General features: G+C 71.6%; 794 protein-coding genes, 40 pseudogenes and 4 riboswitches (2 of these 838 cut by a window edge). Of the genes and pseudogenes, 420 read left to right on the forward strand and 414 right to left on the reverse strand.

Annotation, left to right across the window (positions count from 1 at the left end; genetic code table 11):
* Positions 1–2202 carry the 3' portion of a catalase/peroxidase HPI gene (gene katG / locus RWE79_RS34425; protein ID WP_475943998.1) on the forward strand. Its footprint begins 27 nt before the window's first position, so only the last 2202 of its 2229 coding nucleotides appear in the window; the start codon falls outside the window, past its left edge; the stop codon is at positions 2200–2202.
* A 51-nt stretch (positions 2203–2253) separates the two neighbouring features.
* Here the strand turns inward: katG and RWE79_RS34430 are convergent, their stop codons facing one another.
* Positions 2254–3483 (reverse strand): DUF4032 domain-containing protein, encoded by a 1230-nt coding sequence (locus RWE79_RS34430; RefSeq protein WP_475943999.1) that lies wholly within the window; start codon positions 3481–3483, stop codon positions 2254–2256.
* A 47-nt stretch (positions 3484–3530) separates the two neighbouring features.
* Here RWE79_RS34430 and RWE79_RS34435 point away from each other — a divergent pair, with 47 nt between their 5' ends.
* Positions 3531–4907, forward strand: a complete 1377-nt coding sequence (locus tag RWE79_RS34435; protein ID WP_475944000.1) for an FAD-dependent oxidoreductase — start codon at positions 3531–3533, stop codon at positions 4905–4907.
* Positions 4908–4991: 84 nt separating this feature from the next.
* On the opposite strand, the gene RWE79_RS34440 is transcribed toward RWE79_RS34435, so the two are convergent.
* Positions 4992–5753 (reverse strand): hypothetical protein, encoded by a 762-nt coding sequence (locus RWE79_RS34440; protein ID WP_475946287.1) that lies wholly within the window; start codon positions 5751–5753, stop codon positions 4992–4994.
* A 214-nt stretch (positions 5754–5967) separates the two neighbouring features.
* Complete coding sequence (locus tag RWE79_RS34445; RefSeq protein WP_475944001.1) at positions 5968–6567, reverse strand: class I SAM-dependent methyltransferase; 600 nt, start codon at positions 6565–6567, stop codon at positions 5968–5970.
* Positions 6568–6581: 14 nt separating this feature from the next.
* Here RWE79_RS34445 and RWE79_RS34450 point away from each other — a divergent pair, with 14 nt between their 5' ends.
* The 6 genes from RWE79_RS34450 (at position 6582) to RWE79_RS34475 (ending at position 12074) form a co-directional block, all read left to right on the forward strand.
* On the forward strand, positions 6582–6917 hold the full coding sequence (locus tag RWE79_RS34450) for a YnfA family protein (RefSeq protein ID WP_475944002.1): 336 nt from the start codon (positions 6582–6584) through the stop codon (positions 6915–6917).
* Between the two features lie 134 nt (positions 6918–7051).
* A complete protein-coding gene (locus RWE79_RS34455) occupies positions 7052–7822 on the forward strand; it encodes an MHYT domain-containing protein (protein WP_475944003.1) in 771 nt (256 codons plus the stop codon).
* Entirely contained in the window at positions 7819–10638 is a 2820-nt protein-coding gene (locus RWE79_RS34460; protein ID WP_475944004.1) for a sensor histidine kinase, read from the forward strand. Before RWE79_RS34455 ends, RWE79_RS34460 begins: the two co-directional genes overlap by 4 nt.
* Positions 10635–11060 (forward strand): roadblock/LC7 domain-containing protein, encoded by a 426-nt coding sequence (locus RWE79_RS34465; RefSeq protein WP_475944005.1) that lies wholly within the window; start codon positions 10635–10637, stop codon positions 11058–11060. The genes RWE79_RS34460 and RWE79_RS34465 overlap by 4 nt, the downstream gene beginning before the upstream one ends.
* Before the next feature lie 20 nt (positions 11061–11080).
* Positions 11081–11479 (forward strand): DUF742 domain-containing protein, encoded by a 399-nt coding sequence (locus tag RWE79_RS34470; RefSeq protein WP_475944006.1) that lies wholly within the window; start codon positions 11081–11083, stop codon positions 11477–11479.
* Positions 11460–12074: a GTP-binding protein gene (locus RWE79_RS34475; RefSeq protein ID WP_475944007.1), complete on the forward strand. Its 615-nt coding sequence runs from the start codon at positions 11460–11462 to the stop codon at positions 12072–12074. The genes RWE79_RS34470 and RWE79_RS34475 overlap by 20 nt, the downstream gene beginning before the upstream one ends.
* Positions 12075–12138: 64 nt before the next feature.
* Here RWE79_RS34475 and RWE79_RS34480 read toward each other — a convergent pair whose 3' ends face one another.
* Positions 12139–13155 (reverse strand): alpha/beta fold hydrolase, encoded by a 1017-nt coding sequence (locus tag RWE79_RS34480; protein WP_475944008.1) that lies wholly within the window; start codon positions 13153–13155, stop codon positions 12139–12141.
* Positions 13156–13379: 224 nt separating this feature from the next.
* Between RWE79_RS34480 and RWE79_RS34485 the strand changes: the two genes are divergently transcribed.
* The 4 genes from RWE79_RS34485 (at position 13380) to RWE79_RS34500 (ending at position 17504) form a co-directional block, all read left to right on the forward strand.
* Complete coding sequence (locus tag RWE79_RS34485) at positions 13380–15683, forward strand: sensor histidine kinase (RefSeq protein WP_475944009.1); 2304 nt, start codon at positions 13380–13382, stop codon at positions 15681–15683.
* Positions 15680–16090, forward strand: coding sequence for a roadblock/LC7 domain-containing protein (locus tag RWE79_RS34490; protein ID WP_475944010.1), 411 nt, complete (start codon positions 15680–15682; stop codon positions 16088–16090). Before RWE79_RS34485 ends, RWE79_RS34490 begins: the two co-directional genes overlap by 4 nt.
* Before the next feature lie 6 nt (positions 16091–16096).
* A complete protein-coding gene (locus RWE79_RS34495) occupies positions 16097–16498 on the forward strand; it encodes a DUF742 domain-containing protein (RefSeq protein WP_475944011.1) in 402 nt (133 codons plus the stop codon).
* 106 nt (positions 16499–16604) lie between these two features.
* On the forward strand, positions 16605–17504 hold the full coding sequence (locus RWE79_RS34500; protein WP_475944012.1) for a DUF6397 family protein: 900 nt from the start codon (positions 16605–16607) through the stop codon (positions 17502–17504).
* A 61-nt stretch (positions 17505–17565) separates the two neighbouring features.
* Here the strand turns inward: RWE79_RS34500 and RWE79_RS34505 are convergent, their stop codons facing one another.
* The 3 genes from RWE79_RS34505 to RWE79_RS34515 all read right to left on the reverse strand — a co-directional run bounded on the left by RWE79_RS34505 (position 17566) and on the right by RWE79_RS34515 (position 22612).
* Positions 17566–19011 (reverse strand): sulfatase family protein, encoded by a 1446-nt coding sequence (locus RWE79_RS34505; RefSeq protein WP_475944013.1) that lies wholly within the window; start codon positions 19009–19011, stop codon positions 17566–17568.
* 113 nt (positions 19012–19124) lie between these two features.
* Positions 19125–19988, reverse strand: coding sequence for an acyl-CoA thioesterase (locus RWE79_RS34510; protein ID WP_475944014.1), 864 nt, complete (start codon positions 19986–19988; stop codon positions 19125–19127).
* A gap of 101 nt (positions 19989–20089) precedes the next feature.
* Entirely contained in the window at positions 20090–22612 is a 2523-nt protein-coding gene (locus RWE79_RS34515; protein ID WP_475944015.1) for a DEAD/DEAH box helicase, read from the reverse strand.
* 133 nt (positions 22613–22745) lie between these two features.
* Between RWE79_RS34515 and RWE79_RS34520 the strand changes: the two genes are divergently transcribed.
* Positions 22746–23540, forward strand: a complete 795-nt coding sequence (locus RWE79_RS34520; protein WP_475944016.1) for a metal-dependent hydrolase — start codon at positions 22746–22748, stop codon at positions 23538–23540.
* A 96-nt stretch (positions 23541–23636) separates the two neighbouring features.
* On the opposite strand, the gene RWE79_RS34525 is transcribed toward RWE79_RS34520, so the two are convergent.
* Complete coding sequence (locus tag RWE79_RS34525; RefSeq protein WP_475944017.1) at positions 23637–25418, reverse strand: ABC transporter ATP-binding protein; 1782 nt, start codon at positions 25416–25418, stop codon at positions 23637–23639.
* On the reverse strand, positions 25415–27313 hold the full coding sequence (locus RWE79_RS34530) for an ABC transporter transmembrane domain-containing protein (protein WP_475944018.1): 1899 nt from the start codon (positions 27311–27313) through the stop codon (positions 25415–25417). The genes RWE79_RS34525 and RWE79_RS34530 overlap by 4 nt, the downstream gene beginning before the upstream one ends.
* 149 nt (positions 27314–27462) lie before the next feature.
* Here RWE79_RS34530 and RWE79_RS34535 point away from each other — a divergent pair, with 149 nt between their 5' ends.
* The 3 genes from RWE79_RS34535 (at position 27463) to RWE79_RS34545 (ending at position 31902) form a co-directional block, all read left to right on the forward strand.
* Entirely contained in the window at positions 27463–28209 is a 747-nt protein-coding gene (locus tag RWE79_RS34535) for a hypothetical protein (protein ID WP_475944019.1), read from the forward strand.
* A gap of 163 nt (positions 28210–28372) precedes the next feature.
* Positions 28373–29989, forward strand: a complete 1617-nt coding sequence (locus tag RWE79_RS34540; RefSeq protein WP_475944020.1) for a peptide-N4-asparagine amidase — start codon at positions 28373–28375, stop codon at positions 29987–29989.
* Positions 29990–30186: 197 nt separating this feature from the next.
* Positions 30187–31902 (forward strand): carbohydrate-binding module family 20 domain-containing protein, encoded by a 1716-nt coding sequence (locus RWE79_RS34545; protein ID WP_475944021.1) that lies wholly within the window; start codon positions 30187–30189, stop codon positions 31900–31902.
* Between the two features lie 47 nt (positions 31903–31949).
* Here the strand turns inward: RWE79_RS34545 and RWE79_RS34550 are convergent, their stop codons facing one another.
* Positions 31950–32408: a MarR family transcriptional regulator gene (locus RWE79_RS34550; protein ID WP_475944022.1), complete on the reverse strand. Its 459-nt coding sequence runs from the start codon at positions 32406–32408 to the stop codon at positions 31950–31952.
* Between the two features lie 219 nt (positions 32409–32627).
* Here RWE79_RS34550 and RWE79_RS34555 point away from each other — a divergent pair, with 219 nt between their 5' ends.
* From RWE79_RS34555 to RWE79_RS34565, 3 genes are all read left to right on the forward strand, one after another.
* Positions 32628–34367 carry an ABC transporter ATP-binding protein gene (locus RWE79_RS34555; protein WP_475946289.1) on the forward strand — a complete coding sequence of 580 codons (1740 nt, stop codon included), beginning with the start codon at positions 32628–32630 and terminating at the stop codon, positions 34365–34367.
* 84 nt (positions 34368–34451) lie between these two features.
* Positions 34452–34904, forward strand: a complete 453-nt coding sequence (locus RWE79_RS34560; RefSeq protein ID WP_475944023.1) for a DoxX family protein — start codon at positions 34452–34454, stop codon at positions 34902–34904.
* Positions 34905–34913: 9 nt separating this feature from the next.
* Positions 34914–36575, forward strand: coding sequence for a bifunctional 3'-5' exonuclease/DNA polymerase (locus RWE79_RS34565; protein ID WP_475944024.1), 1662 nt, complete (start codon positions 34914–34916; stop codon positions 36573–36575).
* Here the strand turns inward: RWE79_RS34565 and RWE79_RS34570 are convergent.
* From RWE79_RS34570 to rhaI, 6 genes are all read right to left on the reverse strand, one after another.
* Positions 36557–37246 carry a LutC/YkgG family protein gene (locus tag RWE79_RS34570; RefSeq protein WP_475944025.1) on the reverse strand — a complete coding sequence of 230 codons (690 nt, stop codon included), beginning with the start codon at positions 37244–37246 and terminating at the stop codon, positions 36557–36559. The genes RWE79_RS34565 and RWE79_RS34570 overlap by 19 nt on opposite strands.
* Complete coding sequence (locus tag RWE79_RS34575) at positions 37243–38718, reverse strand: lactate utilization protein B (protein WP_475944026.1); 1476 nt, start codon at positions 38716–38718, stop codon at positions 37243–37245. The genes RWE79_RS34570 and RWE79_RS34575 overlap by 4 nt, the downstream gene beginning before the upstream one ends.
* Positions 38715–39485 (reverse strand): (Fe-S)-binding protein, encoded by a 771-nt coding sequence (locus RWE79_RS34580; protein WP_475944027.1) that lies wholly within the window; start codon positions 39483–39485, stop codon positions 38715–38717. The genes RWE79_RS34575 and RWE79_RS34580 overlap by 4 nt, the downstream gene beginning before the upstream one ends.
* Complete coding sequence (locus RWE79_RS34585) at positions 39464–40867, reverse strand: rhamnulokinase (RefSeq protein WP_475946291.1); 1404 nt, start codon at positions 40865–40867, stop codon at positions 39464–39466. The genes RWE79_RS34580 and RWE79_RS34585 overlap by 22 nt, the downstream gene beginning before the upstream one ends.
* 272 nt (positions 40868–41139) lie before the next feature.
* A complete protein-coding gene (locus RWE79_RS34590; protein ID WP_475944028.1) occupies positions 41140–43185 on the reverse strand; it encodes a bifunctional aldolase/short-chain dehydrogenase in 2046 nt (681 codons plus the stop codon).
* Positions 43186–43398: 213 nt separating this feature from the next.
* The gene (rhaI, locus tag RWE79_RS34595) at positions 43399–44565 is read right to left on the reverse strand and encodes an L-rhamnose isomerase (protein WP_475944029.1); all 1167 of its coding nucleotides are present in this window, start codon (positions 44563–44565) and stop codon (positions 43399–43401) included.
* Positions 44566–44761: 196 nt separating this feature from the next.
* On the opposite strand from rhaI, the gene RWE79_RS34600 reads away from it, so the two are divergent.
* From RWE79_RS34600 to RWE79_RS34640, 9 genes are all read left to right on the forward strand, one after another.
* Positions 44762–46288, forward strand: coding sequence for a sugar ABC transporter ATP-binding protein (locus RWE79_RS34600; RefSeq protein WP_475944030.1), 1527 nt, complete (start codon positions 44762–44764; stop codon positions 46286–46288).
* An 85-nt stretch (positions 46289–46373) separates the two neighbouring features.
* On the forward strand, positions 46374–47423 hold the full coding sequence (locus tag RWE79_RS34605) for an ABC transporter permease (protein WP_475944031.1): 1050 nt from the start codon (positions 46374–46376) through the stop codon (positions 47421–47423).
* On the forward strand, positions 47407–48396 hold the full coding sequence (locus RWE79_RS34610; RefSeq protein WP_475944032.1) for an ABC transporter permease: 990 nt from the start codon (positions 47407–47409) through the stop codon (positions 48394–48396). Before RWE79_RS34605 ends, RWE79_RS34610 begins: the two co-directional genes overlap by 17 nt.
* Positions 48397–48463: 67 nt before the next feature.
* Positions 48464–49552: a rhamnose ABC transporter substrate-binding protein gene (gene rhaS / locus RWE79_RS34615; RefSeq protein ID WP_475944033.1), complete on the forward strand. Its 1089-nt coding sequence runs from the start codon at positions 48464–48466 to the stop codon at positions 49550–49552.
* 63 nt (positions 49553–49615) lie between these two features.
* Positions 49616–49936 carry an L-rhamnose mutarotase gene (locus RWE79_RS34620; RefSeq protein WP_475946293.1) on the forward strand — a complete coding sequence of 107 codons (321 nt, stop codon included), beginning with the start codon at positions 49616–49618 and terminating at the stop codon, positions 49934–49936.
* A 27-nt stretch (positions 49937–49963) separates the two neighbouring features.
* The gene (locus tag RWE79_RS34625) at positions 49964–51403 is read left to right on the forward strand and encodes a BNR repeat-containing protein (RefSeq protein ID WP_475944034.1); all 1440 of its coding nucleotides are present in this window, start codon (positions 49964–49966) and stop codon (positions 51401–51403) included.
* A 92-nt stretch (positions 51404–51495) separates the two neighbouring features.
* A complete protein-coding gene (locus RWE79_RS34630; RefSeq protein ID WP_475944035.1) occupies positions 51496–52917 on the forward strand; it encodes an arabinose isomerase in 1422 nt (473 codons plus the stop codon).
* The gene (locus tag RWE79_RS34635) at positions 52914–53951 is read left to right on the forward strand and encodes a LacI family DNA-binding transcriptional regulator (RefSeq protein ID WP_475946295.1); all 1038 of its coding nucleotides are present in this window, start codon (positions 52914–52916) and stop codon (positions 53949–53951) included. The genes RWE79_RS34630 and RWE79_RS34635 overlap by 4 nt, the downstream gene beginning before the upstream one ends.
* A gap of 86 nt (positions 53952–54037) precedes the next feature.
* The gene (locus tag RWE79_RS34640; RefSeq protein ID WP_475944036.1) at positions 54038–55048 is read left to right on the forward strand and encodes a LacI family DNA-binding transcriptional regulator; all 1011 of its coding nucleotides are present in this window, start codon (positions 54038–54040) and stop codon (positions 55046–55048) included.
* Here RWE79_RS34640 and RWE79_RS34645 read toward each other — a convergent pair.
* Both RWE79_RS34645 and RWE79_RS34650 read right to left on the reverse strand, forming a co-directional pair.
* Positions 55035–56156, reverse strand: a complete 1122-nt coding sequence (locus RWE79_RS34645; RefSeq protein ID WP_475946297.1) for an NAD(P)-binding domain-containing protein — start codon at positions 56154–56156, stop codon at positions 55035–55037. The genes RWE79_RS34640 and RWE79_RS34645 overlap by 14 nt on opposite strands.
* Positions 56157–56206: 50 nt before the next feature.
* Positions 56207–56995, reverse strand: coding sequence for a hypothetical protein (locus RWE79_RS34650; protein ID WP_475944037.1), 789 nt, complete (start codon positions 56993–56995; stop codon positions 56207–56209).
* A gap of 124 nt (positions 56996–57119) precedes the next feature.
* Here RWE79_RS34650 and RWE79_RS34655 point away from each other — a divergent pair, with 124 nt between their 5' ends.
* Together RWE79_RS34655 and RWE79_RS34660 are read left to right on the forward strand one after the other, a co-directional pair.
* Positions 57120–57542, forward strand: coding sequence for a YjbQ family protein (locus RWE79_RS34655; protein ID WP_475944038.1), 423 nt, complete (start codon positions 57120–57122; stop codon positions 57540–57542).
* A gap of 110 nt (positions 57543–57652) precedes the next feature.
* A complete protein-coding gene (locus RWE79_RS34660; protein WP_475944039.1) occupies positions 57653–57859 on the forward strand; it encodes a hypothetical protein in 207 nt (68 codons plus the stop codon).
* Positions 57860–58078: 219 nt separating this feature from the next.
* On the opposite strand, the gene RWE79_RS34665 is transcribed toward RWE79_RS34660, so the two are convergent.
* From RWE79_RS34665 to RWE79_RS34690, 6 genes are all read right to left on the reverse strand, one after another.
* On the reverse strand, positions 58079–59401 hold the full coding sequence (locus RWE79_RS34665) for an LLM class flavin-dependent oxidoreductase (RefSeq protein WP_475944040.1): 1323 nt from the start codon (positions 59399–59401) through the stop codon (positions 58079–58081).
* Positions 59402–59443: 42 nt separating this feature from the next.
* Complete coding sequence (locus tag RWE79_RS34670) at positions 59444–60481, reverse strand: aliphatic sulfonate ABC transporter substrate-binding protein (RefSeq protein ID WP_475944041.1); 1038 nt, start codon at positions 60479–60481, stop codon at positions 59444–59446.
* A 7-nt stretch (positions 60482–60488) separates the two neighbouring features.
* Complete coding sequence (locus RWE79_RS34675) at positions 60489–61244, reverse strand: ABC transporter ATP-binding protein (RefSeq protein ID WP_475944042.1); 756 nt, start codon at positions 61242–61244, stop codon at positions 60489–60491.
* Complete coding sequence (locus RWE79_RS34680; protein ID WP_475944043.1) at positions 61241–62161, reverse strand: ABC transporter permease; 921 nt, start codon at positions 62159–62161, stop codon at positions 61241–61243. The genes RWE79_RS34675 and RWE79_RS34680 overlap by 4 nt, the downstream gene beginning before the upstream one ends.
* Positions 62158–63051, reverse strand: a complete 894-nt coding sequence (locus RWE79_RS34685; protein WP_475944044.1) for a TauD/TfdA dioxygenase family protein — start codon at positions 63049–63051, stop codon at positions 62158–62160. Before RWE79_RS34685 ends, RWE79_RS34680 begins: the two co-directional genes overlap by 4 nt.
* A 752-nt stretch (positions 63052–63803) precedes the next feature.
* Entirely contained in the window at positions 63804–64310 is a 507-nt protein-coding gene (locus RWE79_RS34690) for an Lrp/AsnC family transcriptional regulator (RefSeq protein WP_475946299.1), read from the reverse strand.
* Between the two features lie 152 nt (positions 64311–64462).
* Between RWE79_RS34690 and RWE79_RS34695 the strand changes: the two genes are divergently transcribed.
* Complete coding sequence (locus RWE79_RS34695; RefSeq protein ID WP_475944045.1) at positions 64463–66781, forward strand: transketolase-like TK C-terminal-containing protein; 2319 nt, start codon at positions 64463–64465, stop codon at positions 66779–66781.
* Between the two features lie 8 nt (positions 66782–66789).
* Here RWE79_RS34695 and RWE79_RS34700 read toward each other — a convergent pair whose 3' ends face one another.
* Both RWE79_RS34700 and RWE79_RS34705 read right to left on the reverse strand, forming a co-directional pair.
* Positions 66790–67521 carry a L,D-transpeptidase family protein gene (locus RWE79_RS34700; protein ID WP_475944046.1) on the reverse strand — a complete coding sequence of 244 codons (732 nt, stop codon included), beginning with the start codon at positions 67519–67521 and terminating at the stop codon, positions 66790–66792.
* A gap of 332 nt (positions 67522–67853) precedes the next feature.
* The gene (locus RWE79_RS34705; RefSeq protein ID WP_475944047.1) at positions 67854–69074 is read right to left on the reverse strand and encodes a L,D-transpeptidase; all 1221 of its coding nucleotides are present in this window, start codon (positions 69072–69074) and stop codon (positions 67854–67856) included.
* A gap of 220 nt (positions 69075–69294) precedes the next feature.
* Between RWE79_RS34705 and RWE79_RS34710 the strand changes: the two genes are divergently transcribed.
* The gene (locus RWE79_RS34710; protein WP_475944048.1) at positions 69295–69990 is read left to right on the forward strand and encodes a response regulator transcription factor; all 696 of its coding nucleotides are present in this window, start codon (positions 69295–69297) and stop codon (positions 69988–69990) included.
* Entirely contained in the window at positions 69980–71824 is a 1845-nt protein-coding gene (locus tag RWE79_RS34715) for a sensor histidine kinase (protein WP_475944049.1), read from the forward strand. Before RWE79_RS34710 ends, RWE79_RS34715 begins: the two co-directional genes overlap by 11 nt.
* 96 nt (positions 71825–71920) lie before the next feature.
* Here RWE79_RS34715 and RWE79_RS34720 read toward each other — a convergent pair whose 3' ends face one another.
* The 10 genes from RWE79_RS34720 to RWE79_RS34765 all read right to left on the reverse strand — a co-directional run bounded on the left by RWE79_RS34720 (position 71921) and on the right by RWE79_RS34765 (position 80115).
* The gene (locus RWE79_RS34720) at positions 71921–73165 is read right to left on the reverse strand and encodes a cytochrome P450 family protein (protein WP_475944050.1); all 1245 of its coding nucleotides are present in this window, start codon (positions 73163–73165) and stop codon (positions 71921–71923) included.
* On the reverse strand, positions 73162–74130 hold the full coding sequence (locus RWE79_RS34725; RefSeq protein WP_475944051.1) for an amidohydrolase family protein: 969 nt from the start codon (positions 74128–74130) through the stop codon (positions 73162–73164). The genes RWE79_RS34720 and RWE79_RS34725 overlap by 4 nt, the downstream gene beginning before the upstream one ends.
* A gap of 19 nt (positions 74131–74149) precedes the next feature.
* Positions 74150–75019 carry an NAD(P)-dependent oxidoreductase gene (locus RWE79_RS34730; RefSeq protein WP_475944052.1) on the reverse strand — a complete coding sequence of 290 codons (870 nt, stop codon included), beginning with the start codon at positions 75017–75019 and terminating at the stop codon, positions 74150–74152.
* Positions 75016–75351, reverse strand: a complete 336-nt coding sequence (locus RWE79_RS34735; RefSeq protein WP_475944053.1) for an antibiotic biosynthesis monooxygenase family protein — start codon at positions 75349–75351, stop codon at positions 75016–75018. The genes RWE79_RS34730 and RWE79_RS34735 overlap by 4 nt, the downstream gene beginning before the upstream one ends.
* Before the next feature lie 368 nt (positions 75352–75719).
* On the reverse strand, positions 75720–76826 hold the full coding sequence (gene paaE / locus RWE79_RS34740; protein WP_475944054.1) for a 1,2-phenylacetyl-CoA epoxidase subunit PaaE: 1107 nt from the start codon (positions 76824–76826) through the stop codon (positions 75720–75722).
* The gene (gene paaD / locus RWE79_RS34745; protein ID WP_475946301.1) at positions 76826–77344 is read right to left on the reverse strand and encodes a 1,2-phenylacetyl-CoA epoxidase subunit PaaD; all 519 of its coding nucleotides are present in this window, start codon (positions 77342–77344) and stop codon (positions 76826–76828) included. Before paaD ends, paaE begins: the two co-directional genes overlap by 1 nt.
* A gap of 2 nt (positions 77345–77346) precedes the next feature.
* Positions 77347–78177 (reverse strand): 1,2-phenylacetyl-CoA epoxidase subunit PaaC, encoded by an 831-nt coding sequence (paaC, locus tag RWE79_RS34750; RefSeq protein WP_475944055.1) that lies wholly within the window; start codon positions 78175–78177, stop codon positions 77347–77349.
* Positions 78178–78185: 8 nt separating this feature from the next.
* On the reverse strand, positions 78186–78488 hold the full coding sequence (paaB, locus tag RWE79_RS34755) for a 1,2-phenylacetyl-CoA epoxidase subunit PaaB (RefSeq protein WP_475944056.1): 303 nt from the start codon (positions 78486–78488) through the stop codon (positions 78186–78188).
* A complete protein-coding gene (paaA, locus tag RWE79_RS34760; protein WP_475944057.1) occupies positions 78485–79483 on the reverse strand; it encodes a 1,2-phenylacetyl-CoA epoxidase subunit PaaA in 999 nt (332 codons plus the stop codon). The genes paaB and paaA overlap by 4 nt, the downstream gene beginning before the upstream one ends.
* Before the next feature lie 173 nt (positions 79484–79656).
* Positions 79657–80115, reverse strand: a complete 459-nt coding sequence (locus tag RWE79_RS34765; protein WP_475944058.1) for a DUF4231 domain-containing protein — start codon at positions 80113–80115, stop codon at positions 79657–79659.
* A gap of 231 nt (positions 80116–80346) precedes the next feature.
* Here RWE79_RS34765 and RWE79_RS34770 point away from each other — a divergent pair, with 231 nt between their 5' ends.
* The 15 genes from RWE79_RS34770 to hypE all read left to right on the forward strand — a co-directional run bounded on the left by RWE79_RS34770 (position 80347) and on the right by hypE (position 95638).
* Complete coding sequence (locus RWE79_RS34770) at positions 80347–82083, forward strand: hydrogenase maturation protein (RefSeq protein WP_475944059.1); 1737 nt, start codon at positions 80347–80349, stop codon at positions 82081–82083.
* Positions 82084–82171: 88 nt separating this feature from the next.
* On the forward strand, positions 82172–83260 hold the full coding sequence (locus RWE79_RS34775; RefSeq protein ID WP_475944060.1) for an NADH-quinone oxidoreductase subunit B family protein: 1089 nt from the start codon (positions 82172–82174) through the stop codon (positions 83258–83260).
* Positions 83261–83352: 92 nt separating this feature from the next.
* Positions 83353–85137: a nickel-dependent hydrogenase large subunit gene (locus RWE79_RS34780; RefSeq protein WP_475944061.1), complete on the forward strand. Its 1785-nt coding sequence runs from the start codon at positions 83353–83355 to the stop codon at positions 85135–85137.
* A complete protein-coding gene (locus tag RWE79_RS34785; RefSeq protein WP_475944062.1) occupies positions 85134–85757 on the forward strand; it encodes a hypothetical protein in 624 nt (207 codons plus the stop codon). The genes RWE79_RS34780 and RWE79_RS34785 overlap by 4 nt, the downstream gene beginning before the upstream one ends.
* Positions 85754–86425: a DUF5947 family protein gene (locus RWE79_RS34790; RefSeq protein WP_475944063.1), complete on the forward strand. Its 672-nt coding sequence runs from the start codon at positions 85754–85756 to the stop codon at positions 86423–86425. Before RWE79_RS34785 ends, RWE79_RS34790 begins: the two co-directional genes overlap by 4 nt.
* Complete coding sequence (locus RWE79_RS34795) at positions 86422–87105, forward strand: DUF6084 family protein (protein WP_475944064.1); 684 nt, start codon at positions 86422–86424, stop codon at positions 87103–87105. Before RWE79_RS34790 ends, RWE79_RS34795 begins: the two co-directional genes overlap by 4 nt.
* Positions 87102–88535 carry a hypothetical protein gene (locus RWE79_RS34800; protein WP_475944065.1) on the forward strand — a complete coding sequence of 478 codons (1434 nt, stop codon included), beginning with the start codon at positions 87102–87104 and terminating at the stop codon, positions 88533–88535. The genes RWE79_RS34795 and RWE79_RS34800 overlap by 4 nt, the downstream gene beginning before the upstream one ends.
* The gene (locus tag RWE79_RS34805; RefSeq protein ID WP_475944066.1) at positions 88532–89134 is read left to right on the forward strand and encodes a hydrogenase maturation protease; all 603 of its coding nucleotides are present in this window, start codon (positions 88532–88534) and stop codon (positions 89132–89134) included. The genes RWE79_RS34800 and RWE79_RS34805 overlap by 4 nt, the downstream gene beginning before the upstream one ends.
* 10 nt (positions 89135–89144) lie before the next feature.
* Positions 89145–89303 carry a DUF6893 family small protein gene (locus RWE79_RS34810; protein WP_475944067.1) on the forward strand — a complete coding sequence of 53 codons (159 nt, stop codon included), beginning with the start codon at positions 89145–89147 and terminating at the stop codon, positions 89301–89303.
* A gap of 175 nt (positions 89304–89478) precedes the next feature.
* On the forward strand, positions 89479–89874 hold the full coding sequence (locus RWE79_RS34815) for a hydrogenase maturation nickel metallochaperone HypA/HybF (RefSeq protein ID WP_475944068.1): 396 nt from the start codon (positions 89479–89481) through the stop codon (positions 89872–89874).
* A gap of 3 nt (positions 89875–89877) precedes the next feature.
* Positions 89878–90642, forward strand: coding sequence for a hydrogenase nickel incorporation protein HypB (gene hypB / locus RWE79_RS34820; RefSeq protein WP_475944069.1), 765 nt, complete (start codon positions 89878–89880; stop codon positions 90640–90642).
* Positions 90639–93083, forward strand: coding sequence for a carbamoyltransferase HypF (gene hypF, locus RWE79_RS34825; protein WP_475944070.1), 2445 nt, complete (start codon positions 90639–90641; stop codon positions 93081–93083). Before hypB ends, hypF begins: the two co-directional genes overlap by 4 nt.
* A 38-nt stretch (positions 93084–93121) precedes the next feature.
* A complete protein-coding gene (locus RWE79_RS34830; protein WP_475944071.1) occupies positions 93122–93442 on the forward strand; it encodes a HypC/HybG/HupF family hydrogenase formation chaperone in 321 nt (106 codons plus the stop codon).
* Positions 93439–94563, forward strand: a complete 1125-nt coding sequence (gene hypD, locus RWE79_RS34835) for a hydrogenase formation protein HypD (RefSeq protein WP_475944072.1) — start codon at positions 93439–93441, stop codon at positions 94561–94563. The genes RWE79_RS34830 and hypD overlap by 4 nt, the downstream gene beginning before the upstream one ends.
* Complete coding sequence (hypE, locus tag RWE79_RS34840) at positions 94556–95638, forward strand: hydrogenase expression/formation protein HypE (protein ID WP_475944073.1); 1083 nt, start codon at positions 94556–94558, stop codon at positions 95636–95638. Before hypD ends, hypE begins: the two co-directional genes overlap by 8 nt.
* 325 nt (positions 95639–95963) lie before the next feature.
* Here the strand turns inward: hypE and RWE79_RS34845 are convergent, their stop codons facing one another.
* From RWE79_RS34845 to RWE79_RS34860, 4 genes are all read right to left on the reverse strand, one after another.
* On the reverse strand, positions 95964–96497 hold the full coding sequence (locus tag RWE79_RS34845) for an Lrp/AsnC family transcriptional regulator (protein ID WP_475944074.1): 534 nt from the start codon (positions 96495–96497) through the stop codon (positions 95964–95966).
* Between the two features lie 91 nt (positions 96498–96588).
* Entirely contained in the window at positions 96589–96831 is a 243-nt protein-coding gene (locus RWE79_RS34850; protein WP_475944075.1) for a hypothetical protein, read from the reverse strand.
* Positions 96828–98216: a hypothetical protein gene (locus RWE79_RS34855; RefSeq protein WP_475944076.1), complete on the reverse strand. Its 1389-nt coding sequence runs from the start codon at positions 98214–98216 to the stop codon at positions 96828–96830. Before RWE79_RS34855 ends, RWE79_RS34850 begins: the two co-directional genes overlap by 4 nt.
* Positions 98156–98479: a hypothetical protein gene (locus RWE79_RS34860; RefSeq protein ID WP_475944077.1), complete on the reverse strand. Its 324-nt coding sequence runs from the start codon at positions 98477–98479 to the stop codon at positions 98156–98158. Before RWE79_RS34860 ends, RWE79_RS34855 begins: the two co-directional genes overlap by 61 nt.
* Positions 98480–98584: 105 nt before the next feature.
* Between RWE79_RS34860 and RWE79_RS34865 the strand changes: the two genes are divergently transcribed.
* The 5 genes from RWE79_RS34865 (at position 98585) to meaB (ending at position 105422) form a co-directional block, all read left to right on the forward strand.
* A complete protein-coding gene (locus tag RWE79_RS34865; protein ID WP_475944078.1) occupies positions 98585–99250 on the forward strand; it encodes a class I SAM-dependent methyltransferase in 666 nt (221 codons plus the stop codon).
* 108 nt (positions 99251–99358) lie between these two features.
* Entirely contained in the window at positions 99359–100006 is a 648-nt protein-coding gene (locus RWE79_RS34870; protein WP_475944079.1) for a nucleotidyltransferase domain-containing protein, read from the forward strand.
* Positions 100007–100325: 319 nt separating this feature from the next.
* Entirely contained in the window at positions 100326–102236 is a 1911-nt protein-coding gene (locus tag RWE79_RS34875; protein WP_475944080.1) for a methylmalonyl-CoA mutase family protein, read from the forward strand.
* Positions 102233–104434 (forward strand): methylmalonyl-CoA mutase, encoded by a 2202-nt coding sequence (gene scpA / locus RWE79_RS34880; RefSeq protein WP_475944081.1) that lies wholly within the window; start codon positions 102233–102235, stop codon positions 104432–104434. The genes RWE79_RS34875 and scpA overlap by 4 nt, the downstream gene beginning before the upstream one ends.
* 1 nt (position 104435) lies before the next feature.
* Positions 104436–105422 carry a methylmalonyl Co-A mutase-associated GTPase MeaB gene (meaB, locus tag RWE79_RS34885; protein ID WP_475944082.1) on the forward strand — a complete coding sequence of 329 codons (987 nt, stop codon included), beginning with the start codon at positions 104436–104438 and terminating at the stop codon, positions 105420–105422.
* A 25-nt stretch (positions 105423–105447) separates the two neighbouring features.
* Here meaB and RWE79_RS34890 read toward each other — a convergent pair whose 3' ends face one another.
* Together RWE79_RS34890 and RWE79_RS34895 are read right to left on the reverse strand one after the other, a co-directional pair.
* Positions 105448–106176 (reverse strand): YcnI family copper-binding membrane protein, encoded by a 729-nt coding sequence (locus RWE79_RS34890; RefSeq protein WP_475944083.1) that lies wholly within the window; start codon positions 106174–106176, stop codon positions 105448–105450.
* Between the two features lie 384 nt (positions 106177–106560).
* Positions 106561–107988 (reverse strand): PepSY-associated TM helix domain-containing protein, encoded by a 1428-nt coding sequence (locus RWE79_RS34895; protein WP_475944084.1) that lies wholly within the window; start codon positions 107986–107988, stop codon positions 106561–106563.
* 214 nt (positions 107989–108202) lie between these two features.
* Between RWE79_RS34895 and RWE79_RS34900 the strand changes: the two genes are divergently transcribed.
* From RWE79_RS34900 to RWE79_RS34915, 4 genes and pseudogenes are all read left to right on the forward strand, one after another.
* A complete protein-coding gene (locus tag RWE79_RS34900; protein WP_475944085.1) occupies positions 108203–108928 on the forward strand; it encodes a hypothetical protein in 726 nt (241 codons plus the stop codon).
* 217 nt (positions 108929–109145) lie between these two features.
* Positions 109146–109733, forward strand: a pseudogene (locus tag RWE79_RS34905) (sigma-70 family RNA polymerase sigma factor); the annotation flags it as partial.
* A 552-nt stretch (positions 109734–110285) separates the two neighbouring features.
* Entirely contained in the window at positions 110286–111788 is a 1503-nt protein-coding gene (locus tag RWE79_RS34910) for an FUSC family protein (RefSeq protein ID WP_475944086.1), read from the forward strand.
* A 202-nt stretch (positions 111789–111990) separates the two neighbouring features.
* Positions 111991–113028, forward strand: coding sequence for a lactonase family protein (locus RWE79_RS34915; RefSeq protein WP_475944087.1), 1038 nt, complete (start codon positions 111991–111993; stop codon positions 113026–113028).
* Positions 113029–113078: 50 nt separating this feature from the next.
* On the opposite strand, the gene RWE79_RS34920 is transcribed toward RWE79_RS34915, so the two are convergent.
* The 15 genes and pseudogenes from RWE79_RS34920 to RWE79_RS34990 all read right to left on the reverse strand — a co-directional run bounded on the left by RWE79_RS34920 (position 113079) and on the right by RWE79_RS34990 (position 126878).
* Entirely contained in the window at positions 113079–113963 is an 885-nt protein-coding gene (locus RWE79_RS34920; RefSeq protein ID WP_475944088.1) for a sirohydrochlorin chelatase, read from the reverse strand.
* Between the two features lie 151 nt (positions 113964–114114).
* Entirely contained in the window at positions 114115–114996 is an 882-nt protein-coding gene (locus tag RWE79_RS34925) for an LURP-one-related family protein (protein ID WP_475944089.1), read from the reverse strand.
* 28 nt (positions 114997–115024) lie between these two features.
* Complete coding sequence (locus tag RWE79_RS34930; protein ID WP_475944090.1) at positions 115025–115702, reverse strand: uracil-DNA glycosylase; 678 nt, start codon at positions 115700–115702, stop codon at positions 115025–115027.
* Between the two features lie 30 nt (positions 115703–115732).
* Positions 115733–116818, reverse strand: coding sequence for a WD40/YVTN/BNR-like repeat-containing protein (locus RWE79_RS34935; RefSeq protein WP_475944091.1), 1086 nt, complete (start codon positions 116816–116818; stop codon positions 115733–115735).
* A 148-nt stretch (positions 116819–116966) separates the two neighbouring features.
* Positions 116967–117227: pseudogene (locus RWE79_RS34940) on the reverse strand (oxidoreductase); the annotation flags it as partial.
* A 127-nt stretch (positions 117228–117354) separates the two neighbouring features.
* The gene (locus tag RWE79_RS34945; RefSeq protein WP_475938642.1) at positions 117355–118941 is read right to left on the reverse strand and encodes an IS1182 family transposase; all 1587 of its coding nucleotides are present in this window, start codon (positions 118939–118941) and stop codon (positions 117355–117357) included.
* A gap of 63 nt (positions 118942–119004) precedes the next feature.
* Entirely contained in the window at positions 119005–120399 is a 1395-nt protein-coding gene (locus RWE79_RS34950) for a nucleobase:cation symporter-2 family protein (protein ID WP_475944092.1), read from the reverse strand.
* A gap of 94 nt (positions 120400–120493) precedes the next feature.
* On the reverse strand, positions 120494–121858 hold the full coding sequence (locus RWE79_RS34955) for an FAD-dependent oxidoreductase (protein WP_475944093.1): 1365 nt from the start codon (positions 121856–121858) through the stop codon (positions 120494–120496).
* Between the two features lie 76 nt (positions 121859–121934).
* Complete coding sequence (locus tag RWE79_RS34960; protein ID WP_475944094.1) at positions 121935–122543, reverse strand: TetR/AcrR family transcriptional regulator; 609 nt, start codon at positions 122541–122543, stop codon at positions 121935–121937.
* A 38-nt stretch (positions 122544–122581) separates the two neighbouring features.
* Positions 122582–123358, reverse strand: coding sequence for an HAD family hydrolase (locus RWE79_RS34965; RefSeq protein ID WP_475944095.1), 777 nt, complete (start codon positions 123356–123358; stop codon positions 122582–122584).
* A gap of 5 nt (positions 123359–123363) precedes the next feature.
* On the reverse strand, positions 123364–124041 hold the full coding sequence (locus tag RWE79_RS34970) for a phosphatase PAP2 family protein (RefSeq protein ID WP_475944096.1): 678 nt from the start codon (positions 124039–124041) through the stop codon (positions 123364–123366).
* 143 nt (positions 124042–124184) lie between these two features.
* Positions 124185–124394 (reverse strand): hypothetical protein, encoded by a 210-nt coding sequence (locus RWE79_RS34975; protein ID WP_475944097.1) that lies wholly within the window; start codon positions 124392–124394, stop codon positions 124185–124187.
* Positions 124395–124733: 339 nt separating this feature from the next.
* Positions 124734–125678, reverse strand: a complete 945-nt coding sequence (locus tag RWE79_RS34980; RefSeq protein ID WP_475944098.1) for a M56 family metallopeptidase — start codon at positions 125676–125678, stop codon at positions 124734–124736.
* A gap of 75 nt (positions 125679–125753) precedes the next feature.
* The gene (locus RWE79_RS34985; RefSeq protein ID WP_475944099.1) at positions 125754–126344 is read right to left on the reverse strand and encodes a DUF5134 domain-containing protein; all 591 of its coding nucleotides are present in this window, start codon (positions 126342–126344) and stop codon (positions 125754–125756) included.
* A gap of 147 nt (positions 126345–126491) precedes the next feature.
* Positions 126492–126878 (reverse strand): VOC family protein, encoded by a 387-nt coding sequence (locus RWE79_RS34990; protein ID WP_475944100.1) that lies wholly within the window; start codon positions 126876–126878, stop codon positions 126492–126494.
* 28 nt (positions 126879–126906) lie between these two features.
* On the opposite strand from RWE79_RS34990, the gene RWE79_RS34995 reads away from it, so the two are divergent.
* On the forward strand, positions 126907–127458 hold the full coding sequence (locus tag RWE79_RS34995) for a GNAT family N-acetyltransferase (protein WP_475944101.1): 552 nt from the start codon (positions 126907–126909) through the stop codon (positions 127456–127458).
* 50 nt (positions 127459–127508) lie between these two features.
* On the opposite strand, the gene RWE79_RS35000 is transcribed toward RWE79_RS34995, so the two are convergent.
* From RWE79_RS35000 to RWE79_RS35015, 4 genes are all read right to left on the reverse strand, one after another.
* Positions 127509–128261 carry an amino acid ABC transporter ATP-binding protein gene (locus tag RWE79_RS35000; protein WP_475944102.1) on the reverse strand — a complete coding sequence of 251 codons (753 nt, stop codon included), beginning with the start codon at positions 128259–128261 and terminating at the stop codon, positions 127509–127511.
* Complete coding sequence (locus tag RWE79_RS35005; protein ID WP_475944103.1) at positions 128258–129118, reverse strand: amino acid ABC transporter permease; 861 nt, start codon at positions 129116–129118, stop codon at positions 128258–128260. Before RWE79_RS35005 ends, RWE79_RS35000 begins: the two co-directional genes overlap by 4 nt.
* On the reverse strand, positions 129115–129981 hold the full coding sequence (locus RWE79_RS35010) for an ABC transporter substrate-binding protein (RefSeq protein WP_475944104.1): 867 nt from the start codon (positions 129979–129981) through the stop codon (positions 129115–129117). The genes RWE79_RS35005 and RWE79_RS35010 overlap by 4 nt, the downstream gene beginning before the upstream one ends.
* Before the next feature lie 95 nt (positions 129982–130076).
* Complete coding sequence (locus RWE79_RS35015) at positions 130077–130763, reverse strand: glycerophosphodiester phosphodiesterase (RefSeq protein ID WP_475944106.1); 687 nt, start codon at positions 130761–130763, stop codon at positions 130077–130079.
* Positions 130764–130947: 184 nt separating this feature from the next.
* On the opposite strand from RWE79_RS35015, the gene RWE79_RS35020 reads away from it, so the two are divergent.
* The 3 genes from RWE79_RS35020 to RWE79_RS35030 are packed head-to-tail and all read left to right on the forward strand — an operon-like array spanning position 130948 to position 134179.
* The gene (locus RWE79_RS35020) at positions 130948–132312 is read left to right on the forward strand and encodes a DUF6421 family protein (protein ID WP_475944107.1); all 1365 of its coding nucleotides are present in this window, start codon (positions 130948–130950) and stop codon (positions 132310–132312) included.
* Between the two features lie 17 nt (positions 132313–132329).
* Entirely contained in the window at positions 132330–133103 is a 774-nt protein-coding gene (locus RWE79_RS35025; protein WP_475944109.1) for an SDR family NAD(P)-dependent oxidoreductase, read from the forward strand.
* Positions 133082–134179, forward strand: a complete 1098-nt coding sequence (locus RWE79_RS35030) for a threonine aldolase family protein (RefSeq protein ID WP_475944111.1) — start codon at positions 133082–133084, stop codon at positions 134177–134179. Before RWE79_RS35025 ends, RWE79_RS35030 begins: the two co-directional genes overlap by 22 nt.
* A gap of 136 nt (positions 134180–134315) precedes the next feature.
* On the opposite strand, the gene RWE79_RS35035 is transcribed toward RWE79_RS35030, so the two are convergent.
* Positions 134316–134597 carry a chaplin gene (locus tag RWE79_RS35035; protein ID WP_475944113.1) on the reverse strand — a complete coding sequence of 94 codons (282 nt, stop codon included), beginning with the start codon at positions 134595–134597 and terminating at the stop codon, positions 134316–134318.
* 92 nt (positions 134598–134689) lie between these two features.
* Positions 134690–135907 carry a sialidase family protein gene (locus RWE79_RS35040; RefSeq protein ID WP_475944115.1) on the reverse strand — a complete coding sequence of 406 codons (1218 nt, stop codon included), beginning with the start codon at positions 135905–135907 and terminating at the stop codon, positions 134690–134692.
* 298 nt (positions 135908–136205) lie between these two features.
* On the opposite strand from RWE79_RS35040, the gene RWE79_RS35045 reads away from it, so the two are divergent.
* From RWE79_RS35045 to RWE79_RS35085, 9 genes are all read left to right on the forward strand, one after another.
* Positions 136206–137591, forward strand: coding sequence for a peptidase C39 family protein (locus RWE79_RS35045; RefSeq protein ID WP_475944117.1), 1386 nt, complete (start codon positions 136206–136208; stop codon positions 137589–137591).
* Between the two features lie 126 nt (positions 137592–137717).
* Entirely contained in the window at positions 137718–138125 is a 408-nt protein-coding gene (locus tag RWE79_RS35050; protein ID WP_475944119.1) for a hypothetical protein, read from the forward strand.
* 55 nt (positions 138126–138180) lie between these two features.
* Positions 138181–141255: a CHAT domain-containing protein gene (locus tag RWE79_RS35055; protein WP_475944121.1), complete on the forward strand. Its 3075-nt coding sequence runs from the start codon at positions 138181–138183 to the stop codon at positions 141253–141255.
* Between the two features lie 8 nt (positions 141256–141263).
* Positions 141264–142700: a hypothetical protein gene (locus RWE79_RS35060; protein WP_475944123.1), complete on the forward strand. Its 1437-nt coding sequence runs from the start codon at positions 141264–141266 to the stop codon at positions 142698–142700.
* Between the two features lie 30 nt (positions 142701–142730).
* A complete protein-coding gene (locus RWE79_RS35065) occupies positions 142731–145670 on the forward strand; it encodes a hypothetical protein (protein WP_475944125.1) in 2940 nt (979 codons plus the stop codon).
* A gap of 117 nt (positions 145671–145787) precedes the next feature.
* On the forward strand, positions 145788–146513 hold the full coding sequence (locus RWE79_RS35070) for an NUDIX hydrolase (RefSeq protein ID WP_475944127.1): 726 nt from the start codon (positions 145788–145790) through the stop codon (positions 146511–146513).
* A 144-nt stretch (positions 146514–146657) separates the two neighbouring features.
* Positions 146658–147428 (forward strand): SDR family NAD(P)-dependent oxidoreductase, encoded by a 771-nt coding sequence (locus RWE79_RS35075; protein ID WP_475944128.1) that lies wholly within the window; start codon positions 146658–146660, stop codon positions 147426–147428.
* Between the two features lies 1 nt (position 147429).
* On the forward strand, positions 147430–147864 hold the full coding sequence (locus RWE79_RS35080) for a VOC family protein (protein WP_475944130.1): 435 nt from the start codon (positions 147430–147432) through the stop codon (positions 147862–147864).
* Between the two features lie 47 nt (positions 147865–147911).
* Positions 147912–149447 (forward strand): MFS transporter, encoded by a 1536-nt coding sequence (locus RWE79_RS35085; protein WP_475944132.1) that lies wholly within the window; start codon positions 147912–147914, stop codon positions 149445–149447.
* A 61-nt stretch (positions 149448–149508) separates the two neighbouring features.
* Here the strand turns inward: RWE79_RS35085 and RWE79_RS35090 are convergent, their stop codons facing one another.
* The 9 genes from RWE79_RS35090 to RWE79_RS35130 form a co-directional block, all read right to left on the reverse strand.
* Entirely contained in the window at positions 149509–150555 is a 1047-nt protein-coding gene (locus RWE79_RS35090; RefSeq protein WP_475944134.1) for a formylglycine-generating enzyme family protein, read from the reverse strand.
* Between the two features lie 139 nt (positions 150556–150694).
* Positions 150695–151486, reverse strand: a complete 792-nt coding sequence (locus RWE79_RS35095; RefSeq protein ID WP_475944136.1) for an SDR family NAD(P)-dependent oxidoreductase — start codon at positions 151484–151486, stop codon at positions 150695–150697.
* A gap of 149 nt (positions 151487–151635) precedes the next feature.
* Complete coding sequence (locus tag RWE79_RS35100; protein WP_475944138.1) at positions 151636–152622, reverse strand: LysR family transcriptional regulator; 987 nt, start codon at positions 152620–152622, stop codon at positions 151636–151638.
* A 212-nt stretch (positions 152623–152834) separates the two neighbouring features.
* Positions 152835–153800 carry a fumarylacetoacetate hydrolase family protein gene (locus RWE79_RS35105; RefSeq protein ID WP_475944140.1) on the reverse strand — a complete coding sequence of 322 codons (966 nt, stop codon included), beginning with the start codon at positions 153798–153800 and terminating at the stop codon, positions 152835–152837.
* A 3-nt stretch (positions 153801–153803) separates the two neighbouring features.
* Complete coding sequence (locus RWE79_RS35110; RefSeq protein ID WP_475944142.1) at positions 153804–155183, reverse strand: FAD-binding oxidoreductase; 1380 nt, start codon at positions 155181–155183, stop codon at positions 153804–153806.
* Between the two features lie 5 nt (positions 155184–155188).
* Positions 155189–155980, reverse strand: a complete 792-nt coding sequence (locus RWE79_RS35115; RefSeq protein WP_475944144.1) for a cyclase family protein — start codon at positions 155978–155980, stop codon at positions 155189–155191.
* A gap of 3 nt (positions 155981–155983) precedes the next feature.
* Positions 155984–157015 carry an amidohydrolase family protein gene (locus RWE79_RS35120; protein ID WP_475944146.1) on the reverse strand — a complete coding sequence of 344 codons (1032 nt, stop codon included), beginning with the start codon at positions 157013–157015 and terminating at the stop codon, positions 155984–155986.
* Positions 157015–158139, reverse strand: a complete 1125-nt coding sequence (locus tag RWE79_RS35125) for an FAD-dependent monooxygenase (protein WP_475944148.1) — start codon at positions 158137–158139, stop codon at positions 157015–157017. Before RWE79_RS35125 ends, RWE79_RS35120 begins: the two co-directional genes overlap by 1 nt.
* A gap of 34 nt (positions 158140–158173) precedes the next feature.
* Complete coding sequence (locus RWE79_RS35130) at positions 158174–158479, reverse strand: antibiotic biosynthesis monooxygenase family protein (RefSeq protein ID WP_475944150.1); 306 nt, start codon at positions 158477–158479, stop codon at positions 158174–158176.
* A 253-nt stretch (positions 158480–158732) separates the two neighbouring features.
* Here RWE79_RS35130 and RWE79_RS35135 point away from each other — a divergent pair, with 253 nt between their 5' ends.
* From RWE79_RS35135 to RWE79_RS35155, 5 genes are read left to right on the forward strand one after another with little or no spacing between them, the layout of a single operon-like run.
* Complete coding sequence (locus RWE79_RS35135; protein WP_475944152.1) at positions 158733–159716, forward strand: fumarylacetoacetate hydrolase family protein; 984 nt, start codon at positions 158733–158735, stop codon at positions 159714–159716.
* A gap of 12 nt (positions 159717–159728) precedes the next feature.
* On the forward strand, positions 159729–160667 hold the full coding sequence (locus RWE79_RS35140; RefSeq protein ID WP_475944154.1) for a VOC family protein: 939 nt from the start codon (positions 159729–159731) through the stop codon (positions 160665–160667).
* 14 nt (positions 160668–160681) lie between these two features.
* Complete coding sequence (locus tag RWE79_RS35145; RefSeq protein ID WP_475944155.1) at positions 160682–161197, forward strand: cupin domain-containing protein; 516 nt, start codon at positions 160682–160684, stop codon at positions 161195–161197.
* 59 nt (positions 161198–161256) lie between these two features.
* A complete protein-coding gene (gene hisD / locus RWE79_RS35150) occupies positions 161257–162585 on the forward strand; it encodes a histidinol dehydrogenase (protein WP_475944157.1) in 1329 nt (442 codons plus the stop codon).
* Complete coding sequence (locus RWE79_RS35155; RefSeq protein ID WP_475944159.1) at positions 162582–163364, forward strand: SDR family NAD(P)-dependent oxidoreductase; 783 nt, start codon at positions 162582–162584, stop codon at positions 163362–163364. Before hisD ends, RWE79_RS35155 begins: the two co-directional genes overlap by 4 nt.
* A gap of 23 nt (positions 163365–163387) precedes the next feature.
* On the opposite strand, the gene RWE79_RS35160 is transcribed toward RWE79_RS35155, so the two are convergent.
* Positions 163388–163894 (reverse strand): MarR family winged helix-turn-helix transcriptional regulator, encoded by a 507-nt coding sequence (locus RWE79_RS35160; RefSeq protein WP_475944161.1) that lies wholly within the window; start codon positions 163892–163894, stop codon positions 163388–163390.
* Between the two features lie 59 nt (positions 163895–163953).
* Between RWE79_RS35160 and RWE79_RS35165 the strand changes: the two genes are divergently transcribed.
* Together RWE79_RS35165 and RWE79_RS35170 are read left to right on the forward strand one after the other, a co-directional pair.
* The gene (locus RWE79_RS35165; protein ID WP_475944163.1) at positions 163954–165243 is read left to right on the forward strand and encodes a multidrug effflux MFS transporter; all 1290 of its coding nucleotides are present in this window, start codon (positions 163954–163956) and stop codon (positions 165241–165243) included.
* 100 nt (positions 165244–165343) lie between these two features.
* Positions 165344–165943, forward strand: coding sequence for a nitroreductase family protein (locus RWE79_RS35170; RefSeq protein WP_475944165.1), 600 nt, complete (start codon positions 165344–165346; stop codon positions 165941–165943).
* A gap of 39 nt (positions 165944–165982) precedes the next feature.
* Here RWE79_RS35170 and RWE79_RS35175 read toward each other — a convergent pair whose 3' ends face one another.
* Entirely contained in the window at positions 165983–167734 is a 1752-nt protein-coding gene (locus RWE79_RS35175) for an IclR family transcriptional regulator domain-containing protein (protein ID WP_475944167.1), read from the reverse strand.
* Positions 167735–167900: 166 nt separating this feature from the next.
* Between RWE79_RS35175 and RWE79_RS35180 the strand changes: the two genes are divergently transcribed.
* The 10 genes from RWE79_RS35180 to RWE79_RS35225 all read left to right on the forward strand — a co-directional run bounded on the left by RWE79_RS35180 (position 167901) and on the right by RWE79_RS35225 (position 177286).
* Complete coding sequence (locus RWE79_RS35180; protein ID WP_475944169.1) at positions 167901–168680, forward strand: CoA transferase subunit A; 780 nt, start codon at positions 167901–167903, stop codon at positions 168678–168680.
* A complete protein-coding gene (locus RWE79_RS35185; RefSeq protein WP_475944171.1) occupies positions 168680–169327 on the forward strand; it encodes a CoA transferase subunit B in 648 nt (215 codons plus the stop codon). The genes RWE79_RS35180 and RWE79_RS35185 overlap by 1 nt, the downstream gene beginning before the upstream one ends.
* A complete protein-coding gene (locus RWE79_RS35190) occupies positions 169324–170586 on the forward strand; it encodes a thiolase family protein (RefSeq protein ID WP_475944173.1) in 1263 nt (420 codons plus the stop codon). The genes RWE79_RS35185 and RWE79_RS35190 overlap by 4 nt, the downstream gene beginning before the upstream one ends.
* A gap of 11 nt (positions 170587–170597) precedes the next feature.
* On the forward strand, positions 170598–171371 hold the full coding sequence (pcaH, locus tag RWE79_RS35195; RefSeq protein ID WP_475944175.1) for a protocatechuate 3,4-dioxygenase subunit beta: 774 nt from the start codon (positions 170598–170600) through the stop codon (positions 171369–171371).
* Entirely contained in the window at positions 171368–171940 is a 573-nt protein-coding gene (pcaG, locus tag RWE79_RS35200; protein ID WP_475944176.1) for a protocatechuate 3,4-dioxygenase subunit alpha, read from the forward strand. Before pcaH ends, pcaG begins: the two co-directional genes overlap by 4 nt.
* A complete protein-coding gene (pcaB, locus tag RWE79_RS35205; protein ID WP_475944178.1) occupies positions 171927–173324 on the forward strand; it encodes a 3-carboxy-cis,cis-muconate cycloisomerase in 1398 nt (465 codons plus the stop codon). The genes pcaG and pcaB overlap by 14 nt, the downstream gene beginning before the upstream one ends.
* An 85-nt stretch (positions 173325–173409) precedes the next feature.
* Positions 173410–174615, forward strand: coding sequence for a bifunctional 3-oxoadipate enol-lactonase/4-carboxymuconolactone decarboxylase PcaDC (gene pcaDC / locus RWE79_RS35210; RefSeq protein ID WP_475944180.1), 1206 nt, complete (start codon positions 173410–173412; stop codon positions 174613–174615).
* A 5-nt stretch (positions 174616–174620) separates the two neighbouring features.
* On the forward strand, positions 174621–175802 hold the full coding sequence (locus RWE79_RS35215) for a 4-hydroxybenzoate 3-monooxygenase (RefSeq protein ID WP_475944182.1): 1182 nt from the start codon (positions 174621–174623) through the stop codon (positions 175800–175802).
* Positions 175803–175923: 121 nt separating this feature from the next.
* Positions 175924–176631: a molybdopterin-dependent oxidoreductase gene (locus tag RWE79_RS35220; protein WP_475944184.1), complete on the forward strand. Its 708-nt coding sequence runs from the start codon at positions 175924–175926 to the stop codon at positions 176629–176631.
* The gene (locus RWE79_RS35225) at positions 176618–177286 is read left to right on the forward strand and encodes a cytochrome b/b6 domain-containing protein (RefSeq protein WP_475944186.1); all 669 of its coding nucleotides are present in this window, start codon (positions 176618–176620) and stop codon (positions 177284–177286) included. Before RWE79_RS35220 ends, RWE79_RS35225 begins: the two co-directional genes overlap by 14 nt.
* Here RWE79_RS35225 and RWE79_RS35230 read toward each other — a convergent pair.
* From RWE79_RS35230 to RWE79_RS35250, 5 genes and pseudogenes are all read right to left on the reverse strand, one after another.
* Complete coding sequence (locus tag RWE79_RS35230) at positions 177248–178207, reverse strand: PDR/VanB family oxidoreductase (protein ID WP_475944188.1); 960 nt, start codon at positions 178205–178207, stop codon at positions 177248–177250. The genes RWE79_RS35225 and RWE79_RS35230 overlap by 39 nt on opposite strands.
* Entirely contained in the window at positions 178204–178404 is a 201-nt protein-coding gene (locus RWE79_RS35235; RefSeq protein WP_475944190.1) for a hypothetical protein, read from the reverse strand. Before RWE79_RS35235 ends, RWE79_RS35230 begins: the two co-directional genes overlap by 4 nt.
* Entirely contained in the window at positions 178401–179480 is a 1080-nt protein-coding gene (locus RWE79_RS35240) for a Rieske 2Fe-2S domain-containing protein (RefSeq protein ID WP_475944192.1), read from the reverse strand. The genes RWE79_RS35235 and RWE79_RS35240 overlap by 4 nt, the downstream gene beginning before the upstream one ends.
* 286 nt (positions 179481–179766) lie before the next feature.
* Positions 179767–179949 (reverse strand): hypothetical protein, encoded by a 183-nt coding sequence (locus RWE79_RS35245; RefSeq protein ID WP_475944194.1) that lies wholly within the window; start codon positions 179947–179949, stop codon positions 179767–179769.
* A gap of 229 nt (positions 179950–180178) precedes the next feature.
* Positions 180179–181164: pseudogene (locus RWE79_RS35250) on the reverse strand (IS5 family transposase).
* 88 nt (positions 181165–181252) lie between these two features.
* Between RWE79_RS35250 and RWE79_RS35255 the strand changes: the two are divergent.
* Positions 181253–182206: a helix-turn-helix domain-containing protein gene (locus RWE79_RS35255; protein ID WP_475944196.1), complete on the forward strand. Its 954-nt coding sequence runs from the start codon at positions 181253–181255 to the stop codon at positions 182204–182206.
* Positions 182207–182446: 240 nt separating this feature from the next.
* Here the strand turns inward: RWE79_RS35255 and RWE79_RS35260 are convergent, their stop codons facing one another.
* Positions 182447–186022: a BTAD domain-containing putative transcriptional regulator gene (locus RWE79_RS35260; protein WP_475944198.1), complete on the reverse strand. Its 3576-nt coding sequence runs from the start codon at positions 186020–186022 to the stop codon at positions 182447–182449.
* Between the two features lie 405 nt (positions 186023–186427).
* Here RWE79_RS35260 and RWE79_RS35265 point away from each other — a divergent pair, with 405 nt between their 5' ends.
* Positions 186428–187156 (forward strand): helix-turn-helix domain-containing protein, encoded by a 729-nt coding sequence (locus RWE79_RS35265; protein WP_475944200.1) that lies wholly within the window; start codon positions 186428–186430, stop codon positions 187154–187156.
* A 134-nt stretch (positions 187157–187290) separates the two neighbouring features.
* On the opposite strand, the gene lepB is transcribed toward RWE79_RS35265, so the two are convergent.
* From lepB to RWE79_RS35300, 7 genes are all read right to left on the reverse strand, one after another.
* Positions 187291–188016, reverse strand: a complete 726-nt coding sequence (gene lepB, locus RWE79_RS35270) for a signal peptidase I (RefSeq protein WP_475944202.1) — start codon at positions 188014–188016, stop codon at positions 187291–187293.
* Positions 188013–189890 carry an ABC transporter ATP-binding protein gene (locus RWE79_RS35275; RefSeq protein ID WP_475944204.1) on the reverse strand — a complete coding sequence of 626 codons (1878 nt, stop codon included), beginning with the start codon at positions 189888–189890 and terminating at the stop codon, positions 188013–188015. Before RWE79_RS35275 ends, lepB begins: the two co-directional genes overlap by 4 nt.
* A 2-nt stretch (positions 189891–189892) precedes the next feature.
* The gene (locus RWE79_RS35280) at positions 189893–190447 is read right to left on the reverse strand and encodes a TlpA family protein disulfide reductase (RefSeq protein WP_475946444.1); all 555 of its coding nucleotides are present in this window, start codon (positions 190445–190447) and stop codon (positions 189893–189895) included.
* Positions 190356–191162 carry a MauE/DoxX family redox-associated membrane protein gene (locus RWE79_RS35285; protein WP_475946303.1) on the reverse strand — a complete coding sequence of 269 codons (807 nt, stop codon included), beginning with the start codon at positions 191160–191162 and terminating at the stop codon, positions 190356–190358. Before RWE79_RS35285 ends, RWE79_RS35280 begins: the two co-directional genes overlap by 92 nt.
* Positions 191066–191272 carry a hypothetical protein gene (locus tag RWE79_RS35290; protein WP_475946446.1) on the reverse strand — a complete coding sequence of 69 codons (207 nt, stop codon included), beginning with the start codon at positions 191270–191272 and terminating at the stop codon, positions 191066–191068. Before RWE79_RS35290 ends, RWE79_RS35285 begins: the two co-directional genes overlap by 97 nt.
* 524 nt (positions 191273–191796) lie before the next feature.
* A complete protein-coding gene (locus RWE79_RS35295; RefSeq protein ID WP_475944206.1) occupies positions 191797–194559 on the reverse strand; it encodes an exo-rhamnogalacturonan lyase family protein in 2763 nt (920 codons plus the stop codon).
* Complete coding sequence (locus RWE79_RS35300; RefSeq protein WP_475944208.1) at positions 194552–195286, reverse strand: DUF6250 domain-containing protein; 735 nt, start codon at positions 195284–195286, stop codon at positions 194552–194554. Before RWE79_RS35300 ends, RWE79_RS35295 begins: the two co-directional genes overlap by 8 nt.
* 251 nt (positions 195287–195537) lie before the next feature.
* On the opposite strand from RWE79_RS35300, the gene RWE79_RS35305 reads away from it, so the two are divergent.
* A complete protein-coding gene (locus RWE79_RS35305) occupies positions 195538–197184 on the forward strand; it encodes a rhamnogalacturonan lyase B N-terminal domain-containing protein (RefSeq protein WP_475944210.1) in 1647 nt (548 codons plus the stop codon).
* Between the two features lie 245 nt (positions 197185–197429).
* Here the strand turns inward: RWE79_RS35305 and RWE79_RS35310 are convergent, their stop codons facing one another.
* Entirely contained in the window at positions 197430–197765 is a 336-nt protein-coding gene (locus RWE79_RS35310) for a DUF5132 domain-containing protein (RefSeq protein WP_475944212.1), read from the reverse strand.
* Between RWE79_RS35310 and RWE79_RS35315 the strand changes: the two genes are divergently transcribed.
* Positions 197668–198216 (forward strand): GNAT family N-acetyltransferase, encoded by a 549-nt coding sequence (locus RWE79_RS35315; RefSeq protein WP_475944214.1) that lies wholly within the window; start codon positions 197668–197670, stop codon positions 198214–198216. The two genes, RWE79_RS35310 and RWE79_RS35315, sit on opposite strands and share 98 nt — an antisense overlap.
* Here RWE79_RS35315 and RWE79_RS35320 read toward each other — a convergent pair.
* Entirely contained in the window at positions 198162–198614 is a 453-nt protein-coding gene (locus tag RWE79_RS35320; RefSeq protein WP_475944216.1) for a hypothetical protein, read from the reverse strand. The genes RWE79_RS35315 and RWE79_RS35320 overlap by 55 nt on opposite strands.
* A gap of 188 nt (positions 198615–198802) precedes the next feature.
* On the opposite strand from RWE79_RS35320, the gene RWE79_RS35325 reads away from it, so the two are divergent.
* Positions 198803–199267: a hypothetical protein gene (locus tag RWE79_RS35325; RefSeq protein ID WP_475944218.1), complete on the forward strand. Its 465-nt coding sequence runs from the start codon at positions 198803–198805 to the stop codon at positions 199265–199267.
* An 81-nt stretch (positions 199268–199348) separates the two neighbouring features.
* Here the strand turns inward: RWE79_RS35325 and RWE79_RS35330 are convergent, their stop codons facing one another.
* On the reverse strand, positions 199349–200311 hold the full coding sequence (locus RWE79_RS35330) for a diacylglycerol/lipid kinase family protein (RefSeq protein WP_475944220.1): 963 nt from the start codon (positions 200309–200311) through the stop codon (positions 199349–199351).
* A gap of 529 nt (positions 200312–200840) precedes the next feature.
* On the opposite strand from RWE79_RS35330, the gene RWE79_RS35335 reads away from it, so the two are divergent.
* Positions 200841–201236 carry a GNAT family N-acetyltransferase gene (locus RWE79_RS35335; protein ID WP_475944222.1) on the forward strand — a complete coding sequence of 132 codons (396 nt, stop codon included), beginning with the start codon at positions 200841–200843 and terminating at the stop codon, positions 201234–201236.
* A gap of 74 nt (positions 201237–201310) precedes the next feature.
* Here the strand turns inward: RWE79_RS35335 and RWE79_RS35340 are convergent, their stop codons facing one another.
* Complete coding sequence (locus tag RWE79_RS35340; RefSeq protein ID WP_475944224.1) at positions 201311–202213, reverse strand: helix-turn-helix transcriptional regulator; 903 nt, start codon at positions 202211–202213, stop codon at positions 201311–201313.
* A 131-nt stretch (positions 202214–202344) separates the two neighbouring features.
* Between RWE79_RS35340 and RWE79_RS35345 the strand changes: the two genes are divergently transcribed.
* Complete coding sequence (locus tag RWE79_RS35345) at positions 202345–203304, forward strand: NADP-dependent oxidoreductase (protein WP_475944226.1); 960 nt, start codon at positions 202345–202347, stop codon at positions 203302–203304.
* Between the two features lie 70 nt (positions 203305–203374).
* Here RWE79_RS35345 and RWE79_RS35350 read toward each other — a convergent pair whose 3' ends face one another.
* The 3 genes from RWE79_RS35350 to RWE79_RS35360 form a co-directional block, all read right to left on the reverse strand.
* Positions 203375–203575, reverse strand: a complete 201-nt coding sequence (locus RWE79_RS35350; RefSeq protein WP_475944228.1) for a hypothetical protein — start codon at positions 203573–203575, stop codon at positions 203375–203377.
* A gap of 103 nt (positions 203576–203678) precedes the next feature.
* The gene (locus RWE79_RS35355; protein ID WP_475944230.1) at positions 203679–204692 is read right to left on the reverse strand and encodes a sensor histidine kinase; all 1014 of its coding nucleotides are present in this window, start codon (positions 204690–204692) and stop codon (positions 203679–203681) included.
* Positions 204693–204805: 113 nt separating this feature from the next.
* On the reverse strand, positions 204806–205849 hold the full coding sequence (locus RWE79_RS35360) for a zinc-dependent alcohol dehydrogenase (protein WP_475944232.1): 1044 nt from the start codon (positions 205847–205849) through the stop codon (positions 204806–204808).
* A 201-nt stretch (positions 205850–206050) separates the two neighbouring features.
* Between RWE79_RS35360 and RWE79_RS35365 the strand changes: the two genes are divergently transcribed.
* Together RWE79_RS35365 and RWE79_RS35370 are read left to right on the forward strand one after the other, a co-directional pair.
* Positions 206051–206551, forward strand: a complete 501-nt coding sequence (locus RWE79_RS35365) for a MarR family winged helix-turn-helix transcriptional regulator (RefSeq protein ID WP_475944234.1) — start codon at positions 206051–206053, stop codon at positions 206549–206551.
* Between the two features lie 344 nt (positions 206552–206895).
* Complete coding sequence (locus tag RWE79_RS35370; protein ID WP_475944236.1) at positions 206896–207258, forward strand: hypothetical protein; 363 nt, start codon at positions 206896–206898, stop codon at positions 207256–207258.
* Positions 207259–207382: 124 nt separating this feature from the next.
* Here RWE79_RS35370 and RWE79_RS35375 read toward each other — a convergent pair whose 3' ends face one another.
* Genes RWE79_RS35375 through RWE79_RS35390 form a run of 4 tightly spaced genes read right to left on the reverse strand, consistent with a single transcriptional unit; the run spans position 207383 to position 214047 of the window.
* Entirely contained in the window at positions 207383–210955 is a 3573-nt protein-coding gene (locus RWE79_RS35375; protein WP_475944238.1) for a pyruvate dehydrogenase complex E1 component subunit beta, read from the reverse strand.
* A 3-nt stretch (positions 210956–210958) separates the two neighbouring features.
* Positions 210959–212074: a zinc-binding dehydrogenase gene (locus RWE79_RS35380; protein ID WP_475944240.1), complete on the reverse strand. Its 1116-nt coding sequence runs from the start codon at positions 212072–212074 to the stop codon at positions 210959–210961.
* Between the two features lie 48 nt (positions 212075–212122).
* On the reverse strand, positions 212123–212875 hold the full coding sequence (locus tag RWE79_RS35385; RefSeq protein ID WP_475944242.1) for an SDR family NAD(P)-dependent oxidoreductase: 753 nt from the start codon (positions 212873–212875) through the stop codon (positions 212123–212125).
* Positions 212876–212898: 23 nt separating this feature from the next.
* Positions 212899–214047, reverse strand: coding sequence for an acyl-CoA dehydrogenase family protein (locus RWE79_RS35390; RefSeq protein WP_475944244.1), 1149 nt, complete (start codon positions 214045–214047; stop codon positions 212899–212901).
* 84 nt (positions 214048–214131) lie between these two features.
* Here RWE79_RS35390 and RWE79_RS35395 point away from each other — a divergent pair, with 84 nt between their 5' ends.
* Positions 214132–214932, forward strand: a complete 801-nt coding sequence (locus RWE79_RS35395; protein ID WP_475944246.1) for an enoyl-CoA hydratase/isomerase family protein — start codon at positions 214132–214134, stop codon at positions 214930–214932.
* 84 nt (positions 214933–215016) lie between these two features.
* On the forward strand, positions 215017–215961 hold the full coding sequence (locus RWE79_RS35400; RefSeq protein WP_475944248.1) for an SDR family NAD(P)-dependent oxidoreductase: 945 nt from the start codon (positions 215017–215019) through the stop codon (positions 215959–215961).
* Positions 215962–216096: 135 nt separating this feature from the next.
* Here the strand turns inward: RWE79_RS35400 and RWE79_RS35405 are convergent, their stop codons facing one another.
* Together RWE79_RS35405 and RWE79_RS35410 are read right to left on the reverse strand one after the other, a co-directional pair.
* Positions 216097–216819, reverse strand: coding sequence for a TetR/AcrR family transcriptional regulator (locus tag RWE79_RS35405; RefSeq protein WP_475944250.1), 723 nt, complete (start codon positions 216817–216819; stop codon positions 216097–216099).
* A 207-nt stretch (positions 216820–217026) separates the two neighbouring features.
* A complete protein-coding gene (locus RWE79_RS35410; RefSeq protein WP_475944252.1) occupies positions 217027–218076 on the reverse strand; it encodes a cyclase family protein in 1050 nt (349 codons plus the stop codon).
* 206 nt (positions 218077–218282) lie between these two features.
* On the opposite strand from RWE79_RS35410, the gene RWE79_RS35415 reads away from it, so the two are divergent.
* Together RWE79_RS35415 and RWE79_RS35420 are read left to right on the forward strand one after the other, a co-directional pair.
* Positions 218283–218681 carry a YybH family protein gene (locus RWE79_RS35415; RefSeq protein WP_475944254.1) on the forward strand — a complete coding sequence of 133 codons (399 nt, stop codon included), beginning with the start codon at positions 218283–218285 and terminating at the stop codon, positions 218679–218681.
* An 81-nt stretch (positions 218682–218762) separates the two neighbouring features.
* Complete coding sequence (locus tag RWE79_RS35420) at positions 218763–219161, forward strand: nuclear transport factor 2 family protein (RefSeq protein ID WP_475944256.1); 399 nt, start codon at positions 218763–218765, stop codon at positions 219159–219161.
* Positions 219162–219249: 88 nt separating this feature from the next.
* Here RWE79_RS35420 and RWE79_RS35425 read toward each other — a convergent pair whose 3' ends face one another.
* Positions 219250–220923: a flavin-containing monooxygenase gene (locus RWE79_RS35425; RefSeq protein ID WP_475944258.1), complete on the reverse strand. Its 1674-nt coding sequence runs from the start codon at positions 220921–220923 to the stop codon at positions 219250–219252.
* 241 nt (positions 220924–221164) lie between these two features.
* Here RWE79_RS35425 and RWE79_RS35430 point away from each other — a divergent pair, with 241 nt between their 5' ends.
* The 5 genes from RWE79_RS35430 to RWE79_RS35450 all read left to right on the forward strand — a co-directional run bounded on the left by RWE79_RS35430 (position 221165) and on the right by RWE79_RS35450 (position 225321).
* On the forward strand, positions 221165–221617 hold the full coding sequence (locus tag RWE79_RS35430) for a carboxymuconolactone decarboxylase family protein (protein ID WP_475944260.1): 453 nt from the start codon (positions 221165–221167) through the stop codon (positions 221615–221617).
* A gap of 101 nt (positions 221618–221718) precedes the next feature.
* Positions 221719–222459 (forward strand): SDR family NAD(P)-dependent oxidoreductase, encoded by a 741-nt coding sequence (locus RWE79_RS35435; protein ID WP_475944262.1) that lies wholly within the window; start codon positions 221719–221721, stop codon positions 222457–222459.
* 187 nt (positions 222460–222646) lie between these two features.
* Positions 222647–223834 carry an NAD(P)/FAD-dependent oxidoreductase gene (locus RWE79_RS35440; RefSeq protein ID WP_475944264.1) on the forward strand — a complete coding sequence of 396 codons (1188 nt, stop codon included), beginning with the start codon at positions 222647–222649 and terminating at the stop codon, positions 223832–223834.
* An 18-nt stretch (positions 223835–223852) separates the two neighbouring features.
* The gene (locus RWE79_RS35445; RefSeq protein WP_475944266.1) at positions 223853–224047 is read left to right on the forward strand and encodes a ferredoxin; all 195 of its coding nucleotides are present in this window, start codon (positions 223853–223855) and stop codon (positions 224045–224047) included.
* Between the two features lie 32 nt (positions 224048–224079).
* Entirely contained in the window at positions 224080–225321 is a 1242-nt protein-coding gene (locus tag RWE79_RS35450; RefSeq protein WP_475944268.1) for a cytochrome P450, read from the forward strand.
* A 96-nt stretch (positions 225322–225417) separates the two neighbouring features.
* On the opposite strand, the gene RWE79_RS35455 is transcribed toward RWE79_RS35450, so the two are convergent.
* The 3 genes from RWE79_RS35455 to RWE79_RS35465 form a co-directional block, all read right to left on the reverse strand.
* A complete protein-coding gene (locus tag RWE79_RS35455; protein WP_475944270.1) occupies positions 225418–226101 on the reverse strand; it encodes a GtrA domain-containing protein in 684 nt (227 codons plus the stop codon).
* Positions 226102–226346: 245 nt separating this feature from the next.
* Entirely contained in the window at positions 226347–227201 is an 855-nt protein-coding gene (locus RWE79_RS35460; RefSeq protein WP_475944272.1) for an ABC transporter permease, read from the reverse strand.
* Positions 227198–228118, reverse strand: a complete 921-nt coding sequence (locus tag RWE79_RS35465; protein ID WP_475944274.1) for an ABC transporter ATP-binding protein — start codon at positions 228116–228118, stop codon at positions 227198–227200. Before RWE79_RS35465 ends, RWE79_RS35460 begins: the two co-directional genes overlap by 4 nt.
* Positions 228119–228325: 207 nt before the next feature.
* Here RWE79_RS35465 and RWE79_RS35470 point away from each other — a divergent pair, with 207 nt between their 5' ends.
* Together RWE79_RS35470 and RWE79_RS35475 are read left to right on the forward strand one after the other, a co-directional pair.
* Positions 228326–229504 (forward strand): ATP-binding protein, encoded by a 1179-nt coding sequence (locus RWE79_RS35470; RefSeq protein WP_475944277.1) that lies wholly within the window; start codon positions 228326–228328, stop codon positions 229502–229504.
* Positions 229501–230163 carry a response regulator gene (locus RWE79_RS35475; RefSeq protein WP_475944279.1) on the forward strand — a complete coding sequence of 221 codons (663 nt, stop codon included), beginning with the start codon at positions 229501–229503 and terminating at the stop codon, positions 230161–230163. Before RWE79_RS35470 ends, RWE79_RS35475 begins: the two co-directional genes overlap by 4 nt.
* 227 nt (positions 230164–230390) lie before the next feature.
* Here RWE79_RS35475 and RWE79_RS35480 read toward each other — a convergent pair whose 3' ends face one another.
* The 4 genes from RWE79_RS35480 to RWE79_RS35495 form a co-directional block, all read right to left on the reverse strand.
* A complete protein-coding gene (locus tag RWE79_RS35480; protein WP_475944281.1) occupies positions 230391–231620 on the reverse strand; it encodes an IS110 family RNA-guided transposase in 1230 nt (409 codons plus the stop codon).
* Between the two features lie 404 nt (positions 231621–232024).
* Positions 232025–233527, reverse strand: coding sequence for a carboxylesterase/lipase family protein (locus RWE79_RS35485; RefSeq protein WP_475944283.1), 1503 nt, complete (start codon positions 233525–233527; stop codon positions 232025–232027).
* A 176-nt stretch (positions 233528–233703) separates the two neighbouring features.
* Entirely contained in the window at positions 233704–235200 is a 1497-nt protein-coding gene (locus RWE79_RS35490) for an MFS transporter (RefSeq protein ID WP_475944285.1), read from the reverse strand.
* 105 nt (positions 235201–235305) lie between these two features.
* Positions 235306–235818, reverse strand: a complete 513-nt coding sequence (locus RWE79_RS35495) for a MarR family winged helix-turn-helix transcriptional regulator (RefSeq protein WP_475944287.1) — start codon at positions 235816–235818, stop codon at positions 235306–235308.
* Positions 235819–235945: 127 nt separating this feature from the next.
* Here RWE79_RS35495 and RWE79_RS35500 point away from each other — a divergent pair, with 127 nt between their 5' ends.
* The 3 genes from RWE79_RS35500 (at position 235946) to RWE79_RS35510 (ending at position 238101) form a co-directional block, all read left to right on the forward strand.
* Entirely contained in the window at positions 235946–236461 is a 516-nt protein-coding gene (locus tag RWE79_RS35500) for a YceI family protein (protein WP_475944289.1), read from the forward strand.
* A 77-nt stretch (positions 236462–236538) separates the two neighbouring features.
* Positions 236539–236937, forward strand: a complete 399-nt coding sequence (locus RWE79_RS35505; RefSeq protein WP_475944291.1) for a winged helix-turn-helix transcriptional regulator — start codon at positions 236539–236541, stop codon at positions 236935–236937.
* 441 nt (positions 236938–237378) lie between these two features.
* Complete coding sequence (locus RWE79_RS35510; protein WP_475944293.1) at positions 237379–238101, forward strand: dienelactone hydrolase family protein; 723 nt, start codon at positions 237379–237381, stop codon at positions 238099–238101.
* A 235-nt stretch (positions 238102–238336) separates the two neighbouring features.
* Here RWE79_RS35510 and RWE79_RS35515 read toward each other — a convergent pair whose 3' ends face one another.
* Positions 238337–238789, reverse strand: a complete 453-nt coding sequence (locus RWE79_RS35515) for a hypothetical protein (RefSeq protein ID WP_475944294.1) — start codon at positions 238787–238789, stop codon at positions 238337–238339.
* Between the two features lie 28 nt (positions 238790–238817).
* A complete protein-coding gene (locus tag RWE79_RS35520; protein ID WP_475946305.1) occupies positions 238818–239231 on the reverse strand; it encodes a MarR family winged helix-turn-helix transcriptional regulator in 414 nt (137 codons plus the stop codon).
* 240 nt (positions 239232–239471) lie between these two features.
* Between RWE79_RS35520 and RWE79_RS35525 the strand changes: the two genes are divergently transcribed.
* Positions 239472–240932 carry an aldehyde dehydrogenase family protein gene (locus RWE79_RS35525; RefSeq protein WP_475944295.1) on the forward strand — a complete coding sequence of 487 codons (1461 nt, stop codon included), beginning with the start codon at positions 239472–239474 and terminating at the stop codon, positions 240930–240932.
* A 72-nt stretch (positions 240933–241004) separates the two neighbouring features.
* The gene (locus tag RWE79_RS35530; protein WP_475944296.1) at positions 241005–242135 is read left to right on the forward strand and encodes an NAD(P)-dependent alcohol dehydrogenase; all 1131 of its coding nucleotides are present in this window, start codon (positions 241005–241007) and stop codon (positions 242133–242135) included.
* Positions 242136–242146: 11 nt separating this feature from the next.
* Here the strand turns inward: RWE79_RS35530 and RWE79_RS35535 are convergent, their stop codons facing one another.
* Positions 242147–242908: an IclR family transcriptional regulator gene (locus RWE79_RS35535; RefSeq protein ID WP_475944297.1), complete on the reverse strand. Its 762-nt coding sequence runs from the start codon at positions 242906–242908 to the stop codon at positions 242147–242149.
* 6 nt (positions 242909–242914) lie between these two features.
* Positions 242915–243343, reverse strand: a complete 429-nt coding sequence (locus tag RWE79_RS35540) for a MarR family winged helix-turn-helix transcriptional regulator (protein ID WP_475944298.1) — start codon at positions 243341–243343, stop codon at positions 242915–242917.
* Between the two features lie 186 nt (positions 243344–243529).
* On the opposite strand from RWE79_RS35540, the gene RWE79_RS35545 reads away from it, so the two are divergent.
* The 6 genes from RWE79_RS35545 to RWE79_RS35570 all read left to right on the forward strand — a co-directional run bounded on the left by RWE79_RS35545 (position 243530) and on the right by RWE79_RS35570 (position 248836).
* Complete coding sequence (locus RWE79_RS35545) at positions 243530–244453, forward strand: SDR family NAD(P)-dependent oxidoreductase (protein WP_475944300.1); 924 nt, start codon at positions 243530–243532, stop codon at positions 244451–244453.
* A complete protein-coding gene (locus RWE79_RS35550; protein WP_475944302.1) occupies positions 244453–245334 on the forward strand; it encodes an amidohydrolase family protein in 882 nt (293 codons plus the stop codon). Before RWE79_RS35545 ends, RWE79_RS35550 begins: the two co-directional genes overlap by 1 nt.
* Before the next feature lie 10 nt (positions 245335–245344).
* A complete protein-coding gene (menE, locus tag RWE79_RS35555; protein ID WP_475944304.1) occupies positions 245345–246847 on the forward strand; it encodes an o-succinylbenzoate--CoA ligase in 1503 nt (500 codons plus the stop codon).
* Between the two features lie 66 nt (positions 246848–246913).
* Entirely contained in the window at positions 246914–247369 is a 456-nt protein-coding gene (locus RWE79_RS35560) for a MaoC family dehydratase (RefSeq protein WP_475944306.1), read from the forward strand.
* 111 nt (positions 247370–247480) lie between these two features.
* The gene (aroQ, locus tag RWE79_RS35565) at positions 247481–247963 is read left to right on the forward strand and encodes a type II 3-dehydroquinate dehydratase (protein ID WP_475944308.1); all 483 of its coding nucleotides are present in this window, start codon (positions 247481–247483) and stop codon (positions 247961–247963) included.
* Between the two features lie 39 nt (positions 247964–248002).
* Positions 248003–248836: a MerR family transcriptional regulator gene (locus RWE79_RS35570; RefSeq protein ID WP_475944310.1), complete on the forward strand. Its 834-nt coding sequence runs from the start codon at positions 248003–248005 to the stop codon at positions 248834–248836.
* A gap of 257 nt (positions 248837–249093) precedes the next feature.
* Here the strand turns inward: RWE79_RS35570 and RWE79_RS35575 are convergent, their stop codons facing one another.
* Positions 249094–252456, reverse strand: coding sequence for a right-handed parallel beta-helix repeat-containing protein (locus RWE79_RS35575; RefSeq protein WP_475944312.1), 3363 nt, complete (start codon positions 252454–252456; stop codon positions 249094–249096).
* 166 nt (positions 252457–252622) lie between these two features.
* Here RWE79_RS35575 and RWE79_RS35580 point away from each other — a divergent pair, with 166 nt between their 5' ends.
* A complete protein-coding gene (locus tag RWE79_RS35580) occupies positions 252623–253756 on the forward strand; it encodes a S8 family serine peptidase (protein ID WP_475944314.1) in 1134 nt (377 codons plus the stop codon).
* Positions 253757–253874: 118 nt separating this feature from the next.
* Here RWE79_RS35580 and eccCa read toward each other — a convergent pair whose 3' ends face one another.
* Entirely contained in the window at positions 253875–257858 is a 3984-nt protein-coding gene (eccCa, locus tag RWE79_RS35585) for a type VII secretion protein EccCa (RefSeq protein WP_475946307.1), read from the reverse strand.
* Positions 257859–258002: 144 nt separating this feature from the next.
* On the opposite strand from eccCa, the gene eccD reads away from it, so the two are divergent.
* The 13 genes from eccD (at position 258003) to RWE79_RS35650 (ending at position 292097) form a co-directional block, all read left to right on the forward strand.
* A complete protein-coding gene (eccD, locus tag RWE79_RS35590) occupies positions 258003–259403 on the forward strand; it encodes a type VII secretion integral membrane protein EccD (protein WP_475944316.1) in 1401 nt (466 codons plus the stop codon).
* Positions 259404–259420: 17 nt separating this feature from the next.
* The gene (gene eccB, locus RWE79_RS35595) at positions 259421–261004 is read left to right on the forward strand and encodes a type VII secretion protein EccB (RefSeq protein ID WP_475944318.1); all 1584 of its coding nucleotides are present in this window, start codon (positions 259421–259423) and stop codon (positions 261002–261004) included.
* A gap of 360 nt (positions 261005–261364) precedes the next feature.
* Positions 261365–261718 (forward strand): WXG100 family type VII secretion target, encoded by a 354-nt coding sequence (locus RWE79_RS35600; RefSeq protein WP_475944320.1) that lies wholly within the window; start codon positions 261365–261367, stop codon positions 261716–261718.
* A 19-nt stretch (positions 261719–261737) separates the two neighbouring features.
* On the forward strand, positions 261738–262061 hold the full coding sequence (locus tag RWE79_RS35605; protein ID WP_475944322.1) for a WXG100 family type VII secretion target: 324 nt from the start codon (positions 261738–261740) through the stop codon (positions 262059–262061).
* A gap of 110 nt (positions 262062–262171) precedes the next feature.
* Positions 262172–262627 carry a type VII secretion system-associated protein gene (locus RWE79_RS35610; protein ID WP_475944324.1) on the forward strand — a complete coding sequence of 152 codons (456 nt, stop codon included), beginning with the start codon at positions 262172–262174 and terminating at the stop codon, positions 262625–262627.
* Between the two features lie 80 nt (positions 262628–262707).
* On the forward strand, positions 262708–266010 hold the full coding sequence (locus RWE79_RS35615) for an AAWKG family protein (protein ID WP_475944326.1): 3303 nt from the start codon (positions 262708–262710) through the stop codon (positions 266008–266010).
* Between the two features lie 7 nt (positions 266011–266017).
* Positions 266018–266500 (forward strand): YbaB/EbfC family nucleoid-associated protein, encoded by a 483-nt coding sequence (locus RWE79_RS35620; RefSeq protein WP_475944328.1) that lies wholly within the window; start codon positions 266018–266020, stop codon positions 266498–266500.
* Positions 266500–266835 carry a hypothetical protein gene (locus RWE79_RS35625; protein WP_475944330.1) on the forward strand — a complete coding sequence of 112 codons (336 nt, stop codon included), beginning with the start codon at positions 266500–266502 and terminating at the stop codon, positions 266833–266835. The genes RWE79_RS35620 and RWE79_RS35625 overlap by 1 nt, the downstream gene beginning before the upstream one ends.
* A gap of 1 nt (position 266836) precedes the next feature.
* Complete coding sequence (locus tag RWE79_RS35630; RefSeq protein ID WP_475944332.1) at positions 266837–286258, forward strand: lonely Cys domain-containing protein; 19422 nt, start codon at positions 266837–266839, stop codon at positions 286256–286258.
* A 108-nt stretch (positions 286259–286366) separates the two neighbouring features.
* Positions 286367–287050: a type VII secretion system-associated protein gene (locus RWE79_RS35635; RefSeq protein ID WP_475944334.1), complete on the forward strand. Its 684-nt coding sequence runs from the start codon at positions 286367–286369 to the stop codon at positions 287048–287050.
* The gene (locus RWE79_RS35640) at positions 287047–289713 is read left to right on the forward strand and encodes a hypothetical protein (RefSeq protein WP_475944336.1); all 2667 of its coding nucleotides are present in this window, start codon (positions 287047–287049) and stop codon (positions 289711–289713) included. The genes RWE79_RS35635 and RWE79_RS35640 overlap by 4 nt, the downstream gene beginning before the upstream one ends.
* Positions 289683–290858 carry a discoidin domain-containing protein gene (locus RWE79_RS35645; protein WP_475944338.1) on the forward strand — a complete coding sequence of 392 codons (1176 nt, stop codon included), beginning with the start codon at positions 289683–289685 and terminating at the stop codon, positions 290856–290858. The genes RWE79_RS35640 and RWE79_RS35645 overlap by 31 nt, the downstream gene beginning before the upstream one ends.
* Before the next feature lie 9 nt (positions 290859–290867).
* The gene (locus tag RWE79_RS35650) at positions 290868–292097 is read left to right on the forward strand and encodes an RICIN domain-containing protein (RefSeq protein ID WP_475944340.1); all 1230 of its coding nucleotides are present in this window, start codon (positions 290868–290870) and stop codon (positions 292095–292097) included.
* 52 nt (positions 292098–292149) lie between these two features.
* Here the strand turns inward: RWE79_RS35650 and RWE79_RS35655 are convergent, their stop codons facing one another.
* From RWE79_RS35655 to RWE79_RS35665, 3 genes are all read right to left on the reverse strand, one after another.
* On the reverse strand, positions 292150–293415 hold the full coding sequence (locus RWE79_RS35655) for a hypothetical protein (protein ID WP_475944342.1): 1266 nt from the start codon (positions 293413–293415) through the stop codon (positions 292150–292152).
* Between the two features lie 180 nt (positions 293416–293595).
* A complete protein-coding gene (locus tag RWE79_RS35660; protein WP_475944344.1) occupies positions 293596–294606 on the reverse strand; it encodes an aldo/keto reductase in 1011 nt (336 codons plus the stop codon).
* A 130-nt stretch (positions 294607–294736) separates the two neighbouring features.
* Complete coding sequence (locus tag RWE79_RS35665; protein ID WP_475944346.1) at positions 294737–295957, reverse strand: cytochrome P450 family protein; 1221 nt, start codon at positions 295955–295957, stop codon at positions 294737–294739.
* Between the two features lie 368 nt (positions 295958–296325).
* Positions 296326–296499, forward strand: a riboswitch (cyclic di-AMP (ydaO/yuaA leader).
* Positions 296500–296501: 2 nt separating this feature from the next.
* Between RWE79_RS35665 and RWE79_RS35670 the strand changes: the two genes are divergently transcribed.
* The 8 genes from RWE79_RS35670 (at position 296502) to RWE79_RS35705 (ending at position 305682) form a co-directional block, all read left to right on the forward strand.
* Positions 296502–297680 (forward strand): transglycosylase family protein, encoded by a 1179-nt coding sequence (locus RWE79_RS35670; protein WP_475944348.1) that lies wholly within the window; start codon positions 296502–296504, stop codon positions 297678–297680.
* Between the two features lie 215 nt (positions 297681–297895).
* Positions 297896–298708: an SAM-dependent methyltransferase gene (locus RWE79_RS35675; protein ID WP_475946309.1), complete on the forward strand. Its 813-nt coding sequence runs from the start codon at positions 297896–297898 to the stop codon at positions 298706–298708.
* Positions 298705–300873 (forward strand): putative bifunctional diguanylate cyclase/phosphodiesterase, encoded by a 2169-nt coding sequence (locus tag RWE79_RS35680; RefSeq protein ID WP_475944350.1) that lies wholly within the window; start codon positions 298705–298707, stop codon positions 300871–300873. Before RWE79_RS35675 ends, RWE79_RS35680 begins: the two co-directional genes overlap by 4 nt.
* A gap of 48 nt (positions 300874–300921) precedes the next feature.
* On the forward strand, positions 300922–303420 hold the full coding sequence (locus RWE79_RS35685; protein ID WP_475944352.1) for a SpoIIE family protein phosphatase: 2499 nt from the start codon (positions 300922–300924) through the stop codon (positions 303418–303420).
* Between the two features lie 138 nt (positions 303421–303558).
* A complete protein-coding gene (locus RWE79_RS35690; protein ID WP_475944353.1) occupies positions 303559–303942 on the forward strand; it encodes a hypothetical protein in 384 nt (127 codons plus the stop codon).
* Complete coding sequence (locus RWE79_RS35695) at positions 303939–304736, forward strand: transcriptional regulator (RefSeq protein WP_475944355.1); 798 nt, start codon at positions 303939–303941, stop codon at positions 304734–304736. The genes RWE79_RS35690 and RWE79_RS35695 overlap by 4 nt, the downstream gene beginning before the upstream one ends.
* Before the next feature lie 86 nt (positions 304737–304822).
* Positions 304823–305215 (forward strand): roadblock/LC7 domain-containing protein, encoded by a 393-nt coding sequence (locus tag RWE79_RS35700; RefSeq protein ID WP_475944357.1) that lies wholly within the window; start codon positions 304823–304825, stop codon positions 305213–305215.
* A 92-nt stretch (positions 305216–305307) separates the two neighbouring features.
* The gene (locus tag RWE79_RS35705) at positions 305308–305682 is read left to right on the forward strand and encodes a hypothetical protein (protein WP_475944359.1); all 375 of its coding nucleotides are present in this window, start codon (positions 305308–305310) and stop codon (positions 305680–305682) included.
* A 91-nt stretch (positions 305683–305773) separates the two neighbouring features.
* Here RWE79_RS35705 and RWE79_RS35710 read toward each other — a convergent pair whose 3' ends face one another.
* Positions 305774–306163: a hypothetical protein gene (locus tag RWE79_RS35710; protein WP_475944361.1), complete on the reverse strand. Its 390-nt coding sequence runs from the start codon at positions 306161–306163 to the stop codon at positions 305774–305776.
* A gap of 297 nt (positions 306164–306460) precedes the next feature.
* On the opposite strand from RWE79_RS35710, the gene RWE79_RS35715 reads away from it, so the two are divergent.
* Entirely contained in the window at positions 306461–307648 is a 1188-nt protein-coding gene (locus RWE79_RS35715; protein ID WP_475944363.1) for an acyl-CoA dehydrogenase family protein, read from the forward strand.
* A 121-nt stretch (positions 307649–307769) separates the two neighbouring features.
* Here the strand turns inward: RWE79_RS35715 and RWE79_RS35720 are convergent, their stop codons facing one another.
* Positions 307770–308246, reverse strand: a complete 477-nt coding sequence (locus tag RWE79_RS35720) for a hypothetical protein (RefSeq protein ID WP_475944365.1) — start codon at positions 308244–308246, stop codon at positions 307770–307772.
* A 243-nt stretch (positions 308247–308489) separates the two neighbouring features.
* On the opposite strand from RWE79_RS35720, the gene RWE79_RS35725 reads away from it, so the two are divergent.
* The 5 genes from RWE79_RS35725 (at position 308490) to fxsA (ending at position 314337) form a co-directional block, all read left to right on the forward strand.
* Positions 308490–308930 (forward strand): Lrp/AsnC family transcriptional regulator, encoded by a 441-nt coding sequence (locus tag RWE79_RS35725; RefSeq protein ID WP_475944367.1) that lies wholly within the window; start codon positions 308490–308492, stop codon positions 308928–308930.
* 123 nt (positions 308931–309053) lie between these two features.
* Positions 309054–310667, forward strand: a complete 1614-nt coding sequence (locus tag RWE79_RS35730; protein ID WP_475944369.1) for an amidohydrolase — start codon at positions 309054–309056, stop codon at positions 310665–310667.
* Positions 310668–311274: 607 nt separating this feature from the next.
* On the forward strand, positions 311275–312939 hold the full coding sequence (gene lnt, locus RWE79_RS35735; protein ID WP_475944371.1) for an apolipoprotein N-acyltransferase: 1665 nt from the start codon (positions 311275–311277) through the stop codon (positions 312937–312939).
* Positions 312936–313745 (forward strand): polyprenol monophosphomannose synthase, encoded by an 810-nt coding sequence (locus RWE79_RS35740; RefSeq protein WP_475944372.1) that lies wholly within the window; start codon positions 312936–312938, stop codon positions 313743–313745. Before lnt ends, RWE79_RS35740 begins: the two co-directional genes overlap by 4 nt.
* A gap of 4 nt (positions 313746–313749) precedes the next feature.
* On the forward strand, positions 313750–314337 hold the full coding sequence (fxsA, locus tag RWE79_RS35745; protein WP_475944374.1) for an FxsA family membrane protein: 588 nt from the start codon (positions 313750–313752) through the stop codon (positions 314335–314337).
* A 64-nt stretch (positions 314338–314401) separates the two neighbouring features.
* Here the strand turns inward: fxsA and RWE79_RS35750 are convergent, their stop codons facing one another.
* The 4 genes from RWE79_RS35750 to RWE79_RS35765 all read right to left on the reverse strand — a co-directional run bounded on the left by RWE79_RS35750 (position 314402) and on the right by RWE79_RS35765 (position 319821).
* On the reverse strand, positions 314402–314776 hold the full coding sequence (locus tag RWE79_RS35750; RefSeq protein ID WP_127359507.1) for an RNA polymerase-binding protein RbpA: 375 nt from the start codon (positions 314774–314776) through the stop codon (positions 314402–314404).
* 255 nt (positions 314777–315031) lie between these two features.
* The gene (locus tag RWE79_RS35755) at positions 315032–316465 is read right to left on the reverse strand and encodes an MFS transporter (protein ID WP_475944377.1); all 1434 of its coding nucleotides are present in this window, start codon (positions 316463–316465) and stop codon (positions 315032–315034) included.
* Positions 316466–316565: 100 nt separating this feature from the next.
* Positions 316566–317750 (reverse strand): hypothetical protein, encoded by a 1185-nt coding sequence (locus tag RWE79_RS35760; RefSeq protein ID WP_475944379.1) that lies wholly within the window; start codon positions 317748–317750, stop codon positions 316566–316568.
* A 259-nt stretch (positions 317751–318009) separates the two neighbouring features.
* Positions 318010–319821 (reverse strand): acyltransferase family protein, encoded by a 1812-nt coding sequence (locus RWE79_RS35765; protein ID WP_475944381.1) that lies wholly within the window; start codon positions 319819–319821, stop codon positions 318010–318012.
* Between the two features lie 398 nt (positions 319822–320219).
* Between RWE79_RS35765 and RWE79_RS35770 the strand changes: the two genes are divergently transcribed.
* A complete protein-coding gene (locus tag RWE79_RS35770; RefSeq protein WP_475946311.1) occupies positions 320220–320783 on the forward strand; it encodes a class F sortase in 564 nt (187 codons plus the stop codon).
* Here RWE79_RS35770 and yczE read toward each other — a convergent pair.
* Positions 320769–321395, reverse strand: a pseudogene (gene yczE, locus RWE79_RS35775) (membrane protein YczE); the annotation flags it as partial. The gene RWE79_RS35770 and the pseudogene yczE sit on opposite strands and share 15 nt — an antisense overlap.
* 86 nt (positions 321396–321481) lie before the next feature.
* Between yczE and yczR the strand changes: the two are divergent.
* Positions 321482–322969, forward strand: coding sequence for a MocR-like transcription factor YczR (yczR, locus tag RWE79_RS35780; protein ID WP_475944383.1), 1488 nt, complete (start codon positions 321482–321484; stop codon positions 322967–322969).
* A gap of 52 nt (positions 322970–323021) precedes the next feature.
* On the opposite strand, the gene RWE79_RS35785 is transcribed toward yczR, so the two are convergent.
* On the reverse strand, positions 323022–324653 hold the full coding sequence (locus RWE79_RS35785) for an ATP-binding protein (RefSeq protein ID WP_475944385.1): 1632 nt from the start codon (positions 324651–324653) through the stop codon (positions 323022–323024).
* Between the two features lie 202 nt (positions 324654–324855).
* Positions 324856–325050, reverse strand: coding sequence for a hypothetical protein (locus RWE79_RS35790; protein ID WP_018534760.1), 195 nt, complete (start codon positions 325048–325050; stop codon positions 324856–324858).
* A 356-nt stretch (positions 325051–325406) separates the two neighbouring features.
* Here RWE79_RS35790 and RWE79_RS35795 point away from each other — a divergent pair, with 356 nt between their 5' ends.
* Positions 325407–325841 carry an ankyrin repeat domain-containing protein gene (locus RWE79_RS35795; protein ID WP_475944387.1) on the forward strand — a complete coding sequence of 145 codons (435 nt, stop codon included), beginning with the start codon at positions 325407–325409 and terminating at the stop codon, positions 325839–325841.
* A complete protein-coding gene (locus RWE79_RS35800; RefSeq protein ID WP_475944389.1) occupies positions 325838–326845 on the forward strand; it encodes a Gfo/Idh/MocA family protein in 1008 nt (335 codons plus the stop codon). The genes RWE79_RS35795 and RWE79_RS35800 overlap by 4 nt, the downstream gene beginning before the upstream one ends.
* A gap of 4 nt (positions 326846–326849) precedes the next feature.
* On the opposite strand, the gene RWE79_RS35805 is transcribed toward RWE79_RS35800, so the two are convergent.
* Entirely contained in the window at positions 326850–328271 is a 1422-nt protein-coding gene (locus tag RWE79_RS35805; RefSeq protein ID WP_475944391.1) for a hypothetical protein, read from the reverse strand.
* A 140-nt stretch (positions 328272–328411) separates the two neighbouring features.
* On the opposite strand from RWE79_RS35805, the gene RWE79_RS35810 reads away from it, so the two are divergent.
* Positions 328412–331603 (forward strand): SNF2-related protein, encoded by a 3192-nt coding sequence (locus RWE79_RS35810; RefSeq protein ID WP_475944393.1) that lies wholly within the window; start codon positions 328412–328414, stop codon positions 331601–331603.
* Between the two features lie 12 nt (positions 331604–331615).
* Positions 331616–331879, forward strand: coding sequence for a hypothetical protein (locus RWE79_RS35815; RefSeq protein WP_475944395.1), 264 nt, complete (start codon positions 331616–331618; stop codon positions 331877–331879).
* Here the strand turns inward: RWE79_RS35815 and RWE79_RS35820 are convergent.
* A complete protein-coding gene (locus RWE79_RS35820; RefSeq protein WP_475944397.1) occupies positions 331848–333326 on the reverse strand; it encodes a glutamate synthase subunit beta in 1479 nt (492 codons plus the stop codon). The two genes, RWE79_RS35815 and RWE79_RS35820, sit on opposite strands and share 32 nt — an antisense overlap.
* A gap of 104 nt (positions 333327–333430) precedes the next feature.
* Positions 333431–334522, reverse strand: coding sequence for an MFS transporter (locus tag RWE79_RS35825; RefSeq protein ID WP_475944399.1), 1092 nt, complete (start codon positions 334520–334522; stop codon positions 333431–333433).
* Between the two features lie 169 nt (positions 334523–334691).
* On the opposite strand from RWE79_RS35825, the gene RWE79_RS35830 reads away from it, so the two are divergent.
* A complete protein-coding gene (locus RWE79_RS35830; RefSeq protein WP_475944401.1) occupies positions 334692–335660 on the forward strand; it encodes a sigma-70 family RNA polymerase sigma factor in 969 nt (322 codons plus the stop codon).
* Here the strand turns inward: RWE79_RS35830 and RWE79_RS35835 are convergent.
* Positions 335571–335933 carry an STAS domain-containing protein gene (locus tag RWE79_RS35835; protein ID WP_475944403.1) on the reverse strand — a complete coding sequence of 121 codons (363 nt, stop codon included), beginning with the start codon at positions 335931–335933 and terminating at the stop codon, positions 335571–335573. The genes RWE79_RS35830 and RWE79_RS35835 overlap by 90 nt on opposite strands.
* Positions 335934–336077: 144 nt before the next feature.
* Positions 336078–336875 carry an exodeoxyribonuclease III gene (locus RWE79_RS35840; protein ID WP_475944405.1) on the reverse strand — a complete coding sequence of 266 codons (798 nt, stop codon included), beginning with the start codon at positions 336873–336875 and terminating at the stop codon, positions 336078–336080.
* 94 nt (positions 336876–336969) lie between these two features.
* Between RWE79_RS35840 and RWE79_RS35845 the strand changes: the two genes are divergently transcribed.
* From RWE79_RS35845 to RWE79_RS35855, 3 genes are read left to right on the forward strand one after another with little or no spacing between them, the layout of a single operon-like run.
* The gene (locus RWE79_RS35845; protein WP_475944407.1) at positions 336970–337461 is read left to right on the forward strand and encodes a GNAT family N-acetyltransferase; all 492 of its coding nucleotides are present in this window, start codon (positions 336970–336972) and stop codon (positions 337459–337461) included.
* Between the two features lie 4 nt (positions 337462–337465).
* Complete coding sequence (locus tag RWE79_RS35850) at positions 337466–337864, forward strand: PPOX class F420-dependent oxidoreductase (RefSeq protein WP_475944409.1); 399 nt, start codon at positions 337466–337468, stop codon at positions 337862–337864.
* A complete protein-coding gene (locus RWE79_RS35855) occupies positions 337861–338277 on the forward strand; it encodes a (2Fe-2S) ferredoxin domain-containing protein (RefSeq protein WP_475944411.1) in 417 nt (138 codons plus the stop codon). The genes RWE79_RS35850 and RWE79_RS35855 overlap by 4 nt, the downstream gene beginning before the upstream one ends.
* A gap of 93 nt (positions 338278–338370) precedes the next feature.
* On the opposite strand, the gene RWE79_RS35860 is transcribed toward RWE79_RS35855, so the two are convergent.
* Together RWE79_RS35860 and RWE79_RS35865 are read right to left on the reverse strand one after the other, a co-directional pair.
* The gene (locus RWE79_RS35860; protein WP_475944413.1) at positions 338371–338541 is read right to left on the reverse strand and encodes a hypothetical protein; all 171 of its coding nucleotides are present in this window, start codon (positions 338539–338541) and stop codon (positions 338371–338373) included.
* A gap of 258 nt (positions 338542–338799) precedes the next feature.
* Positions 338800–339213, reverse strand: coding sequence for an ATP-binding protein (locus RWE79_RS35865; protein ID WP_475946313.1), 414 nt, complete (start codon positions 339211–339213; stop codon positions 338800–338802).
* A 133-nt stretch (positions 339214–339346) separates the two neighbouring features.
* Here RWE79_RS35865 and RWE79_RS35870 point away from each other — a divergent pair, with 133 nt between their 5' ends.
* The 3 genes from RWE79_RS35870 (at position 339347) to RWE79_RS35880 (ending at position 340774) form a co-directional block, all read left to right on the forward strand.
* On the forward strand, positions 339347–340210 hold the full coding sequence (locus RWE79_RS35870; protein WP_475944415.1) for a helix-turn-helix domain-containing protein: 864 nt from the start codon (positions 339347–339349) through the stop codon (positions 340208–340210).
* Positions 340211–340217: 7 nt separating this feature from the next.
* Complete coding sequence (locus RWE79_RS35875; RefSeq protein ID WP_475944417.1) at positions 340218–340460, forward strand: DUF397 domain-containing protein; 243 nt, start codon at positions 340218–340220, stop codon at positions 340458–340460.
* 116 nt (positions 340461–340576) lie between these two features.
* On the forward strand, positions 340577–340774 hold the full coding sequence (locus RWE79_RS35880; protein WP_475944419.1) for a hypothetical protein: 198 nt from the start codon (positions 340577–340579) through the stop codon (positions 340772–340774).
* A gap of 50 nt (positions 340775–340824) precedes the next feature.
* On the opposite strand, the gene RWE79_RS35885 is transcribed toward RWE79_RS35880, so the two are convergent.
* Positions 340825–341859: an MsnO8 family LLM class oxidoreductase gene (locus RWE79_RS35885; protein ID WP_475944421.1), complete on the reverse strand. Its 1035-nt coding sequence runs from the start codon at positions 341857–341859 to the stop codon at positions 340825–340827.
* A 62-nt stretch (positions 341860–341921) separates the two neighbouring features.
* Here RWE79_RS35885 and RWE79_RS35890 point away from each other — a divergent pair, with 62 nt between their 5' ends.
* Positions 341922–342431 (forward strand): metallophosphoesterase family protein, encoded by a 510-nt coding sequence (locus RWE79_RS35890; protein WP_475944423.1) that lies wholly within the window; start codon positions 341922–341924, stop codon positions 342429–342431.
* Here RWE79_RS35890 and RWE79_RS35895 read toward each other — a convergent pair.
* Together RWE79_RS35895 and RWE79_RS35900 are read right to left on the reverse strand one after the other, a co-directional pair.
* The gene (locus RWE79_RS35895; RefSeq protein ID WP_475944425.1) at positions 342385–342801 is read right to left on the reverse strand and encodes a hypothetical protein; all 417 of its coding nucleotides are present in this window, start codon (positions 342799–342801) and stop codon (positions 342385–342387) included. The two genes, RWE79_RS35890 and RWE79_RS35895, sit on opposite strands and share 47 nt — an antisense overlap.
* 105 nt (positions 342802–342906) lie before the next feature.
* A complete protein-coding gene (locus RWE79_RS35900) occupies positions 342907–343398 on the reverse strand; it encodes a pyridoxamine 5'-phosphate oxidase family protein (RefSeq protein ID WP_475944427.1) in 492 nt (163 codons plus the stop codon).
* A 68-nt stretch (positions 343399–343466) separates the two neighbouring features.
* Between RWE79_RS35900 and RWE79_RS35905 the strand changes: the two genes are divergently transcribed.
* On the forward strand, positions 343467–345044 hold the full coding sequence (locus RWE79_RS35905; RefSeq protein ID WP_475944429.1) for an MFS transporter: 1578 nt from the start codon (positions 343467–343469) through the stop codon (positions 345042–345044).
* A 10-nt stretch (positions 345045–345054) separates the two neighbouring features.
* Here RWE79_RS35905 and RWE79_RS35910 read toward each other — a convergent pair whose 3' ends face one another.
* The 8 genes from RWE79_RS35910 to RWE79_RS35945 all read right to left on the reverse strand — a co-directional run bounded on the left by RWE79_RS35910 (position 345055) and on the right by RWE79_RS35945 (position 352065).
* Positions 345055–346044 carry a zinc-dependent alcohol dehydrogenase family protein gene (locus RWE79_RS35910; RefSeq protein ID WP_475944431.1) on the reverse strand — a complete coding sequence of 330 codons (990 nt, stop codon included), beginning with the start codon at positions 346042–346044 and terminating at the stop codon, positions 345055–345057.
* Positions 346041–346934: a carbohydrate ABC transporter permease gene (locus tag RWE79_RS35915; protein ID WP_475946315.1), complete on the reverse strand. Its 894-nt coding sequence runs from the start codon at positions 346932–346934 to the stop codon at positions 346041–346043. Before RWE79_RS35915 ends, RWE79_RS35910 begins: the two co-directional genes overlap by 4 nt.
* Positions 346935–346939: 5 nt before the next feature.
* Positions 346940–347899, reverse strand: a complete 960-nt coding sequence (locus RWE79_RS35920; RefSeq protein WP_475946317.1) for a carbohydrate ABC transporter permease — start codon at positions 347897–347899, stop codon at positions 346940–346942.
* A gap of 11 nt (positions 347900–347910) precedes the next feature.
* On the reverse strand, positions 347911–349266 hold the full coding sequence (locus RWE79_RS35925; protein ID WP_475944433.1) for an ABC transporter substrate-binding protein: 1356 nt from the start codon (positions 349264–349266) through the stop codon (positions 347911–347913).
* A gap of 119 nt (positions 349267–349385) precedes the next feature.
* Complete coding sequence (locus RWE79_RS35930; RefSeq protein WP_475946319.1) at positions 349386–350120, reverse strand: DeoR/GlpR family DNA-binding transcription regulator; 735 nt, start codon at positions 350118–350120, stop codon at positions 349386–349388.
* Positions 350121–350486: 366 nt separating this feature from the next.
* The gene (locus RWE79_RS35935; RefSeq protein WP_475944435.1) at positions 350487–351041 is read right to left on the reverse strand and encodes a hypothetical protein; all 555 of its coding nucleotides are present in this window, start codon (positions 351039–351041) and stop codon (positions 350487–350489) included.
* 17 nt (positions 351042–351058) lie between these two features.
* Positions 351059–351520, reverse strand: coding sequence for a DUF5709 domain-containing protein (locus RWE79_RS35940; protein ID WP_475944437.1), 462 nt, complete (start codon positions 351518–351520; stop codon positions 351059–351061).
* Between the two features lie 71 nt (positions 351521–351591).
* The gene (locus tag RWE79_RS35945; RefSeq protein WP_475944439.1) at positions 351592–352065 is read right to left on the reverse strand and encodes a MarR family winged helix-turn-helix transcriptional regulator; all 474 of its coding nucleotides are present in this window, start codon (positions 352063–352065) and stop codon (positions 351592–351594) included.
* A gap of 148 nt (positions 352066–352213) precedes the next feature.
* Here RWE79_RS35945 and RWE79_RS35950 point away from each other — a divergent pair, with 148 nt between their 5' ends.
* Complete coding sequence (locus RWE79_RS35950; RefSeq protein ID WP_475944441.1) at positions 352214–353473, forward strand: MFS transporter; 1260 nt, start codon at positions 352214–352216, stop codon at positions 353471–353473.
* 60 nt (positions 353474–353533) lie between these two features.
* Entirely contained in the window at positions 353534–354469 is a 936-nt protein-coding gene (locus tag RWE79_RS35955; RefSeq protein WP_475944443.1) for a lytic polysaccharide monooxygenase auxiliary activity family 9 protein, read from the forward strand.
* A gap of 15 nt (positions 354470–354484) precedes the next feature.
* On the opposite strand, the gene RWE79_RS35960 is transcribed toward RWE79_RS35955, so the two are convergent.
* The 3 genes from RWE79_RS35960 to RWE79_RS35970 form a co-directional block, all read right to left on the reverse strand.
* On the reverse strand, positions 354485–355414 hold the full coding sequence (locus tag RWE79_RS35960; protein WP_475944445.1) for a DMT family transporter: 930 nt from the start codon (positions 355412–355414) through the stop codon (positions 354485–354487).
* A gap of 65 nt (positions 355415–355479) precedes the next feature.
* Positions 355480–356160 (reverse strand): hypothetical protein, encoded by a 681-nt coding sequence (locus tag RWE79_RS35965; RefSeq protein ID WP_475944447.1) that lies wholly within the window; start codon positions 356158–356160, stop codon positions 355480–355482.
* Positions 356157–357767 (reverse strand): serine/threonine-protein kinase, encoded by a 1611-nt coding sequence (locus RWE79_RS35970; RefSeq protein ID WP_475944448.1) that lies wholly within the window; start codon positions 357765–357767, stop codon positions 356157–356159. Before RWE79_RS35970 ends, RWE79_RS35965 begins: the two co-directional genes overlap by 4 nt.
* A 464-nt stretch (positions 357768–358231) precedes the next feature.
* Between RWE79_RS35970 and RWE79_RS35975 the strand changes: the two genes are divergently transcribed.
* Both RWE79_RS35975 and RWE79_RS35980 read left to right on the forward strand, forming a co-directional pair.
* A complete protein-coding gene (locus RWE79_RS35975) occupies positions 358232–358669 on the forward strand; it encodes a subtilase-type protease inhibitor (RefSeq protein ID WP_475944450.1) in 438 nt (145 codons plus the stop codon).
* A 386-nt stretch (positions 358670–359055) separates the two neighbouring features.
* Positions 359056–361344, forward strand: a complete 2289-nt coding sequence (locus RWE79_RS35980) for a M4 family metallopeptidase (RefSeq protein WP_475944452.1) — start codon at positions 359056–359058, stop codon at positions 361342–361344.
* A 111-nt stretch (positions 361345–361455) separates the two neighbouring features.
* On the opposite strand, the gene RWE79_RS35985 is transcribed toward RWE79_RS35980, so the two are convergent.
* Positions 361456–362181, reverse strand: a complete 726-nt coding sequence (locus RWE79_RS35985; RefSeq protein ID WP_475944454.1) for an IclR family transcriptional regulator — start codon at positions 362179–362181, stop codon at positions 361456–361458.
* Positions 362182–362336: 155 nt separating this feature from the next.
* On the opposite strand from RWE79_RS35985, the gene RWE79_RS35990 reads away from it, so the two are divergent.
* Positions 362337–365318, forward strand: a complete 2982-nt coding sequence (locus tag RWE79_RS35990) for an AfsR/SARP family transcriptional regulator (RefSeq protein WP_475944456.1) — start codon at positions 362337–362339, stop codon at positions 365316–365318.
* Between the two features lie 161 nt (positions 365319–365479).
* Here the strand turns inward: RWE79_RS35990 and RWE79_RS35995 are convergent, their stop codons facing one another.
* Entirely contained in the window at positions 365480–366403 is a 924-nt protein-coding gene (locus RWE79_RS35995; RefSeq protein ID WP_475944458.1) for a glutathione S-transferase C-terminal domain-containing protein, read from the reverse strand.
* 312 nt (positions 366404–366715) lie between these two features.
* A riboswitch (SAM riboswitch) is annotated at positions 366716–366857 on the reverse strand.
* 161 nt (positions 366858–367018) lie between these two features.
* Positions 367019–367130: riboswitch (SAM riboswitch) on the forward strand.
* A gap of 42 nt (positions 367131–367172) precedes the next feature.
* On the opposite strand from RWE79_RS35995, the gene RWE79_RS36000 reads away from it, so the two are divergent.
* The 7 genes from RWE79_RS36000 (at position 367173) to RWE79_RS36030 (ending at position 373793) form a co-directional block, all read left to right on the forward strand.
* Entirely contained in the window at positions 367173–367298 is a 126-nt protein-coding gene (locus RWE79_RS36000) for a putative leader peptide (protein ID WP_475944460.1), read from the forward strand.
* A gap of 76 nt (positions 367299–367374) precedes the next feature.
* The gene (locus RWE79_RS36005; RefSeq protein ID WP_475944462.1) at positions 367375–368646 is read left to right on the forward strand and encodes an LLM class flavin-dependent oxidoreductase; all 1272 of its coding nucleotides are present in this window, start codon (positions 367375–367377) and stop codon (positions 368644–368646) included.
* A gap of 20 nt (positions 368647–368666) precedes the next feature.
* Positions 368667–370052, forward strand: coding sequence for an NtaA/DmoA family FMN-dependent monooxygenase (locus RWE79_RS36010; RefSeq protein ID WP_475944464.1), 1386 nt, complete (start codon positions 368667–368669; stop codon positions 370050–370052).
* A complete protein-coding gene (locus RWE79_RS36015) occupies positions 370049–371176 on the forward strand; it encodes an LLM class flavin-dependent oxidoreductase (RefSeq protein WP_475944466.1) in 1128 nt (375 codons plus the stop codon). The genes RWE79_RS36010 and RWE79_RS36015 overlap by 4 nt, the downstream gene beginning before the upstream one ends.
* A gap of 12 nt (positions 371177–371188) precedes the next feature.
* Positions 371189–372316 (forward strand): LLM class flavin-dependent oxidoreductase, encoded by a 1128-nt coding sequence (locus tag RWE79_RS36020; RefSeq protein ID WP_475944468.1) that lies wholly within the window; start codon positions 371189–371191, stop codon positions 372314–372316.
* Positions 372317–372375: 59 nt separating this feature from the next.
* On the forward strand, positions 372376–373479 hold the full coding sequence (locus RWE79_RS36025) for a calcium:cation antiporter (RefSeq protein ID WP_475944470.1): 1104 nt from the start codon (positions 372376–372378) through the stop codon (positions 373477–373479).
* A 98-nt stretch (positions 373480–373577) separates the two neighbouring features.
* Entirely contained in the window at positions 373578–373793 is a 216-nt protein-coding gene (locus tag RWE79_RS36030; RefSeq protein ID WP_475944472.1) for a hypothetical protein, read from the forward strand.
* A gap of 48 nt (positions 373794–373841) precedes the next feature.
* Here the strand turns inward: RWE79_RS36030 and RWE79_RS36035 are convergent, their stop codons facing one another.
* From RWE79_RS36035 to RWE79_RS36045, 3 genes are all read right to left on the reverse strand, one after another.
* Complete coding sequence (locus RWE79_RS36035) at positions 373842–374651, reverse strand: metallophosphoesterase family protein (protein ID WP_475944474.1); 810 nt, start codon at positions 374649–374651, stop codon at positions 373842–373844.
* A gap of 51 nt (positions 374652–374702) precedes the next feature.
* Positions 374703–375845, reverse strand: coding sequence for a glycoside hydrolase family 3 N-terminal domain-containing protein (locus tag RWE79_RS36040; protein ID WP_475944476.1), 1143 nt, complete (start codon positions 375843–375845; stop codon positions 374703–374705).
* Positions 375846–375989: 144 nt separating this feature from the next.
* Positions 375990–376955, reverse strand: a complete 966-nt coding sequence (locus RWE79_RS36045; RefSeq protein ID WP_475944478.1) for a hypothetical protein — start codon at positions 376953–376955, stop codon at positions 375990–375992.
* Positions 376956–377099: 144 nt separating this feature from the next.
* On the opposite strand from RWE79_RS36045, the gene RWE79_RS36050 reads away from it, so the two are divergent.
* Together RWE79_RS36050 and RWE79_RS36055 are read left to right on the forward strand one after the other, a co-directional pair.
* On the forward strand, positions 377100–377291 hold the full coding sequence (locus RWE79_RS36050; RefSeq protein WP_475944480.1) for a hypothetical protein: 192 nt from the start codon (positions 377100–377102) through the stop codon (positions 377289–377291).
* 136 nt (positions 377292–377427) lie between these two features.
* Positions 377428–377922, forward strand: a complete 495-nt coding sequence (locus tag RWE79_RS36055) for a peptidylprolyl isomerase (RefSeq protein WP_475944482.1) — start codon at positions 377428–377430, stop codon at positions 377920–377922.
* A gap of 100 nt (positions 377923–378022) precedes the next feature.
* On the opposite strand, the gene RWE79_RS36060 is transcribed toward RWE79_RS36055, so the two are convergent.
* The 6 genes from RWE79_RS36060 to RWE79_RS36085 all read right to left on the reverse strand — a co-directional run bounded on the left by RWE79_RS36060 (position 378023) and on the right by RWE79_RS36085 (position 384468).
* Positions 378023–378457 carry a VOC family protein gene (locus tag RWE79_RS36060; protein ID WP_475944484.1) on the reverse strand — a complete coding sequence of 145 codons (435 nt, stop codon included), beginning with the start codon at positions 378455–378457 and terminating at the stop codon, positions 378023–378025.
* Positions 378458–378549: 92 nt separating this feature from the next.
* Positions 378550–379293, reverse strand: coding sequence for a YcnI family copper-binding membrane protein (locus RWE79_RS36065; protein ID WP_475946321.1), 744 nt, complete (start codon positions 379291–379293; stop codon positions 378550–378552).
* 808 nt (positions 379294–380101) lie between these two features.
* Positions 380102–380839: a class I SAM-dependent methyltransferase gene (locus RWE79_RS36070; protein WP_475944485.1), complete on the reverse strand. Its 738-nt coding sequence runs from the start codon at positions 380837–380839 to the stop codon at positions 380102–380104.
* A gap of 89 nt (positions 380840–380928) precedes the next feature.
* Positions 380929–382365, reverse strand: coding sequence for a gamma-aminobutyraldehyde dehydrogenase (locus tag RWE79_RS36075; RefSeq protein ID WP_475944486.1), 1437 nt, complete (start codon positions 382363–382365; stop codon positions 380929–380931).
* Positions 382366–382441: 76 nt separating this feature from the next.
* Positions 382442–382885: a YybH family protein gene (locus RWE79_RS36080; protein ID WP_475944488.1), complete on the reverse strand. Its 444-nt coding sequence runs from the start codon at positions 382883–382885 to the stop codon at positions 382442–382444.
* Between the two features lie 44 nt (positions 382886–382929).
* A complete protein-coding gene (locus RWE79_RS36085) occupies positions 382930–384468 on the reverse strand; it encodes a purine-cytosine permease family protein (protein WP_475944490.1) in 1539 nt (512 codons plus the stop codon).
* A 204-nt stretch (positions 384469–384672) separates the two neighbouring features.
* On the opposite strand from RWE79_RS36085, the gene RWE79_RS36090 reads away from it, so the two are divergent.
* Positions 384673–386157 (forward strand): PucR family transcriptional regulator, encoded by a 1485-nt coding sequence (locus RWE79_RS36090; RefSeq protein ID WP_475944492.1) that lies wholly within the window; start codon positions 384673–384675, stop codon positions 386155–386157.
* A gap of 131 nt (positions 386158–386288) precedes the next feature.
* On the opposite strand, the gene RWE79_RS36095 is transcribed toward RWE79_RS36090, so the two are convergent.
* A complete protein-coding gene (locus RWE79_RS36095) occupies positions 386289–386837 on the reverse strand; it encodes a lamin tail domain-containing protein (protein WP_475944494.1) in 549 nt (182 codons plus the stop codon).
* Between the two features lie 352 nt (positions 386838–387189).
* Between RWE79_RS36095 and RWE79_RS36100 the strand changes: the two genes are divergently transcribed.
* Positions 387190–387744 carry an HAD domain-containing protein gene (locus RWE79_RS36100; protein WP_475944496.1) on the forward strand — a complete coding sequence of 185 codons (555 nt, stop codon included), beginning with the start codon at positions 387190–387192 and terminating at the stop codon, positions 387742–387744.
* Here the strand turns inward: RWE79_RS36100 and RWE79_RS36105 are convergent.
* The gene (locus tag RWE79_RS36105) at positions 387723–388046 is read right to left on the reverse strand and encodes a hypothetical protein (RefSeq protein ID WP_475944498.1); all 324 of its coding nucleotides are present in this window, start codon (positions 388044–388046) and stop codon (positions 387723–387725) included. The genes RWE79_RS36100 and RWE79_RS36105 overlap by 22 nt on opposite strands.
* Positions 388047–388369: 323 nt before the next feature.
* Here RWE79_RS36105 and RWE79_RS36110 point away from each other — a divergent pair, with 323 nt between their 5' ends.
* Positions 388370–389215: an MIP/aquaporin family protein gene (locus RWE79_RS36110; RefSeq protein ID WP_475944500.1), complete on the forward strand. Its 846-nt coding sequence runs from the start codon at positions 388370–388372 to the stop codon at positions 389213–389215.
* A 47-nt stretch (positions 389216–389262) separates the two neighbouring features.
* Entirely contained in the window at positions 389263–390780 is a 1518-nt protein-coding gene (gene glpK / locus RWE79_RS36115) for a glycerol kinase GlpK (RefSeq protein ID WP_475944502.1), read from the forward strand.
* Between the two features lie 138 nt (positions 390781–390918).
* On the opposite strand, the gene RWE79_RS36120 is transcribed toward glpK, so the two are convergent.
* Positions 390919–391125, reverse strand: coding sequence for a hypothetical protein (locus tag RWE79_RS36120; protein ID WP_475944504.1), 207 nt, complete (start codon positions 391123–391125; stop codon positions 390919–390921).
* Positions 391126–391237: 112 nt separating this feature from the next.
* Between RWE79_RS36120 and RWE79_RS36125 the strand changes: the two genes are divergently transcribed.
* Positions 391238–391978, forward strand: coding sequence for an SAM-dependent methyltransferase (locus RWE79_RS36125; protein WP_475944506.1), 741 nt, complete (start codon positions 391238–391240; stop codon positions 391976–391978).
* A gap of 33 nt (positions 391979–392011) precedes the next feature.
* On the opposite strand, the gene RWE79_RS36130 is transcribed toward RWE79_RS36125, so the two are convergent.
* Positions 392012–392779, reverse strand: coding sequence for an SDR family oxidoreductase (locus RWE79_RS36130; RefSeq protein WP_475944508.1), 768 nt, complete (start codon positions 392777–392779; stop codon positions 392012–392014).
* A gap of 168 nt (positions 392780–392947) precedes the next feature.
* Between RWE79_RS36130 and RWE79_RS36135 the strand changes: the two genes are divergently transcribed.
* Positions 392948–395902, forward strand: a complete 2955-nt coding sequence (locus RWE79_RS36135) for a helix-turn-helix transcriptional regulator (RefSeq protein WP_475944510.1) — start codon at positions 392948–392950, stop codon at positions 395900–395902.
* Here RWE79_RS36135 and RWE79_RS36140 read toward each other — a convergent pair.
* Positions 395873–396448, reverse strand: coding sequence for a flavoprotein (locus tag RWE79_RS36140; RefSeq protein ID WP_475944512.1), 576 nt, complete (start codon positions 396446–396448; stop codon positions 395873–395875). The genes RWE79_RS36135 and RWE79_RS36140 overlap by 30 nt on opposite strands.
* Before the next feature lie 365 nt (positions 396449–396813).
* On the opposite strand from RWE79_RS36140, the gene RWE79_RS36145 reads away from it, so the two are divergent.
* From RWE79_RS36145 to RWE79_RS36160, 4 genes are all read left to right on the forward strand, one after another.
* Positions 396814–397974 (forward strand): hypothetical protein, encoded by a 1161-nt coding sequence (locus tag RWE79_RS36145; protein WP_475944514.1) that lies wholly within the window; start codon positions 396814–396816, stop codon positions 397972–397974.
* An 11-nt stretch (positions 397975–397985) separates the two neighbouring features.
* Entirely contained in the window at positions 397986–400181 is a 2196-nt protein-coding gene (locus tag RWE79_RS36150) for a tetratricopeptide repeat protein (protein WP_475944516.1), read from the forward strand.
* Positions 400181–400696: a flavin reductase family protein gene (locus RWE79_RS36155; RefSeq protein ID WP_475944518.1), complete on the forward strand. Its 516-nt coding sequence runs from the start codon at positions 400181–400183 to the stop codon at positions 400694–400696. The genes RWE79_RS36150 and RWE79_RS36155 overlap by 1 nt, the downstream gene beginning before the upstream one ends.
* An 89-nt stretch (positions 400697–400785) precedes the next feature.
* Positions 400786–401583, forward strand: a complete 798-nt coding sequence (locus RWE79_RS36160; protein ID WP_475944520.1) for a COG4705 family protein — start codon at positions 400786–400788, stop codon at positions 401581–401583.
* 39 nt (positions 401584–401622) lie between these two features.
* Here the strand turns inward: RWE79_RS36160 and RWE79_RS36165 are convergent, their stop codons facing one another.
* Both RWE79_RS36165 and RWE79_RS36170 read right to left on the reverse strand, forming a co-directional pair.
* Positions 401623–403005 carry an ATP-binding protein gene (locus RWE79_RS36165; RefSeq protein WP_475944522.1) on the reverse strand — a complete coding sequence of 461 codons (1383 nt, stop codon included), beginning with the start codon at positions 403003–403005 and terminating at the stop codon, positions 401623–401625.
* Positions 403002–403667 (reverse strand): response regulator transcription factor, encoded by a 666-nt coding sequence (locus tag RWE79_RS36170; protein ID WP_475944524.1) that lies wholly within the window; start codon positions 403665–403667, stop codon positions 403002–403004. The genes RWE79_RS36165 and RWE79_RS36170 overlap by 4 nt, the downstream gene beginning before the upstream one ends.
* A gap of 119 nt (positions 403668–403786) precedes the next feature.
* Here RWE79_RS36170 and RWE79_RS36175 point away from each other — a divergent pair, with 119 nt between their 5' ends.
* On the forward strand, positions 403787–404614 hold the full coding sequence (locus tag RWE79_RS36175) for a COG4705 family protein (RefSeq protein WP_475944526.1): 828 nt from the start codon (positions 403787–403789) through the stop codon (positions 404612–404614).
* Positions 404615–404730: 116 nt separating this feature from the next.
* Positions 404731–405420 (forward strand): response regulator transcription factor, encoded by a 690-nt coding sequence (locus tag RWE79_RS36180; protein ID WP_475944528.1) that lies wholly within the window; start codon positions 404731–404733, stop codon positions 405418–405420.
* 28 nt (positions 405421–405448) lie between these two features.
* Here the strand turns inward: RWE79_RS36180 and RWE79_RS36185 are convergent, their stop codons facing one another.
* The gene (locus tag RWE79_RS36185; RefSeq protein ID WP_475944530.1) at positions 405449–406171 is read right to left on the reverse strand and encodes a class I SAM-dependent methyltransferase; all 723 of its coding nucleotides are present in this window, start codon (positions 406169–406171) and stop codon (positions 405449–405451) included.
* A gap of 111 nt (positions 406172–406282) precedes the next feature.
* Here RWE79_RS36185 and RWE79_RS36190 point away from each other — a divergent pair, with 111 nt between their 5' ends.
* Complete coding sequence (locus RWE79_RS36190; protein ID WP_475946323.1) at positions 406283–407494, forward strand: cysteine desulfurase-like protein; 1212 nt, start codon at positions 406283–406285, stop codon at positions 407492–407494.
* 455 nt (positions 407495–407949) lie between these two features.
* Here RWE79_RS36190 and RWE79_RS36195 read toward each other — a convergent pair whose 3' ends face one another.
* Positions 407950–409023, reverse strand: a complete 1074-nt coding sequence (locus RWE79_RS36195; protein ID WP_475944532.1) for a lysostaphin resistance A-like protein — start codon at positions 409021–409023, stop codon at positions 407950–407952.
* 146 nt (positions 409024–409169) lie between these two features.
* On the opposite strand from RWE79_RS36195, the gene RWE79_RS36200 reads away from it, so the two are divergent.
* From RWE79_RS36200 to RWE79_RS36215, 4 genes are read left to right on the forward strand one after another with little or no spacing between them, the layout of a single operon-like run.
* Positions 409170–411524, forward strand: a complete 2355-nt coding sequence (locus tag RWE79_RS36200; RefSeq protein WP_475944534.1) for a sensor histidine kinase — start codon at positions 409170–409172, stop codon at positions 411522–411524.
* On the forward strand, positions 411524–412180 hold the full coding sequence (locus tag RWE79_RS36205) for a response regulator (protein WP_475944536.1): 657 nt from the start codon (positions 411524–411526) through the stop codon (positions 412178–412180). The genes RWE79_RS36200 and RWE79_RS36205 overlap by 1 nt, the downstream gene beginning before the upstream one ends.
* The gene (locus RWE79_RS36210) at positions 412177–413040 is read left to right on the forward strand and encodes a hypothetical protein (RefSeq protein ID WP_475944537.1); all 864 of its coding nucleotides are present in this window, start codon (positions 412177–412179) and stop codon (positions 413038–413040) included. Before RWE79_RS36205 ends, RWE79_RS36210 begins: the two co-directional genes overlap by 4 nt.
* Before the next feature lie 56 nt (positions 413041–413096).
* On the forward strand, positions 413097–413678 hold the full coding sequence (locus tag RWE79_RS36215) for a helix-turn-helix domain-containing protein (RefSeq protein ID WP_475944539.1): 582 nt from the start codon (positions 413097–413099) through the stop codon (positions 413676–413678).
* Positions 413679–413869: 191 nt separating this feature from the next.
* Here RWE79_RS36215 and RWE79_RS36220 read toward each other — a convergent pair.
* The 4 genes and pseudogenes from RWE79_RS36220 to RWE79_RS36235 all read right to left on the reverse strand — a co-directional run.
* Positions 413870–414847, reverse strand: a pseudogene (locus RWE79_RS36220) (NAD(P)/FAD-dependent oxidoreductase); the annotation flags it as partial.
* A complete protein-coding gene (locus tag RWE79_RS36225; protein WP_475944541.1) occupies positions 414763–418107 on the reverse strand; it encodes a BTAD domain-containing putative transcriptional regulator in 3345 nt (1114 codons plus the stop codon). The pseudogene RWE79_RS36220 and the gene RWE79_RS36225, both read right to left, overlap by 85 nt.
* Before the next feature lie 168 nt (positions 418108–418275).
* Positions 418276–419904 (reverse strand): aromatic amino acid ammonia-lyase, encoded by a 1629-nt coding sequence (locus RWE79_RS36230; protein WP_475944543.1) that lies wholly within the window; start codon positions 419902–419904, stop codon positions 418276–418278.
* 129 nt (positions 419905–420033) lie between these two features.
* Entirely contained in the window at positions 420034–421005 is a 972-nt protein-coding gene (locus tag RWE79_RS36235) for an ABC transporter substrate-binding protein (RefSeq protein ID WP_475944545.1), read from the reverse strand.
* 480 nt (positions 421006–421485) lie between these two features.
* Between RWE79_RS36235 and RWE79_RS36240 the strand changes: the two genes are divergently transcribed.
* From RWE79_RS36240 to RWE79_RS36255, 4 genes are read left to right on the forward strand one after another with little or no spacing between them, the layout of a single operon-like run.
* Complete coding sequence (locus tag RWE79_RS36240) at positions 421486–424149, forward strand: sensor histidine kinase (RefSeq protein WP_475944547.1); 2664 nt, start codon at positions 421486–421488, stop codon at positions 424147–424149.
* On the forward strand, positions 424146–424622 hold the full coding sequence (locus RWE79_RS36245; RefSeq protein WP_475944549.1) for a roadblock/LC7 domain-containing protein: 477 nt from the start codon (positions 424146–424148) through the stop codon (positions 424620–424622). The genes RWE79_RS36240 and RWE79_RS36245 overlap by 4 nt, the downstream gene beginning before the upstream one ends.
* Positions 424623–424667: 45 nt before the next feature.
* Entirely contained in the window at positions 424668–425111 is a 444-nt protein-coding gene (locus tag RWE79_RS36250) for a DUF742 domain-containing protein (protein ID WP_475944551.1), read from the forward strand.
* On the forward strand, positions 425062–425697 hold the full coding sequence (locus tag RWE79_RS36255) for a GTP-binding protein (RefSeq protein ID WP_475944553.1): 636 nt from the start codon (positions 425062–425064) through the stop codon (positions 425695–425697). The genes RWE79_RS36250 and RWE79_RS36255 overlap by 50 nt, the downstream gene beginning before the upstream one ends.
* Positions 425698–425737: 40 nt before the next feature.
* On the opposite strand, the gene RWE79_RS36260 is transcribed toward RWE79_RS36255, so the two are convergent.
* Genes RWE79_RS36260 through RWE79_RS36270 form a run of 3 tightly spaced genes read right to left on the reverse strand, consistent with a single transcriptional unit; the run spans position 425738 to position 428330 of the window.
* A complete protein-coding gene (locus RWE79_RS36260) occupies positions 425738–426421 on the reverse strand; it encodes an ABC transporter permease (RefSeq protein ID WP_475944555.1) in 684 nt (227 codons plus the stop codon).
* Positions 426418–427146, reverse strand: a complete 729-nt coding sequence (locus RWE79_RS36265; protein ID WP_475944557.1) for an ABC transporter permease — start codon at positions 427144–427146, stop codon at positions 426418–426420. Before RWE79_RS36265 ends, RWE79_RS36260 begins: the two co-directional genes overlap by 4 nt.
* A complete protein-coding gene (locus tag RWE79_RS36270) occupies positions 427143–428330 on the reverse strand; it encodes an ABC transporter ATP-binding protein (protein WP_475944559.1) in 1188 nt (395 codons plus the stop codon). The genes RWE79_RS36265 and RWE79_RS36270 overlap by 4 nt, the downstream gene beginning before the upstream one ends.
* A 270-nt stretch (positions 428331–428600) precedes the next feature.
* Here RWE79_RS36270 and RWE79_RS36275 point away from each other — a divergent pair, with 270 nt between their 5' ends.
* A complete protein-coding gene (locus RWE79_RS36275; RefSeq protein WP_475944562.1) occupies positions 428601–430115 on the forward strand; it encodes a carboxylesterase/lipase family protein in 1515 nt (504 codons plus the stop codon).
* Positions 430116–430166: 51 nt separating this feature from the next.
* Here the strand turns inward: RWE79_RS36275 and RWE79_RS36280 are convergent, their stop codons facing one another.
* Entirely contained in the window at positions 430167–430895 is a 729-nt protein-coding gene (locus RWE79_RS36280; RefSeq protein WP_475944564.1) for an SMI1/KNR4 family protein, read from the reverse strand.
* A 46-nt stretch (positions 430896–430941) separates the two neighbouring features.
* Between RWE79_RS36280 and RWE79_RS36285 the strand changes: the two genes are divergently transcribed.
* A complete protein-coding gene (locus RWE79_RS36285; RefSeq protein WP_475944566.1) occupies positions 430942–431532 on the forward strand; it encodes a DinB family protein in 591 nt (196 codons plus the stop codon).
* A gap of 47 nt (positions 431533–431579) precedes the next feature.
* Positions 431580–432446, forward strand: coding sequence for a DUF6461 domain-containing protein (locus RWE79_RS36290; RefSeq protein WP_475944568.1), 867 nt, complete (start codon positions 431580–431582; stop codon positions 432444–432446).
* 82 nt (positions 432447–432528) lie between these two features.
* On the opposite strand, the gene RWE79_RS36295 is transcribed toward RWE79_RS36290, so the two are convergent.
* Positions 432529–432987, reverse strand: coding sequence for an SRPBCC family protein (locus RWE79_RS36295; protein WP_475944570.1), 459 nt, complete (start codon positions 432985–432987; stop codon positions 432529–432531).
* Positions 432988–433067: 80 nt separating this feature from the next.
* Entirely contained in the window at positions 433068–433730 is a 663-nt protein-coding gene (locus RWE79_RS36300) for a HemK2/MTQ2 family protein methyltransferase (protein WP_475946325.1), read from the reverse strand.
* A 118-nt stretch (positions 433731–433848) separates the two neighbouring features.
* On the opposite strand from RWE79_RS36300, the gene RWE79_RS36305 reads away from it, so the two are divergent.
* From RWE79_RS36305 to RWE79_RS36315, 3 genes are all read left to right on the forward strand, one after another.
* Entirely contained in the window at positions 433849–434817 is a 969-nt protein-coding gene (locus RWE79_RS36305) for an LLM class F420-dependent oxidoreductase (RefSeq protein ID WP_475944572.1), read from the forward strand.
* A gap of 152 nt (positions 434818–434969) precedes the next feature.
* Positions 434970–435452: a hypothetical protein gene (locus RWE79_RS36310; protein WP_475944574.1), complete on the forward strand. Its 483-nt coding sequence runs from the start codon at positions 434970–434972 to the stop codon at positions 435450–435452.
* A 116-nt stretch (positions 435453–435568) separates the two neighbouring features.
* Complete coding sequence (locus tag RWE79_RS36315; protein WP_475944576.1) at positions 435569–436318, forward strand: SDR family NAD(P)-dependent oxidoreductase; 750 nt, start codon at positions 435569–435571, stop codon at positions 436316–436318.
* Positions 436319–436333: 15 nt separating this feature from the next.
* Here RWE79_RS36315 and RWE79_RS36320 read toward each other — a convergent pair whose 3' ends face one another.
* Positions 436334–437260, reverse strand: coding sequence for a LysR family transcriptional regulator (locus RWE79_RS36320; RefSeq protein ID WP_475944578.1), 927 nt, complete (start codon positions 437258–437260; stop codon positions 436334–436336).
* 210 nt (positions 437261–437470) lie between these two features.
* Here RWE79_RS36320 and RWE79_RS36325 point away from each other — a divergent pair, with 210 nt between their 5' ends.
* The 6 genes from RWE79_RS36325 to RWE79_RS36350 all read left to right on the forward strand — a co-directional run bounded on the left by RWE79_RS36325 (position 437471) and on the right by RWE79_RS36350 (position 440468).
* Positions 437471–437788 (forward strand): UBP-type zinc finger domain-containing protein, encoded by a 318-nt coding sequence (locus RWE79_RS36325; RefSeq protein WP_475944580.1) that lies wholly within the window; start codon positions 437471–437473, stop codon positions 437786–437788.
* 23 nt (positions 437789–437811) lie between these two features.
* Positions 437812–438876, forward strand: coding sequence for an acyl-CoA desaturase (locus RWE79_RS36330; RefSeq protein WP_475944582.1), 1065 nt, complete (start codon positions 437812–437814; stop codon positions 438874–438876).
* Between the two features lie 84 nt (positions 438877–438960).
* On the forward strand, positions 438961–439188 hold the full coding sequence (locus RWE79_RS36335) for an STAS domain-containing protein (RefSeq protein WP_475946327.1): 228 nt from the start codon (positions 438961–438963) through the stop codon (positions 439186–439188).
* Positions 439185–439820 (forward strand): hypothetical protein, encoded by a 636-nt coding sequence (locus RWE79_RS36340; RefSeq protein ID WP_475944584.1) that lies wholly within the window; start codon positions 439185–439187, stop codon positions 439818–439820. Before RWE79_RS36335 ends, RWE79_RS36340 begins: the two co-directional genes overlap by 4 nt.
* An 83-nt stretch (positions 439821–439903) precedes the next feature.
* Entirely contained in the window at positions 439904–440260 is a 357-nt protein-coding gene (locus RWE79_RS36345; protein WP_475944586.1) for a PRC-barrel domain-containing protein, read from the forward strand.
* Positions 440261–440300: 40 nt separating this feature from the next.
* Positions 440301–440468, forward strand: a complete 168-nt coding sequence (locus tag RWE79_RS36350) for a hypothetical protein (protein ID WP_475944588.1) — start codon at positions 440301–440303, stop codon at positions 440466–440468.
* Between the two features lie 18 nt (positions 440469–440486).
* Here the strand turns inward: RWE79_RS36350 and RWE79_RS36355 are convergent, their stop codons facing one another.
* On the reverse strand, positions 440487–441032 hold the full coding sequence (locus tag RWE79_RS36355; protein WP_475944590.1) for a DUF5994 family protein: 546 nt from the start codon (positions 441030–441032) through the stop codon (positions 440487–440489).
* A gap of 281 nt (positions 441033–441313) precedes the next feature.
* Here RWE79_RS36355 and RWE79_RS36360 point away from each other — a divergent pair, with 281 nt between their 5' ends.
* Positions 441314–441739, forward strand: coding sequence for an STAS domain-containing protein (locus tag RWE79_RS36360; RefSeq protein WP_475944592.1), 426 nt, complete (start codon positions 441314–441316; stop codon positions 441737–441739).
* Here RWE79_RS36360 and RWE79_RS36365 read toward each other — a convergent pair.
* The 5 genes from RWE79_RS36365 to RWE79_RS36385 form a co-directional block, all read right to left on the reverse strand.
* Positions 441652–442368 carry a GAF and ANTAR domain-containing protein gene (locus RWE79_RS36365; RefSeq protein ID WP_475944594.1) on the reverse strand — a complete coding sequence of 239 codons (717 nt, stop codon included), beginning with the start codon at positions 442366–442368 and terminating at the stop codon, positions 441652–441654. The genes RWE79_RS36360 and RWE79_RS36365 overlap by 88 nt on opposite strands.
* A gap of 53 nt (positions 442369–442421) precedes the next feature.
* Entirely contained in the window at positions 442422–443180 is a 759-nt protein-coding gene (locus RWE79_RS36370; RefSeq protein ID WP_475944596.1) for a GAF and ANTAR domain-containing protein, read from the reverse strand.
* Between the two features lie 3 nt (positions 443181–443183).
* Complete coding sequence (locus tag RWE79_RS36375) at positions 443184–443720, reverse strand: GNAT family N-acetyltransferase (protein ID WP_475944598.1); 537 nt, start codon at positions 443718–443720, stop codon at positions 443184–443186.
* Positions 443720–444136 (reverse strand): STAS domain-containing protein, encoded by a 417-nt coding sequence (locus RWE79_RS36380; protein ID WP_475944600.1) that lies wholly within the window; start codon positions 444134–444136, stop codon positions 443720–443722. Before RWE79_RS36380 ends, RWE79_RS36375 begins: the two co-directional genes overlap by 1 nt.
* A gap of 320 nt (positions 444137–444456) precedes the next feature.
* A complete protein-coding gene (locus RWE79_RS36385) occupies positions 444457–444591 on the reverse strand; it encodes a hypothetical protein (protein ID WP_475944602.1) in 135 nt (44 codons plus the stop codon).
* A gap of 346 nt (positions 444592–444937) precedes the next feature.
* Between RWE79_RS36385 and RWE79_RS36390 the strand changes: the two genes are divergently transcribed.
* Positions 444938–445663: a hypothetical protein gene (locus tag RWE79_RS36390; protein ID WP_475944604.1), complete on the forward strand. Its 726-nt coding sequence runs from the start codon at positions 444938–444940 to the stop codon at positions 445661–445663.
* A gap of 8 nt (positions 445664–445671) precedes the next feature.
* Here the strand turns inward: RWE79_RS36390 and RWE79_RS36395 are convergent, their stop codons facing one another.
* Both RWE79_RS36395 and RWE79_RS36400 read right to left on the reverse strand, forming a co-directional pair.
* Positions 445672–449049, reverse strand: a complete 3378-nt coding sequence (locus RWE79_RS36395) for a pyruvate carboxylase (protein ID WP_475944606.1) — start codon at positions 449047–449049, stop codon at positions 445672–445674.
* A 454-nt stretch (positions 449050–449503) separates the two neighbouring features.
* The gene (locus tag RWE79_RS36400; RefSeq protein WP_475944608.1) at positions 449504–451585 is read right to left on the reverse strand and encodes an FUSC family protein; all 2082 of its coding nucleotides are present in this window, start codon (positions 451583–451585) and stop codon (positions 449504–449506) included.
* Between the two features lie 378 nt (positions 451586–451963).
* Here RWE79_RS36400 and RWE79_RS36405 point away from each other — a divergent pair, with 378 nt between their 5' ends.
* The 4 genes from RWE79_RS36405 (at position 451964) to RWE79_RS36420 (ending at position 455813) form a co-directional block, all read left to right on the forward strand.
* Positions 451964–452695: a hypothetical protein gene (locus RWE79_RS36405; RefSeq protein WP_475944610.1), complete on the forward strand. Its 732-nt coding sequence runs from the start codon at positions 451964–451966 to the stop codon at positions 452693–452695.
* A gap of 76 nt (positions 452696–452771) precedes the next feature.
* On the forward strand, positions 452772–453992 hold the full coding sequence (locus tag RWE79_RS36410; protein ID WP_475944612.1) for a serine hydrolase domain-containing protein: 1221 nt from the start codon (positions 452772–452774) through the stop codon (positions 453990–453992).
* Between the two features lie 122 nt (positions 453993–454114).
* Positions 454115–455395: an ATP-binding protein gene (locus RWE79_RS36415; protein WP_475944614.1), complete on the forward strand. Its 1281-nt coding sequence runs from the start codon at positions 454115–454117 to the stop codon at positions 455393–455395.
* Positions 455396–455462: 67 nt separating this feature from the next.
* On the forward strand, positions 455463–455813 hold the full coding sequence (locus tag RWE79_RS36420) for a hypothetical protein (protein ID WP_475944616.1): 351 nt from the start codon (positions 455463–455465) through the stop codon (positions 455811–455813).
* 198 nt (positions 455814–456011) lie between these two features.
* On the opposite strand, the gene RWE79_RS36425 is transcribed toward RWE79_RS36420, so the two are convergent.
* Positions 456012–456371, reverse strand: coding sequence for a DUF6204 family protein (locus RWE79_RS36425; protein WP_475944618.1), 360 nt, complete (start codon positions 456369–456371; stop codon positions 456012–456014).
* A 202-nt stretch (positions 456372–456573) separates the two neighbouring features.
* Here RWE79_RS36425 and RWE79_RS36430 point away from each other — a divergent pair, with 202 nt between their 5' ends.
* Positions 456574–457392 carry an alpha/beta fold hydrolase gene (locus RWE79_RS36430; protein ID WP_475944620.1) on the forward strand — a complete coding sequence of 273 codons (819 nt, stop codon included), beginning with the start codon at positions 456574–456576 and terminating at the stop codon, positions 457390–457392.
* A 79-nt stretch (positions 457393–457471) separates the two neighbouring features.
* Here RWE79_RS36430 and RWE79_RS36435 read toward each other — a convergent pair whose 3' ends face one another.
* From RWE79_RS36435 to RWE79_RS36460, 6 genes are read right to left on the reverse strand one after another with little or no spacing between them, the layout of a single operon-like run.
* Positions 457472–458593, reverse strand: coding sequence for a class I SAM-dependent methyltransferase (locus RWE79_RS36435; RefSeq protein ID WP_475944622.1), 1122 nt, complete (start codon positions 458591–458593; stop codon positions 457472–457474).
* On the reverse strand, positions 458590–459795 hold the full coding sequence (locus tag RWE79_RS36440; protein WP_475944624.1) for a glycosyltransferase: 1206 nt from the start codon (positions 459793–459795) through the stop codon (positions 458590–458592). The genes RWE79_RS36435 and RWE79_RS36440 overlap by 4 nt, the downstream gene beginning before the upstream one ends.
* Entirely contained in the window at positions 459792–460637 is an 846-nt protein-coding gene (locus RWE79_RS36445; RefSeq protein ID WP_475946329.1) for an alpha/beta fold hydrolase, read from the reverse strand. Before RWE79_RS36445 ends, RWE79_RS36440 begins: the two co-directional genes overlap by 4 nt.
* Before the next feature lie 9 nt (positions 460638–460646).
* Positions 460647–460901, reverse strand: coding sequence for an acyl carrier protein (locus tag RWE79_RS36450; RefSeq protein WP_475946331.1), 255 nt, complete (start codon positions 460899–460901; stop codon positions 460647–460649).
* Positions 460902–460945: 44 nt separating this feature from the next.
* Positions 460946–465433, reverse strand: a complete 4488-nt coding sequence (locus RWE79_RS36455; RefSeq protein ID WP_475946333.1) for a beta-ketoacyl synthase N-terminal-like domain-containing protein — start codon at positions 465431–465433, stop codon at positions 460946–460948.
* A gap of 41 nt (positions 465434–465474) precedes the next feature.
* Positions 465475–472926, reverse strand: coding sequence for an SDR family oxidoreductase (locus RWE79_RS36460; RefSeq protein WP_475944626.1), 7452 nt, complete (start codon positions 472924–472926; stop codon positions 465475–465477).
* Positions 472927–473478: 552 nt separating this feature from the next.
* On the opposite strand from RWE79_RS36460, the gene RWE79_RS36465 reads away from it, so the two are divergent.
* A complete protein-coding gene (locus RWE79_RS36465) occupies positions 473479–475212 on the forward strand; it encodes a GMC oxidoreductase (protein WP_475944629.1) in 1734 nt (577 codons plus the stop codon).
* 251 nt (positions 475213–475463) lie between these two features.
* On the opposite strand, the gene RWE79_RS36470 is transcribed toward RWE79_RS36465, so the two are convergent.
* The 3 genes from RWE79_RS36470 to RWE79_RS36480 form a co-directional block, all read right to left on the reverse strand.
* Positions 475464–475946 (reverse strand): universal stress protein, encoded by a 483-nt coding sequence (locus tag RWE79_RS36470; protein ID WP_475944631.1) that lies wholly within the window; start codon positions 475944–475946, stop codon positions 475464–475466.
* A gap of 172 nt (positions 475947–476118) precedes the next feature.
* Entirely contained in the window at positions 476119–478593 is a 2475-nt protein-coding gene (locus tag RWE79_RS36475) for a hypothetical protein (RefSeq protein ID WP_475944633.1), read from the reverse strand.
* Positions 478590–478970, reverse strand: coding sequence for a hypothetical protein (locus RWE79_RS36480; RefSeq protein ID WP_475944635.1), 381 nt, complete (start codon positions 478968–478970; stop codon positions 478590–478592). The genes RWE79_RS36475 and RWE79_RS36480 overlap by 4 nt, the downstream gene beginning before the upstream one ends.
* A gap of 401 nt (positions 478971–479371) precedes the next feature.
* Between RWE79_RS36480 and RWE79_RS36485 the strand changes: the two genes are divergently transcribed.
* Both RWE79_RS36485 and RWE79_RS36490 read left to right on the forward strand, forming a co-directional pair.
* Positions 479372–479974, forward strand: coding sequence for an MEDS domain-containing protein (locus tag RWE79_RS36485; RefSeq protein ID WP_475944637.1), 603 nt, complete (start codon positions 479372–479374; stop codon positions 479972–479974).
* The gene (locus tag RWE79_RS36490; protein ID WP_475944639.1) at positions 479956–480240 is read left to right on the forward strand and encodes a hypothetical protein; all 285 of its coding nucleotides are present in this window, start codon (positions 479956–479958) and stop codon (positions 480238–480240) included. Before RWE79_RS36485 ends, RWE79_RS36490 begins: the two co-directional genes overlap by 19 nt.
* Positions 480241–480641: 401 nt before the next feature.
* On the opposite strand, the gene RWE79_RS36495 is transcribed toward RWE79_RS36490, so the two are convergent.
* Complete coding sequence (locus RWE79_RS36495) at positions 480642–481820, reverse strand: IS4 family transposase (RefSeq protein ID WP_475940874.1); 1179 nt, start codon at positions 481818–481820, stop codon at positions 480642–480644.
* Positions 481821–481879: 59 nt separating this feature from the next.
* Between RWE79_RS36495 and RWE79_RS36500 the strand changes: the two genes are divergently transcribed.
* A complete protein-coding gene (locus RWE79_RS36500; protein WP_475944641.1) occupies positions 481880–482320 on the forward strand; it encodes an ATP-binding protein in 441 nt (146 codons plus the stop codon).
* Positions 482321–482446: 126 nt separating this feature from the next.
* Positions 482447–483178, forward strand: a complete 732-nt coding sequence (locus RWE79_RS36505) for a DUF4184 family protein (protein ID WP_475944642.1) — start codon at positions 482447–482449, stop codon at positions 483176–483178.
* Between the two features lie 134 nt (positions 483179–483312).
* Here RWE79_RS36505 and RWE79_RS36510 read toward each other — a convergent pair whose 3' ends face one another.
* The 4 genes from RWE79_RS36510 to RWE79_RS36525 all read right to left on the reverse strand — a co-directional run bounded on the left by RWE79_RS36510 (position 483313) and on the right by RWE79_RS36525 (position 487650).
* On the reverse strand, positions 483313–484077 hold the full coding sequence (locus RWE79_RS36510; RefSeq protein ID WP_475946335.1) for a carbohydrate ABC transporter permease: 765 nt from the start codon (positions 484075–484077) through the stop codon (positions 483313–483315).
* Positions 484078–484130: 53 nt separating this feature from the next.
* Positions 484131–485081, reverse strand: a complete 951-nt coding sequence (locus tag RWE79_RS36515; protein WP_475944644.1) for a carbohydrate ABC transporter permease — start codon at positions 485079–485081, stop codon at positions 484131–484133.
* Positions 485078–486373: an ABC transporter substrate-binding protein gene (locus tag RWE79_RS36520; RefSeq protein WP_475944646.1), complete on the reverse strand. Its 1296-nt coding sequence runs from the start codon at positions 486371–486373 to the stop codon at positions 485078–485080. Before RWE79_RS36520 ends, RWE79_RS36515 begins: the two co-directional genes overlap by 4 nt.
* 137 nt (positions 486374–486510) lie before the next feature.
* Positions 486511–487650 carry an ROK family protein gene (locus tag RWE79_RS36525; RefSeq protein ID WP_475944648.1) on the reverse strand — a complete coding sequence of 380 codons (1140 nt, stop codon included), beginning with the start codon at positions 487648–487650 and terminating at the stop codon, positions 486511–486513.
* A gap of 43 nt (positions 487651–487693) precedes the next feature.
* Here RWE79_RS36525 and RWE79_RS36530 point away from each other — a divergent pair, with 43 nt between their 5' ends.
* From RWE79_RS36530 to RWE79_RS36545, 4 genes are all read left to right on the forward strand, one after another.
* The gene (locus tag RWE79_RS36530; RefSeq protein ID WP_475944649.1) at positions 487694–488956 is read left to right on the forward strand and encodes an MFS transporter; all 1263 of its coding nucleotides are present in this window, start codon (positions 487694–487696) and stop codon (positions 488954–488956) included.
* Positions 488957–489079: 123 nt separating this feature from the next.
* Positions 489080–489595 (forward strand): MarR family winged helix-turn-helix transcriptional regulator, encoded by a 516-nt coding sequence (locus tag RWE79_RS36535; protein WP_475944651.1) that lies wholly within the window; start codon positions 489080–489082, stop codon positions 489593–489595.
* A 187-nt stretch (positions 489596–489782) separates the two neighbouring features.
* Complete coding sequence (locus tag RWE79_RS36540; protein WP_475944653.1) at positions 489783–490502, forward strand: SDR family oxidoreductase; 720 nt, start codon at positions 489783–489785, stop codon at positions 490500–490502.
* 69 nt (positions 490503–490571) lie between these two features.
* Complete coding sequence (locus RWE79_RS36545; protein WP_475944655.1) at positions 490572–491321, forward strand: SDR family oxidoreductase; 750 nt, start codon at positions 490572–490574, stop codon at positions 491319–491321.
* A 226-nt stretch (positions 491322–491547) separates the two neighbouring features.
* On the opposite strand, the gene RWE79_RS36550 is transcribed toward RWE79_RS36545, so the two are convergent.
* Positions 491548–492483 carry an SGNH/GDSL hydrolase family protein gene (locus RWE79_RS36550; protein ID WP_475944657.1) on the reverse strand — a complete coding sequence of 312 codons (936 nt, stop codon included), beginning with the start codon at positions 492481–492483 and terminating at the stop codon, positions 491548–491550.
* Between the two features lie 230 nt (positions 492484–492713).
* Between RWE79_RS36550 and RWE79_RS36555 the strand changes: the two genes are divergently transcribed.
* The 3 genes and pseudogenes from RWE79_RS36555 (at position 492714) to RWE79_RS36565 (ending at position 496152) form a co-directional block, all read left to right on the forward strand.
* A complete protein-coding gene (locus tag RWE79_RS36555) occupies positions 492714–493871 on the forward strand; it encodes a sensor histidine kinase (RefSeq protein WP_475944659.1) in 1158 nt (385 codons plus the stop codon).
* Positions 493859–494503, forward strand: a complete 645-nt coding sequence (locus RWE79_RS36560) for a response regulator (RefSeq protein WP_475944661.1) — start codon at positions 493859–493861, stop codon at positions 494501–494503. The genes RWE79_RS36555 and RWE79_RS36560 overlap by 13 nt, the downstream gene beginning before the upstream one ends.
* Positions 494504–494566: 63 nt before the next feature.
* Positions 494567–496152 (forward strand): annotated as a pseudogene (locus tag RWE79_RS36565) (IS1182 family transposase).
* A gap of 178 nt (positions 496153–496330) precedes the next feature.
* On the opposite strand, the gene RWE79_RS36570 reads toward RWE79_RS36565, so the two are convergent.
* Positions 496331–497590, reverse strand: coding sequence for a glucarate dehydratase family protein (locus RWE79_RS36570; protein ID WP_475944663.1), 1260 nt, complete (start codon positions 497588–497590; stop codon positions 496331–496333).
* On the reverse strand, positions 497587–498480 hold the full coding sequence (locus RWE79_RS36575) for a 5-dehydro-4-deoxyglucarate dehydratase (protein WP_475944665.1): 894 nt from the start codon (positions 498478–498480) through the stop codon (positions 497587–497589). The genes RWE79_RS36570 and RWE79_RS36575 overlap by 4 nt, the downstream gene beginning before the upstream one ends.
* A 254-nt stretch (positions 498481–498734) precedes the next feature.
* Between RWE79_RS36575 and RWE79_RS36580 the strand changes: the two genes are divergently transcribed.
* The gene (locus RWE79_RS36580) at positions 498735–498986 is read left to right on the forward strand and encodes a VOC family protein (RefSeq protein WP_475944667.1); all 252 of its coding nucleotides are present in this window, start codon (positions 498735–498737) and stop codon (positions 498984–498986) included.
* A gap of 44 nt (positions 498987–499030) precedes the next feature.
* On the opposite strand, the gene RWE79_RS36585 is transcribed toward RWE79_RS36580, so the two are convergent.
* Complete coding sequence (locus RWE79_RS36585) at positions 499031–500395, reverse strand: serine hydrolase domain-containing protein (RefSeq protein ID WP_475944669.1); 1365 nt, start codon at positions 500393–500395, stop codon at positions 499031–499033.
* A 234-nt stretch (positions 500396–500629) separates the two neighbouring features.
* On the opposite strand from RWE79_RS36585, the gene RWE79_RS36590 reads away from it, so the two are divergent.
* On the forward strand, positions 500630–501670 hold the full coding sequence (locus RWE79_RS36590; RefSeq protein ID WP_475946337.1) for a protein kinase family protein: 1041 nt from the start codon (positions 500630–500632) through the stop codon (positions 501668–501670).
* Positions 501671–501680: 10 nt separating this feature from the next.
* Here RWE79_RS36590 and RWE79_RS36595 read toward each other — a convergent pair whose 3' ends face one another.
* From RWE79_RS36595 to RWE79_RS36605, 3 genes are all read right to left on the reverse strand, one after another.
* Positions 501681–506879: a family 43 glycosylhydrolase gene (locus RWE79_RS36595; RefSeq protein ID WP_475944671.1), complete on the reverse strand. Its 5199-nt coding sequence runs from the start codon at positions 506877–506879 to the stop codon at positions 501681–501683.
* Between the two features lie 547 nt (positions 506880–507426).
* Positions 507427–508194 (reverse strand): isocitrate lyase/PEP mutase family protein, encoded by a 768-nt coding sequence (locus tag RWE79_RS36600; protein WP_475944673.1) that lies wholly within the window; start codon positions 508192–508194, stop codon positions 507427–507429.
* Positions 508191–509573 carry a cytochrome P450 gene (locus tag RWE79_RS36605; protein ID WP_475944675.1) on the reverse strand — a complete coding sequence of 461 codons (1383 nt, stop codon included), beginning with the start codon at positions 509571–509573 and terminating at the stop codon, positions 508191–508193. The genes RWE79_RS36600 and RWE79_RS36605 overlap by 4 nt, the downstream gene beginning before the upstream one ends.
* Positions 509574–509637: 64 nt before the next feature.
* On the opposite strand from RWE79_RS36605, the gene RWE79_RS36610 reads away from it, so the two are divergent.
* The 3 genes from RWE79_RS36610 (at position 509638) to RWE79_RS36620 (ending at position 512249) form a co-directional block, all read left to right on the forward strand.
* Positions 509638–510378 carry an ArsR/SmtB family transcription factor gene (locus RWE79_RS36610; RefSeq protein ID WP_475944677.1) on the forward strand — a complete coding sequence of 247 codons (741 nt, stop codon included), beginning with the start codon at positions 509638–509640 and terminating at the stop codon, positions 510376–510378.
* A 126-nt stretch (positions 510379–510504) separates the two neighbouring features.
* Complete coding sequence (locus RWE79_RS36615; RefSeq protein WP_475946339.1) at positions 510505–511125, forward strand: RNA polymerase sigma factor; 621 nt, start codon at positions 510505–510507, stop codon at positions 511123–511125.
* Positions 511122–512249: a CU044_5270 family protein gene (locus tag RWE79_RS36620; RefSeq protein ID WP_475944679.1), complete on the forward strand. Its 1128-nt coding sequence runs from the start codon at positions 511122–511124 to the stop codon at positions 512247–512249. The genes RWE79_RS36615 and RWE79_RS36620 overlap by 4 nt, the downstream gene beginning before the upstream one ends.
* Here RWE79_RS36620 and RWE79_RS36625 read toward each other — a convergent pair.
* From RWE79_RS36625 to RWE79_RS36635, 3 genes are all read right to left on the reverse strand, one after another.
* A complete protein-coding gene (locus RWE79_RS36625) occupies positions 512239–513759 on the reverse strand; it encodes a metallophosphoesterase family protein (RefSeq protein WP_475944681.1) in 1521 nt (506 codons plus the stop codon). The genes RWE79_RS36620 and RWE79_RS36625 overlap by 11 nt on opposite strands.
* Positions 513760–513861: 102 nt before the next feature.
* Positions 513862–515487: a phytoene desaturase family protein gene (locus RWE79_RS36630; RefSeq protein WP_475944683.1), complete on the reverse strand. Its 1626-nt coding sequence runs from the start codon at positions 515485–515487 to the stop codon at positions 513862–513864.
* Between the two features lie 41 nt (positions 515488–515528).
* Positions 515529–516002 (reverse strand): SRPBCC family protein, encoded by a 474-nt coding sequence (locus tag RWE79_RS36635; protein ID WP_475944685.1) that lies wholly within the window; start codon positions 516000–516002, stop codon positions 515529–515531.
* Positions 516003–516261: 259 nt separating this feature from the next.
* Here RWE79_RS36635 and RWE79_RS36640 point away from each other — a divergent pair, with 259 nt between their 5' ends.
* Both RWE79_RS36640 and RWE79_RS36645 read left to right on the forward strand, forming a co-directional pair.
* Positions 516262–517143: an SDR family oxidoreductase gene (locus RWE79_RS36640; protein ID WP_475944687.1), complete on the forward strand. Its 882-nt coding sequence runs from the start codon at positions 516262–516264 to the stop codon at positions 517141–517143.
* 90 nt (positions 517144–517233) lie between these two features.
* On the forward strand, positions 517234–518166 hold the full coding sequence (locus RWE79_RS36645) for an endonuclease/exonuclease/phosphatase family protein (protein ID WP_475944689.1): 933 nt from the start codon (positions 517234–517236) through the stop codon (positions 518164–518166).
* A gap of 157 nt (positions 518167–518323) precedes the next feature.
* Here RWE79_RS36645 and RWE79_RS36650 read toward each other — a convergent pair whose 3' ends face one another.
* From RWE79_RS36650 to RWE79_RS36675, 6 genes are all read right to left on the reverse strand, one after another.
* Complete coding sequence (locus RWE79_RS36650) at positions 518324–519205, reverse strand: phosphotransferase (protein ID WP_475944691.1); 882 nt, start codon at positions 519203–519205, stop codon at positions 518324–518326.
* A 184-nt stretch (positions 519206–519389) separates the two neighbouring features.
* On the reverse strand, positions 519390–519815 hold the full coding sequence (locus RWE79_RS36655) for a nuclear transport factor 2 family protein (protein WP_475946341.1): 426 nt from the start codon (positions 519813–519815) through the stop codon (positions 519390–519392).
* Between the two features lie 115 nt (positions 519816–519930).
* On the reverse strand, positions 519931–520668 hold the full coding sequence (locus tag RWE79_RS36660) for a polysaccharide deacetylase family protein (protein WP_475944693.1): 738 nt from the start codon (positions 520666–520668) through the stop codon (positions 519931–519933).
* A complete protein-coding gene (locus RWE79_RS36665) occupies positions 520665–522053 on the reverse strand; it encodes a glycosyltransferase (protein ID WP_475944695.1) in 1389 nt (462 codons plus the stop codon). Before RWE79_RS36665 ends, RWE79_RS36660 begins: the two co-directional genes overlap by 4 nt.
* A 319-nt stretch (positions 522054–522372) precedes the next feature.
* Positions 522373–523341, reverse strand: coding sequence for a M56 family metallopeptidase (locus RWE79_RS36670; protein WP_475944697.1), 969 nt, complete (start codon positions 523339–523341; stop codon positions 522373–522375).
* A gap of 3 nt (positions 523342–523344) precedes the next feature.
* Positions 523345–523749, reverse strand: a complete 405-nt coding sequence (locus RWE79_RS36675; RefSeq protein ID WP_475944699.1) for a BlaI/MecI/CopY family transcriptional regulator — start codon at positions 523747–523749, stop codon at positions 523345–523347.
* 502 nt (positions 523750–524251) lie between these two features.
* On the opposite strand from RWE79_RS36675, the gene fusA reads away from it, so the two are divergent.
* Positions 524252–526378, forward strand: coding sequence for an elongation factor G (gene fusA / locus RWE79_RS36680; protein WP_475944701.1), 2127 nt, complete (start codon positions 524252–524254; stop codon positions 526376–526378).
* A gap of 74 nt (positions 526379–526452) precedes the next feature.
* On the opposite strand, the gene RWE79_RS36685 is transcribed toward fusA, so the two are convergent.
* The 5 genes from RWE79_RS36685 to RWE79_RS36705 all read right to left on the reverse strand — a co-directional run bounded on the left by RWE79_RS36685 (position 526453) and on the right by RWE79_RS36705 (position 532061).
* Positions 526453–527739, reverse strand: coding sequence for an ArgE/DapE family deacylase (locus RWE79_RS36685; RefSeq protein ID WP_475944703.1), 1287 nt, complete (start codon positions 527737–527739; stop codon positions 526453–526455).
* A gap of 139 nt (positions 527740–527878) precedes the next feature.
* Positions 527879–528883 (reverse strand): aldose epimerase family protein, encoded by a 1005-nt coding sequence (locus RWE79_RS36690; protein WP_475944705.1) that lies wholly within the window; start codon positions 528881–528883, stop codon positions 527879–527881.
* 83 nt (positions 528884–528966) lie between these two features.
* Positions 528967–529740, reverse strand: a complete 774-nt coding sequence (locus RWE79_RS36695) for an ATP-binding cassette domain-containing protein (protein WP_475944707.1) — start codon at positions 529738–529740, stop codon at positions 528967–528969.
* Positions 529737–530771 (reverse strand): ABC transporter permease, encoded by a 1035-nt coding sequence (locus RWE79_RS36700; protein ID WP_475944709.1) that lies wholly within the window; start codon positions 530769–530771, stop codon positions 529737–529739. Before RWE79_RS36700 ends, RWE79_RS36695 begins: the two co-directional genes overlap by 4 nt.
* A 147-nt stretch (positions 530772–530918) precedes the next feature.
* Positions 530919–532061, reverse strand: coding sequence for a substrate-binding domain-containing protein (locus RWE79_RS36705; protein ID WP_475944711.1), 1143 nt, complete (start codon positions 532059–532061; stop codon positions 530919–530921).
* Between the two features lie 149 nt (positions 532062–532210).
* On the opposite strand from RWE79_RS36705, the gene RWE79_RS36710 reads away from it, so the two are divergent.
* Together RWE79_RS36710 and RWE79_RS36715 are read left to right on the forward strand one after the other, a co-directional pair.
* Entirely contained in the window at positions 532211–533269 is a 1059-nt protein-coding gene (locus tag RWE79_RS36710; protein ID WP_475944713.1) for a LacI family DNA-binding transcriptional regulator, read from the forward strand.
* Complete coding sequence (locus RWE79_RS36715; protein ID WP_475944715.1) at positions 533262–534284, forward strand: carbohydrate kinase family protein; 1023 nt, start codon at positions 533262–533264, stop codon at positions 534282–534284. The genes RWE79_RS36710 and RWE79_RS36715 overlap by 8 nt, the downstream gene beginning before the upstream one ends.
* A gap of 865 nt (positions 534285–535149) precedes the next feature.
* Here the strand turns inward: RWE79_RS36715 and RWE79_RS36720 are convergent.
* Entirely contained in the window at positions 535150–535500 is a 351-nt protein-coding gene (locus RWE79_RS36720; RefSeq protein ID WP_475944717.1) for a PRC-barrel domain-containing protein, read from the reverse strand.
* A gap of 300 nt (positions 535501–535800) precedes the next feature.
* Here RWE79_RS36720 and RWE79_RS36725 point away from each other — a divergent pair, with 300 nt between their 5' ends.
* Positions 535801–536823 (forward strand): SDR family oxidoreductase, encoded by a 1023-nt coding sequence (locus RWE79_RS36725; RefSeq protein WP_475944719.1) that lies wholly within the window; start codon positions 535801–535803, stop codon positions 536821–536823.
* 65 nt (positions 536824–536888) lie between these two features.
* On the opposite strand, the gene RWE79_RS36730 is transcribed toward RWE79_RS36725, so the two are convergent.
* Entirely contained in the window at positions 536889–538541 is a 1653-nt protein-coding gene (locus RWE79_RS36730) for an alpha-amylase family protein (protein WP_475944721.1), read from the reverse strand.
* Between the two features lie 176 nt (positions 538542–538717).
* Positions 538718–541197: pseudogene (locus tag RWE79_RS36735) on the reverse strand (SpoIIE family protein phosphatase).
* 170 nt (positions 541198–541367) lie between these two features.
* Here RWE79_RS36735 and RWE79_RS36740 point away from each other — a divergent pair.
* Together RWE79_RS36740 and RWE79_RS36745 are read left to right on the forward strand one after the other, a co-directional pair.
* Positions 541368–542831 carry a benzaldehyde dehydrogenase gene (locus tag RWE79_RS36740; RefSeq protein WP_475946343.1) on the forward strand — a complete coding sequence of 488 codons (1464 nt, stop codon included), beginning with the start codon at positions 541368–541370 and terminating at the stop codon, positions 542829–542831.
* A gap of 350 nt (positions 542832–543181) precedes the next feature.
* Positions 543182–544060 (forward strand): aldo/keto reductase, encoded by an 879-nt coding sequence (locus RWE79_RS36745; protein ID WP_475944723.1) that lies wholly within the window; start codon positions 543182–543184, stop codon positions 544058–544060.
* 52 nt (positions 544061–544112) lie between these two features.
* On the opposite strand, the gene RWE79_RS36750 is transcribed toward RWE79_RS36745, so the two are convergent.
* From RWE79_RS36750 to RWE79_RS36765, 4 genes are all read right to left on the reverse strand, one after another.
* Positions 544113–545369: an MFS transporter gene (locus RWE79_RS36750; RefSeq protein ID WP_475944725.1), complete on the reverse strand. Its 1257-nt coding sequence runs from the start codon at positions 545367–545369 to the stop codon at positions 544113–544115.
* A complete protein-coding gene (locus tag RWE79_RS36755) occupies positions 545360–545860 on the reverse strand; it encodes a MarR family winged helix-turn-helix transcriptional regulator (RefSeq protein WP_475944727.1) in 501 nt (166 codons plus the stop codon). The genes RWE79_RS36750 and RWE79_RS36755 overlap by 10 nt, the downstream gene beginning before the upstream one ends.
* Positions 545861–545950: 90 nt before the next feature.
* Positions 545951–546535: an alpha/beta hydrolase gene (locus RWE79_RS36760; protein ID WP_475944729.1), complete on the reverse strand. Its 585-nt coding sequence runs from the start codon at positions 546533–546535 to the stop codon at positions 545951–545953.
* Between the two features lie 251 nt (positions 546536–546786).
* Positions 546787–548034 (reverse strand): winged helix-turn-helix domain-containing protein, encoded by a 1248-nt coding sequence (locus tag RWE79_RS36765; RefSeq protein ID WP_475944731.1) that lies wholly within the window; start codon positions 548032–548034, stop codon positions 546787–546789.
* 163 nt (positions 548035–548197) lie between these two features.
* On the opposite strand from RWE79_RS36765, the gene RWE79_RS36770 reads away from it, so the two are divergent.
* A complete protein-coding gene (locus RWE79_RS36770; RefSeq protein WP_475944733.1) occupies positions 548198–548557 on the forward strand; it encodes a hypothetical protein in 360 nt (119 codons plus the stop codon).
* Positions 548558–548746: 189 nt separating this feature from the next.
* Entirely contained in the window at positions 548747–549454 is a 708-nt protein-coding gene (locus tag RWE79_RS36775) for an N-acyl homoserine lactonase family protein (RefSeq protein ID WP_475944735.1), read from the forward strand.
* A gap of 77 nt (positions 549455–549531) precedes the next feature.
* Here the strand turns inward: RWE79_RS36775 and RWE79_RS36780 are convergent, their stop codons facing one another.
* Together RWE79_RS36780 and RWE79_RS36785 are read right to left on the reverse strand one after the other, a co-directional pair.
* Positions 549532–550707, reverse strand: a complete 1176-nt coding sequence (locus tag RWE79_RS36780) for a serine hydrolase domain-containing protein (RefSeq protein WP_475944737.1) — start codon at positions 550705–550707, stop codon at positions 549532–549534.
* A gap of 239 nt (positions 550708–550946) precedes the next feature.
* Positions 550947–551784: pseudogene (locus RWE79_RS36785) on the reverse strand (class I SAM-dependent methyltransferase); the annotation flags it as partial.
* A 114-nt stretch (positions 551785–551898) separates the two neighbouring features.
* On the opposite strand from RWE79_RS36785, the gene ligA reads away from it, so the two are divergent.
* The gene (ligA, locus tag RWE79_RS36790; RefSeq protein ID WP_475944739.1) at positions 551899–554025 is read left to right on the forward strand and encodes an NAD-dependent DNA ligase LigA; all 2127 of its coding nucleotides are present in this window, start codon (positions 551899–551901) and stop codon (positions 554023–554025) included.
* A gap of 98 nt (positions 554026–554123) precedes the next feature.
* On the opposite strand, the pseudogene RWE79_RS36795 reads toward ligA, so the two are convergent.
* Positions 554124–554479 (reverse strand): annotated as a pseudogene (locus RWE79_RS36795) (dihydrofolate reductase family protein); the annotation flags it as partial.
* Between the two features lie 113 nt (positions 554480–554592).
* On the opposite strand from RWE79_RS36795, the gene RWE79_RS36800 reads away from it, so the two are divergent.
* The 3 genes from RWE79_RS36800 to RWE79_RS36810 all read left to right on the forward strand — a co-directional run bounded on the left by RWE79_RS36800 (position 554593) and on the right by RWE79_RS36810 (position 557195).
* On the forward strand, positions 554593–555825 hold the full coding sequence (locus tag RWE79_RS36800; RefSeq protein ID WP_475944741.1) for a GDSL-type esterase/lipase family protein: 1233 nt from the start codon (positions 554593–554595) through the stop codon (positions 555823–555825).
* A gap of 223 nt (positions 555826–556048) precedes the next feature.
* Positions 556049–556513, forward strand: coding sequence for a hypothetical protein (locus tag RWE79_RS36805; protein ID WP_475944743.1), 465 nt, complete (start codon positions 556049–556051; stop codon positions 556511–556513).
* Positions 556514–556523: 10 nt separating this feature from the next.
* Positions 556524–557195: an enoyl-CoA hydratase-related protein gene (locus RWE79_RS36810; RefSeq protein WP_475944745.1), complete on the forward strand. Its 672-nt coding sequence runs from the start codon at positions 556524–556526 to the stop codon at positions 557193–557195.
* Positions 557196–557297: 102 nt separating this feature from the next.
* On the opposite strand, the gene RWE79_RS36815 is transcribed toward RWE79_RS36810, so the two are convergent.
* Complete coding sequence (locus RWE79_RS36815; protein ID WP_475946345.1) at positions 557298–558143, reverse strand: alpha/beta fold hydrolase; 846 nt, start codon at positions 558141–558143, stop codon at positions 557298–557300.
* 79 nt (positions 558144–558222) lie between these two features.
* On the opposite strand from RWE79_RS36815, the gene RWE79_RS36820 reads away from it, so the two are divergent.
* On the forward strand, positions 558223–558828 hold the full coding sequence (locus RWE79_RS36820) for a sigma-70 family RNA polymerase sigma factor (RefSeq protein ID WP_475944747.1): 606 nt from the start codon (positions 558223–558225) through the stop codon (positions 558826–558828).
* A gap of 114 nt (positions 558829–558942) precedes the next feature.
* Here the strand turns inward: RWE79_RS36820 and RWE79_RS36825 are convergent, their stop codons facing one another.
* Complete coding sequence (locus RWE79_RS36825; protein WP_475944749.1) at positions 558943–559527, reverse strand: TerD family protein; 585 nt, start codon at positions 559525–559527, stop codon at positions 558943–558945.
* Between the two features lie 189 nt (positions 559528–559716).
* Here RWE79_RS36825 and RWE79_RS36830 point away from each other — a divergent pair, with 189 nt between their 5' ends.
* From RWE79_RS36830 to RWE79_RS36850, 5 genes are all read left to right on the forward strand, one after another.
* Complete coding sequence (locus RWE79_RS36830; RefSeq protein ID WP_475944751.1) at positions 559717–560121, forward strand: GntR family transcriptional regulator; 405 nt, start codon at positions 559717–559719, stop codon at positions 560119–560121.
* A complete protein-coding gene (locus RWE79_RS36835) occupies positions 560118–561014 on the forward strand; it encodes an ABC transporter ATP-binding protein (protein WP_475944753.1) in 897 nt (298 codons plus the stop codon). The genes RWE79_RS36830 and RWE79_RS36835 overlap by 4 nt, the downstream gene beginning before the upstream one ends.
* The gene (locus RWE79_RS36840) at positions 561011–561985 is read left to right on the forward strand and encodes a transporter (protein WP_475944755.1); all 975 of its coding nucleotides are present in this window, start codon (positions 561011–561013) and stop codon (positions 561983–561985) included. The genes RWE79_RS36835 and RWE79_RS36840 overlap by 4 nt, the downstream gene beginning before the upstream one ends.
* Positions 561986–562140: 155 nt before the next feature.
* Complete coding sequence (locus tag RWE79_RS36845) at positions 562141–562302, forward strand: hypothetical protein (RefSeq protein WP_475944757.1); 162 nt, start codon at positions 562141–562143, stop codon at positions 562300–562302.
* Between the two features lie 197 nt (positions 562303–562499).
* Complete coding sequence (locus RWE79_RS36850; RefSeq protein WP_475944758.1) at positions 562500–563765, forward strand: cytochrome P450 family protein; 1266 nt, start codon at positions 562500–562502, stop codon at positions 563763–563765.
* A gap of 256 nt (positions 563766–564021) precedes the next feature.
* Here RWE79_RS36850 and RWE79_RS36855 read toward each other — a convergent pair whose 3' ends face one another.
* Positions 564022–564510: a hypothetical protein gene (locus tag RWE79_RS36855; RefSeq protein ID WP_475944760.1), complete on the reverse strand. Its 489-nt coding sequence runs from the start codon at positions 564508–564510 to the stop codon at positions 564022–564024.
* A 480-nt stretch (positions 564511–564990) separates the two neighbouring features.
* Here RWE79_RS36855 and RWE79_RS36860 point away from each other — a divergent pair, with 480 nt between their 5' ends.
* Positions 564991–566778 (forward strand): MOSC domain-containing protein, encoded by a 1788-nt coding sequence (locus tag RWE79_RS36860; RefSeq protein ID WP_475944762.1) that lies wholly within the window; start codon positions 564991–564993, stop codon positions 566776–566778.
* A 9-nt stretch (positions 566779–566787) separates the two neighbouring features.
* Here the strand turns inward: RWE79_RS36860 and RWE79_RS36865 are convergent, their stop codons facing one another.
* Both RWE79_RS36865 and RWE79_RS36870 read right to left on the reverse strand, forming a co-directional pair.
* Positions 566788–567237, reverse strand: coding sequence for a VOC family protein (locus tag RWE79_RS36865; protein WP_475944764.1), 450 nt, complete (start codon positions 567235–567237; stop codon positions 566788–566790).
* A 169-nt stretch (positions 567238–567406) separates the two neighbouring features.
* Positions 567407–567778, reverse strand: a complete 372-nt coding sequence (locus RWE79_RS36870; protein WP_475944766.1) for a YybH family protein — start codon at positions 567776–567778, stop codon at positions 567407–567409.
* A gap of 319 nt (positions 567779–568097) precedes the next feature.
* Here RWE79_RS36870 and RWE79_RS36875 point away from each other — a divergent pair, with 319 nt between their 5' ends.
* Positions 568098–569144, forward strand: coding sequence for an alpha/beta fold hydrolase (locus RWE79_RS36875; protein ID WP_475944768.1), 1047 nt, complete (start codon positions 568098–568100; stop codon positions 569142–569144).
* A gap of 38 nt (positions 569145–569182) precedes the next feature.
* Here the strand turns inward: RWE79_RS36875 and RWE79_RS36880 are convergent, their stop codons facing one another.
* The 4 genes from RWE79_RS36880 to RWE79_RS36895 all read right to left on the reverse strand — a co-directional run bounded on the left by RWE79_RS36880 (position 569183) and on the right by RWE79_RS36895 (position 572445).
* Positions 569183–570208, reverse strand: coding sequence for an alcohol dehydrogenase catalytic domain-containing protein (locus tag RWE79_RS36880; RefSeq protein ID WP_475944770.1), 1026 nt, complete (start codon positions 570206–570208; stop codon positions 569183–569185).
* A gap of 155 nt (positions 570209–570363) precedes the next feature.
* Positions 570364–570984 carry a TetR/AcrR family transcriptional regulator gene (locus RWE79_RS36885; RefSeq protein WP_475944772.1) on the reverse strand — a complete coding sequence of 207 codons (621 nt, stop codon included), beginning with the start codon at positions 570982–570984 and terminating at the stop codon, positions 570364–570366.
* Between the two features lie 60 nt (positions 570985–571044).
* Positions 571045–571344 carry a muconolactone Delta-isomerase family protein gene (locus tag RWE79_RS36890; protein ID WP_475944774.1) on the reverse strand — a complete coding sequence of 100 codons (300 nt, stop codon included), beginning with the start codon at positions 571342–571344 and terminating at the stop codon, positions 571045–571047.
* A 210-nt stretch (positions 571345–571554) separates the two neighbouring features.
* The gene (locus RWE79_RS36895) at positions 571555–572445 is read right to left on the reverse strand and encodes a helix-turn-helix transcriptional regulator (RefSeq protein ID WP_475944776.1); all 891 of its coding nucleotides are present in this window, start codon (positions 572443–572445) and stop codon (positions 571555–571557) included.
* A 175-nt stretch (positions 572446–572620) separates the two neighbouring features.
* Between RWE79_RS36895 and RWE79_RS36900 the strand changes: the two genes are divergently transcribed.
* From RWE79_RS36900 to RWE79_RS36910, 3 genes are all read left to right on the forward strand, one after another.
* Positions 572621–573586 carry an SDR family NAD(P)-dependent oxidoreductase gene (locus RWE79_RS36900; RefSeq protein ID WP_475944778.1) on the forward strand — a complete coding sequence of 322 codons (966 nt, stop codon included), beginning with the start codon at positions 572621–572623 and terminating at the stop codon, positions 573584–573586.
* Positions 573587–573814: 228 nt separating this feature from the next.
* Positions 573815–575317, forward strand: a complete 1503-nt coding sequence (locus tag RWE79_RS36905) for a dihydrolipoyl dehydrogenase family protein (protein WP_475944780.1) — start codon at positions 573815–573817, stop codon at positions 575315–575317.
* 70 nt (positions 575318–575387) lie between these two features.
* The gene (locus tag RWE79_RS36910) at positions 575388–576080 is read left to right on the forward strand and encodes a type 1 glutamine amidotransferase domain-containing protein (protein ID WP_475944782.1); all 693 of its coding nucleotides are present in this window, start codon (positions 575388–575390) and stop codon (positions 576078–576080) included.
* Between the two features lie 27 nt (positions 576081–576107).
* On the opposite strand, the gene RWE79_RS36915 is transcribed toward RWE79_RS36910, so the two are convergent.
* Positions 576108–576962, reverse strand: coding sequence for an SDR family oxidoreductase (locus RWE79_RS36915; protein WP_475944784.1), 855 nt, complete (start codon positions 576960–576962; stop codon positions 576108–576110).
* A gap of 171 nt (positions 576963–577133) precedes the next feature.
* Between RWE79_RS36915 and RWE79_RS36920 the strand changes: the two genes are divergently transcribed.
* Positions 577134–577550 carry an ATP-binding protein gene (locus RWE79_RS36920; RefSeq protein WP_475946347.1) on the forward strand — a complete coding sequence of 139 codons (417 nt, stop codon included), beginning with the start codon at positions 577134–577136 and terminating at the stop codon, positions 577548–577550.
* Between the two features lie 233 nt (positions 577551–577783).
* Here RWE79_RS36920 and RWE79_RS36925 read toward each other — a convergent pair whose 3' ends face one another.
* The gene (locus RWE79_RS36925) at positions 577784–578581 is read right to left on the reverse strand and encodes a class I SAM-dependent methyltransferase (RefSeq protein WP_475944786.1); all 798 of its coding nucleotides are present in this window, start codon (positions 578579–578581) and stop codon (positions 577784–577786) included.
* Positions 578582–578669: 88 nt separating this feature from the next.
* On the opposite strand from RWE79_RS36925, the gene RWE79_RS36930 reads away from it, so the two are divergent.
* The gene (locus tag RWE79_RS36930; protein ID WP_475946349.1) at positions 578670–578801 is read left to right on the forward strand and encodes a transposase; all 132 of its coding nucleotides are present in this window, start codon (positions 578670–578672) and stop codon (positions 578799–578801) included.
* Between the two features lie 143 nt (positions 578802–578944).
* Complete coding sequence (locus RWE79_RS36935; protein WP_475944788.1) at positions 578945–579496, forward strand: GNAT family N-acetyltransferase; 552 nt, start codon at positions 578945–578947, stop codon at positions 579494–579496.
* Positions 579497–579657: 161 nt separating this feature from the next.
* On the opposite strand, the gene RWE79_RS36940 is transcribed toward RWE79_RS36935, so the two are convergent.
* The 4 genes from RWE79_RS36940 to RWE79_RS36955 all read right to left on the reverse strand — a co-directional run bounded on the left by RWE79_RS36940 (position 579658) and on the right by RWE79_RS36955 (position 582573).
* Positions 579658–580284, reverse strand: coding sequence for a glyoxalase (locus RWE79_RS36940; RefSeq protein WP_475944790.1), 627 nt, complete (start codon positions 580282–580284; stop codon positions 579658–579660).
* A gap of 5 nt (positions 580285–580289) precedes the next feature.
* Positions 580290–580754, reverse strand: a complete 465-nt coding sequence (locus RWE79_RS36945) for a helix-turn-helix transcriptional regulator (protein WP_475944792.1) — start codon at positions 580752–580754, stop codon at positions 580290–580292.
* A gap of 50 nt (positions 580755–580804) precedes the next feature.
* Positions 580805–581215, reverse strand: coding sequence for a VOC family protein (locus RWE79_RS36950; RefSeq protein ID WP_475944794.1), 411 nt, complete (start codon positions 581213–581215; stop codon positions 580805–580807).
* 650 nt (positions 581216–581865) lie between these two features.
* Positions 581866–582573: an SDR family NAD(P)-dependent oxidoreductase gene (locus RWE79_RS36955; protein WP_475944796.1), complete on the reverse strand. Its 708-nt coding sequence runs from the start codon at positions 582571–582573 to the stop codon at positions 581866–581868.
* Between the two features lie 102 nt (positions 582574–582675).
* Between RWE79_RS36955 and RWE79_RS36960 the strand changes: the two genes are divergently transcribed.
* Positions 582676–583506 carry a helix-turn-helix transcriptional regulator gene (locus RWE79_RS36960; RefSeq protein ID WP_475944798.1) on the forward strand — a complete coding sequence of 277 codons (831 nt, stop codon included), beginning with the start codon at positions 582676–582678 and terminating at the stop codon, positions 583504–583506.
* A 32-nt stretch (positions 583507–583538) separates the two neighbouring features.
* On the opposite strand, the gene RWE79_RS36965 is transcribed toward RWE79_RS36960, so the two are convergent.
* The 4 genes from RWE79_RS36965 to RWE79_RS36980 all read right to left on the reverse strand — a co-directional run bounded on the left by RWE79_RS36965 (position 583539) and on the right by RWE79_RS36980 (position 589162).
* Complete coding sequence (locus RWE79_RS36965) at positions 583539–586256, reverse strand: molybdopterin-dependent oxidoreductase (RefSeq protein WP_475944800.1); 2718 nt, start codon at positions 586254–586256, stop codon at positions 583539–583541.
* The gene (locus tag RWE79_RS36970; protein WP_475944802.1) at positions 586253–587080 is read right to left on the reverse strand and encodes an FAD binding domain-containing protein; all 828 of its coding nucleotides are present in this window, start codon (positions 587078–587080) and stop codon (positions 586253–586255) included. The genes RWE79_RS36965 and RWE79_RS36970 overlap by 4 nt, the downstream gene beginning before the upstream one ends.
* A gap of 249 nt (positions 587081–587329) precedes the next feature.
* The gene (locus RWE79_RS36975; protein WP_475944804.1) at positions 587330–588391 is read right to left on the reverse strand and encodes a TDT family transporter; all 1062 of its coding nucleotides are present in this window, start codon (positions 588389–588391) and stop codon (positions 587330–587332) included.
* Positions 588392–588718: 327 nt separating this feature from the next.
* Positions 588719–589162, reverse strand: a complete 444-nt coding sequence (locus tag RWE79_RS36980) for a DUF6884 domain-containing protein (protein ID WP_475944806.1) — start codon at positions 589160–589162, stop codon at positions 588719–588721.
* A gap of 314 nt (positions 589163–589476) precedes the next feature.
* Here RWE79_RS36980 and RWE79_RS36985 point away from each other — a divergent pair, with 314 nt between their 5' ends.
* Positions 589477–592257: a multifunctional oxoglutarate decarboxylase/oxoglutarate dehydrogenase thiamine pyrophosphate-binding subunit/dihydrolipoyllysine-residue succinyltransferase subunit gene (locus tag RWE79_RS36985; RefSeq protein ID WP_475944808.1), complete on the forward strand. Its 2781-nt coding sequence runs from the start codon at positions 589477–589479 to the stop codon at positions 592255–592257.
* 48 nt (positions 592258–592305) lie between these two features.
* Here the strand turns inward: RWE79_RS36985 and RWE79_RS36990 are convergent, their stop codons facing one another.
* Positions 592306–593355: a GlxA family transcriptional regulator gene (locus RWE79_RS36990; protein WP_475944810.1), complete on the reverse strand. Its 1050-nt coding sequence runs from the start codon at positions 593353–593355 to the stop codon at positions 592306–592308.
* A gap of 101 nt (positions 593356–593456) precedes the next feature.
* Complete coding sequence (locus RWE79_RS36995; RefSeq protein WP_475944812.1) at positions 593457–594014, reverse strand: DUF4232 domain-containing protein; 558 nt, start codon at positions 594012–594014, stop codon at positions 593457–593459.
* Between the two features lie 358 nt (positions 594015–594372).
* On the opposite strand from RWE79_RS36995, the gene RWE79_RS37000 reads away from it, so the two are divergent.
* The 3 genes from RWE79_RS37000 to RWE79_RS37010 all read left to right on the forward strand — a co-directional run bounded on the left by RWE79_RS37000 (position 594373) and on the right by RWE79_RS37010 (position 596530).
* The gene (locus RWE79_RS37000; protein WP_475944814.1) at positions 594373–595818 is read left to right on the forward strand and encodes a hypothetical protein; all 1446 of its coding nucleotides are present in this window, start codon (positions 594373–594375) and stop codon (positions 595816–595818) included.
* 134 nt (positions 595819–595952) lie between these two features.
* Positions 595953–596162: a hypothetical protein gene (locus tag RWE79_RS37005; RefSeq protein WP_475944816.1), complete on the forward strand. Its 210-nt coding sequence runs from the start codon at positions 595953–595955 to the stop codon at positions 596160–596162.
* Positions 596159–596530: a fic family toxin-antitoxin system, toxin component gene (locus RWE79_RS37010; RefSeq protein ID WP_475944818.1), complete on the forward strand. Its 372-nt coding sequence runs from the start codon at positions 596159–596161 to the stop codon at positions 596528–596530. Before RWE79_RS37005 ends, RWE79_RS37010 begins: the two co-directional genes overlap by 4 nt.
* 9 nt (positions 596531–596539) lie before the next feature.
* Here the strand turns inward: RWE79_RS37010 and RWE79_RS37015 are convergent, their stop codons facing one another.
* From RWE79_RS37015 to RWE79_RS37025, 3 genes and pseudogenes are all read right to left on the reverse strand, one after another.
* Positions 596540–596728 (reverse strand): bleomycin resistance protein, encoded by a 189-nt coding sequence (locus RWE79_RS37015; protein ID WP_475944820.1) that lies wholly within the window; start codon positions 596726–596728, stop codon positions 596540–596542.
* 30 nt (positions 596729–596758) lie between these two features.
* Complete coding sequence (locus RWE79_RS37020; protein ID WP_475944822.1) at positions 596759–597244, reverse strand: VOC family protein; 486 nt, start codon at positions 597242–597244, stop codon at positions 596759–596761.
* 424 nt (positions 597245–597668) lie between these two features.
* A pseudogene (locus RWE79_RS37025) lies at positions 597669–598028 on the reverse strand (transglycosylase family protein); the annotation flags it as partial.
* Positions 598029–598033: 5 nt separating this feature from the next.
* Positions 598034–598201: riboswitch (cyclic di-AMP (ydaO/yuaA leader) on the reverse strand.
* A gap of 528 nt (positions 598202–598729) precedes the next feature.
* On the opposite strand from RWE79_RS37025, the gene RWE79_RS37030 reads away from it, so the two are divergent.
* The 3 genes from RWE79_RS37030 to RWE79_RS37040 all read left to right on the forward strand — a co-directional run bounded on the left by RWE79_RS37030 (position 598730) and on the right by RWE79_RS37040 (position 600160).
* Entirely contained in the window at positions 598730–598888 is a 159-nt protein-coding gene (locus RWE79_RS37030; protein WP_475944823.1) for a hypothetical protein, read from the forward strand.
* A gap of 104 nt (positions 598889–598992) precedes the next feature.
* On the forward strand, positions 598993–599499 hold the full coding sequence (locus RWE79_RS37035; protein WP_475944825.1) for a hypothetical protein: 507 nt from the start codon (positions 598993–598995) through the stop codon (positions 599497–599499).
* Between the two features lie 370 nt (positions 599500–599869).
* Positions 599870–600160 (forward strand): membrane dipeptidase, encoded by a 291-nt coding sequence (locus RWE79_RS37040; RefSeq protein ID WP_475944827.1) that lies wholly within the window; start codon positions 599870–599872, stop codon positions 600158–600160.
* A gap of 52 nt (positions 600161–600212) precedes the next feature.
* Here RWE79_RS37040 and RWE79_RS37045 read toward each other — a convergent pair.
* Positions 600213–600599 (reverse strand): annotated as a pseudogene (locus RWE79_RS37045) (N-acetyltransferase family protein); the annotation flags it as partial.
* Between the two features lie 415 nt (positions 600600–601014).
* Between RWE79_RS37045 and RWE79_RS37050 the strand changes: the two are divergent.
* On the forward strand, positions 601015–601482 hold the full coding sequence (locus tag RWE79_RS37050) for a nuclear transport factor 2 family protein (protein ID WP_475944829.1): 468 nt from the start codon (positions 601015–601017) through the stop codon (positions 601480–601482).
* Positions 601483–601636: 154 nt separating this feature from the next.
* Here RWE79_RS37050 and RWE79_RS37055 read toward each other — a convergent pair whose 3' ends face one another.
* Positions 601637–602779 (reverse strand): alpha/beta hydrolase, encoded by a 1143-nt coding sequence (locus tag RWE79_RS37055; protein ID WP_475944831.1) that lies wholly within the window; start codon positions 602777–602779, stop codon positions 601637–601639.
* A 287-nt stretch (positions 602780–603066) separates the two neighbouring features.
* On the reverse strand, positions 603067–603549 hold the full coding sequence (locus RWE79_RS37060; protein WP_475944833.1) for a hypothetical protein: 483 nt from the start codon (positions 603547–603549) through the stop codon (positions 603067–603069).
* A gap of 180 nt (positions 603550–603729) precedes the next feature.
* On the opposite strand from RWE79_RS37060, the gene RWE79_RS37065 reads away from it, so the two are divergent.
* Positions 603730–606021 (forward strand): SpoIIE family protein phosphatase, encoded by a 2292-nt coding sequence (locus RWE79_RS37065; RefSeq protein WP_475944835.1) that lies wholly within the window; start codon positions 603730–603732, stop codon positions 606019–606021.
* A gap of 256 nt (positions 606022–606277) precedes the next feature.
* Positions 606278–607105: an alpha/beta fold hydrolase gene (locus RWE79_RS37070; RefSeq protein ID WP_475944837.1), complete on the forward strand. Its 828-nt coding sequence runs from the start codon at positions 606278–606280 to the stop codon at positions 607103–607105.
* 89 nt (positions 607106–607194) lie between these two features.
* On the opposite strand, the gene RWE79_RS37075 is transcribed toward RWE79_RS37070, so the two are convergent.
* Positions 607195–607995, reverse strand: a complete 801-nt coding sequence (locus RWE79_RS37075) for an SCO4651 family lipoprotein (RefSeq protein ID WP_475944839.1) — start codon at positions 607993–607995, stop codon at positions 607195–607197.
* A gap of 767 nt (positions 607996–608762) precedes the next feature.
* Here RWE79_RS37075 and RWE79_RS37080 point away from each other — a divergent pair.
* The 4 genes and pseudogenes from RWE79_RS37080 to RWE79_RS37095 all read left to right on the forward strand — a co-directional run bounded on the left by RWE79_RS37080 (position 608763) and on the right by RWE79_RS37095 (position 611941).
* The gene (locus tag RWE79_RS37080; RefSeq protein WP_475944841.1) at positions 608763–609275 is read left to right on the forward strand and encodes a phosphotransferase family protein; all 513 of its coding nucleotides are present in this window, start codon (positions 608763–608765) and stop codon (positions 609273–609275) included.
* A 268-nt stretch (positions 609276–609543) separates the two neighbouring features.
* Positions 609544–609954, forward strand: coding sequence for a RidA family protein (locus RWE79_RS37085; RefSeq protein ID WP_475944843.1), 411 nt, complete (start codon positions 609544–609546; stop codon positions 609952–609954).
* 275 nt (positions 609955–610229) lie between these two features.
* Positions 610230–610559: pseudogene (locus RWE79_RS37090) on the forward strand (SDR family oxidoreductase); the annotation flags it as partial.
* Between the two features lie 35 nt (positions 610560–610594).
* Positions 610595–611941, forward strand: a complete 1347-nt coding sequence (locus RWE79_RS37095) for a CoA transferase (protein ID WP_475944845.1) — start codon at positions 610595–610597, stop codon at positions 611939–611941.
* A 94-nt stretch (positions 611942–612035) separates the two neighbouring features.
* Here the strand turns inward: RWE79_RS37095 and RWE79_RS37100 are convergent, their stop codons facing one another.
* The 9 genes from RWE79_RS37100 to mftA form a co-directional block, all read right to left on the reverse strand.
* Positions 612036–613481, reverse strand: a complete 1446-nt coding sequence (locus RWE79_RS37100) for an amidohydrolase family protein (RefSeq protein ID WP_475944847.1) — start codon at positions 613479–613481, stop codon at positions 612036–612038.
* Positions 613474–614520: an enoyl-CoA hydratase/isomerase family protein gene (locus RWE79_RS37105; RefSeq protein ID WP_475944849.1), complete on the reverse strand. Its 1047-nt coding sequence runs from the start codon at positions 614518–614520 to the stop codon at positions 613474–613476. Before RWE79_RS37105 ends, RWE79_RS37100 begins: the two co-directional genes overlap by 8 nt.
* Positions 614521–614584: 64 nt before the next feature.
* Entirely contained in the window at positions 614585–616024 is a 1440-nt protein-coding gene (mftF, locus tag RWE79_RS37110; protein ID WP_475944850.1) for a mycofactocin biosynthesis glycosyltransferase MftF, read from the reverse strand.
* 85 nt (positions 616025–616109) lie between these two features.
* Positions 616110–617336, reverse strand: coding sequence for a pre-mycofactocin synthase MftD (mftD, locus tag RWE79_RS37115; protein ID WP_475944852.1), 1227 nt, complete (start codon positions 617334–617336; stop codon positions 616110–616112).
* A 95-nt stretch (positions 617337–617431) separates the two neighbouring features.
* A complete protein-coding gene (locus tag RWE79_RS37120; protein WP_475944854.1) occupies positions 617432–618265 on the reverse strand; it encodes a mycofactocin-coupled SDR family oxidoreductase in 834 nt (277 codons plus the stop codon).
* Complete coding sequence (gene mftE / locus RWE79_RS37125) at positions 618262–618903, reverse strand: mycofactocin biosynthesis peptidyl-dipeptidase MftE (protein ID WP_475944856.1); 642 nt, start codon at positions 618901–618903, stop codon at positions 618262–618264. Before mftE ends, RWE79_RS37120 begins: the two co-directional genes overlap by 4 nt.
* A gap of 73 nt (positions 618904–618976) precedes the next feature.
* Positions 618977–620230 carry a mycofactocin radical SAM maturase gene (gene mftC, locus RWE79_RS37130; protein ID WP_475944858.1) on the reverse strand — a complete coding sequence of 418 codons (1254 nt, stop codon included), beginning with the start codon at positions 620228–620230 and terminating at the stop codon, positions 618977–618979.
* Positions 620227–620535, reverse strand: coding sequence for a mycofactocin biosynthesis chaperone MftB (gene mftB / locus RWE79_RS37135; protein WP_475944860.1), 309 nt, complete (start codon positions 620533–620535; stop codon positions 620227–620229). The genes mftC and mftB overlap by 4 nt, the downstream gene beginning before the upstream one ends.
* Entirely contained in the window at positions 620525–620653 is a 129-nt protein-coding gene (gene mftA / locus RWE79_RS37140) for a mycofactocin precursor MftA (protein ID WP_475944862.1), read from the reverse strand. Before mftA ends, mftB begins: the two co-directional genes overlap by 11 nt.
* A 123-nt stretch (positions 620654–620776) precedes the next feature.
* Here mftA and mftR point away from each other — a divergent pair, with 123 nt between their 5' ends.
* Positions 620777–621409: a mycofactocin system transcriptional regulator gene (mftR, locus tag RWE79_RS37145; RefSeq protein ID WP_475944864.1), complete on the forward strand. Its 633-nt coding sequence runs from the start codon at positions 620777–620779 to the stop codon at positions 621407–621409.
* Here mftR and RWE79_RS37150 read toward each other — a convergent pair.
* The 3 genes from RWE79_RS37150 to RWE79_RS37160 all read right to left on the reverse strand — a co-directional run bounded on the left by RWE79_RS37150 (position 621406) and on the right by RWE79_RS37160 (position 624824).
* Positions 621406–622455 carry an LLM class F420-dependent oxidoreductase gene (locus RWE79_RS37150; protein WP_475944866.1) on the reverse strand — a complete coding sequence of 350 codons (1050 nt, stop codon included), beginning with the start codon at positions 622453–622455 and terminating at the stop codon, positions 621406–621408. The two genes, mftR and RWE79_RS37150, sit on opposite strands and share 4 nt — an antisense overlap.
* Before the next feature lie 101 nt (positions 622456–622556).
* Positions 622557–623429, reverse strand: coding sequence for a VOC family protein (locus tag RWE79_RS37155; RefSeq protein ID WP_475944868.1), 873 nt, complete (start codon positions 623427–623429; stop codon positions 622557–622559).
* A 189-nt stretch (positions 623430–623618) separates the two neighbouring features.
* Positions 623619–624824 carry an acyl-CoA dehydrogenase family protein gene (locus tag RWE79_RS37160; RefSeq protein ID WP_475944870.1) on the reverse strand — a complete coding sequence of 402 codons (1206 nt, stop codon included), beginning with the start codon at positions 624822–624824 and terminating at the stop codon, positions 623619–623621.
* A gap of 175 nt (positions 624825–624999) precedes the next feature.
* Between RWE79_RS37160 and RWE79_RS37165 the strand changes: the two genes are divergently transcribed.
* The 3 genes from RWE79_RS37165 to RWE79_RS37175 all read left to right on the forward strand — a co-directional run bounded on the left by RWE79_RS37165 (position 625000) and on the right by RWE79_RS37175 (position 628603).
* Entirely contained in the window at positions 625000–626133 is a 1134-nt protein-coding gene (locus RWE79_RS37165) for an acyl-CoA dehydrogenase family protein (RefSeq protein ID WP_475944872.1), read from the forward strand.
* 18 nt (positions 626134–626151) lie between these two features.
* Entirely contained in the window at positions 626152–626922 is a 771-nt protein-coding gene (locus RWE79_RS37170; protein ID WP_475944874.1) for an SDR family NAD(P)-dependent oxidoreductase, read from the forward strand.
* A gap of 184 nt (positions 626923–627106) precedes the next feature.
* A complete protein-coding gene (locus RWE79_RS37175; protein ID WP_475944876.1) occupies positions 627107–628603 on the forward strand; it encodes a FadR/GntR family transcriptional regulator in 1497 nt (498 codons plus the stop codon).
* 28 nt (positions 628604–628631) lie between these two features.
* Here RWE79_RS37175 and RWE79_RS37180 read toward each other — a convergent pair whose 3' ends face one another.
* Complete coding sequence (locus RWE79_RS37180; RefSeq protein ID WP_475944878.1) at positions 628632–629471, reverse strand: LysR family transcriptional regulator; 840 nt, start codon at positions 629469–629471, stop codon at positions 628632–628634.
* A 118-nt stretch (positions 629472–629589) separates the two neighbouring features.
* On the opposite strand from RWE79_RS37180, the gene RWE79_RS37185 reads away from it, so the two are divergent.
* Complete coding sequence (locus RWE79_RS37185) at positions 629590–630327, forward strand: SDR family oxidoreductase (protein ID WP_475944880.1); 738 nt, start codon at positions 629590–629592, stop codon at positions 630325–630327.
* Positions 630328–630360: 33 nt separating this feature from the next.
* Here the strand turns inward: RWE79_RS37185 and RWE79_RS37190 are convergent, their stop codons facing one another.
* Entirely contained in the window at positions 630361–631839 is a 1479-nt protein-coding gene (locus RWE79_RS37190) for an aldehyde dehydrogenase family protein (protein ID WP_475944882.1), read from the reverse strand.
* Between the two features lie 365 nt (positions 631840–632204).
* Here RWE79_RS37190 and RWE79_RS37195 point away from each other — a divergent pair, with 365 nt between their 5' ends.
* Entirely contained in the window at positions 632205–633461 is a 1257-nt protein-coding gene (locus tag RWE79_RS37195; RefSeq protein ID WP_475944884.1) for an amidohydrolase family protein, read from the forward strand.
* A 117-nt stretch (positions 633462–633578) separates the two neighbouring features.
* Here RWE79_RS37195 and RWE79_RS37200 read toward each other — a convergent pair whose 3' ends face one another.
* Positions 633579–634586: an LLM class flavin-dependent oxidoreductase gene (locus RWE79_RS37200; protein ID WP_475944886.1), complete on the reverse strand. Its 1008-nt coding sequence runs from the start codon at positions 634584–634586 to the stop codon at positions 633579–633581.
* Between the two features lie 48 nt (positions 634587–634634).
* On the reverse strand, positions 634635–635408 hold the full coding sequence (locus RWE79_RS37205) for an enoyl-CoA hydratase/isomerase family protein (RefSeq protein WP_475944888.1): 774 nt from the start codon (positions 635406–635408) through the stop codon (positions 634635–634637).
* A 75-nt stretch (positions 635409–635483) separates the two neighbouring features.
* Here RWE79_RS37205 and RWE79_RS37210 point away from each other — a divergent pair, with 75 nt between their 5' ends.
* From RWE79_RS37210 to RWE79_RS37225, 4 genes are all read left to right on the forward strand, one after another.
* Positions 635484–636656 carry a thiolase family protein gene (locus RWE79_RS37210; RefSeq protein ID WP_475944890.1) on the forward strand — a complete coding sequence of 391 codons (1173 nt, stop codon included), beginning with the start codon at positions 635484–635486 and terminating at the stop codon, positions 636654–636656.
* Positions 636657–636868: 212 nt separating this feature from the next.
* Positions 636869–637180, forward strand: a complete 312-nt coding sequence (locus tag RWE79_RS37215) for a hypothetical protein (RefSeq protein WP_475944892.1) — start codon at positions 636869–636871, stop codon at positions 637178–637180.
* Between the two features lie 18 nt (positions 637181–637198).
* Entirely contained in the window at positions 637199–638713 is a 1515-nt protein-coding gene (locus tag RWE79_RS37220; RefSeq protein ID WP_475944894.1) for an ANL family adenylate-forming protein, read from the forward strand.
* A gap of 242 nt (positions 638714–638955) precedes the next feature.
* Positions 638956–640473, forward strand: a complete 1518-nt coding sequence (locus RWE79_RS37225) for a class I adenylate-forming enzyme family protein (RefSeq protein ID WP_475944896.1) — start codon at positions 638956–638958, stop codon at positions 640471–640473.
* 118 nt (positions 640474–640591) lie between these two features.
* Here the strand turns inward: RWE79_RS37225 and RWE79_RS37230 are convergent, their stop codons facing one another.
* Positions 640592–640945 (reverse strand): ferrous iron transport protein A, encoded by a 354-nt coding sequence (locus RWE79_RS37230; protein WP_475944897.1) that lies wholly within the window; start codon positions 640943–640945, stop codon positions 640592–640594.
* 52 nt (positions 640946–640997) lie between these two features.
* Positions 640998–641768 carry an SDR family NAD(P)-dependent oxidoreductase gene (locus tag RWE79_RS37235; protein ID WP_475944899.1) on the reverse strand — a complete coding sequence of 257 codons (771 nt, stop codon included), beginning with the start codon at positions 641766–641768 and terminating at the stop codon, positions 640998–641000.
* Positions 641769–642087: 319 nt separating this feature from the next.
* On the opposite strand from RWE79_RS37235, the gene RWE79_RS37240 reads away from it, so the two are divergent.
* The 4 genes from RWE79_RS37240 to RWE79_RS37255 all read left to right on the forward strand — a co-directional run bounded on the left by RWE79_RS37240 (position 642088) and on the right by RWE79_RS37255 (position 646365).
* Positions 642088–642852: a crotonase/enoyl-CoA hydratase family protein gene (locus RWE79_RS37240; RefSeq protein WP_475944901.1), complete on the forward strand. Its 765-nt coding sequence runs from the start codon at positions 642088–642090 to the stop codon at positions 642850–642852.
* A 216-nt stretch (positions 642853–643068) separates the two neighbouring features.
* Entirely contained in the window at positions 643069–644292 is a 1224-nt protein-coding gene (locus tag RWE79_RS37245; protein WP_475944903.1) for a CaiB/BaiF CoA transferase family protein, read from the forward strand.
* Positions 644289–645434 carry a thiolase family protein gene (locus RWE79_RS37250; protein ID WP_475944905.1) on the forward strand — a complete coding sequence of 382 codons (1146 nt, stop codon included), beginning with the start codon at positions 644289–644291 and terminating at the stop codon, positions 645432–645434. Before RWE79_RS37245 ends, RWE79_RS37250 begins: the two co-directional genes overlap by 4 nt.
* Before the next feature lie 73 nt (positions 645435–645507).
* Complete coding sequence (locus tag RWE79_RS37255) at positions 645508–646365, forward strand: mycofactocin-coupled SDR family oxidoreductase (RefSeq protein WP_475944907.1); 858 nt, start codon at positions 645508–645510, stop codon at positions 646363–646365.
* A gap of 94 nt (positions 646366–646459) precedes the next feature.
* Here the strand turns inward: RWE79_RS37255 and RWE79_RS37260 are convergent, their stop codons facing one another.
* From RWE79_RS37260 to RWE79_RS37290, 7 genes are all read right to left on the reverse strand, one after another.
* On the reverse strand, positions 646460–647029 hold the full coding sequence (locus tag RWE79_RS37260) for a flavin reductase family protein (RefSeq protein ID WP_475944909.1): 570 nt from the start codon (positions 647027–647029) through the stop codon (positions 646460–646462).
* Positions 647030–647078: 49 nt separating this feature from the next.
* Complete coding sequence (locus tag RWE79_RS37265; protein ID WP_475944911.1) at positions 647079–648260, reverse strand: acyl-CoA dehydrogenase family protein; 1182 nt, start codon at positions 648258–648260, stop codon at positions 647079–647081.
* 86 nt (positions 648261–648346) lie between these two features.
* Positions 648347–649219, reverse strand: coding sequence for an alpha/beta fold hydrolase (locus RWE79_RS37270; protein ID WP_475944913.1), 873 nt, complete (start codon positions 649217–649219; stop codon positions 648347–648349).
* A 124-nt stretch (positions 649220–649343) separates the two neighbouring features.
* Positions 649344–650357: a 4-hydroxy-2-oxovalerate aldolase gene (gene dmpG, locus RWE79_RS37275; RefSeq protein ID WP_475944915.1), complete on the reverse strand. Its 1014-nt coding sequence runs from the start codon at positions 650355–650357 to the stop codon at positions 649344–649346.
* Positions 650354–651295 carry an acetaldehyde dehydrogenase (acetylating) gene (locus tag RWE79_RS37280; RefSeq protein ID WP_475944917.1) on the reverse strand — a complete coding sequence of 314 codons (942 nt, stop codon included), beginning with the start codon at positions 651293–651295 and terminating at the stop codon, positions 650354–650356. The genes dmpG and RWE79_RS37280 overlap by 4 nt, the downstream gene beginning before the upstream one ends.
* Positions 651292–652092: a 2-keto-4-pentenoate hydratase gene (locus tag RWE79_RS37285; protein WP_475944919.1), complete on the reverse strand. Its 801-nt coding sequence runs from the start codon at positions 652090–652092 to the stop codon at positions 651292–651294. The genes RWE79_RS37280 and RWE79_RS37285 overlap by 4 nt, the downstream gene beginning before the upstream one ends.
* Positions 652093–652197: 105 nt before the next feature.
* The gene (locus RWE79_RS37290) at positions 652198–653010 is read right to left on the reverse strand and encodes an IclR family transcriptional regulator (protein WP_475944921.1); all 813 of its coding nucleotides are present in this window, start codon (positions 653008–653010) and stop codon (positions 652198–652200) included.
* Positions 653011–653486: 476 nt separating this feature from the next.
* Here RWE79_RS37290 and RWE79_RS37295 point away from each other — a divergent pair, with 476 nt between their 5' ends.
* Both RWE79_RS37295 and RWE79_RS37300 read left to right on the forward strand, forming a co-directional pair.
* Complete coding sequence (locus RWE79_RS37295) at positions 653487–655091, forward strand: FAD-dependent oxidoreductase (RefSeq protein WP_475944923.1); 1605 nt, start codon at positions 653487–653489, stop codon at positions 655089–655091.
* Between the two features lie 130 nt (positions 655092–655221).
* The gene (locus tag RWE79_RS37300; protein ID WP_475944925.1) at positions 655222–655959 is read left to right on the forward strand and encodes a hypothetical protein; all 738 of its coding nucleotides are present in this window, start codon (positions 655222–655224) and stop codon (positions 655957–655959) included.
* A 27-nt stretch (positions 655960–655986) separates the two neighbouring features.
* Here the strand turns inward: RWE79_RS37300 and RWE79_RS37305 are convergent, their stop codons facing one another.
* Positions 655987–657651: a thiolase C-terminal domain-containing protein gene (locus tag RWE79_RS37305; protein ID WP_475944927.1), complete on the reverse strand. Its 1665-nt coding sequence runs from the start codon at positions 657649–657651 to the stop codon at positions 655987–655989.
* A 340-nt stretch (positions 657652–657991) separates the two neighbouring features.
* Here RWE79_RS37305 and RWE79_RS37310 point away from each other — a divergent pair, with 340 nt between their 5' ends.
* From RWE79_RS37310 to RWE79_RS37340, 7 genes are all read left to right on the forward strand, one after another.
* Complete coding sequence (locus RWE79_RS37310; protein ID WP_475944929.1) at positions 657992–659137, forward strand: amidohydrolase family protein; 1146 nt, start codon at positions 657992–657994, stop codon at positions 659135–659137.
* Entirely contained in the window at positions 659134–659343 is a 210-nt protein-coding gene (locus tag RWE79_RS37315) for a hypothetical protein (protein ID WP_475944931.1), read from the forward strand. Before RWE79_RS37310 ends, RWE79_RS37315 begins: the two co-directional genes overlap by 4 nt.
* Before the next feature lie 63 nt (positions 659344–659406).
* Positions 659407–660219, forward strand: a complete 813-nt coding sequence (locus tag RWE79_RS37320; RefSeq protein ID WP_475944933.1) for a mycofactocin-coupled SDR family oxidoreductase — start codon at positions 659407–659409, stop codon at positions 660217–660219.
* 322 nt (positions 660220–660541) lie between these two features.
* Positions 660542–661417: an NAD(P)-dependent oxidoreductase gene (locus RWE79_RS37325; protein WP_475944935.1), complete on the forward strand. Its 876-nt coding sequence runs from the start codon at positions 660542–660544 to the stop codon at positions 661415–661417.
* A complete protein-coding gene (locus RWE79_RS37330; protein WP_475944937.1) occupies positions 661414–661602 on the forward strand; it encodes a ferredoxin in 189 nt (62 codons plus the stop codon). Before RWE79_RS37325 ends, RWE79_RS37330 begins: the two co-directional genes overlap by 4 nt.
* 131 nt (positions 661603–661733) lie before the next feature.
* The gene (locus tag RWE79_RS37335; RefSeq protein ID WP_475944939.1) at positions 661734–662966 is read left to right on the forward strand and encodes a CaiB/BaiF CoA transferase family protein; all 1233 of its coding nucleotides are present in this window, start codon (positions 661734–661736) and stop codon (positions 662964–662966) included.
* Positions 662967–663357: 391 nt separating this feature from the next.
* Positions 663358–664818 carry an MFS transporter gene (locus RWE79_RS37340; RefSeq protein WP_475944941.1) on the forward strand — a complete coding sequence of 487 codons (1461 nt, stop codon included), beginning with the start codon at positions 663358–663360 and terminating at the stop codon, positions 664816–664818.
* A 135-nt stretch (positions 664819–664953) separates the two neighbouring features.
* Here the strand turns inward: RWE79_RS37340 and RWE79_RS37345 are convergent, their stop codons facing one another.
* Genes RWE79_RS37345 through RWE79_RS37355 form a run of 3 tightly spaced genes read right to left on the reverse strand, consistent with a single transcriptional unit; the run spans position 664954 to position 668176 of the window.
* The gene (locus RWE79_RS37345) at positions 664954–665730 is read right to left on the reverse strand and encodes an SDR family NAD(P)-dependent oxidoreductase (RefSeq protein ID WP_475944942.1); all 777 of its coding nucleotides are present in this window, start codon (positions 665728–665730) and stop codon (positions 664954–664956) included.
* Positions 665727–667046, reverse strand: coding sequence for an acyl-CoA dehydrogenase family protein (locus RWE79_RS37350; RefSeq protein ID WP_475944944.1), 1320 nt, complete (start codon positions 667044–667046; stop codon positions 665727–665729). Before RWE79_RS37350 ends, RWE79_RS37345 begins: the two co-directional genes overlap by 4 nt.
* A 20-nt stretch (positions 667047–667066) precedes the next feature.
* Positions 667067–668176 (reverse strand): phosphotransferase family protein, encoded by a 1110-nt coding sequence (locus tag RWE79_RS37355; protein WP_475944946.1) that lies wholly within the window; start codon positions 668174–668176, stop codon positions 667067–667069.
* A gap of 36 nt (positions 668177–668212) precedes the next feature.
* Between RWE79_RS37355 and RWE79_RS37360 the strand changes: the two genes are divergently transcribed.
* From RWE79_RS37360 to RWE79_RS37400, 9 genes are all read left to right on the forward strand, one after another.
* Positions 668213–668872, forward strand: coding sequence for a TetR/AcrR family transcriptional regulator (locus RWE79_RS37360; RefSeq protein WP_475944948.1), 660 nt, complete (start codon positions 668213–668215; stop codon positions 668870–668872).
* A 124-nt stretch (positions 668873–668996) separates the two neighbouring features.
* Positions 668997–669761 carry a crotonase/enoyl-CoA hydratase family protein gene (locus RWE79_RS37365; protein WP_475944950.1) on the forward strand — a complete coding sequence of 255 codons (765 nt, stop codon included), beginning with the start codon at positions 668997–668999 and terminating at the stop codon, positions 669759–669761.
* A 236-nt stretch (positions 669762–669997) separates the two neighbouring features.
* Positions 669998–671197, forward strand: coding sequence for a cytochrome P450 (locus tag RWE79_RS37370; protein WP_475944952.1), 1200 nt, complete (start codon positions 669998–670000; stop codon positions 671195–671197).
* Between the two features lie 37 nt (positions 671198–671234).
* The gene (locus tag RWE79_RS37375) at positions 671235–671708 is read left to right on the forward strand and encodes a VOC family protein (protein ID WP_475944954.1); all 474 of its coding nucleotides are present in this window, start codon (positions 671235–671237) and stop codon (positions 671706–671708) included.
* 214 nt (positions 671709–671922) lie between these two features.
* Positions 671923–673065, forward strand: coding sequence for an acyl-CoA dehydrogenase family protein (locus RWE79_RS37380; protein WP_475944956.1), 1143 nt, complete (start codon positions 671923–671925; stop codon positions 673063–673065).
* 10 nt (positions 673066–673075) lie between these two features.
* Complete coding sequence (locus RWE79_RS37385) at positions 673076–674284, forward strand: acyl-CoA dehydrogenase family protein (RefSeq protein WP_475944958.1); 1209 nt, start codon at positions 673076–673078, stop codon at positions 674282–674284.
* Positions 674281–675255: an NADPH:quinone oxidoreductase family protein gene (locus RWE79_RS37390; protein WP_475944960.1), complete on the forward strand. Its 975-nt coding sequence runs from the start codon at positions 674281–674283 to the stop codon at positions 675253–675255. Before RWE79_RS37385 ends, RWE79_RS37390 begins: the two co-directional genes overlap by 4 nt.
* Before the next feature lie 42 nt (positions 675256–675297).
* The gene (locus RWE79_RS37395; RefSeq protein ID WP_475944962.1) at positions 675298–676551 is read left to right on the forward strand and encodes an FAS1-like dehydratase domain-containing protein; all 1254 of its coding nucleotides are present in this window, start codon (positions 675298–675300) and stop codon (positions 676549–676551) included.
* 752 nt (positions 676552–677303) lie between these two features.
* Positions 677304–678545 (forward strand): cytochrome P450, encoded by a 1242-nt coding sequence (locus RWE79_RS37400; RefSeq protein ID WP_475944964.1) that lies wholly within the window; start codon positions 677304–677306, stop codon positions 678543–678545.
* A 261-nt stretch (positions 678546–678806) separates the two neighbouring features.
* On the opposite strand, the gene RWE79_RS37405 is transcribed toward RWE79_RS37400, so the two are convergent.
* Entirely contained in the window at positions 678807–679256 is a 450-nt protein-coding gene (locus tag RWE79_RS37405) for a GNAT family N-acetyltransferase (protein WP_475946351.1), read from the reverse strand.
* Positions 679257–679761: 505 nt separating this feature from the next.
* On the opposite strand from RWE79_RS37405, the gene RWE79_RS37410 reads away from it, so the two are divergent.
* The 8 genes from RWE79_RS37410 (at position 679762) to RWE79_RS37445 (ending at position 685431) form a co-directional block, all read left to right on the forward strand.
* Positions 679762–680838: a tyrosine-type recombinase/integrase gene (locus RWE79_RS37410; protein WP_475944966.1), complete on the forward strand. Its 1077-nt coding sequence runs from the start codon at positions 679762–679764 to the stop codon at positions 680836–680838.
* A 16-nt stretch (positions 680839–680854) separates the two neighbouring features.
* The gene (locus RWE79_RS37415; protein ID WP_475944968.1) at positions 680855–681187 is read left to right on the forward strand and encodes a helix-turn-helix domain-containing protein; all 333 of its coding nucleotides are present in this window, start codon (positions 680855–680857) and stop codon (positions 681185–681187) included.
* Between the two features lie 368 nt (positions 681188–681555).
* Positions 681556–682980, forward strand: coding sequence for a hypothetical protein (locus RWE79_RS37420; protein WP_475944970.1), 1425 nt, complete (start codon positions 681556–681558; stop codon positions 682978–682980).
* 48 nt (positions 682981–683028) lie between these two features.
* Positions 683029–683562, forward strand: a complete 534-nt coding sequence (locus RWE79_RS37425) for a DUF4262 domain-containing protein (RefSeq protein WP_475944972.1) — start codon at positions 683029–683031, stop codon at positions 683560–683562.
* A 30-nt stretch (positions 683563–683592) separates the two neighbouring features.
* Positions 683593–683928 (forward strand): hypothetical protein, encoded by a 336-nt coding sequence (locus RWE79_RS37430; RefSeq protein ID WP_475944974.1) that lies wholly within the window; start codon positions 683593–683595, stop codon positions 683926–683928.
* Positions 683929–684021: 93 nt separating this feature from the next.
* Entirely contained in the window at positions 684022–684171 is a 150-nt protein-coding gene (locus RWE79_RS37435) for a CopG family transcriptional regulator (RefSeq protein ID WP_475944976.1), read from the forward strand.
* Position 684172: 1 nt separating this feature from the next.
* On the forward strand, positions 684173–684517 hold the full coding sequence (locus RWE79_RS37440) for a VOC family protein (protein WP_475944978.1): 345 nt from the start codon (positions 684173–684175) through the stop codon (positions 684515–684517).
* A 56-nt stretch (positions 684518–684573) separates the two neighbouring features.
* Positions 684574–685431, forward strand: a complete 858-nt coding sequence (locus tag RWE79_RS37445; protein ID WP_475944980.1) for a class I SAM-dependent methyltransferase — start codon at positions 684574–684576, stop codon at positions 685429–685431.
* A 32-nt stretch (positions 685432–685463) separates the two neighbouring features.
* Here RWE79_RS37445 and RWE79_RS37450 read toward each other — a convergent pair whose 3' ends face one another.
* From RWE79_RS37450 to RWE79_RS37475, 6 genes and pseudogenes are all read right to left on the reverse strand, one after another.
* Positions 685464–686561, reverse strand: a complete 1098-nt coding sequence (locus tag RWE79_RS37450; RefSeq protein WP_475944982.1) for a PP2C family protein-serine/threonine phosphatase — start codon at positions 686559–686561, stop codon at positions 685464–685466.
* A gap of 516 nt (positions 686562–687077) precedes the next feature.
* Complete coding sequence (gene rbsD, locus RWE79_RS37455) at positions 687078–687467, reverse strand: D-ribose pyranase (RefSeq protein ID WP_475944984.1); 390 nt, start codon at positions 687465–687467, stop codon at positions 687078–687080.
* Positions 687464–688372 carry a ribokinase gene (gene rbsK, locus RWE79_RS37460; protein ID WP_475944986.1) on the reverse strand — a complete coding sequence of 303 codons (909 nt, stop codon included), beginning with the start codon at positions 688370–688372 and terminating at the stop codon, positions 687464–687466. The genes rbsD and rbsK overlap by 4 nt, the downstream gene beginning before the upstream one ends.
* Positions 688373–688449: 77 nt before the next feature.
* Positions 688450–690434: pseudogene (locus RWE79_RS37465) on the reverse strand (ABC transporter permease/substrate-binding protein).
* Positions 690424–691920: a sugar ABC transporter ATP-binding protein gene (locus tag RWE79_RS37470; RefSeq protein ID WP_475946353.1), complete on the reverse strand. Its 1497-nt coding sequence runs from the start codon at positions 691918–691920 to the stop codon at positions 690424–690426. Before RWE79_RS37470 ends, RWE79_RS37465 begins: the two are co-directional and overlap by 11 nt.
* 26 nt (positions 691921–691946) lie before the next feature.
* Entirely contained in the window at positions 691947–692954 is a 1008-nt protein-coding gene (locus RWE79_RS37475; protein ID WP_475944988.1) for a LacI family DNA-binding transcriptional regulator, read from the reverse strand.
* Between the two features lie 652 nt (positions 692955–693606).
* Here RWE79_RS37475 and RWE79_RS37480 point away from each other — a divergent pair.
* On the forward strand, positions 693607–693954 hold the full coding sequence (locus tag RWE79_RS37480; protein WP_475944990.1) for a tetratricopeptide repeat protein: 348 nt from the start codon (positions 693607–693609) through the stop codon (positions 693952–693954).
* A 94-nt stretch (positions 693955–694048) separates the two neighbouring features.
* On the opposite strand, the gene RWE79_RS37485 is transcribed toward RWE79_RS37480, so the two are convergent.
* On the reverse strand, positions 694049–696415 hold the full coding sequence (locus tag RWE79_RS37485; RefSeq protein ID WP_475944992.1) for a glycoside hydrolase family 65 protein: 2367 nt from the start codon (positions 696413–696415) through the stop codon (positions 694049–694051).
* A complete protein-coding gene (locus RWE79_RS37490; RefSeq protein ID WP_475944994.1) occupies positions 696412–697152 on the reverse strand; it encodes a beta-phosphoglucomutase family hydrolase in 741 nt (246 codons plus the stop codon). The genes RWE79_RS37485 and RWE79_RS37490 overlap by 4 nt, the downstream gene beginning before the upstream one ends.
* Positions 697153–697468: 316 nt before the next feature.
* Here RWE79_RS37490 and RWE79_RS37495 point away from each other — a divergent pair.
* Positions 697469–697681: pseudogene (locus tag RWE79_RS37495) on the forward strand (GNAT family N-acetyltransferase); the annotation flags it as partial.
* Between the two features lie 58 nt (positions 697682–697739).
* Here the strand turns inward: RWE79_RS37495 and RWE79_RS37500 are convergent.
* Together RWE79_RS37500 and RWE79_RS37505 are read right to left on the reverse strand one after the other, a co-directional pair.
* Positions 697740–698975 (reverse strand): PP2C family protein-serine/threonine phosphatase, encoded by a 1236-nt coding sequence (locus RWE79_RS37500; protein ID WP_475946356.1) that lies wholly within the window; start codon positions 698973–698975, stop codon positions 697740–697742.
* A gap of 376 nt (positions 698976–699351) precedes the next feature.
* Positions 699352–699804: a MarR family winged helix-turn-helix transcriptional regulator gene (locus RWE79_RS37505; protein ID WP_475944996.1), complete on the reverse strand. Its 453-nt coding sequence runs from the start codon at positions 699802–699804 to the stop codon at positions 699352–699354.
* Positions 699805–699884: 80 nt separating this feature from the next.
* On the opposite strand from RWE79_RS37505, the gene RWE79_RS37510 reads away from it, so the two are divergent.
* Entirely contained in the window at positions 699885–700943 is a 1059-nt protein-coding gene (locus RWE79_RS37510; protein WP_475944998.1) for an ABC transporter permease, read from the forward strand.
* 193 nt (positions 700944–701136) lie between these two features.
* Positions 701137–701706, forward strand: a complete 570-nt coding sequence (locus RWE79_RS37515; protein WP_475945000.1) for a TIGR03086 family metal-binding protein — start codon at positions 701137–701139, stop codon at positions 701704–701706.
* A 141-nt stretch (positions 701707–701847) separates the two neighbouring features.
* On the opposite strand, the pseudogene RWE79_RS37520 reads toward RWE79_RS37515, so the two are convergent.
* A pseudogene (locus RWE79_RS37520) lies at positions 701848–702560 on the reverse strand (helix-turn-helix transcriptional regulator).
* A gap of 248 nt (positions 702561–702808) precedes the next feature.
* On the opposite strand from RWE79_RS37520, the pseudogene RWE79_RS37525 reads away from it, so the two are divergent.
* The 3 genes and pseudogenes from RWE79_RS37525 to RWE79_RS37535 all read left to right on the forward strand — a co-directional run bounded on the left by RWE79_RS37525 (position 702809) and on the right by RWE79_RS37535 (position 705327).
* Positions 702809–703799: pseudogene (locus RWE79_RS37525) on the forward strand (aldo/keto reductase).
* 51 nt (positions 703800–703850) lie between these two features.
* Positions 703851–704699 carry an aldo/keto reductase gene (locus RWE79_RS37530; protein ID WP_475945002.1) on the forward strand — a complete coding sequence of 283 codons (849 nt, stop codon included), beginning with the start codon at positions 703851–703853 and terminating at the stop codon, positions 704697–704699.
* Between the two features lie 361 nt (positions 704700–705060).
* On the forward strand, positions 705061–705327 hold the full coding sequence (locus RWE79_RS37535; RefSeq protein WP_475945004.1) for an SDR family oxidoreductase: 267 nt from the start codon (positions 705061–705063) through the stop codon (positions 705325–705327).
* 19 nt (positions 705328–705346) lie between these two features.
* Here the strand turns inward: RWE79_RS37535 and RWE79_RS37540 are convergent.
* Positions 705347–705616: pseudogene (locus RWE79_RS37540) on the reverse strand (MmyB family transcriptional regulator); the annotation flags it as partial.
* 7 nt (positions 705617–705623) lie between these two features.
* Between RWE79_RS37540 and RWE79_RS37545 the strand changes: the two are divergent.
* Positions 705624–705812 carry a carboxymuconolactone decarboxylase family protein gene (locus RWE79_RS37545; protein WP_475945006.1) on the forward strand — a complete coding sequence of 63 codons (189 nt, stop codon included), beginning with the start codon at positions 705624–705626 and terminating at the stop codon, positions 705810–705812.
* Between the two features lie 73 nt (positions 705813–705885).
* A complete protein-coding gene (locus tag RWE79_RS37550; RefSeq protein ID WP_475945008.1) occupies positions 705886–706236 on the forward strand; it encodes a cupin domain-containing protein in 351 nt (116 codons plus the stop codon).
* 20 nt (positions 706237–706256) lie between these two features.
* Here RWE79_RS37550 and RWE79_RS37555 read toward each other — a convergent pair.
* Both RWE79_RS37555 and RWE79_RS37560 read right to left on the reverse strand, forming a co-directional pair.
* Positions 706257–706535 (reverse strand): annotated as a pseudogene (locus tag RWE79_RS37555) (DUF1330 domain-containing protein); the annotation flags it as partial.
* A gap of 183 nt (positions 706536–706718) precedes the next feature.
* Positions 706719–707051 (reverse strand): cupin domain-containing protein, encoded by a 333-nt coding sequence (locus RWE79_RS37560; protein ID WP_475945010.1) that lies wholly within the window; start codon positions 707049–707051, stop codon positions 706719–706721.
* A gap of 71 nt (positions 707052–707122) precedes the next feature.
* Between RWE79_RS37560 and RWE79_RS37565 the strand changes: the two genes are divergently transcribed.
* Positions 707123–708103 (forward strand): GlxA family transcriptional regulator, encoded by a 981-nt coding sequence (locus RWE79_RS37565; RefSeq protein WP_475945012.1) that lies wholly within the window; start codon positions 707123–707125, stop codon positions 708101–708103.
* A 22-nt stretch (positions 708104–708125) separates the two neighbouring features.
* Positions 708126–708266: pseudogene (locus tag RWE79_RS37570) on the forward strand (hypothetical protein); the annotation flags it as partial.
* A gap of 60 nt (positions 708267–708326) precedes the next feature.
* On the opposite strand, the pseudogene RWE79_RS37575 reads toward RWE79_RS37570, so the two are convergent.
* Positions 708327–709110 (reverse strand): annotated as a pseudogene (locus RWE79_RS37575) (aquaporin).
* A complete protein-coding gene (locus RWE79_RS37580) occupies positions 709061–709447 on the reverse strand; it encodes an ArsR/SmtB family transcription factor (protein WP_475946358.1) in 387 nt (128 codons plus the stop codon). The pseudogene RWE79_RS37575 and the gene RWE79_RS37580 overlap by 50 nt, the downstream one beginning before the upstream one ends.
* A gap of 153 nt (positions 709448–709600) precedes the next feature.
* On the opposite strand from RWE79_RS37580, the gene RWE79_RS37585 reads away from it, so the two are divergent.
* Positions 709601–710056 (forward strand): ArsI/CadI family heavy metal resistance metalloenzyme, encoded by a 456-nt coding sequence (locus RWE79_RS37585; RefSeq protein ID WP_475945014.1) that lies wholly within the window; start codon positions 709601–709603, stop codon positions 710054–710056.
* 305 nt (positions 710057–710361) lie between these two features.
* On the opposite strand, the gene RWE79_RS37590 is transcribed toward RWE79_RS37585, so the two are convergent.
* Entirely contained in the window at positions 710362–710991 is a 630-nt protein-coding gene (locus RWE79_RS37590; RefSeq protein ID WP_475945016.1) for a TetR/AcrR family transcriptional regulator, read from the reverse strand.
* A gap of 207 nt (positions 710992–711198) precedes the next feature.
* On the opposite strand from RWE79_RS37590, the gene RWE79_RS37595 reads away from it, so the two are divergent.
* The 5 genes from RWE79_RS37595 (at position 711199) to RWE79_RS37615 (ending at position 715701) form a co-directional block, all read left to right on the forward strand.
* Positions 711199–712161 (forward strand): zinc-binding dehydrogenase, encoded by a 963-nt coding sequence (locus RWE79_RS37595; protein WP_475945018.1) that lies wholly within the window; start codon positions 711199–711201, stop codon positions 712159–712161.
* Positions 712162–712231: 70 nt separating this feature from the next.
* Positions 712232–713146 (forward strand): IS982 family transposase, encoded by a 915-nt coding sequence (locus tag RWE79_RS37600; protein WP_475945020.1) that lies wholly within the window; start codon positions 712232–712234, stop codon positions 713144–713146.
* 82 nt (positions 713147–713228) lie between these two features.
* The gene (locus RWE79_RS37605; protein ID WP_475945022.1) at positions 713229–714032 is read left to right on the forward strand and encodes an alpha/beta fold hydrolase; all 804 of its coding nucleotides are present in this window, start codon (positions 713229–713231) and stop codon (positions 714030–714032) included.
* Positions 714032–715372, forward strand: coding sequence for a PP2C family protein-serine/threonine phosphatase (locus RWE79_RS37610; RefSeq protein WP_475945024.1), 1341 nt, complete (start codon positions 714032–714034; stop codon positions 715370–715372). Before RWE79_RS37605 ends, RWE79_RS37610 begins: the two co-directional genes overlap by 1 nt.
* On the forward strand, positions 715372–715701 hold the full coding sequence (locus tag RWE79_RS37615) for an STAS domain-containing protein (RefSeq protein ID WP_475946360.1): 330 nt from the start codon (positions 715372–715374) through the stop codon (positions 715699–715701). The genes RWE79_RS37610 and RWE79_RS37615 overlap by 1 nt, the downstream gene beginning before the upstream one ends.
* A 112-nt stretch (positions 715702–715813) precedes the next feature.
* On the opposite strand, the gene RWE79_RS37620 is transcribed toward RWE79_RS37615, so the two are convergent.
* Positions 715814–716530: a TetR/AcrR family transcriptional regulator C-terminal domain-containing protein gene (locus tag RWE79_RS37620; RefSeq protein ID WP_475945026.1), complete on the reverse strand. Its 717-nt coding sequence runs from the start codon at positions 716528–716530 to the stop codon at positions 715814–715816.
* Between the two features lie 96 nt (positions 716531–716626).
* On the opposite strand from RWE79_RS37620, the gene RWE79_RS37625 reads away from it, so the two are divergent.
* Positions 716627–718342: a CocE/NonD family hydrolase gene (locus RWE79_RS37625; protein ID WP_475945028.1), complete on the forward strand. Its 1716-nt coding sequence runs from the start codon at positions 716627–716629 to the stop codon at positions 718340–718342.
* Between the two features lie 269 nt (positions 718343–718611).
* Here the strand turns inward: RWE79_RS37625 and RWE79_RS37630 are convergent, their stop codons facing one another.
* Positions 718612–719277 (reverse strand): class I SAM-dependent methyltransferase, encoded by a 666-nt coding sequence (locus RWE79_RS37630; protein ID WP_475945030.1) that lies wholly within the window; start codon positions 719275–719277, stop codon positions 718612–718614.
* Between the two features lie 86 nt (positions 719278–719363).
* On the opposite strand from RWE79_RS37630, the gene RWE79_RS37635 reads away from it, so the two are divergent.
* Positions 719364–719747 carry a Tn3 family transposase gene (locus RWE79_RS37635; RefSeq protein ID WP_475945032.1) on the forward strand — a complete coding sequence of 128 codons (384 nt, stop codon included), beginning with the start codon at positions 719364–719366 and terminating at the stop codon, positions 719745–719747.
* Between the two features lie 152 nt (positions 719748–719899).
* Here RWE79_RS37635 and RWE79_RS37640 read toward each other — a convergent pair.
* The 4 genes and pseudogenes from RWE79_RS37640 to sigJ form a co-directional block, all read right to left on the reverse strand.
* Positions 719900–720214 (reverse strand): annotated as a pseudogene (locus RWE79_RS37640) (hypothetical protein); the annotation flags it as partial.
* 79 nt (positions 720215–720293) lie between these two features.
* Positions 720294–720551, reverse strand: a pseudogene (locus tag RWE79_RS37645) (hypothetical protein); the annotation flags it as partial.
* The gene (locus tag RWE79_RS37650) at positions 720487–722616 is read right to left on the reverse strand and encodes an MMPL family transporter (RefSeq protein WP_475945034.1); all 2130 of its coding nucleotides are present in this window, start codon (positions 722614–722616) and stop codon (positions 720487–720489) included. The pseudogene RWE79_RS37645 and the gene RWE79_RS37650, both read right to left, overlap by 65 nt.
* A 16-nt stretch (positions 722617–722632) precedes the next feature.
* Positions 722633–723604 (reverse strand): RNA polymerase sigma factor SigJ, encoded by a 972-nt coding sequence (gene sigJ / locus RWE79_RS37655; protein ID WP_475945036.1) that lies wholly within the window; start codon positions 723602–723604, stop codon positions 722633–722635.
* Between the two features lie 410 nt (positions 723605–724014).
* On the opposite strand from sigJ, the gene RWE79_RS37660 reads away from it, so the two are divergent.
* Complete coding sequence (locus RWE79_RS37660) at positions 724015–724566, forward strand: AAA family ATPase (protein WP_475945038.1); 552 nt, start codon at positions 724015–724017, stop codon at positions 724564–724566.
* A 109-nt stretch (positions 724567–724675) separates the two neighbouring features.
* On the opposite strand, the gene RWE79_RS37665 is transcribed toward RWE79_RS37660, so the two are convergent.
* Both RWE79_RS37665 and RWE79_RS37670 read right to left on the reverse strand, forming a co-directional pair.
* A complete protein-coding gene (locus RWE79_RS37665; RefSeq protein ID WP_475945040.1) occupies positions 724676–725335 on the reverse strand; it encodes a TOPRIM nucleotidyl transferase/hydrolase domain-containing protein in 660 nt (219 codons plus the stop codon).
* Between the two features lie 133 nt (positions 725336–725468).
* Complete coding sequence (locus tag RWE79_RS37670) at positions 725469–726173, reverse strand: TetR/AcrR family transcriptional regulator (RefSeq protein ID WP_475945042.1); 705 nt, start codon at positions 726171–726173, stop codon at positions 725469–725471.
* Between the two features lie 140 nt (positions 726174–726313).
* Here RWE79_RS37670 and RWE79_RS37675 point away from each other — a divergent pair, with 140 nt between their 5' ends.
* Entirely contained in the window at positions 726314–727450 is a 1137-nt protein-coding gene (locus RWE79_RS37675) for an FAD-dependent oxidoreductase (protein WP_475945044.1), read from the forward strand.
* Positions 727451–727610: 160 nt separating this feature from the next.
* Here RWE79_RS37675 and RWE79_RS37680 read toward each other — a convergent pair whose 3' ends face one another.
* The 5 genes from RWE79_RS37680 to RWE79_RS37700 all read right to left on the reverse strand — a co-directional run bounded on the left by RWE79_RS37680 (position 727611) and on the right by RWE79_RS37700 (position 732992).
* Positions 727611–729098, reverse strand: coding sequence for an MFS transporter (locus RWE79_RS37680; protein ID WP_475945046.1), 1488 nt, complete (start codon positions 729096–729098; stop codon positions 727611–727613).
* A 442-nt stretch (positions 729099–729540) separates the two neighbouring features.
* On the reverse strand, positions 729541–729999 hold the full coding sequence (locus RWE79_RS37685; RefSeq protein ID WP_475945048.1) for a cupin domain-containing protein: 459 nt from the start codon (positions 729997–729999) through the stop codon (positions 729541–729543).
* A gap of 344 nt (positions 730000–730343) precedes the next feature.
* Entirely contained in the window at positions 730344–730925 is a 582-nt protein-coding gene (locus RWE79_RS37690; protein ID WP_475946362.1) for an NADPH-dependent FMN reductase, read from the reverse strand.
* Between the two features lie 214 nt (positions 730926–731139).
* A complete protein-coding gene (locus RWE79_RS37695) occupies positions 731140–732063 on the reverse strand; it encodes an RNA polymerase sigma-70 factor (RefSeq protein ID WP_475945050.1) in 924 nt (307 codons plus the stop codon).
* Positions 732060–732992 carry an NAD-dependent epimerase/dehydratase family protein gene (locus RWE79_RS37700; protein WP_475945052.1) on the reverse strand — a complete coding sequence of 311 codons (933 nt, stop codon included), beginning with the start codon at positions 732990–732992 and terminating at the stop codon, positions 732060–732062. The genes RWE79_RS37695 and RWE79_RS37700 overlap by 4 nt, the downstream gene beginning before the upstream one ends.
* A gap of 274 nt (positions 732993–733266) precedes the next feature.
* On the opposite strand from RWE79_RS37700, the gene RWE79_RS37705 reads away from it, so the two are divergent.
* The gene (locus RWE79_RS37705; protein ID WP_475945054.1) at positions 733267–734178 is read left to right on the forward strand and encodes an EamA family transporter; all 912 of its coding nucleotides are present in this window, start codon (positions 733267–733269) and stop codon (positions 734176–734178) included.
* Between the two features lie 138 nt (positions 734179–734316).
* Here RWE79_RS37705 and RWE79_RS37710 read toward each other — a convergent pair whose 3' ends face one another.
* Positions 734317–735183 carry a helix-turn-helix transcriptional regulator gene (locus tag RWE79_RS37710; RefSeq protein ID WP_475946364.1) on the reverse strand — a complete coding sequence of 289 codons (867 nt, stop codon included), beginning with the start codon at positions 735181–735183 and terminating at the stop codon, positions 734317–734319.
* A 162-nt stretch (positions 735184–735345) separates the two neighbouring features.
* On the opposite strand from RWE79_RS37710, the pseudogene RWE79_RS37715 reads away from it, so the two are divergent.
* A pseudogene (locus tag RWE79_RS37715) lies at positions 735346–736108 on the forward strand (SDR family oxidoreductase).
* A gap of 299 nt (positions 736109–736407) precedes the next feature.
* Positions 736408–736830, forward strand: a complete 423-nt coding sequence (locus tag RWE79_RS37720; protein WP_475945056.1) for a hypothetical protein — start codon at positions 736408–736410, stop codon at positions 736828–736830.
* 173 nt (positions 736831–737003) lie between these two features.
* Here the strand turns inward: RWE79_RS37720 and RWE79_RS37725 are convergent, their stop codons facing one another.
* Positions 737004–737681: a type III effector protein gene (locus tag RWE79_RS37725; RefSeq protein WP_475945058.1), complete on the reverse strand. Its 678-nt coding sequence runs from the start codon at positions 737679–737681 to the stop codon at positions 737004–737006.
* A gap of 127 nt (positions 737682–737808) precedes the next feature.
* On the opposite strand from RWE79_RS37725, the gene RWE79_RS37730 reads away from it, so the two are divergent.
* The 3 genes from RWE79_RS37730 to RWE79_RS37740 all read left to right on the forward strand — a co-directional run bounded on the left by RWE79_RS37730 (position 737809) and on the right by RWE79_RS37740 (position 739289).
* Positions 737809–738243: an Hsp20/alpha crystallin family protein gene (locus RWE79_RS37730; RefSeq protein WP_475945060.1), complete on the forward strand. Its 435-nt coding sequence runs from the start codon at positions 737809–737811 to the stop codon at positions 738241–738243.
* A 102-nt stretch (positions 738244–738345) separates the two neighbouring features.
* On the forward strand, positions 738346–738741 hold the full coding sequence (locus tag RWE79_RS37735) for a DUF2267 domain-containing protein (protein ID WP_475945062.1): 396 nt from the start codon (positions 738346–738348) through the stop codon (positions 738739–738741).
* A gap of 113 nt (positions 738742–738854) precedes the next feature.
* Positions 738855–739289, forward strand: coding sequence for a DUF2267 domain-containing protein (locus RWE79_RS37740; protein WP_475945064.1), 435 nt, complete (start codon positions 738855–738857; stop codon positions 739287–739289).
* Between the two features lie 167 nt (positions 739290–739456).
* Here RWE79_RS37740 and RWE79_RS37745 read toward each other — a convergent pair whose 3' ends face one another.
* Entirely contained in the window at positions 739457–739909 is a 453-nt protein-coding gene (locus RWE79_RS37745) for a protein kilB (protein WP_475945066.1), read from the reverse strand.
* 333 nt (positions 739910–740242) lie between these two features.
* Entirely contained in the window at positions 740243–740803 is a 561-nt protein-coding gene (locus tag RWE79_RS37750; protein WP_475945068.1) for an AAA family ATPase, read from the reverse strand.
* Positions 740804–740924: 121 nt separating this feature from the next.
* Here RWE79_RS37750 and RWE79_RS37755 point away from each other — a divergent pair, with 121 nt between their 5' ends.
* Entirely contained in the window at positions 740925–741077 is a 153-nt protein-coding gene (locus RWE79_RS37755; protein ID WP_475945070.1) for a hypothetical protein, read from the forward strand.
* A 126-nt stretch (positions 741078–741203) separates the two neighbouring features.
* Here the strand turns inward: RWE79_RS37755 and RWE79_RS37760 are convergent, their stop codons facing one another.
* From RWE79_RS37760 to RWE79_RS37770, 3 genes are all read right to left on the reverse strand, one after another.
* The gene (locus RWE79_RS37760; RefSeq protein ID WP_475945072.1) at positions 741204–742127 is read right to left on the reverse strand and encodes a lysostaphin resistance A-like protein; all 924 of its coding nucleotides are present in this window, start codon (positions 742125–742127) and stop codon (positions 741204–741206) included.
* A gap of 155 nt (positions 742128–742282) precedes the next feature.
* A complete protein-coding gene (locus RWE79_RS37765) occupies positions 742283–742960 on the reverse strand; it encodes a response regulator (RefSeq protein ID WP_475946366.1) in 678 nt (225 codons plus the stop codon).
* 65 nt (positions 742961–743025) lie between these two features.
* Complete coding sequence (locus RWE79_RS37770; protein ID WP_475945074.1) at positions 743026–744273, reverse strand: sensor histidine kinase; 1248 nt, start codon at positions 744271–744273, stop codon at positions 743026–743028.
* Positions 744274–744340: 67 nt separating this feature from the next.
* Here RWE79_RS37770 and RWE79_RS37775 point away from each other — a divergent pair, with 67 nt between their 5' ends.
* The gene (locus RWE79_RS37775; RefSeq protein WP_475945076.1) at positions 744341–745957 is read left to right on the forward strand and encodes an ISAzo13 family transposase; all 1617 of its coding nucleotides are present in this window, start codon (positions 744341–744343) and stop codon (positions 745955–745957) included.
* Positions 745958–746014: 57 nt separating this feature from the next.
* Here RWE79_RS37775 and RWE79_RS37780 read toward each other — a convergent pair.
* The 3 genes and pseudogenes from RWE79_RS37780 to RWE79_RS37790 form a co-directional block, all read right to left on the reverse strand.
* Positions 746015–747000: pseudogene (locus RWE79_RS37780) on the reverse strand (IS5 family transposase).
* 202 nt (positions 747001–747202) lie between these two features.
* Positions 747203–748603, reverse strand: coding sequence for a sensor histidine kinase (locus tag RWE79_RS37785; RefSeq protein WP_475945078.1), 1401 nt, complete (start codon positions 748601–748603; stop codon positions 747203–747205).
* Positions 748600–749313 (reverse strand): response regulator transcription factor, encoded by a 714-nt coding sequence (locus RWE79_RS37790; protein WP_475945080.1) that lies wholly within the window; start codon positions 749311–749313, stop codon positions 748600–748602. Before RWE79_RS37790 ends, RWE79_RS37785 begins: the two co-directional genes overlap by 4 nt.
* A gap of 178 nt (positions 749314–749491) precedes the next feature.
* Here RWE79_RS37790 and RWE79_RS37795 point away from each other — a divergent pair, with 178 nt between their 5' ends.
* The 6 genes from RWE79_RS37795 (at position 749492) to RWE79_RS37820 (ending at position 755293) form a co-directional block, all read left to right on the forward strand.
* Positions 749492–750727: a DUF3500 domain-containing protein gene (locus RWE79_RS37795; protein ID WP_475945082.1), complete on the forward strand. Its 1236-nt coding sequence runs from the start codon at positions 749492–749494 to the stop codon at positions 750725–750727.
* A gap of 10 nt (positions 750728–750737) precedes the next feature.
* Entirely contained in the window at positions 750738–752108 is a 1371-nt protein-coding gene (locus RWE79_RS37800; protein ID WP_475945084.1) for a HupE/UreJ family protein, read from the forward strand.
* A 219-nt stretch (positions 752109–752327) separates the two neighbouring features.
* Positions 752328–752882, forward strand: coding sequence for a DUF3455 domain-containing protein (locus RWE79_RS37805; RefSeq protein ID WP_475945086.1), 555 nt, complete (start codon positions 752328–752330; stop codon positions 752880–752882).
* A 122-nt stretch (positions 752883–753004) separates the two neighbouring features.
* Positions 753005–753589, forward strand: a complete 585-nt coding sequence (locus RWE79_RS37810) for a HEAT repeat domain-containing protein (protein ID WP_475945088.1) — start codon at positions 753005–753007, stop codon at positions 753587–753589.
* 544 nt (positions 753590–754133) lie between these two features.
* Positions 754134–754472, forward strand: coding sequence for a helix-turn-helix domain-containing protein (locus tag RWE79_RS37815; RefSeq protein ID WP_475945090.1), 339 nt, complete (start codon positions 754134–754136; stop codon positions 754470–754472).
* Positions 754473–754807: 335 nt separating this feature from the next.
* Positions 754808–755293 (forward strand): GNAT family N-acetyltransferase, encoded by a 486-nt coding sequence (locus RWE79_RS37820; protein ID WP_475946368.1) that lies wholly within the window; start codon positions 754808–754810, stop codon positions 755291–755293.
* 110 nt (positions 755294–755403) lie between these two features.
* Here RWE79_RS37820 and RWE79_RS37825 read toward each other — a convergent pair whose 3' ends face one another.
* Positions 755404–756942, reverse strand: coding sequence for a carboxylesterase/lipase family protein (locus RWE79_RS37825; RefSeq protein ID WP_475945092.1), 1539 nt, complete (start codon positions 756940–756942; stop codon positions 755404–755406).
* A gap of 426 nt (positions 756943–757368) precedes the next feature.
* Between RWE79_RS37825 and RWE79_RS37830 the strand changes: the two genes are divergently transcribed.
* A complete protein-coding gene (locus RWE79_RS37830) occupies positions 757369–757965 on the forward strand; it encodes a redoxin domain-containing protein (RefSeq protein ID WP_475945094.1) in 597 nt (198 codons plus the stop codon).
* Positions 757966–758011: 46 nt separating this feature from the next.
* On the opposite strand, the gene RWE79_RS37835 is transcribed toward RWE79_RS37830, so the two are convergent.
* The 4 genes from RWE79_RS37835 to RWE79_RS37850 all read right to left on the reverse strand — a co-directional run bounded on the left by RWE79_RS37835 (position 758012) and on the right by RWE79_RS37850 (position 761302).
* Positions 758012–758218, reverse strand: coding sequence for a ferredoxin (locus RWE79_RS37835; protein WP_475945096.1), 207 nt, complete (start codon positions 758216–758218; stop codon positions 758012–758014).
* Positions 758219–758223: 5 nt separating this feature from the next.
* A complete protein-coding gene (locus tag RWE79_RS37840) occupies positions 758224–758577 on the reverse strand; it encodes a cytochrome P450 (RefSeq protein ID WP_475945099.1) in 354 nt (117 codons plus the stop codon).
* 6 nt (positions 758578–758583) lie between these two features.
* Complete coding sequence (locus RWE79_RS37845; protein WP_475945101.1) at positions 758584–759444, reverse strand: cytochrome P450 family protein; 861 nt, start codon at positions 759442–759444, stop codon at positions 758584–758586.
* Between the two features lie 517 nt (positions 759445–759961).
* Positions 759962–761302, reverse strand: a complete 1341-nt coding sequence (locus RWE79_RS37850; RefSeq protein ID WP_475945103.1) for an MFS transporter — start codon at positions 761300–761302, stop codon at positions 759962–759964.
* A 74-nt stretch (positions 761303–761376) separates the two neighbouring features.
* Here RWE79_RS37850 and RWE79_RS37855 point away from each other — a divergent pair, with 74 nt between their 5' ends.
* On the forward strand, positions 761377–761949 hold the full coding sequence (locus tag RWE79_RS37855; protein WP_475945105.1) for a TetR-like C-terminal domain-containing protein: 573 nt from the start codon (positions 761377–761379) through the stop codon (positions 761947–761949).
* 93 nt (positions 761950–762042) lie between these two features.
* On the opposite strand, the pseudogene RWE79_RS37860 reads toward RWE79_RS37855, so the two are convergent.
* Positions 762043–763724: pseudogene (locus tag RWE79_RS37860) on the reverse strand (ISAzo13 family transposase); the annotation flags it as partial.
* 223 nt (positions 763725–763947) lie between these two features.
* Here RWE79_RS37860 and RWE79_RS37865 point away from each other — a divergent pair.
* On the forward strand, positions 763948–764472 hold the full coding sequence (locus tag RWE79_RS37865; RefSeq protein WP_475945107.1) for a hypothetical protein: 525 nt from the start codon (positions 763948–763950) through the stop codon (positions 764470–764472).
* Positions 764473–764882: 410 nt separating this feature from the next.
* Here the strand turns inward: RWE79_RS37865 and RWE79_RS37870 are convergent, their stop codons facing one another.
* Entirely contained in the window at positions 764883–765710 is an 828-nt protein-coding gene (locus RWE79_RS37870; RefSeq protein ID WP_475945109.1) for a class I SAM-dependent methyltransferase, read from the reverse strand.
* A gap of 365 nt (positions 765711–766075) precedes the next feature.
* Between RWE79_RS37870 and RWE79_RS37875 the strand changes: the two genes are divergently transcribed.
* The 3 genes and pseudogenes from RWE79_RS37875 to RWE79_RS37885 all read left to right on the forward strand — a co-directional run bounded on the left by RWE79_RS37875 (position 766076) and on the right by RWE79_RS37885 (position 769952).
* Positions 766076–766882, forward strand: coding sequence for an alpha/beta fold hydrolase (locus RWE79_RS37875; RefSeq protein ID WP_475945111.1), 807 nt, complete (start codon positions 766076–766078; stop codon positions 766880–766882).
* Positions 766883–767024: 142 nt separating this feature from the next.
* Positions 767025–768515 (forward strand): annotated as a pseudogene (locus RWE79_RS37880) (ISKra4 family transposase).
* A gap of 390 nt (positions 768516–768905) precedes the next feature.
* Positions 768906–769952, forward strand: coding sequence for a hypothetical protein (locus RWE79_RS37885; RefSeq protein ID WP_475945113.1), 1047 nt, complete (start codon positions 768906–768908; stop codon positions 769950–769952).
* Between the two features lie 445 nt (positions 769953–770397).
* Here the strand turns inward: RWE79_RS37885 and RWE79_RS37890 are convergent.
* Positions 770398–770496, reverse strand: a pseudogene (locus tag RWE79_RS37890) (IS5/IS1182 family transposase); the annotation flags it as partial.
* A gap of 304 nt (positions 770497–770800) precedes the next feature.
* Positions 770801–771778, reverse strand: coding sequence for an NAD(P)/FAD-dependent oxidoreductase (locus tag RWE79_RS37895; protein ID WP_475945115.1), 978 nt, complete (start codon positions 771776–771778; stop codon positions 770801–770803).
* 257 nt (positions 771779–772035) lie between these two features.
* On the opposite strand from RWE79_RS37895, the gene RWE79_RS37900 reads away from it, so the two are divergent.
* Positions 772036–772617 carry a TetR family transcriptional regulator gene (locus RWE79_RS37900; RefSeq protein WP_475946370.1) on the forward strand — a complete coding sequence of 194 codons (582 nt, stop codon included), beginning with the start codon at positions 772036–772038 and terminating at the stop codon, positions 772615–772617.
* Between the two features lie 14 nt (positions 772618–772631).
* On the opposite strand, the gene RWE79_RS37905 is transcribed toward RWE79_RS37900, so the two are convergent.
* On the reverse strand, positions 772632–773651 hold the full coding sequence (locus RWE79_RS37905) for an SMP-30/gluconolactonase/LRE family protein (protein ID WP_475945117.1): 1020 nt from the start codon (positions 773649–773651) through the stop codon (positions 772632–772634).
* A 200-nt stretch (positions 773652–773851) separates the two neighbouring features.
* Between RWE79_RS37905 and RWE79_RS37910 the strand changes: the two genes are divergently transcribed.
* The gene (locus RWE79_RS37910; protein WP_475945119.1) at positions 773852–775666 is read left to right on the forward strand and encodes a flavin-containing monooxygenase; all 1815 of its coding nucleotides are present in this window, start codon (positions 773852–773854) and stop codon (positions 775664–775666) included.
* A gap of 317 nt (positions 775667–775983) precedes the next feature.
* Here RWE79_RS37910 and RWE79_RS37915 read toward each other — a convergent pair whose 3' ends face one another.
* Together RWE79_RS37915 and RWE79_RS37920 are read right to left on the reverse strand one after the other, a co-directional pair.
* Complete coding sequence (locus RWE79_RS37915; RefSeq protein ID WP_475945121.1) at positions 775984–776667, reverse strand: response regulator transcription factor; 684 nt, start codon at positions 776665–776667, stop codon at positions 775984–775986.
* Positions 776655–777908, reverse strand: a complete 1254-nt coding sequence (locus RWE79_RS37920; protein ID WP_475945123.1) for a sensor histidine kinase — start codon at positions 777906–777908, stop codon at positions 776655–776657. The genes RWE79_RS37915 and RWE79_RS37920 overlap by 13 nt, the downstream gene beginning before the upstream one ends.
* Before the next feature lie 166 nt (positions 777909–778074).
* Between RWE79_RS37920 and RWE79_RS37925 the strand changes: the two genes are divergently transcribed.
* From RWE79_RS37925 to RWE79_RS37945, 5 genes and pseudogenes are all read left to right on the forward strand, one after another.
* Positions 778075–778803: a DUF4386 domain-containing protein gene (locus tag RWE79_RS37925; RefSeq protein WP_475945125.1), complete on the forward strand. Its 729-nt coding sequence runs from the start codon at positions 778075–778077 to the stop codon at positions 778801–778803.
* Between the two features lie 376 nt (positions 778804–779179).
* On the forward strand, positions 779180–780118 hold the full coding sequence (locus RWE79_RS37930; RefSeq protein WP_475945127.1) for an NADP-dependent oxidoreductase: 939 nt from the start codon (positions 779180–779182) through the stop codon (positions 780116–780118).
* Between the two features lie 84 nt (positions 780119–780202).
* Positions 780203–780703: a DinB family protein gene (locus tag RWE79_RS37935; RefSeq protein WP_475945129.1), complete on the forward strand. Its 501-nt coding sequence runs from the start codon at positions 780203–780205 to the stop codon at positions 780701–780703.
* Between the two features lie 152 nt (positions 780704–780855).
* Positions 780856–781260 (forward strand): annotated as a pseudogene (locus RWE79_RS37940) (transposase); the annotation flags it as partial.
* Positions 781261–781723: 463 nt separating this feature from the next.
* The gene (locus RWE79_RS37945) at positions 781724–782056 is read left to right on the forward strand and encodes a hypothetical protein (RefSeq protein ID WP_475945131.1); all 333 of its coding nucleotides are present in this window, start codon (positions 781724–781726) and stop codon (positions 782054–782056) included.
* 58 nt (positions 782057–782114) lie between these two features.
* On the opposite strand, the gene RWE79_RS37950 is transcribed toward RWE79_RS37945, so the two are convergent.
* Entirely contained in the window at positions 782115–782741 is a 627-nt protein-coding gene (locus tag RWE79_RS37950) for a TetR/AcrR family transcriptional regulator C-terminal domain-containing protein (protein ID WP_475945133.1), read from the reverse strand.
* 90 nt (positions 782742–782831) lie between these two features.
* Between RWE79_RS37950 and RWE79_RS37955 the strand changes: the two genes are divergently transcribed.
* Positions 782832–783791, forward strand: a complete 960-nt coding sequence (locus RWE79_RS37955; protein ID WP_475945135.1) for a quinone oxidoreductase family protein — start codon at positions 782832–782834, stop codon at positions 783789–783791.
* Between the two features lie 503 nt (positions 783792–784294).
* Here the strand turns inward: RWE79_RS37955 and RWE79_RS37960 are convergent.
* A complete protein-coding gene (locus RWE79_RS37960; RefSeq protein ID WP_475945137.1) occupies positions 784295–784792 on the reverse strand; it encodes a GNAT family N-acetyltransferase in 498 nt (165 codons plus the stop codon).
* Between the two features lie 331 nt (positions 784793–785123).
* Here RWE79_RS37960 and RWE79_RS37965 point away from each other — a divergent pair, with 331 nt between their 5' ends.
* Together RWE79_RS37965 and RWE79_RS37970 are read left to right on the forward strand one after the other, a co-directional pair.
* Positions 785124–785852 carry an SDR family oxidoreductase gene (locus RWE79_RS37965; RefSeq protein WP_475945139.1) on the forward strand — a complete coding sequence of 243 codons (729 nt, stop codon included), beginning with the start codon at positions 785124–785126 and terminating at the stop codon, positions 785850–785852.
* A gap of 803 nt (positions 785853–786655) precedes the next feature.
* A complete protein-coding gene (locus RWE79_RS37970; protein ID WP_475946372.1) occupies positions 786656–787984 on the forward strand; it encodes an NAD(P)/FAD-dependent oxidoreductase in 1329 nt (442 codons plus the stop codon).
* A 114-nt stretch (positions 787985–788098) separates the two neighbouring features.
* Here RWE79_RS37970 and RWE79_RS37975 read toward each other — a convergent pair whose 3' ends face one another.
* On the reverse strand, positions 788099–788290 hold the full coding sequence (locus RWE79_RS37975) for a DUF6381 family protein (RefSeq protein WP_475945141.1): 192 nt from the start codon (positions 788288–788290) through the stop codon (positions 788099–788101).
* A gap of 229 nt (positions 788291–788519) precedes the next feature.
* On the opposite strand from RWE79_RS37975, the gene RWE79_RS37980 reads away from it, so the two are divergent.
* The gene (locus RWE79_RS37980; RefSeq protein WP_475945143.1) at positions 788520–788957 is read left to right on the forward strand and encodes a hypothetical protein; all 438 of its coding nucleotides are present in this window, start codon (positions 788520–788522) and stop codon (positions 788955–788957) included.
* Positions 788958–789022: 65 nt separating this feature from the next.
* Here the strand turns inward: RWE79_RS37980 and RWE79_RS37985 are convergent.
* Positions 789023–789238: pseudogene (locus RWE79_RS37985) on the reverse strand (SARP family transcriptional regulator); the annotation flags it as partial.
* 260 nt (positions 789239–789498) lie between these two features.
* On the opposite strand from RWE79_RS37985, the gene RWE79_RS37990 reads away from it, so the two are divergent.
* Positions 789499–790605 (forward strand): hypothetical protein, encoded by a 1107-nt coding sequence (locus RWE79_RS37990; RefSeq protein ID WP_475945145.1) that lies wholly within the window; start codon positions 789499–789501, stop codon positions 790603–790605.
* A gap of 19 nt (positions 790606–790624) precedes the next feature.
* On the opposite strand, the pseudogene RWE79_RS37995 reads toward RWE79_RS37990, so the two are convergent.
* From RWE79_RS37995 to RWE79_RS38010, 4 genes and pseudogenes are all read right to left on the reverse strand, one after another.
* Positions 790625–791232: pseudogene (locus RWE79_RS37995) on the reverse strand (transposase); the annotation flags it as partial.
* A gap of 525 nt (positions 791233–791757) precedes the next feature.
* Positions 791758–792159 carry an acyl-CoA thioester hydrolase/BAAT C-terminal domain-containing protein gene (locus tag RWE79_RS38000; protein WP_475945147.1) on the reverse strand — a complete coding sequence of 134 codons (402 nt, stop codon included), beginning with the start codon at positions 792157–792159 and terminating at the stop codon, positions 791758–791760.
* A 70-nt stretch (positions 792160–792229) separates the two neighbouring features.
* Positions 792230–792367, reverse strand: a pseudogene (locus RWE79_RS38005) (integrase core domain-containing protein); the annotation flags it as partial.
* Between the two features lie 48 nt (positions 792368–792415).
* On the reverse strand, positions 792416–793138 hold the full coding sequence (locus RWE79_RS38010) for an alpha/beta fold hydrolase (protein ID WP_475945149.1): 723 nt from the start codon (positions 793136–793138) through the stop codon (positions 792416–792418).
* A gap of 268 nt (positions 793139–793406) precedes the next feature.
* Between RWE79_RS38010 and RWE79_RS38015 the strand changes: the two genes are divergently transcribed.
* Positions 793407–794372, forward strand: a complete 966-nt coding sequence (locus RWE79_RS38015) for an alpha/beta fold hydrolase (RefSeq protein ID WP_475946374.1) — start codon at positions 793407–793409, stop codon at positions 794370–794372.
* Between the two features lie 319 nt (positions 794373–794691).
* On the opposite strand, the gene RWE79_RS38020 is transcribed toward RWE79_RS38015, so the two are convergent.
* Positions 794692–795234, reverse strand: a complete 543-nt coding sequence (locus tag RWE79_RS38020) for a hypothetical protein (RefSeq protein WP_475945151.1) — start codon at positions 795232–795234, stop codon at positions 794692–794694.
* A 328-nt stretch (positions 795235–795562) separates the two neighbouring features.
* Here RWE79_RS38020 and RWE79_RS38025 point away from each other — a divergent pair, with 328 nt between their 5' ends.
* From RWE79_RS38025 to RWE79_RS38035, 3 genes are all read left to right on the forward strand, one after another.
* Entirely contained in the window at positions 795563–797161 is a 1599-nt protein-coding gene (locus tag RWE79_RS38025) for an ArnT family glycosyltransferase (RefSeq protein ID WP_475945153.1), read from the forward strand.
* Positions 797162–797311: 150 nt separating this feature from the next.
* Positions 797312–797602, forward strand: a complete 291-nt coding sequence (locus RWE79_RS38030) for a hypothetical protein (protein ID WP_475945155.1) — start codon at positions 797312–797314, stop codon at positions 797600–797602.
* A gap of 465 nt (positions 797603–798067) precedes the next feature.
* Entirely contained in the window at positions 798068–798835 is a 768-nt protein-coding gene (locus RWE79_RS38035) for an alpha/beta hydrolase (RefSeq protein WP_475945157.1), read from the forward strand.
* Positions 798836–798907: 72 nt separating this feature from the next.
* Here the strand turns inward: RWE79_RS38035 and RWE79_RS38040 are convergent, their stop codons facing one another.
* On the reverse strand, positions 798908–799468 hold the full coding sequence (locus RWE79_RS38040; protein ID WP_475945159.1) for a hypothetical protein: 561 nt from the start codon (positions 799466–799468) through the stop codon (positions 798908–798910).
* Positions 799469–799881: 413 nt separating this feature from the next.
* Positions 799882–801828: a glycoside hydrolase family 5 protein gene (locus RWE79_RS38045; protein ID WP_475945161.1), complete on the reverse strand. Its 1947-nt coding sequence runs from the start codon at positions 801826–801828 to the stop codon at positions 799882–799884.
* A 175-nt stretch (positions 801829–802003) separates the two neighbouring features.
* Here RWE79_RS38045 and RWE79_RS38050 point away from each other — a divergent pair, with 175 nt between their 5' ends.
* Entirely contained in the window at positions 802004–802441 is a 438-nt protein-coding gene (locus tag RWE79_RS38050) for a hypothetical protein (RefSeq protein WP_475945163.1), read from the forward strand.
* Here RWE79_RS38050 and RWE79_RS38055 read toward each other — a convergent pair.
* A complete protein-coding gene (locus RWE79_RS38055; protein ID WP_475945165.1) occupies positions 802411–803340 on the reverse strand; it encodes an SDR family oxidoreductase in 930 nt (309 codons plus the stop codon). The genes RWE79_RS38050 and RWE79_RS38055 overlap by 31 nt on opposite strands.
* Before the next feature lie 129 nt (positions 803341–803469).
* Between RWE79_RS38055 and RWE79_RS38060 the strand changes: the two genes are divergently transcribed.
* Complete coding sequence (locus RWE79_RS38060; RefSeq protein ID WP_475945167.1) at positions 803470–804036, forward strand: TetR family transcriptional regulator; 567 nt, start codon at positions 803470–803472, stop codon at positions 804034–804036.
* A gap of 132 nt (positions 804037–804168) precedes the next feature.
* Here the strand turns inward: RWE79_RS38060 and RWE79_RS38065 are convergent.
* Positions 804169–804796, reverse strand: a pseudogene (locus RWE79_RS38065) (hypothetical protein).
* Positions 804797–805175: 379 nt separating this feature from the next.
* Here RWE79_RS38065 and RWE79_RS38070 point away from each other — a divergent pair.
* Entirely contained in the window at positions 805176–805739 is a 564-nt protein-coding gene (locus RWE79_RS38070) for a DinB family protein (RefSeq protein ID WP_475945169.1), read from the forward strand.
* Between the two features lie 513 nt (positions 805740–806252).
* On the opposite strand, the gene RWE79_RS38075 is transcribed toward RWE79_RS38070, so the two are convergent.
* From RWE79_RS38075 to sfnG, 5 genes and pseudogenes are all read right to left on the reverse strand, one after another.
* Positions 806253–807407 carry an LLM class flavin-dependent oxidoreductase gene (locus tag RWE79_RS38075; protein ID WP_475945171.1) on the reverse strand — a complete coding sequence of 385 codons (1155 nt, stop codon included), beginning with the start codon at positions 807405–807407 and terminating at the stop codon, positions 806253–806255.
* 14 nt (positions 807408–807421) lie between these two features.
* A complete protein-coding gene (locus RWE79_RS38080) occupies positions 807422–808612 on the reverse strand; it encodes an SfnB family sulfur acquisition oxidoreductase (protein ID WP_475945173.1) in 1191 nt (396 codons plus the stop codon).
* On the reverse strand, positions 808609–809166 hold the full coding sequence (gene ssuE, locus RWE79_RS38085) for an NADPH-dependent FMN reductase (protein WP_475946376.1): 558 nt from the start codon (positions 809164–809166) through the stop codon (positions 808609–808611). Before ssuE ends, RWE79_RS38080 begins: the two co-directional genes overlap by 4 nt.
* Positions 809167–809232: 66 nt before the next feature.
* Positions 809233–809486 (reverse strand): annotated as a pseudogene (locus tag RWE79_RS38090) (acyl-CoA dehydrogenase family protein); the annotation flags it as partial.
* 103 nt (positions 809487–809589) lie between these two features.
* The gene (sfnG, locus tag RWE79_RS38095; protein ID WP_475945175.1) at positions 809590–810684 is read right to left on the reverse strand and encodes a dimethylsulfone monooxygenase SfnG; all 1095 of its coding nucleotides are present in this window, start codon (positions 810682–810684) and stop codon (positions 809590–809592) included.
* A gap of 400 nt (positions 810685–811084) precedes the next feature.
* Between sfnG and RWE79_RS38100 the strand changes: the two genes are divergently transcribed.
* Positions 811085–811999, forward strand: coding sequence for a LysR family transcriptional regulator (locus RWE79_RS38100; RefSeq protein ID WP_475945177.1), 915 nt, complete (start codon positions 811085–811087; stop codon positions 811997–811999).
* Positions 812000–812130: 131 nt separating this feature from the next.
* On the opposite strand, the gene RWE79_RS38105 is transcribed toward RWE79_RS38100, so the two are convergent.
* Positions 812131–813177, reverse strand: a complete 1047-nt coding sequence (locus tag RWE79_RS38105; RefSeq protein WP_475945179.1) for a zinc-binding dehydrogenase — start codon at positions 813175–813177, stop codon at positions 812131–812133.
* Positions 813178–813277: 100 nt separating this feature from the next.
* On the opposite strand from RWE79_RS38105, the gene RWE79_RS38110 reads away from it, so the two are divergent.
* The 3 genes from RWE79_RS38110 to RWE79_RS38120 all read left to right on the forward strand — a co-directional run bounded on the left by RWE79_RS38110 (position 813278) and on the right by RWE79_RS38120 (position 815576).
* Positions 813278–814210: a LysR family transcriptional regulator gene (locus RWE79_RS38110; RefSeq protein WP_475945181.1), complete on the forward strand. Its 933-nt coding sequence runs from the start codon at positions 813278–813280 to the stop codon at positions 814208–814210.
* Positions 814211–814256: 46 nt separating this feature from the next.
* Positions 814257–814925, forward strand: a complete 669-nt coding sequence (locus RWE79_RS38115) for a Type 1 glutamine amidotransferase-like domain-containing protein (protein ID WP_475945183.1) — start codon at positions 814257–814259, stop codon at positions 814923–814925.
* Positions 814926–815192: 267 nt separating this feature from the next.
* On the forward strand, positions 815193–815576 hold the full coding sequence (locus RWE79_RS38120; RefSeq protein ID WP_475945185.1) for a hypothetical protein: 384 nt from the start codon (positions 815193–815195) through the stop codon (positions 815574–815576).
* Here RWE79_RS38120 and RWE79_RS38125 read toward each other — a convergent pair.
* From RWE79_RS38125 to RWE79_RS38135, 3 genes and pseudogenes are all read right to left on the reverse strand, one after another.
* Positions 815525–816484, reverse strand: a pseudogene (locus RWE79_RS38125) (hypothetical protein); the annotation flags it as partial. The gene RWE79_RS38120 and the pseudogene RWE79_RS38125 sit on opposite strands and share 52 nt — an antisense overlap.
* Positions 816485–816741: 257 nt before the next feature.
* Positions 816742–817227 carry an SPW repeat protein gene (locus RWE79_RS38130; protein WP_475945187.1) on the reverse strand — a complete coding sequence of 162 codons (486 nt, stop codon included), beginning with the start codon at positions 817225–817227 and terminating at the stop codon, positions 816742–816744.
* Positions 817228–817619: 392 nt separating this feature from the next.
* Positions 817620–818105, reverse strand: a complete 486-nt coding sequence (locus RWE79_RS38135) for a cytochrome P450 (RefSeq protein WP_475945189.1) — start codon at positions 818103–818105, stop codon at positions 817620–817622.
* A 40-nt stretch (positions 818106–818145) separates the two neighbouring features.
* On the opposite strand from RWE79_RS38135, the pseudogene RWE79_RS38140 reads away from it, so the two are divergent.
* Positions 818146–818252, forward strand: a pseudogene (locus RWE79_RS38140) (VOC family protein); the annotation flags it as partial.
* On the opposite strand, the gene RWE79_RS38145 reads toward RWE79_RS38140, so the two are convergent.
* Complete coding sequence (locus RWE79_RS38145; protein WP_475945191.1) at positions 818204–819151, reverse strand: SDR family NAD(P)-dependent oxidoreductase; 948 nt, start codon at positions 819149–819151, stop codon at positions 818204–818206. The pseudogene RWE79_RS38140 and the gene RWE79_RS38145 sit on opposite strands and share 49 nt — an antisense overlap.
* A gap of 109 nt (positions 819152–819260) precedes the next feature.
* Here RWE79_RS38145 and RWE79_RS38150 point away from each other — a divergent pair, with 109 nt between their 5' ends.
* On the forward strand, positions 819261–819926 hold the full coding sequence (locus RWE79_RS38150) for a TetR/AcrR family transcriptional regulator (protein WP_475945193.1): 666 nt from the start codon (positions 819261–819263) through the stop codon (positions 819924–819926).
* A 146-nt stretch (positions 819927–820072) separates the two neighbouring features.
* On the opposite strand, the gene RWE79_RS38155 is transcribed toward RWE79_RS38150, so the two are convergent.
* Positions 820073–820288, reverse strand: a complete 216-nt coding sequence (locus RWE79_RS38155; protein ID WP_054238373.1) for a tautomerase family protein — start codon at positions 820286–820288, stop codon at positions 820073–820075.
* Between the two features lie 166 nt (positions 820289–820454).
* On the opposite strand from RWE79_RS38155, the gene RWE79_RS38160 reads away from it, so the two are divergent.
* The 5 genes from RWE79_RS38160 to RWE79_RS38180 all read left to right on the forward strand — a co-directional run bounded on the left by RWE79_RS38160 (position 820455) and on the right by RWE79_RS38180 (position 823280).
* A complete protein-coding gene (locus tag RWE79_RS38160; protein WP_475945195.1) occupies positions 820455–821342 on the forward strand; it encodes an MmyB family transcriptional regulator in 888 nt (295 codons plus the stop codon).
* Positions 821343–821348: 6 nt separating this feature from the next.
* Positions 821349–821471, forward strand: a complete 123-nt coding sequence (locus tag RWE79_RS38165) for a hypothetical protein (protein WP_475945197.1) — start codon at positions 821349–821351, stop codon at positions 821469–821471.
* 231 nt (positions 821472–821702) lie between these two features.
* Entirely contained in the window at positions 821703–822188 is a 486-nt protein-coding gene (locus RWE79_RS38170) for a DUF2975 domain-containing protein (protein ID WP_475945199.1), read from the forward strand.
* On the forward strand, positions 822188–822448 hold the full coding sequence (locus RWE79_RS38175; RefSeq protein WP_475945201.1) for a helix-turn-helix domain-containing protein: 261 nt from the start codon (positions 822188–822190) through the stop codon (positions 822446–822448). The genes RWE79_RS38170 and RWE79_RS38175 overlap by 1 nt, the downstream gene beginning before the upstream one ends.
* 82 nt (positions 822449–822530) lie before the next feature.
* Positions 822531–823280 (forward strand): transposase family protein, encoded by a 750-nt coding sequence (locus tag RWE79_RS38180; RefSeq protein WP_475945203.1) that lies wholly within the window; start codon positions 822531–822533, stop codon positions 823278–823280.
* 167 nt (positions 823281–823447) lie between these two features.
* On the opposite strand, the gene RWE79_RS38185 is transcribed toward RWE79_RS38180, so the two are convergent.
* Positions 823448–823918 (reverse strand): hypothetical protein, encoded by a 471-nt coding sequence (locus RWE79_RS38185; RefSeq protein ID WP_475945205.1) that lies wholly within the window; start codon positions 823916–823918, stop codon positions 823448–823450.
* 537 nt (positions 823919–824455) lie between these two features.
* On the opposite strand from RWE79_RS38185, the gene RWE79_RS38190 reads away from it, so the two are divergent.
* From RWE79_RS38190 to RWE79_RS38210, 5 genes are all read left to right on the forward strand, one after another.
* A complete protein-coding gene (locus tag RWE79_RS38190) occupies positions 824456–825115 on the forward strand; it encodes a DUF1963 domain-containing protein (RefSeq protein ID WP_475945207.1) in 660 nt (219 codons plus the stop codon).
* Between the two features lie 304 nt (positions 825116–825419).
* Complete coding sequence (locus RWE79_RS38195; protein WP_475945209.1) at positions 825420–826130, forward strand: 2-phosphosulfolactate phosphatase; 711 nt, start codon at positions 825420–825422, stop codon at positions 826128–826130.
* Between the two features lie 225 nt (positions 826131–826355).
* Entirely contained in the window at positions 826356–826964 is a 609-nt protein-coding gene (locus RWE79_RS38200; protein ID WP_475945211.1) for an ArsR/SmtB family transcription factor, read from the forward strand.
* Complete coding sequence (locus RWE79_RS38205) at positions 826961–828274, forward strand: MFS transporter (RefSeq protein WP_475945213.1); 1314 nt, start codon at positions 826961–826963, stop codon at positions 828272–828274. Before RWE79_RS38200 ends, RWE79_RS38205 begins: the two co-directional genes overlap by 4 nt.
* A gap of 386 nt (positions 828275–828660) precedes the next feature.
* The gene (locus RWE79_RS38210; protein WP_475945215.1) at positions 828661–829647 is read left to right on the forward strand and encodes an LLM class flavin-dependent oxidoreductase; all 987 of its coding nucleotides are present in this window, start codon (positions 828661–828663) and stop codon (positions 829645–829647) included.
* A gap of 521 nt (positions 829648–830168) precedes the next feature.
* On the opposite strand, the gene RWE79_RS38215 is transcribed toward RWE79_RS38210, so the two are convergent.
* The 6 genes from RWE79_RS38215 to RWE79_RS38240 all read right to left on the reverse strand — a co-directional run bounded on the left by RWE79_RS38215 (position 830169) and on the right by RWE79_RS38240 (position 835882).
* Positions 830169–831344, reverse strand: a complete 1176-nt coding sequence (locus RWE79_RS38215) for an RNA polymerase sigma factor (RefSeq protein WP_475946378.1) — start codon at positions 831342–831344, stop codon at positions 830169–830171.
* 8 nt (positions 831345–831352) lie between these two features.
* The gene (locus tag RWE79_RS38220) at positions 831353–831760 is read right to left on the reverse strand and encodes a YciI family protein (protein ID WP_475945217.1); all 408 of its coding nucleotides are present in this window, start codon (positions 831758–831760) and stop codon (positions 831353–831355) included.
* Between the two features lie 45 nt (positions 831761–831805).
* Positions 831806–831997 carry a hypothetical protein gene (locus RWE79_RS38225; protein WP_475945219.1) on the reverse strand — a complete coding sequence of 64 codons (192 nt, stop codon included), beginning with the start codon at positions 831995–831997 and terminating at the stop codon, positions 831806–831808.
* 276 nt (positions 831998–832273) lie between these two features.
* On the reverse strand, positions 832274–832750 hold the full coding sequence (locus RWE79_RS38230) for a nuclear transport factor 2 family protein (RefSeq protein ID WP_475945221.1): 477 nt from the start codon (positions 832748–832750) through the stop codon (positions 832274–832276).
* 491 nt (positions 832751–833241) lie between these two features.
* A complete protein-coding gene (locus RWE79_RS38235) occupies positions 833242–834459 on the reverse strand; it encodes a PP2C family protein-serine/threonine phosphatase (RefSeq protein ID WP_475946381.1) in 1218 nt (405 codons plus the stop codon).
* A gap of 982 nt (positions 834460–835441) precedes the next feature.
* Complete coding sequence (locus RWE79_RS38240) at positions 835442–835882, reverse strand: NAD(P)-dependent oxidoreductase (protein ID WP_475945223.1); 441 nt, start codon at positions 835880–835882, stop codon at positions 835442–835444.
* Between the two features lie 22 nt (positions 835883–835904).
* Here RWE79_RS38240 and RWE79_RS38245 point away from each other — a divergent pair, with 22 nt between their 5' ends.
* From RWE79_RS38245 to RWE79_RS38270, 6 genes are all read left to right on the forward strand, one after another.
* Positions 835905–836285: a winged helix-turn-helix transcriptional regulator gene (locus RWE79_RS38245; protein ID WP_475945225.1), complete on the forward strand. Its 381-nt coding sequence runs from the start codon at positions 835905–835907 to the stop codon at positions 836283–836285.
* Between the two features lie 329 nt (positions 836286–836614).
* Positions 836615–836854, forward strand: a complete 240-nt coding sequence (locus tag RWE79_RS38250) for a hypothetical protein (protein ID WP_475945227.1) — start codon at positions 836615–836617, stop codon at positions 836852–836854.
* A 1071-nt stretch (positions 836855–837925) separates the two neighbouring features.
* Positions 837926–839206, forward strand: coding sequence for an extracellular solute-binding protein (locus RWE79_RS38255; protein WP_475945229.1), 1281 nt, complete (start codon positions 837926–837928; stop codon positions 839204–839206).
* Between the two features lie 53 nt (positions 839207–839259).
* A complete protein-coding gene (locus RWE79_RS38260; RefSeq protein WP_475946383.1) occupies positions 839260–840111 on the forward strand; it encodes a carbohydrate ABC transporter permease in 852 nt (283 codons plus the stop codon).
* The gene (locus RWE79_RS38265; RefSeq protein ID WP_475945231.1) at positions 840108–841043 is read left to right on the forward strand and encodes a carbohydrate ABC transporter permease; all 936 of its coding nucleotides are present in this window, start codon (positions 840108–840110) and stop codon (positions 841041–841043) included. Before RWE79_RS38260 ends, RWE79_RS38265 begins: the two co-directional genes overlap by 4 nt.
* Before the next feature lie 117 nt (positions 841044–841160).
* The gene (locus RWE79_RS38270) at positions 841161–843515 is read left to right on the forward strand and encodes a glycoside hydrolase family 3 N-terminal domain-containing protein (protein WP_475945233.1); all 2355 of its coding nucleotides are present in this window, start codon (positions 841161–841163) and stop codon (positions 843513–843515) included.
* 370 nt (positions 843516–843885) lie between these two features.
* Here RWE79_RS38270 and RWE79_RS38275 read toward each other — a convergent pair whose 3' ends face one another.
* The 3 genes from RWE79_RS38275 to RWE79_RS38285 all read right to left on the reverse strand — a co-directional run bounded on the left by RWE79_RS38275 (position 843886) and on the right by RWE79_RS38285 (position 848620).
* Entirely contained in the window at positions 843886–846090 is a 2205-nt protein-coding gene (locus RWE79_RS38275; protein ID WP_475945235.1) for an RICIN domain-containing protein, read from the reverse strand.
* A gap of 189 nt (positions 846091–846279) precedes the next feature.
* Complete coding sequence (locus RWE79_RS38280; RefSeq protein ID WP_475945237.1) at positions 846280–847320, reverse strand: LacI family DNA-binding transcriptional regulator; 1041 nt, start codon at positions 847318–847320, stop codon at positions 846280–846282.
* A 349-nt stretch (positions 847321–847669) separates the two neighbouring features.
* On the reverse strand, positions 847670–848620 hold the full coding sequence (locus tag RWE79_RS38285; protein ID WP_475946385.1) for a L,D-transpeptidase: 951 nt from the start codon (positions 848618–848620) through the stop codon (positions 847670–847672).
* Positions 848621–849470: 850 nt separating this feature from the next.
* On the opposite strand from RWE79_RS38285, the gene RWE79_RS38290 reads away from it, so the two are divergent.
* The 4 genes from RWE79_RS38290 (at position 849471) to RWE79_RS38305 (ending at position 852786) form a co-directional block, all read left to right on the forward strand.
* Entirely contained in the window at positions 849471–849989 is a 519-nt protein-coding gene (locus tag RWE79_RS38290; RefSeq protein ID WP_475945239.1) for a toxin-antitoxin system HicB family antitoxin, read from the forward strand.
* 85 nt (positions 849990–850074) lie between these two features.
* Complete coding sequence (locus RWE79_RS38295) at positions 850075–850917, forward strand: DUF4097 family beta strand repeat-containing protein (protein ID WP_475945241.1); 843 nt, start codon at positions 850075–850077, stop codon at positions 850915–850917.
* 79 nt (positions 850918–850996) lie between these two features.
* Entirely contained in the window at positions 850997–851998 is a 1002-nt protein-coding gene (locus tag RWE79_RS38300) for an ATP-binding cassette domain-containing protein (protein WP_475945243.1), read from the forward strand.
* Positions 851995–852786: an ABC transporter permease gene (locus RWE79_RS38305; RefSeq protein ID WP_475945245.1), complete on the forward strand. Its 792-nt coding sequence runs from the start codon at positions 851995–851997 to the stop codon at positions 852784–852786. The genes RWE79_RS38300 and RWE79_RS38305 overlap by 4 nt, the downstream gene beginning before the upstream one ends.
* A 269-nt stretch (positions 852787–853055) precedes the next feature.
* Here RWE79_RS38305 and RWE79_RS38310 read toward each other — a convergent pair whose 3' ends face one another.
* The 3 genes from RWE79_RS38310 to RWE79_RS38320 form a co-directional block, all read right to left on the reverse strand.
* Positions 853056–853541 carry a DUF4158 domain-containing protein gene (locus RWE79_RS38310; protein ID WP_475945247.1) on the reverse strand — a complete coding sequence of 162 codons (486 nt, stop codon included), beginning with the start codon at positions 853539–853541 and terminating at the stop codon, positions 853056–853058.
* 121 nt (positions 853542–853662) lie between these two features.
* Positions 853663–853920, reverse strand: a complete 258-nt coding sequence (locus RWE79_RS38315; RefSeq protein ID WP_475945249.1) for a hypothetical protein — start codon at positions 853918–853920, stop codon at positions 853663–853665.
* A 505-nt stretch (positions 853921–854425) separates the two neighbouring features.
* A complete protein-coding gene (locus tag RWE79_RS38320) occupies positions 854426–855019 on the reverse strand; it encodes an isochorismatase family protein (RefSeq protein WP_475945251.1) in 594 nt (197 codons plus the stop codon).
* A 234-nt stretch (positions 855020–855253) separates the two neighbouring features.
* On the opposite strand from RWE79_RS38320, the gene RWE79_RS38325 reads away from it, so the two are divergent.
* The 4 genes from RWE79_RS38325 (at position 855254) to RWE79_RS38340 (ending at position 864342) form a co-directional block, all read left to right on the forward strand.
* Positions 855254–855928 (forward strand): HalD/BesD family halogenase, encoded by a 675-nt coding sequence (locus tag RWE79_RS38325; protein WP_475945253.1) that lies wholly within the window; start codon positions 855254–855256, stop codon positions 855926–855928.
* Between the two features lie 771 nt (positions 855929–856699).
* Positions 856700–859690 carry a helix-turn-helix transcriptional regulator gene (locus RWE79_RS38330; protein WP_475945255.1) on the forward strand — a complete coding sequence of 997 codons (2991 nt, stop codon included), beginning with the start codon at positions 856700–856702 and terminating at the stop codon, positions 859688–859690.
* Between the two features lie 108 nt (positions 859691–859798).
* Complete coding sequence (locus RWE79_RS38335; RefSeq protein ID WP_475945257.1) at positions 859799–860023, forward strand: hypothetical protein; 225 nt, start codon at positions 859799–859801, stop codon at positions 860021–860023.
* Between the two features lie 44 nt (positions 860024–860067).
* Complete coding sequence (locus RWE79_RS38340) at positions 860068–864342, forward strand: carboxypeptidase regulatory-like domain-containing protein (protein ID WP_475945259.1); 4275 nt, start codon at positions 860068–860070, stop codon at positions 864340–864342.
* A 347-nt stretch (positions 864343–864689) separates the two neighbouring features.
* Here RWE79_RS38340 and RWE79_RS38345 read toward each other — a convergent pair whose 3' ends face one another.
* The 7 genes from RWE79_RS38345 to RWE79_RS38375 form a co-directional block, all read right to left on the reverse strand.
* The gene (locus RWE79_RS38345) at positions 864690–865085 is read right to left on the reverse strand and encodes a lasso peptide biosynthesis B2 protein (RefSeq protein WP_475945261.1); all 396 of its coding nucleotides are present in this window, start codon (positions 865083–865085) and stop codon (positions 864690–864692) included.
* Entirely contained in the window at positions 865082–865339 is a 258-nt protein-coding gene (locus RWE79_RS38350; RefSeq protein WP_475945263.1) for a lasso peptide biosynthesis PqqD family chaperone, read from the reverse strand. The genes RWE79_RS38345 and RWE79_RS38350 overlap by 4 nt, the downstream gene beginning before the upstream one ends.
* Positions 865339–867162 carry an asparagine synthase-related protein gene (locus tag RWE79_RS38355; RefSeq protein ID WP_475945265.1) on the reverse strand — a complete coding sequence of 608 codons (1824 nt, stop codon included), beginning with the start codon at positions 867160–867162 and terminating at the stop codon, positions 865339–865341. The genes RWE79_RS38350 and RWE79_RS38355 overlap by 1 nt, the downstream gene beginning before the upstream one ends.
* Positions 867163–867172: 10 nt before the next feature.
* Positions 867173–867286, reverse strand: a complete 114-nt coding sequence (locus tag RWE79_RS38360; RefSeq protein WP_475945267.1) for a lasso RiPP family leader peptide-containing protein — start codon at positions 867284–867286, stop codon at positions 867173–867175.
* Positions 867287–867713: 427 nt separating this feature from the next.
* Positions 867714–868553, reverse strand: coding sequence for an enoyl-CoA hydratase/isomerase family protein (locus RWE79_RS38365; RefSeq protein ID WP_475945269.1), 840 nt, complete (start codon positions 868551–868553; stop codon positions 867714–867716).
* Between the two features lie 294 nt (positions 868554–868847).
* Positions 868848–869456, reverse strand: a complete 609-nt coding sequence (locus RWE79_RS38370) for a DJ-1/PfpI family protein (RefSeq protein WP_475945271.1) — start codon at positions 869454–869456, stop codon at positions 868848–868850.
* Positions 869457–870059: 603 nt separating this feature from the next.
* Complete coding sequence (locus RWE79_RS38375; protein WP_475945273.1) at positions 870060–871235, reverse strand: PP2C family protein-serine/threonine phosphatase; 1176 nt, start codon at positions 871233–871235, stop codon at positions 870060–870062.
* Between the two features lie 141 nt (positions 871236–871376).
* On the opposite strand from RWE79_RS38375, the pseudogene RWE79_RS38380 reads away from it, so the two are divergent.
* A pseudogene (locus RWE79_RS38380) lies at positions 871377–872268 on the forward strand (IS5 family transposase).
* Positions 872269–872533: 265 nt separating this feature from the next.
* A complete protein-coding gene (locus RWE79_RS38385) occupies positions 872534–873751 on the forward strand; it encodes an IS110 family RNA-guided transposase (protein WP_475946387.1) in 1218 nt (405 codons plus the stop codon).
* Between the two features lie 208 nt (positions 873752–873959).
* Here the strand turns inward: RWE79_RS38385 and RWE79_RS38390 are convergent, their stop codons facing one another.
* Together RWE79_RS38390 and RWE79_RS38395 are read right to left on the reverse strand one after the other, a co-directional pair.
* Positions 873960–875201, reverse strand: coding sequence for a glycosyltransferase (locus tag RWE79_RS38390; protein WP_475946389.1), 1242 nt, complete (start codon positions 875199–875201; stop codon positions 873960–873962).
* Between the two features lie 185 nt (positions 875202–875386).
* Complete coding sequence (locus RWE79_RS38395) at positions 875387–876211, reverse strand: HARBI1 family protein (protein WP_475945274.1); 825 nt, start codon at positions 876209–876211, stop codon at positions 875387–875389.
* A 264-nt stretch (positions 876212–876475) separates the two neighbouring features.
* Here RWE79_RS38395 and RWE79_RS38400 point away from each other — a divergent pair, with 264 nt between their 5' ends.
* Complete coding sequence (locus RWE79_RS38400; RefSeq protein ID WP_327187446.1) at positions 876476–876880, forward strand: VOC family protein; 405 nt, start codon at positions 876476–876478, stop codon at positions 876878–876880.
* A 20-nt stretch (positions 876881–876900) separates the two neighbouring features.
* Here RWE79_RS38400 and RWE79_RS38405 read toward each other — a convergent pair.
* A protein-coding gene (locus RWE79_RS38405) for an IS5 family transposase (RefSeq protein WP_475945277.1) occupies positions 876901–877775 on the reverse strand; the annotation gives its coding sequence in 2 pieces (ribosomal slippage) (positions 876901–877409 and positions 877409–877775; 876 coding nt in all).
* 68 nt (positions 877776–877843) lie between these two features.
* On the opposite strand from RWE79_RS38405, the gene RWE79_RS38410 reads away from it, so the two are divergent.
* The gene (locus RWE79_RS38410) at positions 877844–878239 is read left to right on the forward strand and encodes a VOC family protein (protein WP_475945279.1); all 396 of its coding nucleotides are present in this window, start codon (positions 877844–877846) and stop codon (positions 878237–878239) included.
* Between the two features lie 368 nt (positions 878240–878607).
* Here the strand turns inward: RWE79_RS38410 and RWE79_RS38415 are convergent, their stop codons facing one another.
* The 8 genes and pseudogenes from RWE79_RS38415 to RWE79_RS38450 all read right to left on the reverse strand — a co-directional run bounded on the left by RWE79_RS38415 (position 878608) and on the right by RWE79_RS38450 (position 884406).
* Positions 878608–880050, reverse strand: coding sequence for an NF041680 family putative transposase (locus RWE79_RS38415; RefSeq protein WP_475946201.1), 1443 nt, complete (start codon positions 880048–880050; stop codon positions 878608–878610).
* Between the two features lie 140 nt (positions 880051–880190).
* The gene (locus RWE79_RS38420) at positions 880191–880562 is read right to left on the reverse strand and encodes a hypothetical protein (protein ID WP_475945281.1); all 372 of its coding nucleotides are present in this window, start codon (positions 880560–880562) and stop codon (positions 880191–880193) included.
* Between the two features lie 85 nt (positions 880563–880647).
* Positions 880648–880989: pseudogene (locus RWE79_RS38425) on the reverse strand (transposase family protein); the annotation flags it as partial.
* 145 nt (positions 880990–881134) lie between these two features.
* On the reverse strand, positions 881135–881623 hold the full coding sequence (locus RWE79_RS38430) for a GNAT family N-acetyltransferase (RefSeq protein ID WP_475945283.1): 489 nt from the start codon (positions 881621–881623) through the stop codon (positions 881135–881137).
* Between the two features lie 61 nt (positions 881624–881684).
* Positions 881685–882231 (reverse strand): annotated as a pseudogene (locus tag RWE79_RS38435) (IS5 family transposase); the annotation flags it as partial.
* A gap of 309 nt (positions 882232–882540) precedes the next feature.
* Positions 882541–883365: a glutamate racemase gene (locus tag RWE79_RS38440; protein WP_475945285.1), complete on the reverse strand. Its 825-nt coding sequence runs from the start codon at positions 883363–883365 to the stop codon at positions 882541–882543.
* A gap of 109 nt (positions 883366–883474) precedes the next feature.
* Positions 883475–883856: pseudogene (locus RWE79_RS38445) on the reverse strand (IS5/IS1182 family transposase); the annotation flags it as partial.
* Positions 883810–884406 (reverse strand): TetR/AcrR family transcriptional regulator, encoded by a 597-nt coding sequence (locus RWE79_RS38450; RefSeq protein ID WP_475945287.1) that lies wholly within the window; start codon positions 884404–884406, stop codon positions 883810–883812. The gene RWE79_RS38450 and the pseudogene RWE79_RS38445, both read right to left, overlap by 47 nt.
* Positions 884407–884550: 144 nt before the next feature.
* Here RWE79_RS38450 and RWE79_RS38455 point away from each other — a divergent pair, with 144 nt between their 5' ends.
* Together RWE79_RS38455 and RWE79_RS38460 are read left to right on the forward strand one after the other, a co-directional pair.
* The gene (locus RWE79_RS38455) at positions 884551–886137 is read left to right on the forward strand and encodes an MFS transporter (protein WP_475945289.1); all 1587 of its coding nucleotides are present in this window, start codon (positions 884551–884553) and stop codon (positions 886135–886137) included.
* A 319-nt stretch (positions 886138–886456) separates the two neighbouring features.
* Entirely contained in the window at positions 886457–887359 is a 903-nt protein-coding gene (locus RWE79_RS38460; protein WP_475945291.1) for an NmrA family NAD(P)-binding protein, read from the forward strand.
* Between the two features lie 282 nt (positions 887360–887641).
* Here the strand turns inward: RWE79_RS38460 and RWE79_RS38465 are convergent, their stop codons facing one another.
* Both RWE79_RS38465 and RWE79_RS38470 read right to left on the reverse strand, forming a co-directional pair.
* Positions 887642–888946: a YhgE/Pip domain-containing protein gene (locus RWE79_RS38465; protein WP_475945293.1), complete on the reverse strand. Its 1305-nt coding sequence runs from the start codon at positions 888944–888946 to the stop codon at positions 887642–887644.
* A gap of 199 nt (positions 888947–889145) precedes the next feature.
* Entirely contained in the window at positions 889146–890072 is a 927-nt protein-coding gene (locus tag RWE79_RS38470; protein ID WP_475946391.1) for an alpha/beta fold hydrolase, read from the reverse strand.
* Positions 890073–890551: 479 nt separating this feature from the next.
* Between RWE79_RS38470 and RWE79_RS38475 the strand changes: the two genes are divergently transcribed.
* Positions 890552–891349, forward strand: a complete 798-nt coding sequence (locus RWE79_RS38475) for a hypothetical protein (RefSeq protein ID WP_475945295.1) — start codon at positions 890552–890554, stop codon at positions 891347–891349.
* 121 nt (positions 891350–891470) lie between these two features.
* Here RWE79_RS38475 and RWE79_RS38480 read toward each other — a convergent pair whose 3' ends face one another.
* From RWE79_RS38480 to RWE79_RS38525, 10 genes are all read right to left on the reverse strand, one after another.
* Positions 891471–892790, reverse strand: coding sequence for an aminotransferase-like domain-containing protein (locus RWE79_RS38480; protein WP_475945297.1), 1320 nt, complete (start codon positions 892788–892790; stop codon positions 891471–891473).
* Positions 892787–894112, reverse strand: coding sequence for a (3,5-dihydroxyphenyl)acetyl-CoA 1,2-dioxygenase DpgC (dpgC, locus tag RWE79_RS38485; protein WP_475945299.1), 1326 nt, complete (start codon positions 894110–894112; stop codon positions 892787–892789). Before dpgC ends, RWE79_RS38480 begins: the two co-directional genes overlap by 4 nt.
* Positions 894109–894798 carry an enoyl-CoA-hydratase DpgB gene (gene dpgB / locus RWE79_RS38490; protein ID WP_475945301.1) on the reverse strand — a complete coding sequence of 230 codons (690 nt, stop codon included), beginning with the start codon at positions 894796–894798 and terminating at the stop codon, positions 894109–894111. Before dpgB ends, dpgC begins: the two co-directional genes overlap by 4 nt.
* Before the next feature lie 56 nt (positions 894799–894854).
* Positions 894855–895940, reverse strand: a complete 1086-nt coding sequence (gene dpgA, locus RWE79_RS38495) for a 3,5-dihydroxyphenylacetyl-CoA synthase DpgA (RefSeq protein ID WP_475946393.1) — start codon at positions 895938–895940, stop codon at positions 894855–894857.
* Between the two features lie 62 nt (positions 895941–896002).
* Positions 896003–896302 (reverse strand): hypothetical protein, encoded by a 300-nt coding sequence (locus RWE79_RS38500; protein ID WP_475945303.1) that lies wholly within the window; start codon positions 896300–896302, stop codon positions 896003–896005.
* 30 nt (positions 896303–896332) lie between these two features.
* Positions 896333–897559, reverse strand: a complete 1227-nt coding sequence (locus tag RWE79_RS38505; RefSeq protein ID WP_475945305.1) for an MFS transporter — start codon at positions 897557–897559, stop codon at positions 896333–896335.
* Positions 897546–898589, reverse strand: a complete 1044-nt coding sequence (locus RWE79_RS38510) for a methyltransferase (protein WP_475945307.1) — start codon at positions 898587–898589, stop codon at positions 897546–897548. The genes RWE79_RS38505 and RWE79_RS38510 overlap by 14 nt, the downstream gene beginning before the upstream one ends.
* Positions 898586–899551, reverse strand: a complete 966-nt coding sequence (locus RWE79_RS38515; protein ID WP_475945309.1) for an ATP-grasp domain-containing protein — start codon at positions 899549–899551, stop codon at positions 898586–898588. The genes RWE79_RS38510 and RWE79_RS38515 overlap by 4 nt, the downstream gene beginning before the upstream one ends.
* 34 nt (positions 899552–899585) lie before the next feature.
* The gene (locus tag RWE79_RS38520; protein ID WP_475945311.1) at positions 899586–900818 is read right to left on the reverse strand and encodes an aminotransferase class I/II-fold pyridoxal phosphate-dependent enzyme; all 1233 of its coding nucleotides are present in this window, start codon (positions 900816–900818) and stop codon (positions 899586–899588) included.
* Positions 900819–900870: 52 nt separating this feature from the next.
* A complete protein-coding gene (locus tag RWE79_RS38525; RefSeq protein WP_475945313.1) occupies positions 900871–902217 on the reverse strand; it encodes a phenylacetate--CoA ligase family protein in 1347 nt (448 codons plus the stop codon).
* Positions 902218–902412: 195 nt separating this feature from the next.
* Between RWE79_RS38525 and RWE79_RS38530 the strand changes: the two genes are divergently transcribed.
* The 4 genes from RWE79_RS38530 (at position 902413) to RWE79_RS38545 (ending at position 906530) form a co-directional block, all read left to right on the forward strand.
* Positions 902413–903476 (forward strand): IS630 family transposase gene (locus RWE79_RS38530; RefSeq protein WP_475938158.1). Its coding sequence is split into 2 segments (ribosomal slippage): positions 902413–902860 and positions 902860–903476, totalling 1065 coding nucleotides; the frame shifts between segments, so codons are not numbered across the junction.
* A 125-nt stretch (positions 903477–903601) separates the two neighbouring features.
* Positions 903602–904036: a hypothetical protein gene (locus RWE79_RS38535; protein WP_475938094.1), complete on the forward strand. Its 435-nt coding sequence runs from the start codon at positions 903602–903604 to the stop codon at positions 904034–904036.
* A 625-nt stretch (positions 904037–904661) separates the two neighbouring features.
* Positions 904662–905663, forward strand: a complete 1002-nt coding sequence (locus RWE79_RS38540) for an ArsR/SmtB family transcription factor (protein ID WP_475945315.1) — start codon at positions 904662–904664, stop codon at positions 905661–905663.
* Between the two features lie 264 nt (positions 905664–905927).
* A complete protein-coding gene (locus RWE79_RS38545; RefSeq protein WP_475946395.1) occupies positions 905928–906530 on the forward strand; it encodes an Lsr2 family DNA-binding protein in 603 nt (200 codons plus the stop codon).
* A 509-nt stretch (positions 906531–907039) separates the two neighbouring features.
* Here RWE79_RS38545 and RWE79_RS38550 read toward each other — a convergent pair.
* The gene (locus RWE79_RS38550; RefSeq protein ID WP_319090939.1) at positions 907040–908020 is read right to left on the reverse strand and encodes a GlxA family transcriptional regulator; all 981 of its coding nucleotides are present in this window, start codon (positions 908018–908020) and stop codon (positions 907040–907042) included.
* Positions 908021–908148: 128 nt separating this feature from the next.
* Here RWE79_RS38550 and RWE79_RS38555 point away from each other — a divergent pair, with 128 nt between their 5' ends.
* From RWE79_RS38555 to RWE79_RS38570, 4 genes and pseudogenes are all read left to right on the forward strand, one after another.
* Positions 908149–909114, forward strand: a complete 966-nt coding sequence (locus RWE79_RS38555; protein ID WP_475946397.1) for an NADP-dependent oxidoreductase — start codon at positions 908149–908151, stop codon at positions 909112–909114.
* Between the two features lie 30 nt (positions 909115–909144).
* Complete coding sequence (locus tag RWE79_RS38560; RefSeq protein ID WP_475945318.1) at positions 909145–909465, forward strand: NIPSNAP family protein; 321 nt, start codon at positions 909145–909147, stop codon at positions 909463–909465.
* Positions 909466–909520: 55 nt separating this feature from the next.
* Positions 909521–909967, forward strand: coding sequence for a GlcG/HbpS family heme-binding protein (locus RWE79_RS38565; RefSeq protein WP_381183769.1), 447 nt, complete (start codon positions 909521–909523; stop codon positions 909965–909967).
* Between the two features lie 144 nt (positions 909968–910111).
* Positions 910112–910216 (forward strand): annotated as a pseudogene (locus tag RWE79_RS38570) (MerR family DNA-binding transcriptional regulator); the annotation flags it as partial.
* Here the strand turns inward: RWE79_RS38570 and RWE79_RS38575 are convergent.
* The 4 genes from RWE79_RS38575 to RWE79_RS38590 form a co-directional block, all read right to left on the reverse strand.
* Entirely contained in the window at positions 910203–911366 is a 1164-nt protein-coding gene (locus RWE79_RS38575) for an ISAs1 family transposase (protein WP_475945320.1), read from the reverse strand. The pseudogene RWE79_RS38570 and the gene RWE79_RS38575 sit on opposite strands and share 14 nt — an antisense overlap.
* 335 nt (positions 911367–911701) lie before the next feature.
* Positions 911702–912133 (reverse strand): transposase, encoded by a 432-nt coding sequence (locus RWE79_RS38580; protein ID WP_475945322.1) that lies wholly within the window; start codon positions 912131–912133, stop codon positions 911702–911704.
* Positions 912037–912990, reverse strand: coding sequence for an IS481 family transposase (locus tag RWE79_RS38585; RefSeq protein ID WP_475938463.1), 954 nt, complete (start codon positions 912988–912990; stop codon positions 912037–912039). Before RWE79_RS38585 ends, RWE79_RS38580 begins: the two co-directional genes overlap by 97 nt.
* A 347-nt stretch (positions 912991–913337) precedes the next feature.
* On the reverse strand, positions 913338–913730 hold the 3' portion of the coding sequence (locus RWE79_RS38590; RefSeq protein WP_475938055.1) for an IS4 family transposase. It continues 786 nt past the right edge of the window; only the last 393 of its 1179 coding nucleotides appear in the window; its start codon lies beyond the right edge, outside the window; its stop codon occupies positions 913338–913340.

Genomic DNA, 913730 nt, shown 5'->3' on the forward strand with positions numbered 1-913730 from the left:
GTAGACGCGAAGCAGGAGGGTGGAGGTGGCTGCCCTGTCGCGCACGGGCGCGCCCCCCACCCGACTCAGGGTGGCGGAAACCGCCAGTGGTGGTCGGAGCGGCTCAACCTGAAGATCCTCGCCAAGAACCCCGCCGTGGCCAACCCGCTCGGCGAGGAGTTCGACTACGCCGAGGCGTTCAAGACCCTCGACCTCCCGGCCGTGAAGCGGGACATCGCGGAGGTGCTGACGACCTCGCAGGACTGGTGGCCCGCCGACTTCGGCAACTACGGCCCGTTCATGATCCGGATGGCGTGGCACAGCGCGGGCACCTACCGGATCAGCGACGGCCGCGGCGGCGCCGGAGCCGGCCAGCAGCGCTTCGCCCCCCTCAACAGCTGGCCGGACAACGGAAACCTCGACAAGGCCCGCCGCCTGCTGTGGCCGGTCAAGAAGAAGTACGGCCAGAGCCTCTCGTGGGCCGACCTCATGATCCTCACCGGCAACGTCGCCCTGGAGCAGATGGGCTTCGAGACCTTCGGCTTCGGCGGCGGTCGCGCGGACGTCTGGGAGCCCGACGAGGACGTCTACTGGGGTCCCGAGACCACCTGGCTCGGCGATGAGCGCTACACCGGCGACCGGGAGCTGGAAAGCCCCCTCGGCGCGGTCCAGATGGGCCTGATCTACGTCAACCCGGAGGGCCCCAACGGCACTCCGGACCCGCTCGCCGCGGCCCGCGACATCCGCGAGACGTTCCGCCGGATGGCGATGAACGACGAGGAGACGGTCGCCCTGATCGCGGGCGGTCACACCTTCGGCAAGACCCACGGCGCGGGCCCGGCGGACAGCGTCGGTGCCGACCCCGAGGCCGCCTCGATCGAGGAGCAGGGCCTCGGCTGGAGGAACTCCTTCGGCACCGGCAAGGGCGGCGACACGATCACCAGCGGTCTTGAGGGTATCTGGACGAACACCCCGACCACCTGGGACAACAGCTTCTTCGAGATCCTGTTCGGCAACGAGTGGGAGCTGTACAAGAGCCCCGCCGGCGCCCACCAGTGGCGGCCGAAGGACGGCGCCGGGGCGGGCACCGTCCCCGACGCCCACGACCCGTCGAAGAGCCACGCCCCGACGATGCTCACCACCGACCTCGCGCTGCGCGTCGACCCGGCCTACGAGCAGGTCTCGCGACGCTTCCTGGAGAACCCGGCCGAGTTCGCGGACGCCTTCGCCCGCGCCTGGTTCAAGCTGACCCACCGTGACATGGGCCCGATCGTGCGCTACCTCGGCCCGGAGGTCCCGGCCGAGACGCTGCTGTGGCAGGACCCCCTTCCCCCGGTGACGCACGAGCTCGTCGGTGCCGAGGAGATCGCGTCCCTCAAGGGCCAGATCCTCTCCTCGGGCCTGTCGGTCTCCCAGCTCGTGTCCACCGCGTGGGCGTCGGCCTCGTCCTTCCGGGGCAGCGACAAGCGCGGCGGCGCCAACGGCGCACGCATCCGCCTCCAGCCGCAGAGCGGTTGGGAGGTCAACGGTCCCGACGAGCTGGCGACGGTGCTGCGCACCCTGGAGGGCATCCAGGAGGCCTTCAACACCGCCCGGACCGGCGGCAAGCAGATCTCGCTCGCCGACCTGATCGTGCTCGCCGGTGCCGCCGCCGTCGAGCAGGCCGCCAAGGACGCCGGCGTCGTCGTCGAGGTCCCCTTCACGCCGGGCCGCACGGACGCGTCGCAGGAGCAGACCGACGTGGAGGCGTTCGCCGCGCTGGAGCCGACCGCCGACGGGTTCCGCAACTACCTCGGCAAGGGCAACCGGCTGCCGGCCGAGTACCTGCTGATCGACAAGGGGAACCTGCTGACCCTCAGCGCCCCCGAGCTGACGGTCCTCGTCGGTGGCCTCCGGGTCCTGGGCGCGAACCACCAGCAGTCGCCGTTCAGCGCCTTCACCAGCACCCCCGGGGCCCTGACCAACGACTTCTTCGTCAACCTGCTCGACCTGGGCACGACGTGGAAGGCGACGTCCGAGGACGCGAACACGTTCGAGGGCCGCGACGCCACGGGCGCGGTCAAGTGGACCGGCAGCCGTGTCGACCTCGTCTTCGGGTCGAACTCCGAGCTGCGCGCGCTCGCGGAGGTCTACGCGAGCGACGACGCGAAGGAGAAGTTCGTCAAGGACTTCGTCGCGGCGTGGGACAAGGTGATGAACCTCGACCGGTTCGACCTCGTCTGATCACGGCGTCCAGGCCGGCCCGCGCGGCCGGCCTGGACGTTGCCACGCGCCCTAGTCGGGCAGCGCCGGTGCCATCGGGGCGTGCGGCAGCACCGTGCGCACATAGTCGTCGACGGCGGCCTGCAGACCGATGTCGTGGCCCGCGGCCTCCGACATGAACCAGCGGTGCTCCAGCAGCTCGTGGTAGATCTGCGCCGTGTCCAGAGTGCCGCGCAGCTCGCGCGGCACGGTCCGTACGGTCGGCCGGAACACGTCACGGACCCACCGGTGGGCGAGTACCTCGGGGCGGGCGCCGAGAGGGTCGCCGGGGGCGTAGTCGTCCTGGGTGGCCATCCAGGCCTCCAGGTCGTTCAGCAGGCTGCGGGCCTGGTTCTCCTCGGCGTCCAGCCCGGTCAGACGCAGCAGCTGGCGCTGGTGGTGGCCGGCGTCCACGACCTTGGGCAGGAAGGTGACCTGGTCGCCGGCCGGGGACTTCTGGATCTGCATCTCGGCGACGTCGAAACCGAGTCCGTTGAGGCGGCGGATGCGCCGGTCGATGTAGTGCCGCTTGTCGACGGGGTAGACCGACTCGCGGGTCAGCTCGTGCCACAGCTCCGCGTAGCGGTCGGCGATCGCCTGGCCGAAGGTGATCGGGTCGACGGACGGGTGCAGGGAGCCGCCGGCCTCCAGATCGAGCAGCTCACCGGCGATGTTGACCCGCGCGACCTCGATGTCGTAATCGCGCTGACCCCGGCTCAGCTGCGGCTGGATCTGGCCGGTCTCGGCGTCGACGAGATACGCCGCGTAGGCCCCCGCGTCGCGCCGGAAGAGGGTGTTGGACAGCGAGCAGTCGCCCCAGGCGAAGCCGGTGAGGTGCAGCCGCACCAGCAGCACGGCGAGCGCGTCGAGCAGGCGGTTGACGGTGGTGGGCCGCATCGTCGTCTCGAACATCGAACGGTACGGCAGCGAGCCGCCCAGGTGCCGGGTGATCAGCACCGGCTCCAGCGGCTCACCTGCCGCGTCGGCCCGGCCGGTGACCACGGCCAGCGCGTCCACCGCGGGTATCCCCATCCGGTCCAGGTCGCGCAGCAGCCCGTACTCCCGTACGGCGGCCCACTCGCCGACCTCCTTGACCGCGACCACCTCGTCACCCGCCCGCGCGAAACGGACGACATGCCGGGAGATACCACGCGGCAGGGTGACCAGGCACTCCTCCGGCCACTCCTCCAGGGGCACGGACCAGGGCAGGTCGAGGAGGGCCGCCGGGTGTTCCGGCGCGGTCGCGGTGATCTGCAGCTCCATGACGCACAAGTGTGCGGCATGCGCAGGCGGGCGCATACGCTGCGGGTATGACGGAACGGCTGGTGATCATCGGCGGCGACGCCACAGGCATGTCGGCGGCCTCCCAGGCGCGCAGGCGCCGGGACGCGGGAGACCTGGAGATCGTCGCCTTCGAACGGGGGCACCACACCTCGTACTCCGCCTGCGGCATCCCGTACTGGGTCGCCGGGGACGTCGACGACGCGGACGCGCTCGTCGCGCGCACCGCCGCCGAGCACCGCGCGCGCGACATCGACCTGCGGCTCGGCACCGAGGCCGTCGGGATCGACCTCGACCGGCGCCGGGTCCGCACCCGCGCGCGGGACGGCGGCGGCGAGAGCTGGACGGGCTTCGACCACCTGGTCGTCGCCACCGGCGCGGTGCCGGCCCGGCCGCCGATCCCCGGCATCGACGCCGACGGTGTCCACGGGGTGCAGACCCTCGACGACGGAGAGGCCCTCATGCGCGGCCTCGACCGCCCCGGGGTCCGGGACGCGGTGGTGGTCGGCGGCGGCTACATCGGCGTCGAGATGGCCGAGGCGATGCTCCGGCACGGACTGCGGGTCACCCTCCTGGACCGCGGTGAGCAGCCCATGTCCACCCTCGACCCCGACATGGGCCACCTCGTCCGCGCGGCGATGGAGGGCATGGGCATCCGTGTCGAGACCGGCTCGGCCGTCCGCGAGGTGCTGACCGGGCCGGACGGCCGGGTCCGCGCCGTGGCCACCGACAAGGACGAGTACCCCGCCGACATCGTCGTCCTGGGCCTGGGAGTTCGGCCCGAGACCACCCTCGCGCACGAGGCCGGACTGCCGCTCGGCGCGCACGGCGGACTTCTCACCGACCGCTCCATGCGCGTGCGCGGTACGGAGGGCATCTGGGCCGGCGGTGACTGCGTCGAGGTCCTCAACCTCGTCTCGGGCGCCCTCCAGCACATCGCCCTGGGCACCCACGCCAACAAACACGGCCAGGTCATCGGCACCAACATCGGCGGCGGCTACGCCACCTTCCCCGGCGTCGTCGGCACGGCCGTCAGCAAGGTCTGCGACGTCGAGATCGCCCGCAGCGGCCTCAAGGAGTCGCAGGCCCGCGCCGCCGGACTCCGCTTCGTCACCGCCGTGATCGAGTCCACCAGCCGCGCCGGATACTTCCCGGGCGCCGCCCCCATGACCGTCAAGATCACCGCCGAGCACAACACCGGCCGGCTGCTCGGCCTGCAGATCGTCGGCCGTGAGGGCGCCGCCAAACGCGTCGACATCGGTGCCGTCGCCCTCACCGCGGGCATGACCGTCGAGGCGATGACCGGCCTCGACCTCGGGTACGCCCCGCCCTTCTCGCCGGTCTGGGACCCGGTGCTGGTCGCCGCCCGCAAGGCGGCGGCGAAGATCCACGCCAACTGCGACTGACGGCTGCCCGCCGCACCGGTGCCCGCGGCGATCGAGGAGGGAACGGCCACCGGACGGACCCGGTGAGCCGACGCGGTCACCGCACTAGTCGGGCCGTACCGCCAGCTTGTCCAGGGACTCCAGCAGCCCCGGCAGCGCGGCGCCCCGCCCCACCGGCAGCACCTCGCCCGGCTCCTCGTCCAGCAGGACGAACGCGATGTCGTCGGTGCGCGCCACCAGGCTCCAGTCCGGCCCGTCCACGCGCAGCGTGCGTACGCCCTCGCCGGCCGGTGCGGACCGTATCCGGCCCACCGGCGGCGGCGTGCGCAGGTACTCCCCGGCGGCGTCCAGGGCGCGGCGCACGCCCTTGTGCAGCCCGGCGCCCGAGCTCCCGGAAGAACCTGCGGCGGTGTCGGCCGTGGCGTCGGGCGTGGAGCCGTCGTCCAGCTGCTCGCGCCAGACCCGCCACTTCAGGGCGATCTCGTCGGCGCCCAGGCGCCGCTGCGCGGGGCCCCAGGTCTGTGTGTCCGGCGGTGACAGGGCGGGCCGGGCGCCCTCCTCGTCCGGTGGATCGTGCGGTTCCGGCACGCCCGGGGCGGCGACGGCGACCGGAAGCGGCCAGCCGGGCAGGGCCGCCACCACCGACCGGTCGTCGGGCGACAGGTCGTACTCCAGGCCGCAGTCCCAGGCGGCCAGCGCGCACGCGACCAGCGCGGTGTCGCTGATCGCCACCGTCCAGCGGGCCCCCTCGCCGTCCTGCCCGAAGACCAGCCCGTAGCCCTCGCCCGAGGGCTCCAGGCCGAGTTCGGCGCACGCCGCCGGATAGTCGTCGGCGAGAACGCCGGGGAACTGCGCGGGCGTGAGCATCGCCGCGGTGAGCACATACAGCGCGTCGTCGTCCGTCGTGGTCACGGGCCCTCTCCTTCCGCTGCCTGTCGGTGGTCCGCGCACCTTAACCAGCGGGTAACCCTCACGTCGAGAGGTGGCACCCCGCGAGCGCGACCTCTGCCACGCGGCACCGGCCCGCGTCCCGCACGCCGGTGAGGGGGACCGCGGCCCGGTCGGAGAGGTCCGACGACCCTCAGGCCCTCGCGGACGCCATCGCCAGGAACCGGGAGCCGGTGTCGGTGTAGGCGGTCAGGGACCAGCCCGAACCGGCGAGCAGCGGCCGCAGGTTGGGCTCGGCGCGCAGGTCGTCCGGGGTGAGCCGGCGGCCCTGGCGTGCGGCCAGCGCCGCACGGCCGATGGGGTGGAAGAGGGCGAGCCGGCCGCCGGGCCGGGTGACCCGGGCCAGCTCGCGCAGCGTCGCGCCGGGGTCGGGGAGGTGGCCGATGAGACCCGCGGCGAAGACCGCGTCCAGCACGCCGTCGCGCAGCGGCAGCCGCGCCGCGTCGGTCAGCAGCAGCGCGCCGTCCCGGTCCCGGCCCCTGGCCGCCGCGGCGGCCAGCATCTCGGGGGTGAGATCGGCGCCGGCCACCAGGCCGTCCGGTCCGACCGCGCCGCGCAGGAAGGGCAGCGCGCGGCCGGTGCCGCAGCCCGCGTCGAGCACCGCCTGCCCTGCGCGCAGGCCCAGCTCGGCGACGGCGGCCCGGTAGGCGGGGCCGTCGTCGGGGTAGCGCGTCTCCCAGTCCGCGGCTCGGGCCGCGAAGAACTCCCGGACCTGGGCGGGGTCGGTGTGCACGGCATCATGGTCGCATGCTCCCGCTGCGTTCGGTCGCCCTGTTCCTGCTCGCCGCGGTGCTGGAGATCGGCGGCGCCTGGCTCATCTGGCAGTACGCCCGCGAACACCGGGGCTGGATGTGGGCGGGGGCCGGCGTGGTCGCTCTGGGCCTGTACGGATTCGTCGCGACGCTGCAGCCCGACGCCGACTTCGGCCGGATCCTGGCCGCGTACGGCGGAGTGTTCGTCGCCGGTTCGCTCGTGTGGGGGATGGTGCTGGACGGGTACCGGCCCGACCGCTTCGACGTGGCCGGGGCGCTGGTGTGCCTGGCCGGGGTGGCTCTCATCATGTATGCGCCACGTAGCGGCTGATTCACACACCGTGTGCGCAGGTTCGGACTCCCGCCGGTCGTACCGGGCCGGTTGAGGACAGGTCGCTGTCATTTTCCGCAGGCTCCGGTCATGACCCAGGACCGCTCCGCCACCCGGACTACCGTCCCCTGGCCATGGGACACATGGACCACGCCGCCTTCGGCTGGCTGACCCCGACGCTCTCGTACGCCATGGCCTGCGTGGGGGCGGCGCTGGGCCTGCGCTGTACCGTGCGGGCGCTCGCCACCACGGGACGCTCGCGCCGCAACTGGCTGCTCACCGCCGCCAGCGCGCTCGGCAGCGGCATCTGGACGATGCACTTCATCGCCATGCTCGGCTTCGGTGTCTCCGGTACCGAGATCCGCTACAACGTGCCGCTGACCGTCCTCAGCCTGTTCGTCGCCGTGCTCGTGGTCGGCCTCGGGGTGTTCGTCGTCGGCTACGGCACCAGGCGCGGCCGTTCGCTGGCCGTCGGCGGCCTCACCACCGGACTGGGCGTGGCCAGCATGCACTACCTGGGCATGGCCGCCGTACGGCTGCACGGGCGGATCGGCTACGACCCCTGGCTGGTCGCGCTGTCGGTGCTGATCGCCGTCGCCGCCGCTACCGCCGCGCTCTGGGCCACCCTGACGGTCCGTCAACCGGCTGTCGTGGCGGGCGCGTCCCTGGTGATGGGCGCGGCGGTCAGCAGCATGCACTACACCGGGATGTTCGCCGTACGGGTCACGGTCCAGCCCTCCGCCGGGAGCCTGCCCGGAGCCGGGGCCACCGCCTTCCTGTTCCCGCTGGTCGTCGTCCTCGGCTCGTATCTCTTCCTCACCTCCGCGTTCGTCGCGCTCTCCCCGACAGCCAGGGAACGCGAGGCCTCCGCCACCGCCCAGCGACTCGCGGAGGGCGCCATATGACCACCGACGGACGCGACGCCACCGACGGACGCGACGCCACCGACGGACGCGACACCACCGACGGACGCGACGCCACCGACGGACGCGACACCGGCGCCCCGCGCGGCCGCCGTGCGCACGCCGGAAGGCCGGCCGACGAGAGGGTCCGCCGTCCGGCGCTGGCCTCCGCGGTCTCCGACCTGGGCCCGCTGCCCCGCGAACGCCGGCAGCGGTGGCACCCGCCGGCCGGGGCGCGGTTCGGGCTGCGGCCCAGATCGGTGCGCGCGAAGATCGTCTCCGTCCTCATGGTCCCGGTGGTGGCGCTGATGGCGCTGTGGGCCTTCGCCGCCGTCACCGCCGCCCAGGAGGTCTCCGCCCAACTGCGCGCCCAGCGGGTCGACCGCACCGTCCGCCAGCCCCTCGCCGCCACCGTCACCGCCCTCCAGGCCGAGCGCCGCGCCGCCGCCGGCTACCTCGCGGCCCCCACCGCCGACCGCGCCGGGGAACTGCGCCGGCGGGCGGCCGGCACCGACCGCGCGGCGGCCCCGCTGCGCCTGGACCGCACGCACACCGTCGCCGACGGCACCGGACTGCCCCCCGAGGTGACCCGGCGGGTACGGATCTTCGTAGACGGCGTCACCGCCCTGGGCTCGCTGCGCACGCGCGTCACCACCGGCGCCGCGGCCTGGGACGAGACCTACGACGACTACTCGGCCGCCGTCGACAACGCCTTCGCGGTCGCCGGGGCCCTCGCCGCCACCCCCTCCGACCGGGTGGCCCTGGACCTGCACCGTTCCGCCGAACTCCTCTCCGCCGAGGACGCCCTGCTCTCCGCCGCCCAGCTGGGCCGGGGCTTCCCCGCGGCCCGCCACCGCGACTTCACGGGCGCCGTCGACAGCCGCCGGCTGCTGCTCGCCTCCTCCGCTCGTGACCTGCGCGGCGCCGACCGGGCCACCTGGGACCGGCTGGCCCGCTCCGGCCGTTACCGGGAACTGGAGGCACTGGAGGACCGGGCGCGCGACGCCGGACCCGGCCGGGCCGCCTCCGACGCCGTGTCCGCCGCCGCCTGGCAGCAGGCCTCGGCACCCGTGCTGACCGGGCTGCGCGACCTGGCGGCGGCGGCCGGTTCCGCCGGTCACGCCGACCCGGTCGCGCGCAGTGTGCTCACCGGATCCGGGGCCGCCGTCCTGCTCGGCCTGCTCGCCGTCCTGGCCTCGCTGCTGATCTCGGTACGCATCGGCCGCGGCCTGGTCGTCGAACTCGTCGACCTGCGCAACACCGCTCTGGAGCTCGCCCGCCGGAAACTCCCGCGGGCCATGCGCCGCCTGCGCGCGGGCGAGGAGATCGACATCGACGCGGAGGTACCCCGCGGCGAACCCGGCAGCGACGAGATCGCCCAGGTCGGCGAGGCACTGGTCACCCTCCAGCGGGCCGCCCTCCAGGCCGCCGTCGAGCGGGCCGAACTGCTCTCCGGTGTCTCCGGCGTCTTCGTCAACCTCGCCCGCCGCAGCCAGGTCCTGGTCCACCGCCAGCTCGCCCTGCTCGACAGCATGGAACGCCGCACGGAGGATCCCGACGAACTGGAGGACCTGTTCCGCCTCGACCACCTCACCACCCGGATGCGACGCCACGCGGAGGGCCTGATCATCCTGTCGGGAGCGGCTCCCGGGCGGGCCTGGCGCAGAGCCGTCCCGCTCACCAACGTGGTCCGGGCCGCCGTCGCCGAGGTCGAGGACTACCAGCGGGTCGAGGTGCCGCGGCTGCCCCACGCCGCCGTGGCCGGCTCGACCGTCGCCGACCTCACCCACCTGATCGCCGAACTCGTCGAGAACGCCACCCAGTTCTCGCCCCCGCACACCAAGGTCCGGGTCTACGGCGAGCAGGTCGGCAACGGCTACGTCCTGGAGGTCGAGGACCGGGGGCTGGGCATGGGCAAGGAGGCCATGGCCGAGGCCAACCGGCGCATCGGCCAGGCCCAGGCCCTGGACCTCTTCGACAGCGACCGGCTCGGCCTCTTCGTGGTCAGCCGGCTCGCCGGACGGCACGACGTCAAGGTGTCGCTGCGCCCGTCGGCGTACGGCGGCACCACCGCCGTGGTCCTGCTGCCCACCGCCCTGCTGGAGTTCGGCACCCCGGCACCGGCACCGGCCTCCCGGCCCCAGGCCGCCCGGGCCGTGACCGGCCCAGCACAGGAGCGGCCGGAGACACACGCGTATGCGCAGGCCGGGGTTCCCGGCACGCCGCGCGACGGGAAGGGGCTCCCCATGCGCACGCCCCCCGCCCAGCTCGACGGAGGCGGACGGCGACCGCGCCAACCGGAAGCGGCGGCCCGTGACGGAGCCCGGCCGCCGGAATCCCGGCCCCCGGGACCACGGGCGTCGGAGCAGCCCCGTCAGTCGGCGGACACGCGCGGCTCCGACGCGGCCCGCTGGACGCCGTCCGGTTCACCGCCACCCGCCGTGCGCAGCGCGCCCCCGCCCGGGCCGCCGGCGGATCCCGCCGGACCCGCCGGTGAACTCCCGCGCCGGGTCCGGCGGGCCAGCCTCGCCCCGCAGCTCCTCGACCCGCCGGCCGGCCGGGGCCGCCGCGCCGGTGACGGGGAGGGGGCGCCCGGCTCCGAGCCGGCCCCCGAGGCCGTGCGCTCGCCCGAGGAGGCCCGGGCCACCATGGCCGCCTACCGCAGCGGCTGGCTCCGTGGCGGGGGCCCCGAGGCCCGTGACGCCAGGCCCGACCGCCGTCCGCCGCGCTTCGCGCCCCGCGACGACCCGCCGGACACCCCCTCCGTTCCCGCTCCCGGGCCGGAGGCGCCCATGTCGCGTGAAGGAGACCACGGATGATCGGTACATCGCACCGGTCCGGCGAACTCGACTGGCTGCTCGACGAGCTGACCGACAGGGTCGCCCACGTACGCCACTGCGTGGTGCTGTCCAACGACGGCCTCGCGGTGGGCGCCTCGCGCGGTCTGACCCGGGAGGACGCCGAGCACCTCGCGGCCGTCGCCTCGGGTTTCCACAGCCTGGCCAAGGGCGCGGGCCGCCACTTCGACGCGGGCCAGGTCCGCCAGACCATGGTCGAACTCGACCGGGGCTTCCTCTTCGTGGCCGCCGCCGGCGAGGGCTCCTGCCTGGCCGTCTTCACCACCGAGACCGCCGATGTCGGCCTCATCGCGTACGAGATGGCCCGGCTGGTCAAGCGCGTCGGCGAGCATCTGCACACCCCGCCGCGCAGAGCCGCCGACGACAGCCCGGACCGCGGCTGACCGGCACCGTGGAGACCTCCATGACAGACCCCGGCCCGGCCACGCGCGGCGACCGCCACTGGTTCGACGACGACGCCGGACCGCTGGTACGCCCGTACGCGATGACCGGCGGCCGCACCCGCCCAGGGTCGGCGGGTGCGCGGCTCGACCTCATCGCCCAGGTCGTCGCCGAACCCGGGGCCGTGGACGACCCCTCGCTCGCCCCCGAACACGGCGCGATCCTCGGACTGTGCCGCGGCGAGCCGCTGTCGGTCGCGGAACTCGCCGCCGACGCCGACCTGCCGGTCGGCGTCGTCCGGGTCCTGCTGGGCGATCTGCTGACGCTGGGCAGCGTCCGGGTGCACGCCCCCGTTCCCCCCGCCGAACTCCCCGACGAGCACATCCTGCGAGAGGTGATCAATGGACTCCGCGCGCTCTGACCGACCGGGCCCCGCGGCTTCGGACGACCAGATCATGGCCTTGAAGATCCTGATCGCCGGGGGCTTCGGGGTCGGCAAGACCACCCTGGTCGGCGCGGTCAGCGAGATCCGGCCGCTGCGCACCGAGGAGCGGCTCAGCGAGGCCGGCCGGGGCGTGGACGACACCGACGGCGTCGAGCGCAAGACGACCACCACGGTCGCCATGGACTTCGGCCGGATCACCATCAGGTCCGGGCTCTCGCTCTACCTCTTCGGCACCCCCGGCCAGGACCGCTTCTGGTTCCTGTGGGACGAGCTGTCCAGCGGCGCGCTCGGCGCCGTGGTGCTCGCCGACACGCGCCGCCTGGAGGACTGTTTTCCCGCCGTCGACTTCTTCGAACACCGGGGCATTCCGTTCACCGTCGCCGTCAACCGCTTCCCCGGGTCACGCGCCTTCCGCCCGCAGGACGTCTCGCGCGCGCTGGACCTGGAGGCCGGCACCCCGGTCGTGCTGTGCGACGCGCGCAGCCGCGAGTCGGGGAAGGAAGTGCTGATCGCGCTGGTGGAGCACGCCGGGCGGATGCACACCGCGCGCATGCTGGATTCCGTCGGCTGAGGCGGGCGGGCGCGGGCCGCGCGAGGGCCGGAGGCGGGCCGGTCCGGGCCCCCACTCGCGCCGCTCACGACCCGCTGGACGGATGGGCCTCGCTCTCCGGGTACAGCGACGTGTCGGGCATGCCCCTGCGCAGCAGGCGCCGCCACCGTACGGGGTCGTACTCCTGGGGTGAGGTGGAGTCCAGGAACTCCTCCAGCACGGAGACGAAGCGCTCGGGGGCGTCATGGTGGGGGAAGTGCCCGGCGTCCTCGAACACCTCCAGGCGGCTGCCCGGCATGGCGTCGTGCGCGATCGAGGCGTGCTCGACCGGAATGACCCCGTCGTGCGCGCCCCAGACGATCAGCGTGGGCAGGCCGGCCGTCAGATAGCTGCGGTCCATCATGGTGATGACCTGGCCCCGCAGGTCGACCCCCGCCCGCAGCGTGCGCAGGAAGGCCTGGCGGCTGGTGTCGGTCGACAGCGCCAGATAGCGTTCCAGTACGTAGTCGAAGTCGTGCCGGCCGAGCCCCAGCCCGCCGGTCAGCCGCAGCAGCGGCGCGACCCAGCTCAGCGCCTTGCGGGCCGGCGCGGAGGTCGCCAGCGGCAGCGCGAGTTCCGCGCCCGGGCCCGCCGCGAGCCGCAGCAGCGGATGCACCTCGGGGCCGACCCCGCCACCGCCCACGATCACCAGCCGTTCGCAGCGCTCGGGGAACTGGTAGGCGAACTGCATCGCCACGCCGGCGCCGAGGGAGTGCCCGACCACCGTCACCCGGTCGACGTCCAGGACGCCCAGCAGGTCGCGCATGCCGCAGGCGTACGCGGCCACCGCGTAGTCGGCGCGTGGCCGTTCGCTGTCGCCGTGGCCGAGCAGGTCGGGCGCGATCACGGTGCGGCCGGCCGCCAGGCGGGGCAGGATGTGCGACCAGGTCGCGGAGGAGTCGCCGAGTCCGTGCACGAACAGCAGTGGCGGACCGCTGCCGGCCATCCGGAACGCCCTGCGGTAGCCGTGGATGTCCCGGTACAGCACCGGAACCTCCGGCCGCGCGCCCTTGGCGGCGGGGGAGGGACCGTACGCCCACTTGACCACCAGGCCACGCTCCATCCGTCCAGAGTGCGGCAGCCGCGTTTCCCGGACAATGCGCTCCGGTTAGCGGGCCGTGAACTGGCTGAACGGACGGCCGGCACAGCCGGTTCACAGACTTGTGATTTGTCACACCGGGGGAGCGACAAGGGCGCCCCATAGGACATACTGTGCCCCTTCCGTATCGAACCACGGTCGAAACGGATGCGTTCGCCCTCACGTACATCACCGAGGATCCACCGCCCATGCGTTTGCGTCCCCGCACCATCCGCACCCAGCTCGTGGCACTGCTCCTGGTGCCGCTGCTCTCCCTGGCAGGCCTGTGGACCTACAGCACGTACTCGTCGGTGCGCGACGCGCTGTCATTGCTGCGGGTCGCCGAGACGTACCGGTACTACGGCACCCCCGTCGACGACCTCGACCTGGCGATCCAGTCCGAACGCCGTGCCGCCGTCGTCTACAGCGCCTCGCGCGGCGCCGTGGGCGGCAGCACGCTGGCCGGGCTGGAGCGCAGGACCGACGCCCGCCTGGCCGTTCTGCGCGCGCACGCCCTCCAGCAGGCGCGGGGCACGACGCTCTCCGGTGACCAGAAGGAACAGCTGACCCTGACGCTCAAGGGGGCCGTGGACGGGCTCGCCTCCCTGCGCGAGGAGGTCCGCGACCCCGAGGCCAGCTGGGCCCACGTCCTGGAGACCTATTCGTCCGTGATCGAACCCGGGTTCCAGCTGCGCGAGTCACTGGCCGCCCTGCAGACCGGGCAGCTCGCGCAGCAGGCGATCGTGGCCGTCGAGGTGGTCCGGGCCCGCGAACTGCTCTCCCAGGAGGACGCGATAATCGCCGCCACCCGGGTCATGGGCGGCATGGACGACGCCGAGTTCCGGGACTTCACCAGCCTCATCAGCGGGCGCACACTCCTCCAGCGGGCCTACGGCGGCGAGCTGCCCGACGCCGCCGCCCAGCGGCTGGAGGCCTTCGAGAACGGCAAGCTGGGCGGCGCCCTGAACTCCGTGGAGCTGCTGACCATCAGCTCCACCGCCAAGGACGCCCCCTACGCGGTCGACGAGTCGCTGTGGCGCCAGAGCGTCAGCGACGCCCTCGACGAACTGGACGCCATCAATGTCACCGCCACCGGCGACATCGGCGCGGAGGCCCGTTCCACCGGCTACGACGTGCTGCTGCGCACCGGCGCGTTCAGCCTCGCGGGCCTGGTGCTGGTCATTCTCTCGATCACCGTCTCCCTGCGGCTCGGCCGCCGCCTGGTGCGCCGGCTGCGGACACTGCGCGACGAGGCGCTGGAGCTCTCCGGCAACCGGCTGCCCGAGGTCATGCGCAGACTGCGGGCCGGGGAGATGCTCGACGACGACGCGGTGTCCAAGGCCGCACCCGCACTGTCACTGGGCGCCGACGAGATCGGCCAGGTCGGCCGGGCCTTCACGACCTCGCAGCGGGCCGCGGTCCAGGCCGCCGTGGAACAGGAGAAGCTGAGGCGCGGTGTCTCCGCGGTCTTCACCAACCTGGCCCGCCGCAGCCAGGTGCTGCTGCACCGCCAGCTCACCCTGCTCGACAGCATGCAGCGCCGCACCCAGGACCCCACCGAGCTGGAGGACCTGTTCCGGCTCGACCACATGACCACCCGCATGCGCAGGCACGCGGAAGGCCTGCTCATCCTCTCCGGCAACTCGCCCGGCCGGGCCTGGCGGCGCCCCGTGCGGCTCGCCGAGGTGGTGCGGGCCGCGGTCGGCGAGGTCGAGGACTACCCCCGGGTGACGGTACGGCGGATGCCGCGTATCTCCGTGACGGGCGCGGCGGTCGGGGATGTCGTCCACCTGCTGGCCGAACTGATCGAGAACGCGGCCGCCTTCTCACCGCCCGAGACCAAGGTGGTGGTGCGCGGCGAGGTCGTCGCCGGCGGCTATGTCGTCGAGGTCGAGGACCGGGGGCTCGGGATGAGCCCCGAACGTCTCGCCGACGCCAACAACGTGGTCGGCGAGGCGGCGGCCGGGGTCGAGCTGCCGGAGACCGACCGGCTCGGGCTGTTCACCGTCGGCCGGCTGGCGGCCCGGCACGGGGTTCGGGTCACGCTGCGGCGCGGGGACTACGGCGGCACGGCGGCGGTCGTCCTCATTCCCCGGGACATTCTGGTCGAGCCGGAGGACGACGAGCCCGAGACCGGCGACGTACCGCTGAGCCCCCGTTCGGTGCCCGACGCGGCGGCCACGGCGGCGAAGCGGGTCGACGCCGTGGCCGCCGCGGGTTCCCGGACGCGTAATGGTGCCCGTACGGCGGGGGTCCCGGTGGCGTCGAGGGTGTCCCGGAACGAGGAGCGTACGGGCATGGGCCTGCCGAAGCGGGTACGACAGGCGAATCTCGTCCCCCAGCTCAGGGAGGACACCGTGCACGACAGCCCGGCGGACACCCCGCCCGTGGGTACTGACCGGGAACGATCGCCCGAGGAGGCCCGTTCCACCATGGCGGCGTTCGCCCGCGGGCTGGCCCGTGGCCGCTCCACCGAAGCACCACGACGACCGACCGGGGAGGACGGGGGATGACCGTGAGTACAGGACTCACCTGGCTGATGGACGAACTGACGGAACGGGTGCCGCATGTCCGGCACGCGCTCGTGCTGTCGAACGACGGACTGGTGACGGGGGCCAGCAGCAGCCTCGACCGTGCGACGGCCGAGCACCTGGCGGCGGTCTCCTCCGGCTTCCACAGCCTCGCCAAGGGCGTCGGCCGGCACTTCGAGGTCGGGGGCGTACGGCAGACGATGGTCGAGTTCGACGACGGCTTCCTCTTCGTCACCGCGGCGGGCGAGGGCAGCTGTCTGTCCGTGCTCAGCGGGATGCAGGCCGACGTCGGCCAGGTCGCGTACGAGATGACGCTGATGGTGCACCGGGTCGGCGAGCACCTGGGCGTGGCCCCCCGGCAGCACGACGCGGACGACCGGGGGGAGTGACGTCAGATGAGCCCGCCGGGCCCGGCGGACGAGGAGGGCGTGCTCTGGTATGACGACGACGCCGGTCCGATGGTCCGCGCCTACACCATCACCGGGGGCCGCACCCGCCCCGAGGCCGGTCAGGACATCGACCTCATCGCGGTGATCGTCGCGGACCCGGACGCGGACACCGAGCCGGACGACACCCTCGACGACCAGCATCTGGCGCTGCTGCAGCTGTGCCGTCGCGGCTCGCTGTCGGTGGCCGAGGTCGCCTCGGAGGCCGATCTGGCCGTGGGTGTGGTGCGGGTGCTCCTCGGCGACCTGCTGCGTGAGGGGCGACTGCGCCTCGTCCGCCCCGTGCCGCCGGCCGATCTGCCCGACACCGGGCTGCTGCGGGATGTGATCGACCGGCTGCGGGCCCTGTGACGACCGCCGAGTTATCCACAGGCCCGGACGGGGGCGCTGGACGTTGTCGTACCCCTGAACTACCTTCGTGACTGTCGGTAGCTGATCGTCACAGGGGGTTGATGACATGGCAGTGATCCAGGCCGCGGAGGACCTGCTCGGAATGGACCGGGCCCGGGGCGAACTCGGTCTTGAACTGGGGGAGTTCGAGGTGGCGCTCCAGGTCGCCGAAGTACGTACGGCGCAGTCCGGTGTCGGACGCCGCCGGATTCCGCTGGGGGAGGTGGAGCGGCTGCGGGCCGAGGACGGCTTCCCCTCGGCGCTGCGCCGGCGGCTGGCCGTCGTGGGCAGCATCGAGGCCGCCGAGCTGATCGGTATCAACCGGGACCGCTTCACCAGACTGGCCAGAGGCGGGCTGATCAGTCCCGTCCGCTGGTACGCCAACCGGTACCGGGCCGTCGTCTGGCTCTACCTCGCCGATGACGTGCGCGGCCTCGCGCGGGACCGCCCGGAACTTTTGACCGGCCGGCTCCCGGCGGCCCTGCGGCAGGCCCTGGGCGAGGGGGAGGACCACCGGGCCCGTGGCTGGCGGGCACGCCGCGCCGCGGGGTTCGTGAGGGACGCCGTCGACGCCTGGGGCGAGGCCGCCGTCTGGGCCGAGCTCCTCGGTCCCGAGGCGGCGGCGCGGATCGTGCCCGACGTCGCCGAGCGCACCTATCTGCGCAGGCTCCGGCCGGGGATGCCACCGGGCGGCACCGGCGCGCACGCGGTGCGCGCGGTGGTCGAGGCCGTGGTCGTCGCCGGCCACCCCGACGAGGTCGCCGACGCCCGCGACCGCCTGGCCGAGGCACTGACCCGGGCCCGGGCCGAGCGCCCGGCCCCCTGCCCCGGCCGGTCCGCCCCGGCTCATCCGCAGGCCCCGGCCGGGGCGGAGCGGCGACGCCGGGGCTGGCGGGCCCTGTTCACACGGCCGGCCGGGCCGCCCGGCGGGCGATGCGCCGGAGGATGCGATGCCGCCCGGGTCTGAACCGCCGGGCCTCGGCGTGCCCGGCACCCTCACCGTCCTCCGGACCACCCGGGGCGGGGTCTCAGGCCGCCGAGTACGGGAGCAGGTCCGCGGCCGTGCTCTCCCAGGCGGCCTTGAGTTCCGCGAGCAGTTCCGGCCGGTCGGGCGCGAGATCGGCCTGCTCCCTGGCGTCCTGGGCGAGGTTGAACAGGTGGTCCGTTCCGTCGGCGTCCTGGTAGTACTTCCAGTCCCCGCGACGCAGGGCACGGTTGGCACGCACCCGCCAGAACAGGTCGCGCTCGGCGGGCTTCTCGCCGCGCAGCAGGTAGCCGGCCAGGCTGGTGCCGTCCAGCGGGTGAGCCGGGTCCGGGCGGGCCCCGGCCACCTCCAGCAGGGTCGCCGTCCAGTCCGGGGAGAAGTTCGGCTCGTGACTCACCTGACGCGGCCCGATCCGGGCGGGCCAGCGCAGGATGGCCGGGACCCGGATGCCGCCCTCCAGCAGCGAGGACTTCTGCCCGCTGAGCGGCCAGTTGTACGAGTAGCGCTCGCCACCGTTGTCGCTGGCGAAGAGCACCAGGGTGTCGTCCTCCTGGCCCGAGCGACGCAGGGCCGACAGGACCTCGCCGACCGCGGAGTCCAGGCTCTCCACCATTTCGGCGTACTTGGCGACCGAGCCGCCGTCGTAGTGGTTCAGCGCCTCGACGATCTCGGCGCGGCTGCTCGCGGCCCTGATCCTCGCCTCGACCACGGCACCGGCGGCCGCGTCGCCCTCGGCCAGCCACGGCCAGTGCGGGGTGGTGAAGTTGAGGTTGAGCAGCCAGGGCTTGTCGTGGGCACGGGAGACGTACTCGACGGCCCGTTCGGTGAGCACCGTCGTGTAGTAGCGCAGGTCCTGGTGACTGGCGTCGCCCTCGTACAGGTCGTACTCGCCGAGCTGCCCGAGCTTGGAGAAGTACTCCAGTACGCCGCCGAAGTTACCGAAGAACTCGTCCCAGCCGGACTTCGTCGGGCTGTAGTCGGGCAGCCAGCCGCAGTGCCACTTGCCGATCAGCGCGGTGGAGTATCCGGCCGCCCGGAGCAGTGAGGCGAGGGTGGGATGGTTCGGGTCCAGCCCCTGGGAGCGGTCGCCGACGGGTTCGGCCAGCCCGCCCTTGGTGCGTCCCGGGTAGCGGCCGGTGTAGAGGCTGAACCGGGTGGGGGAGCAGGTCGCCGAGCCGGAGTACGCATTGGTGAACCGCACGCCCTGGCGGGCGAGGCGGTCGAGGTGAGGGGTCCTGATGTGTGGTGCGCCGTAGGACGACAGATCCGCCCAGCCCAGATCGTCGCCCAGGACGACCAGCAGGTTGGGGCGCCGGCCGGTGGCGCCGCCGGAGCGGGCGCGGTACGGGTGTTCCCCCGTGTCCGTGTCGTTCTCGTCGTCCGCACCGCTCGCGGCGGCCGGTGCGGCAGCTGCCACACCGGCCGCGCTCAGTGCGCCACCGCCCACCAGACCGTGGAAGAGGCGGCGGGATATCCCGGGATCGTTCATGGTGCTCAACGCTGCCGTTCGCCGCCCCGGCGGGCAACGGGTCACGGGCCGCCCTCACCCGATGTTCACGCTGGTCCACACGGCCGCAACACCCGGCCTCAACCACGCTTGGGTCAGCCGACCTTGCGGAACAGGCCCTCCTGCATCACGGAGACCAGCAGCCTGCCCTCGCGGTCGTAGATCTGGCCCCGGGCCAGGCCTCGGGCGCCGGTCGCGATGGGGGACTCCTGCTGGTAGAGGAACCACTCGTCGGCCCGGAAGGGCCGGTGGAACCACATGGCGTGGTCCAGGGAGGCCATGTCGAAGCCGCGCGGGCCCCACAGGGGCTCGACCGGTACGCGTACCGCGTCGAGCAGGGTCATGTCGCTGGCGTAGGTGAGCGCGCAGGTGTGCACCAGAGGATCGTCGCCGAGGGGGCCCACGGCGCGCATCCACACGGCGCTGCGCGGCTCGGCGCCCTCGATTTGCTCGGGGGTCCAGCGCAGCGGTTCGGCGTAGCGCAGGTCGAAGGGCTGGCGGCGGGCCATCCGTTCCAGTGACTCGGGCAGGGTGCCGAGGTGTTCGCGGATCTCGTCGGCGAGCTTCGGCAGGCTCTCCGGATCGGGCACCCGGGGCATCGGCAGCTGATGTTCGAAGCCGGGTTCCGGCTGGTGGAAGGAGGCCGTCAGATTGAAGATCGTCCTCCCCTGCTGGATCGCCACCACCCGCCGGGTGGTGAACGACCGCCCGTCCCGCACCCGTTCGACCTGGTACACGATCGGCACGCCGGGCCGGCCGGGACGCAGGAAGTACGCGTGCAGGGAGTGCACCGGCCGCTGCCCGTCGGTGGTCCGCCCGGCCGCGACCAGTGCCTGGCCGGCCACCTGGCCGCCGAAGACGCGCTGCAGGCGCTCGTCGGGGCTGTGGCCGCGGAAGATGTTCTCCTCGATCCTCTCCAGATCGAGCAGGTCGACCAGCCGTTCGGCCGGGTTGGTCATCGGGTGTGCTCCTTCGTTCCCACGGTTCCCACGGTCTCCACGGTCCCCGCTGTCCCCGCTGTCTCTGCCGTCCCCGCCGTCCGCATCCGCACCGTGCACCGTCACAGTGCGCCCACACCGGTCACGCGGACGACCGCGCGGCCCTCCTCGTCGGACGCGTCGAGGTCGACCTCGGCCGAGATCCCCCAGTCGTGGTCGCCGTTGGGGTCGGCGAAGACCTGGCGGACCCGCCACAGCCGGCTCTCCGGCTCCTCCTCGATCTGCAGCAGCTTGGGGCCGCGCGCGTCGGGCCCGGTGCCCAGCTCCTCGTACTCGTCCCAGTAGGCGTCCATGGCGTCGGCCCAGGCGTCCGCGTCCCAGCGCGAGCCCGCTCCGCCGTCCTCCAGGTCCGCCAGGTCCTGGTAGCGGTCCAGGGCGGCCAGCTCCACCCGGCGGAACATCGCGTTGCGCACCAGCACCCGGAACGCCCGGGCGTTGGAGGTGACCGGCTTGACCTGGTCGGCGCGCTCCTGCGCCTCCTCGGCCGTCATCACCTCCGGGTTGGCGAGCTGCTCCCACTCGTCGAGCAGGCTGGAGTCCACCTGGCGGACCAGTTCGCCCAGCCAGGCGATCAGGTCCTGGAGGTCCTCGGACTTCAGGTCGTCCGGGACGGTGTGCTCCAGGGCCTTGTAGGCCCCGGCCAGGTAGCGCAGGACGATGCCCTCGGTGCGGGCCAGTTCGTAGTGCGAGACGAACTCCGAGAAGGTCATGGCCCGTTCGTACATGTCGCGGACCACCGACTTGGGGGACAGCGGATGGTCGCCGACCCACGGGTGGCTCTTGCGGTAGACGCCGTACGCGTGGAACAGCAGCTCCTCCAGCGGCTTGACGTAGGAGACGTCCTGCAGGCGCTCCATCCGCTCCTCGTACTCCACCCCGTCCGCCTTCATGGCGGCGACCGCCTCGCCGCGGGCCTTGTTCTGCTGGGCGGCCAGGATCTGCCGGGGGTCGTCGAGGATGGCCTCGACCACCGAGACCATGTCGAGGGCGTACGACGGCGACTCGGGCTCCAGCAGTTCGAAGGAGGCCAGCGCGAACGTGGACAGCGGCTGGTTGAGCGCGAAGTCCTGCTGGAGGTCCACCGTCAGCCGCACGACGCGGCCCTCGGCGTCGGGCTCGTCCAGCCGCTCCACCACCCCGCCGGCCACCAGCGAGCGGTAGATGGCGATGGCCCGCCGGATGTGCCGCAGCTGGGAGCGGCGGTCCTCGTGGTTGTCCTCCAGCAGCCGGCGCATCGCGTCGAACGCGTTGCCCGGCCGGGCGATCACCGACAGCAGCATCGCGTGGGTGACCCGGAAGCGGGAGGTGAGCGGTTCGGGATCGGAGGCGATGAGCCGCTCGAAGGTGCTGTCCGACCAGGCGACAAAGCCCTCGGGTGCCTTCTTGCGGACCACCTTGCGGCGCTTCTTCGGGTCGTCCCCGGCCTTCGCGAGCGCCTTCTCGTTCTCGATGACGTGCTCGGGCGCCTGCGCCACCACGAATCCGGCGGTGTCGAAGCCGGCCCGGCCCGCGCGCCCGGCGATCTGGTGGAACTCCCGGGAGCGCAGCGTCCGTACCCGGTTGCCGTCGTACTTGGTCAGGGCGGTGAACAGCACCGTGCGGATGGGGACGTTGACACCGACCCCCAGGGTGTCGGTGCCGCAGATGACCTTCAGCAGACCCGCCTGCGCCAGCTTCTCCACCAGCCGCCGGTACTTGGGCAGCATCCCGGCGTGGTGCACGCCGATGCCGTGCCGCACGTACCGTGACAGGTTCTTGCCGAACTTGGTGGTGAAGCGGAAGTTGCCGATGAGCTCGGCGATGGCGTCCTTCTCGGCCCGGGTGCACATGTTGATGCTCATCAGCGCCTGCGCCCGTTCCACCGCCGCCGCCTGCGTGAAGTGCACGATGTAGACCGGCGACTGACGGGTCTCCAGCAGCTCCGTCAGCGTCTCGGTGAGCGGCGTGGTGACGTACTCGTACGACAGCGGGACGGGCCGGGTCGCGGAGCGTACGACCGCCGTGGGGCGGCCGGTGCGGCGGGTCAGGTCCGTCTCGAAGCGCGACATGTCGCCGAGGGTCGCCGACATCAGCAGGAACTGGGCCTGCGGCAGCTCCAGGATCGGGATCTGCCAGGCCCAGCCGCGGTCGGCCTCGGCGTAGAAATGGAACTCGTCCATCACGACCTGGCCGACGTCGGCGTTCCTGCCGTCCCGGAGAGCTATGGACGCCAGCACCTCGGCGGTGCAGCAGATGACCGGGGCGTCGGGGTTCACCGAGGCGTCGCCGGTGAGCATGCCGACGTTCTCGGTGCCGAAGAGCTTGCACAGGTCGAAGAACTTCTCCGAGACCAGGGCCTTGATCGGCGCGGTGTAGAAGGTGACCTCGTCCCGGGCCAGTGCGGCGAAGTGCGCACCCGCCGCGACCAGGCTCTTTCCGGAGCCGGTCGGGGTCGACAGGATCACGTTCGCCCCCGAGACGACCTCGATCAGCGCCTCCTCCTGAGCGGGGTAGAGGGAGATGCCCTGGCTCTCCGCCCACGTCGAGAAGGCTTCGAACAGGGCGTCTGGGTCGGCCTCGGAAGGCAGCTGATCGATAAGGGTCACCCCACCATCTTGCCTGTCCCGGAGGCCGGGGCGGGAACCGGCGGCATGGCGGAAGATCAACCGGCGGTATGGTGTGCCGTCGATTACGCGTCAACTCCGCCCGCGGGCGGGCCGAAAGGGGCGGGGCCGGAACATGATGGGACCTGCGCACTCACTGTCCGGAGCGGCAGCGTGGCTGGGGGTGGGGGCGGCGGCTGCCGCACTCGACCACCCCATGCCGTGGCCGACGCTCGTGGTCGGTGCCCTGATCTGCGCGGGCGCCGCCCTCGCCCCCGACCTGGACCACAAGGCGGCGACCATATCGCGGGCCTTCGGACCGGTCTCCCGGGCCCTGTGCGAGATCATCGACAAGCTGTCGTACGCGACCTACAAGTCGACCCGCAAGCCCGGTGACCCGCGCCGCTCCGGCGGACACCGCACCCTGACCCACACCTGGGTGTGGGCCGTGCTGCTGGGCGCAGGTTGCTCGGGTGCGGCGCTGGTGGGCGGCCGCTGGGCCGTCCTCGCGATCCTCTTCGTCCACATGGTGCTCGCCGTCGAAGGCCTGCTGTGGCGGCAGGCGCGGGTCTCCAGCGACGTACTCGTCTGGCTGCTCGGCGCGACCAGCGCCTGGATGCTCGCCGACGTCCTGGACAGCACGGAGAACGGCAGGGGCTGGCTGTTCACCCAGCCCGACCAGCACTACCTGTGGATCGGCATCCCCATCGTGCTCGGCGCCCTGGTGCACTGCATCGGCGACGCCCTGACCGTCTCCGGCTGCCCGATCCTGTGGCCGATCCCGATAGGCCGCAAGCGCTGGTACCCGATGGGGCCGCCGAAGTTCATGCGGTTCCGGGCCGGCAGCTGGGTGGAGATCAAGGTGCTGACCCCGGCCTTCTTCGTCCTCGGCGGTGTGGGCGCGCTCGGAGCGCTCGGAATCTTCGGATAGGGCGGCTCGGGACCGGCAGGTCGGGGGGCCGGGCGGGACGCCCCGCCCCCGCCCCCGCCCCCCGACCCCGGTCCGCCCGCGCCGGGTCCTGGCGTGTCACCCGTGCCAGGACCGCCACAGGGCCGCGTACGCCCCGTCGGCCTCGACCAGCTCATGGTGGCTGCCGAACTCGCTGATCCGGCCCTCCTCCACCACGGCGATCACATCCGCGTCGTGCGCGGTGTGCAGCCGGTGCGCGATGGCGACGACCGTGCGGCCGTCCAGCACCCGGGCGAGGGAACGCTCCAGGTGCCGGGCGGCACGCGGGTCGAGCAGCGAGGTGGCCTCGTCCAGCACCAGTGTGTGGGGGTCGGCCAGCACCAGCCGGGCCAGCGCCACCTGCTGGGCCTGGGCCGGGGTCAGCGCGGTGCCACCGGAGCCGACCTCGGTGTCCAGGCCGTCCGCCAGGCCGCGCGCCCAGTCGTCGGCGTCCACCGCGACCAGCGCCCGCCACAGCTCGTCGTCGTCCGCCCCTTCGCGGGCCAGCCGCAGATTGTCGCGGAGTGTCCCGACGAAGACATGGTGCTCCTGGTTGACCAGCGCCACATGCTCACGCACCCGCTCGGCCGGCATCCGCGCCAGCTCGGCCCCGCCCAGCGTCACCTCGCCCGCCCTGGGGGCGTAGATCCCGGCCAGCAGCCGGCCCAGGGTGGACTTGCCGGCCCCGGACGGGCCGACCAGGGCCATCCGGGTGCCGGGCGGCACCCGCAGGCTGATCCCGTGCAGTACGTCGCTGCCCGGGCGGTAGCCGAAACTCACCGCGTCGGCGCGCACCTCCCGGCCGTCGGGCTCCAGCCGCTCGTCGGCACCGTCCTGCCCGATCTCGCGCACCCCCACCAGCCGGCCCAGCGACACCTGCGCCACCTGCAGCTCGTCGTACCAGCGCAGGACCAGGTTGACCGGGTCGACCAGCATCTGCGCGTACAGCGCGCCGGCGGTCAGTTCGCCGACCGACATCCAGCCGTGCAGCGCGAAGGTGCCGCCGATCATCAACACCGCGCCCAGGATCAGCACATGGGTGAGGTTGATGGTCGGGAAGAGCACGCTGCGCAGCCACAGGGTGTAGCGCTCCCAGGCCACCCACTGCCTGATCCGCAGCCGTGACAGCTCCTCACGGCGGTCCCCGAGCCGGTGCGCCTCGATGGTGCGCCCGGCGTCGACCGACTCGGTGAGCACCGCCGACACCGCCGCGTAGCCCGCGGCCTCCGAGCGGTACGCGGCGGGGGCGCGCCGGAAGTACCAGCGGCAGCCGACGAGCAGCACCGGCACCGCGACCAGCACCGACAGGGCCAGCGGCGGCGAGGTGACGGTCAGCGCCCCGAGCAGCAGCCCCGCCCAGACCACGGCGATGGCCAGCTGCGGCACCGCCTCGCGCATCGCGTTGGACAGCCGGTCGATGTCCGTGGTGATCCGCGACAGCAGGTCCCCGGTGCCGGCCCGCTCCAGCACCCCGGGCGGCAGACCCACCGACCGTACGAGGAAGTCCTCCCGCAGGTCGGCCAGCATCCGCTCGCCCAGGATCGCGCCCCGCAGCCGCACCAGCCGTACGAAGACCGCCTGCACGGCCAGCGCCACCGTGAACAGCGCGACGGTACGCCCCAGATGCAGCTCCCGAACGCCCGACGACAGGTCCTGCACAAGGCGGCCCAGCAGGTAGGGACCGGCCATCGAGGCGATGACCGCGACCGAGTTGACGGTGACGAGCAGCGCGAAGGCCCCGCGGTGCCGCCGGGTCAGTTCGGCCACGTACGCGCGCACGGTGGCGGGTGAGCCGACCGGCAGGGTGGTGCTCTGCCGCGGCGCGGCCGGGTCGTACTCCGGTGGCTTCACGCCGATCATGCGGACTCCTCGGCTTCCTGGAGTTCGGGCAGTTGGGGCAGTTGGGGTAGTTGAGGCAGCTCGTCGAGCCGGCGCGGCCGGTGCGGTCCCGGTGCGCCCGCCGATTGCGGCGGCCGTGGTGCGCCCGCGCCCTCCGGCTCGGTCTCCCGGGTGACGACGGCGCGGTAGCCGGGATCCCGCCGGAGCAGCTCCTGATGGGTGCCGGCCGGGCCGGCCGACCCGTCGGCGAGGTGGACGACCCGGTCCGCGCGGTCCAGCAGCAGCGGACTGGAGGTGAACACGACCGTGGTGCGCCCGGCCCGCAGTTCCTTGATCCCCAGGGCGATCCGTGCCTCGGTGTGCGAGTCGACCGCGCTGGTCGGCTCGTCCAGGACCAGCACCTCCGGGTCCGTGACCAGCGACCGGGCCAGCGCCAGCCGCTGCCGCTGGCCGCCGGAGAGCGAACGGCCGCGCTCGGTGATCGGGGTCCGCAGCGGATCGCCGCCCGTTCCGTCCGCGGGAGCCTCCACCGAGGCCTGGGCCAGCGCGTCCAGGACGTCCCCGCACTGCGCGGCCGCCAGCGCCGCCGCGGGGTCCACCGCCCCGGAGGACGGTACGTCGAGCAGCTCCCGCAGCGTCCCGGACAGCAGCACCGGTTCCTTGTCCTGGACCAGTACCGCGGCCCGCGCCCGGCCAAGCGGCAGCGCGTCCAGGGCCGTGCCGCCCAGCAGCGCCGAGGGATCGCCGTCCTCCCTGGCCGGGCTGTGCCCGCCGAGCCGGTCGGCCAGCCGTCCGGCCGCGTCCGGGTCGCCGCACACCACGGCGGTCAGCAGCCCGGCCGGGGCCAGCAGCCCGGTCGCCGGGTCGTACAGATCACCGGCCGGTGCCACCGGATCGCCGGGCGGGGCCGGGACGGGCACGCCCCGCTCCAGGGCCAGGACCCGGGCCGCCCGCTTGGCCGAGGGCCGCGAGAAGGAGTACGCCATGGCGATCTCCTCGAAGCCGCGCAGCGGGAACGTCAGGAACACCACGGTGCCGTAGACCGTGACCAGCTCACCCACCGTGATCCGCCCGGCGAGCGCCAGTCGCGCCCCGTACCAGGCGACCCCGACCAGCAGCAGCCCGGGCAGCACGACCTGGACGGCGCTGATCAGGGCCCACATCCGCGCGCTGCGCACCGCGGCCGTCCGGACCTCCTGCGAGGCCCGCCGGTAGCGGGCCAGGAACAGTTCCTCGCCGCCGATGCCGCGCAGTACGCGCAGCCCCGCGACCGTGTCCGAGGCGAGGGTGGTGGCCCGGCCGGCCTTCTCGCGCTGCTCGTCCGCGCGCCGGGTGGCCCGGGGCAGCAGCGGCAGCACGGCGAGCGCCATCACCGGGATACCGGCCGCGACCATGAGCCCCAGCTGGGGCTGGTAGACCACCAGCGCCACGGCGACACCCACGGTGGCCACCAGCGCCGAGGTGAAGCGGGCGAGCGCCTCAACGAACCAGCCGATCTTCTCGACGTCACCGGTGCTGACGGCCACCACCTCGCCGGCCGCGACCCGCCGGGTCAGCACCGAGCCCAGCTCGACGGTCTTGCGGGCCAGCAGCAGCTGCACCCGGGCCGCCGCGCTGATCCAGTTGGTGACGGCGATCCGGTGCAGCATCGTGTCGCCCAGCGCGGTGAGCAGGCCCAGGGCGAGCATCAGAGCCCCGGCCGCCGCGAGCCGTCTGCCCGAGTGGTCGACCACGGCCTGGACGGCGATGCCGACCGTCGCCGGGAACGACGCCACGGCCGCCATGTGGAGCGTTCCCCACAGGGCGGCCGTGATCTGCCCGCGGATCTGGCGTTTCTCCAGCCAGAGCAGGAAGCGGAAGCCGGAGCGGGTGTCGGGGACACCCGGATCGGCATGAGGAAGAGCGCTGAGCGACATGACGTCCCGACATGGGGTGGGGGCGGAAGGGGGACGTGCCAGGGTCGCGTTACCGAGGTCACACTTTCAACCGGTTTTTCTCCCCCGGCCTGCGGAACGCGTAGGGGCAGGCCGTTCGTCATGCTTCATGGATGCGAGGATGGGGCACGATGCGTATAACCGGGACTGTACGAACGGCGGCTGCCGCCGCGGGACTGCTCCTGCTGGCCGGCTGCGGCGGAGCCTCCGCCGGGAGCGATGGCGACCCGTCGGCACCGGCGGCCAGGGCCGGCGAGTCCGGCAACGCCGCCGCCTCCGCCTCACCGGCCACCGTGACCCGCCAAATCCCAGGCGTCGGCGCGAAGCTGCGCGGCGACATCCCGGCCAACGCCCGCCAGGTGGTGGCGGTGTACGGCAAGAGCGCCACGTCGGCCGACTCGACCGTCGCGCTGTTCACCCGGCACGGCGACACCTGGAAGCGCGAGCGCACCTGGTCGGGCCACAACGGCAAGCGCGGCTGGACCACCGACCACCACGAGGGTGACAAGAAGAGCCCGGTCGGTGTCTTCACCCTCTCCGACGCCGGCGGCGTGCTGGCCGACCCCGGCGCGAAGCTGCCGTACCACCAGACCACCGCGTTCCAGGCGCCGCACTACTGGGCGAAGAGCCACTGGCACGACTTCGACCTGGTCATCGCCATCGACTACAACCGGGTCAAGGGCACTTCGCCGATCGACCCCACCCGGCCGCAGGGCCAGTCCAAGGGCGGCAGCATCTGGCTGCACATGGACCACGGAAGCGGCACCTCGGCCTGCGTCAGCCAGTCCAAGGCCGACATGGAGTATCTGCTGCGCACCCTCGACCCCGCCCAGCACCCGGTGATCGTCATGGGCGACACGGCGGACCTGGAGGCCTGACCGCCCACCGCCCGACCGCCCCGCCGCCCGGCTGCCCCGCCGCCCACTGCCTGACCGCCCACCGCCTGACCGCCCGCCGCCCGGCTGCCTGCCGATCGCCGGCCCGTCCCGGTGGGAAGGCGCTCTGGCGGCGGCCGGCCAACTCACGCTTCACTCCTGTCACATGAGATGTCGACAGGTCATGTCCATGCTCGCCGCGCTGCTCGGGCTCACCCTTCTCACCGTCCTCGCCGCGCCCGCCGCCACCGCGCAGACACCCCCGGCCGAGTTCGGCTCCGACTGGCACGATCCGGTCACCGCCGCCCCGCCCGTCGCCACCCCCGGCACCCGGTCCTGCACGGTGACCGTCGCCGACACGCGGTTCCGGGACTTCACCCCCTACACCGGCACCTACACCCCGCCCGCCGGGTGCGGCACCCGCTGGAGCAAGGTCGTCCTGCGCCTGAACGGCAGCGTCGCGGGCCGCCAGTACGACCGCCTGGGCTACCTCCACATCGGCGGCGTCGAGATCCTGCGTACCTCCACCCCCGAGCCTTCGCCGGACGGGATCTCCTGGTCCGCCGAGAAGGACGTCACGCGCTACGCCTCCACCCTGCGCGCCGAGCAGCCCGTCGAGATGCTCATCGGCAATGTCGTCGACGACACCTACACCGGCGTCATCGCCGTCAAGGTGACGCTGACCTTCTACGCCGCCGCGAAAAAGAGCGCGGTCACCAACTCCGCGGTCACCGGCTCCGCCGCCGAGTCCGCCGACGTCCCCGACAAGGTCATTCCGCTCGACTCCGCCACCCTCACCACGCCCCGCAACAGCGAGCGCGTCGTCGCCGAGGTGTACGCCACCGGATCGGGCGGCGGCTGCGAGGAGTCCTGGTATCTCGCCGTCCCCTCCGACGTGCCGTACTCCTGTCAGGCGGGCGCCGACGGCCCCAACCGTGAGGTGCGGGTCACCGTCGACGGCCAACTGGCCGGAATCGCCGCGCCCTTCCCGCATGTGTGGACCGGCGGCTGGTCCAACCCCTTCCTCTGGTACGTCGTCCCCGGCCCGCGCGCCTTCGACGTGCAGCCGGTCGAGTACGACCTGACGCCCTTCGCCGGACTGCTCGACGACGGCCGCCCGCACCGGGTCGAGGTCTCGGTGGCCGGGGTGCCCGAGGGGCAGAGCGGCTGGAGCGTGCCCACCAACATCCTGGTCTGGCAGGACGAGCACAGCAGCCAGGTCACCGGCCGCCTCACCGTCCACCGGGAGAGCGCCCCGTCCGCCACCACCGCGTACGACCCGGACGCCGGGCCGCGCACCCTGGACGCCACGGGCGGTCACGCGCTCACCGTCTCGGGCTATGTCAACACCTCGCACGGCCGCGTCACCACCACCGTCCGCCGCGCCGTGACGGCGGCCTCCACCCACATCTGGAACGCGGACGAGACCGCCGACGCCCTCACCGCCCGCTGGACCGACGACCAGACCCGCACCGTCGACGGCGTCACCACCCGGACCCGGCGCGCCTACACCATGGACGGATCGGTCACGATCGGCACCGACGACCGCCTGCGCACCGTCATCACGCTCGGCGACCACGCCCGCACCACCGGCGCCGTGCGCTCCCGGCTCGACGACACCTTCAGCGGCGACGCCACCTGGACCCTGGGGGTGCCGCGCGACCAGCGGCACGCGGTCGGCACCTCGTCCGAGCGCTACCGGCTCACCGGGGCGGGCGGTTGCTACGACCATGTCATCGCCACCGTCCAGGGGGTGCTGACGGAGGATCGGCTGCGCTGCTGAGCCACCCTGCCGGTTAACGCAAGGTTTCCGCAAGTAGTTGAAAACATTTCCACTCACGTCTTGACGTGCCCTCGCCCGAGGACCAGTCTCCTGCTCGGAGCTCCCACGGGCGGGGGCTCCGTCCCCCCTCAGGGCGGCCTGGCGTGTGGCTGTCTTCAGGGCACCTGTGTGCCCGATTCACCGAAGGAGCCGCACCCATGAGATCCCGTGCACTTCGCGGGGCGCTCGCCGGGCTGCTCGCCGCGACCGGCCTCGTCGCCCTGTCGCAGCAGCAGGCCGTGGCAGCCCCGCCCGGCAGCAAGGACGTCACCGCCACCCTCTTCGAGTGGAAGTTCGCCTCGGTCGCCAAGGCCTGCACCGACACCCTCGGCCCGGCCGGCTACGGATACGTCGAGGTCTCCCCGCCGCAGGAGCACATCCAGGGCTCGCAGTGGTGGACCTCGTACCAGCCGGTCAGTTACAGGATCGCCGGCCGGCTCGGGGACAGCACCGCCTTCGCGAGCATGGTGAGCACCTGTCACGCGGCCGGCGTCAAGGTCATCGCCGACGCCGTCGTCAACCACATGACCGCGGGCTCCGGTACCGGGACCGGGGGCACCAGCTACACCAAGTACAACTACCCGGGGTACTACCAGGACCAGGACTTCCACTCCTGCCGCACCAGCATCTCCGACTACACCAGCCGCGACAACGTCCAGAACTGCGAGCTGGTCGGGCTCGCCGACCTCAACACCGGCAGCGACTACGTCCGTTCCACCATCGCCGCCTACCTCGACAACCTCATCTCGCTCGGCGCCGACGGCTTCCGGATCGACGGCGCCAAGCACATCGCCGCGAGCGACCTGTCCGCCATCAAGGCCAAGCTGTCCGACCCGTCGGTCTTCTGGGCGCAGGAGGTCATCCACGGTTCCGGCGAGGCGGTCCAGCCGGGCGAGTACACCGGCACCGGCGACGTGGACGGCTTCCAGGGCGCGTACGACCTCAAGCGGATCTTCAGCAGCGAGAAGCTGTCCTACCTCAGCAACTGGGGCGCCTCGTGGGGCGCGGGCTATCTGTCCGGCGGCAGCACCCGCACCTTCGTGGACAACTGGGACACCGAGCGCAACGGCTCGACCCTGAACTACAAGTACGGCGCGACCTACACGCTGGCCAACATCTACATGCTGGCCTGGCCCTACGGCTCGCCCGACGTCTACTCCGGGTACGAGTTCTCCGACAACGACTCGGGCCCGCCCAACGGCGGCACCGTCAACGCCTGCTACAGCGACGGCTGGAAGTGCCAGCACGCCTGGCCGCAGATCGCCGGCATGGTCGGTTTCCGCAACGCCGTCTCGGGCACCGCGGTCACCAACTGGTGGTCCAACGGCAACAACGCCATCGCCTTCGGCCGCGGCAGCAAGGGCTTCGTCGCCATCAACCACGAGAGCGGCTCGCTGACCCAGACCTTCACCACCTCGCTGCCGGCCGGCACCTACTGCGACGTCCAGCACAGCGGCACCAACTACACCGTCGGCTTCGGCGGTACCTTCACCGCGACCATCGCGGCCAACGACGCCGTCGCGCTCTACGCCGGTGCCACCTGTGCCGGTACCGGAAGCGGCAGCGGCTCGGGTACGACGGTGTCAGGGGCCTCGTTCGCCGTGAACGCCACGACCGTGAGCGGCACCAGCGTCTACGTGACCGGCAACAACTCCGCGCTGGGCGACTGGGACACGGGCAACGCGCTGCTGCTCTCGTCCGCGGCCTACCCGGTGTGGAAGCTGGACGTCCCGATGAGCGCCGGCACCGCGTTCGAGTACAAGTACATCAAGAAGGACAGCAACGGGAACGTCACCTGGGAGACCGGCTCCAACCGCACCGCGACCGTCCCCTCCAGCGGCGCGGTGACCCTCGGCGACACCTGGCGCGGCTGAGCCGCGCGGGGCAACCCGGTGACCGCGTCGGGTCACCGGGTCCGCCGCTAGCAGCGGCCCGGTGCGGTGTCCAGGACGGCCAGCAGTGCCGTCAGGGCCTCGCGCTGGGCCGTCTCCAGTGGGGCGAGCAGTTCCTCGGCGGCGGCGCGGCGGGCCCGCCGCAGTCGTTGCAGGGTGGCGCGGCCGTCGTCGGTCAGCTCGATGCGGACCACCCGGCGGCTGGCGGGATCGGGGATCCGCCGTACCAGGGCGTGCGCCTCCAGAGCGTCGGCCAGGGTGGTGACGGCGCGGGGGACGACATCCAGCCGCCGGGCCAGATCGGCCATCCGGGGCGGCTCCTCGCTGTGTGCGACGGTGCGCAGCAGCCGGGCCTGGGCCGGGGTGATGCCCAGGGGTTCTAGGTGGTGCCGCTGGGCACGGTGGAGCCGGCGGGTCAGCCGCAGCAGCTGGTCGGCGAGGCGGCCGGTGGTCTCGTCGGCTTCGGCGGCGGCGCTGCGGGAATCCATGGTCCGATAGTACAGGACCTGGTTCATTGTGAGTCTAGGTAACAATCACCTATACTCTCAATCACTGCCCGGCCCGGACCTGCCCGGTCCGGGTGACAGGCAGACCTGCCTTCCGTCCCACCCCATCCCGCTCCGGAGGAGCCTTTGCACCCCGATGACACCTCGCGTCGCACCTCACGGTGGACGCCACCGCCCAAGGACCCCGACCGGCCCACCGATGTGCGCCGCGTCCTGCGCCTCTTCCACCCCTACCGTGCCCGGCTCGCCGTCGTCGGCCTGCTGGTCGCCGCCGCCTCCCTGGTCTCGATCGCCTCGCCGTTCCTGCTGCGCGCGATCCTGGACACCGCGATACCGCAGGGCCGCACCGGACTGCTCAGTCTGCTCGCCCTCGGCATGATCGCCACCGCTGTCCTCAACGGCGTCTTCGGCGTCCTGCAGACCCTCATCTCCACCACCGTCGGCCAGCGCGTCATGCACGACCTGCGCACCGCCGTCTACGAGCGGCTCCAGCGCATGTCGCTGGCCTTCTTCACCCGCACGCGCACCGGCGAGGTGCAGTCCCGCATCGCCAACGACATCGGCGGCATGCAGGCCACCGTCACCTCCACCGCCACCTCCCTGGTCTCCAACCTGACCTCGGTCGTCGCGTCGGTCGTCGCGATGCTCGCCCTCGACTGGCGGCTCACCGTCGTCTCCCTGCTGCTGCTCCCGGTCTTCGTCTGGATCAGCCGCCGGGTCGGCACCGAACGCAAGCGGATCACCACCCAGCGGCAGAAGCAGATGGCCGCGATGTCCGCCGTCGTCACCGAGTCGCTGTCGGTCAGCGGCATCCTGCTGGGCCGCACCATGGGCCGGGCCGACTCCCTGACCAGGTCGTTCGCCGAGCAGTCCGAGCGGCTGGTCGACCTCGAAGTCCGCTCCAACATGGCCGGCCGCTGGCGGATGTCCACCATCGGCGTCGTCATGGCCGCCATGCCCGCCGTCATCTACTGGGCCGCCGGCATCGCCGGGTCCGCCGTCTCCCTGGGCACCCTGGTCGCCTTCGTCTCCCTCCAGCAGGGCCTGTTCCGGCCGACCGTCAGTCTGCTGTCCACCGGTGTGCAGGTGCAGACCTCGCTCGCGCTCTTCCAGCGCATCTTCGAGTACCTCGACCTGCCCGTCGACATCACCGAGCGCCCCGACCCGGTACGGCTGGAACGCGCCCGCGGCGACGTGCGCTTCGAGAACGTCTCCTTCGCGTACGACCCGGCCGCCGGCGCCCGCACCCTGGACGCCATCGACCTCACCGTGCCCGCCGGCGGCAGCCTCGCCGTCGTCGGCGCCACCGGATCCGGCAAGAGCACCCTGAGCTACCTGGTGCCCCGCCTCTACGACGTCACCGGCGGCCGGGTCACCATCGACGGCAACGACGTGCGCGACCTCGCCTTCGACACGCTCGCCGCGACCGTCGGCGTCGTCGCGCAGGAGACGTACCTCTTCCACGCCTCCGTCGCCGACAACCTCCGCTTCGCCAAGCCCGACGCGACCGACGAGGAGATCACCGCCGCCGCCCGCGCCGCCCAGATCCACGACCACATCACCTCCCTCCCCGACGGCTACGACACCCTCGTCGGCGAACGCGGCTACAGGTTCTCCGGCGGCGAGAAGCAGCGCCTGGCCATCGCCCGCACGATCCTGCGCGACCCGCCGGTACTCATCCTCGACGAGGCCACCAGCGCCCTGGACACGCGGACCGAACAGGCCGTCCAGGACGCCATCGACGCCCTCTCGGCGGGCCGTACGACGATCACCATCGCCCACCGGCTCTCCACCGTCCGCGACGCCGACGAGATCGTCGTCCTGGACCACGGCCGCATCGCCGAACGCGGTACCCACGACGAGCTGCTGGCCCAGGACGGCCGCTACGCGACCCTGATCCGCCGGGACGCCCGCCTCGACCCCTACTCGCCGGTAGCGTGAGCCGGACCCGGACCCGGGCCCGCCCCCGGGCCCGACCCGAGCCGGACCCGACCCGGTCCCACCCACCCCACCCGGAGGTACTCCATGGCCGCGAGACAGCGCTCCGCCCGACTCCTCGCCGGACTGCTCGCGACGGCCGGCACGGCGCACTTCGTGGCCCCCGGGTTCTTCGACCGGATCGTTCCCCGTGCCCTGCCGGGCAGCGCCCGCACCTGGACCCACGTCAGCGGCGCCGCCGAACTGGCCGTCGCGGCCGGACTGGCCCTGCCGCGCACCCGGCGCACCGGCGGACTGCTCGCGGCCGGCCTGTTCACCGCCGTCTTCCCGGCGAACGTCCAGATGGCCCGTGACTGGCGGGACCGCCCGGCCCCGTACCGGGCGGTCGCCTACGGGCGGCTGCCGCTCCAGGTGCCGCTGGTGCTGTGGGCGCTGAAGGTCGCCCGGGACGCCGACCGCTGGAGCCGCCCGGCCCCCGACGGCCCCCACGGGCTCGGCCGGCCCCACGGGATCCGGGGCACTGTCAGTGCTCGCGGATAGCCTGCCCGTATGACCCTTGCCGCGCCCCGTATCGCCGTCGCCGCCGACCCGCTCGGGTCCGGCGGCCGGTTCCAGGGCCTGGCGGAGGACGGGACACCCACCGGCGCCGCCGAGCGGGTGACGGACCTGGCGGCGGCCGTCGCGTCGTACGAGAGCCACCGCCGGCCGCGCTGGGTGTGGGCCTCGACCGAGGAGCTCTACCCCGGGCTGCTGGAGCGGCTGCCGGCCAGGCCCGCCCGCTGCCACGACCTCAGACTCGTCGAGGCGCTGCTGCTCGGTGCCGAGGAGCGGTCCGGGCAGCCGCGCGCCCTGGGTGCCGCCTGGGCCAGGCTGCGCGGACTCCCCGTGCCGGACGACGCGGCGGACAGCGCCGCCGACGACCAGCCGGTGCTCTTCGCCGCCGACCGGCACCGGCTGCCGCCGGGCACCGACCCGCTGGAGGCGGTGGTCGCCGTCCACGCCGACCAGCAGCGCCGGATCGCGCTGGGCGAGTACCCCGACCGGATGCGGCTGCTGTGCGCGGCCGAGTCCGCCGGCGCCCTGGCCGCGGCCGAGATGGCGTACGACGGACTGCCCTGGAGCGCGGCCGTCCATGACGAACTGCTGACCGGCCTGCTGGGACCGCGCCCCTCCGGCGGGGCCCGGCCCAAGCTGCTCGGTGAGCTCGCCGGGCAGCTCCAGGAGGCTCTGGGACGGCCCGTCAACCCCGACTCGCCCGCCCAGCTGCTGCCGGCCTTCGCCCGGGTGGGCGTCCGGATCACCTCGACCCGCTCCCATGTGCTGCGTGACGTGGAGCACCCGGCGGCCGCCCTGCTGCTGCGCTACAAGGAGCTGTCCCGGATCCACTCCGCCCACGGCTGGGCGTGGCGCGAGCAGTGGGCCCCGGCGGGAAGGTTCCGCCCCGAGTACGTGGTCGGCGGCGTGGTGTCCGGGCGCTGGGCCACCCGCGGCGGCGGGGCACTGCAGATCCCCCGGCTGCTGCGGGCCGCCGTGGTCGCCGATCCGGGACGGCGGCTGGTGGTCGCGGACGCCGCGCAGCTGGAGCCGCGGGTGCTGGCCGCGATGTCCCAGGACGAGGGCCTGGCCCGGGCCGCCGCCGAGGGCGACCTGTACGAGGCCCTGGCCCGCACCGCGTTCGACGGTGACCGCCAGCGCGCCAAACTCGGCCTGCTGGGCGCGATGTACGGGCAGACCAGCGGCGAGGTGCGGCCGTTGCTGGACGTGCTGCGCCGGCGGTTCCCGGACGCCATGCGGCTGGTGGAGTCGGCCGCCCGCACCGGCGAGGCCGGCGGCGTGGTCCGCTCCCGCCTGGGCCGCACCTCCCCGCCGCCGTCCGCCGACCGGCAGGACATGAGCGACGGCGACGCCCGCGCCTGGGGCCGCTTCACCCGCAACTTCGTCATCCAGGCCAGCGCCGCCGAGTGGGCACTCGCCATGATGGCCTCGCTGCGCCGCCGTCTCACCGCGCTGGAGGGCGGCGCCGACGGGCCGCGCCTGGTGTTCTTCCTGCACGACGAGATCATCGTCGACACCCCCGAGGACCGGGCCCCCGCCGTCGAGGCCGCCGTCGCCGCCTCCGCGGACGAGGCGCGTCACCTGGTCTTCGGCCCGACCCCCGTGCTCCTTCCGCTTCAGACCAACACCGTGCGGTGCTACGCGGACGCCAAGTAGGACGACTCGCCCACCAGGACGACTTCCAGGGTGCGGGGCCCGTGCACTCCCTCGACCCGGTCGAGCTCGATGTCACTGGTGGCCGAGGGCCCGGAGATCCAGGTCAACGGCCGGGCCGGGTCCAGTCGTTCCAGCCCCTCCGGCACCGAGGCGACGACCTGACCGGGCACCTGGACGACGCAGATGTGGTGGTCGGGCACGAGCGTGATGCGCCGGCGGCCCTGGTCGCGGGAGGCGTCCAGGACGATGGTGCCGGTCTCGGCGATGGCGACCGCGCAGCCGGTGACCACGCTGTCCACGGAGTCCAGGTCGTGATGGGTCAGTGCGGCGGTGTCCTGGACGAGTTCCGCGCCCGGCGTCCGTGCCGCCTGCTCCGCCCACGGGCTCAGCCACCGCGCGGGCAGGCCCGGCGGTACGACGACCCGCCGGCTGCCGTGCGCCGTCAGCAGCTCCGTGAGCAGGCCGGGGAGCCCGGCCGGCGTCGTCCGGTGGACGATCGCCCGGTAGTCGGCGAGGTTCTCCGCGAGCAGGTCGGCGGTCCGCTCCGGCGACAGCCGCCCGTGCGCCCGCAGATAGTCGCGGGGCACCGGCACATCCTGCGGGGACTCCCCGCGCGGTACGTCGGCCAGCGCGCGCCGGATCCGGCCCATGACCTGCTCACGGGTGCTCACTTGGTCTCCTCGCCGCGCGTGCGCCGCCACCAGTCGCGGAACGACTCGGCCGGCACCGCGGGGATGTCGCGGGTTTCGGTCCATGCCCTGCCCGGGCCGGGCAGCCGGTGCCGGGGGTGCAGCCGGCGGGTGCGCGCGGCGAGCCGCTGCCCGCCGCGCAGCGCGGCGGGATGGTCCAGCGCCCAGCGGGCGGCCCGCATGGCGGCCCGCTCGGCGGCGTGGCCCTTCGCGGGCCTGATCGTGGTCCGGGTGCCGCGCAAGGTCACCTCGCCGCCCTGGACGACGCGTTCGCGCAGATGGACCAGGACCTCGGGAATGTCGATGGCCACCGGGCACACCTCGTAGCAGGCGCCGCACAGCGAGGACGCGTACGGCAGTGAGGCGTCCAGCTCGCTCTGCGTACCGCGCAGCTGCGGGGTGAGGATCGCCCCGATCGGGCCGGGATACGGGGACCCGTACGCGTGGCCGCCGGCCCGCTCGTAGACCGGGCAGACGTTCAGGCAGGCCGAACAGCGGATGCAGCGCAGCGCCTGGCGGCCCACGGTGTCGGCCAGGGTGTCGGTGCGGCCGTTGTCGATCAGGACGAGATGGAAGGCCTGCGGGCCGTCCTCGTCGGTGGTGCCGGTCCAGGTCGAGGTGTACGGGTTCATCCGCTCGGCGGTGGAGGAGCGGGGCAGCAGCTGGAGGTAGATCTCCAGGTCCTGCCAGGTCGGCACCACCTTCTCGATGCCCACGACCGAGATCAGTGTCTCGGGCAGCGTCAGGCACATCCGGCCGTTGCCCTCCGACTCCACCACGACCAGGGTGCCGGTCTCGGCGACCATGAAGTTGGCCCCGGAGATGCCGACCTTGGCCCGCAGGAACTTCTCCCGCAGATGCAGCCGGGCCGCCTCGGCGAGGTCGGCCGGACGGTCGGTGAGGCCCTCGGGGGCCGGGCGGCCCCAGTTGCCCATCTCCGCGCGGAAGATGTCGCGGATCTCGGAGCGGTTGCGGTGGATCGCCGGGACCAGGATGTGCGAGGGCAGATCGTCGCCGAGCTGCACGATCAGCTCGGCCAGGTCCGTCTCGTAGGCGCGGATCCCGGCCTCGCCGAGCGCCTCGTTGAGACCGATCTCCTGGGTGGCCATCGACTTGACCTTCACGACCTCGGTCTCGCCGGTCATCCGGACCAGGTCGATCACGATCCGGTTGGCCTCCTCGGCGTCCGCCGCCCAGTGGACATGGCCGCCGGCCGCCACCACGGCGGCCTCGACCTGCTCCAGGTAGTGGTCGAGATGGCGCAGCGTACGGTCCTTGACCGCGGCGCCCGCCGCGCGCAGTTCCGGCCAGTCGGCGAGTTCGGCGACCGCCTTGGCGCGCTTGTCACGGATGGTGTGGGTGGCGTGCGTCAGGTTGGCGCGCAGCTGTGTGTCGCGGGTGGACGCCGACGCCGCCTCGGGGAAGGCCGGCATGCCCAGATACGTACCGCTCATCGGAGGTCTCCCAGAGCGTAGGGATGCTCCTCGGTGGAGGCGAGGATCTCGGCGAGATGGACCGGACGGGTCTGCGATCCGAGCCGGGCCAGGGTGCCGCCGATGTGCATCAGACACGAGTTGTCGACCGTGCAGACCGCCGCCGCGCCGGTCTCGCCGATGTGCCGGGCCTTGTCCGCGCCCATCGCCGCCGACACGGCCGCGTTCTTGACGGCGAAGGTGCCGCCGAAGCCGCAGCACTCGTCGGCGCCGGGCAGCTCGCGCAGCTCCAGCCCCTTGACGTGGCTCAGCAGCTCCTGCGGACGGCGGCCCAGCCCGAGCATGCGCAGGCCGTGGCAGGTCGGATGATAGGTGACGGGGTGCGGGAAGTACGCGCCCACGTCGGTCACCCCCAGGACGTCCACCAGGAACTCGGTGAGCTCGTACGTCCTGGGCACGACGGAGTCGGCGATCCGCGCCAGTTCGTCCCCGCGGCCCTCGGCGGCCGCCTTGGCCCCGATCCGCGGATAGTTGTCACGGACCATCGCGGCACAGGACCCGGAGGGCGTGACGATGTGGTCGTAGCCCTCGAAGGCGCGGGCGTAGCGGCGCACCAGGGGCTCGGTCTCGTGGCGGTAGCCGGTGTTGAACTGGGCCTGGCCGCAGCAGGTCTGCGCGGCGGGGAAGTCCACCTCCACGCCGAGCCGCTCCAGCAGGGTCACGACCGCCCGCCCGGTGTCCGGGTAGAGCGTGTCGTTCACGCAGGTCACGAAGAGCGCAACGCGCATGCCGCCTCCTCCCATGCAGTGCTGTCACCTGAGGGTTCATACTGCCGCAGCGGCTGGGTGCGGTGCAGCAGAGATCGGAGGTCTGCGAGTCCGCCGCCGATCACACCGGCGGCGCGGGCCTGTACCAGGACGTTGCCGAGCGCCGCCGCCTCCGCCGGTCCGGCCACCACCGGCAGTCCGCACGCGTCCGCGGTCAGTTGGCAGAGCAGCTCGTTGTGCGCGCCGCCACCGACGATGTGGATCACGTCCACCTCGCGGCCGGACAGCCGCCGCGCGTCCTCGATGGCCCGCCGGTGCGCGAGCGCCAGCGAGTCCAGGATGCAGCGCACGGTCTCGGCCGCGTCGCGGGGGACTGGCCGGCCGCCGCGCTGGCACGCCCGCGCGATCCGCTCCGGCATCCCGCCCGGAGCCAGGAATCCCGGGTCGGCCGCGTCCACCACCGAGCGCAGCGGTGCCGCCCCGGCGGCCCGGCCCAGCAGCTCGGGCAGGTCGTGGGTCACCCCTTCGGCCGCCCAGTGCCGCAGGCACTCCTGCAGCAGCCACAGGCCCATGATGTTGCGCAGGTAGCGGATGGTGCCGTCCACCCCCAGCTCGTTGGTGAAGTTGGCCGCCCGCGACTCCTCGCCCAGCACCGGCGCGTCCAGCTCCAGACCTGCCAGCGACCACGTCCCGGTGCAGATGTACGCGAACCGCTCGCTGCGCGCGGGCACCCCCGCCACCGCAGACGCGGTGTCGTGGGAGCCCACCGTCACCACCGGTACCGGACCCTTGAGCCCGGTCTCGGCCAGCACCTCCGGCCGCAGTTCGCCGGCCGGATCGCCCGGTCTGCGCAGCGGCGGGAAGAGCGACAGGTCGATGCCGAGGCGCCGCGCCAGGCCGTGCGCCCAGTCCCCGGTGCGCGGGTCGATCAGCTGGGTGGTGGAGGCGTTGGTCAGCTCGGTGCCCGCCGTGCCGGTCAGCCAGTACGAGATCAGGTCCGGTATCAGCAGCAGCTGCCGGGCGGCCGCCGACTGCGGCGTCCCCCGGGCGGCGACCAGCTGGTAGAGGGTGTTGAACGGCGCGTACTGCAGACCCGTCGCGGCGTACAGCTCGGCCTGCGGAACGGTCTGCCACACCTTCTCCGGGACGCCGTCGGTGCGCGTGTCGCGGTAGTGCACGGGGTTGCCCAGCAGCGTTCCGTCGGCCGCCAGCAGGCCGTAGTCCACCGCCCAGGTGTCGATGCCCACCGAGGTCACCGGTCCTGCGGCGCGCAGTCCGTCCAGGACGCCCTGGTAGAGCGCCAGCACGTCCCAGTGCAGGGTGCCGCCGGTCCGCACGGGGCGGTTGGGGAAGCGGTGGACCTCCTGGAGGTCCAGTACGCCCGGTCCTGCGCGGCCGACCATGACGCGTCCGCTGGACGCGCCCAGGTCCACCGCCGCGAACGCGGCGGGGGAGGCGGATGACGGGGTGGGTGTCACGGGAAGTACCTCTGTCGGGGGCTGGTCGGGGGCTGGTCGGGGGCGGGTCGGGGGCGGACGACGGGCGGGGGCGGACGACGGGCGGGCGCGGTGACGGGAGTTCCCGTCCGGCGGACCCTGGCGCGACCGGAGTCGGGCCCGCCGGGCGGGTGTCGAACGGCCCCGGCCGGGATCGGCGGGGGTTCGGACGCGGGCTCTCAGCGCAGGAACGCCGCCGCGACGCCCGCGTCCACCGGGATGTGCAGCCCAGTGGTGTGCGTCAGTTCACCGCCGGTGAGGGCGAAGACCGCGTTGGCGACATGCTCGGGCAGCACCTCGCGCTTGAGCAGGGTCCGCTGCGCGTAGTACTCGCCGAGCTTGTCCTCCTGGACCCCGTAGACGGCCGCCCGCTTCGCGCCCCAGCCGCCGGCGAAGATGCCGGAGCCGCGCACCACACCGTCGGGGTTGATGCCGTTGACCCGGATGCCGTGCTCGCCGAGCTCGGCGGCCAGCAGCCGCACCTGGTGGGCCTGGTCGGCCTTGGTGGCGGAGTACGCGATGTTGTTGGGGCCGGCGAAGACGGCGTTCTTGGAGGCGATGTAGACGATGTCGCCGCCCAGTTCCTGCTGGATCATGACCCGGGCCGCCTCGCGCGAGACGAGGAAGGAGCCGCGCGCCATGATGTCGTGCTGGAGGTCCCAGTCCTTGGCCGTGGTCTCCAGGAGCGGCTTGGAGACGGAGATACCGGCGTTGTTGACCACCAGGTCGACGCCGCCGAAGGCGAGCAGCGCCGCGTCGAAGGCGGCGGCGATCTGCTCCTCGCTCGTCACGTCGACGGTCACCGCGACCGCCTTGTCGGGGCCGCCCAGCTCCTCGGCCACCGCCGCCGCGTTCTCGCCGTTGAGGTCGGCGACGACCACCACGGCGCCCTCGGCGACCAGCCGGTGGGCGATGGCCTTGCCGATGCCGGAACCGGCGCCCGTCACCAGTGCGATCCGGGTGGCGAGCGGCTTGGGCGCGGGCATCCGCCGCAGCTTGGCCTCCTCCAGCTCCCAGTACTCGATGCGGAACTTCTCGGACTCCTCGATCGGCTTGTACGTGGAGACCGCCTCGGCGCCGCGCATGACGTTGATCGCGTTGACGTAGAACTCGCCCGCGACCCGCGCGGTCTGCTTGTCCTTGCCGTAGCTGAACATCCCGACGCCCGGGACCAGGATGATCGCGGGGTCCGCGCCGCGCAGCGCGGGGGAGTCGGCGGTGGCGTGCCGCTCGTAGTAGGCGCGGTACTCGTCGCGGTACTCGGCGTGCAGCTCCCTCAGCCGCGCCACGGCCTGGTCCAGCGGGACGCCGGCCGGCAGGTCGAGGACGAGCGGGCGGACCTTGGTGCGCAGGAAGTGGTCCGGGCAGGAGGTGCCCAGTGCCGCCAGCCGGGGGTGCTCGGCGCGGGCCAGGAAGTCCAGTACGGCCTCGGCGTCGGTGAAGTGGCCCACCTGGGGACGGTCGGCCGAGGCGATGGCGCGCAGCACGGGCGCCAGGGCGGCGGCCCGGGCCCGGCGGTCCGCGGGGGGCAGCGCCTCGTAACCGGGCAGTGCGGGCCCGAAGGGCTCGGCCTTGCCCCGCTGTTCGAGGAAGGCCTCGGCGGTACGGATCATGTGCAGCGAGTTCGCCTCGCACTCCTGCGAGGTGGAGCCCCACGCGGTGATGCCGTGGCCGCCGAGGACGCAGCCGATCGCCTGCGGGTTGGCCGCCTTTACGGCGGCGATGTCCAGGCCGAGCTGGAAGCCGGGACGGCGCCACGGCACCCAGACGACCTGGTCGCCGAAGCACTCCTCGGTGAGCGCCTCGCCGTCGGCGGCGCAGGCCAGCGCGATACCGGAGTCGGGGTGGAGGTGGTCGACGTGGGCCGCCTCGACCAGGCCGTGCATCGCGGTGTCGATGGACGGCGCCGCACCGCCCTTGCCGTGCAGACAGAAGTCGAAGGCGGCGACCATCTCGTCCTCGCGCTCGACCCCCGGGTACACGCCCTTGAGGGCGCGCAGCCGGTCCAGGCGCAGCACGGCCAGGCCGCCCTCGGTCAGCGTCCCGAGGTCGCCCCCCGAGCCCTTGACCCACATCAGCTCGGTCTCCTGCCCGGTGACCGGGTCGGTGGCCGAGCCCTTGGCGGAGGTGTTACCGCCCGCGTAGTTGGTGTTGCGGGGATCGGCCCCGAGCCGGTGCGAGCGCTCAATCAGCGCGGTGGCCTCGGGGTGCGGCTGTGCGGTCATCGTGCGGGTCCTTTGCGGGTCAATGCGGTACGGGGGAGAGGCCGGCCGGTGTCGCGTGCCTGGGCGTGGGCGCGTGCCTGGGCGCGGGCGCGTGCGTGGGCAGCGGGCGCGGGCCGGGGCCGCGGGCCGGGGGCCCGGGAGCGGGGGGCCGGGCTGACGGGGCGCCGGGCCGGGGCGGGCGGCGCGGGCGACCCCCCGGCGACCCCGGCGGGGTTACGCGCCCCAGCCCGCCTGCGTGCCGCCGACGCGCTCGGTGACGATGCGCTCGGCCCAGCCGGAGGCCTTGTAGGCGGCGACCGGGTCCGCGGCGATGCCGGACTCCTCGCGGACCTCGCGCAGCAGCGGGCGTACGTCGGTGTTGTACGCGTCCATCAGCACGGCGTTGGCGTCCAGCACCTCGCCCGAGCGCTGTGCGGCGCCCAGCGCGTCGGCGTCGACCAGCAGCGCCTTGGCCGTGGCCTCCTGGACGTTCATCACGGAGCGGATGATGGCCGGGATCTTGGCCTCGATGTTGTGACACTGGTCGAGCATGAACGCCACGCCGGTCTCGGCCTTCAGACCGCCGCCGCGCACGACCTCGTACATGATCCGGAAGAGCTGGAAGGGGTCGGCCGCCCCGACCATCAGGTCGTCGTCCGCGTAGAAGCGGGAGTTGAAGTCGAAGCCGCCGAGCCTGCCCTCGCGGAGCAGGGTGGCCACGATGAACTCGATGTTGGTGCCGGGCGCGTGGTGGCCGGTGTCCACCACCACCTGGGCCTTGGGGCCGAGCTTGAGGCAGTGGGCGTAGGCGGTGCCCCAGTCGGGCACGTCGGTGGCGTAGAAGGCCGGCTCGAAGAACTTGTACTCCAGCAGCATCCGCTGGTCGGCGCCGAGCCGTTCGTACACCTCGGCCAGGGCCTCGCCCAGCCGCCCCTGGCGGTCGGCGATGTCGTCCTGGCCGGGGTAGTTGGTGCCGTCGGAGAACCACAGCTTCAGGTCGCGCGAGCCGGTGGCGTCCATGATGTCGACGCAGTCCAGCAGGTGGTCGGTCGCCTTGCGGCGGATCTTCGGATCCGGGTGGGTGACCGAGCCGAGCTTGTAGTCGTCGTCCTGGAAGACGTTGGAGTTGATCGTGCCCAGGCGCAGCCCGCGCTCCTTGGCGTAGGTCGCGAGCGCCGCGTAGTCCTCGACCCGGTCCCACGGGATGTGCAGGGCGACCGTGGGGGCCACCCCGGTGTGCTCGTGCACGCGCGCGGCGTCGTCGAGCTTCTCGTACGGGTCACGTGGTACCCCGGCTTGCGCGAACACCTTGAAGCGGGTGCCGGAGTTCCCGTACGCCCACGAGGGCGTCTCGATGGCCTGCGCCTTGAGCGCGGCCTTCACCGAAGACAGGTCGGTCATGTCATCGCTCCCGCCATGAATCGTTTCACTCAGTGGAAGCTAGGCGCCCCGGCCCGGAGTGTCAACCCACTGGTCAGAGGTCTCCGGTCACCGCCGGATCACGTCTGAGAAAAGTTGAAACGAAACCATTGACGCTTCCGGCTCCATGGGCCTAGCGTCCGTGAAACCTTGTTGAAACCTTTCATGCGAGGCTCATATGAACCAGCCGGAGACGGCCGGACGGCCCGTGCTCGCCCTGCAGGACGCTTCCAAGTCCTTCGGTGCCGTACGGGCTCTTCAGGGCGTGTCCCTGGAGCTCTTCGCCGGCGAGGCACACGCTCTCGCGGGGGAGAACGGCGCCGGAAAATCCACCCTCATCAAAATGCTCGCCGGGGTGCACCGCCCCGACAGCGGACGCGTCCTCATCGACGGGGAACCCGTGGTCCTGCACGGTCCCTCCGACGCCAGGGACGCCGGAATCGCGGTGATCTACCAGGAGCCGACGCTCTTCCCCGACCTGACGGTCGCCGAGAACATCTTCATGGGGCGCCAGCCGCGCCGCTCCTTCGGCCGCGTCGACCACAAGGCCGTGCACAGCGCCACCGCCGGTCTGATCAAGCGGCTGGGGGTCGACCTCGACCCCGAGCAGCCCTGCCGCGGCCTGTCCATCGCCGACCAGCAGATCGTGGAGATCGCCAAGGCGCTCTCCTTCGACGCCCGTGTACTGATCATGGACGAGCCGACCGCCGCGCTGACCGGCGCCGAGGTCGCCCGGCTCTTCGGTGTGGTCCGGGCGCTGCGCGAGCAGGGCGCCGCGGTGCTGTTCATCTCCCACCGCCTGGAGGAGATCTTCGGACTCTGCCAGCGCGTCACCACCCTGCGCGACGGCCGCTGGATATCCAGCGAACCGCTGGACGGCCTCACCGAGGACGACCTGGTCCGCCGCATGGTCGGCCGGGATCTCGACGAGCTCTACCCCAAGCAGCCCGCGAAGATCGGCACCACCGCCCTGTCGGTGCGCCGGCTCACCCGCGAGGGCGTCTTCAGCGATGTGTCCTTCGAGGTCCGCAGCGGCGAGATCGTCGCCCTGGCCGGACTGGTCGGGGCCGGCCGCAGCGAGGTCGTCCAGGCCGTCTTCGGCATCGACCGCGCCGACGCCGGAGAGGTTTACGTCGGCGGCACCAAGCTGCCGGCCGGCTCGCCGACGGCCGCGATGGACGCCGGGATCGCCCTGGTGCCGGAGGACCGGCGCGAGCAGGGCCTGGTGATGGACATGTCCATCGAACGCAACATCGGCCTCACCGGCCTGGACAAGCTCGGCCGCGGCGGCCTGGTCAGCAGGGCACTGGAACGCGGCCGGGCCACCGACTGGGCGGTACGGCTGCAGCTGAAGTACAACCGGCTCTCCGACCCGGTCGGGGTGCTGTCCGGCGGCAACCAGCAGAAGGTCGTGCTGGCCAAGTGGCTCGCCACCGAGCCCGGCGTCCTCATCGTCGACGAACCCACCCGGGGCATCGACGTCGGCACCAAGGCCGAGGTGCACCGGCTGCTGTCCTCACTGGCCGCCGAGGGCCTGGCCGTCCTCATGGTCTCCTCCGACCTGCCCGAGGTACTGGGCATGGCCGACCGCGTCCTGGTCATGCACGAGGGACGGCTCGTCCGCGAGCTCGACCGGGCCGACGCCACCGAGGAGACCGTCATGGCCGCCGCCACGGGCCGCACCGACGCGGGGAGGGCCGCATGAGCGGCCCGCGGCCCCCCGCCCCCGCCGATGTCACTGCCGATGTCACTGCCCCCGTCCCGGCCCCCACGCCCGAAAGGATCCCGTCGTGACGGCCACCCTCGACAGCCCGCCGGCGGCGCCGGAGGAGCAGCGCACGGCGCGTTCCCTGACCGAAACGGTCTTCCGGGCCCGTGAGATCAGCATCGCCGCCTGCCTGGTCCTGCTGGTGCTCGGCACCTGGCTGGCCAACTCCCGCTTCCTGTCCGACCAGGGCATCAACGACCTGCTCCTCAACGCCTCCATCCTGGCGCTGCTCGCGGTCGGCCAGTCGGTCGTCGTACTGACCCGCAACATCGACCTGTCGGTCGGCTCCGTCGTGGGCCTGTCCGCCTTCGCCTGCGGCAAGTTCGTGTCCGGAAGCGACCACAACGTCGTCCTGGTCATGGTGCTGGGCATCGCCCTCGGCGCGCTGTGCGGCCTGATCAGCGGCGCCCTGGTCAGCTTCGGCCGGGTGCCGGCGCTGGTGGTCACCCTGGGAATGCTCTACATCATCCAGGGCGTCGACTACTGGTGGGCGCACGGCGCGCAGATCAACGCCGTGAACCTGCCCGCGCCGGTGCTCACCCTGGGCAGCGGCAGCGTCCTGGGCATCCCGTACCTGCCGCTGATCGCCGCCCTCGTGCTCGCCGCGACCGCGTACTACCTGCGGTCCTACCGCGGCGGCCGGGAGCTGTACGCCATCGGCTCCAACCCCGAGGCGGCCCGGCTGGCCGGCGTACCCATCCGGCGCCGGATCCTGGCGGCGTACGTCTTCTCCGGCGCCGTCGCCGGTTTCGCCGGCTCCCTGTGGCTGGCCCGCTTCGGCACCGTCGTGGCCGACAACGCCCACGGCTGGGAGCTGACCGTGATCAGCGCGGTGGTGGTCGGCGGTGTGGCCATCACCGGCGGCGTCGGCACCGTGTGGGGCGCGGCCCTGGGAGCGCTGCTGCTCACCACCATCGGCAGCGCGCTGGTGGTGCTCAAGGTCGACTCCTTCTGGCAGAACGCCATCACCGGCGCACTGCTCCTGGCGGCCATCAGCGTCGACCGGATCCTGAACCTGCGCATGACCAGCGCACTGCGGAAGAGGAGTGCCCGCCATGTCCACAAGGCTTGAACTGAGCCGCCTCCTGCGCTGGGACGTCGCCGTCGGAGTCCTGTTCGTGGCCGTCTTCGCCACCGGCGCGGGCTCCACCGACGGATTCGCCACCACCGGCAACCTGGCGTTCGCGCTCAACGACCTCGCACCGGTCGCGATCATGGCCCTGCCGATGATCCTTCTGGTGGTCGCCGGGGAGATCGATTTGTCGGTCGCCTCGATGCTGGGCCTGTCCAGCGCGCTCACCGGCAAGCTGTGGGACGCCGGCTGGTCCTTCGAGACCATCGTCCCGCTGGTGCTGGTCGTCGGTGTCCTGGGCGGACTCCTCAACGGCTGGCTGGTGACCAGGGTCGGACTGCCCTCGCTCGCCGTCACCATCGGCACCCTGACCCTTTTCCGCGGTCTGGCCTCGGTGGTGCTGGGCAGTGACGCCATCACCGACTTCCCCCAGCGGTACGCCGACTGGGCCGCCGACACCACCACCGTGGCCGGCTTCATCCCCTACCCCTTCGCCCTGTTCGTCGTGCTGGCGGTGGTCACCGGCATCGTCCTGCACCTCAGCGGCTTCGGCCGGTCGCTGTTCGCCATCGGCGCGCAGGAGGCCGCCGCCTACTTCGCCGGCATCCGGGTCAAGCGGATCAAGCTGATGCTCTTCGTCGTCACCGGGTTCTTCTCCGCCTTCGCCGGAGTGGTGTTCACCCTGCGCTACGGAAGCGCCCGGGCCGACAACGGTCTCGGCTTCGAGATGCTCGTCATCGCCTCGGTGCTGCTCGGCGGCATCGACTTCGACGGCGGCAAGGGCACGCTGGGCGGCGCCATCGCCGGACTGCTGCTCATCGGCTTCCTCAAGAACCTGCTCATCCTCAACGACGTGGCCAACGAGATCCAGGTGATCGTCACCGGACTGCTCCTGGTTGCCTCCGTCCTGACCCCCCGCGTCATCGCGGTGGTCCTCGAACGACGTCAACGCCGCACAGCCGTGGCCGTCTGACGGCGCAAGCCCCCCACGCCTCGCTCATCTCCCGCTGGTAACCCGTTCAATGAAGAAGGGCTCCGCCATGTCTCTCAGCACCACCACCAGAGTGCGCGGTCTCGCCGCCGTCGCCGCCGTCTGCGCGCTCGCGGTCTCCGCCACCGCCTGTGGCGGCACCACCAAGAACTCCTCCAAGAAGGACACCGGCAGCGCGTCGACGTCCTCCGCCTCCGCCAACCCGGACGCGCCGCTGAAGAAGGGGCTGAAGATCGCCTTCCTTCCGAAGCAGATCAACAACCCCTACGAGACCATCGTCGACAACGCCGGCATCGCCGCCGCCAAGGGCTTCGGCGGCACGGCCAAGGAGGTCGGCCCCTCCGACGCCAGCGCCTCCTCGCAGATCTCGTACATCAACACGCTCATCCAGCAGCAGCAGGACGCCATCCTGCTCGCCGCCAACGACCCCAACGCCGTCTGCGCGCCGCTCAAGCAGGCGATGAAGAAGGGCATCAAGGTCGTCGCGTACGACTCCGACACCGCCAAGGACTGCCGCCAGCTCTTCATCAACCAGGCCAGCTCCGAGCAGATCGGCCGCAGCCTGGCGCAGAACATCGGCAAGCAGCTGGGCTACAAGGGCCAGATCGCGGTGCTGTCCGCGACCCAGAACGCCACCAACCAGAACACCTGGATCGGCTTCATGAAGGAGGAGCTCAAGCTCCCCAAGTACAAGAACCTGAAGCTGGTCAAGGTCGCCTACGGTGACGACGACGACCAGAAGTCCTTCCAGCAGACCCAGGGCCTGCTGTCGGCGTACCCCAAGCTCAAGGGCATCGTCGCGCCGACCACCGTCGGTATCGCCGCCGCCGCCCGCTACATCAGCTCCTCGTCCTACAAGGGCAAGGTCGTGGTGAACGGCCTGGGCACGCCGAACCAGATGCGCAAGTACGTCAAGGACGGCACCGTCGAGCAGTTCGCCCTGTGGGACCCGAAGAACCTCGGCTACCTGGCCGCGTACGCCGCCGCCGCGCTGTCCTCCGGCCAGATCACCGGCGCCGAGGGCGAGACCTTCAAGGCCGGCAAGCTCGGTGAGTACAAGATCGGTGCGGGTGGCGAGATCATCCTCGGCAAGCCCACCGTCTTCGACAAGTCCAACATCGACGACTACAACTTCTGACCGCACCCGGCCAGGTCCCGCCGCACGGCGGGACCCGGCCAGGTGAGTTACGAGGACACCACCGTGCAGCGTGTCTGCTTCCTGCTGAAGGTCCGTCAGGACCGGCTCGCGGAGTACCGCGAGCGCCACGCCGCCGTCTGGCCGGAGATGCTCGACGCGCTCTCCGCCACCGGATGGCACAACTACTCCCTCTTCCTGCGCGACGACGGCCTGCTCGTCGGCTACCTGGAGACCGAGGACTTCGCCGCCGCGCAGGCCGCGATGGCCGCCACCGACGTCAACGCCCGCTGGCAGACGCAGATGGCCGGCTTCTTCGAAGCACTGGACGGCGAGCGGCCCGACGAGGCCATGCGCCCGCTCACCGAGGTCTTCCACCTGGCCTGACAGGGCCCGAGCACCGAGGAGCCAACGATGTCCCTCACCTCTGACCGCAGAAGCCTGCTGCGCGGCGCCGTGGGCGGCGCGGCACTGTTCGCCCTGGGCGGCGCCGCGGCCGGCCGGGCCGCCGCGGCCACCGGCCCGTCCGTCACGCAGCTCTCCACCACCGTGCTCGACTCCACGGCCCTGTACTTCGTCTCGTACGACGGCCTGGTCAACAACAACGCCTTCCAGAAGAACGGCCTGCTCACCTACAACGGCTACCAGTACGCCGTCTGGTACGCCGCCGACCGCAACGCCACCGTGGCCCGCCGTGCCCTGGGCTCCACCACCTGGTCCAAGGTCACCGTCGGCCACACCCTCAGCACCGACGACTCCCACAACGTCATCTCGGCCGGCATCTCGCCCTCCGACGGCCGGCTGCACCTGGTGATGGACTCGCACAGCAGCGGCTACACCTACGTCAAGTCCGTGGCCGGCCTGGTCAGCAGCCCCGCCACGCACTCCTGGACCGCGGCGCAGTTCGGCTCCCCGCAGACCAGCATGGACGGTGTCGCGCTCACCTCCACCTTCACCTACCCCCAGTTCCTCGTCTCGCCGCAGAACCGGCTCCAGCTCAGCTACCGCACCGGCGTCTCCGGCAACGGCCTGGCGGCGCTGGCCGAGTACGACGGCAGCTCCTGGACCAACCTGGGCAACTGGACGAGCAACACCGGCACCTACACCAGCACCCACGGCTCCAGCAGCTACCGCAATCTGTATCTGCACGGCCTGGACTACGGCCCCGACGGCGCCCTGCACGTCTTCGGCACCTGGCGGGAGCAGAACGGTGCCGTGACCTGCGGAGCCAACCTCACCAACCACGACACGGTCTACCTCCGGAGCACCGATTACGGCCGCAGCTGGAAGAACTCCGCCGGCACCACGGTCGGCACCACCGGCTCCACCCTGGTCACCGTCAACTCCACCGGCCTGGTGGTCGACTCCCTCAACCCCGACCACGCCCTGATGAACCAGGAGAGCCAGGCCGTAGACTCCGCCGGCCTCCCGCACGCCCTGATCTCCTACGTACCAGGCCGCTTCGGCCAGTGCGTCACCGACTACGTCGCCGGCCGCACCGCCTACGCCCGCCCCTTCCACGTCTGGAAGGACTCCGCCGGCGCCTGGCACAAGACCGAGGTCCCGGTCGCCATGAACTCCACCCAGCGTTCCCAACTGGTCCTGGACGCCTACGACAACGCCTATGTCGTCATGCCCTTCGGCCGGATCGTCGCCGCCTCGGCGTCCTCCTCCTGGACCGACTGGACGGTGCTCTACGACGGGACGAGCACCCTCAACGCCTTCGGCGAGGTCGTCGTCGACCACACCCGGGTCTCCCAGGACGGGGTGCTCTCCTTCATGTACCAGGAGACCTCCACCGGGACGACCACCCCCTCCCCGCTGCATGTGATCGACTTCCAGCTGCCCGTCTGACCCGTCCAACCCGTCCGACCCGTCCGACCCGTCCGACGTCTGACCCGCCCGACCCGCCCGAACCGCCGACCCGCCCGAGTGGAGGATCCGTCATGACCCGCACCCCCGCCACCGCACGCAAGCCGAAGATCGGCCTTGTGGCGGGGGGACTCGGGGCCTACTGGCCCCAGTTCCCCGAGCTGCTCCCGCAACTCCGGCGCTCGGCGGCCCGAGTCACCGAGCGGATGCGGGAGTTCGACGCCGAGGTCGTCGACGTCGGCTTCATCTCCGACGCGCAGGAGGGCGCGGTCGCGGCGGAGAAGCTGCGGGCCGCCGGCTGCGACCTCATCGTCGGCTTCCTCACCACCTATATGACCGCCACCATGCTCGTCCCCGTCGCGCAGCGCTCCGGCGCCCCCGTGCTGCTGATCAACCTCCAGCCGACCGAGGCGATGGACCACGCCGCCTTCGACACCGGCGCCTGGCTCGCCTACTGCGGCGCCTGCCCGCTGCCCGAGATGGCCAACGCCTTCGAGCGCAGCGGCATCGCGTTCCGCTCGGTCTCCGGCCACCTGGAGGACGAGCGCGCCTGGTCCCGGATCGGCCGCTGGATCCGCGCCGCCGGAGTGCGCTCGGTTCTCCGCAACGGCCGGCACGGCCTCATGGGCCACCTCTACCCCGGGATGTACGACGTCTCCACCGACCTCACCATGGTCACCGGCAACCTCGGCGGCCATGTCGAGGTCCTGGAGTTCGACGACCTGCGGGTGCGGGTGGAGAAGGTCACGGACGCCGAGGTCGCGGACAAGCTCGCCGACACCCGTAAGACCTTCGAACTCGCCGACACCGTCGTCGCCGCCGACCTCGAATGGGCGGCCCGGGTCTCCGTCGGCCTCGACCGGCTGGTGGCCGACTTCGACCTCGACTCCCTGGCGTACTACCACCGCGGCCTGGACGGCGAGACCCACGAACGGCTCGGCGCCGGCATGATCCTGGGCTCCTCGCTGCTCACCGGGCGCGGCATCCCGGCGGCCGGCGAGTACGAGCTGCGCACCTCCCTGGCGATGCTGATCACCGACCGGCTGGGCGCGGGCGGCTCCTTCACCGAGCTGCAGGCGCTCAACTTCCGTGACGGCGTTGTCGAGATGGGCCACGACGGCCCCGCCCACCCCGGCATCAGCGAACGCCGCCCGCTGCTGCGCGGCCTCGGCGTCTACCACGGCAAACGCGGCTGGGGTGTGTCGGTGGAGTTCGACGTCAGGCACGGCCCGGTGACCGTGGTCGGCCTCGGCCAGACCCGCGACGGCCGCTACAAACTGATCGCCTCCCAGGGCGAGGTCGTCGCCGGACCGCTGCTGGAGATCGGCAACACCACCTCACGGGTCGACTTCGGCACCGACCCGGGGGAGTGGACCGACGCCTGGAGCGCCACCGGCGTCGCCCACCACTGGGCGCTGGCCACCGGCCACATCATCCCCGAACTGCGCGCGGTGGCCGAGCTCACGGGCCTGGAACTGGTCGAGGTCGGGCCCTGAACAGAAACGGCACGCACATAGGCATCAAGGATGTGGCCGAGCAGGCGGGCGTCTCCCTCGGCACGGTCTCCAACGTGCTCAACCGGCCCGACTCGGTCTCCGACCACACCCGACAGCGTGTCCTGTCCGTCATAGAACGGCTCGGTTACGTACGCAGCGAGTCGGCCCGCCAGCTGCGGGCCGGCCGCAGCCGGATCATCGCCCTGCTCGTCCTGGACATGGCCAACCCCTTCTTCGTCGAGATGGCACGCGGCGCCCAGCAGGCCGCCCGCGCGGCGGGGCTGGCGGTCATGGTCTGCAACAGCGCGGCCGACCCGGCGGAGGAGGCGGACTATCTGGCGATGTTCGCCGAACAGCAGGTCAGGGGCGTCCTGGTCACCCCGACCGACGGCGCCGGCGGTGATCTGCGGGCGATCCGGCGCCGGGGCATCCCCTATGTCTTCGCCGACCGCGCGCAGCCCGAGGCCGAGGCCTGCTCGGTCTCCGTCGACGATGTCGCCGGCGGCCGGCTCGCGGTACGCCACCTGCTCACCGAGGGACACCGCCGGGTCGTCCATGTCGGCGGCCCGGTCCATCTCCCGCAGTCCCGGCACCGGCTGGCCGGCGCCCTGGCCGCGTTCGCCGAGGCCGGGCTCTCCCCGGACCGGCTGACCGTCATCGAGGCGGCCCGCTTCGACGTGTCCGCCGGACGGGAGGCAGCCGCCCGGCTGCTCGGCATGCCCGACCGGCCCACGGCGGTGTTCTGCGCCAACGACCTGCTGGCGCTGGGCGTTCTGCAGGTGCTCTACGCGGCGGGTGTCCGGGTGCCGGAGGAGATGGCCATCGTCGGCTACGACGACATCGACTTCGCTGCGGCCGCCGCCGTGCCGCTGACCTCGGTGCGCCAGCCGGCCCACCGCATCGGGCGCACGGCGGCGGAGCTGCTCGTCGCGGAGACCGGCGAGGACGCGGCGGCCCATGTACACCGGCGGATCGTCTTCCAGCCCGAACTGGTGGTGCGGGCCTCATCACTGTCCGGGCACGGGCGGCGCTGATCACACACGGTGTGCGTAGCATGTGCCTGCGGCCGCAGTGAGCCGCGAACGGCGTGAAAGGCGGTGGCGCAGAGCCCGTGGTACGCATGGTGGGCATCAAGGATGTCGCACGACAGGCGGGAGTGTCGGTCGGCACGGTGTCGAACGTGATCAACCGGCCCGACATGGTCTCCGAGGACACCCGCACCCGGGTCCTCGACGTGATCGACCGACTCGGCTACGTACGCAGTGAGTCCGCTCGGCAGCTGCGGGCCGGACGGAGCCGGATCATCGCCCTGCTCGTGCTGGACATGGCCAACCCCTTCTTCGTCGAGGTCGCCTCCGGCGCCGAGCGCGCCGCCCGGGAGGCGGGCCTCGGCGTCATGCTCTGCAACAGCGCGGAGAGCCCCGCCGAAGAGGCCGACTACCTGGGCCTGTTCGCCGAGCAGCGGGTGCGCGGGGTGCTGGTCACCCCCGCCGACACCACGGGCCGCAGCCTGGACTCCTTCCGCAGGCACGGCATCCCCTATGTCTTCGTCGACCGGGTCGTCCCCAGCGCCGAGGCCTGCTCGGTCTCCGTCGACGACATCGCCGGCGGCACCCTGGCCGCCGAGCACCTCGTCGAGCAGGGCCACGAGCACATCGTCTACATCAGCGGCCCCATGCACCTCACCCAGTGCCAGGACCGCCGTACGGGCGCCCTGGCCGCCCTGGCCGCGGCCGGGCTGCCGCCCGAGTCCCTCGCCCACATCGAAGCCGACCGGCTCGACGTCTCCTCCGGCCGTGACGCCGGCGCCCGGCTGCTGGGCATGCCGCGCCGGCCCACGGCGGTGTTCTGCGCCAACGACCTGCTGGCCCTGGGCGTCCTGCAGTCGCTGTACGCCGCCGGCGTCGCCGTCCCCGACGAGATCGCCCTCGTCGGCTACGACGACATCGAGTTCGCCGCCGCCGCGGCCGTGCCGCTGACCTCCGTACGCCAGCCCGCCTACCGGATGGGCCGGGCCGCCGCGGACCTGCTGATCGAGGAGACCGGCGACGCGGCGGACGACCACGGCCACCGCCGTATCGTCCTCCAGCCCGAACTGGTCGTCCGGGGCTCCACGCTCAGGGGCCGGTGAGGGTCCCGGCGAGGGTCCCGGTGAGGGCGGGCACCGCCGAGAGCCGTTCCCGTACCTCGCGGACCGCGCTGCGCCCGGCGCGGTTCGCCCCGATCGTGCTGGCCGAGGGCCCGTAGCCGATCAGATGGACGCGGTGGTCCCGTGCGACGCGGGTGAGCGTGTCGAGCCGGATGCCGCCGCCGGGCTCGCGCAGCCGCAGCGGGGCCAGGTGGTCCAGCGCGGCCCGGAAGCCGGTGGCCCACAGGACGACGTCGGCGCCGACCCCGCTCCCGTCCGCCCACTCGGCGCCGTCCCGGGTGAGACGGTCGAACATCGGCAGCCGCTCCAGCACGCCCCGGTCGCGGGCGGCGGCCATCGCCTCGGTCATGGGCAGCCCGGTCACGCTCACCACGCTCTGCGGCGGCAGGCCCTGCCGGACCCGCTGCTCGACCAGGGCGACGGCGGCCCGGCCCAGGTCCTCGTCGAAGGGTCCGCCGCGGAAGAGCGGCGGGCGTCGGGTCACCCAGGTCGTCTCCGCCGCCACGTCGGCGATCTCCAGCAGCAGCTGCACCGCGGAGGTGCCGCCGCCGACCACGATGACGCGCCGGCCGGCGAACTCCTCGCGCCCCCGGTAGCCGGCGGTGTGCAGCTGCCGCCCCGCGAAGAGCTCCTGGCCGCGGTAGCGGGGTACGAACGGCCGGTCCCAGGTGCCGGTCGCGTTGACCAGGGCACGGGCCGACCAGGTCCCGGCGTCCGTCTCGACCCGCAGCCGGCCCCGCTCCCCGGTGTCGCGTACCGCCGAGACGTTCACCGGCCGGCGTACCCGCAGGTCGAAGCGGCGCTCGTAGCCCGCGAAGTACTCCGGCACCACCTGCGCCGAGGGCCGGTCCGGGTCCGCGCCCTCCAGTGCCATCCCGGGCAGGTCGTGCACGTTGTGCGCCCGCCCGTACGTCAGCGACGGCCACCGGAACTGCCAGGCGCCGCCCGGACCGGGGGAGTGGTCGAGCACCACGAAGTCGCGGCCGGGCAGCATCCCGGCCCGCCGCAGGAAGTACGCCGCCGACAGCCCGGCCTGCCCGGCCCCGATCACGGCGACGTCGGTCTCGCGCACCGCTTCCACCGCATCCACCGCGCCCACCGCGCCCACCGCATCCACGTCGTTCACGTCGTTCACGTCGTTCACGGTTCTGCCAACTCCGCCGGGCTCCTGATCCTTCCCGGGTCGCCGGCCCAGCGGCGCAGCCGGGCCACCCGCCCCGCGGCCTCCGTCAGGCGCGCGACCGGCAGATCGCCGTCCGCCACCGCCCGCGCGGCGGCCGTACGGATGGCCTGCCGGACGCCCGGACCGCAGCCGGGGCCCAGCCGCAGCAGGTCGAGCCCGGCGATCCAGGCCAGCACCGCGGCCCCCGGGATGCCCCACCGGTCGACGACCTCGGGGGCGTCCAGCGGCTCGCTCACCGCCACCCCGTCGAAGCCCAGCTCCGCACGCAGCACCCGCCGCACCCCGCCGCCGTCCAGTGCCGCGGCCGTGCCGACGCCGACCGCCCGCACCCCCGCCGCCACCGCCTCGGCGTACGGTCCCGTCGGAACGGCTCCGGTGAACGGCCCCACCGCCGCCGCCACCCCGTGCCCCTGCAGCCCGGCGACGTACGCCCCGGTCTCCCCGGCCCGCTCCCGGGACCGCGCGCCGAGCCACAGACCGACCCCCGCCGCCACCAGCTCCGCGGCCGGTGTCTCCGCCGCTCCGGCTGTCGCGGACGCCCGCCCCACCAGCGCGTCGGGACACGCCGTCCACAGCGCGGCGGGCGCCGGCCGGGCCCCGTACAGCACCACCCCCGGCAGGCCCTCCGTCAGGCCCCGCATGATCCAGCCGGGGATCCGCTCCCCGTCGCAGGCCGGGAGCAGGCACGCGTCGACCAGCGCGGTGACCGCGTTGACCGGGACATGGACTGAGTGCGGCGCATACACGTAGTGGTCCCCCTTCGGCGCACCTCGGCACGGGGACCCTATCCCGGGTGACCCTTATTGGTCCAGACCAATCAGCGATCCGGCTGCGGCGACGGGCGGCCCCGGCGTGGGAGACCATGGGCTCATGGCCGACGCGTTCACCACCCGTACGTTCGACATCAGGACCGGCTCCACCGAGACCGTCCACGACCTCACCGCCGTCTGCGCCGACTTCCTCGGCGAGGCCGCCCGCGGCCGTGACGGACTGCTCAATGTCTTCGTCCCGCACGCCACCGCCGGCATCGCCGTCATCGAGACCGGCGCCGGCAGCGACGACGACCTCCTCGCCGCCCTCCGCGACCTGCTCCCCGCCGACGACCGCTGGCGCCACCGCCACGGCACCCCCGGCCACGGCCGCGACCACGTCCTCCCCGCCATCGTGCCGCCGCACGCCACCCTGCCGGTGATCGGCGGCCGGCTGGAACTGGGCACCTGGCAGTCCGTGGTCCTGGTCGACACCAACGTCTCCAACATCAACCGTCAGGTCCGGCTCAGCTTCCTGGGCTGACCCCGGCGAACGACAACCCGGCCACGAGCCGAGGATGATCGATCGACAAGCGAACTGCGGCCGGGGCCCGCGGCGCCACAGGCACGGCACAGCCCGAACCGGAGACGGCCATGACGGACAAACCGGAGTTGAACGCGCGCGTCATCGACGCGGAGCGCGACACGGCGTTCGCCGAGCAGGCTCGCCGCTGTCCCGGCTTCGCCGGGCATCGGAGCAGGACCGAGCGGGTCATCCCGGTGATCGCGCTCATTCCCCTCGGCGAAGGCGCCGGGTCCGCCGACGGCGCGGAACGGACACGGCCACCGGCGGACAGCTGACTGCCGGACGGTGCTCCGTCAGCAAGGGGGAGGCGCGCACGATCCTCGGCGCGTAGGAGCCGTCGCCGCCACTGGGCGCAGGTATCCGACCGGCCGGGTGGTCGCCGGGCCCTGTCCGGCCGGGGTGTACCCCGGCACCGGAGCGCCGGCGGTCTCCCGCCGCCCCGGGGAGCGGCGGGAGCACCGGAGGAGTCGGACACCGGATGCCTCGGTCTCCGCCTAGTGGAACTGGTTGGCGGGCACCGGGAGCCCGTAGTGCTCGCGCAGGGTGGTGCCTTCGTACTCCTCGCGGAACAGGCCCTTGCCGCGCAGGATCGGCAGTACGTGCTCGATGAAGGTCTCCAGGCCCGAGGGCAGGGCGGGCGCCATGATGTTGAACCCGTCCGCGGCTCCGCCCTCGAACCACGCGATGATGGTGTCCGCCACCTGGTCGGGCGTACCGACGAACTCGAAGTGACCGCGGCCGCCCCCGAGCCGGGAAATGATCTGGCGGACCGTCAGTTTCTCGCGCACCGCGAGCTCGATGATCAGGTCGGAGCGGCTCTGCGACCCCTCCAGCTTCGGCCGCGCGAGGACGAAGTCCGGGAGAGGCGAGTCGAGTTCGAAGACCGACGGCTCGGTCTCGAAGACCGCGGCCAGCTGGCGCAGCCCGTACTCCGGGACCCGAAGCTCGTCGAACCGCCGCGCCAGCGTCCGGGCCTCCTGTTCGGTCGACCCGATGTACGGGACGATTCCCGGCAGGACGATCGCGGTGTCCGGGTCACGCCCCGCGGCCCTGGTCCGTGCCTTGATGTCGCTGTAGAAGCCGGCCGCGCGCTCGTACGTCCGGTGAGCGGTGAAGATCGCCTCGGCGTGCCGTGCCGCGAAGTCCTTGCCGTCCTCGGAGGAGCCGGCCTGGACGAGCAGCGGGTAACCCTGCGGCGGGCGTTCGACGTTGAGCGGGCCGGCCACCGAGAAGTACCGGCCCCGGTGGTCGAGGCGGTGGATCCGCGCGGGGTCGGCGTACCGCCCCGTGGCCTTGTCCGCGACGACGGCCTCCGACTCCCAGCTGTCCCACAGGGCCTTGGCGACCCGCAGGAACTCGTCGGCCCGGGCATAGCGCCCGGCGTGGTCGGGAATGGAGTCGAGGCCGAAATTGGCCGCCTCCTCCGCCCCCGCCGAGGTGACGATGTTCCAGCCGGCGCGGCCGCCGCTGACGTGGTCGACCGACGCGAGCCGACGAGCCAGGTTGTAGGGCTCGTTGTACGTCGACGACACGGTCGCGATGAGTCCGATCCGGCTGGTCGCCTGGGAGAGGGCGGTCAGCAGCGTCAGGGGCTCGATCTGGCCCGGCGGCCGGAACTCGCCGGTACCGGTGATCGCCGGGCCGTCCGCGAGGAAGAGCGAGTCGAACTTGGCGCTCTCGGCCAGCCGGGCCAGCTCGATCCAGTGCCGCAGGTCGAAGTCCGCCCGCGGATTGCTGTGCGGGAGCCGCCACGATGCCTCGTGGTGGCCGGCCTCCATGAGGAAGGCGTTGAGGTGGAGCTGACGTCTCGCGCTCACGAGTGCTCTCTTTTCCGTTCTGGGGGGGCGAGGCGGTCTGGTTCAGCCGAGCTTCGAGCTGTCGTAGCCGGCCGGGAGAAGGCTGTCGGTGATCGACGAGACGTCGACCTTTTTGGTGATCTGACCGGCCTCGTAGAAGGCGTTGCCGAGCTGCTGCTCGGCCGCGATGTCCGACGCCTTCACCGCGGTCACCCGCGTCTCCATGGAGGTCAGAACCGCCTTGGCGTCGGACAGCGGGATGCCCTCCTCCTGGGAGAGCGCCTTGGCGTACTGGTCGGGGTGCTGGACCGCCCAGTGGAACTCGCTCGCCAGCCGCTTCAGGAGGTCGGTGAGGGCCGCCCGCTTCGTCGGGTCCTTCAGCGACTTGTCGTTGGCGACGTAGTAACTGCTGGTCTGGTCGATCGGCGGGAGACCCTTCGCCAGGATTCGCGCGCCCTGCTTGACCGCGAGCGCCGACTGCGGATTCCAGATCGACCAGGCGTCCACCTTGCCGGTCGCGAACGCCGTGGCGCCGGCCGCCGGGTCGAGGAAGACCAGTTTCACGTCCTTGGGGGTGAGACCCGCGCTCTTGAGCGCGTTCAGGGCCAGACCATGGGCCGAACTGCCCTGCGGGACAGCGAGCTTCTTGCCCTTGAGGTCCGCGAGCGTCTTGAGCGTGGAACCCTTCGGCACGATGATGTTCTCCACCGGCCGGGTGGGCGTGAGCGAGCGCGACACGGCGACGATCTTGAAGCCGTACTCCTTCGCGGCACCGGTGATCGGCGGCACATCCCCGACGCTTCCCAGGTCGATGTCGCCCGACGCGGCAGCCTGCACGAGCGGGGGGCCGTAGGTGAACCGGGCGAACTTCACCTTGTACGAAGCGCTGTCGAAGGCGCCGGTGACCTTCGCCAGGGCCTGGCTGCCGTCACCGCCGTTGTCACCGATGGTGAAGGTGTACTTGCTCCACTCCGGGTGCTCGGCGGCGCTGGAACCGCTCAGCGGCGCGGCCGCCTGTGTCGATCCGCCGCAGGCGACGAGGGTGCCCGCCAGCGCGAGGAAGCTGACAGCGCCGGCGAGCCGGGAGGTTCTCCTGGACATGGGTTTCTCACGTGCCTTCTGTGGTGTGGTGGACAAGTCGGTGCTGGTTGGCGAGACCGAGGTCTTCCAGAAGCGCGGCGCGGAGCTCCTCACGGGCGATGCTCGCCTCGCGGTCGGCGTCGGAGAGCCGGACGAGGTGTGACCTGCCGATGCGCCCGTTGCTCATGACGACGACGCGGTCCGCCAGCGCGATCGCCTCGTCGACGTCATGGGTGACGAGCAGCATCGCCGCGTGGTGCTTGCTCCGCAGCGCTCGTACGAGACCGTGCATGCGCAGCCGAGTGATCGCGTCGAGTGCTGCGAACGGTTCGTCCAGCAGCACGAGTTCGGGCTCCGAGACCAGCGCCCGGGCCAGCGACACCCGCTGGGCCTCGCCACCGGACAGCTCCTTGGGCCAGGCCTTCTCGCGGCCCGAGAGCCCGACCTCCACGAGCGCGTCGCGGGCCCGCTGCTCCGCGTCCGGTCCGCGCAGCCCGAGGGTGACGTTGCGCAGCACCCGCTGCCACGGCAGCAGACGATCGCCCTGGAACACGATCGCGCGCTTCGCCGGGACCTCCACCCGCCCCCCGTCGGGACGGTCCAGCCCGGCGAGCAGCCTCAGCAGGGTGCTCTTGCCGCAGCCGGACGGCCCCAGCAGGACCACCAGTTCCTCGTCGGCGATGGTCAGGTCCAGGTGGTCCAGCACCACCCGGTCACCGAACCGGCGGACCACCTTCTCGATGACGGCCCCGCCCTGCAGCCGCGCACCGGTAGTGGTGCTCATGACGCCTCATAACTGGGGCGCCACCGCAGCAGCACCCGCTCAAGAGCCCGGACGAACTGGTCGGCGACCAGACCGAGGAGCGAGTAGATCGCCAGCCCCACGAAGACCTGGCCGGTCTGGAGGTAGGTCTGCCCCTGCGTGATCAGGAAGCCGAGACCCTCGTCGGCGTTGACCGTCTCGGCGGCGACGAGGCCCAGAATGCTGTACGCGAGTGAGAACCGGAGGCCGACCAGGAACCCCGGCAGCGCCCCGGGCACGAGCACCCGCGTCACCAGACGCCAGGTGCCCGCGCCGGTCGTCCGCGTCATCTCGATCAGACGCTGGTCGACCCCCCGGATCGCCGCGAACAGGTTGAGATACATCGGGACGCCGGCACCGAACGAGATCAGCAGCACCTTGGTGAGCTCGTCGATACCGAACCACACGATCATCAGTGGCAGCACCGCCAGCAGCGGGATGGTGTTCAGGACCTGGACGACGCCGTTGAACAGGTACTCGCCGCTGCGCAGCAGACCACCGAGCACCCCGGCGACGATGCCCACCGCCAGACCGAGCGCGAGACCGATTCCGGCCCTGCGCAGCGAGATCGTCAGGTCCGGCCCGAGCACGCCCTGTTGCCACAGGTCGGCGGCGTTCCTCACGATGACGGTCGGTGCCGGGGCGTAGGTCGCCGACAGCACCCCGGCCTGGGAGAGGATCTGCCAGGCGACGAGGACCACGACCGGAGTCGTGTAGATCCCGAGCGGCCAGCGCAGGCGTTCGCGGAGCGTGCCGAACAGCGTGCGGCGGCGGGCGTCGCGCGGCAGGAAGACCTCGCGTTCCCGCCTGCCCTTCGCCTCGGCGGCGACGGGTCCGGCGGCGACGGGTCCGGCGGCGGCCGGCGCCGCGAGGTGGACCTCGGTGCTGACGTCGGTCATGCCGCGACCTTTTGCACGCTGGTGTAGTGCGAGGCGTCCCCGACGAGCTGCTCGCTGCGGCGGCCGTCGACGCCGACCGGCACGTCTCCCGCGACCGTCACGCGGTTGAGGCGGCGCGGGTGGTCGTCATAGTTGTCGATCGCGTAGTGCTGGGTGATCCGGTTGTCGAAGATCAGCAGCTGGGCGGGCGACCAGCTCCAGCGCAGGATGTTCTCCGGACGGGTCACGTACGACTGGAGGACGCGCAGCAGATCGGTCGACTCGCCGCTCGAAAGACCGACGATCCGCTTGGCGAACCCGCCGATGAACAGCCCGCGTTCGCCCGTCAGCGGATGCACCCGCACGACCGGGTGCTCCGCCTCGTACGGTGTCGAGACGAAGATCCGGTCGTACTCCTCGCGCAGCGCCGTGACCGGAGGGCGCACGTAGTCGTACTGGTTGCTGTGCACGACGCGCAGCGAGTCGGCGAGAGCGCGCAGCGGCTCGGGCAGATCGCGGTAGGCGGCGGCCGCGTTCGCGATGAGCGTCTCGCCGCCGTACGGAGTGGTCACGATGGACCGCAGCGTGCTGACCTGCGGCGGGTTGACCACGAAGGTGACGTCCGTGTGCCACTCGTTCGCCTTGGAGGTCTCACTGTCGACGGCGAGCACGTTCCTCGTACCGTCGGTGGCCGGCACGTTCGGGTGGGCGGTCGTGAGCTCGCCGAACCACCCGGCCACACGCTCCTGACCGGCGTTGTCGAGGTGCACGTTGTCGAACACGATCGCCTTGTGCTCGTTGAGGGCGTCACGGAGTGCCCTGATCGTCGCGGGGGAGGGCGGCGCCGTGAAGTCGACACCCTCGACGACCGCGCCGATACGGCTGGTGAGCTTGCGGATGGACGGAGGCATGAGGAGGTCCCCTTGAGGAAGTAGGCGCGCTGCCGGGTGCCCGAGGCCGGAGCGAACGGGTGACGCGAGCGGGCAGGCCGATCCGGCGCGGGGTCAGCAGTCGGCCCGGTCGCGACGCGGGCACCACTGACGGCTGCGCGAGGAGGGCCCGACGCGGGTCGGGCACAGGGAAAAGGGTGGGCGACCGCCCGGGTCAGCGGGGTGACCGGGGCTGTTTCGCCGCGTCTGACGTCACGTCACTACCGCGGAGGAGGCGGTCAGGAGCTGGTCAGGAAGTGGGTACGAAGGTCCCAAGGAGAGGCACGGATGTGCGGGCTATGTCGCACCGCCTGTCCCGGATGCGCGCCTTCGGCGCACACCGGCCGTTGCCGGGGACCGCGTTCCGGGTCAGCGACAACAGAACGCGCTGGACACGTGCGCCAGGTCGATGTGGCGCCGCCTTGTCAGGTCCAGGTGCGGGTACATGAAACGTGAGTTCAGCAGACGTCCGACACCTCGGTCAAGACTTTCCGGACGGCTCTCGCATGGTGGACACCGGCCTGGCGGAGCGTCACCTCCGCCGGTGCGCGGGCCGGCCCCGGTCGGGACGGCGCCCGGCTGGACGACGGCGCCTCCGGCAGGCCCGGTGCCGGCGCCCTCGCCATCCCGGTCACCGTGACCGACTCCGACGGCGAGGCCTCGCTCGACGCGGACGGCAGGGGGAAGGCGGTACGGCGCAGCCCGGCCAGCCGTCCGCGGGCCCGGGGCCCGGCTCACCGGCCGGTGCGCCGGGCCCCGGGCGTGCCTTCGGCCGTCTTGCGCAGAAGTCCCGTCAGGCGGTGCGGCACGAGTTCGCGCATGGCCAGTGACGTGGTGGTGCGTTCGATGCCGGGGCAGGCGAGGATCTTCCCGGCGACCCGGTACAGGTCCTCCGCGTCGGCCGCGGCCACGCGTACGAGCAGATCGGTCGGCCCGCTGAGGCCGAAGACCTCGACGACCTCGGGGATGTCACCCAGCGTGCCGGCCACCTCGGCCAGCCGGTGCTGGTCCACCTGCGCGGTGACGAACGCGGTGAGCGGGTACCCGAGGGCGGCGGTGGCGATCCTGCGCTCGAACGATCCGAGGGTGCCGTTGTCGTCCATCCTGGCCAGCCGTGCCTGGACGGTGTTCCGGGACAGGGCCAGACGCTCGGCCAGGGCGAGCACGGTGGCGCGCGGGTCGTCGGCCAGGGCCAGCAGGATCCGGGCGTCGGTCGCGTCGGCCGTCGCGCCGCTGTTCACAGTGCTCAATGGGGAACCCCTTGGATGTCGCCTGACTGAGCAGAATGCTCACTCGGACGGCATCATATTGTGCAGATGATGGCTTGGCTGTCTACTTGCGGAGCACAAGGCGGAGCACAAGGCGGACCCCATGGCAACGAAAGCGGTGCGGCGTGATCACGACGCGACATGACCCCGGGCAGGACGTGCTGGAGACCCTCGGCTCGATCGAACGCCGGGTGCTGTGGCTGTCGACGGCGGTCGTCGATCACGCCAACCGGGTGCGCCCGAACCCCTCGGGGCTGAAGGTCGGCGGCCACCAGGCGTCCAGCGCTTCGATGGCCTCGATCATGACGGCGCTGTGGTTCCACGAACTGACCGCGCACGACCGGGTCTCGGTCAAGCCGCACGCCTCGCCGGTCCTGCATGCGATCAACTACCTGCTGGGGGAGCTGGACCCGGCGTATCTGACCACCCTGCGCTCCTTCGGCGGGCTGCAGAGCTACCCCAGCCGCTCCAAGGACCCCGACCCGGTGGACTACTCGACGGGATCGGTGGGCATCGGAGCGACCGCGCCCATCTGGGGCGCCATCGCCCGGCGGTACGTCGACGGGCGGTTCGGCGGGGCGGGTACCGGACGGCAGTACTCGCTGCTCGGCGACGCGGAACTCGACGAGGGCGCGATCTGGGAGGCCGTCCAGGACCCGATGGTCGCCGGGCTCGGCGAGATCGTCTGGGTCGTCGACTTCAACCGCCAGTCACTGGACCGCGTGGTGCCGGGCACCGCGGCCGAACGCCTTGAGGGCATGTTCGCGGCCGCCGGCTGGCAGGTGCTCACCGTCAAGTACGGGCAGCTGCTGGAAGGCCTGTTCGCCCGCCCCGGCGGCGACGCGCTCAGGACCCGCATCGACGCCATGGGCAACGCCGAGTACCAGCGGCTGCTGCGCTGCACCCCGGACCAACTGCGTGAACGCCTGCCCGGCAGCGGTTCGACCGCCGGGCCGATCGCCCGGATCGTCGCGGAACTCGACGACGACACCCTGCGCGCCGCCGTCCGCAACCTCGGCGGCCACGACCTCGGCGCTCTGCTGCGGGCGTACGGGAGCATCGACGACTCCCGCCCGACCGTGATCTTCGCGTACACGGTGAAGGGCCACGGCCTGCCCACCGAGGGCCACCCCCAGAACCACTCCTCCCTCCTGACGGAAGATCAGATGCGTGATCTGGCCGGCCGGTTGGGAACCGACCTGGACGATCCCTGGGCACCCTTCGCCGCCGGCGGCCCGGAGGCGGCGCTGTGCGCGCGGACCGCCGGCCGGCTGCGCCGCGAGCAGTTCCCGCCCACTCCGCCGCCGGAGCTGCCCACCGACATCGGCCGCACCCCGGCCGGCACCGGCAACACCCAGCAGGCCCTCGGCCGGCTGCTGCTCGACCTCACCCGGCAGGCACCGCAGGCCGCCGCCCGGATCGTGACCGTCAGCCCCGACGTCAGCTCCTCCACCAACCTCGGTGGCTGGCTGAACAAGGCCGGCGTCTGGTCGCAGAACGATCGCCCGGACTGGTTCGCCGACGACGCCGAGACCATCCTGCACTGGCGCGAGAACCCCACCGGCCGCCACCTGGAACTGGGCATAGCCGAGACCAACCTCGTGGGACTGCTCGGCGAGCTCGGCGCCAGCTGGAGCCGCTGGGGCCAGCCGCTGCTGCCCATCGGCGTGGTCTACGACCCCTTCGTCAACCGGGCCCTGGAGCCCTGGTCCTTCGGTATGTACGCGGGCGGCCAGTCGATCCTGGTCGGCACCCCCTCCGGCGTCACCCTCGCCCCGGAGGGCGGGGCGCACCAGTCGGTCACCACCCCGTCGCTGGGCATCGAGCAGCCCGGGTGCGTCGCTTACGAGCCCGCGTTCGCCCTGGACACCGAGTGGTGCCTGCTGGCGTCGCTGGCCGGCCTCGGCAGACCGGGGGGCAGTTCGGCGTATCTGCGGCTGTCCACCCGGCCGGTGGACCAGTCGCTGGCCGCCGTGCCGGCGGATCCGGCCGCCCGTGAGCGCCGTCGGCGTCAGGCCGTGGCCGGCGGCTACGTCCTGCGGCGTACGGAGCGACCCGCCGTGACCATCGCGGCGATGGGCGCCATGCTCCCCGAGGCCCTGGCGGCCGCCGACCGGCTGGCCGCCCAGGGATTCCCGGCCGACGTCATCTGTGTGACCAGCCCCGACCTGCTTTTCCGGGCCCTGCAGTCCAGGCGCGGCCTGGCGGACGGTCCCGGCTGGATCCTCGGCCAGGTCTTCCCCGCCGACCGGGCCACGCCGATGGTGACGCTGCTGGACGGTCACCCGCACACCCTGGCGTTCCTCGCCACGGTCAACAACGTGCCCGTCACCACCCTCGGCGTGAGCCGCTTCGGCCAGTCCGGGAACCTCGACGACGTCCACCGCCACCACGGCATCGACACCGACAGCGTCGTCCGGGCGGCCCTGGACCTCGTCGACTGAGGTTCGCGTCAGCGTTCGAGGGACCGGGCGTCCCCCATGACGATCACCGGGTGCTGCTTGGGGTCGAGCGTGAGCAGCAGTTCCCGCATGTGCTTGCGTGCCAGGCTCACACAACCGTGCGTGGGTCCTCCGTGATCGACGTGCAGCCAGATGCCGCCGCCCTTGCCGCTGCCCAGGGGGCGGGTCCAGTCGAGGGGGGAGGTTCCGGCCCTGCGGTTGTAGTTGATCGCCACGACATAGTCGAAGGAGCCCGCGAGCGGTTCGCCCTCGAAGCCCGTGTCGGCGATGGTGAAGCTCTGCGACTGGTCGTACGGCAGCCTGGTGCCGGGGTCGGAGAGCAGCCCGCCGGCGTCGGTGAGGGCGAACACGCCGATGGGCGAGTGGAGATCACCGGCGTGGTGGTCGTCCGTCCAGCCCTCGAGGGCGTTGTGGGCGGGCCAGGTGGCCCCGGGCTCCCAGCCGGCGTGCGTGCGCCGGTACAGCACCACCCGCGACACCGGGGAGTCCTTGCCCCGGCCGGTGACCAGGACGACCTGCCGCGCGTTCCCGGGGATCTCGGCCAGCGTTCTCGGGCCCAGGCCCGGCAGCCGCGCGGGTACGGACGGGGTGGACGCCCCGGTGGCCGCGGCCGTCGGGTGGGGCGCGGTCCGCGTCGCGGTGGGAGCGCCGGACGCGGTGGCCGACGGGTCTCCCGCACCGACAGCCGCCGCCCGGGCGTCGTCGGCTGTCCCGGTGCCCATGCCCCCGCACCCGGTGAGCGATACGGACAGGGCCAGGACGGCCGCCGGCATCCCGAGACGGCTCAGGCCCCGGGATATGGAGGCGGTCGCTTGATGCTTCCCGAACGGCGCGCGGGAAGGATGCCGTCCGGACTGGGGAACGTTCGATGAAGCCATGTCGTCAGCCTGGATGAGACATGTCAGGAACTGGTCAGCATTGCCGCGCGAGGTCCGACGAGGTCCGACGAGTGGTGACGAGGTCCGACGAGGTCCGACGAGGTCCGACGAGGTCCGACGAGGGGTGACGCCGGCGGCGCAATCCCTTCCGGTCTGCCCTGCCGTCCGGTGCCGACTCAGCGCGCGGAGCCCGCCTTCCACCGGTTCCACGGCATGTTCCAGCCGTTGAGGCCGTTGTCGGGGGCGATCGTCTTGTCGTCGGAGTGCTTCACCACGACCACGTCACCGATGAGGGAGTGGTTGTAGAACCAGGCGGCGTCCTGGCCGGGGTCGCCGCCGCCCCTGGTGTCGTTCAGTCCGACGCAGCCGTGGCTGATGTTGGCATGGCCGAACACCGAGTCCGCGCCCCAGTAGTTGCCGTGGATGAACGTGCCCGAGGAGGACAGGCGCATGGCGTGCGGGACGTCGGGGATGTCGTACTGGCCGGCGAAGCCCACCGTGGCTCCGTCCATCCGTGTGGTGAGCAGCTTCTCCGAAATCACCATCTGGCCGTTCCAGGTGGTCGAGTTGGCGGCGCCCGCTGTGATGGGGACGGTCTTGAGGGTCTTGTCGTCACGGACGACCTTCATCCGGTGCGTGGAGGCGTCAACGGTGGAGACCTGGCTGCGGCCGACGGTGAACCGGACGGTCCTGTTCTGTTCGCCGTAGGCACCCTCGGCACCCCTGACCCCGTCGAAACGCATCGTGACGGTGACGGTGGAGTGGGCCTTCCAGTACCGCTGCGGACGGAAGTCGAGGCGCCGCCCGCCGAACCAGTGGCCGACCACGGGCTGTCCGCCGCTGGAGCTGACCTCGATGGCGGACTCGACGGCCTTCCTGTCGGTGATCGTTTTGTCGAAGGTGAACGAGACCGGCATTCCCACACCGACCGTGGATCCGTTGTCCGGGGTGAACGTGCCGGTGAAACGGTCGCTTTCGGCGAGGGTGGTGAACGCGATCTTCCTCTTCGCCGCGCGTCCGTCGTCGTTGGCGGCCACCACGGTCAGCCGGTAGGCGGTGCCGTGGTCCAGAGCGGCATCGGGTGCCCAGGTGCTTTTGTCCGGGGAACGCGTGCCGGGCACGGTCCGGCCGTCCGTGGTGACCAGGCCGACCCTGGTGATCCGGCCCGCTGCGACCGTGACGCGGCCGCCGAGCCTGACCGAGACGTCGCTCTGCCCGTCGGCCGCGTTCAGATGTATGCGCGGCGTGGCGGTTGTCGCCGTGCCGGTGGCTCCGGACGCGGCCGGCTGAGCCTTCGTGGAGTTCTTCGCGTCCTCCGGCCCCGTGCTGCATCCGGCCAGGAGGCATGCCGAGACCGACAGAACAGCGAGGAACGGGGCGGGGCGGGTGCGGTCCATGGGTCTCCGTCGTGCGCGTCGAGTGGCGTGTCCCACCGAGTCGTGGGAAAGCGGGCCCCGGTTCCAGCGGCGCGGCGTCGGCGCCGTCCGGCGTGCCGGCAGAGCCGGAAAGGACCAAGGGCGACGCCCAGCCTGGCGTACGGATGTCAGGAAGTTGTCAGGGTGTGGGAAGGCCCGCAGCTGGGCCTGACGCCGTCCACGCGCGCCTAGAGTCAGTGGCGTGAGCGCACATATCCTGGTGGCGGAAGACGACCGAATGCAGGCCGAACTCATACGGCGGCTGCTGCTGCAGGAGGGTCATACCACCGTCGTGGTCCACGACGGCCGGGCCGCGATCGACCAGGCCAGGAGCCGCAGACCCGACCTGGTCGTCCTGGACCTGATGCTGCCCGGGGTCGACGGTCTCGGCGTGTGCCGGGCGCTGCGCCAGGACGGGGACATACCCGTCCTCATGCTCACCGCCCGTTCCACCGAGGAGGACGTGCTGCTCGGCCTCGACCTCGGCGCGGACGACTACATGACCAAGCCGTACAGCCCGCGCGAACTGCTGGCCCGCATCCGCACCGTGCTGCGCCGCACCCTCCGCCCCGCCGGCAACTCCCCTTTGCTGCGGGCGGGTCGCATCGCCGTCGATCCCGAACGCCACCTGGTGACCTGTGACGGCGCCCCCGTCATGTGCACCCCCGGCGAGTTCGCCATCCTCCACGCCATGACCGCGGAACCCGGCCGGGTCTTCTCGCGCCGCCAACTGCTGGAGTGCACCCGTGGCCACGACCGCGCCTCCACCGAACGGGCCATCGACGTACACATCATGAACCTGCGCAAGAAGATCGAACCCGACCCGCGCACGCCCGTACGGCTGTTGACCGTGTTCGGTGTCGGCTACAAACTCACGAACGACCACCATGACGACTAGGACCCGCCCCGGCTCCCGCGTTCCCTGGCGCAAGAGCCTGCTGGTGCGGCTGCTGCTCACCTCAATGGCGATAGCCGTCCTCTCCGTGGGCGCCACGGCCTGGCTGGCCGTGCAGCTCACCACGCGTGCCATCCAGGAGGAACGCGGGCAGGTGCTCTCCGACGACTCCGACATCCTGCGGCAGCTCAGCGGCTTCGCCGCCACCCACGCGGACTGGGACGGCGTACAGAGCACGGTGCGCACGCTGTCACGCACCATGGACCGGCGCATCGCCCTGACGACGGCGGGCGGACGGGTCATCGCCGACTCCGCCCCGGCGGGCACGGCCCTGCCCGCCCGTGCCTCGGCCGGCGTCGACCCCCTGCACGTCGACACGTACACCGAACCGGGAGCCCAGGTCTCCGACATCGACCCGCGGGCGGTGGGACCGTACAAGCTCTCCCGCGCCGAGCGGACGCGGGTGCGGAAGACAGCTGTCATACGGCTGGCATGCATGCGGCAGCACGGGAGCGACGGCACGAGCCGTCAGGTGCCCAGCGGCCGTACGGTGATCAGTCCCGAGGGCGGGCAGGGGAGCGTGCCGGAGCTGTGTGCCGACGGGGCTCTCAACACGCCCACGCGCACCGAGAGCGCCGCGCTGGAAAGACTCCACGCCATGCTCCGCCCCTGCTTCGCCCACGAACCGGGGGCGGAGGGCCGGGACTACTCGCTGGGCTACTTCGGGATCGAGATGATTCCGGGGGTCGCCACCGAGGAGGACAGCAGCCTCAAGCGGAACGACTTCTCCCAGCGGGCGATGAGCTGTGTCGAGGAGACGCGCCGTACCCAACTCGACCCGTACGTCGCTCCGAGAGCCGCCCTCTACCTCGGCAGCCGGGACCAGCGGCAGGCGGGCTTCGATCTCTCGTCCGCCAACAAGACCAAGATCATCGGGGTTACCGGGCTCGTCCTGGCCGTCACCGTCACCATGGCCGCGGCCGTCGCGATCCGCCTCGTCCGTCCCCTGCGCGCCCTGACGGCCGCGGTCGAGCAGCCGCCCGGGCAGCACGCCCGCGTCACCGTCACCACCAAGGACGAGACGGGCTTCCTGACCGCGGCCTTCAACGACCTCACCGAACGCCGCGAGCAGATGGAGGCCCAGCGCAAGGCCATGGTCAGCGACATCGCCCACGAGCTGCGCACCCCGCTGACCAACATCCGCGGCTGGCTGGAAGTCACCCGCGACGGGCTCCTCGACCCGGACCCGGACCTCATCGCCTCCCTGCACGACGAGGCGGTGCAGCTGCAGCACATCATCGACGACCTGCAGGACCTCGCCGCGAGCGACGCCGGCACCCTGCGACTGCGCCGCGAACCCGTGCGCGCGGACGAACTCGTCGCCCAGGTGGTGTCGGCCCATCGCAGCCGCGCCGAGGCCGCCGGCGTCTCCTTGCGGATGCGCACCGACCCCGGTATCTGGGTGGACGCCGATCCGGTGAGGATGCGTCAGGTGCTGGGCAACCTGGTCTCCAACGCACTGCGCCACACCCCCGAGCACGGCACGGTCGTGCTGACCGCCCGCCGGACCGGCGACCTGGCCGTCCTCACCGTGGAGGACACCGGCAACGGCATCGCCGCCGAGGACCTTCCGCATGTCTTCCAGCGTTTCTGGCGAGCCGAGAAGTCCCGCAGCCGACGCACCGGAGGCAGCGGACTGGGCCTGGCCATCGTGCGGCAGTTCGTCGAGTCCCACGGCGGAACCGTCACCGCCGACAGCCGCCCCGGCGCCGGGGCGGTGTTCACCGTCCGGCTTCCCCGCGGACCGGAACCGGCCCCGGAGACCGCCGCCGGGTGACCGACGCGAGCAGTTGGAAGGACCGCACCGCACCGCACCGGGACGGCCGGAAGGCATTCGGCGGCCACGGTGCGGTGCGATGCGGTGTTCCGCGTGTCACGACACGTCGGGATCCAGCACGACGGGCAGCTCCTTCAGGCCGCGGAAGGCGGGGAACGGCACCTCCAGCCAGGGCGCCTCACCTGTCGGGTCGGCCAGCGCCACCCCCGGGAAGCGGCCGAACAGGCCCGTGAGGGCGAGCCGGGTCTCCAGCCTCGCCAGCGGCGCGCCCAGGCAGTAGTGGATGCCGTGCCCGAACCCCAGATGGGCGCTCTGCGCGTTCCCCGGTCGCCGTACGTCGAAGGTGTCCGGGGAGTCGAACTTGCGCGGGTCGCGGTTGGCCGAGGTCAGCGCGATCTGGACCAGGGCACCCTTGGGAATGAGCGTGCCGCCGATCTCCACGTCCTGCGTCGTGTAGCGGAACGTCGCGCTCTCCACCGAGCCGTCGTAGCGCATCAGTTCCTCCACCGCCTGTCCGGCCAGCTCCGGGTCGTCCCGCAGGGCGCGGAGCTGCTCGGGATGGGTGAGGAGATGACGGACCGCGTTACCGATGAGGTAGGCGGTCGTCTTGTGGCCCGCGAACATCAGCAGGAACGCCGTCGACACGAACTCGCTCCCGGTGAGCCCGCGGCCCTCGTACCGGGCCGTGGTGAGCGCACTGAGCAGGTCGTCCTCCGGGTGGCTGCGCTTGCGCGCGATGAGATCCGTGAAGTAGGAGTGCAGGCTCTCCTCGGCGTGCTGCTGGGCCCGCCTGGACTCCTCGCTGAAGCCGGTCTGGGCCACCGTGGTGGACCAGGTCTGCACATCCGGCCGTTCGCCCTCCGGTACGCCGAGCAGTTCGCAGATCACGATGATCGGCAGGGGGAAGGCGAACGACGTCAGCAGGTCGACCGGTTCGCGCGTCGGGCACGCGTCCAGCAGCGTCGTGACGATCTGCTCGATCCGCGGTCGCAGCGCCTCCACACGGCGCGGGGTGAACTCCGCGCCGACCATCTTGCGCAGCCCGGTGTGCCTGGGCGGGTCGGCGTTGAGCATGTGGTCGTCCAGCGCCACGGACGAGTCGCCGAAGATCCTCCGGTAGGCGTCCATGGCACCGGACATGTCCTTGCTCAGGCGCGGATCCGACAGGGCGGCCCGGGCGTCCTCGTACCGCGTGATCAGGTAGGTGTCGATGCCGTGGGGCGGCTTCATGGGGCAGACCGGCGCGGTGTCCCGCAGCGCGGCGTAGACCGGATGAGGGTCCTGCCGGAACTGGGGGGTGCATCGCTCGACCGCGGCTGCGGGATCCTGAGTGGTGGTCACGGACGGCTCCTGAGGTCGAAGAGTGCCTCGGCGTTGCCGCCGAGGATGCGCTGCTGGTCCGCCTCGCCGACCGGCAGTTTCTCGATCATGCGGAGGCAGTCCTCCAACGGCACCGACAGCGGCGGCGAGTCGGTGCCGAACAGCATCCGCCCGGGCCCCAGCACGTCGGCGTTGAGCCGCAGGTGCGCCGGGTTGAGCGGGCTGGTGTCGACGTACATCCGCTCCAGCGCCGCCCCCGGGTCGGCCGGCGGCCGGCCGGTCAGTGGCTGACCGGCCGCCGGGGGCGGCGCGCCCCCGCCCCAGTGACGGGGACGCGCCGCTGTCCGGAGGCGGTCCGGCAGCAGTGCCATGGCACCGCCGCCGGTCGCCCCGATGAGCCGCAGTCCGGGGTACTTGTCCAGCCACCCCGCGAACGCGATCATCGCCATGCCCGCGGTGACGTCGCCGAAGCGGCCGATCTGCTCGACGAAGCCGGCGTCGTCGACCCGCTCGGTCCCGGCCGGTTCGGCCGGGGCGTGCACCAGGACCGGTACCTCCTTCTCCGCGGCGAGTGCGAAGAAGGAGTCGGCCCGGGGCGAACCGAGCAGCTCGCCGTGGACGCTGGAGGTGGTGATCAGGCCGACGAAGGCGGGGTCCTCCAGTGTCTCCGCGACCCCCTCCAGGTGATCGTCGTCGCCGAACGGGTTGGCGTACACGTAACCGCGCAACTGGTCCGGGAACGAGGCGATCAGGCCCGACATCCAGGTGTGGAAGCCGCGCAGCCGGTCCCTCGGCTGTGCGTAGTTGTCGACGCCCGGGACCCGGGCCATCGCGCCGGCCCCGACGGGGCTGCCGATGATGGTGAGGTCGATCCCGGCCTGGGCGCGGGCGGCGAGCATGCCGTCGACGTCGGTCAGGCTGGGGGGCATCGGGAAGCGACGCGCGGCTTCCGGCGGGGACAGGTGCCCATGGATGTCGATGATCATGTGCTGGTTCCTTTCCTGCCTACTCGGGGGCGAGGGCCCGGGCGACCGCGACGCAGTCCTCGTCGCCGAACCCCTTGTCGGTGGCGCGGCCGTGGGTCTCCGCGGCCGCGGTGGCGAGTGGCAGGCGCAGTCCGGCTGCCGCCGCCTGCTCGGAGGCGAGCCTGAGGTCCTTGGCCATCAGGCTCAGCCGGAAGTCGGGCTGGTCGAAGCGTCCGGCTGCCAGGCGCTTGGACTTGAACGCCATGACCGGCGAGGCGAAGCCGCTGGTCGCGATCATGCCGAGGACCTGCTGCCGGTCGAGTCCGGCGGCGTCCGCGAGCTCGGCGGCCTCCGCCAGAGCCTGCACCTCGATGCCCATCAGCAGGTTGAGGATCAGCTTCATCCTCATACCCGAACCGAGGGCGCCGAGGTGGACGACCTCCTTGCCGAGCAGTTCGAGCAGCGGGCGTCCGGCGGTGAAGTCCCGTTCCTCACCACCGACGAACAGCCGCAGGTCGCCCTTGCGGGCGTGGTCCCGGTTGCCGAGCATCCCGACGTCCAGAACGCAGGGCTGGTCCTCGGCCACGTCGACGACGTCCTCGGGGGAGACGGTGCCGGCGCAGATCAGTTCACCGGGGTACGAGCCGTCGGCCAGGACCCCGTCCGGACCCCGCAGCACCGAGCGGAGGGCGTCCCCGTCGGCCACCGTGCAGATGGCCGCGGTCGTGCCCTCGACGGCCTCGATCGGCCGTGTCGCGGCGAAGGCCCCCGCCGCGGTGAGCGGTTCGGTGCGCTCCGGGGTGCGGTTCCAGACCCGCACCCGCACACCCTGGTCGAGCAGCCGGCCGGCCACACCGGTGCCCATCGTGCCGAGCCCGAGGACTGCGACAGGTCCGCTGGTACGCGTCATGACTTCACCTCCACGGTCTCCTTGACCACCCGGAACCGCAGCGACTGGGTCGAGTCGACCCACTCACGCAGCGGAGCCACCAGCGCGCGGTGCTCCGCGCTCTGCTGCCAGGCGAAGAAGTGTTCGGGTGTCTCCCACTCGCTGGTGATCACCCACTGCCGGGAGCCGTCGACCGGTTCTCCCAGCCTCTCGACGATGTGGCCGGGGGTGCTGGCGACGGACTTCCGGATCTGGTCGTACATCTCCAGAAACCCTCGCTCGCCGCCCTCGATCACGTGGACCGCGAAGACCACGGAAAGCTTGGCCGACTGGTCGCGCTGAGCTGTGCCCATGTCTCCTCCTGATGGTGGGATCCGGTGGGACACGACTCCTACCGACTCATGGGCCCCCGGGCGGCGCAACTCTGCCGGGGCTGATGCCCCGTGGGACAAGGCCCCTCCGGCACGTGTTCGGCCGTTCGGGTGGCTCGGCGGGCCCCTCCCGGCACGGCCCCGGAGCCGACTCCTGTCGGCCTCTTGTGGCCGCCGTCCGGCGCGCGGACATGACGCGACAGCCCCCGGAGCCGGGTCGCGCGGGTACGCCGACAGCGCCGGCCGCACCCGGCTCCGGCAGCCGGGCAGTGGGGAGGCAGCCCGGCAGCCCGGCAGCCCGGCAGCCCGGCAGACCCGGCGATCGGGCAGCCGGGACCGGCGTCGGCGGGTCAGGAATCGAAGTCGACGCTCAGCGTTCCGGAGACCGGGAACGACTGGCAGGTGAGGACGTAGCCCGCGTCCACCTCGGCGGGTTCGAGGGCGAAATTGCGGCGCATGTCGACCGTTCCTTCGGTGACCATGGCACGGCAGGTGCCGCACACCCCGCCCTTGCACGCGAAGGGCATGTCCGGACGGGTCTTCTGGGCTCCGTCCAGGACGGTCCGTTCCCTCGGCAGGGCCGAGGTCGTGGAACGGCCGTCGAGGGTGATGGTGACCTGGCTGACCGGTCCGTCGGCCGCCGCGTCCTCGTGGCGCACCTCCCGGACCGGCTCGTCGTCGGCGTGGAACAGCTCCTGGTGGATACGGTCCCGCGGCACACCGAGCCCGGCCAGGACCTGCTGGGCGTCGCGGACCATGCCGTGCGGACCGCACAGCCACCAGTGGTCCGCACCGGTCACGTCGACCAGCGAACCGACGAGCGCGGACAGCCGGCCGGCGTCGAGACGACCGGAGAGCACCTCGGCCTCGCGCGGCTCGCGGGACAGGACGTGAGCCAGCTGGAACCGGGCCGGGTAGAGGTCCTTGAGGTCGGCGAGATCGTCGGCGAACATCACGGTGTCGGTGCGCCGGTTGCCGTAGAAGAGGGTGACCTGTGAGCGCGGGTCGGCGGCCAGCACGGACTCGGCGATGGACATCATGGGCGTGATACCGGAGCCCGCCGCGATCAGCACATGGTGGCCCGGGGCGCCGAGGTCTGGGGTGAAGGCGCCGGTGGGGGGCATCACCTCGACGGTGTCGCCGGGCCGTACGCCGCTCACGAGCCAGGACGAGAAGAGTCCGCCCGGCACCACACGTACGCCGATGCGCGGCGCCGACCCGGCGGGGGAGCAGATGGAGTACGAGCGGCGCTCGTCACGGCCGTCGATCTCGCGCCGCAGGGTGAGCGACTGCCCGGGGGCGAAGGTGAACTCCTCGGCCAGTTCCCCGGGGATCTCGAAGGAGACCGCGGCCGCGTCCTCGCACAGCGGTCGGACGGCGGCGACCCGCAGGGTGTGGAAGACCGGACGGCGGCGGCCACGGGCGCGTATCACCGGGGCGGGGGAGGTCGGGGCCATCAGATCTCCTTGACGTACTCGAACGGTTCCAGGCACGCGCGGCAGCGCCACAGCGCCTTGCAGGCCGTGGCGGCGAAGCGGGAGGACTCCTCGGTGTCCACCGAGCCGCAACGGGGGCAGGGCACACCGGAGCGCCGGGTCGGGGCCAGCACCAGGGGCACCGGACCGGCGGCGCGGCGGGGTGCGGTCCCGGGCGGCGCGATGCCGTGGCCGGCGAGCTTGGCGCGGCCCTCGGGCGTGATCCAGTCACTGGTCCAGGGCGGGTCGAGGACGGTACGGATCTCCACCCGCCGATAACCGGCGGCGCGCAGCCGAGCGGCTACATGGGCGCGCATCTCCGCCATCGCCGGACAGCCCGAGTAGGTGGGCGTCAGGCTCGCGACCACGGTGCCGTCGCCGGTCACCTCGACATCACGCAGGACCCCGAGGTCGGCCAGGGTCAGCATCGGCAGTTCGGGATCCGGCACCTGCCCGGCGATGTGCCGGGCCCGCCGGACGTCCGCGGTCACGGTCGGCACGGTCACCACGACGCTTCCGGGTGGGCGCGGGCCAGGGCCTGCAACTCGGCCAGCAGGGGCGCGAGATGCTCGGTGTGGTCGCCGTCGCGGCCGGCGCCGCGCAGCGGCCTCCACGGGGGCATGGGCAGTCCGGCCGCCGTGGTGACCTGGACCAGAACGGCGATGACCTCGTCATGCGCGTCGTAGGCGGTGAACAACTCGCCGAGGTACGGGGCGGTCCGGTCCAGGGCCGTGCGCATGCGGCGGTGGGACTCGTCGGTGCCGTCGCCCAGCCGCACCGCCCACTCGGCCGCGTACTGCCGGTGGTACGTCAGCTCCTTGACGCCTTTCGCGGCGATCGCCGCCAGGACGGGGTCGGAGTGGGACATGAGCCGCTCGAACTGGGCCAGGCGCCAGCTGGACAGCGTCAGGAGCCGCACGATCGAGAACGCGAAGTCGCCGTTGGGGAGTTCGGCCAGGCGTACGTTGCGGAAGTCGGCGGCGTCGCGGAAGTACGCGTAGGCGTCCTCGCCGCGGCCCGTGCCGTCGACCTGCCCGGCACGCGCGTAGAGCAGCCGGGCCTGGCCGAGGAGGTCGAGCCCGATGTTGGCGAGCGCCACCTCCTCCTCCAGCTCCGGGGCGCGGGTGCACCACTCGGCCAGCCGCTGGGCGCAGACCAGGACGTCGTCGCCGAGCGCCGTGCAGGAGGCGGCCAGCCGCCCGGCGTCGGTGCCCTCGGGCACCGAGGTGTCCACTCCGTGCAGCGGGTCCTCGAAGCCGGTGCCGAACGCCCAGCGGGCGTCGCCGTCGTCGTGTCCCTCGGCCAGGGACAGGTAGACGTGGTCGTCACTCATGCCTGCTCCTAGATGTGGGGCACGTCGTCGGGGATGTCGTAGAAGGTCGGGTGGCGGTAGACCTTGTCGGCGCTGGGCGCGAAGAAGGGGTCCTTCTCGTCGCGGGTGGACGCGGCGATGTGCCGCGAGCGCACCACCCAGATGCTGACGCCCTCGTTGCGCCGCGTGTACAGGTCACGGGCATGGGTGAGGGCCATGGCGTCGTCGGCGGCGTGCAGCGAACCGACGTGCACATGGTTCAGGCCGCGCTTGCCGCGCACGAACACCTCGTACAGCGGCCAGTCGCGCCTCCCGCCGTCGGTGTCACTCATGCCGCCGCTTCCTCTCGTGCTCGCGCGCTCTGCTTGGCGGCGTGTGCGGTGGCCGCCTCCCGTACCCAGGCGCCCTCCTCGTGGGCGGCCCGCCGCCGTGCGACCCGTTCCTCGTTGCACGGTCCGTCGCCGCTGATCACCCGCTTGAGCTCGGCCCAGTCGGGGGTACCGAAGTCGTGGTGCCCGCGCTCCTCGTTCCAGCTCAGCGCGGGATCGGGCAGGGTGACTCCGAGCTTCCCGGCCTGCGGGACGGTCATGTCGACGAAGCGCTGCCGCAGCTCGTCGTTGCTGTGCCTCTTGATCTTCCAGGCCATCGAGGCCGCCGAGTTGGGGGAGTCGCCGTCGGGCGGCCCGAACATCATCAGGGACGGCCACCACCAGCGGTTCACCGATTCCTGGACCATCTCGCGCTGCGCCCGCGTGCCGCGCATCATCGTCATCAGCAGTTCGAAGCCCTGCCGCTGGTGGAACGACTCCTCCTTGCAGATCCGCACCATGGCCCGCGCGTACGGCCCGTACGAACTCCGGCACAGGGGAACCTGGTTGCATATCGCGGCGCCGTCCACGAACCAGCCGATCACCCCGACGTCGGCGAAGGTCGGTGTCGGGTAGTTGAAGATCGACGAGTACTTCTGCCGGCCCTCGATCAGCCGCTCGGTCAGATCCGCCCGGTCGGCACCGAGGGTCTCGGCCGCCGAGTACAGATACAGCCCGTGGCCGGCCTCGTCCTGGACCTTCGCGAACAGGATGGCCTTGCGGCGCAGCGAGGGCGCCCGGGTGATCCACTCACCCTCGGGCTGCATACCGATGATCTCCGAGTGCGCGTGCTGCGCGATCTGCCGGATCAGCGTCCTGCGGTAGCCCTCCGGCATCCAGTCCCGCGGCTCGATCCGCTGGTCCCGTGCGATCGTCGCGTCGAAGTGCTCCTGGAGCGGCCCCCCGGACGACGGCTCGGCACCGGCTGCGCCGGACGCGGCGAAGTGCGTCGTGGTCATCGATATCAGCTCCCTACCGACCATTCGTTCGGTACCAGTGTGGCGTGTTTCCCCGGGCTGGGCAAGCCCCGGGAGGACTCCGGAACGGGCAGGGGCCGGGCGGGCCGGCCGGTGCGGTGACCTGGGTGGCTTCTCACCCCGTCCGGCGATCGAGGACGAGCGCCGCGGCGCGGCTACGGGAACTGGCCGCCGGGCGCGGGGCCCGGCCGCGGCCCCCGGCGTGAGGCGGCCCAGTTCTGGAGCTCGGAGGTCGCCGTCCCCTCGATCTCCTCGGACAGCCGCTGACGGCTCTCCGCGTCGCGCTGGGACAGCTCGTACCGCCGGACGGCCAGCCGCAGCCGCGCCCACGCCTCGGCGGCGAGCACATAGCGCTCATTGTGGTTGAAGACCTGCCGGAAGCCGCCGACGAAGACCGCCGCACCGGCCACCGTGGCCGTGACGGCGGCGGGCGCCGCGATACCGGCCGCGACGACGGTGACGGCCCCGGCGAACAGACCGACCAGCTCGGTTGCCCGGTTCATCCGCCGGGCCGTGTCCCGCGTCCGCGCATACCAGGCCAGATCCTCCATCGCCTGCGCCAGCAGCGGATCGTCGGGGTCGGTGCGCGTCAAGGGCGGCTGGTTACGGGGCATTTGAGCATCCTGCCGGACGCGCGGGCCCATGGCTATCGGGGAGATCGCGGGAAACACCTCCCGGGAGCTCCCCCGGTAGCCAGGGGCCCGCACCCCGCCAGGTGGCCCCCGTCGCAGCGCTTTCGGGTGACGGCGCGGCCCGGCGTCCGGGGCGGCCCGCCGGGCGTGTCCGACGATCGCAGGCGGCCCCGGGGGAGACCCGGCCGAGACGCCGACCGCCGGGAGGCAGCCGTGGACATCCTGCTCTTCGCCAGCGCGTTCAACAGCCTCACCCAGCGCGTCCACGCTGAACTGAGCGACCGGGGCCACACCGTCTCCGTCGAACTCGCCCTGCACGAAAGGTCCTTGCCCGAGGCGGTGCACCGGTACGAGCCGCAGCTCGTCGTGGCGCCGATGCTGCGCACGGCGATCCCCCGGGAGGTGTGGTCCGCGCACCCGTGTCTGGTCGTCCACCCCGGACCCCCGGGGGACCGCGGGCCGTCGTCCCTGGACTGGGCGATCCACGAGAACGCGACCCGGTGGGGCGTCACGGTGCTCCAGGCCGAGGAGGAGATGGACGCCGGCCCCGTATGGGCCTCGGCCGACTGCCCGCTGCCCCCGGTCGGCAAGAGCGACCTGTACCGCAACGAGGTGTCCGACGCCGCCCTGGCGGCCGTGCTGCTGGCCGTCGAGCGCTTCGCGTCCGGGACCCACCGCCCCCGGCCGCAGCCGGCACCGTCCGGACCGCGGAACGCCGGGCGGCCGCGCCCGTACCAGGACCAGAGCGTGCGGCGGATCGACTGGGGGCGCGACTCCACCGCCACCGTGCTGCGCAGGCTGCGCGCCGCCGACTCGCAGCCCGGCGTACTGGACGACCTGCTCGGCCGCCCCTGGTACCTGCACGGGGGCCACTTCGAGGACCTGCTGCGCGGCCGTCCGGGCGAACTGCTGGCCACCCGGGCCGGCGCGATCTGCCGGGCGACCACCGACGGCGCCGTGTGGATTCCCGAACTGCGGCCCCGGCGCGACCCCGGGGAGCCCCCGACGTTCAAACTGCCGGCCGTCATGGCGCTCGCCGGGACGCTGCCGCCGCTGCGGGAGCACCCCGCCCCGCTCTGCCTGGACGAGGACCGCCGCACCTGGACCGACATGCGCTACCGCGAGGACGGCGACGTCGGCTTCCTGTCGTTCTCCTTCCCCGGCGGCGCGATGAGCACCACGCAGTGCCGGCGGCTGCTGAACGCCTACCGGGTGGCGTGCTCGCGGCCCACCTCGGTGCTGGTGCTGGGGGCCGGCCGGGACTTCTTCTCCAACGGCATCCATCTCAACGTGATCGAGGCCGCGGCCGACCCCGGCGCGGAGTCCTGGGCCAACATCAACGCCATCGACGACCTGGTCGAGGCCGTCCTGACGACCACCGACCGCCTGGTGGTCTCCGCCGTCGGCGGCAACGCCGCCGCGGGCGGGGTGATGCTGGCCCTGGCGGCGGACGAGGTGTGGTGCCGCTCAGGGGCCGTGCTCAACCCGCACTACCGCCTGATGGGGCTGTACGGATCGGAGTACTGGACGTACACCCTGCCCCGCCGGGTGGGCTCGGCGGTCGCCGGCCGGCTGATGGACGAGGCCCTGCCGGTGAGCGGGGCGGCCGGTCTGCGGCTGGGCCTGGTGGACCGGCTGGTCGAGTGCGCCCCGCAGGACTTCACCCAGGAGGCCGGACGGCTCGCGGCCCGGCTGGCCCGGCTGCCCGCGACCGGGTCGCGGATCGCCGCCAAGAAGGCGGAGCTGGACCGGCGGCAGAGCGAGCGCCCGCTGACCGCCTTCCGGGAGGCGGAGCTCGCCCGGATGGGGCGGACCTTCGCCGACCCGCGGGCCCCGTACCACGCGCTGCGCCGCGCCTTCGTGCGCAAGGAGCGGCCCGCGCGCACCCCGCCCCACCCCGCCCCACCCCGCCCCGTGGACGCCGCCCGTCACCGGAACGGCCCTGCGTGACCTCACACCGGAACCGGCTACCTGCTACCAAGAGAGCTGAAGGTCGAAATGCGTAACTTCCTCACATACCTCCCCTAGGAGGCACCCCGTGGACACAGCAACGCCGATCACGGACGATGCCGCGGAGAACGCCGGTACGCCTGCGGATGACGCGCCCCCGATCCACATCCTCTGGATCAACGCCGGCCTGAGCTGCGACGGCGACTCCGTCGCCCTGACGGCCGCGATGCAGCCGAGCATCGAGGAGATCGTGCTCGGTGTGCTGCCCGGCCTGCCCAAGATCGCGGTCCACTGGCCCCTGATCGACTTCGAGTGCGGCCCGGTGGGCGGCGCCGACAACTTCATCGAGTGGTTCTTCAAGGGCGAGCGCGGCGAGATCGACCCCTTCGTGCTCGTCGTCGAGGGATCGATCCCCAACGAGGCGATCAAGCAGGAGGGGTACTGGTGCGGCTTCGGCGACAACCCGGAGACCGGCCAGCCGATCACCACCAGTGAGTGGATCGACCGGCTGGCGCCCAAGGCGCTGGCCGTGGTCGCCATCGGGACCTGCGCGACCTACGGCGGCATCCACGCGATGGCGGGCAACCCGACCGGAGCGATGGGCGTGCCCGACTACCTGGGCTGGGACTGGAAGTCCAAGGCCGGCATCCCCATCGTGTGCGTCCCGGGCTGCCCGATCCAGCCGGACAACTTCTCGGAGACCCTCACCTACCTGCTCTACCAGGCCACCGGTGCCGCTCCGATGATCCCGCTGGACGACAAGCTGCGTCCGACCTGGCTGTTCGGCGCCACCGTGCACGAGGGGTGCGACCGGGCCGGCTACTACGAGCAGGGCCAGTTCGCCCACACCTACGACTCGCCCAAGTGCCTGGTCAAGCTGGGTTGCTGGGGCCCCGTCGTCAAGTGCAACGTGCCCAAGCGGGGCTGGATGAACGGCATCGGCGGCTGCCCCAACGTCGGCGGCATCTGCATCGCCTGCACCATGCCCGGCTTCCCGGACATGTTCATGCCGTTCATGGACGAACCGCCCGGCGGCAGGGTGTCCAGCGCGGCCAGCGGGGCGTACGGCGCCGTCGTCCGCAGGCTGCGGTCCCTGACGGCCCACACCGTGGACAACGAGCCGAAGTGGCGCCGCACGGGCGAGCGCCTGGCCACCGGCTACCGGCCGCCCTGGTGACCTCCCGCCCGACCACCCGAAGCGACCCGCGAAGCAACTCGAAGCGGCCCGAAGTGACCTGAATCGACCTGAAGAAGGGCACGGCACACACGATGGCACCGACGACGAAGGCGGCCGGCGACGGCAGTGGCCTGGTGGAGATGGCCTGGGATCCGATCACCCGGATCGTGGGCAGCCTGGGCATCCACACCAAGATCGACTTCAAGCAGAAGCGGGTCGCGGAGTGCTACAGCACCTCGTCGGTCTTCCGTGGCTACAGCGTCTTCATGCGCGGCAAGGACCCTCGGGACGCGCACTTCATCACCAGCCGCATCTGCGGGATCTGCGGTGACAACCACGCGACCTGTTCGGTGTACGCGCAGAACATGGCCTACGGGGTGAAGCCCCCGCACCTCGCCGAGTGGATCATCAATCTCGGCGAGTCGGCCGAGTACATGTTCGACCACAACATCTTCCAGGAGAACCTGGTCGGGGTCGACTACTGCGAGAAGATGGTCCGCGAGACCAACCCGGGCGTCCTGGAGCTGGCCGAGCGCACCGAGGCCCCGCACGCCGGGGAGCACGGCTACCGCACGATCGCCGACATCATGCGGTCGCTCAACCCCCTCGAAGGCGAGTTCTACCGCGAGGCCCTCCAGGTCAGCCGCTACACCCGGGAGATGTTCTGCCTGATGGAGGGCCGCCATGTGCACCCCTCCACGCTCTACCCGGGCGGCGTCGGCACGATCGCCTCCGTACAGCTCTTCACGGACTACCTCAGCCGGCTGATGCGCTACGTGGAGTTCATGAAGCGCGTCGTCCCGCTCCACGACGACCTCTTCGACTTCTTCTACGAGGCGCTGCCCGGGTACGAGGAGGTCGGCCGCCGGCGGGTGCTGCTCGGCTGCTGGGGGGCGCTCAACGACCCCGAGTACTGCGACTTCACCTACGCCAACATGACGGACTGGGGACGGCGCATGTTCGTCACCCCCGGCATCGTCGTCGACGGCAAACTGGTCACCAACGACCTCACCGAGATCAACCTCGGGATCCGGATCCTGCTGGGCAGTTCGTACTACCAGGACTGGCAGGGCCAGGAACAGTTCGTCACCCACGACCCGCTCGGCAACCCGGTCGACCCGCGCCATCCGTGGAACCAGCACACCATCCCGGCCCCCCAGAAGCGGGACTTCAACGGCAACTACAGCTGGGTGATGTCGCCCCGCTGGTTCGACGGCAAGGACTACCTGGCCCTGGACACCGGCGGCGGCCCCATCGCCCGCCTGTGGTCCACCGCCCTGTCCGGGCTCGTCGACACCGGATACGTCAAGGCCACCGGCAGCAGTGTCGTCATCACCCTGCCGCGCACGATGACCAAGCCCGAGACCACCTTCGAGTGGAAGATCCCGCGCTGGAGCAACGCGCTGGAACGCAACCGGGCCCGCACCTACTTCCAGGCCTACACCGCCGCCATCGCGCTGCACTTCGCCGAGAAGGGCCTGGAGGAGGTGCGCGCCGGCCGCACCCAGACCTGGGAGAAGTTCGAGGTCCCGGACCAGGCCGTCGGGGTCGGCTTCACCGAGGCCGTACGCGGTGTCCTCTCCCACCACATGGTGATCCGCGACGGCAAGATCGCCAACTACCACCCCTACCCGCCCACCCCCTGGAACGCCAGCACCCGCGACACCTACGGAACGCCGGGCCCGTACGAGGACGCCGTGCAGAACACGCCGATCTTCGAGGAGAACACCCCGGAGAACTTCAAGGGCATCGACATCATGCGCGCCGTGCGCAGCTTCGACCCCTGCCTCCCGTGCGGCGTCCACATGTACGTGGGAGAGGGGAAGACCGTGCAGAAGATGCACGTGCCCACCGGCCTGAGCGGGCTCGGCGGATGAGCGCGGCAGCCGACACCCGGCCCGCCGCCCGGGTCCCCGCCCCGGCCTCCGTGCCGCCCCGCGCGGCGAACGCGCAGGAGGCCGGGCGGCGCGTCGAGGAGGTACTCGACCACCTGGCCGCCACCGGCGACCCCCAGGCGTGCGCGGCGGCCGAGGAACTGGTGCGGGTCCTGATGGACTTCTACGGCGCGGGCCTGGCCCGCGTCGTCGGCCTGCTGGACGCCCCCGCAGCCCGCCGCTCCCCGGGCGCCCCCCTGGCCGGACTGCTCGGGGACGAACTGGTGGCGAGCCTGCTGGTGCTGCACGATCTGCACCCCGAGGACACCACCACCCGGATCACCCGGGCCCTGGAGACGGTCCGCGACCACCCGGTGGAGGCGGTGGGCTTCGACGACGCCACCGCGACCCTGCGGGTGCGCTCCACCGGCGGCTCGGGGTGCGGCTGCCCCAGCACCGGGGAGGCGGCCCGGCGCGCCGTCGAGGACGCCCTCGCGTGCTTCGCGCCGGAGGTGACCGCCGTGGAACTGGAACCGGCGGTCCGGGAACCCGCGCTCCTCCAGATCGGAACCGGCCCGGCGGACGCCGCGGGCGGGCCGACACCGCGGAGGAAGTCGCCGTGAGCGCACCGCCGACCTGTGCCCGGCCCCCCGGGCAGCAACCGGAATCCCGCGGCCTGCGGCGCTTCCTGACCGGGCGACCGCCCCGGCAGGAGCGCTGCGAGATGTGCGGGGTGCCGGTCACCGAGAACGGCCACCGCCACCTGGTGGACACCGAGCAACGCGCCCTCGCGTGTGCCTGCACCTCCTGCGCCCTGCTGTTCGAGAAGCCGGGTGCGGCGGGCGGCCGTTTCCGGGCCGTCCCGGACCGCTGGCTCGCCGACCCGGACCACAGCCTGGACGACGGAGCCTGGGAACGCCTGCGGATCCCGGTCGGCGTCGCCTTCTTCTTCCGCAACGCCGCCCTCGACCGGCTGGTCGCGCTCTACCCCAGCCCGGCCGGCGCGACCGAGAGCGAACTCGAACCCTCGGTCTGGCAGACCGTCCTCGACGGCAGCCGGCTGGCCGCACAACTCGAACCCGACGTGGAGGCACTGCTGTTGCGCCGGACCGGCGACCGGGTCGACTGCTACCTCGTCCCGATCGACATCTGTTACGAACTGGTGGGACGGATGCGCCTGCTGTGGCAGGGCTTCGACGGCGGGGCCGAGGCCAGGGCCGACCTCGACGCGTTCTTCGAGCACGTGGGGCGCCGCACCCGCCCGGCGGCACCCCGGGAGGCACGGCCGTGACGGAACTCGCCTTCACCTGCACCGGCGTACGCGCCGACCCGTACGCCGCCGGCCCGACCCTGGTCTTCCGGCTGCGCGTCACCGCGTCCGGTGACGCCCGGGTGCACGCCCTCGCGCTGCGCTGCCAGATCCGTATCGAACCGGCCCGGCGGGACTACGCACCCGAGGAGGCCGACGGCCTGACGGACCTGTTCGGCGAGCGCTCCCGCTGGGGCAGCACCCTCCAGCCGGTGCAGTTCGCCCAGGTCTCGCTGATGGTCCCCGGCTTCACGGGCGAGACCGAGACCGACCTCGTGGTGCCCTGCACCTACGACCTGGACGTCGCCGCGAGCCGGTACTTCGACGCGCTGTCCGAGGGCGAGGTGCCGCTGCTCATGCTCTTCTCCGGCACGGCGTTCACCGGCGCGGCCGGTTTCCGGGTCGAGCCGGTGCCGTGGGACCGGGAGGCGGCCTTCCGGATGCCCGTCCAGGTGTGGCGGCAGATGATCGGGCAGCACTTCCCCGGCTGCGGCTGGATCCGGCTGCCCGGCGACGCCATGGACGCCCTGCTGGCCTATCGCTCGCGGCACGCGCTCGCGTCCTGGGATGCGACCGTACGGTCCCTGCTGGCCGGTTCGGCCCCGCCGCCGGACCCGGTGCCGGCCGCCACCCCCACCGGCGCGGGAAGGACGGCGCCATGACGACCGGCACGTTCACACCGGAGACCGAGGCCCGGTTCGCCGTCGCCCGCCAGGTGGCCGACGCGGTGCTCTTCGAGGGCTATGTCCTGTACCCCTACCGGGCCTCCGCCGCCAAGAACCGGCTGCGCTGGCAGTTCGGGGTGCTGGTGCCGCCCGCCTGGGGCGCCGCGTGCGAGGAGCACGACTTCCAGCACACCGAGTGCCTGATGGAACCCAGGGCCGGTGCCACGCTCGCCGTGGAGGTGCGCTTTCTGCACGCCCAGCGGCGGACCGTGCAACGGGCCCGCGAGGACGGCGGGTTCGAGATCGTCCCCGAACTCCACCTGCCGGACCGGGTCGTGGTCCCCTGGGACGAGGGCGCCGAGGAACGCGTCGAGGTGGTCGTCCCCGTCGCCGAACTGGCCGGGGACGGGGTCACGGTCCCCTTCGGCCGCCCCGCGCGGGAGGAGACCGAACTCGTCCTCGACCCGTCCGGCCGCACCGCGGGCCGTCTGGTCCGCCGGTGCGAGGAGATCAGCGGCGCCGTACGCCTGTCGGCGCGGGAAATCGACGGCCCCTACCGGACGATGCGGCTCACCGTCGTCGTGGAGAACACCAGCACCTGGACGCCGCCGGACGGCGCCGCCGCCGACCGCGACGCGGCGCTGCCGCGCTCACTGGTCGCCACCCACCTGCTGACGCACCTGAGCGCGGGCTCCTTCCTGTCGATGACGGACCCGCCCGAGTGGGCCAGGGGCGCCATCGGGGCGTGCCGCAACCTGCACACCTGGCCGGTGCTCGCCGGTGAACCCGGCCGCGCCGACCTGGTGCTGTCCTCCCCGATCATCCTGGAGGACCACCCCGCCATCGCCCCGGAGAGCCCGGGCGCGCTCTACGACGCCACCGAGATCGACGAGATCCTCGCGCTGCGCACCGCCGCCCTGACCGACCAGGAGAAGCGCGAGGCCCGGGGCACCGACGAACGGGCCGCCGCCGTGATCGACCTGGCCGACTCCATGCCCCCCGAGGTCCTGGAGCGTCTGCACGGCGCGGTCCGGTCCCTGCGGGAGGTGACCGGCTCCGAAGCCGCGCTGATCCCGGCCGCTCCCGGACTGCCCGACGAGGGCGGTGTGCGGCCGCCGGAGACCCCCTGGTGGGACCCGGCCGGCGACACCGGCTTCGACCCGGCCACCGACCGGGTCGTGGTGGACGGCCGGTCGCTGGGCGCCGGCAGCCGGGTGCTGCTGCGGCCCGGCCTGCGGCGCACCGACGCCCAGGACCTGTTCCTGCACGGGCGCGGCGCGACCGTCGAGGCGGTGCTGCACGACGTGGACGGCGGAGTGCACCTGGCGGTGACCGTGGAAGGCGACCCGGGCGCCGACATCCGCCGTGAGCAGGGCCGGTTCCTGTACTTCCAGCCCGACGAGGTCGCCCCCCTGGAGGACGCGTGAACCCGCCCGCGCAGGACGGAGCAGGCGGAGCCCGGGTCCTGGTCGCCGGGGTCGGCAACATCTTCCTCGGCGACGACGGCTTCGGCGTCGAGACGGTACGCCGGCTGGCCGCGGGGCCGCTGCCGGAGGGCGTCGAGGCCGTCGACTTCGGCGTGCGCGGCGTCCATCTGGCGTACCAGCTGCTCGACGGCTACGACACCCTCGTCCTGGTCGACGCCACCGCCCGCGGCGGCGCCCCCGGCACGCTGTATCTGATCGAACCCGGCGACCCGCACGGCGCCGACGGGCGGGCAGCCCGCGCGCAGGCCGCCGACGCGCGGGCCGCCGGGCCCCCGAACGCCCTGGTGGACGGCCACCACATGTCCCCGGACGCCGTGCTGGCGCTGCTGGAGACACTCTGCGCCGGCACCGGCGGGAGCCCGCCCCGGCGCACGCTGGTCGTGGGATGCGAACCGGCCGGAGTGGAGGAGGGCATCGGCCTCAGCCCGCCGGTCGCGGCCGCGGTACCGGAGGCCGTACGGCTGATCACCGGCCTGCTGCGGGACGGCGAACAGGGAAAGCACGCGCCGCGGGCCGCGGCTGGCGAGTCCGTCAAGTGAGGAGAACAGCATGAAGAGCACCAGCAGCGCGCGTACCACCCGGAGCGCGAACGGGTCCCACGTCACCAAGCCCGTCATCGCGGGCGTGGCCGCCGCCACCGCGGTGGCCGCCATCGCCCACCAGGTCCTGCCCGACATCAGGCGCTACCTGCGGATGCGCCGTATGTGACCGGGTGACTGCACCGAACGACGTACACCGCCGGGCGGCGTCGGCGTGCCGGTCCGCCCGGCCCCCGGGGCGGACCTCTAATGGGGCCGAGCGAGACCGGCAGCCGAGGCCGCCCACCCGGCCCTCTCCAGGGCGGCCGACGGCGACCGGTCTCCGTCAGGACGGAGACCGACCGATGCACGAGATGTCCGTCGCGCTGGCTGTCGTCGGCCAGGTGGAGGAGGCGGCCGCCCGGGCCGGCGGCGTCACCGCGGTGACGTCCGTACGGCTCCGGGTGGGCGAGCTGGCCGGAGTGGTGGCCGACGCCCTCTCCTTCTGCTTCGGACTCGCCTGCGCCGGAACCCTGCTGGAGGGCGCGGAGCTGGTCACCGAGACCGTGCCCGGCCGCGCCCGCTGCGCACCCTGCGCGAACGAGTGGGCGGTCGGCATGCCGCCGGACCTGTGCTGCCCGGTGTGCGGCGGGGCGAGCGCCGAGCTGTTCGCGGGCCGTGAACTGCAGATCGCCGCAGTGCGCTGGGAGGACGGCCCGGCGCGCGAACACATCCGCGAACCGATCCCCGAGGAGTGCTGAACCATGTGCCGTGAGGTCGACCTGCACCAGGCGGTACTCGCCAAGAACGACGCGACCGCGCACACCCTGCGCGCCGAGCTCACCGCCCGGGGGACCACGATCGTCAACCTGCTGTCCAGCCCGGGGAGCGGGAAGACCGCCCTGCTGGAACGCGAACTGCTGCTGGCCCGCGAGCGCGGCGTGCCGGTCGCGGCACTGACCGCCGACCTCGCCACCGAGAACGACGCCGTGCGGCTGGCCCGGTCGGGGGTCCCCGTCAAGCAGGTCCTGACCGACGGGCTGTGCCACCTGGAGGCCGGGATGCTGGGCCGGTACCTGGACGGCTGGCTGCCCGACCCCACCCGGCTGCTGTTCGTGGAGAACGTCGGCAACCTGGTCTGTCCGGCCTCCTACGACCTCGGGGAGTCGCTGAGAGTCGTGCTCGCCTCCGTGACCGAGGGGGAGGACAAGCCCCTGAAGTACCCGACCGCCTTCGGCCTGGCGCAGCTGGTGCTGGTCACCAAGACCGACATCGCGGACGCGGCCGACTTCGACGAGGCGGCGTTCCGCGCCCATGTCGAGCAGGTCAATCCCGGAGTGGAGGTGCTGCTGACGTCCGCGCGGCGGGGCGACGGCGTCGGGGCGCTGCTCGACCGGGCCCACGCGGTGGCGGACGGCGCGCCGGCGCACATCCCCGTCATGGCCCGCCGCCCCGACGACCACGGGCACGTCCACGTCCACGGGCACCCGCACGCCGCGGCCGCCGCCCCGGCGCAGTCCGGCTCGTGACGGCTCCGCCGCCGGCCACCGCCCTGGCCGGGCAGCCGCCGCAGCGCCGCCGGGTCACCGTCCGGGGCGTGGTGCAGGGCGTGGGGTTCCGGCCCTTCCTGTACGCCCTGGCCACCGGGCTCGAACTGGCCGGGCATGTGACCAACACCGGAGAGGGCGTGGTCGCCGAGGTCGAGGGCGACCCGTCGGCCGTCGCCCTGTTCTGCGACCGGATCACCGTGCGGCCGCCCCCGCTGGCCCAGGTGGAGTCCGTCGACCACCAGGAGATCCCCACCTCCGGCGGCGCGGGATTCACCATCATCGCCTCCGGCACCGGCGGCCCCGCCCGCACCCTGGTCTCCCCGGACATGGCCACCTGCGCCGACTGCGTCGCCGAACTCACCGACCCGGCCGACCGGAGGTACCGCCACCCCTTCATCACCTGCACCCACTGCGGCCCGCGCTTCACCATCGTCACCGCACTCCCCTACGACCGGGCCCACACCACCATGGCCGGCTTCCCGATGTGCGCCGACTGCGCCCGCGAGTACGCCGACCCGGCCGACCGGCGCTTTCACGCGCAGCCGATCGCCTGCCCGGCCTGCGGCCCCCGGCTGCGCCTGCTCGTCGCCACCACGCCCCCCGGCCGGCCCGCCGGGCCGCCCCGGCAGGCCACCGGCACCGACCCGGTCACCGCCGCCCGCGAACTCCTGGCCCGGGGCGCGATCCTGGCCGTCAAGGGCCTCGGCGGCTACCACCTGGCCTGCGACGCCGCCGACCCGGGCGCCGTGGCCGAGCTGCGCCGCCGCAAGGCCCGTGGCGACAAGCCGTTCGCCGTGATGGCCGCGAGCCCGGCCGCCATCGAGCACCTGGTGCACCTCGGCCCCGAGGAGCGGGCCCTGCTCACGGGCGGCGTCAGGCCCGTCGTGCTGCTGCGCCGCCGCGGCGGCGCCGGCCGGCCGCCGGGAGCCCCCTCGTACGCGGAGGCGGTCGCGCCGGGCAGTCCCGATCTCGGGGTGATGCTCCCGTACACCCCGCTGCACCATCTGCTGCTGGGCCTGCCCGGCGACCCCGACGGGCCCCGGCTGCTGGTGATGACCAGCGGGAACGCCGCCGGTGAGCCGATCGTCACCGACGACGCCGAGGCACTGGAACGCCTCGCGCACCTGGCCGACGCCTGGCTCACCCACGACCGCCCGATCCATGTGCCCTGCGACGACTCCGTGGTGCGCGTCTGCGACGGCGAGCCGCTGATGGTGCGCCGCGCCCGCGGCCACGCCCCGCTGCCCGTCCGGCTGCCGTTCCCGGTACCGGCGGCACTCGCCGTCGGAGGCGACCTGAAGAACGCCTTCTGCCTCGCGGAGGGCGGTACGGCCTGGCTGTCCGCGCACATCGGCGACATGGACGACCTCGCCACCCAGCGGGGCTTCGAACGCGCCGAGGCGCGACTGGAGACCATCACCGGGGTCAGCCCCCGGCTGCTGGTCGCCGACCGGCACCCCGGGTACCGCTCAGGTCAGTGGGCCGTCCGGCACGCCGCCGGCCGGCCGGTCGCCCGCGTCCAGCACCATCACGCCCATGTCGCCGCCGCCATGGCCGAGCACGGGCTGGACGGCGGCACACCGGTGATCGGCGTCGCCTTCGACGGCACCGGCTACGGCGACGACGGCGCCGTGTGGGGCGGGGAGTTCCTGCTCGCGGACTACCAGGGCTTCACCCGCTTCGGGCACCTCGGCTACGTCCCGCTGCCGGGCGGCGACGCCGCCGTGCGGCGGCCGTACCGGATGGCCCTCGCCCACCTGCGCGCGGCCGGCCTTGCCTGGAGCCCGGACCTGCCCAGCGCGGCCGCCTGCCCGCCCGACGAACGACGCGTACTGGAACGCCAGTTGGAACGCGCCCTCAACTGCGTCCCGACCTCCAGCATGGGCCGGCTCTTCGACGCCGTCTCCTCCCTCGCCGGGGTGTGCCACCGCGCCGGGTACGAGGCCCAGGCCGCCGTCGAACTGGAGGCCGCCGCCCTGACCGCGAACGCCGCGGACGCCGGGCACGCCGCGAACGCCGGGGGCGGCCCCGGTTACGCCTTCACCCTGCGGCCCGGGCCCGTGTACGGCCCGGTCACGGTCACCGCCGACCCGGCACCCGTCCTGCGGGCCGTCGTCGACGACGTACGGGCAGGCCGGGGACCGGCCCTGGTCGCGGCCCGCTTCCACCGCGCGGTCACCGGCCTGGTGCACCGAACCTGCGTCATGGCGCGGGAACTGCACGGACTCGACACCGTCGTCCTGACCGGCGGGGTGTTCGCCAACGCCCTGCTCTCCTCGGCCTGCGCCGGGGCGCTGCGCGAGGACGGCTTCACCGTCCTGCGCCACCACCGGATCCCCCCGAACGACGGAGGACTGGCGCTCGGCCAGCTCGTGGTGGCGGCCGCCCGCACCACGGCCCGGCGCCCGGCCACCCCCTGACGGCGCACCACACCCCACCCACAGCGAGGAGAGAACCCATGTGCCTGGCGGTACCCGGCCAAGTGCTGGACATCGAGGAACGGGACGGCACCCGGATGGCCACCGTCGACTTCGGCGGCGTGGTCAAGGAGGTGTGCCTGGAGTACCTGCCCGACCTGCGGGTCGGCGAGTACGCCATCGTCCACGTCGGGTTCGCCCTCCAGCGGCTGGACGAGGAGTCGGCCCGGCAGACCCTGGAGCTGTTCGCCCAGCTCGGCACCCTCCAGGAGGAGTTCGGCGACCCGTGGGAGCGGGCGGCCGAGGCCGGCACACCCCCCGGGGCGGCCGGCGGGGACGCGCCACAGGAGGCACACCGGTGAAGTACATCGACGAGTTCCAGGACCCGGAGCTGGCCCGGCGGCTGCTCGACGACATCCACGCCACGGTGACCAGGCCGTGGGCGCTGATGGAGGTCTGCGGCGGCCAGACCCACACCATCATCAGGCACGGCATCGACCAGCTGCTCCCGGACGAGGTGGAGCTCATCCACGGGCCGGGCTGCCCCGTCTGCGTCACCCCGCTGGAGGTCATCGACAAGGCGCTGGAGATCGCCTCCCGCCCCGAGGTGATCTTCTGCTCCTTCGGCGACATGCTCCGCGTGCCCGGCACCGGCCGCGACCTGTTCCAGGTCCGCAGCGAGGGCGGCGACGTACGGGTCGTCTACTCGCCGCTCGACGCCCTCACGGTCGCCCGGCAGAATCCGGACCGCGAGGTCGTGTTCTTCGGCATCGGGTTCGAGACGACCGCGCCGCCCAACGCCATGACGGTGCGCCAGGCGCGCCGGCTGGGCATCCCCAACTTCACCCTGCTGGTGTCCCATGTGCGGGTGCCCCCGGCGATCGAGGCGATCATGCGGTCGCCGGACTGCCGGGTGCAGGCCTTTCTCGCCGCGGGGCACGTCTGCAGTGTGATGGGCACCGGGGAGTACCCGCGGCTGGCGGAGCGCTACCGGGTCCCCATCGTGGTGACCGGCTTCGAGCCGCTGGACATCCTCGAAGGCGTACGCCGGACGGTGCGCCAGCTGGAACGCGGTGAGCACACCGTCGAGAACGCCTACCGCCGCGCCGTCCAGCCGGAGGGCAACGCCGCGGCGCAGGCCATGCTGGCGGACGTCTTCGAGGTCACCGACCGCGCCTGGCGCGGCATCGGCGTGATCCCCGACAGCGGCTGGCGGCTGTCCTCGCGCTACCGGGACCTCGACGCCGAGCACCGCTTCTCGGTCAGCGGCATCCGCACGAGCGAACCGGCGCAGTGCCGCAGCGGCGAGGTCCTCCAGGGCCTGATCAAGCCGCACGAGTGCGAGGCGTTCGGCACGCTGTGCACCCCCCGCACCCCGCTCGGGGCCACCATGGTCTCCAGCGAGGGCGCCTGCGCCGCCTACTACCTCTACCGGCGGCTCGACATCCCCACGGCACCCCTGGAGGCGACCCCCGTTGTCTGAGACCATCCCGGCCGACGCCCTCCGGCTGCCCGACCCGACGGCGTGGACCTGCCCGGCCCCGCTGCGAGACCAGCGCCGGGTGGTGATGGGCCACGGCGGTGGCGGGGTGCTCTCCGCCGAACTGGTCCAGCATGTCTTCGCCCCCGCTTTCGGGGGAGAGGTGCTCGCGCAGCTCGGCGACTCCGCGGCGGTCTCGCTCGGCGGCGTCAGGCTGGCCTTCTCCACCGACTCCTACGTGGTGCGGCCGCTGTTCTTCCCCGGCGGCAGCATCGGCGACCTCGCCGTCAACGGCACCGTCAACGACCTCGCCATGAGCGGGGCCCGGGCGGCCTACCTGTCCTGCGGCTTCATCCTGGAGGAGGGCGTCGAGCTGTCGGTCGTCGGCCGGGTGGCCGAGGCGCTCGGCGCGGCCGCGCGCGCCGCCGGGGTCGAGGTGGCGACCGGGGACACCAAGGTCGTCGAAGCCGGCCACGGCGACGGGATCTTCGTCAACACCGCGGGCATCGGCCTCATCCCGGCCGGTGTCGACCTGCGCCCGCAGCGGGTCGTCCCCGGCGACGTGGTGATCGTCAGCGGGGCGATCGGCGTCCACGGTGTGGCCATCATGAGCGTCCGCGAGGGGCTGGAGTTCGGGGTGGAGGTCGTCAGCGACTGCGCGGCGCTCGGCGGCCTGGTCGAGGCCATGCTCGCCGTCACCCCGGACCTGCACGTCCTGCGGGACCCCACCCGGGGCGGACTCGCGGCGGCCCTGAACGAGATCGCCGCCGCCTCCGGCACCGGCGTCGTCATCCAGGAGCGGAGCGTCCCGGTCCCGCCCGCCGTGGCCAACGCCTGCGCCGTCCTGGGCCTGGACCCGATGTACGTCGCCAACGAGGGCAAGCTCGTGGCGTTCGTCCCGCGCGAGCACGCCGACGCCGTCCTGGACGCCATGCGCGCGCACCCCCTGGGCGCGGACTCCACGGTGATCGGCGAAGCCGTCGCGGAACACCCCGGCATGGTGGTGGCCCGTACCGGGCTCGGCGGCACCCGGGTGGTCGACATGCCGCTGGGCGAGCAACTGCCCCGCATCTGCTGACCCCCGCCGCCCCCCGGCTCCCCCGCGGGGGCCGGGGCGACCTGCGGCGGGGTGCGCCGCGCCGCCGCCGTGGGACCGGGGCGGTGCGAGCTGACACGACACCGTTCACGCGGACGGCCACGGCCGTCCGGCGGGCGCACGGGCGGCTCGACGTCTGCGTGACCGTGGCCCCGGATGACCGTGGCCCCGGGGCCCGCACGCCACACCTGGTGCTGCCCGCCGTGCCGCGACGGCCTCGGCGAGTTCCGGCAGATGTACCGAGCGCGCGGGGGAGAGGGCTTCGTGGTCCGCCCCGACGGCTGTCCGGGCCCGCGGGCCGCCCCGGTCAGCGGTCCGGACGTGACGGCCTGCCTGGACGCGCTCTTCCTGCCGTGACCCCCGGCTCGGCGGCGGCGCCCGCCGCCAGGGACCGCACCAGCGGCGACAGCCGGTGCGCCACCCGCTCCCGCAGGGCCATCTCGGTGCGGGTGCGCACCACGCCCGGCATCCGGATCAGGCGCTGGATCACGTCCTCCAGATGGCCGTTGTCCCGGGCGACCACACGGGTGAGCAGGTCGCCGCCACCGGTGATGGAGAAGGCCTCGATGATCTCGGGTACGGCGGCCAGTGCGTCGCCGACCTCGTCCAGCCGGCCCTGGGTGACCTCGATGTGCACGAACGCGAGCACGGGATGCCCCAGCGCGGCCGGTGACAGGGCGGGCGCGTGGTCCGTGATCACCCCGTCCCGCTCCAGCCGGTCCAGGCGGGCCTGCACGGTGCCGCGCGCCACCGCGAGGATACGGGCGTACTCGCGCACACTGGTGCGCGGCTGTTCCAGCAGCAGCGCCAGGATGCGCGTGTCCAGCTCGTCCACCGCCATCGGCCGCGGGCCTCCTCCTGGTCACCGTGCGTACGGTCCGACTGTACCCATGGCCCGGTGACCGCCACCGGGGAAGGACCGGCGGTGGGCCTCAGGCCCTCCTCAGCACCCGGTTCGCGCCCGCGGCCGCCGTCGTGGCCAGCAGCCAGCCGGAGCAGACCAGGACCACCGCCGCCCACCGCATGGCGCCGCGCGCGCCGAAGGCGCTCTCCTGGCCGAGGTCGACGACCGGCAGCAGCAGGTCCAGGGTGTAGATGGCCGCCTGGAACTCCGGCGGCCTGCCGTTCCCGGTGGGCGAGGGCGGCCATGCCGCGAACAGCGCGGTGCCGGTCACGAAGAGGGCGACGAGCAGCCCGACGGCGCGCAGCGGCCGGTAGCCGTACCCGACGGTGACGTCCTGGAGGAGGCTCCACAGACGGGCCGGCCAGGCCAGCGTCGCGCGCAGCCGCCGCTGCTTGGCCAGGAGTACGTCCCGGGCGTCGGCGTCCCGGCCGTGCCGCTGGTAGGTGGCGGCCAGCTGCTCGTACGGCCGGGGTGCGAAGCCCTCCGGGTCGCGGTCGAGCCAGGCCGGCCTCCGGCGGCCGGGCAGGGCGGGGGGTGGGCGCTGTCGTAGGCGAAGCCCTCCAGGACCAGCGCCCGGGGCCACCTGGCGGGATCGTCCCGCAGGACTCCCACCCGGGTATGGCTGAGGTTGACGGTGCCGGAGGGGATCTCGCGCGGCTTGAGCACCAGTTCGGCGGCCGTGGACCTGCGGGACACCAGCGCGTACTGCCCGGCCGGGACGTCGAACAGCGTGTTCTCGAAGCACAGCCGGCTGCGGACGGACGCGCTGCTGAGGGAGACCTTTCCGTGGGCGGTGAACCCGTCACAGCAGTTGAACTCGGCACCGATCTCGATGCCGTTCGCGCACAGCGCGGTGCCGCCGACGGCGTGCAGTTCTGCGCCCTCGAAGAGCACCGACCCGCCGACCCGGGCGTCACACAGATCGACCCGCCCGTACGAGCTGAAACCCCCACGGCTGTTCAGGTCGCCGCCGACATGGAGCCGGTTGGCCTTGAGCGCGGTCCCGGAGGGATGACGCAACCGGGCCTGCCGCAGTACGACACTGCCCCGCACCGAGGTGTCGGTGAGGTCGACACAGCCTCGCGCGACGGCCCGGGCCGCACGGATGTCGCCGCCCACCGTGGCGCAGACCAGTTGCAGCGCGATCTCGTCCTGCCCCTCGCCGGATCCGGTCAGAGCGCTGTCCTCCAGGTGCAGTGAGCCGCCGATCGAGGCCCCGTAGAGGTAGGTCCCGCCGTCTGCGGCAAAGCCCCGGTCGAGGTACAGGCCTCCGCCGACGGTGAGTTCGGGCGCCTGGAGGCAGGAGCGGTCGCCCCGCAGCCGCGCCCCGCGAAAGCCGAGGGTGTCCTGTATCCGGGAACTGTTGAGGTAGACCGGGCCGGTGCAGTCAAGCCCGGTGGCAAGCCCGGTGGCCCAGAAGCCCTCCTCCGCGGCGAGTGATTCCGCGTCGACGGCGGGCCGGCCCTCCGGAGCCCGTAGCGTGGACCGGTCGAGCGAGAGCCGGCTGCCGACGCTCAGGGAACGCAGGTCGAGCGTCCCCTCGGCCTCACAGCCGACGAACTCGAACTCCTGGTCGACCCGTGCCGCCACCGCGCTCAGACCCGGCAGCACGCAGCCGGTGAGTTCCAGCGACGCGAGCCGCGCCCGTCGAAGCACGGAATCGCGTCGAAACGGCAGCCCGTCAGCCGCACCGAGCCCGGGACCGACACCTCGGCCAGATCGAGTCCGCCGGTGACACACGCCCCGCGCAGCCGCAGCCGGGCCGGGTATCCCGGTTCCGCCGCCGGCGCCATGATCAGCAGTTGGCGGAGGGCCACCGCGCCGATCTCGGGTACCTCGCACCACTCGCCACGCCGGTACGCCTGCCACATCCGGTTCTCGGACCCGCTCCAGCCCGCCGGCGGGCTCTCGTGCGACACGCCGGGTTGATACCCCGCCGGATCCGAGATCACTCGCCGGGCCGGGGCAGCCCGGAGTACCCGACGCCGCCCCTCGCACGCGGGCCCTCCCCTAGAGTCGCCCGCGTGACTGATCTCCCCTACCTCGCGGCCGTCCGGGAGTCGTACGACACGGTCGCCGCCGACTACGCCGAACAGGTCAGGACCCCGGCGGAGCTGGATCCGCTGTCGCGCGCGATGCTGGCCGCGTTCGCCGAGGTGGTGCGGACGGCCGGCGCCGGGGCTGTCGCGGACCTGGGATGCGGGCCCGGCCTGGTGACGGCGTATCTGGCCGAGCTGGGGGTGTCCACGTTCGGCGTCGACCTGTCGCCCGCGATGGTCGGGCTGGCCCGCCGGGCTTTCCCGGGTCTGAGGTTCACCGTGGGGTCGATGACCGCGCTGGCAGTCGAGGACGACGAACTCGGCGGCATCCTTGCCCACTACTCCACCCACCACACGCCACCGGAGCTGTTGCCTGTCGTGTTCGGCGAGTTCCGCCGCACGCTCGCACCCGGCGGCCACCTGATGCTCGCCGGCCACGTGGGAGCCGGTGAGCGTCTGCGCCCGACGCGGGCGTACGGCGGCCATCCGGTCTCCTTCGAGTCCTACCTGCTGCCGCCGGACCGGATCGCCGGGCTGCTGGAGGAGGCCGGGCTCGTCGTCACCGCGCGACTGGTGCAGGCGCCGGGCGAAGGAGGCAGGAGGACCGCCGGTACCTTTCTTGCCCGCAAGCCCGAAAGGCCGGCCACCTGAGCCGCGGGAGCGGGACGTAAGTCGGCGTCAGACCCGTCAACCCGTGAGACCGGTCAACCCGTGAGACGGGTCAGCCCGGTCAGCCCCGTCAGACCCGGGAGGGCCCGCATGGCATACCCGCACACCCCTTTGAGCGAGTGGGCTCCCGCGTCCCTCGGTGAGGTCGCCGCCCGCTTCTCCCGTCTGGAGACTCCCTGGTGGGTGGCCGGCGGTCTGGCGATCGAACTCGCGGTGGGCCACCGCGTCCGGGACCACGCCGACATCGACGTCATGGTCCTGCGGCGCGACCGGCTCGCGGTGCAGCGGGCACTGCCGGACTGGCTGTGGTGGGCCGCCGATCCGCCCGGCAGTCTGCGGCCGTGGTCGCCGGGCGAGGAACTCCCCGCCAGGGTGCACGACATCTGGTGCCAGCCGGGGCCGGGTGAACCCTGGCGGATCCAGATCATGCTCGACGAGTCCGACGGCGAGGAATGGGTGTCGCGGCGTGATCGTCGCGTTCGCCGGCCGCTCGACGCGCTGGGACAGGTTTCCTCCGGCGGCATCCCCTATCTGTCGCCGGAAGTGCAGCTCTTCTACAAGGCCAAGGCGCCTCGCCCGAAGGACGAGGAGGACCTCACCGCGGCGCGGCCCGCGCTCACCGGCCACCAGCGGCGCTGGCTGGCCCAGGCCATCGCCCAGGCGTACGGACCGCACCCCTGGATCGACCGCCTCCAGGGACGGGATGACGGCGCGACGGCAGCGGAGTCCGCGACCTGACGCAGGTCAGGATCGCCGGTTCGCCGGTGGCCGCCCTCCGGGTCTCCGGACACGGCGGAAGCGCCGGCAAGGTCGTCGTCGACATCGACGTCACCGCCTTCGTGGACGCCGAACTCGACCGGCGGCACCCGGAGCGGGTGCGGCTGCCCGAAGCCGCACACCACGAACGGGCCGACGACGAGCCCTGGTTGCCGCCGTGCGGAGAGCGCTTCGCCCGTCGTCCTCGATCAGGGGGGAACCACGGGGGAACACCGGGGATGGCAAAGGTCACAGCCGCTGCCTCTGCTGTCGCTTTGGCGCCCTGCCCTAGCATCCAGGCATGACGGTCCTACCCGATGACGGGCTTTCGCTGGCTGCAGAGTTCCCGGACGCGACCCATGACCAGTGGCGCGGTCTGGTCGAAGGCGTGCTGCGCAAGTCGGGTAAGGATTTCGCCGGCCCGGCGGCCGAGGAGGCGTTGTCCACCGCTCTTGGTGACGGCATCGTCGCGCGGCCCCTCTACACCGCGCGGGACACCGCCCCCGACACCGGATACCCGGGTTTCGCACCGTACGTACGCGGCGGTACGCCCGCGGGCGGCGCGGTGAACGGATGGGATGTACGGCAGCGCCACGACCGGCCGGAGCCGGCCCGGGCCAACGAGGCGGTTCTGGCGGATCTGGAGAACGGGGTCACCTCGCTGTGGCTGACCGTCGGCGGATCCGGGCTGCCGGTGTCCGGCCTGGGGCAGGCGCTGGAGGGGGTGCTTCTCGATCTGGCGCCCGTGGTGCTGGACGCGGGAGCCGAGTCCGGCGAGGCCGCCCGCGCGCTGCTGCGGCTGTACGAGGAGCGGGGCGTGCCCCGCGAGGCGGCGCGCGGCGGCCTCGGCATGGACCCGCTGGGGCACGCCGCCCGCACCGGCGGCGCGGTGGAGGCCATGAGCGAGGCCGCGGAGCTCGCCGAGCTGTGCCGCCGGCACTACCCGGGGCTGCGGGCGCTGACGGTGGACGCGCTGCCCTACCACGAGGCGGGGGCCTCGGCAGCCCAGGAGCTGGGCTGTTCGCTGGCCACCGCGGTCGCGTATCTGCGGCTGCTGACCGGTGCCGGGCTGCCGGTCGGGGCGGCTCTGCGGCAGCTGGAGTTCCGCTATGCGGCCGGTGCCGACCAGTTCCTGACCATCGCCAAGCTGCGGGCGGCGCGGCGTCTGTGGTCCCGGGTCGCCGAGGTGTGCGGGGCGGGGCCGGGGGAGGCGGGGGCCGCGCAGTTGCAGCACGCGGTGACCTCGCGGGTGATGATGACCCGGCGCGACCCGTATGTGAACATGCTGCGCACCACCATCGCCTGCCTGGGCGCCGGAGTGGGCGGAGCCGACGCGGTGACCGTGCTGCCCTTCGACAGCGCGCTGGGACTGCCGGACGCCTTCGCCCGGCGGATCGCCCGCAACACCTCGACCATCCTGCTGGAGGAGTCGCATCTGGGACGGGTCATCGACCCCGCCGGAGGCTCCTGGTACGTGGAGCGGCTGACCGACGAACTCGCCCATGCCGCCTGGGCGTTCTTCCAGGAGCTGGAGCAGGCCGGCGGCCAGCGGGCCGCGCTGGACTCCGGGCTGGTCGGCGAACGGATCGCCGCCACCTGGCAGGCCCGCGGCAAGGACCTCGCCCGCCGACGCGAACCCATCACCGGCGTCAGCGAGTTCCCGCATCTGCCGGAGAAGCCCGTGCGGCGCGACCCCGTCCCGGCCCCCGTCCCGGCCCCCGTCCCGGCCCCCGTCCCGGCCCCCGCTGCCGGGCGGCGCGGCGGCCTTCCCGAGGTGCGGCGCGACGAGGCGTACGAGGCTCTGCGCGTCCGCTCGGACGCGCACCTGGCCGCCACCGGGGCCCGGCCCCGGGTCTTCCTGGCCGCGCTGGGCCCGGCATCGGCGCACACCGCCCGGGCCGGCTTCGCCTCGAACCTGTTCCAGGCCGGAGGTGTCGAGCCGGTCCACGACCCGGTGTCGGTCGACGCGGCCACCGCGGCCGAGGCGTTCGTACGCAGCGGGGCAGCCGTCGCGTGCCTGTGTTCCAGCGACGAGCGGTACGCGGAGCAGGCGGACGACGTCGCCCGCGCCCTGCGATCGGCGGGTGCGCGGTGGATCTTTCTGGCAGGACGGCCCGGGGAGTACACCGGGGTCGACGAGTACGTGTTCGCGGGCTGTGACGCCGTGGCCGTCCTGTCCTCCGTTCTCGACCGTATCGGAGTGGTGGCGTGACACAGATTCCCGACTTCTCGCGGGTGGACCTCGGCCCGGGTACCCCGGCCGAGGCCACCGAGGAGCAGTGGCGCGGCGCCGTCAAGGAGTCCACCGGCAGCAGCGACGCCGACCTGCTCTGGGAGACCCCCGAGGGCATCACCGTCAAACCCCTGTACACCGGCCGTGATGTGGAGGGCCTCGACTTCCTGGCCACCTATCCCGGTATCGCCCCGTATCTCCGCGGTCCCTATCCGACGATGTACGTCAACCAGCCGTGGACGATCCGTCAGTACGCCGGTTTCTCCACCGCGGAGGAGTCCAACGCCTTCTACCGGCGCAATCTCGCCGCCGGCCAGAAGGGCCTGTCGGTCGCCTTCGACCTGCCCACCCACCGCGGGTACGACAGCGACCACCCGCGGGTCACCGGTGACGTCGGCATGGCGGGCGTCGCCATCGACTCGATCTACGACATGCGGCAGCTCTTCGACGGCATCCCACTGGACAGGATGACCGTCTCGATGACGATGAACGGCGCCGTGCTGCCCGTGCTGGCGCTGTACATCGTGGCGGCGGAGGAGCAGGGGGTGCCGGCCGAGAAGCTGACCGGGACCATCCAGAACGACATCCTCAAGGAGTTCATGGTCCGCAACACCTACATCTATCCGCCGAAGCCGTCGATGAGGATCATCTCGGACATCTTCGCGTACACGTCGCAGCGGATGCCGCGCTACAACTCCATCTCCATCTCCGGCTATCACATCCAGGAGGCGGGGGCCACCGCCGACCTGGAGCTGGCCTACACCCTGGCCGACGGTGTGGAGTACCTGCGGGCCGGGCGCGACGCCGGGCTCGACGTGGACGCGTTCGCACCCCGGCTGTCGTTCTTCTGGGCGATCGGCATGAACTTCTTCATGGAGATCGCGAAGCTGCGGGCGGCCCGGCTGCTGTGGGCCAGGCTGGTCAAGCAGTTCGATCCGAAGAACGCCAAGTCGCTGTCCCTGCGCACCCATTCACAGACCTCGGGCTGGTCGCTCACCGCGCAGGACGTCTTCAACAACGTCACGCGCACCTGCGTGGAGGCGATGGCGGCGACCCAGGGCCACACCCAGTCGCTGCACACCAACGCCCTCGACGAGGCGCTGGCGCTGCCCACCGACTTCTCCGCCCGCATCGCCCGCAACACCCAGCTGTTGCTTCAGCAGGAGTCGGGAACCACCCGGGTCATCGACCCGTGGGGCGGCAGCGCGTACGTCGAGAAACTCACCTACGACCTCGCGCGCCGCGCCTGGCAGCACATCCAGGAGGTCGAGGCGGCCGGCGGCATGGCGCAGGCCATCGACGCCGGAATCCCCAAGCTGAGGGTGGAGGAGGCGGCGGCCCGTACCCAGGCCCGGATCGACTCCGGGCGGCAGCCGGTGATCGGTGTCAACAAGTACCGGGTGGAGTCCGACGAGAAGATCGACGTACTCAAGGTCGACAACTCCTCGGTGCGGGCCCAGCAGATCGCCAAGCTGCGCCGGCTGCGTGCGGAGCGGGACGAGAGCGCCTGCCAGGACGCGCTGCGGGCGCTGACCGCCGCGGCGGGGGGCAGCGGCAATCTCCTGGCGCTGGCGGTGGACGCCGCCCGGGCCAAGGCCACGGTCGGGGAGATCTCCGACGCACTGGAGAAGGTGTACGGACGGCACGCGGGCCAGATCCGTACGATCTCCGGTGTGTACCGCAACGAGGCAGGCCAGTCTCCTTCCGTCGAGCGCACCCGCGCCCTGGTCGGGGAGTTCGAGGAGGCGGAGGGGCGCCGTCCGCGCATCCTGGTCGCCAAGATGGGTCAGGACGGGCACGACCGGGGCCAGAAGGTGATCGCCACCGCGTTCGCCGACCTCGGCTTCGACGTGGACGTCGGTCCCCTGTTCCAGACTCCGGCCGAGGTGGCCCGGCAGGCCGTCGAGGCCGATGTGCACATCGTCGGGGTGTCGTCGCTGGCCGCCGGGCACCTGACCCTCGTACCGGCGCTGCGCGAGCAGCTTGCCGCCGAGGGCCGGGAGGACATCATGATCGTCGTCGGCGGGGTGATCCCGCCGCAGGACATCCCGGAGCTGCGGGAAGCGGGCGCGACCGCCGTCTTCCCGCCGGGCACGGTCATTCCGGACGCGGCGCACGACCTCGTGGAGCGGCTCGCCGCCGCCCTCGGCCACCGGCTGCAGGCCGGCACCGACTGACATGCCGATCGATCTCGACGCCTATACGAAGGGTGTACTCGACGGGAAGCGGGCGTACATCGCCCGCGCGATCACCCTGGTGGAGTCCACCCGGGCCGACCACCGCGCCCTGGCCCAACGGCTGCTGACCGAGCTGCTGCCGCACGCGGGCGGGGCGCGGCGGATCGGCATCAGCGGTGTGCCCGGGGTCGGCAAGTCCACCTTCATCGACGCCTTCGGCACCCGGCTGACCGGGCTCGGTCACCGGGTGGCGGTGCTGGCCGTCGACCCGTCCTCCACCCGCACCGGCGGTTCCATCCTGGGTGACAAGACCCGTATGGAGCGGCTGTCGGTGGATCCGGCCGCCTTCGTACGGCCCTCGCCGAGCGCCGGCACGCTGGGCGGGGTGGCCAGGGCGACCCGCGAGTCGATGGTCGTGATGGAGGCGGCCGGATACGACGTGGTGCTGGTGGAGACCGTGGGTGTCGGGCAGTCGGAGACCGCCGTGGCGAACATGGTCGACTCCTTCCTGCTGCTCACCCTGGCCCGCACCGGCGACCAGCTCCAGGGCATCAAGAAGGGCGTCCTGGAACTGGCCGACGTCATCGCCGTCAACAAGGCCGACGGGCCGCATGAGCGTGACGCCCGCAGCGCGGCCCGCGAACTGGCCGGGGCCCTGCGGCTGATGCATCCCGCCGACGCCGCCTGGACCCCTCCCGTTCTCAGCTGCAGCGCCCGTGAGTCCACCGGCCTGGACGTCGTCCTGGACCGCCTCGAACAGCACCGCGCCCTCCTGGCGGCAGCCGGCCGGCTCGACGCCAAGCGCCGCGACCAGCAGGTCGACTGGGCCTGGGCCATGGTCCGGGACGAACTTCTCGGCCGGCTCCGCGCCCACCCCGGCGTACGGGCCCTGACTCCCGACCTGGAGCAGCAGGTCCGCGACGGCCGGCTGACGGCCACCCTGGCGGCCGAGCGCATTCTCGGCGCCTTCCACGGCGAAGGGGCCTGACCTCGCGCGTGGCGGCGCGGAGCCGCTACGCGCTCCGGGAGCGGCTGCGGGCGATCGCGAAGGCCGCGGCGCCCAGCCCGAGCAACCCGACGACAAGGCCGGCGATCCCGATACCGCGGGCGGTGGAGTCGTCGGCGGAGGCCGTGGCCGCGGTGGACGCGGGCGAGGCCGCCGGCGCCTTGGGGGAGGCGGCGTCGGAGCCGGTGGTCAGGGTGAGCACCGGAGCCGGGTTCTCCGGTTCCTCACCGCCCTGCTGCGGGGTCTCGATCCAGCGGGCGACCTTGCCGTCGGAGTAGGTCTGGAGGGTTTTGAACGTCAGCTCGCCCGTGTCCTCCGGGAGTTGGCCGAAGGCGACGGTGAAGTCCTGGTACTGGCCGGGCTCGATGGTGCCCTTGGTCCAGGTGACCTCGGAGACGGCCTCGGTGATGGTGCCGTCGTCGGTCTTGACCGGGGTGGTGAGCTTGGTCGTCCTGGTGGTGGCGGTCCAGCCGGGCACGGGGTTGACCAGGACGCCGAGGACGGGATGGTCGGTGGGGAAGAGCACCTGGACCTTTGTGGTGCCCACCCCGTCCTCCTCGTTGGGGACGCGGAAGGCGAGGGTTCCGTCGGTTTCCCCCCTGGCGTAGCTGCCGGGGTGAACGGTGACGTGGGCGAAGGCGGAACCGGCGGTCAGCAGGACCGTGGCCGCGGAGAGGGCGGTGACGGCGGCGGTCCTGCGCAGGCCGCGCTCGATGGTGGTGCCGGCGGACGACATGGGGGCATCTCCGTACGGGAACGGGAACGGGGTGTGGGGGTGGGGTGACGCGGGCCGGGTTCGTGACGTCGGAGCCGTGTCCCGGCGGCCCGCGCCGGGACACGGCATGACGCAGCTCAGGTCGCCGCGCCGCGCACACCGGACGCGGCGGCGTCGTGACCGGAGCCGGCCCTCCGCCGGCGGGGCCGGGGGCGCCCGCCATCGGCGTCCTGCGCGGCGCGGCCTGGGCGGTGAGCAGTGCGCCGGCCGGCCGGTGCGCAGCGGCGGACAGCGTCACGCACATCGCGGCGAACACCGTCGCGCGCAGCACGCGTGCCGCCCGGGGAGCGTTCACCGGCCCGGTCCTTCCATGTCGTTCGGCCCGTCACATGCGCTGTCGGTTGTTCAGGCGTACGTGCGCAGGCCGCGCCGGTGGGCGATCTCGCCCAGGACGACGTCCACGGCGAGGAACGCCGCCAGCGGGATGCCGAGCAGCGGCACGTACCAGCCGAGGACGGCGATCACGGCGGCGCCGGGCACCAGGACGTACGGCGGGACGCGGCTCCAGGCGCCGCGCGGGACCGGGCGGCCGAAGGCGGAACCGCGGCCGCGCTGCCACCACATGCGGTAGCCCCACAGGATCAGGAGGACCAGCGCCAGAGCGAGGACGGCCAGCACGATCTGGTTGGCGAGGCCGAACAGGATGCCGGTGTGGGCGTCGATGCCCCAGCGGGTCAGTTTGGCCAGGACCGGGTAGTCGGCGAACCGCAGTGTGTCGGTGACCTCGCCGGTGGCCGGGTCGATGGCGACGGCGTCCTGTTTCTCCGGCCAGCTGCGCTGGATCTGCCTGACGACGTACGCGGAGGTGGCATCGGCGGGCGGCACGATCTCCACGGGGTTCGACAGGCCCTGGGCGCGGGCGGTCCTCAGGACCGCGTCGAGGCCGACCCCACCGGCGGCCGTGTCACCGGAGTCGCCGGTGCCGTGCTCCTCATGGGCGCCCGCGGCCGTCGCGGTGACCGACGGGGTGGCCTGGCTGAGCGCGTCGCGCAGATCGCTGATGCTGGTCCCGGCGTACGTGGACCAGGTCAGACCGGTCGCGGAGAGGAAGAACAGCCCGGCCGCCGCCCAGACGCCGACCGTGCCGTGCAGGGTGAGGGAGCGGCGGCGCCCAGTGGTGCCGCGCAGCTTGCGCTGCGCACGGCGGCGGCCGAACCACAGCACCAGGCCGCCGCCACTGATCACCCACAGCCAGCTGGCGGCCAGTTCGCTGTAGAGACGGCCGGTCTCGCCGAGGTGCAGATTGGCGTGCAGTTCGTCGATCCAGGTCCGCAACGGCAGTGCCCCGGTGGAGCCGTACTGCTCAAGGGCGCCGCGGACCTTGCCGGTGTACGGGTCGACGAAGACGGCCAGCGTGTGGCCCTCGGCCACGCCCTTGACGCCGGTCAGCAGGACGCGGGTGGTCGCCCCGGCCTCCGGCGAGGGGCGCACCGCGCTGATCACTCCCTCGGGGTGGGACGTGCGGGCGGCGGCGACCTGCTCGGATATCGGCAACTGGGTCGTGCCGACGGGGACGCGCAACTCATGGGCGTACAGCAGCTTTTCGGCCTGGAACGAGCCGGCGTACAGCAGCCCGGTCACGGCGGCGACCAGGAGGAAGGGGGCGATGAGTACGCCCGCGTAGAAGTGCAGGCGCAGCACCAGCGGCCGCAGAGCCCGCCCAACGGACAACCGGGCGGGCGCCGTTGCCGGGACGGGGCCCGGGACGGGGCCCGGGGCGGGGTCCTCGGCTTCGGGCGACGACGGGGCGAGGGCGGTCGGCTCTACGGACATGGCTGGTGCTCCCGCGTGGTTCTGGAGACGTAGGGCGGCACGGCGGAGGAAGCCGTGACACCCCAGCAGTCGGCCCGGGGCGGGGGCGAGTTCCGGAAGCGGGATGTGACGTGGGACACCTGGCAGGGCGCGCCCATATCACCGACGGCCGGGCGACGCGACGTGGTCGGCCCTCTCTACCGTCTTCCGGGGGGCGACTGGCACGATGGCCGCCATGACCTCCGGGCCCGGTTTCCGTCTCGCGCGCTCCGCGATCTTCGCGGCGGTGTGCGTGGCGACAACCGCGCTGGGGCACGCCCTCATGTCCGGCGACCCCCTGTCGGCCTGGGCCGTGGTGTTCGCGTTCGCGGGGGTCACCTCGGGTGCCTGGTGGCTGACCGGCCGGGAGCGCGGCGCGCTCGCGGTGACCGGGGCCACCGTCACCGCCCAGTTCGTCCTGCACTCGCTGTTCACTCTCTCCCACCTGGTGTCCGTGCCGAGCGCGGCCGGCACCGGAATGGCGGGCATGCAGGGCATGCAGGGCATGCAGGCGACGCAGGGGACGTCCGCGACGGGTGCCGGTCACATGGCGACCACCATGGCGACCACCATGGCGACCACCATGGGCGCCATGCCCGCGGCGCCCGCGGCCGAGATGGGTTCCACCGGCCGCGCGTGGACCCTCGGTATGTTCCTGGCCCACCTCGCGGCCGCTCTGGTCTGCGCGCTGTGGATGTGGCGGGGCGAGGCCGCGGTCCACCGGCTCGGCCGGGCGCTCGCGGCCCTCGTCTCCACGCCTCTGCGTCTGGCACGTCTGGTCGCGCGACTGCTCGCCCCCGCCGGGCTCCCGGCTCGGCTGCGCCCCCGGCCGTCCTCGGCGACGGTACGGCGGCTTCGCCGGTCGGCACTGCGGCACGTCGTCATTCGCAGGGGTCCGCCGGCGCGACCGGCTTGCTGCTGACAGGCGTCCGTCCTCGCCTTCCGGGCTGACGGGCGCACCACCGGCATACCCGTACGCGGTACGCCGGGCCCTCATGCCCTGCGGTTCTCCCACCGTGCCCGGCCCGTCGTGCGCCCACGCGGCGTCGAGGGCGCCGCCGGCTGCCCGGGAGACCGCCTGCCGGCGGCGCCGGGACCCGAACGGTCCGGACCGCCCAGCGAGCGAAGGACCCAACGCGATGAATTCCGGCCTGAAACCGAACAGCCCCCGCCCGCCCGTACCGCGCGACGATGCCCAGGTGACCGCCTGGGCGCTGGCCGCGGGCCGCGGCGACACCGATGCCGTCGAGCACTTCGTGCACGCCACCCGCGGTGACGTCCGGCGGTTCGTGGCACATCTGACCAGGGATGCGGCCGCCGCCGACGACCTCACCCAGGAGACCTATCTGCGCGCCCTGATCAGCCTGCCGCGCTTCGCCGGCCGCTCCTGCGCCCGGACCTGGCTGCTGTCGATCGCCCGCCGGGTGGTCGTGGACCGCTACCGGTACGACTCCGCCCGGCCGCGCCTTTCCGGCTCCGCCGACTGGCAGTCGGCGGCCGAACGGGCCCAGGACAGTGCGGCGGCGCCCGGCTTCGACGAGGGCGTCGCACTTCTCGACCTGTTGTCCTTCCTGGACGACCGGCGCCGTGAGGCGTTCGTGCTGACCCAGATGCTCGGCCTCCCGTACGCCGACGCGGCCGCCGTGACCGGCTGCCCCATCGGCACCGTCCGCTCCCGGGTGGCCCGCGCCCGCGAGGACATGGGAGTGATGCTCCGGGCCGCCGAGCACGAGACCGGGTACGGGACCGAGCCGCCGCCGGACGACGTCCTGTACGAAGCCGGTACAGCCGCCGTGCGGGTCCGCCGGGGTCCGGAGGGCGCGCGCGGGCGGGCGACGGCCCCTGGCCGCGCCTCCGTCGTCGTCACGGGTGCGGGCGCGGGCGCTTCGCGCCGGCCGCTCAGGGGCACCGCCGAGTCAGAGCCGAGCGGCCGCCGTCCCTCCGATCGCCGACCCCCCTCGAAGGGATGCTGATGGCGAGCGACCTCAACGGTCTCGAACCGGTGGCCGGCGGCCGCGCCACCGGCTGACCGCCCCCCGCCTGGTCCTGACGGCGGCCGCGGCCCTGACCGTTACCCGGGAGCCGGCGCGCGCGGCTCTGCGGGGTGGTCCGTTGGCCTGCCCGGTGGCGGCGATCGGCCGACCAGGCTGGGCCAACGGCCCAGTAGCGGAGCCTTCGCTTGAGCCACTGGGGTGCTTGATGCTCTGATACGGGCATCGATGGCGCTGCGGACTCCGCGGCGCCATCTTCGTGTCAGGGCGTCGAAGGGGTGGGAAGCAGTGCTGAAGAGGGTGTTCACAGCCCCGGATCCGGGGCGGCTGCGTTCGCGTGCGGCCGCGCGGTCCGTGCTCGGCGTCGGTGCGGCCGTGCTGGTGTGCGGCCTCACGGGCCACGCTCTCACCGCGGTCGTCAGTGGCGGGCTCGCCGCGTTGCTCGCCCTCTTCACGGTCGCCGACCCCACGGTGCGCGGTCAGGCCGTCACCACGGCGCTGCTGCCCGCGGTGGGCTTTCCGGTGCTCGCCGTGGCGGCCGGGCTGCACGGCAGTTCCCTGCCGCGGGACATGGTGTTCGTCGGGGTGGCCGGTGCCGGGGTGTACGCGCGCCGCTGGGGGCCGCGGGGCCATGCCCTGGGGGTCTTCGCGTTCATGACCTTCTTCATGGCGCAGTTCCTCCACACGGTGCCTGGACAACTGCCCGAGGTGTGCTCCGCCGTCCTGCTCGGCCTCCTTGCCGCTTCGGCGGTCCGCTTCGGCGTCTGGTGCTTCGAGCGGCGGCGGCCGGCGCCTGCCGTGCCCTCTCTGGCCGCGGGTTCCGGCCTTGGGCGGACGACCACCCGCCAGGCGGTGCAGATGGCGGTGGCCGGCACGTTCGCCCTGGCCGTCGGCCAGTTCCTCTCGCAGGAGCGCTGGTACTGGGCCGTCGGCGCCGCTTGGTGGATCTTCGTCAACACCGCCTCGCGCGGCGAGACGCTCGTACGGGGCTTCCGCCGGCTCCTCGGCACGGTCGGCGGCATCGTCGCGGGTCTGCTCGTCGCGGTCCCGGTGCACGGCGCGGTGGCCCCCACGGCCGCCCTCGTGGCGGTGTGCGTCTTCGTGATCTTCTACGCCGCCCCGGTCTCGTACAGCTGGATGACCTTCGCCGTGACGCTGCTGGTCTCCCTTCTGTACGGGCTGCTGGGAATCCTCCAGCCGAGCCTGCTCGCGCTGCGCCTTGCCGAGACCGGTGTGGGCGCGCTGGCCGCCGCGCTCGCCGTGGCGGTCGTGCTGCCCGTCACGACACACGCCGCGACCAACGCCTGGATCGAGCGTGCCCTGCACGGCGTACACGGCTGCGCCGCCGCCGCCGAGCGCCGGCTGGCCGGCGACCCGGTGGCCGACCCGGCGCCGCTCGCCTCGGAGCTGGAGATGGTGCTCGGCCGGGCGCGGCTCTCGGTGGCTCCGCTCCTTCACCCCCTGAACCCGCTGCGGGTCCGCAAGGCCCGCGCCCGCCGGGTGATGGCCCTGCTGGAGGACTGCGTCCGTGAGGTGCGCGGGCTCGTGTCCGTCGCGGCTGATCCGCAGGCGTCGCACGACGCCCGGCTGGTCTCCGCCTGCCGGCGCGTGGAAGCCGCGGTGCGGGCGCTCACCACGCCGGACGGCCGGGAGCGCGGGGAAGAAGAGGTGCGGCCCGCCTCGCCGCACCCCGACCCGGCCCTGGCGCATCTGCACGGTCTGGAACGAGCCCTGGGGGCGATGGCCGAGCCGCTCCGGGGCCCGGCCCGGGCGCGGCTCGCTCACGCCTGACGATTCGTCCGGAGGCCGCCGTCGGCGTGCTCAGCGCGGCGTGCACCGCCTGGGACGCTGAAGCCCAGAAACGGCCGTGGAACGCGGCCCTGACGCCCCCGGGTCCACCCCCGGGCCTTTCTGGCCACCCGCCCGCGTGATCCGGCCACCGGGGGGACTACTCTCAGCCGCCGTACGGACAACAGGCGGAAGAGGTACGGCAGTGGCCGGGCACGCATACATCGGGTCGTTCACATCGGCAGGCGGGCGGGGACTCACCGTGGCCGCCGTCGACCCCGGCACCGGGGCGCTCACCGAGCTGCACTCCACGGACGCGGTGGCCGACCCGTCCTTCCTCACGCTGTCGCCGGACGGCGGACTGCTCTACGCGGTCAGCGAGCACCCCCGGGACGGCGCCGCCGCGGCCTTCTCACTGGCCGACCCGGCCGCGCCCGGGCAGCTCGGCAAGACGGTGCCGGTCGGCGGTGGCGCGCCCACCCACCTGAGCGTGCACCGGGGGCATCTGCTCACCGCCAACTACGGGACCGGCACGGTCAGTGTGCTGCCGCTGGGCGAGGACGGCGGCATCGGTGAGCCCGCCCGTGTCATGGAGCACGAGGGCGACGGCCCGCACCCGGAGCGGCAGACCGGGCCGCACGCCCACGCCGTGCTCCCCGACCCGTCCGGCCGGTGGGTGCTGACCGTGGACCTCGGCACGGACTCGGTACGGGTCTGCGAGCTGGACCCGGACACCGGTGAGCTGGAGATCGAGCGCGAACTGGGCCTGCGCTCCGGGTCCGGCCCCCGCCATCTGACGTTCCACCCCCGGGGCGACCGCGCCTATGTCGTCAACGAGCTGGAGCCGGTGGTCACGGTCTGCCACTGGGACCCCGGGGCCGGGCGGCTGCGCCCGGTGGCCGAGGTGCCGGTGCTGCCTGCCGGCTTCGCGGGTCCCAACTACCCCTCGGAGCTGGTGATCTCACCCGACGGCCGCCGTGCCTGGGTGGCCAACCGGGGCCACAACAGCATCGCCGTACTGTCGGTGGACGAGTCCGGGGACCGGCTCGAACTGCTGGGGACCGTCGGCTGCGGCGGCGACTGGCCGCGCCATCTCGCCCTGGGGCCCTGCGGGAAGCGGCTGTACGTCGCCAACGAGCGCTCCGGCGACGTGACCTGGTTCGACGTGGACCCGCGGACCGGCACGCCGGTACAGGCCGGGTCGGTCCCGGTTCCGGCGGCGTCCTGCGTACTGTTCGGCTGACCGCCGCATACGGCCGGCGGGCCCCCGGCAGCGGGGGCCCGCCGTACCGTTCAGTGGGCGGAGGCGCCCTGTGAGGGCTGCTGGGCGATGCCGAGCGACGTCGTGTACTTGGCGACCACCAGCTTGCCGATCGCCGGGTAGGGGCCGAGCGCGTCGGCGCCCTGGCAGTCGGCCTCCTTGGAGGCGTCGTGGAGCAGCTCGGGGGCGATCTCCGGGCCGATCAGGCAGGGCGCCAGGGCCAGCCGGGACGAGCCGGAGCCGCGCAGCTGGTCGGCGGCCCGCGCGATGGAGCCCTCGACGTCCAGGGCGGCGGCCAGCACCGGCACCGCGAGCCGGGCGGCGAGCAGCAGCCCCGTCACGCCGGCGGCCTGGACCGCCTCCTCGCCGCCGACAGTGGCCAGGATGATGCCGTCCGCGGCGGTGGCGACGGTGAACAGCCGGGCCCGGTCGGCGCGGGCGAGGCCGGCCTCGGAGAGCCGCACGTGCAGCGCCTCGGCGAGCAGCGGGTGCGGGCCGAGGACGTCGGTCACCTCGGCGGCGGAGCGGCTGTCCATGACGGCCTGGCGGATGCGGCGCATCACCGAGGCCTCGGGGCCGGCGAGCAGGGGCACGACAACGGCGGCGGGGCCGTCCTGCCGGCGCTCGGCAGCGGTTCTGGCCAGCACGGATTCCAACGTCGGGTATTCGGCGTCCTCGCCGTCACCGTCGACAAAACCTATACGCGGATCAAGTCCGGAAAGCTCGGAACGGGCGATGCTGATGACTTCCTCCGCCAGACTCCGGGTCGCGGAGGACGGGGTGCCGGGCACGGCGAGGACAAGCGCCGGAGCGCCCTCGGGCGTGGTCAGCGGTTCCGGTCGCCGGTGCCGCCCGGGCTGGCGGGGGCGCGGCATACGAACGGGCAGGCCGGATGCGGGGCCTTCGGCAGTGCTCATGGCGAGGCATGCTAGTGCCTCGGGCGGCTCTCGTGTTCGGGAGGGTCCTACGCAGGGGTTAACTGTCCGGTTCCGTCCCGATACGGTGCCGGTCAGACGGAACCGGTATGGTTCCGACCGGTTTTCGGCACCGTACCGGGACGGTGACGGCTCATCCGAGGCCGCGGGAGTCCTGCTTGAGAGCGGTGTCGACGGTGAGCGCGGAGGCGACCACCATGCTCAGCAGCGGGTCGGGGAGCTGCCGGTGGATCTGCAGCACGTAGTTGTCCGCCGTGGTGAACATGGTCTTGGCCAGGCCCTCCCACGTCTTGGTGATCCGGGCGACCTCGGTCTCGGTGTGGTCGACGATCGAGAAGTTCCAGGCCCGCCAGTTCTCGGCCTTGATGGCGCCGATCTTCTGACCGTTGACCAGGAAGGAGAAGTTGATCTTCCCGATGGCGTTCTGCTGGACGATCTCACCGAGCGTCAGGCCGTCCGGGCGCTGCACGATGACCTTGGACTTGATGAACTTCGCCGGCCGGGTGAGCAGCAACTGCGGCTGGCCGTACGCGTCCCGGACCTCCAGCCGCACCGGCAGGTACTGGTCGATGCTGGACACGAAGCGCAGCACCTTGCGGGCGGTGGACTGGCCGACCTGGATCACCGAGCCGAGCTGACGACCGCCCTGGTCGAAGACGCTGTACTCGTTGTTGAGCTCGATCAGCTTGGCCTTCTGGTTCACCACCAGCACCGGCTCGCTGAACAGGCCGCCGCCGCCCGGGCCGGTGGGGGCCACGCCGGCCTGCTGCCGCACCTGGCGCTGGACCTTGGCCGGGTCGTGGCCGCCGTCCACGCCGAGCTCCCACGGGTTGTCCTTCTGGTGCGGGGGCTGCTGGGGCTGCTGGCCGTACGGCTGCTGCGGGGGCACCTGGGGCTGCTGCTGGCCGGAGTGCGTGTGCTCCGTCCACTGGGAGCCGTCCCAGTAGCGCAGCAGGTTCGGAGTGCCGTGCGGGTCCGTGTACCAGCCCGCCGGGGTGTTCGAATGCGTCGTCACCCGGGCAGACTAACGGTTTCTCATCCTCTCAGGGCAGCCGCCAGTCGACCGGATCCGCGCCCTGCCGTGCCAGCAGGTCGTTGGCCCGGCTGAACGGCCGGGACCCGAAGAAGCCGCGGTCCGCCGACATGGGGGAGGGATGCGAGGACTCGATGGCCGGCAACTGCCCCAGCAGCGGCCGCAGATCGCGCGCGTCACGGCCCCACAGGATCGACACCAGCGGCGTGCCCCGCGCGGCCAGCGAGCGGATGGCCTGCTCGGTGACCTCCTCCCAGCCCTTGCCGCGATGGGCGGCGGGCTGGCGCGGAGCGGTGGTCAGCGCCCTGTTGAGCAGCAGCACGCCCTGCCGGGTCCAGGGCGTCAGATCGCCGTCGGCGGGCCGGGGCAGGCCGAGGTCGCTGCCCAGCTCGCGGTAGATGTTCTCCAGGCTGCCCGGGAGCGGGCGCACCTCGGGTGCCACGGAGAAACTCAGCCCGACCGCGTGCCCCGGGGTGGGGTACGGGTCCTGGCCGACGATGAGCACCCGCACCTCGTCGAAGGGCTGCTGGAAGGCCCTCAGTACGTTCGGCCCGGCGGGAAGGTATGTACGCCCCGCGGCGATCTCGGCGCGCAGGAAGTCGCCCATCGCGGCGATCCGTCCGGCCACCGGTTCCAGGGCTTTCGCCCAGCCCGCTTCGACGATCTCGTTCAACGGTCGTGCTGCCACGGGGAGTCAGTCTAGTGGCTCAGCGACGCCTCACACGACCGCCGCCCGCACGCAGAGCACGTCCGGCAGGTGGGAGGCGGCCTGCTCCCAGCTGTCGCCCTCGTCGGCGCTCGTGTAGACCTCCCCGTTGCGGTTGCCGAAGTACACCCCGGCGCGGTCGGCGTCGTCGGTGCGCAGGGCGTCCCGCAGCACCACGCCGAAGTGCTGTTCGGGCGGCAGCCCGGCGCTCAGCGGGCTCCAGGAGGCGCCCGCGTCCTCGGTGCGGAACACCCGGCACCGGTAGTCCGGGGGGTAGCGGTCGCCGCCGTCGCTGACCGGGAAGACGTAGGCGACACCGCCGCGCCGCGGATGGGCGGCCACGGCGAAGCCGAAGTCGGCGGGCAGCCCCTTGCCGATCTCCGCCCAGCTCGCCCCGGCGTCGTCGCTGCGGTAGACCCCGCCGTGGTTCTGCAGATAGAGCCGGTCCGGATCCACCGGGTCGGGCGCGATCTTGTGCACGCACTGCCCGAACTCCGGGTACTGGTCGGGCATGAAGTCCGCCTTGAGGCCGGTGTTGGAGGCGTCCCAGCTCACGCCGCCGTCCCGTGACCGGTACACCCCGCCCGAGGAGACCGCCACCGTCACCGCCCGCGCGTCCCGGGGGTCGGTGACCACGGTGTGCACCGCCTGTCCGCCGAACCCGGCACCCCACCGCTCGCGTTGCGGATGGTCCCACAGGCTGCGGACGAACTCGAAGGTCTCGCCGCCGTCGTCCGAGCGGAACAACGCACCCGGCTCGGTGCCCGCCCACACCACGTCGGGCTGGCCGGGACCGGCCGGGTGGAGCTGCCACACGCGCTCCAGCGAGGCGCCGGTGCCCTCGGGGAACCGCACGGCGGGCCGGGCCGGCTCGTGCCAGCTGCGGCCCAGGTCGTCGGAGCGGAAGACCGAGGGTCCCCAGTGCGAGCTGTCGGCGCCGGCGAGGATCCGGGGGACGGCGCGCCGGGTGTCGATGCTGACGGAGTACACGGCCTGCATCGGGAAGTGCGGGCCGGTGAACTCCCAGCCCGGGCTGCCCGTCCGGCGCCCGAGGAACAGGCCCTTGCGGGTGCCGACGGCGAGCAAGACGTCGTTCATGGTGCTACTCCTCCGGAATGCGAAGCCTCGGATGTGTCCGGTATCACAGAGTCTGCACCGCCCCACTGACAACGGCCCCTCCGGCGCGCGTACCCCCAGTTCAAAGGGGCCGCCGGGCCGGAGGGGCCCGAGGGCCGGGGCCGTGGGGTCAGACCGCTCGCAGGTACTGCTCGGGCGGGCGCACCCCGGGCCCCAGCTCGCGCGCCGCCCGCAGCGGCCAGTGCGGATCGCGCAGCAGCTCCCGGCCCAGGAGTACGGCGTCGGCCTGGCCGCCCGCGACGATCGCCTCCGCCTGCCGGGCCCCGGTGATCTCGCCGACCGCCGCCACCGCGAGGCCGGTCTCCGACCGCACGCGCTCGGCGAAGGGCACCTGGTAGCCGGGTCCGGTCGGGATCCGCACCCCGGCGGCGGGCCGGGGTCATCACCCAGACCTACCGGGGCACGTCCAAGATGAACGGCCTGCGCAGCGAGGACCTAGAAGACTGCTGAAAATCTTGTCGAGGGGCTGTCCGGCCGCAGGCCGGGCGGCCCTTTTGCTATGCGGTGGCTGGGGTGAGATGCCAGGTGTTGCTCGTCCGGGTGAGTCCCAGGTTGATCAGTCGGCGGAGGTTGAGGGCGGCGGCGCGGTGGTGGAGCCAGATGTTGTTGGCGATGACGCCGCGGTAGGGAACCCGGCGGTTGCCCTTGGCGACGAGCCAGGCGATGGCGCGTTCGACGGGTGGCCGCCATCGGCGGTATTCGTCCTTCCAGACGGGGTCGGTGGCGGCCTGGGCCCGGGCGGCGGCCAGCAGTTCGTACTGGGGGTGGACGTTGAGGGTGCGTCCGGTCTTGGAGGTGGTGCAACGCGTCCGCAGCGGGCAGTCGGCGCACACACCCTTGAACTGGGCGGTGCGGGCGCCGTCGGGTTTGATCTGGCCGAGGTTGGCGGTGTTTCCGGCCGGGCAGGTCGCGGTGCCTGCGGTCAGGCCGATACGGAAGTCGTCGACGGTGAACCCGCCGGGGACTGCCTGCCGCAACGGCGGCGGCTTGATCACCAGGGTGTGGCCGTCGGCCTGCAGTTGCGCGCGCAGGTCGCCGGTGCCGTAGGCGGAATCGCCGAGCACGGTTAACTCCGCGCCCTCTTCCTCGTCGGCCAGCAGACCGGCGGCGACGGCGGCCTCGTGGTTGTCGGGGCCGTAGCCGCTGGTCAGGGCGACGGCGGTGAACAGCCCGGTCTCCGGCTCGAAGGACGCATGCCCTTTGAAGCCGTCCTGGTGACGGGTGCGGTTTTTGTGGATGTGCCGCGCGTCGGGGTCAACGGTGGACACCGTCCGGTCCGCCACCGTGCGCTTGGCGATGCGCCAGCGCCCGTCGCGTCCGTCGGAGTCCTCGGCGGGTTCCACGTCCTGCCCGGCGACCAGGGCCAGCAGGCCGACCGCGTTCGCCGCCTTCTCCCCCAGGTTCTGCTCGGGCAGGTGCCCGAGCAGGTTGAGGGCGTCGGTGACCAGCGCGTCGACCAGCGCGGCGCGGGCCCTCTCGTCGTCCCAGGCGATCCTCGGCTTGCCCGGGTCGGTGTAGTCGTGTGCCCGGCAGTGCCCCGCGGCCACCTCGTCGGCGCCGGGGACCTCGCGGATCACCCGGCGGATCGCGGAGATGATCTGGGTGACGGTGTCCTGGGTGGCCACCGCGTCATCGAGCACGGTGGAGTCCAGCGCGCGCCGCTGTTTGCCCTTGAGCACGCCGGTCGCGGCCACGACTTCCCTGACCTTGGTGAAGATCCGCATCGGATCGGCCGAATGACGCAAGCGGCGCCGGAAGTACGTCAGCAGCGACGGATCGAACGCGGTGTCGTACAGCCCGAGCCCGCAAGCCGCCTTCCACCGCAGGTCACACCGCAGTTCCTGGACCGTCTCGAAGTCCGACAGCCCCTGCAGGCTCTGCAGCACCACCGTCGCGGCCAGCACCTGCGGCGGCAGACTCGGACGGCCATTGGACGACGGATACATGTCCGCGAACATCCCCGGCGGGAACAGCACCTCACGATGCTCGGCCAGGAACGCGAACACACTCCCCACCGGGATCAACTCCCGGCACGTCTCCCACACATCCGGCCCGACCATCTCCCCGGCCCACTCACCCTGCATGCCTACAAGACTGGCCCCGACTCCACCGAGCCGGGGCCAGAACATGAGATTTTCAGCAGTCTTCTAGACGCGCTGTTCCCCGGTCTCCTCGGCAGTGTTCTCGACGGCGCCGCCCGGCAGGACCACCGGCTCGGCGGCTGAACCACCCTTGCCCGGAAGGTGGTTGAACAGCAGGTTGAGCGCGATCGCGGTGATGCAGCCCGCGCTGATCCCGCTGTCCATCACCGTCTGGAACCAGTCGGGGAACCGGTCGTAGAACGTGGGCACACCCACCGGCAGCAGCCCGACCGCCAGGGAGACCGCGACGACCGTCGGATTGTGGTTGTCCTTGAACGGGACGCCGGCCAGCGTGCGCAGCCCGCTCGCCGCCACCGACCCGAACATCACCAGCCCCGCGCCGCCCAGCACCGGTGCCGGAATCGCGGCCACCACCGCGCCCAGCTTGGGCAGCAGACCGAGCAGCACCAGGATGCCGCCCGCCGTGGCGACCACCCAGCGGCTGCGCACGCGGGTCATGCCGACCAGGCCGACGTTCTGCGCGTACGCGGTGTACGGAAAGGTGTTGAAGACGCCGCCCAGGACCGTCGAGACGCCGTCCGCGCGCAGGCCGTCCGCCAGCCGCCCCGGCTCCACCCGGCGACCGGTCAGTTCGCCGACCGCGATGAGGTCACCGGTCGTCTCGGTCATCGTCACCAGCGCCACGACCAGCATCGACACGATCGCCGCGCCCTGGAAGGACGGGGTGCCGAAGTGGAAGGGCGTACTGATGCCGACCCAGTCCGCGTCACCGACCCCGTCGAAGTCCGTCATGCCCAGCGGCAGCGCCGCCACCAGGCCGAGCGCGATGCCGGCCAGGACCGCGATCCGGCTGAGGAACGGCGGCGCGAAGCGCTGGACCGCCACCACCGCCACCAGCACCCCGGCCGCCAGTGCGATGTTGCGCGGCGCGCCGAAGTCCTTCGCACCGGCCCCGCCGGCCGCCCAGTTGCCGGCCACCGGCAGCAGGCTCAGCCCGATGATCAGGATCACGGTGCCGGTCACCAGCGGCGGGAAGAACCGCAGCAGCCGCCCGAAGACCGGCGCCAGCAGCATCATCGCCAGGCCCGCCACGATCACCGAACCGTAGATCGCCGGCAGGCCGCCGTCCTTGCCGATGAGCACCATCGGCGAGACCGCCGCGAACGTACAGCCCTGCATGATCGGCAGGCGTGCGCCGAAGCGCCACCAGCCGACGCACTGCAGCAGCGTCGCCACGCCGCACAGCAGCAGGTCGGCGGTGATCAGGTACGCCAGGTCGGCGCCCTTGAGCCCGAGCGAGCCGCCGACGATCAGCGGTACCGCCACCGCCCCGGCGTACATCGCGAGCACATGCTGCAGGCCGAACGCCCCCAGCTGCGCGGCCGGCAGGACCTCATCGACCGGATCCACGGGATCCACGGACGTCTCGGCTGTCGCCATGGGAACTACTCCTCGACATGACAGGTGCGGGTGACAGCCCAGACCGTAGACGCCTTGAACATTTTGTTGATTTCGGAGGTGTTGCGGATGCGCCTCACCGGGCGGGCCGGGCCGCCGACAGCAGGCCGGCCCAGTCGGCGATCTTCACCGTCGTACGGTCCAGCGACCGGCCCAGCGCCCGCTCCGCCGTCTCGATCGCCTCCCACCCCGACCACTCCACCGGGTCCGCGCCCAGTGCCCGCAGCCCCTCCAGCGGATCCCCGGACACCGCACCGGACGCCTCCCCGGGCAGCCCTCCCGCCAGCAACGACGGCGCGTCGGCCACCACCGCGGCCGCGGTCTGCTTCGCGCAGGGCCGGTTGGTGCCGATCACCCCGGTGGGCCCCCGCTTGATCCAGCCGGCGACGTACTCGCCCGGCGACGGCCGCCCGTCGCGCAGCACCCGGCCCCCGGCATTGGGCACGATCCCGGCCCGGACGTCGAACGGCAGCCCGGCGAGCGGCACCCCGCGGTAGCCGACGCTGCGCAGCACCAGTCCGGCCTCGATCTCCTCCTGCTCCCCGGTCCCGGTGACCCCGCCCCGGCCGTCCGGCGCCGTCCGCTCGAACCGCACGGCGGTGACCGCCTCCTCACCCAGCAGCGCCACCGGCCGCAGGAAGAACCGCAGATGGATCCGGCGGGCCCGGCCGGCCGGGGGCCGGGCCGCCCAGCCCCGCAGCACCTCGACATTGCGCCGGGCCGCCGGCGCCAGACCGGACGGATCGGCGTACGCCGGGTCCAGGGCCAGTTCGTCGGCCCGTACCAGGACGTCGGCGTCCGGCAGACCTCCCAGCTCGCGCAGCTCCTTGGTGGTGAACTTCGCCTGCGACGGCCCGCGACGGCCCACCATGTGCACATCGGTGACCCGGCTGTCCCGCAGCGCGCGCAGCGCGGCGTCGGGCACGTCGGTGTGCCGCAGCTCGTCCCCGCCCCTGGCCAGGATCCGGGCCACGTCCACCGCCACATTGCCGACCCCGATCACCACCGCCGACCGGGCCAGCAGCGCGAACTCCTCACCGGGCTCGTCCGGGTGCGCGCTGTACCAGGACACGAACCGGGTCGCCGAGTGGCTGCCGGGCAGATCCTCGCCCGGCACCCCGAGCCTGCGGTCGGTCGCCGCGCCCACGCAGTACACCACCGCGTGGTACAGCGAGCGCAGCGCCGGCGGATCGAGGCGGCCGCCGACCGTCACATTGCCCAGGAACCGGATCCGCGGATCCTCCAGCACCCTGCGCAGGCTGACCTGGAGGGACTTGATCTTCTCGTGGTCGGGGGCGACCCCGTAGCGCACGAGTCCGTACGGGCACGGCAGCCGGTCGAGCACATCGACCGCCACCTCGGGGACATCCTCCTGGCGGGCCAGTGCCTCCGCCGTGTAGACACCGCTCGGACCTGAACCGACGACTGCGACACGAAGCATGTGGAGCCCCTCCGCCGGGGGTGCGCGAGTACGTCCAGCATCGCACCGCCGCCCGTTCCGCGGGAGGTGTGCGGCGCTACGGGAGGGTGCGCGGCGGCGGTGCGCCGTCCTCCCGGTCGGCCAGTCCGTAGCGCTGGAACAGCTCCGCCCGAAGCAGCGCCGGAGGCATCGGGGCCCCCGGTATGAGCTGCGCGAACACCGCCCCCATGAGCAGCGCCCGCAGCATCCGGTAGTCCTGCTCGGGGTCCTGCGAGCCCCAGGCCGCGACGCAGTCCCGAAGCAGCGCGGCCAGCTGCCGCTGTTCGGGGCATTCCACGAAACCCTCCGCCTGCAGGATCCCGGCCATGTGGGCGCGCATCAGCACCGGGTGCCGCACCGGCAGGCCCAGCACGCAGTCGACGGCCCTGGCGAGCAGCTCCCGGCCGTCCCGCGGATCCGGCGGGCGGGCCAGGGCGGCGGCCAGCTCCACATGCATCAGCCGGTGTGTCGCCGACTGCAGCAGCTGCCGCTTGCCGGGGAAGTAGTACGAGATCAGTCCGCGCGCCGCGCCCGCCCGGTCCGCGATCCCGGCGAGCGTCGTCGCCTCGTAACCGCGCTCCTCGACCAGCTCGACCGTCGCCCGCAGCAGCCGGTCCCGGGAACGCCGCCGCATCTCCTGGTTGACCGAGGGGCGCCGCGGGGACATGCTTGACTCCTGCAATGACTGGCTGGCAGCCAGTATACTCAGCGGCGGGTACCCGGCGGCGCGGGGGACTGCCGGGTACCCGCATCCGCGCAGGCCGGTGCGAAGGCCTCCAGGACCGGTCGCAGGCCGTCCGGCCGCTGGTCCACCGGCAGATGCTCCACGAGACGTACGGTGCAGCCGATCGCCGCGGCGCCCGCGTCGGCGTGCGCGTCGTCACCGACCATCGCCACCGACCCGGGCGGCAGGCCCAGCGCGTCGCAGGCGATGCGGAACAGTCGGGGATCCGGCTTCTGGACACCGTGCTCGAAGCTCAGGACGAAGGCGTCCACCAGGCCGTCCAGTCCGTGTTCGCGGAACACCGGCCGCAGGTCCCAGCCGATGTTGCTCACCACCGCCACCGGGACGCCGCGCCCGCGCAGCTCGCCCAGCACCTCCGCGGTGTCCGGGTACGGCGTCCAGGCGGCCGGGTCCATATGGCGGTCGTACAGCGCGTCGTACAGCTCCTCACGGGGCTCCTCCCAGGGCGGCTCCGCCTGCCGGGCCAGCCCGGTGAACGCCGCCCGGTGGTGTTCCGCGCTCAGGTCGCGGTCCCGCCACCGCCGCTCCAGCCCGGCCGGTACCCGATCGGGACCGGCGCCCCCCGGCTGACCGCCGGCCCGGCTCAACCGGTCGGCGTACGCGGTCAGCTCGGCCTCCGGAAGCCCGATTCCGGACTTCTCCAGCGCGGCCCGCAGCCAGTTGTGCGCGGGCTCGATGCGCAGCAGCGTCCCGGAGAAGTCGAACAGGCATCCTCTGAGCGTGAGTTCGATGGTCATGTCCGTCATCCTGCCCGCCAGGGTGCGCACAGCGCAGCCGCGCCCGAGACCACGACCCCCGCCAGCAGCCAGCCCCCCACCACGTCACTCGCCCAGTGCACCCCCAGGTACAGCCGGGTGAAGCCCACCCCGACTACGGACACCGCCGCCGCCGTCCACCCCGCCGCCCGCCACCGCGGGCCCGCCGACGTGCGGTTCAGCAGCAGCCACAGCAGGCATCCGCAGACGATCGCCGCCGTCATGGCGTGCCCCGAGGGGAAGGCCGCGTAGCGCGCGCTGTCCACCGGGTCCGGCCACACCGGCCGGGGCCGGCCCACCACGGCCTTCATCCCCTGCTGGACCGCGTTGCCCACCAGTCCGCACACAGCCAGCCACAGCGCCGGGCGCCAGGCGCGCCGCCACAGCAGCCACAGGACAGCGGCGGCCAGCAGGGCCCTCAGGATCACCGGATCCCAGACCCGGTCCGTCAGTACGCGGTTGGCGCGGGTCAGCGCCGGATGACCGACCGCCACCGGGTGCAGGGCCCGCGCGATCCGGCCGTCCAGTGACAGCAGCGGCCCCCAGCGGCCCGCCACCGGGACCAGCAGCAGTACGAAGAGCACGCCGAACAGGGCGCAGGCGCGCAGCCAGGCGGTGCGGGGGCCGGGGGCTCCGGCGGGCGGGGCGGCGTCGGCGGCGTCCATGGGCCGATCCTCGCCGATCACGCGGCCCACGGGCGCCCGGCGCCGCCGGGGCGCCGCCAGAGGCGCCGCCGACTCGCAGCGGGGCTGACGGCTGCTCGGACAATGAGATACGAATGACGCCGGGCACGGCCGGGGACGACTCGTCACAGCCGTCGGCCGTCGGCGGGCTCGCCCGACCGCGGCGATCGCGGCCGCACCGGTTCCTGCGCGCGCTTGAGGAAGACGCGGGTGAGCTGCGTGGCGACGCCTTCGACGGCCGCCTCGACGCTGGTCACCAACCGGACGGCGACGGACCGGTACCGGACATCAGGCCGGTCGCGGCCCGGTGCGCCCTCGTGGCCGCCGCCGGTCATGGATCGGCCTCGCGGCTTCCGCTGGGATCCTGCGGCAGGGCGCTGCACGGCGTTCGTCGCCAAAGGCCGCCGGCGCTCGCCGGTATCACTCCTTCGCGGTGGTCGTGTGCCCGTTCGGGCCCCCTGACAGGCTTCCAGTCCGGCGCCGGGTCGGCGAGCCGGTCAGGCCGAACGGACGGCCACTTTGTCCGAGTGCCGGCCGCGGCCACGGTGAGGCGCCCTGGGCGTGAGGCCCGCGGTTACCGCCGGAACTGCCATGCGGCGTCCGCAGAGGTGCGGGGGCCGGGCGTGGTGACCGCGGCGAGGTGCGGATGTGACGTGGTTCCCACCGGCGCCCCGTTACGCCAGCGCCGTCAGCCCCGGGCCGAAGGCCACCAGCAGCGGGACGGCAGGCACCAGCAGGGCGAGCGCGGTGACCTGGGCGCGGTGCGCGCGGCTGAGCCGGGGCGCGGGATCCAGCAGCCGGTTGACCCGGACCGGCACCTGGGCCAGGGGCGCCGGGCAGGGGCCGAACACCCCGCGGTCCTCGTTGAGCTCGACCAGGGCGAGAGCGGTCGTGAGCCGGCCGAAACGGCGTGAGGCGATGTCGTCGGCCGACAGTTCGATGAGCCGGTGCACCTGGTTGCGGAAGCCCGCGAAGACCGGGACCTGCGGGAAGCCGCTGGCGAGCGCCCCCGCGCAGTGCAGCAGTACGTCGTGCCTGGCCCGGGCGTGACCCTGCTCGTGCGCGAGCAGGGCGTCGAGCTGGCGGCCCCTGAGCCTGCGCAGCGCGGCCGTGGTGATGACCAGCTGCGGCCGGGCCCCGGCCAGCCACCAGGCGTCGGGACGGTCGTTCTCCAGTACCACCAGGCGCTCGTCGGCCGCGAGCCCGAGACCCTCGCCGGGCAGCCGGGGGACGCGGACCAGCAGTTCGGCCCGGCGCTGCCGCTGACGGGCGCGCGCCGCCCGTATCTCGCGGGTCAGCATCGCCGCCGTCCAGGCGCCGCCGCAGGCCAGCAGCACGGCCAGCACTCCCGCCCAGGGCCCGTAGCCGGGCAGGCCGTAGGCGTCCACGACGCCGTGCGGCGCGTACGCGAAGAGGTGCCCGCGCACCGCGCTCCAGGCGGCGGACGCGCTGAGGGCCATCGCGAGGACGCAGCACAGCAGGACGGCGGCGACCACGCACTGCCAGACCCACAGGGCCAGCACGGGCTCGCGCTCGGGCCACTGGGCCCGCGTCAGCAGTCGCGGCGCCGTCGCCGCGGCCATCGCGCCGAGCAGGAGCAGCACGAAGGGGACCGTCATAGCGGACAGACTATGAGGGTGCCGCTACCCATCGGTACGGCGTTCTGCTCAAAAGTGACGCACGCCTCACAGATGTCACACGGTGAGCAGCATCGCCAGCATCCCGATCGCCATCGACACCCGGCAGGCAGCCGTCAGCTCCGCCGACCACGGAGCCGCCGGCATCCCCGGCCGCGCGCCGGCCCCCGCCGTCCCCGCCGCCACGGGCACCGACACCAGCCGCACCCCCGAGGCCAGCACATACGCCGTGTAGTACGCCAGCAGCACCCCCGTGAGCAGCGGCGCCCCGCCCGGCAGGTGCCCGGCGTGCGACGCCCCGGGCGCCCCGTCCCGGGCCATCGCCACCGCCATGTACGCCATGGTCCCGGCCCCCACCGCGTGGTGCGCGTGGTGCGCGGCGGCGCCTTCGCGCCGGGCGAGCAGCAGCGCCCGCACCGCGGCCGCCCCGAAGGCGACGGCGAACAGCGCCGGCTCCCACGGATGCGGGTCCAGCACGGAGACCGGCACCGCCATCACCGCCATGCCCAGCCCCATCAGGCCGTCGTCGCGCACGGCGTGCCGGTCCGCGGCCCCCGCGCCGCCCGGCAGCGTGCGCAGCAGGCACAGCAGCCCCGTGGCGCCTCCGAGGGCCACCAGCAGCCACCCCACCAGCACTGGTCCGTGCATGACCGGCCTCCCCGCCTCGGCACCCTCGGCCGCCCTCCGGAGGATGCCCCTGCCCGGCGGCGCACACCCGAGCGCACAGACGTATCCGGGGCGCGTCGGCCCCCGGCGCGATGCGCGGGGCGCCCGGCCGGGGGCGGCCACAGGCTCTCAGGCCCGGTAGCGCAGCGGATGGTCCCCGGGAACCTCCACGATCACGATCCGCACGCCGTCGGGATCGGCGATCCACATCTCGACCAGCCCCCACGGTTCCCGCCGCGGCTCCCGCACGACCGGCACCCCGCGCCGCGCGAGCCGCCCGTGGCAGGCCGCCACGTCCTCGACCTGGAGCCACAGGCACAACCCGGGGCCGGGCGGTTCGTCGGCCTGCCCGGAGACCTCCAGGAAACCGCCGCCCAGGAAGAAGACCGTCCCGCGCCGTTCCCACTCGCCGAACTCCCGGTAGACCGCCAGCCCCAGGTCGTCCCGGTAGAAGGCCCGCGACCGGGCCAGATCGGTCGGCCGCAGCAGGATCCGGCTGCTCAGTACGTTGACCATGGGATCGACGGTAGGCGACCATGCGGCGATGGACACCGAGAACCGCTCCGCGCCGCCCACCATCCGTACCGCCGTCCCGGCCGACGTTCCCGCCCTCGTCGAGCTCGTCGAGTCGGCCTACCGGGGGGACGCCAGCCGCACCGGATGGACCACCGAGGCGGATCTGCTGGAGGGGCAGCGCACCGACCCCGACGGCGTGGCGGCCGTCGTGGCGTCCGAGGCCGGCCGGATGCTGGTGGCCGAGTCGGCGGACGGGATCGTCGCCTGCTGCCAGCTGGAGAACCGCGACGGCCACGCCTACTTCGGCATGTTCGCCGTCCGCCCCGGCCTGCAGGGCGGCGGCCTGGGCAGGGTCGTGCTGGTCGAGGCGGAGCGCCTGGCCCGCGACGAGTGGGGCGCGGACGAGATGCACATGACGGTGATCTCCGCCCGCGAGGAGCTCATCGCCTGGTACGTACGGCGCGGCTACGCCCGTACCGGTGAGATGTCGCCCTTCCCGTACGGCGACGAGCGGTTCGGCCTGCCCACCCGCACCGACCTGCAGTTCGAGCTGCTGGTCAAGAAGCTCGGCCCCGCGTAGGGCGCCGAGGGCGCCGGCCGCGGACGTTCACCGGCCTACAGCCGTCCGGCCTACAGCCGTCCGGCCTCGACGATCCGCCGCAGGAACTGCTGGGTACGTTCCTGCTGCGGCGCGCCGAACAGCTGTTTGGCGGTGCCGCGCTCCAGCACCACACCGCCGTCGAGGAAGCACACCTGGTCGGCCACCTCGCGGGCGAAGCCCATCTCGTGGGTGGCGATGACCATCGTCATGCCCTGGTCCTTGAGGTCCCGCACCACGTTGAGCACCTCGCCGACCAGTTCGGGGTCGAGCGCCGCGGTGATCTCGTCGAGCAGCAGCAGCTGCGGCTGCCCGGCCAGCGCCCTTACGATCGCCACCCGCTGCTGCTGGCCGCCGCTGAGCCGGTCCGGGTACTCGCCCGCCTTGCCGTCCAGCCCCAGGCGGGCCAGCAGGGCGCGGGCCCGGTCCTCGGCCTCCTTGCGGGCGGTGCGGTGCACCCGGCGCGGCGCGAGCGTGATGTTGTCCAGGACCGTCATGTGCGGGAAGAGGTTGTAGGCCTGGAAGACCACGCCGATCCGCCGTCGCACCTCGTCCGGGTTCACCCGGGGGTCGGTTATCTCGTCGCCGTCGAGGTAGATCGCCCCGTCGTCGATCTCCTCCAGCAGGTTCGCGCAGCGCAGCAGGGTCGACTTGCCCGAACCGGAGGCGCCGATTAGCGCCGTCACGGTGTGCGCGGGCACCGCCAGGTCCACGTCCCGCAGCACCACTGTCGTGCCGAAGGTCTTGCGTACGGACTCCAGCCGCAGCACGGGTGTGTCGGTCATACGGTGCCTCCCTGCGACTGGCGGCGGTTCATCCTGGCGGTGACCCAGTCGGTGAACCGGGTCATCGGGATCGTCAGCGCGACGAAGACGAGGCCGGCGACCACGTAGGGCGTGTAGTTGAAGCTCTCGCTGGACATGATCTGCGCCGCGTAGACCGCGTCGACGGCCCCGCCGATGGACACGAGCCCGGTGTCCTTCTGCAGCGACACCAGGTCGTTGAGCAGCGCCGGCACGACACGCCGCACGGCCTGCGGAAGGACCACATGGCGCATCGTCTGCGCGCTGCTCAGTCCCAGGGAGCGGGCGGCGGCACGCTGGCTGGGGTGGACGGACTCGATGCCGGCCCGGAACACCTCGGCGACGTAGGCCGAGTACGTGAGCACCAGCGCGGCCCCGCCGAGCACCACCGGATCGGTGGTCACCCCCTGCAGCCGCAGCGCGGGGACGCCGAAGATCACCGCGAGCAGGCAGATGATGAGCGGCAGTCCGCGGAAGAAGTCGACGTACGCGGTCGCCAGCACCCGCAGCGGGAAGAACGCCGGTCCGCGCAGCGTGCGGACGACGGCCAGCAGCATCCCCACGAACAGCACGATGACACCGCAGATCACCATCAGCCTGAGGTTGAGCCAGAGCCCCTCGATGACCTTGGGGAACGCCTCACGCGCGTAGTGGCCGTCGAAGAAGGTCTCGCGGGCCCGGGGCCAGCCGGGGGAGCCGGTGACCGCGAACCAGAGCACGCCGGCGGTGAGCACGGTGCTCACCGCCGCGACCGTCACCGAGTAGAGGGTGCGGGAGCGTTTGCGGCGCTCCCGTTCGATCCGCCGCGCCGACGGCCGGTACGTGTCGTCCAAGGTCACTTGAGCACCGGGGCGTTGACCGCGTCGGACAGCCACTTCTTCTCGATCGAGGCCAGGGTGCCGTCCTCGCGCAGCGCGTCGACGGCCTTGGTGACACAGGAGGTGAGCTTGCTGCCCTTGTCCAGGACGAGGCCGAACTGCTCCTGTCCGTCACCGGTGTTCTCGAACTGGCCGACCACCTTCGCGTCGGTCACCTCGGCGGAGGTGATGTAGAAGGCGGTGGGCAGGTCGGTGACGATGGCGTCGACCTGGCCGTTCTTGAGCGCGGACTTGGCGAAGTCGTTCTTCTGGTAGACCGCCGCGTCCTGGGTCGGCTTGATGACGTCGTTGATGTACTTCAGGCTCGTCGTACCGATCTGCGCGCCGAGCTTGAGCTTCCTCAGGTCCGCGAGGCCGGTCGCCTTGGCGGCCTTGGAGCCCTTGAGGGCGATGACCGCCTGGCGCACGTCGTAGTAGCCGGACGAGAAGTCCACGGCCTTCTTGCGCTCGGTGGTGATCGAGACCTGGTTGATGTCGAAGTCGTACTTCTTGGCGCCGGGGGCGACCGCGCTGTTGAACGTGACCTTCTGCCAGACGACTTCGTCCTTGGCGAAGCCCAACTGCTCGGCCACCGCGTACGCGACCGCCGACTCGAAGCCCTTGCCGTTGGACGGGTCGTCGCCGGAGAACCACGGGGCGTACGCCGGGTTGTCGGTGCCTATCGTCAGTTTGCCGTCGGCCTGGGTGGCCAGCGACGACGCGGAGCACGACGCGGAGGCGGAGGACGAGCCGCCGGCCGCGGGTGTGTCGTCCTGCGGAGCACACGCGGCGGCCGTGATGACGAGGACGGAGGCCGCAGCGGCGGCGGCGAAGGCAGGGCGCATGGCGCGAGATTGGCACCGCGCGAGGGAGAATGTCCAGGTCGTAGACGTGTGATTCCACATGCCGGACATATGTGTCCGGCATGTTGCGTTCCCGGTCAGTTCCCGGACTCCACCGCCCGCTTGATGTCCGGCAGGTCCGTGACCGCGCCGTCCAGCCCCAGTGCGTGCACCAGGGCGAGGTCGGCGGGGGTGTTGACGGTCCAGGCGATGACGCGGATGCCGGCGCGGTGGCACTCCTCCACCAGGGCCCGGCTGATCCGGCGCAGGCTCAGGCTGACCAGCCCGGCGCCCACCGCCCGGGCCCGGGTCACGATCTCCGAGCCCATGGGGCCCTGGGCGACCAGCACGGTCCGTACACCCGGCAGGCAGGCGCGGATCTCGCGCAGCGCCTCGTCGTGGAAGGACAGCACGTCCACCCGGTCCAGCAGGCCGCGCTCGCGCAGGACGTCGGCCAGGACCCGGGCCGCCGCGACGTCCTTGATCTCCGCCTGGATCGGCTTGGCCACCGCGTCCAGGACCTCCTCGAAGACCGGTACCCGCTCGCCGAGCCCCGCGTCGAGCTCCCGCAGCTCGTCCAGGGTCAGGTCGGCGATGGCGCCGCTGCCGTCGGTGGTCCGGTCGACCTTCTCGTCGTGCATGACGACCAGCGCGCCGTCCTTGCTCAGATGCAGGTCCAGCTCGATCTGGTCCAGGTCCTCGCGCTCGGCGCGGACGAAGGAGCGCAGCGTGTTCTCGGGCTCGACGCCCATGACACCGCGATGGCCGACTGTGAGAAAGCTCAAGGCGCTCCCGCCTCCGTGCGACAGATGGATCACCACGGATGGATCACCAGGACGCCCGCCAGCCTAGTAGGGCCGGGCGGCAAGGAGTCGAACGCCACGTGAATGCGGAGATCGTCCACTTGTACGGGAGAACCCGCCCCGGTTACCGTGGTCGCGCAATAATTTCTTCTGTGCAGGAGGGGCCGTGACGGAAAATCTGTCGTCGCCGATCGTCAGCCACCCGGCGTGGGCGGTACTGAAGCAGGCCGTGGAGGCGATCCGCCCCTGGCAGAACAAGGACGGCTCGATCGACTTCACCGCCGAGGGCGCTCCCTCCCGGGACGACGCCGAGCGCACCCTCGGCCGGGTGGCCGGGGCGGTCGAGGACCTGGCGCCGCTGCTCCCGCACGACGCCGACTACCACCAGGCCCTGGTGAAGGACCTGCGCAAGTGGGCCGACGGCGGCTTCGGCGTGCCCGACTTCCTGGACTCGCTGCTGGCCTTCCGGCCCGCGGCCGACCGCCGGGACGGCCTGGAGCACCTGGTGGTCTTCCCGATGTACACCCAGAACGGCAACCCGGACCGCAACCTCGAAGCGGTCGCGCTGAGCGTGGTGTGGCCCGACTGGCTGGCCGAGCTGGAGCGGACCCGCTACGACAACCCGCTCTTCGTACCGATCACCTTCCAGGACTTCACGCCGGGCTACGACACCAACTCCGCCGTGCTCTTCCCGGAGACCGTCGCCGTCCGCGAGGCCCCCGAGCGCTTCACCTGGGGCGGTATCTTCTGCGACCGCGAGGCCGCCCGCTTCCGCAAGGTCACCCAGGCCGCCGTCGGCACGCTGGGCCTGACGCTGCCCGGTGACGCCGCCGCGCTGCTGGAGGACCAGGAGCTCGCCCAGCAGACCTTCGTACTGTGGGACATGATCCACGACCGCACCCACAGCCACGGCGACCTGCCCTTCGACCCCTTCATGATCAAGCAGCGGCAGCCGTTCTGGATGTACGGCCTGGAGGAGCTGCGCTGCGACCTGACCACCTTCAAGGAGGCCGTGCAGCTGGAGGCCGAGGGTCACCCCATGGGCCTGGGCGTCCAGTACGCGATCCTCTTCGACCGGCTCTTCCGGTTCCCCGTCACCGGCGACCGGGTCCGCAACTACGACGGCCTCGGCGGCCAGCTGCTCTTCGCTTACCTGCACAAGCACGACGCCGTACGCTGGACGGACAACAAGCTGCACATCGACTGGCAGCGCGCCCCGCAGGTGACCAACCAGCTGTGCGCCGAGATCGAGACCCTCTACCGGGACGGCATCGACCGCCCCAAGCTGGTGCACTGGTTCGCCGCCTACGACCTCGTCGCGAACTACCTCTCCCCGCACCCCGGCTCCGCCTGGGCCAAGGGCCCCGGCGCCCTGGACCTGGACCAGCCGCCGCGCAAACTCGTGGACGACGTGCTTCCGGACGAGTTTCCGCTCAGCATGTTCTACGAGGCCCTGGCCAAGAAGCTGCGCGACGTGATCGCCTCCACCAGGGGGATCACCGCCGGCGACCGGCAGAAGACGGCAGCGTGAAGGAGGCGGTGGAGGAGATGAGCGAAACCGGCAACGGAGGCCCGAGCCCCCTGGAGGGCGCCGTGATCGCGGTGGCCGGCGCAGGCGGCCCCGCGGGACGTGCCACCCTGCAACGGCTGGCCCGGGCAGGCGCCCATGTCGTGGGCGGCGACGCCAGCCCCGAACGCCTCGCCGAGGCCGTGGACCAGGCCCGCTACGACGCCGGCGGCGCGGCCATCACCGGCGACATCGTCGACCTGCTCGACCTGGACGCCTCCCGCGCGTGGGCCGCCCGGATCGAGAAGGACCTCGGCCGCGTCGACGGCATGGTCCATCTGGTCGGCGGCTGGCGCGGCTCGGCCTCCTTCCCCGAGACCGACCTCGCGGACTGGGACTTCCTGGAGAAGCTCCTGGTCCGTACCGTCCAGCACACCTCGCTGGCCTTCCACGACGCGCTGCTGCGCAGCCCGCACGGCCGCTACGTCCTGATCAGCGCGGCCGGCGCCACCCAGCCGACGGCCGGGAACGCCGCCTACGCCGCCGCCAAGGCCGCCGCCGAGGCCTGGACGCTGGCGCTGGGCGACTCCTTCCGCAAGCTCGGCGGCGCCCAGGGGGAGGAGCACCTGACCACGGCGGCCGCCGTCCTGGTCATCAAGGCGCTGGTGCACGACGAGATGCGCGAGCAGCGCCCCAACGCCAAGTTCGCCGGCTTCACCGACGTGACCGACCTGGCCGACGCCATCGCCGACGTGTGGACCCGCCCGGCCCGAGCAGTGAACGGAAAACGCCTGTGGCTCACCCCGCACCCGTAAGCGCGACCGACGCGGTCCGGCACCACGACCCGGACGTACGCGGCTTCGCCAGCGACAACTACGCGGGTGTCCACCCCGAGGTGCTGGCCGCGCTCGCCCTCGCCAACGGCGGCCACCAGGTCGCCTACGGCGAGGACGACTACACCGCCCACCTCCAGGAGGTCTTCCGCCGCCACTTCGGCCCGCGCGCCGAGGCCTTCCCGGTCTTCAACGGCACCGGGGCCAACGTGGTGGCCCTGCAGGCGGTCACCGAACGCTGGGGCGCCGTGATCTGCGCCGCCTCCGCCCACATCAACGTCGACGAGTGCGGAGCACCCGAGCGCGTCGGCGGCCTCAAACTGCTCACCGTCCCCACCCCGGACGGCAAGCTCACCCCCGAACTGATCGACCGCGAGGCCTGGGGCTTCGACGACGAGCACCGCGCCCAGCCGCAGGTCGTCTCCATCACCCAGACCACCGAACTCGGCACCTGCTACACCCCGCAGGAGATCCGGGCGATCTGCGATCACGCCCACGAGCGCGGCCTGACCGTCCACCTCGACGGCTCACGGATCGCCAACGCGGCCGCCACGCTGGGCGTGCCGCTCGCGGAGTTCACCACCGACGCGGGCGTGGACATCCTGTCCTTCGGCGGCACCAAGAACGGGCTGCTGTTCGGCGAGTGCGTGGTCGTGCTCAGCCCGGAGCGGGTGCGCGCCATGAAGCACCTGCGCAAGCTGTCGATGCAGCTCGCCTCCAAGATGCGCTTCGTCTCCGCGCAGTTCGAGGCGCTGCTCGCCGGCGACCTGTGGCTGCGCAGCGCCGGCCACGCCAACGCCATGGCCAGGCGCCTGGAGGCGGCGGTGCGCGGCGTCGAGGGGGTCACGGTGGTCCGGCCCGTCCAGTCCAACGCCGTCTTCGCGATCCTGCCGCGCGATGTCGGCGAGCGGCTGCAGAAGCGCTACCGCTTCTACTTCTGGGACGAGGCGAGAGGCGAGGTCCGCTGGATGTGCTCCTTCGACACCACAGAGGAGGACGTCGACTCCTTCGCGGCGGCCCTCGCCGAGGAGATGACCGCGAGCCCGACCGCCTCCTGAGGCGAGCTTCCGCCTCCTGAGGCGAGCTTCCGCCTCCTGAGCCGAGGACGTGGCGCGGAAAGCCCCGAGGGGCGCCCGGAGGAAATCCGGACGCCCCTCGGGGCAGTGCCGTGGGCCCCCGCTCAGGGGCGCGGGATCACGCGTTGACGCAGGTGTTGCCGGCCGCCGGGTTGAGCAGCCCGATGACGTTGATGCTGTTGCCGCAGACGTTGATCGGCACGTTGATCGGCACCTGCACGATGTTGCCGCTGAGGATGCCGGGGGAGCCGATGGCCACCGCCTCGGCCGAGGCGCCGCCGTGGTGGCGATGGTGGCCGAAACCGCGGTCGTTGTCGTGAGCGAGGGCACCACCGGCGGTGCCCAGGACGGCTGCGCCGGCGGCGGCGGTCAGGGCCACTGCCTTCACAATGCGGTTCATGCGTTCTCCTTGGAAGATCGCGGACTGGGGCGTTCTGGACAACGACCGGTGTGACGTTCGGACATGCCGCTCCACCCGTTCGGCCGAAACGTTCATCTACGGGCAAACGTGATCGTCTCGTACGGCGAGGTCAGGCCCGTCTCGTAGAGCAGCCCGATCCTGCCCCCTTCGAGCTCCACCAGATCGGAGTAGCCGGCCGGGTCCCGTGACACGGTCCACGCGGTGGCCCAGGATCCGCCCTGGTCCCGGCTGTGACGGACCGTCATGCGGGCCCGCCTGCGCGGGTCGGCCGGACCGGAGTACAGCAGCCGCCCGCCGGCGCCGGAGGTCTGCAGCACGCTGCCCTGCACCACGGGCCCGCGCAGGTCCGGCTGCGGACGGAAGGTGCCCTCCACGGTGCGGCCGCCGTCCGGGCTGTAGGCGTCGGCGCGGGTGGCCTCCGAGACGCCGCCCTCGTCACGGGCGTTGACATAGACCCGGCCGTCCGGGAGTTCGGCCAGGGTGGCCTCGTTGAGGTTCACCCAGTCGCCGGGGATCCGCTGGGTGAAGCCGATGTGCCAGGAGGTGCCCCCGTCGTCGCTGTAGAGCGCGTGGGCGCCGGGCAGCACCTCGCCGTCCACCAGGGCGGTGTGGTCGGCGGGGGCCAGCAGCCGTCCGGCGTGCGGGCCGTGCCGCAGCGCGACGGCATGGCCGGGTCCGGTCGCGTACCAGCGCCAGCCGGCCGGTTTGACCTGGCCGGTGATGTCCCGGGGCGGGCCCCAGGAGGTGCCGTCGTCGTCGCTGGCGGTCACCGAGACCTGCCGGGTGGCGCCCGCACCCCGGCACAGCAGTACGAGGATCCGGCCGGTGCGCGGATCGGCCACCGGGGTCGGGTTGCCAATGGTGGCGCCGCCCCCGGCGGCGACGACCTGGAGCCGCCCCCAGGTGCAGCCGCCGTCGAAGGACCGCCTGAGCACGGTGTCGATGTCGCCGTCGTCGGCGGCCGAGTTCCGGCGGCCCTCGGCGAATGCCAGCACCGTGCGCTGTCCGGTCCGCAGCACGGCCGGAATACGGAACGTGTGATAGCCCCGGGTTCCCGACCGGAAGGGGACGGAGGAGGCACAGCCGCCGTCGGGCCCGTCGGGCACGTCGGATCCGGCGGGCCCGGCAGGCCCGGCGGGCCCGGCCAGGGACGGGCTTTCCCACCCGGCGGTGCCGAGGAGCAGCAGCGCGACGGCGGCGACCACCGCCCGCCGCCGGGTCCTGGCCCGGGTCCGGGCCCGGCCGTGTGGGCCGGGGGTGGCGGAACCACGTGGGATACGGGGACTCATCGGCTTTCCTCGGTGATCTCGACGGCCGAGTTCCAGGCAGGCTTACAATCTCATCGGATACGCCGGAATTACGTGATGACACTCCGTCAATCTGGCTGTGTACTGCGGCGATGTGATGACAAGTACGAAAATCAGAGTGGTGTCCTTGACAATGGCGCCGGGTATCCATTCGCTGGGTGTCAGGTCTCCACCGATGAATGAATCCGGCCTGCCTCGGAACTCCGGCCGAAAGGCGGGCACCGCGGCGATGGCTGTACTTCCGCCGTGCCGTCACCGCCCACGACAGGGGGAACCGCCCATGACAAGACCCACACCGCCGCGCCGCACCGTTCTGGCCGCCGCGATCGCCGTGGCCGCCGCCACCGCCGCCACCGCGAGGCCCGCCCTCGCGGCGCCGCGCACGGACGGAGACACCGCCACGGACGGCGACACCGCCACGGACGACCAGGCACCCGTGGACTACCGCTCCTGGACCCGTGCCACCGACTGGCAGAGCGGCGAGGCGCAGGGCACCAGGGTGGTGACGGACCCGTGCTCCGGCATCGTCATCGGTACCTCCACCGGCACCACCGAGTACACCGACCCGCACACCGGGACCACCGCCACCTGGGAGACCGCCGTCTGGACCTCCCCCGTGCACACCCCGCCGCACCCGGCCGGCGAACTGGTCGCCTCCTGGAACGCCGACACCCCCGCCGGTACCTGGATCCAGACCGAGGTCGGCGGCACCTACACCGACGGCACCGCCACCCCCTGGTACGTCCTGGGCCGCTGGGCGGCCGGTGACGAGGACATCCGGCGCACCTCCGTGGACGACCAGAGCGACGGCAGAAGCAGCGTCTGGACCGACACCCTCTCCATCGACGACACCACCGGCGGTCTGCGGCTGGCCTCCTACCGGCTGCGGCTGACCCTCCACCGCAGGCCCGGCACCGCGCTGACCCCCACCGTCCGGCGGATCGGCGCGATGGCCTCCGACATCCCCGACCGCTTCACCGTCCCCGCCTCCGTCCCCGGCGAGGGCCGCGGCGTCGAACTGCCCGTCCCGCGCTACTCGCAGGAGATCCACAAGGGGCAGTACCCGCAGTACGACAACGGCGGCGAGGCCTGGTGCAGCCCCACCTCCTCCGAGATGGCCGTCGAGTACTGGGGCCGGGGCCCCACGGCCGCCCAGCTGGCCTGGGTCGAACCCGGCTACGCCGACCCCCAGGTCGACCACGCCGCCCGTTACACCTACGACCACCAGTACGAGGGCTGCGGGAACTGGCCGTTCAACGCCGCCTACGCGGCCACGTACCGCGACCTCAACGCGATCGTCACCCGGCTGCGCGGTCTCAACGACGTCGAGAAGCTGATCCGTGCCGGAATCCCGGTGATAACGTCCCAGTCCTTCCTCGCCGCCGAGCTGGACGGCGCCGGTTACGGCACCGCGGGCCATCTGATGTGCGTGGTCGGCTTCACCCCGGACGGCGACGTCATCGCCAACGACCCGGCCGGCCCCGACGACGCGTCCGTCCGGCGGGTCTACAAACGCTCGCAGTTCGAGACGGTGTGGCTGCGCACCAAGCGCTACAACGCCGACGGCCTCGTCCGCAGCGGCAGCGGCGGCGTCTGCTACCTGTACTGGCCGCTGCGACCCTCCGCGCGTCAGCGCCGCGCGCTGCTGGACCTCGGCATCCGCTGAGCTTCGCCCGCCCCGCCCGAGTGCCCCCGTCCACCCGGGCCGGGGGCATTCGGCCTGTGCGTCACTGAATGTAACGGAGTGTCATTTTCGCTCATTCCACTCCTGGACTGTCCCGGATGCACCACAGTGGTCGATACGTTCGGGGGTAAGGAGCGCAGCACGTTCATGAGCATTCTGAGTCTTGTCGGGGCAGGGCTGTTCGGAGTGGTGATCGGCTGGATCACCTATCGCACACTGCGCAGGGCCGAGGGGGGTGCCCGCATCGCGGATCTCGCCGCGGTCGTCGCCGCCGTCGGGGGTGGCGCCGTCGTCAACGCGCAGCTCGCCGAGCCGGACCTTTTCGCGGCCTACGGCATCGGGCTGTGCGCGGGATTCTTCTCGTACCTCGTTGTCAGTCTGATTCTGGAAGGGCGTCCGGCCGTGGTCGGTTTCATGGGGGACGACCCGCCCGCCGCACTCTCACGCGCCGCGCAGCGGCCTTCCGGCGGCGGTTTCCTCGGCGGAGACGACGACATCCCCGGAAAACACTGTTGAGCGCTCGCCCCTCCTTACCGGAGGACACGGGGCCGGACATCACGGGGGCGGGGAAGTGACGGTTGACGCGTCGTCGGGTGACAGGCTGCCCACTCCCTGGCTGCGGCACCCTGCCGGCTTCGACGTGGGCGCTTTCATGGCCGAACTGGCCGGAGTCCAGGCGCCCGGCCCGGCCCACCGGGACCTGCTGCTGGCCCTCCATCACGCCCGTACGCGTCTGGAGGGGCACCGGCCCGACGGGTCCGACGGGGCCGCGGACCATGCGCGGGCAGTCCTGGAGATCGCCGTGGAATGGCGGATGCCGGCCGTGGAACGGTGGGCCACGGCCTGGCTGTTCGCGTGCGGCGACACCTTTCTGCGTCTGCGGTGGTCCTCGCGGTCCCGGGACGGACGGTTCCGCCGCGACGGGCACGCCTCCGGGAGCGTCGGTGTGATCGTCGGCGCGGGGAGCGCCGCGATGGTGGGCACCATGTCCGGGTCCGTACAGGAATGGACCCCGGAACAGGGCCTGGCAATGGTCACCCACCTGGAGGAAAGAGGGCCGGTGAGGGCGCTGGCCGTCCGCGGCGGGCGGGTCTTCGCCGGAGGACAGCACGCCGCCTTCGTCACCGCGGGCCTGGACGATCCGCCACCCGCCCTCGAACGGCGCGCCGCGATCACCGCCGCGGCCATCGGTGCGCGGGGCTGGATCGCCTGCGGCGACGAGCTGGGACGTGTTCTGCTGTACCGGCCCCCGGCCGGTGACTGGAGCGAACTGCCCTCCCCGGCGCACGCCGACGGGCGGGTCCTCTCCCTCGCCTTCCGTGGCGACGCCGTTCTGTGCGCCGCGTGGCTCAGCGGCGCGGCAGCCGAGTGGACCGCCGGAAGATCCGGCGACCGGGGGACGGCCGCCTGGCGGGCCCTGGCCGCGCCCATGACCGGCATCACGGCTGCCGCCTGGGACGACACCGGGGAGCGGTTGGCCGTGGCGACCTCCGCGGGCGAGGTCCGGGTGGTGGGGCGGGACCATGCGGCGGCAGCCTGGCCGCACCTGGGTGTACGGACGGTGGCGTGGTCGCCCGACGGCCGTCTCGCCTCCGCCGGCCGGGACGCGGTGCTGGTCGGTGACCCGGGCGCGCCGCTGTCCGTGGAGCACATCGTCCCGGACGCCCCGGTCGGACACATAGCCCTGCTCGGCTCCCGGTATCTGATCACGACGCACGGCACCGAGGTGGCCCAGTGGGATCTGACGCTCACGGGGAGCGAACTGCCGGGCGACCACGGACCGGTGGCGCTGCGGGGCGGCAACGCCGTCACCGCGGTCGCGACCGCGCACCGCGGACTGACAGCCGTGGGGACCGCCCATGGGGAGGTGCGTACCTACGACGGCCGGGGCACCCCCCAGGCGCGGATCGCCCTCCGCCCCGCAGGCGGCCGGGTGTACCAGCTGACCCCCTACGGCGAGGGCTGGCTGATAGCCGGCCACTTCGGGGCGTTCTGGTGGTCTCCGCGCGCCGGCGCGGCGGACGCGGTGATGCGGCTGAGCACGTCCCTGTGCACCGCCGTGGCCGGTCGGCGGGCGTACCGGGCCCATGCCGAGGGAGACAGAGTCGTCCTGACCCATGACGACGGGCGGCAGGTGCTGCCGTTACCCGGAACCGTGGTCGACATCGGTTTCGCGCCGGACGGAACGCTGGCGGCCCTCGATGACGGCGGCCGGATCCTGGTCCGGCGACCCGACGCCGACGCCGACGCCGACGCCGACGCCGACGCCGACTCCGGATCCGGATCCGTGTTCGGTCTGACGGCCGGCACCAGGCTGCTGGGGTTCGGTTCGAGGGGCCCGCTCGTTCGCGATGCCAGGGGCACGGTGAGGGAGTTCGACGTCGGGCGCGGACTGAGACCGGTCACGACGCTCCCGGTGGGATCGGGACCGGCCGTGGTCTACGACCGGGACCACTTCGCCGTCTCACACCCCGGCCGGGGGCTCGTGCTGGTTTCGGGGACCTCTCGGAGCCCGGTGGCGGCGATGAGCCACGCCCACCGCCTGGCGGTGGCGGACCGCCGGATCGTGGCCGCCGACAGCACCCGGGTGCTCGGCTACGACCTGGCGGAGCCGGCGGCGTCCGGGAAGGGCGTCGTCCGGGTCCGCATCACCTCCACGGCCGCAGGCCACGAGCTCGGCCTGCCGGGTGGCAGCCGCGTCCTGCTGCCGCACGCCGAGTTCAGGGCCCCGCAGGTGATGGACCCCCGTACCGTGGACGACCTCTCGCGGACCGTATCCGACGCGGGCCGCGTGGGGGAGCTGGTGTGGCAGGCAGGCCTCGACCTGGCCGTGGACACGGCACGGGGCACGTCACCCGACCTTCCTGTGCGGATCGAGCTGGACGCCGACAGCGAGGCCGACAACCTGCCCTGGGAGCTCCTGCACGCCGCGAGCGCCCCCCTGGGGTGGTTCAACCAGCCTCCGGTGACGATCGTCCGCCTGATCGAGCCGGATCTGCGCCCCGAGCACGGTCCTCGCCCGGTTCCGGGCCGCAGACCGACCATGCTCGTCGTCCGCGGGACCGACCGCACCGGTCCAGGCGGCGCCGACCTGCTGGAGAGCGTCGATGACGCCTACGACCTGATCCAGCGCCGCACCCGGCGCAGCCATGTCCGGCTGGTCGCGCCGAAGCCGGTGGCCGTCGAGGAACCCGAGGATCTGCGGCGGGCGCTGCACAATCCCGTGGACCTGCTCCAGCTCTGGGCGCACTGCGCGCCGGACGTGGTGCAGTTCTCCCACTCCTGCCGGCTGCGGACCGACCGGATCGCCCGGGACGTCGCCCGTGTTCCTCCCCGTCTGGTGGTGGCCGTCGGCTGTCGCTCCGGCACGCTCGGGCGCCTGCTGGTCCGGCTGGGCGTCCCCTGCGTGGTCGCCATGCGGTCCGAGGTCTACAGCCACACCGTGCAGCCCCTGGTCGAGGACTTCACCGCGCTGGTCCTGGAGGGCGCTCCGGTGGACCTGGCCTTCGCGGACGCCCTGCACCGTTACGTACTGACCGGCCAGCCGGGAGCGGCGGCCGTCCCCATGCTCTACCTGGCCACCGACGCCGACCCGGTCCTCTTCCCGGCGGTGAGCACGGCCGAACCAGTCCCACAGGCACCTTAGGAGGCACGATGTACCAGCGAATGGTCTTCCTGGAGTCCTTCGACTCGACCAGGGCGACATCCCAGGATTCCGGCCACCACCCCAACCACGCGCAGGCACAGACCGAAGCCCTGCTGTATCTGTTGCTCGGTCACTCCCTCTCCGTCAACAACAGCTACGGCATGGACTCCGTGAGCGTGCTGGAGCTTGTCGACTCCGTGCTCTCCACCCACAGCGAGACCGTCAAGCGGACCAAGGACCCCGCGGCCCGTCAACGCCTGCTTGAAGCCCGCCCGTTCATCGTGTCGTGGTTCGGCGCCGACAACCTGCTGTCGGCCTGCGCCCTGCAGTTCCGGCGAGTCGAACCCGGCGCGAAGTTCTACCTCTCCGGATGGGGGCCGATCAATGACGACGTCGAGGGCCGCCGCGACCTGGCGGATGTCCTCACCAGCGCCGGCGGCGATCCGCGCACACCGCTCAGGACTCCCGGCTGGCTGGAGAGGGACCACCCGAAGCTGGCCGAGCGCTTCGAGATCCTGATCCGGCTCGCCGAATACGCCGGGAACCCCGCCGCGGGCTTCGCGTCAGGAAGCGCCCACATCCAGTTACTGGACTACCTCGACTACTTCATGGACCTGGGCGCCGACGAGGTGAGGGATCTCGCGCTCCAGCTCGGCTGTCCCGCCGACATCGCGCTGAGGATGCGGGAGGAGATCATCCGGCAGAGGACTCTGGTCGATCTCGGCAAGCGTGGCTGGGCACACGACCTGGTGCTGCGGGCTTCCGGCGACGACTCGCGGGAACACGAACAGATCCGCGAGTTCGTGGACACCCTGTACAACGCCGTCCTGGCAGACTCGGCCAGGGCGCAGTCCGGCTACATGTCCTCCGTCCCGCGATCGGACGACCGGGAGCAGCTCAAGCAGGTGAACGCGCTGGCCATGGAGATCATCCGCCGCCGGCGTCACGGTGGCCGGCCCGATCAGCCGGAGGGACGGGTCGAAGCCATCGCTCCCACCCTGTCCGGGGTGTTCACCGCCGCGGACACCCTCACCGGCCTGCCCGCCTCGGCGCTGCGGCAGCTGTTCACCACGTACTGGGCCCTCGTCGCCGACCACGACCGCTGGCCGTCGTGGCAGCAGAGCTGCACCCGGCTGAACGGGCTGCTGGAAACGGTGGACAAGGGGCGGACGAAGAACGCCCTGCTGCCCGCCGCCGCGCCGCGCAACAACCCGGTGGACGACGGCGCTCTGCGCGAGGCATGGGCGGCGCATGTGGAGACACTGCAGAACTTCCTGCCGGACACACTGCGCGACGACGACGGGAGCCTGGCGGTGGGGATCCGTCACGGCGGGACCGAGTACGCGCAGGCGATGGGACTGAACGCCCTTCCGCCCCACGTACTCGCGAACGCCCTCGCTGTCGGCGAGCACCTTTCGAGCATGGCCACCGCCATCGCCGAATGACCGTGCTCCTTCTACCGGGTGGGACGACCAGTGAACGCGCAAGCCGTCAAGGACCTGTTGTACTCGCCCCGGCGTCCCGGGGCGCCCGAGCCGACCCTGCTGCCCTGGCTGGCGCGGCACGCCGACCCCGCGGATCTGCCGAGGCTGGCGCAGGCCGCCGCCGGCCTGGCGGCCACAGTGAACCCGGGATGGCCACCGATCGCCGACGCGGTCGCCGAGGTACTCGCCGACCGCGTCCACGGCACCCCGGAGCTCGCCGCGCTCGTCGAGGCGCTGCCCGCGCTCGCCGGCCATCTCGGCGCCGGGTGCTCCCTCGCGCCGGGCGCCCCGTGGGACCGCCCGGACGTCCTGGTCTACCGGGCGCTCGCCTCCCGGCCGCCCGTCTCACGTCAGGCACCGTCCGCCGCCGAACCCGCGGCCGGGACCGGGAGTCCTGACGACAGCGCGTGGCGCCGTCTGCGTGCCCTCGCCGAAGCCGCTCCCGGCGGCGTCCCGCCTCTGGCCAACCTCTCGCTCCTGGCGGCCCTGCTCACCGGTCGCGCCGAACGGCACGGAGCGCTCATCAACAGCGAGGCGGCGTACCTGCTGCCGTGTCTCGATCCGCCGGGCGGACACGGCGGAGAGCGGGCCGGGCTGGCACTGGCACTCGTCGAGGACGCGCTGGCCGCAGAGGCCGAGTGGTACGCGGTGGCGGTCGCGGCCCGCATCGCGCCCTACCTGGACGAGGAACAACGCTCGCGCCTGCGGGACATCGCCGGGCAGGTACTCGATCCGTGGGGCGAGCGGCTGCGCGAACTCTCCCTGACCGCCCCGGTGCCCTGGCCGTCCGCGCGTGCCGAACTGGCCGCGGCCCACCCCGTGGTGACCGCGCTGGAGCACGCCGCGGAAGGGACCGGGCCGGCCGCCCTGGCCGAGATCTGCGGGCAGGCCACCGACCGCGTCATCGCCCAGCACACCCTCCAGCGGGGCCGGCGGAAGCCGTCCCCGGACTGGCTGCCGTACACGGGGGCCGACGAGTTCGCCGCCCCCGGTGAGCCGGCGCCTTCCTGGCAGTCGCCCGGCTCCGGCCACGGCGGCGGCGGACAGATCCCGTTGTCCGCCGAGAGCCCACCGACGGACACGGCCAGGTACGTCAACGCCGACATCGTCAGGCGGCACGGTCCCACGACCCCCGTGGACCGGTTCCGGCCGCTGAACCCGGGCACCGACTACCTGCTCCGTGTCGGCATCGGCCCGGTGGACGCGGGCTCACTGCTCGACCGGCCGGCGCCCCTGCCGTACGAGGTGCTCCCGCCGACCACCGAGGGTCACTGGCTTGAGGTCGCCGTGGCCAGCGACGACCTCAAGGTGGACCCCACCCCCGCCGACCTCTTCCTCCCCCTGCAAGGGGAGGCGTGGAACTGCCCCTGTACGCCGGGGACTCACCCTCATCGTTGTCACCCCTCCGACCGCGGTCCCCACGTCCTGCTGCGGCTGCGTTCCGCCGACACTCCCGGAACGGGCGGTCTGCGCCTGGGCGTCTACCACCGGGATCACCTGCTGCAGTCCTTCCGGTTCGTCGTGACAACCGGTACCGGTGACGGGACCGCGGCCCCGTCGACGGTGCCCGTGCTGCACGGCGCGGCGGACTACACGGACTCCCTGGACCTCGCGGACATCGCCGCCAGGACTCCCCGGACGCTCAGCGTCGTCACGTACCAGGCGGACGACGGGACGTGCCGGATCTTCTGGAAGGGAGGCCCCGGGGACGGAATCCGGATGCTCACCGGCGAGGGCCAGCTCAGGCAGGCGATGGGTGCCTTCCGCGATGTCCTGCTGAAGGCCCACCTGGAACAGCGGGGCGGGCGCGCGGTCAACGCCTACGCACCGGACAACAGCAGGGAACCGCGAGGGTATCTCGGCGATCTGGTCCGCCTGGCCGTTCTGGGACGGACCCTGCGCGGCAGCCTGCGCGCGACGGCCGGGCCCCTGCTGCCCCTGCTCGGCCCCGGCGACGAGCCCTCCGTCATCCAGATCGCCCGTATTCGCAACTCCGCCTATGTCTTCCCGTGGGCCGGAGTGTACGACCTGCCGCTCGACGACCCGCCCCCGGGCACCGAGGACAGTGACTGGTACGACCCCTGTCCGGTCATCGAGCGCTGGCGCCAGGACGTCATCGAGGCGGGATATCCGCACGCCTGTCCGCACCGTTCCCGCCACCGGGTGAACACCCTGTGCCCCTATGGCTTCTGGGGACTCAGACACATCGTCGAAGTCCCGCCCTCGGCGCACGCGGACATCCCGATCCGACTTGAGATCCCGGTCGGAGACAGCGCCGGCATGGTGGTCGGACGCACGTCGAGCCGCGACCTGGACCACGGAGCGGTCGACGCCCACCTCGGCCGACTGACCGACCGGCTCCGCGACTTCGCCGTCGACCAGTACACCTCCGCCGCGCGGTTCGGCGAGGCACTGGCCAGATCCGACCTGCAACTCGTCTACTTCTACTGCCATGGGCTGCGCCAGTCGCGGCGCGACCAGTACATCGGACCCGTGGTCGAGATCGGCGAGTACGACGAGATCAGCACGCACCAGATCACCACCTGGGACGAGACCCTGTGGACGCCCCGGGAGGACCACTGGCGGGTGACAGCGCCCCTGGTGGTCATCAACGGCTGCCACACGGTGGAGATCTCGCCGGATGCCCTGGTCTCCTTCGTCGACGCCTTCAGCCAGGTCCGGAGCGCCGGGGTCATCGGAACCGAGGTCATGCTGCATCAGAACGTCGCCGCCGAAGCCGCGGAGAGCTTCTTCCGGCACTTCGCCGGCCCGGACCTCCCCGGGGCAGGAGAGGCCCTCCGCCGCATGCGCCTGGACCTGCTCGGCAAGGGCAACGTCATGGGTCTGGCCTATACCGCGTACTGTTCCGCGGACCTGCGCCTGTGCCGGACGCGGACCGGGGAACGCCGGGCGCCCGAATCCGGACGCTGACACGCACGGTGTCCGGCGCGCTACGGCGGAACTGCTTGATCCAGGCCGGCTCGTGGGTAGATTCGACCCGGCGGAGCCAGCACGGTGACGCCCCAGCCGCCGCAGGAGGGACTGAACGTGGACACTTCAGAACGCCGAGCCCACCGTTTGGCCGCTTACGAGAAACTGCTGGCCGACAGGCCCCATCTGTTCTCCAACCCGGATGACGCACCGTTCCGCATCCTGCTCGACGCGAAGAGCCAGAACGACGTCGCCGATGCCTCGGCGGAGATGGCACGCGCGCAAGGACTTCCCGAGGAATTCGGCGACATCGGAGTCATCTACCAGGACCGCTATGTGACGGTGGTCCGCGACGCCGTGCTGTTCCCGTCCGGGGTGCCGGGCGCCTATGTGCGCGTCTGCCCCTCGTCCGACGGGGTCGGAGCCGCGATCCTGCCGGTTCTGAGCGACGGCCGGATCGTTCTCGTACGTCACTTCCGGCACGCGGACCGGCAGTGGCACTGGGAGGTACCACGAGGGTTCGGGGAGCCCGGGGAGCAGGGCGATGTCACGGCCCGCCGTGAGGCCGAGGAGGAGCTCGGCTGCCCGGCACGGGAACTGATCCACCTCGGCGCGATGGAAGCCGACACCGGGATGGCCGCGGCCCGTACCGAGCTGTACCTGGCCCGTCTCGATGAGGACGAGTTCCGGCTCACCCCGTCCGAAGGCGCCACGACCGAGGGAATCGGCGAGGTCAGGGCGGTCGGACCGGAAGAGCTTGAGCAGATGCTCCTGGACGGTGGGATCACCGACTCGTTCACGCTCGCGGCCCTCGCCCACGCCAGGGCCCGCCGCCACCTGTGACCACCGTTCCGGCGCCCGCCGTCGCATACCAGCCATGCGAAGCCGTGATGGCCCTTCGCGCCGCGGAACCTTGTCCGGCCGATGGCGGCGAATCTACGCTGCAGTCGCGCCGCAGGCTGCGGCGGGACGACCGAAGGGCACGGCATGGGACGGCTGACCGGGAAGATCGCTTTCATCAGCGGTACCGGAGCGGGAATCGGCAGGGCCGCGGCGCAGGTGTTCGCCGCTGAGGGGGCCACCGTTTTCGGGTGCGACATCAATCCCGGGGCCGATGCCGAGACGGTGGCGCTGGTGGAGAAGGCGGGCGGGCGGATGCGCTCCCTGTCCCCGGTCGACCTGTCCACGCCCGAGGGCGCCAAGGAGTGGATCGAGGCGGGCGTCGAGGCCTTCGGCGGCATCGACATCCTTTACAACAACGCCTCCGCGCTGCGCAACGGTCCCTTCGAGACCATGCCGGCCGAGGACTGGTACTTCACGATCAAGAACGAACTGGACATCCCCTACTTCTGCACCCAGGCGGCCTGGCCGCATCTGATCGCCCGCGGCGGTGGCGCCGTCCTGAACGTCGCCTCCGTGGCCGCCGTCCGCGGCGCCCCCTTCATGCCGATGGTGCCGCACGGCGCGGCCAAGGGCGGCGTGCTGGCGATGAGCCTGCACATGTGCGCGGCCGGTGCCGAGCACGGCATCCGGGTCAACACCGTGGCCCCCGGTATGACGCGCACCTCGGCCACCGCGCCGTTCCTGGACGACCCCGACGGGCCCAGGGCGGCCCTGGAGGCACGGATTCCGGTCGGCCGGGTGGGACAGCCCGAGGACATCGCCCGGGCGGCTGCCTTCCTCTGCTCCGATGAGGCGGCCTTCGTCAACGGCGCCAACCTCATGGTCGACGGCGGCGACAGCGCGATGGCGGGCTGACATGACCGACGCACCGCACGCGCGCTCCGCCCGCTTCGACCACGTCGGCGTCAACGTCCGCGACCTGGCGGCCGCGACCGCCTGGTACAGCGAGGCCTTCGGGCTGCGCACGTACTTCGAGTTCACCCTGGAGGGCCCGGGGCTGTCCGCCGTGGTCCTGGAGAACATCGAGCACGGCTGGCGCGTCGAACTGCTGGCCAGGCCGGGATCGGTGGCCGGCCTGCGGGCCGCGAATCCGCTGGCGGCGGCCCTGACCGAGGGCTACGGCCACTTCGCCGTCAACGTCCCCGAACTCGACCCGGTCTACGAACAGTTGCTGGCCCACGGGGCGGGCGAGGTCATGAAGCCGGGCCCCTCCCCGCAGCCCGGCTACCGCTTCGCCTGGGTCAGCGACCCCGAGGGCAATCTCATCGAGCTCATCGAGAGCGCCCCGTAGGACGCCCCCGGCGACGCAGCACCACCGCACCAGTGAAGGGAACCATCGTGTCGACCCCGGCAAAGACGCCTGTCCTGGACCGGAGCACGCTCATGGCGTGCTGTCTGGCAGTGGCCATCGCCCAGATGTGCATCACCATCCCCTCGCCGATCAACGGCGACATCACAGCGGCGTTCGGCTCCTCCGGCTCCCAGGTCGCCTGGGTCACCTCCGCGTTCATCCTGCCGACGGCGATCCTGGAGCTGAACTTCGGTGTCGTCGGCGACCTGTTCGGACGTAAGCGGCTGCTCGTCCTGGGAGGCCTGATCCTCGCCGTCGGCGAGCTGGTCGACGCCACCGCCCAGAACATCCAGTCGCTCTGGATCGGCCAGGCCATCGCCGGTGTCGGCGCCGCCGCGCTGTTCCCGTCCACGCTGGCGGTGCTCGCCGCCGCCACGCCCGACACGAAGGAACGGGCCAGGGCCCTGTCGACCTGGGCGCTGAGCATCTCGCTGGCCTCCGCGATCGGCCCCTTGCAGTCCGGCATCCTGGGCACGTACGCGGACTGGCGTTACGCCTTCGTGCCCGCGGCGGTGATCGGCGTCATCTCGTCGGTGGTCTGCCTCAGGTACGTCACCGACTCGCGGGCGCCGGAGGGCCGGTCGCTGGACTGGCCCGGCCAGATCACTGTCGCGGTGGCGCTCACCGCCCTGCTGTGGGCCATCATCGAGGGCGGTGACCTGGGCTGGGGCTCCGTTCCCATCGTGGGCTGCTTCGTCGTCGGAGTCCTGGCCCTGGCCGCCTTCGTCCTGGTGGAGCTGCGCTCCAGGACCCCGATGATGAACCTGTCCCTGCTGCGGATCCCGTCCTTCGCCGGTGCCGCCGGGGTCGCGCTGGTCGGCATGCTGGGCTTCATCGGCACCGCCTACTGCGTCAGCATCCGGCTCGGCGCGGTGATGCACCTGAACGCCCTCGCGGCGGGGATGCCGTTCGTCGTCCTCCAGCTGATCCCGCTGCTCATGGCGCCGGTGCTGAGCCGGCTGCTCGGCGGGGTCAGCCCGCGCCGGCTGCTGCTGGCCGGGCTGCTGCCGATGGCGGCCGGGCAGTTCTGGCTGGCCGCGCTGCCCATCACCACCACCTCGCTGGCCGCGTTCCTCGGGCCGGTGCTGCTGCTCGGTGTCGGCTTCATCTTCGTGATCAGCTCGCTCACCGCGGCCGCTGTCAACTCGGTCCCGCCGGAGCTGACCGGGATGGCCAGTGGAGCCACCAGCCTGGTCCGGGAGTTCGGCCAGGCGCTCGGCCCGGCGGTCATCAGCTCGGTGGCGATGGGGCTGGCCGGGGACGCGCTGATCGGCAAGCTGTCGGGCGCCGCCGCCGCGATCAACGCCGCCGGCGGTCCGCTGGCCGTCGTCAACGTCCCGGCCGCGGGGGCGGCCGCCCAGCTCGCGGCCCGTGACGCCCTGGAGCACGGCCTCGCGGTCGGCGTCACGATCTGCGGTGTCGCCTCGCTGGTCGGCGCCGCCATCGTGCTGTCCGTGGTCCGTTCCACGGCGGCTCCCGAGACGGCCGGGAGCCGCCCGGTGGAGGAGCCGGCCCTCGCCTGAGCCGGCCCTCGCCCGAGGCGGCTCCTGCCCGAGGCGGCTGCTGCCCGAGGCGGCCGGGGGGTCAGGTCGCGGTGGCGGCGACCCGCAGGCCCACGGTCGGGTAGTAGCCGCTGCCGGTCCGTCCCTCGCCGCGGTATTTCGCGGTGCAGCTGTTGCCGTTGGCGTACCAGGAGCCACCCCTGATCGCGTTGACCTGCCGGCCGGCCTCGCCGCCGTTGGTCGCGGTGATCAGGCTCGTCGTCCACTCCCAGCAGTTGCCGGACATGTCCTGGACGCCGTAGGGGCTGACACCGCCGGGGTAGGTGCTCACGGGGGTGGTGTAGCCGCCGGTGCCGGTCAGTTCGTCGTAGACGTCGGTGTAGATGAAGCCGGTGCGGGTGGCGAAGCTGTTCCAGCCGGCGATGTTCCCGGTGCTGCCGACGGAGACGATGTCGGAGATCGGGAAGCTGAGCCCGTACAGCGTGGAGCCGGGGTCGGTGTAGGTGGCCTGTTCCGGGCCGTGCTCGGCGAGGTAGTAGGCCGCGCACACCGCGTTGTAGTTGTAGTCGCAGGTCAGGGTGGGAGCCGTATAGCTCGTACCGGAGCTGTTGCCCCAGGGGTAGGTCAGGGACTGCGGCCCGGCGGCGGCGTTCTCCCACTCGGCCTCGGTGGGGAGCCGGAAGGTCCAGCCGGTGGTCTGCGCGGTCAGCCAGGCGCAGTAGGCCGTGGCGTCCGCGAGGGACACCAGCAGCACCGGGTGGTCGGCCTTGCCGGAGGGATAACCTGCCTCGCTCCAGTAGGAGGGCGCGCTCCGTTCGGTGGCGGCCAGGAACGTCAGGTACTGGGCGTTGGTGACCTCGTACGTGCCCAGCCAGTAGGCGGAGGTGACGGGGGAGGCCTCGCCCGCGCCCCGGGCGTTGGACAGATCGGCGGCGAAGACGAAGGAGGGGTTGGCGGGAACCGGGACGAGTGACTGTCCCGCGACCGTGGTCGCCGCCGACGCGGGGGTGGCGCCGACGGCCACCGCGATCCCCGACAGCCCGGCCGCGCCGGCTCCGGCGAGGCCGAGCAGCCTTCTCCTGCTCGGTCCTGTGCTGGTCGACGCGTCGGTCCGGCCGGTGGCGCCCATGTCGGCTCCTCGGGGGTGAGTCCTGGTGCACGCATGAGCTGATGGTCCATCAAGAACGCTGTTGTGTCGACAGTTTGTGAGCTGTGAGAGTCCTGGGATTCTCAAATGCGGTTCCCTGTCGACAGCAGGTGGGAGCGGACTACGACGCGTCGAGGGCGTTGGTGATGTGCTTGACGCCGCCGTGCGCCGAGTAGCCGCCGTCCACGGTGATCTCGGCGCCGTTGACGTACGACGCCTCGTCGGAGAGCAGATAGACCACCAGCGGCGCGACCTCGTCCGGGGTGCCGGCCCGGCCCTGGGGGGTCATGTCCAGGTGCGCCCGCTGGAACACCGGGTTGGCGGTGGCCATCAGCGGGGTCTCGATGAACCCGGGATGGACGAGGTTGACCCGGATCCCCTTCCCGCCCAGCTCCAGCGCGGCCACCTTCGACAGCCCGCGCAGCGCCCACTTGCTGGCGGTGTACGCCACCGCGTGATGGGCGGTGAGACCGGCTACGGAACCGATGTTGACGACCGAGCCGCCCTCCGGCGCGGTCATGAGGGGCACCAGGGCCTGCATGCCGAGCATCGGGCCGGTGGTGTTCACGGCGAAGGCCCGGTTCCAGTCGTCCAGCGCGACCGAGCCCAGCCGGGCCCGCATGGGGATGCCCGCGTTGTTGACCAGACCGTGCAGCGGGGCGTGACCCTCCCGCGTGAGCCAGTCGGCCAGGGCCTGCCACTGGTCCTCGCGGGCCACGTCGAGGTGGCGGAAGTGGACGTCCAGACCCTCGGCGCGCAGCCCTTCGGCGAGCTTCTCCCCGGCCTCGTCGAGCAGATCGGTGGCGACGACCGTGGCCCCCTCGCGGGCCGCGGCCTCCACCTCCGCCGCTCCCTGGCCCTGGGCGGCCCCGGTGATGACGACGGTCCTGCCCAGCAGGCGATTGCGGCTCACGTTTCCCTCCAGCGTTCGGCGTCCTCACGGACGACGCTAGGTGCACCGGTTCACCGGGGGAAACGCGCGCTCGGTATGGCTGCCATCAGGCCACCGGGCCACCGGGCCACCGGGCCACCGGGTCATCAGGCCGTCAGGTCATCAGGCCGTCAGCCGGAAGCGGCCCGGGTGAACGGCAGGACCGAGGCGTCGTCGTCCCGGATCCCGGCACCGGGCCTGGCGGAGGCGCTGTCGTCCAGCTGGGCGCCGACCCGGCGGATCGTCTCCCGAAGCCAGCGGTGACCGGGGTCGGTGTGGCGGTTGTGGTGCCAGTACAGCGCCTCGATGAGCGGTACGTCGGGGAACGGCGTCGGCACCGACAGGCACCCGACGAACGGCGTGTAGCGGGTGGCGAGCCGCTCGGGCACCAGGGCGACCAGGTCGGTGCCGGCGACCAGGAACGGCAGCACGCTGAAGCCGGGCGTGCTGACCTGCACCTGCGGGGTGATGCCCAGGGTCTCCAGCTGGCGCCCGGCCGGGGTCGGGCTCTTGCCGAAGCCGGCCACCGCGTGCGGCATCTCGGCCAGGTCGCGCAGCGTGAGGCGGCCGTCCCTGACCCTGGGGTTGTTGCGGTCCACGATGCACACGAAGCGGTCGTGCATCACCGTCTCGCTGATCCCGGGCAGGCTGTAGCCGAGCGGCACCACCATCACGTCATGGCAGCGCAGATGCGTCTCGTTCTCCGGCTCGCCGTGCACCAGCGGATGGAAGTCGATCCGCACGCCCGGGGCCTCCTCGGCCAGCACGCGCAGCAGCGGCTCGACGAAGACCGTCATCGCGTAGTCCGACATCACCACCGAGAAACGCTGGCGGCTGCGCGAGGGATCGAACTGCCGGGTCAGCGAAAGCGCCTCGTCGGCCTTGCGCAGGGTGTCCTGGACGACCGGCAGCAACCGCTCGGCGAGCGGGGTGAGTTCGTAGTTGCGGCCGACCCGGACCAGCAGTTCGTCGTTGAAATGACGACGCAGCCGGGCCAGCGAACCGCTCATGGCGGACTGGCTGGTGGAAAGCCGGACGCCGGCGTGCGTGACATTCCGGTCTTCGAGAAGGGCCTCCAGGGCAACCAGCAGATTCAGGTCGATCGCTCCGAGACCCATGGATTCGCTCCTCCGGCCGCTCACGTTTCATTTCGATGAAACGTGAGCGTAACGATGAATTAGCAGGGCGAGGAAGAGTCGAAAGGACTTTCTCAGAATGCGGCCGCAGAACCGATGCCAGCCATCACGCCGGTGGATCGTGCCCCGCCCCGGGCAGGCACACGTGACCCCTGAGCCCCACAGGGCCCAGGGGTCACGGGGTCGGGCGGCTGTCAGGGTCGCGGGGTGCGGCCCCGCTTGCGGGCCACGGGCAGCGGGTGGTCGCCGTTGCCCGGGACGACGCGGTTGCTGATGGTGCCGATCCCCTCGACGGTCAGGGTGACCTGGTCGCCCGGCCGCAGCGGCGGCGGGGTGCGTTCCCCGTTGCGGCCCCAGTGCTCGGCCAGCGCGCCCCAGCCGCAGGTGCCCGAGCCGAGCAGGTCGCCGGGGCGCACCCAGGCGCCGCGCGAGGCGTAGGCGACCATCTCGTCGAAGGTCCAGGAGGCGTTGGCGAGGGTGTCACGGCCGATGAGGGTGCCGTTGAGGGTCACCGTCATCTCCAGGTCCAGGTAGCCGTCGCCGTCCCGCCGGTGCTCCAGCTCGTCGGCGGTGACCAGCCAGGGGCCGAGCGTGTTGGCGAAGTCCTTGCCCTTGGAGAAGCCCAGGCCCAGTTCCCGTTCGGGCTTCTGGAGATCGCGGGCCGACCAGTCGTTGAAGACCATGTAGCCGATGATGTGCTCGCGGGCCTGCCCGGGCGTGAGGTCCCGGCCCGGGCGGCCGATCACCGCGGCGACCTCGATCTCGAAGTCCAGCACCCGGCAGTTCTCCGGCACCGCGACGTCGTCGTACGCGCCGTGGCAGGCGTGCGGATTGGTGAAGTAGAAGGCCGGCGCCCGGTACCAGACCTCGGGGACGTGCTCCAGGCCGTCCAGGCTCTTGGAGACACCCTCGATATGGGCCTCGAAACCCACGAAGTCACGGATGCTCGGCGGAGTGGGGATCGGCGGCAGCAGCTTCACATCCGCCAGGGCGACGGTGCCGGTGCCCGCCAGAGCGCGGATGCCCTCCTCGCGCAGCGCGTCACCGCCCTCCTGGATCAGCGACAGCAGGGTGACGCCGGCGGGCAGCGGGTGGATGCGGTCTTCGAGGACCACACCGGCCCGCTCGGCGCCCTGGTGCTCGTACGTGGCGAAACGCATGCTCTATCGCTCCCAGTGATTGGTGTTCGTGGGCGGCTCGTCCGCCGTGAGGTATCCGGCGAACAGGCCCTCCGGGTCACGCTCGGCGCGGATGGCCCGCAGGCGGGCCCACTGCTGGTCGCCCATGAAGCGCAGCTGGCGGTTGGTGAAGTCGGAGTCGCCGAGATACTGGCCGGCGGTCACCGGCTGGAGGTCGGACATGGCCTCGTTGAGCCAGGCGCGGTGTTCGGCGTCCCTGGATTGGTCGTCGTAGACCACATAGGTGGCGCAGTAGATCTCGCTCTGCATCGAGAAGGCCATGTCGGGCAGCTCGCGCAGCGGCGCCATGCTGAACCAGATGGTGAAGGTCCGCGGCGTCGGGTGGTCGGTGAACGCCTTGCGCATCGCCGGGACGACCTCCTCGGCGGTGCCGGTCAGCCAGGCGTTGTCGACCAGGTAGCGGTGGCCCTCGGGGTTGGCGGTGCGCTGGTTGTGGAGCTGCTCGGCCAGGGTGGTCGGCTGCGCCTCGATGCGCAGCAGCGCCCGGTCGGCGTACGGGTTGGCGTGCAGCGGGGCCAGGGCCTCGGCGGCCTGCTCCGGGGTGTCGGTCATCGACACGCCGGTGACCAGCAGGATCGCGCCGCCGTCGTGACCTGGAAGCGGCTCGGGTGGGGTTTGGGTGACGGCGACGATCTCGACCAGGTCGCTGACCGTGTGGTGGGTGTTGTGCAGCCAGGTCATGACCTCGTCGAAGAGGTCCAGCGGATAGGCGTGCACGGTGTGCGCCAGGTGCTCGGGCAGCGGCCTCGTACGCAGATGGAAGCGGGTCACGACGCCGAAGAAGCCGGGGCCGGCCCCCCGGGCCGCCCAGAACAGGTCGCTGTTGCGGGTGGCGTCGGCCCGGACCAGCTCGCCGTCGGCCGTGACGACGTCGATGGCGGTGATGTTCTCCGCCGCCCAGCCCCAGCCCCGGGCGTTCCAGCCCTGACCGCCCTGGAGGAGGAAGCCGCCGATGCCGACCGACGGGCAGTGTCCGCCGTTGAAGAAACGGCCGAACTGCCCCAGGTACGGGTTGAGTTCGTCACCGCCCTTGACCGAGGGCGTGGCGGTGACGATCTCGGTCGCCGGATCGTACGACAGCTCGCGGAGGCCGCCGAGGTCGATCAGCAGCGCCTCGTCGCGCACGCTCCACGCGGCCCAGCTGTGTCCGCCGGAGCGCACCGCGACCTGCCAGCCGCGCTCCCGCGCCAGCCGTACGCCCTCGACCACGTCCTGCTCGCAGACGGCCTCCAGGACGGCGGCCGGACGGCGGCCGGGGCGCCGGGCGTTGAACACCCGGCCGATGCGGGCTTCCTCGTATCCGTCCTGGCCCGGAAGGTGCAGACGGCCTGTGAATCGGTTCATGGCTCTCATTTGATGGCGATCGGATGGACGGGCCGGCCCGGCGGGGCCGGGTCGGGGCCGTGGTTCGTGGCCGGCAGCGGGGCGGCGACCAGGAGGAACTCGTACACGCCGTCGGCGGCGCAGTCCTCGGCCAGCTCCTCCAGGTCGAAGCCGGTGCCCAGCGGCAGCCGCAGTTCGGGGATGGCGATCCGGCGCAGCGGGTCACCGCCGGCCGCCGGGAGGTCGGGGGGCCGCACCTCGAATCCCCAGGTGTCGGTGGCGGCGGCCGCGATGTCGGTGCCGTGCAGCCAGCCCAGGGTGCTGAACGACATCCCCGGGGCGGCCCCGGCCGGGTAACCGCTCCAGTCGTCCAGGCGGCGGCAGCGGGCCGGCTGACCGGTCCTGATCAGGACGATGTCACCGCGGCGCACCCCGGACGTGGCGCCCTGGGCCTCCACGGTCAGCCGCAGATGCACCTCACGGACCGGGAAACCGTCCGGCAGTTCCGCCCCCGGGCCGGCCACCGCGCGGGCCACGTCCAGCAGCACCCCGCGTCCGGTGAAGCTCTCCGGGGCCTGGCCGCCGGTGTGCCAGCGGGCGGTACCGGCGGGCGCGAGGGAGACCGGTCTGCCGCGCCGTACGAGGCTGGCGGCGTGGGCGCGCTTGCCGTTGTCGAGGAAGTTGAGGGTGCCGAGGGTGTCGTCGGCGCCCCAGCGTCCCCGGTTGCGGTACGCGGAGCGGGCCCTTGCCAGCTCCCCGTCCGAGGCGTCCGTGGCGTCCGTGGCGTCCGTCGCGTCCGTCGCGTCTGCGGTGTCCATGGCTCAGCCCTCCCGGTGGCCGGGGAGCCCCAGCAGCCGGGCCGCGTTGCCGCCGGCGATGTCGTCGCGTTCGGCCGGTGCGAACCCGGCGGCGTCCAGCCGCCGGACCGGGTCCTCCACCCCCATGTCGAACGGATAGTCGGTGCCCAGCACCACCCGGTCCCCGCCGACCGCGTCCACGAGATGGCGCAGCCCGCCCGGGGTGTAGACCAGGGCGTCGAACCACATCCGGCGCAGATAGCTGCTGGGCGGTCGGAGGCACCCGCGGGCGTCCTCGCGGACCTGCCAGGCGTGGTCGGAGCGGCCGATGTACGTCGGCAGATAGCCGCCGCCGTGCGCCACCACCAGTCGCAGCCCGGGGAAGCGGTCCAGCACCCCGGTGAAGATCAGCTGCGACAGCGCCACCGTGGTCTCCACCGGCTGCCCGACCGTGTTGCCCAGATAGTGGGTGGCCAGCCGCTCGGCGAGCGAACAGCCCCAGGGGTGGATGAAGACCAGCGCGCCCAGCTCCTCGGCGCGCGCCCACACCGGGTCGTGAGCCGGGTCGGCCAGCTCGCGGCCGTCCACCGTGGTGGAGACGCTGACCCCGCGCAGCCCGTACCGCGACACCGCCCGCGACAGCTCGGCGACCGCGAGCCCGGGGTGCCGCAGGGGGATCGTGCCCAGGCCCAGCAGGCGGTCCGGGGCCTTGGCGCAGTGCTCGGCGACGGCCTCGTTGGTGGTGCCGGCCAGCCGGGCGGCCAGTTCCCGGTCGGCCCAGTAGTGGTGCATCGGCATGGGGCCGACGACCTGGATGTCCACGCCCATCGCGTCCAGCCGGGACAGCCGGGTCGCCACGTCGGTGAGCTGCGGGCCGAGCCGGCCCAGCTGCGCCCGGTTGGCGGTCAGGCTCTGCGCGGAGTGCGACCGCTGCTCGGCGGCCAGTTCCCCGGCGAAGCCGGCCGTACCGGCCACCAGGGCGTCGGCGGCGGGCACGGCGAGGTGGCCGTGGAAGTCGACGACCGGGACGGGGGAGGTGGCGGGTGCCCGGCTCATCACGCCTCCGCCTGGAGGAAGGCGAGGGTCTCCTGCATGAGGCGGCCCGGGTCGGCGCCCGGTGTGTCCGGGTGGATCTCCCACTCGGCCAGCTTCAGGGAGTTCTCCAGCACCTTGCGGACCCGCGGCATCCGGCGGGCCATGAAGTCCTTGAGCGCGGTCTCCACCGGCGACTGCCCGGTGACCAGCTCGGCCAGTACGACCGCGTCCTCGGTGCACATCGCGGCGCCCTGGGCGATCAGCGGCGGGCAGGCGTGCACCGCGTCGCCGATCAGGACCATCCGGCCCCGGTACCAGGGGGACTCGACCAGGACCGCCTCGATCCAGCGGTAGTCCACCACGGTGTCCTCGGGCAGCGAGGCCAGGACCCGCCCCCAGGTGCCGCCGTATCCCGCGCCGCGCTCGCGCAGCAGCGAGACCGGGGCTCCCGGCCCGATGAGCGAGGGGTCGAGGTTCTCGTCCAGCAGATAGGCGTAGCACTTGTCCTCGGAGATCGGGCTGTACCCCGCCTTGTAGCGCGGCCCGCCGTAGTAGACCTCCGCGCAGTCCATCTCCCGGGGGCGGTCCGCGACCACACGGAAGATGCTCATGCCGACCGGCTCGGGGCCGGTCTCGATCCCCATCAGCGCGCGCATGTGCGACTTCAGGCCGTCGGCGCCCACCACCAGGTCGTAGCGGCCCGCCGAGCCGTCCGTGAAGGCGATGTCGACATGGTCGGGCGACTGCTCGAACGACTCGACGCTCAGCCCGAGGCGCACCCGCACCCCGGCCGCGTACACCGCGTCGCACAGCGCGTTCTGCAGGTCGGAGCGGAGCGCGCCGGTCGTGGAGGGCAGGTCCGCGCCGCCGGTGTGCGGGGTGTCCAGCTCCACGATCAGCGATCCGTCGGCGTTGCGCAGGCGCATCTTGTCGAAGGGCACGGCCTTGTCGAGCACCCGGCCCAGCACACCCACCGTGCGCAGCGCCTTGAGGGCGTTGCCCTGGACGGTGATCCCGTGGCCCACGCCGAACCACTGCGGCGATATCTCGACGAGATCGACGGAGACGCCGCGCTGGGCGAGTGCGAGGGACAGCACACTTCCGGTGATGCCGCCGCCGACGACGAGCACCTTCGAGACAGCCATGGGTCGTTCCTTACAGGTAGGAGTTCGAAAAAGATCAGCCGGTGAAACGCGCGCCGAGGGCGTCGAAATGCTCGACGGCGGGCGGCGAGGCGAAGAACGGCCCGATCAGCTCCCGCCACCGCGCGAAGGCGCCGGATTCGCGGAAGCCCACGGTGTGGGCCTCGACGGAGTCCCAGCCGACGAGCAGCAGGTAGACGCCGGGGCGTTCCACACCGCGCAGCAGCTCCACCCAGTGGAAGCCCCCGGCCTGCGAGATCACCTCACGGGCCTGGCGGAAGGCCGCTTCGAACTCCTCCTCACGGCCGGCCCGGACGGCCAGTTCGGCGTGCTCGACGATCACGTGTACTCCTTGGTTCCGGTCGGTGCCTGGCCCGACCTTCCTTCGCACGTTGACGCACAGTCAACGGATGGAGTCATCGGCAAGGGAGTGGTCATCCATCCCGCACGGCGATGGGCCGGACAACCCCGCTCCCACCTGGGCTTCCGCCCACTGATGCCAGGCATCGCGGATGGGTATTTCCGCTGCCGCCACGGCGCTGCCTAGCGTGGCCGCAACGATGCTGCAACCTCCTGCCCCGATCCGAGGAGCGAACGTGCCAGATCCACTCCCGCTGCCCACCCACGCCGGGCCCTTCGCCGTGGGTACCTTCGGTGCCGGCGCCGGGGCTCCCTTCCCCGGCCTGGTCACCGGACGGCAGGTGCGCGACCTCTCGGACGTGGCGCCCGATGTCGTCACCCTGGTCAAGGACTGGGATGCCTGCCTGCCCCGGCTGCACACGCTCGCCGGCGACTCCGGCGGCACCTGGTACGACCTCGCCGACCTGCGCGTCCACGCGCCCCTGGAGCCCGGCCAGATCCTGCAGAGCGGCGCCAACTACCGCCGCCATGTGGTCGACCTGGTCGCCGCCGAACGCGAGAGCGTGCACGGCGCCACCCCCGAGGAGGCCCGCGCCGACGCCGAGAAGATGATGGACGAACGCGCCCGCAACGGCGTTCCGTACATCTTCCTGGGCAGCCCGCGCGCCATCTGCGGCCCCTATGACGACGTGATCCTCCCGGCGCTCGGCGAACAGCACGACTGGGAGCTGGAACTCGCCCTGGTGATCGGCCGCGAGGGCCGGCACATCGGCCGCGAGGACGCCATGTCGTACGTCGCCGGGTACACGATCGTCAACGACCTCACCACCCGCGACCGGCTCTACCGGCCGGACCTGAAGGCCATCGGAACCGACTGGTTCACCGCCAAGAACGCCGACACCTTCCTGCCGACCGGCCCCTTCCTGGTGCCCGCCGCCTTCGTGCCCGACCCCTCGGACATCCGCATCACCCTGCGGCACAACGGGGTCGTCCGGCAGGACGAGTCCACCAAGGACATGATCTTCGACATTCCGACGCTCATCGAGTACGCCTCCGCCACGACCACCCTGCGCCCCGGCGACCTGCTGCTCACCGGTTCCCCGGCCGGCAACGGCGCGCACTGGGGGACCTTCCTCAGGCCCGGCGACGTCATGGAGTCCGAGATCACCGGACTCGGCAACCAGCGCAACACCTGCGTTCCCGACCCGTACACCCGCTGAGGAGCAGCACCCATGGCCTTCCAGCCGATCACCCATCTGCGCCATGTCGACATGGCGGTGCCCGACTTCGAGAAGCAGCGCGCCTTCTACGGCACCACCTGGGGCCTGACCGAGGTCGCCGGCGACACCGGTATCGCCTTCTTCGCCGCGGAGGGCAGCCCCGAGCAGTACGTCGTCCGTATCCGCGAGGACCAGCAGAAGCGTTTCGACCTGGTCGCCTTCGGCGCCGCGAGCGCGGCCGACGTGGACGAGCTGGCCACCCGGCTCACCGCCGCCCCCGACGTCCGGGTGATTTCGGAGCCGGGCACCCTCGACACCCCCGGCGGCGGCTACGGCTTCCGCTTCTTCGACTGCGACGGCCGGGTGGTGGAGGTGTCCAGCGATGTCGCGACCCGCACCCACCGCAGGATCGAGGAGCGCGAGGCGATCCCGGTGCGGCTGTCGCACTGCGTGGTCAACTCCCGCGCCCCCGAGGCGCTGCGGGCCTTCTACGAGAAGCACCTCGGCTTCCGGCTCTCCGACACCCTGTACAGCGACCGCATGGGCGAGCTGATGTACTTCATGCGCTGCAGCCCGCTGCACCACAGCTTCGCCATCGCCCGCGGTCCCCATGTCTCCCTGCACCACGCCTCGTTCGAGATGCGCGGCGTCGAGGAGTACATGCGCGGCACCGGCCGGGCACTGCGCGCCGGCACCCGGCTCACCTGGGGTCCGGGCCGGCACACCGCGGGCGACAACACCTTCTCGTACTTCCACGACCCGCACGGCAACACGGTGGAGTACACCACCGAGCTGGCGGTCCTGGACGAGGACACCTGGCACCCCGGCATGCACGACGTGGACGACCAGCTCACCCAGGACCAGTGGGGCACCGCCGACCCGATGAGCGAGATCATCGCCAAGGAGCAGTTCAACGACCCGGACGTGCTCTTCAGCGCGCCGCCGGTCTGAGCGGGGGCCGGTCCATGACCTTCATCCCACGCCGGGTCGTCACCGGCCACGACGAGGCGGGCGTCTCCGTCTTCCTGTCCGACGCCGCGCCCCCGGTGGTGCGTACCGCGCCGGACGGAGCGCTCTTCTACGAGATGTGGTCCACCGGGGCCATGCCGGCGCCGGTCGCCGCCGACGAGCCCGACCCGACGCGGATCTCGCTGACCGTCCCGCCGGAGCCGAACGGCACCAAGATCCGGGTCAACGAGTTCCCGCCGGGCGTGGTCTCGCCCATGCACCGCACGCAGTCGGTGGACTACGGCATCGTCCTGGAGGGCGAGGTCGTGCTCGTTCTGGACGACTCCGAGACCGTGCTGCGCGCCGGTGACGTGGTCGTCCAGCGCGGTACCGACCACCGCTGGGAGAACCGTTCCGGCGCGACGGCCCGCATGGTGTTCGTCCTCGTCGACGGCGAGTTCACCCCGTCCCTGGTCGAGACGCTCGGCAAGGACGTGCTCGGCGGCCTGCTGCACGACCCCATGCACCCCTGAACCTCCCCCCGTCAGATCTCCCCGGAACCCTCACCCCTTTTCAACGGAAGGCATCCGCCGTGAGCAGGACTCTGAAGAACGCCGTCCCCAAGGAGCAGGTCGCAGCCGACCTCAGCGCGGTCCGGGAGACCGTGACCGGCGTCATCGCCGACATCCGCGAGCGCGGCGACGCGGCGGTCCGTGAGTACTCCGAGCGCTTCGACCGGTGGTCGCCGGAGTCCTTCCGGCTCTCCACCGAGCAGATCGAGAAGATCATCAGTGAGGTGCCGCAGCAGGTCATCGACGACATCCGCACCGTCCAGGACAACGTCCGGACCTTCGCGGAGCACCAGCTCGCCTCCATGGGGGAGTTCGAGATCGAGACCCTGCCCGGGGTCAGGCTCGGCCAGAAGCACGTTCCCGTCCAGGCCGTCGGCGCCTACGTCCCCGGCGGGCGCTACCCGCTCACCGCCTCCGCGCACATGACCATCGTCACCGCCAAGACCGCCGGCGTGCCCCGGGTGGTGGCCTGCACCCCGCCGATCCGCGGCGAGGTCCCGGCCGCCACGGTCGCCGCCGCGCACCTCGCGGGCGCCGACGAGATATGGCTGCTCGGCGGAGTGCAGGCGGTCGCCGCCATGGCCGTGGGCACCGACACCATGCACCCGGTGAACCTGATCGCCGGCCCCGGCAACGCCTATGTGGCCGAGGCCAAGCGCCAGTTGTTCGGCCAGATCGGCATCGACCTGTTCGCCGGTCCGACCGAGATCCTGGTGCTGGCCGACGACGACGCGGACCCGTACACCTGCGCCGTCGACCTGCTCAGCCAGGCCGAGCACGGCCCCGACTCCCCGGCGGTCCTGATCACCACCTCCGAGACGGTCGCCCGCCGGACCATCGAGCACGTCGAGGCGATCCTGCCCGGCCTGCGCACCAACGACTTCGCCGGACCCGCGTGGCGCGACCACGGCCAGGTCATCGTCGTCGACTCGCTGGACGAGATGTACGAGCTGGCCGACGAGTTCGCCTCCGAGCACGTCCAGGTGCTCACCGCCGAGCCCCGGCTGGCGCTGGAGCGGATGACCCAGTACGGCGCGCTCTTCCTGGGCGAGGGCACCTGTGTGTCGTACGGCGACAAGGTCATCGGCACCAACCACGTACTGCCCACCCGTGGTGCCGCCCGCTACACCGGCGGCCTGTGGGTCGGCAAGTACCTCAAGACGGTGACGTACCAGGAGGTCACGAACCCCGCTTCCAGCGCCGAGCTCGGCCGGCTGTGCGGACGCGCGGCCCGGGTGGAGCTCTTCGAGGGCCACGCCCGCTCCGGTGACCTGCGGGCCGCCAAGTTCGGCGGCGACGCGCTCACCTGGGCGACGGACGGCTCCGGTTACCAGGGGACCGGCGCGTGAGCCCCCTCCACCCGGTGCGGGGCCGCACCGCGCTGGTCACCGGCGGGGGCGGCCCGCTGGGCCGGGCCTTCTCGGTGGCCCTGGCCGAGGCGGGTGCCCGGGTGATCCTGGTCGGCCGTGACGCCGACGCCCTGGCGTCCGGCGCGGCGGCGGTCGAGAAGGCCGGCGGCGCGGCCAGGGTCGCCCGCTGCGACGTCTCCGACCCGGCGTCGGTCGCCGAGCTGGCCGCCGAACTCGCCGACGAGGACGTCTCGGTGCTGGTCAACAACGCCGGTGTGGCCGGTCCCGTCAAGCCGCTCACCGACATCGAGCCGGGGGAGTGGGACGAGGTCTTCGCCGCGAACGTCCGCGGTGTCTACCTGGTCTGCCGGGCCTTCCTGCCCGCCATGACCGCCGCCGGGCGGGGCGACATCGTCAACGTCGCCTCCGTCAGCGGCAAGCGGCCGCTGCTCAACCGCACGCCGTACACCGCGTCGAAGATGGCGCTGATCGGCCTCACCCGGACCCTGGCCGGTGAGGTCGGACCGCTCGGCGTCAGCGTCAACACCCTGTCACCGGGGCCGGTGCGCGGGCCGCGCATGGACCGCAACTTCCGGCTCGAAGCCGAACTGACCGGTTCGACGCCGCAGGAGGCCGAACGCGCCTTCGCCTCGCGCTCGGCCCTGGGACGGCTGGTCGAGGAGCCCGAGGTGGCGCGGGCGCTGCTGGCCATGCTGGCCATGCCGGGGCTGTGCGGCGCCGACATCGACCTGTCGGCCGGAATGATCGCACCCGCCTGAAAGACGTGCCCTCGACCCGGCCCTCATCCCGGCGGCCGCCGCTCCAGCACCCCGCACAGCAGGTGCAGCGCCTCCACGACCCGGGCGCGGTCCGGGCCGAGCCCGTCCAGCAGTTCGGCCTCCAGGGCGAGCTGCCGCGGGAACATCGCGTCGACCGCCTCGGCTCCCGCCCCGGTGATCGTCACGATGGCCGCGCGCCGGTCCGCCGGGTTCGGCTGCCGCTCGATGAGGCCCCGCTTCTCCATCCTGGCGAGCGTCTTGCTGACCCCGGCGCGCGAGTACCGCATCCGTTCGGCGAGCCGCCGGGCGATCAGCGGCTCGTCCGCGTGCCGGAGCAGGACCAGTACGTCCAGCTCCGACGAGGTGACCGGAGCCGCCTCGTACAGCGGCTCCAGCGCGGCCGCGTAGAGCGCCTGGATCCGTTTGACCGGCGCGATGACATCCATCGGCGAGGTGTCCAGGCCGGGGCGGGCGGCGTTCCACTGCCCGCGCGGGGCGTCGTTGTCGTTCCAGGACGGGATGCGGCTCATGACTCCGACTTCATGACGGGATTTTGTTAACCGGTAGACCGTTAGTTACTCTTTTTCCCATGGTAGCCCCTCAGACCACCCCCTCTGGCTCCGCCACGACGGCGGCCACCACCCCGGCCGCACCGCCCCGCCGGACCGGCGCGCTCATCGCCGTCCTCGGGGCGCTCACGGCGGTCGCGCCACTGGCCACCGACATGTACGTACCCGGATTCCCGCAGATGGGCAGCTCGCTGAACGCGGGGGACTCCGCCGTGCAGCTGTCCATGACCGCCTTCCTGGCCGGGATGGTGCTCGGCCAGATCGTCATCGGCCCGCTCAGCGACGGCCTGGGCCGGCGCCGCCTGCTGCTGTCCGGCACCTCGGCGTTCGCCGTGCTGACCCTGCTGTGCGCCGTCGCGCCCAGCATCCAGGTGCTCGTCGCGGCACGCTTCCTCGAAGGCGCCGCGGGCGCGGCGGGCATGGTGCTGGCCCGCGCGGTCATCACCGACTGGTTCCACGGCGCGGACATACCCCGGTACTTCTCGCTGCTCTCCCTCGTCCTGGGGGTGGCGCCGGTGGCGGCGCCCGTCATCGGCGGCGCCATCCTGTCCGTCTCCACCTGGCGGGCCGTCTTCCTCGTCCTCGCGGCCGTCGGCGCCCTGCTGGTCCTCGCCGTCCTGGCCGAGGTCCCCGAGTCGCTGCCGCCGGACCGGCGGCACACCGGCGGACTCGGCAGCACCTTCCGGGTCATGGGCGGCCTGCTCGGCCGCCGTCCGTTCCTCGGCTACGTGCTGACCCTGGCCTTCGGCTCCGGCGCGCTCTTCGCCTACATCGCGGGCTCCAGTTTCGTCTTCGAGAACGTCTACGGGGTCTCCGCGACCCGGTACAGCCTGGTCTTCGCCGTCAACGCCATCGGCATGCTGCTCGCCGGCGCGGCCTTCGGCGTACTGGCCCGCCGGGTGCGGATGAACACCCTGCTGACCGCCGGTGTGGCGATCGCGGTGGCCGGTGTCATCGCCCAGGTGGTGCTGATCGCCACGGTCGGCGCCGGGCTCACCGGCACCTGGATCTGCCTGTTCGTCACCCTGGCGGGCATCGGCATGATCTTCCCGGCCGCCATGAGCCTGGGCCAGACCCTGGGCCGCGAGGCACCCGGCGCGGCGTCGGCGGTGATGGGCGGCACGCAGTTCCTGCTCGGCGCGCTCGCCTCGCCGCTGGTGGGCCTGTTCGGCACCGGCAGCGCGACACCGATGGCCGTCGTCATGGTCGGCGCGCTGGTCTGCGCCGCACTGTCACTGACGCTGCTCGCCCCGCCCTGGCGGGGGTACGGCGAGTTCCGCGGGCGCGCGCCCTCTGTTGCGGGCGCGTGAACTCCCCGCGCCGGACGCCCCGGAGGGGAATAGCCGTCCGGGCCGCCGCCGCTGACCGCAGCGAGTCCCGCCCGACGCGAAGCCATCAGGAGCTGTCCGTATGACCCGTACCGCCGTCACCTCCATCCCCGTGCACCCGCTGCTCGCCGAGCGCTGGAGCCCGCGCTCCTTCGACCCCGCGCACGAGGTGACCGACGAGCAGCTCGCCGCGCTCCTCGAAGCCGCCCGCTGGGCGGCGTCGGCGAACAACATCCAGCCCTGGCGCTTCATCGTCGGGCGGCGCGGCGACGAGACGTACAAGGCGGTGTACGACGCGCTGATCGGCTTCAACCAGGCCTGGGCCGGCAATGCCTCGCTGCTCGTCGCCGCCGTCGCCGCCGAGCGGCTGGAGGACGGCTCGCCGCACAAGTCGGCCGCGTACGACACCGGCCAGGCCGTCGCCCAGCTCACCGTCCAGGCGCACGCCGAGGGCCTGCACGCCCACCAGATGGGCGGCTTCGTGCCGGAGCGGCTCAGCGACTCCTTCGGCATCCCCGACGGTTACCGGCCGCTCGCGGTCGTCGCCGTCGGCGCGCTGGCCCCGGCCGAGCAGCTCTCCGACGCCACGCTGCGCGCCCGCGAGACCGGGATCCGTGCCCGCCGGCCGCTCGGTGAGACCTTCTTCGCCGGAGCGTGGGAGACCCCCGTCGAGCTGGGCTGACAGCCGCCTTCGCCCCGGGCGGGACTTCGACGACAGTCCTCAGCCCGGGGCGGGCCGGCCGTAGCGTCCGGCCAGCTGCATATCGGCCTCGATGCGGGCGGCGGTCTCCCGCAGCGGCGGCAGCAGGTCCCGGCGGGCGTCCTCGGGGGTGCCGCGGCCGGCGTGCAGGGAGATGTTCACGGCCGCCACCACCCGGCCCGAGCGGTCGTGCACCGGGACGGCGACCGACCGCAGGCCCTCCTCCAGCTCCTCGTCCACCAGGACGTGGCCCTCCTCGGCGGCGCGGTCCAGGATCGCCGCGAGCTGACGCGGCGAGGTGACGGTCTGCCGGGTGAGCGGCCTCAGCTCGGTACGGGCCAGCCGCGCGGCCCGCTCGCCGGGGGGCAGTCCGGCCAGCAGGACGCGGCCCATCGCGGTGGCGTACGCGGGGAAGCGGGTCCCGACGGTGATGTTGACGCTCATGATGCGCACCGTGGGGACGCGGGCGACGTACTGGATGTCGTCCCCCGCGAGCACGGCCATCGAGGCGGAGTCGTGCACCCGCCCGACCAGCCCGACCAGATGCGGCTCGGCGATCTGCGGCACCGTGAGGGTGGACAGGGGGGCGAAGCCCAGCTCCAGCACGCGCGGGGTGGGCCGGAAGAGCCGGCCGTCGGGGTCCGTCCGCTCCACGTAACGCAGATGCTCCAGGGTGATCAGGGAGCGCCTGGCGGTCGCCCGGGCCAGGCCGGTGGCCTCGGCCACGGCGGTGAGCGGCAGCTCGCCCGCGCCGTGGTCGAAGGCGGTGAGCACGGTCAGCCCGCGGGCCAGGGACTCCACGAACTCCGGGCCCAGCTCCTGCTTGGAGGCCCGGGTCCAGCCGGCGGGCGCCGGTCCGGTGGCCGAGCGGGTGGCCGGGGGAGTGCTGGGCGGAGTGGCCGAGGCAGTGCCCGGGGCGTCCTCGGCGCCTCGCAGGGCGGCCTCCATGGCGCCGACCGTCTCCCGCAGCCGGGGGAGCACCGCCTCGCGCAGCGACCCGGCGCTGTGCCGGCTGGTGTGGCTGACCACGCTCACCGCGCACACCGGGTGCCCCCGGCCGTCACGTACCGGCATCGCGACCGCGACCAGACCGGGCTCGATCAGCTGGTCGTCCGGCGACCAGCCGGCCTCGCGCGCCTCGGCGGTACGCCGCTCGAAGGTGCCGGCCGCGTCGGCGTGCCCCTGCGGAACCTGCGGCCCCTGCGGCACCGCGGGGAAGCCGGCGTCCCGGGGATCGGCCTCGCGTCGCAGCCGCCACCGCCGCCAGTCCGCCTCGCCCCACCCGGTGGCGAACAGCGCGCCCGGCGCGCCGCGTTCGGCGGGCAGCAGGTCGCCGATCCGGAAGGTCAGCGACATCGCGCGGCGCCGGGTCGCCTGGTGCACGAAGCGCACCCCGTCCCGGTCGGGGACGGCGATGGACACCGACTCGTCGAGCCCGTCGGCCAGTGAGTCGGCGAGCGGCCCGAGCAGATCGGGCAGCCGGGAGGCCGACAAGTAGGCGTTGCCCAGCTCCATCAGCCGGGGGGTGAGCACCGCGTCCCGGCCCTCGACCCGCAGGTATCCGGTCCTGGCCAGGGTGCTGACCACCCGGTCGACGGTGGAGCGGGCCAGGCCGGTGGCCCGTACGAGATCGCCCACCGGGCGCCGTCCGTCGGCGGCGGCGAGCTCGCGCAGCACCGCAAGGCCACGGATCAGCGGACCCACGGCCTCCTGCGGCGGCGCCGTGGCGGTGCCGGCGGCGGTCGTGGCAGCGGGGTCGGGGGGCCGGGTCATGGGGGCTCCACAAGAAAGGCGCTTGACGGGGGTCCCCCCGGACGGAGTCTGGGGGAGAAACCGTACCGCCTCGAAACGTTGACAGGGCGGACGGCCAAGGATCACACTCAGGCACAAGCAATTATGAACTAAAGTTCACCAGGCGAACAAGAGGATTGGCGGGCGAATGGACAAGGTGGTCGCCACAGCCGCCGAGGCCGTGGCAGACGTCCCTGACGGAGCGTCGTTCGCGGTAGGCGGCTTCGGACTCAGCGGCGTTCCCAACACGCTGATCCAGGCGCTGTACGACAAGGGCGTCAGCGGCCTGCGCGTCGTCTCCAACAACTGCGGCGCCCTGGAGTCCGGCCTCGCCGTCCTGCTCGCCGCCGGCCGCATCGACCGGGTCACCGGCAGCTACATCGGCGGCAACAAGGAGTTCGCCCGCCAGTACCTCGGCGGTGAGCTCGAACTCGAACTCATCCCGCAGGGCACCCTCGCCGAGCGGCTGCGGGCCGGCGGGTGCGGCATCCCCGCCTTCTTCACCCCCGCCGGCGTCGGCACCCAGGTCGCCGACGGCGGCCTGCCCTGGCGCTACGACGGCAGCGGCGGTGTGGCCGTGGCCTCCCCGCCCAAGGAGGTCCGCGAGTTCGACGGCACCGAGTACGTCCTCGAACGCGGCATCACCACCGACTTCGCCCTCGTCCGGGCCGCCCGGGGCGACCGCCACGGCAACCTGGTCTTCAACAAGTCCTCGCGCAACTTCAACCCGCTCGCCGCCATGGCCGGCCGGATCGCGATCGCCGAGGTCGAGGAGCTGGTCGAGCCGGGCGGGATCGAGCCGGACCAGGTCCATCTGCCGGGCATCTTCGTCCAGCGCGTGGTGGCACTCACCCCCGAGCAGGCCGCCGACAAGAAGATCGAGAACGTCACCGTCACGGCGCGGCGGACCAAGGAGGTGCGGGTCTGATGGCCTGGACGCGAGACGAGATGGCCGCCCGCGCGGCCCGGGAGCTGTCCGACGGCGAGTACGTCAACCTCGGCATCGGACTGCCCACCCTGATCCCCAACCACCTCCCCGAGGGCGTCGAGGTCATCCTCGAATCGGAGAACGGCATCCTGGGCACCGGCCCGTTCCCGTACGAGGACCAGGTCGACCCCGACCTGATCAACGCCGGCAAGGAGACCGTCACGGTCCTGTCCGGCGCCTCCTTCTTCGACTCGGCGCTGTCCTTCGGGATGATCCGCGGCGGCCACATCGACACCGCCGTCCTCGGCGCCATGCAGGTCTCCGCGCGCGGCGACCTCGCCAACTGGGCGATCCCGGGGAAAATGGTCACCGGTATCGGCGGCGCCATGGATCTGGTGCACGGAGCCCGCCGCGTCATCGTCACGATGACCCACACCGCAAAGGACGGCAGCCCCAAGATCCTGGAGGAGTGCGAGCTGCCGCTCACCGGACGCGCCTGCGTCAACCGGATCATCACCGACCTCGGCGTCCTGGACGTCACCGAGGACGGCCTGCTCCTGGTCGAGACCGCGCCCGGCGTCACCGCCGAGGAGATCCAGGACCGGACCGCCGCCAAGGTCCGCCTTCCCGAAGGGAGCCTGCGATGAGCCAGAGCCAGAGCCAGAGCCAGAGCCAGAGCCAGAGCCGGAGCCGGAGCCAGAGCCGGCGGAGCGCGCACCGGGGCCGGCGTGACGTCTACATCGTGGACGCCGTCCGCACCCCGGTCGGCAAGTACGGCGGCGCCCTGTCCGGCATACGCCCCGACGACCTCGCCGCAGGCGTGCTGCGCACGCTGCTGGACCGCACCCCCGGCCTCGACCCGGCCCGCGTCGACGACGTCTTCTACGGCAACGCCAACGGCGCCGGCGAGGACAACCGCGACGTCGCCCGGATGGCCGTCCTGCTCGCCGGACTGCCCGTCTCCGTCCCCGGCACGACCGTCAACCGGCTCTGCGGCTCGGGCATGGAGGCGGTCATCCAGGCCGCCCGCGCGGTCGCCGCCGGTGACGCCTCCGTCGTCGTGGCGGGCGGCGTGGAGTCGATGAGCCGTGCCCCCTGGGTGCTGCAGAAGCCCGAGCGGGCCTTCCCGGCCGGACACCAGGAGCTGTACTCCACCACGCTGGGCTGGCGCATGGTCAACAAGCGCATGGAGCCGCAGTGGACGGTGCCCCTGGGTGAGGGCGCCGAGCTGATCGCCGACAAGCACGGCATCACCCGCGAGCAGCAGGACGCCTTCGCCGCCGCCAGCCACGAGAAGGCCGCCCGCGCCTGGAAGGACGGCCTCTACGACGGCGAGATCGCCCCCGTCGAGGGCGTCGGGCCGACCCGGGACGAGACCATCCGCGACACCACCTCGGTGGAGGCGCTGGCCAGGCTCAAGCCCGCCTTCCGCCCCCAGGGCGGCACCGTCACCGCCGGCAACGCCTCCCCGCTCAACGACGGCGCCGCCGCGCTGCTGATCGTCGACGAGGACGGGCTGAAGGCCACCGGCCGTGAACCGCTGGCCCGGATCAGTACCTCCGCCGTGGCCGGCATCGAACCGCAGTACTTCGGGCTCGGCCCGGTCCAGGCCGTGCGCAAGGCGCTCGCCAAGGCCGGCCGGGGCTTCGACGACCTCACCACCTTCGAGCTCAACGAGGCCTTCGCGGCCCAGGCACTGGGCTGCCTCGCCGAATGGCCCGAGCTCGACCCGGCCCTGGTCAACCCGCGCGGCGGGGCCATCGCCATCGGCCACCCGCTCGGCGCCTCCGGCGCCCGGATCACCGGAGCCGTCGCCCACCAGCTCGCCGCCGCGGGCAGCGGCACCGGCCTCGCCGCCCTGTGCATCGGTGTCGGGCAGGGCCTCGCCATCGTTCTGGAAAGGTAGGAAGGACCCGTATGACCACCCCCCTGACCCAGGGCGACATCGACGCCGAGATCGCCCAGGAGCGCGAGGCGTACGCCAAGCGCCTCGCCGACGGCGCGCCCGTGGAGCACCACCCCAGCCGCGGCTACGCCCCGTACCGCAGCAGCGTCCTGCGCCACCCCAAGCAGCCCCTGGTGGCCGCGGGCGGCGACCCCGAGGCCGTCGAACTGACCGGCCCCGCCTTCGGTGTCACCGACGTCACCGCCCTCGACCACGACCTCACCCGGCAGCACCGCGGCGAGCCGCTGGGCGAGCGCATCAGGGTCACCGGCCGCATCCTGGACCGCGACGGCCGCCCGGTGCGCGGCCAGCTCATCGAGATCTGGCAGGCCAACGCCTCCGGCCGGTACGCCCACCAGCGCGACGACCACCCCGCCCCGCTGGACCCCAACTTCACCGGCGTCGGCCGCACCCTCACCGGTGACGACGGCTCGTACGAGTTCGTCACCGTCAAGCCGGGTGCCTACCCGTGGCGCAACCACGTCAACGCCTGGCGCCCCGCCCACATCCACTTCTCGCTGTTCGGCACGGCGTTCACCCAGCGCCTGATCACGCAGATGTACTTCCCCGGCGACCCGCTCTTCGCCCACGACCCCATCCTGCAGTCCGTCACGGACGACGCAGCCCGGGACCGCCTCGTCGCCCGCTACGACCATGACCTGTCCACCCCCGAATGGTCGCTGGGCTTCCACTGGGACATCGTCCTGGACGGCCCCGCCGCCACCTGGATCGAGGAGGGCCGATGACGCTCGCCCCCACCCCGTCGCAGACCGTGGGCCCCTTCTACGGTTACGCCCTGCCCTTCGCCAAGGGCGGCGACATCGCCCCCGCCGGCCACCCCGACACCCTGACCGTGCACGGTCACGTCTACGACGGCGCCGGCGACCCCGTCCCCGACGCCGTCGTCGAGGTCTGGCAGCCCGCCCCCGACGGCTCCCGCACCGGCGCCCCCGGCTCACTGCGCCGCAACCCCGTCACCGGCGAGGTCATCGGCCGCGACGGCGTCGCCTTCACCGGCTTCGGCAGGATCGCCACCGACGCCGACGGCCACTACGTGATCCGCACCCTGCCGCCGGGCGGCGCCCCCTACCTGGCGGTCATCGTCTTCGCCCGCGGCCTCATGCACCACCTCAACACCCGGGTCTACCTCCCCGAACTCACCGACACCACGGCCGACCCGCTGCTCGCCTCGCTCACCCCCGAGCGCCGCGCCACACTGCTCGGCACCCCCGAGCCGTACCGGCGGCTCCGCTTCGACATCCGTCTGCAGGACGACGGAGTGCACGAGGAGACGGTCTTCCTTGCCTTCGACTGACCCCTCCGAGGACCTCGGCCTGCTCGCCCCCGGGTGGGCCGGATCCGACGTCGAAGCCGCCACGGGCGACGCCGCGTACGTACGCGGCATGCTCGACGCCGAGGCCGCGCTGACCCGCGCGCAGGCCGCGCTGGGCCTCGCCCCGGCCTCGGCGGCGGCCGCCGTCACCGCGGCCGCCGCCGACCCCGGCCGCTTCGCCGTACGCGACCTCGCGCTGCGCGCCCGCTCCGGCGGCAACCCGGTGATCCCCCTGGTCGCCGACCTCACCGCCGCCGTCACCGGGCGCGACGCGGCGGCCGGCCCGTACGTCCACCGCGGCGCGACCAGCCAGGACATCCTGGACACCGCCACCATGCTGGTCGCCTCCCGCGCCCTGCGGCCGCTCCTGGACGACCTCGCGCGCACCGCCGGCACGCTGGGCCGGCTCGCCGCCGAGCACCGCGACACGCCGATGCCCGGCCGCACCCTCACCCAGCACGCCGTCCCCACCACCTTCGGCCTCAAGGCGGCCGGCTGGCGCGCCCTGGTACTGGACGCCCACGACCGCCTCACCGCCGTACGTGCCGCGCTGCCCGCCCAACTCGGCGGCGCGGCGGGCACCCTGGCCGCCTTCACGGCCTTCGCCGAGGCCGACGGCAGCTCCGTGGAGAACGGCTGCGACATCGGAGTGGGCCTGCTCGCGGCCTACGCCGCCGAGACCGGCCTCGCCGAGCCCACGCTGCCCTGGCACACCCTCCGTACCCCCGTCGCCGACCTCGCCGGCGCGCTGGCCTTCACCGCGGGCGCCCTCGGCAAGCTCGCCGCCGACGTGCTGCTGCTGTCCCGCACCGAGACCGGCGAACTCGGCGAGGGCAGCGGCGGCGGCTCCTCCGCCATGCCGCACAAGGCCAACCCGGTCCGCTCCACCCTGATCGCCGCCGCGGCCCGCCAGGTGCCCGCCCTGGCCGGTGTGCTCTACGGCAGCCTCGCCGCCGAGGACGAACGCCCCGCCGGGGCCTGGCACGCCGAATGGCAGCCGCTGCGCGAGGCCCTCCGGCTCGTCGGCGGCGCCTCCCGCGACGCCGCCGAACTCACCGCCGGCCTGCTCGTCCACCCCCACCGCATGCGCGAAAACCTCGACGCCACCGACGGCCTGATCATCACCGAGCACCTCGCCGCGGCCTTCACCGCCCTGATCGGCCGCGGCGAGGCCAAACAGGCCCTCGCGCGGGCGGCCCGCCGCGCCGTCGAGGAAGGCCTCGAACTCGACGAGGCGCTCCTGGAGGAACCGGCCCTCGCCGGCGTCCTGCCCAAGGAACGCCTGCGCGAACTCACCGACCCGGTCAACTACCTGGGCTCCGCCGCCGCCCTGGTCGACCGCGCCCTGCGGCGCCCCGCGCCATGACCGCCGCCGGCGGGCCGGCGGCCGGGGCAGCCGCCCGAAGCAAGCGAAGCGCCCGCGAGGGCGGCGTGACGACAGGGAGCCCCGCATGACCACCCCCGCCGCCCACCGGCAGCTGCACCACCGCGTCGAGGGCGCCGACAGCGCCCCGCCGCTCGTCCTGGGTCCCTCCCTCGGCACCTCGCTCGCCGTCTGGGCCCCGCAGGTCGCCGCACTCGCCCGGACCCGTCGCGTCATCCGCTACGACCTGCCGGGCCACGGCGACTCGTCCGCCGAACTGCTGCCCGCCACCGGGGCGACCGTCGCCGACCTCGGCCGGCTGGTCCTGGCCCTCGCGGACAGCCTGGGCGTCGACCGCTTCGCGTACGCGGGCGTCTCCCTCGGCGGAGCCGTCGGCATCTGGCTCGCCGTCAACCACCCCGAGCGGATCGAGTCGCTCGCCCTGGTCTGCACCTCCGCCCGCTTCGGCGAACCCCGGGGCTGGCATGAGCGCGCCGCCCTGGTCCGGGCCAAGGGCACCGACCCGGTGGCGGACACCGCGGCCTCGCGCTGGTTCACCCCGGCGTTCACCGCCGAACCGGCCGCCCACGCACTGGTCGGGGACATGCGCTCCGCCGACGCCCAGGCGTACGCGGCCTGCTGCGACGCGATCGCCGGCTTCGACCTGCGCGCCGACCTGCCACGGATCACCGCCCCGACGATCGTGATCGCCGGCCGTGAGGACCCGGCCACCCCGCCCGCCCACGCGCGTGAGCTGGCCGACGGCATCCCCGGCGCGAGCCTCACCGAGGTCGCGCACGCCGCCCACCTCGCCGGTGTCGAGCGCCCGGCACCCGTACTGGCGGCCTTGCTCGGGCACCTCGCGCAGAGCGGGGACGCCGCACGGCCGGCCGACGACGGCGCCCGGCACCGCGCCGGGATGACGGTCCGCCGCGCGGTGCTGGGCGACACCCACGTCGACCGGGCCGTCTCCCGCACGACCCCTTTCACCTCGGTGTTCCAGGACTTCATCACCCGCTACGCCTGGGGTGAGATCTGGACCCGGCCGGGCCTGTCCCGCAAGACCCGCAGCTGCATCACCCTCACCGCGCTGGTCGCCCACGGCCACCACGAGGAACTCGCCATGCATGTCCGGGCCGCGCTGCGCAACGGCCTGACCCCCGACGAGATCCAGGAAGTCCTGCTCCAGTCGGCCGTCTACTGCGGAGTGCCCGCGGCCAACGCCGCGTTCGCCATCGCCAACCGCGTCCTGGAAGAGAACCCCGCAGAACACCTCGAAGAAGAGGGGCACTGATCCTCATGCACACCACCGTCGGCATCATCGGCGGCGGCCCGGCGGGCCTGCTGCTCGCCCGCCTGCTGCACAACTCCGGCATCGACTGCGTCGTCCTGGAGAGCCGCGACCGCGCGTACGTCGAGCAGCGCCAGCGCGCCGGCATCCTCGAACAGAGCACCGTGGACGTGCTGCGCGGCTGCGGGGCGGGGGAGCGCCTGGACCGCGAGGGCCTGGTCCACGACGGCATCGAGCTGCGCTGGGACCGCAAGGCGCACCGTATCGACTTCCCGTCCCTGACCGGCGGCCGGCGCGTGTGGGTCTACGCCCAGACCGAGGTCTGCAAGGACCTGATCGCCCTCCAGCTCCAGGACGGCCCGCCGCTGCGCTTCGAGGCCCGGGTCAGGGCCGTCGAGGGCGCCGACACCGAACGCCCCGTGATCCACTACACCCACCAGGGCCAGGACCGGACCCTCAGCTGCGACTACGTGGTGGGCTGCGACGGCTTCCACGGCGTGGCCCGTACCGCGGTACCCGACAGCGTGCGCAGGACGTACGAACGCGTCTACCCCTACTCGTGGTTGGGCATCCTGGCCGACGTTCCGCCGTCCAGCGACGAGCTGGTCTACGCCCACTCCGAACGCGGCTTCGCCCTGCTGAGCATGCGCTCGCCGTCCGTCAGCCGGCTCTACCTCCAGGTCCCCAACGGCACCGACCCGGACAGCTGGAGCGACGAACGGATCTGGGACGAGCTGGACGCCCGCTTCGCCGTCGACGACGGTGGCGCCTGGAAGCTGGAGCGGGGCCCCATCACCTCCAAGGGCGTGCTGCCGATGCGCAGTTTCGTCTCCGAGCCGATGCGCTGGGGCCGGGTCCTGCTGGCCGGCGACGCCGCGCACATCGTGCCGCCCACCGGGGCCAAGGGCCTCAACCTCGCCGCCGCCGACGTCATCGTCCTCGCCAAGGCCTTCGAGCACCTGAGATCCACCGGCTCGGCCGCCGCGCTGGACGCCTACTCCGACACCTGCCTCAAGCGGGTCTGGCGGGCCGAGCACTTCTCGTACTTCATGACCACCACCCTGCACACCGACCCGGAACAGAGCGCCTTCGACACCCGGCTGCAGATCTCCCAGCTCGACCGGATCGCCTCCTCCCCGCATGCCGCCGCCGAACTCGCCGAGAACTACGCGGGCCTGCGCATCGGCTGACCCGCGCCGGCATCCGCCGCCCGCGCATGCCCGCGCATGCCCGCGCGCAGGTCCTTACCGTCCCATTACGGCCGGTGGCCGATCATGGGAGACCCAGACCCCTAGCAGTAACGTGGACGGTATGGAAGAACAGGGCGCGCCGGTCGGCCGGCGCGTGGTGCTGGGCATGATCGGGCTCGGGGCCGCCGGAGTGGCCTTCGGCGCCAAGCTCCAGGGCGGCCTGGACTCCGCGCTCTCCACCGTCAGCAGCAAGGACCCCACCGGGGTCACCGGCCTGCTGCCCGGCGGCGGTGGCTTCCGCTTCTACTCGGTCTCCTCCTCGGTCCCGCACCGCTCCGAACAGGACTACCGGCTGAAGATCAGCGGCCTGGTCGACACCCCCGCCACCTACCGGCTGGCCGACCTGCGCGCGATGCCGCAGACCCGGCTGGTGCGCGACGTGCAGTGCGTGACCGGCTGGCGGGTGGACGACACGCCCTTCGAGGGCGTGCGGCTCTCGCATCTGCTGGATCTCGCGGGCGTGCGGGACAGCGCGACCGCCGTGCGCTTCACCTGCTTCGACGGGGCGTACAGCGAGAGCCTGACGCTGAAGCAGGCCCGCCGCAAGGACGTCATCGTGGCGCTCAAGATGCAGGACAAGGCCGTCACCACGGCCCACGGCGGCCCGGTCCGCCTCTACGTCGCCCCCATGTACTTCTACAAGTCGGCCAAGTGGCTGTCCGGGATCGAGGTCACCCGCGAGGTCGAGCCCGGCTACTGGGAGCACTACGGCTACGACGTCGACGCCTGGGTCGGCCGCTCCAACGGGCGCAGCGATGACGCGACCTGACGCCCCCGGCGGCGGCCGCATCCGGCGGTTCACCCGGGCCGAGCACTGGGTGCACCGCAGCACGTCCGCCCTGATGCTGATCTGCCTGGCCACCGCCGCGATGCTCTACCTGCCCGCCCTCGCCGAGATCGTCGGCCGGCGCCGCCTGGTGGTGACCGTCCACGAGTGGGCCGGCATCATGCTGCCCGTCCCCGCCCTGGCCGGGCTGGCGTCCCGCGCGTTCCGCCGCGACCTGGGACTGCTCAACCGCTTCGCCTCGTACGACTGGACCTGGCTGCGTGACGCCCTGCGCAGGCGGCCCCAGGACCTGCGGACGGCGGGCAAGTTCAACGCAGGGCAGAAGATGTACGCGTCCTTCGCCGCCGGTGCCGCCCTGGTGATGATCGGCACCGGTCTGATGATGTGGTTCCCGGAGATCGCGGTGGTCACCCTGCGCACCGGGGCCACCTTCGTCCACGACTGGCTGGCGCTGGCCATCGGGATCGCCGTGATCGGCCATATCTGGATGGCCGCACAGGACCCCGAGGCCCGGCTGGGGATGCGTACCGGCTTTGTCACCCCGGAGTGGGTGCGCCGGCACCACCCCCGGTGGAAGCACGACGGGACGACCGGGTCGTCACAGGTCGAGGACCAGCCGCGCACCCCGGCAGCGTGACACGCAGATCATCATCGTCTCGCCCGCGGCCTGTTCCTCTCCGGTGAGCACCGAGTCGCGGTGGTCCGCCTCGCCCTCGACGATGTCGGTCTCGCAGGTGCCGCAGGTGCCCTCCTCGCAGGAGTACAGCACCTGGACGCCCGCGTCCCGGACGGTCTGCAGGATGCTGCGCTCCGGCCCGACGTCCAGGGTCAGCCCGGACCGCCGCAGCACCAGCTCGAACGCGTCCGAGGCGTCCGACGCGGCCCGCGGATCGGGCGCCTTCGCCCGGAACCGCTCGGTGTGGGCGGCGGCGCAGCGGGCCTCGACGGCGTCGAGCAGCGGCCCCGGGCCGCAGCAGTAGACCAGGGTCTCCGGGCTGTGGGAGCCCAGATGGGCGTCCAGGTCCAGCAGCCCGGTCTCGTCCTGCGGCGCGACCCGCACCTTGTCGCCGTAGGCGGCCAGCCGGTCCAGGAAGGCCATCGAGCCGCGGGTCCGGCCCCCGTACAGCAGCGTCCACCGCGCCCCCGCCGCCTCCGCCGCGGCGACCATGGGCAGGATCGGGGTGATGCCGATGCCGCCGGCGACGAAGAGGTAGCCGGCGGCCGGCCGCAGCGCGAAGTGGTTGCGCGGCCCCCGGACCCGGACCCGGGAGCCCCGCTCCAGCTTGTCGTGGACGTACGCCGAGCCGCCCCGGCCGTCCGGCTCGCGCAGCACCGCGACCGTCCAGGCGGTGGCGTCGGCCGGGTCGCCGCACAGCGAGTACTGCCGGACCGGTCCGTCCGCCAGGAGCAGGTCGACATGGGCGCCCGGCTCCCAGGCGGGCAGCGGCTCACCGGCCGGGTGCCGCAGGGTCAGCGAGACGACGCCGTCCGCCTCGTCGGCGCGGGCGGCGACGAGGAGTTCGGCCTCGTACTCCTCGTGCTGCGGAGCCGTGGTCACCGTTCCTCCTTGCTGTCAGGGATGTCCGTACTGCTGTCGGTACTGCCGTGGCCGGCCGGGTGGGCCAGCATCCACTGCCACATCTCCACCGGGTCCTGCCCGTCCCGCTCGGCCCCGCAGTGGCAGAGGCCGTGCAGCCAGTCGGTGCCGGGCACCCAGTCGATGCGGTAGACCTCGGCGGTGTGCGGGCGGCTCATCGCGTGGCTGCCGGAACGGACGCGTCGGCAGAGGCCCGCGCCGCCCCCTCCGCGGCCAGCCGGGCCAGGATGCGGCGCGCGGCCAGGCCCCCGGTGTCGATGTTGATGCTCAGCTCCTGGTAGCCCGCCGGCTCGGTGTCCAGGGCCTTCTGCAGCAGGTTGAGCGCGTCGACGTCCTGGATGACGACCTCGCGGTTGAAGTCGTGCAGGAACGCCGACATCTCCTCGTCGCCGTGCCCGAAGTCGCGGGAGACCGACCAGAAGTCGTACACATGCCGGTCCGTCGACGGGGTGATCGCATAGGTGATCTCCACATGGAACGCGTCCGGGTCGGTGCCGTCGGCGTTCGGCAGCACACCCTGCGGGGCGATCCGGCTGTGCAGCAGATACAGACAGGGGGCGTGGTACTCGATGTCCTGCCAGCGGGTGATCCGGCCCTGGATCCCGGTCGAACGGGCATAGAACGGCGGGCACTCGGCGTCGTCCATGTGCCGGCTGACCCGTACGATCCCGGCGCCCTCGTCGACCTCGGTGGTCATCGGGGTCTCCGCGACCTCCGGGGTGCCGATGTAGCCGCCGTGCAGATACGTCTCGTGCGACAGGTCCATCAGGTTGTCCACGAGGAGGCCGTAGTCGGCGTCGATCGGCTCCATGCCGCCCACCGTCGTCCAGTTCGCGGAGTCGGCCAGATGCGGCGCCCGCGGGATGGCGGCGGCGTCGGCCGACGCCGGGTCGCCGATCCACACCCACACGAAGGAGTCCTGCTCCACCACCGGATAACTGCCCACCCGGGCGGTCCGCGGTATCCGCTTCTGGCCGGGGACATGGACACACGTACCGGTCGTGTCGTACGTGAACCCGTGGTAGCCGCACACCACCCTGTCGCCGTCCAGCCGGCTCGCCGACAACGGGAAGCGCCGGTGGACACAGCGGTCGGCGAGAGCGACCACCTCCCCGGTGTCCTCGGTCCGGTAGAACGCGATCGGCTCACCGAGGATCGTCCGCCCGAGCAGCTCGCGACCGACCTCACGGCCATAGGCCGCGACATACCACTGGTTCCTTGCGAAAGACGTCATTGTCCGGGCTCCCGTCACTGGTGGTGCCGACATCGTCCAGAAGGGCGTCGCAGCCCCGCAACGTCTCTTCCGCTGGACGGAAGCGCGTCCACAAACCGCCTGTTCAGAGCTGGTGGTGGTGCGTGAGACGAGTGATCTGGACGAAGGATCGGGGCTACCACTTCTGTGCGAGCGGGGACGAACGGGCCCCGTGGGGCGAAGTGCGGCAGGCATCGCGACAGTGCGTCGAGTGGCCTTGTAGCGACGGGTGGCACGCAGCGCATCTCGGTGTCGAATTCGTTCCGCGTCAGCGAAAAGCAGCCACGCCTGCGAAGAACAGACCCATCGCCGCAGCGCCGGCTCCGGCGCCCGTGCACAACGCGGTGGCTCCTGAGGCCCCCAACGCGTACACCACGTTGCCGGCGACAAACCCGGCGACGATCGAGCCCAGAAGCCCGATCGTCAAGAGCATGCATTTGGTGGCTGTCACCACTGACCTCCCATGACCGCGTTGTGGACGAGGCACCGAGCACCCGTCTCCTCAGCAGTCTTCCTGCGCCGAGACCCCCAACTTGCGGTGCCGACAACGTGCTTGCTTGTCCAGACATCGGCGCACGTCACCGGATTCCCTGGTTGCTGAAGCGCACTATGACGGACAATGACGGACAACGCCTGCCGACAGGACTACCGGGTTCCCTAGGTCCTGTCTGGAGTTCGGATCACGAGTGTGGTGCGATGCTGCGGAGCCAGAGCATCGCACCACACAGGTGCAGTCCGGCCTCGTAGCTCTCCGGGGTCTTGTCGTACCGGGTAGCGATACCGCGCCAGTTCCGCAGCCGGTTGATGCACCGTTCCACGGTGTTGCGCTCTTTGTAGAGTGTCGCGTCGTGTGAGACTGGCCGACCGCCAGCGCTGCCACGCTTCTTGCGGTTCGCGGCCTGGTCGACCTTCTCCGGGATCACGGCTCGGATCCCGCGTCGTCGCAGGTAGTGGCGGTTGCGTCGGGACGAGTACGCCTTGTCCGCGGCCACCGCATCCGGCCGGGTCCGCGGGCGCCCGATCGGGCCGCGCACCTTCACCCGTTCCAGGACCGGGGCGAACTGCGGACTGTCGCCGGCCTGCCCGGGCGTGAGGACGAACGCAAGCGGGCGACAGCGTCGGTCAGCCGCCACATGGATCTTGCTCGTCAGTCCGCCCCGGGAACGCCCCAGCTCGGCGGCTTTCAAGCGGGCTCGGTGTCGTCGGCGGACCCGTCGCCGCTCGACGCGCGCCTCATCCTCGGCCTGTCCGTCCTGCGTTCTTTGCGCCTTGCCATCGCCCCCTTTTCGGCCTCGACGGCCATTTCCAAGGCCGCCAACTGCTCGGGGTCCAGGGCCATCCCGGCGGCGTGATGGTGGGCCCGGGCGGTCGCAGAGTCCACGCTGACCAGGCCCAGGTCGGCCTGGCCGCGGGCGGCGGCCTCGGCGATCACTGTTTGCATCAGATCCTGGAAAACACCCCGCGTCGCCCAGATCCGGAAGCGGTCGTACGCGCTCGGCCAGGGCCCGAACTCGGTCGGCAGGTCACGCCAGGGGCTACCGGTCCGGAACCGCCACATCACCGCGTTGAAGTGTTTCCGCAGGTCAGGGATGGGCCCAACCGCGGCAATCGGGAGATGGGGCTCGATCAGGGCCCACTGCTCTTCGGTGAGATCGCCTCGCGCCATGACTGACGGCCTATCAAGACCGAGCCCTCGCGCGCAGGCGATCTACCGAACTCCTGATCCGAACTCCAGACAGGACCTAGGGAGAGAGATGCCGCGACGTCCTCCACAGCTCGATCCCGAACACAACCCGGTCCATCGGTTCGCCGCACAGCTGCGCGAGATCCACCGCGCCGCCGGCAAGCCCACCCGGGTCAGACTTGCCCGTCAGATGAGCTGCTCGGCCGCGACGGTCACACACATACTCAACGGTGACCGATTCCCCAACTGGGACCACGTAGTCAGCTTCGCGGCAGCCTGCGACGCGCCCGCGGAACCCCTGCGCACGGCATGGATCCAGATCGACGCCGAACGCGAGAACACCTACCAGCCGAGTCACTACCGCCCCCTCGAACTCCATAGTCCGATCCTGCCGATCTACCTCCTCTGCGACGTCTCCAGCTCTCTCGCCGCACAGGTGCCTGCGGTCAATGAGGCGTTACGAGAGTTCGCCTACACCCTCGGAAACAGCCCCCCTCTGGCCGAGATCGTGCGAGTGTGCGTGATCGGATTCGAGTCCACCGCTTATGTGGTGACGCCGTTGTCCGACTACGCCGATCTCTCCCGAATGCAACCGCTCGTCGCTGGTGGGGGGTGTGCCTACGGCCCCGCATTGAGCCTGCTCCGAGAGCAGATCGCCCGCGACGTAGCTGCGTTCAAGGCCGCCGGAACGCGCATGTGGCGGCCTGTCGTCTTCTTCATCACCGATGGGGAACCCACCGACCGCGGTTGGGAAGAGGCGCATGCTGCGCTCATCGACGCCACCTGGCGTCCCCACCCTCACATCCTGGCCTTCGGCCTCGGCTACGCCTCCGCACAGACAATCCGTCGGATTGCCACCCTCGGTGCCTACAGGGCCCATCACGCAGCCTCGGCTGTCGCTGCACTCCGAGAGTTCATCACGTCGATGCTGAGTTCCTTCGCAGCTGGCGTACCGGACGCACCAGCGGCGGCGGGACTGTCCACCACTGTTTTCGAGAGCAACGAGATCGATCTCATCTCGTAAGACGTCGTGAGGCCATCCGGGCATCTCAGCGCAACGGTCGGCGCGATTGCGGAGCGCCGACTTCTTCCCCCTGACACGGTCCACCAGGAGGCCGCGAAGGCCGACGCCGAGATGCCCGACGCCGAGATGCCCGACGCCGAGATGCCCGACGCCGAGATGCCCGACGCCGAGATGCCCGACGCCGGCGGAGCGGTGCTGGGCGGGGAAATACGAGTGCCAGGACCCCGGGATCCGCCGTTCTCAGACCCCGGGCGTGGTGCCGGATGGCGGCGGCGGGGGTGAGGTGAGGATGCGGTCGTGTTCGTGACCGGCCGCCTCGGACAGGGGGATCGCTCCGCAGGCGACGGCCAGGGTTCTGGCCTTGTCCAGTTGGGTGAGTCCCTCGGCCCGGTGGCCGGAGGCGGACAGTGCGATGCCGGCTGTCAGTCGGGCCATGGCCTCGTGGAGGGGAGTTCGGGCTGCACCGAATTCGGCGGCGGCCCGGCATGCGGTCGGGCCCGCTGACGTGTCCTGCCGGGTGAGTTGCACCTCGGCACGGGCCAGCAACGCGAAACCGCGTCGGCCGGGCGACCCGTCCGGGTCCGCCGCGCAGTCCGCGCGGTCGGCCCACAGTTCGGCAGCTCCGATGTCGCCGCGGGCCAGTTCCGCGACGGTCAGCACCCGGAACCACATGGGCCGCACCGGTGCTTCGATTCCCAGCAGTTCGGGGCCGCCTCCCGCTTCGAGTATCTTGCTCACGCAGCTGGCCGGATCGCCGTTGAGCAACAGCGTCTGGCCGTACATCGCGACCATCGCCGAGCGGCGCCCGCCCGGTGCAGGGCCGGACTGGGCGAGTGACTCCTCGCAGATCTTGAGTGCTCCGGCGAAGTCTCCCCGCCATAACGAGACCGCCGCGCTCACCACCTCGGCCAGTGAACGTGGTTCGTTGCTCCCGATGAGTGACGCCGCTTCCAGGGCATCGTCGGCGTACGTTGCTGCCTCGTCCAGCCGCCCGAGCCACATGAAGCTGTAGGCGGAGGCCGCGAACAGGTCGGCGAGCACGTTGCTGTGGCCCGTACGCCGGGATATCTCCAGGCCGCGGCCCAGATGGTGCAGGGCGGGGTCGTAGCGTTCGTGGAGCATTTCCGTCCAGCCGGCCATGACGAGCGTGTCCAGCTGGCCGGCAAGCTGCTCGTCATCGGCGTCGTCGAGCACATCCAGCACCGGGCCGAGGAAGTCCGCCGACCGGGCGGAGTCACCGGCGAAGGTATGCGCCAGAGCCAGCAGAGCGCGGACCGAGGTGATCTCCTGCGGGTCGCCGGTATGTTCCGCCGAGCGCAACGCCCGCCCGCCCCGGTCGATGGCCGTGCGGAAGTCGTTCGTACGAAGCGCCACGACCGCGGCCCCCAGCTCCAGGGCTGCGGTCTCAGGCTGCGGCCGGCCGTGGTGGTCGGCCAGTTCGTGGAGCAGAAGGGCCGTAGCTTCTTCGTACCGGCCGAGCATCCATTCCATTGTGGCCAGGGCGACCGTCACCCGGGCCCGCCTGCCCAGGGCTTGCCGGGGCAGGAGGGAGGCGGTGGTGCGCAGGACGTCGCGGCTTTCGTGCAGGCGCCCGGCCATGCCGAGCGCGTCGGCCCGCTGGAGCCACAGTTCGGGCCGCAGGGTGTTCCGCTCGCCGAGCAGCCGCAGGGCTTCCTGTGTCCAGAGGGCGGCGGTGGCCGGTGCGATCGTCATCACCTGGCGGGCGGCCCGAACCAGGATGTCGACGGCATGGTCATCTCCTGCCCGTGCCGACCGCTGGACGTGCGACGCCTGGGCGGTCAGCGGTGCGCCGCGCCGCGCGAGGTGGTCCGCGGCCCTGGCGTGGGCCGCGATCCGCCAGCCGGCGCCCGCGCCTTGGTACACCGCGGCGCGCACCAGGGGGTGGCGGAACCGGAACTGACGTGTGGAGCCGATCTGGCGTATCAGGTCCCGCTCCGCGATCTCGTCCAGGGCCGCAAGGGCCTGGGTCTCGTCGGTTCGGGCCACGACCGAGACCATCTCGGCTTCGAAGGAATCGCCGAGCACCGCCGCTGCCCGCGCACAGGATGTCGCGGCGGCAGACAGGCCTTCCAGCTCCTCCAGCAACGCGGCACGCACCGACGGCGGTAGGTCGTCGGCGGCGGCCACCGAGTCGGCGGGAACCGCCGGAGGGCGTTCGTGCCCGGCTCTGCGGGTCAGTGCCTCCAGGTAGAACGGGTTGCCACCGCTGGCCTCGTACAACTGCTGGAAGCGCCAGCGGTCCGTCCTGGCGCCGCACAGCTCCGCGCCCTCTGCCGGGGACAGCGGCCCCAGCTCGACCCTGGCCATCCTTCTTTCCGAGGCCGCCCGGGTCAGTGCCGCGGCCAGCCGCTGCGGGACCTGGCGCGGGCGGTAGGCCAGCGCTATCAGCAGCGGAGCTCTTGGCGGGTGCCGTACCAGATGGTTGATCAGTTCGGCCGTACCGTCATCCGCCCACTGCAGGTCGTCCAGGCCGAGCACCAGCCCGCCATCGGCACTCAGCGTCTCCAGCAGCGACCGCACCGCTCGGTGGAACCAGTACCGTTCAACCGCCACCGGCCCGGACCCGCCCGGAATCCGCTCGGCGAGCGCCGGGAAGACCGCACTCAGCAAGGGGAACAGTCCGGGCGATGCACCGTCCTGTCGGTGCCCGAGAATGCCGGCGTCCACCGTGCCGAGGTGGTCGTCCAGCGCGTCCACGAATACGCCGTACGGAGCCCGGTCGAACTCCACGCCATGCCCGGCCAGGGTTACGAAGCCGCGCTCTCGCGCGCGCCTGGCCAGTTCGCCGAGCAACCGGGTCTTCCCGATCCCGGGTTCTCCGACGATCTCGACCACCCCTGCCGCCCCGGCCAGGGCGTCGTCGATCGCACCGTCGAGGATCCCCAACTCCGCGGTTCGCCCGACCAGACGGTCTCCCGTCCGGGGACGCCGCTGCGTCGGCGTACGGGGGAGGTCACCGCCGTCCCGTGCGGTGGGCGCCGGTGGAGGTGCGGGTAACGGGTGCGGTACCGGGGCGGATGCCGGCTTGCCCCGGGCCGCGGGGGTGTTCAGCGCGGGGTCGGTGGTGAGGATCCGCTGGTGCAGTTGGCGAAGCGGGAGGCCGGGGTCGCAGCCGAGTTCTTCGGCCAGCCGCAGCCTGGTCTGCCGGTAGTGGTCGAGGGCATCGGCGGGGCGGCCGGACCGGTAGAGCGCGAGGATGAACTGGCCGGCCAGACGTTCGTCCAGCGGATGTGCTCCGGCCCGGGCGGACAGCCCGGCCAGTAGTTCCGTGTGGTGACCGAGGCGGAGCCGGACGTCGGTGTGGTCCAGTTCGGCAGCGGTCCGTTCCTCGTGCACGGTATCGCGGAGGGCGTTGATCCAGGGCGTGTCCAGACTGGCGAAGGCCTCGCCCCGCCAGAGGCCGAGTGCCCGCCCGAACAGGGCAGCGGCCTGCTCGTCCTGCTCACGCTGCCCGGCCGCCCGGGCCTGTGTCGCGAGGGCGTGGAAACGGTGCAGATCCACTGCCGCCGCCTCGACGTCGAGGACATAGCCGCCGGACCGCCGGACGATAGCTGCCCCCTCGACAGCGGCCAGCGCCTGCCGGAGACGGGAAAGGTAGCCGTAGAGGGTATTGCGAGCCCGCTGCGGAGGACGGTCGGCCCAGACGCGGTCGGCGAGCCGGCCGACCGGGACCACCTGGTTGGCCTCCACCAGCAGTACCGCCAGAACGCAACGCTGCCGGGCATGGCCCAAATCGACGATCCGGCCCTCGACACGCGCCTCGATACTGCCGAGCAGATCGAACTCGACCGTCACCGTACCCCCCCCGGGTATCAGATCCGCACTCCAGCACAGCGCTTCCGACCAGCCCATTCAACGTTCGTCCAAGGTTCGCCGACTGACGGCCGTGCATCGTGGCCATTCCGTCCCACATCGGACGGGTGGTCATGACCCTGACGTACGGCTGAGCTCAAGCACTGGTCCATCCGCCCCGGCGATGGCACCGAGGCCCGACACCGCTGACCTGATATTGACACGCGCATGTCGTAAATAGTTGAGGGAACGCGTATGGAGCACTCGTCCTGCCCCGATGGAACCTGGCAGGTGGCAACTGCCCGTCCCCATCCCCGGTTACGCCCGGGCGTGCTGGGCTACCGCGGCTTTCGCCTGGATCTGGGACGGCCGCGACGGCGCCTGGAGGTCCCGACGGGGACAGCGGCCATGGTCATCCTCTTCGAGGAGAAGCTGCGGCTGACCGGCCTGTCCGACCGCGCGGTACCGGCGGCCGCGTTCCCCTCGCTGGTGTGCGGCCCGAACACCCGGGCCAGGACAGGAGAGCACGACGGCCGCCTGTACGGGATCGAGGTAGCCCTCGCCCCGTGGGGGGCCTTCACCCTCTTCGATACCGCCATGTACCACCTGGCGGATACAGCGGTCGAACTGCCGGACCTGCTCGGCAGCCGCGCCGACGACCTCGCCGGTGTACTCGCAGCCACCCCCACCTGGCCGGAGCGCTTCACCCTGCTCGACACGGTGCTCACACAGTGGAGCGGGGGCGGCCCCGCCCACGCACCGCGCGTGGCGTGGGCCTGGCAGGAACTCGTCCGCACCGCCGGGACCATCACCATCCCCGCCCTCGCCCGGGCGGTGGGCTTGTCCCAGCGGCAGTTGGAGAGCCGCTTCCGGGAGCAGATCGGTCTGACCCCTAAAACCGCCGCGCGAGTGATGCGCCTGCAGCGGGCGCTGCGGCTGATGGCCGAGGGCCGGCTCGCAGCCGAGGTGGCAGCGGCGGCCGGCTTTCACGACCAGGCGCACCTTGGCCATGAGTGCAAGGCGATGACCGGCTGCACACCGCGCCGGTTCCTTGCCCATCGCGCCGCGGCCCGCCGGGACCCCTCGGCCGGGGACCGGCTGGAAGGACAGAGCGCCAGCGTGCTGCTGCCCACCTGAGCAGACCGGAGACCCGCTGAAGCGTTCCGCGGCTCGCCGGAGTGCGGCCGGCACGGCCCGGTCTTCGCCACCTGCCGGCTCGGAGAGAGGCCTGAGGAAGCGGTCCGGCAGCAATCCCGGCGCCGCGCCTCAGGTCACTTCGACGGATCACCGGCCTGTTGCCCCCCGGCTGAGAGGACCGCACACACCGGACCGAGTACCAGGTGCGTCGGAAAGTAGCCCACGTGCCGGGAATCAACGCTGTGGTCGGAGTTGTCGCCCAGCAGTACGAGTCTGCCGTCAGGGACGAGCGCGTCCCGCCGGCCGGGAGGCCGATCCCCCGGTCCGGATTCCATGGACGTGCCCAGGAAGGGAACCGGATCGCCGGGCATCGCGGCCACACGCTTGATCAACCAGTGCCGCGCCGGCAGCGCGACCTGCCCGGTCCTCGTCAGCCGACGCCGCGTCTGCGCAAGCGCGGGGACCGCCGGCCTCTCGATGACCACCACCTGATCCCTCCGGAACGCCGCGCCACGCCGCACGAGTACCCGGTCGCCATGACGGTACGTGGGCTCCATGCTCTCTCCGTCCACGCGGATCACCACGAAGCGCCGCGCAAGGAAGGTCGCGGCGATCCAGCACGTACAAGAAGCCGCCGCAGGAACGCAGCAGACCAGGGCCCAGACGCCAGTACCCACGCTGACCAGGACCGTTGCTCCGGCGAAGAACAGCAGGGCGCCCATTCCAATGGCGGCACGGGCACGCGACGGACCATGGCTGCCGGCCCGGCCGGCCCCGCCCTCCCGAAGGGTCTCCGCGCCGGGCATCTCTTTCCCCGGCAGGCCGATGACAGGCTGTTCGGGCGGCGGCACGCTGCTCACGACTGATCGATGGTGTGTGCGGGGGGACTGCACGACTCGGCCAGATATCCCGCAGCCTGGAGCCGGAACAGCTGGGCGTAATGGCTTTCGGCCGCCATGAGGGTTCTGTGGTCGCCGAGTTCGAGCACCTGACCATCCCTCAGTACGACGATCTGGTCCGCCTCGCGGATCGCCGCCAGCCGATGGGAGATCAGCAGACTCGTTCCGCCCTGACGGAGCTTCCGGAGCGAGGCGTGCATCTCGTGCTCGGCTACCGCATCGAGCCCTGCTGAGGGCTCGTCGAGGACCATCAGGTCGCGCCGGTCGCGTAGGAAGACGCGTGCCAGCGCCAAGCGCTGCTGCTGGCCGCCGGAGAGGCTGATGCCCGCATCAGGATTGTTGTGCCCGGATTCACCGAAGAACTTCCGCGACAGCATGGTGTCGTATCCGCGCGGCAGCCGGGCGAGGTCCTCATCGATGCCGGCCAGCCGGGCCGCAGCCTCGATCCGGGACCGGTCGTCGAACACTTCGGGGTCCCCCAGGCCGATGTTGTCGGCCGCAGTCAGGTCATAACTCATGAAGTCCTGGAACAGCGCGCCGATGTGGCAGCGCAGCTGTGTGGGGTCGAGGTCGCGCAGGTCGATGCCGTCCCAGAAAATACTGCCCTGAGTGGGGTCGTAGAGTCGGCAGAGCAGCTTGACCAGCGTGGTCTTTCCCGCGCCGTTGAGCCCCACCAGGGCCGTCTCCGTCCCGGCTGGGATAAACAGGTTCACCCCCCGGAGCACCCAGGGGTGCCCCTTCGCGTACCGGAACCATACGTCGCGAAGTTCGATGCCACGATGCAGGCGTGGCAGCTCCTTCGGGGTGGGGGCGACGGGAAGATCGGCCTCCACCCGGGTCACGGCCACATAGTGTCCGAACATCATGACTGCCGTGTTCGACCCCGCGACATCGCCGGCGAGCGCAGCCAGACTGCCCTGGACAGCAGAGACCGCGGCGACGAACATCGCGACGTCGCCTACGCTGATCGATCCGGAGTGGGCCTGAGCCACGGCCAGCAGCAGACCGGCACCGGCGACCGCCGCCGCAAGGATTTCCAGTGACCCCTGGGCGATCACCTCCCGACGGTCCATCGCCTGCCTGGCCCGGTTGGCCGTGCGGCGCTCGGCCAGCATGCGCCGGCGAAGGAGGTCGCCGATTCCGAACATCCGCACCTCCTTGGCCGCCTCGGCCGTGGACAGCAGCGAGGAGTAGAACAGTTCCCTGCGCTCTGTCGGCCCGATGGTGCCCAGCATCCTCACCCGCCTTCGCGACAGCGCCGCCTCGGCCAGAAGCATGGGCACGCCGGAGCACAGCACCAGCACCGCAACGACCGGACTGAAAAGGAACAACGACCCGCAGAGACCGCCGATGGTGATGCTGGTCCGGAGAATCCCCAACGTACCTTCCAGTACCTGGCCGGGGCCGGTCCTGGCCACCTGCTGGGCCAGCCGAAGGCGGTCGAGGAAGTGCGGGTCCTCGAACCGGCCGATCCCGACGAAGCTGTTCACCGCGGTGAACAACCGGTCCTGGGCCAGGAGGCCGGTCCGACGCTCGGCCTGGGCCCTCAGGTACTGGCCCAGTTGCGGAAGTGTTCCGGTCACGACTCCGGCGACGGACAAGGCCGCCCCGAGGACCACCAGGTGCCGAAGGCTTTCGTGCCGCACGACCGCGTCCAACAGGGATCTGATCAACCATGCGCTGACGACGGGGCCCAGCCCGGACACGATCGTCAGCACCAGGTAGAGCGACATCACCAAAGGCGCAGCCGCGAATGCCAGGAGCACTGCCGCCCGGAACCGCCCGACCCAGCCGGGGTCCTGCTCCGACGAGGACGGATCACCGGCGCCGGTCATCCTCATACCGGGGCGCCGAGCGTGACCGCAAGATCCAGCTGCGGAACCTTGAGCACCGGACGTCGCGCCGGCCCTGCGCCCGGGCCGGCCAGCAGGACGGTAGGCGTACCGGAGACTCCGAATGCCGAACAGAGCGGGCCTCCCTGCTCCTCGACGACCACCCGGGCGACCGGGTTCAGCTTCGCCGACAACGCCGCACACGTGGCGGCGTCCCCGACCAGCGCGACGAGCAGACCGTCCCGCCCCGCCGGGAACGCCTGCGCGAACTCCAGGAAGCGCGGCAACTTCTCCTCGCAGGGCTTGCAGTCGGGCGCGAAGAAGGCCACCACCGTGTCCCGGTCGAGCGTGTCCCTGTGCAGGGCCGTGCCGTCCAGGGTGACGGTCTCGAACTCGCCGATCTCGTCCCCTGTTTCAAGGCTCGGCCGGGTGCCCCCGCTGCCCAGGGCGGCGAGGAAGTCGGAGTGCTCACGCAGCCGCTTGACCACTCCGACGGTCAGTATCAGATCCAACGCGCACAGCACTCCCACGAGCACCACGGCGGCGCTGAGGATCGCCATAGGAAGTCCTTTCGTCGAAGGGGCGAAGCAGGGCCAGCAGGTCGTCCAGAATCGTCACAAGGCCGCCGATGAGTACTCCGCCTGAGGCCGCGACCACCGCCCCCGCCAATGGCGCAGCCCCCGATCCGCGGCAGGCGGCGGATGCCCACACAGCGGCTGCGGCCAGCAGCAGATTGCGTACCGCGTGGCGGTGGCCCAAGGCGGAGACTCCGGCGCCGAAGCATCGGCAGGTCACCGAGATCTTCCGTCGTACGGTCGTTTCGATCCCGCCTGCGAAAACCGTGAGCAGGAGAGCCGCCCACGCGAAACCGATTTGGCGGACGAGAGGGAAGGGAAGGATCAGCAGGGGGCAGCATGCCCATTCCGCGGCCACTACGGCGAAGCCCAACGGCGTGGAGAACCGGGCCGAGACAATCCTCAGCTCCTGCAGGGAACTGCAGAATTCCTTGAAGGCGCGGCGGCTTGATGTCTTGCTTACTGCGGACAGTGCGAAGACGGATGCGAAGAGGTAGCAGAGGATAATCACCGTGTACGACAAGAACGACTCCTTGCTGCGTGTACGAATCCCGGCGGCGCCTTCGGCCCGTGGGCCGGCGCCGCCGGGACCCGAGGCCGCGACTAGCAGTAGCAGTCGATGTACGTGTACGACGAGCCGTTCCAGCAGCCCCTGCAGGGCGCGTTGTAGCCACAGAAGCCGTTCGGTCCGTTGGCACACTGCCAGCAGGCGTTGTAGCTGTACCACTTGCAGCCGGCAGCGTCCGCCTTGGCCTCAGGCACGAAACGCTCGAGCAGCCTGCTTCCCATCGATTCCAGGATTTGCTTCACCGTCACTCCTTCCTCATACAGTGCGGCGCCGTTTCGGCGCAGCCTCGGTCGGTGCGCCGGCTTTTCCGTCGGCGCCCCTCCTTTCGGAGTGCACTGATGCTTTCATCGGCAAGGAGCCCTGTATTGTATATTTCCGCAGTGTGAACTCGTGGAGTCTGAGGGGTGGTAACGGTTCATGGTCCCTGGCCCGGCAACTCAAGGCCGCCCTGCGCCGACGCTGCGAAGCCGGAGAATCCGTCCCCGCACCGGCCGCCCCGGCTGCGGCCGCTCGGTGAGCACGGTCCGCCGGCTGCTCCACCAGGGCCGGACCGTCGCTCCGGCCTCGTAGCGGGCGCACAGTTCCCGGGCGGGAGCGCGTCGGGCGGCTGCCTGGTCCGCAGTGCGCGGCAGGCGGGTTTGGTGCTGCGGGGTGCGCGTGGTGGTTCCTGCCGCGTGCAGCCGGTTGATGATGGTGCCGCCTCCCCGCACCGGCGGTTTCTCTGATACCGCGCAGGGCCCGCACCGCTCCGGCACGGGCCCTGCGCTCAGTTCAGTGCGTCACCGACAAGGGCGAGGTCCTCGATGGCCGCGAGACCGTACAGCGCCGTGGAGTTGGTGCTGATCCAGGTGGCGTCGGTCCCGGCGTTGAGCACGGTGGGACCGTTGATCTTCGCCGTCGCCCATGAGGTGCCGGCGTCCGGGTAGCCGTCGCTCGCGGTGAACTTGCTCCAGGCCCGGGTGGCCAGCGCGGCCTCGCCGGTCAGGCTCGCCGCGTACGCGTCCAGGCGGGAGTGGCCCTGGACCAGGCTTACCTTGAAACTCGCGCCGTAGCGGGCCGCCTGCTCGGCGGAACTGGCGTTGAAGTAGCGGCAGTAGTCCAGCCAGGCGGCCCGGAAGCCGGGGATGTCACTCTCGTCGAGAGCGTCGATCAGCTCGGCGGCCAGTTCGGGCAGGCCGAAGCTCGCGGAGAGGTGGGAGACGGCGATGACGGGGGTGGTCTGGATGGCGAAGGCGCCCGTGTCGAGGTCGTACAGGCCGCTGCCCTGGACGAAGCCGTTGGGCTGGGCGGCGATGGTCGAGGCGCTGGCCAGCAGTTTCTTCTTCGCCGTACGCCATGAGGGGCCGCGCCGCTCCCACTCGGTCCACCATGCCCAGCCGAGGCCGCTCCAGTCGGTGCCGAAGCCGATGGACAGGGCGTGGCGGTCCCCGAGGGTGTAGCCGTCGGCGCGGACCTTACGGTTGGGATCGAGGGTCAGGAAGGTCTTGTCCGCGTCGACCTGGGCGTGCATCAGGTCGCCGGTCCGCTCGTCGGCGGTGAGGTAGTAGAAGAGGCGGCGGTAGACGGGCGTCGAGATACGGACCTGTTTGGCGCTGTCGCCGAAGTGCTGGACCCCGTGCCGGGTGCCCAGGCCCGCCCATTTCCCGATGTGGTAGACGTCGACCTCGCCGGTGTGGCGGGTCATGGCCTCGGCGAAGCGGTAGATGTCGGCCCGTCCGGAGCGCAGGTAGGCCAGCCAGAGCCACAGGTCGGTGGAGAGCTCGGAGTTGTCCCAGGCGTAGCCGCCGACGTCGTAGCACCAGGTGTGGCGGTCCGGGTCGTAGGTGTGCTGGACGTCGCCGTAGTCCAGGAAGCCGTACCAGCGGCGCTGTTCGCGCTGGTCCCGGTAGTAGGCGAAGAGCAGGTCGAGGCGGTCCTCGATGGACTTCCTGGTGGGGGTCGAGCGGTCCACGGGGGACCAGAGCCCGGCGAAGACGCCCGCCTTGTGCAGGGTCTCGGGGGCGGCGACGAGCTGTGGCGGGGCGGTCAGCGCGTCCTTCTGCGCGACGAGGGTGTCGGCTGTGGGGGTGGCGGCGTTGGCCCACAGGTAGAGCTCGGAGGTGCGGGCGATGCCGTAGGGGGTGGCGAAGCCGGGTTCGTAGTCCTCGTAGGTGATGTTGAGCCCGGCGGTCTGCTCGTCGTAGGTGTCCTGGCCGAGGCCGTCGTGGTAGAAGCGCAGGTCGAGCGGCTGGGCCTCGGGCGACCAGAGCCAGAGGGTGACGGTCGCCTCGTCGGAGGCGGCGTTTCGGATGTCGAGCTGGGCGGGGTGCTTCTGCCAGAAGTCCCGCAGGCCGAAGGAGAGTCCGCCGCTGATCCCGCCGACGTAGCCGAAGCCGGGGGCACGGGTGCCGCCGGTGGTGTGGATCCAGCCGTGGCCGGCCTTGGTGCGCTTGCGGACGGTGAAGCCGTCGGCCGAGAGCTGGGCGAGGGTGTAGTCGCCCCAGGCGGGGACGTACTGGAGGGCGGAGGAGACCCGGGTGTCCCAGGTGGAGATGTCCGGCAGCTTCTCGCCCTTGACCTGCGCGGTCCGCACGGCCGCGCCGGGGTCGCGGCGCAGACCGGTGATGCCCTGGACGGCTTCGGTGAGGAAGCCGTCGTCGGCGCCGGCGAGGCGGAGGTGGCGGTTGTAGAGCTCGTCGGAGAGCGGGACGCGGATGCGCAGGCCCAGGCCCTTGATGAAGTCGCCGCCGGCCTTGCCGGGCTCTTGGGTGCCGTCGTACGTGATGGTGTGGACGACTCGGATCGCCTCGGACCCGGCGTACAGGTAGAGGCGGATGACGAAGGGCAGCCAGGAGCGGCTGCCGCGCTCGTGCTCGCCCTCGAGGCGGATGACGGCGCGCACCGGTCCCGACTGCTCGACGGTGACGGAGCCGACGCGGCCGGTGAAGCGTTCCCATCGGTTGCTGGAGGCGCTGCCGTCGTAGTCGTCGTCGATCTCCGGCTGGCGCAGTACGACCAGTTCGGCCTTGCTCGCGATCTTGGTGTTGCCGCGCCTGATGGTACGTATGACGTCGTGTGCGCCGGCCTTGGCGATACTGACCTGGATGACGCCGGTGTCGACGTCGATCGTGCCGCCCTTGGTGTCCACGGTGAGCGCGGTGTCCGCTTTCGCGGGTGTGCCCGGGGCCAGTCTGTAGCTCTCGGCGGGTCCGGTGGTGGCGCCGACCGCGTGGGCGGTCCACTTCAGTGTGCCGTCGGGCCAGTAGGCGGTGGGCCAGGACTGGACGGGGACGGCGGTGCCGTTGTCGGCGGTGAGGGCGAAGGACTGGCCGGCGGGGAGCGCGCCCTTGGGCCAGGCCACGCCGAAGGTGGTGCCGGGGGCCTCGGCGGGGGTGCCGTCCTCCAGCCAGGTGAGCTTCACCGGGTCGGCGGTGGCGGCTTCGGCCGGCGCTGCCGCGGCCGGGCTGGCGGCGAGCGTCAGGGAGAGCTGGGTCGCCGCGATGGCCGCGGCCGCTGCCTTGAGGGCGTCTCTGCGCGATATCTCAGGCACCGTGACCGCCCGCGAGCCGCCAGACACGGAAGTCGGTGATGCGGAAGTGACTCCAGGTCGTGCGGAAGGCGAACCAGCCGCTGGTGTACGGGTCCTCGTCGGTGTAGTCGAAGACCAGCTCGCCGTTGTCCCAGTACTGGATGTGCTTGCCGTCGGAGACCAGCCGGATGCGGTTGGGCTCGTTCGCGGTGAGCAGCGGCGAGGTGTAGTCGTAGATCAGCGGCCGGGAGCCCGCCACGCCGACGTAGCGGCGAAGCCGGGTGGTGGTGTTGGAGTTCGCGCCGAGGCCCGCGTAGTACGTGGTGAGGTAGTCGTAGTCCGCCAGGGCGCCGCTGCGAGTCGTGGCGAACAGGTCCTCGGGGGATCGCGGATCCCACGCGTTCCAGAAGGAGTTCAGGTCGCTGACCCGGTCGTTGTCACCGCCCGCCGAGACGGGGGTCGCCGTGAAGTCGATCTCGTACCGGCCGGAGAACTGCCGCTTGAACCAGACCGAGGCCCCGGCGGGCACGTCGACGTCCAGCACACCGTCCTTCGCCGTGACGCTGCCGCCCTTCTCCAGCTCGGCCGACCACTGGCCGGTGCCGTGCCGGAAGTCGTCGCGAGCCAGCAACTGGCGGTACTGGTGAGGGCCTTGACGGTCCGGTGCGGCGGCGGAGGTGCCGGTGGACAGGGCGGTGCTGACCGCGACCGCGAGGCTCACCGCAACGGCGGCCCAGGTGTAGCGCATCGGAAGATCCCTTTCTGTGGACGGCCAGAAGCGTACGGAAACCAATCCTTCCGATCAGCGAATGCCACAGAAGTGAAAAGAAGCGTTCATGATCAAGCGAACTCGTTGTCGAATCCCACATGTTGGGACCGAATGTGACGTGCCGTTACATCTTCACGATCATCGGCGTTCGATCCTCGTTCGGAGCCGCTCGGGCGGGCACGCTGGGGACCCCTTCCCCAAACCTCCCTCGGATCACAGGAGTTGTCCGCATGCCGTACGCCAGCCCGCTCTCCCGCCGGACCGTCCTCGCCTCGGCGGCCGGACTCGCCCTGGCCCTCGCCACCCCCGTCACCGCCTCTGCCGCGAGCTTCGGCTACACCGACGACGGCACGAACTACGTCGTCGACACCGGAGGCGGCCTGGTCTTCAAGGTCAACCACAGCACCGGTGACCTCTCGTCCTTCGTCTACAAGGGCACCGAGTACCAGGGCTACGACGGCAAGAACTCCCACATCGAGAGCGGCCTCGGCACCTCGACGGTGACGATCTCCACGCCCGCCGCCGGAGTCGTCCTCATCAAGGTCGTCCACGGCACCCTGATCCACTACTACGCGGCGCGCAGTGGCGAGAACAACATCTACCTCTTCACCTACAAGGCCGACACCTCCGTCACCGCCAGCCGCTACATCGCGCGCTTGAAGCCCGGCATCTTCCCGACCACCTACCCGGACACCTGGTCCAACTCCGACACCGTCATCGAGTCCGCCGACGTCTTCGCCAAGACCGACGGGACCACCAGGTCCAAGCACTTCTCCAACCTGCGGACCATCGACTACGACTACTTCGGCTTCAGCTCCTCCGCCGCCTCTGTCTGGGTCGTGCGCTCCACCAAGGAGAAGGACTCCGGCGGCCCCTTCGTCCGCCAACTCCTGCGACACGGGAACGAGTCGGGCGCCGGGCTGTACGAGCACCTCTACTACGCCGAAGGCCAGACGGAGGCCGAGCGCTTCGGTCTGCACGGCCCGTACGTCCTTGCCTTCACCGACGGGTCCGCGCCGGCCTCCGCCGTGTCCGGGCGCGACAGCACCGCTTGGGTGGACGCCCTCGGCCTCACCGGCTGGACCGGCGCGAGCGGTCGCGGGCGGATCGTCGGCAACGGGCTGGCGGGGCGGGACACCTCGTACCCCTACGTCGTGGTCGTGTCCAACGCCGGGGCCCAGTACTGGGCGAAGGTGGACGCCGGCACCGGCAAGTACGCGGTCAACGGCATCCTTCCCGGCACCTACACCCTCACCGTCTACAAGGGCGAACTCGCCGTGCACAGCCAGGACGTCACGATCACCGCCGGCGCCGTCACCACGGCGCACACCATCACGATCACCGGCGACCCCGCCACCGACACCGCCATCTGGCGCATCGGCGACTGGAACGGCACCCCGGCCGGCTTCAAGAACGCCTCCCTCGTCACCTACGCCCATCCCTCCGACTCCCGCGCCGCCGCGTGGACCGCCGGCACCTACGTCATCGGCACCTCGACGGCCTCGGGCTGGCCCGCCTACCAGTTCAAGGAGATCAACCAGGGTCTGCTGGTCTCCTTCACCCTCACCGCCGCCCAGGCCGCCACGGACCGCACCCTCCGCATCGGCATCACCACCGCCAAGGCGGGCGGCCGCCCCCAGATCACCGTCAACGACACCTGGACCTCCGCCATCCCGGCCGCCGCCACCGAGCCCTCCACCCGGACCCTGACCGTCGGCAGCTACCGCGGCAACAACCACACGTACGAATACGTCATCCCCGCCGCCCAGTTGCTGACCGGAACCAACACCCTGCGCATCGACGCCGCCAGCGGCTCGGCGGGCGGCGGGGGCTACCTCAGCCCCAGCTACGGTTTCGACGCCCTCGACCTTCTCTGAGGGCGGGACCGGCAGGCGGACGGTGCCGGGAACGCGCACCTGTGTTCGTGCGGGCAGCGGGTGCCCCGGGCGCACCCGTGGTCGCCCGTGAGGTGGCCGGACCGGACCACATCGGGCTCGGCGGCCACCACGACGGCGTCGACCACCGGTCCACCGGTCAGCGTGAGCGCGCCGACCCGCACCTGGTGTTCGTCGTGCAGTTCCTCGACGGCGAAGGCGGACGACCTTCACGGATTTGTACAGCGTCAGCGACAGCCGGCGCCGGCAGATCTCGGACCGCCCGCCGGCCATGGCCTCGGCGAGGGTACGCGGTCGCATGTCGGTCCAGGTGCGCTCGACGTAGTCCAGGCACACCTGCCGGGTTCGCCGACCTCGTGCGCAGCTTTCCTCATCTCCGCGGCCAGGCCCACAGAAGTCTTGATGGTGCCGCGCACCAGCGGCTTCGCGATCCGCTTCACCAGCGCGTGCGATAGGTTGCCCGCCATGACTGGACTCGGCCCCGTCGCCTGGCCGCCCGCCCCGATCAGAACCGAGCGGCTCGTGCTCCGCGAGCCCGAGGCCGGGGACCGTGCGGCGTTCATCGAGCTGCTCGCCTCACCGGAGGCGCATACCTACCTCGGTGGCCCTCGACCGCGTGATGAACTCGACCGCGCGGTGCCCGAGATATCGGGACGGCGGCCCGGCCTTTTCGTGATCGATCTCGACGGAGCGATGATCGGCATGGTCAAGCTCGATCGGCACGACGCCGAGAGTCCGGGGCACGTCCGTCCGGATGTCGGGGAGGCCGAGCTCGGCTACCTGGTCCTGCCGGAGGCGTGGGGGCGCGGGTACGGCGCCGAGGCGTGCGCGGCGGCACTCGACTGGTTCGCCGACGCGCTTCCCGGCAAGCCGGTGGTGCTGCGCACCCAGACCGCCAACGAGCGCTCGATGCGCCTCGCGGCGAAGCTGGGGTTCACCGAGGTGGAGCGGTACCAGGCCTACGGCGCCGAGCAGTGGTTCGGCGTGCGGTCCTCGGTCACGCCGTCCGGTTGATACTCGATTCTGGGCAGGGGCCGGGTGGCGATCTCCTGGGCTTCGGCGCGTGTCAGGCCGAACATGCTCAGCAGGCGGGCGGCCAGTTGACCGGTGACGCGCTCGGCGTCGAGGTCGGGGCGGGTCTCCAGGAGGTGCAGTACTCGGAGCGGGGCGCCACCGGCCATGGCGACGGCGGTACGGGGGTCGTCGATGTCCAGTCGTCCACTGTCGGCGGCGGCCTGCAAGTCCCGCATCGCCTGTGGGGCCAGGCCGGCCTCGGAGGTCGGGTAGGGCATACCGGTGCGCACGAGGATCCTGGCCCTCTGCGGATGGGTGCGCTGCAGGCGGCCGGTCAGGCGGACGCTGGCGGAGAAGACCTCTGCCGGGTCCTTGAGGTCTCCTGCCACGGAGTTCACAAGCGCGCCGTGTTCCTCCAGGGTGAGGGCGGCGTCGAACAGCTCGTCCTTGCTGGTGAAGTGGTTGTAGAACGAGCCGAAGCCGAAGCCGACGTCCGCGGGCCCGGCTGCCGGGCGCCTCCGGTCTCGTACTGTCCGCCGTCAGCCCGCCGCTGAGACCTGGCCCCCTCGTCGGCTCCCGCCGCCGTATGGGCCACCCGCGCCCCGGGACGCTGTGCCCCCAGCCCATGGTCCCCGGCGCCGCCGACGACCCGCGCCTGATGGACGACCTGCTCGGTGAAGACTTCGCGCTGCTGGCCACCGCGCACGCGCCGCTCAGTCCCGCCCTGCACGCGTCGGCGCGGGCTCTGGACGCCCGCGTCATCCACCTGCACGACCCCCGGCGACGGCCTGGCACCGGCGGCGCCGAGCTCCGCGCCGAAGCCGGCACGAGCGCCCTGGTCCGCTGGATGGGCACCGCGGGCGCCGTCCTGCTCCGTCCCGACCGTGTCGTCCTCGCCACGGCGGCCCCGCCCCGTCCCGGCAGGACGTGCGGAGACGACCTGGCTGCCGCGGCGGCGGCCTGGGCGCCCATGCTGTGCGGCAGCGGCAGCGGCAGCGGCAGCGGCCGCGTGGCCGGGAACGCCACCACCATGGCCACCGAGCCGGCGTGAGGGCGGCCGAATCCGCACGGGGGAGGAGCGCCGTCCCCACCGGCAACGGCCAGAAAGCGCCCGACGCCCCACGACGACCCCTCAGGGGTCACGCGGTGCTCCCGGGAGCCCGGGCACCGGCTCCCGCGGGACTCCTGGTCGGTCTCTCGGCAGCAGCACTCGCAGTCCACGTGGCCGGGCCTCGCACGTGACAGGAAGGAGCAACGTCACGGGTTCACCATCGATCCCCGCGTGCAGTTGCCGCCCCCGGCCGTGCAACGTGATGCCGGCCGCTGTCCAGGTGATGGCTGGATCACCTGCCGTACCCGGGCCTGGCTGCCGCCGCAGCAGCTCACCGCGAAGGTGCCGGAGGAGGTCCGGCGGTGCCTCGGGCGGGCGCTTGAGCACGATGCCGCCGAGCAGTCCCGAGGTGAGCGTGAAGCGGCGCCCCAGATAGCGCGGTGTGGCGACGTGGTACGGGTTGTTGGAGACCAGCACCAGTTGCGGAGACCGGACGGTTCCCTGCGGGGTGTCCACGTCGGCGTCGACGAACTGCTTTCCCTTGAGGTAGTCGGGGGCGACGGAAGCGAGGGTACGTGCCTTGTCGTCCCGGTACCCGGGTTCCAGCAGGGCGTCGGCGTAGAGGCCGAACGAGACGTTGTTGACGAAGACGTGCGGGCCTATCGAGCCGAGATCCACACATAGGGGTACGCCGTCGATCAGGGCGCGGAGCGAGGCCTCCGGGTTGCGGATGTCGAGGCCGAGATCCCGGGCGAAGTGGTTGCGCGTGCCCGCCGGGACCACCAGCAACGGCCGATCCGTGTCGGCGGCCACCGCGGCCACGGCCGATACCGTTCCATCTCCGCCCGCGACCCCCAGTACCTCAGCCCCCTCCTGGACCGCGAGCCCGGCGAGTGACGCCGCGTCGCGCTCGGCACTGGTCGACCAAACCTGTGCGCCCATGCCCTCAGCCCGGTTGACCAGGTCGAAACGGGCGGCTTTTCCTCCGCCCGAGCGCGGGTTCATCACGATCACTGCCCGGCCACACGCCTCAGATCCAGCCATCACCGCACCCACTTCTGCCGCCCGGGCCAACCGCCGCCCGACCGATCGGACCCTGTACGACCAGGCCGGCGGACCAAGGTTCCTTCGCCGGCCGGGAACGACCGCTCGGCGCCTCCTCACAAGCGGCAGAGGCCGCGGAGCCCGCGCTGCGAGAACCGTGACCGTCTACTGCTCCAGTCGTATCGCGGAGACAGATCCGAGGCTCCGCGACGGATCTCGTGCCGCGGAGCGGGTCGACCTCGTTGAAACAGATCGGCTTGTGGCAGCCGCGCTCGGTCCAGCTGCGTGGCGCATGACGGATCTCACCGGGAAAGGCCGTCACGGCAGCGGGGACGGAGATGCCCGCGGCGTTGAAGTTGTCGGAGTTGTTCTCTCAGTATAGCTGTGCGGAAGAAATCGCACTGTTGGTGACTCGGCAGAGCGTGATGTCGTCGAGCATCTCGTCCCGAGTGCGTGAGGTTCTTTCAGCGCTGATCATTTCCGATCCTGTCCGCGGAGTCGGGCAAGGGTGGCGGTCTACGCTCGCGCCATGACGATCACGTATGAGTGGCGGGGCGATTTCGACAACGCCGCGCTCAACGCGCTGCATGCGGGGGGCTTCAACCATCCGGCCCTGGAAGTGGATTGGCCGACCCGGCTGCAACGCCACAGCCTCGGCTGGGTCTGTGCACGTGATGACGGTGACCTCGCCGGCTTCGTCAACGTCGTGTGGGACGGCGGCGTTCACGCATTCATCCTGGACACGGTGGTCGCGGGGGGCCACCGCCGGTCCGGGATCGGAGCCGAACTCGTCGCCGAGGCCGCCCGACAAGCCCGTGAAGCCGGATGTGAATGGCTGCACGTCGACTTCGAGGACGACCTGCGGTCGTTCTACTTCGACGCCTGCGGGTTCAAACCGACAACGGCAGGTCTCATCGCGCTCTGAGCCAGGCCCCGCCGCGCGACGCCCCCAGGCCATGGACAGCCGTGAAGCCCCTGGCACTGACGGCATCCGGTGCTTCAGGGCCGCCGGGCGGACGCCGGTGACGGGCCGGGGGTGTTGAGCAGGCCGGCGAGGAGTTGGAGCCGTTCGTCGTCGGGGCCGCCCTCGGCGGCGGTGTAGACGATGAGCATCGGGCCGGGAGCGCCGGGCATCGGGTAGGCGTCCCAGTCCAGGTTCAGTTCCCCGACCAGCGGGTGGTTGACGCGCATCCGGCCGCGGGTCGGCTCCTCCACGTCGTGGCGGGCCCACAGCGTCGCGAACTCGTCGCTGCGGACGGCGAGTTCACCGACCAGTTCCAGGGCGCGCGGGTGTCCCGGGTCGGCGGCGACCTGCCTGCGCAGCATCGCGGTCAGCTCGGCGACGGTGGCTGCCCGCTCCGGGCAGGTCTGGTCGGCCTCCGGGTGCAGGAGCAGCGACAGCAGGTTCCGTTCCGCCTGCGGCTGCTGGGTGAACTCGCCCAGCAGGGCGCCCGCGAGCGGGCTCCAGGCCAGCACGTCCAGGAAGCGGCCGATGACCACCGCCGGCGTGGACATGGTGCCCAGCAGCCGCAGCGTGGTGGGCGGTACCTCCTCCGGCACGTGCTCGCGTGGGGGGCGGGCGGGTGTGCGCGCGGCGGCGGCGAGGCCGTGCAGGTGCCGGGCCTCCTCGGTGGAGAAGTTGAGAGCCCGCGCGAGGGCGTCCAGGACCTGTTCGGAGGGCCGCACGTCGCGACCCTGCTCCATGCGCTGGTAGTAGTCCGCGCTCACCCCGGCCAGCAGGGCCAGTTCCTCACGCCGCAGCCCGGCGACGCGCCGCCTCGGGCCGGGTTCCAGGCCGACGTCCTGGGGTCGCAGCCGGGTTCGGCGGGTCCGCAGGAACTCGGCGAGTTCGCGTCGGGGATCGTCGGCCACGGCGAGTTCGCGTCGGGGATCGTAGGTCACGGCGACAGTATGCCCGGGGCGCGGTCGGTGAGGGTGGGTCCGGCAGTCCCAGGAAAAGGCGAACGACCGTGATTCCGTGAGCCGGGTGCAGGATGGGATCCACCCCACCCCGCCACGGAAGGAACAGCGCCATGAAGGCCGCCCAGATCACGAGTTACGGTGCAGCGGACGTCCTGCGGGTCAACGACGTCGACCGCCCCGCCATGGGTGCGGGCGACGTGCTGGTGGCGGTCGAGGCGTCCAGCGTGAACGGACACGACGTGATCGTCCGCGCCGGGGAGCTGAAGATGGTGTCGGGACGCCGGTTCCCGATCGGTGCGGGTCTGGACTTCGCGGGCGTCGTCGTCGAGACCGGCGCGGATGTCGAGGGTTACCGGGCGGGGGACCGGGTGTGGGGCATGGTGCATCCCCGGCAGCGGCACATCACCGCCGGGGCGGCCGAGTACGTCGCGGTCCCCGCGGACCGCATCGCGCTCGCCCCGGCGGGTGTCTCGTCGGTCGAAGCGGCCTCCCTGGTCGTCGCGGGTGCGACGGCACTGATCGCACTGCGGGACTCCGTGCGCGTGGAGAAGGGGGAACGGGTCCTGGTCCGCGGCGCGGCGGGTGGCGTCGGCACCGCCGCCGTACAACTGGCGCACGCGCTGGGCGGCCACGTGACCGCACTGGCCCGGGACCGCCACGCCGAGGTCCTCACCGGTCTCGGCGCCGAGCAGGTCCTCGACTACGGCTCCACCACCTCGGACCGGCTCGGACCGTTCGACGTCATCGTCGACACGGTCGGCTCGGAACTGAACTGCTACCGGAGCCGGTTGGCCAAGGGCGGCCGGATGGTCACCGTCGGGCTGTCGGCCGGGGCCCTGGCCGCGATCGCGGCGTCGAGCATCCACGGTGCCCGTCGCATCCGCACCTTCAGTGCCAATCCCGGCACCGCCGTGCTGCGTGACCTGGCCGGCCACGTCACCTCGGGTGCGCTGCGCCCGGTGGTCGACAGCGTGTACCCGCTCGCCGACATATCCGCGGCTCATCGGGCGTTCGAGCGCGGTGGCGTCGTGGGCAAGCACATGGTCGAGGTGTCCGCGCCGCTCCGGTGACGGTGATGCCGGGTCCACGGAGACGGTGCCGACCATGACGCGGTCCTCTTTCCGGTCCGCCGCGTGCCCGTCAGGCCCGCTGCCCCTGCGGCTGCCGCTGCCCACTGTTTTTGCGCAGGCCGAGGCCGGCACCGAGGGCGACGACACCCATGCCGACCGAGGTGGCGATGCCCTGGGCGCCGTCGACGACGAAGGGGGCGGCGAGGGCGACGACGAGGTTGAACAGGAAGAGGAACCAGAGGACCGGCCGGGACGAGAGCAGCGACTTCATGAGTGGTTTCCTTTGCGTGGGGCCTGTGAACTTCTGAGATCAACGATCCCTTCCTCCGCCCGCCGCCACGAGGTAGTGCACTCCCGGACCGTGGTGTAGCCCGCTACACCACGGTTCGCGTGAACTGTCGTGTCGCAGCGGTCTCTTCGACCGGGTGAGGGTGCAGCGGCAGCTCGGTGACGACCTCGAAGCCGCCCTGGGGGCGGTGGCCCACGCGGAGGCGGCCACCGACGGAGAGGGCGCGCTCGCGCATGCCGGTGAGGCCGTAACCGGCGGCCGGAGCCGGGGCCGTGGTCGGGGCCGTGGCCGTGTCAGGGGAGGAGGACGCGGTCACGCTGGCGCCGTTGCTGACGGCGATGCGCAGCCGGTCGTGGGAGTAGGTGAGCCGTACCCCGGCCGTGCGGGTGGTGGCGTGCTTGGTGACGTTGGTGAGCCCCTCCTGCACGATGCGGTACGCCGTGAGATCCGTACCGGGGGACAGTGGCCGGGGCTCTCCTTCGGTGGTGACGGTGACCGCGAGTCCGGCGCTGTGGAACGAGGCGGCCAGGTCGGGGAGGCGCGCGAGTCCGGGGGCGGCGTCCGGTGGTTTCTCCGCGTCGTCGGCGTGGCGCAGCAGGCCGACGGTGGCCCTGAGTTCACGCACGGCCGAGGAGGTGGCGGCCGTGAGGTCGGCGACGATCCTCTCGGCCTCGTCGGGCCGGGTGCGCATGAGGCGGGCGACGGCGCCGGCCTGGATGTTGGCCAGGATGAGGTGGTGGGCGACGACGTCGTGCAGGTCGCGGGCGATGCGCAGGCGCTCCTCGGTGACGCGGTGCTGTGCGTCCTCCTCTTGCTCCTCCCGGGATCGTTGCGCGTGCTCGGCGCGCAGCCGGGCGATGGTGCCGAGGGAGATGGGCAGGAGCAGCCAGGCGGCGGTGCCGACGAGCTTGAGGACCAGCGGTTCGTCGGTGGGGCCGGCGAGCAGTGCCGTGCCCGTCAGCAGGGCGATGGCGGTGAAGGTGAAGGTGTTCGCGGTCTTCCGGCGGGTGCGGACGGCCGGGGAGTGGAGCGCGGCGGTGACGGCCGCGTCGACGGTACGGGGATGGCTGCGTGGATGCCGCTGGGAGCTGTTGGCCACGGGGTGGGTCCCTGTCTGCTGGTGACCGCGGTGGCGCGACGCGGCGGCCCGCGGGTCCCTGCCCGCCGGCTTCGGCCGGCGGGCAGGAACCCCGGACGCCCTGCTGCTGCCGGCTACCGCTGGTCGTCGAAGGTGACGACGACCTTCTCGGCGGCGCCCGGTGTCCTGGCGAGCAGGAAGGCGGACCCGACGTCGGAGAAGGGCAGACAGTGGCTGATCAGCTTCGCGAAGCGGTCCTGGTGCTCGGCGAGTTCGGGGGTCACCTCGAAGATCTCGGTGGGGTAGCCCTGGGACGCGACGAGGGTCAGCTCGCTGCGGAGCATGCCGCCGAGGTCGATGGCGTCGGACTTCTTCTGCACGGCCACCATGACCATGACGGCGTGCCACTTGGCCGAGGCCAGCACGGTGTTGAAGACCGCGGCGGCGCCCGCCGCGTCGATGTAGATGTCGGTGTCCGGGCGGGGCTGGCCCAGCGCGTTGGCGCCCTGGCCGTGCAGCTCGGTCAGCCGGGCCGTGACGTCCTCGGTGGCGGAGTTGATGACCGCGTCCGCCCCGACGGCGAGCGCGGTCTCCAGGCGGCTGGGGATGATGTCGACGACCACCACGTGCGCGACGCCGCGCAGCTTCAGCCAGATGGCGGCGCCCAGGCCGATCGGCCCGGCGCCGAACACCACGACCTTGTCCTCGGGCCCGGCCTCGGAGCGGTTGACGCAGTGGCGGGCGACCGCCATGGGCTCGTTGAGCGCGGCGATGTGCCAGGGCAGGGTGTCGGGGATGACCGCCACGCTCTCGCCGACCACGGCGTCCTGGATGAGCAGGTACTCGCGCATGCCGCCGAGCTCCCCGCCGCAGCCGATGATGCCGGAGGGGGCGCCCTGCGGGTTGACGACGACGCGGTCGCCCACCTTCAGGTCCGCGACCTCGGCGCCCACCTCGACGATCTCGCCGGCCGGCTCGTGCCCGAGCGGCAGCGGGATCATCGACCCGCCGGGGCCGAAGGGGATGCCGCCCATCTGCAGGAAGTGGGTGTCGGTGCCGCAGATGCCGCAGGCGCGGATCCGCAGCAGGACGTCCTTGGGGCCGGGCACGGGGCGTTCGATGTCCACCAGGTCGATCTTGTTCTGCTCGCCGGTCTGGACGGACTTCATCGTGGCCATGGGGAGACTCTTTCTTTCCGGAGCTGCTGGACAGAGGTGTTGCCAAGCTCGCGCGGGCCCTTGATCGCCCGGAACCGTGCCGTTTCCCCGTCCGCGGAGTGGGTGCTGTTTACTTAACTTAGGCAAGCGTATCTCCGTTACTTAAGTCAGGCAACATTTGTGGCTTACTTGACTAAGGCAAGTGGCTGTTACGGTGGTCGCATGTCCACACCGTCACCCGCAACGCCCTTCTCGCCGGACGTGATCGAGATCGAGCAGGCCCTCACCCGCGTCACGTACCTGGCGGGCCGGGCCCGGCAGCACGAGCGTCTGATGGCCGTGGCCGGACTGACGCTCGACCGGGCCGCCGCCGCGATCCTGCGGAACATCGCCGAGAGCGAGCCGTTGCGGCCCGGAGTGCTGGCGGTCCGGCTGTCCGTCGAGGCCTCCCACGTCAGCCGGCAACTGCGGCAGCTGGAGAAGGACGGCTACGTGGTCCGCGTCCCGGACCCGGACGACAGCCGTGCCCACCGCATCCAGCTCACCGAAGCCGGCCTGCGCGCGGTCGAGCGCATACGAGAGGCGAGCCGCCGGGGCCTGGAACTGGTCCTGGCGGACTGGTCGCCCGAGGACCTGCGGCAGATGGCCATGCTCTTCCATCGGCTGGTGGACGACTTCGTCACTCACGCCGAGGCGGCCATCGACATGGGGCCCTCCGTCTGACGAAGTCGCGGCCGCGCGCGGGCGGCCGTTCCCGCCGCCTGGCGACGGGCGGCGCCTCGTGGCCGTCGCGGACGATTTCCGGTGTCACCGAACTGCTCACCGCCACACGGGAGTCGCCCGGCGGCCAGTGGCTGACGTCGGCTCAGGAAGCGGGCGCGCGCGATGATCCGCGGGCGGATCGTCCCGGGGTGTAGCGGGCTACACCCCGCATTCGGGGGACCGCTACCTCGTGGTGGTGAGCGTGCGGCGGGATCGTAGCCGGCGGAGATCACATCGAGGAAGGGACTGTTCCCATGGCTGCGAACCGCCGACGTGGACGCCGTACTGCCGTCATAGCAACCGCCGTGGCCGCCGTCACGCTGACCGCCGGACTCGTCACCGGCTGCGACAACGTCGATGACTCACTGAGCTGCTTCCAGAACGCCGGCACGATCGCCGACAGCCTCAAGGCGATCCATGAGGCCGGCCTGGACGCCGCGAAGGACCCCACGCGGACCGACGAGTCCATCGACGCCATCGACGCCATCGACAAGAGCCTCGCAAAGATCGGCGACCGGACGGACAACGACAAGGTCAACAAGGCGGTCGACAAACTGGACAAGGCGATCGCGGACTACAACAAGGCGATCGTGAACGGCGACACCGACCCGGACGCGAGCAGGATCGACGAGGCGGCCGGCGAACTGACCGACCTCTGCGCGTCGTAACGCCGCCGCCGCTCACGCGGCAACCGTGCGGAACGGCCCGGCCGCCACCCTCCCGGCGCCACGCCCGCCCGCCGGAGCACCCGCCGGAGCACCCGCACGAGGCAGGCGCTCCGGCGGGCTGCGGTCAGCCGCGGACGAGCTTGTCGATCGCGCGCTCGATGTTCTGCCGGTCGGGCAGCCACTGCTGCTCCAGGTTCGGAGCGTAGGGCGAGGGAGTCGGGGCCGCCCCCACCCGCATCACCGGTGAACGCAGGCTGCCGAAGCCCTCCGAGGCGGCGACCGCGGCGATCTCGGCACCGATGCCGAAGTCGGTGACCGCCTCGTGGGCCACGAGCAGACGCCCGGTCCGTGACACCGACTCCAGGATCGTCGCCGTGTCGAGCGGAGCGACCGTTCGCAGATCGATGACCTCGACGTCGATCCCGCGCCCCGCCACGGCGTTCGCGGCCGCCAGGGCCTCGTGGACCATGCGCGAGACGCTCACCAGCGTCACGTCGCTTCCGGGGCGCACGATCCTGGCCTTCCCGAGCGGGACGACGTGGTCGGCCGGCGGGCGGGGCCCCTTGACCCCGTACAGGTGCCTGTTCTCGATGAACACCACGGGGTTGGGGTCGCGGATCGCGGCACGCAGCAGGCCGTAGGTGTCCGCCGGGGTCGACGGCATGACCACGGTCAGTCCCGGCACATGGGCCAGGAGCGCCTCCAGGCTCTGCGAGTGCTGACTGCCCGACGACCGGCCCGCTCCGAACTGCGTCCTGATGGTCAGGGCCATAGAGGCGTTCCCGCCGGTCATGAACCGCATCTTGGCCGCCTGGTTGTAGATCTGGTCGAAACAGACCCCCAGGAAGTCGAGATACATCAGCTCCACGACCGGCCGCATGCCCGCCATGGCCGCGCCCACCCCGAGCCCCATCACCGCGGTCTCGGAGATGGGCGTGTCCAGCAGGCGGTCGGGCCACCGCTCGTACAACCCCCGGGTGAGCGCGAACACGTTGCCGCCCTTGCCCACGTCGATGCCGGCGACGAACACCTCGGGATCGTTCTCGAGCTCGTACTCCAGGGCCAGCCGCACGGCGTCCATACCGCGGAACACCTGGGAGCTGTCGTCACCCGACCAGTCCGGTGTGTCCTTGCTCCGCACGGCCCTGGGGGCGTACAGGGACTCGGCGGGCACCGTGGCCTCGGGCAGCGGGGCCTTGCGGGCCGCGACGACGGCGGCTTCGACGCGCTCGCGGATCCCGGTGTCGACGGCGTCCAGGACGGCGTCGCCGATGCCGCGTGCGAGCAGCCGCGCGCGCGTGATCGCGACGGGATCGCGCTCGCTCTGCCACTCGGCCCGCTCGTCCTTGGACCTGTACCGCTCGGGGTCTCCCTCGTAGTGCCCGTGCCAGCGGTACGTCCGCGCCTCCACGAAGACCGGCCCCGCGCCGTCCCGGATCCGCTGGACGATCCCGGACATCGTGCCGATGACGGCCTCGACGTCGTTGCCGTCGACGTCCACGTAGTCGAGCCCGTATCCCGCGGCGCGCGTCCTGAGATCGACCGGATGCTGGTCGCCGGCGGGGGAGAACTCGGCGTACCCGTTGTTCTCGCAGAAGAAGACCACCGGCAGCTTCCAGAGGGACGCCAGATTGGCGGCCTCGTGGAAGGCGCCCTGGGCGACGGCGCCGTCGCCGAAGAACGACACGGTCACCAGCCGTTCCTTCCGGAGCCGGCCGGCCAGCGCGGCTCCGACGGCGATCGGCACGCCGGCCGCCACGATGCCGTTGGCGCCGAAGATTCCCAGGCCGGGGTCCGCTATGTGCATCGACCCGCCGAGACCGCCGTTGGTTCCCGTGGCCCGGCCGAAGAGCTCGGCCATCATGCCCTCCGGGGACAGCCCCTTCGCCAGCGTGTGGCCGTGCCCCCGGTGGTTCGAGGTGATCGTGTCCTTGGGGCCCAGTGGCCAGCAGGCGCCGACCGCCGTCGCCTCCTGACCGATCGACAGGTGGAGGAATCCGGGGATCTCCGTGTCGCGGTACAGCGCGGAGGCCCGCGTCTCGAACTCGCGGATCAGGGTGATCCGCCGGTACGCCTCCAGCAGTTGGTCGGTCGGCAGTTCCCCGTGCCCGGCGGTGCCGGACAGCTCCTGTCCGTCCGATGCCGTCGCGGTACGGGGCGGTGTGTCACGGAGTACGCGCTTGAGCACCTTGCCGGACGCGGTACGCGGCAGCAGGTCGACGAATGTGATCTCCTTGGGAGTCTTGTAGCCGGCCAGCCGCTCGCGGCAGTGGGCGACCAGTTCCTCCGAGGTGAGGTCACGACCGGGCTTGAGGACGACGAAGGCCCGGGGGACCTCGCCCCACTTCGGGTGGGGCACGGCGACCACGGCCGCTTCGAGGACCGCGTCGTGTTCGTAGACGACACGCTCCACCTCGGACGCCGACACGTTCTCCCCGCCGGAGACGATCATGTCCTTCTTGCGGTCGTCGATGTAGAGGTACCCGTCCTTGTCGAGGTGCCCGATGTCGCCCGTACGGAACCAGCCGTCGGCGGTGAAGGCCGCCGCCGTGGCCTCCGGGTCCTTCCAGTACCGCGAGACCACCTTCGGACCCCGCAGGAGGATCTCCCCGGACTGCCCGGCGTCGACCGGCGCGTCGTCCTCACCCAGCACCTTGACCCCGAGGTTCACCACCGGCTTGCCCACGGAGCCGATCTTCGTGAGCGTGTGGGCCTGGTCGAGGAACGTGTCGCCCGCCACCGTCTCGGTCAGCCCGTAGGCATCGGCGAACCGCGCGCGGGGAAACGCGGACAGGAGGCGCTCGATGAGCGTCAGGGGCATCTTCTCGCCGCCACCGATGACGAACCGGACGCTGGAGGTGTCGAACTCGCCGAGTCCGGGCTCCTGCAGGATCGCGTTGACCATCGCGGGCGCGAGCCAGATGTTCGTCGGCTTCTCGGCCGCGATCGCACCGAGCAGGTCGGGCACGTCGAAGCGCGGCAGGATCAGGAGACTGCCGCCGACCCACCAGGTGCCGATGCCCGGCAGGTCGAACGCGCCGACGTGGTAGAGCGGGCCGACCATGGCCGTCCGGTCCCGCTCGCTGATGCCGAACTCCGCGACGTGCGCGAGGGTCTTCCAGTAGAAGTTGCTGTACGTGATCGGCACACCCTTGGGATGCGAGGTCGTCCCGGAGGTGTACATGAGGCGGTGCAGATCCGCCTCGCCGACCTCGACGGCCGGCACGACGGCACTGCGCAGGCCCTCGACGAGCGACTCGTACGGCACCGTCGCCGCGCCCCCGTCATCCGCGCCGCCCCCGCCGACCATCACGACCGTCCACGAGGAGGACGACGGCCGGCGCTCGCCGATCGCCAGGACCGGGCCGGCGTAGGCGTGCTCGGTGACGACGACGGTCGCTCCGGCATGGCCCAGGATGTAGTCCAGTTCCGGCTCGGCGAGCCGGACGTTGAGCGGCAGGAAGGCGGCACCGAGACGGTTCGCCGCCAGCGCGGTCTCCAGGTACTCGGGGCGATTGCTCAGGAGTATCGCCACGATGTCGCCCTTCCCGACACCGGTCTCGCGCAGGGCGGCGGCGAGCGCGTTCACCCGCTCGTACAGGCCTTGGTGAGTCAGCCTGGTGTCACGGAAGATCACCGCGTCCGTGTCCGGTGAACGGTCGGCGTTACGGTCCAACGCCTGGGAAAGGTTGAACATGGCTCACGCTCCTCCTATCGCGACCGGTAGCCGCAGCCAACCCGCACTGGTAGTGCCGTCCGCCATGGCCTCGAATCCATGGGTGACGATGTCCTCTAGTCCGATGGCGGGCGCGAACAGCCACCCCACGTCCAGCTTTCCTGTCTCCAGCAGTCTCAGCACCGCTTCGTGGTCGTGCCGGTAGCCGAGCGAGCCGATGACCTCACGCTCGAAGTACACCAGGCGGTCCGCGCGGATGGCCGACGGCTCGTGGGCCAGCCCGCAGATGACCACCCGGCCACCGCGCCGTGACAGTTCGACGCTGACCGGCAGCACGGACTCCCGCCCGGTGCAGTCGAGAACGAGGTCGCCGCCGCGACCCTCCGTCAGTGAGAGGACCGCGGAGCGAAGTTCGGCACCGGGCGCGAGCACGTCGGTCGCGCCCGCCCGGCGGGCGGCTTCGGCGCGCGTCGCCGAGGCCTCGACGCCGATGACCCGGCCCGCTCCGATCGCGGACGCGATGAGGGTGACGGCCGCGCCGACCATGCCGAAGCCGACGACGACCACGGTCTCGCCGGCACTGAACCGTCCTCGGCGCAGTCCGTGCAGGCCGACTGCCAAAGGCTCGACGACGGACGCGGACGCGTCGTCGACCCCGTCCGGCACCCGGTGCAGGGTGTAGTCGGGGACTTTGAGGTAGTCCGCGAACGCCCCGTCGGCGTGCAGGCCCACGGACCCGCCCGACGAGCAGATGTTGTACTCCCCGCGACGGCACCAGAAGCAGGTGCCGCACCGCAGGCACGCGTCGCCGCACACCCGGTCGCCGACGGACAGGGCCTCCACGGCCGCCCCCTTGGCGACCACCCTCCCGACGAACTCGTGACCGAGGGTGACGGGAGCGAGCTTGCCGGACAGGCGGTGCGGACGGCGTACCGGTATGACATGCGGACCGTCGCGGTACTCGGCGAGGTCGGAGGCGCAGATGCACGCCATGTCGACCGCGACCAGCACCTCGTCCGGCGCCGGCTCCTCGGGGACGGGGACGTCCTCGACACGGATGTCTCTCGCTCCGTGCCAGACGGCCGCTCTCATGGTCCTGCTCAGTGTCCCGCTCGGGGCGTTGCTCATGGTCTTGCTCACCTCGGACTCCTTTGTCCTTCCGTCAGGCTCTCGGCGGGCAGGTCACGGTCACAGCAGTGAATATCCGCCGTCGACCGTGATCGTCGTTCCTGTCACATAGGCCGAGGACTCCGAGGCCAGGAAGAGATAGACGCCGGGAAGATCGGCGGGGCCGCCCCAACGGCGCAGCGCCGTGTGCGCCACGATGCCGCTGTCACGCTCCGCGTCGCGGCGCCAGTGGGCTCCCAGCCCGGTGTCGAACCATCCGAGCGCCACCGTGTTGACGGTGATCCCCCGTGGTCCGAGCTCCTGCGCCAGGGCCCCCACGAGGGAGCTGGCGCCGCCCTTCGAGGCGGAGTAGGCGGCCAGGCCGCCCCGTGGCCGGTCGCCCAGTACGGAGCCCGTCACGATGATCCGGCCACCGGGCCCCATCACCGCCGCGCCCGCACGGGCCCCGAGAAACGTCCCGGTCAGGTTCACGTCGACGATCTCCCGCCAGGCGTCGGCCGTGGTCTCCGTGACCGCCGCGACCCCGGGGGAGACCCCGGCGTTGCAGATCCACGCGTCCACTCCGCCGAAGCGTTCCAGCATGCGTGCGGCGACGAACTCGTTGAACTCCTCGTCACGCACGTCCCCCGCACACACCAGCGGGTCGCCCCGGAGCGAGTCGGCCACCTCCTTGAGGGCGTCCTCGGAGCGTGCCACCAGTGCCAGCTCCGCCCCCGCGGCGTCGAAGGCCGTCGCGAGGATCCGTCCCAGGCCGCGCCCGGCCCCGGTGATCACCACACGTCGGCCCGAGACGTCGGCGTGCTCCGTACGCATTCGCGTTTCCCCCTCCATTCGCGTCAGCAACCCAGCTCTCGAGCGATCACCAGGTGCTGGATCTCGTTGGTTCCCTCGCCGATCTCGAGCACCTTCGCGTCGCAGTAGAAGCGCGCGACCGGGCTTTCGAGCATGTAGCCGGTACCGCCGAAGATCTGCACCGCCTCACTGGTCACCGAGGTCGCGACCCGGCTGGCCTTGAGCTTCGCCATGGCCGCCGCCTTCCTGAACGGCTTGCCGGCGTCGCGCAGCGAGGCCGCGTAGTAGGTCAGCCACCTGGCCGCCTCGATCTCGGTCGCCATGTCGGCGAGTTTGAACTGGATGGCCTGGAAGCTCGAGATCTTCGCCCCGAACTGCTCGCGCTGCTTGGCGTACTCCAGGGCCAGTCGCAGCGCGCCCTCGGCAGTGCCGAGCGACAGTGCCGCGACGGAGATCCGTCCTACCTCCAGCGCACCGAGGAACTGCTGAAGACCGGCTCCCGGCTCGCCCACGACCTGGTCGTCGGAAACCCACACATCGTCGAAGAACAACTCCCGGGTGTCGAGTCCGTGCCATCCGATACCCCGGAGCTTCTTGCCCTCGGTGTAGCCCTTGGCCCCGCGCTCGACGATGAAGCTTCCGAAGCGCGGTCTGCCGTCGGCGTCCTCCCCGGTGCGGGCGAGGACCGTCACGCCGAAACTCATGTCGGTGCCCGCGTTGGAGATGAACGCCTTCTGGCCGTTCAGCACCCAGCCGTCCGACACCCGCGTGGCCCTGGTCCGCAGCGACCGTACGTCGGAGCCGGCGCCCGGCTCGGTCAGCCCGAACGCGCCCAGAGCGGTGCCCTCGGCCAGCGGGCGCAGCCATCGTTCGCGCTGGTCGTCCGAGCCGAAGAGCAGCAGCGGCAGGCTGCCGATGGTGGAGTGCGCCTGCCAGGCCGCCGCGATCGACGGGTCGATGGCGGCCAGGGCCTCCAGCAGGCCGACGTAGCCGACCGTGGACGTGTCGATCCCGCCCCACTTCTCGGGCACCAGCGCCCCGAGCAGCCCCAGTTCGCCCAGGCCCCGCAGGACCTCGGTGGGGCAGCGCTCCTCGTGCCATGCCTGTGCCGCGATCGGGGCGATCTCCCGCTCCGCATAGGTACGTCCGAGGTCGAGCAGCTCGCGTTCGGGCTCGGTGAGTGTGAAATCCATGCCTCTCCTGCCTGGCAGTGAGTGTTGACCGGTCGGTACATTAAACGTGGGAAGCGTAGCGCGCACAACCAGGGAGGCACAGACGTGACCAGCACTTCGGACTCGGCCAGGGTGAGACTCGACCCGCACCCCGCTGACGGGCGGCTCGCCGTCCTGCGGATCGAACGGCCTCCGGTGAACGCGCTCGACCAGGCCATGTGGGATCTCTTCGCGACCGTGACGGCGGCGCTGCACGCCGGCACGGCGTACCGGGCGGTCGTGATCACCGGAGGGTCCGAGCACTTCGCGGCCGGTGCCGACGTGAAGGAGATGCTGGGGCTGACCGCCGACGAGTTCCACCGGCGGAACCGGGTGCTCCAACAGGCGTTCCACGCTCTGGCGACCGCACCACAGATCACCGTCGCGGCGATCAACGGCTATGCGCTGGGCGGTGGTTGCGAGCTGGCACTCGCCGCCGACTTCCGGATCGCCGGCCGTGGCGCCGTCGTCGGCCTGCCCGAGATCACCCTCGGGATCATGCCCGGTTCCGGCGGGACGCAACGGCTCACGCGGGTCGTCGGACCGGCCAGGGCGAAGGATCTCATTCTCTCCGGCCGCCTCGTGCCCGCCGAGGAGGCCCTTCGGATCGGCCTCGTCGACCGGGTTGTCGACGACGCCGACGTATACGACGCCGCTGTCGAGCGGGGACTCGCGTACGCGCGCGGACCCCTCGCCCTCAGGTACGCCAAGCAGGCCATCGACGCGGGTTGCGAGCTGCCGATCGAGGAGGGGCTGACCCTGGAGGCCGAGCTGATCACCACCTGCTTCGCGAGCGAGGACGGGCAGCACGGGTTGCGCAGTTTCGTGGAGAAGGGCCCGCGCAAGGCGACGTTCCGGGGTCGGTGACCGGCAGAACCATTGCGTGTATGGACCGGTCGATCTAATGTTTGCCGGGCCTGGAGCGACAATGGAGTACGACAGGAGTCACACATGAGCGAGTACAGCTTCGAAGGGCGCGTCGCGGTCGTCACCGGCGCGGGCCGCGGCCTCGGCCGGGCCTACGCCCGTCTCCTGGCGGAGCGGGGGGCGAAGGTCGTCGTCAACGACCTCGGCGGATCGATGGAGGGCGAGGGTGCCGACACCGGGCCCGCGCAGTCGGTCGTCGAGGAGATCGTCGCGGCCGGCGGCGAGGCCGTGGCCGACACCCACGACGTCTCCACGCCGGCGGGCGGCCAGGCGATCATCGACACCGCGCTCGACCACTTCGACCGGATCGACATCCTCGTCAACAACGCCGGGATCATCAGGTGGGCCGGCCTGCCGGAGGTCGATCTGGACGATCTCGAAGCCCACCTCGACGTTCACCTCATCGGTTCGTTCAACACCACACGGGCCGCCTGGCCCTACTTCGTCGAGCAGGGGTACGGCCGGGTGGTGCTGACGACGTCGAGCGGCCTGTTCGGCTTCGACAACAACCTGTCGTACGCGGCGGCGAAGGGCGGCGTGATCGGGATGGCCCGCAGTGCCAGGCTGGCCGGCGAGCCGCACGGGATCAAGGTCAACCTGATCGCACCGGCGGCGCAGACGCGGATGGCGGGCGGCGCTCCGCTGGCCGACGACGCGCAGCCCGTCCCCGGCCAGCCGTACATGCCTGCGGACGCGGTGGCACCCATGGTCGCCTACCTCGCCCATGAGAGCTGCCCGGTCAACGGGGAGATCTACACGGCCGGGGCCGGTCGCTTCGGGCGGATCTTCATCGCCTCGACCGAGGGCTATCCGCACCTGGACGGTCCGGCCACGATCGAGGACGTCGCCAAGAACTGGGACGCGATCAACGACGAGACGGGCTACTCCGTGCCCACCGACCTGATGTCCTGGTCCGGCGCGTTCCTGAAGCACCAGTTCGCGCAGAGCGCGGATTCCGCGACCACGTAAGCGGTGCCGGTATGCCGAAAACCGCTCGCCGGCGGCTCCTCGTGGGGAGTTCGCGGCGAGCGGTTTCGGTATGTTACCGGTTCACACGGTTCGGACGGTTCGGACGGTGCGGACGGTTCACGCGGTTCACGCGGTTCAGACCTGGGAATCGGCCCGGGAAGCGGCCTGGGAGTCACTCGCCGCGCTGCGCAGCGCCCGGAGAACGGAGCGACCGCTCTCCAGCTCCGACTCGGCCGCCGCCTGGTCGACGGGCTCGTCCACGATCCCGTTGAAGAAGATCTCGCAGTAGAAGCGGGAGAGTTCCTCGACCTCCAGGTTCCTGCGGCTGGCGATCCACTGGTACGTGTAGTTGTGCAGGTTGAGGAACGCGAGCGTCGTCAGCTCCAGATCCTGCACCCGCAGCAGCCCCTGGCGCTGCCCGTCGGCGAGCACGTAGCGGATGTTGGACTCGAAGCGATGCCGCTTGTCACGGAACAGCACGAGGTACTCGCCCTGCAGCTGGCGGTACTCGTGGAGGAAGACCCACACGTGATCCTGCCGGTTGACGATCTGCCAGAGCAGTGACTCCGACAGCAGCCGCAGGCGGGCCTGGAAGCTCAGGTCGAGTTCGACGATCGCCGAGGCTTCCGTGAGCAGCGGATCCATGACGCGGTCGTGGATCTCGGCGAGCAGCGCTTCCTTGGAGCCGATGTAGTAGTAGAGCGCCCCACGGGCCAGTCCGGCGGCCTCACCGATGTCCGCCACGCCCGTGCCGGTGTACCCGTTCTTGGAGAACAACTCGACAGCGAGATCCACCACATGCTCTCGCATGCGGTAGTAGCGCTTGGTCTTGCCGCGCTCCTTCCGTGTTGTGGGCATCTCACCGATCCTTGAAACCTGGTCTGCCGTCACGCGAGATGCCACGTCAGGCGTCGCGGGAAGTCTGTGATATTCGCGTCACGATACACGAACTGTGGGTGTCCTCCCGTGGGAGAACGTGGGGAAAAGCCGCTTCGGCGCAGATCGGACACGCGGCCCGACCTGCACCGAACGAGGTGGCCCCCCCCCGTGCGCCGTCCGTCCCTGTCAGACGGTCGCGACCGGCGTGAGCGGGCTCCCCTGGGTTCCGGGAAGGTTCAGCGGGGGAGCCGTGAGCAGGAACCGGCTGCGGTTGTGTTCGCGCAGCCAGGCCGCGAGGTCGTTGAGGTACCACAGCTCGCCGAGCGGGACGCCGAGCTTGAACAGGCAGAGGTTGTGGATCGGGAGCAGCGTGTGCCGTTCCTGGGGCATCTCCTTGACGCCGACCCCCTCGACCGCGTAGTTGTCCGCGACCAGGGCCGAGATCCGCGACTCGGCGATCCACTCCAGGAGTGCCGGGTCGTGCGCGTCCAGGTAGGAGGCCGTGGTGTGGATGGCCACCGGGTCCGGGTTCTTCTCCCAGGCCAGGACCTGGGTGGCGAAGCCGGTGTGCAGCAGGAGCATGTCACCGGGCTCGACGACGACGTTGTCCGCCGCCATGATCTCCTTGAGCGTCTTGAGGTTGACCGCCTGCCAGCCGGTGCCCAGGTGATGGGCCAGGTCGACCAGGACACCCCGTCCCTGGACCCCGTGCGCCGCCATGTGCTCCAGGCCGAGGTGGCGGGCGAAGCTGAGACTGCCGCTGCCGTCCCCCTTGGCGTCCTCCTGCGGTCCGACGATGTCGGTGCCGGGCCGGTACCCGTTGTAGAAGACCGGCTCGTCGACCCCGTCGCCGTCCGCGTCGAACTCGGCGCCCTGATGGGCGAGGGAGTCCCACTGCGTCGAGTACTGGAGCCAGAGGGTCACCACGTCGTCGGACCACACGTCGATCAGGGGAGGCGCGATCTGCTCGCGCGCCACGACGTTGTAGAAGACGTCCTGCTTGTGCGCCAGGTCCTCGGTCGGCCTGAGGATGGGCGGGTAACGCCGCTGGTTCAGGGCCGTCCCGCCGGGATAGTCGAGGGGCAGGCTCAGGCTGAAGCTGATTCCGTGCTCGACCTCGCGCACCCCCTCAAGGACCTTCTGCGGGGTGAGCAGGTTGATGCGCCCCAGTTCGTCGTCCTCGCCCCAATCGCCCCACGTCGAGCCCGGCGGACGCTGATTCCAACGCTTCGTCATGGTTACTCCTCCTCCTGGCGACAGTCCTCGTTGACGGCCGTCAGTATGCTATTGAGATTGTACTGATCGGTCAATGAATCTGGGGCGGGTGGGTGCGCGGAGGTCAGTAGTGGCGAGGATCGCACAGCATCCCGCACACCCCCTCCCCTTGTGCTCGGTCTGGCAATAGACTGACCGGTCGAAACATACTGACCTTGGAGAGACAAATGAGCGAAACCACACAGGCGTGGGTCGCGGCCGGTGTGCGCGGCGTCATCGGCGCGCACACCCAGGCGCAGGACGCCGGCAACACCGACGACGTCGTCGCGCTGTACGCGCCCGACGGAGTTCTCGAACTCCCCGGCATGGACCCCGTCGAGGGACACGACGCGCTCCGCGAGGTCTTCAAGGGATGGGCGCCGACGCTGCCGCAGCTGCACCTCGTGGCCAACACCGTCATCACCTCGTCGACCGAGGACGAGGCGACCGCGGTGAGTGACGTGGTCTTCCTCCAGCGCGGTGAGTCGGGATGGGCGCCGCAGGTCGCCGGGCGCTACGTCGACACCCTGCGCCGGCTCGACGGCGCGTGGCGGTTCCAGCGCCGGGTCACGACCTACCAGGCGTAGGCCGCGAGCAGCCCGACCGGTCAGGAACACCCGGCCGCGTTCCGCAGGAGAGCGGGCCGTCCACTCAACCCCTGGAGAGAGATGAGCACATCCATCGAGGCGTCGGTCGCAGCGGGCGTGCACGCCGCCATCGCCGCCTACTCGCATGCGCTGGACGCCGGACGAACCGATGACATCGTCGAGCTGTTCCGGCCCGACGGTGTCGCCGAGATAGCCGGCTTCGGCGTCTTCGAGGGCCACGACGCGATCCGCGAGGGTTACGCCGCCTTCGCGCCGGCACAGCCGCAGCTGCACCTCGTGGCCAACACCGTCATCACCTCGTGGACCGAGAAGGAGGCGACGGCCGTCAGTAACCTGGCGTTCCTCCAGCGCGGCGAGGCGGGCTGGGCGGTGCAGCTCGTCGGACGCTACGACGACACACTGACCGGTGACGACGCCGGGTGGCGGTTCCGGCGCAGGGTCACGACCTTCCTGCCGTAGGAGCCGGGACCTGGAGCGCACGGGCCTCGTCGGGACGATCGACCGCCCCGACGAGGCCCGTACCGCTGAAGCGGCCCTGGCCGGTGGCTCACTCTGCCTTGGAGAAGACGAACGCCGTGAAGTCGTTCTCGGCGACGCCGGCGATCTTCTCCTGGAGCGTCCACCGGCCCGTCGGGTTCAGCAGCTGTGCGACCGGCTTGCCGGGGATGTTGGCCCCGTAGAAGTAGCTGCTCTGCAGGAAGGACGACTGCGCGCCGGCGCCGTTGATCATGTCCGTCCACTCCTGCTCGGCGGCGGGATCCGTCTCGATGACGTCGTATCCCTGGTCGCGGGTACGGACCAGCGCGTCCATGACGAAGTCGACCTGGTCGCCGGAGTACCGCGGGTTGTTGCCCGTCGCGCCGTGCGGCCCGCCGGGGAAGAAGAAGTTCGGGAAACCGGCGGCCGTGACCCCGAGGTAGGTGCGCGGACCCTGCGCCCAGTAGTCCTCAAGGGCGACACCCTGCCGGCCGCGCACCCCAAGCCGCTTGAGTGCGCCGGTGCCGAAGTCGTATCCGGTCGCCCAGATGATGATGTCGAACTCCTGCACCCCTTCGGCGGTTTCGATCCCCGTCTCGGTGATGCGGATGATCGGTGTCTCGTTGATGTCGACGAGGGAGACGTTCGGCTTGTTGTACGTCTCGTAGTAGCCGGTCCCGAAGGGGGGCCGCCGCCCGCCGTAGCCGTGATCCTTGGGGATCAGCTTCTCGGCCGTCTTCGGGTCCTTGACGATGCCGCGGATCTTCCGGGCCATGAACTCGCACCACTCCGCGTTCACGGTGGGGTTCGACAGCATGTCCATGTAGTGCTCGGACAGCTTGGTGAAGCCGGGGCTGTTCCACTTCGTCTCGTAGAACTCCTGGCGCTGCTCCGGGGTGTCGTCCAGGCCGGAGCGCATGGTGATCTGGTGGAGGAACCCGCTCGGCGAGGTCTTCAGCGTGTCGCGGATCGACTCGAAGTTCGCCTTGAGCTCGGCCTGTTCCTCGGGTGTGATCGGCGCGTTGTTGAGCGGCGTGAGCCAGTCGGCCACCTTCTGATAGACCGTCAGCTGTGCCACGTCGTCCGCGATCGCGGAGATGATCTGCACCCCGCTGGATCCGGTGCCGATCTGGGCCACGCGCTTGCCGGAGAAGTCGACGGGCTCCTTCGGCCAGCGACCGGTGTGGTGCTGCTCACCGCGGAAGTGCTCGCGCCCCGGGATGGCGGGGATGAACGGCACCGAGAGGATGCCGGTCGCCGCGACGAGGAAGCGTGCCCGGAGCCTGGCGCCGTCCGCGGTGCCCACGCTCCATGTGCCGGACTGCTCGTCCCAGACGGCCGAGGTCACCTTGGTGTTGAACCGGATGTGGCGCCGCAGGTCGAACCGGTCGACCACGTGGTTGAAGTAGCGCTCGATCTCCGGCTGGCCCGCGAACTGCTCCGACCACTCCCACTCCTCCCACAGCTCCTTGGAGAACAGGTAGCCGTAGGTGTAGCTCTCGGAGTCGAAGCGCGCCTCGGGGTAGCGGTTCCAGTACCAGGTGCCGCCCACGCCGCTGCCTGCTTCGAGCAGCCTCACCGAGAACCCGGCTTCGCGGGCCTGGTGCAGCTGGTAGATGCCGGTGACGCCGGCCCCTATGACCAGCACGTCGACCTGGTCCCCCGGGCCGGCGTCCTGTCCCGGTGCGAGTGCGTGCGTGGCGGGCACGTCCAACGCGTCCGACGCCTTCGTCGATTCGCTCATCTGCTCTCCATGTTTCGACCGGTCGATCTAACTTTCCCCCGAGAGTAGATGAGGGGATGGGCCCGATCAACGGTGGTGACGTGAGAAGCGCGGTGCCTTCCCGTCCGGGAAGCACCTGCGGGCGGGTTACAGGCAGGTCATCTCGCCGCAACCTTGAATGTACCGACCGATTGGTCTAACTTCTGCTTACGTCGAGCACGGACAGTCGAGCACGGACAACGGCACGCGACGGGAGTCACGCATGAGCACCAACGACACCGAGGAACCCAACGCCGCCGGGTCCGCGAGCGCGGCGGCGGGGCCGGCTCCCGCCGGGTCCGGGGGCCCGGCCGACCTGCGCACCGCGGGCATCGAGGCCATGCGCGCGGCGCTGCCCGGGGTGTTCCCCGAGGGCGACCTCGACCTGCGGGACGGCCGTCTCGGAGAGGACCTCGTCGAGATCGGGCTGACCAGCGTCTGGGGCGCGCTGTGGGCCCGCGAGGGGCTAGGCCCCCGGGACCGCAGCCTGGTCACGCTGGGCATCCTGATCGCGCTCGGGGCCGAGACCGAGCTGAAGACCCATGTCCGGATCGGGCTGACCAACGGACTGACCAAGGACGAGATCGCCGAGGTCATCTACCACGCCAGCGGCTACACCGGCTTCCCCCGGGCGGTGGCGGCCCGCACCGCGGCCCGCGAGGCACTGGCCGACTGAGCCGCAGCCCCCGGACGGCACACCGAGCCCGGAGACGGAGTTCCTCTCGGTCTCCGGGCTCGCCGGTACCCCACTGACACCACGCGGACTAGGAGCGAAACATGTCACTGGAAGGAAAGGTCGCGGTCGTCACCGGCGGCGGCCGAGGAATCGGGCGGGGCATCGCGACCGTACTCGCGGCGCGGGGCGTCGCGGTCGCGGTCTGGGACCTGAACCTCGAAGGCGCCGAGGAGACCGTCGACGCGATCCGCAAGGCGGGCGGCACGGCGATCGCGGTCGCGGGCGACGCGGCCGACGCCACCGACGTGGCCGCCGCGGCCACCCGCACCCGTGGCGAGCTCGGGCCCGTCACGATCCTGGTCAACAACGCCGGGACGAGCGCGTACGAGCCCTTCACCGCCATCACCGAGGAGTCCTGGGACCGTCTGATCAGGATCAACCTCAAGGGGCCGTTCCTGGTCACGCGGGAGCTGGTGCCCGACATGCTCGAAGCGGGATGGGGCCGGATCATCAACATCTCCTCCTCGTCCGCGCAGACCGGAGCGCCCGCCATGGCCCACTACGCGTCGTCCAAGGGCGGTGTCATCGGCCTCACCAAGGCGCTCGCGATCGAGTACATAGAGAAGGGGATCACCGTCAACAACGTGCCGCCCGGGTTCATCGACACCCCCCTGGTGCGCGAGGGTCCCATCGATGTCGAGGCGGCCGCGGCCACGATGCCGATGAAGCGGGCAGGCCGGCCGGAGGACGTCGCCTACGCGGTCGCCTACCTCGCGTCCGAGGAGGCCGCGTATGTGACCGGCCAGACCCTCAGCGTCAACGGCGGGCGCTACCTGGTCTGAGCGCGCCGGCAGGTGGTGGTCGGGAGGGGCGCCCGGAGCGGACCGTCGCGGTCGCGCGGGCACCTCGCCGCCTGTTATTGATTGTACCGACCGATTGGTCTATTTTCGTTTGTGAGGCGGATGCCGCAATGAAGCTGCAAGGGGAGTCACCCATGAGGGTCGAGGACGACACCACCGAGGCGGCCGTATGACGGCCCCGGCCCGGGTCCTGGTGGTGGGCGCGTCCGCGTCCGGGCTGACCACCGTGGAGGCGCTGCGGCGCAAGGGGTACACGGGTGGGATCACGGTGCTCGGTGACGAGCCGCACGCCCCGTACGACCGGCCGCCGCTGTCCAAGCAGGTTCTCTCCGGTGCGTGGGAGCCGGTCAGGGCGACACTGCGGACCCCGGACGCTCTGTCGGCGCTGGACGCCGAGTTCGTCCTGGGGGACCCGGCGATCGGGCTGGACCCGGCGACGCGGACCGTGCGTACGGAGTTCGGACGTGACCTGCGGGCGGACGCGATCGTGATCGCCACCGGCGTACGGGCGCGGAAGCTGCCCGGTCAGACAGGCCTGGCCGGTGTGCATGTGCTGCGCACCCTCGACGACGCGCTGGCCCTGCGGAAGGACCTGCTGGCCGGCTCGCGGCTGGTGGTCGTCGGTGAGGGCGTCCTCGGCTCCGAGATCGCGGCCACCGCGCGGACGCTGGGCCTGGACGTGACCCTGGCCGGTCCGCTGTCGGGACCGCTGGCGCTGCAGGTGGGCCCGTTGGTGTCGGGACTGCTGGCGCAGCTGCACGACGAGCGCGGGGTGCGGCTGCGGCTGGGCAACGGCGTCGTGGGGCTGGCCGGTGAGCAAGGCCGGGTCACCGGCGTGGAGTTGAGCACGGGCGAGGTGCTGCCGGCCGATGTCGTGGTGGTCGCGATCGGAGCGTCCCCGGCGACGGACTGGCTGGCGGACAGCGGGCTGCTGATCGACAACGGCGTGGTGTGCGATTCGCGGTGCCGAGCGGCGCAGGGGATCTACGCGGTCGGTGACGTGGCCCGCTGGCATCACGAGGGGTTCGGCCGCCTGATCCGCCTGGAGAACCGGACGAACGTCACGGAGCAGGCCGCGGCCGTGGCCGGGGCGATCCTCGGGGAGGACCAGCCGTACGTGCCGGTCCCGTACTTCTGGACCGACCAGTTCGACGCGAAGCTCCAGGTGCACGGCCTGCTGCCCTCCGACGCGGACGTGGACATCGTCGAGGGTGATGTGGCCGCCCGGCGCTTCGTCGCGCGGTACCGCAGCGGCGGTGTGGTCACCGGTGTCCTCGGCTGGAACATGCCCAAGCAGACCCGCCTGCGCCGGCAGGAGATCACCGACCCCCGTCAGGCCCCCGCGCCCACTCACTGAACGATCTGGAGAGCTCCCATGAAGGTTGTCATCGACGAGGAGAAGTGCGTCGCCGCCGGGCAGTGCGTGGGTGCCGCCATGGAGGTGTTCGACCAGCGTGACGAGGACGGCATCGTCGTGCTGCTGAACGAGTATCCGCCGGCGGAGCTGGCCGAAGACGTGCGTAACGCGGCGGCGGTGTGTCCCGCGCTGGCGATCCGCATCGAGGAATGAAGCGTTCCCCCGACACCCCTGGAGGAAAGACCATGGCCGAGACAGAGACCGAACTGGCCGCCCCCGACCCGGAGGTTTTCGAGTACCCGGGGGAGAGGGACGGCAAGTGCCCGTACGCCCCGCCGGCCGGGCTCCTCGCACTCCACGACAAGGGCCCCGTGTCAAGGGGCCGGATCTGGGACGGCAGCACCCCGTGGCTCGTCACGGGCCACGCCGCGCAGCGCGTGATCCTGTCCGACCCCCGGGTGAGTTCGCACGACAAGCAGCCCGGGTTCCCGCATCCGAACCAGGCGATGGCGGAGAACGTCCAGCACCACCCGCTGACCATCTTCAACGCGGACGGGGCCGACCACTCACGGATCCGCCGCATGATGACGAGTCCGTTCACGCGCAACCGGATGGAGAAGCTGCGGCCGGAGATCCAGAGGTTCACCGACGAGCTCATCGACAAGATGCTGGCGGGCCCGAAGCCGGTGGACCTGGTGACCGCGCTGTCGCTGCCGCTGCCCTCGCTGATGATCTGCGCACTGCTCGGTGTGCCCTACGAGGACCACGACTTCTTCCAGGAGCACGCCTCCTTCGCGACCCGGAGTGACAAGACCGCCGAGCAGGACAGGGCGGCGATGGAGGCGCTGGGCGGCTACCTGGCCGGGCTGCTCCAGGCCAAGATGGAGGAGCCGACCGAGGACGTGATCTCGGACTTCGCCGCGCGGATCAAGGCGGGCGAGATCACTCTTCCCGACGCCACCCTGCTGTGCATGATCCTGCTGATCGCCGGTCACGAGACCAGCGCGAGCATGATCGCCCTGGGCACCGCCCTGCTCTTCGACAACCCGGAGCAGCTGGCGCTGCTGCGCGAGACGGACGACCCCAAGGTCGTGGCGAACGCGGTCGAGGAGATCCTGCGCTATCTGACCATCCCGCAGCTCGGGCAGCGGCGGATCGCCAGCGAGGACATCGAGATCGAGGGCGTGACCATCGGGGCCGGGGAGGGCATCATCGTCCCGCTGCCGGCGGGCAACTGGGACCCGGAGGCATTCCCCGAGCCGGCGAAGTTCGACATCACTCGCGAGGCGCGCCATCACCACGCGTTCGCCTGGGGCATCCACCAGTGCCTCGGCCAGCAGCTCGCCCGCATCGAGCTCCAGGTGGTGTACGGCACGCTCTACCGGCGTATCCCGACCCTGCGCCTCGCGGTCGACCGCGACGAACTCAAGTTCCGGAACGACGACGATCTCGCCTACGGCGTTCGCGAGCTGCCGGTCACCTGGTAGCGCGGACCGGGTCCCGGGCCTGAACGGCCGACCCGCCGACCGGGGAGGCGGCAGCGTGCGCGGAGCACGCTGCCGCCTCCCTCGTCGCCGTGGGCGTCATGCCGATACCGGCGGCGCCGGCCGGTGGGCGCGCCCGTACTGCTTCTTCTCGCCGGGCCTGGACGTACCGCGCGGGCTGCTCGGCCCCTTCGGGGGCACCGCTCGCCTCGGCCGCGCCGGGCCCGCCGCCCGCACCGCGGTCCGGGACATGGCCCGGGTCGGGGTCCTGGTCGGGGTCCTGGTCGGGCCGCCGGCGAAGACGAACAGACGCAGCACCAGGAACCGCCCGATTCCGGCGAGCCCGGCCGCGCCGAGGTAGACGGTCTGCTCGTACAGCGTCCCGGCCGAGGGCTGCACCATGCGCAGCACGGACATCGCGACGCAGGTCACCGCGTAGGCGGCCGTGGCCGACCCGGCCGACTGCCAGTGCCGGCGCCATCCGGCGCGCCGTCCGGCCCCGAAGGTGAAGCGCGCGTGGAGTTCCGTGCACAGGAGCGTGGAGGCGACGGTGATCAGCGCGTTGGCCACCGCCCAGGGCATCAGTGCGGCGAGAAGCGCCACGGTGGCGCTGGAGGCGACCCCGACACCGCCGCCGCACAGTACGAACCGGGCGAAGGATGCGAACGGACCTGGAGCGGCCGGGGCCGGGGCCGGGGGCGAGTCGTTCACGGCGGACTCCGGCCGCTCCATGCGCTGCGTCGCGTACGCCGTCCCGGGCTCTGACGAGAGCAGCGAAATCATGGGGGTTCCTTCCGGACGGAGACTGCGCCGATTTGCTTAACTCACTCAACTATAATCATGTTGATTGACTTAGGCAAGTGTATTGCGGGAGTGACGGCAGGCACCGCGGAGATCGCGCAGGGGGAGGGGATCGCGCGGGGGGAGGCCCTGTTCTCGTATGGCTACCGCCAGGTGGCGTGTGCGACAAGCTCCGAGGGCCTTGCTCCTGTGCCCCGGGGCGCGATCTGCGCCTCTCGGAGGCACGTTCACACGTCGCGGTGCCGCACGACGACCACAGCAAGTACAACCGCGATCAGCGGCCAGAGCGCGTACACGGCCCACGAGCCGGGGACAGTGGCGCTGTAGGCGAGCGAATGGGGATCCGGCGCCCAGTTCTGGACCAGGCGCTTCCATGCCGTGACCGGCATAGCGTGGCTTATGGCGGCGGACCAACGGGCGCTCTGCGAGAAGATCGGCGGCAGCATCACCAGGGTGAAGGCGCTGGTGACCATAGTGGTGGCGCTGTGCCTGATCAGAGTCCCGAAGCCGAGGCCGATCAGTGCGCAGACCGGGGCCAGCAGGGCGGACGCGATCAGCGCCCGGAGCACTCCGGGATGGGTGAGCGGAACCCCTGCCTGCTGCCCGTTCAGGATGGCTTGGGAGATCAGGAAGCAACCCGTGGAGATGACCGTGCCGACTGCGGTCCAGAGCGCGGCGGTGACGACCGCCTTGGCCAGCACCACCGCACCACGGGCGGGGACGGCCACGGTGGTGGTGCGAATCAGGCCGCTGCTGTACTCGCTCACGATGGTGAGGGCGCCGACGCTGCCGGCGACGAGCATCAGCGTCATGTAACCGGCCGCGGGGAACGCGACGAACACTTGGAATCCCTGATCGGCCCTTGCGGCCGGGCTCATCGTCCGGAGGTTGTTGATTTCCGCCAGTGCCGCTACAGCGGCGGACCCGATGACGAACAGGGCGGTGAGCGCGAGCGTCCACGGGGTCGAGCGCAGGGACCGCATCTTGATCCACTCGGAGGCGAGTAGGTCGCGGAAGCGGGCGGGCGGCTCGGCGACGGGTGCGGACGAGGTGGCCGTGGGGACGGAGGTGGCTGTGGTCATCGGAGCTGTCCTGCCTGGTATTCGACGCTGTCGGTGGTGAGTTCCATGAAGGCCTCCTCCAAGGAGGCGGTCCGGGTGGTCAGCTCGTTGAGCTGGATCCGGTTCTCGAAGGCGAGCGCTCCGATTCGGTCCGCCGGCAGCCCGGTCACGGCGAGCTTCTCGGTGTCCGGTGAGCCTTCCGGCTCGACTGAGGCGCCTGCGGTGGTCAGCACTGCTGCCAGCTCGGCGGCCTGCGGGGTGCCCACCACGACGCTGAAACAGGTGCTGCGGGCCGCGAAGTCCCTTACCGACTCGGCGGCGATGAGCCGGCCCCGGCCGATGACGACGAGCTGGTCGGCGGTGTTTTCCATCTCCGACATGAGATGGCTGGAGAGGAAGACCGTACGGCCCTCGGCCGCGAGGCGCCGGAAGAGGCGGCGCATCCAGAGCACGCCTTCCGGGTCCATGCCGTTGACCGGTTCGTCGAACATCAGCACCGGCGGGTCGCCGAGCAGTGCGGTGGCGATCCCGAGCCGCTGCTTCATGCCGAGCGAGAAGCCGCCGATGCGGCGGGGAGCGGCCTCGGCCAGGCCCACCTCGTGCAGCACCTCGTCGACCCGGCGCGGAGAGATCCCGTTGCTGCGGGCCAGGGCGGACAGGTGGGCCGCGGCGGTGCGTCCGCCGTGGACCTGGCCGGCGTCGAGGAGGGCGCCGACGTGCCGCAGGCCGCGCGGGTGGCTGCGGAAGGGGACGCCGCTGACTGTGGCGGCGCCGGTGGTGGGCGCGTCCAGGCCGAGGATCATCCGCAGGGTGGTGGTCTTACCGGCTCCGTTGGGGCCGAGGAAACAGGTGACCTGGCCCGGTCGCACGGTGAAGGACAGCTGGTCGACGGCGGTCTTGCCGCTGTAATGCTTGGTGAGTTCGTTGACTTCGATCACAGGGACAACCCTGCCGGGAGGGCCTCGTCCGGTCATGGGGTCGTGGGTGGCAATCGTGCGGCCGCCTTCGCCCGTGGGCGTACGTCCGCGGGCCGATCCCGCAGGGGCGGCGGCTGGATAGTGTCGCGGGATGGATGCCATACCGACCACCTCGTTCCTCGTGCGCGTCGCACAGCGCGGTCTCCCTCTTGAGAGGTCGCACCAGCGATGACGAGAACGAAGATCATGGCCTGGGTGGGAGGTGTCCTGTATCTCCTCGCGGTGGGTGTGCTCCTGGGAGGTGCACCGCGGGCTTCGGGCACGGTCCACGGTTTCGGGGCACTGCTTGCGGCGAGTCTGCTCGTCGGTGTGCTGCGACGCATGCCGCTCCTGGCTCTGTCCATAGCGCTCTTCGGGTCCACCGCCGTGGTGGTGGGCCCCCCGGGATCCGCCCGCGCGAGCCTGTCGGCCTCGTATCAGGGCCAGTTCCTGTCGTATCTGGCGGTGGACCTTGTCCTGGGCCTCATCGTCGCCACCTGCGCGCGGCGAGCTTCGATCGTCGCCGTGGCCGGATCCCTCATCGTCCAGCTCCTGGTCATCGCCGGCTTCTCGCATGGGGACAACCTGACCGTCAACGTCGTGATCGCCCTCCTGGCGATGGCCGCGGCCTGCACGGGTGGACTGTTGAGCCGCGAGCGCCGCGAGCACGCGGTGGCGCTGCGTTCACAGGAGGTGGCCGAGGCCGTGATCGCCGAACGGCTGCGGATCGCGCGGGAGTTGCACGACATGGTCGCGCACAGCATCGGCATCATCGCCATCCAGGCCGGGGCGGCGAGCCAGGTCATCCGGACCCGGCCCACGGAGGCCGGGGAGGCGTTGCGGGCCATCGAGGCCACCAGCAGGGAGACCCTGTCGGGTCTTCGGCGCACATTGGTGGCACTCCGTCAGGCAGACCCGGGCGCGGCGGCCTCGGGGAACCAGGCAGCCCTCGCGCCCTCGCCGGGTCTGGCGGACATCGACCGGCTGGTGGTGGCCACGGCCGACGCGGGGGTACATGTGGATGTGCGCCGCAGTGGGGAAGAGCGCCCCCTGCCGGCCGACATCGACCTGTCCGCCTTCCGTATCGTCCAGGAGGCGCTGACCAACGTGGTCCGCCACGCGGGCACCGGACGCTGTCGGGTGCTCATCGACTACGGGGACGAGGAGCTGTCCGTGGAGGTCGTCGACGATGGGCGCGGTGCCACCAAGAACAATTCGGCCCACGGCTTCGGTCTCGTGGGCATGCGGGAGCGGGTCGCCCTGTTGTACGGCGACCTCAGCGCCGGGCCGCGTCCCGAGGGCGGATTCCGGGTGACGGCCCGGCTGCCTCTGCCCGAACCCGCCGGAGTCGCGGTGGAAGCCCGATGACAGACAGTCCCGTACGCGTCGTGCTCGCCGACGACCAGCCACTGGTGCGGTCCGGCCTGCGCCTGATCATGGCCGATCACCCCGACCTGGAGGTTGTCGGCGAAGCCGCAACCGGTGCCGAGGCGGTCCAACTGGTCAGGGACACCGGCCCTGACGTCGTGGTGATGGACATCCGGATGCCCGGCATGGACGGGATCGAGGCCACTCGCCTGATCACCGCCGGACCGACCGCGACGCGCGTCCTCGTCCTGACCACGTTCGACGAGGACGACTACGTCTACGGCGCGCTGCGGGCCGGAGCGAGCGGCTTCGTGGTCAAGGACATGGCGCTGAACGACATCCTCGCGGCTATCCGCGTGGTCGCCGTCGGCGATGCACTGATCGCGCCGGGGGTCACGCGCCGACTGATCGCCGGCTTCGCCGGTCGCCCCCCGCGGCGCTCCCCGCGGCCTGTCGCGGGCATCACCGAGCGGGAGCGGGAAGTCCTGACCCTCATCGGGCGCGGCCGGACGAACACCGAGATCGCGGAGGACCTCTTCATCACGGTGGCCACCGCCAAGTCGCATGTGTCACGCCTGCTCACCAAACTGGGCGCCCGGGACCGGGTCCAGCTCGTGATCACCGCCTATGAGATGGGGCTCGTCACGCTGCCCGGCTGAGCAAGCACCCCGGCTTCGGCCAGGACCGGAGTCGCGGTGCTTGCTGCCTCCCCCTCTTCATGTGGTCTTCGAGCAGCGTCCAGACCTCGATCAGATCTTCTGGCTCCCAGTCCTGCCGCACCCGTGCTCCCTCGCCCAACCAGTTGGATCGCCACAGCGTGGCGAGGCGGAACCGGAGCAGAGCGCTACACGCCACCTGGCGGTAGACACCTCACGTTGTTAACTCGTCAAGCGGCAGCGGCAAGAAGTGTGGGGAACGCTGCTTCCTCATCGAACAGCTTGTGGTTCTGAAGGCAGTGGTAGAGCTGTCCGATCATGCGGTTGAAGAGGTTGCGCTCCGCGGCGGCGTGCCAGTCGCCGGCGTCGCGACGTCGTCGGTAGTGCGCGTTGGCCCCGGGCGAATGCCGGAGGGTGGCGAAGGCCCAGAGGTAGCCGGCGTGGTTGAGCCGGTCGTTTTTCACCCAACGCCGGGTGATGCTGGTCTTCTTGCCAGAGGCTCTGGTGATGGGCGGGGAGCCTGCGTAGGCCTTCATGCCCCGGGCGTCGGCGAAGCGGCTGCGGTCGTCCCCGATCTCGGCGAGCACCCGGGCGCCGAGCTGAACACCGAGGCTGGGGAAGCTAAGGATGATCTCAGCGTCCGGGTGCTGAGGGAACGTTTCCTGCACCGCCGCCTCAAGGTCGTCAGCAGCAGTGCAGGCCGCATCCAGCTGAACCAGGAGAGCGAGCATCTGTTTGCCGAGTGCGTCCTCGACCAGCGGCGGCTGGTGGGCCCAGCTGCCCCGGAAGACCTGTCGGAGCCGCTCAGCCTCAGCCTCGATGCCGCGCTGGCGGCCGGCCCGCTTGAGGGCGGCCCGGAGCTGCGTGCGGGTCAACCGGGCCGCGAGAGCCGCAGTTGGAGCGGCCTTCAGGAGCTCTCGGGCCTCCGGGCGGCACAGACCGTTCTTCCACGGTTCGAAGGCGGTCAGTGCAGCCGGAAAGAATTCCCGCAGCAGCGAGCGCAGCTGGTTGGAGATCTGCTGCCGATTCCACGTCGCGTCCTGCTGAGCACGGGCGAGGACGGAGATGGCGCGGGCCAGATCGGAGTCCTTGGGCAGCGGCCGGTGGGCGTGCATGTCTGTGCGCAGGATGTCGGCCAGGACAAGTGCGTCACCGGAGTCCGACTTCTTGCGGGAAACGCTGTGGCGGTCGCGGTAGCGGGCGGCGGACATCGGGTTGATCGCGAACACTTCTCGCTTCCCGGCCCGCAGTACCGCGACCAGGAGGCCGCGGGACGTCTCGATCGCCACCGGTATCGGGTTCTCTTCGCTGTCGCCGTACTCGGCAAGCAGGTCCAGCAGAAGCCGGTAGCCGGCCGAGTCATCGGGGATGTGTCGCTTGGCGAGTAACTCGCCGGTGTCGTCGACGAAGGCGACGTCGTGGTGTCGCTCTGCCCAGTCGATACCGCAGCAGATGGACATCTTCCCTCCCCATATTCGGGGTATATGTGCTGGTCACGAGCACATGCGGGCCACGCGTCGTGCTAATCCCAGGCCTCAGCCGGTGAGGGCAGGGCCGACACCTCACAAGTCGTTCGTGGCACCAGCGCACCACGCGGGCCCCGGTCTGTCGGTCTACGGCCAGGCTTTGCGCGCCAGCTATACGAAAGGCGTCCCTTCGACATCTCCTCGGGCAACGAGCTGAGCTATGCGATCAGCATCGTTGCTCGAACGGCCCCAGGGCTCAACGCCTGCCCCGTGGTGCCGCTAACAACGGATTAGCTATACGAGACAGGGCCGGGGAGGGGAGTTCGCGGCCCCCAGGGCGTGGCCGACCGCACCCTGGGGGCCTCAGGCGGACCGCGTGCTGTCGCGGCGGCGCCCTGTTACGTGATCAGCGGCAGCGCGGCGAAGGTGTGGCCGTGCCAGAGGCGGCGGGACGTCTCCTCCGGGTAGGCGGTGACCCGCGGGTCCGCGTCGAGGACCTGGACCAGGCGCCGCTGAGTGTCGTACGGGGGCCAGCCCGGGTCGCCCGTCGCGGCGAAGGCGGTCCAGGCCGCGCGGAAGCGCGACGACAGCGCCTGGGCCTCCGGTGACGGTTCGGAGCCGGCGAACAGCAGCGAGCCGAGGTCGGCGTCGAACGTGCCGAACAGCAGCGGTACGTCCAGGCCGTGGCAGGCGCCCAGGGCGCCGCCGTTGCCCGGGGCCGGCCAGGTCAGCTCGTACACGTGCGCGCGGCCGCCCCCGGCGATCTGGGCCTCGGCCAGGTGGAGTGAGGGCATGTTGAACAGCCAGTCGGTCTGGACCCGTTCGTACAGCTCGCCGGGTGAGGCGTCCGGGAAGGCGGCGCGGTAGGCCCGTTCGCCGTCCGGCCCCGGTCCGAACGTGCGCAGGGCCGCGGCCGCCTCCTCGTCGCCGATCTTCCCGAGTTGGCCGCCGAGGGCGACGAACAGCCGGAACTCGTCCCGGTTGTGCCCCGCGATCAGCTCCACGTCCCGTGCCGAGCCGGCCGCGAGCGCCTGCCAGGGTGTGGTCGGCAGCACCTCGCCGTCGACGACGGGGGAGAAGGGGGTCAGTGTCGGGGCGACCTGCCCCCACCTTTCCGCGTACTGGTGCATCTTGGGTGCCAACGCCTCTCCCGCTGCGGGCAGTTGACGTGGGTCCACGGTGGACAGGTCGGCGACCGTCGGCCGCCGGCCCGCCTCGGCGGCCAGGGCGGCGCCGATGTCCCGGGCCAGCTCGTCCGAGAAGTACGTGCCCGGCACGCTCTGCGCGACGGCACGCCGGAACAGCCCGGCCGCGCTCGGCATGGCCAGTAGCGAGGCGACCGAACCGGCTCCGGCCGACTCCCCGAAGACGGTGACCTGACGGGGGTCGCCGCCGAAGCCCGTGATGTTCTCCCGCACCCATTCCAGGGCCGCGACCTGGTCGAGCAGGCCGCGGTTGGCGGGCGCCCCGTCGATGTGGGCGAAGCCCTCGATGCCGACCCGGTAGTTGAGGGTGACCACCACCACGTCGCCGTCGTGGGCGATGCGCCGGGCGTCGTAGCCGGGGCTGCCGGAATGGCCGAGCTTGTAGGCGCCCCCGTGGATCCAGACCATCACCGGGCGGCGGGCGGCCGGGTCCGGGTCGGGCGTCCAGACGTTGACCGTCAGCCAGTCGTCGCCCATGGGCGCGTCCAGCACGCCGGTGCGGCCCTGGAACCCGGCCTCCTGCGGGGGCGGCGGCCCGAAGGTGAACGCGTCCCGTGTCCCGTCCCAGGCGAGGGCGGGCCGCGGAGCCTGGAACCGGGCATCCCCCACGGGCGGCTCGGCGAACGGGATGCCGCGGAAGACGGTCAGGCCGCCCTCCCGGCGCCCGCGCACCGTACCGGCGGTGGTACGCACCACAGGCTCGGCGGAACTCCCTGCCGAATCAACTGACTTGGCTGTCACCGTCTGACTCCTCACTGGTCGCTGGTGGAACGATACGGGTGCGGATACGGGTGCGGACGCGCCAGGCGTTCGCCTCCCGGGAGAGGCGAACGCCTGGCGCTCGGTGATCGGCGGGCGTCCCGCGCGGGGCGCTACGCCTTGGCGTCGGCCACCTCCGCGGCCCCGGCCGGAAGGCCGGCCCCCGCGGGGGCGGACGCCGCCTGCGAGTCGGCGGCGCGGCGGCGCGGGAGGAAGGAGGCCAGCAGGAGGGCGAGGAGGGCGGCACCGGCGCCGACGGCCATCACGGTTTTGAAGCCGTTCTCGGAGGGCAGGGCGGTGCTGCCGAAGGTGGTGGTCATCTGCGCCAGGATGACGCCGGCGAGGGCGCTGGCGAAGGACGTACCGATGGACCGCATCAGGGTGTTGAGGCTGTTGGCGGCGGCCGTCTCGGACGCGGGCACGGCGCCCATGATGAGCGCGGGCATCGCGCCGTACGCGAAGCCGACACCGGCGCCGATGACGCAGGAGACCAGGACGAGGTGCCAGACCTCGGACATCAGGACGATGTTCAGACCGTAGCCCGCTGCGACGATGACGGCGCCGAGCATCAGGGTGATCTTCGGGCCCTTGGTCTTGGAGATCGCGGCGGACAGCGGTGCCATCGCCATCATCACCAGGCCCTGCGGAGCCAGGACCAGGCCGACGGTCAGCATGGACCTGCCGAGGCCGTAGCCCGTCTGCTCGGGCAGCTGGAGCAGCTGCGGCAGGACCAGGGACATCGCGAACATCGAGAAGCCGAACGCCACCGAGGCGAGGTTGGTGAACAGCACCTGGCGGCGGGCGAGGGTGCGGAGGTCCACCAGCGGCTGGGCGGTGCGCAGTTCGAACGCCCCCCAGGCCAGGAGCACGACGACGGCGGTGGCGAACAGGCCGAGGACCGTGCCGCTGGTCCAGCCCCAGTCGGAGCCCTTGGAGACGGCCAGCAGCAGGGAGACAAGGGCGGTCGACAGGCCGATGGCACCGATCAGGTCGAAGCGGCCGCCGGCGCGCACCTTGGACTCGGGCACGATCGTCAGGACGAGGGCGAAGGCGACGGCGCCGAGGGCGGCCGAGGTCCAGAACAGGATGTGCCAGTCGAAGCGGTCGGCGACGAAGGCGGCGGTGGGCAGCCCCAGGGCGCCGCCCACACCCAGCGAGGCGCTCATCAGCGCGGTGGATCCGGTGAGCCGCTCGGCGGGCAGTACGTCGCGCATGACGCTGATGCCCAGCGGGACGACAGCGGCGGCCAGGCCCTGCAGGGTCCGTCCGATGATCATCGGGACCAGGGAGTCGCTCAGCGCGCAGACGACCGAACCGGCCACCAGCAGGACGATGCTGACCAGCAGCATGCGGCGCTTGCCGAACATGTCGCCGAGGCGGCCGACGACCGGCGTGGCGACGGAGGCGGCGAGCAGCGTGGCGGTGACCGCCCAGATGGTGTTCGACGCCGAGGCGTGGAGGAGTTTCGGCAGCTCCGGGACGATCGGGATCACCAGGGTCTGCATCAGCGAGACGACGATCCCGGCCAGGGCCAGCACCGCCACCACGGCGTTCGACTTCGGCGGGGCGGAGCCCCCGGCCTCGGCGGATCGGGCAAGTGCGTCGGACATGGCGGGGCCTCCGTCAGGGTCAGCAAATTGCTTAACTCACTCAACTATAAGCAGATTGATTGACTTAGGCAAGTGCGTCCTGCGGTGGAGGTGGAACGTGCTCGGCTACACGGTCTTCCCGGGCGCTCCGCCGGTGTCGGGGGAGGTCGGCAGCAGGTCGTGCAGCGCCTCGTACCCCTGGGAGCAGGCCGTCTGGGCGATCGCCCGGGAGACGGCGTCGGCCAGCGGGTGCGAGGACTCCCGCAGCAGGTCACGGGCCTTGTCGGTGAGCACCACCTCGACCCCGCGCCGGTCGCCGCACGTGGAGCGCCTGGTGATCAGTCCGGCGTGTTGCAGGCAGGCGACCTGATACGTCAGCCGTGTCTTGGGGCGGCCCAGCAGCTCCGCGATCTGCGTCATCCGCAGGCTGGCCCCGGGCTGGTCGGCGAGCAGGCACAGCACCAGGAACTCGTCGTGCGAGACGCCGAGGGCGTCCTTCACGCGGGAGCGCAGCTGCTGTTCGATCGCGCCGGCCGCGGCCAGCAGGCGCATCCAGGCCCGCAGTTCGGCCGGCAGCAGCCCGTCGTCGCCCGGCGGTCGGTGTGCGGGCGGGTCGGCGGGGGCTGGTGAGTTGGCCATGACGTCACAGTCTACCGGTTGTCCAATTTTGGATAAGTGGCTAGCGTGGGGTCATCCAAATTTGGACAACTGCCTGAGTCCTACCCACGGCCTCTGTCCACCACCCGTAACCATCAGGAGAAACCCCATGACCGTCGCTGTCGAAACCGGCCTGTGGCAGCTCGACCCCGCCCCCTCCACCGTCACCATCAAGCACAGGACGATGTGGGGCATGGTCACCGTGAAGGGCACCTTCACCGGCGTCACCGGTGAGGGCGAGGTCCGGGCCGACGGAACCGCCAGCGGCAGCATCACCCTGGACGCCGCGTCCCTGGACACCGCGAACGCCAAGCGCGACAAGCACCTCCGCTCCGCCGACCTCTTCGACGCGGACCAGCACCCCACCATCACGTTCGCCGTTCGCAAGGCCGTGGCCCGCCAGGACGACACCGTCGAGATCGACGGACAGCTCACGGTGCGCGGCATCAGCAAGCCGCAGTCCGTCGTGGCCCGGGTCGCCGACGCGGGCCCCGACGCGGTCACGCTGGCCGCGGAGTTCACCGTGGACCGGGACCGGTTCGGCATGGGATGGAACCAGATGGGCATGATCCGGGGCCTGACCACCGTCAGCGCGACCCTCGCCTTCAGGCCCGCGGCGGCGTGAGAGGCCTCCGGTCGCTCCGGCCCGACCCCGCCAGTACTTACTTCTGGAAAGTACCCAACCTGAAGTAAGGTACGTCCATGGCAGTGAGTCATGAGCTGAAGGCGCTGCAGGCGCTGGTACCGGATGTCAATGTGGCGAGCTGTCCCTCGCGGCTGGTCCTGGAACATGTCACCAGCCGCTGGGGTGTCCTGGTGCTGGCCACGCTGATCGACGGCACCCACCGCTTCAGCGAGCTGCGCCGCGCGGTCGGCGGGGTCAGCGAGAAGATGCTGGCCCAGACCCTCCAGACCCTGGAGCGGGACGGCTTCGTGCACCGCGAGGCGCATCCCGTCATCCCGCCGCACGTCGACTACTCCCTCACGCCGATCGGCGAGGAGGCCGCCCGCCAGGTGTGGTCGCTGGCCCGGTGGGTGGAAAGCCGCGTCCCGGACGTCATGGACGCCCGGGACACGTACGACAGGGCCAAGCAGGGCTGAACGCGGGGCGGCCTCGCCTCATGGTGCCGGGACCCGCGTCCGCCGGGGCCGTCACCAGGCGACCGGACGACCTCGAACCCCTGGCCCGGCAGGTGGGGAACGGCGACTCGGGCGTTCCCCACCCCGGCCGCCGCACGGGTCGGCCCTCCACTCGGGAATGCCGCGATGAGACCCCGAGCGGCTGTGCGCAGTGTTCCGATTTCGCCACGCTGCGATCGCGTCCAGGAGATACGTGGCCTCCGGCCGCGGAGGCCACGTATCTCCGCGAAAACCCGTTGGCGGACCACGGCGACCACTGCTAGTTTTCCGGAGGCCGTGCGAGAGACCGAGGAGGTGGTACCCGTGAAAGCAGTATCGACATGGGTGCTCCCCTCCGGGGTCACGGTCGGACGGTAGGTCGTCCGGGAGCGCCGTTCAAGAGCACTCCCGAAAGGCACGACCATGCGATTCACTTCCGAACAGCGCCTCGACGACGGCGTCCTCGAACGCGAATTCACCCTCGGCGAGATCCCCGGCACCCTGTGGACGTCCCAATCCGCCGCACCGGCCCCGCTGATCCTGACCGGCCACAACGGCGGTTTGCACAGGCGGGAATCACGGCTGGTGGCCCGAGCCCGGCAATCCGCGGTGTACGGCTACGCGGTGGCCGCCATCGACGCCCCCGGGCACGGGGACCGGCCCCGTTCCGCCGTCGATGAGCAGGCTCGCGCCGACCTCCGCCGGGCGATGCAGGCCGGCGAACCGGTCGATGAGATCTTCGAATCCTTCGTCGGCCCGCTGGTCGAAAAGACGGTCCCGGAATGGCGGACCACCCTGGACGCCCTCCTTTCGCTGCCCGAGATCGGCGGCCCGGTCGGGTACTCGGGGTGGACCGCCGTCGGCATTCGGCTGGCGGTGGTCGAGCCGCGCATCGTGGCCGCCGGTTTCTTCGCCGGGGGTTACGTGCCCCGCGCCCAGCGCGAGGAGGCCCGGCAGGTCACCGTTCCGCTGCTGTTCCTGCTGCAGTGGGACGACGAAGGGAACCCCCGGCAGCGGGCCCTGGACCTGTTCGACGCCTTCGGCACCGAGGAGAAGACGCTGCACGCCAATCTGGGCGGGCACGCCGGCACCCCGTGGTTCGAGGTGGACGACGGGGACCGGTTCTTCGCCCGGCACCTGAAGTGAGGCCGGGCCGTCGGGCCGGCAGCAGCCGGTAGGCGGTGTCGGCCAGGAGGCCGCTCGTCGAGGACAGGTCCCGGCCTCCCTGGATGCGGTGGCCGGCAGACGCACAACCGCCCCGATCGCGGCGGTACCGGCCATCGGCGGTAGCGGCCGGTCGGGGCGGCGCTCGGCCGCCAGCGCCTCCTCCCGAGTGGAGGGCCGGGTCAGGTGCCTGCTCGACGGCCCCCGGGCCGGGTGATCACAGGGCGATCGCCCGATAGCTCAGAGCCGCCTCCACGATCGCCTCGGCCGAAGCCTCCCGGAGCCGGGCCGGTGGGTGGAAGACCAGGTCGGCTGCTCGCGGGTGGGGCACATTGACGTCGAACAGCAGCAGGTAGTAGCCGGCTTCGGGGTGGCCGGCCGTGATTCCGCGGACGATCTCGACGAGCTCCTCCCGCGTGACGCCGGGCACCTTCGGCCGGGCCGGCCGGGCGGCTTCCCGGGCGAAGTCCTCCAGGTCGCGTCCGCTGTCGTACGCGGCGAAGTCCAGAGGCGAGTAGTCGTGCCCGGTCCGTTCGTTGAAGGCGGTGATCGCCTCGTCCGCCGGGCCGCCGCCGGCGACCAGGTTCGAGATCTGTCCGATCTCCGCGCGGATCCCGGCAAGGTGCCGGTGGTCCACGGGTGGCGGCAGCAGTTCCGGGCGCAGGTCCATGCCCCTCATTGTGCGGGCGGGGCCGTGGTCAGTGCGGCGGTTCGTCGGCGAGGGCGGCCCGGCAGCGGTTGAGGTAGCTCTCCAGGGCGGTGCGCTCGTGGGGGGCGAGGTCGCCGAGCATGCGCTGTTCCAGGGTGTCCATCGGCGGGTCGTAGGCGGCCAGCAGTTCGCGGCCGGCGTCGGTCAGGCTGATGAGCAGTACGCGGCGGTTGTCCGGGTCGCGGCGGCGGTCGATCAGGCCGCGCCGCTGCAGGGTGGTGACCATGTCGGCCATGGACTGGGCGGTGACGAAGGAGTTGCGGGCCAGTTGGGCGGAGCTGAGCCCGTCGCGGCGGCGCAGCACGGTCAGGGCGGTGTACTGCAGGGCCGTGATGCCGGTCGGCTTGAGCAGCTCGTCCATGTGGGCGCGAGCGGCGAGTTCGACCTGTTTGACGGCGTACATCAGGGACGGCCGGGGGAGTCCGGCCGGACTGCCGGGCCCGCCGGCCCCGTCGTCGGCCGTGCGCGCGGTGTGTGTCGCCACGTGCGCCCTCCAGAGCTGCTCGACATTCAGACTTCCTGATTATCCCTACCCCCTTGCGTTGGCGGTCATGGGGGGTAATTATCAGGAAACCTGTTGGTCGCAGCGGTGCGGCCGGCATCAGCGCGGTGCGCGTACCCGCACCGGGAAGGCGAGCGGGTCATGTCCGTGAACAGGCCTACGATCGAGCCGGGCAGGCTCTTCATCGACGGGGAATGGCGCGAGGCGGCGGCCAAGGGCAGGCGTGACGTCGTCGATCCGGCCACCGGCACGGTCGTCACCACGGTCGCCGAGGCGGACGCGGCCGACCTCGACGCGGCGGTCACCGCCGCCCGCCGGGCCTTCGACGAGGGCCCCTGGCCGCGGACCCCGGGCCGCGAGCGGGCCCGCGTCCTGCACCGCGTCGCGGACCTGATCCGCAGGCGTGAGGACGAACTCGTCGCCGTGGAGAGCCTCGACGTCGGCAAGCCGGTCAGCCTGGCCCGCGCCGTCGATGTGGCGACCGCGGCCGAGGAGTACGAGTACTACTCCGCGATGGCCCAGAGCGTCGACGGCTCCACCCGGCAGATCCCGATCCCCTCGCACGCCTACACCCGGCGCGAACCGCTGGGTGTCGTCGCGGCCATCACCCCTTTCAACTTCCCCCTGATCCTGAGCAGTTCCAAGCTGGCCCCGGCCCTGGCGGCCGGCAACACGGTGGTCCACAAGCCCGCCGAGGACACCCCGCTCAGCGCCCTGCTGATGGCCGAGATCCTCGCCGAGGCCGGGGTGCCGGACGGCGTGCTCAACGTGGTCACCGGCAGCGGCGCGGTGGTCGGCGAGGCGCTGCTCCGCCACCCGGGGGTCGACAAGATCGTGTTCACCGGCTCCACCGAGGTCGGCCGGCACGCGGCCGCCACGGCGGGCGAGGCACTCAAGTCCGTCACCATGGAGCTGGGCGGCAACGCGGCCAACATCGTCTTCGAGGACGCCGACCTGGAGCAGGCGATCGGCGCCGTCATCAAGGGCTTCGTCTTCAACACCGGCCAGTTCTGCATGGGCGGTCCGCGCCTGCTGGTCCACCGCTCCCTGCACGACACCGTGCTGGGCATCCTCGAAGGCGCCGTCGCCGGGGTCCCGGTCGGGGCGCCCTCCGACCCGGCGACCGTCGTCGGCCCGATGGCCGGCCGCCGGCACCTGGAGAAGGTCGAGGAGTACGTGCGCCTCGCCCGGCAGGAGGGCGGCCGTATCGTCGTCGGCGGCGAGCGGCTCGACCTCGACGGCGGCTACTACTACCGGCCCACCGTCATCGCCGGCCTCGGCAACGACTCGCGGGTCGTGCAGGAGGAGGTCTTCGGGCCCGTCCTTACTGTCCAGCCCTTCGACACCGAGGACGAGGCGGTCACCCTCGCCAACAGCACCCCGTACGGCCTCGCCGCCGGTCTGCAGACCCGGGACCTGGCGCGCGCCCACCGCGTCGCCGCCCGCCTTCAGGCCGGCATCGTCTGGGTCAACGACTGGGCGATGCTCGACCCGGCCATCCCGTTCGGCGGCGTCAAGCAGTCCGGTTTCGGCCGCGAGTACGGGCCCGAGGCGCTGGAGTCGTACACCAGGGTCAAGTCCGTCGTCATCTCCCTGGCCTGAGGCCGCTCGCCGCCTCCCGCCCGCCGCCCACCCGCGGTTCGCTCTTCCCCCTCTTCCCCCGCTGGAGCACATATGACCACCACCACCGCGGCCGCAGTCGTCGAGTCGGCCGGCGCGGGCTTCTCCTTCTGCGAGGTCGAACTCGCCGACCCCCGGCCGGACGAGGTCCTGGTCCGCGTCGTCGCGGCCGGCGTCTGCCACACCGACCTGGGCGTCGCGGCCGGCGCGCTGCCCTTCCCGCTGCCCGGAGTCCTCGGCCACGAGGGCGCCGGCGTCGTCGAGGCGGTCGGCTCGGCCGTCACCCGGGTCCGGCCCGGCGACCAGGTGCTGCTGTCCTTCACCTCCTGCGGCGGCTGCGCCAACTGCCGTGACGGCCACCCCGCCTACTGCGCGACCTGGCTGCCGCTCAACCTCCTGGGCGGTACGCGGGCGGACGGTTCCGCCACGGTCAGCCGGGGCGGTGAGGGCATCGGCGGCCACTTCTTCGGGCAGTCCTCGTTCGCCCGGCACGCCCTGGTGGACGAACGCAGCCTGGTCAAGGTGCCCGCCGACGCGCCGCTGGAACTGCTCGCCCCGCTCGGCTGCGGTGTCCAGACCGGCGTCGGCGCCGTGTGGAACGTGCTGCGGCCGCGCCCCGGGGACACCGTCGTGGTCACCGGGGCCGGAGCGGTCGGGCTGTCCGCCGTCATGGCCGCCCGCCTCACCCCCGCCACCCGTATCGTCGCCGTGGACCGCGTGCCGGAACGGCTCGCCCTGGCCCGCGAACTCGGCGCCACCCACACGGTCGACACCTCGGCCGCCCCGGGCGCCGACGGTACCGGCGCCGGTCTGGCCGCAGCCGTCGCCGAACTCACCGGCGGCGCAGGTGCCAACGGCCTCGTGGAGACCACCGGCAACGCCGGCGTCCTGACCGAGGCCATCAGCACCCTGGCCGCGCGCGGTACCGCCGTCATCGTCGGCGCCCCCGCCTTCGGCACCACCGTCCCGCTCGACGTCAACTTCATGCTCCCCGGCCGCACGGTCGTCGGTCTCACCCTCGGCGACAGCGAGACCCAGTCGCTGCTCCCGGTACTGGTCGACCTGGTCACCTCCGGCCGGCTGCCGGTCGACCGCCTCGTCCGGCACTACGCCTTCGAGGAGATCGCGCAGGCCGTCGCCGACATCGTCTCGGGCGACACCATCAAGCCGGTGCTGCGCTTCTGAGCCCGTCCCGGTCAGGACGGGGGAGCGGCGGGCTGCCAGCCCAGGGTGCGGGAGATGCCCCGGGCGGCGACGCGGACCGCGGGCACCAGGGCCTGGGTCTGCGCGCCGTCCACCGGCACGACCACCGAGACGGCGGCGACGACATCACCGCGCGGCCCCCGCACCGGGGCGGCGACGGACAGGGCGTCGTCGGTGATCTGGCGGTCGCTGATCGCGCAGCCGCCGCGCCGGACCTCCGCCAGCATCCGGCGCAGCCGCGCCGGGTCGGTCACCGTGAAGGGGGTGAAGGAGGCCAGGGCCCGACCGCAGACCTCCTCCTGCAGGGCCGCGCTGCCGTGGGCCAGCAGCGCCAGGCCCACCCCGGTGGCGTGCAGCGGCCAGCGGGCACCGACCTGGCTGCGTACGCCGACCGCCGAGCGGCCGGAGATGCGCTCGATGTAGACCACCTCCAGCCCGTCGCGGACGGCGAGGTGGACGTTCTCGTGGGTGGCCTCGTACAGGTCCTCCAGAAAGGGCATCGCGGCCTGTCGGAGGCCGATCCCGCGCGGGGAGAGCGCGGCCAGCTCGTACAGGCGCAGGCCGACGTGGTAGCCGCCCGCGTCGTCGCGTTCCAGGGCGCCCCAGCCGGTGAGGGTGGCCACCAGCCGGTGGGCGGTGGTGAGGGTGAGCCCGGCGCGGTGGCTGATCCCGGTGAGGGTGAGGCAGGGGTGCCGGTGGTCGAAGGCGCCGAGGACGGCGAGCAGCCGCTCCGCGGCGGTGGGGCCGGCCGGCACGGCGGCTCAGCCCCGGTCGGCGGAGTCGGCCACCCGCTCCAGCAGCGCGTGCAGGGTCTCCCGTTCCCGCGGGCCGAGCGGCTCCAGCAGGTCGTCGGTGACGCGGCGGCCCGCCGTGTCGGTCTCGCGCAGTACGTCACGGCCCCGGTCGGTCAGGACGACGACGCGGCTGCGCCGGTCCCCGGGGGACGGGCGGCGTTCGGCCAGACCCAGGCCCTGGAGGTCGTCGACCAGGCTCACGATGGCGCTGGGGTCGTAGCCGAGCCGGGTGCTCAGCTCCCGCTGGAGCGCGCCCCCGACGGTGGCGAGGTACCGCAGCAGCGCGTAGTGCCGCAGTCGCAGGCCGTGCTCCTCCAGGCCCGCGTTGAACAGCCTGCCGGACAGCAGTCCCAGCCGGTAGAGCAGATAACCGGTGTCGGTGTGCAGGCCGCGCATCCAGGGCGCGTCCACCTCGGTGTCAGCGATTTCGTGCTCCAGGGTCAGGTCGGGTCAGGGCGGGTGCCCCCTCCCAGCATGAGGCATGTCGAGGTCTCAAACAACTATTGACGTCAACAATGATTGGTCATAGCTTCTATTTCTGTCAGCTCCCATGAGCCAATCCCCCCGAAGGGACACACCGTCGTGTCGAACGTCCCCATCGACCTCACCGGCAAGGTGGCCGTCGTCACCGGCAGCGGCCGCGGTCTCGGTCTGGCCTACGCCACCGCCCTGGCCCGGGCCGGCGCGGCCGTGGTCGTGAACGACCTGGACGAGGCCCTCGCCGCGCGGGCCGCCGATTCCATCAACGAGGCCGGCGGCAAGGCGGTGGCCGAGGCCGTCGCCGTGGGCACCACCGAGGCCGCCGAGCGCCTGGTCAACCGGGCCGTGGAGGCCTTCGGCCGGCTCGACGTCCTGGTCACCAACGCGGGCATCCTGCGCGACCGGGTGCTGTGGAAGATGACCGACGAGGACTTCGACGCCGTCATCGGCGTCCACCTCAAGGGCACCTTCACGCTGGCCCGCGCCGCCGCCGTACGGCTGCGCGAGCAGGGCGAGGGCGGCAGCCTGATCCTGGTCGGCTCCCCGGCCGGGCAGCGCGGCAACTTCGGCCAGACGAACTACGCGGCGGCCAAGGCCGGCATCGCCGCCATGACCCGCACCTGGTCCATGGAACTGGGCCGGGCCGGCATCACCGTCAACGCGATCGTGCCGGTCGCCGCCACCGCGATGACCGGGACGATCCCCGCCTTCGCCCCGTACATCGAGGCCAACCGGGCCGGCGAGCCACTGCCGGACTTCCTGCGCAAGGGCGAGGGCTTCGGCACCGCCGAGGACTGCGCCGCGCTCGTGCCGTTCCTGGCCTCCGAGGCGGCCCGGGACGTCACCGGCCAGTGCATCGGCATCGGCGGTGACAAGCTGGCCCTGTGGTCGCACCCGCAGGAGGTCTCGGTGGCGTACGCGGACGGGGGCTGGACCCCGGACACCATCGCCGCCACCTGGCACACCTCGGTCGGCCGCGAGCCGCAGACCGTCGGCATCCCGGCGCCCGAGCTCCCGGAGGCGTGATGACCGCCATCGACGTGGACGCACTGACCGCCATCGACGTCCACACCCACGCGGAGGTGTCCTCCAAGGGCCACTCCTCCCTGGACGACGAGCTGCACGACGCCTCCAGCGCCTACTTCAAGGTCGAGGGCAAGCGCAGGCCGACCCTGGAGGAGACCGCCGCCTACTACCGTGAGCGCGCGATGGCCGCCGTCATCTTCACCGTGGACGCCGAGCACGCCACCGGCACCGCGCCCGTCCCCAACGAGGAGGTCGCCGAGGCGGCCGCCGCCAACGCCGACGTACTCATCCCCTTCGCCTCCATCGACCCCTTCCGGGGCCGCGCCGGGGTGAAGCGGGCCCGCCGGCTGGTCGAGGAGTACGGGGTGAAGGGCTTCAAGTTCCACCCCAGCATCCAGGGCTTCTTCCCCAACGACCGCCTCGCGTACGGGCTGTACGAGGTCATCGAGGAGACCGGCACCGTCGCCCTGTTCCACACCGGCCAGACCGGCATCGGCGCCGGAGTCCCGGGCGGCGGCGGCATCCGGCTGAAGTACAGCAACCCGCTGCATGTCGACGACGTCTCCGCCGACTTCCCCCATATGAAGATCATTCTGGCGCATCCGTCCTTCCCCTGGCAGGACGAGGCGCTGGCGGTGGCCACCCACAAGCCGGGCGTCCACATCGACCTGTCCGGCTGGTCGCCGAAGTACTTCCCGCCGCAGCTGGTGCAGTACGCCAACACGCTGCTCAAGGACAAGGTCCTGTTCGGCTCCGACTTCCCCGTCCTCACCCCCGACCGGTGGCTCGCCGACTTCGCGAAGCTGCCGATCAAGGACGAGGTCCGGCCGAAGATCCTCAAGGAGAACGCCGCCCGCCTGCTCGGGCTCACGAAGGTCTAGGGGACCGCCCATGCGCAACGAGGGACTGGGATCGTGGCCCGCCCGCCGGGCCCGCAAGACCCCCCACCGCACGGCACTGGTCCACCAGGGCGGGGCCGTCGGCTACGCCGAGCTGCACCGCCGCGTCAGCCGGCTCGCGCACGCCCTGCGCTCCGCCGGGATCCGCCGTGGCGACCGGGTCGCCTATCTCGGCCCCAACCACCCGGCGTATCTGGAGACGCTCTTCGCGGCCGGCGTCCTGGGCGCGGTCTTCGTACCGCTCAACACCCGGCTCACGGCCCCCGAGATCGGCTACCAGCTCAAGGACTCCGGTGCCAAGGCGCTGATCCGCGCCGCCTCGCACGACGCGCTGATGGACGAACTGCGCGGCACGACCGACGTACGGGTGCATGTCACCGTCGGCCCGGAGTACGAGAACCTGCTGGCCGCGGCCCCGGACGAGCCGATCGACGAACCGGTCTCGCTCGACGACGTCTGCATCATCATGTACACCTCCGGGACCACCGGCCGCCCCAAGGGCGCGATGCTCACCCACGGCAACCTCACCTGGAACGCCTTCAACGTGCTGGTCGACCAGGACGTGATCGCCGACGAGGTCGCCCTGGTGTCGGCGCCGCTGTTCCACACCGCCGGGCTCAACATGATGACCCTGCCGGTGCTGCTCAAGGGCGGCACCTGCGTGGTCGTCGAGGCCTTCGACGCGGCCGGCTCCTTCGACCTCATCGCCCGGCACCGGATCACCTTCATGTTCGGGGTGCCGGCGATGTTCGACCAGATGGCCCGGCAGCCCGGCTGGGCCGACGCCGACCTGTCGTCGCTGCGCATGCTGTCCTGCGGCGGCTCCCCGGTACCGGCCCCGCTGATAGAGGCCTACCAGGCCCGGGGCCTGACCTTCCTGCAGGGCTACGGCATGACCGAGGCCTCGCCGGGCGTGCTCTTCCTGGACGCCGGGCACGCGGTCAGCAAGGCCGGTTCGGCCGGAGTGCCGCACTTCTTCAGTGACGTACGCGTCGTCCGCCCCGACCTGACCGCGGTCGGCACCGGCGAGCCCGGCGAGATCCTGGTCCGGGGCCCGCACGTCATGCCGGGCTACTGGGGACTGCCGGACGAGACGGCGGCGGTGCTGGCCGACGGCTGGTTCCGGACCGGCGACGCGGCCCGGATCGACGAGGACGGCTATGTCACCATCGTCGACCGGCTCAAGGACATGATCATCTCGGGCGGCGAGAACGTCTACCCCGCCGAGGTCGAGGAGGTCCTGCTCGCCCACCCCGACATCGTCGAGGCCGCCGTCATCGGTGTCCCGGACGACAGATGGGGCGAGGTCGGCCGCGCGGTCGTCGTCCCCCGCGAGGGCGCCGCCATCGACCCGGACGAGGTGCTGGCCTCGCTGGCCGGGCGGCTCGCCAAGTACAAGATCCCCAAGTCCGTCGTGGTGGTCGACGCGCTGCCCAGGACCGCCTCGGGCAAGCTCCTCAAGGCCCGGGTGCGCTCGCTGCACGGCGCTTCCTGACGCCCGGCCGACGACGCACCTCCTCACCTCACCGAAGCCGGCCATCACATCACCTGGAGAAGAGCGATGAGCATCACCGTCAACGGCCTGGACGAGCTGAAGAAGCTGGCCGGCAGCGACCTGGGCACCAGCGACTGGATCGACGTCACCCAGGAACGCATCGACACCTTCGCCGACGCCACCGGCGACCACCAGTGGATCCACACCGACGTCGAGAAGGCCAAGGAGGGCCCCTTCGGCGCGCCCATCGCCCATGGATATCTGACGCTGTCCCTGTTCATCCCGCTGTTCACCGGACTGCTCGACGTCGAGGGCGTCACCACCAAGGTCAACTACGGCCTGAACAAAGTACGGTTCCCCTCCCCGGTCAGGGCCGGCTCCCGGATCCGGCTGACCGCCCGGCTCGCCGAGGTCGAGGAGATCCCCGGCGGCGTGCAGATCACCGTGGACGGTGCCATCGAGATCGAGGGCGGCGCCAAGCCCGCCGCCGTACTGCAGAGCGTGTCGCGCTTCTACGCGTAGGCGCCCGGGCGGTGCGGGGCGTCGGGGGCCCACGCGGGGCACCGGGCACGGCGGGCGGGTGCGGTAGCGTGTCACAAACGTACCGGTTCGTACATTACGTGGATGTGAATGATGCCGAACTCCACTGCCGTGCTCGTCCTCAACGGCCCCAACCTCAACCTGCTGGGACAGCGGCAGCCCGAGATCTACGGCTCCGACACGCTCGCCGACGTCGAGAAGCTCGCCGCCGGCACCGCCGCGCGCCACGGCTTCACCGCCGACTGCCGGCAGAGCAACCACGAGGGCACCCTCATCGACTGGATCCACGAGGCACGGCTCGGCCACGCCGCCGTCGTCATCAACCCCGGTGCCTACAGCCACACTTCCGTCGCCCTGCGGGACGCTGTCGCCGCGTGCGACGGACTGGCCGTCGTGGAGGTCCACATCTCCAACATCCACCGGCGCGAGGAGTTCCGGCACCACTCCTACGTCTCCGGGGTCGCCGACGCCGTCATCGCCGGCTGCGGCGTCCAGGGCTACGGCTTCGCCGTCGACCGCGCCTGCACCCTCGTCCGGGAACGCCGGGAACGCCGGGCCGCCGGTCTCGCCGGTTGACCCTTCCCCAGGGGCAGACCCCACCGTGGAGCCGTGCGCGTGAGTGAACGAGAGCGGGCGGACCCGCTGCTGGGCATCGGGGTCTTCGCGCGGCGGTCACGGCTGTCGCTGAAGGCCCTGCGGCTGTACGACCGGCTGGGCGTCCTGGCCCCCGCCGACATCGATCCGGTCAGCGGCTACCGCCGTTACCGCGAGAGCCAGTTGGCCACCGCGCGGCTCGTCGCGACCCTGCGGGGTCTCGACATGCCGCTGGCCGTGGTCGCCCGGGTCGTCACGGCCCCGGCGGAACACGGGGCCACGCTGGTCGAGGAGTACTGGTCGTCCGTGGAGCGCCGCGTCGCGGCGCAACGGGAGCTCGCCGCGCACCTGAAGGTCACGTTGTCAGGTGGAAAGGGGAGTTACGGGATGTACGCGATCAGGGAACGCGAGGTGCCCGAGCAGCTGGTGCTCACCGAGCAACGGCTCATCGGCCCGCAGGAGTTGCCCGGCTGGATCGGCGCGGCCCTGGACCGGCTGGTCAGGGCCGCCCAGGAGTACGGGGGAGTGGTGGGGCCGCCCTTCGTGATCTACCACGGCGAGGTCGGCGAGGACAGCGACGGCCCGGCCGAGGCCTGTGTGCCCGTCGCGTCCGGGCAGGACATCACGGCGGTCGCCGCCCGCGTCGAGCCCGCCCACCGGGAGATGTACGCCCGGCTGGTGAAGGACCAGGTCCAGTACCCGAGGATCGCGATCGCCTTCGACGCCGTCGCCCACGCCGTCGCCGAGCGCGGTCTCACCGCCGGCTCGGCCTGCCGCGAGGTCTACTTCGCCGACTGGGACGCCGCCGGCCCCGACGACGAGGTCTGTGACGTCGCCTACCCGGTCGCGGACTGAGCCGCCATGACCCTGCCCTGCACCGGCTCCGGCCCGTACTGCCTCACCAACTCCCCGGTCATGACGCTGGGCGGACACGCCCCGCCGGCCGGGGGAGGGCCCCACTCAGCGAGTCGGCCACCCGGGTCACCCGGCTGCTTCGGCTGACCGTCGGGCTGCCCTGGTGCGGTGACGGCGTACGTTCGCCGGGTGGCGCGGCCCGTCGGTTGCGCAACCCGGCGAACCGTTCCGGCCACCGCCCTGGGCGGGCGGCCCCGTCACACCCGGTTGGTCCCGAAGGACGGGAGGTCGTGCGAGAGCAGCGTCTGGAGGTCCGCCATCCCCGGGTTGTCCATCGTGGCCAGCCGGCGGGCCTGGCGGGTCGCCAGCTGCTCGACCGTCTGTCGGGCCAGCCTGGCGTTGCCGAACGAGCGGCCTCTCGGCAGCGATTCGAAGAACTCCAGGAGCGCCTGAGACACGTCCGGGGCGCAGGTGAACCCGGAGGCGGCGGCGTGCTGCTGGACGATGGTCACCAGTTCCTCGGAGCTGTAGTCGTCGAACTGCACCCGCCGCGAGAACCGGGACGCCAGGCCCGGGTTGGAGGCCATGAAGCGCTCCATCTCCTCGTCGTAGCCGGCGACGATCACCACGACCTCGTCGCGGTGGTCCTCCATCAGCTTGAGGAGGGTGTCGACGGCCTCGCGGCCGAAGTCGGAGGGCGCCCCGACGGGCGTGAGCGTGTACGCCTCGTCGATGAACAGCACACCGCCGAGGGCCTTCTCGAACACCTCAAGGGTGAGCTGGGCGGTGTGCCCGACGTACCGGCCGACCAGGTCGGCCCGGGACACCTCGATCAGCTGGCCGCGCGGCAGCACGCCGAGGGAGCGCAGCAGCTTCCCGTACAGCCGTGCCACGGTGGTCTTGCCGGTGCCGGGCGGGCCCGCGAAGACGAGGTGCTGGTTGATCCGGGAGGCGGGCAGCCCGGCCGCCTGGCGCTGCTGGGAGGCCGACAGCAGGTTGATCATGTCGGTGACCTCGTCCTTGACGCGGTCCAGGCCCACCATCGCGTTCAGCTCGTCCAGCGGCGAGGCCGACACGACGCCCGTGGCGGCGGCGACGGCGGCGGCCGCCGCCACATCGCCGACGTCCTCCGGCAGCAGCACTGTCAGGTCGTGCTCCCCGGCCTCCAGCAGGCCCGCCAGCCGGAACGCCTGACGGTCGACCATCTCCTCGAAGACCTGCCGAGCCACGCGGCCGTTGCCGAAGCCGGCGCCCCGCGGCATCTCTCCGAAGTGCAGCGCGAGCGCGTCCTTGGTGTCCGGGGACAGCTCGTAGCGGTGCCGCTCGCACATGCTCTCCACGATGGTCACCAGCTCGTCCACCGTGTAGTTCACGAACTCCACGGTGCGGGTGAACCGCGAGGCGAGTCCCGGGTTGGTGGCCAGGAACGACTCCATCTCCTTGGAGTAGCCGGCGGCTATCACCACCACGTCGTCGCGGTGGTCCTCCATCAGCTTCACGAGCGTGTCGATCGCCTCGCGGCCGAAGTCGACGCCGGAACCCTTGCTGTCGGAGACCAGCGTGTACGCCTCGTCGATGAACAGCACCCCGCCCAGCGCCCGGTTGAACGTCTCCGTGGTCTTGATGGCCGTGCCGCCGATGACCTGCGCCACCAGGTCGGCCCGGGAGACCTCCACGAGATGGCCGGAGCGCAGCGCGCCGAGCGAGGCCAGAATGGAGCCGTAGAGCCGGGCGACGGTGGTCTTGCCGGTGCCCGGGGCACCCGCGAAGATCAGGTGACGGCTCATCGGCGGGGCCGGCATGCCGAGGCTGGCCCGGCGCTGCGCCAGGCGGGCCAGGTTGATCAAGCCCTTGACCTGGTGCTTGACGGCGTTCAGGCCGACCAGCGCCTCCAGTTCACCGACCGGGCCGTCCGGTTCCCCGCGCTGCGTGCGGGCTGTGCCGCCCTCGCGGTCGGGCTTGGACAGCAGGTCGTCGAGCAGTCCGGGCGTCGCGGGCTCGGCCTGCGGCGCCCCTTCCCAGGCGTCCCGCGCGCCGTTGCCCACGCTGGACAGGTTGTCCACGGCGAGCCGGCCGTTGTCGGGCACGGTCTGCCGCAGCCCGGCTCCCCGGTTGTCGCTGACCGTGCAGTCCTTCACCGACACCTGCTCGGCGCTGTCGATCCGGATGCCGTCCGCCTGTCCGCTGGAGACCGTGCAGCCGTTGAGTGCGGCCCGAGCCCCGGCGGCGAGCAGCACGCCGTGGGCCCGGGCGCCGGTGATCCGGTTGCGGACGGCGGAGATCTCGCCGCCGTCCTCGACCCGGATGCCCTCGGCGCCGCACGAGTCGATCCCGGTGTCCCGGATGTCGGCGAGGCCACCTGCCTCGACGGTCACACCGGGGCCCGTGGCGGAGGTCAGGGCGCTGTTGCCGACATGCGGGCGGCCGTCGTCGCCGACCCGCAGGGCCGCGCCGCCGGACCTGTCGATCTCGCAGTCCTCCAGCCGCCCGCGCCCGCCCTGGACGACCTCCACGCCGTGGCCCTTGGACGAGGTCACGTGGGCCCGCCGGATCAGCGGATTGGCCCCGGAGCGTATGGAGATGCCGACCCCGGCGGCCTCCAGCACCTCCAGCCGGTCGAACTCCGCGGCGGACTCGCCGGTGAGCAGCACGGCGGTCGCGGCCGAGCAGTCGCGCACCACCGTGCGTACGAGCACGGGCGCGGCGCTGTCCACGGCGAGGAGGGCGGGCCCGGCGCACGAGGAGAACTCGCAGTCCTCGTACGTGCCCCTGGCCTTGCCGGTGACGGCCAGTCCGCTGCCCTTGGTACGCGCCACCCGGCAGCGCCGCAGCACCGGCTCGGCGCCGGCCGAGACCAGGATGCCGTGCTCGGAGACCGCGAGGATCTCCAGATCCGTCAGTTCCGGGCGCGAGGTGCTGGTCACCAGGACGCCGGTCACCAGGTCGTGCAGTGTGGTGCGCAGCACCTGCGTGGTGCAGTTCTGCTCCAGCGCGACGCCCGGCTTGTCGGTGGCGGAGATGTCGCAGTCCTCGACCGACCCGCGCGCCTGCCCGTTGGCCAGTACGCCGTTGCCGCGCGCGTCGCGCAGGGTGCAGCCGCGTACGGTCGTACGGGCCCGCTCGCCGAGGACCACCGCCGAACTGCCCAGGTGCTCGATCACGCAGTCCTCGACGACGCTGTGCTCGGGCGAGGTGTCGACGATCCCGGCGCCGGCCGGGTTGGTGATCCGGCAGTTGCGCATCGCCAGCGAGCCGCCGTTGCGGCTCAGCACCGCCGTCCAGCCGGTGCCGACGATCTCGCAGCCGTCCAGGGCGGCCTGGCCCCGGAAGGCGTCCAGCACGGGGACGTCGTCGTCCTCCGGGCCGCGCAGCACGAGGTCGGTGAGCATGACCGCGTCGGCCTGCAGGGTGATGGCGGAGCCGCGCGCGGGACAGATCTCCACGCTGCCGCGGGCGCCCTCGGCGACGATGGTCACCCGGGTGGCGACCCGCAGGTTCTCCTCGTAACGTCCTGCTGTGACATTGATCACTGCTCCGGTCCGTGCGACGGCCAAGGCGTCACCGATCGTCCGGAAACCGTCCGGCCGATCGGGACCGACCGTGAGCAACTGGCGTGCCACGTTCGAACTCTCCTCCTCGTGTGGGCGCTCTGGTTGGTCTCGGCGGTCTCGGCGGAGCGGTGTTCATCATGCCTGATACCTGCGAATCACCAGTCGCGTATGCCGGGGTCCTATCATGCGCCACATGCGACTTCCTCGGCGTCAATCCCCCCGTCCGGCTGTCGCGTTGGGCATCTCGACCGCGCTGATCGCCCTGTCGGCGCCGGTGGCCGCCGCCGGTGTGAGCCTGCCGACGATGCCGCCGGTCCTCGGCTCCAAGGACCCCTGCACGGTGGCCTCGACGCAGACGGCGGCGGCCGAGTCGTGGGCGCAGCAGAGCCTTTCACTGTCCCGTGCCCGGCGATTGTCCCAGGGCGCCGGGGTGACCGTCGCGGTGGTCGACACCGGTGTCGCCACCGGTACCCCGGCGCTGTCCGGCCGCGTCACGGCGGTGGGCGGCGCGGACCAGGACTGCGTGGGGCACGGCAGCTTCGTCGCCGGGCTCGTCGCGGCCGCGCCCAGTAAGGCGAGCGCCTTCGAGGGCGTCGCCCCGCAGGCGCGGATCCTCGCAGTCCGTGGCACGGACGAACGGGGCACCGCGACCGCGGCCCTCGTGGCGGACGGTATCCGGACGGCGGTGGACCACGACGCGGACGTGATCGAGGTCTCCGCCGCGCTGACCACGGGGGAGGCCCGACTGACCGCCGCCGTACGGTACGCGACGCAGCACGACGCGCTGGTCGTCGCCCCGGCCGCGCCGGACGTCAGCGCCTCGTCCTCGGCAAGCACGGCGAGCCCGGCCCCCGCGCGGTACTGGCCCGCCGCCGCGCCCGGCGCGCTGTCCGTCGTCGGCGTCTCGCCGGACGGCACCCGCCTGGGCACCGCGGCCGGCGTCACCGGGGCGCAACTGGCCGCGCCCGGCGGGGCGGTGGTCAGCATCGGCGCGCGCGGGTCGGGGCACTACATCAGTGCCGGTTCCTCGCTGGCCGCCGCGTTCACCGCGGGCGCGGCCGCGCTGGTCCGGGCCTACCACCCAGGCCTGACCGCAGCCCAGGTCGCCGTTCGCCTCACGGCCTCCGCCGCCCCCGCCGAACCCGCGCCCCGCCTCGACCCCTACGGCGCGGTGTCCCTCGTCCCCGCCTCGGCCGCCCCTGCCGCCCGCCCCGCCGCCGTCCCGGTCCACATCGCCCTGCCGTCCTCCACGCCCCGCCGCCGCGCCCTGCTCGTCGCGGGCGGCGCCACGCTCCTCGTCCTCCTCGTCGCCGGCGCGGCCGTCGTCATCCCCCTCGGCCGCGCCCGTGGCTGGCGTCCGTCGGGGTAATTCCCCCACTCCGGCCCTTCCCGGAATCAGGGGCTCCGCCCCTGGACCCCGGTCCGCCTGAGGGCACGCCCGCAGGGCGTTCGGGGGCCCGGGGGCGTTCGGGGGCCGGGGGGGGGAATCACTCCTCGGCGACCTGCGCCGTCTGCACGAGCACCACCTTGCGGCGAGCAATCCGCATGGCCCGCCCCTTCGGCAGGACGCGCGGCTTGACGTTGCCGAAGAAGTAACCCTCCGTGGGCGGGCAGGACAGCAGCAGGCCGGGCGAGTTGACCTCGGTCATCCGGCGCAGCAGCGCCTCGTTGAGCCCGCGTCCCGCGCCGGAGGCGGAGCGGGCCACGACCATGTGGAGGCCGACCTCGTAACCGAGCGGAAGGTGGTCCAGCAGCGGCAGGAAGGGGTTGTTGCCGGGGCCGGCGCCGACCATGTCGTAGTCGTCGACGAGGACGAACAGCCTCGGACCCTCCCACCAGTCGCACTGGCGCATGCGGGCCGGGGAGATGTCCGCCCCCGGTACGCGGAGCTTGATGGCGCGGGCGGCGCCGGAGACCAGTTCCTTGAGGGCGTCGATGGAGACGGCGTGGCCGAGGCGGTACTCCGGCGGGACCGCGTCGACCAGATCGCGGCGGTAGTCGACGAGCAGGATGCGGGCCTCGGCGGGGGTGTACCGCTCGGTGATGGCCCTGGCCACCAGCCGTAGCAGGTTGGTCTTGCCGCTCTCGGTGTCGCCGACGATGAGCAGGTGCGGGTTCTCGGTGAAGTCGTGCCAGGCGGGGGTGAGTTTCTCCTCCTCGACGCCGAGCGCGACGCGCAGGCCGGCCGCCGCGCTCGGCGAGGCCTCCGGGGCGGGCAGGTCGGAGGCCGACAGCATCGCGGGCAGCAGCCGCACCACGGGGGCCGCGTCGCCCGCCCAGTACTCCTTGATGTCGGAGATCAGGCTCGCCGCGCCGTCGGCGAGGTCCGCCGCGCTGTTGACGCTGTCGATGCGGGGCAGGGCGGCGATGTAGTGCAGTTTGCCGTCGGTGGTGAGCCCGCGGCCGGGGAGGCGGGGCACGGTGCCCGCCTTGCGGATGTCGACCATGGACTCCATGGCGTCGCCCATCCGCAGCTCGATCCGGGTGCCGGACTGGTCGCGTACGGCGGCGGCCAGCTCCACCCAGCGGGCGGTGGTGACGATGAGGTGGATGCCGTAGTTGAGGCCCCGCGACGCGATCCTGGTGAGGACGGGTATCAGGTCCTGGTGGTCCGCGCGGACGGTGGACCAGCCGTCGACGACCATGAAGACGTCGCCGAGCGGCTGGTCCGGGAAGTCCCCGGCGGCGCGGCGGCGCCGGTACTCCACCATGGAGTCCAGGCCGTTCATCAGGAAGAGCCGCTCGCGCTCGTCCAGAATCGCGGTGACCTCGGCGATCGTCCGGCCGATCCGCTCCTCGTCCACCCGGGCCGCGACCGAGCCGACGTGCGGCAGCCCGGCGAGGGAGCCGAGGCTGCCGCCGCCGAAGTCGAGGCAGTAGAACTGCACTTCGCGCGGGGTGTGGGTGAGGGCGAGCGCACAGATCAGGGTACGGACCAGGGTGCTCTTGCCGCTCTGCGGGCCGCCCGCGATGGTGACGTGGCCGCCGGAGCCGGACAGGTCCACCGACAGCAGGTCGCGTACCTGCTCGAACGGCCGGTCCACGATGCCGATCGGCACCGCGAGCCTGCCCCGGCCGGGCCAGCCGGTGGTGGTCAGACCGTGCTCGGGGTGGTGGTCCAACGGGGGCAGGATCTGGTCGAGGGTGGGCGGGGTGTCGAGCGGCGGCAGCCACACCTGGTGAGCCGGCGGGCCGGAGTCCGCCAGCCGCTCCAGAGCGGTGGAAAGCAGCGTCGGCGAGCCGGGGCCGTCCGGCTCGTCCGGCACCTGCGGCTGCTCGAACTCGTCCGGCAGCCGGCGCGGGACCACCCAGTCCGCCGTCCAGGGCACGATCTGGCTGGCCGCCCGCGCCTGGGCGACCGCTCCGCGCCGCTGGGCGTACGGGCCCGACACGTAGGCGGCCCGGAACCGGGTCAGTTCGCCGACGCCGTCCTTGAGGAAGCCGCTGCCCGGCTGAGGCGGCAGCTGGTAGGCGTCCGGCACGCCGAGCACGCCCCGGCTCTCCATCGCGGAGAAGGTGCGCAGACCGATCCGGTACGACAGATGGCTCTCCAGCTGGTGCATCCGGCCCTCGTCCAGGCGCTGCGAGGCGAGCAGCAGATGCACGCCCAGCGAGCGGCCGAGGCGGCCGATCATCACGAACAGCTCCATGAACTCCCGGTGCGCGGCAAGCAGTTCGCTGAACTCGTCGACGACGACGAACAGGCTCGGCAACGGGCTCAGCGGCGTCCCGGCGGCGCGGGCCCGCTCGTACTCCAGCGCCGAGGTGTAGTTGCCGGCGGAGCGCAGCAGCTCCTGGCGGCGCATCAGCTCGCCGTGCAGCGCGTCCTGCATCCGGGAGACCAGGGCGACCTCGTCGGCGAGGTTGGTGATCACCGCGGAGGTGTGGGGCAGGCTGTCAAGGCCGAGGAAGGTCGCCCCGCCCTTGAAGTCGACCAGGACGAAGTTGAGCGTCTCGGACGAATGGGTGAGCGCCAGCGCCAGCACCAGTGTGCGCAGCGTCTCGCTCTTGCCGGAGCCGGTGGCGCCGATCAGCATGCCGTGCGGGCCCATGCCGCCCTGCGCGGACTCCTTGATGTCCAGCACGACGGGCTGCCCGTCGGCGCCCACCGCGATCGGCACCCGCAGCCGGTCGGCGGCGCCGCGCCGCTCCCACAGCTCCTTCGGGTCGAGCCGGTGCAGGTCGGGGATACCCAGCAGCGAGGTCAGCTCGATGTCGGCGAACGGCAGCTCGGCCGCGTCCCCGCCGAGCCCCATCCGGAACGGGGCCAGCAGCTTGGCCAGCGCCAGCGCGCCCGCCGGGCCGAGCCGGTCGGGCCGGCCCAGCGGCGTGGCCTGCTCCTGGCGGTTGCGGTCGGTACGGACCAGGCTGACCGGGCCGGTGCCCTCGTCGAGGTCCAGCCGCAGGGTGGTCCGCCCCGGCCGCCAGGTCAGCTCGCCGGACAGGTCGAGCACGGTGGCGTTGCGGAACCCCGACCCGTCGAACCGGTGCCCCTCGGGCACGTCGCCGCGGTCCACCACGATCACGGTGAAGGGTTCCTCCCGGCCCGGCGTGGCGTCCGGGTCGAACGGGGGCCGCTCGGCGAACTCGGCGCCGAGCAGGTCCTCAAGGGCGTTCGTCGAGGAGACGACGAGCCGGGCCGGGCCCGCGCCGTCGTACTCCTGGGAGTGCAGGGTGTGCGGCAGCCATTTCGCCCACTCCCAGTCGGCGCGCCGCTCGTCGGACACGCAGAACGCGATCCACAGGTCGTCGGGGGAGTGGAACACCGCGAGCTGCGCGATCATGGCCCGTACCGTCGCCCGGATCCGCTCCTCGTCGCCCCGGAACAGTACCCGCGACCAGGCCCGCAGCGACAGGGCGATCGGCTGGTCCGGCACAGTGGTGTAGGCGCGGATGAAGCTGCGCAGCGCGTGCGCGCACAGCGGCTCCAGGTCCTCCACCGGCTTGGTCGACAGCGGCGCGAGCCGCAGACCGAGCCGCTGCCCGCCCACCGCGACCCGGACCTCCGCGAAGTCGTCGTGCGAGGGGCGGCGTTCCCACAGCCGGGTGGAGCCCACCATCGACGACAGTGCGCCGGGCTCGGGATGCCGCCACGCCAGCGCGACCTGCTGCTGGACGAACGCGCCCCGCACCTGCGTCCGGGTCTGCCGCAGATAGCGCAGATAGTCGCGGCGCTCGCCCTTGAGCCGGCCCTTGCGTTCGCCGGACTTGCGCATCACCTGGCCCACCATCATGGCGCCCGACGCCGTCAGCATCATGGCGAGCGCGGTGTAGCCCAGCGCCGAACTGCTGTTGCCCATCCGGACGAAGAGCAGCATCATCGACGCCGACATCATGCCCATCGGCAGGTAGTTCCAGATGGCCGAGTTGTCGGGCACGACCTCCGGCAGAGTGGGCGGCTCCTGCAGGCTCAACTCGCCCTGGGGCATGTCAGGGGCGCGGCGACGGGCCGGACGGCGGAAGAGGACCACACTCAACGTACGGACTCCTTGGAGACGAGGGACCCGAGGGCCTGCGATCCGTGGGGGGCCTACGGCCTTGTAGGGTACGGCTGTTCGTCAGACGCACCTGACTCTCACCCCCGCCGGAACGTGTTCCCGGAGAGACGAGCGAACTTGACCGACAGCTCGACGACGGGGCTGTGCCGCATCACGGTACGCGCCCCCTCGAAGTCGATGGACCTGGCGGTCCCCGGCGACATCCCCGTCGCCGACCTGCTGCCCACCCTGATCGAGTACTGCGGCGAGGGCCTGGCCGAGTCCGGCTTGGAGCACGGCGGCTGGGTACTCCAACGGCTCGGCGGCCGGCCGCTCGACGAGGAGACCACCATCGACGCCGCCGGGCTGCGCGACGGCGAGACGCTCTACCTCCGCGCCCGCGCCGACGCCCTGCCCGAACCGCACTTCGACGACCTGGTGGACGGCATCGCCACCGCGATGAGCCGCCGTCCCTTCGCCTGGACCCCGGAACTCGGCCGCCGGGTGCTGATCGGGCTCGCGGTGACCGCGCTGGCCGCCGGGCTGATCGTGCTGGCCCTGCCCGGACAGGACTTCTGGATACGGACCGGGGTGGCCTTCGCCGGCGGCCTGCTGATCCTGGCCGGCGCGGCCTCGGCCAGCCGCGCGGTGGGCGACGCGGGCGCGGGCGCGGCGCTCGGCTTCATGGCCACCTGCTACTGGACGTACGCCGGCTGGCTACTGCCGGGCGGCGAGCTGCACGGCGCCGACGCACACCAGGTGCTGGGCGCCCGGCTGCTCGCCGCGTCCGCGGCGGCGGCGAGCGGCGCGGTGCTGGCGCTGGCGGCGGTGGCGGCCTTCACCCCGCTGTTCCTGAGCACGGCGGCGGTCGCGGCGGCGGGCGCGCTGGGCGGTGCCATCGTGATCGTCTTCGACCTGACGCCCAGGGACGCGGCGAGCATCGTCGCCCTGGTCACCGTGGTCTTCGGCGCGCTCGTCCCGGCGATGTCGTTCCGGCTGTCGGGCCTGCGGACGCCACCGCTGCCCACCAACGCCCAGCAACTCCAGCAGGGCATAGACCCGCACCCCAGCGCCGAAGTGGCCGCCCGCACCGACATCGCCGACATCTGGATGACCGCACTCCTCGCGGCGGCCGGACTGATCTGCCTCGCCTGCTCCGCCGCCCTGGTGCATCCGATCGCCCTGCCCGGCGGCTGCATGGCCGGGGCGCTCTCCCTGCTCCTCGTGCTGCACGGCCGGGGCATGGGCAGCCTGTGGCAACGGCTCGCGCTCATCGCCCCGGGCGCGTTGGGCGCGCTCGGGCTGATCATCGGCACGGCCCTGACCATCGCGCCGCAGCAGCGGCTGAGCCTGCTCGCCGCCCTGTTCGCCACCGCCGCGGCCCTCGCCATCGCCTCCTGGACGGTGCCGGGCCGGCGGCTCGTGCCGTACTGGGGCCGGGCCGGCGAACTGCTGCACTCCGCCGCGGCGGTCAGCCTGCTGCCGCTGGCCCTGTGGGTGCTCGGCGTGTACGGCATGCTGCGGTCGCTCGACCTCTGAAAGGGCGGAACCAACCCATGCAGAACCGTCGCGACCAGGTCCAGGCACACATGTTCATCATGGGCCGGCTGACCTCGGGATTGCTGCGCACCGACCTGGACGCCCCGGAGAGCCCGGTCGGCCGGACCAACCGGGGCCTGGTCATCGGCGTCGTCGTCGCGGTGCTGGTGGCCGCCGGCGCCTTCGTCTTCGGCCTCATCTCGCCCGGTACGAAGGGCGCCTGGCAGGTCTCCGGGGCGCTGATCATCGACAAGGACACCGGCTCCCGCTACCTCTACGCGGACGGCGAGCTGCACCCGGTGCTGAACTACGCCTCGGCGCTGCTGCTGGTCGGCTCGGCCAACCTGTCCACCACGACCGTCGGCAACGCCTCGCTGCGTCACGCCCCGCGCGGCGGCGCCGTGGGCATCAGCGGAGCGCCCGACACGCTGCCGGCCACCGGCGACCTCGGGGCGGACCGGCCCTGGCTGGTCTGCTCGACGGACGCCTCCTCGTCCTCCACCGTCCTGGCGGTGGGCTCGTCCGCCGTTCGGCAGGGCCTGCCGGACGGCGGCGCCCTGCTGGTGTCCGGCCCGGACCGCACCCGCTACCTGGTCTGGGAGGGCAGCCGGCTGCGGATCGACTCCGCAAGCGGCGCGCTGGAGAGCCTGGGCTACGGCACGGTGACGCCACGTCAGGTCTCTGCCGCCTTCCTCGACGCGCTACCCGCCGGGCCCGACCTCGCCCCCGCGGACGTGCCCGGCCGGGGCGACGCCGGACCGTCCCTGGGCGGGCTCACCACGAAGGTCGGCCAGGTCTTCCAGACCCAGGTGCCGGGCTCGGCGGCCCAGTACTACCTGCTGCGACGCGAGGGCCTGGTGCCGCTGACCGCCACCGAGGCAGCGCTGCAGCTCGGCGCCCCGGACGCCGCGAAGAAGGCGTACGCGGGAGGCTCGGCGGTCGCCCGGGAGCTTCAGGCCGGCGTGCTCAAGGGACACCTGGCCGCCGCGGCCACGTCCGGAGCCTCCGCCGCCTCCGGCGACCTGCCCGCCGCCCCGCCCACCGCCGCCGGGGTCGCGGACGGCTCGGCGGTCTGTGTCGGCGTACAGCCGGGCTCGTCGGCCGGCTCGGGCTCGGCCTCCGCCGTGCGCGTGAGCGTCGCCCTCGTGCCGGCCTCTTCGCTCACCGAGGCGGCCCCCGTGACCGCCGACCGTACGACCGCCGCCCGGGCCGCCTGCCTGCCGGTGGACCGTGTCGCCGTCGAGCCGGGCGGCGGGGCCCTGGTCCAGGCGCTGAACGCGGGCGGCGGCGCCACGGACGGGAGTACGTACCTGGTCACCGACACCGGGCAGAAGTACCTGGTCCCATCGGCCGACGACCTGACCGCGCTCGGCTACACCACGGCCGAGGTCCGCCAAGTGCCCTCGCTGCTGCTGTCGATGCTGCCGGCCGGCCCCGACCTGGACACCTCCGCGGCGTCCGGCGGGGGCGGCGCCGGCGGCGGCCCCGGCACCCAGGGATGCGGGTCCGCGGCGGCGAAGCCCTCCGTCGGCCAGTCCGGTGGTCCCGCCGATTCGCCCCCCGGTGCGACGTCTGTTCCTTCGGGCGGCAGCGCAGGGTGAACACGGGGTTAACGGGGCCACCGAGGCGTCACTTGAGAGCTGTTGCGAACGTCAACTCCCCGGCCCTACGATCGAATTGGCCTCCAGAAAGCGGGGAGAACGAGTGGCTGAGGTGACCCACGGTCCGCAACGACCGAGTCGTCGATCCCCCGTCCAGATCGTGGTCCGTGTGCCCCGAGCCGCACGAGTGAGAAACAGGGCTCGGCCGGCGAGGCCCTCGGCTCTTGCGCCGACCATAACGCCGCCGCAGTACTACTTCCCTTCCGTGCGTCCGGTCTCCTGACGCCGGGCGACAGGAGACGACGAAGAGATCCGGCGGCACCGACACCGAACGCGACCCGACCGAGAGAAGGGGCCCGCATGTCCGACGTGACCAGCGGCCAGCAGTCATCCGAGACCTCGACCCGCAACGGCATCATGGCCCTGGAGCAGGCGTACTCCAGCATCCAGAACTCGCTGCGCGACGTCGAGAGCACCAAGAACAACCTGGCCTCCAACTACATGGGCAGCGACGGCGGCAAGTACGGCCAGCTGCTGGACCAGTGGGACGACCAGGTGGTGGTCATCCTGAACAACCTCAACGACATGATCGACAAGCTCAACCAGAGCCTCGCCGAGCACGGCAAGATGCAGGGCTCCGCCCACGACGCCATCGACAGCGCCTTCAGCAGCAGCCAGGCCGCCTTCGACGCGCTCGCGCCGTCGATCTCCTGAACAGGATCGGGGACAACCAATGAGTGACAGCCTGAGCGACGGTTTCATCCACGTCGAGTACAACGCCGCCTACAACGCCGCCGACGACATGGTCGGCCAGACCAGGGCGATCGAGGGCACGCTGTCCAACCTGGAGCAGGAGCTCAACGAGCTCAAACAGACCTGGTACGGCAGTGACGCCGAGGTCTACCGGCAGAAGCAGGCGGCCTGGGACGGCGCGCTCACCACCATGCAGCAGCTGCTCAACTCCCACGCCGGTCTGCTCACCGACGTCTCGGACCAGTACAAGTACACCGAGAACAGCCTGAGCCAGCTCTGGTCCGAGGTGTCCATCGGCCGGTGACCCGGACCGGGGCCACAGCCGCCGCACCGGGGACGCATGACGCCCCCCGGCGGCGGCCGGCCCCGCAGCGCACGCACCGCACCGCCGTCCACCTCTGAGAGGAAGAACCCGTGGCGGATCTCACCCACCTTGATTCGGCCGGACTCACCGCGTTCGTCAACGGCCCCGTCGACACGTTCGTCAACGACCTCAAGCTGATGGACGGGGACGACACCAATGGCGGCTACCCGGCCCTGAAAACCATCAGGGACGGTGTGAGCGTGGACCAGAAGGAGGGCATGGTCTGGCCGCTCGCGATCGGCAACATGGCCAAGGACGCGGATTCGCACGTCGACGGCGTGAACTTCGGCAAGGCGTTCTCGGACAACGTCGCCGCCCTCATCACCATTCTCGACAAGCAGCACACGCTCTTCGGCGACATCGCCGACAACCTGCGGACCACCATCAAGGACCTGCTGAGCGCTCAGGGGTCCAACCTGACGAGCGTCGAGGGCGAGCCCTTCCTCGCGGACTTCACCGACGTGGACGGCGACCTGTCCAGCGGCGGTGGCTCGACCACCACGTAGGCCCCTGACGCCTCGCCGGGCAGTGACCCGGCACCCGGCCGTTCCGTCCTCCCGTCGCCGTCCCATCCCGGAGCCCCGTCTTGAGCAGCCTCGACGTCCCCACCGATGACAAGTGGGCGATCGCCGTCACCCTTCTCACGGGTTACCCGATGCCCTCGCGGACCACCGTCTTCGACGCCGTGACGAGCGACGAGGCACACGGCAGGATCCCCATGATCTCGGTCGTGATCGAGGACAAGCCGTTCTCGTGGAACTGGGGCACGATCGGGACCAACGTGGACGGCCACGACTGGGTCATCCCGTTCTACAACGCGGGCTCGGACGGATCGCATGACGACCCCACCCTGAAACGGGTGCTCATCGACTACATCAACCCCGGTACCGCGCCGTTCAGCTACCCGAACACCTACCTGACCGAGGGCGACAAGGCGTCGCTGGACGGCGGCGCACTCGGGCAGTACATCGTCGGATCGGGGGCGGCGCTCAACGCCCTGGCCTACACCCCCTATTCGACCTACAAACTCGCGGTGAGCGGCATGGACGTGCCGGACGCGGGAGCCGTCGACCTCAACACCTTCACCAACGCGGCGAAGGCATTCGACCGCGTCGGCACGTTCTTCGTCGGCCACGCCGAGACCCTGAACCAGTGGAAGGAATCCCTCGGCAAGGAGAACGCCTCCTGGAAGGGCAAGGCGGCCGGCGTCTTCTGGCACCTGATCGACGGCCTTCACAAGAACTACCAGAGTTACGCGGACCAGATGCACCCCAGCGACTTCACGGCCGCGAACACCGGGAAGGTCAACGGATACGTTCCGACGACCAAGCAGGGCGACGCGGTCATGGGCGCCGGAAACGCCCTGTACGCCGAGATCCTCGCGTTGCGCACCGCGTGGCAGTCCTGGAGCAACGGGACCTACGACCAGACCCTCACCATGGCGGAGGACACCGCCCAGCATTCCATGACCGGGGCCAACCCGTACGGCATCGTGGAGAGCATGCTGAGGGAGGTCTACCTCTGGACCCTGAAGCACAACCTCACCGAGGTCACGTCCAAGATCTCGTACACGTACACGACGACCACGCTGCCCAACGGCAACCAGGGGCCCACGATCAAGACCGGGCACTCGGGCCCCCACACCACGGCGGACTTCAAGCAGAACTTCCCGGGGTTCGGCGATCTCGGCGTCCTCAGCACCTGGCAGGCGCTCGGCAAGACGGCGGTGCACCAGTGGAACCAGATGGTGAACGACCACCTCCTGCCCACAGCCGAGACGTCGCTGTCGAACATCCACAAGGCCTGGGTCGCCGCCCAGCACGACCTTGAGGACGTGGTGACGACCAAGAGCACCACCACGCTCGCCGCGTCCTACGAGACGGAGAGTTCCACCACGGGCGGCGACGACACCACGGACGAGGTCAACAAGCTCATCAAGCAGATGGAGGAGGACTCCAAGAAGGCCATCGACGAGGCCAACGCCGCCGCCAAGAAGGCCATCGACGAGGCCAACGCGGCGATCCAGAAGGCGCAGGACGAGGCCCAGAAGCAAGCGGAGGAAGCCAACGCCGCCGCTCAGAAGGCCATCGACGAGGCCAACGCCGAGCTGAAGAAGGCGCAGGAGGAGGCCAAGGCCGCAGCCGAGGAGCAGAACAAGGAGGCCAAGGAGGCCATCGACGAGGCCAACGCCGCGGCCAAGAAGGCCGTCGAGGACGCCAACACGGCGGCCGGGGAAGCCGTGGAGGAGGCCAACGCGGCGGTTGAGGAAGCGCAGAACGAAGCCTCGGCGCAGATCGAGGAGAACAACGACGCGGCCCAGAAGCAGATCGACGGGTTGGAGCAGGAGCTGGAGAACCAGGCCTCCACTACGACGGGGGACACCAGCGACCCCGGCGGGGACGTGACCGCCGGTCTCACCACGACGATCACGGCGGCCCCGCTCGACGACACGACGCTCCTGCCCAGCGGGACCACCACCGCGGGCGGCGCCGGCACGGTCACGAACGACGACGGCAGCATCACCGCCGACTACCCCGACGGCACCACCGTGACCACCGGCACCGATGGGACCGTCACCCGCGTCGACCCCGACGGCACCACCACCGTCACGTACCCCGACGGCACCGTGCAGACGCAGAACCCCGACGGCACGATCTCCACGCAGACCCCCGAAGGCACCATCACCACCAGCAACCCCGGTTCGACGGGCGGCGACGTCACCACGCAGTACCCGGACGGCTCGTCCGTGACGACCAACCCGGACGGCTCGACCACGGTCACCGAGACCGACGGCACGACCACCACGGTCAACGGGAACGGCGACATCACCACGCATTACCCGGACGGCACGACGTCGGTGACCACGCCGGACGGCACCATCACCACGACCAACCCGGACGGCTCGACCTCGGTCACGGGCCCGGACGGCTCGGCCTCGGTGACGGGTCCCGACGGCACGGTGACGACCACCGACGGCAACGGCACGACCACGGTCCAGTACCCGGACGGCACGTCCCTGACGACGACCCCGGACGGCACGACCACGGTGACCGGGCCGGACGGCACCATCACCACGTCCGACGGCAGCGGAACGATCACCACGACCAACCCGGACGGCACGACCCAGGTCACCAACCCGGACGGCACGATCTCCGTCACCGGCCCGGACACCGGGGCCACGGTGACGGCTCCCGCCACGGGGACCGTCACCACGCCCGACTTCCCGACCACCACGGTGCCGAGCGGCACCACCACCGTGCCGGACACCACGTTCCCGACGACGACCGTGCCGAGCCGCACCACCAGCGTGCCCAGCGGCACGACCACCGTGCCCAGCGGCACCACCAGCGTGCCGAGCGGCAGCGCCTCGTACGGCGGTGGCGGCTCCGCGGGCGGCTCCGGCTCGCTCGGCTCCTCGGACGGCTACGACTACCAGGACCTGTCCGGCAGTTCCGGCGACCTCACGTCCAACCCCTTCTCGTCGTCCGACGTGTCGGCCGCGACCAGCCTGCTGGGCAACGCCGCCTCGTCCTCCGGAGCCTCGCAGAGTTCCTCGGGCAGCCCGGGCATGATGGGCGGCGGCGGCATGGGCGGTGGCAAGGGCGACGACTCCAAGAGCGAGCGCGTACGCAACACCCCCGGTACCAGGGGCAACATCAGCCTCCCGGGACGTGGCGTGACGGACTCCCGCTCCCGCCGGACCGACGACGACGAAGTGATCGAGGAGGAGGCTCCGGCGCCGTTCGCGACGGCCGGCGGACCCGGCGGCGGTGGCAACAACCGCCAGGCGACCGAGAGCGGCGACCGCGAGCGGTTGGCCTGGGTGCAGGAGGACGAGGACGTGTGGGGTACCGAGGAGGGCTCCGCCCCGGCGGTGATCGGAGGATGAGGCGGCGATGAACGAACGTACGGGCCCCGGGGACCCCATGGAGCAGCGCCTCGCCGAAGCGATGGCGGAGCTGGAGTCGATGGAGGCCGCCGTGGCGAGCGCCGAAGCGCGGATGAGCCGCTTCTCGACGGTGGTGACGTCCCGGGACGGGTCGGTCGAGGTCACGGTGGGCCCGCAGGGCCAGCTGACGGACCTGAAGTTCCTGGACGGTAAATACCGCTCCATGCCCGCCCCGCAGTTGGCCGCCGCCGTGCTCGACGCGGCGGAGGAAGGCCGTACCCGGGCCGCCCACGAGGTCAAGCGCCTGTTCAAACCGCTGACCGAACCGAGCGAGGCGGTGCCGGAGCTCTCCGGCATGACCGTCGACTGGGACAGGCTCTTCGGCCCCGGAGCCGCTGCCCCCGGCGAGGGTGCCGGAACACCATGGCAGTCGGCCAACGCCCGGCTGCGTGACGAGATCAACGAGGACGACGAGGACGGACGGAACTGATGACAGGCCAGTCATTCGACGCCGACAAGGACGCCGTGATCGCAGGCACCCGCGCCATCCGCGACCTCGCCGCGTTCGCGAAGAACCTCGGCCTGGTGTTCAGCGCTCAGCTGGCGGACACGAGCTGGACGGGTAACGACAGTTACGGAAAGCAGCTCAAGCCGAGGTTCATCAAGAACAGGGATGCCGTCGAGGAGACGATGAACGGCGTCAGTACCGGGTTCGAGGCCATCAGCCACGGCACGCTGACGAACCTGGGCACGATTTTGAACACGCAGGGTTCGGTCATCGAGTCGATCGACGAGCAGGGCGGCAACTCCGGGGTCCACACATAACGTGGCCATCATCATCTCGCCAAAGCTCAACTGGCTCTTCTTCATCCTCATCGGCGAGACGTTCCTTGAGGCGAATGAGGATGAGGCGTACGACAAGAGCATGGCGTACCGCCAGTTGAAGCGGGGCATCGGCGAGCTGAAGTCCCGGTCCAACGGCGCGATCGAGACCGTCGGGCGGGGCTTTCCCCCCGAGGTCGCCCAGCAGTTCATCACCGCGATCAACGAAGTGCTGCCCTATCTCGACCAGTTCAGCACCGACCTGGAGGACTCCGCTCAGGGCCAGGTCAACATCTCCATGCAGATCAGGGAGGCGAAGTGGAACATCATCGCCGAGTTGATCCGGCTGGCCGCCGAACTGGCCGTCATCGCCATCATGTCCATCTTCACCGGCGGTGCGAGCGCGAGTGAGGCCCCGCTCGCCCGGGCGCTGAGCAAGATCCGCATCCTGACGATCCTGGCCGAACTGGCCCGCCGTACGCACCTCATGCCGAGCCTCACGGAGGCGGCCGAAGAGGCCTTCATGACCCTCGCGGTCCGGCTCGCCATGATGACGGTCGCCCCGGTGGGCCAGCGGCCGGGCGGGATCGACTGGACCGACGTGGGCATCAGTGGCGTCTTCGGCGCCGCGGCGGGAGGATTCGCGCATCTCTTCTCAAATATCGCCAAGAATATTTCCAACACCATCGTCAACACATTCAAGAACCTTTCCAATATCGACAATAAATTCAAGAACAATATCAACATCAAGAATGTCGGCAATCACAACAACAACAACGTCAATCACACGCCGACCCCCACGCCGAATCCCACTCCGAATCCCACTCCCCATCCGAACCCCAAGCCGAGTCCGAACCCGAACTCGAATCACACCCCCACACCCACGCCGACTCCTACGCCCACACCCACGCCCACGCCGCTCAAGCCCGGCCTCGGGGCAAAACTGACCCACCAGTTCTTCGAGGGACTGTCCGACGGATCCTCGGAGACGCTCGCCGAGTCGCTGGTCATGGGCGCCTTCTACGGGAACTTCGTCCCGACGTGGCAGACCTTCGTCGGCGCCGCCATCAGCGAGCGGGTCGAGGCCGGCCTGGAACACGGCGTCACGAACAGCGTCAACTGGTTCAAGAACCTGGCGGGTGTCGGCACCGTGGCCCCCCTGAACACCGACGGCCCGCAGACCACCACGTCCACCGGCGGCGGCGATGCGGTCGGCGGCGGCGGTTCCGCGAACCCCGTGAAGCGGACCAACACCGAGACCTCAGCCGTCCTCCCGCCCTCCTCGCCGATCACCACGTCATCCGGCACCCCGCTCATCGGCGGTACCTTCACCCCGCCCACGGTCACCGCGACCCCGCTCACCCCGACCACGACACCCTCCACCATCCCGTCGTACGTCCCGCCCGCCGGCGCCCCGCTCCCTACCAGCTCGTCGACGCCGGTCTCCACGACGCCGGTCTCCACGACGCCGGTCTCCACGACGCCGGTCTCCACGACGCCGGTTTCCACGACGGGAAGCCCGATCCGGGCCGTTCCCTTGCCGGACGGGCCGGAGACGTCCGACCCCGTGAGCCCGGACCCGGCCCCGGGTCTGCCCGCGGCGACTCCAAGCCCCAGTCCGGCGCCCGGCCGTTCGACGACTTCCGGTCCGACGCGGCCGGACGCCGCCACGCCGGTGGCCCCCCAGGAGGCGGCGCCCACGCCGACCACCTCCGCGCCTCCGGCGGCGCTGCCGACGACCTCGCACCCGTCCGGTGCCCCGGCTGCCACCACGCCGCCCCGGAGCACCCCGTCACCGGACGCGTCGGAGACAAGCGATCCGGCGGTGACGGGTCCTGTAGCAGCAAGGCCGACGGCTTCCCCGGCGGCCCCGGCCCCGACGTCGTCGGGCTCGTCCAGCGCCGCGCCTACGCGGGCGAACCGCACGCCGGACGGGTCGGAGACTCCCGATCCGGCAATGACGGGTCCCGTGACGCCGACACCGATCCCGACCAACTCGACGCCGGGTTCGACGCCTTCGGGCTCCACGACGCCGACCACGACACCCCGGGCCGGCCGAACGGCGACGCCGGACACGGCACCCGGGCCCAGCACCGCCGACGGGCAGGACGAGTCGGTTCCGTCGCCGCGGCCGCGGAGCACCAACAGCGGCCCGACCCCGGAGCGGCCGCACCTGGATACCGGCACCGACACCGGCAGCCACGGCCCCGTACGTCCGCGTATGAGCAGCGATACCGAGCCGGACCCCACGCGCGACCTGGACCGCGACTTCGACGTCGATCCCAGTGCGCTGCCGGACGCCGACGCCGACGCCGACACCGTCTCCTACGACAGCGACAGCGACAGCGGCTACGGCAGCGCCGAGGACAGCGACAGCGATACCGACGTCGACACCGAGCCGTTCAGGCCACGGACCGCTTCCGGTACCTCCCCGAGCCCCCACAAGGGCAAGGGCAGGGCGGGGCCCCTGAGCGACGACACCCCCACCGTGCCGCGCGTCGACGACATCGCCGTCGCGCGGGACGACCACGCGCACGCGGTGCGTACCTTCGCCGACGCCGTCAAGTCTGTCGAGGGGCTGCGGCACCGTACGGAGTCAGGCAACGGGAGCAGCCGCGACGACTCCGCCCTCCAGGGGGCTGTCGCCAAGGCCGAGCAGGCCCGGGGACATCTGACAAGCACCGAGAGCCAACTGCGGGGCCTCGGCGTGGACCCGTACGCGCCCGCTGCGGACCCGGGTGTCGGCATCGTCCCCGTCGTGCGTCGCGACGAGTCCCAACGGCATTGGGTAGCTCGGCAGTTGTCGCCCGATGACCTGCCGGGCGATCTCGTCGGACTCGACCTCGAAGGCGCGGTCAGCATCGCCGACGTGACCGCCGCCGATATCTCGCTCAGCCCCGAGAAGCAGGCCCTGGCGCTGCTCGGCGGCCTGCGCGGCAGCGACTTGTCCCCGGTCGACCAGGTCCGGGTGCTGATGGTCCGGCCCGGCCCGTGGCCGAAGGCCCTCGACACCGCCGCGGCCAACACGACCCGGCGGACCTGGCAGCAGTCCTACGCGGACTTCGCGGACGCGGCCCCCGACCCCGCCAAGGGCGTCGCCCCCCGCGCCTGGGACACCGCCACCGGCCTGGTCCTGCCGCTGGAGCTGCACCCAGTGCTCGCCGACTCCCGGCACGCCACCGACCCGTACCGGGACGCCGTACGTCAGGTCGCCGACCACCTCGTCACGGGCGGCAGTCCGGACACGGCCACCGCCCTCGCCGACCGCCTCCGGCGCGGCCTCGGCCTGCCGTTCCGCGTCCGGGGCGGCGCCCCGGGCCCCGCCGGTACGCCGGAGGCGATCCGTACGTCCACCGGGACGGCTGCGCCGGAGACCGTCACGACCGGACCGGCCCCGGACGACATGACTCCCGCCATGGCGACCATGCCGAGCGCCTCGCCCGCCGTCACGGTCCCGGGGCCGGCCTCCGACAACGACAGCGTGCTCGACGTCCCCGGCTCGGCCGGGTCGTTCGCCATCGCCCCCCTGGCCGCCGCCAGGCCGATCCCGCCGCTGCCACCGTCCCGGGCCCGGATCGCCTTCGAGCACCGGCACAGGGACATCGATCAGGTCCAGCGCGAAGAGATCGCCGACCTGGCCGAGCAGATCGTGGTGGCAGGCCTGCGGAACCTGCAGGCCGGACTCCGGGCCCCCCGTGTCACGGTCACGGGCTACAGCAACGGTCCGCGCTTCTCGATCGGCGGAGGCGGCGCCCGGCATGCCGAGTCGGTGGGCGGGCAACGGGCGGGCAACGTGGCCGACCTCCTCCGCCAGGAGATCGCGCGCCAGTTGGGGCTCAACCATGACGCGGCGATCAATGTCGCCTACGAGCGGGGCAGGGTGCCTCGGGTCGAGGACTTCCCGGTCACCAGCGCGAGCGGCGGCCGGGACATCGACTCCGGCGGCCGGTTCGGCGGCATGAACGGCCGGGGGACGCTGCGGCAGGCGGTGATCAAGGTCGAGCAGTCGCCACTGTCGCCGGCTGTCGCGCTGCTGGAGAGGCTGGGCTCGCACGGCCCCGGATGGGGAGACCGTTCGTTCGAAACGCACGGGTTCATCACCGAGATCCTGCGCCGGCCCGATCAGGACGCTGTCGGCAGCCGGTCCGGAACCCCGAGCGTCGTGTCCTCCGGCGCCGTGAGCATCGCGCCCTCGCTCACGGACGCCGGCTCGGACGCCCACAGCGACCCGGGCGACGCCTCGGACACCGCAGCCACGGCAGCTGACGATGCCGACGCCTCCGACGAATCCGAGCACATCTCCTTCGCGACCGACGACCTGACCGACAAGCGCCGAGAGCTGTACGAGCTGGTGGCCGAGGCGATGGCGGCCGGGCGGGCGACGAGCCTGCCGGCGCTGACCGCGTTCCACCTCGGCAAGCAGGGCCTGCTGACCGAGGCCACGCTCGTCACCGCGCCGGACGGCACACCGCTGGGACGCAACTGGACCGGCCGGGTGGTGGGGGACGTCGACACCTCCTCGTACCACGAGGTGAAGGGGTGGTCCGTTTCAACCCCCCGCGACTCGCCGTGGGCCCTGTCCCCGGGTGCCCCCCGCCCTTACCTCATAGGGACGGCCGGCGGCACTCACCGGACGGTCGAGGTGGCCCTGCCTGACGGCAGGCGGTGGACGTTGCCGCAGGAGGTGTTCGGCGAGCTGGTGGCGGCGGACGCCGGCCTTGCGGCCCGCGACAGCGACGTCCCCGTGGTCCTCGCGTCCGCGAAGGCCGGTGACATGCGGCCGGACGTGCCGCGCGGGGTCGCGGTCCGGTCCGGGCGGACCGTGTGGGCGCACACCGGCAGCGTCGGGCTGTGGCCGGACCCGGACACCGGCGGGCACCGCATCGAGGTGCCCGACGACCGGGACCACGAATTGCCGCTGGGCCGGTGGTTCGCCACCGGACCGGACGACGTGGCGCCCGACGACGTGCAGCCCCGCCGGGAGCTTTTCGACGCCGGCGACATGGAGGCCGTCGACGGGACGGAGATCGACGACGACGAGGTCATGAGCGTCACCCTCACCAGCGGCTGGCGGCCCAACGGCCGCGCCGTCTTCGGCCTCCGCGACCAGAGAGACCGCGAGGAGTTCTTCTCCAAGCTGGACGCGGTCAAGGAGTGGTTCGAGTCCGACCCGGTCACGAACGCGGGCGACGGCCATGCCACACCGGTGCTGTGGCATGGCCGGAAGGTCTACTTCTTCTTCTTGCACGGGCAGCCGGGCGCCAGCCAGATTGCCCGGCAGCTCGGAGACCCCAAGCTGGTCCGCGGTCCGCAGACCGGCGGCTACCTCAGGCGGAGCCCGAGCCTGCGGCGCCTCCGCCCGGATGTACCGATCGTGCTCATCTCGTGCTGGGCGAACTCGGCGAGCGATGACCCCCGCCACCCCGCGAACGAGGCGAGCCCCGACCCGTACGTCGCCAATCCCCTGTGGACGCTCTCGCTGGCCCAGGAGGTCGCCAACGAGACCCGTCGCACCGTGTTCGCCCCCAGCCGGGTCCACGGCGCATGGCGGCAGGGCAACCGGCACGGGGTCTCCACCACCCTTGACGGCACCTCGGCCACCTGGGCAGAGGTGAGGCCCGAACCGACGCCGGACGAGCTCGACGCGCTGGCCGAGGTGGCCGGCCTCGGCACGGCCACGTCGGGCCTCACCCCGCGAGAGGCCCGCGACACGACCCTGCTGCTGGTCCGCGCCCTCCGGCACAGGTTCGGCGTCTCCGTCGAGGACGACAAGGACGACCCGGCCGGCGGCTACCATCAGCTGCTTCGCGGTATCGGCGCACTGGAGTCCATGCGCCGCCGCGACGAAAGCCTGCGGGGCACCGGGGAGTTCACCCTCGACCTGCTTGAGCAGGTCGACCGCGCGAACTTCAAGCGGCAGCCCGCCCCCGGCTCCCGGCCCTCGACGTCTCCGGGCCCCGACACGGCGACGACGCTGGTAAGCGCATTGGAGCAGCTGACCACCCACCCCGGTTCCAAGCTGAGCGACTTCGTCTCCCTGCCCTCCGTCAACCGGGCCCGGAAACTGCTGTCGGACGGCGACCCGGACCAGCGGGCCCGCGAGGTGCTGGGCCTGAGCCCGAAGGCCCCGGTCACCGCGGCCCAACGGCAGAACCTGCTGTGGGCCACCGTCAAGGCCGTCGAGAGTGTGGAGAACCACCCCGACGCCGACGCTTTGACGACGCGGGTCCTCCACCTGCGCGGCGGCGACGATCCGCGGGAGCCCGCCCGGCAGGCCGAACTGCTCTGGACGGCGGCCGGGGCGGCGGCGGCCGGCCGCGACACGGACAACCGGACCGCGCTCGCCGCTTACCACCTCCAGCTCAACGGGGCGCTGGACACCGCCACCGAGATCGGCTCGGCGGGCGGCGGATCGAACCCGATCGGGCGCAACTGGACGGGGAAACCTCTCAAGGGCCAGGTCACGGTGAACAGTTACCTGGTGAACGGCAGCAGCACCACGTCGTACCGGAGCCCCTGGCACAAGCGTGGCACCGCCCCGGCCGCGAGCCCCACCACGTACTTCCTGAACATGAACCCGGCCTCGGGACAGTCCGGAACGGTCGATATGCCCTGGCCGGACGGCAGCACCCGTGCGGTGCCCATGGACGAGATCGGCGAACTGCTGGTCCACGACCGCAATCTGTGGACCCTCGGGGCGTACGGGACCACCATCGTCCCCGTGGGGCTCCCGGGCGGGGACACCCGGTCGGCCGGGATCCTCGCCGCCCGGACTGCCACCAGCCGGACTGTGCTGATGGCGAAATTCCCTCTCCGCTTCGTCCACGATGCGCCGACGAACCAGACCCGGCTGGACATGACCGGGCCGGCGAACACCAGGGCGAAGGACTGGACGGCGGTCGCCCCGCCCCCGTTGCCCGCCCGGCAGCCCGCGCCGTCCCCCGCGCCCGCCGTGCAACCCGCCGCGCAACCCGCCGCCGATCCCGCCGTCGTCATGTCCGCGACGTCCCCGCCACCGCCGCCACCACAGCGCCCCGGCGCCACCCCGCTGGGCACCATCCCCGAGGACCCCTCGGCCCCGGCCCTCGCGCCGGCACCGCGCCCCGCGTGGATGGCGGAGCGCCGGCCGCCCCGGCTCGACCGTGACCTGCCGCCCCCGGCCGAGGACGCGGGGCCGCCGACGTTCAGCGACGGCACCCGGCTGCCCGGCTACATGGGGGACGTCGCCTCGCTGCTGCCCGACCTCCCCCCGGACCTCCGGCGGCGCTCCTGGACCTTCGGACAGGGCGACCCCGTGCTGCGCGGCGCCGACCTGGTCGTCGAGGAGCTCGGCACCCGGCTCAGCCAGCCGCCCGGCGTCCGGCCGGCCGCGCCGAAGGGCCGTGGCCCGGCCGGCAGCCCGGAGGCCGGCCTGCTGGGCGACGTGCGACGCACGCTCGTACAGTCCCCGCGCAGCTTCTTCGGCGACGGGCAGCGGTTCGTCTACGAGAGTGCGAACGGAAAGACCAGGGTGCTCACGGTCACCGCCCGGCCGTACACCCGCCGGTGGGAGAGATTCACCTTCGGCTACGCCAGCCCCGTGAAGATCGACACCATGCAGCGGTACAGCGCCATCACCGGCCGTACCGCTGTCAACAGCACCGCGACGGCGCTGGCCCCGACCACGCCGTTGGGCCCGGCCAAGAATCTGATCAGCGGGTGGGGACGGGTCTTCGCGCGGTTCCACTGGACCAAGCGCGTCCAGTACTCGTTGCAGAACCAGGTGATGAGCCAGAACGAGACCCGCACCACGGACACGTCCCACCCGCATCTCAGCGACGTCTGGTACGAGTTCACGGTCACCGACACGGCAGGCCGCCGTATCGGCCGGACCGGCAAGGCCATCCCTCCGGGAGACACCTGGCACCAGCCGGTCGGCTTCGGCTTCGCCGTACGCCGCGGACTGTACGTACGACTCGCCGACAGCATCACCGGGAGGCAGCCGGAGGCGACCCGGAAGGACCTGCCCGAGCGGATTCGGTTCGGACCCCGGTCGAACTACCGGATGATGAACACCGAGGACTACGGTCCGGTGGCGCACATCCGCGACTGGGCCGTCAAGCAGGCGGGGGTCGGGCTGGACGGCATGGCCAGCAGCCAGCTGAGCGACTTCTTCTCCACCGACGGTTTCCACCGGATGGGCCGCGTGCTGGCCGCCGGCCCCGTCACGACGCCGCCGCTCTTCCGGGACAAGGCGGGACGTGAGCCGCTCGGTGTCTTCTCCGTGGAGGTGAAGTCCGGCGAGGCGGTGCTCATCGACGGGACGAAGGCGGCGGAGCTGCGGGACATCATGCAGTCGACGGTCCGGAACGAGCGGGTCAGCGGGAAGGCGCGGGGCACCTACGTCGGGGGATCGGCCGGGCCCGCGTTCCAGTTCCTCGGGCTGGCGAACGGCAACGTGGACGTGCGGCTGATGGCCGGGTTGAACTTCCGTTACGGCGCCTCCCGCAACCGCGCGTCCGTCACCGGCGGCAGCGGCGCCGTCAAGTCCGCCGCCCAGGCCAAGGGCGACACCACCGGCCTCTACCTCGTCCAGAAGCTGGTGACCGTCACCGCGCCCCCCGACACAAAAGCCCCCCTGCCCGACCAGAAGGGCGACGGGCGCGGCAGGCCCGGGAAGCTCCGCAAGAACCCTCCCCAGAAGTGGAGCGCCCCACCACGCACCGAGACGTTCCAGACGTGGAGCGTGGAGAGGCTGACCGTCACCGAGGCCCGGCGGCTCGCCGGGCTGGACGCGAACGCGCCCCGGGGCCCCGAGCCGACCCCGCCGCCGTACCTGACAAAGTACTACCCGAGCACCCTCGGTATGAGCCGCGCCGAGGAGTTCACCTTCGACGACGGCGCCCCCACCAGGACCGTCAACGGCAGGGAACGCACCTTCCCGGAGCACTTCGCCGACCAGATGCTGGAGGCGGTGGCCAAGGCCTATCCGGACCTGGTCGCACCCCTCGACGAGCTCAACCCCGACAACCCCCGCTGGCGGGACACCGACCACTTCCAGGTGGTGCTGTCCAACACCCTGGAGGTACGGAACACCCTCACCCACCACAGCATGGCGGGGACCCTTGAGACGATGATGACCACAGGCCTGCCGATCGCCCTGGTCGACTCCCGCCGGGCCACCCGGGCGCTGCGGTACGTGTGGGTGGAGGCGCGGCTGACCCAGCGGCGCTTCGAGGGCACGCAGAAGGACGAGCGGCTGCGGTTCAGCGCGCCCGGCACGGAGACGCTGGCTGGAACGCAGGGCGGCAGCCGGGGCCTGGACGGCGGCGTCGAGGGCCTGCTGGCGCTGCGCGACGGGGGTGTCGACAACGTCGGCGCGCCCTTGCACGCGGGCACGGCGTCGGTGGGCGGCAGGTTCGGGCGGCGCAAGGACACCGAGAGCGGATACGGTCCGTCCGCCACGCATGAGGCGATGTCGATCGGTACCAGGGGGTCGCACCTCTACAGCTACCAACTCACCCTGACGGCGAACCGTGGCGGCTTCCGGCGGTTCCGCAGCCTGCTGCGCGGCGTACTCTTCCTGAACACGCTGGGCACGCAGCCGTTCGTCTTCTCGGAGACGGAGACCGAACTGCTGGGCCCGGGCACCGGGACCACCGGGACCACCTCGGGCGGGCAGCCCGTGCCCACCGCCGCATCCACGACCGCGTCCACGCCGAACGGCGGGCCGGTGGTCGGGCGGGTGCTTCTCAGCATTCCTGTCGAGCACGCGCCCACCCGCGATCCCGAACTCCCCCGGAACACGCTGAGCGGCATCGCGCTGCCCATGACCCGGAGCCGGGCCCGGGCCCTGGCGCTGGCCAGGCGCTCGGTGTTCGACGAGGCCGCACGCCGGACCCCCGCGGACTACCGGAATCACCCCCATATGACGCTCACCGTGGTCGCCGATCCCGCGGTGGCGAGCGCCGCGGAGGAGGTGCTGAAGGAGTCCTCCGGCGGCTCCTGGACGATGTCGCAGAAGGGTGCGCCGGCCCACGACTCGGCGATGCGGGTCTTCCAGAGCCAGTACCTGACCGCGAACTTCGACCAGAGCTCCGCGCCGACGGGCTGGCGGGCGTCCGGGCTGTGGGCCAAGCTGCCGTACCTCAACCGCACGTCCGTGCTGGCCCACCGGACCCGGATTCCGCCCAGGACGATGGTCGCCCTGACCGGCGCTGTCCCGGTGGACGCCGAGACCACGGTCGGGGGCATCACCCAGGCCAGTGGCCGCAGCAACAGGACGAGCACGCTGTTCTTCGGCGGCCAGTTGGTGTATCTGCACTCCCACGAGGCGGGGCCCGGGGTCTCCGGCAACTACGGTCTCTTCGTCAGCCCGTACCGGCTGGACCGCTCCGGGATGCTCGCCGTTTCCCGGGCCGCCATCTCGGAGATCAACCGCAAGGACATGGGCCGCCAGGTCCTGGTGCGCGGCGACGTGGAGCACGAGATCGCCGCCGTCTCCAGCACCGTCGGCCGGACGGCGACGCGCTGGCGCCGGTTCCCGCGCCTGTTCGCCGGGGCGGCGGGGCGGCGCGTCCTGGTCGACGGCGGCTGGGTCGGGCACATACCCGAGAAGAGCGCCTACCGACTCGGCCTGCTGACCGACCGGTGGGGCGACGTACCGAGGTACACCGGGCGGTCCTGGTCGCCGCAGCCCTGGCTGCTCGACAACCCCTTCGGCAGCTTCCCGGTCAACTCCCTGAACACCGCCGGGGTGCTGGGCGACTTCGACCGGAAGGTGCGCCCGCTCGGGCTGTCCAAAGCCGACCGGGACACGATCCACCGGCTGGTCTCGGACCGGCTGGTACGTGCCATCGGCAAGGAGATGGTGGGGGCGGGTTCCTCGGTTCCGGCGGAGATCGGCCGCTGGGGCTCGCAGAGCGTGCAGATGTGGGTCGGCAAGCGGCAGGTCCGGGCGCGGGCCGAGCTGATACCCGTGAAGGTGCCGCGCGGTACGGCCGCGGAGGCCGGGACGGGGTTCGGCGGCCTGGGGCACAGCGTGGAGCTGGAGGAGCACCGGCAGGCCGTGGAATCGGTTCAGGAGGGCAGCGGCCGGGCGTCCGGCGCCGCCGTGGGAACCGTCGTCACGGAAGGCGTGCACACCGTCAACAACACGATCAGGGCCGCCGGTCCCACGTATTCGGAAATGGGCTCCACCGTCCAGACGGCGGCCCAGAACCGTCAGGACGGCAGTGTGCGGATCGCCACCGCCACGACCACGCAGGCACACGGCGAGTACGTCACCCGGTACCGGCTCCGCCTCACCATGGAAATCACGGACGGCCGGGATCCGGACGGGTCCGCCGCTGCCCCGGTGCCCCCCGGCAGGCGCACGCAGGGCCTGAAGCGCTGGTGGCAGCAGTGGACCACGCGGCAGAAGCGGGTGATCGAGTCCGAGGGCGATGTGGGCGAGCTGATCGAGCACTATCCGCTCAGTCTCATGCGCCCCGACCCGGTCGTCCCGGCGGCCGGGGGCACCTCGCCGGGGGCCGGGCCGGATCCGCTGGCCCCGCCGGAGCTCGCTCCGCCCGGCGAGCCCCGTTCGGTCGCCGTGCCGCGCGCCATGGGAGCCGGCGGGTGGCATGACGTGCGGCACCCCGGCGACGGCACCACGAAGCCGTTCCAGCTGCCCGAAGAGGGCTTCAAGGTCCGCCGGGTCGTCGGCCTGGGCAACCTCCACGCCGCCAACACCGTGGCTCTCGCCGCCGCGTACGACCCCTCCCTCACCGTTCCGCGGAGCGGCCTGCTCGACGAGGAGTTGCTCGCGCGGGCCAGGGACACGTCGCTGACCCGCCCCGGCACCGGGCCCGCGCAGAACCTGGAGGACGGCACGAGCAATGGCGCGCTCTCCGCGTTCTACGACCGGACCCTGGCCCCCGGCGGTTACGAGGTGCCCGGCCTGACCGACCGCGGCTTCTTCGGCGGCGCGGACGGCGACCTGAGGCTGTACTCCAGGCCCGACTTCGGGGGAGCCCAGCTGCTCGCCGTCACCGACGGTCTGAAGCACGAGTCCCCCAGACGCGACGTGCACGGCGGCGGCATGTCGACCTCCCGCGTCGGATCGACGGAGTCCTCGCTCGGCGGCGGCCCCGCCACGTCCTCGCAGACCACCGGCACCAACCAGATGGGCGCCGGCTCCGGCGACTCCTCCACCGACTCCGACGCGCTGGCCTCCTCCGCCGACCGGCTGGCCTCGGTCAACATCAAGCCGAACCCGACCCGGTCGTTCCTGTTCGCCATCCCCACCACCTTCCTGAGCGTCGCCGGAGTCCAGCACCATGTGAAGGACAGCGGGGTGGGCAGGGCGGCCCGCAGCGTGTTCGGCAACCCCGGCCGCGGGCCGCAGGCGATGGAGACCGACACCACCGTCCTGGCCTGGGTACGCGAGGACGTCGCCCGTGAGCTGGGGCTGATCGACGGCACCGGCTTCCCGCCGAAGGTGGACAAGGCGTGGGACGCGGTCACCAAGGCGGACAAGGCGTGGACCGGCGCCGACAAGGAGTACTGGGACCTGCGCCGCGACGGCGAGGCCAAGCGGCGGGCCGCCCTCGCTACGGCCGAGCAGAACCTGGCCGTGCTCACCGCCCGCGCTCCCGAGACCCTGCCGGACGTGATCGCCGCCCGCACCGCCCTCCGCCTGCTCGACGAGGCGGCGGCCATCGCGGAACCCGACCACGAGGGCTGGGCCGACCTGCGGCGCCAGGAACACGAAGCGGCCCAGGACCGGCTGGCGGGCCTGCTGCGCGCCGCGGCCGCCGAGGTCACCGACGCCCGCACGGCCCGGGATACCGCCCAAGCCGAACTGGACGGCCTGGGCGACGACTTGAAGGGCCTGCGGACCACCGCGGAGGCATTGGCCGACGAGTACGCCCGGGTACGCGAGGCCACCGACCGGCTCACCCGCTGGCACCAGCTGAACGCCACCGAACAGGGCCGCACGCGGCTCGGCGCCACCCCCGAGCCGGACGAGGTGACCTTCACACCACCGAAGATTGCCGCCCCGGAGAAGGACGCCGCCAAGAAGGACCCGGCGAAGCCCGAGAGCCGGACGCCGACGGCCACCGGTGGGGGCCCCGCGTACGACAAGCCGCCGTGGCAGTCGGCCGGCCACCAGGGCGTTCGCCGTTTCGACGCCGCGACGGACCACCGCACGCTGTCCGCGACGGATCCCGACGGGAGCAGCTATGTCTTCGACCTGGATCCGCCGAGCGGCGGCGGCAACGGCTTCTACGCCGCCGTCCAGGGGGCCAGGGGCCGCGGCACCCGCGACGCCGAGTGGCTGGCCGGGCAGGTCGCCTTCAGCAACCTGATGCCCGACGACGTGGCGCTGGACCCGCAGGCGGTGTTCCACCTGGCGGAACTGGGCAGCCTCGACGTGGCGCTGCGGAACGAGATCGAGGCGAACGGAGGCGTCCTGCCCGACTCCGCCCGGGCCGGCCTCACCCCGGAGCACCGCCGGAGACTGATCCGGCTGCACGTCCGGAAGGCCCGTCAGTGGGATGCCGCGACGGCCGGCCTGGCCGCCTCCATCTCCGCGCGGACGCTCGGCGTGGACCTGACCGTCGTCGCCGAGGACGGCTCGTACCGGCACTACTCCGGAGCCCGTCCCGACGCCACCGGACCGCTGGAGCAGGTGACCGTCTACCGGCGCGGCGACGACTACCTTGCCGCCCGTCCCCGCCGGGCCACCCCGGCGCCGCCGGTCCCGGAGCCCACCCCACCCCCGACGCCGAAGCCGGACCCTTTCGCGGCGGCCGCCGTGCAGGTGGCGACGGGCCATCTGGGGACGATCGGGCGGCGGCCCATGCTGAAGCTGTACGCGCAGGCGGCCGTTGGCGGCATGTTCACCAGCTTGCGCGGTGCGGGCGGCCGGGTGACGGCCACCGGCGATCGGCAGCGCAAGCTGATCGCCGATGTGCGGACGTTCTACCGTCACTCGGAGTCGCTGGCCAAGGACGTGGGTCCGCATGGGCCGGTGCGGCTGTATCGCGCGGTGCAGATGGACCCCGAAGCCCGCTCCGCCGAGGGGTTTCTGGAGCGGATACCGTCGTCGACGTCGCTGAGCCCCGACCATTGGCGGGAGTGGACTGCCGTTCAGGGTGGCGCGGCCAACTACGCGATCTTCGAGATCAACGTGCCGCCCGGTCACCGGATGATGGTGTTCTCGTATCCGCCGGGGCACGTCCCCGGCCCGGGTGACCCGGCCGAGATCAACGCGGACCAGCGCGAAGTCCTGCTGGGGCCGAGCCGTTTCACGGTGACGGGCCGGCGTGCGGAGGGCGACGCCACCGTCATCACGGTGGACGCGCACCCGTTGACCCTGGACGAGGCCTTGACGGCGATCAAGGAGACCGGCTCGGACCTGGGGTCCGACCGGGCGTATGAGCTGTTCTCGGCGTACTTCCGCGGCGACTCGCTGCTGCGCGCCTTCGACTTCTCCCTCAAGGGCGCCCGCGTCGCCGAGGACGTCTCCGGTGACGGCCTGACACGTACGTTCACGGTGACCCGCCCCGACATCGCGGACCACCATGTCACGTTCACGATCCGGCACGACCCCGGCGCGGGCTCGGTGCACGTGGAGCGCAAGAACAGCGAGGGAAAACGGTGGGCCAGTGACTGGGACGCGGACAACCTGGACGTGATCGCGTCCCATCTGCGGTCGGGCCGGCTGCACGAATCGCCGACCAGCTTCGAATCCCTCCCGGTGCCGAAGGCCTGGCGTGAGACCCCGGTGCCCGCCCCGGAGGTTGTGGAGCAGACGGTCGTTGCCGCCCGGGGCAAGCCGCTCAGGGTTCCGGCCACGGGCGACTGCCTGCTGTACTCGTTCATGGCGAGCGACCCCCGCTTCGTCCGCGACGTCCTCGCAGCCTCGGGCATCGGCTCCCCCGAGGTCCACGCCTGGCTCGGCGATCCGGCGGCGGTCCGGGACGAGCTGCGCAGGGTCGCCCAGATCTTCAGCGCGACCAGCCGGCTCCCGGACAGTCCCTCGGGGGCCGCCATGGCCGCGATGTACTCCTACGTACGGCGGTACGTGGAGACCCACGCCGACACGCTGCACCCCCAAATCCTCGGCCAGTTCCGGAACACCGCCGCCGCCGGTTTCACCGCCCGGCTGACCGGCATGGACCGTGCCGATCTGCTGGACCGCCTCGCCCACCACGGCGTGGACCGCGTCACACTGGCGGAGGCCTTCGAACCTGAGGACCTCAACGCCCGCTACACCGTGGCCCGCGCGGGCACGGCGGAGCCCCGGGCGGCCGGCGACCCGGCGCTCCGCCACCAGTTCGCCTATCTGGCCGACCGTGACCTGCTGCCCCGGCTCGGGGAGCTCACGGACACCCAACTGCGCAGCCTGCTGGGCGCGGTCTACCCGGTGAGCACTGCCTCGCTGGACCGCGAGGAGTTCGCCGCAGTCCTGAACGCCGTCACGAACTGGCGGCTCGAATGGGAGTCCGACACCGGGGAGATCTTCCTCCCGCTGCTCACGCACGCCTTCGGAGTACGGACCGACGTCGTCTCACATGGCGGCGGACAGAACCCCAGTTGGGGACTGCAGGACGCCACCCGCGCCATCGAGGTCCACTACAACGGTTCCGACCACTACAACGGCAGCGACGCCGCGCCCCTGACCGTTCAACCCACTCACCCCGCTCTCCAGCCGGCCACCTTGTTCGATTCCGGCCCGGATGACTCGAACGACCCGATCGGTCCGGCCGGTCCGGCGCCCGCCGTCACCGAGTCCGCCCCTGCTCTGCCGCGCCTGCATAGTGAGGTACAGCTGTTGGCCCGCGAGGTGGCCGAGGTGGGGCTGCGCGACGTACGGGCCGGGCTCACAGCGCCACGCGTCACGGTGACGGGGTACAGCAGCGGTTCCTGGCTGACGCTGTTGGGGAGCCCCCGGGCGGCGCAGAACCTGGCGCGGCAGCGCGCGGAGGCCGTCGCCGCCGCGTTCCGGGCGGAGATCGAGCGCACCCTTGACCGGCTCCAGCGAAACGATCCGCCCACCGCCCTACGGGTCGGGCCCGGAGTCTTCACGGTCAGGACGCTCAGCGCCGGGCGGTCGACCGGCGGAGCCGACGCGCGGCCAACGCGGATCACGGTCGTCCGGTCGCCCCGGGCGGACGCCGTCGACCGGCTGGACATCCTGCGCCGGGCGGACCCCGACCCGGCGCTGAGCGGGGGTACCTTCGACGCGGACCGGACGGCCCGCCGCGTCCTGCACCTGGACCCGTCGGACCCGGTGCCGGACGAGCGGCTCCGGGAGCTGTACGCGCTGGTCGACGAGGCGATGGCGGCCGGCCGGGCGACGAGCCTGGCGGCGCTGGGCGCATACCACCTCGCCCGGCAGGGCGCGTTCACCGCGAGCACACTGATGACGGGTCGTAACGGCCGGGCGACGGGCCGCAACTGGACAGGCCGGGACGTCGGGATCGTGCCCACGGAGAGGTACGTCGAAGTGCGCGGCGGCATGGTCGACGGAGGAAACATCATCGGGCGGTGGAACCGCGACGGGGAACCCCGTCCGTTCGTCGTGGCCGCCGAGGGGGGCCACAACCATGTCATGGTGCCGCTGCCGGACGGCTCCCGGCACCGGGTGCCGCTGACGGAGTTCGCCGAACTGCTGGCCATGGACCCGGATCTGGCCGCGCTCGACGCCGCCGTCCAGGTGGTGCTCGCGGTGCCTGACGCCGGTGCCCGCGGACTGGACCTGCCGCGTACGGCCGCCGCCCGGATCGGCCGGAAGGTATGGGCGAACGACGGCGACGCGGGGCTGTTCCGCGACCCGGAGACGGGCCGGGACCGGATCGCGGCGATCGACGGGCGGTCGCCGGGGGCGCAGAGCGGGCGGCTCGGCAACTGGCTCCTCAGCGGGCCGGACGACCTGGGCCCGGAGGGGGCGCGGGACGGCCGCATCCGTACGATCACCGGGGAGCCGGTGCCGGACAGTGAGATCCGGAGCGTCACCATCGCCGACGCGGGGCGGTCGATCGGACGGGCGATCTTCAACAAGGCGGACCTGCGGTCGCGGGAGCCGTTCTACCGGCACTTCGCCCGGATGGACCAGACCGTCCGCGTCGATCCCGTCACCGGGAAGCTGATCGGCAAGCCCGAGCGGGTGCCGTGGGCCGGCCGGAAACCGTACTTCCTGCACCTGCACGCGCTGCCCAACCGCATGGACTTCGAGGCCGGCGGCCCCAAGCCGCACAAGGTGGGCGGTGACCAGAGCGGGGGGTTCCTCCGGCGGCGACCGAGCTTGCGGCGGCTGGCCTCCGACTCCCCGATCGTGCTGCTGGGCTGCTGGATCGACGTGGCCGCGGACGGTTCCCCGACGCCGAGCAGGGTCGGCTCCGCACCCTTCGCAGCCGATCCGCTGATGACGATCTCCGACGCGCAGCGGGTCGCCAACCGGACCGGGCGCACGGTGTTCGCCGCCGAACGCCCCGGAGGACTGAGGTATCTGCCGGACGGCACGCCCGTCTTCGCGATCGTGACCGACGCCCTCAACCGGCCCGTCAGCTGGCGGGAGGTGCGGCCCGAGCCGAGAGGCACGGCGCTGGACGCGGCGGCCCGGACCGCCGGTCTGCACAACGGGACCGGCATCGCTTCGCAGGAGGTCAGGGACGACGCGCTGCGGCTCGTGCGGGCGTTGCGCCTGACGTTCGGCGTCTCCGTCGAGGACGACCGGGACAACCCCGCCGGGCAGTACCAGCGGCTGCTGCGCGGCATCGGTGCCCTGGAGAGGATGCGGCAGGCCGATCCGGAGTTGCGGCAGCACGGCCGCTTCACCATGGACCTGCTGAACCACGCCGCCGAGGCCTACGCGGACTCCACCCCGGACGGCGTCCGGGCGCTCCTCCACGCGGCCCCGGCCACCCCGCCCGGGACGCGGCTGCGCAAGGTCCTCGGCCTGCCCGCCGTCGAGGGCGCCATCTCGTGGCTGGCGAGCGACACGCTCACCCCCGACCGGCTGGCAGCGCGGATCCTGGGCCTCGGCCCGGGCTCCGGCCCGGGGGTGACCGAGGCGGACCGGCAGCGGCTGTTCTGGGCGATGGTCAAGGCGTACGCGAGCCTGGCGGCCGCTCCCGATCAGGATGCTCTGGCCGTCAAGGCGCTGCACTTGGCGGACCCCACGAGCCCGGTCGACCAGCCCAGGCGGGAGGAACTCTTCTGGCTGGCCACGGCAGCGGCGGCGGCGGGCCGTGATGTTCGCGCCCCGGCCGCCCTCGCCGCGTTCCACCTCGAACAGAACGGCGCGCTGTCCCCGGGCACGCAGATCCGCTCGGCCGACGGCCGGGTGCTGGGCCGCAACTGGTCCGGCACGCCGCTCACCGCTCCGCTGGCCGTCGACCGGTATGTCATGTCGCCCGACGGCAGCCTCGCGGGGGGCACCTCCCACCGTCCGCCGTGGCCCGCCGACACGGACCACGGGGGCGTGCGGTGGTCGCCCTACTTCGTGGTGGCCGGCGGCGCGGCCGGCCACGTCGACATGCCCTGGCCGGACGGCTCCAGCCGCCGGGTTCCTGCGGACGAGATCGCCCGACTACTGGCCGCCGACCGCTCGTTGAACCGTCGCCCGACCGGCCTGCCGGTCGTCACGGTGGTGCCGCACACCGGTGCCGCCAGCCCCCTGGCCACGGCCATCACCGACCGGGCGGCGACCGCCAGGGCCGTGGCCTCACCCACCGGTGCGGTCGACCTGCGCCTGGATCCCGAATCCGGCGAACACGTCATCGTGGTGACTCCGTCCGCCGGACCGGACGCCTGGACGCTGACCCCCGTCCCGGAACAGGCCCAACCGCCCGGCCGGACCGTCGCAACCCCCGCCCCGGTCGAGCCCGCCACGGACGGCGAGTTCGACCGGCAGGCCCTGGCGGTCGACCGGGACCACTTCCTCGGGGCGCTGGCGGCCGTGCTACGCAGGGACGCGCCGGCGTCACTGCCGCCGGCCGCCTCCGCCCCGGCCGGGGCGGAGGGGCTTCGCGGCTGGCTGGAGCGGCGGTTGGCGGATGACACCGAGGCCGCCGCCGGTCTCGGCGGCCTCGGAGCAGCACCCGTGATCGACCCTGACGAGATACTCACCACCCGCGAACTCGGCCGTGTCGGTGCGACGCGGACCGAGCTGACGCAGGCGACGCTCCAGGGCGGCCGCGTCCGTGCCGGGGACGTACAATTGACGGCTCGTCAGCAACTGAGGATCCTGCTGGGCCGTCCCGAGGGCGCCCGCAGCGCACCGGTGATCGAGGCGCTCGCAACCGTGCTGGCGGCCGAACTGGGCGTCACTTTCACGCTGGTTGACGCAGCCCGGCACCGGTTGGTCATCGGCCCGGGCGGTCGGGGTCCGGCAGTGTCGCTCGACGTTCACCAGCTGTATGTACTGAGGCAACCAGAAGTAGTCCAGGGTTGATTCAGTGCACGAGGAACCCGTGAAGTGTGGCGAGCGACCGTGTGGGATGGATGAGGGCCTTGTGCGTCTGGAGTGTGGGTGCCGGTGAGTGAGCGGAGCGATGGGGCGATGCCCACGCCACCCGAGGACATCGTCGAGGCCGCACGGCTCGCGCCCGACCACTGGATCAGCATGATCGACCCCGGCTGGCCGGGCGAGGGCGTGCCGCCCGACTGGGCGGTGGTCGGCCGGTGGCGGTCCGGACCGACCGGTGAGATCGAGGAGTGGGAGGACAACGAGACCTACCGCCCCTCCCCGGACGCGCTCGGCTGGCCCGAGCCCGCCGACGACGTCGACGAGGCCCTCCAGCTCGCCGTCACCGGCTATGGGCCTGCCGAGGGCGTGACGCGCGCCCTGGCCGCCGCCGAGGTCGCGGTGCTCACCCTGCCCGACGGGGAGCCGGTCACCGCCGTCGCGTCGGACGGCACGCCTGTGGTCCCGGTCTTCACCTCCTCGCCGTACCTTGACGCGGCCGGGGCGTTCGCCTTCGAACTCGTCGCTGTGTCCGACCTCTTGGACCGCTTGCCGAAGGGTCACGCGCTGTACGTCAACCCGTCCGGGCCGGCGGGCGTCGTCCTGGTGACCGGGTCGCTGGCCGAAGCGATCGCGGCCGGGGCGGCGGCCCCGGAGATCCCCGAGGCGGTCCGCGTCGCGACGGTCGGCAATGCGGCGGTCCCGCACCCGGCGGAAGCGATCCCCGGGGAAACGACCCCGCACCCCCTGGACGTCAGGGCGACGGAGGAGACCGGATGAGCCGCAGGACCGGCCCCTTCGGTCGCCGCAGGGGCGGACCCTCCGAGGAGGGACCGCCCCCGTCGGAGCCGCGCGCCCCGCGGCCGCTGCCCCGGGTTCTCGTCGAGGACCACGACGGCCTGTTGGTGCTGCGCTCGCCCGCCGACGACACCCTGCGCCCCGCCGACATCGCCGACATGGCCCGTACGTTCCGTACCGACGGCAGCACCGTGACGCTCGTGGCCGCTGCGGAGGGCGAGGCGGCCGGCGATCTCTGGTCCCGGATGAGCGAGACGCTCGACTCGCTGCGCGAGGCGGGCACGAAGTCCGTACGACTGGTCATGGCCGGAGCCGGGAACGACCACCCGGACCGCCCCGCGGTTGCCCGACGCATCGCCGACGCGTGGGGCATGGAGGTGGAGGCCCCGGACGGGCCGGTGTTCGTTGTGCCCGGCGGCTCCGTCTTCGTCCCGTCCGGTGGTGGCGGAGCGGCGGCGGACGGGGGCTGGCGGCGGTTCACGCCGGGGCTGAAGCCGATGGCGCTCGGCCCGCGCAGCCCCGCCCCGTCCTGGCAGTCCGGCCTGCGCGGGATACCGGCCCGGACATCCGGCGGCTGCGTGGTGGACCAGATCCCGGCGGGCCTGCTGGTCCGGCCGGCCGAGGCCGCCGGGCCCCAGCCGGGCGACCTGTTCCACGCCGTACCGGTCGACCCCAGGCGCCCCGCCGTGGTGGTGGGCGTGCCGTACGGCGAGGACGTCGCCGCTTCGGAGGTGGCCGAGTTGCTCAGCGCGCTCCCGGCCGAGGTCCGGCCCGGCGTACGGCTGTGCCCGGGCGGACTGCGGGACCTGCTGCCGCTAGGCCAGTCGGTCGCCTGGATGCTGGGCGCCGCGGTGGAAGTCACCACAGGGCTCCCGCTGTTCGCCGCCGACGGCCTGCTGGGGACGTACGGTGTCCGGTCCGTGCTGGTCGGCCCGGACGGTATGCCCCGGTGGCTGCCGTTCGTGGACGCCGTCATGTGCGTGCCGTCCGAGGAGGCCGAGAGCCCCGCCCCGCCGCGGCTGCTGCGGTGGTCCCCGCCGCTGCGGGGACCCGGCCGGGCGGAGGAGGGCGTCGTCCACCTCTCCGACCAGTGGCAGGCCACGGTGACCCGGGCCGGGGTGTGGGTGGGCCCGCGCGACGGCGTTCCGCTGTCCCACAGCGCGCGCCCGGTCAGCTCCGAGGGGCCCGCCGTCGAGGTCGGGCGGCCCGGCGAACGGCTGGAACCGTCGCTGCTGCCCGTACTGTCCCGGCTGCTGGACGCCCTCGCCCCCGACCTTCGCAAGCGCGCCACCCTCCATGTTCACGCCACCCCACCGGACGGCGGCCGCGAACTGCGCCGGCTCGCCGCCCATCACGGCCTCCGCGTCATCCGCTTCGCCCAGGCCCCGGCCCAGGCCCCGGCCGTCGGACCGCGGCGGGCGCCGGCAGCCGCCGCGGCCCCGAAGCCGGTCCCGGCCGCCGCGACCGCGACGGCGACCGCCCCGGTGGGGCAGGTGTCTGTCGCCCCGGTCCGGGCGCCCGCGCCTGCCCGGCAGGCGCCGGCGACCGCAGAGCCCGAACCCGTCCCGGCCGCGCGGCCGGGCCCCGCTCCGGAAGCCATGCCCGTAATCACGGCCGCAGCCGCGCCCACGGTCACTTCCCCCGGCTCGCCGGAACCGGATCCGGTCTCGGCTCCCGCCCCGCGTCCGATGCCGGGGCTGAGTTCCGCCTCCGCGTCGGTCCCGGTCTCCTCCGCTCCCGCCCCCGCTCCCGCCCCCGCTCCCGCTCCCGCCCCTGAGCCCGATCTCGTACGTACTCTCGTCCCCGAGCGCGAACGGGCCCCTGTGCCGCCGCTGCGAACTCCGGTCCGTCCCGTGGCCCGGAGCCCGCTGGCCCCCCTCAGGGTCTCTCCCCGGCACCGCAGCACGGAAGCCGACCGGAGTGCTCTGCGGGCGCTCGCCGGACCTGTGTGGGAGCGGCACAGCGCGGCCGTGTCCCGGGCGCTCGCCGGGCTGCCGGCCCTGCGCGGCCAGGAACAGGAGGCCGCCCGGGCCGACCTGATCGCGCTGCGGCTGTACCTCCAGAGCGCGGACGGACCGCTCGGCCACGCCGAACTGGTCCGAGCGCTGCGCTCCGGCGAGGACCGGCTGCTGCCGTACGCCGCCTGCCTGGCCTCCGGGCTGAGCAGGCTGCCTTCGTACCGGGGAGTGGCTCTGCGCGGTGCCGGGCCCGACGCCGCCGGCCTGCGGCCCGGGGCGCTGCTCCGCGACCCGGGCCCGGTGAGCGCCCTGCCGTTCGACCCGGCGGGGAAGGCGCGGGTGCCGGGCGTGGGGTACGCGATCTGGTCCATCACCGGCCGGCGCGTACGGCAGTTACTGGACGAGGGCGACGAGGTTGTCTTCGGCCCGGGCACCCCGCTTCCGGGTGCTGGACGTACGCGCCGACGGCGCGGCCACGCTGGTCCTGCTGCGTCAACTTCCCGACGCCGTCGCGGCGTCCACGGGCCTGGACGACGCGGACACCACCGCCCTCGCCCGGCTGGAGCAGGCCATCAAGGACCGTACGTCGCCCGGCACGGGCACCTGGCCGGAACGCTGCGCCGGTGCCATCGGCGAGGACTGAGGGAGCGGACAGCATGCCCCACGAGAAGCCTGGCCTTTCCGTGACCGGGGACCCGCCGCCGACGGGCGGCGGGTCCCCGGTCACCGTACGCCGCGCGGCGGCCCTGCCCGCCGTAGCGGGGGATCCGGGCGCCGCCCTGACGCCGCGCGGGGCCGAGCAGCAGGTCCCGGCCGCCGCCACGGCCGTGGTGACTCCGGTCCCGGAACGGGTCCCGGAACGGGTCGCGGCACCGGTAAGGGTCCCTGAGCCGAAGTCCGGGTCGCAGCCGGCAGCGCGACCTCACGCGTCGTCGGAAGTCCGGGTTGCCGCAGCGGGGGAGGGCGCGGACGGGGATGCGGACGGCGCCGGGGAGGCCCGGCCGCTCTCCGCCGGGCCGCGCAGGCCGATGCTGGCCGCCGCCGCCATGACCGGGGTGCTGCTGATCGCGGTGCCGTTCCTCGTCCTGGCGCTGGGCGACGACGGCAAGCCGGACCACTCGGCCGCGGCGACCGGCACATCCGGTACGGCCGGTACGGTCCTGGCGCCCGGCGAGCCGGACGGATCCGCGAGCCCCTACGCCACCACCTCACCGTCCGCCTCGCCCTCGGTCTCCCCGAGCGCCAAGGTGAGCGCTTCCCCGGCCAACGCGTCCGGATCGCCGTCGGCGGCCCGGCGGACGGGCCAGGCGCAGTCGGACGCGACCAAGGCCGCCAAGGGCACGTCGGCCACGCCGGCCAAGGACACGTCGGCCGGGAGCGCGAGCACGTCGACCACCAGCGCGGTCACCCACACCGTGAACCTGGCACTGGGCAAGGAGGTGGAGGTCGACAACCACAGGCAGGACTACGTGGGCTCCAACGTCACCGACGGCGACGCCAGTTCGTACTGGGAGAGCACGAACGGCACGGACCAGTTCCCGCACCTGGCCAGCGTCGACCTCGGGGCGGAGAAGAGCGTTGCCGAGGTGGTGCTGAAGCTCCCCCCGGTCGCCGACTGGAACTCCCGTACCCAGACCCTGATCGTGTACGGGGCGCACAACACCAACAGCTCCTTCGTGCTGGCCCCCTCCGCGGCGTACACCTTCAACGCGGCCACCGGAAACACCGTCACCATCCGCTTCACGGCGGCTTCGACCCGCTACGTCCAGATCTGGTTCACCGCCAACAGTGGCTGGCCCGCGGCCCAGCTGTCCGAACTCGCGGCCTACTGAGAGACGACGATGCCACAGCAGAACGAGACCCCCAACGGCGGCGCGGCCGCCACCGGCCCCTCCCCGGTCGCCGTACGACGCGGTGTCGGGATTTCCGGGCCCGCGAACGAGCCCGGCCCCGAACTCGGCCCCCGCACCCCCGATCCGGCCGCCGGCCGGGCTGCCGCGACCGTGCCCGGGTGGGCCCTGATGCGGCAGCCCCCGGGCAGCGCGGTTGCCGAGGAGGCGACCGCCCCTGCGGCCGCCCCGGAGGCCCAGGAGGCCGCCGACGGCCGGGCCGAGCCGGAAGGCGCGGCGGCGGGCATCGACGAAGGCATGGGCGGCCTGGGCGGGGCCGGGGCCGAAGGCGCCGCCGTATCTCCCTCGAACACTCCGCGCAAGCCCATGCTGGCCGCCGCCGGGATAGCGGGCGCCCTGCTGATCGCGGTGCCGTTCCTCGTCATGGCCCTGGGCAACGACGACAAGCCGAAGGACCCGGTCAACGCGGCACCGGTGGGCGGAATGACCCTGGCCCCCGGCGGAGCCGACGGACCCGCCGCCGGCTACGCCGCCGAGTCCCCCTCGGCCTCACCCTCCCCCTCGGGCTCGCACTCGGCCTCCAGGTCCCCCTCCCCGTCCGTCTCGGCGTCGCACAAGGCCGCGGCGGCCCGTTCGGCGTCGACCACCCGGCCGAGCGCCGCGCAGACGTCCGGAGCCGCAGCCAGGAGCCAGGCCACGACGAAGGCCGCCAAGCCCAGCGCCCGCGCCCTCGCCAACGCCGCCTCCAGCCAGACCAGCGTCCTGCTCAAGAACCTGACGACCGGCATGTGCGCCGACGTCCCCGGCTACGGCAAGGGCACCACCGACGGGCCGGTCAACCAGTACCCCTGCAACGGCACCAGTGGCGACAACCAGCTCTGGAACCTGGAGACCCACAAGGAGGCAGGCAGTGGTCCCAAGGGCTCCGTGCTCTTCCTGATCCGCAACACCAAGGACGGGATGTGCATGGACCTCCCGTACTACGGTGCGGCGGCCTCCGGTACGAAGATCACGGAGTACCCGTGCCAGGCCACGACCTCCGACAACCAGTACTGGTGGCTCGACCCCCGGTCCGACGGCACGTACTGGATCCGCAACTTCGTCAGCGGAGGCATGTGCCTCAACGTCCGCGGCAGCGCCACCGGGGGCAATGACACACCGTTGGACATCGGCACCTGCAACGACAGCACCACCGACGAACATCACTGGTCCTTCGTCTGACCCGACTGCCGGGACTGTCCGTCAGTGCGTTCTCCGGGCCCTGGAGACGGCGTCACACCGTGAGCTTGAGGGCGGTGAGCCAGAGCGTCTCCTCCAGGGCGCCGGCGAAGACGTAACCGCCGGGCTTGTCGCAGCCCATGCCGTGCCATCCCTGCTCCGTCACCTTCGCGGTCGCGCACGCCGAGCCCGAGCCGACGTTCACCGCGAGGGCCCGCATATACGGGGTCTTCTTGGCGACTCCGATGGTGAGGTCGACGCCGTCGACCGAACTCCTCCAGGGCGTCTGCTGCCATCCGGTGCCCTGCTGGAAAGCGTTGGCGGCAGTTCCGCTCGTGCCGGACACCGCGATGTCGACACCCGAGATGGGGTGGCTGTCCGAGCCCGTGCCCGCCGTCAGGCCGTCGCACACCGGGTCCTGCCACCCCATGTCGCTCACGTAGACCCGGTAGCAGATGTGCCGGCCGGGGCTGCTCGCGGCCAGCCGCTGGACGGCGACCGACGCGGTGTTCCGCGGGGGCGCGGACGTCTTCGCCGGGGTGGCCGCGGTCGTCTGCCCGCTTCCGCTTCCATTCCCGCCGACGCCGACGCTTCCGGCCTTCGGCATGGCCGACGGCGAGGGCGACGGCGACTTCTTCGCGCTCGCGCTCGCGCTGGGCGACGGGGACTTCTTCGCCGTGTGGCTCGGCGAGGCCGACGGGGACTCGGAGACGTACTGGCTCCCCGGCAGGCCGGGCTGCTCCGTCTCCAGCGTCGTACTGCCGTTCACCGGGGCCGCGTTGACGGAAGGATCCTTCTTGTCGCCGTCGTTCAGTGCCAGCACCAGGAACGGCACCGCGATCAGCAACGCCCCCGCGATGGCCGCGGCCGCCAGCATCGGCTTCTTCGGACCGGCCGAGGGCGGCCCCACCGCCTCGGACTCGTTCGAGCCGGTGCCCGCAGGCGCTTCGCCGGCCGCCTCGGCACCGGCGGGACCCGCCACCAGGGACTCCGACGCCGTCTCCTCCGCGGCCGGGCCGTTCTGCGCGGGTATGCCCTGGCCGCCGGGCTCCTGCCCCTGTTCCTGCTCCGTCCCGGACTGCGGCTCCGCTTCGGCTTCCGCTGTCGTCTCCGGGCCGTACGCTTCCCCGAACCGCGGCACGGTGACGGCGGCGGCCGCACCGGGGTACTGCCGCCGCCCCCGGGGCGCGAGGGCGGCGCCGGGATCCCCGGCAACGGCGGGAATGGCGGCCCCGTGCCGGACGGCGACCGGGGACTCGTTGACCGGCTCCTGCGGCGAACTACTGGAGGGGTCGTGCTGGCCGGGCTGTTGGCGGGGCATTGTGGCCTGCTCTCTACAGTCTTCGGCACGGAGTCTCCTCCGTCCTACAGAGTCACCCTCATACTTCAGGGGTTCATCTGTCACACGCAACTGGCTTGGTAACAAAGCCAGTTGGCTCCCCGCGCCCCGCGCGTACGCCACCCCCGCGCGGGGCACGGGTCCGTCCACGACGGACAGGCCCTACGGGATCCCGACGCCGCCGGCCTGCGAGACGCGGTCGATCTCGGCGAGCTCGCCCTCGGTGAGCGGCGCGGAGTCGATCGCGGCGAGGTTCTGGTCGAGCTGGGCGACGCTGCTCGCGCCGATCAGGACGGAGACGACGCGGGGGTCGCGAAGGACCCAGGCCAGGGCGAGCTGGGCGAGGGTCTGGCCGCGCCGCTCGGCGATCTTGTTGAGGTCGCGGAGCATGGTGAGCCGCTGCTCGGTGAGGGTGTCGCGCCTGAGGAAGTGACCGACGGCCATGCGGGAGTCGGCGGGGACCTCGCCTCTCAGGTAACGGTCCGTCAGCAGGCCCTGGGCGAGCGGGGAGAAGGCGATCAGGCTGGTGCCGGTCTCACCGATGGCGTCCAGGACGCCGTCCTCCAGGCCGCGGTTGAGCATGTTGTACGCGGACTGGTGGATCAGCAGCGGCGTGCCCAGCTCGGCGAGGATCTCCGCCGCCCGGCGGTGCTGCTCGGCCGGGTAGTTGGAGATGCCGGCGTACAGGGCCTTGCCCTGCCGCACCGCGGTGTCCAGGGCGCCCATGGTCTCCTCCAGGGGCGTGTCCGGGTCGAAGCGGTGGGAGTAGAAGACGTCGACGTAGTCCAGGCCCATCCGGCCCAGCGACTGGTCGAGGCTGGCCAGCAGGTACTTGCGCGAGCCCCATTCGCCGTACGGGCCGGGCCACATGTCGTAGCCGGCCTTGGTGGCGATGAACAGCTCGTCGCGGTACGGGCGGAGGTCGGCGCGGAAGTGGGTGCCGAAGTTGGCCTCGGCGGAGCCGTAGGGCGGGCCGTAGTTGTTGGCGAGGTCCAGGTGGACCACGCCGCGGTCCACGGCGCGGCGGAGCACGGCGCGTTGGGTCTCCAGGGGGGCGGTGTCGCCGAAGTTGTGCCACAGGCCGAGGGAGACGGCGGGCAGCCGTACGCCGCTGCGGCCGCAGCGGCGGTACTCCATGGAGTCGTAACGGTCGTCGGCCGCGAGGTAGCTCACGCGAGGGCTCCAGGGATTGCTGTTGGAAAATGTGCGGGATTGTGAGCCTACCGGCCCGGCGCTGGAGAATCCATGACGCGCGGCGGCCCGCCCGTCAGGTGGCGGCGGGTTCGTCCTCGTTCGCCGCCCGCTACCAGGTGCAGGGCAGGGTGCGGTGTCCGTGCGAGATGAACGAGCTGATCGGCCGCAGCTCCTCCGGGGGTACGGCCAGTGTGAGGCCGGGGAACCGCGCGAACAGGGCCGGTAGCGCGATCTCCGCCTCCAGCCGGGCCAGCGGCGCGCCCAGGCAGTGGTGGACGCCGTGGCCGAAGGCCAGATGCTCCTTGCCCGGGCGCGCCGCGTCGAAGCGGCCGGCGTCCTCGCCGTGGACCCCGGGGTCGCGCCCGGCGGCGGCGTACGAGGCCAGGATCGCGTCGCCCCGGGCGATCAGCACGCCGCCCGCCTCGATGTCCTCGACCGCGTAGCGCAGCGGCAGATGGGCCAGCGGTGCCTCGGTGCGCAGCGTCTCCTCGATGACGTCCGCCCAGCCGACCTGCCCGGTGCGGACCAGTTCCAGCTGCCCGGGGTGGGTGAGCAGGGCATGGACGGCGTTGTCGATGAGGTTGACCGTGGTCTCGTGCCCGGCGGCGATGATCAGCAGCAGGGTGTCGAGCAGTTCGGACTCGCTCAGCGCCGATCCGTCCTCCGCGTCGTGGGCGGCGATCAGGGCGCTGGTCAGGTCGTCGCCGGGCTCGGCCCGCCGGGTCGCGGCCAGGTCGCGCAGGATCCCGTACATCCGGTGGTAGTTGGCCATCGACTCCGCCGGGGTGAGCGAGGTGTCGAAGCCGCGGTCCACGCAGGTCCGCAGTCCCTCGCGCAGTCGCTCGGGCACGCCCATCAGCTCGGTGATCACCTGGATGGGGATCGGATAGGCGAAGGAGGCCCTCAGGTCGGCCGGGGTTCCGGGGGGTGTGGCGGCGAGCCGGTCGAGCAGTCCTTCGGTGATCTCCTCGACACGGGGGCGCAGGGCGGCGGTGCGGCGGGCGGTGAAGGCGGGGGCGACCAGCCGGCGCAGCCGCCGGTGGTCGGCACCGTAGGCGTTCAGCATGCTGGTCACGGCGACCCAGACGAACAGTGGCCAGTCCTGCGGTATCGCGCCGTTGATGAAGGCCGGCCAGTGCCGGCGGGCGTCCTTGGAGACCCGGGGGTCGGTGAGCAGCCGCTTGAGCAGGTCCTGGCTGGTCACGGACCAGGCGCGCACCCCGCCCGGCAGTTCGATCAGGGTGACCGGACCGCGCTCGCGTAAGCGGGCGCCTTCCGCGTGGATGTCGGCGCCGGTCGGATCGAGAACCACGGGGGGCTGAGAAGTCATGACCAAGACATGCGCCGCGGGGCCACTTTCCATGCGTGACCGGATGAGTCGGGGCAAATCGCCCACGGGTGACGGGTGTCACTCATGAAATACCGTACGGAACACCCCTGTCGCTATCTGTCCACATTAACCCCATTCTGTGACTCCATAAATTGATCGAGTTACGGACGGTCAGCATTTTGTGCACACAGAGCGGACACTTCTCACCTAACGTCATCGAATTCTAAGATCAAGTTGCAGTCCTCTTGATCCTATGTTTGGACACCTTGCTCTGGCCGGACACCGTCGTTTAGCTTCGCAGTCCCGCAGGTCAAATGCCTTCGGGATTCTGTCGGGCGGAACGCCGAATCCTGCCGCCGCCCGGTGGCCAACACTGAACGCTCAGGGCAGGAGCGGGGGACCCAGGTAATCGCCGTAGCCGGAGGACCGGAACGGCTTGGGGTTAAGTCGCAGTGCAGTGCCGTTTGTTCCGGCCTGCCTGTGGCCGGGCATCTCCAGCCCGAACCCGACAGCTTACCTCGCAGGCGCCGGAGAGGAATTCCGCATGCCCGCAAAGGGAAAGCACCGTCGTGTCCGCGCAAACCGTTTCACCCGGATCGGCGTTGTCGCCGGCACCACCGGTGCGGCCATCGCGCTCCCCATGGTCGGCGCCACCGGCGCCCGCGCCGCCTCGGTGAGCACCTGGGACAAGGTCGCCACCTGCGAGAGCACCAACAACTGGAGCATCAACACGGGTAACGGCTTCTACGGTGGCCTGCAGTTCACCCAGAGCACCTGGGCGGGCTTCGGCGGCACCACGTACGCCCCCCGTGCCGACCTGGCCACCAAGGCGCAGCAGATCGCCATCGCCGAGAAGGTCCTGGCGGTCCAGGGCCCGCAGGCCTGGCCGGTGTGCGGCCCCAAGGCCGGACTGACCCAGGCCATGGCCGACACCTCCTCCGCCCCGGCGGCCTCCACCCCCGCGGCCGCCCCGAAGAAGGCCACGGAGGCCAAGGCCCCGGCCGCTTCCTCCCCGGCGTCCTCCTCGAAGTCCACCGCCAAGACCTACCGGGTCGCCGGCGGCGACACGCTCTCCAAGATCGCCGACGCCCAGGACGTCGCCGGTGGCTGGCAGGAGCTGTACTCCGACAACAAGAGCGTCATCGGCGGCAACCCGAACCTGATCTACCCCAACCAGGTTCTGACGCTCGGCCAGAAGGCCGCCGCCTCGACCGCCAAGACCACCAGGTCCGCGGTCGTCACCCCGCGCAAGAGCACCGCCCCGGCGACCACGTCGTCCGCGGCCAAGTCCTCCTCCGCCGCCCAGAGCAGCGCCTCCGGCTACACCCGCCCGGTCGACGGCGCCATCCTCGGCACCGCCTACCGCACGGCCGGTGCCATGTGGTCCAGCGGCTACCACACCGGCCAGGACTTCGTCGTCCCGACCGGTACCCGGGTCAAGGCCATCGCCAACGCCACCGTGGTCTCGGCCGGTTGGGGCGGTGCCTACGGCAACCAGGTCGTCCTGCGGCTCGCCGACGGCAAGTACGCCCAGTACGCGCACCTGTCCTCGATCGCGGTCTCGGCCGGCCAGTCCGTCTCCGAGGGCCAGCAGCTCGGCCTGTCCGGCGCGACCGGTAACGTCACCGGCCCGCACCTGCACTTCGAGATCCGCACCTCCCCGAACTACGGCTCGGACCTGGACCCGCTGGCCTACCTCCGCGCCCACGGTGTGAGCATCTGAGGCAGCCCCGTCAGGGCGTGACTTCAGAGCCTGGCTCTCAGTCAGGACCCATGTGCCTGTTCCCGCGGCGGCGGGGACAGGCACATGCCTTTGTCCCGTGACCGAAACGGACCTGATATTTCCGTTTGTTGTTCCCTCTCGAACTGGCGATCAGTAGCCTGACTGCGCACTACTGACTTTCTGCCGAACGCCTGACGAGCTGGAGACAACAGATGGTGGAGCGTCCCGCCTGGGCACCGCAGGGCATCGACGTGTCGGTGCCGAGCGTGTCCCGCATCTACGACTACTACCTCGGCGGTTCGCACAACTTCGAGGCAGACCGGGAAGCGGGACGGCGGGCGATCGAGGTCTTCCCCGGGCTGCCGAAAATCATGCAGGCGAACCGGGCGTTCATGCGCCGCGCCGTCAGACACGCAGTGGACCAGGGCGTCACCCAGTTCCTCGACATCGGCTCCGGGATACCCACCTTCGGCAACGTCCACGAGGTCGCCCAGGCCGCCAGCCCCGGCGCCGCCGTCGTCTACGTCGACCACGACCCGGTCGCCGTCGCGCACAGCCGGTCGGTCCTGGCCGGCAACGAACGCGCCGACATCGTCTCCGCCGACCTGCGCACCCCCCGGGACATCCTCGACAGCGAGGCGGTCGGCCGGCTCCTCGACCTCGACCGTCCGGTGGCCCTGCTGCTCGTCGCCGTACTGCACTTCCTGGAGGACGCCGACGAGCCGCGCAAGGCCGTCGCCGAACTGCGCGACGCGCTCGCCCCCGGCAGCCTGCTGGTGCTCACCCATGCCTCCACCGACGGCGGCCCCCGGCTCCCGGAGCAGGGCGACCGGGTCGAGGGCGTCTACCGCAACATCGGCTCCCCGCTGGTGATGCGCTCGCGCCCCGAGGTGGAACGTTTCTTCGAGGGCTTCGAACTGGTCGACCCCGGAGTGGTCGCCATGCCGCTGTGGCGTCCCGACGGCACGGACGACGACGCCGACCCGGTCATCCACACCGGCTTCGCGGGCGTGGGGCGCAAGGCGTGACCACCGCACCGGGCGAACCCGACGCCCTGCGGCGCTTCGCGGCCATCTGGAGCCGCGCCATCTACCCGGCCACCGCCACCTCGATGACCAGCGCCGAGTTCGAGGACTACCTCATCCCGCTGGCGCAGAGCCTGTCGGACGCGCTGCGGGCCCAGCCCTTCGACCCCAGACCCGGCGCCGGGACCGGGTCCGCACTGGTCGCCGCACACTGCACCGACCCCGACGCGCTGCCCCGCATCCTCGGCGTCGTCGACGCGTATCTGCTGCTCTACTGCCCGCCCGGGACCGCCGTCCCCGCCGACGAGGCCCGCGCCCGGTGCGGCCGGCTCCAGCACTGGATAGCCGCCGGATACGCCCGCAGCCTCCGCGAACGCACCCTGGCCGAACAGGAGGCGCTCTCCCGCGCCGCCCTCGCCGCCCGCGCCGAGGCCGAACAGGCCCTCCACGAGAGCGAGGCCCGCTTCCGGGCCGTCTTCGAGGGAGCCTCCATCGGCATCGGCATCGCCGACATGGACGGCACCGTCATCGACGTCAACGACGCCCTCACCCGGATGTTCGGCGGCATCGAGCACCACGTACGCAGCCGCAAGGTCAACGACTGGGTGCATCCCGACGACGGCCCCGGGACCTGGGACCTGCAACGCGAACTGGCTCGCGGCGAGCGCGACGACTACAGCATCGAGAAACCCTACTTCCGCACCGACGGCACCCCGGTGTGGACCAATCTGACCGTCTCCCTGCTGCGGGACTCCGCCGGCACCCCGCAGTACATGCTCTCCCTGATGGAGGACATCACCGAGCGCCGCCTCCTGCACGAGCGGCTGCGCTACGAGGCCACCCACGACGCGCTCACCGGCCTCGCCAACCGCACCCTGTTCTTCGAACGCCTCGAACAAGCCCTCGCCGCGGGCACCGGCACCGACGGGGACACCGTCACCGCTCCCGCCCGGATCGGCCTGTGCTACCTCGACCTCGACGGCTTCAAGGACATCAACGACAGCCTCGGCCACGCCGTCGGCGACCAGCTGCTGGTCGCCGTCGCCGACCGGCTGCGGGCCTGCGTCACCTCACCGGGACAGCTGGTGGCCCGCGTCGGCGGCGACGAGTTCGTCGTCATCGCCGCCAATCCCGCGAGCCCCTCCGACGTGGCGGCCCTGGCCGACCGCATCCTCGCCGCCCTCGCCGACCCCATCCACATCGAGGGCCGGGACCTGTCCGTCCGGTGCAGCATCGGCATCGTCGAGGGACCGGCCGCCGCCCTCGGCCCGGCCGAGGCGCTGCGCAGCGCCGACATCACCATGTACCGGGCCAAGGCCGCCGGCGGGAACCGGTTCGCCCTGTCCGACCCGGACGCCGACGCCCGCGCCATCACCCGCCACGGCCTGGTCAACCGGCTGCCCACCGCCCTGGAACGCGGCGAGTTCTTCATCGAGTACCAGCCGCTGGTCGACCTCGCCGACGGCAGCGTACGCGGCGCCGAGGCCCTGGTCCGCTGGTGCCACCCGGTGCACGGCACCCTCGGCCCCGACCACTTCATCCCGCTCGCCGAGAGCACCGGCCTGATCGTGCCGCTGGGCCGCTGGGTACTGGGCGAGGCCGCCCGCCAGGCCCGCGGCTGGCAGCTCCCGGGCGACACCGGGCACGGCCGGCCGCTGCGGGTCAACGTCAACCTCTCGCCCTCCCAGCTCCACCACCCCGGCCTGGTCCGCGAGACGGTCGCCGCCCTCGCCGAGGCCGGCCTCGAACCGTCCGCGCTCTGCCTGGAGGTCACCGAGAGCGCACTGATCGGCGCCGACGAGGACCTGCTGCGCCCGCTGCGCCAGTTCGCCGAACTCGGCATGGACATCGCCCTGGACGACTTCGGCACCGGCTACTCCAACCTGGCCTCGCTGCGCAGGCTGCCCATCACCACCCTGAAACTGGACCGGTCCTTCACCCGGGGCATGCAGCACCGCCCCGTCGACCCCGTCGACGTCAAGATCGTGGACGGTATCGTCCAGCTCGCCCACACCCTCGGCATGTCGGTCACCGTGGAAGGCGTCGAGACCGGGCTGCAGGCCGAGCATCTGAGGGTGCTGGGCTGCGACACCGCACAGGGCTGGTACTACGCCCGCCCCGGCCCGCCCGACCGGCTGCACGCCCTGTCGCTCGTCGACGCCGGTTGAGCACGGGGCCCGGGGGAAGGAATGGGAGCGAGGGTGAGATGAGCTCCCATGACGCACCACAGCAACCGCGGCACCGGCGAAGCGGGCGCCCTCCCGCCCGGTGACCTGGACGACCTCGTCGACACGGCGGCCACCGCCCGCGCCACCCTGGACGGGCACGGGGTCGTCACCGGCTGGAGCGAAGGCGCCCGCCGTCTGCTCGGCCACCGCCCCGGCGAGGTCGTCGGACGGCCCGCCTCCGCCCTCCTCGACGGCGACGCCGACGCCGACGCCGAAGGCACGGTCCCGCACCTCGTGGACCTCGTGGACCGCTCCCTCGCACGGCTGCCCCGCTGGAACGGCACCCTCTCGCTGCGCCACCGCGACGGCCACCGCCTACGGACCCGTCTGCTGGCCCACCGTCACGCCACCGCCGACGGCACCACCGAATGGCTGCTGGTCTCCCCGCTGACCGGAACCCTTCCCCGCCCCCGCGACGACGACCTGGACCGGCTGGCCTTCGCCCAGTCACCGTGCTGCACCACGGCCCTGTACGACACCCGGCTGCGGCTGTGCCGGGCCAACGAGGACATGCAACGGGCCATGGCGCTCACCGAGGACGAGATGCGGGGCCTGCGCGTCCCGGAGATAGTCCCCGACCCCCAGAGCGACCGCACCGAACAGGCCATGGCCCAGGTACTCGCCGACGGCCGGCCCCGCTACCTCGAAACGTATCTGCGGACCGAGGGGGAGCGCTGTGAGCACGCCTGGAACGTCTACCTCGGCCCGCTCAGGGACGCCGACGGAGCCATCCGCGGCGTCTGCCTCGCCGCCCACGACCGGACCGATCAGCACTGGGCCAGGCAGCGGCTGCAACTGCTCAACGACGCCGGCCTGCGGATCGGCACCACCCTGGACGTCGAGCGCACGGCGCGGGAACTCGCCGAGGCCGCCGTCCCCGAACTGTCGGACTTCGCCAGCGTCGACCTGCTGGACCGCGTCTACCGGGGCGCCGAACCCGACACCGGGCCCGAACCGGCCTCGGTGCTGCTGCGCCGGCTCGCCCACGCCTCCGTACTGCCGGGTGTCCCCGAGTCCGTCGTCGGCCTGGGAACCGCCGACTCCTACCCGGCGTTCTCCCCGCCCGCCGAATGCCTGGCGACCGGCCGCCCGGTCGTACAGCGGCTCACCGACCCCGGGGTGGCGCGCTGGGCGGCCGCGGACTCCGTCCGCGCGGAGCGGATGAACCGCTTCGGGGTGCACTCCCTGATGGCGGTGCCCATCCAGGCCCGCGGCAGCACCCTCGGAGTGGTGGTCTTCGTCCGCCACCGGCGCCCGGACCCCTTCGAGGAGGACGACGTCCTGCTGGCCACGGAGATCACCACCAGGGCCGCCGTCTGCCTCGACAACGCCCGCCGCTACACCCGCGAACGCACCACCGCCCTGACCCTGCAGCGCAGCCTGCTGCCGCGCGCCACGCCCCCGCGGGCGGCCGTGGAGGTCGCCTCCCGCTATCTGCCGGCCGGCTCCGAGGCGGGTGTGGGCGGCGACTGGTTCGACGTCATCCCGCTGTCGGGGGCCCGGGTCGCCCTGGTCGCCGGGGACGTCGTCGGCCACGGCATCCAGGCCGCGGCGGCCATGGGCCGGCTCCGTACCGCCGTACGCACCCTGGCCGACGTCGACCTGCCGCCCGACGAACTCCTCACCCACCTCGACGACCTCGTCAACCGGGCCTCCACCCAGGGCGACGCCGACGAGGCCTCCGCCGGCGTCACCGGCGCGACCTGCCTGTACGCGGTCTACGACCCGGTCTCCGGCACCTGCTGCGCCGCCCGCGCCGGGCATCCGCCACCCCTCCTGGTCGGCCCCGGACCCGGGACGGCCGGCGGACACACCGTGGAGTTCCTGGACCTGCCGGCCGGGCCCCTGCTCGGGCTGGGCGGCGGACTGCCCTTCGAGGCCGCCGAGACCGCCGTGGACCCGGGCAGCCTGGTCGTGCTCTACACCAACGGGCTGGTCCAGTCCCGGGAGCGGGACCTCGACCAGGGCCTCGCCGAGCTGCGGCGGGTCCTCGCCACCCCGGCGCCCACCCTGGAGGGCACCTGCGACCAGGTCCTGCGGGCGATGCTTCCGCAACACCCCGGCGACGACGTCGCCCTGCTCATGGCACGCACCCGGGTGCTCGACCGGGGCCAGGTGGCCACCTGGGACCTGTCCGCCGAGCCCTCGGTGGTCTGCGCGGCCCGCAGAGCCGCCGCACGGCAGCTGGCCGCCTGGGGCCTTGAGGCGGCCGGGTTCACCACCGAACTGGTCGTCAGCGAGCTGGTCACCAACGCCATCCGCTACGGCGCCGCCCCCCTCCAGCTCCGGCTGATCCACGACCGCACCCTGATCTGCGAGGTCTCGGACGGCAGCAACACCGCCCCCCATCCGCGCCGGGCCCGGACCTTCGACGAGGGCGGCCGCGGACTGCTCCTGGTCGCGCGGCTCTGCGAGGCCTGGGGCACCCGGCAGTCGTACCGGGGCAAGACCATCTGGGCCGAACAGGCGCTGCCCGCCGACCTGTGAACACGGGTCAAGAGCGGAGAATAGTACGGATCCGGCATGTGCCTGGTGGAAATGCCGCAACAACCGCGAATCGCGCGACGCTCCACTAACGTTCCGTGGCATCTGGTCTACCGAAAGTATCGGGTGAGGGAGTTCGTGTTGCCCGGAATCGACGAGTGCCTGGCCGAGGCCATGGCCATCCCCGGAGTGCTCGGGGCCAGTCTGGTCGACTGGAGCAGCGGACTCGTCCTGGGCACCGCGGGGGAGGGACCCAACGACGACCACGAGGTCACCGCGGTGGAGACCACCGAGGTGGTCCGCGCGGTGGTGGACGGCGGATCCTTCACCGCGACGCAGACCGGCAAGGTGCCGGTCGAGGACATCATCATCAGCGCCAGCGCCGGCTACCACCTGATGCGGTTCATAGACACCTCGTTCGAGAGCAGCGTCTTCCTCTACCTGTGGCTCGACCGCGGCGAGTCCAACCTCGCCCTCGCCCGCTTCCGACTGCAGTCCCTGGCCGAGAAGCTGGTGCTGGTGTGAGAACCCTGATCGGACAGGACTTCGACGCCGCGCTGGCCTCGCTCGCCACCGAACGGGCCACCGGCGCCCTCTACGGCGACCGCGGCGTGCTGTACCTGTGCGAGGGCGCGGTGGTCCACGCGGAGAGCCCCATGGCGCCCGACCTCGGCAGCCGGCTCACCGCCTGCGGGCGGCTGTCCGAGGACGCCTGGCGCAAGGCCCTGGCCGAGGCCGGCCACGACTGCCGGGTCGGACCCTTCCTGGTCGAGCACGGCTGCCTGACCCGGGGCGAGCTCGAACTGTGCCATCTCGGGGCGCTGTTCGACGCGGCCTACTTCGTCCTGCTCCCGGGGTCGGAACCCAGCCGCTTCCTGCAGGGCGCCAGTCACTGGCTCGGCCCCGTACGGCCCGTCCGCGCCGATGTGCTGCGACGTGAGTCCGGCCGCAGACGGGCCCTGCTGGACCGGGTCTGGCCCTGGCCGGCCGCCGACGCCGGGCCCGTCGTCCCCCGGGCCGGCGACGACCCGTACCGCAGGCGGGGCTGCACCCCCAATCCCGGCCAGCGCGCGGTGCTGGAGCTGGCCGACGGCTCGCGCACCCCGCCGCAGATCGCCTGGCTGCTGGGACGCTCCGCGTTCACCACCGTGCTCGACGTACGGCATCTGGCGGCAGCCGGCTACGTCGAGACCCCGGCGCCTGCGGGCCGGGAAGCCCGGCACGGTCAGAACCCGCCGCAGGACCCGCCGCCGCGCGACCCCGACCCCGATATCGATCTGCTGATCCGGATCCGCGACGCGCTGGAGGCCCGTCTGTGAGTGCACTTCCCGCCCGTGCCGGGTTCTCGGACCGGCCATGGAGGCGCGCTCTGAAACAGCTCGCCGGAACCGGAAGGAGGCAGCCGATGACCGTGCAACCCGAGGTGCTCGCCGAACTGCGCAGCCTGCGCGCACGCGTGCCGCATCTGACGGGCGGCCTCGTGGCGAGCACCGACGGGATGGTGATCGCCCACGACACGAGCGGCATCGAACCGGACGGCGTCGCCGCGCTGACCGCGGCGGCGCTGGGCGTCGGCACCCGCCTCACCGAGGCCACCGGGCAGGGGGGTTTCCGCGAACTCATGGCCCGGGGCGAGCTCGGCTATGTGGCGACCTACTCCGCGGGACTGAGCGCCACTCTCACCGTGGTGGCCGGCCCCGACACAAACGTCGGCCGGCTCCATCTGGAGGCCCGCCGATCCAGCGGGCGTATCGGCGACCTCGTCGACGGCGCGCCCGACCACCAGGAGCGGACATGACTCCACAACCACCCGGCACCGGGCGCGGGCGTGCCGCGCCCGGAACCCGGCGCCAGGTAATAGGCAAACCCACGAAAGGAAGCGAGACCCTGATGGCGAATACCGAAACCGCGTTGAAGGACTGCATGACCTCGATCGAGGGGGTCATCGGCTGCGCGCTCGTCGACTACGGCAGCGGCATGGCCCTGGGCACCCTCGGCGGCTCCAAGGACCTCGACCTCACGGTCGCGGCCGCGGGCAACACCGATGTGATCCGGGCCAAGATGCGCACGATGGAGATGCTCAACATCAAGGAGGGGATCGAGGACGTCCTGATCACCCTCGGCTCCCAGTACCACCTGATCCGGCTGATCAGCAGCCGGGCCGGAAAGGGTCTGTTCCTCTACCTGGCCCTGGACCGGGAGCGGGCCAATCTGGCGATGGCCCGTCACCAGCTCAAGCGCATCGAGGCGGACCTCGACGTCTGACGGGACGTCCGCCGGCCGGTGGCACGCGCGTGTGGGGCGTGCGTGCCTGTGGTTCCGGTGATCGCGACTCCCGTCCCGGCGGCGGCTCGGCTCAGTGACTGCCGTGGTCCTCGCCGGCCTCGACCGATCCGCCCAGCTCCTTCTGGACCGGCCCCAGGGCCTTGAGGTCGGCCTCGACCACCCAGCGGGTGCCCACCAGATAGTCACCGCCGTACGGCTTGGCGTTGTCCAGCCAGGTCCGCTGGCCCGTCTTTGACGCGAAGGTCAGCACGATGAACGTCTGCTTCGCCTTGCGGCAACTGCTCTGCCGCAGCTCCGCGCTGTCCGTCTGCAACGACGACTTGCACCCGATGGTCTTGGTGATCCGTTCCAGCTTCATCGGCCCACCGGTCGCCTGTTGACCGCTGTCCGACGAACCGCAGCCCGACACCGCGAGCAATGCCGCGGCGGTCGCTGCCGCCGCCGCCCACCGTACGGTCATCAGTGATCCTCGAACGTCGTTTTTCCCGGGTCGTCGCACGCCGCGACGGTAGCCGCTCTCGGCCGTCCAGGCGAGGCACAAGCCGAATCCGTCACGCTGACAGCGTCCGTATGCCAAAATTCGCCCCCGCGCGCGCCAAGAGCGTCCGATCGGGCATACTCATCGCGCCGCAGCCGCTGGTCAGGCCGCGCCGAGACCCGGCGGGAGACCATCGGTACACGGTCACGACACACGGCGCGCCCGCCCACACCCTGAGCGGATGCCGCCGCCGCGCCCGACAGGGAGGAGAGCGCCGCCATGCCCCACGACGGCCAACCACCGGTGGACCGACAGCTGCCGACCGAGGAGGCCCGCGACCTGCTCGCGCTCGTCCGCGATCTGGCCCGCCGGGAGATCAGCCCCACGGCGGCCGAGGAGGAGGACGCCGGCATCTTCCCGCGCGACACCTTCGCCCTCGTCGGCGAGGCCGGACTGCTCGGCCTGCCCTACGACGAGGAGTACGGCGGCGGGAGCCAGCCCTACGAGGTCTACCTCCAGGTCCTGGAGGAACTCGCCGCGGCCCGCCTCACCATCGGCCTCGGCGTCAGCGTCCACACCCTCGCCTGCCACGGCCTCGCCCACTTCGGCAGCAAGGAACAACGCGCCGAGCACCTGCCCGCGATGCTGGGCGGCTCACTGCTGGGCGCCTACTGCCTGTCCGAACCCGCCTCCGGCTCCGACGCCGCCTCGCTGCGCACCCGGGCCGTCCGGGACGTCGCCGCCGGCGGTGACAACTGGGTGATCGACGGGACCAAGGCCTGGATCACCCACGGCGGCGTCGCCGACTTCTACACCGTGCTCGCCCGCACCGGCGAGGAGGGGCCGCGCGGTATCACCGCCTTCCTCGTCCCCGGGGACGCCGCGGGGCTGTCGGCCGCGCGGCCCGAGAAGAAGATGGGCATGAAGGGCTCGCCCACCGCGCAGGTCCAATTCGACGCGGTCACCGTCCCCGACGCCCGCCGCCTCGGCGACGAGGGCCAGGGCTTCACCATCGCCCTGTCCGCCTTGGACTCCGGCCGCCTCGGGATCGCCGCCTGCGCCATCGGCCTCGCCCAGGGCGCGCTGGACGAGGCGCTGCGATACACCATGGACCGGCGGCAGTTCGGCCGTCCGCTGGTGGACTTCCAGGGCCTGCGCTTCATGCTGGCCGACATGGCCACCAAGATCGAGGCCGGCCGCGCGCTCTACCTCGCCGCCGCCCGACTGCGCGACAGCGGAAGGCAGTTCTCCCGGCAGGCGGCCATGGCCAAGCTCTTCTGCACCGACGCCGCCATGCAGGTGACCACCGACGCCGTCCAACTCCTGGGCGGATACGGCTACACCGCCGACTTCCCGGTCGAACGCTACATGCGCGAGGCCAAGGTGCTGCAGATCGTCGAGGGCACCAACCAGATCCAGCGGATGGTCATCGCCCGGCACCTCGCCGGCCCGGAGAGCAGGCCGTAGCAGGCACGTAGCAGGCACGGAGCAGGCACGGAGCAGGCACGGAGCAGGCACGGAGCAGGTCGCGGCAACAAGAAGTGCCGCGCCCCGGCCGGGGCGCGGCACCAGCGGTCCGTCGCGTGCGCTACGCCGCCCGCTCCAGCGGCACCCGCAGGGGCCGCGAGCCGGGACCGCCCACGTGCGAGAACGGCTGGGTACGCCAGTCGAGACCGGCCGGAAGGGTCAACAGCACCCCGAGGTCCGGCTCGTCGGCCGCCGCCGCCTCACCGGCCGCCGGCCGGGCGTCGCGGGCGGCCCGCCCGGAGCCGGGGCAGACCGTCAGGCCGAACGGGTTCCACGGCGTCGGGCAGAGCGCGTGCTCGGGCAGCACGTCCTCGTCCGCGAGCAGCGCGATCGGGCGGGCACAGTCGGGGCAGGCCACCCGGTGGACGTCGTACGCCTCGTCGTCGAAGCCGTCCTCGGCGTCTGCCGTGATCAGCTCGAACGCCGGGAATCGTTCGTGCGCCTCCTCAAGTGCGGCCTGGCTGTGTTCCCCGCGATCCCCGCGATCCCCGCGTTCCCCGCGTTCTACGCCGCGAATCTGCCGTGCATGGGTACCCATAGCTACTCTCCCCCTCAGGATGAGCGCCCTCATCGGGGCCGGCCGGGCGCCTCGGCCTCGACCATAGCGAGCACTTCCCCTCAGCCACCCCCCGTAACCACCCCCGCACCTGTGAACGGAGACCGGGCATGTGGCCTTCGTCACACAGCACTCCACCGGGTCCGGCCCCGGCGATCCGCCGTACGCGGCCCGGCGCGGTTCCCGGTTACCGGAGGGATCCGCCGACCCTGTAGGTTCTGCGCTGTGGAGGAGCTGGACCGGCACATCGTGGAACTTCTCGTCGCCGACGGGCGGATGAGCTACACCGACCTGGGCAAGGCCACCGGCCTGTCCACCTCGGCCGTGCACCAGCGGGTGCGCCGGCTCGAACAGCGCGGGGTGATCCGCGGCTACGCCGCCATCGTGGACCCCGAGGCGGTCGGCCTGTCACTGACGGCCTTCATCTCCGTCGCGCCCTTCGACCCCAGCGCCCCCGACGACATCGCCGACCGTCTCGCCGACGTACCCGAGATCGAGGCCTGCCACAGTGTCGCCGGTGAGGAGAACTACATCCTCAAGGTCCGCGTCGCCACCCCCGGCGAACTCGAACACCTCCTCACCAGGATCCGCGGTCTCGCCGGTGTCTCCACCCGCACCACGGTGGTCCTCTCGACGCCCTACGAGGCCCGTCCGCCGCGCATCTAGCATGTGTTCGCGGTCCTCGCGGGCGCTCGCCTGCCCCGGGCCGCCGCGCCGGCCCCGGCCGCCGCCCACGCAGCCGGCACACGACCCTGGCCGGCGACCGAAGCAACAGCGAGGCAGAACCGCATGAACCGGACCACGTTGCTCCGCAACGGTTTCGTCTACAGCCCGGCCGACCCCTTCGCCACCGCCATGGTGGTCGACGGCGCCACCGTCGCCTGGATCGGGTCCGAGGGCGCCGCCGACTCCTTCGCCACCGGCGTGGACGAGGTCGTCGACCTCGACGGAGCCCTGGTCACCCCCGCCTTCGCCGACGCCCACGTCCACACCACCGCCACCGGCCTCGCCCTCACCGGCCTCGACCTGGGCGACGCCGACACCCTCGCGGACGCCCTGGCCCGTACCGGCGCGTACGCCGTCGCCAACCCCGGGCAGCAGGTCCTGCTGGGCCACGGCTGGGACGAGACCCGCTGGCCCGAGGGGCGCCCGCCGACCCGCGCCGAACTCGACGCCGTCACCGGCGGGCGGGCGGTCTACCTGACCCGCACCGACGTGCACTCGGCGGTCGCCAGTACCGCGCTGCGCAGGGGCGTCCCCGGCATCGAGGCGCTGCCCGGCCACGACCCGCAGGGCCCGCTCACCCGCGACGCCCACCACGCCGTACGCCGTGCGGCCCACGACGCCGTCACCCCCGCCCAGCGCGAGGCCGCCCAGCGGGCCGCGCTGCGCCACGCCGCGTCCCTGGGCATCGGTTCCCTGCACGAGTGCGCCGGGCCCGACATCTCCTCCGAGGACGACCTGACCGGCCTGCTGGCGCTCGCCGCCGACGGGTCCGCGCCGAGGGTCTTCGGCTACTGGGCCCAGGCCGTCACCACCCCCGCCGACCTCGACCGGATCCGCGCGCTCGGCGCGACCGGCGCCGGGGGCGACCTCTTCGTCGACGGATCCCTCGGCTCCCACACCGCGTGCCTGCACGCCCCCTACGCCGACGCCGCCCACACCGGCACCGGCTACCTCGACGCCGCCGCCGTCGCCGACCACGTCGCCCTGTGCACCGAGGCCGGGGTCCAGGCCGGCTTCCACGCCATCGGTGACGCCGCCGTCGCCACCGTCACCGAAGGCGTACGCAAGGCCGCCGAACGCACCGGCCCCGACCGGGTCCGCGCGCTGCGCCACCGCGTCGAGCACGCCGAGATGATGACCCCCGCCACCATCGCCGACTTCGCCGACCTCGGCCTCGTCGCCTCCGTACAGCCGGCCTTCGACGCGGCGTGGGGCGGCGACGGCGGCATGTACGCGCGGCGCCTCGGCGCCGACCGGGCCCGCACCCTCAACCCGTACGCCGCCATGACGCGGTCCGGCGTGCCGCTCGCCCTGGGCTCCGACAGCCCGGTCACCCCCCTCGACCCCTGGGGCACCGTCCGGGCCGCGGCCTTCCACCACAACCCGGCCCACCGCATCTCGGTCCGGGCCGCCTTCACCGCCCACACCCGGGGTGGCTGGCGCGCCGTCGGCCGGGACGACGCCGGTGTCCTGGTCCCCGGCGCCCCCGCCGACTACGCGGTCTGGCGCACCGGCGACCTCGTCGTCCAGGTACCCGACCAGCGGGTCTCCAACTGGTCCACCGACCCCCGCTCCGGCACCCCGGGCCTGCCCGACCTCACCCCCGGCACCGCCCTGCCCACCGCGCTGCGCACCGTGGTCGCCGGACGTACGGTCTTCGAGCGCCCGAACGGGTGACGCCACGCCGGTGCATGCGCCCGAACGGTGCCCGGTGAGCGGCCCAAAGCGATTCCGGCAGCCCCGCACTGACCTGCTGATTTGCGCAAACGGCGCAGGTCACACCGCTGTTGACAGCTGACGGTCGGGGGCGAGTAGGTTCGGCCGGGTCCACCGCAGCACGTCCGACCGGGATCCTCCGTCATCCGCCCTGGCAGCCAGGTCCAGTGCCTGGGGCACGGAGCGGGGCTCGCCACACGGCGAGATGCCGCCGGCCGGCAGGTGAGACCCGGGGAGGGACCCGGCGCCCAGTAGACAACGGCCTTGTCGCCGGCCCGCAGCCAGCGGGTCCCAGGTCGGCCCGAAGGGCGTCCGTGGCCCCTCCCCGCAGATCACCTCCGGCCCGGCACCGCCGTGCCCGCCGCAACCCCCCACCCCGGGCCCGCGCGTACCGCCATCCGATGTACGGTCACCTACAAAGTCACCACCTGCAAGGAAGGCCGCGACCGTGCGCGTGCGCCCCGATTCCGCACCGGCACCCGCCGGTACGGCAGCCACCGCCGCCCCGGCGGAACCGGCAGAGCCGCCAGGCCCCGCAGCGGATCCGCCGGCACCGGCCCGTCCGGGCATGCTGCGGCGCGCCCGCGAAGCGGCCCGGCGCCCGGCTGTCCCGGATCCGCCGGCAGTGCCGCCCGCAGCGGCCGAGCCGTCGGTGGGGCGGTGGGGACGGGCCCGGGGGGCTGCGCGCCGGGCGGCGCCGCGCTCGGCGGTCGCCGCTGCGCTCGGGCTGGCTCTGGCGGCCGCCTTCCCGCCGTACGACGTCTGGCCGCTGTCCCTGGTCTCCGTCGCCGGGCTGGCCCTGCTCGTCCGGGGGCGCACCGGCCGCCAGGGCGCGTGGCTCGGGTTCGCCTTCGGTCTGCCGTTCTTCGTCTGGCTGCTGCAGTGGCTGCATGTGGTCGGCTGGGACGCCGTGGTGGGCCTGTCCGTCATCGAGGCGCTGTTCGTCGCGGCCCTGGGCGCCGGCCTCGCGGTCACCTCGCGGCTGCCGGCCTGGCCGCTGTGGGGGGCCTGCCTGTGGGTCGCCGAGGAACTGGCACGTGACCGGCAGCCCTTCGGCGGCTTCCCGTGGGGCCGGCTCGCCTTCGCCAACACCGGCTCGCCCTTCACCCCGCTCGCCGCGCTCGGCGGCGCCCCCCTGGTGACGTTCGCCGTCGCCCTCTGCGGTGGTCTGCTGGCCGCCGGGGCCCTGGGCGCGTACCGGCTCCGTACGGGCGGCAGCCGTACCCTCCGCGCGGCGGCCCCGGCCGCCGGGGCGGTCGTCCTGGCCGGCGCGGTCCTGGCCTGCGGCTTCGCGGTACCGGTGCCCACCGACGCCGACGACAGCGTCCAGGTCGCCATTGTCCAGGGCAACGTCCAGCAGCCCGGGATGCACTTCCTGGGCCGCCCCCGGAAGATCCTGCAGAACCACGTCAAGGCGACGCTCAAGCTCGCCGCCGACGTCCGGGCCGGCAAGGTCGCCAAGCCCGACCTGGTGATCTGGCCCGAGAACTCCTCCGACATGGACCCGTTCGGCGACCCCGAGACCTACGCCGACATCGAGGAGGCCGTGAAGGCCGTCGGCGTCCCCGTCCTGGTCGGCGCCCTCGTCGACGGCCCGGACGTCTCCCACGTCCAGAACGAGGGCATCGTCTGGGACCCGGTCACCGGCCCCGGCGCCTCCTACACCAAGCAGCACCCGGTGCCCTTCGGCGAGTACGTGCCCTTCCGCACCGAGCTGACGAAGGTCATCAAGCGGCTCGACCAGATCCAGCGGGACTTCTACCCCGGCCGCGACACCGGCGTCCTCGACATCGCCGGCGCCAAGCTGGGCGACGTGATCTGCTTCGAGGTCGCCTACGACGAGATCGTCCACGACACCGTCAAGGCCGGCGCGCGTGCCCTGGTCGTCCAGACCAACAACGCCACCTACGGCCGCACCGGCCAGCCCGAGCAGCAGCTCGCCATGTCCCGGCTGCGCGCCGTCGAGCACGGCCGGGCCGTCGTCACCGCCGCGACCAGTGGCATCAGCGCCGTGGTCGCGCCCGACGGAACGATCGAGCAGCGCACGAAAGAGTTCACTCAGGACGTTCTCAGCGCGAAACTGCCGCTGCGTGACGAGCTGACGATCGCCGACCGAGTCGGCGTCGCTCCCGAGTGGACGCTCGCTATGGTGGGGCTCCTGTCCTGCGCCGCAGCCGTCGCGCTCGGCAGGAGGGGACGTACGAACGTGAACGTGAAGGGGCAGCAGCAGTGAGCGACGATGGGCAACAGGGCCGGCAGGGACAGCGCAGCTACGGCCCGCTGGGCAGGGTGTTGGTGATCATCCCGACCTACAACGAGGCCGACAACATCAAGCCGATCGTCGCCAGGGTCCGCTCCGCCGTTCCGGAGGCGCACATCCTGGTCGCCGACGACAACAGCCCGGACGGCACCGGCAAGCTCGCCGACGAACTCGTGGCCGCCGACGCCTCGGTGCACGTGCTGCACCGCAAGGGCAAGGAGGGCCTCGGCGCCGCCTACCTGGCCGGCTTCCGCTGGGGCATCGAGCAGGGCTACGGCGTGCTCGTCGAGATGGACGCCGACGGCTCCCACCAGCCGGAGGAGCTGCCCCGGCTGCTCACCGCGCTCAAGGGTGCCGACGTCGTCCTGGGCTCCCGCTGGATCCCCGGCGGCCGGGTCGTCAACTGGCCCCGGTCCCGCGAGATCCTGTCGCGGGGCGGCAGCACCTACTCGCGCCTGATGCTGGACGTGCCGATCCGCGACGTCACCGGGGGCTACCGGGCCTTCCGCCGGGAGACCCTGGAAGGCCTCGGCATGGACGAGGTGGCCTCGGCGGGCTACTGCTTCCAGGTCGACCTGGCGTGGCGCGCGGTCAAGGCCGGTTTCCATGTCGTGGAGGTGCCGATCACCTTCGTGGAGCGCGAGCGCGGCGACAGCAAGATGAGCCGCAACATCGTCGTCGAGGCACTGTGGCGGGTGACCGCCTGGGGCGTCGGCTCCCGGGTGTCCCGGATCGTCCGGGCCGGGAAACCGGGGCCGGGCGGAGCCAGGCACAATTGACCGTATGACGACTCCCGCCCCGCGCTCCCGCGCCCGTACGCTGCTGCCGTTGGCGGTGGCAGCGTGGGTGCTGCTCGAAATATGGCTGCTGATCGTGGTGGCCCGGGCGGCCGGCGGGTTCACGGTCCTGCTGCTGCTCCTGGCCGGGCTGGTGCTGGGCGCCCTGGCGGTCAAGCGGGCAGGCCGCGCCGCCTGGCGCAACCTGACGGCCTCGATGCAGCCGCAGCCGCAGCCGCCCGCCGGGGACGCCCCGGAGGGCATCCGGGAGGGCACCGGCCTGGCCATGCTGGGCGGCCTGCTGCTGATGATCCCCGGTCTGCTCTCCGACGCCGCCGGGCTGCTGTGCCTGTTCCCGCCCACCCGCTCGCTGCTGCGCAGGGCCTTCGGGCGCGGCCTGACGCGCCGGGGCGCCACCCAAGGCACGCCCGGTTCGCTGGGCGACCTGTTCCAGCAGGCCCGCACCGCCGACGAACAGCTGCGCATCCACCGCCCCGACGGCAAGGTGATCCAGGGCGAGGTCCTGGACCGGGGGGAGCCGGCGGGCGAGCCGACCGACGCCGACGGCAAGAACCCCGGGTCGCGGCGCCGCTAGGCGCCGCCTCCCGGGGTGCAGTGCGTTGTTTCCGGGCCCGCCCCTCACGGGCCCGTGCCTGGCGTCAGGCGGTCTTGCGGTTGTCGCGCGGATGCACCGCGATGTTCATGGCTCCGGAGCGCAGGACAGCCAGGCGCTCGGCCAGGACTTCCTCCAGCTCCTCCAGCGTACGGCGCTCCATGAGCATGTCCCAGTGCGTGCGCGCGGGCTTGGTCTCTTTCTTCTCCGGGCCCTCTCCGTCCACCAGGAGAGCGGTCTGGCCGCATGCGCGGCACTCCCACTCCGGCGGAATCTCGGCCTCAACCGAGAACGGCATCTCGAATCGATGTCCGTTCCGGCATGCGTACTCCACCGTCTGGCGCGGTGCCAGATCGATGCCGCGGTCGGTCTCGTAGCTCGTCGCCCCGAGTCGCGTGCCGCGGAGAGCTCGCTCACTCATGAATCGTGCCTCCCGGGCTTTGTCGCCCACAGGACAGGTGTCGCTGTCGTCGTCATCCGGTCAACGTCCGGTCGGCGGTGAAGATTCCCGCTTCTGGACATGCGTCGCCCGTCGTGCCGCCCCTTTTTGTACCCATCGGCGCCCGTTTTGTCACATCTAACGAGAGATATCACCCTGCGCCTTCCTGTCTTGACGCGCAGTAACGGTCCGTCCGACGAGCCAACGGCGTACACTACCGCCCCACACCCCGCAGGGCTAAATCGTCTCGGGGACCGGATTGCCCGCCGCCGCGATCGCCCGCCGCACCGGCACCCTCGCCAGCAGGACGAAACCGATCACGAAGAACGCCACCAACGAGATGATCGCGTCCCGGTAGCTGCCGGTCAGCTGGTATGTCAGCCCGAAGAGCAACGGCCCCAGCCAACTCGTGCCCCGGTCGCTCACCTCGTACACCGAGTAGTACTCGGCCTCCTTTCCGCGCGGCACCATGTGCGAGAACAACGACCGCGACAGCGCCTGGCTGCCGCCCAGCACCATCCCGATCGCCGCGGCCAGCACGAAGAACCACAGCGGCTCGCCCGCCGGCAGGAAGTAGCCGGTGCCGATCGTCACCGTCCAGGCCACCAGGGACCCCAGAACGGTCCGCCGGGCCCCGTAGCGCGCCGCGAGGCGGCCCAGCAGCAGGGCGCCCGCGATCGCCAGCACCTGCACCAGCAGGATCGCCGCGATCAGCGTCGACTGACCGAGGCCGAGCTCCTCGGAGCCGTACACCGACGCCTGGGAGATCACCGTCTGCACGCCGTCGTTGTAGACCAGGTACGCCAGCAGGAAGGCCAGCGTCAGCGGATACCGGCGCATGTCCCGCACGGTCGCCGCGAGCTGGCGGAAGCCCTGTCCCAGCGCGGCACCCCCGCCGCCGGTCCCGGTACCGCGGCCCGGCCCGTCCCCGTGCTCGCGCAGCCTCAGCAGCGGCACGATCGTGAACGCCCCCCACCACAGCCCCGCCGAGGCCAGGCAGATCCGTACCGCCATGCCCTCCGACATCCCGAAGGCGTCGTGCCGCAGGAACAGCACCAGGTTGGCCACCAGCACCAGCGACCCGCCCGCGTAGCCGAAGGCCCATCCCCGGGAGGAGACCGCGTCGCGCTCGTGCGGCTCGGCGATCTGCGGCAGGAAGGAGTTGTAGATCACCACCGACGCGGCATAGGCGACGTTGGCGACGACCAGCAGCCCCCCGCCCAGCAGATACCGGTCCCCGGACAGGAAGAACATCCCCGTCGTGGCCCCGGCCCCGATGAAGGCGAACCCGCCCATCAGCGGCTTCTTCCGTCCGGTACGGTCCGCCACCGCCCCCGCCAGCGGCATCACCAGCACGGAGAGCAGTACGGAGGCGGAGATCGCGTACGCGAAGTACGAGCCGGCCCGCACCGGGATGCCCAGGGGACGGACATAGCCGTCGGCGTCGGCCGCCGCCTTGGCGACCGTGGTCAGATACGGCCCCAGGAAGACCGTGATCACGCTCGCCGAGAAGACGGAGTTGGCCCAGTCGTAGAAGTACCAGCCGCGCTGTTCGCGCCGCCGCTCGCTCAGTACGGCGGCGTCGGCCGGTGCCGCGTCCGCCGTGCCGTGCGCCTCGCTCGTGTCCACCGTTGCAACTCCGCCGTCACCAGTGCCGATGTGACCGGCCATGATGCCATCGCGCCTTTCGCGGGTACGCGACTGCCCCCGGGCGCCGTGAGGCGGCCCGGGGGCAGGGCGGTCACACCTGGATCGCGGAGGTCCGCAACGATCAGGCCTGGCCGCCGTTCATGCGGCGCCGGCGCACCAGGTAGATGCCACCGCCGGCGGCGACCGCGAGCAGGCCGGTGCCCACCGCGGTCTCGGTGGTGTTCAGGCCACCGATCGAGCCACCGACACCGGTGTGCGGGCTGCCGGTCGGCGGGGACCAGTTGTCGCAGTCGTCATTGCCGCCGCCCCAGTCACCGTCGTCGTGACCGCCGCCCCAGCCGCCGTTGTCGTGCTTCCAGCCGCCGCGGCCGCCGTCACGCCCGCCGTCACGCCCGCTGTCCCACGAGTCGTCGGTGTTCTTGCCGTCCGTCGTCGCGGTACCGCTGCTCTCCTCCTCGTCCAGGGTGTTGAGTTCCTGGTTGTCGCGCTGGCCGGGGCGGTTGTTGCCGCCCCCGCCCTGCTCGTCGCCCTGCTGGTCGCCACGGCCGCCGCGGCCGCCGTCCCCGCGGTCGTTGTCACGGCCGCCCTGCCAGCCGCCGTCGCCCCGGCCGCCGTCGCCGCGCCCGCCGCCGTCGCCGCGCCCGCCGTGGTCACCCCGGCCGCCGTGGTCCCCGTGGTCCCCGCGCCCGCCGTGGTCGCCCCGGCCGCCGTGGTCACCCCAGCCGTCGTCCCCACCGCCCCAGCTGTCGTCGCACGGGTCGCCCCCGTGCCTGCCGTGGTCGCCGCGCCCGCCGTGGTCGCCCCGGCCGCCGTGGTCCCCGTGGTCGCCGCGCCCGCCGTGGTCGCCCCGGCCGCCGTGGTCCCCGCGGTCGTCGCGGTCACCCCGGTCGTCACCGCGGTCACCCCGGTCGTCATCGCGGTCGCCGCGGCCCCCGCCGTTGTTCCCGCCCCCGCCGTTGTTCACCGGGGGCAAGCCCTGCGCGCTGCGGACCTGGAGGATCGCCGTGCTGGTGCCCGCGGCGGCCGCGGGGGCGGCGCAGTTGATGGTGATCGTGTGCTGCCCCGGAGTGGCGTCCTCGGAGACATCGAAGCCACGGCTCGCGGGGGCCGCCGTGAACGCCACAGGGGCGTCCAGGGCGTCGCCGCTGAGCGTGCCGACGTTGCAGTCCGAGGTGATCGTCACGTGGCCACCGGCGCTGACGGTGTCCGGGGTGAAGGTGAGAGTGGCCGCCAGTGCGTTGGTTGTCGGCAGAACGACGGCGGTCGTGGTCAGCACCGCCCCGGCCAGAATGCGTGTTACACGCATGGGTTGAACCTCCTTGCGGACGGGGCAGGCGGGATTGCTTCCCTCGAGTCGAACTGCGACCGCGTCCTTGTTTCCATTGCGCGGGCGGCGGGGTCGTCCCGCATGTTGAGAAGATCTTGTCCGTACCCTCGGACGGACTATCGGAACAGCTGATGCGCCGACATATCCGCAGGTCGGGAGCGGTGCCGGAGCTGGTAGGAAACTTCTAAAGATCGTGGTCGAACGGGTGACGTCGTATCAGCCGTCACCCGACGGCCCGTCAGGAGACGGCGATTCGGACACCCGCCGCGACAACCCCCGCGTACAGTCGCGCGCCTGACGGACGCGGGTGGATCCCGTCGTTCCAGAGGCGCTCCGGGCAGCGGGAGACGGCTGTGTCCCAGTCCGCCAGAATGGCCGCCCCGCGGTGCCGTCGAACCCCGGCCGCGAGCGCCGCGTTGACCCGGGGCGCCCAGGAGCGGGCGGCGTGGACATTGACGAAGAGCACGGTCCGGGAGGGGCCCGCGACGCGCAGCACCCGCTCCAGGGTGCCCGCCGTGACATCGCCGTTCGTGCCGAGCCCGACGACCACGACCCGCCGCAGCAGGCCGGCGGCCGCCAGTCGCTCCAACACCTGTGGCGCGGAAGACATCTGACGCCCAATCACGGCATCCACCTCGATCCCGGGGAACCGCCGCTCCAGGGCGTCGGCCGAGGCCAGTATCACCGAGTCGCCGACGGCGGTGATGGCGGCGCCGCCGACCGCCCCGCGCCCCGCCGCCGTGCGCGCGACCGCGGCACGCCCGGCGGCGGCGGGGCGCGGGAGAGCGGTCCGCCGGGCCGCGATGGCCTGCCGGCCGGCCGCGATCTGGGCCTCCAGGCCACCGCCGGACGGGGCCCGCGACACCCCGACGCACGCGACGGCCAGCACCGCGGCACAGGCCGCCGCCACGCCCAGCACCGCCCGGGGCCGTCGGTCCGCGGCGGCCCGGACCCGACCGGCGGCGGCCTCGGCCCACCGGCGTGGACCCAGCCGGAGCAGGGGCTCCTCCAGCAGCCGGTACGACAACGCCGCCAGCGCCACCGGAAGGACCAGGGCGACCACCCTCCCCGGGGCCGAAACGGCCACCCCCGGCGCGGCGTTGGTGAGGCAGGCCAGCACCGGCCAGTGCCAGAGATAGACGCCGTACGAGCGCCGGCCCAGCCACACCAGCGGCCCGCGGCCCAGCGTGCGGCCGACGACGCCGGGCGCGCACGCGGCCACCGTCAGCGCGGCGGCGGCCAGACAGACGCCGACCAGGCCGCCCCGGTAGAGGAAGGTTCCGGTGCCGCTGACGTACACCGCCGCGAGAACCAGCGCCAGCAGCCCGGCGGCCCCCAGTCCGTCGATGGCCCGCAGGTACTCCGGCCGCCGCAGTGTCCCGGCCCGGGCCAGCGGCAGCGCCAGGGCGAGCGCGGCGCCCAGCAGCAGCCCGCCGCCGTGGGTGTCGGTGCCGTAGTACACCCGGGAGGGTTCCGTCCCCGGTTCGTGGAGGACCGCCATCGCCACGAAGGACGCGGCGGCCAGTGCCGCCGCGCAGGCCGCCTGGTGCCGCTGGCGGCGCAGCACCGCCATCACCGCCCACAGCAGGAGCGGCCAGCCCAGGTAGAACTGCTCCTCGACCGACAGTGACCACAGGTGCTGGAACACCGGCATCGCACCGAACCGCGCGAAGTACATGTCGTGTTGGGAGAGCTGCCACCAGTTGCTGCGGTAGGTCAGCGCGGCGGCCACCGCGCCCCGCAGGCCGTCCCGCGCGTCGCCGCCGGTCAGGGTGGCCGCGCAGGCGGTCACCGCGAGCACCAGCCAGAGCACCGGGAGCAGCCGCAGTGCCCGGCGCCGCCAGAAGTCCGCGAGCCGGATCCGGCCCGACCGCCAGTGGTCGGCGGCGAGCAGACTGGTGATCAGGTATCCGCTGATGACGAAGAAGAGGTCGACGCCCAGGAACCCGCCCCGCAGCCAGGGCGCGTGCACATGATGGACGACCACGGCGCCCACGGCCAGCGCCCGCAGGCCGTCCAGTCCGGGTGCCCGCCGTCGGTCGGTGTTCACCGGTCCACGGTGGGTCAGGTACGGCCCGGCCGCACGCCGCTGTGGTCCGATTGCCCGGGAGCGCGGCCCGCTTCAACCCGATCGGGTGATGCCCCGTTCGCCCGCCTGGGATCGCGCGGTACGCGGACCGCCCCTACCGTCGGATATGACGGGCCATCATGTGCCGTCGTACCGGCCGCAGCTGAAGCACAGTAAGGACCGTGATGCAGCGTTCTACCGGGGGCCACCCTCCTGTCATCAAGGTGTCGCGCGGGGGGACGTCCACCGCGCTCCGCCCGCCACTGCAGGCGCCCCGCCATCCCGGCGCCGCGCTGCCGCAGCGGCCTCAGCACCGGCTCACCCGCCGGGGCCGGCGGGTGGCCATCGTGGTGGCGGGGTCGGTGGTGGTGACGGGTCTGATGATGATGTTCGACGGCCTGAACGGCTCCGGCGGGCCGCCGCAGCCGGGCGCGGGGTCGGCCGCGCTCGGCGCGGACGGCGGGGGCAAGGACGCGGTGATGCCGCTGCCGGAGTCCCAGCCCCTGCGCATCAAAATCCCCGAGGTCAGCATCAACGCGCCGGTGATGAACGTCGCGCTCGACAAGCAGAAGACCATCGAGGCCCCGCCGCCGGGCTACAAGAACCTGGCCGCCTGGTTCAAGGGCTCGGTGTCACCCGGTGCCAAGGGCGCATCGATCATCGTCGGACACGTCGACAACGCCGACGGCCCCGCGGTCTTCTACGGCCTGGGCGCGCTGAAGAAGGGCGCCAGGATCGAGGTGGCCCGTGCCGACGGCACCACCGCGATCTTCACGATCTACGGCATCGAGGTGTTCGCCAAGAAGGACTTCCCCGCCAAGCGCGTCTACGGTGACACCGCCCGCCCCGAGCTGCGGGTCATCACCTGCGGCGGCACCTACTCCAAGGCCGGCGGCTACTCCGGCAACGTCGTCGTCTTCGCCCGGATGACCGGACGCAAGTGACGGGCCCCGCATCGCGAAGACCCGCAGGAAGAACTGGGCCAGCGGACCGATCGCCAGCGCGTAGGCCACGGTGCCGACCCCGAACGACCCGCCGAGGGCGAAGCCGACCGCCAGCACCGTGACCTCGATCCCGGTGCGCACCAGCCGTACGGAGCGGCCGGTACGGGCGTGCAGCCCGGTCATCAGGCCGTCGCGCGGGCCGGGGCCGAACCGGGCCGTGATGTAGAGGCCGGTGGCCGCGCCGTTGAGCACGATCGCGGTGACCAGCAGGGGAATCCGTACCCCCAGTGCGTGCGGCTGCGGCACCAGCCACAGCGTGGCGTCCATCGACAGCCCGACCACGAACACATTGGACACCGTCCCCAGGCCGGGGCGTTGCCGCAGCGGCCACCACAGCAGCAGCACCGCCGCGCCGACCACGATCGAGACGGTGCCGATGCTCAGCCCGGTGCGCTCCGAGACACCCTGGTGGAAGACATCCCACGGATCCAGACCCAGGGCGGCCCGCACCTGAAGGGCGGCACTGCCGCCGTACAGCGCCAGACCGGCGTAGAGATGAAGGACCCGCCGCCCGGTGTGCGACGCGGATTGGACCTGCACGGGAACCCCCAGTGGTCATATCGGTAGCGTTCGTGCCACCCTGTGGCCTGTGCAGGCCGCCCAACCATGGCCAATTCGCGGAAGGTGGACTGGAAGCGATGTCACAGTGGACCGCGTCGGTGGGAGCCCCGCATCTCGCCCGGCTGCTCGAACCCCGGCCGCAGCGGGTCGCCGGCAAGCGGGTACCCGCCTACCGCGGCCTCGCCGACGGCATCAGGGTCCTGGTCCTGGAGGGCCGGATCCCCGTCGCCGCCCGGCTGCCCGCCGAGCGGGAACTGGCGCTGGCGCTGGGCGTCAGCCGCACCACGGCGGCGGCCGCGTACGAGGCGCTGCGCGCCGAGGGCTTCGCCCGTTCCCGGCGCGGCGCGGGCACCTGGACCGCCGTGCCCGAGGGCCACGGGCTGCCCACCCGGGAACTGGAACCCCTGCCCCCGGACGCCGCCGGTACCGTCATCGACCTGGGCTGTGCGGCCCTTCCGGCACCCGAGCCCTGGCTGTCCCGCGCCGTGCGCGGCGCCCTGGACGACCTGCCCGCCTACTCCGCCACCCACGGCGACTTCCCGGCCGGCCTCCCCGTGCTCCGGGAGGCCGTCGCCGAGCGCTACACCGCCCGCGGCATCCCCACCCGCCCCGAGCAGATCATGGTCACCACCGGCGCGATGGGCGCCATCGCCGCCGCCGCCCGCCGCCTGAGCACCCCCGGCGAGCGGGTCGCCGTCGAGTCGCCCAGCTACGCCAACGTCCTGGAACTCTTCCGTGAGAACGGCTCCCGCCTCGTCCCCGTCGCCATGCGCGAGGACCTCGCCGGCTGGGACCTCGACGCCTGGCGCCGCGTCCTGCGCGACGCCGCACCCCGTATGGCCTACGTCATGCCGGACTACCACAACCCCACCGGCGCCCTCATCGACGACGCCCAGCGCCGGGCCCTGGTCGACACCGCCCGCGCCGCCGGCACCGTGATCGTCGCCGACGAGAGCATGGCCGAACTGGCCCTGGACACCCCGGCCGACGCGCCCCGCCCCATGGCCGCCTTCGACCGGGGCGGCACGGTGATCAGCGTCGGCTCGGCCAGCAAGGCCATCTGGGCCGGACTGCGCATCGGCTGGGTCCGGGCGGCCCCCGATGTCGTACGCCGCCTGGTCGGCGCCCGCGCCTACCTCGACATCGGCTCCCCGGTCGTCGACCAGCTGGCCGTCGCCTGGCTGCTGCGCACCGGTGGCTGGGACGAGGCCGTCGCCTCCCGCCGCGACCGGGCCCGCCAGTACCGCGACGACCTCGTCGCCGCGCTGCGCGAGCAGCTTCCGGACTGGGAGTTCTCGGTCCCCTCCGGCGGTATGACCATGTGGGTCCGCACCGGCGACGTCTCCGGCTCCCGGCTGGCCGTGGCCGGCGAACGCCTCGGTGTGCGGGTCCCCTCCGGCCCCCGCTTCGGCATCGACGGTGCCTTCGAGTCCTACGTACGGCTTCCGTTCACCGTCGGCGGGACCGTCGCGCGTGACGCGGTGGCCCGGCTGGCGGCGGCCGCGCAGGCGGTCCGCCACGGCGGGGGAGCCGACGGGGAGGGCTCGGGCCTGTTCGTGGCGTGAGCGGGACCGGGCAGGCGGACCGGGCCGCCGGACCGGCGTTCCGGTCGGCCGGTCAGGCCTCCAGTCCGAGATCGGCGGCGCGCCGCACCGGCTTCTCCAGCGACATGGCCTCGCCGGTGAGGTCGGCGACCTCGGGGGCCGCCGCCGTGGCCTCGGTGGGCAGCAGTGCCAGGACCGTGTCCCGCAGCGCCTGCGGCGTCTCCTCGTCGTACGGGTCCGGTGTGGCCGGTACCTGCAGCCGCAGCACCGGGCCCGCGCCGAGCCGGACGTACCCGCGTCCCGGCGGCACCACGGCCGCCGGGGTCGTGCACTGCGGGGCTCCCAGCACCAGCCGGGTCTCCTCGGCCGAGACGGCGCCGAGCACGACCCTGGCCCGGGTGTGCGTGGCGACGACACCGCCGAGCGCCTCCGCGGAGTCCAGCGAGTCGGCCACCACCACCGTCACCCCGGCGGCCCGGCCGTGGCGCAGCGGCACGTCCAGCAGCCCCTGCGGATCCGGCCGGCCCTCGGCGTGCGCGAGCTGGGTCAGCGCGGTCGGCCGGTCGGCGAGGATCCACAGCGGACGGCGGGTGTCCTCGGGCGCCGGGCGTCCGGCCTGCCGGGCGCGGTTGACCGCGATCAGCCGGCGCTCGGTCTCGTGCGCCGCCCACTCCAGCGTGGCGAGCGTCCCGGCGAGCCCGCTCTCCACGGCCAGGACGCCGGGCCGGCCGGCCAGACACGCGTACTCGCCCGTGCCGCTGCCGTCGATCACCACGATGTCGCCGTGGACCAGCGCCTGGAGGGCGACGGAACGCAGCAGGGTGGTCGTGCCGGTCCCGGGCCGGCCGAGCACCAGCAGATGGGGCTCGGCGGAGCGCGGGCCGGTGCGCCACAGCACCGGGGGAGCGTCGTGGACCTCGTCGCCGTCGGCCACCGGCACGGTGCGCTGCACCGCGTCGGCGTCGGTGAAGCCCAGCACCGTCTCGCCGGGGGCGGTGACGAAGCGCTGGGCGGCGATGCCGGTGGGCAGCGGCGGCAGCGCGGTCAGGGCGACGCGGTTCTCCTCCTCGTCCCAGTCGAAGCGGTACTCCCGGCCGCGGCCGGCCTTGGCGTTGAGCACCTGCTCGACGCGGGCCCTGGACGCGGCCTCGCCGTCGGTGAAGTACGCCGGATAGCGCAGCTGCAGCCGGACCAGCCGGCCGTCCTCGAAGCCGTACGCGTCGAAGGCCGTCTGCCAGTCCCCGTCGTGCGTGTACATCGGGCCGGGGTCGGCCGGGTCGGACAGATAGGGCACCAGCGCGTCGTACAGGGACTTCAGCCGGGCGGCCTCGGCCTCGCTGGGTCCGGCCGGGGCGGCCGGGGCGTGGTCGCGGCCCATCCAGGCGGCCGAGCCCATCAGGGTGGCCACCGCCAGATAGGGGCCGTACGGGAAGAGCACCACGACCAGGCCGATCGCGGCGACCAGCAGCAGTGCCGGGCCGCGGCGGTCCTTCGGGGTGCGGGCCCACCAGGCGCGCAGCCAGCCGGCCTGGTGGCCCATGCCGAGCAGGATGACGATCAGCGGGTGGAACACGTCGGCGGCGCTCTCGGCCGCCGACCGCGCGACATCGCGCCCTCTGGCCAGCGAGGGCCGGCCACCGTCGACGAGGCGGCCCAGCGAGGGGCGGCTGCCGTTGAGAATGCCGGGGAGGGGTCGCCTGGCCACGTGGTGCTCCAGAGGGTTCGTCGCAGGGAAGTCGGGGTGAGCCGGGGGAGACGGACCCGGGGGAGCGGGCCCGGCCCGCGGGGCGGGGTACTACGGGATACGGGGTTCTACGGGACGGGCCCGGAGCGGCAGGAGCGCACCGGGCCCAGGGGTACGGCCGCCGGGGGTACGGCCGCGGGAAACGCCGCGGGGAGGGGCGCTGTCAGAACTTGATCCCGCCGAGCAGGCTCGCGAGGCTGGCACCGCCGGCCTTGATGCTCGGGGCGATGGCGGTTCCCGCGAGGTAGAAACCGAAGAGTGCGCAGACGAGTGCGTGGGACGCCTTGAGTCCGTCCTTGCGGAAGAACAGGAAGACGATGATGCCGAGCAGGACGACGCCTGAAATGGACAGGATCATGGGGTTACTCCTGTGTGATGGGGACTGTCACCATGAGTTCTTCCATGCTCACAGAAAGTAATAGAGGATGGAAAGCGGCAAATGGGTGATTTATGTACCGTTTCGCCCAAGTGGTCGGCTTTTGGTGCTTCCGTGACCCGGAACATACGCCCGGCCGAGTGAAGTTCCCGCCTGATCCGCGGCCATGGCTTCCGCCGGCGGTCACGGACTCGCCCGGACCGGCATCGCCCGGCTCGCCGCCCCGCTGGGCTCCCCGCGGCCGGCCGTCGGCGGGCGGGGGTGTGCGGCGGGTTGACGCTACGTAAGGTGGTAGCTGCCACCCGTACATTCCCGTAGAGCCAGCGGAGCGAGAAACGATGAGCGAGCCGACCCCCGCCCCCGAGCCCGCCCCCGAGCCCGCGCACGACCCCGAGTTGCTGCAGCTCGCCGCGAAGGTCTTCGACCTCGCCAGGCAGGGCGGCACCGACACCCTCGCCGCCTATGTCGACGCGGGGGTCCCGGTCAACCTCACCAACGACAGTGGCGACTCCCTGCTGATGCTCGCCGCCTACCACGGCCACCTCGACGCGGTCGCCGCCCTCCTCAAGCGCGGTGCCGACCCCAACCGCAGCAACGACCGCGGCCAGACCCCACTGGCCGGTGCCGTGTTCAAGGGCGAGGACGCGATCGTCGTGGCCCTCGTCGAGGGCGGCGCCGACCCCACCGCGGGCACGCCCTCCGCGGTGGACACCGCCCGCATGTTCGGCAAGGACGACCTGCTCACGCTGTTCGGCCACGGCTCCCGAGGATGACGATGGAACCCCTGCGCATCGGCGTCCTCGGCGCCGCCCGTATAGCCGGACGCGCCATCATCGACCCCGCCCGCGCCACCGGGCACCGCGTCGTGGCCGTCGCCGCCCGCGACCGGGGCCGGGCCGAGGCGTTCGCCGCCGAGCACGGCGTGGAGCGGGTACGGGACTCCTACGCCGACGTCGTCGACGACCCGGACGTCGAGGCGGTCTACAACCCGCTGGCCAACAGCCTGCACGCCCCGTGGAACCTCGCCGCTGTCGCCGCCGGCAAGCATGTGCTGACCGAGAAACCCTCCGCGAGCAACGCCGAGGAGGCCGCCGAGGTCCGGGACGCGGTCGCCAAGGCCGGGGTGGTCTTCCTGGAGGGCTTCCACTACGCCTTCCACCCGGTGAACCGGCGGCTGCACGCCCTGCTGGAGTCCGGTGAACTCGGCGACCTGCGGCACAGCGAGACCACCTTCACCGTCCCCGCCCCGCCCGACGACGACCCGCGCTGGTCCCTGTCCCTGGCTGGCGGCGCGCTCATGGACCTGGGCTGCTACAGCCTCCACGCGCAGCGCCTGCTCGCTCCCTGGGCCGGCGGCGCGCCCCGCCTGGTCTCGGCGCACGGCACCGAACGGGCGGGCGCCCCCGGCGTGGACCAACGGCTCGACGCCGAGCTGGAGTTCCCCGGCGGAGCCACCGCCACCGCCCGCTGCGACATGGCCGGCGACAGCCTCGTCGTCACCCACCGCCTCGTCGGCACCAAGGGCGAGGCCACGGCCCGGAACTTCGTACTGCCGCATCTGGACGACCGCGTCGTGGTGCGGGCCCCGGCCGGGGAGCGGGTGGAGGAGCTGGGCCGGCGCAGCTCGTACACCTATCAGCTGGAGGCCTTCGCCGCCCGGCTGCGCGAAGGGACGCCGCTGGCCCTCGGTCCCGACGACGCCGTCGAGACCATGGAGCTGATCGACGCCTGCTACCGCGCCGCCGGCTTCCTGCCCAGGCCGCGCACCTCCCGCTGACGGCTCAGAAGCCGCCCCCGCCGCCGCCGTCCCCGAACCCGCCGCCGTCCCCGAACCCGCCGCCGAAGCCCCCGTCGAACCCGCCACCGGACGAGCCGCCGTCGACCCCGCCCCCGCCCCCGTCGCCGAAGCCGCCGTCGAACCCGCCGCCGTACGAGCCGCCGTCGAGCGCGCCGCCCAGCAGGGTGCCCGCCAGCAGCCCCGGCAGGAACATCGAGCCGTATGCGCCGAAGTAGCCGCCCGCCCAGGGTCCGTAGGCCGGTCCCGCCTCCCAGTAGGGGCGGCGTTCCGCGCCGACCGCCACGGTGCGCACCGCCGGGTCGGCGCCGTCGTCCAGGCGTGCCGCGTCCGCCGCGCACACCGGCACCGTACGCGGCGCACCGCCGTCCGGTGCCCACGCGGCGTCGCGCACCGACGGGCCGTGGCGGGGGTCGAAGAAGCAGGGCGGACGCCGCTCGGGAAGCGGCAGGCCGTGACGGCGGGCGTCGAGCACCGCGAGGGCGAAGCGGCCCTCCTCCAGTGCCTCGGTGACGGCCCGCACGTCCTCCGGGCGCCGGGCGGCGGCGGAACGGTCCTTGGCGGTCTCGTACGCGTCCAGCGCGCGGCCGTAGTCCTCCAGCATCCCTGGGGTCGCGGCGGGGTCGGACGGGGTGAAGTCCAGCCGGTCGAGGGTCTCCCCGTAGGCGGTGATGTCCTCCTCCACCGCGCCGCGCACCTGCTCCAGATCGGCCCGCTCGCGTTCCCGGCGGCGCCGGTTCCCCCTGCGCACCAGCAGCGCCCCGCCGCCGGCGAACGCCACCAGTACCGCCCCCAGCGCGATCAGCGAGACCGTCCCGCTGCCGCCCGTGCCGCCGTCGGCACGGCTTCCCCGGTCCCTCCCGCCGCCACCACCGCCGGCCGCCGCGGCCACGTCGGCCACGAAGCCGTCCAGGATCGCCGACGGGTCTCCCGCGTGCTCCCGTACGTTCCGGGCGGCCAGGGACTTCGCGGTGCTGCCCGCGAGCACCGAGGCGTCCGACGCCGCGCCGAACCGCGAGCCCAGCGCCACGGCGTACACCCCTGGGCGCCCCACGGCGGCGCGCAGCCGGTCGAAGACCCGGGCGCCGCCGTAGACCGGGTCGTCCGGCAGGACCGCGACATAGATCGGGACCCCGGAGTCGCCGATCCGGGCCGTCAGGGCGCGGGCGTCGGCGGCGGACAGTTTCCCGGAGGCCGCCGGGTCGACATAGACCGGATCGGTGCGCAGCGCCCTGGCCACCGCCTCGATCCCGGTCGCCGAAGGGGCGGCGGCCGAGGCGCCGGGGACGCCTGCGATGCCGGGGGCGACGGCCGGAAGAAACAGCACGGCAGCCAGCACCAGGAACGCGACGAGCGCGCCGAGCGCGACCCGTGCAGCCCCTCGCGCCCCCGATGCGCCGCCGGTCATAACGGTCAGATACCCGCAATGCGGTCATCGCACGCGCAGTCCGGGGGCTGTGTCGGACCCGGACCGTAGGCTGGCGGAAAGCTGTCCGGAAGGCTGTCCGGAAACCGTCCGAAGAGCGTCCGAAGAGCGGGAAGGCCCTCATGTTCGCCCTGCACGCCGTGTGGAGAGCGGACCGGCGGCTCGCCCTGTGGGCGGAGGACTCCGACGCCCCGCTGCCGTCCGGCCGGCACGCGTGCCCGCCGGAGACGGTGGCCCGGCTGCTCGCCGGGACCGGCCCCGGCCTGGAATGGCTGATGTCCAAGGCCACCGAGGGTGCGACGACCCTGCTCCTGCCCACGCAGAACGGCGTGCCCCTGCCCTCCCCCGAGCTCGGCCGCCCGGTCCTGGGGCCGCGCGCTCCCGTCACCCTCGCCCCCTGGCACCTGCCCACCCTCCTCCTCGCACCCGGCGAGGCGGCGCAGCTCCTGGGCGAGCTCTACGCCCCCGGCAAGCCGTTCCTGCCCACCCAGCTGCCCGAGGAGGGCCCGGTCGACGTCCCGTACGGGGCCTCGCTGCGCTGGCTGACCGCCGTCCACGACCTGGCCTGGCGGCTGGTCGGACGCGGCCAGGTGCGGCCCGCCCTGACCACCGAGGCCGGCCGGCCGTACGCCCGCTGGCGCCCGGTGCCCGACGCCGACGGATGGCGGCGGACGCGGGAGCTGACCGCGGCCACCCCGCCGGTCTCCCGGGCCGAGCGTTCCGACGGCCACCCGGACGGGCGGACGGCGGCCGAACTGGTCGCCGACCTCCTGGACGTCCTGGCCGACTGCGAGGCCCGCGCGGTGCTGGAGGACGGCCCGCCGCTGCTGCGCCCCGGCCGCGCCCGCGGCCCTGAGGGCGGCGCCGCCGAGCCGTGGCTGCGGGCGCTCACCACCGACCACGGCCGCGTCGAGGGGGCCGAGCCCGCCGCGCTGGCCGCCCTGGGCGAACGGCTCGACGCCTGGTACCGCTCCGAGCCCCCGGCGGACGAGCCGCTGCGTGTCTGCTTCCGGCTCCGCGAACCCCTCGGCGCCGAACTCGACGACTGGCGGCTGGAGTTCCTGCTCCAGGCCGCCGACGAGCCCTCGCTGACCGTCGCCGCCGACGCCGTCTGGCAGCCCGGCCCCGCCCTCGACGCCCTGGAACGCAAGGCCCCGCGCCCCGGCGACGCCCTGCTGGACGGCCTCGCGCGGGCCGCGCGGATCTGGCCCCCGCTGCGTACGGCCCTGCGCTCCCACCGCCCGGCCGCCCAGAGCCTGGACCGGGACGGGGCACTGGCCTTTCTGCGCGACGCGGCACCGGCGCTGACGGCGGCCGGCCACGGGGTGCTGCTGCCGAGCTGGTGGCAGCGCCGGTCCGGCCTGGGCCTCACCCTGACGGTGCGCACCGCCCAGCCCGGATTCGTACACGACCGCAGCCTGATCGACCGGGACCGGATCGTCGACTTCCGCTGGCGGGCCGCCATCGGCGACCAGCCGCTCACCGAGGCCGAGCTCACCGAACTGGCCGCCGCCAAGCAGCCGCTGGTTCGGCTGCGCGGCCAGTGGACCGAGGCCGACCCGGCCCGGATCGCGGCCGCCCTGGCCTTCCTGGAACGGCGGGGGAGCGGCACCATGGGCGCCGGTGAGGTGCTGCGCGTCGCGCTCGACCCGCAGGCGACGGCCGGCGGTCTGCCCGTGACCGGGGTCAGCGCAAACGGGCGGCTCGGCGAGCTGCTCTCCGGCGCGGCAGGCACCTCGGGTCCATCGGGTCCATCGGGTCCATCGGGTACAGCCGGTCCATCCGGTGCTTCCGGTACGGCAGTTGGGGCCGGTGGCCGGGCCGAGCCGGTGGTGCTGCCCGCCGGGTTCCGCGCCGTCCTGCGCCCGTACCAGGAACGCGGCCTGGCCTGGCTGGACTTCATGTCCGGGCTCGGCCTGGGTGCCGTCCTCGCCGACGACATGGGGCTCGGCAAGACCGTGCAGACCCTCGCCCTGCTGGCGGTCGAGCAGGCGGCCGGCGCCACCACCCCCAACCTGCTGGTCTGCCCCATGTCCCTGGTCGGCAACTGGCGGCGCGAGGCGGCCAGGTTCGCCCCGGAGCTGCGGGTCCACGTCCACCACGGGCCGGGGCGGCTGTCCGGCGAGGCGCTGCGGTCCGCCGCCCGGGCGGCGGACCTGGTCGTCACCACCTACGGAATCGCCGAGCGGGACGCCGACGGTCTGCGGGCCGTCCAGTGGCGGCGGGTCATCGCCGACGAGGCCCAGCACATCAAGAACTCCGCCACCCGGCAGGCGGTGGCCGTGCGCACCCTGCCCGCCGCCCACCGGATCGCCCTCACCGGCACCCCGGTGGAGAACCGGCTCGCCGAACTCCACGCCGTCCTGGACTTCGCCAACCCGGGCCTGTTCGGCTCCGCCGCCCGTTTCAAGGAGCGCTGGTCGATCCCGATCGAGCGCGACGGCCACGCCGACACCGCGGCCGAACTCCGGCGCCGTACCCGCCCGTTCATCCTGCGCCGGCACAAGAACGACCCGGCCGTCGCCCGCGACCTGCCCGCCAAGACCGAGATGACCGTCGACTGCGGCCTCACCGCCGAGCAGGCCGGGCTGTACCGGGCCGCCGTCGCCGACATGCTCGCCCGGATCGCCGAGAGCCGCGGCATCGAGCGCAAGGGCATCGTGCTGTCCGCGCTCACCCGGCTCAAGCAGATCTGCAACCACCCCGCGCAGTTCCTCCGCGAGCCGTACGAGGGCCCGTCGGCACGCCTCACCGGCCGCTCGGGCAAGGTGGAACGGCTGGAGGAGATCCTGACCGAGGCCCTCGCCGAGGGCGACAAGGTGCTGTGCTTCACGCAGTTCGCCGAGTTCGGCCGGCTGCTCCACGGCCACCTGGCGGGGCGGCTCGGCCGCGAGGTGCTGTTTCTGCACGGCGGCGTCTCCCGGCGGGCCCGCGACGAGATGACCGCCCGCTTCCAGACCCCGGACGGCCCGCCGGTCTTCCTGCTGTCGCTCAAGGCCGGCGGCACCGGGCTCAACCTCACCGCCGCCGCCCAGGTCGTCCACCTCGACCGCTGGTGGAACCCGGCCGTCGAGGACCAGGCCACCGACCGGGCCTTCCGGATCGGTCAGCGCCGCAACGTACAGGTCCGCAAGTTCGTCTGCGCGGGCACCGTCGAGGAGCGCATCGACGCCATGATCCAGGCCAAGCGCAGCCTCGCCGGCGCGGTCGTCGGCGCGGGCGAGCAGTGGCTGACCGAACTGTCCACCGAGGAGCTGCGGGACCTGGTCGCGCTCTCCGCCGAAGCCGTCACCGTCGCCGACGGGGAAGAGTAGAGGGGACCCACTGTGCGACCTGCCGCGCACCGCGCCGGGGAGCGGCATCTGCGCCCGCTCGCGGACTGCCTTGAGGACTTCTGGTCCGGCGCCGACGACCTCCCCGCCGACGCCCCGGACCCGGACGCCCCGGACCCGGACGCCCCGGACGCCGCCGCGCCCGTGCCGCCGCGTCTCGGACCCTCCGGTATCGCCGTCCGGGGCCGCGACCTGGTCACGCTGCTGCGCCCGGCGTACGACGCCTTCACACGACGAGCGGACGGGCCCCCGGACTGATCGGGCAGGGCAGTTCGGTCGCGCCCACGAGATAGCGGTCCACGGCAGCCGCCGCCGACCGGCCCTCCGCTATCGCCCAGACCACCAGGGACTGGCCCCGGCCCGCGTCACCGGCCACGAACACCCCCTCGGTCCCGGCGGCGAACTCCGTGTCCCGGGCGATGGTGCCCCGCGCGCTCAGCCGCAGCCCCAGCCCGTCGATCAGCCCGCCGCTGCGCTCCACACCGTCGAACCCCAGGGCCAGAAGCACCAGTTGGGCCGGGAGTACCCGCTCGGTCCCCGGGCGCGGGGTGCGCCCCAGTGGCTCCACCTCGGCCAGCCGCAGCGACGCGACCCGCCCCTCGCCGTCCCCCTCGAAGCGCAGGGTGGACGCCGAGAACATCCGGACGTCCCCGGCCGCCCGGTGCAACTCCCTGGCCTCCTCGTGGGCGGGGGAGACGCGGAAGACCCTGGGGTACATCGGCCAGGGCTCGTGCTCGGCCCGCTGCTCGCCGGGCCGGGGATTGATGTCCAGCTGGGCGACGGAGGCCGCGCCCTCCCGCAGTACGGTCCCCAGGCAGTCGGCGCCGGTGTCGCCGCCGCCCACGATCACCACGTCCCGGCCGGCGGCGGTGAGCGGGGAGGACGCGATGTCCCCGTCGCAGACCCGGTTGGCCAGCGTCAGATACTCCATCGCCTGGTGAATGCCCGTCAGCTGCCGTCCGGGGACGGCGAGTTCCCGCCATGAATGGGCGCCGATCGCGACCACCACCGCGTCGTGCCGCAGCCGCAGTCCGCCCGCGTCCGTACCGGCGCCGATCTCGGTCCCGGTACGGAAGGTGGTGCCCTCCGCGCGCATCTGGCCGAGCCGGCGGTCCAGATGGCGTTTCTCCATCTTGAACTCCGGTATCCCGTACCGCAGCAGCCCGCCCGCCCGGTCCGCCCGCTCGTACACCGTCACCGTGTGCCCGGCCCGGGTGAGCTGCTGGGCGCAGGCCAGCCCCGCCGGTCCCGAGCCGATCACCGCCACCGTCCGCCCCGTCATGCGCTCCGGGGGGCACGGCGGGACGTAACCGTGGCGCCAGGCGTCGTCGGCGATGGCCACCTCGACGTTCTTGATCGTCACCGGGTCCGCGTTGATCGCCAGCACGCACCCCGACTCGCAGGGGGCCGGACACAGCCGGCCGGTGAACTCCGGGAAGTTGTTGGTGGCGTGCAGCCGGTGGCTGGCCGCCTCCCAGTCGTCCCTGGCCACCAGGTCGTTCCACTCCGGGATGAGATTGCCCAGCGGGCAGGCGTCGTGGCAGAACGGGATGCCGCAGTCCATGCAGCGATCCGCCTGGGCGTTGATGATCGGCAGCAGTGCCTGCCCCTGGTGGACCTCGTGCCAGTCCCTCACCCGTTCCCTGACCGGCCGCCTGGGCCAGGGGCGGCGGGGGGTGGTGAGAAAGCCCTTCGGGTCGGCCACGGAGGCCTCCAGCAGCGCGGGAGCCGATCGAACGCTCTCTCGTTACGATACGTCCGCTCTGGCCGATTTTCGACGTCAGCCCGCAGCGCGTCCGCCACGGCCCCCTACCGCCGCGACCGCCACAGTGCCGCGGCAACCACCGCGTACGGGACCGCGGCCAGCGCGAACAGCGGACCGGGGTCGGCCCACCGCGACCCCGCCGCGTAACCGGCGAAGATCAGGACCGCCACCACTTCCGTACCGAATCCGGCCATCGAGGTGACCGTCGCCCGTGAGCTGTCCGGTATCCGCTCCTGGAGGCGGGCGTCGGCCGCCGCGATCGCCCACTGGAAGATCCCGAAGGCGACCGCCACCGCCACCATGCCGGCCGGGCGTCCGCTGAGCGCACCCGCCGCCAGCGTGCCTGCCGCGAGCGCCAGTACCGGCCCCGCCCGGCCCTGCCCGCGCCCGGCCAGGAAACCGCCCACCGTGACGCCGGCCGTGACCAGCAGCACCAGCAGCGGCACCGCCGCCGCCCCGGCCCCGGTGGCCCCGGCCAGCAGCGGAACGTACTCGTCCAGGGCGTCGAAGCCCGACAGGGCGGCCACCAGCAGCGCACACCGCCACACCGCCGGTCTGCCCCGTAGCTCGGCGAGCCCCTCCCGCAGCACCGCCGTGTACGCCCGGTCGGCGCGCCGGCGCCGCCGGTCCTCGCGGTCGCGCGACTCGGGCAGCGACATCGCCACCGGCACCCCGAGCAGCGCCGCCGCGACGCTGGCGGCCCCCAGCGCCCGGTAACCGCCCGCGGCCAGCACCGGTCCGGCCAGTGCGTCCGCCGCCAGCACGGCCGTCGCGCCCACCGCCTGCGCGCGTCCGATCAGCCGGGCGTACCGCTCCTGGTCGCCGGTCCGCGACAGCTCCTCGTACACCAGGGCCTGCAGGGTGCCGGAACGCAGCGCGCTGCCCGCGCCCCAGAGCACGAATCCGGCGGCGAAGGACGGATAACAGGGCAGGAACGTCCACAGCGCGAACCCGGCGGCCGACAGCAGAGGGGCCAGCGCCAGCAGCAGCCGACGGGAGCAGACGTCCGCCCACACCCCGGACGGCACCTCCAGGGCGAAGCCGGTGACCGACCAGATGGCGAAGAGGGAGGAGATCGCGGCGGCCGACAGCCCGGTCCCGGCGAACAGCACCGCGTAGACCGGGTACAGCAGCACGAAGTCGTCGAGGAAGGCGTACGCGTGGATCCGGCGCGCCAGCCGCGACCGCGGTGAAGATCAATGTCGCCATGTCATACCGGCAGCCTACGGCGGCAGCGGGGCCGTTGTCAGTGCCCTCCGGTAGCGTCGGTGACGGTGGTCGTAGTCGGCGCGAGGACGGTTCCCGATGAGTGAGCTCACGGCGGAGAGCGGGCTGGAGTTCCGGCTGGAGCGGCACCGGAGAGAGCTGACCGCCTACTGCTACCGGATGCTGGGATCGGCCTTCGAGGCCGAGGACGCGGTGCAGGAGACGCTGGTCAGGGCCTGGCGCGGCCACGACCGGTTCGAGGGCCGGGCGAGCCTGCGCTCGTGGCTGTACCGGATCGCGACCAACGTCTGCCTGGACATGGTCAAGAGCGGCCAGCGCCGGGCCCGTCCGATGGATCTCAACTCCCCCTCCGCCGCCACGTCGCCCATCGACGCGGGGCTGCCCGAGGCCACCTGGATCGGCCCGGTGCCCGACGGCCGGGTCCTGGCCGAGGGAGGCGACCCGGCCGAACAGGCGGTCACCCGGGAGTCCGTCCGGCTCGCGTTCGTCGCCGCGTTGCAGCGCCTGGCGCCGCGACAGCGGGCGGTGCTGATCCTGCGCGAGGTGCTCGCCTGGAGGGCGGGCGAGGTCGCCGAGCTGCTGGACACCTCCGTCGCCTCCGTCAACAGCGCCCTCCAGCGGGCCCGCGCCACGCTCGCCGAGGGCGGCCCGGTCCCCGCCACCGATCCCGCCCGCCCCCTGGACGAGGCGCAGCGCTCGCTGCTCGCCCGCTATGTCGACGCCTTCGAGCGGTACGACCTCGACGCGCTCACCTCGCTCCTGCACGAGGACGCCACCTTGTCCATGCCGCCCTACGAGCTGTGGCTGCGCGGCGTCTCCGAGATACGTGCCTGGTTCCTGGGCACCGGCTGCGGCTGCTGCGGCTCGCGGCTGGTCCCCGTCCGGGCCAACGGCGCCCCGGCGTTCGCGCAGTACCGGGCCGGCGGTGTGCCCTGGGCGATCCAGGTCATCGATGTGTCACAGGGCCGGATCACCGGGCTCAACTCCTTCCTGGACACCGACCGTCTCTTCCCGCTCTTCGGTCTCCCCGAGCGGCTCGACGCATAGCGGAAGGACCACCTCGAAGCCCGTCAGGGCCAGCAGCTCGCGCAGCGCCTCGCCGGCTCCGCGCAGCCGCAGCCGGTAGCCCAGCCGCCGCGCGGTCAGCCGAAGCCGGGCCAGCGCCTCCACGGTGCCGAGCCGGGGGTCCTCCAGGGCCGACACATCACAGACCACCACGGCGCCGGGGCCCGGCTGCGGCAGCTCGCGCAGTCGCGCGTCGAGCCGAGCCGCGTCGGCGGGCAGCAGGCAGCGGCCGAGGGTCAGCACCGGGGTGTCCACACAGGGAAGACGCTCCGGAGCGCCGGAACTCATCGCGCCGCGGCGCGGAACCGGCCACCGGACGGACCCGGTCAACGGACCCGGTCAACGGACCCGGTCAACGGACCCGGTCAACGGACCCGGTCAACGGACCCGGCCAACGCGCTAGATGTCGAAGGTGACGGTGACGGGTGCGTGGTCCGACCAGCGCTCCGGGTGGCTGGCCGCCCGCTCCACCACCGCCGTGGCCGCCCGCCGGGCCAGCCCCTCGGTCGCGACCAGCAGGTCGATCCGCCAGCCCGCGTCGTTGTCGAAGGCCCGGCCCCGGTAGGACCACCACGAGTACGGTCCGGCGACGTCCGGGTGCAGCCGGCGCACCACGTCGACGTATCCGCAGTCCTCGTAGACGCTCGACAGCCACGCCCGCTCCTCGGGGAGGAAGCCGGCCTTCTTCGTGTTGGACTTCCAGTTGCGCAGGTCCGCCTCGCGGTGGGCGATGTTCCAGTCGCCGCCCACCACCACCTCGCGGCTGCCGGTGGCTGCCCGGTCGCGCAGGTCCGTCAGATACGCCTGGAACTCCTTCATGAAGCGGAGCTTCTCCTCCTGCCGCTCGGTGCCCACCTCGCCCGAGGGCAGATAGAGGCTGGCCACCGTCACGCCGGGCAGGTCGACCTCCACATAGCGCCCCGAGCCGTCGAACTCGTCCGACCCGAAGCCGATCCGGACCCGCTCGAACTCCCGGCGGGAGTACACCGAGACCCCCGCCCGCCCCTTGGCGGCAGCCGGGGCGTGCACCACGTGCCAGCCCTCGGGCGCGCGTACCTCGGCCGGGAGCTGGTCCGGCTCGGCGCGCACCTCCTGCAGGCACACCACATCGGCCGCGGTGGCCTCCAGCCAGGGCACGAAGCCCTTGCGGGCGGCGGCGCGCAGCCCGTTCACGTTCACGGTCGTCACGGTGAGCATGCCGGGGACGATACCCGGCCCGCCAAGCACCCCGTGACAGGCCCCGTGACGGGCCCCGAGCTGGGCATACCCCGGGCTTCCGTACGATGTGCGGGTGGAGATCCGAACGACGCCCTACGACCATCCGGACGCGCTGAAGCTGACCGAGCAGGTGCAGCAGGAGTATGTCGAGCGCTACGGCGACCCCGACCTGACGCAGATGGACCCGGCCCACTTCGCCCGCCCGCGCGGGGTCTTCCTCGTCGCCTACCTCGACGACGCCCCCGTGGCCACCGGCGGCTGGCGTGCCCAGGACACCTCCCCGGAGGGCTTCCAGGACGGCGACGCCGAGCTGAAGCGGATGTACGTGGTGCCGCAGGCCCGCGGACGCGGACTGGCCCGCCGGATCCTCGCCGGGCTGGAGGAGGACGCGGCCGGGGCCGGCCGCACCCGCATGGTCCTGGAGACGGGCACCCTGCAGCCCGAGGCGATCGCCCTCTACACCTCGTGCGGCTATGTGCCGATAGAGAAGTTCGGCTACTACCGCCATCACGCCGACAGCGTCTGCCTGGGCAAGGACCTGCCCGTAGCCCGCCCCGTAGCCTGACGTCATGACAGACGACAAGGCGGCCGACGAGGCCCTGACGCGGCTCGGATCGGGCAAGTACCTGCTGGTCATCAGCTTCCGGCGGGACGGGCGGGAGGTGCCGACCCCGGTGTGGGTGGTCCGCGACGGCGACGCCCTGGGGGTCTGGACGGTGGCCGGCTCCGGAAAGGTCAAGCGGATCCGCAACCGCGCCGACGTCCTGGTCAGCGCCTGCGACGTGCGCGGCAACCCGTCGGGGGAGAGGTATCCGGCCCGTGCCGAGATCCTCGGCGCCGAACAGACCGCGCACTACCGCGCGCTGCTGGGCCGCAAGTACGGGCTGCTCGGCAGGATCACCCTGCTCGGCAGCCGGCTGCGGCGTGGCGCCGAGGGCACGGTCGCGGTGCGGATCACCCTCACATGAGCCGTCGGATACCCCGCAGGGGGCCCGCCGCCCCGGCCTGCACGGTGAGCGTCTGCCGTGGCTGCTGCTGCGGTACGCCGAAGATCCCGGCCGTCGACCACGCGGGGCAGCTGGCCCGGCTCAAGGAGGCCCTGGCCGGTGTGTCGCGGGTCCGGGCCACCGAGTGCCTGGACGTCTGCGAGCACGGCAACGTCGTCGTCGTGCAGCCGTCCGCCGAGGGCCGCGCGGCCGGCGGGCGCCCGGTCTGGCTCGGCCTGGTCAACGATCCGGACGCGATCGAGGACATCACCGCCTGGGTGCGCGACGGCGGTCCCGGCCTCGCCGACCCGCCCGGTGTGCTCGACCTGTACGCCTTCACCCCCTCGCGGCGCGTCCGGGAGGGGCTGCCGGGCGGCGGCGCGACGGGAGCCTGACGGGCCCGACTGGCCCGGTACAGCAAGGGGCCGTACGGGCTGTGTCGGCCCGTACGGCCCCCGAGATCGGTGCGGCGCGGAATCAGCCGGCCGTCAGTCGACGCTGCGCAGGATGTGCGATTCGGACGGGTCGTCCTCGTAACCGGCGAGGCGGATGGGTGCGGACCGGGCCCAGACGTCCAGATTGCGCACATCCTGCGCTGGGTCGGGGCGGTCCTCGGTATCGGGAGGGAGCTGGTTCCGCTTGGTCTTCTCGGGTGTCACCGCGTACTCCTTGCATCGGTGAACCGGACGCCCGGCGCGGCCGCTACCGGGGCGCCTGACGGCCCGGTGGGGCTTGGGGATCAACTGTTCGGACGCGGTGGCGCCGGAGGACGGTACTACCGGGCGGGCGGCCATGGTCGCTGGCGCTTCCCGGGACGGGCCGAGGGTGTCGGTGCTTCCCTGAGAGGCGTTCCGTCCTGACCCAGCCTAAGCCCATCGCGCCTGAGTCACCAGCCGATTACGGATCGGACACCCCGGTCAGCCGCAGACGAGAGCCGCCCATACGGTGCGGCCCGGGCCCTCGCCCAGCCGCCGCACGCCCCACTGCTGGGCCACCTGGTCCACCAGGACCAGCCCGCGCCCGTTCTCCTCGCTGTCCGCGGCCTCGCGGACCCGGGGCCCGGCGGAGCGGTCGCCGCCCTGGTCGGTGACCTCCAGGTGCAGCAGGCCCTCCCCGGCCCACAACGCGCAGGTGACGTGCTCGCTGCCGCTGTGCAGCACGGCGTTGGTGAACAGCTCGGTGACCACCAGACCGGCGTCGTCGCCCAGTCCGTCGAGCCCCCAGTGGCGCAGTATGGCGCGCACCTGCCGTCTGGCCGCGCCGACGCACTCGGCCAGTGCGGGGAGCCGGAAGGCGTCCCCGGTCAGTCCGAGCGCGGTGGGCAGATCCATTCGTGTCACACCGCACACTATGGGCACGCCACGAACAGCTGGCAAGGGGCATTCTGCAAATTGCACATTTGCCGCTACAGGCTGTCCGGTGCATGGAGCCCGTGGCAGACTGCTCTTATGCGAGAGGCGCGGCGTGGCTGAGACGCGGTCGGGCAAGGCCCCGACCGTGCTGCGGCTGATCCTCGGCAAGCGCCTCCAGCACCTGCGCGAGAAGGCCGGCCTGAGCTACGAGGAGGCCGCCCGCTCCCTCGACGTCACCCACGCCACCGTACGCCGGATGGAAAAGGCCGAGGTCAGCCTCAAGATCCCGTACGTCGAGAAGCTGCTCCAGCAGTACGAGGTGGCTCGCGGCGACATCGAGGACTTCCTCGTCCTCGTCCGCCAGGGCAACCGCCCCGGCTGGTGGCACCGCTACCGCGACGTCCTCCCGGCCTGGTTCAGCGCCTTCGTCAGCCTCGAAGGCGAGGCCCACGTCATCCGCGCCTACGAGCCGCACTACGTCCCGGGGCTGCTCCAGACCGAGGAGTACGCCCGGGCCGTCCTGCGGGCCGGCAGCCCCCACCTCGGTGCCGAGGGCGTCGACCGCGCCGTGGCGCTGCGCCTGGAGCGCCAGACCCTCCTGGCCCGGCCCGACGCCCCCGTGCTGTGGGCCGTGATCGACGAGACCGTGCTGCGCCGCCCCATCGGCGGCCCGGCCGTCATGCGCGCCCAGCTCGACCACCTCGTCGAGGCCTGCTCCGCGCCGAACATCCGGCTGCAGGTCATGCCCTTCTCCGCCGGACCGCACCCGGCGATGTACGGGCCGTTCCACATCTTCCGCTTCCAGGTCGGGGAACTCCCGGACGTCGTCTTCACCGAGAGCCTGGTCGGCGCCGCCTACCTGGACGACCGCGACGACGTGTCGGCCTTCCTCGAAGCCCTGGACCGGATGTGCGCGCAGGCCGCGCCGGTACACAGCACAGCAGCCGTCCTCGACGGCGTTCGCAAGGAGATCTGACGACCACATGAACGACCTCGACCGCATATACAACGGCATGCGCGCCGGTGACCTCGGCAACGAGGGATGGCACAAGCCGTGGAGCGGTGGCAACGGGGGCTCCTGCGTGGAGGCCATGAAGCTGGCCGACGGGCGGATCGCCCTGCGCCAGTCCACCGACCCCGACGGGCCGGCCCTGATCTACACCAACCACGAGATCACCAGCTTCATCCAGGGCGCCAAGGCCGGCCACGCCGACTTCCTGCTGTGACGAGCCCGACCGGACGAGTCGGACGAGCCGGACGAGCCGGACGAGCCGGACGAGCCGGATGACCGGACGAGCCGGATCACGGGATGATGCCGACCAGCACCGACGAGGGGAGCCCCATGGCCGCACACCAGGGTCCGCTGCACGAGCCCGGCGTGGCTCATGTCCGCATCGCCGCCGCTGACGCCGCGACCGCCCACCGCGTCGCCGACATCATCGCCTCCCGTTACCCCAGAACCCGCCCGCCGAGCGTCCGCACCACCCCGGACGGCATGGTCGAGTTCGACCTGTACACCGACACCCTCGACGTGGACTGACCGAGGCCCGCCGGCCCGCCGGCCCGCCCGCCGGTGTCAGCCGACCGGTGTCAGCCGACCGGTCGACCCGCCGGTCGGCCGTCCGGCGCCGGCCCCGTCAGTCCGGCGAGCGCCGCCAGCCGACGGTACGAACCGGCCATCGCCGCCCGGTCGAAGGTGCTCGCCGACACCAGCACCTCGTCGGCGCCGCTGCGCCCCACCAGCCCCGCCAGCTGCTCCGCCACCTCGTCCGGCGTGCCGTGCACATGGCCGAGCATCGCCTCGTCGAACAACGCCCGCTCCCGTGGGCTCATCGCCGCCGGCACGACCTCGTCGGCCGGCACCAGCGGCGGGAACGTCCCGTGCGTACGCGACCATGCCTGCGCCCAGGCCTCCGGCACCAGCAGCTCGCGGGCCCGCTCGGCCGTCGCCGCGACCGCCACCGCCGCCGACACCACCACATACGGCCGCTCGGCCCAGGCGGACGGCCGGAAATCCTCGCGGTAGCGCCCGATGGCCTCCAGCATCCGCTGCTCGCCGCGCACCGCCCCGATGACCAGCGGCAGACCGTGCGCGGCGGCCGTGACCGCCCCCGCCCCGGTGGCCAGGACGAAGGGCGGCACCCGCAGCCCGTCGGCCGGACAGGCCCGCGCCGCGCCGCCGCCGGTGAAGTACCCGAGCAGCTCCGTCAGCAACGCCCCGAAGTCCTCCATGGCGTCCTTGTCGCGCCCCAGTGCCCGCCGCACCCCGTCGGTGAACCCCACCGAGCGGCCCAGCCCCATGTCGATCCGCCCCGGGAACAGCGACTCCAGCACCCCGAACTGCTCGGCCACCACCATCGGCCGGTGATTGGGCAGCATCACCCCGCCCGTCCCCACCCGGATCCGCGAGGTCGCCGCCGCCACGGCCGCCGCCAGCACCGTCGGCGCCGACCCGGCGATTCCCGGCACCCCGTGGTGCTCCGCGACCCAGAACCGGTGGAAGCCCAGCTCCTCCACCACCCGCGCGAACGCCACAGTGTCCCGCAGCGCCTGCCCCGGATCCTGCCCCCGGCGGACCCGGGAGCGATCCAGAACCGAGAACCTGACCCGCGGCGCCTTCGACATCACCTCTGCTGCAACGCCCGCCGCGCCGTGGGATTCCCGGCCCCCGCGGCTACCGTGGCAGGGTGCGCCTGCTGCTGATCTCGGACACCCATCTGCCGACGCGTGCCCGCCGGCTGCCCGGCGAGCTCCTCGACCGGCTCGCCGACGCCGAGGTCGTCGTCCACGCCGGTGACTGGGTCGACGAAGCCACCCTCGACCTGCTCCAGGCCCGGGCGTCCCGGCTGATCGCGGTGTACGGCAACAACGACGGACCCGGCCTGCGTGCCCGGCTGCCCGAGGTGGCCCGCGCCGAACTGGACGGAGTGCGGCTCGGCGTGGTCCACGAGACGGGCCCGGCCCGGGGCCGGGAGGAGCGCTGCGCCGAGCGCTTCCCCGACCTGGACGTGCTGGTGTTCGGGCACAGCCACATCCCGTGGGACTCCGCCGCCCCCGGCGGGCCGAGGCTGCTCAACCCGGGCTCGCCGACCGACCGCAGGCGTCAGCCGCACTGCACGTACATGACGGCGGACATCGAGGCGGGCACGCTCACCGGCGTCCGGCTGCACCGCCTGCCGCCGCGTCCCGCGCGGTGAGGCGGAGCCGTACCTCCAGCTCCTGGTCGCCGGAGACCGAACTGCGCTCCTCGACACCGAAGGAGTCGGCCAGGGCGTGCTCGACCTCGCGCACATGGTGCGGGTCGCCGGACAGATCGGCCGTGACGGCGGAGCGCAGCGGCACCGGCCCGGCTCCTTCGCCGTGGGTGCGGGCGTCCACGTCCAGCGACCACACGGTCGGATGGCCCGAGGCCGCGTTCTGCGGCGCCCGTACCGGGGTGGGGCCGTTCCTCCCGGTGGCGGTATCGGGGAAGACATGTCCCAGGGTGTCGAACACGGCGTCGGCGTCCTTGCGGTCGTCGGCCGACAGCAGGACGTCGACATGGGTGTGGGGGTGCGGCGTGCTCATCAGCGTGGCTCCTCGGACGGATGACTGAGGCGACTCCAGCAGTCCCGACGATAGGACTTCCGGAGACCGGCCGCACGGCGGCGGCCGTCCCTCGCCTTCCCCCGGTCAGCCCCCGTAACCGATCTCCTCGGCCACCGGGTCCCGGCCCGGCGCCCCGAACCGCCAGCGTGTCATCGACTCGACGAAGGCCCCCTCGAACCAGCTGTGCCCGGTCACCGGTGTCACGGCGTAGACCCGCGAGTCACGGACGGTGATCGGTACGCCCTGGCCGGTGCGGGGCATCACGTACTTCGCGGTGTACGTGGCGTCCACCGCCGCCGGCACCCGGTCCGGCGGGACCTGCGTGGCACGACCGCGCAGTTCCACCAGGTCCGAGGCGTTCTCCAGATGGACCGCGACCCGTGGATCGGCCGCCAGATTGCGGGCCTTCACGGTCGCCGGGCCGGTGCTGAACCACAGCCGGCCGTTCACCCACACCCCCCACACCGGCATGGCGTGCGGGCCCCCGGCGGCCGAGGCCGTGCAGATCCAGTAGCTGCGGGCCAGTTCCAGGCGGTTGCGTACTTCCGCCCACGCGATGGGGATGCGTACGCTCATGAGCCGAGTCTGCGCCGTGCCCGCACGGGCCGCCGGGTGGGCGTAGCCTGCCAGCGGAGGAGGCCCGTATGTCGGACGCGGCGAATGCGGCACATACGGCGGGCCGACCCGCCGGCCTGACCATGTCGCAGGCGGGTGGCCGCTGGGTGCTGGCCGCCGTCGTGCTCGGGTCCGGGATGACCTTCCTGGACGGCACCGTGGTCAATGTCGCCCTTCCCACCATCGGCCGCGATCTGGGCGCCTCACTGGCAGGACTGCAGTGGACGGTCAACGCCTACACCCTGTCGCTGGCCGCGCTGATCCTGCTCGGCGGCTCGCTCGGCGACCGTTACGGCCGCCGCAAGGTGTTCGTCGTCGGGGCGGTGTGGTTCGCCGTGGCCTCGCTGCTGTGCGGGCTGGCCCCTGACATCGGGATGCTGATCGGCGCCCGCGCCCTGCAGGGGGTGGGCGGGGCGCTGCTGACCCCGGGGTCGCTGGCGCTGATCCAGGCCTCGTTCGCCGCCCAGGACCGGGCGCGCGCGATCGGCGTGTGGTCCGGGCTGGGCGGGATCGCCGGGGCGCTCGGTCCGCTGCTGGGCGGCTGGCTGGTGGACGCGGCCAGCTGGCGCTGGGTCTTTCTGATCAACCTGCCGCTGGCCGCGTCGGTGGTCGCCATCGCCGGCCGGCATGTCCCGGAGAGCCGTGACGAGACGGCGACCGGCCGCTTCGACTGGCAGGGCTCCGTGCTGGGCGCCCTGGGGCTCGCCGGGGTGACGTACGCCCTGATCGGCGCGGCCGGGAGTATGGCGCCGGCCGCGGTGGCCGTGCCGGCGGTGCTGGGCGTGGCCGGCCTGGCCGGGTTCGTCGTCGTCGAGCGGCGCAGCGAGCACCCCATGCTGCCGCCGGGGCTCTTCGCCTCCCGGCAGTTCACCGCGGCCAACCTGGTCACCTTCGCGGTCTACGCGGCGCTCGGCGGGGTTTTCTTCTTCCTGGTCCTGGAACTGCAGACCGAGGCGGGCTTCTCCGCGCTCGAATCCGGCACGGCCCTGCTGCCGATCACCGTGATCATGCTGCTGCTGTCCGAGCGGTCCGGGCAGTTGGCGGCCCGGATCGGTCCCCGGATCCCGATGACCGTGGGGCCGGCGGTCTGTGCGGTCGGGCTGCTGCTGATGACCCGGATCGGCGCCGGGGCCTCGTACGCGGCCGATGTGCTGCCGGCCGTGTGCGTCTTCGGCCTGGGCCTGGCCACCACCGTCGCCCCGCTCACCGCCACCGTCCTGGCCTCCGCCGACAACCGGCACGCGGGCGCGGCCTCGGGTGTCAACAACGCGGTGGCCAGGGCGGCCGGACTGCTCGCGGTGGCCGCCCTGCCCCTGGTGGTCGGGCTCTCCGGCGACGACTACCGGGTCCCCTCGGCCTTCGGCGCGGGCTTCCGGGCGGCCACGATGCTCTGTGCCGGGCTGCTGGTGGCCGGGGCCGTCCTGGCCTGGGCCACCATCAGCTCCGACGCGCTGCTGGAGACACCCCCCGAAGGCGACGAGAGCGCCGGGGGCACCGGGGGCACCGGGGAGCCGGGGCAGCCGGCGCGCAGGCCCGAGCCGCCCTGCCGTCACCACTGTGCGATCGGCGCCCCGCCGTTGCAGTGCTCGTCCCGCGAGGAGCGCTGACCGGCACGCCTCACGGCACCACCACGATCTTGCGGCCCTGCCCGGACCGGAACTGCTCCAGGGCCAGCGGGTACTCCTCCAGCGGCAGCCGGTGGCTGATGAACACCTCCGGATCCAGCACACCGGCCGCGAACAGGTGCGCGGCCCGTTCGAAGCTGTGCAGCACCGCCATCGAGCCGGTGATGGTGATCTCCTGGTTGTAGATCCGGTACGGCTCGATGGTGGCGGTCGTGGCGTAGTCGGCGACCCCGAACTGCAGAAACGTCCCGGCCTTGGCGACCCGGCCCAGCCCGTCCTGGATCGCGGCGGGATTGCCGGTGGCGTCGATGACCACGTCCCAGCCGCGCGGCTGTTCCAGCTCCGCCGCCGAGGCCGCGGACCGGGAGCAGCCCAGGGCGCGGGCGGTGGCCAGCCGTTCGGGATTGACGTCGACGATGTCGGCGCCGGCGGCCCCGGTGCGCTTGGCCAGTTCCAGCATCATCAGGCCCATCGTGCCCGAACCGTAGATCAGCACCTCCGCGCCGAGGCGGCTGCCGAGCACGTCGTAGCCGCGCACCGCGCACGACAGCGGTTCGATCAGCGCTGCGTCCGCCACACCGACGTTCTCCGGCAGCCGTACGCAGTTGGCGACCGGGGCGACGGCGAACTGTGCGGCGCCGCCGGCGACGGTGACACCGATCGCGCCCCAGCGGTCGCAGAGGTTGCCGTGCCCCATCCGGCAGTAGCGGCACTCGTGGCAGTACAGCGACGGGTCGACGGCCACCGTGTCGCCGACGGCCAGTTCGGTGACCGAGGTGCCGATGCCGACCACCTCCCCGGCGAACTCGTGGCCCGGCACGATCGGCAGGGTGGGCGCGAACTCGCCCTGGAGGATGTGCAGGTCGGTCCCGCACAGCCCGCACGCGGCCACGTCGACGACCACCTCGCGCGGTCCCGGCGCCGGGTCGGGGACCGTGACGACGGAGACCTTGCCGGGGGCTTCGATGAGTGCGGCCCTCATTTGACGGCTCCTAGGGACAGGCCCTGGACCAGTTTGTCCTGGGCGGCGAATCCGGCGGCCAGCACCGGCAGGGAGATCACGACGGACGCGGCGCAGACCTTGGCCAGGAACAGGCCCTGGCTGGTGATGAAGCCGGTCAGGAACACCGGCGCGGTCTGCGCGGTCACCGAGGTCAGGACCCGGGCGAAGAGCATCTCGTTCCAGCTGAAGATGAAGCAGATCAGCGCGGTGGCGGCGATCCCCGGCCCGGCGACGGGGCCCACCACCCGGGCCAGGATCGTCGGCAGCCGGGCCCCGTCGATCCGGGCGGCCTCGATGATCGACACGGGCACGTCGGCGAGGAACGACTGCATCATCCACACGGCGATCGGCAGGTTCATCGACGTGTAGAGGATGACGAGCAGCCAGATGTTGTCGAGCATGCCGGCGTTCTTGGCGAACAGGTACACCGGCAGCAGTCCGGCCACGACCGGCAGCATCTTGGTGGACAGGAAGAAGAACAGCACGTCCGTCCACTTCCTGACCGGCCGGATCGACAGCGCGTACGCGGCCGGTGTCGCCAGTACCAGCACCAGCAGCGTCGACACGACGGACGCGGTGGCGGAGTTGATCAGCGCGGGCCAGGGGCCGGCCCCGCCTCCGGTGCCGAAGAACTCCCGGTAGGCGTCCAGGGTGAGCGAGGCCGCCAGGGACGGCGGGTTGGTGGCCGCGTCGGGCTCGGAGTGCAGCGAGGTGAGCGCCATCCACAGCACGGGCAGGACGAACACGATGCCGGCCAGCCAGGCCAGCAGGCCCAGCGCGGCGCCGCGCCGCCGGGCCCGCCGGGCGGCGGGCGGCAGGATGGGCGGGCCGGGAGGGCCGGGAGGGTCGGCCGGGATCACGAGCGGCATGAGCGTCATGAGCGGGACGCCTCCTCACGGAAGAGGGAGGAGACCACCCGCAGGGCGAAGGTCGCGATCGCGATCGAGCCGATCACGACCAGCACCCCGGCGGCGGAGGCCTGCCCGTACTCGTGGGCGGTGTAGAAGGTCTGGTAGATCGTGTAGGGGAGGTTGGCGGTGCCGAGCCCGCCGGAGGTGATGGTGAACACCGCGTCGAAGTTCTGCACGATGTGGACCGAGCCCAGCAGGACGCCCAGCTCCAGATAGCGGCGCAGATGCGGCAGCGTCATGTACCTGAAGATCTGCCGGCCGCTCGCCCCGTCCAGCCGGGCCGCCTCGATCATGTCCGGGGAACGGCTCTGCAGTCCGGCCAGCAGGATCAGCATCATGAAGGGCGTCCACTGCCACACCAGCGCGGTCTCCACCGAGATCAGCGGCATGGACGAGATCCAGTCCGGCTGTGCGGGAGTGGTGTCGCCCCACAGCTTGCCCAGCCAGGTGAGCGCGCCGTTGAACAGCCCGTACTCGGGGTTGTAGAGCACGTGCTTCCACAGCAGCGCCGCCGCGACCGGCACCAGCAGGAACGGGGCGATGAGCATGGTGCGCACCACGCCCCGGCCGGGGAAGGAGCGGTCCAGCAACAGCGCCAGCAGCAGGCCGAGCACGACGCTGGCGACGACCACGGCGGCGGTCAGTACCGCGGTGGTGACGACCGACTCGCGCAGACCGCTGTCGGTGGCGACGGCGGTGTAGTTGGACAGGCCGGTGAACCGGCGGTCGTCGGGATACAGGGCGTTCCAGTCGAAGAGCGAGATCACCAGCGTGGCCACGAAGGGCAGTTGGGTGACGACGATCATGAACACCAGCGCGGGCAGCAGCGGAGCGCGGGTGGCCCAGGCCCGGGGGCCGCGGGGCCCGTACCGGGGACGGTCGGTCCGTGGCGGGGTTCCGGCGCGGGCCGCGCGCACCGTCATCGGCGTGGCCATCAGCCGTGGTACTTCTTCGCGACCTTCTCCGCCAGCGCCTGGGACCTGCTCAGGGCCGTCTCGACGGACTGCTTTCCGGCGATGGCGGAGCTGATCTCCTGGGAGACCTTGGTGCCCAGGTCGGAGAACTCGGGGATGTCGACGAACTGGATGCCGATGGTCGGACGGGGCTGGGTGCCGGGGTCGCGCGGATCGGCGGCGGTGATGGACGCCTTGGTGACGTCGGCGAACGCCGCGGCGGACGTGAGGTATTCGGTGTTGGTGTACGTGGAGGCGCGCTTGCCGGCGGGGACGTCGGCCCAGCCGGCCTTCTCGCCGACCAGCTCCTCGTACTTCTTGCTGGACGCCCAGGAGATGAACTTCCAGGCGTTGCCAGGGTTCTTGGACGCCTTCTGCAGGCCCCAGGCCCAGGTGTAGAGCCAGCCGGAGCTCTTGGTGTCGACCACGGGGGCCGGTACGTAGCCGATCCTGCCCTTCACCGGGGAGTCACTGGCCTCCAGCGAACCGGCCGCCGAGGTCGCGTCGTACCACATGGCGGTCTTGCTCTGGGTGAGGTTGTTCAGGCACTCGCTGAACCCGGCCTGCGCGGCGCCGGACTCACCGTGCTCGCGCACCAGGTCCACGTAGAACCTGGTGGCCTTGACGAACGCCGGCGAGGTCAGCCGGGCCTGCCAGTCCTTGGTGAACCAGGTGCCGCCGAAGGTGTTGACGACCGTGGTGAGCGGCGCGATGACCTCTCCCCAGCCGGGCTGGCCGCGCAGGCAGATGCCCTTCATGCCCGCCCGCGCGCCGTCCGCCTTCGCCGCCAGGTCCGCGACCTGCTGCCAGGTGGGGGCGGAGGGCATGGTCAGCTTCTTCTCGGCGAACACGTCCTTGCGGTACATCAGGAACGACGACTCGCCGTAGAAGGGCTCGCCGTAGAGCTTGCCGTCGTCGGCGGTCAGCGACTGCGTCATGGACGGGAGGATGTCGGACTGGTCGAAGGCCTTGTCCTTGGCGACGTAACCGTCCAGCGACAGCAGCCACTTGTTCTTGGCGTAGAACGGGACCTCGAAGTTGCTGATGGTGGCCACGTCGTACTGCCCGGCCTGGTTGGAGAAGTCCTGGCTGATCTTGTCGCGGACGTCGTTCTCCGGCAGCACCGTGAAGTTGACCTCGATGCCGGTGTCCTTGGTGAAGTGGGCCGCGGTGAGTTTCTGCAACTCCATCATCTGCGGGTTGTTGACCATCAGGACGTTGATGCTGTCGCCGCCGGAGGAGCCGGCGCCGCCCGCTCCGCTGCATCCGGCCAGCAGCGCGCAGGCGGCGGCGGCCGCGATCAGGGTCCGTATCGTCTGTGGTGCGGGGATGGTCATGGCAGGCTCCCGGGGCTCGGTGGGCTCGGTGGGCTCGGTAAGGGTTCGGGGCGTGCGGAACCAGGCCACCCGCGGACGGGCGGACCGGGTGGTGCGGAGCGGCGCGGTGGTGGCGCCGGTCAGACGCGGATGACGTGCGGGCCCAGCAGGGAGTAGCGGTGGGCCTCGGACGGGGGCAGCGCGGTGTCGGTGATGACGGTCTCGAAGTCGCGGACCTCCGCGAAGCGGCAGAAGCTCACGGCCCCGAACTTGGTGTGAACCCCGGCGAACACCCGGCGCCGGGCCACCCGCATCACCTGGGCCTTGACCTCGCTGACCGCCGGGTCGGGGGTGGTGAGGCCGTATTCGCGGGAGATGCCGTTGGCGCCGATGAAGGCCAGGTCGATGACGAACCCGGACAGCATGTGGGTGACCCAGTGGTCCACGGTGGCCAGGGTGCCGCCGCGCACCCGGCCGCCGAGCAGCAGTACGGTCGCGGCGCCGGCGGTCGCGAGCGCGCTCGCGGTGGCGAGGGAGGCGGTGACCACGGTGAGCGGGCGGCTGCGGGGCAGTGCCTGGGCGATGAGCTGCGGGGTGAAGCCCTCGTCGACGAAGACGGTCTCGGCGTCGCCCACCAGATCGGCGGCCGCCGCCGCGATCCGCTGCTTCTCCGGTACGTGCATGGTGGTCCGGAAGGCCAGGGTCGTCTCGAAGCCCGCGCTCTCGACCGGATAGGCGCCCCCGTGCGTACGCCGGACCAGACCGTGGTCCTCCAGCACCCGCAGATCACGGCGGACGGTCTCCACGGCCACCCCGAAGTCCGCGGCCAGCCCGGCGACCGTGACCGATCCGGTACGTCGTGCCTGCTCCAGCATCCCTCTGCGGCGCTCCTCGGCGTCCACGGTGGGGCACCTCCTGTCCGGCTCGTTCCCGGGTTCCGGTTCCCGGGCCCATGGCGATGCCCGTTCGGGCTTCTGGAGGAGTTCTACAAGGGTCGCAGGGCGGAGACCAGGCTCGACACAAGCGGGATCGTGACCGAATGCGCCCGCTCCCGGAACGGCAGCCGTGCTGCCAGCGCCGCCGGGCCGCGCCGCCGGGTGGTCCCGGCGCTGCCCGCTCGTCCGCCCGGTGGGCCCGTTTGGCGCCCGTTCGGCGGCCGGGCGATGGCCGTTCGGTGGCCGGGGCGGTCCCCGGGCGGGCGCCAGCGGGTGTCAGCGGGTGTCAGCGGGCGCCAGCGGGTGTCAGCCGGTGTCTTCGGCGGCTTCGGCGGCTTCGCCCCGGGCCCGGGCCCGGATCAGGTCGCGCAGTTCCCGCAGCTCGTCGGCGGGCGCGCCCAGGCCGTTGAGATGCAGCCGGGCCGCCTCGGTGCGGGCGTCGGGGTGGGAGGTGAAGGCGAGGTTCAGGGCCTGCTGGACCATCCAGTGGTGGTAGTCCAGGAGACGGGAGGCGCGCTCCCGGGCCTCGGCGAGGTCGCCGCACAGCGCCAGGTCCCGCAGCCGCCGGCCGAGCCGGTGGCACAGTACCGCCTGCCGGCCGCCGTCCCGGGCGACCGAGACGGGCACCGGCCCCGGATCACCGCAGGCGGCGATCACCAGGTCGGACTGCCGTTGCGCGAGGGCGATCTCCTCCAGCACCTCGGCCAGGGCCCGCAGCTGTTCCGCGCGGGCCGGGTGCGCGGACCGGGCCGGCGGGACGGGCGGGGCCGCCGGGGCCGGCGCTGTCGGGGGACCGGCCGGGTTCGGCTGGTCCGGTGGCGGGCCGGGCGGGTTCGGGGGGCGCGGCGGCCGGTCGGACATGGCTGTCCCGGCCGCTGTCAGTACTGCTCGGAATCCGGGATCACGTGCACCGCCGCCTCCTCCGCGGAGGCGGCCGCCCCGTCGACCCCGACATCATGGCCGACCAGGCCCTCGGTGCCGTAGCGGGTGCCCTCGTTCGGGGCGACCAGCCGTCCGGCGCGGGCGTCCCCCACCTCGTCGTCGAGCAGTTCGCCGTCGGTGTCCCAGGCGTCGCCCAGGCCGTCGCCCCGGGGTACGCCGATGTCGGGCAGTTCCTCGGACAGGCGCTGGTCCAGGCTCTCGCCGCGCCGCTGGCCCTCGGCGGTGACGCCGCTCTTGTTGACCGCCCAGGGGCGTTCCGGGGGTGAGTAGCCCTCGTCGAGGATCTGTTCGACGCCGTGCTCGTCGAGGGTGTCCTCCGGATCGAGGAGTCCGGCGTCGTCCTGCACTTCGGAGCCGTCCGGCTGGTAGACCTCGTCGCCCATCGTGCTGTCGCTCATCAGTGTCTCCTCGGTCGGGCGCACCCTCATACCACGAGGGTGCCAGTCCCGGCGCCGATCGGCACGCGCTGCTACCCGGCGGGTTGCGGCTGCGGGGTGTGGGCGCGCAGTGCGGCGGCCAGGGGGGCCAGTTCGGGCCGTAGCTCGGCCTCGTCGAGGGCCTCGCCGAGGGCCGTGTCATGGGTGGGGCGGGCCAGGTCCAGGAGCGCCCGGCCGGCCTCGGTGACCTCGGTGTAGATACCGCGCCGGTCGTCGACGCAGAGATAGCGGGAGAGCAGTCCCCGGTCCTCGAGCCGTGTGACCAGGCGGGTGGTGGCGCTCTGGCTGAGCACCACGGCGTCCGAAAGCTGGTTCATCCGCAGGTGGCCGCCCTGGCCGGAGTGCTGGTCGCTGAGGACGTCGAGGACGGAGTACTCCCGCGCGCTCAGATCGTGCCCGGTCTGCAGGGCCCGCTCGATCCGCGCCTCGATCCTGCCGTGCAGGGCGGACAGCGCGCACCAGCTCTGGGCCAGCGCGATCCGGCCTGTCTGCGGTGACTGCGGCACGGACACCCTCTCCTTCGGTGGTCTGGAGCCAGAATACCGCGACGCCGAAATAGCCCGCGTTTGCAAGTAAGCAGCGTCTGCAATTATTGTCGGCGCCTGTAAACCTCGTAAGCAAGCGTAATGCCCTACCGCCCCGCAGGAGGGCTCCATGCCACTCGCACTTCTCGCCCTGGCCATCGGCGCCTTCGGGATCGGCACCACGGAATTCGTCGTCATGGGCGTGCTGCCCGACGTCGCCGGAGACTTCGGGGTGTCCATACCCACCGCCGGCTACCTCACCACCGGCTATGCCCTCGGTGTCGTCGTCGGCGCCCCGGTCCTGGCCGTCCTGGGTGCCCGGATGTCCCGCAAGCGGATGCTGATGGTCCTCATGGGCCTGTTCGTCGCGGGCAACGCGCTGTCCGCCGCCGCCCCCGACTTCGGCCTCATGCTCGCCGGGCGGGTCATCGCCTCCCTCGCCCACGGCGCGTTCTTCGGCATCGGCTCGGTGGTCGCGGCCGGGCTCGTCGCCCCCGGCAGGAGGGCAGGCGCCATCGCCATGATGTTCTCCGGCCTCACCGTCGCCAACGTCGTAGGCGTCCCCCTGGGCACCCTGCTGGGCCAGCAGGCCGGCTGGCGCGCCACCTTCTGGGCCGTGGCCGCCCTCGGCGTCGTCGGCCTGGCCGGCATCGCCGCCCTCGTCCCCGCCGACCGCCGCCCGGCCGCCGGGGCCCACGGTGCCCGGGTACGCCGCGAACTCGCCGCGTTCCGCAACGTCCAGGTGGTGCTGGCGATGGGCATGACCGTCCTCGGCTTCGGCGGGGTGTTCGCCGCGATCACCTACATCGCCCCCATGATGACCGGCGCCGCCGGCTACGCGAGCTCCAGCGTCACCTGGCTGCTGGTCCTGTTCGGACTCGGCATGGTCGGCGGGAACCTCGTCGGCGGCCGGTACGCCGACCGCGCCCTGATGCCGATGCTGTACGTGGCCCTGGGCGCACTCGCCCTGGCGCTCGCGCTGTTCACCTTCACCGCGTACGACAAGGCCGCCGCCGCGATCACCCTCCCGCTGATCGGCGCCTTCGGCTTCGCCACCGTGCCGCCGCTGCAGAAGCGGGTGCTCGACCAGACCGCCCAGGCCCCGACCCTCGCCTCCGCCGTCAACATCGGCGCCTTCAACCTCGGCAACGCCCTCGCCGCCCGGCTCGGCGGCCTGGTGCTCTCCGCCGGCTCCGGCCCCACCCTGCCCAGCGCCGTGGGCGCCGTCCTGGCCGCCTCCGCCCTCGGCCTCGCGCTGTTCTCCGGCGCCCTGGAGCGGTCCGCCGCCCGCCGGGCCACGGCGTCGTCCGGCGAGCCGGCGGCCCTGAGGGCTGCCGCCGCGCCCGCCGCGCAGGGGGCGCCCGCCGCGCAGGGGGCCGCCCGTCGCTGAACGCCCGAGGCCCGGCGTCCGTAGTACCGGTCGGTGGTCTGGGCACGGGAGGGAATCGGGATGACCGGAGTACGTACGGCAGGGCGGGCACTGCTCGTCGGCACGGCGGCTGTGCTGTTCACCGTCCCGGCGGTGATCCCGGCCGCCGCCCACGGCGCGCCGGTGAGCCCGATCAGCCGGGTCGCCGCCTGCTCCTCCGTGGGCGGCGCCGACCTGAACTCCGCGGCGTGCCGGGCGGCCGTGGCCCAGCACGGCGGGCAGCCCTTCGAGGACTGGGACAACCTGCGGGTCGCCGGGGTCGCCGGCCGGGACCGCCAGGTCATCCCCGACGGCAAGCTGTGCAGCGGGGGTATCGCGGAGTACCGCGGCCTCGACCTGCCCCGCGCCGACTGGCCGGCCACCCGGCTCACCTCCGGGGCCCGTTTCACCCTCACGTACCGCACGACCATCCCGCACCAGGGCAGTTTCGAGCTCTACCTCACCACCGCGGCCTACACCGCGACGCAGCCCCTGACCTGGTCGAAGGTGGCCACCAAGCCGTTCCTGACCGTCACCGACCCGCCGGTGACCGATGGCGCGTACCGGATCTCCGGCCGGCTGCCGTCCGGCCGCACCGGCCGCCAGATCCTGTACACGGTGTGGCGCAACACCAGCACCTCGGACACGTACTACTCCTGCTCCGACGTGGTCCTGGCCCGCCCCGCCGCCGCCCGGCCCGCCTCCACGGCACCGGCGGCCCCGGCCCGCACCACCGCGGCGGCGACCCGCGCGCCGTCCACCCCGGCGGCCCGTTCCTCGGGCCCGGCCGCTTCGGCAGCCGCTTCCCGTTCGCGTCCGGGGGGCTCCACCCCGGCGACGGCGATCGCCTCCGTACAGCCGGTCTCCGCCTCCGGCAAGGACGACGCGGCCCGCCTGCTGGCCGCCGCACTGGGCGCCACGGTCCTGGGCGGCGGTGCCCTCGCCGCCTTCACCCTGCGGCGCCGGCGCCGCTCGTGAGCCGGGGCGCCCGCCCTACCCGCCCGGCCGGTCCGGCGGGGCGGGTGGGGCGGGCGCCGGGCCGTCGGACGGGCCGTCGGGCGGGGTGACCAGCACCTGGGCGAGCGGGATCCGGGCCAGCAGCACCGCTCCGCCCAGGATCATCGCGGCGCCCAGCACCTCGGGCACCAGCCACCAGCCGGTCCGTACCCGTTCCCCGAACAGGGTGATCCCCAGGGTGAGGCTGACCAGGGCGTCCCCCAGGGTCAGGGTGGGCTGCGACGCGACCAGCGGGCCGGACTGCACGGCGTTCTGCAGCAGGAACAGGGCGCAGATCCCGGCGACGGCGAAGCCGTAGGTCTGCCAGGCGAGCAGGAACGCGGCGGGGCCGCCGGTCTGCCACGCGTCGGTGGCGTCCTTGATCAGGGCGGCGGTCAGCGCGTAGCCGACCGCCGCCGCGCAGCCGAAGCAGGCGGCCCGCGCGCGGCCCGCGTCGCGCCGCAGCGCGGTGAGGGTGAGCACCGCCATCGTGCCGCCGCAGCAGACGATCGCCACGATCCAGCCGTCCGCCGCGGGCCGGCCGGTCCCGGCGTCGGGGGCCGCCGCCGCCAGTCCGATCCCCAGCCCGGCGGCCATGCAGGCCACCGCCGTCCAGCCCACCCGGGTCACCCGCCGCTTCAGCACCAGGCTCCCGATCAGCAGCGCGAGCGGCAGCTCCAGGACGAAGATCGGCTGCACCACCGCCAGCGCCCCGTCGGCCAGGGCGAGCGCCTGGAATCCCGCCGCCGCCAGGACCGCGAGCATGCCGGCCAGCCACACCGGGCGGTGCAGCAACGCCGTGAGCAGCGCGAGGCGGAATCCCTCGGACAGCGGCACGTCCAGCGCCGCCCGCCGCTGCAGGACGGTCGCCGTCGCGTTGCTCCCCGCGGCCGACAGGGCGAACACGACCGAGAGCACCAAGAGCACCGCCGGCTCCTTCCTGGTCGGAAGGCCCATGCTCCCTCAGCCTCGCCGCTCCCGCCCGCCTTCGGTCAGGGACAGGAGTACGTGAACCGCACCGCCGCGGAGCGGGCCGCCTTCGGCGTGGCGGGCGAGACGATCCGCAACTCGGCGCGGGCCCGGTAGTCGCCCTCACCCCGGAAGGTCCACCGCAGATGGAGCCGGGCCTCCCGCTCGCCGGCCGGCACCTTCTCGTGGAGCAGGCCGGATGTGCTGCCGTCGCTGCGCAGCCAGCGGTAGCCGATGGTGCCCCCGGCCCCGTTGGTCCGCACCACGCCCACCACATCGGCGGTGCCGTCGCATCCCGGGGCGTGGGTCGACCCGATCCGTACGCTCACCTCACGGACCGCCAGATCCGGGCCGAGCCGCTGCCAGGCCAGGAACGCCAGCACCGCGGCGAGGACGGCCGCGGCCGGCGCGTACCGCCGCAGCCACGCGTACCCGCGCCGGCCGGCGGCCGGCCGCACCTCGCCGACGGCGGGGAGCACGGTGCCGGTGACGCCGGGACCGAACCGCAGGACGTCGCCCTCGACCCGGTCGGGAAGGGTGACGGCCGTATCCCGGACAGTGGCCGCATGCCCTGCCGGAGGCGCGGGCGCGGGCGTGGCCGGCGATTCGGGCGCGGGCGTGGGCAGCGCCTTGGCCAGATGCACGGTCGCCTGGTCCGGCACCGCGTCCTGGGGCTCGGAAAACCGTGTCCGCGGATCCGTCATCGCAGATCACACTGCCGGGTGACGATCTGCTGCGAAGCGCTGCCGCCGGCCGCGGCCGGGGCGGTGGCGGCCAGCGACCCCCAGTAGCAGCCGCTGCCCTGGAAGTCGTGGGCAGGGCTCACGGTGTACTGCGTGCTGCCGCTCAGGTCGTAGCTCTGCGAACTGCCGTCCTGGGTGCCCAGCTCGCCCTTGGTGTCGCTGTAGTACCAGGAGACGGTGAGCGTCACCGGCCCGGTGCCGTCCGTGCCGACGGTCACCGAGGCCGCCGCGCTCACCGTGCCGGTCTGCCGGAGGCTCACCACCGACAGGGATGTCACCTTGACCACGGGGGCGCCGGACGAGGGCGGGGCGGACGTCGTGGATGTCGCCGGGGCCGATGTCACCGGGGCCGACGGAGCCGACGGGGATGGTGACACGGACGGCGTCGCCGGGGCCGTACCGGTCGCCTCGGCGGTCGTGCTCGTGCTCGCGCCCGGTGACGGTGACGGTGAGCTGGACCCGGCCGAGGCGTCCGGCGCGCCAGCGCCCGGCGTGCCCGGTGTGACGCTCGTCGTCGCCACCGTCTCGGCCGTGGTGCGGCGCGGCCCGCCCGAGGTGGCCACCGCCGTGACGCTCAGCGCGCCGAGCAGGATCAGCACCCCGGCCCCGACCAGCACCCGCCGCCGGGCCAGCCACCTGCCGAACCCGCCGCCGGCGATCAGCGTGGTGGCCAGCGCGGTCGTCCCTTCCGCCGAGCCCCCGGCCGACGGAAAAAGCAGTGGCAACAGGGCTGCCAGCGCGGCCAGTTCGCGCTGTCCGCGCTCCTGCCACTGCTCGCCGTACGCCGCTCCCGCGACCTCCTCCAGCTCGGCCAGGAACACCGCCGCGCTCTGCGGCCGGTCGCCCGGGTCCTTCGCCAGCCCGCGTACGATCAGCGGCCGTACCTCCTGCGGGGCCCGCTCCGCCGGGATGGGTGCCGTGACGTGCTGCAGTGCCAGCTCCGCGAAGTTCGTGCCGTCGTACGGCCTCGCCCCGGTCAGGCACTCGAAGAAGGTGGCCGTCGCCGCGTACACATCCGTCGCCGGCGAGGCGGCCGCGCCGTTCCACTGCTCCGGGGCCATGTAGGGCGGCGTCCCCGCGATCCCGCCGACCGACCCGCTGCGCACCGCGATTCCGAAGTCGACCAGTTTCGACGTCCCGTCGGCGGCGACCAGGACGTTCTCCGGCTTGTAGTCGCGGTGCACCACCCCCGCCCCGTGCGCCGCCACCAGGCCCAGCAGGGAGCCCTTGAGCACCACCAGCGCCGCCTCCGGGCCCGTGGCACCCTCCCGCCGCAGCAGGGCGCGCAGCGCGATCCCGTCGACCAGTTCCATCACGATGGCCGCGCCGTGCGGCGACTCGACGTACTCGTACAGCCCGGTGACGTACGGCGAGGCCAGGGCGCCCAACAGCCTTGCCTCACCCCGGAATTCGAGCAGGAACTCCGGATCCGCCCGCAGCTCCTCCCCGAGGTACTTCACCGCCACCGGCGTGCCGGTCACCTTGTGCACCGCCAGCACGACCCGCCCGCCCGACCCCGCGCCCAGCTCCCTGACCTCGCTGTATCCGGGGACCGTCCAACCGTTCATCGCGCAGCCCTCCCCAGCCTCCGCCACGCCCGTCCGCCGAACGGCGCGGGCGCGCCGGCCGTCGCCCTCACAGACACATTTCCCCCATGTCCGGTTCCCGCAGGGGGTGACGCCCTCAGGCGGTGCGCGGTCGGTGCGTGCTCGGTTCGTGCTCGGTTCGTGCTCGGTTCCTGTCCACGATGTGAGATTGACGTCCGATAAACGGATCGAGGTGCGAGGGGTGATCCTTTCCGGCCGATGTGAAAGCGATGTGCCGGCTGTGTGTGTACCTCTTCACGCGCCTCGCTGGTGACTGATTCCTTTCATTCGGGCCATCAGATCATCAGAAATGCGTATGTATCGGGTAGTACACAGTGTGAACAACCGATGACTGAAAGTCGCGTCGCGAGGTGACGGAATCGAGGTCGGTGCAGAAGACTCCGCTGTGTTCGATATTCGGATTCGAGAGCGAAGGGACGGTCGCTATGCGGTTCGGTCGGATGGGGGCGTGTCTGGTGGCAGTGGCGGCGATGGGGACGGTCGGGGTGGCCGCCGCGCCGGCGGTGGCCCGGGTGGACGGCGGGGACAGCCTGTACGCGCCGTCGGCGCTGGTGCTGTCCGTCGGGAAGGGCGGGGATCCGGCGACGGTCACCGTGCAGCGGGCGGTCACGCTCCGGTGCAGTCCGTCGCCGTTCGGCGACCATCCGGCGCCGGCCGACGCGTGCGCCGAACTGCGGGCCGTGGGAGGGGACTTCGACCTGCTGGTGGCCGACGGGGCGGGTACGCCCTGCACCCGGATCTGGGATCCGGTCACGATCACGGCGGACGGTGTGTGGGAGGGCCGGCGGGTGACGTTCAGTCACACCTTCGGCAACTCCTGCCTGCTGCACCGCAGTGACACGGGTGTGGTCTTCGCGTTCTGACGCCCTGGGCGTCGTCATGGACCACGGGGTTCGCCGTGGGGGAGAGTCCCGTGAAGGGGCGGTCGGTGCGCGGGGTCGCGCCGGCCGCCCCTGTTTCGTTCCCGAAGGCGTGAGGGCCGCGGTGCCGGGCCGCCGTGTTGTCGTGGGTGGCCGGGGTCGCTGATCGTTTTCGGACAACGGTTGGCGCTGTCATGACAAAACTTGAGGTCCGGTGGCACGCTCTCCTCGGCACGCACATCCCGCGTCGCCCGCACATGACCCTCCCCTCCGGCTCGCCGGCCGCGCCTGGACAGCGCTGTCCCCGGTCCCGCGAGCCCCGACCCGTTCGGCATACCCCGTCGGCGGGCCTCACGGCCACCTTCGGCCGACCCGTAGGAGGAGAACCCTTGTCACGTCTCTCGCGCTCGTCACGCTTACGTACCCTGCCGTTCCGCGGCCGGACCGCGGTGTCCGTCCTGATCGCCGCGGGCGCGCTGCTCGGCTCCGGCCTCCCGGCCGGTCCGGCCCTCGCGGCCGGCCACGACCGCAGCGGTCAGCGGATCGTCGCCACTCCCCGGGCCGGGGCGGCCCCGGCGAAGCTGTCACCGGCCGCCCGCGCGGCCCTGCTGAGGAAGGCCACCGCCGCCACCGGCGACACCGCCAGGACGCTCGGTTTGGGAGCCAAGGAGAAACTCGTCGTCAAGGACGTGTCCAAGGACGCCGACGGCACCGTGCACACCCGCTACGAACGCACCTACGCAGGGCTGCCGGTGCTCGGCGGCGACCTGGTCGTCCACAGCGCCGCCGGCCGCCGTACGGTCTCCGAGGCCACCGACGCCACGCTCTCGCTGCCCGGCACACAACCCGGGCTCACGGCCTCCCGCGCGGCGCGGAAGGCCGTCGCCGCGGCCGCGTCCGTGGACCGGAAGACGCAGGTCTCGGGCGACCCACGGCTGGTGGTCTGGGCGGCCACCGGCAAGCCCGCCCTGGCCTGGGAGACGGTGGTCGACGGGGTCCAGGCGGACGGCACCCCCAGTGAACTGCATGTCGTCACCGACGCGGCCTCCGGCAAGGAACTCTCCCGTTCCGAGGGCGTCCGCACCGGCACCGGCACCGGCGCCTTCGTCGGCACCGTCCCCCTGGGCACCACGCTGTCCGGCACCACGTACCAGCTCCTGGACGGCACCCGGGGCGGCCACTACACCACCGACCTCAACAACGGCACCTCGTCGGGAACCGGCACCCTGTTCACCGACGCCGACGACATCTGGGGTGACGGCACGGTCACCAACCGCCAGTCGGCCGCCGTCGACGCCCAGTTCGGCGCCGCCGCCACCTGGGACTACTACAAGAACACCTTCGGCCGGAACGGCATCTTCAACGACGGCGACGGCCGCTACAGCCGCACCCACTACGGCAGCGGCTACGTCAACGCCTACTGGAGCGACACCTGCGGCTGCATGACCTACGGCGACGGCTCCGGCAACACCCACCCGCTCACCGCGATCGACGTGGCCGGACACGAGATGACCCACGGCGTCACCAGCGCCACCGCCGGCCTCAACTACTCCGGGGAGTCCGGCGGTCTCAACGAGGCCACCTCGGACATCTTCGGCACCATGGTGGAGTTCTCCGCGAACCTCGACGCCGACACCCCCGACTACCTCATCGGCGAGGAGATCGACATCAACGGCGACGGCACGCCGTTGCGCTACATGGACAAGCCCTCCAGGGACGGCAGTTCCAAGGACTACTGGTCGTCCTCGCTGGGCAGCGTCGATGTGCACTACTCCTCCGGCCCGGCCAACCACTTCTTCTACCTGCTCGCCGAGGGCAGCGGGGCCAAGACCATCAACGGCGTGGCCTACGACAGCCCCACCTACGACGGTGTCGCGGTCCCCGGTATCGGCGCCGCCGACGCGGCCGCGATCTGGTACCGCGCGCTGACCACCTACATGACCTCCACCACCGACTACGCCGGGGCCCGGGTCGCGACCCTGCAGGCCGCCGCCGACCTGTTCGGCGCCTACAGCCCGACGTACGTCACCGTCGCCGACACCTGGGCCGCGATCAACGTCGGCCGCCGCATCGTCGACGGCATCGACCTGATCCCGCCGGGCGACCAGATCAGCGGGGTCGGCCAGGCGGTCTCCGTACAGATCGACGCGACCACCAGCAACGCCGGTGCCACGCTGGACTACCAGGCCACCGGGCTGCCCGACGGACTGGCCGTCGACACCGCGACCGGCCTGATCTCCGGCGCCCCGACGACCACCGGCAGCAGCGACGTCACGCTGACCGTCACCGACAGCACCGGCGACACCGCCTCCACCGACTTCACCTGGACCGTGGCGTACGTCTACGCGAACGCCACCCGGGTCGACATCCCCGACGTGGGAGCGGCGGTCGAGTCACCGATCACCGTCACCGGCCGTTCGGGCAACGCCTCGGCCGTCACCCAGGTCTATGTGAAGATCGTCCACACCTGGCGCGGTGACCTCACCGTCGACCTGGTCGGCCCCGGCGGCACCGTCTACTCCCTGCTGAACCGCAGCGGCGGCTCGGCGGACAACGTGGACCAGACCTTCACCGTCAACGCCTCCGCGGAGACGCTCGAAGGCACCTGGAAGCTGCGGGTCCGGGACCTGGCCGCACTGGACACCGGCTACATCGAGAAGTGGACCCTCACACCGTGACGCGATGTGACCTGACCTGACCTGACCGGCCTGACCTGACCTACGGCCGGCCGGCCCTTCCCGGGCCGGCCGGTCCGCCGGTCCGCCGGTCCGCCGGTCCGCCGGTCCGGCTCACCGGGCGCGCAACCGCGTGGTGATCGCCCGTGCCCCGAGCCGGGCGGCGTCGGCCAGCCGGTCCAGGCGGTGCGCCGGGTCGGTCAGCAGACACAGCGCCGCCACCGGAGTCCCCGAGCGCACCGCCCCGCCCTGACCACCGAACACCGGGACCGCGACGCAGCTCACGCCCTCGATCAGCTCCTCGCGCTCGAACGCGGCGCCGCGGTCCCGGATGTCCGCGGCCTCGCGCCGCCACGACGCGGGCACGGAGCCGAGCGGGAAATCGGGCGGCATCCCCGCCACCAGCACCTTGCCGGCGGCGGTGTACCAGGGCCAGCTGATCTGGTCGCCCAGCGGCGTCGGGGCCCCGGGGTCGCCAGGCGTCCAGTTCAGGACAAGCGTCCGGCCCTCGCGCAGCACGCCGAGCGCCACGGTCGCGCCGGTCGCCTCGGCCAGCCGCCGGACCGGCCCCCGGGCGGCGTCGCGCAGCCGCGGATGCGGCTCCCAGGCATGGCCGAGCCGGAACAGCCGCGGCCCCGTCCGGTAGCCCGTCGCGCACCGTTCGAGCGCGCCCAGCGTGACCAGCTGCTCCAGCAGCCGGTACGCCGTCGTCTTGGGCAGCCCGCAGTCGGCCGCCAGTCTCGTCAGCCCGGCCTCCCCGGCCTGCTCCACCGCGTCCAGCAGCCCGAAGGCCCCGTCCAGCACACCGCGTCCTCCCGCGTCCTGCAATGCCTGCGTCACAGATGCCGCCCCCCGTCGCCGGGCCGTCCCCGTTGCGGGCCCGATGCGTATTCAGCCTCGCGCTCCTGTGTGGGTGAGGAGCTTGCCGATAGGCTGTCGCCCGCCACGTGCGGGGGCGCGACCAGGCCGGTGGATGCAGTTCGGGGGCGAACGCGATGGTTGACGTGCGATTACTGGGACCGGTGGAACTGGCGGTGGGGGACCGGCCGGTGGAGATCGGACCACCGCAGCGCCGGATGGTCCTGGCCGCGCTGGCGGTGGACGCGGGCCGGCCCGTCCCGGTCGACGTGGTGATCGAGCGGGTCTGGGGCACCGCCCCGCCGGACGGGGCCCGGCGCGCACTGCACGCCCATGTCGCCCGGATCCGGCGCAGCTGCGCGCTGGCGGCCGCCGCCGGGCCCGATCCGGTGAGCCTGCTGCGGCGCTCCGGCGGATACGTCCTGCAGGCCCGCGCCGACCAGGTCGATGTGCACCGGTTCCGGCAACTGGTCGACCGGGCAAGGCAGACGGGGGTCCCCGACGACCTACGGGTGTCGCTGCTGCGCGACGCGCTGAGCCTGTGGCGCGACGCCCCGCTGGCCGGACTCGGCGGCCAGTGGCCGGACGGGGTGCGCGAGGCGTGGCGGCGGCAGCATGTGGACGCGGCCGTGGACTGGGCCCGTGCCGAACTGCGGCTGGGCGGTACCGGCGTGGTGATCGGGCCGCTGACGGATCTGCTGGGCGAGTACCCCCTGGCCGAGCCGCTGACCGAGGCCCTGATGCGGGCGCTGTACGCGGCCGGTCGCGGCGCCGAGGCGCTCAACGCGTACGAGGCCCTCAGGCGCCGGCTGGCGGAGGAACTGGGCGCCGATCCCGGGACGGCCCTGCGCCGGGCCCATCAGGAGATCCTGCGCAGCGACCCGGCCGCACCGGCCGCCACGACCCGTCGGGCGACACCGCCCGGACCCGCCCCGGCCGAGATCCGGGCCCAGATCCAGGCCCGGGCCTGGATCCAGGACCAGGCCCAGATCCAGGACCAGGCCCAGGCGCCTGTCCAGGCGCCTGTCCAGGCGTCGGCACCGGTCCGGACCCCGGCGCCCTGGCCCACCGCGGTTCCCGCCCAACTCCCCATGGGCGTCATGGGGTTCACCGGCCGTGCGGAGGAGATCCGCCGGCTGGAGGAACTCCTCGCCCCGGCCGTCCTCAGCCGGACGGGCGGCCAGCCGGCGGCCGTGGTCATCTCGGCGGTGTCCGGGACGGCGGGCGTGGGCAAGACCGCCCTGGCCGTGCACTGGGCCCGACAGACCCAGGACCACTTCCCGGACGGCCAGTTGTACGTCAACCTGCGCGGCTTCGACACCGGCGGCGCGGTGACCCGTCCCGAGGCGGCGGTGCGGGGCTTCCTGGACGCCTTCGGGGTGCCGTCGGCCCGTATCCCGGCCGATCCGGAGGCCCAGGCCGCCCTGTACCGCAGCCTGCTGGCCGGACGCCGGGTGCTGGTGGTGCTCGACAACGCCCGCGACGCCGAACAGGTCCGTCCGCTGCTGCCCGGAGCCCCCGGCTGCGCCGCCCTGGTGACCAGCCGCAACCTGCTGACCAGCCTGTCCGTGACCGAGGGCGCCCATCTGCTGTCCGTCGACCTTCTCGGTCACGAGGCGTCCCGGGACCTGCTGGCCGCGCGGCTCGGCCCCGACCGGGTGGCCGCCGAGCCCGGAGCCGTGCAGGAGATCGTCGCACTGTGCGCGGGGCTTCCGCTGGCGCTGGCGATCGTGGCCGCGCAGGCCGCCGCGCAGCCCCGGATCCCGCTCGCCGCGCTCACCCGCGAACTGCGGGAGGCGGGCAGCCGTTTGGACGCCCTGGACGGCGGCGACCCGAGCACCCAGATACGGGCGGTGTTCTCCTGGTCATACCGCGCGCTCAGCCCGGAGGCGGCCCGGATGTTCCGGCTCCTCGGCCTGCACCCCGGGCCCGACGCGGGACTGCCGGCCGCCGCGTCACTGGCCGGCGTGCCGGTACCCCGCGCCCGCAAACTGCTCGGCGAACTCCTGCGCGGCCACCTGCTGACCGAACACGCCCCCGGCCGCTACGGCTTCCACGACCTGCTGCGCGAGTACGCCGCCGAACTGGTCGCCGCCCACGACAGCGACCAGGACCGGCGAGCCGCCACCCGCCGCATGCTCGGCCACTACCTGTCCACCGCCCGCAACGCGGACGCGCTGCTGACCGGCAGGCTGGACCTGATCGCCTACCCGGCCGCCGACCCGGGCGCCGTCACGGAACAACCCGACGACCACGAGGCGGCGTTGGCCTGGTTCCGCGCCGAACACCGGATACTGACGGCCGCCGTGGAACGGGCGGCGAAGGAATCCCGCAGCCACGCCTGGCAGCTGGCCGCCGCCATGTCGACGTTCCTGGACCTCCAGGGGCACTGGCAGGTCCTTGCCGAGACCCACACCATCGCCCTGGCCGCCGCCGAACGGGACGGCGACACCGCCGGTCAGGCCGGTGCCCACCGGGGCCTCGGCGTCGCCCACGACCGGCTCGAACGCCCCGACGAGGCCCGCGTCCACTATCTGCGCGCCCTCGACCTGTTCGCGGCGGCCGGCGGCCACGCCGGCCAGGCCCGGGTCCACCAGCACCTGGGCCGGCTGGCCGGCGCCCAGGGTCGCCCCCGGCAGGCACTCGCCCACGCCCACGAGAGCCTGCGCCACTACCGGGCCGCCGACGACCGCGGCGGCCAGTCCGCCGCACTCAACCACCTGGGCTGGTTCAACTCCCAGCTCGGCTCCCACCGCCAGGCTCTGACGTACTGTCAGCAGGCCCTGGAGCTGGCCCGGCTGACCGGCAGCTTCAGCAGCGAGGCCCACACCTGGGACAGCCTGGGCTACATCCACCGCCGGCTCGGCGAGCACACCGAGGCCGTGCACTGCTACGAGGAGGCGCTCCGGCTCTTCCGTACGACCGGCGACGTCCACAGCGAGGCCGCCGGACTGGCCTACCTCGCCGACGCCTACGAGGACGCCGCCGACGACAGCGCCGCCCACCGCGCCCGCCGGCAGGCCCTGGCCATCACCGACGACCTGGGCCTGCCCCCGACCGACCCGCTGCGCGTCAAGATCCTGCACGACCTGGCCGCCCACCCGCTGCCCCGCGCGTAGGTTCTGTAGTGGGTGGTAGGTCGTGTTCGGAGCCGGAGGGGTGTGTCCGCCGCCTGGGCGGGCGACGGCTGACGCCTGCCGGACGTGGTCAGGTGGGTGGGGGTGTGCGGTGGCCGGCCGGCCATTGCCGGAGTTCGCGGCCGGGGATTACGGGACAGCCCTCAACCCCGGCCCGCCCCCAGTACCCCGGGGAGCGCGACGGCGGCGCCCGAGGACTCCGGGCCCCGGCAGGTCGCGCGGTGCAGCCGCGCCATGTGCTCCGGACAGAGGTTGCCGCCGAAGGCCGGGTGCGCGCGCAGCCGCCGTACGTAGGCCCACAGCCGGTCGTACGCGCCGATACGGTGGACCGCGTCGGCGTCCAGGTGGAGCCGGTGCACGGTTTCGAGGTGGACGAGCGTCACCCACAGGTCCACGTCCGCCGCGGTCAGGGCGTCGCCCAGCAGATACGGTCCGGCGGCCAGCTGCCGGTCCAGCAGCTCCAGTGCCGTCAGCAGCGTCTCCGCCGCCTCCCCCGTGCGGTGCGCGGCCGGCGCCGCGCCGGCCCGCTGGGCGGCCTGGGTGATGTCCTCGTCCAGGAGTTCGCGGATGGCGTCGATGTCCGCGGCCAGGGCCCGCGGACGCAGCCGGGGGCCGCCCGCGTCCGGGTCGCCGAAGCAGGTCGCGAGGTCCCGGAGGATGTCCGGTGTGTGGTTGCTGACGATCCGTCCGCTCCACCGGTCGCTCAGCGCGGGCACGGTCAGCGGACCGCTGTAGTGGTGCCAGGTGGTCTCGTACGCCGCCCGCAGCGGCGCGAGCGGGTCGCCACCGGCGCGGTCCGGGAAGGGCAGCGCCGTGGTGCCGACCGAGTCCCGCAGACCGAGCAGGTCCAGGGTGACGGAGACACGCAGCGAGAGCGGGCAGCCGGGGGAGAGGTACACCAGGTAGCGGTGCGGGGCGGGGTAGAAGCCCCCGCCGAGGTTCGCGCCGATCCGGTTGCGGAAGCGCTGGCCGACGCGGGCCGGTGAGTGCGGGGCGTGGACGGGCCGGCCGGGGCGGAGGTCGCGACACGCCGCCGGAACCGAACTGCGCAGAGTTGTCTCGGACATGGCTCTCCCTGGGGGTGGTGGAGCTCCGGAGGGGGTCCGGGGCGCGGGGTTCGCCGCGCCTGGACCCGGGACTGCCGTGGCGGCCCGGACGACCCGGCAGGACGCGGGTCAGGACAGGACGGGGCCGGACCGGGTCAGGCGGTCGGACCGCATGCGCTGCGGAGCCGCAGCAGATCGATGTGACGGCGCCTGGTCAGGAAGCAGGCACGGCTCGCAGAGACCCGCCGGGTGGCCCGGCGGGCGCTTGCGCGGGTGCTGGCCGTCCTGGGCATCTCCGCCGGTCCCGTCACCGTCGAGGCCTCGCGCATCACGAGACCGCACTTGCCCCGCCGCACCGGCGGGACCCGGTCGTCACCCGGGGCACCCCGTCGCGGTGGAAGGGTTGCCTGTCAGCGGGCCGGGGCCGATGACCGACCGGGCCCGAACTGCCCGGTGAGCGCTGACAATCGTGACCGTCGCCAACAGTGTGAGTGCGCCCCGGCAGGCCGTCAAGAAGGCCGTACCTGTCACACGGCCCGCGGAATAGACGCCGTCCTCCCGGTGTTTGAGGTCACAGTGCGAGCTTGATCTTCCGGGGATTGCGCGGTGCTGCGGCCTCGCGTAGCGTTCCCGGCAGGTTACGAGCGTCAGCGTCAAGCCCTGGCTTGCTGACCGGCAACCCTCCTACGCGGCGGGGTGCTCCAGGTGACGACCGGGCGGGTCCGTACGGGGCCCGCAAGCGCGATGCCGGTGCGGCCCCCGGGCCCGCCGAGCCGGAGGGGTGGAGGTGATGGTGGTGCGACCCGTGCCGAGCCGCTTCGTCGTCACCGTTCTCGCCCCGCGCGGCTGCGTCCACCTGTACTCCCGGCACCACATCGACCTCCAGCGCGTCGCCGGCGCGCTCTGTTGTTCCTGACCTGTTCCCCGCCGCCGGACCCTCCTGTTCACGGTCCGGCGTTCACGTACGGTCGATCAGGAAGGCAGCCCCCTTCATGTCCGCAGCACCCCCTTCCCCCGCTTCAACGGATTCCCCCTCCTCACCCGCGTCCCCGCCCGCGCCGCTGCATCTCGCGGTCGCCCTCGACGGGGCCGGCTGGCACCCGGCCGCCTGGCGGGAGCCCGAGGCCCGCCCCCAGGACCTGCTCACGGCCGGCTACTGGACCGACCTGGTCACCGAGGCCGAGCGCGGACTGCTGGACTTCGTCACCTTCGAGGACGCCTTCGGGCTCCAGTCCTCCCGGCCCACCGAACCCGACGGGCGCACCGACGAGGTCCGCGGACGGCTGGACGCGGTGCTCATCGCCGCCCGCGTCGCACCGCTGACCCGCCACATCGGACTGGTACCGACCGTCGTCGCCACCCACACCGAGCCGTTCCACATCTCCAAGGCGATCGCCACCCTGGACTACGTCAGCACCGGCCGCGCCGGCCTGCGGGTCCAGGTGTCGTCCCGCCGGCACGAGGCGGCGCACCTGGGCCGCCGTACGCTGCCGCAGTTGCCGGCCGAGGCCTTCCAGAACGCGGCGGCCCTGACGGACCCGGTCGTACAGGAGCTGATCGCCGAGCTGTTCGACGAGGCCGCCGACCACATCGAGGTGGTACGCCGCCTGTGGGACAGCTGGGAGGACGACGCGGAGATCCGCGAGGCCGCCACCGGGCGCTTCGTTGACCGCGACAAGCTGCACTACATCGACTTCGAGGGCCGGCACTTCAGCGTCAAGGGCCCCTCGATCACCCCCCGGCCGCCCCAGGGCCAGCCGCCGGTCAGCGCGCTGGGGCACGCGAGCGTTCCGTACCGGCTGATCGGCCGGTCGGCCGACATCGGCTATGTGACCCCCCACGACAGCGACCAGGCCCGTGCCGTCGTCGCCGAGATCCGCGCCGCGCAGGCCGAGGCCGGCCGGGCGGACGAAACCGTGCACATCTTCGGCGACCTCGTGGTGTTCCTCGACGACGAACCCGGCGCGGCGGCGGACCGCAAGGCACGCCTGGACGGCCTCGCGGGCCACCCGTACACCAGCGACGCGAAGGTGTTCACCGGCACCCCCGGGCAACTGGCCGACCTCCTCCTGGACTGGCAGCGGGCCGGACTCACCGGCTTCCGGCTGCGCCCCGGCGCCATCGGCCGCGACCTGGAGGCCGTCACCCGGGGCCTGGTGCCCGAACTCCGGCGCCGCGACGCCTTCCGGCACGCGTACGAGGCCGACACCCTGCGCGGGCTGCTCGGACTCGCCCGCCCCGCCAACCGCTACGCCACCGTCTGAGCCGGAGGGATCTTCCGACCATGAGCAAGCCCCTGAAGCAGATCCATCTCGCGGCCCACTTCCCCGGCGTCAACAACACCACCGTGTGGAGCGACCCCGAGGCGGGCAGCCACGTCGAGTTCAGCTCCTTCGCGCACTTCGCGCGGACCGCCGAACGCGCCAAGTTCGACTTCCTGTTCCTCGCCGAGGGCCTGCGGCTGCGCGAACAGGGCGGCCGGATCTACGACCTGGACGTGGTGGGCCGGCCCGACACCTTCACCGTGCTGTCCGCGCTGGCCGCCGTCACCGAACACCTCGGCCTGACCGGCACCATCAACTCCACCTTCAACGAGCCGTACGAGGTGGCCCGCCAGTTCGCCAGCCTGGACCACCTCTCCGGCGGCCGCGCCGCCTGGAACGTCGTCACCTCCTGGGACGCCTTCACCGGCGAGAACTTCCGCCGGGGCGGCTTCCTCCCGCAGCAGGACCGCTACTCGCGGGCGCAGGAGTTCCTGCGGACCGCCGAGGAGCTGTTCGACTCGTGGCACGGCGACGAGATCGTGGCCGACAAGGAGTCCGGCACCTTCCTGCGCGACGCGCGGGCCGGCGCGTTCGTCCACCAGGGCCGGCACTTCGACATCGCCGGCCAGTTCAACGTCCCGCGCAGCCCGCAGGGCCGCCCGGTGATCTTCCAGGCGGGCGACTCCGACGAGGGACGCGAGTTCGCGGCGGCCGGCGCGGACGCGATCTTCAGCCGGTACAGCACCCTGGACGCGGGCCGGGAGTTCTACGCCGACGTCAAGGGCCGCCTCGCCCGCCACGGCCGTAGCCACGACCAGCTGCTGATCCTCCCGGCGGCGACCTTCGTGCTCGGCGACACCGACGCCGAGGCACGGGAACTGGCCCACGAGGTACGGCGGCAGCAGGTCAGCGGCCAGACCGCGATCAAGTTCCTCGAACAGCTGTGGAACCGCGACCTGTCCGGCTACGACCCCGACGGGCCGCTGCCCGACATCGATCCGGACCTCGGGGAGCACACGATCGCCCGGGGACGGGCCAGCGTACGGATGTACCGGGACCCGCTGGCCACCGCCCGCGAGTGGCGTGAGCGCGCCGAGGCCGAGAAGCTGTCGATCCGTGAGCTGGTCATCGCCACCAGCGCCCGGCAGTCCTTCGTCGGCTCGCCGGCCACCGTCGCCGAGACCATCAACTCCTTCGTACAGGCCGACGCGTCCGACGGATTCATCCTCGTCCCGCACATCACCCCCGGCGGCCTGGACACGTTCGCCGACACCGTGGTCCCGCTGCTGCAGGAGCGGGGCGTGTACCGGCGCGAGTACACCGGCACCACCCTGCGCGACCACCTCGGCCTGGCCCTCCCCGCCGTGGGCGGCGCGGAACCGGCCGAGCGGCGGGCGGCATCGTGAAGTTCCTGGCCATCACCCTGATCGTGCACGCCCCGGACCCGGTGACCGGCGTCCTGAAACCGACCACGGAACGCTTCCGTGAGGTGATCGGCAACGCCCTGCTCGCCGAGGAACTGGGCTTCGACGGCTTCGGAGTCGGAGAGCGTCACGAACGGCCCTTCATCTCCTCCTCGCCGCCGGTCGTGCTCAGCCACATCGCCGCCCTCACCTCGCGGATCCGGCTGTTCACCGCCGTCACGACGCTCAGCCTGCTCGACCCGGTACGCGCCTACGAGGACTACGCGACCCTGGACCACCTGTCCGCGGGCCGCCTCGACCTGATCATCGGCAAGGGCAACGGCACCGCCCAGCGCGAGTTGTTCCACGTCACCCCCGAGGACCAGTGGGACCGCAACGCCGAGAGCTACGAACTCTTCCGCCGGATCTGGCGGCAGGACACCGTCACCGCCGAACCGCGCTTCCGCCCCGCCCTGGACGGCGCCGAGGTGTGGCCCAGGCCCCTCCAGCAGCCCATCCGGGTCTGGCACGGCAGCGCGACCAGCCGTGAGTCGGTCGACCTGGCCGCCCGCTACGGCGACCCGCTCTTCTCCGCCAACGTCACCCATCCGATAGGCCCGTACGCCGAACTGATCCGCCACTACCGGGAGCGCTGGGCGCACTACGGACACGACCCGGCCCGGGCCGTGGTCGGCGCGGGCACGGCCGGCTACTACGCCGCCCGCACCTCGCAGCAGGCGATCGCCGACTACCGGCCGGTCTTCGAGGGCCATCTCGGCTTCCAGAAACGGCTGGGCGTCGAGCCGGTGTTCGCGACCCTGGAGGACTTCGTCGAGCGCAGCTCGGCGCTGATCGGCAGCCCCGAGCAGGTGATCGAGAAGGTGCACCGCTACCACGAGCAGTTCGGGCACAGCGTGCTGCACCTGCACGCCGACGCGGGCGGTCTCACCGACGGTCAGCACCGCGCCGCGCTCGAACTCTTCCAGTCCGACATCGCGCCCGTACTGCGGCGGGAGATCCCCGACCCGCCGTTCCCCTGGGCCCCGGCCCTCGCCGGTCCTACCGCTGAGCCCGCTGACGGGTCCGTATCCGGGCCCGGTCCCGTGTCCGTGCGCACCGACGCCTGAGGAGCCCCGATCATGTCCGGTATACCTCTCGGGGTCCTCGACCTCGTCCCGATCTCCTCCGGCTCCACCGCGCCCGAGGCACTGCGCAACACCATCGACCTCGCGCAGCGGACCGAACACTTCGGCTACGCCCGCTACTGGTTCGCCGAACACCACCTCAACCCCGGCGTCGCCGGGACCTCGCCCGCCGTGCTGCTGGCCCTGACGGCCTCGGCGACCTCCACGATCCGGATCGGCTCCGGTGCGGTGCAACTCGGCCACCGCACCGCCCTGTCCACCGTCGAGGAGTTCGGCCTGATCGACGCCCTGCACCCCGGACGGCTCGACCTCGGCCTCGGCCGGTCGGCCGGCCGTCCCCCCAAGGACGCCGGACCACCCCCGCCGACCACGACCCCCGTCGTCGACGGGCGGGCCCCCAACGGACTGCTGATCCCGCCGCGGTTCTCCTTCGAACATCTGCTCGGCTCGCCCCGGGTGGCCCTCCAGCAGCGGATGCTCCGCCAGCCGAACGCCGAGGCCCAGGAGTACGGCGAACAGATCGACGACATCCTGGCCTTGCTGCGCGGCGACTACCGCGACGAGAACGGCACCGAAGCGCATGTCGTCCCCGGCGAGGGCGCCGAACTGGAGGTGTGGATCCTCGGCAGCAGCGGCGGGGTCAGCGCCGACGTCGCCGGGCGAAACGGCCTGCGTTTCGCGGCGAACTACCACGTCAGCCCGGCCACCGTACTGGAGGCCGCGGAGGGATACCGCGCCGCGTTCCAGCCGTCGGAGGAGCTCCACAAGCCGTACCTGAGCGTCTCCGCCGATGTCGTCGTCGCCGAGGACGCCGCCACCGCCCGGGAACTGGCCACCGGTTACGGCCTGTGGGTCCGCAGCATCCGTACCGCCGAGGGCGCCATCGCCTTCCCCACCCCCGAACAGGCCCGCGCCCACACCTGGAGCGACGCCGACCGCGCCCTGGTCGACGACCGCCTCGACACCCAGTTCGTCGGCTCACCCGGCCAGGTCGCCGACCGGCTCGAACAGCTCCAGGAGGCCACCGGGGCCGACGAGTTGCTGATCACCACCATCACCCACGACCACGCCGACCGGGTCCGCTCCTACCAGCTCCTGGCCGAGGAGTGGCACCGCCGCTGAGCGGCCGGGGCCGGCTGACCGGGGAGGCGGGCGCGGCCGGGCTCTGTGAGGATCACGGCATGGTCGTCGAACGCGTGCGGGGCTGGGCCTCCCGGTGGAGCACCATCGTGCCCCTGGCGGCTCTGCCGGTGCTGGCGGGAACCTGGGGGCGCGAGCCGCCCGTCGCCGTGGTCGTGGTGGTGGCCTTCTTCCTGGCCGGGGCGGTGCTCGCGGCCGTGCACCACGCCGAGGTCGTCGCGCACCGGGTGGGCGAGCCGCTGGGCTCGCTGGTGCTGGCGGTCGCCGTGACCGTCATCGAGGTGGCACTGATCGTCACGCTGATGGCGGACGGCAGCGAGAAGAACAGCACCCTGGCCCGGGACACCGTCTTCGCCGCGGTGATGATCACCTGCAACGGGATCCTCGGCGTCTGCCTGCTGGTCGGCTCGCTGCGGCACCGGGTCGCGGTGTTCAACAGCGAGGGCACCGGTGCCGCCTTCGCCACCGTCACCACGCTGGCCACCCTCACCCTGGTCCTGCCGAGCTTCACCACCAGCTCACCGGGCCCCCGGTTCTCCTCCGGCCAGCTGGTCTTCGCCGCGGTGGCCTCGCTGGTGCTGTACGGGGTGTTCGTGCTCACCCAGACGGTGCGTCACCGCGACTACTTCCTGCCCGTCGACCGGGCCGGGGAGCCGATCGACGCCGACCGGCACGCCGAACCGCCCAGCGGCCGGACGGCGCTGTCCAGCCTCGGCCTGCTGGCCGTCGCACTGGTCGTGGTGGTCGGCCTGGCCAAGGTGGAGTCACCCACCATCAAGGAGGGCGTACGCGCCGCCGGGCTGCCCTCCTCCGTGGTGGGCGTGGTGATCGCACTGCTCATCCTGCTGCCCGAGACGATCGCCGCGGTGCGCGCGGCCAGGCTGGACCGGGTCCAGACCAGCCTCAACCTCGCGCTGGGCTCCGCCATGGCCAGCATCGGGCTCACCGTGCCGGCGGTCGCGCTCGCGTCCCTCTGGCTGCCGGGCCCGCTGGTGCTCGGGCTCGGGCCGAGCGACATGGTGCTGCTGGCTCTCACCGTGGTGGTGGGCACCCTCACGGTGGTCCCCGGCCGGGCGACCCCGTTGCAGGGCGGCGTGCACCTGTCGGTCCTCGCCGCCTACCTGGTCCTCGCGGTCAACCCCTGACCACCGCTCGCGGGACCGGCCGGGCCCGGACCGGCCCCGGTATCATGGCGGTACTGAGCCGTCGTACTCCGGCGGTCCCGACCCGGTGGGGGTACACCATGCCGTCGACGCCGCCCCGCGAGACCTCCGCGACCTCGGAGGACACCGCGCCCGTCGCGGACGCGTCCGCCGCCCTCCGTTCCGCGCGCTTCGGCAGCCTTCCTGCCCGGATACCGCTCGCGCGGACCGTGGAGTCGCAGCCTTCCGTCCCGCCGAACGACCCCTGCTTCGGGCGTGACCCCGACAACGACTGGCTGGTCCGTTACTGCGCCTGACCCTCGTGTGGGGCCGCGTGGGCCCGTACACGGCGGCCCCGTTTCCGTTCAGTGGGCGAAGACCCGGGTCTCGGCGTCCTCGATGATCTCCGCCGGAGTGGGCGGGCCGTACAGCAGGGAGACGATGCGTTCCGCGCTCGGATCGCCGGAGCGGCGGGTGCGCTCGACGGCGTCCTCGACGTCGTAGCGGGTGGTCCTGAGCGCGACGTCGGGGCCGAGCAGGGCCCAGTAGGCGGTGCCGGGTTCGCCCTCGTGGAAGGGCAGGCCCACGCTGCCGGGGCCGACGCTGCGCCGGCCGGCCACGGCCCGGTCGAACTGCAGGTGCGTGTGGCCGCTGACGATCGTCGGCGCGTCGACGGCGGCGGCCAGTTCGGCGAACCGTGCGGCCGGCGTCCCCGGGGTGATGAGTTCATGGTCGCTTCGGGGTGAACCGTGGCAGAACAGCACCGGACCGAGGGCGTCGACGCCGACGACGACACTGAACGGCACCCCGGCCAGGAACGCGACGGCCTCGGGCGAATGCCGGGCGGGAATCCAGGACTCGCGCGGTGTGGTGGGCCGTCGTACGGCCGTGGCGATCTCCAGGGCGTAGCGGTCCCCGTTGCCCCGCACGCACAGGGCGCGCTCGCCCAGCGCGGCGATCAGCTCGTACGTCCGCTGCGGTTCCGGGCCCCAGGTCAGGTCACCGCACAGGACGACGAGGCCGGCGCCGGCGACATCCGGTTCGGCGAGCACGGCTTCGAGGGCGGGGATGTTGCCGTGCACATCGGACAGCACGGCGACCCGGGCTACCGGGCCGTACCGCACGGGCGCCCCCTCCCACTCCGCCGGGCCGTACAGCGTCGTACCGTCGTCCATCGCCGTGTCCTTCCCCCCAGGGGCTCCCGCCGCTGTCCGGCGGGGCCACGGTCAGCGCAGTGCGGCGCGCAGCGAGGTGATCCGGGCCACCGCCGACAGGAAGTCGGCGGTCGCGAGCGACCCGTCGTCGAGCGCGGCGGCCAGCGCCGTGACGGCGGCCTCGCCCTGGCTCACCTTCTGCGCCGAGCACAGCAGCAGGTCCATTCCGGCCTCGGCCGCCAGCAGCGCCCGCCGCCCGGTGCTGTACGAAGCGCTCAGGGCGCCCGCCTCCAGGGCGTCGGTGATGGTGACGCCACGGAAGTCCAGGCGGGAGCGGAGCTCCTTGCGGACCACGGTCGCGGACAGCCCGGCCGGATGGTGCGCGTCCAGCGCCGGATAGACCGCCCAGGAGACCATGACCAGCCGCACGCCCGCCGCGATGGCCGCCTTGTACGGGGCCTCGTCCACGGAGCGCAGCGTCGACAGTGACTGGCCGAGCCTCACCGGCCCGGCATCGGTGTTCTGGTCCGCCGCCGCGGCGCCGAGACCCGGGAAGTGCTTCGCGGTGGCGGCCACCCCGGTGGCCTGCTGGGCGGTGACGAACGCCGCGCCCAGCCTGCCGACCTGTGCCGCGTTCTTTCCGTACGAGCGCTGGTAGCGGTCCATGAAGTCGCCGGCCTCGCGGTAGACGTCGAGCACCGGGGAGAGGTTGAGGTTCATGCCCACCCCGGCGAGGTTCTTCCCGGCGCCGGTGCCCGCGGCCGTGGCCGCCGCCAGGGGGTCGGCGGCCTGCCCGACCTGCTTCTCGGACAGGACCGGTTCCCCGGGAAGGCGGCGCACCAGCCCGCCTTCCTGGTCGGTCATCAGCAGCAGCGGCAGGCTGACCGGGCCGGCGGCGTGGGCCTCCACCAGCTGCGCTATGACGGAGGCGATCTGTGTCCTGCTGCTGATGTTGCCGCCGAAGAAGATCACCCCGGCCACCTCGCCCGCGCGGATCCGCTTCAGCAAACTCGCCGGGGGTGTGAGGCCGGGGTAGGAGTAGATCACCCGCTGTCCGGCGAGCTGGCGGTTCGTCAGGTGCTGGGGGGTGCCACCCGGTGAGGCCATGGCGGCCGGTGCCGAGGTGTCGATCACCAGTCCGGCCACCGCGGCCCCGGCCCCGGCCAGTACGGTCCGGCGCCGGGTGAGCGGTGTGCCCGGTACGGGTCTGCGCATGAGCTGCCTCCGGATCGGATCCTGGGCCCGCTCTCAGGAGCCCCACCTCCGATCATGGTGGGCCCGGGACCCGGGGCCAAGACCTCGGCGCGGTGGAACCTGCCGGCTTCGCCGGCCGGCCCGCACTCTGTTGCGAGGCCGCCCTCAGTCGGGGGCGGGCGCGGGGGCGGGCACGGGGCCCGGGCCGACGGGTTCCGTCACCCGTCGGGTCCGGGCCAGGTCGAGCAGGATGAAGACGAGCCCCGTGGCGGCGAGCGCCAGGGAGGTACGGGAGGCGGTGACCTCCTTCACCGCGAGGCAGGTGATGAGGGCGCCCGTGAAGGCCGTGCCGACGACGACGTCGACGAGATCCGCCTCCCCGGTCCTGAGGCTGCAGCCGCCCGCGGTGAGGGCGACCAGGCACACGGTGAGGAATTCCCGGCCCAGGCCGCCCGGCGTGGCGGCCTGGATATGTGCCGTGTACAACAGTCCCGCGAGGACGGCCAGCAGGAAGGCCGGGACGAAGACCAGCAGGGCGGGCCTGATCCACCCGGTGTCGTCGGGCCGCAACCGGGCCTCCAGCGCCGGTCCGCAGAACGCCGTCACGGCGAACAGACCCACGGCGAAGAGGAAGACACCGGGAAACCACAGGTCCTGCGACCCCAGCGCGGTCAGGGCCGGCGCATAGGTGTTCACCGGTCGGGACACGACCTCCGCGACCAGCTGGTCCGCGCCGATCAGCACAGCGGCCGCCGACACCATGGCGTAGCCCAGCCCGGCGTTGAGCACCAGATAGCCGCTCAGCAGCGCGAACGGCAGGGCCACCGCGAGCGCGATCAGCACGCCGAGCACCATCCGCCCGTTGCCCGTCGTGCTGTTGACCCCGATGATCGCCGCGCTCAGCCCGGCCACCCCGATCGTCGCCGGCTCGACGTGCCCGCTGCGCAGGAGCAGGAACTGACCCAGCGCGAGGACCCCCGGCACCGTCGCCGAAGCCGCGACGACCTGCAGCACCGTGCCGGGATGACCGACCTGGTCGCAGGTCGTCACCACCAGCACAATGGTGGCGGTGGAGACCAGGGCGAGCCAGAGGCGCTGCCCCTGCCGGGTGCCCGAAGCCGCAGCGGTCACGTTTCCCCCTGTCACGTGTACCTCGTGACCGCACACGCTACGGATGCCGCACGCGCCCCGCAGGGCTTTCGCACCGATTCCGGACGACGGCCGTCCTACGCACCCGCAGGCGGACAGAGGTTCGGCCCGTTCTCGTTGCCGAAGTTGCCGCCGAACCGGGCGGCGGTGGCGGGGGCGCCCAGTGCGGTGGGGCCGAAGGCGATGGTGGCGGTGGTGGTGAGGCCGGTGGTGGCGCCGCGCAGTGACCAGACGGCGCCGGCGGCGTTCTCCTCGGGGGCGGAGACGGCGAGGTCGGCCCGGGCGTCGGGGGTGCAGCACCCGGTCCGGCTGCTGTGACGGGCGGATGGTTGTGCGCCGGCCTGCTGGCTTTATTGCGCCGTCCGGTAGCACTCGCCCCCTTCGGAGGGCCCTGATTCGCGGTGAGTGGTGGGTCGAGGCTTCCTCCCCGGACAAGAGATGTGAGGATGGGTCCATGAGTAATGTGTTTTTCGACGTCACGATCAACGACCAGCCCGCTGGACGGATCGTCTTCAAGCTGTACGACGACGTGGTCCCGCAGACCGCGAGGAATTTCCGTGAGCTCGCCACCGGCGAACACGGCTTCGGCTACGAGGGCTCCGCGTTCCACCGGGTCATCCCCGACTTCATGCTCCAGGGTGGCGACTTCACCCGGGGCAACGGCACCGGTGGCAAGAGCATCTACGGTGAGAAGTTCGCCGACGAGAACTTCCAGCTGAAGCACACCAAGCCGGGGCAGCTGTCCATGGCCAACGCGGGCCCGAACACCAACGGCTCGCAGTTCTTCATCACCACCATCGTCACCGACTGGCTGGACGGCAAGCACGTCGTCTTCGGCGAGGTCGTCGAGGGCATGGACATCGTGAAGACCATCGAGGGCCAGGGCTCGCGGACCGGCGCGACCAAGAGCGTCATCAAGATCGCGAAGTCCGGCGTCGTGGACCAGTAGCCTCCGACACCTGCCGCTCGCCGAAGTCTCTGCCGCCGCCCCCGCGGGGCCGGCGGAGGCCTCGGCGGGCGGCCCAGCCCAGCCTGTACGTCAGTCCGCCTCAGGCCGGGCCCGAGGCGACGCAGAACTCGTTGCCCTCCGGGTCGGCCATCACCACATGGTGCCCGTCGGACTCCTCCAGCACCCTGCCGCCGGCCTTCACCAGCCGCTCGGCCTCGCTCCTGATCCGGGCCCACCGCTCGTCGGGGCCGCCGTGCCCCGGCACCCGGACATCGATGTGGAGCCTGTTCTTCGCCTTCTTGGGCTCGGGCACCTTGAGTATCGACAGCCGGGGGCCGACGCCGTCGGGATCACAGAGCCACGCACCGTCGTCCTCCGAGTCGTCCTCCGGCAGGTCGAACTGCGCCAGCCACTCCTCCCGGGTGCTGAAGGGAGCGGGCGGCGGCTCGTCGATGTAGCCCAGCGCCGACTTCCAGAAGGCGGCGAGGAGTTGTGCGTCCGTGCAGTCAAGGGTGAGATCGATGCGGGCGGCCATGACACGAACGTACATCGGGCCACTGACATCGCCCCGGGGGTCCGGGCCCGCGATGCGCCCGGACCCCCTCGTACACGCTCCCGCCGGAGGGGCTATGGACGGGTCGCGCGGGTCCGGATGACGACGAACGCCGCGGCGCCCAGGCCCAGCAGGCCGACGACCAGGCCGGCGATGCCGATGCCGCGTGCGGTGGAGTCGTCGGCGGATGCCGATGCCTTGGCCGCGGCGGGGGCCGGGGAGGACGAGGACGCCTCGGCCGTCTTCGCGGAGGAGCTGTCGGCGGTCGCGGTGAGCTTGAGGACGGGGGCCGGGTTCTCGGCTTCGTCCTGGCCCTCCTGGGGTTGCTCGATCCAGCGGGCGACCGTGCCGTCGGAGTAGGTCTGCAGGGTCTTGAAGGCCAGTTCGCCGGTGTCCTCGGGGAGTTGGCCGAAGGCCACGCTGAAGTCCTGGTACTGGCCGGGCTTGATGGAGCCCTTGGTCCAGGTGATCTCCGAGACGGCCTCGGTGATGGTGCCGTCGTCGGTCTTGACCGGAGTCGTCAGCTTGGCCTTCGTCGTGGTCGCCGTCCAGCCGGGCAGCGGGTTGACCAGGACACCGAGGACGGGGTGGTCGGTGGGGAAGAAGACCTGGACCTTGCTGGTGCCCGCGCCGTCCTCCTCGTTGGGGACGCGGAAGGTGATGGTGCCGTCCGTGGCGCCCTTGGCGTAGCTGTCGGGGTGGACGGTGACGTGCGCGAAGGCCGGGCCGGCGACGGCCAGGACCGCGGTCGCGGCGAAAGCGGTGACGGCCGCGGCTCTGAGCGGGCCGGACCGGGCGGTGGTGGGGGCGGATGCCATGGGGGTGCTCCGTACGGGGACATGGGTGGGTGCGAGGCGCACAGGACGCGGGGCGGAACCCGCGCCGGGCGGCCCCCGCCGGGAGACCGCGTGGCGCAGCTCGGACCTCGGTACGGGCGCGGGGCGGCGTGCCGCCACGGCCGGGTCGGCGCAGGGCACGACGGGACCGGTACGGCCGCGCCACCAGGCGGCGAGGCCCGGGGCGAGCGCCCCGGCCCGGCGCAGCAGGGACCAGAACGCGGCCTCACCCCGGTACAGCCACCACGACGCGAGCAGCGCGGCCAGCAGATGCGCCACCGCGCCGTGCGCGGTGAAGGCGTGCCCGCCGGGCCGGGCCGCCATCGGCATACCCGGCATGGGCATCGCGCCGGTACGTGGGCCCGTGGAGCCGAAGGCGAGGTGCAGCGCGGCCTGGACGGTGAGCATCGCGCCGCTGATGCCGCGCAGTGAACGTTCCCGCCCGCCGAGCGGACCGGCCAGGGCGGTGACGGCGAGGAATCCGCAGCCGTCGGCCCACACCGGCGGAGTGGTGCCCACGGCCAGCCGGTGGGCGGCGGCGGACAGCGTCACGCACATCGCGGCGAAGACCGCCGCGCGCACGATCCGGACCGCCCAGGAGGCGTTCATGACGCCTGGGCGCCCTGCTGCCCGGGGGTGTGCGTGCCGGCTGACGGTCGCTCCTCGTGCCGCGGTGGGAGTGGGTGCGGTGGGTCTCTGGCGACGAGTACGGGACCACGGCCACGATTGTTCAGGGCCACGTTCGCACGGCGGACCCGCGCCTGCCCGATCCGGCCGCGGTACCCGGCTGTCAGCGGCGGGCGATGGTGATGATCTCCCGGCTGGAGGCGGTAACGGGTTCGCGGTTCCAGTCGCCGTACTGTGCCTCGATCTCGAAGCCCGCCTCGGCGAGGAATCCGTTGAGCGCGGCGACATCGAGAAACCGCAGGCTTTCGCCGAGGACACGCAGTACGGTGCCGTCCGGCGCGGCCACCGTCCCGCGGAGTGTGACCACGTCGCCGATGATGGAGTCGACGTCGTGCCGATACCGCAGGGCACGGCCGGAGTGATCGACGAGCCCGACCACGTCATCCGGGTTGGAGGAGGTCCACTCGTCCCAGGCCCGCGCCTGCGGGTGCCGCGTCTCGAACGCGAAACGACCACCTCGGCGCAGGGTGCCGTGGATCGCGGCGAGCGAAGCACGCACGGCGTCGTCGGTGAGCAGGTCCTGGAAGGCATGGCCGGTCATCGTCACAAGATCGAAGCCGGCACCGCTCCTGGCGTCTGCCGCGGTGCCCTCGACCCACTCGACGTCGGCCCGGCGCCGGGCCCGGTCCAGCGCGGCGCGGTCCGGGTCCAGGCCGGCAAGCCGGCCGTGATGGCCACGCTCACGTGCGACGCGCAGCATGGCGCCGGTGCCGCAGCCGACGTCCAGGACCGACCCCGCGCCCATGACCAACGGGAGGTAGAAGGGGGCCTCGGGCCTCCGGCCGGGATCCCACGGGTTCAGCAGGTCGTACAGCGCGGCAACCTCGGCATCGGAGAACACCGCGACAGCGTCCGCCACCCAGCGCGTGCCGGCAAGCGATGCCGAGCACCGCGGGCCCGCACCGCGCGGGCCCGCGACGGATGTCCGGGTCAGGCGTCGAGTGAGGTCATGACGTGTTTGATGCGGGTGTAGTCCTCGAAGCCGTAGGCGGAGAGGTCCTTGCCGTAGCCGGACTTCTTGAAGCCGCCGTGGGGCATTTCGGCGACGAGGGGGATGTGGGTGTTGATCCAGACGCAGCCGAAGTCGAGTTTTTTGGACAGGCGCATGGCGCGGCTGTGGTCTTTGGTCCAGACGGAGGAGGCCAGGGCGTAGTCGACGTCGTTGGCCCAGGTGAGGGCCTGGTCCTCGTCGGTGAATTTCTGGACGGTGATGACGGGGCCGAAGACCTCGTTCTGGATGATCTCGTCGTCCTGGTGGAGGCCGGAGACGACGGTGGGGGCGTAGAAGTAGCCCTGGTCGCCGACCTGGTGGCCGCCGGTCTCGATTTTGGCGTGGGTGGGGAGGCGGTCGATGAAGCCGGTGACCTGGGCGAGCTGGGCGGCGTTGTTGAGGGGGCCGTACAGGACGTTCTCGTCGTCGGCGGGGCCGGTTTTGGTGGCGGCGGCTGCTTTGGTCAGGGCGGTGAGGAATTCGTCGTGGATGGTGTCCTGGACCAGGACGCGGGTGGCGGCGGTGCAGTCCTGGCCGGCGTTGAAGTAGCCGGCGACGGTGATGTCCTCGACGGCTTTGGCGATGTCGGTGTCGGCGAAGACCAGGACGGGGGCTTTGCCGCCGAGTTCGAGGTGGACGCGTTTGACGTCTTTCGCGGCGGAGGTGGCGACCTGGGTGCCGGCGCGGACGGAGCCGGTGATGGAGGCCATGGCCGGGACGGGGTGTTCGATCATGGTGCGGCCGGTGTCGCGGTCGCCGCAGATGACGTTGAACACGCCGGGGGGCAGGATGTCGCCGATGATTTCGGCGAGCAGGAGGGTGGAGGCGGGGGTGGTGTCGGAGGGTTTGAGGACGACGGTGTTGCCGGCGGCGATGGCGGGGGCGAACTTCCACACGGCCATCATCATGGGGTAGTTCCAGGGGGCGACCTGGGCGCAGACGCCGACGGGTTCGCGGCGGATGATGGAGGTCATGCCGTCCATGTACTCGCCTGCGGAGCGGCCTTCGAGGAGGCGGGCGGCGCCGGCGAAGAAGCGGATCTGGTCGACCATGGGCGGGATTTCCTCGCTCGCGGTCAGGGCGAGGGGTTTGCCGGTGTTCTGGCTCTCGGTGGCGACCAGTTCGTCGGCGCGTGTCTCGATGGCGTCGGCGATCTTCAGGAGGGCTTTCTGGCGTTCGGAGGGTGTGGTGTCGCGCCATGCGGGGAAGGCGGCGGCTGCGGCGGCCATGGCGGTGTCGACGTCGGCGGCTGCGGACAGCGGCGCGGTCGCGTAGACCTGGCCGGTGGCCGGGTTGACCACGTCGGTGGTCCGGCCGTCGGCGGCGTCGCGGAATTCTCCGTCGACGTAGTTGCGCAGAGTACGGAGCTCGCTCACTGCAACCTCTCCCTGTGGGTGGTTCGGTGGTCCTGGTTCGGTGGTCCTGGATCGGGGCGGCCGGACGGACCGGCCGTCACACGTCGGTCGTGGTCTCGCTCGCCGCCGCCGGGGACAGGTGCTCGTGCACGGCAAGCCAGCGGTCGCCGCCATGACGGCTGAAGACGATGGTCTCGCGTTCCCGCAGGGTCTCCGGGCCGCCCGAGCGGGTGGAGATCCGCGTCTCCACCTGATGGCTGAAGACCGCCGTGTCGCCGTAGAGCCGCACCAGCGGCCGGGAGGAGACGCAGCCCAGCACCCGGAAGTCGTCCTCGTCCACCCAACTGCGCCACAGCGCGCGGTACTCGGCGGTGGAGTTGAGCCGTTCGGCGGTGGTGTGGAAGACGAAGGTCGCGTCCGGGGCGAAGGCGCCGAAGTAGTCGTCGAGGAGGTTTCCGGCGAAGGCCGCGACCAGGGCGTCAGCGGCGGTCCGGACCTCGGCCTCGGCCGGGGCGGGGGCGGCGCTGGTGGTGTCGGTCATGTCGGGCTTCCGTTCCTGGGGCGGGTGCGTACGGGGCGGCGGCGTCACCGGGCGGCGGCCGGCTCCTGGGCGGCGTCCTCGGCGCCCGGGCCCACGATCGGCCGCACCGGGGCGGCGGAGGCGCGGACCAGGCGCGGGCCGGCGGGGCCGAAGACCCCGCGGGGCTCGGGGAAGGCGGCGAGGAGCCCCAGGTAGAGGGCGGCCGCCAGGACGAGGGCGACCGGCAGCGAGATGTCCGCGCCGCCGGCGAGGTCACCCAGCGGGCCGACGAACTGGCCGGGGAGATTGGTGAAGAGCAGCGCCACACAGGCGGCCACCAGCCAGGCCCCCATCCCGCGCCAGTTCCAGCCGTGGGCGAACCAGTAGCGGCCGCCGCTCTGGCGCCGGTTGAACACCTGCAGGGCCTCCGGGTCGTACCAGCCGCGACGGGTGACGTAGCCGAGGGTCATGACCACCATCCAGGGCGCCGTGCAGGTGATGATCAGCGTCGCGAACGTGGAGATGCTCTGCGTGAGGTTGAGCGCGAACCGGCCGAGGAAGATGAAGCCGATCGACAGCACCCCGATGAAGAACGTGGCCTGTACGCGGTTGAAGCGCGGGAAGACGCTGGAGAAGTCCAGGCCCGTGCCGTACAGCGAGGTCGTCCCGGTGGACAGGCCGCCGATCAGGGCGATCAGGCAGACCGGCAGGAAGTACCAGCCGGGGGAGATGGCCAGCAGACCGCCGACGTAGTTGGGCGCGGCCGGGTCGACGTACTTGGACGCCTTGGCGGCGATGATCGAGGCCGTGGTCAGACCGAAGAGGAACGGCAGCAGGGTGGCGAGCTGGGCGAAGAACGCGGCGCCCATCACCCGGCGGCGCGGCGTCGAGGCGGGGATGTAGCGGGACCAGTCGCCGAGGAACGCGCCGAAGGAGATCGGGTTGGAGAGCACGATCAGCGCGGCGCCGATGAACGACGGCCAGAACAGCGGGTCGGCGGTGGAGGCGAAGGCCCCCGGGTAGCCGAAGTCGAAGTCACCGGCGAAGGCGAAGGCGCCCAGTACGAACAGCGCCGAGGCGGCGGCCACCGCGACCTTGTTGACCAGCAGCATGAAGCGGAAGCCGTACACGCAGACCGCGAGGACCAGCCCGGCGAACAGCGCGTAGGCGACGCCGTACGAGACGTTGGACTCCGGGGTGCCGACGAGCCGGTGCGCGCCGCCCACCAGGGCGTCGCCGGAGGACCAGACCGAGATCGAGAAGAACGCGATCGCGGTGAGCAGCGACAGGAAGGAGCCGACGACCCGGCCGTGCACCCCGAGGTGCGCCGAGGACGACACGGCGTTGTTGGTGCCGTTGACCGGGCCGAACAGGGCCAGCGGCGCCAGGATCAGCGCGCCCACCACCAGACCGAGCACGGTGGCGGCCAGGCCCTGCTTGAAGGACAGGCCGAACAGGATCGGGAAGGCGCCGAGCACGCAGGTCGCGAAGGTGTTGGCGCCGCCGAAGGCGAGCCGGAAGAGGTCGAGCGGGCTGGCGGTGCGGTCCTCGTCGGGGATTCTCTCGACGCCGTACTGCTCGATTTCGGTGACCGATGTCGACACGGTTTCTCCAGGGGAGCGGGGACGGTGGCGGCTGTGCCGGGGTGGGTGAGCGCCGGGGGTGTGCCTGCGGATGCCCTGCTCCACGGCCCGGTGAGCTGCTGCCCGTGATCGACGGGGCTGCTCTGCGGGTGGGTTTTCCCCAGTCTGTGCGGCCCGGGGACCGGATCGCAATCGTTGCTTTGACGAAGAGTTACCCTGTGCTTTGTGGCCGGCAACAAAGTGACCGTCGAGGATCTGCTCTCCTTCCCCGCCCTGCAGCTCCGGCTCCTGGCGGGAGCGGCGGGCCTGGGGCGGTCGGTCTCCTGGGCGCATGTCAGCGAGCTGGACGACCCGACGCCCTGGCTGCTGGGCGCCGAGGTGATCATGACGGCCGGGCTGGCGATCCCCCGTTCGCCGGAGGGCCAGCGCGCGTACCTGGAACGGCTCGACGACGCGGGGGTCTCCGCGCTGGCCCTCTCGGCCCAGCTGCACGTACCGCCGCTGCACCAGGCCTTCCTCGACGCGGCCGAGGACCGTGGCATGCCGCTGCTGGAAGTGCCGCTGGCGGTGCCCTTCATCGCAGTCGCCCAGGAGATCGCCGCCGCCGTCCAGGAGGACGCGCGGCAGCGGCTCGGTGCCCAGCTCCAGGTCTTCGGGGCGCTGCGCTGGCTGACCTCCGAGGGCCTGGACAACGCGATGCTCTTCCGTCGGCTGGAACGGCTCTCCGGCTACGAGGTCTTCCTGTGCACGCCCCAGGGCCGCCCGCTGCTGCCCGGGGTCCCCGCCCCCGACCCCTCGGTGCTCCCCGCCTCCCCGGACGCCCCGCCCACCATCCCCGGCGGATTCGCGGTGCCGGTGCCGGCGCCGGGCGGCGCGGCGGGCTTCCTGGTCGCCTTCGAACGCGAGGGCGCCCGCCCCGCCGGGCTCGCCGTGGTCCAGCACATCGCGACGGTGGCGGCACTGCAGCTCGCCATGGGCCGCAACGAGCGGGAGACGCTGCGCCGCGAGGGCGCCGAGACCCTGGCCGAGCTGCTGCAGGACGTACTGGATCCGGCGGCGGCCCGCCGACGGCTCAGCCGCCACGCCATCGAGGGGGACATCGTCCTGATGGTGGTCAGGGGAGTGGACGACGACACCCTGCTGCGGAGCCTGGACCAGCATCCGCATCTGCTGCTCAGCCGGGGTGAGGACCGGTACATCCTCGGCCGGCCCGACCTCGGCACGGCCGTCGCCGCTCTTCCCGGTGTCGTCGCCGGAATGAGCCGCCCCTTCGCGCCCGGCGAGTCCCTGCGCATCGCGCGCCGCGAGGCGCTGTGGACGGTGTCCCAGGCGGCGGAGTCCGGCCGCCCCCTCGTCGCCTACGGTGACGACGCCACCGGGCGATGGCTCTCCGACGACCCGGCCGTACTGAACCTGCTGGTCGAGCAGGTCATCGGCGAGGTGCTGCGCTACGACGCCTCCCACGACTCCCGGCTGCTCGCGTCCGTCCGGACCTGGATGGAACGCGACCGCCGCACCGAGGCAGCCGCCGCCGCGCTGCACATCCACCCCAACACCCTGGCCTACCGGCTCCGCAGGTTCTCCGAGCTGACCGGGCGCGATGTCTCCTCGACCGCCGCCTTCGCCGAGGTCTGGCTCGCGCTGCGGGCGGCCGGCCAGCTCGGACTCACCCACGGTGACGACTCCGGCGCGGATGCGGGCGCCCCGTGACGGCGGCTGACCGCCACCGGGGGCGGCGCCGGGCACGCGGAAGCGGGCGGTGACCCGCGCGGTCACCACCCGCCTCACCCGCTGTACGCGCCCGTCCCGCCTACCCGCCTGAGGGAGCCGAGCGCCCGGCGTCAGCCGCGACGGCCGTCGTGCCCGCCACGGCCGCCGCGGTCGCCGCGGTCGCCGTGGTCGTGGTCGCCGTGGTCGTGGTCACCGTGGTGGCGGCCCCAGCTCTCGGTGTCCACGGTGCGGCCGCGGTCGTTGCGCAGGGTCGCGGTGTCGGAGTAGTTGTTCCAGAAGTAGTCGCGGCGGTCCTGGTACACGTCACGGTTGGTGTCGCGTCCGTTGCCGGTGTGCACGCGCACCGACTCGTGCCCCCTGAGCCGCAGGCCGTGGAAGCGGTAGCTGCGGTGGCCGGAGTTGGACAGCGTCCATCCGTCGAGGTTCACGCCCGAGCGGCTGTTGTTGGTGACGGTGACCCACTCGCTGTTCAGGCTGCGGATGGAGCGGTTCTCGGGCCCGGGGCTGTCGTACTGGACCGCGCCGATGCTCACGGCGGTCCGGTAGGGCAGGTGCCGGCCGTGGTCGTGGTCAGCGGCGGTCGCGGGCAGGGCGGCGGCCGCCATCAGGGCGCCTGAGGCCAGGAAGGTGGCGGTGAGACGCTGCGCGTTACGGGACATGATGACCCCTCCGTTTGGTGCGGTTGTGCGAATTTCACGGCTTGTGTGCCGATGGGCATGACTCTGTCCCACCTCGCGCCGCGAACGCCGGATAAAACGGCGCGCGTTACCGAATGCGGACATGTCGGTAACGTGCTGTTGTACGCCACAGCTATCCGGGTCCCCGTCGCCGTGAAACCGGGTGCCCCATGCACGCACCCTTGGTGCACCGCCCACCTGCGCGAATACGCCACCCCGGGCCACCCCGCACGCCACCCCAGCGCCATCCCCCGGGCGGCGTACGGCGAACGTAACGACGCGGGTGCCCGTCGCGAGTCCGGGCCGGGCGGGGCGAGTCGCTATCGTGCGGGTCGTGCATGGTTCCGCTCAGCGTCCGCTGCTCTTCCTCGATGTCGACGGACCGCTCATTCCCTTCGGCGCGCCGCCGCCGGAGTACCCGGACGGGCATCCGACGTACCGGACCCGTCCGGGCGGACCGGGGGCCGCCTCGAATCCGCTTCTGGACAGGATCGATCCCCGGCACGGGGCCAGGCTGGCGGCGCTGCCGTGCGACCTGGTCTGGGCCACCACCTGGATGGACGACGCGAACGAGTGCGTCGCGCCCCGGATCGGCCTGCCGCCGATGGCCGTGGTGGTCTGGCCGGAGCCCTGCGAGGCCGACGAACGCGACGGGCCGGGCGGGATGCACTGGAAGACCCGCGCGCTCGTCGGCTGGGCGGCGGGGCGCGCCTTCGCCTGGGTCGACGACGAGATCACCGATGTCGACCGGGCCTGGGTGGCCGCGCACCATCCGGGACGGGCCCTGCTCCATCGTGTCGACCCCCGCCGGGGGCTCACCGATGCCGACTATGCCGTGCTCAGGGCGTGGTTTCCGTCCTCGCCGGTTCAGAAATGCACGCCGCCGTGATGGTGGCCGCCCCGGCCGCGCGGGTCATTGTCCTCGTACCACTGGTCGTCGCTGCTGCTGCCTTTCCCGCCGCCGCCCGCGAGGCCGGCGATGAGAATCACCGGCATGAGCAGAAAAATGACCATGGCAAGGACCGTCATGACAAGGCTGATGACCAGGGCCAGGACGAATTTCGCCACGAAGTAGCCCGCTATGGCGAGTACGGCCACGACGGCGGCTTTCCAGAGAAACGGCAGCTTCTTGAAGCGGCCCAGGAGGACGGCCTTATGAGCTGCTGCTCGTTCTTTGAATTCAGGCGTCATGCCGTCGCCTTTCCTGTTCCGTGCTGCGGCCGTATGTGAATTGAACTGCCCGTACGTTATCGCAGACGGCGGGTCGGCACGTTTGGATTCACCGGACAAAAGAAAAGGTGATCCATGATGCCGGTCTTTCGAAAAGGGTCCGGTGTCAAGGCATCGGATTCCGGTACCGAGCGGTCGAAGTGTCACGCCGCGCCGGAGGACGCCGTCCCGCCCGGGGCACCCGAACGGCCGCACCGACAGGCGGCCGGGGCCGCCGCTGCACACGATGGGTGGAAGTGACTCCCGCCGGGCGTCACCGGAACCGTTCGGGAAGGTGGGCACTCGTGGCTGAACGCAAACGACGCACGGCAGGGCTCTTCAAGGAGCTCTCCGCGGAATTCGCCGGCACGATGGTCCTCATCCTGATCGGACTCGGGGTGGTCGCCCAGGTCGTCGCGGGCGGTGCCCTGACCAAGCCCCCCGGGGGGCTTGGCGGTCACGACAGCATCGCCTGGGCCTGGGGCCTGGGCGTGACCCTGGGCGTGTACGTCGCCGCACGTCTCAGCGGTGCCCACCTCAACCCGGCGGTCACCCTGTCGCTCGCCGCCTTCAAGGGCTTCCCCTGGAAGAAGGTCGTGCCCTACTCCCTCGCGCAGGTGGCCGGCGCCTTCGTGGCGGCCCTGCTGGTGCGCTGGAACTACACGGAGGTCCTGGGCAAGTCCGACCCCGGGCACACCCTCAAGACACAGTTCGTCTTCTCCACCCTCCCGGGAAACGGTTCCCTGCCGGTGAGCGAATGGGGCGCGCTGCGGGACCAGGTGATCGGCACCGCGCTGCTGGTGCTGCTGATCTTCGCCATCACCGACCTGCTGAACACACCTCCCGGGGCCAACCTCGGGGCGTTCATCATCGGCCTCGTCGTGGTGGCGATCGGGATGGCCTTCGGTACGGACGCGGGTTACGCCATCAACCCGGCGCGCGACCTGGGCCCGCGGCTGGCGCAGTACATCACCGGCTACGGCGGGGCGTGGCGGGACCAGTACGGCGAACTGTACTTCTGGGTGCCCATCGTGGGGCCGCTCGTCGGCGGCCTGATCGGCGCCGCGCTGTACAAGCTCTTCGTCGGCCGCTACCTCTTCCCCGGCGAGATGCCGGAGGTCGGCCGTGTCCCGGTGGCCGACGAGTCCTGATCCCGGCGCCCGGCGCCCGCCCGCCCGTACCCAGAGAGGCAGAAGGCATGGCTGACTTCGTAGGAGCGGTGGACCAGGGGACCACCAGCACCCGATTCATGATCTTCGATCACGACGGCAGCGAGGTGTCGAGGTACCAGCTGGAGCACACCCAGATCCTGCCGCGCGGAGGATGGGTCGAGCACGACCCGGTGGAGATCTGGGAGCGCACCAACTCGGTGATTCAGAACGCGATGCGGCAGGGCAACCTCGACCCGGCCGATCTCGCCGCGATCGGCATCACCAACCAGCGCGAGACGACCGTCGTCTGGGACCCCCGTACGGGCCGGCCCTACTACAACGCCATCGTCTGGCAGGACACCCGCACCGACTCCATCGCCGCCGCCCTCGAACGCGACGGCCACGGCGAGGTCATCCGGCGCAAGGCTGGTCTGCCGCCGGCCACGTACTTCTCGGGCGGCAAGATCAAGTGGATCCTGGAGAACGTCGACGGTGTACGCCAGGCCGCCGAGCAGGGCCACGCGCTCTTCGGCAACACCGACAGCTGGGTGCTGTGGAACCTCACCGGCGGCCCCGACGGCGGTATTCACGCCACCGACGTCACCAACGCCAGCCGCACCATGCTGATGGACCTGGAGACCCTGGACTGGGACGACGAACTCCTCCAGATCTTCGGCATCCCCCGTGCCATGCTGCCGACGATCAACCCCTCCTCCCACGCCGAGGCGTTCGGCCGCACCCGCACCTCCCGACCGCTGCGCGGCGCGATCCCGATCACCGGCGTCCTGGGCGACCAGCAGGCCGCCACGGTCGGCCAGGTCTGCTACGCCCCCGGCGAGGCGAAGAACACGTACGGCACCGGCAACTTCCTGGTGCTCAACACCGGTACCGAGCTGGTCCGTTCCCAGCACGGACTGCTCACGACGGTGGCCTACCGGTTCGGCGACAGCCCCGCCGTGTACGCGCTGGAGGGCTCGATCGCCGTCACCGGCTCGGCCGTGCAGTGGCTGCGGGACCAGATGAAGGTCATCGGCGACGCCGCCGAGAGCGAGCGGCTCGCCGCCACGGTGGAGGACAACGGCGGCATGTACTTCGTGCCGGCGTTCTCCGGGCTGTTCGCCCCGTACTGGCGCTCCGACGCCCGGGGCGCCATCGTCGGCCTCGCCCGCTTCAACAACAACGGCCATCTGGCGCGCGCCACCCTGGAGGCGATCTGCTACCAGAGCCGTGACGTGGTGGAGGCCATGGAACGTGACTCCGGGGTCCACCTCGACGTACTGAAGGTCGACGGAGGTGTCACGGCCAACGACCTGTGCATGCAGATCCAGGCCGACGTCCTCGGTGTGCCGGTCAGCCGCCCGGTCGTGGCCGAGACCACCGCCCTGGGCGCCGCCTACGCCGCCGGACTGGCCACCGGCTTCTGGCGCGACACCGACGAACTGCGATCGCACTGGCAGGAGTCCAAGCGCTGGGAACCGCAGTGGAGCGAGGACAGGCGCGAGGAGGCCTACGCGGGCTGGAAGAAGGCGGTCGAACGCACCCTGGACTGGGTGGACGTCCAGTAGGAGCGACCGCGACCGCAGCCGAAGCCGCACCGCACCGCACATCACCGCACCGCACATCACCGCGTCCGCAGCGGCAATCGGACTCGGGGCGGGTTCCCACGGAGGCATCCGTGCGGGCCCGCCCCGCCCCGGCGCGCGTCAGGTCCACACGTCCGGACCGCCGCCCCGCCACTCGATCAGCCCGGATTCGTCCAGGCTCACCGTGTCGGGGTCCAGGCCTGCCCGGCGCAGGAACTCCAGCAGGTCCCGCCGGCTGTGGGCCAGCCCGAGGACCGTCCCGTCGACCCGCACCCGGCGCCCGCCCGAGGGGGACGGCGGCTGCACAACTATTCGACTCTCACCCATGGGCCCAGCCTGCGGCATCCAACCCGCCGGGCGCACGGCGACCGCCCCCGCCCGGGTGGCCGGGCACGGAAAACCGGATGCGCCCGGTCAGCCGCACTGCCACGCTGCGGCGGTGAACCGTGAAACGATCTCCGTACTCGCCCATGCCGGTCATCCGATAGCGTCCCCCGTCGGCGACGACACGGTGCGCGAACTGCTCGGACACGCCATCCCCAGCGGTGCCCGGCGGGTGCTGGACCTCGGCTGCGGTGGCGCGGAATGGCTCCTTCGCGCCCTGGTCACCCACCCGCACCTGCGGGCCGAGGGCGTCGACATCTCGCAAGGCGCCCTTGACCGGGCCCGCGAGGCCGCGACCGCACTGGGCGTTCACGAGCGACTCGCCCTGCACCACCACGACGCCGCGCACTTCACCTCCCCGCACTCCTACGACCTCGTCCTCAGTTCCGGGGCCGCGCACGCCTTCGGCGGTCCGCTCCCCACCCTCGCGGCGGCCCGCGCCCACCTGGCGCCCGGCGGACGCGTCCTGATCGGCGACGGATTCTGGGAACGCGAACCCTCGCCGGAGGCCGTGGAGATGCTCGGGGAGTTCACCGACCTGGCGACCACCCTCGACCGGGTCGTCGCCGACGGCTGGACACCGGTCCACGGACACGTCAGCACCCGTCAGGAACTCGACGCGTACGAGTGGTCCTGGACCGGGTCGTTGGCCACCTGGGCCCTGGACCATCCGGCCGACCCCGGCAGTCCCCACGCCCTGGCCACGGCCGGCACCCACCGGGCCGAGTGGCTCCGCGGCTACCGCGACACCTGGGGCTTCGTCAGCCTGGTGCTGCGCCGCACCCCCGCCGGCTGACCGGCCGCGCCGCGGCGGCCCGGGGAGCCCGGTTCACGGCAGCGGCGTGCCCCCGGTGGCGTTGATGATCTCCGTGGTGACGCCGCTGGCCTGCGGGGAGGCGAGAAAGACATAGGTGGTGGCGCACTCGGCGGGCCCCGCCGGGGGGACCGGTGTGTCCGCCGGGCCGGGCTCGACCGCGTTGACGCGGATACCGTCGGACTCCAGCATCCGGGCCAGCCCCTGGGTGAAGGTGGCCACGGCGCCCTTCGTCATCGCGTAGTCCAGCAGGTCGGGATCGGGCCGGTACGCCTGCGCGGAGGCGGAGTTGATGACGCAACCGCCCCGGGGCATGTGCGGGAGCGTCATCTTCGTCAGCCAGAACATGCCGTACAGATTGGTGCGCATGACCCGGTCGAACTGCTCCGTGCTGATCGCGCCGATGCCGGCCGGCTGCGACTGCTGGTAGGCGGCGTTGTTGACCAGGATGTCGATACGGCCGAACTCCTCGACGACCTGCTCGACCAGCCTGCGGCACTGGACCTCCTCGCGGATGTCGCACTCCACGGGCACGGCCTTACGCCCCGCGTCCTCCACCAGGCGGGCCGTGACCCGCGCCTCTTCCTCCTCCTCCGGGGCGTAGGCGAACGCGACATCGGCGCCCTCGCACGCGAAGGCGGCGGCGACCGCCCTGCCGATGCCGGAGCCGCCACCCGTCACCAGCGCCTTGCGGTCCCGCAGCAGCCCGCCGGTGCCGGGCACGACGCCCGGCAGCCCCGGTCCGATGACGGGGTCCTGGAGTCTGCGGTCCTGCTTCGCCATGACGGCCTCCCGGCGCGCGGTGTCTCCGACAACCGGCGGGTGCCCGGAAGACGGCCGGCGAACCGTCACCGACCGGACCTGGTCCGCTGAGCGGAACGGGGCGCGACGGGTCCGCGGCCCGCGCCGCACGCTACCCACCGTCGGTCAGCAGGAGGCAAGGAGGAGCGCGTGGGAGCAACGGGGGCACTCGGCCGGCCCGCCCTGGTCGGCCGGGGCGTGGAGCGGGACGTACTGGAGGAGACACTGCGCGGGGCCCGCGAAGGGCGGGGCCGCGCGCTCTTCGTGACCGGTGAGGACGGCATCGGCAAGTCGGGACTGGCCCTGGAGGCCGCCGCCCTGGGGAGCGCCCACCGGATGCGGGTGCTCCGGGGGCGGGCCAGCCCGACCTGTCCGGCGCCACCGCTGCGACCGCTGACCGAGGCACTGGCCTGTCTGTTCCGCCACGGCCGGGGGCCGGACGGCCGGCGGCTCGAACCGTACCGGGAGGCCCTGGGCCGGCTGATTCCCGAATACGGGTCCGGCGGGTCCGGCGGGTCTGACGGGTCCGGCGGATCCGGCGGGGATTCCCCGGTGCTGCTCGCCGAGTCGGTGCTGCGCCTGGTCTGCGCCGACGGCGCGGGACGCGGCTGTCTGCTCGTCCTGGAAGACCTCCATGACGCGGACCCGCAGACGCTGGCGGTGGTGGAGTACCTGGCCGACAACATCGCCGAGCAGGGTATGGCACTGCTGGTGACGGTCCGTCATGGACCGGGCCCCTGCTGGGATCTGGCGCAGGCCCTGGCCCGGCGGCGCAGCTGCGTGCTGATGCGGCTGGGCCGCCTCGGCAGGGAGGAGGTGCGCCGGCTCGCCGCGGCCCAACTGGGCGTCGACGCCGCGGACCTGCCGGACGACGCGGTCGACCGGCTGTGCCGGGACAGCGGCGGAAACCCCTTCCTGGCCGAGGAGTTGCTGCACACCATGGTCGGTGCCGGGGCACTGGTCGCCGGCCCGCAGGGGTACCGGCTGGTGGACGGCGTCCGTACGGAGATCCCCTCCGCGGTCGGCCGGAGCATCGCCCGGCGGGCCGGGCGGCTCGGGCCTGTCGGCCACCGGCTGCTGTCGGCCGCGGCGGTGATCGGCGTCCGGTTCCCCGTCTCGGTCCTCCAGCGGTCCCTGGACATCACCGAGTCCGACGCCCTGGACTCCCTGCGGGCGGCGGTCGCCACCGGCCTGCTCACCCCGGACGGCCCGACCTCCGACTGGTACGCGTTCCGTGCCCCGGTGACTCCGGCCGCGCTGCTCAGCCAGCTCATCCCGACGGAACGGGCTGCGGTCGCCCGCCGGGCGGCGGAGGTGGCCGAGGAACTGCACCCGGGGCTGCCGGGGGAGTGGTGCCGCTTCGCAGCCGCGCTCAGCCGCCGCGCCGAGGACGCCGACGGCGCCGCCCGGCTGTACGCCGAGGCAGGCCGGCGGGCCCTGGCCACCGGGCGCGCCGAGGAGGCGTCCGGCCTGCTGAAACAGGCCTGGGAGGCGGCCGACGACTCCGATGACGCACAGCTGCGCTGCGACGTCCTGGACGGGCTGCTGTCCGCGCTGGACGAGAGCGACGAGGCCGGGCACGGTCGGCAGCTCGCCGAGTCGCTGGACGAACTCGCCGGCCCCGGCGTGGACAGCGCCCGGGTCGCGGCCCTGCACGTCCGGCTGGCCCGGCTGGCCTGTGCCGAGGAGCGCTGGGACGACGGGCTGGCCCAGGTGAACGCCGCGCGAGCCCTGCTGGGCGCGCGGGCGCAGGACCGGCACAGCGCGCCGGTGGACGCCGTCGAGGCCCAGTTGCTGGAGGCCCACGCACCGGGGCGGGCCCGGCAGCTCGCCGTACGGGCCACCGATCTCGCCGAACGGTCGGGGCCGCCGGACGCCGCCTGCCGGGCCTGGCGGATCCGTGGCGCGCTGGCCCGGCAGGCACCGGAAGGCGACGACGAGGCGGCCCGGTGCTTCGGGCGGATGCGGACCCTCGCCGACGAGCACGACGTGCCGCTGTGGCGCCTGCACGCCGCCCTCGAAACCGCCGTACAGCAGTGGCTGTTCAGCGGCGACCCCACCGAGCTGCTCCGGGTCGGCCGGCACGCCCGGCGGCTGGGGGCGACGACGGTACGGCACGCGGCGGGCGTCCGGCTGGCACTGGACCAGGTGCTGCGCGGCGAGTACGCGGCGGCGTGGCGGGTGGCCGGGAGCCCTTCCGGGGAGGGCGGCGGCCTGATGCCCGCCGCCGGCGCGCGCCGGCTGGCGGTGATCCGGGTGGTCGGCGCCGGGCACCAGGGGCGGCGCGGCGAACTGGACCGGGCGCTGGGGGAGTTCAGGGCCCTGGGCGGCGGCCCCCGGTCACCGCTGTCCGCGCTGACGTACGGGCTGGGCGGCGCGGTGTGCGCGCTGCTGGAGGAGGACCGGGGGCTGGCCCGGGACGAGCTGGGCCGGGCCGCCGCCCAGGAGGCGGTGAGCGCCGCACCCTGTCCGCTGGCGGGCCGGCACGGTCTGACCCTGCTGCTGGAGGTGCTCTCCGGGGAGGCCGGCCGGTCCCGGTACGGCGAGGTCACCGCGTCGCAGGCGGCCCGGATGCGCTGGAACCACCAGTTCGTGACCCTGGCCCGCGCGGTCCTGCTGGGCCGGCGGGGACGCGGTGACGAGGCCGCCGCCGCCGTGGCCGACGCGCAGGTGCTGGCGCGGCCCTACCCGATGGCCGCGCACCTGGGGCTGCGGCTCGTCGCGGAGGCGGCGCACACCGACGGCTGGGGCGAGCCGGTCGGCTGGCTGCGGCGGGCCGAGGAGCACTTCCACCAGGCAGGGGTGCCCGCGGTGGCGGCGGCCTGCCGGGGCCTGCTGCGGCACACCGGCGCGGTCGTGCCGCAGCACGCCGAAACCGAGCTCATACCCAGGGCGTTACGCCTGCTCGGCGTGACCCGGCGGGAGTACGAGGTGCTGCGACTGCTGGTGGACCGGCCCGACAACCGTGGCCTGGCCGGCCGGCTGTTCATCTCTCCGCGCACCGTCGAGAAGCATGTCGCGAGCCTCATCACCAAGACGGAGCAGCCCAACCGGGCGGCGCTGTGCGCGTACGCCTCACGGCTGCCCTCCGTCGGGCGGGACTGACCCCGCGTTCTTCTCCCACCAGGCGATGACCGTCTCGGTCGCCTCGTCCGGAGGGGGCATCGAGATGCCGAGGACGTTCTCGCGCCGCCAGAGTTCGAAGACCACCTGTTCGCGCGGATGCACGACGGTGTGGCCCTCGGCCTCCAGCGTCGCCACATGGCGGCGCGTCGATGCCTTCTCCCACATGGCGCGGTTCATGTTCGGGAAGAACAGCACGGGCTGTTCGGCGGCGAGGACGACGGTCTGCGCCGGTGTCGCCGCCAGACCCAGGGCCGCCGAGGCGACCATGTTTGCGGTGGCCGGCAGGACGACGATGGCCGCCGACCGCTTGGCGAACTCGGTGGGATTGAGCGCCGGATCGTCGCCGGTGTAGGTCTCGTCGGCGTACCACGCGACGAGTTGGGGCTGGACGAACCGGGTGGCGCTGCCGGTCAGCAGCACCCGCAGTCCGAGGTCGATCTCCTGGCGGAACCAGGTCAGGTAGGCCGGGAGCTGGCTCGCCGCGCTGGATCCGCAGGCGATCACCGACAGGGCGTCATCTCGCATGGGGTCGAGCATCCTCACCCCGGCCCGGTCCGGCATGGGGGCGCGACCCCCATTTCCGGCCCCCGGGCGCACGGCGAATACGGGGGCGTTTCCCCCATGCCGGACCTGTGGCGCCGATGACAGTGTCAAGCCGACGCCGCTTCCGCGGCGACACCGCCGGAACCGTCGAAACCGAGTGAAGGAGGTGATTCAGATGAAGAAGATCTCCGTGCGCAAGACCGGATCCATCAAGCTCACGTCGTCCGCCTCGATCTACACCCTCAGCGGCTGCTGACGACAACGGCCCGTGCCCGTACACGCCGTGTCACCACCGTACGGGGACGGGCCCTTCTCCTTCGACCCGGGTGAGGAGGCCCACGGCGCCCATGTCAGACATCGAGTTCCACCCGCTGACCTTCGTCGACGAACCCGACGGCGTCGTGGTCGGCCGGTCCGACACCCAGTCGTACGCCGTGCTGCCCGACGACGGCGCGGCGCTGCTGCGGCAACTGGCCGCCGGCATGCCGGCGTCGCAGGCCGCCCTGTGGTACCGCTCCGAGTTCGGCGAGTCCGTCGACATGGCCGACTTCATCGCGACGATGCACGAACTCGGATTCGTCCGGGACGGCGCCGACGCACCCGCCACGGCCCCCGAGCCGCGCTTCCGGCGGCTCGCCGGGGCGGCCTTCTCGCCGCCCGCCTGGATCGTCTACGCCGCCCTGGTGATCGCCTGCGCCGTGGTGACGGTGACATCCCCCCAGGTCCGCCCGCAGCCCGGCCATGTCTTCTTCTCGCCCTCGCTCGTCGTCGTACAGCTGACCCTGCTGCTGGTCCAACTGCCCGCCGTGGCCTGGCACGAGGGGTTCCATGTGCTGGCCGGGCGCAGACTCGGGGTGCCGACCCGGCTCACCGTGGGCCGGCGCCTGTACTTCGTCGTCGTCGAGGCCCACCTCGACGGGCTGTACGGCGTCCCCAGGCGACAGCGGTATCTGCCGTTCCTGGCCGGGATGCTCGCCGACGTGCTCGCGTTCTGCGCGCTGACGCTGTGGGCGGCGGCCGGACCCTCCTGGGGCACCGGCCCGGCCCTGGCCGTGGCGTACACGATCCTGCTGCGGCTGGCCTGGCAGTTCTTCATCTTCCTGCGCACCGACCTGTACTACGTGCTGACGACCATGGCGGGGTGCACCAATCTGCACGAGGCGGCCTCCGCCCATCTGCGCACCACGCTCAGCCGGTTGCCGGGTGTCCGCCCGCCGGCCGCCGTCGACGAGTCGGCGTGGTCGCCCCGCGACCGGCTGATGGCCCCCTGGTTCGCCCTGCTGACCCTCGGCGGCGTCGGGTTCCTCCTGGCGACAGCCGCCCTGGCGGGCATTCCCCTGGTCGTGGGCTTCGTCACCCGGCTCGGTACGCACCTGGCGGACGGCACCGCGAGCGGAGCCCGGTTCTGGGACTCGGCCACGGCGCTCTCCCTGTTCGTCCTCGAATTCGCCCTCCTGCCCCTGCTCGCGCGCCGCAGCGCGGCCCGGGCCGGCACATCCGCATCATGAAGGGAGTCCCCATGAACACCCACCGGTGGCATTCCGGCCCCGAGACCCAGGAGCACGCGCCGGCCGACGTGGCGGTCAGCTGCCATCGGCGACTGCGCGGACCGTACACCGGGACCGGAAACCTCATGAGGGCGCTGGTGCCCGGGGTGTACGAGCGCCGGCCGGAGCTGGTGCGCGAGCACGCCATCGAAATCCTGTCGGTGGCGCCGGAGCTGCGCGACCACATCGGTGCCGCACGCGAGACCCTGACCTCGCTGGCGGTCCCCGAGGAACAGACCCGGCTCTACCCGGTGGTGCGCACCCGCCGGATCGCCCACGGCCTGGTCGAGTTCCTGCACAGCTACGCCGCACTGAGCGGCCCCGGCCCGCTGTCGCTGTCGTTCACCGATGCCGACGAGGCCGACCACACCGACCAGGAGTTCCTGGCGATCCTGATCCGGCGCACCCAGGACAGCCCGGTCAGCGTCTCGGTGAGCACCCGCGGCGCCCGTCCGGCCGAGGTGCTGGCCACCGCGCTCGCCCGGTACGCGCGCCCCGCCCCGCCGGCCGCCCCGCCCGCCTCCGACGCCGCCACCGCCTCCGACGCCGCCTCCGACGCCGCCGGCGGGCCGTCCCGCGACCCGGAACAGCTGCTCCGCGCCTATGTCGACGCCGACGGCACCTCCGCCGACCCGCGGGAACGGGCCGCCTACCTCGACGCCGACCCGCGTACCCGGGCCGCCCTCCACGACGAACGCGCCGCCCATCTGCTGCACCACGGCGACCGGAGCCACCGTCTCGGGGCGGTGCCGTACCACCTGACCCATGGCGCCGACCCCGCCAAGGCCGGCGGCGGCGCGCTGCTGGACGCCGTCTACTACTGCGCCGGCATGGGGTTCTGGCACTCGCTGCTGGACTACGTCCCACGGGCCCGGGCCGTGGTCGACCGCGACGCGCAGGCCGAGTCGTACTGGGACTTCACCGGCAAGATGTCCACCGCCCTGGCACTCCTGGGACGCAGCACCGAGGCCGAGTCGCTGTACGTGGAGGTGCGGGGCCACTACGCCGTGCCCATGGCCCAGATCTTCACCGGCTACGCCCTGGCCATGCTCTACACGCGGATCCATCCCCAGCCCCTGCGCGACCACCGGCTCGCCAAGGCCTACCTCAGCAACACGATCACCATCGCCTCGCTGCTGCCCGACCCGGCCCAGCGGTCCTTCCACACCGTCTTCCAGCAGAACGGGCTGGCCCTGGTCGAGATGCACCTCGGCGACCTCCCCGAGGCCCACCGGCTGGTCACCGCCGGACTGGAACGCCTGGACGCCGAACTCCCCGCCGACCGGCACCAACTGCACCGCTCGGTCCTGGTCCACAACCGGGCCAGGGTCAATGTGGCGCTCGGCTGGCTGCGGGACGCCCTCGACGACTTCACGACGGTCATCCGGCTGGACCCCAACTACCCGGACTACTACTTCGACCGCGCCGACCTCCTCCAGCGGATGGGCGACACCGCGGCCGCCCTCGCGGACTACGACACCGCGATCACCCTCACCCCGCCCTTCTGGGAGCTGCACTTCAACCGCGCGGACCTACGGGCCTGGCTGGGCGACACCGCCGGTGCCGTCGCCGACCTGGCGCGCGTCATCGAACTCGAACCCGACCAGCTCGACGCCCGGGTGAACCTCACCGGCCTGCTCCTGGAGACCGGGGAGCCGGACGGGGTCGCCGAGCTGCTGCTCGAAGGACTCCGGCTCCACCCCGGCGACGCCCGCCTGCTGCACATCCGCGGCCTGCTCGCGCTGGAGTCCGGCCACCCCGACCAGGCCCGCCGCGACTTCGACCAGGCACTGGAGGCGGACCCCGGCTGCGTACCGGCCCTGGCCTGCCGCGCCGCACTCGCCTTCGACGCCGGCAGCCCGGACGCCGCCGTACGCGACCTGGACCGGGCCGTGGAGGCCGCGCCCGGCAACCCCGACCTGCGGTACAACCGCGGTTACGCGCACCAGGCGGCGGGCCGGTGGGCGGCGGCCGTCGAGGACTACACCCGGGCCCTCGACCTCACCGGTACCGACGGTCCCGACGGTGGCGGCACCGTCACGGGCGAACTGCTGCGGCTGCGCTCGCAGTGCCACCGGGAACTGGGCGACCCGGCGGCTGCCCGGGCCGACGAGGACGCCGCCGCCCTCGCGGTCGCGGGGCCGGCCGAGCGGGCCGGAGCGGCGTGATGTCCCTTCCGCAGGCCCGCCAAGGGGGCCCCGCCGAGGCCGCCGGCCAGGACGCGTTCCACCTGTTCATGCGCGCCTGGGCGACCGGCGTCGCCGTGGTCGGCAGCCGCGCCGCGGACCGGCCCGTGGGGTGCACGGTCACCGCGGTCACCTCGGTCTCGCTGCGGCCCGCGCTGCTGCTCGTCTCGCTGGGCCGCGACAGCCGTACGCTCGCCGCGCTGCGGGCGCACGGCTCGTTCGGGGTCAGCGTGCTCCAGGGTCACCAGGGCGCCCTGGCCGAACGGTTCGCCACGGCGCCCGGCGACCGGTTCGCCGGTGTCCCGCACCACCTCGTCGACGGTGTGCCGCTGCTGGACGAGGCGCTGGCCACGGCCGTGTGCCGGGTCGAGGACACCGTCGTCGCGGCCGACCACGTCCTGGTCCTGGGCGGTCCGCGCCGGTGCGGCGCCGGCCGCGAACTCGCCCCGCTGCTCCGCTTCGGCGGTGCCTGCCTGCCGCTCCGGCCGGGGCGCTGACCGCGGTCGGCAGTCGGGTCGGCAGTCAGGTCGGCAGTGAGGTCGGCAGTCAGGTCGTGTTCAGGTGGGCCGTGCCAGCGTGACCTGCCATGACGACCCATACCGAAGAGCGCGGGGCCGTGTCCCGCGGCCGGCAGATGCTGAACAAGGTGCCCGAAGTCACCCTCTACTTCTGGATCATCAAGATCCTGTGCACCACGGTCGGTGAGACGGCCGCCGATCTCCTGAACGAGAACCTCGGTCTCGGCCTGACCGTCACCTCCCTCCTCATGACCGTCCTGCTGCTGGTCACCCTGGTCTTCCAGTTCAGGGCCACGGCCTACGTGCCGGGGGTCTACTGGCTCGCGGTGGTCCTGATCAGCGTGGTCGGCACCCTGGTCAGCGACAACCTCACGGACAACCTGGGGGTGTCGCTGACCGTGACCACGCCGGTCTTCGCCGTGCTCCTGGCGGTGACGTTCGGGGCCTGGTACGCCAGTGAGCGGACGCTGTCCATCCACAGCATCCGGACGGCCCGCAGGGAGGGCTTCTACTGGCTGGCGATCCTGTTCACCTTCGCCCTGGGCACCTCGGCCGGGGACCTCGCGGCGGAGCGGCTGGAGCTGGGCTACGGGGTGTCGGCGGTCCTGTTCGGCGCGCTGATCGCGGCTGTCGCGGTGGCCCGTCGATGGCTGCGGGTGGGCGCCGTCCTGGCGTTCTGGATCGCGTATGTCCTGACCCGCCCGTTCGGGGCCTCGATCGGTGACTACCTCTCCCAGCCGCGCGGCGACGGCGGACTGGGCCTGGGAACCGTCGGGACCAGCTTCCTGTTCCTCGTCACGATCCTGGCCCTGGTCCTCCACCTGACCGTCACCCGGCGGGACGTGGCACCGGCCGACCCGCGCTGAGGGCGCCGCGCCGGTGCCGCGCCCGCGCCGTACCGGCCGTCACCCGGCGGGCAGGGTGACCGTGAACTCGGCGCCGCCCGCCGGGCCCTGCTCCGGGCCGGCCAGCGCGATGTCGCCGCCCGCCGCCCGGGCCAGCCGGCGGGCCAGGGCCAGGCCCAGGCCCGCGCCGTCGTGACCGTCCGCGGGGTCGGCGCGGCGGCCGGGTTCGAAGACCGCCGTACGGAAGTCCTCCGGCACCCCGGGGCCGTCGTCCCGCACGACGACCCGGACGGCCCCGGCGAGCTGCTCGCACTCGACGGTGACCGTACGGACTGCGTAGCGGCGGGCGTTGTCCAGCAGCGGCGCCAGGACGCGTTCGGCCAGGGCGGCGGAGACCCCCGCCGTGGCGTCGGTGCCGCTCACCGTGACGCGCGGGGCGTCCGGATGGTCCTCGGCACTGCGCCGGGCCAGGTCACGGGCCACCTCCGGCAGGGCGCAGCGGCCGGGGAGCTGCCCGCTGCGGGTGCGGGCCTCGGAGAGCAGGCTCTCGCAGATCCGCCGCATCCGGGCCGCCGCGGCGGCGATGGCCTCGTGGGACGCCCGCTGCTCGGCCGCGTCGCGGGGGCGGGCCGCCAGCCAGTCGGTCTCGGCGGTGATCCGCGCCAGCGGGGTGCGCAGTTCGTGGGAGAGCTCGGCGGACTGCTGCTGTTCGTGACGCAGGACGGCGGCCAGCCGGTCGAGGAGTTCGTCGAGGTTGGTGGCCAGGCTGGACAGTTCGGCGGGCGGCTCCGAGGTGCCGAGGCGGAACCGTTCGGCGGCGCCGCGTTCGCTCCACCGCGCGGCCTGGGCGCTCATCACCGTGACCGGCCGCAGTGCCCGGCCGACGACCGTACGAGTGACCAGGTATATCCCGCCGAGCAGCAGCAGGGAGAGCCCGATCGAACCGGCCAGTGCCGCGTCGGCGGTGCTGCGGTAGGCGTCGAGGCCGACCGAGGCCACGACGGTCCCCACCTGACGGTCGCCGTAGCGGACGGGCAGGGCGTACAGCCGGGAGGCGTACGGCTCGGCGGTCCGGGCGAACGCCGGGCCGTGGCCGGCGAGCCGGTCCGCGGCGGTGCGCGGGGCGCCGGAGACGGTGGGCCGCTCGACGACCCGGTGGCCCTGGTAGATCCAGACCCCGATGTCCAGGGCACGGTCGTCGGCGGGCTCGTGGACGACGAGGCTGCCGTCCGGGCGGGCCTCCACCGTGGCGGCCACGGCGGTGGCGCGGGTCCGCAGCAGCTCGTCGGCCTGCTGCCGCAGCCGCGCGGACAGCGCGAGGTTGAAGGCCAGGGTCAGCAGCAGGACCCAGGCCGCGGTGGTGGCCAGGGCCAGCAGCGCCAGCCGGCCGCGCAGCGTGGCGGGGCGGGGGACACGGAACGGGAGTGGCGGTCGCGGACTCATGCGAAGCGGTAACCCACACCCCGTACGGTGCCGATGCCGCGCGGGCTGTCCGCCTCGCGCAGCTTGCGGCGCAGCCGCGCCAGGTACTGGTCGAGGGTGTTGTCGCTGACCTGCGCTCCCTCGGGCCAGGCCGCCCGCAGCAGCACCCGTCGGCGTACGACGGTGCCGGGGGAGGCCATCAGACAGGCCAGCAGCCGGAACTCGGTGGGCGTCAGGGTCACCGGCGCTCCCTTCACCTCAAGCACGTGCCGCACGGGGTCGAGCCGCAGCTCCTCGACCTCCACGGAGGGCTCGCGCCCGGCCCGGCGCAGGGCGGCACGTACCCGCGCGGCCAGCTCGGACAGGTGGAAGGGCTTGGCCAGATAGTCGTCGCCGCCGGCGGAGAACCCCGCGAGACGGTCGGTGATGTTGTCGTGCGCGGTGAGGAAGACCACCGGGGCGTCGATGCCGGAGGCGCGCATCGCCTGGCACACGTCCCGCCCGTCGGAGTCGGGCAGCCCGATGTCCAGCACCACGGCGTCCACCCGGTCGCGCACGGTCCGCAGGGCGCTCGCCCCGTCGGACGCGGTGAGCACGTCGAAGTGTTCCTCGCGCAGGCCGCGGGCGAGGATCTGGCGGAGTCCGTGGTCGTCCTCGACGACCAGCACGCGATGGGCGGTCACCGGCCCAGTATCACCCGTGCCGGGACGCCGCCCGGCGCTGCGGCCGGGGCGTTCAGGTTGCGTACAGGTTCGGCACCGGACACTGCTGGCTCGTGACGGCTGTGGTGAGAGGGGCAGATGTGGCGACAGGGCAACTCCGGCAGGACGGGCCCCAGGCCCAGGCCCAGGCCCAGACCCAGGCCCAGGCTCCGGTGCGGGTACGGGTCCGGCAGGCCGCCATGAGCAAGGTCCCGGAGATCACGGTCTACTTCTGGATCGTCAAGGTGCTCACCACGGGCATGGGCGAGACGGCCTCCGACTACCTCGCCCATGTGCTCGGCCCGGTGCCGGCGGTCGGCCTCGGCGCGGCCGGCCTGGCCGCCTCGCTGGCCCTGCAACTGGCCGTGCGCCGCTATGTGGCCTGGATCTACTGGACGGCCGTCGCCATGGTCAGCGTGTTCGGCACCATGGCCGCGGACATCCTGCACGTCGGGCTCGGCATCCCCTATCTGGTGTCCACCCCGGTCTTCACGGCGGCGCTCGCCGGGGTCTTCGCCGCCTGGTACGCCGCCGAGCGGACACTGTCCGTCCACAGCATCCGCACCCGGCGCCGGGAGCTGTTCTACTGGGCCGCGGTGCTGGCCACCTTCGCGCTCGGCACCGCCGCCGGTGACCTCACCGCGACGACGCCCGGCCTGGGGTACTTCGGCTCGGGCCTGATCTTCGCCGTGGCGATCGCCGTACCGGCGCTGGCCCACCGGTGGTCCGGCCTCGACGCGATCACGGCCTTCTGGTGCGCCTACGTCGTGACCCGCCCGCTCGGCGCCTCCCTCGCGGACGGGATGGCCGTACCGGCCGGCCGCGGCGGCCTCGGTCTGGGTCTGGGCCCCGTCACGCTGTACTGGACGCTCGCGATCCTCGCCTTCGTCGGCTGCCTGGCGGTGACCCGCAAGGACGTCGCGGCCTGACTGACGCCGGACCCGGACCCGCGCGAGGGCAGGAGGAGGGCGAGAGGAAGGTGAGAACCGCCGGCCGCCGTGCCGCGACGGCTCGGTGGCCGTGCGGGCCGGTGCACACTGGCCGGGTGACGAACACCGTGCTGCTCGCCGAGGACGACCGGGCGATCCGTAAGTCGCTCGAACGCGCCCTGGAGCTGGAGGGATACCGGGTCACCGCCGTACCCGACGGCATCGAGGCGCTGGCGGTCGTGCACCGGGAGCGGCCCGACGTGGTCGTGCTGGACGTGATGATGCCCGGCATCGACGGCCTGGCCGTGTGCCGGGTGCTGCGCGCGGAGGGCGACCGTACGCCGGTGCTCATGCTCACCGCCCGGGTGGAGACCGCCGACCGGATCGCCGGGCTCGACGCGGGCGCGGACGACTACGTGGCCAAGCCCTTCGAGGTCGAGGAGGTCTTCGCCCGGCTGCGTGCCCTGCTGCGCAGGACCGCCCCCGGCGCCGGGCCGGCGGAGGCCGGCCTCGTCGAGGCCGCCGACCTGAGGCTCGACCCGTCCGCACGGCGGGCCTGGCGGGGCCGGCAGGAACTGGACCTGACCCGTACCGAGTTCGACCTGCTGGAACTGCTGGCCCGCAACGCGGGCATCGTGCTGGACCACGGCACGATCTACCAGCGGATCTGGGGGTACGACTTCGGGCCCCGCTCCAAGAACCTCACCGTCTACATCGGCTATCTGCGCCGCAAGACCGACCTCCCCGGCCTGACGCCGCTGATCCACACCGTGCGCGGGGTCGGCTACACGCTCAGGGAGCCATGACCCGCGGGGCGGCGGCGCCGTCGTCGGCTCACCCTCCGCCGGTGAGGACCGGCCCCGGACCGTGCCCCTGACCCGGACCGGGTCGCGGTTTGCGGGCCACCAGGCGGTGCACCCTTCTGCCGGAGGACTCGCTGACCGACTCCTGGTCGTACAGCGGTCCGGCGGGCGACAGCCGCTGCCGGACCAGGCCGGGGTCGACGGCGGCGTAGAGCCGTCCGTGCTCGTCGCGCGGGCCGCCCTCCCCGGCGACGCGCCAGCTCAGGAAGAGCGTGCCGCCGGGGGCGAGCAGCGCCATGAGCCGGTCCAGGGAGGCGGCCAGTTCCGAGGGCGGCAGATGCATCACGACGGTCTCGCACAGCACGTTGGTGAAGCCGCCGTCCGGCACTCCGGTGAGGCCGGGCAGGGCGGCGGCCACGAACGGTACTTCGGGGTGCCGTTGGCGGGCCTGGGCAAGGAGCCCTTCGGAGGGGTCGTATCCGGTGGCGGGGAAGCCGTTGGCGTTCAGCCAGGCCGTGTCCCGGCCGCTGCCGCAGCCGATGTCCGCGGTGGGGCCGGGGGAGAAGAAGCGCCGGATCAGTGCCCGAAGGTCGGCCGGGGGGCTCTGGCCCTCCTCCCAGTCCTCGGCGAAGGCGTGCGCCTCGCGGTCGTAGGCGCCCAGGGTCTCGGTGTCGATCGGAGTGCTCCTCCGCGCGTCGCGGGGCCGGTGTGTCCACCCTCCCCGGCGCGGTATCTCCATGTCAAGCTTCTTCATGTCGAGACACATCTGCGGAGGGGCGTCTACGCTGGCTCCCGGTCCGCGGAACCGGCCGCCCAGGGGCCGGCCGAGGACACCGAGATGACCGAGGACACCGAGGAGTTGGCCGTGACCTACGACGTCGCCGCTGTCCGCGCGCAGTTCCCCGCGCTCAAGGCCGGTTCCGCCCACTTCGACGGGCCGGGCGGCACCCAGACGCCGCAGCCCGTCATCGACGCCATCGCCGACGCCCTGGCCGGCCCGCTGTCCAACCGCGGCGCCGGCACCCCGGGTGAGCGCAACGCCGAGGCCGCCGTGACCGGCGCCCGGCAGGCCCTCGCCGACCTCCTGGGCGCCGTTCCGGACGGCATCGTCCTGGGACGCAGCGCCACCCAACTCGCCTACGACTTCTCCCGCACCCTCGCCAGGACCTGGTCGCCGGGTGACGAGGTCGTCGTCACGCGGCTGGACCACGACTCCAACATCCGCCCCTGGATCCAGGCCGCGGCCGCGGTCGGCGCCACCGTCCGCTGGGCCGACTTCGACCCCGCCACCGGCGAGTTGACCCCCGACGACATCGGCGCGGTGCTCTCGCCGCGCACCCGCCTGGTCGCGGTCACCGCCGCCTCCAACCTCATCGGCACCCGCCCCGACATCCCGGCCCTGGCCGGACCCGTCCACCGGGCCGGGGCCCTGCTCTACGTCGACGGCGTCCACCACACCGCCCACGCCCCCGTCGACCTCACCCGGCTCGGCGCGGACTTCTACAGCTGCTCGCCCTACAAGTTCCTCGGACCCCACCTGGGCGTCCTGGCCGCCCGCCCCGAACTGCTGGAATCCCTCCGGCCGGACAAGCTGCTGCCCTCCAGCGACGCCGTCCCCGAGCGCTTCGAGTTCGGCACCCTGCCCTACGAACTCCTCGCCGGCACCCACGCCGCCGTCGACTTCCTGGCCGGACTCGGCCCGGCCCACCACGGCACCCGCAGGGAACGGCTGGTCTCCGCGCTGACGGCACTGGAGGCGTACGAGGACTCGCTGCGGCTGCGCATCGAAGCCGGACTGGCCGGGTTCGAGCAGGTCACCGTCCACTCCCGGGCCGCCGACCGCACCCCCACCCTGCTGCTGACCATCGAGGGCCGCGACACCGTCGGGGCCTACCGTCACCTCGCCGAGCGTGGCGTCAGCGCGCCGTCCGGCTCCTTCTACGCCGTCGAGGCGTCCCGCCGCCTCGGCCTCGGCGACACCGGCGGCCTGCGCGTCGGCCTGGCCCCGTACAACAGCGCCGAGGACGTCGACCGGCTGCTGGAGGGGCTGTCGGACTACCTGCGCGCGACGCCCTGACGGGCCCGCCCGTTGCCGGGCGACGGCCGCCATCGCACCCGAAGCCGACGACCGCGCCGAGCCGTCCCCGTGACGGCACCTTCCGCGAACACCGCGGCCCCCGGGTGACCGTTGCCTGAACCAGCCCACGGGCAGTTCGACTCACATCAACATCCTGTGTCCTGTGTCCACGCCAAGATCTCCGCGGCACCCCGACGGACAGATGCCTCCGGGTCCCGGGCGGGCTGCCCGCAGAGTGCTGCGACGTCCGGCACACCGTCCAGTCCGGCGAGCGCATCATGCACCCCGGTCCGCATCCAGTCGGCATGGCTGTCGTCGGCCCCGGCAACCGCGAGAGCGATCAGCCTTACGGCGGCCACCGTCCCCACCCGGGCCAGGGCCTCTGCCGTCTGTCGGGTCACCGCCCACACGCTTGACGAAAAGCCTGGAGGCAGTCCCCGGGGAGTGTGGCGGGCCTACGGCTGCTGCCGTACGTCGGGCCGACCGTGACGCGAGCGGTCCGTGGCGTCGCCGGTCAACTCCCTTTCCCAGCCCGGTACGTGCGCCGGCACCTGCACCGGCGCCGGCACCCACACCGGCATCGGCACCGGGGCGGGGACAGCGGCCGGGGCGGTACGGGCCGGCCGGCGGCGACGGGCGAGCCACAGGACGGCTGCCGCGTACGCGGAGATCGCGAGGCAGTCGATCAGCACCAGCTGCCACGGCGAGTCGGCCGCCGTCTCGTCGGAGGCCAGCCCGTCGACCACGGCCGCCGAGAACCCGAACGACACCAGGTTGTTGATGACATGCAGGCAGATGGACGCCTCCAGCCCGCCCGTACGGATCGTCAGCCAGCCCGCCACGGCCGCGAAGAACACCAGGTCCGCGAAGCCCCACGGGGTCCCCAGACCGTGGGCGGCCGCGAACAGCACCGCCTGCGGCAGCACCGCGCACCACGGCGACCGCAGATAACCGCCCACCGCCTGCAACAGCCAGCCGCGGAACACGTACTCCTCGGCCGCCGACTGCAACGGAACCAGCACCAGCAGCATCGCCATGGCCGGCCCGAATACCTGCCAGCCGGCCCACCCGGCCTCCGTACCGCCCACCCCGGCCCCGTCGTCGGCGGGCAGCAGGAGGGTCGACGCCGTCATCAGGCCGACGCACAGCACCGCGGCGAGCAGGCACACCGCCAGCCACCGCCACCGCAGCCGCCCGGCCACCGACGACACCGTGCCGGCCGGCCGGCGCCCGATCCACCGTACGGCCAGCAGCACCACCGGTATCGCGGCGGCCAGATACAGCAGATCCTGGGCCGTGCCGACGACCGGCCCGAAGTCCATGACACCGTCCCGGTCGGCGGTGTACCCGCGGGTCTCACCCCAGCCGGAGGCAGCCGCGTCCAGGAGGGTGACGACCAGCAGCCAGAGCCCGACGACCAGCAGCGAACCGACCGGCGCGCGCCACCAGGAGTGACGACCCGACACACGGGCCAACCGGTGATAGGGCAGGGAATCGGGCAGTGGTGGTTGTGTCAGTGAATTCGTCATGCCCCAAGCCTCCCGGCCCCACGATGTCATGGCGTCCGCCCCCGGGAGGAACAACTCCTCTGCCCCAGGGTGCAGATGCCGCCGCCAACCCCGCCCCCGGGACCCGCCCTCCCGGCGCGGCGGGCTGCCTTAGGCTCGTAGCCGCTATGGAGACCATACGGAACTGGCTGCTGCCGGCGGCGCTCGCCGTCGCCCAGGGTGCGCTGCTGCTGTGGCCCGGCGCCCCCCTGGCGGGCGGCCGGCCGCCGGACGCCGCCGAACTGGCGGCCGTGCTGACCGCCGTGGCGCTGGAGACGGCCGCGCTGGGACGGCGGCGGCGCGAACCGGTCCTGGCGCTGGCCGGTGTGCTGGCGGCGTCACTGCTGGGACTGCTGGCGGCCCCCGACCAGTACGCCGACGTCGGCTCGACGGTGGCGCTGTTCTCCGTCGCGGCCCGCTGCCGCGTCCGGATCGCCGCCGGAGCCACCGCGGCGGTGGTCGGCGTCGACTGGTTCGCCGGCGCCGTACACCCCGACCCGGGCTCGGTGTTCGCGGCGGACGCCGTGATCACGGCCCTGCTCTACGTGGTCTGCGCCGGACTCGGCGAGGCCCGCCGGCAGTGGCTGGCCGCACGCCGGGCCGCGGCCCGCCGGCTGGCCGGGGCCGAGGACGCCGGGCGCAACGCCGCCGACACCGAACGCCGCCGACTGGCACGGGAGTTGCACGACGTCAGCGCCCACCACCTGACCTCGGTCGTGGTGACCGTCAACGCCGCGCGCACCCTCGCCGACAGCAGACCCGAACTGGCCGCCGAGGCACTGGCCTTCGCCGGGGCGACCGGCCGCGAGACCCTGGACGCCATCCGCCAGCTGGTCGCGGTGATGGGGGAGCCCGAGCCCCGGGACGCACCGCCGATGTCCCCCCGCATCGAGGAACTCGTCGCCGGATTCGGCCGACTGGGCCGCCCGATCGCGACCGACCTGCCCGGCGACCTGGCCGGGCCCGCCGCCGAGGCGGTCTTCGGCATCGTGCGCGAGGCCCTCACCAACGCCCTGCGGTACGCCCCCGGCGCCCCGGTACAGGTCGCCGTGCGGCGGGACGCCGGAGCGCTGGAACTGGCCGTGGACAACGCCGCCCCCCGTGGCTCCGCCGGCCAGGACCGCGACGCGGCGGGCCTGGGATCCGGCCGGGGCGTGGCCGGGATGCGGGAACGCGCGGCGGCCGTCGGCGGAGAACTGACCGCCGGGCCCGGCCCCGCGGGCGGCTGGCGGGTCCGGGCCACGCTGCCCGACGCCGACGGCCCGCGGCCCCCCGCCGAACGCCCCCGGCGCCGTGACTTCCTGAGGGAACAGCGGCTGGCCGACGCCGCCCTCACGCTCACCGCCACCCTGCTGCCGATGATGTTCGTGCTGGTGGCCGTGGAGGAGGGCACCGACTTCGGCGGGGCCGCCACCGTCGTCGGGATGTCGCTGCTCATGGCGGTCCACGCACTGCCCCTGCTGTGGCGGCGGCGCGCGCCCCGGGCCGCGCTGTCCGCGGTGGCGGCCACCGCCTGGCTCTGGCCGGCGGCGGTCGTCGGCGGCGTGCTGCCGCCGTCCTTGTCGGAGTACCTGGCCGCGGGTGGGTTCGCCGAGACGATGGCCGTGTACGCGCTGGCGGTCTACGGACGGGGCGCCCGCCGGACCTGGGCGTGGGTCCTGGCCGCCGGCTGCGCCCTCGTCGGCGCCCTCACCCTCGGCGCGGCGGCCGACGGCGCCCTGCTGGGCGGGCCCCCGTCACCGCTCGCCGCGCTCGGGGCCGCTCTGGTCCTGGTCCTGCTGGTGAGCCCGTTCCTCACCACCGCCTGGAGCGCGGGACTGCTCGTACGGGCGCACCGGCTGCGGGTCCTGGCCCGGGAGGACCACGCCGTCACCGACGCCGTGCGGCGGGCCGCCGCCGAGGCGGAGGCCGAGCGCCGCCGGCTGGCCGCCGGCCTCCACCAGGCCGTACTGCAACGCACGGCGCTGATGGTGGAGTCGGCCGACCAGGGACGGCTGGACGAGGTCGGCGACCGGTCCCGGTCCGCGCTGGCCGCCATGCGCGAACTGCTGCGCGGCCTCGGCGACGCCGGGCCCGCCGAACGCGACCACACCCCCCAGCCCACCGCCGCCGACCTCGACGACCTGTGCCGCACCCTGCGCGCCGCGGGCCGCGACGTCACCCTGCGCGCCGCGCCCGACGCCGTCACCGGGCTTCCGGTGCCGGTGGCCCTGTCCGCGTACCGCCTCGCGGAGGCCGCACTCGGCGCCGGCGACCGCGGCCCGGCCCGGGTGGTGCTCAGGCGCCGGCGCGACGGCCTGCACCTGACCGTCACCGGAGTACGGATGGCCGTGGCGGGCCCCGTCGCCGAACGCCTGCGGGCCCAGGCGGCCGCGGCCCGGGGGCGCGTCACGGTGGGCCGGGCCGGTACGGTTCGGGTGCTGCTGCCGACCGGACCGTACCCGGTCCCCGTACCGGAGGTGTCCCCGTCGCCATACGTGTGATGGTCGTCGACGACCAGGCGGTGGTCCGCGCCGGGTTCGCCGCCATCGTCGACGCCGAACCCGATCTCACCGTCGTCGGCGAGGCCGGCGACGGAGCGGCCGCGGTGTCCCTGGCGACCCGGCACGCCCCCGACGTGGTCCTGATGGACATCCGCATGCCCGGGATGGACGGACTGACCGCGACCCGCCTGATCACCGCCCTGGACAGCCACCCCCGGGTCCTGGTCCTCACCACCTTCGACCTCGACTCCTATGTGTACGAGGCGCTGCGCGCCGGATCGTCGGGCTTCCTCCTCAAGGACGCCCAGCCGCACGACCTGCTCACCGCGATCCGTACCGTCGCCGCGGGCGACGGCATCCTCGCCCCCGCCGTCACCCGCCGCCTCATCGACACCTTTGTGAACAGCGCGCCCCCGCCGCCCGGCCGCAGCGAGCTCCTGGCCCAACTCACCCCGCGTGAGAGGGAGGTCCTGCTCCGGGTCGGGTCCGGACTGACCAACACCGAGATCGGAACCGAACTGGGCGTGGCGACCGGCACCGTCAAGTCCCATGTCAACGCCCTGTTCTCCAAACTCGGCGTGCGCGACCGGGTCCAGGCGACCATCCTCGCCTACGAGACCGGCCTCGTCCGGCCCAACGGGAACCCGGCCCGATGACGTCGCCCGGCGTACAGGAGACCACCGCGAGTCAGCGCGGATCCCGGCGAGCCGCCCCGGCGGCCGCGGTCGAGGCACTGAAGCTCCGGCTGGGTGGGCAGTCACGCCGGGACGGATACCTGTTCGTACCGCTCGTCGCCCTGCTCGCGCTGTACGGCGTGGCTGCGCTCGTCACGGGAGCCGTGGTGAGCAAGGGGAACGACAAGAACGCGTTCATGGACAGCGGCCACGGCTCCCCGCTCCGGCCCTGGTTCGGCTCCTGCGGCGCCGCCTTCGCACTGGCTCTGCTGTTCTACCTGTGGAGCCTGCGGCGGGCTTCGGAGCGCCACACCCGACTGGAGCTGGCCGAGCTGGAGGCGCGCACCGAGGACGAGGTACGCGGGGCCATGGGCTCCACGGACCTCGACACCCTGCTGGACATCAACCGGGCGCTGCTGACCCAGTACCACCGCCTGTCCACCGGCCAGGCCCGGACCGCCTTCCGCATGGCACAGGCGGTCATGGCGACCGCGGCCGTTCTGCTGCTCCTGGGCTGCGCCCTGGCCGTGGCGGCGCACGACACCGCCACCGGCGTGACCATCGCGAGCCTGTCCGGCCTGGCCTCGGCGGTGGGCGGCTACATCTCCACGACGCTGCTGCGCACCTACCAGATCTCGGTTCGCCAGGCGGAGGTGTACTTCCGCGAACCCGTCGCCGCGAGCTACCTGCTGGCGGCCGAGCGGATCGCCCGCGGCCTGGACACCTCCCATCAGCAGCCGGTCCTGGGCCGGGTCGTCGACGGTTTTCTGCAGGCGGCCACCGGGGTCACCCACAGCACGGCGGTCCCGGCCGACGCCTCACCGGTGGCCGACGGTGGCTGACCGGGGCCGACGGGGCCGCTTTTGCGCTCCCTGCGCCGCCCCGGCAAGGTGAGGCCATGGACGAGCTGAACGACGTGCTGGCCGCGGTCGGCCCCCGCCTCAAGTCGCTGCGCGGACAGCGCGGCATCACGCTGGCGGACCTCGCGGAGACGACCGGCATCTCGGAGAGCACGCTGTCCCGGCTGGAGAGCGGCGGCCGGCGCCCCACCCTGGAACTGCTGCTGCCGCTGGCCCGTACGTACGGTGTTCCGCTGGACGAACTGGTCGGCGCACCGCACACCGGGGATCCCCGGGTCCACCTTCGTCCGGTGCGGCGCAACGGGATGACCTTCGTGCCGCTGAGCCGCCGCCCCGGCGGCATGCAGGCACACAAGATGGTCATTCCGGGCCGGCGCCAGAACGCCGGTCCCGAGCCCGACCTCAGGACCCACGAGGGTTATGAGTGGCTCTTCGTCCTCAGCGGCCGTCTGCGCCTGCTGCTCGGGGACCGGGATCTGGTTCTCCAGGCCGGTGAGGTCGCGGAGTTCGACACGCATCTGCCGCACTGGCTGGGCACGGCGGACGACGAACCCGTCGAACTGCTCGTGCTGTTCGACCAGCAGGGCGCGCGCGCCCATCTCCGCGCCCGGCCGGCCTGACCGGCCCTCCCGGCTACGGCCTGCCCGGGGGCGGCAATACCGTGCCGAGCCCGCGGCGGCGCTCGCCCAGGACACGTACGCAGTTCGCGGCCTCGCCCGCCGGGCCGAGGACGTCGGCTGTGGACGCCGCCCATGAGGTCGGTGACGTTGCCTGCCACCCACACCCCGGGAACGGCCGTGAGCCCGGCGGCATCGGACGTCACGTGGCTCCCCACGCCCATGGGGTGCTCCACGGCCATGAGACCCAGTCCGGCCAGGAACCCGCCGCGCGCCACGAACCGCGGGGCGACCGCCAGAGCCCGCACCGGCACCCGCCTGCCGGACGCCAGCCGGACAGCCGCCAGGTGGTCGCCCCGGACGTCGAGCCCGCTGACCTCGCCGTCGACCACGGTGATGTCCCGCGCGGCCAGCTGTTCCCACTGCTCCTGGCCGGGATCGTCCGCGGTGCGCAGGAACAACGTCACCTCGCGGGACCACTGCCGGAAGAGCAGCGCCTGATGCACCGACTGCGGCCCGCAGGCCAGCACACCGATCCTGGTGTCGCGCACCTCCCAGCCGTGGCAGTACGGACAGTGCAGCACATCGCGCCCCCACCGCTCCCGCAGCCCGGGCACCGGCGGCAGTTCGTCGGCCAGCCCCGTCGTCACCAGCAGCCGCCGGGCCGTGAGATCGCGCCCGCCCTCGGTCCGTACCGCCCGCCCTCGGTCCGTACGGTGAAGCCGCCGCCGCCGTCCGCCGGCCGGGCGGACACGACGCGATCGGAGATGCCCCGCGCGCAGCAGCTCCAGCGGCGGCACACCGTCGCGCGAGAGCAGCCCGTGCGCCCCGGACGCGGGCGAGTTCCGCGGCTCACCGGAGTCGACCACCAGCACGGAGCGGCGGGCCCGCGCCAGCGTCAGCGCCTCTGTTGCCGGAACAGCAAGTCGCCCGTCGCCGCCGGCAGCGAGGGGGTGGCGGGTCGGAATCCCAGCCGTTCGGCTGACGCGCGTTCGGTGGGTGGCTGTTCGACGAGCGCCCAGGGCTGTCGTCCTCTGACCGACGCGGCTGGCCTGATGCGCGCCGGCGCCGTCGTCGGCTTCCGCCCCTACCCGGTGGCTTGGCCGCCCGGCCCGCCGGGGCCGGCCTTCGCGGCGGCGCGGGCGGCGGCGGTCCAGTGCGGCGAGCCCCACCGCTCCGCGACGGCCGCGGCGTGCGTGAACTGGCGGACGGCCTCGGCCTCGTCGCCGAGCAGCCGGTGGAGTTCGCCGAGGGAGTGGGCCACCGGACGCATGAGCATCACCGAGTACGCCGCCCCGGGGAGCTGGTCGCGCAGCGGAGACAGCTGGCGGATCAGTTCGGGGGCGGCTTCGGGCTGCCGGAGCAGCACGGCCAGTTCGGCGCGGGTGGTGGCGTGGCGGCTGTGCAGATGGCCGGGGGCCAGCGGGACCAGGGGGATGGATCGGGCCTCGTCCAGCCTGCCCTGGTGGGCCAGGACGAGGGCCAGGGCGTCCCCGACGACGGGACCCATCCTCTCGTAACGGCTCCGGGCCAGTGGTTCCGCGTCGTCCCAGCGGCCCTGGCTCAAGCGGATGTTGAGGACGGCCAGGCTCCGGAAGTCCCAGGCGTGCATCGTACGGTGACGGAACATCAGATCACTGACCCCGGCGTAGCGGGCCTCGGCCCCGTCGAAGTCCCCGTGGGCATGGGCGAGCATGGCCAGGCTCGCGAGGTGCACCACCTCGGGTTCGACCAGGCGGTAGCGGCGGGCGATGGCGAGTCCGGCCTCGGCGTGCCGGCGCACCGCGCCGGGGTCGTTGCGGGCGCCGGCCACGGTGCCGTCGAGGTACTCGCAGATCCAGCGGTACCGGGGCAGGCCCGCGGCGTGGGCGATCGGGCGCAGTTCGGCGGCGATGCGCTCGCGGGCCGCGATGTGCAGCTCGTGCGAACGGGACTTGGCGGCGGAGGTGAGCGCCTGGGCGAGCAGCGCGGGGTCGTCGCAGCGGCGGGCGATGGACAGTTGCCGACGGGAGGCGCGGGCCAGGCGGGGGGCGTCGTTCTCGCCGTTGAGCTCCTCGATGAGCGAGTCGAGGAGTCGGCAGCGGGTCACCGGGTCGAGGCCGGGGAGGGCGAGCAGCCGGTCGAGTACGTCGATGGTGGCGCGGTCCACGGAACCGTAGGGCCGGGTCTGCCACGGCGTGGGCTCGCTCCAGCCGGCGAACGCCGCGGCGAGCAGGTCGTCACGGCCGGCCCGGCCGGCCAGGTCGAGGGCGCGTTCCCGGGTCCTGCGGGCGGCGGCGACTTCCCCGGCCCGGATCTGGGCCCGCATCAGCCGGCCGAGCAGATCGACCAGTCGCGCGTCCCGGTCGCCGTCGGCCGCCGGTATCCGCTCGAAGGCATCCACCGCCCGGCCCAGCAGCTCGACGGCCAGGTCATGGGCGTAGCGGCGTTCGGCCAGCTCGGCGGCGCGCACCCCGTACTCGACGGCGAACGGCGCCAGGGCCGCCGTCGCCGCCTGCGAGCAGTGGTGGGCCAGGCCGGTGAGATCGTCGGGGCGTACGGTGCGCAGGGCCTCGGCGACGAGGGCGTGCATGCGGCAGCGGCGCGGCCTGGTGAGGTCGGTGTAGAGGGTGTCGCGGACGAGCGTGTGCTCGAAACGGACCAGGCCGGGGGCGGGTTCGGTGAGCAGCCCGGCGGTCACGCCCGCTTCGAGGCCGTCCAGCACCAGGTCCTCGGGGCTGTCCGAGGCGTGGATCAGCACATCGACGCCGGACTCCCGGCCGACCACGGCCGCGAGCCGCAGGACGTCCACGCAGTGTTGGGGCAGCCGGGCGAGGCGGCGGCGCAGCACGTCCCGTACGCCCTGGGGCACCTCGGAGGTGGCGGCCGGCGCCCCCTCGGCGGCCAGCAGGCGCGCGCTCTCCCGTACGTAGAAGGGGTTGCCGCCGGTGCGTTCGGCGAGCGCCGCGACGGTGCCGGGGTCGACCGGGCCGCGGCAGACGGCGGTCACCAGCCGTTCGACGTCGGGTGCCGACAGACCGGCCAGCGGCAGCCGGTACGGGGACCGGGCCGCGATCGCGGCCAGCGTCCCGGCCAGCCGGCCGCTGTCCTCGGCCGGCCGGTACGCGGTGAGCAGGAGCAGTGGCGCGCCGCTCGGGCCGGGGCCGGCGAGATGCTCCAGCAGGGCGAGGGTCTCGTCGTCCGCCCGGTGCAGATCGTCGACGACGATCGCCAGCGGGGCGACACGGGCCGCGGCGCGGATCCACGCGCCGACCGCCCGGTGCAGCAGGAAGCGGCCCGCTGAGGCGTCCCCCACGGCGGCCGGAGGTCCCGGCTCGCGCAGCAGCGGGGCGACCGCGTCCGGGTCGGCGGGCGGCACCAGCGCGGCGAGCGCCCGCAGCGCCTCGACCCACGCCCAGGCGGGCGGCGCGCCGTCGGACTCCGGGCAGCGGCCGACGGCCACCGTCCAGCCCTCGGCCGCCAACTGCCCCGCCGCCCGCCCCAGGAGCCGGGTCTTGCCGGCCCCGGCCTCGCCGGTGACCAGCGCGATGACGACCCGTGACGCCCGGCGGGCGGTGACGGCTGCCTCGGCCAGCGTCCGAAGTTCCGGCTCCCGGCCGACGAACGGCTCCGCGCTCCGCGGTTCGGCCGCCGGCGGGAGCAGCACCGTGGGGGGCGGCGGCGCGACCGCGTGCAGCACCTCGGTGCTCTGGGCCAGGACGGCCCGTTCCAGCTCCACCAGCGCGGGGCCGGGGTCGAGGCCCAGCTCGTCGCGGAGCAGCCGCCGGTTGCGGCGCAGGGCGGTGAGGGCGTCGGCCTGACGGCCCGAGGCCCACAGGGCGAGGGCCAGCAGCCGCCAGCCCTCCTCGCGCAACGGGTGCCGGTGGGTGAGTACTTCGGCCGGGGGCACCGCCTCGGCGGACCGCCCGGCGCGGACGGTGGCCTCGACGGACAACTCGGCGGCGATGATCCGGAGTTCGGTGAGGCGGGCGGACTCGGGGGCGGCCCACTCCTCGTCGGCGAACTCCGCGTACGCGGGGCCGCGCCACCAGCCCAGCGCCTCGTCCAGCAGCCGCCGGGCCCGGTCCGGCGGCGCGGTCCTGGCCTGCCGCAGGACGTGCTCGAAGCGCCGGGCGTCGACCGCGTCGTCAGGCAGCCGCAGCACATACCCCCCGGCCGCGCTGACCAGCACGGTGGCCGGGGCGCGCGGGGGCCGGCCGGGCTCCAGCAGCCGCCGCAGATTGGACACGTACGCCTGGAGGGAGGCGGCGGCCCGGCGCGGCGGCCGGCCGCGCCACAGCTGGTCGATCATCCGGTCGGCCGGGACCACGGTGCCACGGACCGACAGCAGCAGCGCGAGCACCGCACGTTGCCGGGGTCCGCCCAGTTCGAGCGGGATGCCGTCGAGTTCGGCCTCGATCGGCCCGAGCGCACGGAGGAACAGCTGCTGCATGGTGGCGGAATCGTACGTCCTCAACCTCGTTCCCCGTGATCCGGGCGCAACCGTGAACATTCCCGCTCCGGGCCCGGAACGCGGGTTGTGTGGCCGGGTCCGGCGCCTGGCGGCACGCGCACCGGTCGTCTCCGCGAACGTGTGCGCCGGGCCGGCGGCTCAGCGGCGCTACAGCTCCGCGAGCGTCGCCAGCAGCCCAGCGGCGACGGTCACATCGGAGGTCAGCGGCCGGTCGTAGGGGTCGGCGGGCAGAGCAGCGGTGAGGTGGACGAAGGCCGGGCTGGTGGGCGGTACGGGGTGCTGGCGCAGGGCGCGTACCGCGGTGACCAGTTCGCAGGCCAGGACCAGGCGGTAGGCGTCGACGACGCGCTGGGCCTGGCGGACGGCCTGGGAGGCGAAACTGGCCGCCTCCTCGACGCCCCGGGACAGCACGGCATGGCCGACGGACGCCGGTGCCGCGCAGGCCCGCAGTTCGGCGAGCGCGGCGCTGGCGCTGTATTCGAGGATCATCATGCCGGAGCTGGCCGCCGGGCCCCCGGCCAGGAACGGCCGCAGCCCGGTGATGTCGGGGTCGCCCAGGCAGGACAGCCGCGCGGCGGAGAGCTGGGCGGTCTGCAGAACGGCCAGGCAGAGATGGTCCAGCGCGAGGCCGAGCGGGGCCGCGAAGAACCCGCCGTGGTGGTACGCGGCGGGTCCGCCGTCCGGGCCCGCCTCGGTGATCATCGGGTTCTCCGAGGGACAGCTGATCTCGACCGCCAGCATCCGCCGCAGCGCGGCCACCGCTTCCAGCGCGGGGCCGTGGGCCTGCGGGAAGCAGCGGAAGCCGAACGGATCCTGGATCCGCGGCCCGGGCATCGGCGGATGGTCCGGGACCCCGAGCAGGCGCCGTACCTCCGCCGCCGCGTGGACGACACCCGGGTACGGCCGTACCGCGTGCACGGCGGCCGCGTAGGCCTCCAGCGAGCCGGAGACGGCGGCCAGCGACAGGGCGGTCACCGAGTGGGAGGCGCGCAGCAGCACGTCGAGGTCGTGGCAGACCAGGGCGGCCTGGCCGAGGGTGAGGGCGTTGCTGCTCATCAGGGCGAGCGCGTCGCCGCGTTCGAGGGCGACCGGTCCGGGCCCGGAACCGCCGGTGCCGGGGCCCGCCCCGGTGGCGTCGCCCCGGTGCCAGGGGCGCTCGCCGATCAGCGCGAGCCCGGTCTGGGCCAGCGCGGCCAGATCGCCGGTGCCGACCGATCCGTACTCGTGGACCGGCGGGTGCACACCGAGCCGCAGGGCCTCGACGAGCCCGAGGACGATGCCCGGCTGGATCCCGGAACCGCCCGCCAGGAGCTGGTTGGCCCGGACCGCCAGCATCGCCCGCACCTGCCGGGCCGGCAGCAGGCCGCCGATACCGCCCGCGTGGCTGCGCAGCAGCCGCAGGTCGTGCCCGTCGGTGTCCTCGTCGGCGACGGCGACCGTACGGTTGGCCCCGACGCCGGTGCTGCGCCCGTACAGCCGCCCGGACGCGGTGAGTTGGCCTGCGGCGTGCCAGGAGCGGGTCGCCCGGTCGAGGGCCTCGGGCAGGATGGCGGGCTCGGCCGTGCCGTCGGCCAGTCGGACCACGCCGGAGACCTCCAGGCCGGCGCCGTCGAGGAGCACGAAGGCGCTGGGCGGGTCCGAGGCCGCGGTGCCCTGCGGCGGCGGCTCCTCGGCGGACGGGGTGGCCGCCACCGCGGTGACCGGGGCGTCACCGCCTTCGGTCACGCCGGGTGCCGCGGCTGCTCCGGCCGCCGTCGCGGGTGTGTGGGTCGACATCGCGGCATCCTCCCCTGCGGCGCCGGGCGGTCCGCGCGTCGCCACGGCCCGCCGCCGGCGCGTCGGGGGACGACGGGCCGGCGGCGGGCCGTGAGGCGGGCCCTGAGGCGGTATGGGCCCCGTGCGGGCTCAGCTCAGGCCGACCGACTTCAGCCAGGCGGTGGCGACCTCCAGCGGGTCCTTGTTCTCGTTCTGCACCTTGGCGTCCATGGACAGCAGCGCCGCGGTGTCGAGCTTGGCCGACACGGCGTTGAGCGCGTCGACGCCCTCCTGGGACAGACCGGACTTGGAGACCAGGGGGATCACGTTCTCGAAGCCGAAGAGGTTCTTCGGGTCCTTGAGGGTGACGAACTTGTCCTTGGTGATGGTCGGGTCCGTGGTGAAGATGTCACCGGCCTGGATGTTGTTGTTCTTCAGCGCCGCCTGCGTCAGCGGGCCACCCGCGTCGAGCGCCTTGAAGGACTTGAACGACAGCTTGTACACCGACTTGAGCCCGACCAGCCCCTGCTGGCGGGTCTGGAACTCCGGCGAGGCGCCGATGACCAGGTCGGCGGCGGCGTCCGCCAGGTCGGCGATGCTGGACTCGGAGGTCAGGTGGTACTTCTTGGCGGTGGCCGCGTTGAGCGTGACCGAGTCCTTGTCCTGTGCCGGCGCCGGGTCCAGCAGCGTGAGCTTGGAGTCGAGCTTCGCGGTGATCGCGGCGTCGGTGGTGGCCACCGTGGTGGGTGTGGCCTTGGGGTCGAGATAGGCCAGCAGGGCGCCGTTGTACTCCGGCAGGACGGTCAGCGTGCCGTTCTTGATCAGGCCGTAGGTGGTCTCGCGGCTGCCGATGTTGGGCTTGTAACTGACCTTGACGCCCTTGGCCTTGAGTGCCTCACCGTAGATGTCGGCGATCAGAATGCTCTCGGCGAAGTTGTTGGAGCCCACGACGACGGTCTTGCCGCTGGCCTTGGTGGGGGCGAGCGGGTCCGCTGAGTCGTCGGAGGACGACGAGGAACAGCCCGCCAGCAGCGCGGCGGCCATGGTGGCGGCAAGTGCGGCGCCGGCCGTGCGGGGATGTGAGAAGCGGTGCCAACTGGTGTTCTTCGTGGTGGTGGTCACGTTTCCCGTTCCGGGATCAGATGGTGGCGGCTGTCAGACAGGAGGCCGCGGAGCGGAGTCGGGCGGGGTGTCCACGCGGTCCCGGCTCGCGGCATGCGGTGCTCGGTCACCGCACAACCTAGATCCAACCCAGCGGAATCACACGCAGTCAAGTGCATCCTGGTCACCGATTGGCTTCGATGAGTTGCTGTTTGTGAAGAGTCGCAGATGACTTATGACTGAGATGCAGCACCCTCGTAACCGATTTTTGATGAGGGCGGCGAGTGGCCGTCTCTCAGGAGCAGGTAGTCTCCCCGCTGTTGCAGCAGGTGTGACGGGAGTTACGGCACGTTGATGGTCAATCGGCGCGGAAACACGGCTGAAATCAGCCAGTGATCGAGTATGTCATGATCATTTCCTGCTCCGCCGATCGTCGAGGGCCTGTCGTGCCGGCCGTCGACAGTGACCGGTTGTCGGTCGGAAGGCCACGAAGGAGGCTTGGTGTCCGCGAACGAGGTGGACCCGTCGGTTCGGCCGGCTCCCGTACGACGGGTCCGGGGAGCACTCGCCCGCTTCCCCGACCGCTGGGCCTTCCGGCGCAAACTCAACATCCTGGTCGGCGTACCGCTCGTGGTCGTCGCCGGGATGCTCGCCTACGGTGTCGACGGTCAGGTGGACCAGGCCCGGGCGGCGGCGGGCGCCGCCCAGCAGGTCCGTGACAGCGTGCGGATCGCCGACCTGGTCGACCGGGTCGCCACCGAACACCAGCAGGCCGTCCTGCTGTCGGTGCGCTTCGAGGCGATGCGGCACGGCGACTCCAAGCCCTCGCTCACCGCGTTCCGCGCGGCCCAGAGCGATGTGGACAGCCATGTCGCCGCGATCCGGCAGGACCTGGGAGCACGGCTGCCGGAGAAGGAACTGCAGGCGCTGAAGGAGATCAGCGGCCTGGGCAGCCTGCGCGGGACCATCGAGCAGAGCTATCTGCCGTCGGACAACATCGACCCCGCCTACAGCGCGGCCGCCGAGGACCTGATCGACGGCCTGGGCCTCGACCAGAACTCCGACCTCGCCTCGACCTTCACCGGAAACCTGCTGGACTCGCTGCTGCGCGCCGACGCCGCGCACAGCGCCTTCGAGACCAGTGTGTTCTCCGCGCGGACCGGCGACACCAACGCGCTCATCCAGTTCGTCAACGCGGTCGGCAACCAGCAGCAGTACACCTACCAGGCGGCCCGCTTCGCCCGGTTCGCCACCGAGAAGCAGGCCACCGTGCTGGCCGGTGTCCAGCACAATGTTCACGAGAATGCCATCGAAGTGCAGTACGCGGGGCTCCAGATCGACCCCAGCGCGCTGGCGGCGGAGACCCCGGCGCAGGTGCGGGCGGCGTTCACCAAGGCCCTGGCCGCCTATCCGGACTACCGCCAGGAGGCGCAGACCCGGCTGCGGATCACCGAGTCGCTGATCGGCCAGATCGCGGACCGGGCCGACGCCTCCGCCTCCGACGCCTGGTGGCGGGTCGGCTGGCTGCTGGGCGGCGCACTCCTGGCCTTCGTGCTCTGGCTGGCCTTCTCCGTGGCGATCCGCCGTTCCGTGGCCCGCCCGGTGCTGGCGCTGACCGGTGCGGCCAAGCAGGTCGCCGACGTCGCCGGGCGCGAACTGGCCCGTGTCGCCGACGACGACGCCGCCGATGACAGCCCGCCCCGCCTGCGGGAGGTGCCGATCACGGTCCGCGACGAGATCGGCGAACTGGCCGAGGCCTTCAACCGCGTCCAGGTCACCGCGGGCGCCCTGCTGGAGCGCCAGGTGCTCAGCCGCCGCAATGTCGCCGAGATGTTCGGCAACGTCGGCCGTCGCGTCAGCAACCTGACGACTCGTCAGCTCGCCTTGATCGACGCGATCGAACGCGGCGAGACCGACCCGGCGCTGCTGGACCAGCTCTACCGCATCGACCACATCGCCGTCCGCCTCCAGCGCAACGCCGACAGCCTCATGCTGCTCGCCGGTATCCGCGAGACCGGACTCGAAACCAGTCCCACCGCGCTCACCAACGTCGTACGCGCCGCCCTCGGCCAGATCGAGGGGTACCAGCGGGTCTCGCTGCTGGCCGAGACCGAGGTGACCGTCGCCCCCGACATCATCGGCGACCTCACCCTGATGCTCGCCGAACTGCTGGAGAACGCGGTGTCGTTCTCGCCGGTCCGCAGCCCCGTCGAGGTCACCGTACGCACCGGCGCGGACGGGGCGCTGATCGAGATCAGCGACCACGGACTGGGCATGAGCGCCGAGCGGATCGAGGAGGAGAACGCCCGCCTCGTGCGCCGTGAGCGGCTCGACCTGGTGCCCACCAAGGTGCTCGGCCTCTTCGTCGTCGGCAGCCTCGCCCGGCGCTGGGGCGTCGGCGTGACCCTGGCCAGGACCCCGGGCGGCGGCGTCACCAGCCAGGTGTCGATCCCCTCGACGCTGCTGCTGATGATGAGCCCGATGACGCCGTCCCGCCCCGCCACTGCCCAGCGCCACGAGCGGGCCGTCCCGGCGGCCGGTCCCACCCCCGCGCTGCCGGCCGCCGAGCCGGCCCCCGCGGCCGCCTCCGTCCCCCTGCCTGCCGCGGTGCCCGCCGCGGTGCCCGCCGCGGCCGTGACCGAGGCGCCGAACGCCGCCCCGCCGGCCGCCGAACCACCGCGGGCCCCGCAGCGCGCGGACGTCCTGCCGCCCCGCGAGGGCGCCCTACCGCGCCGCGTGCCCCGGCACCAGGCCGGCCCGGCCGGCGAGGCCCTGACCACGACGGCGGACACCGCCACGGCGGACATCACGACGGCCGACACCACTACGGCCGACACCGCCACGGCCGGCACCACGACCCTGCCCCCCGCCACGAGCCCCGGGAGCAGCCCCGCTGCCACCGGCCCGCACGAGGACCGGGAGGATGCCCAGGGGCGCCCGCTGCGCCGGCGGGTGCGCGGGGCGACGCTGAGGACAACGGTGTCCGCGGCGGCTCAGCAGGCGGCGGCGCGGGCCCCACGGCTCGCCGACGCCGACGAGGTCCGCTCGGAACTCGACGAGTTCGACGCGGCGGTGGAGCGGGCGCACCGTGACAGCGCGCTGCTCGTCGCGGAGTCCAGGACCACGACCGACGAACCAGGTCTCCCGGAAGGAGCGGAGCAGTGACAACGCCGACAGGTGCCACCTCGGACAGAGGGGCAGTGTCCACCGATCTGCGGGCTGCCGCAGCCGACTTCACCTGGCTGCTGAATCGATTCGCCACCGAGACCGCGGGAGTGGTCGACGCCATCGCGGTGTCCTCGGACGGTCTGCTGATCGCCGTCTCCCGGCTGCGCGACCACGCCGACTCCGAACGGCTCGCCGCCATCGTCTCCGGCATCACCAGCCTCGCGGCCGGCGCCTCGGGGAACTACGGCCTCGGCGGCCTCAACAAGGTGATCGTCGATCTGGAGGGCGGTCATCTGATCGTCTCGGCGATCGGCAGCGGCGCGCTGCTCGGAGTCGTGGCCTCCAAGGAGGCGAAGCTCGGGAACATCGCCTACGAGATGACCCTCTTCGCCAACCGCGCCGGCGCCGCGCTCAGCCCGCAGCTCGTGCTCGAACTCAAGAACAACGTCGGATCCGCCACCACCGGATGACCGGTCCCCGGGGCAGGACAGCCGGGGCCGAGGGAAGGAACCACGATGGCGGCGGGTGACGCGCCAGCCGACGACGACGCGCGGGGAGCCGTACCCCACATGGCCGGCCGCGTCTCCGCGGTACGCCCGTTCCTGGTCACCGCGGGCCGGGTGGCCGGTACCGGCAGCACCGGTACCGGCTCCCCGATCCCCGTGGAGACCCAGGTCGTGGCGACCGACACAGGGCTCGAAGTCCTCGACACGCTCTCCTTCGAACGCCGGGACATCGTCCGCGCCTGCCGGCAGCCGCAGTCGCTCGCCGAGATCGCGGCGAAACTGCGGCTGCACCTCAACGTGGTGCGCGTGCTGGCCGAGGATCTCAGGTCCGGGGGGCAGCTGTCGGTCCACGTGCCGAATCCTGACGCCGCCCAGGACGTCTCCGTACTGCGAAGGGTTATCGATGGGCTCCGCACCATCCCCGACTCCCGGGGGGTACTCCGTGACCGCTGACCTCACGGCCCCCGGGCCGGCCGTCCCCCGGGTGGTCCAGCCCCCGCTGCCGGTCAAGCTGGTGATCGCGGGGGGCTTCGGGGTGGGCAAGACCACGACCGTCGGGGCGATCTCCGAGATCGCGCCGCTGACCACCGAGGCCGCCATCACCGAGGTCGCGGCGGGCGTGGACGACCTCAGCCACACCCCGCACAAGACGACCACCACGGTCGCCATGGACTTCGGCTGCATCACCATCGACCCGACCCTGAAGCTCTATCTGTTCGGCACCCCGGGCCAGGACCGGTTCGGCTTCATGTGGGACGACCTGGTCGAGGGAGCGCTCGGCGGCCTGGTCATCGTCGACACCCGGCGGCTGGACGACTGCTACGCCGCCGTCGACTACTTCGAGCACAAGAAGATCCCCTTCGCGGTCGCGGTCAACGCCTTCGACGGGAAGGTCGAGCACGACCTCGACGAGGTCCGCTGGGCCCTCGACGTCGCCGACGGCGTCCCGGTCATCACCTTCGACGCCCGGGAACGAGGCTCCGTGCGGGACGCGCTGCTCGTCGTCCTGGAACTCGCGCTGGCCCGCGCCGGGGGATAGAACCACGCGGAAGGGGGTGAGGGGCGGTCCGCGCCGCCCCTCACCCCCTTCCCCGCGGTCCGCGCCGTCGGACCCCGGGTGACACCGCGAGCCGCGTGATCATCCAGAACACGCCGATCGTCGCCAGCGCGAGCATGGCCACCAGCGTCGCACCGCCGACGACCTTCTCGTAGTTGCGCTGGTACAGCCCGTCGACGATGTAGCGGCCGAGCCCGCCGAGACTGACGTACGCGGCGATCGTCGCCGTGGAGACGACCTGGATGGCCGCGGACCGCAGCCCGCTGAGGATCAGCGGCAGGGCCACCGGCAGTTCGACCTGGAAGAGGATGTTCGCGGGGGTCATGCCCATGCCGCGGGCGGCGTCGACGGGTGACGGGTCGACCGTGCGCACCGCCTCGTAGGTCGTCACCAGGATCGGCGGGACGGCCAGCACGACCAGCGGGATCATCACCGGCAGCAGTCCCAGCCCGAGCAGGACGAACATCAGCACCAGCAGGCCGAAGCTCGGCAGGGCCCGTGCCGCGGTGGCGATGAACGCCAGCGCGTTGCCGCCGCGCCCGGTGTGTCCGGTGACCAGGCCCACCGGCAGCCCGATCCCGGCGGCGATGCCGAGCGCCATCAGGGAGTACCCGATGTGCTCCAGGACACGCTGGGGGATCCCGTCGTAGCCGTGCCAGTGGGCACTGTCGCTGAAGAACGCGTTCATGTAGTTCAGGACGTTCACTTGACGGCATCCTCCATGACGCGCGCGGCGGGCTCCGGCCGGCCGTCCGGGGCCGTCGTCACGGCCTTGGCCGCCGTACGGGTACCGCTTCCCGGCTGCCAGGGCGTCAGCACCTTGCGCAGCAGCACCAGCAGCGCGTCGACGACGATCGCCAGGAACGCGGTGGTGACGACGGAGTTCACCGCCAGCACGGGCCGGTGGTAGAGCATCGCGTCGGCCAGCAGGTTGCCCAGGGCACCCTGGTTGCCGATCAGGGCACCGACGCTGACCAGGCTGATGCTGGAGACGGCCGCCACCCGCAGCCCCGCGAAGATCGCCGGAACCGCGATCGGCAGCTGTACGTAGGCGTAGCGCCGCGCTTCGCCGAAGCCCATCGCGGTGGCCGCCGCCAGGGTCTCCTCCGGCACCGACCGGACCCCGTCGACGATGGCCGGCACCAGCAGCACCAGGCTGTAGAGGGCCAGCGGGATCATCACGGTGGTCTCGCTCTGCCCGGTGTAGTCGATGAGGACGACGAAGAACGCCAGCGAGGGGATCGCGTAGAGCACCGTGGTCACCCACAGCACCGGCGCGTACAACCACCGGAAACGCACACAGAGATACCCGATGGGCAGGGCCATCAGCAGCCCCACCAGGACGGGGACCAGAGCCTCCCGCAGATGCCAGCCGACCAGGCCCAGGTAGCTGTGCTGGAGGTCGCTGGGGATGTCGAAGAAACCGTTCATCCCGCGACCCCGGTCGGGGTGTCGGCGGTACGTGCCGCCTTGCCGCCGCCGCCGCCGTCGCTGCTGCTGTGGCCCTCGGCGTGCGCGGTGCGGATCGCGTCGGCGATCGTCTCCTGCGAGGCGACACCCACCGCGCGTCCGGTCCCGTCCACGGCGACCGCCCACCCGGTGGGGGAGAGCACGGCGCTGTCCAGCGCGGCGCGCAGCGAGTCCCGGCCGGCCTCGAACGGCCGCCCGTACGGGATCAGGTCCGCGGCCGGGGGGACCCGGCCGTCGTCGGTCAGCGCCGAGGGCTCGGTCCAGCCCAGGGGGTTGCCGTCGAGGTCCGTGACCAGCAGGTAGGGGACCTCCTCCCGCTCGGTGCGCTCGGCCACCTGCGCGGGGCTCGCGTCGACCGCGACGATCGGCAGCGTCGTCAGTTTCAGCCCGGCGGAGGTGAAGAACGACAGGCGCCGGATGCCGCGGTCCGCGCCGAGGAAGTCCTCCACGAACGCGTCGGCGGGGGCCGCGAGCAGCTCGTCGGGCGGTGCGAACTGGGCGAGCCGGCCGCCCGTCCGCATGACCGCGATCATGTCGCCGAGCTTGATGGCCTCGTCGATGTCATGGGTGACGAAGACGATGGTCTTGCCCAGTTCGCTCTGGATGCGCAGCAGTTCGGCCTGGAGCCCCTTGCGCACGACGGGGTCGACGGCCGAGAACGGCTCGTCCATCAGCAGCACCGGAGGATCGGCGGCCAGTGCCCTGGCCACGCCCACCCGCTGCTGCTGCCCGCCCGAGAGCTGGTACGGATAGCGTCTGCCCAACGACGCGTCGAGACCGACCCGCTCCATCAGCTCCATCGCCCGGGTACGGGCCCGGGCGCGGTCCCAGCCCAGCATGCGCGGCACGGTGGCGATGTTGTCCACGATGGTCCGGTGCTGGAAGAGCCCGGCGTTCTGGATGACGTACCCCATGGACCGGCGCAGCGCGTTGACCGGCTGCCGCTGGATGTCCGCACCGTCGACGAGGATCCGGCCCTCGCTCGGCTCGACCATGCGGTTGATCATCCGCAGAGTGGTGGTCTTCCCGCAGCCGGACGGCCCGACCAGGACGGTGATCGACCGGTCGGGTATGTCCAGGGAGAGTTGGTCGACAGCGACGGTGCCGTCGGGGTAGCGCTTGATGACCTTCTCAATGCGTATCAAATCGACGAATACCCCTCGGGATTGGGCAAGAGGCGGCCTGTTTCGGACGCACTTGACCAGGCTGTGTCTGCGCCGAGTTTAGACTGCCCTGTTTGTCGCCCGTCACCGGTGTCGGACTCCTGGTCGGACGGGCCGGACAGACCCGTCCGGCCCGTCCGCGACCGGACGGCCCCGCCGGCTGGCGGCCCGACAGCTTTCCGCGAATGCTGGGAGGGCGGCTCCCAGGGCGCGGGCCGGCGGCACCCCGCTCCAGCACACATGAGGAACGGCATGGACCCCATCGTCAGCACCGAGTACGGCCGGGTCCGCGGCCGCGTCGCCGGGCACGGTGTCACGGTCTTCCGCGGCATCCCCTACGCCGCCGCCCCCGTCGGCCCGCACCGCTTCCGGGCGCCGGCCCCGCCGCCCGCCTGGGACGGCGTCCGCGATGCCGGCGAATGGGGCCCCACCGCCCCCAAGCTCCCCTACCCCGCCCCCCTGAACCGCTACCTGTCCGACCCGGCGGTGCCGGGCGACGCCTGTCTGAACCTCAACGTGTGGACCCCCGGCCCGGGCGGCTCCGCGCTGCCGGTGATGGTGTGGATCCACGGCGGTTCGCTGCGGCACGGCTCCGCCACCGTGCCGACCTACGACGGCACCGCCTTCGCCCGCGACGGCGTGGTCCTGGTGTCGCTCAACTACCGCCTCGGCATCGAGGGGTTCGGTGTCTTCCCCGACGCCCCCGCCAACCTGGGCCTGCGGGACCAGCTCGCGGCACTGCGCTGGGTGCGGCACAACATCGCGGCGTTCGGCGGCGACCCGGACCGGGTGACGGTGTTCGGTGAGTCGGCCGGGGCGATATCCGCCGCCGCGCTGCTGGCCTCGCCGCTGTCCGCGGGACTGATCCGGCGGGCCGTGCTTCAGAGCGGCGCGCCCGCCGCCGTACCGCTCGCCCGAGCCGCGCGCACCACCCGGCGGATCGCGTCCCGGCTCGGTGTCCCGGCCACCGCGGCCGCCTTCGGCGCCGTCGACCGGGACCGGCTGCTGCGCGCCCAGGGCGAGGTGGCCGGGGGCGGCCCGCTGGGCGGTGGCGCCGGCTTCGAACTGGTGGTGGACGGCGAGGTGCTGCCGCAGGACCCGGCCGCCGCGCTGCGGGACGGGCGGAGTGCCGCGGCCGGCCTGCTGATGGGCACCAACACCGAGGAGTACCGCCTGTGGTTCGTGCCCGACGGCACGGTGGACCGGATCGGCCCGGTCACCCAGCGCCTCGCCCTGGCCCGGTTCGGGGTCGGCCGCCGTACCGCCGCGGTCTACCGGGCGGGCCGGCCCGCCGCGTCCCCGGGGGAGGTGCTGGGCGCGCTCGCCACGGACCTGCTGCTGCGGATGCCGCAGGGCAGCCTCGCCGACGCCCGCGCGGCCCGCGAGGGCGCCGCGCCCACGTACCAGTACGAGTTCGCCTGGCCGTCACCCGTGGGGCGGCTCGGCGCCTGCCACGCCCTGGAGATCGGCTTCGTGTTCGACACCCTGCGCGTTCCGGCCACCGCCGCCCTCACCGGACCCGACGCGCCGCAGGCCCTGGCCGACGCCATGCACGCCGACTGGATCCGCTTCGCCACCACCGGCGACCCAGGCTGGCCCGCCTGGAGCCCCGACCGCCCGGTGATGACCTACGGCCCCGGCACCCCGGCCCTCGTCCACGCGCCCCGCGACGACGAACGCCGGGCCTGGCCCGCACCCGGCCCCGGCGTCCCCCGGCGAAGCCCTGCGGCGGCCGAGAACGAAACGGCCACCGGACGGACCCGGTGAACCAACCCGGTCATCGCAACGGCCGCATCGGACGAACGTGATGACGAGCCGTCAGCCGTGGGCCCCGGCGGTGCGGATCGCCGCGTCGAGCCAGTCGAGGTACCAGGAGGCGAACGTCGCCGGCTCGTTCTTCGCCGGACCCGTCATGAGGGGCTCCAGGTCCACGTCGTCGCAGCGTGCGTCCGCCCAGATCCGGCCCCGCTGCGGGCCGCTGACGACAAGCCAGCGGCGCTCGGCGCAGCCGATGTGGCACAGGCAGATCGCGCCGACCGTACGATCGGCGGACCACAGGACGGCGGCCCACCGCTCCTCCCAGGCCTCGTACGCGGCGTCGAAGCCACCATCGTCATCGTCATCGTCATCGCCGCCGGCGGCGGCGAAGGCATCCTCGTCGGGCCGCTCGGCCTCCAGCGCGGCCAGGTGCTCCGGATCGGGTCCGCGCACCGGGAAGGGCTCGGCGATCCGGCCGCGGTCCGTCATGTCCGCGCCGTCGCCCTCCCACTGCCATTCGCCGCCGGCCGTTCGGCCCACCGGGAAGACGCCGTACGCCGGCCCGGCCCCTCCCGCGCCCACCTGGAGCAGGAAGTCCCGGTACTCGCCGGGCAGCCGGACCCCCAACCCGGCTTCCAGGTCGGCCAGTTCATCCTGCGTGAGGGGATCGGCCAGCGAGAAGCCGTGCCCGTGGCGGCCGAACACCTTCTCGGCGCCGGGCGCCGAGGCCAGCGCCAGCACCCTCGCGCGGACCCCGGCCCAGGGCCGCGTCACCACGATCTCCGTCACCGGTTTCTCACTCCTGACTGTCAGTGCCGGCTGACAGACTGCCGGCATGAACGAATCCAAACCGAAGGCGGACCTTCTCCGCTACCTCCGGACCGCCCGTGAAGCCCTGCTGTGGAAGCTCGACGGCCTCTCGGAGTACGACCTCCGCCGGCCGATGACACCGACCGGCACCAACCTGCTGGGGCTGGTCAAACACGTCGCCAGTGTGGAGCTGGGCTACTTCGGCGAAACCTTCGGACGGCCGTCCGGCGAGCCGCTGCCCTGGTTCGAGGACGACGCCGAACCCAACGCGGACATGTGGGCCACCGCAGACGAGACGCGCGAACAGATCGTCGGGCTGTACCACCGGGCGTGGAAGCACTCCGACGCCACGATCGCCGAGCTGTCCCTCGACGCGACCGGTCATGTGCCGTGGTGGCCGGACGAACGAAACGAGGTGACGTTACATCAGATCCTGGTGCACATGATCGCCGAGACCCACCGGCACGCCGGCCACGCCGACATCGTGCGGGAACTCCTCGACGGAGCCGTCGGAGTCCGGGAGGGCAACGACAACATGGCACCGGGCGATCCGTCGTGGTGGGCGGAGTACCGGAGCCGACTGGAGCGGGTGGCGAGGGAGGCCGGGCAGGGCTGATCAGCGTCGTGACCCAGGGTGCGCAAACGATCGAGGTACGCAACTCGATGGAAGAGCCGTACGACCTCGACGACATGGACGAAGAGGCCCTGGAGGCCCTGGGGTTCCTCCGCCCGGAGGCGAACGCGATCATCCGCGCCGGCTCCGTCGAGGGCTGGTCCTTCGCCATCCAGGCCTCCACCTCCTACGTCTCCGCCCGGAACTACCTGCCCACCCTCTCGCAGGGCACCCGCGTCGTGGCCGTCACCATGGACGTGAACATCACCCAGCGAGTCGAGTACGCGGTCGACGGCCGCGTACTGTCCTCCTTCGACCCGATCTTCCCCGGCGACGACATCGGCGCGGACCCCTCGGCACTGGCCTGGCCGGCCGGCGAACCCATGGACCCGGCGGAGGTCCTGGAGCAGACCGGCGCCCGATTCGGCCTCTGGGTCCCCCAGGACTCCGAAAACCAGCGTCTGCCGGCGGCAGCACTGTCCAGTTCCTGCTGGTGCGGCCGACGGCGGGGCGGTGTCCACCGCGTTCATGACCGCCGGCCGCCGGACGCCCGTCTCCACCCCCGGGTAGAGACGCGGTTCCTCCGGTACGCCGACGCCTCGCCGGCCGTCCACCGGAATGCTGGTGCCATGGACCTCACCGTGCTCCTCATCGCCTTCAGCGTGGTCGTGATCCTCGCGACCGCCGCCGTCACCGCCTCCAACGAGCCCCCGTTGTGGGCGGTGCTGGTCGTCGGCCTGTGCGCCTTGCCGGTGAGCAGGGCGCTGCTCACCATGCCGGCGTTCGCCGACGCCGTCGGGGGCAGCGCCCTTGCCGCGTGGTGCGTGCGGATCGCGGTGCTGTCCACGGCCACCGCCGCGCTGAGCCTCGTCCTCCGCGGGGTCACGCGCAAGCGCCGTACCGGCGCCGCCGGCTGAAGCGGGTCCGGCGCGGGGAACGGGCGGGGACGGCGGCCTCCGGAGGCCGCCGTCCCCGCCCGTTCGGGGTGGGTCGGTGGTGTCAGACGGGGGAGATCCGGCCGCGCCAGCCGCCGTCCTCGTGGCCGCGCGCTTCGACGTAGTCCTTGAAGCGGCGCAGATCACCCTTGGCGCGGCGGTCGATGACGCCGGCCAGCTCGGCGGCCTTGTCGGCCAGTCCCGAGGTCTCCACGTCCATGGCCAGGTGCACCCGGGTGCGGGTGTCCTCCAGCCGCTGGAAGGTCACCACGCCCTTCTGCTTCACGTCCCCGGAAACGGTGCGCCAGGCGACCCGTTCGTCGGGGAGCTGGTCGATGATCTCGGTGTCGAACTCCCTGCGGGCGCCCGCGATACTGGTGACCCAGTGGTTGTGGCGTTCGTCGAGCTGGGTGATCTGCTCGACGCCCTCCATGAACTGCGGGAATTCCTCGAACTGCGTCCACTGGTTGTACGCGGTGTGGACGGGGACTTCGACATCCACGGATTCCTTGACCGTGCTCATCAGACGTCTCCTTTCGGGAGAAGGTGCGATGATCGGGTTTCCGGTCGGACGAGGATGAAACGTTCGGTCTCCGGTACGCGTCAGGGACGGCGGGGCCGGTCGGCACGGATCACCACCAGTTCCTCGGTGTCCTGGTCCGGGGCCAGCAGGCCCCGCTCCCGCAGCCGCTCGGCTCGCGCGCGCATCACGGGGCCGAAGGGCACGGTGGCCCGGTCGACGACAGCGGCCTTGAGCCCGCCGCCGCGCAGCAGCGCCAGGGTCTTCTCGGTGCCGCTCACCGCGGACTGGACCAGAAGCAGTGTGCCGCCGGGCGCCAGGCGCGGCGGTGCCGTCGCGCAGATCCGGTCGAGCAGCGCCCGCCCGTCCGGGCCCGCGTCCCAGGCCAGCCGGGCGCCTCCGCGCGGCGGGCGGGGACAGCCGGGGTCCGCCACGTACGGCGGGTTGGCCACGATCGTGTCGAACTCCTCACCGGCCACCGGCGCGGTCAGGTCACCGCGCAGCACCCGTACGGGCGCGCCGCGCACGGCGGCGTTGCAGCGGGCGGCCAGCACCGCCCACGGGGACAGATCCACCGCGGTCACCTGCCCGGCCCCGGCCCGGACGGCTGCCAGGGCCAGAGCCCCGGTGCCGGTGCACAGGTCGAGGAGCCGGGATCCGGGCCGGATCGCCGCCGTCCGCATGACCCGCGCCAGCAGCCACGTATCGCTCTGCGGCGGGTAGACGCCCGGTGGTCTCAGAAGCAGCACACGCCTCGGGTACCTCGGCAGAACCGTCTCAAACCGCAAAAAAGCGGGCATTCGGCTACGAGGGCGTTGCCGCGATCGACCGAATGGCCCGGAATGTACCGGGTAGGCGCAGTGCATGACCACGCAATTCGGATACACGATGATGACCGAGCAGGCCGGGCCGCGAGAGCTGGTCGACCATGTCGTACGAGCCGAGGAGGCCGGGTTCGACTTCTCCGTCACCTCGGACCACTACTCCCCGTGGCTGGACGGCCAGGGCCACTCCCCGTACGCGTGGAGTGTTCTCGGCGCGGCGGCCCAGGCGACCTCCAGCATTCCGCTGATGACGTATGTGACCTGCCCGACCGTCCGCTACCACCCGGCGGTCGTCGCCCAGAAGGCCGCGACCGTCCAGCTGCTCTCGGAGGGGCGCTTCCGGCTGGGGCTCGGCTCCGGCGAGAACCTCAACGAGCATGTCGTCGGCGGCGGATGGCAGTCGGCCGACATACGGCAGGAGATGCTCGCCGAGGCCGTGGAGATCATCCGGGCGCTGTTCGCCGGGGGATACGTCAACCATCGCGGCACCCACTTCGACGTCGAGTCCGCCAAGCTGTGGGACCTGCCCGACCAGGCGCCGCCGATCGGCATCGCCGCGTCGGGTCCCCGGTCGTCGCGGATGGCCGGGGAGCGGGCGGACCTGCTGATCGCGACGGAGCCGGACCGCTCCCTGGTCACCGCCTTCGAGGAGCACGGCGGCGCGGGCAAGCCCAGCGTCGGTCAGCTCCCGGTCTGCTACGACCCCGACCGTGACACGGCCGTGAAGCGGGCGCACGAGCAGTTCCGCTGGTTCGGCGGCGGCTGGAAGGTCAACTCCGAGCTGCCCGGGCCGCAGAGCTTCGCCGCGGCCACCGAGTTCGTCCGGCCGGAGGACGTGGCCGGCTCCATCCCGTGCGGTGACGACGTGGACGCCTTCGTGGACGCGGTACGCCCCTACGTCGAGGCGGGCTTCACCGAGGTCGCCCTCGTCCAGGTCGGCGGCGACAGCCAGCCGGAGTTCCTGGAGTGGGCGCGGCGGCGGCTGCTGCCGGCGCTGCGCGAGCTGTGATCGCGCGCCGTCACTCTCCGAGGGCTCCGCGCGGGTCGGCCGTGGTCATGGTGGAGTGCCTCTGATACCCGCCCCTGCGGATCCCGGCCGGGAATGGTCCGAACGGCCCAGCCCGGGGAATGACCGGGAGGGCCGGGGGAAAAGCGTGGGGAATGGAAGACGAATCGCGCAGCCCCGAGTGCTCCGCCACCCATGAACGGCCGTCGGGCGTGAGTGATGCCACCGTCCAGGCCCTGGGTGCGTTGTCCAAGGCGCTGGAGACCACCGAACGCGCCCGGGGCGCCCTGTACGACTTCCCCCAGCTGACCGGCTCGGCCGACCTGCAGCTGGGGGACGCCGTACGGCTCCTGCGGGAGGCGGGGGACACCGGGGCGGCCGACGCGATCGAGAGGGACATCGTCGGCCGCAACGTCATTCCCGGTCACTGGACCTTCCAGATCGTCGAGGCCTACAACGCCACGTACTACCGTCCCTTCGCCGCCGCCGAGGAGCGGATCCGCCGTGACCTCGCCCAAGGACGGGAGCACCTCTTCGAGGCCGAGATGAAGCGCCGGCGACGCGCCGACAGCGCCCCAGCTCCGGACGACCCGGATGCCCCGGACGCCCCGGACGACCCGGATGCCTCGGGCGGCTGACGAGTGCGGCCGGCGAGGTGTCCCCGGCGCCGGGCCGCTTGACGCCCCGGCGCCGTCCGGCCTAGCGTCGTAGCGCATGTACATGACTATCGTTCACGGATGAGAACGGGTGGGGCATGGCTCAGCGACGAGTAGTGGTGTCCGGCGGCGGGACGGGAATCGGCCTGGCCACAGCCGGGGCCTTCGCGGCCGACGGTGACCGGATCGTCCTGTTGGGGCGGCGCGCGGAGGTCCTGCGGAAGGCGGCCGACGCGCTCAACGCCGCCCACGGTGAGGCCACGGCGACCTGGACGACCGCTGATCTCAGCGAACCACCGCAGGTGCGTGCCGCGGTGGACTTCATCACGGCCTCCGCCGGCCCGGTGGACGTCCTGGTCACCAACGCGGGCGGCAATGTCGCCTCCGGCAACGACGGCAGCCTGGAGTCCGTCGCCGACGGCTACCGGCGCAACTTCGCCGCGAACGTCCTGACCGCCGTACTGCTCACCGAAGCCCTCCTGCCCCACCTCACCCGCCCCGGCGGCCGCATCGTGCACCTGTCCTCGGTCGCGGCGCTGCGCGGGCCGGGTTCCTACGGCGGGGCGAAGGCCGCCGTACAGACCTACACCTTCGAACTGGCCCAGCGGCTCGGCGCGGAGAGGATCACCGCCAACGCGGTCGCTCCCGGCTTCGTGGCCGACACCGAGTTCTTCGGCGACCGCGCGACGCCGCAGTTCGTGGCCGGCCGGGTCGCCCAGACCCTCACCGGCCAGGCCGGCAGCCCGGCCCAGATCGCGGCGGCGATCCGGTATGTCGCCTCGCCCGACGCCGCCTATCTGACGGGCCAGATCCTCCACGTCAACGGCGGAGCCGTGCTCGGACGTTGACGCCCCGGCGGAACGTCAGGCCGTGGGCCGCTCCGCGGACCGTTCCGGGGTGACGAGCCAGCGGAGTCTGTCGGACATGGCACGTGCGCAGTCGACGATGGCACGTACATGCGCGGAGTCGTCGTTCGCCCGCCACAGAACCGACCACGGATAGTAGGACTCCGGCTCGGTGAGCGGCCGCCAGATGGTCCCGGGGAGCGCGGAGATACAGGAGGCGGGCACGCAGTACAGGCACCGTCCCTGGGCGACGAGGTCGGCGGCGGCGCGGATGCTCTCGACGGTGCCCTCGTACACGGTGGGGGTGAAGCCCGCGGCCCGGCACATCTCGACGGTGAACTGGTTGAACTCCGGTGCCCGCACCTCCTCGGCGAGCAGCAGCGGCTCCTGGGCCAGGACGGCGACCGGAATGCCGTCCATCGCCGCGAACCGGTGCTCGCTGGGGACCATCACCCCGAGCGGATCGCGGCGGAACAGGTGGGAGGCGATCTGCGGCGGGGCGAGTACCGCCCTGCCGATGCCCACGTCCAGCCGGCCGTCGACGAGTTGCTGGTACTGCTCGGGTACGCCGGCCTCGACCTGGTGGATCACCAGGCCGGGGTAGCGGGCCTGGACCTCGTGCAGGATCTGCGGCATCGAGTCGTAGCCGGCGTCGATGATGCCGACCCGCAGCGCGGGGGCCGTGCCGACCACGCTGCGGGCGATCGCCGTGGCGCGTTCCACCTGGGCGAGGATCTGCCGGGCCTCGACCAGGAACACCACCCCGGCGGGAGTCAGTACGACATGGTGCGTGCTGCGCTCCACCAGCCGGACCCCGAGTTCGCGCTCCAGCCGCTGCAGTTGCTGGCTGAGCGCGGATTGCACGATGTGCTGCCGGGCCGCGGCCCGCCCGAAGTGCAGTTCCTCGGCCAGGGTGACGAAGTAGCGAAGCTGGCGCAGCTCCACGCCCTGCCACCCCCTCGCCCACCCGGCCGGCCGTGCCGGTTCACCAGCCCGTACCAGCCTACTTCGGTGCCGTGGCCCCGGAAACCGGGTCATCGGCTCCGGTGATGGCCCTTGCTCGGGTTGCTCGTTTCCGTCACCGCGCACAGCGGATTGACTGGTGCCGACAGGCCGGGCGGTGCCCGGCCATCCTGTGACGGCGGGGAGGCTGCCATGATCGCCGGGCCCCCCGCGCCGATGGTCCAGGGACCGTTCGTGGTGCATCTGAACGGGTCGGCCCCGCGCTGCGAGCACCTCGACGGCCTCGGACCGGTCACCCCCAGGTGGAACGGCTGCCGGGACTGCCAGGCCCGTGACGCCCCCTGGGTGGGCCTGCTGCTCTGCCTCACCTGCGGCTGGGTGGCCTGTTCCGACGACTCACCGGGCCGGCACGCCCGCGCCCACTACGAGGAGACCGACCACCCGGTCGCCCGCTCCCTGGCACCGGGGCCGGGGCACCGATGGTGCTACGTCCACCGGCGTGCCGTCTGATCCGCTCTGCGAAGGAGCCAGCGATGACCCCGACCGCCCGGGAGACGGAGCCCGCCACCGGCTACGACGGCACCGAGCCCTTCCCCGCCGACAGCCCCGACGCCGCCGAACCACGGCCGGACGGCCCGCGGTTGCAGGCGGTGGTGACCGCGCTGTTCGTCGTACTCCCCTTCGTGGGCCTGGCGGTGGCCGTGCGGATGCTCTGGGGGCACGGCATCGGGCTCGCCGACGTACTCCTGGCGGTCGCGTTCTACGCGATCACCGGACTGGGGGTCACGGTCGGTTTCCACCGCCTCATCACCCACCGCAGCTTCACCGCCCGGCCCTGGCTGCGGACCACCCTCGCCGTCGCGGGCTCGATGAGCTTCCAGGGCAACGTCATCGACTGGGCGGCCGTGCACCGGCGGCACCACGCCTTCACCGACCGCCCCGGCGACCCCCACTCGCCCCACCGCTACGGGAGCGGGCTCACCGGCCGGCTGCGCGGCCTCGGCCACGCGCACCTCGGCTGGCTGTTCCGCGACAACCTCACCAGCGCCGTCCGTTACGCCCCCGACCTGCTCGCCGATCCCGCGGTCGTCCGGGTCGCCCGGGCGTTCCCCGCCCTGTGCGCCGCCTCGCTGATCCTGCCGGCCCTGGCCGGCTGGGCCATCGGCGGCGGTGACGCACGGGCGGTGCTCACCGCCTTCCTGTGGGCCGGGCCGGTCCGCATCCTGCTGCTCCAGCACGTCACATGGAGCGTCAACTCCCTGTGCCACATGGTCGGTTCACGGCCCTACGCGAGCCGTCGATTCGACCGGTCCACCGACCTGTGGCCACTCGCACTGCTCTCCTTCGGCGAGAGCTGGCACAACGGCCACCACTCCGCACCGACCTGTGCCCGGCACGGCGTCGGCCCGCACCAGATCGACCTGTCCGCCGGCCTCATCCGCGGCTTCGAACACCTCGGCTGGGCCACCGCCGTCCACTGGCCGGCCCCGGAACGTCCCCTTCGAATGCCAGAACCGAGGCACCATGCCCCTCCCGCAGATCCTGTACATCTTCCGGACCGTCAGCGGCAACCGGGTGCTGGTCACCTTGACCGGTGAGATCGACCTGACCTCGGTGCCGCCGCTCCGGGTGGCGCTGCTGCCACGCCCGCAGGACGGCAACCGCAGCATCGACGTCGCGACCTGAGCACCGTCACCTTCTGCGACTGCAGCGGCCTCAACGTCTTCCTCGACGCGGCCCTGCGCGCCACCGTCGCGGGCGCGACCCTGCGGCTCCACGACCCGCCCCCGATGCTGACCCGGCTGTTCGCCCTGACCGGCTCCGGTCTCCTGCTCGCCGTTCCCCGGCCACCGGGCTCCCCACAGGTGCCGGCCGCGCGGCTGCCGACCGTGCCGGTCGGTGCGCCGTGACGTCCCGGTCCGGCCACCCGGAGCAGCCCGGACTGTCCACCGCACGGCTGCGGCGGCTCAACCGCTGGCAGGCCGAGGGCATGCGCGAGGACCTCGCCGACCTGTACGTGGAGTCCACCCGCACCGCCTCCGGCTCGGAGTACCGGGGGCGGCAGGACTTCCTCGACCGGCTCGCCGGGGACGTACGGCAACCGGGGTTCAGCATGCTGGTCGCGGAGACCACGGCCCTGGCCGGGTGCGCCTTCGGATTCCCGGTGGGACGTGACGGGTCCTGGTGGCAGGGGTTTCAGGGGCCGCTCCCGCACCACCTTGAGCAACTCACCGCCTCGGGCCATGTCTTCGCGGTCACCGCGGTCGTGGTCCACCCCCATGAACGCGACCGCGGCCTCACCGGCCGCCTCCAGGAGCGGCTGCTCGCCGACCACCACGCCTCACTCGGCGTCACCCTGCTGGACCAGGACGACGACGGCGCGTACAGCGCCTTTCTGTCCTGGGGGTGGCAGCAGACCGGACAGGTCCACCGGTCACCCGGGCCGGCCGTGCTCCGGGCCCTGACCCTGGTGCTCGGCGGGGGGAACCAGCCCCAGCCGGACGGCCTCGCGCACGACGCACGCACCCAGCGGCCCGAATAGTGTCCTGCCGCGCCGGCCGGACCGGACCGAGTAGTGGCCGGTGATGCGGGTACACGCCGGACAGCGCGCAAAGGAGGGTGACTGTGTTCGAAGCCGGTGACATCCGGGAGTGGCGGGGCCATTCGGTCGTCGACGCGGCCGGACACAAGGTCGGCACGCTCGAAGCGATCTACGTCGACACCCGCACCGACGAACCGTCGTTCGCGACGGTCACCGTCGGCCTGCCGACGCGGCACCGGCTGGTGTTCGTGCCGCTCACCGGGGCGACCGTGGGCCCGGGGTACCTCAAGGTCGCCTACGACAGACAGCAGGTCAAGGGAGCCCCCTCGATCGGCACCGACGGGGAGCTGCCCGCCGAGGCGGAGGAGGGCGTCTTCGCCCACTACTCCCTCGGCTACGACCCCGGCAGCAAGGGCGAACGGCGGCTCGCGCGACGCTGACGCCGCGTGCGCCGCCGGGCACTGGAGAGGGAGTCCTGAGATGACGTGGTTCCTGCTGCTGCTTCTGGTGGCGGTTGTCCTGGGGATCGTGGGCGCGGTGGTGAAGGGCCTGCTCTATCTGTTGGTCATCGCCGTGGCCGTGTTCCTGGCCGCCCTCGTCCTGGGCGGCGTACAGCTCCGGCACAGCGGCCGGAGCCCGGGCCGCTGAGGCCCGGGCCGCGGTCGTTCACGCGGTTGCGCGGCCTTCGGCCGCACGTGTCCTCGATCCCCGGACGGGCTGGGAACCGCCGCCCGCCATCACGGCGCTGGCGGTGAGCAGACCGCCGGGGGCGGCCGCGGTGGCCATCAGCCGGGCGGCCGCCGTCTCACCGGTCCCGGGCGGGACCACCAGCAGGTCCCAGCGGCCGGAGGTGTAGGAGAGCAGCAGCAGTTCGTTCTGGTCCTGCTCGGCGGCGAACCAGCCGACCCGTACGGTGTGCCCGCTCACCGGCACCTTCCGCGGGATGACGGGCCAGCGGGCCGGATTCACCGCGACCCGGGTGATCCGGCCCCAGGTCTTGTCCAACGCCGCCGCCAGGGCGGGGAGTTCACGGGTGAGATCACGGGAACGCGGCCACCAGGCCCCGTCCAGGAGACCGGGGGCGGACCCCGCCGGGGTCAGCGACAGCCGGGCCGCCGGGAAGTCCGCCGCGGGGAAGTCCGCCGCGGGCAGGGCCGCCGCCGGGAGGGGTACGCGCTCATGGACGGTCGTGGGATCAAGGGTCGCGGTCATGGGGCTGACCTGTCCCCGGGCGCGTCGTCGACGTCCCGGCGTGGTGGCTCACCGAGAACGACACCCGCGTGGAAGCCGGTGTGCGAAGTACTCCCGGTGCCTTGACCCTACTCCGGTAGACGCCCCGGGAAGGCTGTCCATGGCGTACGGACAGGGCTAGTCTGCTCATTGAGGCCCCAGACCCCCGGCAGCGTGAGGTCCGCTCCGCTCCGAGGAGGCAACTGGTGTATCAGGGTCCCGGAACTTCCCTCATCCCTGTCAGGGCCCGCCGCGTCAGACCGGTGCCCACGCGCGGGGCCGCCCGGGACAGCACCGTCATCGTCACCGGAGGCCTGGACGTCGACACCGTTCCGGGACTGCGCGAACGCCTCCTGCGGGTCTCCCGCGTCCCCGGCTCCCGGATCGTCCTCGACCTGTCGGGAGTCACCTTCTGCGACGCGCTCGCTCTGGGGCTCCTGGTCGCCGTCGGCCGGCGGGTCCGCCGCCACGGGGGCGGGCTGTGCCTTCTCGCGCCGTCCGCCGCAGTCGTGGAGGCACTGAGGACCAGCGGGCTGCGCCGCCTTCTCCCGGTCGTCCCGGCCGTGGAGGCCGTCGCCGTGGCCGGCCGGGACCGGATCCGTCAGACCACCAGGCCCCCGAGCGACTCGGAGCCGTCGACGAAGGCCCGGGCCACGTCGGACAGCCGGCGGTTGTGCGAACGGGCGTAGCCGCGCAGGGCGGTGAAGGCCTGTTCCATGTCGATGTCGTGCCGTTCGGCGAGCTTGCCCTTGGCCTGTTCGATCAGTACGCGGCTGTTCAGGGCGTTCTGCAACTGCTCGTTGAGGACGCCGCTGCGGACCGTGGAACGCTGCTGCAGCAGACTGATGGTGGCGACATCGGCCAGCGCCTGCGCGATGGGTGTGCCGACCGGGTCGAAGGGGCCGGGGCGGGCCCGGAAGAGGTTGAGGGCGCCGACGACCTCGTCCCGCAGGCGCATCGGCAGGGCCTGGACCGCCTCGAAGCCGCTCTGCCGGGCCTTGGCGACGAAGCGCGGCCAGCGACCGGCCTCGGCGGTCAGGTCGGGGACGGCCACCGCTGTGCCGTGCCGGAAGCACTCCAGGCATGGCCCTTCGTCGTTCTGGAGCTGAAAGAGCTCCAGCAGGCGTACGCGTTCGTCGGAGGCGGCCATCACACGCAGCTCGCCGTTCCGGTCGGCGAGCAGCACACCCGCCGCGCTCACGCCGAGCATCTCCACGCAGCGGTCGGTCAGCAGACGCAGGAAATCAATCAGGTCGAAGTCGGCGACGAGGTTGTCCGCCAGTTCGACGAATGTCTTGGCAAGGAGCCGTTCATCCATCCTGCACACCCTCTGTCGGGACTGGTCCTGCGCGGTAATGACATGACGTACGGTCAGATGTCATCGTCGGTCCGATCCGCTGCGGGCCCGGTGGGGTCCCGGGTGAACCGCAGCCGCCGGGCGACCACGTCGGTGGCCACCTCGGCGAGCCGGCGCTCCTGTGCGTAGGCGTGGGCCCGGAGCCGTACGAAGGCCTCCTCGATGCCGACGCCCAGCTGTTCGGTGAGCATCCCGGTGGCCTGGTCGATCTCGGCCCGGTAGCCGTTCAGGTGCCGGTGCTGCCCGTCCGGTCCGTCCGGTCCGTCCGGCCCCGAGGCCGCGGCGTCGAGCAGGACCAGGGTCGCGGTGTCGGCGAACGCCATCGCGTCGGCCAGATCCTCGGCGTCCAGCCCGCCGGCCGTAGCGGCGTACAGGTCGAGGACGCCGGGGCTTATCGCGCCGATCTGCAGGGGGAACGCGAAGACCGCCGTCGCACCGGCCTCCGTGGCCGCGGCGGCGAACACGGGCCAGCGGTCCCGGACCCCGGCGGCCCGCAGATCGGGGGTGAGCACGGCGGCCCCGAGGGCGAACGCGTCCACACAGGGCCCCTCGCCCAGGGTGAGCTGCAGCTCCTCCAGCCGCTCGCTGACCTCGTCGGTGCTGCACAGCGGATGACTGGTCGCGGTCCGCGACATCGCCGAGACCCCGGCCCCGCCGACCGGCAGCGCCCGCACGGCTGCGGCACACACGTCCACCACGCCGACCCGCGTGCCCCGGCGGGCCGCCTGCTCGGCCACCAGCACCTGGATCCGGGCCGACCGGCTACCGCTCATCGTTCACAGCCCGGCCCGCAGCACCAGGGCCCGCAGTACCGCCGGGCCGGGAAGCCGGTCGACCTCGCCGATGTCCCGCCAGCCCCACGACCGGAACGCGGCGCACGCCGCCCGGTTGGGCCGGTCCACCAATGTGGCGCCCAGCGACGCCTGATGGTCGGCGAGCAGCCGCTCCTGAAGGAATCCCGCGAGGCCGCGGTTCCGCTCGTCCGGACGGACCACCAGCCCGGTGACCGCGAACACCTTCCCGGAAGAGGTGAGTTCCTCGACCGCTCGCGGGAGCCCGCCACGGAATCCGCGCCACCAGGAGCCGTCCCGCCGCACCGGGAACCCGAACGCACACCCCACCAGGGTCGGTGCGCCCGCGATCAGCATGGCGAAGCCCGGCCGCCGCAGGTCACCCGCGAGCCGGCGCAGGAAGTCGCCCCGGTTGCGGTGCTCCCAGCCGGGCGCCGTGGCGCAGGACGCCACGTACAGCTCGGCCAGTTCCTCACGCAGGCCGTCGACCTGACCCCGGTTCAACCGGACGAGTCGCGGCATCACCGCACGCCACTCGTCGCGGCGGCCGGTACGGGCCCGGCGACGCCGCCCGGGCCGGCCGGCCGCTGACCACCGAACGGGAGCCCGGCCAGCAGGAATCCGGTGCCGGTGGTGGCCAACAGCCGCGCCACGATCGGCGACGGGTGGCGCAGCCTCAGCGAGGCCCCGGCCGCGGTGGTGCGCTGCGCCGCGTCGAGGAAGACATTGAGACCGCTGCAGTCGCAGAACGTGACGGCGGTGAGGTCGACGTCGACGGCCCGGATGCCGTCGTACAGGCAGTCCCGCAGCGATTCCCGTACCAGGGGCGCCGATTCGAGGTCGATCTCACCCGAAAGGGTAATCGACGCCTGCTGGTTCCTGTCGTGCCGGTGGACGGTCAGCTGCCGGGGGAAGGACGAGTACGGGGTGACGGGCATGGCGCCTCGGTTCGGGAGACCGCCCGGGACGGTGCCGTCCGGCGGCGCCGGACTCCCGGCGTCTCCTTACGCGTTCCCAGTACGGATGTACTTCGGGCAGGCAGGCGGACAACAGGTCCTGCGGACGGTGTCGCGGAGTGTGGGACCCTGTTGTTCCCTCGGGGGATGCACCGGGTGAGAGGACGATCGAACCGTTCTCCTCAGGCATCTGAGCCAGGCAAGAGCCAGCCGCCGGGGTCTGGGACGTCCATCCGACAGCATAGCCCCCGGGAGGCCCGCCAGGGGCGGGAGGAGCCCGGCAATTCCGCTGCCCGGCGCCGTCAGCGGCTGTCGCCGTCCGCGGTGGTGTCGGCGGGCTGCGACGGCGGCAGTACGTGATCCTCCCACCAGGCCATGCCCATGACGGTTCCGAGTAGCACGAACGGGGTCAGTACGGGGAGGATCAGCGCGAACATGAGGACTGCCTGTCGTCAGATACGTGTGACGCAGACGGGCTGTGGAACGGTGCCCGTGTGGGGCGCATCAACGCTGCGCCGAAAGCCGGCACCGATGCGCGACATGCGCTCCCGGGGGAGCGCGGTCAGGGCTCGACGCCGCCGGGGACCGGAGCTGCACCGCGCGTACGACGCCTACCCGCATCGCGCCGGTAGATGTCCACCGGCCGTACCCCGCACGCCCGTTGTGGTCCCAGCGGCGTAAGGAGACCGGCCCGGGGTACGCGAGCCCTGGCTACTGTCGTGCGGGACCTCGCGGGGATTCCAGGCAGGAAGGTCTCACATCTGACAGCCCGAGGGGGCAGCGATGGACGATCCGGAAGACGAAGAAGGCACGCCCGAACGGAAGGTGCTCGACCTGAGCGCCGTCCAGGTGGCCGCGAGCACACTCGCGTCCGTGGTGGGCGCCGTCATGGCGTCGCTGCTGGGCGTGCACGGCACGATCGTCGGCGCCGCCGTGGTCAGCACGAGCGCCACCACCGGCGCCGCGGTCTTCCAGCACGTCTTCCACCGCACCGGCGAGGGGATTCGCGGACGGATGGGCACCGGCACCGGCACCGCGCGGCCGCCGGCACCCTCCGGGGCGGCACCCTCCGGGGCGGCACCCCCCGAGGCGTCGCCGGACACCGGTCGGCGGCGCAGGGGCTGGAAGACGTACGTCCTGACCACGGGCCTGGTCTTCGCGCTGGCGATGGGCGTGGTGACCGCGGCGGAGCTGATCGCGGGCAAGCCGGTCGCCGCCGTGGTCACCGGGAAGCCGGGCCGGGGCACCTCCGTGGGCAACGGCTCGACCGGCACCCCGGGTCCGTCCGCCAGCCCGGCACCCACGCCCGACGCCTCCGCGGGCACGGCACCGCTGACCCACGGACCCGGCGCGCCCGGGGCGAGCGCGACCTCCACCGGCACTCCGGGTTCCGGTCAGGACTCCGGTCAGGACTCCGGTACCGGCGCCCCGTCCTCAGCGGCCCCGTCCGGCGGCGGCGCCACGGGCGACCCCGCCACCGGCGAGTCCGCTGCCGCCACCGCCGGCTGAGGCGGCCGTCACTGGATGACGAGGAGCAGGTCACCGCCTTCCACCTGCTGGACCTTGCCGATCGCCAGGCGGCTGACGGTGCCGGAGCGCTGGGTGGTGATGGCGGCCTCCATCTTCATCGCCTCGATGGTGGCGACGGTCTGGCCGGCCTCGACGGAGGCGCCCTCCGCCACCTGGAGGGTAACGACGCCGGCGAACGGCGCGGCGATGTGGCGGTCGTCGGCGCGGTCGGCCTTCTCGGCGGCCTTGACGCTGCTGGTGATGGAGGTGTCGCGTACCGACACGGGGCGCAACTGGCCGTTGAGGGTGGCCAGTACGGTGCGGTAGCCGCGCTCGTCGGCCTCGGCGATCGCCTCCAGCTCGATGAGCAGGGTCACGCCCTGTCCGAGGGTGACGTTGTGTTCGGTGTCGGGCTCCAGGCCGTAGAAGAAGTCCTTGGTGGACAGCACCGAGGTGTCGCCGTACGTCTCGTGGTGGGTGTCGAACGCCTTGGCCGGGCCGGGGAAGAGCAGCCGGTTCAGTGTCCTACGCCGTGCTTCGGCCAGCCCGCGCCGGTCCTCGTCGGTCAGCCGCGGTGCCGGCGCCTGCGGGGGCCGGCCTTCGAGGGCGCGGGTGCGGAACGGCTCGGGCCAGCCGCCGGGCGGGTCGCCGAGTTCGCCGCGCAGGAAGCCGATGACCGAGTCCGGTACGTCGAACTTGCCGGGCCCGGACTCGAAGTCGGCCGCCTCGACGCCCGCCCCGACCAGGTGCAGGGCGAGGTCGCCCACGACCTTGGAGGACGGGGTGACCTTCACCAGCCGGCCCAGCATCCGGTCGGCGGCGGCGTAGCAGTCCTCGATCAGTTCGAACCGGTCGCCGAGGCCGAGGGCGATGGCCTGCTGACGGAGGTTGGACAGCTGGCCGCCGGGGATCTCGTGGTGGTAGACCCGCCCGGTCGGCGAGGCCAGCCCGGACTCGAACGGCGCGTAGACCTTGCGTACCGCCTCCCAGTACGGCTCCAGGTCGCTGACGGCCTGCAACGACAGGCCGGTGGCCCGCTCGGTGTGGTCGGTGGCGGCGACCAGCGCGGACAGCGAGGGCTGGCTGGTGGTGCCGGCCATCGAGGCGACGGCCGCGTCGACGGCGTCCACCCCGGCGTCGATCGCCGCGATCAGGGTCGCCAGCTGGCCGCCCGCCGTGTCGTGGGTGTGCAGGTGCACCGGCAGGTCGAAGCGTTCCCGCAGCGCGGTGACCAGCTTCCTGGCCGCCGGCGGACGCAGCAGCCCCGCCATGTCCTTGATCGCCAGGACGTGCGCCCCGGCGTCGACGATCTGCTCGGCCAGCCGCAGGTAGTAGTCGAGGGTGTAGAGCCCCTCGGCCGGGTCGGACAGGTCCCCGGTGTAGCAGAGCGCGACCTCGGCCAGCGCGGTGCCGGTGGCCCGCACCGCGTCGATCGCCGGGCGCATCTGGGAGACGTCGTTGAGGGCGTCGAAGATCCGGAAGATGTCCATCCCGGTGGCGGCGGCCTCGGCCACGAACGCGTCGGTCACCTCCGTGGGGTACGGGGTGTAGCCGACGGTGTTGCGCCCCCGCAGCAGCATCTGCGTACAGATGTTGGGTGCCGCCTCCCGTAGCAGCGCGAGCCGCTCCCACGGGTCCTCGGCCAGGAACCGCAGGGCGACGTCGTAGGTCGCGCCGCCCCAGCACTCCAGGCTCAGCAGCTGTGGCGTGGTCCGCGCCACGTACGGGGCGACGGCGAGCAGGTCCCGGGTGCGGACCCGGGTGGCCAGCAGCGACTGGTGCGCGTCGCGGAAGGTGGTGTCGGTGACGGCGACCGCGCTCTGCCCGCGCAGCTCGGCGGCGAAGCGCTCGGGGCCCAGTTCGGCCAGGCGCTGCCGGGAACCGGGCGGCGGCGGATCGCCGAGGTGGGCGGCGGGCAGCTTCTCGGCGGGTTCGACCACCGAGGGCCGCGCCCCGTGCGGCTTGTTGACGGTGGTCTCGGCCAGGTAGTGCAGGATGCGGCTGCCCCGGTCGGCCGGGGGACGGGCCCGCACCAGCTGGGGGCGTTCGTCGATGAAACTGGTGGTCACGCGTCCGGCCTGGAAATCCGGGTCGTCGAGGACGGCGGCCAGGAACGGCAGGTTGGTGGAGACCCCGCGGATCCGGAACTCGGCGATGGCGCGGCGGGCCCGGCGGGCGGCGTTGGCGTAATCGTGCCCGTGGCAGGTCAGCTTGACCAGCATGGAGTCGAAGTGCGCGCTGACCTGGGCGCCGGTGTGCACGGTGCCGCCGTCGAGGCGGACGCCGGGGCCGCCCGGAGAGCGGTACGCGGAGATGGTGCCCACGTCGGGCCGGAACCCGTTGGCGGGATCCTCGGTGGTGATACGGCACTGCAGCGCGGCGCCGGTCAGCACGATGTCGTCCTGCGTCAGGCGCAGTTCGGGCAGGGTCTGGCCCGACGCGATCCGCAGCTGGGCGATGACCAGGTCCCGGTCGGTGACCTGCTCGGTCACCGTGTGCTCCACCTGGATACGGGGATTCATCTCGATGAAGACGTGCTTGCCGCGCTCGTCGACCAGGAACTCCACGGTGCCGGCGTTGATGTAGCCGATGTGCCGGGCGAAGGCGACGGCGTCGGCGCAGATCCGGTCCCGCAGCTCCGGGTCCAGGTTGGGCGCCGGGGCGATCTCCACGACCTTCTGGTGCCGGCGCTGTACCGAGCAGTCCCGCTCGTAGAGATGGACGACGTTGCCCGCGGCGTCGGCGAGGATCTGCACCTCGATGTGGCGCGGGTTGACCACCGCCTGCTCCAGGAAGACGGTGCCGTCCCCGAAGGCGGACTCGGCCTCGCGCATCGCCGCTTCGATCGAGTCGCGCAGCTCGGCGGGCTCGGCGACCCGCCGCATCCCGCGCCCGCCGCCGCCCGCGACGGCCTTGACGAAGATCGGGAAGCCGATCTCCCCGGCCGCGGCGACCAGCGCCTCGACATCCGTGGAGGGCTCCGACGAGGCCAGGACCGGCACCCCGGCCGCCCGTGCCGCCGCGATCGCGCGGGACTTGTTGCCCGTCAGATGCAGTACGTCGGCCGGCGGCCCGACGAAGGTGATGCCGGCGGCCGCGCACGCGGCGGCCAGGTCGGGGTTCTCCGACAGGAAGCCGTAGCCCGGGTAGACCGCGTCCGCCCCCGCCTTGCGGGCGGCCTTGATGATCTCGTCCACCGACAGATACGCCCGTACCGGGTGGCCGCGCTCGCCGATCAGGTACGACTCGTCGGCCTTGGCCCGGTGCAGCGAATTGCGGTCCTCGTGCGGAAACACCGCCACCGTGGAGATCCCCAGCTCGAAAGCGGCCCGGAACGCCCGGATCGCGATCTCACCCCGGTTGGCGACAAGAACTTTCCTGAACATCTGATTCCTGAACGTCGGTCGGAACACGTGTGAGGAGGTGTCATGCGGTACGGCGTCTGCCGGGCCGGCTGCGGGCCCGAGTCACCTCCGGGATGTTGTGCCGATCCGCGAAGATCGTGCCGGTCGCGGCAGGGGGAGCATCTCATTCCCACTGGGCCCTGGCCAGTGGGCGAGGCGGCCGTTCGGTGTGACTCCGATCATGGTGCGCGGCCACGATCCGGGCCCTCGCCGGTGGCGGGGACCGGACCGGTGGGGTCCGTACGGGGGTGACGGGCAACCCACGCGGCGGGCGCCGCTGCCGGGCGGGCGGCCATGGGCCGGGTCCGTCGGGCGTGTTGGGCCGGAAGCCGTGCGGTGGCGGTGAAGGCCGTGCGCGCCGGCCGGCCGGGCCGGGGTGCGGGCCCTCGGCCGGCGCACCTCGTGCCCACGTCCCCGGGACGTCCGCGCACCACCGTCACTCGCCGGAACCGATGGCCGCCAGCGCTGCCTGGAGGCTGCTGAGCCAGACCGCGGCGTCGACGGCGTAGAAGAGCCGCGGATCGAGCCGGTCGCCGTGGGCCGTGGCGCAGAGCTGGGCGATGACGGCCTCGTCGGCGGGCGGGAAGGTGTCGCTCGACGGGGCCGGGTTGCCGCCCGAACGCAGTTGCGCGGCGAGGGCCTCGCAGGTGTGGCGCAGCCGTCCCGCCGCGTCGCGCAGGCTCGCGGCGGCCCGCGGCCAGGCGGCGAGGGCGCCGGGCGGGCAGCGGTGGTGGAGGGTCTGGGCACCGACGACCATGCGGTGGCCGGCGACCATGACGGCCTGCCAGTCGACGTCGGACGCCTGGTGCTCGCGGTTCTCGGTGGCGTACTGGGCGTAACCGGCCTCGGCGAAGGCGAGGTCGAGGCGGGCGCGGGCGAGGGCGGCGCCACCGCGCGGGCGGGTGCCGGTCATGGTGTCGACGACATCGGCGACCGCCGCCACGCCCTGGTCGAGCAGGGTGGACGCGGCCCGCCGCATCTCGCCGGCCCCGCCGCGCGGCCAGGTCAGCAGCCCGACGAGGGCGCCCGTCAGGCCGCCGACGAGTACGTCGAGGAAACGGATCCCGGCGAGTTCGGGCCCGGTGGCGGCGAGCTGCGCGAAGGCCGACGCCACCGCGAGGGTGAAGAACCCCTGCCCCCAGCCGGCGCCCAGCACCGGACCGGCGGCGAACGCCAGCAGCAGAAGGGGCGGCAGCACGGCCGCGTAAAAAGCGGTATGAGTACCCGTCAGATACAGCATGAGCGCGGTGACGGCGGCGCCGGCGAGGGTTCCGCGCAGGGCCGGGCGCAGCGCGGTGCGGGTGTCGGCGGCGCTGGAACGCATCACGGTGAGTGTGGTCAGCAGCGCCCAGAAGCCGTGGGACAGGTCGAGTTCGCCCGCGACGATCCGGGCCGCGGCCAGCGCCACCGCCGTACGCACCGCGTTCTGGAAGTACACCGAGCGCGGCGTGAGGTGGGCGCGCAGCCGCCGCGCGTAGAGCGTCCCCGCCCGGTGGTGGGCGTACCAGAACGGGCCGGGCCGCTCGGCCGGCGGCGTGGCGTCGGGCGGGACGGGGGCGCCCAGGGCGATCCGTACGGCGGTGACGAGGAAGTTCGCGCCGTAGGTGACCTCCAGGGCGATCGCGCCGCCGCGCAGACGGGCCTGGCTCTCGGCGTCGCCGGCCCGGAAGCCGCTGGTGCGGTGGTGCTCGAAGGCGGTGGCCGCGTCCGCCGTCGGCCCGGCGGCCGGGGGCGGGGACCGGCCGTCCAGGGCCCGGGCGACATCGTCGGAGGCGGCGGCGACCACGGCCAGCAGTGCGGCGGCCCGGGGGTCGGTGGCGGCCCGGCCGCGATGGATGGCCAGGTCGAGCCGCCGGGCCTGGGCGAGCAGATAGCGGGACCACGTCGCTGCCTGGCTCAGCGCCCGGTCGCGCGCCGAGGCCGACGCCGGGCGCTCGCCGATGGGCACCCGGCTCATCCGGATGGCGTCGGACGCCGCCAGCAGCCTCGCCGCGGCCCCGGCGGGCAGGCTGCCGGCGGCCAGCGTGCCCAGGAACCCGCCTGCGGTGTCGGCCGCCCGCGCGAGCCGGTCCTCGTACCGCCCCGGCCGGGTACCGGGCCACAGCAGCAGCTCGGCTGCCGCCAGGACCATGACTCCGCAGGTCAGCCCGGCGAGCCGGGACCCCAGGCTGCCGGGTTCGTACGGCGGGAAGCACGGCAGGATGTAGAACAGCTGAAGCCCGGTGGCCAGCCCCACCAGCCGGGGCCCGCCCACCCCGGCGAACGTCACCAGGAAGCCCACCGCCAGCATCCCCAGCGCCGCGGCCCAGGTGTGCGCGGCCAGTACGGTACCGAGCGTGACCAGGATCCAGCCGACGGGCAGCGCCGCGACCAGCGCGCGGGCCCGCTGCCGCGGCGTCCCCGGAATGCGGCACAGTCCACCGGCCGCCACGGCGCCGAACAGCGCGTAGATCGCCACGACGCGGTTCCCGAGCCCGTACCGCGCGCCGTAGAACACCACGCACACCACGACCGTCACCCGGGCCGCACTACGTACCGCCCCCAGCCCCGGATCCCGGGACGTCAGCCACCCCCGAGCGCTCCCACGGGCCACCGCGACTCCCTCGCTCACCCCGACACCGATCACGCTAGGCGCCCCCGGGACCCGAGGCCACCCGGCCGGCCCCGCCGCTCCACGAACGGGCGATACCTGCCCGGAGGGGCTGCGCGGGCTGGGCGGAGGCTTCTGACCGCAATTGGGCGACACGGCCACGCAGGCCCCACGTGTCGTTACGTTTGGTAACAGTCCGAACGCATAACGTGTCGGCCAGGCGTCTGGAACAGGCGGCTGGCTCCGGCCTGCGAAGGCGGTGGCAGCCACGCCGGTCCGTCAACGGTCAACGGTAAGGGGAGTGCAGTGAGCAACAAGGAACCGCAGCTGATCTACGGCCACGGGGTCGAGGCGTGCCCCGAGGGGAACCTCTGCCTCTACCGGGCCACCGGCTTCAACGTGGGTCAGGCCCCGGGGAGCGGCGACAAGATCCTGGCCATTCCGATGGGCGTGTACGTCAACAACTTCTCCGAGTACGGCTTCGACCACAGCGGCGACGGGGTGAGTGGCGTCGTCAACAACACGGCCGAGGACAACGCGCTCTTCTCGGCCGCCGGTCAGCAGGGGCACTCGCTGCCGGTGGAGCGCGGGACCTCGATCGCGAACCTGCAGCGAGTGCCCATGGCCGGGAGCCCGAACGGTTCCTGGAACGACCAGGCCCAGTCCGCGCTGGCGTCCCGTTTCGTGGGGAACCTGCGCGTCGACCAGGAGCTGCGCGGCCACTGGGCGGAGGGTCCGGGGCATGTCTACTCGTACCGGCTCACGATGCACGCCGAGGACACCCGCGTCATGAAGTGGGCTGTCGGCTTCGGTGACCTGCCGGAGGGGACCTCGCTGTCCAAGAGTTTCGTCGACGCCTTCTGGGGTGAGATCCTCCGCGACGGCACCGACGGCGCCGTCCTGCTCGGCTCCCCCCAGGGTGGCGGGCACAGCGTCGATCCGGGAACCGACCTCCCCATCGACATCCAGGTCGTGTACCCCGACGAGAACCCCGCCCACGAACGCCTCGTCGGCCTGAACGCCCAGCAACTGGGCTGACCGGGCGCCCGGCCCGCGCCGGCCCGCGCGGAGTGTCGCAATCCGGATCATCGCGTTCTTCCGTACACAGTGCGATATGACACGTACACGGACGGCGATGCTGTGCGCCGCCACCCTGATCACCGCGACGCTCCAGACCGTGGCAGGCACCGGGGCCACCGCCCCGGCCACCGCACATCCCCGGCAGCGCCACGCCTGTGCCGGCTCCCCGGCCCCCGCGCACAGCCAGGCCCGCCGGCTCCTCGACATCGCGAGACAGGCAAAGAGGGACCTCCACCTCAGATCCGTGCTGTTCCGGGTCAACAGCCACGGCCGGGAGGTCGTCACCGGCGCACTCGGCGAGTCCGGGGCCGGCGTGCCCGCCCGGCCCGGCATGCACTTCCGTGCCGGGTCGGTGGGCATCGCGTATCTGGGCACGGTCCTGCTCCAGCTCGTCGACGAGAAGAAGGTGCGCCTCGACGCCCCCGTCTCCCGCTGGCTGCCCGGGCTGCCGCACGCGAACACGATCACCCTGCGGATGCTCGGCAGCAGCACCTCCGGCCTGAGGGACTACGTCACCGACCCCGGGTTCATCGCGGCGCTCTACGCCGACCCGTTCCGCCAGTGGACGCCAGGGGAACTCGTCGGGATCTCCACCGGCCACCCTCTGCTGTACAAGCCCGGCACCAACTGGAGTTACTCGCACGCCAACTTCGTGATCCTCGGCGCCGCCCTCGAAAAGATCACCGGCACCCCCCTCGACGCCCTGCTCCGGCACCGCGTCATGGACCCCCTCGGACTGCGCGACACCCGCAACAGCCACACCCCCGCGATCCCGGCCCCCGTACTGCACTCCTACGACGCCGAACGCGGCAGCTACCAGCAGTCCACGTACTGGAACCCCTCGTGGACCACCGCCCCCGGCGCGGTCCTCACCACCCACATCTGCGACCTGGCCCGCTCGGCGCAGGGCATCGGCGCGGGAGAACTCCTCTCCCGCCGCTCCTTCAAGGTGCAGCTCGACCCCGGGACGGTCGGCCTGGGGAAGGCCACCGCCACCTGCGCGGCGACCGTCTGCCCGCACAACACCAGGGCCAGGCACTTCGGCCTCGGTGTCATCGTCCTGAAGGACTGGATCGCGCAGAACCCCTCGTTCTTCGGCTACGCAGCCGTCCAGGCCTACCTGCCCGCCCAGCGGCTGGCCATCGCGGTCAGCACGACCGTGGGCCGCAGATCCCCCGGTGGCAACACGGCCCAGGTGGTGGCCTCCCGCATCGCCCGCGCCCTCGCCCCCCGCCACCCCCTGACCTCCGGCTGAACGCAGGGGTGGAGCCGCCCGGGACGGATCTCGTCCCGGGCGCTCCGCTCGACGGGCCGCCGTCCGGCCCCGCGCGGACAATGGGGGCAGGACGCCGCCCTGACAGGGCCAAGGTGGTGACGATGCCGAAGTGGCGACTGCGTGACTTCCACGACGACGACCTGGACCGCGCCATCCAGATCTGGGACCAGGACCGGCAGACGGACGACGCACCCGCCGTGTTCCCCGTCTCCGAGGTCATGACCGCGGCCCGGAGCGGCGGGCCCGCCGTGGTCGCCGTGGTGGGCGACGACATGGTGGGCATGGCGGTGGCGCAGGCCCATGGCGAGCGGGCCTGGATCACGCTGGTGGCGCTGGCGGGAACGTGGCGCAACCGCGGGATCGGCAGCGCCCTGATCGCCGAACTCGAACGGCGCCTGCGGTCGCAGGGCGTGCGCCGGATCGCCGCACTGCTCGCCCCCGGCGCCACCGGAACCGCCGCCCTGGAGAACTCCGGCTACCGGACGCGTGCCGGGCTGGTCCTCTACGAGAAGGTCGAGCACCTCGACCCCGGCGACGCGGGGCTGCTCGCGGAGCTCGGCGGGAGGCTGCTGCCGCAGGGGCTGTGGGATGCCCTCGCCGGAATGGAACGGGAGAAGGAGGCGATCGAGCGGCGGATCGTGCTGCCGCTGGCCGAACCGGCACTGGCCGACCAGTACCGGGTGACGCCGCCGAAGGCGGTCATCCTCTTCGGCCCGCCGGGTACCGGCAAGACCAGCTTCGCCAAGGCCGTCGCCTCCCGGCTGGAGTGGCCGTTCGTGGAACTCTTCCCCTCCCGGCTCGCGGCGGGGGCCGCCGGCGGCCTGGCCACCTCGCTGCGGGAGACCTTCGCCGAGCTGGCCGAACTGGGCAGCGTTCTGCTCTTCATCGACGAGGTCGAGGAGATCGCCGGTGTCCGGTCCGGCGTGGCCGTCGACCCGGGCCACGGGGTCACCAACGAACTGCTCAAGCTGATCCCCGGCTTCCGCGACCACGACGAGCGCCTGCTGATGTGCGCCACCAACTCCGTCCGCTCCCTCGACCCGGCGTTCCTGCGCCCCGGCCGCTTCGACTACGTCATCCCGGTCGGTCCGCCCGACCCGGGCGCCCGGGCGGCGATCTGGCGGCGCTACCTCGGCACCGCCGCCGAGGGCGTCGAACTGGACCGGCTGGTGGCGGCCAGCGAGATGTTCACCCCCGCCGACATCGAGTTCGCCGCCGGTAAGGGGTCCCACGCCGCCTTCGCGCGCGAGGTCGCCGACCGCCAGGGCACGCCGGCCGGCACCGACGACTACCTCGACGCCATCGCCGACACCCGGCCCACCCTCACCGACCAGGCGCTCACCGAGTTCCGGGAGGACATCGAGCGCCATGCGCGCCTGTGACGGCTGATGCCGGACGGAGGCTGCCGAATGCCGGAGGATTCCCGGTTCGCCGGGGGAGCATGGGGCCATGACGAAACTCCCCGCGCGCGGCACGCGCTCGTTCTCGCTCTGGTCGACCGACTCCTTCCTGTCGATCGGCTCGGTGGGATCGGTGCTGTCCATCGGTTCGGTGGGCAGCAGCCTGTCGATCGGATCCATCGGCTCCGCCCTGTCCGTCGGCTCGATCGGCTCGGCGCTGTCGGTCGTCTCCATCGGCTCGATGCAGAGCCTCGGCTCCGTCCTGTCCGTCCAGTCGAGCTGGTCGTGCCTCGCCGCGCGGTCCCGTGGGGCCGTCCCGTCGAAGGCCGCGCCGGCCGTGCTCTGCGGCGCCGTGGTGGTGGCCGGAGCGTTCGCCCTGCACACCCGGCGACAGCGTTGAGCACCGGGCCCTGCGGGCGCTGCCGGCCGAGGGCAGCCGTCCCCGACGGTCAGGGCCGTGAGGCAGGCCCAGGTCGGCATGTGACCGGTGGCGGGCCCGGAGCCCGGATGGGCAGCGGGGCCGGAGCACGGTCGGTGATCTCGCGGCCGGGACAACGCGAGTGCCCCGACGGGCGGGCGAAGAGCGTACTGCTGCGGGTCACACGTTCTTCTGGGCTGCGGCGCGGCGCTGCCGTTTGCCCAACGCCGCCCGGGAGAGGTCCTCGGCGCTGCTCCTGAGGTTCTTGCAGCCGTAGCCGCGTTCGGCCAGCCACGTTCTCGCCGCCTCTTCGGCGCGTTCGGTCGCTTCCAGGATGTCCTCTTCTTCCTCCCCCGAGTCCAGGAAGCGGAAGGTGAAGGCGGATCGCGCGGCCAGGTCGTAGCTGAGGTGCCCCTCGGAGGTGAAGGCCGCCCGCAGGACGTCGTGCTCCGCGGCACGGGCCAGGAGCTCGGCACGCTGATCAGTGCTGAGTCCGTCGAAGACACCGCGGACGGTGATACGGAAGGTGCGATTACTCATCCCACGACCCTAGCCAGCGCGGTCGGCGTGGCTCCAGTGCGTTTCCGGCACCCGCCTTCGCGATGACGGGGTACGGCGAGCGCCTCACCGCCGCCCTCGGCGACCAGGGGGACCCCGAACCCACGGCGCGGCCCGTGGCGCGGGTCGCGCCGTGATGGTGACATGAGGAGGACCGGGCCGGACGGAAGGCGGCGGGACCACCATGAGCTGCATCGATGTCGGCGGCGTCACGCTCTGCTACGAGCGGTGGGGACCCGGCCCCGCGCTGCTGTGCATCCCCGGCGCCGGGGGTGACGCGGGGCTGTGGGCCAGGGTGGCCGAGGCGCTCGCGGACGAGTACACGGTGGTCTCCTACGACCGCCGGGGGAACTCCCGCAGCCCCCGCCCGAGGAACTGGACCTCGACGTCGATCGACGAGCAGGCCGACGACGCCGCCCGGCTGCTGGGCGGGCTCGCCCTGGCCCCGGCGACGGTGCTCGGTTCGGGTGCCGGCGGCGCCATCGCCACCGACCTGATGGTGCGCCACCCCGAGGTGGTGCGCGCCGCGGTCATCCACGAGCCGCCGTTCCTCGCGGTCGGCTCCGACCCCGACGAGGTGCGCAGACAGCTGGGCCGCCGCTTCGAGCAGGGCATGGCCCGGGGCGGCCCGGACGGCGCCATGGAGGCGCTGCTCCGCTGGTCCTGGGGCGAACACGGCCTGGTGGCCGCCGGATCGGACCTCCTCCGGCGGCTGCTGCCCAACGGGCAGGTCTATCTCGACGGGGAACTCGGCGCCCTCATCGAGTACCTGCCCACCCCTGCCGACCTCGCCGGTGTCCAGGTCCCGCGGGTCGTCGCGGCCGGTGCCGACAACCGCCCGCCCGCCGCCGGGTACCACCACGGCTACGAGGCGTCCCGGTGGCTCGCCGGCCATCTGCACACCGACCTCGTCGAACTCCCCGGCGGCCACGCCCCCTACCTCACCCACCCGGCCGAACTGACCCGGAGCCTGCGCCCCCTGCTGCGCACCCTGACCGGCTGACCGGCTGACCGGCTGACCGGTCCGGCGGGACCGCTCGGCCCGGAGCACGTACGGTCGTCGTCGAGCGGGGCGCCGGCGATCAGCCCCGGCGGGCGATCACCCGGTAGGCGTTGGCCAGACCCCACCGGCCCGCCATACGTCCGACCAGCAGCCGGTCCAGCAGGGTTCCGGCGACGAGGGCGGGCACGCCGGCCAGGAGAACCGCGGGGCGCAGCAGACGGCGGAGCAGGCCGGGCCGTTCGGGCAGCCAGGGGGAGTCCTCGCGCGGGGCCACGGCCGTCAGCAGCAGCCAGACGGCGGCGAGCAGGTCGACCGGGTCGTGCGGCTCGGTGTGCTGTTCGGCGAGGACGGTGAAGCCGAGGCCGGTCAGCTCCCGGCGGAGGTTGGCCACCGGTACGAAGTGCAGGTGCTGGGGCTGGAGCCAGGGGAGCCACCAGCGGCCGAGCAGCCTGGCGTAACGGCTCTCGGGGTCGGGGACCTCGATCAGCAGATGCCCGCCGGGGCGGATCGCGTGCCGCGCCGCGCGGAGTTCGCTGCGCGGGTCGGTGCTGTGTTCCAGGTAGTGGAACATGCTCACCACGTCGTAGCTCTCGGTCAGTTCGTCCGCGAGGCCGACGAACCCGCCGCGGAACGCCCGCTCCACGCGGCCCTCCCGCGCGGCCAGTTCGACGCCCTCGGTGAGGTCCAGCCCGTCGAAGGAGGTGCCGGGGAAGACGGCGCGGGCCGCCTCGCAGAAGTGGCCGTGGCCGGTGCCGACGTCCAGCCAGTTCTTCGGGGCGTCCGCGTACGGTGCCAGGGACGCGGCGCGCCGCCTGTACATCTTCCGCCGTCCGGCGAAGACACCGCCGAGGCTCTTCTCGCCCAGCCCGTCGTAGAAGTCGCGGTAGTAGAACTCCAGGCCCTCCGCGCTGAGCCGGGGGTTCTGGAAGGTGTGGCCGCAGCCCTCGCACCGGTCGAGCTGGAAGCTGCCCGGCTTGTGCTGGAAGCGGTCGGTGGTGCGCAGCCGCTGCTTCAGCCGGTCCGAGCCGCACCATGGGCACTTCTTCCGGCGCGGCTCGAAGAACCGCCCGGTGCCCCGGTCCAGGTCGGCCTGATAGCGCGGACGGAGGGCGGCGACGGCTTCGGCGCGGCCGGGCGTGGACGCCGTGGGCCGCGGTTCCGGGCTCTCGCTGCTCGCGCCGCTCTCGGCACTAGCGCTCATTGCTCCTCCTTGACGGGTTCCACGGCCAGCTGTTCGAGGTGGGCGGCGGCTGCGGCGGCGCCGCCCGCCGCGCGGAAGGACGTGCCGACCCGGGCGGCCGCGGCGCGGTAGCCCGGGTCGTGGAGAACGGCGTCGAGCGCCTCACCGAGCCTGGGCGCGGTGACCCTGCCGAATCTGACCCGGATGCCCGCCCCGGCGTTCACCACCTGCCCGGCCACCACCGGCTGGTCGTCGCGGATCGGGGCCACGACGAGCGGCACGCCGTGCCACAGCGCCTCGCACACGGTGTTGTGCCCGGCGTGGCAGACGACGGCGTCGACCCGCTCCAGCAGGGGCAGTTGGGGGACGGCCGGGAGTACCAGGATGTCCTTGTCCTTGTCGTGGTCGGCGGCCGGGGGCGGGCCGAGTGAGCCCGCCGGGTCGGCGATCACCATCTGGAGCCGGTCGGCGCGGCCGCGCGCGGCCGCGCGGCACTCGCCGAGGAAACGGGCCCCGGCGTCGGCGTTGGCGGTGCCGAGGCTGACCAGGACGGCGGGCCGCCGTGGGTCGAGCCAGTCCCAGGGGAAGTCCGGGGCGGAGGGGCGGGCGTCGATCGACGGGCCGACCCAGCGGATCCGCTCACCGTCCCTGGAGGCCCGCCCGGCGAGTTCCTCGGTGGTGAAGGCCAGGACCAGGCGCGGGGAGAAGCGGGGGTCGGCCGTACCGGCCAGGTCTCCGATCCGGTTCCGCAGCCCGGCCATGAGCCCGTCGATCCAGGCGTCGATCCTGGGCATGCCGTCGAGCGCGCCGGTGAACTCGGCCGAGGTGGTGGCCGAGGTGGCCCACCGGATGCCCAGCCGCTCGGCGGTCAGGCCGCCGGCGACGGCCTGCTGGTCGGCGACGATCACATCGGGGCGGAACTCCTCGGCGGCGGCCCGTACGCCCGGCGCCATCTGCTCGGCGAGCGGCGCGAGGAAGCCCTCCCAGAGCAGCTTGAGAGCGCCCGCGCCCCGTAATCCGGGCGGGCGGACGGCGCCGTCCTCGCCGGGCCGCGGTCCGGCGCAGCGGAAGACCACGGCACCGTCCCCGGCCAGCGGTACGACGATCTCCGGCATCCCGGCCCAGGCCACCCGGTGTCCCCGGGCGGCGAGCCGGGCGGCGACACCGACGGCCGGATTGATGTGCCCGACCAGCGGGGGCACCACGAAGAGGAATCGGCTCACCGCACCCCGCCCGTCGCGGCGCGTTCCGCGAGTCCGGTGTTCCGCCGGCCGGGGGACGGGACGCATGACACGACGCAGGACAGGACGACGTCGAGCACCAGCGCGGGTGCCTCGACCAGGACGGAGTGCTCATGGCCCGGGACGATGACCGTCCGGCTGCGCGGCAGCAGCGACTCCAGCCAGTCCGCCTGGTCGGCGAGGTCCGAGTCGCTGCCGTAGACGGCGGTCACCGGGAAGGGCAGCGCGCGGATCCGGTCCTCGCTCAGCACCGGGCTGGCCGGGATGTCCTGGGTGATGGTGGTCGTACGCACCAGCCGGGCCGCCGACCTGGCCAGCCGCGCGGTGTGCGCGCCGCGGTGTGTGCTGATCCAGGCCAGGGTGTCCGCCTCGTTCCTGTCCAGTTCGGCGGCGGTGCGCCCGAGGATCCGGCCGAGCTTGGCCGCCCAGGCCGCGGTGGGGGGCTCCGACTCGATCACGGTGAGACCCGCCACCCGCTCCGGGTGACGGTCGGCGAATCCGAAGGCCACCGTCCCGCCGAAGGAGTTGCCGACCAGATGGACCGGGCCGGTGATCCCCAGGCCGGCGAGCAGCGCTTCGAGGTCGGTGACGAAGGCGTCGAGGTGGTAGCCGGTCGCCGGGCGTTCGCTGCGGCCGTGCCCCCGCAGGTCGTACATGACCACGTCGAGGCCCGCGGCGGCCAGACCGTTGGCCACGGTGAAGTAGTAGCTGGCCAGGCTGTCGGTGAGCAGGCCGTGCAGGAGGACGGCGGTGGCGGTGGCCGGACGGCCGTCCGGCGGGGCGAGCCGCTGCACATGGAGCCTGATGCGGTCCGTCTGGAGCATCGCCACGGGTCAGCTCCGCCCGTCCGCGCCGATGCACCCGGCGACGTACTCGACGAGGCGGCCCACGGTGAGGTCGATGATCTCGTCGAGTTCCAGACCGGCCACGAACTCGGCGAAGTTGACCTGCCGGCCCCACCGGGCCTCCAGGCTGCCCGCCAGGGTGACCAGGTCGATGCTCTCCATTTCCAGGTCGTCGGTGAAGCGGGTCTTCATGGTGATCTCGATGTCGTCCAGGCCGTATTCGTCGAGCAGCGTCCGGAGCATCCCGGCGATCTCCGCGAGAACGGTCTGCTCACTGGTGGTCACCGTCACTGATCGGTCTCCTCGTCGTTGTCCGCCGGGCCGGTCGTCCAGGCCACGGCGTAGTCCCTGTCCGGCAGCCCGGGAGGGTTGGCGGTATGTGTGCTGTGCACCCGGTAGCGGCGCACGGTCCGGCCGGGAGCGGCGGCGACCTCGACCACGAGCCGGCCCGGCTCCGCCGCGACCACGGCGAAGTCCCTTGGCCGGCCGAGGAATCCGGTGCCCTCGGCCTTCGCCACGGCCTCCTTCGCGGCCCAGAAGACCGTGACCCACAGCGCCTCGGACCCGCCGCGGGCGGTGCGTACGGAGGCGAGGAGCCGCCGTTCCGCCTCGCCGAAGGCGACCGCGAGGGTCGCCTGGTCGCGGTCGGTGATCTCCTCGATGTCGATGCCGGGGCTCGTGCCCCCGGCGCGCGCCGTCACCAGGGCGACCGCGGCCTCGGCCCGGTGTGCCAGCGAGAGGTCCAGGTCCGGCAGGACGCGGCCGTACAGCCCGGTGGCGTGGGGGCGGCCCCGCTCGTCGGACGTCACCTGGATCTCGGCGGGGAACACCGGGCCCTCGCCGTGCTCCCAGAGCCACCGCCGTACGGCGTCCTTGGCCGCGATCCGGCCCAGCAGCCACTGCCGCCGACCGCGCGGCGGACGGCCTTCGTACCCGGCGCGCTCGGCGCCGCCCAGGTGGTTGCGCATGATCAGGTCGCGGGAGGCCAGGTCCGGCCACCGTTCGTGGAGGAGGACCCAGCCGCCCGGCTGCGGCCGGGAGAGCGTGTTGCGCTGCGGGAAGCGTTCCACCGGCTTGGTGTCGGGGTGGTTGTCGAAGCGGCGGTCCTGCCAGCCGTCGATCTGCGCCCACACCTCGCCGTCGCCCGTCACGAGCTGCACATCGGCTTCGAGCACGGCGTCGGTCAGTGTCACGATCCTGACCACGCACTCCACCGCGGTGCCGGGCCGCGGGTGCGGCCCGAAGAAGCGCATCCGCCGCATCCCGACGGGGAAGACCACGGTCCGCTCGGTACGGGTGGCCATGATCCAGTAGCCGAGCAGCTGGCCGACGTTGTCCAGCAGCGCCCCGGGCGCGGCCGGTGTGGTGATCGTGCCGCGTACGTGCGACTCGCCGATCGCGGTGATCGCGGTGACGCCCTGGAACGCCGGGCCGTGGAACATCCAGCGCCCCTGGTACAGCTCGGCCGCCGTGTGGTCGGGGTCACGTTCGCCGGCGGGGTCGGTGCGCCAGGGCGCGGGCCGGACAGCCGGGTGGCGGGCGGCGACCTCCACCGTGGCGCGGGCGGCGCGGCCGAAGGTGACGGCGAACCGGTCCGGGCCGTCGGGCGAGGCCACCGCGGTGACCGGCACCTCGACCGGCGGCGCGGCGGTCACCCACTGGTCGAACCGGGCGTCGTGCACCGCGACGGCCCGCGTCCCGGGGGCGGCCCGCTCGGCCGCGTCCATCAGATGCCCCACGATGGTGGTGGCCGGGACCACCGGCCAGCGGTCCGTCTCATCGGGCCAGCCGGGCCGCTGGGGGAAGAAGCAGTGGTCGAGCAGATACGGCATGGCGTCGGTGGAGACCCGCAGCACGCTCTGCGACTCGCCCCGCGGGCGCTCCCGTACGGGGGCCGGGCCGACCGGCGGCGCCGTGCGCCGGCCGCTGCCGGCCGCGATGAGCTCGGCGGCGGTGCCGGCCGTCTCCCGCAGCAGCGCGCCGAGTTCGGCCGCCACCGGGAAGCGCCCGGCCATGGCGTCGAGCGCCGACACGGGAGCGGACACCGGCCGGGTCGTGCGGGACGCGGCCGCCGCCGGGGCGAGTTCGTGGCGCAGCGCCGCCAGATCCGTCCCGTCCAGGGAGATCAGCGCGCCGCCGAGGTCGAGCCGGGTCGGCCGCCGGGTCACCGTCCCGGCCGTGGGGCGGGGCAGCGCAGGGTCGAGGCGGGCACCGTCGGCCCACAGGGCGGTGGCCACCCGGCGCAACTGCGCGACGCCGTCGCGGTGCGGGGAGTTGGCGGCCACGGCGAGGTGCTCCCGGTCGTGCAGGGTGTCGCCGATCAGTGAGGCCAGCTGCCCGGTGCCGACCTGGACGAACGCCCGGAACCCGGCCTCGTACAGGGCCAGCGTCAGCTGCCGGAACCGCACCGGCTCCAGCAGGTGCCGGACGAACAGCTCGCGTACCCCGGCGTGATCGGCCGGATAGCGGGAGGCGGTGGTCCCGGACCAGACCGGGACGTGCGGCGGGAGCAGGTCGAACCGGCCGGCGGCGGCCGCGATCGGGCCCAGGTACGGGGCAAGCATCGGGGTGTGGAAGCCGGACTGGAACGGCAGTACCTGTCCGATCACGCCCTCGGCGCGCAGGGACCGTACGAACTCCTCGACGCCGGCGCGCGGACCGCACACCATCGACTGGTTCGGCGCGTTGTCGTGGGACAGTACGACCCGGTCGTCCGCCCGCTCCTCCAGCGCGGCACCCACCCGGTCGGCGGAGGCACCGAGCACGGCGAAGGCCAGGCCGGGCACGCGCAGCGCGTCCGGGTCGAAGGAGTCGAGGAAGGCGTCGGCGTCGGCGCCGGAGTAGAGGCCGCCCGTCACCATCGCCGTCCACTCGCCGAGGCTGTGTCCGGCCACCGCGTCCGGCACGATCCCCATCCGCCGCAGCGCGGCGTCCAGCAGGCGCCCGACACCGAAGACACCGACGGCGTGCCGGCCGACGTCGCCGACCCGTGCCTCCTCCCCCTTGCCGCCGGGCACACCCGGCACGCCGGGGCGGCCGGCCAGCCCGAAGTACTCGGCGACGCCGTCGGTCCGGGGCGTGAACTCGCCCTCCAGACCGGGGAAGACGAAGGCCACCTTGCCCGGGGCCGCCGCGCCCAGCAGCGGGGTGGGCGCGAACCAGATGTCGTTCCGGCCGCGCCAGGGACGGCCCTTGGCCACCATGCGCCGGGCCAGCGCCAGCCGTCTGGCCGTCGGGTCGACGATGCCGAGCCGGGTACGGCCGGTGCCGCCCGCCGCCCGGGCCAGCACCGCGGAGTCGTCCGCCGCGAGCAGCGCGGCCAGCCCGTCCGGGGTGTCGGCGGTCAGCGCCAGGACGCGTTCCGGCTCGGTCACCACGGCCCGGCGTACCGGACGCGGGGCCGACGGCGGCTGCTCCAGCACCACATGGGCGTTGATGCCGCCGAAGCCGAAGGCGTTGACCGCCGCCCGGCGCACCGGCGCGTCCCACGGCGCCGCCGTGCCGATCGTACGGAACCGGGTGGTCGCCAGTGCCGGGTGCGGGTCGTCGCAGTGCAGGGTGGGCAGCAGCACCCCGTGGTGGACGGCGAGGGCGGCCTTGACCAGCCCGGCCACCCCGGCGGCCGGCATGGTGTGGCCGATCATCGACTTGACGGACCCGATCACGGCGTCCTCGGCTCCGCCCCCGGGACCGAACACCTCGGCCAGGGTGACCAGTTCGGCCGCGTCCCCGGCGGGCGTCGCGGTGCCGTGCGCCTCCAGCAGCCCGATCGAGGCGGGCTCGCGCGGGTCGAGCCCGGCCGCCCGCCAGGCCTGCCGTACGGCCCGGGTCTGGCCGCCGGGATCCGGGCTGGCCAGAGCCGCGGTACGGCCGTCACTGGCCACGCCGGTGCCCCGGATGACCGCGTAGATCCGGTCGTTGTCGCGCTCGGCGTCCGCCAGGCGTTTGAGCGCCACGACACCGGTGCCCTCGCCGATCAGGATGCCGTCGGCGTGCCGGTGGAAGGGGCGGATGCGCTGGCTCGGGGAGAGCGCGCCGAGCTGCGAGAAGACACTCCACAGCGTGATGTCGTGGCAGTGGTGCACCCCGCCGGCGAGCATCAGGTCGCAGCGGCCGGAGGCCAGTTCCGCCACCGCCTGGTCCACCGCGACCAGCGAGGACGCGCAGGCGGCGTCCACCGTGTAGGCGGGGCCGCGCAGGTCCAGCCGGTTGGCCACCCGCGAGGCGGCGAGATTGGGCACCAGCCCGATGGCCGCCTCGGGACGGTCGGGGCCCAGCCGGTCGGTGAAGGCCGCCCGGACCCGCTCCAGCTGGTCGGCGCCCAGATCCGGCAGCAACTCGCCCAGCGTACGCACCAGTTGCCCGGCGGTACGGACCCGCTGGTCGAGCCGGACCAGCCCGGGGGTGAGATAGCCGCCCCGGCCCAGCACGACCCCCACCCGCTGCCGGTCGGGCAGCCGCTCCTCGCCGCCCGCGTCGGCGAGGGCCGCGGCGGCCACATGGAGGGCGATCAGCTGGTCGGGCTCGGTGCCGGGCACCGAGGCGGGCATGATCCCGAACCGGGTGACCTCCACGTCGGCGAGCTCGTCCACGAACCCGCCGCGCCGGCAGTACACCCGGTCGGGGGCGGCCGGACCGCCGGCGCCGTCCGGGCGCGGACGGTAGTAGTCGGCGTCCCACCGGCCCGCCGGAACCTCGGTCACCGCGTCCGTACCGGCCGTCAGATTCCGCCAGTACGCCGCCAGATCGGGTGCGCCGGGCAGCAGGACGGCCATCCCCACGATGGCGACCGGGGGCAGGCGTCCATCGGTCACGGTCACCAGCCCGACGCCGTGTAGACGACGGCCCCGGCCGACTCGTCGCCGTACGCGAGTTCGCGCAACAGCGCCAGCGCGCCTTCCTCGGGGTCGATGAGCCGGATGCCGCGCTTCGCGTACTCACGCCCCAGCTCCGGGGTGACCATGCCGCCGCCGTACTCCCCGGTCGGTGCCCACGGGCCCCAGTGCACGGTCAGCGCCCGGCAGCCGGTGCGGGCCTGCCATCGCGCGCCCAGGGCCTCCAGCGCGTCGTTGGCCGCCGCGTAGTCGGCCTGGCCGCGGTTGCCGAGTACGGCGGAGATGCTGCCGAAGAGCACCGCGAAGCCGAGGCCGGCGCCGGTGGCGGGGGCGGTGCCGGGACCGTTCGCGGGACCGCCGGGCAGTTCCTCCAGCGCGGCCAGCAGGGCGCCCGCGCCGTCCGCCTTCGTAGCGAACACCCGCCGGAAGGACTCGTCGGACTTCTCCTCGATCAGCCGGTCCTCGATGACCCCGGCGGCGTAGACGACACCGTCCAGCCGGCCGTGCTCGGTGTGGATCTCCTTCATCGCCTGGAGCACCGCGTCGGGTTCACGGAAGTCCACCGACCGGTAGCGCACCGCGCTGCCCAGGCCGGTCAGCCGGTCCACGGTGGCGGCCACCTCGCGCCGGGCCAGGATCCGGGCCACCTCCCGCTGGATCTCGGCGGGTCTGCGGCCGCCGCGAGCGGCGAGCACCGCACGCAGCGCCATCTCGTCAGGTGCCGCCGCGGTGTCCGGCTCCTCGGGCCCGTCGGCCTCGGGGGTGCGGCCGAGCAGCTCGATCCGGCAGCGGGAGGCCGTGGCGAGCGCGGCGGCGAACCGCGCGGTGATGCCCCGCGCCCCGCCGACCAGCACCACCACCGAGTCGCGGTCCAGGCCGATGGCCGCCGCCTCCGCCGCTCCGTCGCCCGCGGGCCCCGCACCCGAGGCGGCCAGGCCCCCGAGCGGGGTCTCCACCAGGTCCAGCCCGTACCGGCCGGTGGCGGAACGCAGCACCACGGGCGCGCTCCGCGGGTCGAGCAGCTCATCGGCCAGCGCCTCGGCCACGGCGTCCGCGTCCGCGCCCGCGTCCGGGGCGAAGCCGACGACGCGGGCCACGGTCCGCGGGTACTCCCTGACCACCGTACGGAACAGCCCGTGCAGCCCCGCCGCCCGCACGTCCAGCGGGTCGGTGCGCCGCGCCGCCAGCAGCCAGCGCGGGGCGCGCCGCAGGGCGGCCCGCAGTACGGGGAAGGCGTCCGGCAGCACCGGTGGGCCGGATCCGCCCAGCGGGTCGAGCAGGATCACCCCGTCCACCGGGCCGTCCTGCTCGGTGAGCAGGTGCCCGGCGCCCAGGGCCACCGCCTCGGCGCCGTGCCCGGTCAGCCGGGCCGACAGCGCGGCGGCGACACCGTCACCGTCACCGAGGAGAACGATGCGTCTGCCCGCCAGAACGGCGTCGGGGCCGGCCGCGCCATCGGGACCGTCCAGCGGTACCGGCCGCAGCTGAAGCCGCCCGGGGACCACCCCCGTCACGACCTGCGGCACCTGCCGGACCGCCGCCTCCGCCGCCTCCGCCGCTGGGGCGGCCGGGGCGGCCGGGGCTTCGGTGAGCGCGAGCCGTTGCGTCAGCCAGGCGGTGACGGCGGCGGCGGTGCGGGCGGTGGCCAGTTGTTCCAGTTCCTCGTCGGCGAGGGTGGCGGTGCTGTCGGCGATGCCGAGTCGCTGGGCGAGTTCGCCGGCGATTTCGGCGCGTTTGATGGAGTCGATGCTGAGGTCGGCTTCGAGGTCGAGGTCGGGTTCGATCATGTCGACGGGGTAGCCGGTGCGTTCGCTGATGATCTGGGAGACCACGGACAGTACGTCGTCCCCGGTGACCGGGACGGAAACGGCAGCGGGGACGGGAGCGGGGACGGGAGCGGCGCTGCCGGATACCGCGAGCCGTTGCGTCAGCCAGGCGGTGACGGCGGCGGCGGTGCGGGCGGTGGCCAGTTGTTCCAGTTCCTCGTCGGCGAGGGTGGCGGTGCTGTCGGCGATGCCGAGTCGCTGGGCGAGTTCGCCGGCGATTTCGGCGCGTTTGATGGAGTCGATGCTGAGGTCGGCTTCGAGGTCGAGGTCGGGTTCGATCATGTCGACGGGGTAGCCGGTGCGTTCGCTGATGATCTGGGAGACCACCGACAGCACGTCGTCCCCGGTGACCGCGGCCGGTGCGGGAACGGGCACGGGCACGCGCACGGGCTCCGCGACGGCCGGTACGGGCTGCGCGACGACCTGCACGGGCGGGACCGGCCCGTGCCCGGCTGCCGCCGTACCACCGCCGAAGTAGGTGAGGAGCACGTCGCGTTGGGCGGCGACCATCTCCCGGCTGGTTCTCAGGAACTCGGAGATCAGGGCATCCTGCGGGGTGCCGCCATTGCCGTTGCCGCTGGTCACAGTCGCCTCCACGACGCGTCGGGCCGGTGCCAGCGCACCGGGCAGGAGTTCGCCGGCCGCGGTCCTGACCAACTGGCCGTCGACCGTCCAGCCGGGCCGCTTCGGCATCGCGGTACGGCCCGGGTCCACCGCGTCGCGGCCGTGGAACATCCATCCGGTGCGCACCGGCACTCCGGTGACGGCCAGTTGGGCCAGGGCGTCCAGGAAGGCGCGTACTCCGCCGGAGCGGTCCTGGCGGCGGCTCTCGAAGGCGATCGCGCGGTGCGGGCGGTCGCCGAGGATCGCCTCGGTCAGCCGGGTGAGTACCGTGCCGGGACCGGCCTCGACGAACGTCCGGGCCCCGGCCTCGTACATGGCCTCGATCTGCTCCATGAACCGGACCGGGGAACCGATCTGCGCCGCGAGTTCGCAGCGCAGCGCGTCCGGCTCGGCGCCGTACGGGGCGGCGGTGCGGTTGGCCCAGACCGGGAACTCCGGCGCCCGTACGGGGCGGCTCGCCAGCGCCGCGGCGAACCGGACGCCCGCGCCGGCGACCAGGGGGCTGTGGAAGGCACAGGCCACCGGGATGCGTTTGGCGCCGTGGCCGCGCTCCCGCAGCAGGCGTACGGCGGACTCCACCGCCTCCACCGGCCCGGAGACCACGGTCTGCCGGGGCGCGTTGCGGTTGGCGACCACGACCCGGCCGTCGAGTCCGTTCTCCCGCAGCGCCCGTTCGACATCCTCGGCCCCGGCCGTGACCGCGGCCATGGTGCCCGGATCCGTGACACCGGAACCGGATGCCCCGGATGTACCTGCCGCACCTGCCGCCTCCAGGATCGCGGTGGCCCGTTCGGTGCTGAGTTCCAGCAGACCGCGGGGGTCGAGGGCGCCGGCCGCGCACAGGGCGACCAGTTCACCGTAGCTGTGGCCGGCCGCCATGTCGGGCCGTACGCCCGCGGCGGTGAGCAGCTCGTGCGCCGCCAGGCCGACGATGCCCAGCGCGGGCTGGGCCGCCCGGGTGTCGGTGATCCGGGCCTGCTGTTCGGCCCGGCCGGCCGGGTCGAAGGCGGTGGGCGGGTAGAGCGTGTCCGCGTGGTCGCCGCCGAGTTCGAGGTAGCGGTGCAGCGAGGGGAACGCGACGAAGAGGTCCGCGAACATGCCGGGCCGCTGGCTGCCCTGACCGGGGAAGAGGAGGGCCACCTTGCCGGGGTCCGGCGTACCGTCCCCGGGGTCGGCGAGATGGATGCCGGCGGTGGGATCGTGCTCGCCCGCCAGTACCCGGCGCAGTTGTCCGGCCAGCGAGTCCAGGTCCTCGGCGACGACGGCCGCCCGTACGGGTTCGTGGCCGGTGTCGGAGCGGCGGGCGGCGGCCAGCGCCAGGTCGCGCAGGCGCCACGGCGATCCGGCGGCGTCGTCGGCGGTGGCCAGCTTGAGCGTCTCCTCGACCTCGCGTGCAGCCGCCGCGCGGTCCGCACCGCGGAAGAGGAACAGCTCGGCGGGCCAGGCGTCCAGCGCGTGGGCCGGGGGAGTGCCGCCGTCGTGGGCGGCCACCACCAGGTGGAAGTTGGTGCCGCCGAAGCCGAACGCGCTGAGCCCGGCGATCCGTTCTGCGGCCGGTGCCGCCCACGGCCGGGCCTCGGCGTGGAAGGCGAAGGGGCTGCTCCCTTCCTTCCAGGCGGAGTTGGGCTGCTTGAGGTGGAGGGTCGGCGGCTTGACGCCGGTGTGCAGGGCGAGGACGGTCTTGACCAGGCCGGCCAGTCCCGCGGCACATTTGGTGTGCCCGATCTGGGACTTGACGGAGCCGAGCGCGCAGCGGCCGGGCCGGGCGCCGGCCGCGGTGAACGTCTCGCTGAGGATGGTCAGTTCGGTGCGGTCGCCGACGACCGTACCGGTGCCGTGGGCCTCGACCAGTCCGACGTCGGCCGGTGAGACGCGGGCGTTGCGGTAGGCGCGTTCCAGGGCGGCGCGCTGGCCCTCGGGGCGGGGGGCGGTCAGGCCCAGCGACCGCCCGTCGCTGGAGCTGCCCACGCCCTTGATCACACCGTAGACGCGGTCGCCGTCCCGTTCGGCGTCGGCCAGCCGCTTGAGCACCACGCAGGCGACGCCCTCGCCCAGCGCGATGCCGTCCGCGGACCCGTCGAAGGCGCGGGAGCGGCCGGTGGGGGAGAGCGCGTGCACCGAGGAGAAGAGCATGTAGTCGTTGATCCCGTTGTGCAGGTCCGCGCCACCGCACAGGACGAGGTCGCTGGTGCCGGTCACCAGCTCCTTGCAGGCCACGTCGACCGCGGCCAGCGATGACGCGCAGGCGGCGTCCACGGTGTAGTTGGCGCCGCCGAGGTCGAGCCGGTTGGCGATCCGCCCGGAGATGACGTTGGCGAGCATGCCGGGGAACGAGTCCTCGGTGAGCTCGGGCAGCTGCTCCGTCAGCCCCTCGGGCACGGTCGTGAAGTAGGACGGCAGCACGGCGCGCAGCGTCTGGGCGTTGGACAGGTCGCTGCCGGCCTCGGCTCCGAAGACGACGGAGGTACGGGAGCGGTCGAAGCTCCTCCCGCCCCGGCCCGCGCCGCCCCGGGCCGCCCTGTTGCCCCGGTCGCGTGAACCGGCGCCGGCACCCGTGTCGTACCCGGCGTCGTGCAGGGCGCGGCGGGCGGCCTCCAGTGCGAGCAGCTGCACCGGTTCGATGCTGCCGAGGGAGGCGGGCGGGATGCCGTAGCCCAGCGGGTCGAAGGGGATCGGAGGCAGGAAGCCGCCCCACTTGGAGACGGTGGCGGTGTGCGCCGCGTCCGGGGTGTGGTGGACGGCGGGATCCCACCGCGTGGCGGGCACCTCGGTGACGGCGTCCACGCCGCCCAGCACATTGGCCCAGAACGAGGCGAGGTCGGGTGCCTGCGGGAACATGCAGGCCATGCCGATCACCGCCACGTCCAGCGGTTCGGGGGCCGGCGGCTCGGCGGTACGTCCGGCCGGGCCGTCGCCCAGGCGTTCGCGGAGTTCGGCCGCGCGCGCGGTGAGGTAGTCCGCGGCGGCGGGGGCGACCGAAGCGTGCAGGGCGCCGATGGTGGTGGTCGCCGAGCGCAGCACCGCGACCTCACCTGCCATGAACATGCCATCCAAAATTTGCCGGTCCTCCGCCACCGGCAGCAGCTCACCGTCGGCGCCGCGCTCGACCCCCTTACTGGCGATCCGCAGCCGGCCCACATTGAGGCGCTCCAGCTCCTCCCACAGCCGCCGGTCCGGCACCCCCTCGGCCCGCAGCCGCTCCTTGGTGGCCCGGTAGCCCTCGGTGAAGGGGCTCGGCACACACCGGGTGGCGTGCCCCGGGGCGGTCTCCAGCAGTGCGGTGCGCCGCGCGGCCAGCACCTGGCGCTGGAAGAGCGGCTGAACGGCGCCGTGTTCCACCGCCTCCCCGGTGAACAGGTACGCGGTGCCCATCAGGACGCCGACGGCGCAGCCGCGCCGGGTCAGCGGGGCGGCGAGGGCGGCCACCATCGCGGCGGACCGTTCGTCATGGATCCCGCCGGCGAAGAAGACCTCGATGCCGCCGGGGGCGCCGCTGTGGGCGGCCGGGTCCGCGTCGTCCAAGTAGTCCTCGATGACCGCGAGCTGGGCCTCCCACAACGGGAAGCTGCCTCTCGGTCCGACGTGGCCGCCGCACTCGGAGCCCTCGAAGACGAACCGCCGGGCACCGGCCCGCAGGAACTGGCGGAGCAGCCCGGGGGAGGGGACGTGCAGAAATGTCCGGATCCCGTCCCGCTCCAGGGCCTCGGCCTGCGAGGGCCGTCCGCCCGCGATGATCGCGTGGCTGGGGCGGAGTTCGCGTACGGCTTCGAGCTGGGCGGCTCTGACCTCCTCCGGCGCGAACCCGAGCACCCCCACGCCCCACGGCCGTCCGGCCAGTGCGGCGCAGGCCTCCTCCAGCACGGCCCGCGCCTGCTCCCGCCCGGCGAGCGCCAGCGCCACGAACGGCAGTGCGCCCTCCGCGGCGACCGCGGCGGCGAACCCCGCCTGGTCGCTGACCCGGGTCATCGGTCCCTGCGCGACCGGCAGCCGGGTGCCGAGGGCCTCGCCCATCGGCGAGCCGGGCAGCAGGGCCGAGGCGGCGCGGTCGTCCCGGACCGCGTCCCGGACCGCGTCGGTCAGCCCCCGTACTGCCCCGCTGACGTCGTGCCAGCGCTCGGCGAACCGGGCGGCGAGGAAACCGTCCTGGCCCACCGGGAGCAACCGGGCGCGCAGATCGCCTACCCCGAGCAGGGCGGCGACGGCGGCGGGCGCCGGGTCGGGCGGCAGCGCGGCGCCGGGGCCGCGGCGGTGCAGCACCCGGTGGCCGCCGATCAGCACGGTCTCCGAGCCGTCCATGGAACGGAGCGCGGCAGCGGCCTCCTCGGGCAGTCCGGATTCGGCGAGCAGGGCCAGTTGGGTGTCCAGGACGATCCCGGCCGCCCCGCCGGCCATGGCGGCCGCCGCGGTGTACGGGCCGATGCCGCCGCAGGCCCAGACCGGGACGGACACGCCGGGCTCGGCAAGTACCTGCTGGAGGAGGACGAAGGTGCCGAGTTCGCCGACCCGGCCGCCGCTCTCACTGCCCCGGGCGATGATGCCGTGCGCCCCGGCCCGCACCGCCGCCAGCGCCCCGTCCAGGTCGGTGACCTCGACCAGTACCCGGTAGCGGTCGGCGACATCACGCACCGCCCAGGGCGCGTCCACGCCGAGCACCACGCTGTGCGGCCCGCTCCCGCCGTCCGCCGCGCCGCCTGTGCCGCCGCCGGTGCCACCGGCCGTGTCGCCTGCCGTGTCGCCGTCCGGGCCCGCTGCCAGGTCCGCCGGGGTGAGCCGGCAGCCCGCGGCGATCCGTACTCCGTACCGCGCGCCCGCGACCCAGCGGCCAGTGCGCTCCAGCGCCTCCCGGGCCTGCCGGTCGCCGGTCCCGAGGTCGAGCACTCCCAGTCCGCCGGCGCGGCTGACCGCCGAGACGAGCCCGGCGTCAGGTTCGTTGAAGGGGCTGATGCCGATGACAATGTCGCATAAGTGCGCAGCGGACGTCATGTACTCTCCGAGAGAATCAATGGCGCAGAACGAAGAAATTCGGGCACGGCACACCGAGGCTCGCGCTCCGGATTGCCGGTCGAACCGATTCCCGAATTGGCGGCGCCATGAAAGTAGCGACGCAGTTACCGACCGGTCAACCATGCCTTCGCCTTCCGATCAGCCGGAAGGCCGGATCGCCCGTTCCGTGCGGCGCGCCGGGCGGAACGAAAGTGTTCCGCGTCGGCGATCGCAACATTCACGGAGAACAAACCGGCTGATTTCTGCCCGGTCTCCCGAGGACTTCACCCGGCGATCATCGTCGCGACACATGAAAACCCGCCGCCCGCGCGCGTGTTAAATCTGGACGCCCCGGGGGGAACAGGTCTCCCATGACCGGAAAAGGCAAGATTTCGTCCATGGAGTGGAACGCGCTGGACATGGGAAGTTGTCATGTACGCAACGTGAGTCAGGGAACGTGGACCCGCCCCGGCCGGCGACGGCAACCCTGTCTCCGGTCCGCGGCGGTATATCCCGGGACTGGATGGAGGGCAAGCCGTCATGACCGAAACCATGAGGCGATTAGCCGGAGCAGCCGGAGCAGCCGGAGCAGCCGCGCGAGGACATGAGCCCCCCGGCCCCGCCCCGTCGTATCCGCCCCCGCCCCTGTCGCGCCGCCGCCTCCTGGGCCTGGCGGCGCTCCAGGCCGCCGCCGCGGCCGGGCTCACCACGGTGGCGGTACCCGCTGCCGCCACCGGCAACGCCTCCTCGTCCGCCGCTGCCGACACCGTTACCGCCGTAGTGGTCGGCTCCGGCTACGGAGCGGCGGTGGCCGCCCTGCGCCTCGGCGAGGCCGGGGTCCGCACCCTCGTGCTGGAGATGGGCCGGCTGTGGGACCAGCCCGCCGAGGACGGGAACGTCTTCTGCGCCATGACGGACCCGGACCGCCGGTCCATGTGGTTCAGGAACCGCACCCGGGCACCGCTGTCCTCCATGCTGTGGCTGGACGTGGTCGACCGCGACATCGAGCCCTATCCAGGGGTGCTGGACCGGGTGGACTTCGCCGAGATGTCCGTCTACGTCGGGCGCGGCGTCGGCGGCGGCTCGCTGGTCAACGGCGGAATGGCGGTCACCCCCGCCCGTTCGTACTTCGAGGAGATCCTTCCCGGCGTCGACGCGGAGGAGATGTACGGGCGGTACTTCCCGCTGGCGAACTCCACCCTCGGGGTCAACTCCATCCCGCCCGGCTACTTCGAGAGCAGCGACTACTACCGCTTCGCCCGCGTCTCCCGGGCCCAGGCCCAGGCGACCGGGCTGAGCACGGTCTTCGTCCCCAATGTCTACGACTTCGGCTACATGGCGCGCGAGGAGAACGGCGAGGTACCCAAGTCCGCGCTCGCGGCCGAGGTGATCTACGGGAACAACCACGGCAAGCGCAGCCTCGACAAGAGCTATCTGGCGACCGCGCTCGGCACCGGGAACGTCACCATCGACACCCTCCAGCACGTCACGTCCATCCGCCAGGCCTCCGGCGGCGGTTACGTCCTGTCGGTGAACGTCATCGACACGACGGGCGCCGTGGTGTCGGTCAGGGAGGTCCGCTGCACGTACCTCTTCCTCGGGGCCGGCAGCCTCGGCACCACCGAACTGCTGCTCAGGGCCCGGGAGACCGGCGCGCTGCCCAAGCTCAGCCCCCGTATCGGTACCGGCTGGGGGAACAACGGCAACATCATGACCGGCCGTGCCAACCACCTGTGGAACCCCACCGGTGCCAACCAGTCCGCCATCCCGGCCCTCGCCATCGACGACTGGGCCAACCCCGACCACCCCGTCTTCGCCGAGATCGCCCCCGTGCCCGCCGGTACCGAGACCTGGATCAGTCTCTACCTCGCGATCACCAGAAACCCCGAACGCGGCACCTTCGCCTACGACGCCGCCACCGACGCCATGACCCTGAACTGGACCCGCGCCCAGAACCAGCCCTCCGTCACCGCCACGGCGTCCCTCTTCGACCGGATCAACGAGGCCAACGGCACCGTCTACCGGTACGACCTGTTCGGGGACACCCGGGCCTTCGCCGACGACTTCTGCTACCACCCGCTCGGCGGATGCGTCCTGGGCGACGCGACCGACGCCTGGGGAAGGGCCACCGGCCACCCCAACCTCTACGTCACCGACGGCTCGCTGATCCCCGGATCGACCGGAGTCAACCCCTTCGTCACCATCACCGCCCTCGCGGAACGCAACCTCGCACGCGTCCTCGCGGAGGACATCGCCCCAGGTCGCTATTTGTCAGCCAGGGGCTGAGAGCTGTCCCGTAATTCCCGGTGGATCGGCGCGCGGCATCGGGTGCGGTGCTTCGCAAGGCGGTGGGGCACCCCCGGCGGTAGCTGGGGGAGGTCGTCCTCATACCGGGTGTGTTTCGGCTGATCCGGCAACGCGGCGAGGTGCAGTAGTCCCCCTGCCCGGCGGCCGGGTGGGGGAGTGCCCCCTGTCGTCGCGCGCCCGCCGGGGATTACGGGACAGCCCTTGGCGCGTTCGCCCGTACGGCCTTGGTCTCAGGCGTCGTGCCGGGGGTCGCTCGGGACGACCACGACGGGCCGGTCGGCGTGGTGGACGACCTCCGTGCTGGTGGAACCGAGGGTGAGCCGGCCCCAGGCTCCCGACCCCCGGCTGCCGACCACCAGCAGGCCGGCGTCCTGGCCCGCGGCGAGCAGGACCTCGGACGGGCGGCCGGTCTCGATCCTGATCTCCACCTTCACCTCGGCCCCGCCGGCCTCCCGCTGGGCGGCCTCGACCAGTTCGCTCACCCGCTGGTAGGTGAGGTCACGCAGCTGGGTGTCCAGATCCGGTGGGCCGGGTGCCGCCAGCCAGCCGGAGGTGGTCTGCTCGGCGGGGGTGAAGTTGTAGGCGCACACCGCACGCAGGGCGGCCCCGCGCAGCTGCGCCTCGCGCAGGGCGAAGAGCACGGCCTTGGCGGAGGCGGCCGAGCCGTCGGTGCCCACGACGACGGGTGCGGATGCGGCGGCGTTCGCGGTCATCGGGGAACCTCCGGGGCGGCGGGGCGGCGGGGCGGCGGGGCGGGCGGGGCGCGGGACACGACACCGTACGATTCTGACCCCCGCCCCGCACTCCCGCCCGGCGAGCGGCGCGGCCGGACGGGCGAACGCCGCCCGCGGGCCTCTCCCACGGGCGTCCGGCCACGGGCGCTTCCTACGGCTCGGGCTCCCGGTCCGCCGCGGTCAGCTGCGGCCGTTCGGGGGCGGACGACAGGGCGGTCGCACTGTCCTGGGTCAGCGAGGTCAGCGAGGTCAGCTTGAAACGGGACCGTTCGCGCTGGCGCTCGAACCAGCTCTTCCCGCCGCCGCCGACCGCCTGCAGAATGCGGACCGCGTCGGTGGCGCCGGAGATCTCCATCGCCAGCTCCAGCAGCTTCTCCTCGTCCTCCAGGCCGGTGTCGAGGAACCGGTCGAAGTTGTCGATCAGGACCCGGATCTTCTCACCGTGCATCAGCTCCAGCTGGACCGTCTGGTGCATGATCAGGTCCCGGCGTTCGTTGCCGCCCGAGGTGAGCGCGCCGTCCGCCTCCACGTCGACCAGCCTGCGGCGGCCGTCGTGCCGGTACAGGCCGACCTCCCGCACCCGGCACCTGGCGATCACGTCGTACCGGAAGGTCTCGTCGTCCCGGTTGCCCTCCTGGCCGATCAGGAAGTCCAGCGGCCACAGGTTGTACCAGACCCCGTCCTCGGTGAGGATGAACAGCCGTACCACGTAGGCCGAGTAGCGCGGCGGCCCGTTGAGCACCCGGGCCCGCTTGCAGCCGTCCGCGGCCTCCAGCAGGAAGAAGGTGTTGATGACCTCCCAGCTGGTGAGCCCGTAGTTGTCGAAGGCGGCCATGCGCAGCGCGCGCTGGTCGTAGTCCAGCCACGCCGCCATCTCCGCGTCGCTCGGACGGTCGGACAGATACGCGACCCAGTCCTCACGGGCGGTGGTCTCGGCGGCCAGCTGCGCGGCGTACTTCTCACGGTCGGTGTGGTACTCGAAGTGCTCACGGACCAGCGGATATCCGGCACGCCAGCTCAGCCACCCGCCGCCGCCGGCCAGGGCGACGACACCCGGCACCACGAGCGGGTGGGTGGTGAGGAGTACGTCCAGGGCCAGCAGCACCCCGAGTCCGGCCGCCGCGGTCCCGGCGACGAGTGCCAGCAGCAGACGCAGCGGCAGACGCAGGGTCCGCTCGAAGTCCCGCAGCGTGCCGTTCCTCCAGCGGGCCGCCACGTCCTTCGCGTGCGTCTCGATGAGCCAGCCCAGCGCCTGCTGCCGGTTGGTCATGTCGTCCTGCTGTACCACGTGGTAATCGAAGGCGGCCGGATCCTGGCCGGGTGCCGGGTTCCCGCCCTGGGCGACGAACGCCTCGAAGCGCTGCCGCCCGGCCGCCTCCGACGGCTCCGGGCCCTGCGGCTTCGAGCGGCTGAGCCGGCGCAGGGCCGCCCGCACCGCGGGCCACCGGCCCGTGACGGGCCGGGGCACCGCCGGGGGTGCCCCGTAGCGCTCGACCAGGTCGTTGGCGAGGGCCACCTGCGGGCCGATCCTGGCCTGCCGCCACTCGTCACGGCGCTCGCCCTCCGACCGCTGGTCCTGGAACCAGCGGTCGGCGGCCGTGTACATCTCCGACCAGAACACGCCCCGCTCCCGGACGGCCTCCGGCGGCCCGCTCGTGTCGATCCGCTGGGCGTTGAAGCGGCTGTGCTCGTAGGACGTACGCAGCCTGCGCTGCCGCAGCCACACCCAGCGCGGCCCGAACACCACCAGGGCGTAACCGCCACCGCCCCACAGCGCCAGGGCGAGTACGGCGCCACCCCAGCCCTCACCGGCCATGACGGCCACCGCCCACAGCAGTCCACCGGCGAGCAGCGCGGCGCTCGCGCCCAGCGCCACCCGTCGCGGCAGGTGCCGCGAGGGCGGCACGGCCACCCGGGCGACCAGGGGTTCGGGGTTGGGTATGAAGAACTTCGGCGCCCTGTCGCGGCGGTCGTGGGCCCGGCGTTCCCGGCGGACCTCCTCGCGTTCCCTGGCCTCGAGTTCGTCCCGCAGTGCCCGGTGCATCAGCATGTTGAGGTGCTGGCGGATCTCGGAGTCGCGCTGCTCGGGAAGTGCGCCGAGCCGCGTCTGGATCTCGCTCCACCGGGCGCCGCGGCTGTCCGCCGACTCATCCTGTACCTGACACCACACCAGGGCCAGGACGGCCCCGGCGGCGGCGAGGAAGCCTTCGTCGGGGCCGTCGTCCGCGCCCTCGTGCGCGCCGTCGTCGGATGTTTCCGGCGTGCTCGCGGAGGCGCCGCCCGGGAGCAGCCGGCCGGCCTTCTGGAGGGCCATGAGGTCGGCGTTGCCGAGCTGTTCGAAGAGCCGCTTGCTCAGGATGGCCAGCAGCCAGTAGTAGACGCTCTCACCGGTGACGTAACCGTCGTCGACCGCCCCGCCGATGAGCCGTTCGGCGCTCGACCGCTTGCCGCTGCGCAGATCCTCGACCCCGGCCCGGAACCGCTTCTCCGGCGGGTCCTCGGCGCTCACGGTGGTGATGTTGGTGTGGTGGATGACGTTGTTGAAGTGCACGCCGCCGGTGACCGAGCCGCCCTGTACGCCGACCTGGGTCCGGTCCTTGTTGAGGTAGTTGTTGGTGTCGTTCATCCGACACCGGCCACCGTGGCTATGACGGCGGCCACCGCCGCCACCAGTCCACCGACCTCGTCCACCAGGCCCTTGACCTTGCGCAGGGCGCGTACGAACGCGTTCTGGCCGTCCTCCCCGGGGGCGTCGGCGTGCTGCGAGGCCTCGTCCAGCGCCTCGGCCGCCTCGGTGTGCGTGGGAGTGTCGATGTCCCCCGCGGTGTGGGCCTCGGCGAGTGCCCGGCGCAGCTCCTCGATCTGCTGCCGCCGGCTCATGCCGGCGTAGGCCGCCGGCTCGGAACCGTAGAAGTGGACACCACCGTTGACGACGCTGCCCTGGGCGCCGACCCTGGTGTGGTCGTTGTTGTGGTAACTGTGCGTTCCGCGCTGGTCGTTCATGATCCCCCCAGGCTTCGAGCAGCGTGCCTCGTGACGTTCTTGACCACTCGTCAGAGTGAAGCATCACGATGAGCTCGAAGGGGGACTTTTCCCGGCTTCGTGCGCCATGAATCCCGTTGTCCTGGCTGGTCCGGGGGCCGGGGCGGACCGGGGTCCGGGCGGTCCGGGCGGTCCGGGCGGTCCGGGGCGGTCCGGGGGCGGTCGGGACGGGCGTCGCTCGGGCGGCGACCGCGGAGCCGGGCACTGGAGGTGGTCGTAATCGGTCGGTCGCATCGTAAGGTGGTAAGTAGTATGGGTTATTTGATTCATTTGATGACTCTTTGCTCTTCTCGCCTCGACTGTCGGAAATGACCACTAGGGTGAAGCACCGCAGCAGCGTGTCGAGGAGGTGAGGAGGTGTCGTGCCGGCCGGAAGTTCCCTGAAGCCCGGGGTCATTCCCGTCCAGCGGATGGCGCCCGGCGATCACGCGTATGTCGGCTACGACCACGACGCGGGATGGACGGACGTGCTGAACGCCTATGTGCAGGGCGGCCTCGCGCGCGGCGAGAGGGTGATGGTCCTCGCCGACCCCGCCCTCGGGGACGACGAGGTGGTCGACCGGCTCTGCGCGGGCCGCACCGGCCGGGCCGAAGCAGTCCGGCGCCGGCAGCTGGTCACCACCAGCATGCGGCAACTGATCGCACCCGACCGCCGCTTCACCGTTGAACGGCAGCTGAGCCGCATCGAGGAGGAGACCGAACTCGCCCTGAACCAGAGGTATTCCGGACTGCGGACCTTCATCGACATGCGGTGGGTCGCCGACCTCGACGCCGGGACCGACCTGATGTCGCACCGCGAGACACATGCGCAGCGGCTCTTCACCGGCCGCCCCTACAGCGAGATCTGTGCCTACGACAGCCGGTGCTTCACCGCCGAGGTGCTCGACGCGATGCACCTCGCCCACCCGTGCGACCTGCTTGCCCGCCCGGGAATGCTGCGCGCCGTGTGGGAGCCGCCGAACTGAGGCTCATCGGCGAAGCCGATCTGGGGACCCGCGACCGCTTCGGCACCGTGATCCGGGAGGCACTTGCCGCGAGCGCGGCATCGGGGGTGCTGACCCTGGACATGAGGCTGCTGTGCTTCATGGACGGCGCCTGCGCCGCCGACCTCCTGAGATGCGTGGCCCGCACCTGCCATCACGAACGGATCGAGGTCCTGCGCCTCCTGCGACGGCTCGGGGCAGCCGGGAACCGCCGTCTGGTCCTCTCCGAAACGATCGCGGCATGCTAGGGCGTGTTGCGAAAGTCCCGCCTGCTCCACGACGCCTGGCACGCACGCTCGCCGCGTTGTCGGGATCATCCAAGTACGTCCAGTACGAGGACGACCCTCCGCCTTGCGATCGCACGCACCAGACGCCGCGGAGCCCGCCCTACGGGCGGACGGCACTACTTTCGCAACACGCCCTAGGCCCAATGCCGTTGCGTTACGGGCTTGCGGGCTGGGGTCTTGTGATGAGGACCGCTTGAGGTCCGGTGCGGGTCGGCTGTGGCCAGGAACGGTGTTCAGTTCGCTTGAGGCGGTAGTTGGACATCTTGCGTTTCACCACGCGGGGCTGGCTGCGGAGGCGTCTGACGGGCAGGAGCCGTTCCAGGAGGTCCTGCTCGAGCATCACCAGTGCTCTGACCAGGAGGTCAGGGGGAAAAACTGCCCGGCGTGACGGTCACGCTGCGCCGGGCAGAGCGCAGCGTTTCGGTGAAGGAGACCCGGTCAGGGCCCAGGCCACGGGTGGCAGCCGTTCTCAGCATGAGTTCCCGCAGAGCGTGGTGGACCAGCAGGTGTGCCCAGATCTGCTGGTGAACACCGTCGGGTGTTTTACTGCTGAGCACGACGCGTGCGCCACGCTGATGGGTTTTGATCTCGGCGAAGACGGACTCGATCTCCCAGCGTTCGCGGTAGAGCGCGGCCAGCTGCCGGGCAGGATACCGTCGGGCGTCCAGCAGGCTGGTGACCAGGCGATAGTCGTCGGTCTCACCCTCACCGGCCCGGTCCTTGAGCCGGTAGGCCAGGACACGGACCACAACCGGCTCCTTGCGGGCCGGGCCGCCGCTCGCTCTGATGTGTGAGAGCCATGACCCGTCGCGGAACTGTTTGGTGACGGGCAGGACGCGGTTGGCGGGCACCCGCCACAGCAGGTCGGCGCCGGTGGCGGTGAACGCCTGCCACAACGGGACGCCAAGGAACCCACGGTCGGCCAGGACCAGCTGACCTGGGCCGGTCGAACGCGGCAGGCGGCCTACCAGAGTGACTTCCCCGGTGCGGCAGCCGGCCAGTTCCGCGTCCAGCACCGCATGGCTGCCGATCTCCACCAGAGCTGCCATCCGCACTTGCGGAAACGCGCTCCTGCCCGACCCGCGGCCACTGCCCGGACGTCCGAAGGCAGTCTCGTTGGCTTCACTGTCCGCGACGTCCCAGCACGTGCCGTCGACGGCGAGCAGCCGCAAGCCCCGCCAGAACGCGCCGGGCGTCGCCTCGGTCGCCATCGGCTTCGCGGTCGTGGCGAACAGCACCCGCAGCGGCTCGGAGCCCAGCCGCTGCCGGGCCCTGAACAGCGAGGACTTCGCCGGAACACGCCAGTTGCCCAGCAGCCCCGAGCCCCGCAAGCCCTCGACGAGATGGCGCATCACTTCCAGATACGGGGCAGGTGAGAACAGGGCCAACGCCAGCACGAAGTACACCACCAGCCGCGCGGGAAGCAGCCGCTGACGTCGCTCGGCACGGCCGCACGCCGTCACCACCCGGTCCACCAAGCCTGGCGGATACACCCAGGTCAACAGGCCGAGACCCGATAAGTCAGACACACTCGCAGCCATCCGAACCACCCCCGGGACGAACTGCCAAGCACAGTACGCCTACAGCAAAGGCAACGGCATTGGCCCTAGGCCGCCGCCCGCCCTCCACCGGCCCCGGCAGCCGCGAGCAGTGGCAGGACGTGCCGCTGCTGGACATGGACTTCAAGGGGTCCGACATGGCCTCTCTGCGCCTGCTCGTCGCGGAAACGGTGGCATCGGCGGGCCTCGGGCCCGTCCGCGCGGGTGACTTCGTCCTCGCCGTCAACGAGATCGCCACCAACGCGGTGGAGCACGCCGGCGGCGGGGGCCGGCTGCTGCTCTGCCAGGACCAGGACGAGCTGATCTGCCACGTCACCGACTCCGGCCCCGGCCTCGCCGAGGACACCATCCCCGAACTGCCCCCGGAGGTGGACAGCGACGCGGGCGGCCGCGGTCTGTGGCTGGCCCGGTTCGTCACCGACCGCCTGGTCATCACCGACGGTGGAGAGGGCGCCAGGGTGACCGTGGCCATGAGGATCTGACCGTCGCGCCCTCACCGTCGCGCCCTCACCGTCGCGCCCTGACCGTCGCCCGTGTGACCGTTCGCCCGCCTGACCGTTCCGCCGTTCGGTCGTTCCGCTGTCGTCGTGGGCGGCTACGTTGAGCCGATGCCCCTGATGTTCCCCTCGCATGCCGCCGCCGTCATGCCGTTGAAGCTGTGGCGTCCCCGGCTGTTCGACGGCGTCGCGGTCGTGGTGGGCTCGACCGCGCCGGACCTGCCCTATGCGGTGGGCGCGCCGCTCCTGACCTACGGTCACACGTGGGTGGGTCTCGCGCTGTGGGGAGTTCCGCTGACCGTCGTGGCGGCCGAGCTCGTCCGGTGGTCGGCACCCGCCGTCGCGGCTCATCTGCCCGGCCGGGCAGGGGAGTACGGGGTGCTGGGCCGGGTACGTCACCGCTGGTACGTGACGACGGTGTCGGCGGCGGCCGGCGCGGTCACCCACCGGCTGTGGGACGACGTCACCCATGACCACCTGGCCGGTACGTCCCTGGGATTCCACGCCCCCGGTGAGCCGCTGCTGCCGGGGGTGCCCTGGTGGGTCGTGCTGCACGGCGTGTCCACCGCCGCCGGAGCGGCCGGATGGTGCTGGGCGTCCGCGCACATCGCCCGTCGCGGCCTGCTCGGCCACTGGCACGGCCCGCCCCCTGCGACCGCCCGCAGACCCGTCCTGTTCTGGACCTCCGTGGCGGCGGCGCTGGCGGCCGGCGCCGCCGCCTCGGTGCTGCTGCCCGACGGGCGGATACCGATCGTCCTCGGTGTGCGTCTGGTGGTGGCGCTGGGGGGCGCGCCGGTGGTGGCCGCGGCCTTCGTCCGGTGGTGGCCGCCCGGCCGGCCCTGACCGGGGAGGCGGACCCGGCTCACGCGCTGCGCGGAGCCGGACTGCCGTGCGGCGCGCGGCACGGCAGTCCGGGTAGGCGACCGGACCGGGCCCGGCCCCGGGCGGATCGCGGCGGCCACCGGCGGTCACGCGCCTCACCTGACCGCGCCCACGGTCACGCCACGGGTCAGCGTCCGCTGGAAGACCAGATAGAAGACGACGGCGGGCAGCATGCCGAGCAGCCCGGCCGCGTTGGTCATCGTCGCGTCCATCAGCCGCTGCCCCTGGAGCACGCCGAGGGCCACCGGGACGGTCTGGTTGGCGTTGGACGGCAGCAGGACCAGGGGCAGCAGGAACTCGTTCCAGGTCCAGATGAAGAAGAACACCAGCAGCACACCCAGCGTGGGCCGGCTGACCGGAACCACGATCCGCCACAGCGTCTGCCAGCTGTTGGCACCGTCGATGCGGGCGGCCTCGATGATCTCCCTCGGGAAGGCCCCGAGGACGGAGGAGAGCAGATACGTGCCGAACGCCGCCTGGATGACGCTGAACACGATGACCAGGCTCAACCGGGTGTCGTAAAGGCCGAGTTGCTTGGCCAGGTAGTAGAGCGGATACACCAGGGCTTCCTGCGGCAGCACATTGGCCAGGACGAAGAAGCCGAGCAGCCATGTGCGCCCCCGGACCCGGCCGATACCGATCGCGTACGCGTTGAGCAGCGACAGCACGGTCCCCGCCGCCGCCACGGACCCCGAGATCAGTACCGAGTTGAGGAGTACGCGGCCGAAGTCGACCCGGGTCCAGAAGTCCTGGAGGGCGGTGAGCCGGATGCCGTGCGGCAGGGCCAGGGGTCCGTGCGCGGCGTAGTCCGCCGGTGACTTGAGGGCGTTGTTGAGCACGATGAGCAGGGGCAGCACCATGAACAGCGCGCCCAGGACGATCGCCACCAGGACGGGATAACGCTTGACCGCGGTCACCGGTCGTCCTCCGTACGGGTCTGGAAGCGCAGCCCGGCCAGGGTGAGCGCGAGGATGACGAGGGTGAGGACGGTGGCGATGGCCGAGCCGTAGCCGACCTGCGTCTTCTCGAAGAAGGTCGCGAAGGAGAAGTAGGAGGGGACGATGGTGGCGTCGGCGGGCCCGCCCTTGGTGAGGACGTAGACGGCGCCGAAGACCTTGAGCGCCGCGATGGTGCACCAGAGCAGGACGACAGAGATCTCCGGCCTGATCTGAGGAACCGTCACATGCCGGAAGCGCTGCCACCAGGACGCCCCGTCGAGTTCGGCGGCCTCGTGCAGGGAGGGGTCGGCCCGTTGCAGCCCCGCCATGAAGATCACCACGGGGAAGCCCAGCTGGACCCAGACCATCACCGCCATGACGCTGTAGAGCGCGAACGTGGGGTCGCCCAGCCAGTCCTGCTGGAGCGACCCCAGACCGACCGCCTTGAGCAGGCGGTTGAGCGAGCCGTCACCCGGCGCCAGGATCCAGCTCCACACGATGCCCGCCACGGTGATCGGCAGGACCTGCGGGAGGTAGAAGCAGGCCCTGAGGGCGCCGGCGAGCTTCGAGCCGAAGTGCCGGGCGACGAAGTCGAACAGCGCCGCCGCCACGACCAGGCCGACGACGGTGGGGATCACCGCCATCGCCAGGATCATGGCGGCGCTGTGCCGGAAGGACTCCCAGAACTGGGAGTCCTCCATCAGCGCACGGTAGTTGTCGAGCCCGGCCCAGGTCGGGGAGCCGACCCCCTGCCAGTGGGTGAAGCTGATCCAGATGTTCATCGCGAACGGGACGACGACGACCGCGAGGAACGCCAGAACACCGGGGAGCAGATACAGCGCATACGGATTGCGGGTGCGGGTGCGGGTGCGGGCGCGGGTGTTGCTGTTGCTGTCGCTGTGCGTGCGGGCCGTCCGTGCGGTCATGACGTGGGGGCGCCCGCGTCGTAGGCCTTCTGGAGCTGGTCGAGGACCTGGTCGGGACTGGCGCTGCCGGTGAGCAGCTTCTGCACCGCCGAGACCAGCACGTCGTAGAACCCGGCCACCGGCCAGTCGGGGTAGAAGGCCAGGCCGTCCCGGGTGGAGACGGTGTTGAAGCCGGAGATCAGGGCCTTGGAGCTGGGGTCGGTGATCGCGGAGGGGGTGGCGGCCACCGGGATGCCGCCGTGGTTGCCGAGGGTGTTCTGAATGCTCTTGCGCAGCGTGATGTTGATGAAGTCGTAGGCGAGTTTCTTGTTCTTGGCGTGCTGGGGGACGACCCACAGGTTGCCGCCGGAACCCAGGGTCAGCGGGGAGCCGGGCCACAGGAAGGAGCCCCAGTCGAAGGTGTTCTCGGAGCGGAATCGCCCGTACCACCAGCTGCCGGAGAAGAACATCGGGGCGGTGCCCTTGATGAACGACACCCCGGCGTCCTCGGCCTTCGCGCCGCTGGAGGTCTTGGCGATCCAGCCCTTGCGCACCCAGTCGGCGAAGGTCTCGGCGGCGTAGGTCCAGGCGGCGTCGTGGAAGTCGGCCTTGCCCTGGTAGAGCTCGTAGGCGTTGACCCAGTCGCGGTCGGCCTTGGTCAGGGCGAGCTGGTAGAAGTACTGCTGGGCCGGGTACTCCGCGCCGGCGTCGGCCAGCGGGGTGATGCCCTTGGCCTTGAAGGCGGCCAGGGCCGAGGTGAATCCGGCCGCGGTGGTGGGCACCTTGATGTGGTTCTTCGCGAAGAGGTCCTTGTTGTAGTAGACCATCGTGTACTCGCCGAAGTTGGGGATGCCGTACCACTTGCCCGACCCCATGACGCCCGTGGCGCTGTACCTGCTGGTGGTGGTCACGCTCGGGCTGAGCAGCTTGTCCCAGCCGTACGCCGAGACCTGGGGCGTCAGATCCGACAACAGGCCCTGCTTGGCCAGCAGTCCGGCCGTGGCGTTGCCCTTGTTGTACTCCATGACGTCGGGTGCGTCATCGGAGTTGAGCACCATCGAGGCGGTCTTCTGGATCTGTTCGAAGCCCTTCGACTCGAACTCCACCTTGACGCCCGGATGGGTCTTCTTGAACTCCGTGACGGCCTGCTTCCAGGCGACGCCCATGGCGCTGTCCGAGCCCTCGTAGTGCCAGAGCCTGAGGGTTTTGCCGTCCTCCGCCGCGTTGCCGCCGGAGCTTCCGCAGGAGGCGAGCAGCATGACGCCCGCCAGTGCGGCTGCCGCCAGGGCAACCGGTCCGCGTTTCATGGCCATTGACGTGACCTCCACCTGTGCCGGAACGACGTGGTGCTGTGTCGAAGCGCTTCGACGGAGGACCGTAGGCTGCTGTCAGGGATATGTCAATGGTATGAACAAATCAGCGACCAGCCGATTCGTGGGAAACCGGGGGCTCAGGTGGCCGGGCGGGCCGGAGCCGCGGGCCTGCCGAGTTGTCCGACCGCGCTGGGCGTCGGGATGCCGTAGTGGGCGTCGAGGATCTGCATCGCCGCGCCGGCGGCGATGACGTCCGCGCCCATGCCGGACAGTGTCACCTCCACGGTCAGCCAGTCGGCGCGGCGTACGTCCGTGCGGATCGCGTCGGCGACGGCGGTGCGGTAGGTCGCGCCGTGCCGCAGCAGGTCCGCGCCGGCCAGCACGACATGGCCGATGTCCACGGTCTGGGCCAGGTTGACGACGCCGGTGGCGAGGATCCGGGCCGCCCGCCCGATGTCGCCGGCGGCGACCGCGTGGTCGTGCAGGACCTCCAGGCAGCCGTGGCGTCCGCAGACGCACAGCGGCCCGTCGAGCTGGAGGACGGTGTGCCCGAACTCCCCGGCGTTGGTGTGGGCTCCCCGATGGGCCTGGCCGCCCAGCCAGAGTCCCGCGCCGACACCCGACTCGACCATGATCAGCGCCGCGTCGTGGAACGCCGTACCGCGACGCCACGCCTCGGCCGTGACCCCCGCCGTCACGTCCTTGTCCAGATGGACCGGCAGGGCCAGTGCCGCCTCGGCGCGTTCGCGCAGGGGTACGTCGTGCCAGTGCCGCAGCCGGTGCGCGTCGCGGACGATCCCCAGCGCGTGGTCGAGCGGACCGACCATGCCGATGCCGACCCCGGCGATCCGGCCCGAGGTCCGCGGATGCTCCCCGGCGATCACGCCGATCGCCCCGGCGATCTCGTCCAGCAGTTCCCGCGGGGTGAAGTCGGCCGGCAGCGGGGTGACCGCCGAGGACAGGACGGCGCCGCGCAGGTCGGTGAGCACCGTCCGCAGGGTCCGGCGCGCGACATGCGCGCCGATCGCGTAACGGCTGGTGGGGACCAGTTCGTAGACGGTCGCGGGTTTGCCGACGCCCTGGCGCCTGACCCCCACGGGCGCGACGAGACCGTGCTCGATCAGCCGGGCCAGCACCTTGGAGACGGCCTGCGGGGTCAGCCCCGTCGCGGCGGCCGCCGACCCCCGGTCGAAGGAGGGGGTGGCTCGGGCGATGGCGAGGATGAGCCCCTCGTTGTAGTCACGGAGGAAACCGAGGTCGGCGGCGGGGTTGCGCATCGCCCGAGTATATTACGCAACAGCGTTGCTATACTCCCTTCCCATGGATCACCTCACCCCGTCCCGCCGCCGGGCGGCCCTGACGGCCCTCGCCATGGGCGGATTCGCCGTGGGCCTGACCGAATTCGTCGCGATGGGCCTGCTCCCGGAGATCGCCCGCGGCCTCCTGCCCGGCGAGTACGCGCGGTCCACGGCGCACGCCATCAGCCACGCGAGCTGGTCCATCAGCGTCTACGCCCTCGGCGTCGTCATAGGCGCGCCCACCATCGCCGCCCTCAGCGCCCGGGTGGCCCGCAAGCGGCTGGTCGTCGGACTGCTGATGCTGTTCGTCGCCGGCACGGTCGCCTCGGCCGTCGCCCCGACCTTCGAACTCGTCCTCCTGGCACGGTTCGTGGCCGGCCTGCCGCACGGCGCCTACTTCGGCGCGGCGGGCATGCTCGCCGCGAGCATCATGGGCCCGGGCAACCAGGCCAAGGGGTTCGCCGCCGTACTGAGCGGCCTGACCACCGCCAACGTCATCGGCGTACCGATCGTCACCGGCCTGGGCCAGGCCGCCGGCTGGCGGACCGCCTACCTGGTCATCGCCTCGGTGTTCCTGCTGACCCTCCTCGCCGTGTGGGCGACCGTCCCGGAGACGTCCGCCGCCACCGGCGGCTCACCCCGCGCCGAACTCGCCGCCCTGCGGACCCCGCAGGTGTGGCTGGTCGCCGCGGTCGCGGCCATCGGATTCGCCGGCTTCTTCGCCGTCGACAGCTACATCGCGCCGATCACCACCCAGGTCACCGGTCTGTCCCCGTCCGCCGTGCCCTGGGTGCTGGTCGCCGTCGGCCTGGGCATGACCGTCGGCAACGCGGCCGGCGGCTGGTCCGCCGACCGCGACCTGCGCCGCAGCCTGCTGCTCGGCTTCGCCGCCATCGTCGCCGCCCTCGCGGTCTTCGCCCTGATCGCGCACACCCGCCCCGGACTGTTCGCCGGCGCCTTCCTCATCGGGGCCACCAGCCTGTTCCTGGGCCCGGCCCTCCAGGCCCGCCTGATCGCGGTGGCCCCGGGCGCGCAGCTCATGGGCGCGGCCGTCAACCAGTCCGCCATGAACATCGCCAACAGCCTCGGCGCGGCCCTCGGCGGCCTGGTCATCGCCCATGGCTTCGGCTACCTCGCACCGGGCCTGCTCGGCGCCGCCCTCGGGGTCCTCGGCTGCGCCCTGGCAGCCTTCAGCTTCGCTTCGGAGGTCCGCTCCGCCCGCCGCGACGCCCTGTCCGCCCACCCGGTCGAGCGCCCCGAGGCCGGAGCGGCGACCCGCCGTTGAGCGGGGCGGAGACGCCGCGGCGCTCACCGGTACCCGGCCCGGCGGACGGCCCCGGCCCTCGCGCCGCGCGGCGCCCGTGCGGGCGAGTACGGCGTCATCCGCACGTGGGGCGGGCATGGGAGGATGCCTCACGTGGACAAGCCCACGTATCTGATCGAATTCGAGACCATGCTGCTCGGGCGGCATCTGCACCTTTCCAGCCCCCGCGCGCAGAGCGTCGGCGGGCGGCTCGACCGCAGTGCCTACGTCCTGCTCAGCCGCATCCAGATGGACGGCCCGATGTCCATCGGCCAGCTCAGCGAGGCCTTCAGCCTGGACGCCTCCACGCTCAACCGGCAGACCGGCGCCATGCTGCGGGCCGGAGTCGTCAGCCGCATCCCGGATCCCGACGGCGGCATCGCCCGTAAGTTCAGCATCACCGCGGAGGGCGAACGCCGCCTGGACGCCGATCGCGCCGAGTACACCGAGGCGCTGGAGAGGGTGCTCACCGACTGGACGCCCGAGGAGGTGGCCGACTTCGCCGCCTCGCTCGCCCGCTACAACAGGGACATCGAGAGACTGCAGGGGAGCCCCTGGCCGCGCCCGGGAGCCCCGGCGCCCTCGCCCGCCGGGCAGCAGTCCCCGCCCGGCCGCGGCTGAGGCCTGAGACGCCCCCGTGCGGACTCATGCCGTCGTCCCGGCGAGGACGCGCGCCCTGACGCAAACGCACTCCGGGTGGTGGTGGACAGCCGTGCGAGGTACGTTCGGAAAGGTTGGACACGTTGCGGCGGAGCATCGCGAGCGGGCGATCCGCAGCCTTTCAGAAGCCCTGCGGGAAAGGTGTCCCATGAGGATCGACGGGTCCGTTGCATTTGTCACGGGCGCCAACCGAGGGCTGGGGGAGCAGTTTGTGCGAGCCCTTTTCGAGGCTGGAGCGGCCAAAATCTACGCGGGAGCCCGCGACCCCGCAAAGGTCACGGTGCCGGGAGCCGTTCCGGTGGCCGTCGACATCACAGACCACGAGTCGGTGCGGGCAGCCAGCGCCCAGGCGCAGGACGTGACACTCCTCATCAACAACGCCGGATCCACCACCCGTGCCGGCATCCTCACGTCCGACCTCGACGCATTCCGGATGGAGTTCGAAGCGCATGTGGTCGGGACGCTGGCTATGAGCAGAGCTTTCGCCCCCGTGCTCAAGCGCAATGGCGGCGGCGCACTGGTCAACGTTCTCTCCGTGCTGTCATGGGTGTCGATCCCGGTCAGCGCCGGGTACGCCGCAGCCAAGTCCGCCGAATGGTCGGTGACCAACGCCCTGCGCGTCGCCCTCGCGGAACAGGGGACGCAGGTCACCGCTCTGCATGTCAGCTACCTGGCGACCGACATGGCTGCGAATGTACGCGGCCCGAAAGCCGATCCCGGCGAGGTTGCCCGGGCGGCGCTCGCCGGCGTGGAGGCCGGACGTCACGAGGTGCTCGCCGACGAGGTCAGCAAGCAGGTTCAGACCGCTCTGCCCGGGGGACCGGACGAGCTGTATCCACAACTGCACGGTGGGCAATCGCTGGTCTGACGCACCCGGGGGAGACACAGCCCTCCCGCGTGTCGTCTCGTTGCCGCCGTCAGATCATCGGAGGCACTGATGAGCGGAAGTGAGCTGAACCAACACCGGGATTTGGTCGACCAGACCGTCGTCGTGATTGGCGCAAGCTCGGGAATCGGACTCGAAACCGCACGTCAAGTCCGCGCTGCCGGTGGCCAGGTGGTCATGGTCGCACGAGATCCGCAGCGGCTGGAGCGAGCGGCTGCGGAAGTCCGGCCGCGGAGCACTGCGGCCCTCGACGCCACAGACACGGACCGACTCCAGCAGTTCTTCGGTGACCTGCCCCACGCGGTCGACCACGTCATATCGACAGCCGGCGGCCCGTTGTACGCGCCCCTGGCCGACATGGACCTGGCGGAGACCAGTCGGCACTTCGGCGAACGCCTCGCCATGACGCTCGGGATAGCCAAGTACAGCCAGGGCAGGGTCCGGGACGCAGGAACGCTGTTGTTCATCGGTGGCACGGGCGGTCGCCGCCCCGGCGTCGGCAGGGCCGTCACCTCAGCGCTCACCGCGGCACTTCCCGCCCTCACCGCGAACCTGGCACTCGAACTGGCGCCGATCCGGGTGAACCTCATCGCTGCCGGATTCGTCGACACGCCATTGTCGGCCTCGCTCCTGGGCGATCAGATCGATGCACGGCGTGAAGAGCTCCGCTCCTCGCTCCCCATCGGACGGGTCGTCGGCCCGGAGGACGTCGCTGCTCTGGCCGTACACATCATGTGCAACGAAGCATTGACGGGCGCGACGTACGACATTGACGGCGGTCAGCAGTTGTTGCCCCAATGATGGCGGTGGGCGTGTTGTTACAGCTGCGACATGACGGACGCGGAGTGTCGGGTCGTCCGGCCGGTGCTGCCCATTCCCGCGTGGTTGGAGGGGGTCTGGTTCTGAGGTCCGGGCTCCCGGGCCCGCGCTGGACGGGCCCGGGAGTGTGCGCCGTACCCCCGTCCCCACGGGTTCCGGCGCGGCGGAACCGCGTCCCTCAGGGCGGTTCCGGTCTGTGCGGGCCTTCTCAGGGCCGGTTGTGGAGCGCCTCCAGGACCGCGTGCGCCATGCCGCGCTCACCGCGTGCGTTGGGGTGGACGGAGGCGGCGGGGACCGCCGGGAGCAGCGGTTCGATCCAGCGGGTGCCCTGGGCCGAGCAGGCGTCGTGGCCCACGGAGGGTGTGTACGTGTCGACGTAGCCGGCGCCGGCGGCCTCGGCCCGCTGCCGCAGTGTCGTGTTGAGCCGCTGCTGTTCCTGGTGAAGGAACGTCACGTCACCCGGGGCGAGGCTCATCTCGCGGGCGCAGCCCGTGCCCCCGGGCGGCAGGATCGCCGGGTACCCCACGACGTACACCCGGGCGCGCGGCGCGCGGTGCCCGATCGCGTTCAGCGCGCCGGCCAGCCGGCGGCCCGTCGCCTCGATCCGCTGCCGGACTTCGTCGGTGCCCGCGGAGACGTACTGCCCCCGGCAGGGCGCGTCGTCCGGCAGATACCTGCCGCTGCCGGTGGCACGGTAGAAGACGCCGGCCTTGACGCACCGGGTGACCAGGGCTCCGAAGCCGATGTCGTTGCCGCCGATGCCGATGGTGACCAGCCGGGTCCCGGTGGACAGGGCCGACAGCTGGGCCGGGTTGACCCCGTCGCCGGTGGTCTGCGGTGCGGAGAGGTCGGAGACGGTGGCCCCGCTGCAGCTCATGTCCCGGAAGTCGGCCGCTTTGAGCTTCAGTTGCCGGGCGACCAGCGCAGGGTAGTTGTGGTCGGAGCGGGCGCACCCGGCGGGCCTGCCGGTCCGGGCGGGGATCTTCGGGCCGGAGGTGTAGGAGTCGCCCAGCGCCACATACGGGCCCCTGGGCGCCGTGGACAGGTCCGGGCCGCCGTCGCCGAGCTGTGCGAGGCCGACCGCGGCGACCAGTGCGCCGCACACGACCACCGCGGCCGGGCCGGGGCGTACAGAAGGTCTCATCACAGGTGCTCCGTGTCGGGTGGTCCCGGGCGGTCGGCATGAACTTACTTGAGTTAGGCAAGCATGTGTGAGTTACTTAAGTCAAGCAATCGAAGGGAATAAATTACTTGAGTCAGGCAAGTGTTTCCGTCCCGGGGCCGTGCTCCGGACCGGTGGTGCAGTCCGCTCCACCACCGGTCCGGGGGCCGGCTCCCGTCCGCACGGGTGGCGGTTCGCCTAGCCTGATCACCATGCGAACGACAGTGCGGCAGGCGACGAGGGCCACGGCCCGCCTGGCCGCGGCCGCCACGCTGGCCTTCGGCTCTTACATCTTCATCACCGTGCTGCTGATCACTGCCACCGTCACGCTCCTGGTGGTCGGTGCCGGGATGCTGCCCGAGACGGTGCTGGTGGTGCGCCGGATCGCCGGGGCCAAGCGGCGCCAGGTGGCCGTGTGGACGGGCCGGGCGATCCCGGAGGTCTATCTCCCCATCGAGGGCCCGCTCCGCGAACGGCTGCGCACGGCCACCCGCGACCCCGGCACACACACCGATCTGCGCTGGATGCTCGCCTACTACGGCTACGGCTTCCTGCCGTGCCTGGCCCTGCCACTGTGGCCGGTGGGCCTGCTCGTCGACGGCGTGCGCCAGGGGCTGCTGGGCCGCGAGGCGGTCGTCCTCCCGTTGATCAGCCGGCTCGCGGACCTCGACGCCGCCTGGTCGACCGCCCTGCTCAAGCCCTCGCCCAAAGCGCGGCTGGCCGAGCGGGTCGAGGAGCTGACCGAGACCCGGGCGGGCGCGGTCGCCGCCCACGGCGCCGAACTGCGCCGTATCGAACGGGACCTGCACGACGGGACACAGGCGCGGCTGGTGGCCCTGTCGATGCGGATCGGGCTGGCGAAACGGGCGTACGAACGCGACCCCGAGGGCGCGCGCAAGCTGCTGGACGACGCGCAGGACCAGGCCGAGGAGGCGCTGACGGAGCTGCGGCACGTCGTGCGCGGCATCCACCCGCCGATCCTCACCGACCGCGGTCTCGACGGAGCCGTACGGGCGTTGGCCGCGAGCAGCGGACTCGACACCACCGTCCGGGCGGACGGCCTGGAGGACGGGCCGCGGCCCCCGGCGGCGGTCGAGGCGGCCGCGTACTTCGTGGTGGCCGAGGCGCTGACGAACGCGGCCAAGCACAGCGGATCCGACCGGGCCGAGATCCGGCTGACCCGCACCCCCGGCGGGCTGCGGGTCCGCGTGCACGACCAGGGGCGGGGCGGCGCCGACGGGACGAGCGCGGGCGGCACCGGGTTGCTCGGCATGCACCGACGGGTCGCGGCACTCGACGGCACCTTCGCCGTGAGCAGCCCCGTCGGGGGCCCGACCATGATCGAAGTGGAGCTGCCGTGCGTGTGGTGATCGCCGAGGACAACGCCCTGCTGCGGGAAGGGCTCGTGCTGCTCCTCACCTCGGCGGGCCACGAGGTCGTGGCCGTCGCGGGCAGCGGGCCCGAGGTGCTGCCCGCGCTGCTCACCCACCGTCCGGACATCGCCGTACTCGATGTGCGGATGCCGCCCGGCTTCCGCGACGAGGGCCTGCGCGCGGCGCGTGCCGCGCGGGAGGAGATCCCCGGGCTGCCGGTTCTCGTGCTCTCGCAGTACGTCGAGGAGTCGTACGCCGCCGAGCTGCTGGGCGGCGGGGCGAGCGGGGTGGGCTATCTGCTCAAGGACCGGGTGGGCCGGGTCGACGAGTTCCTGGACGCGCTGGACCGGGTCGCGGCCGGCGGCACGGCCCTGGACCCCGAGGTGGTCACCGAACTCCTCACCCGCCGCCGGGACTCGCCGCTGGACTCGCTGACCCCGCGCGAGCGCGAGGTCCTCAAGCTGATGGCCGAGGGCCATGACAACACGGCCATCGCCAACGCTCTCGTCGTCACGGAACGGTCGGTCAGCAAGCACATCGGCAATGTGTTCCTGAAGCTGGGGCTGCCGCAGAGCGACGGCGGGCACCGCAGGGTCCTGGCGGTACTCGCCTACCTGAACAGCGCCTAGAAGACTGCTGAAAATCTCATGTTCTGGCCCCGGCTCGGTGGAGTCGGGGCCAGTCTTGTAGGCATGCAGGGTGAGTGGGCCGGGGAGATGGTCGGGCCGGATGTGTGGGAGACGTGCCGGGAGTTGATCCCGGTGGGGAGTGTGTTCGCGTTCCTGGCCGAGCATCGTGAGGTGCTGTTCCCGCCGGGGATGTTCGCGGACATGTATCCGTCGTCCAATGGCCGTCCGAGTCTGCCGCCGCAGGTGCTGGCCGCGACGGTGGTGCTGCAGAGCCTGCAGGGGCTGTCGGACTTCGAGACGGTCCAGGAACTGCGGTGTGACCTGCGGTGGAAGGCGGCTTGCGGGCTCGGGCTGTACGACACCGCGTTCGATCCGTCGCTGCTGACGTACTTCCGGCGCCGCTTGCGTCATTCGGCCGATCCGATGCGGATCTTCACCAAGGTCAGGGAAGTCGTGGCCGCGACCGGCGTGCTCAAGGGCAAACAGCGGCGCGCGCTGGACTCCACCGTGCTCGATGACGCGGTGGCCACCCAGGACACCGTCACCCAGATCATCTCCGCGATCCGCCGGGTGATCCGCGAGGTCCCCGGCGCCGACGAGGTGGCCGCGGGGCACTGCCGGGCACACGACTACACCGACCCGGGCAAGCCGAGGATCGCCTGGGACGACGAGAGGGCCCGCGCCGCGCTGGTCGACGCGCTGGTCACCGACGCCCTCAACCTGCTCGGGCACCTGCCCGAGCAGAACCTGGGGAGAAGGCGGCGAACGCGGTCGGCCTGCTGGCCCTGGTCGCCGGGCAGGACGTGGAACCCGCCGAGGACTCCGACGGACGCGACGGGCGCTGGCGCATCGCCAAGCGCACGGTGGCGGACCGGACGGTGTCCACCGTTGACCCCGACGCGCGGCACATCCACAAAAACCGCACCCGTCACCAGGACGGCTTCAAAGGGCATGCGTCCTTCGAGCCGGAGACCGGGCTGTTCACCGCCGTCGCCCTGACCAGCGGCTACGGCCCCGACAACCACGAGGCCGCCGTCGCCGCCGGTCTGCTGGCCGACGAGGAAGAGGGCGCGGAGTTAACCGTGCTCGGCGATTCCGCCTACGGCACCGGCGACCTGCGCGCGCAACTGCAGGCCGACGGCCACACCCTGGTGATCAAGCCGCCGCCGTTGCGGCAGGCAGTGCCCGGCGGGTTCACCGTCGACGACTTCCGTATCGGCCTGACCGCAGGCACCGCGACCTGCCCGGCCGGAAACACCGCCAACCTCGGCCAGATCAAACCCGACGGCGCCCGCACCGCCCAGTTCAAGGGTGTGTGCGCCGACTGCCCGCTGCGGACGCGTTGCACCACCTCCAAGACCGGACGCACCCTCAACGTCCACCCCCAGTACGAACTGCTGGCCGCCGCCCGGGCCCAGGCCGCCACCGACCCCGTCTGGAAGGACGAATACCGCCGATGGCGGCCACCCGTCGAACGCGCCATCGCCTGGCTCGTCGCCAAGGGCAACCGCCGGGTTCCCTACCGCGGCGTCATCGCCAACAACATCTGGCTCCACCACCGCGCCGCCGCCCTCAACCTCCGCCGACTGATCAACCTGGGACTCACCCGGACGAGCAACACCTGGCATCTCACCCCAGCCACCGCATAGCAAAAGGGCCGCCCGGCCTGCGGCCGGACAGCCCCTCGACAAGATTTTCAGCAGTCTTCTAGCGCCGTGACCTCGTTGGTTCACCGGGTCCGTCCGGTGGCCGTTCTGTCCTCAGTCGCCCGACGGGCCGAAAGCCGGCCGGGCCATGGCGCCGGCCCCGGCGGTCGCCGCCGCACCGTCACCAGGTTCCGGCCGGCGGGGTGAAGCCGGGGTGGACCGACCGCATGTAGGCGGTGTCGTCGCGGCGTCGGAGGCCGCACTTGAGGTAGTCCTCGTGCATCCGGGCGAGCGCGTCGCGGTCGAGCCCGACACCGAGCCCGGGGCCCGTCGGCACGGGCACCGCTCCGTCGGCGAACCGCAGCGCGCCGGGCTCGATCACGTCGGCACCGTTCTGCCAGGGCCGGTGGGTGTCGCAGGCGTACGACAGGTGGGGCGAGGCGGAGGCGACGTGGACCATCGCGGCGAGACTGATGCCGAGGTGGGTGTTGGAGTGCATCGACAGGCCGATACCGAAGGTCTCGCAGAGGGTGGAGACGCTCTGGGTGAGCCGGAGCCCGCCCCAGTAGTGGTGATCGGACAGCAGCACCCCGATCGCGTCGAGCCGTACGGCCTCGGGGATGTGTTCGAAGGCCACCACGCACATGTTGGTGGCCAGGGGCATCGCCACCCGGCGGGCGACCTCGGCCATGCCGGGTACGGAGGGTGTCGGGTCCTCCAGGTACTCCAGGACCCCGTCGAGCCGGTCGCCGACGCGGATGGACGTGGGCACCGACCAGGCCGCGTTGGGGTCGACACGGAGCGGGTGGCCCGGGAACGCCTCACGCAGCGCCAGGACGGCGTCGACCTCCTCGTCGGGAGGCAGGACACCGCCCTTGAGCTTGATCGAGCCGAAGCCGTACTCCTCGACCAGGGCGCGGGCCTGCGCGACGATCCCGTCCGGGTCCAGTGCCGCACCCCAGCGGTCCTCACCGGCGCCCGGATGCCCGGCCCACTTGTAGAACAGGTAGGCGCTGAAGGGCACAGCCTCGCGGACCGCTCCGCCCAGCAGGTCGCTGACCGGGCGGCCGAGAACCTTGCCCTGGGCGTCCAGGCAGGCCACCTCGAAGGCGGAGAAGACGGTCAGCTCGGTCTTGGACGGGGTCGAGGTCCCGGTCAGGCCATGACGGTCCGTCACGAGACCGGCGGACAGGGTCCGGGCGACCCGACGCCGCAGACCGTTGAGGTCGAACACGTCCAGGCCGGTAAGGGTGCTGGCGACCGCCTCGGCCCGGCCGAGGAAACCGTCGTCGCCGTAGGACTCGCCGAGGCCTACGACGCCGTCGTCACAGACCAGTTCGATGACCGTGCGCAGTGCCCACGGCTCGTGGACGCCGACGGCGTTGAGCAGCGGCGGGTCGGGAAAGGCGACCGGGGTGAGCCGCACCTCACGGATCCTCATGCGTCCAGTGCCTTCCGTCCGGCCTCGGTGATCTCCGCCAACCGTGCCACGTGCTCCGGCAGGGCGTCCACGAGCGGCGGCCGTACGCTGCCGAGTCCGGCGCCGGCCTTCACCAGCGCGACGGCGTAGCCCGGCACCGTGTCGCGGAGCCGGGCGAACGGCAGATAGAAGCCGGTCAGGAGGCGGGTGAGGGTGTCCTGGTCACTCGCGTGCAGCGCGCGGTGGAAGGCGTGCGCGATGTCGGGCGCGAAGCAGTGCACGGCGGAGGAGTAGAGCGGCACGCCGATTCCGGCGTAGGCGGGGGCGCTGAGTTCGGCGGTCGGCATGCCGTTGAGGAAGAGGAAGTCCGCGCTGCGCGCGTGCCCGGCCGTACGGACGGTGGTGACGATGCGCAGCAGCGCGTCCAGGTCACCGATGCCGTCCTTGAGGCCGGTCACCTGCTCCAGGTCGAGGAGGGCGGTGGCGGTCTCCGGGGTGAAGACGGCGTTGGCCCGCTGGTAGACGATGACGGGAAGGTCCTGGCCCTGGACCACGTAGCGGACGTGGTCGAGCTGCCCCTGCGGGGTGGAGGAGACCAGGTAGGGAGGCAGCAGCAGGGCGCCGTCCGCGCCGGCCTCGGCCGCCGACTCCAGCGTCGCGCGGGCCAGCCTGGGTCCGCCGCCCACTCCGGCGTGGACGGGAACCCGGCCGGCCACGGTCCTGACCGCCGTCTCGACGACCCGTCGGTGCTCGTCCAGGCCCAGGGCGCTGAACTCGCCGGTGCCGCAGGCCACGAAGACCGCACCCGCACCGGCCGTCACCTGGTGGTCCACGTGTTGGGCGAAGAGGTCGAGGTCGATGTGGTCGGCGCTGGTGAAAGGAGTGAGGGGGAAGGACAACAGACCGTCCATCGAGCGTCTCCATTGCTTCATGCGTCTATGTATGTGAATGTCGTTCGTGAATGTAGATTACTGTCCCATGGATGACGAGGTCAACGCAGGAGGGCGGCGCACGGCGGCACGATCCTCGTCGACAGCCCGTCAGGCGGCGGCCCGGTGCTGCCGACGTCGAGAGCCGCGATGAGGGAGGCGACGGACGGCTCCCCGGAGGAAGTGCTCGACCGCGCAGCCGGCCTTCACCTCGACGGACGGAACCGCAGTTCACCGTGCTGCACGGGGCGCCGGCGGGGCTGGTCACCGCCATTCAGGCAGTCGATGACGCACCTCGTTTCCACCTCGACATCGAGACCGACGACGTCGAAGCCGAGACCGAGCGCTTGCTCGCCCTGGGCGCCATCCAGGTATCGCAATGGCTGGAGTGCCACGTGCTGCGCGCGCCCGGCGGCCACCTGGTCTGCGTCCTGCCCGTGCACAGCGACCCGGAGGTCTTCAAAACCCACGCCAACACCTGGCCGTGACCGGCCTGCGCCCAACCCTTCACGAACTTCCGCGGGGCGGCTGCCTAGTGAGCGCTGGTGGGGAGGGAGAGGCCGGCGTAGACCTGGTTGAGGACGGTGGGCAGCAGCGCGTTGGCCGTGGTGCGGCCTTCGGGCGACAGGGTCAGGTTCGTCCAGATCACGAGCGTGACCTTGTTGGCCGGGTCGTGGCCGATGAAGGAGTTGAAGCCGGGAAGTTCACCGCCGTGGTAGTACATCGAGGCGTGCGGACCGAAGCGCTGGTAGGAGATGCCGTACCCGTACTTCTGCCCGTTGGGCGCGGCCGGGTTCTCGGCCTGCGGGCTGTGGAGCCACTGCTGCTGGAACGCGGCGTTCAGGACCCTTCCCGTCACCAGGGCCCGGATCCAGGTGGCCAGGTCGTCCGCGGTGGAGATGGCGGCTCCGGCGGCGTTGGCGTAGGAGGGGTTCTGATGGGTGTAGTCCACGGGCCGGAGCTCTCCCGACCGTGCCGCCGCCGTCAGTGCGGCGGGGTAGGGCCGGTCGACCAGTGCGTAGGACGATCCGCCGTACATGTAGCCGTGCGAGTAGGGCGCGGGGAGGGTCAGGTCGTCGGCGGCGGGCAGTGACGTCCCCGCCAGCCCGAGCGGGGCCGACAGCCGGTCCCGGAACTGCTGGGCCAGGGGGTGGCCGCCCGCCTTCTCGGCGACCAGGCCCAGCAGTACGTAGTTGGTGTTGCTGTACTCGTAGGACGTGCCGGGCGCGAAGTTCGGCGGGTGCCGGAACGCGATGGCCAGCATCGACCGCGGCGTCACGGCCCTCCCCGGATGGGCGTCCATGGCCGCCGCGAGCTCGGGTGCGTTGGTGTAGTTGTAGAGCCCGCTGCGCATCTTCAGCAGCTCGGCGATGGTGATGCGGTCGCCGTTGGGCACTCCCGCGACGTAGTCGGACACCGGGTCGTCCAGCCGGAGCCTGCCGTCCTGGGCGAGGAGGGTGATCAGCGCCGAGGTCATGGTCTTGGTGTTGGAGGCGATCCGGAAGTGGTCGCCCGTGGTGGGCGGTGTGGCCGTGCCCGGTTCGGTCGTCCCGACGAGCGCCCGGAAGGTCCCCTGCGGGGTGCGGAGCAGAACCACCGCGCCGGGAACCATGAGCTTCTTCGCCGCCCGCTCCACGGCGGACCGCAACGCGGCCGGATCGATGGGCTTCAGCGCCGACGGCGTCGGGACGGAGGCGGCCGCCGTCGCCGCGGGCCTGGCCCGGGCGTCCGGGAGCGCCGTGGCGCTCGCCGCGGAGGGCAGCACGCAGGCCGCGATCAGCAGGGCCGCGCCCGGCGCCAGCGCGGCCGTGCGGCGGGCGGTTCGCGAGGTCCCGGGACGGGCGCCTCTCCGGCGCGCGCGGGTCGGGGCGTGGTCGTCGCTCCGGGAATCTCTCATGCCGGCATCACAGCCCTCGTGCTCGGCGGTCCAGTACCGCGGTCAGGGGCGATGCGGCGGGGCCGAAGGGGCCAAAGCGTTAGGAATCACCTCATTTTAGCATCCACTCTTGAGGGGGCGGGCGACGAACCCAACGCGGGGTTCCACGTTGTGGTTAGGGTGGAACGCCTGTTGTTGCCCTGGGCCCGCGGCATCCCGGCTGGACGGAAGGCGGCAGCAGTGACGTACCCCGACATGTCGCGCGACGCGCGTCTCGCCGCGCACGGTGCCGTCTCCACCGCCCTGGCGCTGTACGGCGATCGCGCGCTGGGCGAACTCGTGGACACGGCCACGCCGATCGGGTCCGGCATCGGCGGCACGGTGGCGCTGCTGGACGTCGCCGGAACCCCGGTCTTCGTGAAGCGGGTACCCCTCACCGATCCTGAGCGACGACCGGAGAACGCCCGGTCCACGGCCAACCTGTTCGAGCTGCCGGTCTTCTGCCAGTACGGCATCGGCGGCCCGGGCTTCGGAGCCTGGCGGGAGCTGGCCGTACACACCCTGACGACGAACTGGGCGCTCACCGGCGAGTACGAGGGCTTTCCCCTCATGCACCACTGGCGGGTGCTGCCGCACTCGGCGCCCCTGCCACCGGAACTGGCCGAGGTGGACAAGACCGTCGCCTACTGGGGTGGCGGAGCGCAGGTGCGCCGCCGGATCGAGGCGCTGGAGCAGGCCTCGGCGAGTGTCGCGCTGTTCCTGGAGTACATCCCCCGGAATCTGCACCAGTGGCTGGGCGCTCAGGTCGCCGCCGGTGAGGAGGCCGCCAACCGGGCCTGCGCCATGGTCGAACGGGAACTGGCGGCCGGAACCGCCTTCATGAACAGCCGAGGACTCCTGCACTTCGACGCCCACTTCGAGAACATCCTGACCGACGGCCGACGGCTGTTCTTCGCGGACTACGGCCTCGCGATCTCCTCCCGGTTCGAACTGTCCCGGGAGGAGACCGGCTTCTTCGACCGGCGTCAGACGTACGACCGCTGCTACTCCGTCACACATCTGGTGAACTGGCTGGTCCACGAGTTGTACGAGCAGCGGCGGGACGAACGCCAGGCCCTGGTGCGGGCCTTCGCCGGGGGCAGGCGCCCCACGGGAATCCCGGCGAAGGCCGCGGACATCATCGTCCGGCACGCCCCGCTGGCCGCGGTGATGTCGGACTTCTTCCACAGGCTCCGCTACGAGAGCAGGCAGATCCCGTACCCGCTGGCGGAGCTCCGCCGGGCCGGCCGCACATAGGACCCGCGGCTCAGCAGGCCTTGGTGCGGAGGGTGATGCCGGCGGTCCTGGCGCCGGTGAGGTTGTCGTAGAGGACGTCCTGGGTGGCCTTGTCCCAGATCTTGACGCGGAAGGTGTCGGGGGCATCGGTGGCCCAGATCCGGAAGCCGTAGTGGCCGGTGCCGTTGACCGTGCCGGAGCCCTGGTACTGGGCCTCGCCGCCGGTGATCACCAGCCAGTCGGACGAAGTGGAACGGAACTTCAGCTTGCCGGCCCCGAAGTCGAAGGCCGCCTTGCCCTCGACGGTCCCGGACCTGCCGTACCCGGCGGTGAAGGTGAAGGTGGCCTTGCCGGTCAGGGCCGGGTGGGCGGGCGAGGCTCCCGCCGGTGAGGTGATGGTGCCGGTGCCGACCGCGCGATGGGCGATGTCGTACACGATCAGTTCGGGGAGCGTGACGCGGTCCGAGCCGCCGTCGTCGTCGGTGACGGTGACGACGGGCCGGCGGATGCCCGCCGAGGAGTAGGTGTGGACGGCCCGGCAGCCGGAGGCGGTACGGGTACCGGTGGCGGGGGCGGAGCCGTCCTTCCAGTCGACCCGGCAGGTCTGGGTGTCGGCGGTGCCCGGGTCGGTGAACGCGGCGGTCACCGTGACGGGCTTGCCCGTCCGTACCGGCGCGGCCGGACCGGTGGACGAGCTGATCACCGGGGGCGCGTTGTCGACGGTGACCTTGAGGGTGTCGCTGCTGCGGCCGCCGGTCAGCGTGACCTGGTACGTACCGTCGTCGGCGCAGGCGATCGTGGTCGAGATGGCGTCGGGGTCCGCGAAGGCGCAGGGTGCCCCGGCCTCGACCGTCCACTTCGGGTCGCCGGCGCCGGAGACGGTGCCGGTCACCGGGATGGCGCCGCCCTCGGTGCCCAGGGCGTCCGGACCCGCGCGGACGACGGTGACCGGGTCGATGCCGCCGAGAGTGGGGACGACCTTCTTGATCAGGCCGTCGGAGCCGAACTCCAGCTTGTCGATGGTGGTTTCGCGGTGGGTGCCGTCACCGCCGGGGATGGCGAAGCGATGGTATGCGATATACCAGTCGTCGGTGTTGGGCACCTGGACCACGGAGTGGTGACCGGTGCCCTTGATGCCGAGGTCCAGGTTCTTTTCGAGGATCACGCCCTGCTTGGTCCAGGGGCCCTGGGGCGAGGAGCCGGTGGCGTAGGCGACGCGGTAGTTCTCGTCGCGGGTGTCGTTCTCCGACCACATGAAGTAGTAGGTGCCCTTGCGCTTGATGACGAAGGACCCCTCGTTGTAGCCGCTCGGGGTGATGTCGGTGATCTTCGAGGCGTCGAAGGAGGTCATGTCGTCGTTGAGCGGGACGACGTACGCCTTGCCGTTGCCGAAGTACAGGTACGACTGGCCGTCGTCGTCGGTGAAGACCGCCGGGTCGATCATCTGGCCGCTGAGCCGGCCCGCGGCGATCAGCGGTTTGCCCAGTGCGTCGGTGAACGGGCCGGTGGGGGAGTCGGAGACCGCGACGCCGATGTTGGCGTCGGCGCAGAAGTAGAAGTAGTACTTCCCGTTCTTCTCCGCGATGGTCGGGGCCCAGGCCCGGCTGTCGGCCCAGCTGACGTCCGGCCCCAGGTCGAGAATGACGCCGTGGTCCTTCCAGTGCACCAGGTCGGTGGAGGAGTACGCCTTGAACAGGGTGCCGCTCCAGCCCGCGAAGCCGTCGGTGGTCGGATAGATGTAGAAGGTGTCGCCGAACACCACGATGTCCGGGTCGGCGTTCAGCCCGGGCAGTGCCGGGGTCTTCATCTCCAGTGCCTCCACGGTCCAGGTGCGGGTGGTGCCGTCGGCGCCGGTGACCTCGTACGTCAACGGCTTGGTGAAGTCGCGCGCCGTACCGGAGGCGGGGCTGATGACCGCCCCGTGGGCAAGGGTGAACTCCGGTGCCAGGGACGTCAGATCGGTGCCTTCGGCCAGCGGCAGGGTGATCCGGCTGTCGGCGTCGTTGATGATCGCGTCGACCTTCAGCGCGGGGTGGGTCGCCTTGGCGACGCCCGTGGTGTTGCCGCTGATCTCCAGCACCTCGGCGGCCGACAGCGCCCGGTCGTAGATCCGGAAGTCGTCCACCTCACCGCCGAAGTAGGGGTCGGCGGAGTACAGGGACCTGCCGATGTAGCCGGTGTAGTCCCTGGCCGCGTCATAGAGGTCGGACGGCTTGACGATGACGCCCGTCGCCCGTGACACCTCTACGCCGTCCAGGTACAGGACCGCAGTTTCGGACGCGCCGTCCAGGGTGACGGTGACGTGCTGCCACTCGCCGACCGTGAGCGCCGAGCCGGCCGTCATCTTCGACTCCCCGGACCAGGTGGCCGTGGTGATCGCCGAGTACAGCGCGGAGCCGCCGTTGGAGGGGGTGGCGAACAGGTACTTGTCGCTGTCGGGGCCCAGCCCGAAGAGCCACTGGAAGTTCGCCCCGCCGTTCCACTTGGCGTAGGTGGAGACGGTGACGCTGTCTGCGCCCTTCAGGACGCCGTTGGGGATCTTCACGTACGGCGAGGTGGTGGAGGTGCTCGAACCCCCGGACATCACGAACGAACCGTCGTGGACGCCGTCGCCGAAGGCCGGGGTGTGAACGTAGGTGCCGTGGTTGCCGTGGCCGCTGGAGTCGCGGGCGATGCTGCCGCCGGTCTCGTCGAAGTCGTAGTGCAGGACCAGGTCGGCGGGCACGCCGGAGCCGTCCGCCGAGACGGTGACCTCGGCCTGCACCTTGAGCGCGGAGCCGTTCGGCAGACCGCCGGTCACGGTGAAGGTCCCGGCCTGCGCGTACGCCGAGGCCGGGACGTCGTCCCAGGTGACGGGGACGGGACGCTTGACGCCGTCGGCGTAGTCGGCGACGACGGTGGCCGGCAGCACCGGGGCGTCACCGACGCCCGTCGTCACCGAGACGTCCTCGGCCGACTCGACCAATTGGTCGGGCTGGTAGGCGCGCAGCAGCCGGTCGTACTCGGCCTGCGTCACCGGGAGCACGGTGCCGTGACGTGGCTTGGCGGGCAGGGCGTAGCCGGTGGACGGCGTCCAGTTGCCGGAGGCGAGGTCCGTGGTCTCGAACGGCAGGTAGCCGCGGCCGCCGAACTCGTCGAGGAACGCGTACCACTTCTCCTCGGTGTTGGACTTGAAGACCAGCGGTCCCTCGGCGGCGCTCATCGCCCCCTTGCCGATGCCCTCGGCGACGGCCTCGTAGGACGGGTTGAGGATCGAGTCGCTCTTCTCCTCGAAGATGAACTTGCTGTTGGGGGTGGAGGAGGTGTTGTTCCGCTCGTCCTTGGAGAGGCGGTAGTACTCCCCGTCGTGCTTGATCATCGTGGAGTCGATGACCGAGTAGCCGCGGTCGATCCAGACCTTGGGCTCGCTGAAGGTGTAGAAGTCGCGGGTGGTGGCGTACATCATCCGGTTGTACGTGTCGCCGGAGTGCTCGGCGTTGTCGTACAGCTTCGAGGCCCAGAAGACCACGTACTCGCCGAGCGTGTCGTCGTAGTACGCCTCCGGCGCCCAGGTGTTGCCGGCGGTGTCGGGCGAGACCTTGACCAGGCGCTGGTCGGTCCAGTGCACCAGGTCGGTGGACTCCCACACCATGACGGACTTGCTGCCGGTGCGCTGCGCCGCGTCCCAGTTGCCGTTGCCGTAGATCCGCAGGTCGGTGGCGATCTGGTAGAACTTGTCGCCCTCGGGGGAGCGGATGATGAACGGGTCGCGCAGGCCCTTCTCGCCGAGGGTGGAGGTCAGCACGGGCTTGCCGTCGTTCAACTCCTGCCAGTGCAGGGGGTCGTTGCCCTTGCTGAGGGCGGAGTAGAGCTGCTCGCCGTCCGAGGTGCCCTCGCCGGTGAAGTAGCTGAACATGTACCCCTTGAGGGCTTCCTTGGCGGGCAGTTCGGGCACCTTGGCGGTGAGGACCCGGGTCGCGGTGGCGTCGCCCTTGGTGACGGTGGCGGTCAGCGCGACGGTGGTGGCGCCGTCGCCGTGCGCGGGGCGGTGCACCACGCCCCCGTCGGAGACGACGTCGGGCTCCGCGGACGACCAGGTGACCTGTGTGCCGTACGCGCCGGCCGCCGGCAGGTCGAGGTTGCCGCGGACGTCGTCGACGTTGTGGACTTTCAGCGCGTCGGCGGCCTGCCGGGTGGCGGTGGCGTCGTCGAACGCGGCGGGCACCGTGATGTCGAAGGTCGTGGTGTCGGTCACGTTCCCCTTCTTCAGGGTCGCGGTGAGGGTGGCGTGCCCGTCCGGTTCACCGGCCGCGGGGCGAGTCACGGCGCCGGTGGCCGACACCACCGAGGGTGTGTCGCTGGCCCAGCTGATCTTGGAGCCGCCCGCCGTTCCGGAGGACGGCAGGGTCAGGTCCGCGACGACGGCGTCGGTGTCGCCGAGGGTGAGGGCGGCCTTGTCCAGGGCGACCCCCTCGGTGGCGACGGGGAGGGCGAGCTGTTCGACCTCCGACGCGGCCAGCGCCCGGTCGTAGACCCGGAAGTCCCGGAGCTTGCCCTTGAAGTAGTTGTCGCCGCTGTAGAGGGACCGGCCGAGGTAGTTCGCGGTGGTGACGCCGGAGCCGATGGCGCCGGGGGTGATGGTGACCGCCGTGTTGCGGGCCACCTCGACGCCGTCCTCGTAGAGCACACCCGTGCTGCCGGTCTGGGTGTAGGAGACGTGCTTCCAGACGGCGCGGGGAAGGTTGTAGGAGGCGGAGACCCGGGTGGTCTGCTCCGTCGACCAGTTGCCGGTCGCGACGGAGGTCCGGAACTGGTCGCCGGTGGTGAAGAGGTATCCGTTGCCGTTGCTGCCGCTGGTGTTGCCGAAACCGTAGATGAAGTACGGGGTGGCCTGAGCGGAGTCGATCTGCACGTCCATCGACACGGTGATGGCGGTGATGCCGCTCAGGGCGTTGTCGGGCATCTTGACGTAGGTGTCGGAACCGTTGAAGGAGAGCCCCTGGCCGGTGCCCGACCAGCCGGCGGCGCCGTTGACCGTGCCGTCCCGGCCGTTGCCGGAGGCGTCGGCCGCCACGGTGCCGGAGGCGGCGTCGAGTTTGTACCACAGGGCCAGGCCGTCGGTGATCTCCGCCGCCGTCGCCCGGGCGGGTGTGGCGGGCCCGGCGACACCCAGAAGCAGCGACACGGCGGTCAGTCCGGCGAGGCAGCCCGCCCAATGTCTCAGGCGGCTGCGCGATCTCGCATTTTGCATCGTTTCAAAATCCCTTGGTGAGACGGCATGGTGCAGGAAGGGCGATGCGAGACCTCGGCCGTGGGCTCTCCGCGTAACGCGCGTCGCGCTACGTCGTTTCGAGAGTGTGAAGCGGCGTGGAGCAAGGCGTCAATAGATACCGAACGACGTCCGACCAGCCGGACAAGTGGATTTCGATTCGTCAGGATCCGTTGTGATCCGCGTTGTTGGGGCATTCGGGATACCGGACAGGGGAGGGGTGGCTGTCGCCCATCGGGGCCGAATCGGGGCCGAATCGGGGCGGAGCCGGGGTGGAATCGGGGTGGAGCCGGGGTGGAATCGGCGCCGGGTGGGGGTGTGGGCGGCTCGGCCGGAGGGCGCGGCGGCGCGGCGGTAGGTGGTATTTCGTATACAGTCGACGGCCGCCAGGGTCTGGGGTCGTCGGCCGCGTTCGTGAACTAGTGCATACAGTCGGCAGTCGGCAGTCGACGGGCGACTGTATGCGGTCGACCGCCGACTGTATGCAGTAGGTTCCCGCGTGAATCACCCCGCCGGGCCGGGACGACCGTCAACGGCTCAGGCGCTGTACCTCTGTGTAGGTCGGTGCCGTGCCGCCCCGCAGGGGGCGACCCGCACGGATGTCCGTCGCGGCGGCGACCGCCGCGCCCAGCGCGGTTCGGAACAGCAGCGAGCCGAGACTCACCCTGCGCACACCCAGCTCGCCGAGCTGCGTGACCGTGGGGCCGGCGGGGGAGTAGAGGATGTTCAAGGGGACGTCGAGAGTCCTCACCAGGGCTGCGATCTCCGTCGGGTCGCACAGGCCGGGGACGAAGACGCCGTCGGCGCCGGCCGCCTGGTACGCGTGAAGGCGACGGGACGTCTCGGCGCGCCCGGTGTCCAGCCAGTGGGTGTCGGTGCGCGCGTTGACGAAGAGATCGGGCACCGCGGCCTTCACCGCCGCGACCTTGGCCGCGTGCAGTCGCACCGGCGTGAGCGTGCCGTCGCCCCGGCCGTCCTCCAGGTTGATGCCCACCGCACCGGCCGCGGCCAGCTCGCGGGCGAACCCGGCCACCTCCGCCGGGTCGTCGCCGAAACCGCCCTCGGCGTCGACCGACAGCAGGAACGGCCCCCCGCCGAGCCGCCTGGCCAGCACGAGGGTCTCCTCCCGGGTCGCGGCCGTACCGTCGGGCAGTCCGGCCGCCGCGGCTGTCCCCAGACTCGTCGTGCCGATCGCCGCGAAGCCCTGATCGGCCAGGGCCGCCGCAGAGGCGTGGTCCCAGGCGTTGGGGAGCAGCAGTGGCCGGTCGGCGTGGTGCAGTGCGGAGAAGCCGGTCACGGGTTCCTGCTTTCGGTGGGTGCGAGGGAGCCGATCGCGTCGGCGTAGTAGACCGAGCCCGCCAGGTGGAGGGCGAGCTTGCGGAAGGTCCATCCGGGGCCGGGGGAGTGGTCGAGTTGCCCGGGTGTCAGGGAGCCGAGCCGGTTCGACCAGATCCGGGCGAGCCGGCTCAGCCGGCTGTGTGCCTCGTCGAGGTCGGCCTGGGTGAACGGGGCGAGGTCGGCCCGGGTGGTGGTCTCCGACGCGTGCCAGTGGTCGGCCTGGGGCTGCTCCCCGACGAGGCGTGCCTCCATCTCGGCGAGGTGGTCCACCAGATGGTCGGCGACCCTGCGGATGGCCTTGTGCGGGGTGTAGACCCGGTCGTCGACCGGGACGGGGCGTCCGTCCCAGGCGGTCCAGGTGTCCGCGAGGGTCAGGACGTGTTTCACCATCGCCTCGACGGTCTCGGCCGGCGCCCGGTCCAGGACTCCGGCCGCGAGGGCCAGGGCATGGTTCCTGCCGGGGCAGATCCGGGGTTCGGCGCCGAAGGTCAGGGCGGGCGGGCCGGATCGTTCGGGGTCGAAGGTGCCGGGATCCGCGAAGACCTCCGGGTCGCGGTTCGCCGCCGCGATGTTCAGGCTCACCAGGTCGCCCTCGGCGATCGCGACCCCCGCGACGCGGGTGTCCCGGACGGCTGTCCGGTGCATCGCACGCACCGGCGGATCGTGGCGCAGCGTCTCGGCCAGCAGCGCCGCGGTGCCGGTGGAGTGCGTGGCCGGGCTGTCGTCGGCCGCGCGCCGGGCGTGGCCGACCAGGCTGCCGGTGGCGTCGCACGCCTGCACGAGCAGTCCGATGCGGTTGGCCGCGACCTCGGCACTCTCCGCATCCTCGGCGCCCTCCGCAGCTTTCGCGACCTGCGGCCGGTCCCCCTCCTCCCGCTCGTCGAGCATCCGGGGCAGGAGCCAGGCCACCGCCGCGTCGGCGTCGGCGTCGGTGTCGATGCCGGTGTCGTGCCCGCCGAAGTACGCCCTCGCCACCACCGTGACCGCCGCCGCGACGGCGTCGGGCTCCGCCAGTCCCAGGCTCTCGGCGAGGGTACGGACCACCATGACGCGAGCGTCACCGGCGGGGCCGGACGCGATGGCCCGTCGTAGCGCCGCCGGATCCAGGCGGGCCAGGTCGGCCTCCAGCAGTGCCCGGCGCCGGGCGTGGATCTCGCCGCTGCTGAACCGGGCCACGGTGTCGCGCAGCCAGGCCATGCCGCCGGGAGGGCCGGGAGGGCCGGGAGGGCCGGGAGGGCCGGGAGGCCCGGACCGGGCGGGCACGGGGACGAGGTGCGGATCGGCGAGGGCGGTCCGGATGTCGGCGTAGCGGCTGAACTCGTGAACGGAGCGGGTCATACGGTCACGCTAGGACCGTGATACTTCGGCAGCCGCCGAACTGTGCCGAGGGCATGATGAGGGTATGTCGCTCGCACAGATCGCCGGGTTGCTCGCCGACCGGACCCGGGCCGCGTTCTGCATGGCCCTGCTCGACGGCCGGGCCTGGACGGCCGGCGAGCTGGCCCGGCACGCCGGGGTGTCGCCGTCCACCGCGAGTGAGCACCTGTCCCGCCTGGTCGCCGGCGGGCTGCTGACCGAGGAACGCCAGGGCCGGCATCGCTACGTCCGCCTGTCCGGCCCGGCCACGGCGGCCCTGATCGAGGATCTCGCCGCGTATCCCGCGTATCCCGAACACCCCTCGCCGTCCTCGCGGCCCTCGGCGCGCTCTTCCCCCGACCCCGCTCCGTCGGGCCTGCGCGAGTCGGGGCGGATGAATGCCGAAGCGCGGGCGAGGACCTGCTACGACCACCTCGCCGGTCATCTCGGCGTGGCCGTGACCGACGCGATCCTGAGCCGCGGCCTCGTCGCGGACGACGCCGGGCTGGTGGTCACGGAGGCGGGCCGGATCTGGCTCGCCGAGCTGGACATCGACCTGCTCGCGCTGAAGGGGTCCAGGCCGATGGTCCGCGGCTGCCTGGACCGGACGGAGCGGCGTACCCACCTGGCCGGAGCGGTCCCGGCGGCGCTGTGCGAGCGGGCCTTCGACCGGCACTGGGTGGAACGGATCGGCTCCGGCCGGGCCCTGAGGGTCACCCCGGAAGGCGGCCGGGCCTTCTACGACCTGCTCGGGATCGAGCCCGCCCGGCACTCCCTCGCCATGTGATCCACCCCACGGGAACGCCGCTCGCGCGGCGGAGAGGTAGAGGGTGTGGAGCACATGAGACAGACGGGAAGGCCGGGGAGGATGAGCGGGGCGGAAGAGAGTCCGACGGACCGCGTGGACGCACGGATGCGGGAGGGTGTGCGGGCCGGGGACCGGGACGCTTTCGCAGCGCTCTACGACCGGTACGCGAAGGCGATCCTCAGCCATGCCCTCCACCTCACCGGTGATGTGACGGCCGCGGAGGAGGTGATGTCGGAGACCTTCCTCGTCGCGTGGCGTACGCGCGAACGGGTGGATCCGGAAGGCGCCTCGCTGGGCCCGTGGCTGTACGGGATCGCCACCAACAAGGCGCGCAACCACCGGCGTGGTGTCGGCCGGTTCCTCGCCTTTCTGGCCAGGCAGCCGAGACCGAGGGAGGTCGACGACTTCGCCGACACCTCGGCGGGTCGCATCGACGACGCACGCGAACTGGAAGCCGTACGCGAGGCCATGGGCCGGCTGAGGCGTCAGGAGCGGGAGGTGCTCGCGCTCTGTGTGTGGTCCGGGCTGGACTACGCGCAGGCGGCGGCCGCCCTCGGGATACCCGTGGGCACCGTGCGCTCCCGGCTGTCCAGGGCACGTACCCGGCTGCGCGCCCTGGCGGAGCGGCAGCTCGCGGAGGAACGGCGGGAACCGCGTACGGGCCGAGGAGAGGTAAGGGTCAGGGCGGCATTCGCCGCTCTGCCCGACAAGGAGGGAGACCGATGACCGGCGCTGGTAGGAACGAAGGCCGCGACGGATTCGCGCGGCACGGCGAACGCGCCGACCGCGGCGAGCGCCCCGAGCGCTCCGACCGTGGCGAACGCGAGGAACTGCTCGGCCTGTTGCCTCCCCGCGTCGCCTGGGATCTCCCGTCGGGCCGCCATCTGCACCACAAGGAACTCCTGATGCGGACGATCGACAACGAGAGCAAGACCTCACAGCACAAGGACGCGGCTCCGGCCGGGCCTGCCCGGCGCCGCGTGCTGCGCCCGGTCTTCCTGGCGCCGCTGACGGCGCTGGCGATAACCGGCGCCCTGGTGGCGGGCTTTGCCGCCCGTGGTGGGGACGACGGGTCCGGCGGTGCGGCCACGGTGCGCACCCAGCCGGTGGCCCAGGTGCTGGCCACGATCTCGGAGGCCGCCCTGGCCAGTGACTCGGGGCCGGTCAAGGACGACCAGTACGTCTACGTCCAGAGTGTGACCCTGGACGTGGACCTGACCACTGGCAAGCTGGTGACGGGCCCGATGAAGAAGCGGGAGATCTGGTACTCCCAGCAGCCCGGACAGGCCAGGCGGCTCGGCTACATCCGGGAGGACGGCGAGACCTTCCCGATCAACGCCGACCTGTGGGACACCCAGCACGGCCACGGCACCCCGGTGGGTCTGAGCCGGCCCACCTACCGCTGGCTCGCCTCGCTGCCGACGGACCCCGACGCGCTGCTGCGGTATCTCTACGCCAAGACCCCCACGACCGACGGCCAGGAGCGCGACCAGGCGGTCTTCGACCAGATCGGTGAGCTCATCGCCGAGACCATCACACCGCCCGAGACCGCCGCTGCCCTCTACAAGGCCGCGGCCAGGATCCCCGGGGTGACCAAGGCCCCCGACGCGGTCGACGCCGTCGGCCGGCGGGGCATCGGGATCGCCCGCACCGACACCAAGTACTCCGAGCGCTCGGAATGGGTCTTCGACGCAGAGGACTTCCACTACCTGGGCGAGCGGCAGTATCTGACCAAGGACACCGCGATCGGGAAGGCCGGCGCCCTGATCTCCAACTCCGCGGTGCTGCGGCGTGCCGTGGTCGACAAGGGCGGCGTGCGGCCCACGGCCGGTCAGCTCCTCAACTCCTAGCCGTGGCGGGGAAGTCCAGTCCGATGGTGAAGTCGTCCTCGACCGGTGGATCGAGTTCCTGCTCGCGCAGGCCGGTGGCGGCGAAGCACCGCACCCGCACCGCTTCCGGGCTGACGTCCAGCCGTAGGAAGGACTTGAAGAACGGCGGACTGTAGGTGGCCGAGCCCGGGGAGAGCACCTGGGTGAGGACCCTGCGGACCGGCAGCCGCATCCGGGCCCCTCGGCCCGGGCGCGGCGCGACGCCCAGTACGCGGGCGACGAAGCGGGTTCGCAGGGTCACCGGGGCGCTGGTGGCGCGGGTGGGCTTCATCCCCAGGTTGCGGGCGATGACCGACGCGGCCTCGTCGGCGGTCAGTTCGAACAGGCGGCGCATGCGCAGCCTGCGCCCGTAGAGCCTGCTGTAGAAGGCGAGCGAGTCACCGCGCATCGGATAGCAGCGGAACCGCTCCTCGGTGACCCCGCCGACGGTCACCTCGGGGATGGTGTGGGTGGCGTGCATGAAGGCGCCGCCTCCACCGGAGACGATGTACTCGATGGTGCGGCCGCCGACGTCGACCGGGTAGTGCTGGTAGTTGTGGATGTCCCCGCCGATCGCCGCGACGAAGCGGTGGTCCGGGTCGCGGACGATGTCGTCGACCGTGCCGCCGCCCTCGATGGCGCACGGGTGGTGCTCGCCGTCCACGTAGATCGGGGAGCCGGTGACCAGGATCTTGGGACGGGGCCCGCGGGACACCCGCCGCAGCCACGCGCCCTGTTCCGCGTCGATACCGCCGAGGAGCCCGGTGTCGATGCCTATGATCCGGATCGGCCCCGAGTCGATGGCCCAGTACGGTCCCGGCTGGGACGCCGCCTGGGAGGGCGCGGAACGCAGCAGCCGGGCCTCGTCGAGGCGGGCGTCGTCGGGTGTGTCGGGGCGCTTCCACAGCAGGGTCCGCAACCACGCCGCCGTCAGCGGCCGGGGGCGGGCGGCGGCGGGCGGCAGCGCGGGGGCACGGCAGAAGACCCGCATGAAGCCGGTGAGGCCGTCGTACCAGTCGTGGTTCCCGGGAATGGCGTAGATCGGGGCGTCGTACTCCTGGTAGGGCCGGAAGAACTTGGTGTCGTACTCGTTGGCGCTGCCCACCGGATAGAGGACGTCGCTGGCCAGCACGGCGAAGCGGCTGCCGGCCCCGGCCGTGAGCAGACCCGGCACCACGGCGTACTGCGGGTCGTCGCCCTCACCGGTGTCCGCGATGACGACGAAGGAGTACTCGTCGGGGTCGTCGCGCCGGATGACCAGATCGGGGGTGGCCGCCCCGCGCTCCAACTGGCCCCGCACCCAGCGCTCCCGGTCGCCGCCGGTCGGGTCGCCCAGCAGCGCGGCAAGCGGCCCGTTGCGCGCCTTCCACAAGGTGGCCGGGTTCAGCCAGGACAACTTGACGACATGAGACGGCATCAACGTCCGGTACAGACCGGGCTTTTGGTCCTGCCAACCGGCGCCGGCCAGGGAGTCACGCGAGGAAGCGGGCATCGGCGCACTGTAGCAACCGGTGCCCGCCCCGGTTCCGGACACCCCACCCGGTGTTCCGGCAGGTGAACCACCGGGCGCCGGCCCGGTGTTCCGGCAGGTGAACTACTCCGCGCCGGCCCGGGACGGGCGGCCGGTCAGACCGCGCTGGACGGAGGCGGCGACCCACCGGGCGGCCGGGCCGCGCAGGGCGGCGCGGGCGGCGTTGGCCCCCGGGGCGCCGTGCACCCCGCCGCCGGGATGCGCGCCGGAGGAGGCCAGGTACAGGCCCTTGACCGGGGTCTCGGGCCGGCCGGCGCCGGGAGTCGGGCGGAAGACGAGCTGCTGATGCAGGGCGGTGGTGCCGCCGTTGACCGCGCCGCCGTCCAGGTTGGCGTTCATCGACTGCAACGTGGGCGGGGCCAGGATCCGGCGGTCGCGGATACGGGCACGGAAACCGGGGGCGAGCCGCTCGACCCGCCCTTCGACCCGGTCCGCCATGGCCTCCTGCTCGCGGCGGTCCCAGGTGCCGGTCAGGCCGTCACCGCCGGCGTCGCCCCTGACCTCCCGGGGTACGTGCGTGTACGCCCAGGCCGACTCCGTCCCCGCCGGGGAACGGGTCGCGTCGGAGGTGGTCATCTGGCCGAACAGGACGAACGGGCGGTCCGGGACGTGCCCGGTGGCGATCTGGGCGGCGAACCGGGTCAGGTCGTCCACGCCGTCGGCCAGATGCACGGTCCCGGCCGCCGCCGCCTCCTGGCTGGACCACGGCACCGGGCCGTCCAGGGCCCAGTCGACCTTGAAGGTGGCGAAGTCCCACTGGAAACTCCTGCGTACGTCCTCCAGCAGGCGGCCCGGCAGTTGGGCGGCGTCCACCAGCCGCGTGAACAGGGCGGGCGCGGAGACATCGGCGAGCACCGCCCTGCGGGCCCGCACCCCGTCCCCGTCCGCCGTCCGCACCCCCACCGCGCGGCCCCCGCGTACGACGACCTCCGTGACGCGGCGGCCGCACCGCACGGTGCCGCCCCGGCGTTCGAGCCGCCGGACCAGCGCCCCGGTGAGCGCCGAGGCGCCGCCCACCGGCACCGGAAAGCCGTAACTCTGGCCGAGCATGCACAGCAGCCAGCCGAAGCCGCCCCCGACGGCGGTCTCCGGGGACAGGTCGGAGTGCAGCGCGTTGCCCGCCAGCAGCAGCCTTCCGCCGTCCCCGGCGAAACACTCCTCGCCCAGCCGCCGCACCGGCAGCAGCATGGCACGGGCCAGCCGCAGCCCGCCCGCGGCACGGACCCGGGCGGCCAGCCGCAGACCGGACCTGACCGGCGGGAAGGGTGTGAACAGGCAGGCCAGCAGCTCTTCGCCGACCCGGTCCCACAGCCCGCACAGCTCGCGCCACGCCGCCCCGTCGCCGGGCGCGAACGCGTCGAGCCCGGCCGCGGTCTCCTCCCGGTCCCGGGACAGAACGGCGCACCGCCCGTCGGACAGCGGATGCGCCAGCACCCTCGGCGCGTGACTCCACCGCAGCCCCTCGTCCTCCAGGGCGAGGGCGTTCAGTACCGGCGACGCCGCGGCCAGCGGATAGAACGCGCTGAACAGATCGCTGACGAACTCCGGGTCGACCCCGCGGTCGCTGCGCACCGCCCCGCCCGGTTCGTCCTGTTCCTCCAGTACCTCCACGCTCCACCCGGCGTCCGCCAGCACATTCGCGGCGACCAGCCCGTTCGGGCCGGCCCCGATCACCACGGCGTCCGCCATGTCCTGCTCCGTTCTCCGTGTCGCGTCGGGGCGGGGCCCGGTCAGGACGGCGGTGCCTGGACCCGGTCCCGTTCCGGCGCGGTGGTGCGCTCCACGACGTCCGCCAGCCGGCCGAGCATGCTGCGGTGGCGCAGTTGCATCAGAGCGTCGAGCGCCACGTTGTGCAGCGCCCCGGCCGAGCCCCGCAGTGGGTGCTCGTCGAGGACGACGATGCTGTCGCGCTCGCCCCACGGCCGGACCTCGATGGAGATCCGTGCCGTACCGAGCGGCCCGCTGTCCGCTTCCAGCTCAAGGAGGTACGGGGGCTCCGCCCGGCGGACGGCCGTACGCCCGCTGCCCGACCAGGGGCCGACCGACACCGTGTACGTCAGAGCCGCGCCCAGCTCGGGCCAGGCCCCGCCGCGCGGCTCGGAATCGGACACGCCCACCACCCAGTCGCTGAACAGCCCGGGATCCGCGAGCACCGCCCAGACCTGCCGGGGCGAGCGCTCGATCAACTGGTGCCGAATAGCCATCCGTCCTCCACCTGGCGGGGCCGTACCGGTCCTGCGGTCTCCGCAGCCCAGCCTGCCGCCTGTCGCCCCTTCCCGCCCGCCGGGTGCGCCGGCCGGACCGGCGGCCGGTGCTGCGGCCGGTCCTGCGGCCGGATCGGCGGCCTGACCGGCGGCCGGATCGGCGGCCGGATCGGCGGCCGGATCGGCGGCCTGACCGGCGGTCGCCCGTATGGAGCAGGTACCCGGGCCCCCGCTCACCGCCTGTGACTACGGTGACCGCATGGCACGAGCCGACACCGTCCGGGGGCCGCTGCGGGGCCGCGTCGCCGTCGTCACCGGGGCCGCGCGGGGCCTGGGCGCGGCCATGGCCGGCGAGCTGGTCCGACGCGGCGCCGTCGTGGCACTGCTGGGCCGCCAGGGGGAAGCCCTCTCCCACGTCGCGACCTCCCTGCCGGGACAGGCGCACTGGTGGGAGGTCGACGTCACCGACGACGCCGGGATGGACCGCGTCGCCGGTCGCGTCCGCGAACGACTGGGCGTTCCGTCCGTCGTCATCGCCAACGCCGGTGTCGCCGAAGGCGGTCCGTTCGCCGAGTCCGATCCGGCGACCTGGCGGCGCGTGATCGAGGTGAATCTCATCGGCAGCTCGATCACCGCCAGGGCCTTCCTTCCCGACCTCCTCGCCACCCGCGGCTACTACCTGCAGATCGCCTCCCTCGCCGCGATCGGAGCGTCCCCCATGATGAGTGCCTACTGCGCCTCCAAGGCCGGCGTGGAGTCGTTCGCCCACGCGCTCCAGGCCGAACTGGCGCCAGAGCGGGTCGCCGTCGGCATCGCGTACCTCAACTGGACCGACACCGACATGATCCGCGGCGCCGACCAGCACGCGGTCCTGCGGGAGCTGCGTGCCCACATGCCCCGGCCGGCCAGGAAGGTCTACCCCGTGCGGCACGTGGCCGAGAGGATGATCTCGGCGGTCGAGCGCCGTTCCCCCGCCGTCTACGCCCCGGCCTGGCTGCGCGCCACCCAGCTGGTCCGGGCCGCCCTGCCGCCGCTGGTGACCCGGATCTCCCGCACCGAACTGCCCCGGCTCGCCGCGAAGGACGCGTTCGCGGCCACCGGCCTGCTCGGAGCCGGCGGCCGCGACGATCCGGCCGGGTGACGGGCCGGCGGACGTGCGGGTGGCGAGAGCGGGGGCGTAGTGTCCCCGCGACGGTGGTGCGCCGGGGAGACGTGTTCGGGAGGTGGCCGCGTGACGACGGGGACCGGGAGCGTCGCCCTGGCGTCGTTGAACGTCTGCTGCGGCTTGTCCAACTCGCTGCGGCCGGTGCGGGAGCGGGCCGCCGAGTTCTGCCGCCGCCTCGATCGCGCGGACGTGGACGTCGTGAACTTCCAGGAGGTGTGGACCCCGGGCCTGCACAGGTTCCTGCGCCGGCGCCTGCCCTCCTTCCCGTTCGTCGCCCGCGGGACCGGCATGCTCGGCCAGCCCGCCGGAGGCCTCGTCTCCTTCTCCAGGACGCCCCTGCGGTCGGTCGGCTACGTGTCGTTCCGCGGTACGCGGCCGCAGGCCGGCAGCCCGTGGTTCCGCGCCGCGACGGCGCTGGGCAGCTGCCTCCAGGGAGTGCTGACCTTCGAACTCTCCGGACGCCGCACCCTGGTGGGCAATGTGCATCTGACCGCGAACAGGGACGGTGACTGGTCGGCGGGCAACCGGCACGAAGCCCGTCAACTGAGGCAGGTGGAACGGGTCCACCAGGTGCTGCGCGGGGCCCGCGCCGCTGACACGGAGCTGGTGATGGCCGGCGGCGACTTCAACCTCCCCAGCGGTTCGGCTCTCTACGACGCGCTGCTGGACGCGGGCGCCTGGCGGGACCCGTTCGCCGCGGCCGATCTGCCCACCTTCCACGCCGAGTTGCTGCCCGCCGGCGCGCGGGCCCACCGGGTCGACTACCTGCTCGTCGGCGGCGACCCCGCCCGCCACCAGGTCACCGGGACCGGCCTCCTCTTCACGGAACCGGTCGCGATGCCGTCGGGCGGCACGGCGTTCCTCTCGGACCACGTGGCGCAGATGGCACGGGTGGCCTGGATCGCGCCCCCGTCCAGCCCCTGCCCGACCCCCGACGTACCGGATGTACCGGATGTACCGGATGTACCGGATGTACCGGATGTATCGGACGCACCCTGAACGCCCCAGCCGGCAGCGGCCAGTGCCGGCCGGGCCCTCCCGGCACTGTTCCGCAGTTCGCGCTCCAACTCCGAGCCCAATTCCCGGTTCACCCCCCGCCGGCCCGCGGTGCTGTCGGAGGCCGTGAGCAGCACCCGTACGGTCCGTGCATCCGATATCACCGGTGGGCGCGCTGTTCCGCGAGGTCGAGCAGGCGCTCGACGTCGGCGGCGGTGAAGTGCCGGATGGCCCAGTCGACCATCCGCAGGCTCATATGGGCCCAGGCCGGCCGCAGGAGGTCGCCGGGTACGGAGTCGAGGAGGTCGTCGAGCCGTTCGGCAACGCCTGGTTCGGCGTGCTCGGGGCGGATGCCGAAGCGCAGGGTGACCAGGTCGAACCGGCGGTCGCCCCGTCCGGCGCCGTCCCAGTCGACGATGCCGGTGATCGTGTCGCCGAGCGTGAGCATGTTGCCGGGATGGAAGTCGTAGTGCACGGCGTCCTGCCCGGCGAGCTGCTCCGGGCGGTCCTTCCCGACGGCGGTGACCCAGCGTTCGAGCGCGGCGGTGCGGCGGTTGTGCCGGCGCAACGGCTCGTGCAGGCAGTAACCGGGACCGTCCGCACGCAGGTGCAGATCAACCGCGGGGACACCCGGGCGGCCGGCGAGCACCGCGGTCTGCGTCCGGTTGAGGGCGAGAGCCTGGTCCAGCCAGTGGTGGTCCAGCCGGTCGCTCTTCGTGCCCGGCAGGAGTTCCTGCACGGTGACCACCGCGTGGCCGCTCTGCACGGCCAGTTCGGTGGCGGGCGCCGGATATCCCGCCGACCGGAGCGCGTCGGCGACCGCGAGCGGCCCCGCTCGCAGGTCCGCCAGTGCGCTGTGCGGTCGCCACTTCAGGACGGACCGGCGGCCGTCGGGCCATCGCACGTACGCCGCACCGACCTGCCCGCCCGGGCAGGGACCCTGCACGGTCAGCCGGACACCGGTCTGCGCGTACAGGGCATCGGCCATCCGCCCGGCGTCGAGCCGCTCGGCACGTTCCCGTCTCCCCGGAAAAGGTTCCACCCGTGGACTGTTCCCGTTGAGGGCGTCGCGTCACACCTCGTCGCATGCGCGCGGCCTCGTGCCGGGAGCCTGCGGCTCCGTCACCGAGCGGTGGACCTGGGACGGCACAGCCCCGACCCGCGGTGGACCTGCACGGTGAGCTGACCGGCCCGGGGCCGTCGTTCGCGGTTCCGCCGTCCTCGACCTACGGCGAGATGCTGGAGGGGTATCCGTTCCGGCGCTGGAACGACCTCGTACTCGAACGACTGCGCTGCCCCCTGTCACCTGCGTCGGGTCCTTCACCTCTTATCCGATCGACCCGGAACGAGACGCCGTACTGCACCGCTCCGTACTGACCGTGGTGTGGTTCCAGGCCGCCCCCGCCGCCCCGTCGGGCGTGGACGCCGATCACCGCCTCCGCGCCATCCGCCGGGACGAGGTCGCCGGAGACTTCGAACTCCAGGGCTGTGGCTGCCATCGTGTATTCGACGACGGAGGTGATCTTGCCGTCGCGGACGGTGGAGATGCCGATGCGGCGGTTGTCGTAGGTGCCGCCGTGAACGGTCTTGGCCTTGGAGGTCCATTCGGCGACCACGCGGTCACCCTCGGCGGTCACGCTGACCAGCTCGATCTTCGCGGGTCATCCCCGCCTGGTGCGGGCGGGGATGACCCGGCTGCGACGGGCCGGTCGGTTCTGCGGTGAGCTGCCAGTAGCCGTCGATACGGGGGCGGGCGAAGGCCGGCGTTCACATGCCGTGGTCGCGGAGCGGGCCGGTGTGCCAGCCGTGGGCGGCGCAGGTGTCCAGGATGCGGGGCAGCGCGCCGAGGGTGTTGCGCCAGGAGCCGGTGGCGGAGGTGCAGTCGGAGTCGTGGAGCAGGATCGTGCCGCCGCCGCGCAGACCGGCGGTGACGGTGTCGTGGACCGACCGCGGGGTGGCCCGGCCGCGCCAGTCCTCGCCCCAGGCGGTCCACAGTACGGGGGTCAGGCCGAGCCGCCGGCAGGCCAGGTGGGCGCCCGTGGTCATCACCCCGTACGGCGGCCGGAAGAGCCGGGGCGGCTCGCCGGTGACGTGGGCGACGAGGTCGCGGGCCCGGGCCAGGTCGTCGTACGTCGCGCGTGGCCCGCGCAGCAGCAGGGGGCGGTGCAGCCAGCCGTGGATGCCGATCTCGTGCCCGGCGGCGGCCATCTCCCGGGCCAGGCCCGGCGCGCGGACCAGCATGGAGCCCAGCAGGAAGAACGTGGCGCGGACGCCGCGCGCGTCCAGGACCCGCAGGAAGTGCGGGGTGGAGAGGTGGTCGGGCCCGTCGTCGAAGGTGAGCGCGATGTGGTCGGGCCGGCCCTGTCCGGACAGCCGGGGCATGGTCCGGTTGCGCAGAGGTCCGAACGTCGAGACGACCGGCGCCGCGTGGACGGCGAGGGCGGCCGCGGCCAGGGCGGGCAGCGCCACGGCCGCGGCACGCAGGGGCGGACGGGTGGTTGTCACCGGCCGGTCTCCTCGAAGTACTGGGCCACGGCGCCCAGGCCGCCGGGGGCTTCGCCGAGGGCCTGGCCCAGCGGGACACCGACACCCAGGGCGACGGTGGCCAGCGCGGTGGCCGCCATGACGGTCACCCGGCGCCGGCCGGGGGAGCGGCGCGGGATGCGCGATGTCGGCACGGCCGGGCGGCGGTCGGTCGCGGAGGTCGTGGTGCTCGTGGTGTTCGTGGAGGTCGCGGCGGCGGCGGCGATGACCTCGGCGGGGCCGGGCCGGCGGGAGTGCAGGGCGAGGCCGGCCTCGCGTTGTGCCTGACCGCGTACGCCGTCGAGGAGTTCGCGGAGCCGGGGCGCGAGCTGGTCCACCTCGCGGATCCACACGGCCAGGCCCGCCTCGTCGAGGGCGGCGGCGTTGGTCCGGCCGTGGCCGGGTATGCAGCGGTAACTCGCCACGGGGAGCCCGCAGGCCATGGCCTCCAGCGAGGTGAGGCCGCCGGCGTTCTGGACCAGGACGTCGCAGGCGTGCATCAGGCCGGGCATGTCGTCGGTCCAGCCGTGGACGTGCTCGACGCCGTCGGCGCGCAACTGGTCGGCGAGGACCTGGTTGTGTCCGCACACCACGACGGGGGTGGCCACGCCGCTCCTGCGGAGCTCGGCGGCGGCCTGCCGTACCGGACCGACTCCCCACGAGCCGGCGACCAGCAGCGCCAGCGGTGCCCGGGCGGGCAGGGCGAACCGCTCCCGGGCCGCCTGTCGCGCGGCGGGGGTGGCCGGTGCGAAGCGGGGGTCGGTGACGGGACCGGTGACGGTGACCCCGGCGGCGCCCTGGGTACGGGCCTGACCGGCGGGAACGGGGTGGGCGGCGAGGTGGGTGTCGATGCCGGGCGCGACCCACAGGGGGTGTACGGAGAAGTCGGTGAGGTAGGTGAACGCCGGGACCGTCAGCCGGCCGCGCAGCCGCAGCGCGCCCAGGACCTGGCTGGCCCCCGGGTACGTCGAGACCACGGCGCGGGTGCCGGGGGCGATGGCCGCGAGCATCCGGCGTTCGGCGCAGCGGAACATGGCGCGCACGGCCGGGCCGGGGCGCCCGGCGTGTTCGGTCACGGCGTAGATCCGCTGGTAGCCGGAGGGCGCCAGGGTCAGCAGGCGGTGGTACGTCCCGGAGAGCAGCCTGCCCAGCCCGGCGGGGAGAAGGTCCAGGAAGTCGTGCCGGTCCACGGCGAAGCCGGCCGCGGTGAGGCGCCGGGTGAGCTCGGCGGCGGCGCCGTCGTGTCCGGCTCCCACACCGGCCGAGACGATGACGACCCGCGGGGCCGGTGCCGGGCGGGCGCCGAGCCGCGGCGCGTCCGGCGGCGGACGGGTGCCTTCGTCCGCCGGATTGTCGCGGTAGGACATGGCAGACCAGCCTCCTGACTGATGCGTGCGTGACGGGATATGGACGGCTCCGTCCCGCCGGTTGCCGCAGTCGTCAGGCAGGCGTTAGGGGCTGACAGCAGAACCTACTACATGATGTAGAAATTGAGGAATGATCCGGCGTGAGGGCCGACGAGGGGCAGCCTGGCCCAGGGATCTGTATGCCGCCCGTCACCTGAACGCTCACCCGCTGTCGGGCAGGAGAACGCGCGACGCCGGACCGGCCGGCGCCCGCGATCCGCCACCCGTGGGGCGGGTCGCGAAGTCCCGCCCGCCCCACGGCCCCCGGCCCGGCGGCGCGCTACTTCCGCGACTCGCCCTCGTGCGGCGGCGGCGGCCGGTGGGACCGGCCGTGCGCGACGGCGTGATGGCCGCCGTACCCGGCCAGCTCGAACAGTTCCTCGCTGTCATGGGCGGCCTCGGTCACGCTGGCGCAGCAGAGCAGCATCAACGCGGCGCACGCCACGGCCGGGGCGCGCCGCAGCGGGGCCGGCGGGGTGAGCAGCGCCCGCACCCGCTGCGGGACGGGGCCGCCGGTCGCCGCCAGGGCTTGCTTCGGTGCCCGGGTCGCGGCCAGCGCCGCGCGAGCCACGGCACGGGCCACCAGCGAACGGTCGGCCACCTCCGAGGCAGCCTCCTCGTCCGCCCACCGCTCCACCGCGTACTCGCCTGCCCGCGCCAGCGGACGCAGCAGCGGAAGCACCGCCGCCGTCAGGTCGAACGCGAGCAGGAACAGATGGTGCCGGTGCCGCAGATGAGCCCGCTCATGGGCGATCAGCGCACGCCGCTCGTCCGCCGACAACGCCTGGAGCATGCCGGAGGAGACCACCACCCGGCCCGGTGCCCCGGGCAGCGCGAACGCGGTCGGCACCGGATCGTCGATCACCGCGAGATCCGCTGCCGCCGGGAGTTCACGGCACTGGCGCCACGCGCTGACCAGCGTTCGCGTACGCTGCCACGCCGCGACCGCCAGATGTGTCGCGGACGCCAGCAGCAGCAGCCCGCACACCAGCGCCACCGGGCGACCGACCGGATCGTTGGCCGCCAGGACGCCGACCGACCACGGACCCTGGGACGCCACCAGCGGTATCTGACCCACCAGGGTGAACGCCAGCAGCGCCAGCGTCGTCGCCCACGCGCCCGCCGACACCACCGCGGCGCAGGCCAGCATCCACGCCGCGGCTCTGGGGTGCAGCCTTCGTCCCGCCCAGGGCGCCGCCACGCCGAACGAGGTGCTCAGCAGCAGCGGTATGTACACGTCGATCCGCACGCGTCAGGCCTCCGGCTGCCCGCGCAGCAGCCGTTCCAGTATCTGTTCGTCCTCGGCCGGCAGCTCCGATACGAAGCGGGCGAGCACCGCCGCCCGGTCGCCGCCCTTCTCCAGCAGGGCCCGCATCCCGGCCGCCGTGTGCCCGGCCTCGTCCCGCACAGGGGTGTACACATAGGCGCGGCCGGCCCGCTCGCGGGTCACCAGGCCCTTGTCGAGCAGGCGGGTGAGGATCGTCAGCACCGTGGTGTACGCCGGGTCGCCGTGCAGCCGGTCCCGGATCACGCCCGGCGCCACCGGCTCGCCGGCCGCCCAGAGCGTGGCCAGGACCTCGCTCTCCAGCTCACCGCGCGCCCGCCGGCCCGTATCCCCGTGCTCCGCGCCGCCCTGGTCCGTCACATCGCCGCTCACGTCCGTCGCTCCTCCCGCCCGCGCTTCTCACCACCGGGCACCAAATTACTACGAGATGTAGAGCACGGAGACGCCGGTGGCGACCGGGCCGCCGCCGACGGGAAAACCGGGTGCCCGGCGGGTTCGGGTTTCCCTACACTCGGCACACCATCGCGCGCCGCACCCACTTCGCGGCGCGCACCGTGACGAGTGAGGGGGCCGCGCCGTGCGTTACCGCACCGCTGTCGTTGTCCCCTCGTCGCGGTACGAGGTGATCCTGGTGTCCCGGAGGCTCCGGTGCCCGCTGCGCGGCCGGCACCGGACGCAACCCGTGACGAACAGCTGACCCCTTTCTGCTTTCCGCGCCCGAATGGTGACGTGAGCCGTGCGGCCACGTCCCGACGCGGCCGTACGGCACCGCACCGCACCATCAGGGGTTGGTCTCCGCAGGCCCGGCCACGGGCAGGCTCGTCCGGGATTCGCGCTCTCCCGAGACCGGAATCACCCCGAAAGGCCCTCGGCCGTGCGTACCGAACTGCACCCTGCCGCCACCCACCCGCTGACCCGCGTCCGCAACCTGGGCATCCTCGCCCATGTCGACGCCGGCAAGACCACCATCACCGAACGGATCCTGTATGCGACCGGCACGACCTACAAACGTGGCGAGGTCCATGACGGGACGACCGTCACCGACTTCGATCCCCAGGAACGCGACCGGGGGATCACCATCTTCGCCGCGGCGGTCAGCTGCGCCTGGGACGGTCACCGGATCAATGTGATCGACACCCCGGGCCACGTCGACTTCTCCGACGAGGTGGAGCGTTCGCTGCGGGTCCTCGACGGCGCGATCGCGGTGTTCGACGCGGTCGCGGGCGTCGAGCCGCAGAGCGAGTCGGTGTGGCGGCAGGCCGACCGGCACGCCGTGCCGCGCATCGCCTTCGTCAACAAACTGGACCGCGTCGGCGCCGACCTCGACACGGCGGTCGCCTCGATCCGGCGGCGGCTGCATCCGGCGCCGCTGGTGGTGCAGTTGCCGATCGGGGCGCAGGGTGAGTTCACCGGAGTGGTGGATCTGCTGCGCATGCGGTCGCTGGTGTGGGCCGACGGCTGCGACACACCCGTGGAGGGCCCGGTGCCCGACGCCCTGCGCGAGCAGGCGCTCCGGCGTCGCCGGCTGCTGGAGGAGGCGGTGGCAGAACTCCACCCGGTCGCGCTGGAGGAGTTCTGCGCGCACGCGGAGGTCTCCGCGGCAACCCTGGCCGGCGCACTGCGCGACCTGACCCGCACCGGCGAGGGTCTGGTCGTGCTGTGCGGTTCGGCCTACCGCAACCGCGGCATCGAACCGCTGCTGGACGCGATGGTGGCCTACCTGCCCTCGCCGCTGGACGCACCGCCGGTCCGAGGCGTCCAGGACGGCACGGTGCGGGAACGGCCCGCCGACCCGGCGGCGCCGCTGCTGGCGCTGGTGTTCAAGGTGAACGCGACCGCCACCGGCCGGCTGACGTATCTGCGGGTCTACGCCGGAACGATCAACAAGGGAGCGGAGGTGAGGGACGTGACCGGAGGGCGCACCGAGCGCATCGCCCGGATCCTGCGGGTCCAGGCCGACCGCCATGTGGAGGTGGACCGGGCGGTGGCCGGGGACATCGTCGCGGTGGCCGGACCCAAGGCCGCCCGCGCCGGGGCGACCCTGTGCGCTCCGCAGGCCCCGCTGGTCCTGGAGCCGCCCGCCGTCGCCGATCCGGTCGTCTCGGTCGCCGTCGAGGCCCGCCGGGGCACCGACATCGACCGCCTGGCCGCGGCGCTGGCACGGCTGGCCGAGGAGGATCCCTCGCTGACGGTCCGGACCGACCCCGAGACCGGCCAGCGGGTCCTGTCCGGCCTGGGCGAACTGCATCTGGAGGTGGCGGTGGAGAAGGTCCGCCGCGCCCACGGACTGGACGTCGCCGTCGGCCGGCCGAGGGTCGCCTACCGCGAGACGCTCGCCGGCGCCGTGCCGGGGCTGGTCTACCGGCACGTCAAACAGGACGGCGGCGCGGGCCAGTTCGCCCATGTCGTCCTCGACACCGAACCGCTGGAGGTCACGGCACCCACCGGGAACGCCGCCGGCACGGCGGACTTCGTGTTCCGGTCCGCCGTCGTGGGCGGGCGCGTACCGCAGGAGTACGTCCGGGCGGTCGAGGCCGGCTGCCGGGACGCCCTGGCCGAGGGGCCGTTGGGCGGTCACCCGGTGACCGGGCTGAAGGTCACCCTGACCGACGGGGCCACCCACCCCAAGGACTCCTCGGAACTGGCCTTCCGTACGGCCGGCCGGCTCGCCCTCCGCGAGGCACTGCGCTCCGGCGTGATGCTGCTCCTGGAACCGGTGGCCGAGGTCACCGTCACCGTGCCCGACGACGCGGTAGGCGCGGTACTCGGCGACCTGGCGGCCCGTCGCGGCCGGGTCTCGGGCTCGACCACCCGGGCGGGCACCGCGGTGGTCACCGCCACCGTGCCGCTGGCCGAACTCTTCGGCTACGCGACCCGGTTGCGCAGCCGCACCCAGGGCCGAGGCACCTTCACCACCCGGCCCACCGGCTACGCCCCGGCCCCGGGAACGGCGCCGGCAACGGCCCCGGCAACGGCGCCCCACGGGACGCCGCCCCGGTAGACCGCGAGTGGCCCCGCCCGCCCCCGGGGCGGGGCCACCCCGGCGTCAGCGGGCCCGCGTCGACCCGGTCGGTCCTAGCGGGTCCCGACGCTGCGCAGCACGGCCAGCACCAGGGCGCGGGTGACGTCGATGATCTCGGGCAGCGAGACCTGTTCCCGGGGGCTGTGCGCCAGGGCGACGTCCCCCGGGCCGAACTGCAGGGTCGGGATGCCGGCGCCCGCGTACAGCCGCAGGTCGCTGCCGTACGGCGCTCCGCGCTCGGGCGGGCGCGGGCCGCCGGTGGCGTCGGCGTGGGCGTCGCGCACCAGGTCACGCAGCGGATGCCCGGCCGGCAGGCGGCCGCTGGCGAACTGGCCGCCGGGCCATGTCACGGTGGCCGGGTGGGCACGCAGCCACGGGTCGGCGGCGCACGCGCCGGCGACGCAGGCCTCCAACTCGGCGCGGGCGTCCGCCGGGTCCTCGCCCAGGCGCACCCCGAGCCGGCCCTCGGCGGTCAGCAGATCGGGCACGCTGCTCGCCCAGTCGCCGGCGCGGACCGTGCCCACGGACAGCGAGTACGGGACGGGGTGTGCCGCCAGCAGCGGGTCGGGGTCGGTGTTGCGCCGGGTCTCCAGGTGGGCCAGGGCCCGGTGGACGGGCAGGTAGGCGTCGATGGCGCTGACGCCCGCGTCACGGGTGCTGGCGTGGGTGGCGAGTCCCGGGACGGTGATGCGGAAGGTCAGCGCTCCGGCGTTCGCCGTCACCACCGCGCCGCCGGTGGGCTCGGTGATCACGCACGCGTCACCGGTGTGGCCGCGGCGCAGGGTGCCGAACGCGCCCAGGCCGCCGTCCTCCTCGCCGACCACGAAGTGGGCCGCCACGCGCCCCCGCAGCCGCACCCCGCTGGTCCGTATCGCCCGCAGCGCCGCCAGGTTGGCGACGATCCCGGCCTTCATGTCGCAGGCGCCGCGTGCGTGCACCACGTTCCCGGCGCACCTGGGCACGAAGGGGTCGCCCTGCCACCGTGCCGGATCACCGGGCGGGACCACGTCGACGTGCCCCTGCAGTATCAGCGTCGGCCCGTCGCCGCCCCCGCCGTCGTCGTCGGGCGTGACGGCTGCCAGTCCCCAGGCCTCGTCCCGCGGCGCCTCGGTCCCGGGGAAGCCGGGCAGCCCGCGCAGCTCCGCCAGATCCATGGACCACAGATCGACGTTCATGCCGAGGCCGTCCAGGTGCCCGGCCAGCTGGTGCTGCAACTCGGACTCGGCCGCGCTCCCGGTCACACTGGGGACCCGGAGCAGGTCGAGGAGCATGCCCGCCGTCCCCGCCTCGTCGATCGCCGCCAGAGCCGCTGCCTCGTCGGCGCTCAACGCTGGGTTCATGGCTTCGTCGTACTCCTGCCGGACGGAGGTCGGGGGGCTGCCTGGATGCTACGGCCGGGACGAGACCGCGATCAATCGCCCCGCGTCACACGGCGGTCGGCCGGGACGCGGCGTGGGCGGGCGAGCGGGTTCTCCTGGTTCAGCCGGGCGGGGATGTGTAGCTGACGCCGAAGCGGAACCTGCGTTGCTGGCCGGGCTCGATGCGCAGGGCCGCTGCGAATTCGCCGCGGTTGAACGCGTCCGTGATGGCCTCGACGGGTTCGAGCGCGATGGAGTCGCGCCTGTCCCTGGCCAGTGTGTCGCCGGTGAAGACGTGCATGTATCCGCCGAACTGCCACACCCGCAGTTCACTGCCCGTCGCGGCGTCGCACAGCACGGTCTCGGTCCGGCCGTCGGGGCCGGGTCTCAGATCGGCGAAGCAGGCGTCCATGACGGTCCCGCCCAGCAGCCGTGGCTGCCGGAAGTCCATGGCCGGGCACTGGTCCAGGGGGAGGCGGCCACGCTCGTCGTCGAGCGGGATCAGCGAGTCGTCGGTCCGTATGACGGTGTCGGCCGGTATCCGCAGGGTCAGGTTGTCGATCGTGTTCGACAGCCGGAAGTACGGATGCCAGCCGGCCGCGTACGGAGCGGGTGTGGGACCCGTGTTCGTCGCCCGGATCTCGATGTCGATCCCGTCGGCCGTGACCAGGTAGGTGACCTGGAGGTCGATCGCGAACGGGTATCCGGGGTACGTGCCGGGCCTGATCCGCGTGGTGCGCAAGGTGAGTTGCGCGGACTCCGCCGTCGTCGTGGTGCCGGTGAGCTCGAAGGGCGCGCCGCGGACGAAGCCGTGGTAGATCGTACGGTCCCGGGGCCGGGCGGGCAGCAGGTCGTGGTCGTGGCCCCCGAACCGGTAGCGGCCGTCGGCGATCCGATTGGGGAACGGCGCCAACAGGCCGTTACGCACTCCGTCCTCGGCGAGCAGTTCGGCCTCGTCGCGGTAGCCGTCGGTCAGTTCCCTGCGTTGTCCGTGCCGGCTCACCTGCCAGTTGAGCAAGGTCGCACCGCGCAGCGCCACCACGACACGCGTCGAGTCGTCCGGCGCCGAGACGACGACGGTGCGCTCGGCGCCGAGCCGGTCCTCGGTGATGCGGTACTGGGTCAACGTCGGGCTCCTCGTGGCGGTTCGTACGGTTGGCCGACGGCGGGCGCTGCGGGCGCTGCGGGCGCTGCGGGGTGGGGCGGGGGTCAGCCGGGCTCGGGGGCGAGCTTCTTGGCGCCGGTCATGATGGCCACCGCGTCCTCCATCGAGTGGGTCCGCGGGGTGATGACCCCCACGCTGCTGCCGAGGCGCTGGATGTGGATCCGGTCGGCGACCTCGAAGACGTTGGGCATGTTGTGGCTGATCAGGATGACGCCCAGCCCCTGGTCGCGCAGATCCCGGACCAGTTTGAGTACCTGCCCGGTCTCGCGGACCCCGAGGGCCGCGGTCGGCTCGTCGAGGATGACGACCCGGCCGCCGAACGCGCCCGCGCGGGCCACCGCCACGGCCTGGCGCTGGCCGCCGGACAGCGTCTCGACGGCCTGGTTGATGTTCTGCAGCGTGCTGATGCCGAGCCGCTTGATGTGTTCCTCGGCCTGTCGTTTCATCTCGCCCGTGTCGAGCATCCGCAGCACCGAGCCCAGGGGGCCCTTGCGGCGGATCTCCCTGGCGAGGAAGAGGTTGCTGGCGATGTCCAGGGCGGGGGCCACCGCGAGTGTCTGGTAGACGGTCTCGATGCCGGCGTCGCGGGCGTCCTGTGGTCGTTTGAAGTGGACCTCGGTGCCGTCGACGAGGATGCTGCCCTGGTCCGGGATCATGGCTCCGGAGAGGCATTTGATGAGGGTGGACTTGCCGGCGCCGTTGTCACCTATGACGGCGAGGACCTCGCCGGGGTGGAGGGTGAGGTCGACGTTGCTGAGGCCGACGACCCTGCCGAAGAGTTTGACCAGGCCCTTGGCCTCGAGCACGGGTGCGGTCATGACTTCACGCTCCGGATCCACTGGTCGACAGAGACAGCGGCGATCACCAGGATGCCGACTGCGAGCACTTGGTAGTTGGGGTCGAACCCGGCCAGGGCCAGGCCGTTGACGAAGACCTGGACGATGAACGCGCCGATCAGCGAGCCGAGAACCACACCGCGTCCGCCGAACAGGCTGGTGCCGCCGATGACGACCGCCGTGATGGACTGCAGGTTGGCGTTCAGGCCACTGTTGGGGTCACCGCCACCGACGCGGCCCACCAGGATCCAGGCGCCGACCGCGATGGCGAGGCCGGCCACCATGTAGGCGCTGAGCAGCACCCGGTTGACCGAGATGCCGGCCAGGCGCGCGGCCTCGACGTCGTCGCCCACGGCGTAGAGGTGCCGGCCCCACGCGGTGTACCGCAGCGCGAAACCGATCACCGCGAACAGCGCGATCATCAGCAGGACGCCCGTGGTCAGGTGAAGCGAGCCGATGGAGACGGTGTTCGCGCTCCACAGCAGGAAGGAACCCGGTGACAGGGTCACGGTCTGGCCCTTGGCGTAGACCAGGGTGGCCGCGGTGAAGATGCTCAGGGTGCCGAGCGTGACGATGAACGGCGGCAGTTTGATCCGGGTGACCAGAAGCCCGTTCACGGCCTGGGCCGCGACAGCGATGACGGCCCCGATCAGCAGCGCCAGGACACCGGGCACGCCGTGGTCGGCGACGAGTTTCGACATCACCAGCGAGGAGAGCACCAGGACCGCGCCGATGGACAGGTCGATGCCGGCGGTGAGGATGACCAGCGTCTGGCCGGCCGCGAGCGCGCCGACGACGGCGACCTGCTGGGCGATGAGGGAGAGATTCTCCAGGTGGTAGAAGCGGCTGTTGAGCAGCCCGAACACCAGCCCGGCGAGCACCAGCACGATCGCGGGGCTGAGTGCCGGCTGGCGGTGCAGCACCGTATGGATGCGCTGGTTGAGCGTGGCGGGTCGGTTGAGGAGCTCCACCGCCGATGCCGGTGCGGGTTCCTTGTCCACGTGGGTGGTCACAGGGGTCCTTCCAGTTGCGACCTGTCGGCCCGAGGTGTGCTGGTTGAGGGGCGTGCGCGGCTGACGCGCACGACGTGGCGCAGGCGCGCCGGCGGGCAGGCCCGTGCCCGCCGGCGCACCTGGTCCGGAGCGTTGTGTCAGCGGGGGTCAGCTGCCCCAGCAGGTCGCCCCGGCGTCGCTCGGTGACTGGATGGTGACGCCGTCCTGCGCCTTGGTGGCGACCAGGCCGGTGCCGGTGTCGAAGAAGGTCTTGCCGTCGGTGACGGTCGGCTTCTCCCCACCGCGGGCCAGCTTCGCGATGGAGCTGACGCCCAGGGCGGCCATCTTGCCGGGGTACTGCACGGCGTCTGCGGCGAACACACCGCTGGTCACGAGCTTCAGGCCGGAGCAGCTGCCGTCGATCGCGTAGATCTTGGCCTGCTTCTCCTTGCCCGCTGCCTTGAGCGCGTTGTACGCGCCCTGGCCGGCCGGTTCGTTGATCGCGTAGACCACGTTGATGTCGGGGTTGGCCGACAGGCAGTTCTCCATCGCGGTGCGCCCGCCGTCGACGGCGCCCTGGGTGGGCTGGTGGCAGGCGATCGTGTACGTGCCGCCGGAGTACTTGCCCTTCTTTGCTTCCTTGCCGTTCTCGGTGGTGCTGCCCGGGTCGATGCCCATTCCCTGCAGGAATCCGTGGTCACGGTTGATGTCCACCGAGACGACCTGGTTGTTGAACAGGTCGAGCATGGCGATGACGGCCGGCTTGCCGTTGAGCGCGGCTGCGGCGTACTTGCCGTCGAGCTTGCCGGCGGCGGTGTTGTCGGTGGCGTAGGTGATGTCCGCGACACTGGCCGGGTTGGTGGCGGTGTCCAGGGCGATCACGAACAGCCCGGCCTGCTTGGCCTGCTTCAGCGCCGCGTTCACCGCGTCACCGTTGGTGGTGATCAGGATGCCCTTGTCGCCGCGCGAGATCGCGTTGTCGATCGCGGTGATCTGGGTCTGCGTGTCGCCGTCCTTGGTGCCCGCCGCCACCGTGAGCTTGACGTTGTCCTTGGTGGCCGCGGTCTCGGCGTCCTTCTTCATGCTGACGAAGTACGGGTTGGTGAGTGTCTTGAGGATCAGGGAGACACCGACCTCCTTGCCGCTGCCGCCGGACGCGGAACTGTCCGAGGAGCCCGAGCTGCCGTTCGACGAACCGCAGGCCGCGAGCGCGGCCGAGAGACAGACGACAGCGCCGACCGCAGCTGCGCGAGTACGTCGACTCTGACGGCCCGACGACGCAGCGACACTGCTGCCAATTGGCATGTTCATGTATAGCCCTTTCGGAACCGTCCCCGCGGGGGGAGAGTTGAGACAACGTTGCCTCGACGCGATACTGCGCTGTGTGGGAGAGTGCGTCAAGACACTGGTCGACGTGTACACGCAACAAGTCGGTAACGCGGATTCTCGGAGAGACAACGATGCCTCAGGGGGAACAATCACCCGTGGAACGCAACAGCCGTCCCACGATGCGAGACGTGGCGGCACTGGCCGGGGTGGCCATCAAGACCGTCTCGCGGGTCGTCAACGGGGTCACCACCGTCGACCCCGTGCTGGCCGGCCGGGTCAACGAGGCCGCCGCCAAGCTGGGCTACCGGCCGAACCTGACCGCCAGTAACCTGCGGCGCAGCGACGGCCGGACAGCCACCATCGGGATGCTCGTCGAGGACGCGGCGAACCCCTTCTCGGCCGCGCTGACCCGCACCGTCGAGGACGCCGCACGCGAGCGCGGCGTCCTGGTACTGATCGGCAGCCTGGACGAGGACCCGGCCCGCGAACGCGAGCTGGTCGGCGCGCTCATCGACCGCCGCGTGGACGGGCTGGTGATCGTGCCGGCCGGCCGTGACCACAGTTACCTGATCAAGGAGCGGCACGCGGGTACCTGCCTGGTCTTCCTCGACCGCGAACCGCAGCTCCTCGACGCCGACGCGGTGGTGTCGGACAACCGGCAGGGCGCGATCAACGCCGTCGATCACCTGCTGGAGGCCGGCCACCGGCGCATCGCCTACCTCGGCGACCGGGCTTCGATCTCCACCGCGGTGCAGCGCCACGCCGGATACCGGCACGCCCTGGAACTCGCGCACCTGCCGGTCGACGAGGAACTCGTCCGGCACCAGGCGAGCACCGTGGAAGCGGCCATCGAGGCCACCGAACAGCTGCTGGCGCTCCCCGATCCGCCCACCGCGCTGTTCACCAGCCAGAACCTGGTCACCATCGGCGCCAGCCGCGCGCTGCGCACGCTCGGACTGCACGAGACGGTGGCGCTGGTGGGATTCGACGACTTCCCCCTCGCCGACATGCTCCAGCCCGGCGTTTCCGTCATCGCCCAGGACATCGAGGCCCTGGGCAAGCTCGCCGCCGAGATCCTGTTCCGCAGGCTGGACGGCGACCAGTCGCCGGCCAGGACGTTCACCGTGCCGACCCGCCTGATCGTGCGGGGCTCGGGCGAGATCAGTATCGGAGAATCCCGTCATGACTGAACCCATCCCGCAGACGGACCCGTTCGTGGTCACCGTGATCGGGGAAGCCCTCATCGACCTGGTCCCGCACGGCGACCCCGGTGACTTCCGGGCCCAACCCGGCGGCAGCCCGTTCAACGTCGCCATCGGTCTGGCCCGGCTGGGACACCGCACGTCACTGATGGCGCGACTCGCGGACAACGCCTTCGGCCGGATCCTGCGCGACCACGCCGCGGCCGAGGGGATCGATCTGACCTGCGCCCCGCGGGCGACCGAGCCGACCACCCTGGCGGTCGTCTCCATGGACGCCGACGCGCGGGCCAGTTACGACTTCTACTTCAACGGCACCGCGGACTGGCAGTGGACCGCCTCCGAGGCGGCCCTCGTCCCCGAGGACACCGCCGTACTCCACTTCGGCTCGGTCGCCTCCTGGACATCGCCGGGGGCCGACCACATCCACGCCGCCGTGAGCGAGGCGCGGCAGCGCGGCCGTACCCTCATCAGTTACGACCCCAACGTCCGGCCCGTGCTGCTGCAGGACCCGGCGCGCGCCCGCGAGGCCGTCGAACGCAGTGTCCGCGCCGCACACATCGTCAAGGCCAGTCGCGAGGACGTCGAGTGGCTCTACCCCGACGTCGGCATCGAGGAGATCAGCGCCCGCTGGCTGGAACTCGGTGCCGTCCTCGTGGTCATCACCGACGGCGCCGAGGGTGCGCACGTGTTCCCAGCGGGTGCGGCGGCGATGAGCCGCCCCGGCCGCAAGGTCGCGGTGGCCGACACCGTAGGAGCCGGGGACGCCTTCACCGCGGGGCTGCTCGGCGCGCTGGTGCGGCACGGCCTGCACACCCCCGCGGGCATCGCGGACTCCTCGCCCACCGTGCTCGCCGCCGTCATCGACGACGCGATCCTGGTCTCCGCGCTCACCTGCGAACGCGTCGGCGCCGACCCGCCCGTCGCACTCACCCGGCCGGACGTGCACGCCCGCGCACCACTCACCGGGACAGACCTGCGCTTCAGGGATCAGTCGCCGGGCTGACCGGGACGTGAGCCGGGGCACGCCGGGCACGCGCCTGCCGGCTGCACCCCACCGGGGCCTCCGGCCGACGACGTGCGTGGCCGCCCTGCGGCTGCTCAAGGCAGCTTGGCGGCGACCGCCCTGACGAATTCCGGGGCGACGCTTTCCTGCCAGAATTCCCGGTTGTTCTCGTCCGGTTTCTGTCCCTCGAAGCGGCCGTCCAATCCTTGTGGAGGACAGCCCTTGGATGGCGACCCCGTTCTTGAGATGCCCAAAGGCCGATGCTGGTGTTCCGGCTGCACCTTCGCGATTCTGGAGGTGCCGGCCACGCGGACCGTGACGCTCCGGTTCGTACTCGGGAGACAACCGGACCTGGTACTCCCACAAGGCGTTGGGAGAAGCGGAAGTCGGCCAAGGGGAGTTCGGCGCGCGGGCTCTGGGTGCGGCTGACGGGGCCGCCCCGGTCGAGTTCCAGTAGGCGGGACCGAAGACGATGATGTTGGTGCACCAGACCTGCGGCGCGGCCATGAGCACCCCCGTCCTTCACCCCGGCGTGGACGAGTTGGTGCACCAGGATTCCCAGCGCCGCCAGGTCACTGATGGCGATGACCGCCACAAGTGACAGGGACAGGATGCGGAAAGCCCTGGTCTGCCGGGTCAGCCGCTCGGGGTTGATCGCGATCAGGGGAATCAGCAACAGCACTTCGAGGGCCGGCAGTACGTAGCGCGGGGCGATCAGCAGCTGCTCCGGCAGCGCGAGGCAGAGGGTGATCGCGGCGACACGCGGATGGTCCCTCGGGCCAGGACGGTCAGGCGGCCGGGCACAGCGCGTGGCCGGCACCGGTGGGACCCCGGTGTCGGCCACAGCGCTTGTACGGAGCGTGGGTCAGGCGTGGGGCGTCCCGTAGTAGCCGCCGACCTGCTCGTGGTAGCCGGCGTCGCCGGCGTGCTTGTCCTTGTCGAACTCGGGGGAGTTCTTGATCTCGTCCTTGGTGCGGTCGACGTAGATCCGCTGCTCGGCGACGTCGATGGAGGAGATCGTACCGACGGGCAGCAGCACATGCTTGCCGAAGATCCACACACCGGTGTCGACGACTATGTGGGCGGCACCGACGTCATCGGAGTGCTTGTCGACCTTGCCGATGCTGCCGTCGATCGCCTCGACCTTGAATCCGGTCAGGTCCGTCCCCGCCTGGTGACCCGACGCTGCCTGGTAATCCCACACGCTGTCAGTCATGAAAACCCTTCCTTTGCGGTGCACGAATATCGAGAAAACCGGCCCGCGCAATTCCGCGGGTGTCTCCCATCGGATCGCGTACCCATCATTTCCCGATGCACACTGTCTGTTCTCGCATTACGAGAACAACGACCGTGACCCGATCTGCGGGCTCGTCTTCCCGGCCCGGAGAACATCATGCGTCCGAGGAGAAACGGAATACCGCCGGAATTCACCGCGTGGACCGCGGGGGCAGCGTGGACCGGCCGGTCGGGGGTAGACGCGCGGGAAGGCACGCAACTACCGCAGGAGGCAGGGGAGATGGCCCGTCAGTACGCAGAAACCGGGGTCCGCACGGTCGTCGTCACGGGTGCGACGGGTGGCATCGGCCGGGCGGTGGTCCGCGCGTTCGCCGCCCGTGGGGATCGGGTGGCACTGCTCGCGCGCGGTGAGGAAGGTCTGGCAGCCGCCCGGCAGGAGGTGCTCGACCTGGGGGCGGAGGCCTTCGCGGTGGCGGTGGACATGGCGGACCCGCAGGCCGTGGCGGCCGCGGCCGAACAGGTGGAGAAGGAGCTCGGCCCGGTCGACGTGTGGGTGAACGACGCCTTCACCTCCGTCTTCGCCCCGTTCATGGAGATCAAGCCGGACGAGTTCCGGCGCGTCACCGAGGTCACCTACCTCGGATACGTCTACGCCACCCGGGCCGCCCTGGAGCGGATGCTGCCCCGGGGACGGGGCACGATCGTGCAGGTGGGCTCGGCGCTCGCCTACCGTGGCATCCCGTTGCAGAGCGCCTACAGCGGGGCCAAGCACGCCATCCAGGGGTGGCACGAGGCGTTGCGCTGCGAGCTGCTGCACTCCGGTACGGATGTGCGGGTGACGATGGTGCAGTTGCCCGCGGTGAACACTCCGCAGTTCGACTGGGCGCTGTCACGGCTGCCGCGCCGGGCGCAGCCCGTCCCGCCGATCTACCAGCCGGAGGTGGCGGCCCGCGCCGTGCTGTACGCGGCGGATCACCCGGACCGTCGCGAGTACTGGGTGGGCGGCAGTACGGCCGCGACACTGCTCGCCAACGCCGTCGTACCGGGCCTGCTGGACCGGTATCTGGCCCGGACCGGCTACGCCTCGCAGCAGGACAAGGAGGCGCAGCCCGCCGACAGCCCGTCGAATCTCTGGAACCCGGTGGACGCGGCGGTGGACGAGGGGGCGCACGGGCGCTTCGACGGGCGGTCGAGCTCGCGCAGTTACCAGTTGTGGGCGTCGCAGCACCACGGCGTGCTGGCCGCGCTGGCACTGGGCGCGGTCGGCGGCTCGCTCGTGGCCGCGCGAGTCATGCGGCGTTGAACAGGGCCGCGCGAGTCATGCGGCGTTGAACAGGGCGGCGTTGCACAGGCGTTGCCGGACAGGGGTCATCCCACCTGCCGGTTCAACCGGATCCACCGGAACCCGTAGCCGCCCAGGCGCAGCCCGCGCAGCTCGGGTTCCGGTTCTTCGTATGACTGGTCGCCGAAGACCTCACCGAAATCGGGCCCGGTGCCGGGCTGGCGGCCGAGGTCCAGGATGACCTCGTGGTCGGCCAGGTTGTGCAGGAAGAGCACCGCGCCGGCGGGGGAGTCGGCGCGGTGCGCGAGCACCGAGGTGGGCAGCGGCACATCGAGGACGTCGCAGCCGCCCTCGCCCACCTCGGGGCATTCGCGCAGCATGCGGATCGCCCGTTCCAGGAAGGTCAGCAGGGAGTCGGGGTCGCGGCGCTGGTCGGTGACGTTGACGTGCTTGTAGCCGTACGGGCCGCGACGGATGAGCTGGGCCGCGTTGCCGAGTTTCGGGGCGGTGCTGAAGCCGCCACCGCGGTGCGCGGACCACTGCATCGGGGTGCGGAGGGCCTCGCGGCCGGGCAGGTCGAGGTCGTCGCCCATGCCGATCTCCTCCCCGTAGCGCAGTACGGGAGTCCCGCGCAGCGCGAGCATCAGGGCGTACGCGAGCCGCAGGCGCCGGGGGTCGCCGTCGAGCATCGGGGCCAGCCGGCGCCGGATGCCGCGTCCGTAGAGCCGCATCTCCGGCTCGGGGCCGAAGACGGCGAAGACGTCCCCGCGCTCTTCGTCCGTGAGCCGGCTGAGGTCCGCCTCGTCGTGCATCCGCAGAAAGGTCGCCCACTGGGCGGACCGGGGTATCGGCGGGGAGCCGCGCAGCACCTCGGCGACGGGTGCGGCCTCGCCCCGGGCCAGGGCGAGCAGGAACTGCCCGTTGAGCTCGAAGTCGAACATCAGGTGCACCCGGTCGCCCGAGCCACCGGAGTCGCCGAAGAACTCCGGCAGCCGCGCGGGCTCCACATTGGCCTCGGCCAGGATCACCGCGTCCCCGCGGATCCAGGACAGGTGCTCCCGCAGTTCGGTCAGGAAGCCCCAGTCCTCCGGCAGGTCCGGCTCGTCGGGACGGGTCAGCTCGATCACGAAGGGCGCGGCGTCCATGCGGAAGCCGGAGACGCCCAGTTGTGCCCAGAAGCCGACGATCCGCTTGATCTCCTCGCGGACCGCCGGGTTGGCGATGTTCAGGTCCGGCTCGCAGTCGTAGAAGCGGTGGTAGTACCAGGCCCCCGCCTCCTTCGACCAGGTCCAGGTCTCGTCCTGCTCACCCGGGAAGACCATGCCCTGGCGGCGGTCGGCGGGCTCGTCCTGGGACCAGATGTACCAGTCCCGGTAGGGGGATTGCGGGTCGCTGACCGCGGAACGGAACCAGGGGTGCTGGTCCGAGGTGTGGTTGACGACCAGATCCATGATCACGCGGATGCCCCGGTCGGCGGCCAGTCGCAGCAGGTCGGCGAAGTCGCCGAGGCTGCCCAGCCGCGGGTGGATCCCGTAGTGGTCGCAGACGTCGTAACCGCCGTCGCGCATCGGCGAGGGGTGGATCGGGTTGAGCCACAGGCAGGTGGCACCCAGTCGGCTGACATGGTCCAGTCGGCCGGCGAGCCCGCGCAGGTCTCCGATGCCGTCACCGTCGGAGTCCTGGAAGGCGTCGACATCGACGCAGTAGACCACCGCCCGCTTGTACCAGTGCTCGCTCATGTCGCTCCCCGGGCGTTGGGTACGGTCGGTTGACCGTCTACCCGGACGGGCCGGAAGGACGCACCGCGCGCACGGCCCGGATGCGTTCCCGCTTCCCGGACGGCCGCGCGCCGCCGTGGTCCGTCAAAGCGGTGGCCGGACTCTCCTGTGCGGAGGGGCGACGTGGCCGGCGCCCGTCAGACGGCGGGCAGCGCCTGTTCGGCCCAGATCGTCTTTCCGGTGTACGTCTGGCGGGTACCCCAGCCCTGGGTGAGCTGGGCCACCAGGAGCAGTCCGCGGCCTCCTTCGTCGAAGGTGCGGGCCCGGCGCAGATGGGGGGCGGTGCTGCTGGCGTCGGAGACCTCGCAGATGAGGTTGCGGTCGTGGATCAGCCGGAGCTGGATGGGCACGCTGCCGTAGCGGATGGCGTTGGTGACCAGTTCGCTGACCACCAGCTCGGTGACGAAGGCGGCCTCGTCCAGGCCCCAGGCGGTCAGTTGCCGGCAGGCGTTCTTACGGGTCTCGGCGACAGCGGCGGGGTCGGGTGGCACGTCCCAGGACGCGACATGGGCCGCGTCCAGCGCGCGGGTACGCGCTATCAGCAGCGCCACGTCGTCGGCGGGTCGGTCCGGGAGAAGCGCCTGGAGCACGGTGTCGCAGGTGGTCTCCAAGGAGGGAACCGACCGGCCCAGCGCCTGACGGAGCACGGCGAGGCCCGCGTCGATGTCGCGGCCACGGGTTTCGACGAGACCGTCGGTGTACAGCGCGAGAAGGCTGCCCTCGGGCAGCTCCATCTCGGTGGCCTCGAAGGGCAGGCCGCCCAGCCCCAGGGGCGGGCCCGCGGGGATGTCGAGGAACTCCACGGCGCCGTCCGGGGTCACCAGCGCGGGTACGGGGTGGCCCGCGCGGGCCACCGTGCAGCGACGGGAGACGGGGTCGTAGACGGCGTACAGGCAGGTGGTGCCGATGCCGCCGGCGGTGTCGGACGCGGGGTCGGCCTCGCCGGACAGATGGATGACGAGGTCGTCCAGGTGGGTCAGCAGTTCATCGGGCGGGAGGTCGACATCGGCGAGGGTACGTACGGCGCTGCGCAGCCGGCCCATGGTCGCCGAGGCCTGGACGCCGTGTCCGACGACGTCGCCGACGACGAGGGCGACCCGCGCGCCGGACAGCGGGATCACGTCGAACCAGTCGCCGCCGATGCCGGCCCGCGCGTTGGCCGGCAAGTAGCGGGAGGCGACCTCGACGGCGGCCTGCCGTGCCAGGCGTTGGGGCAGCAGACTGCGCTGCAGGGTCAGGGCGGTGCGGCGTTCGCGGGTGTAGCGGCGGGCGTTGTCGATGCACACGGCGGCCCTGGCGGTGATCTCCTCACCCAGGAGCAGGTCGTCCTGCTCGAAGGGCTCCGGGTGCCGGTGGCGGGAGAACGTGGCCACGCCGAGGGTGATGCCGCGGGCGCGCATCGGCACGGCCAGCACCGAGTGAAAGCCGTACCGTCGCATCCGCTCGGCCCGGTCCGGGGTCTGGACCGCCACCCGGGCCAGCGCGGGGGCGCTCATGTTCTCGATCAGCGGCCGTCCGGAGGCCAGACACCTCGCCGCAGTCGAGTCGTCCGGATAGGCGGCCACCGTTCCGTACGGCACCACGACCTCCGGGCAGCCCTCCAGGACGGACTGGTAGGCCACCCGGCGCAGCCGGACGGGGCTGGGCGGCGAGCCGGCGCGGGGGTCGTCGCCGCCTTCGATGGCGGGGAGCAGGTCGACGGTGACGAAGTCCGCGAGCTGCGGGATGGCCACGTCGGCGAGTTCCTGCGCGGTGCGGGCGAGGTCCAGGGTGCTGCCGATGCGCAGGCTGGCTTCGTTGAGCAGGGCCAGCCGGCCCCGGGCCAGGTGCTCCTCGGTCACGTCGTACGCGGAAAGGAGTACGCCCCGCACCGCCCCCTCGGTGTCGCGCACCGGGACGAGCGATACGGCCCAGATGCTCTCGCGCTCATGGCCCGCCAGATGCAGGCCCTGCTGCAGATGCTGCTGTTCGCCGGTCTCCAGCGCCCGCCGCATGCACTCTTCCGTCCACTCGCTCTGCGGGTCGGCCACGATCTCCGACACGCGCAGCCCCCGCATCGCCTCCTCGGACAGGCCGATCACCCGTTCCATGTCCGCGTTCGCCCGCCGCAGCCGCAGGTCCGTGCCGTACAGCGCCATCGTGGACGGGGACTGGGCGAACGCACACATCACCAGTGCGTCGTCCTGGGAGGGCGACGGGGGGCGGGGCACGGGGGACATCAGCAACCAGTCGCCCTGGCCGCCGCCCTCCCCGCCGCCCTCCCCGTCGTCCTCGCTGTCCGGCTCCCGGCGGTGGGCCAGCAGGTTCACGGTGAGGCGGTGGCCGTCCCGGTGGAGAAGCGTCGCGGTCCCGTTCCACCGTGGCAGTGTCCGGAGGGAACGCAGTGTCCCGGGGGCCGGCTCTTCGGCGAGCAGCGGCTCGCGGCCCGGCCGAGGACGTCCGCGGGCCGGTATCCGAGCAGTCTGCGCGCTCCCTCGCTCCAACCGGTGACGATGCCGCGCTGGTCCACGGTGGCTCTGGCCGTGGCGGTGGCTGTGGCCGTGGCCGTGGTTGCCTGCGCGACGGCATCCTCCGACCACGTCGCCCGGTCGTCCCCGGCGGCTTCAGATCGCGTCATCGTGCACATCCGCCCTCGCCTCGGTCTCTCCACCATGGGCCGCCGCCCGGCCAAGAGCAACCGATGACCGACATCACGCGACATACATACCGAAAAAGGTATGAGGGAAAAAGGCAGTGGACACACTGATCGGCGAGCGAATCGGCTGCCCGGAGATGGAGGGCCGCACCATGACTGTCACCCGCGACGGGACGTGGCCCGACGCGGCCCCATGGGCCGGGCGGATCTACAGCGGCGGCTGGCGGCGGTCCGAGGGCGGGACCCGGCCGGTGTACGAACCGGCCACCGGAGAGCCACTGGCGGAGGTGGGGGTGGCGGGGCCCGCCGATGTCGCCCGGGCCGGGGCACTGGCCGCCCGGGCACAGCCCTCCTGGGCCGAGGCGCCGCCCCAGGAGCGCGCCGAGGTCCTGCTCCGCGCCGCCCGGGCACTGCGCGACCACAGCGGGGCCGTCCGCGAGTGGATCGTCAGGGAGTCCGGAGGCGTCCCCGCGAAGGGCGACTACGAGATCGCGGCAGGGCTCAGCCAGCTCGCGCAGGCCGTCGGGCTGGCGTCACTGCCCCGGGGCGAGATCCTGAGCCCGACGGGACCCGGGCAGGCCAGCCACGCATGGCGGGTACCGCTGGGGGTGGTCGCCGTCATCAACCCCTGGAACGCACCGCTGCTGTTCGCCATGCGGGCCCTGGCGCCGGCCCTCGTACTCGGCAACGCCGTCCTGCTCAAGCCCGATCCCCGTACTCCGGTGTCCGGCGGTGTCGTCGTGGCGCGGCTCTTCGAGGACGCGGGACTCCCCGAGGGGCTGCTGCACGTTCTGCCCGGAGGTGCCGGGACCGGCCGGGCCGTCGTGGCCGATCCGCACGTCGCCATGGTCGCGTTCACCGGTTCCACCGACGCCGGGCGGGCGGTCGCCCGTGCCGGCGGCGAGGGGCTCAAGCGGGTGGCCCTGGAACTGGGCGGCAAGAACTCGATCGTCGTACTCGACGACGCGGACGTCGACGCGGCCGCGGCGGCCGGGGCGATGAGCTCCTTCGGCTATCAGGGGCAGGCCTGCGTCGCCGCCGGACGTCATCTGGTGCACGCCGACCTGGTGGAGCCGTACACCGAAGCCCTGGTCGGGCAGGCCGGGGCGCTGCGGGTCGGTGACCCCCGCGAGGAGGGTGTGGCCCTCGGCCCCGTCATCGACGAGCGCCAGGCCGCGAGGATCGAGCGCATCGTGGACGAGAGCGTGGCCGCCGGAGCACGGGTGCTGGCCGGCGGGCGCCGCGACGGGCTGTTCTACCCGCCCACCGTCCTGGACCGCGTCGAGCGGACCATGCCCGCCTTCACCGAGGAGATCTTCGGGCCGGTGGCCCCCGTCGTCCCGTTCCGCACCGACGCGGAGGCCGTCGAGATGGCCAACGACACCGAGTACGGTCTGGTGGCGGCCGTGCACTCCCGTTCCGTAGGGCGGGCCACCGCCCTCGCCCGGCAGTTGCGCACCGGCATGGTGCACCTCAACGACGTGTCCGCCAAGGACGCCGCGAACGCGCCCTTCGGCGGAATGGGGGCGTCGGGCAACGGCTCCCGTATCGGCGGCACAGCCAACCTGGAGCAGTTCACCCAGTGGCGCTGGATGACGACGGCGGATACGGCCTGATCCCCGCCGGTGCCACCACCGGTGGCCCTCGTCAGGCGTGCGGGCCCCGGCCGCTCCCGAGGGGCCCCAACACCCCTGAGGATCACGCGCGGTGAGCGGGGAAGGCGGGCCGATGCCCGGTGACCGTGATGACGAGGGTGACGGTGACGAGCGCGAGGGTTCCCCACGCCGGCGACGGGGCTCCGACCCCGCCGGGCAGCAGCCCGCCCAGGATTCCGCGACCTCGGAACGAAGCGGCGTCAGCGCCGTGGCGAGGGCTCGACCTTGACATTAGTGTCAACCATGCATGGTGCGGTCGGCCAAGGGCAGGAGCTGCCCGGACCACCACTCGCGAAAGGTCGAACCTCCACATGACCACCCATACCGACAGCGCCCGACCCGCGGAGTCGTCCGGCACCTTCCGCCTCGGCGGCGATCTCCGGATCAACCGTCTCGGCTACGGCACGATGCAGTTGACCGGCAAGGGCGTCTGGGGTGAGCCGAAGGACCGCGACGAGGCCGTCCGTGTGCTCAGGCGCGCCGCCGGGCTCGGCGTGAACTTCTTCGACACCGCCGACAGTTACGGTCCCGATGTCGCCGAGAACCTTCTGCGTGAGGCCCTGCACCCCTACGGTGACGACATCGTCATCGCGACGAAGGCCGGCCTCACCCGCCAGGGCCCCGACCTCTGGGCGCCCGTCGGCCGCCCCGCCTACCTGCGCCAGCAGGCCGAGATGAGCCTGCGCCGCCTGCGCGTGGAGCGCATCGACCTGTTCCAGCTCCACCGCATCGACCCCGACACCCCGTTCGAGGACCAGATCGGCGAGCTGAAGAAGCTGCGGGACGAGGGCAAGATCCGCCACATCGGCCTCAGCGAGGTCACCGTGGCCCAGGCCGAGGCAGCCCGGAAGATCGCGCCGATCGTGTCCGTCCAGAACCTCTACAACCTCACCGACCGCTCCTCGGAAGAGCTGCTCGACTGGTCGGCCGAGCAGGGCATCGGCTTCATCCCCTGGTTCCCGCTCGCGACCGGCCGGCTCACCGGCGAGGGCAGCCCGCTCACCGAACTCGCCAAGCAGCACGACGCCACCCCGTCGCAGCTCGCCCTCGCCTGGCTCCTCAAGCGCTCCCCGGTCATGCTCCCCATCCCGGGCACGTCGAGCGTCGCGCACCTTGAGGACAACCTCATCGGCGCGACCGTCGAGCTGACCGACGACGAGTTCGAGGCACTGTCGAAGGCCGGCGTCTGAAGCAGGCGGGACGCCACGCGAAGGACCGGGCGTGAGCGTCGAGTTCGTGCCGCTATGAGCCGGTAAGCGCCGTCCGGGGCGAAGTTGTGGCCGAGACCCGGCGCAGGCCCGGTGTGCCGGCTCCCACCAGCACGACGGCGCCGACGCAGAGCAGGCCGCCGCCGACCAGGGCCGCCGTGCCCGATGTGACGTCCGCGAGGAGGCCGGCGCGCAGGTTGCCGATGTCCGGGCCGGCCTGCCCGACGATCTGCTCGGCGGCGCCGACACGGCCGAGCAGCTCGCGCGGGGTGTGCGTCTGCACGAGGGTGCTCCGGGACACCACGGAAACGGTGTCGGCGGCGCCGGCCAGAGCCAGGAAGCCCAGCCCGACCCACGGCTCGGGCGACAGACCGAACAGCGCGAGTGCCACCCCCCAGGTGGCGGATCCGCCGAGCATGACCAGACCGGGCCGGGGGAGCCGTACGAAGGTCCCGGAGACCAGGGACGCGGTGACGCCGCCGACGGCTGTCGCCGTGAGGAACAGTCCCAAAGTGCGGGGGTTGTCGCCGAACCGTTCCGCGTTGATCAGGGGGAACAGGCTGACAGGCATCGACAGCACCGTGGTGGCCAGGTCGGTGAGCAGCGCTCCGCGAATGACGGGAGTCCTGACCAGGAAAGCCAGCCCGTCCCGCACACCGCGCAGGCCGGGTCGGGCCGGCTGGTCCACGGGGCTCATCCGTGGCAGGCCGAACGCACCGTGGAACGCGGCGACGAAGGTGGCCGCGTCGATGAGGTAGCAGCCGCCGAAACCCAGCCGGCTCACGGCCAGGCCGCCCAGTGCGGGGCCGGTCAGCATCGCGGTCTGGAAGGCGGTCCGGCTCAGTGCCAGTCCGGCGGCCAGCTGGTCCTTGGGCAGCAGTCGCGGGATGAAGGTGCGTGAGGCCGGTCCGCCGCCGGCGACGAAGCACGACTGCGCGGCGACCAGCGCCAGAAGTCCGGCGGCCGGCAGGTGCCCCCAAAAGCCCTGGAGCGCGAGCAGGAGTGAGCACGCCGCCTGGCCGCCGGTCGTGAACAGACAGAGCTTCCGCCGGTCCACGCGGTCGGCAAGCGATCCGGCGACGAGTCCGAGCGCGATCAGCGGGACGGCCTGAGCCAGCCCGAGGGCGCCGGTCCACGTGGTGCTCCTCGTGGTCTGCCAGAGCTGGAACAGCACGGCGACAAGCGTCATCTGGCTGCCGACCCCGGAGAGGGCCTGCCCGATCCACAGCCGTCGGAACGGTGGTGACGACCGCAGCGGCGCCACATCGAGCAGCGTGTGCCTCAGCCCCATGCCGGATCGTCCGCCAGTTTCTCGGCGACGCGGTCGTGGAAACTCCTTCGTTCCAGGGCCTGTTCGATGTCGGCCACGACCTGGGTGAGCGGATAGGGAATCTCGGCCTCGATGTCCGCGATCGCGGCCTCGGTGGCCCGCCACTCGGCGGCCAGGCGGCCCACGATGCCGCGGGCGCTGTCGGTGAGCGTCACCTTCTTGCTGCGCGCGTCGTCGCCCGCGACGGTCCGGACCCACCCGGCAGCGCGCATCGCGGCCACCTTCTGGCTGAGAGCCGAATGCGTCCGGCCGACCGACTCGGCCAGTTCCGTGATGGTCATCGGTCCCTCGGCGTGGAGCCGGAGCAGCTCCATGACGAAGCTGGGCTTGAGTCCTTTGACCCGCCCGTCGGAGTAGACCCGGGCGATGTCGGCGTCCATCGACGCCTGAAGGAGCCGCAGTGGCCGCCAGAGGCTCTGCCGGGTGGGGTCGAGTGCGGGAGTGTCGGCCATGAGCGCATCGTAACAGTGCTTATGTAAGTGCTGTTGGATTACGTCGGAGACGATTGCCGCCGGGTGCGGTGAGCGACCGGGGCCGAGGCCTCACAGCGAGCCGATGAAGCGGTCCAGCCTTGAGACAACCTGCTGGAGGAGGCCGGCGGAGGCTACGGCGTCGTCGGGGATCTCCAGAGCGTGGTCGGCCGAGGGGATCTCCAGGATCTGGTGCGGGAGTTCGCGCGCGATCCGGACGTCCCAGAGCTCGTCCCCGGTCCCGCCGACGAGAAGGGCCGGCGCTGTGGCTCGTTCGAGGGACCGGACGACCTGATCCGAGGTGAGCAGAGGGGTGAGCCAGGCGGCCGGGATCTGCCGATCCGCGGCGAATCCCGCGGCGAGCGAGCCCAGGGACTTGCCGACGAGAAGGCGGCAAGCTCCGTCCTCGGCATCCACGGCTGCCCCGACCTGCCCTTCCACCCATGTCGCCCGCTCTTCCGCGGAGAGTTGACGAAAGTCTTCGGGGATCTGCCACCACAGTTCCTGAACGGTCCAGCCGTGTTGGAGCAGGACGGCGCGGGCGAAGTGCAGCAGGGGCCGGGCCGGCGAGTAGCCGGCGCCCGGGATGATCAGGGCGACGCGGCCGGTATCGGCTTCGAAGCGGGTCGGGACGGCGAAGGGCGCGGGATCCGGCATGACCGCAGACTAGGGCGTGTTGCGAAAGTCCCGCCTGCTCCACGACGCCTGGCACGCACGCTCGCCGCGTTGTCGGGATCATCCAAGTACGTCCAGTACGAGGACGACCCTCCGCCTTGCGATCGCACGCACCAGACGCCGCGGAGCCCGCCCTGCGGGCGGACGGCGCTACTTTCGCAACACGCCCTAGTGCGCATCCGTTGGGTCCGGTGATGAACGGCCGTGCGACAGCGGGGAGTTGGTCCCGCTGCTCAGGACCGGTGCAGCCTGGAGCGCCAGGGGTCGGGTACCCGGTCGCCGTACGCGATGTCCCTGGCGCCGAGGAAGGCGGCCAGGCCGGTTATCTCGCCGGTGACCGCCTCGCGAAGCGCCGCCGTCGGCTTGACGTCGGGCTCCAGGTACAGGCCCTCGATCAGCAGGACTTCCCGGTTCCGGTCGTAACGAGGTGAGGCCCGGCCGACCAGGCGGTCGCCGTGCACGATGGACAACAGGTAGTAGCCGTACTGCCGTTTGGCCCTCGGCACGTACATCTCGTTGCGGAAGGTGAAGCCCCACAGCCGTTCGGTGAGGCGCCGGTCGTTGATCAGATTGTCGAACGGCGACAGCAGCGCGGTCCGCCCCTGCCAGTCGCCCGCGCGGATCGCGTCCAGTTCGGGCATGGCGTCGGCGTGCACGTACCAGGTCTCGGACGGGGAGGTTCCCCCCTCGACCTTCACCGGTACGACCCCGCCCTCCTGTGTGAGGGTGCGCAGCACGTCGGCCAGGCCGGGGTACTTGCCGCGAAGGAAGTACTGCTTGATGTCCAGGGGGCGGGCGACCCCGAGTGCGCGCAGGGTGTGCTCCGTGGTCGTGGTGACCATCTCCCGGGGCGGCAGCGCCACCCGGTCCGCGTCGGCCGGCAGGCAGGTGTCCGGGAGCCCCCACAGCCGCTGCCCCGCCGAGCGGCCGGCCACCATGATCCTGCCCTGGAGCCACAGGAACGTCAGCATCCGCTCGACGTTGCGGCCCGCGGTCCAGCCGGTGGAGGGCCACTCCATCACCGAGCGGTCCTCGAAGGCGCCGGTGGGCAGGGGGGCGCCTTCGGCCAGGCGGTGCAGTACGTGCTTGCGCAGTTGGTCGTTGGCGTCCATCCAGACCCTGGTGAAGGAGAGGTTCGGCGGGGGATAGCCGTCCATCGACACCCGGTGGATCGGGTAGTCCTCGGTGAGCACGATGGCCGCCGCATGGGCCCAGTATTCGAACAGCTGGCGTTCCTGCCACCACGGACTGACGAGATGGGGGCCGGCCTGCGGGCCGAGGCGGCTCCAGACGACGAGTTCATGGCTCGGGGCCACGACGTTGACGGGGTCCAGCTGCAGGTAGCGCAACGATCGCAGGACGGTGCGCACACTCCCCGCCTCCGGGGGCAGCCGGGTGCCACCGGCCAGGTGCTGCCGCGACAGGGCCAGCCTGCGTGCGTCCACCTGACTGATCGCCAGAGGGTGCTGGATCGTGGTCATCGGGGGCTCCTTGCTCCTCCGTCACGTGAACCCGAGGGTGAAGCGATTCGAACACACACTCTACTGCGGCCGGAGCGGCCCGCGCCGCCCGGCCCCGTGCCCGTCCCGGGAAGGGAGAGGAAACCCGTCGCGCGACGGCGGCCCCACCGGCCAGGATGTCCGCATGAAGGACCTCCCCCGCGGCCTGCCGCCGGCGAACTCGCGCAAGTGGCACAGCCGCCGGTGGTGGGACCAGCTGGGCTATCTGCGGGCACGTTCCCTGGCGAACCCGAGCTGGTCCAGGGACATACCGTGGCTGATCACATGGTTCCGGCGAGAGCGCGCGGCCGAGCCCGCGGAAGACCAGCCCCTCTACGACGCAGCGATCGCCGCGGCCCAGGACTATGCGCGAACCCCCTTCGGCGCGACCGAGGTTGAACGCGCGTGGGATCGGATCCTCGAACCCGTCGACGAGCTGCTCGTCCGGCGCCAGGCACGGCACCTGGACGCCGTACGCAGAGCACGCCCGGAACGCGAAGGATGAGCACGGTGACCGGACCGCGGGATCCGTTCGTCGCCGCGCTCCTCACGCTGTTCTTCCGGTGCTCGCCGCGGTGTCCGTATGGCTGGGAACCGTCCGGCTCCGACCTCGGTGCCCCTGGGGTACCCGCAGGGCATTCCGCTGTCGGCAAACCGGCGGGAAGGCGGCTCGCGGCCTTGCCAGGATGGGCGGATGGGGAAGAACGTCGCAGTGCGTCGGCTTGATCTGGGGTACTTCGTCCGGCCCGCGTCGGAGACGGGCGGTCCGCGACCGCGCGTCGAACCCGTGCTCGCGTATCTGGTGCGGCACGACCGGGGGCTGATTCTCTTCGACACCGGCATCGGCGGCGCGGACCCCGGGACCGAGGCGCACTACCGGCCCCGCCGCCGGGCACTGCGGGACGCGCTCTCGGCGGCCGGGGTGACCCTCGCCGACATCTCCCTCGTGGCGAACTGTCACCTGCACTTCGACCACTGCGGCGGGAACCCCCTGCTGGCCGGCAGACCGATCCTGGTCCAGGACGTTGAACTGGCCACCGCCCGCCGGGGCGGCCACACCATCGATGAGCTCGTCGACTTCCCCGGCGCGGCCTACGAGGAACTCAGCGGTGAGGCCGAGTTCTGGCCGGGAGCCTGGATCATCCCGACGCCCGGACACACCCAGGGGCATCAGTCACTGGTCATCCGGCAGGACGACGGCACGGTGGTCCTCGCCGGCCAGGCACACGACTTCGCATCCCACTTCGCCTCGGACCAGCTGGCCCGGCAGGCTGTGCTCGACGGCGTGGAGCCGCCGCTTCCCACCTACCCGCACTGGCTGGAACGGCTCGCCGACTTCGACCCACGACGTGTGCTCTTCGCCCACGACTGCTCGGTCTGGACCGCACATCATGGGCCATGACGGTGGTCCGCTCACGGGTCGCCGGGCCACGGCCCGGCCCGGGTCGTCCGCGTGCCGCGAGTTGCCCGTGCGGTCGGTCAAGCCAGCGACTTCCGCACCGCGTCGACCAGCGTCGCCGCACGCGCATCGCTGGGAGCGCCCTCGATGACGTGGTTCATCACATAGCCGAAGGCGATGCCGTGCTCCGGGTCGGCGAAGCCGAGCGAGCCGCCACGACCGGGGTGGCCGAAGGCGTTGGGGCCGGTCATCGGGTTGGTCTCGGTGGGCAGCATGTATCCGGTGCCGAACCGGGTCGGCAGCACGATCACCCGGTCCGCCCCGAAGGCCTGTTCCCTGGTTGCCGAGGCCAGGGTCTGCGGGGTGAACAGGCGCACGCCGTCCACCTCGCCGATCAGCGCGGCGTACATCCGCGCCAGGCCGCGCGCGGTGCCGATGCCGTTGGACGCCGGGATCTCCGCCGCCTGCACCTCGGGCGAGTTGAAGTCGATCCCGGCCGGATCGGTTATCGCGAACGCCCTGTTGGCCAATGAGTCCGGGTCGAGCATGGCGGCCACCACCCCGCGGAACTCCTCGGGAACCGACTCCAGCGACCCGGCGGCGAACTCGAAGTCCGGCTGCTGGTACACCATCCGGCTGACCCGGCCGCGCTCACTCGCAGGCAACCCGATGAAGAAGTCCACCCCGAGCGGAGCGGCGATCTCGTCCGCGAAGAACCGGCCCGGCGTGCGGCCGGACACCCGGCGGATGACCTCGCCGACCAGCCAGCCATAGGTCCGGCCGTGGTAACCGTGCGCGGTACCCGGGGTCCACAGTGGACGCTGCGCGGCCAGCGCGGCCACCATCGGCTGCCAGGCCAGTGCGTCGGCCAGCGGCACCGGTCGGTCCAGCGCGGCCAGGCCGGCCTGATGGGACAACAGCCAGCGCACCGGGATCTCCGCCTTGCCGTTCGCGCCGAACTCCGGCCAGTACTCGGCCACCGGCGCGTCCAGGTCCAACGCCCCGCGCTGGGACAGCAGATGCGCCACGGTCGCGGTCGCGCCCTTGGTCGCCGAGTAGACCAACTGCAGTGTGTCCCGCGCCCACGGCAGACCGGTGTCGGGGTCTGCGGTCCCACCCCACAGGTCCACCACCGGCCGGCCGTCCCGGTACACGCACACCGCGGCACCGATGTCACCGTGCTGCGCGAAGTTCGCCTCGAACGCCTCACGCACCGGCTCGAACCCGGCCGCGACCTCACCGATGATCGTCGTCATGCGGCCCATCCTGCCATTCCCGCCATGCGACCGAACCGCCGGACGCGAAGGCGCCCGGCGTGGACAGGACGGCGACCGTCCAGCGAGCTCCGTACCCCACGGCAGACCTCCGGACCGGACCGGACCGGCCGGCCGCACCGCACGGCCCGGTGTCGCGTGGTGTCCAACTGCGGGTAGGACCAACGCTGATGCCCGGATACGGGTCGCCGGCCACGGACCCGCGACACGCCCTGTCGCGGCTTGCGCCAGACGAAGACCTCGGTGCTCGGCAGGCGTTCGGAGAACAGACCGGAGGGGGAGGCGTCACGGAGCAGCCGGTCGAGGTCCGCCACGAAGACGTCACGGCGCCCGCCGAACAGGTGCGGTGCCGAGGACGAGAGTGAGAACACCCAGGCGACGACATCCTCACAAGTGCGTTCCAGCGCCTGCCCGCCGGGCACGACCAGCCGCTGGGAAGCGGCGAACCCCGCGCGGACGAGCACGGCTTCCTCGTTGCCGGGCGTTCCGTGCCGGAGTACGCCGCGGCCGGCCCGCCGCTCCGCCCCGAGATACCGCCTGATGAGGCTACCGACCGCGGAGTACGGGACCGTCGGACGGGGGAGGCCGGAGGTCGTGGACGGTTCGGCTCTCCGTCTTCAGGTCCGCGATGTGCACGGGAGCCCCGCCGTCCCGGAGCATGCCCAGGATGACCGACGCCACCAGGTCGCGGTCCATCCAGTGGAAGGACTGGCCGAAGGTCGCGACGGTGAAGGTCCCGAGGCCGGCGGGGAGTTCCTCGGCGCGGGCCCGAAGCCACCGGGTTCTGCCGGACAGGCCCGCCGCACCGGCCTGCCGCTCGGCTTCGGCGAGCATCCCGCGGTCCGGGTCCACACCGACGACCTCGCCGAACAGGTGCGCCAGGTCCAGGGCGAGGGTGCCCGGTCCGCATCCCACGTCGATCAGCCGCCCCCGGCCGTCGAGCGCGAGGGTCTCGGCGAGTACGTCCGGGAGCCCGACCGCGTACGGGAGCCTCCCGCGCCGGTAATAGGGGGCCGACCCCAGGAACAGCGTGTCGTCCCACTCCCAGCCGTCCGGCATGCCGGTGTCCCGTCCTTTCCGGCGCGGACGCCTCCCGCCCGCAAACCGCGGTCATTCCACGGCCCGGAGCCCTTGGTCCCGGGGATTGTCAGTGGTGGGGGGCACGATGGCGGCATGACGACCACTGATGTTGTGATTGCCGACGGCCTCGCCTACGCGGAGGCGGTCGAGGCCGCGGTGCGGGCCGCTGCCGCCTACTACGCGGGTGGGGACAGCGCGCTCGACGACGACGCGTACGACCGGCTGGTGCGGGCGATCACGGTCTGGGAGGACGCGCACCCCGAGCAGGTGCTGCCCGCCTCCCCGACGGGGAAGGTCGCCGGGGGCGCCGCGCAGGGCGATGTGCCGCACAGCTGGCCGATGCTGAGTCTGGACAATGTGTTCTCCGCCGAACAGTTCGCCACGTGGGCCGCTTCGCTGGAGCGGCGGATCGGCCGGCCGGTGACGGCGTGGAGTGTGGAGCCGAAGCTCGACGGCCTGGCGGTCGCCGCCCGTTACCGCGCGGGGAGGCTGGTCCAGCTGATCACCCGCGGGGACGGAACGGCCGGTGAGGACGTCTCACACGCTGCCGGGACGGTCAGCGGACTGCCGGAGCGGCTGGCCGAGCCCGCCGATCTGGAGGTGCGCGGTGAGATCCTGATGACCGCCGAGCAGTTCGAGCAGGCGAACACGGTGCGCGCCGCCCACGGTGCCCCGCCTTTCGCCAACCCGCGCAACGGCGCCGCGGGCACCTTGCGGGCCAAGGACCGCGCGTACCGGCTGGAGATGACGTTCTTCGCCTACGGCTGCCTGCCCCTGCCCCTTCCCACGGCCCTGCCCCTGCCCGAGCCCGCCGGCACCGATGCCCCGCCCGTGGAGCGTCTGTCCGGCCTCGCGCACAGCGAGTTGACCGCCTACGTCGCCTCGCTCGGCGTGCAGACCACGGCGGAGACACAGGTGCCAGGACGAACCGCGGCCACGGTGGAGGAGGTACAGGCCCGGGTGGAGGAGATCGCGGCGCTGCGCGCCGGGCTGCCGTTCGGGATCGACGGGATCGTCATCAAGGCCGACGCGGCCGCCGACCAGCAGGCCGCCGGCTCCGGTTCGCGGGCGCCGCGCTGGGCCATCGCCTACAAGCTCCCGGCCGTCGAGAAGGTCACCCGGCTGCTGGAGGTGGAGTGGGCGGTCGGGCGCACCGGGATCATCGCTCCGCGTGCGGTCCTGGAGCCGGTCGAGATCGACGGCTCCACCGTCACCTACGCCACCCTCCACAACCCCGCAGACATCACCCGCCGCGACCTGCGCATAGGCGACCAGGTGATGGTGCACAAGGCCGGCGACATCATCCCCCGCGTCGAAGCCCCCGTGGTGCAGCTGCGCACCGGCGACGAGACGCCGATCGTCTTCCCGCAGGCCTGCCCGCACTGCGGGGACGCCATCGACACCTCCGAGCAGCGGTGGCGGTGTGTGCGCGGCCGCGCCTGCCGTCTGACCGCCTCCCTCGGTTACGCGGCGGGCCGCGACCAGCTCGACATCGAGGGTCTGGGCACCACCCGGGTGGTGCAGCTGGTCGACGCCGGTCTGGTCGCCGATGTGGCCGACCTGTTCACCCTCACCCGTGAGCAGTTGCTGTCACTGGAGCGGATGGGGGAGACCAGTACCACCAATCTGCTCGCCGCGATCGAGGCGGCGAAGGACAAGCCGCTGAACCGGGTGTTCTGCGCGCTGGGCATCCGTGGGACGGGGCGGTCGATGTCCCGCCGTATCGCCCGCCACTTCGCGACCATGGACGCCATCGTCGCGGCGGGCCCGGAGGGCCTGCAGCAGGTGGAGGGCGTCGGTCCGGAACGGGCGGCGCTGATCGTGGCCGAGCTGGCGGAGCTGGGCGGCGTCATCGACAAGCTCGCCGCCGCGGGCCTGACCCTGACCGAACCGGGCGCCACCCCACCCGCCGCCACGGACGCCGGCGGCCCGGAGATCGGCGCCGATGCCGATGAAGCGCCGGCGGCGGGTCCGTTGGCGGGCATGGCGGTCGTCGTCACCGGAGCGATGACCGGACCACTGGAGAAGCTGACGCGTAATCAGGTCAACGAGCTGGTCGAAGCCGCCGGTGGCCGTGCCTCCTCCAGCGTCTCCAAGCGCACCTCGCTCCTGGTCGCCGGAGCCGGCGCGGGCTCCAAGCGCACCAAGGCCGAGGGGCTGGGCGTGCGCGTCGTCACCCCGGACGAGTTCGCGGTACTCGTCGCCGACCACCTCTCCTGACCCCCGGCGATCACATCGCCGTTCATCCACGAGCGCTCAGGCGGCCGACATGGCGGGGGCGTGGAGCAGATTGAGCGCGCCCGTCCGGAATGTGCGGGAAGAGGCCCCGCGTCCAGCAGCTGACGGACGATGCGGACCGAGCCGCTCATCGCGACGGGTCCGGTGCCCGGCTCGTTCTTCAGCGCGGCCACCGTTGTGACGAGTTCGCCTCGGAGCGGCTCGGAGTTCGGCCGCCTCACGCCCGGGCCACGCCCCGGCGAAGGTGTCGTAGGTCCTACGGCCCAGGAGCATGGTGTCGGCCGCGCCGAGCGTGGCGCAGGCAGCGGAGCCCATCTCGTCGTCGAGGTAGGGGAAGTGCCACTGGTCGGGGCGCCTCCACGACGCCGTCGAGCGAGATGAACAGCTGCGCGGTGATCTTCGTGGCTCTCCACAGAAACGGGCCGGCTGAAGTCATCGGCGGCGTATCGCCGGGGACGGGCCGGCGGCCGAGGGCCGAGGGTCGACAGCCGCCAGGGGGCGGGCGGAAAACCATTCGGAGGATGAGGCTCCGGCCAGCAGAATGCCGTCATGAACGAGCGGCTCGACGACGTCCCCGAGGTCCCCGGCGCGCCCGCGGCGGCCACGGCGACGGACCGGATCACCACGCCCATCACCACGGACCTCCTGCGCGGTGCCCTGGATCTGGAGCGCACCGAACACGGGGTGCTGCCGCACCGGCTGCCCGCCCGGGCCCGCGCGCAGTGCGCCGACGGGCAGCTGGCCATGGCGGAGGCCCAGCCCTCCGGCGTACGGCTGGTGTTCCGCACCCGGGCCACCGTCGTCGAGCTGGACGCACTCCGTACCAAGAACGTCTACCAGGGTGCCCCGCCCCGCCCCGACGGCGTGTACGACCTGCTGGTCGACGGCCGGCCGGCCGGGCAGGCCGGCGTGACCGGCGGCAACGTCCTGATGGTGGACATGACCACCGGGACCGCGGAGACCCGGCCCGGCCCGGTCGGCACTGTGCGGTTCGCCGGCCTCCCCGACCGCGTCAAGGACGTCGAGATCTGGCTGCCGTACAACGAGATCACCGAACTGGTCGAGCTGCGCACCGACGCCCCCGTCGAGCCCCTGCCGGACGAGGGCCGCAAGAAGTGGCTGCACCACGGCAGTTCGATCAGCCAGGGCTCCGACGCCGCGAGCCCCAGCACGACCTGGCCCGCGCTGGCAGGCGCCCTCGGCGGCGTGGAACTGACCAACCTGGGCCTGGGCGGCAGTGCCCTGCTCGACCCGTTCACCGCCCGCGCCCTGCGCGACACCCCCGCGGACCTGATCAGCGTCAAGATCGGCATCAACCTCGTCAACGCCGACCTGATGCGCCTGCGCGCCTTCGGTCCCGCGGTGCACGGCTTCCTCGACACCATCCGCGAGGGCCACCCCACCACTCCGCTCCTGGTCGTCTCGCCCATCCTGTGTCCCATCCACGAGGACACCCCCGGCCCCAGCGCCCCGGACTTCAGCGACCTCGGCGCGGGAAGGCTCCGGTTCCGGGCGGCGGGCGACCCCGCGGAGCGGGCCACCGGGAAGCTGACCCTCGACGTCATCCGGGACGTACTCTCCCGCATCGTGAAGCAGCGGGCGGCCGACGACCCCCAGCTGCACTACCTCGACGGCCGCGACCTCTACGGCGAGGCGGACTTCGCCGAACTGCCGCTGCCCGACCGGCTCCACCCGGACGCCGCCACGCACCGCCGAATCGGTGAACGCTTCGCCGCCCTGGCCTTCGGTCCCGGCGGCCCCTTCGCCGCCGAGCGCGCCTGAAACGCCCGGACCTGGTCCGCCCCGGTCCCGGATCTCTTGCATGTTCTATGCCGCACCCCATAAGTTACCAGTCGGTATTCGACGCTTGACTCCTGTCCGTGACGTTTGGAAGGCGTGCCCGGTATGCGCACTGGTTCTTTCCCCGTGGGCACGGCCGCCCGCTGCGCCGCCGGGGTGGTGGGCGCGTGAGCCCGCGTAGAGCGACAGTCGTGAGCGGGTGGTTGTGAGCGCCGCCGCGCTGCTGGACGAGTACGGTGCGAGCGCCACCGGCATCGACCGCGTGCTGGAGCACAGCGGTGACCCGCGCGGCTCGGGCTACCGCCATTTCGCCGGCGGCCGGGCGCGCTGCGGCGCGACCGGCCGTGTCGGCAGCGACTTCAGGGCCGGCTGCCCGGGCGTGGCGGTCGCGGTGGAGACCGACGACGACGCCCCCCAGCCGGCCCGCTCGGACGCCGAGGTCTTCGCCGCTGGAAAAGGCGCTCGCAGTCCTGTCCGTCCGGCACGGCCTGCCCGACGAGCGGGGAAAGAGGCCGGCAGCCAGTGTCGTCGCCGCGGTCGAAGGCGCGGTGATCATGTGCCGGGCCGAGCGGAGCACTTCCGCTGGAGGCGGCCGCCGGTGAGATCCATGACCTGCTGGTCCACGCGCTTCGGCCGTGACCTGCCCATCCTGACCCACCCACTCTCCTGAGGGATCCGCTATGCCAACGCTCGACCGCCAGGACAACGTCTTCGTCCTCGACCTCGGGGACGGCGAGAACCGTTTCCACCCCGACTGGATCGCCTCGGCCAACGCCGCGCTGGACGAGGTGGAGAAGACGGAGGGGCCCCGCGCCCTGGTGACCACCGCCACCGGCAAGATCTTCTCCAACGGCCTCGACCTGGACTGGCTGTTCGCCAACGCCGACCAGTACCAGGACTACGTCATCTCCGTCCACGAACTCCTGGCCCGGACGCTGTCCCTCCCGGTGATCACCGTGGCCGCCCTGCAGGGCCACACCTTCGCCGCCGGCGCGATGTTCTCCCTGGCCCACGACTTCCGCGTCATGCGCGCAGACCGCGGCTACTGGTGCCTGCCCGAAGCCGACATCAACATCCCCTTCACCCCCGGCATGGCCGCTCTCATCCAGGCCAGGCTGACCCCGCAGGCCGCACACGAGGCCATGGTCACCGCCCGCCGTTTCGGCGGCCACGACGCCGCGGCCGCCGGAATCGTCGACCGAGCGGTCGACGAGGACGCCGTGCGCGCCGCCGCGGTGGAGATCGCCCAGGCCCAGGTGGGCAAGGCCGGCGACACCCTCGGCACCATCAAGGCCCGCATGTACGCCCCCGCCCTCCACGCCCTGCGGGACAAGGACAACCCCCTCGGCTGACCGAAGGCAAGGTCCTCGGCGAGGCCGGGAGACTGATCGCCCGCACCACCACTGCCTGCCTGATCCCGCGACCCTGAGCCGACGGCGTCCTGCAGGCCGCCTTCACCGCAGAAACGCCGCGGTGGCCGCCACGAACCGGTCGGCGTCGTCGAGCCAGGGGTAGTGGCCCGCACCCGGCTGGACGACGAGCGTGGCATCGGGGAACAGTGCCGCGAACTCGGCCGCCGACCGAGGGGGACTGTTCAGGTCGAACTCCCCGGCGAGCAGCAGGACGGGGGCGTCGCAGGCCGCGAGCGCCGCACGAGTGGCCTTCGGGTCGAAGGCACCCTCGGCCGCGAAGACGGCGACGGCTTCGTTGTTGCTCGGCCGACCGGTCACCTGGTGCCGCTGTGCCGCCGCGTCCCACCGGCCGTAGAAGAAGGGGGTGACGGCCTCCCAGTCGCTGCCGGTGCCCTCGGTGATCGCCTCCAGCGCGGCATACGCCGCCGGGAACCACGGCTCGTTCCCGCGCAGTCGCGCGAGCTCGCGCCGTGTCTCCCCGGTGACCGCTATGCCGACGGCGCGGCTGCTGGGGCCGATCAGGGCGAGCCTGCTGATGTTCTCCGGGTACCGGGCCGCGTACTGCGTCGCGATGTTCGTACCGGCGGAGTGGCCGAGCAGGTCCATCCGGGAGAGCCCGAGGTGTTCGCGCAGCGCCTCGACGTCGTCGACGAGACGGTCGCAGCGGTAGGAGGAGGTGTCTTCGGGAATCGCGGACCGGCCGGTGCCGCGAAGGTCCAGGGCGATCAGCCGGCGATGCGTGGACAGTCCGCCGAGGTCGCCGAGGTAACGGGAGTCGGTGGGACCGCCCGGGACGCAGACGACCGGATCGCCGTCCCCGACCTCGTTTCCGTCCGCGTGTACGCGGTAGGCCAGCTGGGTTCCGTCAGGCGCGCAGAAGGTGGGCATGCCGTGGATCCTGTCAGCCATAACCAGGTTGTACAACCCGGTTATGAACGACCGGGCGACCGAGGTGTATAACCAGGTCATGGCAGGCGAAGACACCACGCACCGGATCCCCGAGGCGCTGACCGAGGAACAGGCCGGGCGGATGCTCGCCGGCATGAACGAAGTCATCCGTGCGGGCGAGGAGATGCGGAGGCTGCGCACCGAAATGATCAAGCTGTTCGCCGGCTTCGGCTGGACCCAGGAGAAAATCGCCCAGCTCGCCGACATGAGCCAGCCCGCCGTGTCCAAGCAGGTGACGAAGTACAAGAAGGGCGACCCGCTGCCCCCGGTGGGGCTCTCCCTCGACCAGCGCGACACGCCATGGCTCGAAGGGCGCCTGTGGGGTCTCGCCGAGGAGATCTCCGAGACCTTCGACGCCGCCCGCTGCGCCCGTCACGTCAACGCCATCGCCCGGGGGAGGAAGCACTTCACACCCGAGAACGTCGACGAACTGCGGCGCCTCCTCGAAGAGGACCTGAGGCAGCACCGGGCGGAAATGCCCCGCGGTCACCAGGACGCCTACGACGAGATCGGCCGCGGCCTCGACCTCCCCGACATCCCCGCGAAGGTCACCACCGCGCCGGCCTCCGTACGTCGCGCCCTCGCCCGCCAGATCCAGCGCGACCGGCTCGGCGGCGACGGCTGAGCGCCGCGCTCGCCCGCCGCCGGCGTGCGCCACCGGCGCAGGTGCACGCGCAGGCGCGGGTGCGGGCTCCGCGGCCGGGCACCACGTGGGTGCCCGGACCGGACGGGCCGCGTCCTACTTGCTGATGGCGAAGCGCATCAGGGCGTGCTCGTCGCCCTGCTTTATCTTCCCCGTCGTGTTGATGACCTCCAGCTTCCAGCTGTCGCCGGTACGCACGGCCTTGGCCACGGCGCAGCCGTTGTCACTGCTGAGCAGGCTCGGCCAGATGTCGGCGACCTGCTGGGAACTGCCCCCGGTCGCGTCGTACACCTTGAAGCTGATGTTGCGCGCCCTCTGGAAGGAACTGCCCTTCTTGTACGCGGCGGCGACGAACACCACCGACGTGACGTTGTGCGGGATCCGCGCGAACTCGACCGTCACCGTCTCGTCGTCGCCCTCCCCGCGCCCCGTCTGGTTGTCGCCGCTGTGAACCAGGGAACCGTTGCCCATCGGGTCGAGCGAGTCGAGGCCCGCCAGGCGCACCGGGTCGGCGCCCTGCATCGCGATGGCGATCAGGTCGAGGTCGGTGCCGGTCTTGCGGCGGAACGCGCCCATCACCCCGCCGCTGCTCCCGGCGGTGGGGTCCCAGGACACCCCGATGGACAGATGGGTCACTCCACCCAGGTCCGCCGGGCCGTCTTCCTTCTTGAGCGTAATCATGCGTTGTTCATCCTCTTGGTGAGCGGGACTGCGACTTGCAAAGTCTGCCTTGAGACTTCGGTTTTCTACACACCTGGTCCGCCAGTCGCCGGTTCGTCCCCATCTCGTGCGGCATCGCACCTGTGTGCCGCCGGCCGTGACTTGCCGGATGAGCCAAGTAGGAGTCTATAGTGCTAGGCAACTAGCTAAATGGAGGAACCAGTGATTGAGTTCCACCTGAACGGCCGGTCAGGCCTGTCCCCTTACCAGCAGTTGGTCCAGCAGGTGCGGCACGCGCTGCGCCTGGGCCTGCTGGAGGAGGGGGATCGGCTGCCGACCGTCAAGGAGGTGGCCAGGCAGTTGGCGATCAACCCGAACACCGTGCTCAAGGCGTACCGGGAGCTGGAGCACGACGGGCTGGTGGCCCCCCGCCCGGGGGTCGGCACGTTCGTGACCCGCACGCTGGCCGACGCCACACTCGCCGCGCACGGCGCGCTCCGCAAGGACCTGCGGCGCTGGCTGACCAAGGCCCGCCTGGCCGGGCTCGACGAAGAGAGCATCGAGGCCCTGTTCATGAACACCGTTCGTAGCGCAGCCGGAGAGGACGTGGCGTGACCGCCGTCTTACGAGCCCAGGCCCTGGGCAAGAAGTACAAGCAGCGCTGGGCACTGCGGAACTGCGACCTGGACGTCCCCGCCGGTCGGGTCGTCGGCCTGGTCGGCCCCAACGGGGCAGGAAAATCAACCCTGTTGAACCTGGCCTCCGGCATGCTCGCCCCGACCGAAGGCACCATCGAGGTCTGCGGTGGCCGTCCCGCCGATGACGTGGAGCAGCTGACCAAGGTCGGCTTCGTCGCCCAGGACACCCCGACGTACGCCTCGTTGAGTGTCGCGGACCACCTTGACCTCGGCCGGCGCCTCCACCCGAACTGGGACGACACCGTGGCCCGCGACCGCATCCGGCGGCTCGGCCTGGATGCCCGGCAGCGAGCCGGGAAGCTGTCCGGCGGCCAGCGCGCACAGCTCGCCCTCACCCTGGGCATCGCCAAGCGCCCCGAGCTGCTCATCCTGGACGAACCGGTCGCCGCGCTCGACCCGCTGGCCCGTCGCGAGTTCATGCAGGACCTGATGGGAGCCGTCGCCGAACACGGGATGAGCGTCGTGCTCTCCTCCCACCTGGTCTCCGATGTGGAGCGGGCCTGCGACTACGTCATCGTCCTGGTCGACTCCCGGGTGCAGGTCGCCGGCGACATCGACGACCTCCTCGCCACGCACTACCGGCTCACCGGGCCCCGCCGCGATCCGGCCGACCTGCCGGCGGGCCAACATGTCGTCTCCGCCAGCCACACCGACCGGCAGACCACCCTGCTGATACGCACCGACGGCCCGGTCCACGATCCGTCCTGGGCCGTCGGCCGGCTCGGCCTGGAAGACCTCGTCCTCGCCTACATGGCCCGTCCCGCGGACGCGGTCCGTGACACCCGACCCACCTTTGAGGTACTGCGATGATCTGGCTGACCTGGCGGCAGTTCCGCACCCAGGCCACGGTGGTGTTCACCGCCCTGGCCGCCCTCGCCGCGCTCCTGGCCGCCACCGGCCCACAGCTGGCCGACCTCTACGAGGCCGTCGGAGACGACCTGTTCGGCCGGATCACCGGCGCCGACAGGTCCGTGTACTACCTCGGTCTCGCCGCCGTCCTCCTCGTACCGGCCGGGATCGGCGTGTTCTGGGGCGCGCCGTTGATCACCCGTGAGCTGGAGACCGGCACACACCGGCTGGCGTGGAACCAGAGCGTCACCCGTACCCGCTGGCTCGCGGCCAAGCTCGGCCTCACCGGCCTGGCCACCATGGCCGCGGCCGCCCTGGCCACCCTCGTGGTGACCTGGTGGAGCGGCCCGATCGACCGGGCCGTCGACGCCGGGGGATCCGGCGCGGACCCCTTCTACCCGCGCATCGATCCCCTGGTCTTCGGCGGGCGGGGCATCGTCCCCATCGGGTACGCCGCGTTCGCCTTCATCCTCGGCGTCACCCTCGGTGTCCTCATCCGCCGCACTGTGCCCGCGATGGCCGCCACCCTCGCGGTCTTCGCCGCCGTCCAGTTCGCGGTGCCCCTGTGGATCCGGCCCCACCTGGCCGCCTCCGTCCGGGCCACCCTGTCGTTCACCGACGCGAAGCCGGTGAACATCGGCGTCGACGCCGTGCGCGAGGTGGACTTCGGCCGGCCCGGTGCCTGGGTCCTGTCCGAACACACCGTCGACGCCTCCGGCCACCCGGCCGCCCTGCCCGCGTCGTTCACCCACTGCACCTCCATGTCGGACTGCGCGGCCGCCCTCACCAGGGCCGGCTACCGGCAACAGGTCACCTACCAGCCCGCCGGCCACTTCTGGGCGCTGCAGTGGGCCGAGACCGGGATCTACCTCGGCCTCGCGCTGGCCCTGACCGGGTTCTGTGCCTGGTGGATCCGCCGCCGGCTGACCTGACGGAGGTGGGCGGCGTCACCAGGTGGGCAGCGTGACGCCGGCGCCGCCGGCGAGGCCGGACCGCGTCCGCTGCTTCGAACTGCGCCGGCCCGAGGTGCCGGACCGCGAGCGGAGCCCGCTCGGCGGCGGTCCGGCCCCTGGCCGACCACCGCACGGTGGCGGCGGACCTCGGCGCCACCGGGGAGACGGCGGCGCAGGGCCGGCGGGACGCCCCGGTCCCGCCGCCCTCGCTGCGGGACGCGCCCCGCATCCACTTCCCGCACGCGGCCCGTGCCGACGGGGCCCGCGCCGGTGTGACGACTATGGCGCCCGGGTGAGCGGCATGGCCCTGAACGGGTGAAGTCGTTCCCTCCCGACTCTGTCCGACGTGTCGGTTTCACGGCTTTAAGTACCTTGAGTCCCACGCCGGTCGGCCACACGCCTCCCCAGGAATGCCGCCATCGGTCGAGCGGTTTCGGACCGGGCCGTCGCCCTCCCCTGTCCCGTCCCACCTACCCAGTCGAGGCGTTCGCCCATGCCCAGCCACACCCGGAACCGGTGCCCCTACCCCCTGGACGGCAGCGCCGCGGACATCCACGGCGAAGCCGTGGCCCTGCGCGCCCTGGGACCCGCCGCGCGGGTGGAGCTGCCCGGTGGAGTGACCGCGTGGTCGGTGACCGATCCGCACCTCATCCGGCGGCTGCTGGTCCACCCCCGGGTCTCCAAGGACGCACACCAGCACTGGCCCGCCTGCCTCGACGGCGGCCTCCCCGCCGGCTGGCCGCTGCGGAGGTGGATCGACGCCCGCACCGTGCAGACCGCCTACGGTCCCGACCACGGCCGGCTGCGCCGGCCCCTGACCCCGGCGTTCGCCACCGGCCGGGTGCACGCCCTCGCCCCCCGGATCGAGCAGACCACGGCCGAACTGCTGGACGACCTCGGAGCGGCGGCCTGCGCGGCGCCCGACGGGGTCGTGGACCTGCGGGCGCACTTCGCCGCCCGGCTTCCCTGGCTGGTGGTCACCGCGCTGCTCGGACTGCCGGAAGCCATGCACGCCGGCTTCCGCGCCGTCACCGAGACCGCGTTCGCCACCAACCTGACCGAGGAGGGCGCCGCCGCCACCACCGCGGAGGCGGACCGCCTGCTGGCCGAACTGGTGGCGCTCAAGACCGCGCACCCCGCCGACGACATCACCAGCGCCCTGGTCGGCGCCCACCGCGACGGAACCCTCAACGCACGCGAACTGGCCGACACCGTGTGGATGCTGATCGGCGCCGGCTACGGGACCACCGTGAGCCTGCTGGACCACGCCGTGGTCAACCTCCTCACCCACCCGGCCCAGCTCGACCTGGCCGTGACCGGCGGCGCCTCGTGGGACCGGGTCGTGGAGGAGACGCTGCGCCACCAGGCCCCGGTCGCCAACTTCCTTCTGCGCTTCCCCACCGAGGACCTCATCGACGAGCCGACCGGGCTGACCTTCGCGCGGGGCGACGCCCTGGTCATCAACTACGCCGCGGCCGGCCGCGACCCGGGAGTGCACGGCGCCGACGCCGACCTGTTCGACATCACCCGCCCCACGGCCGGCGAACACCTGGCGTTCGGCCACGGCCCCCACTACTGCCTGGGCGCCGAACTCGCCCGGCTGGAGGGGCGGATCGCCCTCCCGGCCCTGTTCCGGCGCAACCCGGCCCTCGAACTCGCCGTCGCCCCGCAGGACCTGATCCCGCTGCCGTCCTTCATCTCCAACGGCCACCAGGAGATCCCGGTGCGGCTCGTACCGAAGGGCGGCGCGTGGGCGTGAACGACCGGGCCCGGCACCCCTGACGGCGTACCGGCGGGACGTGTGGATCGCCGGCTCCCGGACCCCGCGGTCAACGCCGTTCAACCGCGTCCCGCGCGAACGTCTCCCGGGCCGGCCCGACCCCGGCCGGCCGGCGCCCGGCGCCGAGCGCGCGCTGCGCCGCTACGACACCTCTTCCGGCAGGTCGCCGGCACCGGCGTACCGGTCACCGTGGTCGACCTGTCCGCGGGACCGGCCCCGGAGGCGGCCTCCGTACCTATGTCCTGCCCGCAGGAGCCGCTCCCGGCTCGCACCGGGGGCTGGACGCCGTGCTGCGGCCGCCTGGACTCGTCCCGTCCTGAACCAGGTCCGGCAGGGGAGGACGACGGCCGTGGCGGGACGTCACCGGTTGCCGGACACCGAGCCTGATCCCGGCGCCCAGCCACAGGGCGTTGGTGTTGAACGGCTCGCCGAACGCCGCTTCCGCGACCGTGCCGAGGCCCGGCCTGGCGGCGAGGGTGGCGAGCCGCAGCAGCGGCGTCACCCGGCCGCCCTTGCGGTGCAGGCGCCCGCTCGCATCCCGCGACATGGGCATGGTGCGGCCGCGCAGGAGGCCGAAGACCCCGGACACGACCAGTCCGGCGATCAGGAACGCGATCCCGGCCGAGGTCGTCCGGGCCGGCCGGGCCGGGCCGGACCGGGCGGAACACTGCCGCGCAGGATGCAGGAGGGCGACCCACAGGTACGTCCGCGGCCTGACCCCCATGCGTCCCGTGCCGCACGGCGGCCGCCGCCTTCACGCCCGTCACGGAGGGTGGTTATCGGGTCCTGTGGATCGGCGGGCCGGCGCGCCGTGCTGACGGTGGCCGACGACAGACCGTGACCTCGCCCGTCGCCCTCGGTCTGCTCACCGCCCGGGGCAGGACACGTCGTGTGCGCGACGTGGCCGGCGGGCGGGCGCGGGCCGGGACCGGTAGCCCGCCCTGGAGAGCTCGCTGCCCCCGCTGTCCGCGGGCCGGGGACGCCGGACACGGTAACTACCCCCCTCAACCCGCCACTTGCTCGCCACTGTAGGGCTGCGGGCTCCTGGGGACCCGGGATCGGGCAGCTGGTGACAGCTGCGGCGGGTCCGGGGAACGATCACGCCGAATGGCCGTGCCGGGGCGTGGATCTCTCTGAGTTGCCATCGGCACCCCGCGTACTAGCGTGGCAGGAGGCGGCAGTCGTACCACCAGGGAGACCTCGCATGGCCACGCTGATCGCGGTGAATGTCGGCATGCCCAAGGACGTCCCCTGGAAGGGGCGCACGACGCACACCGGTGTGTGGAAGCGGCCGGTCGCAGGCCCGCGAATGGTCCGGCGTCTCAATATCGAAGGGGACGGGCAGGGCGACCTGGCCGGGCACGGAGGACCCAACCGGGCCGTGCTGGTCTACCAACTCGACTCCTACCGCCACTGGCAGGAACACCTGCGGCGTGACGACTTGACCCACGGCCAGTTCGGCGAGAACTTCACCGTGGACGGACTCCCCGACGACGAGGTGTGCATCGGTGACCGCTATCGCATCGGTGACGCCGTCTTCGAGGTCACCCAGCCCCGCGTGACCTGCTACCGCGTCGGTCTGCGCATGAACGAGCCGCAGATGCCCGCGCTGCTCGTCGCGCACGGCCGGCCCGGTTTCTACCTGAAGGTACTGACCGAAGGCCGGGTCCAGGCCGGGGACGAGATCGTCAAGATCGCCGACGGACCGGAAGCCGTCACGGTCGCCGAGATCGACGCCCTGCTCTACAAGCCCGGCCATCCCCGTCCGCAGCTCGAAAGGGCGCTGCGCGTTCCCGCCCTGAGTCCCGGCTGGAAGACCTCGCTGCAGGCCCTGCTGGACGCCTCCGAACGGCACGGCCCGGCCGCCGGCAACACCGGTCTGACCGCCGCCGCCACCGGCCCGCTGCCCGCCTGGCCCGGTTTCCGCCCACTGAAGGTCACCGGTATCGACCCCGAAAGCAGCAGCATCTTCTCCCTCACCCTCGCCTCCACCGACGCGAGCCCGCTTCCCGCGGCCCTGCCCGGCCAGTTCGTCACCGTACGGATGCGTCCCACCGCCGGGGGAGCGCTGGTCATCCGCAGCTACTCGCTGTCCGGGCAGCCCGGAGCCGACCGGTACCGCATCAGCGTCAAACAGGAACCCCACGGCGCCGGCAGCGGCTATCTGCACCGCCATGTCGCGGTCGACGACGTCCTGGACGTGGCGGCGCCACGGGGCACCTTCATCCTCGCCCGGGGTGACAACCCGGTGGTCCTGGTCTCCGCCGGTGTCGGGGCCACCCCGGTGCTCGCCATGCTGCACGCCCTCGCCGACGCCCGCGATCCACGCCCCGTCTGGTGGCTGCACGGAGCCCGCGACGGCACGGCCCACCCCTTTGCCCGCGAGGCACGCTCGCTCATGTCCCGCCTGCCGTCCGGCCACGTTCACGTCGCCTACAGCAGGCCGCGCGCCGACGACCGCCCCGGCGACGACTACACCTCCGCCGGACGGCTGTCCGCCCGGTTGCTGACGGAATGGAACATCCCGGCGGATGCCGACGCCTACATCTGCGGACCCGTCCCCTTCATGGACGAACTCACCAAGGCCCTGGCGGGATGCGGCCTGGATCCCGCCCGCATCCACACCGAGAGGTTCGGATCGCTCGCCGCGATCACCCCGGGCGTGGTTCCGGCCGACACGCCGGCCCCGCACCTGCCGGCCCACCCGCCAGGCCTGGCCGGCCTGGCCGGCGAGGCCGGCCCGAGTGTCTCCTTCGCCCGCAGCGGTCTGACCGTCCCCTGGGATCCCGGATACACCACGCTCCTCGACCTGGCCGAGGCATGCGATGTCCCTGTCCAGTGGTCCTGCCGCACCGGCGTCTGCCACACCTGCGAGACCGCCGTCGTCTCCGGCCACGTCGGCTACTCTCCCGACCCCATCGACGCGCCCGCCGGCGGCAACGCGCTCATCTGCTGCTCGCAGCCCGCCGAAGATCTGATCCTCGACCTGTGAGGATCCGCGTCAGGCCACCCGGCCGGGAAGGCGCGTGGTGATCTCCTGGACCAGCCAGCCGTTGCCGTCCGGGTCGCTGAAGGAGGCGAACGACGCGTAGCTGAGGCGCTGCGGATCCGGGCCGGACACCCGCCCCTCGGTCCCGGCACGGTGGAAGACCCCGCCCGCGTCATGGAACACCTCGCTCACGTCGACGCCGCGGTCGGCCAGCTCGGCCCGGGCCGCTTCGATGTCGGATACGACGAGGAGCAGGCCGTCAGCGGAGCCCGGTGCGGCGGAGGTGACCCCGGTACCGAAGATGATCGAGCAGTCGGAACCGGGAGGAGTCAGCTGCACCACCCGGAAGTCCTCACCGGTGACGACGTCGGCGTCCAGCCGCCACCGCAGCTTCGTGTAGAAGTCCTTGGCCCGGTCCACATCGGCGACGGGCACCGTCACGACCTCAAGTTTCATGTCCATGACCCGGCGGTCCTCTCGTTCTGGCGTCAGCGGCGAGGATGCCCGCCGAGGGCGCTGTCCCTCAGCCGAGCATCGACCACGGCCAACCGACCGGCAACCGGGGAACCCCTGCACCGGGAGGCGACCGGCTACCGGGCCGGTCCTGGCCGTCCGGGCCCTACCCGCCGTCTCAGCCGAGGCTGGACACCTGGTAGTGGCTGATCAGCCAGCCGTCGGCCGTCTGCTTGACCACCACGCTGAGGTAGACGCTCAGTGTCGGCCGGTCGCTGAAGGAGAAGTCGACACTCAGGTAGGCGAGTACGAGCTCCTTGGTGAGCTGTCTGGTTTCCAGAATGCGGTACGCGGCCGCCAGCCCGAGCGGCTGGGACGCGTAGTAGTCGGCGACGCCCTGCCGTCCGACACTGTACGGATGCAGGCCCTGGAAGATCGCGTCCTCGGTGAAGTAGGAGGCGACTCGTTCGGGCTCGTGCGCGTCGACGGCGGACTTCCACCGGTCGAGGACGTCACGCAGGATCTCTTCGTTCTCCGCCGTGCTGTTCATCAGGGTTCTCCTTCGGATCGCGGTGCGGATGCCCCGGCGATCGCTTGCCCGTCCTGGCTCAACACTTGATCATGCGCGACGATCCCGGACCCACGCCACGACCTGTCCGCTCTCTGCTGGTAGGCCCAGGCTCCCACCGCACCGCGGGCAGTCGCCGAACCTGTTGCTCCTTTCGGGAGAGTCCGACGTTGTGTCGGGACCGGTTCGCCCGTGGGCGCGCTGATCCGGAGCTACGGTGCGAGTGCGCACAATTCGAACGAGTGATAATTCCTCGCGCGTTTACTGTGCTCCTGTCGCGTTTTCACGAGAGGGATTCCGGATGATCAACAGGCGCACCTTCGGCAAGGTCTTCGGTGCGGGAGCGGTCGCGGCGTCGGTCTCCGCATTCCCGTCCGTGTCGGCGTCGGTGAATACGCCCGACGGGAAACCTTCGGCGGTTCCGCCCGCGACGGAAACGGGGGTCCATACGGGTTTCAGGTCGCTGAAGCGGATCAAGGCCGGCGTCCTGAATGTGGGCTACGCCGAGGCCGGTCCCGCCCATGGCCCTCCGGTCATCCTTCTCCACGGCTGGCCCTACGACATCCACAGCTATGTCGACGTCGCGCCCTTGCTGGCGGCGAAGGGCTACCGGGTGATCGTCCCGTATCTGCGCGGCCATGGCACTACACGCTTTCTTTCGAGAAGAACCTTCCGGAACGCCCAGCAGTCGGTGTTCGCTCTCGATGTCATCGCCTTGATGGACGCTCTCAAGATCAAGAAGGCGACCCTCGCGGGGTTCGACTGGGGGTCGCGGACGGCTGACATCATCGCGGCGCTCTGGCCGAACCGCGTCAAGGCCCTGGTCTCCGTGTCCGGCTATCTGATCACCAACCGTGAAACCCAGAAGCTGCCGTTGCCGCCGAAGTCCGAATTGGCATGGTGGTACCAGTATTACTTTGCCACCGAAAGGGGCCGGCTCGGCCTCAAGAAAAACCGGCACGATCTGGCGAAACTGATCTGGAAGAACGTCTCCCCGACATGGCATTTCGATAACGCCACGTTCGATCGCACCGCGGCGGCCTTCAACAATCCGGACTACGTCAGCATCGTGATCCACAACTATCGCTGGCGGCTGGGCCTGGCGAAGGGCGACCCACGGTACGATCGTCTCGAAAAGCGACTTGCCGCAGGGCCCGCCATCACCGTTCCCACGATCACCCTTGACGGTGAGTTGGATCCCTTTACGCCTGCCGGGCACGGCGCGCTCTACCGGGCCAAGTTCACGGGCAAGTACGCGCACCGGACCCTGAAGGGCATCGGTCACAACGTACCGCAGGAGGCACCCCGGGCCTTCGCCCGAGCCGTCATGGACGTCGACAGATTGTGACCGGTGCCCAGGGGCCGCCGGACCGCACCGGGCAGCCCTCAGCGGGCGGTGAGCACCATGCGGAAGCGTGCGGCGCCCGAGAGCATCCTGCGGTAGCCCGCGTCGGCCTCGTCCAGCGGCATGATCTCGGTCATCGGGCGGATCCCCTTCAGCGCGCTGAACTCCATGGTGTCCTGCACGTCCTGCGCGGTACCGGACGGGTGGCCGCGCACGCTCCTGCCTTGCAGCAGCAGCTGGAACGGGCTGATCGCCAGCGGCTCGGGAATCGCACCGATGACCACCAGCTCGCCGCGGTGCGACAGCCCGTCAACGGTCGCCGTGATGGCTTCGGAGTTGGCGGCGGTGGCCAGGACGACCTTGGCGCCACCGAGGGACTGCAGCGAGTCCGCGACCGAGGTGCCGGCCGTGCTGTCGATGTAGTGGTGCGCGCCGAGCTGCTCGGCGAAGTCCGCCTTGTCGGCCCCGCGGGCGATGGCCACGGTCTCAAAGCCCATGGCGGCCGCGTACTGCACCCCCAGGTGGCCCAGGCCACCGATGCCGAGCACACCGACCAGGTCGCCCGGCCGTGCGGCGCTGCGCCGCAGCGCGTGATACGTGGTCACGCCCGCACAGGCCAGAGGTCCCGCATCCGTCGCGGCCAGCGCGTCAGGGATCCGGGCCAGGGCGTCGACCGGCGCGACGACCGACTCCGCGAAACCGCCGTCGTACGCCCATCCGGGGACCTTCAGGTTCACGCACACCACGAAGTCGCCCTGCCTGCAGGGCGTGCAGTGGCCGCAGCTGCCGCCGAACCAGCCGACTGCCACCCGGTCGCCCGTCTGCCAGCCGTAGTCGGACGCTCCCTCGCCGAGTTCCTCGACGCGTCCGGCGATCTCATGGCCGGGGACCAACGGAAACCGCACGCCCGGAAACACGGCGTCGACGAATCCCGCGTCGCTGTGGCAGATCCCGCACGCGTCCACGGCGATCCGCACATGACCGGGGCCCGGTTTCGCCACCTCACGCTCGACGATTGCGAACGGCTCGCCGACGGCCGCGACCTGTGCAACGCGATATGTGCCCATGTGGACCTCCCGAGTAATGCTGGGGACGGTCTTCAGAACCAGTAGACCATGGCGGGCTCTGTCGTGCGCGGCGACCGCAGGCCGGGCGAACCCCGGTGTCCGGCACCGGACTCACGCAGGTGGGAGGCGTCCGGGAGGTCACGGGCCGGCCGGTGTCAGACGGTGGCCGCCACGTCCTGGTGGGTGGCGGCGCCGAGGAGGGCCAGGCAGTTCGCCCAGAGGGTGTCGAGGCCGCGGGTGTCGTTGTAGAGCTTGGCGAAGAGCACCTGGCCCTCAAGCTGGGCGACGACGGACCGGGCGGCCTCGCGGGTGTCGGTGACCGTCACCTCGCCCCGCTCCCGGGCCTCGGTGACGACGGCGTCGACCATCTCGACCTGGGCCTCGAAGATCTCCTGCAGGCGCGTGCGGACGGCCTGGGCCTGGTTGCTCATCTCCAGGGTGAGGTTTCCGAACAGGCACCCCGAGACCGTGCCGCAGCTCTGCTGGCCGGTGCGCTGACCTTTCTCGGTCTCCTCGAACAGCTGCCTGAGCCGCTGCAGCGGCCGCGCGTCGCCGTGCAGGACGCGGGTCCAGTCGCGGCGCTGGCCGGCCCAGTGCTCGTCGATCACGGCCAGCGCGAGGACCTCTTTGGACTCGAAGAAGTAGTAGAAGCTGCCCTTGGGTACGCCCGCTGTCTTGCAGATCTCGGCCACGCCCAGCGCGGAGTAGCCGCGCAGCTCGATCAGCGACTGTGCGGCGGTGAGGATCTTTTCCCTGGCGTCACTGGTCCGTCCCATGCCGTGAGTGTACGACCGGTCGACTAGTCACCGGTGGCCGGCCGCTCACCGGTCCGGCCGTCACGTGGTGGTGCCCTTGCCCGGGTCGTTGGGGTGGGACTCGACGGCGGTGACGGTGAACGTCATCCACGCGTGCAGCGGCAGCGTGCCGAGCACCTTCTCGTGGAGCTCGCTCTCGTCGTCGGCGCGCCACAGGCCGATGCTGCGCAGTTCGCCGACCGGGCGCCACAGCCGCCCCAGATTGCCGGTCGCGGCCAGTTCCTTCGCCCGGACGGCTTCGGCGGCGCGGCGGCGGTCGACCTCGGCCGGGTCGGTGCCCTCGGGGATGGTGGTGGTGATCTCGACCAGGAACTCACGCATGGTCCTTCTCCGTTCGGTAGGGCGTCCGGCCGGGTGCCGGAAGGGCCGGACGCGTCGGCTGCGGGGCCAGGTACGAATGTGGTCGGCCGCGCCGCTCGGACGCCGGCCGACCCGCCGGGGGAGCGGCGATCAGCCCGTCCCGCAGGCCCTGATGGGTGAACGCCGCGCGCGGGGCGCCGAGGATCCGGGCGGCGCCGGCGAACAGCACCGTCAGGCCGACGGGTGGGGGCGGGGCGCGGTGGCCGGCTCGCTGGTCCAGCTGGCGAGCAGCCGCAGGGCCTGCTCGGAGGGGGTGCCGGGTTCGACGGTGTAGATGCCCAGTGTCTGGTCGGAATCGCCGGTGACGGACAGGGCTTCGTAGCCGAGGCTGAGGTCGCCGACCAGCGGATGGTGGAAGTGCTTGGTGCCGTACACCCGGCGCTGGATGTCGTGGTCGGCCCACCAGGCGCGGAAGTCGGCGTCGCGCACGGAGAGTTCGCCGACGAGTTCGGCGAGCTGCGGATCGTGGGGGTGCTGGCCGGCGTACAGGTGCAGGGCGGCGACGCTGGTACGGGCGGTGCCCTCCCAGTCGTCGTAGAGAGTGCGGGCGGCCTTGTCGAGGAAGATGAAACGGGTCATGTTCCGTTCACGCCGGGGCAGGGCGTCGAAGTCGGTGTAGAGGGCGCGGGCCAGCCGGTTGGCGGCGAGGACGTCGGTGCGGCGACCGACGACCAGGGCCGGGACCTCGGTCAGGGTCTCCAGGACCCGGTACAGACCCGGGCGTACCCGCTGGGGCGGCAGCGGGCGTGGCCTGGTCCGGGCGGGCCGGGCCACGGCGAACAGGTAGCCGCGCTCGTCGCCGGTCAGCTGCAGCGCGCGGGCGACGGCGTCGAGCACGGCCTCGGAGACGTTGACCTTGCGGCCGCGCTCCAGCCGTACGTAGTAGTCGACGCTGACCCCGGCGAGCTGGGCGACCTCCTCACGGCGCAGCCCCGGCACCCGGCGCGTGGTCGGCGCGGGCGTCAGGCCGGCCTGACCGGGGGAGATCTTCGCGCGGCGGGTGCGCAGGAACTCTCCGAGTTCGGTCGTCCGCCCGCCCGCCGCAGAGCTGTGAGCATCCATGTCCTCCACGCTACGACGCTCACCGCACCGGCTCCGGCCGTAAAGGGGTACTGCCGGACCCCCGGCCGGACCGTGCCCCTTCGAGCGCTCTGACCAGCGGCTCCGAGTGGTTGCCTGGACGGGAGACACCATCCGGCCCTGCCGCTGACGGCGGGGCACACCGAAAGGCGAACACATGACCGAGCGCGCACGCGTCACCACCCCCTTCGGCCCGCAGACCACAGCGGCGGAGGTCGTCACGGGCGTAGACCTCACCGGCCGCCGCGCGGTCGTCACCGGCGGCTCCTCGGGCATCGGTGTGGAGACCGCCCGCGCCCTGGCCGCCGCCGGCGCCGAGGTGACCCTCGCCGTCCGTGACCTCGACGCGGGCCGGCGCACCGCCGAGGACATCACCGCCACCACCGGCAGCGAGCAGGTGCTCGTCGCCCACCTGGACCTCGGCGACCAGGCCTCCGTCGCGGCCTTCACCGCCGCCTGGGACGGCCCGCTGCACATCCTGGTCGACAACGCCGGTGTGATGGCCACCCCCGAGACCCGTACGCCGGAGGGCTGGGAGCTGCAGTTCGCCACCAACCACCTCGGCCACTTCGCGCTCACCACCGGCCTGCGCCAGGCGCTCAGGGCTGCCGGCAACGCGCGGGTCGTCGTGGTGAGTTCGGTCGGCCACATCAACGGTGAAGTCCTCTTCGACGACATCGGCTTCGACCGCCACCCGTACGACCCCTGGGCCGCTTACAGCCAGTCCAAGACGGCCAACATCCTGTTCGCGGTCGAGGCGGCCAAGCGCTGGGCCGGCGACGGCATCAGCGTCAACGCCCTCAACCCCGGCCGGATCGCCGACACCGGCCTGGCCCGGCACATCGGGTCGCCCGTCAACGCCCCGGCCTCCTTCGAGCCCGGCCGGAGCGTCGGCGTGTCGGTGAAGAACGTCGAACAGGGCGCCGCCACCTCCGTGCTGCTCGCGGCATCCCCGCTGGTCGAGGGCGTCACCGGCCGGTACTTCGAGGACTGCAACGAGGCCGGTCCTCTCCAGCCGGGCATCCGTCGCGGCGTGGCCGCCCACGCCCTCGACGCGCGGACGGCAGCACGCCTGTGGCAGGTCTCCCTCGACATGCTCGCCGCCGCCGGGACCGCCGCCTGACCGAGGGCCGCCGTGCGATTCCGGCGCGCGCGGACAGCCCCGGACGGGAGCGGCTCGACTTGCGGCCCGCGGTCTGTGAGCCGAGCATCGTAAGTGCTGTGTTCCTGCTCCCGCCCGGTTCGCACGCCGGTCGGCGTGCGTCGCTGACTGCCCCGATGACCCCGAGCGGCAGTGCCCGGGGGCACCACTGACTCCTGGGGCAGGAACCGGCCGACGAGAGTGGGTCACATGGCCGCGTCAGTAGATCCGGAGCGTTCGGAGTGGGACGTCATCGTCCTGGGAGGCGGCGCCGCGGGGGAGAACGCGGCACAGTACGCGACGCAGAACTCGCCCCTGGAGGCGGTGATCGTCGAAGCCGGGCTGCTCGGCGGCGAGTGCTCCTACTGGGCGTGCATGCCGAGCAAGGGCCTGCTGCGCCCCGTCGAGGTACTGGACTCCGCCCGTCATGTGCCGGGCGTGGCCTCCGTGGTCAAAGGCGCCGAACTCGACGTTCCCGCGGTGCTGGCGCACCGTGACGGCATCGTCAACCACCTCAGCGACGCCTCCCAGGTGCAGTGGGCGCTCGGCACCGACATCGATGTGGTCCGCGGGTACGGACGGCTCGCGGGGGAGCGCGTGGTGACGGTGACCGGCGACTCCGGCGCGGTAAGGACCCTGACCGCCCGTCATGCGGTGGTGGTGGACACGGGTTCCTCGCCGGCGATCCCGCCGGTCGCCGGTCTGTCCGAGGCGCAGCCGTGGACCTCGCGGGACTCCACCAACCTCCACCAGGTCCCGCAGCGCGTCGTCATCGTGGGCGGCGGGGTCACCGCGTGCGAGGCGGCGACCTGGCTGCGCGGTCTGGGCGCCGAGGTGACGCTGCTGTACCGCAGCGAACTGCTCTCACAGCAGGAGCCTTTCGCCGGCCGCCTCGTCGCCGATCGGCTGCGGTCCGCAGGTGTACGTCTGCTCGGCGGCCGCAGTCCGGTCGAGGTGAGCCGCGTCGACGCCCGCGACACCGGGACCGGCGTCATCCACGGCGGTGAGGTCACCGTGCGCTTGAGTGACGGCGGCGTGCTGCACGCCGATGAGATCTTCGTCGCCACCGGCCGAAGGCCCCACACCGACGACATCGGACTGGCCTCGGTCGGTCTGGCGGACGGCGGGTATCTGCACGTGGACGACGACCAGAGCGTCAGCGCGGCGAGCGGCCAGTGGCTGTACGCCGTCGGTGATGTGTGCGGTCGCGCGCTGCTCACCCACATGGGCAAGTACCAGGCGCGCGTCGCCGGTGAAGTCATCGCGGCACGCGCGTCGGGCCGGCAGCCCTCTCGTGACCGTCTCAGCCGCTTCAGTACCTACGAGGGGCACCGTGCGCTGCCCCAGGTGGTCTTCACCGTTCCCGAGGTCGGCTCGGCGGGCATGACCGAGCGTCAGGCCGTCACCGCGGGCCTCGACGTGGAGACGGTCGAGTACGACATGGCGGCGCTGGCCGGCACCTACGTTCTGCGGGAGGGCTACGCCGGCCGGGCCAAGCTGGTCATCGACTCCGCGACGGACACGGTGGTGGGCGCGACGTTCGTCGGCGACGGCACCGTCGAACTGGTTCATTCGGCCACCACGGCCATCGTGGGGCGTATGACCGTGTCGCAGCTGTGGCACGTCGTTCCCAGCTACCCCACCGTCGGCGAGGTCTGGCTCCGCCTGCTGGAGAGCCTGGACGCGCAGCGCCGCCTGCACTCGCTCAAATAAGGACATAAGGTATCGAATAGTGCAAGTTGTCCCCGGCTGTGTCGGGCGGAGACGAGGAGGCGGTCTGAAATTGGCGAAGCTACTGTTCGTGATGACCGGAACGACGTATTGGACACTCAAGGACGGCACCAGATACGCGACCGGCTACTGGGCCGAGGAGTTCGCGGCCCCGTACAAGGCGCTCACCGAAGCCGGCCACCAGGTCGTCGTCGCCACCCCCGACGCGGCGGTTCCCAACGTGGACATGATGAGCCTGCGTCCCGATATGGCGGGCAGCGCGCAGATCGCCCTCGACCTGGAGGCGATCATCCGCTCGGCGGAGGAGATGCGGCGGCCGATCCCGCTGGCGGTCGCCCGCCTGGAGGACTACGACGCCGTCTACTTCCCCGGCGGCCACGGTCCGATGGAGGACCTGTGCGTCGACGCCGACGCGGGCCGGCTGCTGACCGCCGCGCTCGCCTCGGGCAAGCCCCTCGCCGTGGTCTGCCACGCCCCGGCCGCGATGCTGGCCACCAGGATCCACGGCGTATCCCCCTTCGCCGGCTACCGGGTCACGGCCTTCACCAACGACGAGGAGGAAGCCGTCGGACTCGCAGGCAGGGCCCGGTGGCTGCTGGAGGACGAACTGAACATCCTCGGAGTCGAGTTCACCCGGGGCGAGATGTGGAAGCCGTATTCGGTGGTGGACCGCAATCTCTACACCGGGCAGAACCCCGCTTCGGCCGCCGTCCTGGCGGAGCGGCTGCTCAAGGTCCTCGTCTGACGAGAGGTTGCGTCCCCACGCCTTCGATCAGGACCGGTAGCCGCGAATGGTGTCGGCGAGGGAGGTGGCGGGTCGGCCGGTGAGGCGAGAGACGGCGTCGGTGACGCCTTCGAGTTCGCCCGCGGCGATGGCGCTGTAGGTGGAGACCCAGGCGTCCAGCTGCCAGTCGGGAGCGCCGTAGGAGGCGCGGGAGCGGTAGGCCTCTTCGACGGTCTCGAGGTGGTAGGTGACGGTACGGCCGGTCACTTCGGTCAGTACGGCGGCGATGCCGGCGAGGCTGTGGTCCTGGGGCCCGGTGAGGTCGTAGGCGGCGCCGGAGTGCTCGTCGGCATGGGTGAGGACCGCGGTGGCGGCGTCGGCGATGTCGTCCTGGGCCACGACGGCGGCACGCCCGGTGCCGCCCGGGCCGCGGATGACGCCGTCGTCACCGACGAGGGCGGGCATGAAGTCGGCGTAGAGGTTGTCCCGCAGGAAGGTGTGGTTCAGCCCACTTGAGCGGATGTGCTGCTCGGTGTGCCAGTGGTCGCGCGCCAGGGTGAAGGTCGCCTCCGGGGCGGCCCCGTAGAAGGAGATGTACACCAGATGCCCGACGCCCGCCTCGGCGGCGGCGTCGATGAAGGCGCGGTGCTGCTCCAGCCGGTCGGGCGCCTCGGATCCGGAGACCATCAGCACACGGTCGATGCCGCGCAGGCCCCGTACGACGGCGTCACGGTCGTCGTACGCGCCGGCGACGACGGTGGCACCGGGCAGATCGGGCGCCCGCTCGGGGGTGCGGGCCAGCAGCGTCTGTCGGGTACCGGCGGCGGCCAGACGGCGGGCGACGCGCCCGCCCAGGCGGCCGGAGGCGCCGGTGACGGCGTAGCTGACGTCGGTGGTTGCCATCTGAGGTGTCTCCTCGTGCTGCGGGGATCCAAGGATTTCAGATGTTTCGCCCGCGAGGATGCTCATCACCGGGCGGCGGGGCCAAAGCGGAGAGCTCAGGCCTGCGGAGGCGGGCGCTGGGTAGATGGTCCGGTGTAGGAGTGGATGCGGGCGGAGGGACTGGAGAGTTCGGTGACGGTCAAGGCGAAGGGCTGGGCGCACTCGTTCTCCGTGACGGGTGGGGTGCGCGCGGGGCGGCAGTGGACGCGCGAGCATGTGGAGTCCCTGCCATGGGCGGCTGCTGAGCCGGATACGGTGGACGCTGTCGTCCTGACCGTGTCCGAGCTGCTCACCAATGCTCATCTCCACGCGCGCAGCGATGCGCATCTGGTTCTCGCCTGGGACGGCGACTGCCTCCATGTGAGCGTCCACGACGAGGATCCGACGCTGCCGCGGCAGCGTGACCCGGAGACGGGCGAGGAGTCCGGCCGGGGAGTGGCGATCGTGCGGATGCTCGCCGACGAGTGGGGGATGACGTGTCAGCGGCACGGCAAGACCGTGACGGCGTGCTTCCGCCCGGCCGGGGGCGGCCGGCACGACAGCAACTGACCTCCGCCCCCCGGCCCTCCGGGTCGCTCGCTCGTTCTGCGCCGGCTCCCCGCTTCTGCCTGCGGCCCGGCACTGCTTCGCCGCCTGCTGCGGCCGCAGAGGTGAGGGACGTTCCTCCGAGTGAACGCCAGGTCCAGATCAGGGTCCGGACAGGAAACCTTGCGGCCGGAGAGTCACCTGGGGCAGCATCGGATGACGCGCGATACGCGCAAGCCGGGGCGGCTGGTCCGACATCAGTTGTCCTGCTTCCAGGCAGTCAGCTGGAAGAGCCGGGCGGTGTGCATGTAGGGCGGACGCGCGGTGGTGGCAAGTTCGAGGCGTTCGAGATCAGCGTAGAAAGCTGGGTCGGACTTGCGCGCGTCGTCAGTGATGTAGTCGCAGAAGCTGCGGATCCCGTAGTGGTTGACGTCCCGGCAGCCGAGATTCTGCATGATCGGGATGATCTCCTCGGCTGTGTGGAGCGTCAGCGCTGAGTCGAACATCTCGGTGCGGGCCTGGTTGGTTTCGAGTGCGGCGTGTGCGGCGGCGGGATCCATCTGCCGGACGGCGATGTTCAAGGGTGCCGAATGCCGGTTGATCGCAATCACGGAGACCAGACCCCCGGGCTTGAGTGGGGTGAGGGCCGAGGCAATTACGTTCGGGATGTCCTCCATGTACGGGAGGAGGTTGTGGCAGAGTACGACGTCGAAATCTCCGGCGGCGAGATCGGCGGGGAGGTCCGTCACGTCAGCCTCGACGCAGGTGATCGACTCGGTCAGGCCGCCTGCGGCGGCCCGCGCGCCTGCCGCAGCGAGCATGGCGGGCGGGTGGTCGGCGATGGTGACATGGTGCCCGCGGGCCGCGAGGCGAATGGCGTCGCCGCCGTCGCCGCCGGCGAGGTCGAGTATCCGCAACGGCCCGTCGTTCAGGCTGTCGAGACGGCGGACGAGATTCGCCTCGGCAATCGAGTAGCGCAGCCGGCCCCAAGGGGCGTCCTGCCACGCTTGCCAGGCGGTCATCGCGGTATCGAATTTCTCGGGAGCTTCAGACATCTGGCGACGATAGCGGCCAGGCCAGCCGGGCCGGCACCGGGCGTGGGTGGTCAGCTGCAGGATCCGATCGTGGCTGTTGACATAAGACCTGACGGATGCTCAGTGGGCCCGCCTGGAGCCGCTGCTGCCCATGGGCAGGAAGCCGGGACGCCCGCCGATATGGACGAGGCGGCAGCTGATCGACAGCATACGGTGGCGGACACGGACCGGGACGCCGTGACGGGATGTGCCGGAGCGGCACGAGCCGTGGGGTCGGGTGTACGACCTGTTCCGGCGGTGGCAGCGGGACGGGACCTGGCAGCAGATCGTCACTGCGCTGCAGGCTCGGGCCGATACGTGCAGCCCGGACGATAGCCTGCCGTGGTGGGAAAGAGCATCACGACGTATTTGGAGATGACCGTCCCGGATGAGCTATGTCCGGCTCCGGTCGTGCCAGCTCTCGGCCTGCTCCGGATCGACAGCTCCTCGCCGCTGGTGCGCAGCACCCAGGCTCGGGTCGGGGAGCCGTACGGGTGGCGTAGCGCCTCCCGTACGGAAGCCGAATGGGAAACCACGATCCAGGCACGTCCGCTGCGCCAGTACTGGCTCATCACTCACGAGCGCGAAACTGCGGGAGTGGCTTACCTGGAACCGCAGCCAGGCGGGGACGTGGAGATCACTGCCTTCGGGCTGCTACCGGACTGCGTGGGCAAGGGCCTCGGAGGGTATGCCCTGACGCTCGCGCTTCAACAAGCGTGGGCGACCGAGCCCGTCGACGCCGAATCGGTACGCCGCCTGTGGCTGCACACCTGTACGCATGACCACCCCAATGCGCTGCGCAACTACCAAAGGCGTGGCCTGCGTCCCTATCGCATCGACGTTCACGAGCAGGAGATGCAGAGGGCGAGTGCCTGGCCGCGTCGCGCGCCGGGGTGAGGCGGGCGTGTTCCCCAGCGGCGGTCAGCCGAGCCGGCGGACGTCACACATGAGGTCACGTCCCCGCGACTTCCTCCAGTCACTTCCTGCAGTCACTCCTGCGGAGCCCTTCCTCTGTGCGTATCAGCCGGCGCCCGGCCGGGGCAGGCTGCGGTGGCACGTCAGGGCGTGGGTACCGGCGATACGGCCTCCCATGCGAACCCGTCCGGGTCGGTGAAAGGCCCGGCGTCGCCACCGATCACGAGCCGGTGCGATCCGGTGCCGTCGGGGGAGACGCCGGCGTCCTTGGCGAGGGCTCGGCGCCGGTACAGCGCCAGCTTGACTGGACCCGGCCCGGCGGCGAACTCGACGTACACGCGGCCGAAGCTCTTCGCGACGGTAAGGCCCTGGTCGACGTAGAAGCGCTTGCTCGCGGTCATGTCCGCGACTCCCAGCAGGAGCACGATCTCGTCGAACCGGCGGGTGGCGGGGCCGGTGTCCTTCTTCGCCGAGGTCGCGACCTTCCAGATCGTGCCGTCCGGGGCTTGTACGACACCGCCGTAGCCCCAGAGCGACTTCGAGGCGGGCTTCAGCGACGTGGCGCCGGCGTCGAGGGCCGCGTCGATGAGGCTGTTGACGTCGGCCGGCTGGGACACCGTGAGCGACAGCGTGAACCCACGGAAGCCGGTTGTGGGTGCCTCCGAGGCCCGCAGGCGTATCTGCGTGTCCAGCCCGAAGGCGGCGGTGTAGAAGTGGTTGGCGGCCGTGGGGTCGGCCACGTCGAGGGTGATGGATTCGATGGATGCCATGGCCATCACGCTAGTTGCGGTTCGGCGACCGGCGCTTCTTGATTCCTGACCGGTCTGGTCACCTGTTTCGCCACACATGGCGGCATCCCCGCAGCGGCGCCCGTCGCGCGGCGCCGGTAGGTGCTGGGCGGCATACCGACCAGCTCGGTGAAGCGGGTGCTGAAGGTGCCCAGCGACGAGCAGCCGACCGCGAAGCAGACCTCGGTGACGTTGAGGTCGCCACGACGCAGCAGTGCCGTCGCGCGCTCGATGCGACGCGTCATCAGGTACGTGTACGGCGACTCGCCGTACGCCAGCCGGAACTGGCGGCTGAGGTGCCCGGCGGACATGTTCACGCCGCGGGCGAGCGCCTCGACGTTCAGCGGCTCCGCGTACTCCCGGTCGATCCGGTCGCGGACGCGGCGCAGTCGCGCGAGGTCGCTCAGGCGCTGCGCCGCGGTGCGTGCGCGCGCCCACGAGGGGTGACACATGAGAGAACTCCTCAGGTCGGTGGACGGCTCGGCGAACGATGACCGGATGCTCAACGCAGTTCCTGGATGCGGATCAGGTTGCCCGCGGGATCGCGGAAGGCGCAGTCGCGGATGCCGTACGGCTGCTCGGTCGGCTCCTGGACGACCTCGGCGTCGCCGGCCTGCACCTTCTCGAACGTGCCGTCGAGGTCCCGGGTGGCCAGCAGGATCCAGCCGTAGGTGCCCTTGGCCATCATCTCGACGATGGTGCGGCGCTCGTCCTCGGTGACCCCGGGGTCGGCGGCCGGCGGCGCCAGGAGGATGGACGTGCCGGGCTGGCCGACGGGGCCGACCGTGATCCAGCGCATCTTGCCCTGTCCGACGTCGCTGCGGACCTCGAAGCCGAGGGCGTCGCGGTAGAACGCCAGGGACGCGTCCGGGTCGTCATGCGGGAGAAAGCTTGTGTGAATGGTGATGTCCATGACGATCAGGCTAGGTGCGGGCCCTGGCCCGCGCTTCTCGATTCCTGATCGATCCGGCCATCTGTTTCGCCCCACGGCCGCATCCCGGCCGTGGGGATGGTGGCCGGCCACGGTGACTCATGGCCGGGCCGCCGGCGCCGGGAGACGGCTCCGGCGGACCATGGGATCGGGAATGTGCTGGCCCCTGTCGTAGCCGGCGAACTCCTCGTTCCCTACCCTGGACATCTCGGCCTACCCGGCGGTCGCAGACGCGCGTGCTGCCGGCGATGGCGGAGGACCGGCGCGCCGAGGTGTTCACGCCCGACCAGTGGCGACGGCTCGCGGCGGCAACCGAACTGACGGTCGCTCCGTCTCCGCCTCCGCAACGACTGCGCACGGCCCTGGACATGATGGCCCGGACGGCGCCCCCGCGGGGTCGGCCCCCGCCGCGACCGGAAGTTCTGGTGGTCTGCGGCGGCCAGGCCGGTGAGGCGTCCGCCGATCTGGAGCCCGGTCCGCCGGACAGGCTGCCGGCTCTGCGGCTCATCTGCCGTCTTGACGCGCCTGATGCGCTCGACGCGCCTGACGCGCCTGTCGCGTCTGTCGCGTCTTCCAATCCCGGCCAGTTCCGCGGACTCGGACTGCACGTCAACCGGCCCTGTCGGTCGGGACTACCAGGGGAGGGTGCCCTCGGCGTCGAAGTAGCCCCCGGTGGGGCCGTCGGGGCCCACCCGGGCCATCCGCACGATGATCTCGGCGCCCTGCTCGACGGTCTGGACGCCGGTGTTCCCGTTGAGGTCGGTCTTGGTGAAGCCGGGCTCCACCGCGTTGATCCGCATGTTCGGGAACGCCTTCGCGTACTGCACGGTGATCATGTTGACCGCGCTCTTCGACGCCGGGTAAGCCACGCCCGGGTAGGCGTACCTCGGGGTGCCCGGGGTGCTGACCTCGGTCAGCGAGGCCAGTCCGCTGCTGACGTTGACCACGACCGGGGCGGCGGAACGCATCAGCAGCGGGAGAAACGCGTGGATGACCCGCACCGTGCCGAAGACGTTCGTCTCGAACGTCCTCCGCATCACGTCGGCGGTCACGTCCGCGGGGCCGATCACGCCGTTGCTGTCGCCGCGCTCCTCGATGCCGGCGTTGCTGACCAGTACGTCCAGCCCTCCGCCGGCCTCGACGGACCGCACCGCGGCCTCCACCGACGCGTCGTCGGTGACGTCGAGCCGGACCACCCGCGCGCCCAGCCGCTCGGCGGCCCCGCGCCCGCGTTCGGCGTCCCGGCTTCCGATGTAGACGGTGTGGCCCGCCGCGATGAGCCGGCGGGCGGTCTCGAACCCGAGACCCTTGTTCGCTCCCGTGATCAGTGTCGCTGTCATGCCTCCACGATGCGGCGGGGCCGCGCGGTCAGCCAGGCGTCCCGTCTTCCTGGGACTGTCAGTACCAGGAAGAATCCGGGCGGGGCAGTGCACAGTGGTGTCATGGCGATCACGGAGTTCGGGCACATGGTGCGGCGCTGGCGGGACCGGGTGTCCCCCGAGGCGGCCGGGCTGCCCGTCGGCGGGCATCGGCGCGCGGCCGGGCTGCGCCGTGAGGAACTCGCCCTGCTGGCCGGGATCTCCGTCGACTACGTGACCCGCCTCGAACAGGGCCGGGCGACCAACCCGTCGGAACAGGTCGTCGAGGCACTGGGCCGGGCCCTGCGCCTGTCCGGGGCCGAGCGCGAGCATCTGTTCCACGTCGCCGGGCTCGTGCCGCCGGGGCAGGGCACGGTGCCCGCGTACATCCCGCCGAGCGTTCAGCGGATGCTGGACAGGCTGACCGGGACGCCCGTCGCGGTCAGCGACGCGACGTGGACGCTGCTGCTGGCCAACCCGCTGTACACGGCGCTGATGGGTCAGTACCGCGGCAACGACCGCAACGCGGTGTGGCGCAACTTCCTCGGCTCGGGCAGCCGCGTCCGCCACACACCGCGGTCCCGGCGCGCGCTTGAGGCCGCGCAGGTCTCCGAACTGCGTACGACGGCGAGCCGGTATCCGGCGGACCAGCGGCTGCGGCGGCTGGTCGCGGAGCTGCGCGCGAACAGTGACCGGTTCGCCGAGCTGTGGGATTCCGGAGCGGTGGGCCGGCACGCGGCGTCGCGCAAGACCGTCGATCACCCGCAGTCGGGACCCTTGACGCTGGACTGCGACGTGCTCAGCGTCGCGGGCAGCGACCTGCGCGTCATGATCTACACGGCCGAGCCCGGCACCCAGGACGCCGAGCGACTCGCGCTCCTCGCCGTCCTCGGCACCCAGACATTCGCCGGATAGCGGCCCCGTCGTGTTGCACACCGGCGGCCGTCTCAGGGCGTCGGTACCGACTGGTTCTCGTTGAGCCGGCTGTAGATCCGTTCCGGGGTCAGGGGCAGCGCGCGGTAGCGGACGCCCGTCGCGTCGTGGAGCGCGTTCGCCAACGCGGGGGCCACCGGGTTGATGCAGCATTCCGCCATTCCCTTCGACCGCATGGGCCCGACGGAATCCGTCGACTCCACCAGGAGCAGATCGGTGCGGGGGATATCGGCGTAGGTGGGGATGCGGTAGTTGCGGAAGTTCGGGTTGACCATGACCCCGTCCGCGTCGACGAGGTGGTTCTCGGTCAGTGTGAAGCCGATTCCCTGGGCGACACCGCCTTCCACCTGTCCCCGGACCTGCGCGGGGTTGATGACCACGGCGGCGTCGGTCGCCTGGACGCTGTAAAGGATGCGGATCTCACCCGTCACCCGATGGACGGCGATTCGGAAGCCCTGCGTATTGGAGGTCACGCTTCGGGGTGAGCCGTAGGCCTTGCGGGCGGCGGTGAATCGAATTCCGCGCGCCCGGGCCAGGGCGACGAGTTCGGCCAACGACAGGCGGTGGTCGCCGCAGACGACACCGCTGTCGTCCATCGTGCACATCACGACATGGATACCCGTGTGTGCGGCGGCGAATTCCAGGATGCGGTCGCGTACGGCGTTGGCCGCTCGGAGTACCGCGTTGCCCGACACGAAAAGGCCCGCGCTCGCGAAGGCGCCGGTGTCGAATCCCGTGCGGTCGGTGTCGGATTGCACCAGCCGAATTCGCGACGGCGTCGTGCCCAGCTGGTTGGCCGCGATCTGGACATGCGCGGTCGACGTACCCTCGCCGAATTCGACGGTTCCGACGGCCAACTCGTATATGAGGTCGTCGCCGAGCGTGACCCAGGCCTCGGAGACGTGTTCGGTCGGGGGTGCGGTCTCGTGCAGTGAACTCGCGACGCCGGTCCCGACGAGCCACCCGGGACCGGGGGACTGCTCATGGGCCGTACGGGCCATGGCGTGGTCCACCAGATCAATGCACTTGCCGAGTCCGTCCTCGGTGAATATCACGTCGTCGGGGCCGTCATCCATGGCGACGAGCGGATCACCCGGTCGCACGATGTTGCGTCGTCGCAGTTCGAGCGGATCGAGATGCAGTGCGAGTGCCAGTTCGTGCATCGCCGATTCCACGGCGAAGGCCGGTTGTGTCATCCCGTAACCGCGCAGTGCCCCGCTCGGAACGGTGTTCGTGTAGACGGAGAACGCGTCGTACTTCTTGTTGGGGCAGCGGTAGATCATGACGGCGGCACCGCCCGCGTACAGCGTTTCGCCGCCGTGGTTTCCGTAGGCGCCCGTGTTCGACACATTGCGGACCTGGAACGCCGTGAGCGTTCCGTCGGCCTTCGCGCCGAGCTTGACCGTCAATGTCATCGGATGCCGTGGCGAAGCCGTTGTGAACTCCTCCTCGCGGGTGTATTCGAAGCAGACCGGCCGCCCGGTGTCCAGGGTCGCGAGTGCGACCAGATCCTCCGATATCACTTCCTGTTTGCCACCGAAACCGCCGCCGACGCGTTTGCAGAACACCCGGAGCTGGTCCGGGCGCAGCCCGAAAAGATATGCGAGTTTGACTTTCCCGATCGACGGCGACTGTGAACTGGTGCGGACGTTCAGCCGACCGTTCTCCATCCAGGCGATCGAGCCGTGGGTTTCCAGATGTGCGTGCTGAACTCGCGGTGAGGAGTACGTGCCTTCGTGGATCACGTCGGCTTCGGCGAACCCCGCGTCGACATCGCCTATGTGTGAGTGGATTTCGAGCAGGATGTTGTGCACGGGATCGCGGACGAACGGATCGTGCGCACCGTGCAGTTGTGGTGCCCCCTCGGCCATGGCCTCTTCGGGGTCGAACACGGCCGGTATTCGCTCGTACTCCACGACGACCTTTCGGCAGCCCTCCTCCGCCGCCCCGACCGTGTCGGCCAGGACCGCGACGACGCGCTGGCCGACGAAACGGACCGTGTTGTCGAGGATGAAGGTGTCGTCGGCATCGACGAGATGATCGGTGTGGATCGCCGTGGTGAAGCGTTTGCGCGGTACGTCTTCCCAGGTGTAGACTCGATGGACGCCGGGAACGGCGAGTGCCGCGGTCTTGTCGATCGAGACGATCCGGGCGTGCGCGTGTGGTGAGTGCAGCACCTTGAGGTGCAGCATGCCGTCGATGTGGGTGTCCATGGTGAACTCGGCGCGACCGGTCACCACGTCGTTGGCCGCCGGCGCGCCGACGCTCGTCCCGACGGCCTTTCCCGGCGCGGCGGTCTCCACGCCGGTGACGCCCTTCACGGCGTCCTCGATCACCCGATAGCCGGTGCAGCGGCAGAGGTTGCCCTTCAACGCCCGCGGCAGGTCCTCTTTCTGGGCCTGCGTGAACGTCGCCGACGTCATGATCATCCCTGCGGTGCAGAAGCCGCACTGGAACCCCGGGGCGTCGCGGAACCGCCGCTGCATCGGATGCAGGTTGCCGGGCGATCCGATGCCCTCGATCGTCGTCACCTCGTGACCGTCCGCGCGGAAGGCAGGGGTGATGCAGCTGTGTACCGGACTGCCGTCCAACCACACCGTGCACGCGCCGCAATCGCCCGCGTCACAACCCTTTTTGACGCCGAAGTGGCCGAGTGAGCGAAGGAAGGTGCGCAGGCACTGGCCGGGGTCCGGTTCTTCGTCGAAGCTCCTGCCGTTCACGACGTACGTCATACCGTGCCCCCGTCCATGAGTTCGCGGCGAATCTCCTCGGCGAAGTGCCTTGTCAGATGGCGACGGTGGTCGGGGGTTCCGTTCGGATCGGCGAACCAGACGCCTGAGGGGATGACGTCGATGCTCTGCTGAAGAGTTCGGGCATCGGGCATGGTGTCGAAAGCGATGCGCACCGGCCGTGTGGTACCGGCTGTGACGGTGAGCGACAGGTCGTTCATTCCTGGAGTCCGAGTACCGATGAGGAATACCGTCGAACGGCCGAGCCGGGTCAGGGCGAAGCGCCGGTGCGCGGTGCGCTTCCTCAGGGCGCGCGCCGGAATGTCGATGCGCCGCAGAATCTCCCCGGGAGCCAGAATGTTCCGGTTGTTGCCGGTCACGAAGTCGAGGGCATCGGCAGTGCGTGCGGACCCGTCAGGAGCCCACAGTTCGTACTGTGCCTCAAGTGCGACCGTCAGCGTGATCATCGGGCCGGCAGGCAGAGACATGCAGATATTGCCGCCGACGGTCGCCGAGTTCCAGACTTTGAACGAGGACAGGAACGCTTCGCAGCTTTCCGCGAAAAGAGTGCCCGCGATCCAGTCACCTGGCAGCCCGAAGACATACAGCTCGCGAATCGTGCATGTCGCGCCGATTTCGAGGCCCGATTCGCTCGGGACGAGGGAATCCCAGCGCAATGCCGTCAGGTCGACCAGACGGCGCGTACTGAGCTGCTGCTCGGAATACAGCCACGTTCCGCCTGCGAGCCAGGCGTCACCTTCGCGCCAGTCCGTGCCTGGCTGATCGGACGGTCGCCGGACGACTTCGGTGATGGTGTTGAGGTCCATGGGGACTGACTCCCTCACGATGACAATCGTGCGACGACCGCCTACCGATCACTCGCGGACCTTCGGCTCGATACGCTCGTCGAATGTCGCCGGGTCACAATGCGCGCTGGGAGCGGCACAACCCGGAGCGACATTGCCGAATTCTGGCCGCTGCGGTCGAAGTGCTCATCCTGAGGGCTGTCCCGGACAGCCCTCAGGAGAGAGCGGCGGGCGCGGAGATTCCCGTCAAGTCTATCGCCGAACGATGGATCACGCCCGGCTCGCCCGGCTCGCCCGCCCGCCCGTGTGCGCGGCGGCGTGGCGCAGTGAGCGGTACGCCACCACGGCCCAGGCGGCGACGAGCAGCGCGTAGAGGACCACGGCAGTCCAGACGAACAGCGTCGAACCGGTACGGGCAGCGAGGGCGCCGGTGCCGGTGACGCAGGCGCCGAGGGGGAAGATGAAGGACCACCAGGTGGCCGCGAAGGGGAGCCCCGCTCGGAACTCCCGTACGGTCAGCGCCGTGGCGAGTGCCAGCCACAGCATCGCGAAGCCCCACACCCCGACTCCGCCCAGCAGCGCGAAGACCGCCGCGCCGTGCCCGTACGGCGCCGGCAGCGCGCTAGGCGCCGCCGTGGCCAGCACGCCCAGCCCCGTCACGATCTGACCCAGCGCCCCCAGGCCGATCCACACCGTGGGCACCATCGCACCAGTGGGCGCGTCATGGTGCACCAGGCGGCTGTAGACCATGGCCAGCACCAGCATTGCCGCCACCAGGCCGAGCCCGAACATCGCGTAACAGCCCAGCAGCAGGGCCAGTCGCGGCTGCCCGGCAGGCATGTGCGGGACCAGCAGCGCGCCCGTCGTGGCCGAGACCAACGGCGGAACCACCGGCATCAGCCAGCCACCGAACGCCGCGTCCGGCGCGAAGCGGTGCCGGGTGACCATCAGGTACGGCACCGTACAGGCCGTGGCAAGACCGAGTGCGGTACCGAGCGACCACAGCGCCCAGTCCACGTCCAGCGCGGCCCGTGCCCCGATCACCGGTCCACCGAGTTGCAGCGCCCCGGCGCCCACCGTGAGCAGCGCCACGGCCGGCGCGCCGAAGAACTGGACCTGCGTCGGATCGGCGGCGTGCAGCCGCAGCGCCCGCTGCCGGACGTAGCCGGCCGTCAGTACGACGAGCAGCAGGCCGGCCCCCAGCCAGACCACCGTGGCGGCGGCCCGCAGCCCGGCAAAGCTCCGGGGCAGGGTGACCGCCGCGTTGGCGACGATGCCGGTGCCCATGACGGCCGCGAACCAGCTGGGGCCGAGCAGCGGACGTCCTGTCACCGTCGCCGTGGGCAGCGGGGGATGAACGAAAACGGAGGGCCCCGGGCCCATGTCGTCCTCGGTCGGGACGGCTCGGGCACTGCTGGGGTGGGGTGTCACGGCGTGGAACGCCTCTTTCCTGGTCTTGGGAATCACCGTCGTGAACCGGCCGGCCGGGCGGCCCAACCCCAACAGATCGCGGGTCGCGGCCAGGTCCGTCGGCCCGTTGTCGTCATGAGGCTATGGCGGCCGTTGGTCCCCGCCCTACAGCAGCAGGCGCCACAACACCCTCACATCAGGACTCGGGACGGGATCGTGATCCTGCCCGGCCGGGCGGGAAGCGGTCTGTCAGTCCGCCGAGCGCGCCATCGCCGCGAGTCGCGCGATCTGCTCGCCCATGCCCCGCGTTCCGCTCAGCGGGGTCAGGGCACGCGGCCACACGGCCTTGGCGAGAGCGACGTGGCGGGCACCGCCGAGGACCATGACGGGGTCGAGGGCGGCAATGCCGCGTCGCGCTGCCTGGTCGCGAAGAAGCCGGGCGGTCACCGTGCCGGCGGCGCCGTGCGGCGTGTCGTAGGGCTCGATCTCGTCGTCGAGGTCGAGCAGACCGTAGCGGGCGGAGAGGATCACGAGCCGATCCGGTCGGAGTGCCTCGGCGGCCCTTCGGCACGCGCGGTGGTAGGAACCGATGTACATCTCCGCCGCCCGGGCGCGGTGGTCCAGCTTGCGCGCGCCACAGGGGACGACGATCAGTTCCGGGGCGACGCCGTCGGTGTAGTCGTGCGGAGTCATGCGGGTCCCTTCCAGGTCCGGGTAGGCTCAGACGTGACGGAGCTCCGTTCGACCTGCGAACGGCACCCACCGTGTGGAACGCGGCCCGGGGCGAGGGCCATGGCCGTACCGCAGGACATCGGAGCCTCGCATCCGGACATGCCGCGGACCCCCGGCGGCGATGTCCTGATCTGCGGCGGTCCTGGCACGATCGGTGCCCCGCCGTGCCGAGGAGCCCTCGTAAGCTCGAAGGTGCTGACGAGGCCGACGGTCCTCATCCCTGCGGACCGCCTCGGCCCAGGCGGCGGCTTGACCGGACGGCCAGGCCGCCCGTGATGGTCTCCGTAAGTGGAAAGAAGGCGTTCTACGCCGTGGCGTCACAATCCGGCAGTGCTTCCTCGGTCTCGGACCAGGTGGAATTCGGTATCAACGAGTGGCTCGTCGACGAATTCCGGGAGCGGTATCTCCGTGATCCCGATTCCGTCGACCCGGTCTGGCGGGACTACTTCCGGGTGTCCGCCCCGACCCACGAGGTCGTGCCCGGGCGTCCCGGAGCGACAGCGCGGGAGGCGGATGCCGACCTTGTGGCCAAGGCGGTCCGCGTCTCGGCCCTGATCCACTCGTATCGGGTCCGCGGGCACCTGGCGGCCGTCACCAATCCCCTCGCCGTGGAGCCGTCTTCCGGCCACCCGGACCTGGAACTTTCGGGACATGGCCTCGATGCCGCTGACGCCGCGCGGGAATTCCCCGTCGACGGCTTCGCGGGACGCGAGGAAATGACACTGCGCGATGTGATGGGCACGCTCCGTGACGCGTACTGCGGCACCACGGGCATCGAGTACATGCACATCCAGAATCCGCAGGAGCGGCTCTGGATCCAGCAGCGCGTGGAGGGTCCGCAGCCCCGCCTCGGGCACGCCGAGCGACTGCGGATCCTGTACCGTCTGGGCGCCGCCGAGGCGTTCGAGACGTTCCTGCACACCAAGTACGTCGGGCAGAAGCGGTATTCGCTGGAAGGCGCGGAGTCGGCAATCGTCCTGCTGGACACGCTGCTTGAGCGCGCCGCGCGGCCGGGCATGCGTGAGGTGGTCATCGGGATGGCGCACCGCGGCCGGCTGAATGTCCTCGCCAACATCGTGGGCAAGCCGTACGCCCAGATCTTCGACGAGTTCGAGGACGCGGTCGACGTCCGGTCCGCGCAGGGCTCCGGCGACGTGAAGTACCACCTCGGGGCCGCCGGCACCTTTCACACCGCGGACGGCCGCTCGCTCGCGGTCTCCGTGGTGGCGAACCCCTCTCACCTGGAGATCGTGGGGCCGGTGGCGCAGGGGGTCGTGCGGGGGCGGCAGGATCTCGCAGACGGCGGCGACCGGTCGTACTCGGTGCTGCCCGTGGTGGTCCACGGCGATGCCGCCCTCGCGGGGCAGGGAGTGGTCGCCGAAACGCTGAACATGTCGCAGCTGCCGGGCTACTGCACCGGCGGTACGGTCCACGTGGCCATCAACAACCAGCTGGGGTTCACCACCACACCTGCCGGTGGCCGGTCGAGTGCGTACGCGACGGATGTCGCGCGGACCGTCGAGGCGCCCGTCTTCCATGTCAACGGAGATGATCCCGAAGCGGTCGTCCGGGTGGCACGGCTGGCCTTCGACTACCGTCAGGCGTTCCACAAGGACGTGGTCGTCGATCTGGTCTGCTACCGGCGCCACGGGCACAGCGAGGTCGATGATCCCTCCATCACGCAGCCGGCCATGTACGACCGCATCGCCGCGCGGCCGTCCATACGGAACCTGTACGTGGAGTCGCTGTACACCGCGGGCGTCATCGACGAGCGGGAGGCCGAACGTGCCCGGCAGCGCTACCGGGACCAACTCCAGCGAGCCTTCACCGAGACCGCCGGGGCCTCCTCGCCCGACCACGAGTCGCTCGCGGCCGGCGCTGTCGCGGATCCCCCGGTCCGCCAGGCCGGAACAGCCGTCGCCGAGCCGACGTTGCGGCGCATCCTGGGCACCCAGACCGACCTGCCGCGGGATTTCACCCCGCACCCGCGGGTCCTGCCGCAACTGCGACGCCGGGCGGCCATGCTCGACGGCGGGAACGTCGACTGGGCCACCGCGGAAGCACTCGCGATCGGATCGCTGCTCCTCGACGGAGTGCCGGTGCGGCTGGCCGGCCAGGATTCCCGCCGAGGCACCTTCGGCCAACGGCATGCCGTCCTCACCGACCGCCGTACGGGCCGGCAGCACACTCCTCTGCAGTCGCTCGGCTCGGGAGCCGCACGTTTCGAGCCGTACGACTCGCTCCTGTCCGAACTCGCCGTGCTCGCCTTCGAATACGGCTATTCGCTGGCCCGGCCGGATGCGCTGGTGCTGTGGGAAGCGCAGTTCGGCGACTTCGCCAACGGCGCCCAGACAGTCGTCGACGAGTACATCGCCTCCTCGGAGCAGAAGTGGGGGCAGCGGTCGGGCGTCGCGCTGCTGCTGCCGCACGGCCTGGAAGGGCAGGGGCCGGACCACTCCTCCGGCCGCATGGAGCGCTTCCTGCAGCTGTGCGCGGACGACAACATGACCGTGGCCAACCCCTCGCTGCCGGGCAACTACTTCCACCTGCTCAGGGAACAGGGCCTCGACGCGCGACGCAGGCCGCTGGTGGTCTTCACTCCCAAGTCCATGCTGCGGTTGAAGGCCGCGACCTCCGGCCTGGAGGAGTTCACCGAGGGTTCCTTCCGCCCGGTCGTCCCGGACACCACGCCGGACCCCGCCCGGATCGAGCGGGTGCTGCTGTGCTCGGGCAAGGTCTTCTACGACCTGGACGCGCACCGGCGCGACTCGGGAGAGGACGGGACCGCCATCGTCCGGCTGGAGCGGCTGTACCCGTTCCCGGCTGAGGAACTGCGAGCGGAACTGTCCAGGTATCCGTCCGGTGTCGATGTGCGATGGGTTCAGGAGGAGCCGGCCAACCAGGGTGCGTGGACCTTCGTCGGGCCGCGCGTCGACCCCCTGATACCCGCCTCTGTGGCGGGTGTGAGCCGGCCGGCCGCCTCCGCTCCGGCGGTCGGGTCGGCTCGCCGTCACGCCGCCGAACAACAGGACCTGGTCCGGCGGGCCTTCGCCTGACGTGGAACGTGCCGTGGTCGCGGGCTGCCTTCAAGGGGGCGGCCGCGGTCACCGGCCGGTCGCGGTGCCGGCGGTGTCCGCTTCGAGTGCGGGCGCCGATGGTGCCTCGGCGTCCGCCACCCCGGTGGTGTGGAACCGCGCCCGGAACGCGCCCGGGGTCACCTTGAGATTCCGTACGAAGGCTCTGCGCAGCGACTCGGGGGAGCCGAATCCGGTGCGGCGGGCGATCACCGCCATGGGGTCGTCGCCGGTCTCCAGCATCGCCTGCGCCGCTTCCAGCCGGATCTGCTCCACGTACCGGGCGGGGGTCGTGCCCACCTCGTCACCGAAGAGCCGGGTCACATGGCGGGAACTGATACTCGCCCTGCGAGCCATGGCGGACAGGGTGTGGTCGGCACCGGGGTCCTCCGCGACGGCGTCCAGCACCCGGCGAAGCGTCTCCTGGCGAGTGTGCGGAGCACGGGCGCGAACGCTGAACTGGGACTGCCCGCCGGGCCGTTGCATGAAGACCACCATGTCCTTGGCGACCGCGCGGGCCACTTCGGCCCCGTAGTGCTCTTCCACGAGCGCCAGTGAGAGGTCGATGCCCGCGCTGACTCCGGCCGAGGTCATCACCTTGCCGTCCTGGACGAAGATCGCGTCGGGCTTGACCTGGACGGTGGGAAAACGCAGGGCGAGCTGCGGTGAGTAGCGCCAGTGGGTGGCGGCGCGCCGGCCGTCCAGAAGGCCGGCGGCGGCCAGCAGGAAGGCGCCGGTGCAGACGGAAGCCGTGCGACGAGAGTTCGCGTCGAGCCTGCGCACGAGGTCCAGCAGCGCGTCGTCCTTGATCAGCTGGTCCCAGCCCGGACCCCCGGGGATCACCAGAACGTCGCTGGTCTCGTGTGCGTCCTCGACGGCCATGTCGACGCCGAGACGGGTGCCCGCCGCGGTCGTCACGTCGTTGCCGTCGGCCGACACGATCTTCAGCCGGTAGCGGCCGCCGAAGTCGTTCGCCGAAGTGAACACCTCGATCGGACCGGTCACATCCAGCAGCCGGACCCCGGGAAAGACGAAGATCGTCACGAGGAGTGAGCCGGTTCCGCCGTGTGTGTGGTTCATCGAATGCCTCCGGACCTGCCGTGCGGGTAGCGTCGATCTTAGACCTAGTAAGTTTGGAAAACAAACTAACTAGGTCTCGCCCCCGCACCGGTGCGACCGGGTCAGCGCAGGGCATTGTTCAGGACGGTACGGGCGGCGGTGCCGGAGGGCTGCCAGCGGGTGGTGAGCGGTTCCCAGACCCGGATCCCCCGGCCCATGCCCACCTGGGCGGGGCGGAACGCGGTGCCCCAGTGCGACGGGTCGCCGGAGACGGTCATGCTGTCCACCACCCGACCGGTGGTGCCCGCCGGGTCGATGGTGCGGACGGCGGCGTACGCGGTGCCGCCTCGCGGCAGCCGGTAGCGGCCGCGCACGACGGGCGGCACCGGCTGGGCGGAGCCGTCCAGGGCACCGAAGGTGACGACCGGGGCCCGGTCCACGGTGCAGGCGCCACGGCCCCGGTTGGTGACGCTGAACAGCACCATGTACCGCTGCCCGGTGGGGGCGGCCCGCAGCTTCAGGCTCTTCTCCTGACACCTGGCGACGGCCGCCCCGGGGGCCGCCGCCGACGCTTCGGTGGCCGTCAGGGCCAGGGCGGACAGGGCCGCCGCCAGGGGGACGAGCAGGGCGGACCCCCGGCCGGGCCCTCGGGCGGACCAGGGGGTGGAACGGTGGCTCATGCCGGCTCCTTCCGTACGATCCGGACATGCCCGGTATGAACGATCATCCGCCTGTCACGCCCGCCGCACCACCACGGCCGGGCACGGCCCACGGGCCGGTTACCCCGGGTGCGCCGTGACACGCTCCGCGGATGGGACGGCCGGGCCCCTCGGGAACAGCCGGCAGCAGCGGAGCCACGCGCTCCCGCAGGTCGTCGGTCGTCCGGAACGGGCCCGACCGCACCCGCCGACCGGCTGCCGGACACGCCCGCGCCACCGAGGGCGACCGCCCGGCAACCTTTTCCCGTGCGGTGACGACTGGTGGGGGACAGGACAGGCGCGGGATTCGCGCCGTCCGTACAGGAGGACTTCACAGCTCATGGGACGACGTACGGCAGTGACCGCCAGACATGGTGACCGAGGCCCCCGAAAGCGGCTGACCCTGACGGCGGCGGCCGCCGCCCTGGTGGGGCTGGCGGTGTACGGTACGGCGTCGGCCGTGGGCAGCGACGAGCCGGCGCAGACCACCGGCGCCACCGCGACGGCCACGGCCACGGCGAGCCGCTCGCTCGCCGACCGGCTGACGACGACCTCGGTGGCGCTGCCCAAGAAGCTGTCCTACCTCTCGGCCGGTTACAACAACACCAGGGAGTGGACCCGCGTCACGACCGCCGTCGCCCCCGACGGCACGCGCCGCGTCGCCTGGCCGGCCTCCGACGGGGTACACGTCACCACACTGACCACCGCCGGGGCCCGCTCCGGCACGGACGCCGTGGTCAAGGGCGCCAAGGAGGTCGGCGGCCTGGTCGCCCACAACAACGGCTTCGCGCTGCTCACCCGCGTCCCCGACACCAACAAGTGGGACGAGACCGCCGCCGCACTCGTCCGCTGGAAGAACGGCTCCAAGGCGTGGACCAAGAAGCTCACCGGCACCGCCAGTCACGACACGTCGCCCACCCTGGACGGCCAGTTGAAGTGGAACGGCACGAAGTACGGGGCGTACTTCGTGGTCCACGGTGCGGGCGGCTTCGCCGACGGCCACTTCGGTGACAAGCTCGCCTACGTCGGCACGAGCGGCAAGAAGCTCAGCGGCGGCTGGGACTGGGGGTGCAGCCACAACGAGGGCATCGCCCTCAACCCCGAGAAGACCGGCGCCTTCACCTCCCTCTGCTTCGACGACTGGCGCTCCGGGCTCCTGGTCTCCACCGGCATCGGCGCCCCGGACGACGCGCCCGTGGTCCAGCGCGAGCAGTGCTGGGCGGGCTACTGCGGCGGCACGTACGCGGGCCGTACCGGCGAGATCGTGAAGTCCTCCACGGGCCGCTATGCGACCGCCTACGCCTCGCGCGGCGCCGCCTCCGCCAAGAAGAACCCGGACGACTCCAGCGGGCGCGGCTGGACCGTCACCCCGAAATGGAAGACCCACCAGGTCACGGTCGCCTTCCTGAAGAACCGTTCCACCGCCTCCGGCAAGCCCGTCAACCTCACCACCGCCGCGGGCACCGACCATGTCAACGTCCATGTGGCCCCGTACGGCAAGACCAAGCTCCTGGTCTCCTGGGAGAGCGTCAAGAACGCCAAATGCGCCGACGGCACCTGCACCGGCACCTTCACCGGGACGCACCTGCGGCTGATCGACTGGAAGGGGAAGTTCCTGACCGCCGACAAGGTCGTCACGGCGCGCATCGCCGGGGACATCGCCGTGCTCCCCGACGGCGACCTCACCTGGGCCTATGCCCCCGCCACCCCGACCTACCGGAGCGCGCTGACCGGATCGTCGCCGACCACGGCCAAGCTGTCGGTGGCACGCCTCGACGTCTCCTGAACCCCGGGTCACCGCAGACGGCGTCGCGCCGTCGCGCCGTCGCGCCGTCGCGCCGTCGCGGTGTCCGGCCCCCCGCCCGCACGGGCCGCTATCAGCTGCTACCAGCCGCTGCTACAAGGTGGTAGCTTGCCGGTATGGCGAAGACCCAGGTGAACCTCCGGCTCGACGAGTCCACGGCCAAGATGGCCAAGGACGCGGCGGCGACGCGTCATGTGCCGGTCAACGAGTACGTCGCGGAGCTGATCAAGGCCGACAACGAGGGGCTCTACGAGGTCTTCCTGGCCGGCGCCCAGGAGGTCCTGGACACCTACGGCGACCTCATCGACGAGATCGAGGCCGCGTGACCCTGCACGTGGACCTCGCGTGGATCCTGGAGGTCGCCCGCCGTACCGGCGAGACCGACCCCGCGCCGGAGGACTACGGCGTGGCGATCGCCGCCGTCGAACGCCACCGGGCCGTGCTGACCGGCCAGGATGTCTACCATGGCCGATTCGCCCGGGCCGCCGCGCTGACCCACACCCTGGGGCGGCTGAAGTGGCTGGAGCACTCGAACCTGCGGGTGGCCGTCGCTGTGGCCCACGGCTACCTCGTGGCCTCCGGCGCCGAGGTGAAGCTCACCCAGGCCGGAGTCACCGCCCTGGCCGCCGAGCTGAAGAGGCCCGACTCCACGGCGGTCTCCGTCACCGACGTGCTGCGCACCTGGACCACCTGAGCGCGGCGTTCAGCGCCGGAGTGTCTCCATGTGGAGCCCGGCGTCGCCGGCGGCCTCGTCAGGAGTCCGGCCGTCCTCACGGGCGACGATGTACGCGGCGTACCAGTCCGACCACTGGTGCGCGGGGGCACTCGCCTCGTACGGGCCGTGGTGCTCCTCGGTCTCACGCAGAAGTGCTGCCAACGTGGGGACGTCCATGGCGGATCCTCCTCGGTGCTACGGGACTCGTCATCGTCCGGGCGCACGCTCCTGAACCCCTTGCAGCAGCCACCCGTTGCCGTCCGGGTCGCTGAACGAGGCGTACGAGGCGTAGCTGCGGCCGTCCGGGTCGGGGCCGTCCACCTGTTCTTCGGCACCGGTGTCGTAGGTGTGGTGGAAGACCTCGCTCACCTCGGCGCCCTTGCTGATCAGGTCGGCGCGGGCCCGGTCGAGGTCGAAGACCACGAGGTAGCCCCGGGCGGAGCCCGGCGGCGCGGGGGTGACGCCGCGGCCGAAGTGGATCGAGCATGCCGACCCCGGCGGCGTCAGCTGCACGATCCGGAATGCCGGGCCGGCCTCGTAGTCCGCGTCGAGCCGCCATCCCAAGCCCTGGTAGAAGCGCAGGGCACGGTCGACGTCGGCGACCGGAAGGACGATGACCTCGACCTTCATGTCCACGACCGGCTCTGTGCCGGCGTCCGTTGCGCTGTCCTGCGCTGCCTGCTGGGTGCTCATGTCGACCTCCCGTGACGGATCGCCCGGACACGGTCGTCCAGCGAAGCGTCCGGAAGCGCACGCGCAGCTCTTCGGTAGAGCGCTGCGGCTGTTCGTCGTCGGCGTCGCTGCGCCGCCGGTTCTTCAACGATGGCATGGGCGGGTAGGCCTCGCACCTGGGGAAATCCCGCGGCCGGTCCCGTGGTTGAACCCCCGGGGGGGGCATGGCGTTCGCGCCGGGAACGGCAGCGCCCGAGGCGGCGGAACCGCGGTCACGTACGGTCCGGGGCGATACGTCAACGACAGCGTGACCGCCACCGTATGCGGTGGCGGTCACGACGATCACGGGCCGCGTCCTGCGACGAACGCGTGTGCAGGATGCCTCGCCGTCCGTTCATGCCGGCGGTTCAGCGCGCGGGTTGACCCGCCGGCCGGGCGATTGTCAGCTCAGGGGACCGGCGTGCGCGCACTCCCAGGCACCCGGGCCCTGCATGGCGAGCAGCTTGTTCGCCACCTGGATCTGCTGGCTGCGGGTGGCGTGGTCGGCGCGGGACGCGAACTTCGTGCCGCCGGCGGCGGCCCAGCTGGAGGGGGAGAACTGCAGGCCGCCGTAGTGGCCGTTGTGGCCGCTGTCGTGGTTGGCCCAGTTGCCGCTGGACTCGCACTGGGCAACGCGGTCCCAGACGGAGGCCGGGGTGGCGGAGGCGGATGTGGCGCTGAGCAGCGGAGCTGCGATGGCGGCACCGGTGATACCGGCGAGAGTGGCGAAACGGACGGCCTTGGAGGCGCGGCTGATCTTAGCCATGTCGAGGAGTTCCTCACCGACGCCTGCGAGGTCAGCTGTCGGGTTCGGACGTGAGTTGCCCGGCGGCGCGTTGACGCGTCGCTTCACCCCAAGCCGGTGCGTTCACCACATACGTGGTCCGCACCGGCGGAGAACCTTGGGTCCCCCGCTCCTGCCTACGGCGCTTTCGCGTCGACTGTTCCCGTCGGTCGGCGGCAGGACTCGGCGTTCCTGACCGGCGGGGCTCACGGTGGCGAGCAATGACGACCGTAAGCGGACATCACCGGCAAGAACAAACACCCCAAGATCGAAGGTTAGCGTATATTTCACCCAGGAAATTTCACATAATCCCAGCTCAGAAGGTGCGAAACGGACATCGAATCCGGCTGGAGCGGCGCCGGCCGCGAGAGGCACGTCACATGAGCGGCGGGGTCGGTGCCACTCTCCGGTCGGCGGCGCATGCGCACAGTCACCGATCGCGGCGGTCGAACGCGCGTCGAGCGCACCCCCCGGCCCGCTGGGCGGAACAGGGCGCGACAGCCATCCGCCGGGCACCCGACGGTTCCCCCGGACGGCCCGACAGGACAGTCCGACGCCATTGGAGGCGGGGAGGCCCTTGCCGCGGCCGGACATCCCGCTCGGGCGGCCGGAAGTCACGGCGCGACGCATCGCACGGCCGATCCCTCGCGGGGTCCGGCACCGGCGGGGCGGGGGTCCGGCGAATGAGTGGCGGAACGGAACCGGCCGTGGAGGGCGCGGTGGTCTCGCTGCCGAAGGGCGGCGGCGCGGTCGGCGCCGTGGGAGAGAAGTTCGCTGCCGACCTCTTCGCCGGTACGGGCAATCTCACGGTGCCGAGCGCGGTTCCCTTGTGGACGCCATGACCTGATTGGCCGTCAGCTCGGTCGCCCGTCGTGTGAGCCTTGGCGCGGCGGGCGGAACTCCCGTCCGGTGTGCGCTATCGTCCGGCTCGGGGAGGGGCGGAGACGTGGGACAGCTGACCAGGATCGAGGAACAGGTCGCCGCGGTCGACGCGGCACTCAGGCCGATCGCGGAGCGGCCGGTGGACACCGCCGATCCCGACTGGGCGGTGAAGACGCGGCAGGGGCCCGCCCCGCAGGACGAGGCAGGTGTCCGGACCCAGGCCGAGTCCGCGCTGACAGAACTGATCGCCGCCTACGAGCACGGCGACGAGGCACTTCGCGCCTCCGTACGCGGCCTCTTCGCCCGCTACACCGCGTTCCGTTGGGCCGTACACCTGCCGGTCACGCCCACCCCCGAGGGATTCCGGCTCCGCCTGCTGCACATGTCCGCCGTCGACCAGGGCTCCGACACGCGTGACGAGCTGCTCGCGCTGCGCGACCTGTGCGCGGACGCGCGGGACGCGGGCGTCGACCTCCGGCCGATCCTGCGGGAGGTGGCGCAACTGTCCAGCCACGAGGACAAGTACGGGATGGGTTCCATGCGCGACATCCTGCTCCGCGTCGCGCGGTGACTGTTCTCGGGCCAACGAGTCACCGGATTCCCGGCCGCCTGAAATCGCGGCGGAGAATTCGCCGGACCCGGACCGGGTCCCGCCCGCCGTGGGGGTGGGCGGTGCGGTGCGGCTGCCGCCGCCTGCGCCGGGCGCGCACGGTTCGTCCCGGGGCTGCCGGGGCCGCCGGGGCCGGTCGACCAGGTTTCCGGGGTGTCATCGAAGCGCGTCGGCCCCTCCGACGGACCCTTGACGCCCCCTTGGGAGGACGGCGTGGTGAGTACCCTCGTGCTGTGCTCCCAGCGCTATGTCGACCTGCTGCTGGTCTGCGGCTGTCTGTGTCGTCAGGACTGACCGTCCCTCCCTCGGCGTAACCGCGGCTCTCCTCGGCGTGTGTACCCCCGAGGTCACGGTTGCCCAGGTCGCCGACCACGTCGACCACGCCCGCGAGGTGGCCGGCGTCGGCCACCTCGGCCCCGGCGGCGACTACGACGGTGTCGACCACCGGCCCACCGGCCTCGCCGACGTCTCCGGCTACCCGGCCCTCTTCCGCGAACTCGCCGAACGCGGCTGTTCCCGGACCGAGTTGGAGGCACTGGCAGGGCGCAATGTGCTGCGCGTCCTGCGCGAGGCCGAACAGCACGCCACCGTACCGCTGTGGCCGGAGACCCCGCTGCGGTGAACGCCCCCGCGAGCCGGCCGGCCGGCCGGCCGTCCCGGCCGGGTCAGCCGGGTCAGCCGGGGGAGTCCAGGTCGAGGCGCAGGCGAACGTAGTCCGCGTCGCACGGACCCGGCCGGCGGTGCCCGTCCGGCTTCCATCCGTGCCGGGCGTAGAAGGCCTGGGCCCGGCTGTTGCGCTCCCACGCTTCGAGCAGCCCGGTGGACAGTGACGCATCGCGAAGGAACCGCACGAAGGCCGAGTGCAGCCGGCTGCCGATGCCTTGTCCCCAGTGGGCCGTGCTGACGTGGATCTGGTGGAGCTGCCCGGCAGCCGGGGCATCCACGTCGGCCTCCAGCGCTGGGCCCATCGCCAGAATGCCCACCATCCGCCCTTCGCGCACGGCACACAGCACGGTCCTGGTGTCGGACTGGACGGCACGCATCCAGGCCTCCCGCCGGCGGGAGCGCGCATCGGGGGAGGTGAGCTCGGGCGCCGAGAATCCGCCTGACCGCTAGTACGCGGTGCGGGCCCGCGTATGCAGGTCGGTGATCCCGTCCAGATCGGCGAGGTTCGCGGTTCGCGGTTCGCAGCAAGGTCCTGGGAGTCGTCACGATCATGTGACGCACTCCCCGCGATCCACAGTTCCCCGCTCGGCCGCAGGGCGGAGCCGGGCAGCGGGCGGACGTCGGTCAGGCCCGCGCCGGGGGATCGGTGGCGCCGCGCCCAACTCTGACGGCTGTACTCGTCCGTTCACCGATCCTGACCACAGGGGAGCAGACCGTGCCGCCGTGACGCCGTGCCGCACGAAGATGCGCCGGACGAACTGCCAGGGTGGACTTGATCAGTCCCTGGAGTCACCCAACGATGGAGTCAGCATGGCAAGCAGGCCGCCGGTACCTCCCTTCACGCGCGAGAGCGCCATGGAAAAAGTCCGCCAGGCGGAGGACGGCTGGAATTCCCGCGACCCCGCGAAGGTGTCCCTCGCCTACACACCGGGCAGCCGCTGGCGCAACCGCGCCGAATTCGTCAACGGACGCGAGGAGATCGTCGCCTTCCTCACCCGCAAGTGGACCAGGGAGCAGGACTACCGCCTCATCAAGGAACTCTGGGCCTTCGAGGGCAACCGCATCGCCGTCCGCTTCGCCTACGAGTGCCACGACGACTCCGGCAACTGGTACCGGTCCTACGGCAACGAGAACTGGGAGTTCGACGAGGACGGCCTGATGCGGGTGCGCCTCGCCTGCATCAACGACCTCGCCATCGCCGAGTCGGACCGCAAGTACCACTGGCCACTCGGACGGCGCCCCGACGATCATCCCGGCCTGTCCGACCTCGGGCTCTGAGCCGCCCAGGAGCGCCCGCCCCGCGCTTGCCCCGGCCTCCGCCGGTCCGTCGCCGCCCTGTGCAGGGTCGTGGCGGCCCGGCGGTGGCGAACGCCCTCCGTTCGCCCGGCTGTTGCAGTCGGGGGGCCGGGGCAGCGCTTCCCGCGGGTACCGTCTACTTGCCGCGGCCCGGATCCCCTGACGCGTACAGAGCCTCACGCAGCGCCGCGGTGATCTCGGCGACGGCCTGCTTGTTGGCCCGAGTGCCCGCGAGGGCGTTGAGCATCATGAAATCGTGGGTGACACCGGCGTAGTGGGACGTGGTGACCGGCACTCCCGCGGAGCGGAGCCTGGCGGCATAGGCGTTGGCCGCGTCCACGAGGACATCCGAGTCGGTGATCACCAGAGCCTGCGGCAGGTCGCGCAACTGGTCGACGGTGGCCTTCAGCGGAGAAGCCAGCGGGTTGGATCGGGCGGCCACGCGAGGAGCGTAGGCGTCCCAGAACCACTTCATGGCGGGCCTGGTGAGCCAGCAGTTCTCCGCGAAGCGCTTGTACGAAGGCGTGTCGAAGTCGGCGTCGGTGACGGGGTAGAGCATCGTCTGCTGGCGGAAGTGCGGGCCGCCTCGCTGCTTGGCCATCATGGCGACGGCAGCGGTCATGTCACCGCCCACGGAGTCGCCGGCGACAGCCAGCCGGCGGGAGTCGACGCCGATCGCGCTGCCGTGGGCGGCCACCCACCGGGCGACGGTGTAGGCCTGCTCGATCGGGACCGGGAACTGAGCCTCGGGCGAGGGGGTGTAGTCGACGAAGACAACGGCCGCGCGAGCCCTGTTGGCGATCTCCCGGACCAGTCGCTCGTGGGTCCTGAAGTTGCCCAGCACCCAGCCACCGCCGTGGATGTAGACGATGCCCGGCAGGTTTCCGACGACGCCTTCGGGCCGGACGACGTGCACGGCCACGTGCCCGGTCGGACCGCCGGGCACGGTCCGCCGGCTGATCCGGGCGGGCAGCATGTGCACGGGCCCCGCCTGCAGCTTGTTCAGCACCTGACGGGCGGCCGTGTACGACATCTTGTACAGCGGGGGCCCGCCGGCCGCCGCCAGCCCGTCGAGGAAGTCCTGGTCGGTCCTTACCAGCGTCACCGGCGGATTCCCGCAGGGCACGTACTTGGCCGATATGGGCTTGGGTACAGCGGCGATCGCATGGCTGCCGTCGGACTTGTCACTGCTGCGGCCGGCACAGGCACTGGCCGCCATACCGGTGGTCGCCAGCATCGCGGCCGCGACGCCGTAGCGGATGCGGCGAGTTCTGGGCACGGTACGGGACGGTTTCATCTTGTCGGATCCCAACGTGAGACTGGTTCCCCCAGGCCAGCCTGTGGGTCCGGCCGATCGCCGACGAGCCGGGCTAGCCCGTCAGTGTGCCCGCGGCCCATAACGGCTCGGGCCTCGGGCCGGGATCAGCGAGGCACCCGTGAACATGACGAGCGTGGACCGAGCCTGCCGCGGATCGGCGAGGAGCAGGGCTTTCACCGGCGCCGCACGAGGCCGGTCCGGTCGACCCACACCGCGGAGGCCGCGAGCCGCGAACGTCGTCGTCGCCGCTATCCGCGGGCCGCCGCGTCCATCCGGTCCAGGACACCGACTGTGACCACCGCGTAGGCGACGTGCGGGACGATGTCCGAGATCCAGTCGGAGACGGACCAGGTCCGCGGGTCGGTCACTCCCAGCGCTGTCATCGGCCCATTGGTGCCGATCAGCGCCCCGATCGCGGCAACGGTGTATTTCGGAGCCGATGCCGGGTGCCAGCCGGCTGCTTGTGCCAGGGACAGCACGGCTCCCATGCCGAGGCCGGCGGCGAATCCGGTCAGCGCGGCAAGGCCCGCGACCCGGTTGTCCAGGGCCTGACCCTCACCCGGAATGCCCAGATGCAACTTCGCCGCGAGCGCGCGCAGGGTCACTTCGGGTGCCGAGCTGGCGGGCCTGGCCCGCAGGGCCATATCGGCGTAACCGACGATGTTGAGCGCGGTCGTGCCGGCGGCGCCGGCCGCGGCCCCGTAGAGCAGCGGGCGCATCACACGGATCATGTCCGGTCCTCCTGCTCCACGCATACGTCCCGCACATCTCGCCCTATACCCTAAGAGGGTCCCATTTCGGACGGCACCCCGCATCACGTGAACATGTGCGGCGAGCTTCCGCGGCCAGGGCCGCCGCCACGCACCGGTTGCCGACCCGGGGGCGCGCCCGTTACCGAGGAGGTGCCAGTGGTGGCACACGACAGCTCGTTCACCCTGGACGACAGCGGAGATGTCTCCGAGTGGCGCGACGATACGAACAGGTTTCCGGCGCTTTCCGCGCGCGACGCCGTAGGCAAGCCCGCAGGACGCGTGCTGAACGCTCTGCTGGACCAGCTCGCCGGCGAGACCGGGCCCCGTACGCGGGCGGTCGTGCGGTTCGCCGCCAGCCGTGACGGCTCGGCGACCGTCATCGCCATTCGCGACGGCACAGTGCCCGACGACCAGGACGCGCACGTGGAAGCCGCCTTCGAGTCCTCGGCATTCGAGCAGTCCACCGCGGGTCTGGAAATATACGATGCCGACCTGCGCGTCCTGCGCAGCAACTCCGCCGCTCTCGCCATGCGTGGACGCTCAGCCGGCCAGGTGCTGCGCCGACCGGTCGCGGACCTCGGCTCGCGTCTTCCCCTGGCGCCGCTTCTGCGGCAGACCCTGGCCGGCGGCGAACCGGCCGTCCACCAGCAGATCGACGGGCACGACGGCCACGGGCACCAGCGCATCTTCGCCGTCACCGCCTTTCAGCTGCGGGAGGAGCGGCACATCATCGGTGCCGGCACCGTGATCCACGACGTCACCGATCAGACCCGTGCCCAGGCCGCCGCGCGTCTGCTCGCCCGGGCCCACGAAGAGATCGGTACCACTCTCGACGCCATGCGCACCGCCCGCGAACTCGCCACGGTCACCACCCGTGAGTTCGCCGACGCCGTCTCGGTCGACCTCATCGATTGCGTCCTGCGGGGAGAGGCCGCGCCCGCGCCTCCGGTCGGCACCGATGTGCCCCTGCGCAGGGCCGCCTTCGAAGCGCCGGGCAACCGCCCCGGTCTCTACTCGGTCGGGAAGACGAGCGGCTTCGTCTCCCCCACCCCGTACACGCAGGTGATGGCCGATCTCGTACCGCGGCTTCTGGACCCGCGGACCTCGCCGTCGGACTGGGTGATGAACGACGCCGCACGGGCCGGCGCGCTGAGGGAGGCCAGGATCCACTCGATGATGGTGGTGCCACTGGCGTTCCACGGGCGTGTCCTGGGACTGGCCAGCTTCTATCGCGGACCACGCCACCCCGTTGCCTTTGACGCGTCCGACGTGGTCCTGGCCGAACAGGTGAGCGCGAAAGCGTCCGTCCACATCGAGAACGCACGCTGCTACACGCGGGAGCACACCACCGCGGTCACACTGCAACGCAGCCTTCTCCCGCAGACGTTTCCCGTCCTGTCGGCGGTGAGTACGGCGCACTTCTACACACCGGGAACCCGGCAGACGGTCTGGTTCGACGTCATCGCGCTGTCCGGGGCGCGCGTAGGTCTGGCGATCGGACAAGTTCCCCAGCAGGGACTGAACGCCTCCGTCACCATGGGGCGTTTCCGTACGGCTCTGGCCACGCTCGCCGCGCTTGACCTTCCTCCCGACGAGCTGCTGGCCCATCTCGACGACGCCACCGGCCGTATCCTCTCCGACCAGGCAGTCCCGCAGGCGGGCGCGTTTCCCGCGTCGACGGATTCCCCCCGCTGTCAGTACGCCGTCTACGACCCCGTGACCGGCGAACTCGCCATCGCCGCCGCGGGCTGGCCAGCCCCCTTGCTCACCTCTCCGGCCGGTGACGTCACATCCCTGGACCTGCCGGTCGGTCCGCCGCTGGGACGCTGGGCAAGTTACGAGGTGAGCCGCCTGAACATCGCTGCGGAGAGCATGCTGACCCTCTACTCGGAATCACTCCTCGAGCCCGGCCCCCGGGCGGAAGGAAGCCTGGCGGAACTACGACAGGCCGTCGCCCGCTCGGGCCAGGATCCCAAAGCCATCTGCGACTGCATCGTGCACAGCCTGCCGAGCCGGCAGGGATACGACGGTGCCGCCATCCTCGCCGCCCGCACCCACCGTCTTCGCGACGATCACATCGCCACGTGGACAGGAACGCGGGAGCCGGACACGGTTGCCGTCAGCCGGGAGAAGGCCAGTGACCAACTCGTACGCTGGGGCCTCGACACGCATGTATTCACCACGGAACTGGTCGTCAGCGAGCTCGTGACCAACGTGATCCGGCACGCCAGCGGCAACCCGACGGTACGTCTCATACTCGACCGGTCGTTGACGATCGAGGTCTCCGACGAAGCCACCACCGCACCGCACCTGCGCCATGCCCGAGCCCAGGACGAAGACGGACGCGGCCTGCTGATCATCGCCGCCCTCGCGCGGCGCTGGGGAACCCGGTACACGCCGAACGGAAAGATCATCTGGGTCGAGGAACCGCTCACCGACGACGAGGCGTAGCCCGCTTCCGGGGAGGCGCCGGGGCTCGGGCCGGGGCTCGGGCCGGCGGGGCCGGGCGACGCGCTGAAACGATGCTTCTCGGGTAGCGTGGTTGCGACGACGTGCTGATTCCGGTCGCCTTTCGCTGCTGACCTCTCCGTCGACGCGCCACGCACGTCATCAACTACTGGTTCGCGGCGTGACATCCACCTTCCGGCCGGGCACCGAACTCCACCGACGCATGGAGTCCTGCGATCAGTCCGAAAGGAACCGCACCATGCCCTTCGTCACCGCCAAAGACGGCACAGAGATCTTCTACAAGGACTGGGGATCGGGCCCGCCGGTCGTGTTCTCCCACGGCTGGCCACTGATCGCCGACGCATGGGACCCGCAGCTGAAGCTGATGGCGGACAACGGCTTCCGCGCCATCGCCCACGACCGGCGCGGGGGCGGACGCTCCGGCCAGACCTGGGACGGCCACAATCTCGACACGTACGCCGACGACCTGGCATCGCTCGTCGAGACCCTCGACCTGCGCGACGCCATCCTGGTCGGCCACTCCACCGGCGGCGGCGAGGTCGCGCGCTACATCGGCAGGCACGGATCCAGCCGCGTCGCCAAGGCCGTACTGCTCAGCGCGATCCCGCCGCTGATGCTCAAGACGGAAGCGAACCCCGAAGGACTGCCGATCGAGGTCTTCGACGAGATCCGGGCAGGCGTCGCGAAGGACCGCTCGCAGTTCTACCAGGACCTCAGCGCCAGCTTCTACGGCGCCAACCGCGACGGATCAACCGTCACCGAGGGCACCCGCGACGAGTTCTGGCTCTGGTCGATGTCGGTGGCCATCAAGGCCGCCTACGACTGCGTCAAGGCGTTCTCCGAGACGGACCTGACCGAGGACCTCAAGAAGTTCGACGTCCCCACCCTGATCGCGCATGGCGACGACGACCAGATCGTTCCTCTCGTGGCCTCCGGCGACAAGTCGTCCAAGCTGGTCAAGGACGCGATCCTCAAGATCTACCCCGGCGCCCCGCACGGCCTGGCCATGGTCCCCGTGTTCGCCGAACGGTTCAACGCCGACCTGCTCGAATTCGCACGCGGCTGATAGCGGCCTCGTCGACGTCACCGCGACGGCGAAGCGGCCCGGGAGCCGCTCGCCAGCGCTGGGCGACGGAGGCTGCCGGGGCCCGAGGGTCACTTCGAGAGCTGGTCGGTGAAGTCGGCGGTGTCCGAGGCCGGGGGAACCGTGATCGTGCGGGTTGAACCGAACGACAGGAAGTCCATTGTGACCTTCACCTTGCCGAACTTCTCGCCGAGTCTGACTGGCAGGTTTTTGCCGTCCACCCAGACATCGACGGTGACGGAGTCCACCGACCCGGTCAGGGAGCTGAGCAGGGTCTTCTTGTCCTTCTTGGTCAGCGCGTTCTTCAGGGTGCCTATGTTGTCCTTGTCGATCTTGGCGTGGTAGTGACGCGTCTTCGTGCCGCGGATCGTCTGCGCGCCGAGGTCCTTGGTGTTCTTCGACAGGGCGAAGTAGCGCAGGCCCGCCGTCGGGTCGGCATTGCCCTGGACCGAGTCGGCACCGGACTGTCCCAGGACCGCCGCCACATCCACGCGCAGCCAGTGCTTGCCCTTGAGCAGACCCTCGGGCTGCGGGTCAACGCCGTAGTAGTAGGCGCCCTTGACCATTTTCGCCCGTATTCGCGGATCGTCCTGCACCGAGTCCAACTGTGCCGCGACGGTGTCCATCGTTATGTCGAACGCGGCGCCCTTCCCCCACGAGTAGACGCCCGTCATGGACACCGGACTGCCCGATCCGCGATCGATGGTCATCTCCAGCCGCGCCGATCCGAGCTTCTGCGTCCGCGCTGTCACGCGCGACAGCGCCGCGGTGATCGACTCCGTGTGGTCCACCGCCTTGTCCGCGGTGTTCCGCACGGACTGCGCGGTGCACCCGGCCGCGGCCAGCGCCACGACCGTGACCGCTGCCGTCAAGGTCGCACGCGCACCCCTGGACTGCCCCACCATTCCCCACCCCTCAGCACCACAAGTGCAGTTGTGAATCAGCTGTGCGCACTTTATCCCCCGCAACTGACATGCACGCGTCCGGGCCCGGTTGTTCCCGGTCCGGTACGCACTACCACCCGGCGCTGGTCACGCGGGAGCCTGTTCACCGGCGCCTACAGGGGGATCAGACCTGCTGTCGTCTGCTTGAAAGCACAGGCGTCGAAGTAGAACGGGCTCAAGTGCTCCTCGAAGTCGGTTTCGGAACGAGGAGGACTCGTTCACGCCCCGCGATGCCCAGCGCGGGGAAGTAGGTGCGGCTGTGTCTGCGGATCCGGCAGCCGTCTGCGAGAAACGCGTCGTGCGAACGGCGGACCTACGTCCAGCAGTCGGCCGGCCGGGGCCGCACCCGAATGGCCGGTTTCTTCGAGGTGTCCGACAGTCGCAGCGCCGTCCGGGCGAGATGCCGACCGGAGCGGCCAAGAAGGCGAGAGGCTGGATCCATGCACACTGGAGAGGGCGAAGTGCCACTGCCCGGAGGGCGGATCACGCCGGGTGTCGTCCGCGTTGGCGACACAGTCCGCCGACCCGCCACAGCCAGGTCGGCCTTCGTCGCCGAATTGCTGAACCACCTTCAACAACGCGGGTTCAATGGCGCACCGCGGTATCTCGGACTCGATGACGCGGGCCGCGACACCTTCACGTATGTGCCTGGCCGAGTACCGGCCAGATTCCACCTCTGGAAGGACGATCAGGTGGTGGCTGCCGGCGCTCTCCTGCGCTCGCTGCATGAGGCCACCCGCGGCAGCCACCTCACCGGAACCTCTCCCGTCGTCTGCCATCACGATCCCGGCCCGAACAACGCCGTCTTCCACCAGGACCGGCCGGTGGCCTTCATCGACTTCGATACAGCCGCCCCCGGCGACCCCCTGGAAGACCTCGGATACATGGCCTGGACCTGGTGCATCTCCTCCAAGCCGCAAGCCCCGTCCGCCCACGCCCAGGCAGCCCAGGTACGGATTCTCGCCGACGCCTACGGGCTGGACACTCCCGAGCGCGGCGACCTCGTCGACGCCATTCTCGACCGCCAGCACCGCAACGCCCTCTGGTGGCGCCGGCACCTCAACGCTTCAGAGCCCCGTGTGGCCGGCAGGGAGCAGATCCTTGCCCGGATCGCCTGGTCCCGGCGTGAACACGACCACACAGCCGCCAACCGCGAGGTCTTCGCGAGCGCTCTACGCTGGCCGAGCTCGGTTGCGCCTGGAGGCTGAATACGCAAAGTGAATCCGGCACACTACGGGCAGCCGTCGGACGTCGCCGCGACCGTGGCCCATCCTCATGACCGCTGCCGGTCACCCCACCCCGGTCCCGGCCGACCAAACTGCTGGCGGACTCGAAGTCCACATCCCCGACACGACGAGAGACCGGTCTCAACGGCCCTACCCATCAGGACAGATGCTCAGCGGTACTGACCACCCGTGGTTCCTCGGGCCGGAAAACACGGTGCGTGCCGGCGGCGGAGCCATCAGAGTCGCGGGCATGAGTGCGAAGATCACCCGTATCAATCCCGACCAGTTGCATGAAACGCCCGGCTATCACCACATCACCGTCGTCGAGGCCGGCCGGACGGCCTACCTGGCGGGACAGTGCCCACTCGACCGCAGGGGATCCCTCGTCGGTTCGGGCTCCCTCGACATGCAGATCGACCAGGTCGCGGCAAACGCTCTGACCGCTCTGGCTGCGGTCGGCGCCCAACCGCAGCATGTCGTTCGCTCGGTGATCTACGTGTGCAGTGATGCCACCGACGTCCTGGGCGCCGCGTGGCGACGGCTCACCAGCTCGGTCATCGGTCCGGCTTTCACCACCGCCAGCACGCTCCTTGGCGTCGCACAGCTCGGCTTCGGCGGACAACTGGTCGAGGTGGACCTCACCGTAGCGCTGCCCGATTGAACCTGTGCCGCCTGGCTGCCGCGTCAAACGGGCTCTCGGCGCTCAGGGCGGTCACCACCCTCGACAACGCGGCGTCCATGGCCGTACTCGGGCGCAACGGGTTCGCCGCCGTGGGGGACATCATGCTCAACGGGCGACCCGGCGTCCGGTATGAGCGCCGTATCCTCCCCCCTTCCTGACACGCGTGACTCGTCGGCCGGGTCGAGAACTCTTCTACGCTTGCTTCCGTTCGTTACGAGGCGGACGTCCGGACCGAGCAGGGGGCTGGCTTTTCGATGCGCGTTCTGATCGCAGGCGCTACGGGTGCGGTCGGCCGGCTGCTTGTCCCGCTGCTGCTGGACGCCGGGCACGAGGTCACCGGGACCTCGCGTTCCCTGGCAGGGGTTGAGCGGGTACGGAGTCAGGGTGCGTCAGCCGTCCAGGTGGACGCATTCGACCCGGACAGCCTGCGGCGGGTGGTGACAGAGGCCGCGCCTGATGCGCTGATCCACCAGCTGACCGACCTTTCGGACGCCGATGGGGCGGCCAACAGCCGGCTCCGCCGGGAGGGCACGCGCAATCTGGTGGACACCGGCGAGGCGATGAGGATTATCGTGGTCAGGTCGCTGGAGCTGTCAGCCCACGGACGGAGGACGGGACCGTGCCGCCGACCGTGCAGCGCTGGCTGGACTCCTTCGGGGTCGCCCCCGGCCCGCTCCCTGCCGTCGTCGCCGTCGGCTGCGCGCACCTGGCCTGGGCGGCGTCCGGCGCCATGCGACTCACCGGCCGCCCCGACGGCCCGCCCGTCCTCGCGCCGCCCCGGCTGCCCGCGCTGCTGCACGAGGCGGCGCGGGTCCTGACGATGCTCGGCGCGGACGCCGGACGACCCGTCCGAGTGGACCCCGCGACGCTGCTGAGCGGCCGGGCCGGTGCCCGCGGGCTGAGCCGACGGGGACACATATCGGCGGGCGGGGCCACCCGTCTGCTGCGTGCACGGGAAGGATGGTGTGCGCTCACCCTCAGCCGTCCCTCCGACCTGGAACTGGTGCCCGCGATGCTCGGCCGTGTCACGGGCGGCGACCCCTGGCAGGATCTCACCGCTGCGGCCGGGGCGGCGACAGCGCGGGACTTCGCGGCGCGCGCGCAGCTGCTGGGGATCCCTGCCGCCGCGCTGCCCTCCGAGGTACCCGTGGTGGACGTGCCGTGGCGCGTGACCCGGCTGGCACCGGCCGCGGCGCGCGTCTCCCTGGAGGGGACTCTGGTCGTGGACCTCTCGTCGCTGTGGGCCGGGCCGTTGTGCGCGCGTCTGCTGCACCGGGCCGGAGCCCGGGTGGTCAAGGTGGAGAGCACCCGCCGCCCCGACGGAGCCCGGACGGGCGCCCCACGGTTCTACGACTGGCTGCACGCCGGGCACGAGAGCGTCGCGGTCGATTTCACCACCGCCGAGGGGCGCGCGGCACTGGCCGACCTGGTGGGCGCCGCCGACATCGTCATCGAGGCCTCCCGGCCCCGTGCCCTGGCGCAACTGGGCCTGGCGCCGGAGACGTTGGCGCACCGGCCGGGCAAGGTCTGGATCAGCGTCACGGGATACGGACGCGGCTGCCCGGAACAGGTGGCCTTCGGGGACGACGCGGCCGTCGCCGGTGGCCTGGTCGGCTGGTCCGACGGCACGCCGGTCTTCTGTGCCGACGCCGTCGCCGATCCGCTCACCGGAATCGTCGCCGCGCTCGCCGCGCTGGGTTCGCTGGCCGCGGGCGGCGGACACCTGATCGACATCGCCATGGGGGACGTGGCCGCGGCGTTCGCCGCACCCGCCCCCGGGAACGACCATGGCCCGCACCGGGTGCGGTGCGGGCCCGGCGGATGGTTCGTCGACTGCGCCGCGCTGGGCCGTACCCAGGAGGTCCTGCCCGCCCGTCCGCCCGAGGCGACCGGTACGGCGGCGGCGATGGGAGCCGACACCCGTCAGGTACTCGCGTCCTTCCGGCCGAAGAGCGGGAGGGGCTGAGGCGGGACTGAGGCGGGACTGGGGCGGGACTGGGGCGGGTCTGAGGCAGGACCCGGTCGCCGGCCGGACCCGGTGACCTCACGCGGTCGTCGCGTCAGGTCGCTTCACCCGCGCCGTGCACGATCCGCCCGCCGATGACGGTGACCCGCACATACCCGGCGTCCGGCCGCCGCAACGCCTCGGCCAGCGGCCTGTCGAGCAGTACCAGGTCCGCGGGTGCCCCCGCCGTGGTGCGTCGCGGCCGGCCGCCGGGATCGGAGAGCGGCGTGAGCATGGCGCGCAGCGCCGTGGAGGCGGCGACCCTCTCCTCGGGCCCCAGGACGCGACCGCCGCGGGTCAGCCGGTCCGCCGCCGTCCGCAGACCGGCCCAGGGGTCGGGATCGCCGTAGGGGGCGTCGCTGCTGGGCGCCACCTGGACACCCGCGCGGAGCAGGGCGGCGTACCGCCACAGATCGGGGCGGTCCCCGGGCTCGGAGCGCTCCCAGTAGTCGTCGCCGCGCAGCGCGACCAGTGAGGGCTGGGTGACCACCCGGATGCCCCGCTCGGCCAGTTCGCGGGCGGCCGCGGGGTCAGCCACCGCGCAGTGCTCCACCCGGTCGCCCCGCATGTGTCCCGCCTGGTCCAGGGCGGCCAGGGTCAGTGCCAGGGCGGTGCGGGTGACGCAGTGGACGGCGACGGGCCGTCCGCCGGTGTGCGCGTGGCGGATCGAACGGACGAGGCCGTCGAATTCGGGGAGCGCGTGGTCGGCGACGATCAGTTTGACGGGGCCGGTCAGCAGCCGTGGATGGGCCGCCGGACCGCTGCCGTCCGCCATCACCATCACGTGTTGCGGCAGTTCACCCCGGTGCAGCGCCGCCGCCAGGGCGTCGGCGGCGCCCGCCTCGGGGGTGGCGTCCGCGACATGTGTGATGCCGAGCGCGGCCAGTCGTGCGCCGGTCGTCCGAAGCGACGGCGGGCGGCTGCCGAGCGTGTCGCGAAGGAACGCGTCGCACCGCCACAACCGCCCGGTCGGACGGCCCGTCGGGTCGCGTTCGATGCCGGGATGGGCGGCGGACGCGGCTCCGAGACGGTCCAGCGCGGGGGAGTTGACCACCCACAGCGCGCCTGACCGGTGCTGGAGGCGCACCGGTACCCGGCTGTTCCACCTGTCGACGGTCTCCCGGTCGAGTTCGCCGTGGAGCACGTCGTCGTAGCCGACCGCCCGTACCCAGCCGTCGTCCCCGGTGGGGGAGTGGGCGAACGCCGACGGCAGATCAGCCCGGGGCAGCGCCGACACGTCGACGGAGAGCTGCCGCGCCGCCATGGCCGACAGATGCAGATGATGGTCGGCCAGGCCGGGCAGCAGGGCGCCGCCGCGGCCTTCCACGAGCAACTCCCCCCGCCGCGGGCGTAGTCGGCGGTCCACCTCCACGATGTGGCCGCCGCGTATCCGGCAGTCCCCCAGGTCCCGCCCCGGCAGCCCCGGCAGCCCCGGCCGCCCCGGCCGCCCCGGCAGCTCCACGTCGCGCACCAGGAGGCCGCCGCCGTCGTCGTCAGACATCGTCGGTCACCTCGTCGGCCAGGCCCCATCCCCGTGCGGTGGCGGCATCGACCCGCGCGCCGCCGAGCATCATCCACGCCGCCCGCCAGCGCCCGATCCGCCGCACCACGCTCACGGTCCCCCCGGCTCCCGGCACAAGCCCCATCGCGGTCTCCGGCAGCAGGAAGAAGGCGTCGCGACCGGCGACCACCCGGCCCGCGAAGGCGGCCATCTCGATGCCCGCGCCCACCGCCGCTCCCTGCACGCGCACGGTCAGCCGGTCCCGCAACCGGTCGATGAGGCGTCCGGGAGTCCTTTCGAGACGCGCCAGCCACGCCGCCACCGGATCGGTTGCCGTACCGAACTCGCCGAGATCGCCGCCGGAACAGAACGCCGGTCCCGCACCGGTCAGTTCGACCCGCTCGACCGTGTCGTCGAACACGGCCACCGTGAGGGCCTCGTACAGCTCGTCCCGCATCCGGAAGCTGAGCGCGTTGCGTCGCTCGGGACGGTCGAGACGGATCGACAGGAGGCCGCCGTCACGCCGGAGGTCCACCGGCGGACGGCCGGGGTCGGCCGCGGGTCTCGGGGCGTCCCGGCCGCTGAGCCAGGTCCTGAACTCGGTGCCCCCGAGAAGCATCGAGTAGACGGCGGCCTCTGCGGCGAGGCCCGGCACGGTGTCGAGGACGGCTGTCTGGCGCAGCAACTGGCCCAGCGCCAGACTCGCCCGGGGCCGCCGGGTGACGGCTTCGGCGAGCGTCCGGTACGCCTCCAGCGGGTCCGTCGTGGCGACGAGCGGGCGCTGCCCGTCCGTGGCCCACGGGCCCGCCAGGGTCGTCGTCAGGGCGTGCAGCAGCGGCTTCAGCGTGTCGGGGGGCGGTACGGTCGCCACTCCCACGACCAGCGGCAGCGAGGACGACACACACGTCGCGGCGCGTGCGACGGCGACCGCGTCGCGGGTGTGCCAGTCGTCGAGCATCAGGGGGAGCAGCGGTCGCCGCGGCCGCCCGTCCGGCCCTGTCCCCGCGCCGCCGTCCAGGTCGGTCCCCCAGGGCGTCACGCGGCCGGCCCGGCCGCGGCGGTCCGTGCCGGGCTCCGGTCCGGCGCCCCTCGCCCCCACCGGTTCATGACCATGTGTCAGGTCCGTTGTGTGCGGGGGTGGGGGCGTTCGCGGACGCCGGGGTCATCCGCAGGCGCAGGGCCGCGGTGGACCGTCCCCTGATCGCGGAGATCCAGACGCCCGCCCCGTAGGCGAGGTCGTCCAGGCGCCGCGCGATGCCGTAGCGGACCGGGTCCAGCGAAGTGGGCGTGCGACCATACTCAAGGGCTGTGTCCACGAGGGCGGCGACCGCGGTGGCGCGGCGCACACGGGTCGAGACAGCGCAGCCGAGGGCGGTGAGCGGCCACCAGTGCCGGGTGATCAGGGCGGAGGTCTGGGCGAGTGTGCCGACCGTCCCGGTGGCCGTGAGCCGAAGCGCCAGCCGGTGGGGATGCCGGATCCCCTTCAGCTTGTGCGCGATCCTGAGGGACGTGACGGCGAAGAGGGTCCCGGCGACGGGCACCGACCACCGCCGCTGGGCGAGCAGGGCCAGTGTGAGAGCGGCGCTCCACGGAGCCAGCACGGCCGGCGCGATGCATCGCGGGTGGCGCAGCGCCAGGGGGTGGGCCCCGGTTCCGTACTCCGCTTTCCGCTTGAACCAGTCACGGGCGCGGGTGCGGTGTTCGTGGGCGGCCTCCACGGCCGGCTCGTACCGTACCCGCCAGCCGTTCCCGATCAGCCGCCAGCACAGGTCGACGTCCTCCCCGACCCGCAGGCTTTCGTCGAAGCCGTCGCCGAGGGCGTCGACCCGGGCCACGGTGCACGCGGTGGAAGCCCAGGAGACCGGGCTGCCCGGCCGCACCGCCGCCGGGTGCGAGCCGAGGTCGAGCGACGAGCGGGTGTTCTCGTAGCGTCCGATCCAGCCGGTGGATGCCGTGGTGACCAGCCCGGTGATGCGCGGTACGGCCATGGCGACCCGGGGATCGGCGAAGTGCCGGAGCAGCGTGGGGATCGTGTCCGGACCCAGGACGACATCGGAGTCGGCGAAGACCACGTAGGGAGTGGTGACGAGCCGGAGCCCGGCGTTGCGCGCGCCGGCCGGTCCGACGTTCGTGCGCAGTGTGACGAGCGTGGCCCCGTGCGCGGCGGCGACGGCGGCGACGGCCCGGGGGTGCGACGACGCGTCGTCGACGACGACGACCGGGTGGCCCGCGCCGAAGCCGGCCAGCAGACGGTCGAGTTGACGTGGGCGGTCGCGTACCGGAACGACCAGGGTGCAGCGCGGATCGGGGTGGTCGGGCAGCGAACCGACGACAGGGTTGGCCATGCCGAGGTGGAGCAGCCGGTCCGCCAGGAGGCGGCTCGCCGCGTCGTGCACACGTATCCTCCGGCCGGTCAGGAGCAGCCGGGCGCGTGGGGTCAGCCGCAGCAGCCGGGTGGGAAAGCCGCCGATGAGGGCCCGGCCGCCGTCGATGACCCGGGTGTGCCGGTCGAGTTCGACCAGGAACCCGTGGGGGAGGGACATGAGGGCACGACCTTCGTTCGCGGTGGCTTTGTTTCCTGGTGACCGGCCCACCGGGGACATGGTTCCGCCGACGGGAAACCGGTGTTCACAGCGCGGCGGAGCCTGAGGTCACCGTCGGCGGTCCCGGCGGCACCGGGGCGGTGTCGCCGAGCCTGCGGGCGAATCCGGGAGGGATGACCAGGTCAGCCGGGCTGAGGTCGTGGACGCTGGAGTGGCCGAGGGCGAGAAGGGCGGAATCGAGGCCGTCACGGAGAATGTCGAGAACGTTCTCGACGCCGGCCTGCCCGTTGGCGGCCAGGCCCCAGAGGTAGGCGCGCCCGATCATGACGGCCCGCGCGCCGAGGGCCACGGCCTTGATCACGTCGCTGCCGCGGCGGATGCCCCCGTCGAGGACGATCTCGACCTGGTCACCCACCGCTTCGACGACGGCCGGGAGGGCGCGGATGGATGCCGGAGTGCCGTCGAGGTTGTTGCCACCGTGGTTGGAGACGGAGATCGCGGTGACTCCGGCGTCCACGGCGCGCCGGGCGTCGTCTATACGGGTGATGCCCTTGAGCATGAACGGGCCGTCCCACTGCTCCCGGAGCCATCGAACGTCCTCCCAGGTGGGCGGCGGAGTCCGCATCCATTCCCCGTAGGCGCCGAAGAACGGGGGAGCCTGCTGACCCGGAACCGCCACGTTCGGCACGCTGAGATCGGGGAAACGGCGAGCTCTGGCGAAGCCGGCCAGCCAACGTGGGTGAGTGAGGGCCTCGGGGGCGTAACGCAGCACGGCCCTGAGATCCACGCGCTCGGGAATCGACGGGCTGCCCCAGTCCCGGTGGTGGGAGAACGACCAGTCCAGGGTGACGATCAGGCCCTTGGCGCCGGCGGAGCGGGCGCGTTCCATGCGCTGCAGCATGTGTTCGCGGGTGCCCGACCAGTAGACCTGGAAGAAGGTCAGCGGGTTCGCGGCGACGACGTCCTCGACGGGCTTGGCGGCGAAGGAGCTCAGGCCCATCGCCGTACCCCGTGCGGCGGCCGCGCGGGCGACGGCCACCTCACCGTCGGGATGTACGGCCTGTGCTCCGGTCGGGGAGATGATCACCGGCAGCGCGATGGGCTGGCCCATGACCGAGGTCGACAGGTCGCGTCGGGCCGAAAGGTCTGCCACATGGGGCGCGAATCCCAGTTCGCCGAAGGCCGCCTGGTTGTCCCGCACGGTCAGGCCACGCTCGGAGCCCGCGATCAGGGCGCCGTAGACGGACTTCGGCAGCCGCCGCTTCGCGCGGCGTTGCGCCTCCGCGACTGTCTCGAACCAGGAGTTGCCCATCGGGTGGTTCCCTTCGTCTGCGGTGCGGTGGTGCCGTCAGCGCGGGGCGGCGGTCCGGGCTGCGGCGGGGGTGAGGGGCGGTTCCGCGGTCTTGTTCACAGCGCCAGACCTCCGTCCACGGGGACGACCGCGCCGGTCATTCCGCTGCTCTTCGGGCCTGCCAGGAAACCGAGTACCGCCGCGACCTCCACCGGGTCCAGAAGCCGGCCCAGTGGCTGCTGCCGCGCGAACGACGTGGTGTCGGGCAGGGAGTACAGTCGCGCGCTCTCGGCCAGGATCGGGGTGTCGGCGGAGCCGGGGCTGACGGCGTTGGCGGTCACACCGGTGCCGCCCAGCTCACTGCCCAGCGCCCGGACGAGTCCGGCCACTCCGGCCTTGGCGGCGCAGTAGGCGGCGAGCATCGGCAGGCCGCGGGTCGCCGCCGCCGAGGCGACGGCGAGGAACCGGCCGCTGCGTGGTTCGGCACGGCGCAGCAGTGCCGGGACGGCGGCCCTGGCCAGGGCCAGGACGCCGCCCAGGTCGATGTCGAGCACGGCGCGCTCCTGCGCGAGGGGGACCTGCCACATGGGTACGCCGCCGGCGATGACCCCGGCGCAGGCGATGGCGGCGTCCAGACCGCCCCAGTGCCGCTCCGCTTCGGCGACGGCCGCGCCCAGGGCAGCCGGGTCGCGTACGTCGGCGACGAACCGGCGGACGCGGTCCGGTGATCCGGCGATGTGCCCGCCGTCCGCGACGACTTCGGCCAGGTCCGCCTCGGAGGCCATCGGGTAGGGCAGCGCCGGATCGTCGGCGGCCAGATCGACCGCCAGGACGGACCAGCCGTCCGCCGCGAGGGTGCGTACGGTGGCGGCGCCGATACCGCGGGCCGCGCCGGTGACCACCGCGACCCGGCCGTTGCCCTCCGGACCGGCGGCTTCTCCCGTGCTCATGCCCGCGTCCCCCGTTCCGCCATGCGCCAGGCGCCGACCTCGGCGACGAGGTCGGCGGCGATGCGGTCGAGCAGGGCCAGCCCCTCGGCGGCGCCGGCGCCGGTGGGGTCGCCGAGGATCCCGTTGTCGCTGATGGCGCGTACGCCCCCGGTGCGCAGCAGTGGCCAGGTCTGCGCCAGTGGACGGGTGTCACCGCGGACGGCGTGCCGCATCCGGACCCGCTGCGGGGTCAGGGCCAGCAGCATCGACGTCTCCGGGCGGCCCGCGTGCGGATCGCCGTTCCACCTGGGCATGAACACATGGACGTTCCGGGATTCCCTCGTCAGCCGCTCGGCGGCGCGTGTCACCGGTTCCGCGTTGCCGCCGTGCGCCGAGACCAGCAGCAGATGGCCGAACGTCTCGGAGGCGGAGCGGCACAGCTCGACGACCAGCAGTTCCAGGGCCTCCTGACCGATGGACAGGGTCCCGGGAAAACCGGCGTGTTCGCCGCTGGACCCGTAGGCCACCGCGGGCGCGATCAGTACGTCGTCGCGAGCCGCCGCGAGCCGTTCGCACAGGGCCACCGCGATGTCGGTGTCCGTGGACAGCGGAAGGTGGGGGCCGTGCTGTTCGGTCGACCCGAGGGGCACCGCGAGCACCGTCCCGTCCTGTGCGGCCCTGCCCGCAGCGGGCCATGGCAGATCGGCCAGCAGGGTGCCTCGGCCCGCTCTCCTACCCACGCGGGGACTTCGGGGGCACGAAACCGGCGAGCGGGCTCTCGTCGCAGGCCGGGGACGGTGCGTCGCGCCGCACCGGGCGCGGCCCGATCGACACCGGGACCGGCCTCGAAGCCGGCTTTTCCCGGTGTGAGTGGTCCAACGACGGCCGGGGTGCCGAGGCGCTGTCCACCCCGGCGAGCGCGGCCTCGCCGAACCCCTTGACGCATTCGGGGTCGGGGCCGTCCAGGGGCAGCCCGGTGAAGAACTTGGCGGCCATGCATCCGCCCCGGCAGGTGTCGTACGCCGAGCACGACCGGCACGCGCCACCGGTCTGCGGGCGGCGCAGGGCGGTGAACAGCTCGGAGTGCTGCCACACCCGCTGGAAACCACCGGGGGCCAGGACGTTCCCCGCCAGGAAGTCCTGGTGGATCGCGAACGGGCAGGCGTACACGTCGCCGAGCGGATCGATCAGGCACACCACTCGTCCGGCCCCGCACAGGTTCAGCCCCGGCAGTGACTGGCCGTAGCCCGAGAGGTGGAAGAACGAGTCGCCGGTCAGAACGCCCTCACCGTGCGCCAGCAGCCATTCGTACAGCTCACGCTGCTGGGCCGCCGTCGGATGGAGTTCGTCCCATACGTCCGCGCCCCGGCCGGACGGCCGCAGCCGGGTGATGCGCAGCCGGGCCCCGAACTCGTCGGCGACGGCCTTGAACGCGTCGAGCTGACACACGTTCTGACGGGTCATCACCACCGAGATCCTGAACCCGGTGAACCCGGCGTCGGCGAGGTTGCGCATGGCCCGCAGGGCGGTGGCGTACGAACCGGGGCCGCGTACGGCGTCGTTGACCTCGGCGGTCGCCCCGTCGAGGGAGATCTGTACGTCGACGTAGTCGCTGTCCGCGAGCCGCCGCGCGATCCCGGGGGTGAGCCTGACGCCGTTGGTGGAGAACTTGACCCCGACGTGGTGCTCGGTCGCGTAGTCGACGAGCTCCCAGAAGTCGGGACGGACGGTCGGTTCGCCACCGCCGATATTGACGTAGAAGACCTGCATCCGCTCCAGTTCGTCGATCACCGCCTTGCACTGGGCGGTGCTCAGCTCGCGGGGATCACGGCGGCCCGAGCTGGACAGGCAGTGCACGCATGCCAGGTTGCACGCGTACGTCAGTTCCCAGGTGAGGCAGATGGGCGCGTCCAGCCCGGACTGGAACTGATCGGTCAGTGCGCCGGTACGGCCGACGGGAGCCGCCGGTGACGCGACCGTGCTCATGTGCCCGTCCTTTCACAGATCATGGTGGAGGCGGCCAGGGTGGCGAGGGCGACGAGGTAGGCGGGCAGGTCCGCGTCCCCGACGCCGGCGGCCGCGCAGGCCGTCCGGGCGCTCGGCTGTGCTTCGAGCGAACGGACCACCGTCAGCAGCGTCGGGTTCTTCAGGAAGGACAGCCGGCGTGTCCCGAAGTGGTACAGCAGCGCGCCGAACCGCTCGGGACGAATCGACACCCGGGGATGCAGGCGCCAGGCGGCATCGGCGTCGAACCGTGCCGCGGCGCTGTTCCCGGCGGGGTCAGTAGACACCGCACATGCCGTCGATCGACACCTCTTCGACGAGCAGGTCCTCGACGAAGACACTGTCCGGGGCGGCCGCCCCGGGCTCTGCGGACGGTGTGTCCAGGACGGCGGATTCCTCATCCATGTGCGACTCCTCGTGGAGGGCGGGCCGGTGACGGCAACGCTTTTGGCACGCTGTGACGAATTACTGGTTACGGTAACGTCACCCTGTGACAGAAACAAGACCCCGGATGGAACGACCACGCCGATGACCCCTCCCGAGCAGCACACGGTGCGCCGCCGCCAGGGACGGCCCCCCGGCACCAGCTCGCGCGCGATCGAACTCATCGCGCTGCGGCTGTTCACGGAGCAGGGGTTCGAAGAGACCACCGTGGAGCAGATCGCGGAGGAGGCGGGCGTCAGCAGTCGGACCTTCTTTCGTTACTTCGAATCCAAAGCGCATGTTCTCTGGTACGAGTTCGACGACGAGGTCACCCGGCTCCGCGTCGCCTTCGCGGCTGCCCCGCCGGACGTCCCCCTGATGGAGGCCATCCGGCAGGTCGTGGTCGGCGTCAACACATATGCGGCCGAGGACGTCGCCGAACTGCGTACCCGGATGAATCTGATCGGCACCGTGCCGGCACTCCAGGCCAGTGCCGCACCCCACTACGACGCCTGGGAACGGGAGGTGGGAGAGTTCGCCGCCGGCCGGCTCGGCCGGCCCCGGGACTCGCTCATCCCGCTCGCGGTCAGCCGTACCACGCTCGCCGCCTGCCGGGCCGCCTTCGACCGGTGGGTCGCGGAGGCAGGAAGTGACCTCACCACGTATCTCGACGTCGCGCTCCGGGCCCTGGGTAACGGTTTCGCGGCCGATCCCGGCGGCCCGGGGCCCGGTTCCTAGCCAACGAGACGGCCGATCTGCTCGACCAACCGCAGCCGCGCGACCGGGTCTTCGGCCGCCTCGCCCATCGGACTGACGGACAGGGTGGTGACACCGGCCCCGGCATAGGCGGCGATGCGCTCGCCGACCTCACCGGGGGTGCCGACCAGGCACAGGGAACGGACGAGCTCCTCGGGCAGGGCGGCCGCGGCCTCCTCCTTCCTGCCGGCCAGGTAGAGGTCCTGGACCCGCTCCGCCGCCTCCTCGTAGCCGTATCGGCGGACCAGATCGTTGTAGAAGTTCTTGCCCCGGGCGCCCATGCCGCCGATGTAGAGGGCGAGTCTGGCCCGTACGGCCCGCAGCGCCGCCGCGGTGTCCCCGCCGATGGCGGTCGGTACGTCGACGTGGATCCGCAGATCGCCCAGCCGCGGGTCGCGTGTGGCACGGCCCTCGGCGAGAGGACCCTTGTAGAGTTCGGGGGCCCTGTCCGGGTGGAAGAGGAACGGCTCCCACACCTCGGCGATCTCCGCGGCCAGCGCCACGTTCTTCGGACCGATGGCCGCCAGCATCACGGGGATGCGGTCGCGCACCGGATGGTTGATGAGCTTGAGCGGTCTGCCCGGTCCGGTGCCCCGCGTCGTGGGCAAGGGGATCCGGTAGTGCGTTCCCTCGTGCCGCAGGGCCTCGCGGCGCCAGACCGCACGGCAGATCTGCACGACCTCACGGGTCCGCCCCAGGGGCGCCTGGTAGGGCACCCCGTGGAAGCCCTCGACGACCTGTGGACCCGAGGCGCCCAGCCCCAGCGTGAACCGGCCGCCGGAGACGTGATCGAGCCCGGCGGCCGTCATGGCGGTGAGCGCGGGGGTACGGGAGAACACCGGCAGGATGCCGGAGGCGATCTCCAGGCGGTCGGTCGTGGCCGCGATGTAGCCGAGCTGACTGACCGCGTCGAAGCCGTACGCCTCCGCCACGAACACGATGCCGAGTCCGGCGCGTTCCAGGTCGCGCAGTTGCCCGACGGCCTCGAAGAACCCTCCGCTGTGGTCCAACTGCATCCCGATACGCATGACGGTGGGCCCCAGGTTCGGTGGTGGTGTGGGACCGGGTCCCGGGTGCACCAGGCGGTGGTGCGCCGGGAGAGCCGGTTTCGGCGGAGGCGGGGGCCCGGTCAGCCCGCCGGCTGCGGCGGCGGGCTGAAGGTGTGGCCCCAGAACGCACCGTCGGTGATCTCGTAGACGGGCACCGGAACGGGAACCTTCAGGCCGTTCCAGCCGAACTCGACGGCGTAGTTCTCCGGCGACCAGACATAGAACGACACCATGTGGTCGTTGGTGTGCTTGCCGAGCGAGTGCATCATGGGGATCTCGTACCGCTGGGCCCGGTCGAGGGCGAGCCCGACGTCGTCCAGCGAGGCTCCCTCGACCATGAAGTGCAGCAGGCGTCCGGGACCCGGCATCGGGGTGATGCCGAGGGTGTGGTGCCGTGCGTTGCACCCGAGGAACCATGTGGTGCCGCCCTGGGAGCGCATGGTGTTGCGCTCGATGAAGCCGAGGACGTTCACGTAGAAGTCGAACGTCGCCCTCGCGTCCTCGGCGGAGACGATGGCATGTCCCATGCCCATGTCGCCGGTGACGAACCGCGAGACCAGCGGCGTACGGACCGGCACGTGGTCGAGGACCGTGCCGTAGAAGAGCTCGACCGGATTCCCGCCCGGGTCGTTGAAACGGGCGAATCCCGTCACGCGCCGCTCCGCGCTCTCCGCCGCGGTGCCGGCGGTCACCTTGATACCGGCGCTCTCGACGTCCGCCACCAGCTTCGCGAGCTCCCGCTCGTCGAGGACCTCCAGGCCCAGCGCGGTCATCCCGCTCTGCGCACCCGGAGAGACCGTGATGCGGGCCGGGTAGTCGTCCAGCCGGAAGTACAGCGATTCGGGATCGCTGCCCTCGCCGGACATCAACCCCAGGAAGTCGGCCCCGAAGCGCTTCCATTTTTCGGTGTCCGTGGATTCCAGCCTCAGGTACCCGAGTGAGCGAACGCCCATACGACTCTCCAATCACGGTCATTACGCGAGGGCCGCTGCGGGCCCCCGGTCACGCGACGGGGGCGACAGTAGCCAACTCGTCGCGCCTGGACACGGAACCGTCCCGCTGACCGGGATGTGGATGACGACCGCCCCGTCGGGACGGCCGGGCCCGTGACGACCTGACCCCGCAGGGGCGGCCCCACCCGGCTATCGGGACTCCCGTGGCAGTCCGAGTCCCCGCTCCGCGATCTGTGTCCGCAGGACCTCGTTGGCCCCACCGGCGATCGTGTAGGCGCGCGAGTACAGGTACGCGTCCTGCCACCAGCCGCCCGCCACCACGTCCGGGTCACCCTCGACCAGCATGCCGTCCGTGCCCTGCAGTCCCATGCCGAAGGCGGCCATGTCGTGGTTGAGTTCACTGAAGAAGATCTTCCCCAGCGGTGCGTCGGCCGGCTGCTCGGTGTGGTGCAGGATGCGCGACTGGGCGAGACCGACCATCGCCGCGTTGACATGCGCCCGCGTGGCGAGCTCGCCGATCGTCTGCCGGGTCGCGGAGTCCTGGAGTGCGGGACGCCCGCCGACCGAGGTGCCTCCGGCCAGTCGCAGCAGGTCGTCGAGTACGGCGAACAGCTCGACCCCGTGCGCGGCCACGGCCGAACGCTCGTGACCCAGGCTGCTCATCGCGACCCGCCAGCCGGCGTTCACCTGGCCGATCACGTCGGCGGCCGGGATCCGGACGGCATCGAGGAAGACCTCGTTGAAGTCGGTGGTCCCGGTGATCTCGCGCAGGGGCCGCACATGCACTCCCGGGCTGCGCATGTCCAGGGCGAACGCGGTGATGCCCTGGTGTCTGGGGGCGTCCGGGTCGGTTCGGGCCAGGAGGTAACCCACGTCGGCGTGCTGGCCGTTGGTGGTCCAGACCTTCTGCCCGTCGACGACGTACACCGCGGCGTCGCCCTCGCCCTCGATACGCGCCCTTGTCCGCAGCGCCGCCAGATCGCTGCCCGCGCCGGGCTCGCTGAACAACTGGCACCACACGTCGTCACCTGCGCGGATGCGGGGCAGGAAGCGGTCCCGCTGTTCCTCGGTGCCGAACTCGACCAACGCGGCCGAGGCGAGCGCGGACGCACCGACGGGTTGCCAGGTGCGGGCCCGGGCGATCTCCTCGGCCACGACGAACGGTTCGAGGGGGTGCGCGTCGGGCCGGCCGCCGTACTTCGCGGGCCAGGTGATTCCGAGGAAGCCGGCCTCGTACAGCCGGGCGGTCCACGCCCGGATCGCCGGCATGAGTCCGGGCTCGGGTGCGCGTACGCCCGTATGCGTCCTGACGCCGGGTGCGTGCTCGGCGACGAAAGCTCGTACTTTCTTCCGGAACGCGTCGAGCTCCGGTGTGGACTCCAGCCGCATCGTCATCCGCCCTTGTTGTCGATCGCCGCGGTCTCCCATGATGGGGTCACTCTAAGTGCGTCATCGAACCTGTCACGAGGTGTTCTTCCTGGTTCTGCTCGACCAGGAACGCAAAAGAGGATACTTTCAATGCTCCGACGCTGTAACCGGCGGGGCAGCGTGACGACGCGGGTGGTGCCTGGTGGACTTCGAGCTCAGTGACGAGCAGGCGATGCTGCGTACGGCATCGCGGGACCTGCTCCGCGACCATGTCCCGGTCGGTGTCCTTCGGGCACAGATCGATCAGGACGAGGAGGTCGACCCGGCGCTCTGGCGGCTGGCGGCCGCGTTGGGGTGGCCAGGTCTGGCCGTGCCCGAGGAACACGGTGGCGCGGGCCAGGGTCTGGTCGAACTCGCCCTGGTCGCGGAGGAGATCGGCCGGGCCGCCGCCCGTGGGCCGTTCCTGCCCACGGTGCTTGTCGGACGCGCTCTTGCCCGCGGCGGTTCGGCGCACCTCCGGGCCGAGGTACTGCCCGCACTCTCCGAGGGGGCGGCCTGGGCGACCTGGGCGTTCGCCGAACCGGGCGCGCCGTGGACGCTCGACGGTGTACGCGCCACCGCACGCACGGACGGCGGCGCCGTGGTTCTCGACGGTGTCAAGACGGCGGTGCAGGACGCGGCCGGGGCGCGGTGGCTGCTGGTGACCGCTCGCCACGAGGGCACACCCGTGTCGTTCCTCGTCGACCGTGACGCGCCCGGTGTCACGCTCCGGCGCCAGCAGGTCCTCGACCTGACCCGTACGTTCTGCGAGGTCCGGCTCGACGGCGTCCGGGTACCCCCGGGCCGCCGCCTGCACGGCGGCCCCGCCGACGTGCAGCGGCTGCTCGACGACGCCTCGGTGCTGCTGTCGGCGGAGGCCCTGGGCGTGATGGACCGGATGCTCGCGATGACGGTCGAGTACATGAAGGCACGCGTCCAGTTCGGCCGGCCACTGGGCACCTTCCAGGCCGTCAAGCACAAGTGCGCCACGATGGCGATGCTCGTCCACGGCACCCGGGCCGCCACCTACTACGCGGCCATGGCCGCCGACGCCCGCAGCGCGGACGCCGCCCGGGCGGCATGCGTCGCCGCGTCGTGTGCGAGCGCCGCGACCGGGGACGTGGCCGGCGAGTCGCTGCAACTGCACGGCGGGATCGGGTTCACCTGGGAACACGACCTGCACCTCTACCTGCGCCGCGCGAGGACCGACGCGGTGCTCTACGGCGATGCCGCGATCCACCGGGACCGGCTGTGCGGCCTGGTCCAGCAGACCCCTGCGTCGATCGCGCCGAACTGAGCAACGAAGGGAACGTCCGTGGAGATCAAGGGCAAGAAGGTCGTGGTGGTCGGCGGGGCGTCCGGGATGGGCCGGGCCAGTGCCGAACTGCTGGCGGCCCGCGGCGCCGACGTGGCCGTGCTGGACCGCCCCGGCTCGGCCGGCCCGGAGGTCGCCGCCGCGCTCGGCGGCAGCTTTCACCCGGTCGACGTCACCGACTTCGAGGGAACCGAGCGGGCGCTCGCTGCCGCCGTCGAGGGTCTGGGCGGGCTGCACGTCACGGTGACCACCGCGGGCGGGGGAGTGGCCAGACGCACCCTCACCAGGGAGGGCCCGCACGACCTGGAGACCTTCCGCCAGGTCCTGGACCTCAACGCGGTCGCGACCTTCAACATCAGCCGGCTCGCCGCGGCACACATGAGCCGCAACGAACCCGAGGACCCCGAGGTCACCGGCGAACGCGGCGTCATCATCACCACGGCGTCCATCGCCGCGTTCGAGGGCCAGATAGGGCAGGTCGCCTACAGCGCCGCGAAGGCGGCCATCGCCGGCATGTGCCTCACGATGGCCAGGGACCTCGGTTCCCTGGGGATCCGCGTCCTGGCGATCGCACCGAGCCTGTTCGAGACCGGCGCGGTGCGGAAGGTCTCGGCCGAGATGAAGTCCACGCTGGTCAGGGACGCCGCGTTCCCCAAGCGGATGGGCCGCCCGGAGGAGTACGCCAAGCTGGTGCTCGCCGTCGTCGACAACCCCATGCTCAACGGGCAGTGCCTGCGCCTCGACGCGGGGCAGCGCTTCGCGCCCAGGTGATGCGACACTGGCGCTCCGCTTCGGCACCACGCTTCGGCAGGCGGTCGGTGAACAGTAGCCTCAACGCTGTCTCCCGCTCCCGCCAACACATATCGCCTCCCCGTCGTACTGGCCTCGTGCGTGCCCCGTCGTACCGGCGGACTAGACTGAGGACACGCAACGTCCATCCTGAGGAGTTGGTCGCATGGCGACCGCTGTCGACCACGAGCCCGCCGACGGTGAGCGGGAGTCGGGCCTCGTCGAGGGCAGGACCGCCGCCCCGGTCGGCAAACTCGCGGCGCAGATCGCGCACCGCATCGAGGCCGAGGTGATACACCGGAACTGGCCCGTCGGTGAGTCCCTGGGATCCGAGCTGGAGCTGCGGGAGCGCTACGGGGTGAGCCGCTCGGTGCTGCGGGAGGCGGTGCGGCTGGTCGAGCACCACCAGGTCGCCCGGATGCGACGGGGGCCCAACGGCGGGCTGCTGGTGTGCGCCCCGGACGCGGGGCCGGCGACCAGGTCCGTCGTGATCTATCTGGAGTACGTCGGCACGAGCGTCGCGGACCTGCTCAACGCCCGCCTCCTGCTGGAGCCGATCGCGGCCGGCCTGGCCGCCGACCGGATCACCGAGGAGGGCATCGACACCCTTCGTTCCACTCTCGGCGACGAACTCGCCCACCAGGACGAGCCGGGGGTCGGCTCGCAGGACCCGCTGCACCCGGTACTCGGTCAGCTGTCGGGCAATCCGGTGCTGCACCTGTTCATCGACGTGCTCACCCGCCTCACCGCGCGGTACGCCCACACCTCCCGCCGGATCGCCAAGGCGGACGTGCTCACCGCGAAGGAGACGTCCCACGAGGCGCATCGCGCCATCGTGGAGGCCGTGGTCGACGGCGACGGCGCACGTGCCAACACGATGCTGACCGCCCACCTGGAGTGGCAGGCCGCATGGATCGAGAAGCACCGGGTGCGGCGCGCTCGGATCGCGGGCAACGTGATCGATCCCGAGGAGGCCGAGGGCCCGCGGGCGAAGCTCGCCGAGGTGGTCGCCGCCCGGATCCACGACGACATCGCGGCGCGCGGCTGGCAGGTCGACTCGGTACTCGGCTCGGAGGCCGACCTGCTGGCCCGCTACGGGATCAGCCGGGCCGTGCTGCGGGAGGCCGTCCGGCTACTGGAGTACCACTCGGTCGCCCGAATGCGCCGTGGCCCCGGCGGCGGGCTCATCGTCGCCGCACCCGAGTCGCAGGCCAGCATCGACACGATGGCACTCTTCCTGGAATACCAGGGCGTCACGGCGGACGATCTGCGGATCGTCCGCAACGCGATCGAGCTGGGCACGGTGGCCGCGGTGACCGCCCGGCAGGCGGAGCGCCACGAGGAGGTCGCCGAGCGACTCACCGCGGCCGTCCGGTGGGCCACGGACGGCCCGGCCGACGATCCGCGCAAGGCCGACCTGTTCCACTCCGAGCTGGCCGGACTGGCCGGCAACCCGGTGCTGTCACTGTTTCTGGGTATCATCACCGAACTCTTCCGGCGGCACGCGGCCGGTCAGGACCGGCCGCTCCCCGGTGACGCCGCGGCCGACGAGGTCCACCACGTCCACCAGCGCATTCTCGACGCGATCCTCCAGGGGGACGCCGGTATCGCCCGGCACCGGATGCGCCGCCATCTGGACGCTCTGATCCCCTGGTGGCACTGAGAGCCCGGGTTCGGACCCAGGCTCTCGGTCAGAGACGTGTTGCCACCCGGACCAGGTCGGCGACCGCGCGAAGCCGGCTCTGCGACGGCCAGGCGATCACCGTTGTCACGGGCGGAGCATCCAGGACCGGTACGGTGGCGAGATCCCGGCGCAGGTCGATGGCCGCGGACTCGGGCAGGATCACGGTGGTACGGCCGAGCGCGATCAGCTGGAAGAGCTGCGTCAGGTTCCGTACCTCTGCCCCCGGTCCCTCCGGGTAGCTGCCGCCGGGACCGGGCCAGCGAGCCATCGGGAGTTCCGGCAACGCGGTGACCTCGGCCACCCGGACCGCTGAGCGGCCGGCCAGCGGGTGACAGGTGGGCAGGATCGCCACCTGTCCCTCGGTGTACAGGGTTTCGGTGTCGAGTCCGACCGTCGAATCGAATGGCAGGTGCAGCAGAGCCACGTCTGCTTGCCCGTCCCGCAGCAGTCTCTGGTGCTGATGGGCCTCGCAGAGCAACAGATCGACGGTGGCGGCGCCTGGCTCCGCGCGGTAGGCGTCGAGCAGTTTGGCCAACAACGCGCCGGCGGTGCCGGATTTGACGGCCAGGACGAGGTGGGGGCGCTTTCGCGCGGCCTGCTGGGTACGCCGCTCAGCCGCGGCCACCGCGCTGAGGATCGCGCGCCCCTCCGACAGCAGCACGGCCCCGGCCTCGGTGAGCGCGACCTTGCGGCTGGTGCGTTCCAGCAGCGTGACCCCGAGCTGTCGTTCGAGCCGGCTGATCGCGCGGGACAGGGGAGGCTGGGCTATCTCCAGACGCTGGGCGGCCTTGCCGAAGTGCAGTTCCTCGGCGACGGCGACGAAGTACCGCAACTCCCGTATCTCCATGCATGCACAGTAGCTCCGGCGTGGGGTCTCCCCGCCGAAGGCAGGGGGAGGTCGATCGATGTCGCCCGGCTATCGCTGCATTACCCGGACGGTGTTGGTGCCTGGTCGAAGCGCGGCCATGCTTGCCGTCATGAGTGAGAAGACAATCGCGCTGGTCACCGGCGCGAACAAGGGAATCGGATACGAGATCGCGGCCGGGCTGGGCGCATTGGGCTGGAGCGTCGGTGTCGGCGCCCGGGACCGGCAGCGCAGGGAGGACGCCGTGGCGAAACTGCGCGCGGCGGGTGCCGACGCGTTCGGCGTGCCCTTGGACGTGACCGACGACGAGAGCGTGACCGCCGCGGTGCGGCTGATCGAGGAGCGAGCCGGACGCCTTGACGTGCTGGTCAACAACGCCGGTGTTGCCGGGGGTTGGCCGGAGGCGCCCACGACCATCGACCTGGAGACCGTGCGGCGGCTGGTGGAGACCAACGTCATCGGCGTCATCCGGGTCACCAACGCGATGCTGCCGCTGCTGCGCCACTCGGCGCACCCGCGGATCGTCAACCAGTCCAGCCACGTCGGCTCTCTGGCCCTGCAGACCGCCCCCGGTGCCGACCTCGGAGGGATCAGCGGGGCGTACGCGCCGACGAAGACCTACCTCAACGCCGTCACCATCCAGTACGCCAAGGAGCTGAGCGACACCAACATTCTGATCAACAACGCCTGCCCCGGCTACGTGGCCACCGACCTCAACGGGTTCAGCGGCACCCGGACCCCTGAGCAGGGCGCGGCGATCGCCATCCGGTTGGCGGCACTGCCCGACGACGGCCCTACCGGCCAGCTGTTCGACGACAGCGGAGTCGTGCCGTGGTGAATCTCCGACACCGGCCGGTCGCCGCCACCCGCCTCAGCGGGCGGCCCAGCTGATGCTCTTGGTCTGCAGGTACTCGTCGAGCCCGAACTCCCCCCACTCCCGGCCGAGTCCGCTCTGCTTGTATCCGCCGAACGCCGCCCGCGGGTTCACCCCGCCACCACCGCCGTTGATCGTGACGCTGCCGGTGCGGATCCGGGTCGCCATCCCGTGGGCGGTCGCGGTGTCGGCGCTCCAGACGGCACCCGCCAGGCCGTAGGGACTGTCGTTCGCGATCCGGACCGCCTCGTCGTCCGTGCTGAACGGGATGACCACGCCGACGGGGCCGAAGAACTCCGCCTGCGCGATCGCCATCGAGTTGTCGACACCGGTGAAGAGCGTGGGCTCCAGGAAATAGCCCTTGCCGAGTCCGGCTGGACGTCCGCCACCGCTGACGATCCGAGCCCCCTCCTCCTCGCCGGTGCGGATCAGCTTCTCGACCTTGTCACGTTGCGCCGCGCTGATCAGCGGGCCCATCGTGGTGGACTCGTCCGCGGGATCGCCGACCGTGACCCGGGCCAGGCTCGCGAGGATCCGCTCGACCAGTTCGTCGTGGACGGACTCGTGGACGATCGTGCGGGTCAGCAGCGAGCAGCCCTGCCCGGCATGGGTCGTGATGCCGCCGACCGCCGCCCGGACGGCTCCGTCGAGGTCGCCGTCGGCGCGGACGATACTCGCGGACTTTCCGCCCAGTTCGAGGACGACCTTCTTCATCGAGGCGGCGGCCTGGATGTAGACCAGGCGCCCGACCGCGTCCGACCCCGTGAAGCTGACGAGGTCCACCATGGGGTTGGTGGTCAGATCCCGGCCGGCCTCGATGTCACCGGTCACGACATTCAGCACGCCGGGCGGCAGGCCGACGGCATCGGCGAAGTCGCCCATCAGCAGGGACTCCAGCGGTGTGGCGGGCGCCGGCTTCAGCACGGCGGTGCACCCCGCCGCGAGGGCGGGTATCAGCTTCATCATGCCGAGGAAGAACGGGAAGTTGTAGGCCGGGATCAGGGCACAGACGCCGAAGGGCTCGCGGCGCAACTGTCCCTGGGAGATACCCCTGCCGGGCGCGATCGTGGGATCCATCGGGCGTTCCCACGTGAAGCCGGGGATCACACGCTCGGCCATGTCGCGCAGATGCGCCACCGGGACCCGCGTCTGAATGCTCTCCGCCACCCAGCGGACCGAACCGGCCTCGGCCATGTTGACGGCGACGAGCTCGGGGAGGCGGCGCTCCATCTCCTCGGCCATGCGCAGCATCACCGCCGCCCGTTCGACGGGCCTCATCCGTGGCCACGGGCCCTCGTCGAAGGCCCTGCGTGCGGCCAGGACCGCCCGGCGTACGTCCGTCAGCGAGGCCTGGGCGACCTCCGCCACCGTCTCCTCCGTCGCCGGGTTGCGCACGACGACGGGCGTGTCCGTCTCGCCGTCCGTGTGACGCCCGTCGATGTAGAGCTGCGAAGAGAACGAGTACGCCATCGTCATGTGCTGTCTCCTGATCGCCTGCGGTACGTCGTCGTACCGGCCGAGCCGCGCAGACCGAGGTCTTGATTTGAGAGTACTGAATTACCGGCGGTTGGGCAGTACTGCCGCTGCGGATCCGGCGGCGCTTCCGGTGGCGCTTCCGGTGCTGAAGGTGCCTGTCCGCATGGCCGTGGTAACCAGGATCCCTAGTGACTCGGTGGCCGGGACGCTCTGGTCCCCAACGCGGCGTCGGGACAATGAATGCACTCAACCTCATTGACTTCGACCGGTCGGTACAGCTAATTTCGGGAATCTCCCAGGTGCCGGGTTCTGGAGCGAACGACGAGGTTCGAAGAGAGGTACGGTCTGTGTTCAAGGAATTTGTCGTGTCCGGCGATTCGCACATCATCGAGCCGGTGGACCTGTTCAAGACCCGCCTTCCCAAGGGCCTTCGGGACCGGGCCCTGTGGGAAGAGGAGTTCACCCTCGACGAACCGATCGTGCCGGGTGGCCATACGCAGTTCAAGAAGCTGCACACGATCGGGTTCGACGGCTGGACCATCTCCAAGTACCGCCAGCTCGGCGGCCAGACCCCGGACGGCGAGCCGGAGCACATCATCCGGGACATGAATCTCGATGGCGTCGATGCCTCGGTGATGTTCCCCAACCTGTCGCTGTTCGTGCTCTTCACCGACGACCACGAACTCTCCATGGCGCATGCCCGGGTGTGGAACGACTACCTCATCGAGCGGTACCTCCCGTACAGGGAACGGCTGCGCCCGACGGCGGCGATCCCCCTCACCCACATCCCGGACGCGGTCGCCGAGATCGAGCGGGTCGCGCGTGCGGGACTCGGGGCGATCCTGCTCCCGGAGATCCCGCCCAAGCCCTACTGGTCGCCGGATTACGACCCGGTGTGGGCTGCCGCCCAGGCCAACGGGATGCCGGTGTTCATCCATGTCGCCACCGGCGGGGTGCACGTCAAGGAAGGCATGTCCGAGACGGCGACCACCGTCAAGGGCCTGATGACCGCGGTCAACATGGGCAAGGGCCAGCTGACCGACGACATGGTGTCGAGCCGGACCATGGGCGGCGGGAACACCGGGGCGGCCAGCCCGCAGGGCATCATCGCCGACCTCGTCGGCGGCGGTGTGTGCGAGCGGTTCCCCGACCTCCACTTCAACCTGATCGAGTTCAGCGCGGGTTGGCTGGTCTCCTACCTGGGCTTCATGGACAAGTCCTGGAGGACCGGCATCGGCCAGGACTCCGACTGGTGGCTCGGGTTCTGGGACGACAGCCGTTCGCCGCACGACCAGCCGGCCATGGGACGGCTGTTCGCCATCAACGCGAAATGGCCCTGGCCGCTCAAGCCCAGCGAGTACGTCCGGCGACAGATCCACGTGCAGTTCGCCGACGACCCGACGGCGGTCAAGGCCCGCCACATCACCGGGCTGTCGACGATCATCTGGGGCAACGACTACCCCCACGCGGAGGGCACCTTCCGCAGCAGCGCCGAGTGTGTCGCGGAGAACTTCGACGGAGTTCCCGACGAGGACCGCGCGGCGATCCTGGGCGGCACTCTGGCCGGAGTGGTCGGCTTCGACACGACCAGGAAGCTGGCCCGGGCCCCCGAGGACGCCTGACGTACGTCCAGGCCGCCGGCCGGGCCCCGGAGCGTCACGCTCCGGGGCCCGGCCGTGCTCGGCAAGGACGTGGCGAAGGACGCGGCGAGGCGGGGCCGGGCGCTCGCGGGCGACGGGTCAGGCGGGCGTCGGCACGGACCCGATCAGGGCGAGGCTGGACCGGGCGTAGGCGGCGCGGCGCCCGCGGCCCACCAGGAAGCTCGGTCCCGCGAAGTAGCCGACCCCGCGGGGGAGCGAACCGGCACGCCGGGCGAGCATGTCCTTGGCTTCGGCGGTCGTTCCGCAGACGGCGATCCGGGTGAGCATCTCATCGGTGACCGCGGCGGCCATGCCGTCGGTGTCTCCGGCCCGGAACGCCGCGCGCACCTGCTCGACCGGACCCTCCCAGCCGTGGTGGGCCACGAACGGGTCGTACGTCTTCACGGTGAGGTAGAAGGCGATCATGCGTCGGGCGTCGGCGATCGCGCGTTCGGGTGCGGCGTCGTCCACGGCGGTGATGATCCAGCCGTGCTCAGTGGGAGGTCCGGTGCGGTCGCCCGCGGCGGCCCCCTTGTCCACCGCCGGTCGCACGACGTCGTTCCACCACGAGTGGGTGAACAGCCCGTGCCCGATGACGCCGTCGGCGACCCGGCCCGCGGTCATGGCCATGCGCTTGTTGAACGCGGCGAGCAGCACCGGGATGTCGAGGCGGCCGAGCACGGGGGCGCGTACGTCGGCGTCGATCGAGTAGAACTCGCCGGAGTAGCGGACCTCCTCGCCGTTCTCCGCGTGCAGCCAGGTACGGACGGCTGCGACGGTCTCGGCGATCCGGTCCACCGGGCGGTCGGCGGGCACGCCGAACCAGTCGCGGTTGATGCGGAACGCCGCGGTTCCCAGCCCGAGGAACAGCCGGCCCGGTGCCTTCGCGTGCAACTGGCGCATCGCGGTGGCATGGGCGTACGGGGTGCGGGCGAACGCGTAGGCGATGGCGGGGCCCACCAGCGCCCGTTCGGTGTTCGCGACGATCTCGGCCAGCGTCGTGTACGCGTCGTGGTCGACGAACTCGCCCGCGCAGAAGGCGCCGACACCGGCCCGCTCGGCCTCACGGGCGACGTCGGCGCCGGGCCACGGCATGCCAAATCGCATCAGCGCCTCCCCAATAGCGTATACTCTTTTGCTGAGGGTACGGGAGCGTCAGCGCAGCGTCCACCTCCGCCGGGGCACCGCGGAGCGGTCGACCTCGGCCTTTCCGACCGGGTTGCCGAGCTGGGTGTAGGACAGTCCGTTGCGCAGTGCCTGGGTGCGTGTCATGTCGAGCGACTCCCAGATCGCCCGGACGGTTCCCTGGATCGCGGCGGGTGGCTTGGCGGCGATGACGCGGGCGATCTCGTCGGCCCGTGCCCACAGCCGGTCACGTGGCAGCACCTCGCTGACCAGGCCGATCTGCAGGGCGCGCTCGGGGGACAGGCGTTCGTCGAGACCGAGCAGCGCGATACGCAGGGCCTCACCGAGCGGGATCCGCCGGGCCAGCCCGATCGGCTCCAGCGCGGCGGTGAGCCCGTAGCTGACGTGCGGGTCGAAGAACGTGGCGTCGTCGGAGCAGATGACGATGTCGGCCTCGTTGAGCCAGTAGAACGCGCCGCCGGCGGCCATCCCGTGCACCGCGCACACCAGCGGTTTCCATACGTTGTTGAGTTTGGGCGACAGCCGTTCGCCGGGGTCGGTCTGGCTCCAGACGTTGGGATGCCGGTCGATGCCCTCCTTGACGTCCATGCCGGTGCAGAACGCACGGTCGCCTGCGGCGCGCAGCACGACGACGTGCACGTCGTCATCGGTCTTGAGCCTGTCCCAGATGAGCCCGAAGTCGTCGAGCATCGCCTGGTTGAAACTGTTCATGGCGTGCGGTCGGTTGAGGGTGATCGTGGCGACGTGGTCGGTCACCTCGAACAGGACCGTCCTCGGTTCCATCCGGCAACTCCCTCTGTGGGTCGGGTGATACACATGCTCTTCCTGCCAGGATCGGATTAGAGTATAACGAATTGCATGACCGACGCTGTTCTGCTGTCAGCCTGTCGTACCGCCATCGGGACTGCTCGCAAGGGCGCACTACGCGAGGTGAGCGCGTTCGACCTGGCCACTGTCGTCGTCCGGGAGGCCGCCCGGCGGTCCGGACTCCCGGGGGAGCGTTTCGATGACGTCGTGCTCGGCGAGTCGATGGCCGGCGGCGGTGACATCGCCCGCTACGCGGCGCTCGGGGCGGGGCTGACGCACGTCCCCGGGCTGGCGCAGAACCGGCACTGTGCGTCCGGGCTGGCCAGCGTGGCGACCGCGGCGGCGAGCGTGCGGGCCGGGATGGACCGCGCGGTGATCGCCGGCGGGACCCAGTCGACGTCCACCGCGCCGGTGTCGCGGTGGCGGATACCGGGCACCGACGACTGGCAGGACCCCTGGAACTCGCCGTCGCACGTGTCGTCCCCGGGAGCGCCGCACAACGACATGTCGGTCCTCGTCGGGTGGAACACCGCCCGGCTGGCGTCCGTCTCCCGTGCGGAGATGGACGCCTGGGCACTGCGCTCGCACGAGCGCGCGATCCGTGCCATCGACGAGGGACGGTTCATCGACGAGATCGTGCCGGTCAAGGTCGTCGACCGGGACGGGACGGTGTCGGTGTTCGAGGTCGACGAGCACCCACGGCGCGGCACCGGCATCGAGAAGCTGGCCGCGTTGAAGGCGCTGCACCCCGAGATCGAGGGCTTCTCCATCACCGCGGGGAACTCCAGCGGGGTGAACGACGGCGCGGCCGCGGTCGTCGTCGCCGACGCCGGGCTCGCGGCCGAACACGGCCTCACCCCGCTGGCGACGATCCGTTCGTGGGCCAGTGTCGGCGTCGACCCGGTGGAGACCGGCCTCGCTCCGATCGCCGCCATCCGCAAGGCCCTCGGCCGGGCCGGGATCGGCGTCGCCGACGTCGACCTGTTCGAGGTCAACGAGGCCTTCGCCGCGGTCGCCGTGGCCACCACCCGCGCCCTGGGGCTCGACCCGGAGCGGGTCAACCCGTTCGGCAGCGGCTGCAGCCTCGGGCACCCGATCGCGGCGACCGGGGCGCGGATGATCACCACGCTCGTTCACGAACTGCGCAGACGCGGGGGCGGGACGGCGGTCGCGGCGATGTGCGCCGGTGGCGGCATGGGTTCGGCACTGGTCCTGACGGCGTGACGCTGTAAATTCCGGATACTTTTCTCGATCGGGGAGACGGCCTGCTGTGTCCGTCCCGTCCCTGTGGCGCCTTGGGTCCCCAACGTGCCTGAAGTGGCTCACTGCTGCGATGACGAGCACCCTCACGGGTAGGCGATGTGTGTGCGGAAGTACTGCACTAATGAGCTATGTAGGATACTCTTTTACGATCCAGATCGGCGGAGGGTGATGCGATGACACCGGGCGTGGGAACGATGCTCGCCAGCACGGTCGACGGGACGACGGTGATCGTCGTCCGCTGGCCGGCGGACGACCTGGAGCTCTCCTGTGGCGGGGCGCCGATGGTCGATCCGCGAGGACCGGAGGCCGGCGCGAGCGGCACCGCCGATCCGGCTCTGATGGGCGGTACGCGCCTGGGCAAACGCTATGCCGACGACGAGTTCGGCGTGGAGTTGCTCTGCGCGAAAGAAGGGCAGGGAACGCTCGCGGTGAACGGCGTTCCGCTGCGGATGAAGGAAGCCAAGCCGTTGCCGGCATCCGACTGAGCGAGGGGCGAGCTGCCGATGAACGTCGCGATGTTGCTGGACATGGCCGCCGAGGGGTTCGGCGACCGGGTCGTGGTCGGGCGCACGGAGGACGGACTGACAGCCGCGAGGCTGCGAGAGCTGTCGTTCGGCGGGGCGGTGGCGGTGCGGGCGGCAGGGGCCGACTCGATCGTCTATCTGGCGGTCAACGGTCCGGCCTTTCCGGTCGCGCTCTTCGCCGCGGCCCGGGCCGCGGTGCGGCTGGTGCCGGTGAACTACCGCCTCGGCGCGGAACAGCTCGACGCGCTGCTGGCCAATCACCCCCGCGCCCTGGTCATAGCGGATCCTGAGCAGGCCGAGGCGGCGGCCCGCGCCGGGTTGCCGGTACGGAGCCCGGCCGAGTGGCTGGAGACGGCTGCGGGCAGCGATCTCGCCGGTGCCCGGGAGGAGTTGGCGGAGCCGGACTCCCCGGCGGTGTTGATCTACACCAGTGGGACGACGTCGGCGCCGAAGGGGGTGGTCCTCAGCCACCGCAATCTGGTCTCCTACGTCCTCGGATCGGTCGAGTTCGCGGCCGCGGGCGCCGACGAGGCGGCGTTGGTGAGCGTGCCGCCGTACCACATCGCTGCGGTGTCGAACGTGCTGACGAGCCTCTACGCGGGGCGCAGGGTCGTCACCCTTCAGCAGTTCACCCCGGAAGGGTGGCTGGACCTGGTGCGGGAGCAGCGGCTCACCAACGCCATGGTGGTGCCGACGATGCTCGCCCGGATCATGGACGCCGAAGGGCTGGACCGGTCGGTGCCCTCGCTGCGCGCCATCGCCTACGGCGGGGCCAGGACGCCCGTGCGGGTGATCGAGACCGCGTTGCGCGAATGGCCGCACGTCGACTTCGTCAACGCCTACGGTCTCACCGAGACCTCCTCGACGATCTCGGTGCTGGGCCCGCAGGAGCACAGGCGGGCCGTCGCGAGCGACGATCCCGCCGTGCGGGCGCGGCTCGGATCCGCCGGCCGCCCGGTGCCTTCGATCGAGCTGGAGATCCGTGACGGGGCCGGTGCGGCCGTGGCGGCAGGGGAGCCCGGACAGGTCTGGGTGCGTGGTGAACAGGTCGCCGGCGAGTACGCGGGTCAGGGTTCCACGGTCGACGAGCGGGGCTTCTTCCACACCCGCGATCAGGGCCGCCTCGACGCGGACGGCTATCTCTACATCGAGGGCCGCGCCGACGACACGATCATCCGCGGCGCGGAGAACATCGCACCCGCCGAGATCGAGGACGTCCTGCTGCGGCACCCGGACGTTCTCGACGCCGTCGTCGTCGGGGTGCCGGACGAGGAGTGGGGCCAGCGGATCGAGGCCGTGGTCGTGTCCCGCGGCGGGGTGGAGATAGACACCGAGGCGCTCCGGGCAACGATCCGTGCCACCCTGCGCCGGTCGAGGACACCGGACCGCATCGCCTGCTGGCCCGAACTGCCGCGGACCCCGACCGGCAAGCTCGTGCGTCGCGACATCGTGACGGCGCTGGCCGCCGGGTGCCGGCCGGCCGCAGGAGCCTGAGCGGCGGCTGACGAACCGCTCCTCCCGGCTGCATCAGATGGGCCGACGGGCCCGCGCGACAGCCGGCCGAACCACCGTACGGCTGTCGCGCCCGGGGGTACCGCCAGGAGGTGCCGCGCACGGAAGGCCGTCGGGGTTGCCCGTACAGCAAAGACCCGGCCCGCGTGGCCGCACGTTCGCGGCACGGCGGTACCGGGTCCGCAATCCGTCCCCGCCCGTGGGACCGACCGAAGGACGAGGCCGTGCCGAACCCTGACGACCGACCGCTCCCGGCCCGGCTGCGCCGGGTGCTCTCCGCCGTGCCGGAGGCGACAGCGCTGACCTTCGAGGACCGCAGCTATCCGTGGGCGTTCCTGCGTCGCGGCGTCGAGGACCTCGAACGGCTGCTCGCCGAGGCAGGTGTCCCCGAGGCGCACCGTATAGGGATCGTGCTGCGCAACCGGCCGGGTCACCTGGCCGTGCTTGTCGCGGTGATCGCCACCGGTCGCCAGGTGGTGACACTGAGCCCGTTCCACGGAGACACGGCGCTGGCCGAGGACATCGCGACCCTCTCCCCTCAGGTCGTGGTGGCCGGCGCCGAGGACTGGGCCAGGCCGGGAATGGCCGAGGCGGCCGGACGGATCGCGGCCCTCCCGCTCGAAACGGGTGAGGACGACCGACCGTTGACGGCCCGGTCCGCCGAGTGGACGGTCGCGCCGTGCGCCGCCGAGCGCGGCGATGTGGCGGTCCTCATGCAGACCAGCGGGACGACCGGACGACCGAAGCGGGTCGAGTTGACCTACCGCAAGCTCACCGCCGCTTTCGAGGCGTCGGGCACCCCGGTCACCTCGACGGAGGTGCGGCTGCGCACGCACCCGTCCATCCTGTGGACGTCCCTGGTCCACATCGGTGGGCTGTACTTCGCCCTCGCGAACGTCGCAGCCGGGTTGCAGACCGCCCTGTTGGAGCGGTTCGACGTGCAGCAGTGGGCCGCCCTCGTGCGCCGGACCCGACCGAGGCGCGTCCGGCTGGCGCCGACCGCCATGCGGATGGTGCTGCAGTCGGACGTGCCGGACGACATGTTCGACGGGGTCGACCTCGTGTCGTCCGGTACCGCGCCGCTGGCCCCCGAGGACGCCGAGAAGTTCACCGCACGGTTCGGGGTGCCGGTGCTGTCGGTCTACGGAGCGACCGAGTTCGCCGGGGCGATCGCAGGCTGGGACCTCGTCCTCCACCGGGAGTGGTGGACGGCGAAGCGGGCGAGCGTGGGGCGGGCCTTTCGCAGCATCACTTTGCGCGTCGTCGACCGTGCGACGGGTGAGCCGGTGCCCTCCGGCACCGTAGGACTGCTTGAGGCGAAGGGCGCCCAACTCCCGGGCGACGACTGGGTCCGCACCACCGACCTGGCGAGTCTCGACGACGACGGGTTCCTCTACATCCACGGGCGAGCCGACGACGCCATCAACCGCGGCGGCTTCAAGATCGTCCCGAGCGTGATCGAGGACGCCCTGCGTGCCCACCCGGCGGTGCGTGACGCGTCGGCGGTCGGGATCCCGGACGAGCGGCTGGGCGAGGTGCCGGTCGCCGCCGTGACGATCCGCGAAGGGGCCGGCCGCCCGGACCCTGCCGAACTGCGGCGATGGCTGGCCGAGCGGCTGGCCCGCTACCATCTGCCCACCGAGATCAAGGTCGTCGACGAACTGCCGCGCACCCCGTCGATGAAGGTCAGCCGCCCGGACGTCCGGGCCATGTTCGGTCCGGCCAGGCGCTCGCCGATCTGAGATCCCAGGCCTGTCCGAGCGGGGGTGTGCGCCCGGGCGGACAGGCAGTCGGAGCGTTCGGCGAACGGCTGAGGCCGCCGTCATCCGGGCCCGGAGCCTGGACGGTCCAACGTTCGGCCTACGCCTCGACACCCGGCTCGAACCGCGGGTACCGGTCCCGGATCAGAGCCTTGCGACAGGGACCGTCCCCGCTGCTGTCGAACTGCGGCTCGTCGAAACGGACCCAGTACTCCAGCTCCCCGGGACGTGCTTGAGCATGCCGGACAGGCGTAGGAGCACCGAGATCATCGATCGTGCCGAGGAACTCGCGCTGCCACGGCCCGTCCCACACGGCATCACGCAGAACTCGTACCCGGCTTCCTGGCGCCGGCGCGCTCGCCGGCCACTCCTGCTCCAACGGACGGCCAAGGATGTGTTCGAGGGCCACGCGGTCCGGCGCGCTTCCCGGGTCGGGGCCGGAGGCCGACGTCATACCCGCATCCTCCCGCCAGACCGCTCAGAGCTCCACAGGTTGAAGCTCAAGCTCAGCGCGGGGCCATGCGGATGGCCCCGTCGAGCCGGACGGTCTGGCCGTTGAGGTAGGGGTTCTCCAGCATCTCCACGGCCAGGCGGGCGAAGTCGTCCGCGCCGCCGAGTCGCTTGGGGTGGGGCACGCAGGCGGCCAGGCCCTCGCGGATGTCGGTGCGCAGCCGCCCGAGCATGGGGGTGTCCATGACGCCGGGGGCGATGGTGTTCACGCGGATCTGCCAGCTGGCCAGGTCCCGGGCGGCGACCAGCGTCATGCCGTGCACACCGGCCTTGGACGCGCTGTAGGAGGTCTGCCCGATCTGGCCGTCGAACGCCGCGACGGACGCGGTGAGGACCATCGCCCCGCGGTCGCCGTCGTCGAGGGTGTCGTTGCCGGCGATACGGGAGGCCGCCAGGCGCAGCACGTTGTACGTGCCGATCAGGTTGACCCGTACGACCTCCGCGAATGTCGCGAGGTCCCCGGGCGTGCGGTCCTTGCCGAGGATCCGGGTACGGTCGCCGCCGCGGCCGGCGCAGTGCACGACGAAGCGCAGCGGACCGCGCTGCTGCGCGGTGTCCAGGGCGGATTCGAGCGCGGCCTCGTCGGTGACGTCCGCGCGGACGAACCGGGCGGCGGCGCCCAGTTCGGCGACGGCCGTGACTCCCTGGTCCTCGGAGATGTCCGCCAGGACGACGTGGCCGCCCTGGTCGATGATGCGGCGCGCGGTGGCCAGGCCGAGCCCGGAGGCGCCGCCGGTGATCAGCGCGCAGGAACCGTCGATGTGCATACCTGTCCTCCACAGACCGGGAAACCTGCTGATGCCGCCGTGGATGCGGCTCATCCGGGTGTCGGCGTACCGCGCGGCCATCGGCGGAGACCGGAACCGTATCGCACCACACAGAGCTGGTGACAGATTGAGTATACGTATTGTTTGTCACCGCCCGCTGTGACTCTTGCGCGCGGAACAGGAAGCGCCGTACCGTCCCTGGTGGTTGGGGTGGGGACATATGTCATGTCCTTCCCGCGTCGGCACAACAAGGGCACTGATTCGGTCACTTTGGTTTCATGCGTGGGCCGGTGACGGTGACCCGCACGAAGGAGGGGACGTGTCGGACGAGGTGCTCGTCGAGCGTCGCGGCGCCATCCAGATCATCACGATCAATCGCCCCGAGGCGAAGAACGCGCTCACCGCCGCGGTGGCCGAGGAGGTGGCCGCGGCGGTCGACGACCTGGACAACTCGGACGAGATGCGGGCCGGGGTGCTCACCGGGGCCGGGGGAACCTTCTCCGCCGGCATGGACCTGAAGGCGTTCCTGCGCGGGGAGAGCCCGTCGATCGAGGGCCGGGGACTGTGCGGGATCACCCTGACCCCACCGCGCAAGCCGCTGATCGCCGCGGTCGAGGGCTGGGCGCTCGCGGGGGGATTCGAACTCCTGCTGGCCTGCGATCTGGTCGTCGCGGCGCGCACGGCCAGGCTGGGAGTGCCGGAGGTCAGGCGGGCGCTGGTCGCACGTGCCGGGGCGGCCCTGCTGCTGCCGCGACGGGTCCCGTTCGCCGTAGCGCTCGAACTGCTGCTGACCGGTGAGCCGGTCAGTGCCGAGCGGGCAGCCGAGATCGGCCTGGTCAACCGAGTCACCGACGAGGGCGGCGCCCTCGACGGCGCACTTCGGCTGGCCGCGACGATCGCGGCGAACGGCCCGCTCGCGGTGGAGGCGACCCGGAGGATCGCACGTGCGAGCGCCGACTGGACGCTGGAACAGGGCTGGGCGCGGCAGGCCGCGATAGCGGCGCCGGTGTTCGCGTCCGAGGACGCCCGCGAGGGCGCCACCGCGTTCAAGGAGAAGCGGCCCCCCGTCTGGAAGGGACGTTGACACATGCGGTGCGCCAAGCTGAGCATTCCGAGTACTCTTTCCGCCGCGACAGAGGCAGGAACGGGCGCGACGTCTACTGAACCACGCGCCGCAGTATGTAAAAGAGTGACATGTATTGCGGTTGTCGGTGCTGACGTGAGGTTCCTGATCCGCTAGATTCGACCGGGTCGACGACGAACACCCCTGCGCCCGCCTCGGACGACCAGGAGACTGATGATGGCTACAGGACCGCTGGACGGTTGCCGCGTGGTCGAACTCGGTGGCATCGGCCCGGGTCCGTTCGCCGGGATGTTCCTCGCCGACCTCGGGGCCGAAGTGGTCCGTGTGGATCGGCCGGAGCGTATCGACGAGGTGGGCGCCGGCGGACCTGCGGACGTCCTCAACCGGGGGAAGCGGTCAGCGGTGATCGACCTGAAACACCCGGCCGGTTCCGCGGCTCTCCTCCAGTTGGCGGGGCGCGCCGACGTCCTGATCGAAGGGTTCCGTCCCGGTGTGACGGAACGGCTCGGCATCGGGCCGCACGAGTGCCTGGCCCGCAATCCCCGGCTGGTGTACGGCCGGATGACCGGATGGGGCCAGGACGGACCGCTGGCAGCCGCAGCCGGACACGACATCAACTACATCGCCCTCACCGGGGCTCTGGGTGCGATCGGAACCGCGGGCGGACCGCCGCAGATCCCGCTCAATCTCGTCGGCGACTTCGGGGGCGGCGGCTGCTACCTCGTGATCGGCGTGCTGGCGGCGCTGCACTGCGCCCAGCGGACCGGCCGGGGCCAGGTCGTCGACGCGGCCATCGTCGACGGCACCGCCCACCTGCTCGCGAGTACCTTCGCCAAGCTCGCGCGCGGCGCGTGGACCGACGAGCGGGGAGTCAACCTGCTGGACGGCGGACGGCCGTTCTACGCCGTCTACGAGACCAAGGACGCCCGGCACATGGCGGTCGGTGCGCTGGAGGCGAAGTTCTACCGGCGACTGGTCGACCTCCTCGATCTCGATGTCGACCCCGACCGGCAGCACGACCGGTCCACCTGGCCGGCGCTGCGGCTGCGCCTGGAGCGGCGGTTCGCGGAGCGCACACAGCAGGAGTGGACGGCGCTGGTCGAGGGGTCCGACGCCTGCGTCGCACCCGTCGTCGCACTCACCGAGGCGGCTGCCCATCCGCACCTGGCCGCCCGCGGGAGCGTGGTGGCCCGCGACGGCGTCGTTCAGCCGGCCGCGGCGCCACGGTTCTCGGCGACACCGTCGAACGCCGGGGCCCCGGCCCCGGCGGTCGGTGCCGACACCCGTGCCGTGCTGGGTGACTGGGGGGTCGGCGACATCGACGAACTGGTCGACAGCGGCGCCGCCGTGCAGGCCGGGACGGGCCGGCGGGACGGCCATCACCAGTCCGGGCTGCCACGGGGCGGACCCGGGGGACCGAGCGAGAGGATCCGTTCATGAGGGACGCCGTCATCGTCGACGCCGTGCGGGTACCGATCGGCAAGCGCAACGGCTCGCTGTCCGGGGTGCACGCGGCCGACCTGTCGGCACAGGTGCTCACCGCGCTCGTGAACCGTACCGGAGTGGATCCCGGCACCGTGGACGACGTGGTGTGGGGCTGCGTGACGCAGATCGGGGACCAGTCGAGCAACATCGGCCGGTTCGCCGTGCTCGCCGCCGGATGGCCCGAGCACGTTCCCGGGGTGACGATCAACAGGGCGTGCGGATCGAGCCAGCAGGCGGTGGACTTCGCCGCGCACGCGGTCATGGCGGGACAGTACGACCTCGTGGTCGCCGGTGGTGTGGAGACGATGAGCCGGGTCCCGCTCGGGGCGGCGCGGGCCACGGGTCTTCCCTACGGCCCCGCCGTCCTGGCCCGCTACGACGGGGCCGAGCTGAACCAGGGCATCGGCGCCGAGCTGATCGCCGAGCGGTGGGGCCTCAGCCGGCAGCAGCTCGACGACTTCGCCGCCGGCTCGCACGCCAAGGCGGCCGCGGCGATCGACGAGGGCGTCTTCGACGACCACCTCGTCCCGGTCGAGGCCGACGGCACGAAACTCACCGTGGACGAGGGGCTGCGCCGTGGCACCTCGGCCGAGACGCTGGCCGCTCTCAAGCCGTCGTTCAAGGCCGATGGCGTGATCCACGCCGGCAACGCGTCCCAGATCTCCGACGGCGCGGCTGCACTGCTCATCACGACCCCTGAGCGGGCCCGTGAGCTGGCACTCACCCCGATCGCGCGCTACCACACCGGAGCGGTGAGCGGCGCCGACCCGGTCATGATGCTCACCGGCCCGATCCCCGCGACGCAGAAGGCTCTGCGCCGGGCCGGGCTGTCCATCGGCGACATCGGGGTGTTCGAGGTCAACGAGGCTTTCGCACCGGTCCCGTTGGCATGGGCGGCGGAGACCGGGGCCGATCCCGAGCGGCTCAACCCGCTGGGCGGGGCGATCGCCGTCGGGCACCCGCTCGGCGCCTCCGGAGCCATCCTGATGACACGGTTGCTGGCCCAGATGCGGCGCAGGAACCTGCGGTACGGGCTGCAGACCATGTGCGAGGGCGGTGGCACGGCGAACGCCACCATCATCGAGCTGCTGCGTTGAATCCGCGCGTGCGGCTCCCCGGACATGCCCCGCACCGCGGGCCGTGGCCGGATCAATCAGAGAGGAGACCCTGATGGGCCGAGTACAGGACAAGGTCGTCTTCATCACCGGAGCCGCCCGGGGACAGGGGCGCGCGCACGCGGTCCGGCTCGCCGAGGAGGGCGCGGACATCATCGCTGTCGACCTCTGCGCGCAGATCGGCACTGTCGACTACCCGCTGGCCGGCCGTGGTGACCTGGACGAGACGGTGCGCCAGGTCGAGAAGCTCGGTCGCCGGATCGTGGCGGTGACGGCGGACGTCCGTGACCCTGCCGCGCTCAAGGCGGCGGTCGACGAAGGGGTGGCGGAGCTGGGCAGACTCGACGCTGTGGTGGCACAGGCCGGGATCTGTCCCATCGGCCGCGCCGAGGCGCAGGCCTTCATCGACGCGGTCACCGTCGACTTCAACGGCGTGGTGAACACCGTCGAGGCGGCACTGCCGCACCTCCCCGACGGAGGCTCGGTCGTGGCGACCGGTTCGACGGCGGCCCTGATGCCGCCCTCCAACAACGGCAGGCCGGACTCCGGGAAGCTCGGCTACTCGTTCGCCAAGCGCTCGGTGGCATCGTTCATGAACGACCTGGCCATCGCGCTCGCCCCGCGGAGGATCCGGGCCAACGCGGTGCACCCGACGAACACCAACACCGACATGCTCAACAGCGAGCCGATGTACCGGGAGTTCCGCCCCGACCTGGAGAACCCCACGCGCGAGGACGCTCTGCCGGCGTTCCATGTGATGACCGCGATGGGGCTGCCGTACGTCGAGCCGCGCGACATCGCCGACGCGGTGCTGTTCCTCGTGTCCGACGAGTCCCGGTACATCACCGGAACGCAGCTGCGCGTCGATGCCGGCGCCATCGTCAGCCGGCGCCCTCAGCAGCCGCAGTTCTGACCGGAGCCGACACAAGGCCGGTGGCCGAGCCCGTCCGGGCCCGGCCACCGGCCTTCCGGTGTGTGCCGTTGTCCGTGCGACCGTGCCGCTGTCGCTACCAGCCGACGAGACGGTCCAGCACGAGCGAGGTGTTGGAGAAGTAGTCGCCGTACGCGCCCCGGAAGAACAGCAGTGGGGTCTTCGCCGACTCGACGCGAAGATCGCGGACCCGTCCGACGGCCAGGAAGTGGTCACCGATCTCGACGACGTTCTCGATGGTGCAGTCGACCCAGGCGACGACCCCGTCCAGAACGGGATTCCCCATCGGGGACGACGCCCAGGTCACACCGTCGAACCGGTCGGCCCCTCTGGCGGCCATCCTGCGGCAGAGGTGCTCCTGGTCGGCCGCTAGCGCGTTGGCGCAGTAGCGGCCGGCCGCGCGGATCTTCGGGAAGGTGCTCGACGAGCGGTCCGCCAGGAACGACACCAGGGGCGGATCGAGGGATACGGAGGTGAAGGATCCGACGACCATCCCCTCCGGCCGGTCGTCCGGTCCCCGCGCGGTGATCGCCACGACGCTCGTCGGGAAGTGGCCGAACACGTCGCGGAAGTACCGTCCGTCGATCACCCCCTGCGGGGCCCGGCCCGCCCCGGGCGACAGGGGAACGCTCCCGCCCGGGGCCACCGTCCGAGTGCACCCCGCGCCTGTCCTCTCACCGTTCTCGGCGGCCATGTCAGATCAGGATGCGCATCGGTGCCGGCAGATCCAGACCCATCTGGGCCAGGGCGCTTCCGTGGTACGTGGAGCCAGGTACGTGGATCATGTGCTGCAGCCCCACGTGCGCGTCCCGCCAGAACCGCTGCAGCGGGTTGTCGCGCCGGATCACGTTCCCGCCCGACCGTGCGAAGATCTCGTCGAGGGCCGACACCGCCCGCCACGCACAGCGGACCTGATTGCGCCGAACGGTCGCCCGGTCCTCCAGGGTCACCGGCTTTCCCGCGTCGACGAGGTCGTAGAGCCGGCTGATGCCGTCGATCAGCTGCACCCGGGACGCCGCGATCTCCGCGGCCGCCTCCCCGGTCGCGTAGAGGGCGTACGGATCGTCACGCACCTGGACCCCCGTCACGGCGACCCGGTCGCGCTGGAGGTTCACATGGGCTGCCAGCGCGCCCTCGCAGATCCCGATGACGGCCGCGGTGATCCCGAGCGGGAACATCGCGCTGAAGGGCAGCCTGTACAGGGTCTCGGTGGCGCCGTTGCGTTCGGCGGCCTCCCCCGCCTGGACGTCCTCCTGATTGATCGTCCGGTACTCGGGGACGAACGCGCCCTCGACCACGACGTCCTTGCTTCCGGTGCCGGAGAGGCCGACGACGTCCCACGAGTCGTCGATGATCTGGTAGTCCGACCGGGGGAGGATCACATGCAGCACGGTCGGTGGCATCAGCGGCTTGCCCTTGCCGTCCCCGACCAGCGCTCCGAGGAAGTCCCACTCGCAGTGGTCCGCTCCCGAGGAGAACGGCCAACGCCCGTTGAGGATGTACCCGCCCTCCACCGGCTCGGCGATCCCGTTCGGCATGTACGGCGACGCGATCCAGGTGTCCGGGCTCTCGTTCCAGATGTCCTGCGCCAGCCGCGGGTCCATCTGCGCGGCCTCCCACGGGTGCACTCCGACGACGCCGGCCACCCAGCCCGCCGCGCCGTCGTGACTGGCCACGGCCATCACGGCTTCCGCGAAGTCCCGGGGATGAGCGGCGTAGCCGCCGAACTTCACCGGTTGCAGCAGCCTGAGCACGCCCGCGGAACGGAGCAGGCCGACGGTCTCGTCGCTCAGCTTGCCGAGCTTCTCGTTCCCGTCGGCGAGTGCCGCCAGCCGGGGCCCCAACTCCTCGATACGGTCGACCACTTCATGCGTCATGCCGCGTACCTCCTACTTCCCGCTTCTGTGTGGAAAACGTCCGCCACCGTCCGGCGGCGCGAGCCCCCGCGGGGCCGTCCATCGGCCTACAGGGCATCCGGGGCAGGTGCCTTGCGGGTGAGGAACTCGATCACGACACGTTCGAAGTCGTACTTCCGCTCGATCTGCACCCAGTGCCCGCAGCGGGCGAAGGTGTGCAGTTCGACCTCGGGGAGCCATCGGTTCGCGAAGTGCGCCTGGTCGTAAGGGAGCATGCGGTCGTCGCGGCCCCACAGCATGAGGGTCGGGGTCGTGACGGTTGACGCGCGCGTCCACAGGGGCGTGTAGTCGCCACGCCTGCGAGGGTCGAACATCGAACCGAAGATCGCCTTGGTCCGATCGAGGACGCCCTCGGCCGTGGCGTTCCGCAGGCGCTCGTCGATGAGCTCGTCCGTGATCCTCCGGGGGTCGAAGACCATTGTCCTGACCCAGGCGATCATGCGCTCACGGGTGGGGTCGTCGAGGAACTCGAAGAGTCGCAGGAAGCCCTCGCTCGGCTCGGCCGCCGTGCCGACGGACAGCCCGCCGGAGCCCATGAGGGCCATCCTGCGTACCCGTTCCGGGTGCATCGCCGCCAGTTCGGCGGCGACCGCGCCCCCCATGGAGTTGCCGACGAACACGGCCGAGTCGATACCGAGCCGGTCCATGAAGCGCGCGATCCACCGTGCCGCGACGACTGGGTAGACCCCGTCGAGCTCCGGCAGGTCGCTCGCACCGAAACCCGGCAGGTCGGGCATGATCGTCCGGAACCGCTCCGCGAACACGGGCAGGTTGTACCGGAAGTTCGACCAGGCGGTGACACCGGGCCCCGACCCGTGCAGCATGATCAGCGGTTCGCCCTCACCCGCCTCGTGGTACGCGAACGTGAGCCCGTCGACGTCCTTGGTCACCTGCGTCAACGCGTGGTCGGTACTCGTCATTGTCGTGCCCCTCTCTTGCCGCGTCGCGCGGCTCCGGGGAACCCGGTCCCTGAACCGGAACCCCCGGCCGCGACGCTCCGGCGCATCGGTCGTGTCGGGACGGTCGCACCCGGGCGCCGCGGGCTCACGGCGTCCGCCCTCGCAGGGTCAGCGCGATGTCGGTGAGCATGTCCTCCTGCCCGCCGACGAGCTTGCGCCGGCCTGCCTCGACGAGGATGTCCCGGGTGTCGACCTTGTAGAGCTGCGCCGCGTTCTCGGCATGGCGCAGGAAGCTGCCGTAGACACCGGCGTAGCCGATCGTGAGAGTCTCCCGGTCGACCCGCACCGGGCGGTCCTGCAGCGGCCGTGCGAGGTCGTCCGCCGCGTCCTGGAGGGCGAAGAGATCGCACCCGGTCTCCCATCCCCGCAGGTTCGCGACGGCGACGAACGGCTCGATCGGCGCGTTCCCCGCGGCCGCGCCCTGCCCGGCGAGCGACGCGTCGACCCGTAGCGCGCCCTCCTCGACCGCGGCGATCGAGTTGGCCACGGCGAGCGAGAGGTTCTCGTGGGCGTGGATGCCGATCTGCGTGCCGGGGGCGAGGACGTCCCGGTAGGCCCGGACCCGGGCCCTGACGTCCTCGGTGGTCAACCGCCCGGCGGAGTCGGTGATGTAGACGCAGTGTGCCCCGTAGGACTCCATGAGCAGGGCCTGCGCGGCCAGTTCGGAAGGCTCGCTCATATGACTCATCATGAGGAACCCCGAGACGTCCATCCCGAGATCGCGGGCCTCGGCGATGTGCTGCGCCGCGACGTCCGCCTCGGTGCAGTGCGTGGCGATCCGCACGGAGCGTACGCCGATCTCGAAGGCCCGGCGCAGTTCGGCGACCGTGCCGACCCCCGGCAGCAGGAGCGTGGTGATGATCGCGCGCGGCGCGTTGGCGACGGCGGTCTCGATCCACTCCCAGTCGGTGTGGCTCCCGGGCCCGTAGTTGAGGCTCGATCCCGCCAGGCCGTCGCCGTGGCTGACCTCGATGGCCGCGACCCCGGCGGCGTCGAGGGCGGCGACGATCCTGCCGACCTGCTCGGGGGCGATCCGATGCCGGATGGCGTGCATCCCGTCCCGGAGCGTGACGTCCTGGACATAGAGCTTCGTGGTCATGCCATCACCGGCTTCGACCGCTCGGCGATCCGCTCCGCGACGCGCATCGCGGCGGAGGTCATGATGTCGAGGTTCCCGGCGTAGGCGGGCAGGTAGTGCGCCGCCCCTTCGACCTCCAGGAACACCGACACCTTGGTGTCGACCGGGCCGGCCCCGTCCGGCAGGAGGGTCGCGACCTCACCCGGGTCGACCGGGGTGAACTGCACTTCCTGGACCAGACGGTAGCCGGGTACGTAGGCCGCGACCTCGCGGACCATGCGTTCGACGGATGCGCGCACCTCGTCGTGGTCGGCTCCGCCGGTCAGGCAGAAGACCGTGTCGCGCATGATGAGCGGTGGCTCTGCGGGGTTGAGGATGATGATCGCCTTGCCCCGCCGGGCGCCCCCGACCGCTTCTATGGCATGTGCCGTGGTCTCGGTGAACTCGTCGATGTTCGCCCGGGTGCCGGGACCGGCGGAACGCGAGGCCACCGAGGCGACGATCTCGGCGTACGGCACGTCGGTCACGCGTGAGACCGCCGCGACGATCGGGATGGTGGCCTGTCCGCCGCAGGTGACCATGTTGATGTTCGGCGCGTCCAGGTGCTCTTCGAGGTTCACCGGTGGGATCACATACGGCCCGAGCGCAGCCGGAGTCAGGTCCACGAGCCGCCGTCCACTGGGTTCGAGGACACGTGCGTTCGCCACGTGGGCGGCCGCGCTGGTGGCGTCGAGGACGATGCGCACGTCCGCGAACCCCGGCATCCGGATCAGTCCCGCCGCGCCGTCCGACGTCGTAGCCACGCCCATCCGCGCCGCCCGGGCCAGGCCGTCGGAGGCGGGGTCGATGCCCGCCATCGCGAGTACCTCAAGGTTCTTCGAGGCCCGTTTGATCTTGATCAGCAGATCGGTCCCGATGTTGCCGGAGCCGATGATCGCGACTCCCACGCGATCCGTCATGTCTCTTCCTTTCCCGAGAAGCGCGCGGTGACCGTGCCGAGTGGCTCGATGGCCACCTCGAAGACATCGCCCGGCCGCACCGTGACCATGGGGCCGAGTGCCCCGGACAGCACCAGGTCCCCTGCTCGCAGCGGCGAACCGAACTCGATCGCCGTGGCCGCGAGCCAGGTCAGTGCGTTGAGCGGGTCGCCGAGGCAGGCGCGCCCGGTGCCGGCCGACACGACCTCGCCGCCTCGTCGCATCGTCATGGACACCTCTGCCGGTTCGACCGCGTCCAGCGGCCGTCCGGCGTCGCCGATCACGAACACGCCGGAGGAGGCGTTGTCGGCGACCGTGTCGGTGATGCCGATCCGCCAGTCCGCGATTCGGCTGTCCACGACCTCCAGGGCCGGATAGGCCAGTTCCACCGCGGCCCGCACCCGGGCCGGGTCGGCGGCGTCCTCGAGGTCACGGCCGAGCAGGAAGGCGACCTCCGCCTCGGCCTTCGGCTGCAGCAGTGCCTGGTACGGGATCAGTTCCCCGTCCTCGTACCGCATGTCGTCGAAGAGCACACCGAAGTCGGGGCGGTCGACGCCGACCTGCGACTGCACCGCCGCCGAGGTCAGCCCGATCTTCCGCCCGATCAGGCGGGCACCGTCGGCCAGCCGGCGTTCGGTCACGGTCCGCTGCACCTCGTAGGCCAGGCCGATGTCGCTGGGGCCGATGAGGTCCACGACGGGCCGGCAGGCCCTGCCCGAACTGCTGGCCCGTTCCAGGCGCTCGGCTGCGGCGAGCACGGCGTCCGCCCGCACCGTCACGGGCGCCTCCGGGCAGGTTCGTCGGTGGCCGCCTCCGCCGAGCGGGCGGCCCCGGCGCTTACGTACCTCACGGATCCCTCGTCTTTGTCCATCACCCGTCCATGGTCATGTCTCCGACGCCACGGCGGACGTCATGCGTCCGGTGACCGGGACAGAATGCGGGGCGGGAAGGTGGCGGGACATCGCGGTGAGGCGCCGTGAGATCTCCGCGGCGGTCCACATGACGCGGTACTTGAGGTCGTCGACGCGAATGCGTTCCCGGGGTCCGCACACGGAGATCGCCGCGACGGCACTGTCGAATTCGAGGATCGGCGCGGCGACGCACGCGACAGCTGGCACCACTTCACCACTCTCAGTTGAGTATCCGCAGTTCCGAATCCTGACCATCGCCGCCTCCAGGGCGTCGGCGGTGCCGATACTCGCCCCCGTCCGCCGGCACAGACCACCTTCGAGATACCGGTCGACCACCGCCCTGGGCGAGTAGGCCAGGAGCACCTTGCCCACTCCCGTGCAGTGCGCGGGCAGGCGGCCACCCACCCGTGACGGCAGGGTGGTCGCGAAGGTGCCGCCGACCTTCTCCAGGTAGACGACGTCCCCCTGGTCCAGCAGCGCGAGGTGCACGACATGCCCGGTGGCCGCGCGAAGCTCCTGCATGTAGGGCCGCGCGACCTCGCTGATCCGGCTCTGGTGCACGACGAGGCTGCCGATTTCGAACATCCGGAGGCCGAGTGTGTACTCGTTGTCGTGACGCTGGAGCCATCGGGCGGTGACCAGCTGCTGCAGGATCCGGTGGACGGACGAGCGGGGAAGGCCACTGCGCGAACTGACCTGTCCCAGAGTCAGCATTCCCCCGGACCGCTCGAAAGCGCCGAGGATCAGGACGACCCGATCGACCATGCTTGAGGGAGCATCCGACATGTGCGACCTCCTTGTGCGCCGATGTCAGTGTGGGTGATTCACCGCGTGCCGCCAACCCGTCGGCACGATCCACTTAGGGTCGCGCTCAATGAGATAAGTATCCTGAAAAGAGCATTGACACCCTCGCGGATGGCAGCCACCATCCATCCAGGTACGCGAGCCGTCGGGTACCCGCACGGCCAGTGACGGACGTGCCCCCGATGCCGGCAACCATCAGTCCCGCCTCGTCATCCCGGCCGACTCGAACCTGCCCGTGCACGGGTCCGCATCGTGCTTCCCGGGTTCCGCGACACGGAACCATCACGCCGGGACAAGGGCACGCGGTTCACCACCCACGACCATCGTGGCCGAGGCGTGCCGCCGGCACCGCGACGCACGTCGGTCCCGGCGGTACGCCACCGTTGCCGACATCTCCCAGGCGTCGCGTCACGGCGTTCGCCTCCATCGAAAACGTAAGAGCACAGGAGGAGGCAGTGATGACTGCTGATGAGGAAACCTACGACGTCGTCGTTGTCGGATCGGGCGGAGGAGGCCTGATCGGGGCCTACGCCGCGGCGTCGCGCGGCCTTCGCACGCTCGTCATCGAGAAGACCGCACTGGTGGGAGGCACGACCGCCTACTCCGGCGCGGGTCTGTGGTTCCCCGGCTCACCGCCCATCACTCGGGCCGGAGTCGAGGACGGTATCGAGAACGCCAGGACGTATCTGCGGAACGTCGTAGCCGACAGCTCCCGTGAGCGGCTCCAGGACGCCTATCTGCGGGCCGGCGCGCAACTGATCGCCGAACTCGAACAGAACCTGTGGTTCCAGTCGTTCGTCCACGGTCCCGTGCCGGACTACTACCCGTCGGTTCCCGGAGCCTCGCCCGGCGGACGGACCATCTTCCCCCCGGAGATCCCCGCCGCCGAGCTCGGAGAGCACGCCCGTCTTGTCCGCGAGCCCATCCCCACCGAGCGGTGGGGCGCAGACCAGGGCCCGGTGCTCAACGGCGGCCGCGCACTGATCGGCAGGGCCCTGGCGGCGTTCCTGGAGAGCGGGCACGGTTCGCTCCGCCTCAACACCGCGCTGGAAAGCCTCGTCGTCGAGGACGGCAGGGTCGTCGGCGTGGAGGCGCTGAGCGACGGCGAACGGGTGACCATCCGCGCGGGCCGCGGCGTGCTCCTCGCGGCCGGCGGGTTCGAGCGCAACCGCGAACTCCGCGCGAAGTACCAGCCGATCCCACTCACCGGAGAGTGGTCGAACGGCGCCCCCGGCAACACCGGCGACGCGCTCCAGGCGGGGATCGCGATCGGCGCCGCCACCGAACTGCTCGACGAGGCCTGGTACGTACCCGGCCTCGTCCAGCCGGACGGCCTCCCCGTCTTCCACACCGGCACGCGAGGCGGGATCTGGGTCAACGCGGCGGGCAGACGCTTCGTCAACGAGACCCGCCCGTACGACCAGGCCGGGCACGAGATCGCTCGCCTGCACACCACCACGGGCGTCTCGCACATCCCCACCCACTGGCTGTTCGACCAGCGGCAGCTCGACCGGGACAGCTTCGGCGGGCCCCCCGACCAGCCGCTCCGCCCCGAATGGCTCGAATCGGGCGCGCTGAAGAAGGCCGACAGCCTCCAGGAACTGGCCGAACTCATCGGCGTCCCCTTCGACGCGCTCAACACGACCGTCGAGGAGTTCAACGGCTACGCGCACACCGGGGTCGACGAGGCGTTCCACCGCGGTGAGTCCGCCTGGGACCAGATGTTCCACCACGTGGTGGGATTCCCCGCCGCGCCCGAGCAGAACTACCCCGCGCCGCCCACGCCCGACTGGCCGAACCCGCTCCTGCTGCCGCTGGACACCCCGCCCTTCTACGCCGCGACCGTCGTCCTGTCCGACATCGGCACCAAGGGCGGCCTGAAGACCGACGAGCGTGCCCGGGTGCTGCGACCGGACGGCCGGCCCATCGAAGGGCTCTACGCCGCCGGAAACACCGCGGCCGCCATGTCGGGGCGCGTCTACCCGGGCGCCGGAACCCCGATCGGTTCGAGCCTCGCCTTCAGCTACCTCGCGGTGCTCGACATCGCCGGCACCACGCACTGACCCCACCCAGCCCGGTTCGCACCGGCCGGCACGCCGCGGTGCCGGGCGAACGGACGACGCGCGCACGGATCGACGGACACAGCGGTGAGCCGGGCAACGGCGACGACACGACAGATCAAAGGAGATCCCCGTGGACGAAAAACTGAAGTTCAGGCTCTACCGGTGGTCGGTATGGTGCGGAGTGGTGGTCGTGATCGCCAACACGATCGCGTTCTCCTTCGTGGGCAGACTCTCTCCGCCCCCTTCTCCGACGGACAATGCCACGCAGGTCGCGACATTCCTGACCGACCATCGGACAGGCATCCTCTGGGCCGTGGTGATCATGGGGATCTGCGCCCCGTTCTTCTACGCGTTCGCCGTTGTCACCAGCCTGCAGATGCGCCGCATCGAGGGCGGCTGGGGCCTGCTGTCGATGGTGCAGCTGACGACGGCCGTCGTCGCGCCCACCGGATGGGTCTACCCGTTGGCGGTGCTCGCCACGGCCGTGTACCGACCGGACCGGGACCCCCAGCTCATGCTGCTCCTGAGCGACCAGTTCTGGCTGACGTACGTGGGCGTCGCCGTCATCTTCGTGGTGAACGTCGCGTCGATCGGCGTCTCGGCACTTGTCGATCGCCGGCCCGAGCCGGTGTTCCCGCGATGGTTCGGCTGGTTGAACCTCGTCCTGGCGATCACCTTCTTCCCCGGGGTCTTCGTCTACCTCGACACCGACGGCCCGTTCGCCTGGAACGGCCTGTTCGCGATGTGGATTCCGTCCGTCTCCTTCGTCATCTGGAAGGTCGCCATGATCTACGTCCTGCTGCGGGCGGTGAAATCGGAGGAGCGTGAGGCCCAGGAAGGCCGGGCCGCGATTCCCGCGATGGCCTGATGTCCTCGGCCTTACGGGGGGAGGCGGTCAGCGGGTGCTCCTCAGCAGCATGGCTCCGGACGGCACACCGCCGCCCGAGGTGACGACCGCCACCCTCGCGCCCCCGACCTGACGCCCGTGGGCCTCCCCGCGGAGCTGCAGCACGGCTTCGCGGACGAACCCGTATCCGTGCAGCCGGCCCGCGGAGAGTTGCCCTCCGTGCGGGTTGAGCGGGAGTGCGCCGTCGAGGGCGATCGTCCTGCCGCCCGCGATGAAGTCGGTCGCCTCGCCCGGCCCGCAGAAGCCGAGCCCCTCGATCCAGGACAGTGCGTTGAACGTGAACCCGTCGTAGAGCAGGGCGACGTCGACATCGGCGCAGGTGAGCCCGGTTCGGGTCCACAGGTGGGAAGAGGGACTGTGCGACTGCGGCAGGTGGGTGAGGGTGTCCTGGTCCCAGCTGAGGCGTTCGAGGACCGCCGTGCCGACGGCCTCGACCAGTACGGGTGGCCTGGGGCGGTCGACGGCGGTCTCGATGGCCGAGACGACGACAGCCACGGCGCCGTCGCACGGCACGTCGCAGTCGTAGAGCCCGAACGGTGTGGTGATCATGCGGGCGTTGGCGTAGTCGTCGAACGTCATCGGGTCACGGTGGAGTGCCTCGGGGTTCCGCGCCGCGCCGGCCCTGGCGGTCACGGCGATGGCGCCGAGGGCCTCCCTGCCCACGCCGTAGCGGTGCATGTAGTGCGAGGCGTTGCACGCGATCCACTGCGCGGCCGATACGGCGCCGAACGGGGCGCGCCACTCCAGCGTCCCCCCGGCGCGGCCGCCGGCGGGCTTCCACTGACCGGACCGGACCAACGCGGCGTGGGACGACTCCCAGACGGTGCGGAAACACAGCACGTGCCGGCACAGCCCGGAGGCGACCGCGAGCATGGCGGCGGTGATCGAGCCGATCTGCCCGGGAACCTCGCTTCCACCATTGACCCAGGTGGGACGCAGTTGCAGGGCCTCGGACAGTGCGGTGATCCCGCCCTCGCTCATACCGGTCGGGGACACCGCCGGGTACGTGGAGAGCCCGTCGATCTCGTCCAGGTCGAGCCCCGCGTCCTCCACCGCGGCGAGGCACGCGTCGACGGTCAGCGAGACCGGGTCGACCATGAGCCGCCTGCCCACCCGCGACTGCCCGACACCCGTCAGCGCGACCTTGTCCTCGTACTTCCGGGAGGACGCCATGGGCCGCAGTGAGGTGCGGACCTCGCGGACGGCCGGCAGCGGGCCGGGGCCCTCGGCCGCCTCCGTCTCGTGGTCGGGCTCGAACAGAGGGATGTACAGGTCGTCGTGCTGCTCGAAGCGCACCCGGACCCGCATGCCGATGTGCACCTCGTCGGGCTCGCACCCGACGATGTTGGTTGTCAGGCGGGCACGGTCGTCCTCGGCGAGGGTGACCACGGCCACGACATAGGGCGGCGGGAACGAGGGCAGCCACGCCTGGTGGTTGACGCTGAACCCGACGACCACGGCCTTCCCCGAGGTGGGAGCCGGCGACACCGCGCGGCTGCGGCAGGAGGGGCACGCCGGCATCGGCGGATGGAAGTACCGCTCGCAGTCGCCGCAACAGGACATCCTGAGCACACCGTCGGCACCCGACCGCCAGAACTCGGCGCTCGCCAACGTCGGTTGTGGCAGGGGTCGAACGGGGGTGGGTAGGACCATGCCACGTTCCTTCGACGAGGATTCAGGATACGGAATAACCTAGTCGTATCTTCTTCGCGCTGTGAAGAGCGAGCCGGGTGCCCTGTCCGAACGGGGTGCGTCGAGCTTCGACAACAGCGTGGTGGGCCCGTGTTCCCGCGGCGATCCTCGGCGCTGGGCGTCATGGTGCCGATCGGGTGGCCGCAGAGGCCGCCCTGTTGTGCGGTCCGGAATCAGGTATACACAATTCATTAAGCCGGAGGTAGGGTCGATGTGCCTGTGCACAGCGTGTGTTCGAGTCGGGCAGCGCGTTCCCCGGTGGATGCCGGGGACGCCGCGATCATGACGAGGGAGCGCGACGATGCCATTGCAGTCATGGATGAAACTACTGTCGACCGATGACCATCTGATCGAGCCCCCGCGATTGTGGTCGGACCGGTTGCCCGCGAAGTACCAGGAGGCAGGCCCGCGGATCGTGCAGCAGTCACGGGGGGAGGGCGTCGCCCCGGCGGAGGTGTGGTCCTACGAGGACCGGATCTATCCGTACATCGGACTCAACGCGGTGGCCGGCAAACAGCCCGAGGAGTTCGGCCTCGAACCGACGCGCTACGACGAGATGATCCCGGGTTGCTACGACCCGAAGGCACGGTTGCGGGACATGGACCTGGACGGGGTGTGGGGGGCGCTGTGCTTCCCGTCGTTCCCGCGCTTCGCCGGCACGGTCTTCCTGGCGGGACAGGACCGCGAACTCGCCCTGTTGTGCGTGCGGGCGTGGAACGACTTCGTGCTCGACGAGTGGTGTGCGACGGCGCCGGACCGGCTGATCCCGCTGATCATTCTGCCGCTCTGGGACGTGCCGGCCTGTGTGGCGGAGATCCACCGGACCGCGGGCAGGGGCGCGAAGGCGATCTCGTTCCCTGAGAACCCGGTGCCGCTGGGGTTGCCATCGTTCCACACCGATCACTGGGACCCGGTGTTCTCGGCGGCGGAGGACACCGGCATGCCGCTGTGCCTGCACTTCGGCACCTCGGGGGCGGCGCCCAAAACCGCGCCGGAGGCACCGTTCGCGGTGACCATCGCCCTGTTCGGCACCAACTCCATGTTCGCCACCGCCGACCTGCTGTTCTCCCCGGTGTTCCACCGGCACCCCAAGCTCAAGGTGGGGTTGTCCGAGGGCGGGATCGGCTGGATGCCGTACTTGCTGGAGCGGATCGACGGTACCTGGGAGCGGCACCGGTTCTACCAGAACGTCAACCAGGAAGTGCGGCCCTCGGAGCTGTTCTACAAGCACATGCACGGCTGCTTCATCGACGACCGGTTCGGGGTGAAGAACCGGCACGACATCGGCGTCGACCGCATCACCTGGGAGTGCGACTACCCGCACTCCGACTCGTACTGGCCGAAGAGCCGTGCCTATGCGGCGGAGGTCCTCGCCGATGTGCCCGACGACGAGGTGCACAAGATGGTGGAGCTGAACGCCCGGCGACTCTACAACTTCCCGGCATGAGCAGGCGTCCGGAATCCGAGCGGTCCGACTGGACCGAACTGGACCTGCTGACCCGGGACGAGGCGGCCGGCAGGCTCCGGGCGGAGATCGCCGAGACCGAGGTGCACCTGGCCGGACTCGGCGACTCCGACCGGGCCGAGCGCGAACTCGCCCGGTCGAGGCTGCGCGCCCTGCGCGAGGCCGCCGAGGAGCTGGCCCCTTCCTGATGGCCGGCGACGCGACCGCGCCGCACGGAAACCCATCTGCGGAACGAGCGAACGGAGTCTGTTGTGGGGCGTGTTGAGGGCAAGGTCGCACTGGTCACGGGAGCGGCGCGCGGCCAGGGCCGCTCCCATGCGGTGCGGCTCGCGGAAGAGGGAGCGGACGTCGTCGTCACCGACGTCTGTCGCGACATCAGCGACGCGCTGCCGTATCCGCTGGCGTCGAAGGAACAGCTGGAGGAGACCGCGGAACGTGTCCGGGCGACCGGCCGCCGGTGTGTCGCCGTCCAGGCCGACGTCCGTTCGGTCGCCGAGGTACAGGTCGCCGTCGATGAGGCCAGGTCCGAGTTCGGCCACCTCGACATCGTCGTGGCGAACGCCGGTGTCATGAGTTCCGGACGGGCCTGGGAACTGTCCGAGGAGGCCTGGGACGTCGTCATGGACGTCAACCTCAAGGGCGCCTGGAACACCGTGCGCGCGGCGATTCCGTCGATGATCGCTGACGGGGCGGGCGGATCGATCGTCATCACCAGTTCGGCTGCGGGCATCCGAGGGCATGTGCCGTACGCCCACTACGTGGCGAGCAAGCACGGGGTGGTGGGCCTGATGAAGGCACTCTCCAACGAACTCGCCCAGCACAAGATCCGGGTGAACACCGTGCATCCCACCGGAGTCAGCGACACGGGCATCACGGTCGGTGTGCCGGTGGAGGAACTCGCCGCGCGCGAGCCCCTCTTCGCGCTGGCGGCGATGAACCCGCTCGCCCCGTTCGTCGAGCCGCGTGATGTGTCCAACGCGGTCCTGTTCCTGGCTTCGGACGAAGCGCGTTACGTCACCGGGCTGCAGTTCACCGTCGACGCGGGGTCGACGAACAAGCCGTAGCCGTAGCCGTGGCCCTACGATGCCCGATCCACCATATTCCAACCCCTCATTGCAGGGATACTCGCTGTCCGGACGAGGCGGAAGGCTTCTCTTCGGCCGTGGCCGCGGTGTGCTCACCAAGAGCAAATAACGCTGCTGGAGCCCGTATACCGTGTCCAGCGGGCTCTGTGGAACCCGTGACCCGAGGGGTGGGTTACGGGTTCCGCCATGAAGCAATTAGGTATACTCTTATGCGTCGAAGGTCGTCGCGGTGGGCAATCTGGCGGTTGCCCCGCATCGTCGGCCGGCAGGGCCGCAGCATCACTGCCGCGAAGGAGCGGAGATGAGCACACTGCCCGGTGGTGACTTTCCCCGGAACGCGGGTTCCCCCCGAACGACGGGGTTCGTCGGCGCCGGGCAGATCGGTGAGCCGATGGTGGAACGGTTGCTCGCGGTCGGCCACCCCGTCCGCCTGTACGCGAGGCGGGGCGAGGTCCGCGACCGGCTCTCGGCCGCAGGCGCCGAACTCGTGGACCGGGCCGAGGACATCGCCTCCTGCGACGTCGTCGTCAGCTGCCTCTACAGCGACTCCCAGGCGCTGAACGTGCTGCCCGAGGTCGTCAGGGCCATGGGCGCGGGCACGGTGCTCCTCACCCACACCACCGGGAGACCGGCGACGCTGAGCCGGCTGGACGCGTTCTCGCCCACGGGAAAGGCCGCGATCGTGGACGCGGCGTTCAGCGGTACGGCGGACGCGGTACGTGCCGGCCGTCTCACGGTCTACCTCGGAGGCGAGTCCGAGCACGTCGCGACGGCACATCAGGTCGTCAGCGCCTACGCCGATCCCGTGATCATGACCGGACCACGTGGTTCGGCGCTGCGGGTGAAGCTGCTCAACAACCTGCTGTTCGCCGCGATCACGCAGGTGACGCTGCGGGCACTGGAAGCGGGCCGGGAGATGGGCGTCGAGGAGGACGCTCTGCTCGAAGCCCTCGCGGTGAGCAGCGGCGGGAGCACCGCGGGGCGGTACATGGCCGCCCGCGGAGGCTCAGGACCGTACGTCGCCGGTGTCACGCCGTTTCTCCGCAAGGACCTGGCGGCCTGTGCGGACACCGCGGCCGGCATGGGCGTCGACCTCTCGGCGCTGTTGGCCGTGGCCCGTGACGGGCCGATGGATCTCGGCGACCTGGCAGGCATCGAGAACGGAGTGGTTCGATGAAGATCATCATTGACACGAAGCTGTGCTCCGGGCACGCGCGGTGCGCGGCAGCGGCCCCGGGCGTGTTCGAGCTCGACGACAACGGTTATGCCGTGCCCTTCGACGGACAGGTCCCGGCAGGCGCCGAGGAGGCGGCCCGCGAGGGTGCGACGGCCTGCCCGGAGCGGGCTGTCACCGTCGAGTGACGTCCGGCCGTCGCCCCCTTCCACCGGAAGCCCGGTCCGGGTACCGGCGCGCGACGTCGGCGCCGCGCGGTACGTGACGGGCGTGCCGCGCGCGGAGGGATCCCATCGAAGTCGACAAGGAGGCGGTCAGGGTGAACCGACCGATGGAGGGTGTGCGGGTCCTGGAGGTCGCGCAGTTCACCTTTGTGCCGGCGGCGGGCGCGGTGCTCGCGGACTGGGGCGCCGAGGTCATCAAGATCGAGCACGCCGAACGCGGCGACGGACAGCGCGGCCTGACGCGTGTGCTCGGACTGCCGGTGGCCAGTGAGGACTCCACGTTCTTCCCCATCATGGAGGGGCCGAACCGCGGCAAGCGCAGTGTCGGGCTGTCCCTGGAGAACCCGTCCGCGCGCGGGGTGTTCGAGGAACTGGTCCGGTCGAGCGACGTCTTTCTCACGAACTTCCTGCCCGGGGCGCGGGCCAGGCTCAAGATCGATGTCGAGGATGTCAGGGCCGTCAACCCCGACATCATCTACGTACGGGGAAGCGGGTTCGGCGTCCGGGGCGCGGAGAACGACAAGGGCGGCTACGACAGCACCGCGTTCTGGTCCCGCGGCGGCAGCGCGGCGGGCGTCACACCGCCCGGGGCCGATCGGATGACGCGGATGCCGTCCGGTGCCTACGGTGACTCGATGGGCGGGATGACGATCGCGGGAGGTGTCGCCGCGGCGCTCTACGCACGCCGGGTCACCGGCGAACCGTCGGTGGTCGACGTGTCGTTGCTCGGGGTGGGTGCGTGGGCGACCCAGTACTCGGTGAACCAGGCGCTGATGATGGGTGGGCCGCTGCCGCCGCGGGAGTACCCCCGGCACGGTTCGGCGACGAACCCGTTGGTCGGTACCTACCGGACGGCCGACGGCCGCTGGCTGGAGTTCTCGATGCTGCAGCCGGGCCGGTACTGGCCGGAGTTCTGCCGGCTCGTCGGCCGGGAGGACCTCGCGACCGACGACCGTTTCGGCGACGTCGAGAAGATCATGGCGAATGCCGGTGCGGCCGCGGCCATCGTCGCCGAGATCGTCGGCAAGCGGACGTTCGCCGAATGGGTCGAGATCCTCTCGCGGGGCGAGGGACAGTGGGCCGCCGTGCAGAACGCGTGGGAGGTGGGGCAGGACCCGTCGCTGCGGGCGAACGGCCTGATCGCGCAGGTCGTTGACGCGGACGGAAAGGATCGCGAACTGGTGGCCAACCCGGTCCAGTTCGAGGAGACGCCGGTGACCCTCACCCGCGCTCCCCAGTTCGCCGAGCACACCGACGAGGTGCTGCGCGAACTCGGCCTCTCCGACGAGGAACTCATCCAGCTGAAGATCGACGGCGCTGTGACCTGATGGGCCGACCGGCCCGGCGCCGGGGAACCCGTGGTCGCCCGGCGCGGCCTCCGTACCGGGCGGGGAACGGTCGCTGTTCCGTCTTCGCCCCTTCAGGCGGCGGCGCGGCCGTGGCGCCGGCCCGCTGCGCCGCCGTTCGCTGATCGCAGCCGGATGCCGGGCACTCGCCCGGCATCCGGGGAATCAGACCTGGTCACGTGGGCCGATCGCGCGGACCGCGTGTGCCGGGAACCCCGGCGACGTACGCTCCGCCCCCCTCAGCCACCACCCCGCGGCCGGTGACGGCCGCCTCGGCACCACGCAGATCGACCGACCACCCAGAGCGTCCAAGGACAGGCGCCACGCCCGGGAGGTTTCCTCCACCCGGCAGCCACTCGACGAAGGGCCCCTCATGTCCCATACGAAGATCACCAGACCGCCGGCGGCCGAGGAGTCCGGCCTCGGCGGCCGCCATACGCTCGTCATCCTCGCCCTGCTCTGGGCCGTCGCGCTGATGCCGATCGTCAGCATGCTGTCCGGCAACGCCCAGTCCCAGATCGCGATCCACTTCCACACCACCCAGATCGCCTGGTTCACCCTGAGCACCGCGCTGGTCGGAACCTTCGCCACACCCTTCGTCATGAAGGGCGCCGCGATGTACGGCAAGAAGCGCGTCATGGTGATCATCACGGTCTTCGGTCTGGTCGGCGATCTGATCGCCGCGCTCTCCACGAACTACGACCTGCTGATCATCGGCCGGAGCATCGCCGGAGTCTACGGTCCGGCCGCACCGCTGGCCTTCTCGATGGCCCGCGATGTGTTTCCCCGCCGTCTGGTCGGACCCGCCAGCGGGTTCCTCGGAGGCAGCGTCGGCCTGGTCGGCCTCGGCGGTCCGTTCCTGTCGGGGTGGGTCATCGACAACCACGGCTTCAGAGGCGCCCTGTGGTTCATGGTGATCTCCACGCTGGTGTGCCTGGCACTGCTGCTCGCCTTCGTGCCCGAGAGTCCGGTCCGTGAGGAACGCACCAGAATGGACTGGGTCGGCGGACTCCTGCTGGGCGGCGGTCTCACCGCCGTCGTCTACGGGATCGGAGAAGGCTCGGGCTGGGGTTGGACCAGTGGAAAGACCCTCGCGTACATCGCGGCGGGGCTGCTGGCACTGGTCGTCTTCGTATTCGTCGAGAGGCGCGTCGCCAATCCCCTGCTCCCGATGTCCATCCTGACGCGGCGCCCGGTCTGGACCGTCCTGCTGGCCACCGCCGTGGCCTCGGGCGCCATCATGGCCGTGGGGCTGCTCACCACGCTTCTCGCGCTCATGCCGAACATCCCGAACGTCTCCGGTGGCCTGGGCTGGTCGGCCACGAAGAACGCCGTGGTCTTCGCCCCGATGAGCGTGACCACCATCGCGGTGGCCGTCGGGGCCGGGGCACTCGCACGCAGGATCGACACCCGGATCCTGCTGGGACTCGGCGGGATCCTCACCACGGTGGGGTTCGCCCTGGGCTCTCAGCTCCACCACACGATTCCGCAGTTCGCGACCTGGGGCCTGATAGTCGGCCCCGGCGTGGGCCTGGTCCTCGCCATCACCCCCATCATGATCATCGGCACGGTGTCCCCGGAGGAACAGGCGTTGGCCAATGGCACCCAGTTCCTGCTCCAGGGAGTCGCGCAGTCGGTCTTCGTCCAGCTCGTGTTCGTGGTGATGGCCAGGAACGGCACGGTGCTGCGCGGCACGCAGTTCTACCTCGACTCCGGCTTCACCAACGGACTGTGGCTCGTGTCCGGCTTCTGCGCGGTGGGAGCCCTCCTCGTACTGCTGACCCCCCGGATCAAGCGGCTCGACGAAACCATGGTGGGCCAGGCCGTCTCCTGACCGCGACGATCCGGGCCGGTGCCGCCTCCCCGCAGCCGGCCCGGATCCCGCCCGCCGGACGCGGACTGTCCGGACGCCGGGAGGAGGCGCGGGCACACGTTCGCGGGGCGGACCGGACCGGTCCGCCCCGCGACTTCAGTACAGGCCGCCGTCGACCCGGATCAGCGCGCCCGTGGTGTAACCGGAGGCGGCGCTCGCGAGGTAGAGCGCGGTGCCCACGATCTCCTCCGGCCTGCCGGGCCGGCCGGCCGCGCTGCGTGCGCTCCGCCGCTTCTCCTCCGGCCAGGCCTTGGAGATGTCGGTGAGGAACGGGCCGGCCGAAATGGTGTTGACCCTCACCTTCGGGCCGTACTCCAGGGCGAAGACCGTGGTCAACGCGTTGAGCGCGGCCTTGGCACCCGCGTACGGGCCGAATCTGGGCTGCGGCATCAGGGCTCCCGAGGAGGAGACGTTGATGATCGAACCCCCGTCGCCGTCGGCCATCCGCTGCCCGATGAGGGAGGCGAGCCGGAACGGCCCCTTGAAGTTGACCCCGATGACCTTGTCGAACAGTTCCTCGCTGGTCTCCGCCGACGAAGGTGCCAGCGGTGACATGCCGGCGTTGTTGACCAGGATGTCGACCCTGCCGAACTCGCCGTACGCGGCGTCGGCGAGCCGTCCGAGGTCGTCCCAGCGCCCTGCATGGGCCGCGACCGGCAGGGCACGCCTGCCCAGCTCGCGTACCTGCGTGGCCGCTGCCTCGCACGCGTCCTGCTTCCGGCTGGAGATCACCACGTCGGCACCCGCGGTGGCGAACGCCCGTACCATCTCCAGCCCCAGGCCCCGGCTGCCGCCGGTGACGAGCGCTACCTTCCCCGTCAGGTCGAACAGGTCCGCCGCGGTGACCGGCGGTCCGCCCCGGTCGGTCGTCATGCGTTCACCCGGCCGGTGAGGCTGTCGTCGTCGATGATGTGCGCGTAGCGCTTGCGGGCGGCGTCGAGCTTCGGGGGGATGTGCTCGCTGGGGAACAGCCCTTCGGCGGGCCGGTGGTTTTTCAGTACCTGCTTGGCGATCGTGGTGCGGTGCACCTCGGTCGGTCCGTCGGCGAGAGCGAGGTTCGGCACGGCCATCCACCAGTGCGCGAGCGGGAGTTCGTTGGTGGTGCCGAGCGAGCCGTGGAGGTGCAGTGCCCGCTGGATGATGTCGTGCAGCACCTTGGCCATCGCGACCTTGCACATGGCGATCTGGGTGCGGGCGGCGCCGTGCGGCTGGGTGTCGATGATCCAGGCGGTGTTCAGCACGAGCAGCCGGAACTGCTGCAACTCGATCCAGGAGTCGGCGATGAACTGCTGGGTCGCCTGCTTCTCGGCGAGCAGGGTGCCCTGCGTGCGGCGCGACAGCGCCCGCTCGCACATCATGTCGAAGGCGCGGGTGCACTTGCCGACCGAGCGCATGGCGTGATGCACCCGGCCGCCGCCGAGGCGGGCCTGGGCCACCTTGAAGCCCTCCCCGGGACCGCCGAGCATGGCGTCGAGCGGGACCCGGACCCGGTGGTAGCGGAGGTACGCGTGGATGCCCTCGTCGAGGGAGTCCCGCTCGTCCATGGTGCCGACGTTGCGTTTGATCTCGATGCCGGGCGTCTCGGCCGGCACGATGAACATCGACATCCGCTCGTACGGCGGCGCGGCCGGGTCGGTGACGGCCATGACGATGAGGAACGACGCGTACCGGGCATTGGAGGAGAACCACTTCTCCCCGTCGATCACCCACTCGTCACCGTCGCGCCAGGCGCGGCACACGAACTCCTTGGGGTCGGCGCCGGCCTGCGGTTCGGTCATCGAGAACGTGGAGACGATGTCGCCGTCCAGCAGTGGCCGCAGGTAGCGGGCCTTCTGGTCCTCGGTGCCGAACATCGCCAGGATCTCGGCGTTGCCGGTGTCGGGGGCGGCCGTGCCGAACACCGTGGGGGCCCAGTAGGAGCGGCCCAGGATCTCGTTGAGGTAAGCCAGTTTGACCTGGCCGAAGCCCGGTCCGCCCAGTTCTGGGCCGAGGTGACAGGCCCACAGCCCCTGCGCCCTGACCTGCTCCCGCAGCGGCGCGATGATCGCGCGGGCCTTCACGTTGCGCTTGTCGTACGGGTCGCCCCCGTGCGGGAACAGCAGGTCGAGCGGTTCGACCTCCTCCCGGACGAAGGCCGCCGCCCAGTCCAGCTTGGCCTGGAACTCGGGTTCGATCGAGAAGTCCAGCATCGGTCCTCCGAAAGAGATGATCAGGGGGTGAGGTGGGTGAGCGCGGCGGCGAGCAGCAGGGGGATCCCGCGCCGCATCCGTTCCACCCGCTCGGTGACCTGGCCGCGGCGCTCGGCCCCCTTCACCAACAGCGCGGAAGCGGCGGCCTGCTTGTAACGGACGACGGCATCGAACCACCCCAGGTCCGGCACCGGGGTGCCGCCGGCCGTCTCGTAGGCGGCCAGCAGTTCGTCGGGCTCCAGGGTGGGGGCATCGGGTGCGACCGCCGTCGGATGGGCGGGATCGGACATCAGACGCATCCACGCGACGTCCAGCCGCGGATCTCCGACCGACCAGATCTCCCAGTCGATCACCGCTCGGATCTGCGAGCCGGCGCACTGCATGTTGCCCAGTCGCCAGTCGCCGTGCAGCACCGCCGGTCGCATCGGCGCGGGAACCGCCGCGCCGAGCCTGCTCCGGCACTCCGCCTCGGCACGTGCCACGTCCGGAGCGAGCTCGCAGGTCGCCAGCGCCGCCTGCCACCGCTCGACCTCGGCCCGCGGAGTGACCGCCTCCTCGTCGATGCCCAACTCCGCGGCGCCGACCGCGTGCAGGGCGGCCAGCATGCGGGCCGCGGCCGCGGCCCGCATGCGCACCACGTCCGGGGCCGGACGGTGCTCGCGCGCGACGTGACGGGGCTCGTAGCTCTCGCCGTCCACGAAGGACATGACGAACAGCGGGGGGACGTCCGGCGGGGCACCGAGGTCGCTGCCCAGTACCTCCGGTACGGCCACGTCGGCCACGCCGGCCAGCGCGGTGAGCACCCGGGCCTGACGCAGGACGTCCCGGTTGCGGACCGGCGGGAGGCCGGGCGGGGCGACCTTCACCACCACGCGGACGCCCGCGTCCGTCGCGGCGGAGTACGTGAGGCTGGACGTACCGCCGGGCAGCGGTGCCAGGTCCCGCAGCGTCCTGGCCACCGCGCGCGTCGCGCGCCGAGTGACGTCGGCGGGATCGGCGATCCCGGCCCGCGGTCGTGCCGCTGGTGGTTGGTCGGCCATGCCCACTCCGTCCGTCGCGGTCACCGGGCCGGCCGGACGGAACCGGCCGCGCACCGGCTGGAACGCCATACCGGCAAACAAGAACGTCATTCTTGGAATGAGTATCTGGACCCTACAATGTCCGCCATGACGAGTCCACAGGCCGACGGCAACCACCTCGGGGAAGAGTCCCTGGCGGCACGGGCGGTACGCCGGCGTGCCGGCGAGCGCTACGCCTCGGCGGAGGACGAGGTGCGACGGCTGCTCGATGTGAGCCTGGAGCTGATGCGGGCGGACCCGGCCGGCACCCCGAAGATCGCCGAGATCGTGCGGCGGGCCAAGGTCTCCAACGACGCCTTCTACCGGGCGTTCCGGAGCAAGGACGACCTCATGGCCGCGATCGCCGACGACGGGGCCCGGCGGTTGCTCGGTCACCTCCGCCACCAGTGCGACAAGCACACCGACCCGGTCGAGCGGATCAGGGCCTGCGTGCGGACGGTGTTCAGACAGGCGGCCGACCCGGAGGTGGCGGCCACCACGCGCGCGGTACTGCGCAACACACCGCACGGTGCGAAATCCGCCTCGGGCGGGGTCGAGTTGCGTCGGCGTATCGCCGATCTGCTGATCGAACCGCTGACGGAGTGCGGAAGCCGGGATCCGGCCCGTGATGCCGTCGTCGCGTCGTGCGCGATGCTCGCCGTCATGGAGCAGTTCCTGTGGTCGGAGCGGCCGGCCGCGACCGCGGACGTCGAGCACCTCGTCTCCTGGATCGTTCCGCGACCGCCGGGCGCGGCAGCTGCGCAGTGACCTCCGCGAGCGGTGGCGCCGGAAAGCGTGAATCGACGCGCGGGTCTCCAACAGACCCGGATTTGAGGATACTGTTCATCGGGAAGAGGTCGTCAGTGCGGGTCGACTGAGTCGAGGGGGAAGCGTGTCGGGCGAGGTTCTCGTGGAGCGCGACGGCGCCGTCCAGGTCATCACGATCAACCGCCCACAGGCGAGGAACGCCCTCGACGCCGCCGTGGCGGCCGGGGTGGCGGCGGCCGTCGACGAACTCGACGCGTCGGACGACCTGCGGGTCGGCGTCATCACGGGCGCGGGGGGCACGTTCTCCGCCGGTATGGACCTCAAGGCCTATCTGCGGGGCGAGAGTCCCGCGATCGAGGGCCGCGGGCTGTGCGGGATCACGATGACGCCGCCGCGCAAGCCGCTCATCGGCGCGGTCGAGGGGTGGGCGCTGGCCGGCGGCTTCGAGCTGCTGCTCGCGTGCGACCTCGTCGTCGCGGCACGTACGGCACGGTTCGGTGTGCCCGAGGTGAAGCGGTCGTTGGTGGCGGGCGGGGGCGCGGCGCTGCTGCTGCCACGGCGGGTGCCGTTCGCGATCGCGCTGGAACTGCTGCTGACGGGGGAGCCGTTCGGGGCGGAGCGGGCGGCCGCGGTCGGCCTGGTCAACCGGCTCACCGACGAGGGCGGCGCGCTCGACGGAGCGCTCCGGCTCGCGCGGACCATCGCGGAGAACGGCCCGCTCGCCGTCGCGGCGACCAAGCGGGTCGCCCGCTCCAGCGCCGACTGGACGCTGGACGAGGGCTGGGCGAAGCAGTCGGACATCACCCGGCCGGTGTTCTCGTCGGAGGACGCCAGGGAAGGTGCCACCGCGTTCGCCGAGAAGCGGCCGCCGGTCTGGAGGGGGCGCTAGCGGATCCGGTGAACCAACCCGGGCACCGTGCCGGATTCCGCGTGGACCCGGGGATTGCCGCCGTCGCCAGAGCGATGGCATGGTGGGTTCACCGTTAAAAGAGGGCTCTCAATCGCTGTAATTCCGAAAATGGTGCGGCGCCCGGTCACCTCGGGTGCGACGACCCCGCTCCCGTCGGAGACGTCGACGTGCCGTACTGCCTGTCCTGGCCTGAGCCTTCGAGGAGAGGAACCGCGATGAGTACGACGCTCGAGCCCGAGGGCAGCTACGAAGGCGTGCCCGCCTACCACTACGACAACACCGCCGGCGGCCCGCTCCTGAGCCATCAGGAGCGTTGGGACGAGATCGCCTCCACCCACGCGGGGTTCAGGAGCAGCATCGCGCGTGGCTACTGGGTCGTCACGGAAGGCAGGGCGGTGCAGGAGGCCCTGCAGGACTGGCACACCTTCTCCAGTACGTCGGTGACGGCTCTCGACCCGGACCCCAAGTTCCTGTGGATTCCGGAGATGCTGGATCCGCCCCTGCACACCGAGTGGCGACGTCTGCTGGGCCGGGAGTTCTCGCCCAAGGCGATCGCCACCCGGGAGACGGAGATCCGGAAGGTCGCGGTCGACATCATCGACCGGCTGAAGGGCGGCGGTCGCGCCGATGTGCTCGACGGGTTCGCACGCCGGTTTCCGACCCTCATCTTCATGCGCCTGATGGGCCTGCCCGAGGAGGACCTGGACACGTTCCTCGGGTGGGTGCACGAGATGCTGCACCTGTCCTACGAGCAGGACCCCGACCGCGGCCGGCAACTGGCCGCGATCAAGGCGGTGTCGGCGTACTTCGAGGAGCAGATCGCCCTCCGGCGGCAGGCGCCGCGCGACGATCTGCTGTCCCGCGCGATGTCGTGGGAGATCGACGGTGAGCGGATCGGCGACAGGGACATGCACGCGTTCTGTGTGCTGATGTTCCAGGCCGGCCTCGACACGGTCCCGATCTCGATCGGCTGGGCGCTCTACCATTTCGCCAGCCATCCGGAACAGCGCAGGGCGATCGTCGCGGACCCGTCGCTCATCGCGACGAGCGTGGAGGAGACCCTCCGCGTCTACTCGTTCGTGGTTCCGGCGCGCAAGGCGACGAAGGACGTCGAGATCGGCGGCTGCCCGGTCAGGTCCGGCGAGATGGTGATGCTGCCGCTCGCGGTCAGCAACCGCGACCCCGCGCGGTACGAGAACCCGCTGGAGGTGGACCTGTATCGCAAGGCGAGCAATCACATCGCCTTCGGTTCGGGCCCGCACCGGTGCCTGGGCTCGCACCTTGCCCGCCTCGAACTGAACGTGGCCGTCGAGGAGTGGCACAAGCGGATCCCGGAGTACCGCATCGCGGCCGGGCAGGACCTCGAACAGACCGGCAACATGTACGGCATCAAGTCGCTCGAACTCGAATGGTGAAGCGGTCGGCGCGGCGACGGGACGGTGATGAGTGGCGATGACGCATCCCCTCGGTTCGGCGGATCTGTACCACACGGGCATCGTGGTGCCGGATCTGGAAGCGTGGATGTCCCGGATGGGCGAGGTCGCGGGATACCGATGGACGGCGGTCCAGTCCGCCGAACTCCCGGTGTGGCTGGCGGACGGTGAGCGGGTGCTGCGACTGCGGTACGCGTACTCACTCGACGCTCCGCACATCGAACTCGTGGAGGAGATTCCCGGGACGCCGTGGACGGCGACCCCGCACGCCGCGACGCATCACCTCGGCTACTTCTGCGACGACGTTCCGACCACGTCGAAACGGCTGGAGGAGTCGGGGTTCGCCCTGGAGGCCTGCGCCCTGATCGACGGTTCGCCGTCGATATTCGCCTATCACGTGGACCCCGCGGGGCTGCGGATCGAGATCGTGGACCGCGCCCGGATGCCCGACTTCGCCGCCTACCTGCGTTCGAAGGTGTCGTGGTCGACCTGACGCGGCGCGCCCTCGCTCGCAACACGGTGGGTTGAAAGTCGTCCACTGATTTGCCGTGATTGAAGTGCTGGAGAGGGTAAACGACGGTTCTCAGCGGACGTATGGCCCGAATGGAGTATCCTTTATTACTCATGCGGGGTACGGTGTCGGCAGCGTCCGGTGCCATGCGTGTCAGGGCCGCGGCCGAGTCGAAGGCAATCGTGGAGGAGCCCGGGTGACCCTCACGTTCACCGAGGAGCAGGAAGAACTGCGCGCGTCGTTGCGACGCTTCCTGACGGACAAGTCGCCGAGTGAGGCCGTGCGGGGCTGGATGGAGTCCGAGGAGGGCCACGATCCCGCGCTGTGGCGGCAGATGGCCGGGCAGCTCGGGCTCCAGGGGCTCTCACTGCCGGAGACCTACGGCGGGGCCGGCGGCGGTCCGGTCGAGCTGGGCATCGTGCTGGAGGAGACCGGGCGGGCACTGCTGCCGTCCCCGTTCTTCGCGACGGTGGCGCTGGCCGGCCAGGCGCTTGCCGCCTCGGACGACGACGCGGCCAAGTCGCGGTGGCTCCCCGGTGTGGCGGACGGTTCGCTCACCGCGACCCTCGCGGTCGCGGAGGAGAGCGGCTCGTGGCGGCTGGAGGACCTCGCGGCCACCGCCACCGCCACCGCCACCACGACCACGACCACGACCACCGGCGGAGGCTGGACGCTCTCCGGCACCAAGATGTTCGTCGTCGACGGCCACACGGCCGACCTGGTGCTCGTCGTCGCGCGCACCGATGCGGGCCCCGGGCTGTTCGCCGTCGGGAGCGACGCGGCGGGAGTGAACCGGAGCCGGCTCGACGCGCTCGACCTGACGCGCCGGCTGGGCCGGATCGACCTCGACGGTGCCCCGGGCACACGGGTAGGTCCGGACGGCGACGCGACGGCGTTCCTGCGCAAGGTCCTGGACCTGGCAGTGATCGCACTGGCCGCCGAGCAGGTCGGCGGTGCACAGGCATGTCTGGACGCCGCGGTGTCGTACGCGAAGACCCGGGTGCAGTTCGGCCGGCCGGTCGGTTCGTTCCAGGCCATCAAGCACAAGTGCGCGGACATGCTGCTCCAGGTCGAGGCCGCCCGCTCGGCGGCCCGCCACGCCGCTTCCGCGGCGGCCGGGCACTCGGCGGAACTGCCGGTGGCCGCGGCGGCGGCGGCGTCGTACTGCTCGGAGGCCTACACCCACGCGGCCAAGGAGAACGTCCAGATCCACGGCGGCATCGGCTACACGTGGGAGCACGACGCGCACCTGTACCTGAAGCGGGCCAAGTCGTCGGAGCTGCTGTTCGGGGCGCCCGCGGCGCACCGGGCCCGGCTGGCCGACCTGGTGGGGATCTGAGGAGACACCCATGACCTCGACGACCACGCAGGACCCGCGCGACGACACGATCGAGACCGACGGCGAGTTCCGGGCACGCCTGCGTGCCTTCCTGACCGCCGACCACCCCGGCCACCGGCCGAAGGACCCCACCGAGCGGCTGGCCTGGCGGAAGGCGTGGCTGGCCACACTGTTCGACGCGGGGTACGCCGGCCCGAGCTGGCCGCGCGCGTACGGCGGGATGGAGCTCGGGTTCGCCCGGCAGGTGATCTACCAGGAGGAGTACGCGACGGCCAGGGTACCCGGGCCGCTGGGCACCGGCCTCGGCATCGCCGCTCCCACCATCATCACCTACGGCTCCGCGGAGCAGAAGGAGCGTTTTCTGCGCCCCATGCTGCGCGGCGACGCGGTGTGGGCCCAGGGCTACTCCGAGCCCGAGGCCGGTTCCGACCTCCCCGCGCTGCGTACGACGGCCCGGCGGGAGGGCGCTGAGTACGTCGTCAACGGGCAGAAGGTGTGGACCAGTTCGGCCGACATCGCCGACATCGTCTTCACCCTCGTGCGCACCGGCCCGCCCGGGTCGGGGCAGCAGGGGATCACCTATCTGCTCATCGACGCGCACGCACCCGGAGTCACCGTGCGGCCGCTGCGTGACCTGACCGGGGACGCACACTTCTGCGAGATCTTCTTCGACGACGTACGCGTGCCGGTGTCGAACCGCGTCGGTGAGGAGAACGGCGGGTGGCCGCTCGTGCGTACGAGCCTGGGCCACGAGCGCGCGGCCGGCGCGATGAACCAGGCCGCGATGTACCGGCGTGTGCTCGACGAGCTGATCGAGCTGGCCCGTGAACGCGGAGCCACCGCCGAGCCGCTGGTGCGCCAGCGACTCGCCGACTTCGAGGTGCGGGTGCGGATCATGCGCTTCACCGGGATGCGGACGATCTCCGACATCATGGCCAAGGGCGAGCCCGGACCGGCGTCGTCGACATCGCGCCTGTTCATCGTCACGTTCGAGCAGGACCTGCACGAATTCGCCGTGGACATGCTCGGTCCCTTCGGTGTGCTCGGCCGGCGCGATCCGCACGCCGTGCAACGGGGCCGCTGGGTCTGGGGATTCCTGCGCACCCGCGCCTCGACGATCGGGGCGGGTACCGCGGAGATCCAGCGCAACACCATCGCCGAGCGGGTGCTGGGTCTGCCCCGCGACCCGGCCGTGTCCGACACTCCGGGGTCCCGATGAGAGCGGCCCGCTGCACGGAGTACGGGCCGCCGGGCGGAATCGCGGTCGTGGCGGTCGACGACCCCGCGCCCGGTCCGGGAGAGGTCCTGGTCAGGGTGCACGCGGCGGCGGTCAACTACCCCGACGTGCTCATCGCTGCCAACGGCTACCAGCTCTCGGTGCCCCTGCCCTTCACGCCCGGCAGCGAGTTCGCCGGCGTCGTCACCGCCCTGGGACCCGGCGTGTCCGGGCCCGTGGTGGGCTCACCGGTGGCCGGCGCCGTGCTGAGCGGTGCGTTCGCCGAGGAGGTCGTGGCGCCCGTGGCGTCGCTGCGTCCGGTCCCCGAGGGCCTGGACATGGTGCACGCCGCCGCGTTCCATGTGACGTACTCCACCGCCTTCCACGCGCTGGTGACGGTGGGCGGTGCCACGGCGGGGGAGTGGGCAGCGGTACTCGGCGCCGCGGGCGGGGTCGGCTCGGCCACGGTCGACGTCGCCAAACGGCTGGGGATGCGCGTCGTGGCCGCCGCATCGAGCGAAGGCCGGCTCGCTGTCGCGCGCGGACTCGGTGCCGACGCCGGGGTCGACTACGTCCGTGAGGACCTCAAGACCCGTGTCCGTGAGCTGACCGGAGGAGAGGGCGCCCACCTTGTGGTCGACCCGGTCGGTGGCGACCACGCGGAGGCGGCACTTCGCGCGTTGCGGCGGGACGGCCGGTTCGTCACGGTCGGTTTCGCCGACGGCCGTATCCCGCGTATCCCGCTGAACCTCGTGCTGCTCAAGAACCTGGTCGTGCGGGGGTTCGAGGCGCGGATCATTCGCCAGAACGATCCCGATGCCACGGCCGCGGCCCAACGTGCGCTCGCCGGGATGGTTCGCGACGGTATGCGCCCCCTCGTCTCACGTGTTCATCCCCTCTCCGACGTGGCGGCCGCGCTCACCGACGTGGCCGAACGGCGCACCACCGGAAAGGTCGTCATCGAGATGACGTAGCGCACCCCGGTCCCCGGCCAGAGCGAACGAGGAGGATCCGCGATGACGAGCACCGAGGAGAAGCGCGCCGAGCAGTTCGGCATGCTGACCGACGCGGCGATCGAGAGGTCACGCCGCCGCGTCGGCATCCCGACCCCGCAGCGCAACCCGCCGCACAACCGCGAGGTGACCTGGGACGGGGTACGGCACTTCGCCTTCGGCTACGGCGACGACAACCCGCTCTACTGCGATCCGGCGTACGCCGCCGGCACCCGCTGGGGAGCGCTGATCGCGCCACCGACGTTCCTCTACACGATGGGCGAGGACGCCGCCCCGAAGCCCGATCCGGAGACCAGGGCGCTCCTGCGGGGCGATCCGTTCGCCGGACTCGGCTCGTACCAGGCGGTGATGGAGTTCGAGTGGTGGCGGCCGCTGCAGGAGGGTGACCGGTGCCGGATGCTCCAGACGCAGGTGGGAGTGCGGGCCAAGCGCAGCAGTTTTGGAGGGCGCACCGCGCATGTCACCCACGACTACCTGTACACCAACGGCCGCGGCGAGATGCACGGCGTCCGGCGGGGTACGTGGATCAACGCCGAGCGGCACACGTCGAGGAAGCGGGCGACGGAGCGGCTGGAGCAGCAGCCCTACACGCCCGAGCAGCTCGCCGGGATCGACGCGGCGTACGCGGCCGAGGCCAGGCGCGGCGCCGAGCCGCGGTACTGGGAGGACGTCGAGGTCGGCGAGACTCTGCAGCCCCGGGCGAAGGGGCCGCTGACCACCACGGACGTGGTCGTCTGGCACCTGGGCTGGGGGATGCAGCTCACCCCGCCGGGGGCGTTCCGAATCGCCTCGGACATCCGGCGCAAGGCCCCCGGGCTCTACCCGCCCAACGGGTTGAACATCCCGGACACGGTCCAGCGTCTGCACTGGGAGCCCTCGCGGGCCCAGGAGTTGGGCCTGCCGAACTCCTACGACTACGGCGGTATGCGCGAGACCTGGCTGTGCCATCTGCTCACCGACTGGATCGGTGACGACGGGTGGCTGTGGAAGCTGCGCTGCGAGCACCGCAAGTTCAACTACATCGGCGACACCACGTGGGTGCGTGGCGAGGTCGTCGGCAAGCGGCAGACCGACGGGCGCAACGAGGTGGACGTCCTGGTGCGCTGCGAGAACCAGCGGGGTGAGGTCACCACCCCTGGTACGGCCGTCGTGCTGCTGCCGACCCGGGACCGCCCCGTCGACCTGCCCGCGCCACCCGCCCCGGAGCTGGCGGGGATGGTGGCGCACGAGCTGGCGCGGTTCAGCGTGACCGAGTGATCCCGCCCCGGAGCGGTGCGGGTCACGGTAGAGGCCGACGGGCGCGCTCGTCTGGGAGTGCGCGCCGGTATGGCGGGTGTTGGGGTGTGGCGCTGCCTGCCGTGGTGCGAGCTCGTTCGGTTTCGGTCGAGCGCCGTAATTGGAGCGATCGGTCAATACATCGGCGCCGCTTTCCGCCGGGGCGCGTGATCGCCGTCCGCTCCCGCGACGTCTCCGTGTCCGGGCCGGACGCGTGCCCCTGCGCGGGCGTTCGTGGCCCGGGGCGCGTGGCTGGCATCGGCCGGACGGTCCGGCAACGCGTCCCGTACCGACGGTGTATGCGCAGGTGAGACGAGTGCCGGAGTGCCGGGGCACCGGTGGCCGAACCGGCGTCGGGGCCTACGGCCCTTGGCCCCGGGTCCTCACGTCCTGCCGGCGTGGATGGCGAGGGGGAGCGACCAGGAGTACCGGGACCGGACTCCGCGGGGCGCGGGCAGATCTTGTACGCACACGTCTTGTACTGACCGGTCGAAGTCTGATTCCATCTGTGCACCACGGTGCACCACGGCGTCGTCGGACAGGAGCCGCCTGTAACGGGCGACCCGCCTCATGGCGGTCCGCGTCCGCCTGGTCCGTCATCGACAGGTCCGACAGCGGCTGCCGTCGGGCACCTTGGCGTGTCCGGGCCCGGGAGGCCGTCCCGGCCGTCCCGGACCCACCGGACACAGGCCTGCCTCGACGACGCCGACCCAGCGATGAACGGAGAGTCGACCATGACCGAGAAGGTGGCCGGCAACGGCACATCCGAGGACATTCCGCAGTACCCGTCGCCCCGATCGGGCATGTGTCCCTTCGCCCCGCCGCCGGGTCTGCTCGAACTGCATGACCAGGGCAAGGCCGTCGTGCGCGCCCGCACCTGGGACGGCAGTACCCCGTGGGTCGTCACGACGCACGCCGCCCAGCGCCAGGTCCTCTCGGACCCCCGGGTGAGCGCCAATATCGGCGCGCCCGGGTACCCGCACACGACGGAGGCCATGAAGGCACACGCGGCCGAGATGCAGCCTTCGGTCAACAACACCGACGGCGCCGAACATGCCCGGTGGCGACGGATGCTGACGAGCTCGTTCACCCGCCACCGGATGGAGAAGCTCCGCCCGGCGATCCAGCTCATCACCGACGACCTCATCGACAGGATGCTGGCCGGTCCCAACCCGACCGAGCTGAACGAGGCACTCTCCCTGCCCCTGCCGTCGCTCATGATCTGTGAGCTTCTCGGGGTGCCCTACGAGGACCACGCGTTCTTCCAGAAGCACGCCGGCGCCACCAACGCCCGCTTCAGGACCGCGGAGGAGGCTGCCGAGACCACGAGGGTGCTGCGCCACTACATCTCCGGCCTCATCGAGGCCAAGATGGACGCCCCGGGCGAGGACGTCCTCTCCGATCTCGGTACCCGGGTCAAAGAGGGTCTGCTGACCATGGAGGAGGCCGCCCCGCTGGGGCATATCCTCCTGGTCGCCGGCCATGACACCAGCGCCAATATGATCACCCTCGGCACCGCGCTGCTGCTGCAGAACCCCGACCAGCTCACGGCCCTGCGGGAGAACGCGGACGACCCGAAGTTCGTGTCGGGCGCCGTCGAGGAGCTGCTGCGCTACCTCACCATCCCGCATCTTCTGGCGCGACGGGCGATCGTCGAGGACATCGAGATCGACGGTGAGATCATGCGCGCGGGTGAGGGCGTCATCGCAGCTCTGCCCGCCGCCAACTGGGATCCGCAGGCATTCCCCGAGCCGGAGAAGCTCGACCTCGCCCGCAGCGCCGCGCACCACCTTGCCTTCAGTTGGGGCCCGCACCAGTGCATCGGGCAGCAGCTGGCCCGTATCGAACTTCACGTCGTGTTCAGCACCCTGTTCCGCCGGATCCCGAGCCTGCGCCTCGCGGTGGACCCCTCGGAGCTGAGGTTCAAGGAGGATTCACAGGCCTACGGCATCTACGAGCTGCCCGTGGCCTGGTAGAACAGCCACTCCGGCCACCGCACCCCCGCCCAGGGTGCCGTGGCCGCGGTCCGGACGGCCACCGTCGCCGCCGACGCGCCCACCGGCAGCTCGCGGAGTTGGACGAAGGCGACGACGTGGTGCGGATCATGCAGGTGATCGCAGACTTCTTCGCTCTGCCGGAACTCGAAATGCCGTGACCGTCCGGTGAGGTGACAGCGCGTCCAGTGCGTTGCCGCTTTGCGAGTCGGCCGTCCAGGGAGGTCGCGGGCGGCGGACCGTTCAGTGGGCGCCGGCACCCGGTGGTCGCACCATGTGGAGGTCGATCGGGTCCTGACTCTCCACAGTGAATCCGTGGCGCTCGTACAGCCGCCGGGCGGCGCTGCCCTGCAGGACGTGCAGGCGGACGGGTACGTCGTCGGCATCGGTCCGGTCCAGCAGTGTTCGCAGCACAGCCGAACCGAGCCCCCGGCCCTGGGCGCGTGGCGCGAGATAGAAGTGCTCCAGCCACCGCCCGTCCCCGGCCGGCCGCAATGCGACGCAGCCCGCGAAGGCGCCGTCGGCCGAGATGACCGATGTGTGCTGCGGGGAGAAGGCATCCCGCAGCCGTTGCCGGACCCGGTACTCGTCGAACCGACCCAAACGCTCCAGATCCGGGCGCATCACCATGGCCCGCAGCTCCGCGATCGCCTCGACATCCGCCGGCTCGGCGGGGCGCACGGCCCACTCCATGAGCCGGTCCGAGGTGGCGCCGGGCACCACCTGGCCCGCCGGTAGCTCGTCCGTCCCTGTACGCGCGTCCATGGCGGGGATTATGTCAGTGGGCCGCTGTGACGACGTGTGCAGCACGGTCCAGCAGCCCGTCCGGCCAACGTCAACAACGCTCGCGGGCGGCGGCCGGGGATCCCGCGTGACGTACCCCGCGTCGTCGCCCTCGGCTGGTCGCGCGGGCTGAACTCGGCGCAGCCTGAGCTCGGCGCCGCCTGAGCCGGGGGGGCGCCGAAAGTCCTTCGCTGTTAGCTTTCTAGTTTGCCAGCATTCGGGCTGTGGGAGACGAGGACGTCAAGCAGTTTGTCGGAAAAGTCGTCGGTTCGGAAGCGCCCGCTGTTGCAGGTCGTGTTCCGGTCCTGGCCAGGGGCCTGCCTCGATGGAGTGAAGTTCTTGAAGCATCTTCACGAATCGTGGTGCTCTTCCGATATTCCTGAAGCATCGGCACTCCCGGTGAACTGGAGCAGTCATGACGTTGGCGGCTGTGCGGAACCTGGCCTCGCCGCGGGTCTTGAGCTCGGCGGTTGATGAAGAAGACTTCGAACAGGAAATCGTCGATCAGTACGCCCTGGCCCTCGCAGCAGCCGGAGCGGGGGACAGTACGGTTGAGTTCAACTGCCGTGCAGCGGTGGAGTTCGTGCGGTCCAGTGATCGGCGCCTGTGGGCCGTGGGGGCCGAGGACGCTGACCGGTACCTGGTGCGCTTGCGCCGGGATCAAGGCCGCAAACCCTCGACAGTCCAGGGCTACGCAGGCGCCATCGCGCGTTTCTACGACTTCGTGATCAGCCGCTACCAGGGCGACATCCATGCGCTGACCGGATGCGTGACGGTGCAGCCGATCGACGAGTTCAACCGGCCGGCGAAGGCCAACCACCCGAGCGTGCGGGTGCCGCCCGCCCGCGCGGAGGTGGAGGAACTGTTCGGCCAGTGGGCCGCGCACCTGCCGAGCACGCGGAAGTATCTGCCGGCTGCCCGCGACTACCTGGCGGCGTCGTTGTGGCGACGTGGCGGACTGAGGATTCGTGAGACGGCGATGCTCGACATGCGCGATTGGCGTCCGGACCTTGGGCGCTGGGGCAAGCTGCACATCCGCTACGGCAAGGGGAGCCGCGGCCGCGGCCCGAAGACCAGGCTGATTCCGGCGATCGACGGCATCGACACGCTGATGGAGTGGTGGCTGACGGACGTGCGCCACCAGTTCGACGACGACTGGCGCAACCCCGATGCCCCGCTGCTGCCAAGCGAACGGCGCGATGAGATGACGGGAGGCTGCACGCGCATCGGCACCGACCCGCTGCGTTCGGGTCTGGCCACGGCGGGGGCTTCCTGGCTGCCCGACTGGAAGGGGCGGCTGACCCCGCATGGCCTGCGGCACTACTGCGCCTCCGAACTCTACGGGCGTGGCGTGGACCTCAAGGCGATCCAGGACCTGCTCGGCCACAACTGGCTGTCGACGACGACGCACTACATCCACGTGCCGACGCAGCACATCGAGAATGAATGGCTCCACGCCAACGACCGCACCGCGCTGCGGCTGCTGGGCTGAGCCGAAGGAGTCAAAGATGCAGTGGAACTTGCGGATGAAGGCGGCCGAGGCCGGGATCTGGCAGGCGACCCAGATGCGGCGCCGGCTGGCCGAGGCCGGACTGGAGATCAGCGCCGGGAAGATGTCGATGCTGTGGTCGCGCACCCCGACCACGATCCGGCTCGACGACCTCGAAGTCCTGTGCACAGTGCTGGGCTGCACGCCCTGCGACCTGCTCGTGCCGACCGGGCTGCCAGCCGCACAACGCGAGCAGTCACCCATGCGAGCCACCGGAAACGACCCGGCACCGTCCCGGGCCCACGAGATCCTGCCCAGTCCTGGCCGTCCGCGATCGGCGCCGCCGCTGTGACCCGGCCCATTTGCAGTCTGTGTACCGTCTGCGGCGACCGGCCCGAAGCCATCACGAGCACGGGCTACTGCTTCGGCTGCTGGCCCGGCGGCCCGGTCACCCCGCCCCCATGTCTGGTCTGCGGATCCTTCGACTACTACAACACCGGAAAGTGTCGCCGCTGCCACCTGTACGGGCAGCCCGCCGTGGAGGCCTGCCCGGACTGCCTGGCCTGGGGCACCACCCGAAAGACCAAATGGGTTTGTCAGGCCTGCCACGGCTGGCGTGCGGCCCATGCCGAGAAAGACGTCTGCCAAACCTGCAGAACACCGGCCCACCTGCACACACAACTGGGCATCTGCCGACTGTGCTTCGCCCACGCTCGCAACATGATCTCTGTACTGGAACGGTTCGACCCGGCCGAGGCCAACCGAGGGGGCCAACAGCTGTTCCTCACCGGACTCACCCACCAGAAGGGATCCTCGCGAAGGGCCCGCCGGGCCGAACAACGCGCCCGCACCGCCCCCTCGGACATCCCGCCGAACATCAGGAACGACCTCAAGGCCCTCCTGGACATCCCACGGCCGCGACACGCACCAGCCATTAGCACCCCGGTCCCGGCCCGCAGTGAACAGCTCGCCTTCTTCCCCGCCCAACGCGATCACTCCCGGCTTCGGCAGCGGGACTACCCCTGGCCCGCCGACCCCACCCTCCTGCGCAGACTGTGGAGCCTCGCTGACCAGCGGGCTGCCCGCCTCGGCTGGAGCCAACCGGTCCGGATGCGCTGCCGTGCCGGCCTGCGAATCGTCCTGGGCATGCAGGACAATCCCGGCGCCCGCATTCCACTCAGCAGCCTGGAGTTCCTCACCGAGATCGACCTGACCACCAAACACGTCGCTGCTGTCTTGGATGACGCCGACCTGCTCATCGACGACCGCGAAAACGTCCTGGACCAGTGGCTCGAACAACGGCTGACCGGGCTGCCGTGCCAGATGGCTGACGAAGTGCGCATCTGGTACGACGTCATGGTCAACGGCCGTCCCCGGCCACCGAGGCGCAAACCGCGCAAAGCCACCACGATCCGTCTGCACTACTCCTGGGCCCGCCCCGTCCTCCTCGCCTGGGCCGCCGACGGCCACAGCTCCCTGCGCGAGATCACCCGGGAACACGTCAGGGCAGCGCTGGCTGCCAGCGACCACCCCGCACGGACAGGCCAAGGCCTGCGCTCGCTGTTCCGCCTGCTCAAGCAGGATCACGTCGTATTCGCCGACCCCACTCACCGAATGCGCCTGGGGCAGCACCCGTCCCGCGAGCCCCTGCCCGTCGAAACCGCCGCGATCCGAGCACTCCTCGACGAATCCGACCCCGCACGTGCCGCGGTCACGGCCCTCGTCGCCTTCCACGGCCTGGCGACCGGCCAGGTGCGCAATCTCCAGCTCATCGACATCAGCGCAGGCTGGCTGCACATCGACGACCGCAAGATCCCCCTGGCCCCGCCGGTCCGCAAGCGCATCGCCGCCTACCTCGACCACCGCGCCTATACCTGGCCCAACACGGCTAACCCGCACCTGTTCATCAACCGCCGCAGCGCCATGGAGACCCGCAACGTCGGCATCCGCTGGATCAAACTCCTCCTCGGCCCCGGCGTGAGCTGCCGCTCGATCCGCGAAGGCCGCATCCTCGCCGAAGCCCTGGCAAGCCACGGAGATGCCAAACGCCTGCACAACATGTTCGGCCTGTCCATCAACGCCAGCCTCCGCTACACCGAAGTCGTCGACCACCCCGGCTTCACCGACACCGACCCCTCCGGTTGACCGATCCCGCCGAGCTTGAGGCCGAACCGCTCCCGTACGCTCACCGCCATGCCCACCGGTCTCACCCCCTGCCACTGCGTCATCTGCCAGGACATCAACGAACTGGACCCACGCACCCAGTCGACCGTCGACGTCATTCAGCAGCACGGCTGGCAGGTCACGATGATTCCTGCCGATGACAACGGGCCGGGCTGGGCCTACACCATCGGCCTCTGGCATAGCCGGCGGATGCCAGAGGTTGCGATGTTCGGCCTGGACGTCCGTCTGATGCAGACGATCCTCAACGACCTCGCCCAGCAAGATGTTGAAGGACAGCCCCTCGAAGCCGGCCAGGAACGGCACGATGTCGCCAGCGTCCCCGTCGTACTCCGAGCCGTCGACTACCGCTGGTACAAGGCCTTCTTCGGGACCGCGATCAGCTACTACCGCAAGCCGCCGTTCCCGGTCCTCCAGGTCGTCTGGCCCAACCGCGACGGAGCCTTCCCCTGGCAGGCTGGCGGGGAAAGCCTCCTGAGCCACCAGCCCAGGCTCGACCTGCACCCCGACGAGCACCCCGTCGGCGTATGGACCCAGGACCTGTGATCGCACGGCGGCGTGACGGACAATGACGGCATGAGGCACTGGTTCCGCAGCTACTGGACCGAGGAAGACACCTGGTTCTACTTCGAAGTCGACGCCGACGGCTGGGTCACCCGCCAGGTTGAACTGCAGGGACCCTTCAAGACGCCGATCGCCGCAGCTTCCCTGACCGAATGGCAAGGCGCCCAGGCAGGCGGAACACTGGCGGACTACGAGAAGACGTTCGGCGCCACTGCTGAGGTGCCCGTCCATGAATGGGACGGCCACGAGCCGCACGACCTCACCCTCGAAGAGTTCGAGACCGTCTGGCTCGCAGCACGAACGGTCTGCCGAGCAGGAGCTCGGAATCGCTCGACGGGCGAGGCATGAACCCAAGTATTCTCGCGAGCTCACTGCACGGCCCCCATACTTCGGTTCGCGCCCCATGACCCTTCAGAATTTGCGAACCCAAGAGCTCTCAACGTGTATCTGCCGATCGGGCTCATCAAGCGGGTCAAGCACCATGCCATCGAGTCGGGCCTGTCCCTGTCGGCGTTGGTCGCCGAGGCGCTGCGCGCCTACCTCGACGACGCCGAGGGGCAGCGACAGCGATCATCCGAGAAGGGGAACTGACATGACCACCGAAGGTATTGAGGCCGTGTTCCTGGAGACCCACAACTGGGGCAAGGCCGCGAAGTTCTTCCAGGCGCTGGGTTTCGAGCTGGACTTCTCGACCGACCACAACTCCGGCCGGTTCCGCAACGGCGACGGCGCCCATGTGTTCATCGCCGAGGTCCCCGAGGACCGGGAGCCCCAGGTGCGGATGGTGCTGAAGGTGAGCGACGAGGATACGTTCCGCCCCGATCCCGCCGTGGAGGTGGTCACGCCCTTCGAGGACACCCATTACGGGACGAGGGAGATGACCGTCCGCGACCCCGACGGGCGTCTCTGGAGCCTCCAGGCCCCCGCCAGGAGCTGACCTAACTGACCGCACTGACCGAACTGACGGCACTGACGGCACGGAGAGAGAGCATCATGGCGGATGAGCAATCCGGGGCGCCGGACAACACCGCGGTGCGGGTCGCCCTGTGGCGGGCGATGCACGTCCAGGTCGACCCACCGCCGCATGTCCTCACCGACGAGATCGGCCTGCGGCTGGCGGGCCCGGACGAGGGCTGGAGGGACCGCCCGGACATGGACCCGCACGCCACCAGGGGGTTCCGGGCCGCCATCGTGGCCCGTGCCCGTTTCATCGAGGACCTGGTCGCCGAGCACGCCGGCCACGGGGTCACGCAGTACGTCGTCCTGGGGGCCGGCCTGGACACCTTTGCCCAGCGGCGGCCGCGGATCGCCTCCCGCCTAAGGGTCTTCGAGGTCGACCAGCCCGGTCCCCAGGCCTGGAAGCGGCGACGCCTGATCGAACTCGGCCACGGCATCCCCGACTGGCTACGGCTGGTGCCGGTCGACTTCGAGGCGAGCGAGTCCTGGCTGGAGCAGCTGACCGCCGCCGGCTTCGACCCCGGCCGGCCGGCGGTCGTCGTCTCCACCGGCGTCACCATATACATCACGAAAGACGCCACCGTGGCCACCCTGCGCCAGATCGCCGGGCTTGCCCCCGGCTCGGCACTCGCCATGACGTTCCTGCTGCCGACCGGCCTTCTCGACGACGCCGATCGGCCCGGAGTCCAGGCGTCCGAGGAGGGTGCGCGGGCCGCCGGAACACCGTTCATCAGCTTCTACACCCCGCAGGAGATGCTTGCACTGGCCCGTGAAGCCGGCTTCGAGGAGGCCCGCCATGTGTCGGGAACCTCGCTGGCCGAGCGCTACTTCGCCGATCGGACCGACGGCCTTCGCCCGTCGAGCGGGGAAAACCTCCTGCTGGCCACTACCTGACCCTCTTCATCCACACCCTTCTCCCTCTCACCTCACGGCGCCTCGGCGACGACGCCGTCGGTCCCGCCGCGGATGCGGTACGCGGCGAGGGCGGCGGTGTCGTCGTCGAGGCACCCGTCGCTGTAGGCGAGCAGGTCCTGATGGAGATGGTCGAGGAGTTCCCGGGGAGTGAGGGGGCCCCATGACCGGACGCGTTCGGCGAGTGGGTAGAAGGCTCCGGTACGGTCCCGTGTCTCGGTCACGCCGTCGGTGTACAGCAGCAGTTGGTCGCCGGGGCGGAAGGGCTTCACGTCCACGTGGTAGTCGTCCCCGACCAGAACGCCGAGGTTGAGGGGCGGTGAGGGATCGGTCGAGTCCAGTTCCCTGACGCTGTCGTGGCCGAGGAGCAGGGGCGGCGGATGGCCGCAGTTGACGATGCGGACCACGGGCTCGTGGTCGGGAATCTCGGCGAACACCGCGGTGACGAAGCGTTCGGCCACCTCACTGCCTGGAAGCTGCGCGGCTCTGCGGCTCATGCTCCTCTCCACCCGGCGCGCCACCGAGGCCAGATCGGGCTGGTCGTGGGCGGCCTCACGGAAGGCGCCGAGCATCGTCGCCGCCGTCTCCACCGCGGCCAGGCCTTTGCCACGGACGTCGCCGATGAGCAGGCGGACTCCGTACGCGGTGGGCACCGCCTCGTACAGGTCGCCACCGATGCGGGCCTCCGCGGCGGCGGACAGATAGAGGGTCTCCACGCAGACCTGGCCGAGGCGGCGGGGTACCGGGCGCAGCAGCACGCGCTGCGCGGTCTCGGCCACCGAGCGCACGGTGGCGAGGGTCCGTTCCCGGCGAATCCGGTGGGCAGCCAGAATCGTGCCGAGGACGCCGACCAAGGCGGTGGAGATATAGGTGGCCATGTAGTGGCGCTCCCACAGATAACCCACGGAGCGGCCCGCGCAACACGGAGTGCCGGCCAGGACACCTTCGAACGCGACGGCGAAAATCGTGATGGCGGCGACGGTGGCGGGCCCGTGGGCGTAGGCGGTGACCACGGGGAGGGCGATGAGCAGGAAGCTCACCGGCCACCGCACGGGGGTGACGGGTTCCAGCGCCAGGATCACGGCGACGTAGATGGCCGGCAGCCAGCGCACCCACAGCGACGGAGCCGGTCCCTGGACGCCAGGGCTGTTCGACCGCTCCGCACGGCGGCTTTCAGCTTCGCGACGGCCGGGCCACCTCACGGCCGGCTCCGGTGGCGGCCAGGTGCCGGCAGGACAGGCCTGGGCGAATCCGTCGGGCGCACGGTGGTGGGGCCCGGGTCCGGACGTAAGTCCCGGCGGATCCATTCACGCGGCCTGTGCACGGCAACTCCTGGCGCGGCTTGATCAGGACGGCCGTCCTGACGCGGCTCAACGGCTCAACCCGACCTCCGGTGAGGGCATGTCAGGATCTTTGCGGCAATCCTACGACATGGTGGCCTCTGTGAGGGATGCCCAACTGCACCGGATGGGACGACGTGGCGCACGGTCGTCGGCTCAGCACTTCGGCGGCACTTTGACGTTTTCCCTGGTCAGGGCAGTTCAGCTGAGTTCGGCGGGCTGATGACCCGTGAGCATCGCCTGCCCCGGACCGTCCCTCGATCGTGTGCGGCCACCGCTGACGGCACGCTAGAAGGGCACGCCGCAGCGGAGGATGACGTTCGCGTAGGGACGTGCCTCGCCGGTGCGCACAACGAGGCGGGCTTGGCGTGTGCGGTCCTTGAAGTCCTCGTGGGGGACGAGTTCGAGGTCGGGGAAGTGCTCGTTGAGCAGGGCTGTCGCCTCCGGGTTGGTGTCGTGTACCTCCGACGCCGCGACGGCGCCCTCGATGACCAGCTCCTGGAGGAGGCCGTTGAGGACGTCGGCGAAGGACGGAGTGCCGGCGACGAAGGCGAGGTCCACGACGGTGGGCCCGGGGGGAATGGGCAGGCCCGCGTCGCAGACCACAACGAGGTCCGTATGGCCGAGGGCGGCCAGAGCTCCGGCCAGATGGCGGTTGAGGATGCCTGTCTTCTTCACGGTTGTGCCACTTCCTGGAGCGTGGGGTAGGACTGCTGGGCGCCGGGTTTGGTGACGGCGGCGGCGCCGACACGGACCGCGAACCGTACGGCGGTCACCAGGTCGTCGCCGGCGCCCAGCCGCCAGGCCAGGGCGCCGGTGAACGCGTCGCCGGCGCCGGTGGTGTCGACGGCCTCGACGGAAGGGGTCGGCACGGACACACTGCCCTCGGCGGTGGCGGCCAGGGCGCCGGCGCCGCCGAGGGTGATGACGACCGAACGCGGGCCGAGCGCCAGCAGCCGGCCCGCCCAGTCCTCGGGGGTGCCGTCGATGAGGCCGGTCTCGCCGAGCAGTACGCGGGCCTCGTGCTCGTTGACCACCAGGGGGTCGCACAGGGCGAGTACCTGGGGCGGAAGGGGCGCGGGTGGTGAGGGATTCAACACGACCCGCGCCCCGGTCCGGGCGGCGGCCGCCGCCGTGGCGGCGACGGTCTCCAGCGGGATCTCCAGTTGCAGGGAGACCACGCGGGCGCTTTCCAGCAGCTCCTGGGCGGCGGCCACGTCCGCCGGGCTCAGCCTGGCGTTGGCTCCGGGGGAGACGACGATGCTGTTGTCGCCCGAGGGATCGACGGTGATGACCGCGATGCCCGTGGGGGCACCGCCGGTCAGGACGGCGTGGGTGTCGACGCCGGCCGCTGCCAGGGAGTCGTGCAGCAGCCGGCCGTACGCGTCGTCGCCGATCCTGGCCAGCAGTGCCGTACGGGCGCCGAGACGGGCGGCGGCGACGGCCTGGTTGGCGCCCTTGCCACCGGGGTGGGTGGCCAGGTCGGAGCCGAGGACCGTTTCCCCGGCCGCCGGGCGCCGGTCGACGCCGATCACCAGGTCGGCGTTGGCCGACCCCACGACCAGCAGGTCGTAGCCGTGCATCTGCGGGTTCCCTTCAGTGTCGTGCTGCTGGAACGTCCGGACCGGTGCGTCCGGTCCGGTGCGTCCGGTCCGGTGCGTCAGGAGAAGTCGGCGACGTTGTCGGCGGTGACGACCTTGACGGGCACCTTGACGGTGCTGCTGAGCTTGTCGCCCTTGGCGGCCTTGACGGCGTTCTGCACGGCGAGCCTGCCCAGTTCCTTGGGCTGCTGGGCCACGGACGCGGCGAGGGTGCCGGCCTTGACCGCGGTCAGCCCGTCCGGAGTGCCGTCGAAGCCGACGACCTTCACCGACGCGCCGGCCTTGCTGCCCAGCGCCTTGACCGCGCCCAGGGCCATCTCGTCGTTCTCGGCGAAGACACCGGTGACGCCCGCGTGCGCCTGCAGCAGGTTCGTCATGACGTCCAGACCCTTGGCGCGGTCGAAGTCGGCGCTCTGCTGCGCCACGACCTTGATGCCCGGGTATGCCTTGATGCCCTCGGTGAAGCCCTGGCCGCGCTCGCGTGCCGCGGAGGTTCCGGCGGTGCCCTGCAGGACGACCACGGTGCCCTTGCCGTTCAGCTCGTCGGCCAGCGCCTTGGCGGCGAGCTTTCCGCCGGCGACGTTGTCGGAGGCGACGGTGGTGGCCAGGTCGGCGTTGTTGACGCCACGGTCGGCGGCGACGACGGGGATGCCCGCCTTGGCGGCGGCCTTGACCGACGGTCCGGCCGCGTCGGAGTCCACCGGGTTGACGATGATCGACTTCACGTTCTGGCTGGTGAAGTTCTGCAGCTGGTTCGCCTGCTGGGAGGCGTCGTTCTGGGCGTCGGTGACCGTCAGGTCCACGCCCTCCTTCTTGGCCTCGGCCTGGGCGCCCTGCTTGAGCTGGACGAAGTAGGGGTTGTTGAGGGTGGAGACGGACAGGCCCACCTTGATGTCCGACGACGAGCCGGAGGAGCCGGAGTTGCACGCCGTGGCGGTGAGCGCGAGGGCGGCGACAGTGACGGCGGTGGCGGTGGCGAGCTTGGTGCGCATGAGGGTTCCTTGCCGTGCGGGAGGGTGCGGGAGGGTGCGGGGGAGAGGAGAGTCGAGTGGGCCGGGCGCCGGAGTCAGGCGCGGCGGCGCAGGGTGTCGAGCAGGACCGCGAGGGCGATGACGACGCCGATCACGACCTGCTGCCAGAAGGCCGAGACCGACAGCAGGTTCAGGCCATTGCGCAGGACGGCGAGGATCAGGGCGCCGATGAGGGTGCCGGAGGCCTTGCCGACGCCGCCGGAGAGGCTGGCGCCGCCGATGACGACCGCGGCGATGGCGTCCAGTTCGTAGCCGTTGGCCGCCTGCGGCTGGGCGGAGGCCAGCCGGGAGGCCAGGACGATGCCGGCGACCGCCGCGAACAGACCGGACAGCGCGTAGATGATGATCTTCTGGCGCTTGACGCGGATTCCGGACAGGCGGGCCGCTTCCTCGTTGCCGCCGATGGCGTACATGGAGCGTCCGATGTAGGTGCGGCCCAGGATCAGGGCCGTGACGAGTCCTGCGGCGATCATGACCAGGACCGGTACCGGGAGCCAGCCGCCGAGGGTGTCACCCAGATGGGAGACGGAGTCGGGGAAGGCGATCGGGCTGCCCTGGGAGATGACCAGGGTCAGGCCGCGGGCGATGGAGAGCATCGCGAGGGTGGCGATGAACGGCGGCAGCTTGCCGAACGAGATCAGCAGGCCGCTGAGCAGGCCGCCGGCGATGCCGGTGCCGACGGCGAGAACGACCGCCAGCCACACCGGCAGCCCTGCCGAGGTGGCGGTCCAGGCCAGGACGGTCGCCGACAGTGCGGCGCTTGAGCCGACGGACAGGTCGATGCCGGCGGAGACGATGACGAAGGTGGACCCGAAGGCCAGGATCGCCACCACGGCCGCCTGGACGCCGACGTTGAGGAGGTTCTGGGTGGTCAGGAAGTCGCCGGACATCGCCGACAGTGCCACGAGCAGGACCACCAGGGCGCTCAGTGCGCCGTTGTTGAGCAGTACGCGGCGGGCCGCCGTGGCGGCACCGACCGTGCCCTTGCTGGTTTTGAGCGTGTCAGTGGCCACGGGAGCCCTCCACATCCTTGGGTGCGTTCGTGCCGACCGCCAGCGCCATGACGGCGTCCTGGGTCGCTTCGTGAGCGGGAAGTTCGCCGGCGATCCGGCCTTGGGACATCACCAGGACGCGATCGCTCATGCCCAGCACCTCGGGGAGGTCGCTGGAGATCATCAGGACAGCGTGTCCGGAGGCCGTGAGTTCGTTGACGAGCTGGTAGATCTCGACCTTGGCGCCGACGTCGATACCGCGGGTCGGCTCGTCGAGGATCAGCACCTTGGTGTCGGCCAGCAGCCACTTGCCGATGACGACCTTCTGCTGGTTGCCGCCGGACAGGGTGCGTACATGCTGGTGGAGGCCGGCCATCCTGACCTTGAGCTGACCGGCGATCGTCTGCGCCGCCCTGCGCTGGCCCGCCCGGTCGACGAAACCGGCGCGGGTGGACTGCCGGAGCGTGACCAGGCCCAGGTTCTCCTGCACGCTGGCGTCCAGCACCAGGCCCTGGCCCTTGCGGTCCTCGGGGACCAGCCCGATCCCGGCGCGCATGGCGGCGTTGATGTCGTGCCGCGGCAGCCGCTTGCCCACCACCTCGACCGTCCCGGAGTCGTAGGGATCGGCGCCGAAGACCGCGCGCACCACCTCGGTGCGGCCGGCGCCCACCAGCCCGGCCAGGCCGACGACCTCGCCCGCCCGCACCTCGAAGGCGACATCGTGGAAGACGCCGCTGCGGGTGAGCCCCTCCACGCGCAGCAGCGGTGCGCCGGCCGGTGCGCGCTCGCGCGGGTACTGCTGCTCGATGCTGCGTCCCACCATCAGCCGGACCAGTTCGTCCTCGTCGGTGTCGGCCGGAACCTGGTCCACGCTGCGGCCGTCGCGCAGAACGGTCACCCGGTCGCCGAGCGCGGCGATCTCCTCCAGGTGGTGCGTGATGAAGACGATGCCGACGCCGTCGGCCCGCAGCTTGCGCACGATGCGGAAGAGCTTGTCGATCTCGTCGCTGGTCAGCACCGCGGTCGGCTCGTCCATGATCAGGACGCGGGCCTGAAGACTCAGCGCCTTGGCGATCTCGACCATCTGCAGCCGCGCGATGCCCAGTTCACCGACCGGAGTACGCGGGTCGACGTCCACGCCGACCCGTGCCAGCAGCGCGAGCGCGTCCGCCTCCATCTTCTTGCGGTCCAGCAGGCCGAAACGGCGCGGCTGGCGGCCCAGGAAGATGTTCTCGGCGACGCTCAGGGCGGGCACGAGGTTGAACTCCTGGTAGATCGTGGCGATGCCCAGGCGCTCCGCCTCCTGCGCGCCGTTGATGCGTACTTCGCGGCCGTCGACGAGGATCCGGCCGTCGTCGGGGCGGTGCGCGCCGGAGAGCATCTTGATCAGCGTGCTCTTGCCGGCTCCGTTCTCACCCAGCAGGACGTGCACTTCGCCGCCGCGCAGATCGAAGTCGACTCCGTCCAGTGCCACCACGCCGGGGAAGACCTTGCGTACGCCTTCCATGCGCAGGAGTTCGGGGCTGCTCGTGCTCAACGGGGGCTCCCTTCGGATTCGCCGCAGGAGCGGCGCACTACCAGGCGGGCGGGGACGGTGACCGAGGGTGCCGGACGGCCTTCCAGCAGGGCGACCAGCGAGCGGACGGCCGCCCGGCCGAGCTCCCCGGTCGGCTGGGCGATCGCGGTGATCGGCGGGTCGGTGTGCACGAACCACGCGATGTCGTCGAAGGCGGCCAGTGCGATGTCGTCGGGGACCCGCAGCCCCCGGGCGCGGATCTCGTCCATCGCGCCGAGTGCCATCAGGTTGTCCGCGGCGAACACGGCATCGGGCGGGTTGGGAAGGTCGAGGAAGGCGGCAGTGACCCGGCGGCCGCTCGCGGCCCGGAAGTCGCCCTGGCCGATGTACTCGTCCGGCAGCGGCAGCCCGAAGGCCTCCAGCGCCTCGCGGAACGCCTCGACACGCTCGCTGCCGGTGGTGGTGGCCGCGGGTCCCGCGATGATCGCCAGCCGGCGGTGCCCGATCGCGTGCAGGTGAGCGACCAGGTCACGGATCGCGTCACAGCCGTCGGTCCGCACCATGGGGACGTTCATCCCGGGGATCCAGCGGTCGACGAAGACCATCGGGGTGCCGGAGCGCACAGCGTCGAGCATCAGCGGGGAGCCACCGTCGGTGGGGCTGACCAGCAGCCCGTCGATGCGGCGGTCCAGCAGGGTCCGCACATGGTGGTCCTGGAGCTCGGGCTGCTCGTCGGCGTTGCCGATGATGACGCTGTAGCCCAGTGCGCGTGCCTCGTCCTCCACGGAGCGGGCGAGCTCGGTGAAGAAGGGGTTGAGGACGTCGCTGATGACCAGGCCGAGCGTGCGGGTCTGGTCCGTGCGCAACGACCTGGCGACCGCGTTGGGGCGGTAGCCCAGGTCGCTCACGGCCGACAGAACCCTGGCCCGGGTGTCCGGCCGGACGGCCGGGTGGTCGTTGAGCACACGGGAGACCGTCGCGACCGAAACTCCGGCGCGTGATGCCACGTCCTTGATGCTCGCCATCGGCCCACCTCCTCGTGGAATCGATTACAAGGAGGATTGGAATCGATTACATGAGAATCGGCAAGCCCCTGAAACCTGATCGTTACATTCAGGTGAGGCGGAGAGTAGTGGCAGTGTCACGTTCCATCACGCAGCCCCGCCGTTGAGCCGCTCGGGCCGTCCCGCCGGGGGAGTGGCGCCGGTCACCATGACGCTCCGACGCGGGCACGGGGCGGTCCTCGGTGTGGTGGCCGGGCGGTGCGGGAGCCGCCTTCGCGGTCTCTGGTGGGCCGGGTGTCCGGGCCTCGGGGAATATCTGCGGCCCGTCGGCGCGCTGGGTGTGTGGAGTGCCGTCCGGTATCGGGTGGAAAGTTCATGGCTTTCCCGCCTGCGTCCTCGCGGTTGGAGGGATGGGGGCGGCCTCGGCGTCGTTGGCGTGGCGCCCGCGGACGCGGGTGAACGCGTCGGACGAAAGGGCCCCGGGGTCACGGCAGGAGCGGAACGTGATCCCGGCAGGCGGCGGTCTCCGTGGGGACGGGAGCCGTCGCACGCACGCGGCCCGGCCGCGCCCGCCTCGCGGTGGGTCGGCCGGGCCACGTGCCATCGGTGACGCGGCGGGAATCGCCGTGCCGGACCTGGGCACACCGCAGGCGGGACATACGAGGGAGACAGGATGCCGAATGCGAGCAGGGCCGTGTCGGGGAGCTGTTTCCGGCGCGCGAGCCGTTTTTTCGAGCGGGGCCGGTACACGACCGCGGCGCGGATGCTGGTGGAGCTCGCGGAGGTGACGCCGGGCAACCTGACGGTGCGGATGATGCTGGCCCAGTCGTACTACTACACCGCGCAACTCTCCCGTGCGGAGGCCGAACTGCGTACCGTCCTGGACGCGGACCCCTCCCGGCCGCAGGCGCACCTCCTGCTCGGCCGGATCCTGGAACGCAGCGACCGGCCGGCCGAAGCCGTCCGGCACCTCCAGCACGCCGACACCATGAGCGCCTGGGACCTGCTGTCCGTCGCATAGCGCCTGCGCCGACCGTGGGCGGCGCCCAACAGGCGCTGACCGACCGCCGCGGGGTACCAGGTGCGCGGCCCTCGGGGGCGTGGTGGTCCGTCGGTCACAGCCTGATGATTCGCTGCTGATGGGGGCGACCGGGGCGGCGGCCCGGCGGCTGTTCGGGGGCCGGGCGCAGGGTCGCGTCGGGGATGGTGCGGCTCGTGGACGAGCCGGGGGTGAGGGTGAGGACTTCGCCGTGGTGACGGATCGTCATGGACGTGCCTGTCAGCAGGGTGTACGTCGCGGTCCCGGTCCTGATCTCCACCCGCAGGCGGCGACCACGGATCTCCATGTGGAAGGCCAGCCGGCTGAGTCTCTCGGGCAGCCGGGGCGTGAACGACAGCGTGCCGCCGGTGTGCCGCATGCCCCCGAACCCGCAGACCAGGGCCATCCAGGTGCCGGCCAGCGACGCGATGTGCAGCCCGTCCCTGGTGTTGTTCTCCAGGTCGTTGAGGTCCATCAGCGCCGCTTCGACCACATAGTCGTAGGCGAGCTGCTCATGGCAGACCTCCGCCGCGATGACCGCCTGGCAGCACGCGGACAGCGACGAGTCGCGGACCGTCAGCGGCTCGTAGTAGGCGAAGTTGCGTGCCTTGTGCTCGGTGTCGAAAGCCTCGCCGCACGTGTACATGGCCAGCACCAGGTCCGCCTGCTTCACCACCTGCTTGCGGTAGATGTCGAAGTAGGGGAAGTGCAGCAGCAACGGGTACTGATCGGGCCGGGTGGTGGCGAAGTCCCACGGCTGGTGGCCGGTGAATCCCGCGTGCTGCTCGTGCACCCCCAACTCGTCGTTGTACGGCAGATGCATGGTGGCCGCGGCGTCACACCACGCCGCGGTCTCCTCGTCGTCCACGCCCAGCACCGCTGCCTGGTGGGGATGGCGTCCGGCACTGCCGGCGGCCTCACGCAGGTTCCTGGCGGCCATGAGATTGGTGTACGTGTTGTCATCGGTGATCGCGCTGTACTCGTCCGGGCCCGTCACACCGTCGATGTGGAACGCGCCGTGGTGGTCGTGATGTCCCAGCGACATCCACAACCGGGCCGTCTCCACGAGTAGTTCCACGCCACTGGTGCGCTCGAAGTCCTCGTCGCCGGTGGCGGACACGTAGCGGACGACGGCATCGGCGATGTCGGCGTTGACGTGGAACGCGGCGGTGCCGGCCGGCCAGTAGGCGGTGCACTCCGCACCGTCGATGGTCCGCCAGGGGAAGGCCGCTCCGCGCAGCCCGAGTTGCCGCGCCCGGTCCCGGGCCGCCGGCAGCGTGGTCTGCCGCCAGCGCAGCGCCTCGGCGACGGCACGGGGCGAGGTGTAGGTCAGCAGGGGCAGGACGAAGGTCTCGGTGTCCCAGAAGGAGTGACCGTCGTAGCCGGTGCCGGTCAGCCCCTTGGCGGGGATGGGTCGCTGCTCGGCGCGGGCACCGGCCTGCAGAACGTGGAACAGGGCGAACCGTACGGCCTGCTGGATCTCCTCGTCCCCGTCGACCTCGACATCGGACCGCGCCCAGAACTCGTCGAGGTAGCGGCGCTGTTCGTCGACCAGCCCCTGCCAGCCGGTGCTGCCGGCCGCGGCGAGCGCCGCCTCCACCTGATCCCTGACCGCCGGCAGGGACCGGATGTGTGACCAGCCGTAGGCGACGAGCTTGTCGATGCTCAGCTTCTGACCCGGCGCCAGCACGGCCGTGACCGTCAGACGTGCGACGTCGCCGTTGCTCTCGCTGCTGGTCTGTGTCCGCTCGGGCCCCCGTACGGTGTGGTCTGCGGCGGCCGCGACCCGCAGTCCGCTGCCGCGCGTGCAGTGGATCAGCCGAAGGCGGCTTCCCATCGCCACGTCCTCCTCCGCGTCGAGCGGCGATTCCAGTGCCACGGCGGCGCGGGGATCGCCCGCGACCGTGGGGAGTTGCTCGTTGGCGACGAGTTCGGACTGCACCACGACCCGCACCGGGGTGTCGGTGGCTTCGACCTCGTAGGCGACGGCGGCGATGGAGCGCTGCGTGAAGGAGACCATCCGCGTGGAGCGCACCCGGACGGTGCGGCCCGCCGGCGAGGTCCACGTACAACGGCGGTGCAGCAGACCGGCGCGCAGGTCCAGCACCCGCTCGTGGCTGTGGAGCTGACCGTAGCGGAGGTCGAAGGGCTCGTCGTCGACCAGCAGCCGCAGGATCTTGCCGTTGGTGACGTTGATCGCGGTCTGGCCGGACTCGGGGTAGCCGTACCCTCCTTCCGCGTAGGGCAGCGGGTGCAGCTCGTGGAAGCCGTTGAGGTAGGAGCCGGGCAGCCCGTGGGGCTCGCCCTCGTCAAGGTTGCCGCGCCAGCCGATATGGCCGTTGGAGAGCGCGAAGACCGATTCGCTCTGCGGCAGGAGATCCAGCTTGAGCGGCATTTCCTTGAGGGCCCAGGGATCGACGGCGAAGCAGGTGTCCGTGATCATCCCTGACGCTCCAGTTCCGCGAGGTCCCGTACGACGATGTGCGCGCCGTGGGCGCGCAGGGCGTCCGCCTGTCCGACCCGGTCGACCCCGACGACGTAGCCGAAACGGCCCGATCGCCCCGCGTCCATCCCGGCGAGCGCGTCCTCGAAGACCGCGGACGCCCGGGCCTCCACCCCCAGGTCACGGGCGGCGGCCAGGAATGTGTCGGGGTGCGGTTTGCCGGGAAGCCCGCGCTCCGCGGCCACCACGGCGTCGATGCGAACGTCGAACAGCGCCTCCGCCCCGACCGACACCAGGATGTCCCGGCAGTTCGCGCTGGAGGACACAACGCCGGTCTTCAGGCCGCGCTGCCGGACCGTCCGTATGTAGTGCATGGTGCCCGGGTACGCCTCGACGCCGGTGGTGCGGATCTTCTCCAGCAGCAGAGCGTTCTTGTGGTTCCCCAGCCCGTGCACCGTGTCCTCCTCGCCGTCGTCGTCCGGGGAACCCTCCGGAAGCGCGATACCGCGCGAGGCGAGGAAAACGCGCACCCCGTCGGCGCGCGGCCTCCCGTCCACGTACTCGTCGTAGTCCCGGGCGGCGTCGAACGGCGTGAAGCCGGATCCGTCGTGCCGCAGGAGGAAGTCGTCGAACGTCTGCTTCCACGCGGCCGCATGCACCGTGGCTGTCCTGGTGATGACGCCGTCCAGATCGAACAGGCACGCTTCAATCGATTCCGGCAGACCAAGCTGCGTCATGGAGGGCACCCTCTCCCGGAACCCGACCGGCTCGGCAGAGGGCACTGCGACGCCGGCCGCTCCGCGCTGGGGGCCTCCTGCGGCGTGCGGTTACCTTCTGGCAGCGCCCGTGCCCGTGATCCACGATCCTCCCGGTTCCTGCCGGGCGCAACAGAGCGGGCGCCGACGCACGCGGGCGACCCTAAGATCAGTTACGGGACAGCCCTTCCCCGCCGACAAGAAGACCGGCACACCCATGAAGGCCGTGGCCCGACCCCTCGTCTGCCGGCTGCTCGGGCGATCGTCGGACTCGCGCGAGAGCAGGACGTCCCAGAAGGGCGCCGGTCGTGCGCTGATGGCGGAGGCGACACGTAGGTTCGTGCAGGGGCCGGGCGGCATTGAGGTGGTCACCTTCGGGGCCGACCATCCCGGCGCCGTGGCCAGCGGCGCACGCGTCTTCTACGAGTGTCTCGGTTTCGCCCCGGCCGAGGCCGCCGGTCCGGGCCCGGAAGGCGGTTCACGGCAGATCTATCGCCGGGCCGTCGGCTGATCAGGCGAGCCACGGGCGACTTGGAGCAGGTCCCGGCCCATCTGGACCGGTCACCCGTTCAACGACCGGGAGCGCGCCGCCCGTCCTCGGGGTGAGAGGCGTCGGCGAGGTCGGCGCCGGTGTCGGCGTCGCGTTGGGAGTGGCCGGTGCCGTGCCAGTCCAGGCACATGACGGTGGCGTCGTCCTGCAGGTGGCCGTGGTGGGCGTCGGCGATCGCCGCGATGAGGGTGCGGGCGGCTTCGCGGGGGTGGAGTTCGCGGGTGTGGATGATCAGGTCGGACAGGTCGAGGCTGTGGGGGTTGCGTTCCAGCATGCCGTCGGTGAGCATGACCAGCCGGTCGCCGGGTTGCAGGTCCAGCGATTGGACGCGGTAGGTGTGGGGGATCTGGAAGCCGAACGGCAGATCGATTTCTGGAACGATTTCCTGGACGTGTCCGTGGCGCATGCGCAGTGGCCAGGGGTGGCCGGCGTTGATGAACTCGGTGCTGCCGTCGAGCAGGCTGATGCGCAGGAGCTGGCCGGTGGCGTAGCCCTGGCGGCCGTGTTCGCGCATGGCCTGGTCGGCCTGGCGGGCCTGTTCGGCGAGGTCGGCGCCGGCTCTGCGGGCCCGGCGCAGGGCGCCCACCAGGAGGGTGGCCAGTAGTGCGGCCTCGACGTCGTGGCCCATGGCGTCGGTGACGGAGAGCTGGACGGTGTCCCGGTCGATGACGTAGTCGAAGGTGTCGCCTCCGACGTGGTCGGCGGGTTCCAGCGCGCCGGCGACCGCGAACTGGGCGGCCTCGCAGGCCAGCGACGCCGGGAGCAGCCGGTGCTGGATCTCGGCGGCCAGGCTCAGCGGGCTGGTGCGGCGGCCCCACTGGTAGACGTCGGTGAAGGACCGGTTGGCGATGACGATGTATGCCAGGGCGTGCGCGGTCTCGCCGATCTCCCGCATCACCTGCGCGTCGGGCGTGGCGGGCAGGAACAGCTCCAGGAGCCCGATGGCGTCCCCACGGTTGGTCACCGGGGCCACGATCCGCGCCACCGCCCCGGCGCCCATGTCCTCCACGCTCGGCCGCTGGGTGCGGATCACGTCGTCGTACACGGTGCCCCGCAACGAGATGCGCCGGGCCGGCTCATCGGTATCGACGCTGCCCGCCACCCCCAGCCGTACCACCGAACTGCCGGTGAAGTCGGTGATCAGGAACGACACCGACACGGCCCCGAGGTGCTCCTTGAGCATGCACGCGACCACATCGAGCGACTCCACGGGCGCCGCGCTCTCCGCCGCCGCCAGCGTCACCGCCAACGTCATCGCCCCGGCCCGGCGACTCCCGTCCTCGGGAAGACGAGGGGTCTGGCCACCGTCCCCGTCAGGCCCGCGTACGGTCACGGCGACTCCTTGTGCTCGATGGTGCTCCCGGCTCCCTCCCTGGTACGCGAGAGGCCGCTGCGAAGCCCGGTGCCGGGCAGGTCCATTGCAACACGGGTGCCCCCTGAAACGCGCATGCGCCTGTCGGCCGACCGCTCGGCGAACTGTCCACGGCGCCGGCGCGGGTGATCTTGACGGCCGCCTCGCCGTCTTCTGGCACCACGGCGCGCCGAACACCGGGCCGCCTGCCGAGGCCCTGTTTCCCGGCCGCTGTCCGGTCAGGCATTCCCTGGGTGCGGTGTCTCGCTCCACCGGCTTCTCATGGGGCGCTGTCGCCGTCCGTCGCCGCCGGATTCAGTGAGGCCAACAGTTTCAGCAGCAGTGAGTGCACCTGGTCCTGCTCCGTCGGCGTCAGCACTTCCAGAGCTTCGGCGTGGGCGGCATCCACCATGGTCCTGGCTTCCGCCGCGAGTCGCCGGCCCGCTTCCGTGGCGTGCAGTCGGTGCGTGCGCCTGTCGCCGGGGGCGGTCCGGCGCTCAAGAAGTCCCCGCTCCACCAGCCCGTTGACCGCGGTTCCCATGGACTGAGGGGTGATCGCCGTCCTGCGCGCCGCCGTGGCGCTGGAGACGCCCGGATCGAGGGTGGCCTGCGTCAGGGCGTTGTTCTGGGCGAGGGTCAATTGGAAGGGGCGCAGTGCGCGCTCGATCCGGGACGCCATGATCTGGCCGATCTGCCAGGCCACATGGCCGGTGCGCCGGTCGGAAGGGTTCACGTTGTGGACCTTTTTTGTAAGTCAGCTGATTATCGTGTACTAATACTATCAGTTAACTTCTATTCTAGGACTTATCTTCGATGTTGCAGCGCGTCTTCACCCGACAGCCGCACAAGCATGCCCTGGACGTGGCCCATCCGCCGCTCCGCCCCGGGACCTCGCGGGCTGTCGTGCTCCCCGTAGCGGTCGTCCTGCTGATCGGCACCGTGTTCGTCAGTGTCTATCTCGCCGCCTTCCACGCGCCGCGCCCACATGAGCTGCCCGTGGGCACGACGGAGATCGGCACGCACCAGACGCACCTGCGCCAGGACCTCGCGCGCGCCATCCCGGGCGGCTTCACCCTCAAGACCTACCCCGATGAAGCGACCGCCCGGCGGGCTGTCCAGGACAGGTCCGTGTACGCGGCCTACCTCGGCAAGGGAAACCTGCTCTACGGCAGCGCCAACGGAGCCGCCGTCACCGCAACCGTGACCACCGCCTTCGGCTCCGTGGCCCACGCGGAGCACCGTCACCTCTCCGTCGAGGACGTCGCCCCGGCGGCCGCGGGGGACACCCGGGGGCTCTCCGTCTTCTACGCGGCCTTCGGCCTGGTGCTGGCCGGATACCTCTTCGGCATGACGACCTACCAGCTCGCACCCCGGCTCCAGTACCGCTGGCGTATGGCCAGCCTGGCCCTGTTCGGAGTGATCGGCGGCATCGTGATCGCCGTCATCGGCGGAAGCGCGGGCTTCGGCGCGCTGCCCGGCCCCTTCCTGCTGCTTGCCCTCGTCATCGCGCTGATGGGCGCCGCGGTCGGCGCCACGACCATGGTGCTGCTGCGACTGTGCGGACCCGCCGGCGTCAGTCTCGCCTCGATACTCCTGCTGATCCTCGGCAACAGCAGCAGCGGCGGGATCATGCCGCCGGCCTACCTTCCCGCCTGGCTGCGCCCGCTGTCCGAGACCCTGCCCATCGGGGTGGGGGTCCGCGCGATGCAGGGGCTGTCCGGGTTCGAGAACGACGGTCTGGCCCGCGCCCTGGTGATCCTCCCGCTCTGGGTGCTCGCCGCCGCCGCCGTGCTCTACCTGAAGGACGTGTTCCGCCGCGACGCTCCGAGCGGCGTGAGCGACATCGCCGAGCCGCAGCCCGCGGCAGGCTGACGCCGGACGCGTCCGCACCTGGACCCGGCGTTGATGGAACGGGTGCGGGCGCGCGGCCCCGCCTAGCTGCCGGTGCCAGAGGACGGCAGGGGCTCGGGGGACGGACACGGTTTTCTCCGGGCCGCCGGAAAGCCGCCGGAAAGCCGCCGGAAAACATCGGGCAACCTGACGGGTGCCGCCGTAGTCTCCCCCGATGACCATCACATCTGCTCAAGACCTCGCGCGCGCGTACGAAGCCGTCGGCGACCTGATCGCCGAGATCCGCCCCGAGCACTGGGAGGCCCCGACGCCGTGCACGGAATGGAACGTGCGCGACCTGGTCAACCACCTGGTCGGCATGGACCTGGTATTCACAGCCTTGATCGAGGGTGGCCCGATGCCCGAACGCGGGACAGACCTCCTCGGCGACGACCCGGTCGGGGCCTACCGGGCCTCCAGCGCTTCACTGCGGGCCGTGTTCTCCCGTCCCGGGGTACTCCAGCGGAGTTATGCGGGCCCTTTGGGGAGTGCCACGGGCGCCGAGCGCCTGCAGATCCGCCTGTACGATCTGCTCGCTCACGGATGGGACCTCGCCCGGGCCACCGGAATCCCCGCCCGGCTGCCCGAAGACCTTGCAGAGCAGGCCCTGGCGTTCGTTCGGGTCCAGCTCTCCCCCCAGCCCCGAACGGGACGCTTCGCCGAGCCGCAGCCCGTCGAAGAGACCGCTCCGGCCATCGATCGGCTTGCCGCGTTTCTCGGCCGGCCGGTCCTGCCGCGGCTGTGAGACCGATCGCGGGCCGGCGACAGCCGCCCGAAGCCACACCGGTTGATGATCTTGGACGGGTTCCGACGCGGTCGTACGGCCCGAGCCGGGGCGCCGGCCAGGGCCCCGGCGGCCACGAAGCCCGCGGCCGGCCCTGGCCGGTCACCGCCTCTGCTCGGACGGCCGGGGCTCGGGCTGCGTGGCCGTCATGTCGAGCAGGAGCATGGCGTCATGGTCGGGGGTGCCGGGTTGGGCCATGTAGACGCCCATGCGCCGGCCGGGGGTGCCTTCGAGGGCCATGCCCTGGAAGCCCAGGGTGATCCTGCCGACCTGGGGATGCTGAAACGTCTTGGCGGTGTACTTGCGGCCGGTGACCTCGTAGCGCTCCCACAGCCCGGCGAAGTCGGGGCTCTTGAGGAGGAGTTCGCCGACGAGCTGGGTGAGGTCGGGGGCGTCGGGGTCGGTGCCGGCCAGCGGCTGACGATGTAGGCGGGGCTGGGCCGCACCGTCTCCAGCAGCAGCTTCAGGTCGGGACGCACCGTACGGCTCGGAGCCGGCGCGGGCCGGGGCACATAGCGGGCGGCGCGGACCGCCAGGTCGCGCAGATGCTGGTGCTCGGCGTCGTCGAGCCGGAGAGCGCGGGCGAGGGCGTTGACCACGGCGGGGCTGGGCCGGGTCTCCTTACCGCGCTCCAGGCGGGTGTAGTAGTCGATGCTGACCCCGGCGAGGGTGGCCAGCTCCTCGCGGCGCAGGCCAGGAGTGCGGCGTACGCCGGGCCCGGGGGTCAGCCCGGCGCTCCGGGGGCCGGTCTGGGTGCGGCGGGCGCGCAGGAAGCGCCCCAGTTCGTCGCCGCTGCTGTGCTGCTCGGGTGCCATGAAGCCAGTGTCTCCCCGCCGCCACCGTGGCAGGCCTGCGAGGGAGGCCCTGTCACACCCCCGCCGGCCGCTCCCCGGCACACCTCGGCCTGGCTGTCGCCGGCGTACGGCGGCAGGGTGGAGAACGTCGCGGCGCGTCCATCTGGAGCACCGGCCGAGCGGCACTCCCGCCCGGTGGGTACCGCTGCGGACGTCCCGGTCGCGACGACCGGCGGGGGCGGGCAAGGAATGACGAGAGGTGACGAACGATGTTGCACATCAAGCTGGGCAGTCCGGACGTATCCCGTATCGGTCTGGGCGCGATGGGCATGTCCCACGGGTACACCGACTCCGGGACCGACGAGGCGGAGTCCATCCGCACCCTGCACCGTGCGCTTGAGCTGGGCGTCACCTTCATCGACACCGCCGAGATCTACGGCCCCTACACCAACGAGGAGCTGCTCGGCCGCGCCCTGGAGGGCCGCCGCGACCAGGTGGTGCTCGCGACGAAGTTCGGCCTCGTCTCGCATGCCGGTGCCGGTGCCGGTGCCGGTGCCGGGACGCCGGACTCCGGTCCGGCCAACATCCGCACCGCCGTCGAGGGCTCCTTGAAGCGGCTGGGCACCGACTACATCGACCTGTACTACCAGCACCGCGTCGACCCGGACACGCCCATCGAGGAGACCGCCGGGGCAGTGGCCGACCTGGTCGCCGAGGGCAAGGTCCGCGCGTTCGGGCTGTCGGAGGCCGGACCGGACACCATTCGCCGCGCCCACTCCGTCCACCCTGTCGCCGCCGTCCAGTCGGAGTACTCGCTGTGGACCCGTGATCTGGAACAGCGGGTCCTGCCCGTGCTGCGCGAACTGAACATCGGCCTGGTGCCCTTCTCCCCGCTCGGTCACGGTTTCCCGACCGGCACGATCCGCTCCACCGAGGACTTCGAAGGAAGGCGACTTCCGGTACGGCAACCCGCGCTTCACCGGCGAGAACTTCCAGCGCAACCTGCGCATCGCCGACGAGGTCCAGGCCGTCGCCGAACAAGCCGGTGCCACCCCGGCGCAGGTCGCGCTGGCCTGGCTGCTCGCCCAGGGCGACGACATCGCTCCCATCCCCGGCACCAAGCGCGTCCACCGCGTCGAGGAGAACACCGCCGCCGACAGCCTGCGACTGACCGACGAGCAGATGGACAGGCTCAGCAGCCTGCCCCCGGCCGCCGGGGAAACCCACCCGGAAGGCGCCCGGCAGCTGCTTGAGCGCTGACTTCCGACCACCGCCCGCACCCCGCCCGCACCCCGCGTAAGGACCCCCCCCATGCAGACCGTCACCCTGAACAACGGTGTCGAGATCCCGATCCTCGGCTTCGGCGTCTACCAGATCCCGCCCGAGCAGACCGAGCGAGCCGTCAACGACGCCCTCGCCGCCGGCTACCGGTCCCTCGACACCGCGGCCGCCTACGGCAACGAGGAAGCCGTCGGCCGCGCGATCAAGAGCAGCGGCGTGCCGCGCCAGGACCTGTTCGTCACCACCAAGCTGTGGATCTCCGACGCCGGTGAGGACAAGGCCCGGCGCGCCCTGGAGACCTCGCTGCGCAAGCTCGGCCTGGACCATCTCGACCTGTACCTGATCCACCAGCCCTTCGGTGACGTCTACGGCTCCTGGCGCGCCATGGAGCGCGGGCACCGCGAGGGCCTTGTCCGGGCCATCGGGGTCTCGAACTTCCACGCCGACCGGCTCGTGGACCTGATCGACCACAACGAGATCACACCGGCGGTCAACCAGGTCGAGACCCACCCCTTCCACCAGCGCACCACCGATCAGGAACTCATGCGCGAGCGCGGGGTGCAGATGGAGTCGTGGGGCCCCTTCGCAGAGGGCCGTAACAACCTCTTCGCCCACCCGGTGCTCGGCCGGATCGCCACCGCGCATGCCAAGTCCGTGGCGCAGGTCGTGCTGCGCTGGCTCGTTCAGCGCGACGTCGTCGTGATCCCCAAGTCGGTTCGCGCCGAGCGCATGGCGGAGAACCTCGACGTCTTCGATTTCGAGCTCACTGCCGACCAGATGGCGGCCGTCGCCGCCCTGGACACCGGAGGGTCGCTGTTCTTCGACCACCGTGACCCCGCCGTGGTCAGCCGGCTCGGCAACGTCACCCTGAACGCCTGACTCACGCTCCGCGGCCCTCGGCGCACGAGCCGCAACCGCCGTCGAACCGCAGCCGCCGCGGCATCGCCCGTCTCCCCGCCCGGAAGAGGTCACCCTGCGCGCGGCCGACCCGGCGAGTACGCGGGCGTGGATGCCGCCTACCGCGACAAGTACGGGCGCTACACGACCATCGTCGAGCACGTCCTGACCGACCAGGCCCGGGCCTCCACACTCCGCCTGGAGCCGCGCTGAGGTGGAGCCCGGCCCTGGCCCCCCCCCGACGCCCCCGACGCCACTGATGGCGACCTCATCCAGGTCCTCCCCCCGACACAGAGGAGCTCCGCTCATGTGAGCCACCTGCCGCACGCGGCCGACGACGTACGTGTCGAGGACGTCGCCGACCCGAAGATCCAGAATCCTGGCGACGCGGTCGTACGGATCGCTGGACGAGCTGTCCGGGCCCCGCCGCGCGTGGTTCGAGCATGTCCGCGAGGTGTCGGCGGCCGGACGGTTCGGCACGCCCGACGAGGTCGCCGAGGCAGCCGCCTTCCTCCTCGGCCGCCAGGCCGGCTTCATCACGGGTGCCGACCTCCTGATGGACGGCGGCGTCACCGCGGCCCTGCGCACCGGCGAGCTGACAACCCCCTGACCGGCCATGAGCGCGCTCCCTACTCCGGCGGAGCAACGCAGAGTTGCTGGTCGGCGGCCCAGGAGGCGAGGATGCGCAGCCCGTCGTGGGTGGGGGTGCCGACCTCGGCGGTCCAGACAACCAGTTGCTGGTCGGGGTCGGTGCTGGCGGTCAGGGTGTCCCAGTCCAGACGGAGTTCACCGGCGACCGGGTGATGGAGGATCTTCGTGCCGACGCTCAGGGCGGCGACGTGGTGCGCGGCCCACCACTGGCGGAAGTCCGGGTCCTGGACGGACAGCTCACCGACCAGTGTCACGGTGACCGCGCCGGCCGCGCTGTACCGGGGTGAGCAGCTCACCTTCCACCTGCGGCCGGCCCTCGGCAACGGACTGAGCCGCGACGAACCGGCCGAGGCACTGAAGCACCTGGCCTTCTACGCCGGCTGGCCCAACGCCATGGACGCCTTGGGCCACCTCAAGCAGATCACCGCCACGACCGCGAGCTGAACCGGCAGCCCCGACGAACACGCGCCCGCACAAGGCGCCGCCCCCTGCCCCGAGACGAGAGGAACAACGCGAGATGGAGTTCGTACAGCAGCAGGCCACCGGCAAGGGTCCGGAGAACTGGTTCACCGGAGACGTGTGGTTCGACGCCCTCTACGCCGGCACCGAGCCGTCCCGGATGCGCGCCAACATGGTCCGCTTCTCACCCGGTGCCCACACCGCCTGGCACCACCACGCCGTCGGCCAGACCCTCCACGTCGTCGCGGGCATCGCCCTGATCGGCACCCGCGACGGCACCGTCTTCGAGGCCCACCCCGGTGAGACCGTCACCTGCCCGCCCGGCGAAGAGCACTGGCACGGCGCCACCGAGGAACGGGATCCCACCGAGACGGTGCGGAGTGCGGTGGCCGTCGCGGCCGGGTCGTAGCCGGGGGCGACGCCGTCGATCAGCAGGACGTCGCCGTCCATGTGCCGGGTGCACAGAGGGAGCAGTTCCTGGTAGGCCGCCGAGTCGTACCAGGCGCGGGCGTCGGGGAGGGAGGGGAAGGCGATGACGACGAGCGCGCCCGGCCACGTGCCCTCGCGCACTTCGCGTTGCGAGGCCCCGTGGACCAGGAACCGTCCACCGAACGGGTCCAGGGTTGCCTGGATGCGCTCGATGTAGTTCAGGACGTCCTCGGGGATGTGGGCGGGCGGCCGCAGGTTGCCGACGGCGTAGGCGGGCACGGGGACTCTCCTGTTCTTCGGGGGACTCGGAGGATGGCGACCGCGTCGGGATTCTGGCCGGTCTCATGAGCGACCGCGGCAGGCGTACGTCCGGATGGGGCGCGATCACCCCGGCCGGCGGCTGCGCCGGTCCAGGCGCCCGTGGGCCGCTGAGGGTCGCGCCCTCCCCTTGGATGTGCCGCGTCAGTGCGGCGGGACGGTGATCCCCAGCATCCGCGCGCCCGTCTCGGTCCGGGGCCGGTGGCGGCTGCCCGGCGCGTAGACGACGTAGGTGCCCGGCCCGTGGCGTTCGTCTCCCTCGATCACCTCGCCGCTCAGCACGTAGTAGCGCTCCTCGGTGGCGTGCACGTCGACCTCGGGCCATGCGGTTCCGGGGGCGAAGTCGATCAGCCAGCCTCGTGCGTATCCGGTCCCCGGCAGCCTGCGGCGCGTGATTCCGGGGACGACCTCGATCGGTGTGACCTCATCGACCTGGACGGTGGTCTTCAGCGGGCCCGTCTGTGTGGTTTCACTCATGGGGCCACTGTGGCCCGGGCCGGCCTCCCGGTTCGAGAGTCCATAAAGACATCCATGGGTATATTGCTGCCATGACCTCCCACCGGGTGGTGGCTCTGCTCAACCAGCCGCAGTCACCCTTCGAACTCGCCTGTGCCGCCGAGGTCTTCGGCACCGTCCGCGACGAGCTGCCGGTCCGCTACGACTTCCGGGTCTGCGCCGAGCGCCCCGGGCCTGTGCGGACCACCGTCGGCTACACGATGCTCGTCGACGCGGGGCTGTCAGCCATGGAGGACGCGGACACCGTGATCGTCCCCGGCTGGCAGCCGCCCGGCACACCGGTGCCGCTGACCGTGCTGGACGCGCTGCTGGCCGCGCACCGGCGCGGGGTGAGGATGGTCGCCATCTGCACGGGTGCGTTCGTCCTGGCCCAGGCCGGACTGCTCGACGGTCGCCGCGCCACCACTCACTGGCGCCGCACCGCCCAACTCGCCGCCGCTTTCCCCGAGGTGGTGGTGGACGCGGACGTGCTGTACGTGGACCACGGCGACGTGGCGACCAGCGCCGGAACCGGCGCGGGCATCGACCTGTGCCTCCACCTCGTACGTTCCGACCACGGCGCCGCGTATGCCGCCCAGATCGCCCGGAGCATGGTGCTGCCGCCGCACCGCGAGGGCAGCCAACTCCAGTACGCCACGCAGCCCGACCTCGCCAGGCCGGACGAGTCGCTGGCGCCGCTGCTGGAGTGGGCCACCTCCCGGCTCGACACTCCACTGACCCTCGGCCGACTGGCCGACCGCGCGGGACTGTCGAGCCGAACACTCGCCCGGCGATTCGACGAACAGCTCGGCACCAGCCCGGGACAGTGGCTGCTCGGCCGACGTATCGACGCGGCCCGGGTGCTGCTGGAGCAGAGCGACCTTCCGGTGGAGGCCATCGCCACCCGTGTCGGACTCGCCTCGGCGGTCAACCTGCGACGCCGCTTCCGGGCCGCCCTGGGCACCACACCTGGCGCGTACCGACGGACCTTCGGCGAGACCCGCTCAGCACGAGGCACGCCGCTCGGCGCCTGACACCGGCCCCGGCCGGCGTCCCATCGGTGCGTTCCCCGACGCCTCCGTGCTGTCCGGCGAACTCGCCGAGGACATCGAGGGCGGCCAGATCCGGGCCTTGGGGTTCACCGGCGCGTTCGTCGGCCTGTGGGCCTGGGACCTGACCGGACGCGGTGTGCCCGCCGACTTCGACGAGGCCACCTCCACGGGATGCCGTGACAGTTCATCCTCGGGACAGGCTGGTTCAGCGACCGGGGGTGGCAGCGAACTCGTGCTCACCGGCCGGGGCGGTCGCCGGGACGGGGGAGTGGCGGCCGAAGAGCACCGCGACCAGGACCAGCCCGAGGACGGCCCCGGCGAGCTGGGCGGCGACGAAGGCGGGCAGGGAGGCGGGGGCGATCCCGGCGAAGGAGTCGGTGAAGGCCCGGCCGATCGTGACGGCCGGCTTGGCGAAGGACGTCGAGGAGGTGAACCAGTACGCGCTCCCGATCCAGGAGGCCACCGCCACCGGCGCGAAATGCGGCCGCTGGGACCGGGCGAGCCCGAAGATCAGCAGAATCAGGCCGGAGGTCGCTACGACCTCGCCCAGCCACAGGTGCGGCGCCGAGCGGTCGTGAGCCGACCAGGTGACCAGGGGCTGGGCGAACATGGCGTTGGCCAGGACGGCCCCCGCCGACCGCGCCGGCGGTCTGGGCGGGCACGTACGCCGCCAGGTCCCGCAGGGCCGGGCCGTCGCCGGTGCGGCGGCCGGTGAACCAGGCGGCGGCGGAGACGAACGGGTTGAAGTGGGCGCCCGGCACGGGGCCGAACAGCGCGATCAGGACGCCGAGGCCGAAGACCGTGGCCAGGGAGTTGGCCAGCAGCTGCACCCCGACGTCGCGGGTCAGCTGCGTGGCCTGGATACCGGAGCCGACCACGATGGCGACCAGCGCGGCGGTTCCGACGGCCTGGGCGGCAGCCCGGCGCCCAGCGGGGCGGTCATCCGCAGCACCCCGAGCCGGAAACCGGCCCGGTAACCGGCCCGGAATCCGGCCCGGAATCCGGCCCGGAGGCGGCCCCGGACCCCGGGGCGGGGGCCTGGAGGAGGGCGGAGAGCTGGTTGAGGGCGGCGGGCCGGATCCAGTAGTACACCCAGGTCCCGCGACGCTCGGAGCCGACCAGCCCGGCCTCCCGGAGCACCTTCAGGTGGTGGGAGATCGTCGGCTGGGACACGTCGAAAGGCCCGGTCAGGTCGCAGACGCAGGCCTCGCCGCCCTCATGGGAGGCGATCAGTGACAGCAGCCGCAGGCGTACCGGGTCCGCCAGGGCCTTGAACATGCGCGACAGCCCGGCGGCGGCCTCCTCGCCGAGCGGAGCCCGGACCATCGGCGGGCAGCATGCCACCGGTTTTTCCTCGACGGGCATCGGTAGTACCTGATTCGACATACCTCTATGTTGACAGTCATCTAATCCGGTGCCAAGGTCGCATTATATCGACAACCGTCGATGCGCCATCGGATCCATCCCGGGGAGACCGCCATGTCCCGTGCTCAGCTCGCTCTGCGCGTCGCCGACCTGGAGGCGTCGATCGTCTTCTACTCCAAGCTCTTCGGCACCGAACCGGCCAAACGCCGCGAGGGCTACGCGAACTTCGCCATCACCACCCCGCCGCTCAAGCTGGTCCTGATCGAGGGCGCCCCCGGCGAGGAGACCCGCCTCGACCACCTCGGCGTCGAGGTCGAGTCGACCGAGGAGGTCACCGCCGCCACCGACCGCCTCAAGGACGCCGGTCTGGCCACGTTCGAGGAGAACGACACCTCCTGCTGCTACGCCCTCCAGGACAAGGTCTGGGTCCATGGCCCCGGCAAGGAGCCCTGGGAGGTCTACGTCGTCAAGGCCGACGCCGATCAGCTCGGCAGGAGCGCCGTCAACGGCGGCGACGCCTGCTGCGGCACCGGCGAGCAGACCGCCGCCGGATGCGCCTGCGGCAGCTGACGGTTCCCGCCCGACAGGGCGCCGCCGGCCGACCGGAGAGGACAGCGCTCACTGCCGGGTCTCTCCGGTCGGCACACGCCCGGGCGCTGCGCTCCGGCTTTCGCCGAACTCGCTCCGGCCGTTCGATCGGCAAGATCGCGAACCACTGACTGTCCGAGGCGAGCGGTGCCGCCGCACCGTCTCCGGCCTCTTGCGCCCGGTCCTGGAATGACGCCGTCGTCTCCTGCCGGCCGACGTCACCTGGATGATCTATTCCAAGGGGTTCAGTGGTTCGTGCGTCGAGCGTGGGTACCGCTCGCCCACGGTCAGGCGCTGTCCGGTGCTGCGGATACCAGTCGTGCCGCTGGTGGTAGTGGTGCGTGCTGAGGGCAGGCTTCGAACGCCTGGACAGCCAACCCTGCGAAGCGTCGGGAGGCCATGACCTGGGTGTCGGTCGATCTGGTGTGGATCCCCTTGTTGGCCATGAGGATGAGAATGAGGTCGTCCAGGACGAAGTCGGACCGCAGGTGCCCTGCGTCCTTGGCCCGCTGGGCCAGTCCGGCGACCGCTTTCACCGTGTACTCACGGCCCGCGACATCCGGCGCCCCCGGGAAGGTCGACATGAAGGCTTCGCTGAAACCCCGATCCCGCGCGTGCAGCTCACAGATCTTCTCGATCACCAGGCAAAGGCCACGCCACGGATCGGGATCGGCGCACCCGTCGTCGACGATGGTGCGACACGCGCGCAACTGGTCCGCGAAGGCTTCGGTGGCCAGCACCTGCTTGGTCGGGAAGTGACGGTACAAGGTGGCAGGTCCGACCCCCGCGCGCCGCGCGATCTCCCGCATCGGCACGTCCAGGCCGTCGGCGGAAAACAGTGCTCGGGCCGCGTCGAGGATGCGCTCGCGGTTGTCCAGCGCGTCGGAACGCAGGGTGTGAGGCAAACGGTCGATCATGCTCTCACTTTACCTAAACGGACGGGGGTGTCCGTTAGCGTTCGAGACGTAGCAGCTCACCGAGATCATCGGGGCGCACAGCACCGGGACCGAACCCCTGCCGCGCCGTGAACCCCCTCCCGTCGCCGGCGGCGATCGGCGGCGGCGATCGGCGGCGGGTACTGGGCACGAACGCACTTGATCGGTCCGAGAGCATGGGAGACGACATTGAAGGCAATCGCGATCCATACGTACGGAGGTCCTGAAGGTCTGGCTGTTGTCGACCTGCCGGCTCCCGCACCTGCTGCCGGACAGGTGGTGATCGCCACCGAGGCCGTGGGCGTCGGTGGAGTCGACACCATGATCCGAAGCGGGGCCCTGGCCGCCTACGGCTTCAAGGAGGGCCACATCCCGGGCAGCGAGGTGGCGGGCACCGTGACCGCGGTCGGTGACGGCGTCGACGCCTCGTGGATCGGCGGGCGGGTGTGGGCCTTCACCGGCACCGGCGGAGGCTACGTCGAACAGGCCCTCGCGCCGGTCGAGGAGATCGTTCCCCTGCCCGTGAACCTGTCCGCAGTCGATGCGGTGACACTCGGCAGTTCCGGCGTGGTGGCCCACTTCGGGCTCCGCCACGCCCACTTCGCTCCCGGGGAGACGGTCCTGGTGCGTGGTGCGGCCGGCAGCATCGGGATCATGGCAGTGCAACTCGCCGCTCGCGGCGGCGCCGTCGCGGTGGCGGTCACCACCTCCTCGGCCGAGCGAGGCGAGCACCTGCTGCGTCTCGGCGCGACCCACGTGCTGGACCGCTCCGGCGAAGGAGGGGAACAAGCTCCCGCAGGCTATGACGTCATCATCGACGTGGTGGCCGGCAAGGACCTGCCGTCGTTCTTCGACCGGCTCAACCCGAACGGCCGCATGGTGGCCGTGGGCGCTGTCGCAGGCCAGCCACCGGCGGACTTCGGCACGAAGATCATGGCGGCGTTCCAGAAGTCGCTGTCCTTCGCCGCTTTCAGCGCAGCCACCGTCGCCGGAGCCGACCGGCGTGCCCTGCGCAGCGAGCAGTTCGCCGCAGCGAGCCGGGGCGAGATCGAAACAGTGGTGCACGAGATGCTGCCACTGGACGCAGCCGTGCTGGCGCACCAGAAGATGGACGCGGGCGAGGTCTTCGGCAGGATCGTGCTGACACCGTAGTCGAAGGTATCCACGCCGGGATTGCCACGATCCCCTGCGCAGTCGAGGCGAGGGAGTCCAATGTCGGTGCGTGAAGACAGAGTTGGACTTCCTCGCGACCGCGCTTTATGTGAAGACCGATGATCTCCTGAAGGGTTCGCCGCAGTTCGGGCCATGGCGGCCGGCCGTGGGCATTGCGCCGCAGCTCAGCGACGCCGAGCTGGTGACCCTGGCGATGATGCGGGCCATGCTGGGCTTCACCTCCGAGGCGCGGTGGCCGCGGCACGCTCATGCCCACCTGCGGTACCTCTTCCCCTACCTGCCCGAGCAGCCCGGCTACAACAAGCGCCTGCGCAAGTCCGCGGACCTCGTCCGTCACGTGACCCGCACGCTGGCCCGGGACACCACGCTGTGGAGCGACGACGTATGGGTCGTGGACTCCACGCCGGTTGAGTGCGGCCGTTCCCGTGAGACCGTCAAGCCCTCCGACCTGGCCGGATGGGCCCAGTACGGGTACTGCGCCAGTCACACGCGTTACTTCTGGGGACTGCGGCTGCACCTGGTCTGCACACTGCGCGGCCTGCCCGTCGCCTTCGCGCTGACCGGAGCCAAGGCCGACGAACGCGAGACCCTGCTGGACCTGCTCGACGGCGAGTCCCAGCTCACCACAGAGCGCCCTGGCCAGACGCTGATCGGCGACAAGAACTACTTCGGCCACGAGTTCGAACAACGGCTGGCCGAGCTGGGTGTCCGGCTGCTGCGGCCGGCCCGCAAAGGCGAGACCGAGCGGCCCGGATGGCAGCTGTTCAAGCCGCTGCGGCAGGTCATCGAGTCGATCAACGAAACCTTCAAGGGTCAACTCGACCTCGAACGGCACCGGGGCCGCACTCCCGGCGGAGTGGCCGTCCGCGTCCTGCAACGTATCCTCGCCCTCACCGCCGCAATCTGGCACAACGACCACACCGACCAGCCGGTCCTGCGCGCCTTGACCGCCTACGACCACTGAACCCCTTGGAATCGATCATCCAGGACGGGCGGACCGTTTCCGGCGGAGAGAGTCGCTCGGAGCAGGTGGGAGGATGGCCGGTATGGACATCCGCAGAAGGAACAACGTGACGGTCACCGGCCCGGCTGATGGCCCGGTGGTGGTGCTGGCCCACGGATTCGGCTGCGATCAGAACATGTGGCGGCTGGCCGTGCCGGTCCTGGCGAAGCAGTACCGGGTGGTGCTGTTCGACTACGTCGGCTCCGGCGGTTCGGATCTGTCGGCCTGGAGTCAGGAGCGGTACTCCTCGCTCCAGGGCTATGCCCAGGACGTGGTGGAGATCTGCGACGAGCTGGATCTGGAGGGGGCGGCGTTCGTCGGGCACTCGGTCAGCTCCATGGTGGGGGTGCTGGCCGCGCGGATGGCGCCGCAGCGGATCGGGGCGCTGGTGATGGTGGCTCCCTCGCCCTGCTACATCGACGACGACGGCTACCGGGGCGGCTTCACGGCGGAGGACATCGAAGAGCTGCTGGAGTCGCTGGAGTCGAACTACCTGGGCTGGTCCTCCGTGATGGCCCCGGTGATCATGGGCAATCCGGAGCGCCCGGAGCTGGGGCAGGAGCTGACCAACAGCTTCTGCGCCACCGATCCGGACATCGCCCGGGTCTTCGCCAGCACCACGTTCCTGTCCGACAGCCGCGAGGACTTGAAGAGTGTGACGGTGCCCACCCTGGTGCTGGAGTGCTCCCAGGACGTGATCGCCCCCCGCGAGGTCGGTGCGTATGTGCACGCCGCGATCCCCTCTTCCCGCCTGGTCACCCTGGACGCCACCGGGCACTGCCCGCAACTGAGCGCGCCGGAGGCCACCAACGAAGCGATTCTCGACTTCCTGGCAGCCCAGCGGTGATGTGCTGCACGGGCGAGGAACCGGAGCCGGCGGGGATCGGGGACGCGGCGAGCACCGACGCCACGTTCAGCGCACTGCTGGAGGACAGTGCCGAGGACCTGTACGAGTCGGCTCCCTGCGGCTACCTGTCGACCCTGATGGACGGCACCATCGCCAAGATCAACACCACCCTGCTCGACTGGCTCGGCCTGAAGCGCGAAGCGGTGGTGGGCAGGGTCCGCTTCGCCGATCTCCTCACCGTCGGCGGGAAGCTCTATCACGAGACGCACTTCGCGCCGCTGCTGCGCATGCAGGGCGAACTGCGCGGCATCGCCCTGGAGATGAAGAGTGCCAACGGGCGCCGCCTGCCGGTGCTGGTCTCCTCCGTGGTCAAGCACGGCAGTGCGGGCGAGTCGCTGCTGATCCGCACCACCGTCTTCGACGCCTCCGACCGGCGCGCCTACGAGCAGCAACTCCTGCGCCGCCGCCAGGAAGCGGAGCAGGCACGCGCCGAGGCCGAGCGTGCGCATGCGGAGGCGGAACAGGCACGCCGCCAGGCCGAGGCCGACCGGGAACGGCTGGCCGCCGCGCTCACTGTGCTGCAGCAGTCCCTCCTGCCCGCCGCGCTTCCCGACGTGCCGGGACTGGAGCCGGCCGTCTACTACCACACCGCCTCCCCCGACCGTCTCGGCGGCGACTTCTACGACCTGTTCCCCCTGGGCGAGGGCCGGTGGGCGTTCTTCCTCGGCGACGTGTGCGGCAAGGGCCCGGAAGCGGCCTCCCTCACCTCGCTGACCCGGTACACCCTGCGGGCCGCGGCCCTCCACGATCCCGAGCCGGCCGCAGCCCTGACCACGCTGAACGCCGTCCTGCAGGAGCGGTACGCCGCCAGTGGCGACCCCCGGTACTGCACTGTCATCTTCGGCGTCATCGAACCCGGCGCCGCCGAGGGGCGCACCGCGGTGCGCCTCGCTTCCGGCGGTCACCCGCCGGCGCTGGTGATACGGGCCGACGGCCACGCCGACTACCTTCCCACTCCCGGAGGACTGCTCGTCGGCGTCCTGCCTGCAGCTCCGTTCAGCACGGCCGAGACCACCCTCACCGCCGGCGACACGCTTCTGCTCTACACCGACGGCCTCACCGAGGCCCGCACAGGTTCCACCCGCGAGACCCTCTTCGGCGACGAGGCCCTGCGCGACTTCGCCGCCGACCAAGCCCCCACCTCGGCCCATGAGATGATCACCGCGCTGACCGGGCTGCTGAAGAGCTTCGGTGACGGCCTGGACGACGACACCGCCCTGCTCGCACTCGGCGTCCCCGCGGGCCGTCCGAGCTCCCGCCCGGCAACGGATCAACCATGATGAGCCCGCTGAACATCACCCACCGTCACGCCGCCACCGGCCCCATCCTGCACGTGGTCGGCGAACTCGACTACGAGCAGGCCGCCGCCCTGAGCGAACAGGTCGAACGCCTCTTCCTGAGCCCGGGCCAGAACCTGGTCATCGACCTGTCCGGCCTGGAGTTCTGCGACTCCACCGGCATCACCGCCCTCCTGGCCGCCCGCCAGCGCGCCCAGGCCGCCGGCGCCGACGTGGTCCTGGCCGCCGTCCCCGCCAACACCCTGCGCATCCTGACCATCGTCGGCCTGGACCAGATCTTCACCATCCACCCCGGCAGCGACACCGTTTGAGCTTTCGCCCGCGCGGGACGACACCACGCGCCGAGCCACCGGGCCGGGGCCCGACCGGCACGGGCGCACCGGCACCGGCACCGGCACCGGCACTCCAGCTCCTCCCCAACGGTCAGTCGGTGTCGAGGCCGTCGATCAGGCGGTTGAGGAAGCGGGTGAACGTGGCTTCGGGGGTGACAGCGCGTCCGGGGGCGGAGAGGGCTGCGGCCAGCTCCGGGTGGTGGCCGTCCGTGGCGACAGCGGCGAGGTAGCGGGCTTCGGCTGCGGCCCGGTCGGGTGATTGTGCGGCTGTGGCCTGTGCGATCTCGTAGGCGACGTGCCCTGCTACGAACGCGGTGAGCTGGGCGAAGACCTCCAGGTTCGCTGCGCCGTCCAGTCCGGTGGGTCGCAGGGCGGCGAGTGCTCGTTCCAGGAAGGCCAGGGTGTTGGGGCCGAGTGTGCGGCGGGTGGACAGGGCGCCGGGCAGCCAGGGGTGCCGCAGCATGAGGGCGCGCTGGAGGTGGGCGATGGCCTTCAGATCGGCGCGCCAGTCGCCGGTGGGTGCGTCCGTTGTCGGCAGTTCGCCGCTGACGTGGTCGACCATCAGTTCCAGCAGCGTCTCCTTGTCGGGGGCGTAGCTGTAGAGCGACATGACACCGGCTCCGACCTGCGAGGCGAGCCGCCGCATGGTGACCGCGTCAAGCCCTTCGGTGTCCGCCAGGGCGACGGCTGCCGCGGTGATCGCCTCGCGGCTGAAGGCGGGCCTTCGCCCCCTGCGGGGCGCGGTGGTGCCCAGCCACAGCTGTTGGGGGTCGACGCTCCTGGCGTCGGACGCGCCATCACGGGTCACGGTCCTCGTAGCCCCCTTCGTGTCGCTGCGGCCCTTGTGGAACCCATCCAAGCATCCGCTATTCTCGTACACCGTACGAGAATGGCGGAGGGAACCATGACACCACCCACGCACGACACCGCGTTGAACCCGGCCTGGACACCGTCTTCCGGCAAGCCGCCGTTGTCCTCGCGGATGATGAGAGCGCTCTGGCGCAATCTCCCGGCCAAACGCTACGAAGCCGGGTGGGAGCCGGGGCTGGTGGTTCCGGCCGCTGACGGGAGCCCGTTGATCACGGACCACTACTTCCCCCGCGCGCAGGGCGAGTTCCCCACCCTTGTCGTGCGCTCGCCGTACGGCAGGGGCCTGCCGTGGTCACCCATGTACGGCATGCTCTTCGCCGAACAGGGCTTCCACGTGGTCCTGCAGAGCTGCCGCGGCACCGGCGGCTCAGGCGGTCGGTTCGATCTGTGGCGCAACGAGGCCGCTGACGGCCAGGCCACGGTGTCCTGGCTCAGAGAGCAGCCCTGGTTCAACGGAACACTGGGCACGATCGGCCCCAGCTATCTGGGCTATGTGCAGTGGGCACTCGCTCTGGACCCGCCGCCGGAGCTGAAGGCGATGGTGGTGCAGGTGGGTCTGCACGACCCCTACGCCCTGTTCCACACAGACGGCGCACTCCGCCTGGAGAACGCCCTCGTCGTCGGCGTCGGCATGACGTACCAGCACCGCGGGACGGCACCGTTCGTGAGAGCCGCGCTGCGCCTGCGACGCCGACTGCGCGCAGTCGGCGTCGCGCAGCCGCCGCGCGGGGCGTACGTGCCGGCCCTTGGGCGCGAAGTGCCCTGGCTGGACGATGTGATGACACACCCCGACGCCAACGATCCGTACTGGGCCGGCGCGTCCCCGGGAGAGGCGGCTGAGCGGCTGAGCGTACCCACCAGCCTGATCACCGGGTGGCACGACGCGCTGGTCGACCAGACCTTCGAACAGTACGGCCGGCTGCGTCAGGCCGGATGCGAGACCGCCCTGCTCGTCGGCCCCTGGACGCACACCTCCGCACTTCAACAAGGCTGGCCCGAGGTGTTCGCCGAGAGCCTCGCGTGGCTGCGCGCGCACCTGTGTGCCGACCCTTCCGGCCTGCGCCCCACCGGAGTGCGCGTCCACATCGGCGGCGAGAACGCGTGGCGGGACCTCGACGACTGGCCGCTGTCCCCGGCCGCTGCGTCATGGTTCCCCGCCCCGGACGGGCATCTCACCCGGCAGGCCCCCACGGACACCACACCGCTGGCATCCTTCCGCTACGACCCGGCGGCCCCCACCCCGTCGCTCGGCGGTCCTCTGCTCTCCCCGGCTGCCGGACCCCGCGACAACAGAGCCCTGGAGGCCCGGGAGGACGTCCTGACGTTCACCGGTCCGCCGCTGGCCGAGTCCGTGGACGTCCTCGGCCCGGTCTCCGCGCGGCTGAGTATCTCCACGGACACCGGATACGCCGACGTCTTCACCCGCCTGTGCGACGTGGACGCACAAGGGCGTTCCACCAACGTCTGTGACGGGCTCGCCCGGCTGAGCACGGTCGGGCAGGCGCCTTCGGAGGTCACCGTACCGATGAGCCACACCGCCTACCGCTTCGCCGCCGGGCACCGTATTCGCTGGCAGATCAGCGGAGGCGCCCATCCGCGCTATGCCCGCAATCCCGGCACCGGGGAGTCGTCGGTCGACGCCGAGAAATTCACACCGATACGCATCACCCTCCACACGGGCTCAGCATTGATGCTTCCCCGGGGTGCCCAGGCCGCGCAGCCCTTCGGTGTTCAGCGGCCCGACGCATAACCCGGTTTTTGACGGAGCGATCCGCGGGAGCGGGACGAGCGAGGTGGCCGGCGGCCGGTACTGGGCGAGCGAGTGGTGGTTCGCCTCGTACAGTTCCTCGATACGGATGCCGGAGTGACGCAGGACTTCGATGGCCTCAGGCCCGGAGCGCCCTGTGGCCCACCCTCGTGGGGGGTGGGCCCGCGGTCCTGGACGCTTCAAGTCCCGCGGCCCCAGACTCAGTTCACGCCCGGACCTCTCGTCCGCATCCATGCCGGGGAGCCAGCGGCTCAGCCCGGGCCGGGGCCAGGGGCGGCCGGCGGTTCCGCAACGCCGATGAACTTCCCGGCCACGGGCCGGATGTGCACCGACCACCCCAGCGTGGTGAGCTCGTCCGTGAGCGTCCGGGCATCGTGGAATACCTTCACGATGCGGTACTGACTGCCGTCATCGAGTCGGCGCAGCACCGCGGGGACGTGCTGATCCGTGAGGACTTCCTCCGCCGCTGCCGCAGCGGGGCCGTCGTCGATGAAGATCGCTTTGCCGCCCGGCGCGAGCGCGGCGGCGACGGTGTTCCAGAAGCCGGGCAACCGCGCTGGTGGAACATGGGAAAGCCAGAAGGCGAAGAACACGGTGTCGTAGCGCCGCCGCGGCCGCCACTCGAACACGTCGGCCTGAACGAACTGAACGCTGGGGGAGGTGGCGCGCGTACGAGCGAGGGCCAATACCTCGGCTGCCGCGTCGACAGCCGTCACCGACCGCGCCCGCGCGGCAAGCATCGGGGTCCACTGACCCGTTCCGCAGGCCAATTCCAGCACATGCCCGGCAACCGGGAGGTCATCGACGACCGTCAGCAACTTCCGCAGGTCTTCGCGCTCCGTATAGGGCCGGTCGTATTGGGCCGCGCCTGCCCTGTAGTAGGCCATCTGCTCTGCCAGGACAGCGTCGTCATCCATGCGGGTTCCTCTCGTCCGGGCACGGTCGGAGCCAAGCGCGCTCAGTTCACCAGCTTGTTCGCCACAGACAGTGTCGGCCGTCACCTTTGGGCAAGGCCAAGAGCCACGAGGGCCCGGGACCATCCTGGCCGACTGTCCTGCGAAGGCGCGTCAGCGGTGGTGGCCGCGTCGGCCGAGGGTGTGACTGCCTCGCCGACGTCGAGATGCGCCAGGAGATCCACGAGGGGTTGCAGGTGGTGGAGAACTGGAACTCCGCGAACAAGGCCCTCTTTTACGGCAAGGACGGCGACCCGGCCGGGCAGGACAAGGAGTCCCAGGGGGTGTCCATGCTCGCGCTGCACCTGCTCCGGTCCGCGCTGGTGCACGTCAACACGCTGTGGTGCAGGAGGTCCTGGCCGATCCGAAGTGGGCGGACAAGTTCACCAACGCGGACCGCCGGGCGCTGTCGCCGCTGTTCTGGACAGACGTGAATCCGTATGGCCGGTTCGAGCTGGACATGAACAGCCGTCTGGATCCGGACCTGTCCATCCGGGCGGGTAGCCCGGCCCGCGCACCCCGCAGGGGAGGCAGCCGCGACCCCAGCATGACACCCGGACTACCGAGCCTGGCCGGAGCCGTGGTGTTCCTCGGGCGTGGCCGCGAGGGCCTGAGGATCGCGGCGCCGCCGGTCGGCCGCTGCCGCCCGGTTGCGGCGCAGCAGCCGGATGTCGTCCGGTGAGAGGACCGCTCTCGCCCGGCTCCTCACGTGCGGACCTTCGCAGTACGGCCACGGCTGCTCGGCGGGCCACAGCAGCGGTCCGCCGACAGAGCTGTCGTGCGGCGACGGTGCCCCGGGGCGTGGGTGCAGACGGGTCGCCGTACGCGCCAGCGGGGCCAGTTGAGGGAAGACCGCGGTGACGTCGAGCGGCCGCGGTGGCGTGGTACGGATGACGTTCACGGCGGCGATACCGCCAGCGGCCTCCGACAATCGGTGTACGACGAGATCAGCCGCAGTCTCGACCTTCGGACACCCCGACCCAGGCCGTGGTGGTGCAGCCCTCGCACCGCCCCTGGTGCGGCGCGCCGTCGCCGACGACCTCGGCCGTCCCGTCGAGCTCCACCATCGGCGGCCGGCGGCGGGCCGCGGCGAGGGCGTCGCCCTCACGGGCCCTCGGCCGAACCTGCACTGACCACGTCGGCCGGCGTCCGGAGACCCGTGGCGGAAGGTTGTCACGTGCCCGCGCGAGCGGGTTCGAGGTCGGGCCTGCCCGCCGGCGGCCGGGGGAGGTCGGGATGCCGGAACAGTTTGCCGGGCCACCACATCCACCGACCCACGTCGAGGGTCAGCGCGGTGACCAGCACCGAGCGGACGATCATGGTGTCCAGCAGCACGCCGAACGCCACCGCGAAGCCGAGCTCGGCCGCGAACACCAGCGGCAGCGAGGCCATCGCCGCGAAGGTACCGGCCAGCACCAGACCCGCTGAGGTGATCACACCCCCGGTGGCGGACAGACCCGTCAGCGCGCCGCGCCGGGTGCCGTGCAGCAGGGCCTCTTCGCGTACCCGGGTGACCAGGAAAATGTTGTAGTCGATACCCAGGGCGACCAGGAACACGAACGCCAGCAGCGGGAAGGAGGCTTCCGCACCGGCGAAGCCGAACACGTGGTTGAACATCAGACTGCTCACGCCGAGGGCTGCTCCGAACGACAACACCACCGTCGCCATCAGCAGCAGTGGTGCGACGATCGCCCGCAGCAGCAGCGCGAGAATGAGGAACACCACGACCAGCACGATGGGGATGATCACCTTGGAGTCGCGGGTGGCCGCTTCCTGCGTGTCGAGCATGATCGCGGCGTTGCCGCCGACCTGGGCATCCGCACCCTTGATCTCGTGGACCGCGGTTCTGGCCTGCTCGACGGTGCGCATCGCGGCCGGACTGCTGGGATCGTCCTTGAGTTCCCCGAGCATGACGGCCTCACCGTCCTCGACCATCGGCGCCGAGACGGTGGCGACTCCGGTGACGCCTGACAGCGCGGTCCTCACCTGCTCCGCCGCGGCGGCCCTGGCCACGACGTAGACGGGGTCACCCGACCCGACGGGGAAGTGTGCGGCCTGGATCTCCTCGCCGACGGCCATCTGCGGTTTGTTGGTGAACTGTTCCTTGTTGGAGAGCCCGTCGGCCCTGAGCCCGAACGTCCCGATCGCCATGGCGCCGAGGACGAGCGTGGTGCCGATCCACACGATCCGCGGCCGGCCGGAGACGGCGGTGCCGACGCGGGTCCAGATGCCCTCCTTGGCCGGGCCGGCCGGCCCCGCCGGTCCGTAAGGTCCGTACGGCGGCGGCACCGGCCAGAAGATCCAGCGGCCGCAGATGACCAGCAGGGCCGGCATCAGGGTGACCATGGCGAGCAGCCCGACGAGGATGCCGACGGCGCAGGCCGGCCCGAGCCCCTTGGTGGAGTTGAGGGTGGCCAGCATCAGCAGCATCAGGCTGACCGCGACGGTCGCGGCGCTGGCGATGATCGCGGGACTGGACCGGCGCAGGGCCTCCGCCATCGCCTCGTGCCGGTCCTCGTGCCGCCGCAACTCCTCCCGGTATCGCGAGATGAGCAGGAGGGCGTAGTCGGTGGCGGCGCCGAAGACCAGGACGGTCAGGATGAAGCCGGTCTGCTTGTTGACGGTGAGTCCGGCGTTCTTCGCCAGCAGGTAGATCACCGCTTCCGACGTGACCAGGGCGCCGCCCACGGTCAGCAGCGGCAGCAGTGGCAGCAACGGGCCGCGGTAGGTGAGCAGCAGGATCACGATCACCACCAACGCGGTGATCGTCGTCAGGCCGCCTCCTCCGCCGAAGGCCCGGATCGAGTCGGATGCGTAACCGCCGGGTCCGGTGACGTGGAACCCGAGACCGCCCCCGTTCTGTTCGCCGACCGTGTTCATCGCGTCGACGACCTGGCTGATCCCCTGCCAGCCCGTCTTGTCCTTGTGAATCCGGACCACGGTCTGGATGGCCTTGCCGTCCTGGGCCCGCAACGGGCCCTGTGGCCGGCCCACGACGTCTGTGATGCCTTTGAAGGCTTCGGCGTCGGCTCGGGCCCTGGTCATGTCGGCAGAGGTGACGCCCTGGGGCCGGTCGTAGATCACGATCGCGGGCACGGTGTCGGCAAGCTGGAACCTCTCGGCCCGGTCGACGACCTTGGTCGACTCCGCGTTACCGGGCAGCCAGGCCGAATTGTCGTTCTCCTCGACGTCGCCGAGCTTGCCGCCCAGCATGAGCGCCGGGACCAGCACGAGCACCCAGAGGGCGAGGACGACCCATTTCGCCACCCTGCCACTGGGCAGGGACGCCATTCTCCGCAGCATGTGGATTCCTCGGTGTTCAGCCGACGTGCGAGAGCTTGTCGGGATTGGCGACGGCGTAGATCCCGCAGATCTGCTTGCCGTCCGGAGTGAGGTCGAGGACGAGGACGGCGTAGGGGGTGTCGCCGACGGACAGCAGCGCTGACGGGTCGCCGTTGACGCTGCGGTACGCGATGGTGAGGCCCTTGCCGGAGCGGGGGGCGACAGCGGCGAGCAGGCGGGCGACCTTGTCGCGGCCGTGGAGCGGCCGCAGGCCCCCTGCTGCCTTGCCTCCGCCGTCACCCCACAGGGTCACCTCCGGCGCCAGGATCTGCAGGAGAGCGTCCAGGTCACCGCCGAGCGCGGCGGCCAGGAACCGTTCGGTCACCTGCTGCCGGACGCGCGGCTCGGGCTCGTAGCGGGGGCGTCGGGCGTGGACGTGTTCGCGGGCGCGATGGGCGAGCTGGCGAATCGCGGAGGGACTGCGGCCGAGGATTTCCGCGATCTCGGTGTGGGCGAAGCCGAACACCTCGTGCAGGACGAACACCCCGCGCTCCAGCGGGGTGAGGGTTTCCAGGACCACCAGCAGCGCCATCGACACCGACTCCGCGCGCAGTGCGGCATCAGCGGCATCACCGGGGACGGGAGTGTCGGCGAGGGGGCTGACGAGCGGTTCGGGCAGCCACGGCCCGATGTAGGTCTCACGGCGGCGGCTGATGGCGGCCTGGTGGTCGAGGGCCCGGTTCATCGCGATACGTATCAGGTAGGCGCGCGGATTGCCGATCCGCTCCGCGTTCGCCGCCTGGTTTCTGGTCGTCCACGACAGCCAGGTCTCCTGCAACACGTCCTCGGTGTCGGCGACGCTGCCGAGCATGTTGTAGACGATGGAGAACAGCAGCTCACGGTGGTCGTTGAACACCTGTGACGCGATGTCCGCCACGGGAGCCGACGCCGCCTCCCGCGGGCTGCCTTCGGGTGGGACTGCCGGTGAGTCCGGCGGGGTGTCGGACATTGCAGGGCTCCTGTCGCTGTCGCGGACGCGTTCCGAACTGAGAGCGGACCAGGCACCCGGAGTGTGACATCCACTCCCGAAATGTGACCTACGTCTCACCAATGGCCTGTGATGTCATACCGGCAGGGCGCGGCAGGGCGCGGCAGGGCGGGGCGGGGGCGGCCGGGCAGTCGCATCCCTGCGCGGCCGTCCGCGAGGTCTGCGACCCGTCCGAGCCGACCACCCGTCAGGCATGCCGCCGACGTGTCGGTACGACTTCCGACTCCCCTGCTCGATCGCCTGTAAGGCGCGTCCACATCCTTCGGCGTGCCGTCGGGCCGGGCCACACTCTGATCTGTGATGGCTCACCGAGAATCGCTTCTCGGGAAAGACGATTGCCGACCTGCGGGCGCCCTGCCACGATTCCGGTCATGACCGCTGCTGGAACACCGAGCTGCCTGATCGTGACGGGGATGCCGGGGGCCGGGAAGTCGACCGTGACCAAGCTGGTCGCCAAGCGGCTGCCACGTTGTGCCCGGCTTGACGGTGACGAACTCAACGGGATGATCGTCAGCGGTTTCGTCTGGGCCCTGGGTGAGCCCGCCGACGAAGCGGCGCGACAAGTGGAGCTGCTGCACCGCAACCTGTGCGCGCTGGCGACCAACTTCGCCGACGCGGGCTTCACGCCCCTGATCGACGCGATGATCCCCTCCCGCGAGAAGCTGGACTTCTTCCTCGATCTCCTCACGCCCCGCCAGGTCTTGTTCGTCGTCCTCACACCGGGCATCGAGGTCTGCCAATACCGCAACACCATCAGGGATCCACGTGACCGGTTCGACTTCGACGGCTACGAAGCCCTCGACGCCGACATGAAGCGGGAGTTCGGAGATGCCGGCTGGTGGTTCGACACGGCGGCCCTCACTCCCGAGCAGACCGCTGATCGCATCGTCCGCGAAGCGGGCCGCCGAGCCCGCGTGAACTGACCGTGGCCCGAACCGGGCCCGACCCGCAGTGCGGACCGGCCCGTTCGACCCCTCTGGCGGGGGCCGCACGCCGGCACGGCGACGGCGACGGCGACGGCGGCCGGCCGTGTCAGACGTGCGTGAGAAGCCGTTCCAGCGGCCGGGGAACGCGCTCGAGGTCCAGATGCGCGACCAGCGCCTGCGCGTAGAGCGCCTTGCGGCCGCTGTGCGTGCCCATGAAGCGCCGCAGTTGGTGTTCCACGGGCCGTTCCCGCTGTGCCGGCTGGCCCTGGAAGGTGCGGAAGAGGCGCATCTCGCCCCGGGCCTCGATCACCTGCTGCACGCCCTCGGCGCCGAGGGCGCGGATCAGCTCGTCCTCCAGGTCGGCGACGCACACGTGGAACCCGAGTGGCTCCAGTCCGGCCTGCGTGAGCCCGGACCCGGACCCGAGCCCGACCCGCTCCAGATGACGCCGGAAATGCCGCTCCTCGCCGATGTCGCAGAGACCGGCCAACGGGAGCCCGAGCCCCGGGGGACCGCACACGTCCAGGAAGTGCCCGATGTTTGTCGCACCTCCGAGCGGTACCACCGCGACACCCTCCGCACCGAGGTCGCGACCGTAGCGGGTGGCCAGTGCTTCGAGCGCGGCCTGATCACTGCTCCCCTCGACGAGCACGACCGTCCGCACACCGCCGGCCAGCTCCCGCGCCACCGCGGCTGCCGCGTCTGCCCCCGCTCCGCCGGCCGCCCACCCGGCCATCGCCAGGCGGAATCGCCGCAACTCGTCCACGAGACCTCGCTTCCCGACGCCATCCTGGCACGGCGGGGATCCCGTACGCATGCACGTTTTGCGGGGACTCCCGCCCGGCCCGGATCTCTGGTGTCTGAGCAGCTTGCGGGGTTCCGAGGTTGCGCGAGGCCGGTTACGACGGCGCCGGGCCGGTCGGTTCCTGACGGGCGGTGATTCCGGAGAGGATGAGGTCGATGCCGGCGAGGAACTCTGTTCGGTCGTCGTGATCGCGTAGTTGGTCCGCGACGTTCCGGGTGAACGGGTAGTCGTCGGGGTCGAGGTCCGCCCATGCGGCCGAGATGGTGTCGAGGAACTCGGTCCGGCTCGTGTCCGGTTGCCCTCCGCGGGCGTTGGCCGCGTTCTGTCCGCCCACTCCGAGGATGTAGTTCAGTAGCGCGGACGCGGCGGTGAACTGGCCGGTGTGGGGCACTCCGAGCGCTTGGACCTGGCGTCCGATGTGTTCGAAGACCCGCAGCATCGGTGACTGTGCCGGGGCGCGGACGAGTTGCGTGCCGATCCACGGGTGGGCGTCGATCGCGTCGAACACACCGAGTGCGAGGGTGCGGATCGCTTCCTGGGGCGTTGCGCCGGCGGTGCCGGTGGCGCCGGTGGCCATGGTGCCGGCGACGACGGCGTCGGTGGCGGCGTTGAGGAGTTCGTTCTTGCCCGTGACATGCCAGTAGATCGCGCCGGGCCCGGTGGTGAGGCGCTCGGCCAGCGCGCGGAACGTGAGTCCGCCCTCGCCCGCCGTGTCGAGCAGCCCGATCGCGGCCTCGACGATGCGCTCCCGGGAGAGCGGTTCCTCTCGTCGCTCTGGACGACGCGTCCTGGTTGCCATGCGCACATCCTGACACACGTCTGGAACCCCGTTCCAGCTTGACATCTCTGGAACGCCGCTCCAGGCTGCAATGGAACAACATTCCAGAGATGACCTGCCGGGTGCCCGCCCGGCAGGCGGGCGACCCGTAAGGAATCACCATGACCACTGACGTCACGATCATCGGCGCCGGGCTCGGAGGACTGACCCTCGCCCGCGTCCTCCACGTCCACGGCATTCCGGCGACGATCTACGAGGCCGAGACCTCGCCGACCGCCCGCACGCAGGGCGGCATGCTCGACATCCACGACTACAACGGACAGCTCGCCCTCGACGCGGCCGGCCTGATCGACGAGTTCCGCGGCCTCGTCCTGGAGGGCCGCGAAGCCACGCGGGTTCTCGACAAGGACGGAACGGTGCTTCTCGACGAACCCGACGACGGCACCGGCGGGCGTCCGGAGGTCCACCGCGGCGCCCTGCGGCGGATTCTGCTCGACTCGCTGCCGGCCGGCACGATCAAGTGGGGGCACAGGACCATCGCGGCCCGGCCTCTCGGGGGCGGCCGGCACGAAGTGACGTTCGCGGACGGGGCGACCGTGGAGACCGGTCTCCTGGTCGGCGCGGACGGGGCATGGTCGCGGATCCGTCCGCTGCTGTCCGACGCGGAACCCGAGTACATCGGCACGTCCTTCGTCGAGACCTACCTGTTCGACAGCGACACCCGCCACCCGTCCAGCGCACAGGCGGTCGGCGACGGCGCGCTCTTCGCACTCGCCCCCGGCAAGGGGATCTGCGCCCACCGGGAGAGCGGTGGCACCCTGCACACCTACGCGGCGCTCAACAAGCCGCAGGAATGGATCGCCTCCATCGACTTCACCGACGCCGAGGCGGCCACCGCCCGGGTCGCCCAGGAGTTCCACGGCTGGGCGCCCGAACTCACCGCGCTGATCACCGACGGTGAGACCGCCCCGGTCCCGCGCACCATCAACGCCCTGCCGATCGAACACCGCTGGGACCGCGTGCCCGGCGTGACGCTGCTGGGCGACGCCGCCCACCTGATGTCCCCGTTCGCCGGCGAGGGCGCCAACCTCGCCATGTACGACGGTGCCGAACTCGGCCAGGCCCTCGCCGCACACCCCGACGACACCGAGGCCGCGCTCACCGCGTACGAGGAAGCGCTCTTCCCGCGCAGCGCCGCCGCCGCCACCGAGGCCTCTCAGAACCACAAACTGTGCTTCGACGGCAACGCCCCGCACAGCCTCGTCGGCTTCATGACCAACTACGCGCAGGCCGGGTGAACTTCGGCCGCCCCGGCGATCCCGCAGAGACCTCTGCGGGCATACGGGAGGACTCCTCGCACCGGACTTCGGTGCCTCGTCCGACGACCGCAATGTGGTGCCGCTGCTCCGGCCGGAGCGAGGCTGCCCCGGCCGCAGCCGCACAGCTCCGACGGCGGCATCACGCCTGCGCGTCCCCGCGTACCGCGGGCACACTGCTCGACGGGGTCACGGAATCGGTCGGGAAGCGCGCGGCGACCCGTGCGGCGGTGGCGGCGGCGCGGCGTGTGGTGGTCGCCAGGCCTATCGCGGCGATCACCAGGCCGCATCCCGCCAGGACCCACCAGCCCAGGTGGCTGGCCGCAGCGAATCCGGCATGCCCCGGACCGTGGGTGCGCGCGGCCACGATCGAGCCCAGGACCGCGACACCGAGGTTGTTGCCGACCTGGCGGCCGGTGGTGGTGATCGCGGCGGAAACCCCGGCCTGGCCGCGCGGCATGCCCGCCACGGCGGTGCTGGTGATCGGGGCGTTGACCAGGCCGAATCCGATCCCGAGCAGCACATAGGCGGCGAGCAGGGCCGCCCAGGGCGTGGTCGGGGTGAGCGTGGTCAGCGTCAGCGCGGCGGCGGCGATCAGCAGGCCGGCGGCGACCAGCGGCGGGCGCGGTCCGCGCGCGGCGGTCAGGCGCCCGGACAGCGGTGAGGCGATCGCGGTGCCGGCGGCCATCGGCATGGTCAGCAGACCGGCCTGCAGCGCGCTGCAGCCGCGTACGTCCTGCAGATACAGGGTGTTGAGGAACAGGAAGCCGGACAGGACGAGGAACGCGGTGACGGCGGCGACGAAGGAGCCGGTGAACGGGACCGAGCGGAAGAACACCGGGTCGACCAGCGGCTGCTCGCGGCGCCTTTCGTAGCCGGGCAGCGCCGCGGCCGCGGCCGCGGACAGGATGAACAGGGCGACGATGGGGGTGCTGCCGTAGCCTCGGTGGGAGCCTTCGATGATCGCGAAGATCAGGGAGGTCAGGATCGTGACGATCAGCACCTGACCGACCGGGTCGGGGCGTCGTACCGCCGCGGCCCTGGATTCGGGCACGAAAAGCGCGGCCAGGACGACGGCGGCCGCACCGATCGGGATGTTGATCCAGAAGATCGAGCGCCAGCCGGCCGAGGCGACCAACAGGCCGCCGACCACCGGTCCGGCGGCCAGCGACAGGCCCACCGTGGTGCCCCAGAGGCCGATCGCGCGGACACGCTCGCGCGGATCGGGGAACGCGTGCGTGATGATCGACAGGGCGACCGGGTTGAGCATGCTGGCGCCCAGGCCCTGGGCGACACGGAAGGCGATCAGGGAGCCCAGGTTCGGGGCCAGTGAGCAGGCCAGCGAACCGGCGGTGAACAGGACCAGGCCCGCTTGGAACACCCGGCGCCGTCCGATCCGGTCGGCGGTGGATCCGGCGAGCATCATGAACGCGGCGAGGGCCAGGGTGTAGCCGTCGACGGTCCACTGCAGGCCGCTCACCGGGGCGTGCAGATCGTGCCCGACGGCAGGCAGGGCGACGTTGACGGCGGTGGTGTCCAAGGCGGTGATCAGCAGGCTCAGGCAGCACACCGCCAGGACCAGCCCTCCACGCCGACGGCCACGGTCCGTCGGGGGTGTATGCGTCGTCATGTCCATCCTCTTCGATCAGTGGTCGCGCGGTCCTGATGCGTCCTGCGCCCGCGGGGCGGGGGCGGTCGTAGGGCCGCTCGCCGTCGGGCCCGGCCTCGGTGTCGAGGAGGTCGCCGATCGCCCGCAGACCGCTCCGGGGCGCTGGATGTGCGGGAAATCGGGTCTCGGTCGACTGCGTTCAGCCGATGGGGATCTCGATCGGGTGGCGGCTGTGGGTGACGTGGGTGACCGCGGTCCTGCGCCCGGCCGGGTCTCCTTGGGCGGCGGGGGCCGGCAGGCGGTCGCGGCTCAGCGGGCGAAGGCGGAGAAGCCGGTGTCCGCGCTGTCCCGGATCGCCTGCACGACCTGGTCGGGGTCTCCGGGCCGCCCTGACCCGTACTCGGCGACGGACACCCCGACCGGGCCGATTCCGGCGAGCGTGACGGTGTACCGCGTGGTGGTATCAGGCGAAGTCGGTGGCCGGTTCGGTGGCGTACCGGCTCATCGCCTCGATGGTCGTCTCGGGGGTCAGCGGCCGGCCGCCGGCGATCATGTCGCGCAGGTCCCGGAAGTAGTTGACGTACAGGTCCGGGGTGAACGTGTTGAGCAGGACCGTCGTGCCGTCGGTCGGGTTGGCGAAGGTGTGCGGGGCGCCGGGCGGGATCATGACAAGGGTCCCGGCGGGTGCGTCGTGCACGCTCTCGCCCACGGTGAACCGGGCCGCGCCGGACACCACGTAGAAGCCCTCGTCGTGCCGGGCGTGCCGGTGCTGCGGAGGACCGTCGGTGTGCGGGGCGAGGGTGATCTCCCCGACTCCCAGGCGGTGGCCGGTGGTGCTGCCGTCCTCCAGGATCCGCATCAGGGTCGGCCCCAGCTGGATCGACTCGCCGTCGTCCGGGCCCACGACTGAGACGTCTGTCATCTGAACCTCCGGTAAAGAGTAAAGAGAGAGCAACATCGTTATTGGGGTTTGCCCTCATCAATATATGGAGTCGACCCCCGTTGTGCAAGTCTGCTCTCACGATGAATCCAGGCTCGTCCCGAGTGCGGGGGAGCGGGCCGCCGCCCGCGAGGCGCGGCCGTCGCCCTGTGCCGCTCGTCGCCGTCGCCGTGGTCACGCCGACGACGCCGTCACCGGCACCGCGTGGCGGCACGGCACCGCGCCAATGGCCGGGGTGGAACCGGCCCCGGCGCGGGGCCGGGGCGCGGACCGTCACCGTTTCGTACAAACGGCGTCAACGTCGCGGGGGAGGGGCTTTCGGCCGTTCAGGCAACTGCCCGGGAAGCCGCGCGCAGCGGGCCCAGCGCCCGTGCCCACGCCAGCAGTTCGTCGACCAGCCCGTGCACCTCCGCCACGTGCAGCTCCTGCGGCCGGAAGTCGGCGAAGGCCACGAAGTCCTCGCGCAGCGACAGCGCCACCTGCGGCCCGATGTCCGCCATCCGCAAGGGGCCCGCCTGCGCACGCAGCTTCTGCACCGCCATGACCGCGCCGAAGATGCCGTAGCCGACGTAACCGACCGGCTTGCCGCCCCACTCCTCGTAGAGGTAGTCGATGGCATTGGTCAGGGCGGCGGGCGGGGCGGTGTTGTACTCGGGCGTGACGACGATGAAGGCGTCGCACGAGCCGATCCGCTCGGCCCACCGCCGGGTGTGCGGCCGCCGGCCCGGAGCCGTACGCGCCGGCACGGGTTCGTCGAGCAGCGGCAGCGCGTAGTCCTTCAGGTCCACGAGCTCGAAGTCCGCGTCGTCGCCCGCGTGTTCAGCCGCCAGGTCCCGCACCCATCGGGCCACCCTCGCGCCGTTCCGGCCGGGGCGGGTGCTGCCGATGATGACGCCGATCCTGATCATGTCCGATTCTCCCGTTCTGGTGCTGGTGCTGGTGCTGGTGCTGGTGCTGGTGCGCCGCACCTGTCGCTGCCTGGTCTCCGGTGGGGGCACGGCAGGCCGTTGCCGTCCGCCGCTGCTTCCCCGGGTGGTCTGTGGGCCGTGTCGCAGGCGCCTGCCTGTCCGCGATGCTGAGATCCCTGTCGCTACGGCGGGTTCGCGCAGCGCGCTCTTCGGGTCAGTCCGCGTCCTGACGGACCTGCTGCGTTTCACGCAGGACCGCCCATGCGTCCGCCACGGGGCCCACGTGCCCGAGTTTGTCGGGGTTGCTGACCGTGCGGATCGTCTGGATCCGCCCGTCGAGGATGTCGAGGGTCCAGGTGTTGAGGACCTTGTCGTCCCGGTCGCGGAAGATCGCGCCCGGCTGGCCGTTCATCGGGTGCGGCTCCACGACGCCGCCGATCCGGACGAACGACGGGAGGAGGGTGGAGAGCAACCGGGACACAGTGTCGGCGCCGAAGAAGCCCCCGGCCCACTGCGGGGCCTTGCCGCCGCCGTCCGCGACCAACGACACGTCGGCGGCGAGCAGTTCCCGCAGCCCGTCGACATTGCCCTCCCGCAAGGCGTCGAAGAACCGGCCGGCGAGCTCCTCGCGCTCCCTCCGGCCGGCCTCGAACCGGGGCCGGCCCGCGTCCATGTGGCGGCGCGCCCGCACAGCGAGCTGGCGGCACGCCGCCTCCGACCTGCCCACCGCCGAGGCGATCTCCGGAAAGCCGAAGGCGAACACCTCCCGCAGCACGAAGACCGCACGCTCCAGCGGGGAGAGCCGCTCCAGCAGCAACAGGGACGCCATCGACAGCGAGTCGGCCAGCTCCGCCGATCGCTCCGGGTCCTCGTAGGGGTCGGTGAGCAGCGGCTCGGGGAACCACGGCCCGACGTACTCCTCCCGCCGCAGGCGGGCCGAGCGCAGCACGTCGATCGAGACCCGGGTGACCACGGCCGAGAGGAACGCCTTGGGCGACGCGGGCCGGGTCGGTGAGAGCTCGTAGCGCAGCCAGGTCTCCTGGACCGCGTCCTCGGCCTCGCTCACACTGCCGAGGACGCGGTAGGCGATCGAGAACAGCAGCGGCCGCAGCTCTTCGAACTCCTCGGTCCGGGTCACGCCAGCCCCTCCTTGAAGCCCTGCCGCCACGACGGATAGCGCGGCTGCCAGCCCAGCTCCCGCCTGGCCTTGGCGTTGGAGAAGCCGCGCCCCTCGGTCATCATCGTCACCACCACCTCCCCGGCCAGCAGTCGGGCCAGCCACTTGGGGACCCGCATCGGCGGCTTGGCCCCCGCGCAGGCCGCCAGATACGGCAGCCACTCGCTCTCCGGGGCCGGTTCGTCGTCGACGATGTTGAACACCCCCTTCGCCTTCTGCTCCACGGCCAGGACGGTCGCGGCGGCCGCGTCGTCGAGATGCACCCACGAGGCGTAGCCGGTGCCGTCCCCGACCAGCGGGAACTGCCGCTTGCGTACGAGCACGAGCTGATCGTCGGTGGCGCCCGGCCCGTAGAACGCGCCGTACCGCATCACCGCCCCGCCGGCCCTGCCGACCGCGTCCTCGACGTGGCGGAGCGCCGCCATCGCCGCATGTGCGGCCGTCCCCTCGTGCAGGTCCAGCGGGTCCTCCTCGGACTTCACCCAGCCGCCCTCGCGGATCCCGTTCCAGTTGGCGTAACCCTGAGCGACGAAGTGCGGTACTCCGGTCGCCTCGGCCGCGGCCAACAAGTGATCCGTCCCCTCCGTGCGCAGCCGGACGGTGGGGACGGACCACCGGTCGAAGTGCTTCAGATCCGGCTTGCCGGCGTGCGCAAGGGAAATCCCGGTCATCTGGTGCACGATCACGTCCGGCCGGGCGGCCGCCACCGCCTCCCCGACCGACACCGCGTCCAGTCCGTCCATCACCACTGCCTCGGCACCCAGCTGCTCCACCGGACCCAGCTTGGCCGCGCTCGTCGTCGTCGCCGTCACCTGGTGCCCCCGCGCCACCAGTTGCGGCACCAGCCGCCGCCCCAGGACCCCCGTACCGCCCGCCACGAACACCCGCATGGCCGTCACCTTCCTGCTCCCGAAGTTCGTCTTCGAGACCTGAGACGAGACAGCCCCTCCGTCTGTGACATGGGAGCACCGGTGGGCTGGGGTGGGGTGGGGAACACGGCACGTCGATCACCACAAACCCTCGTGATTCTGCGGCACGCCCCGGGCCTTGCCGCGAGCCCTCCCCTGGCCGTGAGGTGTGTGGGAGGCGGCCAAGGCGGAGTTCTGCTCCGGGCGGTGCAGAAAATCACGAGACGCGCCGCGCCCGACCGTCGATAATCCACGCGTGGCCACCTCGAACGTCGACAGGACTGAACGCGGCCCGTCTCCCCGATCGTCCCTGACCGCGCCGGCCGGACGTACCTTCGGCGCGATCCCGCCACCGGCACTGGTACTGCTCGGCATTGTCAGCGTTCAGGTGGGCTCGGCATTGGCCAAGCACTTGTTCAGCGCAGTGGGCAGCTTCGGGACAGTCGCGTTGCGACTGTTCTTCGCGGCGGCGGTGCTGATGCTGTTGTGGCGGCCGTCACTGCGCATGAGTCGTCGCACGTGGACAGTGGTGCTCGGCTACGGCGTGATTCTCGGCTCGATGAATCTGTGCTTCTACCTGGCGCTGGCCCGGATGCCGCTGGGTATCGCGGTAACCATCGAGTTCCTCGGGCCGCTGGCGGTGGCCCTGGCCGGGTCGAGGCGATGGCTGGACGCTTTCTGGGCCGTGCTCGCGGCAGGCGGTGTGGTCGTGCTGATGGAGGGACGCGGCGACCTGGACCTTGTCGGTTCTCTGTTCGCCCTCGCCGCAGGAACGTGCTGGGGTCTGTACATCCTGGTCGGCGCGGCGCTGGGCCGCCACACCACGGAAGGCAATGGTCTGGCTCCGGGAATGGCCGTCGCGGCACTGGTGGCTGTGCCATTCGGCGTGGCCGACAGCGGAACGGCGCTGATTCAGCCGTGGGTCCTGGTCGCGGGGCTCGGCGTGGCACTGTTGTCGTCGGTGATCCCGTACTCGCTGGATCTGGAAGCACTACGCAAGATCCCACCGCGCGTGTTCGGCATCCTGATGAGCCTCGAACCAGCGATGGCGGCCCTCATCGGCCTCATCGTGCTCCAGGAGTCGCTGCACTGGTCGCAGTGGATCGCGGTGCTGTGCGTGGTGGCCGCGTCGGCGGGCGCCGCACGTGGTGCCCGCCAGGACATCTGACCGCCGACAACGGGAGGAGCGGTCATCTCGTCGGTGCCGGACCTGCTGTCGGGATCCGGCTCAACGAGGTACGACGAGCTGGTGGATGAGGCCCGGACCGGTGATCACAGTGAGGGTCGCTGAGGTCGACCCTCCGCGTCACGGGGTGTGGCTGTGCGCCCCACCGGCCGGTTCCGGGGTCGCCGCCCAGCTGGCCAGCAGCCTCACGCGTTCCTCCGTCCGGGAACCCGGCTCCGGCGTGTAGACCACCAGCACCTGATCCGGCTCCCCGGACACTGTCAACGTTTCGTACGGCATGCTGAGTTCGCCCGCCACAGGGTGCGTCATGCGCTTCGTCCCGTACGTCTTCTCCTTGACCTGGTGATCCGCCCACAGGCGCCGGAAGTCCTCGCTGCCCAGTGACAGTTCGCCCACCAGCGTGGCCAGTTCCTTGTCGTGCGGGTGCTGTCCCGCGTCCAGGCGCAGATACGCGACCGTCTCCGCGGCCACCGCGGGCCAGTCCGGGTACAGTTCGCGCGCCTGAGGGTTGAGGAACACCTGACGCGGCATGTTGCGTTCCTCGGGCGGCATCCGCGAGAACCCGACGACGGCGTCGCCCAGCGCGTTCCACGCCAGGATGTCCATACGGCGCCCGAGGACGAACGCGGGAGCCCTGTCCATGGTGTCCAGAAGGAGGCGCAGTCCGGGGCGGACCTTCTGGCGCGCGGGCCCGGAGGCGGACTTGCGGCGGGTGGCGGCGGGCCTGGCCACCGAACGCAGATACTCCTGCTCGGTGTCGTCGAGGCGCAGGACGCGCCCGACGGCGTCGAGCACGGCATCCGAGACGGAGGGGCCGCGGCCCTGTTCGAGACGGATGTAGTAGTCGACACTGACGCCCGCGAGCTGGGCGACCTCCTCGCGACGCAGGCCCGGCACACGCCGCCTGCCGTGACCCGGCAGCCCGACCTCCTCCGGCTGGATGCGGGCGCGCCGGGAGCGCAGGAAGTCGCCGAGTTCCGCGTCCATGGATCTGTCCATGCGCCGATCCTAGGTGCCGGCACCGATCCGATCCTGGTACTGCCGTACCCAGGAAAACGGCAGCCCTGGGTAAGGGCCGCGGCGGGGCGCAGGGTGTTGCCGTGGCCGGGAGACGCCCGGTCACGGCAACGACCGACCCAGGAGTTCCCCATGTCGTACGACACCCTCACCGGCCGCACCGCCGTCGTCACCGGAGCCGCCAGCGGCATGGGCGAGGCCACGGCCCGGTTGCTCGCCGCGCACGGCGTGCGAGTGGCGCTGCTCGCACGCCGGGCCGAGCGGCTGACGGAACTGGCCGCCAAGATCGAGGCGGACGGCGGGCAGGCCCTCGCCGCCGTCGCCGACATCACCGACCAGGCTTCCGTGGACGCGGCGGCGGAGCGGGTGCACGCCGCGTACGGCCAGGTCGACCTGGTGGTCAACGCGGCGGGCGTCATGCTCCCGAACCCGATCACCGGGGGTCGCGCCGACGAGTGGCAGCGCATGCTCGACACGAACGTGGCGGGCGCCCTGCGGGTCGTCCGCGCCTTCACCCCGGACCTGATCGCGGTGGCACAGGCCGGGCGGACCGCGGACCTGGTGAACATCTCCTCGATCGGCGCGCACATCGCGTTCCCCGACTACGCGGTGTACGGCGCCACCAAGGCCGCCCTCACGTACCTGTCGCAGTCCCTGCGCACAGAGCTGGGCCCGCGCGACATCCGCGTCACCAACATCGAGCCGGGCCTGACCAGCACGGAGTTGGGCGAGCACATCGACAACGTGGAGCTGTCCAGCCAGCTGGACGGCATGTTCGACGCGCTGATCGGCCTGTCGGCGGACGACATCGCGGACCTGATCGCCTACACGACCGAGCCGCGCCCGCCATGTGAACCTGCGCCAGGCGATCGTGCTGCCCACGCGGCAGGCGTGAAGCAGACGACACCCCGGTCCCCGGATGCGGGACCGGGCACTGCTCGCCGCGGCCCACTGGCGCACGAACCTGACGTCGCGCCGGCCCGGCCCGCTGTTCGGGGGTGCGCAAGTGGGCCGCGGAGCGCGTCATCGACCACCTCGGACCGGTGCTCGCGCTCCGGCCCCGCGAGCGGTTCGCTCGTCGCGGCCGCGTCCGGCGCGGAGCCGCAGGCTGCGCTGATCCTCCTCACCGGCCACGTCGACTCCACCGGCCCGCCGAGTGCGTGACCAGCACGATGAATTTCGCTGTTCAGGGCAGTGCTCGATCGGCAGAATCAGCACAATGCCGCGCTTGTGTGTGACCAATGCCGACGCCCCCTCACCGAACCGGTCACCGAGGTGAAAGTACCGCCGCCGGTCCCGATGTCGGAGATCCCGGGCGTCCGGACACGTCCGGCCCGCCTGCCCCGCGGCACCTATGCCCCGAACTTCCGGCTGGGGGAGTTCAGCAACGACGTTCCGGGCATCACTGTGCACCCCGACGACGTGATCGGCACCGAACGGCATCCCGACCTCATGCGATCGATCGGTTGCTGCCAGGGCCCTGCGGGCGGCGACGGCCTGAACCTGGTCTGCGGACACTGCGGAGCCGAGGTCGCCACCCGGCAAGCGGATTGCTACACCCAGAACCAGGTGACCTTCGAGCCGGCTGCGGTCTGTCTCTCCTTCTCCCACGACTGAGGAACCCGGCTCCGTGGCAGTCGGTTCCGCGTGTCGGGGCATCGAGGTCGCCGATCAGGCGGAACGCTCCGGCGTGCTCCCCGGCCCGTCGGTGACGTGCCGGGACGTACGCCTCCGTCCTCGCCGTGTCACCTGCTCCAGGGGGCAGGTGGGGGCAGGTGGTGGTTCAGGGTTCAGCGGGGGTCGTTGTCGGCCTGGCGGAGCCGGTCGGTGTTGTGGGTGATGGTGTCGACGCGGGCGGCGAGGTCGGGGCGGTTGGCCTTGAGGTGGGCGTGGGTGTCGGCGAGTGGGCCGATCAGGTTGGCCGCGTCGTCGTCGGCCAGAGCGTCGGCGAGCCGGGCCACAGGTGTGCGGGCCTGGGCGGGGAGGTCGGTGAGGGCGGTGATCTGGCCGGCGAGCTGGCGCAGGTCGGCGGCGTTGGTCCGGGCCCAGGCGCTGATGGTGCGGTCGGCGGCGCGGCGGTTGCGGGTGGCTTGTACGCGCTGTTCGCCGGTGGTGCCGGGTGTTCCGGGGCGTACGCGCAGGTAGCGGCGCTCGGCGGCCTGGCGGCTGGCGACGCCCAGGGGGTGGGCGAGGTCCGCCCAGCTGGAGCCCGCTGCCCGGGCCGCCTCGATCAGTCCGGGTTCCCATCCCGCGAGTTGGTCGCGCAGCTCACGCAACAGCAGGAGTGCGGCCAGGGCCTGGTCCGCACTGGCCTGTCCGTCCTGCGGGTGTGTTTCGTCCTGCGGGGCCTGCGGGGCCTGCGGGGCCTGCGGGGTCCGGGCGGTGCGGACGGCTTCGTCGATCGTGTTCAGCGCCGCCGCGGCGGCGAAGAACGAGGCGGGGTCACGGGGCCCGGGGGAGGCGTTCATGGAGATCCTCTCAAGACTGTCACCCTTTGGACGACACTTCACTTGTCATCGTTTGGATGACATGTTACAACGGTGTCAGACGAAGCGCATTGGCAGTTCCTGCCAGACCTGTGGAGGTGTTTTCGCGATGTTGATGCGCACTGACCCGTTCCGCGAACTCGACCGGCTCGCTCAGCAGCTGACGGGTGTGACCGGCACCTGGTCCAGGCCCTCGGCGATGCCGATGGACGCCTACCGTGAGGGCGAGGAGTACGTGATCGCCCTCGACCTGCCCGGCGTCGCGAAGGACGCGATCGACGTCGATGTCGAGCGGAACATGCTCACCGTCAAGGCCGAGCGCCGCCCGGTCGCGAAGGCCGACGACGTGCAGATGGAGCTGTCCGAGCGACCCCTGGGCGTCTTCTCCCGTCAGCTGGTGCTGGCCGACACCCTGGACACCGAGCGCATCACGGCCGACTACGACGCAGGGGTGCTGACCCTGCGCATCCCGATCGCCGAGCGCGCCAAGCCCCGCAAGATCGCCATCGGCGGGGAGTCCGGTCACAAGCAGATCAGCGGCTGAGAAACCAGCTACCCGACCGCCGACGGCGGAGGACGGGCAGAACTCCTCCTGGTCCCGTCCTCCGCCCCACGTCCTGCGTACCTCGATGCAGAAGGGGCAGTGGTGGCCATGCGATGGGAAGCATTCCTCGACCACGTGCGGGAACGCGGCCAGTACGCCACGCCCCACGAAGCCGAGCGGGCCGCGCGTACGGTTCTGGCGCTGCTGGGCGCGCATCTGGTGGGTGAGGTCCGGGCCGAGCTGGCCGCCCGGCTCCCCGAGACCTTCGCCGTGATTCTGCTCAACCCGCTGCAGGCCACCGAGCCGCTCCCGCCGGAGCGGTTCCTGCGGGCGACCGCGGCGTGGATCGAAGGAGCCACCGAACAGACCGCGGCCTGGGACGTCAGCGCCGTACTGAGCGTTGCCGCCGATGCCGCGGGCGAGGAACTCACCCGCGGCATCCTGCTCCAGCTCCCCCCGGGCTACGACCTCCTCTTCGGTCGTCCCCAGCACACCTGAGCCCGAAAAAGCGTGACCCCCTCACACAGTCAGCGGGGCCGGCCGGCCCTCACCGGCCGGCCCTTCCCACCGGCGACAACGCCCTTTGGACCAGAAAGGCGACCACTTTTCCGATGCTTGAGCTGCGTGAACCGGCCTCTGCCCGGCCCGGCATGACGTTTCACCAGATGCTGGAAAGAATCCGGTACGAAGGCGCGTATCCCACCCGGGAACGGGCTGAGGAGGTTACGCGTGCCGTGCTGGGGGCCCTGGGCCGTCAGCTCACCGGCGAGGAACGCGTCGGCCTCGCCGCCTGTCTCCCTGTGGAGGCCGCCCTCGATCTCACCGGCCAGATCCCCGACCCTCAGCCGCTCACCGGCTGGGGCTTCGTCAAGAACCTGGCCGCCCGTACGGGTGCCACCCCCGCGACCGCCCGCTGGGACACCGGAGCCGTCCTCGCCGTCGTCGGCCACCTGGCCGGCCCGCACCTCCTGGACCGCGTCCTCGCCCAGCTGCCGTCCGGATACGCGCTGCTGTTCGGCCGCGCCGAACTCACCCAGGCCGCCTGACCGTTCCGGCTGGAAACCGCCCCCGGCCGGCTCCCCGTCCTGCCCGTTCGGACCCGTCGGTTGCAACGCCGTGGGCATCGCCAGGCCGGCAGGAGCCGCCGGTGGCGGTCGTCGTGCTCGCGGCCTCAGGTCTTTCCGCCCCCCCCCGCACTCCGTATGGCCGGCGATCAGCCCATAGCGCGGCCCGCAGCGGCGATCAGGTCATTGGTAGCTGTGATGGCGGCCTCGCGGCGGCCGGCCAGCATGGTGTGGTCAGTGGTGTCGCGTAGGCCGAACGCGGCCAAGGCGGCCTGGCGAGCCGGTTCAGCGAGGGACGGCTCCAGGACGGAGACCGCGACCAGCGGTCCGGTAACGGCGGAACGCGTGGCGTGGGAGGCGGCGCGGGCCGCCTCGACGGCTTCCTGGCTCGCACCGCTGAGGCGCAGGTCTTCACGGTGCCACATGGCCCGCCGGTGGTCGCCCAGTGCGGCCGCCAACTCGCCCAACGCCGCGCGCAGTGCTTCCGCTTTCCGGTCGGCCTGGGCGACACGCCGGGCGTTCCGCTCCCCCCTGATCTGGAGCAGCCCGGTAAGCGCGCCGCCGAGCAGCGTGCCGGCCACGGCGATGATGCTGGACCACATCCTCGAAGTCCTCCTCGGGAAAGCAGTGGTGATGTCGGCCGGGTCGGCTGAGCCCCTCCGACGCGGTGTTCCGGTACATCATGCAGAAGGGTGCGGCCCGGTGCGGGGGAAGCGGGGGACCGGGGCGTCGGGCGGAAGCATCGGGTGGCCGCCCGGCCCCGCCGAACCCGGCCCAGCCGAACCCGGCCCAGCGGAACCCAGCCGAGCCGCGACGGGCCCGTGGCCGTCCGGCTGCAGGTTCGCGTACGGGCGAACGGTCCGTATCCGTCGCTCCACTCCTCGAAGCGGACCGTCCGGTGGGGTCAACCGTCCCCTGTCGAGGCCACCTGGGCCTCATGCGGCCCGGGGTCCCGTGCTGTCAGCAGGGTCGGGCGCGGGAAGACCGGCGAGGCCGGTGTCGAGCAGGATGCGGTCGACCGTCTCGGTCAGGGTGCTGTCGGCGCCGATGACGGTCTCGGTGCCGTCGGGGAGCAGGTCGAGTCGCCGGTACCAGTCGCGCAGCTCGGCCTCGCCGACCTCGTGCGCGATCGGCTTGGTGGCATGGCGGGCGAGTGTCTGCCTGAACGGAACATCCAGGTAGTAGCCGTGGGTTGGGCCGCGGTGGTCGGTGCGTAGCTCGGCGAGCATGGCGCCGTAGTGGTCGGCGTAGAGGATGCCCTCCAGGACGACGTGATACCCGGCGTCCAGGGCGTAGCGGGCGACGGTGTCGATCAGACCGATGTTCGCCGCGCCTGGCCGGTCGCGTTCGCGCAGGACGATCCGGCGCAGGTTGTCCTGGCCGACCAGGGCCAGGCCGCGGCCGAAGCGGTCACGGATGCCGGCCGCGACCGTCGACTTGCCCGAAGCGCTGTTCCCACGCAGGACGACCAGCCTCGTGTCCTCGGTACCCACCATCACCCGCCCCACGCTACCGGCAGCCACCGACAGCTCTCGCGGGCCTGAGGACGGGATCCCCGGCGGCGTGCTGCCGGTCCGTTCGATGGAACGCGCCGCTCACGAGCGGGGAGTGCGGTTTGTGACCTTTTCGCGTGCCGGGTACGGCGTGTCCACGCGGGCGCCGGGGCGCGATGTCGTGGACGTGGTGCCGGACGTGCGGGCCGTGCTCGACCACCTCGGCGCTCCGCGCAGCGCCTTCTGGAACGCACGGAACAAGGGCGGTTACAGCTGAACCGCTCGTCGTCCGACTACTCGGCGCGGTCCGCCCACGGAACTCGTGCCGCCCCGCAGGCGAAAGCGCCTACGGACTTCCGTAGGCGCTCCTCGGTTCGGTGGGCGTGGTCCGAGGCCCCGGTGGTCAGGACAATGCGGGGGTCTGCTCGGACCGGAGCTGCCGGCGGGGGTGGAGGCGGCCTTGACGCTTGGCCGTGCGCAGGAACACGACCGCGGGGATGACGCAGACGAGGATGGCGAAGATGCCGGCCTCCGGGCCGAAGCCGCCCCCGGTGATCGCCTCGGGGCCCGACAGCACACCGTGGAGCAGACCGGCTGGCATGTCCTCGTTGCCGGAGACCGTGACGCCGAAGATGCCGCTCAGGGCGAAGTTCCAGCCGAAGTGCAGGCCGATCGGCAGCCACAGGGTGCGGGTGGCCGCGTAGGCGGCGCCGAGCATCAGGCCGGCCTCGATGGCGATGGCGAGCGCGCCCCACACGGTGGCACCGGAGTTGACCAGGTGAAGACCTCCGAACAGCAGGCCCGAGATCGCCAACGCACCCCGTGTACCGGTGAGTTCCTCAAGGAGGCGGAAGACGACGCCGCGGAACAGGAGTTCCTCGACGACCGCGGTCCCCGCCATCATCCCCAGGATGGTCACCGCGCCGCCGACGGACACCCCGCCCTTGGTGCTGTATCCGCCGAACAGGACGATCAACGCGAACGTCGCGACGAAGAGTCCGAGGCCGACGGAGATGCCGATGCGCAGGCCGGGCCTGGCCACGGTGGTGTCCAGTTCGGCCACGGGGCGCTGTTCGAGGACCCGTACCGCCGCCGCGTAGACCGTCAGGGCGAGCACCGCGGCCGCCGCGCCGAACAGCAGGGACAGCACCGGGTTGTCGCCCGCGATGGCCCTCATCCCCGCGGCGACTCCCGTCACCAGGACGAACAGCACCACCATCACGCCCAGCCGCACCCCGGCCGCCCACACCCGGCGCGTCGGCTCGAACGGTGACTGCGAGAACTGGTGCTTCACCCACCGCGTTGCCCGCGCGTTCCAGAGCGACATGACATTCCTCCATCGTTGACCGGCGGCCCGGCCGCCCCTGCATCGATAGGAACGCTATGAGCCGAGGGCACCCTGAAACGTCCCCCTGCGGTGGACGATCGCGTGTAGCTCGCGCGGGGGACAACGGGCCGCACGGGAGGGGAGGACGGGACGGTTCAGCCCTGCGCGGTGACCAGGCCCGTCCGGTGGGCGAACACGACCGCCTGGACGCGGTCACGCAGGTCGAGCTTGGTCAGGATGCGCGACACGTACGTCTTGACCGTCTCGCGGCTGAGGACCATCCGGTCGGCGATCTCGGCGTTCGACAGTCCCTCGGCGATCAGTATCAGCACCTCGGTCTCGCGGGGGGCCAGGACGGACAGTGCCCCTGTCGCGCCGGGCTTGCGGGCCTCGGCCGGGCGGATCCGGTCGGCGAACCTGCCGACGAGCTGCCGGGTGACGGCGGGCGCCAGCAGGGATTCCCCCATGGCGACCGTACGGATGCCGTGCACCAGGTCGCGCGGCGGCGAGTCCTTGAGCAGGAACCCGCTCGCGCCGGCGCGCAGCGCCTCGTACACGTACTCGTCGAGGTTGAAAGTGGTGACCACCAGGATCTTCACCGGGTCGGCGACGCCGGGGCCGGCCAGCAGCCGGGTCGCCTCGATGCCGTCCAGCAGCGGCATCCGGATGTCCATCACCACCACGTCCGGGCGCAGCCGTGCCGCTGCCTCCACCGCCGCGCGGCCGTCGGCGGCTTCTCCCACGACCTCCAGGTCCGGCTGGGCGGTGAAGATGGTGACGTAGCCGGTGCGGACGAGTTCCTGATCCTCGCAGACCAGGACCCGGATCGGCATCACCGTGCTGGTCTCTGCCGTTCGCACCCCACCGGTTCCTGTCATCGCGGTTCTGCGGAAGTCTGTCATCCGTGCCTCCTGGAGGGCGTGCCGTGGCTCCCGGAGGGGATCCGGGCGCTGACGGCGAAGCCGCCGTCCGGGCGGGCGCCGGTCAGCAGTTCGCCGCCGAACACGCCCACCCGCTCACGCAGCCCGATCAGTCCGTGCCCGCCGCCCCGGCCCAGGGGACGGATCCCGGCGGCGGCCGGCGTGGCGGGTGTCCCCTCGGTGGTCACCCCGACCTCGATGCCGTCGTGCGCGTAGCTGACGGTGACAAGCGTCCGGTGGCCCGGCGCGTGTTTGAGGGCGTTGGTCAGAGCTTCCTGCACCACACGGTATGCGGCGAGTTCCACGCCCGAGGCCATCGCCGGCCGTTCTCCCGTCTCCGTCAGTTCCACGGGCTGTCCCGCCGCCCGGGTCTGCTCGACCAGGTCGTTCAGCCGGTCCGGCGCCGGAGCACGGTCCGCCGCGGACGTCGTGCCGCCGGACGCCTTCAGTACGCCCAGCAGATGCTGAAGGTCGGTCAGGGCGTGCCGGCCGGAGTCGCTGATCGCGCCGAGTCCGGTGGCCACCCGGTCCGGTGCGTCGGCGAGCAGGAACTGGGCCGCGTCGGCCTGCACCACCATCGCGGTGACGTGGTGGGTCACCACGTCGTGCAACTCCCGCGCGATACGGGCCCGTTCCTGGGCCATCGCCGCCTCCACGCTGAGACGGCGCCGCTCCTCCTCCCCGGCCTGCCGCGCCCGGACGGCCCGGCCCGCGGCCCAGCAGCAGGCCAGGACGAGGAGGATGAGAACGAAGTCGGGCAGCTGCTGCGGCGAGCCCCTGTCGTGCAGCCCGAGGGCGAACAGCACGTACAACCCGGTCGCGGCGGCCGCCCCCGGCGCGAGGCGCGCGCCGTCCGCACGCTTGCCGTGGGCACCCACGCTGTACAGGGCGACATAGAGCCCCATGCTCGCGAACGTCGGTGGATAGGCCGCCAGTTGCTGGACGGCGAAGGCTCCCGCCACCATCGCCAGGCACACCCCGGGCCGGCGGCGGCGCACCACCAGGGGCAGCCACAGGCCCAGCGCCACCAGGACACCCGGCAGGTCGTACGGACGCTTCGCGAGGTCGCCGAAGTCCGTGCCGAGATGAGCCGTCACCGGCGCGAACACCAACGGCGCCAGCACGACGGTGAACACCCCGTCCCGCACCAGCACGCCCAGCGCGTTCCAGCGCGCCAGGGCACCTCGAACGCCCGTCACCAGTACTGACGTTGTCGCTTCGAACACATGCCGAGCCTAAGGGCTTGCAGATGATTAACGTGTTGCTTCTTGTTGCGGTGCTCGTTGGTGTGGCATGGGCGTATCGGAGGGGACGCGGTCTCAACTCGCTGGGAAGTTCGCGGTGTTGCTTCCGCATCTGGACGAGCGGCAGCGCCGTCTGGCGATAGGAGCTGAAGCCCAGGCTCTGGGTCATGGCGGGGTCCGGGCCGTGGCCTTGGCGGCGGGGGTCAGTGAGGTGACCGTCTCGAAGGGTGTGGCCGATTTGGAGTCGGGCCGCGCCCCGCTGGGGCGGGTGCGCCGGTCGGGTGGCGGCCGCAAGAAGCTCGCTGATCTGGACCCTGGGCTGCGGCCTGCGCTGATGGCCCTGGTCGAACCGGACGAGCGGGGGGACCCGATGTCGCCGTTGCGGTGGACGACGAAGTCCACCCGTCGGCTGGCGGACGAGCTCACCCGGCAAGGGCACCGGGTGTCGGCTGACACCGTCGGTGACCTGCTGCGGGAGGAGGGCTTCAGTCTGCAGGGGAACGTCAAGACCCTGGAGGGGAAGCAGCACCCTGACCGGGACGCACAGTTCCACTACCTCAACGAGCAGGTCCGCGAGCACCGGGACGTGGGCGAGCCTGTGATCAGCGTGGACACGAAGAAGAAGGAACTGGTCGGCGAGTTCAAGAACAGCGGCCGTGAGTGGCAGCCTGCCGGCGAGGCGGTGCGGGTGAGCGTGCACGACTTCGCCGATCCTGAGCTGGGCAAGGCTGTCCCCTATGGAATCTATGACCTCGCGGCGAATGCCGGCTGGGTGAACGTGGGCTGTGACCACGACACCGCCGCCTTCGCGGTCGCCTCGATCCGACGCTGGTGGCACGGCCTGGGTCAGGACACCTACCCGCGGGCGTCACGGTTGCTGATCACCGCTGATGCCGGAGGTTCCAACGGCTACCGGACACGAGCCTGGAAGATCGAGCTGGCAGCCCTGGCCGCCGAGACCGGGCTGACGATCACCGTCTGTCACCTGCCGCCGGGCACGTCCAAGTGGAACAAGATCGAGCACCGGCTGTTCTCCCACATCACCATGAACTGGCGCGGCAGGCCCCTGACCAGCCATGAAGTCATCGTGCAGACCATCGCCGCGACCACCAGCCGCAGCGGCCTGCGCGTCCACGCGGAACTCGACACCGGAACGTATCCGACCGGTGTCCGGATCGGCGACGCGGACATGGCTGGCTTGCCACTGACCCGGCATGCCTTCCACGGCGACTGGAACTACGTCCTGCACCCCAGGCTCGCCGACACCTGCCAAGCCATCGAAGAGCAGGCGCCGACCAGCGGGTGGAACCCAGACTTCTTGTCCGATCCCGCGCTGACCGGGATGCTCCGGCAACAACTGGATGTGCTGACCCTCGCGCTGGCCGCCCTTCATGACGCCCAGCCCGGTGCCGGAATGGGGCGTCCGCCCAAACTGCCCTTCACCGAACAGGTCCTGGCCGCCGTGCTCCACCTGCGTCTCGGGCTGCCCGCAGAGCCCCTGGCTGTGCTGTTCGGCAACAGCCGGGCCGCAGTGCACCGCACCTTCCACAAGATCAGGCGCTTGCTCCACCAGCACGGAACCGTCATCCCACCCGCGACGACCCCACCCGCCGAACTGGCCACCCTCCACGCGCGTGTACTCGCGCAGAGCAACCCACCCACCTGAAGATCAAAGCAACACATTAATCATCTGCAAGCCCTTAGGTCCTGTCTGGAGTTCGGATCACGAGTGTGGTGCGATGCTGCGGAGCCAGAGCATCGCACCACACAGGTGCAGTCCGGCCTCGTAGCTCTCCGGGGTCTTGTCGTACCGGGTAGCGATACCGCGCCAGTTCCGCAGCCGGTTGATGCACCGTTCCACGGTGTTGCGCTCTTTGTAGAGTGTCGCGTCGTGTGAGACTGGCCGACCGCCAGCGCTGCCACGCTTCTTGCGGTTCGCGGCCTGGTCGACCTTCTCCGGGATCACGGCTCGGATCCCGCGTCGTCGCAGGTAGTGGCGGTTGCGTCGGGACGAGTACGCCTTGTCCGCGGCCACCGCATCCGGCCGGGTCCGCGGGCGCCCGATCGGGCCGCGCACCTTCACCCGTTCCAGGACCGGGGCGAACTGCGGACTGTCGCCGGCCTGCCCGGGCGTGAGGACGAACGCAAGCGGGCGACAGCGTCGGTCAGCCGCCACATGGATCTTGCTCGTCAGTCCGCCCCGGGAACGCCCCAGCTCGGCGGCTTTCAAGCGGGCTCGGTGTCGTCGGCGGACCCGTCGCCGCTCGACGCGCGCCTCATCCTCGGCCTGTCCGTCCTGCGTTCTTTGCGCCTTGCCATCGCCCCCTTTTCGGCCTCGACGGCCATTTCCAAGGCCGCCAACTGCTCGGGGTCCAGGGCCATCCCGGCGGCGTGATGGTGGGCCCGGGCGGTCGCAGAGTCCACGCTGACCAGGCCCAGGTCGGCCTGGCCGCGGGCGGCGGCCTCGGCGATCACTGTTTGCATCAGATCCTGGAAAACACCCCGCGTCGCCCAGATCCGGAAGCGGTCGTACGCGCTCGGCCAGGGCCCGAACTCGGTCGGCAGGTCACGCCAGGGGCTACCGGTCCGGAACCGCCACATCACCGCGTTGAAGTGTTTCCGCAGGTCAGGGATGGGCCCAACCGCGGCAATCGGGAGATGGGGCTCGATCAGGGCCCACTGCTCTTCGGTGAGATCGCCTCGCGCCATGACTGACGGCCTATCAAGACCGAGCCCTCGCGCGCAGGCGATCTACCGAACTCCTGATCCGAACTCCAGACAGGACCTAGTCGCCGATCGGATTCGGCCGCCCCTTCTTCCGGGGAGAGCTTCACCCTCCGCTACGACCCGGCCGCCGTGAGCACGAGGCCGAGCACTTCCCGGCCTTCTCGGGGCCGCCGGTCGGCTGCGCTCAGGCGCCGGGCAAGAGGCGCGATCCGTCCACGCTGAAGCCGATCGCGGCCCCGCCGCCCGCTCGTGCACCCGCGAACACGGTGCCGCCGTGGGTCTCGGCGATGTCGCGGACGATGGCGAGGCCGAGCCCGGACCCGGGCAGACCGCGGGCGGTGTCGGCCCGGTAGAACCGGTCGAAGACACGCCCGGTGTCGTTGGCGTCGATGCCCCGTCCGCGGTCGGAGACGGTGACCGTACCCTGCTCGATGCGCACCTCGATGGGCTCGCTGCCGTCGGGGTCGAACTTGGCGGCGTTCTCCAGCAGATTGCCCACCGCGCGTTCGAGTCCTTGCGGGCGGCCGCGGACCACGGAGTCGTCGGCGTCGATGTGGACCAGGCGGCCCGTACGCCGATACACGCGCCGCGCGGCGCGGCGGGCCACCGCGGCCAGTTCCACGGGCTCCTCGGCCTCCTCGTGGGTACGGGCCAGGGCCAGCTCGACGAGCTCGTCAACCAGGTGACTGAGCTCACGCGTCTCGCCCTCGACGTCGTCGAGGAGCCGGTTGCGGGCGTCCGGGGAAAGCTCGGTGACGCGGCGCAGCACGGTGGCGTTGGTACGCAGGCTGGTCAGCGGGGTCCGCAGCTCGTGGGCGGCGTCGTGCACCAGCCTTTCCTGGGCCTCGCGGGCGGCGACAATACGGGCGAGCATCCTGCTGAACGACGCGGAGAGCCGTCCGACCTCGTCGCGTCCGCCCACCAGGCCCCCCGCTCCGTCGGAGTCCACTCGGCCGTCGGCGCTGACCTCCTCGGCGACCCCGGCCAGCCGTACCAGGCGCCGGGTGATGCGCCCCGCGAGCAGTCGGCCCGCCCCGGCTGCGACGAGCATGACCACGAAGCTGGCCCCCTCGATCTCCCTGGCCATGCCGCCCAGCACGTAGTGCGTCTGGTCGACCTGTACGGCGACCTGCAGGGCCCCGCGGTCCCCACCCAGCGCGGTGGTCAGCTGGCGGTAGGTGTGGCCGCCCACGACGATCTCGGTGGTGTCCGACTGCCCGGATTCGCCGGAGGCGGCCAGGACCTTCGCGGTGTCCGACACCTGCAGCATCACGAACGGGCCGCCGAGATGGGTGGGTGTGCCGTCACGGGCCACGGCCTGCAGGATCAGCAGCCGCTCGTCCTCGTCCCCCGGGCCGGGCCGGTCCGGCCCGGGAAAGAGATCCGGGCCCTGTGCGACCGCGTCGGAAAGGGCCAGTTCCTCTGCCTGAGCGTGTGCCAGGGCCACCGTGCCGGACCGCAGCGTCCGGTCGATCTCCGCGAGGACGCGGTCGGAGGCGGCCTGGTAGCTCAGCACACCGACCAGTGCCGCTACCACGGCGCCGACGGCCGCGAAGGCGAGCGCGAACCGCGAGCGCAGGCTCATGGCCGCCGCGCCGCGTAGCCCACGCCACGCACCGTGTGGATCAGGTCAGGCGCTCCGGCCTCGGCGAGCTTGCGCCGCAGATAACCGATGTAGCCCGCCAGGTTCTTGGCGTCCACGCCGGCGTCAGCACCCCAGACCTGCCGGTAGACCGTCGGGTGGTCCAGTACGAGTCCCTCGTTGCGCACCAGGAGCTCCAGCAGGTCGAACTCGGTTCTTGTGAAACGCAGTTCCTTCTCGCCCCACCACACGCGCCGGGCGGCCGGGGCGATGCGCAGCGAGGCGATCCGCAGCACGGCACCGGCTGCGTCCGCCTCCCCGGTTTCCGGTGCGGGCTCGGGCGCCGACGGGGACCGGCGCAGTAACGCCCGTAAGCGCGCCAGCAGTTCGGTCACTTCGAAGGGTTTGGGCAGATAGTCGTCGGCGCCCGCGTCCAGGCCGGCGACCCGGTCCGGGATCGCGGCCCGCGCGGTGAGCATCAGCACCGGTGTGCGGTCACCGTCGGCACGTAACACGCGGCACACGGCCACGCCGTCGACATAGGGCATCATCACATCGACGACCAGCGCGCTGAAGGAGTCCCGACGGGCCCGGGTCAGCGCCTCCACCCCGTCGACGGCGGTGACGACCTCGTACCCCTCCAACTCCAGTGCCCGCGCGAGCGATTCGCGGACCGAACGATCGTCGTCGGCGATGAGGACACGATCCGGCACCCCCGCATGATGGCACACGCCCAGCGCACCGGTCCGGAGTACGCCGTCCGCCGTACCCCCTGGCACTCGGCCGCCACCGGACTCAGTTCTCATCGAATTCCGGACTGGCTCCTGCCGAACATTGAGACTGCGCGCCCACCATGAGGGCTTCTGTCCCCGCTCCCCCCACAGGAGTCCCATGTCGTCCCTCACCCAACCTGCCGCCGTCTCCACCGCGTCCGGGTCGCCGTCGCGCACGCAGGGGCGCAGGCGGGCACTCGTACGCCCCGCCGTGGCCCTCGCCGTGTGCCTCGGCCTCGGCGTCAGCGGCTGCGCCGCTGTCGGCGCGGCGTCCTCGTCGGCGGCGCTGGCGCCCCGGCAGGCGATCCCGGCCGCCGCGAACCGTGCCGGCGCCGGCGGGGCGAACACCGCCCAGGTCGTGGCCGCCGCCAACGCCTTCCTCGCGACGCTCTCCGACGAGCAGAAGGACACCGTCCTCTACGACTTCGACGACGCTGCCAAGAAGACCGGCTGGTCGAACTTCCCGACCCCCGTCGTGGCGCGCAACGGCCTCAAGCTCGGCGACCTCACCGACGAGCAGGAGGCCGCGGCCCTGAAGGTCATGGAGGCGGCCCTCAGCAAGAAGGGCTACGAGGAGCTCGTCGAGATCCGCAAGGCCGACGACTACCTCGCCTCGCTGCCTCCCCGCACGCCCGCCTCCCCGCCCGCCTCCCCGACCGGCACACCGACCGCCACACCGACCGGAGGCGGCCGCCCTCCCGGCGGCGGCGGAGGCGCCAACTTCGGCTCCGAGTGGTACTACATCTCCTTCTTCGGCCTGCCCAGCAGGACCGGGGAGTTCACCGTCCAGTACGGCGGCCACCACGCGGCGTACAACATCACCTACGCCGGCAGGAACGTGAGCATCTCGCCCACCCTGACCGCCGTGGAGCCGATGGAGTTCAACTGGGAGGACCTGTACTACGCCCCGCTGGAGGACAAGCGGACCTCCACCATCGGAGCCATCCAGGCACTCACCGCCGACGAGCTGACCGCGGCCGAGATCGACGGAAGCTTCGACGACCTGTACCTGGGCCCCGGCCACGACGGCCCCTTCCCGGAACAGCCCGAGGGCGTCCTCGTCAGCAGCCTCACCAAGAAGCAGCGGGCCAAGGTCACCGCGATGCTGAAGGCCTGGGTCGACGACCTGGACGAGAGGGCCGCCAGGCGGCTCCTTGCCAAGTACGTCTCCGAGTACGACCGGACGTACATCGGCTGGAGCGGTGGGACGACGCTCGACAACGACCAGACGTACGTCCGTCTCGACGGACCGTCCGCCTGGGTCGAGTTCTCCAACCAGCCCGGCGCCTCGACCGACGGAATCCACCAGCACACGATCTTCCGTGACGAGACCGCCGACTACGGCTGGGAATGACGAGCGAGTGATGTCCGCCGTGCGCCGTCTCCTGCCCGTACTCGTGCTCACGGCACTGATGCTGGCCGGCGGCTTCGTGCCGCCGGCCGGCGCCCACCCGATGAGCACCTCGGCCGTCCTCCTCGACATCCACGAGGACCGGGTCGAGGGGGAGGTGCAACTGCCCGTCGACCGCCTGGCGATCGCCGTGGGACGCGACCTCACCCGCGACAGCGTCCTCGGCGCCGACCAAGCGTTCCTGAAACGCTACGCCGCGCGGCACATCAGCGCCGCCGGCGAGAACGGCACGTCCTGGACCGTCGCGCTCGGCACGGCGTCGGTCCGGACGATCGACGGTTCGGCTCACCTCGTCTACCCGCTGACGATCCGTCCGCCCGACGGACATGTCACCGACTTCGACCTGCGCTACGACGTCATCGTCGAGGAACTGCTCACCCACCGGATCATCGTCACCGTCCGGTACGACTTCGGCCGCGGCGTCCTGAAGGCCGAAGACGCCAAGACCCTCGGCGTCTTCGACTGGGACACCAAGAGTCTGCGGGTCCCCGCCGGCGGGGGCTCGTGGGTGCGGGGCTTCGCCACCACCGCCGGTCTCGGTATCGAGCACATCGGCGAGGGCGCCGACCATCTGCTGTTCCTGCTCATGCTGCTCATCCCGGCCCCCCTGGTGGCGGCCGGGGGCCGGTGGCGCGCCACCGCCGCCCCGTCGGCACGTCGCAGCATCATCCGTGTTGTGCACGTCGTGTCGGCGTTCGCCGTGGGCCACTCACTCACCCTGGCGCTGGCGGGCGCCGGAGTGATCGACCTGCCGACCCGGCCGGTCGAGACACTGATCGCCCTCTCCATCGCGGTGTCCGCGGTCCATGCGCTCCGGCCGCTGGTGGCCCGCGGCGAGGTGCTCATCGCCGGCGGATTCGGGCTGGTCCACGGCCTGGCGTTCGCCACCCTCATCGGCGACCTCGGCCTCGGCCGAGGGTCGCTCGTCACCACCCTGCTGGGCTTCAACCTGGGCATCGAGCTGACCCAGTTGCTCGTCGTCGCTCTGGTCATGCCGTCGCTGATCGTCCTGGCCCGTACGGCCGTCTACCCCGCGTTCCGCATCGCGGTGGCTCTCCTCGGCCTGCTGTTCTCGGTGTCCTGGATGCTCGAACGCGCGACACTGACGTCCTCCGACCCCTTCGAAAGCGTCCAGACATGGCTGGTCGGGCACCCGCTCCTCGTCGCCGCGTCGCTCGCGGCACTCGCCGCCGTCGCCCGGTACCTGGCACCACGGGCACATTCCGAGGCGACAGAACGCCCAGGGCCCGCCGACGGCGTTCACGACCGCCCGGCCGCGGTACCCGACGCGGAGCACCAGATACCCGCCGACCTGCGCAAATAGTCGGGGTGAGCCCGCTGTTCCATCCGGGTTCGCGCGCTGGGCGCTGTCAACGCCTCCGACGGCATCCCGGATGATCGGGCCGGCTCAACCTGCCGTGCCGCGCCCGTACGGCACGTACCGGACCAGCACGCCTCTCATGCGCCCCGGTGATGAGTGGTTTCGTCGCCGCGCCCGTACCGACCTCACGGAAGAGCGATTACGCAACGGGAGATCACCACCATGAAACTCGTCAAACGCCTCACCCTCGCCGCCGCCTGTCTGGCCACCGCCGGCGCGGCCCTCCTGGCCACGGCCACCTCGGGCCAGGCCGCGGGCACCGGTCATCCGCTCCCGCCGCTGACCGGCATCCCCGCCGCGCTCCAGGTCCCGGACGGCAACCAGCGCATCGCGGTCCTGGACGCCAAGGGAGTCCAGACCTACACCTGCGTCAACGGCGCGTGGACCTTCCTGGAGCCCGCGGCCACCCTGTGGGAGAAGGGCGACCGTGCGAAGCAGCCCGTGGCCCTCCGCTCCCGTGGCCCCGTCTGGATCTCCACCCGGGACGGAAGCGCCGTCAACGCCGCCGTCGCGGCCAGCGTCCCCCACGACGGCGCCGTCCCCGAACTCCTCCTCAAGGCCACCGCCACCCGCGGCAACGGCCTGTTCGGCGACGTCTCCTACATCCAGCGCCTCCGCACCCGCGGCGGCCTGGCCCCCACCACCTCCTGCACCGGCTCCGACCAGATCGGTGTCCCCTACTCCGCCACTTACGCCTTCTACGCGCCGAAGCAGTGAGCCCGGCGAGGTGGTTGCGGCTTCCTTCGGCAGTCCGCGGCCACCGCATGGGTGCACGCCGCTACCTGGGAACCGGCATCGCACCATGAACGCGAGTTGATCACAGCCTCTCGACCGCCGGCGTGACGCGACCGGCTGTCGCCCCTGGCCGGAGGCGGCGCGGCCGCCTCCCGTGTGCCAGAGTCAGGACGGCCCGCCGCCAACTCCCTGTTGGCGGCGGGCCGTCGGCTCATCGCCCGGGGGCGGAGGAGACGAAATCCCTTCACCGGGCTTCCCGGCGTAAGGGCCGGGGCCTGGAACCCGCACTGCGCCACCTGGCCTGTGACCCCGACCCGCACGTCCGGAGCATGGCCGCCGAACTCGTCGGCAAGTTCGCCCACACCGCCGCCCGCGCAATCGCCGCCCTGGAGGCATCCCACTCCCAGGACCGTGATGATCGCCCTGTGCCCGGCCCGTGTCGCTGTCCGAGGTTGATTACCTCTCTGTCGAACGCGCAAAAATCTATGGTGGCTGGAGTAGACATTGGGCGCTGGTGTGGTTATGGTTTCTCTTGTAGCCGAGATCGAGCAGGGCCTGGCAGAGACGAACTGCCGGGCAGTTGTATCTGTAGTCGCAGTGCGCAGGACGGTGCGGTGGTGGAGTTCCGAAGCCAGGGCTGTCGCAGGACGGCGACGGGGCTGACGACCGGACCGGGTGGCCCGCAGTGATCAGGGGCCGCCGTGAGCAGTACCGCAGTCAGAGCAGTCAGAGCAGTGGTAGTACCGGTAAGTGCAGTTCGCAGTACCCAGCAGTGGAAGTCAGTGAGCAGCACCTCGGTGAAGGCGTCGGCTGCGGGCGCGCGCACCGGGAGGTTCGGCAGTGGGGTTCCAAGCCAGAGCAGACGCAGGACGGGCGACGGGGCTGGCTGTCGAAGAGTGGCGCTGTGGCAGGCCGCTGAGCAGTTCGCATCACCAGTAGTACGCAGTGCCCGTTCGGTAAGTGATTGTTCCCAGAGGGAAGAACGGAGGAGCGAGGCGCCATCAGGATCGCCCGGGCGGAAGTCTTGAGCCCGGGTACCGCAGGACATCGATAGTGAGGTGGTCTCCGGTCAAGCAACCGCGATCCCCGTACATCCGACAGCATCTCGGTCGGGTCTGCGGAAACAGAAGGCCGGCGCAGTATCAGGGCCGGCAGATGGTGTAGCAGTTCCTTCGGGGCCCTGGTGCGATATGGCACCAGGGCCCCTCCACGCATGTTCCACAGAGAGGTGCGATGACCGCAGACGACTCGTACGGCCGTCTCGACGACGACGACTACCCCGCCTACACGATGGGGCGGGCGGCCGAGATGCTCGGCACCACCCAGAGCTTCCTCCGCGCCATCGGCGAAGCCCGCCTGATCACTCCGCTCCGCTCCGCAGGCGGCCACCGCCGCTACTCCCGCTACCAGCTGCGCATCGCGGCCCGCGCCCGGGAACTCGTCGACCACGGGACCCCCATCGAGGCCGCCTGCCGCATCGTCATCCTCGAAGACCAGCTCGAAGAAGCCCAGCGCCTCAACGCCGAACACCGCCGCACCGCCGAATCGGTGAACCCGACGGCCGCGGCCTGAGACCGCTGAGACCCGCGACTCCCCAGGAGCTTCGCGGCTGCCGCCCACGCAGGTGCCCGGAACGCAAAGCGTTCCGGGCACCTGCGTCTTCCGCGGCGGCCCCGGGGCCGAGAGCTGTCCGTAGCGACGTGTCGTGCTGCGCCGGAGGGCCCGGACGGGCCCCGGACCGGGGGTGTGGATGAGTCGCGCAGGCTCGTTGCCGGACTGTTTCGAAATCGTTGGACACCCTTCGGGCAGTCGGCGAGTATCCGCAGGTGACAGATGAAGCCGATCACCCGAGACCAATCACGCGGAGCCCGAAACGCGTCCGTTTCGTGGAGCTGTCCGGCGGGACGATGTCCGCTCTGCTCGATGGAGACCTGTCCGAAGCCGGCAAGATGGCCGGGGTTTCGCTGACCGAGTACTTCGTGACCGACAGAGCTCGGTGGCTTTGGCGGTTCCGGCTCGACCAGATGGCCGCCGATCCCGGCCATGCGCGGTGGATGGTGCGGCAAGCGGTCGTCGGCGACGAGGGTCTCGTCGTTGGACATGCCGGGTTCCACGGACCGCCCGACGAGGTCGGCATGGTCGAGATCGGCTACTCCGTCATTCCCGACTTCCGCCGCCAGGGATACGCCCGGTCCATGTTGATCGAGCTGCTGCGCCGGGCCGTTGCCGAACCCGCGGTCACGACCGTGCGGGCGACGATCAGCCCGGACAACGTGGCATCCCTGGCCACCACTTCTGGCTTCGGCTTCGTTGAGGTCGGAGAGCAGTGGGACGAGGAGGACGGTCGGGAACTCGTCTTCGAAGTGCCTGCCCTCCGGATTCCGCCCGCTTGACGGGAAGGTTCGCGGAGTACACCGGCCACGGGCCCGACGCCCTTCACCCGGCCGCCGTCCTCGGCGTCAGCGAACGCGCCGCGCTCCGCTGCGCCAACGGTCGTTCGGCGCTACCGGCTGATCAGCGGCAGCACGGGGAAGGTGTGGCTCTGCCAGATCAGGCGGGAGGGTTCTTCCGGGTAGGCGGTGACAGCCGGCCGGCTGTCGAAGCGCTGAACGAGACGTTGACCGGTGTCGTACGCGGGCCAGCCGGGGTCGCCGTGGGCGGCGAACGAAGTCCATGCGGCGCGCATGCGGGCGGACAGGGCCTCTGCCTCCGGGGAGGGTGTTTCACCGATCAGCATGGCAGGCTGGCCGCGGTCCAGGTTGCCGAAGACGAGTGGTACGTCGAGGCCGTGGCAGGCGCCGAGGGCGCCGCCCATGCCCGGGGCCGGCCAGGTCAGCTCGTAGACGTGCGCGCGGCCGCCGGCAGCCGTCTGGGCCTCGGCGAGGTGGAGCGACGGCATGCGGAACAGCCAGTCGGAATGGACCAGTTCGTAGAGCTCGTCCGGGCCCGCGGTCGGGAAGGCGTCGCGGTAGCGGCGCGCGCCGTCCGGGCCGGGGGCGAAGACATGGAGGGCGTTCGCCGCCTGCTCCTCGCTCACCTCACCGAGCAGACCGTTGATGGCGGTGAACAGGCGGTGCTCGTCGCGCGTGTGGCCGACGAGGAGTTCGATGTCGCGGCCGGCGCCGTCGGCCAGGGCCTGCCACGGTGTGACGGCCAGGACCTCGCCGTCGACGACGGGCGAGAAGGGGATCGTTCTGTACGCGGGCCGGCCCCAGCGTTGTGCCCACTGGCCCATCTTGCCGCTGACGGTGTCAGCGGCGGCGGACAGCCGGCGCGGGGCAACGCTGGACAGGTCGGCCACCGTGGGCCGCAGCCCCAGCTCGGCGGCGCAGGCGGCAGTGATGTCCGCGGCGAGCTCCGGCGAGAAGAACGTGCCCGGCGCGCTCTGCGCGACGGCCCGGCGGAAGAGCCCGGCCGCACGGTCCACCGCCAGCAGCGCGGCTACTGATCCGCCACCCGCCGACTGGCCGAAAACCGCGACCCGGTCAGGGTCGCCGCCGAAGGCCCGGATGTTGTCGCGCACCCACTGGAGAGCGGCGACCTGGTCGAGCAGACCCCGGTTGGGGGGAGCCCCCTCGATCTGCGCGAAGCCCTCGATACCCACGCGGTAGTTGAACGTCACCACGACGACGCCACCCTCCCGCGCGAGCCGGCCACCGTCGTACTCGGGAAGGCCGGACATGCCGATCACATAGGCGCCGCCCTGGATCCACACCATCACCGGCAGCCCCGCGCCCGGGACGGGCTCGGGCGACCAGACGTTGACCGTCAGCCAGTCGTCGCCCGCCGCGTCCTGCGACAGCGCGTCCATGCCGAAATGCCCGCCCTGCGGGGGCGGCGGGCCGTACGAGAGAGCCTCCCGCACCCCGCTCCAGCCCCGTACCGGTCGCGGCGCGGCGAAGCGCAACACGCCGACCGGGGGCTCGGCGAACGGGATGCCACGGAAGACCGCCACCCCCGCCTCCCGGCTGCCGCGCAGCCTCCCGGCCGCCGCGCGGACTTCGGGCCGGGATCCGGATGGCTTGGACTCGGCAACGGTCATCACAACTTCCTCTCAAGCAGGAAGAGAGGGCTCGCGGCGGCCCCGGACCCTGCGGATCATCCACCGCGGTCGGATGCCGCGCCAGCGATTTACGGCTGACTCGCACTGCCGGAGGCCAAGGGGCGTGGGGCTCGCCGGCCCGGGCCCCTTTCTGCGGGCCCGGGCAGGCTCCCTCCGCATGCCGCGCACCGGGACCAACTCGGTCGGGGTGCGGTCGGCCGGCGGCCGTCCGCATGCACCCAGTCGAACGTGTGTCTAGACTGAAAAACGGCCGAGTTCCCGGACCCGAAATCCCCCGCCTTCTCCGAGATCGACGTCACCGCGCCCCAGGCGCCCGCGACCGGACCGCTCGAAGCAAGTGGCACCACAGCGTCATGGACACCTGCGCTGCTTTGCTGTCGCCGGCGACGAAAGGTGGTTGAGCCCATGCGTCCCGACATCATCCAGGGCGGCGTCTTCCCGGACTTCGCGCTGCCCGACCACACCGGAACGATGCGCACACTCAGCGAGTTGCAAGGCCGCGACCCGTTGGTCCTCACCCTGGCGCGCGGACACTACTGCCCGAAGGAGCACCAGCAGCACCTGGACATGGCGACGCTGCTCCAACCGAAGGTCGCAGTGGCCTACACGCAGCTGGCGACGATCTCCACCGACGAGCATCACACGCTCCAGGAATTCCGCCTCTCCGTCGGCGCCCAGTGGCCCTTCCTGTCCGATCCCGGAAGAATCGTCCAGCGGGACCTCGACATCCAGGAGTACACCGACCCCGAGCACGATCCGATGATCCCGCACACGCTCGTACTGAGACCGGGCCTGATCGTGCACAGCGTCTACAACGGCTACTGGTTCTGGGGACGCCCTTCGGTCCACGACCTGTGGCGGGATCTGCGCGAGGTCACGCGGGACATTCGCCCGGACTGGGACCTGAGCGCCCCCGGTCTGCGTAAGGCCTGGGAGGCCGGTGACCGATCGCTCTTCCACGGCTGGGACAGGCAGTCCGCCGATCCGCAGCAGGAGACGTGAGCGGACCGGCACCTTGGTGATGGTGGCGTTGCCGCTTCTTCGCCTTCTACGGGACGGTCGGAGCCGTCAGGGTGATTGCGCCCGCCGGGCAGCAGTACGCCGCTTCCCGGACCGCCGTCGTCAGCCGTTCCGGTGGGGTCTCCTGGAGGAGCAGGACGCGGCCGTCCTGCTCGGACTGGTCGAAGATCTCCGGGACGGCCAGGGCGCACAGGCCCGAGCCGCAGCACTTCTCGGGGTCGGTTCGTACGCGCATGCCGGTCACCATGCGACCGCCAGGGCGAAGAGCCCGTACACGCTCATGCGGTGCCGGAAGTCCAGCTCTTCCAGCGGCTCGGTGACCCGGAGGCCGGGTAACCTGCGGATGATGCCCGCCAGCGCGGACCGCAGTTCGATGCGGGCCAGAGGCTGGCCCAGGCACTGGTGGATGCCGAAGCCGAAGGAGACGTGCCGGCGGCCGTCGGGGCGGGTCACGTCGAGGCTCTCGGGGTCGGAGAAGGCGCGGGCGTCGCGGTTGGCCGCCGCGATCGAGATCAGCACGCCCTCACCCGCCCTCACCGTCGTGCCGCCGATGTCCAGGTCCTCCACCGCCACCCGAGCCACTCCGGTCTGCACGATGGTCTAGTGCCGCAGCAGTTCTTCCACGGCGCCGGGGAGCAGTTCGGGCCGTTCGCGCAGCAGCGCCAACTGGCCGGGATTGCGGAGCAGGTTGAGGACGGACAGCGTGGTCATGTTGGCCGTGGTCTCGTGCCCGGCCACGAGCAGCAGCAGGGCCATGCCGACGACGTCGTCGTGCGGGAGGTGGCCCGGCAGTTCCTGATCGGCGACCAGCCTGCTGAGGAGGTCGTCGGTGGGGCGTACGGCCTTGTCGGACACCAGCCGGTCCAGGTACGCGTGCAACCGCTCACGCGCGGCCCCTACCGCGTCCGGCTCCGAGGTCTGGTCGATCATCACGCGGCTGCACTCCTGGAAGAACGCGTGGTCCTCGTACGGCACGCCGAGCAGATGGCAGATGACCAGGGACGGCAGCGGCAGCGCGAACGACTCGACCAGGTCGGCGGGCGGCCCGGCGGCCACCAGGTCGTCCAGGAGCGCGTCGACGACGCGGTCCACGTCGGGACGCATCGCGGCCATCCGCTTGATCATGAACTCCTGGGTGAGCATGCGGCGTTGGCGGTCGTGCTCGGGCGGGTCCATGCGGATGAAGGAGGCCCTGGCCCCCGACTTCAGGATCTGTGCGGTCGCCCGCGACACGAACGGGAAGCCGGGGCGTTGCATGTCCGCGCTGAGGCGCGAGTCGCGCAGGGCCTCGCGGGCCTCGGCGTGCCGGGTGACCAGCCATGGACGGCTGCCGTCCCACAGCGTGACGCGGGCCACGGACCCCTCCTCGCGCAGATCGCCGAGGAGCGGGGGAAGGTCCATGGGGCAGCCGGTGCGCGGGATGGGGTAGGCGGGATGGGTGGCGGTCGTGTGGTCCGTCATGTCGTACGCCTCCGTGGGGCGGGTGCGGGCACATGATGCGTTTGATTGCCCAGGGCAATCATTCCGTCCTCAGCCTAGGCGCGGCCGACGGACCCTGCCAACGGGCGCACAGCGGAGCCGACGGGTTCCGGCCAGCGCTCAACCTGCCCTTTTCGGCCGGGCTCGGCACCCGGGGACCTGACCGTTCAGCGGGATGACCGGGATCGGCCTCGGCCCCGCGGGCAATTGCGCGTGGTCGATATCCGTGGGAGGGCGATCGGGGCGATCGGGACGAGCCAATGACACGGGAGCGACTGCCGCGTTCGACGACCGGATCGAGCGGCGTCCGCGCCCCGGCCTCGTCCAGGCGTGCCGGGGCCGTGGTCCCATCGAATCCGGGAATGGATCGGCGACAGGAGGATCGTGCCTGTGCGATGCCTGTGCGATGCCTGTGCGATGCCTGTGCGGGGCGGGGCGGGGCGGGGCGGGGCGTCCGGGGCGGCCGGGCCGTCGCGGGAACGGCCGCGGTCGCGGGCTCTCAGCTCCGGGCCGCGGCCGGCCGCTCGCGGAGGCCGGCGTTCCCGGCCCGTCCGGTGCGCAGTCGCTGCGCGACGAGCGCAAGGGCGCAGAAGCCGATGACGGCCGCGCTGTAGACGACCGAGGTCTCGTGCAGGCCCACGTGTGTGGCGGCGAGCCCGGCGGCTACGGCGGGGATGCTGAAGGCCAGGTAGGAGATGACGAACGCGACCGCGAAGAGTTCGCCCCGCTCCGCCGGCTCGGCGATCCGGGCCAGCGTTCCGAAGCTGGCCAGAGCCGAGGCGCCGAAGCCGATTCCGGCGATGGCGGTGCCGAGCGCGGCCGTCATCAGCGAGTTCGCCTCCACCCCGGCCAGGCCCACTGCCGTTCCGAGCAGCAGCAGGGTGGCGGCGAGGGCGAGGGTTCGCTCGGTCGGCCAGCCGCGCAGTGCGAGCACGGTGACCGAGGCGGGCGCGCAGAGCAGGGTGACCACGAGCCCGCCGATCAGGTGGCTGGACAGGCCGAACACGCCGGCGGCAACGGACGGTCCCAGGGAGAGGTAGAGCCCTCCGAGGGCCCAGCTCGCCATGAGAATCGGCACGAGTCCGATCAGGTCCGCGCGCAGTCGCGGAGCGACGCCCAGGCGCGGCTGAAGGGACTGTACTGCGCCGGGTCGGCGCTGTGCCGTCTCGGGCAGGACGGCGATGAGCAGTGCGGCCAGAACCAGGCCCGCGAGGAGCAGCAGGTAGACCAGTCGGGTGGGGTGCGGTCCGTACTGTGCCAGGACTCCGCAGCCCAGGGCCCCCAGGCCCAGCCCGAACGTCGGGGCCGCACCGGTGATGACGCCGGCGCGGTGCGGCGCGTGGGGTGGGTTGAGGTCGACGAGGGTGGCGCCGAGTGCGGTCATGGCCGCACCGGTGGCGACGCCTTGCACGAAGCGGGCCGTGAGGAGGATCGAGACGTCGCCGGCGACGACGAACAATGCCATCGCCACCGCTTCCAGGGCGATGGCCGAGGCCAGGACCGGTCGGCGGCCGATGTGATCGGACAGCGCCCCGAGCACGAGGAGTGCCGCGATCATGCCGACGACGTACACCGCGAAGACGGTGGTCAGCGTGGTCGCGGAGAAGTTCCATTCGTGCTGGTAGATGACGTAGAGCGGGGACGGCGCGCTCGACGCGGCCATGAACAGGACGAACACGGCCGCGACGGAGGCGAAGGCGGCCGGCCGGCTGAGCCCGCGCCGCGCGAATCCGCGCCGCGGGCCATCCCGGATCGGGACCTGGATCGGGATCGGGGCCGGGGCCGGGGTCGGGATCGGGGCCGGTGGGGTCTTCTCGTAGTGCGTGGGTGCGTCAGGCATAATCGCTCCGATTGCAGTGATCATTGCGTTAACTACGCTAGCCCTAACGCAGCGATGAGTGCGATAATTTCCCTATGACCGAAACGACAGCTCAGGCTCGTCCCGGCGGCCGCTCCGCACGGGTGCGGGCGGCCGTTCACCGCGCTGTCGGGGAGCTGCTCGTCGGGTATCCGGCGGAGGCGCTGACCATCCCCGCCGTCGCGGCACGCGCCAGGGTGCACCCGACCACGGTGTACCGGCGCTGGGGTTCGATGGCCCAGCTTCTGGGCGATGTCGCCACCAGCCGGTTCAGTGGCGACGTCGTGGTGCCGGACACCGGCTCTCTCGTCGGTGACCTGGAGCGGTGGATGGGTGACGTGGCCACCGACCTCGCCGACCCCGACGTCCTCGCCCTGATGCGGGCCACGATCGGCTCGGGTCCGGCGGGCGGCGGCGCCTGCACAGCCGACCGGCACGCCCAACTCGGCGCGATCATCGAGCGTGAACGAGGACGAGGCGGCAGCGTACCGGGCGTGGGGCACGCCATCGACGCGCTCCTGGGTCCGCTCTACTACCGCGCCATCTTCACCGGGGAGCCCGCGTCGAGTCAGTGGGCGCGAGACCTGGTGGCGCGGTTCCTCGCGGCTGTCCCCCCCAGTGCGACTTAGTGGCCATGCTCGGGAGCTGACGCCATCAGGGCCCGTCCCCGCGTGGAAGCGCAGGCAAGAGCACCCCGCCTGGGCATTCTCGATCCGTCCAGGGGCCCGTATTCCAATAACTGTCAGCGACGGGTTTCCGCAGGGGTTGTTCGGGCGTGTAGCTGTTCCAATGTGCGGGCGGGTGATCCGGGTATCGGCGTGACGAGGATCCGGTGCAGGTCCAGGAGCCGTTTTGCGTCCTGGTACTGGATGGACAGGTTGGTGCGGTTGACGCCCAGTAGTTGGGCCAGGAACGTCATGGTCACCGCTCTGCGGCGGCGCAGGATGGCTGCCAGGAGCCGGTGGGTGTGGTCCACGCTGCTGGTCTGCGGGTGACGGTAGCTGCGCGGGCGGTGGAAGCGTCGCTGGAATGCCGCCTCGGCCATGGCGTCCCAGAAAGGCTCCGAGACCGCCACCAAATACTCGAAGGCGGTTCGTGACATGCCGGTCAGGGCCGGATCGGTGAGCATCGCGGTCAGGGCCGGGTCGGTCCGGTGTGTCGTTGCCGGCGCGTCTGGCGCTCGCGGCGGAACGGGAGACAGTGTGTAGTTCCAGTCACCGTGGAAGGGGCTGGGTGTGATCGCAAGGGCGTGGAACTCGGCGGGTGTGACGCTGATGCCGAGGTCGTAGTTGCCTGTGTCCAGTTCGGCCCCGATGGTCAGGCCGGTCTTGGTTGTTGTGGCGGCGATGGTCTCGAGGACGACCTGGTAGCTGGTCAGCGGCCGCCCCCGCCAGTTCGCGGTGATGTGACAGAACATCCGGTGCTCTATCTTGTTCCACTTCGAAGTCCCCGGCGGTAGGTGACAGACCGTGATCTCCAGGCCGCTCTCTCGTGCGAAGGCGGCAAGGTTGCTTTTCCAGGTCCAGCGGCGGGGGTCGTTGGAGCCGCCGGAGTCGGCGGTGATCAGGAGCCTGCCGGCATTCGGGTGGTCCGCCCGTCCGCGGTGCTGCCACCAGCGTCGGATGGACTCCACCGCGAACTGGGCGGTGTCGTGGTCGGTGCCGACGTTGACCCATCCGCTGTTGTTGGCAATGTCGTAGATCCCGTAGGGGATCGCCATGGGCTGGTCGTTGGTGGTGAACGTGTGGCAGTCCACCTTGATCGCGTTCCTGCCCGGCCGCCAGGTGCGACCGGGCCGGTCCCGGTTGCCGAGCCATTCCTTGGCCTTGGTGTCGACGCTGATCACCGGCTGGGCATCGTTGAGGAACGCGGCGGCGGTGGCATTCAGGTGGGTGAACTGGGCATCGCGGTCCGGATGGCTGATGCCCTCTGTTGTCTTCGCGGTTCCCTGCAGGCTGTAGCCCAGGGTGTGCAGCAGGTGTCCGACGGTTGAAGCGCTGATCGGGTGGCCGTGTGTGGTGAGGGTCGAGGCCAGGGCCCGTAACGACAGCGTGGTCCACCGCAACGGGGAGACGGGGTCGCCCCGGGTGTGCGGCTCGATCAGCGACTCCAGCGCGGGCAGCAGACCAGGGTCGGTATCTGTCAGCCGTTTGCGGCCTGCACCTGGAGCCCGGACCCGCAGGGTCGGTGAGGAGCAACCGGCCAATTCGGCCATGCCTCGCGCGATGGTTACAGTGCTGGTGCCGGAGGCGGCGGCGACCCGGACGATCCCGCCGCGGCCGAGGGCCGTCGCCTCACTGGCCAGGTACAACCGACGGCGGCGCTCATCGAAGTGCGGCAGGATCTGATCGAACTTGGCCCGCAGAGCACGAGCGGCAACGCGGCCTGACAGACACGGGGTCATATCTCAGGCTCCCACCAACACCCCTCTGCCGAGCACTTATTGGAATACGGGCCCCAGCGGTGCCGGTGTACTGCCGCTGGACGCCCGCAGAGCCTGATCACCTGGGCGGCCACCACCCTGGTGACCTGCCGCAGGCATCAGTCGAAGCCGCCGCTGCCCGCACCGTTGTCGGTGCCGACTGGCAGGATCAACGACCAAGTCGGCCCAGGTGAAAGTGAATTCAATGAAGGTGCTTGTCAGTGACGAGGTGCATGTTGACTACGGTCAGATCTTTGTGGAGAGCGGCGGGGACGACTGCGACCTTTACGACGCCTTCGCCGGGCAAGAGGGTGTCGGGCTCTGCGGGGGCGCGGAGCACGGGATGCTGTTGCTACTGACCGGTCTGCGTATCGGCGGCGTCGACTTCACGGCCGAGCTGCATGAGAGCCGGCCCGCGCTGGACGAGACGTGGGAGGAGATCGTCGAGGTTCCGTTCCGGCCCGCTTCGGAGGAGACCCACCTGCGGCAATGGAACGCGCAAAACAGGTGGGAGTTGGGACTGGAGGTGCGCGACTACCGAGTGCGGTACTCCGCCACCGGTATGGATGCCGGCAGCGGCAAGAACGTCCGGGAGGACGACGAGCCTCGGACCGATGACCGGTATCTGCTGCAGTTCTGGCCTGCCCCGCTCGAACCGGCCCGGCTGCTCAAGCAGACCAGCGGCAAAGCCGCGTACTGGCACGACTTCGCCACTTCGCCCGTGGGCTGACCCGTCCGAACGGACCTGCGGGGATCCATGACGGGGTGCGCCGGTCGGGCAGCGGGTATCCGATGCCCACCGCGGACGCAGTCCGTTGACGCGTCCGATGGTGCCGGGCTTGAGGAGCGAGCCGACGGTGGGAGGGGGCGCCTGCACGGGCGATGGGGCGAGGATCTCGGCCACCGGCAGGGCGTTGCCGTGCCCGTTGGCCGCACCGGCGTCGAACGAGGGGCCGGTGAAGGCCTTGTACGCGACGGTGTCGTGATCGAGTGTCCGCCGGGACGACGGGATCGGGCGGCCGTCCGGCCGGGCGGCGATCGTGGGTGTTCAACGCGTCGCGTCGGGTGCCGGGAACTCCGCGGTCGCGAGCGCCCGAGTTGGCACTCTGAGCGTCACAACCGACGGGTCGGGGCGGGGCATCACGGGTCGTCGTCGGGTTTGCGTCCCCAGACGGAGAGCATGCCGGCCGACAGCGCGGCGCATTCGTCGGAGTCCAGGTACCGCAGCGCCGTGTCGACGGCTGTGCCGTCGACCAGGCCGGTGGCGAGCATCGCCGCTCTGCTCCGCTCCCAGGTGTCCGCCCAGAACCGGCTGATGGGACTGCCCGGCAGCAGCGGCGGCACATGGATCTCGGCGGCGACGGACACGAGCCCCGCCCCACGCAGCAGATGCGGGTAGGACGGTACCCAGGAGACATCGGTGCCGATGGTGGCCCGCAGTCCCTGCCACATGGCCCGCATCGCCGCGCTGTACGGCGTGCTCGGCATCCGGTCGCTCGTCAGGTCGATCGCGTCGCTGAGCACCAGCACACCGCCGGGCGTGACCAGTTCGGCCAGTGCTGTGATCAGGCGGTCATGCTCGGGCAGGTGCATGAGCACGAAACGCGCGTGGACGAGCCGGAACCGGCCGGGGGCGAAGTCCGGGGCAGTGATGTCGGCCTGCAGCACGTCGAGCCCGGGCACGGGCCGCGCGCTGAGGAAACGTACGTCGCGGTCGACGGCGAGCACACTCGCCACCCCGGCCTCGCCCAGCAGCCGGCGGGAGACCGTGCCCGTGCCGGCACCCACGTCGAGGCAGCGCCACCCCGGGCCCACCCCGAGTGCCCGCAGCCGTGCCATGGTGATGCCGTCGTAGGCGAGGGCGCCGAAGTCGATGCGCTCGCCCTCGCCCGCCCGTTCGGGACGGAAGACGGCCTCGCCGTAGCGGCCGCCGCCCGGCGCGTCGTCCCCGCTCGCAGCGGCGGTCACGTCGCGGTCGGAGTGGGGCCGAGGGCGTCGTCCTTGATCAGTTCCGGTGCCCGGTCGGCGGGGGACCGGAACAGCGGGTCGTCGAACAGTTTCATTGCCGGACCTCTTCACGCGGTGGGGCGCTGCCGGGGCGGCCCGTCCCGAAGCCGCCGCCCCACCGATCCTCCACCGGTGGCCGCCCGCAAGGGCGAGGCGCGCCGTGCCTGAGCCGATCGGACCCTGGTGTTCTGACCGCGATGGTTCACCGGTGGGCACGAAGAACAGGGACGAACCGTGCCTCGCCCTCGCCAACGACCGCTGTCGCCGGCACGGGCTGTCGGCAGCCTGTCGGTGCCATGTCGGCCGACGCGTACAAGCTTGTGCGCATGACTGAGCTTCTCGCATCATCTGATGATGTCCGCCCCATCACCGCTCTCGACGACGGAGCCGGGCCGAACCTGCTGGTGGTCCCCCCAGGTGGGGGAGACGCGACAACCTGGGACAGCGTCACCCGGCACCTGACCGACGACTTTCGCGTCGTCAGGATCCACCGACGGATCTACGCTCCCGGAGCAGACCTCGCACTACCCCACTCGATGGCTGTCGAGGCAGCCGACATCGTCGCCGTCGCGGAGCTTCTCGACTCCCCGGTGCTTCTCGTGGGGCATTCCTCGGGCGCCGTCGCCGCGCTGGAAGCCTCGTTGCTCGCCCCGTCGGCGTTCGCCGGACTGTTTCTCTACGAACCTCCCATGCCCACGACGGAGTTGCTCGCCGGGGCGGCGGGAGCACGTGCGCGTGCCGCGCTCGACGCGGGCGACCCGGTCGAGGCGATGCGTATCCACATGCGCGACATCGTCCGCATGCCTGCGAACACCGTCGACGCGATGTTCGCCGACCGGCGAGTGCAGGCGGCGTTCTCCGCCTACGCGACGGCACAGATCGCTGACGACGAGGCAATCGACGCGCTTGGCGTCGGTATCGATCGCTTCGCGAACCTCGAAACGCCGATGACCCTGATCGAGGGAGAACTCAGCCCCGCCCACCTGCGCCGGCGTCTGGCCAATCTGGCGGCAACCCTGCCGAACGCGCGGATCGTCACGCTCACCGGCCAGGGACACATCGCCCACCTCACCGCTCCCGACACACTGGCCGACGCCATCCGGGACATGGCGGAGCACGTTCTCCACGTATGAAGCATCCGGGATGGGTGTAGCTCTTCTGCGGTGAGATCGCCTGTCCGGTGAGGGGCTGGTCGGGTGCGGTGCCGTTGCCGGTGGCGGTGGCGGGGTGGATCGTTGTGTCCAAGGTTCGGACCTTGGGGGCGGCGATGGCGTCGTGGCCCAGGCCGCTTCTTTCTTCACTTGCCTGCTCCAAGAGTTCTCCGGCAACAGCGCGCTCGGCCTGGCCCACCACACGCTGGAGGAGATGGCCGCCACCGGTGGGCGGGAGGTGGCTCGGCTGCTCCTGCAGGGCTGCCTCGATCTGCGCGCCGAGCGGGAGGAGAAGGCGCCGGCCACTCTGGCTCCGACGGCGCGGACCCGGATCGGACGGGGCCGGGGGCGGCTGGAGCGCGGGCATCACCGGGCGCTGGCCACCGTGGTCGGAACGGTCCAGGTCACCCGGTGCGCGCTCCGTGCCCCGGGGCGTGTCGCTGTGCACCCGGCCGACGCGGCGCTGGCCCTGCCCCGTGAGCGGCACAGTATGGGACTGCGCCGCCTGGCCGTCCTGGAATCCGTACGCGGTTCCTACGACGCGGCCCTGGAGGGGATCGACCGGGTCTGCGGCACGCGATTGTGCGGAAAACGCCAGCTAGAACACCTCGTACGGCAGGCGGCCGTCGATGTCGTTTCCTTTTACGCCGTCCGCACCCCGGAGCCGGCGACAGCCTCGACGCTGCTGGTGATGAGCGTGGACGGCAAGGGCATCGTGATGCGCCTGGGCCATCTGCGGCCCGACACCGCCCGTGCCGCCGAGCGCGCCAAGCGCACCTTCCGCACCCGCCTGGCCAGCGGGGAGGAGGCGAACCGGAAGCGGATGGCGACCCTGGCCTGCGTCTACGACGCCGAACCCGCTGAGCGTCGCCTGCACGATGTGATCTCACCACCCGGCGGCCGGACCGGAGACCGTACGCCCCGCCCCGGCCCCAAGGCCACCGCGAAATGGCTGTGCGGCTCGGTCTCCGAAGACGCCGACGAGGTGGTCGCCCGCGCGTTCGACGAGGCGGAGTCCCGTGACCCCGCTCCCAGCGTGACTGGATTGTCCTGGTCGACGGCGCCCGCCACCAGCTGGAACTCCTCCAGACCGAGGCCGCCCGCCGCGGCATCGACATCCACATCGTTCTGGACTTCGTGCACGTCCTGGAGAAACTCTGGGCCGCCCGCTGCTTCCACACCGCCACCGACCCCGCCGCCGAGGACTGGGTTGCGGTCAAAGCCGCCCGTATCCTCACCGGCGCCGCTGCCACCACCGCCCGATCTGCGCGCCGAGGCCGACGAGAGGCACCTCACCGAAGACGAGCGGACCGCGGTCGACAAGGCCGCCGACTATCTGGACGGCTACCAGGACTTCCTCCTCTACGACCAAGCCCTGAGGGCCGGATGGCCGATCGGCAGTGGCGTCATCGAGGGAGCAGCCCGTCACCTCGTCGCCGACCGCCTCGACATCACCGGATCACGCTGGAGCGTCCCCGGCGCCGAAGCCCTCCTCCTGCTCCGGGCCGTCACCAGCAACCACGGCTTCGACGCCTACTGGCAACACCACCTCAACGCCGAACGTCAACGCGTCCACCCCCACGCTGACCAGCGCACTGTCCCGCTCACGGCATAGCCGATCTCACCGCAGAAGAGCTGCGCCCTTCCTGGTTGCAGCCGCACGCCCTCGGCGAGCCGGCGGGCGTCTCAACAGCGCGCGGTCCTGACGCGAGGGCGACTTGATCAGGCGGACACTGGCGGACTGACCGCACATCGAGACGGGTTGACCAGCAGCCGCCACTCCGCTGTGAGCTGCAACTTCCCAGCGTCACCCGGACTTTGAAACAGCCCCCTGCCCGTCGTCCCCAACGTGCGCACGTGGATACGGCTTGATATACTTGCTCAATCAAGGACTGGAAGCCGCCCTTCGCGAAAGGCGCGAGGCTAACCAGGCTCTGACGTTCGCCAGTGTTGCGACATCCCCTTCAACTGGGATCGTCGATGGCTGCCTACTGTGGGAGAAGAATTGACTTACAAGGTCGTCCAGTGGGGTGCCGGCGACAATGGGCAGGCCCTGATTCGCGCCGTGGCGCGGCATCGTGACCTCGAGCTGGTCGGTTGCAAGGTCTGGAGCCCGGCGAAGGACGGCGTGGACGCCGGCGTCATCGCGGGAATCGAGCCGGTGGGCGTGCTCGCGACAACCGATCGCGAGGAACTGCTCCGGATGGACGCGGACGTCGTCCTCTTCTGCACCCGCCTGCGCCCGGACGAGACGGACGCCAACGACCAGGACATCGTCGACCTTCTTCGGTCGGGCAAGAACGTGATCTCGGTTACGGGCCAGCACTCGATGCCTTCCGCGATACCCGGTTATGCCGGGAAGTTCGAGGAGGCGTGCCGCGAAGGCGGTTCGACCTTCACCGGCGCCGGCCTCAACCCGAACTTCATCGCCTCGCGGGTGGCCCCGACCGTCACGGGCCTGTGCGCGGACGTGGAGACGCTCCATATCGAGGAGACCTACTCCGTTGCCGGCGACTCGCCGGAAATCGTCTTCGGTGCGGTCAACTTCGGCGCGAAGCTTGAGGACTGGCACGAGGGCGCGCCCATCAAGCAGCAGCTCGAGCGCCTGTTCGTCCAGTTGATCCACAGCGTGGCCCACTCCCTCGACGTGGAACTGGAGAAGGTCGAGATGAAGACGGAGCTCACGCCCGCCCATCGCGACATTCAGATCGACGCCGGACTCATCGCTGAGGGCACCGTTGCGGCGGTCACGCTCAGCTTCGAGGGTATTCCGGTCGACTCCGACCAGATCCGGATCACCCAGCAGATTCGCTGGGCCGTGTCCGACGACATCCCGGGCATCCCGATCAGCTCGGGCTGGCGCGTCAAGGTCGGCGGCAAGCCTAATCTGGTGATGGATATGCGGACGGATCCCGCGGAGGACCGGACCTACCACCCGGAGACCATGGTCGGTTCCGCGATCCCGGTCATTCCCGAGGTGATCAACGCGGAGCCCGGCCTCCTGCTGCCGCGCGTCTACGGTGCGTACAAGCGTCGTTTCATCGGCGCCTGACCACTTCGGAGCCCGCGGACGAATCGCGCCGCAGGACGGGCGGCCCTGCCACCCCCACGGGTGGCGGGCCCGCGCGCACTCGGTCGACCGGCGCACAGCCGCGCGGCCGACGCTCACACACCCGGCGTCCGCGCAGGCGCCGGAGTGCCCCGGCTACCACGGCCGGGCCTCGCGGGCCAGTGAGTGGGCGGTTGATGTTGATTTTTGATGACCGTTTCAACCTGCCTTGCCGCATTTATCGCCTAACGTGCACGGCCTGAAATACCTGGAAGCTCCCTGCCCCCAAGGAGCCTCCACAGGTTGCCGACCGGGCGCGAGCAGAGGTGGACGCTGTTATCTCCGCTGGCCACAAGTGCAGGCACTCACGTTGATAAGGCGGCAGCCTTGACCAGGCCGTTCCCGCGCCACCTGCTGAAGAAGGCATAGACGCGGTCCCTTGCGGGAAAGTCCGCAGGACCGGAGCGCCCCGTACGAGCGGTTCAAGGCCCTGACCGTCGTGCATGTTCGCGCCCGAGATGCCGACTGGCAGAGGCAGACCGGTGCGTGCGTTCGGTGATTGAGTGAATCGTCGACCTGAATGTGCCGTGAGCAACAGAATCCGGGCTGTCACAAAGCCTGTGGACCACTCGTCAAAACGGCGGTGATCCGTGGCCCGACCGGGTCTCGGGGGTCTCGAAAGCACCGGCAGTTGGGAGAGCTTGAGGCTCGTGAGGAAGGATCTCGGCGCAGAAGGCGGCAGCCAGCCGTCGCTCGACCGGCACCGACATGCCGCGGGGCCGGGCTGTCAGCAGCATCCTGCCGGCAGCCCGGCCCCCGAGAGACCGTGGTCAGCACGGTGTTCGGTGTTGTCAGCTCAGGTAGGCGTTCTTGGCGGCCATGACCGCCTTGGCGCTGTTCCAGCCGACCACGCCGACCGCCTGTCCCTCCTTCTCGGCGACCATGACGAACTTCCGGGATTCCGCGGTGCCGTCGATCAGCCGGACATCCGCGTCTTCGGGGAGCGAGCCGAAGACCTGGATCCTGACGTCGTACTGGTCCGTCCAGAAGTACGGAACCGGCTGGTAGCTGTCCTGGGCGCCGGTGATGTCTCCCGCGACGAACATGGCCTGCTGCACGGCGCTGGTCCGGTTCTCCAGACGGGTACTGACGCCGGTCCGCCAGTCCGACCAGCGGGCCACGTCCCCGACGGCGTAGACGTCGGGTGCAGCGAGGCCGCGTTCGTCGCAGACAATGCCGTCGTCCAGCGTGAGGCCACTGCCGACGAGCCAGTCGGTCGCGGGGATCGAGCCGATGGTCACCACGACCGCATCGGCGGGAACGGTCTCGCCGCCCCCGACTCCTACGCCGGTGACCCGGCCGTTGTCATCGAGCAGGCCGGTGGTGCGGGTCTCCATGAGTAGCCGTACACCGTGCGCCGCGTGGAGCCCGGACAGCACCTGGCCGATGGCCGGCCCCGTCTGACGCCACATCGGAGTCGGATTCGGGTCGATCAAGGTGACGTTCAGGCCCATCTCCCGTGCTGTCGCGGCGACCTCGCACCCCAGCACTCCCGCACCGACGATCGCCGCATCGCGGGCCGCGAGCAACTGCGCGCGCAGCCCGGCGGAGTCCTCCAAGGTGCGCAGGACCGACACCCCTCGCAGGGAGCCGGTGTCGGGCAAGGTACGCGGCGTCAGGCCGATCGCCAGGACGAGCCGGCCGTAGTCGAGCTTCTGGCCGTCGTCGAGGACGACGGCGTGTGCCTCGACGTCCAAGTGCACGGCTCGGCAGCCCAGCAGGAATTCGGCGTCCAGCGCGTCCAGTTCCTGCTGGCCGCGCAGGCGCACCTGTACTCCTTTGGAGGGACTGGCTGAGCCGGGACTTTGCCAAGTCGATCGCGCGCGATGCAGATGGCCCTCGGGCAAACGCCGCAGAACGACCGGAGGGATCACCTGCGAGCTGCCGATCCGCAGGTCTGCGCAGGTGAGACCGTCCCTCCAAAAGAGCCACACCCAGCCGGGATGCCCCGTCGGCTGAAGCGCTCATCGCACTCCGACCGCACGAGCCCGCCGGTTCTGGGCCCGGCCGGTACGCTGCGGGGGTGATGCACCACCTCATGCCGGACAAACGGCGGCCCGCGAACGACGGGCCGAAGGCTGCCGCCCGTAACCGGGCCGCGCTGGTCACCGCCGCCCGAGAGGTCTACGCGGAGCACGGTCTGGACGCTCCGCTCTCCGCGATCGCACGGCGGGCCGGGGTCGGGCAGGGCGTTCTGTACCGGCATTTTCCCGACCGGGCCGCCGTGGCGACCGCGGTTCTGGAGGAGAACGTACGGCAGGTGGAGCGGGCGGCCACGGCCGAGGACGCGACCTTGGCCAGCGTCCTGGGCGTGATGACATGGCATCTCACGGAGTCGGCGGCTTTCATCGGCCTCCTGCACGCTGCCGAGGCAGGCAGTCCCTCCCATATCCGTGCGCACGCCCTGGCCCAGTCCGAGCGGGTCGAGCGTGGCCTGCGGGGACACCTGCCGGACGGTCATCGGCTGGGTGCCGACCTCATGCTCGCCGTTGCCATGGTCTCCGGTGCCGTCGCCGGCCCCACCCGTGAGGAGCGGGAACGCCGAGCGCTGGCCGCCTGGCGGCTGCTCGGTGTCGAGGTGGGGCCGGTGCGGCCCTTCGACGGGTGAGTGCGGGAGCGGGGTCAGCCGCCGTTGGACTGCCGGATTCCTTCGGCCAGCGCCTTGAAGGTGTACAGGTACCCGCCGGCGGGCCCGCTGACGGTCATGTACGCCGTGGTCCCGCCGGGCGTGATCGCCACGTTCGTCGCCGATTCGAGCCCTGTGGCGCCGGCGGGAACCTCGATGGTCGCCAGGCGCTCACCGTACTGGTCGTACACGACCATCGCGGGCCGGCCGTGCAGTGCCTGGTACAGGTTGCCGTCCGCGTCGACGGCGATCGAGTCGGTCTGGGCGATCCCGGCGTCGACGCGAATGGCGGTGTGCCGGGAAGCCACTCCTCCCGCTGCGTCGAGGCGTAGGTAGGAGATCTGGTTCTGGGTGAGTTCGCTGATCCACAGCCCGCGGTAGTCGGCGTCGAAGGAGATGCCGTTCGTCGCGGCCAGTTCCCCGGCCAGGACGGTGGCCTTCCCGCCGTCGCGGTCGATCCGCACCACCCGGCCGTGCGCCTCGCCCTCGGACAGGCCGCGCGAATCGCTGAGGTAGAGGTTGCCCTCCTGGTCGAAGGCGATGTCGTCGGGGTTCATCTGCGCTCCGTCGACCTTGCCGGAGAAGAAGGTCCGCGGATCGCTGCCGTCCGGGGCCAGGCTCACGACCTCGCCGTGGGCGTAGTCGGTCAGGTAGAGCCGGCCGTCGTACGGGCTGAACTGTGCCGAGGTGTAGGCCCCTCGGCTGTCGGTGTGGACCGCCCGCGACGTCTTCTTCACGACGTCGACGCGTAACACCTTCGGCTCGCCCGCGGGCGCGGTGACGTCGACGACGAACAGGGCGCCGCTCTTGTCGAAGGTCGGACCCTCCAGCAGGGTCATCCCGGTCTCCTCGTGCACGTGCGTCAGCTGCATGACCTTGTGCGCGCGGATGGTCCGGCCCGGGCCGGTGGAGGCGGCCCGGTCGCCGGGGTGACCTGTGTCCGTACCGCATCCGGTGAGGGCCAGCGTGCCGACGGCGGTGAGCACGGCAAGGGATCGGATCGCATGTCGTCGCATGGGGGGATCACTCTTCCTGTCCGCTGTGCGCGGGTGCCGCAGGCGGGAGGTTCGCTTGCGCCCGCCCGGGGCGCGGACCTCCTCCGGCCGAACGTCGCGGTACGCCGCACTCCAACCGGACACCGTTGTCCGGTAGTTGCTACCGTAGCGGACGGCCGCTCGCTACGGGGCGGTCCGACAGGCAGAATTGAGACCTCCATATGACGCCCCCTCAAGTGTCGCCCGCCGACGAGCTTGCCGCGCTGAAACAGCGATACCGCCTTGAGCGTGAGCGGCGGGTACGGCCTGACGGCGCCGGTCAATACCATTCCACCGACGCCCAGTTCGGCTACTACGCCGCTGATCCGTACGCCGGGGAGCCGACCGGGCGTGAGCCGCTGCACGACACCGTCGACGTCGCCGTGGTCGGTGGTGGATTCGGCGGCATCCTCGCCGGGGCGCGGATGCGGCAGCAGGGCGTGGAGCGCGTCCGGATCGTCGAGAAGGGCGGCGACTTCGGTGGCACCTGGTACTGGAACCGGTACCCGGGCATCCACTGCGACATCGAGTCGCACGTGTACCTGCCGATGCTCGACGAGACGGGATACGTGCCGGAGTGGAAGTACGCTCCCGGGGAGGAGATCCGCCGCCACGCGATGCGGGTCGCGCGGCAGTCGGACCTGTACTCGGACGCCCTGTTCTCCACCGCGGTCACCTCGCTGACCTGGGAGGAAGTATCCGGAACATGGATCGTGGCCACCGACCGGGGCGACGCGTTCCGGGCCACGTACGTCGTCACCGCCACCGGCACCCTCTCCGAGCCGAAGCTCCCCGGGATACCCGGCATCGAGGACTTCGAGGGCCATACCTTCCACACGTCGCGGTGGGACTACGCCTACACCGGCGGCACCCCGGACGGCGGCATGACCGGCCTCTCGCGGAAGCGGGTGGGCATCGTCGGCACCGGTGCCACCGGCGTCCAGGTCATCCCGATGCTGGCCGAGGACGCCGGACATGTCTACGTCTTCCAGCGCACCCCCTCCACCGTGGATGTGCGCGCCAACCGCCGTACCACCGCCCGGGACGTCGGCGCCGACCACAAGGGCTGGGCGCGCGAGCGACGCGAGAACTATCTCCGTATCGTCTCCGGTGAGACAGCCGAACGGGATCTCGTGGCGGACCGCTGGACCATGTCGGCAGGCCTCCTGGAGAAGCTCCTGCCGAGCTTCCGCCGGCAAGGTGACCGAGCAGCCTTCGAAGCCGCCTACGAGACCGCCGACGCCGCCAAGATGAACGAGCTGCGCGCCCGCGTCGAGCAGTCCGTCACCGACCCGGACACCGCGGAGAAACTCAAACCCTGGTACCGGTACGCCTGCAAGCGACCCACCTTCTCCGACACGTACTACCCGGCGTTCAACCGCGGCAACGTCACCCTGGTCGACACCGCGGACACCCACGGCATCGAGCGCATCACCGCACACGGCGTCGTGGTCGGCGACACCGCCTACGTACTCGACTGCCTGATCTTCGCCACGGGATTCTCCGTCGGGACCTCCGGCATCCTCTCCGGCAAGCTCCCCGTCCACGGCCGGGGCGGCACCCAACTGCTGCACGCGTGGGCGCGACAGGGCCCGCGCACCCTGCACGGCTTCACCAGCAACGGCTTCCCGAACCTGATCCTGATGGGGTCGCTCCACAACGCCAGCAGCGTCAACTTCACACACGTCCTGGACGAGCAGGCCGTCCACGCCGCCGCCCTCGTCGCGGCCGCCGAAGCCAGCGGCGCCCTCATCGAACCGTCCCGCGAGACGCAGGACGCCTGGCTCGCCGTCCTGGCCGAGGACGCCCCCGACCACGAGTGGTTCCACGCCGAGTGCACCCCCGGCTACTACAACCGCGAGGGCCGCGGCCGGCCGAACGGCCCGACCGCCTACCCCCACGGCGCACACGCCTTCCACATCCTCCTGGAGCGATGGCGCGAAGAGTCCATGGGCGAGGTCCTCCGGACCAGGTCTCCCGCTCGGATCGTCCTCTGACCTCCGCTCCCGGGCCCGGAGACGTCACGGTACCGGCGTGTGGGCCTCGGGGAGCGGCTCGCAGAGGACGCTCTGCGGGACGCGGACGACCACACCGCCGGGGTGCGGCCTCGATGGCGTTCGAGGTCGAGCCGTCTCATGCGCGCAGCGGCACGTTCCCGCCGACCTCCGGGCTCGCCGGCGCGCGCTCGGCGAGAAGCCGGCAGCCCTCCCGCAGCCCCGCCCACCGGGCCTGCACAGGCCTGCACAGGCCGGGACCGGCCGGGGTCCGCGTCAGGTCCGCGTCAGGGCCGCGGGCCGACCGGTCGGCCCGCGGCCTACCCGGGCGCGGACCCCGGCCCGGTCCCGGCGTCGTGTACGCACCGGGCGACCTGGACCCGATTGGTGACCTCCAGCTTGGCGAACACGCTGCCGACGTGCGTCTTGACGGTGGCCACGCCCATGTAGAGAGACCGGGCGATCTCGGTGTTGGTCAGCCCCTCGCTGACCGCGATCGCGACCTCCCGTTCACGGTCCGTCAGCCGGGCCAGGAGGGCGAGGGCCGCCCGCTGCCGCGAGTCGTCCGCCGACGCGGTGACGGCCGCGATGAGCCGGGTGGTGACGCCGGCGGACAAGCTCGGCTCGCCGCGGGCAACGCGCCGGACGGCGAGCACCAGCTCGGCCGGCGGGGTGTCCTTCAGCAGGAACCCCACGGCCCCGTGCCGCAGCGCCGTCAGCACCATGTCGTCGGTGTCGAACGTGGTCAGGATGACGATCCGGGCCCTGCTGCCCTGCTCGCGAAGCCGCCGGGTGGCGGCCAGCCCGTCCATCCGCGGCATCCGGATGTCCATCAGGACGACATCGGGCACCTCGCGCGCGACCAGCTCGACCGCCTGCTGCCCGTCGGCCGCCTCACCGGCCACCGCCAGGTCCGGGGCGCCGTCCAGGATCATCCGCAGCCCGGCCCGCACCAGCGGGTCGTCGTCGACGATGACCACCCGGACCGCACTCACTTCGGCCACGGCAGGCTCGTCCGGACCACGAACTCGCCGCCCTCCTCGACCCCGTACTCCAGCGTCCCGCCGGCCAGTTCGGCGCGCTCGCCCAGCCCCGCGAGGCCGACCCCCGCCGAGGGCAGCGGCACGCGGACCGGGGCCCCGGCCCGGTTGCGGACCTCGATGCCGAGCTGCGTCCCGGGCGCCCCGGCCAGCCGTACGCCGACCGGCTCGCCGGGGGCGTGCTTGCGGGCGTTGGTGAGGGCTTCCTGCACGACCCGGAACGACGTACGCGACAGCGTCTCGGGCAGCCCGGCCAGGTCCGGCCGGGCACCACCGGGCAGACCCGAGGTGTCGAGCCGGACGACCGAACCGGCCTCCCGGGCGTCGGCCAGCAGCGCCGGCAGCTCGGCCAGGGTCGGCTGGGACCGCCCGTCGCCGCCGCCCGGCCGGCCGTCCCGCAGCACCCCCAGCACCTGCCGCAGCTCGGTCAGCGCCAGCCGCGCATGGGTCTGGATGGTCTGGGCGGCGGCGGCCGTCTCGGTCCGGGTGAGGTCGTCGCGGTACGTCAGCGCCCCGGCGTGCAGCGCCACCAGGGAGATCCGGTGCGCCAGGTCGTCGTGCATCTCCCGGGCGATCCGGGTGCGCTCGGCCTCGCGGGCGGCCTGAGAGGTGAGGGCCTGCTCCCGCTCGGCGGTCAGCGCCCGCTCGTGCAGGGACGCCAGCAGCTCGCGGCGGGCCCCGACGTAGAACCCGGTGGCCACAGCGGCTACGAAGATCACCAGCAGCACCAGGACGTTCCCGGCGACGGCGTACGCGCCGCCGTCCACGGCAGGCGAGAGCCACGGGCGGTACAGGCCCTGGGACACGATCCCGCCGGCCGCCGCGAGGGCGCCCACCACGGCGACCCACCGCCACCGCCGCCGGGTCGCCATCGAGACGACGGCCAGCACCACCGCTCCCAGGCCGGCGACCGACACCGGCGCCGCGGCGACCGCCAGGCACGCGACGGCCAGCGGGTGGCGACGCCGGAAAGGCAGCAGGGCCAGCACCACCGCGCCGAGGAACAGGTCCAGGAACAGCGCCGCGCCGATGCGGTCCCGCTGCGCCTGCGTGAGCGTGCCGGACAGCAGCACGGCGGCGTGCACGATCCAGGCGGCTGCCCCGACGGCCACCGCGGCCAGGTAGCGCCGCGCCCGTGACCAGGCTCGGAGCGGCGGACGCACCTGCGCCGCCGGCAGCTTCGGCGGGGGTGGTGGTGTGGTCATGACCACAGCGTAGGCGGCCCCGGCGGCCGCGGACTCCCCCCGGCGGCCCGGCCGCCTCCACCCCAGGGTGGAGGCCCCTTCCGACCGGGAGGGGAGGTCTGCGGAGCGCGGGACCCGCACTGTGGTCCTCATTCGAAACGACCGCACAAGGAATGGGAGCAGGAAGATGACCGGGCACAGAAAGACGGCGATGATCACCGGGGTGCTGTTCATACTCGCGGCGATCACGTCCATCGTGGGCCTCCTTCAGTACGGGCCCGTACTCGACGATCCCCACTACGTCGTCGGCGGCTCGTCCCATCTGGCCCGGCTTGCGTCGGGAGCGTTGCTGGAGGTGGTCTGCGCCTTCTCGCTCATCGGCATCGCGGTCACCATGTACCCGGTCCTGCGGAAGCGCAGTGAAAGCATCGCCCTCGGTTACGTGTGCTTCCGGCTCCTCGAAGCCGCCATCATCGTGGTCGGCATTATCAGCCTCCTCTCAGTGGTGACGCTGCGTCAGGATCCTGCGACCGCTGAGGCATCCGATGCCTCCGCCTACCTGGTCGCGGGCAAGTCGCTGGTGGCGCAGCACGACTGGACGTTCCTCTTCGGGCCCAACCTCGCCCTGGGCCCGAGCACGCTGATGATGGGCCACTTCCTCTACACGTCGAAGCTCGTGCCGCGGACCATCGCGGTCCTGGGCCTCGTCGGGGGCCCGATGATCTTCGTCTCGGCCGTGCTGGTGATGTTCGGCGCGTACGACCAGATCTCGGCGTGGGGGACCGTCGCCGCCCTTCCGGTGTTCGCCTATGAGATGAGCCTGGCGGTGTGGCTGGTGGCCAAGGGCTTCCATGCGCCGGCGATCGCCTCGCTGTCCGCCGCCACCGGCGCTGAACCGGTCCGGGTGACGGTGTAGCGGCGCCCTGACCGTACTCGGAGCGGCGGCGGCAGTGGAGCCGGCGTCGCCACAGCTGCGACAAGTTCGTCAGGTCCGGCGCCGACCTGCTCTACCGGCGCCGACCTGCTCTACCGGCGCCGCAAGCGCGAGCAACGGCAGACGCCGGGCGAGCGCGCTCCAGACGTTGCCACCGCCTCGACTTCCCGCAGGACGCTCTCGCCCCGGACCTGCGCAGACCTGATATCACCGTTCGTCAAATACATCCGCGGGCCGGTGATCCCGGGAAGAAAGCTCCGTTCCTGAGCGGTTGAAGGCGATGGCACGGTCGGTGTGTGGCCATCCGGGGCGTGACCGTCCAAGGCTTGTCCCAACGCGGAAGAACGGTGATCACGCGATGAAGGCGGTGCGGTTCCACGAGTACGGCGGGATCGATGTACTGCGGGTGGAGGAGGTGGGGCGCCCGGCGCCCGGCCCTGGGCAGATGTTGGTCGAGGTCCGCGCGGCGGGGATCCAGCCCGGCGAGGTGATGATCCGCCAGGGCGCGCGGCACGGACGGTGGCCCGCGACGTTCCCCTCCGGGCAGGGCAGCGATCTGGCCGGCGTCGTGGTGGAGGTCGGTCCGCAGGCGCGCGGCTTCGCGGTGGGCGATGAGGTCCTGGGCTTCACTCACAACAGGGCGAGCCATGCGGAGTTCGTCGTGGTCGACGACGTGGACGTGGTCTCGCGTCCGGAGGGGCTGTCCTGGGAGGTGGCCGGGTCGTTGTACGTGGCCGGCACGACCGCGTACGCCACCGTGTTCGCGGTGGACCCCGGACCGGCCGAGACGGTCGTCGTGTCCGGTGCGGCGGGCGGCGTCGGGTCTCTTGCCGTGCAGCTCGCGCGGCGGCGCGGCGCCACGGTGATCGGGCTGGCGAGTGAGCGGAACCACGCCTGGTTGAAGGATCGCGGTGTCGTCCCGGTCGAGTACGGCGAGGACGTGGCGGAACGGATCCGGCAGGCTTCCGGCGGGAACGTCGACGCGTTCATCGACACGTTCGGCGACGGCTACGTGGAGCTGGCAGTGGAGTTGGGCGTGCGGCCCGAGCGGATCAACACGATCCGCGATTGGCAGGCCGCGGCCAGGGTCGGGGCGCGAACGTACGGAGAAGGCGCGGCGGCGTGCGCGGTCGTGCTCGGCGAGCTGGCCCGGCTTGCCGCGCGCGGGGAGCTGGAGGTGCCGATCGCCCGCACCTACCCGCTGGAGCGGGTGCAGGACGCGTTCCGCGAGCTGGAACGGGGGCACACCCACGGCAAGATCGTGCTTCGCCCCTTGTACTCCAGCTGTAGATCGTGATCTTCGTGCTGGATAGCTACGCAACAGCACCCGTTGGCGGCACCGGTCGGGGAGCTGTCCTCGTGATCCAGTAGCGTCCGGGACATGACAGCCAACCAGTTCTCGACCTCTACCGAGCGGGAAGCCCTCTGCGGCTTTCTCGACAAGCAGCGCGCCGATCTGCTTCGGAAGGTCGACGGTGTCTCTGACACGGATGCCCGCATGACTCCGACGGTGAGCTCGTTGTCCTTGATGGGCCTGCTCAAACACTCGGCCCTCTGGGAGCGCAGGTGGTTTCAGATCGTCGTTGCGGGACGGGCACTTCCCAATGAGTGGCCCGAAGCGGAGGTCCCGGACTGGAGGGACGAAGACTTTCGTGTCGACGAGCAGGACACGGTGCAGCACTGGACGGCCTTCTTCGAGGAGCAGGTGGCCATCTCACGGGAGATCGTCGCACACAGGTCACTGGAGGCTCCGTGCAGTCCACCCGCCCTGGCGGACCGGAACCTGCGCTGGGTCCTGCTCCACATGATCGAGGAGACCGCCCGGCACGCCGGTCATGCGGACATCATTCGTGAGAGCCTCGACGGCAGCCGCGGTATATAGCGCTCCGCCGCAAGCCCGACCTGGGGCAGGGGCCTGCTGACGACACGAGTACGGCCACCGTTGATCATCGGTGTGTGAAGACTGAAGATCATGCGGTGGCCGCAGGTCACAGTGTGGACCCGGCGCGATGGCAAGAGGCGTTCGAATGCCTGATGGGCCGGATCGCGGGCCGGTTCAAGCGGGTCGAGCCCCGGCGCCGGGTCCGGCGATTGGTACTCGGGCTCCTGTCGGACCTGCCGCGCAAGAACTGCTGGACGATCGCCGAGTGGGCAGGAGAGGCCACCCCGGATGCCATGCAGCACCTGCTCAGCCGGGCCAAGTGGGACGCCGACGCCGTCCGCAACGAAGTGCGCGGATACGTGGTGGAGTATCAGCGCGGGCACGCCGCAGTGGACCGGGAACTGTATCTTCCGCGTTCCTGGACCACCGCCCCGGACCGTTGCCGCGCCGCCGGACTCGGTGAGGAGACAGCCTTCGCCACCAAACCCGAGCTGGCCGCGTGCATGGTCGCCCGGTTCCTGGACGCCGGCCACCGGGCCGCGTGGGCGCGAGCCGAGCCTTTGAATACGCCCGGACCTGAGAGCCCTGTTGACAAGACGAGGCCGGCTCGCGCCCAGCAGCGTGGGCATCAATAAGACCAGGTGCAGAGCCGTCTGCATGGGCATCCGAGTGGTCCTGTTGGTGCGGGCGGGCCTGTCTGCAACCGGTCGACGTTGGCCTGGACCGTCTGCCACGGACCGTACTCCGACGGCAGATCCCGTCACGGACCACCGGTCCGCACCCGCCACCGGATCCCGTCGATCAGCCTCCGCCGGCCCAACGGCGGCCGACCCGACATCACAACCGGCAACAACGGCTCCAGTACCGACCGCTGCTCGTCGGAAAGATTCCCTCGCCCCATACCTAGATCATCACGAAGCGGGGCAAGGGGATCGAGCCACTTTCCAAAACACGGCCTGGCCAGGTCGTGTCTGACAAATGATCTCTGCGAAGCTGCGGTGTCGAGGCCGAAGGAGGGTCATGGGGATCGAGCTGGAACTGCACTCCGGGCGGCCCACGCGAAAAGGGTCACCCCGGGACACGTTGCTGCGAGGGTCCTATGAACACGGTGAAGCGTTGGCGCGGGCGCTGAGCACGCTCGACCGGTACAACTCGGGCAAGCTCGGCTGGGTGGACCCATACGGCGACACGCTGTTCAACGAGCAGGAAGCCCAAGTCGCCCGTCAGGAAGTCGCCGCCCTGTCACAGCGGTGTGCTGACGAGCAGCGGAAGGCGGCTCTGCTTGACCTTGCTGGTCTTCTTGAGGCATGTGCGGCAACGCCGGGCAGCTACTTGTGGTTCATGGGGGACTAGCCATGCCTGATCGCTGATCTTGCGGTGGGTCGGGGCGAGTTGACTGATGAACGATGGGTCAGGACGTCGGGTCAGGGTGCGCCGTGCCGCCTTCGACGATCATCTCCACGCACTCCCGGAACAGGTCATCGACAGTGCGGCCGGGTTGGAAGTATTCGGCGATGCCGGCCACCACGGTCGGGTGCTTCTCGGCGAATGTGGTCATGTCGAAGCCGTTCAGCGTGTCCCCGCCCGGGCGGGGGGCCTGCTCTTCGAGGACGTGGCCGACCGTGAACCGCTCGACGGTCAGGACGACCACGCGGGCCTGCCGCAACGGGACGCCGCGCTCCACCAGCGTGCTCATCGCGAGCTCGGAGATGGCGGCCATCTTGAGGGAGAAGTGGGAGGCCGAGATGACTCGGGCGCCGTCCGGGTGGGCGAGCAGCGCATGGCGCAGTTGATCGGCAAGGTTGATCAGCCAGGTCTGCCACCGCTCGTCCGGCTGAGGCGGCACCAACTCGGGGAAGTGCTGTTCGAGGATCGACTCGCCGATCGCGTTCACCAGGGCAGCCTTGTTCGGCAGATGCCAGTAGAGGGTCGGTTGCCGCACGCCGAGCCTCGCAGCCAGTTTGCGCAGTGTCACACCGTCAAGGCCGTCGGCATCCAGCAGTGCGACGGCCTCCCTGACGACCCGTTCTCGGTTCAACGCCAATTTCCTACCTCCCTCCGTACCCTATCAGTGATAGATTTTTCTCTATCGGTGATAGAGACTGCCCGTCTGACAAGGGGAGATTCAATGAAGGCAGCGGTGCTGCACGAGGTCGGTGGCGTTCCTCGCTACGAGGACTACCCGGATCCGGTTGCCGGTGAGGGCGAGGTGATCATCGACGTCAAGGCGGTCGCCGTCGAGAACGTCGACAAGCTGATCGCGGCCGGCAGGCACTACGCGAGCAAGGAGTTCATCGCGCGACTGCCGGCGATCCCCGCCTTCGACGGGATAGGCGCGCTGCCGGACGGCACCCTGGTCGGGTTCGGCAATCCCCGCCTGCCCTACGGGGCGCTTGCGGAGAGGACCGTGGTGGCCGCCAACTCGTTCGCGCCGATCGCCGAGGCCGTGGATCCGGCCGTCGCAACGGTGCTGGGCACGGCCGTCACCGGCATGTCCATCAAGACCGCGGCCGGCTTCGTTCCCGGTGAGACGGTACTCGTCCAGGGGGCCACGGGGGTCGCCGGGAGGCTCGCGGTGAAGGTGGCCCGGCTGCTCGGCGCCGGGCGGATCGTGGCGACCGGCCGCGACGACGAGCAGCTTCGCGAGGTAAGGGCCATCGGTGCCGACGCCGTGATCAACACCGCAGTCTCCGACGAAGCGCTGGCGCAGGCGTTCACCGACGCCAAGGGGGACGGCTACGACGTCGTCGTGGACTATCTGTGGGGCCGTCCCACCGAGATCCTGCTGCGCTCGCTGGTCCCGGAGACGTTCGCGTTCCCGAAGCCCACCCGCGTGATCCAGATCGGGGAGTCCGCCGGGGCGGCCCTCACCCTCGCCGCGGACGGCCTGCGCACCTCGGGGGTGGAGATCTACGGCGCGGCCAAGGGACTCGGCCCGGAGGCCATGGGCGAGATGTACCGGCAAATCGTGCAGTGGGCACAGTCCGGCGAGCTCACATTCGACCTGGAGGAAGTCCCACTGAGCGACATCGAGACCGTCTGGCAGCGGACCGATCTCCGGGGCAAGCGGCTCGTCATAGTGCCGTAACCCGCGGGCAGGACGGCGACCGTGCCGCGGTGTCGCTGTGCAAGTGAGGACGTGCCGAAACCCGGTCGCGCGGCTCACCGACTGCGAACAGACATCGCTCCGTAGGCCAAGGGCAGGGCGTGGGTCGCGGCGCTCACCGTCCGATTTGCGGATGACCGGGACGACTGTTTCCTCCAGCGATCCGCGCCATGACCCGATTGTGCCGCGTCGATCCGCCGGGAGCCCCTTTGCGGCGGGGACTCGACGCGCGCAGGCGGCACCGGAGCGAGTGCTGCCGACGGCCTGACACGCACGAGGCGACGGCCCGTAGCTGCGGGGTGCTGGATTCGTCCGGTCGATCGCGTCGGTCACCTGCCGGTGCTTGCGCCCACCGGCCGCCGCGGCGCGGCGACCGGTCAAGGAGCAACGGCTCGATCCATGCCCAACGGGCATCCGTCAATGGCACATCCACGCAACGGTCAGACGATCTTCGAAGACATGATCCGGGTACCGCCCCGGATGTGTCATGAGGTGCGTGGCAGGGCGAGCCAGTCCTGCCAGGTGATGTCGCGGCCCAGGTAACGGGGCTGCCGGAAGGGCCAGTCGGCGGCGATCCACTGAGGCACCAGCGCGTCGAGCGCGCGTTCCACCTCGCCGCCGACGAGGTCGTCCACCACCCACCAGGAGACCTCTCCGTCGGAGCCGGTGCGCTCGGGCGGGTCGACGTAGACGCAACCGAGGATCGCCGTCTCCTCCTCGTTCAGCAGCGCGTAGTTGAACGACTGGTGCGCGGCTATCTCCTGTTCGTGCCGCAGCAGGTCGGCACGGTCCTCTTCATAGGTCATCGTCTCCTTGGGCCAGGCCCAGGCAGGGCCGAAGATCTCCCACAAGCGTTCTCGGGAGGCCATCACGGCCGGGTAGTCGAGCGCGGTGTCCGCCTCCCGGATCGGCCGCAGGTGAACCGCGGTGTCGGGCACGGGCACGTACACGGGGTGGACGAAGTCGTCAGGCAGCCAACTCATAAGGTCCGACGCTACAGCCCATCGGCACGGGATGATCCAGGCTGCGCTGCGCGGGCGCCACGCCGGGCGACCCCCGGGGTCGACACCATGAGGCAGCCCAACTGCCCCTGACGTCCGCGCCATCGGGAGGGACGTCGCTTGCCGCGCCTGACGGCGTAACCGGGGAGGCCGGGCGTCACGGCCGGCAATGGCCTGAGCGGTGTCCCCCTCAAGAGGGCACGGAACCCTCCCAGCGCAGCCGCCCTCAATCGATCAAGGCGCCGTGCCCTGCCGCACCCGCATAGTGTCGCATATGAGATATTCCGGACACAATCTCGGCGAAAGGCGTGTCATGAAGATCGCAGTCATCGGCGGTACCGGGCTGATCGGGTCGCAGGTCGTCAAGAATCTGAACGCCGCAGGACACGAGGCGGTACCGCACTCGAAGTCCACCGGAGTCGACGTCATCAGCGGTCGGGGACTGGACGAGGCGTTGGCGGGAGCCGACGTCGTCGTCAACCTGACGAACTCCCCGACCTTCGACGAAGCCTCCCCGGCCTTCTTCCAGACCTCGATGGACAACCTCTCGGCCGCAGCCCAAAAGGGCGGCGTCGGCCACTTCGTCATCCTCTCGATCGTCGGCGCGGACCAGGTGCCGGGGCTGGACTACTACCGGGCCAAGGTGCTCCAGGAGAACCTCCTCGCGGCCGGGCCGATCCCCTACTCGGTCGTCCGGGCGACGCAGTTCATGGAGTTCATGGACGCCGTCCTGTCCTGGTCCACCGACGGCGACACCGTCCGGTTGCCCGCCACGCCGATCCAGCCGATCGCCTCCAAGGACGTGGCGGGCGCGGTGGCGGAGGTCGCCGCGGGCGCCCCGCTGAACGGCATGCGCAACATCGCCGGCCCCGAGATCTTCTCCCTGGACGAGCTGGGCCGGATCACCCTGTCCCGCAAGGGCGACAGCCGTACCGTCGTCACCGACCCCACCGCCGGCATGTTCGCCGCAGTCAAGGGCGACGTCCTCACCGACAAGGGCGCCCACCTCGCCCCCACTCGGTATACCGACTGGCTCTCCTGACCCGCCCACGCCCGCGCAGGCGCGTGGACCGCGGAGAGCCGTCCTGACCCGTCGCGGTGAGCGGTGGGGGAGAGTGGCCCGGGCCCCTCGCGGGCACCGGGCCCGCTCCCCGCCCCGCGGGCTGTGGCTCGTGGGCGAGGGGGAGCGTTGCGGCCTGGGCCATGCCGAGCTCGGGGACCGGCACGCCGGATGGCCCCGGCCGTCGTCACCTCGGCAGTCAACTGCTTGTACTCAGCGAGCGCTTCGTACCGCTCACCGGACCGGAACCCCTCCCGGGGCAGCCGGAGCAGCATCCGGGTGGTGATCACGCGTGACTGCGGGAGCGGCGACGTGGGCAGGTGGGAAGGTGGGAAGGTGCTGGACCTGATGCGGCCGCTCGTCGGCAGGGTTTCCCTTTTCCGGCGAGCGGAGATATCCACGTTTGCTCCGATCGCCGTGGGTGCGCACGAACCGATAACAGAGCGGACCAGTGATGTGCGACATGATCATCGGCATGCGGTACGCCGTGCCGCCGGTCGGTGCCGCGCGATTCAGGCCACGCCAGACGCGTGCCCGACACCGCCTCCCTTTGCCATCATCAGCTGGCCCGCGGCCTGCCGCAAGCCACCTCTCGCGCATCGGCGCGGCAATTGCGCGCCCCCAGGACGGAGACGTGAACACTGGCAGGGCGTGCCCGGGAGAGAGAGCCCGAGCGGCGCCGGCCGTCCGGGGCCGCGATCTCCCCGCGGGTCCGCACGACATGCGCCATGAGGCAACCGTGGGGACCATGGAGGTATATTCCCGACTGGTACAGGAGATCAGGGATGGGACGTCCTGCGCACGTCCTGGTCGTCGGAGGCGGCTTTGCCGGAATCGAGTGCCTTCGCCGACTTGAGCGCGCGCTCGGACCGTCCGAAGCGCGTCTGACTCTGGTCTCTCCACACGATTACCAGCTCTATCTCCCTCTCCTCCCGCATGTCGCGGCCGGCCTGCTGACGCCGCAGTCCGTCGCTGTCTCTGTGCGACGCCGGCTGCGCCGTACCGAGTACGTGCCCGGCTTCGCCGTCGGTATCGCACCCGGCCGGAAGACGGTCTGCGTGAGGGGTCCTGACGGTAGCGAAATGGACGTCGGCTACGACTACCTGGTCCTGGCAGCCGGGAGTACCACCCGGTTGCTCGACATCCCGGGCCTGAGTGAGCACGCGTTCGGTATGAAGACTCTCGCTCAGGCCGCCTATCTGCGTGATCACGTCATTCACCAGCTCGACCGTGCCGCTGCCGCCACGGACGAGGCGGAACGGGCCCGGCGGCTGTGCTTCATCGTCGTCGGCGGCGGATACGCCGGCGTGGAGACAGCGGCCTCCCTCCAGATCCTCAGCCATGCCGCCGCGAAGCGCTTTCCCCGTCTGGACCCCTCACTCCTGTGCTGGCACCTGATCGACCTCGCCCCCGGGCTCCTGCCGGAGATCGGCGACCGCCTGGGTGCCAGGGCCATGGATACGCTTCGCGGACGCGGCATCGAGATCTCGCTGAAGACCTCTGTCAGCCGGCTGACCGCCACGTCGGCCCACCTCACCGACGGCCGCGTCCTCCCTACGGAAACGGTCGTCTGGACTGCCGGAGTGGCGGCCAGCCCCCTCGTCGGCACCCTTGATGCGGAACTGCTTCGCGGTCGGCTGCGGACCGATGCTGACATGACCGTCCTCGGTGTGCCTGACGCCTTCGCCGTCGGTGACGCCGCGGCTGTCCCCGATCTGGCCGTGGGTGGCGCTGCCGTCACCCCGCCCACCGCCCAGCACTCACAGCGTCAGGGCAAAGCCGTGGCGCACAACATCGTTGCCCGGCTGAGGGGTACACCGCTGAAGCCCTACTATCACCGAGACCTGGGACTCGTCGTCGACCTGGGATGCGGCAACGCTGTGTCCAGGCCTCTGGGAATCGAACTGACCGGGCGCCCGGCGCAACTGGTCGCCCGCGGCTACCACGCACTCGTGCTGCCCACTCTCACCGCTCGCACTCGCGTACTGGCGAACTGGGGGCTCAATCTCGCCACGGGAGACGACTTCGTCAGCACCGACTTCCAGGAGGGCCGCCCCGCGACTCTGCCCTCCTTCGAGCACATCGACCTCTATCAGGACGCAACAGCATCCTGAGGTCTCCCTGACGAACACCGAAGGAGACTGCGCCGCCCCGCGACCGGCCGCGAGTGCCCGCGCGTGCCCGCGAGCGCCCGCGAGCGTCGAACACGACCGCTCGCCGCTACCCCGTTATTCCGTGGGGTAGATGTCCCCGGCCGCCATCATGCTCTCCTGTTCGCTGTCGAACTCCAGCTGCCGGGCCTTCCGCTCGAGCCGCCCGCGCTCTTCAGGATCGCCGGTCCGCTCGGCTCTCGCTTGTGATGCGGCGGCTTCTTCACGCATCTGTTGGAGGCGGCGTCGCAATTCGCCTGTCTCATTCATGATCCAGCCTCGATCTATGCGCCGAGAGGTGTCACTCCCAGCGAAACAGGCTCGGCGACCGGGCGCCACCCGGCAGCGCCGCGCCAGGTGGCATCCCCGCAGACGACTGGCTGCCCGGTGCGAGGGCGGCCAGGCCGATGACGGCCTTGGCCCGGCCCTGCGGACAGCTTCTGCCGGCCCACCTGGTTACCTTCCTGGCCAGGGCGTCCGCGCGGAACTACCGGCCCTGGTGGTGGTCAGCGGTGACTTCACCGCCGACGGGCGCACGGACCTGGCGCTCACCGGCACATCCGGGTGGGCCGGCATCCCCGTCACGCTGTCGAACGGCTGCCCGGATCGTCCGACCGTCCGGCCGGGGACGTTCAGGCAGGTGGGCGTCGGCGACATCCCGCAGTTCCCAAGGTCGGCGCGGCCGCCGTTTACGCAGCTCGCCGACATCCTCGGCGCCAAGGACATCCGCGGCTTCATGGCCCGCGGCGCGGGCAGCGAGATTCCGGGAACCCGCCGGAACTCTGTGGTCGCTCGCGGCGCCGGCCTCGGCCCGGACCGGGCCCGACGGCATCCTCCTCATCGCCGACCGGCCGGAGGCGATCCGCGGATCCTGGCCCCGCTGCCGGTGGCGGTTCTCTACGGCGTCGGCCCCCGGCAGGGCGCCTCGCTCACCTGATTCGGGCCACGCCCCCGGCCACCGTGCGGCGCATCCCGGGCGGCCGCGCCTGGCGGACCCTGCATGCATGCCTCCGCCTCAGCCAGGTAGCGCGCCACCGGACCCAGGGTCAGCATTCCGCTGACGGCGCCGGCGTGTTCGGCACGGGCATCGCGCAGGGCAGCCTCGGCGCGTGCGGCGATTCCGCGCTCGCCGAGGCGTACGGCGGCGCGGGCGGTCAGGCACCACAGCGCCTCCTGCATGTGGTCACGCGGCGGTTCGGGCACCGCGGCGAGGGCGGCTCCGCGGCACCGGCGCCGCCGACGTCCTCAAGCCGCTGTGCAAGGTGATCGGCGCGGCCTTCGACAACGGCCTGGCGGCCCGCCGCTACGGCGCCCTCCGGAGACCGCCGCGCCCTGCACGGCACTGTTCTCCGGCTCAACTGCTGTGGAAATGCACACCGAGTGATGGATGACCGTCCTTCAGGCCCCTGCCCGAAAAAACTGATTGGCCGGCCGCTGCCGAACTGCGACACTGCCTCTGTTTCCCAGGCGGAGGACATTTGTTCGTTTTCGTGTGTGCGGGTTGCGGCGCCGAGCTGACCACCCCGCTGTCCCAGGTCACCCTGCCAGTCCACGCCCATCAGCAGTACGGGAACGGCATTCAACTCCCGGTGCTCATGGAACTGGGCACGTTCGCCGTGGACCCGGAGCCTTGGGGACCACCGTGGCGGACGTGGGAGGAGATCCATCCGGACGAGGCGGCCGTCCGCGGTGTCTACGCGCCGGTCCACGCGCTGTCCGACGGGGCGCCCGGCGCGATCGTCATGGCACCCGGCGACGCCCGCGGCACTGTGCTGATCCCGGAGAAAGGCGGCGGTTCCTGCTGCGGCCTCGACGGGGCCGACGGCCCCAACATGGCCTGCGAGGCGTGCGGCCTGCCCGTGGCGAGCCGGATCGACGACTGCTCGCTCTGGCAGGCGGTGTGGCTCGCCCCGGACGCCGTGCGCCGCCTCCCCGTCGACGGCGCCGACGCCGCACCGCTCTCCTGGGCGGAGCTGCTGGCGGAGGGGAAGGGCACGTCCCCGTTCGAGCCGATAGCCACGTGGGGGTCGCGGCCGGGGCCGAGCCGTTGGTGGTCGTGGAGCCCGCAGTGGGAGGCTGCGGCCGGCCGGGCTCTCGCCCACCTGCTGGCGGCCTCGAAGGGCCGGCCGGTGACGGTCCCGCACGGCCTGATTGAGGAAGTGTTCCAACGCGCCCTCGACGCCATGCTGCCCGCCGGTCCACCGGTGCGGCGCGCCGTCATAGCCGGGCCGGGACGGCCCGGCTATGACGCGGACGCGGACATCTTCCTCGTGCCGGCCCATCCTCAGACGGGGGAGGCCTGGACCCCGGCCGGCCCGGCCGCCTCGGCGTACACGGTGCCGCTGCCGTTCGGGGTGTGGATGTGGCTGGCCTTCCCCGAGCCGTACCTGCCCGTCCCCGCGTCGGGCGGCATGCCCAACGGTGTCCTCCGCGACGACCCGCCCCCGCCGCGTCCCCGTCACCTGTTCCGGGCCGACCCGCGAGCGTTCCAGCACGCCCTGGTCCGGTTGCCGGCCGTCCGCAGCCCGTGGCTGCGCGAGATCCACGAGAACCTCATGCAGCACATACAGGCCGGCCTCTTCTAGAGATCTTCAATGGCTGAGGTTACGGCGGTCGGAAGTCGAGGCCGGTCTTGGCGATGAGGCCGTCGGTGAGGCTGGGCCTGTACTGCATTCGTTCGAGCCGGGTCTTCACCAGCGCGGTGCGCTGGTCCAGGCTGTGTTCGGTGAGCTTGGCCAGGGACCTCTTCAGGTGCGACCGCACGACCTCTACCGGGCTGAACTCCGGTGCGAACGGCGGCAACTGGTAGCCGGTCAGCCATAATCGGGTGTCGACCAGCCTCCACATGGTGCGGCTGACGTGCGTGTTCAAGTTGTCCCGGACCAGCACGATCGGGCCGCCGAGCTGTTGATGTGCGGCGTCGAGCAGGCGGGCGCAATCGGTCTCGGTGAAGCCCTTGCGCCGGCCTTTGGCGGGACCGCGGTCGAGGTGGATGCGGTAGATCAGCCGGGACCGGTGGCCGGACCTGGTGCAGATCATTGCAACTATGGAGATGCGGTTGGTGCCTGCGGCGGTGACGCGCACGATGGGTGTGTGGCCTGGTCGGCCCCAGGTGCGGCCTTCGGGCGGCCTCCGGCCCTGGCCGGCTTCATCGTCGAAGGAGAGCCAGGCGCCCGGGTCCGTCGCCGTCTTTTTATGACGGGCCACTGCTTTGGTTGCTCCGCGCAGTACAAGTACGTGCTCAGGGTCGAATGGGTTGGCCGGGAGGCCGGGTGGGGTCGTAGTGCGTGCGGGCGAAGGTATCGTGTGCACGGTGGACAGTGTCGGCTTGCGGCGGACCCGCCGCCTCACCCGCAAAGGCCCCCGCACCGACAGCTGGACGAACCCGCGTCATCCAACACTCGGAGTCGTTGATCGCCTGGGCCGCGATCACCTTCATGACCAGGCGAATCATCCGCCGGAGTTCCCGCAGAAGCGGACAGCCGGTCTCCCGCGAGGCCCAAGACGACTGATCATCTTGGCCTTGTCGGTCAGCAGTCCCGCCCAGACGTCATGCGGGTCTCCGGCCCGCCTGATTCTCGCACCACCACCACGCCTACGTCTGCGCGACCGGCGACGACGGGGCAGATCCGACAGCCGCAGCCCCGGCCTCGCCACCGAAGCTCCTCCGATCGATTCCTGAGCTGGGCAAACGCCGACACGCCACGCGCTGTCATTGCATGACCGGATCAGGAACCTCAGGGAAGTTCCTGACCGCCGAGCGCGTGGAGAATGTGCGGCCAAGCCGCCGCACCCAAGAGCGCATCGGCGTGAGGCGTGCCCCCGTACAGAAAACGCTGGGACGCCTGAGCGGGACTTTCGCCGGGGAAACGTGGGCGGTGGCCAGCGTCTTCCCGACTGATTACGTGTACCGAGGCCCCCGCGGAGCGACGGCGCGCTGCCAGTTGTCCGGCGAAGCGAAGGGACGGCCACATCGCGTCATCGCCACCCGCAACAAGCAGAAGATCAGCCCGAGCCTTCTCCACAGCGATCTCTGCCGCGGGAAGCAGATGAGCGAAGGTCAGCTCGCTGAGCTCGTACGATCCGCGGACGGCAACCGGGCCGTTGCCCTGTTCCGCGGGAGTCCAGGCATCGTCCATCGGAACGAACGGCAGAGGCTGACCTTGCCAGGTCCAAGGTGGGGGCTTGACCCGGAATCTTGGACACGGGCTATGCGGCTTGGGCCAGGGTAGTTGATGTTGTTTCGAGTGCTGTCTCGTAGGCGATGGGACTGCGTTGTCCGAGGCTGGAGTGGCGGCGTCGGGTGTTGTAGCGGTGCAGCCAGCGGAACAGGTCGAGGCGGGGGTCGCAGGTCAAGCCCTGGTGAATGACGCAACGGTGTTGGGCACCAGTTCCTCAGGCACTCCAGTGCGCCGTAAGGGCTGAAGCGACCTCGGCCGGCTTCTGGAGCACCGTCCAGTGGCTGGAGTCGAGCTTGAGGACCCGGGACGCTCGGACAGCTTCGCCAAGTTTTTCGCCGAACCCGATCGGGGCGAGCGGGTCGAGCGTCCCCCAGAGGACCAGGGACGGCGCGGACACGTTCGCCAGCTCCGGTTCCCACTCCGCACCCACCGTCACGGCGGAGCGGTACAGCTTGAGGATGCTGTCCCTCATCGGCCCGTCCATGCGGCGGACTGTTTCCTCGGCCAGTTCAGCCGGGACATCGAGGTTGTCCGTCAGGTCCTTGGCGAAGGATGTTGGGTCAAGCTCGTTCATGAACCGGTCCCCCTCGACCGGGTCCTGCCAGAGTTTGGCCAGCGGATGCCAGACGTACTGAGCACTGACTGGAGCATTGCTACCAGCCCACGTGCGAACCAGGTCCGGCCGTACCGAAGCGACGCGCGCGGTGAGAATGCAGCCCCAGTCATGGCCGACCAGGTCCACCGGCTCGCCGACCTGCTCCAGTCGTTCGATGAGCCAATCGACGTACTCCTCTTTGGTGGAGCCGAAGCTCTGCGGCCGCGGCGCGCCGAAGCCGGGCAGGTCCCAAGCGCCGACGTCACTCCGGGTCAGGTGCCGGCGCACGCCGTCCCACACACGGTGGGTGTCGGGGACACCGTGGATCAGAACTGCAGGCATGGACGAACTCCTTCGTAGGACAGAATCCTCATACATGAGGTTTTCATCATTATTACGCCTTTGGTTCCGCTATGCGACTCGGTGCCCCAGACGCCGGCATGACCAGGCCCCGTCGAACGCCCAGGGGGTGCCACTGCTCCGGAGGCATCGATAGACCGCTGGTCAAGCACCGCCCCGCGACCACGGCGGGCGATCACTCGGCGGTCGGTGTGATGGCGCGTAGCCTGAGTTACGTACCGAACCGCACCCTGGAAGGGGGCGCGTGACCATGGTCGAGCACCGCACCGTTACCGTTGGAGGGCATCAGCTGCACACCGCGGAGGACGGCGAAGGGCCCCTGGTCCTCCTGCTCCACGGCTTTCCCGAATGCTGGTACAACTGGCGCCACCAGTTCACGCCCCTGGCCGGGGCCGGATACCACGTCGTCGCCCCTGACCAGCGCGGTTACGCCCGCAGCGACCGGCCCGCCGCGGTTGAGGAATACACCACCCTGCACCTCGTCGGTGACGTCATCGGCCTGATCCATACACTCGGCGCACGGCAGGCCGTGGTCATCGGCCACGACCTGGGCGGCATGGTCGCCTGGTCCACCGCGCTGATGCGGCCCGACGTCGTCCGGGGGGTCGTGGGCCTCAGCGTCCCGCCGCCGCAGCGCGGTCCGGTCCCTCCGCTGCAGGCGATGCGCGAGCGGTTCGACGGCCAGTTCTACTGGAACTACTTCCAGACCCCCGGCGTCGCCGACGCCGAGCTCGCGAAGGACCCGCACGCCACCTTCCGCCGCGTGATGTATGGCCTCTGCGGAGACAACCCGCACAGCGACCCGCCGATCGAGCCGCTGGTCCCACCGGGCAAGGGATTCCTGGACCTCTTCGAGGACCCCGAGGAACTTCCCGCCTGGCTCACCGAGGCCGACATCGACACACTCGCGACGGAGTTCACCGAAGCCGGGTTCACCAGTGCCCTCAACTGGTACCGCAACTTCGACCGCAACTGGCAGCTGACCGCCCCATGGGACGGCGCGCAGTATGGGATGCCCGGCCGCTATCTCACCGGCGATCGGGACCTGGTCTACGGATTCCCGGGGATGGACCGATTCATCCCCGCCCTGCCCAGGCTCCACCCGACCGTCGGACCGGCGCACATCCTGCCCGGCTGCGGCCACTGGATCGCCGAGGAACGCCCCAACGAGGTGAATGCGGCGCTGCTCGAATTCCTCGGCTCCCTGAAGAGTTGACGATCAGTCTGCTGTCCCCGGAGCAGACCTCCCGGCCGACCCGGCCGCACCCCAGGCCGGCTGACGGACGCCTCGATGACGCGGACGGTCAGCGGGACGGGCAGGACGCCGTAGCCGATTCGGGCCAGGTAGGAGCCGTCGCCCAGGTGCCGGAAGGGGGTGGGTATCCGGCGGGCAGAGGAGCGGACCAGGAACTGGGCGCCGGTGCCGCTCCTGTTCGCCGTCGGGCCCTGGACAGCGAGGAGACCGCCGGACGCACTAACGGCAGTCCCTCCAGCCCCGCCGTCAACTTGCCCCACACGCCCCATAGGAACAGTCCTCAAACAGGCAAAATGGCAGCGCGGCCAGGCCGTCCTCTGTGATTACCGAGCGTAGAGAACTCCATGATCACGTGGACCCGTGGCTGTTTTGATGCCCCCGCCGCCTCCCGGGGGCCTAGTGCCGGTCGGTCTGAGCGCGTGAGGATTCTTCGAGCTTCGTCGGAGACACCGGCATCGTCGTCCGTGGCCAGCTCCCGCAGTTGTCTGATCAGCCTGTCCGTGCCCTCGGCCGTCATCCAGTCGGGGTCGCAGTCCAGAGCGGCTTGGATCTCATCTGCGGTCCAGATCTCGGCGGCACAGCTCCTGGCCAGCAGCACATAGCGCAGACCAAGGGTGTCCTTGCGCGCCAGCAGCGCCTCGGCTGTCTCCGAGGTCACCGCGGTGTCCCGGGCGTCCAGGAGGAGGCTGTGGAGGACGTCCGGCACCTCGTCGATCCGGTCTGACGTCGCGAGCTGCCGCCCGGCTGCGGCGCGAACCGACCAGGCCGGAGAGCCGGCGTTCTTGATCGCTGTGCTCAGTTCTTGATCGTCGGAGAACACCATGCTCTCAGCCTGCCAGGGAGGCTGTTGATCTCGCGCCAACAGCGCTCAGCCGCGCTGCTGCCTGGCTTTGGCCCGGGCGAGGCGGTACAACCCGGTTCCGGTCTCGATGACGGTGCCGTCGGAGGTGAGGCGGTCGACGAGGGCCGCGCTGACTTCGGATTCCGCCGGTCCTGGCTGCGGCTCCGCTGTTCGCAGTCGCGCAACATCGACCGGAGCCGCGCGCGGACCGGGTGCGTAAGGTACGAGCGGCCCGGGAGCCGTGCGCGCCGGGCCGCCCCGGGCCGCGCGGACGACGCGACCGAGGGGCCGAGGAGCGGGGGTGGCGGGGATGGCGGACGCGACAGACGCGGCGGACGCGGCGGACGCGACAGACGCGACAGACGCGGCGGACGTGGCGGACGTGGGGCGGCGTGCGGACGAGGCCGGGGAGGCCGGCGGGCGGATCGCAGCGCTGGACCGGCGGGTGTTCGCCGTCGCGGGGGTGGTCTTAGCCGTGCTGATGGCGCTGTCCCCGCGCTACGGCTTCCACATCGACGAGCTGTACTTCCTCGACTGCGCCCGGCACCTCCAGGCGAGCTATGTGGACCAGCCGGCGCTGGCACCGCTGCTGGCCCGGGTCTCGCTGTCGCTCTTCGGGGTCTCGGAGGCGGGCCTGCGGCTGTGGCCCGCGCTGGCCGCGGCGGGCACGGTGGTCGTGGGCGGGATGACCGCGCGGGAGTTCGGCGGCGCGCGGCGGGCCCAGTTGCTCGCGGCGGTCGCGACCGGCACCATGCCCGTGCTGCTGGGCGGCGCGCATGTCGCCAACACCACGTCGTACGAAGTGCTGGCGTGGGCGGCAATCGCGCTCGTGGTCGTACGGATCGGCCGCACCGGCGACACGCGGTGGTGGCTCGCCGCAGGAGCGCTGGTCGGCATCGGCGCGGAGTTCAACCACCTCGCGGCTGCTTTTGGGATCGTCCTGCTGGCCGCCGTGCTGCTCGGCCCGGCCCGCCGGACCGCGGCCGACCGCCGGCTGCTCGCGGGCGCGGTGATCGCCGTGCTGTTCGTGCTGCCCGATCTGTGGTGGCAGGCGCGGCACGGGTGGGCGATGTTCGCCATGACGCGAGCGCTGAACGGGGAGCACGGAGGCCCGGGGAACATCCTCACCTGGGTCGTCGGGCAGCTCGGCATGTCCTGTCTGGCGATGACGGTGCTGTGGGTGGCGGGCCTGCCGTTCCTGTGGCGGTCCGGCCGGCCGCTGTGGCGCTGCCTGGTGACCGCGTACGCCGTGCTGTTCGTGCTGTTCGCCGTGACGACCGGAGCGCAGGTGTACTACCTGGGCGGACTGTACGTGTGTCTGCTGGCGGCCGGGGCGGTGGGACTCGACGGGTGGCTGCACTCCCGCCCGGACCGGCCGCGCGGCCTGATGATCGCAACGGCCGCCTCGGCGGCGGTGCTCGCCGTGATCGTGCTGCCGGTGCTGCCGCCCTCCGACGTGGCCTGGACGTACGACCTCAGCGCGAATTCGGGGGAATCCCTGGGCTGGCCCCAACTGGTCGGCACGGTACGGCAGGTGTGGACCGGGCTTCCGCCCGGGCAGCGCGCGAACGCGGTGATCTTCGCGGCGGACTACGGCGAGGCCGGCGCCATCAACGAACTCGGCCGCGGTACCGGGCTGCCCACCGCCGTGAGCGCCCACAACACTGACTGGTGGTGGGGCCCCGGCAACCCGCACGCCACGACCGTGGTGGCAGTCGCCCCCGGCCCCGACCACGCCCCCGAGTACGCCGCCCATCTGCGCCGGTACTTCCGGCACGTCCGCGTGGCCGCCACGCTCTCCAGCCCCGACGGTGTGCACAACATCGAATCGGGCGGCCACGTCTACATCTGTACAGGCCCCCGCCGCCCCTGGGGCGAGATGTGGCCCGAACTGCGCAACTACGCGTGACGCCCCCGCCCCCGCCGTAAGGGCCGGGTCGAACGTCCGCACGCTGCGATCCAGCTCCCTGAAGGATCCTGGTGGGACTGGGACGTCATCGCCTGGGATGGCTGCCAGTTGCGGCTGGCCGCTGGATACGACCTCACCTATCACCACGGTTTGGAGCTGGTCTTCGGCGATCCTGCCTTCGTCAGCTGTCCTGCGACGTTGCGTGATCCGGTCTTTCGCGTGCCCACGCCTGCCGAGTTGCTGACAGTCACCCGTCAGCTCGGTGGAAGGCCATCCGTTCTGGTCGCGTTCGAAGCGGACGCGGACGGCCAGGAGCCCGCGTCCTGCCTCATCGCTGCGGAACGGCTCGACATCGTTCAGGAGACGGTCCTGAGGTATTGGCGCGAGGATGTGGCACCCGGCCGGCGCTTCGCTCCGTGGGTGCGGCCTCCGGTTCAGTGAACGAGGCCGGGTTGTGCGGCCGCCGTGTCCGGCACATCCGGTGAGAGCGGGAAGGCCGGGGCCTCGTCGTGTCGTTGGCCTTTCTGCGGTGGTGGCCGGGGAGGCGTCGAAAGGCGCGCGATCTCACAGAAGGCCTCTCGGCCCGGGGTGTGAGTGGGCATCGCCTCGGCGCCCGCGCGACCACCACCGCGAGCGTCGCTCACTGCTCGAACAGTCCCTCAGGACGCACGTCCCTCGCGGCTGTTGTGAGGGCGTGTCCGGAGTTGTGATCACGTGGCGGGGAAAAGGGTTGGAGCGATGATGATCGTTCTGATAGCTTCCACTCGATCGTGACACCGCCCGAGGAGGTGAGACCCATGAACGCTGTATCCATGTGGGTGCTCCCCCTTGTCGTCACGGCCGGCGATTGACGTAGGTGTCGCCGGGAGCGCCTCGCCAACAAGGCACTCCCGAAAGGCAACATCCATGCACTCTGCGCAGTTCACCGCCGAGTCGTCGTCGGCCGGCATGCTCGAACGCGACTTCACCGTGGGCGGAGTCCCCGGCGTCCTCTGGTCGCCGCCCTCCAACGCGGCCGATCGTGCGCCCCTGATCCTGATGGCCCACGGCGGCGGCAACCACAAGAAGCACCCGGCGATGTCCGGCCGTGCCCAGCGCCTCGTGACCGGCTGCGGCTTCCACGTCGCCGTCATCGACGCGCCCGGTCACGGCGACCGGCCGCGCACGGCGCACGACGAGGCGGAAATCGCCGAGCTGTTCCGGGCGAGGGCGGCGGGCGAGCCGGAAGGCCCGATCGTCGTGCGCTACAACGACCACCTGGCGGAGCTCGCCGTACCCGAGTACCAGGCGACCCTGGATGCCCTCCAGGAACTCCCGGAGATCGGCACCGACGGGCCGGTCGGCTTCTGGGGCATCAACATGGGGACCGCGATCGGCGTACCGTTCGTGGCGATCGAATCCAGGATCACCGCCGCGGTCTTCGGTCAGCACTGGCCCGCTCTCCTGGCCGAGAAGGCGAAGCAGATCACCATCCCGATCGAGTTCGACATGCAGTGGGACGACGAGCACATCTCGCGCGAGGAGGGTCTCGCGCTGTTCGACGCCTTCGCCTCCAAGGAGAAGTCGTTGCACGTGAACTCGGGCAGGCACAAGGAGCTGCCTCGGTTCGAGGCCGACAGCGCGGTCCGGTTCTTCGCCCGGCACTTCGGGGGAGCGGTCACCTCGCCGGCCTGACGTGAGCGGTCGCGGCGTCCGGCTTGTCAGCCGGGCGCCGCGCCCATGGCTCAACGTCCTTTGTCCGCAACGTCATTCCCGTTCTGCCGGCCCGACCCGTCCGAGCCGCAGGTCTCGGTAAAGGAACCACGCCGTTCCTGCGACGACCACCCCGCAGACCGTGGGCACGAGCGACCACGGCAGGCCCGTCCAGCCGGTGGACAGACCCACGACGGCGCAGGTGACCCCCGTGACAATGAGCAGCCACTTGCCGTACGGGTGCCAGGTGAAGAGTCCGGGGTCGCGCGGCCTCGCCAGATGCGTCGCGCCGGACATCGGCGCCAACGCCGCCAGCAGCCCCGCGAACGTGCCGAAAGCGGCTGCCATCTGGGGTTCGTCGCGAGGCGCGTCGGCGGAATTCTGCCGGACGTCCCCCTCGGCGAGCCCCACGACGACGCCGCGCCACACGGTACCGGTGACCCGGTCCCCTCGCTGAAACCCGCCCAGCACGGGCCCCGGGTCGCCGAACGGCACGACCAGCCTCGGGAAGGGCTCCGGGCCGAGCAGGGTTGCCCGCATGTTCTTGGTGGTCTTCCGGGTGCCCTCGACGGTGAAGGTGACCTTCCGCAGGCAGTCCTCCGCCCTGGGTATCACCCTGCGGGCGGGGCACCCTCGGACGCCGTGAACTCCCGGTACAGGGTGCGATCGCTGGGCAGCCATATGGCGAGTGCGCTAGCCTCGCCGTTTCGGTTGGGCTGAGGCGGCGTCGCTGATCGCCAACTGTTGGGTGGCTGACGTGATTTCGGTGCTTGGGCAGGTCGGAGTCCCGGCGCGGTGGTCGGGTTCTCCGGGTTCTTTCGGGTCGTGGGCGGACGGGGGTTTGCTGGTCAGCTGGCGGGTCGGGGCAGTGCGGCGAGGCGGTGGAAGGCCGTGGCCAGTTCGTGTCTCCAGGGCCAGGTCGCCGATATTCGCAGGCGCAGCCGTCCTTCCTGGCCGTGAGGCTCCGGCGTCCGTAAGAACCCGGGCCTGGTCCTCGCATGACGCGGACCGTGCCGCTGCGCCACGCCCTAGCCGAGCGGACGGCACAGCAGAACGGACGGGCGCCCGCCCTGCAACCGCTGCCAGGTCATGGCGACTCCGGCGACGTATTCGCCGGATCCGCACTGGCCCTTGTAGTAGCCGGGCGCCCAGTCGCTGGCTGCCGAGTCGGCGCCGGTGGAGGCCGGGGGCCGGTTGTCGCCCTGGTCGAACCAGACATCGCGTCCCGTGACGGGCAGCGTCGTGGTGGCCGGCGCGCACAGCAGTGCGGCCATGGCGTTGTTCTGGACGCTGTAGCCCACCGCGAAGTGGTCATCGGGACATTCCAGCTTGCTGTAGCCGGCGGCCCAGTCGCCGTGGGTGACATATTGCTCGTCGGTGACCGTCACCCACGGGCCGGTACCGGCTGACGGCTCCGCCGCGTCGGTGCACAGACCGCGGCTGTCACCGCGGCCCAACCCGATCAGCCGCTCACCGTCGGGACAGTTGCCCTTGCGGCTGCCGGGGCTCCAGTCGGCCTGGGCCAGCATGTGCCGGGAGGCGTTGTTGTCGGCGTGGTCGAGGTCGAGCATGTTCCAGTGCGCGCTGAGCGGCACCTGCCCGGTGTACGAGGCCGCGGCGACCAGCCGGTTGAAGTCGTCGGCACGCCAGTCGCCCGGGTCCTCGATGCTGAGCTGCCGGCCGCTGCCGTCGTAGTCGAGCAGCGCCCAGCTGTCCTGCGGGACGCCGCCCGTCTGCCAGCCGACCAGCGGCCAGACGGCGAAGTCGGTGTCGCCCGCGATCAGGATGTCGGTGAAGTTGTGCAGCCATGCCCGCTCCTTGGCGTCCGCATCGCCGCGCCCCCCGGCGCCGAACTCGCTCACCCATACCGGCGCTGTGAAGTGTTGTCCGGTCCGGGTGACGAACAGGGCTTCCTGGTCCACGACGGCGGCCAGCTGCGCCGCGGTGAAGTCCTCGTACCGGGGGTCGTCGGTGGCGCCCGCGCCGCTGGCCCCGGTGTTGGCCGGGCCGGTGTAGGCGTAGAAGTGCGCGGCGTAGACGAGCTTCCCCGAGCTGATGAGCGTATGGGAGAGGGTGCCGACCGGCGTCAGCGTGGGGCGGCCGTGGGAGAGCCCGGCGAGCGGGATGCCCTGCCAGTTGATGCCTTCGACGATCACCAGCATGTCCGGGTCGGCCGCGAGGACCTGGTTCGCGGCCTCCTCCGACGCCTGGTACCAGTCATGGCTGTCGCCCAGGCCCCAGTTGGGGTCGTCGGTGACGTCCCGGCGTACCTCATTGCGCAGGTCCGCGCCGACCACCCGTTTGTTCGCCCGGTAGCGGTTGACCATGAACAGCCAGTCCGCTTCCCACTGGGCGGTGGTCTGGCCGCTGTTCCAGCGTTCGTTGCCGTCGAGACCGCAGCACCAGCGGTACGTCGTGGTGTGGTCGTTGAGGATGACCGCGAAGCCGTCTGCGGTCAGGGCCGCGACAACGGCGTCGTAAACCTGCAGCGGAGTGTCGCCGCGCAGCTGCGGGTTGGCGGCCACGGCGGCATCGGGGACCGTGCCGGTGTCGTTGACCATCGCGTCCGCGAACGGCAGCCGGATGCTGTTCAGCCCCAGGGAGTGAAAACCCGCCAGAATGGTCGCGATCGGGGCCCGGTCCAGCCCGAGCGGCATGTTGTACGAGGGCTCTCCGGCCTGGTTGTTGGCGGGATCCGTGACGCTCCCGCTGCCGTTCCAGGTCCCCTGCGCCCCTTCCCAGTTGCCCGCCCGCAGCTTGAACCGGTCGCCGTGGGCGTCGACGATGTACCGGCCCCGGGTACTGAGCGGCCCGGTCCAGTTCGCGGCGAGCTGCCGCCCCGTCATCACCGCCCCGGCCGGCCGTGCCGTTCCTGCGGGCACGGTCGGCGCCGAGAAGCCGGTGCCCGGCGTGGACGCGAGCAGGGCGGTCACGACCGCACCTGCCACCAGGACCCGTGTCAGCAGCTTCCGCATGAGTTCCCCGAGGGTTGGTGAGCGCCGTCTCCTGACCTGACAAGCGGTCAGATACCAACATCCTCACCTATTGACGCGCTCCTGCCAATGGTCCAGACCGCACAGCCGGACTGAAATCAGCCCGGCCTCGACGGCTGGTATGCGCTGCTGACCACCCTCACCCCCGAGCAGGCCGATGCCCGCCGAGATACTACGGCGCCACAAGGGCCAGGGAACGGTCGAGCGCCGCTACTCCGACTTCAAGGGCCCCCTGGCCGTCACCCCGCTCTTCGTCCAGGACAACAAGAGAGTCGCCGCTCTGATCACCGTGATCTGCCTGGCACTGCTGGTGTTCTGCCTGATCGAACGCCAGGTCCGCCTGGCCCTGGGAGGTGAGCAGAGGATGCGGGGCCTGTATCCGGGCAACCAGGCCGTACGGCCCACCGGCCGGATGATCCTCTACCACCTGTCCGACCTGCGACTGCGGGTCGGCAACGCCACCGACCCGCCCACCATCGTCATCAGCCGAGGCATCCAGCTCCACCTCCTCGACCTACTCGGCCTGGAACCAACACATCCCCGCTGGCCAGAGACCTCAATGGATTACCCGCGGAGGGCCTTGGGGGCGAAGTAGTGGCCTGCGTCGATGTCGGCGATGAGGCCGGGGTGGGCCGGCTCCCAGCCGAGGAGCTCACGGGTGCGGGCGCTGGAGGTGAGGTTGTCGAGGCCTATGAAGGTGGCGAGGAACTGGAAGTAGTCGGGCACTTCCTCGGCGGGGACGGACTTCGCGGGGACGTCGAGGTTGCGGGCGATGGCCTCGGCGATCTCGCGCAGCGGGATGCCCTCGTCGCCGACGGCGTGCAGGCGGGAACCTGCGGGGGCCTTCTCCAGCGCGAGGCGGAACAGGCGGGCGGCGTCGAGGGTGTGGCCGGCCGGCCAGCGGTTGGCACCGTCGCCGGGGTAGCCGGAGTAGCCCTTGGCGCGGGCGAAGCCGATCAGCGCGGGGGTGAAGCCGTGATGGTCTAGGCCGCTGTGCACCAGCGGAGGCAGCCGCACGGCCGAGGAGCGCACGCCGCGCTCGGCCATCGCGATCACCGCGTTCTCGGTGTCGATCCGCGGCCCGGACGGTACGAAGTCGGCCTCGGTGCCGGCCCGTCCGCTGATGCCGCCGAGCGCGAGCATCAGCGTGCCCGAGGCGATGACGAGCGGCTTGCCGGTGCCGGAGCCGGCCAGCGCGTCGCCCATCGCCTCGACGGCGCGCCGGTCGGCGTCCACGGCGTCGAGGAAGGCACCGGAGCGCATCGCCTCGTGCTTGAACGCGAGGTGGATGACGCCGTCCGCGGAAGCGGCGGCCTCGCGCAGGCCGTCGAGGTCGTCCAGGTCGCCGCGGCGGACCTCGGCCCCGAGCGCGGCGACCGCCGCGGCGGAGGCGTCGGAGCGGGCCAGGCCGGTGACGTGGTGGCTGGCGGCGAGCAGCTCCGGGATGACCGCGGAGCCCAGGTGGCCGGAAGCGCCGGTGACGAATACGCGCATGAGAGAAACCTCCAAAGAGCTGACCGTCCCGGTGCCGCCGCGCGGGTGCGGGGGCGGAACGCATCAATGACACTTGGTGTCATCACCCTAGCAAGCGACGACACCAGGTGTCATCACTAGGATGGGGGCATGGGTCGATGGGAGCCGAACGCGCGCGGCCGCCTGGGACGGGCGGCGATGGAGCTGTACGTGGAGCGCGGCTTCGACCGGACCACGGTCGCGGAGATCGCCGAACGGGCCGGCCTGACGAAGCGGACCTTCTTCCGCCACTACGCCGACAAACGCGACGTGCTGTTCGCCGGCATGGCCCCGCTTCAGGAGGTGGTCGTGCGCGCGGTCGCCGAGGCCCCGGCGTCACTGACCCCCTTCGCGGTGGTCTCCCTGGGGCTCGAGACGGCGGCAGAGATGATCCAGGAGCGGCCCGAGGACGTGAAGATGCGTCAGGCCGTCATCGATGCGCATCTCGAACTGCAGGAACGCGAGTTGGTCAAGCTCGCCGCGCTCGCCCGAGACATCGCCGCGGCGCTGCGAGGGCGCGGACTCGACGCGTGGCTCGCGCGCCTGGTCGCGGAGGCGGGCATGGCCGCGTTCCGGGTCGCGTTCGCCCGCTGGATCGCGAACTCCGCGGAGGGGCCGCTGGCGCAAGTTGTCAGGGAGTCGATGGAGGAGCTGGCGGCGACCATCACAGGGGGTTGAGCCAGTGCCATGGACTGTCACCGGTGCCCTACGCGGCGATCGAGGAGCAGCACCTCTTCCGCAGGCCACCCATTCGTGATGATCAACCGGTAACGATGAGTCGCCGCCGGGCACGGTGCGCCCTGCGATCCGTCACGGTCGGGCCGCCACGGCCGGATCAGACAACGATCTTGAATTGAGGCGCTCCTGACGGGTGACCCGCGAAGTACGGAGCCAGTCGGCCTGCGGGACGAAGAACAGGAAGCACAGGAAGCGCGGCATGGCCGCGATGACTTCGGGAAACAGCTCGCGGGCGGCGGGATCAGGATCCGGCTCGCTGATGACCGTAATCCGGAAACCGGCCCCGATGAAAGCCTCGATCATCGCGTGCAGCGGCCTGTGCCATCTGCTCACCAGGGCGGCCTGGCCGCCCATGGTCCACTCTTGGGTCCGCACCGTCGCCGAGTCGCCGCCGGGCCAGCTCCAGCATCCCGGCACTCGCGTCGAAGCCACTCACGATGGCGCCACGGGCGCGCAGCGCCGCGAACAGGGGCCCGGAGCCGCGACCGGCGTCGAGGATCCGCCGCTCGGCCACGTCCCCGGCGAGGGCCAGCATCGCGGGCCGCTCGTAGGAGGCATTGTTGAGGTTGGTCTCATTCTCGGCCGTGTACGCCTCGGCGAAGCTGTTGTAGTCGTTGACCTTTGGCGGATCCACGGTCACCGCGGACGGCGAGGCCAGCCCGGTGGTACCCGCGTGGTCGTGGTGCTCGTTCGAGATCATGGTGCGGGAGACGTGTGCTGCCTCAGTTCGGTTCCGGGCCGTACCCGATCGCCCTCACGACCTTGAGTCTTCGTCATCTTCGAACATGCAGGTCGGAGGCTCTGGCGTGGCGCTCGCTCGGGGTGCTCATGCTGATCACGAGCGGGAGTCGGCGATCTTGATCATCCGTCATGTCATCGGTCGGGACAGTTACATGTGGGTCATTGACCCCAACCTGGCCAGCCGGGTTGTTGATTCCGAGCAACCGCTCGCGGCGGCACGGCCCGAAGTGCGCATCAGCCAGCGTCATCTTCCGGTGCGGTACGGTCTCGCGACCCACTGCCGGCGACGGCGTCTGCGTGGGGCGCAGCCAGGTCTCCGTTGTATGTAGTGTGCGGACATGACAAGAAGCGAGCGGCTCGCGGAGCAGTTGGACTGGCACTGGCGCACGAACCTGCGGCCGCGGCTGGACGGCCTTACCGATGAGGAGTACTTCTGGGAGCCGGTGCGCGGCTGCTGGAGCATCCGCCCACGTGGCACGTCGGCCGCACCGATGTCGGAAGGTTCGGGGGAGTGGACGATGGATTTCGCGCCCTCTGGCCCGGTGCCAGCGCCGGTGACCACGATTGCCTGGCGGCTGGCACACGTCATCGTCTCGTGCCTGGGCTATCGGGTCGGATGGTACTTCGACGGCCAGGACGTCGACTCCCAGACATTTGCCTACGCGGGGACCGCTGACGAGGCGCTCAAACAGCTCGATGAGATGTACGGGAGATGGAACGCGGGGGTCCGCGAGCTCTCGGACGCCGACCTGGAGAATCCGCCCGCGGTGGGTCCCGAGCGGTTTCCCCTGGAGAACAGGGTCCTGCACATCAACAGGGAGCTGATCCATCACGGCGCTGAGATTTCCCTGCTCCGCGACCTCTACCGCTGGCAGGACGAAGCCCTACCACACCGAATCTGACTTTCCGGTAACCGGCGATCGAGCTTCGGAAACTTACGTGGACTCCGTGACGCTCCGCGGCTGCGAGCTTCAGTGAAGCTGCGCCCTCTTGAAGATCCAACGAGCCGTTCGTTCAAGCGTCACGACCACCGTCATGTCATGTCGGCCTCAGGAACAGGCACTCACGCGCGCGCAAGCCGAGGGGGAAGCGGAGCCTTGGACCAGGGCAGCTTTCGTCGAGAAAGTGGTCGACCTGCAGCGCCGGCGACAAATGCGGTCACCAGCGAGCGACGTGACCCTTCAGATCTCCGACAGGTCTCCGATCTGTACCCACACGCTCAGCACCTACCTCGGACGCCCAGTCCGCAAGACTCTGCGAGCCCACCGCCGCCCGCTCCCCGACGTCGCCGGCCCCGGCAACGTCGAATGACCGGGGCGGGCGTCAGCGGGGAACTCTTCGGACCGGCGGGAGAAGGACGACGGGGGCGGCGTCGGCGCGCTGGTCGCCTGCGTGCCGCGACCCGAGCGAGTTGCTCAACGGGCCGCCGCTGTGAACGGCACCTGGGCGGGTGGGGAGTCCGGCGTGCCGGCGGGATGGGTCCACAGACCCTGGGCCTTGAGCAGCGGCAGGACGCCCTCGCCGAACCAGTAGGCCTCCTCCAGGTGCGGGTAGCCGGAGAAGATGAACTCGTCGATGCCGAGGCGATGATATTCGGCGATGCGCTCGGCGACCTCGGCGTGGCTGCCGACCAGCGCGGTGCCGGCGCCGCCCCGGACGAGGCCGATGCCGGCCCAGAGGTTGGGGTAGATCTCCAGTCCGTCACGGCCACCGCCGCCGTGGAGGGCGAGCATGCGCTGCTGGCCTTCGGACTCGCTGCGGGCGAGGCCTGCTTGGACGGAGCGTACGGTCGCCGGGTCGAAGCCGTCGAGGAGCCGCCCGGCCTCGGCCCAGGCCTGCTCGGAGGTGTCGCGGGTGATGACGTGCAGGCGGATCCCGAAGCGTGGGGTGCGGCCGTGTTCGGCGGCGAGCCGGCGGATCCAGGCGATCTTCTCGGCGACGGCGGCGGGTGGCTCGCCCCATGTGAGGTAGACGTCCGCGTGGCGGGCGGCGACGGCGCCGGCGGCGGGGGAGGAGCCGCCGAAGTACACCTCGGGCACCGGGTCGGGGAGCCGGGAGAGCCGGGCGGCCTCGACCCGGAGGTGTTCGCCGGTCAGATCGACGGTTTTGCCCTCCCACAGGTGCCGTACGACGTGCAGGAACTCTCCCGTACGGGCATAGCGGGCGTCCTTGTCCAGGAAGTCGCCGTACGCCCGCTGCTCATGGCTCTCGCCGCCGGTGACGACGTTGAGGAGCAGCCGGCCGCCGGTCTGCCGCTGGAAGGTGGAGGCCATCTGCGCGGCCAGCGTGGGCGATACGAAGCCGGGGCGGAAGGCGACGAGGAACTTCAGCCGCTCGGTGCGCTGGCTGACCATGGCCGTCGTCAGCCAGGCGTCCTCGCACCACGCCCCGGTCGGGGTCAGCGCCCCGGCGAAGCCCAGGTCCTCGGCGGCTCGGGCGATTTGCGAGAGATAGCCGACGGTCGGCGGCCGGTCGCCGCCGGCGGCGGTGACCGGGGTGCCGTGGCCGCCGCCGACGACGTGGCGGCTGTCGCCGTTGGTGGGCAGGAACCAGTGGAAGGTGAGGGTCACGACAGATCTCCGATCTAGAGCAGGCCGTGGCGCGGGGGCAGCGTGCCGTTCAGGACGTACCGGCCGATGTGCTGGACCTTCCAGCGGACGGGGTCGTGGAGGGTGTGCGTACGCGCGTCGCGCCAGAAGCGGTTCAGGTTGAGGCCGTCGGGGGCGGCCCGCGTGCCGGCGACCTCGAAGAGGGCGGAGGACACCTCGACGGCCGCCGTGGCAGCGAACGCCTTGGCGGCGGCCACCGCGATGGACGCCTCGGCGGCGGTCACGTCGGTCAGGTCGTCGCGCGCGGCGTCGACGGCCCGGGCGGCGGCCACCAGCAGCGCGTCGGCGGCCCGGACCTGGAGAGCCAGTTCGCCGAAGCGCTGGACGAGGAGCGGGTCGTCGGCCGCCGTGTCGAAGCCGGACTCGAACCAGGGACGGCTCTTGGTGCGTACGAACTCCGCCGCCGCCTCCAGTGCCGCGCTCGCCAGGCCTGCGTCGATGGCGGCGTGGAGCAGCTGGGCCACGGCGCCGTGCAGTTGGGGCCCGGTGAAGGTCAGGTGGTGCGGGACGACGCGGTCCGCCGGGACCGGGACGGCGTCAAGGCGTACGGTGCCGCTGGCCGTGGTGCGCTGGCCCATACCGTCCCAGTCGTCGTCGACGGACAGGCCGGGGGCGTCGCGGCATACGTATGCGACGTGCAGCAGATCGTCCTCCGCGCGGGCGAGCACCGGGATCCAGTCGGCGAAGAGGGCGCCCGTGGAGTAGTGCTTGACGCCGGTCAGGACGTATGAGCCGTCGGGCTGCGGCTCCAGGCGGGTGCGGATGTCCTGGACGTGCTTGGTGCCCGCCTCGGACTGGGCGTTGCCGAAACGCTTGCCGGCCAGGAGCTCGGCGAAGAAGAACTTCCGCTGACCCTCGGTGCCCTGGCGGCGCAGGACGTTGACGTACGCGAAGTGGCTCTGCGGGATCTGGGAGAGGCTGGCGTCGCCGGTCGCGAGCAGCCGGAAGACCTCGGCCAGGGTCCGGGCCGAGACATCGGCGCCGCCGTACTCGACGGGAACGGTGATCGCGAGCAGCCCGGAGGCGGAGAGCCGGTCGAGCTCGGCGCGGGGCAGGCGGCGCCCCGCGTCCCGTTCGGCGGCTCCGGCGCGGAACTCGGCGGCGAGGGCGGCGGCCACGGCGAGTGCTTCGGCGTCGTCGGCGATCACATGTGCGCCGGCGGTCACGATGCTTGCTCCAGTACGGGTGAGGTGCGGATCAGCGCGGCAGAGAACTGGCCGACGACCTGATGCAGTGCCGGGGCGGCATCCAGGTCGACCGTGACGCCGCCGTCGTCGCCCACCGTGATCTGCCGGTCGAGCACGAACCAGCCCTGGACGATGTGGTCGGCCCCCATCGAGGAGAGCACGGGCCGCAGGGCGTAGTCGATGGCCAGGACGTCCGCCGTGGAGCCGCCGGTGGCCAGCGGCAGCACGGTCTTGCCGGACAGGCCGTACTGGGGGAGCAGGTCGAGCAGGGCCTTCAGCAGGCCGGAGTACGCGGCCTTGTAGACGGGCGTGCCGATGACGACCCCGTCGGCGCGCGCGAACAGCTCGGTGGCACGGACGATGTCGGGATGCCCGAAGTCGGCCCCGAGCAGGGCGTCGGGGGACAGGGTGCGTACGTCGAGCGGGAGGACCTGGTGCCCCTGTGCGGTGAGCCGGGCGTCCAGGTGGCGCAGCAGGCGGGCGGTGCGGGAGGTGGCGGAAGGGCTCCCGGAGACGGACAGGACGACGGCCATGGGGTTCGGGTCCTTGGGACGGGCGGGGCCGGGGCGCGGCGGTGCGCCCGGCCCCGCAGAGGGGCAGGAGTACCAGGTGGGTTCGGGCAGTTCGCCGGTCAGCACGTGCCGCCCGGCCTCGCGCCGCTTGTACGCCACCGGGTCGTGCGGCGTGTGCGTACGCACGTTGCGCCAGAAGCGGGCCAGGCCCTCCGACGAGGCGGTGGCGCGGGCGCCGGTTCGAAGACCTGGTTGCTGCTCCCCAGCGCGACTTCGGTGGCCCGGGACTTCACCGCGGCCACCCGCACCTCGAACTCCCCGCGCGACGGCTCGGTGACCGCGGCGCGGACGTCACCGGCTGGAAGAACGTCCCTGAGAACGGGAGTGACGGTGCTCATGAGGAACCTCTCAACGATGAGTGCGGGTCGCACGATTGATGGTTCATCAGTTGACAACGGGCTCCGCCGCCTCCAGCTCGCGCACCAGCGGCAGCACCTTCTTGCCGAAGTACTCGACCTCCTCCAGGTAGTGCAGGAAACCCAGCAGGAAGAGGTCGACGCCGAGCCGCTTGTAGGCGACGATCCGCTCCGCGAGCTGCTCCGGGGTGCCGATCAGCCCCGTACGGAAGCCGTCGTTGTACTGGACCAGGTCCTCGAAGGAGGAGTCCTGCCACATGCCCTTGCCGTCGTCGGCGGACCGGCCGGCCTGCTTGACGGCGGCACCGAAGCCGTGGACGGCCTCGGTGTCGGCCTTGGCGATGATCTCGCGGAGGGTGTCGCGGGCCTCGGCCTCGGTGTCGCGGGCGATGAGAAAGCCGTTGAGGCCGAACTTCGGCGCCGTGCGGCCCGCAGTGGCGGCGGAGGCGCGGACGTCGTTGATCTGCTCGGTGACGCCGTCGTAGTCCTTGCCGTTGGAGAAGTACCAGTCGGAGACCCGGCCCGCCATGGCGCGGGCGGCCGTGGAGTTGCCGCCCTGGAAGATCTCCGGGTGCGGGCGGCCGGGGACCTCGACCGGCTTGGGCTTGAGGGAGAAGTCGCGGATCCGGTAGAAGTCGCCGGCCAGTTCCGCGCTGTCCTCGGTCCAGATGGCGCGCAGCGCCCGTATGAACTCCTCGGAGCGCCGGTAGCGTTCGTCGTGCTCCAGCCACGACTCGCCCAGCGCGGTGAACTCGTCCTTGAACCAGCCGCTGACGACGTTCACCGCGAAGCGGCCGTTCGAGAGGTGGTCGGCGGTCGCGCCGAGCTTGGCGAGCACGCCCGGGTGCCACAAACCGGGATGGACGGCGGCGATGACCTTCAGACGCTGGGTGGCGAGGAGGAGGGCGAGGCTGAAGCTGGTGGACTCGTGCTGGTACTCGGCGCCGTAGCTGGCCATGTAGCGGACCTGGCTGAGCGCGTAGTCGAAGCCGTTGTTCTCGGCGAGGACGGCCAGCTCGCGGTTGTAGTCGTAACCCCAGTCGGTGCGCTGCTCGATCTTGCTGGTGACCAGGCCACCGCTGACGTTGGGCACCCAGTACGCGAAGCGTGCGGGAACGGACATATGGACTCCCGGTGCGGGAAATGCGGGCATGACGAAGGAGGGCCGGAAGCGGCCGGAGATGTCGGGGAGCGTTCAGGCGGCGCGGCGACAGGAAGCGCTGGAGACGCGTGCGGGATCGATGTGACATCGCCGCGTGAGGTCACGGGTCATGGCGAAGGGCTCTCGGGGAGCGGGGAGCGGGGAGCTGGGAGGCTGCTTCGGGGCTGGGGTCAGCGCTCAGCGCGGACAGGCGTGAGTGAGGATGCGCACGTAGTCCACGTGCCGCCGCCTCGTGAGGCTCCGAAGTCCGTTCACCATGCCGCGAGGTTACCCGCGGGCGGTGCCGGGGGTCGAGTAGGCGTTGACGAGGGGTTGGCAGGGTTTCCCTGTCACCGGGCCGCGAACGAGGACGGCGCGCACAGTGCGGATCGAGCAGCTGGAGTACATCGAGGCGGTCACCCGCCTGGGCTCGCTGCGCCGCGCCGCCGAGGAGTTGCACCTCTCCCAGCCCGCGCTGAGCGAGACCGTACGCAACCTGGAGCGCGAGCTCGGCGTGAACATCCTGGACCGCAAGCGGTCAGGGGCGAAGATCAGCTACGAGGGGCGAGAGCTGCTGCCCCACATCATCAGCGTCCTGGAGGCGGTCGACCGGCTGCGCCGGGCGGCAGGCGACCAGCACCGGACCAGCCGCATGGTCAGACTGGGGACGGTCTACGCGGCCACGGTTCCGCTGCTCGTGCCGACCATCCGGGAATTCCGTGCGTCCCATCCGGTCACCCAGGTCGAGGTCGTCGCGGGGCAGCAGGCCGAGATCCACCGTGCCCTGCTCGAAGGCAGCCTCGACCTCGGCCTGGTCAACTACCTGCAGGGCGACGACATCCCACCGGACTTCCAGACCACCGAGCTGCTGCGCGGACGCCCCGTGGTCTGCGTACGTCCCGACAGCCCGTTGGCCGCGCTGTCCTCGGTCGGCGTGGCCGACCTGCTCGCCGAGTCGCTGATCGTGATGCGCTCCGGCTACGTCATGCACCGCTACGTGCACCGGCTGCTCGCCGGCCGTACCCCGTCCTTCTCTTACTCCACCGACGGCGCGGAGATGGGCAAACTGATGGTCGCCGAAGGCCTCGGCGCTACCGTCCTGCCCGACTTCAGCGTCATCGGCGACCCCCTGGAGCGCGCCGGCTCGATCACCTGCCGGCCCCTCCACGACGACGACACCGCCGTCCTCATGGTCATCCAGCGCAGCCGCTCCGGCTCGGCCTCCCGTGCCTCCCGCGACCTGCACGAGTCCTTCGAGCGGCGCGCCCGCGACTACCGCCTGCCGGCCGCGCCGTAGGCCGCCGGGTTCGGATCACCGCGCTCCGCAACCAGCAGCTCGGCGGCCTCAGGCCCGGCGGCGGCTTCGCGCCCGTCACACAGGAAGGGCCCCGCGCCGTTCGACCAGGCGCGTGTCGCGGCCGACGGCCACTACCACCGATCGGCATCCGCGGCGCCGCTCCGCGGTACCGAGTTCTCCGGTTCTCGCACGATGATCTTGCCGGTGTTCTCGCCCCGCAGCATTCCCAGGAACGCGTCCACGATGCGCTCGAAACCGTCAACGACCGTCTCGTCCGGAGCGAGCCGGCCGCTCTGCAGATGCGGCACCGCGAACTCGTACAACTCCTGCTGCACGTCACGGTAGTTGCTTACCAAGAAGCCCTCCATGCGGATGCTCTTCTCCACGATGTCCGCGTAGTTGAAGCGCGGCGACGGCGCGTCGGGGGTGTTGTACTGGCTGATCGTGCCGACGCGCACGATGCGCCCGAAGTCGCGCAGCGCTCCCACCGCCGCGGCGAGCTGCTCGCCGCCGACGTTGTCGACGAACACGTCGATGCCGTCCGGCGCGGCCTTGCCGAGCAGGTCGGCTGCGGGTCCGTCGTGGTAGTCGAAGGCGGCGTCGTAGCCCACCTCCCGCATGAGGTGGGCGGCCTTCGCCGCCGAGCCCGCGCTGCCCACGAGCCGTCCGGCGCCGAGCAGTCCGGCGAACCGCGCGGTCGCCGTGCCGACCCCGCCGGCGGCGGCCGACACGAACAGGTCCTCTCCCTCCCGTAGCCGGGCGATCCGGGTCAGGCCCACATAGGCGGTCAGGCCGGTGCCGCCGAGGGTGCTCAGGAAAGCGGTCAGGGGCACCCCGTCGAAGCGGGGCAGCTGCCGGATCTCCTCGGGCGTGACCACCGCGTGGGTGCGCCAGCCCTGCCGGTGGAACACGATCTCGCCCTCGGCCAGCCGAGGCGTGCGCGAGGCGATCACCCGCCCGATGGCGCGGCCCTCCAGCGGTGCGTCGAGCGCGAACCCGCCGGGCACGTCGTCCATCATCTCGCGGTGGTAGGGGTCGACGGACCAGTAGAGGTTTTCCACGAGCGCGCTGCCGGCGGCGGGGTCGGGAAGCGTGGACTCGACGAAGGCGAAGTGCTCGGCGGTGGGAAAGCCGTGGGGGCGGGCGGTCTGGTGCACGGTGAGCGCGGTCTCGTTCATGCCCGGACCGTAGGGCGGGAATGCGCCACCCGGGCAGCCGGTTGCGCTCATGGGACACACCGTTCCATGAGCAGTTCTCATACGTTGAGGTGAGCGCCCCGTGGCCCGCGCGACCGATTCCGATCTCGCCCCGCAGGAACTGCGCGTCCTGGTAGGGGTCGCGGACACCGGTGGCTTCTCGGCCGCGGCCGGCACACTCGGCCTGACCCAGTCCGCGGTCTCCCACTCGGTTCGCGGCAGCGAGCGCAAGATCGGTGCCGTCCTCTTCGAACGCGGCCGCACCGGCGCCCGCCCCACCCCTGCCGGGGAGAAGGCCGTCGCGCACGCACGCCGCGTCCTCCACCTTCTGGACCTCCTGACAGCCGAGGCACGCGGCGCGGCCCGGCCCGATGCCGCGGAAGGGCTGCTGCGGATCGCGGCTTTCCGCAGCGCCGCTCTCCACCTGCTGCCGCCCGTGCTGCAGCGGCTACGCGCCCGACACCCCAGGATCGAGCCGCGGGTGCGGATCGTACGCGAGGTGGGGCGCGGCACCGCGGGCGAAGTGGCCGACGGGAAAGCCGACATAGCCATCGCCACGCTGGCCGGCTCCGTGCCGCTGCCACCGGGTCTGGTCGCCGGCGGACTCCTCGAAGAGCCGTATGCCCTGGTGCACGTGACGGGTCACGCCACCCCGCGCTCGCTGCCGCTGGTCGACTGGGCCGAGAACTGTGGCTCGTACACCCGCGACTGGTGGGCCGCGCAGGACTGGATCCCGAAGGCGACCGTCGAGGCCGAGGATGACGGAGCGGTGCTCTCCTTGGTGAGTGGAGGCCACGGAATGGCGATCATGCCTGCGCTCTCCTTGGTCGGAGCGCCGAACTCGGTCGGAATCACCGATCTCGGCCCCGGGCGCCCGACACGCCAGGTCGGCTATGTCACCACCTCCGAACTGGCCGGATCCGCCGTCGTGCGCGCCTTGGTGAGGGAACTGCGGGCGACGGTCCCGCAGGGTGTGAGCCTTCTCAGCGGCGGGGCTTCCCGGCCGGGTGACTGATTCAGGGTTCGTTGCGCGCGCGGGCCGGCCGTGGTTGGCTCGCCCGATGAGGCTTCTGATGACGGCCAGTGGGCTGCGCAACGAGACACTGCGGGATTCGCTGCGGGACATGCTGGGAAAGCCGTTCGGGTCGGCGAACGTCGTGTACGTTCCCACGGCGTCCGTCGCCGAGCCTGGGGACCACGGGTGGCTCGTCTCGGACATGAGCCGGCTGCACGGCCTCGGCTGGCGGGAGTTCGACATCCTGGAGCTGAACGGACTGCCCCGGCGGATGGTGCTCGACCGGCTGCTCCGTGCCGACGTCATTTATGTCGGGGGCGGCAATCACTACCACCTCGCGCGCAGCATCACCGGCAACGACCTGGCCGACGGCTTCCTGGAGGCGCTGCAGAGCCGGATCTACGTGGGGGTGAGCGCCGGATCGATGATCTTCAGCCGGAATCTCACCGAGCACTCCGCCGACGTCATCGGGGACGCCGCGGACCTCCGCGTGCTCGGCGCGACGACCGTGGAACCGCCGTTCGGTCTCTTCGACTGGTATCTGAAGCCGCACCTGTACTCGCCGGACTTCCCGGAGCGGGACGACGCCTGGGCCGATCGCATCGCCGCCCGGGCCGACTTCCCGGTCTACTTCATCGACGACGAGACGGCTGTCCGCGTCAGTGACGACAAGGTGGACGTCATCTCCGAAGGCCGGTGGCGGTTTCATCCGTGACAGATCCGACCAGGGGCGGATGCGGCGGGCCTGCAGCAGGCGGGCGGCGCCCTCGACCTGGCCGGCCCGGATCGGACACCTGCGCCCGCCGGGCGGGAGTTGCGGCTGTCGCTCCGGGAAGTGTGGTCGTCGATGAGTGAGGCGGGCGAAAGCGGAGAGCGCAAGGTAGCGGGTGCCGCTGCCATGAGTCCGCGTGGCGGGCAAGCAGCGTCCTCAGTGCGTACGGCCACCTGGCTGGGCGGCACCGCACCATCCTGGAGGGTTCGCATGTCTGCTTCCGCTTCGTCCGATCCGCTCGCCGAGCTGTCCGCCGCAGGGGTGTCGGTGTGGCTGGACGACCTGTCCCGTGAGCTGCTGGCCGGCGGGGAACTGAAGGAACTGATCGCGGACAAGCCCATCACCCTTGGCCAGCCGTACTTCATCGAAGAGGCTGTGGATCTGCCCGTGCTGCCGCATAAGGAGAGCCACCACGTCCTCCGCGGCCGCAGGGTCACCGACCTGCTTCTCGTCGTCCTTCACAAGATCCTCCTGGAGGTGGGGTGTGCGACCGGTGTTGGCGGCACCTTCCGGTCACCGACCGGCAGTGTCTGCGGCCTGGCTCACGCGCGCTGCGAGGGATCGGGGTGCGACCCCTCGGTCTCCAAGCGGTAGTCCCCTCCGAACATCTCCTGGTGCTCCTCCACGACCCGGTCGCTGGGCGGCGCCTCCCCGCCGTGGATCTGAGCCTGCATCTCCTCGAAGCGTTCGTGCGCCTCCCGCACGTAACCGGCGCCCAGCGTGGTCAGGTCCAACTGAGTGGCCAAAAGCTCCCGCAGGTAGGCCTTGTTCGGCTCGAAGGTCAGCACGTTCGGCAGCTCCGGCGCGAGGATCTCCTCAGGATCGCGGCCGTCCTGGCGCCGCATCAGATCGCACGCGATTCTCAGGTGCTCCAGCTCCATGTTCAGATGCAGCTCCCACACGGCCTTGACCTTGGGGTGGCTCTCCTGCTCCATGAAGGAGTGGTACAGGTAGCACTCGTTGTACTCGTGGGTGACGAGCTGCTCCCCCCACGTCTCACCCGGATCCACCAAGGACTCGTAGTGGGTGACGTGCTCTTCCTCGATGAGTCCGATCTCCTGGTACAGCTGCCTGGCGATGGGCTCCATGTAGGTGGGACCGGTGTTCATGTAGAAGTTCATCGTCTGCTGCTCTGCCGACAGGATCGTCAGCGCGTGGAGCCTTGACAGCGGATCGGTCCGCGCCTAGTGGTAGGGGTCGCGCACGTTGTCCACCGGATTGCGGTGGTGCATCCGGGTCGGGCGCCCCGGCATCACCTCGATCAGGCCGCCCACGATCGCCTCGGCCTTGCGGTGCTCGATCATCTCGTACAGATTCGCGTACCGGTACAGATGGTCGAAGTCCTCCAGCACTCCGAACTGGTACGCCTGCTGCAGGTAGGAATCCGGCTCCATGCGCGCCACCCACGACGTCAGGTCCACCGCGACCTGCTCGTACGCGATCGTCGTCTCCAGCACCGACGACACACCGGGCAGCAGCCAGTTCACTACCTTCTGCTGCCTTCCGACACGCAGACCCACCCGTTCGGCCGAGCCGCTCAGCACACCTGCGGCCCTGCTCGTTGCCGGCGACAGAGTGAGTCGCACGGTGGCGCGGCCCGGTCCAGGGGCGGCGGTGCTGGAGGTCTGACCGGCGGCCTCGTGGGTCGGGTAGTGCGCTTTCGCGGGCGCGTGCCGACGCTACTGGTCCGCAGCAGGACCGCCAGGAGGGATGGCCCTCCCGGCGGTGCTGCGGGGTTGTGGGTGCGGCGGTGGCGGTGTCAGCGCTCGCCGGGCATGGAGCGGTGCTCTCGCGTGCCGGAACGGGTGCCGCGAGAGTTGTCGGTGCGGTCGCGGGCGGCGGAGGCGGCGGCGAGTGCGAGGAGCGTGGCGATGACGCCGGTGATGAGATTGCTGGTGATGGAGCGGGTATGGGCGACGTCGCCGGCGACGACCCACGGAGCGACGCAGGTCCAGATGCCGATGACGGCGGCGGCCCAGGCCATGGAGTGGGTGCGCTCGTAGGAGCTGCCGAGGCCGCCCAGGAGCAGCATGTAGGCGATGCCGGCGATGAGGTTGGTGACGGCGAGCGTGGTGGAGCCGTTGAAGCCGGCTATCCAGGGGGACGCCGCCAGGTACAGGCCGGTGATGAGGGCGAGCGCCTCGATCATCTGAGCTCGTGGCGTGGCCGCGGCACGGTCGTGCCGGGCGCGCAGCTCCATCAAGTCAGGGTGCTCCTCGATGGGCGGGCGATGGGTTGACGCCATGATGGCCTCCGAAAGAGAAGGATGTTTCCCCAGCACCTACCCGTAAATTCGGTATAAATCAGCAATAGGTAGTGTTTTGATCGCGGCTGTCAGCGCCCGCGGGTGCCGGAAACGGCCGCCCAGCCGACCCCGCCCTCAGCACCGGGGTCAGCTCTTGGCGAGCGGCCCGGGTCATCCCGGGTGGCCTGCCGCACTGCCGTTCCGGTAGCGTGGCCGTGCTGGGCCAAGGCCCTGCCTCTGACCTTCCTGCCCGTACCGGGGCGGCAACCGGTCCTGCGATGCCTGTGCCGGTGACTGCTGCCTGTCCCTCCCGTTCCACCTGGCATGTTCGGTCTCCCGGTCCGGTCCGGTCCGTGTGCGCGCGGCGATGTCCCGCCGGCGGGCCGGGGCGGCTATGGCGTGCTTGGCGGCGTGGTGCGGGTCAGCGGCCAGACGGGGGGGGGGGAGTGGCGCAGCGCCTCGGTGACGACATGGCTGGTGAGTTCCAGGTGGGGCAGTGCGGTGTGCGACAGGGGACCGGAGGGCAGGGCGGTTGCTTCGGTACGGACGCGGCGTTGCGGTGCGGGGTCCTGGGTGAGGTGGTGCGCGGCCCAGGCGAGGGCGTTTCCGGTGGTTTCCATGCCCGCGATGAAGAAGGTGATGACCTGGTCGCTGATGTCGCTGTCGCTGTCGCTGTCGCTGTTGGCCAGGGCGGGGCCAACTGCCGTGGTCGGTGGTGTGGGAGCGGTGTTCTGCGATGATCCGGCACAGGGAGGCCCGTAGGCGTTGCCGGGCGTGGGAGTACCGGCGGTGGGCGGGCAGGGCAGTCGGGTGTACGCGGCGGGCAGGAGTGCGTGCGTGTAGATGCCGGCGGTGATGGCGGCCATGTCCTCCACCATGGTGGCGACCGTGGTGGGGTCGAGGCTGCCGTCGAAGAGGGTCGGTCTCGGCGCCACCCGCTTGCGCCGCGAGAGCCGGCGCCTCCTACCAGCGCGGGCTACATCGTGATGGCCGATCCGGAGGGAAACGAGTTCCGCTTGGACTGAACGACGGGGAACTTCACCCCGGTGAGGTCTTCGGAGACGGCCCACAGCCGCTGCTGGACGGCTACCTCGTACGACTCCGGGCTGGAGGTGACCAGCCGGGGGTGGCCCATGACCTCGTTGCGTCCGCCGGGACCGTAGTACTGGCCGCCGAGCGCGGCGGGGTCGGTGGCGGCGCGCAGGGTCGGCAGCGCGCCCATCGCCGGCGTCTGGGTGATCAGCGGCGCGAGCCAGGTGAGCGGAAGCCGGAGGGCCGCGGGGGTGTTGCGGGCGAGCTCGGTGCTGGACATGCCGGGGTGCGCGGCCACCGCGACGGTGGTGCCGTGCGTGGCGAGCCGGCGCTGCAGCTCGTACGTGAACATCAGGTTGGCCAGCTTGGACTGACCATAGGCGGCGACCCGGCTGTACGACCGCTCCCACTGCAGGTCGTCGAAGTGGATCGCGGCCCGGATGCGGTGGCCGGTGCTGCTGACCGTCACCACGCGCGAGCCGGGCACCGGCAGCATCAGGTCCAGCAGCAGCCCGGTGAGCGCGAAGTGGCCGAGGTGGTTGGTGCCGAACTGCATCTCGAAGCCGTCCCGGGTGGTCTGCTTCGGGGTGTACATCACGCCGGCGTTGTTGATCAGCAGGTCGATCCGGTCGAGCCGGGACCGCAGCGCCGCCGCCGCGGTCCGGACGGAGTCGAGCGAGGTCAGGTCGAGCGCCTGCACGGTCACATCGCCGGTCATGCGGGCCGCGGCCTGCTCGCCCTTCTCGACGTTGCGCACGGCGAGCACCACGGAGGCCCCGCGCTCGGCGAGCGCCTTGGCGGTCTCGTACCCCAGTCCGGTGTTGGCCCCGGTCACCACCGCCACCCGCCCGCGCTGGTCCGGAATGTTCGCCGTCGTCCACTTCTCGCTCATGTCAGGCTCCCCACTCAATAACGTACCGAAGGTATCTTGCGTGGATGACGTTAAGGTACTTTCGGTACGTTGTCAACGTACCGAAGGTACCTAAGTTAGGCTGGCGATCGTGACTTTCCAGCGGGCGCGAACCGAAGAGCAGCGGGAGATCCGCCGACGGGCGATCCTCGACATGGCGTCGGTGATGCTCGACGAGATGCCCGTGGCCGCGGTCACCCTGAACGAGCTCAGCCGCCGGGTAGGCCTGGCGAAGCCGAACGTGCTGCGCTACTTCGAGTCTCGCGAGGCGGTGCTGCTGGAACTGCTGGACCACTTCCTGCAGGAGTGGCTGACGGAACTGGCACGCGAGTTGGCCGCCGGCATCGACGAAAATCTACCCATGGCCGAGCGAGCGGCAGCGGTGGCCGAGATCCTCAGCCGCTCACTCTCCGGCCGAGTGGTGCTGTGCGACCTCTTCGGCGCACAGGGCAGCGTCCTGGAACACAACGTTTCCGTCGAGGTCGTAGCACGCTACAAGCGCGCCTCCCTGGACCGCCTGACAACCATGACCGCCCTGATCCAGAAGTACCTGCCGGAGCTGGGCGAGAACGCAACACTGTTCAGCCTGCAAACCATGGTCATGGCCGGCGCGCTGTCGGCGTACAGCACACCCCCACCCAGCCTGCAGGCGGCTTACCAGGCCGAGCCCGACCTGGCCCGCTTCCACTTGGAGCTGAAGGACTACTTGAAGCTGGCCCTGACCGCGACCCTCCTGGGCGTGCTACCCGGCCGCTGACCTGCGTTGCACTGGACAGGCCAAAACCTCTGTATTTCTCGCGCTCGGACGGTGGAGGGGCCGGGGTGCCCAAGCTCGGGCCGCTGGCCCTGACCACTCGGACTCCGCGTCAACGCTCTTCCTCGGGCCCGGCGGCGGCTGAGCCGTCACTCCTGCGGCGTCTGCCGGATCTTGGCAAGCGTCAGGACACCGCCGCCGATGCCCCATCCGGCGTCGGCGACCTCTTCGACCAGTACGAGGGTGGTGGCCCGGGCGCCGTCGCCGAAGATCTCGGCGTACAGGTCGGTGGTGCGCGTGATGATCTGCTCCTTCTGCTCTGCGGTGAGGGCGCCGGCGGGGACCTTGAAGTTCGCGAATGGCATGGTGCTCTCTCTTCGTGCGGGGGGTCTGGAGCTGCTCACAACGAGCGGGAGGTCGACCCTGGTGGGGCAACCATCCGTCCGAGTCACCTGCTCTGGCCAGGGCTGAGCCCACCCAGGGGTCACCAGCCCCTGGCTCGGACCCCGCCGGACAGACGACGATGTGCGGGTGAACCTTCCCGAGCTTGCGGCGTTCCTCAGGTCCCGGCGTGACCGGATCCGGCCGGCCGACGTCGGCCTGCCCGCCGGACCCCGGCGCCGGGTGCCCGGCCTGCGGCGCGAGGAGGTCGCGCAACTGGCGGGCCTGTCGGCCGACTACTACACCGAGCTGGAGCGTGGACGCGGCGCTCAGCCCTCGTCCCAGACACTGGCCGCCCTCGCCCGGGCGCTGCGGCTGGGCGGCGACCAGCGCGACCACCTGTTCCATCTCGCCGACCGGCCGCTGCCCGCATCGGCGCACGGCGCGGGCGCGCGGCACGTCCAGCCCGCCCTGCTCGGGTTGCTGGACCGGCTGGCCACCACCCCGGCCCAGGTCATCACCGACCTGCACGAGACCCTCGTACAGAACGAGCTGGCCGCGGCACTGCTCGGCCGGGCTCCGGAGCCGCGCGGCCCCGCCACCGGCTTCGCGTACCGCTGGTTCACCGATCCGGCCGCCCGCGCGGTCTACCCGCCCGAGGACCATCCGCACCACTCACGGGTCTTCGTCGCTGACCTGCAGGCAGTCGCCGCCCGCCAGGGCCGCGACACCGAGGTCGCCGGGATGACGGCCGCACTGCGGCGGCGCAGCGCGGAGTTCGCTCTCCTGTGGGACACCCACGACGTCGGCCTGCGCCGCACCGATCACAAGCGCATCGTGCATCCCGCGCTGGGCGTCATCGAGTTGGACTGCCACAGTCTGTTCAGCGAGGACGGCCGCCAGCGCCTCCTGTGGTTCACGGCCCCGCCCGGTACCGAGGGTGCGGCTCAGCTTGAGCTGCTCGGCGTCATCGGTACGCAGGACATGGCGGCGACCGAGGGCGCCTCCCGCACCGAAGGCGGCGTCCACGCGGGCTGAGAGTGGATGGCCAGGCGGGTCCTGCAGGACCACCCCGAGTTCGGCCGCTCCCTGTACGAGATCCACAATGACGGGTCCGGCGTGGTCTTCGGCAGCGTCCGCCGCCCGCTGATCAGCCTGCAGCCGTGATACCGAGCCTCGTTCATGGGCCAGGGCTTCGGCGTAGTCGGGTGGCGTCCATTTTGTGTTCAAGTGAGGCCGACCTCGACAAGATCAAGGCGGTTCGCGCAATCACCATGCCATGGGAGGCGGCGGTGTCCCGCCACGGTGCGGAACTGCCGCCCACTCTCCGTCCCCGTCGCTTGTATTGTCTATCGACTTTCGATAGATTCCCATCGCAACTCGATGGAAGGACGGGCCATGGGAAAACTGACAGTGCGTGCGCTGCGCGCCGTGCTCGTGGTGGTGCTCGCGGGCACGGTGCTCGTACAGGTATTGATGGTGTGGGCGCTGGCCACCGACCCGGAGGACGGGTCGCTCCCGCTGACCCCGCTGCGCGTGATCACGATGCTGGGCATGGCGTCGGCCCAGGTCGCCCTGGTCTGCGTATGGCGACTGGTGACGATGGTGCGACGCGGAACCGTCTTCTCCCACGCCGCCTTCCGGTACGTGGACGGCGTGATCGGCGCGATCGTGGCGGCTGCCCTCGTATGGTTCGCGGTCACGGTCGTCAATGCCCCGGGCCAGCGGGACGACCCGGGCGTCACCATCATCATGGGCGGGGTTGGCCTGGCCATCCTGGGGGTCGCGCTCATCGTGCTCGTGCTGCGGATGCTGCTCGCCCAGGCCGTCACGCGCGACGTCGAAGCGGCGCGGATGCAGGCCGAGTTGGACGAGGTGATCTGATGCCGATCGCCGTCGACATCGACGTGATGCTGGCCAGGCGGAAGATGTCCGTGGGCGAGCTCGCGGACCGCGTAGGGATCACGCCCGCCAACCTGGCGGTACTCAAGAACGGCCGCGCCAAGGCGGTGCGCTTCGCGACGCTCGCCGCGCTCTGCGAGGTGCTCAAGTGCCAGCCGGGCGACCTCCTGCGCTGGGAGGCCGAGGACGCCGAGGCGGATGACGTGCCCTTCCAAGATCGAGGAGTTCTCGACGCCCCGTGATCCGAGTGGAAGACCGTGCCTGCCGACGCGTCATCGCCGGTCCCGCCTGCCTTTGACCAACTCCGCGAGCATCCCGGGGGCCGTGCCCGAGGAGATCCCGGGCCTGCTGGAGCGACTGGCCCGGGTGCCCGGCCCTCGCGATCAGCGCGGCGTACGGCACGCTCCGGTCGTCGTGCACGCGCTGACCGCGTGCGCGGTTCTGGCCGGAGCGACCTCCCTGCTGGCGGTGGACGAGTGGATCACCGCCGCCCCGCCGCCCGTCCTGGAGCACCTTGGCGTACGGTCCGGTCCGCTGTCCCCGAGGCGGTGCCTGCCAGCGGAGGCGACGGCGCGGCGGTTGCTCGGCCGCATCAACGGCAACGCGCTGGACCGGGCGGCGGGCCGCCGGCCGGCCGACCGGCGCGCTGGGCCCGGCCACGGCCGCGGCGAGACCCGCCGCATCAAGGTGTGCACGGTCAACAGCCCGCCCTTTCCCGGCGCCCGCCGGGCCGCCCAGCTCAAGCGCCGCCGAGTGGACCGCAAGACCGGCAAGGTCAGCATCAAGACCGTCTACGCGGTCACCAGCCCCACTGCGGAACAGGCCACACCCGCCGAGATCGCCCGGCTGATCCGCAGCCACTGGAAGATCGAAGCCCTGCACCACGTCCGAGACGTGACGTTCGCCGCGGACGCCTCCCAGCTGCGAACCGGATCCGCGCCCCGCGCCATGGCGACCCGGCGCAACCTCGCCATCGGCGCCCTCCGCCTCGCCGGGAAGAACAGCATCGCCGCCGGCCTCCGGCACAACGCCCGCGACGCCGGCCGACTGCTCGCCCTCCTCGGACTCACATGATCATGAAACAGACGTCACGGATCTTGCCCGGAGCAGGAACGACGCGAGAGAGACCGCACCAGGAGTCGGGGCATCGCGATATTTGACGAAGAGGGGGAGCGGTCGTGGCCATGTGATGTCGGGCCTGGTCAGGCCAGATCTCATCGCATCGCCGGGTGAGGTGAGTGTCAGATGTGAGCCATGACCTGACGTACCGGGTGTCCGAGTACGTCTGCGAGTGCGGTCAGTTCTCGGCCAGAGAACCAGTTCCGGCCCGGGTTCCAGATGGCGATCTCGAAGCGGGCGAATGCGCAAGGCCAGTCGTAGTCCAGTGCGTCAAAGGACGTCATGGCGCCGCAGCAGGGGACCTGGGTGGACAAGCTGGCGAAACCGTCCTCGCTATGTGCGGCGAGAAGATCTACCCACCATTCGGTGTCGATCGATACGCCGCAGTGCGGGCAGCTGATCCTCTCCAGGTTCGCGCCGCAGTCGACGACGGCGACCGTGTCGTGCCACGTAACGTCAATCTCGGTGTCGATGTCCGTGGGTACGTCGGGGTCCACCAGTGCCGCGACGAGGGCGGCGGCGCGGTCAGCTGCGTCCCGGCTGGGTTGCCAGTGCGGATCGGTCGGGACGACCGACAGGACGTCGTCACTCATGAGCGTCACTCGATTCGTCGGGCCTGAGCCCTCATCATGGTGATGCGATGTTACTGAGCGTCGTACCTCTGCTGGCAGCGAGGGTCAGGCCGGTGCCGACCAGGCAGCCGTCGAGGAGCTGACTGCGGTACCTGGATCTTGCGCAGGTCGTGTCCGACCGTGCGGATCAGGTGGTCGGACTTGGCTGCGGGCAGTGCGAGCCGAGCGCGTACCCGCAACCGCCTGCCTCGGCGTCGTGCTTGCTGTTTCCAGCCATGGCAGTCCTGGTTGACAGGAATCGGACCTACCAGCTCCCCCCGAGGCTGTTACATCGCGTCAAGCTGTTCGGAGGAGAACATCATGGTTCGATCTGGCCTTTCGAGGATCTTGAACAGCTGACGGCAGACTGCTCTTTCAGGCGGCGCTGTGCATCGCGGGTTCGTTGCTGGGCCAAGCCGCATGGAGTCGGCCGTGCCAACTCCCGCTGCCACGCCAGCGCGTCCTCCTCGGCGCCCTTGCCTCATGAGGTGTCGGTGGGCTGTCGTAGCGTCCGGTTCCATGACGACGACGCTGATGACTTACGCAGGACCAGGCGAACCTGATGCACTGGTCACGCGCACGGGAGGAACGCCGCTGGGCCCTGCGGAGGCGGCATGGCCGCGCTGTGCGACCTGCGCCGGGCCGATGCAGTTCCTGGCCCAGGTCATCCTGGATGACCTGGGCCGCCCGATCGGCCAGGGCGACGCACACGCCGGCCATGTCATGGCGATCTTCATGTGCCAGAACGATCCCGGTATGTGCGACGAGTGGAGCCCCACTGCTGGTGGTAACCGCGCCCTGCTGTTCCCCTCCGACACGCTGCAGCCGATGCCCGCACCCGAACTGGGCGACAACGAGGGAGTTCTCCGCCTTGCTGTTGTCAACGCCGTGGCTCTGGTGTCCTCGCCTTCCGCCGACTACTTCAGTGCACGCGAAGAATGGGGCAACCGCAGCGGAAACAGCCCAGGGAATGTCCTGGGACAGCTCGGCGGACAGCCCGACTGGCTTCAGGGCGACGAAACACCCACATGCCCCACCTGCACCCGGCCCATGAACCTGGTCGCACAGCTCGAGGAGGGACCCGACCACGCCACGGCCATGAACTTCGGTGGCTGCGGCACGGCGTTCGCCTTCGCCTGCGGGCCCTGCACCCAAGCCGCCTTCCTGTGGCAGTGCTGATCGACGTGCCAGATCCGACGGTGGACTCCACTTGTAGGTCAGTTCCGACTCCATCTGGCGCTCGGGGGATCCTGTTGTGCCGCTCTGGACTGTGATCCCGACTGGATGACGACCGAGGGCGCGGACCGGCTGATCAAACAGCTGCGATAGCCGGCGAAGGACGGCGGTGCCGGTGAGAGCAGGCGTGTCGTTGCGGACCGCCTTCGCGACGCGGGCAGCCGGAGGTGTTGCATTCCGAAAACGTCGATGTGACGCGTGCAACTCCCCGGGTGCTTCGGGTCGGGCATGCGCGATCATGATCGGAATGGACACTCGTTTCCTTGGTATCGCTGATCTGGTCGAAGTCCCGTCCGTGGCGGTCGTGGTCGACGTCATGCGTGCTTTCACCGTGGCTGCCTGGGCTTTTGCCCAGGGGGCGGGAAAGATCGTCCTTGCCGAGTCGCTGGACGAAGCCCTGGCGCTCAAGGCTCGCCACCCGGATTGGGTGGCGCTCAAAGACGGTCCGCCCGCGCCCGGGTTCGACACCGTCAACTCGCCGGGCGTGCTGCGGTCTGTCGACCTTGGAGGACGGACCGTTGTGCAGAAGACCACGGCAGGGACAGTCGGCGCCCTTGCGGTCAAGGAGGCGCCGCTGGTGCTGTGCGCCGGCTTCGTGGTGGCGGAGGCAACGGCTCAGCTCTTGCGGACACGCAAGAGTGACAGTGTCACGTTCGTGGTCACCGGCGACGACGGACGGGCCGATGAAGATCTGGCGTGCGCTCAATACATCGCTCGGAGGGCCACCGAGGCTGGGACGGATGCTGCTGAGTTCCTCCGCCGCGCTGCCACCTCGCGCGCCGCCGCCGAGTTGGCGGAGGGCGTGCGTCAAGGAGCCCATCCCGATGACGTTGCGCTCTGTCTTGAGCTCGACCGGTTCCCCTTTGCCATGGTGGCGACCTTGGAAGGCTCGCTCATGGTCCTGCGTCCACGCGCGATGCCTTCGCTGACTGACGCGCCGCCACAAGCCCGACGCTGAAACATCAGCAGGACCGTCAGCACGAGCGTCAGGCCGATCACCTTCGGCGGCGACATCATCGGGACCAGCAGCGACTCCTACCACCTCGTCCACACCAGAGTCCACCAGCAGGCCGCCGCCAGTGCTTGATCACCCCTGCTCTGCCGGGACGCGCATCAGGCGGAGGCCCGGCGCCAGAGATATGAGACTTGACTCTCACAATATGTGAGAGGAAACTCTCACATCATGGACTCTGGTAATCGTCTGGGCGATATCGAGATCACTGATCCGCAGGCGATGCGGGCGCTGGCGCATCCGGTGCGGCTGGCGATCCTCGAACGCCTTCAGCGGCACGGGCCGGCGACGGCGACGCAACTGGCGCCTGATGTGGGAGCAACCCCGTCAGTGACCAGCTGGCATCTGCGGCATCTGGCGGGCTTCGGCCTGGTCCGCGATGCCGAGCCGGGCCCGGACCGTCGCCAGCGGCGATGGGAGGCGGTGGCGCGCGGCTTCCGGTTCGAGGTGCCGGACGACCCGGACAACGAGGAGGGCAGGTCGGCCGCGCGGGTCCTGTCCCAGGAGATGTTCCTGCGCTCCGGAGACCTGCCGAACCGGTGGGCTGCCGAGGTCGAGCCCAAGCTCGAACCGGCGTGGCGGCGGCTTGCGGGTCTGGCCAACACCCGCGTCGTCGTCTCCGCCGACGAACTCGCCGCCATCGAGGACGGGATCGAACGCGTCCTCGCGCCCTACGTGACGCGTGACGAGGCCGCGCGTCCGGCCGACGGCCGTGGCGTCCGGCTGCTGCGTTACGCCCTGCCCGAGGGCCCCGAGAATCAGACCGGCGGGAGGTCATGAGCGCCGCAGACCAGGCGATACCCATATCGCTCTGGCGTGACCAGCGGTTCCGTCGTTTCTGGGCCGGCCAGTCGATCTCGCAGTTCGGCGACCGGATCACCGAACTGGCCCTGCCACTGATCGCGGTGGGAGCGCTGCACGCTTCCGCCAATCAGGTGGCGTGGCTGACCGCGCTCATCTGGACCCCGAACCTGCTCGCGATCGTCCTCGGTGCCTGGGTCGACCACCGCGTCCACAAGCGGCGCCTGATGGTTCTCGCCGACCTGGTGCGCGCCGCAGTACTGCTCTCCCTCCCCGCTGCCTATCTGGTGGGGTCGGTGACGCTCAGTCAGTTGCATGCCGTGGCGTTACTGACCGGCGCCGCAGGGGTGCTGTTCAACACCGCCTATCCGCCGTTCTTCGCCCACCTGGTGCCCCGGTCGTCCTACGTCGACGCGAACAGCAAGCTCAGTGCCAGCCGTTCCGCGTCATACGTCGCCGGCCCGGCGATCGGTGGTGCTCTGGTCCAGGCCTTGACCGCTCCCGTCGCCGTCGTCGTGGACGCCCTGACGTTCCTGGCGTCCGCGATTCTGGTCGGTCGGGTTTCGATCGAAGAACCACCAACCGCCCATGACCAAGCGACACCCCCGCTGCTGCGGCGTGCCAGGGAGGGACTGGCGTTCGTCATCCGTCACCCGGTGCTGCGGGCGAGCCTCGGGTGCGCGGCGACCGTCAACTTCTTCACCTTTATCGCGGGCAGCGGACTGATCGTGCTGTTCGCCAGCCGGAACCTCGGACTGACCGCGGGAGTCATCGGCATGGCGTTCGGGATCGGCGCCACCGGCTCGCTCCTGGGCGCGGTGATCGCCCCGACGGTCTCGCGAAGGCTCGGCGTGGGCCGCAGCATCGTCGTGGGCGCTGTGTTGTTCCCGGCGCCGATAGCCATCGCCGCTGCTGCGGGCGGCCCGCTCTGGGCTCGCGTCGGAGCCCTGGCCCTGGCCGAGTTCCTCTCCGGCGTCGGCGTCATGCTCTTCGACGTCAACCTCAACTCCCTGCAGACGGACGTGATCCCCGATGGCATGCGCAGTCGAGTCGCCGGCGCGTACAGCACGATCAATTACGGCCTACGCCCTGTGGGCGCCGTCCTCGGCGGCCTCCTCGCCACCCTCATCGGCCTCCGGGTGACCCTCCTCATCGCTGCCGTCGGCGGAGCGCTGTCGCTGCTCTGGCTGCTGCCCTCGCCGATACCACGCATCCACTCCCTGACTGCCGGCAATCCGGTAGCTCCAGACAGCGACACGGACTCGGACGCGCGACCATTGCCTTGCTGACCCGCGGCGGAACCATCCGGGTCCGAGCGGAGACTTCCCGAACCCGACGGCCGGTACATACATGCCGGGCCGCGGTCGCCCAGTGCGGACAGTGCTTGGGCAACCCGTGGCATCGCCCTTGGTCATCGGATCCACGATGTGCTGCGAGAGCGGGGCCGAGATACCCGTTCAGATCATGTCCCGATCCCGAAGATCGCTGTCCGGGTCCGGAAAACTCCGTGGTCGGTGTGGAAGACGGCCCCGGCGAGGCTGCCGCGGGTCCGCTCGGCCGCCGCCAGGGCAGGTAGCAGAACTTGCCGCGGCCGGTGCTCAAGTAGGGCATGTCGCCGGCGTACTTGGTGTTCACGGCCCGCGCTGTGCAGTGCTGCGCTTCCTATACTGACCGGATGATCACCGTTCCGCTCAGCGCGCTCGAAGTAGCCATGGTGCAAACGGGTGCCCGAGCCGCAGACACATTACAAGACACCACCGAGTTCGCCCGACGCCTCGAAGGCCTCGGTTACCTGCGACTCTGGTACGCCGAGCATCACCATTCTCCCGCCATCGGAGCGTTCCCGCCCGTCGTCCTGACGGCCCACGCGGCCGCGTTGACATCGTCCATCCGTCTCGGATCCGGGGGCGTTCTCGCTCCGAACCACGCCCCGATCATGCTGGCGGAGCAATTCGGCACGTTGGCCGCACTGCACACGGGTCGGATCGACCTGGGCATTGGCCGGGGCCCGGGTACCTTCGACGAGTCGACGGCGCGGGCCCTGCGGCGTGGGGCCGGACCGACAACGGACGACGAGTACCGAGTCGATGTGTCAGCGACTCTGCGTTTCCTGGTGGACGAGATCGCGCTCGGCCCGCTCCCGGAGCCATGGCTGCTGTCGTCGAGCACGGCCGGTGCCGCGCTCGCCGCGGAACTTGGACTACCGATCGCCTTCGCCCATCACATTCGTCCTGACAACACCCTCGCCGCACTGGATCACTACCGCGAGCATTTTTCCCCCTCCCGCTGGTGCGAGCGCCCCCGCGTGCTGATCTGCGTGGAGACCGTATGCGCCGAGACACAGAGGCAGGCGGCCTGGCTCGCAGGCCCGATGGATGTTGTCAAGGCCGGACTCCTCAAGGGACGAGGCGACATCCCCTTCCCCACGCCCGAAGAGGCAGCCACCCACACGTTCGCCGCAGAGGAAATGCAGGCGCTGGCGAGCTTCCGCGCCCAACAGGCGCACGGCTCACCCGAGACCGTGGCGAAGCACCTGATGGACCTGGTCGACGTGACCCGCGCGGACGAACTCATGCTGGTGACGCCTGTCTACGCGTTGGCCGACCGCTTGAGGTCGTACGAACTTGTCAAACAGCACAGCATGATGCCCACGGCGTCATAGCCATGATCACGGCGTCAGGCTGGCTGCCGGGCGAGTCTGTGAGGGCTGTGGTGAACGGCTGAGGCCGGGGCGGCTCCAGCCCGTACGAGGTTCTGCTCGGCGGCCTGTCGGTGCAGGCAGTGGCGTCGGCACCGTGGGCTGCGCAGCCGACGGCAGCTGAGACGGATGGCGCCCGCCAAGCCAAGTGCCCCGAGTGCGGGGCCACTTGGTTGGCGGGGGTGGACCGTCGTTCGCACGCGGTTCACTGTTCGCGGCGGTGCGTGACGAGGGCCTGGAGGACTCGGAAGACATCGAGAGCGCCGACAAGATCGGCTGCGTCAGTGCGAGCCTCTGTGCGGAGGTCGTCGCCGAACTGCGGACCGGCCCATGTACGTACTGGTGGAGACCGCCGGCCGGACTCCGTTCACGATCGGCGACCATGCCCTGGAAGTCGAGCCGACGCGCGAGGTCACTCACTGTGAGGCGACCGCTCCGGCCGCCGGGCCGCGCCAGGTGCTGGGGGCGAATCCGAGGGCGACCCGTCAGCGGCGCCGGCGGGCGTTGAGCCGGGCGGCCTGGCGCGTCAGGTGGTCGCGCTCGGCGAGGTTGGGTGCCTTGTGGGCTGCCTCGGCGTACAGCCGTGCCGCTGTCGCCAGGTCGCCGTCGCGCTCGTGGAGGTACGCCGCCACCGCGGTGTGGCGCGGCAGTGAGTCGTCCAGCGCCGCGAGCGCCGCCAGGCCGGCGCGAGGTCCGTCGGCCTGGCCGACGGCCACCGCGCGGTTGAGCAGGACGACCGGGCTGTCCGTCAGGCGCGCGAGCTCGTCGTACCACTCAAGGATCTGCACCCAGTCGGTCTCCTCGGCGGTGGGCGCGTCGGCGTGGAGTGCCGCGATGGCGGCCTGGGCCTGGAACTCGCCGAGGCGGTCACGGGCAAGGGCCGTCTGCAGGATCTCGACGCCCTCGGCGATCGACTCGGTGTCCCACCGGCTCCGGTCCTGCTCGGCGAGCGGCACCAGGCTGCCGTCGGGCGCGGTCCGGGCGGCGCGCCGGGCGTGGTGGAGCAGCATCAGGGCGAGCAGCCCGGCCACCTCGGGGTGGTCGACCTGGGCCGTGAGCTGCCGGGTGAGCCGGATGGCCTCGGCGGCGAGGTCGACATCGCCGGAGTAGCCCTCATTGAAGACCAGATAGAGGACACGCAGCACGGTGGCGACGTCGCCGGGCTGCTCGAACCGTACGCCGGAGACGGTGCGCTTGGCCCGGCTGATGCGCTGCGCCATGGTGGCCTCGGGCACCAGGTACGCCTGGGCGATCTGGCGGGTGGTCAACCCGTCGACGGCGCGCAGCGTGAGCGCGACCGCGGACGACGGCGTCAGCGACGGGTGGGAGCACAGGAAGTAGAGCTGGAGCGTGTCGTCCACAGCGGGCGCGGGCCCGGGCCGGGGCTCCTCGTCGAGGAGGTCTTCACGCCGGCGGCGGGCGGTGTCCGCCCGGGCCTGGTCGAGGAACCGGCGCCAGGCCACGGCGACCAGCCAGCCCTTCGGGTCCCGCATGGGATATCCCCTGCTCGAAGAGCTTGCGGAGGAATCGGTGGACCAGACTCGGACCGCGTCGAGCAGCGCGTCCTGCACGGCGTCCTCGGCCGCCGCGAAGTCGGCTCCGCGGCGGACGAGGATTGCGAGCACGCTCGGCGTGAGGCTCCTGAGGAGGACGTCGTTCACCTCGGAAGTCACTGCGTGATGGTGGGCTGCACGCCCAGGAACGGGCGCAGCTCGAGCCACTCGTGGATCGGCTTCCCGCCCGCCCCAGGGGCGGCCGACAGCTCTCCGGCCAGCTCGATGGCGCGCTCGTAGCTGTCGACGTCGATCACCATCCAGCCGGCGATGAGGTCCTTGGTCTCGGCGAACGGGCCGTCGGTGACCGGCGGCCGACCCTCTCCGTCGTACCGGACGAACGTCCCCCCGGGGGCGAGCGCCTGACCGTCGACGAACTCTCCGGTCCCCTCCAGCCGGGCCGCGAAGTCGTTCATGTACTGCACGTGCGCCGAGATCTCCTCCGGCGTCCACTGGTCCATGGGCACGTCGTTGACCGCGGCCGGGGCGCCGCGGTAATGCTTGAGCAGCAAGTACTTGGCCATAGTGGTTCTCCTCGGTGCTGGTGCGGCCCATTCTGGCCGCTTTCACTACGGGGACGGAGCGGGCCACGGGTTCTCGACATCGCCGCCCGAATTTTTTGACTTCGTGATGTCGATCGAGGTCTCGGCGCAGGTATGCCGGTTCACCCCGAGCCGCCGCGCGATGGCCGACACCGTGGTGTCGTCGAGCAGCAGCAGGCCGACCGCCCACTCCACCTCCCGGCTGGTGAGCTTGGCCACGGCGGCGCGAAGCCGTGCTCATGCGGTCCAGGTCCCTAGACGACACGAAGGCTGGTTCGGGGCCGCGCCGGATCCGCGTGCGCCACCGCACCCGCGGTTGGTCGAAGAAAGCCCGGCTGGTCTGTGCCAGGGGCTGACAGCCGCCTGCCGCCCAGGTACGCGAGACGACGTCCTCGCCTCGTTTCCGGAGCGGGGCGCCCACCGCAACCTGCCAAGACTCTGCGCTGCGAGAAACGGACGAAGGCCCCGCGACCTTTTGCGAGCCTCGACTACTGGTCAGGGCGTAGTGGAGCTGCCGAGGCGTTCCGTCGGTCCGCCGAAAGGCAGGACGAGAGTCCGTGTCGCCAATAGCCAGGTGCCGTCGATCGTGCGGAAGGTGTCCTGGTAGTGGCCGATGTTCGCGGGCAGCCGGGGCGGCACCAACACGCCCTCGGTATACCCGTCGATCCGGTAGGTGGCGAAGTAGGTGGTCGCCGTCGCGGTGTCGGGCGAGTCGATGGTGACCAGGATGTTCGTGCACATCCGCCGGGACAGACGGTCCACCGGTCGGGAGCCGAAGTACTCGCGCAGAGCCTCCCGGCCTTCGACGCGTCGCTGGCCATGCGGCCATTCCCAGACTCCGTCGGGGGCGAAGAGGTCCGAGACCGTACTCGGCTCACCGAGGTCGAGCCGACGGACAAGCTCCAAGATCAAACGCTCGCAGGCGCGTTCAGCGAGGAGACGATCCATCGGGTCGAGATCGTTAGGGGTCATCACGACTTCCTACCAGCCTCGCCTGCGCGCCAACGACTCCTTTTCAGGGCGACGCCAGCGGTCGCTGGCGGTCGCCGCCAGTTCACCGGCCTTCCCGGGCGCTTGATCGCACGTGTCAGCCCGCAGAGTGAACCCTCCGGGCCTGCAGGTTCGAAAGCACGCACTCGGGTAGCTGGTGTGCTTTGCGTTCCTCCTCGCAGGAGCCTCCTTCGCGGGACCAGCCGAGATCGAGCACGCCACCTGCCTCGCAACATCCAGCTCAACGCCCGAGCCCGGCCCTGGGTATGGGGAAGACCCGCACCACTGCACCACCAACTCGCCTACCGCGGCGCCGATATGTGTACATCCAGTGGGGGAATCCGGCACTGGGCCGCCGCACAGCGACGCATTGACCTTCCTGGGATTCCCGGCCCGGATACCCGACCCGGCCGAAGTCGTAGCACGAGTGCGAGCACGAGCGCGAGCACAGCGAGTCTCGGCGCAATACCGCGTCACCGGTGCTGCGGATCCCATTCGAAGAGCAGGATGGTCACGTCGTCCCGCAGTTGGTGGCACTGGTAATCGAGGATGGCGTGGATGAGCAGCCGCAGCACCTCGGCCGGGCGCTGTCCGGCGGAGGAGGAGCGGATGATGAAGTCAGTGAACCGGTCAAGGCCGAACTCCGCACCGTCCGCGTCGCGAGCCTCCACGACACCGTCGGTGTAGAGCAGGACGCAATCGCCCGGTTCCAGGCTCGCCTCGTGGACTTGGCGGGTTGCCGGGGCGAGTGTTCCAGCCAGGCCGATCGGCGGCTGCGGGGGACTGTCCAGCGCCCGGGCGAGCACCCGCTCGCCACGGATCAGCAGCGGTGCGGGGTGACCGCCATTGACCCAGCGCAGCACCCCGGTCTCGGCGTCGAGCCGACACAGCACGCCGGTGCAGAAGTGGTCGGGCAGCCACTGGGCGAGCGCCTGGTCGACGGAGCCTACGACGTCGGGCAGGTCGGCACCGCCCCGGCGGGCATTGCGCGCTGCCGCCATGGCGACCGACGTGGTCAGGCCGGCGGTCAGATCGTGACCCATGGCGTCGAGGATCATGGTGTGCAGGATGCTCTTGGCCACCGAGTGGTCGAAGGCGTCGCCGGCGATGTCGTACGCCGGTTCCACGACCGCGGTCGATACGCACCTGCTGCTGCCGATGGTGCGCGGTGGCAGGAAGGCCCGCAGCATCTCGGCGGGCAACCGCATGGTCGCAGTGCGGGTGCGGGCGGCGAGCCAGTCGCTGTAGGCGCGCTTGGAGGTGATCAGCATGGCGAACATATGGGCCAGCATCCGGCTGCGGCGCATCCGCACCCCGTCGAGCGAGGCGGTCCGCACCGCCAGCACGCCCAGCCGCTCCGCACCATCGACCAGAGGCATCCAGAGGATCAAGCCGTCGTCGGCCTCGGCCACCCGCGGGGAGACCGTGCGGTACGCCCAGCCGGCCGACGAGCGGTCCACCGGCAGCGGAGCCAGAGCCTCGTCGAGTGGGATGAGCAGCTGTTGCTGCAGGTCGACGAGGTAGATCGACGCGGTGTCCAGGCCGAGGGACGAGGCGCACCGGTTCGCCAAGGCGGGCAGTTCGACCGGCAGCGCGCTCTGCGCCTCGATGATCAGCTCTTCCAGCCGATTCTCGTCGACGGCGGTGCCGGGACGGGAGGACGGGTGCGGTGGGTCCGACACAGGAACCACCCCTTCCGTGCCCAGTTTCACACCGATCCCGCCCTCTCTCAAGTCAGTCCGTGGCGAGGCGAGAGCGACGCCAGGGCGGTCAGCTGAGCTCGGCCGGGCACACCTGCTGCGCCAGCCACGTGATCAGCCGGTCCGGTATCGAGATCACCGCCCTACCGCCAAAATCCAGTCCGATCCTTCGCGAGGACCAACCGGGACTCTCTCGGTCGGCCCTCGCCCCTGACGTGCGAATCCGAGAACGTCCGGTGAGACCGAGGCAAAGTCGTGTCAAGCGGCGCTCGTGACAAGGGCCGGGTCAGTGGACGCAGGGCGTGCGGACGGTGCCGGTGAACGCGTGATCTGCGGCGGGAGTATCGCGGCCGGTCAGATGCGCCGCCGCGCCCAGCGAGGCGGACAGCGGCCGACGGACAGCGGTGCCGAACTGGCCCGCGCGATGATCCTGCGGGCTCTGCCGTCGCCGCACCGCCGCACCGCCGAACAGGCCGTAGTGGGCCGGAGTCAGACGGCCGCGTACAGGTGGAGCCGCGGGCGACGCCGGGCCCGGGAGGCATGTCGTCCCGGACGGGGGAGGGGCACCCGACGTCTCCGTCCACGGCCTGGTGGTGAGTGTTCCGGGAGTCATCGGGGTGGGTGACCCGAGTCCGGCGGGGCCTGACTCCGTCCTGGTGGTCGAAGGCAGGGAGAACTGCTCCGAACTCAGCACCAAGGCCACCTGACAGCCCATGAGAACCTGCGCCCAAGGCGCGTCCCTGGCCGGTGCGTCGGCCGACCGCGGCACGCTTCTCGGCGACACGCCGCTCGACGTCGCCATGGTGGTGGCGGAAGCGGGTGACCCACTTCGACGCGCAGCCCATCTCTGCGGCGCCGTGGGTGATCGGGCGGTTCCGGCAGCGGGTTGATCGGACGGTGCTGCCCTTCGGGAGACAGCGGGACATTGCGATGCGGCACTGGCCGCCGCCCCCGGGCGGATGCGGCGGAAGGGTCAGTTGCTGATGGCGGGCATGGCCCGGGTGTAGCGGGCGTCGGTGAGCTGGGAGATGAGGAAGGCGGCGATGTCCGCGCGGGTCATGGCCGAGCCGACCTTGTCGTGGCCCAGAAAGCCGGACTTGATGCGGCCGGTGGCGGGATTGTCGACCGGGTTGCTGATCCGGGCGATGGTGTAGTCGAGCGGGGAGGAGGTGACGGCCTTGGTCATGCCGTGCGGCTCGGTCAGCGCGTTGGGGAATGCGAGCTTGGCCAGGACGGGCAGAACCTTGAGCTTCCAGTGCGGCTTGTCGTGCGGGTCGGCCAGGGAGGGGGTGGCCAGGCCGATGAACCGGGTGACCCCCTCGGTCTGCATCGCCTCGACGATGGTGCGGGTGCCGTCCGTGAGGGCGGTGCCTTTCACGGACCGCTTCAGGGAGGGGCCAAGTGCGCTGATCACCGCGTCCGTTCCTGCTACGGCCTTGCGGACCGCGGGGCCGTGCGCCGGTGTCCCGGTCGAGCACGCGGACTTCATCCGTCAGGTCCTGGACCGGGTCGGGGACAAGTGGACGTTGATGGTGGTCGCGAGCCTGCGGGGCGGCCTGTTGCGCTACACCGACCTGCAGCGCGGGATCCCCGGCATCTCCCAGCGCATGCTCTCGCGCACCCTGGCCCAGCTCCACCATGACGGCCTGGTCACCCGGACCGCCTATGCCGAGGTGCCGCCGCGCGTGGAATACGCCCTGACCCCGCTTGGCGCCAGCCTCAACGACATCGTGGCCTCCCTGATCGACTGGGCCGCCGCCCACCACGACGAGATCCGCCGACACCGGGAGCGCAACGGCACAGCCGGCACGGATTGACGGCCGACGTGCTGTGAGAAGGTCGCGGCCGCCATCCACGCCGCAGCCTGCCTGCCGACTCCCCGGCAGCCAGGCGCCGTAGCTCCGGCAAGTCCGCAATCGGGAGACGCAGCACCGGGGGAGGGGCTCGGTATGCCGCCGGGCGGCCCCGCCCCGGCGTCGCGATCGGGGTCTCTCGCGGAACTCTCGCAGACGGCCTTTCAGGCGAGCGTGCGGAGTGACCGCATCATGGGGCGTCTTCGCGGTGGCGAGCGGCGAGTGGAGGGCGGCCCGCCGCCGTGTCGATCGCGTCGTCCAGCAGGTCCCGGGAGCGAAGCAGGTCGCCGGTCATGAACCCGATGTACCACCTCAAGGAGCGCAACCCGAACCGGTCGACGCACTGGTGGATCCGCCTGGGCACCATCGACACCGACACCTCGCACGTCATCTCCGCCAACCTCGCCGCCGCAGTGGGCAACCTCGGCGACGACGTCAACCACTCCTACTACTGGGACCAGGGCCACGCCACCAACACCGATCCCGGCGACTTCATCACCTGGGTCGCCAAGGTCACCGGCCACACGAAGTAGCCCCAGGAGCAGCCCTCCACCCGCAGAGGCGGCGTCCGCTACGTCGCTTCTCGCACAGGACGCCGCCCGCCTGCTGCGCCAAGCCCTCACTGCCAGGGCTCGGTGCAGCGGGCGTTGCCGTCGCCATCTCCGGCTCGGGAAGGCACGGAGGCGGCTGCGTGGCCAGGTTCTCGGGCGGCGTACCAGCGGCCTCGTGTACTCACCGGTGGCGAAAGCCGAGGCGCAGAAGGCCGTGGACCGGCTCCCACATGGCGGCCATCCCGCAACCGCTCGGGGGCCCGACCGCCCCGGCCGGCCGGGGCGATGTTGGCATCGGGTACAGGTTGACCGCGCCGCCGCCGGTGGTGAACAGCAGGGTGCCGGATCAGGCCTCGAGCATCCCGGGCAGCGCCGCCCGGACGGCGGCGACCGCGCCGTAGGGGAGGCTGTCGATCTGCGAGCGCAGAGTGTCGAGGTCACCTCCTTGGATGAGGTCACGGGACAGGCCCGCGTGCGGGGAGAACTCCAGGACGTCACCGCGGTGGTTCCGGCCTCAACGAGTCCGCTGGAGACCAGGGCGACATCGAAGCCGCGGCCGACCCGTCCGGCCCCGGCGATGGCGATGGCGATGGCGATGGCGGGCATGCGTACTCGTTGTGAGGGGTGGTGCGGTCTCGGCCGGACGGCCGGGTGCTGCCGCAGGATCGCAGGGCGTACCTCGTGCAGGCGGATTCTCCGCGAGGTGCCCGCAGGTGAACCGGCAGGCACGGCCGGCTCTCCTGAGCGGGATGAGTGCGCCCCGCCGACGCTGCCGGAAGAGTCGTCGAAGTGTCCGCGCTGCCCAGCGCTGCCGTTTTGCCCGCGTCCCCTCGCTCCTCGCGAAAATGTTTCGTAACCGAGGAATTTCCAGTCCTTGTCCTGGGTGTGAATTCCGTGTCAGTGTCCCGGTCAACAGGCAGTCCACCCGCGGTGGGGCAACCGAAAGCCTTTCGTGCTGGTTTCCGATCTGCCTGACGCACCAACGGCATGCCGAAAGAAGAGAGGCACCCCATGCGGGGAATCCCGGTCATCGGAAATCACGGAAGCCCGAGAATGCGACGCGTCGTCGCGTCCATGGTCACCCTGGCGGCGGCCATGAGCCTTGCCGCATGCGGGAGTTCGGGGCCGTCCACGACCTCGTCGGCGAAGGGCCTGACGATGTGGGCGCTCAACGACCAGCCGATCCTCCAGAAGTCCGTCGACGCCTACAACAAGGACCACCCGGACGAGAAGATCACCCTGCGGGTGTTCGCCAACGACGACTACAAGCAGAAGCTGCGCGTCGCCTTCGGCGCGAACCAGGCCCCGGACCTCTTCTTCAACTGGGGCGGCGGCGCACTGAACGACTACGTCAAGGCGGGCAAGGTCGACGCGCTGACGACCTCGGAGGTGACAACGGACCGGTTCACGCCGAGCGTGATGCAGAGCGCCACCTTCGACAGCAAGGTCTACGGCGTGCCCGCCAACGGTCTGGCCCCGGTCGTCCTCTACTACAACAAGAAGGTGATGGCCGACGCGGGCGTGAAGCCGCCGAAAACGTACGCCGACCTGCTGGCGGCCGTGAAGAAGCTGAAGGCCAAGGACGTCGTGCCGCTCTCCCTCGCCGCGAACTCCAAGTGGCCGACGCTGATGTACCTGGAGTACCTCCTCGACCGCACCGGCGGCTCCCAGGTGTTCACGAAGATCGCCTCCGGTGACGCGTCGGCATGGAAGGACCCGTCGGTCACCAAGGCCAACCAGTACCTGCAGGAGCTCTCGAAGGCCGGCGCCTTCGGGGACAGCGCCTCCTCCGTCAGTTACGACCAGGGCGCCTCCACGGCCCTGCTCTACACGGGCAAGGCGGCGATGGAGGTGATGGGCACCTGGGAGTACGCCAACATCGCCAAGGCCGCGCCGGACTTCCTGAAGAAGGGCGACCTCGGCTTCACCGCGTTCCCGTCGCTTCCCGACGGCTCCGGCGACCCGAAGAGCATCGTCGGCAACCCCTCGAACTTCCTGTCGCTGAACTCGTCGACCAAGCACAAGGCGGCGGCGCTCACGTACCTGAAGGACTACGTCCTGAACGACTCCCAGGTCGACGCCTACCTCGCATCCGGCAGCGTGCCGCCGGTCAAGGGCCTGGAGTCGAAGCTGGCGGCCTCGAAGTCGTCCGACAAGGCGTGGCTGCAGTTCGTCTACGGCCTGGTGCAGAAGGCGCCGGGCTTCCAGCTCTCCTGGGACCAGGCGCTGCCCTCGGAACAGGCGGACCCGCTGCTGACCAACACGGACAAGTCGTTCCTGCGGCAGATCCCGCCCGCCGAGTTCGGTACGAACATGAACAAGGCGGCGTCGTGACCACCGCTCTTCCCTCCGGCCGTGGGGGAGGCCGCAGCTACAGCGGCCTCCTCATGGCCGCCCCCGCCCTGCTTCTCTTCGGCCTGTTCGGCCTCGTCCCGCTGCTGGCCGTGGTGGCACTCAGCCTCACCCGCTGGGACGGCCTCGGTGCCATCGGCTGGGCCGGCGGAGCCAACTGGAGCGGTGTCCTGACCGACGGCGCCACCTGGCAGGCGCTGGGGCTCACCGTCAAGGTGATGGTGGTCAGCTGGCTGGTCCAGACGCCCGTCGCCCTGGCACTCGGCGTCTTCCAGGCGCCGAGGGGGAGGCTGCGCGCGCTGTTCGCCGTGCTCTTCTTCCTTCCGCTGCTGCTGTCCGCCGTGGCGATCGGCCTGACCTGGCAGGCGCTGCTCGATCCGTCCTTCGGCATCGGCGCCACGCCGGGACTGCACTGGCTGGCGAAGCCGCTGCTGGGCTCGCCGGACCTGGCCCTGTACACGGTGATCTTCGTGATCGCCTGGCAGTTCGTGCCGTTCCACGCCCTCCTCTACCAGGCGGGCATACGGCAGATCCCCACGGCCCTGTACGAGGCCGCGGCCCTCGACGGCGCCGGCCGCCTGGCCCGCTTCCGGCACATCACCCTGCCGCAGCTGAAGTACACGATGGTCACGTCCAGCACGCTCATGCTCGTCGGCTCGTTGACGTACTTCGACCTGATCTTCGTTCTGTCCGGCGGCACCGGCGGCCCCGGCACCGCCACCCGGGTCCTTCCCCTGGCCATGTACATCACCGGATTCCAGGCCCACGACATGGGCCGGGCCAGCGCCGTCGCCGCCCTGCTGGTGGTCTTCGGCCTCGGCCTGTCACTGCTGACCACCCGCCTGTCCGGCTTCACCCGGATGGACAGCCAGCAGGAGGGCATGTGAGCTCCACCGTGACCAGGTCCCGCGATCCCCGTACGGGAGCCGACCGTGAGCGTGCCGCCGGGGCCCCGGCGGCGGCACCGCCGTCAGTCCGGCCCCGGCGGCTCACGGCCGCCGGCGCGCTGCGCCGTGCCCTCACCGGCAGCACGACGCTCGTCTGGACGGCGATCGTCGTCGTACCCGTGTACTGGCTGGTGGTGACCAGCCTGCGCACCCGCGCCGACTTCACCGCCGACAGCCCGCTGGCCCTGCCCGGCCACCCGACGCTCGGCAACTACCGGACCGTGCTGGAAGGCGACTTCACGACGTACCTGCTCAACAGCGTGACCGTGACCGTGGCGACGGTCGTCCTCACCGTCGCCGTCGCCCTTATGGCCGCCTTCGCGATCGTCCGAGGCGCCGGAAGCCGCTTCTCCCGCGTGTCCTTCCGGCTGTTCCTGCTGGGCCTGGCGATCCCGCTGCAGGCCGTGATCATCCCGGTCTACCTGCTGATCATCAAGATGCAGCTGTACGACAGCCTGGCGGCGATTGTCCTGCCGTCGGTGGCGTTCGCGCTGCCGATCACCGTGATGATCCTGGTGAGTTTCCTGCGCGATGTGCCCCGGTCGCTCTTCGAGGCGATGATCGTCGACGGCGCCGGCGACTGGCGCATGCTCTGGTCGCTGGCCGCGCCCCTGGCCCGCCCGGCGCTGATGACGGTTGCCGTCTACGACGGACTGCAGGTCTGGAACGGCTTCCTCTTCCCCCTCATCCTCACCCAGAGCGGCGACAAGGCGGTACTGCCGCTGGCGCTGACCCTCTACCGGGGGCAGTTCGGCATCGACGTACCGGCCACGATGGCCGCGGTGGTGCTCTCCACCCTTCCGATGCTGGCGCTGTTCATCCTCGCCCGGCGTCAGCTCGTCGCCGGTCTCACCGCCGGTTTCTCCAAGTAACCCATTCAAGTAGCCCATTCAAGTAACCCAGTTCACCGAGTAGTTCGCTGCGAGCGGCGGCCGGGCAGCGCGCCCGGTCCCCTCGGCATGCCCACGCAATTCCCCGAGGAGTCGTGAATGACGACCACCATGCCGGACCACGGCGGCCTCCCGCAGCCGGGCGACGGCCGCCCCTGGGCCGACACCACCCTGCCGACCGTCGAGCGGGTCGAGGCGCTGCTGGCCCGGCTCACCCTGCCGGAGAAGGTCGCGCAGCTGAGCAGCACCTGGGAGGACATCGAGGCGGACGGCCCCGAAGTGGCCCCGGGCAGCAACCACTTCGGCCGCGTCGGCGACCTGGACGAAACCGCCCGGCATGGCCTGGGCCAGCTCACCCGGCCCTACGGCACCCTGCCCCGCCCCGCCCTGGAGCACAGCCGCCTGCTGGCCGAGCACCAGCGGCAGGTGGTGGCCCAGAGCAGGTTCGGCATCCCCGCCATGGCACACGACGAGTGCCTGACCGGTTTCACGGCCTACGGGGCGACGATCTACCCGACCTCGCTGGGCATGGCGGCCACCTTCGATCCCGGCCTGATCCGCAGGGTCGGTGAGGCCATCGGCACCGACATGGCCGACGCCGGCGTCCACCAGGGCCTCGCCCCCGTCGTCGATGTCATCCGCGACTACCGCTGGGGCCGCTGCGAGGAGACCTTCGGCGAGGACCCGTACCTGGTCGGCGAGGTGGCCGAGGCGTACGTCACCGGCCTGCAGAGCGCCGGGGTGTTGGCCACCCTCAAGCACTTCGCCGGGTACTCCGCCTCCATGGGCGGCCGCAACCACGCCCCCGTGCAGATCGGCCGCCGCGAGTTGTTCGACGTCATCCTGCCGCCCTTCGAACGGCTCGTCGCCGCGGGCGTGGGCTCGGTCATGAACTCGTACGCCGAGATCGACGGCGAGGCGCCCGCCGCGAGCCGGTGGCTGCTGACCGAGGTCCTGCGCGACCAATGGGGTTTCGAGGGCACCGTCGTCTCCGACTACTGGTCCCTGCCCTTCCTGGTGAGCGCCCACCGGGTGGCCGCCGGCCTGGCCGAGGCCGGGGCGCTCGCCCTGAGCGCGGGGATGGATGTGGAACTGCCCGACCAACGCGGCTTCGGCGACGCGCTCGTCCATGCCGTGGAACAGGGCGTGGTGGAGGAGGGCCTGGTCGACCGGGCGGTACGCCGGGTGCTGCGGCAGAAGATCGAACTCGGACTCCTCGACCCCGGCTGGGACCCACGCCCGCCCGCCCTGCGCGCGGGCGAACTCGACCTCGACAAGCCGGTGAACCGCGCGCTCGCCCTTGCCGTGGCCCGGTCGAGCGCCGTCCTGCTGTCGAACGACGGCGTCCTGCCCCTCCCGGCCACCGGCCGCATCGCGCTGATCGGCCCGTGCGCCGACGACGTACGCACCATGTTCGGCTGCTACAGCTTCCCCAACCACGTCCTCGCCGAACGCGACGACCTCGGCAACGGTGTCGGGGCGATCTCCCTGCGCACCGCCCTGACCGACGAACTGCCCGGTGTGGAGTGGGAGTTCACCCAGGGCTGCCCGATCCGCGACGAGGACCGCTCCGGCATCCCCGCCGCGGTGGCAGCCTGCGCCGCCGCCGATCTCACCGTGCTGGCCGTCGGTGACAAGGCGGGGATGTTCGGCGTCGGCACCTCGGGCGAGGGCTGCGACGTGGAGGATCTTCGCCTGCCCGGCGTGCAGGAGGAGCTGGTCGAGGCGGTGCTGGCGACAGGACGACCGGTCGTCCTGGTCGTCAGCAGCGGCCGGCCCTACGCCACGGGCCGGTTCGCGTCCGCCGCCGCGGCCATGGTGCAGGTCTTCCTGCCCGGCGAGGAGGGCGGCCGGGCGGTGGCCCAACTCCTGGCTGGGAAGATGAACTTCAGTGGCAAACTGCCCGTACAGATCCCGAACACGCCCGGCGGTCAGCCGTACACCTACCTCCACCCGCCGCTCGGCGACCGGCAGAGCTTCCTGTCCAACCTCGATCCGACGCCCGCCTTCCCGTTCGGCCACGGACTGTCCTACACGACCTTCGAGACGGACCTGCTGACCGTCGACCGCGAACTGGTGTCCACGGACGGCGAGTTCACGGCCGTCGCGCGGGTGCGGAACACGGGAACCGTGCCGGGCGCCGAAACGGTGCAGCTGTACGCCGTCGACCCGGTGGCCCAGGTCACGCGGCCCGTGCGGTCACTCCTGGGCTTCGCCAAGGTCGACCTCGCCCCCGGCGAGCGGGCGACGGTCCGCTTCCGCGTCCACACCGACCGCCTCGCCTTCACCGGCCTGGACGGCCGACGTGTCGTCGAACCCGGCGAGATCCTGCTGTACGTGGGCTCCTCCAGCCTGGACACACCCGTGCGGGAGACGGTCCGGCTCGTCGGTGAGGAGCGGGACGCGACGGTCGTACGCCATCACACCGTGCCCGTGACCGTCGAGCGGGAGTGAACGGGGTGGGAGACGAACGGAAGGGCTCGGCCCGCTCGGGTTCCGGCGGTCGTCCTAACACCCCGGTACAAGCGGTGCGACGGACTTCGAGAACGAGGGGACCGCAAGCCGCAGGGACGTAAGAAGCTCTCTCGGGAGCGAACGGCATGCCGCGGCAACAAGGCGGCGCCACCGGTCGGTTCGGTGGCGCCGCCTTCTGTGCCGTCGCGCCACCTGTGCCAGTCGGACCGCAGCTGTCGCCGCCGAACTCAACGGCCGTCCACGCGAAACGCCCGGCTGGGAAACCCCAGCCGGGCCTGCACAGGACCGTGTCCTGCGTGGGACCTTCGGGGGTGCCTCGCCGTACGGGCGAGGCACCCCGGGGTGCGCACTATCCTCGGCTCCACCTCTGGGTGGCGTTGCCGAGAGCCGTCCACAGTTGCACGGGTGATCCGTTGGCCGTCGCCCAACTGCTGACGTCGGCGGCGAGGCCGTTGGAGCGGTTGACGACGGATCCGTCCAGACGGAAGGACCACTTCTGGCTGGTCTTTCCGTTGCAGGTCCAGAGGATGAGCTTGGTGCCCGCGGTGGTGCCGTCACTGTTCGCGGCGAGGCACTTGCCGGCGACGCGGAGTTCGCCCGCGGTGGTCTGCGTGATCAGCTGATTGGCGTTCCCGGAGCAGTCCCAGATCTGCACCTGCACACCCGTCTGGCCGTTCGGCACGTCGAGGCAGCGACCGGAGTTGCTGCCCTTCAGCGTGAAGGACGCGTCGGTCGGCAGGGGGTCCTGTACGAGCTGCCACTCCTGCGAGTCGTCCGCCGCGGCGTTCGCGGACGCGTCGATCGACGCTTCCAGGTCGACGGGGCCGCTCTGGGTCGCGCCCGTCATGAACAGACTCGTGTTACGGACCGATCGGATTCTGTAGTACCCGTCGGTCGAGGCGACCAGGGTCCACTGCTTGTCGGTGGCTCCCTCGTCGACCCACTGGGCGAGGCGCTGCCCGGCCGTCGCGGTGCCGTTCCAGATGCCGACGGCGCGGCCACCGGTCTTGTTGAGCAGCGTCACGTTGTCGCCCTTGGCGGTCAGATGCCAGCGCTGCGAGTCGTCCGTGGCATCCCGGTTCTTGAGGACGACGTCGGGGACGTTTCCGGTGAGGTTCGCGTCCTGCGTCTTCCCGGTGTCGGGGCTGAGGACCTGGCCCGTCAGGCGATTGACGAGGGTGTCGTAGACGCCGTCGGACCTGCCGAGGTCGACCTCGCCGTAGTGCACCGGCCCGACGCTCCCGCCGCTCCACGAGGCCTGGAGGATGAGGACGCGTCCCGTGCCCTGGACGTACTGGAGACTGCGGCTGTAACCGGCGGCGACCGGCGTCTGGTACTCCTTCCAGGTGCCGGTGCTCAGACCGGACTCGTTCACCCAGACGTTGCCGCTGCCGGACGCGTTGTAGACGATCCGTCCGTCCGGCATCGGCAGCAGCACCGGGCTGCCGCCTGTCGACAGCGAGTGGCCCCCGGAGGGCACGGGCAGCGCGCTGATCGCGGCGTCACCGGCCGCGTAGAACTTCAGCGGATCGTCCGCGATCTTGTAGCGGACGTTCGATCCGCCGCCCCAGTACTCGTAGGTCAGGAGCCACTTGCCGTCGGTGGTCGGGGCGATCGTCGTCATGCCTGGCCGTCCGCCGCCGATCTCCGTCGTGCCGCTGTTGTTCACGGTGCTGCCCGGGACGTCGACGACCGGCTGGCTCCAGGACGTGCTGCTGCCGTCCCAGGTCCTGTGCACGAGGATCTGGCCGCCCGAATCCGGTGCCGTGTCGTTGTTCGGGTCTATGGTCGGCACCCCGGTGGTGGCGTTGTAACCGAGGTAGTCGTTCTCGTCGGAGTAGTAGGCGACGAGCTGGCCGTTGCGGGCGACCAGGTGTGGCTCCCAGACCGGATCGACCTGCGCGTGGGTGTTGGCGGCCGAGACGCGGCCGAGGCTTCCGGCGCTTCCGCCCTGCCATGAGCCGGCGGCGATGATGTTCTGAATGCTCCAGGTCGCGCCCTGGTCGGTGCTGGAGTACAAGGCGATCGCCACGTCTTTGCGGTCGCCGTCACTGGAGGCCGTCCAGCTGGAGTTGGCGGCCTTCTGCTCTTCGTAGTAGTAGTCGTCCCCCGAGACGACGCTCGCGAGAAGCAGCGTGCCGGCGCTCAGATTTCCGACGGTCTGCGGGAGCACATAGAGATACGGGTTCGTCCAGTTGCTGGTGTACTTCGCGTACTGGGGGTCACTGGAAAGGTAGGCGGGAGCTTTGACATCGGACAGCTTCTGCCACGTCGTGCCGTTGTCGTCACTGTTGTAGACGGGCAGTGTCTGACCCACCGGAGCGGTCTGATCGTTCTCGAACGTCGCCACGATCCGGCCGCTCGGTAGCTGGGCCGACTTCGGGTAGAGAACACAGGGGTTCTTGTTGCACGAGGAGGGATTGTCCGCCACATACAGGTTCGATGAGCTCGGCTGATACGCCGACGCACCCGCTGCGGAGGCGATGGCGAATGCCATGCCGATGCCGAAGGCTGTCGCTGTCGTGAGAGCCTTCCGTGCCACTGTTCTCGTCATTGCGGTTCCTCTGAGCCTGGCGGCGACCGGAGGACGGGCTGTCGTGACCACGGCATTCCTTTCACCTGGGGAATCGCGCACCACACCCCTTAAAGAAAAGGGGGTGAGGGCGCGGACAGGAAGCCAGTATTCGTAGGCGACACCGCGATGTCACCGGCACGTTGCGAAAGTGTTTCGGGCGATCGCCGGTTACGCGCTATTGACCCGGCGGGGAGCGGACGTCGAAGTGCGCAGCACGAGTTCCGTGGCCAGCTCGATACGCGGGGACGCGGGCGGCCGGCCCTGGGCGAGCTCCAGGAGCACCCGGGTCGCCTCGCGCCCCAGCTCCTCGAACGGCTGGCGCACCGCGCTCAGCGGTGGGCAGGCCATGGCCGCCACCAGCGTGTCGTCGAACGACATGACCGCCAGGTCGTCCGGAACGCCGAGCTCCTGCTGGCGGGCGGCCTCCAGCACGCCGAGCGCCTGCGCGTCGCTGGCCGCGAAGACGGCCGTGGGCGGGTCGTCGATCCGCAAAATCTGCCGGCTTGCGAGGAGGGCCTCGGTGTAGTCGAAGTCGGTCGAGCGGACGATCGCCGGATCGTAGGCGATCCCGGCCTCCTCCAACGCGGCCCGGTAACCGTGCACCCGCGCCGCCCCGGCCAGGGAGTGCGAACGGCCCGCGACCATGCCGATGCGGGTGTGCCCGAGGCCCAGCAGATGCTGTACGGCGTCCCGGGCGCCGTTCCAGTTGGTCACCCCGATGCTGGGAATGCCCTCCGACGGGGCGCTGAGCGGGTCTATCAGCACCACCGGAAGCCGCTGCTCGACGATCCGGCGCTGATCCTCCTCGGACAGCATCGAGATCACGATCACGATCCCCGCCGCACCGAGCGCCACGCATTGCTCAAGCCACCCGGAGATCGACCGCCGGCTCGTCGTCCCGGTGACCACGTCGATCCCGAGCTCACCGGCCGCGTCCACGATCCCGCGGACGACCTCCAGCGTGTACGGGCCGGACAGGTCTCGGAACACCGCGATGATCTGCCGGGGCATCGCGGCATCCCGCTCCCACGGGCGGACGAACCCGTATCGCACCAGCAGTTCCTCGACCCGTTCCCGCGTCGCCGCGCCGACGTCCCGGCGCCGGTGCACCACCTTGGACACCGTGCTGAGCGAGACTCCCGCCTCGCTCGCGATACTCGTCAGGAGACCGTACTGTGCCTCGACCTGACCCTTGCCGCGACCTGTCACTCGATGCCCGTTCCGCTCGCCGAACTCCGATGCGCCGGACCGCACCGAGCACCTGGCCAGAATCCTTGCCGCAAGCTAATGCGGCCCGGGGCGTGGAGGCAAGACCGCTGCATGCCGTCTCATGCTGTGCCCAGGCCCCTCGGGCGATCGCCCGGGAGTCGGCCTCTCGCCGGGGCGCCGACGCGGCCGGGCGTGTGGGGCTGCCCGGACGGGCGTCATCGTTGTGCCGGGCGGCGGACGCCGACGGTTTCTACGACGTGCGGCTGCCTCCTGCGACGGGCGCGGACGACTGCACGGACCACGCGGTGGGGCAGCAGCTGCCGCTGACCGGTGCCGCCGCCGCAGCGCGTCACAGCGTCGCGGTCGTCCCCTCTCCGGAGGCGCTGCCCGCGAGCCACTGGCCCCATCCCAGGTTGAAGGCGGCGTAGCCGTTGTCGGCCGGAGCCTTGGCACGGGGCGAGCCGGTGACGGTGACGGGATCGCCCTGCTTGACCTGGCCGTAGAACCACTTGGCGTCCGACAAGGACAGGTGGACGCAGCCGTGCGAGCCGCGGGCGCTGCCGCTGCCCGGATTCGGGTCGCCGGTCGAGTAGTGCACGTACGTGCCGGACTGGGTCAGGTGGATGTCCCAGGGCAGCGTCAGGTCGTAGTAGTTGGGGCTGCCCTTGTCGCAGCTGATGCCGACGCTGCAGGAGGTCATGTGGACCTTCTTCTGCTTGTCGATGACGGCCATCGTGCCGTTCCACGTCGGATACTGGGCGCTGCCCGCGTTGATCGACAGGGTGCGCACCATTTTGCCGTTCCGGGTCACCTTCATGGTGTGGCCGGTCACCGAGACATCCGCGCGCACGTCATCGCCGATCTTGAAGGTGTGCGTGTAGCTGTGTACGCCGTAGCGTCCGTTGCCGTTGCTTACGCCCTTCATGTCAGCGTCGATCTTCACCGTCGTACCGGTGGGCCAGTACGTTTTCGGGCGCCAGTCGGCGCGCTTGCCGCCGAACCAGTGCCAGGCGCCGGCCACGGCCTGCGAGGTGCTCACCTTCATGTGCTTCTCGACCGTGGCCCGCGCCTTTGCCGCCACCGGGTTCGTGAAGACCACCGAGATCGGCATGGCCACGCCGACCGTGGTTCCTGTCTGCGGGGTGATCGTCTCCAGCAGCATCGGCGGGCCCGCGGGCTTCGTCGGTGACGGCGAGGGTGAGGCACTCGCGCTCGCCTTTCCCGACGCCTTCGCGTCGTCCCCGCTCGCCTTGGCCTTGTCACTGCCGCCCCCGCCGCAGGCACTCGCGCCCACCAGCATCACACCCGTGAGGAGTGCCGTACCTATGTGGCCCTTGCGCCGTCCCACGACCTGCCCCGCTCTCTCGCTCCCCGGCCCTGACGGGCCCGACTCCCTGTCAGACAGCGATGGCATGGGCCGCAGTTGCGTGCGGCACGTAGATCTTTAGTGATCCACGTCACTCAAACCTCGACGGCGCGCACTCAACGTTCGATGGCACAGGACACCGGGTGCGCGACGGTTCTCCACCGTGGCCGTGCTGCACCCCCTGATCGCGGTGGAGACCGTGCTGCGCGACCGAATCCCGGACGCGGGCAGCGGTTGGGTACGGGAGGGACTCCGGCAAGCCCGAGTGCGGCTCGGTGATGCCACTGTTGGGCGGCCCGGGCTGGGTGGTGGTGGCAGCCTCCGGGCAGGCCGGAGAGAGGGTCTTCGGCGACCTCGCTGGGCGTGGTGCGGACCGGAGGCAGGACGTGGTCGCCTACCGTCAGGTGCGGTTCGATCAAGGTCCCTTGCTCATCGCTGAGTTGCCCAGGCGTCACAACACATGCCGGGGCCGGGCGGGGCCGATCATGTCGCCTCGGGTGGGCTCGGCCCGGAGACGGACCGCGCGGCAGGGGCAGGCCACCCTTGCGACACCGGATGGCATCACATGATGTCGCGAGTGGCGCAGCTTGGTGCCATCCGGTGCCGCCTGGCGTCATCCAGAGCCATTCCGTGCTCCCGGAGGTGCTGTGGTGCGCACGGCGTCACCGTGACTCAGGTAGGCGTCACTGTGTTTTCGCAGGTCGAGGCCGTTGTGTAACGCGCTGACTTCAGGATGTCGCCTCATGGCTTGCGCGTGGCGTCACCATGGTGCCATCATGGCGTTATGGACCTCACCCCATACGTCGACTCCCTCCGCCGCGAACTTGCGGTGGCCGCCGAAGCCGGCGGCGACGAAGCCCGCGAGCTGGCCGAAAGGCTCACCGCTCCCCTGGAATCGGCGACCCGGCTGACCATGCTCAACGTGCTCTCCGTCGCGATGGACGAGATCACCCGCGAACTCGCCCCCGGTTCCGTCGACGTACGGCTGCGCGGGCTCGACCCCGACTTCGTGGTGACACCGCCGCCCACCTATGGCGGTGCCCCCGTGGAGCCGGCCGCGCCCGTCGAACCGCTCAACACCCTGTCCTCGGCCGACGTCGACGAGGGCGGCACCGCACGCGTCAACCTGCGCCTGCCGGCCCACCTCAAGGCCCGCGCCGAAGAGGCCGCGACCCGCGAGGGCCTGTCGGTCAACGCGTGGTTGGTGCGCACCGTGTCGGCCGCGATCGACGGCAGCACCCGGCCGCGTACGACGGAGAAGACCCAGGCCGTCGGACAGAGCTTCACGGGCTGGGTGCGCTAGCCGCGCCCCCGCCCGCACCACTTCACCCCCACAATCACGTCCCACCAGCGGGGACGCCCCAAGGACTCATGAGGACAGGACAGCCATGCCTTCTTTCGACACTCCCGGACCGATTTCGGTTACCGCCTACGTGTACGCCGGTTCCATCCAGTTCACCGCGGGCGACCGCCTCGACACCGTCGTCGAGGTGCGGCCCCGCGACCCGAAGAAGGACCTGGACGTACGGACGGCCGACCAGACCGAGGTCGCCTGCACGAGCGGCACCCTGACCGTCACCACACCCAAGGCCAATCTGCTCGGGCGCGGCGGCACCGTCGATGTGACGGTGGAACTGCCCACGGGCTCGAACATCGACATGACCGGCGCCGGGGCCAGGGTGCTCGGCGAGGGCCGGCTCGGCGAGGTCCGCGTGAAGACCTCGGCCGGCGACGTCCGCCTCGACACCACCGGCCCGCTGCAACTGAAGGCGTCGCACGGCTCGACCGTCGTCGACCGGGTGGAAGGCGGGGCCGAGATCGTCAGCAGCACCGGTGACGTGCGCGTCGGCCTCGTCGACGGCCCCGCCGTCCTGAAGAACTCGCACGGCGCCACGACCGTCGGCGCCGTGACCGGCGAGCTGCGGGTGCACGGCGCCAACGGCGCCATCGATATCAGGCGCGCCGAGGCGTCGGTCACCGGCACCACCACCAACGGCCTCCTTCGCGTCGCCGAAGTCGCCCGGGGTAACGTCCGGTTGGAGACCTCCAACGGCTCGATCGAGGTCGGTATCCGCGAGGGTGCCGCCGCCTGGCTCGACGTCAGCTCGAACCGCGGGCAGGTACGCAACGCGCTTGCCGCGTCGGAGGCCCCGGAGCAGGCCGAGGACACCGTCAAGGTCCACGCACGGACCAACTGGGGCAACATCGACATCCTCCGCGCCAAGGCCTGAGGGCCTCCGCAGTCCAACCTCGCACCACCGTCAACTCGCCCACCCTCCGCACCACTTCAGCCTTCTACAGGAGGGCCGTATGCCTTCATTTGTCATGCCCGCATCCAACCTGCGCTACGGTCACGCCTCGCCGGCCGCCATCTCCACCGTCGGTCTGCGCAAGTCGTACGGAGACAAGACCGTCCTCGACGGCATCGATCTGCGCATCCCGGCCGGGTCGGTGTTCGCGCTGCTCGGCCCGAACGGCGCCGGCAAGACCACCGCCGTGAAGATCCTTTCCACGCTCATCACCGCCGACGGCGGGCAGGCCCAGGTCGCGGGCCACGACGTCGCCACGTCACCGGACGGTGTCCGCGCCGCGATCGGCGTCACCGGGCAGTTCTCCGCCGTCGACGGCCTGATCACCGGCGAGGAGAACATGCTCCTCATGGCGGACCTGCACCACCTGTCCAAGGACGAAGGGCGTCGGGTCGCCGCCGAGCTGCTGGAGCGCTTCGACCTCGTGGAGGCCGCGAAGAAGCCCGCCTCCACCTACTCCGGCGGCATGAAGCGCCGCCTGGACATCGCCATGACCCTGGTCGGCCACCCGCGGATCATCTTTCTGGACGAGCCGACCACCGGCCTCGACCCCCGCTCCCGCCACAACATGTGGCAGATCATCCGCGAACTGGTCTCCGACGGCGTCACCGTCTTCCTCACCACCCAGTACCTGGACGAGGCCGACGAACTCGCCGACCGCATCGCCGTGCTGAACGACGGCAGGATCGTCGCCGAAGGCACCGCCGACGAGCTGAAGCGCATGATCCCCGGCGGGCACGTGCGGCTCCGCTTCTCCGACCCGGCCGCCTACCGGGCCGCCGCCTCCGCGCTGCGTGAAGTCACCCGGGACGACGAGGCACTGGCGCTGCGGATCCCCAGCGACGGCAGCCAGCGCGAACTGCGCTCCATCCTCGACCGACTGGACTCCGCCGGCATCGAGGCCGACGAACTGACCGTGCACACCCCCGACCTCGACGACGTCTTCTTCGCCCTCACCGGCCCGGCCAACGTCCCCGACCAGCCCAAGGAGAACGTCCGATGAGCGCCCTCTCCCTCGCCGTGCGCGACTCGAACACGATGCTGCGCCGCAACCTCCTGCACGCGTGGCGCTACCCGTCCGCAACCCTGAACCTGCTGCTCACGCCGATCATGCTGCTTCTGCTCTTCGTCTACATCTTCGGCGACGTGATGAGCGCGGGCATCGGCGGCGGCGGCGCCGACCGCTCCGACTACATCGCCTACATCGTCCCCGGCATCCTGATGATGACCGTCGGCAGCACCGTCATCGGGGCCGCGGTCTACATCTCCATGGACATGACCGAGGGCCTCATCGCCCGCTTCCGGACGATGGCGGTCTACCGCGGCTCGGTGATCGTCGGGCACGTCGTCGGCAGCGTGCTGCAGTGCCTCGCCAGTGCGGTCCTCGTCGGCGCCGTCGGCGTGGCCATCGGCTTCCGGTCCACCGATGCCACCGTCCTGGAGTGGCTGGCCGCGTTCGGACTGCTCGCACTGTTCGCCCTGGCGCTCACCTGGATCGCGGTCGGCATGGGCATGGCCAGCCCGACGCCCGAGGCAGCCAGCAACAGTGCGATGCCGCTGATCCTCCTGCCGCTCATCTCGAGCGCCTTCATTCCGGCCGACACGATGCCGGGCTGGTTCCGGCCGATCGCCGAGTACCAGCCGTTCACCCCGGCCATCGAGACCTTGCGCGGCCTGCTGCTCGGCACCGAGATCGGTAACAACGGGTGGATCGCGATCGCCTGGTGCGTCGGCCTGACCGCGCTCGGCTACCGCTGGTCGATGGCGCAGTTCAACCGCGACCCGAAGTAGCCGGGCCTGGGCCGCTTCCCGCAGCTCGTCCCGCCCCAGGGCGGCGTACTCCGACCCCGCATCGGCGTACGCCGCCCGGTCGGCGTCCTCGGCCGCCGTCCGGGCGCGGTCCGCCGACATCGTGGGCCGGTAGTCGCGCCACCCCGGGACACGGTCCCGTCCGAGTAGCGCGCCTCGCGCCCACCGGGGCGCCGCCTGCCGGAAGCAGGCGACACCCGTCGCCGTACGTCGTGGTTCCGCCGGCCTGCGCAGCGTAGCCGCGTGCGCACTCATCCCGTACCGGGCCGGCTACGCCGGCGTGGATGTCCCGCGTCCGCTCCAACGCCACCCCTCCGGCACGGACCGTGCGGCCCCTCCGGGACATCGAGGAGCTCCAGCAGCCCGCGGCGGAACTCCGGCTCCACCGGGGCGTCCACCACCGAGTGGATCGGCGCCCGCTCACCGGTACGGACCTCACCGACCAGCCGGGCCGGCTGAGTGAGCCCCGGCATCAGCACCCGGGTGCGCAGCGGCCACGTCACCGCCCGGTCGAACCGCGCCCGCGGCCCCTCGTGCGACACCCACACCCGCCCGGCGACGTGCTCCCGCAGGGCCAGGTCGCCATCCTCGAAATCCCGGATCTTCAGCGGCTTCCGGATCTCACGGGCGTGCTCATGCTGGGTCGGCAGCCGCTCCGGGTACAGCTTCGGACACGACGGATCCTCAACCCCCAACTGCTCCGCAACCCCCAACTGCTCCGCGACGAACTCGGCCACCCCGGCAAAAAGGTGCCCAGCGTCCGTGCTCCTGCACCGACAGCTCCCCGGGAGAGCGGGACCCCTTCCCGACCTCATCAGCCGGCTTCGGCTCCGCTCCCGGCTACCGCCGTCACCGCCGTCACCGCATCCCCCGGCACACGCCTCTCGGTACCCGGCAGCCGCCGGTGGCATGCCAGCCCACCACACACAGCAGTGCCCGGATCCGCTTCCCCCCGGCCGCCAGGAAGTCCCGCACGGTCTGGACCAGTTCCGGCGGGTGCCCCCGGCCTGCTGCCGCGAGAGCCTTGTCGGCAAGGAAGTCGTCAAGCACCGCGTCGACCTGGCTCTGAACCGCGCATAGATCGATTGCTTGCGCGTCGACCACACCCGAAGTCACGTAGTCACCCCTCCAAGGCGGTCGGAGTCCAGCCCCCAGCGGATGGAGAAGGAGGCTGTTCGGGATGGCTGCGTCCTGCGGCAGGGGCGTGAGGACAACCGAGGGCCGGTGGTTGGTCGCGTCACCCATGTGGTCAGCATGATCCGTCCAACGATCGAGACCGCCTAAGAACACGCGCGGCGCACTTGCTTGCCGACTCGGCGTCACCTCTGAGACCGCCGAGCCCCAAGCGCCGCGCCGCCAGCGGCGGTGGGGGCTCGGCAGCAGGGTTCGGTCAAGGCCCGTTCGGCGGGGTGGATGTGGCGGCCCCCTTCCGACAGCGGCTGTGTCCGGGCCGTGGGGGCCCGCCGCAACGCCCATGCCTGTTGCCGGCCGCGGGGGGCCGGCAACAGGCACCAGGCACGGGCCTTCGGGGTTCCGCGGTAACTGGGGGCTTGTGCCCGGACCAGCCGTGGCCGGCCCGGGCACCGTCACGGTCTGAAGGGCGTTCGACCTGCCGGCGGGCCTAACTCGGCACCGGTGCCTGACCGGACGTCTTGATGCCTGCCTGGCGGAAGTCGTCCAGGGTGGAGGCAACGGTGTCGGGGGCGACGCCGACCGAGTAGTCCAGGCGTACCCGGGTGCTGAACCCCGCCGCGGCGGCGTCCAGTGCGGTGGCGCGCACGCAGTGGTCGGTCGCGATGCCCACCACGTCGACATCCCTCACCCCACGGGCGCGCAGCCAGTCCGCGAGGGAGGTCCCTTCGGCGTCCGCGCCTTCGAAGCCGCTCTTGGAGGCGCTGTGAGCGCCCTTGAAGAAGACGGCGTGGACCTTGCCGCCGGCGACGGTGGGGGCGAAGTTCGGGTGGAACTCGCCGCCTTCGTCTCCCGCCACACAGTGGACGGGGAAGCTGTCCTTGAAGTCCGGGTCCGAGGAGAAGTGGCTTCCCGGGTCAATGTGGTGGTCCCGGGTGGCCACGACGTACTGGTAGTCACCACCCGCGCTCTGTTCCACCAGCTCGGCGATCGCGGTGGCGATCTGCGCGCCTCCCACGACGGGAATGCTGCCTCCTTCGCAGAAGTCCTTCTGCACATCCACGACGATCAAGCCTCGGCTCATCACGAACACCCCTCGGTACGACGGAACGACCCCCGCGTTCTACCGGTCTCCTTGCATCCGCCGGAGTCATAGCGGGCTGCGCTCACCCGCATGGCCGAGGACATTCACCGCAGGAACGATTCGCGCCGCCCGAGGCGATTTCTACCTCAGGGTGGCGACGGGACGGCTCGCAGCACGCTGGACGGCTGCCGGCCTGATCTTGCGTTTCCCCCTGCCGGCCCGAGGGGTAGGGCTGTGCCCGTGCTGACCCTGCCCTCACACCCGGCATCGCTGCGCCCTCGCTTCGCCGAGACCGGATACCTGCCGCTGCCCGGCCTGTTGACCCAGCCGGGACTGCAGTCGCTGCGGCAGGAGGTCGGCCGACTGGAGGCGTCGGCGACCCGCCGGGACCTCAGCATGGAGTGCATGGACGACAGCCCGCGCCACATGACCACCCTGGGCGGCCACCACATCGCCCGGGAATCACCACTCATCAGCGCCCTGTACCGCGACACCGGACTGCTGGCGCTCCTGACCGCCCTGCACGGCACGGACGTGCGGCCCGTGGAGGAGCCGGTGGAGCGGCATGTGCTGAACATCCTCCACAACCCCGGCGACACCCACGGCGCCCACACCGACGACTACCCCCCGGCCCTGGTCCTCTTCGTCGAAGCACCACCCCAGGCCGCCGACGGCGGACTCCTCGAGTTCAACCCCGGCCACCGAAGCCTCGCCGCCCTGGACAAGCCCGGGACCCGGCAGGCCCACCATCACGCGGGGGACGCCTACCTGCTGCGCAGCGACCTGACCGCCCACCGCGTCACCCCCCTCAACCACCCCGGCGCCCGCCGCACCGTCCTGAACTTCGCCTACACCACCCACGGCCACCACTCACCGGCCACCGACTCCGCCCGGCGGCTGTATGCCTGACCGCCACACCGTTCGCACTGTCGGCGAGAGACCCGTCGGCCCCACCTCGGCCTTACGCGGCCCAAGGGGCGAAGCGGACCAGAGGATGTCCCCGACCAGGAAGACCGCCGCCCGGCTGTCTGCCGCCAGGACGCTCCGGACACCGGGACCGCCCTGTGGTGCGACGACGCGGCCCTGCGTGAACTGCTCATCAAGGTAGACAATCCCTACCTTCGGCACGGTTGCGCTCCTGTGCCTGCTCACCGACCACAGCGACCGTCCCGAGTTCACCCACGACGAGCGCTACCGCCACGACCTCCGCACGCTGCTCAAGTCCTATGTCGTGGATCTGCCCGCCACCACGGATGAGATCACCGCTCTCGCCCACACGCAGGACCGGACACCAGCCGCCGCGGCCGCCATGTTCGTGCCTCGATACCGTACTCGCGCCGTTTCGCACGGTGAGACCATCTTCGAGCCTCAGGCTGAAGACCGCCTCTGCCGGCGCCTCGCCGCCCCCCTGGACCCCTCCGAGGCCTGACGGCGCCACCCCGGTACACCCCGCACGGACCTACCCTTCATGCGGAGAAGCCGGTCTCCCCATGCGGCCACGAGCCTCGTTTGGCGATCCGTCAAGAATTGACGTGACATCAGAAACGTTCGTGGCAACCGTAGTCGGCGTACCCGGGCGCGGTCAGTGCGGCGATCATGGCATGCTGCGGTGTCGAGGCCCGCACGGTCAGCGGGCGCTCGGGTCGCACAGACTCTGGGCGGAGTGGGGAAGGCGGTCGGATGGAGCGCTCTGCGGAGGACCGCCTCCCGCGCGTGCTGCCCAGCGTCAGCGCTCCGCGTTTCGTCGGCCGAGCGGACGAACTGCACCGGCTGACGGACGCCTTGGCCCGGCCGCCGGCCACGGTTCTCATCGAGGGCGAGGCCGGTATCGGCAAGAGCCGGCTCGTTCAGGAGGCGCTGGACGAGCCCGGTGTCGCCGCCCGGCGGCCGCTGGCCGCCGTATGCCCGCCGTTCCGGGAGGCGCTCACGCTGGGCCCGGTCGTCGATGCCGCCCGCGATGCCCAGCCCGATGTGGCGGAGCTGGCACTCACCCCCCTCGCCGGGGTGCTGCGGCCCCTGTTCCCGGAGTGGGGGCAGCACCTGCCGCCGGCCCCCGAGGCGCTGTCGGACGCGGGTGCTGCCCGGCACCGGCTCTTCCGCGCACTGGCCGAACTGCTGGACGCCATGGGAGTCGGTGTACTGGTCCTGGAGGATGTCCACTGGGCCGACGAAGCCACCCTGGACTTCCTGCTGTTCCTCGCCTCCCGCCGTTCCCGCCGGATGAGTCTGGTGCTGACCTACCGTCCCGAGGAGGTGGCACCGGACTCCGTTTTGATGCGGCTGACCTCCCGGCCCCCGGCCGGTACCGGGTACGTACGGATCAGTCTTGGCGCGCTGGACGTGCCGCAGACCGCCGAGTTGATGTCGTCGATGCTGGACGGGGAACACGTCTCCGAGACTTTCGCGTCGTTCCTCCAGAAACGGACCGACGGTGTGCCGCTGGCGATCGAGGAATCGGTCCGGCTGCTGCGCGACCGGGCCGATCTGGTCCGGCGCGACGGCGAGTGGGTGCGCAGGACGCTGGCCGACATCGCTGTCCCGCCCACCATCCGGGACGCCGTCGCCGAGCGCGCCTCGCGCCTCACTCCGGATGCGCAACGCGTACTGCAGGCTGCTTCCGTGCTGGCCGAACCGGTCGGCCCGGCCATCCTCGCGACGGTGAGCGGGCTCCCGGACAACGTTGCCGGGAGCGCCGTGGACGCCGCCGTACGCAGTGGACTGCTCGGCGAGGACCGGGCCGGCCGGGTCAGTTTCCGGCACGCGCTGGCGGCCCGTGCGGTCTACGACATGACGCCCGCGCCCGACCGCCGGGCCCTGCACCGGGGAGCGGGCCGCTCACTGCGGGCCTTGACGCCTCAGCCGGTGGCCCGGCTCGCCCACCACTACCGGGAGGCGGGGGACACCGGGCAGTGGCGCGAGTACGCGGAACTGACCGCCGACCTCGCGCTGGCCTCCGGGGACCACCGCACCGCCGTCGGACTGCTGCACGAGTTGCTCACCGGGAGCGGTCCGCCCGCCGCCTCGGTGGCCCGGTGGGCACAGAAGATGCCGGTCCTGGCCTTCGCCGGGCTCGTTGCCCGCGGTGACCTGATCCGCGCGCTGCGCAGGGTGCTGGATGGGGAGGCACTCGCACCGCACGACCGCGCGGCCGTCCGTATCCAACTGGGGAGGATGCTGCTGCAGGTGGCCGAGTACGCGGCCGGTGCGGCGGAACTGGAGAGGGCGCTGCCGGATCTGGCCGACGAACCGTTCCAGGCTGCCTGGGCGATGACCACACTCGGCAGCCCGCCGAGCACCCTGATGTCCGCCGGGGAGCACCGCCGTTGGCTGGACCGGGCGGCCGACGCGGCCCGGCTGCCGATGGCGGCTGACCAGCGGCTGGCTCTCGTGGTGGACCGGGCAACCGCCCTGCTGGACATGGGCGACGAGGCCGGCTGGGCCGTGGCCGCGGAGCTGCCCGACACCGCGACGACGCCCGCAGGAATGATGCAGCTGACCCGCAGCGGACTCAACATCGGGAACGCGGCCATGCGTTGGGGCCGCTACGACGAGGCCAGAGCGCTGCTGACGACCGGGCTGGCCAGGGCCGAGGAACACCGGCACCTACGGCTGCACGACATGATCCTGGTGACGCTGGTGCACCTGGACTGGTTCACCGGCGCCTGGGACGGACTGGCCGAGCGGGCCGCGGCCCTGGCAGCGGTGGACGAGGAACCCCTGCTCCAGCTGGACGCCCTGCTGGTCACGGCCCTGCTGGACGGGGCGGTCGGAGGCGGAGTGGATCCGGGCCCCGCGGCGGCGGCCGAAGACGGGGCCGGGGCCGTCGAGGAGCGGCTGCGCCAGGTGCTCGACGCGGGGCTGCGGCGCGGCATCGTGGATCTGCCGCTGGAGCCCTCGGCAGCCCTGGCGCGGATCCGGCTCGCCGAGGGGTCGGCCGCCGAGGCGCTGGAGCTGACGGAAGGGCCGGCCGACGTCGTGGCCCGCAAGAACATCTGGCTGTGGGCCACCGAGTTCGCACCGGTGCGAACCGGCGCGCTGCTCGCGGTCGAACGGCCGGACCAGGCAAGGAAGTTCGTCGCGGACCTGGCCGAAGGGCTCAGTGGCAGGAACCTGCCGGCAGCGGACGCGGCCCTGGAGACGTGTCGCGGAGTGCTGGCAGAGGGAGAGGGCCGCAGCGTCGAGGCTGCCGCCGCGTTCGGCCGGGCCGTCACCGCCTGGAAGCGCCTGCCCCGGCCGTACGATGCACTGCTCGCGGCCGAACGCCGGGCCGGCTGCCTGCTGGCAGCGGGGAACACGGAGACCGGACTGGCCGAACTCGCCCGCGCGCAGGCCGGGTTCATGGCTCTGGGAGCCCGGAAGGACGCCGCCCGGGTACACGTCGCGCGCCGTGCAGCCGGGGCGCCGGTACGAGAGTGGCGCGGTGGGCGGCGCGGCTACGGCGACCAACTGTCCCCGCGCGAGCTGGAAGTGGTCCGGCTGATGCTCACCGGCCTGACCAACCCGGCCATCGCACGGGCACTTTCCCGTTCCCCGAAGACCATTGCCGCGCAACTGAACTCCGCGATGCGCAAATACGGAGTGACCTCGCGTACCGCACTGGCGGTCAGCCTGACACAGGCCGGAATCACCCCGTCGGAAGGCCATGTCACCGGCGCGGGACCCGATCTTTAGGTCATCCGCCCCATCGCGAGGACCCGCGGCGACCCTCGATACTCAGTGCGCGCAGGCTCCGTAAGCCGGTCCGCACCTGGGCATGACCGAAGGACGTCCACCCACCGGATGAGCAGCACACCCCCCGAACCGAACTCCGGCGCACCGAGGGCCCGTACGGACGGCGCCGGCAGTCCCCCCGGTGCCGTCACCGGACCGCAGCACACCGACGTGCCGCCCGCCGGAGAGCGACACCCCGAACCGACGCCCGCCGCACCGGGCGTACCTGCCGACGACACGACCGCAGGCCCTGCCTGCGGGGACGACCCGTACAGCGGTTACGAACCCCTCTGATCCCGGCCCGATCGGGTCCTGAACGTGACGAAAAGGGTGCCTCCTTGCTGTCCTCAAGACGTGCGCGCGTACGCGCGCCGCTCTCCCTTCTCATAGCCGGCTGTCTCGGCGCCGGCGCTCTCGCCGCGGTACCACCGGCCACCGCCTCCGCGGCCACCCCCACTTCCTCGGCTTCCTCATCCGACGCCGACTCCTCCAGGGCCTCCGACCTGCTCAACGCCTTGCCGCAGGACAACGTCCCGCAGGACAACGTCCCGCAGAACTACGTCCCGGCCGGCTGCAACAACCCGAGCCTCGAGGACGGCGTGGCCCAGTGCTTCGCCGATGTGCGCACCGGCTCCGACCACCTCGTCAAGCCGCAGGCGACCGCGCCCCCGTCCACGGCGCTGGGCCCCGCCGACATCCAGGCGGCCTACAGCCTTCCCGCCGGAGGCGAGGGCCGGACGGTGGCGATCGTCGACGCTTACGGCAACTCGCACGCCGAGGACGACCTGGCCGCGTACCGCGAGCACTACGGGCTGCCCGAGTGCACCACCGCCAACGGCTGCTTCCGCAAGGTCGATCAGAACGGTGGCACGGACTACCCCGCCGACGACGCGGGCTGGGCGCTGGAGACCGCGCTCGACCTCGACGCCGTCTCCGCCGCCTGTCCGGCGTGCAACATCCTTCTCGTGCAGGGTGATTCGGCGAGTCTGGACGACCTGGGCACCGCGGTCGACACCGCCGTACGCCTGGGCGCCAAGTACGTCTCCAACTCCTACGGTCTGCCCAGCGAGACCGCCTCCCAGACCGCGTACGACCACCACTACGACCATCCCGGTGTGGCCGTGGTCGCGTCCACCGGCGACACCGGCCATGTCCAGAACTGGCCCGCCACCAACCCCAATGTGGTGGCCGCCGGCGGCACCCGGCTGACCCGCGCCGAGGACACCGGGCGCGGCTGGACGGAGTCCGCCTGGACCTCCGGTGGATCGGGCTGCTCGCTGTACGAGGCCCAGCCCGCCTATCAGCGGGGGCTCACCACCGGCTGCGACACCCGGGCGACGGCTGACATCTCCGCGGTCGCCGACCCCGCGACCGGCCTGGCCGTGTACGACACGGTGGGCAAGGACGGCTGGTTGCAGGTCGGCGGCACCAGCCTCTCCGCACCGCTGATCACGGCGATGTACGCGCTGGCGGGCACCCCCGTCGAGGGCACCTACCCGGTGACCTACCCGTACATCAACGCCTCCGGGCTGACCGATGTCACGACAGGTTCCAACGACGACTGCGGCACGGTGGAGTGCACTGCCGGCGCCGGCTGGGACGGCCCGACCGGTCTCGGCACCCCGGTCGGCGTGTCCGCGCTGGCCTTCGGCGCCCATGGAACGCTGTCCGGACGGGTCACCGACAGCGAGTCCGGCGCCCCGCTCGCCGGTGCGGCGCTGGCCATCTCCGAAGAGACGACAGGCGGCCGGGAGTACCGCGTCACCACCGACGCCGATGGCGCGTACGACCTCCCCGTCGCGGTGGGCGACTACCGGATCAGCGCAACCGACTTCGGCTACCAGGAGAACACCCGCTCCGGAGTGGGTGTCGCCGAGAACGACAGCACCACCGCCGACCTGACCCTGGTGAAACTGCCCACCCGCACGGTGTCCGGCACGGTGAAGGACGGCAGCGGGCACGGCTGGCCCCTGTACTCGAAGATCACCATCGACGGCTATCCCAACGGCGCCCTCTACACCGACCCCTACACCGGCAAGTACAGCGTGGAGCTTCCGGAAAAGGCCACCTATGACGTGCATGTGGCACCGGTCTACCCCGGCTACCTGAGCACGGACCTGAGTGTCCCGGTGGGCACGGCCGACGTGCGTACCGACGTGGCCCCGGACGTGGACCTGGCGTCCTGCGTCGCACCCGGCCACGCCTATCCGGCCGAGACCGGCTTCGAGGGCTGGACCGGCACCACGCCGGAGCACGGCTGGACCGTCGTCAATCACGGGACGGACGGCGCCGGCTGGGACTTCGCCGATAAATCGGTGTGGAACTTCACGGGCGGAACCGGGAACTGGGCCTCCGCGTCCCCCTACACCCGGGGCGGTGTCCCGGAGGACACCGAACTCGTCTCACCCACCTTCAGCCTGGCAGGCCAGACCTCACCCGTCCTCGGCTTCGACGCCGCCTACGCCCCCAGCAAGGACTCGGTGGCCAACGTCGACCTCAGCCTCGATTCGGGCGCGACGTGGACCACGGTGTGGCACCAGGACACGGCCGAGTACCTGGGCCACGCCAAGGTTTCCCTGACCCAGGCGGCAAACGCGAAGCACGTGAAGGTGCGCTTCCACTACTCCGGCAGCGGCCTGTCGCTCTGGCAGCTCGACACCGTCACCGTCGGCTCCTGCGCCGCCGTGAGCGGAGGCATCGTCGCCGGAAAGGTCGTCGACGGCAACACCGGCGGCACCATCACGCCCGCCACCATCACCGACACCGCCGACAGCTACGCGACGGCGACCACCGTGGCGACCCCCGACGACCTGGCATTGGCCGACGGCTACTACTGGCTGTTCAGCGCCCCCGCCGGACGCCACACCTACACGACGGCCTCCGCCCGCTACACCACCTCGACCGGCACCCTCACCACACGGCCCGACAAGGTCAACCGGTTCGACCGCACGCTCAAGGCGGGCCGCCTGGCGGTGAGTTCGGGCAGCCTCTCCGTCAGCGAGACGCTGGGCGGATCAAGCAGCAAGAAGGTCACCTTCACCAACAAGGGGCAGGCGCCGCTGCACGTCAACCTCGGTGAGCAGAGCACCGGTTACACCTCACCGGCCGGCACCTCCACGACCACGTCGGACTCCTCGGCAGGCACACCGACGCTGCGCGTCAAGGGCAACTACTCACCCGGACCGATGAGTTCCACCTCCTCGGCCCCGAAGACCCCGTCGACCGACCCGCCCGCCACGGCAGCGGCATCGGCATCCACAGGGCCCTGGACCGGCATCGCCGACTACCCCGAGCCCGTCACGGACAACGCGGTGGGCACCTACCAGGGCAAGGTCTACTCCGTCGCCGGAGTCTCCGGAATCTTCAACGGGCATTACCTCACCCACAGTTATGTGCACGACCCGTCCACCGACGCCTGGACACCCATCGCCGACCTCCCCGAGACCCTGGAGTCACCCGGCGGGGCGTTCATCGACGGGACCATGTACGTCGCCGGCGGCTGGGCCGGGGACCATGCCGGCGCCTCGCTCTACGCGTACCACCCCACCACCGACACCTGGACCCGCCTCTCCGATCTGCCCCAGGCGGTCGGCATGCCCAATGTGACCGTCCTCGACGGCAGCCTCTATGTCATCGGAGGCTGCACCGGATCCGGCTGCACGGCCATGGTCAGCACCGTCTACCGCTACACCCCGGCCACCGACACCTGGACCCGCCTCTCCGACTACCCGTTCCCCATGGAACGTGCGGCCTGCGCCGGCATCAGCGGTGAACTGGTCTGCGCCGGGGGCCTCTCGGGCAGCGTCGCCAGCGGACAGACCTACCGCTACAGCCCCTCCGCCGACACCTGGACCCGTGCGGCCGACATGCCCAGCACGCGCTGGGGCGCCACCGCCAGCGGGAACGACGGCAAACTCCAGGCCGTCGGCGGCATCGCCGGACAGGACTCGGTCAACACCGTCGTCGAATACGACCCGGTGTCCAACACCTGGTCCAGCCTGCCCAACTCCGGCTCCGCCGTCTTCCGAGCCGGCGGCGGCTGCGGGATCTACCGCGTCGGGGGCATGACCTCGCTCTCTGACACCGCCACCTCGGCCGAGGTCCTGCCCGGGCACGACCAGTGCGACGGCGACGACGTCAGCTGGCTGTCGGCGGACAAGACCTCCTTCGACCTCGCCCCCGGCCGCTCCACCACGGTCACCGTCCGCGCGGATGCCTCCGCCGTCGCCACGGCAGGCACCTACACCGCGCGGCTCACCTACAGCACCGACGCCCCCTACGCCGGAGCATCGGTCAAGGTCAGCCTCAAGGTCACGATCCCGCGGACCTGGGGCCATCTCTCCGGAACGATCACCGACAAGCGCACAGGAGCGCCGCTCGCCGGAGCCACTGTCCTGATCTGCCCGGTGGCGCACGCCGGAACGACCGGCTGTGACCGCCTCGCCCACACCGTACGCACCGACTCCGACGGCCACTACGACCTCTGGCTGGACGCCCGCCCGAGCCCGCTGCGGATCACGGCCTCGGACGCCGGCCACCGCCCGGCGTCCAAGGAGGTGACCCTGCTGCCGGGCCGTGCCACGACGGCCGATCTGTCGCTGACCGCGACCTGACCCCGCCGCCACTCGCTCACGTCGCGCTCACCCGGACGCTCTGTCCGGGTGGGCGCGGCTTTTCCTTCTCCCCCTGTGCACACCCCGAGACGGGTATCCCTCGCTGGCGGGGGAGTGCCGGCCAAGCGGCGTTCTTCCCTGCCGGTCCGGTACGCGCGCATGTCGATGGTGCGGCTTTTCGGTATCCGACCCACCGGCGGTAGCTGCTGGACCGAGCAGGCGGACGCCCTCTTGGAACCGTGGCCTGACCCAACCCGGTGAACCCGTTTCCTGAACGGCAGACGCTCCGCGAACCGCAGCCCGGCGGCGTGCCGGCCCGCACCGGCCTGCCGGCGCCCTCTCAGCAACTATCGCGCGGCTGGCGGGACGGTGATCAGCGGGTGGAAGTGGGCTACCTCCGGGGGCTCGTCAATGGCACGGCCCTCGGCCTCTATCCAGGCGTGGGCGCGGAACGGCGCCATCCGCACGCCGGTCCGCCAGGTCGGCCAGTTTCCGCCGGCCCGGCACAACAGGGCAGCGGCAATGGAGCGTTGGAGGCAACCCTGCCCCGCGCAGCGGACGCTGAGGGCGACCACGGTCTGGCGGGCGGCCAGGGCCTGCGCGGCGGTAGCGGGCCGGGCGCCACCGCGCAGGCGGAGCATCAGGCTGCGGATACGGGCCGGCGGAAGCCTCTCGATCAGCCGGGCGGCCCCGATGGCGGCTAACGCGGCCGGGCGGTGGTGCCAAGGCGTGGCCGGGTTCATTCGCTGATCAGCCCCGCCCCGCGCAGGGACGTGTACAGCGCGTCGACGTCGGCGCGGGCCCGGGCGGCGCCGACCGGGAAGCGGCCTGCCAGGGCGGCGGCGGTCTGCTCGGCCGTCTGCCCGTCCAGCAGCCACTGCAGGATGAGCACTCCGGTGCGGTTGAGCTGCCAGTATCGGCCGGTGACTTCGTCGAGCAGGACACCGCCGACCTCGCTTGTGGTCATGGTGACGTCCGTGCGCAGTTTCGCTGCCATTACAGGCCTCCGGGGTCGGGTGGGGCGCTGGCGGTCCGGGTGCGCAGCCAGTGTTCGCAGGCCAAGGTCGCGTCCAGGGCGGCATAGGGGATGCCCGGCGGGTACAGGCCGAGACAGGCTTGGCGCAGCGCCGCGGGGTCGATCAGGCCGGCGTGTGCCAGCGCGCTGCTGTCAATGAGTTCGGTGAGCTCGCGGCGGTGGCGGGCCAGCCCCTGGTGGGCGTCCGGGCTGAAGTCCCCCTTGTCCGGTCGGTGCAGGAGCTTGTCGGGCACGGTGCCGGCCATCGCGCGGATCAGCAGGCCCTTGTAGGCGCTCGGGTCGCCGCGCATGGTGAGGTCGGCGGCGAGGCAGGCCTCGATGACTTGGTCGTCGAGGAACGGTGCGGTGTAGGGCGTGCCCACGTCGGCTGTGGCCTCAACGGCCAGGCGCATCGCGCCGGCGCTGTGCCGGACCATGTGCAGCACCTGGTGCTGGGCGTGTTCGGGTGCCAGTGGCTCGGCGTCCACCGCCGCCGCGTGCAGCTGTTCCCGCACGGCCTGGGCGGCCTCGGCGGTGGCCCACGGCGGCAGGCGCGGAGGCAGACCCCAGCCCAGCATGGTCGTCCCGTGCGGTGGCCGACCACGATCGGTCTGGCCGGCGGCTTCGGTGAGCCAGGTCTGGTACGGGCGCCGGTCGGCCAAGGCTCCCAGCGCGCTGCTGAGGCTCCAGCGGAACCGGGCACGGTGACGGCGCAGCTGCTGCCAGGCCAGCAGCGGCTGCCGCGGGGCAGTGCGGCGCAGGTATCCGGGCAGCACTTGGAGGATCTCATCGCCACCCTCACCGCTGATCCTCACCGACGCGCCGCGGGCAGCCAGCTCACCGGCCACGAACTCGTCCCTGGCCCGGGTCCTGGTCCAGGCGTAGGGCTCGTCGCCGGGTCGGCCCGGGTGCTCCATGCCGGCGAACATGGCGGGAAGCCGGTCCGCGTCGAGGAGCAGCCGCGCGCCGGGCAGCATCTCGGCCGCGAGGGTGGCCCAGTGCGTGTCGCTATGGTGCGGGTCCACCGAGCCCAGCGTCACGGTGAGCAGCTTGTTCGGCCCGCGCGCGGCCAAGAAGCACAGAGGGGTGGAGTCCAGACCGCCGGACAGGTCGCAGGCGACGAGGCCGCCGCGGCGGGTACGGGCCGCGACCGCGCCCTCCAGAGCCAGGCCCAGCGCCTCGGCCGCCTCGGCTGGTGGTCGCACCGGCGCCGGGGGCAGCCATCTGCGCCGGGTCCGGGCGGGCCGGTCACGGGGCAGAAGGAGACAGTGGTCGGGGGGAACGGCTTGCACGCCAGGCCACAGCGGGACGTCCTGCAGCGGATGCGGAAGCGGGTGCAGCAGCCTCAGGGCCAGCCGCTCCGTCGCGATCGACCGTCCGGTCAGGCGGGCGAGGACGTCCGCGCGGTCGGCGGCGACCGCGACACCGTCCACCACAGTGTGGTAGAGGCGGCGCAGCCCGGAGACCGTTCCATGGGCCCGGACCGTGCCCTGTGCGCTGACCAGGACGTGACAACTGCCTGCGAGGTGCGCGGCGAGCGACTCGACAGCGGCCGCATCGCGCATCCCTTCGGCGTGGCGGTGCAGTGCCGCTACATCGATGCCCGCGTAGCCGAGAACGGCCAGGGCGACCGATCCGGCCGTCGTGGCGACCAGGTCCTCCTTCGGCCACTCGCCGATGAGCCATGGTCGCCCTGAGGGGTGGTGCAGGATCCGGGCGGTGCCCGGATCCTGCACCGCGGCCACAATGGAGGCGGCTTCGACGTCCGGCAGGACCACGAACCAGTTCCTCGGCTGGCCGCTCATCCTCGGCCCCTCAGATGAGGAAGAAGCCGTGGGTGTCGAACACGTCGCCGATCAGGAAGCCGCGGGTCAGCTCCGCGAAGTCGCCCAGCTCGATCAGCATCGGCGGCTCGTAGACATCACTCATGGCATTGCCCCTCTCACTTGTTGGTGTCGGGAGTTCGCCGGCCGGCGAACTCCCACTCAACACGCCCTGTCCCGGGCCAGCCACCCCTCCCAGAGAGAACGTCTCAAAGTAATCAGGCGGCTACCGGGCGCAGTTGGGGTCGCGTCGCGCGCCGAGGGCAACCACCGCAAAGCCTCGTGCCTAGTGGAGAGCCGGGTGCGGTGCCAAGCCGCTTGACCGGTCCGGGAAGCGTGACGGACCGGTCGAAAGGCCGAAATCGAGCCCCGGACCGACCTCACCGGCCGCCTGCACGGCACCGCAGTGTTGATGGACCGATCGACCGGTTGATGAGCAAGACGGGCAAGTAGGGGTTCGCAGCCCTCGCCACCACGCAGCGGCCTTGCTGTCGACCCCCGCGACCAGGCGCACACGAAGACCCTCCAGTGAGTCAGTCGACGGCCTTCAAGCGGCCCAGGGCGTCTCCGAGGCCGAGTTCGGTGGCACCACGGGTCTGGAAGCCCTGCTCGAACAGCTCAGCCGTGCGCAGCTGTACCCCCTCACCTCGGACGAGTTGCTGGAACAGGGCGGCGTCTGCGCGTACTTCGGCAGGAGTCGGCAGGCTGATGGCGTTGATTGCCGACTTGGCCGCGATCAGCGCATCACGTGGGAATCCGCTCATGCGCGCGGCGATGCCTGCCACGAACTCGTCCAGTTCGGCGTCCGGGACCGCACGATTGACCCATCCATAGCGTTCGGCGAGGTCGGCGTCGAAGTCCGACGACGTCAGCACGGCTTCGAGTGCACGGCCCCGGCCCAGCAGACGGGTGAGGTGCTGGATCGCTCCCGCGCCGGGGGGTGTTCCGATTCCCACTTCGGGCTGGCTCAGGATGGCGTTCTCACGGGAGGCGAAGCGCATGTCGCAGGCGAGGAGGAACTCACTGCCCGCTCCCCGGGCACGGCCGCGGAGTTTGGCGATGGTGACTGCCGGGAGCTGGCTCAGCTTGCGAAACAGCATTCCGAGGGAGGCATCGCCGGGGCCTCCGGCCTTCGCGGCCTCAGCGGTGTATTCGGCGACTTTCGTCATGTCGACGTGTGGGAAGAAGAAGTCGGCGTCCGCACTGTCGAAGATCACCACGCGAGGGGCGGTCGGGTGTGCCACTTCTTCGAGCAGTGCGACCAGGTCCCGCACGACCTCGGGACCGATGAGGTTCATCGGCGGCGCGTTGAACGTGGCGGACAGGACGTTGCCATCCAGCCTGGTCCTGATGGTTTCGTACGAGGGGGTCATCTCGGTGTTCCCGTCATTGCGCAGCCCGTCTCTCCGTGTCCGCGTGCGGGGTGACGTCGTGGGACTCGGCGGTGCGACAACACGGAACGAGCATGGTGACTCGGCCCGAAGCTCGTCGCGCCAGGCCAGATCGCGCGGGGCTCGGCGGTGAGCTTCGGGCCCGGTTTTGCCATGCTATGCCGCCCCTCACCAGTGGGCTCCCTGAAGTGATCCAGCCTCGCTCCACGGCCAGCTGTGCGGTGGTTTCAGTTTGAGACGACGAAGCGGCAGCGCGGAGGGATGATCCGCCGGGCGTCAGCGCAGGGCGGCCTCGCCCGCGTGGACGGCGCGCATGGAGCGCTCGACAGTCTCGTGGTTCTCGCCGACCGGAGCCACGTAGTCGAGGACACCGCGCGCCGCGTTCTCCCCGAGCGTCCGGGTGATCACCCACGTGGCGAGGTACTGCGACGCCAGGCAACCGCCCGCCGTGGCGATGTTCCCCTCGGCGTGGAACGGCGCGTCCAGCACGGTGACGCCGGAGGCTTCGACGAAGGGCCGGCTCTTCATGTCCGTGCAGGCGGGCATGGTGTCCAGCAGCCCGAGCCGGGCGAGCACCAGCGCGCCGGAGCACTGCGCACCGATCAGCTGCCGCGAAGGGTCCAGCGGCAGCTTGGAGATCAGCAGGTCGTCGGCGACCACCTCTCGCGCCTTCACCCCGCTGCCGATCAGCACGACGTCGGCCCCGGTCACGAACTCCAGCGGGCGCTGTCCGGTCACCTCGACGCCGTTCATCGATGTGATCACCGGCGTGGGTGTCGTGATGAAGGCTTCCAGGCCGTCCTTTCGGCACCGGTTGATCAGCGCGGAGGCGATGAAGCTGTCGAGCTCGTTGAATCCGTCAAAGGTGACCACGGCTACCTGCATGGCATCTCCTCGAAGCGCAACACTGGAGAAGCAGTCTCTCAGGGCGCTGTGCCCAGGTCCCAGGCCAATTGGCAATCGGTGGCTCGGCCCTCCCCTGAAGCGGTGACCACCCGCCGCCCGCCGTGCCGGCCGAGGACCTCGCCGGCATCGCTCCCGGAGGCCTCGTACCGCTCCAGGCCCAGTCGATCACGCCCCTGCCTCCTCCACCTCCACGAACGCCTCACCGGATGAAACAGCCACATTGTGTGAACCCCTGCCGCCGGTAGCGAGCACGGGTGAGAACTCAGATGGCTACGGGCCGGTGACTGGGACGCGGCCCTCTTCGACCGTCCCGACAGGACCGTGGGGCCCCCTGGGGGCCGGCCGCCTCAAACGGATGCGTCGTTCCCGGCCCTGTCGTCGTCGGACACCGTGAGGCCGTGGGTTGCCGGACGTCCGTGATCGTCAGCTAGGACCTGTCCGGCCGATCATGTGACTACGGCTTGTCCGGCTCGTTGATGTGGACATGGGGCGAGGTGATCTGCCGGATGTGTGACTGAGCGCTTCACCTGGCGAGTGAGCGTTTGAGTTGGCGAGGCTGAGCATGTGAGTTGGCGCGCCCGCTCATTGGCTTGTTGCGGAGCCGTGGCGGAACCCGCCGCCATGGATGGTCCTCCCATGGCGGCGGCTCGGATGCGGAGCGGTCGGGCGGCGGATCGCGATCAGGGCAGCGTCGTCGTCGAGGCGTCCGCCGGCGTGGGCGAGGAGATCGCGCCGGATGTGATGCAGAAGCGTCTCGGGGCTGGCGTGGGACCACTGGGCTGCCCGTTCCGTGAACGGGTAGAACCCGCCTGCAGGGTCGCGAGCTTCGATGACGCCGTCGGTATACAGCAGGAGGGTGTCTCCGGGCTCGAAGGAGAACACATCGAGGGTGTAGTCCTCCGGTCCGGTGCGGCCGACCCCCAGCGGGGGCGCGGGGTGCACGAGAACGGTGGACGCTTCGCCCGGCTTGAGCAGTAGTGGCGGGAGGTGGCCGCAGCTGGTCAGCCGGGTGATGGGGTCCTCGTCGGGGATCTCCAGCAGCAAGGCGGTGGCGAAGCGTTCCCCGGCCTCGTCCTCTGGACCGAAGTCGGTCAGGTAGCGGGCGACGCTCTGTTCCAGCCCAGCGGCCAGCGTCGGCAGCGTGGTGTGCTGGTGGGCCGCCTCGCGAAAGGCGCCGAGCAGCACGGCGGCCTCGCCGATGGCGGGCAGGCCCTTGCCCCGCACGTCACCGATCAATACGCGGGTTCCGTGCTCGGTGCGGGTGGCCGCGTACAGGTCGCCGCCGATCTGAGCCTCGTCCTCGGCGGCCAGATACAGGCAGGCGATCTGCAGCGGCCCGATCCGGTCCGGCAGCGGCCACAGCAGGACATGCTGCGCGGCCTCGGCCACCGACCGCACCTGGGCCAATTGCCGACTGCGCCGCTCGCGCACCGCACTCAAGAACACGACCAAAACCGAGAGTACCGCGATGGTGACCAACTGCACCATGTGGTTCGTTGTGGCCAGCCCGCCGTGAAACACGCCAATGATCGCTTGGGCCGCGAAGGCCAGAAGTCCGATGAGGCCGGTCAGCCGGGGACCGGCGAACGATGCGGTGATCGCGGGCGCGATGACCAGCGCCGGTCCCAGATGGACGTCTGGGGGAGAGCGGATGTCCACCACAGTGATCACCAGGATGAGCACAACAGGGATCGCCAGCAGCGCATGGCTGGACTGCCATGGATGCCGCAGACGGGCAAAGCGCTGCTGGGCTGCCATGTCTCCACTCTGCACCCCCTCGGGGGTGGCTGCGAGCCCGGAGATCAAGACGGCATCTTCCGCCGACAAAATGCCCAGCCCCGCCAACTCAAGCGCTCACTCGCCTGAAGCGCTCAGTCACAGGATGCCGAGTGGGAACGGCTGCTGCCGTTCCTGCCGGTCAGTAACGGGCGTTGTGGCCGATGGAGGGATCACCGGCAGGTGATCAACGGAATCTTGCAAAGGGTGCGGACCGGAACGCAGTGGCGTGACCTGCCCGAGCGGTTCGGGCCGTGGAAGACGATCTATGAACGACACCGGCTGTGGTCGGGCGACGGCACCTGGGAACGGCTGCTCCAGCAGGTCCAGGCCGCGGCCGACGCGGCGGGTGAGATCGACTGGGACATCTCCGTGGACTCCACCATCGTCCGCGCGCATCAGCATGCGCCCGGCGCCCGCACCGATCCGCCTCCGGCACCCGCGTCAAAGGGGGCCGAAGAGCTGGAACACCAGGACGAGACGCCGTGGCAGAGGCTCGTCGCCCGCCTGGTGGAGGTGGTGCTGGAAATGAGGGCCTGGGCCGCTCGCGCGGCGGCTTCACCAGCAAGCTCCACCTGAGCGCGGACGGCCGCTGCCGCCCGCTGTCCCTGATCGTCACTCCAGGTCAGCGTGCAGACTGCACCCAGTTCATCGCCGTGCTGGAAAGAATCCGTGTCCCGAGATCCGGCCCGGGAAGGCCACGTATGAAGCCGGACAGTCTCGCGGCCGACAAGGCCTACAGCAACCGCCCCGTCCGCAAGTACCTGCGCCGGAGGGGCATCCGCCACACGATCCCGGAGAAGACCGACAGCCAAGCCGCCCGCCTGCGCAAGGGCTCACGCGGCGGACGGCCACCCGGTTTCGATGAGGCCGCTACAAGAAACGCAACACCGTCGAACGGGCGATCAACCGCGTGAAACAGTCCCGGGCGCTTGCCACGCGCTACGACAAACGCGGCTACGTCTTCCTCGGCACGGCCACTGTCGCCGCCATCGTCATCTGGCTGCGCACCTGAATACCGAAGAAGACCTACTCACCTAATAAGACCTACCGAGGCTCCATCCGGCAGACTCGGTGCCTGGTAGCCGCCAGCAGGTGAGCACTCCTTCTTCCCTGGACACCGAGTCCTGTTGACAGATCGTGCCCCTGCCGGCCGGCCAGGAGCGAAATCGCTGATGGGATGTCGTGCCCGCCCGGTTGCGGCGTGAGCACAGCCTCATTAGGTCGCTGATGGTTCTCCTGCGGGCTACTGCCGATCGAGGTCAATGACGGAGGACGAGTTGCTGTTCGTTGGGGATGGCTGGGCCCAGGACCACCACGACGTCGAGTTGATGGACGCCGCGGGCCGTCGGTTGTCCAAGGCTCGGCTGCCGGAGGGCGTGGCGGGAATTGAACGATTGCACTCGGTGATCGGTGCAGAACTCGGCGAAGACAGCAAGGCCGAGGTCGTGATCGGAATCGAGACCGATCGGGGCCCGTGGGTGCAGGCGCTGATCGCCGCCGGCTACACGGTGTACGCGGTCAATCCACTGCAGGCCTCCCGGTACCGGGAACGCCTGGCGGTATCGGGGGCCAAGAGTGACGCGGCCGACGCACACATGCTCGCTGATATGGTGCGCACCGATTCCCACCAGCTCCGCCCGATCTCCGGGGACACCGCCGACGTCGAAGCGGTCAAGGTCGTGACGCGTGCCCATAAGACCCTGATCTGGGAACGCACCCGCACCACGCAGCGGCTGCGGCACGCCCTGCTCGACTACTTCCCCGCTGCCCTGCTGGCGTTCGACGACCTGGACGCCCCCGACACCCTGGAACTACTGGCCAAGGCACCTGATCCGGTGGCCGCGGCGAAGCTGACGACCACACAGATCAGTGCAGCCCTCAAGCGCGCCCGCCGACGCAACGTTCCCGACAAGACCTCCAAGATCCAAACCGTACCGCGCGCCAAACACCTGAGCCAGCCCCCAGCTGTGACTGCGGCCTACGCTGTCTCCGTACGCGCGCTCGTCGCGATGCTGGTCACTCTGAACGAGCAGGTCAACTTCCTGCACGGACAGGCCGAGACCTATTTTGGCCGGCACCCGGACGCTGAGATCATCCGCTCCCAGCCCGGACTGGGACCGATGCTCAGTGCCCGGGTACTCGCAGAATTCGGCGACGACCCTCACCGTTACGCCAGCGCCAAGGCCCGCAAGAACTACGCCGGCACCAGCCCGATCACCCGCGCCTCCGGCAGGAAGAAGGTCGTGACCGCCCGGTACGTCCGCAACGACCGGCTCATCGACGCCCTGATCGCCCAAGCCTTCTCCGCACTGCGGGTCTCCTCCGGCGCCAGGGCCTACTACGAGAAGCAACGCGCCCGCGGCATCGAATTCAACGCCGCCCTGCGCCAACTCGCCAACCGGCTCGTTGGCATCCTGCACGGCTGCCTGAAATCCGGCACACCGTACGACGAGGCGACAGCGTGGTCCCACCGAGCCCACGCACTCGCCGCTTGACACACCAGCTCATGAGTAGGGCCTTTCCTCGTGGATCGGTGGCCGTGTTGCGCTCCTAACAGAATGATCCTGGAGGCTGGTGCTGTTGCTCGCGGGTGCGTACGACGTCGGGCTGCCGCCGCGGAGTATGCCGGTCTCTTCGGACATACCGAGTCGGCGGTGCAGCCCGGCGCCGGGCACTGTTCCTGGCTCGACGATCCCGCGTGGTTCACGCGGACACTGGCGGCCTTTCTTGGCTGACGGCGTCGAGCAGCAGTTTCGCGGCCACCGTCGCCCCGTCGGTGCGGAACGTGTCGGCCACGGCGGTCGCTCGTGCGCGAGTCTCGGGGGTCAGGGCCGTCTTGAGCGCGGCCGACAGGGACTCGACGGTCGGAGTCGGACCGTCGTGTGCCGCGCCGATGCCCAGGTCAGCGACCCGGCTGGCGAAATATGGCTGGTCGCCCCCCTGGGGTACCACCACCTGAGGCGCGCCGGCCCAGGTGGCCGTCGTCGTGGTGCCCGCGCCGCCGTGGTGCACGACGGCGGCCGCCCGGCGGAACAGTGCCTGATGGTTGACCTCGCCGACGACGAAGCAGTCGTCCTGGTCGTCGATCAGGGCCAGGTCGGCCCAGCCGCGGGAGACGACTACGCGGCGGCTCTGCGCGCGGATCGCTTCGATGGCCACCCGGGCGATGTCCTCCGGATCGCGCATGGGAATGCTGCCGAAGCCCACGTACACCGGTGGTGTGCCGGCGTCCAGGAACGCCACCAACTCGGCGGGGAGCGGGCGTTCGTCCGGCAGAACCCACGCGCCGGTGTGCACCACGCTGAGGTCCGCCGGCTGCTGCCACGGGGCCAGGATCGGGTCCGTGGCCAGCCACGGGTGGTCGGTGAAGACATGGTCGCGGACGTTGTCCACCGGCGGCAGGTCAATCGACGCCCGGTGGGTGTTGATCGCCTCGCCGAACACCGCCTGCGCGTCCTGGGCGTCCCGCTCCCACAGCACTCGATTGTCGGTCACATCCGATGGGAGCGGCCGCCCCGGCCGCGGGATCGGCGGGTGGTGCGGCGACGGCAGGCTGACCGGCTGGTAACTCGTGTACACGTATCGGATGCCCAGTTTCTCGGCGACCGACTTCACGCCGGCCACGGCCGGCACGAGGCCGGACGCCACCAGCACATCACACCCCTCGGCTGCCACGGTGACCTTGTCATAAAACGCGGCGACCAACTCGGCCGCGCGCCGCGGCACGCCTGCCGCCGACGGCGGCGTCTTCCCGGTCACCAACTGGCGCACCGACTGGCCAGTCGGCACCATCTCCACACCGGCCCCGGCCAGCCGCTTCGCGAACTCCTCGTCCGGCGGCGCACACACCCGCACCTCCGCGCCGAGTTCCCGCAACCGCACCGCGAGTCCCACCAGCGGTTCGACGCCCCCGCGCGAGTCATACCCCGACAACAAAACACGCATTTCGTGACTCCCATTTCCGCAAGTTCTGGCCTCGGCCGACGATTCTGCGGCACGACCCGGGTCTTGCCGCAAGACCCCCGGTGCGCTATAAGTTGAGAGTGGAAAGGAGTGAATACTCCCCTTTCCCTCTATCGTCTGCAGTGAGCCCTTCTCGGTAACGTCTCGTGACGGTTCGTGATCTTCGTTCAGCTGGTGCGGCCGTGCTCCATCTGGAGCAGGACGAGGGCAGCGCGGGTGATCCGGGTGATCGCCTTGGGGTCGGGGCTGGCCCTGCGCAGAGCCTTGAAGGTCACCTTGAGCAGGGCGTTGGCGCGTTCGGCCACGCCGTGGACGCCGCGGATGACGGAGTTGAACGCCTTCGCGTCGTCGGTAAGTTCGCCGCCCTTGGGTTTTTTGACCGGGTGGCGGAGGCCGGCCCCGGCGTCCTGGTAGCCGAGGTCGGTCAGGGTAGGGATGTCCAGGGTGTCGGCGAGCCGAGTCAGGGCGGCGATCAGGCCGTGGGTACGGGCGCAGGTGGTGTCGTGCTCGCGGCCGGGCCGGACCGGCGAGACCCAGAGCGGCCAGCCGTCGGGTGCGGAAATGACCTGGACGTTGCCGCCGTGGTGCTTGTGCTTGCCCGACCACCACAGGTCGGCCTTGTTCGGGCCGGGGGCGGCGACGCGATCGGTACGGATGACGGTGCCGTCGAGGTTGAGGTGTGTAAAGCCGGCCGCGGTCGCGCGCTCCAGCGCGGTGGACAGGTCCGGGGCGTGGTCGGTGAGCACGGTCAGCCCTTCGTGGAGGTAGCGGTAGGCCGTCGGGACGGAGATCCGGTTGTCGCGGGCGAGTTGAGTCAGCCGGGTACCGTCCAGGAACCAGCGCAGGATCAACACGCTCTGTTTGAACGGCCCCAGGGCACGGGTGCCCTTGCGGGTCCCGAGACGCTCACGGTGTTCGAGTAGCAGCTTCGCGAGGGCCTCAGCAGTGGCCCGGCTGACATCGAGCACGCCGGTGTAGGTGACACTGGTCAACGCGTGAAGCCTCTCGGTACCCGGAACCTGTTCTTCGCAGACCTGTTCCTACCAGGGGCTTCTCGCGTATCTGATGCCGGGTCAAGCCCGTCTGATGTCCCTAGGGCGTGTATCGGAAGCACAGGTAACAGCGACTCGCTAATGGCTACAACCAGCGCGGTCGTGCCGTAGCCGGTGTGAGGTCATCCAACCGGTCCGGCACGGGAATTGTCCGGTCCAGGACGGGGTTGACGAGTCGGTACCCAAGATCTCCTAGGAGCCGACATGTCCGACGAACCCGCCGTCCGCGAACTCCGCTTAGTGGTCACGGCAGCCGACTACGATGCGGCGCTGCACTTTTACCGCGACGTCCTCGGCCTGAGTGAACGCGGCGCGTTCACCTCTCCCGACGGACGAGTCACCATCCTGGACGCCGGCCGAGCCACCTTGGAGCTGACCGACCCAAACCACGCTGCCTTCATCGACCAAGTCGAGGTCGGGCGGCGAGTAGCCGGCCACGTCCGGGTCGCCTTCCAGGTTGACGACTCCGTCGCCACCACATCGAAGCTGGCCGCAGCCGGAGCCCAGGTGGTCGCCGAACCGACGCGCACGCCGTGGAACTCCCTGAACTCCCGGCTTGAGGCACCGGGCGCTCTTCAGTTGACCCTCTTCACCGAACTCGACGATTAGTCGCTTTGTGACCGTGCTGGTCACAGCCACTCGTTGATGGCCGCAACCAGGACGGTCGCCTCGTAGCGGACCGCGAGCTTGTCGTACCGCGTGGCCACGGCCCGGTGTCTCTTGAGGCGGTTGATCCCGCACTCGACCGCGTGGCGCTCGCGGTAGTCGGTCTTGTCGAACTTCGGCGGCCGGCCGCCACGAAAGCCGAGCTTCTTGCGGTTGCGGGCTTGGTCGGCCTTGTCCGGGATGGTGCAGCGGATGCTGCGGCGGCGCAGGTAGGCGCGGTTCTTGCGGGAGGCGTACGCCTTGTCCGCGCGCACACGCTTGGGCCGGGTGCGGGGCCTGCCCGGCCCGATGCGGGGCACGCGGACCTTGTCCAGGACGGGCTCGAACTGTGGGGAGTCCCCGCGCTGCCCTGCCGTGATCACGATCGACATGGGCTTCTGTCCTTGCTCGACGGCCAGGTGGAGCTTGGTGGTCAGGCCGCCGCGCGAGCGTCCAAGGCCGTGGTCGTCCGGCTCGGCGGCAAGGCCGCCGGGCGGTTCCTTCTGCAGGTCCCCCTTTTTCTCGCCCCGGCGGCGTGCTGGTGGGCCCGGCAGACTGTGGAGTCGACGTTGATGTCCCAGGTGATCAGACCCTCGGCGTCGGCCCGAGTCTGCAGGGCGGTGAAGATCCACTGCCAGGTGCCGTCCCGCTGCCAGCGGCGGAACAGGTCATACACCCGCCCCCAGGGCCCGTACCGCTCTGGGACATCCCGCCATGGCGTCCCAGTCCGGGTCCGCCACCGTATGCCGTCGATCAGCTGCCGCCGGGGCCATGTCGGCGGCCGGCCCGGCTTCTTGCCCTTCGGCAGCAGCGGTTCCAGCACCGCCCACTGTGCATCCGTCAGATCTCCACGTGCCACGAACCAAGTCTCAGATCTGTCGGACGGGCGGCATACTCTGAGCCCTGTCCGCACTATCTGGGAGAGTCATGACAAGTAGGTTCACCGAGTTGACCGTTGACTGCCACGATCCGGAGAGGCTCGCGGCCTTTTGGTGCGAGGTCCTGGACTTCAAGGTGATCGACCGGAGCGAGGGCAAGGTCGAGATCGGCTCCTGGGTGCCGACCGTCGAGGATGTTCGGGCCCGCCAGATGCCGCCCACCCTGCAGTTCATCCAGGTGCCCGAGGGCAAGACCGTGAAGAACCGGCTTCACCTCGACGTCAGCCCGATCGACGGCAGCACCGAGGACGAGGTGACCAGATTGCTCGGCCTCGGCGCCACCAAGACGGATGTGGGCCAGGGCTCAGACCGAAACTGGGTGGTCATGGCGGACCCCGAGGGCAACGAGTTCTGCGTCCTGCGCACCCTGGCACCGCAGAACTAGGCCGCGAGCGGGCACCCGCACCCCGTCACACACCGCAACTATCATGTTGCCGAGATGACCTCAGTGGACGGACAACCTCCTCACGAAGCCGCGGCGCGCCGCGTACGCGGGCGGCACCGTCGGCCCAGGAGGACCTCCCATGCGCCGCACGCCGTCTCACTGACGCCTTCCGTGCCGGGGAGACCGTGCTCCGCACGGCAGCGGAGCGGCTCAGCCAGACAACCTTGGCCGAGGTCGGCGCCCTCCACGAAAGACCACGCTCGGCAGCAAGCTGACCACAGCCAAGGCGGCGGACCATTCCTGGACCGCCTGGTCCCGCCGGGCCCATGCACCCGCTGTTTGACACGCCAGCTCATCTTGATCTTTATCTACCAGGATCTTCCAGGCTTGCCGATGGCCTTGAGGGTCTCGGGGCGTTTGACAGTCTTGCCGACGTCGTAGCGGGGTGCCCTGCGTTTGTTCTTGGCGCCGGGTGGCCGTCCGGGCCCAGTGCCTGTGGGTTTGGGAACACGGGTCGGGCAGGCGAGGTGAGCGCGGATGTTCCTGAACCCCCGGCGGACCCGGGCCGGGGTGATCCGGTCGGAGGCGGTGGGTTTCTCCCACGGCCGGCGGAGGTCTGCGGCGAGCGGCCGGGCAAGCCGGAGCTGGGTGTGGGCGACGATCAGAATCCAGGTCCAGCGGTCCGCTGCCTCCGGAGTGCGGAGTTTCGGGGTCGTCCAGCCAAGGGTCTGTTTTGCGAACCTGAACGTGTGCTCAAGGTCGAATCTGCGCAGGTAGACCTGCCAGCAACGGTCGATGTCGTCCGGGGCGGCGCCGGTCTTCGAGGACCACAACCACACCGGCGGAGCGTCCCGTACCTTCGACAGATGCTCGACCTTCAGCCGGACCAAGGTGCCTTCGATCAGGGGAAGTTCGCCTTCGTGGTCGAGCCAGGCGGAGCGGTGTGTGAGCCGGGGGTGGACCCGGTCCCATGCCTGGGTTTCGGCTTTCCCGTAGTTCGTGGTCGCGGTGGCGGTGGTGATCGCGGGTTCGGGCCAGGTCTCCGGCTTGGCGAAGCGGAACTCCGGGCCGTGCTTGGGCGGCCGGCCGTTGACGCCGTGCGTCCGCGGTGGCCTCGGCAGGCGCATGACGCGGTCGGAGCGGACGCGGCCGACCATCTCGACGGGCAGGTCCCGCAGCACCCAGGCCAGGCGGGTGACGTCGTAGCCGGCGTCGGCGACGATGGTGATGTCCGGGTCGCCGGGTTTCCACTGGCCCGCAGTGATGAGCCGTTCGACGACGCCTCGCAGCTGGCCGGCGGTGACGGCGGTCGCGTCGTCCGCCGGGCCGAGCCGGACCACGTCCAGGATCGCGGTCCATGACGTGGCGCCGGACTCCAACACGGCGACGAAGGAGTAGGGCCAGCCCGGAATGAACTGCGACGCCGTCTTCGCCCTGCCGTAGACGTGGCAGAACAGCCGCTCGGCCGAGCACGGCGCGTCCGAACGAAGCCACGGTGACACATCGACCGCCAGGACCAGGCGCCCGCCCTCGAAACGCGGCAGCGGCAGCCCGGCCAGCACCGTCCGCAGCCGATCGACGTCGATCCGGCCGCGATTCAGGCCGCCGTACATCGCTCCGTGCCCACGACGATGCTCGGGCAACAGGGTCAGGTCCACCGGGGACTTCACCGCACCGTCCGCACACAGCACCGCGTCCACCAACTCGAACAACTCATCGCGCCGAGCGGTCAGACACTCGTAGAACTCACCCCGGAAGCGTGACGCCTCCGCGAACGCTTCCCGCCGGACAGCATCAGGCAGCAGACTCACCCTCACGGCCTTCGTCTTGGTCACGTGCATTCCTTGGTCGGAACACACGATCAGACGAAGGCCGCCCGCACGTCCGGCGAATCCCCAGGTGAGCGACTCAGTTCGAGGTGCTGTTCGAGGCCGGCAGATAAAGAACAAGCTCATGGGATGTCTGTCAACTCCGCCAGTAGATCGGGGTCGCCTACCAGCGGCGCAAGCAGGCTCTCCACATAGCTACGGCGGGTCGCCGGTTCCATGGCTGTGACGGCTTCAGCGTGGTCCCGTAGGTGTCGTCGAACCCTGTCCAGGACCTCCTCGTGCCCTCGCGCGTCCCGCCAGGACTCCCACCTCGCGGCCTGTTGGGGTTCAGCCCGCATCAACGCCTCAAGGATCGCGTGCTGTGCGGCCGCGAGATGAGAGCTGCCGAAGAAGACGCCGTCGGGACCGTCGAATTTCCGGTTCATCACCATGCGATGCAGGGCCTTCAGATGCCACAACGAGCTGAAAGTCACCGAGACGGAATCATCTGCCACACCGAGATCATGACGCACCAGGCTCAAGGCGGACGCCGCAGGGCCGATACATGATCGGACGGACAGGTCCTAGCTCCGGCGGAGGTCATGGGCGGAGCCAGAGTCGGATCGAGGCGACGGTGACGGTGACGGTGCCGTGGAAGATGTAGCCGCGCTTGTCGAACCTCGTGGCCACGGCCCGGGAGTTCTTGAGCGCGTTGATCGTTCGCTCAGCTTCGTTCCTTCGCTTGTAGATCGTCTTGTCGAAGCCAACAGGCCGGCCGCCGTTGCTGCCGCGGCGTTGTCGGTTGTCCCGCTGGTTCTTCGGTTCGGGGATGGTGTGCTTGATCTGGCGTCGTCGCAGGTACCGGCGGTTGCGACGGGAGGAGCACGCTTTGTCGCCGCCGAGATGGTCGGGCCGCGTGCGCGGGTGTCCGCCACCGAGGCGACCGACGCCGGGAGAGGCCGCTGGCGCAGGCGATCCCCCGCCAGGGCAGAGACGGCGGCACACACGTGGCGCGCGGCGTCCAGCGGCTCCTGCACGCCAGCCACCATGCAGGCGAAGCCGGTGCCCTGCGAACCGGCACACCGCGTCATTCCGAAGAAATGCGAAACTCGAATGTGGGACGGTCCCACGGCACGGCGGGCGGGTTCGCGAGCGCGGTCCCGGTCCGCACTGCACCGACGCGGTGGTAGAAGTCCTCGGCGGGAACATGCGACACGACCTTGACACGGTCGAGCCCGGCGGCACGGGCCTCGGACTGCATGTGCGCGACGAGCAGCCGTCCAATACCGCGTCCTTGCGCTTCATCGGCGACGAACAGCAGGTCGAGCTCCTGTGGAGCGAGGACGAGCGAGTAGAACCCGAGCACCCGGCCCCCATGCTCGTCGGCGCCGACGGCTACGAAGGCACGGTGAGCTTCGATGTAATCAGGACCGACCCGGTAGCCCGCCACTGCGGCCGCGTACTTGCCCTCGTAGGCGCCTGAGCCACGCACGAGCCGCGTGAGCCGTTTGGCATCCCGCGCGACTGCCCTCCGTATCGTGATCGGCTGGCTGATCGAGGAAGCGCGTGAACTCATCGGGAGAGTATTTCGCACCGGGGAGTGCCTTCCTGCGGCGGGTCGGCAGCTCGGGCAGGCGACGGATGGTTTGCATGACCGGGATGAGCTGCGGAGCGTCGCCCCATTGGCCCGGAGTGATCAGCAGGGCCAGGGGACGGCGTCCACCCTCACCGGCGAGGTGAATCTTGCAGGTCAGGCCGCCCCGGGAGCGTCCGAGTCCCTCGTCGGGGCGGTGCTGCCGGGGCGTGCGTCTTCTTCCTGGCACTCGTGGCGGTTTCCTACGAGCCCCGGCGGCGTGCTGATGGGCCCGGCAAGAGGTCGAATCGACACTCACCATCGACCAGTCGATCCGGCCTCCCGCGTCCCGCGTCGGCATCGGCCAGGACGGCCGCGAAGATCCTGTCCCAGGTGCCGTCAGCCGACCAGCGCCTGTGCCGTTCACACACCGTCTTCCAAGGACCGAAACGCGCAGGTAGATCCCGCCATGGCACCCCAGTGCGCAGTCGGTACAGGATCCCGTTGATGACCTTGCGGTGGTTGGCCCAACGGCCGCCGCGCTGCCCGGACTTCGGCAGATGCGGTTTCAGCCGGGCCCACTCCTCATGCGTTAAGTCTCCCCGCCCCATGCTCATGCCAACGACCCCAGCCGCGACGGTCACATGATCCGCCGGACAGGCCTAGGCGTCGAGGGCCATGGCGGTGGTGATCAGGGCGAGGTGGGAACGTCTGGGGGAAGTTCCCGAGCTGCTCACCCGAGGGTCCGATCTCCTCGGCGAAGAGGTCGCGCGGATAGGCGCGGTGGGGAGCCCTGTCGCGAGACAGGCACAGGCCCTGGACGATCACGTAGTCGCCACTCTCTGCGATCATCCGGGGTCTGCCCCGAGTGGAGGTGGCTGTACGCCTGGCCGAGAAGACGCAGAAGATCTGGGGCTTGCTCAGATCGCCGCTGCAGCCATCGGGGAGCGAGTTGCGGCGGAGATGAGAATTTCGCGGGATACCCGCCCTGCTGCGGCAAGGGCGCGGCCCACTGGGTAGGCGTGGGCGCCTACCGGGAGGTTTTCGCGGCGACCGCTGAGTACCACCTCGATGGAGCCCATGGTGCTGTGCGGTTCCCTGGTTCGGTCCAATCGCCGCAGCGTTTGGCGAGCGACTGCCTCCGCGCTGTCGTACAGGGTGGTTCCGGCGGGCAGGCTCTGCAGAATCTCTGGCGCCACCAGGGGGTAGTGCGTGCATCCCAGCACCACGGAGTCGCAATTTTGAGGGGTTCGCTGGGTCGCGTCGGCGATCGCCTCCGCTGCTGCGGCCATGTCGCCGTGGTCGATCGCCTCGGCCAGACCGGGGCATGCGACACGCGCGACAGGCATGCCGTTCGCGTAGTCCGCGATCAGGCGATCCTGGTAGTCACTCGACGTGGTCCGGACGGTTGCCCACACGGCGATGCCTTGGCCGGTTGCTGCGGCCGATTTCACGGCGGGCACGGTTCCGATCACGGGTACTCGCGGTTCGAACCTGTCGCGCAGAGCGTCGATCGCGGTGACGGTGGCGGTGTTGCAGGGGACCACGATGGCCTCCGCGCCCCGCTGGACGGCCAGTTGGGCGGCGGTGAACAGATGGTCCGTGACGAAGGAGGCCGTTCTCGATCCCCAGGGGGCGCCGTCGGGGTCCAGAAGCAGAAGCAGATCGACTTCTGGGACGAGGTGCCGAAGCCAGCCTGTAGTGGAAAGGAGGCCGAGTCCTGAGTCGATCAATGCCACCGTCATGGGGTCAAGTTGCCAGCCAGGTCTTGCCACCTGGCTGGACTGGTACGGCCCATGGACCACTGCGAAGTTCCCTGAATGAGTAGGCGCGGGCGCGGTAGTCGGTGAAGGCTCACGGGCGGCGGCGGCGGGGGCGGGTCTCCCCGCTGTGAGTGGTCCACGCTCGGCGGATCAGGCCGAAAGCGTTCTGCCAGGCGTGGGTTGGTTCGACAGGCCACCTCTGACTTGCCTGGATGGGCGCGTTCTCGCCGTTGCAAGGTGCGGGTCCTGTCCGAGTCGTAGCCGGCGTCCAGGTGCAGGGTGACGTCGTCAGGCAGCGGTCCCAGGTCGTCCAGGCGGTCCAGGGTCGGGGCGAGCAGCGGGGAGTCGTGATGGTTCGCTCCAGCCAGCACGCGGCCCAGCGGGATTCCCGCACGAACGGCTCCTGCTGCCGGCCCCTCCTCCCGGTCAGCCCGTGTGCTGCCGCGGTTCGGACCGCCCGGTCCCGCTCTCGATGAGAGCCGTGCGTGCGGCCTGCAGCAGTTCCTCGGAGAGCGGGTTGCCTCGGGTGGCGCGGGCGAGGACGAGGGCACCGACCAAGGTGCAGAGCTGGGCCATGCCGTCGTCGTCGCCGGTGGCCAGTCGAGCGGCGCGGTTCCGTACTCCGTTGATGTAGGCGTGGTGGGCGCGGGCAGCCTGGTCGGGCTCACGCCCCAGGTCGGCGGCGAATCCGGAGACGGGGCAGCCCTCTCCGGGGTGATCACGGTGCCAGACCGAGAGGTACTGCTCGATCAGTGTCCGGCGGGCGGCCTCGTGCTCCCCGGCGTGCTCCCCGAGCGCCACCATCGAATGTGGCGCCTGCTCGTCGAAGGCGTGGGTGATGGCCTCGTCGATCAGGTCCTCTTTGGAGCCGAACTGCTTGTAGAACCCGCCATGGGTGAGCCCGGCGGCCTTCATCAGGTCGACGACGCTGACCGCGGTGCCCTTTTCGCGGAACGTCCGGGACGCGGTGGCTACGACGCGCTGCCGGTTCTCCTGTGCTTGTGCCTGGGACACGCGGCCCACGGGATCACCCTCCTCAGATAGATGCCGTTTGCAATCTATGGTAGTCGTCATTTAGATTACCTGCGACATCTATTTGATGATGACGCGGCCACGGCAGCCCATACGCCCGCCGATCCCAGACCATCGACAGCAACGGAGAGCTTTGTGGCATCCCCGCCTTCCCCCACCGACTCCCCGACGGCCGCGGCGTCCATACCACCTGCCGAGCGACGACTCGTTTCCGAGGCGGTCCACCGTCGGCGCTGGGCCATCCTGAGCGTGCTCCTGTGCAGCCTCCTGGTGGTGATGCTGGACAACTCGATCCTCAACGTGGCGATGAAGACCATTGCCCAGCCCGCTCCCACCGGACTCGGCTCCACTCAGAGCCAGCTGGAGTGGGCGATCAACTCCTACACACTGGTCTTTGCCGGACTGCTCTTCACCGCCGGCCTGCTCGGTGACCGGCTCGGCCGCAAGAAGGTCCTGCTTTTCGGCATGCTGGTGTTCGGCGCGGGATCCGCGCTGTCCGCGCTCTCGGACTCCTCCGGGCAGCTCATCGCCTTCCGCGCCATGATGGGCTTCGGTGGCGCCTTCATCCTGCCCGCAACCCTCGCGATCATCATGAACGTCTTCGAGCGCGACGAGCAGCCCAAGGCCATCGGCATCTGGACCGGTGCGGTCGGATTCGCCATCGCCATCGGCCCCGTCACCGGCGGCATCCTGCTGGAGCACTTCTGGTGGGGCTCGGTCTTCCTGGTCAATGTGCCGATCGTGGTCGCCGCGACGGCCGCGATGGTGGTGATCGTCCCCGACTCCAAGGACCCCAGCCCCGGCAGGCTCGATCCGTTCGGCGTGCTGCTGTCGATCGTCGGGCTGGCGCTGCTGGTCTACGGCATCATCAAGGGCGGACAGCTGGCCGACTTCACCCGGCCCGAGTCCTGGGCGATGATCCTCGGCGGCCTGGTGGTCCTCGCCGGCTTCGTGGCGTACGAGGCCCGCACCGACCATCCGGTCCTCGACGTGACCTACTTCCGCAACCGGCGGTTCTCCGCGTCCGTCGCAGCCATAGGCCTGGTCTTCTTCGCCCTCATGGGTGTCACGTTCTTCAGCGTCTTCTACAACCAGAGCGTTCGGGGCTACAGCGTCCTGCAGTCCGGTCTGCTCGTGCTGCCGCTGGCCGTCTCCCAGATGTTCTTCGCCCCGCGGGCCCGGCTGGTCGTCAACCGCTTCGGTGCCCGAGCCGTGTGCGCCACCGGCCTCGTACTGACCTCGGTGGCCTTCGCCGGCTTCCTGCTGCTCGGCCAGGACACCCCCATTTGGGTGCTGGAGATGCTGTTCTTCCTGATGGGCACGGGGATGGCCCATGTGATGCCGCCTGCCACCGTGATGATCATGTCATCGCTGCCGCGGGAGAAGGCCGGCTCCGGATCCGCAGTCAACAACACCTTCCGGCAGGTCGGCGGGGCCATGGGGGTTGCCGTGCTGGGGTCGCTGCTGTCCACCACCTACCGTCACGGCATCGATGGCCACCTGAGCGTATTGTCCGCCTCCGACAGGCACGCCGCAGGTGAATCCATCCAGGCGACCCTGGGCGTCGCCGATAAACTGGGATCGGTCGGCAGGACACTGGTGCAGCCCGCGAACGACGCCTTCATCCATGCCATGCACATCACCGCGCTGGGGTCAGCGGCCGTCGCCCTGGTCGGCGCCGTCGTCGTACTGGTCTTCCTGCCGGGCAAGGGCGAGCCGTAGCCGCTGGCGGTGACGGCTCTCAGCGCCGAACCGTCCGAGCCCAACGATGTTCACCAACCATCCCGGCGAGGGGCCGGGAGCGACCGCCGGAGTACCGCCATCATCAAGGCCCTGCCCTGGCTGTTCGCCGACGGCGCCACGGTGCGGGCATCGCTCGCAGCGCTGGCGTCGGCAGGTCACCGTCTACCGGAGCAGGCCGGGCGGAGCGGGACTCCGCCAAGCAGCGAGACCTCCGTGGCCGACGCGCTGCTGACAGCTCCGCTGACGCTCTGACCACACCTCAAGTCATGTATCCCGTCACTCCGAAGGAGATCGACCGATGGTTGCCAAAAATCTTGTTCTCATCCCCGGTGCCGGCGGCGTGGGCCGGACGGTCTTCGAGCAATTGCGTGCTCACGATGTGCCGGTGCGTTTCATGGTCCGTCGCGAGGACGAGCGTGCGGCTGAGCTGCGGGCGCGCGGCGCGGAGGTCGTCATCGGTGACCTGACCCGGCCCGAGACGGTGGCTGCCGCGCTGCAGGGCGTGGCGCGGATGTACTTCGGAATGCGCGTGTCTCCGGACCACCTGCTGGCGGCGACCGTGGTGGCCTCCGTGGCGAGGGAGTACGGAAAGCTGGAAGCCCTGGTCGAGCTGTCGCAGCTGACGGTGTCGCAGATGACCGCCACCAGCACCGGGGAGTCCCACCAGCAGCGACTGCACTGGCTTGCGGAGCAGGTCTTCGACTGGTCGGATCTGCCCGTGGTGCACATCCGGCCGACGGCGTTTCTGGACAGTCCACTGTTCACCACGATGGCGGCGCGGTCGATTCGGGAGAACGGCACGATCGCGCTGCCGTTCGGCACCGGACGTACCTCGCCGGTCGCTGTGGACGACGTCGCTCGTGTGATCGCCACTGTGCTCCGCGACCCGGATCCGCACATCGGGCAGGTCTACGAGCTGACCGGGCCGCGCTCGGTTGACATGACGGAGCTGGCCGAGGAGTTCTCCCGGGCCCTGGGCCGTCCGGTGTCCTACGTTGATGTGTCCCCGGAGCGGTGGGAGGCACAGCTCCCGAAGCTGGGAATGCCGCCGCACCTCGAACAGCACGTCGCCACCATGGCCCAACTGCACCGGGACAACCGTTACGACCGTACCGCCGACGGCGTCCAGCGCGTGACGGGCGTCCCCGCCCAGTCGGTCGAGGCGTTCGTGGCCGACCGCAGGGACTTGTACCTGGGCTGAGCCGCCTCGGCCGGGCCCTGTTGACCGCATCGGGAGAAGTGCAGATGGTGATCGTTACCTTTGCGGCTGGGCATGACGACGCCGTGGCCGACCAGCGGGCGGGGCTTCCGTGACGCTCAAAGGTGGTCGGGCACTTCTCCGCCCAGCTCTCGTCGGCCACGTCGGCCAAGCGGTGCGCCTGGTCACCCACTGGCCCGGACAACACGACCTCCGGGTCTACGACCTGCAGGTTTCTGCCGGAACGTGGTATGCGTCGGCACGCGCAGGCGGCCCTGGTGCCGATCACGGTGCCTGGCGGGCCGTTGTGGCAGGCCGCGGAACCAGGCGGTGCAGCCCCTTGCGGTCGTAGTAGCGGGTCATGGCGAACCCGAAGAGCAGGGCGACGGCGACGCCGATCGCGATCATGGCCCAGCCACGGGTCAGCCCGGCGTCAGCCCGGGCGTCGAAGTAGAGAATGGCCCGCACGCCGTCGCTCAGTTGCCGCATCGGTTCGAACAGCGCCAGGAAGCGGTAGAAGCCGGGAACGGCCTGGAGGGGAATCGTCGCCCCCGAGGACGGCAGGGCCAGGGCGATGAACACGAACATGGACACCACCTGGCCGACCCCGCCGAAGGCCGCGTTGATGGCCTGTACTCCCAGGCCCACGGCCAGGCTCGCGCAGTAGGAGAAGATCCACAGCAGCGGCAGGTGTGATGCGTCCATGCCCAGGATCACGACTGCGGCGATCATGAGCAGGCTGGTGGTGAGGGCCACGATTCCCGCGGTCATGAGCATCTTCAGCAGCAGCGTCTGCGTGCGGCTGATCGGCACGGTCGGGCGCCGGGTGTGCCAGGGCCCGATCTCGTTGTCGGTGTAGCCCAGGCCCGCGTCGACACCGCTGTTGACGATGTTTCCGCCTATGAACCCGGTGAGCACCAGGAGCAGGGTGTAGTAGAACGCGGTGAGGCCGAGGCCGCTGTGCTTGCCGATGGGATGGCCCACCTGAGTGGTGACGGTGATCGGGTCGCCCAGGAGCGCACGGGTCGTGGTGTTGGCGCCCTGGGCGGGGGCCCGGGCCGTCAGCTGTCGGCCGATCATCAGGGACGCCTGGTGAGCCGCGTTCTGGGTGATCCGGCTGGCCAGGGAAGAGCCGAGGCTGCCCAGTGCGGGGTTGGTCAGGACAGTGAGAGCGGGCCGTTCCGTGGCCCGGGGGGTCGTCAGCGCCGCCACCGAGGTGGTGAAGTCGGCTGGGATGACCAGGGCGCCGTAGACCTTGCCCGACGCCAGTTGGTCGCGCATCCGGGCCTGGCTGAGGTGGCGCCACTTCACGGTGCCTGCCGGGGTCGCTGCGACAACCGACCGGCTCAATTGCGCGCCCACGGTCTGTTGTTGTCCTGGCAGCGGCGGGCCCACGTCCATGTTGACCAGGGCGATCGGCAGTTGACGCAGATTACCGTTCGGGTTGAGGATGCCGCCCATGTAGAGCAGCGTCAGGCACACGGCCACCAGCGCGGACAAGATGGTCGGCACCAGCCAGAGCTTTCCGTGACGCGCGACAGCGGTGGCGCGTGCGAGCGATGGCTGCTGCCCGGAACCAGCTGAGGTCATGGCACTCCATCAGGGACACGGTCCTGCGCTGTCCGGACCTGGTTGCGGTGTTGGCTGTGGCGCAGGGACCGCACGCGCTGTGTGCCTCGGCAGTCCGCCCTCGGGGAGTCGGCGAGCACCGGCCGACCCTTGAGCGAAGGTGGCCCCTGTCGTCAGGGCGTCCACGATCTGAGCAGGGCGTTCTGGTGGGCTCTGCCGGTCACTGTGTACCGGTCGACCGCCTGCGGCTGACCGCAATGACTCCTGCTCCGGCGATGAGCAGTCCGCCGGCGGCAGCGGCGCCGACGAGGCCGGGAGTACTGAGTCCTGTTTCGGCGAGGGCCGGCGTGGAGGACCGCGTGCCGGCGGCGTCGCGAATGAGGTCGGTGATGGCGTCGGGGTGGGAGATCATCACGACATGGGAGGCGTCGATCTCGACGGTGTGGGAACCGGCTCGCTTGGCTTGGAAGCGCTCCAAGTCGGGCGCTATGGCCCTGTCGTTTGTGGCGACGGCGGCCCAGGACGGGATCGTCTTCCACGCGGCGGAGGTTGCCTTGTCGGTGAAGGCCGATGCGGCGACGGGACGTTGGGTTGCGGCCGCCACGGAGGCGGCCGCCTGTGGGAGGTCCGCGGCGGCGACAGCGTGGAACTTGTCGGGGGAGAGGTAGAGATCCGTTCCCGTGGTGCCGTCCGCGTTTTTGAAGGGCACCTGCACCAAGGCCGGGTTGAGTCGGCTGCCGGGGAATCTGGCGGCCAGTTGGCCAAGGACTTCGCCCTTGTCGGGCATGAAAGCGGCGACATAGACGAGTGCCTTGACGTTGGGGTTCCCGGTCGCTGCCTCGCTGATCACTGCACCGCCGTACGAATGGCCGACCAGGACGATGGGGCCCTTGATACTCCGCAGGACGCTGGCGATGTATGCGGAGTCGGTGGGCAGACCACGCAGCGGATTGGCGGCGGCGACGACACGGTAGCCGTCGGCTTGCAGGCGTCCGATGACCCCGTTCCAACTGGACGCGTCGGTGAACGCGCCGTGCACCAGCACGACGGTCGGTTTGCTGTCGGCAGCGCGAGTGTCGGTACTCGGGGCCATGGGCGCCCCGTGGGCGAAGGCAGGCGCAGACGCCGACAGAGCGGCCGCGGTCACCAATGCGCCGATGGCCGCGTGTATTCGGCGCCGCCGAGACCGCGACACAGGGGACAACGTCATAGCTGCTCTCCTTCGGAAGCACGGGCGGGACGCACGTCAGCCTGTCTGGCGTGCGCCGCACGCGCATTCGCGGCGATGCACATGAGCGAATTGCCTCGCCCATTCAGGTTCTCTCGGTGGATTCGCGGTTCAGTAGATGGGTGACCCAGTGCGGTCAGTTGCTTCCGCCCGGCGTTATGAGCGAGCGGGCGGTGACAACAGCATCAGTTCGATGCGTGTCCCGGTGCGTGTCCCGGTGGGGGCCTTGTGCTTCCCTGGCAGCGGTTCTGATGGGTGCGATGCCGCGGATCGCCGTTTTGGCGCCGGCCGGGGCCACCTGTGCATCGCGGTCGACCGGTGGACGGCATGCGGCCGGGATCTGCCGCCCGGGTGCGGATCCCGGGATTTGTGCAGCGGCTCTCCGTAGCATGACGGCCATGAGGGGGAGCTTGCCGGCGCGGCCGTCCGAGGATGCGACCACCGTGCGCTACGGGCAGCGGGAGATCCGGCCCGTCGTGATCGTCAACGCAGGCCTTCTGGCGGTATCCGCTGCCGGGCTGACGGGGGCGGCGCTGGTGGACAGCGAGGTGGCTGCGTGGATTCTGGGCGCCGTCTTCGGCCCGTGTGCGCTTTCGGCCCTGCTAGCACCGATAGCGGCAGTCGCCGAGCGCGGCCGCAGATTCGTCTTCGACGCCACGGGATGGTGGTGGTACGGCCAGGAAGGGGACACGCTCGTGACGTGGGAGTCGCTGGCAGGCGTGTGCATCTACTCCACCGGCGACGCAGCCGTCGTCCCCCGCACCGCGACGCTGGAGCTTTTCCCCCGCGGGGACTTCGACCGCGACCACCGCGTGCTGTGGCGCTGTGTACGGGACGGCGACCCGCCCGTCGATGGTCTCCCGAGGCTGCGTTACCGGATCGACGTGAATTGGCTGGCTGACGTCAGCGCGGACGTCGAACAGGCGTGCTCCCGTTGGGTACCGCCCGACCTGTGGCACGGCAACGTCCGGCAGCCCCAGGGCTACATGGGCCGCCCCGACCGCGCCGGCCACCGACGCAGACTGCGCGAGCGGCCACCGCTCGCGACCCCGCAAGCGGACTCCCCAGCCCCGTTCCCACCCCACGACGCCGTGCCGCCCGGCGACCCGCAGGACGAGGCACCCTCCGGCAGCCCCGGCAGCCCCGGCAGCCCCGGCAGCCCCGGCAGCCCCGGCAGCCCCGGCGGCCCCGGCTGACCGGCCGGCCCATGCCGGTCCACTCGAAGCGGGCCCGCCACCGCGCCCGCCGAACTGCTGACCGACGGCCCGGACAGCTACCGCGCCATAGGCCAACAGCCGGCGGGACCCGCACCCGGCGTCAGTGTCGAGCCGGCCCCGCGACCGCGTGGACGAACGCCGCGAGGCGCGCAACCCCCTCGTCGATCTGCTCGGGACGCAGATAGCTGCATGACAGGCGCAGTTCGTCGGTCCCGGCTCCGGACAGGTAGAAGTGCTCCATCGGTGTCCACAGCACGCCGAACCCGGTGGCGGAGCGATCCAGCAGGGCCGTGTCCACCCGGACGGGCAGCCGCATGCGGACGAAGAAGCCGCCGACCGGGCTGTTCCAGCGCACGCCGGGGGGCGCCGAACCCCGAAGCTCGCGGTCCAGCGCGGCCAGCAGATGCGACAGATTGCGCCGGTAGTGCGCCGCGGTCGCCGCACCCAATTCGGCCAGGGACCCGCCGTGTGCCAGGAGCATCCCTCCGATGACCGCTTGGCACAGGGGTGAGGTGTTGACCGTGACCATCCCCTTGAGGGCCGCCAGGTCGTCGGCGAGCACTCCTTCGGTACCGTCGGCCCGCACAACCCTCTGGTCGGCGACGGCGAATCCGACTCGGGCGCCAGGCAGGCACACCTTGGCGAACGTGCCCAGGTGGACCACCCGACCCGCGGTGTCGAGCGCCTTGAGCGAGGGCAGCGCGTGGCCGGGCGGGGCGGTGAATCCGTATGCCGAGTCCTCGATCAGCACCAGGTCCTCGTGGTCGGCCACAGCCAGCAGCCGACGCCGGGTCTCCATGTCCAGCACACTGCCCGAAGGGTTGGAGTAGTCCGGGGCGACGTACACCGCGCGCACCCGCTGTCCCCGCTCCCGCGCCGCCGCACAGGCGCTCCGGAGAGCGTCGAGGTCCAGTCCGGTGGCGGTCTCCGGGACCGGCACCATGTCGACGTCGAGCACTCGGGCGGCGCCCATCATGCCGACGAAGGCGGGTTCGACGACCGCCAGCAGATCGTCGCGCGAGCGGCACAGCGCGCGCAGGGTGAGCAGCATGGCCTCCTGCGCGCCGACGGTCACCACCACGGACCGGGGGAGTACATCGATGCCCGTGTCGCGGCGGAGCGCGTCGGCGATCAGGTCGTTGACCAGGCCCCGGCTCGGCCCGTACTCGTGCATCAGGTTGCGGGCCTGCCCGGCTGTCATGCCCCGGTTCTCGACCAGGTGCCTTTCGTAGCGCGTGGCGTACGCGGTGACGTCCACGTCGGCCAGGTGGGCCAGGTGCGGGGCACCCGGGGCGAAGGAGATCGCCGACGGGTACCGCGACATCACCTCATTGAGGAAGCCGATGGAGCCGAGCACCGGGTCGTTCAGGCTGGCGTGCAGGTCGCCGGGCGCCAGCGCGAAGCCGGCCGCCGTACTCATGGCCGCCCACCCGCGCGTGACCAGGCACGCTCCACCTTATGGATGACATCGGGGCTGTAGAGCCGGGTCGCCTGCACGTAGGCGAACTCCGCCAGGTACGCGCGGAACAACTCCGGAGGCTCCTCCGCCAGCGTCAGCATTGCCCGATTCGCCACGACGGCCGGGTTGTCCAGGGCCAGCACCGCCTCCTCGACCGCGGTGTCCATCTCTTCGGGCGCCACGACCTGGTCGCACACCGAGTCGGACCGTGGGTCGCAGGCCGGGATCCGGTCGCCCCAAAGGATCACCCGGCGGGCCTGGCGGCTGCCGGTGAAGCGGGCCAGGCGCAGATTGCCCGCGCCGGGCACGATGCCCTCTTGCGCGGCGGGCAGTGAGAAGAACGAGTCCCGCTCGGCGATCACCCGGTCGAGGACGAGGAGTAGTTGCATGCCTCCGCCGATGGCGAACGAGTCGACCGCGGCCACCCACGGCTTGCTGACGTCGTCGCCCCCGGGCTGGTGCAGGCCACGCTGGATCTTGCTGATGTAGCCCATTTCGCGCTGCATCAGGAAGCCGATGAGGGAGATGCGTCCCTCGTGCAGGTGACGCAGGTTGATACCGGCGCTGAATACCCGCTTGCCGGCGTACCTGGGATGCGTCATCACCCCACCGCGCAGCACGCCGACGTGGATCTGGTCGTCGAGCAGTGCCAGGTCGACCGCGGTCTCCATGTCCGCGATCAAGGTTTCGTCCTCAGCGTTGAGGCAGTGTCCGTTGTGGACGGTCAGGTGCGCGGCAGCACCCCGGCGCTCCACGAGAACCGACTCCAGCTGCGCCCGGCCGGTCGAGATGAAGTCCGCAAGCAGCTCCACTGCCCGCCGTGACGGTGTGCGCATCGCGTCGGCCAGGTGCGCGCCTGCGACGGGGTCGCGCAGGACCGCGCGCAGGAAGAGCCCCTGGTCGATCTCCAGGCCCTCCTTGTGCGCCTGGATGTGCTCGCGCTCGGCGGCGAGCTGTGCCTCGGTGGGAACCAGACCGGGCCACTGCTCGCCGGCGGTGGCCATCAGTTCCGGGAGCTGGACGTGGCGGGTCCGGTCGCCGGTCAGGCGGGCGTACACGGATCCGGCGTGCCGGTCGAGGAACACCGAGCGCACCCGGCGGGCGCTGGTCAGGACCCGGTCGGCCACGGCCTGCTGCCGCTCGTCGCGCTTGGCCCGGGGCGGCAGGTCGGCAAGCAGCCCGTCGGCGGCTGCGGCGTACCCGGCCAGGGCCGCCGCGTCCGCGTCGAGGTTCCCGGTCACGAGCGGTTCGGAGGCGAGCCCGGTACCGGTGGAGGTTGTCACGTCCGCACCGCCCGGAGTTCACCCGCGCGAACCCGCCGCAGTTCGCGGTCGCACGCGGCGAGATGGGTGCCGAGGGCGTCCTCGAAGGTGGTGTCGGGTGCCTCCAGCAGCAACCTGCGCCGTACCGCCAACTCCGGTCCGGACACGGTACGCAGCGCGGCCAACGCTTCGTCGAGCACCGCCTGCGGCTCGTCGGTGACCTCGTCGATCAGGCCGATGGCCACAGCACGCTCGGCGGTCAGTTCCACCCCGCCCAGTACGATGCGCCGACTCCAGCCCGCGCCGAGCTGGTTGACAAGCCGGTGCAGTGCCATGCCCGGCCAACAGCGGCCGTCGTTGCGCGGTAACGCGATCCGCAGGTCGGTAGTGGCGATGCGCACGTCGGCCACCAACAGCATCTCGGCCGCGGGCCCGGCGCAGACACCCTCGGCCACGGCGACGATCGGGGCGTCCAGCCGCTCGACGCGGCGCAGCGCCCGCTCCCACTTGTTGACCGCGTGCACCACGGTACCGGGGCCCGGCCACGACGCCGCGGTGGACGGCCGCAGGGTAAGCACCAGCACCGCGCCGGCGCCGGCGTCCTCCACCCTTTCCCTGGCGGCGTCGAGGGAGGCGGTCAGTTCGGACAGGGGCCGCCCGTCCACCTCCACCCGATAGTCCGTGATCAGATCGTTCCCGCTGGTCATCGCCTGAACTTCCTCTCGCTCCGTCGCCGTTTCCGCCGTTGTGGTGTCCGCCGCGGTCACCATCGCACCAGCGCCGTCTCGATCGTCGATCCCGGCCCCATGGTCATCAGCACCCCGATGTCACCCGGCTCCACCACTCCCTCGGTGGCCAGGCGCTCGTAGGAGAACAGGAAGGAACCGCTGGAGAGGTTGCCGTAATCCCGGAGGACGCCTGTGGTGTGGCGTACGTCGTGCTTGGTCAGGCCAAGGTTGACCCGGACCGAGTCGATGACCTTTTTGCCGCCGGAGTGCACCAGCCAGTGGTGGATGTTCGCCCGGCGCAGGCCGGCTCCCGCCAGCAGGGAACCCACAGCCTCCTCGGCGTGGGCGCCGACCACGTAGGGCACGTCGCGGTCGAGGAAGAAGCTGAACTTGCCCTCGTCGTCGTCCCAGTCGTAGCGCATGGCGTCGGCGGCCTCGGGGATGATCCGGCTGGAGAAGCCCAGCAGCGCGGGGCCGTGGGTGCCCTGGCCGGGTTTGTCGCCGGCGCGGACAAGTACCGCCGCGGCGCCGTCGCCGAACAGGCTGTTGACGACCGACGTGCGCATGGTGCCGTCGAAGACGTAGGCCGAGGAGCAGGACTCCACGCACACCATCACGGCCAGTTGTCCCGGATGTGCGGCGGCCCAACCGGCCACGGCGGTCAGTGCGTTGAGCCCGGCGTTGCAGCCCATGCCGACCACGTCCAGCCGTGAGCAGTCCACCGGGAGTCCGAGTTCTTTGATCAGCAGGGCGCTGAATCCGGGGGTGAGGAAGCCGGTGGAGGTGACGCAGCACAGGTAGCGGATGTCGGAGAGGTCGGCACCCGCTGACTTCAGGCAGGTCTCCAGGGCGCGGGAGCCCATGTCGATGCCGGTGCTGACGTGCTTGCGCAGCAGTTCGCCCTGCGACTCGACACGCCGTGTGCCGTCCGGCCCCTGTGGCGGCAGGGTGAGATGCCGTGTGCTGATCGCGCTGTTGAGGAAGACGGAGCGGATGCGCTCGTCGGTGACATCGAAGATGTCGAGGATGTCCTGCTGGGAGTAGGAGTGCGGCGGCACCGCGGTGCCCACCGAGCGAATCCGGGGCAGCGCCCCGGACAGTCGTTTGCCGTTGTCCATCATCGGCCTGGTGCCGAGAGGTTCGAGCACGACAGTCATGCGTCCTCCGGTGTTGCGGTCGGGGGTCAGTGGGCCAGGACGGCGAAGCCGCGGTAGCGGGGGATGCGGTGACTGGCCGCGATGCCGTTGGTGCTCTGCGACATGCTGATCTCGACCCTCCTCTCCTGGTGGTGGTCAGTTGGCCGACGGGCCGGACGGGCCGGACGGGCCTGACGGTCCGACAGGCCCCGGCCGGTGGCCCGGTCGGTGACCGGAAGCAGCGACGGGGTCCAACCGGCGGGCGCACGGCGGTGGTTGTGGTGCGCGCGGACCGTGCCTCGATCCCCCCTGAACGGGGTTCCACGCGCGTATTCCGCAGTCGTCACGTTCGCGCTCCGCCCCGGCACGAGTCCACCTCACACCGTCTGCCGCGCGGAGACCGCTCGGACGATTCCGAACCCGGCGCCGCCGAAGCCCACCAGCACGATCACGGACACCGCCATGCCCGACGTGGTGGCGGAGGGCAGCAGGCCGCCCGCGTTGCGCACGATCCAGCCGGCGGCCACGTTGCCCACGATCTCGCCGACCGCGCTCATGATGGTCACCAGCGACAGCATCACGGCAACCTGCTCCTTGGGCACGACCTTCCCGGCGTCCACCTGCGCCTGTGGCAGGGCGAGGCATTCGGCGAAGGCGAACAGCGCCAGACCGGCCATGACCAGGACGACCGACGAGGTGAACGACAGCAGCACCCCGAGCCCGCAGGCGACCGCGGCCCCGGCGTACACCTGCGCCTGCCCGGCTCTGGCCAGGACCGGCATCATGGCCAGCTGGATCACGATCAGCGCCAGCGGCTCGAAGCTCAAGAACATCTCGCGGTAGCTCGACAGGCCCGCGTTGACCTGGTCGTACAGCAGGAACATGGTCATGATGAAGCCCATGGCGAAATACGCGACCAGCGTGTAGGCCAGCACTGTCGCAGGGCCGCCGCGTGCCAGCAGCCCGATGCTGCCTCCGATGGTCAGCCGTTTGGCCTTCCCGGTGTCCGAGTCCAGCCGACGCGCCACCAGGCCGGACCAGGCACCGCCCGCCAGTTCCAGCACAAGCAGCGTCGTCAGCGCCAGCCGAGCCACGTGGAGCTTGTCGGCGGCCTCGGCGATCAACGGCGCCAGCAGAAGTGCCGCGTTCATGATGACGAAGAACAGCTGGAACGCCTTGCTCCGGCCCTTCTCGGTGGTGGCGTCGGTCAGCAGCACCCGCACCGCCACCTTCGACACGCCGCGGCCGAGTCCGGCAAGCACCGCGAAGGTGAAGAGTCCGGGCGAGTGCACCGTGGCCAGGAGCGCGAGGAACCCGGCCGACTTCAGCAGCGAGGAGATCGACAGCATCCATCCGCTGCTCAGGCCACGGAAGGCGATCGGCACGACGATCCCGCCGACGAGCGAGGCGACGACCTGGATGGACAGCGCGAGGGAGAACGACAGCGGGGAGACCCGGGTCCCGCCGAAGACCGCCACCGGCAGCAGGGTCAGCACGGTGGTCATGTCGATGTTCGTTACGAACGTGAAAACCAGCGCGGCCAGGACCGACCGGCGGTCGCCGGTCTCCGCGGTCCGCGGGGTCGTCGTCTCATCGACCGACATGCGACTTGCCCCTGTCCGGTGCGGGAACGGACATCTCCACCACCGACAGCGAGGTCCCGGTAGCGGTGATCGCGGCGGGCAGGAACCCCGCGGCGGCGCCGAGGGCGGAGAAATCCGCCGCGGTGCGTTCCCGGCCGGCCATCAGAATCATCATCAGCACGTCCAGGGAACGCCCGACCGGGACACGCCTGTCGTCGTCGAGCACCATGTCGACCACCGCCACCCGCCCGCCGGGCGCCAGCGCGTCCCGGCAGTGGCCCAGTACCCGCAGCGCGCGTTCGTCGTCCCAGTCGTGCAGGACGCGCTTGAGTACGTAGACATCCCCGCCCGCCGGGACCCCGTCGAAGAACGAACCGCGTTCCACCCGGGCGCGCCCCGCGGCGATCAAGGCGGCCAGCGCGGGCACCACTTCGGCCTTCTCCCGGGGCAGCTCGAACAGGACGCCGCGCGCTTGCGGACCGGCCGTCAGCAGCGCCGCCAGCAGCGACCCGTCACCGCCTCCGACATCGACCACGGTCTCGCCCGGCCGCAGCGTGATCGCCGCCGCCAGTCCGCCGTCCAGGTCGCGCGAACCGTCGCGCATCGTCGCGTCGAACAGATCGCTGATCTCCGGTGACCTGGCGAGCCACTCGAAGAAGCCCTCCTGGTGGGTCAGCTCGAACGCCGGTGTACCGGTGCGTAGTTGCTCCACCAGACGGTCCCAGCTGTGCCAGTAGCCCTCCTGCAGTTCGCAGCGCACCCAGTTGGCGATCCCGTCCGGCGCGTCGCGGCACAGCATCCGGGATGCCTCCGTGCCGACGTAGGCGCCGGACGCTTCGAGCCGCAGCACCTCGGCCACCACCAGGTGGTCGACGACCCGGCGCAGCAGGCTGACGTCGGTGCGGGTCTCGGCCGCAAGCTCGGCGGCGGTCATCGGGCGCCGCTCCAGCAGATCCGGGATACCCAACTCGGTCACCGCGTAAAGGCACTTGCTGGTGCGGTAACCGGTGATCTGCCCGATCAGCCGACGCCGGACCTCCTCGCCGTTCACAGCTCTCCCGTCCCGGCCAGCATCCGGCCGGCCCACTGGAAGAACGCGTCGGCCACCTTGGTCCGCGCCGGTTCGGGCATCAGTGAGAACCCGGCCATGGCGGTGCCCCACTCGCCCATCACCGGTCCCTCGGGGGTCATCAACCAGTCCACGTGCAGGTAACTGGCCGACAGACTCTCGGCGATCCGCAGGCACATCTCCCGGATGCCGCCGATGTCGGGGTCGATCTCCGCGACGCCGCCCAGGCGCAGATTGGCCCGGTAGTTGCCCTCGGCAGGATGGCGCAGCAGCGACACCAGCACCTCGCCGTCGACCATCATCACCCGCAGGTCGCCGGTGATCGGCAGGCACTCCTGCACCAGGTAGCTCTGGCCGGTCTGGGCGACCACGTCCAGCGCGGCGGACAACTGCTCAGGGGTCTCCACCCGCAGCACCGCCGTGCCCATCCCCATCTCACGGGGCTTGACGATGTACGGGCCGTCGCCGATGACCTCGCGCACCACGGACAGCCCCTGGCGCGCGTACCGGCCGAACGGTACGGCCACCGTCCGCGGGGTCGGCACACCCAGCGCTGCCGCCCTCAGCATCATCGCCAGCTTGTCGCGCTCCAGGCACTCCGGCCCCTTCAACGCCCGGTTGAGCAGCACCGAATCGCCTGCCTCCACCGTTCGGTAGACCGCCCGCAGGAAGTGGGTGGACTGCGGGTCGGCGCTGACGTCGTCGACGATGTAGCACTGCCTTCGCTCCAGCAGGTCCTCGCCGCGGTGCAGCAGCCGCGGCCGGTCGGCCACGACAGGGACGAGTTCGTTGGCCGGCAGGAACCGGAAGGTGAAGCCGTTGCGTTCGGCGGCGGCGGAATACTCCCTGGTCATGTTCTCCTCGATGACGGCGAGGTAATCGGGCGCCAGGTCGTCGGGGTGGCAGATCCAGGTCAGTACGGGCTCGGCGGGCCGTCGGGTCATGTCTCCTGATTTCTGCGCGTCGGGGAGGTGCGGGTCAGCCGAGATCGCCGAGCACCTCGGCGGCACGGACGATCTGTTCGTCGGTGTGCAGCGAGGAGACGGCGAATCGCACCAAACCGGTCCCTCGGGCGACGGTGGGGTAGAACGCGGGGGTCACCAGGATCCCGGCGTCCCGGAGCCGTTCGGCCGCGGCAAGCGCGCCGGCCTCGGAGGAGAACACCGCGCCGCGTACCGGCGAGCGCTCGCCGGCGTTGACGAGCCGTCCCTTCGTGTACCGGTCGAACAACTCGGCGTTGTGCCATAACCGGTCCTGGAGCGGGACCACCGCGCCCTCGGCGTGCAGCCGGGCAGAGGCCAGGTTGGCGCTGGCCATGGGGAGTGCGATGGGGCCGCCGAAGATCAGCGGGTTGCCGAACTTGCGCAGCACCGTGGTGTCCGCGCTGTCACGCAGCACGCTGAATCCGCCCGCTCCGCCGAAGGCCTTGGACAGCGAACCGACCAGGATCACCGAGTCGGGCAATGCCGCGCCGAACGCCTCGTGCGCGTAGCCGCCGCCCTGGGCACCGGCGATCGACATCCCGTGCGCGTCGTCGACGTAGAGGTAGCCGCCCGCCGCCGCGGTGAGGGTGTTGAGTGCGACGACATCGATCAGCCCTCCCATCGAGCCGATCCCGTCGACCAGCACGATCGGGGTCCGGCCGCCGTCCACCGCCTCGTCGAGCAGGCCGGCCAGCCGGTCGGTGTCGTTCGCGTCGAACCGCTTCACCGGACCGAGCTGCTCGTAGATGCCGCGCAGTATCTGTATAGAGGCGTGCGCGGTGCGCTCCACCAGGAACATCGGTCCAGCCTCGGCCACCGGGTAGCTGGGCAGCGCGTTGGCCGCCAGCAGTGGCAGCACGCCGAGGTGGACGTTGCCGACGGAGGTGAAGGCGGTGACCGACCGCAATCCGTAGATTTGGTCCAGGACCGACTCCAGTTCCTCAAGGTCGTCCAGCCGCATCCGGGTCCGTGAGGACGCGAAGTGCACGCCGACGCGGTCGATGGCCTCCTTCGCGGCGTTCAGGAGTTGGGGGTGCACCTCCAGGCCCAGATACGAGCAGGAGACGAACTCGACGGCCTCGGTGCCGTCGGCCAGCTCGACCACCTTGCCCCGGCGGCCCCGGAAGACGTGCGAGGTGAGCTCGCGTCGGGTGGCGATGGCGAGCGCGTCGGTAGTGCTCTGGAGTCGGTTGGTCAGCCAGTTCTTGGAAATCTCCAGTAGAGCCACAGGTGTCCTCAAGTGAGTGGAAGGAGTTCGGGTTCCGGGCGAGGGCCGGCGGTTACAGCTCGACGAAGAACGGGGTCTTGCCGCGACTGTTGCGGGCAAAGTCCGCCGCCGGAACGTGTGCCAGGGTGAACCCGTTGCAGGCCGGCATGCCGAAGACCCGGCCGAGGTGATAGCCCTCACGCAGCCGGTGGAGCACCTCATCGTCCGCGGGCCGGGCGGCGAGACGGTCGGAGAGCAGCAGGGTGATGACGAACCCCCGGTCGGAGGCGCGCCGCACCTGGAACTGGCAGTCCGCCGGGTCGGTCACACCGAAGGCGCGCAACTGCGCCATGACCAGGTCCTGGGAGATCGTGGCGCCGTCGACGTTGAGCGAGCGCGGCACCCGTCCGGTCAGCGTGATCCGCGAGGCGTGACTGCCGCAAACGCAGGCACCGGGGGCGTGGCGTATCGCGCGGTCGCCGATCCGGTAGCGCACCAGTGGCATCCCGGTGTCGGTCAACGTGGTGGTGATCACCTCACCCTCTTCACCGTCGGCCACCTCGGTGCCGGTCTCCGGGTCGACCACCTCAACGTGGATCGCGTCGTCGTGCACATGGTGGGTTCCGTCGCCCTGGGACGGGCACTGGTAGCCGATCGGACCGGTCTCGCTGGTCGAGTATGAGAGCGACCGCACCCGCAACGCCGGCATCGCCGCAGCCATGACCGCCGCGCGGGCCGCCCCGAGGTTCTCGCCGATGTAGAGGTAGGTCCGCAACGACGCAAGCGGCACCAGGTTCGCCGGGTCGGACAGCAGGTCGGCGCCCATCGCGGGCGAGCCGACAAGCGTGTCGATCCGGTGTTCGCGGATGACGTCCAGTAGTTCCGCCCGACGCATCGAGGTCCCGATGGGGAACGTCTGCGCGCCGAGGCTCCGGGTGAGGTCCTGGGCGAAGGAGAACGCCCCGTTCAGCTCACCGGGGTAGAGGCAGTTGGCCACGCGAACCGGCGCGGTCGTCAGCGCGGCGCGTACGCCGCGCGCCCCCAGATGTGCGACCCGGTCGTTGAACTTCCAGGAATGGTAGAGGACTTTGCGCTTCCCGGAGGTGCCGCTGGAACGCAGCACCATGCCGGTGGTGACGCTGTCGAGCACCATGCCGGTCACGCCGGGCGGACACAGGTCCTCCAGCGCCTCCGGCGACATGAGGGGGAGCTCGCTCAGGTCGTCTGCGGTACGAACGGACTCGATACCGGGCCAGATCGCCGCCGCGGCGGGACGGGCCGCGATGGCGGCCACCGTCGCCACCAGGTTGTCGCGACGTAAGCGCGCCAGTTCCTCGGCCCCGAGAGTGTCCAGATCGTCGGATAGTCGGAATTTTGAATTCTGTGAACGTAAAATACCCTCGGATAATATTGACTCCACAATCCCCCACCATTTCTTACGGGATTATCCGGACTGCTCTATTCCGCGCGGGTGCGAGGGCCGGGCCGTCCGTAGGGCGGCACCTGCCGCGGCCGGCGCGCAGGTGGCGAATCGGTCCGCTGCTACTGAACTTGATCGGGTGATGTCGGGCTGTTCGCCGGACAGCGTGCAGGTGGGCTCGGTAGCCCTGGTGAGGTGAGATATCCGCAGGGTGGTGGCTTGACCGACGCCGAGAGGGCCGCGCGGGAGCGGGTCCGGGTCCAGGCCGTGGCGTGCTTCGAGGGCAGGGAGAAGAATCGGGAGATTGCTGCCGCGTTGCGGGTCTCGGAGCGGTCGGTGGAACGCTGGCGGCGCCAGTGGCGCGAGGAGGGCCTGGCCGGTGTGGCGTCGAAGGGATCGCCGGGGCGGCCTCGCCTGTCGGAGACGCAGATGGCCAGGCTGGAGCGGGAGTTGGAGCGTGGCCCGCTGGCCCATGGGTGGACCGATCAGCGGTGGACGCTGGCCCGGGTGAAGACGATGATCGGCCGGCTGTTCCACGTCTCGTACACCGTGGAGGGCACGTGGCGGCTGCTGAGGAGGCACGGCTGGTCCTGGCAGCAGCCTGCTCGGCGCGCGATCGAGCGCGATGGCGACGCGGTGGAGCTGTGGAAGCGGGAGGTCTGGCCGCGGGTAAGAGCACCGCGGCGGCGAACAGCGCCTGGGTGGTCTTCGAGGACGAAGCCGGCCAGTCGATGACGCCGCCGCGTGCCAGGACCTGGGGCCGCCAAGGCAGTACCCCAGTTGTCCGCGTGCGTGGACGTGGCTCGGGCCGGGTGTCGATGGCGGGCATGACCTGCTACAAGCCCGGTGAGCGGTCCCGGCTGATCTACGCGATCCGTGAGTACCGGGGCCGCAAGGACGAACCGAAGGGCTTCGGCTGGAAGGACTACCGCGACCTGATTCTCCGCGCCCGCACGCAGTTGGGCGGCCCGATCGTCCTCGTGTGGGACAACCTGCGCATGCATCTGGTCGCGCCGTTGCGGGAGTTCTTCGAGGCCAATGCCGACTGGCTCACCGTCTTCCAGCTGCCGACGTATGCCCCGGACCTGAACCCGCAGGAGGGCATCTGGTCGCTGGTCAAACGCGACATCGGCAACCTTGCCGCTGCGGACCTCAGTCAGATCACCCGCGCCGTGAAACGCAAGCTCAAGATGCTTCAGTACCGGCCGGAGGTCATCGACGGCTGCCTGGCCGGCACGGGCCTGACCCTCAGCAAGTGATCGGCTTCGCGGATGTGGTCCCGTCGGCTTACTGGGTGCTGCCGCTGCCCAGGCGGGTCTTCTCCCTCGCCCGTCGCCTCGGAATTCGATTGCCACCGGCCCATGGAGTGCGCTGATACTTCGGCATGAGCAGAATTGCGCAGGTCATCGTGCTGGCGCCGTACGCGGACGATGTGATGGAGCCACTGACACGGCCGGATGACTCGCGCAGCTGGCGGGGCCACTTCGAGCGGCTGGACATGTTTGTTGACGGGTGGATGATCGAGTTCAACCGCGTGCGTCCGCGGTCAGGTCTGCTGCGGCACTTGGAATCCCTGGCGTGGCCGTATCCGGCGAGCGTGCAGGTGCTGATCCATGACGAGGAAGATGACTGCTTCGGGCTGTGGATGATGCGCGACGGTGTGCTGGTCGAATTGCCGGTCCCGGGCCATAGGCGCCTGCACGGCCCAGCGCCGACAACCGATGAATTTCCGCCCGACCCGGGCCTGCTGTTGCGGACCGAAGCGACCGTGCCCACCGGCTTCTCGACGGACCGTCAGGACAAGCGCCCCGCCTGGTAACCCGAGTCAGCTACTGCAAGTTGATTGATGTCGGCCGACACCCGAGGTCAGGCCGACATCACGAGTTCAAGTTCAATACTCGGCGGAAGGGCACCGCCAACGATCTTGACCCGCCTGGGGCATGCTCATGCCCATGCCCATGCCTATGCCCTGCTCGCCGACGGCCCGGGGACTGAGGGCCGCCCCCTTTCCGTCACCGACGGGTCCTTCGGCTCCCCGTCAGGTGCCGGCGGCCTCGGCGGTCTGCCACTGGGACCCGTGCGCCCCACGCGCCCACGATGTCCCCAGAGGAGTGGGTCGCGTCCCAGCCCCTCCGGCGGCCTGTGCGGGCGCGGCCACCGGAGCCAGGGCCGCGGGGGCGACCGCCGGGGCGAGGGCGTACTTGATCATGGTTTCTTCATTGCTCTCCTTCGATGAGGGACAACCGCCCGGACTGCCGCAACCCTCGGGTTCCTGGCATCCCGCCGCGTGGCACCGGACAGAAGCCCAGAGGCCTTGCCTGCGCGATGAGCCTGTCCCACCCGGGCAGGAAGGGCCGAGGTGTTTCAACCTGGCTTGAATCACGGGCTGATGGAAAAATCATGGGCGATCACCAGGCATGGCTCGATCGAGCACGGGGGAAGCAGTGGTCTACCGAATACATTTCACCGCCGAGGACCTGGCCCGGACCCGGGTGGCCGAGTCGCCGAGGCCGATGCTGGAACTCACCAACGCGGTACGGGTCCTGCAGGACCGGAATCAGCCGGTGCGCTACGACGTATGGCGACGGCGGTCCTTTGCCCGGTTACCGCAGGAAGCGCGCCTGGCCGTCGATCTGATCCCGCTGCGCGGATGGACACCGGACTTCCTGGCCCGCGCGCAACCGGGCAGCCCAGAGGATCTGCTGGAACAGATCCGCTCGACCTCACCGAAAGAGATCCGTCAGACCCTGGCAGCCCTCGCGGAACACCGGACACTGCCGCCCTGGACCCGGCGGCTGGACGATGACCCACTCGTGCTGCAGCAGTTGGCCGACAGCATGCAGGTCCTCCACACGACGGCCATGGCGCCGTACTGGCCCCACGTGGTGACCACCCTTGCCGCCGACCGTGCCGTCCGGATACGCGAGCTCCTCCATGGTGGCGTCGAGCGCCTGCTGACCGGGTTGTACCCGCCGCGTATCCGCTGGACACCGCCGACGCTGGAAGTCGCCATGGCCTCGGGCACGCAAGGCGATCTGCGACTGGAGGGCCGCGGGCTGCTGCTGGTGCCCTCACTGTTCGGATCGGAGTCACCGGTCATCGACCCCGATGCCGAGCCCCAGCCCTTCCTGACCTACCCCGCCAACACCGGTGCGCCCCCCACCCCCCTGACCCCCTTCCCCGCAGAGTCCGCGGCCGCAAGCGCCCCCGCGGCTCTCACCGCGCTGCTGGGCCGGACCCGCGCCGCAGTCCTCCAGGCCATCGCCACCCATCCCGGATGCAACACGGCCGAACTCGCCGCTGTGCTGGGCATCGGCTCCTCCGGCGCCAGCCAACACGCCACCGTCCTACGACAGGCCGGACTGGTCACCACCCTCCGGCACCGCAACAGCGCGGTGCACACCCCCACCAGCACCGGCCTCAGCCTCCTCATGCGGCACAATTGAAGACCGCCGAAGGCCCCACCAAGGGGTTGCCACCCTGCGAAGGCGGCGGCAGAAGCACCGCGACGCTTTCGCCACCACGCGGAGGCTGGCCCACACCGCTCCGCCAGCCGGGTGACTCCGGTCAGGGTCGATGCCGGCAGGCAACCTGATGTCGGATCATGTCTGGTGGCGCTGGGGCGCCAGGGCGTCGTCCCCAGCGGCGGGCTCCTTCTCGGTCTCACGGACATCGAGCGCGTCCACCTCCACAAGATGGCCATGGAGGAGATGGAACCGTCCAGAGACCCTGAATACCCGTCCTGGCGCAGGGAGTGGGTGCCGATCGTTTCGGAGAGCGACGGCTTCTTCGGAAAGTTCGTGAACACGCGCACCGGAACCGTGGGGACTTGGACCAAGGGGTCGTTCCCCGAAGACGGCGAATATGCCTCGTTGTTCGCCTTCTTCCAGGATGTAGCGGATCAGCTGGAAGGAGTTTCCTCGGGTGACTGGAGCGGGCCTGCCAGGGCCCGTAGGCTGAATCCCCGCCCGGAGGACGAGCCCGTACGTCGCTGGGCCCGTGCGAACGGTTATCTAGTAAATGACCGCGGACGTATCCCTGCACCATCCGTGAGGCTTATGAAGCATCACTGTGAGCTGATACCTCCGACTGGTCACAGCCATTCGTTGATCGCGGCAACGAGGACGGTGGCCTCGAAGCGGCAGGCCACTGCCCGGTTCCGCTTCAGCCGGTTGATGCCGTACTCGATCAGGGCTCCGTCAAGTTCCGTGATTGCGTGGAGAGTTGGCGATCGGCCGATAGGGGTGGATAGTAGAGCAGGCACGGGGGTTCGTGATCATTGCGGTGTCGACCTCGATTCTTCCAAGGGCTGACGGCGGCGTCGTGAGCGGCTGGTCGCCCGATATGTCCCGTGCCGTGTCGGGACTGGCCGTCGCGTGACGCTGCGGGGCGTCGGGTTCCACGGGCCCGAGGGTGGTGCGATGCTCTCCTCTGCGGTGCCGTCGGGGCGGTGGCCGACCGCCAGGTGAGGGCCGGCAGTTGGGTGGCCCGCTGCCAGGCGGCGGTGAATGTGATATCCACCACAAGATCATGACCGAGGCGGCTACTCGGCGTCATCGCCGACTACGGGCCAGAGCCGAAGACCGTACAGACCCACGGTGTAGCCCGTGGGCGCGATCGCCAGACCGTCTTCCAGCGTGTCGTTGCAGTACTCGGCGAGGCACCGCCGCCTACGCGGTCCATGTCATCGACGATGTCCTCGGTAACCCGGTACATGATGTCCGGGACTTTGCCCTTGAAGTGGTGGTAGAGGGCAGCAGGAGCCACTCGACGCGCCGGGTGATGGGTGGGGCGTTGTCGCAGCCCTGACCCGGCTGGGTGGTCACCGTGCCGTCATCGGCTCCGGTGCGCTGTGAGCGCGACGGTAGGCCAGTGGTGACAGGCCCAGGTACGTGTGGAACTGCTTGCGCAGGGCGACGGGATCGCCGAAGCCGCAGACGGTGGCGATCCGTGCGACGGTCAGGTCGGTGGACTCCAGCAGCAGGCGCGCGTGCGCCAACCGCCGCTGCGCCAGCCACTTCAGCGGGCTGCTGCCCACCTCACTGCGGAACCGTCGGGTGAAGGTGCGCATGCTCATGTGCGCGTGCCGGGCCATGTCCTCCAGTGTGACCGGCTCGGCCAGCCGGTCCAGCGCCCACTGCCGGGTCGCCGAAGTGGAACGGTCGGTGTCCTGCGGAACCGGGTGCTCGATGAACTGGGCCTGCCCGCCCTCGCGCCACGGCGCCACGACGCAGCGCCGCGCGGCGGCCGAGGCCACCGCCGCCCCGTGGTCCAGACGGACCAGGTGCAGGCACAGGTCGATGCCGGCCGCTCCGCCGGCGGACGTCAGGATGCGTCCGTTGTCGACGAACAATACGTCCGGATCGACCTCGACGTCGGGGAACCGCCGCGCCAGCGCGTCACACAGCCCCCAGTGCGTGGTGGCCCGCTGACCGTCCAGCAGACCGGCCGCCGCGAGCAGGAAGGCCGAGGTGCACAGGCTGACGATGCGGGTTTGCGGCCCTATCCGGTCCAGCGCCGCGGCGAGTTCCTCGGGGAGCGCGCCGGTCGCGAGCAGCTGCTCGCTGGGCTCCTGCGTGGCGAGAACGACGGTGTCCGCGGTCTCCAGCACCGACTCGTCGTGGTCGACGACGATCCGGTAGTCCTCGTGCGTGCGCACCGGTCGGCCGCCGAGGGAACAGGTGCTGACGGAGTACAGACGGGTCCCATCCGGTTCACAGGCCTCGTTGAACACCCGGGCCGGGATGCCCAGGTCCAGCGGCAGGACTCCGTCGAGGGCGAGAACGACAACACGATGCGTCATGGCCGGAATGGTACGACAGATGTCCTCCCGGCCACTCACCCGCCTCTGCGGGCACACGCCACTGTTTCTTGTGCCGGGACCGCGGTCCCGGCACAAGAAAGCGTGAGACGGACATGAGCGAGGACAACATGAGCGAGCAGACCATGCGGGCAGTCACCATCAGCGAGTTCGGCGGAGCGGAGGTGCTGACCGTCGAGGAGGTCGCGCGCCCCGAGCCGCTGCCGACCGAGGTGCTGGTACGGGTGCACGCCGCCGGGATCAACCCGGTGGACTGGAAGACCCGCGAGGGCCAGGGCATGGCGGGGCTGCAGACGCTCCCGCTGACCCTGGGCTGGGACGTGTCCGGTGTCGTCGAGGAGGTCGGCTTCGGCGTCACCACCCTGAAGGTCGGCGACGAGGTCTACGGCATGCCGTGGTTCCCGCGCGCCGCCGGCGGCTACGCCGAGTACGTGACCGCCCCGGCCCGCCAGTGGGCCCGCAAGCCGGCCGCCCTCGACCACATGCACGCGGCCGCCGTGCCGCTGGCGGCGCTGACCGCCTGGCAGACCGTGGTCGACACCGCCCACCTCCAGGCCGACCAGCGCGTCCTGATCACGGCCGCCGCCGGCGGGGTGGGCCACTTCGCGGTCCAGTTCGCCCGGCACCTGGGCGCCCACGTGATCGCCACCGCCAGCGCCGCACGCCACCCCTGGCTCAAGGAACTCGGCGCCGACGAGACCATCGACTACACCACCACCCACTTCGAGGACGTCGTCAAGGACGTCGACGTCGTCATCGACCTGGTGGGCGACGCCCACGACCAGACCAGCACCCGCTCGCTGAAGGTCCTGCGCCCGGGCGGCCTGCTGGTCGCCGTCCCGGCCGGTGTCTCCCCGGAACTGGCCCAGGCCGCCGAGGCAGCCGGCGTGCGCCTCACTGCGTACCTGGTCGAGCCGGACGGTACCGCGCTGACCACGATCGCCGGCCTGATCGACGCCGGTGAGGTCGCCGTCGAGGTGGAGGAGACCTTCCCGCTGGAGCAGGTCGGCACGGCCCACGCCCACGTCGAGGCCGGCCGCACCCGCGGCAAGGTCGTCCTCACCGTGACCGACTGACCTTCCCTGCAAGCAGTTAGGAGCAGCACCGTGTACTACGAGATCCGCCGCTACCAGGCGCAGCCCGGGCGCCGCGAGGAGTGGGTGCGCTACATGGAGGATGTGGTCATCCCGTTCCAGGCCTCGCTGGGCATGGACGTGTCCGCCTCCTTCGTCGACGCCGAGGACGAGGACGGCTACGTGTGGATCCGCCGGTTCGAGGACGAGGCCCAGAGCGAGGCCCTGTACACAGCCGTGTACGAGCACGACCGCTGGAAGAACGAGATCGGCCCGGTCGTCTACGGCCTGCTGATCTCCGAGAAGTCCGTCGTCACCCGCGTGGTCCCCACCCCGGCCTCACCCCTGCGGTGACCTGGCTTGCGGCCCCTCCACCCGACGCGCACAGCACAGCAATAAAGGAACATTCATGAGCACCGTCACAGTCCAGAAGTCGGCCCCCGCCTCGTCAATCACCCAGGCCGCCGCCGGCGCACTCATCGCGGCAGTACACACCGCCGCTGCCCGGATCGGCTTCACGGCGGCCGTCGCCGTCACCGACCAGGGCGGACATCTGAAGGCGTTCGATCGGGCCGACGACGCGCCCTTCCTCACCGCCGAGGTCGCCGTCGACAAGGCCTGGACCGCGATCTCCTTCCGCATCCCCACCCATACGTGGAACGACTTGCTCGTCAACCCGCAAATCGCGCCGCTGGGCGGCCACCCTCGTGTGCTGGCCGTCGGCGGCGGCTACCCGATCATCGAGAACGGCCGGTACATCGGGGGGCTGGGGATCTCCGGCGGCGACTACGAGCAGGACCAGCAGGCCGCCGAGGAGGCCCTGGCCGCTCTCGGGTTCGACCCGCCCGGTCACTGACCGACCACCGGTGTGTCGGCCTGTGGCTTGGCTGACTGGCGCCGACCAAGCCACAGACCGACACATGGTCGCAACGCTAACTTTCACATTGGACGTGAATGTCAAGTCCCTTGGGCCGGGAAGGCCTGGTGAGGAGGCAGTGATATGCGGATCGGAGAGCTCGCGAGCGCAACCGGGGTCAGCACCCGCTCCTTGCGGTACTACGAGGAGCAGGGACTATTGCCCGCCCAACGCCTCACCAACGGCTACTGATGCCCAGGATGGCGAGTGATCGTTCGGGGTCGTGGCGGATGGCTCGAGTGGTCTTGGCGATGTTGTCGGCTCCGAGGATCTTCAGGGCGCCGATGGCGAGGTTGCGGATGGTGGCCATGGCGCGGGGTGCGGTGCCGGCGTGAATGGTCGAGGCATCCTCGGCAAACGTGACATCTCTGATGTAGTGGGAGGAATTTTCGATTCCCCAGTGCCCGCGAATGGCGGCGGCGAGGTCGGCGGGGCGGGTTTGATGGGCGGCGAGGCTGGTGACCGCGTAGACGTTCTCGCGGGTTTCGGGCCGACCGGTGGGCTTGCGACGGCGGTGGACCCGGAGGGCGAGGCGGGCGTGGGGGAAAGCGATGCCGCCGAGGTTGTCGGCGATAGCGCAGGTCTTGATCGAGCGGGACTCGCGGCGGCCGTGGGCGGTGGCGGAGGCGGTGTGCTGGACCTTGATCGACGTCCAGGGCAGGGCGGCGAGCTGGGCGTAGGCGGTGGGCTGGTTGGTCTTGATGACGGCGATGTAGTGGGCCTTCTTCGTCTCGACCAGCCAGGTGATGTTGGCCTTCACCGAGTGGAGGGCATCGAAGGTGACGACGGTGTCGGCGAGGTCGAGTGGCGCCAGCAGGGGCTTGAAGTGGCGCACTTCGTTGGTCTTCGCACCGACTTCGACCTGGGCAATCGTGGCGACGCGGTCGTGGGTGACCGCCGAGAGCAGATAACGGCGCGGCGCGGCCAGACGGGCTGAGCCCTTGAGGGCCTTGCCGTCCACGGCGATGACCTGCCGCGATCGGGCCTCGGGCACTTCCTCGGACGCGGTGACGCGGTGCTGGTCGGCCAGGTCCAGGGCGTCGCCGTCAAGTGCCTGAAGGACGCGTCCGAGAGTGACCGGCTTGGGGCTGCGCCGCCAGCCGAGCAGGTGATGGCGTACCCCGAGGGATGCCAGCAGCGAGTTCGTGGCCCGCTCGCCGAACTCGGCGAGCTCGTCGATGCTCTTCGCGCCGCAGACGGCCGCGCAGGCACACACCAGCAAGATCGCCGTCAGCGGGTACCACCGGCCCCGGCGTGAGCGCGGATCCGGAACCGATTCGAGGTAGGGACGCAGGTCAGCGATCCGGTCCGCATCCAGCGGCCCCAGTTTCTCCAGCACGGCAGGGATAGGGGAAGATGCAACAGCAGGCACGGGACGTCCTCGTGATCATCTGGCTTCGACACCACAATGATCACGATCCCCCGTGCCTGCTCTGCTATCCGCCCCTACCGGCTGATCGCCAACTTTCCACGCAATCACGGAACTTGACGGAGCCCTGGTACTCGATCGCGTGCCGGGCCTTGTAGCCGTAGCCTTCACGGTCGAAGGCCGGAGGTCGCCCGCCGGCCGCTCCTCGGCGTCTGCGGTGGCCGGCCTGGTCGGCCCGTTCCGGGATTGTGCAGCGGATACCACGCCGCCGTAGATGCGCACGGTTCGCGCGTGACGAATACGCCTTATCGCCCCGCACCCGCGCCACTCGGCGGTTCCTTCTGGGCCTGCCCGTCGCGACGGGCGCCAGTGTCATGCTGATGGGCCCGGCAGATCGTCGAGTCGACGTTGACCTCCCAGGTGATCAGCCCAGCCGCATCCGCTCGGGATCGCAGCCCGGTCAGCACCACCGACCAGACACCGTCGCGCGGCCAGCAGCGGAAGAGCCCGTAAACCGTCTGCCACGGACCGTATTCCGCCGGTAGACCCCGCCACGGGGCACCAGTTCCCACCCGCCAGCGGATTCCGTCGACAGTCTCCGTCGGCACACCGCCGGCCTGCCCCAGTTCCAACACGCGCCCTAGGTGTATTGCCCTGAGAGGTTGGGGACGCGGCTGGCGGGTGGTTGGCCTTTCAGCGCGGTGTGTCCGCGGTGGTGATTGTAGGTGTGCAGCCACCCGGGGAACGCCTCGCGGCGTTCGGTCTCCGAGCGGTAGGGGCGGGCGTAGGCCCATTCGTCGAGCAGGGTGCGGTTGAAGCGTTCGACCTTGCCGTTGGTCTGTGGCCGGTAGGGCCGGGTGCGTTTGTGGGTGATCTGGGCTGCTGCCAGCAGGTCGCGCCAGTCGCGTGAGCGGTAGCAGGAGCCGTTGTCGGTCAGGACCCGCTCGACGGTGATCCCGGCCTGGGCGAAGAACGCGTGGGCGCGGGTCCAGAAGCCGGTGGCGGTCTCCTTCTTCTCGTCCGAGAGGATCTCGCTGTAGGCGAGGCGGGAGTGGTCGTCGACGGCGGTGTGGAGGTAGCTGTAGCCGGCGTTCTTGCGGTTCTTGCGGCCGGCCTGGCGGCCCAGGACCTTGTGTCCGCCGCCGTCGGGGATGTTGCCGAGCTTCTTGATGTCGACGTGCACGAGTTCGCCGGGCCGCTCGCGTTCGTAGCGGCGTATGACACGGCCGGTGGCCCGGTCCAGGTGGGTGAGGCGGGCCAGGCCGTAGCGGGTCAGGACGCGGTGCACGGTCGAGGGCACCAGGTGCAGCAGGTGTGCGATGCGGGCCGGGCCCCAGCGGCGCAGGATGCGGACCTTGATGATCCGGCGTTCGATGCGGGTCGGGGTGCGGCGCGGGCTCGTGTGCGGGCGGGAGGACAGATCCCGCATCCCGGCCTCGCCGAGTCGCCGGTAGCGGTCGGCCCAGCGCTGCGCGGTGGTGGGCGAGACCTGGAAGCGTTCGGCGGCCCGGCGCAGGGGCCAGCCGTCCTCGACCACGCAGCGGGCCAGGCGCAGGCGTCCGGTCTCGGTCAGGGGTGCATTACGGTGGGACACGAGGGCCTTTCTGTTGGTGTAGACGTCGCAATCCACACCGAACCGGAAGGCCCTCACCCATTTCAAGATCCCCCAACCGAGATCCTGCTCACCGTCCACAACCTCCCGGGACAGAACACCTAGGCCCAATGCCGTTGCGTTACGGGCTTGCGGGCTGGGGTCTTGTGATGAGGACCGCTTGAGGTCCGGTGCGGGTCGGCTGTGGCCAGGAACGGTGTTCAGTTCGCTTGAGGCGGTAGTTGGACATCTTGCGTTTCACCACGCGGGGCTGGCTGCGGAGGCGTCTGACGGGCAGGAGCCGTTCCAGGAGGTCCTGCTCGAGCATCACCAGTGCTCTGACCAGGAGGTCAGGGGGAAAAACTGCCCGGCGTGACGGTCACGCTGCGCCGGGCAGAGCGCAGCGTTTCGGTGAAGGAGACCCGGTCAGGGTCCAGGCCACGGGTGGCAGCCGTTCTCAGCATGAGTTCCCGCAGAGCGTGGTGGACCAGCAGGTGTGCCCAGATCTGCTGGTGAACACCGTCGGGTGTTTTACTGCTGAGCACGACGCGTGCGCCACGCTGATGGGTTTTGATCTCGGCGAAGACGGACTCGATCTCCCAGCGTTCGCGGTAGAGCGCGGCCAGCTGCCGGGCAGGATACCGTCGGGCGTCCAGCAGGCTGGTGACCAGGCGATAGTCGTCGGTCTCACCCTCACCGGCCCGGTCCTTGAGCCGGTAGGCCAGGACACGGACCACAACCGG

The organism is Streptomyces sp. RLA131, from assembly GCF_056270125.1.

What these genes read in the sequence shown, in the direction of transcription:
- RWE79_RS34970 (WP_475944096.1), bottom strand. Translation starts at nt 124,041, where the DNA reads ATGGACGCCGCCGACGCCGCCCCGCCCGCCGGAGCCCCCGGCCCCCGC.
- RWE79_RS37305 (WP_475944927.1), bottom strand. Translation starts at nt 657,651, where the DNA reads ATGGTCCTACCCACCCCCGTTCGACCCCTGCCACAACCGACGTTGGCG.
- RWE79_RS35025 (WP_475944109.1), top strand. Translation starts at nt 132,330, where the DNA reads ATGAGCGAAACCGGCAACGGAGGCCCGAGCCCCCTGGAGGGCGCCGTG.
- RWE79_RS36755 (WP_475944727.1), bottom strand. Translation starts at nt 545,860, where the DNA reads ATGGCCGACACTCCCGCACTCGACCCCACCCGGCAGAGCCTCTGGCGG.
- RWE79_RS36530 (WP_475944649.1), top strand. Translation starts at nt 487,694, where the DNA reads ATGGATCACCTCACCCCGTCCCGCCGCCGGGCGGCCCTGACGGCCCTC.
- RWE79_RS35530 (WP_475944296.1), top strand. Translation starts at nt 241,005, where the DNA reads ATGACCACCACCACCGCGGCCGCAGTCGTCGAGTCGGCCGGCGCGGGC.
- RWE79_RS36435 (WP_475944622.1), bottom strand. Translation starts at nt 458,593, where the DNA reads ATGAGCGCTAGTGCCGAGAGCGGCGCGAGCAGCGAGAGCCCGGAACCG.
- RWE79_RS35810 (WP_475944393.1), top strand. Translation starts at nt 328,412, where the DNA reads ATGTTCGCCCTGCACGCCGTGTGGAGAGCGGACCGGCGGCTCGCCCTG.
- RWE79_RS34435 (WP_475944000.1), top strand. Translation starts at nt 3,531, where the DNA reads ATGACGGAACGGCTGGTGATCATCGGCGGCGACGCCACAGGCATGTCG.
- RWE79_RS35905 (WP_475944429.1), top strand. Translation starts at nt 343,467, where the DNA reads ATGTCGGACGCGGCGAATGCGGCACATACGGCGGGCCGACCCGCCGGC.
- RWE79_RS35265 (WP_475944200.1), top strand. Translation starts at nt 186,428, where the DNA reads ATGGTCATCCTCTTCGAGGAGAAGCTGCGGCTGACCGGCCTGTCCGAC.
- RWE79_RS38370 (WP_475945271.1), bottom strand. Translation starts at nt 869,456, where the DNA reads ATGCAGGTAGCCGTGGTCACCTTTGACGGATTCAACGAGCTCGACAGC.
- RWE79_RS35920 (WP_475946317.1), bottom strand. Translation starts at nt 347,899, where the DNA reads ATGACGGTGCGCGCGGCCCGCGCCGGAACCCCGCCACGGACCGACCGT.
- RWE79_RS36055 (WP_475944482.1), top strand. Translation starts at nt 377,428, where the DNA reads ATGAGTAATGTGTTTTTCGACGTCACGATCAACGACCAGCCCGCTGGA.
- RWE79_RS37325 (WP_475944935.1), top strand. Translation starts at nt 660,542, where the DNA reads ATGAGCACACTGCCCGGTGGTGACTTTCCCCGGAACGCGGGTTCCCCC.
- RWE79_RS35855 (WP_475944411.1), top strand. Translation starts at nt 337,861, where the DNA reads ATGAGCCGTCGGATACCCCGCAGGGGGCCCGCCGCCCCGGCCTGCACG.
- RWE79_RS36770 (WP_475944733.1), top strand. Translation starts at nt 548,198, where the DNA reads ATGAAGGACCTCCCCCGCGGCCTGCCGCCGGCGAACTCGCGCAAGTGG.
- RWE79_RS34430 (WP_475943999.1), bottom strand. Translation starts at nt 3,483, where the DNA reads ATGGAGCTGCAGATCACCGCGACCGCGCCGGAACACCCGGCGGCCCTC.
- RWE79_RS37580 (WP_475946358.1), bottom strand. Translation starts at nt 709,447, where the DNA reads ATGGTCCGGGCTCCGCTCGGCGAGGAGGCCGCCGCCGGGCTGTCGCGC.
- RWE79_RS35700 (WP_475944357.1), top strand. Translation starts at nt 304,823, where the DNA reads ATGACCGTGCAACCCGAGGTGCTCGCCGAACTGCGCAGCCTGCGCGCA.
- RWE79_RS36005 (WP_475944462.1), top strand. Translation starts at nt 367,375, where the DNA reads ATGTCCGCAGCACCCCCTTCCCCCGCTTCAACGGATTCCCCCTCCTCA.
- RWE79_RS35180 (WP_475944169.1), top strand. Translation starts at nt 167,901, where the DNA reads ATGGACAAGGTGGTCGCCACAGCCGCCGAGGCCGTGGCAGACGTCCCT.
- RWE79_RS35400 (WP_475944248.1), top strand. Translation starts at nt 215,017, where the DNA reads ATGAGCGAGTACAGCTTCGAAGGGCGCGTCGCGGTCGTCACCGGCGCG.
- RWE79_RS36425 (WP_475944618.1), bottom strand. Translation starts at nt 456,371, where the DNA reads ATGAGTAATCGCACCTTCCGTATCACCGTCCGCGGTGTCTTCGACGGA.
- RWE79_RS36625 (WP_475944681.1), bottom strand. Translation starts at nt 513,759, where the DNA reads ATGCCCGCTTCCTCGCGTGACTCCCTGGCCGGCGCCGGTTGGCAGGAC.
- RWE79_RS37515 (WP_475945000.1), top strand. Translation starts at nt 701,137, where the DNA reads ATGACCATCACATCTGCTCAAGACCTCGCGCGCGCGTACGAAGCCGTC.
- RWE79_RS34675 (WP_475944042.1), bottom strand. Translation starts at nt 61,244, where the DNA reads ATGAGCACCACTACCGGTGCGCGGCTGCAGGGCGGGGCCGTCATCGAG.
- RWE79_RS37200 (WP_475944886.1), bottom strand. Translation starts at nt 634,586, where the DNA reads ATGCGATTTGGCATGCCGTGGCCCGGCGCCGACGTCGCCCGTGAGGCC.
- RWE79_RS35445 (WP_475944266.1), top strand. Translation starts at nt 223,853, where the DNA reads ATGAAGGTTGTCATCGACGAGGAGAAGTGCGTCGCCGCCGGGCAGTGC.
- RWE79_RS37930 (WP_475945127.1), top strand. Translation starts at nt 779,180, where the DNA reads ATGAAGGCGGTGCGGTTCCACGAGTACGGCGGGATCGATGTACTGCGG.
- RWE79_RS36395 (WP_475944606.1), bottom strand. Translation starts at nt 449,049, where the DNA reads ATGTTCAGGAAAGTTCTTGTCGCCAACCGGGGTGAGATCGCGATCCGG.
- RWE79_RS37835 (WP_475945096.1), bottom strand. Translation starts at nt 758,218, where the DNA reads ATGCGCGTACGAACCGACCCCGAGAAGTGCTGCGGCTCGGGCCTGTGC.
- RWE79_RS37490 (WP_475944994.1), bottom strand. Translation starts at nt 697,152, where the DNA reads ATGACGCAGCTTGGTCTGCCGGAATCGATTGAAGCGTGCCTGTTCGAT.
- RWE79_RS37900 (WP_475946370.1), top strand. Translation starts at nt 772,036, where the DNA reads ATGCACCACCTCATGCCGGACAAACGGCGGCCCGCGAACGACGGGCCG.
- RWE79_RS37280 (WP_475944917.1), bottom strand. Translation starts at nt 651,295, where the DNA reads ATGACGGATCGCGTGGGAGTCGCGATCATCGGCTCCGGCAACATCGGG.
- RWE79_RS36040 (WP_475944476.1), bottom strand. Translation starts at nt 375,845, where the DNA reads ATGCGCAGACCCGTACCGGGCACACCGCTCACCCGGCGCCGGACCGTA.
- RWE79_RS35335 (WP_475944222.1), top strand. Translation starts at nt 200,841, where the DNA reads ATGACGATCACGTATGAGTGGCGGGGCGATTTCGACAACGCCGCGCTC.
- RWE79_RS36945 (WP_475944792.1), bottom strand. Translation starts at nt 580,754, where the DNA reads ATGTGTCACCCCTCGTGGGCGCGCGCACGCACCGCGGCGCAGCGCCTG.
- RWE79_RS34705 (WP_475944047.1), bottom strand. Translation starts at nt 69,074, where the DNA reads ATGGACCGCACCCGCCCCGCCCCGTTCCTCGCTGTTCTGTCGGTCTCG.
- RWE79_RS35620 (WP_475944328.1), top strand. Translation starts at nt 266,018, where the DNA reads ATGAACGAACGTACGGGCCCCGGGGACCCCATGGAGCAGCGCCTCGCC.
- RWE79_RS36695 (WP_475944707.1), bottom strand. Translation starts at nt 529,740, where the DNA reads ATGACCGCACCCGTGCTCGAGGCCAAGGGCCTGGTCAAACTCTTCGGC.
- RWE79_RS36460 (WP_475944626.1), bottom strand. Translation starts at nt 472,926, where the DNA reads ATGACGTCCGCTGCGCACTTATGCGACATTGTCATCGGCATCAGCCCC.
- RWE79_RS37750 (WP_475945068.1), bottom strand. Translation starts at nt 740,803, where the DNA reads ATGGTGGGTACCGAGGACACGAGGCTGGTCGTCCTGCGTGGGAACAGC.
- RWE79_RS34640 (WP_475944036.1), top strand. Translation starts at nt 54,038, where the DNA reads ATGGTGGGCATCAAGGATGTCGCACGACAGGCGGGAGTGTCGGTCGGC.
- RWE79_RS37235 (WP_475944899.1), bottom strand. Translation starts at nt 641,768, where the DNA reads ATGCACATCGACGGTTCCTGCGCGCTGATCACCGGCGGCGCCTCCGGG.
- RWE79_RS34560 (WP_475944023.1), top strand. Translation starts at nt 34,452, where the DNA reads ATGGCCGCGAGACAGCGCTCCGCCCGACTCCTCGCCGGACTGCTCGCG.
- RWE79_RS38035 (WP_475945157.1), top strand. Translation starts at nt 798,068, where the DNA reads ATGCACTCTGCGCAGTTCACCGCCGAGTCGTCGTCGGCCGGCATGCTC.
- RWE79_RS35965 (WP_475944447.1), bottom strand. Translation starts at nt 356,160, where the DNA reads ATGACGGATCCGCGGACACGGTTTTCCGAGCCCCAGGACGCGGTGCCG.
- RWE79_RS34960 (WP_475944094.1), bottom strand. Translation starts at nt 122,543, where the DNA reads ATGTCCCCGCGGCGCCCCTCGGTCAACCAGGAGATGCGGCGGCGTTCC.
- RWE79_RS37630 (WP_475945030.1), bottom strand. Translation starts at nt 719,277, where the DNA reads ATGGATGACGACGCTGTCCTGGCAGAGCAGATGGCCTACTACAGGGCA.
- RWE79_RS36165 (WP_475944522.1), bottom strand. Translation starts at nt 403,005, where the DNA reads ATGAGTCCGCGACCGCCACTCCCGTTCCGTGTCCCCCGCCCCGCCACG.
- RWE79_RS35925 (WP_475944433.1), bottom strand. Translation starts at nt 349,266, where the DNA reads ATGACCATCCCCGCACCACAGACGATACGGACCCTGATCGCGGCCGCC.
- RWE79_RS36355 (WP_475944590.1), bottom strand. Translation starts at nt 441,032, where the DNA reads ATGACCGCGACCCTTGATCCCACGACCGTCCATGAGCGCGTACCCCTC.
- RWE79_RS38045 (WP_475945161.1), bottom strand. Translation starts at nt 801,828, where the DNA reads ATGCGGAAGCTGCTGACACGGGTCCTGGTGGCAGGTGCGGTCGTGACC.
- RWE79_RS34540 (WP_475944020.1), top strand. Translation starts at nt 28,373, where the DNA reads ATGAGATGTCGACAGGTCATGTCCATGCTCGCCGCGCTGCTCGGGCTC.
- RWE79_RS37180 (WP_475944878.1), bottom strand. Translation starts at nt 629,471, where the DNA reads ATGGAGATACGGGAGTTGCGGTACTTCGTCGCCGTCGCCGAGGAACTG.
- RWE79_RS36620 (WP_475944679.1), top strand. Translation starts at nt 511,122, where the DNA reads ATGACCGGCGCTGGTAGGAACGAAGGCCGCGACGGATTCGCGCGGCAC.
- RWE79_RS36545 (WP_475944655.1), top strand. Translation starts at nt 490,572, where the DNA reads ATGAGCGGAAGTGAGCTGAACCAACACCGGGATTTGGTCGACCAGACC.
- RWE79_RS35040 (WP_475944115.1), bottom strand. Translation starts at nt 135,907, where the DNA reads ATGAGTCCCCGTATCCCACGTGGTTCCGCCACCCCCGGCCCACACGGC.
- RWE79_RS35160 (WP_475944161.1), bottom strand. Translation starts at nt 163,894, where the DNA reads ATGAGCCGCATCCCGTCCTGGAACGACAACGACGCCCCGCGCGGGCAG.
- RWE79_RS36385 (WP_475944602.1), bottom strand. Translation starts at nt 444,591, where the DNA reads ATGTTCGCGCTGATCCTCCCCGTACTGACCCCGTTCGTGCTACTCGGA.
- yczR (WP_475944383.1), top strand. Translation starts at nt 321,482, where the DNA reads ATGTCACAGTGGACCGCGTCGGTGGGAGCCCCGCATCTCGCCCGGCTG.
- RWE79_RS38220 (WP_475945217.1), bottom strand. Translation starts at nt 831,760, where the DNA reads ATGGCCAAGTACTTGCTGCTCAAGCATTACCGCGGCGCCCCGGCCGCG.
- RWE79_RS36825 (WP_475944749.1), bottom strand. Translation starts at nt 559,527, where the DNA reads ATGATTACGCTCAAGAAGGAAGACGGCCCGGCGGACCTGGGTGGAGTG.
- RWE79_RS36315 (WP_475944576.1), top strand. Translation starts at nt 435,569, where the DNA reads ATGGCTCAGCGACGAGTAGTGGTGTCCGGCGGCGGGACGGGAATCGGC.
- RWE79_RS36855 (WP_475944760.1), bottom strand. Translation starts at nt 564,510, where the DNA reads ATGGGGGTCAGGCCGCGGACGTACCTGTGGGTCGCCCTCCTGCATCCT.
- RWE79_RS37185 (WP_475944880.1), top strand. Translation starts at nt 629,590, where the DNA reads ATGCTTGCCGTCATGAGTGAGAAGACAATCGCGCTGGTCACCGGCGCG.
- RWE79_RS37295 (WP_475944923.1), top strand. Translation starts at nt 653,487, where the DNA reads ATGACTGCTGATGAGGAAACCTACGACGTCGTCGTTGTCGGATCGGGC.
- RWE79_RS38365 (WP_475945269.1), bottom strand. Translation starts at nt 868,553, where the DNA reads ATGACCCCCTCGTACGAAACCATCAGGACCAGGCTGGATGGCAACGTC.
- paaA (WP_475944057.1), bottom strand. Translation starts at nt 79,483, where the DNA reads ATGACCACGACGCACTTCGCCGCGTCCGGCGCAGCCGGTGCCGAGCCG.
- RWE79_RS35510 (WP_475944293.1), top strand. Translation starts at nt 237,379, where the DNA reads ATGCGATTCACTTCCGAACAGCGCCTCGACGACGGCGTCCTCGAACGC.
- RWE79_RS35165 (WP_475944163.1), top strand. Translation starts at nt 163,954, where the DNA reads ATGGTAGCCCCTCAGACCACCCCCTCTGGCTCCGCCACGACGGCGGCC.
- RWE79_RS35805 (WP_475944391.1), bottom strand. Translation starts at nt 328,271, where the DNA reads ATGACCGGCGGCGCATCGGGGGCGCGAGGGGCTGCACGGGTCGCGCTC.
- RWE79_RS35760 (WP_475944379.1), bottom strand. Translation starts at nt 317,750, where the DNA reads ATGCGTGTAACACGCATTCTGGCCGGGGCGGTGCTGACCACGACCGCC.
- RWE79_RS35900 (WP_475944427.1), bottom strand. Translation starts at nt 343,398, where the DNA reads ATGAGCGTACGCATCCCCATCGCGTGGGCGGAAGTACGCAACCGCCTG.
- RWE79_RS38195 (WP_475945209.1), top strand. Translation starts at nt 825,420, where the DNA reads ATGGACACTCGTTTCCTTGGTATCGCTGATCTGGTCGAAGTCCCGTCC.
- RWE79_RS37670 (WP_475945042.1), bottom strand. Translation starts at nt 726,173, where the DNA reads ATGGCAACCAGGACGCGTCGTCCAGAGCGACGAGAGGAACCGCTCTCC.
- paaB (WP_475944056.1), bottom strand. Translation starts at nt 78,488, where the DNA reads ATGAGTGACACCGACGGCGGGAGGCGCGACTGGCCGCTGTACGAGGTG.
- RWE79_RS36150 (WP_475944516.1), top strand. Translation starts at nt 397,986, where the DNA reads ATGAACACCCACCGGTGGCATTCCGGCCCCGAGACCCAGGAGCACGCG.
- RWE79_RS36885 (WP_475944772.1), bottom strand. Translation starts at nt 570,984, where the DNA reads ATGGGACGGACCAGTGACGCCAGGGAAAAGATCCTCACCGCCGCACAG.
- RWE79_RS37245 (WP_475944903.1), top strand. Translation starts at nt 643,069, where the DNA reads ATGGCTACAGGACCGCTGGACGGTTGCCGCGTGGTCGAACTCGGTGGC.
- RWE79_RS34815 (WP_475944068.1), top strand. Translation starts at nt 89,479, where the DNA reads ATGCACGAGATGTCCGTCGCGCTGGCTGTCGTCGGCCAGGTGGAGGAG.
- RWE79_RS38185 (WP_475945205.1), bottom strand. Translation starts at nt 823,918, where the DNA reads ATGAGTGACGACGTCCTGTCGGTCGTCCCGACCGATCCGCACTGGCAA.
- RWE79_RS36540 (WP_475944653.1), top strand. Translation starts at nt 489,783, where the DNA reads ATGAGGATCGACGGGTCCGTTGCATTTGTCACGGGCGCCAACCGAGGG.
- RWE79_RS36860 (WP_475944762.1), top strand. Translation starts at nt 564,991, where the DNA reads ATGGCCACGCTGATCGCGGTGAATGTCGGCATGCCCAAGGACGTCCCC.
- paaC (WP_475944055.1), bottom strand. Translation starts at nt 78,177, where the DNA reads ATGAGTGACGACCACGTCTACCTGTCCCTGGCCGAGGGACACGACGAC.
- RWE79_RS34950 (WP_475944092.1), bottom strand. Translation starts at nt 120,399, where the DNA reads ATGGCGACAGCCGAGACGTCCGTGGATCCCGTGGATCCGGTCGATGAG.
- RWE79_RS37290 (WP_475944921.1), bottom strand. Translation starts at nt 653,010, where the DNA reads ATGTCGGATGCTCCCTCAAGCATGGTCGATCGGGTCGTCCTGATCCTC.
- sfnG (WP_475945175.1), bottom strand. Translation starts at nt 810,684, where the DNA reads ATGTCCGTTCCCGCACGCTTCGCGTACTGGGTGCCCAACGTCAGCGGT.
- RWE79_RS36010 (WP_475944464.1), top strand. Translation starts at nt 368,667, where the DNA reads ATGAGCAAGCCCCTGAAGCAGATCCATCTCGCGGCCCACTTCCCCGGC.
- sigJ (WP_475945036.1), bottom strand. Translation starts at nt 723,604, where the DNA reads ATGTCCGACACCCCGCCGGACTCACCGGCAGTCCCACCCGAAGGCAGC.
- RWE79_RS37390 (WP_475944960.1), top strand. Translation starts at nt 674,281, where the DNA reads ATGAGAGCGGCCCGCTGCACGGAGTACGGGCCGCCGGGCGGAATCGCG.
- RWE79_RS34450 (WP_475944002.1), top strand. Translation starts at nt 6,582, where the DNA reads ATGCTCCCGCTGCGTTCGGTCGCCCTGTTCCTGCTCGCCGCGGTGCTG.
- RWE79_RS35480 (WP_475944281.1), bottom strand. Translation starts at nt 231,620, where the DNA reads ATGTCCATCTGCTGCGGTATCGACTGGGCAGAGCGACACCACGACGTC.
- RWE79_RS37805 (WP_475945086.1), top strand. Translation starts at nt 752,328, where the DNA reads ATGAAACTCGTCAAACGCCTCACCCTCGCCGCCGCCTGTCTGGCCACC.
- RWE79_RS38545 (WP_475946395.1), top strand. Translation starts at nt 905,928, where the DNA reads ATGGAACCGTCCAGAGACCCTGAATACCCGTCCTGGCGCAGGGAGTGG.
- RWE79_RS38000 (WP_475945147.1), bottom strand. Translation starts at nt 792,159, where the DNA reads ATGGACGATGCCTGGACTCCCGCGGAACAGGGCAACGGCCCGGTTGCC.
- RWE79_RS37700 (WP_475945052.1), bottom strand. Translation starts at nt 732,992, where the DNA reads ATGCGGGTGTTCGTGGCGGGCGGTACGGGGGTCCTGGGGCGGCGGCTG.
- RWE79_RS35685 (WP_475944352.1), top strand. Translation starts at nt 300,922, where the DNA reads ATGACGCACCACAGCAACCGCGGCACCGGCGAAGCGGGCGCCCTCCCG.
- RWE79_RS35435 (WP_475944262.1), top strand. Translation starts at nt 221,719, where the DNA reads ATGTCACTGGAAGGAAAGGTCGCGGTCGTCACCGGCGGCGGCCGAGGA.
- RWE79_RS36555 (WP_475944659.1), top strand. Translation starts at nt 492,714, where the DNA reads ATGCGAACGACAGTGCGGCAGGCGACGAGGGCCACGGCCCGCCTGGCC.
- RWE79_RS35410 (WP_475944252.1), bottom strand. Translation starts at nt 218,076, where the DNA reads ATGACGAAGCGTTGGAATCAGCGTCCGCCGGGCTCGACGTGGGGCGAT.
- RWE79_RS35350 (WP_475944228.1), bottom strand. Translation starts at nt 203,575, where the DNA reads ATGAAGTCGCTGCTCTCGTCCCGGCCGGTCCTCTGGTTCCTCTTCCTG.
- RWE79_RS38505 (WP_475945305.1), bottom strand. Translation starts at nt 897,559, where the DNA reads ATGTCGGTCGATGAGACGACGACCCCGCGGACCGCGGAGACCGGCGAC.
- RWE79_RS36230 (WP_475944543.1), bottom strand. Translation starts at nt 419,904, where the DNA reads ATGTCGACCCACACACCCGCGACGGCGGCCGGAGCAGCCGCGGCACCC.
- RWE79_RS34875 (WP_475944080.1), top strand. Translation starts at nt 100,326, where the DNA reads ATGACGGTCCTACCCGATGACGGGCTTTCGCTGGCTGCAGAGTTCCCG.
- RWE79_RS38055 (WP_475945165.1), bottom strand. Translation starts at nt 803,340, where the DNA reads ATGCGCGTATTCGTCACCGGCGCTTCCGGCCACCTGGGCTCCGCGGTC.
- RWE79_RS36880 (WP_475944770.1), bottom strand. Translation starts at nt 570,208, where the DNA reads ATGGGCACATATCGCGTTGCACAGGTCGCGGCCGTCGGCGAGCCGTTC.
- RWE79_RS37560 (WP_475945010.1), bottom strand. Translation starts at nt 707,051, where the DNA reads ATGAGTGAAACCACACAGACGGGCCCGCTGAAGACCACCGTCCAGGTC.
- RWE79_RS36870 (WP_475944766.1), bottom strand. Translation starts at nt 567,778, where the DNA reads ATGAACAGCACGGCGGAGAACGAAGAGATCCTGCGTGACGTCCTCGAC.
- RWE79_RS35365 (WP_475944234.1), top strand. Translation starts at nt 206,051, where the DNA reads ATGTCCACACCGTCACCCGCAACGCCCTTCTCGCCGGACGTGATCGAG.
- pcaH (WP_475944175.1), top strand. Translation starts at nt 170,598, where the DNA reads ATGACCACCCCCCTGACCCAGGGCGACATCGACGCCGAGATCGCCCAG.
- RWE79_RS35145 (WP_475944155.1), top strand. Translation starts at nt 160,682, where the DNA reads ATGACCTTCATCCCACGCCGGGTCGTCACCGGCCACGACGAGGCGGGC.
- RWE79_RS38200 (WP_475945211.1), top strand. Translation starts at nt 826,356, where the DNA reads ATGGACTCTGGTAATCGTCTGGGCGATATCGAGATCACTGATCCGCAG.
- RWE79_RS38305 (WP_475945245.1), top strand. Translation starts at nt 851,995, where the DNA reads ATGAGCGCCCTCTCCCTCGCCGTGCGCGACTCGAACACGATGCTGCGC.
- RWE79_RS35175 (WP_475944167.1), bottom strand. Translation starts at nt 167,734, where the DNA reads ATGACCCGGCCCCCCGACCCCGCTGCCACGACCGCCGCCGGCACCGCC.
- RWE79_RS35655 (WP_475944342.1), bottom strand. Translation starts at nt 293,415, where the DNA reads ATGCCCCGCCAACAGCCCGGCCAGCACGACCCCTCCAGTAGTTCGCCG.
- RWE79_RS37850 (WP_475945103.1), bottom strand. Translation starts at nt 761,302, where the DNA reads ATGCCTGACGCACCCACGCACTACGAGAAGACCCCACCGGCCCCGATC.
- eccB (WP_475944318.1), top strand. Translation starts at nt 259,421, where the DNA reads ATGCAGAACCGTCGCGACCAGGTCCAGGCACACATGTTCATCATGGGC.
- RWE79_RS35000 (WP_475944102.1), bottom strand. Translation starts at nt 128,261, where the DNA reads ATGACCGACACACCCGTGCTGCGGCTGGAGTCCGTACGCAAGACCTTC.
- RWE79_RS35850 (WP_475944409.1), top strand. Translation starts at nt 337,466, where the DNA reads ATGACAGACGACAAGGCGGCCGACGAGGCCCTGACGCGGCTCGGATCG.
- RWE79_RS35640 (WP_475944336.1), top strand. Translation starts at nt 287,047, where the DNA reads ATGAGCCGCAGGACCGGCCCCTTCGGTCGCCGCAGGGGCGGACCCTCC.
- RWE79_RS37960 (WP_475945137.1), bottom strand. Translation starts at nt 784,792, where the DNA reads ATGAGTTGGCTGCCTGACGACTTCGTCCACCCCGTGTACGTGCCCGTG.
- RWE79_RS36430 (WP_475944620.1), top strand. Translation starts at nt 456,574, where the DNA reads ATGAGCTGCATCGATGTCGGCGGCGTCACGCTCTGCTACGAGCGGTGG.
- mftD (WP_475944852.1), bottom strand. Translation starts at nt 617,336, where the DNA reads ATGGGCAACTCCTGGTTCGAGACAGTCGCGGAGGCGCAACGCCGCGCG.
- RWE79_RS35475 (WP_475944279.1), top strand. Translation starts at nt 229,501, where the DNA reads ATGACAGACAGTCCCGTACGCGTCGTGCTCGCCGACGACCAGCCACTG.
- RWE79_RS34685 (WP_475944044.1), bottom strand. Translation starts at nt 63,051, where the DNA reads ATGCCTCCGTCCATCCGCAAGCTCACCAGCCGTATCGGCGCGGTCGTC.
- RWE79_RS35345 (WP_475944226.1), top strand. Translation starts at nt 202,345, where the DNA reads ATGAAGGCCGCCCAGATCACGAGTTACGGTGCAGCGGACGTCCTGCGG.
- RWE79_RS36505 (WP_475944642.1), top strand. Translation starts at nt 482,447, where the DNA reads ATGCCCCTGATGTTCCCCTCGCATGCCGCCGCCGTCATGCCGTTGAAG.
- RWE79_RS36985 (WP_475944808.1), top strand. Translation starts at nt 589,477, where the DNA reads ATGGTCTCCGTAAGTGGAAAGAAGGCGTTCTACGCCGTGGCGTCACAA.
- RWE79_RS34660 (WP_475944039.1), top strand. Translation starts at nt 57,653, where the DNA reads ATGACGGACAAACCGGAGTTGAACGCGCGCGTCATCGACGCGGAGCGC.
- RWE79_RS37150 (WP_475944866.1), bottom strand. Translation starts at nt 622,455, where the DNA reads ATGCGTATCGGGATGCAGTTGGACCACAGCGGAGGGTTCTTCGAGGCC.
- RWE79_RS37425 (WP_475944972.1), top strand. Translation starts at nt 683,029, where the DNA reads ATGCCCACCGGTCTCACCCCCTGCCACTGCGTCATCTGCCAGGACATC.
- RWE79_RS35425 (WP_475944258.1), bottom strand. Translation starts at nt 220,923, where the DNA reads ATGAGCGAATCGACGAAGGCGTCGGACGCGTTGGACGTGCCCGCCACG.
- RWE79_RS38105 (WP_475945179.1), bottom strand. Translation starts at nt 813,177, where the DNA reads ATGAACGAGACCGCGCTCACCGTGCACCAGACCGCCCGCCCCCACGGC.
- RWE79_RS37060 (WP_475944833.1), bottom strand. Translation starts at nt 603,549, where the DNA reads ATGATCCGTGTGATGCGCCCGCTGCTCTACGGGGCCGCGGCCGGCGCC.
- RWE79_RS35100 (WP_475944138.1), bottom strand. Translation starts at nt 152,622, where the DNA reads ATGGGTCTCGGAGCGATCGACCTGAATCTGCTGGTTGCCCTGGAGGCC.
- RWE79_RS38190 (WP_475945207.1), top strand. Translation starts at nt 824,456, where the DNA reads ATGACGACGACGCTGATGACTTACGCAGGACCAGGCGAACCTGATGCA.
- RWE79_RS36740 (WP_475946343.1), top strand. Translation starts at nt 541,368, where the DNA reads ATGACTGTCACCCGCGACGGGACGTGGCCCGACGCGGCCCCATGGGCC.
- RWE79_RS34985 (WP_475944099.1), bottom strand. Translation starts at nt 126,344, where the DNA reads ATGCACGGACCAGTGCTGGTGGGGTGGCTGCTGGTGGCCCTCGGAGGC.
- RWE79_RS35990 (WP_475944456.1), top strand. Translation starts at nt 362,337, where the DNA reads ATGGTTGACGTGCGATTACTGGGACCGGTGGAACTGGCGGTGGGGGAC.
- RWE79_RS36780 (WP_475944737.1), bottom strand. Translation starts at nt 550,707, where the DNA reads ATGACGACGATCATCGGTGAGGTCGCGGCCGGGTTCGAGCCGGTGCGT.
- RWE79_RS34730 (WP_475944052.1), bottom strand. Translation starts at nt 75,019, where the DNA reads ATGACGCGTACCAGCGGACCTGTCGCAGTCCTCGGGCTCGGCACGATG.
- RWE79_RS36830 (WP_475944751.1), top strand. Translation starts at nt 559,717, where the DNA reads ATGGAGGAACCAGTGATTGAGTTCCACCTGAACGGCCGGTCAGGCCTG.
- RWE79_RS37255 (WP_475944907.1), top strand. Translation starts at nt 645,508, where the DNA reads ATGGGCCGAGTACAGGACAAGGTCGTCTTCATCACCGGAGCCGCCCGG.
- RWE79_RS37975 (WP_475945141.1), bottom strand. Translation starts at nt 788,290, where the DNA reads ATGAATGAGACAGGCGAATTGCGACGCCGCCTCCAACAGATGCGTGAA.
- RWE79_RS35495 (WP_475944287.1), bottom strand. Translation starts at nt 235,818, where the DNA reads ATGGCCAACTCACCAGCCCCCGCCGACCCGCCCGCACACCGACCGCCG.
- RWE79_RS34630 (WP_475944035.1), top strand. Translation starts at nt 51,496, where the DNA reads ATGACCCGCACCCCCGCCACCGCACGCAAGCCGAAGATCGGCCTTGTG.
- RWE79_RS35880 (WP_475944419.1), top strand. Translation starts at nt 340,577, where the DNA reads ATGGCCGCACACCAGGGTCCGCTGCACGAGCCCGGCGTGGCTCATGTC.
- RWE79_RS35995 (WP_475944458.1), bottom strand. Translation starts at nt 366,403, where the DNA reads ATGTCCGAGACAACTCTGCGCAGTTCGGTTCCGGCGGCGTGTCGCGAC.
- RWE79_RS37470 (WP_475946353.1), bottom strand. Translation starts at nt 691,920, where the DNA reads ATGGAAGGCGTACGCAAGGTCTTCCCCGGCGTGGTGGCACTGGACGGA.
- RWE79_RS36525 (WP_475944648.1), bottom strand. Translation starts at nt 487,650, where the DNA reads ATGCGCAACCCCGCCGCCGACCTCGGTTTCCTCCGTGACTACAACGAG.
- RWE79_RS38010 (WP_475945149.1), bottom strand. Translation starts at nt 793,138, where the DNA reads ATGCCTGCAGTTCTGATCCACGGTGTCCCCGACACCCACCGTGTGTGG.
- RWE79_RS35470 (WP_475944277.1), top strand. Translation starts at nt 228,326, where the DNA reads ATGACGAGAACGAAGATCATGGCCTGGGTGGGAGGTGTCCTGTATCTC.
- RWE79_RS36950 (WP_475944794.1), bottom strand. Translation starts at nt 581,215, where the DNA reads ATGGACATCACCATTCACACAAGCTTTCTCCCGCATGACGACCCGGAC.
- RWE79_RS36745 (WP_475944723.1), top strand. Translation starts at nt 543,182, where the DNA reads ATGACCACCCATACCGACAGCGCCCGACCCGCGGAGTCGTCCGGCACC.
- RWE79_RS34920 (WP_475944088.1), bottom strand. Translation starts at nt 113,963, where the DNA reads ATGAGCACTGCCGAAGGCCCCGCATCCGGCCTGCCCGTTCGTATGCCG.
- ssuE (WP_475946376.1), bottom strand. Translation starts at nt 809,166, where the DNA reads ATGGCCGTCGTCCTGTCCGTCTCCGGGAGCCCTTCCGCCACCTCCCGC.
- RWE79_RS34440 (WP_475946287.1), bottom strand. Translation starts at nt 5,753, where the DNA reads ATGCTCACGCCCGCGCAGTTCCCCGGCGTTCTCGCCGACGACTATCCG.
- RWE79_RS36250 (WP_475944551.1), top strand. Translation starts at nt 424,668, where the DNA reads ATGGCGGCGGGTGACGCGCCAGCCGACGACGACGCGCGGGGAGCCGTA.
- RWE79_RS36640 (WP_475944687.1), top strand. Translation starts at nt 516,262, where the DNA reads ATGGCACGAGCCGACACCGTCCGGGGGCCGCTGCGGGGCCGCGTCGCC.
- RWE79_RS35500 (WP_475944289.1), top strand. Translation starts at nt 235,946, where the DNA reads ATGACCGTCGCTGTCGAAACCGGCCTGTGGCAGCTCGACCCCGCCCCC.
- RWE79_RS37610 (WP_475945024.1), top strand. Translation starts at nt 714,032, where the DNA reads ATGTGCTGCACGGGCGAGGAACCGGAGCCGGCGGGGATCGGGGACGCG.
- RWE79_RS37155 (WP_475944868.1), bottom strand. Translation starts at nt 623,429, where the DNA reads ATGGGCGTTCGCTCACTCGGGTACCTGAGGCTGGAATCCACGGACACC.
- RWE79_RS36495 (WP_475940874.1), bottom strand. Translation starts at nt 481,820, where the DNA reads ATGGCTGCGAGTGTGTCTGACTTATCGGGTCTCGGCCTGTTGACCTGG.
- RWE79_RS34625 (WP_475944034.1), top strand. Translation starts at nt 49,964, where the DNA reads ATGTCCCTCACCTCTGACCGCAGAAGCCTGCTGCGCGGCGCCGTGGGC.
- RWE79_RS34990 (WP_475944100.1), bottom strand. Translation starts at nt 126,878, where the DNA reads ATGGTCAACGTACTGAGCAGCCGGATCCTGCTGCGGCCGACCGATCTG.
- RWE79_RS35490 (WP_475944285.1), bottom strand. Translation starts at nt 235,200, where the DNA reads ATGTCCGACGCACTTGCCCGATCCGCCGAGGCCGGGGGCTCCGCCCCG.
- RWE79_RS37100 (WP_475944847.1), bottom strand. Translation starts at nt 613,481, where the DNA reads ATGTCTGACGACGACGGCGGCGGCCTCCTGGTGCGCGACGTGGAGCTG.
- RWE79_RS36665 (WP_475944695.1), bottom strand. Translation starts at nt 522,053, where the DNA reads ATGTCCTACCGCGACAATCCGGCGGACGAAGGCACCCGTCCGCCGCCG.
- mftR (WP_475944864.1), top strand. Translation starts at nt 620,777, where the DNA reads ATGACCCCTCCCGAGCAGCACACGGTGCGCCGCCGCCAGGGACGGCCC.
- RWE79_RS36590 (WP_475946337.1), top strand. Translation starts at nt 500,630, where the DNA reads ATGTCGCGCGACGCGCGTCTCGCCGCGCACGGTGCCGTCTCCACCGCC.
- RWE79_RS37410 (WP_475944966.1), top strand. Translation starts at nt 679,762, where the DNA reads ATGACGTTGGCGGCTGTGCGGAACCTGGCCTCGCCGCGGGTCTTGAGC.
- RWE79_RS36965 (WP_475944800.1), bottom strand. Translation starts at nt 586,256, where the DNA reads ATGACGTACGTCGTGAACGGCAGGAGCTTCGACGAAGAACCGGACCCC.
- RWE79_RS36255 (WP_475944553.1), top strand. Translation starts at nt 425,062, where the DNA reads ATGGGCTCCGCACCATCCCCGACTCCCGGGGGGTACTCCGTGACCGCT.
- RWE79_RS35910 (WP_475944431.1), bottom strand. Translation starts at nt 346,044, where the DNA reads ATGAGGGCCGCACTCATCGAAGCCCCCGGCAAGGTCTCCGTCGTCACG.
- RWE79_RS37440 (WP_475944978.1), top strand. Translation starts at nt 684,173, where the DNA reads ATGACCACCGAAGGTATTGAGGCCGTGTTCCTGGAGACCCACAACTGG.
- RWE79_RS35830 (WP_475944401.1), top strand. Translation starts at nt 334,692, where the DNA reads ATGAGTGAGCTCACGGCGGAGAGCGGGCTGGAGTTCCGGCTGGAGCGG.
- RWE79_RS34700 (WP_475944046.1), bottom strand. Translation starts at nt 67,521, where the DNA reads ATGGGCACCGGGACAGCCGACGACGCCCGGGCGGCGGCTGTCGGTGCG.
- RWE79_RS36265 (WP_475944557.1), bottom strand. Translation starts at nt 427,146, where the DNA reads ATGAACGGTTTCTTCGACATCCCCAGCGACCTCCAGCACAGCTACCTG.
- RWE79_RS37855 (WP_475945105.1), top strand. Translation starts at nt 761,377, where the DNA reads ATGACCGAAACGACAGCTCAGGCTCGTCCCGGCGGCCGCTCCGCACGG.
- RWE79_RS38270 (WP_475945233.1), top strand. Translation starts at nt 841,161, where the DNA reads ATGACGACCACCATGCCGGACCACGGCGGCCTCCCGCAGCCGGGCGAC.
- RWE79_RS36550 (WP_475944657.1), bottom strand. Translation starts at nt 492,483, where the DNA reads ATGAGACCTTCTGTACGCCCCGGCCCGGCCGCGGTGGTCGTGTGCGGC.
- RWE79_RS35605 (WP_475944322.1), top strand. Translation starts at nt 261,738, where the DNA reads ATGAGTGACAGCCTGAGCGACGGTTTCATCCACGTCGAGTACAACGCC.
- RWE79_RS36630 (WP_475944683.1), bottom strand. Translation starts at nt 515,487, where the DNA reads ATGGCGGACGCCGTGGTGATCGGGGCCGGCCCGAACGGGCTGGTCGCC.
- RWE79_RS36060 (WP_475944484.1), bottom strand. Translation starts at nt 378,457, where the DNA reads ATGGCCGCCCGCATCGATCTCACCCTTGACTGCACGGACGCACAACTC.
- RWE79_RS35795 (WP_475944387.1), top strand. Translation starts at nt 325,407, where the DNA reads ATGAGCGAGCCGACCCCCGCCCCCGAGCCCGCCCCCGAGCCCGCGCAC.
- RWE79_RS34655 (WP_475944038.1), top strand. Translation starts at nt 57,120, where the DNA reads ATGGCCGACGCGTTCACCACCCGTACGTTCGACATCAGGACCGGCTCC.
- RWE79_RS35125 (WP_475944148.1), bottom strand. Translation starts at nt 158,139, where the DNA reads ATGGCTGTCTCGAAGGTGCTCGTCGTCGGCGGCGGCATCACCGGAAGT.
- RWE79_RS37485 (WP_475944992.1), bottom strand. Translation starts at nt 696,415, where the DNA reads ATGATCACGGACACCTGCTTCGCCGTCGATCCCTGGGCCCTCAAGGAA.
- RWE79_RS37000 (WP_475944814.1), top strand. Translation starts at nt 594,373, where the DNA reads ATGGGACGACGTACGGCAGTGACCGCCAGACATGGTGACCGAGGCCCC.
- RWE79_RS37330 (WP_475944937.1), top strand. Translation starts at nt 661,414, where the DNA reads ATGAAGATCATCATTGACACGAAGCTGTGCTCCGGGCACGCGCGGTGC.
- RWE79_RS35600 (WP_475944320.1), top strand. Translation starts at nt 261,365, where the DNA reads ATGTCCGACGTGACCAGCGGCCAGCAGTCATCCGAGACCTCGACCCGC.
- RWE79_RS38170 (WP_475945199.1), top strand. Translation starts at nt 821,703, where the DNA reads ATGGGAAAACTGACAGTGCGTGCGCTGCGCGCCGTGCTCGTGGTGGTG.
- RWE79_RS35255 (WP_475944196.1), top strand. Translation starts at nt 181,253, where the DNA reads ATGCCGCGACGTCCTCCACAGCTCGATCCCGAACACAACCCGGTCCAT.
- rbsK (WP_475944986.1), bottom strand. Translation starts at nt 688,372, where the DNA reads ATGCACGGCTACGACCTGCTGGTCGTGGGGTCGGCCAACGCCGACCTG.
- RWE79_RS36820 (WP_475944747.1), top strand. Translation starts at nt 558,223, where the DNA reads ATGGCAGGCGAAGACACCACGCACCGGATCCCCGAGGCGCTGACCGAG.
- RWE79_RS35300 (WP_475944208.1), bottom strand. Translation starts at nt 195,286, where the DNA reads ATGCGCTACACCTGGGCCGCCGTTGCGGTGAGCCTCGCGGTCGCGGTC.
- RWE79_RS37965 (WP_475945139.1), top strand. Translation starts at nt 785,124, where the DNA reads ATGAAGATCGCAGTCATCGGCGGTACCGGGCTGATCGGGTCGCAGGTC.
- RWE79_RS34580 (WP_475944027.1), bottom strand. Translation starts at nt 39,485, where the DNA reads ATGCGCGTTGCGCTCTTCGTGACCTGCGTGAACGACACGCTCTACCCG.
- RWE79_RS38155 (WP_054238373.1), bottom strand. Translation starts at nt 820,288, where the DNA reads ATGCCATTCGCGAACTTCAAGGTCCCCGCCGGCGCCCTCACCGCAGAG.
- dpgB (WP_475945301.1), bottom strand. Translation starts at nt 894,798, where the DNA reads ATGACCAGCGGGAACGATCTGATCACGGACTATCGGGTGGAGGTGGAC.
- RWE79_RS35455 (WP_475944270.1), bottom strand. Translation starts at nt 226,101, where the DNA reads ATGATTTCGCTGCTCTCGTCAGAGCCCGGGACGGCGTACGCGACGCAG.
- RWE79_RS36145 (WP_475944514.1), top strand. Translation starts at nt 396,814, where the DNA reads ATGTCAGACATCGAGTTCCACCCGCTGACCTTCGTCGACGAACCCGAC.
- RWE79_RS37565 (WP_475945012.1), top strand. Translation starts at nt 707,123, where the DNA reads ATGACCTCCCACCGGGTGGTGGCTCTGCTCAACCAGCCGCAGTCACCC.
- RWE79_RS38360 (WP_475945267.1), bottom strand. Translation starts at nt 867,286, where the DNA reads ATGAGTGATGTCTACGAGCCGCCGATGCTGATCGAGCTGGGCGACTTC.
- RWE79_RS35975 (WP_475944450.1), top strand. Translation starts at nt 358,232, where the DNA reads ATGCGGTTCGGTCGGATGGGGGCGTGTCTGGTGGCAGTGGCGGCGATG.
- RWE79_RS37660 (WP_475945038.1), top strand. Translation starts at nt 724,015, where the DNA reads ATGACCGCTGCTGGAACACCGAGCTGCCTGATCGTGACGGGGATGCCG.
- hypB (WP_475944069.1), top strand. Translation starts at nt 89,878, where the DNA reads ATGTGCCGTGAGGTCGACCTGCACCAGGCGGTACTCGCCAAGAACGAC.
- pcaDC (WP_475944180.1), top strand. Translation starts at nt 173,410, where the DNA reads ATGACCACCCCCGCCGCCCACCGGCAGCTGCACCACCGCGTCGAGGGC.
- RWE79_RS35090 (WP_475944134.1), bottom strand. Translation starts at nt 150,555, where the DNA reads ATGGGCGCCACCGGCCGGACCGACGCGTCGACCAGCACAGGACCGAGC.
- RWE79_RS36995 (WP_475944812.1), bottom strand. Translation starts at nt 594,014, where the DNA reads ATGAGCCACCGTTCCACCCCCTGGTCCGCCCGAGGGCCCGGCCGGGGG.
- glpK (WP_475944502.1), top strand. Translation starts at nt 389,263, where the DNA reads ATGGCTGACTTCGTAGGAGCGGTGGACCAGGGGACCACCAGCACCCGA.
- RWE79_RS36155 (WP_475944518.1), top strand. Translation starts at nt 400,181, where the DNA reads ATGTCCCTTCCGCAGGCCCGCCAAGGGGGCCCCGCCGAGGCCGCCGGC.
- RWE79_RS38255 (WP_475945229.1), top strand. Translation starts at nt 837,926, where the DNA reads ATGCGACGCGTCGTCGCGTCCATGGTCACCCTGGCGGCGGCCATGAGC.
- RWE79_RS35330 (WP_475944220.1), bottom strand. Translation starts at nt 200,311, where the DNA reads ATGGCTGGATCTGAGGCGTGTGGCCGGGCAGTGATCGTGATGAACCCG.
- RWE79_RS37020 (WP_475944822.1), bottom strand. Translation starts at nt 597,244, where the DNA reads ATGAGCACCCAGCAGGCAGCGCAGGACAGCGCAACGGACGCCGGCACA.
- RWE79_RS36775 (WP_475944735.1), top strand. Translation starts at nt 548,747, where the DNA reads ATGGGGAAGAACGTCGCAGTGCGTCGGCTTGATCTGGGGTACTTCGTC.
- RWE79_RS37675 (WP_475945044.1), top strand. Translation starts at nt 726,314, where the DNA reads ATGACCACTGACGTCACGATCATCGGCGCCGGGCTCGGAGGACTGACC.
- RWE79_RS36295 (WP_475944570.1), bottom strand. Translation starts at nt 432,987, where the DNA reads ATGAGCACGGTCAAGGAATCCGTGGATGTCGAAGTCCCCGTCCACACC.
- RWE79_RS38050 (WP_475945163.1), top strand. Translation starts at nt 802,004, where the DNA reads ATGCCCGCCGAGATACTACGGCGCCACAAGGGCCAGGGAACGGTCGAG.
- RWE79_RS38535 (WP_475938094.1), top strand. Translation starts at nt 903,602, where the DNA reads ATGAGCAGAATTGCGCAGGTCATCGTGCTGGCGCCGTACGCGGACGAT.
- RWE79_RS37355 (WP_475944946.1), bottom strand. Translation starts at nt 668,176, where the DNA reads ATGACGTTCTTGTTTGCCGGTATGGCGTTCCAGCCGGTGCGCGGCCGG.
- RWE79_RS38430 (WP_475945283.1), bottom strand. Translation starts at nt 881,623, where the DNA reads ATGAGTTCACGCGCTTCCTCGATCAGCCAGCCGATCACGATACGGAGG.
- RWE79_RS37500 (WP_475946356.1), bottom strand. Translation starts at nt 698,975, where the DNA reads ATGACGTTGGCGGTGACGCTGGCGGCGGCGGAGAGCGCGGCGCCCGTG.
- RWE79_RS37405 (WP_475946351.1), bottom strand. Translation starts at nt 679,256, where the DNA reads ATGGAGTGGGCCGTGCGCCCCGCCGAGCCGGCGGATGTCGAGGCGATC.
- RWE79_RS34485 (WP_475944009.1), top strand. Translation starts at nt 13,380, where the DNA reads ATGCGTTTGCGTCCCCGCACCATCCGCACCCAGCTCGTGGCACTGCTC.
- RWE79_RS37420 (WP_475944970.1), top strand. Translation starts at nt 681,556, where the DNA reads ATGATCTCTGTACTGGAACGGTTCGACCCGGCCGAGGCCAACCGAGGG.
- RWE79_RS36000 (WP_475944460.1), top strand. Translation starts at nt 367,173, where the DNA reads ATGGTGGTGCGACCCGTGCCGAGCCGCTTCGTCGTCACCGTTCTCGCC.
- RWE79_RS35110 (WP_475944142.1), bottom strand. Translation starts at nt 155,183, where the DNA reads ATGAACCGATTCACAGGCCGTCTGCACCTTCCGGGCCAGGACGGATAC.
- RWE79_RS37765 (WP_475946366.1), bottom strand. Translation starts at nt 742,960, where the DNA reads ATGCCGATCCGGGTCCTGGTCTGCGAGGATCAGGAACTCGTCCGCACC.
- mftC (WP_475944858.1), bottom strand. Translation starts at nt 620,230, where the DNA reads ATGAGCACGGTCGCGTCACCGGCGGCTCCCGTCGGCCGTACCGGCGCA.
- RWE79_RS34470 (WP_475944006.1), top strand. Translation starts at nt 11,081, where the DNA reads ATGACAGACCCCGGCCCGGCCACGCGCGGCGACCGCCACTGGTTCGAC.
- RWE79_RS36575 (WP_475944665.1), bottom strand. Translation starts at nt 498,480, where the DNA reads ATGGACGGTCTGTTGTCCTTCCCCCTCACTCCTTTCACCAGCGCCGAC.
- RWE79_RS35550 (WP_475944302.1), top strand. Translation starts at nt 244,453, where the DNA reads ATGACCGCCATCGACGTGGACGCACTGACCGCCATCGACGTCCACACC.
- RWE79_RS37160 (WP_475944870.1), bottom strand. Translation starts at nt 624,824, where the DNA reads ATGACGATGCGGCTGGAGTCCACACCGGAGCTCGACGCGTTCCGGAAG.
- RWE79_RS36370 (WP_475944596.1), bottom strand. Translation starts at nt 443,180, where the DNA reads ATGAGCGGTAGCCGGTCGGCCCGGATCCAGGTGCTGGTGGCCGAGCAG.
- RWE79_RS36160 (WP_475944520.1), top strand. Translation starts at nt 400,786, where the DNA reads ATGACGACCCATACCGAAGAGCGCGGGGCCGTGTCCCGCGGCCGGCAG.
- RWE79_RS35715 (WP_475944363.1), top strand. Translation starts at nt 306,461, where the DNA reads ATGCCCCACGACGGCCAACCACCGGTGGACCGACAGCTGCCGACCGAG.
- RWE79_RS35420 (WP_475944256.1), top strand. Translation starts at nt 218,763, where the DNA reads ATGAGCACATCCATCGAGGCGTCGGTCGCAGCGGGCGTGCACGCCGCC.
- RWE79_RS35625 (WP_475944330.1), top strand. Translation starts at nt 266,500, where the DNA reads ATGACAGGCCAGTCATTCGACGCCGACAAGGACGCCGTGATCGCAGGC.
- RWE79_RS35140 (WP_475944154.1), top strand. Translation starts at nt 159,729, where the DNA reads ATGGCCTTCCAGCCGATCACCCATCTGCGCCATGTCGACATGGCGGTG.
- RWE79_RS34545 (WP_475944021.1), top strand. Translation starts at nt 30,187, where the DNA reads ATGAGATCCCGTGCACTTCGCGGGGCGCTCGCCGGGCTGCTCGCCGCG.
- RWE79_RS37845 (WP_475945101.1), bottom strand. Translation starts at nt 759,444, where the DNA reads ATGACGGACCACACGACCGCCACCCATCCCGCCTACCCCATCCCGCGC.
- RWE79_RS36725 (WP_475944719.1), top strand. Translation starts at nt 535,801, where the DNA reads ATGGCCCGTCAGTACGCAGAAACCGGGGTCCGCACGGTCGTCGTCACG.
- RWE79_RS35075 (WP_475944128.1), top strand. Translation starts at nt 146,658, where the DNA reads ATGGGACGGCTGACCGGGAAGATCGCTTTCATCAGCGGTACCGGAGCG.
- RWE79_RS38565 (WP_381183769.1), top strand. Translation starts at nt 909,521, where the DNA reads ATGAGCACCGTCACAGTCCAGAAGTCGGCCCCCGCCTCGTCAATCACC.
- RWE79_RS37910 (WP_475945119.1), top strand. Translation starts at nt 773,852, where the DNA reads ATGACGCCCCCTCAAGTGTCGCCCGCCGACGAGCTTGCCGCGCTGAAA.
- RWE79_RS37550 (WP_475945008.1), top strand. Translation starts at nt 705,886, where the DNA reads ATGGAGTTCGTACAGCAGCAGGCCACCGGCAAGGGTCCGGAGAACTGG.
- RWE79_RS34780 (WP_475944061.1), top strand. Translation starts at nt 83,353, where the DNA reads ATGGCACCGACGACGAAGGCGGCCGGCGACGGCAGTGGCCTGGTGGAG.
- RWE79_RS36815 (WP_475946345.1), bottom strand. Translation starts at nt 558,143, where the DNA reads ATGCCCACCTTCTGCGCGCCTGACGGAACCCAGCTGGCCTACCGCGTA.
- RWE79_RS34505 (WP_475944013.1), bottom strand. Translation starts at nt 19,011, where the DNA reads ATGAACGATCCCGGGATATCCCGCCGCCTCTTCCACGGTCTGGTGGGC.
- RWE79_RS36705 (WP_475944711.1), bottom strand. Translation starts at nt 532,061, where the DNA reads ATGAACATGCCAATTGGCAGCAGTGTCGCTGCGTCGTCGGGCCGTCAG.
- RWE79_RS35955 (WP_475944443.1), top strand. Translation starts at nt 353,534, where the DNA reads ATGACCGGAGTACGTACGGCAGGGCGGGCACTGCTCGTCGGCACGGCG.
- RWE79_RS36800 (WP_475944741.1), top strand. Translation starts at nt 554,593, where the DNA reads ATGAACGAGCGGCTCGACGACGTCCCCGAGGTCCCCGGCGCGCCCGCG.
- RWE79_RS37205 (WP_475944888.1), bottom strand. Translation starts at nt 635,408, where the DNA reads ATGGAACCGAGGACGGTCCTGTTCGAGGTGACCGACCACGTCGCCACG.
- RWE79_RS35755 (WP_475944377.1), bottom strand. Translation starts at nt 316,465, where the DNA reads ATGGCCGGTCACATCGGCACTGGTGACGGCGGAGTTGCAACGGTGGAC.
- RWE79_RS38460 (WP_475945291.1), top strand. Translation starts at nt 886,457, where the DNA reads ATGGTTGCCAAAAATCTTGTTCTCATCCCCGGTGCCGGCGGCGTGGGC.
- RWE79_RS37625 (WP_475945028.1), top strand. Translation starts at nt 716,627, where the DNA reads ATGACACCACCCACGCACGACACCGCGTTGAACCCGGCCTGGACACCG.
- RWE79_RS36390 (WP_475944604.1), top strand. Translation starts at nt 444,938, where the DNA reads ATGGACGATCCGGAAGACGAAGAAGGCACGCCCGAACGGAAGGTGCTC.
- RWE79_RS35185 (WP_475944171.1), top strand. Translation starts at nt 168,680, where the DNA reads ATGGCCTGGACGCGAGACGAGATGGCCGCCCGCGCGGCCCGGGAGCTG.
- RWE79_RS37590 (WP_475945016.1), bottom strand. Translation starts at nt 710,991, where the DNA reads ATGATCGACCGTTTGCCTCACACCCTGCGTTCCGACGCGCTGGACAAC.
- RWE79_RS34480 (WP_475944008.1), bottom strand. Translation starts at nt 13,155, where the DNA reads ATGGAGCGTGGCCTGGTGGTCAAGTGGGCGTACGGTCCCTCCCCCGCC.
- RWE79_RS36365 (WP_475944594.1), bottom strand. Translation starts at nt 442,368, where the DNA reads ATGGATGAACGGCTCCTTGCCAAGACATTCGTCGAACTGGCGGACAAC.
- RWE79_RS34845 (WP_475944074.1), bottom strand. Translation starts at nt 96,497, where the DNA reads ATGGCGGTGGACGAGCTGGACACGCGCATCCTGGCGCTGCTGCTGGAA.
- RWE79_RS37685 (WP_475945048.1), bottom strand. Translation starts at nt 729,999, where the DNA reads ATGACAGACGTCTCAGTCGTGGGCCCGGACGACGGCGAGTCGATCCAG.
- RWE79_RS38205 (WP_475945213.1), top strand. Translation starts at nt 826,961, where the DNA reads ATGAGCGCCGCAGACCAGGCGATACCCATATCGCTCTGGCGTGACCAG.
- RWE79_RS38515 (WP_475945309.1), bottom strand. Translation starts at nt 899,551, where the DNA reads ATGACCCGACGGCCCGCCGAGCCCGTACTGACCTGGATCTGCCACCCC.
- lnt (WP_475944371.1), top strand. Translation starts at nt 311,275, where the DNA reads ATGCTGCGGCGCGCCCGCGAAGCGGCCCGGCGCCCGGCTGTCCCGGAT.
- RWE79_RS37445 (WP_475944980.1), top strand. Translation starts at nt 684,574, where the DNA reads ATGGCGGATGAGCAATCCGGGGCGCCGGACAACACCGCGGTGCGGGTC.
- RWE79_RS35415 (WP_475944254.1), top strand. Translation starts at nt 218,283, where the DNA reads ATGAGCGAAACCACACAGGCGTGGGTCGCGGCCGGTGTGCGCGGCGTC.
- RWE79_RS37925 (WP_475945125.1), top strand. Translation starts at nt 778,075, where the DNA reads ATGACCGGGCACAGAAAGACGGCGATGATCACCGGGGTGCTGTTCATA.
- RWE79_RS36850 (WP_475944758.1), top strand. Translation starts at nt 562,500, where the DNA reads ATGCCCAGCCACACCCGGAACCGGTGCCCCTACCCCCTGGACGGCAGC.
- RWE79_RS36925 (WP_475944786.1), bottom strand. Translation starts at nt 578,581, where the DNA reads ATGTCTGAAGCTCCCGAGAAATTCGATACCGCGATGACCGCCTGGCAA.
- RWE79_RS36615 (WP_475946339.1), top strand. Translation starts at nt 510,505, where the DNA reads ATGCGGGAGGGTGTGCGGGCCGGGGACCGGGACGCTTTCGCAGCGCTC.
- RWE79_RS34575 (WP_475944026.1), bottom strand. Translation starts at nt 38,718, where the DNA reads ATGAGCGGTACGTATCTGGGCATGCCGGCCTTCCCCGAGGCGGCGTCG.
- mftF (WP_475944850.1), bottom strand. Translation starts at nt 616,024, where the DNA reads ATGTCCCTCCCCCACGGGTTCCTGGTCGAACTCGACCGGCACACCCGG.
- RWE79_RS36905 (WP_475944780.1), top strand. Translation starts at nt 573,815, where the DNA reads ATGGCCGCGTCAGTAGATCCGGAGCGTTCGGAGTGGGACGTCATCGTC.
- RWE79_RS36185 (WP_475944530.1), bottom strand. Translation starts at nt 406,171, where the DNA reads ATGAAGAAGCTTGACATGGAGATACCGCGCCGGGGAGGGTGGACACAC.
- RWE79_RS36635 (WP_475944685.1), bottom strand. Translation starts at nt 516,002, where the DNA reads ATGGCTATTCGGCACCAGTTGATCGAGCGCTCGCCCCGGCAGGTCTGG.
- RWE79_RS37015 (WP_475944820.1), bottom strand. Translation starts at nt 596,728, where the DNA reads ATGGACGTCCCCACGTTGGCAGCACTTCTGCGTGAGACCGAGGAGCAC.
- RWE79_RS35720 (WP_475944365.1), bottom strand. Translation starts at nt 308,246, where the DNA reads ATGGGTACCCATGCACGGCAGATTCGCGGCGTAGAACGCGGGGAACGC.
- RWE79_RS34680 (WP_475944043.1), bottom strand. Translation starts at nt 62,161, where the DNA reads ATGACCGACGTCAGCACCGAGGTCCACCTCGCGGCGCCGGCCGCCGCC.
- RWE79_RS34510 (WP_475944014.1), bottom strand. Translation starts at nt 19,988, where the DNA reads ATGACCAACCCGGCCGAACGGCTGGTCGACCTGCTCGATCTGGAGAGG.
- RWE79_RS34890 (WP_475944083.1), bottom strand. Translation starts at nt 106,176, where the DNA reads ATGTCGTCCGCCGGCACCACCATCGAGCGCGGCCTGCGCAGGACCGCC.
- RWE79_RS36030 (WP_475944472.1), top strand. Translation starts at nt 373,578, where the DNA reads ATGCCGTCGACGCCGCCCCGCGAGACCTCCGCGACCTCGGAGGACACC.
- RWE79_RS37920 (WP_475945123.1), bottom strand. Translation starts at nt 777,908, where the DNA reads ATGACCACACCACCACCCCCGCCGAAGCTGCCGGCGGCGCAGGTGCGT.
- RWE79_RS37725 (WP_475945058.1), bottom strand. Translation starts at nt 737,681, where the DNA reads ATGAACGCCTCCCCCGGGCCCCGTGACCCCGCCTCGTTCTTCGCCGCC.
- RWE79_RS37480 (WP_475944990.1), top strand. Translation starts at nt 693,607, where the DNA reads ATGCCGAATGCGAGCAGGGCCGTGTCGGGGAGCTGTTTCCGGCGCGCG.
- RWE79_RS34530 (WP_475944018.1), bottom strand. Translation starts at nt 27,313, where the DNA reads ATGTCGCTCAGCGCTCTTCCTCATGCCGATCCGGGTGTCCCCGACACC.
- RWE79_RS37175 (WP_475944876.1), top strand. Translation starts at nt 627,107, where the DNA reads ATGGCGACCGCTGTCGACCACGAGCCCGCCGACGGTGAGCGGGAGTCG.
- RWE79_RS35225 (WP_475944186.1), top strand. Translation starts at nt 176,618, where the DNA reads ATGACGCGACCTGACGCCCCCGGCGGCGGCCGCATCCGGCGGTTCACC.
- RWE79_RS37800 (WP_475945084.1), top strand. Translation starts at nt 750,738, where the DNA reads ATGTCCGCCGTGCGCCGTCTCCTGCCCGTACTCGTGCTCACGGCACTG.
- RWE79_RS35800 (WP_475944389.1), top strand. Translation starts at nt 325,838, where the DNA reads ATGACGATGGAACCCCTGCGCATCGGCGTCCTCGGCGCCGCCCGTATA.
- RWE79_RS36285 (WP_475944566.1), top strand. Translation starts at nt 430,942, where the DNA reads ATGAACGAATCCAAACCGAAGGCGGACCTTCTCCGCTACCTCCGGACC.
- RWE79_RS37825 (WP_475945092.1), bottom strand. Translation starts at nt 756,942, where the DNA reads ATGACCGTTGCCGAGTCCAAGCCATCCGGATCCCGGCCCGAAGTCCGC.
- RWE79_RS37935 (WP_475945129.1), top strand. Translation starts at nt 780,203, where the DNA reads ATGACAGCCAACCAGTTCTCGACCTCTACCGAGCGGGAAGCCCTCTGC.
- RWE79_RS38400 (WP_327187446.1), top strand. Translation starts at nt 876,476, where the DNA reads ATGTCCGACGAACCCGCCGTCCGCGAACTCCGCTTAGTGGTCACGGCA.
- RWE79_RS38060 (WP_475945167.1), top strand. Translation starts at nt 803,470, where the DNA reads ATGGGTCGATGGGAGCCGAACGCGCGCGGCCGCCTGGGACGGGCGGCG.
- RWE79_RS38020 (WP_475945151.1), bottom strand. Translation starts at nt 795,234, where the DNA reads ATGGTGTTCTCCGACGATCAAGAACTGAGCACAGCGATCAAGAACGCC.
- RWE79_RS36350 (WP_475944588.1), top strand. Translation starts at nt 440,301, where the DNA reads ATGACGTGGTTCCTGCTGCTGCTTCTGGTGGCGGTTGTCCTGGGGATC.
- RWE79_RS36455 (WP_475946333.1), bottom strand. Translation starts at nt 465,433, where the DNA reads ATGGCCGTCCTGCTGCCCGGCGCACCCGATCTGGCGGCGTACTGGCGG.
- RWE79_RS36940 (WP_475944790.1), bottom strand. Translation starts at nt 580,284, where the DNA reads ATGGCATCCATCGAATCCATCACCCTCGACGTGGCCGACCCCACGGCC.
- RWE79_RS35520 (WP_475946305.1), bottom strand. Translation starts at nt 239,231, where the DNA reads ATGTACGCCGTCAAACAGGTCGAACTCGCCGCTCGCGCCCACATGGAC.
- RWE79_RS35750 (WP_127359507.1), bottom strand. Translation starts at nt 314,776, where the DNA reads ATGAGTGAGCGAGCTCTCCGCGGCACGCGACTCGGGGCGACGAGCTAC.
- RWE79_RS37385 (WP_475944958.1), top strand. Translation starts at nt 673,076, where the DNA reads ATGACCTCGACGACCACGCAGGACCCGCGCGACGACACGATCGAGACC.
- RWE79_RS36865 (WP_475944764.1), bottom strand. Translation starts at nt 567,237, where the DNA reads ATGGACATGAAACTTGAGGTCGTGACGGTGCCCGTCGCCGATGTGGAC.
- RWE79_RS34870 (WP_475944079.1), top strand. Translation starts at nt 99,359, where the DNA reads ATGGCATACCCGCACACCCCTTTGAGCGAGTGGGCTCCCGCGTCCCTC.
- mftA (WP_475944862.1), bottom strand. Translation starts at nt 620,653, where the DNA reads ATGGATGAGGAATCCGCCGTCCTGGACACACCGTCCGCAGAGCCCGGG.
- RWE79_RS36380 (WP_475944600.1), bottom strand. Translation starts at nt 444,136, where the DNA reads ATGCCCGTCACCCCGTACTCGTCCTTCCCCCGGCAGCTGACCGTCCAC.
- RWE79_RS36750 (WP_475944725.1), bottom strand. Translation starts at nt 545,369, where the DNA reads ATGGGGCTGAGGCACACGCTGCTCGATGTGGCGCCGCTGCGGTCGTCA.
- RWE79_RS38475 (WP_475945295.1), top strand. Translation starts at nt 890,552, where the DNA reads ATGAGGGGGAGCTTGCCGGCGCGGCCGTCCGAGGATGCGACCACCGTG.
- RWE79_RS34475 (WP_475944007.1), top strand. Translation starts at nt 11,460, where the DNA reads ATGGACTCCGCGCGCTCTGACCGACCGGGCCCCGCGGCTTCGGACGAC.
- RWE79_RS36605 (WP_475944675.1), bottom strand. Translation starts at nt 509,573, where the DNA reads ATGACCCGCTCCGTTCACGAGTTCAGCCGCTACGCCGACATCCGGACC.
- RWE79_RS35635 (WP_475944334.1), top strand. Translation starts at nt 286,367, where the DNA reads ATGCCCACGCCACCCGAGGACATCGTCGAGGCCGCACGGCTCGCGCCC.
- RWE79_RS38070 (WP_475945169.1), top strand. Translation starts at nt 805,176, where the DNA reads ATGACAAGAAGCGAGCGGCTCGCGGAGCAGTTGGACTGGCACTGGCGC.
- RWE79_RS37680 (WP_475945046.1), bottom strand. Translation starts at nt 729,098, where the DNA reads ATGACGACGCATACACCCCCGACGGACCGTGGCCGTCGGCGTGGAGGG.
- RWE79_RS35240 (WP_475944192.1), bottom strand. Translation starts at nt 179,480, where the DNA reads ATGACGTCTTTCGCAAGGAACCAGTGGTATGTCGCGGCCTATGGCCGT.
- RWE79_RS35865 (WP_475946313.1), bottom strand. Translation starts at nt 339,213, where the DNA reads ATGGATCTGCCCACCGCGCTCGGACTGACCGGGGACGCCTTCCGGCTC.
- RWE79_RS38390 (WP_475946389.1), bottom strand. Translation starts at nt 875,201, where the DNA reads ATGCGTGTTTTGTTGTCGGGGTATGACTCGCGCGGGGGCGTCGAACCG.
- RWE79_RS37400 (WP_475944964.1), top strand. Translation starts at nt 677,304, where the DNA reads ATGACCGAGAAGGTGGCCGGCAACGGCACATCCGAGGACATTCCGCAG.
- RWE79_RS35515 (WP_475944294.1), bottom strand. Translation starts at nt 238,789, where the DNA reads ATGGACCTGCGCCCGGAACTGCTGCCGCCACCCGTGGACCACCGGCAC.
- RWE79_RS36105 (WP_475944498.1), bottom strand. Translation starts at nt 388,046, where the DNA reads ATGACGCCTGAATTCAAAGAACGAGCAGCAGCTCATAAGGCCGTCCTC.
- RWE79_RS37375 (WP_475944954.1), top strand. Translation starts at nt 671,235, where the DNA reads ATGACGCATCCCCTCGGTTCGGCGGATCTGTACCACACGGGCATCGTG.
- RWE79_RS35770 (WP_475946311.1), top strand. Translation starts at nt 320,220, where the DNA reads ATGATGATGTTCGACGGCCTGAACGGCTCCGGCGGGCCGCCGCAGCCG.
- RWE79_RS35450 (WP_475944268.1), top strand. Translation starts at nt 224,080, where the DNA reads ATGGCCGAGACAGAGACCGAACTGGCCGCCCCCGACCCGGAGGTTTTC.
- RWE79_RS35705 (WP_475944359.1), top strand. Translation starts at nt 305,308, where the DNA reads ATGGCGAATACCGAAACCGCGTTGAAGGACTGCATGACCTCGATCGAG.
- RWE79_RS34490 (WP_475944010.1), top strand. Translation starts at nt 15,680, where the DNA reads ATGACCGTGAGTACAGGACTCACCTGGCTGATGGACGAACTGACGGAA.
- RWE79_RS38135 (WP_475945189.1), bottom strand. Translation starts at nt 818,105, where the DNA reads ATGGTGGAGGACATGGCCGCCATCACCGCCGGCATCTACACGCACGCA.
- RWE79_RS37415 (WP_475944968.1), top strand. Translation starts at nt 680,855, where the DNA reads ATGCAGTGGAACTTGCGGATGAAGGCGGCCGAGGCCGGGATCTGGCAG.
- RWE79_RS35505 (WP_475944291.1), top strand. Translation starts at nt 236,539, where the DNA reads ATGGCAGTGAGTCATGAGCTGAAGGCGCTGCAGGCGCTGGTACCGGAT.
- RWE79_RS37370 (WP_475944952.1), top strand. Translation starts at nt 669,998, where the DNA reads ATGAGTACGACGCTCGAGCCCGAGGGCAGCTACGAAGGCGTGCCCGCC.
- RWE79_RS34955 (WP_475944093.1), bottom strand. Translation starts at nt 121,858, where the DNA reads ATGCTTCGTGTCGCAGTCGTCGGTTCAGGTCCGAGCGGTGTCTACACG.
- RWE79_RS34830 (WP_475944071.1), top strand. Translation starts at nt 93,122, where the DNA reads ATGTGCCTGGCGGTACCCGGCCAAGTGCTGGACATCGAGGAACGGGAC.
- RWE79_RS38330 (WP_475945255.1), top strand. Translation starts at nt 856,700, where the DNA reads ATGGAGCGCTCTGCGGAGGACCGCCTCCCGCGCGTGCTGCCCAGCGTC.
- RWE79_RS35970 (WP_475944448.1), bottom strand. Translation starts at nt 357,767, where the DNA reads ATGAACGGTTGGACGGTCCCCGGATACAGCGAGGTCAGGGAGCTGGGC.
- RWE79_RS37945 (WP_475945131.1), top strand. Translation starts at nt 781,724, where the DNA reads ATGGGGATCGAGCTGGAACTGCACTCCGGGCGGCCCACGCGAAAAGGG.
- RWE79_RS36195 (WP_475944532.1), bottom strand. Translation starts at nt 409,023, where the DNA reads ATGACGAATTCACTGACACAACCACCACTGCCCGATTCCCTGCCCTAT.
- aroQ (WP_475944308.1), top strand. Translation starts at nt 247,481, where the DNA reads ATGCCGAACTCCACTGCCGTGCTCGTCCTCAACGGCCCCAACCTCAAC.
- RWE79_RS37345 (WP_475944942.1), bottom strand. Translation starts at nt 665,730, where the DNA reads ATGACGACCGACCGGGGCGGACCGCCGGTCACCGCGGCGGACCTGTTC.
- RWE79_RS35460 (WP_475944272.1), bottom strand. Translation starts at nt 227,201, where the DNA reads ATGACCACAGCCACCTCCGTCCCCACGGCCACCTCGTCCGCACCCGTC.
- RWE79_RS35875 (WP_475944417.1), top strand. Translation starts at nt 340,218, where the DNA reads ATGAACGACCTCGACCGCATATACAACGGCATGCGCGCCGGTGACCTC.
- RWE79_RS36720 (WP_475944717.1), bottom strand. Translation starts at nt 535,500, where the DNA reads ATGACTGACAGCGTGTGGGATTACCAGGCAGCGTCGGGTCACCAGGCG.
- RWE79_RS36900 (WP_475944778.1), top strand. Translation starts at nt 572,621, where the DNA reads ATGACCGAGCGCGCACGCGTCACCACCCCCTTCGGCCCGCAGACCACA.
- RWE79_RS34725 (WP_475944051.1), bottom strand. Translation starts at nt 74,130, where the DNA reads ATGATCATCGACATCCATGGGCACCTGTCCCCGCCGGAAGCCGCGCGT.
- RWE79_RS37650 (WP_475945034.1), bottom strand. Translation starts at nt 722,616, where the DNA reads ATGCTGCGGAGAATGGCGTCCCTGCCCAGTGGCAGGGTGGCGAAATGG.
- RWE79_RS38355 (WP_475945265.1), bottom strand. Translation starts at nt 867,162, where the DNA reads ATGAGCGGCCAGCCGAGGAACTGGTTCGTGGTCCTGCCGGACGTCGAA.
- RWE79_RS34735 (WP_475944053.1), bottom strand. Translation starts at nt 75,351, where the DNA reads ATGGGCACAGCTCAGCGCGACCAGTCGGCCAAGCTTTCCGTGGTCTTC.
- RWE79_RS36595 (WP_475944671.1), bottom strand. Translation starts at nt 506,879, where the DNA reads ATGCAAAATGCGAGATCGCGCAGCCGCCTGAGACATTGGGCGGGCTGC.
- RWE79_RS35525 (WP_475944295.1), top strand. Translation starts at nt 239,472, where the DNA reads ATGTCCGTGAACAGGCCTACGATCGAGCCGGGCAGGCTCTTCATCGAC.
- RWE79_RS35560 (WP_475944306.1), top strand. Translation starts at nt 246,914, where the DNA reads ATGAGCATCACCGTCAACGGCCTGGACGAGCTGAAGAAGCTGGCCGGC.
- RWE79_RS34535 (WP_475944019.1), top strand. Translation starts at nt 27,463, where the DNA reads ATGCGTATAACCGGGACTGTACGAACGGCGGCTGCCGCCGCGGGACTG.
- RWE79_RS34810 (WP_475944067.1), top strand. Translation starts at nt 89,145, where the DNA reads ATGAAGAGCACCAGCAGCGCGCGTACCACCCGGAGCGCGAACGGGTCC.
- RWE79_RS37270 (WP_475944913.1), bottom strand. Translation starts at nt 649,219, where the DNA reads ATGACGAGTACCGACCACGCGTTGACGCAGGTGACCAAGGACGTCGAC.
- RWE79_RS36020 (WP_475944468.1), top strand. Translation starts at nt 371,189, where the DNA reads ATGTCCGGTATACCTCTCGGGGTCCTCGACCTCGTCCCGATCTCCTCC.
- RWE79_RS35010 (WP_475944104.1), bottom strand. Translation starts at nt 129,981, where the DNA reads ATGCGCCCTGCCTTCGCCGCCGCCGCTGCGGCCTCCGTCCTCGTCATC.
- RWE79_RS38230 (WP_475945221.1), bottom strand. Translation starts at nt 832,750, where the DNA reads ATGACCCCTAACGATCTCGACCCGATGGATCGTCTCCTCGCTGAACGC.
- RWE79_RS35035 (WP_475944113.1), bottom strand. Translation starts at nt 134,597, where the DNA reads ATGAACCGCATTGTGAAGGCAGTGGCCCTGACCGCCGCCGCCGGCGCA.
- RWE79_RS37875 (WP_475945111.1), top strand. Translation starts at nt 766,076, where the DNA reads ATGACTGAGCTTCTCGCATCATCTGATGATGTCCGCCCCATCACCGCT.
- RWE79_RS36710 (WP_475944713.1), top strand. Translation starts at nt 532,211, where the DNA reads ATGCCTCAGGGGGAACAATCACCCGTGGAACGCAACAGCCGTCCCACG.
- RWE79_RS36515 (WP_475944644.1), bottom strand. Translation starts at nt 485,081, where the DNA reads ATGACCGCACGGACGGCCCGCACGCACAGCGACAGCAACAGCAACACC.
- RWE79_RS35665 (WP_475944346.1), bottom strand. Translation starts at nt 295,957, where the DNA reads ATGACTTCTCAGCCCCCCGTGGTTCTCGATCCGACCGGCGCCGACATC.
- RWE79_RS37310 (WP_475944929.1), top strand. Translation starts at nt 657,992, where the DNA reads ATGCCATTGCAGTCATGGATGAAACTACTGTCGACCGATGACCATCTG.
- RWE79_RS35115 (WP_475944144.1), bottom strand. Translation starts at nt 155,980, where the DNA reads ATGGACACCGCAGACGCGACGGACGCGACGGACGCCACGGACGCCACG.
- RWE79_RS36715 (WP_475944715.1), top strand. Translation starts at nt 533,262, where the DNA reads ATGACTGAACCCATCCCGCAGACGGACCCGTTCGTGGTCACCGTGATC.
- RWE79_RS37815 (WP_475945090.1), top strand. Translation starts at nt 754,134, where the DNA reads ATGACCGCAGACGACTCGTACGGCCGTCTCGACGACGACGACTACCCC.
- RWE79_RS36130 (WP_475944508.1), bottom strand. Translation starts at nt 392,779, where the DNA reads ATGGCGAAGCAGGACCGCAGACTCCAGGACCCCGTCATCGGACCGGGG.
- RWE79_RS36875 (WP_475944768.1), top strand. Translation starts at nt 568,098, where the DNA reads ATGATCAACAGGCGCACCTTCGGCAAGGTCTTCGGTGCGGGAGCGGTC.
- RWE79_RS38375 (WP_475945273.1), bottom strand. Translation starts at nt 871,235, where the DNA reads ATGGCAGCCCAGCAGCGCTTTGCCCGTCTGCGGCATCCATGGCAGTCC.
- RWE79_RS34610 (WP_475944032.1), top strand. Translation starts at nt 47,407, where the DNA reads ATGTCCACAAGGCTTGAACTGAGCCGCCTCCTGCGCTGGGACGTCGCC.
- RWE79_RS37340 (WP_475944941.1), top strand. Translation starts at nt 663,358, where the DNA reads ATGTCCCATACGAAGATCACCAGACCGCCGGCGGCCGAGGAGTCCGGC.
- RWE79_RS38465 (WP_475945293.1), bottom strand. Translation starts at nt 888,946, where the DNA reads ATGACCTCAGCTGGTTCCGGGCAGCAGCCATCGCTCGCACGCGCCACC.
- RWE79_RS35360 (WP_475944232.1), bottom strand. Translation starts at nt 205,849, where the DNA reads ATGGCCACGATGAAGTCCGTCCAGACCGGCGAGCAGAACAAGATCGAC.
- RWE79_RS38410 (WP_475945279.1), top strand. Translation starts at nt 877,844, where the DNA reads ATGACAAGTAGGTTCACCGAGTTGACCGTTGACTGCCACGATCCGGAG.
- RWE79_RS36475 (WP_475944633.1), bottom strand. Translation starts at nt 478,593, where the DNA reads ATGAACGACACCAACAACTACCTCAACAAGGACCGGACCCAGGTCGGC.
- RWE79_RS36065 (WP_475946321.1), bottom strand. Translation starts at nt 379,293, where the DNA reads ATGGCATCCGCCCCCACCACCGCCCGGTCCGGCCCGCTCAGAGCCGCG.
- RWE79_RS37190 (WP_475944882.1), bottom strand. Translation starts at nt 631,839, where the DNA reads ATGACGATGGCGTACTCGTTCTCTTCGCAGCTCTACATCGACGGGCGT.
- RWE79_RS35280 (WP_475946444.1), bottom strand. Translation starts at nt 190,447, where the DNA reads ATGGCGATCCTCAGCGCCGCCGTGGTGCTCGTGGGAGTGCTGTGCGCG.
- RWE79_RS34520 (WP_475944016.1), top strand. Translation starts at nt 22,746, where the DNA reads ATGATGGGACCTGCGCACTCACTGTCCGGAGCGGCAGCGTGGCTGGGG.
- RWE79_RS37905 (WP_475945117.1), bottom strand. Translation starts at nt 773,651, where the DNA reads ATGCGACGACATGCGATCCGATCCCTTGCCGTGCTCACCGCCGTCGGC.
- RWE79_RS36095 (WP_475944494.1), bottom strand. Translation starts at nt 386,837, where the DNA reads ATGTCCCGTAACGCGCAGCGTCTCACCGCCACCTTCCTGGCCTCAGGC.
- RWE79_RS35440 (WP_475944264.1), top strand. Translation starts at nt 222,647, where the DNA reads ATGACGGCCCCGGCCCGGGTCCTGGTGGTGGGCGCGTCCGCGTCCGGG.
- RWE79_RS38285 (WP_475946385.1), bottom strand. Translation starts at nt 848,620, where the DNA reads ATGCTGGTGGGCGCGAGTGCCTGCGGCGGGGGCGGCAGTGACAAGGCC.
- RWE79_RS34550 (WP_475944022.1), bottom strand. Translation starts at nt 32,408, where the DNA reads ATGGATTCCCGCAGCGCCGCCGCCGAAGCCGACGAGACCACCGGCCGC.
- RWE79_RS37350 (WP_475944944.1), bottom strand. Translation starts at nt 667,046, where the DNA reads ATGCTGGACTTCTCGATCGAACCCGAGTTCCAGGCCAAGCTGGACTGG.
- RWE79_RS36140 (WP_475944512.1), bottom strand. Translation starts at nt 396,448, where the DNA reads ATGCGAGATGACGCCCTGTCGGTGATCGCCTGCGGATCCAGCGCGGCG.
- RWE79_RS36765 (WP_475944731.1), bottom strand. Translation starts at nt 548,034, where the DNA reads ATGACCACGATCCAGCACCCTCTGGCGATCAGTCAGGTGGACGCACGC.
- RWE79_RS38295 (WP_475945241.1), top strand. Translation starts at nt 850,075, where the DNA reads ATGCCTTCTTTCGACACTCCCGGACCGATTTCGGTTACCGCCTACGTG.
- RWE79_RS35540 (WP_475944298.1), bottom strand. Translation starts at nt 243,343, where the DNA reads ATGCGCGGCCTGCACACCGACACCGGTTATCTGCTCTACCGGCTGGGA.
- RWE79_RS36510 (WP_475946335.1), bottom strand. Translation starts at nt 484,077, where the DNA reads ATGGTGCTGCCCCTGCTCATCGTGCTCAACAACGCCCTCAAGTCACCG.
- RWE79_RS34715 (WP_475944049.1), top strand. Translation starts at nt 69,980, where the DNA reads ATGACGACTAGGACCCGCCCCGGCTCCCGCGTTCCCTGGCGCAAGAGC.
- RWE79_RS34980 (WP_475944098.1), bottom strand. Translation starts at nt 125,678, where the DNA reads ATGACGGTCCCCTTCGTGCTGCTCCTGCTCGGCGCGATGGCCGCGGCG.
- RWE79_RS38290 (WP_475945239.1), top strand. Translation starts at nt 849,471, where the DNA reads ATGGACCTCACCCCATACGTCGACTCCCTCCGCCGCGAACTTGCGGTG.
- RWE79_RS36290 (WP_475944568.1), top strand. Translation starts at nt 431,580, where the DNA reads ATGGAAGAGCCGTACGACCTCGACGACATGGACGAAGAGGCCCTGGAG.
- RWE79_RS38250 (WP_475945227.1), top strand. Translation starts at nt 836,615, where the DNA reads ATGAACCCGATGTACCACCTCAAGGAGCGCAACCCGAACCGGTCGACG.
- RWE79_RS35235 (WP_475944190.1), bottom strand. Translation starts at nt 178,404, where the DNA reads ATGAGCCGCCCGCACACCGCCGAGGTCTACCGCATCGACTGGGTGCCC.
- RWE79_RS35310 (WP_475944212.1), bottom strand. Translation starts at nt 197,765, where the DNA reads ATGAACGCCGCACGGTCCCCGGCCTCGGGCTCGCGGAGCACGAGCCGC.
- RWE79_RS36200 (WP_475944534.1), top strand. Translation starts at nt 409,170, where the DNA reads ATGGAGACCATACGGAACTGGCTGCTGCCGGCGGCGCTCGCCGTCGCC.
- RWE79_RS38130 (WP_475945187.1), bottom strand. Translation starts at nt 817,227, where the DNA reads ATGGCGTCAACCCATCGCCCGCCCATCGAGGAGCACCCTGACTTGATG.
- RWE79_RS37230 (WP_475944897.1), bottom strand. Translation starts at nt 640,945, where the DNA reads ATGACGTCGGCCTCCGGCCCCGACCCGGGAAGCGCGCCGGACCGCGTG.
- dpgA (WP_475946393.1), bottom strand. Translation starts at nt 895,940, where the DNA reads ATGATGGACAACGGCAAACGACTGTCCGGGGCGCTGCCCCGGATTCGC.
- RWE79_RS35930 (WP_475946319.1), bottom strand. Translation starts at nt 350,120, where the DNA reads ATGCTGGAGCAGGCACGACGTACCGGATCGGTCACGGTCGCCGGGCTG.
- RWE79_RS37970 (WP_475946372.1), top strand. Translation starts at nt 786,656, where the DNA reads ATGGGACGTCCTGCGCACGTCCTGGTCGTCGGAGGCGGCTTTGCCGGA.
- RWE79_RS35215 (WP_475944182.1), top strand. Translation starts at nt 174,621, where the DNA reads ATGCACACCACCGTCGGCATCATCGGCGGCGGCCCGGCGGGCCTGCTG.
- RWE79_RS36585 (WP_475944669.1), bottom strand. Translation starts at nt 500,395, where the DNA reads ATGAGAGATTCCCGGAGCGACGACCACGCCCCGACCCGCGCGCGCCGG.
- RWE79_RS34900 (WP_475944085.1), top strand. Translation starts at nt 108,203, where the DNA reads ATGACCTCCGGGCCCGGTTTCCGTCTCGCGCGCTCCGCGATCTTCGCG.
- RWE79_RS37395 (WP_475944962.1), top strand. Translation starts at nt 675,298, where the DNA reads ATGACGAGCACCGAGGAGAAGCGCGCCGAGCAGTTCGGCATGCTGACC.
- RWE79_RS35045 (WP_475944117.1), top strand. Translation starts at nt 136,206, where the DNA reads ATGACAAGACCCACACCGCCGCGCCGCACCGTTCTGGCCGCCGCGATC.
- RWE79_RS36205 (WP_475944536.1), top strand. Translation starts at nt 411,524, where the DNA reads ATGGTCGTCGACGACCAGGCGGTGGTCCGCGCCGGGTTCGCCGCCATC.
- paaE (WP_475944054.1), bottom strand. Translation starts at nt 76,826, where the DNA reads ATGGCCCCGACCTCCCCCGCCCCGGTGATACGCGCCCGTGGCCGCCGC.
- RWE79_RS36970 (WP_475944802.1), bottom strand. Translation starts at nt 587,080, where the DNA reads ATGGACCTCAACACCATCACCGAAGTCGTCCGGCGACCGTCCGATCAG.
- RWE79_RS35895 (WP_475944425.1), bottom strand. Translation starts at nt 342,801, where the DNA reads ATGAGCACGCCGCACCCCCACACCCATGTCGACGTCCTGCTGTCGGCC.
- RWE79_RS35275 (WP_475944204.1), bottom strand. Translation starts at nt 189,890, where the DNA reads ATGACCGGCGCCGGTGATCCGTCCTCGTCGGAGCAGGACCCCGGCTGG.
- RWE79_RS37430 (WP_475944974.1), top strand. Translation starts at nt 683,593, where the DNA reads ATGAGGCACTGGTTCCGCAGCTACTGGACCGAGGAAGACACCTGGTTC.
- rhaS (WP_475944033.1), top strand. Translation starts at nt 48,464, where the DNA reads ATGTCTCTCAGCACCACCACCAGAGTGCGCGGTCTCGCCGCCGTCGCC.
- RWE79_RS36915 (WP_475944784.1), bottom strand. Translation starts at nt 576,962, where the DNA reads ATGGCAACCACCGACGTCAGCTACGCCGTCACCGGCGCCTCCGGCCGC.
- RWE79_RS36035 (WP_475944474.1), bottom strand. Translation starts at nt 374,651, where the DNA reads ATGGACGACGGTACGACGCTGTACGGCCCGGCGGAGTGGGAGGGGGCG.
- RWE79_RS35885 (WP_475944421.1), bottom strand. Translation starts at nt 341,859, where the DNA reads ATGTCGAAGGCGCCGCGGGTCAGGTTCTCGGTTCTGGATCGCTCCCGG.
- fxsA (WP_475944374.1), top strand. Translation starts at nt 313,750, where the DNA reads ATGACGACTCCCGCCCCGCGCTCCCGCGCCCGTACGCTGCTGCCGTTG.
- RWE79_RS34765 (WP_475944058.1), bottom strand. Translation starts at nt 80,115, where the DNA reads ATGCCCCGTAACCAGCCGCCCTTGACGCGCACCGACCCCGACGATCCG.
- RWE79_RS36080 (WP_475944488.1), bottom strand. Translation starts at nt 382,885, where the DNA reads ATGACCGACACCACCAGCGCCGCCCCCGCCCCGGCCGAGGCCGAGGTC.
- RWE79_RS38260 (WP_475946383.1), top strand. Translation starts at nt 839,260, where the DNA reads ATGGCCGCCCCCGCCCTGCTTCTCTTCGGCCTGTTCGGCCTCGTCCCG.
- RWE79_RS36120 (WP_475944504.1), bottom strand. Translation starts at nt 391,125, where the DNA reads ATGGGTGAGAGTCGAATAGTTGTGCAGCCGCCGTCCCCCTCGGGCGGG.
- RWE79_RS36410 (WP_475944612.1), top strand. Translation starts at nt 452,772, where the DNA reads ATGACACGTACACGGACGGCGATGCTGTGCGCCGCCACCCTGATCACC.
- RWE79_RS36330 (WP_475944582.1), top strand. Translation starts at nt 437,812, where the DNA reads ATGACCCCGACCGCCCGGGAGACGGAGCCCGCCACCGGCTACGACGGC.
- RWE79_RS34800 (WP_475944065.1), top strand. Translation starts at nt 87,102, where the DNA reads ATGACGACCGGCACGTTCACACCGGAGACCGAGGCCCGGTTCGCCGTC.
- RWE79_RS37510 (WP_475944998.1), top strand. Translation starts at nt 699,885, where the DNA reads ATGTTGCAGCGCGTCTTCACCCGACAGCCGCACAAGCATGCCCTGGAC.
- RWE79_RS36960 (WP_475944798.1), top strand. Translation starts at nt 582,676, where the DNA reads ATGGCGATCACGGAGTTCGGGCACATGGTGCGGCGCTGGCGGGACCGG.
- RWE79_RS36025 (WP_475944470.1), top strand. Translation starts at nt 372,376, where the DNA reads ATGGTCGTCGAACGCGTGCGGGGCTGGGCCTCCCGGTGGAGCACCATC.
- RWE79_RS37955 (WP_475945135.1), top strand. Translation starts at nt 782,832, where the DNA reads ATGAAGGCAGCGGTGCTGCACGAGGTCGGTGGCGTTCCTCGCTACGAG.
- RWE79_RS34935 (WP_475944091.1), bottom strand. Translation starts at nt 116,818, where the DNA reads ATGAACGACGTCTTGCTCGCCGTCGGCACCCGCAAGGGCCTGTTCCTC.
- RWE79_RS37830 (WP_475945094.1), top strand. Translation starts at nt 757,369, where the DNA reads ATGCGTCCCGACATCATCCAGGGCGGCGTCTTCCCGGACTTCGCGCTG.
- RWE79_RS38320 (WP_475945251.1), bottom strand. Translation starts at nt 855,019, where the DNA reads ATGAGCCGAGGCTTGATCGTCGTGGATGTGCAGAAGGACTTCTGCGAA.
- RWE79_RS38440 (WP_475945285.1), bottom strand. Translation starts at nt 883,365, where the DNA reads ATGACGGTGGCATTGATCGACTCAGGACTCGGCCTCCTTTCCACTACA.
- RWE79_RS36310 (WP_475944574.1), top strand. Translation starts at nt 434,970, where the DNA reads ATGGAAGACGAATCGCGCAGCCCCGAGTGCTCCGCCACCCATGAACGG.
- RWE79_RS34460 (WP_475944004.1), top strand. Translation starts at nt 7,819, where the DNA reads ATGACCACCGACGGACGCGACGCCACCGACGGACGCGACGCCACCGAC.
- RWE79_RS38165 (WP_475945197.1), top strand. Translation starts at nt 821,349, where the DNA reads ATGGCCAGGCGGGTCCTGCAGGACCACCCCGAGTTCGGCCGCTCCCTG.
- RWE79_RS34600 (WP_475944030.1), top strand. Translation starts at nt 44,762, where the DNA reads ATGAACCAGCCGGAGACGGCCGGACGGCCCGTGCTCGCCCTGCAGGAC.
- RWE79_RS37745 (WP_475945066.1), bottom strand. Translation starts at nt 739,909, where the DNA reads ATGTGGTCCAGCATCATCGCCGTGGCCGGCACGCTGCTCGGCGGCGCG.
- RWE79_RS36305 (WP_475944572.1), top strand. Translation starts at nt 433,849, where the DNA reads ATGACCACGCAATTCGGATACACGATGATGACCGAGCAGGCCGGGCCG.
- RWE79_RS36535 (WP_475944651.1), top strand. Translation starts at nt 489,080, where the DNA reads ATGCCTCACGTGGACAAGCCCACGTATCTGATCGAATTCGAGACCATG.
- RWE79_RS36520 (WP_475944646.1), bottom strand. Translation starts at nt 486,373, where the DNA reads ATGGCCATGAAACGCGGACCGGTTGCCCTGGCGGCAGCCGCACTGGCG.
- RWE79_RS36990 (WP_475944810.1), bottom strand. Translation starts at nt 593,355, where the DNA reads ATGAACCACACACACGGCGGAACCGGCTCACTCCTCGTGACGATCTTC.
- RWE79_RS38210 (WP_475945215.1), top strand. Translation starts at nt 828,661, where the DNA reads ATGATCACCGTTCCGCTCAGCGCGCTCGAAGTAGCCATGGTGCAAACG.
- RWE79_RS37615 (WP_475946360.1), top strand. Translation starts at nt 715,372, where the DNA reads ATGAGCCCGCTGAACATCACCCACCGTCACGCCGCCACCGGCCCCATC.
- RWE79_RS36890 (WP_475944774.1), bottom strand. Translation starts at nt 571,344, where the DNA reads ATGCGTGAGTTCCTGGTCGAGATCACCACCACCATCCCCGAGGGCACC.
- RWE79_RS36415 (WP_475944614.1), top strand. Translation starts at nt 454,115, where the DNA reads ATGCCGAAGTGGCGACTGCGTGACTTCCACGACGACGACCTGGACCGC.
- RWE79_RS37050 (WP_475944829.1), top strand. Translation starts at nt 601,015, where the DNA reads ATGGCAAGCAGGCCGCCGGTACCTCCCTTCACGCGCGAGAGCGCCATG.
- RWE79_RS36420 (WP_475944616.1), top strand. Translation starts at nt 455,463, where the DNA reads ATGACGAAACTCCCCGCGCGCGGCACGCGCTCGTTCTCGCTCTGGTCG.
- RWE79_RS36760 (WP_475944729.1), bottom strand. Translation starts at nt 546,535, where the DNA reads ATGCCGGATCCCGCGCCCTTCGCCGTCCCGACCCGCTTCGAAGCCGAT.
- pcaG (WP_475944176.1), top strand. Translation starts at nt 171,368, where the DNA reads ATGACGCTCGCCCCCACCCCGTCGCAGACCGTGGGCCCCTTCTACGGT.
- RWE79_RS35650 (WP_475944340.1), top strand. Translation starts at nt 290,868, where the DNA reads ATGCCACAGCAGAACGAGACCCCCAACGGCGGCGCGGCCGCCACCGGC.
- RWE79_RS35390 (WP_475944244.1), bottom strand. Translation starts at nt 214,047, where the DNA reads ATGGATTTCACACTCACCGAGCCCGAACGCGAGCTGCTCGACCTCGGA.
- RWE79_RS38025 (WP_475945153.1), top strand. Translation starts at nt 795,563, where the DNA reads ATGGCGGACGCGACAGACGCGGCGGACGCGGCGGACGCGACAGACGCG.
- meaB (WP_475944082.1), top strand. Translation starts at nt 104,436, where the DNA reads ATGCCGATCGATCTCGACGCCTATACGAAGGGTGTACTCGACGGGAAG.
- RWE79_RS36225 (WP_475944541.1), bottom strand. Translation starts at nt 418,107, where the DNA reads ATGCAGCAGCTGTTCCTCCGTGCGCTCGGGCCGATCGAGGCCGAACTC.
- RWE79_RS34670 (WP_475944041.1), bottom strand. Translation starts at nt 60,481, where the DNA reads ATGTCCAGGAGAACCTCCCGGCTCGCCGGCGCTGTCAGCTTCCTCGCG.
- RWE79_RS37605 (WP_475945022.1), top strand. Translation starts at nt 713,229, where the DNA reads ATGGACATCCGCAGAAGGAACAACGTGACGGTCACCGGCCCGGCTGAT.
- RWE79_RS38175 (WP_475945201.1), top strand. Translation starts at nt 822,188, where the DNA reads ATGCCGATCGCCGTCGACATCGACGTGATGCTGGCCAGGCGGAAGATG.
- RWE79_RS37785 (WP_475945078.1), bottom strand. Translation starts at nt 748,603, where the DNA reads ATGAGCCTGCGCTCGCGGTTCGCGCTCGCCTTCGCGGCCGTCGGCGCC.
- rhaI (WP_475944029.1), bottom strand. Translation starts at nt 44,565, where the DNA reads ATGACCGACCTGTCTTCGGTGAAGGCCGCGCTCAAGGCGCAGGCCATC.
- RWE79_RS36375 (WP_475944598.1), bottom strand. Translation starts at nt 443,720, where the DNA reads ATGCCGCGACTCGTCCGGTTGAACCGGGGTCAGGTCGACGGCCTGCGT.
- RWE79_RS35645 (WP_475944338.1), top strand. Translation starts at nt 289,683, where the DNA reads ATGCCCCACGAGAAGCCTGGCCTTTCCGTGACCGGGGACCCGCCGCCG.
- RWE79_RS35935 (WP_475944435.1), bottom strand. Translation starts at nt 351,041, where the DNA reads ATGTCCGACCGGCCGCCGCGCCCCCCGAACCCGCCCGGCCCGCCACCG.
- RWE79_RS37585 (WP_475945014.1), top strand. Translation starts at nt 709,601, where the DNA reads ATGTCCCGTGCTCAGCTCGCTCTGCGCGTCGCCGACCTGGAGGCGTCG.
- RWE79_RS35120 (WP_475944146.1), bottom strand. Translation starts at nt 157,015, where the DNA reads ATGAGCCGGGCACCCGCCACCTCCCCCGTCCCGGTCGTCGACTTCCAC.
- RWE79_RS35375 (WP_475944238.1), bottom strand. Translation starts at nt 210,955, where the DNA reads ATGTTCAACCTTTCCCAGGCGTTGGACCGTAACGCCGACCGTTCACCG.
- RWE79_RS35670 (WP_475944348.1), top strand. Translation starts at nt 296,502, where the DNA reads ATGCCCGCAAAGGGAAAGCACCGTCGTGTCCGCGCAAACCGTTTCACC.
- RWE79_RS35730 (WP_475944369.1), top strand. Translation starts at nt 309,054, where the DNA reads ATGAACCGGACCACGTTGCTCCGCAACGGTTTCGTCTACAGCCCGGCC.
- RWE79_RS34495 (WP_475944011.1), top strand. Translation starts at nt 16,097, where the DNA reads ATGAGCCCGCCGGGCCCGGCGGACGAGGAGGGCGTGCTCTGGTATGAC.
- RWE79_RS35430 (WP_475944260.1), top strand. Translation starts at nt 221,165, where the DNA reads ATGAGCACCAACGACACCGAGGAACCCAACGCCGCCGGGTCCGCGAGC.
- RWE79_RS35315 (WP_475944214.1), top strand. Translation starts at nt 197,668, where the DNA reads ATGACTGGACTCGGCCCCGTCGCCTGGCCGCCCGCCCCGATCAGAACC.
- RWE79_RS36450 (WP_475946331.1), bottom strand. Translation starts at nt 460,901, where the DNA reads ATGCTCCGGACGCTGCTCGACGAATACGGCCTGGACGACATCGAGATC.
- RWE79_RS35790 (WP_018534760.1), bottom strand. Translation starts at nt 325,050, where the DNA reads ATGATCCTGTCCATTTCAGGCGTCGTCCTGCTCGGCATCATCGTCTTC.
- RWE79_RS36210 (WP_475944537.1), top strand. Translation starts at nt 412,177, where the DNA reads ATGACGTCGCCCGGCGTACAGGAGACCACCGCGAGTCAGCGCGGATCC.
- RWE79_RS37710 (WP_475946364.1), bottom strand. Translation starts at nt 735,183, where the DNA reads ATGGACGCGGAACTCGGCGACTTCCTGCGCTCCCGGCGCGCCCGCATC.
- RWE79_RS36955 (WP_475944796.1), bottom strand. Translation starts at nt 582,573, where the DNA reads ATGACAGCGACACTGATCACGGGAGCGAACAAGGGTCTCGGGTTCGAG.
- RWE79_RS38550 (WP_319090939.1), bottom strand. Translation starts at nt 908,020, where the DNA reads ATGACGCATCGTGTTGTCGTTCTCGCCCTCGACGGAGTCCTGCCGCTG.
- RWE79_RS37865 (WP_475945107.1), top strand. Translation starts at nt 763,948, where the DNA reads ATGAAGGTGCTTGTCAGTGACGAGGTGCATGTTGACTACGGTCAGATC.
- RWE79_RS35220 (WP_475944184.1), top strand. Translation starts at nt 175,924, where the DNA reads ATGGAAGAACAGGGCGCGCCGGTCGGCCGGCGCGTGGTGCTGGGCATG.
- RWE79_RS35940 (WP_475944437.1), bottom strand. Translation starts at nt 351,520, where the DNA reads ATGAGCGACAGCACGATGGGCGACGAGGTCTACCAGCCGGACGGCTCC.
- RWE79_RS37265 (WP_475944911.1), bottom strand. Translation starts at nt 648,260, where the DNA reads ATGACGCATGAAGTGGTCGACCGTATCGAGGAGTTGGGGCCCCGGCTG.
- RWE79_RS36980 (WP_475944806.1), bottom strand. Translation starts at nt 589,162, where the DNA reads ATGACTCCGCACGACTACACCGACGGCGTCGCCCCGGAACTGATCGTC.
- RWE79_RS35080 (WP_475944130.1), top strand. Translation starts at nt 147,430, where the DNA reads ATGACCGACGCACCGCACGCGCGCTCCGCCCGCTTCGACCACGTCGGC.
- RWE79_RS37795 (WP_475945082.1), top strand. Translation starts at nt 749,492, where the DNA reads ATGTCGTCCCTCACCCAACCTGCCGCCGTCTCCACCGCGTCCGGGTCG.
- RWE79_RS34525 (WP_475944017.1), bottom strand. Translation starts at nt 25,418, where the DNA reads ATGATCGGCGTGAAGCCACCGGAGTACGACCCGGCCGCGCCGCGGCAG.
- RWE79_RS38555 (WP_475946397.1), top strand. Translation starts at nt 908,149, where the DNA reads ATGAGCGAGCAGACCATGCGGGCAGTCACCATCAGCGAGTTCGGCGGA.
- RWE79_RS35170 (WP_475944165.1), top strand. Translation starts at nt 165,344, where the DNA reads ATGACCCGTACCGCCGTCACCTCCATCCCCGTGCACCCGCTGCTCGCC.
- RWE79_RS37315 (WP_475944931.1), top strand. Translation starts at nt 659,134, where the DNA reads ATGAGCAGGCGTCCGGAATCCGAGCGGTCCGACTGGACCGAACTGGAC.
- RWE79_RS37085 (WP_475944843.1), top strand. Translation starts at nt 609,544, where the DNA reads ATGAGTGCGAAGATCACCCGTATCAATCCCGACCAGTTGCATGAAACG.
- RWE79_RS38345 (WP_475945261.1), bottom strand. Translation starts at nt 865,085, where the DNA reads ATGAACCCGGCCACGCCTTGGCACCACCGCCCGGCCGCGTTAGCCGCC.
- RWE79_RS36215 (WP_475944539.1), top strand. Translation starts at nt 413,097, where the DNA reads ATGGACGAGCTGAACGACGTGCTGGCCGCGGTCGGCCCCCGCCTCAAG.
- RWE79_RS34455 (WP_475944003.1), top strand. Translation starts at nt 7,052, where the DNA reads ATGGGACACATGGACCACGCCGCCTTCGGCTGGCTGACCCCGACGCTC.
- RWE79_RS34895 (WP_475944084.1), bottom strand. Translation starts at nt 107,988, where the DNA reads ATGTCCGTAGAGCCGACCGCCCTCGCCCCGTCGTCGCCCGAAGCCGAG.
- RWE79_RS36465 (WP_475944629.1), top strand. Translation starts at nt 473,479, where the DNA reads ATGAGGCGATTAGCCGGAGCAGCCGGAGCAGCCGGAGCAGCCGCGCGA.
- RWE79_RS34500 (WP_475944012.1), top strand. Translation starts at nt 16,605, where the DNA reads ATGGCAGTGATCCAGGCCGCGGAGGACCTGCTCGGAATGGACCGGGCC.
- RWE79_RS38275 (WP_475945235.1), bottom strand. Translation starts at nt 846,090, where the DNA reads ATGACGAGAACAGTGGCACGGAAGGCTCTCACGACAGCGACAGCCTTC.
- dmpG (WP_475944915.1), bottom strand. Translation starts at nt 650,357, where the DNA reads ATGACCACGAAGCTCTATGTCCAGGACGTCACGCTCCGGGACGGGATG.
- RWE79_RS34590 (WP_475944028.1), bottom strand. Translation starts at nt 43,185, where the DNA reads ATGACCGCACAGCCGCACCCCGAGGCCACCGCGCTGATTGAGCGCTCG.
- RWE79_RS38120 (WP_475945185.1), top strand. Translation starts at nt 815,193, where the DNA reads ATGTCTGCTTCCGCTTCGTCCGATCCGCTCGCCGAGCTGTCCGCCGCA.
- RWE79_RS36275 (WP_475944562.1), top strand. Translation starts at nt 428,601, where the DNA reads ATGGACCCCATCGTCAGCACCGAGTACGGCCGGGTCCGCGGCCGCGTC.
- RWE79_RS38300 (WP_475945243.1), top strand. Translation starts at nt 850,997, where the DNA reads ATGCCTTCATTTGTCATGCCCGCATCCAACCTGCGCTACGGTCACGCC.
- RWE79_RS38115 (WP_475945183.1), top strand. Translation starts at nt 814,257, where the DNA reads ATGAGGCTTCTGATGACGGCCAGTGGGCTGCGCAACGAGACACTGCGG.
- RWE79_RS38335 (WP_475945257.1), top strand. Translation starts at nt 859,799, where the DNA reads ATGAGCAGCACACCCCCCGAACCGAACTCCGGCGCACCGAGGGCCCGT.
- RWE79_RS35950 (WP_475944441.1), top strand. Translation starts at nt 352,214, where the DNA reads ATGCCACTCGCACTTCTCGCCCTGGCCATCGGCGCCTTCGGGATCGGC.
- RWE79_RS35105 (WP_475944140.1), bottom strand. Translation starts at nt 153,800, where the DNA reads ATGCGTTTCGCCACGTACGAGCACCAGGGCGCCGAGCGGGCCGGTGTG.
- RWE79_RS36810 (WP_475944745.1), top strand. Translation starts at nt 556,524, where the DNA reads ATGCCAACGCTCGACCGCCAGGACAACGTCTTCGTCCTCGACCTCGGG.
- RWE79_RS37820 (WP_475946368.1), top strand. Translation starts at nt 754,808, where the DNA reads ATGTCCGCTCTGCTCGATGGAGACCTGTCCGAAGCCGGCAAGATGGCC.
- RWE79_RS37030 (WP_475944823.1), top strand. Translation starts at nt 598,730, where the DNA reads ATGAGTGGCGGAACGGAACCGGCCGTGGAGGGCGCGGTGGTCTCGCTG.
- RWE79_RS36610 (WP_475944677.1), top strand. Translation starts at nt 509,638, where the DNA reads ATGTCGCTCGCACAGATCGCCGGGTTGCTCGCCGACCGGACCCGGGCC.
- RWE79_RS37070 (WP_475944837.1), top strand. Translation starts at nt 606,278, where the DNA reads ATGCCCTTCGTCACCGCCAAAGACGGCACAGAGATCTTCTACAAGGAC.
- RWE79_RS37475 (WP_475944988.1), bottom strand. Translation starts at nt 692,954, where the DNA reads ATGGCGAGCATCAAGGACGTGGCATCACGCGCCGGAGTTTCGGTCGCG.
- RWE79_RS35305 (WP_475944210.1), top strand. Translation starts at nt 195,538, where the DNA reads ATGCCGTACGCCAGCCCGCTCTCCCGCCGGACCGTCCTCGCCTCGGCG.
- RWE79_RS36445 (WP_475946329.1), bottom strand. Translation starts at nt 460,637, where the DNA reads ATGCTCCAGACGGACCGCATCAGGCTCCATGTGCAGCGGCTCGCCCCG.
- ligA (WP_475944739.1), top strand. Translation starts at nt 551,899, where the DNA reads ATGACGACCACTGATGTTGTGATTGCCGACGGCCTCGCCTACGCGGAG.
- RWE79_RS37690 (WP_475946362.1), bottom strand. Translation starts at nt 730,925, where the DNA reads ATGATCAGGATCGGCGTCATCATCGGCAGCACCCGCCCCGGCCGGAAC.
- RWE79_RS37220 (WP_475944894.1), top strand. Translation starts at nt 637,199, where the DNA reads ATGAACGTCGCGATGTTGCTGGACATGGCCGCCGAGGGGTTCGGCGAC.
- RWE79_RS34975 (WP_475944097.1), bottom strand. Translation starts at nt 124,394, where the DNA reads ATGACCGGCGGCGGCCACGAGGGCGCACCGGGCCGCGACCGGCCTGAT.
- RWE79_RS35325 (WP_475944218.1), top strand. Translation starts at nt 198,803, where the DNA reads ATGGGCCACCCGCGCCCCGGGACGCTGTGCCCCCAGCCCATGGTCCCC.
- RWE79_RS35840 (WP_475944405.1), bottom strand. Translation starts at nt 336,875, where the DNA reads ATGCTCACCGTGACGACCGTGAACGTGAACGGGCTGCGCGCCGCCGCC.
- RWE79_RS36325 (WP_475944580.1), top strand. Translation starts at nt 437,471, where the DNA reads ATGATCGCCGGGCCCCCCGCGCCGATGGTCCAGGGACCGTTCGTGGTG.
- RWE79_RS35915 (WP_475946315.1), bottom strand. Translation starts at nt 346,934, where the DNA reads ATGCCGCTCGTGATCCCGGCCGACCCTCCCGGCCCTCCCGGCCCGCCC.
- RWE79_RS34945 (WP_475938642.1), bottom strand. Translation starts at nt 118,941, where the DNA reads ATGCAGGGTGAGTGGGCCGGGGAGATGGTCGGGCCGGATGTGTGGGAG.
- RWE79_RS38015 (WP_475946374.1), top strand. Translation starts at nt 793,407, where the DNA reads ATGGTCGAGCACCGCACCGTTACCGTTGGAGGGCATCAGCTGCACACC.
- RWE79_RS37730 (WP_475945060.1), top strand. Translation starts at nt 737,809, where the DNA reads ATGTTGATGCGCACTGACCCGTTCCGCGAACTCGACCGGCTCGCTCAG.
- RWE79_RS34585 (WP_475946291.1), bottom strand. Translation starts at nt 40,867, where the DNA reads ATGGTCGGCCGCGCAGGACCGGGCGTACTGGACCTCCAGGAGGTCCAC.
- RWE79_RS37005 (WP_475944816.1), top strand. Translation starts at nt 595,953, where the DNA reads ATGGCGAAGACCCAGGTGAACCTCCGGCTCGACGAGTCCACGGCCAAG.
- RWE79_RS37250 (WP_475944905.1), top strand. Translation starts at nt 644,289, where the DNA reads ATGAGGGACGCCGTCATCGTCGACGCCGTGCGGGTACCGATCGGCAAG.
- RWE79_RS36470 (WP_475944631.1), bottom strand. Translation starts at nt 475,946, where the DNA reads ATGACCGCGAACGCCGCCGCATCCGCACCCGTCGTCGTGGGCACCGAC.
- RWE79_RS37215 (WP_475944892.1), top strand. Translation starts at nt 636,869, where the DNA reads ATGACACCGGGCGTGGGAACGATGCTCGCCAGCACGGTCGACGGGACG.
- RWE79_RS37740 (WP_475945064.1), top strand. Translation starts at nt 738,855, where the DNA reads ATGCTTGAGCTGCGTGAACCGGCCTCTGCCCGGCCCGGCATGACGTTT.
- RWE79_RS37530 (WP_475945002.1), top strand. Translation starts at nt 703,851, where the DNA reads ATGCAGACCGTCACCCTGAACAACGGTGTCGAGATCCCGATCCTCGGC.
- RWE79_RS35190 (WP_475944173.1), top strand. Translation starts at nt 169,324, where the DNA reads ATGAGCCAGAGCCAGAGCCAGAGCCAGAGCCAGAGCCAGAGCCGGAGC.
- RWE79_RS37210 (WP_475944890.1), top strand. Translation starts at nt 635,484, where the DNA reads ATGACCGACGCTGTTCTGCTGTCAGCCTGTCGTACCGCCATCGGGACT.
- RWE79_RS36480 (WP_475944635.1), bottom strand. Translation starts at nt 478,970, where the DNA reads ATGAACGACCAGCGCGGAACGCACAGTTACCACAACAACGACCACACC.
- RWE79_RS38480 (WP_475945297.1), bottom strand. Translation starts at nt 892,790, where the DNA reads ATGAGTACGGCGGCCGGCTTCGCGCTGGCGCCCGGCGACCTGCACGCC.
- RWE79_RS34565 (WP_475944024.1), top strand. Translation starts at nt 34,914, where the DNA reads ATGACCCTTGCCGCGCCCCGTATCGCCGTCGCCGCCGACCCGCTCGGG.
- RWE79_RS34965 (WP_475944095.1), bottom strand. Translation starts at nt 123,358, where the DNA reads ATGACCATCGAACTCACGCTCAGAGGATGCCTGTTCGACTTCTCCGGG.
- RWE79_RS38350 (WP_475945263.1), bottom strand. Translation starts at nt 865,339, where the DNA reads ATGGCAGCGAAACTGCGCACGGACGTCACCATGACCACAAGCGAGGTC.
- RWE79_RS38145 (WP_475945191.1), bottom strand. Translation starts at nt 819,151, where the DNA reads ATGAGCGAGAAGTGGACGACGGCGAACATTCCGGACCAGCGCGGGCGG.
- RWE79_RS34995 (WP_475944101.1), top strand. Translation starts at nt 126,907, where the DNA reads ATGGACACCGAGAACCGCTCCGCGCCGCCCACCATCCGTACCGCCGTC.
- RWE79_RS34465 (WP_475944005.1), top strand. Translation starts at nt 10,635, where the DNA reads ATGATCGGTACATCGCACCGGTCCGGCGAACTCGACTGGCTGCTCGAC.
- RWE79_RS37120 (WP_475944854.1), bottom strand. Translation starts at nt 618,265, where the DNA reads ATGAGCACGGGAGAAGCCGCCGGTCCGGAGGGCAACGGCCGGGTCGCG.
- RWE79_RS35710 (WP_475944361.1), bottom strand. Translation starts at nt 306,163, where the DNA reads ATGACCGTACGGTGGGCGGCGGCGGCAGCGACCGCCGCGGCATTGCTC.
- RWE79_RS35060 (WP_475944123.1), top strand. Translation starts at nt 141,264, where the DNA reads ATGTACCAGCGAATGGTCTTCCTGGAGTCCTTCGACTCGACCAGGGCG.
- RWE79_RS37360 (WP_475944948.1), top strand. Translation starts at nt 668,213, where the DNA reads ATGACGAGTCCACAGGCCGACGGCAACCACCTCGGGGAAGAGTCCCTG.
- RWE79_RS36685 (WP_475944703.1), bottom strand. Translation starts at nt 527,739, where the DNA reads ATGAACCCAGCGTTGAGCGCCGACGAGGCAGCGGCTCTGGCGGCGATC.
- RWE79_RS34785 (WP_475944062.1), top strand. Translation starts at nt 85,134, where the DNA reads ATGAGCGCGGCAGCCGACACCCGGCCCGCCGCCCGGGTCCCCGCCCCG.
- RWE79_RS37760 (WP_475945072.1), bottom strand. Translation starts at nt 742,127, where the DNA reads ATGTCGCTCTGGAACGCGCGGGCAACGCGGTGGGTGAAGCACCAGTTC.
- RWE79_RS35405 (WP_475944250.1), bottom strand. Translation starts at nt 216,819, where the DNA reads ATGCCCACAACACGGAAGGAGCGCGGCAAGACCAAGCGCTACTACCGC.
- RWE79_RS35385 (WP_475944242.1), bottom strand. Translation starts at nt 212,875, where the DNA reads ATGCGTACGGAGCACGCCGACGTCTCGGGCCGACGTGTGGTGATCACC.
- menE (WP_475944304.1), top strand. Translation starts at nt 245,345, where the DNA reads ATGCGCAACGAGGGACTGGGATCGTGGCCCGCCCGCCGGGCCCGCAAG.
- RWE79_RS37775 (WP_475945076.1), top strand. Translation starts at nt 744,341, where the DNA reads ATGGGCGTATCGGAGGGGACGCGGTCTCAACTCGCTGGGAAGTTCGCG.
- RWE79_RS36840 (WP_475944755.1), top strand. Translation starts at nt 561,011, where the DNA reads ATGATCTGGCTGACCTGGCGGCAGTTCCGCACCCAGGCCACGGTGGTG.
- RWE79_RS36570 (WP_475944663.1), bottom strand. Translation starts at nt 497,590, where the DNA reads ATGAGGATCCGTGAGGTGCGGCTCACCCCGGTCGCCTTTCCCGACCCG.
- RWE79_RS36895 (WP_475944776.1), bottom strand. Translation starts at nt 572,445, where the DNA reads ATGGATGCTCACAGCTCTGCGGCGGGCGGGCGGACGACCGAACTCGGA.
- RWE79_RS36730 (WP_475944721.1), bottom strand. Translation starts at nt 538,541, where the DNA reads ATGAGCGAGCACTGGTACAAGCGGGCGGTGGTCTACTGCGTCGATGTC.